This window comes from Halopseudomonas sp. SMJS2, assembly GCF_029866945.1.
In the GTDB taxonomy this organism is placed as follows: domain Bacteria; phylum Pseudomonadota; class Gammaproteobacteria; order Pseudomonadales; family Pseudomonadaceae; genus Halopseudomonas; species Halopseudomonas bauzanensis.
On the sequence record NZ_CP123445.1, the window covers coordinates 2,063,158 to 2,973,998 of the forward strand.

Genomic DNA, 910,841 nt, shown 5'->3' on the forward strand with positions numbered 1-910,841 from the left:
TTTGTTCATCCAACTCATCATGCTGCGGAAATTAGCCTTCACCTCTGGGCCATAGACTAACACCGGCCGGATGATGACCACCTCCATACCGGTCTCTTGTGCAATCAGCCTCACCCCCTTCTCAGCCTCCATTTTGGAAATGCCATAAGGGTCTTGAGGCACAGGCGTATCAAAGGCAGTGTATGGCCGACCGAGTGCCGTATCCTCACCGTTGACCTTGATGGAACTGATGAAGATAAAGCGCTTAGCACCAGCGGCGGCCGCCTGACGAGCCAGATTCAAAGTGCCATCGACATTGACCTTACGAAACTCTGCCAGAGGGTCGCTAGATTGATCATTCATGACGTGCACGCGAGCAGCGCAATGAATGACCACACTGCAAGCCTCCAACGCCTCTGACCAATCTGTTCCAACGTCAAGGTTGGGAACAACAACTTTGCGCACATTAGCAGGAAGATCAGTCTGTGGCGTACGCACTGCAGCCGCTATGTCTCCACGCTCAGCAGTAAGACGGTCCAGCACAGCGCCGCCCACAAATCCGGTAGCCCCGGTCTGCAAAATGTTGTTCATGATGTCTTACTCGCCGTTGCCACAAGATCCTCAGCCATGGCATCCATAATTGCCGTCCTTTTGAACTGAGCGATAAACTCTTCCCTCGGCGCATCGACAATATCCAGCTCGTCAAAAGCATGAACAGCCGCCACAGCATCGCAAGGGGCAAATACCGTGGCATTAGTGAGGTGGCTACGAACGAACGTTGCCGCATGGCCAGCTACACCCGCCCAGATCGGCTTACCCAGAGCACCATATTCAAACAGTTTAGAAGGAAGAACCTTGTGAAAAGCGTCATAGTCGTTGAGATGCAGGAAAAGTACATCGGCTTTCTGGTAAGCCGAAATCAACTCCGCTCGACTTACTGGCGGCTCAATCGTCACATTAGAAAGGTTTAACGCATCTACCGCCCCCTGAAGCTGTTGCAACCGCCCACCCGCCCCGATGATTCGAAATCTGATGCGGCCGCCCAGCTTTTTCGCAACAGCCGGAACAATATTGTGCAGCCCCTGGCCCTCCCCAATATTGCCCGCATACACAACCTCGATAGCTTCATTATTGGACTTACCGGAGCCCTCCTCATTGACTACTGTTGTATCCAGGTTGATGAACTGATCATCGATCCCATTGGTAAAGACAACCTTGGAAACGTCAGGGTATCTACTTTCAAAGTACGGAATAAACCCTTCAGAGACTACGTTGAGTCTCGCTGCTCGGGTAATAGTCCATTTTTCCACTACGCTGAAAATCGGCTTCATCAGCAGGGCAAGCTTTGAGGGGAGTACATCCTTGATGGTGTCGACGAAAATGTCCCGGATATCGAGATAAAGTGGAACCTTTTTTGTTCGTGAAACCCAAGCGCCCAACGCTGCGGTCATTAGCCGGGACGAGCTGGCGTACACAATGTCGTATTCCTTGCCGGCGACATGTGCCCGCACCGCCTTTACATAAGTAAAAAATGACTTTGATTGGTCGAGCATACCGCTTTTATGGGTCGGTAGCTGAACACGTTTAATTGAGAGGCCTTCCGACCTTTCATACTCTCTCGCCTCCGCAGAATAACCTGCATACCGGTTCGGCAAGGTGGTCACCACATCAATCTCACTACCAGCAGGGAGCTTGCGCTTCAGGGACTCAACAAATGCAGTGTTACGAAATGATCCTGCCGACAAATCCGGCGCAAAATAAAAGCTCAGAAGCAAAACTCTCAAGCTGTTCTCCACTCGATACGCGTTAGCAGTCTTGAATCCAGAAAAGTGATTTCAAGTTTTTTATTCGGAAGCGATAAACCGAAGCCTGGATGCCAGGTACTATCTTTCAGCACAGCCACACCCCCTTCGATATCAAGCTCAACCCTCTCCCCTTTCGGCAGGGTAAGAGAGAATCGTCCCTCATCCAATTGCTGAATACGAACCTCAGGGTGAAAATGCCAATGAGCGAGGGCTGATTGAAATGTACCGTCAAGGTGATCTTCGATGACCAACTGATCAGCTTGAGCGTGCCAGCTGCGGGTATGTGTCACCCCTCCATTCAGGCGCCGATAACCATCATGACGGCCGAACACTCGTATCTCATTCGCCTCTTGGTGAAGCGCAACATCGATAGGTCGCGCACGGCGAGCGACTCTAAAGCCGGCCCATACTTCGGAAGAGTTTTTATCATCCACCTCTACCGTGTTATGAGCAGCAGTCGACCGCTGCCGTTGCCTTTCAGCATCTTCGCCGTACTGGGAAATGCCCGAATTGACCAACACACGTTGACCATAAAGACTCAACTCACAGCTCAGAGTATCGGCGTGAGCGTGGCCCGGTTGATAATCTGGTCCAACAGGTGCAACGTCCGCCAGCAACCGATGCTCTTGAGGCCACGCCACGACCGCGAATCCACTAGGTTGTAGCAACTTTCCATTCGCGTCAGTGCCACGCGACGCCTTTGGCAGCTTCACACCTAAACGCTTGGCATACGCCTCGACTTCACCCAACGTAGGTGCGATACCAAATGTCGCATCATTAAAGAAAGCAATGCCCTCATCTGGATGCGTCAGCTCCCGCAACCAATTGATTCCTCTAAGGAGAGTCTCCTGCCAGAAGGAAGCTCGCCCCGACATTTCGGTCAAATTCGACTTCTGCTGCAGAGTTATCAGATCCGCAATATCCCAAAGCAAAATCGCCTGGTACATGGGTGAGCGCTCGTAATGCGCACCGTCAGCCAAGAACTGCTCGCGGATTTCGACATCCAGAAGCTGCAACCCTTTTTTCAGCCAACGGTCACCCTGAATACCACCAAAAAACACACCGGCAAAGACCAGAGCCTTGGCATTGGCGAAAAGGTGGTTTGCCAAGATATGAAACTCCAGCTGCTGCTCCAATGCGCTTACCTGCAACGCAAGGGAGTCCAGCCACTCTGGTTTCAACGGCTGCGCCCCAGCACGACTGAAAAACTTGATCCAGTTAACAGTGCGTAATGACAGACAATAAGGCTCCCAGCCATTACCTGTCATGGGAGGATTATCCGCAATCCATTTATCCACCAGAGTCCGGTTCAGCTCTTCCCTTTCCGCAGCCCCACCAGCATTCAGCACATCCTGATAGTGCAAGTTATAAAGCCACAGCTTTGGGAAGGTAGGTGAGTTCCAATCGCTACCCAGCGTTGCCGTTTCTCCCAGAAAGGTATAGCGAACCCCGTCCGTCGTAGGCGTATCGAGATAGAAGTGATCTGGCCAGCTCTGAAGGCAGCCGCTCGCTGGTACCGAGATACTTTTACCCAGTCGAGGCTTTCGTACCCTGTAAAGCAACTGGTAATACAGCTGCTTAAACTTAAGATATCGAACCGTATGCATTAATAAAACAGATCGCCGCACCCCCCCCCCTTAAACCAAAAGTGGCCAAGCCCAAGAACAAGGTTAAATATATTAAAAGAAGCCCCATAGGGACGACAACCTAACAATCCCGGCCTTGCGAACCTTGTACAGATCAAGCGGCGATTCTATTAGAAGACTTTTGTATATCATACACCCGAGCAGCTCCTACCACGAACAACAACGCAAGTGGTAAGGCAGGAGAAGAGTCCTGAAAAGAGAGCAACAGACCAGATAATAAAAAATAAATACCAATACGGCTTTTAGCACCTGTAAAATACGATGTCACGGAGAGAGCCTTGAGTAACAGCATAAAGTATAGCAAAATAATCGGTATGGAAAACACTCCAAACTTTAGTATAAACTCAACGAAGCCACCGATATTACGTGAATGTCCGTAATAGTGAAGATAGCCTAACGGCGTCCAAAGACGTCCATTGAAGACATCAGGACTATTACCAGCCCCGTTAAAACCATAAAAAGCTAAATTATTGAGCGAAATCGGAATATTTAAGACCCGCCGCATAGCGCCTTGCTGGAGAATCATCTCGGGCTCATTCATCAAGACAAATATCAGCCCCACCATTCTCACGTCTTGGATCTCATTTAAGATGCTAATCAAGGCAGCAGCGGTAATCACAAAAGCCAAGCAAGCTAATATTATAAAAACAAAGAAAGATCTTCTCGCTATGAGAAGCCAAAGCACCGAGATAAGAAAAAAATGTATCCCTGCAGCATAAGCTGATCTTGCGATGACAATATTAGCCACCAAAAAAACAAAACTAATTATCAACACTCTACTAGGTGCTAGCACTTTCCCTTGGACCACTAGAGATAAAACATACAACGCATTCAAAAGATTAAACATTTTGCCTAGAGATGAAGGCTCACCTGTTAAAGATCGAACTCCTCGCCCAGTTTCGCTGTAGGATAAAGCAGCGTCAACGCTGCGTGTAACCGCGAACGCGAGAAACTCTGGATAAAAAAACTGGATCACCCCTACTACTGCATATATAAGAAAGGCAAAATAAATTAATTTTGAATTCAAGAATGCCCCGTAGTACTCAGGATAAAACACATAAAAGAAAAAGATAGCAAATATAGCCAGCAAATATGTCAGCAAATATTTAAACTCAGGAGCCTCTTCTATAAATGCGAAATGGCTCAAGACAAGCCCAGCGCCAAGCAATATAGCCAATACAAAGGAAATACCGACTTTACAATACCATATCAGGAAGACCACACAAAGAAAAGCAGCCAGAAAGAACAGTGGTTGCAAATCCATTTTCGGTACAAAACCAACAAAAGGAAAGTATGCAAATATCGCCGAAAACAGCACCAAGCATGATGCAAACTTATTATTAAGCATAGCCAAGCAAAAACCTCTAATAGGCAAAAAAGAATGAGCTTTACTTTTATGCTATCTCTTTAAATTTACGCTTCAGAACAGAAGCCGCACAATATTTACTGATTGCAAAAAAAACCAGAGCGCTAGAAAAGGCAATAGCCATCATTTCAATACCGCCTCTTGTAGATAAGAATAGACAGAGAAATATAAACAAAGCGGTAGCGGCAAAACTGATATACAAATACAACCGGTCGTAGCCGGCCCCATAAATAACGTAATGCGCGGGCATAGATAAGCTATACGATAGAGCACCAATACTCAGCAGAAAGAAAACCTTATAATTATCCAAAAAAACTCTATCGAGAAAATAATTTGCCGTAATAAAAACTATCAAATTAACTACCACAAGCATTGCGATTGCCGACAGCCCTACGGCTCGCTGATAATCAGCATAAGAATCAAATATATCTGCAGTCTGTCTCGTCCTAATAGATTTAACTAAACGCGGGTAATGCCAAGTAGAAACCCCTGCCTCAATAATACCAACTATGGCAAATACGATCAGACTGTAATATATGTAAACGCCAACCGTTTCATCCGATACAAGATTTTCCACTATAAGCCTATCGCCCCCGACAATAACTCGAAAAAGAAGCGTTGCTACAAGAAGCTTAGACGAAACCTTTATTGCAACCATCACCCATGAAAAACTGGGACGCCATTTTAATTTTAGCTTCTCGGCCCTTATCATTAGGAAGAAAGAAAATACCATTGAAACTAATGAGAACAACACCCATATTATCGCTATAGCAAGAACAGATGATTCTTTACCCCACAGCAGTAGGTATAGCATCGCAAACAAAGACCAAATAAAGCCTCTGAGAAAATTAGCTAATGCCGCCTGGAACGGACGTCCCATTCCAATTAGAAAGCGCGAATTTTCCTGGGCAATAACTTCAAAAAAAACATGCAGCACCAATACAAAGGCAAGAACCATCCCTTCTTGCTGCCATGCATATAAAGCATATATAAAAATCAATGGCAACATCCCTAACAACACCACAAGCAAGGAACTATAGTGATGGGATAAAAGCTCTTCCGAATCGAAAGAAGATGACGAAAGCATAGCCCGCACAGTGTATGTATATATATTCAAACCTAATAAAGACGCAGCCAGAACTACGACCGTCCAATATATCCCAAAGAAACCCAGAGATTCAACGCTCAAATATTTAGCAGCAACAAATAAGACCAAGAACTTGCTTGTCATATTTAAACCCCGCATTACCGCCGAGGCCTGCTGTTTTATCCCTTGATATTTGACATCCATTAATGCACTATCTCCGCTCCATTGAGCTCGGGAGAAAAATAAACCTCTTGGAACTTACGGTACTTCGCGATGTATTCATTAATAGATTGTGCAATCCTGACAACATCTTCAACGCGTTTAACGCGGGACTCTTCGAAGGCAGTGTATGGTAGGCTTGCATATTCACTGCCGGCAAATGTCACAAAGGGAACACCTAACAGGAGCGCATCATTAATCATAGAAGTGGTTTTCCCAACCACCAAATCACAAGATTTTATAAACGCTCTAGGATCACTCATAGCATCAATGCAGTCGATATATTCACTATAATCGGAAGTGTCGCGAGGGTGTATTCTTAGCTTAATAAAAACACCTTCATTACGGGCGTAGCTTATAAGCCCATCTATTATAGGTTTTATCCCGCTGTCCATATTAAAGTTTGGCTGGGTGAGTACACATATCGACTGTACTCTCTCGATTGGCGAGGCTGCAACATAGTTTACATTTTTTACTTTCGTAACGTCCGAGTTTTCTATCGTAGAAAAATTTCTCTTATCCATCATCGTAGAATACGTTCTAACATCTACTCTGGGCAAGCTCGTCACTCTAGTAACATCAAGTGCGAACGTTTGCACAGCAATCATTTTTACTTTACCAAACAATGCTCGAGACTCGAGAAAAGCAATAGGCCCGATAAACTCCGGGGTGATCAGCGCGTCAGCATTGATGTTTTTCTTTTTAAGGCCGCCATAATAGCATATCTTCTCATAATGCTCCCTATATAGAGCAATGGCCAAGCTCTGAACATCCACACGGACGTTATCTAAGAGATAAAAGTAAGCAGATTGTGTTTGGAACTCTTTAAAAAAAGATTTTTTGCTATACAGCTTAGGTGTAATCTTCTCCGATGCTTTAAAATATTTGATGAGCAGCTTCGGTTGTTTGTAACACCTAAACGACGGATTAAAAAGAATACGACTGCCAGAAGGAATATCTAACTCCCTAACAGTTCTTTCGTCTCGAACCACATATATCTTATCAGTGCGCGAGTAATTATTTTTCGAGCATAGATGTGACAAAACCATTTGAAGAGAGACAATGAGAAACTTCATAACAAAAATACAATTTCTTCTAATTATAACTTTCATCTTGCTCGCAACTGAATATTTCGTTTCAACCCTCTTTCCGTCGAAATATTCGACCAGATATTTTAACACCACGCGCCGATCCCACTCTATATTATAGGTGTTATCTCCTTCAGCCCCGGTTATAGGAAAAACATCCGTATCAAGTATAGGATCCAGGAAAACTATAGTTTTCGTCCCTTTTTTAGATGCATAGTCAGATATAACCTTGATGCGCTTATATATTGGATAAAAAAAAGAGAGGTATAAACTGTTCGAAAACAAACGTAACAATAAGTACCGTCCATCGTTCTCACAACAAGCTAATCTGTGACGAAAATCCTCAATAAAAAATCCTCGACCTGCATATTCGATACGCTCGACAACGAGACCTTTCCGGTATAGGAACGCGGCTTCTCCGCATAGCAGAATAACGTCATGAACATGACATCTACTTTTTGCCCGGCTGACGCTTACCGTGACATTAATTATTGCCATTATTCCTCTCTAAATTCAGTATGACGTTGGTCCGTACATTTCTTATGTGATGAAACCTCAGTCAAACTCAACGCCTTTCGGTAAAAGTCAAGAGTGCAGCCTATTTTTTCATTGAGCAAGCCGGGATTATTATAAGGCAATAAAATCATTTCTTGGCTTTTCTCTAATAGCTCACTTGAAAACTCTGTATTTACATCGATATATTGCTTAGTCTTTGCGATAGAATCATACATATATGCAACTCTATCTAACACTGCCAAACCGATCACCTTTCTCCCTAGCGCCAATGGACCGACGTTCGCGTGAAATCTGCTTGCGATCACCAGTTCACTATTAGCATAAACCGAGAAATTAAGCCTCGTGCCGATATCCCCTTGAATACAAGGTGAAACGGTTACTTTATTTCTAACTACAGATTGATCCAGCTTTTCTAATACCGAATATATTGCCTTCAGGTCCGAATAAATATGTGGAACAAATACAACATGGTATTGGTCAGAAATATTGTTCACATATTTCACTAGTGATGTTAGGTATCGCTCTGTTTCGATTTTCTCGCGCCGGCTACTAATCATTGATAGCTGGTCGTCTGTAATATTTATTGCCACATACGGGGTATCAATCAGACGAGAGGTATAGTCGGCTTCACGTTCACCTGTTTCATAGAAAAACCCATTATCCAATATCTCATATACGTTCTCCCAAGTCGCCATCTCATCAGGAAAAATTGACTCCAAGACCTTTATTGAACCATCATTCCTCAAGCCAATTAAAATATTACAATTTTTTGTTAATGCTTGAAAAAACCGTCTAAATTTTTCTTCATTACCTGGCGGTACAGTCCTATGAGGGTGGCATCCAATACTGGAGAATATAGTAGGGACATTTATTTCCGCTACCATCTCGGCATCCATATTAATGGTGGTGCCGCTTGCGCTGCCCTCCACCCAATAATCAAAAAAGCCGCCGCCCCCAACAAATACGATATCATAATCGTTCATTTTCTTTATAAAAGAACGATCAAAACACCTTTTATCTACACCATCATAATTATTATAAAACTTTCTTATTTCTAGTTTATCTATTACATATTCACTGCCAAATCTCGCCAGAATGTTCTCGAATCCGATGTGGCTTAGATTGTCCCCAATATTGCCACTAAAAGAAGCTATGTGTAGAACTTTCATAAGCCTTTCTCCCGAAGAATATATTCCGCGTACTTCCAGTCATCAAGAGTATCTATATCAATATTAATATGCCCATAGCAAATATATGGCCTGACATCTCCGCCAACGAACGTCTTCACCCTGTCAAAATAGCTTACCTTTGCCATATAAAAGGCCCCATTATGCTTATAGACATTCGGTACATCTTGCCGGCGAAGCTGATTCTCCTGTGGGATAAAGGACCTCAGATAGCCGTTATCTTCAATTTCATAAATAAACATAGGGTGCGTCTTGATTTCTTCAACAGCCACAAGTACCGGGGCCTCCTGATCTATACAAGCCATAATCATATCATCGATATCTTTACTTGTACGGAAAGGTGAAGTCGGCTGAAGCAATACAAAATAATCATAGCTGTCATTTATTTCGCCCAAAGCGTGAGTAATAACGTCGATACTACTCGCGGTGTCTTCGGCTAAATTGCTTGGTCGGACGAATGGCACTTCACACCCAACGCTCCGAGCAACAGATATGATATCCGCGTCATCTGATGAAAGTATTGTTTGGTCAATGAAAGACGAGTTTAGGGCGGCATCCACTGTCCATTCGATTAGTGGTTTTCCGCCTAACCGTTTTATATTTTTACCTGGCACTCCTTTCGAACCGCCCCTAGCAGTAACTATTCCAATTATTTTTTTTCCCCGGTACATTAAAAGCTAAGCTCCGTAAAGAACTTTTGCGTTCCATTATTCCAAATATCGCTCATTAGTACATCTATAAACCTTTCAGCACTGTCACCTACCCCATAATGCTCGACAGGCTCGAACCGAAGTCCATTATCGATAGTCTTTATTAATGCTATTAATTGATCCTTATCAAAAGACACATCAAATACTGAATCCCCTTTAAATCTGTTGTGCTGCCTGCTGCCAATATTTATCGTTGGGACTCCGTATACAGGAGCCTCGTGTATTCCTGCGCTTGAATTCCCAATGATAAAATCAGAATTCTTAAGCATTGTTAAAAAATGCTCAAAGCGTATAGAAGGAAATATATGGAAGCGCGGATTATCTTTTAAGACCTCATAAGCATCAAGTATCCATTTTGATCCATTATCATTATTCGGATAAATCAGGATGTAATTCCGCTGGCTTTCGATCAGCGCATCTACAAAAACCCGCGCGTTTTTTGTTGATCATACAATTCAGTAGTAACTGGATGTAGCATTGCTAATGCAAACTTTTCGAATCGAATATTATATCGGTTGCGGGCGGCAGATATACTAGGTAAGGAAGAAGACAACATAATATCTACATCTGGTGAGCCGATGACGTGGATTGAGCTACCGCTTTCGCCTAATTGGATCAGTCTCCGCTTCGCTATGTCACTTGCAACGAAGTGAAAATGTGACATTTTGCTAATAGCATGCCGCATCAACTCGTCCACAGTTCCGGACAGCTCACCCCCTTCTATATGGGCCACCGGGATATTCCTTAAGGCTCCTACCGTGGCGCCGGCCAACGCTTCAACCCTGTCACCATGTACTACTATTAAATCAAACTTGTTTTCGTGCAGATAGCGGCTCAGCCCTGAAATGGTATTAGCTAAAACTATCTCCATATCCTCGCCATCCACTTGGTTCATGTAGAGGAAAGCTTCATCGAACCCTGATTTGTATATCTCTGTAGCAGTATGACCGTATTTAGATAAAAGATGCATGCCTGTCACGAACAACTTGTAATCAAATAAAGAGGAATCCTTAACCTTGTTTATAAGTGGCTTTAGCTTTCCAAAGTCCGCCCGAGTACCTGTTACAAATAGAATTTTCCTTTTCATTCAACGTCCTGCCAGCTAAGATGCTCATCTGCTTCGATATCTTTTGTTGCGACCTTTCCGATCAACCCTTCGTAATGCTCGGCTAGTATCTCACCCGTCCCAGGTCGCTTTACCCAGATATTCGTCTCGCTCAGCTTCTCGCCTTTCTTTATTTTTTTAATACTGACTACGCTTGCAAAGGCAAAGTCTATAGTTACTTGTTCTTCTTGAGTGGCTTCTTTTTTTCCTCCGCGCATTTCCCAAATTAACCGACTCCCTTCTATCAGTTCCCTAGCAGCCACCTCATCCATAGAATTGACAATATCTGGACCTTTGCGTCCCATATGATCCGTAAAATGCCGCTCTAATATAGAGGCACCTAGCGCTACCGCCGCGAAACAAGCATGGTTGCTTGTCGTGTGATCCGAGAGGCCGGTAAGGTGCTTGGGAAATGCAAGTTGCATCTCCTTTAATGCACCGAGTCTCACAAGTCTCGCTGGCGTGGGGTATAAGTTTGTGGTGTGGAGTAAAGCAACAGGAACGGAACGGTCGTCAAATATAGCGACTGCTTTTTTAATGCTATCGATATTATTCATGCCCGTACTAAGAATAACAGGCTTGCCGAAACTAGCAATATGTTTTAACAAAGGGTAATTATTGCATTCGCCTGAACCAATCTTATATGCGGGCACATCCATTCTTTCTAACCTATCAGCCGCTGCTCTTGAGAACGGTGTGCTGATAAAAATCATGCCTTTGGATTCCACATACTTCTTTAACTCTACTTCCTGACTTTCATCCAAGCTGCATCTGCGCATCACTTCGTATATAGAGACATCTGTATTGCCTGGTATAACTTTTTTTGCCCTGGACGACATTTCATCATCTATGACATGTGTTTGATGTTTCACCACCTCTATCCCAGCTCTGGAAGCTGAGTCAACCATTTCAAATGCCGTCTCCAAAGACCCCTCATGGTTGATCCCAACTTCGGCAATCACAAGAGGTGCATAGTCTGAACCAACTTCTCTACCATCAATATTGAAGCTCATATCTTTCATATCTCCACCTATGTCGACATACAGCAACCAAAGTCGACCAATGATTTTACCAGATTCCTTTGGTATCGATGACAAAGCCTTGCTCTGGCTTATTTGTTTTGAATTCTTTATGGTCAACCAACATAACATGTATATCGGCTTTCCCCAGTGCTTCAGATAGCCCAACCAACTTTACACCATTTAAACCTTGAGGAGTTTCAGAGATATTTGGTTCAACTATAATTAGCCGACCAAAATTCTGTTTACATATGTCTTTTGCGATATTCAAAGCCGGGCTTTCTCGCAAGTCGTCAATGTCAGGCTTAAAGGCCAGCCCGTAGCAAGCTATAGTTAAACTATCAATACTTTTTCCTTCCTTTAACACCAACTCTATTGCTTCTTCAACTTTAGCCAACACCCAACGGGGCTTTGCATCGTTAATATTTCTTGCAGAACGGATCAGCTTGGCATCGTCCGGCGCCCCACTGACGATGAACCATGGGTCTACGGCTATACAATGCCCGCCGACACCCGGACCCGGTTGGAGAATATTAACTCGAGGATGTCGGTTGGCGAGTTGAATCAGCTCCCAAACGTTGATATCTAGCTTGTCGCAGATCATTGAAAGCTCATTGGCAAACGCAATATTCACATCACGAAAACTATTTTCGGTCAACTTACACATTTCAGCCGTACGAGCATTGGTAGTAACACACTCACCCTCTACAAAAGTCTTGTAAAGTTCACATGCGACTTCCGAGCATCTTGGGGTCATACCGCCAATAATGCGATCATTCTGTACCAACTCACGCAATACATGGCCTGGTAAAACCCGTTCGGGGCAATGAGCAACGCGAATATCGGACTCCTCACCCAATGTTTGTGGAAAGCTAATATCGGGGCGGGCCTCGGCGAGCCATTCAGCCATCTGCTCAGTAGCGCCCACGGGGGATGTAGATTCAAGAATTACCAAATTTCCTTTTTTAAGTACGGGTGCGATCGCCTTGGCAGCTGATTCGATATAGCTCAGATCTGGATCATGATTATCGCCTTTGAAAGGGGTCGGCACCGCTATCAGAAACGCATCTGCCGGCTCAGGGGTAGTAGTAGCCCGCAGGTAACCTTCCTTTACCGCAGCGTGCACCACCATATCCAAGTCAGGCTCAACGATATGAATCTCTCCACGATTAATCGTGTCGACGGCCTTTTGGTTGACATCCACCCCAATTACTTTGATTTTGCGCGAAGCAAATACTGCGGCGGTCGGCAGGCCAATGTAACCAAGGCCAATCATGGAAATGGTGTTGAACTGCATTTTTTAGATCCTTAATAAATTATGTTGTGGTATTTAATCAGTTCGTGTGCCAAGTCCGCAGGCTTTCGCGAATACGCTTACATGCCTGGCCATCCCCATAGGGATTATGCGCTCGCGACATTGTCGTATAGGCCTGCTCGTCATTAAGCAGAGCCTCTAGATTTTTGCGAATGACTGATACTTCTGTGCCGACCAGCTTAACTGTTCCGGCTTCAACCGCTTCAGGGCGCTCGGTTGTATCACGCATGACCAAAACCGGCTTGCCTAGTGAAGGGGCTTCTTCCTGAATTCCGCCTGAATCAGTGAGGATGATATAGGCGCGGTTCATCAGGTAGACAAAGGGCAAGTAGTCCAACGGCTCAATTAGGTGCACGTTAGTGATGCCCTGCAACAGACGATTTACCGGCTCACTGACATTGGGATTAAGATGTACCGGGTAAAGTATTTCAACATCTGGGTGCGCCTTGGCGGTATCGACCAATGCTTGACAGATCCGCTCGAAGCCGCCACCGAAGCTCTCACGACGGTGGCCAGTCACCAGAATCAGCTTCTTCTTTGTGTCAAGAAAGCTGAATTGTTCTTTGAATATCTGCTGCAGTTGCTGATTGCTGTCGAGTTTGGCTACCACATCCAGCAACGCATCGATGACAGTATTACCTGTTACTTCAATGCTGCTTTCCTTTATGCCTTCGTTGAGCAAGTTCTGTTTCGACGTGGCCGTGGGCGCAAAGTGCAACGTGGTCAGTGTACCGGTGAGTTTACGATTACCCTCCTCCGGCCATGGGGAATAGATGTTACCGGTACGCAGTCCAGCTTCCACATGCCCCACTGGGATTTGTTGGTAGTAGGCTGCGAGGGTCGCGGCAAAGGTAGTTGCTGTATCGCCATGAACCAGGACGATATCAGGTTTTAATTCAGCTAGTACGATTTTTAGGCCTTGCAAAATGCCGGTAGTGACGTCAGTCAGATCTTGACCGGGCTTCATGATGTTCAGGTCGTAATCTGGCTTGAGCTCGAATAGGCCCAGTACCTGATCCAGCATTTCGCGATGCTGGCCGGTTACGCATACTTTTGCGTCAAACCTTTCGTCTTCTGCCAATTGGAGTGCCAAGGGGGCCATTTTGATGGCTTCTGGCCTGGTGCCGAATACGCACAGGGTTTTGAGCTTATTCATTGGTCTACCTTTTTGCTTGGCAGGGCTTTGCCCTGCTTTCATCGAGCTGGTGCTCGACGTTCCCAGGAAAGGGAGCATCGGAGCGATTGATTATTCCACTGTGACGGACTTGGCCAAGTTTCTGGGCTTATCTACGTCAGTGCCTTTTACCAGCGCCACGTGGTAACTGAGCAGTTGTAGCGGCAGGGTATAGATGATGGGTGAAACGCTTTCATATACCCAAGGCATCTTGATGTGAGTGATACCTTCGCCATTGTCCAGCTCTGCCCTTTCGCAGGCAAAATTGATCAACTGGCCACCACGGGCTCGGACTTCCTGCAGGTTGGATTTGAGCTTTTCCAGCAGGCTATCGCTGGGGGCGACGCTGACCACGGGCATGTCTTCATCCACCAGTGCAAGGGGGCCGTGTTTCAGTTCGCCGGCGGCGTAGGCCTCGGCATGGATGTAGGAGATTTCCTTGAGCTTGAGCGCTCCTTCCATGGCGATGGGGTAATGGGTGCCGCGGCCGAGGAATAATGCGTGATGCTTGTTGGCAAAGCTCGCAGCCAGGGCTTCGATTTCGCCATTCAGCTCAAGAGTTTGCGCAGTGAGTGCCGGCAGGTTGCGTAATGCACGCACGTTGGCGGCGATCAGCTCATTGGCGCGGCCACGCTCCTGGGCCAGAGCGGTAGCCAACCACAGCAACGCCACCAGTTGGGTGGTAAAAGCTTTAGTGGAAGCAACACCAATTTCCGGTCCGGCCTGGGTAAGCAGTCGCCAATCCGCTTCGCGCACCAGGGAGCTGCCGGCCACGTTGCAGATGGCCAGGGTGCTGAGGTAGCCCTGAGTCTTCGCATGGCGCAGAGCGGCCAAGGTGTCTGCGGTTTCCCCAGATTGGGAGATGGTAATAAGAAGAGTGTTTGCCGGTACGGCGACCTGGCGATAACGGAACTCGCTGGCCACTTCCACCTGGCATGGCAGGCCGGCCTGTTCTTCGATCCAGTAACGGGCAACCAATCCGGCATGGTAGCTGGTACCGCAGGCAACGATGTGGATGTTCTCGATATCCTTGAGACGGGTTTCTGCATCCGGCCCGAGGATAGCAGTAAGAACATGGTCATCCCCCAGAATGCCGCTCAGGGTATTGGCGATGGCAGCGGGCTGCTCATGAATTTCCTTGAGCATGTAGTGACGGTATTCACCTTTTTCCAGGCTATGCGCGGCATGCTCGTAGCGCAGCACCGCATATTCCATCGGTACGTTCTGCTTATTCCAGATTTCCCGGCTTTCCAGGGTTAGGCGGGCGTGGTCGCCTTCGTCCAGGTAGATGAACTGGTCAGTTACCTGCAGCAGGGCCAACGGATCGGAGGCGATAAAGCGTTCTTCACTGCCTTCACCAATGACCAGCGGGCTGCCCATCCGGGCACAATAGAGGGTATCAGGTTCATCCTGGTGAATGACGCCCAGCGCATAAGCGCCGTGCAGCTCTGTCAGGGTGGTGCGGAAGGCGCAGAGCAGGTTCTGCTTTTGCTTGTAGTTGTGGGCCAGCAGGTGGGCAACAACTTCGGTGTCGGTATCAGATGTGAACGTGTAGCCCAGGTCCGTTAGCTTCTTACGCAGAGCACCGTGATTTTCGATGATCCCGTTGTGAACGACGGCCAGGCGCTCGGACAGATGTGGGTGGGCGTTGTGTTCGGCTGGCTTGCCGTGGGTGGCCCAGCGGGTGTGGGCGATGCCCAGGTGGCCGTGGGCTGGTGACAATTCCAGAGCATTTTCCAGCTCTGCCACCTTGCCGGCAGCACGTACGCGCTTGATGCCGTTGCCGGTAGCCAGTACGGCCACACCGGCTGAGTCGTAGCCGCGGTATTCAAGGCGGCGCAAGCCTTCAATAAGGATGGGAGTGATGTTGCGTTTGGCTACTGCACCTACGATTCCGCACATATATTCTTCCTGCTGGATGCTGTGTTTTGTGTTTCAGTCGAACTATGACTGCGTGCGCATCCGTGCCCCGTTATGGCGCTCTCACGCTGGCCTTGGCCACGCTACCGCCCCAAGATTTGATGTCGATCTCTTGAGGACATATCCATTTTCAGATTTTGACGCCGACATATTGGCGCAGCGGCTCTAAGACCGCGCCATTTTCGGAATGTTCAGATTGATTTGAGTTGCTGTATTGGTATACGGATCTGCTGTTCACGGTGCAGCATAGTTAGCAAAATGATGGCACGCTCGTCACCGTCAGACTTGCAGAAGATAGCATCCAGATCTTTGAAAGGGCCTTCAGTTACCATCACTTTGCCACCCTCTTCAAACAGGGGCCTGCCATGAATAGTGGCCAATCGCGACTGCAAGTTATCAATTATCTCGTCCGCTACCGCCAGGGGTTCATTAGCAAAGGTCACCAGCCGCAGCACCCCGCGGGTAGAGCGGATGCTGTGCCAGTTGTCGGTGAGCCTGCACAGGTTTATGAAAAGATAACCGGGAAATAGTGGCTGTTTTGTGACAACTTTCTTGCCCTGCTGGATCTTCTCTACCGTATGAACGGGGCAATAACAGGGAAAGTGTTGGTTGCGCAGGTTCTCAGCGGCTCTCGCCTCTTGCCGTGGCTTGCACTGGATGAGGTACCATTGTGCTGCTGCAGAGTCTTTAGCCACGTTACTTTTCCTTTTTTCTAGCGCGGCCCTCGGAAAAGGCATCTTGCTTAATGCCGCCGACCATGTCGCAAGGGCTGAGATATTACTCAGCCTAGGCTCACTGTTACAAGTCCTGAACGCCTCTATCACAGGACTTTTCGTGCATCACAGTTGCTCTAGCATTCGCATAATTATCTTGCAACTGGCATTTCGCTATATACCGTCACTCGCCGGGAATAAGAATTTCAAACACATGTTTGCGTGAGCTCGCTTTTTCCCGCAGCTTCACCGCCAGCGCTTGCTTGGCACCGTTGTCACCATGCACCAGCCGCACCTCCGCCGGCCAGTGGCGCATGCGGGTGATGAAGTTGACCAGGCCTTTTTGATCGGCGTGTGCTGAGTATCCACCCAAGGTGGTCACCCCAGCGCGAATATTGAAACGCTCCCCTTCCACGTCCACATAACCGCCCTGCGGACCGTATTGCTGAATGGCTCGGCCCGGGGTGCCAGCGGCCTGATAACCAGTGAAAATAACGTTATGGCGGGGCTCTCCCAACATGGCCTTCAGGTAGTTGACGATGCGGCCCGCACTGCACATGCCGTTACCGGTAATGACGATAGCCGGCTGGCGGGTCTGGGCCAGGCGATTGACCATGGCCTGGTGCTGGGCGTGGGTATTGACCGTGAGCAACTGATCGAAACCCAGCGGTTTATGCCCCTTGGCCACACGAGCCAATGCTTCCTTGGCCCAATAGGGTTTTAGTTCACGGTAAAGCTGGGTGAAGCGGGTCGCCAGAGGTGCATCAAGGATGACCGGCATCTGGCTCCAGTCACCCTTCTGGCTGGAGATGATGCTTTCCAGTTCGTGAAGTAACTCCTGGGTGCGACCGATGCTGAACGCCGGGATGAGCACGGTACCGCCATCGGCCAGCGCCTGCTCCAGTGCCGCTTGAAAGCGTTGACGGCGCGTGCGGCGGTCTTCGTGCAGGCGGTCGCCGTAGGTGCTTTCCAATACCACTACATCTGCGCGATAGGGGGTGTCGGGAGGCGGCAGCAAAGGGGCATGGGGCGCCCCTAGATCGCCGGAAAAGATGATGCGACGACTGCGACTTTCCTTCGGGTAATGCGCATCGAATTCTACCCAGGCAGAGCCGAGAATATGCCCTGCTCGCTGAAAGCGAACTTTGCAGCGCAGATCGGGTTGCTCGATCAGGGTTGTCCATTCCCGGTAGGGCTTGCCGTTGAGCATGGGCTGGACCAGCTTGATAAAGCGCTCGGCCAATTGAGCGTCACGCTGGATGCCGACCATGAAGGCATCTTCCAGCACGGTGGGCAGCAGTTTGGCGGAGGGCTCGGTGCAGTAGATGGGGCCTTTGAAGCCGGCGGCCAACAGCCAGGGCAGACGGCCTACGTGGTCTATGTGAACATGGGTAAGCACCAGAGCTTGCACGCTGCCTAACGGGAATTCGATGCTGAGATCGTTGGCTTTGGCGCCTCGATTGGAGGCTTCAGCGCCCTGGAACAGGCCGCAATCGATCAGTACGCTGGCGGTTGGGCTCAAGTGGAGTTGGTGACAGGAGCCGGTGACGCCGTTGGTGGCGCCGTGGTGTTCGATGTGGGGGTAGTGGGTCATGGAAGTCCTTTTCTTGTTTTTGGTTATTGCGCCCCGGGTCGTGCTTGGGTGTTGCGCTTGAGAAAGCGTACCGTAAGGAGGCCGCAGGCCGGGGTGGTGGCTTTGTAGACTGTGGTCGAGTAGACATTCTTAAAACAATTGAGCTGCCGTCATTAAAGTGGCATATACGCCATGCATGCTTCAGCACTTCTTGACCTTGATAGGGGTTCTATCTACAGTTGCGAACTTGATCGCCTGCCTATTTACGGATGCCACGGTACTGCATGTTCAAATCTATTCTGGTTGTTTGTGTGGGCAATATTTGCCGTAGCCCCACTGGCGAAGCCCTGTTGAAACAGAAGTTGGCAGGAAGAGACATAACCATAAGCTCAGCGGGGCTTGGCGCACTGGTTGGCAAGCCGGTGGATGTTACTGCTGCGGAGTTCCTCGACACCGCGGGCTGCCCCCTCCCTGACCACCAGGCTCGCCAACTCACTCCCGAGATGTTGCGCGAGGCTGATCTGGTGTTGGCAATGGAGCAACGCCACCTGCAATCTATCCATTCACTCGCGCCTGAAGCACGGGGTAAAACTTTTTTGTTCTCCAAGTGGTCTGATGGGCGGGATGTGCCTGACCCCTACCGTCAGCAGCGCCCCGCTTTTGAGCATGTGTTCAAGATTCTGGATAACGCCGCCACTGCCTGGTTGCCTTATCTCAAGTGATGTTTTTTTCGGTTATAGAGAGCCCCTGATGCAGAATACGCCTGCCGTTGCGCCACCCAAATCCAGTGATGAAATCGATCTATTGGCGCTGCTGGGCGCACTGCTGGACAACAAGGCCATCATCATTGCCTGTACCGCTTTCTTTGCCATGGTAGGTATTGCTTATGCGTTGTTGAGCACGCCGGTCTATCAAGCCAATGGCATGATCCAGATTGAAGAAAAGTCCTCTGGCGTTGGCAGCTTGCTGGGTGACAGTGAAATGTTCGCTACCAGCTCTCCTGCCGTAACCGAGATCGAGTTGCTCAAGTCCCGTCAGGTGATTGGCCAGGCTGTAGACAATCTCAAGCTGACCATTGTTGCCGAGCCCAAGTTGTTTCCGGTGATTGGCCCCTTTATGAATCGCCGTTTTCAGCCAGAGCCTGATCAACCCGTGGCTGGAGCCTTTCTCGGCTTTGGCAGCTTCGCCTGGGGTGGCGAGCGTATTGACATATTCCAGCTTGAAGTACCGCCAGCCTATGAAGGAAAACCACTGATCCTGGTAGCGGGTGAGAATGGTGCTTACACCCTCCTCAATGAAGATGGCCGGGACCTAGTGACCGGCAAAGTGGGTGCAGCCATAAACGTTGATGGCTTCAAGATCCAGGTGGCCGAGCTGACTGCCCGCCCCGGTACTGAGTTTGAACTCGTGAAACGTGGCCGACTGAGTACTATTCTGAGCTTCCAACGCCAGATTGATGCCAGCGAGAAAGGCAAGGATTCCGGCATCCTTTCCGTCGCTCTTCAGCATACCAAGCCCGCCTTCGCCATAGCGGTATTGGATGAGATCAGCCGGCTGTATGTGCGCCAGAACGTTGAGCGCAAATCCGCTGAGGCCCAACAGAGCCTGGAGTTCCTGACCGACCAGCTACCCAAAGTACGCAAGGATCTGGAGCAGGCCGAGAATGCACTGAACGCCTACCAGGCCAGCGCGGGTTCGGTGGACATCACCATCGAAACCCAGTCCGTATTGAATCAGGTCGTGGAACTGGAAGCGGCCATTTCCGAACTCACCCTCAAGCGCGAAGAGCTGCAACGCCGTTTTACCCGCGACCACCCCAGCTATCAGGCGCTGATCAGCCAGATGGGCCAGCTGGAAACCCGACGGGACCGCCTGCTTGAAGAAGTCGGCGGCCTGCCGGAAACCCAGCAGGAACTGCTGCGCCTGACCCGTGATGTGCAGGTGAGTACCGAGATATACACCCAGATGCTGAATAAATCCCAGGAACTGGATGTGATGCGCGCGGGTACCGTAGGTAACGTGCGCATTATCGATAATGCTGCTGTGGATACCAGCGCGCCGGTCAAGCCGAAGAAAGCATTGATTGTTGTATTGGCTACTCTGCTGGGAGGCATGCTGGGCGTCGCTATCGCCTTGATCCGGCATGCGCTGAACCGTGGCATTGAGAACCCCGAGTTGATCGAGCAGATCGGCTTGCCGGTCTATGCCTCGATACCCTTCAGCAAGGACCAGGAAGTAATGGAGCGCGGCTTCAAGGGTAAACCCTCCCATGTCCAGGGCTCGCACCTGCTTGCGGCTACCAACCCGGCAGACCTGTCGATTGAGGCGCTGCGCAGCCTGCGCACCAGCCTGCACTTCGCCATGATGGAGGCGAAAAACAATATCCTGATGATTTCCGGCCCCAGCCCGGGGGTGGGCAAGTCGTTCGTCTCGGCCAACCTGGCAGCCATCGTGGCCCAGAGTGGCCAGAAGGTGGTGCTGGTCGATGCCGATATGCGTAAGGGCTACCTGCACAAGCTGGTCAATATGAGCCCGGACGCTGGCCTCTCGGGATTGCTGGTGCATACCCACACCCTGGCCGATGTAATGCATAAGACCGAGGTAGAGGGCATGCATTTCATCAGCCGAGGTACCATTCCGCCGAACCCGTCAGAGCTGTTGATGCATTCCAATTTCCAGGCTCTGCTGGATCAACTCAGTTCGATGTATGACCTTGTCATTGTCGATACACCGCCTATTCTTGCTGTGACTGACGCCGCCCTGGTGGGCAGACTGGCTGGCACCAGCCTGATCGTGACCCGCTTTGGCCTTAACCCGGTGAAGGAAGTGGAGCTGACCGTACAGCGCTTCCGCAATAACGGTATCGAGATCAAGGGCGCCATCTTCAATGCGGTGGAGAAGAAGGCAGCAGCGTACGGCAATTACGGCTATTATCAGTACGAATACAAGTCGGACGCCAAATAAATCAGTTTGCAATATGGAACCATTATGGTTTAGTGGGTTCCCATGGGTAACCAAGTCGGTATAATCCGACAGACACTAACTTTTAAGGAGTCGGGTTATGAAAAAACAAGCAATCGCATTGGTGGCCAGTGGTCTTCTGCTCGCCTCCGGTTTTACTTTCGCTCAGCAGGGCGCGCCCGCTGAAACAGGCGCACCGGCAGCTGCCGCTGGCACTAGCGCTGGCGCAGGTACAGGTGCAGCTGCAGGCACCCTGGGTTCCTACGGTGGCGTAGCACTGGGTGTTGCGGCTGTGGGCCTGGCTGTAGCAGCGGCTTCCGATAGCGACAGCAGTGGTGGCACTTCGACCTCAACATCGACAAGCACTTCCACCACCACCAACTGATCTATCGTTGCGGCTGGAAAGAGCCACCTGAAACCTTGCTTCAGGTGGCTTTTTTTTACTTGGAACACCACGGAAGAATACCAATCATGATCCGATTCCCGCTTGTCGCTCTGGGCGCCTCCACCCTTCTCCTCCAGGCTTGCATGTTCTCCCCCGGGATGCACATGGATACCGATCGCCTGACCAGTCAGGACTCCGCTGAAAACAGCATGGTGGAAATGGTCCAGATCACGCCCAAGCTGATCGCTCAGGATCAGGCTGTCAATGACAGACTGGCAGTACCTCAGCCGCTGCTTGACTATTCCCCGGAAAATTACCGGATCGGCGCTAACGATGCGCTGTTTATTACCGTTTGGGATCATCCCGAGCTGACCATTCCCGGTGGTCAACAGCAAACCAATGCAGCCAACGCCCGTATTGTGCGAGATGATGGAACTCTGTTTTACCCATTCATCGGTAATGTGCACGTCGCAGGTAAAACGCTAGAAGAGTTACGCGAAATCATCACCACCCGCTTGGCGCGTTATATCGAACAACCCCAGGTTGATGTTAACGTACTGGAATACAACAGCCAGAAGATCTATTTCAGCGGCGCCTTCGAGAATGCCGGCATCCTGCCGGTGAATGCGCAGCAGCTGACGCTGTTGGAAGCGGTAGGCCAGGCCGGCATCAATCCCGAGACCGCTGACCTGTCCAACCTGCAGATCATTCGCGATGGCGTGACCTATCGCCTGGACTATGACCGCCTGACCAGCATGCCGAGCCGCATTGGCGACGTGTACCTGCGCCCTGGCGATAAGGTGCATATGGGGTTGAACGACTCCCGCAAGATACTGGTTATGGGCGAGATTGGTCGGCCCGGTGCAATACCCTACCGCACCAGCAAGATGACTCTCAGCGAAGTACTGGGTACCGTCGGCGGCCCTTCGCCTCTGAGCTCCAGTGGCAAAGAGGTGTATGTGATTCGCGGCGTCGAGAATATCGCGAACGAGAAGGCGACCGTATTCCAACTCAATGCCCGGTCACCTTCAGCCTTCATTCTGGCTAATCAGTTCGAGATGCAACCCCAGGATGTAGTCTTTGTCGGTGCTGCAGGTGTGACTCGCTGGAACCGCTTTATCAGTCAGTTGCTGCCCACCACCTCCATCGTCTACACCACTGTTCGTACTGAAGATGAGATGAGAGACAGAAACTGAGGACGCCCCGGTGAAGACCTTTTTACGTACGGTCGTACTGGGCGTGGCCATGGCTGGCATGACCGGGTGCAATTCGCTGTCAGGCGATGCGCTGGAAACCATGAAGCTGGCCATATCCGGGCCTGAGTCGCCGATTACCGTTGACAAGGTACATGCCATCAATGGCCCCGCCCTGGCTGTTCGCCTTGGCGCGGCCGAGGCGATGCTGGTCAGCAATGGTACCGGCACCGGCCTGGTCGAGTGGTACGGCAATACAGAGATGCTGCTTACGCAGCATGGCCGTGTTACCCGAACAGCCGGGCTGCCCGCTGACATCATCGCGCCGCTGGTGGCAGGCGACCCCTTCAATGCTGGCTTACTGAACGTGGCCGATGGCACGGAGGTTGTTCGCCTGGTGGACTACCCCGCCCGATACCAGACCGGCCTGCGCCAGCATGCGCGCTATAAGCGTGGCCCCGTTGAAACGATCGAATATATGGGGCAACGTCACCAGCTGCAGCGCGTGGATGAGCATATCCGTATGCCGGAGCTGGGTTTCAAAGCCACCAATCATTATTGGCTGGAGCCGGATAGCGGGCTGGTGCGCCGTAGTGTGCAGCACTTTGCCCCGGATCTGCCGCCCTTGCGTCTCACTCTACTGAAAACCGCCGGGGGTCAACCATGATCACCCTGCGCTCTCTTCGTCGCGCTGCCCTGGCGGCGCTATTCGCCGGTTCGCTGATCGCTCCCCTCGCTGCTGACACCATTTATATTGATGGCGCGGTGCTGAAGCCCGGTGAGTATCAATGGCACCAGGGCGCTCGTCTGCATGATGCGGTAGTGGCCGGCCAAGTCAGTTCTCAGGCCTGGCCGCTGGGCGCCGCGCTGCTGCGCCAGAGCGCCATCGAGCCACAACAGCGCCTGAAGGCTGGGGTGTTGTATGAGTTGCGAACCAATGGCTTGTATGCCCGGGGCGAGAATAACCCTGAGTTACAACAATTGCTCGAGCGCATGGAATCCTTCGTCGAACGTTTGCCCGTAACCGGGCGGGTCGTCGCTGAGCTGGACCCTTTCCAATTGCTGATCGCCAGTAACAACGAATTGCTCGAAGCGGGCGATGAGCTGGTCTACCCCCGCCGACCGAGCACTATCCGGGTGCTGGGCGCCGTGGCTGCCGATTGCCAATTGCCCTTCGGTGCCGAATTGCGCCTCAAGGACTACCTGCGGCAATGCCCTGCCCACGCATCGGCTGGCCGCGACTATGTGCATGTGATTCAGCCCGATGGCACCACCGAGCGGGTGGGCATTGCCCACTGGAATCAGCAACCGGTCACGCTGGCCGTTGGGGCGATCATTTACGTGCCCGTAAAACCCTCTGCCCTGTCACCGGATGCCCGGGACTTGAACAAGGATATGGCAGCGCTGCTGGCTACCCAGTACAGCCTGGGAGGCCGTTATAGTGAGTAAGTCTTTGCATAAGCAGGCAGCGGTTTTTGTACCCACGCTGCTGGCCCTGGCCATTCTCTCGCAGAATGCGCTGGCTGATCGGTACCGTACCACCCAGAGCGATTTTGGCGGCGTGGGGCTGCTGCAGACCCCCACGGCACGGTTTGCTGATGAAGGTGCTTTCAGCTTCAACGCCAACCGGGTATCGCCCTATAGCCGTTACAGTATTTCTGTCACCCCGCTGCCGTGGCTGGAAGGGACGTTGCGCTATACCACGCTCAATAACCGCCGGTATAGCTCGTCAGAGGAGTTCAGTGGCGATCAGAGTCTGAAGGATAAGTCCCTGGATGCCAAGGCCCGGCTGTGGGAAGAGTCCTACTGGATGCCGCAGATCGCGCTGGGCTTTGTGGACGTCGGCGGTACAGGCCTGTTCTCCAGTGAATATTTTGTGGCCAACAAACGCTTCTGGGATCTGGACCTGAGCCTGGGCATCGCCTGGGGTTATCACGGCACCCGGGGCGATATCAGCAACCCCTTCGGTGGCCTGCGCGACAGCGAACGCGCTGGGCGTGCAGAGGGTGACCGGGGTGGTAATTTCAATACCAGTACCTATTTCAGCGGCCCGGCGGCCTTCTTTGGTGGCGTTGAATACCAGACGCCCTGGGATCGGCTGCGCCTGAAAGTCGAGTTGGACGGTAACGACTACTCCTCCGAGCCGGGCGACCCGGACTTTGAGGTGGCGGATTCGCGTTTCAATATTGGTGCGGTGTTCAAGGTCAGAGACGGCATTGATATCAGTGCCGGCTGGGAGCGCGGCAATACCGCGATGATCGGTATCACTTTCAGCACCAACCTGAAAACCGGGCGCGGGCCGGAAAAGTTTCTCGATCCCGAACCAGAAGCGCGCCGCCCCCTGCCCGCAGGTGTATCCGGGCAAACGGTCGATTGGGCCAACGTCAGCGATCGCCTGAAAGACAATGCCGGCTTCGAGGTGGAAGAAATTGCCATCAAGGACCGGGAAGTCATCGTTACCGGCGAGCAGACGATCTATCGCAACGAAGCCGAAGGCGTTACCCGCGCCTCCCGCGTGCTGGACAACAGCCTGGGTGAAGGCACCTACGACTGGTACACGCTGGTCAACAAGCCCCGTGGCATGGCCGTGAGCGAAACCAGCATCAACCCGCAGCGGCTGCGCGATTACGAGCAGAATGCCGCCGACACCGAAGACCTGCGCCGCGGCATCGTCAATGCCACGCCCAGCGTGGTGAGCAAGGATGTGGTGCATACCGCTGAGCTGGATAAATTCGATTGGGGTCTGTCGCTGGGCTACAAGCAGAACATGGGCGGCCCGGACGGGTTCATTCTCTATCAGTTCCTGGCTCGCGTTAACGCCGAATACCGCTTCAACCGCAATAACTGGGTGCGCGGTAACCTGGGTGTGAACCTGCTCAACAACTACGACAAGTTCGAGATGCGCGGCACCAGTAATCTGCCCCAGGTGCGTACGCATATTCGTGAGTATCTGGTTACCTCGGACGTGGTGCTGGAGAACCTGCAGTACACCCATACCCGACAGCTGGATCGTGATGTGTATGCCATGGCCTATGCCGGTCTGCTGGAGAGCATGTTCGGTGGTGTCGGTGGTGAGGTGCTTTACCGACCCTTCGATGCCGGGTGGGCGATCGGTGTGGATGCCAACTGGGTGAAACAACGCGGCTTCCGCCAGGACTTCGACTTCCGCGATTACTCCACCTGGACCGGGCATATCACCGGTTATTCCCAGACTCGCTTCTGGGACATTCTCGCCAAGGGCAGCGCCGGTCGCTACCTGGCCGGGGATTACGGTGCCACCCTGGATCTGTCTCGCCGCTTTGCCAATGGTGTGACCGTGGGAGCCTGGGCGACCAGGACGGATGTATCCTCGGAAGACTTCGGTGAAGGTAGCTTCGACAAGGGGATCTATTTCACCTTCCCATTCGATGCCTTCTTCTCCCGGTCAACGACCTCTGCCGGCACCATCGCCTGGAACCCGACCACCCGAGACGGTGGTGCGAGGCTGGCGAGACAGTATGGTCTGTACAACATGACCAATGCGCGGAACATTGACCATTTCAATGATGGCTTTGGGTTGATGACGGAGTGATCCACTCCGCTCTGCCAACCTCTTCGCGGGCAAGCCCGCTCCCACAGGAAGCGCTCATCCAGCAGCGCTTCAAGCCTAAGCTCGATATTAGAGCAGGCTCTGTGGGAGCGGCCTTGGCCGCGAAGCTTTTCCATCAGCCAACGTCTGCTTTCCGTATTAGGAATTCTCTGCCGCTATGTGGATAAGCCTTTTCCGCCACTGGACCCGCTACCGGCTCCTTTACAAGATCCTGTTTTTCTCGGTGCTGTTCCTGGGCATGTATCTCGGCATGCGCCCGGGCCCGCCGCCGACGCCATTCAAATTCAACATGGTCTATTCCCTCTACCACGCCGGTGGCCTGTTCACCTGCACCCTGCTCAGCTACCTGGCCTTCCCCCGGTGGCGCTGGTGGTTACGTGGCGTACTCATGTTCAGCGTGGGCGTAGCGGTCGAGTTCGTGCAGTCCTTCCACCCCACCCGCTCTGCGGACATCCACGATATCTACGCCAACAGCGTGGGGGTGGGAGCCGGGTTGCTGGTAATATTGGCGTGGCAGTGTTATTCCATGCGTAGGGTGTGACGGCGGGCCGCGTACTATCCCGGCCAGGCCCTATCGCCACTTTTCAAGTTCTATTCCGGTCAATAGCGGGGTAAAAAGTGAAAATGACCAAGCAGAATGCAATGTCCGTGGCACTTGTAACAGGAGCTACGTCGGGAATTGGTGTGGAGATCGCCAGGCGGTTGATTCAGGACGGTCTGCACGTTCTGATTACCGGGCGATCAGAAGAGCGCGGGCGTCGAGTCGCTGATGAACTTGGTGAGCGTTGCCGGTTCATCCGTGCCGACCTGAACCAGCCTGGTGCTGCGGACAAGCTGATCGAGGCAACGCTCGCCGAGTGGGGACGCCTTGATGTACTCGTCAATAATGCGGCAATCGACCATACGAATGACCTGCTCGCTGTAGGCGAGGAAGAGATTCGCAGTACCTTCGAGACCAACACCTTCGCTCCCATGAATCTTCTGATCGCTGCTGCAAGAACCATGAAGGTGCAGGGTGAAGGCGGCTCCATCATCAATGTCACCTCACGTCTTGCGAGCATCGGCGTCCCGACCATGGCTGTCTACAGTGCGAGCAAAGGCGCGATGCTCGCCTTCACCAAGGCCGCTGCCATCGACCTGGCCCCGGAGAACATTCGGGTCAATGCCGTTGCCCCCGGCATGACCCGTACCCCGCTTTATCAGCAGTGGCTGGATAGCCTGCCAGACCCTGAGGGGGAAGCAGAACGTGTGGCGTCTGCGATTCCTCTGGGCCGCATCGCCGAATCAAACGATGTTGCCTCGGTCGTGAGCTTCCTCGCTTCGCCAGACAACTCTTATCTGACCGGGATATCCATTCCCGTCGATGGTGGGTATCTGGCGAAATAGCCGTTGTATAACAGTATTACGCGCTCATGCTATGCTCAAAAAACCGCGATTTCACTCAATGAGGCGTCATGAGCCCGCATAAGCTCCGCACTGTTTCGGTAGTAGAAGCCATTGCTGAGCAGCTCAGCGAAGACATCTTCAGCGGGATGTTCCGCCCCGGAGAGACGCTCATCGAAACGCAGCTCGCGGCCCGGTTCGAAGTACCACGACAAACCATTCGCTCGGCCGTCGTGATGCTCATACATGATGGCATTCTGCGCCGCGAGCCCAACAGGAGTGTTTACATTCCTCGGTTTTCAGAAAGCGATATTCGTGATCTGTTCGCGGTGCGCCGGCTGATTGAGCTCGAAACAGTCCGTATTCTCACCACCCGAAAGGTGGTGCCGAAAGACGCCGAAAACGCGGTCAGGTTCATGGAAGTATTGCGCGACGAGGATGGTTGGGATGAAGTTCTCAAGTTCGACTTCGAGTTTCATCAGGCGCTGGTCGCAGCTACCGGTAGCACTCGTCTGCAAAAATTTTACCGCAGTATCTCTGCGGAAAAGCGGCTTGCACTGACCTACTTCCGTTCCAGCCATGAATCACCCAGCGAGATTGCGCGCCAGCACCGCGTACTACTGGATACCATCCGCGCAGGAGACCCCGACGCCGCAGTCGAAGCGTTCAGCGTCCACCTGGACGAGTCCGAAGCCTTTATCGATCAGGTTATACACTCCCAGCAAAAACAGCCCAGCTCTACCCCGCCATCCTCAGCGACGACCGAGAATGATGGGGTGGCATCGCACACTTGAATCCTGCGCCCCGCCTGCGCGGAGATCCAAGGGTGAGAGAAGGTTATTTGCCTAGCCAGTTGGGCAGGAACATCGATATCTGCGGCACGTAGGCCACGACGAATAACATCACGATGAGCGCGGCCACGAACGGGAGCGCTGCAATGCTCACCTTTTCGATCGAGAGCCCGCTGATCGCACTGGCGACGTTGAGGTTATCCCCCACCGGCGGAGTGGCGAATCCGATCATCGACGCCATAATCATGACCACGCCAAAGTGCACCGGGTCCATGCCCATTGCCGTGACCACGGGCACCAGAATGGGCGCAAGAAGGATAATGCCCGCGATGGTTTCCATGAACATGCCGATGAACACCAGCAGGATCAGGATTACCGCCAGAATCGCCCAGAACGGCACTGGTAGTGCACCGAGGAAATCAGCAATGAGCGTGGGGATGCGCTCGAGAGTCAGAACCCGGGCATAGGTCGATGCGGTCGCAATGATAACCAGGATCATCCCTGAGATAAGGAAGGTCGCCTTCAGCATTACCGGGATCTGGGTAATCTTCGTCTCACTGTAGATGAGGGCGAGCACCAGGCTGTACGCCACGGCAACACCTGATGCCTCCGTGGGGGTGAAAACGCCTCCGTAGATGCCTCCCAGTACGACGACGGGCATCAGCAGTGTCCATTTGGCATGCCATAGCGCAGCCCGGCGCTCCTTCCAGCTGGCCTTGGGCACATCACCACCATAACCATGCTTCTTCGACATATGCCGGCTCATGAGGTACAGCAGGAGCACGATGGCGAACCCGGGGACAAAGCCCGCCAGGAACAGATCGCCGATTGAGGTGTTCGTTGTGATCCCGTAGATGATGAGCGGAATGCTGGGCGGAATCACGATGCCGATCCCGCCACCGGTGGCCACCAGCCCGGCACTGAACCCCCGCCCATACCCCTCTCGGATCATCGCGGGGATCATGATGCCGCCAATCGCGGCAACGGTTGCGGGCCCCGAGCCGCTTAACATCGCGAATACCGCTGTCCCCAGCAAGGTAACTGCCGGCAGGCCACCGGTCATGTGGCCGACGAACGCTTTCGCTGCATCAATGAGCCTTCGTGAGAGCCCGCCATATTCCATGATGACGCCGGAGAGTACGAAGAGCGGGACGGCCAGGAGCGAATAGGAGTCCACCGCGCCGAACATTGTCTGGGTGAGATAGTTGACCGGGACCACTCCGGTAACAAGAACAGAGAGTAGCGATGAGATGCCGAGCGCGAACGCAACCGGCATGCCCAGGATAAGCAAGATCAGGAAGCTCAGGAAAAGAACGCTGATGCCCATGGGTCAGTCTACCTCGGTCTGTGACGGAGGGATGGGTGCAAAGGGTTGCCTGACGATATCGATGATGGCCCTGGTCGTATGCTGCAATACGCGAAAGGACATCAGTAGCAACCCGAGGGGAAGCCCCAGATAAACAAGATACATGGGGATTTGAGAGGCCGGCGCACGCTGCCCCGTAGTGAACTGCCTATCGACCATGTCAACCGCGAGTTTCAGCATGAAAATGAGAAATGCGAGCCAGAGTACCAGCACGAAAAGGCGGATGATTCGCTGGGCCAGAGGCACCTTCCTGCCAATCAGGTCGACGATCACATTGAACCTGACATGCCGCTGATACTTCACCGCATAGCTCCCACTGAGATAGACGAACCAGACGAGGGCGTAGCGGGCGATTTCTTCAGACCAGACTGATGGGTTATTGAATACATACCGCATGACGACTTGGAAAATGACGAGCGAAGCGAAAACGGTCAATGCCACGGTAGCCAGATAGGTCTCCACATGCTCATCGAAGTGCGCATAGATACTTTTGAGCATAGGCAGCAATCCCCCAGGTGCAGAGAAAGTAGTGTGCCCCTGCCTGAGGATACTGTCCCTGGCAGGGGCACATTCAGCAGTGATTACTGGATGGCTTCGAGGTAGGTAGTGTTACCTGCCGCCTCGAGAATGGCTTTGAGCTTCTCTGTGTCGACTTTGGATGCATTCTCCTTGTAGAACGGGATGGCGGAATCGATCCACTGTTGGCGCTCTTCATCGGTCAAGTCGGTTACCGTTCCCCCGGCTGCCACAATCTTGGCCCGGATCTCGTCACTGATAGTCGACTTGAGCGAACGGATCTTCGCTACCATTTCATCTGCAGCATCTCGGATAATCTTCTGATCTTCAGCTGAAAGGCCCTCAAAGAAGGTCTTGCTGATGAGTATGACCTCGGGATCGTAGATGTGCCTGGTCTCGGTGAGGAAGTGCGCCGGCTCGGTAAATCTTGCCGAGAAGAGCAGCTCGTACGGGTTCTCAACCCCGTCGACTACGCCCTGCTGGAGGGAGGTGAAAACCTCGGGGAAAGGCATGGGGGTTGGCGCTGCGCCGATACTGCGCCAATAGGCGATATGCATTGGTACCTGCATGGTGCGCAGCTTGATACCCCGCATGTCCTCAGGCGTTCTGACCGTGCCTTTGACCATCGCCAGGTTGCGGAAACCGTTCTCGCCCCAGCCCAGTGCGATCAAGCCGCTGTTTTCAAGACCGGCAAGCATCTCGTCACCCAGCTCGCTATCGAGGACTTTATATGCGGTCTCGGCATCCTCGAAGATGAAGGGAAAGTCGAAGACCTCAAGTGACTTGTCAAAGTTGGCAAGCACACCGACCGAGGGAGCCGTCATCTCGATGTCACCGAACTGCGTGGCCTCGATCATTTCACGTTCGCCCCCGAGTTGGCTGTCCGGGTAGACCTGCACCTTGATGCGTCCGTCAGAGCGCTCTTCCACAAGCTCAGCGAATAATGCGTATCCCTGGTTCTGGGTGTCACCGACCGAAATGACGTTGCCGAATTTAATGGTATAGCTATCGCTTTGCGCAACAGCATGACCACCCTCACCGCCTGCCCAGATAGAAAGCCCAAGTGCAGCGGCAACACCTACAGCGATAAAACCAGCCTTGCGAATCATCATGAATCTCCTTTTATTAGACTTTGGTGTCCGGAGTATTTGGTTGATGGATTCCGAGTGTTGGAGCGTTTTTTATCATTGAGGTTGATCCCCAACACCGTTGTACAGTAGCACAGCCCCTTTTTGTGGCAACTTGCCAGCAGGCAATTCAATTGCCCACCTTGCGCCACCCGTTCTGATCTCCTCCCCGGTGGCTCAGGCCACCTGCTGATGTCGCATTTACCGGGTCTCACGCCTGGCAATGTTGTAGTAACGGATCTCCTGATACTCTTCGAGCCCCTCGTGACTTCCCTCTCGCCCGAGACCCGATTGCTTCATTCCACCGAACGGTGCTGCGGGGTTCGAGGGTACGCCGTTATTGATACCGACCAGACCGGTCTCCAACTGGTCGGCAACGTTAAGCGCGCGGTCGAGATTCTCGGTAAAGACGTATCCGGCCAGCCCGAACGGTGTGTCGTTGGCGCGCTGGAGCACCTCTTCCTGCGTGGAGAAGCGGGAGATGGCTGCAACCGGGCCGAAGATCTCCGTGTTGGCGATATCTGCATCGGCCGGCACCCGATCGAGAACCGTCGCCTCGAAGAAGTACCCGGCGTCCCCGGCAGCACGGCCACCGGCGCGCAATTCGGCGCCCCGAGTGACCGCATCATCGACAAGGCGCTGGAAGTTGTTCACCGCATCGCGGTTGATGACCGGCCCCAGGTCCACGCCCTCGGCGATAGAGTGGCCGAGCACCATCTGCGACATTCTCTTGCTGAACGCCTCGACGAAGTCGTTGGCAATTCCGTCCTGGACGTAGATGCGGTTGGCCGCGACACAGGACTGCCCGCCATTACGGAGTTTCGCCAGTATCGCCCCCTCCACCGCTCGCTCAAGGTCGGCGTCGTCGAATACGATGAGTGGTGCGTTACCGCCAAGCTCCATCGAGCTTTTAACGATGTTTTTCGCTGCCAGGCCCATGAGCGTACTGCCTACGCCGGTGGAGCCGGTGAATGAAATCTTGCGCACGCGAGGGTCGGCGAGTACTGCCTCACTGAAGGCCGATGACTGGGTGGTGGTGACCACGCGCATCAGCTCGCGAGGCACGCCGGCCTCGGCCAGCAATTCAACCGTGAGCAATGTCGTCAGCGGCGTAAGCCCTGCCGGCTTGATCACCGAGGCGCAACCGGCCGCAATGGCGGGTGCGATCTTGCGGGTGATCATTGCCATCGGGAAGTTCCATGGCGCTATGAGCAGCGCGAGCCCCACCGGCGCACGCTTCGTCAGAATCGTCGAGCCTCCAGCGGGGTTATCCCGGTAGCCTCCAGCCGGACGCAATAGCTCATCCGCATACCACCGCACATAATCGGCGGCATACTGCACTTCACCCTGGGCCTCGGCGAGCGTCTTCCCCATCTCACGGCTGATGACATAGGCAAGCCGCTCCTTGTTGGCGATGAGCACCAGGTAGGCGTTGTGCAGCGTGTCTGACCGATGGCGCGGCGTCGTCTTCGCCCAGGCTCGGCCAGCTTTGTGAGCAATGGCAACCTGTGCGATGGCCTCCTCAGGGCTCAAGCTCGGCAGGGTGGCGATGCGCTCTTCGGTCGACGGGTCGAGTACGGCGAACTCCTTCTCGCCCGGTTCGTGATTGCTATAGCCCGGCAGACTTCGTAGCGCGTCGTCTGAAGCCGCAAGTCGCTCGGCTGAGGGGGTAGGCAGACTCATGATGCTCCGTTCTCCTTGGTTTGCTTACGCTATAGCGGCCGTCTTCGTCTTCGCGGCGTCAAGCACCGCACGCACCGCACCAACGAGATCGCGTACTTCCTGATCCGTGGTGATGAAGGGCGGGCTGATCTGTATGGTATTGCCGCGCAATGGGCGAGTGATGAAGCCCCGCTCGATGATCTGATCGGTCACCAGCTCGGCGCTGACATCGCTGGACAGCTCGATGCCACCGAGAAAACCGCCGACGCGCGTGCTCGTTACAAACTCATGTGACTCAATCGCCTTGAGCTCTCTGGCAAGCACCTGTTCAAGTTCCGCCGACCGCGCGACGAGACCTTCACGCTCCAGAATCTCGAGGTTCTTCAGCGCCAGCGCGGCGGTGACCGGATGACCCGAGTAGGTGGTGCCATGGCGATAGATTGGTGAGTTCACACTTTTTTCAAAAAAGGGTTGCCACACCCGAGGGGCGACGAGGATGCCACCAAGGGCTGCGTATCCCGAGGTTATCCCTTTGGCGAAAACGACAATATCAGGCTGTAACCGATATCGGCTCGACGCGAACATTTCGCCCGTGCGGCCGAAGCCGGTGATGACCTCGTCGGCAATGAAAAGAATGTCGTGCTCGCGGCACAGACGCTGGATTTCCTCAAAATAGCCTGCCTGCGGGGGATGCACCCCACCGGTGCCCATGACCGGCTCGGCGATGTAGGCTGCGATGTTCTTCGCACCAATGCGCTCGATTGCCGCAGCGAAGGCACCTGCGTCGTGCATGGCAACCCGCTCGGTGTCTGCTACCAGGGAGTCGGTACCATAGCCCTCGCGATTGAAATCGAGACCGGCAATGCTGGTGCCGTATGCATGGAGCCCGTGGTAGGAACCTTCACGGCTGATCATGACCTTCTTGTCCGTGCGCCCCACATGGTTCCAGTAGCGACGCGCCAGCTTCAGTGCGACATCGATCGAGTCGGAACCGCCGCTGTTGAGGATCACCTTGGGGTCATCGATTGGCGCAATGCTCACGAGTTTCTCGGACAGCTCGATCGCCCGCTCGTTGGTATAGCGGCCGAACACATGGTAGACCTCAAGCTTCTTCATCTGCTCGTATGCCACTTGCGCCATCTCTTCGCGGGCGTGGCCTATATTGGCGTACCAAAGCGACGCGGTACCGTCGAATAACCGCGCGCCGGTATCGGTGGTGAGATACGCACCTTCAGCGGACACCACATTGATCTGGCGACCGATTACCGAGGGCATGTGCGCCTGTGCGCTCCATAATGCCGGAGTAGTCATATCGAACTCCTCTCAAAGTGAGAACAGGTAAATTGTAATACAATCCCTCACAACACTAACTGTAGTACTGTCTTACAATTAATCCAAACCACGACCTCAGACTTCCTGAATCGTTGGCCGCACGCTGGGTGCCCCGACGTCAGAAATGGCTCTGGCAATAGCGCGGCCCAGGATTTCTGTCGTTCCCTGCCCTCCTACGTCAGGCGTCAGCACACTGCTGTCGCACTCGGCAAGTACCGCCTCGAAGGCCGCGACAATGGCGTTTGCGGCCTCCTGATGACCCAGGTGTTCGAGCAACATAGCTCCGGACCAGATCTGGCCGATCGGATTGGCCACCCCGCGCCCGGCAATGTCCGGCGCACTGCCGTGTACCGGCTCGAACAGGCTCGGGAAGGTGCCCTCAGGGTTGATGTTGGCCGAAGGGGCCACCCCGATGGTGCCGGTGCAGGCCGGGCCCAGGTCAGAAAGAATGTCGCCAAACAGGTTGCTGGCTACTACCACGTCGAACCAGTCCGGGTGCATGACGAAGTGAGCGGTGAGGATGTCGATATGGAACTGATCGACGGTTACCTCGGGATAGCGCTGCCCCATCGCCGCGACGCGCTCGTCCCACCAGGGCATGGTGATGGCGATGCCGTTTGATTTGGTGGCTGAAGTGAGTTTCCGCCGGGGCCTGCTTTGGGCCAGATCGAATGCGTACTTCAACACCCGGTCGGTGCCATGGCGGGTCATCACCGTCTCCTGGATAACCACCTCGCGCTCAGTGCCCTCGAACATTTTGCCGCCGACGCTGGAGTATTCTCCCTCGGTGTTCTCGCGTACCACGTAGAAGTCGATATCTCCCGGCTGCCGGTCGGCTAGCGGGCTTTTGATACCGGGAAGCAGCCGGCAAGGGCGCAGGTTGACGTACTGGTCAAAGCGGCGACGAAACTGCAGCAATGATCCCCAGAGGGAGATATGGTCAGGCACCGTCTCGGGCCACCCCACGGCCCCGTAGAAAATGGCATCAAACCCCTTGAGGGTCTCGAACCAATCATCGGGCAGCATCTGGCCATGTTCGATGAAGTAATCGCAGCTGGCGAAGTCGAAATACTCGAATTCCAGCTCGATATTGAAGCGCCTGGCCGCGGCCTCAAGGGTCCGCACACCTTCGGGCATTACTTCTTTGCCAATGCCGTCGCCGGGAATCACTGCAATGCGATGGGCCACGTTCACTCCCCCCTGCCAGTGGAATGACTCCAGTCTAGTCCCTGATGTGAAGGCGACAATCAGTCTAAGATGCAATCTACTATTGAATAAAAGTGGAGGGTTCATGTCCAAACTCGATGACCTGGCTTTCTTCCAACACCTGGCGCGGGCTGGCAATCTCACAACCACCGCCCAGGGGCTGGGCCTCTCCCTTTCTGCGGTAAGCAAACGCCTCAAACTACTCGAGACCCGGCTCGGGGTAACTCTGGCCAGCCGCACCACCCGGCGGCTGACCCTGACGGCAGAGGGCGAGCGCTACCTGTTACGTGGTGCAGTCATACTCGAAGAGCTATCCGAGCTGGAGGAAGCCCTCGGTGCACAGCGCGCCGCGTTGTCGGGGCCGCTCAAGATCAATGCCACATTTGGCTTTGGACGGCGCCATGTGGCCCCGCTGCTATCTGACTTCTGCGCGCGCAATCCTGGAATAGACGCATCGCTGGAGCTATCCAACTTTCCAATGTCCCCTGGTGAACAAGGGGTTGATATCGCCATCCGGGTAGGAGAGTTGCCCGACTCGCGATTGGTAGCCCGTCTGGTTCTCGCCAATCGCCGGGTGTTATGTGCCGCCCCCGCCTATGCGTCGAGCATTGCCCCGCTGGACACGCCGGCCAGCCTGGCAGATCACCCGTGTCTGGTGTTGCGCGAAAATAATGACAACTATGCTATCTGGCGCTTCACTCACCGCGAGCACAGTGAGCGAGAGCAAGCGGTAAAGGTGGCGGGGCCTTTGGAAAGCAACGACGGGGAAGTTATTGTGCGCTTCGCCCTGGATGGTCACGGGATTATTCTGCGTTCTTACTGGGATGTGCGCGAACACCTGTCAAGCGGCCGGCTGGTGGAGTTGCTCCCGGCCTGGAAGTCTGAAAGCGCTGATTTCCACGCCGTCTATGAGCATCGGCGCTTTGTGCCCGCCCGTATCAGAGAGTTTGTGAGCTACTTGCAGGCCGAACTCCCTGGCCGCGTAAACCCAATCTATTAGCGGCCCGTGCCGACGTCTGGGCGCAGAGGTATAACGGAAACCGCCCGGGCAGGCGGCCTCCAGCTCAGCTTACGCTGATAGCTCTTCCAGTGGCCCGAAGAACTCGTAGCGCTGATTTTCTGCGGGAATGCCAAGAGCATTGAGCAGTTTCTGGCAGTTCTGCATGAAGGGCTTCGGGCCGAGGAAGTAGACATCCACGTCGGGGCCGTCGGGCAACATGGCACTGAGCTTCTGCTGGTCGAAGAAGCCGGTATCGTGGGGCTGGTCCCCTGCCAGCGGGTGGCTGTACACATAGCTGATCGACAGGTTGTCATGCTGCTGCGCCAGCGCATCAACATGCTCGCGAAACGCATGGGTGCTGCTATTCAGCGCGCCGTGCAGGAAGTGCACCTGACGACCACTCTCCAGTGCCGGCTGCAACATGCTGATGGCCGGGGTGATACCCACGCCGCCGGTCAACAGTACCAGCGGGCGTTGCTGCTGGTTCAGCATGAAGCTGCCGCTCGGTGCGGTCAGGCGCAGTTCGTCACCGACCTGGATGCGATCATGCAGGAAGCTGGATACCTCCCCTTCGGCTTCGCGCTTGACGCTGATGCGGTAGTGCCCCAGGCCCGGGCGGTCGGACAGGGAATAGTTGCGGCGCACGCTTCTGCCGCCAATATCCACCACCAGGCAGGTGAACTGCCCGGGCACGAACTCGGCCAGCGGGCCGCCATCGCTGGGCACCAGGTAGAAGGAGGTGATCACGTCGCTTTCGCGCTCCTTGCGCTGCACGGTGAAGCTGCGCTCGCCGCGCCAGCCACCGGTTTTCTGTTCGTTCTGCTGGTAGCGCTGCTCTTCGGCGCCGATCAGAATATCCGCCAGTTGCCCATAGGCTTCACCCCAGGCACCCAGCACGGCGTCACTGGCGGCTTCGCCAAGGACTGCCCTGATTGCGGCCAGCAGACATTCGCCGACAATCGGATAGTGCGCCGGCTGGATGTTCAGCGATACGTGCTTCTGGACGATCAGCGAGACGGCATCACCCAGCACCTCCAGGCGATCCAGGTTGGCGGCGTAGGCGACTACCGCGTTGGCCAGGGCCTGGGGTTGCGTGCCCTGCCCTTGGTGCGCCTCGTTGAAAAAGCCCTTTACCTCGGGGTAGCGCTCGAACATCAACGGGTAGAACACTGCGGTGATGGTCGCGGCATGCTCACGCACGACAGGCAGCGTGGCGGCGATGATGTCTTTACTCTGTTGGGATAGCATTTTTTCTCTCTTGTAAAATTGACTCATATCAAGGCGGTATGAGGGAGAGCATGTATCGTGCCAGAGGCACGTTTGGCGCCAGGGTTGGACTTCAGCGCGGTATGTGTATAAATAACAACATCCCTTTCGCTGTATTAAGCACAACCGAGTTGTATATATGACAGCACACCAAACCTCCCCACCGCTGAGCGTGATCAGCGATCTGGCCCGTGATATGGCGCCCAGCCAACGCTTCCAGCAGTTGCTGGCGACCATCCGCCAGGTGTTACCCTGCGATGCCGCTGCGTTGTTGCAGTTGCGCGGCACCGAGCTGATCCCGCTGGCGGTGGATGGTCTGAGCACCGATACCCTGGGCCGGCATTTCGTGACCGATGATCACCCGCGCCTGGCCAGGATCCTGCTTAGCCATGAGCCCGTGCGTTTTGCCGCCGACTCGCCGTTGCCCGATCCCTATGACGGACTGCTGCATGCGGTGGAGGGTGACCTGCATGTGCATGATTGTCTGGGTATCGCGCTGTATCTGCAGGGTGTGCCCTGGGGCGTGCTGACGCTGGATGCGCTGAATGCCAACGCCTTTGATCAGATCGATCCGGCGGAGCTGCGCTATCTGGCGCGCCTGAGCGAGGCGGTGATTCGGGTCACCGAGCTGACCAACCAACTGCAGAGCCGCACCGAGCATCACCAGGCCATGACCCAGGCGCTGGTCGCCGATGGGCAGCAACAACTGATCGGCAGCAGCCGGGCCATGCAGCAGTTGCAGCGGGAAATCGAGATGGTCGCCCACTCGGACCTGGCAGTGCTGATCACCGGCGAAACCGGAGTTGGCAAAGAGCTGGTGGCCCGGCAGGTGCACGGTCTGTCCAACCGCGCCCGGGCGCCGCTGATCTATCTCAACTGCGCCGCGCTGCCGGAAAACCTGGTGGAGAGCGAGCTTTTCGGCCACACCCGCGGGGCGTTTTCCGGGGCGGTGCAGAGCCGGGTCGGCAAGTTCGAACTGGCCCATGGCGGCACCCTGTTTCTGGACGAGGTGGGCGAGTTGCCGCTGACGGTGCAACCCAAACTGCTGCGCGCCTTGCAAAGCGGCGAAGTGCAGCGGGTGGGCAGCGACAGCCATCACCAGGTGGATGTGCGCATCATTGCCGCCAGCAACCGGGACCTGCACCGCGAAGTGGCCGAGGGGCGCTTTCGGGCAGATCTCTATCATCGCCTGGGGGTGTATCCCATTGCCGTGCCGAGTCTGCGGGAACGGAACAAGGATGTGCTATTGCTGGCGGGGCACTTTCTCGAACAGAACCGCCGCCGCATCGGCTTGCGCGGCCTGCGCCTGGATGCCAGCGCCCGCGAGGCGTTGCTGGCTTACAGCTGGCCCGGGAATGTACGTGAGCTGGAACACTTGATCAGCCGCGCCGTACTCAAGGCCCAGGCCGGCCAGGATGGTAATCGGCGACTGCTGACCATCAGTGCCGAGTTGCTGGCACTCGGCGGCCCGCAGTCGGACATACCCCAACAGACGCTTGCCGCCACGGTAAATACGACTCTGCCGCTCGCCCAGAGCCTGCGCGACGCCACTGAGCACTTTCAGGTGCAGCTCATCCGCCAGGTGCTGGAAAAACACCAGAACAACCAAAGCCGCGCCGCCCGGGAGCTGGGTGTGGATCGGGGCAACTTCTCCAGGTTGGTGAGGCGGCTGGGGATCTGATCCCCAGTATGCGCACGGGTTTCGGGGTGTAGCGCCCTGCTCCGCAATCAGGCGCTACGCCAGCCAGCCGCGCAGCGCACTCACACCTCCACCGGTTCTCCCACCCACCCCCATCTGCTAGACTCTCGCCCCTCATCACCCGGAGTCCGTCATGAATACCAATCTGCCCTATCACCGCTACCACCTCGCCCTGCTGATGAGCCTGTTCGACACGCTGCGGGCGCAGTCCGTGCTGATGGCCCAGGTGCCTGAGGAAAGCAACGTGCTGTTCCTGGAGCGCTTCGAGGAGATGGTGACGCAGCTGCAGGCAGGTGATCAGGACGCGCTGTACGCTGGCCAGGAGATCATCTGCCAGATCATCACCCGCTACCCCCAGGTCGCCCACATGATCCCGCGGGATCTGCTGTGGTACTTCGGTGGCGACTGCCTGCACTACATGCCTGATGAGGAGATCGCCCAGTATCAATTGCTGGATGAACACCAGGCACAGGCCGAGGCCCGCGGGGAAGAGTTTGACTGGGAGCAGGCGCGGCTGTTGCTGATGAGCGAGCATCTACGTAACTCCTGAAACCACGGAGCGCTGCCTGAAACAATGCTCATCGAGCTGGTGCTCGACGTTCCCAGGAAAGACAACGCCAGCGCCCAGCCCCCTGGGACGGTCGAGCACCAGCTCGACCAGCGCACCAGCCCGACCCCCCGCCCTCTCACCCCAGCGCCGTATCCAGAAACATCATCACGCCAAAGCCCACCATCAACCCGATAGTCGCCGATGTCTGGTGGCCGTTGCGGTGGGTTTCGGGGATGACTTCGTGGGAGACAACGAAGATCATTGCACCGGCGGCCAGACCCATGCTGACGGGATAGGCGACGGCGAAGGCACTGGACATGCCGATGCCGATCAACGCACCCAGCGGCTCCATCAGACCAGTCGCCGCGGCAACCAGGGCCGAGCGCATGGCTGACAGACCCGTCGTGCGCAGCGCCAGAGCGACGGCCAGGCCTTCGGGGATATCCTGGATGGCGATGGCCGATGCGATGGACAGGCCTACCGGCATATCCCCTGCGGCAAAGCCGACACCAATCGCCATACCCTCGGGGATGTTATGCAGGGTGATCGCCAGGACGAACAGCCAGACGCGGCTGATGCGATCGAATGCAGGGCCATGGTGGCCGCTTATTTCATGGTGATGCGGGGTGAAGTAATCGAGCCCCAGCATCAGCACCACACCCAGCCCCAGCCCGATCGCCACTGTGGCAGCGGCAGCCATGCTGTTGTCGAGAATGTCCTCCGCTGCAGCGATCCCCGGCAGGATCAGCGAGAACGCGGCGGCGGCGAGCATCATGCCCGCGGCAAAGCCGAGCATGCTGTCCTGCCGCCGCACGGAAATGGCCTTCATGGAAAGGCCCAGGAAGGCGCCCAGCGACGTCGCCAAGAAACCTGCCGTACCACCCAGCAATGCGTGACGCAGGTTGATGGTGTTGCCGCCACTCACCGCGCTGACGACGCTGGCAATAATCAGCGCGAGAATGACCAGTACCGCCCCGGCAAGGCCGAAGGAGATATAGGGGCTGCGTTGGGCCTGGTCAATCCAGGCGCTGCGCAGCTCTGCTGCCAATGAGACGGTTTTTTCCATGATCGCTGCTTGCCGATGGTCTTGGTTGTCCGCAGTCTATCAGGTGACAATCCCGCGCACCGTTGATTCAGTGCAAGCGGATCATTGAGAAAATATATCGGGATAGGGAGGTTTCCGGGCAGCCTCTGCCACACTCAACTATATTGTGCTCTAACGATTTTGACCGTTGCGCTGATCCTTCCACTGCGGGGGTTAGGAAACGGTACCGAGGTAATGGACAGCATCCCAGAGCAGAGGGCATTTGCATGACAGACCAGACCTTTCAGTTGATCGCCATCAGCCTGTATTTCCTGGGGATGCTGGGTATCGGTTACTACGCCTATTTCCAGACCTCCAGCCTGGATGACTACATGCTGGCCGGCCGCAGACTCCCACCGAGCGTCGCGGCCCTTTCTGCCGGCGCATCGGACATGTCCGGCTGGTTGTTGATGGGACTGCCGGGCGCCATTTATACCACCGGCCTGGTGGAAGCCTGGATTGCCATCGGCCTGACCATCGGCGCCTACCTGAACTGGCGTTTCGTGGCACCGCGACTGCGTTCCTATACGGAGGTGTCCAGCAACTCGATCACTCTGCCGAGCTTCCTGGAGAGTCGCTTCAAGGACGGCACCCGGCTGCTGCGAATCACTTCGGGCCTCATCATCCTGGTGTTCTTCACCTTCTATGTATCCTCCGGCATGGTCGCTGGCGGGGTGTTCTTCGAGGCATCCTTCGATGCGCACTACCTGTTCGGCATGCTCCTGGTGGCCGGCATCACCTTGACCTATACCCTGTTCGGGGGCTTTCTGGGCGCCTCCCTGACCGACGTTGCACAGGGGTTGCTGATGCTGGCCGCGCTGATCGTCGTTCCTCTGATCACCGTTTTCAGCATGGGCGGCGTGAGCGAGACCATTGCCGCGATCAATGCCGCAGATGCAGCCCATAACCTGGCCAACCCGGATGACGAACTACATCGCACCTCCTTGCTGTTCGGCGGCAGCCTGCTGGCGATCATCTCGGCCGCGTCCTGGGGGCTTGGCTACTTCGGCCAGCCGCACGTCATCGTGCGCTTCATGGCCCTGCGTTCATCGGCTGACGCCAAGGCCGGTCGCCGCATCGGTATTGGCTGGATGATCCTGGTCGCCACCGGCGCGGTATTTACCGGCCTGATCGGCGTCGGCTATTTTCACGCCAGCGGACAGACACTGGATAACCCGGAAACCGTCTTCCTGCTGCTGTCACAGATTCTGTTCCACCCGCTCATCGCCGGCCTGGTACTGGCTGCCGTGCTGGCCGCGATCATGTCCACCGTCTCTTCGCAGCTGCTCGTCTGCTCTTCAGCGCTGGTCGAGGATCTGTACAAGATTTTCGGCAAGGAACTGTCGGTCTCGCAGCAGGTATTGCTGGGCCGTCTGGGCGTACTGGTCGTAGCGGTGATCGCCGCCCTGCTGGCCATTGACCCACGCTCCAACATTCTTGGGCTGGTCGCCTTTGCCTGGGCGGGATTCGGCGCGGCATTCGGCCCGATCATCCTGCTGTCACTGTTCTGGCGCAAACTCACCGCGATGGGCGCGCTGGCCGGGATGGTTGCCGGTGCCGTGGTGGTGGGTATCTGGGGCAATATTGCCAGCCTGCAGGCGCTGATGTATGAGATCGTACCGGGCTTCCTGGCCTGCGCAGTGGTAGCCGTCGTCACTTCTCTGCTGACCAGGCGCCGGGAGAACGAACAGATCCAGTCAGAGTTCAGCAAGATGGAATCGTACCAATGACCGGGCGTGCGCCAATGGCCTCATCGCGTTGGCCGGACAGGACGGGGGAGTTTAAACCCGAATCGCAGACATGAAAAAAGGGCCTTTCGGCCCTTTTTTCACCAATCTGCAGACTCCAATGGATGTCTGCAGATCTATATTGGAGCGGGAAACGAGACTCGAACTCGCGACCCCGACCTTGGCAAGGTCGTGCTCTACCAACTGAGCTATTCCCGCAAATCTGACGCCGTAATGGCGTCCCCTAGGGGACTCGAACCCCTGTTACCGCCGTGAAAGGGCGGTGTCCTAGGCCACTAGACGAAGGGGACGTATCCGGACTTCACAGTGCCGAGGTATCAACCTTGGCTACTTGCTGCGTCTTCCGCGTTGCGTTGTTCGCTGCAAGTGGCGCGCATTTTAGGCATGGCCCCGGGGTCCGTCAACCCCCCAAGCCAATCTTTTTTCAGGTTTTTTTCAGGTTTTTGATTCTCCCCGCGAAAACCGTGGCCTACAGCTGTGATGAGAGTCTGGTCACAATAATCATCCAGCGCAAGCCCACCTGTCGCTCCAGCTGATTGTATTGAAATGATGGATATGGCATAACGACAGCTCGTGCCCATGGAGAGCTTTCCCTTGTCCCCTATGCTCATCGCTGCCCTCGTCATTGGCGGCTTGGCGATACTTATCTGTATCGGCTTCATCAATCAGGCGGTGGAACGAGCTCGCCTGGAGCGCGCCCGCAAGCAATCCGAGCTGCAGGCACGCTGGAAGCACTGCGCAGCGCTCGCCGCAGAGGTACCGGGCCAGTTCATGACCGCGGAGCTCAAAACGCTGCTGTTGCATATTGAAGCGTCGCTGCTGGAACGATTGATCCGGCTGGATAATAAACACACCGCCCATGCTGAGCAGTTGAAGGAAATACGCCAGCAGCTCGACAAGGGCGAGCCGCGTATCAACAATGCGCCAGTGGTGATCGCCGATGAGGTGGTCGCGCAACGGACCAAGCAACTGCTGAGTGACCTGCTCCGCTTGCTGGACCAGTCGCGGCAGGACGGTGTGCTGGACAATCCGGGCTTCCAACGCTGGAGCCAGGTGTTGAACCAACATCTGCTGCAAACCACCTTGACGATGTACCAGGCGGTCGCCAATAGCGCCCTGCAGTCCGGCAAGCCCCGGGTCGCCAAGTTGCAATATGAACGGGCAATCGACTTCCTGAACAAGCACCAGCAGGCCGATAAGGGCCAGCTGGCGGTGTTTCGACAATTGCTGCTCAATGCTGAACAGGCTGCCTTGCAACAAGAGCGGGGCGCTGACCCCAGTGCAAATGAGTTAAGCGCCGGTATACAGGCCCTGGAAGAAGACGATCAGGCCTGGAAGAAAAAAGCTCTGTACGATGACTGAGTTAACCCCTGACGGAATGTACCCCCATGTCCCTGATCCTCTACGGGGCGATTCTTTCGCCCTTCGTTCGCAAGATCCGCATTCAGCTCGCTGAGCAGAACATTGAGCATGAACTGGTCAACCAGACGCCCTTCATGCAGCCCGACTGGTATTACGAGATAAGCCCGCTGGGGCGCATTCCGGCGATCAAGGACGGCGATCTGAGTCTGGCCGACTCCAGTGTGATTGCCCAGTACCTGCAGGAAACCCGCGATGGTATCCGCCTGTACGGCAGCACCCCGGCGGAAGCGGCGCGGGTGCGCTGGCTGGAAAAGTATGCAGACTATGAGCTGGCCGGCCCGGCGACCTTCAAGACATTCTTCAACCGCGTGGTTCATCGGCTGATGGGCAAAGCCTGCGATGAAGAAGCTGTGCAGCAAGCTGTGAAGCAGGATCTGCCACCGCTGCTCGATTACCTGGAAACGCAGCTGGCCAGCCAGCATTACTTCCTCGGTGACCAGTTCAGCATGGCGGACATCGCCGTGTGCAGCCAACTCATAAACCTCGCCCATGCCGGCGAACTGATCGACGAAGAAACCTGGCCGGCCCTGTCCTCCCTGCTGAGCCGTGTTACCTCCCGCACCAGCGTGAGCAGCCTGTTGCCGGCGGAGCACCGGATCGTGGGCATGGTGAATGGCGCAAGCGTCTCCGCGACGTAAAAGGCCCTTCCGGGTGTAGCGCGCGGTGCGGGGTGTAGCGCCCTGTTCCGCAATCGGGCGCTACGTCTGCGGACTCGCCGCTACCCCAAACCCCGGCGTCGAGCCCGAGCGCGGACCGGGGTTCGACAACCCGATAACCACGCTCCCGCATTACTTCTTCAGCAGTTCCCGCCCTACCCAAGACCGCGCAAATTGCCACGCACACCGGCCGTTGCGGTTACCCCGTGCCTGGGCCCAGCGGATGGCTTCTTTCTGCAACTGTTCGCCCCACTCCCACTCCAACCCGTGCTCCACCGCCATCGCCGTCAGCCAGTGCCGTACCACTTCGAGATAATGCTCCTGGCTGAACGGATAGAACGACACCCATACCCCGAAGCGGTCCGATAGTGCGATCTTCTCCTCAATCGCCTCGCCAGGGTGCAGCTCGCCATCGACCATGCTGGCGCCGAGGTTGTCGCTGCGCTGTTCGGGCAGCAGATGCCGGCGATTGGAAGTGGCGTAGAGCAGCAGGTTGTCCGGCGTCGCCTCAACGGAGCCGTCCAGCACGGTTTTCAAGGTCTTGTAGGCGCTGTCATCCGCCTCGAAAGCCAGGTCATCGCAGAACAGCAGAAAGCGCCAAGGCTGGTCGGCGATCTGGGCCACGAGCGCTGGCAGGTGAACCAGGTCGCCTTTGTCGATCTCGATCAGCCGCAGCCCCTGATCCGACCAAGCTGCCAGCAGCGCTCGCACCAGCGAGGACTTGCCCGTACCGCGAGCGCCCCACAGCAAGGCGTTATTGGCGGGCAGACCTTTGACGAATTGTTCGGTATTCGCCTCCAGCAGCGCTTTCTGCCGATCGACCCCCACCAGATCAGCCAACCCATGCCCCGCGGTAACCTCCAACGGCTTGAGCCACCCGCCGTCGCCCTGCCCTACCCACCGCGCCGCTGGCGTCTGGCTCCAGTCGATGACCGGCGGCACAGGAGGCAGGTTCTGCTCATAGCGATCAAGAAAGGCGACGACCCGCTGCATGAAGTCGGCGGTGGAGATATCGGACATGGTGGTTTCCTGGCAGGTGAATGGGTGCGGCAATGTGTTTGCTATGGAAGAGGAAAATCGTTGGTGGGTCAACCAGTTGAGTAATCGTTATGGGAGGTCGAGCCAGATGATCAGCTTCGCGGCCTAATGGTAGCTCGCTCATCGAGCTGGTGCTCGACGTTCCCAAGAGAAGCAAGCCGGTGTTCCCTGGGAGGGTCGAGCACCAGCTCGACCAACGGCGGTGCGGGTAAACACCGCCGACCAAATCAGAGCACCACTCTATCTCGGCTCCAGTCGCAAACACACCGAGTTGATGCAATACCGCAGCCCGGTCGGGGGTGGGCCGTCGGGGAAGACGTGGCCGAGGTGGGCGTCGCAGCGGGCACAGAGCACTTCGGTGCGGTGCATGCCGTGACTGTAATCCTCGGTGGTGGTGATGGCATCTTCGCTCACCGGCGCGTAATAGCTGGGCCAGCCACAGCCGGCATCGAACTGGGTATCGGTATCGAATAGCGGCGCATCGCAGCATACGCAGTGGTACTGACCAGGTTCACCCTTGAGGTGATACTCGCCGGAAAATGGCCGTTCGGTACCCTTGAGTCGGCATACCTGATACTGGGCGTCGTCCAGTTGGTCGCGCCAGGCGTCATCCGACTTGATTATTTTGTCCATATTTCCTCCGCAAGATTGTGTGTTCGGGCTTTCTTCGCCGGAACCGCAGTCGTATGATGCTCGCTTTGCTTTTGCGATCAAAGCCCCTCACCACCCGATGATTTACAGGTAAGTATCATGCAGGTTAGCAAGTCCAACAAATTGGCCAATGTCTGCTACGACATTCGCGGGCCCGTCCTGCGCCATGCCAAACGCCTCGAAGAGGAAGGTCACCGGATTCTCAAGCTGAACATCGGCAACCCGGCGCCCTTCGGTTTCGAAGCGCCCGAGGAAATCCTCCAGGACGTGATTCTCAACCTGCCCACGGCACAGGGCTACAGCGACTCGAAGGGGCTGTTCTCGGCGCGTAAGGCGGTGATGCATTACTGCCAGACGAAGAACATTCAGGGTGTCGGTATCGAAGATATCTACCTGGGCAACGGTGTGTCCGAGCTGATCGTGATGGCCATGCAGGCGCTGCTGAACAATGGCGATGAGGTGCTGATTCCCGCCCCGGATTATCCGCTGTGGACCGCGGCTGTCAGCCTGTCGGGTGGCAAGCCGGTGCATTATCTGTGCGATGAGCAATCGGAGTGGTACCCGGATATCGAGGATATCCGCAGCAAGATCACCCCCAACACCAAGGCGATGGTGCTGATCAACCCGAACAACCCTACCGGTTCGGTATACCCGCGCGAAGTGCTGGAGCAACTGGCCGAGGTGGCCCGCGAACACAAGCTGCTGGTTCTTGCGGACGAGATCTACGACAAGATCCTGTACGACGATGCCGAGCACGATTCCTTCGCCGCTATCGCTCCGGATCTGCTGTGCCTGACGTTCAATGGTCTGTCCAAGTCCTACCGGGTGGCGGGTTTCCGTTCCGGCTGGATGATCATCAGCGGACCGAAGCAGAAGGCTGCAAGCTACATCGAAGGCCTGGAGATTCTGTCGTCCATGCGCCTGTGTGCCAACGTCCCATCGCAGCACGCCATTCAGACGGCGTTGGGGGGCTATCAGAGCATCAATGACCTGATCCTGCCTGGTGGCCGCCTGCTAGAGCAGCGTGATACCGCCTGGGAACTGCTCAATGATATCCCCGGAGTGAGCTGCACCAAGCCCAAGGGCGCGCTCTATCTGTTCCCGAAGCTGGATCCGAAGGTATATCCGATCCACAACGACGAGAAGATGGTGCTGGATCTACTGCTGCAGGAGAAGATTCTTGTGGTTCAGGGCACCGCCTTCAACTGGCCCTGGCCGGACCACTTCCGCATCGTCTCCCTGCCCCGCAAGGATGATCTGGAAATGGCGATTGGCCGGATCGCCAACTTCCTGCACGGGTATCGGCAGTAACGGGGTCAGGTTGTGGGAGCCGCTTTTCCGTAGGAGCGGCTCTTGGCCCGAAGCTCTTCTGCCAGGTCCATTCGCGGGCAAGCCCGCTCCTACAGGACAGTGCCGGCTTGCTCGCCATGAAGCGCTGCCCAAGAGCTCGGACTCGTTTCTTGTGGTAGCGGCCTTGATGCGAAGCTTTTCTATCAGCCGACCCACTCGCTCGCGCTCAACACCCTACCCCGACACGCTTTGATACAGACTGCCGATTGAATCCCAACCGGCCAACCCCAAATATACGCCTAGCTATTAGCCTTAGGAGTTTCACTTAAATGATGCGTATTGTGCTTTTCCTGGCAACCAACCTTGCCATTCTGATGGTTGCCAGCGTCACCTTGAGCTTGCTGGGTGTCGGTAGCGTGCATGACGGTCAGGGCGGGATGAACCTGACATCGCTGTTGATCTTCTGTGCGGTATTCGGTTTTGCCGGTTCCTTTATCTCCCTGTTCCTGTCCAAATGGATGGCCAAGCGCGGTACCGGCACCCGGGTCATCACCCAACCGCAGACCCGCCAGGAGCAGTGGCTGGTGGATACCGTTGCTGAACTGGCGCGCGACGCCAATATCGGCATGCCGGAGGTGGGTATCTTCCCGTCGCGGGCGTCCAACGCCTTTGCTACCGGTTGGAACAAGAACGCTTCGCTGGTTGCGGTATCCGAGGGAATGCTGCAGCGCTTCAGCCCCAACGAGATTCGTGCGGTCATGGCACACGAGATCGGTCACGTGGCCAACGGCGACATGGTGACCCTGACCCTGATCCAGGGCGTGGTAAACACCTTCGTGATGTTCTTTGCGCGCATCATCGGCAACTTCGTTGACCGGGCAGTGTTCCGCAACGAGGGTTCAGGTCCGGGGATCGGTTATTTCATCTCGACCATCGTGGCTGAGCTGGTGCTGGGTATTCTGGCCAGCATCATCGTGATGTGGTTCTCGCGCCAGCGTGAATTCCGTGCGGATGCAGCCGCAGCGCAGCTGACCGGTAGCGGCAACATGATCGCCGCCCTGGAGCGCCTGCGGGCCGAACAGGGTATTCCGGTGGAGATGCCCGGCGAAATGACCGCCTTCGGTATCAACGGCAACCTCAAGAATGGCCTCGCCGGCCTGCTGATGACCCACCCGCCGCTGGAACAGCGTATCGCCGCGCTGCGCGCCGGGAATTATCGCTAACCGCAGATAAGTATCAGGCTCGCTTGTCGAGTGTAGCGCCCAGGCCCGCAATCGGGCGCTACACCGAAGGCTTACAGTCTCCCGAACCCTTGTCGTCGAGCCCGAGCGCAGACCGGGGCTCGACAACCCGAAACCAGCGCTCGACGCACCATGTGCAAAGGTTGCTTTTCGGGGGTAGCGCAACTGCGCTACACCGGCGGGCTCCCAACTATCCCCCTTTCGCAAGCTTCTCACCCCACTTTTGCTCCTTCCCCCAGGAAATATTCTGTCATCCCGTGGTCACAACCTTGGTCTATCCTTCGTTATGTCAGGCATCGCAGAGTTGCCGGCATTACCCGATTAGAACTGGTTTGGAGAAGATCATGAGTCTACAGGTACAGCAGAAACAGCGTTCTCTCACCGAATTTCTGCCCCGCCCGTCTCTGCAGGCACGGGGCTTTCTGGTGGATGAACATGGCCGGGAGATTGCCATTACCGAACGCATGATCCAGCAGGCCTGTGAAGAGCTTGACCAGCAGTGGGTTGCGCCGCGCGCGGCCAATCGCTAACACCTGGGACGGTCGAGCACCAGCTCGACCAGCAGCGACGCAGCAACATCCCCCACCAAAACAGACATCGCGCCATGGAAGGTTGATTGCGGTGTTCCGTGGTCACCTTCCATGGCTGTCTGTTGACTCCGCTCATCGAGCTGGTGCTCGACGTTCCCAGGAATCTGGCAGCTCATCCAACGACATGATTCCGGGAAGAGGCCAATCCGGCAGACTCTTCAGCTCTCATCATCCGACACAAACCCCGCGGCCAGCAGGCGCCGGGCTACTTGAGGTTCGGACGTGGCGGTGCTGATCCGCAGCAGGTTGCATTCCCGGCGCAAGGGGTAGTCCTTGCGCAATCGATCGAACCCTTCCCGACTGGCCTGTTCTGATTCGGCAGCCGCGACCATGGCGCGCAGGCGGGCGTCATCGTCCCGTACGTCGTATACCTGCCGCAGGGCTTTGCTCAGCAGCCAGTCAGCCGGGGTGCCCGGTTCCATGATCCAGGTTCCCGCGCCGGTACGCGGCGCCAGTTGCTCCAGCGCCAGCGTCGCAGGGATATCAAGAAAGCGGCACAACGCCTGGTAGATCTGCGCAGTGCCGCGCAGCTTGCCATCGAGGCTGTAGCCGGCGATGTGCGGCGTCGCCAGGGCGCAGCGGGCAGCCAGTTGCGGGTCGACCAGGGGTTCGGTTTCCCACACATCCAACGCGACCAATAGATCCGGGCGCTGCTCCAGTACTGTGTTCAGGGCGATATTGTCGATCACCGGCCCGCGGCTACTGTTGATCAACCAGGCGCCAGGGCGCAGGGCCGCCAGACGTTGCTCGTTGAGCAGGTGGTGGGTAGCGTGGGGGCCATCGCTGGTCAGGGGAACGTGACAGCTGATGACATCGCAGCGGCTGATCAACTCATCCAGCGTAATCATGCCGTCAGCGTCCTGCTCGGCCCGTGGCGGATCGCAGAGCAAGGTCTTGATGCCGAGCGCCTGCAGTGTGCAGGCCAGACGCGAGCCCACCTCACCCACGCCGACAATCCCCACCGTCTTGTCCTGCCAGGCACTGGCACTGCGCTCGGATAGTGTCAGCAGACAGCTCAGCACATACTCGACGACGCCCCGTGCATTGCAGCCCGGGGCGCTGGCAACCTCGACACTGGCTGCAGCCAGGCCCGGCAGGTCGAGATGGTCGGTACCGATGGTACAGGTGCCGACAAAGCGCACCGGGGTGCCAGCCAGCATGGCGGCGTTGACCTTGGTCACCGAGCGCACCAGCAATACATCGGCGTCCTTCACCGAGGTGTGATCGATCAGGCGCCCCGGCAGGCGGGCCAGGCGGCCGAAGCCAGCGAGGAATTCATCGAGCAGGGGAATATTTTCGTCAGCGACTATGTGCATGATGCGGGTCCGTGATGAGCAATGACTTCATTGTCGGAGTGGTTACGGGCCCTGTCCAGCGGGGCCGCTTACAGGCAGTCGAGATTGAAATCGCTGAGTTGCAGCGTCGCCTGGGGGCGGTAATGCATCAGCAGCGCATCGATGAACCGTGCTGGGCGCTCAGGAATACCATCGTTCAGGTAAGAGTGGACCTGCTCGACCACGCGCCTCTTGAAGGGTGCCGGATCGGTTGCGTCGCCGCTGAGGTTGTCCAGACTGACCCGGAACCCATGCCCGGCCGCCGCACAGAACAACCACTCCAGTGCCTGAGGCTTGACTTCAACCTGCTCGAAGGCGCTCTGCTGATCCGCGCTGCGGCCATCGGGGGCGTACCAATAGCCGAAGTCCACCTGCTGACGACGAGCCGCACCTGCGACGCACCAGTGGGCGATTTCGTGCAGGGCGCTGCGGTAATAATCCCGGGTGAAGATGATCCGGTGCGTGGGCTCGTCGGCATCGGCCGGCAGGTACACCGGTTCGGATGCGCCACCAACCAGCCGAGTATTGAAATCAACGGCGAAACAGTCTGCGAATAGGCGGATCAGATCCTGACAATCGTAATTCATTGAATGATGGACAATATTCGGCAAATTGATAGGATGGTCTGCTTTTTTCTCCGATGCCGCTGCATCAGGCTGATGATCAGATGACCCAAAACCTCCCTTCCCGCGGGCGCCGCAGTGTAACAGAATTGCGTGCGCTGATCTGGCTCGCGCTGCCTATCATCGCGGCGCAGATGTCGCACACCCTGCTGGGCTTCGTCGATACGGCCATGGCCGGCCGGGTGAGCGCGGTCGACCTGGCGGCCGTCGCCCTGGGGAATTCCTTCTGGGTGCCGACGTTGCTGTTTCTGACCGGTGTGCTGATGATCATCACCTCGAAGGTGGCTGCCAGCAATGGGGCCGGCCGCCCCGAGGAAACCGGCCCGCTGGTGCGTCAGGCGGTCTGGCTTGGGCTGTGTCTCGGTGTGCTTTGCGCTGCGGCGCTGTTTTCGGTTGAGTCGTTGCTGTACTGGGCCGGTGTACAGGAAGAGTTGATTCCCAAATCAGTGGATTACATCAGGGCAGTGGCCCTGGGCTTTCCTGCGATAGGCATGTACCAGGCGCTGCGCGGCTTGAGCGACGGCCTGTCACGCACCAAGCCGACCATGGTGATCGGCTTTCTCGGGCTAGCGCTCAACGTGCCAGCCAACTATGTGCTGGTTTACGGCAAGCTGGGCTTTCCCGCCATGGGCGGCGTCGGTTGTGGCGTCGCCACCACGTTGGTGATGTGGTTCATGCTCGGCTGTATGTTGATCTATCTGAAACGGTCGAAAATCTATGACGCCTGCCGGCTGTTCGAGCGCTTCGAGTGGCCACGCTGGACGGTTCAGCGACATCTGCTGGGGCTGGGTCTGCCAATCGGCATATCGCTGTTTTCCGAAACCAGCATGTTTGCCCTGATCGCCCTGCTGATCGGCAGCCTGGGCGCGGTAGTTGTGGCCAGTCACCAGGTGGCGCTCAATCTCAGCTCGATCGTGTTCATGGTGCCCTTCAGCCTGGGGTTGGCCATCACCGTACGGGTGGGCCACAGCCTGGGCATGGATGGCGCCCGGGCGGGTCTGTTCGCGGCCAAGGTGGGGATCGCCGTGGCGCTGCTGTTTGCCTTCCTGGCAGCGTCAAGCTTCTACCTGCTGGATGACCTGCTGCCTCGCCTGTATACCAACGACCCCGAGGTGCTGGCGCTGTCTACCGCTCTGCTGTTCTATGCGGCGCTGTATCAGTTTTCCGATTCGGTGCAGGTCGCCTGCGCCGGGGCGCTGCGCGGTTATCAGGACACCCGTATTCCCATGTTGTTGACGCTGGTCGCCTACTGGCTGATCGGCCTGCCCAGCGGTTATATCCTTGGCCTGACCGATCTCTACGGCCCGGCACGGGGGCCGGCAGGATTCTGGCAGGGGTTGATCATCGGGCTGAGTGCAGCGGCGCTATTTCTATCGCTGCGGCTGGCGGTTATTGGCGGGCGACGCAAGCGGCGGTTTCCGCAGGATCGGAGTCATTTGGTGGAGTGAGGCTGGAGGTCGAGCAACCTCCACCTTCTCCAGAGTCATTGCGCGAATCTTTTTTGCAGGAGCGGCCTTGGCCGCGAAGCTCTTCTGCCAGGCCCTTCGCGGGCAAGCCCGCTCCTACACGTGAACCCTGGTTACGCGCCCTTGCGGATCAGATACCAGAACTCCCCGCCCCGCTCTCCCTGCTCCATCAGCTCATGCCCCAGAAAACTGCAGAATCGCGGAATATCCCGTTGTGTCGAGGGGTCCGTGGCGAGGACTTCCAGGCATTCACCGGCAGCTATATCACGCACCGCATTGTGCAGCAGCATGACCGGCTCCGGGCACATGAGCCCGCGGGTGTCGAGTTGGGTAGGTTCGGTTGACATGGCAATACACAGCTCTGAAACGTAATGCTGGATTATCCGCAAAACACCGGCCACTTGCCAGTCGCGACGTCCCGGTCAACACTGACGGTATCCATCATCAAGAAGGAGTGACCATGATCAAGGTGTTGATCGAACGCATCATTGCCGAAGGGCTCGAAGAGCCTTACGAAGCTGCGGCCCGCGGCATCCTGCAGCAGGCCATTCAGTCGCCGGGATACCTGTTCGGGGAATCGTTCACCGACCTGCAACATCCCAATCACCGCTTCGTGATAGTGACCTGGCAAAATATCCGTTCGTGGGAACGCTGGGAGCAATCACCGGAGCGCCGGGAATGCCTGACGGCCTTCGCCCCGATATTGGTGGAGGAGGAAAAGATCACTTTGCTGGAGCCGCTATAGTTTGCGGCGGGAGAGTTTTTCGGGGTGTAACACCCCGAAAAACCAGTAGCTTACTGCTCCACCTTGTAGCTCGCCGCATGCAGTATCCGCACGTGGCAGGTCACTTCTTCCCGGTCGGTATACAGCTGCTTGCAGGCGATATGGGCGCGGATGTTGGCTTCGTCCAGCGCATCCTGCACGTGCTCCAGGCATTGCATGACTTCCCGGTAGCGTTGCTTCATCGGCAGCTTGAAGTTGACGATAGCTTCACGGCACCAGCCACGGGTCAGCCAGCGGGAAAGCATTGCGCTGCTGCGGGCGGGTTTGTCGACGATGTCGCAGACCAGCCATTGCACCGGCTTTTTCGGCTTGAACATGTAACCGTCGGCTTCCACATGTTCGACCTGGCCGCTGTCCATTAGGCTTTTTGCCATGGGGCCGTTATCCACGGCAGTGACCTTCATATGGCGATTGACCAGCTGCCAGGTCCAGCCGCCAGGTGCGGCGCCCAGGTCGACGGCGGTCATGCCTGGCGCCAGGCGCTTATCCCATTCATCCCGAGGGATGAAGTGGTGCCAGGCTTCTTCAAGCTTCAGCGTCGAGCGACTGGGTGCGTCGCGCGGCACCTTGAGCCGTGGGATGCCCATCGGCCAGGGTGCGGCATTGCCGGCCCAGGACCAGCCGACGAAGAGCCGCTCGCCGCTCTCAAAGAATACGTGCAGTCGCGGCGCATCGGTTTTTGCCGGGCGCACGAAACGGGTCTTGGTCAGTGCTGTTTCCAGGGGGCGACCGAGTTTTTTGGTCAATGCGGCGAGCGCCTTGCCGTCGTTGGTGTCGGCGGTTTCCAGCCACATGCTGGATGCGATAGGGCCTTTGGCGCAGGCGCTGATGATCGGCGAGATGCGGTCGTCAGCCGGAACGTCGAGCCAGGTGCCTACCGCCCATTGGCGAACAAAGATCAGTTGGCGGAAATCGAGCTTGCGCATCAACCGACCGGCATCACCGTCTTCGGGGCAGACAAAACGCACCACGGCTGCGCCGTCGCGGGTGATGGGATAGCCAGCGATGCCCTTCTGCGCCGATAGCTCCTGCATTTCGGCGGCGACTTCGCTTTCAAAACCCGGACGACAGTGCAACAACAATTCCTGCATGACAAACCCCAAAGGTGAGAACGGGCGCTACTGTAACGCCGCTGGGGGGTGTGGTGCCAGCGGCATTGGATGGAGGGCGCGTTCGGGCATGACGACGAAGCTTCGGCGTGATGGAGAGTTCGTCGGCGTAGCGCATGTGCGCTACACCCCGGAAAGCGGGCCGTGCCAACATATGGATTGCACTGCTGGGTGTATTTCGGGTTGTCGCGCCTCGGTCCGCATTCGGGCGCGACGACATGGTTTTGGGTTGACGGCGAGCGGGAAGGCGTAGCGCAGCGCCACACCCCGAAGACCTCGCCCGAGTGCGAATTGGGCATTTTATATCGGTTGAATGAGTGGCTGCTTGAAGCGGCCTCATTCACCACTCTAAGTCACGCAGTGGCTTTGGCTGCCGCTTGCAGGTCCTTGCGCAATTGCCGCGCAGCGTCCGCCATTGCTTCCAGCGCGGCGCGGGTTTCCGGCCAGCCCCGGGTCTTCAGACCGCAGTCGGGATTGACCCAGAGGCGCTCGACGGGGATTACCCGGGCGGCCTTGCGTAGCAGACGCAGCATCTCATCCACCTGCGGCACCCGTGGCGAGTGGATGTCGTAGACCCCGGGGCCGATGGCGTTGGGATAGGCGTAGTCGACGAAGGCGTCGAGCAACTCCATGTCCGAACGGGAGGTTTCTATGGTGATGACATCCGCGTCCATTGCGGCGATGGAATCCAGAATCCCGTTGAACTCGCTGTAGCACATGTGCGTATGGATCTGCGTGGTATCCGCCACACCCGAGGCGCTCAGGCGGAATGCCTCGGCAGCCCAGCGCAGATAGCCAGGTTGCGCCGCCGTGCGCAGTGGCAAGCCTTCACGGAATGCCGGCTCGTCAATCTGGATGATGCCGATACCGGCCGCCTCCAGATCGTTCACCTCGTCACGCACGGCCAACGCCAATTGCCGGGCACTGGTTTCCCGCGATACATCCTCCCGTGGGAATGACCACATCAGCATGGTCACCGGGCCCGTCAGCATGCCTTTGACCGGCCGCTCGGTCAGGCTCTGGGCATACTGGGCCCAGGCCACCGTCATCGGCTGCGGCCGGCTGATATCACCAATGATCAACGGCGGCTTCACGCAGCGCGAACCATAGCTCTGCACCCAGCCAAACCGGGTGAAGGCGTAGCCATTCAGTTGCTCGCCAAAATACTCCACCATGTCATTGCGCTCGGCCTCTCCATGCACCAATACATCCAGCCCGAGCTCTTCCTGAACCCGAATGACCCCGGCAATTTCCTGCTGCATGGCGGCGATGTAGTCCGCTTCACTGAGCTGCCCCTGCTTGAAGGCTTTGCGGCTGGCACGGATTTCCGCTGTCTGCGGAAAGGAGCCAATGGTGGTGGTCGGCAGCGCCGGCAGCTGGAATCGGGACTGTTGTGCGATGGCGCGCGTGGCAAAGGCCGACGGACGCTGGCTGTGCTGCGGCTCGATCGCAGCCAGGCGCTCGGTCACCCGGGCATCATGAATACGCGGCGAGGCGGCTCGGGCGGCTTTTGCCTGGGCTGAGGCTGCCAATGCGGCGATAACAGTCGCCCCCTCGGGATTGTCGAGAGCCTGGGCCAGCAGGCCGACCTCTTCGACCTTCTGCGCGGCAAATGCCAGCCAACTGCGTAGCTCGCCATCGATCCGGTCTTCACGACTCAGATCGACCGGGCTATGCAGCAAGGAGCAGCTGGGCGCGATCCAGACATCCTGCCCTCGGCGCTCGACCGCCTGCCGGGCAATCGCGAGCGCCTGCTCCAGATCACAACGCCAGACGTTGCGCCCGTTGACCAGCCCGAGCGACAGCACCTTATGCGCTGGCAGTTGGTCCAGTACCGGCAGTAGCTGTTCCTGGCCGCGCACAAGATCCACGTGCAGCCCCTGGATCGGCAGGCGGCAGGCCAATGCCAGGTTGTCGTCCAGCGTGCCAAAATAGGTGGCCAGCAGTTTCTTTACCGGCGCGCTCTGCAGATGACTCCAGGCGTACTCGAACGCGGTCCTCCACTCGCTGGGCAGATCCAGTGCCAGGACCGGCTCGTCGATCTGCACCCATTCGACGCCCTGCTCTGCCAGACGCGCGAGAATCTGCTGATATACCGGTAGCAGGCGGTCGAGCAGCTCCAGGCGATCAAACGCCTCACCTTTGGTCTTGCCCAGCCATAGATAGGTAAGCGGCCCCAGCACCACTGGCTTGACCCGGTGGCCCAGTGCCAGGGCCTCGTCGACTTCGTCGAACAGCTGCGGCCACTGCAGATCGAAAGTCTGATCACGGGTGAACTCGGGGACCAGGTAGTGGTAGTTGGTATCGAACCACTTGGTCATCTCGCAGGCGAAGGTGTCCTCACCGCCCTTGCTGACGCCCCGCGCCATGTGGAACAGCGTATCGAGATCCGGCTCGCCAGCTGTGGCGAAACGCTGCGGAATCGCGCCGACCATCAGGCTATGGGTAAGCACCTGGTCGTACCAGGCGAAATCACCGACCGGCAATAGATCAATACCAGCAGCAGCCTGCTGTTGCCAGTGCTCGGCACGCAGGGTGCGGCCGGTCTGTTGCAATGCTTCGGCGGACAACTCTCCTGCCCAGTAGGCTTCAAGCGCCTTTTTCAGTTCCCGGTCGCGACCGATGCGGGGGTATCCAAGGTTGTGGGCCAACGCCATTTCCATCTCCAAGTCTGTTTCGTTGAATGGCGCCTATGGTCCCTGCTGACAAATAATGAATCAAACTCATCATGTTAATGTTAAACTTCGATTTCACTCATGATGAGGCATAGACTCATGCTCGAACTGCGCCATTTGCGTACGCTGCTGACACTCCGCGAAGCGGGCAGTCTGGTCGAAGCTTCGGAACGGCTGCACCTGACGCAGTCGGCGCTGTCCCATCAACTGAAGGATCTGGAGCAGCGCCTGGGTACCAGCCTCTTCGTGCGCAAGACCAAGCCAATCCGCTTCACGACTGCCGGCCTGCGCCTGCTGCGTCTGGGCGACAATGTATTGCCTCAGGTACGGCAGGCGGAACGGGACCTGCAGCGGTTGTCCGGCGGCCAGGCGGGCCGGTTGCACATGGCAATCGAGTGCCACAGCTGCTTCCAATGGCTGATGCCGACCATTGATCAGTTCCGCAATGCCTGGCCGGAGGTGGAAGTGGATTTCGCCTCCGGATTCTTCTTCGCGCCGCTGCCAGCACTGGCCCGCGGGGAGCTGGACCTGGTGGTGACGTCCGATCCGCAGGATATCCCGGGGCTCAGTTATGTGCCGCTGTTCACCTATGAGGCGATGTTGGCCATCGGCAATCAACACCGGCTGACCGAGCGCAATCACATAGAACCCCAGGACCTGGCTGGCGAGACGCTGATCTGCTACCCGGTGGAACGTAACCGGCTGGATATCTTCACCCAGTTTCTGGAACCTGCCGGCGTCGAACCGGCGGATGTGCGCAATGCGGAACTGACAATCATGATGATGCAGTTGGTCGCCTCGGGCCGTGGCGTGTGCTGCCTGCCGAGCTGGGCGATTACCGAGTATCTGCAACGCGGCTACGTCAGCGCTCGCCCGCTGGGCCGCGATGGGCTGTTCGGTACGCTGTATGCGGCGGTACGCGAAGACATGCTGGATATGTCGTACCTGCAGGATTTCCTGCTGACAGCGAAGGACATTTCCTTTGCGACGCTGGAGGGGGTGACAGCCAAGACGGTGGGGTAAGCCGCCCGGCTCTAACTCCGCTGTCGTCGCGCTGATGTGCGACAACCCGAGACCTCACTCAATGCCACAATCGTATTCAAGACCGTCTCGCCATGGCGTTTTGATATCCTTGTGAGACTTGACTGCCAAAACGAGAACAACGTCAACTTGTATCACTTTTCACCCGTATAGGCGAGTGTCGCCCTCATGAACGGAGTCTAGGGTTTGTCTCGGACTGATAGCAATATCTGTCCAGCTATCCCTATAAGAAACCAACAAGAGACTCCCATCATGAAAGCACCTGCATTCAAGTTAACCGGTCTGGCTATGGGCATGTTGCTCTCTGCCGGCGCCATGGCGATCAACCCTGGCAATCCCGACCCAGATCCAGGTACGGGCTCCGGCTTCCCCGGCGTGTCCGACTTCGCGGCCAGCGGTCCTTTTTCGGTTACCAACAGCAACGTCAATACCACCTGCGCCGTCTACCGCCCGCGTACGCTGGGCGAGAATGATCTGCAGCATCCAATCATCCTGTGGGGTAACGGTACCGGCAGCTCGCCCAGTACCTACGGCTCGCTGCTGCAACATTGGGCCAGTCATGGCTTTGTGGTCGCCGCGGCACGTACTTCCAATGCCGGGTCCGGCGAACAGATGATCGCCTGCCTGAATTATCTGGTGGAACAGAATGGCCGCAGCACCGGCACCTTCGCCGGCAAGCTGAATGTCAATCGCGTCGCCACTGCCGGCCATTCCCAGGGGGGTGGCGGCAGCATCATGGCAGGCCAGGATAGCCGCGTGACAGTGACCGCCCCCTTCCAGCCATACACCATCGGCCTCGGCCATCGCAGCTCTTCCCAGAGCAATCAGAACGGCCCGATGTTCCTGATGACCGGTGGTGGCGATACCATCGCTTCGCCGACACTCAACGCGCGGCCGGTATTCAACCGGGCCAACGTGCCGGTGTTCTGGGGTGAGCGACGCTCGGCGAGCCATTTCGAGCCGGTTGGCAATGGCGGCGATTATCGCGGCCCGTCCACCGCCTGGATGCGTTACCACCTGATGGATGACGAGAGCGCCGAAGGTACTTTCTATGGCAGCAACTGCGGGCTGTGCCGCGATACTCGCTGGGATGTGCAGCGCAAGGGCATCAACTGATCTGACTTGAGCGGTGCATCAGGCCAGTCGCTTGCGGGCGACTGGCCTTTTTTATGTCCGCTGGCCACAAACCGTTCCGCTGCTTCGCTAGTCGCCTATTTGTCTCGCAGGTTAATTTTGGCTGTGACTGTCCAGTCCTCGATGTTTTTACCATGGACGGGACACTTTTTTCCTTGGTATCATCCAGCCATTATTATCGCAAGTACAATATCAAGGCATATTTATGAGCACCCCCGCTACACCTCTGTCCCTGGCTTTGTCCCAACGCAAGTCCGATGAACGTGCTACGCCATTGACAGCCTTTCGCATGGCGCGCCGCTGGTGGCTCGAAGGCCGCCGGCTGAACCTGTCGCTGCTGGCCGAGGAACTGGGCGTTGGCCGCGCCACCCTCATGCGCTGGGTCGGCAACAAGGACCTGCTGATGGGCGAGATTCTCTGGTCGCTGTACAAGGGCATCTATGATCAGGCGATTGAGAAAGCCAAAGTCGATCATCCGCAAAAAGGCATCGATTACCTGGGTCAGATCTACAACGACGTCAATATTGCACTGATCAATGCCAAGCCGATGCATGACTTCCTGGCTGCCGAGCCGCAATGGGGCTTGCAGCTGTTGACGTCCAACCTTTCCGGTCTGCAGAAGCGGCTGATCGATGAATGGCAGGCGCTGTTCGAAGAGGAAATCAAAGCCGGCCGGATTAACCCGGAAATGGATGCCGACAGCCTGGCCTACTACATCATTCGCATTGGTGAAGGGGCCATCTACTGTGACCTGATCTGCGGTCGCACGCCTGATCCGGTACGCGCCGCCCAGGCGTTCCGCCTATTGGCCAACGGCCATACCCGGTAGGGCCTGCCGCTAGCGGCGCCGTAACGGCCATTCGATGACGAAGCAGGCTCCACCAAGGGTCTGCGACGCTTCAGCTCGTGCCCTGCCGCCATGCCAGAACATGACGCGGCGCACAATCGACAAGCCGAGCCCATAGCCCCCCGATGAACGTGTGCGACTCAGGTCCATGCGCATGAACGGTGTGAAGACTTTCTCCCGGTAGGCCTCGGGAATACCCGGGCCGTCGTCCTCGATGGATATCCGACACATGCCATGCTGCACCTGGGTAGTGAGCCTGACCTTGCGGACTGCATGACGCATGGCGTTGCCGGTGAGATTGGTAATCGCCCGCTGAATGTAGCGCGGCTCGGCATCCACATGCCGGCCCAGCCCCCAGGTGTTGTCTACATGCTCCAGCTCGATGCTGGCATCCAATGGCGCCAGCTCGGCGATGACATGCTCGACCATCCGTGGAATATTGGTGCCTTTCATGGTGATGGCCGGCGCGCCTTGCTCCAGCCGCGCATAGGTAAGGATCTCATCCACCAGCCGGTCCAGTTCGTTGAGGTCCCCATCCATCCCTTCGCTGAAGCGCTTGCGGTCTACAGCGGTTTCAGCGGCGTCGAGCATTTCCAGACCAAAGCGCAGACGGGCCACGGGCGTGCGCAGCTCGTGGGATACCGCCCCGATGGTTTCTCGCTGAATGCGCATCAACCGCTGCACATGGCCGGCCATTTCATTGAAGGCACGGGCCAATCGCCCCACCGAATCCTGGCTGTGAATATCGACCCGCGCGTCAAGATTGCCGCCACTGATCCGCACCGCGGTGGACTCCAGCGTCATCAGCCGCTGTTCCAGCTGGCGTACCAGCAGATAGATCAGCAGGCCGATCAGGGTCAGTGCCAGTAACCCCATGATGATCAGCAGCTCTGGTGGATAGGGGCGCATCTGGTACAGCGGCCCCAGGTGCAGGATCCACTGAGTGTCGGGAATTTTCAGATAGAGCATCACCGAATCGCCGTCCGGTCCGAGGGTCATCACGGTATCGCTTTCATCCAGGCGGCGGATCTGGTCCGGATCCAGATCCGACTCGTGTCGACGGGTAAGCTGCAACGGGTAACCGAAGCCCTTCTCCCTGCGCAGCTCCTGCAGCCGGGCCGGCATGTCTGCCTCCGGCCGGCGTACCAGTTCGTCGGCGATGAGAAAAAGCGTTGCCCTGCCCAACTGCTCGGAAATGCGCTGGATATCCGCCATCAACACGGCTTCATCGGCCATATCCACCAGCGCCAGCACCCGTATCTCATCCGGCTCGGCGGGCTCCACCAGGACCCGGCCACGAATCAGTTTCGTCCGACTGGATGAGTCCAGCCGCAAAGATTCGATGTTCTCGATATGCAATGGCACACCCATTAGCCGTTCCCACAGACTCAGTACGCGCTGGCGCTCGGACGTGTCCATCGGCTGGAGATTGTCCGCCATCATCCGAAAGGTGCCGCTGGCGATACGCTCACGGTAGTCTCCGGCCCGCACCCCGTTGATCAGCTGAATGCTCAGCAGACTGACCAGCGATACCGTGATCAACACCAACAGCATCCCCCCGTAGATGCGCAGGAAGATTGAGTTCACGGCAGATCCGGCTCAGGGGCAACGAACAGATAGCCCTTGCTGCGCACGGTCTTGATCAGTCGCGGCATATCAGGATCGTCACCGATTTTGGGCCGGATGCGCGAGATGCGTACGTCGATGGAGCGGTCCTGGCCATCGTACTCTATGCCGCGCAGGGCGACGAAGGTCTCTTCACGACTGAGAATGCGCCCGGCGTTGCTGGCCAACAACCAAAGCAGATCGAATTCGGCGCCGGTCAGATCGATCAACTCATTGTTCAGCCAGGCTTCACGACGAATGTTGTCGATAACCAGGGCACCGAAGGCGAGCCGCGTCGAGGGGGCCGCCGGGGCGCCGGCTTCGGTTCGCCGCAGCAGCACACGGATACGCGCGAGCAGCACCTGGGGCCGCACGGGTTTGCTGACGAAGTCATCCGCGCCCTGCTCCAGACCCTGGATATGGTCCTGATCATCGTTGCGCGCGGTCAGCATCAGAATCGGGCGGGCGAAACCGCCCTCTCGCAGCCGACGGCAGATCGACAGACCATCTTCGCCCGGCAACATCAGATCCAGTACCACCAATGCCGGGGGGTTGGCCAGAATACGCTCGACCGCCTCTGCGCCATCTTCGATCAACTCGACCTGCAAGCCCTGCGACTGCAGAAATTCGCCGATCAGCGCTGCCAGCTTGATGTCGTCTTCGACAATGACAATACGTTCTTTCTCTGCGTGCATTCCCACTACCCTTGGGTTACATCCGGAAGGAGACGCAGATTGTATCATCGGCAATAGAAAAGGCCGGCGAAATGCCGACCTTTGTCTGAGGGGAGTGGATCAGGTCTTGTCGATCTGGTCCTTCAATGCGCTCTTGGCGCGCCCTTTCACCTGCTGGGCTTCACCCTTGCGCTCCTGCATGCGACCTTCGGCGCGTGTGCTCGGCTTGCCACTGGCCTGCTTGCCCTTGCCCACGACTTCGTTCACTTTGCCTTTCATCTTGTCTTTTGCTGCGGTCATTATTTGAACCTCTGTCAGCTGAGTACATAATATCCGACTGGGCGAAGCGACAAGGGTTCAGTTATTTCACCAGCAGGACCGGCACGTTCACATCATGCACCACCCGGGTGGCGACCGACCCCAAGACCAGATTGCCCAGGCTGCCCATACCGCGGGTGCCCATGACTACAGTGTCGCAGTTATGCCGCTTTACCGCCGCGACAACTTCGGAAACCACATCGCCTATCGTCTCGTGAGTTTCATAACGCACGGAGGCGGCCTGCAGCATCTGCACCGCTTCGGCATTGATTGAGGCCGCATGTTTCAGCGCTCCCTGACGGAGGTCTTCCAACATCGACGCAGGGACGTAGTTGCCGTACAGATTGGCTTCCCGCTGCACATTCAGCACATGCACCAGAATATCCGGATAGGCCCGGGCGGCCTCGACCAGATAAGTGACGGCGCGTTTAGCGGAATCGGATCCGTCGAATGGAACCAGTACGTTCTGCATAATCTACTCCTTTCTCGTGTTCTGCTCTGCCTTGAGCATAGTCCGTAAACCCTTGTCGCGCATTTGATCTGCGTCAAGGATGGGCAAAAAGGCCGCTTGGCTTATCAAGCGCACCGGCGCGGTGCGGGCGTACTCATCCCGACCCACAATCTGGATTATGTTTTCCTGATAACCTATTGAATAAAAACGTAAAAATAGATATGGCGAGAAAATTGCTATGTAGAAAGTGCCAACCGATCCCTTTTGCGGATCATCGACACGGAGTAATACATTAAATGAAAAAGCTCACCATCTGCATAGCCACCATCAGCACGCTGGGTCTCTCCAACCTGAGCCATGGCGAATCCTTCGATACTGCCGTCGGCCAGATCGATACCAGCATGAATGTCATGCTGGCGACCGACTATATCTGGCGCGGCCAGTCACAGACCGCCGGCAAGGGCGCGATTCAGGGTGGATTGGATATCAGTCATGAAAGTGGCCTGTTTATCGGCACCTGGGCATCGAATGTGGATGACGAGGCGTTTGGCGGGGCCAGCGTCGAATGGGATTACTACGCCGGCTTTGCCGGCGAGCTGACCGAGGCGCTGAGCTATGACCTGACCTGGATCGCCTATGAATATCCCGGCGGCGATGATGTGGACACATCGTATGAGATCATCAGCACCCTGGGGTTTCACGACCTGACGCTGGGCGCCAAGTATGCCTACCACCCGAGCTCGGCCATCTACGGTTTCGTCGGGTATGAATTCGCCCTGCCGTGGGAGACCACACTTGGGCTGCATTATGGCTATACCGATAGCAAGGACAGTCTGAGCGAGGTGGAGAGCGGTGAGAGCTACCAGGATTGGGCGGTGTCGGTGGGCAAGACGGTGATTGGTCTGGACCTGGCGTTGATGTATTCGGACACCAGCCTGAAAGATGGGACCTGCGAGGAGTGGTATGGCAAGGCGACTTACTGCGATGCCAATGTCACCTTCTCGGCGTCGCGGTCGTTCTGACAGGCCCGCGCTCCGGGCACTTCATAAAGCAGCGAAGGCCGGGCTGGTGCCCGGCCTCCAGCAAAGAGGTAACTCAGGCCCGCGGCAGGGTAACGCCGCGCTGGCCCTGGTACTTGCCACCCCGATCCTTGTAGGACACTTCACAGGCTTCGTCGGACTCGAAGAACAGCATCTGCGCCACGCCTTCATTGGCGTAGATCTTCGCCGGCAGTGTGGTGGTGTTGGAGAACTCCAGGGTGACGTGACCTTCCCATTCCGGCTCCAGCGGGGTGACGTTGACGATGATGCCGCAACGGGCGTAGGTACTCTTGCCCAGGCAGATGGTCAGTACGTTACGCGGGATGCGGAAATATTCCACGGTGCGGGCCAGCGCGAAGGAGTTCGGCGGAATGATGCAAACGTCACTCTTGACGTCGACGAAGCTCTTCTCGTCGAAATGCTTCGGGTCGACGGTGGCCGAGTGGATGTTGGTGAACACCTTGAATTCATCGGCGCAGCGTACATCGTAGCCGTAGCTGGACACGCCGTAGGAGATCACCCGCTCGCCCTCCTCGCCACGTATCTGACGCTCGACAAAGGGCTCGATCATCCCATGTTCCTGGGACATGCGGCGTATCCAACGGTCCGATTTGATGCTCATGGGTTTGTCCTGATCCAAGCGTTGAAAAGAGGGCCTGCATATTACCGGGTATTGGGCGGACACTAAAGCCTCGGGCAACATCGTCCGCCTTTCGGGTGTAGCGTCCGGCGCCATGGGCGGTGGATCAGTCCTCGCTGATGCTGATATCCGGCATGGCGCTCTGGCCGGCGCGGGCGGCGATGCGGGCGCCGACATGACGGGCCATGTCCTGGTAGATCATGCTGATCTGGCATTCCGGCTCGGCGATGACCGTGGGTTTGCCGCCATCGGCCTGCTCGCGGATCATCATCGACAACGGCATGGATGCCAACAGGTCAACGCCGTATTCGTCCGACAGCCGCTCGCCGCCACCCTCCCCGAACAGGTGCTCGGCATGGCCGCAGTTGGAGCAGATGTGCACGGCCATGTTCTCCACCACACCCAGTACTGGAATATTGACCTTGCCAAACATCTCGATGCCCCTGCGCGCATCCAGCAGGGCGATGTCCTGGGGAGTAGTGACGATAACCGCGCCGGTAACGGGCACTTTCTGCGCCAGGGTCAGCTGGATGTCGCCGGTACCCGGCGGCATGTCGATCACCAGATAGTCCAGGTCATCCCAGACACTCTGGGTCAGCAGTTGCATCAGGGCGCCGGAGACCATCGGCCCGCGCCAGGCCAGAGGGGTATTGTCATCGGCGAGAAAGGCCATGGTCATGACCTGCAAGCCGTGGGCATGGGGTGGAACAAAGAATTTCTCGTCGCGTACCTGGGGGCGGGTACCGGAGGGTACGCCCAGCATCATGCCCATGCTGGGGCCATAGATATCGGCATCCAGTACACCGACCCGCGCGCCTTCACCGGCCAGTGCCAGCGCCAGGTTGACGGCGGTGGTGGATTTGCCGACGCCGCCCTTGCCCGAGGCAACAGCGATGATGTTCTTGACGTTGGCCAGGGCCGGAATGCTGCCCTGCGCAGGAGCGGCGGGTACTTCCCAGCGCACCGTGATGGCCGCCGAATCCACACCCGCCACATTCTCGACCGCCACCTTCAGCATCTCGCCGATGCCATTGACGATGTTGTTCGCCGCATAGCCCAGCACCAGCTCGGCAGTCACCCGGTTGCCATCGATCTGCAGCGACCGCAGACAACCCGAGCTCAGCAGGTCGGTCTTGAGGTAAGGGTCCTGGTAGCTGGCCAGGGCCTGTTCTACAGCGGAGCGGTCAATCTGCGTCATGGCGTACATCCTATGGGGAAACAATACCCCACATGCTACTGCCTGGAGCGCCGATTGACCACGCCGCAGAGCGGTCAGGGAGTTACCGACTCCGCAGCATCATCACTGGCGTTGTCGGCATGGTCCAGCTCGGGCTGCGTTGGCGACTCGCCCGGTGCGATGCTGTCATTGGTCTCGGTGGTCGGTACCGGCTCGTCCGCCGACTCGGGGGCGCCCTCCTCGACCAGTTCAAGCAATGCATTGAGCAGGTTCTCGCCCCGGTCACCGACCATGTCCACGAACACATCACGTACCGGCAGGCTGCGCTCACGGAACACCGCGCGCTCCTCGGGAGTGAGACGGATGACTTCGATGTCGCTATTCTCGGTGATGATGTTCAGCCGCTCGGTGTTCAGCCGGGTCTGGACCTCGTGAATGTAAGGCACCAGCTCGACAACGGCATCTTCGATGACCTGCTCATGCTCGTCGGACAGGTTGTCGTACCAGTCGGCATTGGCCATGACGGTAGCGATGAACTGGGCCTGGTTGGCAAAGATCATGTAATCCTGCACCTGGTAAAAGTCCATTTCCTGGTGGGCGAACACCGGCTGGATGTTGCCGTCCAGCTGTCCCAGTTGCAGGCCGCTGTAGAGCTCGCCGTATTCCATGGTGGTGGGGTTGGCACCATAGGCGCTGTAGGTCTCGCGCAACAGCCGGTTATCCATGGTGCGGATGGCCAGCCCGGCGAAGTCCTCGGGAGTGCGTACCGCCTTGTTGGCAGTCCAGACCTGCCAGCCCTCGGGCACGATCGCCAGGGGATGCAGACTGCGTTCCCGGAAGGAGTCGATCAGATCATCGTTTTTGCGAAACGCTTCGTCATTGAGGATCTGGGTGTTGCGCAGCTCATCGTCGGTAAGAATGAAGTTCAGACTGAACAGCTGAGATTCAGGCACCGTGCCGCCGAGAAAGCCTGAACCGAACGCCAGTTGAACTGAACCAGCCTGCACCTGATCATAAATATCGGTGAGACCGCCAAGCTGGCCGTAGGGAAACAAGCGGACTTCCACTTGCCCGTCAGTCTTTTCACTGACTATTTCTGCGAAGCGATTGGCGTATTCATATTGCACACTGCCTTCGATTTCTTCCAACCCGAAACGCCAGACTTCGACCTGGCCGGTTGCCGGTTGTTCATCCTTGGCAGTCTGCGCTTTCTGCTGCTCATCGTCTCCGCCACAGGCCGTCAGAATCAAGGCCGCAGCGCCTATCCATCCATTTCTCCATTTCATGGAACATTCCTCATCTATTGTTCTTGTAACCACAGGAAACACTATCACAGGCTTCGCAGATGTCCATGTTTGGGCCGTGCAATTGAAAAAAAGATCCTGTATTTTTGAAAAACAAGCGCAGCGGCGGCGATTATCCTTCGTACAAGAATGATAAACTTAGCAGCAGCCGAACCAGGAAGGAGTGTATGCCCAAGCCCGCAGACTCGACGGCAAGCCCTGTTGTCCGAGCACTGAGCACCATCGACCGCCTCACCGAAGGGGTGGAAAAACTGATTCTCGGCGGCAGCGTACTGTTTCTGACTGCTCTTCTGGTACTTCATGTGCTGGCGCGGCAGCTGTTTGACAGTGGCATTCCCGGCCAGGTCGAGCTGACCCAGTTCAGCCTGGTCATCATGACCTTCGCCGGCCTGGGTTATGCCGTGCGCCGGGCACGCCACATCGCCATGTCAGCCTTTTATGATCAGTTGCGCGGCCGACCACGCAAGGCATTGCTGGTATTCATCTGCCTGGTCTCGGGCGCAATGATGATGTTCTTCGCGTGGCATGCCTGGGGTTATGTCAGCAGTATCCGTGCCGTGGGCCGTACGTCCTCAGCGCTGGGCATTGCTCTGTGGATTCCCTATCTGATGGCGCCGATCGGCTTTGCCCTGGCCGGCATCCAATATTGGCTGACGGCCACGCGCAATCTCACCTCCCGGCACATCTACCGCTCCTTCACCGAGCTGGAACGCTACGACGACGTGCCGACCGAGGGTGCGGTCGAGACTGGGACCAACTGATGCTGACGCTCACCCTGATTGTGACCGTGATCCTGCTGCTGATGGGCTTTCCGATGATGCTGCCGCTGCTGGCCGCCAGCCTGATGCTGCTGTTTCTGGTATTGCAGATGGACAACGTCGGCCTGCTGATTGGCCAGATGATCAGCGGGGTGCAGAGCTGGGCGCTGGCCGCCGTGCCGCTATTCATTTTCGCCGCTGACATCATGACCCGCGGCCATACCGCCAACCGCCTGCTGGATCTGGTGCAAAGCTTCGTCGGCCATCTGCGCGGCGGACTGCCAATCACCACGGCCGCCAGCTGTACACTGTTCGGTGCGGTGTCCGGCTCGACCCAGGCAACGGTCGTGGCCATGGGCGGGCCAATGCGCCCCAAACTGCTGGAAAAGGGCTACTCGGATAAATTCAGCATGGCCCTGATCATCAATGCCAGCGACATTGCCCTGCTGATTCCGCCCAGTATCGGCCTGATCATCTACGGTGTGGTATCGGGCGCCTCGATTGGCGACCTGTTTATCGCGGGCATCCTGCCCGGGCTGCTATTGTTGGTGCTGTTTTCGATCTACTGCTGGATCGCCTCCACCCGCATGGGCATCGAACCCGAGCCGAAGGCGACCTGGCGATATCGTTGGCAGGCGCTGAAGAGAGCCGTTTTGCCGCTGGGCTTTCCGCTGGTAGTGGTAGGCGGTATCTATGGCGGTATTTTCAGCCCAACCGAGGCGGCAGCCATCGCGGTGCTCTATGCCGTGATTCTGGAAGTCGTGATCCTGCGGTCGGTCAAGATCACCGAGTTGTGGGATGTCGCCCTGTCCACTGGCCTGATCACCGCCGTGGTGTTCATTCTGGTGGCCGCGGGCAATGCCTTTACCTACACCATCTCATTTGCCGGCATTCCCCAGGCGATCCTCAATCCGATCATTGCCGATATCGGCCACAGCCAGGTGCTGGTGCTGTCGCTGATTGCGGTGTCCTTCTTCATCGGTTGCATGTTTGTCGACCCCATCGTGGTGATCCTCATCCTGACGCCGCTGTTCAAGCCGGCGGTGGCCGCTGCCGGACTGGACCCGGTGCATGTGGGCATCATTGTCACGCTGCAGGCGGCCATCGGCTCGGCCACTCCCCCCTTCGGCTGCGATATCTTCACCGCCATGGCGATATTCCGTCGCCCCTACTTCGATGTAATCCGCGGCACACCGCCATTCATCGCCCTGTTGTTGCTGGCGACCATCATTCTGATCCTGTTCCCTTCGATTTCCCTGTGGCTGCCTTCTCTGGCGAACTGATTACAAATTGACACTCTTGTTTGAGACAGTTCTGCCGATAAGGTGGCGAGTAGCACTTTGAGACCCCATGTCTCAGGTGACTCATGGACGAAACATAACAATGCTCCGGAAAGGGGCAATGGGGGAATCATGCAGGCTATCTCCACACCCAACGACACCCAAACCGCTATACGTTTTTCCCCAGCTGGCGCCGTTACTGGTACCGGCGTGGCACTGGCGATCTGCATTCTCGGCCTGGGCAGCCTGCTGCTGTGGCTGGGGGACGGCCTGATCCGCACTCTGGCGCTGGGTCTGATGGCTGTCTCATTGTGCTTCATCTGGCAACTGGTGCGACAACCACAACATACAAGCCCTCTGGCCGAGCGGCTGGAGCAGGCCAATGCATTGCAGATCAACCTGGCCGTAGCGACCCTGCAGGATGACTCTGCCGCCAGTCAGGCATTTGCACGCTTCAGCGCCCGGCTGCGCAGCATGCTGCTCGATCTGCAGCATCAGAGCATGAGCATCGCCCTGGCGTCAGCACGCAACCGGGTACTGACCGAGCACGCGGAACGCGAGGCCAAGGCGCAACAGCAGCTATCCGAGCTGATCTTCCAGGCCAGCGACCAGACCAGCAGCGCGCTGCAGGATATCGCTGCCCGGACCAGCAATATCACCGGCATGACGGCGCGCAACCTGGATGGCGCCAAGGCATCCCAGGCGCAACTGAGCGAAGCCTGCGAACGCATGCAGCAGATCAGCGAGGCGATGACCGGCTTCAAGGCCAACATCGACGCGCTGGGCGCCAGCTCCGGGCAGATTCGCAAGATTCTGACAACAGTTCAGGATTTCTCCGCGCAGACCAATATGCTCGCGCTGAACGCAGCCATCGAAGCGGCGCGGGCCGGCGAGCAAGGCCGTGGCTTTGCCGTGGTGGCTGATGAGGTGCGCAACCTGTCGATCCAGGTCGGTAATGCCGCGGATCAGATCGACCAGCTCATGGGGCAGATGCTGGGCGCGATGAACGGTGCCGAGGAGCAGACCCTGCGCATGCAGCAGCAATCGGACAGTGCCGGGGGCGCGGTGCAAGCGGCGGCGGCCCAGTTCGGCCAGATGGTCGAGGACTTCCAGTTGACCAATGATGACCTGCTGATGGTCAGCAGTGCCCTGGAAGAACTTGCAGTCGGCAATCAGGAGACCCATCAGCACAGCAGTGCCATCCGGGACAGCAGCCTGGGGATCAGCCGGAACATGGAGCAAAGCTTTGTGCTGGCGGATCACCAGCGCGATGAAAGCAACGTAGCGCTGCAGACACTGAGCCTGGTCCGCCTGGGCGAAGGCCGGCTGGAACAGGTTAGCGATATGTTGCTCATGCGCCGCAGCCAGCTGGAATCCGCGCTGCAGGAACTCAACCAACGTGGCGTGGATATGTTCGACCGCAATTACCAGGCAATCAATGATCAGCCGGGCAAACACCGGGTCAGTTGGGCAGAGCCCTTCCGTCAGTTGGTCCAGCCGCTACTGGATGAGTGGGACCGCGGCGGTGAGGATGGTGTGCTGTACACGACGGCCATCGATGACCACGGTTACATGCCTGCGGCACGAACCGCCGCCTCTCAGCCGCCGAGCGGCGATCCCCGCAAGGATGCCATGCGCAGTACCCATATGCGCTTCACTGTCAGCAATCCGGTGGAGCTGGAGAATCTGCGCAAGTGCACCTATATAGGCATGGGCACCTTCATCCTGCCCGATGGTCGCCCCATCTTCGTCCTGTTCGTCCCCCTGATGCTCAATGGGCGGCGCTGGGGCACCCTGACCGCCGGGATTCTGCCGGATGCCCTGGGATTGCAGTAACGGAAGCGTGCTAGCCCCTAGGAGCGTCGAGCACCAGGTCGATGAGCGGACTAGCCGGAAACACTGACGTCGCCGGCTGGTTTTGGTACGAGCTGGTGCTCGAACCTCCCAGGGAGTGCCGGCTGGTTTTTCCTGGGAGCGTCGAGCACCAGCTCGATGAGCGGAGCTAGCCGGAAACACTGACGTCGCCGGCTGATTTTCGTACGAGCTGGTGCTCGAACCTCCCAGGGGCGCCGCCCGGTGCCCGCGAATCAACCCAGCATAAAGGCTGCGGCCCGCTCCGCTGCCTGATCGATCAGGTCAGTCTGGGTCAGGCCACTGCTCTTGAGCGGCTTGAGGTCATGATCGCCGGTATCCAGCCAATCGACCTGGACCTGAGCTGATAACGGGTACCGCGCCACTTCATCGGGCTTGCCGAAGGGATCGCGGGTGCCCTGCAGGATCAGCGTCGGCGTGCGCAGCTCCGCCAGATGCGCAGTCCGCGTTTTTTCCGGCTTGCCCGGCGGATGAAAGGGATAGCCGAAGCAGATCAGCCCATCAGGCTGCAGCTCGTCGGCCAACAGACTGGCAACCCTACCGCCCATCGATTTGCCTCCTATATAAAGAGGCTGCGGCGCAGCACGGTAATGCTCGCGAAAACTGTCCTGCAGCACCGGCATGGGATTGGGCGGGCGTTTGCTGCCGCCTTCGCGCCTGCCGGCCATGTAGGGAAACTCGAACCGCAACACCCGCACGCCGCGCGTCGCCAGTGCCCCGGCCAGTTGATCCAGGTAGTCGCTGTCCATCGGTGCACCGGCCCCATGGGCCAGCAGCAGGGTTGCCCGAGGCGGGATGGCGGCCGGGGTGTCGAGAAAAGATGTCAAATGGCGGCTCCGATGGGGGATATCGTGACGGGAAACTATATTTTCGGCCAAATGACCTTGATCCTGATCATCTGCGACATCATGCCACAGCGGCGTGTCGGAACCATCCCTTCACAGGCACTACCCCGGGGACTATCCTAGCAAGCCCGGTCAGATGGCCCCGTGCCGAAGGCCGCCCGACCCCGGAGCAACCGCCACGGAATGACGCGGTTTGGCCTTCCCGAGAGCATCGCCAAACCACGCCAATTGCGCAGCACCGCCCCAGGCAGACCGGGCCATTACATTGACATGTGTCATTGCAAAGAGTACGGGCATTCCTCATACTTGCCGCCGCTTTGACCCCCTTTAACCATTGCTATCCGTGGAAATCTCTCGCATGAGCACAGCTACCACTCCGACAGCCTATAACTACAAGGTGGTTCGCCAGTTCGCCGTCATGACGGTGGTCTGGGGTATCGTAGGTATGGCATTAGGTGTCTTCCTTGCGGCCCAGTTAGTTTGGCCCGCACTCAACTTTGACCTGCCCTGGACCAGCTTCGGCCGCCTGCGCCCGCTGCACACCAACGCAGTGATCTTTGCCTTTGGCGGTTGCGCGCTGATGGGTACCTCCTTCTATGTTGTGCAGCGCACTACGCAGGCGCGGCTGTTTTCCGACCGTCTGGCCTCGTTTGTATTCTGGGGTTGGCAGGCTGTCATCGTGTTGGCCGTGATCACCCTGCCACTGGGCTACACCAGCACCAAGGAGTACGCCGAGCTGGAGTGGCCTATCGACATTCTGATCACGATAGTGTGGGTGTCCTATGCGGCGGTGTTCTTCGGCACCATCGCCAGGCGCAAGATGAAGCACATCTACGTCGCCAACTGGTTCTACGGCGCCTTCATCATCACCATCGCGGTGCTGCATGTCGTCAACAATGCGTCGATGCCTGTCAGCATGTGGAAGTCCTACTCCATGTATGCCGGCGCGACCGATGCGATGATTCAGTGGTGGTATGGTCACAACGCGGTAGGCTTCTTCCTGACGGCAGGCTTCCTCGGCATGATGTATTACTTCGTGCCCAAGCAGACCGGGCGCCCGGTATACTCCTACCGCCTGTCCATCGTGCACTTCTGGGCGCTGATCGGCCTGTACATCTGGGCTGGCCCGCACCACCTGCACTACACCGCCCTGCCTGACTGGGCACAGACCCTGGGCATGGTGATGTCACTGATTCTGCTGGCTCCGAGCTGGGGTGGCATGATCAACGGGATGATGACGCTGTCCGGCGCCTGGCACAAACTGCGCACCGACCCGATCCTGCGCTTCCTGGTGGTAGCACTGGCCTTCTACGGCATGTCCACCTTCGAAGGCCCGATGATGGCGATCAAGACCGTGAATGCCCTGTCGCATTACACCGACTGGACCATCGGCCACGTACACGCCGGCGCGCTGGGCTGGGTTGCGATGATCTCCATTGGTGCCATCTACCACATGCTGCCGAAGGTGTTCGGCCGCGAAGAGATGCACAGCATCGGTCTGATCAACGCGCACTTCTGGCTGGCGACCGTCGGTACCGTACTGTACATCGTCTCCATGTGGGTCAACGGCATCACCCAGGGTCTGATGTGGCGCGCGGTCAACGTTGACGGCACCCTGACCTACTCCTTCGTTGAAGCGCTGGAGGCCAGTCATCCGGGCTTCATCGTGCGCTGGATCGGTGGTCTGTTCTTCCTGATCGGCATGCTGCTGATGGCCTACAACACCTGGCGCACCATCCGTGCTGCCAAGCCGGCCGAAGCCCAAGCCGCAGCCCAGATCGCCTGAGGAATTGATTGATGAAACAGCATGAGATAGTTGAAAAGAACGTTGGTCTGCTGATCGTGCTGATCGTGGTAGCGATCAGCTTCGGCGGCCTGACCCAGATCGTACCGCTGTTCTTCCAGGACGAAACCACCCAGCCGGTTGAGGGTCTGCGCCCCTACACCGCGCTGGAGCTGGAAGGCCGCGACATCTATATCCGCGAAGGCTGTGTAAGCTGCCACTCGCAGATGATCCGTCCGTTCCGTTCGGAAACCGAGCGTTACGGTCATTACTCCGTTGCCGGTGAAAGCGTCTGGGAGCACCCCTTCCTGTGGGGCTCCAAGCGTACCGGTCCGGACCTGGCCCGGGTTGGCGAGCGCTACTCCGACGACTGGCATCGTGCGCACCTGATCAACCCGCGTGACGTGGTGCCGGAATCGAAGATGCCGGCCTACCCCTGGCTGCAGGAAAACGTCCTGGATGGCAAGCACACCGCCCGCAAAATGGAAGTCATGCGCAAGCTGGGCGTTCCATACACCGATGAAGACATTGCCGGAGCCACTGCGGAAGTCAAAGGCGTCGCCGAAATGGACGCCCTGATTGCCTATCTGCAGCACCTGGGCACTGTCATCTCCGACCGCCGGTAACCAACAATGGATATCAACACTCTACGCGGCATCGCCACCATATTCGCCATGGTGGCCTTTATCGGCATCGTGGTATGGGCCTACAGCTCGTACAAGAAGAAGGACTTTGATGAGGCCGCTCAGCTACCCTTCGCCGACGACGATGAAGACCAGAAGACGCGGGAGCAGCAAGACACCGGGAGTAATGAAAAATGAGCAATTTCTGGAGTGGGTACATCATTACCCTCACCTTGGTCTTCCTTTTCCTGACCACCTGGCTGCTGTTTGCCACGCGCAAGGGACAGCGGCCTGACCAGACCGACAGCACCACCGGCCATGAGTACGACGGCATCGCCGAGCTGGATAACCCCCTGCCCCGCTGGTGGTTCATGCTGTTCATCGCAACGCTGGTGTTCAGCGCGATCTATCTGGTCCTGTACCCCGGCATGGGCAAATGGCCGGGCGTTCTGAACTGGACCCAGGTCAATCAGTACGAACGTGAAGTGGCGCGCGCCGAGGAGCAATTTGCACCGATCTTCGCCCGCTACACCGATCTGCCGATCAGCGAAGTGGCCCGTGACGAGGAAGCTCTCCGCATCGGTCAGCGCCTGTTCGCGACCAACTGCTCGGTATGCCACGGTTCCGACGCTCGCGGCGCCTTTGGCTTTCCGAACCTGACCGATAATGACTGGCTGTGGGGCGGTGAGCCCGAGCAGATCCTGACTACCCTGCGTCAGGGTCGCCAGGCTGCGATGCCGGCCTGGTTGGCGGTGGTCGGTGAGCAAGGCGTTCGCAACGTCGCCGGCTATGTGCGCAGTCTCTCCGGGCTGGAGTCCGAAGGCGTAGATATCGACGCCGGCAAACAGGTATTTGCCAGCAACTGTGTGGCCTGTCACGGCCCTGATGGCAAGGGCAACCCGCTGCTGGGCGCGCCCAACCTGACCGATGATAACTGGCTGTATGGTTCCAGCATGTTGCAGGTCCAGCACTCCATCCGTGCCGGCCGTAACGGTAACATGCCGTCCCAGGCTCACCTGGGTGAAGACAAGCTGCACATGCTTGCCTCCTACGTCTACAGCCTCTCGCTGGACGACGAGTAACACCCCCGCGCGACGCCCTGTCGCATGGTTCGAGACGCCCGTCCGGTTTAAGCTGGTCGGGCGTCTTCGCATATCCTGACCAGCACTGCTCTGGCCAGGCGTCCCTTCTCATAACGATATGGCCAGCCTGATATGAGCGAGAAGATACCCGTTAAAGATGTTTCCCCGGACAAGATAGAAGCCGTCGACCTGTATGCCAAGCGCGAGAACATTCATACGCGCTCCTACCAGGGCTTTTTCAAGAACATCCGCCTGGCGGGTGTGGCGGCGTTGTTTCTGCTGTTCTTTGGTACCGTGTGGCTGAATATCGACGGTCGCCAGGCGGTGCTGTGGGATCTGCCCGCACGCCAGTTCCATATCTTCGGTGCCACCTTTCAACCACAGGACTTCTTTCTGCTGTCCTTCCTGTTGATCATCTGCGCCTTCGGCCTGTTCTTCATCACCACCTTCGCCGGGCGCATCTGGTGCGGTTATACCTGTCCGCAAACCGTGTGGACCTGGATTTTCATGTGGGCCGAGCGGGTCACCGAAGGTGAACGCAACGCGCGTATCAAGCTCGACGCAGCGCCGGTAAGCGCCAACAAACTGCTGCGCCGCAGTGCCAAGCATACGTTGTGGATCGGTGTGTCACTGGTCACCGCGCTGACCTTTGTCGGTTACTTCACGCCCATTCGGGGCCTGCTGGTCGACCTGGTCACCTTCAACCTGAACGGCTGGGCGGCCTTCTGGATATTTTTCTTCACTGCGGCGACCTATATCAACGCCGGCTGGCTGCGCGAGCAGGTGTGCTTCTACATGTGCCCCTACGCGCGCTTCCAGAGCGTGATGTTCGACAAGGACACCATGGTGGTGACCTATGACTATCATCGCGGCGAAGACCGTGGCCCGCGCAAGAAGGGCGTCGAACCCGCCGAGCTGGGCCTGGGCGATTGCATCGATTGCACGATGTGCGTACAGGTCTGCCCCACCGGGATCGACATCCGCGACGGCCTGCAACACGAATGCATCCAGTGCGCGGCCTGTATCGACGCCTGTGACGACGTCATGGACAAGATGGGTTACGACCGTGGCCTGATCCGCTACACCACCGAACACAACATGGCTGGCCAGAAGACCCGCATCCTGCGTCCGCGCCTGATCGGCTACGGCGCCGCGCTGGCACTGATGATCGGCATGTTCATCTTCACCATTGGCAATATGGCTCAAGTCAGCCTGGATGTGCAGCGCGACCGAAACGTTCTGTATCGGGAAGCCCGTGGCGGGGCCATCGAAAACGTGTACATAATCAAGGTCATGAACAAGGGTCAGCAGGCCCGCACCTTCAATCTGACGGTAGAAGGTCATCCGGAACTGGAGCTGGTACTGGCCGCCAATCGGCTCGCCATCGAGCCCAGCAGCCTGCTGCAGGTGCCGGTCAACGTCCAGCTGGAGCCAGAGTTCATGCAAGGCACCAACATGCCAATCACTTTCATTGTTACCGCGGCCGATGATGACAGCATCTCCGCGACCTCCGAGAGCCGCTTCATGGGCCCGACACTCAGGTAGACACATGCAACACGACGAAAACATACCCCCGTGGTACAAGCAATTCTGGCCCTGGTTCCTGATCAGCATCCTGGTGTTTGCCGTGGTGATCGGGCTGGGCCTGTTGTACGTCTCCATGCTCAACCCCGACAGCATGGTGCGCGACAACTATTACAAGGAAGGCCGCGCGATCAATATGCACATGGGGCGCGATCATCGCGCCAGCGAGCTGGGTCTGAGCGCCAGCTTCACGGTCGACGAGCTGACCGGTGATATCAGCCTCCAGCTTGATGGAGAGCTGCAGCAGTTGCCGCCCCAGTTAGCCCTGGAGCTCATATCACCCACCCATGCCGAGCGTGACCGTACAGTGATGCTGCAACAGATTTCCGGCAACCGCTACACCGGTCAGTTGGAGTGGGGCATCCGGGGTCGACATTATATCGACCTGAGCGATCCGGCCCTGCCCGGCGAAACTGGCTGGCGCCTGACCGACGAAATCACTCTGGTCATGGGACAGCAGCACCAGCTCGCCGCAAAATGACCCAACCCACGCCTTGCTATCACTGCGGCGAACCGGTTCCGTCCGGTTCGTCATGGTGCAGTATCATCCTCAGCGAGCAGCGCGCCATGTGCTGCCCCGGTTGCCAGGCCGTGGCCGACGCCATTGTCGCCGGCGGCCTGGAGTCCTACTACACCCACCGTACGGAAAACTCCGCCAATCCTGAAGCCCTGCCCCGGGCTCTGCAGGATGAGCTGGAGATGCTCGATCGCAGCGATGTACAGCAACGCTATGTCCGCAGCGAGGGCGACCACCAGCAGATCGAACTACTGATCGAGGGCATCAGCTGCGCCGCCTGCGGCTGGCTGATCGAAAAGCGCCTGGCACAGATGCCGGGTGTAATCGAAGCCACGCTGAATCTGGGCAACAACCGGCTGAATCTGAGCTGGGGCGCTGCCGATACGCGGCTGTCCGCATTGCTGGGTGAGATCAAACGCATCGGCTATGCCGCCCATCCCTACGAGCCAGACAAGGCCAGCGAGCAGATTGCCAGGGAAAACCGCCAGTATCTGCGCCGCCTCGGCCTGGCCGGGCTGATGTTCATGCAGGTGATGATGGCGACCATGGCACTGTGGGATGGTTTCAATCAGGACCTGACCCAGGAGATGGCGGTTACCCTGCGCTGGGCCGCCCTGCTGATGACCACCCCGGTGGTGCTGTACAGCTGTGCGCCGTTCTTCCGCGGCGGCTGGCGCGACCTGAAGAACCGTCGACTGAGTATGGACGTGTCGGTCTCCATGGCGATCGGCAGTGCCTATGGCGCGGGCATCTGGGCGACCTTGACCAATTCCGGCGAGATCTACTTCGATTCGGTGACGATGTTCGCGTTCTTCCTGCTGGCTGGCCGCTATCTCGAACGCCGCGCCCGCCAGCGTACCGTGGAAAGCACCGCCAAGCTGGTCAACCTGCTGCCGCCCAGCACCATCCGGGTGGATGAACAGGGCCAGCCGCAGCGGATCATGCTGGAAGAAGTACGCTCCGGCGATCTGCTGGAAATCAAACCCGGTGAAAGCATCCCGGCGGACGGCGTCATTACCCGCGGTGTCAGCAGCATCGACGAATCGGCTCTGTCCGGCGAGTATCTGCCGCTGGCCAAACAGGTGGGCGACCAGGTTACCGCCGGCACCATGAACGTCGAAGGTCCACTGCAGATCCAGGTGAGCGCGGTCGGCACCGAGACTCGGCTATCGGCCATCGTCCGCCTGCTCGAACGCGCCCAGGCGGACAAGCCCCGGCTGGCGCAGTTGGCCGATCAGGTGGCGCAATATTTCCTGATCACCGTGCTGCTGGCTATCGTGCTGGTGGGCGGCGCCTGGTGGTGGCTGGTCAACGGCGAGACGGCATTCTGGGTCATCATCGCCATGCTGGTGGCAACCTGCCCTTGCGCCCTATCACTGGCGACTCCGACCGCACTGACCACCGCGACCGGCAGCCTGCAGAAGCTCGGCCTGCTGATCACCCGCGGTCACGTGCTGGAAGGCCTGAACAGGATTGATACGGTCATTCTCGACAAGACCGGCACGCTTACCGAAGGCCGCATGACCCTGGAGCGGATCCTGCCCTTCCCCGGCCACGACGGGGAGCAGGCGCTGCTGCAGGCGCGCATGATCGAATCGCGCTCCGAACACCCCATCGCCCGCGCCTTCGGCCGTAGCGCGGCCCAGGCCGACAGCGTGACCAGTCATCCGGGTCTGGGGCTGGAGGGGCTTTGCAACGACCAATTGCTGCGTATCGGCAAACCTGGCTATGTGGCAGAGCTGGGCAGCTGGAGCGCACCCGCGGTGCCCGACGAGCCCGGCCAGTGGCTGCTGCTGGGCGATGCCCAAGGGCCGATAGCCTGGTTCGTGCTCAATGATCGTCTGCGCACCGATGCCGGCCAACTGATCCGCCAGCTCAGGGATCGGGGCCTGCGGGTGGTGTTGCTGTCGGGGGACCATGCGCCGGTGGTAGAACGCATGGCCCACAATCTGGGCATCGAGGAAGCCATCGGCAATGCCACACCGGCGGACAAGCTGGCCTTTGTTCAGCAGTTGCAGGATCAGGGCGCCCAGGTACTGATGCTCGGTGATGGCGTCAATGACGTGCCGGTGCTAGCCAGCGCCAATATCTCGGTGGCCATGGGCGAGGCTTCTGATCTGGCCAAGACCAGCGCCGATGCGGTGCTGCTCAGCAGCCACCTGCAGGTACTGAGCGATACCTTCACCGTGGCCAGACGCACCCGGCGGATCATGATCCAGAATCTGTTCTGGGCAGGGGCGTATAATGCCGGGATATTGCCGCTGGCTGCGCTCGGATTGGTCTCGCCGGCCCTCGCTGCGGCGGGCATGTCCGCCAGCTCGCTGCTGGTGGTACTCAATGCCTTGCGTCTCAGCCGGTTACCACGCAGCACGCGACGCCCGTCATCCAAGCCCTTACAGGAGCAGTTCGCATGACTATCCTCTACATTCTGGTGCCGGTCGCCATAGTGCTGGTGATCATTGCCATCTGCGTCTTCAACTGGGCCGTCAACAGTGGCCAGTACGACGACCTCGACAGTCCCGCCCACAGCATCCTGTTTGACGAGGAAGATCCTGCTCACCTGGCCGCCCGCAAGAAAGCCGATCAGAGCAGCACGCCATCGAAGGATGACGGTCAGGGCGAGGGTCGCAGCTGAACATGGAGCTGTTACCGCTGTTTCTAACGGCATTGGCGCTGGGTCTGCTGGGCGGCGGCCATTGCATTGGCATGTGCGGCGGGCTGATGGGCGCGCTGACGCTGGCGATTCCCGCCGAACAGCGCCACGGCTGGCGACTATGGCGTGTGCTGCTGGGCTACAACGCCGGGCGCATCGCCAGTTACGGTATGGCTGGCGCATTGATCGGCAGTCTCGGCTGGCTGATTCAGGACCTGGGGCTGGGCCAGGGGCTGCGCGTCATCGCCGGTCTGCTGATGATTGCCATGGGGCTGTATCTGGCCAACTGGTGGGCCGGGCTGACGCGCATTGAGCGACTCGGCCGCGGCCTGTGGAAACATCTGGAGCCACATGCGCGCAAGCTGCTGCCGGTCAGCCGGCTGCCCCAGGCACTGCTGCTCGGCGCCCTATGGGGCTGGCTGCCCTGCGGGCTGGTCTACAGCACCCTGGTCTGGGCCAGCAGCCAGGGCGATGCGGCGGTGTCCGCAGGCCTGATGATGACCTTCGGTCTGGGCACGCTACCGACGCTCCTGGCTACCGGGCTGTTCGCCAACCGCATGATGGCCATCCTGAAGAAACGCGCGGTGCGCATCACCGCCGGCCTGCTGATCATCCTGTTCGGTATCTGGACCATACCCGGGCCGCATACCGCCTGGTTGATGGGCGGGCATCATGGCAGCGAGCAACATCAGGCGCCCCATACCGGGCATTGAACTCAAAGCGGTGGTAGAATTCCTGCTTACCCGACAGAGCACGCCGGCTGTTCGGCTACCGGCCGCAGGAATAGTTGAGGATCGACCCGTCATGACCGATGCCATGCCATTGTCAGCCCGCGAGGCGCACTGCAAGGACTGCAGCCTGGCCTGCATGTGCCTGCCCATCGCGCTGCATGCCGATGAGATGGACGCGCTGGATCGTATCGTCAAGCGCGGCCGGCCGCTGCGCCGCGGCGAGGTGTTGTTTCGCCAGGGCGACGAGTTCAACTCCATCTATGCATTGCGTACCGGCGCGATCAAGACCTACAGCCTCTCCGATGAGGGCGACGAACAGATCACCGGCTGCCATCTGGCCGGCGAACTGATCGGTATGTCCGGGATGGACACCAGTCGCTATACGGTGACCGCCGTGGCGCTGGAGACCACCTCGGTATGCGAAATCCCCTTCGAGACTCTCGACGAGCTGACTGCGGTCCTGCCGCAGCTGCGCAAACAACTGATGCGCCTGATGAGCCGGGAGTTGCGTGAGGATCAGGAGATGATGTTGCTGCTGTCGCGCAAGAATGCCGATCAGCGCATCGCCACGCTGCTGATCAACCTCTCGGCGCGCTTCCGGGTGCGCGGCTATTCGGCCAAGTCCTTCCGGCTGGCCATGTCGCGCAGCGAGATCGGCAACTATCTGGGGCTGGCGGTGGAAACCGTATCCCGGGTATTCACCCGCTTCCAACAGCAGGGGCTGATCACCGCCGAAGGCAAGCAGATCGAAATCCTCGACTATATTCAGCTCTGTGCTCTGGCCGGCGGCCAGAACGATTGAACCAGGACCCGTTTATCCCATGATTTTTGACGAATTCACGATCAAGTCCCTGATCCGCCCGGTACCGGGCTTCCCCAAGGAAGGCGTCACCTTCCGCGACATCACCCCGCTGTACCAGTCGCCGCGTGCCATGCGCATGGTCGCTGACAGCCTGATCCAGCGCTATGTCGAATCACCGGTTACCCATATCGGCGCGATCGATGCCCGGGGCTTTCTGCTGGGCGCGGTACTGGCCTATGAGCTGAACAAGCCGCTGATCCTGTTTCGCAAGGCCGGCAAGCTGCCCGCCGATTGCCTGCGCGAGGCCTACAGCACCGAGTACGGCGAGGCCCATATCGAAGTCCACCGTGACGCCCTGAAAGAGGGTGACCAGGTACTGCTGCTCGATGACCTGATCGCCACCGGCGGTACCTTCCTGGCTGCCGCGCGCCTGGTTTCCCAGCTCGGCGCCGAGGTATACGAAGCAGCAGCTATCATTGACCTGCCTGACCTCGGTGGCTCGCGATTGATCCAGGACGCCGGCATCGCCACCTTTACCCTCTGCGCCTTCGAAGAGGCCGAATAAGCCGATGCCTGCAGAGGCAAGTGCCCCCGCTCTGATTGAGCGGGGCACACCCGCTTTCCGCCGCGCCAGCCTGGCGCTATTCATCTCCTCGCTGGTGATCTTCGGCAACCTGTATGCCATTCATCCTCTACTGCCGCTGATCTCCGCACAGTACGACGTGAGCACCCTGCAGGCCAGTAATGCCTTTACCCTGAGCAGCCTGACCCTGGGCCTGTCACTGCTGCTGCACGGCCCGCTGTCCGATGCCTTTGGCCGGCGTGCTCCATTGATCATCGGCCTGGCCATGACCTCGCTACTGACCCTGGGCATGGCCTTTATCAGCAGTTTCAATGCGCTGTTGTGGATGCGCGTGGCGCAGGGCGTCGCGCTCGGCGTGCTCCCTGCCACCGCCGTTGCTTACCTTGGCGACAGCATGAACCGCCAGGCCCTGATCGGCGCCGTAGGTCTGTACATTGGCGGCAATACCCTGGGTGGCGCCGGTGGGCGCGTGCTCGGCGGCTTCATTGCCGATCATCTCGGGCTGCAGATGGTGTTCCTGATCCTTGGCGCCGGCAGCTTAGTGTGCGCGCTCGCGGTCGCCCTGCTGCTGCCACCGGCCAAGGCCTTTCGTCCGCAACGTTTGTCGCTGGGCGGCAGCCTGCGCACCTTTGCCAGCCATCTGCGCAACCGCGCGCTGTTACCAGCCTATCTGGTCGGCGGGCTGGGGTTCATGGTATTCATCAATCTCTACACCTTCATCACCTTCCGTCTCAGCGCGGCGCCCTGGCAACTGGGCGCCAGCAGTCTCGGCCTGCTGTTTCTGACCTACATGGCGGGCACTTTCTCAGCCAGCATGTCCGGTCGCATCAACCCAGCGCGCGCGGCCCAGGGCATGGCTGTGGGGGTGGTAATCTTCATGGTGGGTTGCCTGATCACCCTGGCCGAACCGCTATGGCTGATCATTACCGGCCTGATCTTCAACGCGTTCGGCTTCTTCCTCACCCATTCGCTGGCCAACAGTTGGGTCAACCAGCATGCCGCCCACGGCAAGGCCAGCTCCGCCTCGCTGTACTCGGTGTTCTACTACCTGGGTGCGGCTATCGGTATCTACTATCTGGCCCCCTTCTGGCGCGCTGCAGGCTGGCCGGCCGTGGTTGCCGGGAGTCTGCTGGTATTGATGGTCAGTCTGGCACTGATCTTCCGCTTGCACCGCGTTCGGCAGCACAGCTGACTGGACGTACCCGGCGTGCTTGCCTATCATCACTCCGAGAACAAAAACACCATCCTGTCTCAAGACAGGACAAGCCAGGGAAATGCCGGCATGCCCATAGCTACTCTGCCCCCCGACACCCGTCTGTTGCTGATCGATGATCACCAGATTTATCTCGACGGTGTGACCTTGACCCTCAATACGCTGTGCAAGGGTATTGAGCTGGACCACGCCCGCAATGCCAGCGAAGCTGAACAGCAGGTCCGTCAGCACACCTATGACCTGATCCTGCTGGACCTGCATCTACCTGACAGTAACGGTCTGATCCTGCTGGAAAAGCTCCGCGCCATCGACCCGCTGACGCCAATAGCCATTCTCACCGGCAGCAACAACCCAAGCGACATGGATGCCGCTCTGCACCTCGGTGCTGCCGGTTTCATCAGCAAGACCGCTGACGGCCCGATGCTGATCAGCGCCGCCTTGCGTCTGCTGTTCGGTGAACAGGTGGTAATGGCTAACGAACACCAGCCGCTGGATCGTCAGACCAATGCCCGCGAGCAAGGCATCACTCCGCGGCAGTTGGAGATCCTCGATCTGCTGGCCGAAGGGCTGCCGAACAAGGTGATCTGCCAACGGCTGTCCCTGTCCGAAGATACTGTCAAGACCCACCTCAAAGCGGTATTCGCCGCCCTCGGCTGCCACAACCGCACCGAATGCGTAAACACCGCGCGCCGGCAGGGTTTGATCAGCAGTTAGCCGCTCACGCACGACAAGGAAAAGCGCCCAACCCGCGTTCGGGCGCTACGCCTGTGGCATTAGCTCAGGTGATGGATGCCATCTGTCCCTGCAGCAGTGACTGCACTAGTCGTCGCAGGCGCGCGGGCAGGACGGGTTTGTAGATGAGCAGGACATTTGCTGCTTCGGCGCTGCGGGCCAGCTCGTCGCTGGTGTCGGCAGTGACCAGCACGGCGGGTCCGGTGTAGAGCTCTTCCTGGCGCATTGCTTCGATCAACTCCAGGCCAGTCATGCCGCCTTCCAGATGGTAATCCGCGAGCAACAGGTCGACTTCGCCATCACGCCGGTCGCCGCGCAGCAGTCTCCCCCCCTGCTCATGACTTTCGACCTCGCAACCCCAGTGGCGCAGCAGAACTTCCATGGCCTGGCGGTTAACCAGGTCATTCTCCACCAGCACCACCCGGCCCTGCAGCCTCGCGCTACCCGACAGGGCTGCAGGCTGTGCTTCCTCCTGCCACTCACCTTTGGGCACTTCAACCCAGAAGGAAGAACCCTGCCCCGGTTCGGATTCAACGCCGGAAGGGTATTCCAGCAGACGCTGCAGCTGACGACAGATCGACAATCCCAGCCCAACGCCCTTCTCCAGCGTACGCGCGGGGTTGCGCAGCTGGGTGAACTCTTCGAATATTCGCGCCTGCTCATCGCGACTCAACCCACAGCCATTGTCCACCACGGCAATGCGCAGTTGCTCGTCCCGTTCGCTCACCACGACCCGCACCTGTGTGGCGCCGGCGTGTACCAATGCATTGTTCAGATAGTTGCGCACCAACCGCTCCAGCAGCATGGGATCGGTATACAGCGCGCAGTGCGGCGGGCAGTCGAGTACCAGTTCGATATCCCGCTCCCCGGCGCTGACCTCGAAGCCAGCCAGCAGCCGCTGCAGCCAGCCGCGCAGATTGATGTGGCGCAATTGCGGACGCACCATGCCCACCGAGAGCCGGGAAATATCCAGCAGCGAGTTGAGCATCGCCTGCAGCAGATGGGTCGATTCGGCCAGCCGGGTGACGCTTTTGCGGGTTTCCGGCTCGATCACCTTTTCTTCCAGATGGCGGATGAACAGGGTCATGGCATGCAAGGGCTGGCGCAGGTCATGACTGGCGGTGGCCAGAAAGCGCGTCTTGCCCTGGCTTTCCCGCTCGGCGCGGTCCCGGGCAGCCTGCAATAACTGTTCGTTGAGATAGGCCCGGCGCAGCATATGTTCGTAGGCATAGGCACCGATGCTGCCCATCAGGGTGAAACAGCCGAGAAACAGGCCATTGCCCAATACGATCTGCCGCGAGGAACCGATTGCCGCTTCCCCGGCCAGATAGCTGAGCACGATGAACCAGGAGCCCAGCGCGGAGCTGCGCATGGGCAGCCCCAGCAAGAAACAGCCCGACAGCAGAATCAGATACAGCCCATCGTGCGTGACCGCCACCGGCACTTGCTGCGTCCGGCAAACCAGGATGACCATGATCACCATCAACCCGGTAGATATATATCCCAGGGTGGCGATATCGAAGGCGGATCGCGGACTTACTCGCCCGGCCGGTTGGAGTACCACAGGCAGAAGCACACCAGTAGCAGCACCAGCACCCGCACGGTGATGCTCAGGTGATACACGGATGCCGGCAGAAACGCGTAATCCACCCAGATGAACAACAGCATGAAGCCGATACTGGAGACTGCCACCGCCCATACCCGGCTGCACATTTTGCGGTGCATGTAGGCCTGGAAGTCCGCCTCGATCGGGACGGGAAATCGCAGCCGGCCAAGGCGACGACTTTGGGCCAACAACCCGGGTTCATCCAGCGGCTCGGCCAATCCGGCCTGGGTGACTTGCGTCATCTTGTTGTTATCCTTTGGTTCGGTATCGTGCAAGATTACCCCTTTGCGCTCAGACCACCAAGTACGCGCCGGGCCACAGGTTTCAGTTGCCCTCGCCCACCTTGTTTACTAACTTGATAGCTCATCCGCTACGCCCGCCATGCTCAGGCGAGCCATTTCACACCGGGGAAGTCACATGCCGCAAACCGCCACTATCAACCGCCAGATTCTGCTCGCTTCACGCCCGGTGGGCGCACCGGTGCCGGACAACTTCAAACTGGTCGAAACCCCGGTCCCCCACCCTGGCGAAGGTCAGATGCTGCTGCGCAACCTATGGATGTCGCTGGACCCATACATGCGCGGCCGCATGAGCGATGCCAAGTCCTATGCCGACCCGGTAGCGGTCGGTGATGTGATGCCCTGCGGTGCCGTCAGCCGGGTAATGGAATCCAACCTGGATGGTTTTGCCGCCGGTGATCTGGTGATGTGCTACACCGCCGGCTGGCAGGATTACAGCCTGTCCAATGGCAGCATGGTCTTCAAGCTCGACCCGAATATGGCCGAGCCGTCCCAGGCGCTTGGCGTGCTCGGCATGCCCGGTTTCACCGGCTATATGGGCTTGCTGGATATCGGTCAGCCCAAAGCCGGCGAGACGGTGGTAGTGGCTGCGGCCACTGGTCCGGTCGGCAGCGTGGTCGGCCAGGTGGCGAAGCTCAAGGGTTGCCGCGTGATCGGTATTGCCGGCGGACCGGACAAATGCGCCTATGCGGTGGATGAACTGGGCTTCGACGCCTGCCTGGATCACAAGCTCGACAGCCTGGCCAATGACCTGGCCAATGCCTGCCCCGACGGCATCGACGTATATTTCGAGAACGTCGGCGGCAAGGTATTCGATGCGGTCATGCCACTGCTCAACCCCCATTCCCGGGTTCCCATCTGTGGACTGATCGCCCAGTACAACGCTACCGAGCTGCCACCGGGCCCGGACCGCCTGCCGCAACTGATGCGCTTGATGCTGAGCCAGCGCATCCGCATGCAGGCGTTCATCATCTTCGACAACTACGGTCCGCATTATCCCGAGTTCCTGCAGACCATGACCCCCTGGGTCGCCGAGGGCAAGGTGAAGGTCAGGGAGGATCGGGTCGAGGGGCTGGAAAACGCGCCCCAGGCATTCATCGGCATGCTCGAAGGGCAGAACTTTGGCAAAATGGTGGTCAAGATAGCTGACTGAGACCGCCCATGACGCCCGCCACCAAAGTGCTCGACAAAGCCAAGGTCGGATACCAACTGCACCGCTACGAACATGATCCACAGGCCGAGTCCTACGGCGGCGAGGCCGCCGATAAACTCGGCCTCGACCCGCAACAGGTATTCAAGACCCTGTTGGCCAGCACCGACACCGGCGAACTGCTGGTGGCGGTGGTGCCGGTCAACGGAGTGTTGGACCTGAAATTGCTGGCCAAGGCTGCCGGGGCGAAGAAAACTGCCATGGCCGACCCCGCCGCCGCCCAGCGCAGTACCGGTTATCTGTTGGGCGGTATCAGCCCGCTGGGCCAGAAAAAGCGCCTGCGCACCTTCATCGATGCCAGTGCCAATGATTGGCCAAGAGTGTTCGTCAGCGGCGGACGACGCGGCCTGGAGATAGAACTGCAACCACAGGATCTGGCCAGCCAGACCGGCGCCAGCTTCGCCGCTATCGGCCGGGCCAGCTGATCATCCACAGGACCTCGGGGACCTCCTCAATGCCGAAACATCTTCTCGCCATCGATCAGGGCACCACCAGCAGCCGCGCCATGCTGTTCGATGAGCACTGCCAGCCGGTGAGCGTGGCACAACAGGAGTTCACCCAGCACTTTCCCCGGGATGGCTGGGTGGAGCACGATCCGGAGGACATCTGGCAGAGTGTGTTGACGGTGGTACGCGAGGCGCTGAGCAAGGCCGGACTGGATGCCGCCGATGTGCTGGCCATCGGTATCACCAACCAACGCGAAACTACTGTGGTCTGGGATGCAGCCACCGGTGAACCGGTCTATCCGGCCATCGTCTGGCAGGACCGGCGCACCGCCGCCTTTTGTGATCGCCTGCAATCCGAAGGGCACGAGCCCCTGATCAACCAGCGCACCGGACTGCTGATTGATCCATATTTCTCTGCGACCAAGCTGCGCTGGGTGCTGGACAATGTCGCTGGCACGCGCGAGCGCGCCGAACGGGGTGAGCTGCGCTTTGGCACGATCGACAGTTTTCTGCTGTGGCGCCTGACCGGCGGCCGGGTGCACCGCACCGACGCAACCAATGCCTCACGCACCATGCTGTTCAACATTCACAACCAGCAGTGGGACGAGGATCTGCTGCAGCTGCTGGACATACCGCGCAGCCTGCTACCGGAGGTGCTGGATAACGCTGCGGATTTCGGTCAGACCGAGGCTGCACTGTTCGGCGCCAGCTTGCCGATCGCGGCCATGGCCGGGGATCAGCAGGCCGCGCTGGTCGGTCAGGCCTGCTTCGCCCCCGGCAGCGTCAAGAGCACCTATGGCACCGGCTGCTTCATGGTGATGAATACCGGCGAGCAGCCGGTAGCCTCTTCCCACCGGCTGCTGACCACGGTCGGCTATCGGCTCGGCGGGCGGACCACCTACGCACTGGAGGGCAGCATCTTCGTCGCCGGCGCCGCGATCCAGTGGCTGCGCGACGGCCTCAAGCTGATCCGCCACGCCGATGAAACCGAAGCCCTGGCCGAACAGGTGGGCGATCAGAGTGGTGTATACCTGGTGCCGGCCTTCACCGGCCTGGGTGCGCCCTACTGGGACCCGCTGGCGCGCGGGGCGATCTTCGGCCTGACGCGGGATACCGGCATCGCCGAGATCGTCACTGCGGGTCTGCAGTCGGTGTGCTTCCAGACCCGCGATCTGCTGGAAGCGATGATCGCCGATGGCGCCATCGCCACCTCGGCCTTACGGGTGGATGGCGGGATGGTGGTGAATAACTGGATGGTCCAGGCCCTGGCCAATACCCTCGGCGTGCCGGTGGACCGACCCCAGGTGACAGAAACCACCGCCCTCGGCGTGGCTTGCCTGGCAGGTTTGCATATGGGTCTGTTCGACAGCCTGGACGCCATTGCGGCGCGTTGGGATTGCGAGCGCAGCTTTCAGCCAGCCATGCCCGAGGAGCGCCGTGAAGCCCTCTACAGCGGCTGGCTGGATGCGGTCAGCCGAATCAGGAATCAGCATCCCTGATCGGCTTGTCCTGCGTCGGAATAACCGGTTCAGCCGTCGCCAGGGGGTTCTCTTCGGCCAGCTCGGTCTGAGACAACTCCTCGGTCGGCACGGCAACTATTTCCTGCTCCTCCCGGGCTTCGGCGTACAAGCTCCAGGCAGCGATGAATAGCGCCGCAATCAGCGGCCCGATGACAAAACCGTTGAGCCCGAACAACGCCAACCCGCCCAGAGTGGAGATCAATATCACATAGTCGGGCAGTTTGGTGTCCTTGCCTACCAGGATGGGGCGCAGTACGTTATCCGCCAGACCGATGACCACCGCGCCGAAGGCGGTCAATATTGCCGCCTCCCACATAGCTCCGGTTGCCAGGAAGTAGATCGCCACCGGCCCCCAGATCAGTCCGGCACCGACGGCCGGCAGCAACGACAGCACCGCCATGATCACACCCCAGAGCAGCGCGCCCTGCAGCCCCAGCGCCCAGAAGATGAACCCGCCCAGCGCGCCCTGCACCACCGCCACCGCGATGTTGCCCTTGACCGTGGCCTTGATCACCGTAGTGAACTTGCTGAGCAGGTGCTGTTTGTAGCCTTCACCCAGCGGAATGGCCCGGCGGATTCTCGACGCCACCTGCCGTCCATCGCGCAGCAGGAAGAACAGCAGATAAAGCATGATCGCGAAGCTGATCAGGAACTGGAAGGTGTTCTGACCGATGCTGAAGGCCTTGGTCGCCAGATATTGGCTACCACTCATGGCCAGCTGGGAAATACGTTCCTGCACGCTGGAAATATCGGTCAGGCCGAAACGCGCCAGCAGATCCTGGGCAAAGCCGGGCAAGGCGTTGATGACCTGTTGCAGATAGGCACCAAAGTCGAGGGTACCCGTATCGATACGCTGGTAGATGGCCGCCCCTTCCTGGACCAGCGCACCGGCCAGCAGGCTGACCGGCAAAATCACCATCAACAGGATGATGGCCAGGGTAATCAGCGCCGCCAACCCCCGCCGCTGATTGAGCCGCGCTTCGAAACGCCGCTGCATCGGCTGAAAGATCAATGCCAGGACAGTGCCCCAGAAGACCGCACCATAAAACGGCAACAGCAACCAGACGAAGGCCACCGAGACCAATGCCAGCAGCAGGATGAAACTCTTGTTTTCAAAATTCTCGTTGAGCATGACCGGCCAGCGACTCCAGATTCCGTGGAAACACGAAGAATACCAGTGGTAACCGATTGCAGATAGCACGCTGCATGGCAATTTCTGTACGTATGTGTGCTGCCGCAAAATTAACCAAACCCTGCGACCAGCTCATTGTCCCAATGGATGAGTACCATTTCATTGGCACACCGGAGATTCCCCATGAAAACCCTGGCACTGATCTTCACTACCGCGCTACTGGCCACCCCGGTCGCGTTTGCCGAGGATGTCACCTGCACATCCAACATGCAGGAGCTGGCGCGCTATTCTTCGGCGCCCCTGGATCAACTGTCCGACGAAGCCCGCACCCAGCTCGAAGATCATATCCGCCTGGCCGGTGAAGCCCAGGCGCAAGGTGATGAGGAAAGCTGCGTCGTCCATTCCAGCAAGGCATTGCAGGAAATCAACAGCATCGGCAATGAAGAAGGCGCTATGGATAACGCCGACAGCTAGCGCTCAATCAGGCAACCAGAAACCAAAAAAGCCCTGACTCTTGCGAATCAGGGCTTTCGGTATTGGTCGGAGCGACTGGAATCGAACCAGCGACCTTCTCGTCCCGAACGAGACGCGCTACCAGGCTGCGCTACGCTCCGTGTTTGTGAGGCGGCATTTTACATAATCGTCCGTTTTTCACAAGAGGGGGTTGAAAAAATCTTTTGTCATCCGGTGCTTAGGGGAGCTTTCCCCATACGGTCGGGCACAAAAAATCCCGTCACGACCAGGCCGGGACGGGATCTTTTCAGCCCACTGGAGCTCACTCCGCAGTGGCGGCGCTCACCATGGTCTGCAGTTCGCCGGAGTCGAACAGTTCCTGGATGATGTCACTGCCGCCGACCAGTTCACCCTTTACCCACAGCTGCGGGAAGGTCGGCCAGTTGGCGTACTTGGGCAGCTCCGTGCGGATGTCCGGATTCTGCAGGATGTCAACGTAGGCGAACTTCTCGCCGCAGCTCATCAGCGCCTGAACCGCGCGGGCGGAAAAACCGCACTGGGGCGCGTTGGGTGCGCCTTTCATGTAGATGAGTACCGGGTGGCTGGAGATCTGCTCTTTGATGGTGTCGATGGTGCTCATGGGAGTCCTCAATGGCGTGGCCCGAAATTGCGCTCATTGTACCGCAAAGTGGATCTCGTTGCCGAGGAGCAGCGACAGGGGCACGGGTATTTGCCTTGCACCGGATTTTCCCTATAAGATCCCCGCTTCTCACTTTTTCGCGTATGGCTTGTACCGGGCCGTCAGGTCACGGTAAGGCCCACTGTTTCCGGTCGACAGCCGACCGATGTAACCAGGTAGCACAAGATGACTGTACGGCATTTTCTTTCGTTGATGGATTGCACCCCGGCAGAACTGGCTGGACTGCTGAAACGCGGTATCGAGCTCAAGTCACTGCATCAGCAGGGCGTCATCTACGAGCCGTTGAAAAACCGTGTGCTGGGCATGATCTTCGAAAAGGCCTCGACCCGGACCCGGGTGTCCTTCGAGGCGGGTATGATCCAGCTGGGCGGCCAGGCCATCTTCCTGTCACCCCGCGACACCCAGCTGGGTCGCGGCGAGCCGATCGAGGACAGCGCCCGGGTGCTGTCACGCATGTGCGATGCGGTCATGATCCGTACCTTTGCCCACAGCACTCTGGACACCTTTGCCGCCCATTCGCAGGTGCCGGTGATCAACGGCCTGAGTGATGACCTGCATCCTTGCCAACTGCTGGCCGACATGCAGACCTTCCTGGAGCACCGCGGCAGCATCAAGGACAAGGTAGTGGTCTGGATCGGCGACGGTAACAACATGTGCAACAGCTATATCCAGGCGGCGATGCAGTTCGACTTCCAGTTGCGTATTGCCTGCCCCGAGGGTTATGACCCGGACCCGGCGTTTCTCGAACAGGCTGGCGATCGCGTCACCCTGCTGCGCGATCCCAACGAGGCCGTCGCCGGCGCCCACCTGGTATGCACCGATGTCTGGGCCTCCATGGGCCAGGAAGAGGAAGCCCAGGCTCGCATGCAGAGCTTCGCGCCCTACCAGGTGACGCCAGCGATGCTCGACCGGGCGGACGAGTCGGTGATCTTCATGCACTGCCTGCCGGCTCACCGGGGCGAGGAAGTATCAGCGGCGCTGATGGAGGATCCGCGCAGCGTGGTCTGGGATCAGGCGGAAAACCGCCTGCATGCACAGAAGGCACTGGTTGAATTCCTGCTCATCGACTGACGGTAGCCCCCATGTCCGATATCATTCTGGAGCTGAATAATCTCGCTTGCGGCTATGCCGGGCACAAGGTGGTACAGGAGCTGAGCATCCATCTGCGCGCCGGCGATATCGGCTGCCTGCTCGGCCCCTCCGGCTGCGGCAAGACCACGACCCTGCGCAGCATTGCCGGTTTCGAGCCGGTCAGCGCCGGGGAGATTCGCCTGGATGGCCAGGTACTGTCGAGCCCTACCCATAACGTACCGCCGGAGCAACGGCGGATCGGCATGGTATTCCAGGATTACGCCCTGTTCCCGCATCTGACCGTGGCGCAGAACATTGCTTTCGGCATCAACAAGCACCCCGAACGCCAGCGCATTGTTGGCGAGCTGCTGGAGCTGGTCAAACTCGGCAAGCTCGGCCAGCGCTATCCCCATGAGCTGTCCGGCGGCCAGCAGCAGCGGGTAGCACTGGCCCGCGCACTGGCACCGGAGCCCCGGCTGCTGCTGCTCGACGAGCCCTTCTCCAATCTGGACGGCGAGCTGCGCCGGCGGCTGTCGGGTGAGGTGCGCGACATCCTCAAGGCCCGCGGCACCAGTGCGATGCTGGTCACCCACGATCAGAGCGAAGCCTTTGCCGTTTGTGATCAGGTTGGGGTACTGCGCGAGGGGCGCCTGCAACAATGGGACACGCCCTATAACCTGTACCACGAGCCGGCTACACCTTTTGTCGCCAGCTTCATTGGTCAGGGCTACTTCATTCGCGGCCAGTTGCTTACACCCGATACGGTGCAGACCGAGCTGGGCGTGATCCGCGGCAACCGCGCATATCAGTTGCCCACTGGCAGCGCCGTGGATGTATTGCTGCGCCCCGACGATATCGTTGGCCAGGAAGGCAGCAGCCTGACGGCCACCATCACCGGCAAGCTGTTCCTCGGCGCCAGCACACTGTATCGCCTGCAACTTGCGACGGGCAGCGTGCTGGAGGCGATTTTCCCGAGCCATGACGATCATTCGCTGGGCGAGGTATTGGGCATCCGCGTGTCGGCCGACCATCTGGTGATCTTCTCCGCCCAGGGTAGCGTCAATGTCAGTGCCCAGTTGCCGCTGGAGCAGGTATTGGCGTCCGGGGTTTCGGTCTGACCCGCCGCGACTTGGCAAGAGCGCGACGGGTCCGGATAATGGCGCCTTTACAACCAGCCTGATGAGTCATTCATGCAGATCGCAAAAAATACGGTAGTCGAGTTCCACTACACCCTCTCCGATGCCAATGGCGAAGTCGAAAGTTCGCGCCAGCACGAACCCGTGCTGTACCTGCACGGTCAGCCCGGTCTGCTGGATGGTTTGGTCGAGGCCATGGAAGGACACGAAGCCGGTGACGTCTTCAGCGTCGAGCTGCCGGTCGACAAGGCCTACGGCCCGCGCCAGGACAATGCCACCCAGAAGGTCCAGGTCAAGCATCTGCAAGGTGCGAAGAAGTGGAAGCCGGGCATGCTGGCGGTGATTCAGACCGAACAGGGCCCGCGCCAGGTGACTGTGGTCAAGGTAGGGTTATCCCAGGCCGAAGTGGATGCCAACCATCCACTGGCTGGTCGCGATCTGACTTTTGATATCGAGATTCTGTCGGTCCGCGAAGCGACTGCCGAAGAACTGGCGCATGGTCATGCCCACGGCGTAGGTGGCCACCAGCACTAAGCTTCCCCGGTGTCCTCAGAGCCGTTTTTGCGTAGACGAAACGGCTTTGAAAAAAGCAGCCAAGCAATGTTGACACAAATAGTGTATTATGGTTGTTTTTTCCGCCAAGAGGGTACCACATGTCCACCAAACCCGCTGTCAAACCTGCCGTCAAGCCCGCAGCAAAAACCGCCCCTGCCAAACGTAAAGCCGATGCGGCCGTAGCCACCAGCGAGTCCATCGACAACCAGATTGCAGCCTTCCTTGCCTCGGGCGGCGAAATCCAGAGCATCCCCAGCGGCACCAGCGGCCAGACCTACGGCAAGCCGGCCAGCAAGACTGCAGCCAAGCCCCAGAAAGCTTGATCCGCTTCCGCTTTCAGCGCAATTAACGGCGGTTGTTGCCCAATAATCTCAGATCCTCGCTGTACAGCGAGGTGAGCAACGCAGTCCCGTCAGCCGCCACCCGGAAACCACCCCAGTGCGCAGTCTCATAGAGCGCAGCCTTACCTTCCTGGAAGAAAAACCCATTAGGCCCCAGGCTTGCGCCACCCGCACCTGGCCGGATACGCATGGATACTCTGCCAGGCTCGTTGATGGGTGTGTCACCGGTACCGATGAAGGTCGTTCGCGCGCCTGCACCCAGCTGCAAGTGGGCATAGGCAGGCCACTTGCCATTTTCGGCCCGCAGCTGTGAATCCAACTCAAAGCGCAGCGCCATATAGTCGCCCTGCATCAGCGAACGCGGGTCCACCGGGGCCAGGCGCAGCAGTACCAGTTGGCCGTCGCGCAAGGTACGTTCATGACCAAGGACCGCATACCCGGCCACTGCCATCACCAGCAACCAGGCAGCAATAACGCCCAGGACGTATCGACTCATTCAGCCCTCCTCAACGGCATGACCAGCCATTGGCGCAGCGCCAACAGCAACAAGCCACTGGCGACCAGCAATATCGATTTGACCAGCAGCGTGATATGCAGGCTGTAATACAGGTCGCTCAAGTAGAACGCCACACCCACTCCCACCAGCACCGACCAGAGCCGATCACAGGCGTGGAATACCGCCAGCCAGAGTGCCGCGGCAATCAGTAACCCCGGCGCCGGACTGCTCAGAGCGGCAAGCACAAGCGCGCCAGCCAGAGCACCCAGCCGAACCGGCCATTGAAGGGCGCTGGTCAGCCAGACCAGAGTCGCCAGCAACACCAGCGTGGCGCCCAGCGGATAGAGCCACGCCAGCCATCCGGCGTTGTCGCCCTCCAGCGCCAGAATCCAGCGTAGGCCGCCCATTGACGGCTGGCCGATGATGCCTGATGCCACGGCCACTAGCGTAGCCGCACCGGCAACTGCGCGGATCATCCCGGCCTGAGGCAGATGTGCCCAGTGGGCGCGCCGCAGCCAGAGCCAGACGGCCAGCGCCGCCAGCACCACGGCTTGGATCGATAACAGGAAGTAAGAGTCGAACAACAGCACCAGACCCAGCATGGCCGCCAGGGCGCAGACAAACCGGTGTCCACTGCCGGCGGGCACCAGCAGCATGCCAATAGCCACCAGTAGCGCCACCAGTGCCGGAAGCCTCAGAAAATCCGTCTGCTGCAGCTCAGCACTGAAAAACACCAGCAACGCCTGCCCGAGCATGGAAAAGGCCAATCCCAGCTGGGGGACGAAGGCCCCCGAGCCGCGCAACAAACCAATAGCTGTCAGTAACAAAAGCACGCCGGCAAACAGGTTTGGCAGCGGCCCGCTGCCCAGACTCATCACCCAGGCCGCTAGAAGCATCAGCGCCGCAAACCAGGCGGCGAAGCCGGACAGCGCCGTCATATACCAGGGTGCCGCCTGCCCGGCCTGCAGTCGCATACCCTCGTCCTGCTCCAGTATCCGCCGCTGCTGCAACTCGTCGAGCAACGCCTGCTGCCAACTCCTATTCATTGCTGGTCCTCCCGATAGCAACGCTGCAGCCAGACCGACACCATGGCGCTGCCCAGCAGCACGAACAGGCCGAGCAGCCAGACCAAGGCGAAGTCGTCGATATCCTGCAGCAATCGCGCCAGGCCCGCGGTCAGCACCGCCACCAGCGAATACAGCTGCATGGCCAGCAGCAACAGGTCAGGTCTGAAGCGTCGGTAGATGGGAATGCCCACCAGATAGATCGCAGCCAGTATCAGCAACAGGTGGCCCAGCCCCGGACGCCACCAGGCAATCATCGCGCCCAGACCGAGCGCGGCGAGTGCTCCACAGCCCGCCAGGCGTGGCAGGAGGCGGCTGGGCTGCAGCAGCAAGCGACCGCCCCAACATTCGAATAACACCAGCAGCAGCGCATTGAACGCGGCCAGACTCAATAATCCCGGAGAGACACCGTGCAGCCCGCCGAACAGCCAACTGCCGGTGCTGGCGAAATAGCGCACCAGCGCCAGGTTGGCGACCAGCCAGAATAGCACCCAACAGGCGGCAGACCGCGACAGCAGCGCCCAAGGCAGGCTCAATACCGTCCAGACGGCAAATAGCTGCCAGATATCCGCCCCGGTTTGATAAGTCTGTCCAATCAGCGCCAGCAATCCACCCGTCGCCAGCGCCGCCCCCATTAACGTGGCCCGCCCGACGACGGATTCCCGTGGCATCAGCAAGGCAATGCCGGCAAAGCCGCTCAGCGCCGCTGCGGCCAGCGCCAGTTTGGTGAAACGGTGCAGTTCTTCCCAATTGAAGGCGAAGAAGAACAGCACGCCAAGTGCCAGCAACAGACAACCGTAGAACGCCAGCACCCGGTCGAGCGCCGTCAGCCAATGACGCGCGGCCGGCTGCGGCCGCTCCGGTGCCAACGCCCGTTGGAGTTGCTCACGGCTGAGCAGACCCTGCTCGGTCCAGTCCAGCAATTGATCGCGCCGTCGCATGTCATCCATCAGCTTCATTTGCCAGCCCACGCCTTGAGTCGGTCGGTGAATTCGGGCACGGCCAGAAAGATATACAGACTGACCATTACGTTGAGCAGCGAAACCACCAGGAAGAGTTGCGGAATGCTAACCCCCACCAAGCCCAGCATCAACATGGCGAAAATGGCGGAAATCACCATCAGCAGGGAATTGAGAATATTGTTGGCGGCAATGACCCGGGAACGCTCGCTGTCCGCCGTTCTGGACTGGATCAAAGCATACAGCGGCACTATGTAGAAACCGCCGAAGACACCCAGACCCAGGATGCAGGCCATGACCGCCCAGGCGGCCGGCTGCAGCAGCAGATCCATCCAGCCGAGCCCACCCTCGCCCATGTCAATGAAACCCGCGCCGCCCCACAGCAGCAGCCCGAACAGCGTCAGGCCGATAGCGCCCAGCGGTACCAGCCCCAGCTCTACCTTTTTGTTCGAGAGCCGCTCGCACAGTAGCGAACCGGCGGCGATCCCGGTGGAAAAGACCGCCAGGATCAGCGTGACCACAGTTTCATCGCCGCCCAGGTAATCCCGGGTAAAGCCGGGAATCTGCGCCAGATAGGTGGCCCCAAGAAACCAGAACCAGGAGTTGGCCAGCAGCGACCGGGATACCGCCTTCGATTGCTGGACCAGCCCCAGATGAAGAATCCGCGCCGACTGGCGGAAGATATTCCAGTCCAGTTGCAGGTGCGGCAGCGCAGCGGCGGTGGGCGGAATCGCCAGACTGGCGAGAAAGCCACACAACGCCAACAAGACCACCGCTACCGACACCCAGCTGGCCCACTGCTCCCCAGACATCAGCACACCAGCGAACAGGGTGCCGCCAAGAATCGCCAGGAAGGTCCCCATTTCTACCAGGGCGTTGCCCCCGATCAACTCCCGCTCAGCCAGGTGCAACGGCAATATGGAGTATTTCACCGGACCGAACAGGGAGGATTGCGCCCCCATGGCAAAGAGCACCGCCAGCATCAACGGCAGATGCCCCAGTAGCACGCTGGCCGCCCCTGCCAGCATGATGATGATCTCGGCACACTTGATCAGACGGATCAGCCGCTGCTTGGGATATTTCTCGCCGAATTGCCCGCCCAGGGCGGAAAAGAGGAAGAACGGAAGGATAAACAGCAAGGCGCTGAGGTTGATCAATACATTGGGATCGGCGCTGACACCGATCTTGAACAGGATCGCCAGCACCAACGCCTGTTTGAACACATTGTCATTGAACGCACCCAGGAACTGGGTGATGAAATACGGCAGAAAACGCCTGCTGCGTAACAGACCGAACTGAGACCGCTCCGACATCGCTGCCATCCTTCCTAACCTCTGCTGAAGGATGACAGCATAACGGAACAACCTGTCAGTTGCGCGACTGCGATATGACTGGCAAAAAAAGCTTGGTGGCCAAGGCCGGTTTCACCGCCGCGCGACTCGGGCCCACCCAGACACCTCCCCTTTGGGAGCGGGCGCGCCCGCGAACAGACCAGGCACCGCAGCCACCCTTAGTCTGCCTCCACAATCTGCAACCGCACATTGCGCCGCTGGATCCACTGGCGGATGCGCTCCTGTCGATCAGAGGTCAGCGGGTACCGGCGCGCCAGCATGAAGGCTGCCATGTACATGAGCACGGGGCCGATGATGTAAAGCACCCGCAACGACATCAACTGTTGCTCGCTGTGCACCGTCTGGGTCGCATCGAAGCCCACCAGCGACAACAGGCCCAGCGATAAGCCGAGACCGACGGCCATGGCCATCTTCTGCGCCATGCCGGACATGGCAAAGAACAAGCCGGTGCGATGTTCCTTGCTGCGCGCCGTGTCCAGATCGACGATATCAGCCAGCATCGACAGCGGCAAAAACTGGAAGGCCGCAAAGCAGAAGCCCTTGATTGCGAACATGATGGCAAACGGCAACAGCTGGCCAGCCTGCAGGAAGAACATGCCAAGGATACTGAGACTGGAGATGCCAACCGCCACACAGAAAGCGCGGTGCTTGCCAATCCGGCGCCCCAGCGCCAGCCAGAATGGGATACCCAGGATGCCAATGCCGAAATACAGCAGATACATCATGCCGATGTGCGCCTGAATCTGGATCACGTGTTGCATGAAGAACACCGACATGGCATTACGGAAGGATTCACCGGTAATCACGATCAGCAGAATCAGCATCAGACGTTTGAACGGCCCGTTATTCTTCAGTACACGCAGCCCCTTCTTCCAATCGGTACGTTGCACCGAACGCGGCGGCGCTTCGCGCACGCAGGTGACCACCAGCAACACGGTGAGGGGCAGCAGAATCAGCAGCAACCAGCCCATCGAGGCCAGAATAGGCCCGTAGCCGATCCCCAGTTCGCCATCGCGGCCCACCAACCAGACCGCGGTACGCATCAGCAGACTGTCGGTATCGCCCGCCGCATAGCGCGCGCCCAGCGCCTGGACAATGGCCGGCGCCAGGGCAGCGATGAACAACCCCAACAGAATGAAACCTTCTCGGGAGGCAGTAACGCGGCTGCGCTGATGATAGAGTGTCGACAGCTCCGCTCCCCAGGCGCCGTACGGCAGCGTGACCATGGTCCAGCCGAGGTACATCAATATGGTCCAGCCCATCAGATGCATGATCCCCGCCCCTTCCGGCGGCATGAAGATCATTACCGTGCCCAGCAGCATCAACGGCGTACCCATTATCAGCCAGGGCTTGCGGCGCCCGAACCGCGTCTGCCAGCGATCACTGATCATGCCGACCAGCGGGTCGGTGATGACATCGGAAAATCGTGCCAGAACGAGCACCAACGCCATCAACGCCATGTTCAAGCCCATTTCCTGGGCGTAGAACGGTGGGAGATAGACGGCCAGCGGATAACCGATGATGGCCAGGGGGATGCCCACGGAACCGTGGACGAGAATGGTTGATCGTTTCAGAATGTCGGACTGACTCATGGGACGACTCCGTTGGTCAGGCAGGGAGCCAGGCCCCGCCCCTTTTCTTGTAATAGTCGATGCGAGTCTATGCCAGCCGGCGATCAATATCCGAACCTGATTTCAACGAGATGTAACGAGGGTTTGCCCAGGCACCGCGCCGTACCGCTGCGCATCAGGACTGGCGCGGCATCCAGACATCATCAGAGCGGACGATGGGCGATATTCAGCGCACTGATGCCGTCTACAAGGGGGTTGCGTACTACTTAAGCGGACCGCCCGTCTGTCTTTTTGCGAATCGCATCGATAGTTGTTTGACAATTATTCTCATTATGATTAGCGTATAGCCATTGCTCAGCTGACACCTTGGAGTGGCACCGATGTACGTATGTCTTTGCAAGGGAATTACCGATACCCAGATTCGCGACGCTGTTACCGATGGCGCCTGCAGCATGCGGGATCTGCGAGAACGTCTGGATGTCGCCAATCAATGCGGTAAATGCGGTCGTGAATGCAAGTCCATCATCGGTGAATACCGCCAGGCTGCCACCACCAGCTTCGTCAACGCAGGACAGTTCGCAATGGCATGAATGCGTCTTGCATGCCATCGCGAAACATTTCTATCTTCTTGATTTTCAAGGCTTGTATTTGACAGTTCGCCGCGCGGATAGCACACTCAGTGAATTGATCCCGCACTGAGGAATTCCGTCATGAAAGGCGACGCACAGGCAATCCGCCATCTCAACATTCTGCTCGGCAACGAGCTGGTTGCCATCAACCAGTACTTCCTGCATGCCCGCATGCTGCAGGATTGGGGTCTGGATAAGCTCGGCGACCATGAATACCATGAATCCATCGATGAGATGAAGCATGCCGATGCTCTGACCAAGCGCATCCTGTTTCTTGAAGGCATCCCGAATCTGCAGGATCTGGGCAAATTGCTGATCGGCGAAAACACCCGCGAGATCCTCGAATGCGATCTGCGTCTGGAAATGAAGGGCATCCCCGATCTCAAGGCCGCCATCGCCTATTTCGAAAGCATCGGTGATTACGGCAGCCGAGAGCTGGCCGAAGACATCCTGACCTCGGAAGAAGAGCACGTCGATTGGATCGAAACTCAACTGAGCCTGATCGACAAGGTAGGTATCGAGAACTACCAGCAGTCGCAGATCAGCTGACAGTTCTACCGTGACAAAAAAGAGCCCGCCATATTGGCGGGCTCTTTCGTTTCAGCTGTTCAGACTGTCCAGAATATCGGATACCGCTGCCGCCGGGTCTTCGGCACGCGTGATGGGGCGCCCGATCACCAGATAACTGCTGCCGTTCTCCATTGCCTGGCGTGGCGTGACAATACGCTTCTGATCATCGACACTGGCATCATCCGGGCGGATGCCCGGTGTCACCAGCTTGAAATCCTCGCTGAGTGCGTTTCTAAGCGCTTTCGCTTCACGCGCCGAGCAGACCACTCCATCCAGGCCGCAATCCTGCGTCAGACGTGCCAGGCGCTGCACCTGCACCATGGGCTCGATATCAATGCCCACTTCCTGCAGATCTTCCTGCTCCAGACTGGTCAGCACCGTGACTGCGGTGAGCAGCGGGCTCGGACCGGAGCGGCGCTCCAATACCTCGCGGCAGGCTTCCATCATCCGCCGGCCACCGCTGGCATGCACATTCACCATCCACACGCCCAGCTCGGCCGCCGACCGAACGGCGCTGGCGGTGGTGTTGGGAATGTCGTGAAACTTGAGATCCAGAAACACCTCGAATCCCTTGCTCTGCAGCGCCTCCACGATGGCCGGCCCAGTCGCAGTGAACAACTCCTTGCCTACCTTGAGGCGGCACTGTGCCGGATCGAGACGGTCGGCCATGGTGACCGCAGCGGTCATATCGGGGAGGTCCAGGGCAACAATTATCGGGCTATTGCAGGGCATTTATCTTTCCTGTGTCAGATGGTTCTCAGCGACGGGCTGGCGCTAGCCGGCTCCGGTCCCTTCAAAGGTCTTGTCGTTGACCAGCCGTGGCAGGTCGGGCATTGCCAGTGCAACTGCCTGCCGGAAAAACCGCAGGCCTGGCAGCGATACTTGTGCTTGTCGATCAGCAATGCTTCAACGATCCCGCGCAGAATCATCAGATTGGCATGCCCGCGGGGCTCGACATTATCCTTGTGCAGATCAATCAGATACAGCAATCCGCGCAATGAGGGCTGCTGCTGCAGGTGGGCAAGCACGTACCGGCTGGTGGCAGCGAGTCCGGCGCGCTTGTTCAACTCATCGGCACGCGCCAGCACAGTCGCTACCATCGGCGGTTGGGCATTTTCCAGTACCTCGTCGAGAAAAGCCAGCAGATCCAGATGATCAGCCGCCGCAAGGTTCTGCAATAGCGGCAGCGCCTGGGGAATGAAATCCGGATCGTTCACCGCCAACCGGCGCAGCCACTTGAGCACCTCACGATCACGCCCCTGCCCCGCCTCCAGCTCGGCCAGCATCAGCATGGCGCGCACCGAGTTGCGCTGGGTAGCAAGCGCATCCAGCAGATGGCGCCGCGCCTGCGGCCACTCCTGACGCGCCTGCGCCTCGCGGGCCAGTTCGCAGTGGTAATGTGCCAAGGTGACCGCGAAGCTCTCTCGCTCACGCAGCAGGCGCTTGCCTACTGCCACCGCCTGTTGCCAGTCACGCTCGCGCTCGTGAATGCGCACCAGGTCGGACAGCGCATCGGCGCTGAGGCTGGAGCCCGACTCTACCAGCTCATCCAGCAGCCGTTCGGCCCGATGGTGCAACCCGACCGCCAGATAATCCCGGGCCAGCTCGAACTGCACCCGGTCGGCCTGCTGGGTAGTGAGATTGGGCCGCGCCAGTAGATTCTGGTGCACCTTGATCGCCCGCTCGACATCACCACGCTGACAGAACAGCTTGCCGATGGCGATATGGGTCTCAACCGTTTCGGGGTTGACCTCAAGGGCGCGGATAAAGGTCTCGATCGCCTCGTCCGGTTGCTCATTGAGCAAGTAGTTGAGACCGATGAAATATTGCTTGTCGATGGCACTACCGTGGGGCGCCAGCATTACGCCGACCTTGATGGCCTCACGGCGACCAAGAAACCAGCCAATACCCAGCGCCGCCACGAACAAGCCGAGGAACATCAGTTCCTGCATGGCAATCAGCCTTTGACAGCCTGGGTACGCAGCTTGTCGACTTCCTTGCGATAGCGATTGAGTTCATTGCTCTGCACCATCAAACGCAGTCGCAGGCGGGTGGTCAGCAGCCAGCCAATCAGAACACCCAGCACACTGCCGAGAATGAAGGCGATGATAATGAAAAGGGAAACCGGATATTCGGGAGAGGATATTTCAAGAAACTGCAACGCGATGTTCTGCTGGTTTTCCAGCATGAAATCGATGGTCGCCAGTGCTACCAACAACAGCACGATGATCAGCACCGCGCGTTTCAGCCATTGCATGCCGCCACTCCCCTTTCTTGTGCAGGGAGGCAGTATAGCGCAGCCTGAGGATGAGTCATATGCCGGGTCAGGCGGTTTCCAGCGAGTCGTTGACCCGATCCCGCAACTCTTTACCGGGTTTGAAATGCGGCACGTACTTGCCGTCGAGCTGTACCGACTCGCCGGTCTTGGGATTGCGGCCGACACGCGGCGCCCGATAATGCAGCGAGAAGCTGCCAAACCCTCGTATCTCGATACGCTCGCCCGTGGCCAGCGCGGTCGACATATGTTCCAGCATAGTCTTGATGGCCAGCTCCACATCCTTGGCTGATAACTGGCCCTGTTGCTCGACTATACGTTCGATCAACTCCGACTTGGTCATGATTTTCCCTTTTTATTCAATCGGCTAGGATCCGTTTTGATTTGTTTTACCATGCTTGACTGGATTTGAACAGCCTGATATGGCCAACCACGCCAGACCAGGAACAGCGAGCACAAAAAAGGGCGACCGAAGTCGCCCTTTTTCAATGGATCACACTGGCAATCAGTTGCCCTTGTTTTCCATCTGTTGCTTGATCAGATCACCAATGGTGGTCGGACCGGCAGCCAGCATTTCCTGCTTGCGCAGGTCCTGGATGGCTTCTTTCTCGTCTTCAACGTCCTTGGCCTTGATCGACAGGCTGATGACACGGCTCTTGCGGTCAACGCTGATGATCTTGGCTTCGACTTCGTCGCCGACGTTCAGCACGTTGCGCGCATCTTCAACGCGGTCACGGCTGATTTCGGAGGCCTTCAGAGTACCTTCGATGTCTTCGACCAGGGTGATTACCGCACCCTTGGCGTCAACTTCCTTGACGGTACCGGTAACGATGGTGCCTTTCTCGTTCAGGGATACGAAGTTGGAGAACGGATCGTCTTCCAGCTGCTTGATACCCAGGGAGATGCGCTCGCGCTCCGGATCGACCGACAGGATGACGGTTTCGATCTCGTCGCCCTTCTTGAAGCGACGTACGGCCTCTTCGCCGACTTCGTTCCAGGAGATATCGGACAGGTGAACCAGACCGTCGATGCCGCCGTCCAGACCAATGAAGATACCGAAATCGGTGATCGACTTGATGGAGCCGGAGATCTTGTCGCCCTTGTTGAACTTGCTGGAGAACTCTTCCCACGGGTTCATCTTGCACTGCTTGATGCCCAGGGAGATACGACGACGATCTTCGTCGATGTCCAGAACCATGACTTCCACTTCGTCGCCAACCTGAACGACCTTGGAAGGATGGATGTTCTTGTTGGTCCAATCCATTTCGGAAACGTGAACCAGGCCTTCAACACCCTCTTCCAGCTCGGCGAAGCAGCCGTAGTCGGTGAGGTTGGTGACCTTGGCGTTGACACGAGTGCCTTCCGGATAGCGACCGGTGATGGCAACCCATGGATCTTCGCCCAGCTGCTTCAGACCCAGGGAAACGCGGTTGCGCTCGCGGTCGAACTTCAGCACTTTGACGTCGATCTCGTCGCCAACGTTGACGATTTCGGACGGATGCTTGATGCGCTTCCAGGCCATGTCGGTGATGTGCAGCAGACCATCTACGCCGCCCAGGTCAACGAACGCACCGTAGTCGGTGAGGTTCTTGACGATACCTTTGACAACCTGGCCTTCCTGCAGGGTTTCCAGCAGGGCTTCGCGCTCGGCACTGTTCTCGGCTTCGAGAACGGCGCGACGGGAAACGACAACGTTGTTGCGCTTCTGGTCGAGCTTGATGACCTTGAATTCCAGTTCCTTGCCTTCCAGGTGCGCGGTGTCGCGGACCGGACGGACGTCGACCAGGGAACCCGGCAGGAACGCACGAATGGTGTTGACGTCGACGGTAAAGCCACCTTTGACCTTGCCGTTGATGACACCCTTGACGATTTCTTCTGCGGCGAAAGCTGCTTCGAGGACTTTCCAGGATTCGGCGCGCTTGGCCTTCTCACGGGACAGTTTGGTTTCACCGAAACCGTCTTCGACGGCGTCCAGTGCAACGTGTACCTCATCACCCACGCTGATGGTCAGTTCGCCCTGATCGTTCAGGAACTGCTCGCGCGGAATGACACCCTCGGATTTCAGGCCGGCGTGAACGGTGACCCAGTCAGAGTCGATGTCCACAACGATACCGGTGATGATGGAGCCTGGCTCCATATCAAGGGTTTTCAGGCTTTCTTCAAAAAGTTCGGCAAAGCTTTCGCTCATTTGGATTCCTGTAAAAGTGTAATAAGGCAGTAACCGCCTGGCCGCTCAAACGCGTGCCCTGCAGCCAACTTGCCCGCCACGCCACCAGCTTGCGTGGGTTGATTATATTGATACCTTTTCCGGTAGTGCTGATTACCCGGTCAAGGACTCGCCTGATCAGTCCAGCAGGTTGCGCTTGCGCGCTTCCGTCTGCACTGCTTCAAGTACTTTTTCGATGCTCATATGCGAAGAATCGATCAGGATGGCATCCTCAGCTGGCCGCAATGGCGCGATGCTGCGGTTCATATCCCGCTCGTCCCTGGCATTTATTTCATCGAGAAGACCCGCAAGACTAGCAGTTTCGCCCTTTTCGAGCAACTGCCGGTAACGGCGTTCAGCACGGATTTCCGGGCTGGCGGTCAGAAATATCTTCAGTTGGGCATCGGGAAACACCACAGTACCCATATCGCGGCCATCGGCGACCAGCCCGGGCGCCTCGCGGAAGGCCTGCTGACGGCCCAGCAGCGCCTGACGAACGGCTGGCAGGGAAGCCACACGGGATGCGCGGCGCCGGCCGTTTCGGTGCGAATACCCCGGGTAACATCCTCGCCTTCGAGAATGATGCGCTGCTCCTGGTCTTCTTCGACCAGGAACCGCACGTCCAGGTGGGCTGCCAGGCTGGTCAGGGTCTGCTCATCGGCAAGATCCACCCCGTGATTGCCGGCGGCGAAGGCCAGCACCCGATACAGTGCACCGGAGTCCAGCAGATTCCAGCCCAGCCGGGCGGCCAGCATGCCGGTGAGAGTGCCCTTGCCGGAGCCTCCCGGCCCGTCGATGGTGATGACGGGCGCCATGTCTGTGTCAGCAGTCACGCGTTGTCCTCCTGGCGGATATTGATGCCCACCGAGCGCGCCAGATCGAGGAAGCCGGGGAACGAGGTGGCGACATGGATGCAGTCAGTGATGCGAATCTCGCCGGTGGCGCGCAGCGAGGCGATGGCGAAGGACATGGCGATGCGGTGGTCCATATGGCTGTCAACGGTCGCACTGCCCATCACGCCGCCTTCGATGATGATGCCATCGGGAGTCGGCTCGGCCTTGATACCCAGCAGTTGCAGACCATCGGCCATGACCTGAATGCGGTCGGATTCCTTGACCCGCAGCTCTTCAGCGCCGCGCAACACGGTGCGCCCTTCAGCACAGGCCGCGGCAATGAACAGCGCCGGAAATTCGTCGATCGCCAGAGGTACCTGGTCCAACGGGATCTCGATACCCTTGAGGCCCGCGTAACGCACCCGGATATCGGCGACCGGCTCGCCACCCACTTCGCGCTCGTTGCTCAGGGTGATGTCGCCACCCATGGCCCGCAGGATATTGATCACGCCGATGCGGGTCGGGTTGATGCCCACATGCTCCAGGGTCAGGTCCGAGCCTTCGGCGATGCTGGCCGCAACCATGAAGAAGGCTGCCGAGGAAATATCCGCCGGCACGTCGATCTTGCCGCCGGTCAGCTTGTGGCCGGATTCAACGGTCGCGGTGGCACCCTTGACCTGCACCGGGTAGCCGAAACCCCTGAGCATGCGCTCGGTGTGGTCACGGGTCGGCGCCGGCTCGGTAACGGAGGTCTTGCCCTCGGCATAGAGACCAGCCAGCAGCAGGCAGGATTTGACCTGGGCGCTGGCCATGGGCATGACATAGTCCATCCCCTTGAGCTGGCTCTGGGCGCCATTGATCAGCAGCGGCGGACGACCCTCGGCGGCAGTATCGATGCTTGCCCCCATCTCCCGCAGGGGATTGGCAACACGACCCATGGGGCGCTTGCTCAGGGAAGCATCACCGGTCAGTTCGGTGGTGAAGTTCTGCCCGGCCAGCAGGCCCGCCAGCAGCCGCATGGAGGTTCCCGAATTACCGACATAGATCGGCCCGGGTGGGGCCTGCAGACCGTGCAGGCCGACACCCTGGATGGTGACCCGTCCATGGTGTGGCCCTTCGATGACGACGCCCATGTCGCGGAATGCCTGCAGGGTGGCAAGACTGTCCTCGCCTTCCAGGAACCCCTCGACCTCGGTCACGCCTTCGGCAATGGAGCCGAGCATGATCGAGCGATGGGAGATGGACTTGTCGCCCGGAACGCGGATACGACCCTGTACGCTGGCGCCGGGATTGGCGATGAAATTGATTGATTGAGTCTGCATGGGTTCCATATATGCCCTGCGGGCCAAAATCTTGCTGAAATGCTCGCGCGCGGATCGGGCTCGGGTGAATACCCCCAACAGGGCGTTGGCATCCCCGTCCTCGACCGCTGCGCGCAAGCGGCTTAAATCGTGGGTGAAGTTGTCCAGGCTGCGCAGAACCGCGTCGCGGTTGGCCAGGAACACATCCCGCCACATGACCGGATCGCTGGCAGCGATCCGGGTGAAATCTCGAAAACCACCGGCAGCATAGCGGAATATCTCCAGGTTTTCGCTGCGTGAGGCCAGGGTGTCGACCAGCGAAAAGGCCAGCAGATGCGGCAGGTGGCTGGTCGCTGCCAGCACCTCATCGTGGTCCGCCAGCGGCATATCCTCGACATCCGCGCCCAGCGCCCTCCAGCTCCGGCGCACCAGTGTCAACGCGGCCTCGCTGGTCTCGGCCAGCGGCGTCAGTATCACCTTGTGGTTGCGGAACAGCAGTGCATCGGCGGCTTCCACCCCGCTCCGCTCGGACCCGGCAATCGGATGTCCGGGCACGAACTCTGGCGGTAGATAACCAAAGGCCCTGCGTACGGCATCGACCACAACGTTCTTGGTGCTTCCGGCGTCGGTGATCACCGCCTGGCCCAATTCCAGCTGAGCCAGCTGGCCCAGCACCTGCTCCATGGCCAGCACTGGTACCGCCAGCATGATCAGATCGGCGCCCTGTACCGCGCTGGCCAGGTCATCGGTGATGAAGTCGACCACGCCCAGGGGCATGGCCTGGCGCAGCGTGGCCGGGTCGCGATCACAGCCCACCACTTCACGGCACAGACCGGACTCGCGCATGCCCTTGGCAAAGGAACCGCCGATCAGACCCAGACCGATCACCGCCAGACGACCGATTATCGGCTCGGCAGATGACGTCGTCATGACGCTGTCATTCACCGTTCAGAACCCGGGCCAGAGCATCAAGGAAGCGCTTGTTTTCCTGCGGCAAACCGATGGACACCCGCAAATGGCTGGGCATGCCATAGCCTGCTACCGGGCGGACGATGACGCCCTCCCGCAGCAGCCCCTGATAGACAGGTGCAGCCTCGCGGCCCAGGTCCACGGCGATGAAGTTGCCGCGTGAAGATATCCAGCCCAGGCCCAGCTCACGGAATCCCTGCTCAAGCTGCAGCATGCCTTCGCGGTTGGCGCGGCGGCTTTCGGCCAGATAGGCGGTATCTTCCAGGCTGGCCACAGCAGCAGCCAATGCCAGGCTGTTGACGTTGAAGGGTTGCCGCACCCTGTTCAGCACATCGGCGACCTGCGGATGGCTGATGGCGTAACCCACGCGCAGCGACGCCAGGCCGTAGGCCTTGGAGAAAGTGCGGGTGACGATCAGGTTGGGGCAGCGATCAACGAAGTCGAAGCCGTTGAGTGCATCATCGGCGGTGACGTATTCAGTGTAGGCCTCGTCCAGCACCACCAATACCTGCTCCGGCACCTGTGCCATGAAGGCTTCGAACTCGGCGCGCTCGATCCAGGTGCCAGTCGGGTTGTTCGGGTTGGCGATGAACACCAGCCGGGTGGCGGGAGTGATGGCCGCAGCCATGGCTTCCAGGTCGTGCCCCCACTCACGGGCCGGCACCTGCACCGCGGTTGCGCCCACTGCCTGGGTGACGATGGGATAGACGGCAAAGGCATGCTGACTGAACACGACTTCACTACCCGGTGCGAGAAACGCCCGGGCCAGCAATTCGAGCACGTCGTTGGAGCCGTTACCAAGGGTGATCATCGACAAGTCGAAACCGAAACGCCGGGACACTGCCTGCTTGAGCGCAAAGCCGTTGCCATCAGGATAGCGGGTCAGCTCCGGCAGGGCTTCCTGGATCGCCTTCAGCGCCATAGGCGCCGGGCCGAGGGGGTTTTCGTTGCTGGCCAGCTTGATGATCTCGGCGGGATCGAGGCCGAACTCCCGGGCCAGCTCTTCCACCGGCTTGCCGGGTACATAGGGGGACAGTTCTTGCACGCCTGGCAGCGCCAGACCGAGGAAATCGCAACTCATGACAAAGCCTCAAGCTACAAGCCGCAAGCCCCGAGCAACCCTCTGCCAAACCGCGTGCAGCCTGCCGCCGGTAGCTTGCCGCTACGGTTAAAGTACCGCCTTCGGATAGGACCCCAGGATCTTCAGCGCCACGGATTCCTCACGAATCTTCTCCAGCGCATCGCGGATCAGCGGATCGTGCTGGTGACCGAAGAAATCGATGAAGAATACATAGGTCCATTTGCCGCTGCGTGAAGGCCGGGTTTCGATGCGGGTCAGGTCGATGCCGTTGTCATGGAACGGCTGCAACAGATGATGCAGCACGCCCGGACGGTTGTTCATCGAGACGATGATGGAGGTCTTGTCGTCGCCGGTCGGCGGGACTTCCTGGTTGCCGATCATGAGAAAGCGCGTGGAGTTGTCCGGGCGGTCCTCGATCTTCTCGGCAATACAGGTCAGGCCATACAGCTCGCCGGCGATGTCGCCGGCAATCGCCGCCGAGTTCCACTCACCCTTGACCCGGCGCGCCGCCTCGGCGTTACTCGCCACGGCCACCCGCTCGACATTGGGGTAATGGGCGTCCAACCACTTGCGGCACTGGGCCAGGGATTGGGCGTGGGAGTAGACCCGGGAAATCTTGTCGGTACGGGTGTTTTCGCCCACCAGCAGATGATGATGGATGCGCAGCTCTACTTCACCGCAGATCACCAGATCATGCTCGAGGAAACTGTCGAGGGTATGGTTGATCGCCCCTTCGGTGGAGTTCTCCACCGGTACGACACCGAAATGCACCGCCCCAGCCGCCACTTCGCGGAAGATCTCGTCGATCGCCGCCATGGGTATGCTGCGCACCGAATGGCCGAAATGCTTGAGCGCCGCGGCCTGGGTAAAGGTGCCCTCCGGCCCCAGGTAGGCCACCCGCAGGGGCTCCTCCAGCGCCAGGCAGGCAGACATGATCTCGCGGAACAGGCGCGCCACTTCTTCGTTGTCCAGTGGCCCCTTGTTCAGCTCCATGATGTGCTTGAGCACCCAGGCTTCCCGCTCGGGCCGGTAGAACACCGGCTTTTCGCCTTCGGTCAGGGTCTTCTGCTTGACCTCGGCTACCGTCTGGGCGCAGCGGGCTCGCTCGCTGATCAGTTCCAGCAACTTTTCGTCGAGCGAGTCGATCCGGTTACGCAGAGCAGAGAGTTGCGCTTCGTCTGACATGTCATTCAACCGTGCTGTTTTTCGAATTCGGCCATATAGGCCACCAGCGCATCCACTGCCGCTTCCGGTACCGCGTTGTAGATGGAGGCACGCATGCCGCCCACCGAGCGGTGACCTTTCAGGTTGAGCAGACCGCGCTCCTCGGCCCCGACCAGGAATAGCTTGTCCAGGCGGTCGTCGGCCAGACGGAAGGGAATGTTCATCCACGAGCGGTCGGCAATATTGATCGGGTTGCTGTATAGCTCGCTACCGTCGATGGCTGCGTACAGCTTGCGCTGCTTGGCGCCATTGATGCGTTCCATGGCTTCGACACCGCCCTGGGCCTTGAGCCACTGGAACACCAGACCGGACAGGTACCAGGCGAAGGTCGGCGGCGTGTTGTACATGGATCCGTTCTTTGCCGCGACACTGTAGTCGAGCATGGTCGGGCACCTGCTGTGGGCCTTGCCCAGCAGGTCGTCACGAACAATGACGACGGTCAGGCCGCTGGGACCGATGTTCTTCTGCGCGCCGGCGTAAAGCAGACCGAAGCGCGATACGTCCAGCGGGCGCGACAGGATATCGGACGACACGTCCGCCACCAGCGGCTTGTCACCCACCTCGGGAATCCAGTTGAATTCCACCCCACCAATGGTCTCGTTGGGCGTGTAGTGAACATAGGCCGCATCGGCAGACAATTGCCATTCGTTCTGGCCGGGAATGGCGAAATAGTCGTATTCCCTGGCGGATGCAGCGACATTGATGTGGCCGTAGCGGGACGCCTCTTCAATGGCCTTGCGCGACCAGATGCCGGTGTCGATGTAGTCGGCACTGCCATCTTCACCGAGCAGGTTCAGCGGAATCTGGGCGAACTGCTGGCTGGCACCGCCCTGCAGGAACAGCACCTTGTAGTCCGACGGGATGCTCAGCAGGTCGCGCAGATCCTGCTCGGCCTGCTCGGCGATGCTGACGAACTCGTCGCTGCGGTGACTCATTTCCATGACTGACAGACCCTTGCCGTGCCAGTCGGTCAGCTCGTCCCTGGCTGTCTGCAATACTGCTTCCGGCAAAGCTGCCGGTCCCGCACAGAAATTGAACAGTCGCTTGCTCACCTTAACCTCTACTCTTGATCACCAGTGGTTCCGGCGCCATCTTCAGCCGCGCCGACATCGGTCTCGCCAACATCACTATCTTCGCCTACGTCGCCCTCGCCTCCCTCATCGGACGGTTCCTCCACGCGCTCCAGGCCGACCAGCTTCTCGCCATTGGCCAACTTGATCAGGGTCACACCCTGAGTGTTGCGCGACAGGCTGGACACTTCCGCTACGCGGGTGCGCACCAGGGTGCCCTGGTCGGAGATCAGCATGATCTCTTCGCCATCGACCACCTGCACGGCGCCGATCAACGGGCCGTTGCGGTCGTTGGTGACCATGGCGATCACGCCCTGGCCGCCACGCTTGTACTGCGGGAAGTCTTCCACCGGCGTACGCTTGCCGTAGCCGTGCTCGGAGGCGGTGAGAATCTCGGTACCGTCCTCGGCAATCAGCATGGAGACCAGGCGCTGACCTTCGGCCAGGCGCATGCCCCGAACACCGCGGGCAGTACGGCCCATGGCACGCACGTCGGTTTCATTGAAGCGAGTAACCTTGCCGCCGTCGGAGAACAGCATGATCTGCTTGTTGCCATCGGTCAGCGCGGCGCTGATCAGGGTATCGCCCTCGTCCAGATCCAGCGCGATCAGACCGACGCTGCGCTGACGGCTGAACTGCGGCAACGGGGTCTTCTTCACGGTGCCGTTGGCGGTCGCCATGAAGATGAACCAGCCTTCGGTATATTCCTCGACCGGCAGCATGGTGGTGATGTACTCACCCTCATCCAGCGGCAGCAGGTTGACCAGCGGACGACCACGGGCAGTACGCGAGGCTTCCGGAATCTCGTAGGTCTTCAGCCAGTACACCTTGCCCTTGCTGGAGAACAGCATCAGCGTGGTGTGGCTGTTGGCGACCAGCAGGTGCGAGACGTAATCCTCATCCTTGACGCCCGTGGCGGCCTTGCCTCGCCCTCCTCGACGCTGGGCATTGTAATCAGAGAGCGGCTGACTCTTGGCATAACCGCCATGGGAGATGGTCACCACGCGATCTTCTTCGGTAATCAGATCAGCCACACTCAGATCCAGGCGCGAGTTGAGAATCTCGGTACGCCGTGCATCGCCAAAGTTGGTTCTGATTGCCTCCAGTTCCTCGACGATGACCTCCATCAGGCGCTGCTCGCTGTTGAGAATGCGCAGCAGCTCACCGATCTGCGTGAGGATCTCCTGATATTCGGTCAGCAGCTTCTCGTGCTCCAGACCGGTCAGGCGGTGCAGACGCAGGTCCAGGATGGCCTGGGCCTGTTCCGGCGATAGATAGTAGCGTCCATCACGCAGGCCGTACTGCTCAGGCAGCTCATCGGGACGGCAAGCATCCGCACCGGCACGCTCGACCATCTCGACCACCGCGCCCGGCTCCCAGGCTTCGGCCAGCAGGCGCTCACGGGCTTCGGCCGGGGATGGCGACGCCTTGATCAGGGCGATCACCGGGTCGATGTTCGATAGGGCGACCGCCTGACCTTCGAGAATATGGCCACGCTCACGCGCCTTGCGCAGCTCGTAGACCGTACGACGGGTCACCACTTCGCGGCGGTGGCGGATGAAGGCGTCGAGCAGTTCCTTCAGATTGAGGATACGCGGCTGACCATCCAGCAGGCCGACCACGTTGATGCCGAACACGTTCTGCATCTGGGTCTGGGCGTACAGGTTGTTGAGGATGACCTCAGCCACCTCGCCCCGGCGCAGCTCGATCACGACGCGCATGCCGTCCTTGTCGGACTCGTCGCGCAGTTCGCTGATGCCTTCGAGTTTCTTTTCCTTGACCAGCTCGGCGATGCGCTCGATCAGCTTCGCCTTGTTCACCTGGTAGGGCAGCTCATTGATGATGATCTGCTGGCGACCGCCGACCTTGTCGATGTCCTCGATTTCGCAGCGGGCACGCACGTAGATGCGGCCGCGGCCGGTCTTGTAGGCTTCGACGATACCCGCACGGCCGTTGATGATGCCGGCAGTGGGGAAATCGGGACCGGGGATGTGCTCCATCAACTCTTCGATGGAGATATCCGGATTGGCGATCACCGCCAGGCAACCGTTGATGACTTCGGTCAGGTTGTGCGGTGGGATATTGGTCGCCATGCCCACGGCGATACCGCTGGAGCCGTTGACCAGCAGGTTGGGTACCCGGGTCGGCAGCACCTCGGGGATCTGTTCGGTGCCGTCATAGTTGGGCACCCAGTCCACGGTTTCCTTGTCCAGGTCGGCCAGCAGTTCGTGGGCCAGCTTGGTCATGCGGATTTCGGTGTAACGCATCGCCGCGGCGCTGTCGCCATCGACCGAACCGAAGTTACCCTGACCGTCGACCAGCAGGTAACGCAGGGAGAACGGCTGGGCCATGCGGACGATGGTGTCATATACCGCCGAGTCGCCATGGGGGTGGTATTTACCGATGACGTCACCGACCACACGGGCGGACTTCTTGTATGGTTTGTTCCAATCGTTGTTCAGTTCGCTCATGGCGAACAGGACGCGACGGTGCACCGGCTTGAGGCCGTCGCGCACGTCAGGCAGTGCCCGCCCGACGATCACGCTCATGGCGTAGTCAAGGTACGATTGCTTCAGCTCGTCTTCGATATTGACTGGAAGAATTTCTCTGGCCAGCTCACCCATGAAACGGCATTCCTTTTATTGTTGGCGACCTGATGGTGCCAATGCGCACGCAGCGCGGAACGGGCCCGGCTTGGTGCCGGATCAAAGCCCGGAATGATACCACACTGCTGAATCCGGCGGGAGATAGCGCACCTTCCTGAGCGCCAGTTCACACCGCCTGCCCGGCAGACCCGGACAACGGCTCAGTGCAGCCGTCGCGGGCTCAGCAATCCGGCCAGCCTGGCCTGATCAGGGCGCTCGACGATACCCTTTTCCGTGACGATCACATCAATCAGATCGGCCGGCGTCACATCGAACAGCGGCTGCCCGCCCTGCCCTGCCAATACATCGCCAAGCTCGATATCGTCGGCCGTCTCCAATTCCAGATCGATACTGGCACTGGAGGCGACCACCATGAAACGCAAACCGTGATGCATGGCCAGCACCGCCAGGCCGTAGGTACCGATGGTATTGACCACGTCGCCGTTGCCGGCGATCCGCTCGGCGCCCACCACTACCCAATTCGGATTCGCGACTTTCATCAGATGCGCGACAGCGGCATCAGCATGCAGCACCGCGGGCAGATCGTTCTGGCTCAGTTCCAGATGAGGAATCGCGCCGGCGTGGCCCGGATAACTCGCACAGACGTCCACCCGGGAAACCAGGTCAGCGTCATGGGCAGCCCGGATAACGCCCAGGGCGCTACCGTGACCAAAGGTGAGCAATGCCTGGGGCTGGCGATCATGCCGGCGGATCACTTGCGCGCCCAGCTTGGCCATGGCGCGGTTGGCTTCATCGTCACTGGTATGGATGGCGATCGCTGCCTCGGCCAGCAACGCCGGCACATCTGCCGCCACGCCCAGCGGCCGGCGCAGCCGATCCTGCAGCATCCGCAGAGCCCAGCCGAGGTGCTCAGCCGACGGCCGCGCCGCCGCGAGCAGGGCGAAGTCTGCGCTCAGCGCCTGCGGCCAGTCCGCGGCCTGGCCGATATGCCTGGCTGCCAGAGCGATGCCATAGGCCGCCGCGATGCCCACGGAAGCCGCACCCTGCAGCACGCCATCGCGAATCGCTTCGGCCACCGACACGGCATCACGGCACTCGATCCAGAGAGTTTCTTCAGGCAGGTATCGCTGATCAAGGATGCGCAGGCTGTCACCGCACCACTCCAGGGCCTGGACGCCGCGCTGGTCGGCACTTTGGGGTTGAAACTGCATGAACGACTCCAGCGGGAAAACGTCATTATACCCGGGGGCGCACTGAATGACTGCAGGGCGACCTCGCCCCGTGAACAAATGTCGCTGCCCGCTGCAAAAGCCAGAGGGTATACTGCCAGCCATACGATGGACGAAGGGGGCAGCCAGCCCCTTGTGAACACACTGAACGCCTGCCCCCGAACGGGGCCAGGCAGATTCAACGAGGGGATCATGATGACGCTGAATGTCGACCGGGCGGAAATCGCCAAATTCGAAGCCCTGGCCAGCCGCTGGTGGGATCGCGAAAGCGAATTCAAGCCGCTGCATGAGATCAACCCGCTGCGTACCAACTGGATCGATGAGAAAGCCGCGCTGGCTGGCAAGGAAGTGCTCGACGTCGGCTGCGGCGGCGGCATTCTCGCCGAGGCCATGGCCCAGCGCGGCGCCCGCGTCACCGGCATCGACATGGGTGAGGCGCCGCTATCCGTGGCCCGCCTGCACCAGCTCGAATCCGGTGTGGAAGTGGAATACCAGCAGTGCACCGCCGAAGAAATGGCCGAACTGCACCCGGGCCGTTTCGACGTGGTGACCTGCATGGAGATGCTCGAGCACGTCCCGGACCCCGCCTCGGTGATCCGCGCCTGTGCCGCCCTGGTCAAGCCCGGCGGCCATGTGTTCTTCTCGACCATCAACCGTAATCCCAAGTCCTTCGCATTCGCCATCGTCGGTGCGGAGTACCTGCTGCGCATGCTGCCGCGCGCACCCACGAATATGCCAAGTTCATCCGTCCGGCCGAGCTGGGCCGCTGGTCCCGCGACGCGGGGCTGGATATGCAGGACATTATCGGCCTGACCTACAACCCGCTGCTGCGTCACTACAAGCTGGCCAACGATGTGGACGTCAATTACATGATCCACTGCCAGCGCGGAGTCTGAGATGCTGGACAGCGTTCTGTTCGACCTGGATGGCACCCTGCTGGACACTGCCGATGATTTTCTGGCGATCATCCACAGCATGCGCCAGGATCGTGGCCTGCCGGAATCGCCGCTGCACCTGATTCGCTCGACGGTGTCCGATGGGTCAGCCGGCATGCTCTGCGCAGCCTTCTCCATCACCCCAGAACACCCCAACTTCGCCGGCTTGCGCGACGACTTTCTCGAGCGCTATCAACGTCAGCTGGCGGTGCACACCCGTCCTTTTCCTGGCGTTCCCGAGCTACTCGACTGGCTGGATGCCGAGGGGCTGTCCTGGGGCGTGGTGACCAACAAGATGAGCTGCTTCAGCATCCCGTTACTGGAAGCTGTCGGCTTGAGCGAGCGCTGCGCCAGCCTGGTCTGCCCGGATCAGGTCACGCACGGCAAGCCACACCCGGAACCCTTGCTCAAGGCTTGCGCCGAGATGGGCGTGGATCCTGCGCGCAGCGTCTTCGTGGGCGATCATCTGCGCGACATCCAAGCGGGTCAGGCTGCCGGCATGCGCACCGTTGCCGCCCTTTACGGTTACCTGCCAGCGGGCGATGATCCGCAACACTGGAATGCCAGTTACAGTATCGAGAATGCCGCTGCTCTGCGCCCCTGGCTGGAGCAGCAACGGACCAAGGAGTTTTGCCATGTTTGACTACCGCGCCCCCGCTGACCTGCTGCAAGGACGAGTGATACTGGTGACCGGTGCCGGCGACGGCATCGGCCGGGCCTGTGCGCTGAGCTGCGCCGCCCACGGTGCCACCGTGGTGCTGCTCGGCCGCACCCTGAGCAAACTGGAAGCCGTATACGATGAGATCGAGGCCGCAGGCCACCCGCAGCCAGCGATCTGCCCGCTGAATCTGGAAACCGCCGTGGAGAAGGATTACAACGATCTGGCCGACCAGTTATTCGACACCTTCGGCAAGCTCGACGGCCTGGTACACAACGCCGCTCAGCTCGGTCCGCGAACGCTGATCGAGAGCGTCAAGCACGAAGCCTGGCTGGAACTCATGCAGGTCAACGTCAACGCGCCCTTCTTCCTGAGCAAGGCGATGTTCCCCCTCCTGCGCGCCGCACCTGATGCCTCGGTGGTTTTCCTGTCTTCCACCGTTGGCCGCAAGGCGCGAGCTTACTGGGGGCCCTACGCGGTCACCAAGTTCGCTGTCGAGGGTCTGATGCAGGTAATGGCCGACGAACAGGACGGCACCAGCGAGATCCGCGTCAACAGCGTCAACCCCGGCGCCACCCGCACCGCCATGCGCAAGGCCGCCTACCCCGCCGAAGAACCGGAGAAGAACCCGGAGCCGGCGGATATCATGCCGGTTTTCCTGTATCTGCTCGGACCGGATAGCAAAGGCGTGAATGGCCAGGCACTGGACGCGCGTGGGTAACCGAGAGGCCGTCTTTGCACATTTGTCGCGCCCCTAGCGGGGCGTGTGCAGAATCATGACAGCGATGAAGTCTTATTTGTTGCCGTGCAGCTTGAGCATCAATTCGGCTTCGCTGCGGGTCAGGCCGCAGGATTGCATGAGGTCGTCAAGGCTGGCGCCCATGCCGACCAGGCGGCTGGCCTGATTGTAGGGCATGGTGTGCATGTCCTGCTGTTCCAGCCGCTGCTGCTTGTTTTCCAACTGAGATAGCTTGTTGCGCAGGCTGATCAGCTCTTCACCCATGCGAATATGGCTCTGCTGGTATTCAGCCAGCCGCTGATTGAGCTTATCCAACCGGACCTCGGTCGCGGCCTTGAGCTCAAGCTGTCGCTGCCCCAGCCGCCGGACCGCCAGGACCGAAGCCACCAGCGCGGCGACCAACAGACCCAGCAGCAATCCAGCCAACAGCAGCAGCGAGCGCTCTTCCATATGGCTCAGATATCCTGCAGTTCGGCCCACTCATCCTCGGTCATCATCTTTTCCAGATCGACCAGAATGAGCAGTTCGTCGTTCTTGTTGCTGACGCCTTGAATGAACTTGGCCGACTCGTCGGTGCCGACGTTCGGTGCGGTCTCGATCTCCGACTGACGCAGGTAGACCACTTCCGCCACGCTATCGACCAGGATGCCGATCACCTGGCGATCCGCCTCGATGATGACGATACGGGTCTGGTCGGTGACCGGCGCCGACACCAGACCAAAGCGCTGGCGAGTGTCGATGACCGTCACTACGTTGCCCCGCAGGTTGATGATACCGAGCACATAAGACGGTGCACCGGGGACCGGAGCGATTTCGGAATGGCGCAGCACTTCCTGCACCTGCATCACGTTGATGCCGTAGGTTTCATTATCCAGGCGGAAGGTCACCCACTGCAGAATCGGATCGTCGGCGCGCTGTGCGGTATTGTCTTTCATCTTGTTCAGCTCTCAACCTTGTAGATTCCCTGCCAGGCTCTGCAGCTGGGTAGGGAGTTATGGGATTCATCCTAATCGCGCATCGGCCTGTTTGCCAGCGGTGATCAGTTCGGCAAGCGCCTCCACGTCCACCAGCGCGCACATCTGATCGATTACTGTGCCCGCCAGCCAGGGCCGCTTGCCCTGCCCGGATCGCCACTTCACCTGAGCCGGGTCCAGGTGAATCGACTGGCTCACGCCATGCACCGCCATGCCCCACTCGTGGCCCTGCACGGAAATCACGAAGCGCAGAGCGTCACGCAGCTCCGGCGCGTAACGCTCCGGCATGATCCAGCGGGCGGTATCCAGCACCTTCAGGTTGCCCGCCTGGGTCGGCAACAGGCCGAGAAACCAATCCGGCTGGCCGAACAGCGGCGTGATCGGGCCATCGAGGGAATGAATGCTGCCCAGGGAAATCAGCGGCACCGCCAGAGTCAGGCCGCCGACATCGAACAACAGGGCTTCGAAGGGCGCTTCACGCCAGGCCGGCGTGGCCGCAGCGGCAGGCGCAACCGGCTCGGGCTGCTCGATCAGCGGCTGCGCCTTTACCGGTTCCGGCACAGCGGCAATGGCCGGCCCAGGTGCAATGGGCTCCGGCCCCGCCACCGGTTGAGGCGCCTGCTCAGCCAGCGCCAGCTCCATGGCGGCGTCCTGCAACAGCGCATCCAGATAGGACTGGATGGTCTGCTCGGGAACATAATGCTGTACGGGCAATGGGTTGTTCATTTGTCGTCTGGGGTTCCGAATCGAATCTGCGAAGCCGGCACGGCCGGGTCTATCAGGTTATCGGCCGCGGGGCGCCGAGCATTAGCCAACAGCGCTGCACCGCCACTCAGGCCACCTCCCTCGAATTCGGCATTACATGTACCAGCAGGTAGCGCAACAGCGCACGGTAGGCCAGCACACCGCGGGCATTGTTTTCCAGGCGCGACGGCACGATACCGGCCAAGCTCGCGTCACGCAGCTTGGTGTCAATCGGCACGTAAGCCTGCCACAGCTGGTCGGCATAATCGCGCCGCAGCGTACGCAGGGTGCTCAGCGAGGCCTGGGTACGGCGGTCGAACAGCGTGGGCACGATGGTGTACGGCAGCGCCTGGCGCCGCGAGCGGTTGACCATGTTCAGGGTATGGACCATGCGCTCCAGCCCCTTCATGGCGAGGAACTCGGTCTGCACCGGAATCACCAGCTGCTCGCAGGCGGCCAGCGCGTTGATCATGGAAACACCCAGCAGCGGCGGACTGTCGATGATCGCGAAATCGAAATCCCCACGCAGTTGCTCAAGGGCGCGGGAGATTACCAGGCCAAACCCGCCCTGGGCCGCCGACTGCCGTTCCAGCGTTGCCAGCGCAGTGCTCGAGGGCAGTAGCCGGATGTGCTCATGGGAGGTATCCAGCAGCAATGCCGCTGCCAGCCCCTCGGGCACCCGCCCCTGATGCTGGAACAGGTTGAAGACGCTGCTGGTAAGGCGGTCCGGGTCGTGGCCGAAGTAACTGGTCATCGAGCCATGGGGGTCCAGGTCCACCACCAGCACGCGCTTGCCCTGGTCCGCCAGCAGACCGGCCAAGGCCACCGCCGAAGTGGTCTTGCCCACTCCGCCTTTCTGATTGGCTACTGCCCAGACTCTCATGTCGCTGTACTCCTAACCGTTTGCTGCCGCATCAGTTGATCCCCTGCATGCCGCTGCCGTTACCCGCATTGACCATCGACCGACCGCCATCAGCACTCTCGGCCCGGGCCTGACGCATATTCTGCAAATCCGCCGCACCTTCCGTCGCCGGCTGGTGCCGGGTTTCGGTATAGCGCGAGACCAGCAACACCACCCGGCGATTGGCGCGCCGCCCCGCCGCCGTGGCGTTATCGGCCACCGGCCGGTGTTCGCCATAGCCGACCGCTGCTAGCCGGCCAGCACCGATACCACCGGCGCTGAGCAGCCGCACCACGCTCGCCGCCCGCGCCGCAGACAGCTCCCAGTTGGTGGGATAGACCTGCGACTTGATCGGCACGTTGTCGGTAAAGCCTTCGACATGCACCGGATTGTCATAGGGCGCCAGGATGCCAGCGATCCGCTCGATCAACCCAAAGGCGCCATCCAGTGGCAGTGCGTCGCCACTGGGAAACAGCAAACCGGAATTCAGCTCGATCTCGATCCACAGCTCGTTGGCATGAATCTGCAGATCCCCCACCGAGATCAGCTCACCAAAGGCGGCCTGCATGGCCTCGGCAATGGTCTCCAGCGGGTCATCGCCGGTGCCGCTGTCAGCCCCGGCCCCCATCAGCGACGACGCCGGCGGCGCTTCCTGCACCGGCGCCAGGGTGCGTGGCGTCTGCTCACCAATCTGGATCGGCTCGGCAGTTTTCGGTGCCTGGCTGAACACGCCGATCAGCGATTCCGTGAGGACCTTGTACTTGCCTTCATTGACCGAGGAAATCGAATACATCACCACGAAAAAGGCGAACAGCAGGGTAATGAAGTCCGCATAGGACACCATCCAGCGCTCATTATTGACGTGCTCCTCTTCGCGGCGGCGGCGCATGGCTCAGTCCAGGAAGCCTTCAAGCTTCATTTCGATGGAACGTGGATTTTCCCCTTCGGCGATGGACAACAGGCCTTCGAGCAGCATTTCCCGATAACAGGACTGCTCAAGAATGACCGCCTTGAGCTTGTTGGCGACGGGCAGGAGGAACAGGTTGGCCAGTGCCACCCCATAGATGGTGGCGACAAAGGCCACCGCGATACCGCTACCGAGCATCGAGGGATCGGCGAGATTGCCCATGACGTGGATCAAGCCCATCACCGCGCCGATGATGCCGATGGTCGGGGCATAACCGCCCATGCTTTCGTACACCCGGGCCGCCCGCAGGTCACTGTTCTCCCGGCTGACCAACTCGACTTCGAGAATGCTGCGCAGGGTATCCGGCTCGCAGCCATCGGCCAGCAGTTGCAGGCCCTTGCGAGCGAACAGGTCGGATTCCATCTCGGCGATGGCTTCCAGGCCGAGCAAACCGTCTTTGCGCGCGGTGTTGCTCCAGTTGACCACCTTGCCGATGCCCTCGCGCAGCGGGATATCAGGGGAGGCAAACACCCAGTGGGCCAGCCCCAGGGCGCGTTTGAAGGCCGGCAACGGCGTCTGGATGAAGGCCGCCCCAAGCGTACCGCCGATGACGATCAGCGCCGCCGGCCCGTTGAGCAGTGCATTGATATGGCCGCCTTCCAGATGGTTGCCACCGATGATGGCAACCAGGGCCAGGATGACGCCGATGATACTGAGGATATCCATCAGCCCAGCTCCGTCAGGTAGCGGCCGATCTCATCGAGATCATAAATGCCGTCGGCCAGATTGGCCTTGGCCACGGCCATTGGCATGCCGTAGATCACGCAACTGGCTTCGTCCTGGGCCCAGATGCTGCTGCCGGCCTGCTTCAACATGCGGGCCCCTTCGCGGCCATCGGCACCCATACCGGTGAGAATGATGCCCAGCACCTGGTTCTGCAGCACCTTGGCCGCGGAACCGAAGGTCACATCCACACTGGGCTTGTAATTGAGCCGCTCATCACCGGGCAGGATGCGGATCACCCCGCGGCTATCGAGCATCATCTGCTTACCGCCCGGCGCGAGCAGCGCCAGGCCCGGGCGCAGGGTGTCCCCGTCTTCGGCTTCCCGTACGGTGATGCGACACAACTTGTCCAGGCGTTCGGCGAAAGCCTTGGTGAAGGTCCCCGGCATGTGCTGAATCAGCAGCAAGGGCGCCGGGAAATCGGCCGGCAGTTGAGTCAGGACTTTCTGCAGCGCCACTGGACCACCGGTGGAGGTGCCGATCGCCACCAGCTTGTAGCTGCGCTTGCGCGGCGCAGCGCTGCGACGGGACGGCTCTGCCGCTGGCTGAGCAGGCGATGACAAAGGGCGAGCCGGTGCCCGGGCCGCAGATGATGAAACAGCCGCAGAGGACGTGACCGGTGCTGTGGTTGGCGCAGGCGCGCTAGCGGGTGCTGCGGAGAAACCCAGCGAACGGCGATTGCTGCGCGCCAGTGCATGCACCCGGTCACACAGCAATTGGCGGACTTTATCCGGATTGCGCGAGATATCCTCGAAATTCTTCGGCAGATAATCGGCGGCGCCGGCATCCAGGGCGTCCAGACTGACCCGGGCGCCTTCGTAGGTCAGCGACGAGAACATCACCACCGGCGTGGGCTGCCGCTGCATGATATGGCGTACCGCGGTAATGCCATCCATGACCGGCATCTCGTAATCCATGGTGATCACGTCCGGATGCAGCGCCAGCGTCTGCTCCACGGCCTCCTGGCCGTTGGTTGCGGTGCCTACTACCTCGATCCGCGGGTCGGCTTCGAGTATCTCCTTGACCCGGCGGCGAAAGAACCCCGAGTCATCCACTACCAGCACCTTGACGGTCATATGTTCTCCCTTACCCTCGCCGCGCGTAGCGCTTGAGCAGGCCGGGAATATCCAGAATCAGCGCGATGCGCCCGTCACCAGTGATGGTCGCTCCCGCCATGCCGGCCGTGCCATGGAGCATACGCCCCAACGGCTTGATGACCACTTCTTCCTGCCCCACCAGTTGGTCGACCACAAAACCGACCCGCTGGGTACCAACCGACACGATCACCACGCTGGCGGCGGAGCGGTCGACTTGCTGGTCGGCACCGGGCATCAGCCAGCGCTTGAGCCAGAACAGCGGCAGCGCCTTGTCACGTACCAGGATCACTTCCTGGCCATCCACCACGTTGGTGCGCGACAGGTCGAGATTGTAGATTTCGTTGACGCTGACCAGCGGCAGGGCGAATGCCTGATTGGCCAGCATGACCATCAGCGTCGGCATGATCGCCAGGGTCAGCGGTACCTTGATAGCGATTTGCGTGCCCTGGCCCTTGGTCGATTCGATGGAGATAGTGCCGTTGAGCTGGGCAATACGGGTACGGACCACATCCATACCGACTCCGCGGCCCGACACATCGGAAACCTCGGTCTTGGTCGAGAAGCCAGCGGCCAGGATCAGGTTGAAACATTCACTCTCGCTCAGCCGCTCGGCGGCGTCGCGGTCCATCATGCCTTTTTCCACCGCCTTGGCACGCAGCACTTCGGGGTCCATGCCCCGGCCATCATCGGTGATGGTCAGCAGAATGTGATCACCTTCCTGGCGGGCGGCGAGCACCATCGTGCCGACCCGCGATTTGCCGGCGGCCTCGCGCTCGTCCGGCATCTCGATGCCGTGGTCGACCGAGTTGCGCACCAGGTGCACCAGCGGGTCGGCCAGGGCTTCGACCAGATTCTTGTCCAGATCGGTATCTTCACCGATCAGCTCCAGGGTGATTTCCTTCTTCAGGCTACGCGACAGATCGCGCACCACTCGCGGGAAGCGGCCGAACACCTTCTTGATCGGCTGCATGCGGGTCTTCATCACCGAAGCCTGCAGATCGGCTGTCACCACGTCCAGATTGCCCACCGCCTTGGCCAGCTCTTCATCCTCGCTGCCGACACCCAGGCGCATCAAGCGATTGCGTACCAGCACCAGCTCGCCAACCATGTTCATGATTTCATCCAGGCGCGCGGTATCGACCCGCACCGTGGTTTCCACCACCGGGGCATCACCGCCGGCCTCGGACTTTTTCGCTGCACGTGCGCTGGCCGGGGGCTTGCCCGCGACCGCAGGTGCAGCCGGTGCCGGAGCTGGAGCCGGAGCGGGCTTGGCTGCCGGAGCCGGCGGTGCAGCGGGCTCCGGCTGGCTGGCGGCAGGTGCCGCACTGTCAACACCCGGCCCCTTGCCGGGACCATGCAATTGATCCAGCAGGGCTTCGAATTCGTCGTCGCTGATCAGCTCGCCGGCTTCGGCCGTTACGCCGTCAGCGGGCTTTTCATTTTCAGATATCGCTACCGGCTCTGGTGACGTTGCGACCTCAGCCGCACCCGGCCCCTTGCCGGTACCGTGCAACTGGTCCAGCAACGCCTCGAATTCGTCATCAGTAATATCATCGCTGTCCGCAGCGGGGGCTGGTTCGTCCTCTTCCGGCGTTACGTGCAGCGCTTCAAGCAGCAGCTCAAACTCGTCGTCGGTAATGTCACCGTCGGCAGTTGCATCCGGTCCGGGCGACGTGGGTGCAGGTACATTGCTGACGCAAGCCGCTTCGGCAGCGGGCGCTGCTGCGATAACGGTTTGGGGCTGAGCCAAAGCTGAAAGAGCCGCCAGCAGCTGCGGGTCGGCGGCAGTTGGCGCCTCTCCTTCACGCACCTGGGCGAACATGCCATTGATGGCATCCAGTGCCTGCAGCACCACATCCATCAGTTCGGCGTCGACCTGCCGCTCACCCTTTCGCAGGATGTCGAATACATTCTCGGCGATATGACAGCAGGCGACCAGGGCATCCAGCTGCAGAAAGCCGGCACCACCCTTGACGGTATGAAAACCACGAAAAATGGCATTGAGCAGATCGGTATCGCCCGGGCGGTTTTCCAGATCCACCAGCTGCTCCGACAACAACTCGAGAATTTCCCCAGCCTCTACCAGAAAGTCCTGGAGAATTTCTTCATCCGCATCAAAGCTCATTCAACGCTCCCTTGCCCCAGCGACAATAATACTAACGGTGTCACCAGCCTCTAGAACCCGAGGCTGGACAGCAGGTCATCGACTTCATCCTGTCCCGACACCACATCATCCCTCTTATCGGCATGAATCTGCGGACCTTCACCCTGAGGCGAGGTTTTTTTCCTATCCAGCCCCGGAAGGTTATGCTGAATACCCGCCATCCGATCGACCTGACCGGCCATGCGCACCAGGTTCAGCAGGCTTTCCTCGACATCGTGCACCAGGGTAATGACCCGTTTGATCACCTGACCGGTGAGGTCCTGGTAATCCTGGGCCATGAGAATGTCGTTCAGATTCGCTGACACTTCACCGCTCTGCTGCTCGCTGCGCTCAAGGAACGCCAGAATGTTGCGCGACAGCTCGCGGAATTCCGCCGCGCTCATCTCGCGGCGCTGCAGCCGCGCCCACTCGGTGCGCAGGTTCGCCGCCTCTTGGCCCAGCGCGGACACCACCGGAGCGCTGCTCTCAACCAGATCCATGGTGCGGTTGGCGGCCTTGTCGGTCAGCCGAACGACGTAGTCCAGACGGTCCGAGGCGTCGGAAATCTTCGATGCCTCGGTCGCTTCGGCATCGCCGTCCAGCGTGCGGGCCGTGTCTATCTGAAAATTGATGATCGAGTTGTGCAGCGCACGGGTCAGCTTACCGACTTCGTAATACAGGCTGCGGTCGCGGGCCTGATTGATCTCGTGTATGACCAGTACTGCCTCGCCGTAGTCCCCCTCTTCGAGGTGGTCCACCAGCTTCCGGGCATTGTTTTTCAGGGAATGCTCGAATTCATCAGCGATTGCCTGGCCGGGATTGTTGCTCAGTGCCATAACGCCCCCCGGTGCCTATCTGGCCTCGATTCGCTCGAAAACCTTTTCGATCTTTTCCTTCAGTGCCTGGGCAGTGAAAGGTTTGACCACATAGCCGTTCACCCCGGCCTGAGCTGCTTCGATGATCTGGTCACGCTTGGCTTCGGCAGTCACCATCAGCACCGGCAGGTGTTTCAGGCGCTCGTCGGCGCGCACGGCGCGCAGCAGGTCGATACCGCTCATGCCGGGCATATTCCAGTCGGTTACCAGAAAATCGAAACTGCCGCTCTGCAGCATCGGCAGCGCGGTGGTGCCATCGTCCGCTTCGGCGGTATTGGTAAAGCCCAGATCCCGCAACAGATTCTTGATAATGCGTCGCATCGTCGAAAAATCATCGACGATGAGAATTTTCATGTTCTTGTCCAAGTCGACCTCCATACAAACCAGAAGAAGCGCACTTGCGTGCGCCTCGCGAAACTGTTGCTACTGACCAGGCGAAGCGCTGGGAAAGCCGGATCAATCGTCGCGCCAATCGGCCATCCGTGCGCGCAGGCGGGCGGCACATTGGCTGTGCAACTGACTGACCCTGGACTCGCTGACGCCGAGCACCGCACCGATCTCCTTGAGGTTCAGTTCCTCATCGTAATACAGCGACAGCACCAGTTGCTCGCGCTCGGGCAACCGACCTATCGCCTCGGCCAGCGCCTTGCGAAAACGTTCATCCTCCACTCCGTCGAGGGCTTCATGGTCAGAGCCGACTTCGGCCGGCGCCCCGGCCTCCAGCAGATCTTCGAAGCTGAACAGCCGACTGCCGGCCGTGTCGTTGAGAATCGCATAGTAATCTTCGAGGCTCATATCCAATTCGGCAGCAACCTCGTGATCTTTAGCGTCACGACCTACTTTTGCTTCAACGGCGCGGATCGCGCTGCTGACCAGGCGGGTGTTACGGTGGACCGAGCGGGGGGCCCAATCACCCTTGCGCACATCATCCAGCATGGCGCCACGGATCCGGATACCAGCATAGGTCTCGAAGCTGGCACCCTTGCCATGATCGAATTTGCGTGCAGCCTCCAGCAGGCCCAGCATGCCGGCCTGTATCAGGTCTTCCACCTGCACGCTGGCTGGCAGGCGCGCCAGCATATGGTAGGCAATCCGCTTGACCAGCGGCGCGAACTGCTGCACCAGGCGGTCCTGCTCATTGGCCACGCCCATGGTGCGCGCATACATATTGACGCCACCTCCCCCCACGCTCATGAAGGGGTTCCGGTTCCGGTCCGCTGCACCAGGCGTTCGACGAAGAATTCCAGGTGCCCACGGGGGCTGGATGGCAACGGCCAGCCGTCCACGTTGCGTGCGATGGCGCGAAATGCCAGCGAAGCCTTGCTGCGCGGAAAAGCTTCATAGGTGGCGCGCTGTTTCTGTGCCGCCTTGCGCACTGTCTCGTCGTAAGGCACAGCGCCGACATACTGCAGCGCCACTTCCAGGAAGCGGTCGGTCACCTGCAGCAGTTTGTTGAATACGTTGTGACCTTCCTGGGGGCTGTGCACCATGCTCGCCAGGATGCGGAAGCGGGAAACACCGTGGTCGCGGTTGAGCAGCTTGATCAGCGCGTAGGCGTCGGTGATCGAAGTAGGTTCATCGCATACCACCACGATCACTTCCTGGGCAGCGCGCACAAAACTGACCACCGAATCGCCGATACCAGCGGCGGTATCGACCAGCAGGACATCCATGTCATCACCGATATCGCTGAAGGCTTGGATCAGGCCAGCATGTTCACGCGGCCCCAGGTTGACCATCTCCGCCGCGCCGGACGCCGCCGGGACGATACGAATACCACCCGGCCCGTTGATCATCACCTCACGCAGATCGCAGTTGCCGGCCAGAACGTCCGCCAGGGTCGCCTTGGGCCGCAGACCCAGCTGTACATCGACATTGGCCAGCCCCAGGTCTGCGTCCATCAACACCACTCGACGGCCGAGCTCTGCCAGCGCCAGGGCGAGGTTGACCGACACATTGGTCTTGCCCACGCCGCCCTTGCCGCCAGTGATTGCAATTACCTGAACCGGATGATTGCCCATCTGTGCTGTCGCCTTTCTCAATTCGTTAACTTGCGCACTGGTTGTGGAGTATACCGGCAAACACATCGGCCATGGTCTGGTCCTCGGCCATCTCGTTACCGGCCAGACCAACCGCGCGACTGACCAATTGGTGACCAACACCACGAGACAAATCATCCGGGATGCGCTGGCCATCGGCCACATAGGCTACCGGGAGACGCTGTTCCATGGCCAGCCCCAATGCTTCGCCCAGCGTAGCAGCTTCGTCGACCTTGGTCAGAATGCAGCCGACCGGATGACAGCAGCGATAATTGTGCCAGGCGGCCTGAAGCACCCGATACTGGCTGGTCGCCGCCAGCACCAGCAGAGTGCTGATGCGCGCACCCTGGGCCGCGAGTTCGCTCAGTTGGCCACGCAGTTGCGGGTCCTGGGCTTGCAGGCCGGCGGTATCGACCAATACCAGTCGCTTGTTGCCGAACTCCTCCAGTACCTCGCTCAGGCTGTTCTGTTCATCGACCACCCGCACCGGTACGTTGAGAATGCGGCCCAGGGTACGCAGCTGTTCATGGGCACCAATACGGTAGGTGTCCATGGTGACCAGCGCCACATTCTGGCTGCCGTGCTTGAGCACATAGCGTGCCGCCAGCTTGCCCAGAGTGGTGGTTTTGCCGGCGCCGGTCGGGCCAACCAGGGCAATCACCCCGCCCCGGTCGATCAGCTCCTCGCGCATCACCGGCAGGCCCTGGGCCAGGTGGGCCAGCAGCAGGCGCCAGGCCTGGCGTACATCGGTCACGTCGGCAACCTTGGCCAGCAGCTGCTTGCACAGCTCGGCGGGCAGGCCAAGATGAATCAGCTTGCGCCACAGGCTGGCCTGGCGCGGCTGATGCTGATTGACCTGGCCCCAGGCCAGGCCACCCAGCTGGGATTCGAGCATGCCTCGCAGACCGGCAATTTCCGAGCGCATGGCGTCGAGATCATCTATTGCCGGAGGCTTGGAGGTCACCTCGGCTGCCGGCGCGGCACGCTCGCTGTTCAGGCGCTCCAGCAACCCCTGGGCGACCGGCGAGCCCTGCTCGGCAGCCTGGCGCATGCTGTCACCAAACAATTGACGGTTGACGCTGGGGCCATCGGCAGGACGCTCACCCTCTTCCAGGCTGGCCCGGGCGCTGATAATGCGCTCCTGGGTCTTCTTCAGCTCCAGATCCAGGCCAGGCGTAGGCGGCGTCAGCCGCGGCGCTTCGTAATCCAGCGCCGCCGTCAGTTCGACACCACCCGCTACGCGCCGGTTGGCGATGATGGACGCATCCGCGCCCATCTCGTCCCGTACCAGCTTCATTGCCGTGCGCATGTCTGCCGCAAAAAAACGTTTGACTCTCATGGCCTGATCTCACCCTGTGTAATCAATTCTGTCCGACGGTGGCAACGATGGTGACCTGCTTGCTGTCCGGAATCTCCTGGTAGGACAGCACATGCGCGCCAGGCGCCGCGTAGCGGACGAACCGGGCCATCATGTTGCGAACCGGACCGGCCACCAGCAATATCGCCGGTTTGCCCTGTATCTCCTGGCGCTGCACCATGTCCGCCAGCGAACGTTGCAGCTTCTCCGCCATACCCGGTTCCAACAGAATGCCGTCATCATTGCCTTGCCCGGCCTTCTGCAGACTCTGAAGCAATATCTGTTCCAACCTCGGTTCCAGCGTGATTACAGGCAGCTCGGACTCAAGCCCGACAATGCTTTGCACGATAGAGCGAGACAGAGCGATGCGCACCGCACTGATCAACGCGCCGGTATCTTGACTCTTGCCTGACTGGTTGGCGATGGCCTCGGCAATAGTCCGAATGTCCCGCACCGGCACCTGCTCTTGCAGGAGCCCCTGCAGCACCTTGAGCAAACCCGACAGGGAAATTATGCCCGGCACCAGTTCCTCGGCCAGTTTCGGTGAGGCCTTGGCCAGCACCTTGAGCAGTTGCTGAACCTCCTCATGACCCAGCAGTTCATGGGAATGCTTGTAGAGAATCTGGTTGAGATGGGTGGCGACCACCGTACTGACATCCACCACCGTATAACCCAGCGATTGGGCCTGATCCTTCTGCGCCGGCTCGATCCATACCGCATCCAGACCGAATGCCGGGTCCTTGCCGGGAATGCCCTTGATCTCGCCGAATACCTGCCCGGGGTTGATTGCCAGTTCGCGGTCGGCGTGGACCTCCGCCTCGGCCACCCCGACACCCATCAGCGTGATGCGATAGACGTTGGGCGCCAAATCCAGGTTGTCGCGAATATGTACCGAGGGCATCAGAAAACCCAGGTCCTGGGACAGCTTCTTGCGGATCCCCTTGATCCGCGCCAGCAATTGCCCGCCCTGGCTGCGATCAACCAGCGGGATCAATCGATAGCCGACCTCCAGACCAACCATGTCCACCGGCGTCACGTCGTCCCAGCCCAGCTCGCGGGTTTCCGGCGACGGCACTGCCGGCAGTTGCGCCTTCTGCTCTGCCACCTGCTCGGCCTCGGCCTTGATCTTCTGCTGTCGGGCAATGTAATAAGCTCCACCGGCAGCAAGCACACCCAGACCGAGGAACGACAGGTGCGGCATACCCGGGATCAAGCCCATGACGATCATGATGGCTGCGGCGATGCCCAACGCCTTGGGCGACGCGAACATCTGCCGCTTGACCTGACCACCCATGTCCTCGGAGGTGGACACCCGGGTGACCATGATGGCCGCTGCGGTGGATAGCAGCAGCGAGGGAATCTGCGCCACCAGACCGTCGCCGATGGTCAACAGCACATAGATTTCGCCGGCGTCGGTAAACCCCAGTCCATGCTGCGCCATGCCAATGGCCAGACCGCCAATGACGTTGATGAACAGGATCAGCAGACCGGCGACCGCATCCCCCCGGACGAACTTGCTGGCACCGTCCATGGAGCCGTAGAAGTCCGCTTCCTGGGCGACTTCCAGGCGCCGGGTCTTGGCTTCCGTCTGATCGATCAGGCCGGCGTTGAGGTCCGCGTCAATGGCCATTTGTTTGCCGGGCATGGCGTCCAGGGTGAAGCGCGCACTCACCTCGGAAATACGCCCGGCCCCCTTGGTCACCACCATGAAGTTGATGATCATGAGGATAATGAACACGACCAGACCCACCACGAAGTTGCCGCCGATCACCACCTCGCCGAAGGCCTGGATCACCTTGCCGGCCGCGTCGCCGCCCTCATGGCCGTTCAGCAGTACCACCCGGGTCGAGGCCACGTTAAGCGCCAGGCGCAGCAGCGTGGCGACCAGCAGAATGGTTGGGAAGGCGGCAAAATCCAGCGGTCGCAACGCATAGGCGCAGACCAGCAAGACCACTAGCGACAGCGCGATATTGAAGGTGAAGAAGACGTCCAGCAGAAATGGCGGCACCGGCAGCATCATCATGCCCAGCATCGCCAGCAACAGGATCGGCACGCCCAGGCTACCGTGCCGCAGGCCCGCCAGATTGCTGCGCATGGAACTGATCATCTCACCGCGGTTGGCAGCCATTCCCCTCAGATACTCCGATCAAAAATTTGACGTGAAAGCTTTCTTGATCTGTCTCAGGCAAGAACTGTTCCACAAATTCAGAAAAAACCCAGCGCGCAAAAGAAATTGCCTTACCGCCATCGCTCGGCACCATGCATAATCCGTGTCCACGGGGTGATGGTTCCGCAAACGAGAGAGCTCATGCGCGCATTATCCGTACTGTTGTTATCGTGCTGCCTGGCTGGCTGCGCTGCCTCGCCGGAAGAGTCCAGTCTATGGTCAGGTGCCGGTGAGCTGGGGCAACGGTTGATGGGCGCGGTCGGCAGCGGCTCGAACGACAGCCGGGCGGCAGACCAGGCGATGCATGCTCAGGTCGCACAACTGCTGGACCAGCCGCGGATCGACCCGCTGACCCGGTTTCTCGAGCAACATGCCGCGCAGGATGCCAATGACCGCAGCTATCAGTACATCCTCCGCGAGCGCAACAGCCGCTGCCGCGCCATTGGTACGCGTTTTTCGCAGCAGGCACTCACCGACGAGAATCTGGCTTTGTTCCGCAGCGGTTACCAGTACTCTTGCCCGGATCAGGTCGATGCCTTCGCCCAACGCCTAGCGCTCACTCCCCCGGCCACAGCGTCGCCCGCCGAAACTATCGCAACCGGCCCAGTGTCAGCACGGCAGCAGGGGCAGGCGAACAGCTGCTATCTATTGTTCACCATCAAGAACTACCAGCAGGCGCTGCCGTCCTGTATTGAAACCGCCGAGCGTGGCGATGCCAAGGCGCAACATCACTTGGCCATCATTCTGCAGGTTAACGACGATCCGGATCAGGCATATCACTGGGCCCGTCACTCCGCCGCACAGCAACACGCGCCCGGACAGTTACTACTGGCGCAGTTGTACCAGCAAGGTCAAGGCACGCCCATTGATGAGGTCAAAGCACTGACGCTGTTAGAGGACGCAGCGGAGAGTGGTTTAGCCGCAGCACAGTACGAGGCCGGTGTGGCCTATCTGCATGGCTCCGGCAAAGCGGCTGATCGAGGCGCAGCGCAGCGCTGGCTGGAGCGCGCCGCCGGGCAGGATCATCTCCCTGCGCAGCTGCAGCTGGCCGACCTGCACTTCAATGATTCTGGCGCCGAACAGGCCTACGCGCGCCAATGGTTGCTGCGCGCCGCCTCCCAGGGATCAGCCACCGCCCAGTACCGCCTGGGCGCCAGCTACATGGACGGCACCGGTGGCCCCCCCGATTACACCGAAGCCTATATCTGGCTGAGTCACGCGTTACGTAACGGTGAACCGCGCGCCAAGCCCCGAATACAGGCCCTGACCGGGCAGTTGACGGCCGATCAGCTCCACACTGCACGCCAGCGTATCGCCGCCGGGTTCAGTGGTCGACTGCCCTGAGCTTGCCCCCATGAACCGACGCAAAAGCTCCATCATGCTGGTCCTGCTACTGCTGATCGGCCTGTTCATCGCCGGCATGTGGCTGATGTCGAGTCTGAACCTCAACTTTGCCCAGCGCGCCATGTCGGAGCAGCGCCAACAGCAGATTGCCGACACCTTCCATTCCAATCTGGATCGCATCAATGCCCATCACTTTCTGATGGAACAGAATACCGGCGCCCTGGCCCGCATGGGCGAACTTTTCGCCCGGCAGAAGCAGATTTCCGGCCGCGATAACCTGGCCGAACTGGAGCGCAGCGTGGGCACAACCCTACGTAGCCTGCATGACCTGTACGGAGGTGGCATCCTGTTCCATCCGGGCGCCTATCGGCTGTCCGATGTCGGCATCTACGGCCACAGGAACAGCACCGCAACCCATATCACTTATCGGGAAACCGGTTTCGAGAACAAGGATTGGTACCGGCGGCTGCAACCATCTTCCCTGCCGGGAAAGCCCAATGAGCTGTACCACTGGACTGCGGCCTACTACCGCCCCCAGTTCGTCACCGTGGTCATCAGCGTCAGCACCCCGCTGCACGACAGCACCGGCCAGGTCATCGGCCTGGCGGCCACCGACTGGCAGGCCGACGAGGTCATCCGTCTCGTCAGCCGGGTGCGCATTACTCCGGGCACCTTCTCTTTTTTGCTCGACCGGGAGAATCGCAACCTGTCGAGCCTGGCCGAAGCCACCGACGTACAACAGGCCCAGCAACTGATGGAAGCCATCACCGCCCTGCAGCTACCACGGCAATCTCCAGCGCAACAGGTGCCGGCCAGTCTCGGCAGTCGTTACCCCGCCTCACCCATGCAGAGCCACAGGCTGTTCGTCGGCGAGGCCGAATATGCCCTGTTCCATGCGCCCACCGAAGCGGGCATGATCTTCGGCATAGGCATTCCCCAGGCGGAAATTGACGCGGTACTGGCACCCATGCGGGCCAGCAATTTTCGCATCGTGGCAATCATCGTCAGTATTCTGTTGTTGCTCTCGGGACTGATCCTTTACCTGGTCGCCACTACCCTGAAACAGTTGAATAGCCTCTACACCGACGCGCTGACCGGTCTGCCCAACCGCGAGCGGCTACTGCTCGATCTGCAGAAGGACCGGCTCATGACGCTGGTTCTGCTCAATATCGACGCGTTCAAGGAGATCAATGATTTCTACGGCAGCCAGTGCGGCGATCATGTCATTCGCGAGCTGGCAGACGGGCTGCGCCGCCATGTGCATGACACGCCTGCATGGAAGGCGGTGCGGGTCTATCGCATGCCCGGTGACGAAATGGCCCTGCTGTTTCCCGATAGCCCCGGGCAGCAGGTACTTGAACAGCGGCTGGAGAATCTGCGGACTTTCATCAAGGGGCTGACCATCCGCTGGCAGGAAGAGCAGGTTCCGCTCCAGGCAACCCTGGGCCTGGCTGCCAGTGTGCAGCCAGACGGCTCGCCACTGGCCAGCGAGCAGCTCCTGCCCTCGGCCAATATCGCACTCAAGCTGGCCCGGTTGAGCAAACTGAACTATCTGGTTCACGATCCCGCGCACCGCATGCGCGAAACCTATGAACAGAATCTGGTCTGGGCCAACCGGCTGCGCACGGCACTGGAACAGAACCGCATCGTGCCGTGGTTTCAGCCGATCATGAATCTGCATACCGGCCGCATCGACAAGTTCGAATGCCTGGTGCGCATGCTCGATGGTGACGATACGCCCATCAGTCCGGCCCACTTTCTGCCGGTCGCCCGCAAGATTCGCCTGTACCGGCAGATCACCCGGCGCATGGTCGACCAATGCCTGGCGCGTTTCGCCGAGACCGACCTGCAATTCTCGCTGAATCTCTCCTGCGACGACCTGCTGGACAGCGAACTGAGCGAGCACCTGTTGCAACGGCTACAGAACCCGGCGCTGGCCCGGCGGCTGATCTTCGAGATTCTTGAGTCAGAGGGTATTGAGAACTACCAGGCGGTGCGCCAGTTTATTGACAAGGCCAAGGCCCTGGGTTGCCGTATCGCCATCGACGACTTCGGCACGGGCTATTCCAACTTCGAACATCTGCTACGGCTCGATGTGGACCTGATCAAGATCGACGGCAGCCTTATCCGCCAGCTGGACAGCGACGCGGATGCCCGGGCGGTTACCCAGGGCATCGTACGTTTCGCCCAGGAACTGGGCATGCAGACGGTCGCCGAGTTCGTGCACAACGAGGCAATTCTACAGCAGGTGCGCGCGCTGGGCATCGACTTCGCCCAGGGCGCCCGAATCGGCATGCCCGCCCCCGAACTGCCCGCAGGGCTATGCCTTGATGACATCCAGGGTTAGCATGGCCATACATCCCTGCTGTTCCGGAGCCAACATGACCACCCCAGCCGTACCGCTCTCGATTCTGGATCTTTGTCCCGTCACCCTGAATTCGACCCCGGCCCAGGCCCTGCGCAACAGCCTGCAACTGGCCAGGCATGCTGAGCAGCTGGGCTATCAGCGCTTCTGGGTCGCCGAGCATCACAACATGACCGGCATCGCCAGCGCGGCAACCTCGGTGGTCATCGGCTACCTGGCCGCCGGTACTGAGCGTATCCGCATCGGCTCGGGCGGCATCATGCTGCCGAATCACTCGCCACTGCAGATTGCCGAACAGTTCGGCACCCTTGAATCGCTGTATCCCGGTCGCATCGACCTGGGTCTCGGGCGTGCACCCGGCACCGATATGGCCACCGCCCGCGCGCTGCGCCGTGGCCGCACCGATGGTGAGGACTTTCCGCAGATGCTCGACGAGCTGCGACACTACTTCGCCGAGCCCGAGCCCGGTCAACGGTTGGTTGCGGTGCCCGGCGCCGGTCTGGACGTGCCCATCTGGCTGCTCGGCTCCAGCACCTTCAGCGCCCAGCTGGCCGCCAACCTCGGCCTGCCCTTCGCCTTTGCCGGCCAGTTCTCACCCGACTATCTGATGGCGGCAATGCGTGCCTACCAGGATAATTTTGTGCCCTCGGCCACGCTGGAAAAGCCCCAGGCGATGCTCGGCATCAATGCCTTTGTCGCCGAAACCCGAGACGAAGCACATTATCTGGCCAGTTCGCACCAGCAATCTTTCCTCAACATGATTCGCGGCGAGCGCGGCCAGCTACGGCCTCCCGTAGAGGATATGGACGCGCTCTGGCAGCCCCATGAGCGCCATCAGGTACTCTCGACCCTGGCCGGCACCCTGATCGGTGACGAGCAGACCGTCGCCCAGCAGATGGCGGACCTGCTGGAGCGCACCGGTGCGAATGAACTGATCGTCAACAGCCCGATCTATGACCAGGACAAGCGCCACGACAGCTACCGACGCCTGATGGATGCAGCCGCGCGGCTTTGACCAGCGCGGCAACATGACTCGAACTTTGGCGGCGCAGGCCTTTCCAAAACGGTACCCCCGTCCGGAAAAGTCGAGAGCCCACCATGAGCCGCATCCCCCGGGACACCCAGTTTGATAGCAGCGCAGGCTTTCTGCGCAACGGTTACAACTTCATTGCCAATCGCTGCCAGGACCTTGGCAGCGACATCTTCCAGACCCGCATCATGCTGCGACCGGTGTATTGCATCACCGGCGAAGACGCCGCACGCATGTTCTATGTGCCCGGCCGCTTCACCCGCAACCATGCGATGCCACCGACCACGCTGTCGCTATTGCAGGACAAGGGCAGCAGCCTGACGCTGACAGGCGAAGCCCATGCCCGGCGCAAGGAAATGTTCATGGCGCTGATGGGCCCGGCCCGGCTGGAGCAACTGGTGGCGATCTTCGAGGAAGAATGGCAGGCGCGACTGGCCCGCTGGCAGAGCATGCCCGCGGTGGTACTGCAGACCGAAGCCGAATATATTCTCTGCCGCAGCGCCTGCCGCTGGGTCGGCATTACGCTGGATGAGGGTCAGGCAACACAACGTGCGACGGAACTGGCTGCCATGGTCGAAGGCGCCGGCAGCATCGGCCCGCGCAACTGGAAGGCGCAGCTGCTGCGCCAGCGCACCGAACACTGGGCTCAGGAACTGATTCACCAGGCCCGCAACCATCCGCGTGCCGATCCGGCCACACCCCTCGATATCATCGCCCATCACACCGCACTGCACGGCCATGGGATGGATCACCGCACTGCCGCGGTGGAGCTGCTCAACCTGCTGCGCCCCACCGTTGCCATCGCCCGGTATATCACCTATTCGGCGCTGGCCTTGCATCATCACCCCGAGTACCGCGACCGGTTGCAGCAAGGAGAGGAAGGCCTGGCAGAGCTGTTCGCCAACGAAGTGCGGCGCTTCTACCCCTTCTTCCCTGCGGTCGGCGGCATCGCCCTGGAAAACTTCGAATGGCGCGGCCACTCTTTCCACAAAGGCGACTGGATGTTGCTCGACCTCCACGGTACCAACCACGATCCGCGCATCTGGCAGCAACCGGAGCGCTTCTATCCGGAGCGCTTCAAAGATTGGGATCACAGCCCCTACAACTTCATCCCCCAAGGCGGCGGGGAATACTCGCATGGGCATCGCTGCGCCGGGGAATGGCTGACGATTGAGGTGATCAAGGCCGCATTGAGAATGCTCACCACCCGCATGACCTACCAGATCCCCCACCAGGATCTGAGCATTCGCCTGTCGCGCATGCCGGCCATGGTACAGAGCCGCCTGATCCTCACCGAGGTGCGCGGCGTCAGCCCAGAATAGATTGCCGAAGCCGTGACAACCGGCGTAGAATGCCTCGCGCTGCGGGTGTAGCTCAATGGTAGAGCAGAAGCTTCCCAAGCTTACGACGAGGGTTCGATTCCCTTCACCCGCTCCAACGCCTTTCCTGAACCATCCTCAAGTTGTCCGCCTACCCCCTCTATACCGCGCCATACGGGAGACTCAGTTGCCCGATGTATGGCGGACTTACCGCAACATACAGTTCACGCCTTGTATAGTGGCGTGTATAGTCCTTAGAAAATCCATTCCACTATACAAGCCCACTGTACAAGCCCATGAAGCGATCAGAGATAAAGCGCCGGCCACTGGCCGATACCGTGCTGGCGTCCCTTGAGCCTGAGCAAAAAGAATACCGCGAAGCCTATGGCGTGGATCGACTGTACTTTGCCGTCAGCCCATCAGGCCGCAAGCGGTGGGATATGCGATACAAGAAGCCGGGCGCTGATACGTGGTCGTGGCTGGGCCTGGGGTCATACCCAGACGTTTCCGCGAAGAAGGCCCGCGTCGAGGCCGTAAAAGTACTGGATTTACTGGACCGGGGAATTGACCCTGTTGCAGAGAAAGCTGCAGCGAGGGATGCAAAGAAGCAGGCCGTGGCGAACTCGTTCCGCAATTCCGCCGAGGCTTGGTATCAGAAGAAGATTGATGATGGTCGGGCAGAGAAGACGCTCGTCGGGATCCGCTACTGCCTCGACAATGACGTGCTGCCAGCAATAGGCGCCAAGCCGATCACCGACGTTACCCGGGCCGACTGCGCCAAAATCCAGGCAAGCATAGAGAAGCGCGGCGCGCACAACACCGCCGAGAAGGCGCGCACCTGGCTGAACCAGATATTCGGCTGGGCCATCGCTCACGGCCGCACTGAGAACAACCCGGCGTCAAACCTCCGGGATATTGCCGCCAGGGCGCCAGCTGAAAAGCAGTACCCGCACCTGATGGAGGCCGAGCTCCCCGAGTTCCTGCAGGCGCTGCGGCAAAGCCCGAGCCGCATGATCGCACTGACTGCCGCCTGGATGGTGGTCAGGACGGCCTCTCGGCCCGGCATGGTCAGGTTCGCGGAATGGAATCAGTTCGACTTTGACGCCAAGCTGTGGTCGGTGCCAGCCGCCATAATGAAGATGAGCCGCGATCACCTGGTGCCGCTGCCTGATACTGTGGTGACCGATCTGCTCGAGCTGCGCCGGCTGACCGGGCGCGGACGATACCTGTTTCCTTCATCAGGATCCAAGTGCCCGGTGATATCCGATGCGACTATCAATAAAGTATTCGCATTGGTTGGCTACAAAGGAAAAATGACCGGGCATGGTGCACGACATACCTGCAAAACCTTGCTATCCGAACATGGTTGGCCGGATGCATGGTCAGAAATGCAGCTCGCGCACAAGAAGGTGGGATTGCGGGAGGTATACGACAAGGCCGCTTATCTGGAGCAACGCAGAGTCATGATGCAGTGGTATAGCGACTATATTGACGCTCTCGAAGCGGGCATAACTGAAGAAGCAGCAGCAGAACTGAAAGCGCGGGTGCCGTAGCGCCCGCTCCCTCCTCCGCCCGTCCGGGCAATCCCTTCCCTACCGGCAGCTCACTTTCCACAACCCATTCCAGTCCGTTGTGTACCGCGGACTCAGCAATTCCCGACGCATACTCCAACCGGGTGCGGCCGGCACCCGGGCCGGCCGCAGTGTGCCCCTGCCCCAGCGGCTATTGATCTCGTCCAACACACCCATCACCTGCTTCACCGATTGCGGTTGCTCCATGGCGAACAGGTCACCAGTGAACTCGCCCCGCTGCCGTAGATCCATCAACAGGATCTCGGCCTTGGCGTAGGCGTAACCAGTGCGATAGATCGCATCCAGGCCTTGACTTGCGGCCTTGATAACCAGGCGCGTGTCATCGGTCGGGTATGGCAACTCACAGACGATGCCTTTGGCGAACTTCGCCTCATGCGGGTTGAACATGCCGGTACGGATGCTGATGCGCACCTTCTTGCAGAGCGATCCCTGGGCGCGCAGCTTCTCGCATGCTCGGGCGACATAGGTGGCCACCGCTTCGCGGACGGGTTCGATGTTATGCAGGCGCTCGCCAAACGCGCGGGATGAGCAGATCTCCTGCTTTGGCTCCGTCCCGTCCTCCAGCTCCAGACAAGGTACACCCCTCAGCTCCCGGGCGGTCTTCTCAATCACCACGCTGTGCTTCTTGCGCAGCGTCCAGGCGTCAGCCTGGGCGAGCTCCCAGGCGGTGTGGATGCCCATCAGCCCCAGGTGTTCTTTCATCCGCCGACCGACACCCCACACCTCGTCCACAGGCATGTGCTTGAGCAGCCAGTCGCGCTTCTCTGGCGTGTCCAGGTAGACCACACCACCGGTGTGCTGCTGCCACCGCTTCGCCGCAGCGTTGGCCAGCTTGGCCAGGGTCTTGGTCGGGCCGATACCGATGCCGGTGGGAATGCCGGTCTGCTTCAGCACCTGGGCGCGGATCTGGCGGGCCAGCTGCTCGGCGCCATTGATGCCGGTCAGGTCGGCGAAAGCCTCGTCGATGCTATAGACCTCCAGCGCCGGCACCATGCCCTCGATTACCGTCATGACTCGTTGGCTCATGTCGCCATAAAGCGCGTAATTGCTGCTGAACGCGACTATGCCCTGGCGCCGCAGCACATCGCGGATCTTGTGGTAAGGCTCACCCATCCGGACATGGGGTTTGGCATCGGCACTGCGGGCGATCACACAGCCGTCGTTATTGCTCAGCACCACGATCGGCACCCGGCGCAGGTCTGGCCGGAATACCCGCTCACAGGACGCATAGAACGAATTGCAATCGATCAGTGCGATAGCTCGATCAGCCATGCAGAAACCGCCGCAGGCTGCCCGTGACCACGCCCCATACCTCGAACTCATCCCCTTCCATGATGTAGCGCGGCATGTACTTGGGGTTCTCGGACTCGAGTACGAACTGGTCCCCGCGCTTCTTGAGACGCTTCACACAAACATCACCGTTAAGCCAGGCGATCACGATGTGCCCTGACACCGCATCCAGTTTGCGATTCACCACCATCACATCTTCATCAAAAATCCCAACGCCGATCATGCTGTCTCCTGATGCCAGCACCAAGTATGTGTGTGGCGCGTCCACGTCCATCAGCTCATCCAGCGACAATGGCTGATCCATATGATCCAGAGCGGGACTGGGAAAGCCGGCCGGTACCCGGCTGCTGTAAAACGGCAGCTCGATGGTCGAACTGGTCAAAGGGCCTATGATTACTGCATTACTACTCATTAGCGTGACTCGCTGGCGTGACTGGATGTGCATACAGTATTTTGATTCGCCGGCATCGTCAATTTGGCGCTGACAGGAGGTATAGAATGTGTGGTCGATTTGCTCAGCATCGCATTGCCTGGGAATACCTTGAACCGATTGGGCTGGAACTGCCACTGCTTGGCGGCGTCGATCCCGAGCCGATCAACCGGTACAACGTGGCGCCGCGGTCAAAGGTGCGGATACTGCACCAGGACCCGGATGGCCTGCGGTGGGATCTTGTGCCCTGGGGCTGGGAACCGTTCTGGGCGAAGGGCAAGCGGCCACCGGCAATCAATGCTCGGGGCGAGACCACTGCCACCGGTAAGTTCTTCAAATCGATATGGGAGACAGGCCGGTGCGTGATTCCGGCGGACGGCTGGTACGAGTGGGTTAAGGATGCGGACGATCCAAAGCAGAAACAGCCCTACTACATCCACCGGCGCGACAAGCAGCCGATGTATTTTGCTGGGATTGGTCAGTTCAGGCGGGACGGCAGCGAGCCGCGCGAGGGTGATGGGTTTGTGATCATCACTGCGGACAGTGACCAGGGGATGGTGGATATACACGACCGGCGGCCGGTGGTGCTGTCACCTGAAACGGCGGCGAACTGGCTGGATCCAGAGCTGCCGGCGGTTGATGCTGAGGAGATTATTCACCAGCACGGGGAGCCGGTGGATGCGTTTGAGTGGTACCCGGTGGGGAGAGAGGTGGGGAATGTGAGGAATGAGGGGAGTCAGTTGATTACTCCTGAAACCTGAGCGGAGTTTATAATCCTAACGTAATCGAGAATGCCCTTCTCTTGGGCGGGACTCTTGCTTTCGCGGAAGGCAGCCCTAAACTCTTGCATACGGCCTTGAGTTATTCGAAGGCTTCCTTTGCTTAAAATAATATTAAAGACCGTAACAAATGTGGCCGGAGGCTGGGTTTTCGCCTGATTGATTGGAAACCTTGACCTTATTGACGCACGGAGGATTTCCTGCATGCAATTTTCTAACAACACAAAATCATCGGAAGAAACAACAATATCATCCATATAAACCGACAGCTTAACTTCTTCCATCTCGCTTATTTCAGCCAAGACTCTTCCCAACTTGCTTTCATATAGACACATAGAAGCTAAATAGGCTGACTGAACAAAGCCGAACGGAAGGCAATAATAGGGTTCACCATTCCGCTGTAAGCGTACAAGACTTCGGCTGGCAGACTCTACTGCTTTGGGATAGCCCATCCGGGCTTTTAGAGTCCTAATGAGCCTGCTTCGGTTGATCGAACCAAAATAATCTTCAATATCCAAACAGCAAAAGTAGGCATGCTCCATATGCGAGTTAATGGCCGCAAGGTGGCCGCCCGGCTGCAAGTGGTAAAAAAACGGGGGAGGCTTCCAAAGCGTTTTTAATCGGGTCAGAAGCGTCTCACCATAGAGCCTTTCGGGCTCCGAAGGTACGAACACCCAGCGGCCCGGCTTGATTTCAAACTTGTAAATCCAGCGCTCCATCGCAAGCCGTTCCAAAGGTAGTTAATAACCGCGCTCAAATGCGAGTAAAACCCGAGCAACTGATCCAATAGCTTGACTATTGAGATCAAAAGCACGACTCGCTTTTGAGCTAGGCTGTAATTGAAAGAATATTTCATATTACATCCCTCCTCTTAATTCTCGGCGTACCTAGCGCTGGGCGCACGGTCTATAACCAAGGGATACCTGGATGACCATTATCGGCAACCCGAGGATACCGGCATACCATCATCACTGAGTGACAGGAGGAGGGAGCGGCTCTCACCGCCTAACGCCGAGAGACCCCATTCTTACCCAAACGTGACGCATTAGGCAAATCATGGCTCTGCGCGATCGCCCACTCCTGCAAATATTCCAGCTTCTCCCGGTCCTCAATCATTGATCGTCTGATATCCCAAACAGCGCGTCCAGCTGCTCCACTGAGTTCGAGGGAGGCTGCATCGCCCACGCTGCCGGTGCCGGCGGTTTCGGACACGATGGCATCGTTACGGGCAACGACGACTTCGATGCGCAGCCGGCGGCGCTCACCGTCAGCAGCAGAATACAGATTCTCAAGGCGGCGGTTTTCGGATAGCGCATCAGATAGCTCCTCGGTGTGCTTGGTGTCTAGCTGGGCCAACTGGCGGGCCTGATCCTGCTGCTCGGCCTGCTGCTGCAGGATGACGGCGGCATTGGCCTCGGCAATTAGGCGCAGCTGATCTACGTGAGCGGTGCGTTGCTCGGCCAGTTGCTTGCCCATTCGCCATCCGTTGCCTGCCCAGCCGCCCGTGAAGCCGACCAGCAGCAGAGAGACAGCCACAAACATCGTTGTCTTGGTTTTAATCACCGCGCACCTCCTCCGCCAGCAGGTCTGCCAGCACTTCGGCCAGCTGCAGTTTCCAGCGCTGATAGATGACCACGTCACTCGGGTTGCTGATAAAGAACAGCTCGACGATGATGCCGCCGCCACTGCTTACGAATGCAAGGCGGGAATGCTGGCCGCTGCCCTCGCCCTTCGCACCGCGGCTGGCGATGCCCAGGGTCTCGCTGATGGCTCGGCAGATCCGCAAACCCAGCTCCATGTTGACCGGCCGGCTCAGCGTCTCCACGCCGGTGGCCGTGGGCGTGTGGAATGCGTTGCAGTGAAACTCCAGCGCTATGTCGTGCTCTGCCGCCATGCGCCAGGCCTTGGATAGAGGCAAGTTCTCACCGGCTTGGCCGTCTTTGCTGAACTCCACGCCCCGGGCACGCAGAGCCTCGGCCAGGTGGTCGCGAAACTCCAGAGCGATATCGGCTTCGGTATAACCGTTGCCCACGGCGCCGGGGTCAGCGGCGGAGTGACCGGCGCTGATGAACAGTGTTTTGGTTTGCATGGGATTTCCTGAATTGCAGGCATAAAAAAACCCGCCGAAGCGAGTTATATGGCTGGTGTCACTGGCGATATCTCAAATTTGTGCCAAGCTTGTATGGCTCTCGCAAGGAGCGCCCTCGAAGGGGTGTTGGCATCGGATGTGCCGCACCCCTTCTTTTGTTTAACGCTGATGCACCCTCTGGGTGGGTCAGTTCCCAGCAGTGCCGGCTTTACCGCCCCATCACAGTAAAATATTGCTCGCCAGGATGAACAACTCATCCTTCCGCTCTTCTGTAAGCCCCAAGGCATCAGCTGTTGCATTCAAGAACGGGCTGTCCCGGCGATAATCCTGGGCATCATGAAGCGCGACTTCCGCCAGTAGCCGCTCTGTCTCGTCTTCGATCGAGGCGATGTAGTCGACAACTTGCTGCCATAGGCCTGCCTGGATCAGAGCGGCTTTGCCCTGAGCTTTGGTAACGGTGTGCGGGACAACAGGCGCGCCGGGCTCGGCGGGCTGCTGCGGCGCCTCCGGTTCATCCGGCATTTCCGGCTCGGGTTGGCGGACCTCGTTCAGCCGCAGATCAATCCAGCGGCCATCCGGGATATCAACCGGGGCGCCGTTGTCATACTGGCCCGTTTGCGGATTCCAGACACGCTCATAGCAACGAATGGTCAGAGTGACGTCTTCGGGCTCATCAAGCACGCCCGCGTCGGTGACCGGAGTGTGATCCTGCTCCCACTCGATGTTGAAGTACTTGTTGCCGTTCTTGTCGTGCGGGGTTTCGATGTACCAGCCGTCATCGAGGCGCAGGCCGTTGATACCGGTGAGTTGATAGTGGCCGGTAGCGACTTTTTCGAGGGTTACAGAACCTGCCTGGTCGTTGGCATCAATGGCATCGGCGAAGAGCTTGATGACGGGCGATGCAGATTTGAGGAACCCGTTGGAATCAACAGTAGTGTTGCGGGTGTGGTAAAGCTCGGCATAGCCTGCCCAGACCGTATTTTTCGTTCTAATCCACGCCGCGACTCTAGTCCTGGAAAATACGATCTGAGCAGAGTACCTCGAATCAGATCTAACGGCTGCATGAATCACCGGGAAGGTACTTTCGGCACCGAGGCCTATTGGCTTGCCAGCCACTGAGCTGATTCCAGAATAAAAGCCGGGGAAAACTAAATCATCCAGCGAGTTATCAACGGATACCTCGCTTGAAGGGAGGCCATAGCCAATCCCAAAGTCCCCAAACTTCAGCAGCTTGTTGGCCGAGTTGTCTAAGTTGCTAGCGGTCACATCCCGCGTCGCCGCCTCTCCCAGCTGCAGCCCTGCCCGCCCCTGAGCCGGCGTCCCCGTCGCCACCGCCTTACCCGACACACTCATCCCCAGCGCAGTCTGTGCCGCATCCTGTGTCGCTGCCGTTGCCCACGGCTGCAGATTCGACAACTGATCCCCAAACTGCAGCCGCAGCGCGTTGAATGCGTCCGACAGATCCTTGTCGTAGCCCAGCACCGGCACGACCCGGAATGCTTTGCCAGCACCTGCCGTTCCAGCGAATGCCGGGGAAAAAGTCAGCTGAGTGTTGCTGGTGACGCCGGTCACCTCATGCAGCGAGGCGCTGCCTTGGATGGCGATGCCGTCCCCTACCCGGACATTGCCGAGAAACTGCGTGCCTGTGCCTGTTGCGTTTGTGCCGTCAGCTGCGACGGTGAGCGTACCTAAGCCATACCAGGGCATGGTGTTTCCTCTTTTGGTGAAATTTGGGCAATAAAAAACCCGCAGGAGCGGGTGGGTGTGGATGGGCTTATGTCGGGATTTAATACTCCGCTATCAGTACGACTGCCTGATGATCTGCGTCCAACTGGAATGTCCCGCCACCCAAGCTGTCACCCCAAAAATAATTGTTGTACACCTCTACTCTTGTGTTACTAACGAAGCGGGCCATGTAGGCATATACCCCGCTCCCTTCTGAATACCTATTAGCCACCAAGGTATTCAGAAGAAAGTAGTACCGCTTACCTGGAGAAGGCTCCGGGAGATCCAGAGTGACTGTCTGTATTGGTGACGCCGGGGCAAGTATGACGCCTGCTATTGATAAGTTTGGTAACCGGGAGTCGTAGACCGGAACTCCACCACTTTGGTTATATGCAAGCAGGCCGTAAGTTCCGACGCCCGCAATGCTCGCAGCCTCCCTCCTGATGGCGACTAAGTAATCGGTAGGGGCAGGGTAAGTACCTTGATCGGCGTCCTCAGACAAGTAAAAGTAATTTCCGGCTGGGTATATCCCTGTAGGATCTGGACTCCCTCCTGGGTAAGTTCTCTGCGTGCCCATCCAGTACCCGATAGGGGGCCTGATAAAGATCAGGTTTGTTCTATCGAGAGGGCCATTGAAATCGTATGAGGGTCCGCCTGACGCCGAAGTGCCTACCTCTGTTACCACATAGTTCCTGTACGTAGAATCAATCTGGATTACGGCCTCTTGGTTTTTTACTGTTATGCCGAACGCCATATCAATACCTGAATATTAGAAAGTTAATATCCCACGGATAGTCCGTTTGAGTATTTCTAAACTCGAACCCTCCCTCCACCACCCGAACTGAATAGTGAATTGCGGTTACTATGACCCCCCAGGCGCCGTCGGCTGTCATGCCGACCACTGGGATGAATTTCCAATTAAAACTGGACGTGGCTTTGATTACCCCAACAAACCGGGTTAGTCGAGTTGTCACGCCCACGTTTACCTGGGCAATCTCATTCCAGACCCTAAGTCCAAAACTCATAAACAATCCTCCGTGCTGGGCCCTGCCGGGTGGAAGTTGCCTTCGAAAGCGTGGCGGATTTCATGCACCAGGCACTTCGGATAAACCGAGCGCCTGATCCATATCTCGCATTCGCCGTCCCGGCAGGACGACAACCCGTACAGGTTGGTTCTCCCGGGTATCCGCTCCACCACCCTGATGTGCACCGTGGCCTCGGTGCGCTGCATGTCATACCGCTTGGGAGTCTCTGCGCAGCCGGCTACCAGTACGGTCGCCACTATCAATCTATGCATCGAGATCTCCCAGTTGAACCCGCAGCACGCCATTGCCGTCGTACACCTTGGTTGCCCGGTTCGTGGTTGTAGTGCGGCCCTGCCCCGGCACCGAGCCGTTCAGCTCGAACTCCCCGGTGACGAAGTTGAGACGGATGCCAGCCATGCCTTGCACATAGTCCGGCGACTGCAGCACCCCGGTGACGATCAGGTTGATGATGTCGGCCTGCTTGATCACGGCGCTATTGATGATGGTCTGGCCGTTTTCCACTACGAACGGCGCAGTGGTCTCTCCGTCGATTGTGTTGAGCAGGGCGAACCGGTTGGCCTCGACGAGGAACTGCGATTGCAGGCCGCCGGGGCCGTTCTCGATGCCAAGGCCAATGCCGGCGTAAACGTATTCGCCGTTCTGGTTGACCTGCATTTTGACGGCCCACATCGCTGAAAGACCGCTATCCAGATCAGCGACTGCCTGGCTTACAGTCTGCACTGCTGCCGTCGCTTCTCCTGCCTCCTGAGCAGCCTGATTGGCGGTGTCCTGTGCGGTGGCGGCAGCGGCGGCTGCATCCGTTGCGGCTTTATCCGTTACCGGCTGCCACGACGAGCCTGCCCAGCGCTTGGGCGTGTTGCCCCCCCCCTGTGGTATCGATCCAGAGGTTCTGGGTTTGCCGATCAGCTACCGCTGGGGTGGCCGACTGGATCAGCACCTTGCCTTTGCCCTCAGCAATCCCTGCTGCGCTGGCCGCATCTTGCGCCGCTTGGTCTGCTGCGCTTTGAGCGGTTTGGGCGGCCTCCGACACCGTGCCGATTTCAGCTTGAACAGTCGATATGTCTTCTGCTCTGGCTGAAGACTCGTTCGCCACGGCCTGCTGCACCTGCTGTACTGCCGCACCGGTGGCAAGCTCTCCGTCACCTGCCGGCATCCGTGCTTCGATTGTTGATGCCCGCTGGCCCAGCGCCTCATCACGGCTGACGCTGGCGGTATCCACCTGGCCGACCGTTGCCGATACGCCTTCAATCTCGGCACGCATGGACACAGATTGCTCGGCCAGCGCCTCAGTTTCCGACGCCCTGACCTGCTGTTCGAGCAGCAGTGCTGCATTGGTATCAGCCAGATCTGCCCGCAGCAGCAGATCCCGTTCTGCGCTGGCCTCGGCCTCGGTTGCAGTTACGCGGCGAGACTCGGCAATCGACGCCTGCGATTGATACCCCCGCAGCGCATCGGCCTTGTCCCCGTCTGCCCGGGCCGGGCGGATGGAAGCGGCAATTCTGCTGGCCTGATCTGCGGTGGCGGTGACTTTACCGTCCAGCAGCTGGACTTCCTGCCCCACAGATTCGATTGCGTCAGCATTGCCGGCTATGCCGCTCTCGGCGTCTTCGACTCGTCCACCCAGGGCGGTAATAGCCTGCCCCTGGCTGGTGATCGTGTTGCCCTGCTCGGTCACCGTGCTGCTCACTGCCTGCAGTGCTGACGAGTCGGCCTTTGAACTCAGCCCATCAAGTGCGCTCTGGGCGGCTTCTGCAGCATCCGTTGCCACTTTGTCGGTTACCGCCACCCAGGCCGAACCATTCCAGCGCTTCGGCGTATTGGCCCCGCCAGTCGTGTCGATCCAGAGATTCTGCGGCAAGCGCTCAGCCGCGGCTGGGGCGCTGCTTTGGAAGAACACCTTGCCCTTGCTACCAGCGAGGTTTGAGGCGTCCTGCGCTGCTTGCTGTGCGGCATTGGCCGTCTGCTCTACCGTGCCCAGCGAAGTAGACAGGTTCACAATGTCCTGAGCGGATGAGGTGACTCGTCCATCGACTTCCTCTACCTCGGCACGCAACGCAGCCAGTGCTTCAGACGTCGCCACGCCTTCCAGCTCGGCCTGCATAGCCTGGATGTCCTGGGCCAACGCACCGTACTGATCAATCCGGACCTGAATCTCCTGCTGCAGGCCGGCAGTCGTGGTGCCCAGCTCAACCGCCAGCTGATCAAGCCGTCCAGCCGTGGCCTCCGACTCGCTGGCAAACGCCTGCTCAAGGGTGCTGAGCTGCGCGCTGGTATCGCCGATCTGCGCATCGATCAGCAGCAGACGTTCGGCCAGGGCTTCCTTGTCGCTCGCCTCCACCCGGTCCCGCTGGGTGATGGACGCCTGGGTCTCCCAGCCCCGTAGCGCATCCGCCTTGTCACCATCAGCGCGCTGCCCGCGAGTAGATGCCACCAGCGTATTGAGGGTTTCTGCATAGGCCCGCTGCGCTCCGGTGATCTCATCGACCTGCACCTGCATGTCGGTGACCTGGATGGCAAGCGCGGCCACAGCCTCGCCAATGGAGGCGTAGTCTCCGACCTTCCGCCAGTAGGCCTCATTGGTAACCGGTGTGCCCGCCGGCACATCTTGCTCGGCGCGGTATAGGGATTCACCAGAGCGCACCAGCGTGCCCTGCAGGTAGACCTGCTCTGGGCTCCATTCCTCTGTGCCGACGAGATCCGCCAACTGAGTTTCCAGTAGGCCTATCTGATCGTTGAGACTGGCCACGCTGGTTTGCAGACCTGTATCCAGGTCGCTCACCTGGTCGTTCAGGTCCGACACCGCATTGTTCAGGTTCGCTATATCGCCGGCCAGGTTGCCAAACTCGCCGGAAACCTCGTCGATGCGCTCATTAACGGACCCGGGACCGTCGCCGGAGATCTTGCCGACTTCCTCTTTGAGGTGCTGGCCGAGTTGGGATTCGGTAATCTGGTCCGCCAGGTAATCAAGAATCTCGCCGGCGTCAGCGCTCGACTGCCCCATGACCCAGCCAGACCATGGACCGATGTTGCCGGTGCGGTCTACCAGCCTGGCCTGGAAATAGAACACCCGGGCAGCAGCAAGGCCTGCCATGGTGTGATTGTCCAGCGGGTAGGCGTAGTCGCCCAGGTGCTGCGCGCTCTGCTCCGACGGCTGAGTGCTGTACCGGATTTCGGTGCGCAAAGCGTCCTCGGCGCCTGCCGGGAACCCCCAGCTCAGCTCAATGCCGAAGACGATCGAGCTGGCATCCAGAAAGGCTACTGCCGGCGGCTCACCGGTTTTACCCTCCAGCAGAATCGCCTCGCTGTAACCCCATAGGCTGGGCACGTCCAGGCTGTTGATGGCGCGCACGCGCACCTGATAGGTGCCAGCATAGATGCCACGGACCTCGATTTCGTTAGTGCCAACGCGGCCGGCAAAAACCCAGTCCCCGTCATCTTTGCGCCACTCCACGTCGTACCGGGTAGCGCCCTCGGCGGCATCCCACATGATCGTCATGGTAGTGACGGCCATGGTTTGCTCGATCATCCAGTCGCTTATGGCCCGGATGTTTTCGGGCGCCGACTGTACTGCCGCCGGAATGCTGGTGATCGGTCGCTGACTGATAATGGCGCCGCTGTCTACGGCCTGGTGCTTCTCGGCAACATACTTGCTGGCGGTGATGGCGTATTCCAGCGGGCCTGCCTCGCCGATGTTGATAATCCGAAACCGCTGGGTGGCCAGCGTGTCAGATTCCCAGGCCCAGACGCTCTGGGCCACAGGGGCCGCATCAAATGCCGGGGAAACAGTAATTTGATTCCCGTCTACCGACTCAATGGTGCGGTTCTGCGCGTTACCGTTCGGCAGGATGCAGGTCAATTCATCCCCGGCGAGCGCGCCGTCAATGCTGTCGACGGTGACGGTGTCGCGGGTCGCAGTGGAGATCCGGCCGCCAATGCGTCTGCCGGCCCTGGCATTGTCTGCCACTCGGATAATTTGCCCAGGGCGGCCGCGCACGCCATCAAGACCAACCGAGAAGCTAACTATCTCCGACTCAAGCAGGTTCGTCAGGAGGGCCCACTCTCCCGCCCGCAACGCCTGCCCCTCAGAAGTGCAGCCGATCGAGGTGATCTCTACCTTTTGCAAGCCAAAGCGCGCCACAGCGGCATCATCCTGGACGTACGCCACCTTCTGGCGGTACATGTCGGTCGGATCGTTCCAGGTCACCAGCGCGGCGCTGTACCGCGTCGAGCGCTTGCTGCCTTTGTACGAGAACTTGCCTGCAATGACGTTGCCGTTGGTGTAGGTGAATACCGGATCGGCAGGCATATCGGCGGAAACAACAGCCTGGCCGGCACCCCAGTAGGTTATGCCGCGGAATATGGCCGCAATGTCCTGCAGCGCCTTGTAGGCGTCGGCCTGTTTCTGCAGGTACAGGTTGCAGGTAAAACGAGGCTCCATGCCGCCGCGGCCATCGGGCACTAACTGGTCGCAGTATTGGCCGATCTGATAGAGGCCCCACTTGTCCACTTGGTCGGCATGGATACGCTCACCCAGGCCGTACCGCTGGTGAAGCAGCAGGTCGTAGTAGACCCATGCCGGATTATTGCTGTAGGCCGGCTTAAAAGTGCCGTCCCATACGCCGGTATACAGACGGGTCGTCGGATCGTAGTTGCTGGGCACGCGAATGATGCGGCCGCGCATGTGGTAGCCACGCTTCGGCACCGACCCGCCGAAAGTTTCAGCATCGAACTCCAGGGCCATCAACGCGGAATTTGGATAGCGGAACTTGGCGTCAATGATCTCGGTGATCGAGGTGATGGTGGTGGTATCAGCGATCGCAGATGATTCGCTATTGGCCGTCAGCCGGCGAACGCGCAACCGCCACCCGCCTGCCGGACGGCCGGGCAGGTCAATACGGATAGAGCGCTCGTATCCGCCAGCCGTCTTGCCGTTGAACGCGCCAACAAGCACTTCCTGGAACGCCCCGGTGCCTTCCGCCACATCAATGGCGTAATCAATGCGATAGCCATTGGTATCGCCATTGGAGGTGTTCTGCTGAGCCAATCGCGGCACGGCGATATTGATACGCACCGCCGACAGGTCAAGGCTGGTAACACTCCGGACCCACGGGGCATCCGAGCGCAGCTCGGTCGAGATGCCAATATTGTTCTCGACCTGCGCGAACCCGGGAATATGGCTCTGATTCTGAGTGCCGGGGCGGAACTCCCATTTCAGGCTTGGGAATGTCGGTGCACCACCGGAGGCGCCGGGTGTCTCGTCCAGAAAGATGGACGCCTCGCCATCGACCAGGCCTTCGATCTCGCCCTCGGAAACAAGGTCGACGATGCGCGCATAGGCAATGCTGACAAGGCTGTCCGGGGCCTCGCGGGGCGGACGCTGCTTCTTGCTGCCGCCCTTGGCGCCCTGAATAACATCTGTCATGCCCTGTCCTCAGCGTAAACGCCGCCTGAAATAACGGCCGAACCAATGATCATTTCCCCGTAGAGCAGCGGCACAGGATTGCCCTGGGCCTCGGTATTCACCGCCCCATTGAATGAGTAGCTGGGTCTGTTTTCTGGGGAATCTTGCGAACCCATGCCCTGCGGCTGGGGCGACAGCATCATCATTGCGCCAGCAGCAGCCATACCTACGCCGCCGGCGATCATGCCCATCCCTATTGCAGTGGTAGCGCCAAAGGTGAAGAACCCAGCAGCGACCATTGCCACGCCCAGGACCACGCCGAACACGCCGCCGGACTTGGCGCCGGCAGGAATGTGGGCGATACGGATATCTTCCGAGCCGGCCGGGTGGCGCAATTGCTCTGGGTCCAGGTTGTCCTTGCCATAGAACACCGCGTACGTGCCGGGGGCGTTGACGAGGTGTTGCTCGAAGCCGGGCAGCAGTACGCCCAGGGCCCGCACGGCCTCTGCAGCGCTGGACACAGCCAGCCGGTGAACCCGTCCGAACTTCGCGCCTAGCTTGCCGTAAAGCCTAATTGTCCTGAGTTTCATGGCGCCAAATGCTCACTGTCTTTTCCAGCCAATAGCCGCCATACGGGTCGCGCCTGGAGTCGCGCCCGTACAGGTGGTGGAGGATTGATTGGGGAGCCGGGTAGTGCTCTGGCTCCGACTGTAGGGTTCCGTCTTCGAGGTAGATGCCGGCGTGGTTCGGTACAGGTGACCGGATCTGCATCAGGATCACGTCGCCCTGCCTGGGTTCGGAAACCTGCCGAAACCCGGCCTTGGGCAGAAGCTCCCGGTAGTAATCCTTGCCGGCGTCCCACCACCCGTCCTCGCGGTCGTAGGTGCCCAGGTCGATTCCCAGCTCTCGCCGGTAGTAATCCAGAATGATGGCCAGGCAGTCGTGGACGCCATGGATGAACTCGCGCCCAATCAGCAGCGCATCGGCGCCCATTGGCGAGATCCACGCTGGCTCATCGGCCACCCCTACCGTTACCGGGATGATTGCCCACGGCAGGCCTGATTCCTCACAGCCCAGCCGATCCGCCTCGCTGGCCATGGCTGGATAATCAGGGTGGCTATGCACCACCGCCTGGATCTCGCCTTGACGCATAGCCGCCTTGTAATCGGCAGGGTCAATGACGAAGTGCTGGCCTGGCGTGCCCGCGATGTTCCGGCAGGGTCGGTATTTGCCGGCCACCAGCAGACCGCAGCATTCGCGGGGATATTCCTTTTCCGCGTGCCGCAGCGCTTCTACGGGTAATTTCATGATTCGCGCCCACGAAAAAGGCCGCACATGGCGGCCTTGAGATGGATGGTTTGGCTATCGGGTCAGAGCAGCAGCAGGAAATCCACCGTACGGTAGTTCCCCGTGCTCACCGAACCGAAGCTTGCAGCTTTGCAACCGCTTGCCGCATCGATCGCGCCCGGGGTCTGCGGTGGGGCTGTCGAGTTCATCCGCAACCGGCGAGCCGTTGTAGCCGCACTCCGGCCCCCGGTACCGCCATGAGCAGTGGTTTGCAATGATCTGGCGGCGAGGCAGCTGCACACCTTGAAAGTCCAGCGCGCTGGCCAGCTCGAACTCGATAACCTCGGAGGTCTCACCGACCTTCTGCTCGATGTACCAGGTGTCAGGGGAGAACTCCTCGTCAGGGTCGGCTGTGGGCTGACCATCCAGGTATTTGGACAGCGTCCGCTTACGGGTGAGCTTGGCGCCCACCAGGTCATCGAACTGCAGGCACAGCGCCGTAATAAACCCGCCCACATTACCCATGGATAGCCGCGGCGATGGCAGCGCGCTCCCGCTCATCTCAAAGCCGCTCGCTTCAAGCGGCCAGGGGTCATAGCTACGCATCTGGAACACGATCGGACCAGCGTCGTGGTTGTGGAACAGATAGGTGCCCGCCCCGATCGCCTCGGCGTCCAGGATGTACAGGGTTACGATGTCGCCCGGCTCAAGCGTTTGAACGTCTGCTGAAAGGGTCATGGGTGAAATACCTCCCGGAACGTCGCCATCAGCTTGAAATTGCCCGCACCCTCCGGGTCAAGGCTGTAGCCGCCTCGACACTTGAACAGCTTGGTCTTACCCAGCGGGGTCTCCCACTGAAAGGCCTTAGAGCCGCCATGCCTGTCCAAGAACTCCGACATTTCCTTTACCGGCATGCCGCTGCCGTCCGTCCAGTGTCCTGCAGCAGACACCTGCCATGCTTCCCTGCGGATATTGATGCCGTCCCCGGCATCCTGCGTATACCCGTCCCCGAACCCTGCGCTGAGTGTGCTGAACGAGGCGTCCGCTCTCGTAGCGTTATCGACCGGAAAGTCGAACTCTTCCATTAGCGGCCACCTCCATACATTCGCCAGAGCATGCCGCCCGGACGAGATTCTTTTTCGATCATTGACATGAAGGTCGCCCGCATCGCGCCAGCAGCCATCTCGCCTTGCGCGCGCGACTCCTCTTGCGACATGCCTGCCTGCGACTCGACCACGACTTGAGCGGTGAAGCTGATATCCGGCTTGCCTCCACCACCGCCAGCCTTCTGCTTGGTATGGTCGATGATGGTTTCTCTCGGGTGGACCATCGCCATGAAGCCGCCCTTGCCATCAAGGCCGCCCACGCGCGGACCGTTGCCGGTATATCCGCCGCCGTCGAAGCTCATTGATGTGCTGGCGATAGTTGAGACGATCCCAGCAGTAGATGCGGCGACCGTAGCCATGGCTCCCAGGTTCGCGGGGAAAGGGAGCGACATTGAGGCGGATGCTATGGCGCCCTGAATTGCCACAATGGACCGGGCAATCGCTGCGGCCTTCTCAACTGCAAACATGGCCTTGTAAACACCAGACTGCTCGCCTGCGAAAGTACCCGCCATGCTCGTAAGGGTGCCAAACAGCTCTTGGGCTGAAGACAAGGCCACCTGCCGCCGAGCGGAGTCAATGTTGTCGAGCTGGGCGTTGTGCTGCTCATGGATATTTCGTACCCGCTCGGCGTAGGCCTCCTCATTGATTTCCTTCAGTTCCAGGAAGCCGCGCTGCTTCTCCAGCTCCGACGCCCTCCACGCTTCCAGCGCTGCAGCCTGCTCGCCCAGCTTCACAAGCTCGCCGGTAGCGCCGCCATACATGGCGTCTGCCCCCTGACTCTGTGGGGCCTGGCTTACTCCCTCCACGGTGCCCGGCGCCTGGTCGGCATTCATCTGGATCTCGCGGATGGCTCTCAGGTTCTTAAGTCGCTGAGCGGCCTCAATGTTTCCGGCTTTCTCGTACTGCAGGACTTTCTCGGCATACTCCAGCTCAAACTGAGCGTCATTGGCCGCCCGCAGCTGCCCCGTCTCGCGCAACAGCTGAATGCGCAGTTGCTCCTGCTCGGTCAGGTCACGCTTTGCGTCCAGCTCTGCGGCCAAGCCTTCCAGGTACTGGATCTGATCCCCGGCAATTCCTTGCAGAGAGCCCTTGGTGATTTCGTAATTGATCCGGGCGGCTTCACTGTTCTGGCCGTAGAGCGCGACTTGGCGAGCAAGCGCTGCGCTGGCCGAATCATATGAGCTGGCAAGCTTCTTTGCCTCTCTGTCCGCTTCCGCGGTAGCGGCTGCAACCAATCCGAGCGGCCTTACCCCTTCCCGGAACCCGCCAAGCTTTTCAAGCACTGAGTCGAGTTCGTCGTTCAGAGCCGCAACACCCTCCTCGCCCTTCATCTCCTGAAGGGTGCCGCTCAGCCCTTTGATCATGAGCTGCAAGGATTTTGCCTGCGCTTCGATCTGGCCGCGATCAAGCCCGCGGATAGAGAGCAGCCAGTCGGGCGACATGAGATCAGCGGTCAGGTTATTCAGCTCTACCTGGAGAGAAAGAACCTCCTCTTCCATCCGCTGGACTTCTGTCAAATGCCTTATACCGGCCAGTCCGTCGGTCAGCGCGTCAAAGAACCCATATGTTGCCGTAGCAGCCTGAATTAGCCATGAGGTGAGCGTTACCAGCCCGGACGCTATGTTGGCTATGCCCTGGATTGTATCGGGGTCTTGCAGGAGCTCTGCAAGCGACTCAATGGAGGTGATAAGCCCGCCCGAGGCTCCCGTGGACTCGTTCACCTGCCCGATCAGGACGTTAAAGCTATTCTGCAGCGTGACCACTGCGTCGCCCACCGATGTCTCCATGGAGTCGGCCAGCAGGCCATTAGTTTCAGCAGTGCGGCGCAGCGATTCATTCAGGGCATCCAGGCTCAGCTTGCCTGTAATGCCAAGCTGACGAATTTCCTGTGTCGTTTTTCCTGTCGCGTCGGCAATACCATCCACAATGGTTGGCATGGCCGCCAGCAAGGTCTGCCACGTCTCCGAGTCAATGCGGCCCGTCTGGATCGCTTTTGAATAGGCGTTAATCGAGGATGCCGCCCTGTCCGCGGACGCCGCGTTGGTCACAAGCAGATAGCTGAAGCTGTCTGTAATATCCAACGTCGCTTCAGTGTCGTGCCCCAGAGACTTGAGCGCGTCAGCGGTCCTGATGTACAGCTCTTGTGCTTCAGTCAATGGCCGGTAGGTGCGCTGCGCTGTCTGAATCAGCCGCTCCTGCACCATTACGTACTCTTCAGATGAGGCTGTGGCCATGCGCATCCGGGCAGCCATCTGGCCATATTCGTCTGAAGCGCGGATCACTGCGCGAACACTCAAGAATGCAGCGAGGGGTGCGGCCAGCCGCGCGATAGTGCGTCCCAGTGATCCGGCCTGCGAGTCTACGGCTTTGGCCGTACTGCCAAGCTTCTTTAGCGCCCCATCAGCCTTGGGCACCTGTGTGCTATCGACCGAAACAACTAGTCGTGCATATTCGGTCATGGCCGGACTCCAAAGTGTAGGCGGTGATTCTCAGCTATGCGCTCTATCGCCCTGCGCAACCTGGGGTTGCTTATCAGCAGCTCGACTTTGTCCGAGTCTCGGATCATGGGTAGCGACCAATCGGCAATCAACGAGACAGCTAGCTCGGCTCGACGCAACCTGAGCTGGTGTTTGCGCTCCTGCGGGTCGCCATGGATAGCTTTGCCGTCTTGCGCTGCCCGCAGCAGCACCGCCCTGCTGGCCTGCTTAAACTCGTCGGAGATCACGGAGCGGACACGCATCCACTCCTTGTTACCGCTCGGGTCCTCCAGGTCGACATGCACGCCATCGCTCGCACGGGTCTTCGTGTAAAAGTCTTGGGGCTGCATGGCTTTCCTTTGGGCAATAAAAAACCGCCCGGAGGCGGTTTGTATGTCTGGATGAGACCTAATGGAGAGCCAAATTCTCGGCGCGCCATTTATTGTCGTTTTTCTGATACACCATGGTCACACTGAAGGTAGTCCGGATCATGGCGCCGAACGAATTCTGCGAATCAACTGAGCCGACAATTGAATGCCTGCAGTCGCCCAAATAGCTGTAGGCGTCAGGCTTGTATGGAAAATCAGCTGTCGAAGGTGCTTTTAGCTGCCTCTTCACGAAATTGTTTGACATCACCCAGGCGTAGCCTTGATCTGAGCACATTTTATCGGCACGACTTACCTTGGGCGCCTTATCGTCAGAGCATGACTGCAAAGCCCCGATTACCAGCATGATTACCAAAATTATTCCTATTATGCGCATACCCTGCCCTCCCTATAAGAAGGCTTGAGCATACCAAAGCGCCAGCACCAAGGCCCAGCTTCTGCTGGGTTGATGGGTATCCCGGCGTGACGCAGCCTACGCGGGCGGAATACTCCCGGCGCACTCAGAACAGGGTGCGGCGCTTGGCTGCATGCAAAGCCAGTTTAATCTGCTGTGCGTCAGTGGTAGCTTTGGGCCCCTTTTGCAAGGAAATCCGATGCTGCTGAGCATTACCCTGCCATCTCACCGAGATACCACAATAATGGCTGACACTCTTAGTCTTTTCTTCGACTCCTTCACCACCCTTTCCGCGCTGGCTGCGGCGGCCTCAGCGACCCTTGCCTGGTGCTCCATCACGCAGCAGCGCAAAGAACATCAACAATCTGCTGCGCGCCGAGAAAATGAACGCCTACTTGAGCATGCCACCACCTCTCTAGAGAGAGCCTTTTCCGCCCTTATGAGTGGCGACCTTTCTCAGCCATCCCCGCCAAGGGATAGGCTTGCCTGGCTTACTGCTGCCCGACTGGTAGAAGAGTTCAAGGAAACAAAAGCTAGAATAAACGACCCTCTTCTCAAAAGAGAGCTGGAGAGCCATGAGGAGCACTGGCGCAGACAGTTCTATTTGAAGCTTGAGCCTCTCGCAATGGCGAATGTTGCATACTTCAAGCCTGTCGATCCTCGTGATGATGAGGCGATCCTCCTAGCCTCAGCGGTGGTTTTGCATGCTTTTGCCGACTGGCCAGAAGGTAGAGACGACCCCCTCGACGCGTTGGGAAGCGCGAAGGAAGCCAGGGATCGATTAAAGCCTTCAAAGAAATGGTTGTCTCTTGGCTTAGCAATCGACAAGTGAATTACGTCGCCACGGATACCAAAGCCCAGAAAGCAAAACCCAGCCGGGGCTGGGTTCTGAGCTGGATCCACTGGGATCAGCGGCCTATTTGGGCAAGGGCTTCATGATCTGCTTCAAATAACTAAGAATAACCCCGCCAAAAGCGCTGCTAAATAGCATCTTGTCAATTTCCTGAACATTCTCAGGTGAAAGCCACCGCCAACAGAGCGGCGACCCCATATGCCAAAGCCTGATCAGTACGAGCATCCCGAGCGCTATCGCTCCGCCGCGCAGAGCCCAAACAACAATTTTATGCACCTCTTTTTGGACGGCCTTCTTTCCGTCCTCCAAGATATCCTCCTCTTTCTCGGCTTGGCGTATGGCCTTAGAAGAAATGGGAGAAATGCCAGCTCCAATGGCAGAAAAGTCTTTAGGCTCAGGCATGCTATTGAGAACCGATTCTTTCCTTGTAGTGGGACTCAATCAACTCATTAGGGATGATGGCGCCCCGGTAATTATCCCCGCCAGACTGTCTCCATACTTCATCCCAAGGCGTCCCCTGGCGATGAGTCAGTGCAGAAAGCTCTACCCCGGAACAATCTGAATAAACATCCCATACTTTATCGAGCAAGGCGAGTGTCTGTTCATCCGGACACTCGTTACCAGGACTTCCATCACCTGGCACCCCATAATTATCTATTGGTGCATCGATGGGGCGACGCCCGTAATGCTTGATCTTTCTGTACAGGTCAGGAATAACTGGCCCATACCGCCAGGCTTGCACGGCATCATTGATGAGGTTGGTGGAGAAGTATCCGCGATGCCATCCGTGGGCGATGTAAACCAGCTTCAGGAGCTTCATTTGGGTAAGCTCGACGCCGGTATCAAACGATTTCTGGATGAAGTAGTTGGCAACGGTTTCGCTGTGCATCATACCCACCTCCCTAGAATTCGATTTATACACCATTCAAAGTGCGGGCCGATTATCCTCATGTCAAGCCTAAAGTCAACAATTGTGACGCGGTGCCGTGACATAAATATGCCCGACCACCTCCCTGTATGCTTTCACAGTGCCACCATTCTCGCCGATGCGCTTATGATGGCCGAAACCCCTATTCGCGAGGTGTGACATGGATCCGATTACAGGCGCATCAGCGCTAGCGTCAATCGTTGGCCTGATAGGTCAATTCAAGTCTGGCCGGGACGCAGCCAGAAGCGAAGACTTTAGCGAATTCATGCAGTGGCTGATCGAGAGCAATCAGTCAGAGCTTAAAAGCATGATCGAGGCGAATCAGACCACCACAATCAGCATCAAGGCGATCCTGAATCAAAACCAATCGAAGCTGGAGTCTAGCCTGGCCCAAATTGGAGAGGCGCTTGCGACCTTCACCAGCACTATTGACGGCTTCTCGGGCCTGAGCAAAAGCTTGCTTCCCGGAGCGGTGCTGTCAGACCAAGCCATCCATATCTTGACAAAGTTTGAAGCGGCTCAGGCAGGAGCAGCTCTAATAGTCGAATCAATTAGTGACGACCCGCATCTGCTTTTCCTTGATGCAAACGGCGGCGTGGCTATATCAGAACCCAGATTCCTTCAAAATGATCTTGACACCCTGGTGTCTCTTGGCCTGCTAACGCAAGGGCGCAACAGCAGCGGCAAGATTATTTTCAACTTTACACGTGCAGCCAGCAGGTTTGTGACGAGCCTTCACGATTCGCCGGCTTAGCTTGCAGCCACCCTTTCCTCAACCGAAGCAAGGCGGCGCATCAGGTCAATCTCGAATGGCTGTAGCCGGCGGCCGTGGAGATCCGCCCAGGCCTTCAGTTCAGTCAGCGAATCAATCGGCCTGGCGGAGCAGTACCACTGCCAGATATAGGCCAGTTCCTCAGGGCACGGCGGGCCGTCCAGCCTTGCTGGTCGCTTGCCGGTCTTCTTCGCTATCGCCTCCAGTTGGGCGCGAATGGTGATCCGCCTATCCGGCCCTTTCTTCGGCCTGGGCCCGGCCGGCTTCAGCAGCCCCAGCTGATGCTCAGCGAAAGCGATCAGCCCTTCACTGAGCTCGCTGAGCCTTTCCGAAAAAAACGCTGGCGATTCGACGCAAAATGATCGACCTCCACGGCCAGGTGCGGTGCCTCCCGCAGGAACTCCTCAAGCGCCTCAGGGGTGAGCTCAGCTTCAAACGACCAGCCCATTATCAGCGCGGCATGCAGCTTCAGCCCGGCTTGGCGGTTTTTCTCGGCCCGCTCGGCCTCATCCTCGATAGCTGCATTCGCCAGGATCGTCCGGCGGTGCGCGTCCAAGGCTGCCTGGAACTCATCAGAGTCAACGCCACGGATCAGCAACCATTCATCGGTGGGCGTGCCGTCAGGCAGCGAGAGCGGCAATTTCTCGCCCTCGTTGGCCTTCGACCGCGTGAAAAAGTCGCTCGGATTCATTATGCGGCTACCCGGGTAATCGTGATTTCAGTATCGAGCGCCTTGTCGTTGAAAGCGCGCAGGTCATAGCTCTGGATGATCGGGTCGTCTCCGCTGCCTTCTTCGGTCGCAGTGGTCAGCTTGGCCTGGGTCATGCTGATCTGGTAGGAGTTCTGGCCGTCGGTCAGAGTGACAACCAGCGGCGTTTTCGTCTCGCCCAAGTACTTGGCCTTGAGACGGTCATCCTCGATGTAGGCCGACAGGCTGCCGCTCAGGTTGATGCGGCCCAGCTTGACGTCGTAGGGGTCGCGACCGAACAGGCGGTAAATTGCCTCCATGCCGTTGTCCAGGCTGATGTTCAGCGCGGTGGCGTGGTTGAGACCGATGCCGCCCTCCAGCAGATCACCCTCAAAGGTGGTCATCATCACTGTGTCGGTGGGCTCGGCCAGGGATTCGGTCTCGGAGTCGTACTCGTAAATCTCTTCCGCCTTGCCGATGATCGAGAACGTGACGCCGATCTTGCCCTGCAGCGGGCAGTCAATGGCCAGGGTTCCGGCCTCGCAGCCACGGTAGATCAGCCAGCGGCCTATATCCGCGTTGTGCTTGAGGACGGCGAAGCTCCGGCGATTGCTTCCGGTCTTGAGCGAGTCGCCTTCCCAGGTGCCGTGGAATGCAGCTTCCAGCAGCATGTCGAAAGTGCCGAAGGTCAGCTCAGCCTCAAGGTCACCGGTTACGCTCGATGCACCGCGGCGCGATTCGGCGGTATGGCGACCCGGCAGCCTCTCGTCAGACTCCAGCTCCTCGAAGGATTGGGACAGGCCGTTGCTGATTAAGCGCAGCGGCTGCCAGGGCGTGGCGGGATCGAGCGTGCCGTCCGCGCCTTCCAGCTTAAAGTAGGAACTTTCGTTGACGCCTTGTGCGTATGCCATTTCATGTCTCCAGATACAAAAAACCCGCACAAGGCGGGCGGGGTGAGGTTGCTTGCCGGTTACTTCGGGAATACCCAGGCTGTGTAATGCACGTCGACGCTAACGAACTGCCAGAGTTCTTCCTGGCGGATCTGGCTGCGCTGCGATTTTCGGATCAGTACGCCCTGCCCTTCATACTCGAGCCGGCGGCCCTTGTGAAAGAAGCTCAGCGCTTTCTGCGCATCGCCCAAGATCGGGGCGGTGCCGGTGCCTTTCGGGTGGAATATGTCGATTTGCAGGATGCCCATGCGCTCGTCGGGTGCGTGCTGGCCCAGGCCGGCCGGGTCGTTCGAGCTGGGCAGGTCGGTGATGCGCGCCCAGCTCTGCCCGCTCACCGGGTCAAACCTCACGCCTTCGAACGCTGTTCGCTCCCGCGGCATAACACCACAAGCCAGATAGGCAGACACCAGCGCGGCGTTTATCTTGATTTCGCTCATGTCACACCTTGTTCTTGCGAATAGCCGCGTCGACCATCTTCTGCACGCGGTCCATGTTCTTGCGCACCATGCCTTCGGGGGCCTGCTTGGAGCTGCCGCGCTCGAGGTCTTCGATGTACGGCAGGTTATTGGACAGGTAGGTAACCTGCCCAGCGCCAGCCGGTGTGTGCTCACTGATCTCAGCAATCGCGCTGCGGCCGGTCTTATCTAGCCGCTCGGTCTCGCCTGTGACAGGTCGGTGCACGCCTGTGAGCCAGTTGCCTCTTGCCCTGCCGGTGTCAACTGGCGTCAGCTTTACGATGCCGCCAAACAGCTCCAGGGTGGCCACCCGCGTGATCTTGTTGTGAGCACTGGTCGTCTTGGCGATGAATCGCCGCATATCCCCTGAAAAGCTCATCAGCGCCTCACTTGCAGCTCGTAGGCCAGCAGGTCACCCGTGGGGTTAATGGTCTGGATGGAAATGACCTTCCAGAGCTGCCCTGCTGCGGTCACGATGGTTTCCAGCGTCGGGGCCCAGGCAAGCGGCGCCATAACTGCCGGATCGGTTATGCCCTGCATGGCCGGCAGGAACAGCTTCTTGTCGTCCCGCATGATCTGGGTACCGTCGGCAAACTGGGTGCCCGACGACTGGAGGTTGTAGTTGTCGAGGATTGCCCGGGCCTGCTGGCTCTTCGTTTCCCCCGGCACGGTGACGCCGGTTACCGGGTCGTAGTCGTCCGGCGTGGTGATCTTCAGCGTAACCAGCTCTCCGATCTCAGCGACCACCGCGGCCGCCTCGGCCATACCCTCGAGGATTTCAGCGCGCAGGCTCATGTCAGATCCTCTTGAGCATCATGGTGCCGGTTCGTCGTGTCCAGGGTGCCAGCAACGCCAGGGCGAATGATTCGCCTGTGGTGGTTGCCTTTGAGCCCTTAGCAAACGTCTTGGCGGTGGTGACCGGGCCGGCGGTGACACTGGTGCTGACCACCTCCCGATCCTCAGCAGCGAAGATTCGCCCCGCTGCAGCTTCCTTTGCGATCTGCGCCCCGGCCAGCTTGATCTCGCTGGGCACCGGGTCGGGCACAGGCCGCGTAATCTTGGCCGTCAACCAGGCGTTGGCCATGGTCACGGCAAGGGCCTCATCACCGCTGCCGGCCCAGCCAGGACCAAGCAGGGCGTCTACATCGGCAACGGTAATGAAGTCAGTCATGCATCAGTCCTCAGTGCCATCCGGCTTGGTGTCGCCGTCTTCCTGCTGCGGGATCAGCTTCTGCAGTTCGGCCTTCTTCGCGGTGGCGTCAAACTCGATGCCCTGCTCGGTCAACCAGGTTTTGAGATCGGCCACGCCCATCTTGTGCGGGTCGCTTTCGCCCTGGCCGCCATCCGGCTTGGTGTCGCCAACCTGGATGCCTGCACGCTCGTAGGCCTCGGCCACGCCCGGGAAGTCGCCATCAATCACCACAACGGTGGCAGTAGCGATCACGCCCAGGTACTTGGTGCGGTAGCAGACGCCGCGCTCGCGGCCCGGTGTTTTGGTGTAAATCACTTTCATGGGTCAGTCCTCATGGATGGGCGCCCCGCAGGGCGCCGCAATGGGTTACGGGGCTGCGGTGCCGCTGATAACAGCAGCGAAAGGCACCTGTTTGCGGTCGAAAACGCGCGCCCAGTTGGCCGGATCAGCCATCTGCGTAGGCGTCGGGGATGCGTTCTGATCCTCGCTACCGGTCCAGGAGAACCCGGCAGGGTGGATGAGGTAGGTCTTGCGCTCCCACAACACCTCGGTGCCGCCACCGTTACCACCGGCGGCGTCGCGGTCCAGCTCTACAGGCATGTGCGGGGAGCCCACGCCATAGCCGAACGCGCCGGTACCGAAGAACATGCTCATGTACTGGCCGTCCCCGTAGGTGAGCGAGTCGTCCATGAAGATCGGCTTGCCCAGGTAGGTGGCCAGGATGATGCGGCCCTCGCTGTCACGCAGGTACTCGATCAGATCGAGCTTGGCCATGCGCTTCATGACGACGGAATGGACGCCCAATGCGCTGAACTGATCAGCCGCATCGCCGGCGGTGTACGCGGCGTCAATGAATGCGTTGGCATCCACGTCTGCGCCGGCGTCAATCACCATGTCGCCGCCATTGTTGGCGATGTTCGAGGCCATCACACCGCGAGCGGTGCCCAGGGTGTAGCGCTGCCACTGACGGTTCCAGTAGGTGCCGAAGCGGTTGCGGATGTGCTGCATGGGCTCGCTGTTCGCCAGCTCAGCAGTCAGGTCAGCTACGCCGTAGCCTTTGTTGAGGAACAGGGTGCGGGACTTCATGCTGCCCTGGGTTGCTTTGCCCACCGCCCCGCGATCATCGGGGTTATCGGTGGAGGCATTGGGCGCTTCGTCAGCGTCCAGGTCCTGCCAGTAGCTGACAGTGCCCGTGCCCTGGCCGTTCTGAGCAACGGCGTCCAGCGCGGGGTTGCGGGTGATGATGCCGGACTCGTAGACGGCGGTTTTCTCCGGAGAGTTGACCGGCGCCAGAGACTGGTAGTAGTCAGCGACAAAAATATCAGTGAGGCGAGTAGTTGCCATGGTTATGTTTCCTTGGTGGCCATTAACTTCTTGAATGCGTCGGGGTTGTCCCGAGCAAGCGCGGCGCGCTCAGCTTCGGAGTAGTCGCCCCATTTCTTTGTGGCCTTGCCACCGTTGTCGCCGGTCGGTCCGGCACCCTGAGCCCTGGGCCAGAGGTGTGTTGCGGTTTCCCGCAGCGATTCCGCCCATTCGAGCGGGTTCAGCGGGGTCTTGCCGTCCTTGCCGTAGATGACCTGGCCATCTGGGTCGACAGCTACTGCCTCACCGTTTTCGTCAAGGGTGAACGTGCCCTTGGCGCGGAGGATGATGTCCTCGGATGCCTCGGGCAGTGCCCCAGCCTTCAATGCAGCGGCACGGATGGAGTCAGCCAGCACCTTGTCGCTGAAGCGCTTGGCGAAGGCCTCGGCCTTGTCAGCGCGCTCCTTCTCGGCATTGAGCTGCTTGTCCAACTCGTTGCGCAGGCGCTCGGTGCGCTTGGTGACCACCTCGTCCAGCTTGCCCTCGGCAATCAGGCGGGTTTCCTCGTCCTTGCTGGCCCGGCTGAGCAGCCCCTTGACCGCTTCGATATCCAGGCCTTCGAACTGCCCTTTCAGGCCGTCCAGCTCAGTCTTGGTGGTTCTCAAGCTGCCCAGCAGCTCCTGGTTCTTGGATTTCAGGCCGGAGACTTCTATGTCCAGGTACTCCTGAACCTTGCCGCCAAGCGCCTCCTTGAGGGCCGCGGCTTTGTCGTCGTCCAGTCCAAGTTCTGCTGCATCAAATTCAAAAGGCATTGCGATCCCCTCGGGATTGGTTGGCCGCCGACCTGATCGACGGGCATAAAAAAGCCCGCACAGTGGCGGGCCAGTAACGAAAAACCCCGACCGGAGTCAGGGTTCAGAAATAGAAAACCCGGCGCGGGGCCGGGTTTTGATGAGCCGCTAAACCCTTTTGGCTATCTCTTTAATGATCCCCAGATCTATCGGTGAGTAGAATTCTTCAAGAGTCGTCTGAACACATATCTCGAGGTCGTTGGAGCGGCCCCCGCACTTTTCTCGAACGAAGACCGCGAGCGCGACTAGGGTTGGCAGCTCGTATATCAGCGTTGCGACCTGGCCATACCCTAGGTTTGCAGGTAGGTCAGTACTGACTGGGACCGTGCTCCGTAAACTCACGACCTGCTTTGTATGCGGGGATCTGATCGAAACCCCCGTGACGTTTGCTGGCTGCCCTCCGCATGAGATGATTCGTACAAAGACATTTACGGTCCGCTTTTCTTTTACAATAAGATCGCCGAATCGCGTCACGATACGAACCTTCGGTTGCATTTCCTTGCGCCGCACTTCAGCCAACCATAGCGTTACAATAACTGCCGCCGAGGTACCTACGCCTGCAAACCAATCGCCGACGCTTCCCCAGAGCGGCACAAACCGTACGGTAGAATCGGGGTTGAGATTGATCCCTGCTGTAAGTCCCAGCAGGCCACAAATGATGCAGAGCGCCAGCACTGCCAAGCCAACCATCCAGCGCATGCGGTTACTCAAGCCAGCACCACCCTGCTGCCCTTCATGAAACACCCAGCACATAGGATCTGCTTGGTGCCACCCTGGGCCTTGCCGTTCTTGAAGATCATGCCGACCTTGGTTTCAATCACTTCGGAACCACCGCATCGGTGGCACGTCAACAGGTGGGCCGCCGCTGGATTCGCCTTGCGGGCCTTCTTGAGCTTGTCGGTGTTCGTCTGCTCAGGTGAGCCTTCGATCACATGGAATGGATGCTTGGTAGTCATGCAGCCAGTATACCGGCTTTTTCGAAGGCATCCGCGTCACGCTTGCGCAGCTCGTCCAGGGTGTAAACCTTGCCTCGCTGATCAGTGAACCGGTCAACAGTCAGACCACCCTCGCGGAACAATTTGCCTCGCTCCGGGCCAAGCACTTCGTCCTGAAACGCTGCAGGCTTCGACTTGAGCCAGGGCCCATAGCTGATATCGCCTGCCACCTCCCCGTCCATGCTTGCCCGGACGCCCGGGTCAATCTCGGACTTGCTCAGGCCCAGCGCTTCCCAGGCCGACTTCAAGACAGGTACCGACGCGCTTCGGCAACCCCAGTGCCGGGGCGGCTGCGGGCCGGTGCCAATCTTGAAGGTCTTGCCCGACAGTCCGGCGCAGGTCAGCGTGGTACGCCCATCCAGGGTGGCGACAAACTCCCACTCTTCGACTATGTCAGCATTGCCCTCATACAGCGCCTGCCGGGCATAGTTTGCCGTGTGGTTGACCGCGGTCCGCACCAGAGCCTCAGCGCCACGCCGGTCTACCTCCATCAGTCCATCGGCATAGCCAAGCGCCCGGGTGCCGCGAAGCCGCCGCACCATCTGGTCAATGGTCTGCCCTTCGACAAATCCCATCCGAATGGTGTCGCGGATGCGGAATGCCCTGGCTTGCTCTATGCCGGCCAGGGCCTCGCGCAGCAGCTTGCCCTGGAATGGTCTGGCCATTGCCGCGGCGTGTGCCTGGGACGCTGTGACCGTGTTAAGGGTCAGCTGCTCGGCCACCACGGAAGGCAGGACAGAGCTGATAGCTCGGTGCTGCCAGCTCGCTTCGTATCCAGCCAGCTCGAGCAGCGCGGTATCCAGCTCCTCGCCTACAGCCCGGTAAGCGTCGGCATTAAGCCGCTGCACGCCCACCAGCAGCTGATCAAGGCGCTGAACGGTGAAGCGCTCAGGCGGCAGCCTTTCGAGAGCATCCCCCAACTGGCGATACAGGTCGGCATCGACGCGATTCAGCAGCGAGATTATCTTGCGGGCTACACCGCCACCGTACCGCTGCAGGTATATCTGATGACCTATAGCAAGGTCAGCAAGTCGATCATTCGCGGTTGCCAAAACCAAAGTCCTCAAGACCGAGGCTGCCCAGCGCCGGCGGCTGCTGGTTTATCAGCTCCAGCTCGCTCTGCCAGTCTCGCTCAGGAAGCTTGCCGGTGCTGATGTACAGCCAGAATGAATCATGACTCACGATGCCTGCCTGTGCGGCGGTCAGCAGTTGCGCTGCGAGCTGCGGGTCTACGCCCACCGCGGTGAAGTCAGGCTTGACCGTGAATGAGACCTTCTTTTCATCAAAACCCATCCAGTCGGCCAGGTATCGCAAGCCCTGCTCTAGGCCTTCTGCCGCGGTGATGACCATGCTATGCAGCGTGGCGTGCTGATCGTTCTGCCGGGTCTTTCGGGCCTCTCCAGACTCGGCGCCACCGATATCCATCACTTTCGCCCCGGCTTCGAGAGCAGAGTTCTTCTGGTCATCCATCGCTTTGCGCACGGCATCGATGCCGGCGCCCTGGAACTCCAAGTAGCCGCAGGAGCCGTTCGGGCCAAGATCCCATGCGGCAGACGGGCCAGTGATAGACAGTTCAGTTTCATCATCCATGCCAGCTACCCAAGGCTGCGGGTGACTGGTCTGGTGCAGTGCTGTGAAGTAGTCGGCGCTCAACTGGTACGACTTCAGCGCCGCCCGAGCCATGCTCAACAGCGGCACCTCGTCCACATCGGGGCCGTTGTCGGTTGAGCCGCAGTAAATGACCGGTAGATAGGCCAGGCCTTTGACCAGGCGCTGATCAGCCCCGGTGGTGCCCAGCGGACGCTCTTCTTCAACAATGGCGCCCTTGTCATCCCATACGGCGGTGTGGCAAACGCCTTCTCGCATGGTGAAGACGCGGTAAACCGGTTCGTATTCGTGGCTGAACTCGTCGCTATCCGCCTTCTCGCGGAATTCGCGGAACACGGCGAGCACCAGATCCTGCCGGCCACTCTGGCTGGCGGTCTTCCAGTTGATCGCGTTGACTGCGGCGTAGGTCGAGAAGTAAGGCAGGCCATTTTCGTCGATGTTGGCCACCAGCGGCACGCGGCCATGGGAAATGATCTGGCGCACCAGGCGGAAGAACAGTTGCTTCAGGCCGAAACCATCGGCGGTGGCGTTTTCCAGCATGCCCGTCATGCCGCCCGGCAATTCGATCTCCGGCTGCAAGCGCGACACAAGACCCATCATGGAGCGCAGGCTGTCCCGGACCCATTGTTCATACTGAGCCCGGGCCACATAGCCCTCATATAGGTACCGGTTTCCATCACCATCCTGCTTTTCCGCCTCGACCATGCCGCTTGGCTTGGGCAGGTTGCTGGGATCAGCCTTGATCGCCTGCTCACCCTCAAGGGCGGCGTCCATCATCTCCCATTCGTGCAGATGGCGATCATAGTCAGGATTGGTGGATTGCACCGGCATTATGTAAGTCCTCGGATGCGGCGGGTGCCGGCTGTCGGTCGTTTAATCGGGTATTCGCGATGGATGAAGTAACCCGCAGCGTCGTTTGCATGGTCGGCGCCCTGGGTCTTGTCCGGCTCCCCGCTCACGCCCCATATCTGCTGTTCCAGGCAGTCCGCATAACTCGGGCAGAGATCGGCGTTCACCCGGTAGCGACGCTCGCCTTCCGCGTTACAGAGCATGGCATTCATGGTGTTGACCCGATCTTTGACCGGAGGGTTGGCGTTGGGCGCCATGACCTTGAAGCCAGCCTGCTTGAGCAACTGCAAGTCGGTGGTGCTTGCGTTGACCGAGCGCCGACCGTCACCGGAAGCATCCGGATAGATCAGGATCTCCCGCGTCTTGCTGTAATCCTTACCGTCGTACAGCCAGTAGCGCTCCTTGATTCGCCGAATCATGTCGGGAGTGTCGTAGCCATCCATCAGCTCATCGACTGCATGCGGCAGGCCGAGGCGTTTTACGTGGGTGACCGCGGCCATTTTGCCGACGTTGAAATCCATCCCGATGAATACTGGCTCGCCCGGCTGGACGGTCTCTTTGCTGCCATTCAGCTTGCGATCATAGGTGTGATACACCGTGCCGCTGGTCAGGTTGACGAACTGGCCATCCAGATACGCCTGGATAAGCTGCGGAGGGTAGCTATCCATCAGCGATGGAATATAGTCGTCCGGCAGGTTCTCTTCGTTATCGAAGGTGGATGCCTGGACCAGCCCGTACAACGGGCCGAGAGCCGGCTTCTCACGCAGCTGCTTGACGAACTGCTGGTAGACGAACTTGAACCCTTCTGGCGTGGTGGTTACGTCCACCCCGTTCTTCAGCCCGTCCTCCTTGTAGCGCATCCGGGCAATGATCTTGCGCCACGCCTGCTGGGCTTTGGCTGCAGCGAGAATGTCCAGCTCGTCGACCAGGGCATGCCCGATCTTGAAGCCGACGATGGTCTGCGGCTTCTCCATCGATCGGCAAATGATCGTGCCGCGGTACTGCCGGCCGCTGTAGAACTCGACCTCTTTGTCGCTTTCCTTGGTCTTGACCCGAAGGCCCCAATCGAAAGCCACCTCATCAATCGTTGGGAAGAAGATGTCCCGGATTTGCGGATAGGTCGGAGCGAAGTACCCAGCATTGATGCGGGGCCACTCCCACATGTGCTTGCACAGCGCGGCGCAGCCCACCCAAGTCTTGCCCGAGCCAAACCCAGCCACGAAGCCGCGGAACTTATGGGGGAGCCGTAGAAAATTGGCTTGAGGAACATTAAGCGTCGGCATCACGCTTCCTCGCGTCGACCACTTCCACCTGAACGCGAGTCGGAAGGACATCCTCGCCACCGCCTTCCGGTTTGGGCTGGCGATTCACGTACACGTCTCCGACCTCTTTGGCAGCCTGCTCCAACAGCTGGGCGGTCAGCGCCATGTTGCGCATGTTCTCGGCTTTCTCAGCCAGGCGGCCCAGCGTACGAAGCCGGTACGCCCGGTTAGCAATTGGGATCTCTGCCGTCTCTTCGCGAAAGCGCTTGCGGGTATGGTGGAACAGATCGACCCACTTCTTGCCTAGCCGCTGCCCGGCAAACTTGGTTGGGTCATGCGATTCACATTGTTGACGGGTGACTTCAATGCCGAATTCTGTCTTGACGGCCGCCACCACCTGAGAGGGCGTGTCAAAGCAGGCCAGAGCCTGAACTATGAAGGCTTTGACCTCGCTTCGTAGAACTGCCATATGTTTGCCATCCGTCAAAACCTGTCATGGAGTCAGGCGGACTTGAGCAGACAGGTTCCGCAGGCCCTCGAAATGTTGATCTTTGCCATTTAGGGCGGTATCTAATGTATGCCCACGCATGACAAGCATTGCCTGTTGCGGGCTATTCAGTTGCCAGTAGATGCGTCCAATTGCGGCCATGCACTATGTCCTGGATTGCCGAATGACTAACCCCGTAGCGGCGCGCAAAATTTGCACACTGTCCATATTTTCCGGTGTATTCAGAACGTATGGCGAGAACGTCGTCATCCGTAAGGACAGCCTTGCTGTTTCGCGCCCCCTGCCTTGAAAGGAGCCCGGTGCGGAATGCGTGTTGGATGTTTCCGCTGCGCGTGACGTACTCAAGATTTTCAAGTCGCGGATTCTGCTTGTTTCCGTCGATATGATTGACCTCGTATCCCTCTGGGCATGGCCCAATAAAGGCATGGGCGACAAGGCGGTGGACATACCAATTCGTGACATCACCTTCACAGAAGAGCGCAACTGCCGGATACGCCCCGCCACCTGGAATGCGGGGCTTGAGAATTGCTCCAACGCGGCCGCGACCGCGCTTCGGTTTGACGATGCGCTTGACATTGCCATAGTTGCTGACCGCATAGTCAGGATGACTTTGAATGACCTTCCACTGCTCAATCATTACGCAGACCTCATAAGGCATGTACCGCATGCACTGGCGATGGATGCGCGACTTACTGATGGGGGCTTCTTGGCCGCTTCGACCATGCGCGCCAGATCGCCTTCCGGATGGCCAACGCCGTAGCGCTCCACTATGGATACAAACTCACTGACATCGTGGCCGCGAAGAAAAAGCTTTGGCATGCCTTCCTGGGTGAATTTCGGCGCCCCGTACTGATCAGTAGCGTGAGCGATGTGCATCAATTCGTGCTCCACCAGTCGCAAAAAATCAGCGTCACTGCATTGAGAGCAATAGTCAGCAGCGAGCGTGATGATGAAAGCCGGCACACGCCCGAACCAATCCCGCATCTGCTGCTCCATCCGGGCTTTCTGCCACCCGCCGGCACGGAACGCTACCTGCTCGGCTTGGCCGATAACCGAGCGCCCCTTCTTGGCGAAGGCAGTGGATGCCCACATGACCTCGATGTCAGCGTCGAGGAGGTGCGCGTGGTCTGGGTTGTGGATGCTGCCGGTCTCGGCTAGCACTTCGGACTGGATCCACTCCCATACATTTGGGGCTGGCACCAAGCGGGTAAAAATATCTGCCAAGTCGTTGATTTGTGTCAGCGATGCTGGAGGGCTCGGACGCATTGAGAAACCTCAAGCATTTTCGGGTTGATATGCCATTACTTTGATGGCATTAAGGGGTTTCACTCACTTGATAGGTACCAGACATGAGCGAAGTAATGATGGCCCTTGCCGGGAACACCAACGCTAGCTACTCCAATGCGACCAAGGAACGTAAGCGATCCATAGCGGTCGCTGCTGCTCTTGAGCTAATCACAGCCCGCGTTTCCACTGCAGCGCCGAACGGAGCGCACTTGGAAGCTGAGGTTAAAAACATTTCTATGTATGCTGACCAGATCCAAGCTGCGCTTGAGGCTAAGTAAACGACCCCGCCCGTGCCGCGTCTGCATGCGGCACACCTAAATCTGATGATGGCTGTATACGCAGACAAGCCACTCTTCAATGATCCGCCGCACTACCGGCTCTGATAGCACCTCAACTGGCTGTCGACCAGCGATCACGTCACGCACCAATTTCACATGCACGAAATGGATAGCACCAGGGGTGCGGATGGTCAGGTGTCGCCTGGATAGGTCGGATACCGTGGCCATCACTCACCATCCATACGTGAATCAATAATGACTTGCTCACCGATCCGCAGCAGGCCGAGAGCTGTTATGTCATCTGCCCTTGGTCCGAATGCGAATGTCTCTGTCCCGCCGTCTCGATCCATCAGCACCAGCACTCCAGCATTAACCGGTGCCAGTTCGCCCGATTCGATATCAGCGACCACGCCTTTCAATGCAGCCAGAGCATCGCGCCAGCCCTCGCGATCAAATGGGACTACCTTTGGGCCGCTCATAACCGGGCCGCTTCATGAGCATTCAGCAGCACCCAATGGGCCTCGGCGCTCATTCCCACCACCAGTAGGGTCAATGCCATCATTTGCGCCTCCCGTGCCACGCTTCCGGGCCTTTCATCACTGCAGACAAGTTACCCTTGCATTGAAGGGTCGCAGCCGCGAACACGCCCAGCAGGATGACCAGGGGCCATGCCAGCAACTGAACCTGCAGTCGACCGTCCAGAATGAATATGACTGCCGCCCCTGAGCTGGCCATAACGACAGTAGCCAGCCAGGACACTGCCCGGCGGTATTGCGCTCCCTTCCGGCGATAAGTGAAAAGGCGCACGAAGATCGTGACACAGAGAATCAGAGTGATGATGGTCAGCATAGGGTCAGCCCTCCCGGGGCGACACCTGTCCCCGCGTCCGTATGGCGGCCAGGGTTACAGTTACGATCAGGGCGGAGCAGACAAATGCGGCCAGCGCGGGCAGCTCGATAGGGCCGATCCCGAATACCTTGGCATTTGCGACTGCCGGGGCAGATAGGAAGCCCATGACGAAGCTGATGCAGAAGAACATGATGCGCTTGGGCATTGGCAGCTCTTGGGCGGATGCAAAGTAGATCAGCGCCCCACACAGAGCGCCTACTGCAGCAGAGCCGTCGAAGCCCGCCCACACTCCAGCTACTCCCGCCCCCACTCCAGCCGCCGCCACGACTAATGTACTGCTTGGCTCGGCCATGGGTGTTCCTCGGAAACGAAAAAGCCCCGCACAATGGCGAGGCCCTGAAATGAAAAACCCCCACGCCAGATCACTCTGTGTGGGGGTCATGTTTGCCAAAGGCAAAAATTCTAAGATAGCGAAATAATGCACCCAGCCGCACGGGAAGTCAAGCCACTTCTTTTGCTTCGTAAATCACAGCTGCTACCGGGCTCAAGGCGCGACGGTCCAGCTCCTCACAAGACTGGAAACAGCTGTCAATGAACTCCTCCCAATCACGCGCCCAGTTCGTAGATTCGAGCCTCACCCCATACTCATTGAACAACCAGGCCCTGAACAACTCTGGCTTGGCCAGCGGATCCGGATTGGCCGACTGTCCGCCCTGGTGCATGTACCGGTACCGGAACATCACACCCTTGACGACATAGTAGGCCCGTTCCCGCTTTGCTTCGGTCATGCGCTTGGCCTTGCCCATGGTTGCGGCGAAGACTACATCCTCTGCTGCTTCCCGTACCGCGTCATCCTGAAGCGCCGAGTACATGAATTCACCGAATACGCGGATCTGCGGGTGCAGCTTGGCGATCACGGACTGGATCATACCGGCCAGGGCTGCGTGCACAGCATGATCGGCGGTATTGCCCCGGGCGGTAGTCTGCACAGCCACGCCAAGGGCCGCCCGCTCTGTCAGCCCAGATAGCCCGCCTCGCGTCATGACGTAACTGGAGTCGTGCCAGGCCGCCCGCGCTGTTGTGAGTCTCATGCCGCCTCTCCCATTCTGATGATGGCTTTGATTGTGTCGATCGCCCTGCCGCTGGTGACCATCTCCGGTGAGCACCGGTAGACAGTCCAGCCCAGGCGCATGGCCGCGTCATACTTCTCCAGATCGGCTTGGAAGCCGGTACCGCGCGTATGCCTGCCCTGTGTCCAGCCACCTCCTTCCACTTCGATGGCGAGCATCTGATCTGGAATCGCGAAGTCAAAGCGCCAGTCTTTCAGCCCTGTCTTGGCCAACCGATCCCGCAGTCCCTTCCCCGGTCCGCCAGCAGCCTTGGCGCCGAATCGGTACTCCCGCTGCACTGGGATACTCTCAGCCCGCAGGTGTAGAGCCAGTAGTTCCTCAGCCTTGCTCATGCGTTTATCAACCCTTCGCGTGCCAGCGTGTCGATTGTCCGAACCATCCCTTCCAAGTGGTACAGGCGGGCCGTTTCGTGATCCATGATTCTTGTTTTTCGGTCGATCTCGTCATGGCACGTCCGACACGCCCATGCCCCGATCAGATCCGGCGGCTTGATACTCGTCCCGCATATACCGGCCATGCGGTAATGGGCCAGCACCACGGTCTCGGAATCGCCACAGCAGATTCCCGGCAGTCGCACCTGGCAATCCCGCCCCCGAGCGGCTTTGGTCAATTTGGTCTGCTTGCTCATTCGCCCTCCAGCATCAACGGCCAGCCCTGCTCCGCAGCCCACTGTTCAATCCGTGTCATGTAGTTGCCGAACTCCTCGACACTCAGCTTTGCGGTGCTGATGCCGATCTGGCCGCCGCCGGGTAGTTCCTCGATGCCGATAAATTCGCGCTTGAAGTATTCGTGCCAGGCATCCTTGGTGAACTGGCGATCACCAACCCAGGCCACGTCGGAAAGCTCCAGCAGTAATTTCCAGTATCTGCGGTTCTGATCCAGTGACCGCTTTGACTTGAGCGGGCGTAGCACCAGCTCATAGCCGGCACCGGTCTCGCGCATGAGGCCCTGCACCAGATCCCATGCCGCCCTGAATGCCGGGCGGACGCCGGCGGCGCCCTGGATGCGGAACGTGCGGCTAGCCATATGCCCTCCTCTTCGCGTCAACCAGACCCTGGCAGGGAGTGCAGCGGGTAGCGCTTGGCAGTGCCAGGCGCCGTGCCTGGGGAATGTCCTCGCCGCAGTCCTCGCACCAGTCCTGCCCTTCGCCCTGGAGCTGGGCCCGGATGGCTGCGGTCCGCTCGTCGGTCTTGCGCTGGATGTAGTCGCCAGCGATTTCGATTTCATCGGCCACGGTCAGCACCTCCGGCGATCGCTTCCAGAATCGCCTCATCCAGCCGCTCATCGCCTGGGCAGTCATGTCCGGGCTTGATCGCCAGCTTGGGGTTGCGTACTACTGCCAGCGGGCTGTTGTTCCAATGCATGGCACGCAGCGCCCGGTACAGCTCGGCGTCCTTGCGCAGCGCCTTGACCTCGGCCCTCAAGTCGATCATTTGCCGCTCTTCGGTGGCCTTGTGCATCCGATACAGGCCTTCGAGGGTCTCAATCTCATCCAGCAGCCCCAGAACAGTGGCTGGACTGGCGGCCTCGATGAACTCCTGCACTCCCTCCGAGCAGCTAACAGATGCCACTCCATCAGCACACACGAATGCACTCAGAGCTCCGCCGTCACGCTCACCATCAAATGTCAGGCGCAGGAATGAACAGCTCGTCCACCAGCTCCACTGTTTCGCGCCGGCCTTCTCCGCCAGTTCCCGCAGCTGCTGCTTGTCTGCTTTGCTCACGACTTCACCTCCGATCGCATACTCTTCCAGTCGAACACCAGCGCAATACCGCCACCTTCGCGCAGGCGGTCAACGCAGCGCTCCCCCAGCGCATCGGGCAGCTCATGTGGGTCAAGGTTTGAGATCACCACAGTGGGGCGCATCTGCTCGTAGCGACTGTTGATCACATGGAACAGCGTCGCCTGCTCGTACTCGGAAGTTTTGGTCGCCCCCACTTCGTCGATGATCAGCAGGTCAGGCCCAATCAAGCCGGCCATAATCTGGCTTTCCGTGCGGTCGGCGCCGTTCGAGTAGGTTGCCTTGAGCGCCTGCAGGATGCCGCCGACAGTGCGGTACACCGCCGCCCGGTTACTCCGCAGGTTGATCTCATTGGCGATGGCTGCGGCCAAGTGGGTTTTGCCGGTCCCCGGCTTGCCGAACATCAGCAGACAGCGACCAGCTTTCAGGTGCTGCTCAAACTCTTTGACGTAGCCGGTGCAGACCTCCAACGCCTTGCGCTGCCCAGGGTTGGCAGTCTGGTAACCATCGAATGATTTGGAGGAAAAGCGCTTGGGCACACTGGACTCGCCAAGTTTCGACGCCACCTCGATGCGACGCATCGCAGCATCCCGCGCCGCCTGCTCCAACCGCTCTTTCTCGTCGCGCTCCCTGGCGCATTCGGGGCAGCCAGATTTGATCTCTTTGCCGAAGATCGTGTGCACCTTCTGGGCAAAGTCACCGTGATCATCGCAAACAGCTTGCCGCTCGATCGGAGCCAGAACAGTCTCATCAGAACGCATAGGTGCCATCCTCCCGCTGGGTCAAACCGGCGGTGTAGTCGCGTTGATCGAATCCAGAGTGCCGGGATGCACCAGGGAACCGGTGCACATTGCTGGCAGGCGTCGTGATCTCATCCTCCCAGCGCTTACCGTTGAGCCATGTGGTCGGGTGCGGAATGAACTGGCCGCCATCCTTGGTCCAATCGGGCGATACGCAGTACCTGGCCAAGCCATCAAAAATCTGGTTGGTCAGGTCGTCGTTGAGCTTGAGTTTCTTCCAGGCGGCTTCCGCCTTGGCTTTGCCCTTTTTGTTCGGGTAGAGCTTCCAGAACTTTGCGAACAGGTCCTCGGAGATATCCGGGGCGGCGTCGCGAACCGGAGGTGCGCAAGGGGTTTGATCTTCTGGTTCTTGGTTATTGGTTCTTGGTTCTTGGTTAGCTTTCGATCCGCTTTCTTCTGGGTTAGCGGAATTAACCGGGTTGGTTATTTCTGGGTTATCAGGTTTATCCGATCCGGTTTCCGGTTTGGGTGTGCTGGGTTTCGGGCTGGAAGGTGTGGGTTTCTTTGGCCGGCCACCGCGCTTGCCATTCTCAGCAGCCTGCCTTGCCTTTGCGCGATACTTGGCGATCTCCTCATCCGCGCGCTTGTTGTGCCAGAAGCCATCCTGTAGTTCGAAGAACTCTGCCAGGACAACCGGCACAGCCTCCCGCTCTTCCGTGCTGCGAGCACCAACCCACCGGCAAACCTGTGCCAGATCATCAATGATGGGCTGCTCTTCCGCGTAGTACCGGCGCAGCAGGCGGGTGTAAATTGCATCTTCAATCAGAGATAGATGCATGGTGGCCTGCGCGTAGTCGCCAATGTTGTGGCTGTAGTAATTCATATCGGCGCCCCCTGCCCTGTCATCGTGACATGGCCCCGTGACGCATCACTTGCCTGGGTCAACCTGTTCATATAATCTGTCCTCATTGCGTAGTACCCGAGCCCAGCCCGCCAGCTGGGCTTTTTATTGCTTGTGATTTAACCGGCACGCTTCTTATGCAGCGCAATCGTTGCCTTCACCTGCTCGTGGCGCGCGCGATGTGTTTGTGGTGTACAGCCAAAATCTCAGCCGCCTCAGCGCTATCGATTTCGCCATCAGCCAGAGCTGCAGCAATGAGCATGTCCACCTTCCCGCGCTTGGCAGAGGTCATAACGGAGAGGCCATACAGGTCCACGCTGTCTATGTCTTCTTCTGGCAGGCGTACGAACACCCCGCCGTACATGGCGCAGATGTAATCCGGCAGGTGATTTGTGCCCTGCTCCTGCTCCAGCTGGTAAATCTCGGAGTCGCTGAGGGGCTTAACGCCTGCGGTCTCGTAGATCTGGTTCTCAAGCCGCTTGAGCGGGACGCCCAGGCGCGCTGCGGCGCAGTCCCGGCCGCCTGGAAAGGCGTTGGCCGCGGTGATCATTACTTTGCGGCGACTGTCTAGAATGGTGCTTTTCATCGTCTAGTTTTCCTGTTGTGCCGGGTGGCGCAGAATGGGTTGGTCAGGCGGCAGCTTTGCGCAGAGAAAGCTCGGCATACATCTGGTCGATGGCGATGCCGACCGAGTACGCTGGGTTGCCAATAAGGCCTCTGCGGATACGAGAAATGGTGGATGAATCGCAACCAGCCCGTTCCGCTATAGCGTTACCGGTCATGCCGTCTTGAATGAGGGCGTCGACTTTTTCGGAAAGACTTTTTTCGCTCATATGAGCCTCCAATGGTCATGTGCATAACTCTATTGCACTGGTGCATATTTGGCAAGTGCGCTCGCCTTGATCTATGCACTGCTGTCACGGAAGATTGCACGAATGCAAACACCCATTTCGCGAATATTGACAGGCCTCATGGCTGACGCCGGGATATCCCAGGTGGAGCTTTCACGCGCCACAAAAGTGGGCCAGTCCACGATCTCGCGCATCCTGAAGCCTGGCGGCCCTAAAGGGATAAAAGAGCCCACGGACAAGCAGGTCAGGCCCCTGGCTGAATACTTTGGACTTACCACTGATCAGATGCGCGGGCACGCACCCCTGCCGCAAGCATCTGATCAAGAGGCTGTGCAATCAACTGGCGAAAGCAACGTCGAGGGAGGCCCGATCAAGCTCAAGACGGGTCTTGTACCTGTAGTCGGCAAGGCGAAACTTGGTTTGGATGGATTCTTCGAGGAAATGGGCTATCCGCCCGGTGGTGGCGATGGCTACCTGAAGATATACAGCGACGACCCGGACGCCTATGCGCTTCGCGTGGTTGGCAGCAGCATGGAGCCGCGCATAAGGAGTGGCGAGTTCGTTCTGGTTGAGCCCGGCAATGGCTATGTCGCCGGGGATGAGGTTCTGATCAAGACAACCGATGGCCAGTCCATGATCAAGGTATTCATGTACCACCGGGACGGCGAGGTGCGGCTTCTGAGTGTGAATGACGCGCATCCGCCGCTTACCGTGCCCGAGGCATCCATCACGAAGATTCACCCCGTGGGCGCCATCGTGAAGGCTTCACGATTGGTGGAGTTGTAATCGGGAAGTATGAGTTGTTTCGATCACACCCGCGTCTTAGCCAGGGAGTAAACGCACAACATGGAATTTTTAATCGTTGTAGCCATTGGGTTGATCCTGCTCATATGGTGGGGTAAGCATAAAGCTGCTCAGGAGCATGAGCGGCGCGTGGAGGCCGCGAGACAGCAAAGGATCTTCGAGATTCAGCAGATCGCCAGCTCTGTACAGGGTCTTTACGAGAAAATGGCTGAAGCCAAAACCGCTGCCACCCGGTCTTCTCGTGCGCAAAAAGCTCTCGATACCCTCAAGCAGGTGACGGCTTATCCTGAATATCGTGACGTAATTCGCGATTACGATAAAAAGGCTCAGCACCTTGAGGCGATCACTCGCGTCTCCCCGGTCATCGCTGCCGTGGAAAAGGCCTATCGACACAAATTCAAAGGTAGCCAGAAGCCGGAGCTAAACGCACTGCTCGATGCGCTGTATGAGATAAAGAAAAACGCGGTCACCAACGACGATATCCGCAACGCCAGGATCATGCCAGAAGGCACTGGCGAGATAGTAGCTATTGAAGATATAGAGCGCAGGTGCCGTGAGTTAGGCTGGGATGGCTAGGGCTGTGGGGGGTAGCTTTTCACTTGTTGGTGATGCGTACCAAGCCAACCTATTGGGAATTAAGAAGTTCATTTGAAAGGAGTAGCACATGATTGAAAATGGGAAAAGGCTCGAACATAAAAAATCTGAGAACCATATCAACGAGTTTGTGGACAGCTTTAACATTCTAAACAGCACAGTCAACCAAGGGTCCGGGCGTCCCTTGTCGCACGTTGTCATAATGGCTGCAAGGATGCAGGCATCATTAACCGGCGAAACATTTATGGAAACCAGTCCTGGACATTTCTCGCTTCAAGCTGCCGTAGATGACGTTGTTATGGAAAAGGTAGTATTTGCAAACCTCACCTGTACTTTAGACGTCGCCAAGCAGCTTGTTGCGGCTCTAAACAAATCAATCGCAGAGTCCGAAAAGGCTTCTGCGCTCGACGCAAACACCCAGGGCGAATAACACATGAGCGTTAGCTCAAGCATCTCGATTCCGGACATCCAATTTGTCGTTGGGTCTGTAATTGCGTCTCCTTCTTCGGATACTGTCGTTGCTGTTATTCCGTCTTTCGGCGCTGTTGCACGAATAAGCCTAGAGAGCTTCAGCGTGGCAGGAGCCGAGGCTGGCATCATTGAACCCGAGGAGATGTCTTTCGGTCAAAGCTACAAGAATGATAAATTCAAAGGTGATTTTCCTGCGGAAGAGGTTGATACTGAGGCAATGAACGACATTACTCGCGAAGAGCTCCGCAGCACCCTATCCGCTATTGAAGAGAGGATGGAAAAGCGTATTGATCGCTTGGCTGAGGAGTCTGGCCGCCACGCCAATGATTACCGGCGCGAGCTCACGTTACGAGACGAAGCATTCAGGCGCGAGCAAGAGCTGCGAGACAGCGCCTGGGATGGGCGTATTTCCGGTTTTCTGGCAGCCCAAGAAGAACGCGACAGGACTGTGGCACTACTGATGGAGCAGTCTAAGGATGCAGTCCAACGCGCAGAAGCCACAACTGCAACGGCGGCTTCAACTGCAGCCAGCGTCAAAAGCAACTACTGGGCCGCTGTTGCTGTGCAGCTGCTTTCGGTAGCAGCAATTCTCGTAGCCGCCTACTTTGCCAACCAGACGTCAGTCATTGGAATAGGGCAATTGATGAAGTCGGAACCGAGCCCGCCACCTGCAGAGATTAGAATTGAGCATGTGGCGCCCTCACATGCTCCTGCCTCACCCTCACCCCCTCCTCAAGAAGCCACTCCCGAATAGCCCAAGCCCGCCCCGCGCGGGCTTTTTTTGCCTACCCTTCCCTACCCTTCTTCAATTTACCCAGCACCACAAACGCTCCAATGAGCGTCAATCCCATTCCCAAAACCACTGCGCCAAGCGCCAGCGGGTAGGTGCCGGTCGTCATCTGCTGCGGCGTGATTCGCGATAGCCAGTAGATCGCCGCCAGGGCAAATGCTGCCGGCGGTACCAGGTACACGCACACCATCTCCAGTTGCTCTTTATCCATGAATTGACTCCTCCTTTGCTTTGAATCTACCAGCGCAGGCCGGCTGCTGCGCGGGTTCGTGGCGGATTTGTGAGTGGGTTGGCAAGCCAGGAATTCCATCGTGCATAAATATTATTGCACCAGTGCATTGACAGTATGATTGCACTGGTGCATATTTACTCCCAACAGCGCAGAACAACGCGCCAGCCAGAACACCGGCACCGCTCTTTCAAAACTCAAGATCCGCGCAAGGGAATCCCCGTAAGGGCACAGAGCGCGATACCAAATTTTCCCTTCCATGCCAGCTCTGGAACTGGCCGGCCTCCCATATGTGAGGACGCGAGATTGCACCAGCCAGCCGCGAAGATTCCAGTAGATGACGCGGCCAGAGATACGAATCCGGCAGACGGTGCAACGAGACAAGATTTCCTCGATGGCCTTGGCAACAGGGCCATCCGGGAAGCCAATAGGAGAATCAGCATGGCATGCAAATTATGCAACTCCGGACAGATAGCAAGCCTGGGCATGCAGACCCCTCACACCTACTGCCGGTCATGCGGTGGCCATGAGTACGAGGGCCAAGTCATCAACAAGGCGGCATGGGATCTGTGGATCAACGGCAAGACGCCGCGACCACCAAGAAGCGAGACAGGAGAACAGCATGAACACTGAATCGGCACTGAACGAGATGCTCGACGAGCTCGCGCAGGACGTGGCTAAAGGCGTGCTGCTGCGCAATATCGAGCGGCGCCTGGCCAGGCACTGCGCAGACACTGGGCTGCTGGCAAAGCTGGTTCGCATCGTCGAGATCCGCGCCGGGCAATTCATGGCCTATGCGGCTCGGTAGAAGCATCAACCGCTCCCTCTGACGGTTATCAGAGGGCATCGAAGAGTTATCTGGTGGACTGTAGCGCAGTGTTAACCCGTAAGCGGTCGATCTAGACGGCGCGAAGGGTTGCGTAGGCCGGACAAAAGCAAAGGGGTGTGCACGCCCCGGAGTAAGTAGGCCGTGACCGAGGCTTAGCGCGTCAGCCGTGGAGGCTGGAGGTCGCTCCCAGTGGAGCCAGTCCACCAGATAGCTCTTCGATGCAGTGGAAATTGCCGCAATCGGTATATCCGAAGGAAAACCGGAGACGGATAAAAGCTGGAGTTCGGCTGCCAGCCATAGGTTGCATCACAAGCAAGACGGCGGTGAGAGCCCGCGCCGGAGACGTAACCGGCCTCCCCTTTGGATTGCATTGGGGTGTGATCTGAGGTGTGCCGCAGCGGCTGCACCGTCGGGAGAGGTAAGACCGGGAAAACGTCCTGTGTCCGAACTTGCGGACGTGAACGTAAAAATCACGGCCCGGAAATAAGCAGGGGTTGCGCCCTGGTGCCTCAGATCATACCCCGCTGCAATCCCGCAGCACACAGTGCAGATGTCGCGATCCAGCACCTGTGTATCGACTTTGATATAGCGGCTGTTTCCTCAGCCCATCTATAGACCCCGGTTCGCCGGGGATTTTTTTGCCACCACAAAACACTCAGTGGTCGGCCTGGAGATAACCATGCACGCAATCGACCTGTACCGCAGTCAGTTCGCGTATGACAACGCCGAGCCGGCAGCTGACCCAGTTAACGAGGCCTGCGAGCAATTCGCAGTGCAGGCCACCACAGACCTGTTGGACGCCGCCGAGTTCTTCGCTTGGGCAGACAAGGGCGAAGCCACTGCCCTGCTCCACGACATCATCGCCGACGACGACCAGCACTACCTGTTGCAGCTGATTATCCGGGCCGGCCTCAAGAGCGACCTGCAAGGTCTGGCAAAGCCGGCCATTGATCGACTGTGTGCCCATGCGTATGAGTACAAGCAGAAGGAGCTGACCAAATGAAGATCCTACTCACCGGCCTCGTTGCCGGCCTGGCCTGCGCTGCATCACTGCCGCTGGCCTGTTTCATCCTGCTGTCTGGGTTGGTGCTGGGAGGTGACTCATGACGCACCTAATTGAGCAGCGCCTGGTGGAGGTGGCGAAGGACTACGCCAACCAGCGAACCAGGCTGCGCAAGAACAGAGAGGCCATCCGCAAGCTGCATGGAGAGGCAGATGGATATATCGATTTGTCACCATATCGCGAGCGCTACTTGGGTGGTGAGGTAACAGACGACCCCGAGTGTAGCATCGTCTGGCGAGGCTGGTTACATGCCGTTGATGAATGCCAGGCATGGGATGGCGTGGAGTTCGACGAGGACTGCGGCTACCGCGCGATGGCGATTCTTCTGGACGAGCGCAAGGCCATTAGGGCCGACGGCAGCAAGATCCGGAACCGGCTTCGCGTTGCTGGCGGCCAGCTGTTGAGGGCTGAATCTTGAACACCCAAGTCGAGGACATCATCCGCAGCCTCCGCGCTGACCTCCCCTTCATCCAGTGCGACCCAGGCGCCAAGAACACGGTCCAGCTGCTGCTCAACCGCATCGACGAGCAGAACGCGATGCAGGAGCAGCACGATCAGATTGCCCAGGCAGTGGCCGGGCGTACGGAGCAGCTGGTTATCGACCTGCTGAACATCATCGAAACCGGCATTCACGATCACCAGGCGCTGGCCAAGGCCCGCCGGATAGCGGCCAGACGAGGTGCATATGTTCAATACGATCACTGATGACGTAATCAAAGAGATCGAGGCCGCCGCGGCCCTGCCCGGCAGCTACTGGTACGAGTCTGTCGATGATCTGGTCGATCTGTTCCCGGCTGATGATGGGGACGCGGCGTTCGTGTTCGCAGCCACGCCTGAGCGGGTCGCAGCGTTGATACAGCGCATGCGCAATGCCGAGGCCAAGCTGCTGAGCCTTGCTGTAGCGGTGACCGGCCCGGACCGGCAGCGGGCGACCATGATGGCCCAAAGCGTGATCCAAACAGTGAGCGGGGGCAAGGCGGCATGATCATCAAGCCATACGACCAGTGGCGCGATGAGCGCATTGCAGAGGCTGGACGGAAGGCGTGCGAGCTTCTGGAGTCCGGCGCCGATGTTGAGCCGCAGGAAATTGAATGCACCGACTGCCACGGCGAAGGCGGCCGGGATTGTGACTGCGGGTGCCCAAACTGTGAAGGAGTCACTGACTGCGAAACATGCAGCGGAAGCGGCCACATAGCCACCGCCGATCCGCTTGTGCTGGAAGAGGTCGAAAAAGACCAGGCAAACCGCAAGGAGTATCTGCGGCAGCTCGCTCGGGATCTTGTGGCGCTATCTGAGTGGTTAGGCAGGCCAAGCCTATTCCATGTCGTGGATGCCGGGATGGCCCCGGCCACCTTAATGCGACAAGGCGGGGCAAGGTCACTGATTCTGCACGACCCTGAAACTGGCGTAGCCATTGAAGCACCGGATGAGGTGCCTAGAACATGACCCTCCGCCAATTCTGCAAAGAACTCACCCTATTTCTTCTCTTCTGGGGCTGCATCCTTGCCGCCCTGGCTATCGCATCTGAGGTTTAAGCCCATGTCAGCATCACAGCAACTGGTATCGGTTGACGATATCAGCGAGAGCAACGCGCCCGCGATTTATGTTCAGGGCGGATTGAAACCGTTCATCGAACAAGTCCGGGCCGAGGTGGTCGCCGAGGTGCCGGACGTAACCACCCGCAAGGGCCGGGAACGCATCGCCAGCTTGGCGGCCAAGGTGAGCAAGTCGAAGGTGGCAGTCGAGAAGCCAGGCCGGGACTACCTGAAAAGGCTCAAGGAAATGCCGAAGGTGGTCGAAGCCGAGCTGCGCGAATTCACCCGGAGCATGGATGCCCTGCGCGACGAGACTCGGCGCCCGCTTACCGTGTGGGAAGAACGGGAGAAAGACCGGATTGAGCGAATCCAGGCCCAGGTAAACCGTCTCGGCGATACCGATGTAACGGATATGTCGGCATTGGATATCAAGCAGTCAATCGACAACCTTGAGTCGCATGTCATTGACGCGCGCTACGAGGAATTTGAGCCAGAGGCGCATCGCGTAAAAGCCGCATCGTTGGCCTCTCTGCGCGAAGCCTTGGCCGCCCGGGAGAAGTACGAGGCAGAGCAGGCCGAGCTTGACGAGCTACGCCGCAAGCAGGCCGAGCAGGAGCAGAAAGACCGAGAAGCTGCTATTGCCCGCGAAGCCGAAGAGCGCGCCCGCCGGGAAGCCGAGCAACTGGCCCAGGCAGAACGCGAAGCAGCCGCCAAGCGTGAAGCCGATGCCAAGGCAGCGGCAGACCGCCGCGAACTGGAGCTGAAACTGCAAGCCGAACAAGCCGAACGGGAAAAGCTGGAAGCCCAGCAGCGGGCCGAGCAGGCGGCGAGGGATGCTGAGGTGAAAGCCCAGGCAGCAGCCGAAGCTGAGCGCCAGCGCTACCTGGATGAGCAGAAAGAACTGGCGCGGCAGGCAGCAATGCGCGAAGCCGACCAAGCCAACAAGGCCAAGGTCAACCGTGCAGCTCTGGATGCATTCATTGCTGGTGGCATGCCCGAGGATTGCGCCAAGCAGGCTGTGGTGCTGATCGCTAAGCGTCAGATTCCGAACATCGTCATCAGCTATTGAGGTTCCCATGGCAAACGAAATCATCAATATGCCGCAGCGTGAAGCTGCCGGCCTGGTCGCCAATGAGGCGCACCGCTTCTCTGTTGTCGAGATTCGCCAGCGAGTGAACCTGGTGCAGGAAGTCATGCAGAACATCATGAAGCGTGACACGCACTACGGAACAATCCCCGGCACACCCAAGCCGACTCTGTATAAGCCGGGCGCCGAGGTGCTGTGCGTTACCTTCCGCATCGCCCAGGAATACAAGATTGAAGACCTGTCGAGCGACGGCCACGCCCGCTACCGGGTGACCTGCATCGGACGCCACCAGACAACAGGCATCACGCTTGGCGAGGGCGTTGGCGAGTGCTCATCCGGCGAAGAGAAGTACAAGTGGCGCGGCGCGGCCTGCAAGGCAGAGCTGGAATACACGCCCGAGAACATGCGCCGCAAGAAGTTCTACAGGAACGGCAACGCGGTAGATCAGATCCGCACCGAGCCTGCCGACCTGGCTAATACAATCCTCAAGATGGCCTGCAAGCGCGCCATGATCGCCATGACGCTGAACGTAACGGCCGCGTCGGACATCTTCACCCAGGACATTGAGGACATCCCCGAAGAGCTTCGCACCGAGGAAGCTGGTCAGCCTGCTACCGATCCGGAGCTGACTGCCAAGTGGGTAAAGATGGCGTCGGGCGCAGCCAGTGCCGAGGCGCTGATCGAAATCTGGCAGGCCGGCGTCAAGGAAATTCAGGCCGCTAAGGACATGCCTGCCTACAACGCACTCAAGGCGGCAGTCGGCGCAAGAGGCGAAGCGCTGAAGAAAGAGCAGCCTAAGCCCGATCCGGAGCCGCAGGCCGAGCAGTCCGAACCCAGCTACGACGACGACGTCCCTTTCGAGTGAGGTGAACCATGATTGCTATTGAGTGCCCGCAAGGTTCAGCAGCCTGGCATGCCGCCAGAGCAGGATGCATTACGGCCAGCATGTTTGCTGATGCCCGCGCCGAGCTGAAGTCAGGCCCGAACAAAGGCGAACCCACCAAGGCAGCCCGGGACTACGCTTTCCGCCTGGCCGTGGAGCGCATCAGCGGTGAGCCACTGGATGGCGGGTTCGAAACTTGGCAAATGCGCCGCGGCCACGAACTTGAGCCAGACGCCAGAATGGCTCATGAAATCCGCACCGGCCTGATCGTCCAGCAGGTTGGACTGGTAAAGACCGACGACCTTGCCTTCGGTGCCAGCGCTGATGGCTTCATCGGTGAAGACGGGGTGAGTGAGTACAAGTGCTTCCTCGCACCAGAGAAGCTTCGTGCATTCCACATAGATCAGGACGCCGACGGCATCAAGGACCAGGTGCAAGGCGTGCTCTGGATTACTGGACGCAAATGGGCACACATCGGCATGTACTGCCCTGCCCTCAAGCCGGTAGGCCGCGAGCTATGGCTGGGCGAGTACGAGCGAGACGAGGAATACATCGAGGAGCTGGAGCAAGACCTCTGGAAATTCAAGCTGCTTGTTGATGAGTACGAAGCTCGCCTTCGTGACAAGGCAGCGTGACATGGCTAAATCCCCAGCCCAGCGCAAAGCTGAACAGCGGGAGCGGGACAAGCTCAAGGAAGAGCAGCGCCTCGCCGCCCTTCTCGCCTACCGCATAAAAATCGATGTATTCCACGGAACAGCCGAACGGCTCAATCGTGTCATGGCCACCTGCGATATCGAAGAGCGCCAGGATGCGATCAGCCGACTTATCCATAACGCCTCACGAATGCCGGACGAGCAGCTGCGCGAGTTTCTGCGCCAGCCTTGATTGTCACGGCACCATGTCACGGAGATAAATTCATGCTCCTACAGCAAACCATTGACCCCGCGCCAGCAGCACAGCTGGCCGCGCAGGTCGAGCAGTACCTGAACTCGGGAGGACAGATCGAAGTTCTGCCCGGGCCGACAATCACTCCCCTGCCATCCCGGATCGAGCCATCGACCAGAGCCGAGCCACGTAAGAAGCGTCTATCGGCTTTCGAGCAGCGCTATGTGGACGCCGGCCCCCAGCTGATTGACCTATTCAGCCGCGGGCTGTCCATCACGCTTATCAGCGAGAAGAGCGGATTCGGTCGGACGTTCATCTACTCAGCGCTCCGGTATCACGGCATAGAGCCGACATTGCCGCAGACGAATGAGGTGGTGGTCCAGCTGCAGCAGCTGGCCGCCAAGGGCTACACGATGAGATATGCCGCTCAGTGTGTGGGCAAGACTCTGCCCCAGGCGCAAGGGCTGGCCAGGCGGAATGGGATCAAGTTCAGGGCGGCTTGATGGCTGGGGGGGAGAAGGCGGCCTGAGGGCCGCTTTTCTCAAGATCCTTCTACTACCCAGTGACTGTCGATAAAGCCTTCAGCCCGCTCGATGCCTGCTTTTTCAGCCTGACCATACGAGTTCCATGATCCTTCAAATATATCGTAAATGATCAACTCGTCATCGGATGGTTGGTTTGCAGGAGAAATAACAATCCCGGTAGGTGCCGATACTCCATCCTTCCATCGGAATGCAATTCGCAACTTCTCGCCGCGGTATTCGTGATCAATGCTGCCCGGCCCATCTAGCGATAATTTAAACATACACCCTCCTCGCCCGACCCCATGCCGGTCACTCGACCATATCCCAACCCAACATCAAAGCGCCACCTCATTACGGGGCACGGCTTTGCTTCCGACGACGGACATCTTGGTTTGTGTGTGCTTGGAAGGAAGTGAAAAGGCGACCATCGGCCGCCTCTGTGCAATCGGATCTTAATGGCAGTGGACGCTGCCCTTGCTGTTATCCATATGGCAGCACTGGCCAGGCGGTGAGCTCTTGCGGCAACCACCGCCATGAGCGAGCACCGTAGAGCTAACCATCATCAACGACAAAGCAATCAGCAGAACTTTCATTGTTGTTATCTCCATAGCCGCTTGGGCCGCTAAGTACCTCTGCTTTTCACCGGCGATATGCCGAACCTTGACCATAACCTGCACATATATCAATGCGCCAGCACCGGCTGTCGCTTTGTTCTGAGGTAACCCATGACCCCGAATCAACACATGGCCCGCGTATACCTCGCGCAGGCCAGAGCAACGCCGTGGGCGCAATTCCGCACCATGCTGGTTCGGTGGGCGGTAGCCGCCCTAGATCAGTAACAGAGCTTTGGAAAAGCTCTGTATCCAGAACCACCATTGATCCCATGGCGCACTGAACAGCCATTCAAGAACCTCTTGTCGCACCGCTCGTATCAACAGCCGGATCAGCTGGAGGCTCAGGCGCATGGCCAGACCCTTGATTGTTTTCTTCACTCTGAACACCTCTCCAAATAGTTCGCGCTCAGCCTGACATGCACGCCAGACGGTAAGCGCACCCACTTTCCGATTCAGAGTGGCAGCCCTTTTTCTCTAGATCCTCTTTGGTTTTTTCCCACGATGTTCTGAGGTTTCCATATGACTTCACTTCAACTCCCTGCCTTGGCATTCCAAGGGCAGTACGGCCTCCCATTGTCCGAGCTGGACGAGGAAATAAACGTCGACCTGTTCGCCGGTGGCGGCGGCGCCAGCACCGGCTTGGAGATGGGCCTTGGTCGCCCGGTCCACATTGCGATCAACCACAATCCCGCCGCAATCAGCATGCACCAGGCGAACCATCCCGGCGCACTGCATCTGGAAACGGATGTATGGGAAGTGGATCCAGTGCAGGTTCTGGCCGGTCGAAAGATCGGTTGGTTCCACGCCTCCCCAGATTGCACTCATCACAGCCAGGCAGCTGGCGGGCAGCCACGGAAGAAGGAGATCCGCGACCTGTCATGGGTTGTCAGCAAGTGGGCCGGCATCGGCAAGCCGCGCGTCATCAGCCTGGAGAACGTGAAACAGATCCGCAGCTGGGGCCCGCTCATTGCGAAGCGCTGCAAAAAGACCGGCCGCGTAATGAAGCTGGACGGCACCGTGGCCATCCCGGGCGAGCGGGTGCCGCGGGGCGAGCAGTTCCTGGTACCGGACCCGAAGCGCAAGGGCCGCACCTGGCGGCGTTTTCTGGCACAGCTGGAAAGCCTAGGGTACCAGGTGGAGCACCGCATTCTGCGGGCCTGCGAGTACGGCGCACCAACCAGCCGGGAGCGGCTGTTTCTGGTGGCCCGCTGTGATGGTCAGCCTATCGTCTGGCCAGAGCCAACCCACGCGGCCAAGCCGGCGAAGGGCCAGAAGCCCTACCGCACGGCAGCGGAATGTATCGACTGGAGCGTGCCCAGCCAGAGCATCTTCACTCGCAAGAAGCCGCTGGCTGACGCCACAATGCGCCGCATCGCCAAGGGTATCCGGCGAGAGGTGACCGAGAAGGCCAAGCCGTTCATCGTGCCGATCGCTAACTGGTCGCAGGATGCGATTCATCCAACTGACCAGCCGCTCAACACGGTCACGGCATGGCCGCGTGGCGGATCGTTCGCGTTGGCCTCGGCTCACCTGGTGAAGTTTCGCTTTGATCATGGCGGGGAAACTCTCGAGCAACCGTTGCCAACTATCACCTCTGGCGGCAATTACAAGCGCCCGGCCGGCGCTGCACATGCCATGGGAGTGGCTACCGCCTTCCTCGCCCAGGCCAATGGCGGATTCAACACCACCCACTCGAAGCCGCTGACCGACCCGACCACCACCATCACCAACACCGGCAGCCAACAGCAGCTGGTCACAGCCAACCTGCTGCATCTGCGGGGCAACTGCGACTCCAGGGATGTGGCCGCCCCGCTCCACACCATCAGCGCTGGCGGTCAGCACCACGGCCTGGTAAGCGCCTTCCTGTCCCGCCAGTTCGGGGCCAGCGTCGGCCAGGGCGTAGACGAGCCAACGCCCACAATAACTGCGGGCGGCGGAGGCAAAACGGCCCTGGTTGAGCTCAAGCTGTCGCCGGAAGTGGAAGCCGGCGCCCTGCGTTGCGCAGCCTTCCTTATGAAGTACTACAGCGAGGGCGGTCAATGGCAGGGACTGAACCAGCCGCTGGATACGCTGACAACCAAGGACCGCCTGGCCTTGGTCACCGTCTGGATCGGTGGCGACCCGTATGTGATCGTCGATATCTGCCTGCGGATGCTGCAGCCACATGAGTTGTATGCCGCTCAGGGATTCCCTTCGAACTACATCATCACACACGGCCACGACGGCCGCCGATTCACCAAATCTGAACAGGTCCACATGTGCGGCAACAGCGTCAGCCCGCCGCCCATGGCCGCGATCGCTGCAGCCAACAACCCCTGGCGCCAGCCCCTACAGGAGGCAGCATGAACCTCAATGCCAAAACTATGGAAACCAACACCGGCACTTTGACCCAGCTCCAGGGCATCGACGGCCAGTGGATGACCAATGCCGACCTTGTAGTGCTTGCCCGGCAGATCCACCAGCGGGCAATCGATGGGCAGCGGCTGGAGGCTGAGGCCGCGCACCCGCCGCGGCACGAACTGACCCCGAGCTATCTGGAATATCCAGACCCGCCCGCGTTTGATGAAAGCTGTGACATGCATCCGAGCATGCTGAGAGGTAGCCATGACTGATCGCGCCGACAATACCCAGAGCAAGCAATGGCCAGACCATTACCGATACGTCACCGACCTAGATGAGCGCGGCGTCCACATAAGCTGTCGGCGCTTCATCGTGGTGGGTGAGACGCCACACTTCTACTACGTTGTGAGCGATAGTTGCCACGGATACCTGCAGTGTCTGTCCGACGAGGCCAGGAAAAAGTCAATCAAGCGCAACCGCCGGCGCGTGTCGAAGGATGGTCGCGCCCGGCACTGCTACCCGGACAAGCGCCTCGCCCTGCAGTCCCTGGTGGCACGCCAGCACCATCGCATATGGCACGCCAAGCGCAGCCTGTCCGAGGCGACACTGGCTATGGCCGAGGCAGAACGGATGCTGGAGGCCGGCCACATCCCTGGCGACGGTGACCATCCATGCGGCCAGGACGAGTACATCGAATCACTGTGCTGGGGAGGCTACTGATATGGCTGATTACAAACTGGTGGCAGTGGAAGGCCTTCGCTACACATTCGACGGCGCGCTTGCGGAGTGCCCATGCTGTGGATCGCTCGATGTGGGTGGTGCACACGATACCGTCCATTGCCAAAGCTGCGGTCTGACTGTCACGAAGCCAGGGCCGCTACAGAACGCCATTGACGCATGGAACACTCGCACTAGTCGTGCTCATTCCGCTGCGCCTGCTGCGCAGGGGGAGCCGGTGGCGTGGCTGGCCGAATGCATGCGGAGCGACTTTAAGAAGCCGCTGCTGGCGCTGCACTTATCTCCACTGCTGGCAGACGAAACATGCCGGCACTGGAAAAGCCGTGGGTGCGACGTCAGCCTGCAGCCGCTCTACACCGCCCCGCAGCCCGCAGAGCAGAAGCCCGATCCACACCCTGATGACGCCGCCGTTGATCGCTTCGCTGTGGCGATGAAAGACAAATTGGCAGCGTCGCGAGAGAAAGGGCGCCACGGCTGGCAGAACGCGACGGCCCCGCACCTAAGCGCGCTGCTCTACGACCACCTGCACAAGGCCGATCCGCTTGACGTTGGCAACCTCGCGATGATGCTGCACCAGAACGGACAGGCGATTGAGGTGCCGCACGAAGTACGGAAGACTGCTGCACGGCCCGCGCCGGACGTGGCGGCGCTGGTGGAGGCGCTGATGGCCTGCGCCAAGGCTAATTCTGCTGCTGAGGTTGGCTTGATCGTAGACGACGCCCTCGCCGCTCACCGTAAGCAGGGAGGTGTCCAGGCATGAAAGCACGCATCGAGAAGAAACTGAGTAAACGGTTGGTTGAGATAGCACCCACGATTTTCGAGCACGCATGGATCGACAAGGAAGAACCCAGCGCGCTTGCATGGGAGCAAGGGTCTCGGGTCAGCCATATCTGGAGTGTCGGAGGAGAGGTCGATTACTGGGGCGAAGGCTCCGAGTGGAATACGCTATGGAGCGCCTTTGCTATTGGTGACTGGTGGTGCTGGGCGGGCGACTTTCCAGTATTCCCGCATGGCCATGAGCTTGCAGGCTACCCGGACACAACTGGCTTCAAGCCAACGACGCAGAACCTGCTGAAGCTGGCGGCCCAGTGCGAAGCGCGCAACCAAGGAGCCCAGCCATGACAACCAGTAAGCCGGAGGTGGTGGCATGGACTGATCCGGATGAAGCCAACGTTTTCGCAGGCTGGTTCAAGAATCAGCTTATAGCCATGGGTGGCAATGACGGCCACATTGCCGAGACGTGCGACATAGCACTTATCCGCCTCAGCGACTACGAAGCCCTGCAAGTCCTTTGCGACCGCCTGCAGCTTGAGGCTCAGTGTCACGCCCAGGAAGCGCGCACCGCCAATGCCACCATTGCCGAGATATACCGGCTGGTCAGCGGCGGCACCGGTGAGCCAGGGAACTGGAACGGCACCGAGCCGGTGCGGCGAAAGCTGGAAGAACTGCAGGCCGAGTGCGAGCGGCTGCGCAAGGATGCCGAGACAGAGCAGGCTATTCAGCGCGCTGCCGAAGTGCTGCCGCCTGGATACCGCATCGAGATTGAGGTGGAGAACGACGCGGGATCGGTGGCGCTCTTTGCTCCCGGCGCCATCGTTGAGTGCGACTTTCAGGGCGGCATCGCGGAGCAGATCGCAGACGCCATCAACACCGCCATGCAGGGAGACCAGCCGTGACCCGCCATATTGCCGAGACCAGCAAAAAGGTCTCCCTGCCGATCACAGCCGAGGTGCGCGGCCAAGAGTGGCACCTCTACACCTTCGACTACATGACTCAGGACGGCATGTTCTCTGGATATCTGCATGCACTCGATATGGGCCATGCAGAGCAGCTGCTGAGTGAGATGTGCGCCACTGCCGTTCTCGCCGGCCAGATGATCGGCACCGAGATCCCCAACTGACACCGCTCGCCATCTTGAGCATCACCCTATAAGCCGGGAGGCCACCACATGAGCATCATTGATCCCACCACCACCCTTATTCGCGCCCCGGAAGTACTGCGCATGATCGGATACAAAAGCCGGGATTCCCTCGACCGCCTGCGCAAATCCGACCCGACATTCCCAAAGCCGGTGCCGATCAGCAACAGCACCGCCCGAAACGCATCGATTGCCTGGACGCTATCGGAGGTGCAAGAATGGGTAGAGACGCGCAAGCAGAGACGCGACCACGCAGCTTAGCGCTGAGTATCTTGTATAGCGTGGTGTATAGCGAAGCCGCGAAAGCCACGCCAAGGCTTGTAGCCATTGATGGGTTCGATTCCCTTCACCCGCTCCATTCAAGATGATCGATCAGCTTCGCACGTCGCTAATGCTGCCTTCGCTTCGCCGTTCCTCCCGCAAGAAAACAACCCTCCGGTAGCTCGCGACCGATGGACTGATACCGTCCGCTGATCGAGCATGAGCCCGATCAGCCAGTGGTATCAGGCGTTCTGCCGCGGTGTCCGGCGAATGGTCTTGAGCAGATCCTCGGGGGTGATCGAGCCGACGATATTGGCGCCGCTGCCGGGCTGCGGCAGGTTGAGGATGTTGCCCTTGATCTTGCCGATGACGTGCATTTCACAGGGTTTGCAATCGAATTTCAGCGTCAGTACCTCATCGCCGTGGACCAGTTGCATGGGCGCAACCTTGGTGCGCACTCCAGTGACGCCCTTGGCCTGCTTGGGGCACAAATTGAAGGAGAAGCGCAGGCAGTGCTTGGTGATCATCACCGGCACATCGCCGGTTTCCTCATGCGCCTCGTAGGCGGCGTCGATCAGTTCTACGCCGTAGCGCTGGTAGAACGCCCGAGCCTTTTCGTTATAGACGTTGGCCAGGAAGGTCAGGTGTGATTGCGGATATACCGGTGGCGGTACGCTGACCGGTTTGCGATTGCCGTGTGGGAAAGCAGCGATACGCGCCTCGCTCAGTTGGTCGATCAGTTCCCGCCGCAGACTCTTGAGTTGCGAGTTGGGCACGAACGGTACGAACGGCGCGTCGATTTCCACCTGCTCAGCGTGATACTGGGTGGTGCCCAACTGACCCAGCAGGTCGCGCAGTTGCTCCAGAGCCTGCTCGGGCTTTTTCGCCGGCTCGAACGGACCGCTCAACTGATGGCTGACCTCGATGCCCTCTTCGCTGATCGCGGTGAGCTTGAGGCTGTCGGCACTCAGCTCGGCATGCCAGCGCAGCCCGATACGACGCTCTGCGGACGTCTTTTGCAAGGCCTGCTGCCAGTTATGGTCCAGGTTGCGGCTGAGCGTTTGCGGCAGGCGCGCGCGGCGCAGTTGCTCGGGCAGCTCGTTGGGCTCGATACGGTACTGCCAGCGCGGCTCGCCCTCTTCCTCATAACGGGCCAGCTCCTGGGCAACGTTAGCGCGAAACCCTACTACCTCGCGCTTGACCAGGACGTTGAGGCCGTCCCCATTGGACAGGGGCTCGTGGGTCACCGCCAGCAGATCATGCTTGCGCACCTGCTGCAGCTCGCCCACCACCAGGCCGGTGAAGGTCGGTGAATCGAAGGCACCGATATCGATCTTGCGGTCGGTGACGAAGTAATCGGTGCTGCCCCGGTGGAAGGTCTTGTCCGGGTCGGGCACGAAGAAATGGGCGGTACGACCGCTGGAAGCGCGCGCCAGATCGGGGCGGTCCTCCAGAATATCGTCCAGCCGCTGGCGGTAATAGGCGGTGATGTTCTTCACATAGCCCATGTCCTTGTAACGCCCTTCGATCTTGAACGAGCGCACACCCGCATCGACCAACGCGCGCAGGTTGGCGCTCTGATTGTTATCCTTCATCGACAGCAGATGCTTCTCATAGGCGACCACGCCGCCATGCTCGTCCTTGAGGGTATACGGCAGTCGGCAAGCCTGAGAGCAATCGCCACGGTTGGCGCTGCGGCCGGTCTGGGCATGGGAAATGTTGCACTGCCCGGAAAAGGCCACGCATAGGGCACCGTGGATGAAGAACTCGATGGTCGAGTCGACCTCCGCATGGATCGCCTTGATCTGCTGCAGGTTCAGCTCCCGGGCCAGCACCAACTGGGAGAAACCGGCCTGATCGAGGAACCGGGCCTTGTCCAGGGTGCGGATATCGCACTGGGTGCTGGCGTGGATTTCGATCGGCGGAAGGTCCAGTTCCATGACGCCCATGTCCTGCACAATCAGTGCGTCGACACCGGCGTCGTAGAGCTGATGGATCAGCAGCCGGGCCCCTTCCAGCTCGTCGTCATGCAGAATGGTGTTGAGCGTGACGAAGATGCGTACATGGAACAGCCGGGCAAAGCGCACCAGCTCGGCGATATCAGCCACGCTGTTCTCGGCGTTATGCCGCGCGCCAAAACTCGGGCCGCCGATATAGATGGCATCGGCACCATGCAGGATGGCCTCACGGGCGATGGCGACATCCCGGGCTGGGCTGAGCAATTCGAGATGGTGCTTGGGAAGGGGCATGGCAGAACCGTCGAGTGGAAAAACGGCAGATTGTAGCTGTTACGGCAGAATGCTGCACGATCAGGTGATGCGCGGCCAGCCATGGCGACTTTTCGCCATGGCTGGTTCAGCTCAGTTCGCTCCGCAGGCAGGCAAGCCAGGCCGCTGAGGGTTGGTGAAGGTACAACCGTAGTCCGCATCAGCTACCACTGTAGCGTCAAGCACTTCATCCCCGGCCGGTTTGTCGTTGTCATTCACCCAGTCCAGCCAGTCGTTCATCGCCCGGGTAACTTCCTGGCTGGAGAATTCGCAGTGGCCGGTTGCCCGAATGGCGCGCTGCACCAGCAGATCTTCGTTGCCATGTGCCTCAGCCCCCTCGCGATACAGCTGCTGATGCCGGAACGGCACATAGAAGTCACCCAGCGTGTGCAAGGTCAGCACCGGCACCTCGAAATCCCCCTGGACCAATGGAATCCAACGCACCCCATCTTCCCGCTGTAGATTGGCGTCCTCATCAGCGCTGACTCGCGCGATCTGTTCGTTAAAGGCCAGCTCATCCGCGGTCGGCTCCGGATCGCTGGTCCAACGATAAACCTGATTTTCATTGCCGTAGCCGTTACGCGCAAGAATACCTTCGATATCACCCTCAGAGCCGCCGGTACCCAGCACCGCACCCTGCCACATATTAACCGCGAAGCCTTCGTCGAAGATCGGACGCTCCCCACCGGTGAGATTGCGGGCAATGCCTACGAGCCGCTCGCCGTTCACCCCGCGCGGCGAGCTCCAGTCCGGTGAGGTGCCGTTGAAATTGAATAAGGTACCGAGCATCTGCGGCAGCAGGTCCTGGAAGTCTGCATAATCCGCGTCACCATAGCCGCTCAGCTCCATCACCGCCCGGGGATAGTCGCCCAGCCACTGGAACTGGTTCTGTTCCGCCTGACACATCGGCATGGCGCCCGCATAAGGCACCTTGCTCAAGGTTCTTTCCATGTTCTCGCGATCCACCGCCGCCGCAGCAACATGACCGCCGAGAGATTCACCAGAAATCAGGTACTGATTGGGTTCGAGAAACCGCACACCATGGTCTGCCTCGAGATAGTCGATGAGGTTCAGCGCCAGCTTGTTGGTGTCTTCGACACCAGCTCGCACATCGTAATAGTTGGCCGAATAGGATGACGAAGCCCAGGCGTACCCTGCGGCCAGTGCTGCATCACGCCATGGATCCTGCGGTACCGATGGCAGCAGATTCTCACCGGTACCGCGATAGCCATGGGTATACATGATCAGACCATCGCCATCCCATTCATCGGGGATTTCGACGACATAGACCGCTCCACCCTGAATTCCATTATAGGTACCCACATAAGTGCTGCTGCCAGGGCGGGCCGCAATCTCAGCAACTACTGGTGTGAAAACGCGATCATCATGCTCTCTGGTCATTTCTGGCGGTGCGATATCATCATCAGAATCACCACCGCTGCTGCTTCCGCCGCCTCCACCGAGACAACCGGTCAGCAATAAGGCACTCAAGGTAAGGGGTAAAGCAGCCAGGGGAAAAGGTGTGATGCGCAAGGTAAACCTCCATTGTTTTTGTAATAACTACCTGGGCGCAGACAGCCCAAGCGCATTCATGAGCTTAGTCGAGACGGCATGATCTGCCGCTCCATAAACTACGCTGATATCACCCTAAAAAGGCACCACTCAAATGGGTGATACGAAGCGCGCAGTCGCGTCAGGCTACGAGTTTGGAGAGCATCCGCGCCAATGGCCTGGAAGGCAGGCCATCGGCGCGGATGTTTCAGGCGAGTTACTTCAGCCCCAGCCGCCGCGCCAGCTTATGCAGATTGCTGGCATCCAACTCCAGCAGGCGCGCTGCGGCGCTCCAATTGTCATCAACGGCGAGCAGAGCCTGGCGGATCTGCTCACGCTGGCAGGCTTCCACGCTAATGCGTAACGGCTGGATGTTTTCAGCATCAGCTGTGGCCTGAACATCAGGACTACTCGTGCTGGCATTGCCACCGCCGATGGGAATATCCAGCAGCGCCGCATCCAGCGACAACATGGACTGGCGGGACCCATTACGCCCCAATGCCTTGATCGCCGCTCGGCTGATGACGTGTTCCAGCTCGCGTACGTTACCCGGCCAGTCATAGGTCAATAGCGCCTGCTCGGCATCCGGAGACAGGCGCAGACTGCGCACCCCGAGGCGGGCGCGGTTGAGTTCGAGGAAATGGCCTGCCAACAGCAACACATCATTGTCCCGATCTCGTAATGGCGGGACCGGTACCGGGTAGACCGAGAGGCGATGATAAAGGTCAGCGCGGAAGTCGCCCTTGGCTACTGAATCGGCCAGGTTGCGGTTGGTGGCAGCGATGATCCGCACATCCACCCGCAGCGGCTGGTCAGCACCCAGGCGCTGAATCTCGCCGTTCTGCAGGGTACGCAGCAGTTTGGCTTGCACATGCAGCGGCAGCTCACCGACTTCATCGAGAAACAGCGTGCCACCGTTGGCCGCGTCGAAGCGCCCGCCCCGATCACTGCTGGCGCCCGAGAAGGCACCTTTAACGTGACCGAACAGCTCGCTTTCCGCCAGAGACTCCGGCAGCGCAGCGCAGTTGACCTGCACCAGCGGTTTGTTCGCCCGAGGTGAGTGGCGATGCAGCCAGTGGGCGAACAGTTCCTTGCCGACGCCGGTTTCACCGGTGATCAGCACCGTCAGGTCCGAATCTGCCACCACCGCCAACTCGTCCAGCAAGCGCGTTACCGCCGGGCTGTGACCGACGATGCCATGCTGTTGGACGCCCGGCAGCGCCCGATGATCATCGGCGCGAACCATGCGCAGCGCGCGGTTCTCCTGCTCCAGCCGGGTTACCCGCAACAACGCCTCGACCAACGGCAGCAGGCGTAGCAACTTGATCCGGGCGCGCTCGTCAAAGGTGCCGGCCTTGAGCGCATCGAGGGTCAAAGCGCCCCAGAGCTCGCCTTCCACGTACAGGCTCACACCCATGCAGTCGTGCACCGGCAGCGGTTCGCCCGGTGACTCATCGAGCAGCCCATCGTAGGGGTCAGGCAAGGTGCTGTCGGACTCGAACCTGGTGATTTCCCGGCGTGACAGCAACGCCGCCAGACGTGGATGCCGTGCCAGGTCAAAACGCCGGCCCAGAGCGTCCTGCACCAGCCCGACCGCAGCCACCGGCCGCAGGCAATCATCCTCGCGCTGCAACAGCACTACCGCACCGCAGGTAAAGCTTTCGCGCAACACCTGCACCAGGCGTTGCAGGCGGACCGCAGCCGGCAACTCTGCCACCAGATCAGGCAAGAGAAAATCTTCAATCATGGTCATATGCACCCCATATGGTTTGGAGAACCATAACGCAGCAGGGTATAAACAACCAATAAAAATAATTTCCTTTAAAATTCAATTAATTGCGTATGGCATATGTCTTGCTGGGTTGATCGATAGAAGCTGCGGTTGTTCATTCCCCTATCGGAGTAATCAGCATGTCCCACCATTCACCTGACATTTCCACCGCAATCACCGGCTCGGCGGTGGGCGATGACCAGCAAGTCTGGGCGCAGGCGCCTACGGATGACCTGATTCACCATATCCTGATCCGCTATCACCAGCGCCACCGTGAACAGTTGCCGGAACTGATTCGTCTCGCTCGCCGTGTTGAACAGGTGCATGGGGATCACGCGGAATGCCCGAGCGGGCTGACTGACCATCTTTCAGATATTCAGCAGGCACTGGAAAGTCATATGTCCAAGGAGGAACAGATCCTGTTCCCCATGCTGCTACGCGGCGAACACAGCCTATCGCGCGGGCCGATCAGCGTGATGCGTTTCGAGCATGACCAACACGATCAGGCGCTGGACCAGCTGTACGCATTGACCAACGACATCACCGCTCCACCCCACGCCTGCAATACCTGGCAGACGCTTTACCGGGGGTTGGACGAGTTCTGCCGGGACCTGGCCCAGCATATCCAGCTGGAAAACGAAGTGCTGTTCGATGGCCCGGCGGCCGGGAAGACGCTATAGGACGAACATGCTCTTGGCGCAGATGACCAGCAGCACGGCATGTACCAGCAGGCTCACATTGATCAGGTGCATGCCCCGCTCGCCGATGTGCTGGCCGCGGCGCAGAAAGATCAGCGCGGCATAATGCCCTATGATCAACAGCGCCAGCAGGATCTTCAGGCTGAGCAGCGTGGCGAAATGGCTGGCAAAGGGATCGGCCAGCACACCGCGATAACGCCACGCCAACGTCAGCCCAGCCCCGTAGAGCATGATGGCAACCACATGAATCACTCGCCGCGCCTGCTGCCCCAGGGCTTGGCTCATGGGGCCACGAACCGACGCGTCCAGACGCCGACCCGCCGGCGCCAGAATCAGTACCTGAAAGAACAGCGTGCCGACAAAAGCCATCGCAGCGAGCAGATGCAGCGTTTTAATCAACAGATATGTCATACAGTTGTTCCAGAAAGAAAGGCGTAGCCTGACACGGCGCGCAACGAGCATAACAAGCAATCAGGAGATTTTCATGCCGGACAGTCGTACCCATCTACCCGCGCTGTTTGCATTGGGCTTTCGCCCCTTGTTTCTTGCGGGCAGCCTGTTTGCCGTTCTCGCCGTGCCGCTGTGGATCGCCGCTTACTTCGGACACATCGATCTGACACCCGCTGGCGGCTGGCTGGCCTGGCATCGCCATGAAATGGTCTTCGGTTTCGGCGTGGCGATCGTCGCCGGCTTTCTGCTGACCGCAATCCAGGCCTGGACCGGGGTACCGGCCTTGACCGGTATGCCGGTGCTGTTGCTGGCGGCGCTGTGGTTGCTCGCCCGCCTGCTCTGGTTGTTCGGCGCGCCGCTGTGGCTGCTGATCCCGCTGGACGTAGCGTTTCTGCCATTGGTCGCGGTGGCCATAGGCCGTTCACTGTGGAAGGTGAAGCAGGTGCGCAACTATCCGATCATCCTCATGCTGGGGCTGCTGACCTTCTGCAATCTGTTGGCGCTGATTGGCCTGGAGCGCAATGACTTCGCCCTGCAGCGCCACGGCGCCGTCGCGGCCCTTTGGTTGATTGCTGGACTGATGGGCCTGATCGGTGGTCGGGTCATTCCTTTCTTTACCCAGCGCGGGCTGGGCCTTCAGGAACCGGTCGAGGCCTGGCCCCGGCTGGATAACCTGCTGGTGGCCGGCAGTATCTTCATCGCCCTGCTCATGCTGAGCGGTATCGGCCTGCGGCCTTCGCTATGGCAGGCGCCCCTCTATCTGCTGCTGGGCCTGGGGCATGTCGTCCGCCTGCTGCGCTGGCATCATCCGAAGATCTGGACCGTGCCGCTGCTCTGGTCGCTGCATCTGTCCTACGCCTGGCTGGCGCTGGCATTGATTGCCATGGCGCTGTGGCATGGCGGCTGGTTCGGCGGCTTCAGCCAGGCCACCCATTTGCTGGCGATTGGCGGCATGGCCGGAATGATCCTGGCGATGATCTCGCGCGTCAGCCTCGGCCATACCGGCCGGCCTTTGCAGCCAGCCAGGACCATGAGTCTGGCCTTTATCCTGATCAACCTGGCGGTACCGCTGCGGGTATGGCTGACCATTGCCCTGCCCCAGACCGGGTTCTGGCTGGCGAGCCTGTGCTGGGCGGTGGCGTTTGGTTTGTTCGTCTGGTACTACGCGCCGATTCTGCTGGCGCCGCGGCCGGATGGGCGGCCGGGATAGGCTGGGGTTGTTTGCCCCTCTCCCCAGCTCTCTCCCGCGAGGGGGAGAGCGTAAGCCGTGCGGCTCGAAACGGATTCGCTAGCTTGCGGGAGAGGGGCCCGACTTACAGCAATTCCTTACGCAACTCCGCGCCTGACTTGGGCGACAGCAGCCCCGGCGCTACGTCCAGTACTGTCTGCGCACCAATCACGCCGCTCTGATTCAAACGCCAGGTTGCCCGGGCATAGGCAACCAGTACCGCTGCGGTGAATTCGGGGTTGCTGCCCAGTTTGAGGGTGTATTCCATGACCTGGGTAGTACCAGCGTCCGAGGTACCGCTGCGGATCACGACGCCGCCGTGGGGCATGGCGGCATGATCGCGGCGCAGCTCCTGCTCGCTGATGAAGTTGACGGTGGTGTCGTAGTCGGCGAAGTAGTGCGGCATGCTGACGATGTTCTGCTCGACTTCCTTCGCATCGGCGCCGTCAGCCAGCACCACGTAGCATTCACGTTTGTGCTTCTCGCGGGTAGCCAACTCCGGCAGTTCGCCGTTGCGAACGCGCTCGATCGCGGCTTCAGCAGGCAGGGTGTACTGCACGCCCGCCTTGACGCCTGGTACCCGGCGCACGGCATCGGAATGCCCCTGGCTCAGACCCTTGCCCCAGAAGGTGTAGGTGGCGCCAACCGGCAGGATGGCTTCACCGTACAGGCGGTTCAGGGAGAACAGTCCCGGATCCCAGCCCACCGAGATCATCGCGGTGTAACCCGCCGGCTTGGCGGCACTGTCCATTGCAGCGTGGTATTCGGGGATGGTGGCGTGGGTGTCGAAACTGTCGACCGTGTTGAACATGGCGGCCAGGGCCGGCCCCTGTTCGGGCAGATCGTTCTTCGAGCCGCCGCACAGGATCAGCACATCGATCTGGTCACGAAACTGGGCGATATCGTTCTGGGCATGCACCGGGATGTTGCTGTCGAGCAGTTGCACGTCGGCCGGATTACGGCGGCTGAAAACGCCGACCAGTTCCATGTCCGGGCTCTGGGCAATGGCCATTTCCACGCCCTTTCCGAGGTTGCCGTAGCCGGCGATGCCGATTCTGATTTTGCGCTGCATATGAAGACCTGACCCTTTCTCTGTGTGCCAACCCCACCCTGAGTCATGCGGGGGTAAAGCGCGAATTATACAGACTGTGACGGCGTTTTCGGCCCTGACGGCCAATGCGTCGCCTCAACCCTCGATGGCAGCGGTCTTGAGCCCTTCCAGCTCGCGCACCGGCACGCCCATGTCCCGCCACTTGTCCGGATGGCAGCTGAACAGCAGCACCTGATGCCGCTGGGCCGCATCAAACAGGATGCGTTTCATCTGCCCCAGCCGGGGTTGATCGCTGTGCACCAGGGCATCATCCAGAATGATCAGTGTCGGGCGGCCGGCTTCACGCAGCAGATCGGCATAGGCCAGCCGGCTGATCAGCCCCATCTGCTCCCGGGCGCCGAAACTCAGTGCCGCGAATTCGCTGGCGTCCTGACCATGGCGCAGCAGGCGGCCGGGCATCAGGTTTTCATCGACCTCCAGCGTTGCCTGGGGAAACAGCAGTTGCAGGTAATGATCCAGATGCTTCTGCAGCGGCGCTTGCAGGCGCCGGGTCAGTTGCTGGCGTTTCTCGCTGAGCAGGTCGTGCAGCAGCGCCAGTGCCCGCGCGCGGCGGTCGAGCTGATGGTAGCGGCGATGCTCGCTTTCCAGCTCGGCGGCCAGGGAGGCACGGTGCTCTTCCAGGCCATCGGCGCCCTCCCCCTGCAGCCTGCCCTGCAGCGCAAGCAGCTCTTCGCGGCGCTGGTTGAAACCCTGTTCCAGTTGTGCGGCGCTGCTGCGGTAGCGCTGGATGTCCTGCTGCAGGATGTCCGGTCGGGCGCTGGCAATACGCGCGGCGCGCTCATTGCTTTGCTGTTCCAGCCGCGCCTCTTCGGCGCGCAGCGTCAGCAGGTTGTCATTGAGCTTGCGCTGCTGTTGCATACGCTGGGGATCATCCAGCCGCGTCTGCAGCAGGCAACATTCTTCTTCGGCGCTGGCCAGATTCTGGCGCAGACCGATAAGTTGTTCATTGTGCTTGCCGGTGGCTGCTTCACGCTGCTGCAACTGTGCGGCGGCCTGCTGCAGTATCTGCTCGGCCAGGCCGGTAGCGACGGCCGCCGTAGCGACGGTCGCCTCTCCCACCGGCATCTCAAGAGCACCCAGCTCCTGCTCCAGCTCGGCCAGACGCGCAACAACACCGGCCGCGTCCTGCTCCAGCGCCTCGATACCGGCGGGCGCATGACTGGCCAGTAGTTTGCGGTTGGCATGGATAGCGGCGTTCTGGGCCTTGGCAAGCTGCAGTTGCTCCCGCGCCTCATCCAGCGAGCTGACGCGCAACTGCTCCAGCAAGACTTGGAGCTGGTCCCGGGCGTGTTCGGTCTTGCGGGCCAGGGTAGCCAGATCTTGGCCGCCGGGCGTGATGATCAGCTTGCCGATACCGGCAATGTCCAGTTGGGTTTCCTGCAGCAGCAACAACTCATCGCTGCCACTGAGCTGCTGCTGATCCAGGCTGAGCTGCTGACCGGGCAGCAGTTCATAGCGCAGCCGCGTGGCAATGCTCTGCTGGCGAATATCCAGCTCCCGCAGTTGGTTATGCAATTGTTCCAGTTGGGCCAACTGCTGGTCATTGATCCGCACCGCGGCCAGCACCTGCTGCTGAGTAACCAATTCGTTCTGCAACAGGCGCGCCTGCTCCAGACTGAGCTGCAACTGTTGCTGTTGCTTCAGCAACCGCTGCCGCTCCCGCTCCAGGGTCTCCCGGCGGGCCCACTGCCGTGCCTGGCGCTCCTGCTGCTGGGCCTGCTGATAGGCGGCCAGCGCAGCATCCTGCGCAGCCACCAACTCGGCCTGCTGCCCGGCGAGTTGTTCCAGTTGTTGCTGCAGCTGCTGGCATCTGCCCTGGCGTTGCTGCAGGTCCTTGGCCTGCTCCTCATGGCTGCGCAGTTGCTCCAGCACTATCTGCCGATGGCCGCGTACCTGCTCCAAGGCTTGCAGGTCGCGCTGCTGCTCCTCGGTCTGGCGCTGGACTTCGGCATACTTGCGCTCGGCCTCCTGCTGCTGCACGCGCAGCGCCTCCCAGGGCTTGTCAGCTTCATCGCGGGCTTGTTGCTGGCGCAGTTCGCCCAGGCGGTCGACCTGCTGACGATAGGCGCCGATGCGCTGATCCAGCGCCTGCAGCTCTTCATCCAGCACCGCGATGCGCTCACCGCTGAGTTTGTAATCGCCACGGGGTTTGCCGGTGCCGGTGAGCAGTTCATCCAGTTGGACGCGGACCTGCCTGATAACCTCGTCGCCTCCGCTGCTGGTGACTTCCCCAAGGCTCGCGCCCAATACCGATTTAAGATGATCACCCGCATGGCTGACTGCCTCGTCCAGCTCCTGACCCATGCCCTGCTCGATCCACAGCAGCCCGGGGATGCCCCAGTGCTCGGCCTTGCTCGCGCCCCGGCTCGCGACGTTGAAGCCAAGCATGGCGGCGAGCTGTTCCTCCGCTTCATCACCATTGAACCGCTGGCCATCGATGGTCAGGTCACAGCGCTTGCGCTGCAGGAAACGCTTGCTCAGTTGCCATTGCCGGTCGGCGTGGGAAAAGCGCAGCTCCACCTCGGGCGCCGCGCCGGAATCGCCCCAGGGCCGCAGGTCGGTAAGCGTGCCGGAGCTGTGCCGCTCGAAGAACGCCGCGCGGATGGCACGCACCAGGGTGCTCTTGCCGGATTCATTGGGTCCGCAGATCAGGTTCAGCCCCGGGCCGAAACCGTCGATGACCAGCGGCTCGCGAAACTGCCGGAACTGACTGATACGTAACTGTTCCAGCTTCATACCGCTGCCCCTCCGGCCTGCCGTTCGCGCAGCAGCCCCGCCAGGATCGCGAGTGCCTCCCGGGCGACTTCCGGCTCGTCGGCCTGCTGCATATCGCGCAACTGACCGACTACCTCGTCCAGGTAGCCATCGGCCTGCAGCGCCGCGATATCCGCCTCGGTAGGCAGCAGGCGCATGCCATCCAGCTGGCATTCCAGCACCCGGTGCCGCGCTTCTGCGCGGCCCAGGGCCGCTTGCAGCCGCTGCTCGCCCGCCAGATCCAGCTCCCCTTCCAGGGTCAGGCTGATAACACTGCTGCGCTCGATCTGCTCCAGCTCCTCGATCAAGGCATCCAGGTCCGAGGCCACCTGCAGCCGTCGCTGCCATTGCAGCCAGGTGAACTCGCCCATGGCGACAGGTTTTACCTGCGGTGCGGCGCCGGGTGCTTCGATCTGCACATCCAGCACCTGGCCGGCGCCATTGCTTTTGAAGCGGTCCTGCTCCGGCGTGCCGCTGTACCAGGTGCGATCGTCGATCTGCCGGCAGCCATGCCAATCACCCAGGGCCAGATAGTCCAGGCGTGCGCGCACGGCGCGCTGCGGGTCGATGGGGTTGGGCGAGTCGATATCCTCGGCGAGAATGCCCTGCACGCTGCCGTGGGCCAAGCCGATTCGCAGCAATTGCGGCGGTGTCGGCGCATGGTCGAACCAATCGGTCAGATCACTGAAGGTCTGGCGCTGGGTCAGCGGTGCCGGGAGAATCGCCAGCCCCTGCTCGGCCAGCAGCAGCGGCTCGGCGGTCAGCAGCACATGGACATTATCGGGAATGGCATTCAGCCGCCGGGCGCGGCTCCAGATGCTTTCCGCCAATGCGGCATCATGGTTGCCGGGCAGCATGACCCAGGGCCCGCCAAACCCCTGCAGCGCCATGAACAGGCGCCGCACCGTTCGGTCGGAGATGGTCTGGGCATCGAACACATCGCCTGCCACCAATACCGCATCCACGGCCAGCTCGGTGGCCAGGGCGGCAATCCGCTCCACAGCGGTCAACCGCGCCTGGGCCAGCGCGGGGCCGTCTTCCGGGCCGAAGCGGTCGTACTGGCGGCCGATCTGCCAGTCGGCGGTATGCAGAAAGCGGGGCATGTCCTCTCCTCGTCCGGGGCTGATGTCCGGATTGTAAACGCAAGAGGTGCCGAAGGGTGACGCAACACTCCGTTTGCTCAGATTATCTGGGCGTACCGACTCCGATCAGTGACATGCTGATAGGCATCGAACACCATGCATACGCTGGCTATCAATGGCCGGCCTGCCGGCAAGACCTCGATACCCGTCACGTCCAGGCGAATGACGCCGTCGCGGTGCAGTTGCCCCAGCATCCCCTGGCAATCGGCGAAATAGGTCGCGAAGTCGATGCCGAAGCGCTGTTCGATATCCGCATAGCGCAACTGATAAGTGCAGAGCAGGCGGTTGATCACTACCCGCCGTAGCCGATCATCGGCGGAACACTTCAGGCCGCGGTGCAATGCCAACCGGTGTTGCCCCAGGCTTTCCTGGTACAGCTTGATGTCGCCGGTATTGCGACAGTGAAGATCTCCCACCTGACTGATGGCCGAGACGCCCAGCCCGATCAGATCGCCCTGCTCTCCCGACATATAACCTTGCAGGCCGCGCGCCAGCCGGCCGATCTCCTGGGCGTTGCTGAGACTGTCATCCGGCAGCGCGAACTGACCCATGCCGATATGCCGATAGCCCGCCGCAAGTAACTGGGCGAAGCTTCTGCGGCAGATCTCCAGCCGACTGTCCGAATCGGGCAACTCCGCCAGGCTGATCTTGCGCTGGGGCAGAAACAGGTCCGGCAGGTGGGCATAGTTATACAAGGTCAGCCGGTCCGGATGCATCTCGATGACCTTGGTCACGGTACGGGCAAAGGAGTCGGGCGTCTGGCCCGGCAGGCCGTAGATCAGATCGATGTTGACCGAGCGGAAGGCCAATGCCCGCGCAGCGTCCACCACGGCCTGGGTCTGCTCCGGACTTTGCAGGCGGTTGATCGCTCGCTGCACATCCGGATCAAGATCCTGCACCCCAAAACTGATGCGGTTGAAGCCCAGCTCCCGCAACAGGCCGATGGTTGCCCAGTCCGCTTCCCGCGGGTCGATCTCGATACTGTAGTCAGCGGTGTCATCTTCATGCAGCGTGAAGGCATTACGCAGACGCTCCATCAGCCGGCGCAGGTCGTCATGACCGAGAAAGGTCGGCGTACCGCCGCCCACATGCAGCCGCTCGACCCGCTGGCCGGGACTCAGATGGCGGCTGGTCAGCCTGATCTCGCGCTCCAGGGATTGCAGGTAAGGTTGCGCCCGGCTGCGGTCCTTGGTGATGATCTTGGTGCAGGCGCAGTAATAGCAAATATTGGCGCAGAACGGGATGTGCACATACAAGGACAGCGGTCGGCCGGCAGTACGGCTCTCCTGCAACGCCGTGATCAGATCAGCCGGCAGCACGCCTTCGGCATAATGGGCAGGCGAGGGATAGGCGGTATAACGCGAGCCTGCCTTGTCATAGCGGCGGATCAGGCCGGCGTCCCAACTGACTGAATCGGACATGGATGGGTGCTCCGGTGCGAGGCTTTCTTTATGGCCGCGAGACTACGCCCTTCCGGGGTGCGCCACGTTGACGCATATCAAGAAGACCGGGGATCAATCTTTGCAGGAAAATACTTCCGGGAGGTCTGGCCTGTACAATCGGAAATGCTTAACCTGCAACAAATCACTCAAAGGCGGCAGATATGGCTCTGACTCAGGAACAACGGCAGATGATTCTGGATCATTCGCTGTTTTCTCATTTCAACCCCCAAGCTCAGGAAGAGCTGTTGGCCGACGCCCAGGTACGCGACCACGCCCCGCAAGCGTTGATCCAGCGCCAGGGTGATCCCGCCGAGCGCTTCTATCTGGTGCACTCCGGCAAGGTGAAACTGTTCCGCATTTCCGCCGACGGCAAGGAGAAGGTGGTCGAGATCATTACCCCCGGCAACACCTTTGCCGAGGCGGTGATGTTCATGCAGAAATCGGTATTCCCGGTGTGCGCCGAGGCACTGGAGCCGGTGAAGCTGATCGGCTTCTCCAATCGCCTGATGCTCCGGCACCTGGAACAGAACCCGCACACCTGCCTGCACCTGCTCGGCCACATGAGCGTGCGCCTGCATCAGCGTCTGGATGAGCTGGAAAACCTGACCTTGCAGAACGCCACCCAGCGGCTGGCGTTGTATCTGGTCAGCCAGGTCCGCGATCGCGCCAAGGACAGTGCCGAGATCGAGCTGGTGCTGCCCAAGAGCCTGATCGCCGCGCGATTGTCGATCAAGCCAGAGACCTTTTCCCGCGCCATCGCCAATCTGCGCGAGCGGGGGCTGATTGATAGCCGCGCCCGGCATATCAGCATCCCCAGCATTACCAATCTGCTGAACGAGTTTGCCGGCGGTCAGCAGCATATCGAGTACAAGGCAGGTTTAATCGCAACCGACAACAACTAGATGCTGATGAAATTGCTATGGCGCAGTGTCGCTTCGCTGGCGCTGGGACTCGGTGCTCTGGGGGTGTTGCTGCCGGGTTTGCCGACCACGCCCTTTCTGCTGGTGGCGGCCTGGGCCGGCTCGCGGGGCTGGCCGGAGCTGGAAGCACGTTTGCTCAAGCATGAGAAGTACGGACCGCTGATTCGCAATTGGCGGGATCACCGCGCTGTGCCCCGCCGGGCCAAATGGTTGGCCAGCGGATTGATGCTCAGCAGCATCCTGATGATCTGGCTGTTGCCAGCGCCGATGATTCTGCGCTGGTTTCTCAGCCTGTTTCTGCCTTGTGTGGCTTTGTGGTTATGGACGCGGCGGGAGAGTTGAAATTGCCGCGTACATGACATGCCCTGGCCGGGAAACCCGGCCAGGGCATAGGGCTCAGTACACGTCGTGCTGAGTGTTGTGCACGTTGAACTTGCCGGTCGGCGTGATCAACCGCTTGTCACGGATCACCTTCTTCAACTCCAGGGTCTTGTCGTCGACCACCACGATAGCCGACTCCTCATCCTGGCCGCTCCACACCGAGAACCAGACCTCATCCCCTGCCTCGTTGTATTCGGGCTGCACCACACGGCGCGAGCCGCTTTCGATACCCGACCATTCGGCAATCGGCAGCACCTTGAAGCCAGCTTCGAGGTTGTTGATGTCGAATACCGCAGCCGACTGCGCAACCGCCGCGGTCGGGTTGAAGGTGGTATCCACGTACAGGTTGGTGGATTTCGGGTGAGTCTTGATGAACAACGAACCACCACCCTGCCCCTTCAGCGTATCCACCACCTTCCAGGCCTGCTCGGGGTGGTTCTCGGGATCGGTGCCGATCAGCGAGATGGTGTCATCACCCAGGTGACTGGTGCCCCACACCGGACCGAATTCCGGATGCACGAAGTTGGCCCCCCGGCCGGGTGCGGGATCTTGCCCACGTCCACGATGGCTGCCAGCTTGCGGTCCTTGGAGTCGATCACCACCACCTTGTCGGAGTTGTTCGCTGCGGTCATGAAGTAGCGGTGGCTGCTGTCCCAACCGCCATCATGCAGGAACTGCGCGGTGCCGATATTGGTGATGCTCATGTTGTCCAGGTCTTCGTAGTTGACCAGCATGACCTGCCCGGTCTCCTTGACGTTGACGATGAACTCGGGATGCTCGTGGGAAGCGATGATCGCTGCCACGCGCGGTTCCGGGTGGTATTCCTGGGTGTCCACCGTCATGCCGCGGGTGGAGACGATTTTCAGCGGCTCCAGGGTTTCGCCGTCCATGATGGTGAATTGCGGCGGCCAGTAATCACCGGCGATCACGTACTTGTCCTCGAAGCCCTCGAACTTGGAGGTTTCCACCGAGCGGGCCTCGATGCCCACCTTGATTTCCGCCACCTTGGTCGGCTCCTTGGCCCACAGGTCGATCATGTCGATCTTGGCGTCGCGGCCGATCACCAGCAGGTAGCGCCCCGAGGCGGACATGCGCGAGATGTGGACCGCGTAACCGGTGTCGATGGTCTTGACGATTTTCTTGCTGTTACCGTCGATCAGGGCAATCTTGCCGTCGTCACGCAGGGTCACCGAGAACAGGTTCGGCAGGTCCAGCTTGTTCAGCTGCCTGGTCGGGCGATCTTCCGGCTTGACCAGCACCTTCCAGCTGTCACGCATGGCGGCCATACCCCACTCCGGCGGAGTCGGCGGCTCGTGCTGGATGTAGTTGGCCATCAGGGTAATCTCTTCCGGCGTCAACTCGCCGGAGGTGCCCCAGTTAGGCATGCCGGCGGGTGAGCCGTAGGAGATCAGCGCCTCAAGGTAGGCCTGGCCGCGCTGCTGGGTGATATCCGGAGTCAGCGGCTTGCCGGTGGCACCTTTGCGCAGTACACCATGGCAACCGGCGCAGCGCTGGAAGTAGATTTCCTTGGCCTTGTCGAAATCGGCTTCGCTCAGATCCGGCGCGCCAGGGGTATGTACCACTCTGGCCAAGGCCGGATCAACGGCGGAAGCTTCGCCCTGGTAGGCTGCAGCTGCCTTTTCCGGGTCCGAGCCCTGGGCGAATGCAGCGGCGGTTATCGTCAGTGCCAATACACTGATTGCAGTGGTCAACGGTTTGGTCATTCTCATGTGCAGTCCTTTCCTGGAAAACATAGTTGGCTAATCAGGTACAGCGGTTGGTCAGTGTCGACGTGAGTGCATCATGGAGGATCCGTGAAACGGAACGTTTGACCTCTGTCAAGTGTTTATGCGTCAAGCTGACGCACACAACAGGGTGCGACATACCATCGCAGGCAAAATCAGGTAATTTAAACCACAAATGGTTTATTAAACCCAATTCAATCTAGGTTATAAAAACCACAAATAAAAATAACCCAGCATTTTCAGCATGTTAGACACTGGCATGATCCTTGATGGAGTAATAGCGAACGCATCTATCCAAGGACTCATCAATGGACGCAACCCGGTTAGACCTCCATCCGCAGCAGCAGTCGGGGCTGTACTACCACGCCAGTGGTGCAGAGGTTGAGCTCTTTGAGCAGGCCGACCGTTTCGGCATGCCGGTGCTGATAAAAGGCCCGACCGGCTGTGGCAAGACCCGCTTCATTCAACACATGGCCGACCGCCTGGGCCGCAAGCTGTATACCGTTGCCTGCCATGACGACCTGACTACCGCCGACCTGGTCGGGCGCCACCTGATCGGCGCCAACGGCACTTTCTGGCAGGACGGCCCGCTCACCCGCGCCGTGCGCGAAGGCGCCATCTGCTATCTGGATGAAGTCATCGAGGCGCGCAAGGACATCACCGTAGTACTGCATCCGCTGGCAGATGACCGGCGCATCCTGCCGCTGGAAGCCACCGGTGAAGAACTGCAGGCCGCACCCGGCTTCATGTTGGTGGTCTCCTACAACCCCGGCTACCGCAACCTGCTCAAGGGTCTCAAGCCCAGTACCCGACAGCGCTTCGTGGCGATGGCCTTCGATTACCCCGAGGCGGTGGCGGAAAGCCGCATCCTGCAGCACGAGTCCGGCCTCGATCCGGCCCAGGCCAATCAGTTGGTCGCCCTGGGCAATGCCCTGCGCCACCTTGGCCAGCATGATCTGGAGGAAGCCCCCTCGACCCGTTTGCTGATCCATACCGGCCGCCTGATCGCCGCCGGAATGGACCCGCGCCAGGCCTGTGAAGCCTGCATGGCACAGCCGCTCACCGATGAGCCCACCGCCCAGGCGGCGATCATGGACATCGTCCGCGTGCACTTTGCCGAACCCGGACAACAACCAACCAGAAGAACCGCCTGACCGGCGAGCATGCAATCCGCATAACCCGAGGAGATCAACATGTCGGAGCGCTTTACCAAGGGCATGGCCCGCAACATCTACTACGGTGGCGGCATGTTTTTCATGCTGCTGTTCATTGGCCTGACGGTAGATACCGTCACGGCGATCCCGGAACGGGAGAACCGTGACCAACTGACCGCCGAAGTCGCCCATGGCAAGGAGCTGTGGGAGCAGAACAACTGCGTCGGTTGCCACTCGTTGATGGGCGAAGGAGCGTACTTCGCGCCGGAGCTGGGCAACGTGTTTCAGCGGCGCGGCATGGATAACGAGGCAGCGTTCAAGGCCTACTTCGGTGCCTGGATGAAGGCCATGCCCACCGGTGTGGAAGGCCGTCGGCAGATGCCCCAGTTCCATCTCAGCGATGAGGAGCTCAATGCCATGGCCGAGTTCCTGATCTGGTCATCGCGCATTGATACCAACGGCTGGCCGCCGAACAAGGAAGGCTGACACCCTGACCACACTCTGACAGCATAAGGAATCACATCATGAAATACGCTTCACAGGCGGTGGCAAAACCCTATTTTGCCTTTGCCATGCTCTTGTTCGTCGGTCAGATCGTGTTCGGCTTGATCCTCGGCACGCAGTACATCATCGGCGATTTCCTGTTTCCGGAAATCCCCTTCAACGTGGCCCGCATGGTGCACACCAACCTGCTGATCGTCTGGTTGCTGTTCGCCTTCATGGGTGCCACCTACTATCTGGTACCGGAGGAAACCCAGACTGAACTCTGGAGTCCCAAGCTCGGCTACGCGTTGTTCTGGATCTTCGCCGCGGCCGGGGTGCTGACCATTCTCGGCTACCTGCTGGTGCCCTACTCGACCCTGGCGGAAATCACCGGGAACAAATACTTCCCGACCATGGGACGCGAGTTCCTCGAACAACCGACCATTACCAAGATCGGCATCGCGGTGGTCTGCGTGGGTTTCATCATCAATATCCTGATGACCGTGCTCAAGGGCCGCAAGACCGTGGTGAACATGGTGTTGCTCACCGGGCTGATCGGTCTGGCGGTGTTCTGGATGTTCTCCTTCTACAACCCGACCTCGCTGGTGATGGACAAGTATTTCTGGTGGTGGGTCGTGCACCTGTGGGTGGAAGGCGTCTGGGAACTGATCCTGGGTGCGATCCTGGCCTTCATTCTGATCAAGACCACCGGTGTCGACCGTGAAGTCGTGGAAAAATGGCTGTACCTGATCATCGCCATGGCCCTGATCTCCGGCATCCTGGGGACCGGTCACCACTACTTCTTCATCGGTGCGCCAGCGTACTGGCTGTGGATCGGCTCGATCTTCTCCGCCATCGAACCGCTGCCCTTCTTCATGATGATGGTGTTCGCCTTCAGCATGCTGAAACAGCGTCGTCGCGAGCATCCGAACAAGGCCGCCGTCACCTGGGCTGTCGGCTGCACCATCATGGCGTTCCTCGGCGCCGGCGTATGGGGCTTCCTGCATACTCTGGCTCCGGTCAACTACTACACCCACGGTACCCAGCTCACGGCAGCCCACGGTCACCTGGCTTTCTTCGGCGCCTACGCGATGATTGCCATGGCCATCATCTCCTACGCCTGGCCGAAACTGCACGGCAATGAATGCAGCAGCCCGCAGGCCCAGCGTCTGGAGATCATGTCTTGCTGGGTAATGAGTCTGAGCATGCTGGCCATCACCCTGCTGCTGACCTGGGCCGGCTGGATCCAGATCGAACTGCAGCGCCTGCCCGAATCAGCTGGAGCCCTCGGTTACATGCAGACCCAGGACGCCATCATGACCGTGTACTGGCTACGCCTGTTCGCTGGCCTCGGCTTTGCCGTCGGCCTGGGCATGTACCTGTACAGCTTCCTCGTGGCCCGCTCCACCCGTGAGGATGCCCCTGCACTGATGAGCGCCGCCTGATCTGAAATACCGGCGTCGGGCACCCGCCCGATGCCGGCTGCAGTACCGCGCTGCTCACCGCAGCGCCCCATTCTTCGATACCGGCCACGGCCGGGATCGACTTCGACCACTGGGAGAAATGCAATGGAAGAAGCCGTAGGTATCCGCTGGCACAAGCTGATCACCCGATTGGCCGGCAATGGCTTTCCCGCAGCGCAGATCCACCTCGATGACGAGGGCCCGCGCCTGGCCATGGTCTTTCGCGCTCTCAGTGGCGACCCGGGGCTGACCATCAAGGCCAGCACCGAACGCAGTATCAATACCTGGCGCCCCCTGGCCCATCGATTGGCCGGTACCGGCCGCCGCCATGCGCTGGCCTGGCGTGAAACCGACGCCTTGCGCGTACCGGAGAGCCTGGCGGTATTCCCCGACAAGCGCATGAACCGCGACCTCTATCTGTGGCTGACCGCCATGGCCAGTCTGGCCGAAAGCGATACCAGCGACGACTGGCTGCAGGCCAACCAGCAGCTGGTTCTCAAGACGCTGGCTGCCTACCCCGGACTGACCTGCCTGTACCAGCGCCTCGCCGAATGCCTGGTCGATATCCGCCGTGCCCAGCGCAAGCTACCCGCCATCCAGGCTGCGCGGGAAGCCGTGCTGCAGGCAGCATTGCTGGCGCCGGATAATCTGTCCCGGCTGCCCGCCGCCCCGGGCGAACCCTGGCCGGTACCCTTGTGGCTTTATCCGCGCGCCGAAGAAGTCCGGTCGATTCCGTCCGCCGCAAACGATGACGGCAAGGACGGCGAATCCAACGGCAACGGCAAGGTCCGTCAGAGCAAACAGCGCAAGCAGGGCCGTTATATCGACGATCCGAACAAGCGCAATGGCTTGATGATCTTCCGTCTGGAAAGTCTGTTTTCCTGGTCCGAGTTCGTGCCCGTCGATCGCTGCGAGGATGACCAGGATGACGACGATGCCGAGCGCATTGCCGAGGACCTGGATTATCTGACCCTGTCGCGCAACCCCAGCACCAGCGCCTCGCGCATCAAGCTCGACATGGACCTGCCGTCCGCCTCGGAAGATGACATTCCGCTGACCGACGGCTGCCTGTTTCCCGAGTGGGACTGGAAGCAGCAGCAGCTCAAGGACAACCATTGCCGGGTAATTCCCATGTTGCCCCGTAACGCCGAGCCCGCGCCCATGCCGGAACGCCTGGGGGCACTGGCCAACAGCCTGCGGCAACGCTTCGAAGGGCTGCGGCCCCAGCGCGTCTGGGAAAAGCGCCAGCCCAGCGGCACCCTGCTCGACCTGGACGCCTGCCTGCATCACGCAGCGCAAGTGCGCCGTGGCCGGGCCAGTTCACACCCGGCATTGTGGCGTCGGGAAACCGCCCGTCATCGCGACCTGTCCTGCCTGGTGCTGGCCGACCTTTCGCTGTCCACCGAAGCCTGGGCAGACAATACCCATCAGGTGATCGAGGTGATTCGCGACAGCCTGCACCTGCTGGGTGAGGCGCTGGACGCCGGCCAGGATGATTTTGCCATGTACGGCTTCTCATCTCGCCGCCGTGACCATGTGCGCTTCAACCTGATCAAGAACTTTGCCGAGCCCTGGGGCGAGGCCATTCATGGCCGCATCAAGGCGCTGAAACCGGGCTATTACACCCGTATGGGGGCGGCTATCCGCCAGGCCACCGACATCCTCAAGGACAAGCCTGCCGAGCAGCGGTTGTTGTTGCTGCTGACCGATGGCAAGCCCAATGATCTGGATGTATATGAGGGGCGCTACGGCATGGAAGATACCCGACAGGCCTTGCTGGAAGCACGGCAGGCCGGCATCCAGCCTTTCTGCGTGACCATCGACCAGCAGGCCGCCGACTACCTGCCCTACCTGTTCGGCCAGCAGCGCTACCAGTTGATTCACCAGGCTGCGGAACTGCCGAGCCTGCTGCCGAAACTCTATCTCTTGCTGACCGGGAGGGCCAATTGATGTCCAGTGCCGAATCCACTGTCATTGAAGCCGACAAACAGGTACCGACCCGCCACCTGCCGGGCGATCTGGCAATGTGGTGCTTCATTCTCGCCGAGCTGCTGGCATTCCTGTTGTTACTGGGCAGCATGGCCTTCGCCCGTGGCCACTGGAACGAGATGTTCAGCGCCGGCATCGCCACCCTGCACCCGGAGGCCGGGCTGGTGAATACGCTGATTCTGCTGACCGGCAGCTACTTCGCCGCCAACGCGGTCAAGCGCACCGCAGCTGGTGACCAACGCGCGCTGAGTCGGGGGTTCATATTGGCGGCGCTCTGCGGGCTGGCCTATGTGGCTATCAAGATCACCGAATACGGCATCCTGTTCGGCGACGGCTACAACCTGCGCACCGACACCTTCTACTTCTTCTATTTCTTCACCACCTTCTTTCATATGGCCCATGTGTTGATCGGCATGGCCATCCTGCTGGTGGTCGCCCAGCGCAGCCGCGCCGGCCACTATGCCAACCAGGAGAAAGTGCGCATGGCCGGCGAGTCGGCAGCCAGCTACTGGCATATGGTCGACCTGGTCTGGCTGGTGCTGTTTCCCCTGCTGTACGTCCTGCCCTGATGAGGTACGTCATGAAACATCTGCTGAAATTCGCCCTCGCCGGCCTGTTGCTGCTCACCCTGATCGGCTGGTGGCTCGGTCACAGCTTCGATGGCACCTGGGTGGTCGTCTGCGTGCTGGCACTGACCTTGGTCAAGGGCCAGTGGCTGATCGATCAGTTCATGGACCTGCGCACCGCACCGCAGTGGCTACGCTGGACGGTCAGTGGTTGGTTGGTGTTGGTACTGGGTGCTGCGGCGCTATTCAATATCTGAGCCCGCGCAACGGCCTTTCGGGTGGTCGAGCGCATGCCCGATGGCAAGTGTTGGGGCTAACAACACCCGGAAAGCAGCTCGGGCGCATACTACTTGCGCCGAGTGATGGGCAACTTTACGAAATGCCGGGCTCCTGGGCCCGCCTGGCCGCGGTATGAATGCCATCCTGCTCCGCCTTCGCTGCTGCCCCCAACCAGCCAATCAACTGCCACAACCGGGGCGGCATCAGGTCCGAGTCCAGGCTGTCGACCAGGTTCTTGATCGCCAGCCCCAGGTCGGTATCGCCCTCGATGATCAACCGGCGGCGGAAGAACAGGGTATCCGGATCCTCCTGCCGGCTGGCCAGCAGCAGAAACTCCTTCCAGTTGCCGCGAATGTACACATCCACCGGTGAGTGTTGTGCCAGGCGCAACCCCTTCCCGGCCCGCGTCAGGCTCCAGGCCAACCCGAGGTCAGTGACCTCGATACGCATCCAGCGGCCCTGCAACACATCGAACTCCCCCTCCGCCAGCGGCTGGGAGAACAGCCGCGCCATGGCTTTCTCGATCACCAGTCGCTGCATGAAGAACGGCACATGCCGACTCAAGGGCAACACTGGCTCACCGGCGCGCAACAACAATTGTGCGGCGTTCAACATAACCCCACCTCCTCAACCCGTAACATACCTGCCTGGCCATGCCAGTAACCATTGCAACCATCCAATGCCAAGGGTGGCTGAACACCCTGGCGCACCGCATCGAACATCTCCACCACCTGCGCCATGTCCCGGGCGCGGGGGCTCAGACGCAAGGCCTCAATGCCCATGCGCTGCATGCGCGGGTACTCTGCCAGCAGATTGGTCGGGGTGGCGGACATGGTCTGGATGCCATTGAGGGTGAATACCGGCTGCCCCTCCTGACTGGTCAACGGCACGCCTTCGGGGTAGTTCTGGCAGATGAAACCGCAATCATCCTTGGGCAGATTCTCGGCCCGGGCAGTGAAGCAGCGCGCGGAATAGGCCAGCGGCAGATGCCCCCAGGCGAACACTTCGATTTCCGGCAACGCCAGCTGATTCTGCTGCGCCTGCTGCATCAGGGCCGCCAGCAGGTCCGCGGAACACTCCACCGGCGGCACCCAGCGGGTCAGACCGTTACGGGTCAGTTCTTCCAGGGCAAAGGCGTTGTAGATATTCAGTGACGGGCCACCGACGAACTCGGCGCCCTTGCGGCTCAGATAATGCACCGCGGCCATATCGTTGGCCTCGACCTTGATCTCGCCGTTATCGCACAACCGGCGCAGGCTCGACAGCTCGGACGCCGCCTCGATCAGTGCCAGCCCCGACAGCACCACCTCGGCGCCACTGGCCTCGCGCACATCGCGGGCCAGACCGATCCAGTCATCCAGCGACAAGGCGCGGCGCTTGGAACAGACGGTTTCGCCCAGATAGATCACATCCAGCGGTTGCTCGCTCATATCGGCGTAGAAATCCATGATCTGCTGGCGCGTCCAGTAGAACAGGATCGGTCCCAGGGTCAGTTTCATGTTGTTCACTCCTACTGCCAGGCGCGGTGATAGGCGCCCAGGGTGGTCTGGCTACCTTCGGATACGCCATCGAGTACCCGGCGCCAGCTGTCTTCCACGGCAAAACGCTGCGGGTTGGCCTGATAGCTGTCCAATGCCTTGCGCCAGACGCCAGCCACCTGCTCCACATAGGCAGGGCTACGCTGGCGACCTTCGATCTTGACCGCCGTGACGCCGATGGCGGTCAACTCGGGAATCAGATCCATGGTGTTCAGGCTGGTCGGCTCTTCCAGCGCATGGAAACGCTTGCCATGAACCATGAAGCGGCCCTTGCACAGCGTCGGGTAACCGGCAGCGTCCTCCGGCTGATAACGGTCGATCAGTACTCCGCTGAGCCGAGATGTGAGCCCGTCGGGCTCCTCCTGCCAGCGCACCGCACTGGCAGGTGAGCAGACCCCGCACAGGTTCGGCGACTCGCCAGTGACATAGGACGACAGATGACAGCGCCCCTCGGCCATGATGCACAAACTGCCGAAGGCGAAGACTTCCACCGGCACCGGGCTGGAGGCCGCTACCTGCTTCACCTGATTCAGTGAAAGCACCCGCGGCAGAACCGTACGGCGAATCCCGTACTGCTCGTGATAGAAGCTCAGCGCTCCGGCATTGGTAGCCGAGCCCTGCACCGACAGATGCAGATTGAGCTTGGGGTAATGCTTGCTGGCATAGGCCATGACGCCGGGATCGCCGACGATCAGCGCATCGACGCCCAGATCTGCGGCCTGGTCCACCGCCCGTTGCCAACGCCGCCAGCCATCCGGCAGCGCATAGGTATTGACTGCGATGTAGAGCTGCCGGCCTTCCTTGCGAACCAGTTCAAGCCCCTGTTGCAGTTGCTTGTCGGTGAAGTTGAGACCGGCGAAGTGGCGGGCGTTGGTATCATCGCGAAACCCGGTATAGACAGCATCGGCACCCTGTCGCACCGCCGCTTTGAGGGCGGGCAGGCTGCCTGCGGGACAGACCAGTTGCATGGGAACTCCCTGTGATCAAAGTCAGCCCGAGACTGTGCGCCGGATGGCGTTAAAGGTCTTTGATCAAGGTCAAGGCAGAGGCTCTCTGGGAGGGACGAGCACCAGCTCGTCCATGCGAGGCCAACCGGAGCACTGTGGGTGACGGCTAACTCCGCTCATCAAGCTGGTGCTTGACGTTCCCAGGAGCTCGATGCGAAGGCTTACCTGGCCCGCAGCACATCCGCCGGCGTCAGATAATCACTGCTGCTACCCCGACGGTCCTGCCCGTCGTCGATTTCCAGGCGAGCGATGCTGCGCAAATGCACCTCATCAGGGCCATCGGCAATGCGCAGGCAGCGCGAGCTGATCCACAGATCGGCCAGCGGCGTGTCCGGCGTCAGCCCCATGGCGCCGAAGACCTGCATGGCACGGTCCACCACCTGGTTCAGCATGCCGGGCACCACCGCCTTGATCATGGCGATTTCCTTGCGTGCACCCCGGGCGCCGACATTGTCGATCATCCAGGCAGTCTTCAATACCAGGAGCCGCGCCTGTTCGATTTCCATCCGCGAGCGGGCGATCCATTCGGAAATGCTGCCATGCTGGTGCAGGTAACGGCCGAAGGTCTTGCGCTCCTGGGCACGGTCCACCATCAACTCCAATGCGAGTTCGGCCATGCCGATGGCACGCATGCAGTGATGCACCCGGCCCGGCCCGAGGCGTGCCTGGGCCATCATGAAACCGTCACCCTCGCCGCCCAGCAGATTCGCCACCGGCACCCGCACATTACGGAACACTAGCTCGCTGTGCCCTTCCGGCGCGAGGTGATGCATGACCGGGATATTGCGCACCAGCTCCACACCGGGGGTATCGAACGGCACGATGATCATGCTCTGCTGGCGTCGCGGCTCGCCCTCCGGGTCAGTCTTGCCCATGACAATGAGGAAGGCACAGTCAGGATGCGAGGCATTGGTAATGAACCACTTGCGGCCGTTGATCACATATTCGTCGCCCTCGCGGCGAATCAGCGTCTGGATATTGCTGGCGTCGGACGAGGCCACATCCGGCTCGGTCATGGCAAAGGCCGAGCGGATTTCGCCATTGAGTAGCGGCTGCAACCAGCGCTCGTTCTGCTCGGGCGTGGCAAACATATGCAACAGCTCCATGTTGCCGGTATCCGGGGCATTGCAGTTGAACACCTCCGAGGCCCAACTGACGCGGCCCATTATTTCCGCCAGAGGTGCGTATTCGAGATTGCTCAGGCCCCTGCCGGGCTCGTCAGCGTGCAGCGCCGGGAGAAACAGATTCCACAAGCCCTCTTCCCTGGCCAGGGCCTTCAGATCCGCCATGAAGGACACCGGAAACTGTCCGGCAGCAACATCCCTGTGCCACTGCGCAAGACGCGGTACAATGTGCTGGTCCAGAAAACCACAAACCTGTTGGCGAAGCGCTTCGGTTTCAGCGCTGTAGGCAAAATCCATCCCGTTATCTCCTCATGAAGTGAATCCCGCATTCATTGAACCGACATGCAAGGGGCTTACTCTCAAGGCTAGGAGTTGGATGAAATTCTGGCTATCTTGTATCAGGGGCTGAATCACCATGATTCATACGGTGAATACTATTAATTGATCTAGATCAATTTAATTGATCCAGGTTGAAATAGCGTCACCCTATCCCCACATAGAGAAAAGCTATCCGGTGCTTAGATTGAATTTATTTTAAGTATCCGTCGAACAGCCCTACTATAGACATCGTTTCCAACCCATCGACAAAAGCTCAACAAGGAGTCTTCAATGTCCGTTATCAATACCGAAATCAAGCCGTTTACCGCTCAGGCGTTCAAGAACGGCGAATTCATCACTGTTTCCGACACCGACGTGAAAGGCAAGTGGGCTGTATTCTTCTTCTATCCGGCTGACTTCACCTTCGTTTGCCCGACTGAGCTGGGTGACGTTGCCGACCATTATGAAGAGCTGCAGAAGCTGGGCGTGGAAGTCTACTCCGTCTCCACCGACACCCACTTCACCCACAAAGCATGGCACGACAGCTCCGAAACCATCGGCAAGATCAAGTACACCATGATCGGCGACCCGACTGGCGTAGTGACTCGCAACTTCGAAAACATGCGTGAAGACATGGGTCTGGCCGACCGCGGTACTTTCATTATCGACCCGGAAGGCATCATCCAGGCTGTTGAAATCACTGCTGAAGGTATCGGCCGTAACGCTGCCGACCTGCTGCGCAAGGTCAAGGCTGCCCAGTACGTTGCCGCCCACCCCGGCGAAGTCTGCCCGGCCAAGTGGGAAGAAGGCGATGCCACTCTGGCTCCCTCGCTGGACCTGGTTGGCAAGATCTAATAGCTGACTGACAACCCGGCCCACCGCGGCGCACTGCGCGCGGTTGGTGGGCCGGGTTTTCTTTACCCAAAATTCACCACTTTTACAGGACACGCACCTATGTTGGACGCCAATCTGAAGAAGCAACTGGACACGTACCTGCAGAACATCGCCAAGCCGATTGAAATCAGCGTGTCCGTAGATGACAGCCCCAAGGGCAAAGAATTGCATGAACTCGCGGTCGAGATTGCTGAAATGTCGAGCAAGATCGGGCTGGTTGCCGTGGACAACAAACGTACCCCGAGCATGGGCGTGGCAGAAGCCGGCCAGAGCCCGCGCGTACGTTTTGCCGGCATCCCGATGGGCCACGAGTTCACTTCCCTGGTTCTGGCCCTGCTGCAGGCCGGCGGTCACCCCTCCAAGGCTGACCCGGCACTGCTCGACCAGATCCGCAACCTCGAAGGCGAATATCACTTCGAGACCTATATCTCCCTGTCCTGCCAGAACTGCCCGGATGTGGTTCAAGCGCTGAACCTGATGGCTACCCTGAACCCGAACATCAGCCATGTGATGATCGACGGTGCGCTGTTCCAGGACGAGGTCGAGAGCCGCCAGATCATGGCCGTACCCACCGTCTTTCTGAATGGCGAACACTTCGGCCAGGGTCGGATGACGCTGGCCGAGATCGTCAACAAGGTCGACAGCGGCGCAGCCAAGCGCAAGGCCGCGGAACTGAACGAGAAAGAGCCCTACGAAGTGCTGATCGTGGGTGGTGGCCCGGCTGGTGCAGCAGCAGCTATCTATGCTGCCCGTAAAGGCATCCGCACCGGTCTGGTAGCCGAGCGTTTCGGTGGCCAAGTGATGGACACCGTGGGTATCGAGAACTTCATTTCCGTGCCCTACACCGAAGGCCCGAAGCTGGTTGCCAGCCTGGAGCAGCACGTCAAGGAATACGATATCGACGTGATCACCGAACAGACTGCTGCCAAGCTGACCACAGACGACATGATCGAGATCACCCTGGAAAGCGGTGCCACCCTGTCCAGCCGCTCGGTCATCCTGGCCACCGGCGCCCGCTGGAGAGAAATGAACGTTCCTGGCGAACAGGAATATCGCGGCAAGGGCGTCGCCTACTGCCCGCACTGTGACGGTCCGCTGTTCAAGGGCAAGCGTGTTGCGGTGATCGGCGGTGGCAACTCCGGTATCGAAGCCGCTATCGACCTGGCCGGCATCGTCGAGCATGTGACCGTACTGGAATTCAGCGACACCCTGCGTGCCGACGAAGTCCTGCAACGCAAGGCCCGCTCGCTGCCGAACGTGAAGATCATCAAGAACGCCGCTACCACTGAAGTTCGTGGGGACGGTAACAAGGTCGTCGGCCTGACCTACACCGACCGGGTATCCGGCGAGAGCGCCGATGTTGATGTGGCTGGTATCTTCGTACAGATCGGCCTGGTGCCCAACACCGACTGGCTGAAGGACAGCGGTATCAACCTGACCCGCTTCGGCGAGATCGAAATCGATGCACGCGGCGCCACTTCGCTTCCTGGCGTGTTTGCCGCTGGCGACGTGACAACCGTGCCGTTCAAGCAGATCGTCATCTCCATGGGCGCAGGCGCCACCGCGTCACTGGCGGCCTTTGATCACCTGATCCGTACCTCGGCCCCGGAGGCTGTCGCTGAAAGCGCCTGAGGTAGCGATCAACAGATAACTGGCAGTGATAAAAGCCGCTCCCTTACAAGGTGCGGCTTTTATGTGAGCGGTAAGATCCCGTTTATCAGTTCTTTTTCGGCACTCCATGGTCGTTGAATGATTTCAACGCCAGCAACAAATCCCGCCGACTGATCTGTCCCACCAAGCGACCATGTTCCATGACCGGCAGGCGCCGCCGGTTCCGCTCGATAAAGTGTTCCGCCGCCTTGAGGATATTCGCATCGGCATCAATGGTCTCGACCACCTCACTCATGAACGAACCAACAGTACCGCCCGCCTCCTCGAAATAGCTGCCGCCGAGGATCGCCCGCAGACAGTCGCTTTCCGACAGCACTCCTACCAGATACCCCTGGGCATCCACTACAGATGCTCCGGATATCCGGTAGGTCAGCAACATATCGACGGCTTTGAACAGATCGGTATCCGGTGAAAAAGTCACCGGTTCGGTGTTCATATAGTCACGTACCTTCATTGACTTGAGCATGCCATGTACTCCCGCGAGGCGCGGTGCATGGCATATCAATATCAGCCAAACACCACGGTCTTGTTATCGTGAACCAGTACTCGGTCTTCCAAGTGATAGCGCAAACCGCGGGAAAGTACCATTTTTTCCACGTCTTTACCGAGCCGAACCATATCTTCCGCATTGTGCCGATGACTGATACGTACGACGTCCTGCTCGATGATCGGACCGGCATCCAACTCTTCGGTTACATAGTGGCAAGTTGCACCGATGAGTTTCACCCCCCGCTGCGCTGCCTGGTGATAAGGTCGTGCGCCGACAAAGGAAGGCAAGAAACTGTGGTGGATATTGATTACCCGCCGGGCGTATTGCTCACAGAGCTCAGCCGGAAGAATCTGCATATAACGCGCCAATACAATACAGTCGGCCTGTTGCTCATTCACCAACCGGGTAACTTCATCAAATGCCGGCTTCTTGTCCTTCGGATCGACTGGAACATGATAAAAGGGAATATCATGCCATTCGACCATGCTGCGCAGATCGTCATGATTGGAAATCACACTGGTTATTTCACAATCCAGCTCACCACTGTGGAAGCGGTGCAACAGATCCGCCAGACAATGGGACTCGCGGCTGGCCATCAACACCACTTTCTTGCGCTCAGCCGAATCACTCACCTGCCATTCCATCTGATATTCCGCAGCAATGGGTGCGAACACAGTACGCAGGCCATCGACATCGAAAGGCAATGAATCGGCGCGAATCTCATGGCGCATGAAGAACCAGCCGGACAGGTTGTCCGAATGGTGATTGGCTTCGCTAATCCAGCCGTTATAAGTCGCCAGCAGGTTGCTGACCTTGGCCACAATCCCTACCCGGTCGGGGCAGGCGATTACCAGTCGAAAGGTACGCATCTAATCAACTCCAGATATCATAAAGCTCTGTTTCACTGCGCTCCGCGCCGCGTTGTCGCTCCGACTGTCTCGACAAGGCGAGGATGGCGTGAAAGCAGACCCCGAGGCAGGGCCCCAAAAGCGAGACATTCTACTCCTGACATGCGGAAATTTCAGCCGACACCGCGCTTTATCTCTGCATGTTCGCAATCAGATTCAATGAGTTCCTCTCGATACATAATAATTTGCTTGATCCATTAACAAAAAGTTGCCGTTAACCCGTCTTTAATACCTGCAACTTCTTGTGCATCCCGCCAGCGATAAACTATCATTACTTCACTTTCAATATTCACCGGGAGACACTAAATGTCCATGCTTCACGAATACCGCCAGATTGAAGATACCATTCGCGACCTGACCGCACGTCTGAACTCGCTGTCCAACGATGAAAAACTCAAGAAAGAACTTGAGTTCGAGAAAAAGCTGCAGGATCTGATGAAGCAGTACGGCAAGGAATCAGCAGATGTTGTTGCTCTTCTCAACCCGCAGAGCAAGCCAGCAGCCAGCAAAACGGCAAAGGCTCCGGCAGTTGCCAAGCGCGCACGCAAGGTTAAGCAATACAAGAACCCGAACACGGGTGAAACCATTGAAACCAAGGGCGGCAATCATAAAACTCTGAAAGCCTGGAAAGAGCAGTACGGCGCAGAGAAAGTGGAAAGCTGGGCTACTATTCTGGGCTAATTCCCCCGGAAGGTAGTGTCAGACAAAGAAAGCCCAGGCATTATTCCAGTGCCGGGGCTTTTCAATGAGTGATTTCAACCAGCCTTGAGTTTTTCAGCCAGTGTCAGGGCATGTTGACGCCATTGCCCGAGCAGCTCCCGCCCCGCATCATCCGTTTGCGCCAATGCCAACTCCAGATCCCGCATGAACTCCTCGAACGTCAGGGGTGCGCCCGCGAGCTGGCCATTGAGTTTCTGCTGACAGAAATTCAACCATTCTCCGGTTTCAGTCACGCTCAGTGAGTCGGGGAAGTTACGCGCGCGATAGCGTTTGAGCATATCCACCAGACGCTGATCTTTCAGTGGCCACTGGGCCGCAGTCAGTGCGGCGGCATCGGCTTCGCGTATAGCCGCAAGTAACCGGCGATCATCGTCCGCTGTAAAACCATCGTATAGCTGCGTCTCGGGATCGTTTTCAGTCTCTCCCGGCTTGCCCGACTGTGGTCGCTCGGCATAGATCGCCGCCAGCTTCTGCTGCCCTGCCACCCGCCATTGTGCCAGCCACCGGGCGCGCTCCCACTGCGTATCCATATCCAGTTGCAGCCGTTCGACGTCCTGCGCGCGAAGCACCTTGGCATCGGCCAGTACCGGGCACTTATTGACATGTACCAGCTTGAGGCCGGGCCGCTGTTCGCCGGCAGCCAACTCGTCAGTCCGCGTATAGAGTCGCTGGCACAGTTCATCGGCGGACAACTCCTGCAACAGTTGCGGCTCCACTGTCAGGTCCCAGACAATCAAGGCATTGCGGTTGCGTGGATGCCAGCCCAGCGGCATGACCAACCCCAGACCACTGCGCTCCCGGCCAAAGCGGCCAGAAACATGAACCAGCGGTCGCAGCTGCTGCAGATCAATCAAGTCACCGACCCGGTGCTTGCTGCGCAGCGCATAGAGGTAGGCGTACAGCCGTGGCTGCGCCTGCTTCAGCAGCCGGGCCATGGCGATGGTTGCCCGCACATCCGCCAGCGCGTCATGCGCCTGGCCATGGTCGATGCCATTCGCTGCGGTCAGCAGTTCCAGCCGCAGGCTGGTGAAGCCGTCCTGCTGCGGCCAATTGATACCCTCGGGGCGCAGCGCGTGGGCGGTACGCAGCGCATCCAGCAGGTCCCAACGGCTGTTACCACCTTGCCACTCCCGAGCGTAAGGATCGAAATAGTTGCGGTACAGGGAGAACCGCGTCATTTCATCGTCATAACGCAAGTTGTTGTAACCGGCGGTGCAGGTCCCCGGCTGCGCCATCTGCTCATGCAGCAGATGCATGAATTGCGCTTCCGGCAGCCCACGCAATGCCCGAGCGGGGTCGATGCCGGTAACCAGGCAGGCCATGGGATGGGGCAATATGTCATCGGCGATGCGGCAATCGATGCACAGCGGCTCGCCGATCTCGTTCAGCTCTTCATCCGTGCGGACACCCGCAACCTGCAACGGTCGATCGCGCCGTGGATCGATGCCGGTTGCCTCGAAGTCGTACCAGAATATGCTCTTGCTCATTGCAACTCCCCTGCTCTTGATGCCGGCAGGGTAACCTGTACCGCCGGGTCAGGCATCTTCGGCGTGCATGAACGTGAAATAATGTTGCAGCGCGCCAGCCAGGCTGGTGAACAGAGGCAGGTTGTCAACAATGCTGAACCCGGCATCATGGTGACCCGGCGTCAGGTCCGGCCGACACCAACGGCTGATGGCGCGGAATCTCTCTCGTTGCAGCCCTTCCCCGGTGACCGAAGGCAGATGCAGCTCCATGTCATATTGCACCCCCAGCATAACCGGCAAGGGGCTGATCAACATAAAGCCATTACATGACAGATTGCCCATCGAGCCCATGAAATTCCCGGTATGGCTGTTATACACGCTCAGATAAGCAGGCAGCTGATGCCGTGCAATCCGATGGTTGAACCGGTCGGATGAATCAGGCAACGCTCCGTGCTGAAACATACCCTGCATAGTCAATAATGCTCCTGTTCTTGATCAGCCCAAGAATGGGTTCTTCAGCCCATTGGTGCTCTTGCAGCGTTCCGGTATGCACTTCGACCACTGGAAGTGCAGCCAATCACGCAACACCCGGACGATGAATATCCGCTCGAGCAGGCATTTCGAAGAGAGTAAAGCTGAGTTCAGAATAGTTGAGCGCGTCATGTGGCTTCCTGCGCCGGCTCGTTCCTGGGAAAGGTGAGTACAGAATAGACCAGCCGCGACCGTAGGCCAAGCACCGGCTGAAAACGCCATGGCTGTCCGGCGGAGGATTGATCTGAATCAGCACTATACTGCTAAGAGTGGCTTAGGCTGAACCCACCAGGATCAATAGGGGTGCGCAACATGAATATTCAGCACATATTGGTAGTCATCGACCCGACCAGTGATACAGACCAACCCTGTCTGCGACGGGCTGAACAGTTGGCCGAATACTATCCCGCGGTCCGCTTCACCCTGTTCATGAGTGATTACATTCCCGCGCTGAATGGCGGCATGCTGTTCGATACCGATGCCCTGGCCAAAGCGCGCAGTACGTTGCTCGGCCACCGGGAACAGGGTCTCGCCCGGCTAGCCGAGCCCCTGCGTAACAAGGGCTGTACCGTCAACACTACAGTGGTCTGGGGTAAGCGCTATGAAAGGCACATTCTGCGCGCCATTCACGAACAACAGCCGGACCTGGTGCTCAAGACGACCCATCACCACAATCTCCTCAAGCGGCTGGTATTGACCAATGCCGACTGGTATCTGATCCGCCATTGCCCGGCGCCGCTGTGGTTGGTGAAGCAGCCGGAAAACGGACTGAAAGCCATCGGCGTCAGTGTTGACCCTCTGCATGAAGCCGACAAGCCCGCCGCCCTGGATTACAAACTGCTGACCACGGGCCGGGCGCTGGCGGCGAATACGGGCGCCCAGGTACACGCTATCCATTGCTATAACCCCTTGCCTCACACCCTGGCGTTCGATACCGGGTTGGTCGCGGATTACGACGGTTACGCCACTCAGGTGCAACAGCACCATATGGAAGCCTTCCGCGAATTTTCCGCCCAGACGGGCATGAGTGAGAACGAACAGCATCTGCTGCGGGGCTATCCAGAACAGGCGATCCCGGATTTCATCGCTCAGCAGGCTATCGACCTCCTGGTGATGGGTGCCATTTCCCGTTCACGCATAGAGAGCGCATTGGTCGGGCATACCGCCGAGCGGTTGCTGGATGATGTGCCCTGCGATGTACTGATCGTCAAGCCGGATGGTTTTGTGGATCCGTCAAAGCCGGTTTGAACTGGGTGCCTGGGAAGCGTTGATCATTGCAAAAACTCGCAGGCGCGTTCGGGTACCGCCTACAGCGGACCGTCGGTTGCCAGGGATGGCAACCGCGAGCATACAGGGACGTACTTGCTGCGTGTCCGCTGTAGGCGGTACCCGAATGCGCGAACTCATGAATCCCCTCTGATCAATGCTTCCCGCTCAGCCTCTTCATTACCTCCCCTCAAGCAACCCCCGTAAACTCCCTGCACAACTGCGTAATCCCAGCCCAATCCCCCGCCTTCACCATCTCCGCGGGTGCCATCCAGGTGCCGCCGGTGGCCATGACATTGCCCAACGCCAGATAGTCCGGCAGGGTTGCCGGAGTGATGCCGCCGGTGGGGCAGAATTGCACATCGTGGAAGGGGCCGGCGAAGGCGCGCAATAACGCGACGCCGCCACAGACTGCCGCCGGAAACACCTTGAAATGGCGATAACCCAGGCGGTATCCCATCATGATTTCCGACGCGGTGGCAATGCCCGGCAGCAGCGGCACGGGGCTGTCGAGCCCCAAGGTCAGCAGCTCCTGTGTCGACCCTGGGCTGACCACAAACTGCGCTCCCGCATCCAGCACCGACTGGAACTGCCGCCCATCCAGTACGGTACCGGCGCCCACGCACAACTCCGGACGCTGCGCCGTGAGCAGGCGAATGGCGGCCAGCGCCAGGGGCGTACGCAGGGTGATTTCCAGGTTGGTCACGCCACCGGCGGCCAGGGCATCAGCCAGTGGCAATACATCCTCCTCGCGCTGGATGCTGAGTACCGGCAGGATGCGTTGGCCGGTAAAGATCCGCTCAAGGGTTTGAGTGTTTTCAGTCAATCTCATTCAAGGTTCCGGAAGCCTCAGGGGCTGTAGAAAATATCCATGGGTGGCGACAGGAAGGCAGCGATCGGTAGCGCCAACGGGTTTGCCGCGCCCAGCGCGCTAGCCAACTGCTGATGCTTGTCCTCGCCACTGACCACCAGCATCTTGTTGCGCGCACGGTTGATAACCGCCGCCGTCATGCTCAGGCGCGGCAGGCGTTCACCCGCCTCCGGCACGGCAATGCATAACTCCGGGTGCTGTTCAGACAGATAATCACCCAGCTTTGGCATATGCGGAAAAAGTGAGGCGGTATGCCCGTCCGGGCCCATACCCAGCACGATCACATCCAGCGGCAGCAGGTTAACGAGCATATTGTGACAGTACTGCGCATCGCTTTGCAGTGATTGTCCCTGATACATCGGCAGCCAGGTGGCCCGCTGCAATACCTTCGGCATGCAGCGCTGGATCAGACCCGCATTGCTCTGTTCATGTTTCGCGGGCACCCAGCGCTCGTCGACCTGTGTGATGGTAACCTTTTCCCAATCAAAATCGGCCTGCTCCAGGCGCCGCAAAAAGCGCTCCGGGCCCCGCCCGCCGGACAGCGCCAGACTGGCTTGCCCACGTTGCTCAATGGCGTCGCCTAACAACGCCAGGATGCACTTGGCGACCGCCTCGGCCTGCTGCTCAGGGCCATCGGCAGCGTGCCAATCGAGGCCCCGTGACACTGCCTGTTGTTCTGCGGTCATGTTGCACCTCCATCAGCCTGAATCAGACTGTCAGTAAAGCAGCTCGCCCCCTGCTCTGCCGCGCTGGCAGTTGTGCGGGCGAAGGCAAAGAGCTCCCGGCCCCAGCCGCGGCGGACCGGCTCGGCATGCAAGGCCGGCGTACGGGCCTGCCATTCGGCTTGATCAACCTGTACTTGTAGGGTCCCATTGACGGCATCAAGTTCCAGCAGATCACCATCGCGCAGGTAGGCGATAGGTCCACCGTTATGGGCCTCGGGCGTCAGGTGGATCGCCGCCGGCACCTTGCCGGATGCACCAGACATACGCCCGTCGGTCACCAGCGCCACCTGCAGGCCGCGATCCTGCAATACCCCCAGATAGGGCGTGAGCTTGTGCAGCTCCGGCATGCCATTGGCCGCCGGCCCCTGGAAACGTGCGACGACGATCACATCACTCTGGAATTCATCCCGCTGAAAAGCGTCTACGAAAGCCTCCTGGCTATCAAAGATCCGGCACGGTGCACTGACCCGCCAATACTCGGGTTGCACTGCGGAGACTTTGATCACGCTGCGCCCCAGATTACCTTCCAGCAGTCGCAGACCGCCGTCAGCGCTGAACGGCGTCTGGCGGCCGCGCAAGACACTTTCATCCAGGCTGGCTGCCGGGCCGTCGCGCCAGCTCAGGCGCCCGTCCGTCAATACCGGCTCGCGGGTATAGCGCTGCAGTCCCGGGCCGGCGATAGTATTTACATCGGCATGCAGCAACCCGCCGTCAAGCAGTTGGGCAAACAGGTAGGCGCTGCCACCAGCGGCCTGGAAGTGGTTAACATCGGCTTGGCCGTTGGGGTAAATGCGCGCCAGGGTAGGTACGACTTCCGACAGCAGCGCCATATCGGTCCAGTTCAGTTGCAGCCCGGCGCACTGGCCGATGGCAATCAGATGCAGCGTCAGGTTGGTCGAACCGCCGGTGGCCAGCAGCATGACCAGCGCGTTGACCAGCGCGCGCTCATCCAGAATCGAGGCCATGCTGCCCTCGCCCGCCCGCGCCAGCCGGGCCGCCTGCTCCGCCACATGAACCGTCAGGGCATCGCGCAGCGGCGTGCCGGGATTAATGAAGGACGCGCCCGGCAGCTGCAATCCCATGGCCTCCAGCAGCATCTGATTAGTATTGGCGGTGCCGTAGAAGGTGCAGGTGCCGGGCGCATGGTAAGCCTTGCTTTCAGCGTCCAGCAACTCTTCGCGAGTCGCCAGCCCTTCGGCATAGCGCTGTCGCACCTTGGCCTTCTCGCCGTTGGGCAGCCCGGAAGGCATCGGCCCGGCGGGTACGAACAGTACCGGCAGATGACCAAAGCGCAGCGCGCCCATCAACAGCCCCGGCACTATCTTGTCGCAGATGCCGAGGCACAAGGCGGCATCGAACATGTTGTGCGACAGGGCGATAGCCGTGCCCATGGCGATCACGTCCCGGCTGACCAGCGACAGCTCCATCCCCGGCTCGCCCTGGGTGATGCCATCACACATGGCCGGCACCCCACCAGCGACCTGTCCGGTGGCGCCGAAGGCGCGCAGCGCGGCGCGGATCTGCGCGGGAAAAGTCTCATAGGGCTGGTGGGCGGAGAGCATGTCGTTATAGGCCGTTACCATGCCGATATTGACCTCGTCGACCATCCGCAGGCGGTCCTTGTCCCCTGCCGGACACCCGGCCATACCGTGGGCGAAGTTGCTGCAGGACAGATCACGGCGCCCGCGGGGTCGGGCTGCCGCAGTAGCCATCTGCTGCAGATAGGCCGTCCTAGACAGCCGACTGCGTTCAACCAGCTGCTCGGTAACCTCGATAACTCGCGGGTGCATGCATTTCTCCTGTCAGACCAGTGTCATAGCGGCTTCTGCCTGTCATACATAGAGCGTATGATCTATTGTAAGCCACTGAAATGTAACTGAAGGGAAAACATTCATGACCCTGCGCCGTACCAAGATTGTCGCCACCCTCGGACCTGCCAGCAGCACTCCGGAACGTATCGAAGCCCTGATCAAGGCCGGCATGAACGTCGCCCGCCTGAACTTCTCCCACGGCACCCATGACGAGCACCGCGCCCGGGCGCAACTGGTACGCGATATCGCCGCGCAACAGGGCACCCACGTCGCTCTGCTGGGCGACCTGCAGGGACCGAAGATTCGGATTGCCCGTTTCAAGGATGGCAAGATTCACCTGAACGTCGGCGACAAGTTCCGCCTGTCCACCAGCCATCCGCTGGATGAAGGCAACCAGGACGTGGTGGGCATCGACTACCCCCAACTGGTGTCGGATTGCCGCGCCGGGGACGAGTTGCTGCTCGATGATGGCCGTATCGTTCTGCAGGTGGATAGCATTACCGCGGACGAGGCCCAGTGCACCGTGACCGCTGGTGGCGCCCTGTCCAACCACAAGGGCATCAACCGCCGCGGTGGTGGTCTGTCCGCCGCCGCCCTCACTGACAAGGACCGCGCCGACATCGTGCTGGCCGCCGAGCTGCAGATGGAATACGTCGCCGTCTCCTTCCCCCGTGATGCCAAGGACATGGATCAGGCCCGTGCATTGCTGACCGACGCGGGCTCCCATGCCTGGCTGGTGGCCAAGATCGAACGCGCCGAAGCCGTGGCTGACGAAGCCGCGCTGGATGGCCTGATCGACGCCAGTGACAGTGTGATGGTCGCCCGTGGTGACCTGGGTGTGGAAATCGGTGATGCCGAGCTGGTGGGCATCCAGAAGATCATCATTGCCCGTGCCCGGCGCAAGAACAAGACCGTGATCACCGCCACCCAGATGATGGAATCGATGATCAGCAGCCCGCTACCGACCCGTGCGGAAGTCTCCGACGTGGCCAACGCCGCACTGGATTACACCGATGCAGTGATGCTGTCGGGCGAGACCGCCGCCGGCGACTTCCCGGTGGAAACGGTCGCAGCCATGGATCGTATCTGCCGCGGCGCGGAGAAGAATCCGACCAACCAGCTGTCGGGTCACCGTCTGCATATGGAATTCGACCGCTGCGACGAAACCATTGCCCTGGCCGCAATGTACGCAGCCAACCACTTCCCGGCGGTCACTGCAGTGATCACCCTGACCGACAGCGGCTATACCCCGTTGATCATGTCGCGGATCCGCTCGCACCTGCCGATCTACGCCCTGTCACCCCACGCTCAGACCCTGGGTCGGGTGGCACTGATGCGCGGCGTGCAGAGTATTGCCTTCAACCCGGCCGAAGTCCCGGCCACTGAAGTGAATCAGCACGCGGTGAACAAGTTGCTGGAGCTGGGACATGTCAAACCGGGGGATTGGGTAGTACTGACCAAGGGCGACGTCTACAACTCGCGCGGTGGCACCAACTCGATGAAGCTGCTGCATGTGGGAGAACAGCTCGTCTGATGACGAGCTGTTTCAGCTGAGAGCAGAGCGCTCTCGGCATGATTTCTGTGGGGGCGGCCAAGGCCGCTCCTACAACTGGCCTGCCCCACAGGGGGCAGACCATACTTACTTCTGATGCTTACTGCACTTCCACCGCCAGGCTGTCGGCGATCTTCTGCTTCCAGATCTGCGGGCCGGTGATATGCACTGACTCACCGCTGCTGTCCACCGCTACGGTGACCGGCATGTCCTGCACGTCGAACTCGTAGATCGCTTCCATGCCCAGCTCCGGGAAGGCCAGCACCTTGGCTTTCTTGACCGCCTGGGAGACCAGGTAGGCAGCGCCACCGACGGCCATCAGATACACCGCCTTGTTGTCCCTGATCGCCTCGATGGCGATGGGGCCACGCTCGGACTTGCCGATCATGCCCAGCAGACCGGTCTGCTCCAGGATCTGGCGGGTGAACTTGTCCATGCGCGTTGCGGTGGTCGGGCCAGCCGGTCCAACGACCTCATCACGTACCGGGTCTACCGGACCGACGTAGTAGATAAAGCGGCCCTTCAGATCTACCGGCAGCTCTTCGCCCTTGTTCAGCATGTCGACCATGCGCTTGTGTGCGGCATCGCGACCGGTCAGCATCTTGCCCGACAGCAGCACGGTTTCGCCGGTCTTCCAGGTCTGTACTTCTTCCGGGGTCAGGGTGTCCAGATTGGCGCGGCGTACGCCGGTGCCCACTTCCCAGGTGATGTCCGGGTAGGCGTCCATGGGCGGCGGCGCGAGTTCGGCCGGACCGCTGCCGTCCAGCACGAAATGCGCATGGCGGGTGGCAGCACAGTTGGGGATCATGCACACCGGCAGGCTGGCAGCATGCGTTGGATAATCCATGATCTTGATGTCCAGCACCGTGGTCAGGCCGCCGAGGCCCTGGGCACCGATGCCCAGCGCGTTGACCTTGTCCATGATTTCCAGGCGCAGCTCCTCGACGCGATTCTGCGGGCCACGCTTGCGCAGCTCGTGAATATCGATCGGGTCCATCAATGATTCCTTGGCCAGCACCGCAGCTTTTTCCGCAGTACCGCCAATACCGATGCCGAGCATACCTGGCGGGCACCAGCCGGCGCCCATGGTCGGTACCGTGTTGACGACCCAATCAACGATCGAGTCGGAGGGGTTGAGCATGACCATCTTCGACTTGTTCTCGGAGCCGCCGCCCTTGGCCGCAACATGGAACTCGACGGTATCGCCGGGTACCAGTTGATAGTGGATTACCGCCGGCGTATTGTCCTTGGTGTTGGTGCGTTTGCCCGCCGGGTCGGCGAGAATCGAGGCACGCAGCACGTTTTCCGGCAGCTGATAGGCACGCCGCACGCCTTCGTTGATCATGTCATCGATACCCATGGTGGCACCGTCCCAACGGACGTTCATGCCCACCTTGACGAACACGGTCACGATGCCGGTGTCCTGGCAGATCGGCCGATGGCCGGTGGCGCACATGCGCGAGTTGATCAGGATCTGCGCTATGGCATCGCGCGCCGCCGGAGACTCTTCACGCTGGTAGGCTTCGTGTACGGCCTGGATGAAGTCTACGGGGTGGTAATAGGAGATGTATTGCAGCGCATCGGCAACGCTCTGGATCAGATCATCTTGCTTGATTACGGCCATTCTCGGACAGGCTCCTCTATAGGCTTGCTGGCCGCAGACGTGCCAATCGAGGCAGTGCGACCAGATTCACGGAATGCTTGGGCCGGGCCGACAACCCCCGGCTGAGTGAAAGCAGGCGACAAAGTATACCCGAGCTTGCGAATCCGGGTCAGCCGTTCAGCTGATAGCTTTGCGCTATAACAGGAGCAAGCCCTAGGCAAACGATGCGGGGGCCGCTAAAGTGATATCAGTAAGCCACCACACAAGAAGACGCAATGATTGAAAGGGAATTTGACCGTCAGGCCCGGGACCAGGCGCTCCGCCTGCAGCGCTTCTTTCTGGCCCAGTGGGTTTATGGCATCACCTATGTCGTGATCGCAGTGACCTGGGCCACCGGTGCCTATATTGGCAGTCTGGGCATGGCCCTGAGTCATTATGGATTCGGCGTAGCTACCCAGGCGGTCTTCTTCGTCATGTTCCGCACAAACTTCAACCTGCGCTTCAAGGACCCCAGCCTGACCAGTCCGCAGATCATCGTCGCCTTGCTGCTGCAGACCTACCTGCTGGCGATGGTCGGTCCGATCCGCGGCATCATATTGGCCGCTTATTGCCTGATCCTGCTGTTCGGCGTGTTTCAGCTGTCACGCATTGCCTATCTGGCCCACGCGGCGTTCGCCCTGGCCTGCTATGGCGGCCTGATCATTCTCAACCAGCAGTTGGATATCTATCCGCAGACGCTGTCCATTGCTCTGCTCGAATGGTTCGTGCTGGCCTGCTTCATGTTGTGGCTGACCATTCTCGGTAGTTACATCCGGGAGCTGGGCGAGCGTTTGCAGCGCCGCCACAGCACCCTGCAGCAACACCAGCAATCGCTGCGCAGCATGATGGACGAACTACAGAACCTGGCGACCACCGACGTGCTCACCGGCCTGCCCAACCGCCGGCATTTTCTTGACGAGGCGCAGCGCCGCATGACCTTGCAGCGCGACGGCCAGACGCTCGGGCTGGCATTGATCGATCTGGATCATTTCAAGCGTATCAATGATCTGTATGGCCACTCAGCCGGGGATGAGGTGCTTCAGGGCTTTGCCCGGATCGCCCGGGCCAATCTGCGGGGCGAAGATATGGTGGCACGTTTTGGTGGCGAGGAGTTCGTACTGCTGTTGAGCAACTGCGATCTGTCGTCCCTGCAGCATTGCGTGGAGCGCATCCGTCTTAACCTGGCGCGCACCTCTTTTCCTTCCCTGCCTGATGAAGTGTATTGCACCTTGTCTGCCGGGCTCTGCCTGATTCAACCTGAAGACAGTCTCGAACTGCGGATCAGCCAGGCCGACGAAGCACTCTATCGGGCCAAAGCCGGCGGTCGCAACTGCTCACAGACGCACCAGGACGCCTATGCCTGACGCCCACCGCTTCAGCGCCTGACATCCAGCCCGGATGCCACCGCGCGGTTGATAGTACCCCACAGCCGGATCTTCAATCGGTGATACCACGGCAGCGCCTGCCAGTCGGCCAGGGTCCACTCTCGCGATTCGGCGAAATCGGCGGCGAAGCTTTCTTCTACCGCTCGAGTCATGCCGCTGTCGACGATGTTCTGGTTGGCTTCCAGGTTCCAGTGTAGCGTCCAGTGATCAAAGTTCGACGAACCCAGGCTGACCCAATCGTCCACCAACACCGTCTTGAGGTGCAGAAACCGCGGCTGATATTCAAAGATGCGGATACCCGCAGCCAACAGCCGCTTGTAATAACGCTGGCCGGCATAGCGCACCGCCGGATGGTCAGTGACTTCGCCGCACAACAGCAAACGCACATCCACGCCCCGTCGGGCAGCGTCCATCAAGGCCCGGCGAATACGCCGGGTCGGCGCGAAATACGGAGTGGCCAGCCATACCTGCCGCTGCGCCCGGGCGATACTGGCCAGCAGCGCCTGCACCAGTTCCCGGTGGGTGCGGCCGTCGGTCAGCGACACCCGCGCCCAGCCCTGCCCTGTCGGCGGGTGCGGCGGCAGGCGTACACGGCGCAGGCGCGCCGGTTGCCGACCACTGCGCCGTTCGGTTGCCAACCATTGCTGTTCGAATACCTCCAGCCAGTCGGCCACCACCGGGCCGCCTACCTCCAGCATCTGCTCATGCCAGAGACAGCGCCCACCAGGATCGGGAATGCAGAACTCATCGGTAAAGCCGGCGCCACCAATGAACACGATGCGCTGGTCGACGATGAGCAACTTGCGATGATCACGGTGCAAATTGGATCGACCACCCAGCAGGTTGAGCGGGTTATAGAAACGCAACTCCACCCCACCCTGAATCAGCCGTTCGCGATCGCCTTCCGTCAACTCGCGGCTGCCGAGACTGTCGAAGCGGCAGCGCACCCGCACACCACGCGCCACCGCCCGTAACAGTATGTCGGTCACCTTTTCGGTACTGTGACCGGACTCCACGAGGTAGAGCTGAATATCGATACTGGTGCGGGCCTGCTCCATGGCCTGCAACATCTTCGGAAAGAAGCAGTCCCCATCCATCATGAGTTCGAAGGTATTGCCTTCACGCCAGGGATAGATCGGGTTCGCCATGCGTCAGGTCTCAGGGTATCTGGTAGTCGTCCTGTTCCATCAGATCCATGCCACATTCAAGCTGGCTGATCCAATCGAGAAACTCCCTGATCATAGCAGCCCCGATAAACGGCCGACCATGTTGCGGCACGATCATCTGCGGCTGCAGTCGCAGGATCATGTTGGCCCAGAGCCGACAAGCCTTGTTGCCGGCCATGTAACGCCGATGGAAGCTTTCCATGGTGGGAATGTGGGCGGTGAAATCGCTGACCGGCTCCGCGTCATCCACCAGCGATGCGCCCATGTCGCCGGAAAACAGGATGCCACTGACCGGGTCATAGAACTGCAGGTTACCCACCGAGTGCAGAAAGTGCGCGGGCAGCGCCTTGATCACACATTGGCCCAGGGGAATATTCTGCCCCCGGTCGGGCACTGCGATCATGCGTTCCGTGGTACTCATGCCCGACGCTTTAGCCAAAAAGGCCGCGGACAGGTGCGGCAGAAAGCGTGCCCACAATTTGGAACAGACGACCTTGCAGCCGGTATGGAGAAACCACTTGTCCAACGAAGCGATAATGTCCGGGTCCTGGTGCGAGGCGAACACGTAAGTCAGGTCGCGCACCACGATATGCCGGCTCAGCGCCAGGGACAGTGGCATATAGGTCAGGTCACCGCCCGGATCGAGCAATGCATGCTGATCATGATCGATGATCAGGAACTGGTTGGACTGCACGCCATCGCCGGTCACCAATTGATCGAAACACAGCACCTTGTGTACGCCGTTATCGAACAGCACCCTGGGGGTACTCGACATTTCAACTCCTTGTCTTGAATCTTGCGGGCCGTCTTTATAGGCGACGCGCGCCAGCCTCGTGCTGATCTGGATCAAACTCCCTGCAGTGTCACCCAACCGACATCAACCAGTCACTTTCGTGACATGGCTATTGATCAGCATGGTGGCACGAAATGGATGCTGCGCTGGAGGTAACGATGATGGGTATGGCACAGGCAACAGATCAGATCAATCAGACCCCATTGGTAGTCGAGCTGACCACCGAGCCCGCCGCGATCAGGGAGGCGCAGGCGCTACGCTACGCCATCTTCAGCGAGGAATGTGGCGCCAGACTGGAGAGCTCGGTGCCCGGGCTGGATCATGATGCCTTTGACAGTCACTGCGAGCACCTGCTGGTGCGCGAGCGCAGCAGCGGCCAGGTGGTGGCCACTACCCGCTTGCTTGACAGCCACGGCGCCTCCCGGGCCGGCGGTTTCTACAGCGAGGGTGAGTTTCACCTGGTGGGGCTGGAGTACCTGCGCGGGCCGATCCTGGAAATCGGTCGCACCTGCGTGCATGCTGACTACCGTAACGGCAGCACCATCGCCGTGCTCTGGTCGGGCCTGGCGCAGCTGATGAATGAGCGCAATTACAGCTTCTTGATGGGCTGCGCCAGCATCGGCATGGGCGATGGCGGCATTCAGGCTCATGCCATCATGCAACGGCTGCGGGAACGTCATCTCAGTCGCGAATGGCTGAATGCCGTGCCCCGCCTGCCGCTGGCCGAACAGCACCTGCCCGCCAACGTTACCGCGCAGCTGCCACCGCTGCTCAAGGCCTATATGCGCCTGGGCGCGAAAATCTGCGGCGAGCCCTGCTGGGACCCGGCATTCAATGTCGCCGACCTGTTCATTCTGTTGCAACGCGAGCAGCTGTGCCCGCGCTACGCCCGGCATTTCAAGGCGGTCAGTTGATGGCAACCTGGCGCCGCCTGTGGCGAGCACCGCTGGTAGCGCTGTGGGTGCTGCTCGGTATGCTGCTGACAGCCCTGTTGCAGCTGTTGCCCGGCCGCTGGCGGGAACCACCACGCCAGGCCATTACCCGCTGGTGGATGCGCTGCCTGCTCCGCCTGTTGCCGCTGCATATTCGCTACCACGGGCAACCGGCGGCTGGCACGGCGCTATGGGTCGGCAATCATGTGTCCTGGGTGGATATCATTCTGCTCGGCGCCCGGGCGCCGGTCCGTTTTCTGGCCAAGGCCGAGGTGCGTCAATGGCCGCTGCTGGGATGGCTGGCAGACCGGGCGGGTACGGTCTTCATCCATCGCGGCCAGGCCGCCAGTCTCAATCAGCGCCTGGGCAATGTCCTGCAGCGGGGCCACAACCTGATGATTTTCGCCGAAGGCACTACCACGGCGGGTGACCAGGTGCGCACCTTCCATGGTCGCCTGTTCGGTTGCGCCATCGAACAACACCTGCCCATCCAGCCGGTAGCCCTGGCTTACCGCAATCATGGGCAACGGGACACTATTGCCCCCTTCATTGATGATGACGAATTCTCCCGCCATCTGTGGCGTTTGCTGGGCGCAGCGCGTATCGACGTCGATGTGCACTTCCTGCCTTTGATCGACAGTCACACCCTGGGCCGCAACGAGCTGGCCCGCAGCGCCCGCCAGGCAGTGATTCAGGCGCTGGGGCTGGAAGAGGACAGTAGCAACTGCCAATCGGTCGACTCGCTGAGAGCGGCCGCCTGAGCGTCGGCAAAGGCAATCACCTCGGGCATGAACTCCAGAAAATCAGCCTCGAAATCCGAGTAATCCCGCTCCAGTTCGCTGACCGCCCCTGGCAGGCGGTTTTCCGGGCGCAGGCGCCGGGCCATGTTGTCCAATGCCTGGTGCAGGTTCTGCAGCTCCGCATAACTGCCCAGCCAGTCCTGCTCGGCCATGCGCACCAGCACAATCCTTGCCCGTTCCGGCATCAGCGCCTGCTGGGCCAGCACCGCCTGCTGGTACATCCGGGTGGTGAACATGGCCAGGGACTGGTCGGCAAATTGCGCCCAATGGCGGGCCAGCAGATGGTCATAGAACATGTCGACCATGATGCCGGCGTAGCGGCGCCGCTCACCACTGACCCGCGCCTTGCTGCGCAGCACCAGCGGATGGCGATCGGTGAAAGCATCGATGCGCCGATGCAACCAGATGCCCTGGCGCACCCGGTCCGGCAGGGCCATGGCAGCCACCGGCCCCTTGACGAAATCACCCAGCAACCCACCCAGCGCCTGTTGCGGATCGTCCGGTCCCAGGCGCAGATGAGCCAGGAAGTTCATCAGCGCTGCCCCAACTGCTGCTGCAGATTGCCGAGCTGGTTGCGCAATGTGGAAATGGTGCGATTGGTCTGCAGGCGGAAGCTGTCGATCGCCCGCAGTGACTCTTCGGTGCTGGCCAGACGCTCCTCGATTTCACTGCGCAGCACCAGCATCTCCTGCTCGACATTGGCCCCGGATGATGCTTGCAGCAATGCTTCCAGTTCGCCGCGCTGACGGGCCAGTTCGCTATCCTGCTCCGCCAACCGGCGCTCCAGCTGGGCCAATGCCTGCAGCTGCTCGCTGGCCTGCTGCAGATCGCTGCGCAGGGCGGCCTGCGCCGTATTGGCCGATTCAGTCTGCTGGGCCAGCTCGGTCAATGCCTGCTGCTGTTGTTCAAGTTGCTCACCGAGCGTGCTGGCCAGCCCGTCCAGCGCCGTCATCTGTTCCACCCGGGCCGCATCGGCCTGTTGCAAAGCCTGCATCCTCCGTTGTTGCTGCTGCAAGCTGTCTTGCTGGCTCTGCAGTTCGTCCTGCTGGGTCTGCTGGGTCGCCGTCAGCTGCTCCACCCGCTGTTCCAGCTTGTTGAGTTGCTGTACCCGGTTCTGCTCATTCTGGCTCAGGCTGGATTCGGTCGCGACCACCTTGCCGCTGATATCCTGCAGTCGGCCCGCCGCTTCCTCACTGATCCGTGCAAAGCTTTCCTGGGTCGCCACCAGTTGCCGCTGCAGGCGGCTCTGCTGCTGGTGACTCCAATAACCCAGCCCGACCAGAGCAATCAACAGACTCAGACATACCGCCCAGAGCGCGCCATTGCGCTGGCGACGGGGCGGTGGTTCGCGCACCGCCCGTACCACTGGCGGCTCCGCTGGGTTGCCGCGGCGCGCGCCCGGTTGCGCGGTTACCCGATCCTCATCGGTTGCGCGAATTCCCGGGACGTCCCGGATATCATCATCACCCATAAAATCCCCTGTTGCCCTCAACCCGCTCTGGACTCTGTCGCTTTCGGAGGCACCGAGTTCCTCTCCGGCCTGGCATTTTTCACCACTGCCTATTCTGCGCGCTGTGGAACGGCCTGACCACCCGTGCCCGTCTCTGGGGTCAGTGCAGCACCGTGCGTGCCAACTGGTGGGTCAAGGCCTCCAGCAATCGTCCGCCGTTGCGCCAATAATGCCAGTACAGCGGTACCTCCACCTGATTGCCGGGCAGGAGCTCCTGCAGCCTGCCGGCGGCCAACTCGGAGCGGATTTGCAAGGCCGGTACCAGGCCCCAACCCAATCCCGAGTCGATCAGCCGCACGAACCCCTCCGACGAGGGCATAAATGATGTGGAAACCGCTCGGTAAATCCGCAGCCGGCCAGAAACCGATGCTGCAACTGGTCATCGGGACCGAAGACAATGGCCGGGGCCCGACGCAGCGCCGCTGGAGTGATGCCTTCAGCAAAGTGCCGCGCCATGAAGGCGGGACTGGCCACCGCCAGATAGCGCATGCTGCCCAACGATAAGGAACGCGCGCCCGCCACCGGTTGCTCCGTTGCGCAGACACAACCGGCCACCTCGCCGGCGCGCATGCGGCGCAGTCCTACATCCTGATCATCTACCAGCAACTCCAGCAGCAGATTCTGCGCTTCGCACAGATCGGCCACCGCATCGGCCCACCAGGTTGCCAGACTGTCCGCATTCAGTGCTATACGCAATCGCGGAGCGGCATCAGTTTCGCTATCCATGGGCACATCCCGCTGCAGATCACGCTCGAGCAAGCGCACCTGCTGCACATGGTTGAGCAGTTTCCTGCCGGTCTCGGTCGGCGCAGGCGGCACAGCCCGCAGCAGAACCGGCGCCCCTACCCGTGATTCCAGCAGTTTAATGCGTTGGGATACCGCCGATTGGGACAGCCCCAACGCCCGCGCGGCCCGCTCGAAACCACCCTCTTCCACCACGGCGGCCAGCGCTTGCAACAGCTTGTAATCGAGCATGAGTAATTTTTATATCCCATCAGCAATATTTGTTTCTCTTATATTAGATCACCCATCAGACTGCCAGCCTTTCTTCTTGGCGGAGCCAGACATGCAGGGTATGGGCAGTTATATGAACGGTTTTCTGGTGGCCGCAGGGTTGATCATGGCCATCGGCGCGCAGAATGCCTTCGTTCTGGCCCAGGGGTTGCGGCGGGAGCATCACCTGAGCGCAGCGGTGGTGTGTATGACCTGTGATGCATTGCTGGTGACCGCCGGCACCTTTGGCCTGGCATCGTTGCTGCAAAGGCATCCGCTGGCGATGGAAATCACACGCTGGGGTGGCATCCTGTTTCTGGTCGGATATGCGCTGTTGGCCTTACGCCGTGCCCTCGGCAGTCAGAGCCTGGTCGGCATGGACCCTGACCGGCCACGACGCCCGCGTCAGGCGGTGCTGATGACCACGCTCGCGGTGACGCTGCTCAATCCCCATGTCTATCTCGACACCCTGGTACTGATCGGCTCGGTCGGCGCCCAGCAGGACCTGCCGGCGTTGTTCGCACTGGGCGCCGCCAGCGCATCCGTGGTGTGGTTCTTCAGTCTGGCGCTCGGGGCGGCCAGGCTGGCGCCCTGGTTGCAACGCCCACTGACCTGGCGGCTGATCGATATCGGTGTCGCGGCCATGATGCTCAGAGTGGCCTGGTCACTGGTGTGGCCCGCTTGAGGCTTGCGGCATGGCTAGCCCGGGAACAGAATGCTATGATCTTGGCTGTTATAAACAGGGGCGGCGCCTGTGATTGACTGGCGTGAGGAGACCCCGGCCAGGCTTGCGCAATACCGAACCGACCCCGATAACCTGAAGATGGAGAGAGACCATGCCTTTCGAATTGCCCGCACTTCCCTATGAAAAGACCGCCCTCCAGCCGCACATCTCCGCCGAGACCCTGGAATATCATCACGACAAGCACCACAACACCTATGTGGTCAACCTGAACAACCTGATCGCCGGTACCGACTACGAAGGCAAGAGCCTGGAAGATATCATCAAGACCTCCTCTGGCGGCCTGTTCAACAACGCCGCCCAGGTCTGGAACCACACCTTCTACTGGAACTGCCTGAGCCCCAATGGCGGCGGCGAGCCCACCGGCGAACTGGCCGACGCAATCAACAAGGCATTCGGTTCCTTCGAAGCGTTCAAGGACGAGTTCAGCAAGGTCTCCATCGGCACTTTCGGTTCCGGTTGGGGCTGGCTGGTGAAGAAAGCAGACGGTTCCCTGGCCCTGGCCAGCACCATCGGCGCCGGCAACCCGATCACCTCCGGTGACACCCCGCTGCTGACCTGTGACGTCTGGGAACATGCCTACTACATCGACTACCGCAACGCGCGTCCGAAGTACGTTGAGGCGTTCTGGAATCTGGTCAACTGGGACTTCGTCGCGAAGAACCTCGCTGCCTGAAGCCTGGCCTGACTGATGTAAAACACCCCGCCTTGAGCGGGGTGTTTTGTTCTCAGCAGTTGCACCGCATCAGTTACGGATGCATGATGCGGAAAACAATGAAAAGGACGACATGTGTTGAAAGTGAGCCGCCGACACAGTCTTTCAATCAAGCTTTTGAAGCTGGTGTTGATGTGGGCACTGTTGGCAGGAATGCTGCTCAGCATGGGGCAAATCCTGTTCGACCTGCGCATCGAACGAGAGGCGATCAATCGGGACGCCAAGCAGATCCTGGCCATGTTCCACGACCCGGCGAGCCAGGCGATATTCAGCCTGGACAAGGAAATGGCCACCCAGGTGATCGAAGGCTTGTTCGCCAACGAGGCTGTCCATTTCGCTGCCATCGGTCATCCAGATGAACCGCCATTGGCCAGTCGCGAACGGCCACTGAGCACCCCCTCTTATCGTTTCATCACTGATCTGCTGTTCGGCGTCGAGCAGAGTTTCAGCATTCCGCTACGGGGACGGGCACCTTATAACGAATATTATGGCGAGCTGCGCCTGACTCTGGAGACTGCACCCTACGGTCAGAAATTCCTGCGCTACTCGCTGATCATTCTCATCTCCGGGGTATTGCGCGCCCTCGCCATGGCCGGTGCACTGTACCTCGTCTATCACGTGCTGCTGACCCGGCCATTGGCACGCATCATCGACTACATCGCCCATATCAATCCCGAGCAGCCGGGAAAAATGATGATTCCCATGCTGCCAGGTCAGGAGCGCAACGAACTGGGGCTCTGGATCACCAAGATCAACGAGTTGCTGCACTCCATCGAACGCAACCGCAACCAGCGCTATGAGGCCGAAGCCAACATGCAACACATGGCCCGGCATGATCAGTTGACTGGGCTGCCAAACCGCAGCCTGCTGTTGGAGCAACTGGCGCGCATTCTTGCCGAGGCGCGGCGCCGCCAGCATGGCGTCGCGGTACTTTGTTGCGGGCTGGATGACTTCAAGGAGGTCAATGACAGGTTCGGCTATCAGACCGGCGACAGCGTACTGGTAGCTGTCGCTGAGCGACTGCACGCCCACAGCGGGCGCCTGATCAGTATCGCCCGGCTGGGCGGTGATCAGTTCGCACTGGTTGTCGGCGCTGTGGACGAGCCCTATGAAGTGGCTGAACTGGCGCAGCAGATCCTCGATGAATTGGGCCTGCCCTTCCCCGTCAACAACAGCCAGGTGGCGATTCAGGCCACCATCGGCATCACCCTGTTCCCCGACGACGGTCTGGATGCAGGCAAGCTGCTGCAGAAGGCCGAGCAGACGATGATGCTGGCCAAGACCCGCTCGCGTAACCGCTATCAGTTCTACATCGCGAGTGTGGACAGCGAGATGCGTGACCGTCGCGAGCTGGCCGCAGATCTGCGCAATGCCTTGCTGCGCAATGAACTCCATCTGGTATACCAGCCGCAGGTCAGCCTGACCGACCACCGTGTGGTCGGCGTCGAAGCCCTGGTACGCTGGCATCACCCGGAACGCGGACTGGTGCCGCCAGACCTGTTCATACCGCTGGCCGAACAGAGCGGAGCGATCATTGCCATCGGCGAATGGGTGCTGGATCAGGCGTGCCGACAGTTGCGAGACTGGCACGAGGCCGGCAGAACGCATTTGCGCATGTCGGTCAACTTGTCGACCGTCCAGCTGCACCACCCCGACCTGCCGGAGATGGTGACCCAGGTGCTGCAACGCTACGGACTGCCACGCGCCAACCTGGAGTTGGAAGTCACCGAAACCGGGCTGATGGAGGATATTCACGCCGCCGCCCGGCACCTGAACGAGCTCAAGAGCATCGGTGTGCAGATTGCCCTGGATGACTTCGGTACTGGCTATTCTTCCCTGAATTACCTGCGGCGGCTGCCGCTGGACAAGATCAAGATTGACAAGAGCTTCACCGGCGACCTGCTCACCGCCCCCGACGACCAGACTATCGTGCGAGTTATCATCCAGCTCGGCCGCAACCTCGGAATGCGGGTGATCGCCGAGGGCGTGGAGTCAGCCGGACAACAAGACTACCTGAGTGCCGAAGGCTGCGATGTCGGCCAAGGCTACTTCTATAGTCGACCGCTGACCGCGACCGCCCTCATCGAGTGGCTGGACGGTTATGAACGGGAGCACTACCGGGGCTGAAACAGCGGCCGCCTATTGCAGCAGGGCCAGCCAAAGCCAGCCGGCCAACCCACCAGCAAGCAACATGCCGGCCAGGCTCCAGCCCGACTGACGGCGCAACCGGCGGCTGAGGTCTTCTTCATGGTGATCAGACAGTAGAAAGGGCAAGTTCTTGTGCGGCGGCTTGACCAGCATGTGCACGGCTGGCGCCTCACCCGCACGGCGGATTTGCTGCTGCGCCTCCCGGGCTGCCGCGGCGCGCACCCGCTCCCATTCAGCCGGATCAAGCTGGCCATCAGCATTGCGATCAAACCGGGCCAACAGGGTTGGATAGTCCGCCTTCCAGCTGCTGATGATCTGTCGTGCAACTGACTGCGCATCCGTCGCCTCGCGCCCACCGCCGCGGCTTTCAAACCAGCCCAGGGCATAGAGCGGATCGCCTTCCTGCAACCATTCTTCGGTATAGCGATAGCGGCGAGCAAGCAAGGCGCCCAGTACGCCAGTCTGTACCACGTTACCCAACGGCCAGCGTCGATTGCCTTCCCAGCGCCGACGCTGACGAGGATGAACCTCCGCGGCCGCAGGCTGGATCCAACAGCTGCCGGTTTCATCCCGCAACAGGATAGGTCGGTCGGAGCTGCCCCGCTCGACAGTACGCCACTCCGTATTTCGGCCCCGACGTTGCAGCTCTTCGACGGTGAAGCGATACCACAGACACGGGCGACCAGCCAGTGGTGACAACAAGGGCGCATACCCACCCGCTTCTACCTGCCCGACCAGCTCGACCAGGCCCTGGGCCGCAGAGCGGATTTTCGAGGTCGGCGTATCCTCGACCCAGCGCGCCCGGCGCAGACGGCTGAACATACGATAGAGCAGCCACAGTGCCAGCACCGAGCTGAGGCCGGTGAACACCGCGTGTGCGCCCCGGGAAATGAGAAAAATGCCGTACAGGTCGATCATGAAAACAACTGGCGAAGATCCACGTCGGCCTTGTCCGCTTCGGAGAATTGCAACAACTCAGCGGGTCGAAAGGCGAAGAGCCGCGCGATCAACACATCCGGGAACTGTTCGATCCGCACGTTATTGATATTCACCGCTGCGTTATACAGTTCACGACGATCGGCAATGCCGCTCTCCAGACCGGAGATACGCTGCTGCAGATGCTGGAACGAGGAACTGGCCTGCAGCTCTGGGTAACCCTCAGCCAGGGCGAACAATTGGCCCAGGCCGCTGCGCAGGGCCGTTTCCGCCTGGCCCAGGCGCTTCAGATCGGCTTGATCACGCGCCTGGCTGACCGCGTTGCGCGCGCTGATAACCTTCTCGAGGGTCCCCTGTTCGTATTGCATGTACTGCCGACAGGCCTCCACCAGCTTTGGCAGTTCATCATGACGCTGACGCAGCAACACATCGATGTTGGCCCAGGCGCGACTGACCGCGTGCTTGATATTGACCAGTTGGTTGTACAGGGTGACGGCGTAGATCAACAGAACCACCAGCGCCGCCACAATCAGCAATGTGGGAAGATGACTCCAGTCCATTCGATACTCTCCTTTTGGTGCTGTTGAACACAGCCAGAGCTATCTTCGCACAGAATGGGATAGCGGCAACATGAAAAACGCAGGCCCCGGGAACACGCCGTTACAGCGCTGGCCAATCTAAAACGGGAACCCTGAGGTTCCCGTTTTAGATTGCTGTTGAGTGCCCTGGGCGAGCCGGGGAGTCACTGAAACAGTGATTCTCCGGACAGTCCATGCTGCTCGAAGATGTCACGCAGGCGCTTGAGCGCTTCGACCTGAATCTGCCGCACCCGCTCACGAGTCAGACCGATTTCCCGGCCTACCTCTTCCAGCGTGCTGCTTTCGTGACCGCGCAGACCGAAACGTCGGGTGACCACCTCGCGCTGCTTCTCGCTCAGCTCGGACAGCCACATGTCGATACTGGCGTTGAGGTCATCGTCCTGCAGTTGCTCACAGGGATCCTGCGCCATGTCATCGGCCAGGGTATCGAGCAGGGTCTTGTCCGAGTCCGGCCCCAGAGAAACATCGATCGATGCCACCCGCTCGTTCAGCCCGAGCATGCGCTTGACGTCCTCGACCGGGCGGTCGAGCAGCTGGGCGATTTCTTCCGGGGTCGGCTCATGATCGAGTTTCTGCGTCAACTCACGGGCCGCACGCAGATAGATGTTCAGCTCTTTTACCACATGGATCGGCAGACGAATCGTGCGAGTCTGGTTCATGATGGCCCGCTCGATGGTCTGGCGAATCCACCATGTGGCGTAAGTCGAAAAGCGGAAACCCCGTTCGGGATCAAACTTCTCCACCGCCCGGATCAGGCCGAGGTTGCCCTCTTCGATAAGATCCAACAGGGTCAGCCCGCGATTGACGTAGCGACGGGCGATCTTGACCACCAGCCGCAGGTTGCTCTCGATCATCCGCTTGCGACCGGCTTCGTCGCCCTTCAGTGCCAGCCGCGCGAAATAGACCTCTTCCTCGGGAGTAAGAAGCGGTGAGAAGCCGATTTCATTGAGATACATCTGAGTGGCATCAAGCTGCCGAGTGAATTCAAACGCATTTTCACGCTTGTGATTGCGAGGAGTTGCCACCCGAACGCGATCCGGTTCGTCCGCGGTCTCGGGTTCGTCCGGCCTGATCTGATCTACCAGTTCAAGATCCTCAGGCACATTATTATTAACAGCCATTTGCATGCCCCATCTTCAGTCGAAACACGATCGGATGCACAAAGGCAATCCGGTGCGTGTCAGCCTCCGCTGACTATCGCCGGGATTGGCACCCCCGCTTCGCCAATCCAGTGCTCCCTGCAGTTTGCCTGGAAACTATGACAACATTAAAACTGTTTTGTCTTGGAGCTAGTTCACAGTTTGGGCAAATAACCGAGAGGGTCCACAGGTTGGCCGCGACGTCGAATTTCAAAATGCAGCTTGACCCTGTCGGTACCACTGCTCCCCATCTCCGCGATCTTCTGCCCGACCCTGACTTGCTCCCCTTCCTTTACCAGCAAACGGCTGTTATGCGCATAAGCACTGAGGAAATCGTCGTCATGCTTGATGATGATCATGTCGCCGTAACCAATCAGCCCCCGCCCCGCATAGACCACCGAACCGTTTGCTGCAGCAAAAACAGGCTGACCCAATTGACCGGCAATATCAATCCCTTTATTCAAACTCGCGTTCGATTGGAAACGCGCTATTAAAGGGCCCTGGGCCGGCCATTGCCAGCCGGTAAGCGCAGCAGGAGCAGGTGTGGATGCCGGTTTATTTGTAACAGTTTGTTTCTCTGCACCACTTTTAACCGGGGCAGGCGCCGGTGCGGGGGTTGATCGCACCGGCGGCGAACTGGTGGGTCGGCTGGCCGCCGGTGGAGTTCGTGTGGGCGCGCGAGCAACAGCGGACGAGCGCGTTTCCAGGCTGATGCGCTGCCCAGGATAAATTGTGAAAGGCTGTCGCAGGTTGTTGTTGGCGGCCAGGGCTTTCCAGTCCCAGCCATAACGGAAGGCAATCTGATAGAGAGTTTCGCCGCGCTGGACCACATGGGAGCCGGAAGTCACCTGCTCGGCGCGGGAGCTGCCACGACTGCGGTCATCGACCGGAACACCGCCCGAGGGACCGGCGCAGGCCGACAGCAGCGATGCCAGAAGCAGGACTGCAGGTAACGCGATGCTGCTATAGCTCCATTGCCTCACGGTCATCCCCCCAGCCAATCGGCGTTCAATCCCGGCGCATCCGCTGGCCAATCCATTCAAGGCCCAGCACCACCACAACGGCCGCCAGCATCAGCGCCAGTCCGCCCAACCAGTGAGACGGTGCGCCAGTCAGTGATTCGTAGCTGCCCGGCAGCAGATTGGTCTGCTGCATGGGTTCCATCGCGCCCTGGCTGTTCTCACGCCAGGTCAGCGTCTGCTTCCACGGCCAGACCTTGTTCAATGACCCTATCATCAGCCCCGTCAACAGCGCCAGGGTAGCGTTCCTGGCATGCTGGAGCAGCCAGGACAGTAATCGCGAAAAACTCAGAATGCCGACCAGGCAACCGCAGATGAAAATCGTCAGCAGAGCCACATCGAAGGATTTGATCGCTCCGAGCACTGTCGTGTACAGGCCCAGCAGCAACAGGATGAAACTCCCCGAAATACCGGGCAGGATCATCGCGCAGATGGCAATGGCGCCAGCCAGAAAGATCATCAGGGGGTTGACCGGCCACTGCAGCGGCACCGCCACGGTAATCACGTAGGCAAAAGCGGCCCCTGTAAACAACATCAGGATGACCCCGATGCTCCAGCGATGGATCTCCCGACCGACCAACCACACGGAGACGAGAATGAGGCCGAAGAAGAACGACCAGATCAGTTCCGGATGTTCTGCCAGGAGATAGCTGATCAGATTCGCCAGGGTGGCAATACTGGTAGCAACGCCGGCCAGCAGCGCTACCAGAAAGTTGCCATCGATGGATCGCCAGGTTTCCCTGACCCGTCCACGCAGCAGCCACAGCAGCTTGTTCGGTGTGCAGGAGCCTATAGCGGCCAGCAGGCGGTCATAGATACCAGTGATGAAAGCGATGGTGCCGCCAGACACGCCGGGGACAACATCCGCAGCCCCCATGGCCATGCCCTTGAAAAAAACCAGAAGGTACTCCGAGAAAAAACGATTCAAAAGCTGATAGCTCCTGCCAGCAGTGGGACAAAACGTACAGGTTCGACCTGCCGGCGGATGAATTGATCCCCTTCCCGGGTCACCAGGGTGAGAAATTGTTCATGTTCGCCCACCGGAATCACCATTCGGCCACCCTCGGCCAGTTGTCCAAGCAGTTCGGTAGGCACTTCGGCAGGCGCCGCAGTCACCAGAATCGCATCATAAGGTCCGTATTGCGGCCAGCCCCAGTTGCCATCGGCGTGCCGGTATACCACATTGCGAACGTCGATCTCCTTGAGCACCGCCTTGGCCCGCTCCTGTAACGGCATGATGCGCTCGACGGTGAATACCCGCTCGACCACCTGCGCCAGGATCGCGGTCTGGTAGCCGGAGCCGGTGCCCACTTCCAGCACCTTGTCCAGCGGCCCGCCACCAAGCAGCAGCTCGGTCATCCGCGCCACGATATAGGGCTGGGAAAGGGTCTGGTTGTGGCCTATGGGCAATGCGGTATCTTCGTAGGCCCGGTGCGCCAGCGCCTCGTCGAGAAACAGGTGACGCGGGGTACGGCGGATCGCTTCGAGCACATGGAGGTTGCGGATACCCTCTTCGAACAGCCGCTCCAGCAGCCGCTCGCGGGTACGCTGAGAGGTCATGCCGATCCCGGTTTTCCAGAGATCCTCACGCATCGTTCGTCATCCCCAACTTGCCCAGCCAGCCATCCAGGTGGTCAAAGACTTCATAGTGTGTCTTGTCGATACGCAGCGGAGTGACCGAGACATAGCCTTGCATGACCGCATTGAAATCGGTTCCCTCACCGCCATCTTCGGCATCGCCAGCCACGGAAATCCAATAGCCTTCCTTGCCACGCGGATCAGTCCACTTGACCGGTTTGGCGGCGCGATCACGGTGCCCCAGCCGAGTCAGCACCACGCCCTTGATGCGCTCCAGCGGCAGGTTCGGAATATTCACATTGAGGATGGTGCGCGGCGGCAGTTCAAGCTGATCATGGGCCTCGACCAGACGGCGGGCAATGGCCGCCGCAGCGGGCAGGTTATCGGCCTGGCGACTGACCAGCGAGAAGGCCATGGCCGGGCGGGACAGGAAGCGCCCTTCCAGCGCGGCGGCGACGGTGCCGGAATACAGCACGTCATCTCCCAGGTTGGCGCCCAGGTTGATGCCGGACACCACCATATCGACGCTGTCGGCGAACAGCGAGTTGACCCCCAGGTGCACACAGTCCGTGGGCGTGCCGTTAAGGCCGACAAAGCCGTTTTCCAGATAGAAGGGGCGCAGTGGCTTGTCCAGCGTCAGTGCGCTGCTGGCACCGCTGCGGTCTTCATGGGGGGCTACCACCACACAATCGGCATAATCGTGTAGTGCACCGTGCAGGGCCGTCAGCCCTGGCGCCAGCACACCATCGTCATTGGCAATGAGAATACGCATCAGGTTTCACTTTCCAGTCCGCCGCCAGGCTCATCGGCCAGCACCAGCAACTCGCGCAACACCGCGGTGGCGAAGCAGCCGGTTGGCAGGGTGAATTCAATTTCAAGGCAATCCGGTGAGGGATAATGCCACGTCAAGCCGCTGATGGGGAGGCGCAAAATGCGCCGCTGCTGTTCAAGCCCGGCACTTTCCAACCAATGGCACAGGACCGGTTCGCTCGCAGCCACCGCCTGTTCCAGCGTTTGCGCCGCCTGCGCGGTCGGCAGCTCGCCCTGCCCCCACAACGGGCCGGTGGGATGCACGTCCAACTCATCGAAGCGCCGGTCATCTGCCGCCAGTCGCTGCGCGGAAAAATGGCTGCGGCTGTCAGTGAAGGCCAGGCAGTCGCCCTCCACCAGATGGTTCCAGTTTCCCTTCTCAACCCGTTGCGCCAAAACCCGGTTGAATACCAGACTGCGCGCGGTGGACAACAACCGTGAACGAGTACCCCGCGCCGGCGGCAGACCACCGCGCTCGGCCCAGTGGCGCGCCTGATCGATATTACCGCCATCCCGACCAAAACGCTGGGGACCGAAATAGTTCGGCACGCCCGTGGTGGCGATGCATTGCAAGCGCGCGTCCAATGATTCCTGCTCGGCCTGCAGGCTGCTCAAGCGAATGACGAAGCGATTGGCACGGTGGGCGCCGCGTTGCAGCTTGCGGGAATGACGCTGGCTGGCCAGGCAGCGCAGGTTGTCATCCCATAGGGCAGACAGATCCGGATCGGCCTTGCCCGGCAACTGCAGACTGAACCACTGGCTGGTGATCGCACGACGATCCTTGATGCCGGCGTAGCTGACATCGCGCAACTTGATCCCCGCTGCCCGGGCCAACTGACGCGCCACCTCTTCGGTATTCAGGTCGCGCTTTTCAATCAACAGCCAGAGATGTTCGCCCTGCCCGCTCAGCTCGATATCCAGAATTTCCGTTACCCGAAAGTCTTCCGGCTGGGCCTTCAGAACGGCCCGCCCGCAGGGCTCGCCCAGCGCACGCGGCCCCAGCCACTGGCTGTCATCCATACTCATCGCGGCAGCAACAGGGCGACCGCATGCACGGCGATTCCCTCCTGGCGACCGACGAAGCCCAGCTTCTCGGTGGTGGTGGCCTTGATATTGACCTGATCGCGCACCACCTGCAGGTCCGCCGCGACCCGCTCGCACATGGTCTCGATATGCGGTGCCAGCTTGGGCGCCTGGGCAGCGATGGTAACGTCCACATTACCTACCTGCCAGCCCTTGGCATGCACCAGCGACAGGGCATGGCGCAACAGCACCCGGCTGTCGGCGCCCTTGAACTGCGGATCGGTGTCCGGAAAATGCCGGCCGATATCACCCAGCGCGGCCGCACCGAGAATGGCGTCGGTCAGCGCATGCAGTACCACGTCCCCATCGGAATGGGCGACCAGCCCCCGATCATGGGCAATCCGCAACCCACCCAGAGTAATGAAATCGCCCTCACCGAAACGGTGAACGTCGTAGCCGTGACCAATGCGCATGGGATACCTGCTGAACTGAAAAACGAAGGGGGATATTACAGGGTCCGGGTTACAGGCAGAAGCATTGCGGGGTTTTGTGCATGCCCAAGGGGCGCGACTAGTTGCCGCTTCCTATTGCGAGTACCTTTGCACCGGGAACAGCCTACCTGCGACACGCCGTAAATACATCCATGTAGGCTCGCGGTCGCCATCCTTGGCGACACGACGGTCGCAGGCAGGCTGTTCCCGGCGCAAAGAAGGTGAGGATTTGTGTGGCTGAGGGGTTTAAAACCATCAGCCATATATAAGGTTCCGGGCAGGTTGGTCGGCAGGGTTGTGCCGACCAACCTGTACTCCCCCACAAATCGCAATCACAAGCGGCCCAATGCCCGAGCATGATGACGCAGATGATCATCGATAAAGCTGGCGATGAAGAAGTAGCTATGGTCATAACCCGGCTGGCGGCGCAGGATCAATGGGTGCCCGGCAGCTGCCGCAGCGGCTTCCAGTGCCTCCGGCTTGAGCTGTTCAGCAAGGAAGTTATCCGCCTCTCCCTGGTCGACCAGCAATGGCAGCCGCTCTGGCGCATTGGCGATCAGCGCGCAGGTGTCCCACTGCTTCCACTGCTCCCGATCATCCCCCAGATAGTTGCCGAACGCCTTGTGGCCCCAGGGGCAGTCCATGGGATTGGTGATCGGGGCGAAAGCAGACACCGAGCGGTAGCGCCCCGGATTCTTCAGGGCACAGATCAGCGCGCCATGGCCGCCCATGGAGTGGCCGCTGATGCTGCGCTGGTCCGAGACCGGGAAGTTCGCTTCGATCACGGCCGGCAATTCGCTGACGACATGGTCATACATGCGGTAATGCCCAGCCCAGGGCTGCTCCGTCGCGTTGACGTAGAATCCCGCGCCGAGTCCAAAATCCCAGGCCCCGTCCGGATCATCCGGCACGCCCTCGCCACGGGGGCTGGTATCGGGCGCGACGATGACCACGCCCAGCTCCGCTGCCAGCTTCTGGGCGCCAGCCTTGTGCATGAAATTCTCATCGGTACACGTCAGTCCGGACAACCAGTAGAGCACCGGCAGGGGCTCTCCCCGATCGGCCTGGGGCGGCAGGTAGATACCAAAGACCGTATCGCCACCCAGTACTGACGAGCGATACCGATAGCGTTTGTTCCAACCGCCGAAACTCTTGTTGGCGGCAAGCAATTCAATGGAAGAGTTCATGAGTCGATTCCTGATTGTTCAGCTGAAGCGCTGATGTAATCGTTGAAAATGATCCAGGCGGGTGTCGAGATGGAACTCGACACCCATCGGCTCAGAAATGGATAACCGAACGAATGCTCTTGCCTTCGTGCATCAGGTCAAACGCCTTGTTGATATCTTCCAGGCCCATGGTATGGGTGATGAAGGCATTCAGCGGGATCTCGCCCTTCTGCGCTTTCTCCACATAACCTGGCAGCTCGGTACGGCCTTTCACGCCACCGAAGGCACTGCCGCGCCAGACCCGGCCGGTAACCAGCTGGAAGGGACGAGTGCTGATCTCCTGGCGCGCCGGCCACACCAATGATGGTGGATTCGCCCCAGCCCTTGTGGCAACACTCCAGCGCCGCGCGCATCAGGTTCACATTGCCGACGCACTCGAAGGAGTAATCCACGCCGCCGTCGGTCATCTCGACGATCACCTGTTGGATCGGCTGTTCATGATCCTTCGGGTTGACGAACTCGGTAGCACCCAGCTCGCGGGCCTTATCGAATTTGTCGGGGTTGATATCGACCGCGATGATACGGCTGGCGCCGGCCATCTTCGCGCCGATAATCGCCGCCAGACCGATACCGCCCAGACCGAAGATCGCCACCGAGGAACCGGCCTCCACCTTGGCAGTATTGAGCACCGCACCGATGCCGGTAGTGACGCCGCAGCCGAGCAGGCAGACTTCTTCAAGCGGCGCCTCTGGCTGGATTTTAGCGAGCGATACTTCCGGCAGCACGGTGTACTCGGAGAAGGTCGAGCAGCCCATGTAGTGATAGATCGGCTTGCCCTGGTAGGAGAAGCGGGTGGTGCCGTCAGGCATCAGACCCTTGCCCTGGGTCTCGCGCACCGAGCTGCACAGGTTGGTCTTGCCGGACTTGCAGAACTTGCACTCGCGGCACTCGGCGGTATACAGCGGGATGACGTGATCGCCCACGGCCAGCGAGGTGACACCTTCGCCCACCGCTTCGACAATACCACCACCCTCGTGGCCGAGAATCGCCGGAAACACACCTTCCGGATCATCGCCGGACAAGGTGAAGGCATCCGTGTGGCAAACGCCGGTAGCGACGATGCGCACCAGTACCTCGCCGGCCTTCGGTGGCGCCACATCGACTTCAACAATTTCCAGGGGTTTGCCTGCTTCGAACGCCACAGCAGCGCGGGATTTGATCATGGGAATCTCCGTCCAGATGAATGAATGACGAAATGGAGTGTAGTAGACCAGCCAGGCGTGGATAATAGACCGCCAGACAAAACATTATTGCCATACAGGGATAATCATTATGAGTCGTTGGAGCGGACTGGACGAATTCGTCTGCGTGGCCGAGCTGGGGCACTTCAGCGGCGCGGCGCAACGGCTCGGCGTTTCCTCCTCCCATATCAGTCGGCAGATAGCCCGGCTGGAAGATCGCCTGCAGACCCGGCTGTTCTATCGCAGCACCCGCCGGGTCACCCTGACCGAGGCCGGGCGAACCTTCCTGCAGCATTGCCAGCACCTGCAGGATGCGCGGGACGAAGCTATCCAGGCGGTCACCGACCTTTCCAGCGAGCCCAAGGGGTTGCTGCGCATGACCTGTTCGGTAGCCTATGGCGAGGAATTCATCATGCCGCTGGTCAACGAGTTCATGCAGCAGTATCCGCAACTGCGCATCGAGATGGCCCTGACCAACCAGACTGTCGATCTGCTGCATGGCCAGTTCGATCTGGCCATCCGCCTCGGGCGGCTGCAGGACTCTCGCCTGGTAGCCACCCGGCTGGCACCTCGGCGCATGTTTCTCTGCGCAGCGCCCGCTTATCTTGACCACCATGGCGCGCCCCACAGCCTGTCCGAACTGCCCCGCCACAACTGCCTGATCGGCAGCACCGATACCTGGACCTTTCTCGAGTCCGGTCGCGAAATACCGGTGCGTATTCAGGGCAACTGGCGCTGCAACAGTGGTCGCGCGGTATTGGACGCAGCGCTGCGCGGCTTCGGCCTGTGTCAACTACCCGACTATTATGTGCAGGAGCATCTGCGCAGCGGCGCATTGCGCTCGTTGCTGACGCAACACCAGCCGCCACATACCGCCGTCTGGGCGCTCTATCCCCAACAGCGCCATCTATCCCCTAAGGTCAGGAAACTGGTCGACCATCTGAAAAGTGGACTGGAGCAGCGGGTGGAGTATCAACAGCCCGAGTGATTGAGAGGCAGGAATCGGTTGTGGGAGGTTGTGTGGGAGTGGGTTCCACCAGCAGCGGAACCGACAATAGAAAAGGGAGCCCGAAGGCTCCCTTTGTTACCGCTGCGCTGCCTTATTTCAGGCTTTCAACGCGCTGCTGCAGTTCCGGGTCAGTCTGCATGCGGGTAGCGATCTCGTTGTAGGTGGGTACGTCCAGATCGGCATCCTGTACGGCTTCGACCATTTTTTCCTGGGCTTCAAGCTGCAGTTTCTGCGCTTCTTCCTGGTCTTCAGCCTTGCTCAGCTTCTCGGAAAACTCGTCACGCAGCTCGGCCACTTCGGCATCGGCTTCTACGAATTTCTCCAGGTTCTCATCGCTGATCGACGCAGCAGCCGGCTGACCTTGTTCATACTGCTGCTGAGCGGGAGCGCCTCCGGCCTGGGCCATGACAGCAGGAGCGCCGATCCCGAAGGTGGCAAAAGCGATGGCGGCGGTCAGTGTCTTGAGATTGTTCATGAGGTGCTTCTCCTTCAGTTGAAAGTAACGGAATCAATCCATTATCCGTGCCAGCCTTCCCAAAATCAAAATAAGCAATTGATATATAAGTAAATTATCTATTTCGGAAATTACCAGGATTGATCCATCGCTGTACCCAACGCGCCAATAAATGTATACATACTGCACATGAGCAAAAAATACCCGGTCAAAAATGAACACAGCCCCTTTCCAAACCCGGCTTCGCATCAATGGTCTGCAACGCACCCTGTTGCTGTTCGTCATCTTGCCGATAGTGCTGCTCAGCGCCCTGGGCATTCGCTTCGGGCTGGGACAGGCCAGCGAGTTTCAGGAACAACGGCTGAAGAATGATCTGGAACTGATCGGCCGCGCCATCAGTATTCCGGTGGGTAGTGCACTGAATAAAGGCGATATGCAGGCGGTGGAGCTGGCGCTGGGCTCGGTATTCGTACTGGGTGAGGTCTACGGCGCCTCGGTATTCGATGTGGATGGCAATCGCATCGCGTCGGCCGGCATCACCGAGACCGACCTGACCCGCACCACCATTCCCGACCGCATCCGCACCACCGGCGAAGGCCAGGAAGCCTTCAGCCGGGTCGCCGGGCGCAGCCTGTTTTCCCACTTCCTGCCGCTGTTCGATAACGTCGGGCAGATCCAGGGGCTGATCCAGATCACCCGGCGGGCCAGCGATTTCGGCCATGCCCTGCAACAGCTGACCATCATTGCCTGGCTGATCTGGGGGCTGTTCAGCCTGGTCATCCTGGCCGGTGTGCTGCTCGGCCATTACGGCGGGGTCGGTCGTCACGTGGATAAATTGCTCGCCCATATGGACCGGGTCGCCCGGGGCGACCTGTCACACCGCGCCGCCCTGGAAGGCCCCAACGAGGTCGCCAGCATCGCCCGCGGGCTGAATCAGATGCTCGACAGTATTGAACAGGCGCACCGGGATCTGGACGAGCACCGCGCCGCGGAAACCCAACTGGTGGCACGGCTCAAGGACAATGAAAAGATGGTCGCCATCGGCAGCATGGCCCGCGGCATCGCCCATGAGCTGGGCGCGCCATTGAGCGTGATCGATGGCCGCGCCCGGCGCCTGGAACGTTCGGGCAACCTGGATGAACAGCAACTGCGCAATGTCGAGGGCATCCGCAGTCAGGTCGGGCGCCTGACCCGTACCGTACGGCAACTGCTGGATTACTGCCGACCGGCGGCGACCCAGCCGCGGGACCTGACCCCGGCGCTACTGATCGAAAGCGCGATCGAAGCCATGCGCCCCGAGTTGGAAGCCGCCGAACGTACTTTAGTCCCAGATATTCCCACAGCGCTGCCGGTGTTCTGCGCCGACGCTGGCCGCCTCGAACTGGCGTTGCTGAATCTGCTGCGCAATGCCCTGCAGGCGTCCGCCAGCCAGATCGGTATCCAGGTAACCGCGGATGAACAGCAACTGACGATTTGCGTTACTGATGACGGCCCGGGGCTGCCAGCGGATCGCCCGCTGGAAATGTTGCTCGAACCCTTCTTCACCACCAAATCACCCGGCGAGGGCACGGGACTCGGACTGGCCATCGTTCAGGCGGTCGCCGAAGAGCACGGTGGCAGCCTGAAACTGACCAATCGCACCGAAGGTGGCTGCGCCGCCTGCCTTACCCTGCCCCTCGCCCCGAGCGCAACGGAGATGCCGTCATGAACCAAAGCGAACATATATTACTGGTCGAGGACGACCGCGGTTTGCGCGAACTCCTGCAGGAAGAACTGGAAGCGGAGGGTTACCAGGTTACCGCTTGCGGCGACGCCGAACAGGGGCTGCAAATGTTACGCAGCCAGACGCCCGATCTGCTGATCAGTGATCTGCGGTTGCCGGGCGCTGACGGCCTCAGCCTGTTGCCGGCGCTGGCTCAGTGCGATGTGCCGCCGGCGGTGTTGATCATCACCGCCTTCGGCTCGGTACAGCAGGCGGTCAAGGCGTTACAGGCCGGTGCCGACGACTTCCTGACCAAGCCACTGGAAATGGATCATTTCCTGCTGACAGTCAACCGCCTGCTGGAAAACCGGCGCCTGCGCAATGAGGTCCGGCATTACCGCAGCCTGCTGGCTGTCGAACAGTTCAACGGCATTATCGGCCAGAGCCCAGCCATGCAGCAGCTGTTCCATCACATTCGCCAGATCGCCTCCGCCGATGGGCCGGTACTGGTGCAGGGTGAGAGCGGCACCGGCAAGGAACTGGTGGCCCGGGCCCTGCATGATCAAAGCAGCCGTCGCGATGGCCCTTATATGGTGGTCAACTGCGGCGGTATTCCCAGCGAACTGATGGAAAGCGAGTTCTTCGGTCATGCCGCCGGCGCCTTCACCGGCGCGCGCAACCAGCGCGCCGGCTTGTTCCAGCAGGCGGACGGCGGCACCTTGCTGCTCGACGAGTTGGGCGAAATGCCCCTGGCGCTGCAGGCCAAACTGCTGCGAGTACTGCAGGACGGCAAGGTGCGGCCGGTGGGCAGCGATCATGAAATCCAGCTCGACGTGCGCATCATCGGCGCCACCAATCGCAACCTGACCGAAGCCGTCGCCGACGGCAGTTTCCGCGAGGACCTGTTCTACCGACTGGAAACCTTCGCCCTGCAAGTCCCCCCGCTGCGCGCCCGGGGCGAGGATGTCCAGCGCCTGGCGGAGTTCTTCCTGACCCGTTTCAACGCCCGCCAGCAGCGCCGCATCAAGGGCTTCAGCGACGAGGCGCTGGCCATGCTGCAACGCTACGCTTTCCCCGGTAACGTGCGCGAGCTGCAGAACGCCGTGGAGCGCGCCGCCACCTTCTGCGATACCCCACTGATCGAGGTGCGCCATTTGCCGCAGCGCATCTGCGAGCAGCCCGCTGGCCAACCGCTCCCCTCCCCAACCACCCGCGGACCAGCAACGCCGCCTCCAGCCAGCGGCGACCCGGAGGGCATGCCGACCCTGGAAACCGTCCAGCGTCAGTACATCCATCAGGTAGTCCAGGCCACCGGCGGCAACAAACGCCGCGCCGCCGACATCCTGGGTATCACCCGGCGCACGCTGTATCGCTGGCTGGAGTGAGTGCACCAGCTTTACAGTTTCTTTACCCAGCCGCTGCCCCGATTGACACTGCGCCTCGGTAAACTGTGCGCCATTGCCCCCCGATCGTATTCAAGGAATCACTATGTCATCTTCCAGGCGTTTCCTGTGGCTGTTCGCCGTCCTGGCGGGAGTGGTCGCATTGCTCTGGTTTTTCTGGCTGGCGCCGGATAGCAAGGGACCGGAGTTGGTCACGGCACCGGTCGAACGCGGTGATATCGAAGACAGCGTCACCGCCCTGGGCACCCTGGAGCCGCTCAACTATGTGGATGTCGGCACCCAGGTCTCCGGTCAGCTGGAGAAGCTGCATGTAGAAGAAGGTGAACAGGTCGAAGAAGGCCAGTTGCTGGCCGAGATCGACGCGACCATTTACCTGGCCAAGGTCGAGGCCACCGAGGCCCAGTTGGAAAACCTCCAGGCCCAGCTCGCCGACCGCGAAGCCACCCAGGTACTGGCCCGGCTGCAGGCCGAGCGCCAGCGTAACCTGATAAAGCTCGACGCCACCAGCCAGGAATCCGTGGAACAGGCCGATGCCACCCTGCGCTCGGCCACCGCGCAGATTGCCGCGCTCAAGGCGCAGATCCGCCAACTGGAATCCCAGCTCAAGGAAGCCCGCGCCGACCTCAGCTACACCCGTATCTATGCGCCCATGACTGGCACCGTGGTCGACCAACTGGCCAACCAGGGCCAGACCCTCAACGCCAACCAGACCGCGCCGATCATCGTGCAGATTGCCGACCTGAGTACCATGACCGTGCGTACCCAGGTGTCGGAGGCGGACATCACCCAGCTGCAGGTGGGCATGCCGGTGTGGTTCACCACCCTCGGTCAGCCCGATGTACGCCGCGAAGGCGTGCTGCGACAGATTTTGCCGACCCCGGAAATCGTCAACAACGTGGTGCTGTTCAACGCCCTGTTCGACGTGCCCAACCCGGACGGCAAACTGCTGCCACAGATGAGCGCCCAGGTGTTCTTCGTCAAGGCCGCGGCGGACAATGTGCTGACCATCCCGGTATCCGCGCTCAAGCCAGTGGAGCGCCGCCCGGGCGCCGGCGCAGACCAGCGCTACCGTGTACAGGTGCTGGAAAATGGCGAGCCGCAGCCCCGCGTCATCAGCGTAGGCACCATGACTCGGGTCAGCGCCGAGGTGCTGGAAGGGCTTGAGGAAGGCGACGAGATCGTCATCGCTGGCGGCAGCAGCGCTCCGCCTGCTGAGCGCAGCCAGCGCCGGCCGAGGTTCTGATGAACACTCCCTTGATCCGCCTCGAAGGCATCGGCCGCACCTACCGCAACGGCGAGCTGTCGACTACCGTGCTGCATGACGTCACCCTGGATATCCATGCCGGCGAGTTCGTCGCCATCATGGGCGCCTCCGGCTCCGGCAAGTCGACCCTGATGCACCTGCTCGGCTGCCTGGACCAACCCACCACCGGCCGTTACCTGTTCGAAGGCGAGGATATTGCCGAGCTGGATAGCGACCAGTTGGCCAGCCTGCGCAGCCGCACCTTCGGTTTCATTTTCCAGAGCTACCACCTGATTTCCTCGGCCAATGCCACCGAGAACGTGGAAGTACCCGCCATTTATGCCGGCCTGCCACGGGAGGCGCGCCATGCCCGCGCCGAGGAACTGCTTACCAGCCTGGGGCTTGGCGAGCGGCTGCAGAACCGTCCCAATCAGCTGTCCGGCGGCCAGCAGCAGCGCGTTTCCATCGCCCGGGCGCTGATGAACGACGCGCGCATCCTGCTGGCTGATGAGCCCACCGGCGCACTCGACAGCAAGAGCGGTCATGACGTCCTGCAGTTGCTCAAGGACCTGCATGCCCGGGGCAAGACGGTAATCGTCATCACCCACGATCGCGAAGTCGCCAGCCATGCCGACCGCCTGATCGAGATCCGTGACGGCCGCATCATTCATGACAGCGGGCGCAAACCGAGCCCGGCCGAGCAAGTCGAGGCGCCACCGCCCCGCCCCGCTCGCCAACAGGGCTTGGCCGCTTTCGGCGATATCAACGAGGCAGTGCGCATGGCCCTGCGCGCCCTGAAAGCCAACTTGTTCCGCACGGTGTTGACCCTGCTGGGCATCGTTATCGGTGTAGCCTCGGTGGTGGTCATGCTGGCGGTGGGCAACGGCGCGCGTCAGGATGTAGTCGAGCGCATCAGCGACATGGGCACCAACCTGCTGCTGATTCGCCCCGGCGCACCGAATACCCGGCGTTCGGCGGACGGCACCACCAACACGTTGACGCCGGAGGATGCCATCGTCGCCGCGCGAGTGGACAACGTGGTTGCCGCAGTGCCCGAAGCCGATACGCGGGCTACGGTACGCGCGGGCAACACCGACGCGCAGACCCAGATCACCGGTACCACCGCTGATTACCCGCTGGCCAAGAGCTGGCCGGTGGCCTCGGGGGTGTTCCTCAATGACGATGACAACCGTCGCTACGCCGCCGTCGCGGTGATCGGCCAGACCGTCGCCACCAACCTCTATGGCGATGCCGATCCGCTGGGCCAGTACATGCTGATCCGCAACGTGCCCTTTCTGATCATCGGCGTGATGCAGGAGAAAGGCGCCACCCCCTGGGGCCAGGATCAGGACGACGTGGTGTTCGTGCCGCTGAATACCGCCAGCAACCGGCTGATCGGCTCTCGCCATCTGAGCAGCATCAGCGTGCTGATCGAGGATCTGAGCCTGTCCGACGCCACCCAGGAAGCGGTCCGCCAGGCGGTGATGGCCAATCATTCGGGTATCGAGGATTTCCAGATCCGCAATATGGCCTCGCTGCTGGAAAACATCGCCAGCACCCAGGATACCTTTACCGTGCTACTGGGCTCGATCGCCGCCATTTCCCTGTTGGTCGGCGGCATCGGTGTAATGAATATCATGCTGGTGAATGTGTCCGAGCGCACCCGGGAGATCGGCATCCGCATGGCCACCGGGGCGCGCACCCGCAACATCCTCCAGCAGTTCATCGTCGAGGCCATGGTGGTCTCGGCCATTGGCGGCGCCATTGGCGTGGTTACCGGCCTGGGCTTTGCCAGCATGCTGCAATACTTCGGCACGCCGATCCAGTTCACCGCCGGCCCGGTGCTGCTGGCCTTCGGCTGCGCCTTCGCGACCGGTCTGATTTTCGGTTTCATGCCTGCCCACAAGGCAGCCCATCTTGATCCAGTGGTGGCCCTCAGTGCGGACTAGACAATTCATTCCCCTTACCCTCGCCATCTTGCTGGCCGGTTGCAGCCTCAACACACCCGTGCCGCAGACCGGCCTGCAGGCACCGGCACAATGGAATCAGGCAGCAGACTCCTCGGTCTGGCCCGAAGCGCGCTGGTGGTCCCAGTATGATGCGCCGCAGCTGTCCCAGCTGATGGCCCAGGCACGGGTCGGCAACCTGGACCTGGCCAGCGCCGCGACCCGCCTGCTGCAAGCTGACGCGCAGTTGCGCCAGAGCGGCGCCGCCCTGCTACCGAGCATTGACGGCAGTGCCAGTGGCCGCCGTGGCGGCAACAGTGGTGATGGAGATGTGAGCAGCGGTTTCAATGCCAGCCTGAACGCCAGCTACGAAATCGACTTCTGGGGCCGCAACCGCGCCGCCGTTGAAGCCGCCGCTGCCAACCTCAACGCCAGTCGCTACGATCTGGAGGCGCTGGCCATCACTACCGATGCCAGCGTGGCCAGCAGTTGGTTCCAACTGGTGGAGAACCAGGCGCGCCTGCAGTTGGCACGAGACAACCTGGCCGCGGCCGAGCAAGTATTGAATATCGTCGAAGCGCGCTACCGCTACGGCGCCGATGACAGCCTGGCGGTCAGCCAACAGCGCGCCCTGGTCGCCCAGCTGCGTGCCAACCTGCCCGCGCTGGAACAGCAGACCTTGCAGTTGCGCAACAGCCTGGCGCTGTTGCTGGGCCAAGGGCCGGACTTTACGCTCGGTGCGCTGCCCACCATGGACGACATCGCCGTACCCGAGCCCGGCGCCGGCCTGCCATCCGAGCTGCTCAATCGCCGCCCGGACATCCGCGCCAGCGAACAACGACTGCTGGCCGCCAACGCCAACCTGACCGCAGCCCGGGCCGCGCTTTATCCGAGTATCCAGCTCACCGGCAGCTACGGCGCCCAGAGCTCGGCGCTGTCCGACCTGGTCAGCAATCCGTTGAACCCTTGGAGCCTGGCCGCCGGGCTGACCCAGCCCATCTTCGATGGCGGCCGCCTGCGTGCCCAGGTCGAGATCAGCGAAGCCAGCCAACAGGAGTCGCTGATCGGCTATCAACGGGCAATTCTCGATGCGTTGATCGATGCCGATACTGCCCTTGGTGCGTTGCAGCAGGCGCGCCGGCAGTATCAGCTGCAGCAGGCAGCTACCGCCGAATCAGAACTGGCCTTTGAATTGGCCCAGGCCCGCTACAAGGCCGGTGCCATCGACCTGCAGAACCTGCTCGACACCCAGCGCTCCTATTTCCAGAGTCAGGACAGCCTGGTCCAGCAACGCGCCGCCTGGCTGCTGGCGACAGTGGATCTGTACCGGGCATTGGGTGGCGGCTGGCAGGATGTCCCGGTAAGCTAGCCCTCCTGGATCATCATCGGGAGAGTTCCTTGTCAGCCGTCCTGCGTCTCGCCACTCTGGACCAGCGTCACTTCCAGCTTCACAGTACCGTTCTGCGGCAACTGGCGGAGCATCTGCAGGGGCTGGATGCGCTGTGCCGAACGCTCGGCGTTACCCCGCTGAGCCAGTTCGTCGACCTTACTGCGCTGGAGTTTCAGGAGGCGGCCCAGTTGCTCAAGGACACCACACCTCCACAGCAGGATCCGGAAACCGGCCTGCCCTGGAGCATCGAGGACATGGCGTGGTATCCCATCAGTACCGGCATGACCACCCTCGAAGCGCTCAGCGGCCACCTGCAGCGCAACCGGCCGCGGGAGGTATCCGGTGCCAATCAGCGGCAGTTGCTCGAGGCCCTGATGTTCTGCGAAAGCTGCTTGCGGCCGATGGAAGCCGAAGGCGCACAATTTCATCTGGCCGCAGGGTACTGAATCCGCTCTGCTTTTCCCGCTGCCACAATAAGCGGGGCCATCCGTACATTATTTCTCCTGCCAATACAGCAGCCAGCGCCCGGTGAATTTGCCATAGTGGGGTAAAACAGAAATGGAGAGCGTACCCCATGCTGCAAACCGAACAACATATTCTGGACGTCAATGATATCCAGCTCAGCGTGCATGTCGCTGGGCCGGAGCATGGACAACCCGTCTGGCTGCTGCATGGTTTTCCCGAATGCTGGTATTCCTGGCGCCATCAGATGCAGGCCCTGGCCGATGCCGGTTACCGGGCTTTCGCCCCCGAGATGCGCGGCTACGGTCGCAGCAGTGCACCGGCCGCCATTGAGGCCTATGACATTCCCACTCTGTGCGGCGACATCCAGGCGGCGATGGACCACTTCGGCCATCAGCAGGTCGCCATGGTCGGCCACGACTGGGGCGCCAATATCGCCTGGTATCTGGCGTTGTACGAACCGGAACGGGTCAAGGTGGTGTGTGGCATGTCGGTGCCCTTCGGTGGCAGACCGAAACGCCCAGCTATCGAGCGGATGCGCGAGCGCTTCAAGGACAAGTTTCTCTATATTCTCTACTTCCAGGAGCCCGGCCCGGCCGAGGCCGAACTGGAAGCCGATATTCCCCGCACCCTGCGCACCCTGATGCATGGTCGTCCCGCCGCCGGCAACGGCTTGATCTCGGACAAACCGGCCGATTCGCGCTGGCTGGATGATTACACCGACCCAGAAGTACCGCCGACCTGGTGTCCGCCAGAGGCCTTCGATGTCTATGTGGAAACCTATATCGACAATGGTTTCCATGGTCCGCTGAACTGGTATCGCAACTACGAGCGCAACTGGGAGCGCACCGCCGAGCTGGCCGGCAAGCAAGTGCAGCAACCGGCCCTGTTCATCATCGGCGACCGCGACCCGGTCGCCAAACTGGAAACCATCACCATCGAACGCATGCCCCAGGTCGTGCCCAAGGTCGAGCAGCATGTAATCGAGCGCTGCGGCCACTGGGTACAAAGCCAGAAGCCGGAAGAAGTGAACCCGCTGCTGCTGGCGTTTCTGCAACGGGAGTATCACGAAGCGCCCTGATATATGTGACTCTTGGAGTGTCGATCGCGATCGATGCTCCCAGGAGATATATAGCCACCAACCGACCAGCAGGCTGGCTCTTCCCGCCTTCAATCCGGTATAGTGCGCGCCGTCGTCATTCCGGCGGCATGGGTTCCCTAACCCCATCATTCAAAAAGGTGACATATGATTCCGGCATCCCTTTCGCGGCTGCGCATGGCTCTGTCCTGCCTGATCGTATTCCATATTCTGATCATCATCGCCAGCAACTATCTGGTTCAGTTGCCGATCTCCCTGTTCGGCCTGCATACCACCTGGGGCGCCTTCAGCTTTCCGTTCATCTTCCTGGCAACCGACCTGACCGTACGCCTGCTCGGCAAAGCGGCTGCGCGCCGGGTGATCGCCCGGGTCATGCTGCCGGCATTGGTGGTCTCCTATGTGTTCTCGGTGCTGTTTCAGGAAGGTGCGTTCCGCGGGCTCGATGCGCTGGCCCAGCTCAACTCATTTGTCCTGCGCATCTCGGTGGCGAGCTTCCTTGCCTATGTGGTGGGCCAACTGCTGGATATTCAAGTGTTCGACCGTCTGCGCAAGCTCCCGCAGTGGTGGGTCGCACCCAGCGCAGCGATGATCGCCGGCAACCTGATCGATACTTTTGTGTTCTTCTCGGTGGCCTTTTGGCGCAGCACCAACGAATTCATGGCCGCCAACTGGGTGGAGATCGCAGCAGTCGACTACGCCACCAAGGTGGTCATCAGCATCATGCTGTTTGTCCCGCTGTATGGTTTGCTGCTGAATGCCATCCTGCGGCTGCTGGCCGGGCGGCAGACCGCGACCGTCTGACGAGCTCAGCTCACCGCTGGCCGAGGTTCGTTTTCCTGGGAGGTTCGAGCAACCAGCTCGTACCTTGTGGGCCCGATGGCACCGGAAATGCCACCTCTTCCACACTTTCGGCATGGGTGACTTGCCTGCCCCAACCCTGCCCGTCACATTGCGCGCTGATCAATCAGCAGGGATGCAGTCATGTTGCGCATATGGATAACCATCGGCCTCTACCTGGCTACCCGCCTGGCCAATGCAGATTGCGCCGACCTACCGGCCAAAGCTGACATTACAGCGCTTGCCGAGCAGGTCCAGCATTGGGATCAGGCCTACCACGAACAGGGCCACTCGCAGGTGCCGGATGACATCTACGACCAGGCGCTGTTGCAACTGCGACGTTGGCAGTCCTGCTCACCGGCCCCGTCGCCAGCGTATCGGCCGCGGGCCGGCAAGCAGGGCCATGCAGTACCGCAGACCGGCCTGGCCAAGGTCCATACCCAGGCCGAGACCGCCGACTGGATAAAACCCCGCACTGACCTCTGGATACAACCCAAGGTCGACGGCGTAGCCGTCACCCTGGAGTATCACCAAGGGCGCCTGGTGCGCGCCACCAGCCGCGGTGATGGCTGGCAGGGTGAAGACTGGACCACGACCGTGCAACGCCTGCCCGCCGTCCTGCAGCGATGGCCGCAATCTATCGATCTGGTATTGCAGGGCGAGCTGTACTGGCGATTATCCAACCACGTCCAATCCCGCGATGGCGGCGCCGGCGCCCGTAGCCGTATCGCTGGTTTGATGAATCGCCAACAGCTGGCCGATGATGAGCTGGCGGACATCGGCCTGTTCGTCTGGGACTGGCCCGACGGCCCGGCACAGATGACCGAACGCCTTGCCCAGATGACCAGAGCCGGGCTGGATACCGCCCGCTATACCCTGCCGATCACGGATCTGCGCAGCGCCCAGACTCAGCGCCAACACTGGTTCAGCACTCCCCTGCCCTTCGCCACCGATGGCGTGGTGCTGCGTCAGAGTCAGCGCCCATCCGCCTCCGACTGGCAGGCCGAGACACCTTATTGGGCCGTTGCCTGGAAACACCCGCCGCAGCGGGCGCTGGCCCGGGTGCGAGATATCGAGTTCGGTATCGGTCGCAGCGGCCGCATCACCCCCGTGCTGCAACTGGACCCGGTGGAACTGGATGACCGCCGTATCCGCCGTGTCAGCGCCGGCTCGCTGCAACGTTGGCGAGCGTTGGATGTATTGCCCGGAGATCGGATATCGATCCGCTTGTCTGGCCAGACCATTCCGCAGCTGGAAGAAGTAATCATCCGCACGACCGACCGCACGACAGTGAACGTGCCGGACCCGACGCGTTATCACCCGCTGAGTTGCTGGACATCGGAGGATGGCTGCCGCGACCAGTTCCTGGCCCGGCTGGAGTGGCTGAGCAGCGCCAACGGGCTGGATCTGAGGGGCGTCGGGCCTGGCACCTGGCAATGCCTGCTCAATACCGGGGCGCTGACTGGCATGCTGGATTGGCTTGATACCCGGGCGCTGCCACCAACCTGTGGGAATCAATTGGCCGGGCTGTTGCAACCGGCCACCGAACGCGGCTTTCTCCAGTGGTTGCGAGCGTTGAGCATGCCGCCCAGCGGCGATGCGGTATTGCCTGAGCAATGGACAGTTCTGGCGGCTCGCACGCAGCAGGATTGGGAAACCCAACCCGGCATCGGGCCGCATCGCGCGCGGCAGCTGGTGGCCTTTTTCAATCATCCACAGGTAGAGTCGCTGCGGGCTAGATTAGCCGCAGCGGGAGTTCATGGCTTCGCGGTGAGCGGCTGATCTCAACTGCCTCCCAGATAAGACGACCGCGTCAGCCCCAACCGCAGGATATCCAGATAGTGCGCCCGCTCTGCCGCGCTCAGCCGCGCGCTGGCAACCTTGTCGCGGTAGCGGGCCATGAGTTCTTCCGGTTCGAAATGCACATAGCGCAGCATGTCTTCGATGGTGTCATGGGTCTCGACCCCACCGTGTACCACCCGACCGTCAGCCAGTTGGTAGACATTCACCGAATCGGTATCACCGAACAGGTTGTGCATGTCACCGAGAATCTCCTGGTAGGCACCCACCATGAAGATGCCCAGCAGATAATCCTCGCCCTCGCGCAGCTCATGCACCGGCAGGCTGCTCTCGATGCTCTGCTCGTCCACGTAATGGCGGATCTTGCCGTCGGAGTCACAGGTCAGGTCCTGCAGCACCGCGCGGCGCAGGGGTTCCTCATCCAGACGGTTGATCGGCACGATCGGTAGCACCTGATCGATGGCCCAGGTATCCGGCAGGCTCTGGAATACCGAGAAGTTGCAGATGTACTTGTCCGCCATCTTGTCGTTCAGCTCGTCCAACACCTGGCGGTGTGACCGCTGACGCGCCTTGAGCAACGCGTGCAGTCGGTTGCACAGCGCAAAATAGCATTGCTCGGCCAGCGCCTTCTGCGATAACGAGACCTTGCCCTCGGCATACTGGCCGGCTACATCACTCATGTAGTGGGTCGCCCGCCAGTAGGTTTCGGTGACCATCTCGATATCGGTCTGCCCCAACAATCCGACCAGATCACGTACCACCTGCGGCAGCTCATCCAGATCGTCGATTGGCGGTACCGTATCGTTGTGCCGCTCGACATCAGTCACCTGCACTACCAGCACCGCGTGATGGGCGGTCATCGCCCGTCCGCTTTCGGAAAAGATATGCGGGTGCGGCAGGCCCTGCTCATCACAGAATTCGCGCAGCATTGATACCACCGTGCGGGCATATTCGGACACGTCATAATTGATTGAACTGGCGTTGCGTGAGTGGGTACCGTCGTAGTCCACCCCCAATCCGCCGCCGACATCGATATGGTCCACCGGCAAACCCAACGCCCGCAGTTCACCGAAGTAGCGAATCGCCTCACGAAATCCGTGTTGATAGTCAGCCAGGTTGGCAATCTGCGAGCCCATGTGGAAATGCAGCAGCCGTACCCCGGCCTCAAGCCCCGCCCCGCGGAACTGCTCGATCACCCGCAGCAACTGCGCCGCCGACAAGCCGAACTTGGACTTCTCGCCGCCGGTATCAGCCCATTTGCTGGATGTCAGCGAGGACAACCGCACACGCAGTCCGACTTGGGGCGTCAGCTCCAGGCGCGCAGCCTCCTCAATCACCAGGGTGACTTCGGATTCCTTCTCGATAACGATGAAGACGTTATGCCCGAGCTTCTGCCCCAGCAGCGCCAAGCGGATGAATTCCCGATCCTTATAGCCATTACAGACGATGGTGCCGCCCTTGGGCGCCATCGCCAGGACCGCCATCAGTTCCGGTTTGGAGCCGGCCTCCAGACCAATGGGAACATGTTCAGTGGCGATGATGTTCTTTACCACCGCCTCCTGTTGATTGACCTTGATCGGGAACAGCGCCGTGTAGCCGTTCGCGTAATCCAACTCGGCGATGTTCTGCTCGAAAGCACCGGTCAGCTGCCGCACGCGGTCCTGCAGAATGTCTGGAAAGCGCACCAGCAACGGCAGATCCAAGCCGCTGTCACGCAGCTGGGCCACCAGTTCATGCAGGTCAATCGGTTGCTCAATCCCGGGCCGGGGCCGCACTTCGACATTGCCCTGCTCACTGGCATTGAAATAACCCGCGCCCCAATGGCGGATGCCATAGACACTTCGACTGTCTGCGACCGTCCAGGCGGAAGCATCCTCTTTACGCGAACGCCGCGATGACACCATGAAAGACTCCTTGGGAACTGTGCAATGGACCCCAGAATAAACCAGTTTCTCCCCGCGAGTCGTAAAACGAACCCGTTCCGGCCCCGGATTCACTCTTTATTGCAGAAAAAATCCAATTGAAAAAAGCATCCATCAGGACGCCTTGGAGTCGCGCAGCGGCAACCCGCCGTAACGCTTGCAGCATCGGGGCCAGGGCGTCATTTGTGACAAATATATAACACCTGTAAATATTGCCACGGCATACCAAATGGCACGCAAGCCACAGGAATGGCCGGTTGTGATCTTTTTTTGGATGTGTTTATTATAAAAATGAATTTACAAGTAAATATCAGGAAACGATGTCTTCCACCACATTCTCGCTGCGCCGTCCGGTTGCCACCGACGGCCACGCACTCAACCAGTTGATCGAGCGCTGCCCGCCACTGGATACCAATTCGGTCTATTGCAACCTCCTGCAGTGCTCTCACTTTTCCGCCACCTCTATCGCTGCTGACAACCTTCAGGGCGAACTGGTCGGCTTTATCTCCGGCTACCGACCTCCCGAGCGCCCCGACACGCTGTTCGTCTGGCAGGTCGCAGTGGATAGCAGCATGCGCGGCCAGGGTCTGGGCATCGCCATGCTGATGGGCTTGCTCGAGCGCACTGCCGCCGAAGGTGTTCGCTGGCTGGAAACCACTATTTCCCCCGGTAACAGCGCCTCCGAAGCGCTGTTCGCCAAAGCCTTTCGCCAGTTGGACGTAACCGCCAGCACCGAGGTGCTGTTCAGCCGGGCCAACCATTTCAACGGCCAGCATGATGACGAAGTGCTGTATCGCGCCGGTCCCTTTGCCTTACCAGTCAAACTTGATACCCAGGAGACTGCATGAACACTTTCCAACAGTTCGAACAACACGAATCCGGTATTCGCAGCTACTGCCGTTCCTTTCCGGTCATTTTCGACCAGGCCCGCGGTGCCGAGCTGATCACCCGCGAAGGCAAATCCTATATCGACTTCCTGGCGGGCGCCGGCACCCTGAACTACGGGCACAACCACCCGGTGCTGAAGAAGGCCCTGATCGAATATCTTGAGCATGACGGCCTGACCCATGGCCTGGACATGTACTCGGCGGCCAAGGAGCGTTTCCTCGAAACCTTCCACCGCGTCATCCTTGAGCCGCGCAAGTTGGGCGACTATGTCGTGCAATTCAGCGGCCCGACCGGTAGCAACTCGGTGGAAGCGGCACTGAAACTGGCGCGCAAAGTCACCGGTCGCAGTAATGTCATCAGCTTCACCAATGGCTTCCATGGCTGCACCGTAGGCGCCCTGGCGGCCACCGGCAATCAGCATCACCGTGGCGCCGCCGGCGTGCCGCTGACCGACGTCAGCCGCATGCCCTATGCCAACTACTTCGGTGACAAGGTCAACACCATCTCGATGATGGACAAACTGCTCAGCGACCCCAGCAGCGGTGTGGACAAGCCCGCTGCCGTGATCGTCGAAGTGGTCCAGGGCGAAGGTGGCCTCAACGCCGCGTCCGCCGACTGGATGCGCAAACTGGAAAAGCTCTGCCGCAAACACGACATGCTGCTGATCGTCGATGACATCCAGGCCGGCTGCGGTCGTACCGGCACCTTCTTCAGCTTCGAGGAAATGGGCATCAAGCCGGACATCATTACCCTGTCCAAGTCGCTCAGCGGCTTTGGCCTGCCGTTCGCCGTGGTAGTCATGCGGCGCGAGCTGGACCAGTGGGAGCCCGGTGAGCACAACGGTACGTTCCGTGGCAATAACCACGCTTTCGTCACCGCCGCCGCCGCGCTGGAGCACTTCTGGACCAACGAAGAGTTCGCCACCAGCGTCAAGGCCAAGGGCAACCTGATCCGTGAGCGCATGCAGAAGATCGTTCGCCGTCACGGCCCCGATTCCCTGTTCGTCAAGGGGCGCGGCATGATGATCGGCATCAGCTGCCCGGATGGCGACACCGCCGCAGCCATCTGCCGCGAAGCCTTTGACCGTGGTCTGATCATCGAGACCAGCGGCAACCACAGCCAAGTGGTCAAATGTCTGTGCCCGCTGATCATCAGCGAACAGCAGATCACCCAGGCCATGGACATCCTCGAGCAGGCTTTCGCCGCCGTGATGACTGCCGACGTCAAGAACCAAGCATCCTGAGGAATTCGAAATACATGATCGTACGCAACCTGAAAGACTGTGAAGCATCCGAACGCAAAGTCGTTACCGAAACCTGGGACAGCACCCGGATGATCCTGAAGGAAGACAAGATGGGCTTTTCCTTCAACATCACCACCATTTACGCCGGAACCGAAACACATATCTGGTATCAGAACCATCTAGAGTCGGTGTACTGCATGAGCGGTAATGGCGAGATCGAAACGCTCTCCGATGGCAAGGTCTACAAGATCGAACCAGGCACCCTGTATCTGCTCGATCAGCACGATGAGCACATGCTGCGCGGCGGCACCGAAGATATGAAAATGGCCTGCGTGTTCAACCCGCCTCTGACCGGCCGGGAAGTACACGACGAGAACGGCGTCTATCCCGCTGATCTTAGTCCCTGAGAGGCCGCAACATCAGGAGAAAAAATGTCTACCGTGCAAGCTGACCTTTACCCGTCACGCCAGCACAACGCACCCAGCTGGCAACCCCGAATCGACCCGGTGCTCTACCGGGAAGATCCGCACAATGCCCCGCTGACCACAGAGCAACTGTCGCGCTTCGAGCGCGACGGTTTCCTGGTCCTGCCGGAAGTCTTCTCTGCAGCGGAGGTGGCGGTATTCAAGCAGGAGCTTGAACGCATGAGCCACGCTCCAGAGGTGCTGGAATCACCTGCAGCCATTCGCGAACCCGACAGCGGCGCATTGCGCTCGGTATTCGCCATTCACCGCAGCAATCCGCTGTTCGCCCGGGTCGCCCAGGACGAGCGCACCGCCGGATTGGCTCGCTTTCTGCTGGATGGTGATATTTATGTGCACCAGTCCAGACTCAACTTCAAGCCGGGTTTCAAGGGCAAGGAGTTCTACTGGCACTCCGACTTCGAGACCTGGCACACCGAGGATGGTCTGCCACGCATGCGCACCATCAGTTGCTCGGTGCTGTTGACCGACAACCATCCGTGGAACGGCCCGCTGATGCTGATCCCCGGCTCGCACAAGCACTATATCGGTTGCGTCGGCCAGACCCCGGAAAACCATTACGAGAAATCCTTGCGCCGGCAGGAGTTCGGTATTCCGGATGACGGCAGCCTCAGCTCGCTGGTCAATCAGGGCGGCATCGCCCAGGCCACCGGCATGGCTGGCAGCGTCGTGTTGTTCGACTGCAATACCCTGCACGGGTCCAACAGCAACATCGCTCCCAGTCCACGCAGCAATCTGTTCTTCGTCTACAACCATATCGGCAACCGGCCGACCTCGCCGTTTGACGGCATGCCACCACGCCCCGACTTCGTCGCCGAACGCGGCCCCGTCGAACCGCTGGATATAGGTCCTCAGCAGTATTCGTGAGCAGGGACGACATTCATTCAATAAAAGAACCCGGGATTATGCATACAGTAGAGAAAATCGGCGGCACATCGATGAGCCGCTTCGATGAAGTACTGAACACTCTTTTCATTGGTCAGCGTCGCAACGGTGCCTTGTACAACCGCATCTTCGTGGTCTCCGCCTATGGCGGCATGACCAACCTGCTGCTGGAACACAAGAAAAGCGGCGAGCCCGGCGTGTATGAACGGTTCGCTGATGCCCATAGCGAAGACGCCTGGCTGGAAACCCTGGAGCAGGTGCGCACCAGCATGCTGGCGAAGAACGCCGAGCTGTTCACCAGTGAATATGAGCGTCAGGCGGCCGACCGTTTCATTACCGGTCGCATCAACGACGCCCGCGATTGCATGTTGAACCTGCAACAGCTGTGCTCCTACGGGCATTTCCAGCTCGACGGGCAACTGATGAAGGTGCGCGAGATGCTCGCCTCTCTTGGCGAAGCCCACAGCGCATTCAATACCGTGCTGGCACTGAAGAAGAACGGCGTCAATGCCCGTCTGGTCGACCTGACCGGCTGGAACCAGAGTGAACCCAAGGCGTTCCAGGACATGATCGCCGACAGCTTTGCCGGCATCGACTTCAGCCGCGAGCTGGTGGTCGCCACTGGTTACGCCCATTGCAGCGAAGGGCTGATGAGCACCTTCGACCGTGGTTACAGCGAAATCACCTTCGCCCAGATCGCCGCCAGCACTGGCGCCGGCGAGGCCATCATCCACAAGGAGTATCACCTGTCCAGCGCCGACCCGAACCAGGTGGGCGTCGACAAGGTGGTCACCATCGGACGCACCAACTATGACGTCGCCGACCAGCTGTCCAACCTGGGCATGGAGGCGATCCATCCCAAGGCGGCACGCACCCTGCGCCGGGCCGGCATTCAGCTGCGCATCAAGAATGCCTTCGAGCCGGATCATGGCGGCACCACCATCAGCCAGAATTACTGCAGCGAGAAGCCCTGCGTGGAGATCATCGCCGGGCGCAAGGATGTGTTCGGGCTGGAAGTATTCGACCAGGAAATGCTCGGCGATGTCGGTTACGACATCGAGATCACCCGCCTGCTCAAGCAACTGAAGCTGTATGTGGTGAACAAGGACTCCGATGCCAACAGCATCACTTACTACACTTCAGGCTCACGCAAGGCGCTGACCCGCGCCATCCGCCTGATCAAGGAACGTTACCCGATGGCCGAAGTGCATCTGCACAATATCGCCATCGTCTCGGCCATCGGTTCCGACCTCAAGGTCAAGGGCATCCTGGCCAAGACCGTGGCAGCGCTGGCCAAGGCCGACATCAGCATCCAGGCCATTCACCAGTCGATCCGCCAGGTGGAGATGCAGTGCATCATCAATGAGGAAGACTATGACGCCGCCGTCGTCGCCCTGCACCAGGCGCTGATCGAGCCGGAGAACCACGGGGATGTGATAGTCGCAGCCTGACACCGTGCCCAGCGGTGGCGACGCCGCTGGCATGTCCGGGTAACTGCGGTGTTTTCCGAGGCACGCTCGGTGCCGACGGTGCTGGGCAGTTGCCCTTGGCGAACACGCACCCTTGCCATCCATGGCGCTCGTGTGCGGCCTGCCCTGGCCGCACACAGTTCGCCAAGGGCAACTGCCTAGCACGTTTTTGGACTGTGGAGTGGCTGAGGGGCAGACCCACTGCGGTTAGCTATGATCGTGACGCCGTCGCCTTCCCCTGGGAGGTTCGAGCACCAGCTCGTACCTGAGCCTACCGCCCCCTCACAACAAGAACGCCAACACCCGCTGCGCCGTCAGTTCGCCATTCTCCTGCATGAAACAATGCCCACCGGGCAATTGCTCGACCGTCACGTGCGGGTTCGAGGCTGACAGACGTGCGGCGGACTGCTGCACGAAGGGATAGGTCTGGTCGCCATGAATCAGGCGCATCGGGGTCTGGATCTTGCCCAGGGAACGCCACAATCCGCTGGGTGCAGACTCGAATATCTCGGCCTCGCGGGTAGGCGCACATTTGAGTACCACGCCCTGCTCCGGCTCATCGCGCAACGCATGCTCGACATGGGCACGCAACGCGGCATCTTCCCAGCCATGGAAAATACCCCGCCCCTGCAACTTGTCGAATGCTGTCTGCCGATCCGGCCATTGGCTGCGGCGTTTGCGGGTCGCCTCAACCAGCGGATTACGCACGAACCGCCCCAACAGCCGGCGCTTGAACATTTCCTGCTGGGGAAACAGCACCGGGTCCAACAGTACCGCTCGCTGAAACAGCTGCGGGTGCGCCGCCAGGATCAGGCTGGTCATCACCCCGCCAAAACTGTGCCCCAGCGCAAAGCGCGGCACGGCGCCGAAAACCGGCTTGCCAGCGACGAAGGCTTCAACAGCCAGTTCCGCATTGCGATTCCAGCCGACAAAAGCGTCACCATGGTCGCTGTCGCCATGGCCTTGCATATCGCACAGCCACAGGTCGAAATGTTCGGCCAACAATGCCAGCATCGGCTCGTAGGTGCGGCAACAGAACCCGTTGCCATGGATGAAGTGCAGCAGCGGCTTGCCGCTAGGTGGGCTATGCCAGCCTCGCAGAGTGAAACCGGCGGAACAGGAATGGGACCAGGGCAACAACGTCATCGACAGACCACTTACTGGAAACAGGACAGGCCAGTCTATTACGCAGGCGCCCGTCTGTCAGGCTCCCGCTGCGCTTATTGATGCCATGGATCACGTGGCAAATTCAGCGCAGGATATAGTCCACGCTGGTCACCACGCGGACCTTCTTGGTTTCGGGGGTGTAGGGGTCGACATCCTCGATCGAGAAATAGCCCTGGGAGGCGCGACGAATACTGCCCACCTCGGCGCCGGCATCCCGGGCGAACTGATCCGCCGCGGCCCGCGCTTCCTGGGTAGCCAGTGCGATCATGTCCGGCTTGATGGAGTTGAGCTGGGTGAAGATGAATTGCGGCTGGTGCTCGTAGCTCTGGGTCAGCGCCACGCCGGATTTGACCAGATCACCGACGCTTTGCATGCCGCTCTTGACCCGGTCGATATCCGCGGTACGCACCAGCACGGTCACTTCCGCCCGGTAGCGCTGCGGCGGCATGTTCGAGCCGTAGAGGTTGGCGTGCTGGTCGGTGATCTTGGGCATCGACAGTTGCAGATCGTCTTCGGCGAAGCCCTTGAGCAACAGGAAGGAGCGGATCAGGTCCTGCTGGGTTTCGATATCGCCCTGCAGCACATCCAGGCTGTCGCCCATCACGGTGAAGTTGATCGGCCACAGGGCCAGATCCGCCTCCACGGTACGCTCGGCCAGTCCCTTGACGCTGACCACCCGGTCGGCATCGCGAAACTGCAGCAGACCGGTCTTGATGCTTACCGCCATAAAGGCCAACGCCAGCGCCAACAAGGCCGCCGCCACTACCGCGAAGAATGAAACCCGTGAACTGTCAGTCATCAGCCCGCTCCTGTCGTTTGCGTACCAGCTCTATGCTTATACCTGCCCCCGGTATCCGTACACAACCCTCAAACCCCTGTCGTCGCGCAAGTGCGCGACAACCCGACGACCGTGGGCGCAATTACTCATCCCTGCGCAGATCATTCGGTATCGGCGGCTCAGGCATCGGGCCGGGGCGCTTGCCCCTGCCTTCCTGGAACTGGCGGACCTGATAAACATAGGCCAGCACCTGCGCAACGGCCAGATACAACCCAGCGGGAATCGGCTGGTCCAGCTCGGTACTGTAGAACACCGCCCGCGCCAGCGGGGGTGATTCCAGCACGATCACATCATGCTCGGTGGCCACTTCGCGGATCTTCTGCGCCAGGAAATCCGCACCCTTGGCCAGTACCACCGGCGCGCCGCTGTGCACCGGGTCGTATTTCAGCGCCACCGCGTAATGGGTCGGGTTGGTGATTACCACGTCGGCCTTGGGCACTTCGCCCATCATGCGCCGCTCGGCCATTTCCCGCTGCAGCTGGCGAACGCGGGATTTGACCTCGGGTTTGCCGTCGGAATCCTTGTATTCATCGCGCACTTCCTGCTTGGTCATGCGCGTCTTCTGCTTGTTGTCCCATATCTGAAAGGGCACATCCACCGCAGCGATCACGATCAGCGAACAGGCCAGCAGCAACAACGAGGTGCCCAGCACCCAGCCGCTGTGAAAGATCGCCCCCGGCAACGCCTCGTTACTCAGCGCCATGAGGTCATCGGTACGCATGTGCAGCACCAGCAGCGCCATGGCCAGCACCACCAGGAACTTGGCAATCGCCTTGAGCAGTTCGACCAGTGCCTTGATCGAGAACATGCGCTTGAGCCCCGCCAGCGGGTTGAGCCGCTCACCCTTGGGCGCCAGCAACTTGGCGCTGAACAGCCAGCCACCCAATAGCACCGGACCGACCAGCGCAGCGACCAGCAGCATCAGAAACAGCGGGCCAATAACACTCAGACCCTGGCGAATGGACGCCAGCAGGTGCAGCCCCATGGTGTCGGTGCTGTACAGCACCTCCCGCTCCAGGGAGAAGTTGTAGACCATCAGATCCATCAGCTTGCTGGCCATGCCCGGCCCGAGCAGCAGCAAGCCGAGCGCAGCCACCATCACCACCGCCAGCGTATTCAGCTCGCGCGAGCGCGCTACCTGCCCTTTCTCGCGGGATTCTTTCTGGCGTTTCGCCGTGGGGTCTTCTGTGCGTTCCTGACCGCTATCTTCCGCCATCAGCGCGCCCCCACCATTTCGCGCATCCAGATCAGCGCATCAGAGGCGAACAGGTGATACTGCTCTGCGGTGCCACTGAGCAATACCCAGAGGATGAACAACCCAAATACCAGGGTCAGGGGGAAGCCGATGGAGAAAATATTCAGCTGCGGCGCCGCGCGCATCATCACCCCGAAGGACAAGTTGACGATCAGCAGCGCAGTAATCGCCGGCAGACCGATCAGCACCGCCGCCGCCATTACCCAGGAGAACCGCAGCACCAGAGTATAAAAATCCCCCGCCTGCAGGGTCTCGCCGATGGGTAAGGAGGTGAAGCTTTCGACCAGTACTTCGATGACCACCAGATGGCCGTTCATCGCCAGAAACAGCAATGTCACCAGCATGGTGAATACCTGGGCGACCACCGCCACGGAGATACCCATGGCCGGGTCGTTCATCGAAGCGAAACCCAGACCCATCTGCATGGCGACGATCTGCCCCGCCACCACATGGATCTGGAACAACAGCTGCAGCAGAAAGCCCATCGCCGCGCCGATCAGGATCTGCTCGGCGATCACCACCCAGGTACTCAGCGCCAGCGCGTCCAGCTGCGGGACATCAGTGATCTGCGGGGCCACCAGAAAGGTCAGCGCCAGCGCCAGATATAAACGAATGCGCATCGGCACCAGCGCGGTGCCGATCACCGGCATGGTCATCAGCACCGCGCCGATACGAAACAGCACCCACAGATAGCCGGCCACCCAGCGGCCGATATCGCTGCCGGCCAGTTCGATCATCAGCCAATCAATCCGGGGATGTTGCGGTACAGCTGGTCGGTGAACTCGATCAGTTGGCTTACCAGCCAGGGGCCAAGCACAATCAAGGTAAAGAAGGTAAACAGCAGACGCGGCAGGAAGCTCAGGGTCTGCTCGTTGATCTGGGTCGCCGCCTGGAACACCGCGACGATCAGACCAACCACCAGGCTCGGCAGCACGATTACCGCCACCATCACGGTGGTCAGCCAGACCGCCTGCCGGAACAGATCAACAGCGATTTCAGGTGTCATCGCCTCTCTCCTAGGTCACGGCAAAACTGGCAGCCAGGGTGCCATGATCAGCGCCCAGCCATCCACCAGCACGAACAGCATGATCTTGAACGGCAGGGAGATGATCAGCGGCGACAGCATCATCATACCCATGGCCATCAGCACGCTGGCAACCACCAGGTCGATGACCAGAAACGGGATGAAGATCATGAAGCCGATCTGGAACGCCGTCTTCAGTTCGGAGGTAACGAACGCCGGTACCAGAATGTGAAACGGCACATCATCCGGGCCGGTCAGGTCGGTGCGCTTGGCCAGCCGCACGAACAGTTCCAGATCCGTCTCGCGGGTCTGTGCCAGCATGAATTCACGCAGCGGCACGCTGGCCTGCTCCAACGCCTGCTGCGGCGCCAACTGCTCATTCAGGTAAGGCTGTAACGCGCTCTCATTGATGCGCTCGAACACCGGCGCCATGATAAACAGCGTCAGAAACAATGCGAGGCCGATGAGGATCTGGCTCGATGGCGTGGACTGCAAACCCAGCGCCTGGCGCAGGATGGCGAACACGATGATGATGCGGGTGAAGCTGGTCATCATCATGACAAAGGCCGGGATGAACGTCAGTGCGCTCATCAACAGCAGAATCTGCAGACTCACCGAATAGGTCTGCTCGCCTTCGGCGTCCGTGGTCAGGGTGATCGCCGGCAGACTCAGCGGGTCGCCCGCCGATTGGGCGAATACCGTCGGGGTCAGCAATGTCAGCAGCAACAGGCACCAGCGCATCATGGTTTCTGCTCCCGCTTGAGGATCGCCTGCAGCTTGCGGGCAAAGTCGCCGCTGGTCGCAGCCTCATCAGTGTCGACTACCGGCTCGGGAAAGACATGCAGAGTATTGATGCGCCCCGGTGAAATACCCAGCAGCATCTGCTGGCCCCCCACCTCAACCAGTGCCAACCGGTCGCGCGGCCCCAGGGGGTAACTGCTGATCACACGGATGTGCTGGCCGCCCTGGGGCGCCATCGGTCCTACCCGGCGCATCAGATAGCCCAGCAGAAAGATCAGCCCGACCACGACAATCAGTCCCAGCCCCAGCTGCGTCAGCTGACTGGCGAGCCCGCTCGTGGCTTCACCATTACCGCCCGCCGGGGCTGCCGCCAGCGACGTAGACAATCCTGCCAGCAAGGCTGGCAGCAGTACATGCGACCACCGCATGTCAGCTGAGCTTCTTGATGCGTTCGGACTGGCTGATGACGTCGGTCAGGCGGATGCCGAATTTCTCGTTGACCACCACCACCTCGCCATGGGCAATCAGGGTTCCGTTGACCTTGACGTCCAGCGGCTCGCCGGCCAGGCGGTCAAGCTCCACCACCGAGCCCTGGTTGAGCTGCAGCAGATTACGGATGGTGATATCGGTATTGCCCACTTCCATCGAAATGGTCACCGGAATATCCAGGATCACGTCCAGATTGGGTCCCTCGGTGCCACCGAACAGGTCGCCGCTGGGCTGACGCTCGGGTGCGGAAAACTCCTCCATGGGCATCGCCCTGGAAAGGTCGTTGCCCGCCAGCATCGAGTCAATGTCGTCCTGACTGGCGTTACCGGCTTCATCCAGCGCGGCAGCCCACTCATCAGCCAGAGCCTGCTCCTCCGGACTGATGTCATCCTGTTTGTCCTCAGCCATCTTGCCTGATCCTCATTTATCTCTGTACAGAGTACTGCGTTTGCGAGTCGATCAACGCGGACGCGTGACCGGCCCCAGAATCTGCAATGCCAGATTGCCATTTACCGAGCCGAGCCGTGCCTTGAAGGTCGGCACGCCGTTGGCGCACATCACCATATGTTCGGGCATTTCCACCGGAATCACATCGCCGGCCTGCATGCTCAGCAGGTCCCGCAGTTTCAGTTCGCGGCGCACCACGGTGGCACTCAAAGGCACCTTGGCGGCGGTGATTTCCTCACGCAGCGCGCGCTCCCAGCGCTCGTCGTGCTCATCCACATCCGATTGCACGCCCGAGTCCAGTACCTCGCGCAGTGGCTCGATCATCGAATAGGGCATGGTTACATGCATTTCGCCACCACCGCCATCGAGCTCGATGTGGAAGGTAGACACCACCACCACTTCGCTCGGGCTGACAATATTGGCCAGCGCCGGGTTGACCTCGGAGTTGACGTACTCGAACTGCACGTCCTTGACTGCCTGCCAGGCTTCGCGCAGATCGACGAAGGACTGCTCCAGCACCATGCGTACCACCCGCAGCTCGGTCGGTGTGAACTCACGGCCCTCGATCTTGGCGTGACGGCCATCGCCACCAAAGAAATTGTCGACCAGCTTGAATACCAGCCGCGCATCCAGGATGAACAGCGCGGTGCCGCGCAGCGGCTTCATCTTCACCAGATTGAGACTGGTGGGCACGTACAGGGTGTGCACGTACTCGCCGAACTTCATCACCTGCACCCCGCCCACGGACACATCGGCCGAGCGGCGCAGTAAATTGAACATGCTGATGCGGGTGTAGCGGGCAAAGCGTTCGTTGATCATTTCCAGCGTCGGCATGCGCCCACGCACGATACGATCCTGGCTGGTCAGGTCATAGCTCTTGATGCCGCCCGGCTCGTTGCTCTGATCGTTGTCGATGACACCTTCATCCACCCCGTGCAGCAGCGCATCGATTTCGTCTTGTGAAAGCAGGTCTTGGACCGCCATATTATTATCCCTATTGCAGAACCAGATTGGTGAACAGTACCGACTCTATGACCGGCTTACCGAGCTCCTGTTCCATCAGGTCCTGCACTGCGAGGGTCGCTTTTTCACGCAGCGCCTCCTTGCCCTCTGCTGTCATCAGGGTTTCGAACTCCGCACTGCTGAACAGCATGACCAGCCGGTTACGGATCAGCGGCAGATGTTCAGCCAACGCTGCCATCGCCTCCGGATCGCGTCCCATCAATACGACACTGGCCTGCATGTAACGCTGCCGGCCGCCGTGGGCATAATTGACGGTAAAGGCTGGCTCCAGCGGCTGGTACAACGCCGGCAGCTTGACGGGCTCCTGACTCACCGCAGCAGCCGAGTCGCCCTTGTTGGCCAGCAACGCATAGGCCAACCCACCCGCGGACAACAATAGCGCCACCAGACCGATACAGATCAAGATCAATTGCTTGCTCTTGTTGGAAGGAGGAGCTGTTTCTGCCGCTGCTGCCTGATTCTTCGCCATGCCAAAATTCCGTCGCCTGATAGGGCAAATGCCCGCATTATCTGAAGTTGTGCATTGTTCATGCCAAAAATGGCGTGATGGCGGCGCGCGGGCCGTAATGCCCGCTTAGGATAAAGGCATGGGCGGGAAATGTCTCATGTTCAGCACGGCAGATGGGGCTCGTCGGTGCCAGCGTGGCGCGCCTAAGGGAAAAATCGACCTTCGCTGGGGCCTACGAAGTCCCCGTCCTGTTTTGTATCGAGATGGAAGTCGACCAGCAGATGTGAATCCAATCGCCCCCATAGTGCAAAACGCCTGGGAGGTTCGAGCACCAGCTCGTACCAAAGCCAGCCGGCACGACCGATGTTTCCGGCTGGCTGCGCTCATCGAGCTGGTGCCCCACGCTCCCGGGGGAAGCAAGGCGTCTCGGGAAAGAATATCTCCGGTCAAGCGACGGAGTATCAGGCGTAATAGTCGACCAGCCGCTGCGTCGGCGTCCATTGGGTACGCAATTCGGGCTGTTCACTGGTGTCGTTGTTATTACCGGCCAGCAGCGTCTCACCGCCTGGCCCGCGACCGCCCGTACGCTCCGCCGGCTGCCCATCACGCTGCCCTGGCTGCTCACCTGCCGAACGATCGGCCACGGTGACCTCAGCCTGGTCCAGCCCCTGCTGGCCGAACATGTCACGGAGCCGGTGCATCTGGGCTTCCAACGCTTCGCGCACGCTGGGGTTCTGGCTGACGAACTGCACCTGCAGCTCCTGGCCGCGATGCTGGATATGGATCTCCAGCGGGCCGAGTTCAGCCGGGTCCAGTTGGATTTCGACGCTGCGCAGGTTCTGGCTGGACATCCACATCACCTTTTCAACCATCGCCTCGCCCCAGCTCGGCTGACCGAAGGGTACGCCCATGCTCTGGGTGGTCGCCACTACCGGTCGTGCGGTCAGAGCGGCAGCGGTCGTGCCGTAGGTGCCCGGTCGCGCCAAGCCGTCAATCGCGTCGGTTTCGCCACCGCTGCGGCCGGGGCTGCCGCGCTCCAGTTGCTCAGCGAGCTTGCCGAGCATGGCGGCAGACAATGGCTGACTATCGTTTTGCGTAGCAGCAGCGCGCTGCAGCGCTGCGGGGAAATCCGGTTGAGCATTCTGCGCCTGGGCTACCTGTCGCGACGGCCGATTCAGTTCGCCATTGAGCAGTTGCTTGTCTGCCCCCTCTCGAGACAATAGTTCACGATCAGCCTGCCCACCTTCGGTAGTCAGCCGTGCCGCGTCATCGCCATCGGTCAACATTGCCGGTTGTGCGCCCATCGGTTGCCCCGACGAGGACGGCAATGCCCCCGAGGCACTACTTATGGAACCTGCCGGAACGGGGCCGGCACCGGGTCGGGTTGTTTCCTGCAGCCATTGCATCCACTGGCCAATCACCGTCAGCGCATCGTCACCGGCCTGTTCTGCAACATCACCATCCAGCGGCAACTGCTCCAGCCAATTCTGGACCTGCAACGGCAAACTCTTGCCGTCAGCGGCAAGCGCGGCCTGCTCCAGCGTCGCCAGTTGCTCGGGGCTCATCTGCTTGATTGCCGCCTGCAGCTCAGCCGGTAAATGTTCAGCGAGCAGGCCAGCAAATGCCTCGGCATCCTCCGCAGATGGCGCAGCATGGGCGCTGTCGTTCCGGACGCTCGGCCGCGCATCGGCATTCAACAGGGCCATCAGGGGTAGGCTGGCGGACATCAGGCTTTCTCCATGCAATCGCAAAGACAGATTCAATACAGGGATAGAGCAAGTTCCGGGCCACAACCCACCGCGCTCAGCTATGGCAGGTCAGTTGGGGACGGATGCGCAGACAGAGGTGATCAATAAGATCGCAGATATAGGCGGCGGCAGCGGCGTCAGCGTTGTGCGCGGCTTCTTCAGCCTGCTGGCAGGCCTTGCTCAGCGCCAAGGCACCCATATTGCCGCAACTACCCTTGAAGCTGTGAGCTGCCTGGCGAAAGGCCTCCCAGTTCTTGCGAGCGAGACTATCGTGCAGCTGGCACAGGCGCCGGTCGGTGTCCTGCAGGAAGGTCCGCAACAGCGACCCGTAGTCATCCTGCATCAGGTCACGGAGCATGGTCTGCACATCCGGATCGAGATCGGAAAGGCGTTCAGGCATGATTATGTCCGGTCAAGAAGATAAAACTGATCAAGCAGTCAGTGCGCAACGCACTGCGGGCAGGAGTATGCCCAAGCAACCAGGCAAAGACTACCCAGGGAAAATTACCCTTTTATGTAATTGCCAACCAGATCACAGTTTTTCTCGGAACTTAATCGAACTGCCTATAAACAAAGGCACGCTGGGTCAGTTCATCCAGCAGCTTCTGTTCCTGCTTGTCGGCCCGGGCGCGGGCTTCATCGCGGTATTTTTCAATCAATTTGCGCAGGGCTTCGACCCGCTGATAACGCTCCTGCCAGGTGGCGCGGGCGCGCTCCAAGCTCTGCTGATGCCAGCCCAGGGTCTGGCGCTGCTGTTCGATGGCGGTCTGCATCTGCGCCATGAAGCGCTGATAATTGAGCAGCCACTCCCGGCCGACCCCTTCCCCGCCGCGCTGCGCCCAGCCCTTGGCGTATTCGCCACTATAGTGCTCCAGATCACGCAGTCGGGCCGCGGCCTCATCAAGTTGCTTCCGGCATTCGCCGAGCATGCCGGCGGCCTTCTTCTCTTCATCCAGTGCCAGATCCAGTACCGGCGTCATGCGCCGTACGCGGCTGTCACTCATTGATCAATTGCTCCATGGCCGCGCGGCTGGCGGCCAGATCGAAGCTTTCGCGCAGCCCCTGGCGGAGGAATCCCTGGATGCCGGGGATCTTGGCGATGGCCTTGTCGGTCATTGGATCGGAACCGGCAGCATAGGCGCCGACGCTGATCAGGTCGCGATTCTGCTGATAGCGTGCGTATAACTGCTTGAGCAGTTGCGCCTGTTGCAGATGTTCCGGCGGTACGATCTGCGGCATGGCCCGGCTGATCGAGGCCTCGATATCGATTGCCGGATAATGGCCCTCTTCGGCCAGCCGCCGCGACAGCACCACATGACCATCCAGAATGGCTCGGGAGGCGTCGGCGATCGGGTCCTGCTGATCATCGCCCTCGGACAGTACCGTATAAAAAGCAGTAATCGAGCCGCCACCTTCCTCCGCGTTGCCCGCCCGCTCGACCAGCGCCGGCAATTTGGCGAACACCGATGGCGGATATCCCTTGGTTGCCGGCGGCTCGCCGATGGCCAGGGCGATTTCGCGCTGGGCCTGGGCAAAGCGGGTCAAGGAGTCCATCAGCAGCAGCACATTCTTGCCCTTGTCACGGAAGTACTCCGCCACCCGCGTGCAATACATGGCTGCCCGCAGGCGCATCAGGGGTGCATCATCCGCAGGAGAGGCGACCACTACCGAGCGGGCCATGCCTTCCTCGCCGAGAATCTGTTCGATGAACTCCTTCACCTCCCGGCCCCGCTCGCCAACCAGGCCGACGATGGTGATATCCGCCTCGGTAAAGCGGGTCATCATGCCCAGCAGCATGCTCTTGCCCACGCCGCTGCCGGCAAACAGGCCCAGACGCTGGCCGCGGCCTACGGTGAGCACGCTGTTGATCGCCCGAATGCCCACATCCAGCGGCGCCTCGATGGGATGGCGCTTGAGTGGGTTGATCACCGGGCCCGCCAGGTCGACCCAGTCTTCGCATTTGAAGGGGCCCTTGCCATCCAATGGTCGGCCGATGCCATCGAGTACCCGGCCCAGCATTTCGTTGCCCATCGGCAGCTTGCCGCCACCGGCTGCGGGTACTACCCGTGCTCCGGGCTGCAGCCCCTGCATGCGATCCACCGGCATCAGATAAATCTTGCTGCCGGCAAAGCCCATGACCTCGGCCTCGACCCGGGTTTCACCTTGCGGGCTGTCGCTGATGACGACGCAGCGACTGCCAACCGGCGCTTGCAACCCTTCGGCTTCCAGCGTCAGGCCGACCATGCGAATCAACCGGCCCTCGACTATCGGCGCCACAGGCAGCTCAGTCGCCGCAGCATAGCGCGACAGGCGACGGGCGAAGCTGATGCGCTCAGGGCTGGTCATCATCAGCCTCCGCACTCACCGCGGAGATCATCAGGTCGGGCTCCGGTGGATGGGCGCGTTGCTCGCGTTGTTGCTCGTAGAGTTGCTCGATGATCTGCTGCAGGCGGGTTTCACGGGTCGCGTCCACCTGGCTGTGCTCGGTTTCGACCCGGCAGCCGCCGGGCCACAGTTGATCATCTTCCAGCAAGCGCCAGCTTTCCTCGTGGCGCTCACGGATGTGTTTGACTGCCTCGAAATCGGCAGGGTTGAGATAGATGCGGATATTGTCAGCGCCCATCGGCAAGGCCTTGAGCGCGCCGCGCAGCACCTGGGCAATCTGGCTGGAATCGGTCTGCAGTTCGCGTTGGAGCACCTGGCGCACCATGCCTTCCACCAGCTCGAGCAGCATGTCCTCGATCTGGTCGTCCTGCTGCTGCATGGGTTCCAGCAGTTGGGCCATGAGCCCTTCCAGCTCGCCGAGCCGCGCCTCCAGCCGGGTTTTCGCCTCCTGCTGGGCCTTGAGTTGGCCGGAATGAAAGCCATCGCGCTCGCCCGTGGCAAAACCTTCGTTGTACGCCTCGGTGCGGATCTGCTCCAACTCCTCGACCGTGAAGGGTTTGACCTCGGGCTCCGCCTCAAACTCATCTTCCACCAGGGAGTCCGACTCGGCTGCTGGCGGCACATCCGGCGCGGCGGTTTCCCGCGGGACATGATGCGGCGCCTCATCGAAGCTGGGCATGTCCCAGAGATTGAAATCCTGCAGCTGATCCGCGCGGATCAGCTCGCTATCCTTTTTCTCGGTCATTCATTCACCTCTGCACCGCAGTACAGGACCTCGTCAGATCATTTCCTCGGAGCCCTTGCCGCCGAGCACGATTTCGCCGGCATCGGCCATGCGCCGCGCAATGGCGAGAATTTCCTTCTGCGCCGCTTCCACTTCGCTGATGCGCACCGGCCCCTTGGCTTCGAGGTCATCCTGCAACAGCTCCGAGGCGCGCTTGGACATATTACGGAAGATCTTGTCCTTGATGGCCTCATCCGCGCCTTTGAGCGCGATGACCAACACATCGGTGGACACCTCGCGCAGCAGCGTCTGGATACCCCGATCATCCACATCGGCCAGGTTGTCGAACACGAACATCAGATCCTCGATCTTGTTCGACAGGTCCTCGTCCATCTGCCGGATGGATTCTATCAGCTGCGCTTCGGTGCCGCTTTCAAGATAGTTCATGATATCTGCGGTGCGCTTGACCCCACCCATATTGGCGCGGGTGGTGTTGGAGTTGCCAGCGAACTGCCTTTCGAGAATTTCGTTGAGTTCCTTGAGCGCGGAGGGCTGCACGGTGTTCAAGGCAGCCACGCGCAGCAATACATCCAGCCGCACCTTGTGGTCAAAATAGCCGATCACCTCAGCCGCCATGTCCGGGTCCAGGTAAGCCACCACAATCGCCTGGATCTGCGGGTGCTCGTAGCGGATGACATCCGCTACCGCACGCGGCTCCATCCACTTGAGACTATCCAGGCCGGAGGTGCTGCCGCCCATGAGAATACGATCGACCAGGCTGTTGGCCTTGTCCTCGCCCAGGGCTTGGGTAAGCATGGTACGGATGTAGCCATCCGCGCCAACACCGAGCCCGGTCTGATCGCCAGCCACCTTAATGAAGTCGGCCATCACCTGCTGCACATGATCGCGCTGCACGGTGCGCAGCGACGCCATGGCGCTGCCGACCCGCTGTACTTCCTTGGGGCCCATGTGGCGCAACACGGCGGCGGCGTCAGACTCGCCCAGGCTCAGCAGGAAGATTGCTGCCTTGTCGAGCTTGCTGAGTTTTTGCGTGCGTTTGGCTTCTTCACTCATCTGCATTGATCCACTCTTTCACGACCTGTGCTACCCGTCCCGGGTCTTCCGCCAGCAGGCCCTTGATGGCGTTGAGTTGCTGCTCGTAGCCGGCGCCCGGCGGCGGCAGCAGCACCGGCCCGCTGGCCGGCGCGGAAAGGCTGACGGTATCGTCGCGCAGGTCGTCTGCCAACAATCCGTCATCATTCAAGGCTGGATAGCCACCGCTTTCACCGGCTGCGTCACGATTGCCGCCACTGAGACTCTTCAGCACCGGGCGCAGCACGCCGAATACCAGCACCAGCACGAACAGGATACCCAGTGCCTGCTTGGCGATATTCCAGAACCAGGGCTGGGTCCAGAACGGCACTTCCGGAAGCTCGGTCACGTCGCCAGCGGGGACGAAAGCGCTGTTGATCACACTGACGCTATCGCCACGAGCCTGATCATACCCCACGGCGTCGCGCACCAGCTGCGTCAGGCTGGTCAGTTCGGCTTCGCTCAGCGGCACGCTGGTTGCTCGCCAGTCTCGGCGTTGACCTGCTGACGGTTGTCCACCACCACCGCGACGGATAGGCGATTCAACCGGCCCTGTTGCTGGCGGGTATAGCTGATCTGCCGGTCCAGCTCGTAATTACGGGTGGCTTGCTCGCGGGAATCGCGCGGTGGAGCCAGAACCACCGGCTCGCCGGTTTCCGGATCGATCACTTGTTCCGGTACCTGGGTGGTGCCGGGGGGCTGGTTGCTCAAGGCGCCCGGGATACCCTGCGGCGATTGTCCGGCAACGCGCTGCTCGTTGACGACCTGCTCACTGCGCAGCGAGGACTCGGGATTGAAATTTTCGGAGGTGGATTCCATGGTGCTGAAGTCCACATCGGCGGAGACCTCGGCTTTATAGTTGCCGGTGCCCAGCACCGGCTGCAGGATATTGTGCACCCGACGGGTGAAGGTTTCCTCAAGGCGACGGGTATGGTCGAACTGACGGCCGGCAATGGTCAGTTCGTTCAACTCGTTCTGGTCCGACAACAGATTGCCCTGCTGGTCGACTACAGTAACCTGATCCTTGCTCAGTTCGGGCACGCTGGTCGCCACCAGATTGACGATGGCCATCACCTGTGCCGGCTCCAGCTTGCGACCAGCATACATCTCCAGCAATACCGAGGCGCTCGGCTTGCGATCATCACGCACAAATACCGTGGAACGCGGCATGGCGATATGCACCCGCGCCGCCTTGACGTTGTACAGGCTGGAAATAGTCCGCGCCATTTCACCTTCCAGGCCGCGACGGTACTGGGTCGCTTCCATGAACTGGCTGGTGCCCAGCCCCTTCTCGCGGTCGAGAATCTCGAAGCCCAGATTGCCATCGCCCTGATTGACCCCGGCGCTGGCCAGCCGCAGCCGCGCGTCGGCCAGGTCTTCAGCCCGCACCAACAACGCACCGCTGCTGGGCTCAACCTTGTAGCGAATCCGGCTCTGCTGCAATACCTCGATCACCTGGGTGGCATCAAGATTGTCCATGCTGCTGTACAGCGGACGGTACTCCGGCTGCTGCGACCAGAGCACAACGGCGAAACCGATGGCAACACTGGCCGCCAGCCCCACCAGCAAGCCGAACTGGCGCAGCATTGGCAACTGCGCCAGGTTATCCAGAAAGCTCAGCCCCATGAACGGCTTGCGCGAGCTGGCAGCGGCCGGGTCAGGTCGGGTAGCGGGGGTGTTCGGAGTGCTCGCAGCATCCATCAATCAAATCCTCGAAAACGAAACAGCGGGCTGAATCAGATAGGCATCTTCATGATGTCTTCATACGCGGTAATCAGCTTGTTGCGCACCTGGGTCATGGCCTGGAAGGCAACGCTGGACTTCTGCGAGGCCACCATCACTTCCGCCAGATCGATCCCCGGCACCCCACGCTCGTACCCGGTCTGCAACTCGCTGGTGGTCTTCTGCAGTTCATTGACGCGGTTGACTGCCTGCTGCAACAGATCATCGAATACCGGCGCGTTCACGTCCTGCGCCACCGGAGCCACCGCCGGCTGCGGACGGCTCATCGCCTCCATCTGCATGGAACGCATCTGCAACATCAGACGATTGAATTCGACACCCTGCGTCATGATTCCTCCAGGCCGTGGATATTTTGACGGCAAAATCAGCTTTGGAAGTTATAGAGCAAGATTGGTGCCAAATTAAGCCTGCCGCGACAAGCCGCTATCCGACAAACACCTTCCCTTCCACATCCAGCCCCGCATCCCGCATTTGCGCCAACTTATATCGCAGCGTCCGCGGGCTGATACCCAGCCGCTCCGCCGTCTCTTTACGCCGACCGCGTTCTGCGCGCAGGGTATCGATGATCAGCTGAAACTCGCGCTGCTTCACGTCATGCCCCAACCCGGCACCCGCTACCGGGCTAGCCGGCACGGCGTACAGCTGACTGGGTGCCGGCAGCGGCGCAACCAGAGGCATTGCCATATCGGCTGGCATGATCGCGCTACCGGGCGCAGTGGCCAGACACAAATCCTGCGCCCGAATCACCCCACCCTGTTGCAGAATCAGCGCGCGCTGCACGGCATTATCCAGCTCCCGCACGTTACCCGGCCAGGCATGCTGCTGCAGTGCCTGACAGGCATCCGGCGCAAAGCGGACCGGGCTCTGATTCATCTTGCCGATATGCTTGGCCAGCAACCGCTCGGCGATCGGCAGAATATCCGCTGGCCGGCCGCGCAGTGGTTGCCATTGCAGCGGGAACACGCCGAGCCGGTAATACAGATCCTCCCGGAACCGGCCGGCAGCCACTTCAGCCGGCATGTCGCGGTTGGTGGTGGCGATGATGCGGATATCCAGCTGGATCAGCTTGCGCCCACCCACCCGCTCAACCTCCCGCTCCTGCAACACGCGCAGCAGCTTGGCCTGCAGCGCCAGCGGCATCTCGGAAATCTCGTCCAGCAACAGGGTGCCGCCATTGGCCTGTTCGAACTTGCCCGGCGCTGCCGCCACAGCGCCGGTAAAGGCACCCTTCTCATGACCGAACAGCGTTGCTTCAAGCATGTTCTCCGGAATCGCCGCGCAGTTGATGGCGATATACGGCTGGCTGGCACGGGGCGACTGCTGGTGAATATAGCGCGCCAACACCTCTTTGCCGGTCCCCGACTCGCCGGAAATCAACACCGTTGAGTCACTGGCAGCTACCCGCTGTGCCAGCTGCAGCAATTGCTGGCTGGCCGGATCGGCCGCCACGGGTCCATCATCCGCGCCAACTTGCAGCCGCCCCTGGGCATGCTGCGCTATCAAGCCCAGGAGCGCCGAGGGCTCGAAGGGTTTGACCAGATAGTCCACCGCACCCATGCGCATGGCCTCCACTGCATTCTGCACCGTGCCATAGGCGGTCATCAGCAGCACCGGCAATTGCGGATGCCGCTCGCGCAATACCTGCAACAGAGCGTGGCCGTCCATGCCCGGCATGTTCACATCGCTGATGACCATCGCCACCGTGTGCCGCTGTAGCAATGCCAGCGCCTGCTCGCCATCGGCAGCCTCCAGATAATCGTAACCGCCCAGAAGCAGGGTATCGGCAAGTGCTTCGCGCAGTGCCCGGTCATCTTCCACCAACAGAATGCGTGGTCCGGTCATGCTGGCTGGCCTCCGAATGATTGCACCGGCACGACCAGCTCCGCCCAGGTGCCCTGGCCGGCTCGACTCCGCAGCAGGAAAGCCCCGCCATGGGCGTGGGCTACTGATTTCACCACCGATACTCCCAACCCGGTGCCCTGGGACCGGGTGGTATAGAAAGGCTCACCGATTTTCGCCAGTTCCGCCGCCGTCATCCCACGCCCGGCGTCCACTACACTCAGACTCAACCGCCCTTCCTGCAGGCGTTGGCAGACCTTCAGCCGCGCGGCGGGTGCGCCGGCCTGTATGGCGTTGTCGATCAGATTGAGCGCCGCACCGATCAAGGTTTCCCGGTTACATTGCAGTTGCACGCCCGCCGGGCAATGGTCCTCCCAGCGGCAGTTCGCTGCGGATTCCTCGATCAGCGTCTCGGCCTGTTGCTGCAGGCTGGCAAAGAGGTCGTTCGCGCTCACCAGATCGGTCAGCGGCAGATCACCCTTGGCAAACAACAGCATGTCCCGCACTTGCTGCTCGATGGTTTGCAGGCGATCTTTGAGCCGCTGGCTGAAGCGCTGGCGGTGCGTGACCGAGAGCTCCGGCTGGTGCAGATGGCTGGCATATAGCAGCGCGGTGGACAGGGGGGTGCGGATCTGATGCGCCAGCGAGGCGACCATCCGCCCCAAAGCGGACAGCCGCTCGTTGCGTGCCAGTTGGGATTGCAGACGACGGGTTTCGGTCAGATCGGTCAGCAGGATAATCTGCCCCGGCTCACCGCGCAGGGAGCGCGTTGCCAGTGACACGCGACGACCGCTACGCAGAGATACTTCATGGTAGTCATCATCACGGGGGGCAAAGCGGTCGCGGATCAGTTCGCGCCAGAGCTGACCTTCGAGGGGCTCGCCGAGCAAGTCGCGGGCCACCGGGTTGGCTTCACGCACCACACCACGGCCGTCCAGCACGATGACACCACCGGGCAATAGGTCCAGGAGGTTCTGCAGACGGCCGGCCAGGCAGGCTTTCTCGGCCAACTCGCGGGTGCGCTGGGCATTGACCTCGAGCAGTTGCGCCTGCAGCTGCTCAACCTGCTGTTCGAGCAGCCCATGCGACTCGCGCAACTGATCGGACATCCGGCTGAACAGACCGTAAGCCTGTTCCAGATTTTCCTTTTCCTGCGTGTCCTGCGGCAGATTTGGAGCAGTGGCAACCATCACAATCCCCTGATAAAAACACTACTCAGGGGACTCAAGCAAGGGCTGTGCCATTAAAAATAATTAGCTATAAATCAATAGGTTGAGCTATATACAACTGATTATACCGTCAGGCTTCTGACGCTTCCTTGTCGCCACCGCCATCACCATCACGCTGCATACCGTACTTACGCATCTTCTCCACCAAAGTGGTCCGCCGAATACGCAACCGCTCCGCCGCCCGCGCAACGACATAATTGGCTTCGTCCAACGCCTGTTGAATCAGCGACTGCTCCAGACCAGCCAGATGGTCCTTCAGATCGAGCCCCTCAGGAGGCAAGCCCGCCGGATTGTCCAGCGATGGTGCGCCGGGTTGCCAGACGTTTTCTTCCCCCTCCTTGTGCAGTTGACGCAGGTCGTCATGGTCGTCCTCAACATAACGGAACTTACGCGGCAGCTCGCCTACTCCGATCACCCCATGGGGATGCATGATTGCCATACGCTCGACCAGGTTGGCCAACTCCCGCACGTTGCCCGGCCAGGGATGCTGACACAGAGACATGATGGCCGCGCTGCTGAAACGAATGGAGCCACGCCGTTCCTTTTCCAACCGGGTGATCAGCTCATTGAGCAGCAACGGCAGATCCTCGATACGCTCGCGCAGTGGCGGCATCTCGATGGGGAAAACGTGTAGACGGTAGTACAGATCCTCACGGAAGGTGCCGTCGATGATCATCTGTTCCAGATTCTTGTGCGTGGCGGCAATCACTCGCACATCCGCCTTCTGCGGCTTGTTGCTGCCCACCCGCTCGAAGGTGCGTTCCTGTAATACCCGCAGCAGTTTGACCTGCATGCTCATTGGCATGTCGCCGATTTCATCCAGGAACAGAGTACCGCCAGCAGCCAGTTCAAAACGCCCAGCGCGGCTGGTAATCGCCCCGGTGAAGGCGCCCTTTTCATGGCCGAACAACTCGCTTTCCAGCAGCTCCGCGGGAATCGCCCCGCAGTTGACCGGTACGAACGGGGCATCTTTGCGCTGGGAATGGTAATGCAGATTGCGCGCCACCACCTCCTTGCCGGTGCCCGAGTCGCCGAGAATCAGCACCGTGGCCTCGGTATCGGCCACCTGCTTCATCATCTGCCGCACGGCCTGAATTGGCCGACTGGTGCCTACCAGACTGCGAAACAGGTTCGGCTCGCGCTGGCGCTTGCGTTGCCCGTCGTCGAAGACCTCACGATAGACCTGTGCCCGATGCAGAGTATCCAACAACTGGTTATAGCTGAGTGGCGGCTCCAACACACTCAACAGGCGCTGGCGCAGCTGTTCCGGCCAGTTGGTTATACGTTCGCGGCCCAGCATCACCACCGGCAAGTGGGCATCCCACTTATCGAGCTGGCTGATCAGCGCATCCGTACCCACCGGATGCTCGCACTGGCCCACGATCACACACTTGACCGCCGCAGCAGAGGACAGTTGCGTGGCGACTTCTTCCTGCCACGCAGCCGAGTGGGCGGACAGTGTATCTTCCCCAAGAAATCCGAGAATCAGATTGAGATCATGGCGGCTACGCGGGCAATCATCGATCAGCAGGATATGGCTATTGAGCTGCATGAGAGGCAGGAGGTCCTTTTTCCAGTTACACGCACAAAGCAATGGCATAGAGCCATAACTGCGGGTACAGAAGTAAAGGTAGAGGGATTGAAGGTACGAGTCAAATACTTGGCGCACTTTTATGGTGCTACTGATCGGATAGATGATCTATGACAACCACCACCCTTTCACCATCCTCGGCGCAGGCCGAGGATCCAGCCTACCGACCAACTATTAAGTGGGAGAGCGGAACTCAGCTGAACATCTGATAGACCTTGGCGCCTTGCCGACTGCGCTGCACGCCCTGCAGCTCTTCAGCCAGCTTGCCCTGCACTGCCTGGCAGAGTCCAATCACCTCGCGATAGGTTTCGGACAGCGAACTCAGCAATTCGGCCAGCGCCACTTCATCCCGGTCCGGCTGGGCCATGGCCTGCTGCACCTGCTCGCGGCACAGCCGATCAAGCTCACCCACTTGCTGCCAATCTCCCGCCTGCACTGCGGCGATCAGCGCCTTGTGGGTTTCCTGCAATTGTTCAACGGCAACGGCCATGACTAATCTCCCGGGTGGCTCAGGACTGGCGAATGCCATCCCAACCCTCTTTGATCTCACGCAACAGTTTGGCGACGTCCTCCAGCATGGCCGGATCGTTCTTCAGGTTCGCCTGGCTCAGCCGCTGTTGCATGAAGGCATAGAGATTATCCAGATTTGCTGCTATTTCGCCACCTTTCTCGGTGTCGACTGCATCACGCAAACCACCAATAATACCCATCGCCTTGCCGATCAGCTCACCCTTCAATCCGATATTGCCATACTCCATCGCCCCCTTCGCCTGCGCAATCCGCTGCAGCCCGCCTTCCAGCAGCATCTGGATCAGCCGATGCGGATCAGCCTCGGTCACCTGAGCGTGGACGTTGACGGTCTGGTACTGTTTCATTGCGTAGGCATTCATATGACAAGCTTCCTGAAGATGTGTTGCACATAATTCAGTTATCGGCAGCGGATGGGAAACTTGAGGAGAAAATGGAAGAAGTTCCCCAGCCGAGCGCCCGCCCCGGGTTGCCGAGCACCCGCTCGACGACGACTCAACCAAACCTTGGCACACAACGAGCGCAGCCTGAACGACTCTACCCCAGAAACAACAAACCCCGGCGCACCGGGGTTTGTCATTGGTAAGGACTACATAACCAGCCTACTTCGGCTCAATCGCGTCCCAACCTTCCTTGAGTTCTTCCAGCAGCTGCTGCACTTCATCCAGCGAACGCGGCGTATCGTCCAACGCCACGCCTGCCAGCTTGCGGGTCATGTAGTCGTAGAGGCCATCCAGGTTCTCGGCAATCTCGCCGCCCAGATCCTTGTCCAGCGAAGCCTGTAGCGCGCCGATAATGCTGATGGTGCTGCTCACCGCTGTACCGCGCCGCTCCGGGTTGCCGGTCGCCTGGGCGTGACGAGCCAGCTTCAGGCGCTCGATTGCACCGGCCAGCAACAATTGTACCGCGCGGTACTGGGATACTTCCTGCGCCAGATTGACCTGCTTGTAGGTATCGATAGGGCTTTTCATGGTTTACTTCTTGTTCTGGTTGACGACGCCGGGCAGGCTGTCGAGTTGGGCGGTCAGGAAGGAGCTGGTGCTGTTCATTTGTGAAATCAGCGCATCCATGGCGTTGAATTGGGCGAACAGGCGCGTTTCCATCTTGCTCAGCCGCATGGCCAGCGTTTCCCGCTGATCATCAACACCGCCGGGACCGGTGAGAGTGTTCTGCAGAGCCTTGGTGCGGTTATCCAGAATGCCGCCGCTTTCGGTGAAGGGCTTGACCCTCTCTTCCAACCGTCCCATCAAGCCCTGTTCACCAGTAAAGAAGCTGCTGACCTGCTCCAGATTGTTATCCAGTGCCTTGTCCAGCTTGTCATTGTCCAGCTTCAGCTTGCCGTCGCGCTCGGTGCTGATGCCCAGATCTGCCAGGATGCGTATGCCCTCGCCGCTGGCCGGTGATCCCAACTCGCTGCGCATGGCGTTCATGAAGGAGCGTACCGATGAATCACCCACCAGAGCGGCTGTGAGGGGTTCAGAATCTCCATCGGCGATTGGCGTCACATTGGTCAGCGCATTGACGCTGTCGAGCATCTTGTTATAAGCGTCGACAAACTCGGTAATGGATTTCTTGACGCCGGCCTGGTCCACTGCCACGCCGAGATTGACGGTTTCGGCATTATCCAGCGCTTCTTGCGACTGCGCCGCCTTGAGAGTCAGTGTCACACCCTCGATGGCATCTTCAACAGTATTGCTGGCACTGCTCAGGTTGATACCGTCAATGGCGAAATTCGCATCACGGGAATAGCTGATTACTCGGGCCGCGCGGGGGTTGTCAGCATCCACAGGAGTTGGCTGAAAGTCTGCGTCAGTGCCAGACGGCGGCGCAAATGCCAGCGCGCCCAACTCACCTGTTGCGTCCGACACCGTCACGCTGATGTCATTGTCGGTACCCGATGCCGTTGAACTCAGCACCAATCGCGCACCGCCCTCACCGCTCGGGTCATTGACGATGGTCGCGCTCAGCCCCATCTCCTTGCCGGCCGCGTTGATCGCATCGCGGATACCGGTCAGGCTGTTGTTACCCTCGCCCACGTCGATATCCAGTGATTCGTCGCCGACATTGATGGTCAGGGTACCGGTACCCAGCGCATCGCTGGCGTTGTCGAACCCGGCCAGCGCGACCTTGCTGGTCTGCGCCAGGTTGAACACCTGCACGTTGTAATTGCCGGCAACCGCCTTGGAGTCGGCGGTGATACTGACAATGCCAGCTGCGCTGGAAGTGGCACTGCGCTTCTCGAACAGGGAGGCATCATTCAGCTTGCCGAGGGCATCCTGGAAGGTCGACAAGGCACTGCGAAATTGCCCCAGTGCCGAGACCTTGGAGGTGGTAGATTTTTCCAGTCGATCAAGTTGGGCGGTCTTTGGCGCAGCCTCTGCATTGAGCAGTGCCTTGACCATGCCGTTAACATCCATACCTGAGCCGATACCGGTAATTGCCATAATCCTACCCTCTACGACCGTTTATTGACGGTTCGCCGCTGAATAATGAAACCTCACACCACCTAAGCAGAAATCATGCCAGCATTCCACAGGTCAGGCCGGCGAGGACGCATACCAGGGTTTTGCGGGGCAAGCCCGCTCCTACAGCTTCGCCGCTGTCAGACCTCGCCACTGAACAATACACTGCGAATCTCTGACAAGTTCTCCGCCAGCCGCAACGCTTCCTCCGATGGCATCTGGCGGATCACATCCCCCGTGCTCGCCTCGGTCACTTTCACCACCATGCGGCCGCTGTCATCATCCACCTGGAACTGGATATTGCGTCCGGCCGCCTGTACATAATCCTGCATATCCGCCACCGCCGTCAGCACCTGCTCACGATCCGGTTCGGCCATGCTGTCATTCTTCCGCGCCTCGGTCACCGGTTGGGCGACAGCCGCAGCTGTTATCTCGTTCGTTCTGGCAGCAGGCGCGACAGCCCCTACCCCAGCCCTGTTGTTGAGCGATCCCATATCCATGGTTTTTCCTCCACACAGGACAAAGCGGGAGAAGAGTCGCCCCTTCCCCCGCCAGTCATACCGCTAACTTACCTTAGCCCAGCAGGCTGAGGACTGCTTGCGGCAGTTGGTTGGCCTGAGCCAGCATCGCAGTACCAGCCTGCTGCATGATCTGGTTCTTGGCCAGGTTGGCAGACTCGGCTGCGTAGTCGGTGTCCATGATGCGACCACGTGCGTTGGAAGCGTTTTCAGAAATGTTCTGCAGGTTGCTGATAGTCGACTCGAAGCGGTTCTGCACGGCACCGAGGTCAGCACGGGTGCTGTCTACCGAGGCAATCGCGTCGTCCAGGGCCTGGATGGCTACTTGAGCGTTTTCGACATTGAGAACATCCAGGCTGTCGAGTGTGTGTGTCTCAGGCTCAGCCTCCACCTTAGAGACAGCTGCAATCTCGTTATCAGTTGCCGCACCTACAGTAAGGCCCGCATCAGTTGCAGTCCCCCCTAAAGTGAATGCGGCGTCAGATGTCAGAACCAGTGCATCCTCGTCCGTATTCAAGGAAGCAGTAACACCAGTAGTTGCAGTATCCTCATTAATTCTATCCATCAGAGTCTGGACAGTATCGCTATCCAAGACGTCAATAGTCGTGTCCTCTCCGTCAACCGTAATGGTGAATGTAGAGGCTGCTCCTGGAGCGGTAAATGTAGTACCTGTTGCTGTATATTCAGTGCGAGCCTCGGTACCAGCACGCTCCAGACCAAGCGCCTCTACACCAAGACCATCCACTGAAAAGTCCTCGAGCGAGCTCAAGTTGATACCAACACCAGCCTCAGTCGCAGGTGTAGCATCAGGATCGGCTGCGATCTCAGCTTTAGTAGCGGTCACACCGGTACTGGCGTTGTTAATCTTATCTACGACTTTGTCAACAGTATCGCCCTCTTCAAAGTTGACGAGAGTGCCGTTCAACTTGATGCTGGTAGCGGCACTGAGCTCACCCTGCTCATTGAAACCAGTCGCAAGACCACCAGTAGCGCTAGCCAGCGTCGATGTACCAGTCAACCCCTTGGCACTCATGTCACCAATACTGAAAGACAGAGTCTCACCCGCGTTGGAACCAACCTGGAAGCTCTCACCGGTCAAAGTACCGTTCAGCAGGCTCTTACCACCAAAGGTAGTGGTTTCAGCAATACGGGTCAGCTCACCAGACAGGTTGCTGAACTCCTGGTTCAAAGCCTTGCGCTCTTCAGCAGAGTTGGAACCGTTGGAAGCCTGCAGAGCCAGGTCACGCATGCGCTGCATGATGTTGGTGGATTCTTGCAGGGCACCTTCAGCGGTCTGTGCCATGGACATACCGTCGTTGGCGTTCTTGACAGCCACGTTCAGGCCGTTGATCTGACTGGTCAGACGGTTGGAAATCTGCAGACCAGCTGCGTCATCCTTTGCGCTGTTGATGCGCGAACCGGAAGACAGACGCTCCAGCGAAGTGGACAGGGCATTGGTAGAACCACTCAGGTTGCGCTGAGCGTTCAGGGAAGCAATGTTGCTGTTTACTGTCAGGGCCATGGGTAATTCTCCAATTAGACCGAAATAATGTTTGCCTGAGCTTGCGACTCATGTGCCCATCACCTCAGGCAACCATAGTGTTCGCATTCAGTTTCTGTATCGGCGTGCTGGCGAAGAGCTTTAATCATTTTTCAAAAAACTTTTCGCGGTGCCTTGACAGGCTCAAAAGCAGCTATCGCCGATGTAGGGGTTATCGGGCGAGACGGAGAAAGCTTTAGGGTGATTGCAGGGATCAGCTACATTCCCCAGCTGGCAAATAGCACGGGACGATGCGTAGCCTCTGCTCGACCAACCACCTTTCCCGGGATTGATCTTCAGGTCTGATAAAGGGGGGGGGCCATCCAGAAGGTTTGGCTAGCGCTCGCCAGGCTGGCAAACGAGTGCCATCGATACCATCCGAAATACCTGCACCTGCTTGATGAGTATGCAGCCATAAAGCTCAAAGGGGAGCTTTCGCTCCCCTTAATGGTGTTCTTGTTGTTCTTGAGCTTTTCTTGTTCTTTTGAGCCGGTGGCATTGCCACCCTGGAACCCATCCCGGGTTGCTTAAAGCAAGCGGATTGCTTTGGATGCGCAGGAAGTTGTTCCCCCATTCTCCAAAAAAATCAGTTTGCTGCACTCGCACGTTTTGTTCTTGTTATGTGTGGAGCTGAATCTTGTTTTTGTTATTGAGTTTTGCGCTTAGCGTTATTATTTTTATTGTGATCAAATACAAAGCAGATAGCGTGCCACCTTTAGCATTCCGTTTAAAATCAATAAGTTACTAAAAATCAGCGATGCCGAAGCCAGTCCCGCATGGGGCAAGTGATACCTTTCACCCCGTTCGAGTGTTACCGCTTGCGCGAGCGGTAGCAGAAAAAGGGCCAGGTACGCTTTCCCCGGCTCAGACTACGGCGCAACCAAGCCTGCCCAGGTAACCCATTTCCAACTCCAACCGGTCGCCGGCCTGAATCGGTACCATTGGCCCCAGTGAGCCGGACAGGAGGATTTCTCCGGCCTGTACCGGGTTGCCGTCACGCGCCCGTTCTTGCACCAGCCAGCGACAGGCGTTCCAGGGGCTACCCATGCATTGGCTGGCATTGCCCTCGGCTATTGGCTTGCCGTGATTGGTCAGGGTGGCGCTCAGTTCTGCCAGGGCCTGGGGATCAGCTGGGTGGTACTGTTCTCCCAATATGAAGCCGCCCGATGACAGGTTGTCAGCGACCGCCTCGAACAATGAACGAGGGCCGCCTTGATAGGCCGAGTCACAGATTTCCAGCGCGACCGTTACCCCGGAGATCGCTTGCTGCAGGGCCGCATCAGTTATTTCCGGATCATCGATGGCAGCGGAAAACAGGAATGCCACTTCCATCTCGAGCTTGGGCAGCAGAAACTGACTGATGTCTAGCGTGCCGCCACTGATCTGCCAGCCGCTAAGCAGTATCGCAATCAACGGGCTATCCAAGCCCAGCGCTGCTTGCATGCGCGTATCGGTCAACCCGAGCTTGCTGCCGGCAATGGTCTGCCCACCGGCCAGATAGCGGGTTATCAGGTATTCACTTACTCGTTGCGCCTGATCCAGCGTCGCCAACGGATAGCGCTCGGCTAACCCGACACCGGGCTGACGTTGCCGTCGGGCCAGGTAGAGCTCATCAGCGAGAGCGTTTGGCTGGAAGTCCTCGCTCATGGCTGATCCGCCTGTTCCGGCGCCTCGCCGACGACGGTGCTACGGAACATTTCCCGGCGTGCCCCATGATAGTCCGACAATGGCAAGTGCCAGGTGCAGCGGTTGTCCCAGATCGCCAGGGTGCCTGGTGCCCAGCGCATACGGCAGGTGAAAGTCGCGGCCGAGGCCACCGAGAACAGGTAGTCGAGTATCGGCCGAGACTCCTCGGGTTTCATGCCCTCGATACCGAGGGTGTAGGCTGGGTTGGCGAACAGGACGCTGCGGCCGGTTTCCGGGTGTTTGGTTACCAGGGGATGGGAGCGCACCTCATCGTCCACCGACTCGCCGTAGAGTATGTTCATGTTTTCCAGGCCCGCATTGTGTCGGCTGTTGGGGCCATAGGCGGCCTCCGGGCTATGAACGCCACGCAGGTTGTGCAGCATCTTTTTCATCGCCGGGGACAGCCACTCGTAGGCCAGATACATATTGGCATACAGGGTGTCGCCGCCACTGGTCGGCACATCATGGCCATAGAGCAAGGTGAAGGCCGGCGGGCGTTCCTGGAAGGTCCAGTCGGTATGCCAGGCACCGCCGAAGATGACCGGCGAGCCTTCACTTGCTTCCTTGACCACGTGGACGAGATTCGGATGATCAGCCATGGTCTTGACGTAAGGCTCCTTGCCGAATTCGCCAAAGCGCTGGGTCACCGCCTCGAACTGGCCGAGACTCAGCTGTTGGTCCCGGATAAACAGAACCTGGTGATCCATCAATGCCTGGCGCAGTTCTGCCTGGCCTTCTTCTGACAGCTGATTGAGGTCAATACCCGTCACATCAGCGCCCAGTGAACCAGCCACTGGCGTTGCGGTGAAATGGTGATGATCCCGGGCTGGATTGTTGGCTGCAGTGGTATAGAAGAATTCAGGCATGGCGGCGCTCTCTTGTTGTGTTTTGGCTACAGTGCTGGAAGCTGCCGCAGCAAACCATGATAATCACCGCCATCCCATGACTTTTACTGCCATCCTGCCAGGAGCATCATATGGATTGGCGACAGCAGCGCGACAACACCAATATCAGCTACCTGTTACAGGTAGCCGCAACCGCTGGTATATCCGCCGATGCCTGCCTGGCAAATACCGGTTTGCAGCAGCAACGACTGGCTGAAGGCAGTGGATACCAGCTGTGGCAGGAATTGGCTGCCATTCGCAATCTGGTAGCGCTCCGGCCAGATCCCGGCCTCGGGATGCAGATGGGGGATTGCTATCACCTGACCTGTCTGGGGCTGCTGGGCTATGCCATGCTGTCCAGCCCCAATCTCTGGGAAGCAATCCGGATCAGCAGCCGTTTTCGCTCATTGTCGCTGGCGATCTGCCCGGTCACGCTTTCGCTCTGCGAAGAGGGAGTGTGGATGTCTCTGGATAGCAGCGTGCTGCCCGAGGATGCTCGCGACCTGGTGGTCGGGCGTGGGCTGACGGCCTGGCTGCGGCTATTCGGCGAATTGCTGCAGCGCCCCTTCATGCCTTTGCGGATATCCCTGTCTGGGTCGGAGCCGGCGCTGGCCGATCGTTACCGCGACTATTTCAGCTGCCCCATTGCGCTCGCGCAATCCCATGACGGCATGCTGATCGCTCGGCAGGATCTGGACAGCCCGCTGCCTCTTGCCAACGCCCAGACCCAGCGCAGCTGCGCGCTGCTATGCGAGCGTCTCTGCGACGGGCTGGCTGATATACAGGGCACACTGGCACGGCGGGTACTGCAACAATTGATGAGTCATTCCGGCAAGCCATGCCGTGCTGATGAGGTAGCCGTCCGTCTGGGCATGTCAGAACGCACTCTGCATCGCCGGTTGGCGGATGAGAAACAGCCGTTTCGCATGTTGCATGACCGAGTCAGACGCAATCTGGCGGAACGCCTGCTGCGTGACAGCATGCTGGGGCTGGAAAGCATCGCTCAACAGCTGGGGTATGCCGAGGCCGCCAGCTTTTCACGGGCCTTCAAGCGCTGGAATGGCATGTCCCCGGACCAGTGGCGTCGTCTCCAGGACGACGACAGCATGGTCCGAGCACTTACATAAGGGCAGCCCCGTCAGAACCGATCCACCGCAAACGGCGTCATATCAATCGCCGGCGTTTCCCCATCCATCATCTGCGCCAGCAATTCGCCGGTCGCCGGTCCCAGGGTGAAGCCCTGGTGACCATGCCCGAAGGCCAGCCACAGGCCGTCTTTGCCCGGTGCCGGGCCAATGACCGGTTTCATGTCCGGCATACAGGGACGGGCGCCTTTCCAGGGTTCGGCGTCGCGGCGTTTGCCAAGGGGGAAAAGATTGCGCGCGGCGCGTTCGGCCGCAGCGAGTTGCTTGTATTTGGGCGGTGCGTTCAGGTCGGCGAGTTCGGCGCCCGTGGTCAGGCGAATACCGGCGCGCATGGGTTCAAGCAGAAAACCACGTTCGGCATCCATGACCCAGTGATTGAGGGTAGCGCCCTGCTCGGTCGAGTAATGCATGTGATAGCCACGTTTGACGAACAGCGGGACCTTGATATCCAGCTGCGTCAGCAGGTCGCTCGACCAGGGACCGAGGGCAACCACTACCTGGTCGGCTTCGAGTGCGCCTTCGCTGGTGGTCACGTGCCAGCCGCTGCCTTCCCGGGCAACACCTTCGACACTGGCCTGCATCAGGCGCCCGCCCTGCTCGACGAAGCTGCGGGCATAGGCTTGCACCAACGCGCCGGGGTCCGACACCATCCAGGGCTGGGTCCAGTGAATAGCTCCCACCAGTTCCCTGGCAAGATGCGGTTCCGTTGCCTGCAACTGTTCAGCATTGAGCACTTCGTATTCCACACCGAAACGCTCATGGTCTTCGCGTGCCTTCGCTATTCGCTCATCCAGAGCGCCCTGGGTGCGGTACAACTCCAGCCAGCCACCTTTGCGGATCAGATCTTCGGCGCCGGCGGCTTCGATCATGGGAGCATGAGCATCCTGGCAACGCATGATCAGTGAAGCCCACTCCTTGACGATACGTTCATAGCGCGACCCGCCGGAGTTGTGCCAATACTGCAACAGGGGAACGGCAGCGCTGACCATGCCGGTGGGCCGGTAACGGATGTCCACTTCGCGGTTGGGCAGTACGCGCAACAGAGTGCCGAGATCCCGCGGGAAGGCGTAGGGGCGCACGGCCTCGCGCTGGATGATGCCAGCATTGCCGAAGGAAGTTTCACGGCCCGGCTCACGGCGATCTATCAGCGTGACGTTGTGGCCGCGACGGGCAAGGTGCCAGGCAACGGAAACGCCGACCATACCGGCGCCAAGGACGAGGGTGTTACGCGACATGAAGAACTCCTGGCTGTGGAAACAACAGATACTGGTGCTATGGGAGAGAGTCTAGCAAGGGTTTGGGTGGGTTGGGTCCTGAGGAGATGTGGACGAGCTGGTGCTCGTCCCTCCCAGGAGAAGCCCAAGGTCGGGGCTCGATAAGGGCGATCTATGCTTGCCTTACCAGGGATGCAGTTCGCCATTCCATTTGAAGAAGCTGCCGCTGCTCTCCAGTGTCAGGTTATCCACTACGGACTGGATGCCACTGGCGCTTTCCTGGGGTGTAATGTCGGCGTTGGGGCCGCCCATGTCGGTCTGAACGTAGCCGGGATGCACGGTGGCGATGCTGACGCCCTTGTCCTTGAGGTCGATGGCCAGGCTCAACATCAGTCGGTTGACCGCAGCCTTGGTGGCGCCATAGACATACATCCCGCCGTAGGGCCAGGTGGAGGCAGCGATCTGGCTGCTGACGGTCAGTGCCTTGCCCTTGGCCGCGATGAGGTTGGGCAGCAGCGCTTGTACCATTCGAAATGGGCCGATGGTCATGATTTCAAACGCCTCGCGCCAGGCGGCGAAATCCTCATCGGTGAACGGGGCCTGCGTCAAACTGTCGGTTCGGCCGCCGATAATGCCGGCGACGTTCAGTAAAACATCGACAGAAGTATTGCCCAGGGCCTGGGTGATGTTGTCGATCGATCGGCCGTCGGCCATATCAACCGGATGCAACGTCAGTTTGCCGGCAGCGCTGCTGGCGATCTGCTTGAGCTCGGTTGCCTGGTCCGGATCGCGGCAGAGTGCGTAGACGCGGTCACCGCGAGCCACATAGTTTCTGACCAGAGCGAGTCCGATACCACGGTTGGCACCGGTAATGACGATATTGGCCATTGCCTGTTCTCCTTGATGAAAAGGGATGAGTGACGATGCCAGAGTCTGACCAAAGTAGCCAGACTGAGCATGCTGAAACAAGCAGGGCAGAGCCTTTCGCCCTGCCCTGCTTGCACAGCTTTGCCTCCCGGCCCCCGATCGAATCACACCGGGGCACCGGTTATCGCCTTGTTACTACGGGCAATCGCCCAGATTGGCCTGGATGATGGCCAGATCCTGCCCATCAGTCAGGCCGTCATGGTTGAAGTCGTACATGCTGGACTTGCCCCATTCCGCACTGAGCTGCTGATAGTTGTCGATATCAGTCTGATCGACCACACCATCACCATTGCCATCGCCCGGACAGGCTTTGTGCGAGCTCAGCAACAGATCGAGTTGGTATTCCAGCTCTTCGAAGTTTTCCCGCTCGATGGCCGTTAGCGAACCTTCCAGGAGATCTGTTCCGTCGGCATCCAGAGTGGCTTGCGGCGCCGCCTGGTCGATACGGTAGAACTCCTCGGTTGCTATCCTCTTGCTTCCATCCGTGAGGGGGTCGTAGTCCAGCCCCAGGTTGCGCACCAGCTTGAACTCATCATTGCGCATGGCCATGTACTCGGTGGCTGCCATATCGATCTTGTTCTGCTCATAGTCGGCTGGGCTGTCTTCATGGATTGCCTGGTTGACCTGCCAGCAGTGTTCCACCTCCTTGAGAACGCCATCCACTCCAACGTCAGCCTCCGCCCCCCACCAGATCCCGCCGTTGTCTCCGCAAACGGATTTGGTGGTGGGTGTGTGGGAGCAGAGCGCGCCGTTGAACACGCAGGGCCCGTTCACACCATCATTGGCCTGGATATTCAGCCCGCCATGGGCAAAGTTGAGCTCGCGCACACTGCCTTGGCTTGGGTTGCTCAGGTAGGAGAACATTTCTTCGGCATCATTGCCCTGGGGGGCTACCTCGGCCAGATCTACCCCTGCTACGTCCGCAAACAACTGGAACAGGTCAACGGCGTTAACCATGTGCTCCACGTTGCGGCTGGGTTGCTCGACCATGGGCCCGGACACCACCAGCGGCACCCACACACCGGTCTGGTACGCGGTACCCTTGGCGCGCTGCGGGTCGAAGCCTTCCTTGACTGTAAGCGGAAAGGAGCCGTTGTCGCCAACCACAACCACCATGACGTCAGTAGCTTGCGGATCATAGTTCAGGCTGCCGTCATTGGCTCGGGTAGCGATACCGGTTTCCACCAGCAGGCGTCCCAGCTCGGTGTCCAGCGATTCAATCATCGTGTCGGTGATGTTCTTCTGATTGAGTGGTGCACCGGCCGTACAGTCAGCGCTCAGAATCTGCGTAGCACCGGAGGGCACCAGAGCGGCGGGAGCATGCTGCAGCGGAGTGTGCGCCGAGCTGAAACTCACGGTGGCCATCCATGGGGTATCGTCACTGCGTGTGTTGATCCAGTCGATAGCCGAATCGACCTCGATAGTTGCACGATAGCCTCTGGAACGAGGATCAGCCAGACTAACCTCCTCCACCTCGCCATCCCAGTTGATCAGCAGCGGGGAGACATAGTGGCCGTTTTCCTGATCGAACTTCACATAGCTTGGCTGCCCATCCTGACAGGTAGCATCCGGCACCAGCACCCCGCCTTGAGTCAGGCACTGCAAACCGGCCGGCTCACCGAAGCTGTTGACACCGGCGATGTCGCTGCAGCTGGCACTGCCACCCGGATTAGGCACGAAGCAAGCTCCCCCATAAGCACCACCCGGATCGTCTTCACCGGGTACGAAGCCACAGGAGTAATCGCCTTCGTCACCGACACCACCGGCAGTGGTGTCGATCGAACCCGGCAGTCCACCCCACCCATAGAAGTATTCCCAGCCCAGGGCGGCAGGTGCACTGTTCTCGGCCGGGTTGTTCTCCGGACCGCCCAAATGAAACTTGCCGAACATGCCACTCTCATAACCGGCGGTGGCCAGTACTTTGGCAATGGTCATGTCCCAGGGTGAGACATGGGAGTTGGATAGATCACTTGGCCCGATGGCCTGCAGCACATCGGTGCGCATCGGATAGAGGCCAGTCATGAAGTCGACCGGCTCGGTGAGCATTCAGGCATTGCCCAGGCATTACGGAAACGTATGCCGCTATCGGCAATGGCGTCGATGGATGGGACCGCTGGCGGCTTGTTACCGCCATAGCCGAAGGATTCCATCTGGTCGATACCGACGTCATCCATGATGACGAACAGGATATTCGGCGGCTGATCGGCTGCCGGTGGATCATTGGATGATGAAGAGCTGCTGTCACTGTCGAGCCAACAGGACGCCAGCGACATCGAAGCAACCAGCAACGCACCTTGACGTAAAAGTCTGAACTGCATGGCATATCCCTCTCTTGCTTTTTTTATCGGTCAGAGGCCCGACTGTCACAGCAGCGGGTCACCGGGGTTTTGTGCAGCCAGCTCCGTCAACAGCGAGTCTGCCTCCACTTGATTACCTGCGGAACGCAGATAACTGATCAAGGCTTGCCGGGCTCTGCGATTGGTCGGCTGCGCCTGCACCTGGCTGTGCAACAGCTCCAGCGCGGCGTCTACCTGGCCATTGCCATGCAGGGCGACGGCCAATACATAGCCGTACTCGGCCTGCTCCGGTGCCAGTTCATGGGCACGTTGCAGGGCCCGCAACGCTTGCCCATATTCGCTCTGGCGCACCAGCGCCAAACCGTAGGCATGCTGCAGAGAGGGGTCCTGGGGATACTGTTCGGTGCCTTCACGCAGCAGGCTCATCCCGCCTGCGGGGTCGCCGGCGGCTTGCTCGTGCCATTGCGCCAGCATGATCCGTGCGGGATGGAAGGTCGGATCCTGGCGCAGCGCCTGCTGCAGCGCTGGCTCAACCTCCGCCAGGCGCCCGGTCAGTTGATAGACGCCAGCCAGATTGAACTGAGATTCGGCCCGTTCGAGCATGCTGCGCTGGCTCTGCTCGTATTCGCTGATCAGTTGCCGCAACACCTGCGGCTCGACGTTGGATTCGGCAGCCAATTGCAATAACTGCCAGGCGGCCTCCAACCGGACCGCCCGCACCGGGTCATCCAGCAGGCTGGTCAACAAGCTGATCTGCTGGTTTGGCGCGACCAACGAGCCGAGCAGCCCAGCGGCGGTGTGGCGCACCTGCGGGGAAGGTGAACTCAACGCTTCGACTACGGCACGCTGGGCAGCGGCTGATGGATAGTTGGGCAGCTCGCTGAGCAGGGTGGCACGGCGGATATCCGCCAGATCGGTGCGCTCCAGTTGCCGCGTCAACGCCTGCGCGGCGCCCTTCCCCCCTTGCCGGACCGCATGCAGGTCCCGGGCGTAACCGCCATCTCGGGGTTGGGCATCGGCGTACCACTGGCCAAAGACTGCGACGATCTGATCTTCAGCTTGTTGATGGCAGCCGAGGCAGGCGTCTGAATGCCCCAACTGGCGCGCCTGTTGCGGATTTGGCGAAGTGAAGCTGTGGTCATGGCGCAGGTCATTGGTCATGTACAGCTTGCCGGGCATATGGCAACTGACGCACTGGCTACCCTGCGACCCGACAGCGTGGTGGTGATGGGAAGGATGATCATAGTTCTTTGCCTGCAATCCGCTGGCGTCGATTCCGGCCCTCGTTGCCTTGCCGGTCGGGTTATGGCACTGGGTGCAGACGGCATTGGCCGGCGCCCGCAACTCGGCGCTATGGGGGTTGTGGCAATCCGAGCAGACTACCCCAGCAGCGTGCATACGGCTTTGCTGAAAGGAGCCGTACTCGAACACTTCATCCCGGATCTTGCCGTCAACCTCATAGAGGTCGGCGCTGAGGATCACCGGCAGGTAATCATCCAGCAGTTGGTTGCCATGGCTGTAGCCATTATCCAGCGGCATGCGGCGACTATGGCAGCGGGCGCAGGTTTCAGGCTCGCTGACGGTACCCATCAAGTTCGCCTCGAAGCCCTTCCCAGCCGCAGCTTTATTTTCACTTTCCGCCCATTGCAGGTGACCCGAAGCCGGGCCATGACAACTCTGGCACCCCACACCCAACGCCTGCCACTGGCTGGAATAGGTATTGGCTACCGGGTCGTAATCGCGCTGGAAGCCGGTAGTGTGGCATTCGACACACATGAAGTCGGCGTTCTGCTGCGCCCCACTCCAGTGCAACCGGTGCTGATGATCCACTGCCTCGCCATCGTACAGATGAAACCAGCGCTGCTCTGGCACATCCCAGGCAGCGCCATGGGACTGCAGGCTGCCATCGGTCAGTTGCAGGAGATACTGCTGTAACGGCTCCAAGCCGAAGGTATAGGCCACCTGATAGTCAGCTGGTTTGCCATCAGCGCCTGGGGTGTTTATCCAGAAACCACCGTCACGGCGGAAAAAGCGGCTGGTTTCAGCATCGCTGGTCAAGGATTGCTGATCGAAGTTGCCCAGCACGGTCTCTTCAGTGGCCGGTTGCATGGCCAATTGATGATGAGAATTCAGCCAGTCGGTAGTCTGCTCGGCATGGCAACTCTGGCAACTGGCCTCATCCACCCATTCCTGAGCTGCCGGCAAGGCGGCAGACGGCGATCCATCGAGAGCCGGAGCTAACTCCGCAGGACCAAATAGAATAAAAGGTGCCAGCAGCCACAGACGTCTTCTGATCATGGCTCATCAAAACTCTTTGTTGTTATTCGGCATCGTGACCAATGCAGGGGAGGCTCTGAAAAGGACTGCAATTCACGCAGTCCCGCCTCGTCTTGGGAAGGAGTCTAGCCCATAACTTCCCTGCCACCAAGCAGAATTAGAGTTTTTACTCCACGAAAAGAATAACGTCTGATTTCCTTTCCCGCGTTACTCCCCCCAGCGCTTGAGCAATGTCTGCTCGATACCCAGCTGATTGAGTATCCGCGCCACCACAAAATCGATCAGATCATCGATGGATTGTGGCTGATGGTAGAAGCCGGGGCTGGCTGGGAGGATCACCGCACCCATGCGGCTCAGCGTGAGCATGTTTTCCAGGTGGATGGTCGAATATGGACTTTCGCGGGGGACCAGAATCAGTTGCCGGCGCTCCTTGAGGGCAACGTCGGCAGCACGCTCGATCAGGTTATTGCTGGCGCCGGTCGCGATCGCCGACAGGGTCCCGGTGCTGCACGGACAGACGACCATGGCCGAGGGGGCGCCGGAGCCGGAAGCGACAGGCGACATCCAGTCCTGCTTGCCGTAAACGCGGATCTGCCCCGGCTTGGCCTGATAGCGCTCGGTAAGAAACTGCTCCAGCGCCTGGGGCTTGGGCGGCAGTTGCAGCTCGGTTTCGGTGGCGACCACCAGTTGCGCGGCCCGGGAGATCAGGAACAACACCTGCACCTCAGCCTGCACCAGGCATTCCAATAACCGCAGGGCATATTGCGCGCCGGACGCGCCGGTCACCGCCAGGGTAACGCGCCGCTCAGCCATGTCTGATCTCCAGTGCGCGCTTCATCTTCTGGTGGATACCACCGAAGCCGCCATTGCTCATGATGACAATACGGGTGCCCGGCGCAGCCTTGGTTACCACCTGATCGATAATGGCATCAATATCCGTTGCCACCTGGGCCGGTACCGGGCTTTGCTCGACGACCGAATCCAGCGACCAGTCCAGCCCAGCCGGCTGATACCAGATCACTTCGCTGGCGCCCCGCACACTGGCCGGCAAGGCAGCCATGTGACTGCCCAGGCGCATGGTGTTGGAGCGTGGCTCGATTACCGCGATAAGTTGCTGCTCACCGATCTGCGCACGCAACCCAGCCAGGGTGGTGGCGATCGCGGTGGGATGATGGGCAAAATCGTCGTACAGGATGATATCGTTGATTTCGATGAGTTTTTCCATCCGCCGCTTGGGGCTGGCGAAGCCGGCCAGTGCGGCGATGCCCTGCTGCGGCGTGACGCCGACATGCCGCGCTGCGGCCAAGGCGGTCAGCGCGTTGGCGACGCTATGCGCGCCGGTCTGGCTCCACTCGGCCACGCCCTGCAGCTCACCGTCCAGCCAGACTTCAAAACGCGAACCGTCCTCGGCCAGCAGGCGCGCCTGCCAGTTGCACCCTCCCCGGTGGTCTGACAGGGCGTCCAGCAACCCATGTCGATAACCCGCTGCAGCGCCGATTCCTGTTGCGGATAGATGATCAGGCCACTGGCAGGCACGGTGCGGACCAGATGGTGGAACTGGCGTTCGATCGCCGCCAGGTCCGGAAAAATGTCGGCGTGATCGAATTCGAGGTTGTTGAGAATAGCGGTACGCGGGCGGTAGTGGACGAACTTGGAGCGCTTGTCGAAAAAGGCGCTGTCGTACTCATCGGCCTCGACCACGAAGAACGGCGTGTCGCCCAGCCGCGCAGAGATGCCGAAGTTCTGCGGCACGCCGCCAATCAGGAAGCCCGGCGCCATGCCGGCGTCTTCCAGAAGCCAGGCCAGCAGGCTGGAGGTAGTGGTCTTGCCATGGGTGCCGGCCACGGCCAGTACCCAGCGATCCTGAAGCACGTGCCGCGCCAGCCATTCGGGCCCGGAGACGTAGGGTATGCCCTTATCCAGTACATGCTCCACCGCGGGGTTACCGCGGGACAGGGCGTTACCGATGATCACCAGGTCCGGTGCAGGGTCCAGATGTTCCGGCGAATAGCCTTCCATCAACTGAATGCCCTGGGCTTCAAGCTGGGTACTCATTGGCGGATAGACGTTGGCATCGGAACCACTGACCTGGTGTCCCAGGTCCCGCGCCAGCAGCGCCAGCGACCCCATGAAGGTACCGCAGATACCAAGAATGTGCAGATGCATCAGCCAACCCTGTAATCAATCCGTCAAGGGGCCGATACTACCATGCAGCTGGGTAGGTCCCAACGGCTTCCCCCTTTCGTCTTCCGGACAGCCAACCATGCAAAGCATCGCTCATTCAGCTATTATGCGCGCCATTCTTCACCCGACTATTGTTCTGCCGTCAGTGCAACCGTTCCGCTGGTCCGGTTGTCGTATCTGACATCAGCCCACACATCATGGAGTCAGCATGACCGTCAAGAATGCCTTTTATGCTCAATCAGGCGGTGTCACCGCAGTCATCAACGCCTCGGCCGCCGGGGTGATTGAAACTGCGCGTCAGCACCCGGACCGTATCGGCAAAGTCTATGCGGGTCGCAATGGCATTATTGGCGCTCTCACCGAGGACCTGATCGACACCAGCCTCGAATCTGCCGAGAACATTGCTGCGCTGCGCCATACCCCTTCCGGTGCCTTCGGCTCCTGCCGCTACAAGCTCAAGAGCCTCGAAGCCAACCGCGCCGAATACGAGCGCCTGATCGAAGTGTTCAAGGCCCACGATATCGGTTACTTCTTCTATAACGGTGGTGGTGATTCCGCCGATACCTGCCTGAAGGTATCGCAGCTGGCCGAAACCATGGGTTATCCGATCCAGGCCATTCATGTGCCGAAGACCGTGGACAACGACCTGCCGATCACCGATTGCTGCCCCGGCTTTGGCTCGGTCGCCAAGTACGTCGCCACATCCATCCGCGAAGCCGGCTACGATGTCGCCTCCATGTCCGCCACCTCCACCAAGGTCTTCATTCTTGAAGTCATGGGCCGCCATGCGGGCTGGATCACCGCCGCCTGCGGTCTGGCCAGCGAAGCCGAAGGCGAGGCGCCGCACATCCTGCTGTTCCCCGAGCTCGAGTTCGATGAGGCGGCCTTCCTGGCCCGCGTCGATGAGTGCGTGAAGACCCACGGCTATTGCGTGATCGGTGTTTCCGAAGGCATCAAGAACAAAGCCGGCAAGTTCCTCTCCGAATCCGGCCTGACCGACGCCTTCGGTCACGCCCAATTGGGCGGCGTAGCGCCGACCATCGCCAACCTGGTACGCGACAAGCTTGGCTACAAGTACCACTGGGCCGTGGCTGACTACCTGCAGCGCGCCGCGCGCCACATCGCCTCCAAGGTCGATGTGGACCAGGCCTACGCCCTCGGTCAGGCTGCGGTACGCGTCGCCCTGGAAGGCAAGAACGCCATCATGCCGGCGATCCGTCGCCTGGAAGACGCACCGTACAGCTGGGACATCATCGAAGCGCCGCTCAAGGATGTGGCCAACGTCGAGAAGTTCATGCCGCGCGATTTCATTACCGATGACGGCTTCCACATCACTGATGCCTGCCGTCAGTATCTGTCGCCGCTGATCCAGGGCGAGGATATCCCGCCGTTCAAGAACGGCCTGCCTGACTATGTACGGCTGCAGAACCTGCCGGTCGAACGCAAGCTGGCACCGTTCAAAGTCTGAACCGGCTCAGCCCCGCCGCGCTTTTCAGCGCGTCGGGGCGAACCCGACTCAGCGTGCGCCATAGGTTTCACTTGGTAAAGATGACGCGAACGCCTATAATCTCCGCCCATATTTTTCCTGGTGTCGCCGGCAATGGCGGACACCGTTCCCATTTCAACATGCCCCGCATCAGGTAACCCATGAGCTACGACCAGATCCCAGCCGGCAAAGACATCCCCAACGATATCTACGTCGCCATCGAAATTCCGGCCAACCATGCGCCCATCAAGTACGAGATCGACAAGGACAGCAACGCCCTGTTCGTCGACCGTTTCATGGCGACCCCGATGTTCTACCCGGCCAACTACGGTTTCATTCCGAACACCCTGGCTGACGACGGCGACCCGCTGGACGTGCTGGTAGTCACCCCACACCCGGTTGCTCCAGGCTCGGTCATCCGCTGCCGCCCGGTGGGCGTACTGCACATGACTGACGATGGCGGCGGCGATGCCAAGCTGGTTGCCGTACCCCATGACAAGCTGAGCGTTCTGTACAAGGACGTGAAGGAATACACCGACCTGCCCGAACTGCTGATCCAGCAGATCCAGCATTTCTTCGAGAACTACAAGGATCTGGAAGCCGGCAAGTGGGTCAAGATCGACCGCTGGGGCAACGCTGACGAAGCCCGTGCGGAAATTGTAAAGGCAGTAGACGCTTACCAAAAATAAGCGTTTTGCCGAATAGGAGCCCGGCCACAAGCCGGGCTTTTTTATGTATGCAATTCAAGACTAAAGAATGAGCCCCTGTCGCGGTCAACGCTACCGCAGACGCCGCGGATAGGCGAAGATAGCTTCCCTGTTTTTGGTCCGTACCGCACAGGTAGCGGTTTATCTCCCACAAGAATCAATTGCCCATGTCCAATACCAGCGCCACCCAGACACCCGCCAACTCCCGCTCCCGCGTCATGCTCGCCAGCCTGGTCGGCACCACCATCGAGTTCTACGATTTCTACGTCTATGCCACCGCAGCGGTGCTGGTGTTCCCGCACCTGTTTTCCCCGCCGGGAAACGAGACTACCGCGCTGCTGGCCTCCTTCGCCATCTTCGGCGCAGCCATGATCGCCCGCCCGCTGGGCGCCGTGTTAACGAGACTACCGCGCTGCTGGCCTCCTTCGCCATCTTCGGCGCAGCCATGATCGCCCGCCCGCTGGGCGCCGTGTTCTTCGGTCATCTGGGCGACAAGGTCGGGCGCAAGACGACGCTGATCTATGCCTTGCTGACCATGGGTATTGCCACCTTCCTGATTGGCCTGCTGCCCACCTACCATGCCATCGGCTGGTTCGCACCGCTGATGCTGGTTATCCTCCGGCTGGCGCAAGGGTTTGCCATTGGCGGTGAGTGGTCAGGCGCTGCCTTGGTGGCCACCGAAAATGCACCGGCTGGCAAGCGCGCCCTGTTCGGCACCTTCCCGCAGCTGGGCGCGCCGCTGGGTTTCATCATCGCCAACGGTTTGTTCCTGATCGTTGCAGCCGCCCTGCCCTCGGATAACCCATCGCGGCCCTCCGAGGCCTTTCTGGACTGGGGCTGGCGCATTCCCTTTCTGTTTTCCGCGGTGATGGTCATCATCGGCCTGTGGATCCGGTTGAACCTGGTGGAAAGCACCACTTTCTCCAAGGCCGTTTCTGCCGGCAAGGTGGTCAAGCTGCCGCTGGGCGAGGTGGTGCGCAAGAACTGGCGCGAGCTGATTCTTGGCACTTTCTACATGCTTGCCACCTATGTGCTCTTCTATTTGATGACCACCTTCTCGCTGAGCTACGGCCGTGCGCCGATCGAACCTGGCCCAGGTCAGTTGTCGGGACTGGGGTACAGCTATAACAACTTCGTGTTGATGTTGATCATCGGCGTGGTGTTCTTTGGCATATTCACGCTGTTGTCTGGCCCCTGGGCGGACAAGCTGGGCCGGCGCAAGACACTGATCCTGGTCACGCTGGGCATCATCATCTTCAGCCTGCTGTGGGTGCCGCTGCTCAATATGGGCTTTGTCGGAGTGATGGCCTGGCTGATCCTCGGCTTCAGTCTCATGGGCATGACCTTTGGCCCCATGGGCGCCCTGCTGCCGGAGTTGTTCCCGACCAACGTGCGCTATACCGGCTCGGGGATTTCCTACAATGTCTCGTCCATTCTCGGCGCCGCTGTCGCCCCGTTCATTGCCGTCTGGCTGTGGGGTATGGGTGATGGCAGCCCCTTCCTGGTGGGAATCTATCTGGCTTCCATGGCGGTCATTACGCTGCTGGCATTGATTGTCGGCAAGGAAACCAAGAACATCGATATCGACCGCTAGAGAGCCAACCATGAAACGCTTCGTCCTGCTGGATACTGCCCCCATCCCCAATAACGGTGGCGCCCTGTGCCTGTTTGAATACGGTGAGGATTTCGTTATCAAGCTGGAAGGCGGCAAGGGTGGACAGTTGATGAATACCCGCATGCACGGTTCGGAAGATGCACTGGCCGCGATTCCCTGCAAGAGGATCGCGGCGCGGGCAGGCGCCCGAGTACTGATTGGGGGTTTGGGCATGGGCTTTACCCTGGCCTCGGCACTGCAGCACCTCGGGGCAAATGCTGAAGTTCAGATAGCGGAGCTGGTTCCCGGCGTGATTGAGTGGAACCGGGGACCGCTCGGCGCCAAGGCCGGAAATCCCTTGCAGGACCCGCGCGCCCGGGTTCTCAATGAAGACGTGGCGAAAATTCTCCAGGCCGAACCCAGGGGTTTTGATGCCATCATGCTGGATGTGGACAACGGCCCGGAGGGCCTGACCCACAGCGCCAATAACTGGCTGTATTCCCTCGACGGCCTGAGCGCCTGCGCTCGCGCTTTACAACCGCGCGGCATGCTGACGGTTTGGTCCGCCAGTGCCGATCGCCAGTTCTCCAACCGCCTCGCAAAAGCGGGTTTCAAGGCCGAGGAAGTACAGGTATTCGCCCATGGCAACCGCGGCGCACGCCATACCATCTGGGTCTGCGAGCTGAAATAAGACTCAGCCCGCGTTATTGCTCGGACCGGCTCGGTTCAACCCCTAGTTCACCCAGGGTCGCAGCCATATCTTCAGCGGAGGTGGCCGGCTCCACATCGGTATCGATCTTCAGCACCTGGCCGTCCTTGCCGATGTAGACGGTATGACGCCTGGCGAACCCCAGCGGGTGCAGCACGCCATAGGCCTTTGCCACCGACTTGTCCTCGTCACTGAGCAGCGGAAAATCCGCACCCGTTTCGGCGGCAAAGCCCTTGTTCTTGCTCAGAGGATCGACGCTGGCCATGAAATAGGCAACGTTGTATTCGCGGATCAGGTGGCCATTCTCCGCCAGCGATTTACACTCGATGGTGCAGCCGGAGGTATAGGCTCGGGGGAACCAGGCCAGCACCACCGCCTGCTTGCCGCGGTAATCCGCCAATCGATGCGTCTCGCCATCCGAGCCGGGCAATTCGAAGTCCGGCGCCGGATCACCCACTTCCAATGCCTGGGCCGATGCGGCCAATAAGGCCAACCCCACCCCCGGCAACCACCGTTTGAAATAATTGAACATGGATTTTTTGCTCCTGATCGATTCTGAAGAGGTATAGGCTTGGGGAACCGTGGCGCACCAGCGTGTACCAACATTAGCTGCAGAATAATGGAAACACCACAACGAGCCACCCCTTGCTCAAGTCACCACAGAGGTCATCATGAACACACGCAGTCTGCTTGATCAATTGCTCAACGCCGGAAAGGACCTGCTGCAGAACCAGAATGGCGGTCAGTCCAGCCAACCCAGCCAGCCCGCTGCGGCCGGCAATAATTCACCGCTGGGCGGCTTGCTCGGCAGCATCGGCGGTGGCGCGCTGGGTGGCGGCGCGGTCAGCCTGCTATTGGGCAGCAAGAAGGCGCGCAAGATGAGTGGCAAGGTGATCACCTACGGCGGTCTGGCAGCGTTGGGCGTGGTGGCCTACAAGGCCTATAGCAATTGGCAGACGAAGCAGAACCAGCCAGGCGCTCCCGTGCTCGAAACGCCACCGCGCACCGTGGATCGTGTGCCTCCCCTGGAGGTGGAACAACACAGCCAGGCTATCCTGCGCGCCGTCATCGGCGCCGCCAAGGCCGATGGCCATATCGATGATCGCGAGCGGGAACTGATCGACGGTGAAGTAGCCAAGCTCACCAACGATCCGCAGCTCAAGCAATGGTTCGATCAGGAACTGCGCAAGCCATTGGACCCGTCCGATATTGCGCAGTCGGCGCGCACCCCGGAAATTGCAGCCGAGATGTACCTGGCCAGCATCATCATGGTGGATGAGGAAAGCTATATGGAACGCGCCTACCTGGATGAGCTGGCCCGCCAGCTGAAACTGGAGCCCGGCTTGAAAAGCGAGCTGGAAACCCAGGCATTGGCCGCACTGCGCTGAGATCGGCGCAGGATTAGCACAAAGGGCAGCCGAAGCTGCCCTTTGTCTATCACCTAACGATCACCTCAGACTCAATCAACCGACTCGGCCAGGCCAGTTTCCACTGTCGCCTCGGTGCCAGGTCCGATTTCAACGAAGGTGTCGGCGGACTCCGTATACACCGGCCAGTCCAGACTTTCAGTACTGGGATTGCCGGTCTTGGCGAAGTTGGTCCACATGGTCATCATCAGCTCCTCGATGGTCACATCGTCGGCGCCGTACTCCATCGATGCGTATACGTCCTCCGCGTCGCCCTGGCTGCCGGTGACACCATTGCCATTCAGATCACCGATTGTCGGCCGCGTCCCTTCCGCCGTCGTTACCAGCCCGAGCTGAAAGTTCTGCACCATCCCCGCCGGGTGACTGAACAGGTAGGGCAGCTCACAGCCGTGGCAGCTTCTGAGGCCCATATCCCGCCAGCCATCCGGAACGCGGCTGAACTTGTACACATACTGGTCCGACTCGTACTCTGCCGAACGCTGCGACAGCCAGACCGGCAGCGCAGCACGCAGGTCAGGGTAATCGCCGTTGGTCACGCCGGCCATCAGCGGAACATCACTTGGCATGCCCTCCAGCACGTTCTCGTAGTAGGTCTTGGTTTGATAATAGAAATCCGCATTGGGCCGATAGGTCTGACGCGGGATGCCGTTTTCCTTATCCGCCTGGGCAAAAGCCGTCCAGGGTAATGCACGCGCTTCTTCCAACGTGCTCACCCCGGTCCGGGCAAATAACGCCGCACCAATGGCCTCGGACTCAGCAAGCGAGTGCTCCGGCCCGTTTACCGTGTCCAGCGGCGAGGCGCCACTCTGGACGATAGCCTTGTGAAACAGGCCGGTAGCCAGCGGTGAGTTCATCAGCGAATAGGTCTTCCCGCCCCCACCCGACTGGCCAAAGAGAGTGACATTGCCCGGATCACCACCGAAGGCGGCGATATTATCCTTCACCCACTGCAGCGCCATCACCAGATCCATCTGGCCATAGTTGCCCGAGCCACCGTACTCGCTTTCGGCAGTCAGCAGCGGATGAGCGATATAACCGAACGGGCCCAGACGGTGGTTGACCGTCACCAGCACCACACCCTTGTTGGTGAGACCATCCGGGTTGTTGTACTGGCTGGAGTTCGCCGACAGGATGGCAAAGGAGCCACCATGGAACCAAACCATCACCGGCAGATCAGCAGCATCCTTGGGCGCGGTGATGTTGAGGTACAGCGAATCTTCGCTCATGCCGCCCTTGTTGATCGATTCCAGCGCCATATCCTGAGCCGACTGGTCAGCCCAGGACACCGCTTCCCGTACCCCGGTCCAGGGTTCGGCAGCAACCGGTGGTCGCCAGCGCAGCTCACCCAGCGGCGGCTTGGCGTAGGGAATACCGAGGAACTGCCAGGTGTCCTCGTTGGCGGCGAAGCCGCGTAGCTCGCCGCCGGTGGTGGTCACCACTATCCGTTCGCCGGTTGCCCGGTTGAAATGCTCCAGCGCATCGGTGGCCGTCACTACGGACCGCGCGCGCGGGTCAGTGTCAGAGAAGGCACCCGCCTCCTCCAGGGTCTCCAGCAACAGCGCCAGACTCGCCCGAAAATCAGCGGTGGTCTGGTCAAATTCCAGGACGCCGGCGTTCAGCGATATCTCCTCGCGAATGCTATCGGTAATCTGGATACCATTGTTGAGATCGCCGTCGGCATCGATGCTCTGTAACAGAATCAACTTGTTGAGCACCCGTTGATCGTCGGCGGAGGTGGCGCCAGCCGTGATGCTCAGAGGTGTAAGGGTCTCTGCGCCCACCGCAGAGCCCAGCGCCAGATCGCCAATGGCGAAACTGATGGTTTCATTGAGCCGATAGTTGAACTGTCCATCATCATCGGTCCGGTTGGCGGGCGTGGTGTTGCCTCCGTAGTCCAGCCCGGCGACGGCGCTGTCGATAAAGATACCTGTCCTGACTACGGGCTTGTCATCGGAACTGGAGGAATCATCGAAGCAGCCTGCCAAGGGAAGCAATAGGCAGGCGAGTGATACCGAAGTGGCGAGCCGCTGCCCGCCCCTTCGATTGCTCTTGCGCTGAATCATAATCAAACCTCTTGTTATTGTTGTGGTTTATTCGGCAAATACGTCTGCAATCCTCAGCTTCACTTCGGCCTGATCGCTCAGTTCGACATAGCGCTGCGTCTGCCCGTCATACAGCGGGTAATCAAGCTCACCCGGAATGCTCGGGTCACCGGTCTTGGCGAAGTTGGTCCAGATGGTGAGCATGCGTTCGATGACTTCATCATCGGTTGCATCGAAGCCTGCGGAGGCGTAGATATCCGCCGCGTCGCCCTGCGAGCCGGTGACGCCGTTGCCGTTAAGATCACCGATCACCAACGACTCGCCGGTTGCCGGGTCGATAACCAGGCCAAGCTGGTAGTGGGTGATCACGCTTTCCCGCATGTTGAACATGTAGGCCAGTTCGGCGCCGTGGTAAGCCTCGACGCCCTGTTCCCGCCAGCCCGGGGCTGATGGCTGAACAGCGTGGCGAACACCGGCGAAGTGTTGAGCGGCGCCATCCAGGGAAACACATCAATCACGGTATTGATCGGGTCGATGGTATCGTTGGTGTTGATGACGAACATGAACGGCACATCGTTCTGCACACCGCTTTCAAAGCTGACTCGTTCGGTATGGGGCAGATAGTGGTTGTCCACGTTGGTATAGGGCACCAGCGTAGCTGCCGCGGAGACGACCTCCAGCCAGCTCTTGCTGCGCATTTCCTCCAACGAGGCAGCACCCAGCCGGGTCTGCAACTCGCTGCCAATGGCTTCTGCCGCCGCCAGGCTACGGGTATCGGGGTACAGGGTGCCGCTCTGGCTGATCGCCCGGTGGAACAACCCGGCCGCCTCGGGCGAGGCCATCAGGGACAATACCTTACGGCCACCGCCGGACTCGCCGAAGATGGTGACGTTGTTCGGATCGCCGCCGAACGCCTCGATGTTATCCTGCACCCATTCCAGCGCAGCAATCAGATCCATCTGCCCATAGTTGCCCGATCCGTTGTAACCGCTTTCCGCACTCAACTGCGGGTGGGCGATATAACCGAAGGGTCCCAGCCGCTGGTTCACCGCTACCTGCACCACGCCCTTGCTGGCTACCGCCTCGGGGTTATTGAACGGTTTGGTATTGCCGGTCAAAGAGGTGAACCCGCCGCCATGGAACCAGACCATGACCGGCAATTCGCTGGCATCCTTGGGCGCGGTGACATTGAGGTAAAGGGAGTCTTCGCTCATGCCGCCTTCCCCGAACCGCTCCAGCCCTGGGTTCTGCGCGGCCTGATCCGACCAGGCGACAGCCTCACGAATGCCCTCCCAGGATTCAACCGGCTGCGGCGCGCGCCACCGCAAGTCGCCCAGCGGCGGCTTGGCATAGGGAATACCGAGAAACTGCCAGGTATTGGCATCCGCTTCGAAGCCGCGCAGCTGGCCGCTGGTGGTGTCGACCACATGACGCTCGGCGGTCGAACGAGCGAAGTGCTCCAGCGCCTCATCGACCGCAACCACAGTGCGCGGCCGCGGGTCCGTGTCGGAAAACGCCCCGGCCTCCTCCAGCCGTGCCAGCAAAGGCTCGAGGCTGGTTCGGAAGTCACTGGCCGGCTGGTCAAACTCGATGGTGGCAGCCTCCAGTGATACTTCCCCACGGATCGCATCGCTGATCTGGATGCCATTGTTGAGGTTGCCATCGGCGTCAAGCGTCTGCAGCAGTATCAGCTTGTTCACCACACTCTGATCTGTCGGTGCGCTCGCCCCTTCGGTGATGCTCAGCGGTGTCAGCATCTCTGCCCCGACCGCTGAACCCAGCGCCAGGTCACCGATGGCGAAACTGATGGTCTCGCCCTGGAGGTAAGTGAATTGCCCTTGGGCGTCGGTGATGCTGGCGGCGGTGCGCTCGCCATGGTAATCCAACCCTGCGACGGCGCTGTCAACAAAGACACCGGTCAGGGATCTGGGCTCGTCGTCAGAGCCAGACGAGCCATTGAAACAGCCGCTGAGCGGCAGCAATAGCGCAGTGAAAGAAACAGTAAGGAATACAGAACGAGGGCGAACGCCCCGGTTATTGAGGTACATCAGCAGATCTCCGCTTTATTTTTGTAATTGAGTCCCTTTTTGCGATGTTGTCGGACCGACGTGGGGCAGGCCCGAAATATGCCTCCCCACATCCGTATGCTGTCGAGGCGCATCTCAGCAAGACACCGATCAAACCAGCGAAGTGTCTCTGAATGCACAAACGACTATAGTGAACGACTTATGAAACGCTAATCTTAAATGGATTATTCACCAAGCAAATCCATATATAAAACCAGTCATGATAACGAGGAGATGATTTCTCCCTCGGCTCAGTTCTTGCCGATGCTGGTGAAATCCGGCTTGCGCTTCTCGGCGAAAGCCCGGAATGCTTCCTTGGCTTCCGCACTGCGCAACTGGGCAGAAAATATGCCGCTCTCTTGTTCCATTTGCGCCAATACGGCTTCCGTGTTGCGCATCAGTCCCTTGGCCAAGGCCACCGCGCCGGCGGGCTTTTCGGCGATGAGGGTGGCGATGCGCTGAACTTCCATGCGCAATGTATCGCGGCTGACAACTTTGTTGGCGATGCCCCAGGCATGAGCGTCCTGAGCCGACACCGGCTCGCCGAGCGCGAACATTTCAAACGCACGGACGTGACCGATGCGCAGCGGCATCAGCAGGCTCGAACCAGCCTCGGGAACCAGCGCCAGATTGATGAAAGGTGCGATTAACTGAGCATCCTCGGCCAGCAATACGTAATCACAGTGCAACAGCATGGTGGTGCCAACCCCGACCGCCTTGCCCTGTACTGCCGCCATCACCGGTTTGCCGGCCTTGACCAGGTTATTCAGGAAACGCTCGACGTGACGCACCGCTGGGCCATCACCCGTCGATTGCTTGGTGAAGTCGCCCAGATCATTGCCGGCAGAGAATATCTCGCCATCGGCCTGGAAAACGACCACGCGGATGCCCGCCTCGGCTTCGGCGCGCTCCAGCGCATCAGCCAACGCCCCGTACATGGCATTGGTCAAGGCGTTCTTCTTGTCCGGACGCGAGATGGTGATGGTGAATATGCCGCCACTCAGTTCGGTGGTTACTTCGCTCATCGGTTGCTCCTGATAGGCATGTTGCAATTTTTATCGAGAGCCCGAGAGTAGCCGCGCCGCGTTGGCAAGGCCATATAAAGCCAGGCGAATCAACAGCCTTGTGTGGGCAGCATCGGTTTGGTGAATGGATAGCGTCAACCGGCACATTATCTATTTGCGTCCCACCAAGCCACTGCCTGGCAGCTGATCTCGGCCACCGGCAGGGTGGCATCCACAGTCAATACGCCTGGTTCATCAGCAGGGCTTTGCAAGGTATCGAACTGACTATCAACCAGATCCCTGGACATGAAGTGGCCCTGGCGCCGGGCTACCCGGCGCTCCACCTCTTCCCGGTCGATATCCAGGAACACAAAGCCCAGCCCGGGTACGGCTGCTCGCAACTGCTCACGATAAGACCGCTTCAAGGCAGAGCAACTGAGCACCGGCCGCTGCCCCGCCGCCACCGCTTCGGCTAGCAACTCGCCGAGCTCAATGAGCCAAGCTTCCCGATCGGCGTCATCCAGCGCAATACCCGCGCGCATCTTGGCAATGCTGGCGGCGCTGTGGAACTGGTCGCCTTCGATGTGCACCCCATCAGCATGCTGAGCGATCGCCTCGGCGATGGTGCTTTTACCGCAGGCAGTCACGCCCATGACGACAATGGCGCTGATAATACTCTGCTGTTCACTCAGCCGATTCATGGGCAACCTCCCGTGAAAAGTTGAGGTCTGGCTCAATATACGGCCAAAAAACATCAAGCTGATTGATATCGATCATGAGCTGACCTCAGCAAACCGCGTTTAATACTCCTCAGAGTTCTGTTATTCAAGCTCACTCCGGGAGGGGTTATACGGTGCGTCACTTGAAATGGGTATTCTGGTCGAGCCTGGGGTTGATTGCCCTGCTCTGGCTGATCACCGAGCCAGGTCTGTCTAACACGCGCGGGTTTTTCACCTGGCGTAGTCTGCTGGTACAACTGACCGGTGTGCTGGCCATAGGTTGCATGAGTCTTGGCATGCTGCTGGCACTGAGGCCGAAATGGCTGGAACGGTGGCTAAACGGACTCGACAAGATGTACCGGCTGCATAAATGGCTCGGCATGGGCGCATTGGTTCTTTCCGTTCTCCACTGGTTGGCTGCCAAAGGGCCAAAATGGGCAGTGGGTTGGGGCTGGCTGGTAAAACCGCAAAAAGGCCCCAAGGCTGTGCAGCAACCACTGGAAGCTTTTTTTTACAACCAACGCGGCCTCGCCGAAAGCCTGGGCGAATGGGCTTTCTATGTTGCGGTTATCTTCATCGTCCTGGCGCTGATCAAGCGCGTCCCCTACCGACTGTTTTCCCAGGTCCACCGGCTGTTGGCCATCATTTATCTGGTGTTGGCAATGCATAGCCTGGTACTGCTCAAGTTCAGCTATTGGGAATCTCCCATTGGCTGGCTGACTGGTCTGCTGCTGGTCGTTGGCAGCTGGGCTGCGGTGATCTCGCTGTTACGTCGGGTAGGTGCCCAGCGCCGGGTACCGGGCAGCATTACCGGGCTGCATTACTATGGCGGGGTCAAATCACTGGAAATACAGACCAGGGTATCGGGTTGGCCGGGGCATCAACCCGGCCAGTTCGCCTTTGCCAGCTCGAATGCAAAGGAAGGTTTTCATCCGTACACCATTGCCTCCAGTTGGGACCCCAACGAGCCGGATATCACCTTTGTGGTCAAGGAGCTGGGTGACCATACCCGTACGCTGCATGAACGGCTGACTGTCGCCCAGCCGATCATCCTGGAAGGCCCCTACGGCTGTTTTACCTTCGACGACCCGCGCCCGCGGCAGATCTGGATCGGCGGCGGGATTGGTGTTACCCCCTTTGTCGCCCGCTTGAAACATCTGGCTGCGCATCCGGCGGCAAATCAGCCGGTGGATTTTTTCCATAGCACCGCCGAAGTGGATGAACAGGCACTCGCCCGCCTGACCGAGGACGTCGGCAGTACCGATGTGCGCCTGCACCTGTTGATCGATGCCCGTGATGGCTATCTGACTGCCGAGCGCATCCGCGCCGCAGTTCCTGAATGGCGTAACGCAAGTATCTGGTTCTGTGGCCCGGCGAAATTTGGCGAAGCGCTGCGCCGGGATTTCGCCGCTTCGGGTTTCCCGGTCCACCAGCACTTTCATCAGGAACTGTTTGAAATGCGCTGACCTAAGCCAAGCTCCCCGGCCGGCGTCATCCAGCGCAATACCGTGCTTTTGCCGCAGGCCGTCACCCCTGACCACCAATGCAGTCCTCTGCTGCATGAGGCTGCTCTCCTCCTACCGTCGTGAATGAGCGGCACTGTCAGTCTAGCCAAGACAACTAATGACCAATCATTCCGTTAGTGAATGCCCGGTCACCATAAAGACGGAAAATCAAAAGTAGGCCTGATTCAATTTTGCCAGGCATAAATGGCCTTAAGCGCTCTGCGTCAGTAGAGACACATCTTGATAATGACTTAAAATCACATGGCGATCCCGCCTGACTCCATCCTGCCACCATCTGCACTTCTGGCTCCAAGACTAACCAATTTGGGTTACGTCTCACTATTCGCTTCTATACTGCCCGGCGTTCCCGATCGGAACGCAACGTTCTTTCGTTAGGCCATGGATGTGGCCCGCAACGGATATTCTCGGTGCGGAGCAAAGCATCTGTCCCGAAAGGCTTAAAACAACAATAATTGGAGTTCAATTCATGTATCGCATGACCAGACCAGGCAATCGCTCGATTGTATTGGCCACCTCCTTGGTACCCTTGCTGCTGGCCGGCTGTTTCGGTGGTTCTTCTTCCTCCTCGAAACCCACGGTGCTTACCGGCACTTTCATCGACAGCGCCGTGTCGGGGCTCGATTACCAGGGCACCGACACCGCCGCGAGCGCCACGGACGACCAGGGTCAGTTTCAGTATCGACAAGGGGAAACCATTACCTTCTCTATCGGCGCGCTGGAATTGGGAGCCGCCGAGGGAGCAGAGATACTGACGCCACTGAGCATCACCGCAGGCGCCAGCTCGGCGCAGGATCAGCGGGTCAACAACAAACTGATTCTGCTGCAGACCCTTGATGCCGATGGGGATTTGAATAACGGCATCCAGCTCACCGACACCATCAGTACTGAGGTGTCCTTACATGCTCCCGACATTGATTTCGACCAGCCAACGACTGATTTTCGCACCAGCCTCCAGCCGTTGATTACAGCATTGGAAGACGCCGGAGCGTTCTCCGATACCGACCCCCGTCCTCGCGTCATCGCCTCCGCTACGGATGCGATCGAACACTTCCAGCGCGCGACCAACCCGCGGATAACAATCAATACCACCGGGGGAGAGCTGCGCGGCTTCGAAGCGACCGAGGATACCTGGCAGTTTCTGGGTATTCCCTATGCCGCTCCCCCGCTCGGAGAGCTGCGCTGGCGTGAACCGGAGCCGCCCGAACCTTGGTCAGGCGTTCGCGATGCCATCGCCTGGGCGGACCAGTCAGCGCAGGACATGGCACTGGAAGGCATCAACGAAGGGGGCATGAGCGAGGATTCCCTCTATCTCAACGTCACCGCACCCAAGGACGCCGATGGCCTGCCGGTGATGGTCTGGTTCCATGGCGGGTCCTTCACCATTCTTTCGGCCAACTCTCGGCAGTACAACAACCCCGACAGCTTGACCAATGAAGGGGTGGTGCTGGTGACGGTCAACCACCGCCTGGGGCCCTTCGGCTATATTGCCCATCCCCAGCTGAGCGCTGAAAGCCAGTACGGTGGCTCCGGCAACTACGGTCAGATGGATCTGGTCATGGCGCTGAAATGGGTGCGGGACAATATTGCCGAGTTTGGCGGTGATCCCGGCAATGTCACCTTGTTCGGCCAGTCCGGCGGTGGCGGGAAAACCTACTCGTTGATGAACTCTCCCCAGGCCACCGGCCTGTTTCACAAGGCCATTGTGCAAAGCGCCTTTGCGCCCATGGATGAAACCGGCTCGCCCTCCGAATCGCTGCGTTCGGCAGAGGAGCTTGGGGTAGCCATGTTCGAGCGGATCGGTGCCAGCAACCTCGAAGAGGCCCGGGCGCTGCCGTGGACCGCCATCGTCCAGGCAGAAGCGGACAACAGCATCCCACGTCAGACTTATCGGCCGAACGCGGATCATTATTACCAGCCCGAGACCTATTACCAGAATGCTCTCAACGGCATGCCAAGCGATGTTCCGCTCATGGCCGGCGTTACATCGGGCGACGGACTGAACCATCGGTCATCGTTCCCCATCTGGCTGGAGCAGCGCTCGGACTACTATCAATCAAACCAGTTCATCTACAAGTTCAGCCGGGTACCCGATGGCTGGGCCGAGATGGGATTGAGAAGCTGCCATGGCTGTGAACTGCCCTACCTGTTCAATCATCCGACGGGCATGGTGCAGAACTTCCAGCTCGGCCTGGTAACCACCCCGGACGGTAGCCGACCACAAATTGGCGACCTGAACGACAACGGTATCACCGGCAGCCAAGGGGATGCGGCGGATGTTTATGCATCCATGGAATGGGGCTCGAAGGACGCCGCCGTTGCGCAGCAGATGATGCTGATGTGGACCAATTTCGCCAAGACTGGAAACCCCAGCACCCATGGCCTGGACTGGCCAGTCTACACCCTGTCCAACGATACGTTTGTCGAGATCGGCCCGGAGACCGAGACGACCATAGAAACCGGACTGGCAGACGCGGTCAGGTAATATCTCTGTAAGCGGCAAAGAAGGGCAGCTTTCCAGCTGCCCTTCTTTCATTGCATTCCCTATTAGAAGAAGAACGTCAGCACGATACTGAATATCAACGCGGCCACAATACCGATGGGCGCAGCCCGGAACAGCAGTTGCGAGAACAGGCCCGAACGTGCCTCTTCATTAGGGCAGGCACCGAGCATCAGGCTGCCCCCGGAGGAAAACGGCGAGATGGACGTCGCCTGAGCGCCCGCGACGATACAGATGAAAATGATCACCGGATCGAGGCCGAGGTTGCCGGCAATGGAGGGCACGATCGGAAACAGCGCGGGCGTCACCACACCAAGCGTGCTGGAGAAAAGCGACATCAGCGCTGCGACGATGCCAAACGCCAGAGGCACCAGACTGGTCGGAATGTTGGTACCGATCCATGAGGCCAGCATGTCGATGGTGCCCGCCTTGATCGCAATGGCGATCAGCATGCCCACACCGCAGATCATGATCAGTGTGCTCCAGGGCACCGACGCCATGGCTTTGCGCTCATCGCCCAGCTTCAGCAACAGCGCAATCACCGAGAAAACACTGGCGATCAATCCGATATCCATCTTGCTGTTGATGAAAGTGGCAGTGGCGCTGTCCGGGAAGATCAGGTGGGCAATAGGCGCCATCAGCACCAGCGCCATCATCAACAGGGTCAGCCACAGGGTGGTTTTCTGCTGCTGGTTGAATGCTGTCGGCAGGCTTACTCCGAGACTCGCACCCTGCATGGATTTCCTGTGGCCGGTAAAGAACACCAGCACGGTAATGACCGCCAGCGGAATCAGCATGGTGCTGGCGAAAATACCGAAGCTGTTGATGAAGGCAACTTCTTCGGCGATCCCCGAGTTGACCATCAAGCTGCGGAAAATGATCCCGCTCTGGCTGGATACGAAGTTGGCCCCGCCAAGCGCGCCATAGTTGACCGACATCGCCCCGATAATGAGGCTCATGCGGGTTTTTTCACACAGCATCAGCGTAATCGGCGCCATGAAGGCGAGCACCGTGTAGTAACCGGCGCCCATCGCGGCAATCAGCGCCGATGTGAAGAAAATGGCATAGGGCAGCAGATGTGGCACGTTTCGGCAACGATAGAGCAGGTGCTCCGACAACTTCTCCAAAGTGCCGTTGACGATGGCGAAACTGTAGAACAGGCACACGGCGAAAATGATGAAGAACATTTTCAGTGGCCACATACCGATGACTTCGGACGGGCTCAGACCCATTACGAAGCAGCCGATGAGGTAGGCAAACGCGATGGCAAACAGGCCGATATTGATCCTGGTCTTATAGCCCAGGGCGATGGCGGCAATGATGGCAGCAACCACAATGAAACTCGTCATGCTGAAGTACCTTTGCAGTTGTGATCAGGCGAACTTGAACAGCTTGCCGGGATTGTCCACCAGCACCTTGGCGCGGTGCTCAGGATTCGGCAGCAGCGCTTCGATAATGGAATATTGGGAAACGTAGCTGACCTGATCCTCGAACTGGGTATGCGGCCAGTCGCTGCCCCAGAGGAATCGGTCATGACCGCCACAGGCACTGGTCAGCACCCGCAGGTTGGCCGCTGCCTGGTCCAGCGTCAGGTTATTGCGATAGGTCGCGGAAAGCTTGATCCAGAGCTGTTCATGGGCCAGCAGGCTGAGGAAGCGGCCGTGACTACTGTGGTCCGGATCAATCATGCCTTTGGGCAGGCCGAAATGATCGATCACCACTGCCACCCCGGATTCGAGAATGCTGGGAAGAATCAGCGCCAGATCCTCCATCCCCCGCTGGATCTCAACCGACCAATGACGACGAGCCAGTTTCAGGAAGAACTCTTGCCAGCGTGGCTGGGCAAAATCTTCCAGCGCCAGACCCACCAGATTCAATCGTACCCCGACCGTACCCGAGGCCTCCAGCCTATCCAGCTCCGCATCGCTGATCTGCGGGTCGACCACCACCACGGCGCGCAACTGCTCCGGGTAGCGGCGAACCGCCTCGAGCATGAAGCTGTTGTCGGTACCAAGAAAACTTGGCTGGATCAGCACCCCATGGGAAAGACCGCTGCCTTGCAGGTGGGCCAGGTAGTCTTCCACCAGCGCATCATAGGAGGGGCTGTAACGACGACCGGCCGCCATGGGCAGATCATGACGAAAAATATGGGCATGGGTATCAATCCCTGTTACTGCAAGCGGGGAGGACTTCATGGAAATACCTTTAATGTTGTTATGGCGCAGGTTCGCCTAGAGATATACTCATATAGATGACTAGAGGACAATATTGATGACGCCGCAGACTGTCAAATCTTTTCACCTGCGACCTTGGTGGTAAGATGGCGCCTTCGCTCACCTGGATATGTGCATGCCCGCGAGAATGAGACCTGACGAACGCCTGCCGTTGTATCAACAGCTCAGCGATGAAATGCTGGCCAGGATTGCCGCCGGAGAATGGCTACCCGGCACGCCCATCCCTAGCGAAACGGAGCTGACCAGGCTCCATGGCGTGGCCATCGGCACGGTCAGAAAAGCTGTCGATACATTGGTCACGCAAGGAATACTGGAACGCAGTCACGGGCGCGGAACCTTTGTGCGCAGACCGCAGTTTGCCGAATCGTTCTTCCGGTTCTTCCGTCAGGTCAGCCCCACGGGTAACCAACCGGTGCCCCAGAGCCGTATTCTCACGCGCTCGCTTGAGTTGCCTCCAGAGGCTGTTCGATACGCCCTCGCGCTGGAACAGAACGAGCCCGCCGTATACCTGGCGCGTGAGCGGATCATTCAGGAAGATCGCCTGTTTCGCGAAGAGATCTGGCTGCCGAAGGACCGATTCTCCCCCTTGCTGGACATTGATCCCACCCAGTTTGCCAACATGCTCTACCCCTTTTATGAGGAACGCTGTGGCCAACTGATCGCCTCGGCTCGGGAAACCCTGACCATTGAATCAGCCGACAAGCATATGGCGGAGCTTCTCGGTATTACCGCCGGTGAGCCGGTGGTGGCAATTGAACGCATCGCCCTGGGTTATGATGCCACGCCGCTGGAATACCGCCTGTCACGGGGCGCGGCCGAAGGCTTTCGCTATCAGATCGACCTGCGCTGAAGGAGCGCCTGTAACCTCTTATGATTCAGCGCAACGATTTGCCACCTCTGCTGACTGGCATGATGGCCACCCTGGTCGGCGTCGGACTTGCCCGTTTTGCCTATACCCCCTTGATTCCGATACTGGTGCTGCAGGGCTGGTTCGATGCCAGTGCCGCGATCTATCTCGGCGCCGCCAATCTGCTGGGCTACCTGCTGGGCGCACTGATGGCCCATCGGCTCTCCGAACGGTTCGGCGCACGGCAATTACTCGCCTTCTGCTTTATCAGCATCGCCCTGAGCTTTTTCGCCAGCGCTACGCCCGGTAGTTTCGCCTGGTTCTTTTTCTGGCGTCTGCTCGCCGGTATTACCGGAGCGATTCTGGTGGTAGTCGGCCCCTCGCTGGCCTTGACCCGCGCACCCATCGCTCGACGCCCGGTCGTCGGCCCGCTGGTATTCTGCGGTATCGGCCTGGGGGCATTGCTGTCGGCGACGCTGCTGCCGCTGCTTATCCAATACGACCTGATGTGGAGCTGGCTGACCCTCGGCGTATTATCACTACTGGCTGGTTTTATCTGTGACCAGGGGCTGGCGCGGCTGCCGCCGGCCGCGACGATCACAGCTGCCAACGGAACCGGCGGCGGCGCCCCTGTATTGAGCATCGCCATCATACTGGTGATGCTGGCCTACGCGATGGACGCCGCCGGGTTCATTCCGCATACGGTGTTCTGGGTGGATTATCTGGCCCGCGAGCAGGGCCAGACGAGCAGCGCGGCGGCCGCGCAATGGGCAATGTTTGGCGCCGGCGCGATCATCGGCCCGCTGGTCGCCGGACTGCTGGTCAGTCGCCTCGGCTGGCACCGCAGTCTGGCTACCGGCTATCTGATCAAATGCCTGGCCATTGCCCTGCCGCTGTTTGCCAGCGGGTTGCTCAGCAATTCGATCTCTTCTTTCCTGGTCGGTGCCATGGTACCCGGTCTCGTGGCCATGACCTCCGGGCGACTGGCCGAACTAGGTGGCCCTGCCGAGCATAAACGCCTGTGGGGTTATGCCACGGCCGCCTTTGCCGTGCTGCAGGCGGCGTCGGGCTATGCCATGTCCGGCCTGTACGCCATGCTCGGCACCTACCAACCGCTGTTCGCCCTGGGTAGCGCCCTGCTCGGTCTTGGGTTGTTACTGATCATCTTCAGCGGTCGCTTTCAACCGGCCGCCTCACCACGGAGCCTGTGACATGAAACTCTACCTGAATGCCACTTCCCCCTTTGCCCGCGTGGCCCGCATCATTGCCTTGGAAAAGGGACTGCAGGATCAGCTGGAACTAGGCTGGAGCGATCCCTGGACGAACGACCCGGCGCTGCTGCAGGCCAATCCGGTGGGTCGCATTCCGGTGTTGGTTACCGAGGACGGTCATGCCATTGCCGAGTCGCTGCTGATTGCCCAGTACCTGGACAACCTGACGCCGTCGCCGCGGCTGCTGCCACCGGCAGAGCTCGCCGCGGTATTGCAGCGCACCGGTCTGGGCTATGGTCTGATGGAAGCAGCCTTCACTACCGTGATCGGCCGCAAGCATGATGCCGAAGCAGATCAGTCAGTTCTCGGCCAGCGCCGGCTGCAGGCCATTGACCGCAGCATCCAGGCTCTTGCTTCGCAGCATCGGGATGATGGTCAGCAGACATTGGACCTCAGCATTATCGTGACGGCCGTAGCCCTGGATTATGTGCTGTTCCGGCTGCCCGAGATTGATTGGCGGTCCCGCTACCCGGAATTGGCCGCTTGGCACCAGCGGGTCACCGTGCGGGCGAATTTCACTGAGACGGCCTTCAACTGAGCCATCTTAATATCGATTAATTTGATATGAATAACGCAAAATAAGCGATTTATTCATCGCCGATCATGATCGATAATCGCTACCATCAATAGCCCAATCATTCCCCGCCACGCCTGCGCGTGGCCCTTTGGAGACACCAATGAGCAATATCCATCTGGCAATCGTGGTAGGCAGCAACAACCGTGTATCCATCAACCGTCAATATGCCCAGGCGCTGGCCAAGCTGCTGCCCGCGCACTTTTCCGTGAGCTATCCGCAGATTGACGACCTGCCCATGTACAGCCTGGATCTGGAAGTCGAGCGTCCGGCGAGCGTTAACCGTTTCACCGACGAAATCAATACTGCCGATGCCGTGCTGATCGTCACGCCCGAACATAACCGCTCGGTTCCTGCAGTGCTGAAAAACGCTCTTGACTGGGGTTCCAAGCCGATGGACAAGAACGTCTGGCGCGACAAGCCGGTCGCCCTCACCGGTACCTCGCCGGGTGCCATGGGTGCCGCACACGCCCAACAGCATCTGCGCCAGATCATGGGCATTCTGGGCTCCGTGGTGCTGGGCGGCGAAGCCTATATCCAGTTCAAACCGGAATTGATCACCAGCGATGGCGAGATCGGCTCTGCCAGCCATGGTTTCCTGCAAGCCTATATTGACCGCTTCGTTTCACTGGCGGAAAAGCTCAAGGGTTGATCAGGAGGCCAGTTGATCGGTTCGCGCCGCCATGATGAAGTCATTGCGGTGCAGCCCACCAATCTTGTGCGTCCACCAGCGTACCGTCACCTTACCGTATTCCAGCAGCAGTGCCGGGTGATGGTTCTCTGATTCGGCAAGTTCCGCCACCTTGTTGGTGAAGACCAGCGCGGCGGCGAAATCCCGGAAAGAGAATACGCGCTTGAGCTGTTGCTCATTGCCCTCCTCGATGATCTCCCACCCGGGAATCTCGCGCTGCAGCTCCACCTGTTCCTGCTTGCTGACCTTGGGCGCATCTGCGCGACAAGCTTCGCAATGCTGCTGGGTCAATGTACTCATGTTGTTCTGCCTCCCGTGAATTCGTCTGATGCTCCACCACTATAGCGCGCCTGACTGAGCAGCAAATAATTAATGCAAATCGTTATCAGTAAGATTAATATTCCTTTCGTTTTTATCCCTGAAACGAAAAGGAACCTCCATGCCGCGCACCGCCATTCCCTTCACCCTGTTGCTGCTGCCCCTGTCCATATCCCTGGCGCTACCGGTCATGGCCGCCGGCGAACCAGCCGAAGCAAGCACCGGCATTGAGCTGCAGCCCACCTACATCAGGGGCTCCCTGGGTAATGCGCTGGGTGAGACCGAAGGCTATCGCGCTACCCATAGCAGTGTGGCGACCAAGACCAGCATGCCACTGCTGGAAACCTCCCAGAGCGTATCCGTTGTCACCCGCAAGCAGATGGATGACCAGGGCGCGCAGAGCGTAGCCCAGGCCCTGCGTTACACCCCGGGTTTGATGAGTTCGCCCTATGGCGCGACCAGCCGCTACGACTATGTCGCCATGCGTGGTATTACCGACGGCTCGGTCGACAACCTGTATCTGGATGGCCAGAAGCTGTTGGGCGACAGCGCCACCTACAGCACGCTGCAGGTCGATCCCTACTTTGTCGAGCGGATCGACATTCTCAAGGGCCCGTCTTCGGTACTCTATGGTCGCAGCCTGCCGGGAGGACTGGTGGCGATGACCAGCAAGAAGCCGGGTTATGACACCCATCGTCAGTTGCAACTGTCCTATGGCAGTCACGATTACAAGCAGGCCGCATTCGATATCGGCGCCCCGCTGGATGAAGGGCGGCGGGTAAACTATCGCCTGGTCGGCGTGGTGCGTGATGCGGCCAGCCAGGTAGATGACATCAAGAGCGAACGCTTCGCGCTGATGCCGTCGCTGGCTATTGATTTCACTCAGGATACCCGCCTGACCCTGCTGGCGATGTTGCAACATGATCCCGAAGGCGGCTACCACGGTGGGTTGCCGGCGCAGGGTACGGTCACGTCGCACAACGGCCGGCGCATCTCCCGCAGTTTCTTCGAAGGCGATGAGGATTACGAGAAATTCGAGCGCCATCAGTACATGCTCGGCTATCAGTTGGAGCATCGCTTCAATGATGTGGTATCGGCCCGGCAGAATTTCCAGTATCTGGATTCGACGGTCGATTCCGGTCAGGTCTACCAGTATGGTTACGTTCCCGGCACCGATAACCTGGACCGCTATTACACCGGCGCCGATGAAGCGCTGCATGCCTGGAGTGTGGATAACCAGCTGCAGTTCGAGTTTGCCACCGGCGAGCTGTCCCATACGCTGGTCACCGGACTGGATTACCAGCGGCGCAAAACCAAGGTCGCTTATGACGCCGGTTATGGCCTCGCCCCAATCGACCCCTTTACCGGCGCCGAAGGAGCAGCCACTCCGGTGTTCTATCACCAGTATGACGAAGCCCGCTTTCTGGAGCAGACCGGCTTGTATGTTCAAGATCTGATCAGCCTGGGCAACTGGCGGTTATCGCTGGGCGCGCGTCAGGACTGGGTGGATATGGATTTCGAGCAGACCCGCTCGATGTACGGCAATCAAGCTGATGATGCGCGTATCGATCAATTTTCCGGTCGCATCGGATTACTGTACGCCTTCGACAATGGCCTATCACCCTACGCGAGTTTTTCTCAGTCGTTCAACCCCAACGCCACCGGCGCCTACAACGAAACCGCACCCGGCGTGTTTGACATCAGCCTGCTCGATCCAACCGAAGGCGAACAGACCGAAGTCGGCCTCAAGTTCCAGCCGCCCGGCACCCAGGACCTGTATACCATTGCGCTGTTCGACCTGACCCAATCGAATCTGGCTAACAAAGATTCCGGTGAGTCTTTCTACCGCGCAGTGGGCGAAATCAGCTCCCGCGGCGTCGAACTGGAAGCTCGTTTCAAACCTATCGAGCCGGTCAATGTGCTGGCCAGCTACACCTGGATGGACGTGGAGTATTCGAAGGATTTCACCGGCACTGCCGGCGTCAATAACCGTGGCAATACCCCCAATGCAGTGGCGAAGAACATGGCTTCATTGTGGGCTGACTACAGCTTCACCAGCGGCCCATTGGCGAGCCTGCAACTGGGCGCCGGGGTCCGTTATTTCGGCAAGAGCTGGGCGGACGCGGAAAATACCCTGCGCATCCCCTCCTACACCTTGTTCGATGCCTCGGTCGGCTACGATCTCAGCCAGTTGGGTGCGTCCGGGCTGGGCCTGCGCGTCAACCTGAACAATCTGACCGACGAAACCTACGTGGCGGCCTGCAACAGTTTGAGCCAGTGCTATTACGGCGACGAGCGCAACGTCATGGCGACCCTGACCTACGACTTCTGACCACCCGATAAGGCCGCCGGCAGTCTGCCGGCGGCCTTATGCATTTCGGATAAAAATCAATGCGTTCCATCCTGTTGTATCTTCACCGCTACCTTGGACTGGCCATGGCGCTGTTTCTGGCGCTGGCGGGCCTGACCGGCAGCATTCTCGCCTTTCACCATGAGCTGGATGAATGGCTCAACCCCGAGCTGTACCACACCAGCTCCACTGGCCCGGTACTGCCACCGGAGCAACTGGTCGAGCGGGTAGAAACCGCCTGGCCACGCATGCAGGTGTGGTACATGGAGTTTCCCGACGAGGCCGACCATGCCGCGCTACTGGCGATGGTCCCGCGCACCGACCCGGAGACCGGCAAACCCTGGCCCGACAGGCCAATAGTGCGCTATCTGGATCAGGTCACCGGCGAGCAGGTCGGCGAGCGTTACTGGGGTGATTGCTGCTTCTCCCGCCGTAACTTCGTGCCCTTCATGCTGGAGTTTCATTACAACCTGACCCTGCCCGGCAACTGGGGGCTGTGGCTGATGGGGCTGGTGGCCATCGCCTGGGTGCTGGACTGCTTCATCGCCCTGGTATTGACCTTTCCCCGTGGGCGGCCGTTCTGGCAGAAGTGGCAACGGGCCTGGAAGATCAAGCGCGGCCACGCCACGCGGGTCAATCTGGATATTCACCGCGCCGGCGGCCTCTGGCTATGGTTGCTGTTGTTGCCGGTAGCTGTGAGCAGCGTGGCGATGAACCTGCCGGAGCAGATCTTCAAGCCGGTGGTGTCGCTGGTCTCGCCGGTGGCGCCGAGTGTCTATGAAGCACGCAGCGAATTGCCGGCCGAGGAATTGGGCATCACCGGTTATGGCTACGGCGAAGCCTATCAATTGGCGATGGAGCATGCCCGTGAGCTGCAGTTGCTAGAGCCCATCACCGAGTTGTACTACAGCTTCGAATACAACTTCTATGGCGCGGGTTTTGGCGATCATGCCAGCAATGAAGGCAATGCCTGGATCTTTTTCCACGGCACGGACGGTCGTTTGCTGGGGCAGGAAATCCCCGGTCAGGGCACCTGGGGCGAGCGGTTCTTCCAGCTGCAGGCACCTATCCATGGCGGACGGATTCTCGGCCTGCCGGGGCGCATCCTGATTGCTGTCCTGGGTGTGGCGATTTTCGTGCTGTCGATAACCGGAGTGATCATCTGGTGGCGCAAGCGGCAGGCGCGGCAGTTGCGCCGGGCCTGAAAAAACGATCCCGCAGACGAGACCGGCTGCGGGATCACGGGGACAACTCAGCGATGGATCAGAACAGCACGCCCAGCTTGACGCCGAACTCGTTGCTTTCCAGCTCGGTGTTGTCTGCCAGCATGTAATCATCATCCAGCTCGTAATTGGTCTGGGTGTAATACACCCCCGCGGTGAAGGGGAAGCCTTGGCCACGGTCCCAGAGGAAGTTCAGCTCCGCATAGGGGTTGAACTTGTTCTTCAGATCAGCGGTTTCGCTGCCATACCCGGTCAGCTTCACCTTGCCCTCGCCTTCAATGCTGTAACGGGTACCCACCTCCAGCCGGGTGGTCAAGGTGTCACCTTGATGGTGCCACCCGATCGCGGCCTTGGCGAAGGGGCTCTTGTTACTCAGCTCCACGTCGGCGTTACTGCGTTCCAACTCAAAGCGAGTCCAGTCGTAACCCAGACCGACCAGCATGTCGAAGTTGCTGTTGTTGCTCAACGGCATGCGCACACCGAGGTCCGCTTCAGCACGGGCGTCCTTGACCTCGTTGTCATTCTTTTCGCCGTAACGGATATCGGCACCAATCTGGAAAATCGTGCCGGGGCCACCCGTCATCTTGTTGCCGTAATTGTAGAAAATACCACCCTTGCCGACAGTCTCGTCACGACCATCGACATCATCGTTATCCGAGTTCATTTCATATTTGTCAGCAGCGATGATGATGCCCAGATTGGAGACCGGATCTGCAGCCAGAACATAGGTCGACCCAGCCATCAATCCCACGGCAGAAACCGGAATCAATATTTTGCTAAGGCGCATAAGGTATTTCCTCTTGGTTTATTACCTGAGTAAATACCGACCGGCCGGCCGCAAAGAAGTTCGTATTTTCCTACCGATTCGCTACGTAAGACCATGAATGTGAAGGCACCTGATATACTTCGAGACCTTGAATCCTCTCGTCCGCAGTCGCTTGTGATTGCCCATGCGCAGGTAGAAAATTCTTTATGACCGATCGGTATTTCGACCAGCTGGGCACCCATTTCGCGCGCAAGATATACGCCGGCCCCAAGGGTGCGATTCGCCTTGCGGTACTTACTCGCGACCTTCAGGAGTGGCTGGCCGAGCTCACGCCCGAGGGTCAAGCGTTACGGGTTCTGGATGCCGGTGCCGGCTTGGGGCATATCAGCGAATGGCTGTTGCAGCGGGGCCACAGCGTGACGGTCAGCGACCCTGCCGAAGAAATGCTGGACGCCGCTCGCGAGCGCCTGGCAAGCCAGCCGCTGCAGCCGGGCCAGTCTCTGCAGTTTCTGCAGTTGCCGTTGCAGCAGTTGCCGGCCCGGGGCGAGCGCTACGATCTGGTGATCTGTCACGCTGTGCTGGAATGGCTGGCGGACCCGGCCAGCGCCCTGCTTTGCCTGCGGCAACTGATCAACGATGCGGGCGCCGTGTCACTGGCCTTCTACAACCGCGACGCGCTGATCTACAAGAACCTGATCAAAGGCCAGTTCCGCAAGCTGCAACGCAACCAGCTGGCCGGCGAAGGCAAGCGCAGCCTGACACCTCAGCAGCCATTGGACCCACGTGAGGTATATAGCTGGATAGCGGCGGCGGGGTTCGATCGCCGCGAGCAGACCGGCGTGCGGGTATTCCATGACTATATGCACGAGCCGTTCAAGGACGAGGCCGATGCGCAACAGGTGATCGAGCAGGAATTGCTGTATAGCCGGCACCCGGCTTACCGGCATCTGGGGCGCTATCTGCATTGCTGGCTGAGAGCCGATTGACCTATGCGGGCATCCAGCGATCCCGCCGCCACAGCCAGATGAACCAACCGCCGAGCAATACACCGCGCGCCAGCATGAACAGATAGAACCCCAGCCAGATTCCGTGGTTGCCGGTATCACGCAGCAACCAGGCAGCCGGCAGATAGATCAGCAGCACCGCCAGCACCATGGCATTGCGCATGGCGCGCGCGCGGGTGGCGCCGATGAACAATCCATCGAGCAGATAGCTCCAGACCGCCACCAGCGGCATCCAGGCCATCCACGGCAGATAGTCGAAAGCTACCTGGCGGATCGACTCGAGGTCGGTCAACAGGCTGATGATCTGATTGCCGAACAGATTGAATACCAGCACAAAACCCACCCCGACCACCAGTGACCAGAACGTGCTGACGACCAGCACGCGCTTGAGCGCCAACCGGTTGCGCTGGCCCATGGCATGCCCACCGAGCGCCTCGACCGCGTGGGCCAAGCCGTCCAGCCCGTGGGAGGTGAGCAACAAGAAGTTCAGCAGCACCGCATTGGCCGCGACGACCGAGTCGCCCAGCCGGGCGCCTTGCAACACCAGCAGATAGAACACCAGCTCCAGCGCCAGGGTGCGGATCAGTATGTCCCGGTTGGCCCGAATCAGCGGCGCCGCACCACGCAGGCGCAGCGCGTCAGTCCAGCGCATCACCCCGGGATAACGCGCCAATACCGGGCGCAGCAACGCCAGCCCCAGCAGCAGCCCGACGTAATCGCCGATAACCGTCGCCCAGGCCGCCCCGGCCACGCCCCACTCCAACACCACGACGAGGAAAACGTCGAGCACGACGTTGGTGATATTCACCGCCAACAACAGATACAGCGGCGCACGGGCGCGCTGAGCACCGATGAACCAGCCGACCAGCACAAAGTTGGCCAGGGCCGCCGGCAGGCTTACCAGGCGGATATTGAAATAGATCCGCGCCTGTTCCAGCAGCTCGGCGCTGCTATCAAGAAAATACAGGCCCGCGGTCAGCAATGGCTCGTGTACCAGCCACACCAGCAATGCGAGCAGCAGCGCCAGCCATAGCGGCTGCAGCAATACCAGGCGCAGCTTGTCACCGTTATTTTCCCCGCATGCCTGGGCGGCGAAACCGGTAGTACCCATGCGCAGGAAACCGGCGGCCCAGAGAATGAAGGTCATCAGCGTCGCACCCACCGCGACCCCACCCAGATGATGGGCACCATCCAGATGGCCGACCACGGCGGTATCCACCAGCCCGACCAGGGGCACGCTGATATTGGACAGGATCATCGGCGTCGCCAGCGCCCAGACCCGGCGATGGGTCAGACGATGGCGCGCGGTGGCAAGCAGACCAGAGGGGGTCAAGACAGCGAGTCCCGCATTCAGATATCAGCCACCGGAGCGCTTGGCCTTGAAGCCTTCATCAATCAGCCATTGGCAAAGCATGTCAGCACGATCACCCTGAATCTCGATTACCCCATCCACCACCGACCCGCCGCAACCGCAGCGGCCTTGATGCGCTTGGCCAGGGTCTTGAGTTCGTCGGCCGGCAATGCCAGGCCACTGATAGTGGTCACCGTCTTGCCGCCACGCCCCTTGGTCTCCCGGCGTACCCTGGCGACGCCGTCGCCAGCGGGTATCTGCGGCTGACCACAGGTACAGGCATCCTGCGGTTGTCGACAGTCGGGGCACATACGCCCCGCATCGGTGGAGAATACCAGCCCGCCAAGTGAGCCGAATCCTGTCTGGCGCTTGCTCATAATGCTGTTTGCCTCAACCCTGCTCAAGCAATCGACGCAGGTCGATCAGGGCCGCGTTGGCGCGAGACAGATAATTGGCCATGACCAGCGAATGATTGGCCAACACGCCAAAACCGCCGCCATTGAGGATCATCGGGCTCCACATGGGGGCCTGGGTGGCCTCCAGCTCACGGATGATCTGACGCAGGCTGACCAGAGCATTCTTGTTGTTCAGCACGTCAGCATAATCCTTCTCCACCGCGCGCAGCAGGTGGACCAGCGCCCAGGCACTGCCGCGGGCTTCGTAGAAGACGTTGTCGATCTGCAACCATGGGGTCTGCTTGCGTTCACGCCCGCCCTCGTTCAAGGGAGTGCGAGCCACACTGGCCGACAGTCGCTGGGACAGCGAGCCCAGTCGCGTGCTGACATCGTTGATCCAGCCAGCCAGGTTGTCGGCACGGGTGTAGAAACTGGCGTTGCCGCTTTCCAGGCGCTCGATGTAATCATCCAGCTGCCGGATCCCGGCACGGTATTCATTTTCACTGGCGGGCAGGGCCCAGCTTTTGTGATCGAAGTGGAACAGCGGCTCGGCCTTGGAGAGAGCCGCATCTTCAGTGGACTGGGATTGCGAGCGGGCCATGTCGCGGCGCATGGAGCGGGTAATATCTCGTACCTGCACCAGCACACCAAATTCCCAGCTGGGCATGTTGTCCAGCCAAAGACCGGGCGGAGTGATGTCATTGCTGATAAAACCGCCGGGCTTGTCCAGCAAGGTACGGGCAACTTCCCTGACGGTGCGGGCTGTGTAGGAGCCCGTGGTCAGCGAGTCCATATTGCCCACCGGCACGACGTTCAGATCTTCCAGATCAGGCTCGCGACTCCAGTACCAACCGAGCAGCAGACAGACGACCAGATAAACCAACAGCACCACGGCTATCGTCTTGCCCAGCACTCGCTTGTTCTCGTTATCAAGCAGGCCTGCCCCGCCCTCGGTATCGCGTCTACGCCTGGAAAATTTCATCGACCCTCTCCCCTTCTCTGTGCAGCCGCAAGCATAGCATCTGTGCCCGGCGTTCACACCGCTCAGACCGTTCAGAGCGGCCCTTTTGACCCATTTCGGTTAGAATGACTGCTCCCGCCTTTCAGGACACTATTCATGGCCGCCATCGGACACTTCAACAACCTGTCGATCGTTAAACATACGGGCTTCGGCCTCTACCTCGACGGCGGCCCACATGGTGAGATCCTGCTGCCCAATCGTTACATCCCCAAGGATCAGCCCACCGAGATCGGCGACTGGCTGCGGGTGTTCATCTATCGGGACAGCGAAGACAAGCTGATCGCCACCACCCAGCGGCCCAAGGTCCAGGTTGGGGAGTTCGCCAGCCTCAAGGTGGTCGAGATTACCCGCGTCGGGCTGTTTCTGGATTGGGGACTGCCCAAGGACCTGTTGTTGCCGCATTCCGAGGAGAAACGCCCGCTCCAGGTCGGCGATCATTGCGTGGTGTATGTCTACCTCGACAAACACAGCGAACGCATCACCGCCACCGCGCGGCTGGACCGCTACCTCGACCAGACGCCCGCCAGCTATCAGCCTGGCGAAACCGTGGACCTGCTGATCGTCGAGCCCTCAGACCTGGGCTACAAGGCGATCATCAACCATCGTCACTGGGGGCTGGTGCACAAGAACGAGATGTTCAAACCCCTGCGGTCCGGCCGGCGCGAACGGGGATATATCCGCGAAGTACGCCCGGACGGCAAGGTCAGCCTGAGCCTGCAGCCGGTGGGACGCGATGCTGGCGACAGCCTGCAGGCGCTGATCATGCAGACACTGGAAGAAAACAATGGTGTGCTGAACCTCAGCGACAAGAGCGCGGCTCCGGAAATCGCCCGGCTGTTCGGCGTCAGCAAAGGCAGCTTCAAAAAGGCCATCGGCGGACTCTACCGCCAGGGGCTCATCGTCATCCATCCAGACCGGATCGAACGTGCCTGATAAATCCGGTGGCAATGTGTCACTGGTATTCGCGGCGCCAGCCTTTAATATACCGGCAAGCTCTTTTCGGATATGCCCATGTCGTTGATACGTCTTCTGTTGATTACCCTGCTGCTCGGCAACGCTGCCCTGGCTAGCGCCAATACCGCAGGCAATACCGGGATCGATAACCTGTTCGGCAGCGCCAATGTGGGCAGCACCACCGAGTTTCTACCGGTGCACCAGGCCTTTCGCGCCGGTATTGTCGAGGCGGAGGCCGAACGCATCCAGCTGCAGTTCGACATCGCTCCTGAGTACTACCTGTACCGGCACCGGCTGAAATTCGAGCTGCTCGGTGGCGATGGTCAGATCACCCAGGTCAAACTGCCGGACGGCGTGGACCGCACCGACGAGTTCTTCGGCGATGTCGAGGTGTACTACAACAGCCTCAACGTGGAGCTGGCTGTCGCGCCGGGCAGCGCTCCGGCCAGCCAGTTGCGCGTCGAGTACCAGGGCTGCGCCGATGCCGGATTGTGCTATCCACCGGAGATTCTGCTGCTGGACCTGCCGTCTGCAGCCGGCACCAGCGCCTCAGGCAGCACCGGCTCCGCTGCCGACAGCACAGCGCCTGCCAATGACTCCTCCCTGTGGCTGTCGCTGCTGTTGCTGTTCGCCGCCGGCCTGGCGCTGACTTTCACTCCCTGCGTGCTGCCCATGGTGCCGATTCTCACCAGCATGGTGCTGGGTCGCGAGAATATCGATCGCCCGCGGCCTTTGCCCTGTCGCTCAGCTACGTACTTGGCATGGCGCTTACCTTCGCCGCAGTCGGTGCGCTGATCGGCCTGTTCGGCGCCGCATTGAATATCCAGGCACGCCTGCAATCACCCTGGGTGCTGGGCGTGTTCGCCGTCTTCTTCGTGGTCTTCGCCCTGGCCATGTTCGACGTATTCAACCTGCGCCTGCCCGCCTTTATTCGCGGCCCGGCGGAAAATCTCGGTAATCGCGCCCAGGGTGGCTCGATCCCCGGCGCGGCGGTCATGGGCGCGCTGTCCTCATTAGTGGTCTCGCCGTGCATTTCCGCGCCACTGGCCGGCGCATTGATCTATATCAGCGCCACTGGTGACGCCTGGGGCGGCGCCCTGCGCCTGTTTGCCCTGGCCATCGGGATGGGGGTGCCTCTGATTCTGGTAGCGATGTTCGGCAAGACCCTGCTGCCCCGCTCCGGCCCCTGGCTCAACCAGGTCAAGCAGGCCTTCGGCTTCGGTTTGCTGGCCGTGGCCATCTGGTTGCTGGAACGAATCATTCCCGGCCCGCTGAGCCTGGCGCTGTGGGCAGCACTGGCGGCAGGCGTTGCCGTCCAGCTCGGCCTGTTCGACCGGGGGCCGCGCAGCGGCATCGCCCGGGTGGCCCAGGCTGCGGCGCTGTTGTTCGCCATCTACTCAGCCGCCGCCCTGTTCGGCGCGCTGGCCGGCAGTTCTGATCCGCTGCGGCCGCTGCACGCGCTTGGCAACAGCAGCTCAGCAGTCAACAACAGCGAAACCAGCTATTTCACCAAGGTCACCACCGCCGAGGGGGTCCGCCAACAACTGGAGCAGGCGCGTGCAGCAGGTCGTCCGGCGATCGTCGAGCTGTCCGCCGATTGGTGCATCAGCTGCAAGGTGATCGAGCGGGAGATCATCAACCACCCCAGCGTGCGGGCGGGCCTGGACGGGTTCGTACGCGTGCAGTTGGATGTGACCGATAATACAGCCGACCAACGCGCCTGGCTGACCGAACAACAACTGTTCGGACCGCCCGCGTTCCTGTTTCTGGATAGCCAGGGACAGGAGATTCCCGAGCTGCGGATTCAGGGCGAAGTGCCGCGCGAGACTTTCATTCGCTATATGAATGCAGCGGTGGAGGCTGGTTGATGGGCTCCGCCCTCCTCAATCAAATTCCGCAAAAACCCAGCCATCATGCTGACATCTGATGACATACCACTGGTTCTGGACAGCTCTTTAGTAATCCGGCAAACTCTTCGCCCATTGATGACCGTCGAGTCAATTGCCAACCAACGCCCCGGAATTTTCTGAATGGCCAGTTTCCTGGTTCTGCATGGACCCAATCTGAATCTGCTCGGCAGCCGCGAACCCGGTGTGTACGGTGCCGTCACCCTGGAGCAGATCAACAACCGACTGCTCGAACAGGCCCAGCGCGATGGCCACCAGCTGCAGGTGCTGCAAAGCAACGCCGAGTACCAGCTGATCGACCGCATTCACGCCGCCCGGGACGAAGGCATCGATTTCATCATCATCAATCCCGCCGCCTTTACCCATACCAGTGTCGCAATACGTGACGCATTGCTGGCGGTGAGCATCCCATTCATCGAAGTGCATCTTTCCAACGTGTACAGACGCGAAGCCTTCCGTCATCACTCCTATTTTTCGGACATCGCCGAGGGAGTCATCTGCGGGCTGGGAGCTGAAGGTTACGCACTGGCTCTGCAAGCGGCTGTACGCAGACTCGAACAAAACTGAAACGATCAACATTTGCCCTGGAGCGCAAGTACCAATGGATATCCGCAAAGTAAAGAAACTCATCGAACTGCTTGAAGAATCCGGCATCGACGAGCTGGAGATTCACGAAGGCGAAGAATCCGTTCGGATAAGCCGGCACAGCCAGCAGGCCGCCATGCCCCAACAGTATTTCCAGGCCCCGGTCGCCGCTGCACCAGCACCTGCCGCAGCTCCGGCTGCCGCCGCCCCTGCCGCCGAAGCCGCTCCGGCCGAGCCGTCCGGCCACCTGGTTCGCTCGCCGATGGTCGGTACCTTCTACCGCTCGCCGTCGCCTGAATCGCCTTCCTTTGTTGAAGTCGGCCAGACCGTCAAGGCCGGCGACGTGCTGTGCATCGTTGAAGCCATGAAGATGATGAACCACATCGAAGCGGACAAGACCGGTGTCATCCAGGCGATCCTGGTGGACAACGGCCAGCCGGTGGAATTCGATCAACCCCTGTTCAGCATCGCCTGAGCCCGACCCGGAGGCTGCGATGCAGAAAGTACTCATAGCCAACCGTGGCGAAATTGCACTGCGCATCATCCGCGCCTGCAAAGAGCTGGGGTTGAAGACCGTGGCAGTGCATTCCACTGCCGACCGCGAACTCATGCACCTGGCGATGGCTGACGAAACCGTCTGCATCGGCCCGGCCGTCGCGACCGAGTCATACCTGAACATCCCTCGCATCATCAGCGCGGCGGAAGTCACTGGCGCCGACGGTATCCACCCCGGCTACGGCTTCCTGGCGGAAAACGCCGATTTCGCCGAACAGATCGAGAATTCCGGCTTCACCTTTATCGGCCCCAGCGCCGAGGTGATTCGCCTGATGGGTGACAAGGTCTCGGCCATTGCCGCCATGAAGAAGACCGGCGTACCGACGGTGCCCGGCTCCGATGGTCCGTTGCCCGAGAACGAGGACGAGTGCCTGAAGATCGGCCGTCGGGTCGGTTATCCAGTGATCATCAAGGCCGCCGGTGGTGGTGGTGGTCGCGGCATGCGCGTGGTGCACAAGGAAGAAGAGCTGATCAAATCGATCCGCCTGACCCGCACCGAAGCCGGCGCGGCCTTCGGCAACCCGATGGTCTACCTGGAAAAATTCCTGACCAACCCGCGTCACGTGGAAGTGCAGGTACTGTCCGACGGCCAGGGCCACGCCATTCATCTGGGCGACCGCGACTGCTCCCTGCAACGCCGCCACCAGAAGATCATCGAAGAAGCCCCTGCCCCCGGTATCGACGAGAAGGCCCGTGCCGAGGTTCAGGCCCGCTGCGTTCAGGCTTGTATCGACCTGGGCTACCGTGGCGCCGGTACCTTCGAGTTTCTCTATGAGAACGGCGAGTTCTTCTTCATCGAGATGAACACCCGGATTCAGGTGGAGCACCCGATCTCCGAGATGGTTACCGGCATCGACATCGTCAAGGAGCAGATCCGTATTTGCGCCGGCGAGCCGTTGAGCATCAAGCAGGAAGATGTGGTCATTCGTGGTCATTCCATCGAGTGCCGGATCAACGCCGAAGACCCGAACAGCTTCATGCCAAGCCCCGGTACGGTGACTTTCTTCCACGCGCCCGGTGGCAACGGCGTGCGGGTAGATTCGCACCTGTACAGCGGCTACAAGGTACCGCCGAACTATGATTCGCTGATCGGCAAGCTGATCACCTACGGCGCCAGCCGGGATGAAGCCATGATGCGCATGCGCAACGCCCTGGATGAGCTGGTGGTTGACGGCATCAAGACCAATACCCCGCTGCACCGTGAACTGGTGCGGGACCCCGAGTTCTGCAAGGGTGGAGTCAACATCCACTACCTGGAACACAAGCTGGGTATCAGCTGATCCGATAAGCTCGTTGTCAGCTTATCAACCGGACCGGGAGGCAGAGCATCGCTTCCCGGTTTTTTATTTCCGCTGTTAGCTTTAAGCTTCCCCTTTTCCCAAGGAAACATTATGCCCTGGCTCCAACTGCGTCTTGCCATTACCCCCGATCAGGCCGAGCCGATGGAGGACCTGCTGCTGGGGCTGGACGCCGTGTCGGTAACCTTTATGGACGCCGAGGATCAGCCGATCTTCGAACCGGACCTGGGTACGACGCCATTGTGGTCGCACACTCATCTGCTGGCGCTGTTCGAAGCCGACGCCGACCCGCAAACCCTGCTCGCTCAACTGCAACAGATCTGGCCAGGCGAGTTACCGGAACACCAATTCGAAGAGATCGCCGACCAGGACTGGGAACGCAGCTGGATGGACAACTTCCAGCCGATGCGCTTCGGCCGTCGCCTGTGGATCGTACCCAGCTGGCACGAGGCGCCGGAGCCGGACGCGGTGAATCTGCTGCTGGACCCCGGCCTGGCCTTCGGCACAGGTACTCACCCGACCACCGCCTTGTGCCTGGAATGGCTGGATGGCCAACAACTGGACGGCTTGCAGGTGATCGACTTCGGTTGTGGCTCGGGCATTCTGGCCATCGCCGCGCTGCTGCTGGGCGCCGACCGGGTCGTGGGAACCGATATAGACCCCCAGGCCCTGGAAGCCTCCCGGGACAATGCCCAGCGCAACCAGTTGGCGGACGCAAGCCTGCCGCTATACCTGCCCGCTGACATGCCGGCCGAGCCGGCGGACTTGGTAGTAGCCAATATCCTGGCCGGCCCGCTGGTCAGCCTGGCGCCCCAGTTGACCAGTCTGGTCAAGCCCGGCGGCCGCATCGCCCTGTCCGGCATTCTCGCCGAGCAGACAGACGACATTCTTGCCGCCTACCGTGACGCTTTCGAGCTGGACCCGGTGGCGAACAAGGATGGCTGGATTCGGGTCAGCGGTGTGCGGCGCGACGTAGCGCTGTGACGCGCTTGCGGGCACAATAACATCCACGTCGCACTGTGATGCGTTCCTGATTTTTCGCCGGTAAGGGATTCGAATGAGCGAGCCGCTGGTCACCCAATGCCCCTTTTGCCAGACCCGTTTCCGGCTGACACCGGAACAATTGCAGGTCGCCGCCGGCAATGTGCGTTGTGGTGCCTGCCTGGAAGTCTTCCATGCTGCCGATACCGCCGTGCCTGCATCACCACCCGCTTCAGCACCGCAGCCGGCGGCACCGCAACGGCAGTCCGCATTGCTTGATGACGATCTGGATGAGCCCGACCTGCAGGCCCTGGGGTTGGACGAGTCGATCATCGATGAGGTCAACCCCGGTGGCATGACCGGCCATCGGCGCACCGGATTGGAAGCGGCAGCGACCGAGCCCCCTGCCGCCACTCAGACCACCGTCGAGGCGCAAGCTGACGAGCCGGCAACCGACGGTTTCGCCGATCTGCATGAGGACTTTCTCGCCACGCCCCCGGCCCAGGATTTTGGCCCGGACTTCGATCACAACCGGCTTGGCATCCAAAGCCTGCGACCAGTCGATGAGGAATATGCCGACCGGGGCATCTTCCGCCGCGACCAGCCCGCCGATACCCCCCGACCCGCACCCGAGCCTACTAGCGACGATACCGGGACGGCAGCCATCGCAGCCGACCCGACCGTCGCCGATGGGCCGGGGACTGATGACCGTCAGGAGCCGATCATCAGCCCCATGCTCTGGCCAGAATTGGATGAGGCGCTACTGGAAACGCCGCCGGCCCGCCGCCGTCAGCGCCCCTGGCTGTGGGGCACGCTCTGTGTGCTGGCATTGTTGGCCTTGCCGGCACAGTTCATCTATTACAATTTCGATGCCCTGGCCCGTGACCAGCGCAGCCGGCCGCTGCTCGAGAACCTGTGCTTTCTCGCCCAATGCGAACTACCGGCCCGGGTGGATATCAGCCGTATCCGCAGTGCCAATCTGCTGGTGCGCCAGCATCCCGAGTTTCCCAACGCCCTAGCCATCGATGTGATTCTCTACAACCGGGCGGATTTCGAGCAGCCGTTTCCGGTGTTGCAGATGCACTTCACCGATGCCGGTGGTCGTAATGTGGCCAGCCGGCGCTTCCGTCCAGAGGAGTATCTCTCGGGTGAACTGGCCGGCGTCCGGCTGATGCCTCCACAGACGCCAATCCATGTGGCCCTCGACATGCTTGATCCGGGCCCGCAGGCCAGCGGCTACAGTCTGGAATTTGCCAGCCCCTGAGCAATGGGGCTTGGCACGACTCAGTCGACCCATTGATCAAATATCAGCCAGACAGTCTTTATATGGTCATCGGTAGCAGGTATGATAGCGGCCCTCTTCACATTTCTGACCCTGCCCGAACACGTCCTGCGGTTTTGGGGCGCACACCATTGACCAACGAGTACAGGGATGGACATGCAGTGATCAGCATCGGACCCTATCAGTTGACCAGCCGCGTGATCCTGGCTCCCATGGCCGGTGTAACAGATCGCCCATTCCGCAGCATGTGCCGGAAACTGGGTGCCGGCCTGGTGGTCTCGGAGATGGTCACCAGTGATACCCGCCTCTGGCATAGCCGCAAATCCCGCCAACGCCTCGATCATAGCGGCGAGCCGGCACCCCGTTCAGTGCAGATTGCCGGCGGCGACCCGCAGATGATGGCCGATGCCGCGCGGATGAACCGCGACAATGGCGCCCAGATTATCGATATCAACATGGGTTGCCCGGCGAAGAAGGTCTGCAACAAGGCCGCCGGTTCCGCCCTGTTACGCGACGAGCGGCTGGTGACGGAGATTCTTGAAGCCGTGGTCGGCGCCGTGGATATTCCGGTGACGCTGAAGATCCGTACCGGCTGGGACCCAGAGCACCGCAACGGCGTGACGATCGCGCGCATCGCCGAGCAGAGCGGTATCCAGGCACTGGCCGTGCATGGCCGCACCCGCAGCGAGCTGTACACCGGGCAGGCCGAGTACGACACCATCGCCCGCATCCGCCAGGCAATTTCCATCCCGCTGTTCGCCAATGGCGATATCGACTCTCCGGAGAAAGCCCTCGATGTGCTGGAGCAGACCGGCGCCGATGCGGTAATGATCGGCCGCGCCGCCCAGCGCCGTCCCTGGATCTTTGGCGAGATCGAGCACTATCTGCGCCACGGCGAATCGCTGCCCGAACCGGGCCTGGCCTGGCAGCAGACCCTGCTGCTGACTCACCTTGATGCCTTGCATGAATTCTATGGCGAACAGCAGGGCGTGCGCATCGCCCGCAAGCATGTCGGCTGGCAACTGGAAGCACTCCCCGGAGCCGAAGAGTTCCGCCGCCACTTCAACCGCATGGATTGTGCCCAGCAGCAACGCCTTGCGATTGCAGACTTCTTCAACCGCTTGATGGATGGAGGCCTCGCGGCATGAACCAACTGAATACATCCCAGATCGACGGAAACCTACCCGTGAGCGAGACCCCCGAGGCAGATCTATCCTGCCCCCCGAACGACCCCCTGGCCGGAACACAGACCCTGCGCGACAGTGTCGAACAGGCGCTGCGTAACTACTTCGAGCATCTGGACGGCCAGGATGTCACCGACGTCTACAACATGGTGCTGGCGGAAATCGAAGCGCCGCTGCTGGAAAGTGTCATGGACTACGTGCGCGGCAACCAGACCCGCGCCTCGGAGGTGCTGGGGCTGAACCGCGGCACCCTGCGCAAAAAGCTCAAACAGTACGGCCTGCTCTGAGCGCGCAACCTGTTTTTCGCTTGAAGCCTCGCCGCTTGAAGCTGTTTTTTCACCAACCTGATATGGATCCAAGATGACCGACCAAACCACCCGCCTGCCGGTACGCCGCGCGCTGATCAGCGTCTCGGACAAGACCGGTATTGTCGATTTCGCCCGTGAACTCAGCGCGCTGGGCGTGGACATTCTGTCCACCGGCGGCACCTACAAACTGCTGCGGGACAATGGCATCGACGCCGTGGAAGTCGCCGATTACACCGGCTTCCCGGAAATGATGGACGGTCGGGTGAAAACGCTGCATCCGAAGATCCATGGCGGCATTCTCGGCCGTCGCGATCTGGATGGCGCAGTCATGGCCGAGCATGGCATCCAGCCGATCGACATGGTGGTGGTCAACCTTTACCCCTTCGCGGCGACCGTGGCCAAACCTGGCTGCACCCTGCCCGACGCTATCGAGAATATCGACATTGGCGGCCCGACCATGGTCCGCTCGGCTGCCAAGAATCACAAGGATGTCGCGATCGTGGTCAATGCTGGTGATTACGCCAGCCTGCTGGACGGCCTCAAACAAGGTGGCCTGACCTACGCCCAGCGTTTCGATCTGGCGCTCAAGGCGTTCGAGCACACCGCAGCCTATGACGGCATGATTGCCAATTATCTGGGCACCATCGACCAGAGCCGCGATACGCTGAGCACCAATGACCGCGCCGCCTTCCCGCGCACCTTCAATAGCCAGTTCATCAAGACTCAGGACATGCGCTACGGGGAGAACCCGCACCAGAGTGCCGCCTTCTACCGCGAAGCCGAGCCGGCGGAGGCTTGCATCGCCACCGCCACCCAGCTGCAGGGCAAGGAACTGTCCTACAACAATGTTGCCGACACCGACGCCGCGCTGGAGTGCGTCAAGAGCTTCAGCAAGCCGGCTTGCGTCATCGTCAAGCACGCCAACCCCTGCGGTGTAGCGGTGGTCCCGGAAGACGAAGGTGGCATTCGCAAGGCTTATGAGCTGGCCTTCGCCACCGATAGCGAATCCGCCTTCGGCGGCATCATCGCCTTCAACCGCGAGCTGGACGGCGACACAGCCAAGGCTATTGTCGAGCGCCAGTTCGTCGAAGTGATCATCGCGCCCAGCGTCAGCGCCGAAGCCCGCGACATTGTTGCCGCCAAAGCCAATGTGCGCCTGCTCGAATGCGGCCAGTGGCCGGCCGAACGGGTCCAGGACCTGGACTACAAGCGCGTCAATGGCGGCCTGCTGGTGCAAAGCCGGGATACCGGCATGATCACCGAAGCCGACCTTAAAGTGGTGACCAAGCGCGCGCCGACCGAGAAGGAAATCCACGACCTGATTTTTGCCTGGAAGGTAGCCAAGTTCGTTAAATCCAACGCCATCGTCTATGCCAGCAACCGCCAGACCATCGGTGTGGGCGCCGGCCAGATGAGCCGGGTCAACTCCGCGCGCATTGCCGCCATCAAGGCTGAGCATGCCGGTCTGCCGGTCGAGGGCGCGGTCATGGCTTCCGACGCCTTCTTCCCGTTCCGCGATGGTATCGATAACGCTGCGGCCGTGGGTATCCGTGCGGTGATCCAGCCCGGCGGTTCCATGCGCGACCAGGAAGTGATCGATGCCGCTGATGAGGCCGGTATTGCCATGGTATTCACCGGCATGCGTCACTTCCGTCACTGAGTAGGGTTACGGCCGCGCTGAAGCCGCATCTGCTGGCTTCAGCGCGGCCTTGTTTCGAGTTGCTAGCGGAACCCCAAATGCAATTTTGAGGTATACAGAATGAATGTACTGATTATCGGCAGTGGCGGGCGTGAGCATGCCCTGGCGTGGAAAGTGGCGCAGGATGAGCGCGTCGAGAAAGTCTTTGTCGCCCCGGGCAACGCCGGTACCGCAATCGAGGCCAAGTGCGAGAACCTGGCCATTGATGTGCTGGAACTGGACAAGCTGGCCGACTTTGCCGCTGCCAATGTCGCGCTGACCATCGTCGGCCCTGAAGCCCCGCTGGTTGCGGGCGTGGTCGACCTGTTCCGCGAGCGCGGCCTGCAATGCTACGGCCCGACTGCCGGCGCCGCCCAACTGGAAGGCTCCAAGGCTTTCACCAAGGACTTCCTGGCGCGCCACAAGATTCCCACCGCCGATTACGCCAACTTCACCGAAGTCGAACCGGCGCTGGCCTACTTGCGTGACAAAGGCGCGCCGATCGTGATCAAGGCTGACGGCCTGGCCGCCGGCAAGGGCGTGATCGTCGCCATGACACTGGCAGAGGCCGAAGCAGCGGTCCGCGACATGCTGGCGGGTAACGCCTTCGGTGCAGCCGGCTCACGGGTAGTCATCGAGGAGTTCCTGGATGGCGAGGAAGCCAGCTTCATCGTCATGGTCGACGGCGAGCATGTATTGCCGATGGCCACCAGCCAGGATCACAAGCGGGTCGGCGATGGCGACACCGGCCCCAATACCGGCGGCATGGGCGCTTACTCCCCCGCACCGGTGGTGACCAGTGCAGTACACCAGCGGGTCATGGACGAAGTCATCTGGCCGACCGTGCGCGGCATGGCGGCTGAAGGAAATGTCTATACCGGCTTCCTGTATGCTGGCCTGATGATCGACAAGTCGGGCGCACCCAAGGTGATCGAATTCAATTGCCGCTTCGGTGACCCAGAGACCCAGCCCATCATGCTGCGTCTGCAGAGCAGCCTGGTGGAGCTGATCGAGGCTGCCCTCGCAGGTAACCTAGACCGTACCGATGCCCGCTGGGATCCTCGCCCAAGCCTGGGCGTGGTGCTGGCGGCCGGTGGCTACCCGGGCGACTATGCCAAGGGCCAGGTTATCAGCGGTCTCGATCAGGCGACCAGCGCCGATGGCAAGGTATTCCATGCGGGTACCGCGCTGCAGGACGGCAACGTCGTCACCCAAGGTGGACGTGTGCTGTGCGCCACCGCACTGGGTGACAGCGTCAAGGCAGCGCAGCAGGGCGCTTATGATCTTGCCGAAAAGATCAGCTGGGATGGCTGCTTCTACCGCTCGGATATCGGCTACCGCGCCATCGAGCGGGAAAGCTGATTTACAACCCGCCGACCCTTGGTCCGGTCGGCGGGTTATCTGCCATGCCGTGGCTATCACCTGGCCAGCCTTGCACTCGGCCGTGCAGCTCAGCAGAATAGTCGTTCATTGCCCAAGGATAGGACAGATAAATTGAAGCAGACTCTGAGGTTGTTGTGCGCCAGTCTGGTGGGCCTTTGTCTGTTGATGGACAATCTGTGGGCTCAGGACGCTGGCAGTGCGCATTCAGGCTACCAGACCTTCGTCGATACCAGCGGTCAGCTGGCATTGAATGACATTCTTTCCAATCGCTACGCCAACCTGTTCGTTCCCAGCACCGGCAGCCCCTTCAAACTGCCCGGCGGGACTGCCGCACTGTGGGTGCAGGTGCCATTGCAGCATCAGGACACCTACCTGCTGGAACTGCACAACCCGAGCATTGCCCGTATCCATGTTTATCTCCTGAGAAACGATGTGTTGCGCGCGGCGTATACCGGCGGCACCACCAATGCCCGCGCCACGGTGCCCCTGCCCCATGAGGGTTTCGCCTTTCCCATCAACGTGCAGGCCAGCCCCGAACAGAAACTACTGGTACGGCTACAGAACGATTATCCGGTCAGCACGCATATCAGTCTGGTGACACTGAGCGAAGCCACCCGCATCCACACCCGGCATCAGGCGCTGCAGGGCATGCTGGTCGGTCTGCTGCTGGGGCTGGCGTTGAATTGCCTGTTGCAGGGTTCATTGCGCAACGACCCGCTGCATCTGCTCATGGCAATAAGCGCCCTCCTGTTCGGCCTGAGCAGCCTCAGCGGCGTCGGCTGGGCGCTGCATAACCTGGAGTTCCTACAAGGCCGTACCGGGGCCTTGCTGCATCTGTCCGGCCTGGTTGTACTTGCCGCGACCCTGCATGGCCTGTATCCGATCCCCGGCACCGCGGGTGATCGCAGTGAGCGCATCGCCATTCTGCTGGTCGGCGCCCTCATACTACTGCTCAGCATCGCACTGCCCGGTCTGCTCGAACAGACGCTGTCGATCGTACGCATCGGTCTGCCGCTGACCATGGCCTTGCTGAGCGCCGTAATGCTGTGGCGGCGTGAGCATATCGACCGGTTGTTTCTGTGCGGCACGCTGCTGTTGATCGGTAGCTGGCTGCTCGAACAGGCGCTCGGTGTACCGCCCCATGACCTGACCCGGCACCTGGTCGACTTTCTGTTGTGGGGCGCGCTGGCCTGCTATTCCGCCAGCCTTTACCGGCGCCTGCAACGCAACATGATCAAGCGCGTCAGGCAGCGCCACGAGGAAGCGGCCTTGCTGGCTCAGCGCAATGCCCGGGCGGAGTTCCTGGCCCGCATCAGTCATGAAGTTCGCACGCCCATGAACGGGGTGCTGGGCATGTCCGAGCTGCTGCTCAACACGGCCCTCTCGTCCAAGCAACGCGATTACGTGCAGACCATCCATGGATCAGGCACCGAGCTGCTGAGCCTGATCAATGACATTCTGGACATCTCACGGCTGGAGTCCGGGCAACTGACGCTCGATAACCTGCGCTTCGACCTGCACGCATTGATCAATGACTGCCTCGAGAACCATCGCAACCGCCTCGCCAGCCAGCCAATAGAACTCATCGGCTTTATTCACCCGGATGTCCCCCAATTGATGGAAGGTGATCCGGCCCGTCTGCGGCAGGTCATCATGAGTCTGCTGAACAGTGCCACGCTGAATACTGCCGACGGCGAGATTCTACTGGCCGTCGGTCTGGAACGTCAGGCCTCCGACCTCCCGGTGCTGCGTCTGGCCATTCAGGACAGCGGCCACGGCATGAGTGCCGATGCCCGCAGCAGCCTGCTGGACATTGCCACCCCCGGTGAGCGACTGCTGCGCATACTTGAAGGCCAGGGACAGTTGTCGCTGTACATTTCGCAACAGCTGATCCGCATGATGGGTGGCCAGGTGGGTATCAAGGAAGGCGCCGGAGGACTGCCCGGCGGCGCGGCGGCTGCCGGGACCACCGTGTGGGTGTCGATACCGGCACGCTTTATCGACAGCCCGGTGGAGGCCGATCAACAGGGCCGCTGTCTGGTCGACCGCAGCATCCTCATCGTCGATGACAATGCCACCTCCCGCAAGGTACTGCAGCAGCAGGCCAGCGCCTGGCAAATGGCACCCCGCACCGCCTCCAGCGGCCGTGAGGCGCTGGCCATCCTGCGCGCCCAGGCCAACCTTGACAGCCCCTTCGATATCCTGGTGGTCGACCAGTCCATGCCCGGCATGACCGGCCTGGAACTGGCCAGCAAGATCAAGGACGACCCGATCATCAGCAATGACCTGCTGGTGGTCATGCTGACCGGCGTGAACCAGCTGCCCAGCCGTATCGTTGCCCGTAATGCTGGGATCCACCGGGTGCTGAACAAACCGGTATCCGGCCATACTCTGCGGGCTACCCTGATCGACGGCTGGCTGCAACGTCGCGAACAAGCCACCGCCACGCTGCGCCGGGAAGCGCAGCAGCCTTCGGAACAGAGTTCGGAACAGGCTGATTTTATGGTGCTGGTCGCTGAGGACAACGCCGTTTCCACCCGTGTGATTCAGGGCATGCTGTCAAAACTGAAAGTGGCCTGCGAGGCGGTGGAGAATGGCCGGGAGGCGGTGCAAGCGGTTACCCAGAATCGTTATGACCTGGTCCTGATGGATTGCGAGATGCAGGAGATGGACGGGTTTACCGCCACGGAGCAGATCCGCCAATGGGAGCAGCAACATGCCCTGTCGCCGATTCCGATCATTGCCCTGACCGCTCACATCCTCCCGGAGCATCGCGAGCGGGCACGTCGCTCCGGTATGAATGGCCACATGGCCAAGCCGATCGACCTGGCCCAACTCAAGGCGCTACTGGATCATTGGATGGCGCAGCGAACGCCCCGATCAAAGGACCGTTGAGAGCCCGCCTGTGAATGCAGCCGGACCGCTGCACCCGTCGTGGCGACGGCATAGTTGGCCAGCAGGGTGTTGACTATGGTTTTGATCGACATGGGGGCAGCTCCTCCTGTTTGAACTGCCAACCATACTGCCCCGACGATACGGCCTCGACCATTGAAATGCTTCAATGGTCGCCATAGATCGAATTACCTGCCCAGAGAGTACCGCCCCGCTCCGTCAGGAGCCGGGCGGTCATTCAACGTTGCGGGCGATTTGCCCCACCACGCCGCTTGCTCTTGCCGGCACCGGTTTCCCGCGGCGGCAGGCCAGTGTGCTGAGTGAGCAGCTGGCCGGCCTTCGGAGTGCCCGGCTTGGTGGACTGCTTGCGCCGGGCGCTGTGGTAGCCGCCTTCGATCGCCGGCTGGAAGGTCGGAATCAGATGCTGCTTGCTGTTACCGATAAGATCGGCGCGGCCCATTTCCTTGAGCGCCTCGCGCAGCATCGGCCAGTTGTTGGCATCGTGATAACGCAGGAATGCCTTGTGCAAACGACGCTGCTTCTCACCTTTGACGATGCCCACCTCTTCGGTCTTGTAACCCACCTTGCGCAGCGGGTTCTTGCCTGAGTGGTACATGGCTGTGGCAGTTGCCATCGGAGAGGGATAGAACGCCTGTACCTGATCCGCCCGGAATCCGCTGCGTTTGAGCCACAGGGCCAGATTCATCATGTCTTCATCGGTGGTACCCGGATGGGCGGCGATGAAATAGGGAATCAGATATTGTTCCTTGCCTGCCTCCCGGCTGTACTTCTCGAACATCTTCTTGAAGGTGTCGTAACTACCGATGCCCGGCTTCATCATCTTCGACAGCGGGCCTTCCTCGGTATGCTCGGGAGCGATCTTCAGATAGCCACCGACATGATGACTCACCAGCTCCTTGACGTATTCCGGCGAACGTACCGCCAGGTCGTAACGCAAGCCCGAGGCAATCAGGATGCGCTTGACGCCCGGCAACTCGCGCGCCTTGCGATACAGTCCGATCAGCGAGGAATGGTCGGTATTGAGGTTATCGCAAACGCCCGGCCATACGCAGGACGGCTTGCGGCAGGACGCCTCGATCTCCGGGCTCTTGCAGGCCAGACGATACATATTGGCAGTCGGCCCGCCGAGATCGGAAATGGTCCCGGTAAAGCCCGGCACCTTGTCGCGGATCTCTTCGATCTCGTTGATGATCGACTCGTGGGAGCGGCTCTGGATAATGCGACCTTCGTGCTCGGTGATCGAGCAGAAAGTGCAGCCACCGAAACAACCGCGCATGATGTTCACCGAGAAGCGGATCATGTCGTAGGCGGGAATCTTCGCATCACCATAGGCCGGGTGCGGAATCCGCGCATAGGGCAGCCCAAACACGTAATCCATTTCTTCGGTGCTCAGGGGAATCGGCGGCGGATTGAACCAGACGTCCCGATCCCCGTGACGCTGCACCAGCGCCCGGGCGTTGCCGGGGTTGGTTTCCAGGTGCAGCACGCGGTTGGCGTGAGCATAGAGCACCGGATCATTGCGCACTTTCTCATAGGAAGGCAGACGGATCACGGTACGGTCGCGCTCCAACCGCGGATGATGCAGCAGCTCGACGACCTGCACCTCAGCCTCAGTCGCCGTCTCGGGCGCATCCCCCGCCGCCTGCTCTACCGCGCAAGCGGCGGTATCCTGGGTGTTAACGTAGGGGTTGATGATCTTGTCGACCTTACCGGGCCGGTCTACGCGGGTAGAGTCCAGCTCGAACCAACCCTCCGGCGTGTCCTTGCGGATGAACGCCGTACCGCGGATATCCGTCATGCTGCCAACGGGTTCGCCACGGCTCAGGCGATGGGCGACTTCCACCACGGCCCGCTCGGCGTTGCCGTAGATCAGGATATCGGCCTTGGTGTTGATCAGCAGCGAGGGTCGGACCTTGTCCTGCCAGTAATCGTAATGGGCAATGCGTCGCAGCGACGCCTCGATGCCACCGAGGATCACTGGCACATCCTTGTAGGCCTCGCGGCAGCGCTGGCAATAGGACAGGCTGGCGCGGTCCGGACGCTTGCCGGCCTTGCCGCCAGCGGTGTAGGCATCATCAGAGCGAATCTTGCGATCAGCGGTGTAGCGGTTGATCATGGAGTCCATGTTGCCGGCGGCGACCCCGAAGAACAGGTTCGGCTTGCCCAGCTGCATGAAGTCGTCCTTGCTGTGCCAGTTGGGCTGGCTGATCATGCCGACACGAAAGCCCTGGGCCTCCAGCAGACGGCCGATGATGGCCATACCGAAGGACGGGTGATCCACATAGGAATCCCCGGTCACGATGATGATGTCGCAACTGTCCCACCCCAACTGGTCCATTTCCGCACGACTCATCGGCAGGAAAGGCGCCGGACCGAAGCACTCGGCCCAATAGCGGGGATGATCGAACAGCGGTCGGGCCGCCGGCATGCTGAGCGCCATTACCTACTCCTCCCCGTAGCCCTGGTATGAACCGGGCGCGAGGTTTTCAAATCGGGTGTATTTACCAATGAAGGCCATGCGGCAAGTGCCGATAGGGCCGTTCCGCTGCTTGCCGATGATCAGCTCAGCGATGCCCTTGTCCTGGGTGTCGGGATGATAGACCTCATCCCGGTAGACGAACATGATCACGTCGGCGTCCTGCTCGATAGCGCCGGATTCACGCAAGTCCGAGTTGATCGGTCGCTTGTTCGGTCGCTGCTCCAGCGAGCGGTTGAGCTGGGATAGGGCCACCACCGGCACGTTGAATTCCTTGGCCAGGGCCTTGAGCGAGCGGGAAATCTCGGAAATCTCGTTGGTACGGTTCTCCGATGAGGCGCCGCCGATCCGCATCAATTGCAGATAGTCGATCATGATCAGACCCAGATCACCATGCTCGCGCACCACCCGCCGCGCCCGGGCGCGCATTTCCATGGGCGACAGGCCCGCGGTATCATCGATGAAGAGTTTACGATCATTCAGCAGATTCACTGCCGAGGTCAGCCGCGGCCAATCCTCGTCGTCGAGGCGACCGGAGCGGACCTTGGTCTGATCGATGCGCCCCAGGGACGACAACATACGCATGATCAGCGATTCACCTGGCATTTCCAGCGAGAACACCAATACCGCCTTCTCACCGCCCATGACCGCATTCTCCACCAGATTCATGGCGAAGGTGGTTTTACCCATGGACGGACGACCGGCGACAATCACCAGGTCCGCCGGCTGCAGGCCAGAGGTCATGCCATCCAGATCGGTGAAGCCGGTGGACAGGCCGGTGATCGAACCTTCGCTGTTGAACAGCGTATCGATACGATCGATGGCCTTGGTCAGCAGCGTATTGACCGATTCGGGGCCGCCGGTCTTGGGGCGGCTTTCGGCAATCGCGAAGATCTTGCGCTCGGCATCGTCGAGCACCTCATTGGGCTGCAGGCCCTTGGGGTTGAACGCGGTGTCGGTGATTTCGGTACTGACGCTGATCAACTGGCGCATGGTCGCGCGCTCGCGGATGATCTGCGCATAAGCGCCGATGTTCGCGGCCGAGGGGGTATTCTTGGCCAGTTGCCCCAGATAGGCCAGGCCGCCAACTTGATCGATCAACCCTTCCCGGTCCAGATCCTCGGCCAGGGTGACCACATCAAATGGTTGATTGCGCCCAGCCAGACGCACCAGCGCACGGAAGATCAGGCGATGATCGTGACGATAGAAATCCGTTTCGCTGACCAGCTCGGCAACCCGCTCCCACGCGGTATTTTCCAGCATGACGCCACCGAGTACAGCCTGTTCGGCTTCGATGGAGTGCGGCGGAATTTTCAATGCAGTGGTCTGCAGGTCAAGCTCGGGACGCTCGGCGTAAATCTGATCACTCATGGCTAGAGGCTCGAATCCTGAATCGGCGGGCTTCACATAAAACAACACGGCGCCTGTCGGGGACAAGCGCCGTGCTGGCAAGTCTACCAGAGCAAATCACCCGATCGCGACCATAGGTCGGGACCGGGTGACAGGTCTTGCAGTTGCGGGTACTGCTTAGCCGGCAACCACTACCAGCTTGACGGTAGCTTCAACGTCAGTGTGCAGGTGCACGGCAACGTCAAACTCACCGACAGTGCGCAGCGGGCCTTCAGGCAGGCGCACTTCGCTCTTTTCCAGCTCAACGCCAGCGGCGGTCACGGCATCAGCGATGTCGCGAGTACCGATGGAACCGAACAGTTTACCTTCCTCGCCAGCATTGGCGCTGATGGTAACGGACAGCTCGGCCAGCTTGGCGGCGCGTGCTTCGGCTTCGCCCTTGCGTTCTGCAGCAGCCTTTTCCAGCTCAGCGCGACGCGCTTCGAAGGCTTCTACGTTAGCGGCGGTAGCCGGAGTTGCCTTACCGAACGGCAACAGGAAATTGCGAGCGTAACCAGCTTTAACGGCGACCTTGTCGCCCAGGTTACCCAGATTCGCGATCTTTTCGAGCAGGATAACTTCCATTGCGATGACCTCTTTGAATTCAACCTTGGCTGTTCGGGTCGTCATCACCGGGCGACCCGGAGGGTGGCCTCATGCGTGAGCGAAAGTCGAACAAGCTATCTACAAATGCCAACAACACAATCAGGGGATAAGCAAATCGGACGAAGATAACGAACAACACATACATTCCGATCAACCAACCCGAACCCAGCTTCTTGATACCCACCACGCCGTGCATCAACGCCAGCCCGGCCAGCAGCAAGGGCACGCTGGCCACCGGCGACAGCATGGCCAACTGCGGCCATTGCGGTGCCATGATGACCAGCACCAGCAGGCCGATGGCAGCAAGCGGCGGCAGGCGCAGCTGATGAAAGTCCTGACGAAAACCGCCCGGGTTGTACAACCGGGCCTGCCAGGACCGTGCGATCATCAGGCTGACCAGAGCCATCAGCATATGCATGGCCCCCATCACCCCGCCGAGCACGGGTATCATCAGTTCATCGAGACGGGCCAGCAATGCGGCCTGTTCTGCCTCTGCGAGCTGCAACCCCATCTGCGGCAGCAGCTCCGGCAGCATCTCTCGGAACCCATCGGCCATCGCCTGTAACGGCTCGGCCAACGCCATCAGCAACGCCAGCGTGTAAACCACGCCGAGCGGTACGGCCAACAGCAGCACGCGGACCCAGTCGTTGTGCTGACGCAGCACCACGGCCAGGCCGGCACTGCCGAGCATGACCAGCAAGGGCGTCAGGTCCCCGAGAAAGGTCCAGACCAGTGCCGGCAACATGCCCCAGGCGAGTATCGGTAAAGCTTCCGACAGCCCACGGCGCAGGATCACCAGCGCCAGGGCCGCCGCACTGAACCAGAACAGCAGTGGTATGGCCGCAGCGATGGCTACTGCAAAGGTAGCCTCTCTGCGACCGCGCATGATGTACTCAGCTAAACCACGCATGCCGGTTCGGTATCCCCTGATTACGGGTTTGAGCTGCCGCTCAGCGACCGTGACTGTCGGTGAAGGGCAGCAGAGCCAGGTAGCGGGCGCGTTTGATAGCGACTGCCAGCTGACGCTGGTACTTGGCCTTTGTACCGGTGATACGGCTGGGTACGATCTTGCCGGTTTCGGTGATGTAGGCCTTCAGGGTGTTGAGATCTTTGTAATCGATCTCTTTAACGCCTTCAGCGGTAAAACGGCAGAACTTTCTGCGACGGAAAAAACGTGCCATGGCAGCGTCTCCTTTTAACTGGAATGGGAACCGAAAAACTTACTCGTCGTCACCGGAATCGGTATCGTCGCTATCGTCAGCGTCTTTACCGGAATCGGTGTCTTCATCGCTGCGCTCACGGCGCTCACGACGCTCGCCACGACCAGTGTCTTCAGGCTTGAGCATGTCGGACTGTTCGGTGATGGCTTCATCACGACGGATGACCATGTTGCGAATGACGGCATCGTTGTAACGGAAGTTTTCGGTCAGCTCTTCCAGTGCTTTGGCGCTGCACTCGACGTTGAGCATGATGTAGTGAGCTTTGTGGATCTTGTCGATCGGGTAAGCCAGTTGACGGCGACCCCAATCTTCCAGACGGTGAATCTTGCCGCCGTCTTCTTCGATCAGCTTGGTGTAACGCTCAACCATCGCGTTAACCTGCTCGCTTTGGTCCGGGTGAACCAGAAATACGATTTCGTAATGACGCATTTTGTGCTCCTTACGGGTTATAGCCAGCCACCCAAAATGGTCTGGCAAGGAGTAGAACTCAGGTTTGGGGCGGCCATTCTAGGGAAGTGGTTGCGAACTGGCAAGGAAAAGCGGGAGCACAACCGAAAAAGAGGCCAGCTTGGGGCTCTGTCAGCGTCTGCAAGGAAAAGGTTGGCCGGCAGGGCCACGCCGACACGCCGTAAACCCATCCCTGGGGGCTCGCGGTTGCCATCCATGGCAACCGACGGTCGGCCCAACCCTACCGACCAACCTTTTCGGAAAGCTCCATGCTGCTGTTGGTTTCAAACCCTCAACCACTCGACCGCTTTGTACTTCCGAGCCACGCAAATGCCACGGCCAGCCTATGTGTTGCATGTGGAGCAAAGCCTCTGTCGCCATGGATGGCGACAGGGAGCCTACAGGGAAGTATTCACGGCGTCTTTGCGTAATGTGCAACACATAGGCGGGCTGCACGGACTTGCAAGAACAGACTAACCAAGCGCTCTAGCAGTACGCTGACGCACCGCCTCGAACAGACAGACACCCGCAGCGACCGAGACGTTCAGGCTGCTGACACCGCCAGCCATGGGCAACTTCGCCAGATAGTCGCAATGCTCGCGGGTCAGTCGGCGCATGCCGGCCCCTTCCGCGCCCATGACGATCACCGTGGGTATGGTCAGATCTACCTGATACAGCAACTGATCCGCCTCCCCTGCTGTGCCAACTACCCAGAGCCCGCGCTGCTGCAATTGCTTGAGCGTGCGCGCCAGATTGGTCACCGCTACCAGTGGTACGGTTTCAGCGGCACCACAGGCGACCTTGCGCACCGTCGGTGACAAGCTGGCCGAGCGATCCTTGGGGATGATCACGGCCTGGGCTCCCGCAGCATCAGCACTGCGCAGGCAAGCGCCGAGGTTGTGCGGATCAGTCACCCCATCGAGCACCAGTAGCAAGGGCGTGCCATCCAGCTTATCGAGCAGACTGCCGAGCATATCCTCGGACCACAGCTGGCTGGGCGTAACCTGGGCGACGACACCCTGATGCACACCGCCATCCGCCAGGCGATCAAGCACGTCAGGCAACACGCGCTCTATATCGACCCCCGCGCCCGCTGCCAGATCCAGGACGGCCTGCATGCGCGCGTCCAGTCGACCGCGCTGCACTTCCAACTGTTTTACTCGACGCGGCGCACGTTCGAGCATGGCCTGCACCGCGTGCAGGCCATAGATGTATTCCAGATCACTCATGTTCCGTCAGTCCACCTTGCGCTTACGCGGCGCCCGCGGCTTGCCGCCAGGCTTGCGCTCGCTACCGCCCGGCCGACCGCCCGAGCGGGCTGCCGGTGCGGGAGCACCACGCCCCCGGTCGGACTTGCCGGTCTTACCGGTCTTGCCGCCCCTGGCCGGCTTACCCGACCGCGAGCCCGACTCTCCAGCCTTGCGCGCGTCGCTCAGCAGCTTCTCGCGCACCGCACGACTGTTGTTGTGATCAGGTTCTGCGGGACGGTCGGAAGCCATCTCGAAATCGATCTTGCGTTCATCCAGATCCACCCGCGCTACCTGCACGCGAATCGAGTCACCCAGACGGTAGGTCCGCCCGGAGCGCTCACCCACCAGCTGGTGATGAACCTGGTCGAAATCATAATAATCCGCAGGCAAGGCGGTGATATGCACCAGACCTTCCACATAGATGTCGGTCAGCTCGACGAACAGACCGAATCCGGTGACTGCCGTGACCAGACCATCGAAGTTCTGGCCGACACGGTCCTGCATGAACTCGCACTTGAGCCAGCTGACCACGTCACGGGTGGCCTCGTCGGCCCGCCGCTCGTTCTGCGAACACTGCTCGCCGAGCTTTTCCAGCGCGGCCAGATCGTACGGATAGACGGCTGCCTTGGGCAGCACGCCAGCACCACTGCGCTGCACCAGATCGGTCTTCTTGCGCGACCGGATCACCGAGCGGATGGCCCGATGCACCAGCAGATCGGGATAGCGTCGGATCGGCGACGTGAAGTGGGTATAGCCTTCGTAATTCAGACCGAAGTGGCCGGCGTTGTGCGGGGTATACACCGCCTGGCTCAGCGAGCGCAGCATCACGGTCTGGATCAACTGGGCGTCGGGGCGATCCTGGACCTTGGCCAGCACTGCGGCGTAGTCCTCCGGCGTCGGGTCACCCTTCTTGCGCGTCAGCGACAATCCCATTGAGCCAAGGAACTGGCGCAGGCGCTCAACCTTCTCCGGCTTGGGACCGTCATGCACTCGGTACAGACCGGGAACGTCCAGCTCCTGCAAGAAGCGCGCAGTGGCCACGTTGGCGCACAGCATGCATTCCTCGATGATCTTGTGCGCATCGTTGCGGGTAGTCGGCAGGATCTCGGTGATCTTACGATCCTTGCCGAACAGCATGCGCGTTTCGGTGGTCTCGAAATCGATTGCACCGCGACCATGGCGGGCCTTGGCCAGCGCCTGATAGAGATCGTACAAACTCTTCAGGTGCGGCAGCACTTCGGCATATTCCGCGCTCAGCGCCTTGCCTTCACGACTGCGCGGGTGCTCCAGCATGCTTGAGACCTTGTTGTAGGTCAGGCGCGCATGGGAGTGAATGACTGCCTCGTAAAACTGGAAGTCAGTAAGCTCGCCGCTCTTGGAGATGGTCATTTCGCAAACCATGGCCAGGCGGTCCACATTCGGCATCAGCGAGCAAAGACCATTGGAAATGGCCTCGGGCAGCATCGGAATCACTTCACTGGGGAAGTACACCGAGGTGCCACGCAGCTCGGCTTCGGCATCCAGCGCCGAGCCCAGCGGAACGTAATGGGACACGTCGGCAATCGCCACATAGAGCTTCCAGCCACCGGAGAACAGCCTCCAACCGCTGGCCTTGCGCGGCTCGCAGTACACGGCATCATCGAAATCGCGGGCGTCTTCGCCATCGATAGTGACCAGCGGCAGATGACGCAGGTCGACTCGCTTGAGCTTGTCCTTCTCACTGACGCGATCTGACAGACGCGCTGCCTCGTCCAGTACTTCCTGAGGCCAGACGCTGGGAATATCGTAGCTACGCAATGCCACTTCGATTTCCACACCCGGCGCCATGTAGTCGCCGACCACTTCAATCACTTCACCCTGAGCCTGACGACTCATGGTCGGCCACTGAGTGACCTTCACTTCCACGTACTGACCCTGCTTCGCCCCACCGGAACAGCCGGGCGCAATCAGTACTTCCTGTTTGATCTTGGCATTGTCCGCCGCCACGAAGCCGATGCCGCTTTCTTCATAGTAGCGACCGACCAGCAATTCGTGGGCCCGTTCGATAACCTCGACAATGGCCCCTTCACTGCGGCCGCGACGGTCAACGCCGGTAACTCGTCCCAGCACGCGGTCGCCATCGAAAGCGATGCGCATCTGCGACGGCCCGAGGAACAGATCTTCGCCGCCATCATCGGGAACCAGAAAGCCGAAGCCATCGCGGTGGCCCTGAACCCGACCGCTGATCAGGTCGAGCTTGTCCACCGGCGCATAGGCGCCGCGACGGGTATAGATCAACTGGCCATCACGCTCCATCGCCCGCAGGCGACGGCGCAGGGCTTCGATGCCATCTTCATCATGCAGGCCGAATTCCTGTTGCAGTTGCGCCCGCGTTGCAGGGGCACCGCGCTCGGCCAACAGTTTGAGGATGAGTTCGCGACTGGGGATGGGGTTTTCGTATTTCTCTGCTTCACGCTTGGCGGCCGGATCCATATCGATCCAGCTGGTCGAACCTGCAGAGTGCGGGTCGGCAGCTTTGCTCGATGCAGGCATCGAGGCTTGGGGTTTGGTCTTTTTCGTCATAGACGCCTATTGAACCGCGAAACGCGATTTCTTGCACCTTATTTCCAAAGGGATAATTTTTTTGCAAACAGGGGTTTACAAGGTTTTTCCTGCTGCGTATCATTCGCGCCGTCAACACGACATCGGTTGCAGCGCGGGCCAGATAGGTTCAGCATAGCAGACGTGTCAAGTGACATGCCCAGGTGGTGAAATTGGTAGACACGCTAGCTTCAGGTGCTAGTGGCCTTACGGCCGTGGAAGTTCGAGTCTTCTCCTGGGCACCAATTCCGAAAACCGGACGCAAGTCCGGTTTTTCAGTTTAGACAGACATGCTTTGTCGGCATGATTGATCGAAGCCAGCAGCACCGGCAACGTGACATCGAATGACACGCCCAGGTGGTGAAATTGGTAGACACGCTAGCTTCAGGTGCTAGTGGCCTTACGGCCGTGGAAGTTCGAGTCTTCTCCTGGGCACCAGTTCAAGACAAAGCCGAGCCTATGCTCGGCTTTGTCGTTTCTGCTCCCCTCCTCCTTCCAGTCCTTCTCTCGCCCTTCGCTCAGCCACCCCAGCACCAGCAGCAGCCGCGGATACTTTGTTGCCTTGGTCCAACTCGTGCGAGAATTATGCCTGCCGCATAACAATTCATACTCCGGGCCGGGAAAAACAAGGCATGACGATAGAAATTGCGCTGGTCCTGGGTATCGCCCTGATCGCCGTAGTACTGTTTGCAACCGAAAAATTACGTATCGACGCCATAGCGCTGCTGGTGCTGTCCGGGCTGGCGATTCTTGGCCTGGTCAGCCCTGGGGATGCTCTGAGCGGCTTCAGCAACCAGGCGACGATCACCGTGGCGGCCATGTTCATTCTGGCCGCCGGGCTACAGAACAGCGGCGCGCTGTCTGGCATAGGGCGCTTGTTGAGCAAGGCCAAGTCGCCGTTCCTGTTTCTGCTCACTCTGTTTGGCGTACTGGCAGTGGTGGCTCCCTTCGTCAACAACACGGCAGTTGTTGCCGTGTTCATGCCCATTGTCATGACTGCCACCGCCGCGATCGGCATGTCCGCATCCAGAGCACTGATCCCGCTGTCCTATGTTTCGCAGATGGCCGGCGTCTGCACCCTCGTGGGCACCTCTACCAACCTGCTGGTCAATGCCATGGCGCGGGACCTGGGTCATCCCGGTTTCAGCATGTTCGAATTCACGCCCCTGGGCGTGATCTGTTTCGTCGCCGGCTGCGTTTACCTGCTTACGCTGGGCCGCTGGCTTCTGCCTTCCACTCGGGCCACCGAGCTGGTCGAACACTACGAATTGGGCAAATACATTACAGAGTTACGAGTGATGCCCGGCTCCTCGCTGATCGGCACCTCGGTCGGTGAAGCCAAGCTGGGTGAGGAGTTCGGCGTATTCGTTCTGGAATTGCTACGCGGTGATGAGAAGGTCTGGTCCCCCCGGTCGCAGACGCTGGAAGAAGGCGACATATTGCTGGCGCGGGGTGACTGGTCGAAACTGGATGAACTGAAGAACCAGTCCGGCCTGGAAATTGACTCCGAATTCAAACTCAAGGCGCGCAACCTTGAAGAAGGCACCCAGCAAGTGTTGACCGAGGTAATGGTCGCCCCCCGCTCACGGGTGATCGGCAGCACACTGGCAATGCTCGACCGCCGCTGGCAACACGACGCCACGGTCCTGGCGGTCCACCGGCGTGGTCAGGTATTGCGCGACCAATTGAAGAACGTGCGATTAAGCGTCGGTGATGTATTGCTGATGCTGACACCCGAGAGCGAGATGCCTGCCCTGCGCAAAGATACCAACGTGATTGTGCTGAGCCAGCGCGACGCGGAAAAGCCGATGGGCTGGCGCGCGCCCTTTGCGCTGATCACCATGGTGCTGGTGATCGGTATTTCCGCCATCGGCTGGGCGCCCATCGCCATTACCGCTTTAATCGGCGCGGTCGCCATGACCCTGGCAGGCTGCCTGGATGCCGACGAGGTATACGACGCCATCGACTGGCGCATCATCATCCTGCTGGCGGGCCTGCTACCGCTGGGGGTCGCCATGAGCCAGAGCGGCGCCGCGGAATTTGTCGTCGCCAATACCCTGGGCCTGGTCAGTCACCTGGGGCCGGTGGTGGTAATGGCGGTCCTCTATCTGATGGCCCTGGTGCTCACCGAGTTCATGAGCAACGCCGCCGCTGCGGTGATCCTGACCCCCATCGGCATGTCGACGGCCAACATGCTCGGGGTGGACGCCACGCCCTTCCTGATCGCCGTCACCTTCGCTGCCTCCACCAGCTTCGCCACTCCGGTGGGCTATCAGACCAACACCATGGTCTACAGCGCCGGCGGCTACCGCTTCGTTGACTTCATCAAGGTCGGCTTGCCGCTGAATCTGATTTTCTGGGTATTGGGGGTGATCTTTATTCCGGTGTTCTGGCCATTTTGAATGGCAGCAGCATGATGATGCAGCGCTGGGGTGCCGTTGACTGTCGATCAACTCTGTCGCTGTGGCGGAATGGAATAGGTGCCGACTACATGGGCAACTGGCTCTTCGGCACCTTCCGAATAGAGAAACACCTCCCCGACCGCCAGGCTCCGGCCAACCTTGATCAACCTGCATTCGCCGATAACGCTGGCGTCGGCTGATGGCTTGCGCAGGAAATTGATGGTAAGGCTGGTGGTGACCGCCAGCGGCACAATACCGATCTCGCCCAGGATGGCGACATACAGCGCAACGTCGGCCACCCCCATAAGCACCGGACCAGAAACCGTGCCACCCGGACGCAGCTCGTCAGCTCCTACTTGATGCGATACGGTGGCGCCGCCCTCGCCCACCGCCTCCACCTTGCATTTACTTTGCGGAAACTCCGCCGCCATGAACGCGGCGACTTCAGCTTTGCTGGCTGACATGATGCAAGCACTCCTTAATCCGAAGGTCGGTCAATGGTGTGTGGCAATAGCTCAGTCCGCCCAGATGTCAGCTGCAGGATCGACCGCCACCGACGGTCGGATCTGCGAAGCGCTACGGGAAAAACGCGGTGCCGGGGCGCTGTGCAGGGCGCCGTCGATGTCCTGATAGACCTGCCGCGCCGCCATATGCGGGTGCCGATGGGCCTCTTCCAGCTCCAATACCGGAGCGAAGCAGGCATCGCTGCCTTCCAATAACTCGCACCACTCATCCCGGCTGCGCTGGGAAAACAGTTGCGCCCAGTGCCTGGCCTGAATGGCCTGCCCTTCGCTGCTCCCAGCTTGTTCTTGCAGCGCCCCGCCGGCACCGCTGCGCCGCACCAGCTCGCTATAGAATGCCGGTTCCAGCGCGCCCACGGCGATCTGCCGACCATCGGCACATAGATAGCAGCGGTACCATGGCGTCGCGCCGCCCAGCAGGTTTTGTCCTTGGCGCATGTCGATCCGTCCGCTGGGCAGCAAGCCACTGAAGAAGGACATCAACGAGGCGGTACCGTCCACTATCGCGGCATCCACTACCTGGCCCTTGCCGGAGCGCTCGCGCTCGAGCAGTGCCGCCAGGATACCCACCGTGAGAAACATCGAGCCACCACCGAAATCACCCACCAGATTCAGTGGCGGGACTGCCTCCCCTTGCTGCGGACCGATAGCGGCCAGCGCCCCGGTCAGGGCGATATAGTTGATGTCGTGCCCGGCGGTCTGCGCCAGCGGACCCGTCTGGCCCCAGCCGGTCATACGGCCGTAGACCAGCCGGGGATTTAGTTCGCCCAGTTCATCCGGCCCCAGCCCGAGGCGCTCCATCACGCCCGGCCGAAAACCTTCGATCAATACATCGGCACGCTGCGCCAGCTCCAGACTACGCCGGCGGCCGACGTCGGTGCGAATATCCAGGGTGATGCAGGTACGCCCGCGATCGACCACCGGGTTGGGCCAGCCATTGCCGCCCGGCCGCTCGATACGCAGCACTTCGGCACCCATATCCGCCAGCTGCATGGCACAGTGTGGCCCCGGGCCGATACCGGCGAATTCCAGCACCCGCAGTCCGGCCAGTGGCCCTGCCCCCGTCTCCGTTGACGTCATTGCAGCCTCCTCTATGCCTGCGCCTTGAGCTGCTGTTCGGCCAGATAGTGGTAATAACGATCACGCAGTACCTTCTTGTCGATCTTGCCGGTGGCGGTCAACGGGATCACATCAACGATCATCTCATCGGGCATCCACCATTTGACGATCCTGTCCGCCAGGTGCGCCAGCATGGCCGCCGTGGTTACCTCGGCACCGGGATGCGGTTCGACGATCAGCAGCGGCCGTTCCTCCCACTTGGGATGGTAGACCCCGACCACGGCGGCCAGGCGTACGCCGGGGCAGGCCACCGCCGCGTTTTCGATATCGATGGAACTGACCCATTCCCCACCGGACTTGATCACATCCTTGGTGCGGTCGGTGATGCGCATGAAGCCGTTCTCATCCAACGTGGCGATATCGCCGGTGTCGAACCAGCCATCGGCATCCAGTGCACTGGTTTCGCTGCGGAAGTAGCGTTCCACGGTCCAGGGACCGCGCACCATCAAGGTTCCGGCGCTTTTGCCATCTGCCGGCAGGCGCCGGCCCTGGTCATCCACCACCTTCAGCTCGATACCGTATTGCAGGCGCCCCTGGCGGCTCCAGATCACGTCATTGACCGCCTCCTCGCCCAGCTCCGCCAGCTTCGGCGTGGGTGTGGCCACTACGCCCAGCGGGCTGGTTTCGGTCATGCCCCAGAGTTGGCGCACGGCCACGCCGTATTTGTTCTGGTACTTCTCGGCCATGGCCCGAGGCACGGCCGAGCCGCCAATGATCAGGTGCGTCAGCTTGCCGGCATCCTCACCGGTACGCTCCAGGTGGTCCAGATACATGGTCCAGATAGTCGGCACGCCACCGGAGAAGGTCACGCCCTCATTCTGGATCAACTCCTGCAGGCTCTCGCCATCCATCTTGTCGCCGGGCAGGACGAACTTGCAGCCGTTGATCGCCGCAGCAAAGGGCACGCCCCAGGCGGTGCCGTGGTAGAGCGAGGAACACGGCATGATGCAATCGAAGGCCGAGAAGTTGAAGGCGCTGCTCAGCCCCGCCGCCAGCGCATGCAGAACGATGGAACGATGGCTGTACAGCACACCCTTCGGATTACCGGTAGTGCCCGAGGTATAACAGAGAATGGCGCCGTTGTTTTCATCGAAACTCGGCCAGTCCTGCAACGACTCTTCCTCGGCCAGCAGTTGCTCATAGCCCTGCAGCTCGATGCCGGGCATGTCCGGCAGATCGCCGTCTGCGAGCATGATGAAATGGCGGATATTGGTCAGTTGCGGCAGCAGACGCTGTACCAGGTCGGCGAAATTGCGCTCGAACAGCAGCAGGCTGCTGCCGGCATGGTTGAGGGTATAGGCGATCTGCTCATCCGACAGTCGCGGGTTGCCGGTGTGCAGTACAGCACCGGTGCCGGGTACGGCAAAGAACAGTTCGTAATGGCGATGGGTATTCCAGGCCAGAGTGGAAACGAAGTCGCCCGCACCGATCCCCAGCCGGCGGATCATGTTCGCCGCGCGGCCGGCTCGATCAGCCAGGCCGGTATAGTCGTAGCGCCACAGCGGCTCGTCCACCAGTCGGGAGACGATCTCCCGGTCGCCATGAGCCGCCGCTGCGTGCTGCAGAATGCTGCTGATCATGAGGGGGAACTGCTGCATGCTGCCGGTTTGGAAATTCTGCATTGTGCTACTCCTTGTTTTTGTTATCGAACCGCTTGGCGGCAGCGGCTACGCCGCTACTGCTGATATGTCTGTTTTCTGTTTATTCACCACCCAGATTGCGGGCAATCACCAGCCGCTGGATGTCGCTGGTACCTTCGTAGATCTGGCACACCCGTACATCGCGGTAGATGCGCTCCAGCGGGAAGTCCTTCAGGTAGCCATAACCACCCAGGGTCTGGATCGCCGCTGAACACACCTTCTCCGCCATCTCCGAGGCGAACAGTTTGGCCATGGATGCCTCGATCAGCGCTGGCTGACCGGCATCGCGCAAGGCCGCCGCGTGGTGCACCATCTGCCTGGCTGCGGTGATCTGGGTTAGCATGTCCGCCAGCCGGAAGGCCACCGCCTGGTGCTCGGTCAACACCTTACCGAACGCCTCACGTTCACGAGCGTAATCACGCGCCACCTCGAAAGCCGCCCGCGCCATGCCGACCGCCTGGGCGGCAATACCGATGCGGCCGCCTTCCAGGTTGGCCAACGCGATCCGATAGCCCTCGCCTTCTTCCCCAAGTCGGTTGGCCAGGGGCACGCGCAGACCATCAAAAGCGATCTGGCAGGTATCCGAGGCATGCTGGCCGAGCTTGTCCTCAACCCGCACCACCTGATAACCCGGACTGTCCGTCGGTACGATAAAGGCGCTGATGCCCTTCTTGCCCGCGTCAGGATCGGTCACCGCAAACACAATCACGGTGCCGGCCTCACGGCCTGAGGTGATGAACTGCTTGGCGCCGTCCAGCACATAGCTGTCGCCATCGCGCCGGGCGCGGGTGCGCAGTGAACCCGCGTCGGAGCCGGCGTGGGGCTCGGTCAGGGCGAATGCGCCGATCTGTCTGCCACTGGCCAACGCCGGCAGGAAGCGCTGCTTCTGCTCCTCGCTGCCAAAGCGCAGGATGGGCGCACAGCCCACCGAGTTATGCACGCTCATGATGGTCGAGCAGGCGCCGTCACCGGCGGCAATTTCCTCCAGCGCCAGGGCATAGGTCAGGTAGCCGGTGTCACAACCGCCCCACTGTTCCGGCACCAGCATTCCGAGAAAGCCCAGTTCGCCCATTTCCGCCAGCGCGTCAGCGGGAAACTGGTGCTCGCGATCCCACTCGGCGGCAAACGGCAATAACCGCTGCTGGGCGAATTGACGCGCCATATCGGCGATTTCACGTTGTTCATCAGTCAGCAGCATGTCCGCCTCCTCAGTCGAGCAATTCGATGGCCATGGCGGTTGCTTCGCCACCGCCGATGCAGATGGCCGCGACGCCACGGCGCTGCTGCCGGGCCCGCAACGCACCCAGCAGGGTGACCAGAATACGGGCGCCCGAGGCGCCAATCGGATGACCCAGCGCGCAGGCGCCGCCGTGCACATTGACTTTCTGCGGATCCAATCCGAGCTCGCGCACGGTCACCATGCTGACCACGGCGAAGGCTTCGTTGATCTCGAACAGATCGACCTCGTCCAGCGACCAGCCGGTGCGCTCCTGCAGAGCGCGGATGGCACCGATCGGCGCCACTGGAAACAGACCCGGCTCGTCGGCAAAAGCGGCATGCCCACGAATCGCCGCCAGCGGGCGCAGACCACGGCGCTGCGCTTCGGATTGGCGCATCAGCAGAAAGGCGGCAGCCCCATCGGAGATCGAGCTGGAGTTGGCCGCCGTTACCGTGCCGCCGTCACGAAAAGCGGGCTTGAGATGGGGAATGCGGTTCGGGTCGACCTTGAGCGGCGTTTCATCCGTCTGCATCTGTACCGCACGGCGCCCGACCTGAGCGCTGACCGGGGCCAGCTCCTCGGCAAACAGGCCCTGCTCGATGGCGGCCTGCGCTCGCTGCACCGATTGCAGCGCCCAGGCATCCTGCTCCTCGCGGGTGAAGCCGTGGTTCTGGGCGCAGTCTTCGGCGAAGGTGCCCATCAACCGACCCTTGTCATAGGCGTCTTCCAGACCATCGAGGAACATGTGATCGAGTATGCGCCCGTGCCCCATGCGCAGCCCCTGACGGGCCCCGTCCAGCAGATACGGTGCATTGGACATGCTCTCCATACCGCCAGCCACCACCACATCGACACTGCCGGCCAGCAATCGGTCATGCCCGATGATCGCCGCCTGCATGCCCGAGCCACACATCTTGTTCAATGTGGTGCACACCGTCGACTTGGCCAGCCCGGCAGCCAGTGCCGCCTGGCGCGCTGGCGCCTGGCCAAGCCCGGCGGGTAGCACACAGCCCATCAGCACTTCCTGCACCGCCTCGGCGGGCAGACCGCTGCGTTCGACCGCGGCGCGGATCGCTACCGCGCCCAATTCCGGCGCCGGCACACCGGCCAGCTCACCTTGCAGCGCGCCCATGGGAGTACGCGCACTACCAACGATGACGATTGGATCCTGTTGCATGCGAACCTCCTCAGCGTGCGGCCATGCGCAGGGCGCCGTCGAGACGGATCACCTCGCCATTGAGCATGGGGTTTTCGATGATATGACGCACCAGCGCCGCGTATTCCTCGGGCATACCCAGGCGTGGCGGGAAAGGCACATCCCTGGCCAGGGAGTCACGTACTTCCTGGGTCATGCCGGCCATCATCGGCGTCTCGAAGATCCCCGGGGCGATGGTCATGACCCGAATGCCATGGCGCGCCAGTTCCCGCGCTGCCGGCAGGGTCATGCTGACAATACCGCCCTTGGAGGCGGCATAGGCGGCCTGACCGATCTGGCCATCATAGGCAGCTACCGAGGCGGTATTGATGATCACCCCGCGCTCGCCCTGCTCATTCGGACCGCCCTGCGCCATTACCTCGACGACCAGCCGCAGCATATTGAAGCTGCCCAGCAGGTTGATCCGCAGTGCCCGGTCGAAGCTGGCCAGCGCGTGGGGGCCGTTGCGGCCGAGGATCTTTTCCCCGGGGGCAATCCCGGCGCAGTTGACCAAGCCATGTATACCACCGAAGTCCCGCTGCGCCGCTGCCACTGCCTCGGCGGCCTGCTGTTCATCGGCAATATCGGCTACATAGGCCCGGGCGCGCTCGCCCAGCTCCTCGACGCGCTGCTGCAAGGCAGCGCTGTTGAGATCGACCAGCGCCACCTGGGCGCCCGCTTCGACCAGCAGAGTAGCGGCCGCTGCGCCCAAACCCGAGGCACCACCGGTGATCATGAAAGTATGGTTGTTCAGCTGCATGTAGGCTCCTGACACGGGCTGAGATATAGCCCGTTCACTTTGTTATGCAGCCATTCTGGTACGCCCCCGTCAGCCCCGGCAATGTTCCTTTGGCGCAACCTGTCTGACTGTTTTGGACATTGCCTCGCGGCTCAACCGTCACCGAGAATCAGCTGACGATAATGCCCGGGGTTGGTGCCGGTCCACTTGCGAAAGGCCTTGTAGAAGGCACTGACATCCGCAAACCCGAGCTGCTCGGCAATATCAGCGTAGCTGATCGCCGGGTCGGCCAGCCAGCGGGTCGCCCGCTCTTCCCGCAGGCTGTCCTTGATTGCCTGATATTGCAGCCCCTCGGCAGCCAGGCGGCGGCGCAGGGTTGAGGGGGACATGCACAGGGATCTGGCCAGTTGGTCGCTGATCGGCCAGTCTCCAGGGCGCAGCCCCCGCAGGACGGTCTTGATCTGGCTGGCCAGGCTGTTGGCGTCACGATAACGCACCAGAATATTGGCGGGTGCCTGAGCCAGAAAGGCCTGCATATCCGCTTCACTGCGCCGGACCGGCAGATCCAGCGCCTCGGCGGCAAAGATGATCCGCGTGGTCGGTCGGGCAAAGCGCAGGTTCTCGGAGAACATCACCCGGTAATCACCAATGTATTCCGGCTCGGTACACCGCAGCTCGACCGCCAGCAGTGGAATACGCCGCCCGGCCAGCCAACAGGCCAGTCCGTGCACTATCATCCAGTAGGTGAAATAGGCGAAGGGCCGCTGCGCCTGGCCGTCGGGCTCGCGCAGGACCACTTCCGCCAGGCTTCGACTCCTGATCAGCCGCCCCTCGAAATTGCCAAGCATCAGACCGAGGAAGTTGAGGGTATGAATCAGCGCCTGCTGCACCGTCGGCTGGGTGATGCCGGTGCGACAGAGAAAATTGAAACTGCCCAGCCGCAGCGGGCGCGCGGCCATGGCGAAGAATTCGTCATCATGGGCTGCCGCCAGGCGCAGCCAGATACTGCTGTACAGTTCGACCGGCACACGCTGGTCAGGACCACTCAGCAACGATGGTGACAATCCGATACTCGCCAGCACCGCACCCGCATCCAGCCCCGGGCGGGTGAATCCCAACAGGGCTTCCTTCACCAGACAAACCGAAATGGTATCTTTATGCACCACTGCCATAACGGACCCCTCTAGGCTGCGCTACAAGCCGCAACACACCGACCGATCAATCAGATGAGCGCGAAGTGTAACGCAGGGGCCTGAGGGCTGCTATTGGCCATAGGGCTGAGACGCCGCCTGGCTATCAGAAGTCGAATGTGTAGCGAACGATCAATCGATTTTCATCGGCGCTGTCGGCGTAGGTCGATCGATTGGTGGAGTTGCGCCACTGCAGCGACAGATCCTTGAGCGGCCCGCTCTGCACGGTATAGGCAATATCCGTCATTCTCTCCCACTCCTTGCCCTTCCGTCCCACCGTTCGGAGTTCGGCGGCCTGAGCGGTGGTCAGCAGCGCGGGATCGACCTGATCACCCTTGGCATACTTGATACCCAGCGTCAGCCCAGGCAGACCTGCAGCAGCAAAGTCATAATCGTAACGCACCAGCCGGACGCGCTCGCCAGGGGCCGTGAAGGTGCTGGCCAGCGACTCGGCAAACAGATAGGTATCGGCGCCGTTGACGAAGGCAAAGGACGTGTCACCCCGCGCCTGCTGATAACCTGCACCGAAGGTATGACCCGCCACCCGGTAGGCGAACAGGGTGCTGAGGGTACGGTTGTCCACCTCGCCCAGCCTCTCGTTGCCCGTTTCGCTGGCATCAAAATAGCGCACCTCGGCCAGCAATCGACCCACCCGCAACGGGTGATCGAATTTCAACCCGGCGAAGTGGGAACGGTACAGATCATCCAACTCGGCGAGGTGATAGCTCAGCGAAAGATTGGGTGACACCTTGTAGTCGAGCGCCAGATAGTCGAAATGATCGGCTTCAACCGGGGCATAGCCAAAGGCCGTCAGGGATTCGAAGTCTGTCGAGTTGCGCTGCTTTACCGCATTCAGCCGCAGCAGGGCGATGCTCAGCGGTTGCAGGTCATGGGAGACCAGCCGGCCACCCCGAAAAACCTGCGGCAGCAGGCGACTGTTATTGCTCCACAACATCGGCAGAGTCGGGTGCAACCCGCCAACATGCAACGTGCTCTGCCCGACCCGTGCCTTGGCGGTGAAGGTCAGCTTGCTGTACTCGCTCTCCACATTGCGCTGCGCGTCATGCGCCAGGATGCCCGAGCCCGTGCGATCCGGACTCGAGTCCAGCTTGATGCCCAGCATACCCAGCGCATCCACACCAAACCCAACGGGGCCTTCGGTGAAGCCGGACTGCAGATTGAGAATAAAGCCCTGGGCCCATTCGTCCCGTTTGGACTGCGCCGCCCCCTCATTACGGAAGTCGCGGCTGTAATAGAAGTTGCGTAGCTCCAGGCTGCCCTTGGCATCGCCGATAAAGTCGGCCAGAACCAGGGGTGCTTCCACCAGCATTGCGCATGCCAATAACACCTTGATCGTCTTTTGATACATGCTCCCTCACCTTTCTTGTTCTTCGATATGGAGAAAAATCCTGCCCGCCCGGCGCGCAAGCAAACGGAGCCCCTGCCTGCATCAGCATGGGCAGGGGCTCGCTGTTTGTTGCCGTGGTTAAGGCACCGGGTATGACAATCGCGCCGTTAGCGGCCTACGCCCGTATCAGTTGGCGAGCGTAGCCGCGGCCCTGACCCGTGCGGAGTCGGATCGCGTCTGGTTGACGAAGGTAACCGCGACGGCGCCCAGCACACCTGCGATGGCGATGGCCATGAAGTTCTGCTCCAGCGGCAATGCCAGGGATACCAGCCAGCCGATCAGAATGGGCGCAATGATGGCGCCGACTCGCCCTACTCCGGAGGCAAAGCCGACTCCAGTCGAGCGGATCGACAGTGGATAGAAGTCGCCGGCATAGGCGTAGGCCAGCAGCTGGGTTCCCAATGTCGAGGCGCCGACGATGAATACCATCACGAACAACAGTCCGGTGGAACGGGTAAAGCCCAGCACGGTCAACGCCACGGCGCCGATCAGATAGAAAACCACCAGCACATGCTTGATGTTCAACCGGTCGCTGAGCCAACCACCACCAACCGCGCCGACGATGGCGCCGATATTGAACACAATGACGAAGTTCAACGCCGAGCCGAGACTGAAGCCCGCCATCGCCATCAGCTTGGTCAGCCAAGAATTGAGCGCATATACCATGAACAGGCCGGTAATGAACGCCGTCCAGATCATTACCGTGCTGAAACCACGACCCTCCCGGAACAGATTACGCACTGGCGTATCCTGCTTGGCGGCGGTTGCATCCAGGCCGACAAAGACCGTTTGCTGGCTGCAGGTCAGCTGCGGTTCGATCTTCTGCACAATGGTCCGCAGCTCCTGTTGACGGCCCTTCTTCAGCAGAAAGGTCATCGACTCGGGCATGCTCTTGAGAATGAAGGGAATCAGCAGCACCGGTAGGCCGGCCATATAGAACACGGACTGCCACCCATGGCTTTCGATCAGCTGTTTGCCGGTCAGGGCTACCAGAATGCCACCCACCGAATAACCAGCGAACACCAGGGTTACCAGCCGTGCACGTAATTTGGCCGGAGAGAACTCGCTCATCTGCGCGGTCATCACCGGCAGTACACCGCCAATACCCAGGCCGGCGATAAAGCGCGTGACACTGAAGCTGACCGGATCATTGGTGAGGCCCGAAGCTGCCGTGAACAGGCTGAACAGTGCAACACAGATGGCGATCATCTTCGGTCGGCCAATGCGGTCGGCCAGCGTACCGAGGAACATGGCTCCGAGCATGGTGCCAAAGAGCGCGGAGCCGGCCATGATGCCGGCACTGGTAGGGTCGACGCCCATGTCGTCCATGATGGCGGGCAGTGCAGCTCCCACAACGGCCAGGTCGTAGCCGTCAATGATGAGGATCAGTACGCACCAGAACAGGATGAGTCCGTGAAAACGGTTGAATTTCGACTTGCCGGTAAGCTCGTATACGTCCACCGATTGCATGATTGCGTTTCCTTTAATCTTGTTTTTATTGGTCGGGCCTTGTGGGCCTTGCTGCGGCTTCAGCTGTGCGCTCGCTTGATCGATAGAAACCTGACCGAGCGGGCGGATATCTGAATGTTGTCCATACTAGGGCCGGGCTCGGGCGGATCAATGCTCGGAAAGATCGACTTGTCTGACCGGTTTGGACAGTGGCTGGCCTAGCTGGCCTGGCGGTCTGATCGCCCTGTAAGGGGGGCTTGCGTGGGGCGGCACGGGTGTGCGGTGTAGGGTGGGGTAAGCTTTCACTGCACGTGTGAAGTCTGGCCCCGGCGGGTAGGCCCCCATTGCAGAACGCGCACCCCGCCATCCATGGCGCTCGTCTACGGCCGTCCCTGGCCGCAGACGGTTCTGCAGGGCCTACCCGCCGGGCCTGTGTGGTTCTGTTTGGCTGATGGTATGTGGGTCCGTTGTGTCGGTGGAAGCGCCTGCATTCTTCTGGACGCTTCTGGTAAAGCTCACTAGCATATTCGTCCCGCCCATTATCCCGAGCGACCATGAAGCAGCGCCCACCCAGATCCGTACCTGTTCGTCCTTACGGCAAACCCCGTCGCACTCCGGCTGCCCCGCCAGCCAATCCGCGTTTGATCGCGCTGAACAAGCCCTTCGATGTGCTTACTCAGTTCACCGATGGCCGGGGCCGGGCGACACTGAAGGATTTTGTGGATATCGCCGGGGTCTATCCGGCCGGGCGGCTGGATCGGGATAGCGAGGGACTGTTACTGCTGACCAATGATGGCCGGCTGCAGGCCCGCATTACCGATCCCAAGCACAAATTGGCCAAGACCTATTGGGTGCAGGTGGAAGGGGAACCGAGTGCGGACCAGTTGGCGCAGCTGCGCGCCGGTCCGGTGTTGAATGACGGGCCCACGCGCCCTGCGCAGGTGGAGCAGATAGCCGAGCCAGCGCTGTGGCCGCGCCATCCACCGGTGCGTTTTCGTCAGAGTGTTCCCACCAGCTGGCTGGCGATCACCATCCGCGAGGGCCGTAACCGTCAGGTGCGGCGCATGACCGCCGCGGTGGGCCTGCCGACCTTGCGGCTGGTCCGGGTGCGCATTGGCGAGTGGCAGCTGGGAGATCTGCAGCCGGGGCAGTGGCGGGAACTCTGACCCGGCCACATGCCCCCGTGCTGGAAGGTCGAGTTCCATCTCGACCTGCGGTGTATCCAGCGGCCCCTTACTTGCCGCACTGCGACCGATCAGCCTTCGCTGGTCTGCGCCGCCGCAGCCGCCTGCCGTTCCTGTTTCCGGCGCGACAATACCCAAACGAAGAAGACCGGCACGAACAACACACCCAGCGCTGTCGCCGTGATCATGCCGCCGATCACGCCGGTACCAATGGCGCGCTGACTGGCGGCACCGGCACCGCTGGCGATCGCCAGCGGCAACACACCAAGCATAAAGGCCATCGAGGTCATGATGATCGGGCGGAAACGCAGCCGCGCCGCTTCCACCGCCGCTTCCCTCAAGGTGCGTCCTTCGGCATACAGATCCTTGGCGAATTCGACGATCAGGATGGCGTTCTTCGCCGCCAGACCGATGATGGTGATCAGGCCGACCTTGAAGTAGACGTCGTTGGGCATGCCCAACAGGGTCACCGCCAGCACTGCGCCCAGGGCACCGATGGGGACGATCAGGATTACCGACAGCGGAATCGCCCAGCTCTCGTACAACGCCACCAGTAGCAGGAACACCACGGCCAGCGCCAGGCCCAGCAATATCGGCGCCTGCGCCCCTGCGACCTTCTCCTGGAAGGACAGGCCCGTCCACTCGTAGCCTATCCCACTCGGCAGTTCGCCAACGATCCGTTCGATCTCCGCCATGGCAGCGCCGCTGCTGTGGCCTGGCGCTGCGTCGCCGGAAATCTTGAACGCGGGATAGCCGTTATAGCGCACGAACTGCACCGGGCCGTTTTCCCATTCCATATCGACGAAAGCAGACAGCGGCACCTGTTCACCCTGATGGTTGGGTACATACAGTTTGCTGATGTCTTCCGGTGTCATGCGGCTATTCACATCAGCCTGCACCACCACCTTCTGCATCCGCCCGAAGTTGGTGAATTCGTTGATGAGCGCCGAACCGAAGGCCGTGGACAGGGTGGTGCTGATCGCACCGAAGCTGACGCCGAGGGTCTCGGCCTTCTGACGGTCGATATGCAGACGCAGCTGCGGTGCATCTTCCAGACCTTCCACCATGGCGTAGGCGATCACTGGCGAGCTGTTGGCTTTCTGCAGCAGTTCGTTACGCGCCGCCAGCAGCGCCTCGCGCCCCAGACCGCCACGGTCCTGCAGACGCAGGGCGAAGCCGCCGGAGGTGCCCAGGCCTTCGATGGAGGGTGGCTGCACGGCGAAGATGGTGCCATCAGAAACGCCTGCCAGAGCCCGGTTGGCCCGCTGGCTTTCGGCCTGCACTGATTCTTCCGCGCCACGTTCGGACCAATCGACCAGAGTCGGGAAGGCCAATGCGGCGTTCTGCCCCATGCCGGAGAAGCTGAAGCCCATCACCGAGACGATGCCCGCCACGCTGGGGCGGGAGAGGAAATGCTCTTCCATCGCCTCGACGGTCTGTTCCGTCCGGGGCGTGGTGGCGCCCGGCGGCAGCTGCACATCGACGATCAGGTAGCCCTGGTCTTCTGCAGGCAGGAAGGCTTCAGGCAGACGCAAGAAGGAGAAGACCAACGCTGCGATGATGACCAGGTACACCAGCATGAAGGTACCGGAGCGCCTGACCAGCCCCCCGGTGGTACGCTGGTAGCTGCGGGTCAGACCAGTGAAGCGGCGGTTGAACCAGCCAAAGAATCCTTTCTTCTCGGCATGATGCCCCTTGGGGATCGGCTTGAGCAGCGTGACACACAGTGCCGGCGTCAGGCTCAGGGCCAGGAAGCCGGAGAACAGGATGGACACCGCCAGCGACAGGGAAAACTGCTGGTAGATCACGCCGACCGAACCGCCCATGAAGGCCAGCGGGAAGAATACCGCCGACAGTACCATGGTGATACCGACGATGGCGCCAGTGATCTGCTTCATCGCCTTGCGCGTGGCCTCCTTGGGCGAAAGCCCCTCTTCGGCCATGATCCGCTCGACGTTCTCGATCACCACAATGGCATCGTCCACCAGAATCCCGATAGCCAGCACCATGCCGAACATGGTCATCATGTTGACCGAGAAGCCGATCACCGACATCACCGCAAAGGTACCCAACAGACAGATCGGCACCACGATGGTCGGAATCAGGGTATAGCGGAAGTTCTGCAGGAACAGGAACATCACCAGAAATACCAGCACCACGGCTTCGGCCAGGGTCATCACCACTTTCTTGATCGCCACGTCGACGAAGATGGAGGTGTCGTAGGGGGTGGAGTATTCCATGTCCTGGGGGAACAACGCCGACAGTTCCTCGAGCCGCTGCTTGACCGCGGTAGCCGTGGCAATGGCGTTGGCATCCGATGTCAGCTGCACAGCCGCCGCAGCGGCCGGCCGGCCATTGAGACGGGAGCTGAAGCGATATTCCTCACGGCCCATTTCCACCCGGGCGACATCACCCAGCCGTACCACCGAGCCGTTCGGGTTGGCCCGCAGCACGATGTCACTGAATTCTTCGGCAGTTTCCAGGGTGCCCTGCACCATCAGGGTTGCGGTCAATTCCTGCTCACTGGTGCCCGGCTGCTCGCCGAAACTACCCGCCGGTACCTGCACGTTCTGCGCAGCAATGGCGCGGTTTACATCCTCGATCGACAGGTCGTAGCCGACCAGCCGAGACGGATCGACCCAAACGCGCAGAGCCCGTTCGGAAGAGAACATCTGCACTCGACCAACACCGGGAATCCGGCGAATCTCGTTGTTGATGTTGCGCGCAGCATAGTCGGCCAGCCCGACGGGGTCCTTGTCCCCCTCCTTGTAGCTCAGCGCGTAGATCATCAGGAAGTTGCTGCTGGCCTGCTCCACCTGCAGGCCCTGCTGCAGCACCGGTTGCGGCAGTCGGGGCTCGGCGCGCTTGATGCGGTTCTGCACATCCACCTGCGCCAGATCCGGATCGGTACCCGGCTCGAAGGTGACGTTGATTTCGGCCATGCCGTTGGAACTGCTGGAGGACTCGTAATAGAGCAAGCCCTTGGCACCATTGAGTTCTTCCTCGATGAGGCTGGTCACCGTTTCATTGAGGATGGTCGCCGACGCGCCCGGATAGGTCGCGTAGATCATGATCTGTGGCGGGGCCACGTTGGGGTACTGGGCCACCGGCAGCGATGGAATCGCCAGCAGGCCGGCCAGGCAGATGAAAATCGCCACCACGAAGGCGAAATTGGGGCGATTGATGAAGAACTGCGGCATGCTCTTTCCTCTGTTTGGCAATCAGAATGGCGGCCAGGGCTCAGGACCCTGGCAGTTCGCTCACTCGCCCGCCTGGTCCTGGGGCTGGTTGGCTGTCACCGGCTCGACGATGCTGCCGGGCTGGAACTTGGCCACGCCATCGACAATGACCCGCTCGCCCTGCTCAAGGCCGGACGTCACCTGCCATTCGCTACCACGCATGGCGCCCAGCGTCACCGCACGTTCCTGCACCGTGTTTTCTTCATCAACAATCAGGACCCGTGGAATGCTATCGGTGCCCCGTCGTACCGCCCGTTGAGGCACAAATACCGCGGATGACTCCATGCCCAGCTCGGTCTCTACCCGCACATACATGCCCGGCAGCAATACTGCATCAGGATTGGGCAGTTCTGCCCGCAGGGTTACCTGGCCGGTGCTCGGGTCCACCGAAACATCGGAAAACAGCAGCCGTCCTTCCTGGCTGAAGCCGTCCTGGCCCAAGCTGATACGCACCCGGGCCGCGCCATCTTCCTGCACCGCAATGCGCCCCTCGGCCGCAGCCGCGCGCAGACGCAGCAGGTCATCTACCGATTGAGTGAAGTCGGCATAGATAGGGTCCAGCTGCTGGATGTGAGCCATGGGGGTGGCCTCGCCCTGACCAACCAGGGCGCCTTCAGTGACCAGCGCCCGGCCGATACGTCCATCGATCGGCGCCCGCACGGTAGCGTATTCCAGATTCAGCCGGGCCGTTTCCAGCGCTGCCTGGGCCGACAGTTTCTCGGCCTGGGCACTTTTCTGCGCGGCGATGGCGTTGTCGTATTCCTGCTGACTGATCGCGCGCGCCTCGACCAGAGGCTCGTAACGCCGTACCAGGCTATCTGCCTGGTAGATGCTCGCCTCAGCTCGGGCCAATGCGCCACGCGCCTGCGCCACCGCGGCCTCCAGCGGAGCCGGATCGATGCGGAACAGAATGTCGCCCGCCTTTACATCAGCCCCTTCTTCGAACAACCGCTCCAGCACAATCCCCGGTATCCGCGCGCGCACCTCAGCCGTGCGTGCAGGCTCGATACGGCCCGGCAGGTTGCCGGTCAGCATGTGCGCTGCCGGCTCGATAACCTGAACCGGAGCTTGAGGTGGCGGTTGGTTCTGCGCGGAATCGCTCCGATCCTGCTGGCAGCCGGCCAGCGCCAGTGCGCCCAACAGAATGAGGATGGTATTACTTAAAAGATGCCGTGGGATGGGCATTGGTGCGCTTCCTTGGTCAAGGGTTACGGATACTGCATACGGACGTAGACGGCCCGAAAAAAAGCGATGCTACTCTTCGGAGTCATCTGAATCAAACTTGATTCACATGACGCAACCAATCCTTATGTGTACACTCGCGGCGATTGACGCACGCAAACCATGGATGATCTCTCGCCCACTTGTCCGTTTAATGAAATTGAATGACACCCGATACTGAAGAAACCCTGTTACGTTCGCTGGCATTGACCTTGACCGAAAACCCCGGCGCCACCTTGCAGGAGATGGCCAAGGCGGCCGGAGTAAGCCGAGCTACCCTGTACCGCTTCGCCGCCACACGCGAACAGCTGTTCGACACATTGCAGCAACATGTCATGGCTGCCATGTCGCGTATTCTGGATGATGCCGGGCTGGAAAGTCAGTCGCCACTGGACGCCCTGCGCCAGCTGATCACCGGTTATATCGCGCAACGGGAATTCTGCGTGTTCATGATCACCCAGTTCGAACCCTATATTAAGCGCAACACCCAACAGGCCTACCCGGACGAATGTCTCGCCCATGAACAGCGGCTGGATGATTTTTTCCTGCGTGGCCAGCAGCTCGCCATCTTCCGTCCGGACGTACCCTGTCGCTGGTTGACCGACCTGTTCTTCGGCTTCATCTATATGTTGTGCGAATCGGAGTACCGGGGCCGGATCGCTCGCGCCGACATGCAGCGGTTATTCGAAGACATGTTTCTCAACGGTGCGCTGGCGCGCCCGGCCTGATATACCCAGTACGCCAGACAGGATAGCTCAGTACCGCCAGCCCAGCCGCCGAAATACGAAGCCCATCAGCCACGCCGGCCCGATCAGCAGAAACTGCACATCCTTGAAGAAGGACGGTTTCTTGCCTTCCACCTGATGACCGATGAACTGCCCGATCCAGGCCAGCACGAAGATGATCACACAGGGCCAGAACACCAGCGGCATCAGACTCAGTATCCACAACATGAGCGCACTCTGGATCAACATCACTGCCGCCAGCTGCCAGGACAGCAACACATAGAACACCAACGCCAGGCCAACCAGCCCGACGGCGACCAGAGGATGCAAAGCCCATAACAGGCCCAGCACACTGAAGGTGATCAGCGGCACGCAGATCCAGTGCACCAGCTTGTTGACCGGATTACGGTGGCTTTCACCATACTCTTCAAACCATTCATTGATCGTCTTCATCAGCAGCTTCCCTCGCCGGTTATTGTTATAGTCCAAGGTTGATTGATAGTGGTCCGCCTATGCCACAACCCAGGCCACCCACCATACCGATACCCTCCCGCTGATGGTAAGCTTAGCGCATGAATACGCCTACTCCTTTTCGTCCCGTAGTACTCTGCCTGTCCGGTCATGATCCCAGTGGTGGTGCCGGCCTGCAGGCCGATATCGAAGCCCTGATCGCCCAGGGTTGCCACGCCGCGCCGGCGGTGACCGCACTGACCGTGCAGAACACTGTTGATGTCATGGATTTCCGGGTACTCGACCGCGAGTGGGTGCTGGCCCAGGCCAAGGCCGTGCTTGATGACATGCCGGTCTCGGCCGTCAAGCTGGGTATGCTCGGCAACCTCCAGATGGTCGACACCGTGGTCGAGATCATGCAGGCGCACCCCGAACTGCCACTGGTCTGCGATCCGGTGTTGCGCGCCGGCGGTGGCGGCTCGCTGGGCAAGGATGAGGTCGGCTACGCCATGCGTGAAAAGCTGCTGCCCATCGCCCGAATCGTCACTCCGAACCTGCCCGAAGCGCGCATCCTCGCCGAGTTGCCCGATGGCACCGCCGATGAATGTGCCGATAAGCTGCTGCAACGCTGCCAGAACCTGCTGATCACCGGCGGCCATGGCGATGAACTGGACATCCATAATCGGCTGTATTGCCGGGATGGCAGCACTCATACCTTCACCTGCCCGCGCCTGCCCGGCAGCTATCATGGCTCCGGCTGCACCCTGGCCAGCGCCCTCGCGGGCCGTCTGGCGCTGGGCGAAGAGCTGGTCAGCGCCGTCAAAACTGCTCTGGATTACACTTGGCGCACCCTGCGTGATGCGGAGCAGCCCGGCCACGGCCAGTATGTACCGCGCCGCCTGCCGCTGGATTTCTGTCAATGAGCCTGGGCGGCCTGTATGCGATTACCGACAGCGCACTGCTGACTGACGGCAAACTGCTGCCCTATGTGGAAGCGGCCCTGGCTGGTGGCGCCAGTCTGGTCCAGTATCGGGACAAGAGTGTCGATACCGTCCGCCGTCAGGAAGAAGCGACCCGGCTAAAAGAGCTGTGCGATCAGTATGACGCTCACTTGCTGATCAATGATGACCTGGCGCTGGCCAGCCAGCTGCAGGTGGGCGTGCATCTGGGCCGGGACGACGGCAGCCTGCGCGAAGCCCGGCAGCAGCTCGGCCCCGATGCGCTGATCGGCGCCACCTGTCATGCCAGCCTGGAATACGCCGAACAGGCGGTGGCCGCCGGCGCCAGTTATGTCGCCTTCGGCCGCTTTTTCCCTTCCGTCACCAAGCCGGGCATACCTGCGGCGACGACCGGTCTGCTGGGAGAAGCCCGGGAGCGCTTTGCTATACCTATCGTTGCCATCGGCGGTATCACTGCTGATAACGCCCGGCAACTGTATGACGCCGGTGCCGACTTGCTTGCCGTAGTACACGGTCTGTTCGGCGCCGACTCCGCCGCCGAGGTCCGGCGCCGCGCCCTTGAATTCACCGCCTTGAAAATTTGTTGAGAGAATTGCCCATGTCCCGCTCGGAAACCCTTTTTGCCAGTGCCCAGAAACACATCCCCGGTGGCGTCAACTCGCCGGTACGCGCGTTCCGCAGCGTCGGCGGCACACCGTTGTTCATCAAGCACGCCGAGGGCGCCTATATCATCGACGAGGATGATCGGCGCTATGTGGACTATGTCGGCTCCTGGGGCCCGATGATCCTCGGTCACAGTCACCCCGACGTACTCGACTCGGTCCGCCGCCAGCTGGATCACGGTCTGTCCTATGGCGCTCCGACCGCCATGGAAACCGAGATGGCCGAGCTGGTCTGCTCCATGGTGCCGTCGATGGACATGGTGCGCATGGTCAGTTCCGGTACCGAAGCGACCATGAGCGCCATCCGCCTGGCCCGTGGTTATACCGGCCGCGATACCATCATCAAGTTCGAGGGCTGCTACCACGGCCACTCCGACAGCCTGCTGGTCAAGGCAGGCTCTGGTGCACTGACCTTCGGCGTGCCCAGCTCGCCGGGCGTGCCGGCGGCCTTCGCCCAGCACACCCTCACCCTGCCCTACAACGATATTGCCGCGGTGCGCGAAACCCTGAGCCGTGTGGCCGAGGATATCGCCTGCATCATCGTCGAACCCGTGGCCGGCAACATGAACTGCGTGCCACCTGCACCGGGTTTCCTTGAAGGGTTGCGCGAAGCATGTAGCGAGTATGGTGTGGTCCTGATCTTCGATGAGGTGATGACCGGCTTCCGCGTTGCCCTCGGCGGCGCCCAAGCCCATTACGGCGTGACTCCCGACCTGTCCACCTTCGGCAAGATCGTCGGCGGCGGCATGCCGGTTGGCGCCTTTGGCGGCAAGCGCGAAATAATGGAATGCATCTCGCCGCTGGGCCCGGTCTACCAGGCCGGCACCCTGTCCGGCAACCCGCTGGCCATGGCCGCAGGATTGACTACCCTGAAGCTGATCAGCCGCCCGGGCTTCCATGACGAGCTGACCAGCTACACCAGCCGCATGCTGCAGGGCCTGCAGGACCGCGCCGATGCCGCCAGCATCCCTTTCGTCACCACCCAGGCCGGGGGCATGTTCGGTCTGTATTTCAGCGGCGCCGACAACATCCTGACCTTCGAGGACGTGATGGCTAGCGATCCCGAGCGCTTCAAGACCTTCTTCCACAAGATGCTCGAACAGGGTGTGTATTTTGCCCCCAGCGCCTACGAGGCCGGCTTCACCTCCATCGCCCATGGCGAAACCGAGTTGCAGCTGACCCTGGATGCCGCCGAGCGGGCATTCGCCACCCTATGATCGGGGCGCCTTCGGTAATGCCGCCGGTATCGATGCCGCCAGCCGCTCTGGTGGTTGGCCCCAGCATCGATCCGGCGCACAATGGCGCCATGCACTTACCTAGCCAGCGGGCCAGTCGACCATGAACACTGTTTTTCGCCGTACCGTCATCCTGTGCATGCTGGCCGGAGCAGGCAGCGGCGCATCCGCCGTCCTCGCCCAAACCCAGTCCCAGGCGCCATTGGTGATCAGCACCGAAGAGCGTTGCGCCTTCAACCGCGTCGATGACGACAGCCTGGCCCTGGCCCTGGAAAACTGCATGGAGCTGGCCGAGGCCGACGATATGCAGGCGCAATTCGAGATGGGTGAGCTGTACTACCATGGCGAGCGCGCCGAGCGGGATCTGAGCGCGGCACTGAAGTGGTATGAGCGAGCATCAATCCAGGGACATCCGGACGCCCAATACCGCCTGGGCCTGATGCATATGAACGGCGAAGGGGTGGAGCGCAACCTGCCGCAGGCTTACATCATGTTGAAGATGGCGGCGGTCAATGGTCAGGACGCGGCGATGGACGCCAGTGATCTGCTCGCCGAGGAGATGCCCCCCGAGGAGATTGCCGCAGCTACCCAGGTACTGGGCACGCTATTTCGCAATTATCTACGGCATATTCGGGAAGAACAGTTGCGCCAGTTTCAGCCAGATACCAGCGCTCCCGTCGCCCCATAAGATCAGTTATTACTCGGCCCAGGTCCAGGCCCCGGCGGCATCGGGAAGGACATGATATTGCTGCCGCCCTTGGCCTCGCTGATCTTGGCCTGACCAACCCGCTCAACTTCGTCGATACGCACTATGGCCTGCAGCGGAATGAAGCTGCGGTTGACGCCTTCGAACTGGCTCTTGAGCTTTTCCTCACCCGGATCGACCAGCATCTGCGAACGCTCGCCGAACACCAGCTCCTCGATCTCCAGAAAGCCCCACAACTCGCTCTGGAATATCTGCCGCGCATACAGTTCGTATACCTGGCCCTGATTGATGAAAATCACCCGGAAGATGGGTTGCTGCTTGTCTTTGCTCATGAAACTCACACAGGGACAACATGGATGGGACTGACGATGGCCGGACACCCGGCCAAAGGTGGCGGATCATAGCATACTCAGCAAAACCGTACGGCCAATGTCGAGCAAGCCGCAGTGGAGGCAGGCAGGGGCACTACAGAACCGTCTGCGGCCAGGGAGGCCGTAGACGAGCGCCATGGATGGCGGGGTGCGAGTGCTGTAGTGCCCCTGCCTGCCTCCGCTGCCTACTCGGACTATCCTCCACTCATCCACACCGCAGCCCCGCTTCCTCCGACCAGCCACCATCACATTGTCCCCGCCATCCGTGTATAATCGCCGTTTTTCTTCACGAGTCACCCGCACATCCCCATGGCAAAGAAACTCTTTATCCAGACCCACGGCTGCCAGATGAACGAGTATGACAGCTCGCGCATGGCAGACCTGCTCGGCGACCACCAGGCAATGGAACTGACCGATAGCCCCGATGAGGCCGATGTCATCCTGCTCAACACCTGTTCGATTCGCGAGAAGGCCCAGGAAAAGGTGTTTTCCGAACTGGGCCGCTGGCGGCCGCTCAAGGAAAAGAATCCCGAGCTGATCATCGGTGTCGGCGGCTGCGTCGCCAGCCAGGAAGGCACCGCGATCCGCGACCGCGCCTCCTATGTGGACGTGGTGTTCGGTCCCCAGACCCTGCATCGCCTGCCGGAGATGATCGACGCGGCGCGCAGCACCGGCACCGCCCAGGTCGACGTGTCCTTCCCGGAAATCGAGAAGTTCGACCGCCTGCCCGAGCCTCGCGTGGATGGCCCGACCGCCTACGTATCGGTCATGGAAGGGTGCAGCAAGTACTGCAGCTTCTGCGTGGTGCCCTATACCCGTGGCGAAGAAGTCAGCCGCCCGTTCGACGACGTGCTGGCCGAGTGCGTGCACCTGGCCGAAAATGGCGTGCGCGAAATAACCCTGCTCGGGCAGAACGTCAACGGCTATCGCGGCCAGACCCATGACGGTGGTATCGCCGACCTGGCGGATCTGATCCGGGTTGTCGCCGAGATCGACGGCATCGACCGCATCCGCTACACCACCTCGCACCCGCTGGAGTTTTCCGACAGCCTGATTCGCGCCCACGCGGAAGTGCCGGAGCTGGTCAAGTACCTGCACCTGCCGGTGCAATCCGGCTCCGACCGGGTCCTGGCGGGCATGAAGCGCAACCACACCGCGCTGGAATACAAGTCCCGGGTGCGCAAGCTCAAGGCCGCGGTGCCGGATATCATCCTCAGCTCGGACTTCATCATCGGCTTCCCCGGTGAAACCGATCGGGACTTCGAGCAGACCATGAAGCTGGTGGAGGAGATCGGTTTCGACTTCTCCTACTCCTTCATCTATAGCGCCCGTCCCGGCACCCCGGCGTCCGATCTGCCCGACGACACCCCGGTCGAGGTCAAGAAGCAGCGCCTGCAGATTCTCCAGGCCCGCCTCAACCAGCAGGGCTTCGAAAATAGCCGGCGCATGGTCGGCAGCACCCAGCGCATCCTGGTTACCGACTACTCGAAGAAGGACCCGGGCATGCTCCAGGGTCGCACCGAGCACAACCGTATCGTCAACTTCCGCTGCGCCAATCCGCTGCTGATCGGCCAGTTCGTCGAGGTCCATATCGACGAAGCCCTGCCCCACTCCCTGCGCGGCAGCCTGCTGCACGAAACAGTGCAGTGATTCACTATCGAGCTACGGCCCGCTGCGCGCGGGCTGCGGCCGAAAGCCCATCTTTGCATAGCCTGGTTTGCGCGCTATGCTGTGTTTTTCCTGATAGCCACACGGCCACCAACGGACCACTTTGAACGTACCCTTGACTATCCATCGCTTCAGCATCGAGCCCGTAGACCCACGGCGCTTCGCCAGTCTCTGCGGTCAATTTGATGAAAACCTCCGCTTGATCGAACAACGCCTCGGCATCGAAGTCCGCAACCGCGGTAACCATTTCGAATTGATCGGCGACCCTGCTATTACGCGGTCCGCCGAGGCGGTCCTGCGCCAACTATATCGCGAGACGCGGGACAACAAGGACCTGCCGCTGGATACCGTGCATTTGTATCTGCAGGAGTCCGGGCTGGAGAATCTCAGCGAATCGCTGCAGCACAGCGACGGCCACAAGCCAGTGGTACTGCGCACCAAGCGCATGACCATCCAGCCGCGCGGGCCAAATCAGCAGGCCTATGTGCGCTCGATCCAGGAGCATGACATCAACTTCGGCATCGGTCCGGCCGGTACCGGCAAGACCTACCTGGCGGTGGCCTGCGCGGTGGACGCGCTGGAACGCGAGCAGATTCGCCGCATTCTGCTGGTGCGCCCGGCGGTAGAGGCCGGTGAGAAGCTCGGCTTCCTGCCTGGCGACCTGTCACAGAAGATCGACCCCTATCTGCGCCCGCTGTATGACGCGCTCTACGAAATGCTCGGCTTCGAACAGGTGGCCAAGCTGATCGAAAAACAGGTGATCGAAGTCGCGCCGCTGGCCTACATGCGCGGCCGCACACTGAACAACAGCTTCATCATTCTCGATGAGAGCCAGAACACCACGCTGGAACAAATGAAGATGTTCCTCACGCGCATCGGCTTCGGCTCCACCGCAGTGATCACCGGTGACATCACCCAGGTCGACCTGCCGCGGGGCACCCGCTCGGGTCTGACCCACGTGATCGATGTGCTCAAGGATGTGAAAGGCATCGGCTTTACCCACTTCAAGTCCAAGGACGTGGTGCGCCACCCCCTGGTCCAGCGCATCGTCGAAGCCTATGACCGCTTCGACAGTCGCCAGGAGCAGGAACAGCAGCAGCGCAAGGAGCGCCGCGATGACCGTTGAGGTAGACATACAAAGGGCCACCGATGCGCCAGGGCAACCCGATGATGACAGCCTGATCCGCTGGGCCGCCCTGGCCCTGCGGAACAAGCCGGGTCAGGAACTGACCATCCGCCTGGTCGATGCCGAGGAAAGCCAGACCCTGAACAACGAGTATCGGCACAAGGACTATCCCACCAACGTGTTGTCCTTCCCCGCCGACCTGCCTCCCGAATTGGATATCCCGCTGCTGGGCGACCTGGTCATCTGCGTTCCGGTAGTCAATCGCGAGGCCGCCGAACAGGGCAAGCCGGCTGCCGCACACTGGGCGCATATGGTTATCCATGGCTGTCTGCACCTGCTGGGCCACGACCATATCGAGGACGACGAAGCCGAGGCAATGGAGGCGCTGGAACGCCAGCTGCTGGCCGAACTGGGTATCGCCGATCCCTATCTTGAAACCGACGAGTGATGAGTAACGACCCCATGAGCGAAGATCGATCGAGCAACGGACATAAGTCCTGGCTGGAGAGACTGACCCAGGCTTTTGTCCATGAACCCCGCAACCGTCAGGAACTGCTCGAGCTGCTACGTGAAGCGCAGCGCAATGAAGTTCTCGATATCGAAGCGCTGGCGATCATCGAGGGCGCACTGCAGGTCGCCGACATGCAGGTGCGCGACATCATGATCCCGCGCTCGCAGATGACCACCATCAAGGCCGCCCAGACACCTCGCGAGTTCCTGCCCTCGGTGATCGAGGCAGCTCATTCCCGCTTCCCCGTCATCGGCGAAAGCATCGACGATGTGCTCGGTATCCTGCTGGCCAAGGACCTGCTGCCGCTGCTGCTGGAAGAGAACACCGATCGGTTCAATATCAAGGACGTCCTGCGTCCGGCCACCTGCGTGCCCGAGTCCAAGCGGCTCAACGTGTTGCTCAAGGAGTTCCGCTCGACCCACAATCACATGGCCGTGGTGATTGATGAATATGGCGGCGTGTCCGGACTGATCACCATCGAAGACGTACTGGAACAGATCGTTGGCGATATCGAGGATGAACACGATATCGATGATGAGGATTACATCAAGGAGCTGCCCACCGGCGACTTCCTGGTCAAGGGCCTGACGCCGATCGAAGAGTTCAATGATCACTTCAGCACCGGTTTTTCCGACGAAGAGTTCGATACCTTCGGCGGGCTGGTGATGAACGCCTTCGGGCATCTGCCCAAGCGCAACGAGATCGTCGAACTGGATGGCTTCCGCGTGCGCATTCTCAATGCCGACAGCCGTCGCGTCCACCTTCTGCGAGTCAGCCTGATTCAGCCCTGACGTTGAAGCGAGCATACTTGTGGGAGCGGACAAGCCCGCTCCCACAAAACCGCCACTCACAAGGCCATCTGTAGGGCGGATAAAATGGATGTTTGATGAGAGTCGCCATGCTACTGCTGGATAAATTGCTTGTTACCCTGCGCGCGCCCGGCTGGCGCGGCGACCTGCTTGCCCTGCTCGCCGGGGTGTTGACTACCCTGTCGTTCACCCCCTTTGACATCTGGCCGCTGGGTCTGCTGTCGGCCGCCCTGCTCTATCAGGGCCTGCATGAGCTGACCGGACGGCAAGCCCTGTGGCGAGGCTGGTGCTGGGGGCTGGGTCTGTTTCTCAGCGGTATATCCTGGGTCTATGTCAGCATTCACGTGCACGGTTATGCACCACCGGCACTGGCGGCGTTGCTGACCGGCGGGCTGGTTGCCGGGTTGGCGTTGATTCCGGCAACCGCCGCCTGGCTATGGGCGCGCTGGCTGCGGCCTGAAAAGGGTCTCTGGCTGGCTGCGACCGGTTTCGCTGCGCTGTGGGTGGCACAGGAATTTTTCCGTAGCTGGTTTCTTACCGGCTTCCCCTGGCTCTATCAAGGCTATGCCCATACCGATACCTGGCTAGCCGGCTGGGCCCCGCTGGGTGGCGTCTGGCTGCTCAGTTTTCTCAGTGTGTTCACTGCCTGTCTGCTCAGCGAAGGGCGGTTCTGGCGAAAGCCCCGCCAGGGATTGCCGGCAGCCGTACTGTTGATCGCCATCTGGGGCGGCGGCGCCCTGCTCACCCAGGTACAGTGGACCCGGCCAGCCGGCACGCCACTGTCGGTGGCGCTGATCCAGGCCGACATCGAACAGTCCCGCAAGTGGGACCCGGCGCACATCGACTATACCCTGGCTACCTACCGGGACATGAGCTACGCCCAGCGCGCCGATCTGATCATCTGGCCGGAAACCGCCGTGCCCGTGCTCAGCAGCAGTGCCATGCCCTTCGTTCAGGGCATGGCCGCCAATCTGGCGCAGCAGGGCAGCACCCTGATCACCGGGATTCCGGTGGACGAGACCGACGCTCACGGCGAGCGACGCATTTACAACGGCATCATGGTCGCCGGCGAGCAGCCCAACCAATACCTGAAACACAAGCTGGTGCCCTTCGGCGAGTATGTGCCACTGGAAGACGTGCTGCGTGGGCTGATCGCGTTCTTTGACCTGCCCATGTCGAACTTCTCCCGGGGCCCACAACAGCAGGCGCCGCTGGAGGCCGCCGGTCATCGGCTGGCACCGATGATCTGCTATGAAACCGTTTATCCCGATTTCGCCGCCCGTCTGGCTGCTCAGAGCGAGCTGCTGATCAGCATCAGCAACGATAGCTGGTTCGGCGAGTCCATCGGCCCTCTACAGCATCTGCAGATGGCCCGCATGCGCGCCATCGAGAGTGGCCGCTGGATGATTCGCGGTACCAACAACGGCGTCACCGCACTGATCGACCACCGGGGAGACATTACCGCCCGGATACCACAATTCACCCAGGCCGCCCTGCACGGTTATGTACAGCCCCGCGAGGGACTCACTCCCTGGTTGCGCTGGGGCAGCTGGCCTCTGGGGACGTTAGTGGTGGCGGCTCTCCTGGTGTGCATGCTCGCTCGCCGCAAGCACTGAGGGCGATGCCGCCAGGCGGTCAAGCTGCATGGTACCGAGGATCTGCCGCAGCAGCTGCATGTCCTGTTGGGTCAGGCCATAGACTTCCAGCTCGGTCGGCACGCAGGGCTGACCAGCCATCCATTGCCGAGTGCGCGCGACATCGAGAGCCTGATCAAGGCGGCGCAACAACCGTCCGTACGAGGAATCGTGACTACCAGCTGGAATCTCCCGCTGCACATGTTTCATGTGTTTTCTCCCTAAAATATGACTGCCCAGAACAGCTGGACAACCTTTGCCCTCAGCATAGACCCGACATCTGATTTCTCCCGGCAGCGGCGACGAATGGCAGTAGCTGAGGGCCGACAGCCTTTTCCTTCCCGCCGTGCGGCCACCTGACGCAACAGCCCCTACCTGTGCCGGGCCCGGTGGTGTATCCTGCCTCATTCCTTTTTTCCCCTGACATACGAGTCGACATACAGTCCACGCCCATGCAAGAACAGTATTCTCCCCGCGATATCGAACACGCCGCCCAGACCGCCTGGGATCAAACCGACGCCTTCAAGGTGGAGGAGACCCCGGGCCGCGAGACCTACTACTGCCTCTCGATGTTTCCGTACCCGAGCGGCAAGCTACACATGGGTCACGTGCGCAACTACACCATCGGTGACGTGATTGCCCGCTATCAGCGCATGCAAGGCAAGAATGTACTGCAGCCAATGGGCTGGGACGCCTTCGGCATGCCAGCGGAAAACGCGGCGATGAACAACAAGGTCGCCCCCGCCGCCTGGACCTATTCCAATATCGACTACATGCGCAACCAGCTGAAAAGCCTGGGGTTGGCAGTCGACTGGTCCCGCGAATTCGCCACCTGCACTCCCGAGTACTACCGCTGGGAGCAATGGCTGTTCACCCGGCTGTTCGAGAAAGGCGTGATCTACCGCAAGAACGGCACCGTCAACTGGGACCCGGTCGACCAGACCGTACTGGCCAACGAGCAGGTCATCGACGGCCGCGGCTGGCGCAGTGGCGCGCTGATCGAGAAGCGCGAGATCCCGATGTACTATTTCCGTATCACCGATTACGCGGAAGAGCTGCTCAGCTCGCTGGATAACCTCACCGGTTGGCCGGAGCAGGTCAAGACCATGCAGCGCAACTGGATCGGCAAGTCGGTAGGCATGGAAGTGCATTTCCCCTACGACCAGGCCTCCATCGGCCACGCCGGCAAGCTCAAGGTGTTCACTACCCGCCCCGATACCCTGATGGGCGCCACCTATGTGGCCGTGGCCGCCGAACACCCGCTGGCCGCCCAGGCCGCCGAAACCGACCCATCGCTGCTTGCATTCATCGATGAGTGCAAGCGCGGCGGCGTTTCCGAAGCCGACATAGCCACCCAGGAAAAACAGGGCCGCGCCACCAGCCTGTTCGTCGAGCATCCGCTGACCGGCGAAAAACTGCCGGTATGGATCGCCAACTACGTCCTCATGGGCTACGGCGAAGGCGCGGTCATGGCCGTACCGGCCCACGACGAGCGCGACTTTGCATTCGCCAGCCAGTATCACCTACCAATCAAGCCGGTTATCCGCACCTCGGCTGGCGACACCACGCCAGAGCCCTGGCAGGACGCCTACGGTGAAAAGGGCATGCTGATCAATTCCGAGGAATTCGACGGCCTGGATTTCGACAGCGCCTTCACCGCCATCGGTGAAGTGCTCAAGCAGAAGGAACTGGGCGCGCCGCGTACCCAGTTCCGCCTGCGCGACTGGGGCATCAGCCGTCAGCGCTATTGGGGTTGCCCGATCCCGATCATCCACTGCTCCAACTGCGGTGACGTACCGGTGCCGGACGACCAACTGCCCGTGGTGCTGCCCGAAGATGTAGTGCCTGACGGCGCCGGCAGCCCGTTGGCCCGGATGCCCGAGTTCTATGAATGCACCTGCCCACGCTGCAACCAGCCGGCACGGCGCGAAACCGACACCATGGATACCTTCGTCGAAAGCTCCTGGTACTTCGCCCGCTACGCCAGCCCGCACTACGACAAGGGCATGGTCGACCCGGCCGCAGCCAACCACTGGCTGCCGGTGGATCAGTATATCGGTGGTATCGAACACGCCATCCTGCACCTGCTATATGCGCGTTTCTTCCACAAGCTCATGCGTGACGAGGGCCTGGTCGACTCGGACGAGCCGTTCAAGGACCTGCTGACCCAGGGCATGGTATTGGCCGATACCTACTACCGGATCGATGCCAAGGGCGCCAGAACCTGGTTCAACCCCGCTGATGTCGAAGTCGAACGCGATGCCAAGGGCAAGGTCGTCCGTGCCCACCTGGCCAGCGACGGGGGGCCGGTGGAAATCGGCGGTACCGAGAAGATGTCCAAGTCGAAGAACAACGGCGTGGACCCTCAGGCGATGATCGACCAGTACGGCGCGGACACCTGCCGGCTGTTCATGATGTTCGCCTCGCCGCCGGATATGAGCCTGGAATGGTCCGACTCCGGCGTCGAAGGTGCCCAACGCTTCCTGCGTCGTGTCTGGCGCCTGGCCCAGCAGCATGTCGGTAGCGGCCGGCCCGCCGCGTTGAGCGTCGACAACCTGACCGACGCCCAGAAAGACGTGCGCCGTGCCACCCACCTGGCCATCCGTCAGGCCAGTCAGGATATCGGCCAGCATCACAAGTTCAATACTGCTATCGCCGCAGTGATGACGCTGATGAACGTGCTGGAAAAAGCACCACAGGCCGAGGACCAGGATCGCGCAGTACTGCAGGAAGGTCTGGAAACCGTCACCTTGCTGCTGGCACCCATCGTCCCGCATATAAGCCATGCGCTGTGGCAGGCATTGGGCCAGCAGACACCGGTGATCGACGCACCCTGGCCAGTGCTGGACGAAAGCGCCCTGGTGCAGGACAGCCTTAAGCTGGTCATCCAGGTCAATGGCAAGCTGCGTGGCCATATCCAGGTGCCAGCCGATGCCAGTCGCGAAGCAGTGGAAGCTGCTGCCCGCGCCAATGAAAACGTGCTGCGCTTTACTGAAGGTCTGAGCATCCGCAAGGTGATTGTGGTGCCGGGCAAGCTGGTCAATATTGTCGCCAACTGATACGCAACGGAGAATCGGCATGCCACTGCAACGTCCACGTCATCTGCTGAGCTGTGCGGTACTCGGCGCCAGCCTGCTGCTCAGCGCCTGCGGCTTCCACCTGCGCGGTACCGGGGTCGATAACGTCAAGCTGGAAGAACTGAATGTCACCGCCCGCAACAGTTATGGTCCTACCTACCAGAGCGTGCTGGAAGCATTGCAGGCCAACGGGGTGGACGTGCGCAGCTCGGCGCCCTATCACCTGCAGTTGCTGAATGAGAACCAGGAACGCCGCGCGGTCACCTATACCTACCGGGCAACCCCGGCCGAGTACGAGCTGACCAGCGAACTGACCTTCCAGATCAGCGACCGCCAGGGCCGTCCCCTGATCGGGCCCGAGACCTTCACCACCTATCGGGTCTACGTCAACGACAAGGACAACCTGATCGGCACCAGCGAAGAGGAAGCCCTGTTGCACCGCGAAATGCGTCAGGACCTGACCCGTCAGTTGATGTTCCGCCTGTCGAGCATTTCCGCCAGCGACCTCGCGGCCCGCGAACAGAAGCTCGACCAGCAGGCTCCCTGAGTCGTGAAACTCAACGCGACCCAGCTGCAGCGCCAGCTCGGCGACGGCCTGGCGCCAGTATATGTCGTCAGTGGGGACGACCCGCTGCTCACCGGGGAAGCGGCTGACCTGATCCGCCAGGCCTGCCGCGATGCCGGCAGTGAGGAGCGGCTGGTATTCCATGTGGACCGCAGCTTTGAATGGGGTCAGCTGCATGACGCCAGTCACAGCCTGTCACTGTTCGCCCAGCAACGGCTGGTAGAGCTGCGCATCCCCGGTGGCAAACCCGGCGACGAGGGTGGCAAGGCGCTGCTGGCGTGGCTGGATAATCCACCGCCGGATACCACCCTGCTGGTGACCCTGCCCAAACTGGATGGCAGTACCCAGCGCAGCAAGTGGGCCAAGGGGCTGATCGAACATGAGCACAGCCGCTTCCTGCAGATCTGGCCGGTGGAAGCACAGCAGTTGCCGGGCTGGATGCGCGACCGCCTGGCCGCTGCCGGGCTTCACGCCACGCCCGAAGCACTGGATCTGCTCAGCGCCCGGGTCGAAGGCAACCTGCTGGCTGCCGCTCAGGAGATCGAGAAACTCAAGCTGTTTTGCGACAGCGGTCAGCTGGATCTGCAGACAGTGCAACAGGTGGTCGCCGACAGCGCCCGTTTCGACGTTTTCAACCTCACCGATGCTTTGCTCCAGGGTGAACCCCAGCATGGCCTGCGCATACTGCATGGGCTAAAGAGTGAAGGTGTGGAAGCGCCGGTGGTGCTCTGGGCGGTCAGCCGCGAGCTGCGCAGCCTGCACAACATGGCCCACGATCTTGCCCGGGGCATCCCCCAGGACAAGGTCTTTGCCAGCCAGCGCCCGCCGGTATGGGACAAGCGCAAGCCGCTGCTCTCCAGGGCCTTGCAACGCCATCCGGTGACTGTCTGGGAACGTCTGCTGCGCCTGGCCCAGCAAGCCGATGAACAGATCAAGGGCCAAAGCCCCGGCTCACCCTGGGACAGCCTGGCGCTGATCGTGGTGCAAGCTGCCGGCACTCGTCTGTCCCTGGCTGCAGGCTGATATCCAGAGCCCAGCCCGCAAACCTCAAGCCCTGCTGCCCCACACCCATCAACTTTGGGGTCGTTCAATTTGTGAGAGCGGCCTTGGCCGCAAAGCCTTTCCCGCCAGCCTCCTGGGACGGTCGAGCACCAGCTCGACCAGCGGGTTACCAGAACAGCTCAAGGCCGCGCCAGAATCAACGTTCCCAGTGGCGGCAGGTCCAGGCGCAGGGAACAGGGCTGGCCGTGACTGTCGCGCTCCTCGGTCCACACTTCTCCCTTGCTGCCCGCACCCGAGCCGGCGAAAGCATGGTCATCACTGTTCAACAGTATTTGCCAGCCCCCCGCTTCGGGCACACCGACCCGATAGTCGCTGCGCAGCACCGGGGTGAAGTTGTGCACCACCAGCACCATGGCTCCGTCCTCGCCCCGCCGTAGCCAGGCATAAACGCTGTTGCTGCTGTCGTCACCGATCAACCATTGGAACCCGTCGGCACTGTGATCACGCTGGTGCAATGCCGGTTGCTCGGTATACAGCCGATTCAGCTCTCGCACCAGATCGTGTACGCCGCGATGGTCGTCATAGCTGAGCAGATACCAGTCCAGCTGCGCATCATGGCTCCATTCGCGCCACTGGCCGAACTCGCAGCCCATGAACAGCAGTTTCTTGCCCGGGTGGCTCCACATGAAGGATAGGTACAACCGCAAGTTGGCGAATTGCTGCCAGCGGTCGCCGGGCATCTTGCCGAGCAACGAGCCCTTGCCGTGCACCACCTCGTCATGGGAGATCGGCAGAATGAAATGCTCGGTGAAGGCATATAACAACCCGAAGGTGATCTGCTGATGATGATGCCGGCGGTGCAGCGGATCTTCCTTGATGTAATTGAGGGTGTCGTGCATCCAGCCCATGTTCCACTTGCCGGTAAAACCCAGGCCACCTTCCCGGGTCGGTTGGCTGACGCCCGGCCAGGCGGTGGACTCCTCCGCGATCACCAGTGCGCCTGGTGCTTCAGTGGCGACCACATCATTCAGGTGTCGCAGGAACTCGATGGCCTCCAGGTTCTCCCGGCCGCCGTGGCGGTTGGGTATCCATTCGCCGCTCTTGCGTGAGTAGTCCCGGTACAGCATGGACGCCACCGCATCGACCCGTAGCCCATCGACATGATATTCGCGCAGCCAGTGCAGCGCCGAGGCCAGCATGAAGCCGTGCACCTCGGTACGCCCCAGGTTGTAGATGTGGGTATCCCAGTCCGGATGCCAACCCTCGAAGGGATGGGCATATTCGTAGAGCGCGGTGCCATCGAATAGCCCCAGCCCGTGGGCGTCGCCCGGAAAGTGCGCCGGCACCCAATCCAGAATGACGCCGATGCCAGCCCGGTGGCAGGCGTCGACGAAGCCGGCGAAGTCCGCCGGCGTACCATGCCGGGCGGTGGGAGCGAACTGCGACAAGGGTTGATACCCCCAGGAGCCGCCAAATGGGTGCTCCATCACCGGCAGCAATTCGATGTGGGTAAACCCCATATCCTGCACATAGGGAATCAGCTGCTCGGCCAGTTCCGCCCAACCCAGCGGCTCACCACCAGCTTCACTGGTCTGCCGCCAGGAGCCGGTATGCACTTCGTAAATCGCCAGCGGTCTGGTATTGGACTGACGCCCCGCCCGCTCGTCCATCCAGTGCTGGTCACCCCACTGGAAATCCGTCCCGGCAGCTACCACCGAACCGGTGGCCGGCGGTTTCTCGGTGGCCAGCGCGACGGGATCGGCCTTCAGTGGCAGGAGTCCGTCCTGGCCAAGGATTTCGTATTTGTAGACCTCACCCGGGCCAAGCCGGGGAATGAACAATTCCCAGATGCCGCCGCCTGGATGCAGCCGCATGGGGTGCCGGCGGCCATCCCAGCTGTTGAAATTGCCAACCACCGACACCCGCCGGGCATTCGGCGCCCAGACCACGAAACGCACGCCAGACACACCATCGGCCACCCAAGGCTGGGCACCGAAGCATTGGCCGAGACGGCGATGGTTGCCTTCACCGAACAGGTAGATATCCATCTCCCCCAGCTGCGGGCCGAAGGCATAGGGATCTTCTGTTTCCTGCACCCCACCGTTCCAATGGATACGCAGGCGGTAGCGGCGACGCTGGTCGAGTGCGCTGGTGAACAGGCCCGGAACAGGCTCGTCCATGGGGCCGATCAGTTGTCCGTCCTCATCCAGCAATTGGACTTCCAGCGCACCCGGTTGCCAGGTACGCACCTGGACGACGCCATCCTGATCATGGGGGCCGAGGAAGGCAAAGGGATTGCCGTGTTCGGCACGGATCAGGGCCTGGATATCCCCATTGTCAGTGCTCATCCGGTTGCTCATCAGGGCCGTTCTCCATCAGCGATTTGCATAAACCAATCAATCCTCCCAAGGGCACGTCCAGCCAGTCGGGCCGGTAACGGGCCTCGTAATCCACTTCATAGGCCGCCTTTTCGATACTGAACAGCGCCAACGCCGCCGGGGTGCCCTGCTCCGCCCAGGTATGGGGCAGGTCGCTGGCAACCTCCAGATAAGATGTCAGAAAGGCGTGCGCGGCCTGCTCGCGATAGGCCGCGCAGATATGTTGTCGGGCCTGCTGTGCCTGCTCCGACTGATCGGTGCCGTGGATGCTTCGCAGCGCCATTGCTCCAGCGTAATCGAAGGAGCGCAGCATGCCGGTGACGTCCTTCATGGGGCTCTGACGCTCACGCCGCTGCGGCAGGCTGCGGGTTGGCTCCCCCTCGAAATCGATGAAACAGGCATCGCCCTGCACTACCAGCACCTGCCCCAGGTGCAGATCGCCATGCACGCGGATGCGCACGCCTCCAGTACAGCGTTGCGCCAGCGCTTTCACCGCCTCGCTCAGTTCTCCACGCCGCGCCAACAACCATTGGGCCTGTTCGGCAGCCACCGCGTCGAGCTGCGCGCGATGTTGATCGATTGCGTTGAGCGCGCCCTGCAGTTGTTCGCCGATATGTTCACCCCACTGAGCACAGTCAGCCTGGGTGGCAACTGCGAAACCGAAGCCCTCGCCGCCCTGCGGGTCGGCCAGCAACAGGTGCATTTCGCCCAGACGCCGACCCAACGTGCCGGCAAAGGCCTGCAATTCGGCCAGCGCCGTGTACTGGTTCTCCTGCTCTGACAGCCCACCCGCCAGTTGATCACGGATGGCCCGCTCCAGGGTGTCGCGAGTCCATTGCCAGGCATCCCCCTGGCTGTCCACATAACCCTGCAGAATCATCAGGGTATGGCTCTCGCCGGTTTCATCGATGCGCTGCACCTCGCCCAGCAACGGTGCGATAGCAGGAAACTCACGTTCGGTGAGAAAGCGGCCCATTTCGATTTCCGGGTGTATGCCGGGCATCACCCGGCGGATGACCTTCAACATCATCCGCTCACCGATGAGCACCGAGGTATTGGACTGTTCCACTGCCAACGGCAGGATTTCCTCGTCGGGCCGCTCCTCCTGCTGCGCAAGCTTGGCCCCGGCGCTGAAGCGGATCTCCACGCCCTGCTCGTACACCACCTGATGGCGGCGCATATTGTCGATTACCTTGCGGGTAAAACCCGGCAACATGGTGGCATCGGTCAGCAGTCCCAGTCGTGGTCCGCGACGCAGGCGCGCCAGCGCGAAGGCCGCAGCGGTCTGACCGGACATGTCCGGTGTATCGGTATTGCGCAGATAGCCCAATGGCAGCTGATAGTGCGCGTCTCCCACCGTCACCTCACAAAGCACGCAGGGCTCGCTCTGTTCGCAGAAAGGGATCGCATAGCGCAGCCGAATTGGCTCACCGGCGTCGGTCGAGCCGGAAAACCAGCGGCGCTTGGCCAGCCACTGGGGCAGGATTTCCCGCTCCAGCACTCGACGGCAGGCGTCCTTCAGCAGGTCGGCCATATCGTGCTTGATGACCAGGGTGGCCAGCTCCGGCAGCGATTGCACCGGCTCGATATGCCAACTGGGCATCTGGCTTTCATCCGCCAACACGAACCAGTAGAAGCCATAGGGCGGCAACGTCAGCAGATAATGCAGCTGGCCGATCGGTGGAAAGCTGCTGCCGCCCAGCATTTCCACTGGCACCTTGCCGGCCCAGGCAGATAGATCCAGCTCAGTAGCCTGGGCCGCCCGCGACAGGTTGGCGACGCACAGGATGATCTCGTGGCGGCCCTCCTCGGTGGTGAACTCGCGCAGATAGGCGATGACCTTGCGGTTGGCCGGCGCCAGCATCTTCAGCGTGCCACGGCCAAAGGCTTGCTGCTGCTTGCGGACCGTGAGCATGCGCCGGGTCCAGTTCAACAGCGAATGGGCATCGCGGGCCTGGGATTCGACGTTGACGGTCTGGTAGCCATACAGCGGATCCATGATCGGCGGCAGCACCATGCTGGCCGGGTCGGCCCGGGAGAATCCACCGTTGCGGTCGGTGGACCACTGCATCGGCGTACGTACGCCATCCCGGTCGCCAAGAAAGATATTGTCGCCCATGCCGATCTCGTCACCGTAATACAGTGTTGGCGTGCCCGGCATGGACAGCAGCAGGCTGTTGAGCAGCTCGATACGCCGCCGGTCACGCTCCACCAGCGGCGCCAGGCGCCGGCGAATGCCCAGGTTGATGCGCGCACGGCGGTCCGCCGCATAGTAGTTCCACAAGTAGTCACGCTCCTGATCGGTCACCATCTCCAGCGTCAGTTCATCGTGATTGCGCAGGAAGATCGCCCACTGGCAGTTGTCCGGGATGTCCGGTGTCTGGCGCAGGATATCGGTGATCGGGAAACGGTCTTCCTGGGCGATGGCCATGTACATGCGCGGCATCAGCGGAAAATGGAAGGCCATATGGCATTCGTCGCCCGGGCCGCCGTCCTCGCCCCCAAAATACAGCTGGGTGTCCTCGGGCCACTGGTTGGCTTCGGCCAGCAACATGCGGTCGGGATAGCTGGCATCCAGCTCGGCGCGAATCTTCTTCAGGACCTGGTGGGTTTCCGGCAGGTTCTCGTTGTTGGTGCCGTCGCGCTCGATCAGATAGGGAATGGCGTCCAGGCGCATGCCATCCACCCCCATATCCAGCCAGAAGCGCATCACCGACAGCACCGCCCGCAGCACCTGGGGATTGTCGAAATTCAGGTCCGGCTGGTGCGAGTAGAAACGATGCCAGAAGAACTGGCCTGCGACCGGGTCCCAGGTCCAGTTGGATGTTTCGGTATCGAGGAAGATGATGCGCGTGCCCTGGTAGATCTGATCGGTATCGGACCAGACATAGAAGTTGCGCGCCTGCGAACCCTTGGGTGCCAGCCGCGCCCGCTGGAACCAGGGATGCTGGTCGGAGGTATGGTTGATCACCAGCTCGGTGACCACCCGCAGGCCGCGCTTGTGCGCTTCGCGAATGAAGCGGCGCACATCGGCCATGCTGCCGTAGTCCGAATGCACCCCGCGGTAATCGGCGATGTCATAGCCGTCATCGCGCCGGGGCGAAGGGTAGAAAGGCAACAGCCAGAGCGTGTTCACGCCCAGATCGACGATGTAGTCGAGCTTCTGGATCAGGCCCGCGAAATCACCGATGCCATCGTTGTTGGCATCGAAGAAGGACTTCACGTGAATCTGATAGATGATTGCATCCTTGTACCAGCACGGGTCGTTGAGAAAGGCTCGTGCTCGGGCTCGTCTTGCCATGATCACACCTCAGGCCGCAGGTCGGATACGCCATATTCCAAAGGGCAGATACCAGGGTTCGATACGCATCCACTGGGTCTTGCCGTGCCATAACCAGGTATGGCCTTTCATCAGGTCCTCACCATGGGTGGTGGCGTCATCATTCAGACCGAACTCCCACAGCGGCAGTTCAAAGTGTGCTTCCTGGGCGTTGAACGGATCCAGGCAGACGGCCACCAGGATGAAGTTCGACAGATCCGCGGTGCGTTTGCCGAAGTACAGGATGTTGTCATTCCAGACGTGGTACGCCTGAAAGCCCAGGTGAGTCTGCAGTGCCGGGTTATTGCGGCGGATGCGGTTGAGCCGGGCGATCTCACCGATGATGTTGCCCGGTGCGTGCCAATTGCGTGGCCGCAGCTGGTACTTCTCCGAATCCAGGTACTCCTCGCGCCCGGGCAGCGGCTCCGCCTCGCAGAGCTCGAACCCCGAATACATGCCCCACAACCCCGAGCCCATGGTCGCCAGGGCCGCGCGGATGAGAAAGCCGGCGCGCCCGGAGCGCTGCAGGAAGTACGGGTTGATATCCGGCGTGTTGACGAAGAAGTTCGGCCGATAGCAATCGCGCCAGGGCGGCTGGTTCAGTTCGGTGAAATAGCTTTCCAGCTCCTGCTTGGTATTGCGCCAGGTGAAGTAGGTGTAGCTCTGGCTGAAGCCGATCTTGCCGAGCCGCGCCATCATTGCCGGCCGGGTAAAGGCCTCGGCCAGGAAAATCACCCCCGGATGCCGCTGGCGAATGTCTGCAATCAGCCACTCCCAAAACGGCAGCGGCTTGGTATGTGGGTTGTCGACCCGAAACAGGGTCACCCCCTGCTCGACCCAGAACAGCACCACGTCACGCAACGCCAGCCACAGGTCTGGCATTGCGTCCTCGGCATAGAATTCGACATTGACGATATCTTCGTATTTTTTTGGCGGGTTCTCCGCATAGCGGATGCTGCCGTCTGGGCGCCAGTTGAACCAGCCGGGGTGCTCGCGCAGCCAGGGATGGTCCGGCGAGCACTGGATGGCAAAATCCAGGGCCACTTCCAGATCATGGGACCGAGCTGCGGTGACCAGGCGATGGAAATCCTCCAGGTCCCCCAGCAATGGATGCAGGGCATCGTGGCCGCCCTCCTCGCTACCGATGGCGTACGGACTGCCGGGGTCGTTCGGGCCGGCCTGCAGACTGTTGTTCGGCCCTTTCCGATGGGTCAGCCCGATGGGATGGATTGGCGGAAAATACAGCACATCGAACCCCATGCGGGCGATATCCGGCAACCGCTGAATGACGTCATCGAAGGTGCCATGGCGATTCACATGCTCGGTCTGCGAGCGTGGAAACAGCTCGTACCAACTGGCGAATTCCGCCAGTGGACGCTCAACATCCAGCGGATACTCGGCACTGCGTACCAACTGGGCGCGTTGGCCGGCCAACCGCATGATATGCCCGGTATGAGGGCTCAGCAGCAGGGTTACCTGGGCATCGGTGTCGCGGGCTTCAGCCAATTCCACCAATAGCTCCTGAAGCATATCGATGTGGGCCGGCTCGGCCTGTGCCAGGGTGTCCTGGAGCAGCCGCTCCCCCTCCTGCAACTCCAGCTCCACCGACACACCCGCCTGGTATTTCTTGCCAAGCTCATCGCAATAGGAAGCCCAGGCATCCACCCAGGCTTCTATCGCAAAATGCAGCTTGTCAGCCTGCCGTGGGGTCAGCTCAGCCTGCCACAGGTCATTACCTCGCGGCGCCAGCGGCAGCCGTTGCCATCCCGCCTGATCATCGGCCCGGCGCCAGATGACCTCAGCCGCCAGCTTGCCGTGTCCGTCGCATACCAGCACCGCAGACAATATCAAGGGCCGACCCTGTACGGCCTTGGCCGCGTAGCGACCCTGTTCCACGGTCGGTGTAATCGACTCGATAGCGATCCGCGGCAGGCTGACAGCCTGTTCGGCTGTCAGCAGCTCAGCCATTGAGGACCGTGCCCCCATTGATGTGCAACACCTGGCCGCTCATGTAGGAAGAGTCGGAACAGGCCAGGTAGACATAGGCCGGGGCCAATTCCGCTGGTTGCCCAGGCCGGCCCATAGGCGTGTTGCCGCCGAACTCCGATACCTGCTCCGCCGAGAAGGTCGAGGGAATCAGCGGCGTCCAGATGGGACCCGGGGCGACGCCATTGACGCGAATACCGCGACTGCTGAGGTTCATTGCCAGAGCACGGGTAAAGCTGACGATCGCGCCCTTGGTGGCGGAGTAGTCGATCAGCACCGGGTTGCCCTTGTAGGCAGTGATCGAGGTAGTGTTGATGATTGCTCCACCCTCGGGAATATGCGGCAGCGCGGCCTTGGTCAGCAGAAACATACCGAAGATGTTGGTGCGGAAGGTTTGCTGCCATTGGTCCGCGGTGATGTCTTCAAGCTTCTCCTGAGGGTGCTGTTCGCCAGCATTGTTGACCAGCACATCAATCCGCCCCCAATTGCCGGTCACCTCCTCGACGACCTTGCGACAGAAACCTTCGTCAGCCACATCGCCAGCCAGGGTGATAACTTCGCCGCCGGCCTTGCGGATTTCATCCTCGGTCTTGCGTGCATCCTCATGGGAGTCGAGATAGAGCAAGGCGACCTTGGCGCCCTCCCGTGCGTAATGCACCACGACCGCGCGGCCGATGCCGCTGTCAGCGCCGGTTACCACGGCCACCTTGCCCTGCAACTTGCCGCCTGACCGATAGTGCTCGGAAATGAATTCCGGTTGCGGATGCATCTGCTCCTCGGAACCGGGCTCCTCCTGATGCTGCGGAGGGGGTGTCTGTTTATCGTTCATGGCGGGTCTCCTCAGTGTCCGCTCACACCCAGCTCGCGGGCCAGCAGTGATCGGATGGTATTGAGATGGCGCTGTTCTTCAGTCAGAGCATGGGTGAAGCTGCTGCCGATATTGGCGTGCCCGCCATCATCAGCCAGCTTGATCAGCAACTCCCAGGCGGCGTTGTCGGTCAATTCGATGGTGAGCATGGCGTTCAATGCCTGAGCCAGATTGGTCCGCGGATCGGTGATCACCTTCAGCGCTCCCGAGCCGACCACCCCGGCGAGGTCGGCGCAGGGCGTCTGCGCCGTTGGATCGGCGCCGAGGGATTCCAGAGCATCGACCAGCAGGAACATGTGCGCCTCTTCATCATCGCGGATCTGCCTGAGCGTCGGGATCAGCTCCGCGCCGGTCTCGCAGGCACCCGCCTTGGCAATCAACGCCTCATACAGGCGTACCCCGGTGCGCTCGAAGGCCAGCCGTTCGCCCAATTTGTCGATCAGCAGTTCCGGATCGTTGCCCAGGATCTTGTCGAAGGTGCTTTTCAGCATGCCTTTGACCGACCCGGGAATGGGCACCGAACCGACGTCGCCCTCTTCGCGGTTCATCTGCTCGCGGGCATGGGCTAGCGCCGAGGCATCGCCCGGCACGTCGGCGGGCCGCTCACCGACGTATTCCACCATCTTGCGGGTGTCTTCGGGTGACATCTGGGCCCCGGTGAAGTTGTGTCCGAGTTTGGCTGCTTTATTCATTGTCAGGTCCTCACGGGGTTTTGCGGTTCAACTCAGTACCGGGCGCCCAGTCATAACCGGCGGAGACAATATCTGATGCGATCCCCTCGGAATTGATATGGCGACGGTATTCCAACGACAGCGGGCTTTCCTGCTCCTTGGGTACGTAGGCGCTACCGGAGGTGCGCAGATCGGTTTCTTCAGCCAGGACCTTGCGTACGAAGTCGCGCTGACTCTTGAACTGGATCATGCTCGGCAATGTACCGCCCAGCACTTCGGCCGGGTCGCGCCGATCAATCTGCTTGAAGATGTCGCAGGCCATATTCAGATGGCCCAACTCGTAATCGAGGAAGCGTTCCCACAACGCCTTGATCCGGGGGTTTTCTTCCTGTTCGGCGCAACTGGCGTAGGCATAGACCTCCATCGCCTCGTGCACCAGCCACTTTTCCATCAGGCTTTCCGCAGGATCCATGAGCGAGCCATATTGAGTCACGTGCTGCTCCTCCACCGAGGCGATTTCCGCGTAGAGCATGCGTGCAACCGGATCGGTGAAGGTCGGCCCGATGTTCATGTAGTAGTCGTGGGTCTGGTATTCGGCGCCGGTGATCAGTGCCGCATGGATCTTGGTGATCAAATCCGCGTCATTCTTGTCGTAATTTTCCCGCAGGTCGCTTTCCGGCGCCCGGTGGTGTTCGGAGGTTTTACGCCCCGGCACCAGGTCGGTATAACCCTGCAGGATGTTGTTGGCGTCCTTCCCTTCCAGCCGGTCGAGCATCGCCGCATAGCGATAGAGATGATCAAAATCCTCGAGCAGGCCAAAGCGATACGTCTGCGCCTGGTAGGGATCGGGTTCGTTCTGCGCCACCGCAGCGGTCACTTCTATCGCCACCTGTTCATAGGCGATCGTGGTTTCCAGCGGCGAATGGTCCGCAGAGAGCAGCCAGTTGACCGCAGTGCATTGATGCTGCTCGACTCGGCGGATCTGGGCCAAGGGCAGCTGCAGTCGTTTGTCGAAGCGCGCAAGCATGTGCTTGACCCGCAATGCATCCGCTTCCACGCCATTCATGAGGATGATCCGCACCCGGGTAAACGCATCATCGTCCAGCTTGCTCATTGGCCGGCTGGCCATTTCCTTCCAGGTAAATTGCTGCTTTTCCAGCGGGGTGCCTTGATTGTCCAGGATTCCGGAAAGACCGTGCATGATGCCTCCTGTCGCAAACGCTAGGGTTCGAGGGGAATGCAGAAAGAATCTTCGAGTAAATCGCCTGACAACCAACCAGGACGGCTTACCGCAAAACTCTCGTCCGGCGCTTCGTCACCAGATAGAAAACGGCGGCGGGAGATGGGTCTCCCCGCCGCCATCGAATCAGCTGCGCCGGCTCTTCTCGCCGCCCTTCTGGCCGGCTTCGGATGCGCGCTGCGGGTTATTCTTGAAGTTACCACCGCTGTTTTGTCCACCCTTCTTTCCGGCTTCCGATGCCCGCTTGGGATCTTCAGCGAAATTACCTTTACCACCACGATGTTCAGTCATTTCTGTTCTCCCGTTTCGTTTCGAAGTTAATAGCGGGTTCCACCAATGGAACTCACTATTAATAGGCCGGAGGAACTGGAACTCGTTCAGATCTTTTTTTATATCCAATAATCATCATTTCATTACCGAATATAACGTCACGAAAGACTAACGTTTCGCTTCCGTATCCGGGTTGGCCGAGCGTGCGAGAAAGGCTTGGGTGACTTCGGGAAGGTGTTGCAGCAGCCACTCAGCCATGGCGACTTCTTCCCGCAGATTCTGCTCGCATACTTGTTGGGTATCCATATCGCCAGCCGCTTTCGCCGCCGCACTGAGAATGGTGTAGGAGGCGATTTCCATATGCTCGAACACATAACCGCTCATGGCACCTTTCACCACTTCATCGCCCATCACCATGCCGGATACGCCCTGGGCCATTGCCATCAGCTTGCCGCCGATATCCTTGATCGTCGAAGGGCTGCTGCCGAGCCGTTTGATACAGGCTTCCAGTCGTTCCTGTTGGCCACGTGTCTCCTGGATATGCTGGTCGATCCTGGCCTTGAGCACGGGGTAATGTTCCAGCCGGGCCGATTGGGATGACAACATGGTTTCTGCCTGCAGCTCCATGGCATGAGCATCGCGCAGCCAGTCGAGCAGGTTTTCTCGCGGGTGTTGATTCGTAGTCATGGAGGTCTCCGTTACGCTTAAATATATGAAGTTGTTACGCACAGAAATAGACACTCACTTCCCAGCAAAGTTGGGCCTGTAATAATTGCTGGCACATTCAAACCACACCTGAAGCACAACAACATCGTAATGATAGCCAAGAGACACAGAGTGAAACATTACCCCGCTTATAACTTATAAATAACGACACGGGACGCGGCCTCCTTCTATCGGATTACCACTTCCTCAATTTGCAATCTCGATCGTCTCGTCTAAGTTGAATCAACCACCAACCACTCTGGAGGACACAATGCTTACCGATATGAGCGTATGGCGCGCTGCATTGCCGGATTGCAATATTTCCACGCAGGAAAGACCTGATGGCAGTGCTGTTCTGATAGTCAAGTCCGCGGATGGAAAGGAACTCAGACGTGTGCTGCCCAATGATCCAAAAGGTGCCCATCAGCTCCTGCGCCGGGTACAGTTGGATCTTATGCTCGCAAAGGGGCAGGCCCCTACCCGGGAAGTGATCGGCACTATCGATGTATCCAGTCTGCCGACCTATAACAATGGCCGCCTGCACAAGACTCGTGCAGCCAGCCTGTGGGAGCGGCGCCGCCTGGCGATGAAGGCTTCTGCCCACCGAGGCAATGGCTGACAAAGCCAGGCACAGCCCGAAAGCCCCCTGCTGATCAGGGGGCTTTCGCATTCAGCTGCTGCCAATGCTCCTGTTTGATACGTTGACGATTACGGTATCCCGCCCAGGGATCCTCGGTGAGCTGCGCCAGACGCTGATGCAGATTACCGATATGCCACTGCGCCGCACTGCGCAGCCCCTGCAATTCATCCCGTGCGATGGGCACCGATACCGGTAATCCGGGGCGCGCCCGTACAGAATAGGCGGCCACGGTACTGGCACCGAACTGGTTGCGCAGATAATCGATGAAGATCTTGCCGACCCGGTTGCGCGGTCCCATCTTCGCGGTGAACCGATCCGGTAGCTGCTGCGCCATAAAGGCTGAAATCGCCCGACTGAAGTTCTTCGCCGTTTCCCAATCGATATGCCGCGCCAGTGGAATGATGATGTGCATACCCTTGCCGCCGCTGGTTTTCAGCCAGCTTTCCAACCCCAGTTCGTCGAGCACCGCCAGTACCAGCTCCGTCGCCTCAAGCATGCTTTTCCAAGGCAGGTCGGGATCCGGGTCCAGATCCAGCGTGAGGCGATCGGGTCTGTCGATGTTACTGCTGCCGGCGCCCCAGGTATGGAATTCGATGGTGCCCATTTGTACCGCACCGACCAGCGCCCGGACGTTGTTCACTTCCATGTAGCTGCCGTGCTCGGGATCCAGCGCGGGGTCGAGATGCCGAATATTGGGAATGGCGAGCCGCTCGGCATGCTTCTGGAAGAATGTCTCGCCGTCCACGCCCTCGGGTGCACGCAACAGGGATACCGGCCGCCCAGCCAGATGGGGCACAGCCCAGTCCGAAATGCTCTCGTAAAACGCCGCCAGTTCGCCCTTGGTGGCGCCACTGCTCTGGTCGACCTGCCGCTGCGCGTTGCTGATCCTGACCCCGGCGACATTGCCGGAAACCTTTTTGCGCCCCATGATCTTTTCCACCTGCTCCGGCGCCAGAGGCTGCTCCCGAATGATCTCCTCGGCGGGCTTGTCGGTGCGCAGCGAGATGAAGACCGGCTGCCTGATCACACCGGCTCCCGTCCACTCGGCAAACTCCACCTCGCATACCAGTTGCGGCTTGACCCAGGTGGCGCTGCGGGAATCAGGCACGGTGCCGTTGACCGGCTGGCGCTCCTGTTGCAATTTCTTCAGTTGCTGATGAATGGTGCTGATCCGCGCCTGGTTGAAACCGGTGCCGACCCGGCCCGCATAGACCAGCTCGTTTTTATCTGCATCATGTACGCCAAGCAGCAAGGAACCGAATCCGCTGCGACTGCCCTTGGGCGCGGTAAAGCCAATGATCACGAATTCCTGGCGCTGTTTACACTTGAGTTTGATCCAGTCGGCGCTGCGCCGGGAAACGTAAGGGCTGCCGGCCCGCTTGCCGATAATGCCTTCCAGGGACATGGCGCAGGCGCTCTTGAAAATGGACCCATAGTCCGCATCGAAGATATCGGAGAAGCGCAGCAACTCTCCCGCATGCGCGGATAGTATCCGGTCCAGCGCGGCCCGCCGGGTCTCCAGTGGTTGTTGCCGCAGGTCGTCATCATTGAGGAAGGGTGCATCGAACAGGTAGAGGAGCATCTGCTGGCTGCGCTCGGTATCGAAAGCATTCTGCAGCGCCTGGAAATCCGGCATGCCATCTTCGTCCAGCACCACCAATTCGCCATCCAGCCAGCTGTTTTTCAGCCCCAGCATGCGCAGTTCTTTCACCTGTGCCGGCAACCGATGGCTCCAGTCATGCCCATTGCGGGTAAACACAGTGACGTTGCCCTTGGCATCAAACCGCACCATCAGGCGGTAACCGTCGAATTTGATCTCGTACAACCAATCACCTGCCGGCGGGCTGCTAGCCAGCGTTGCCAGTTGCGGTGCGAGCACCGCGGGGAAGCTCCCGGCCTTGGCGTTGGCCTTGCTCCTGGCTTTGGTCGGCTTCGCCTTGGGGGCTGGAGGAGTAACCTTGGGCTGGGCTTTGGCGGCCTTACTCTTACTTGATGACTCAGCGGCAACGGTACGGCCGGTCTTTTCATCGATGACCGCCCCGGACAGCACACTCTCGGGCCGCTCGCGTACAACGTCGTACTCATCGCTGGGCCGGGCAGCGTGGTCCTTCTCCTTGATCAGCAACCATTGCTCCTTGTCACCGCTGCCCGGCAGCCGAGTCCGTACCAGGGTCCAGTCGCCGGCCAGCTTTTCACCGATCAGCGTGAATTTGAGTTTGCCGTCCTTATAACTCTTGCGCGGGTCACCCTGGGGCTGCCATACGCCGTGATCCCAAACGATGACATCACCTCCACCGTATTGCCCCTTGGGAATGCTGCCCTCGAAATCGCCGTAGCTCAGCGGGTGGTCTTCCACATGTACCGCCAGCCGCTTGTCCTTCGGGTCCAGGCTCGGCCCCTTGGGCACCGCCCAGCTCACCAGCGTGCCATCGAGCTCAAGACGGAAATCGTAATGCAATCGGCGGGCAGCATGTTTCTGGATGACGAAGCTCAGGGAGCCCGCCGCTGCTCGCTTACCTCGCGTTGTCTGTCCTGGAGGCTCACGGGTTTTCTCGAAATCCCGTTTGCGGTTGTATTCGGTCAGGGGTCTGGGCATCGGCAGTGCTCCGTGGGCTGCTCAGAGGAGGTTCATCCGGATTTCTTCCGGCGAGGTGTACCTGCGCCCGAATCGCTGGCCTTGCGCGTGCCGCCCTTGCCGCCTTTGCTATCTTTGCTCCCCTTGGCGTTCTTGGCTCCGCCCAGGCTTCGTTTCAGCAGCTCGGTCAAGTCCACCACATCGGCAGTTTGGCGCTCCTCGTCCTGATCGACGGTTTCCACGGCCTGGATTTCACCGGCACTGGCCTTCTCCTCCACCAGAGCCATGATCTCGTCCTCGAAGGTGTTGCGGTACTCATCCGGTTCCCATTCGCCAGCCATGTCTTCCACCAGACGCTTGGCCATGTCCAGCTCCTTGGCGGTAGGCTTGGCTTTGGTGATGCTGCTTTTCAGCTCCAGATAGGCGATGTCGCGCACCTCTGAAGGCCAGCGCAGCATGATCAGCGCCAACGCCGAGTCCAGCGGCATCAGTGCCGCCAGGCTCTGTTTGGTGCGCACCACCACATGGGCCAGCGCAACTTTGCCGGTGCTGATCAGGGTTTCGCGCAGCAGGGCGTAGACCTTCTCGCCGCGCCGGTCAGGTGCCAGGAAATAGGGCTTGGAGATATGCAGCAGCGGAATCGCCGCGCTGTCGATAAAAGAGAAGATATCGATGGTTTGGGTGGCTTCCGGCAAAGCGGCCTGGATTTCCTCTTCGCTGATGACAACATAGTTGCCCTTCTCCAGCTCTACGCCCTTGACGATGTGCTCGCGGGCCACTTCCTTGCCGGTGACCTTGTTCACCCGCTTGTAGCCCACCGGGTCCATGGTCCGCTCGTCCAGCCAGTCAAAATCGACCCCACTGGAGCTGGTGGCGGACACCAGCGATACCGGAATGTGTACCAGACCGAAACTGATTGCGCCTTTCCAGATTGCCCGTGCCATAACCTTGCTCCCGGCCATTGTCTACGGATGACCCGGCGACGACGAGGAAAGTTCAGGCCATAGACGGCAGCCGCGACCGCCCGGCCGCCGGGCGGAAAAAACAATGAACCAACATCCCGCTTCCGCAGGTCTGTAGCTGTATGGATACCGCGATATCAGTGCCGACCTGAAACGGGGGAACAGACCAATGGGCCAGAAGCATCGGTTTCTCATCAGCTACATTCTCGACAGCCAGCCCATGAACATCGAGGTGGAAAGCACCGGCGAGCACATGACACCCGAGCAGGCCCGGGCGCATGTCGAGGCGCGCCACGACGACAGTTCCTCGGACCAGATAACCGATATTCGCATCTCTCCGATCCTGCATCCCGACTCGGAGCCCGGCCACAACTATCAACCCTGACCGCTACCCGCCTGGAGAACCCGCATGCGCGCACTCACCTACCATGCAGCCATGATGTCCGTGTCGATACCGTGCCGGACCCAACCATCCTGGAAGATGACGACATCATTCTCAAGGTGACCTCCACCGCCATCTGCGGCTCAGATCTGCACCTCTACCGGGGTTCGATACCGCAGGTCAAACATGGCGACATCTTCGGCCATGAGTTTCTCGGCGAGGTGGTGGAAGCCGGTCGTGCGGTCACGGCGGTAAGCAAGGGTGACAAGGTCATCGTACCCTTCGTCATCGCCTGTGGTGATTGTTTCTTCTGCAACCTGGACCTGCATGCCGCCTGCGAGACCACCAACCCTGATCGCGGTGCCATTCTCAACAAGAAGCAGATTCCACCGGGCGCAGCGCTGTTCGGGTACAGCCATCTGTATGGTGGCGTGCCGGGTGGACAGGCGGAATACGTGCGTGTGCCCAAAGCCAATGCGGGCACCTTCAAGTTCCCCAACGAGCTGGATGACGAGAAAGTGCTGTTTCTGACCGACATCCTGCCTACGGGTTACCAGGCGGCAGTCAATGCCGGTATCAAGCCCGGCAGCAGTCTGGCTATTTATGGCGCCGGCCCGGTGGGCCTGATGTCAGCTGCCTGCGCTCGCCTGCTGGGCGCCGAGCAGATCTTCATGGTTGACCATCACGCCTACCGCCTGGAGTTCGCTCGCCAGACCTATGGGGTCATACCGGTCAACTTCAATGAATACGATGACCCCGCGGCGGCCATTATCGAGAACACTGCCGGCCTGCGCGGCGTCGATGCGGTCATTGACGCGGTCGGGTTCGAGGCCAAGGGCAGCACCACCGAAACCGTGCTCAAGACCCTGAAGCTCGAAGGCAGCAGCGGCAAGGCCCTGCGCCAGAGTATCGCCGCGGTGCGCCGCGGCGGTACGGTCAGCGTTCCTGGCGTCTATGCCGGATTCATCCATGGCTTCCTGTTCGGCGATGCTTTCGAGAAAGGGCTGACCTTCAAGATGGGCCAGACCCATGTGCATGCGGTACTGCCAAAACTGCTCGACCATATCGTTCGGGGTGAGCTGCATCCGGACATCATCATCAGCCATCGCATGAGCCTGGAGCAGGCTGCCGAGGGCTACCGGATGTTCGACCGCAAGGAGCAGGAATGCCGCAAGGTCATCCTGCGTCCCTGATTTTCATCCAAAGAGGAGAATCGTCATGCCACAAGGCGATAAAGACAAATACACCGACAAGCAGAAGCGCAAGGCTGAACACATAGAAAAGAGCTACGAACGCAAGGGCGTCTCGGATAAGGAAGCCGAGTCGCGTGCCTGGGCTACCGTCAACAAGCAGTCCGGTGGCGGCAATCGCTCTGGCGGCTCCGGCCAGAAGAAGTCCTCCGGCAGCAAAGCCGCTGACCGCAGCGATTCGGCCAAACAGGCCGCGGCTACCCGCAAGGCCGGCTCGCGCTCCGCTTCGCTGCAGGATCAGACCAAGGACCAGCTGATGGCCAAAGCCCGCGCGCGGGATATCAAGGGACGCTCCAGCATGCGCAAGCAGGAGTTGGTCAATGCCCTGCGCAAAAGCAACTGATGAGGCGAATATGTACCGGATATTACGCGACCTGACCCGCCCGCCGGCGACCAAGAATGTCAGCAGTACCGAGAAGTGGATATCCATCGGCGGCGGGTTGCTACTGATCGGCAAGGGCCTGGCCCGACCGGGCCCAATGCGGCTGGTCAAGCTGGCTCTGGGCGCTGCGGCGGTCTACCGTGGCGCGCGGGGCTATAGCTCGACCAAGCAACACCTGCGCCGGGTACGTGCACAACGGGTGACGCCTACCGCCCCACGCACCTGAAGCGCGCCAGCCCATTGCACGACCATGCGGGGGACGACTATGGACCGCCTCTCTTCGCCAGGTAAGTCAGCTCTCGCGCTGCTGATCACCGAGGAGCTCGAATCGGACCACGAAGCCCATGTGCGCCGGCATCTCGCAGAGCAGCTCGCCGGTGTGCTGGGTCTACGCTTTGCCGGTGTACGGCACGGCAGGCAGCTGGATGAAACCGATATCTATGTCATTCCCGATGCCACGCTGGTGACCCCGCAGCCCGGCATCCGCTCCGATCAGGACTTGTACGGCGGCGTAGTGGCCCGGCCGTTCATGGCCAGCAAAGCCATCTCCCATCCCCTGATCAGCAGCGACGCCGCCGCACCTGACGGTTGGACCGAACGCTTCATGGAGCTGGCCGGGGATGTGGTGCTGCCCGGTTACAGTGCTTTCAATCTGGATGATGCATTGCGCGCTGGCGCGCAGCTATTGCAGCAGGGCCCAGTACGGGTCAAGGTCGTGCAGGCTCGTGCCGGTCGCGGCCAGCAGGTAATCCATGCAATGCCCGAGCTGGAAAAATGGCTGGCCCAGCAGGATGCCTCCCGCGTACGACAGGACGGCGTGGTGCTGGAGGTGAACCTGACCTCCGTCAGAACCTTCAGCGTTGGCCAGCTGCGTATCGGCGGCATGGTGATCAGCTACTTCGGTTGCCAGAACCTGACCGACGCCAATGATAGCACTGCGGTGTACGGCGGCTCGGACCTGTGGCTGGTGCGTGGCAACTATACCGCCCTGCTGCGAGAGATACCCGATCCCGTGGCGCGCCAGCTTATCCACCAGGCCCACCGCTATGAGCAGGCGGCCGAAGCGGCGTTCCCCGGTTTCATTGCGTCACGGCGCAATTGTGACGTTGCCGTTGGTCGCAACCCGAGCGGACAGCAACGCAGCGGCGTGCTGGAACAATCCTGGCGTATCGGCGGTGCCAGCAGTGCGGAGGTCTACGCCCTGTTGGCCTTCGTCGCCGAACCGGCGCTGCAGCGTCTGCAGGCTTCGAGCTGTGAGATCTACGGCGAGGCGCCAGTCATCCCGCCGGACGTCACCCTGTTGTATCAGGGTGATGCCTCGGCTACCGGCCCCATCACCATCGGAGTAAGGGTTACCCCATGGCAGCAACCAGTGATTACATCGAACTGGCAGTAGAAGGCGAACAGATCGCCGGTACTCTGCTCTCCCCCCAGAAACAGATGCCCGGTTTGCTTTTCGTGCACGGCTGGGGCGGCAGCCAGAGCCGCGACATGATGCGCGCACGGGGTGTCGCCGGCCTCGGCTGTGTCTGCCTGACGTTCGACTTGCGCGGCCACGAGAAGACCATGGCGCACCGGCAGAGGGTGACCCGCGGGCAGAACCTGGAAGATATTCTGGTGGCCTACGACCGTCTTGCCCAGCATCCGGCGACGGACCCTGAGCGTATCGCCGTGATTGGCACCAGTTACGGCGGTTATCTGGCAACCATCCTGACCACGCTACGGCCGGTGCGCTGGCTGGCCATGCGCGTGCCCGCGCTGTACTGGGACGAACAATGGAATCTGCCCAAGCAGCAACTGGATCGCGCAGAGTTGATGCGCTATCGCCAGAGCACTCTCGGTCCTCTGGATAATCGCGCACTGGGCGCCTGCGCCACCTTCGAAGGGGATGTGCTGATCGTCGAATCCGAACACGACGAGCATGTGCCCCACGAAACCATCATGAACTACCGCTCCTCCTGCCGCAGAGCGCACTCCATGACCCACCGCATCATTGATGGCGCCGATCATGGCCTGTCCTCTGAACGTTGTCAGCAGGCCTATACCAGCATCCTGACCAATTGGATCAGCGAGATGATCATCGGCGACCGGATCGGTCACCTGTCCTGAGCCCGCGCCATACTTAAGGTAGACGACGATTTAGGTTGAACCTTGCGGGCCGGAAATTCATCTATTCAGATACATACCCCAGTAGCAGAGGTGAATCATGCACAACGCACAACAACCGACGCATTTGAAATTACTGGCCTGCGCCGTCATGTCAGTGGCCCTGGGTTGTACCGCCGTTGCTGTCCATGCACAACAGGACGCACCAGCCGACATTGACCGATCCACGCAGACCTCGGGCCCAACCGGCACGCCTGCCACTACCGGTGACGGTGGCAGTGCCGATACCACCGGCGCCATTCGTGATAACGATGTGGATGGTGGCATGGCCGGCATGGATACCGATAACGACACCATTGATGCGAATGATTTTCTTGAAGAAGCCTCTGCCAAGGGCGTTGCGGAAATCGAAACCGCGCGCAAGGCGCTGGAACAGGGCCAATCGGAACAGGTCAAGGAATTTGCCAACATGATGATCAAGGATCATGCGGCAGCCAACGAGAAAATGGCCGAACTGGCTGCCTCGAAAGACCTGGAAATATCCGATGAAGCCACGCTGATGGACAAAGCCAAGGCGATGATTCTCGATGCGCGTGACGGCGAATCCTTCGATGCCGCCTATGCCAACAACCAGGTCGCGGCGCATGAGCAGACCATCGAACTGTTCGAACGGGCCGCCCGCTCGGATGATGCCGAGATCGCCAGTTTCGCCAAGGAAACCCTGCCGAAGCTCAAGGAACACCTGAAACAGGCCCAGGCACTGGTCGAGTCCACTCCGGATACCTGATATCGGACGCGCTTGATAATGGGGCCCGGCTTATGTCGGGCCTCTTGGTTTGTGGCTCTGAACCACCCCTCCCAAACTGATTTCCCCTGTCGTCAACTGACCGCCACTGGCGCAGCCGGCTCGAAACTGTCCGAGCGCGCCATGGACCACATTCGCCGATAGAATTCCCCCTGCACCTCGCCCTTGAGCAAGGCACCCGGTTCGAGAAAGGCATGCATCTGCGAGTACAGTTTGACCTCAGTGGCGGACAATCGGTGCACAAGAAAATGGGGCTCCAGTTGCGCGGGATGGGACAACCCTGCCGCCGCCAGCATTTCCGCCAGGGCAATCATGGTATTGCGATGAAAGTGATACACCCGCTCAGCCTTGTCCGGCACCACCAGGGCACGTTGGCGTAGCGGATCCTGGGTAGCGACGCCGGTAGGACAACGGTTAGTGTGACAGGTGCGAGACTGGATGCAGCCAATGGCGAACATGAAGCCGCGCGCAGAATTGACCCAATCCGCCCCTATCGCCAGCACCGAGGCGATATCAAACGCGCTGATGATCTTGCCACTGGCGCCGATGCGGATCTGGTCACGCAGCCCCACGCCAACCAGAGTGTTATGGACGAACATCAGGCCCTCACGCAGCGGCACGCCCAGGTGATTGGTGAACTCCAAAGGCGCGGCGCCGGTACCTCCTTCCTTGCCGTCTACCACGATGAAATCCGGCACGATACCGGTCTCCAGCATAGCCTTGGCGATCGCCATGAATTCCCACGGATGGCCCAGGCACAGCTTGAAACCGACCGGCTTGCCTTCGGCCAATTCGCGCAGGTGTTGAATGAACTGCAGTAATTCGATGGGCGTGGAGAAGGTCGTGTGCCGCGCTGGCGAGATGCAATCGCGATCCTGGGGAATGCCGCGGGTCGCGGCAATTTCGGCGCTGATCTTGTGTTTGGGCAGAATCCCACCGTGCCCGGGCTTGGCGCCCTGACTCAGCTTGATTTCGATCATCTTCACCTGCGGCCGGCGCGCCTGGACCGCGAAGCGCTCGGCATCGAATGCCCCGTTGTCGTCACGGCAGCCGAAGTAGCCACTACCCAGCTCCCAGATCAGGTCCCCGCCATGCTCCAGGTGATAGGGGCTGATGCTGCCCTCCCCCGTGTCATGGGCGAAGTTGCCCAGCTGCGCCCCCTTGTTCAGCGCCGAGATGGCGTTGGCGCTCAGGGAGCCGAAACTCATCGCCGAAATATTCAGTACCGACGCCGAATACGGCTGACGACACTGTGGGCCACCGACGGTCACGCGGAACTCGTCCGGGTTGCCATGCACCACCGGCAGCATCGAATGGCTGATGAACTCGAACCCGGTGTGGTTGACGTCTTTCAGCGTGCCAAACGGGGTATCAGCCGTCTGATTCTTGGCCCGAGCATAGACCAGCGAGCGCTGCGCCCGGGAGAACGGCAACTGCTCGTTATCACTCTCGATCAGGTACTGGCGGATCTCCGGGCGAATGCTTTCCACCAGATAGCGGATATTGCCAAGAATCGGATAATTGCGCCGCACGGCGTGCCGACGCTGCAACAGGTCGAATATGCCGAGCAGACTGAGCGCAGCGGCAACAAGGGTCAACGGCCACAACCAACCGATAGTGGACAGGAACGGCAGGCTGAGAAAGGTGAGCAGCACGCACAGGGCAAAGAAGGTATAGCGACCAAACAGTGGCAGTTTCATTCCGACTCCCGATGACAGACCAGTCAGGAGTCTAGCAGGAGCCCGGAACGAAAAAACCCTCGCATCTCTCGATGCGAGGGTTTCGGATATGGCGCAGTGGACGGGACTCGAACCCGCGACCCCCGGCGTGACAGGCCGGTATTCTAACCAACTGAACTACCACTGCGCGTTACCTCGAGTGGTGGGTGATGACGGGATCGAACCGCCGACCCTCTGCTTGTAAGGCAGATGCTCTCCCAGCTGAGCTAATCACCCATTTGCTCTCGAAGTGGGGCGCATTCTAGGCAGGTTTAAGACGTCTGGCAATACCTTTTGTGAAATAAATCCCGCTTTCTTTCAATATGTTATGCAGTCGTCCGGCGGGACTGGCTGAAAATCTCCTCACGCGCAATAATGCCCGCCCTTCCCATTTTCCAAATTCATGCATCATCACAAGGACTGCCCATGTGGTTTCGTAATCTATTGCTCTACCGTTTCAGCCAGGACGTCCCTTTTAACGAAGCAGAACTGCTCGCCGCCCTTGAACAACGCCCCGCTCGCCCCTGCGCCAGCCAGGAAACCCACACTCTGGGGTGGGCCACCCCCTTCGGTCGTCACTCCGAGAATCTGTTGCAGGTTGCCGAGGGTTACTGGCTGGTCGCGTTGCGCAAGGAAGAACGGATCCTGCCCGGCAGCGTGGTGAAGGACGCCCTGGCCGAGAAAGTGGAAGAGATCGAAGCCCGCGACGCCCGCAAGGTCTACAAGAAAGAGCGCGATACCCTCAAGGACGACATCATCATGTCCCTGCTGCCGCGCGCCTTCACTCGCACCCAGACCACCCTGGCCTGCATCGCCCCTAAGGAAGGCTGGATTGCCGTCGACACTTCCAGCGCCAAGCGCGCTGAAGACCTGCTCAGCCTGCTGCGTGAAGGTACCGGCAGCCTGCCGGTGCGGCCGATGAACGTGAAGATGGCCCCCGCCGCCTGCATGACCGATTGGGTCAAGACCGGCCAGGCCCCCGAAGGATTGCTGATCTCCGATGAATGCGAGCTGCGCGACACCGGTGAAGATGGCGGTGTGATCCGCTGCAAGCGCCAGGATCTGTCCAGCGACGAAATTCAGCAGCACCTGACGGTCGGCAAGCAGGTCAGCCAGTTGGCGCTGCACTGGCATGACAAGTTGTCCTTCACGCTGGATGACAAACTCGCGGTCAAACGCCTGCGCTTCGAAGAGCTGCTGCGTGATGAAGCGGATGATCAGGGTGGCGACGACATGGCCGGCCAACTGGATGCCAGCTTCGTCATCATGTCCCGCACCCTGTCGGAACTGCTTCCGGCCCTGACTGCGGCACTGGGCGGCGAAGATATTCCGCAAGGTATCTGACCACCAGCCCAGCTATAACGGGGCTTGGGCAAGCTATCCACAAAAGCTGTGGAAAACTCTGTGGATAGCCTGCCTAAAACTCTCCCCGCAGCAAGTAATACGTGGCTGCGAGTCAAAATGCTCAAAATATAACCACATGTTTTTTGCAATAAAATCAACAAGTTACAAACATCCGTGATATTTCAGTTAGTTAGACTGGCATTTTATCCACCACCGAAGGTCCCGCCCTTCCGCTGTGCACAATGTCAAGCGCCCACGTCTCAAAAATCGTTAAAAAAACCCCGATAAAAACCGCCGTACGCTCTTGACGGGCCGGGCAAAACCTTCCAACTAGATAGATGTAATACTCACTTCTCTCGCATCCGATCCAGCCAGGCGTTGGCTTCCCGACCGGAAGCGGTGTGCGCATAGTGCCGGGCAATATAATTCATGCGTTGCTCGGCAGTCTGCCGGTCACCCGCTTCGGCGGCCTGCATTGCGAGCCGGTATTCGGCTCCTGCCATATCCTCCAGCAGCTCGTGCAGCCGGGGTGCAACCTCGGTGCGGTAGTCGGAGTCGGGGTAGCGGCGGACAAAGTCGGCAAACTGCGCGTGAACCTTGCGGCCCTCTTTCAGACGCAGTGCATCATCATCGGCAGTCATCTCGAAGCGTGCATATTGCGCCAGGGTCAACAGATAGGCGGAATAGTCCGGGTAAGGGGGCTCCACGTGCCGTTTCTGGTAATCATTGAGCAATGTCTCCACCGCCACCACTTCACCCTGCTGAAGACAGACATAGGCGGCTTGCTGTTCCAGCTCGGGCGCTTGGTGTTGGCGCAGATCCGAGATCAGTTTGGTGTCACAACGCCCCATGCTGATCTTCGCCCGGGCATCAACCAGGCCTTCCTCCTGACGCTGCTGCGAGCCCGTACTCGCACACCCGGCCAGACCGGCCAATAGCAACAGCACTACACATAAACGCATCGAATTTCCTCTGCCATCACGGCTATGGTTCCGTTTCACTGTAATTGCGCCTGCCAGCTCACCCAACCCTGCGGGTTCGGTCGGCCAAGCAGGCCAAGCCCCTCGGACAGCATGGGTTCGGCATCTGCCCGCGCCTGTAATTGCACATTGAGTTTCATTGGCTGACCTGGACGCCAGCGCGCATCCCCCATCAACCCCAAAGGTCCGCCCTGATCCTGCAGATCCAGGGTCAACCAGCCGTCCGCATTCCCCAGTGTCGCGGTCAGATGCCCGAATGGCATCGCCTGGGGCAAGCCACCCGCCGCATCCTGCCATACCAGGCGGCCGTTGGCTGCAACCACTGACTCGAAATCCTCCAGTGCCAGTTGGGGCACATCCAGCAACCAGGCGCCGCGCAGCACGAAGGGCGCATTGTTAATGGCTGCCATGCTCGCGGCATCGAGCGTGCCGTGGATATCGGTGAGCGTCAGCGAGCCCAGCCCAGCGTTCAGTTGTGCGTTGACGTTGCCGTTACGCGGCTGCCAGAGCAAATCAAGACCGACCTGACCGCCGAGCAGACGGGACGGCAGCCAATCCCATCTGAGCCGTCCCTGATCAACCCCATCCACTTCCACTCGCGCCACCTGTCCGGACCACAGCGTGCCGGTCAGCCCATGCAGGGTCACTGCGGCGGGCAATTGCCCTTCCAGGCGCTTCCAGACAAAGGCCGCCGGCAGATTCCACAGCAGGGTCAGCAGGTACAACAACAGGGTGCAGACCAGCATGGCCTTGATATTCCAGCGTTTGATCATGACCGCGGCTCCACCTTGACCCGGGCCGATACCTGCCCCGGCGCCGTTCCTGCGTCCACCGCCAACTGGCTGACCTGCAATCCGTGGCGCTGCTCCAGTTCCGCCAGCCACAATACCAACCTGTCGAAACTCGTTTCGCTGAACCACAGCCGTGCGCCCTGCCCTTCGGGCTGGACCCGCTCCATCGTCTCGCGGATGCCGGCAGCGCTGGCGGAGACCTCCACCAGGGTCAACACCGAGCCGCCTGCCGCCGCGCCATTGCCCGGACGATCTTGTTGCGCCGCCTGGCGCTTGACCTGCGTCGCGACCTGCTGCATCCAGCTCAGGTCCGCCGACAAGGCGCTGATATCTGTCCGCAACTGCTCACGTTTCTGGGCCAACGGCTCCCAGATCAACAACCAGAGCACCAGGATGAACAGCAGCACCGCTCCGCCAGCCAGAATGATACGTTCCCGCGGGGCCAGCCCCGCCCACCAGGCATTCATGATCCACCTCTCTGAACTCGCAATCGGGCGGTTACCCCGTCTGTCCCTGAATCCGCACCTTGCAGGGTCTCGCTCAAACCCGGGCCGGCTGCCAGCTTGGCCCGGATACCTTCCAGTTCGGCGAAGGATGGCAACTGCAGCTCCAGCTCGATCTCCGTCGGTGTCGCCCGGAACTGCCTGATCCTGCCGGGCTCGCCCTCGCCCACCACAGCCAATACGTCGTACAACAGACTCCCGGTACCGTTCTCTCCCGCCTGTACATCCCCACCGGCCAACGCCTGCTGAAACTGGGTGACGGGATCAACCCGCCGGCTTTTCGGCAAGGTACGGTCGAACAACAAATCGATTTCAGTCCGCAGCCGTTCGCGTTCACCGGACAGGGCCATACCTTCAAGCACCAGTTGACCGACCAGCGCCGCCAGTAACACGCCGGCAGCGATCATCACCGGCCGCAGCTTGCGCCAGGGTGGCGTTGCCATGCCGTTGGTGTAGGGCCCGACCAGCAAGTTGAGCGCGCGCGCGGGTTGCTGAGCACGTTTGAGCGCTGCCTCCAGAGTCGCCAGCGGCTCCGTCTGGCGCAGCTCGGCATTCCCTTCCGTCAGTCCCAGGTCAGCCGGCTGGAAACCGTGCAGATGCAGCACCCGCTGCTCTTCATCCAGTTGCGCCACCCGCTGTTTGAGCCAGAAACCGAGCATGCTGGTCTCGATCAGCACTGGCTCCTGATCGGTACTGGTTACCAGCGCCTGGTCAACATCATCGGGCCATGGCGAGGGTTGTACATGCAGCCCCACCTCAGGTGCCGCCTCATCATGCAGGCTGGCCTGAGGCAACAGCGCTTCCAGGCGCCAGCCGGCGTCCTGGCATTCCTCCAGCCAGGCCTGCATATGGCGCTGCTCGGTAACCGCCGCAGCAAAACGACCGTCGCCGCGGCGCGGGCCCGCCACCAGATGCAACTCCTCCAGTTCCTGACCAAGCTGGTCTTCCAGGGCATAGGGCAGCGCGGCGCGGGCGGCCGCGGCCCGGCGGACCGGGATAGCTACACGATACAGATTCACCGCAGTGGCTGGCGCCAGTGCGCGCAGGCGCTCCGCAGGGAAACGGCTGCGCAACTGGGTCAGAGGGTCCTGCCCCGATTCTTCCAGGGTGCCATCACGCCCGGTGCGCCACCATTGCAGGCGGGTGGGTTCCAGCGTCTCGATGCCCGGAAAATCAGGCAGTAGCACTATCAGCATGTTTTCATCCGTCGATTAATACCGGTCATGGCTCGCAGGCCGTCTGTTCTCTGATAACCACTTTTCCATTCGGTGCGTCCAGCAAGGTGCATTGATAGAACCGCCGTTCGGCGAATTCCGCCATGACCTGCAGGCGCATGTACCAGGGTGCGTTCTCGCCGGCGGCCCGGTCGGCAAAAATCTCCTGCATCAGCTCATGGCTGCGCTCCAGATCAATCGGGCTGGCCGTGCCGGGATAGGCCGTTACGAAGGGCGCCAGTGCCTGCCAGGCTTCAGCGGTCATGCCGCTGACGCTGTTCAGCTCCGATGCCACTACCATGGGCCGATTGCCCGATACCCTGACCGGCGTCTCCAGGCGATAGACGGGGTCGTCGGTTTCCGGGTTCATCCAGTCGCTTACCGCCATGGCGAGCTGCGCTCCGGCCGGCATCCTCACGCCACTCTCCTGGGCGACCTGGTCTACCAGCCGGGCGAAATAGCCCTGCTCGGTTTCATCGGCGCCAGCCAGCGCATTCAGATTGTAGCGACAGCGCATGTCATCCAGGGTGGCCTCCAGCCGCACACCATCCACTTCGAAGGGCAAAACCGGCGAGCGACAGGTATCCCACAGCAGATCTTCCGGCCCCTTGGCCCGCTCCAGCAGTTGCAGCACCATGTTCTCGGCGCCCAGCGCCACCTGGCGCGAGAAGTCCCGCTCGAATACCGCCGATGTACGCCGGATATCGGCCTGGCCGCGCATCGCCATGCCCACCGCGGCGACCACCGCCAGTGCCATCACCAGCAGCGCGGTTATCAGCGCCACTCCTTGTTGCCCGCGATGGGACGTCATAAGCCCACCGCCATCATCCGTCGTATCTCCCCCAGGCCAGGCAGATCCAGTACCACTTCCACTGCCACCGGCAGCCCTCCTGCCTCAGGGTCAGCGTCCGGCAAGGGCCAGGCATCGACTCGCTCCAGGCCCGAGGGTGTGCGCACGATGAAAACAAAGGCGCTATTGGCCCCGAGCAGGCGCGATTCATCCGCCAGTTCGGCAAACGGCCGGATACGCATCGCCTCGGTATCCACTATATCCACCCCCGGCCACAGTCGGCGTTCCAGCCCCCGATCGGTGATCTGCCAGGCGGTGCGGCGCAGGCGCTGCTCCCCGCCGGCACCGGCTCGCACCAACTCCAACAGATGCTCATCGGCGCCTGGGCGTAAACGCAGTGGCGGCAGGGGATCACCGAACTCGTCACGCACCGTGACATCCACTACCTGGGCCAGATCACGCTCCAATACGCTCAGGGTCACCTGCAGGTCCGCCAGGTGCTGCCCTTGCTCACGGGTGATGTAATCGGCGCTCAAGACCGCACGCAAACCCTGATAAGCCACCACGCTCATGACCGCGAACACCGCCATGGCAATCAGCATCTCCAGTAAGGTGAAGCCTGACTGACGCTGTTTCATGGCAGCAAAAACGCGCTGGCGGTGGCACGCTGCGCATCCTCACCACGATCGGCCAACCACAAACGTACATCCACTCTTCTCACTGCCGGCAGCGGGAAGGGCGACTGTGCCGTGTAGTCGCTCATCTCCACCTCGAAGCCGAAGCGATAAGGGCCCATGGTCACCTCACCAGTGCGCCCGCCTTCGGCAACGGCGCGCATGCCGGTCTGATATTCGGTCAACAGGTTCTGCCCGGCCCAGTGCGCCAGGGTGCGCTCCTGCAGGTAGGCCGTATTGCGTGCATGATCGGCCCCGGTCTTGACCAGCGCCGCCAACGCGACGGCCAGAATGGTCAATGCCACCAGCACTTCCAGCAGCGTGAAACCGGCATCACGCCTAGTTCTGGGGGATGGCATCCAATACCTCGACACGGCCTTCCAGCCCGATTCTCATATGCCGCACCAGATCCTTTCCGGGTACCCGCAAGGTGATCAGTGCCGGCGTCATCTCGCCGGTATTGCCCAGCCGGATATGCGGCTCCCAGCCCCGGGTCTGGGGCAGCGGCGTGCGCTCCCCATCCAGTTCCAGCTCCACTTCGATCAACTCCTGGTCGAATTGCCGGGGCCCCAGTTGCGGATCAACCAGCGGCCGCCATTCGCGGGTACTGTCATCAAGCATCACCAGCTCGAGAAAACTGTAGCCATCGCGGCGTAGCCCCAGAGCGCGATCTGATTGGCCAGTAATCAGCAGTTCGTCCCGCGCCAGACTCAGGGTCGCGGCCAGCCGCTCGGTTTCAGAGCGAAGTTTGCGCTCGGCACCGTCACCGATGGACAGGCTGGCCAGCCCCGCCACGACGCCGATCAGCACCAGCACCACCAGCAACTCCATCAAGGTGAAGCCACCCTGGGCTCTCTCGGCAGGAGAGCGTGTCGGGTGCGGCTGATGGCGACGCTGGATCCCCATGATCAGTTACTACGCTCGGGATCTTCCACGTTCCAGTTGCCGATATCGGCGTTGGCATCAGTGCCGCCGGGACGGCCATCGGCGCCCAGGCTGTACAGGTCATATTCGCGGTTATCGCGGCCCGGGCGCAGGTACTGGTATTCGTTACCCCACGGGTCCTTCTGCAAGCGGTCGATATAACCTCCGGCGCGCCAGTTGCGCGCGGTGTCGTTGCCGCTGGGCCGCTCCACCAGGGCGCGCAGGCCCTGTTCGGTGGTCGGATAGTTGAAATTGTCCAGGCGATACAGGTTCAGCGCGCTTTCCATGGCGCGGATATCATTCTGCACCTTGGTGATCCGCGCCTGATCAGGCCGGTCCATCACCCGCGGCACCACTACTGCGGCGAGAATCCCGAGAATGACCACCACCACCATGACCTCGATCAGGGTGAAACCACGTTGTGCAAGGGAGGCTTTATGTGCTGTAGGCATATCAATTAACCAGTTGGTTGAGTTCAAAGATGGGCAACAGGATGGCCAGTACAATGATCAGTACCACGCCCCCCATCGCCAGGATCAGCAAGGGTTCGAACACGCCCATGACCATGGCAATCCGTGCTTCCAGTTCCCGTTCCTGGGTTTCCGCGGCGCGTTCGAGCATCTTGTCCAGGGTGCCGCTGCTTTCACCACTTTTGATCAGGCTCAGGGTCATCGGTGGGAAATAGCCGCTGCGTTCCAGCGAATGCCCCACGCCTGCCCCTTCCCGGACCTTTTTCGCCGCGTCACTGACCGCATCGCGCATCGGCGTATTACTAATGACGCTGGCACTCATGTTCAGTGCATCCAGCAGCGGTACGCCGCTGCCGGCGAGGATATTCAGCGTACGGGCAAAGCGGGCGGTATTCAGCCCCCGGATCAGTCGTCCGATCAGCGGCAGCTTGAGCATGCCCCGATCCCAGCTCAAGCGCGCCGCAGGGCGTTTGAGTAACTGCCGGGTCAAGGTCACCAACGCCACAATCCCCAGCAGCATGAGCCAACCCCAGTTTCGCACGGTGTCGCTGGTGGCAATCAGCGCACGGGTCAGGGTGGGCAATTGCTGGTTCATGCCGGCAAACACCTGCACAACCTCCGGCACCACATAGGTCAACAGAGCGACCACGACCAGCAGCGCGACCACGGTGAGAATGGCCGGGTAGAACATGGCCAGCTGGATCTTCTGGCGCATGGCATTCTGTGCTTCGACGTTGTCAGCCAGCCGTTCCAGCACGACGTCCATACGCCCGGCCTGCTCACCGGCGGCGATGGTGGTGCGATAGATGGCGGGAAATACCGAGGGAAACTCGCCCATGGCATGGGCCAGCGGCAGGCCTTCCATGACCCGGGTACGTACCGCGGACAGAGTGGCCTTGACCTTGGGCGACTCGCTTTGCCGGGCGACAGTACCAAGCACTTCCTCGATCGGCATGCCGGCCCGGGCCAGGGTCGCCATCTGCCGGGTTGCCAGGGACAATTCCAGCGGCTTGATCCGCCGTTGCAGGACCGGCATGCGCAGCACCGAGGTCTTCTCGGCGACCTCGTTCACCGCCATGGGCATCAACCCCTGCTCGCGCAGGCGACCACGTACCTGACGGGAGGAGTCGCCCTCCTCCACCCCCTTGCGGGTACGGCCAGCCTGATCCAGCGCGACGTATTCAAAAGCCGGCATGCTCAGTCCTCCCGGGTGACGCGCAGAACTTCTTCCAGCGTGGTATCGCCGGCCAGTACCCGGCGCAAACCATCCTGGCGAATGCCCATCTGGGCCAGTCGCGCATGCCGCACCATGGCGTGTTCACTGGCACCGTCGTGGATCAGACCACGCAGGGTATCGTCGATTTCGATCAGTTCGTAGATACCGGTCCGCCCGCGATAGCCCCCGCCGTTGCACTGCGAGCAGCCCACCGGACTATACAGAGTGGGCGCGGCGGCCGGCTCCACGCCCAGCAGTCGACACTCGCTGGGCGTGGCCGTATGCGGTTTGCGGCAGTCCGGACAGAGGGTCCGCACCAGTCGCTGGGCCAGCACCCCGTTGAGGGTGGACGACAACAGGAAAGGTTCGATGCCCATGTCCCGCAAGCGCGTAATCGCACCCACGGCGGTATTGGTGTGCAGCGTCGAGAATACCAGGTGACCGGTGAGACTGGCCTGGATGGCGATCTGTACAGTTTCCACGTCGCGGATTTCGCCGACCATGACCACATCCGGATCCTGACGCAGGATGGCGCGCAGGCCCCGGGCGAAAGTCATGTCGACCTTGGTGTTGATCTGGGTCTGGCCGATACCGTCGAGGTAGTACTCAATGGGATCTTCCACGGTGAGGATATTGCGGCTGCGGTCGTTCAGGCGCATCAACGCCGAATACAGCGTGGTGGTCTTACCCGAACCGGTCGGCCCGGTCACCAGCACGATGCCGTGGGGCCGGCTGATAACCCGCTCCATGGCCTGATAATGCTCATCGCACATGCCCAGATGCCGCAGTTCGAGCCGGCCGGCCTGCTTGTCCAGCAGACGCAGCACCACCCGCTCACCATGGCCGGACGGCAGGGTCGACACCCGCACGTCCACCGCCCGGCCGACCAGCCGCAGGCCGATGCGGCCATCCTGGGGCAGGCGTTTTTCGGCGATATCCAGCTTGGCCATGACCTTGATCCGCGAGACGATGACCGGCGCTAGCGCCCGGGGCGGCTCCAATACCTCACGCAGCACACCGTCGACCCGCAGGCGGATCGACAGGCGATTCTCGAAGGGCTCGATATGGATGTCCGAGGCGTTCTCCTTGACCGCTTCGGACAACAGCGCGTTGATCAGGCGGATGATCGGGGCCTCGTCCTGGGATTCGAGCAGGTCTTCCGGCTCGGCCAGGGACTGGGCCACGGACATCAGGTCAGCGTCTTCGCCCAGGCCCTCGACAAACTGCATGGCATCGTTGGCCGAACGCTCATAGCGGTCTCGCAGGCGAGCGGCAAAGGCATCATCATCCAGCACGATGGGGCGCAACGGGTGCCCAGCCAGCCGGCGCAGTTCCAGCAGCGCCTGCGGGTCGCAATCGGCACGGACGAATACATCCAACTGGTTTTCGCGCAGTTGGCCGGGCAGCACGCCGAATCGCCGGGCGAACCGGTAATCGGTCTCGGCCTGCAGCGCCACCTCGGGCAGCACCGCGCTGATATCAGCGTCGCTCACCGGCACCGTCATCTTGCCCCCGGTGGTGCGGGAATGGGCGCTTTCACCGCCAGGTTGTCCGAGCTGGCGTTCTCAAAGGGCGGCGGCAGGGTCAGCAGGTAGTTCCAGTCCGGCAGTACCGACATGTCGCTACGCGGCAACAGACTGTCATTGCGGCCCTGCTCTTTCAATTGCTGATCGCGGATGTAGCTGTACTTCGCATGGGTCAGGCTTTCTGCCACCGCGGTGTCGCGCACGATCACCGGCCGCAGGAAGACCATCAGATTACGCTTTTCCACGTTGGCCGTATCGTAGCGGAACAGCCGGCCAAGACCTGGTATATCACCGAGCAGTGGCACCTTGTCACGGGTTTCTACCATCTGGTCATCGATCAGACCACCCAGCACGATGAGCTGGTTATCATCGACCATGACGTGAGTATTGAGGCTGCGCTTGTTGGTGATCAGGTCCGCCGCACCGCTGGCGCCGGGAGCAATCTGCGACACTTCCTGGGCGATTTCCAGGCGCACCGCGTTACCCTCGTTGATCTGCGGACGAATCCGCAGCTTGATACCCACGTCCTCACGCTGGATGGTATCGAAGGCCTGACCGGAGTTTTCCACCGAGCGACCGACAATGAAGGGCACGTTCTGACCGACCACGATTTCCGCCTCCTCGTTATCCAGCGTCAGCAAGCTCGGGGTAGACAGAATGTTGCTTGAACTGTCGCCCTGCAGGGCATTGATCAGCAGCCCGATCTGGGTGCTGCCGATGGTGCCCACTCCGCCCAGGGTAGCGCCATCAGACAGCGACGGCGGCGTGGTGACATCGCCCTCCAGGAAGCCATTGATACCAGCCGCCAGATTGAGAATACCGCCGCCGCCGCGGGCAAAGTTGATCACGCCCACACCCGCACCCTCATTGGCGAAGCCCCACTGCACACCCAGTTCCTTGGCGCGGTCGTAGGACACCTCGGCAATCACCGCTTCAACCAGAACCTGGGCCCGGCGGATATCCAGCTGGCGAATGATCTGCGACATCTCCCGGGTCAGCTCGGCCGGCCCGTAGATGACCACCGAGTTGGTGCTATCGTGCGCCTGGATGCGCACCCGGCTGCTCTGATTGCCATACCCATAGGAGCCGGATGATGTGCCGCTGCTCGATGAACTGCTGCTACCCACTGCGCCGTTTTCCACATCGCGGCCTTCAGCGATCCCTCTCAGCACTTCGGCAACATCCTCGGCCTTGGCGTAGCGCAGATAATGTACCTGGGTATTGCCCACATCCCCAGCCACGTCCAACTGGCGGATCATCGCGCGATAGGCCAGACGCCTCTGCGGATCGCCCAGCAGCACCACGGTATTGGTGCGCTCGTCGGCAATCATGCGCACCCGCTTGGAGGCATTCTCCTCCGGTGATGAGGCTTGCAGGCCTTCGGTGATACGCACCAGGTCCAACGCCGAGGCGTGCTCCAGCGCAATCACCTCGAATTCCTCCATGGATTCCTGATCGATCCGTTGGATCAACGCTTCAATCCGCCGTACGTTGGCCGCGGTATCGGCAATCACCAGCGAGTTGGATTCAGCGGCCGCCGCCAGGTGCCCACCCTTGGGCACCAGCGGCCGCAGGATACGCACCAGTTGGCTGGCATCGAGGTGCCGTACGCTGATCACATGGGTAATGAATTCATCCCCCCGGCTGTTGCGTTCCAGGGTGCCCACCTCGTTCTCCTTGGCCTGTACCTCGGGGACAATACGCACTGTGCCCTCAGCCCCGGAGACTGCAGCGAAGCCGTAGGATTTCAGCACCCCCAGAAACAGATCATAAAGTTCGTCGCGCTTGATTGCCTGGCCGGAGACTACATTGACCTGGCCGCGCACCCGCGGGTCGACAATGAAGTTGATCCCGGTTTCCTGACTGACGATCTCGATCAAGCCATTGATATCGGCATCCCTCAGGTTCAGTACCAGCTCGTCACCGTCTCCCCGCTCCACCGGCGCCTGAGCCATGATGGCACCGCTCAGCAGACTCAGGCTCAAGGCCAGCGGCAAGGTGTAACGGCTTTTCGCAAACAACATAGGCATCCTGGTCTCAGTCCATGCTAATCGTTATGTTCATCGGTTCTCCGTTACGTTCCAGAGACACTGATACCGAACTGGCGTCGGCAAGTTCCTGCAGCAGATCACGGTAATCGCTGATGTCGGATACCGGGCTGCCGTTGACCTCGGTGATGACATCACCGGCAACCAGCCCCGCTGCTTCGAATTCGCGGGCATTGCGTGCCGGGCTGACCTCCAGGCCGTACAGCGCACCGTCTTGCATCACCGGGTTGGCGCTGATCACATCAAGGAAGCGTTGGGGATTGTCGATCCAGGCATTCCGGTCGATACGCGGCTCGCCGCCATCGGCAGCGAGCGCAGCGGATGGGGTCGAGGGCAGCGCCGGCGCCCGGCGACTGCCGGCAGTGGAGCCGGCAGTGTCATGGCGTTTCAGTCGCAGGGTTTCCAGACGGCCGCCGCGATTGAGGATAACGCGATCGGCCAGCACTTCCTGCAGGGTCACGTCCCCTGGCAGGCTGGCACCCACGCGATACAATTTCTCAGATTGACCGCGGGGCAGAAGAATGGCCGCGCTGCGGCTCGGATCGGGGTCGGACAGCACCCCTTTGAGCGACCAGCTAAGAGAGGTATCCGGTGCGTTCAGCGCACGGCTACCAGCCTTGACGGCGGCGGTACCAAATACCGACAGGCTGGCAAGTTCAGCGAAACCGCCGCGAACAGGCGCGGTTTCTGCAGGCAAGTTCATGGTCATTGGGGCGTCGGCTGCCGGCAGGATGCTTGCGGGCTCCAGCACGGCCCAGGTCAAACGTCCCAGCAAAACAGCAGTGATAGCCACCAACACGAAGGTTGAAAACCTGACCACAGAATCCAGTGTGAAGCGGGCTACCAGTGGCATGCGTTCTCCAGGCAAAGCCAGTGGCCGAAGGGCCACACGATCAGCCGCCAAAGGCTACCGATCTTTCTTTGCAGTTTTATTGTTATATCCCTGAAATGCGCTTTCAGTCGCATGATTGTCACGAATTTGCCACACACCGGCAACCCCCTTGTTTGCATAGCAGAGCCCCAGCACGCTACCGGCCCGGCAAGACCGTGCTCAATAACCTGTTTGGGTGAAACAAAATGGGATAGATGTCTCATGCCGCCGCCACGGTCATCATGCTAAAACGTACCGATCGGGTGGCAAGAAGGTGAAGCAGAATACCTGGGAGGGGATTCAGGGATGACTGCGGCCTAACTGCGCCGCAGCCATTCTGAAGGTAATGCCTGGATCAACTGCCGATCACACCACCGTCATCCTTCCAGATCACCACAGTGGCGGAACGGGGCGGCACGCGAACCGGATTGCGGTCCGGCCAGGAGCTACGCACATAGCGCTGACCCGCGCCCCATTCTTCCGGGGTGGTGGTGGCGCCCGGGTGTTGCACGTTGATGAACATGGTTTTCTGATCCGGGGTGGTGATCACGCCGGTGATTTCCTGACCGACGGGACCAGTCAGGAAGCGGCGCATCTCACCAGTCTTGGGATCGGCACAGAGCATGGCATTGTTGCCGAACACCTCGAATACGCCGCTGTTCTGGCTGCCTTCACCGATATCGGTCTGAATCCAGACGCGGCTGTCCTTGTCGATCCACAGACCATCCGGCGAGCTGAGCAGGTTGTCAGCGGTCAGCGTCTCACCGTCGGGCCCTTTACCCTTGAGGTTATCCACGCCACTCTGACCGGCGTCTCCGCCGAACAGGAAGATATCCCAGGCGAACGTGGTTGAGGCATGGTTGCCGTCGGCTTCAGCCCAGCGAACGATATGACCATGGCGGTTCTGGGTACGCGGGTTGGCACCGTTGGCCTCTGAGCGGCCGCTGTTGTTGGTCAGGGTGAAGTACACGTCACCGTTGTTCGGGTCGACAGCACCCCATTCCGGACGGTCCATCGGAGTGCCGCCAACAATGCCGGCTGCCAGGCGGGTATTGACCAGTACATCGGCCTGATCGGCAAACTCAGGTGCAGTCAGGCCGTTCTGGCCGTGCACCAGGGGCAGCCAATCACCGCTACCGTCGTCATTGAAACGACCGACATACAGCGTACCGGTATCCAGAATGGAGCCATCAGTAACGCCTTTCTGGAACGGCTGCTCACTGACAAACTTGTAGATGAACTCATTGGTCGAGTCGTCACCGGAATAGCAGACCACCGGCTCACCGTCCACGGCCGGGCCGAAGACCACACCCTCATGGCCGAAGCGGCCGAGGCTGGTGCGCTTTTTGGGGATGCTTTGCGGATCGAAGGGATCGATCTCGACCATCCAGCCGAAGCAATTCGGCTCATTGCGGTAATCGTCGGCAGCGGAGGCACCCGTGCTGGTGGCATCGAAACGGGTAAACTCCTCCCCACCGCCGTTGGCCAGGGCCCAGCGGTAGCGGCTGTCGCTGGCACGGATACCATAACGCTGGTGCTCACGGGGCAGTGTCTCGTCGCGATTACCGAAATAGCCAGCCCAGTTCTCCTCGGCGGCCATGTAGGTGTTCCAAGGGGTAACGCCCATGGCGCAGTTGTTCAGGGTGCCGCGGGTCGCGAAACCTTCCGGGCTGTACTTGGTTTTCACCAGATTGCTGCCGCGCACCGGGCCATGTATCTCCATGGGCGTCAGACCGGTGATGCGACGGTTGTAGTCGCTCTGCACATGCTCCCAGCGGTTGTCACTGCGCTTTTGCACGTGTACCACCGAGACGCCATGGGCGTTCAGTTCCTTGAGCGCCTGATCGCGGTCACGGGTACCATCATCACGCATGACAACGGCGCCGCTACTTAAAGTCACACCGATATGGTCAGCGTGCATGAAACGCGGCTCGACGTATTCGTGGTTCATTACCAGCAGACCTTCATCGGAGCTGCCTTCGAACGGCTCTTCGCCTTCGATCGGGAAGAAGTGCATGCCGTCATGGTGCGACCCCATCTGCATGCCCTGATCTTCGCCGGTGTTGTCGATGGCGAACGCCGGCATGGCACCCAGGATCGGCGCCCCCCAAGGCAAGATCACCTGGAAGCTGTAGCCTTCGGGCACCACGATGTCATCAGACTCGCTGGTCGGTATTGCAGTAAAGCCAAGCAATGGGCCGGCTTCGCCGCCATCACCGCCGCCCGGAGCGCGGTCATCGTCATCATTATCGCTACTCAGGCAACCGGCCAGTCCCAGGCTCATGAAACCCAGCGCCGCGGCACCGGCGGTGCTCTTCAGTACGGTGCGCCGGGCCAGCCGCGCCTCTAGGACACTGGCGAAGCTTCTGTTACCGGAGTAATCCAGCTGCGGCTCATCACCGTTGCCGTTGTCGACGATGATGACATTGTTGCGATTTTCCTCAGACATCCGATCTTCCCTCTGCAGGCTATGGTTATGATCGCTAGAGGATGCAAGCGGCAGATGAAAGCTGAACGACTATTGAATGAAGGTTTGGAGACCAAAAGAAGGCACAATGATCGCCTGGTGATATCAACTGCCGACGATCCTGGAAAGCGCCACTAGCAGCGCCACTGATAAGAGCAGCGCAACGCTCTGCCATACGGCGACGGGGTTGCGCTCCAGCAGGGATGGGCGCTGCGTGGCGAGGCGTGCGCCGCCGGGCTGGCACAAGTCGAAGGTGAACTCGGATAGCGCGGCGTAACGCTTGCTGGGGTCGGGATGCACAGCTCTCTTCAACACCTCATCCAGCCAGACTGGCAGATCCTGCCGGTATTGCAAGGCGCTCCGGTAGCCCAGCCGCAACTGCGCCGTCCGGGTGGATGCCTTGGCCACCTCGGTGCCATAGGGCAGCGTGCCGGTGAGCATCTGGTAGGCAATCACACCCAGCGAGAACAGGTCTGAGCGCGGCGACCCACCCAAGCCCAGGAAATATTCCGGCGCCGCGTATTGCACCGTGCCTGGCACCGGGTTCTGCGGGGCGCCGCCGTCAATCTCATCGATACCGGCGACCCGCACCGAGCCGAAGTCGATGATTTTAACCGTGCCGGCGTGATCGAGCATGATGTTCTGTGGCCGCAGGTCCTGGTGCAGCATGTCCAGGCGATGGAAAGCACGCAACCCCTGGGCGATCTGCCCAACGATGTCGCGCACCCGCTGCAGCTCTGGCAGTGGGTTGTCGAGCATCCATTGATGCAGGGTCTGGCCTTCGATGAACTCGTTGACGGTATACAGATAGCGGCGCTGACGGGCCGGCGCCGCTCTCACTACATGGGGACTGTGCAGCCGCCGGGCGACCCATTCCTCCAGCATCAAATGCTCCAGCGAGGCCAGATCCTGGCGCTGATCGATGGACGGCACCTTCAGCACCACGCGTTCGCCGCACTCGCTATCCGTGGCCAGATAAACATGGCTGCGGCTGCTGGCATGCAGTTCGCGCTCAATGGTGTAGCCATCGAAAACCGCACGGCTTTCCAGCAAGGGCGCTGGCGGCAGCTCAGTCAGTTGCCGGCTGTGTTCGAGCACGGTCGGTGCCGGCAGCCCGTCAATCCGCAGCAGCTGTACAGTCAGGTTGTCGTCACTGCCCCGCGCCAGCGCCTGTTCAATGATGCCCTCGGCGGCCGCCTGCAAGTCCTCTTCATGCTCACTGATCAAGCTCCTAAGCCGCGGCGCATCGATATGCTCGTGCACGCCATCGGTGGCCAGAATGAACAGGTCGCCGCGTTCAAGAGGCAGCGCCAGATAGTCGATCTCCAGGTGCGGGCCGACGCCCAGAGCGCGGGCCAGGTAACTGGTGTCAGCCGATACGCGCAGGCGGTGATCCCGGGTAAGTTGCTCCAGATCATGACCCCGAAGCCGGTAGATCCGCGCATCACCCACATGGAACAGGTAGGCGGTCGCGGACTTGATGATCAGCGCGCTGAAGGTACAGACATAGCCGCGGTCAGCGTCATGCCGATATTCACCCTGGCGCGTCTGCGAATGCAGCCAGGCGTTGATCGCTGCCAGCACCCGCTGCGCCGACTTGCGCACCGACCAGGCATCGGGCGTGCAATAGTAGTCCTCCAGAAACCCCGCCACCGCTGTCTGGCTGGCAATATGACTGACCGCGCTGCTGCTGATGCCGTCGGCCAGCGCCACCACCGTGCCCTTGGTGCTGAGCTGGGGCTCGGCCGGCAGGCAGGCGCCATGAAAGTCCTGATTGATGTCCTTGCGCCCTCGGTCAGAAGCCTGACCGAGGGCGATATCCAGACGCGGCGACGGTGACACCCGACCGCCATCCGGTCGGGCTTGCCTGGTGAGTGTCATGCCGCCTGGCGCAGTTGCGCACGCTTGGGTGCGGTGCGGATATGGGTGGTGTAGAGCGTCAGTCCGGTAAAGGCCAGGCCGCCCACCAGGTTGCCCAGTGCGGTGGGGATCTCGTTCCAGATCATGTAGTCCATCACCGAGAACTCACCGCCCATGATCATGCCGAAGGGAAACAGGAACATGTTCACCACCGAATGCTCGAAGCCCATGTAGAAGAACAGCATGATCGGCATCCACATGGCGATGGCCTTGCCACCGACGGTAGTAGAAATCATCGCACCGACCACGCCCAGCGAGACCATCCAGTTGCACAGCATGCCGCGCAGGAAGATCGTCGCCCAGCCGGCCGCACCATACTCTGCATATCCCAGGGTACGGCTTTCACCGATATGCGAGATCTTTGCGCCGATTTCCCCCGCCTCAATGGAAAAGCCATAGGTAAAGACGAAGGCCATCATGAACGCCACGGTCAATGCACCGGCAAAGTTGCCGAGAAATACCCAGCCCCAGTGGCGCAGAATATTGCCCGCGGTTACCCCCGGGCGCCGGTCCAGCAAAGCCAGGGGCGTGAGCATGAAGACCCCGGTGAGCAGGTCGAACCCCATCAGGTACAACATGATGAAACCAACCGGAAACAGCACTGCGCCCAGCAATGGCGAGCCGGTCTGGATGGTCACTGTAATGGCGAACACCGCTGCCAGGGCAAGAATGGCGCCGGCCATGAAGGCCCGGATCAGCGTGTCGCGGGTGGACATGAACAGCTTGGACTCACCGGCATCAACCATCTTGGTAACGAATTCAACAGGAACGAGATAGGACATGGGTTGCTTCCTTATGTAAGGGTCAGATGTTCATGGCACTGCGGTTACCGGGCGCGTAGATCTCCACCCGATCCCCCCTGAGCCGGGCCGGCCACACCTGCAGCGCCTGGTCTGGCTGCTCAAGACACTGTCCATCCTCCAGCCGGTAATGCTGTTTGTAGAGCGGCGACGCCACCACTGCCGCATCCTTGATGCGGCCGACCATTCCTCGACCGATAACATTGGCACCGGATTGCGGATCGCGATTGTGGATGGCGTAGACCTGCCCACCCGATCCGCCCTGCGGCAGATGAAACAGCGCGATCTGGGCCCCGGCGAACCAGGCGACCACGCCGGAATTGGCCACCAGATCCTGCCGATGGCACAGCGTGTGCCAATGGGCGACTGGATCGTTCGGTTCGATGCTGAGTGCTTGTGCCTGGGTCATCAGAGTGCCTCCTCGGTAACCGGGATGAGCGTCAGCTCGGTGGCGCGCGCCGGACGGCGCTGGCCACGTTCCTTGACGAAATGGATGTCCGGATCGCCGCGCCCGTCGTTAACGAAGGTGCGGAAACGCTTGAGCTTTTCCGGGTCATTGATGGCGTTGGTCCACTCGCATTCATAGCGGTCCACCACCAGTTGCATCTGGGTTTCCAGCTCGGCGGCCAGTCCCAGGCTGTCCTCGATAATCACTTCTCTCAGGTAGTCCAGCCCGCCCTCGAGGCTTTCGCGCCAGGTCGAGGTGCGCTGCAGCCGGTCGGCGGTACGGATGTAGAACATCAGGAAGCGATCGATGTAGCGCACCAGGGTCTGGTCATCCAGATCGGTGGCGAACAGCTCGGCGTGGCGCGGGCGCATGCCGCCGTTGCCTGCCACGTACAGGTTCCAGCCCTTGTCGGTAGCGATCACGCCGATATCCTTGCTCTGCGCCTCGGCACATTCGCGGGTGCAGCCGGATACGCCGAACTTGATCTTGTGCGGCGCGCGCAGACCCTTGTAGCGATGCTCCAGCTGCAGGGCCATGCCGACACTGTCCTGTACGCCGTAGCGGCACCAGGTGCTGCCCACGCAGGATTTCACCGTGCGCAGCGACTTGCCGTAGGCGTGACCGGTCTCGAAGCCGGCTGCGATCAGCTCGCCCCAGATGTCCGGCAGGTCATGCAACTGGGCGCCAAACAGGTCGATGCGCTGGCCGCCGGTGATCTTGGTATAGAGATCGTACTTGCGCGCCACCTCACCCAGCACGATCAACTTTTCCGGGGTGATTTCGCCACCGGCGATGCGCGGCACCACCGAATAGGTACCGTTCTTCTGCATGTTGGCCATGAAGGTGTCATTGGTGTCCTGCAGGGGCACCAGCGCCGGGTTCATGACCGGCTCGTTCCAGCAGGAGGCGAGGATCGAGCCCACTGCGGGCTTGCAGATGTCGCAGCCGAGTTCGCCCTTGCCATGCCGGGCCAGCACCTGTTCGAAACGGGTAATACCCTCTACGCGGATGATGTCGTAGAGTTCCTGGCGGGTATGGGCGAAGTGCTCGCACAGGCTGCGATCGACCACCACGCCCCGCGCGCTCAACTCATGCTCGAAGACCTGTTTGAGCAGCGCGCTGCAGCCGCCGCAGCCGGTGCCGGCCTTGGTATTGGCTTTCAGCTCGCCGAGGTCGGTGACGCCAGCGTCGACCTGGCAGCACACCGTGCCCTTGCTGACGTTGTGGCAGGAGCAGATGGTGGCCGCCGCCGGCAGCGCATCGACGCCCAGCGCCGGGCTGCCGCCGGATTGCGGCAGGATCAGACTGGCCGGCTCCTGCGGCAGCTTGATACCGTTCTGCGCATATTGCAGCAGGGTATCGTAGTAACTGTTATCACCGACCAGTACCGCACCGAGCACATGCTGGCCATCCGCAGAAACCACCAGCCGACGATAGGCGGCGGTGGCCTCGTCGATAAAACGGTAACTGCGCGATCCGGGGGTAGCGCCCTGGGCATCACCGATAGAGCCAACATCCACGCCGAGCAGCTTGAGCTTGGTCGACATATCCGCCCCGGTGAACGGCTCGCAGGTCTGGCCAAGCAATCGCGCCGCCACCAGCCGGGCCATCTGGTAGCCCGGCGCGACCAGGCCGAATACCTGCCCATTCCAGCTGGCGCACTCGCCGATGGCATGGATGGCCGGGTCGCTGGTGCGACAGTGATTGTCCACCACCACGCCGCCCCGTTCCGCCATGTTCAGTCCCGCGCTGCGTGCCAGCGCATCCTGCGGCCGAATGCCCGCGGAGAACACCACCAGATCGGTTTCCAGATACTCGCCATCGGCGAAGTTCATCCGCCAGCGGTACTCGTCACCCCGGATGATCGCGCTGGTGGCGCGGGACAGATGCACCGCCACGCCCAACGCCTCGATCCGCGCCCGCAGCGCGGCGCCGCCTTCAGCGTCCAGCTGCACCGGCATCAACCGCGGCGCGAACTCCACTACATGGGCCTCCAGCCCCAGGGATCGCAGCGCGTTCGCCGCCTCCAGTCCGAGCAGACCACCACCGACCACCACTCCGCGACGGGCACCATCAGCCGCCTGCCGAATGGCATCCAGATCATCCAGGGTCCGGTAGACCAGCCTTGAAGTACCTTCAGCGCCCTGGATCGGTGGCACGAAGGGAAAGGAGCCGGTCGCCAGCACGAGTTGGTCGTAAGCAGTGCGGCCACTGGCCGTGACTACTTGCCGATGATCGCGGTCGATCTCCAACACCGGCGTACCAAGGTGCAGGTGTACCCCCGGCTGCTGGTAGAGCGCTTGCTCCCCCATCGCCAGCGATTCCGCATCGCGCCCGCCGAAGTACTCGGACAGATGCACCCGGTCATAGGCCCGCTGGCGCTCTTCACCAAAGATATGGACTTCGTAATGAGACAAGGCGCCCAGCGCGATCAATTGCTCGACGCAATGGTGGCCCACCATGCCGTTGCCAATAACCACCAGCGTTTCCCGCCGGGTTGAAATGACATCCCCGCTCATAAGCCTTCCCTCTTCGCTCCAACCAAGTTATGCAGGAACTAGAGCAAGGGGCATGCCAGACAGCAGTATCGCGACTCGGGCCTGCCCGCAATGCCGCACGAATGCTGGGTTTGGAGGGTTTTCCAGGCGATGAGAGGATACTGGACGACCTGCGCGTAGCAGAGCAAGAGGCCCCTGATTGAACCATGGCAGGGCAACCCAGCGCACACAGGGCTCGCCTTTGGTGCGCCTCGCCCCGAGAAAGGCAAGAAACTCAAACGTTGGTGGGAGATCGGTCAGCAGATGAGCCGGAGGGGATCCGGCTCGGCTTCGGCGGTAAGCGATTGCTGGCAGTAACAGCTCAGGGTATCTGCAAATCGGATAAAGGCCGCTGGTGCCAGTCAGTTATCACTTGATGGCAATCGGGTTCACCATCATCTGTACGGCCCCTTTAATCTTCGGTTGTCCCAGGACGAACATGAACTCATGAACATTATCCCTGGCTAACTCGGCGGTGTTCATGTTTTCGAGGATGTAAACGCCATGCTTTGCGAGCAGTGTTTGATGAACTTCGAACACGCCGGTGCCGTCCTCGAAGGGAATGACCTCAAGTCCCCAGTTATCAGCCCCCACAGCAACGACTCCCTGTTCAGCCAGGTATTTCGCACCGTCGACGCCGAGGCCCGGCTGAGCCTTTCCAAATCGCTCGTTATCCTCACCGACCAGGCTGAGCCAGCCGGTATGGAAAAGTACCACGTCGCCTTCCTGAATTTTCACGTTCTGGGCTTTCGCGGCAGCGAGGATCTCTTCGCTATTGAAACCCTGTCCCTCGGTCAACATGCTCTGGCCGAAGTGCTCAGTCATGTCCAGTAGTACGCCACGGGTAACAATGGGAGGAATGCCTTCAGTACCGAGCTTCTTCAGGCCATCAACAGCCACGATATCCTCAGCTGCCAGTCCGTTGTAATGTTTGTGATCGATACCAATATGACCAAAGCCGTCGATCTGACTGCCAATGCCCAGCCACGTATGCAGAATGTCATCAGTACTGGTCAACTTGGTGGGTCCCAGAGGCTTGCCGCCAGCTCTGGGTTCCATCACGGTAATATCAAAGAAACGTGCGCCATAGGCCGGGAAGTCGCGATTCAGCTCCACACCCAGCGAATAGGTCTTGCCTTCAGTAACCAGGCGTGCCGCTTCCAGAGTACGCTCTGCGGAAAGGTAATTAGCGGCACCAATCGTATCTTCCTCGCCCCACTTCGATTTTTGCCAATCTTCGCTCGCCAGCACAACAGGTGCACTGGCGCCTAATAAAGTACCAGCAACTACCGCTGCCATGATGGGGTTCGTTGTCAACTTCATGCACTGTGCTCCATACATTTTTATTGGAATGATCATTTGCGTTAGGACTTGTTGCCGCTTTGATCCGACCCTTACCTATGAAAACAAGACCGTATATCTGACCTTCAACATCAATACGCGTTTTCAATGCGCCGATGACTACTCAGCTATGAACACTGATCGAAACTGCAGAAAACTCTGCGACACAAGATTATCTATAACAACCACTATTCAGGAATGACAGTAGAGGGTACCAGCGGCCGTTCGCGCGGATCGGCGATATCGATACCCAGCTGGCGGAAGCGTTCCAGAATGCGTCTATTGATCTCGCGCTGGACACCCCAACGGCCCTTGTCGGTACAGCGCATCTGGCCGGCCAAAGTGACCATGGAACCATCCACCGCGTCCACGCCCCAGACTTCCATATCCGCCAGAATCCGTGGTGAGAAAACCGGATCGTTACGCAGTGCTGCGCCAATCGCCTTCAGTTCTCCGATGGCCTGATTGATATCAGTGTCATAGCTGACGCTGATACGCACAGCCGCATTGCCGAGGCCGCGGTGCGCATTGTTGACCGTGGTCACCGAGCTGAACGGCACAATATGCAGCGAGCCATCACCGGCGCGCAGACGCACAGTGCGGATCGACAGGTTTTCCACGGTACCCGCCACACCGGCGACCGTCACCGAATCGCCAACCTGCATGGCGTTCTCCATCAGCAGGAAGATCCCAGTAATGAAATCCTGCACCAGCTTCTGCGAGCCGAAACCAATGGCTACACCTATGATGCTCGCACCAGCGATCAACGGCGTGGTGTTGACGCCGATCTGGTTCAACGCCGTCAGGCCGACGATCAGCGCAATAACCAGAAACAGCCCGGCGCGGAGCATGGGCAGAAGTGTATTGAGGCGCGCCGCACGTAACAGGTCGCCCTGCTCACGCCAGCGGGCAATACGCCGCTCAACGGAGACGTTGGTCGCTTGCCAGACCACCAGTGCAATCGCCACAGCAATGACAATGGTGACAAAAGCGGAAGCCAGGCTGCTACCAATGGTGCCAGGTGCAAACCATTGCAACGCATTCAGCCCCCAGGCCTGCAGCAGCGCAACCAGGGTGGCTACCGTAATCACCAGCGAGACCAACCAACGCAGCAGCGGGTAGTACTGCTCGGCAAGCTGACTGCGCAGATTGGCCGAACTATCCGGGCTGGGCTCATCCGACACATCCTCGCTGATACCCGCCAAACGCCCCAGGGCCCCCAGCGCCAATACAGCGGCCAGCCGGCCCAATACAATGATGGCGGCGGAAATGCCGATGAACTCCAGCAATTTGGTGAAGCCATCTTCGATGCGCAGCGCCCAGACCACCCAGCCGCCCATGATCAACACCGCCATCAACAGCGGCCAGACACCCGCCAGCCAGCGTCGCAACGCATATGCTGCACCGTCACGCTCGGGTGAACCGGCGATCCACACGGCCACCGGCTGGCGGAAACGAAACACCAGAAAGATCAGGGCCAGATGCACCATCAGGGAGGTCGTTTTGACAATCACCAGCTGGGCCTCGGGGTCGGTGCCGAGGATGCCAAGTGCATTACCAGTCGCGACACCAAAGGTCGCTAGAACAACCAGCCGACGCGTCCACCGATGTATCTGCTCAGCGGCGAAATCGCCCACCTGGATGATACGCAGGCAGGCATCCTTTGGTGCCAGCAACAGGCGCACCACGGCCATGACGACACGGGTGATCACATAGGCGTAAACAAACTCACGAGTCACCAGATGGGTACGCGCATCCAGTCCCGGCAACAGCTGCAGGACCAGCGCCGCGATGCCAAAAAACAGCCCCAATGGCAACAGATCCAGTACGAAGCCGGCCAGGGCAAAGGGCAATCGGCGCAATGCCTTCAGTTCGGATTCGACGGGGGAAGCAGCAGTCGAGGCCGCGGCAGTGGCGACTGCCGCTGAAGCGGCCCCGTTGGCAGACTCCACGGGCGAGTCTGCAGCGGAAGCATGGGGACCGACCGGTACTGCTTCCACATACTCAACCCCATCGCGCTGAGTCTGAACCAGCGCAGTGCTGTTATCCAGCGGACGCAGTGCAGCAAGGGCAACAGGGTCGGTGGTATCCGGAGCAGATACGGGAACAGATACAGGCGCGGGCGCCCGCAACTCTGCCTGGTTGGCGCTGGTCAACAGGCTGCGCACAGATCTGCGCAACGCGCGGCGCAGCAGCCATTCCAGACAAAAGCCGACGCCAAAGACGATAGTCAGATCCATCAGCGTCTGCAGCGCCAACATGCGCCCCACCTCATTGAGGAAGGTGGCCTGGAACCAGGCGGGCAGATCAGCCAGCGCCCGGGCAATCCGCACCAGCTGTGCATGCAGCCCATCAGCCCAATCACCGACTTGATCCATGGTGCGCGCAACCAGACCACCAGCTTCCAGCGGCACTATGGCGCTTAACGGCGACTCCTCCACAGCCGGCGCTTCATCATCGGCCGGCGCCTCGCTGGCTATAACCTCCAGCGCCCGCACCACCTCATTCCGCCGCTCGTCATCCTGCAGCGTATCAAGCACCTGTCGCGCTTGTGCCGGGTCCAGCTCTTTTTGGTCAGCCGTTTGTGCCGACACCGCAGCGACCGGCATGAACAGCAGAGCCAGCATCAACACAACAAACCCAGGCAGTTTCGATCTCAGCATAATATCCGTCCAATAAACATTGCCGGTCCGCCAGGCAGGCCAGCTGTTCACTATTCGAGCCTGCCCAGGCCTTTGGGGTTCAGCTTTATGCCAACCGGGCGTCCAGGCTGTTCTGAGCCAGGCGCTTGGCTTGGCTTTCTGTCATCCTCAAGCTTTCATGCAAAGCCATGAAATTCTCATTTACATAACCGCCGAAGTAAGCCGGATCGTCAGAGTTCACGGTGACGTTAACGCCCTGTTCCAACAGGCTCAGAATATTGTGATCTCGCATATCGTCAAACACACGCAGTTTGATGTTGGACAATGGGCACACGGTCAGCGGGATCTGCTCGTCGATCAACCGCTCAATGAGTACAGGATCTTCCGCTGCACGTACGCCGTGATCAATGCGACTGACCTTGAGCAGATCCAGCGCCTGCCAGATGTAGTCCGGCGGCCCCTCCTCGCCCGCATGAGCAACTGCCAGGAGCCCTTCGGCACGGGCCTTGGCAAAGACCCGTTCGAATTTGCTGGGCGGATGACCAAGCTCTGAACTGTCGAGCCCGACGGCAAAAAAAGCATCCCGATACGGCAAAGCCCGGGCGAGCGTCTCGAAGGCGTCATCCTCACTCAAGTGTCGCAGAAAGCTGAGGATCAGCCCACCCTCGATACCCAGCTGCTCTTTGCCATCACGCAGTGCTGTGGTTATCCCCTCAAGAGCCACCTCGAATGCAATGCCCCGCTCAGTATGCGTCTGAGGGTCATAGAACGGCTCGACATGTACTACTCCCTGGGCCTGGCAGCGCTGCAGGTAGGCCCAGGTGAGATCGTAGAAGTCCTGCTCCGTGCGCAGGACGTTCGCGCCCTGATAGTAGAGATCAAGGAACTCCTGGAGATTGCCAAAGGTATAAGCGCGGCGCAGATCATCCACATCCGCCCATGGCAGCTTGATACCGTTGCGCCCGGCAAGCTGAAAGAGCAGCTCTGGCTCGAGGGATCCCTCGAGATGCATATGCAGCTCCGCCTTGGGTAAAGCCGCCAACCATTTTTCGTTCATTGTTACCTCTGTGCCAAGGCGCTATGCCACCAGTAGAAACAAAAAAGCCCCACACCGTTTTCAGGTTGTGGGGCTTTTTGTCTGATAGCAATCAAAAACTGTCGAAGTCATTGATTACCACGTCATATGGCGGAGAGCCAGGGATTCGAACCCTGGGTACCCTTGCGGGTACAACGGATTTCGAATCCGTCCCGTTCGACCACTCCGGCAACTCTCCAAGTCGGCGCGCATCATAGCAGCTTCGCTGCGGCCGTTAAAGGGTCAGGACAGCGGAACACCCAGTCTTTGAGCGACTTCTTCATAGGCTTCGATGACGCCGCCGAGGCCCTGGCGGAAGCGGTCCTTGTCCATCTTCTTGCGGGTTTCCTTGTCCCACAGGCGGCAGCCGTCGGGGCTGAATTCATCGCCGAGGACGACGTCACCCTTGAACAGGCCAAACTCCAGCTTGAAGTCCACCAGCAGCAGGCCGGCGTCATCGAATAGCTGCTTGAGAACGTCATTGACCTGCAGGGTCAGTTCACGCATGCGCTGCAGTTGCTCGGCTGTAGCCCAGCCGAAGGTGACGACATGGGATTCGTTGATGAAGGGGTCGCCTTTGGCGTCGTCCTTGAGGAAGAGTTCAAAGGTCGGCGGCAGCAACTCTTTGCCCTCTTCAATGCCCAGGCGCTTGACCAGGCTGCCGGCCGCGTAATTGCGCACCACACATTCAACCGGGACCATGTCCAGTTTCTTGACCAGACATTCGGTGTCGGACAACAGCTTGTCGAACTGGGTCGGAATGCCGGAGTCCTGCAGTTTCTGCATGATGAAGGCATTGAAGCGGTTGTTGACCATGCCCTTGCGTTCCAGCTGTTCGATCTTCTTGCCATCGAAGGCCGAGGTGTCGTTGCGGAACAGCAGGATGAGGCGATCCGGATCATCGGTGGTATAAACCGACTTGGCCTTGCCGCGGTAGAGTTCTGTGCGTTTTTCCATTATCGGCTCCCGATATGCGCCAAATGAGGTTGGGTATTACCTGTAATGTCCTGCCACGGCAGGCCATGATTCTGTACTGCCAGCCGCAGCTCGCCCTCCCAGCCATCCAGTACTCTGGACAACTCGCCGAGGGCCAGCTCCGGTCGGTTGTTCTTTTCGCTGATATGGGCGATCGCGACGTATTTCAGCGCGCTCATGTCGATCGCTTCGAGCAATCCCGCAGCCTGCTGATTGCTCAGATGGCCGAGCTGACCGCCAACCCGAGCCCGCAAAAAAGGCGGATAAGGTCCGTTGGCCAGCATCAGCGGATCATAGTTGGCTTCGAGAAAAAGCGCATCCAGACCGCTGTACATTTCCGTAATCAACGGAGTGATCATACCGGTGTCGGTTAGCACACCCAGGCGATGACTACCGCTATCGAAGATGAACTGGCAGGGCTCGCGCGCGTCATGGGGTACCGGCACCGGGGTGACCCGGATTTCGCCGATAACCAACTCCTGACCAAAACGGATCAACTCCACCGGCAACGCCGTCTCACCCATGCCCAGATAGGTGCCAGCGGTCATGTACACCGGCAGACGATAGCGCTGCGCCAGACGCTCGACACCCTTGATGTGATCAGAGTGTTCATGGGTGACCAGTATCGCGGTCAGCTGATGCGGGCTCAGCCCCGCTGCGGCCAGCCGTTGCTCGGTGGCGCGCAGACTGAAGCCGCAATCCACCAGCAGCCGGGTCCGGCCATATTCAATCAGAGTGGCGTTGCCCCGACTGCCACTCCCGAGCGAGCAATAGCGCATTTCAGTTCAGATTGTCGTGGATCCGGCGGAGCAGTTCCCTGGCCTGGCTGGAATCGGTGCTGGTATCGATACTGTCTTCCACAGTGACCTGGATACGGTTGCCCACCGGCGTCAGTCGTACCTGGGTGCGCTGCGCGTTGTCCTGCTCAGGCTTGGCGTCACGGCCGAACAGCCGGCCGAAGAAACCGGGCTTGTCCGCCTCGGCGCTCTGATCGGGATTGACGTAGTAGACACCCGCGCTGCGGTTGATATCGGCGATCTGCACGTCCGCCTTGGCCAGTGCCTGACCCACCGCCGCCCAGGCGCGGTTGAAATCGGTCGACATGTTCAGCACCGGATTGCCGGCACCGTCCTGATCCAGCGTAGTGCGGCGAGCCGCTGGTGCTTCATCGACTGTCGACAGGGCTGCCGAATCCAGCTCACCGGCCTGGCTCAGGTAGGTTTCCAACTCGGCCAGCAGGGCACGCTCGAGGTTGCTGTTGTCCGAGACCGAAGGCCATTCGCTGCGGTCGCTGCCCTGGCTGCGCTGCATGTGCAGCACCTTGATTTCGCTGCTGCCGGATTGCACGCCCGGCTCCACACGGATGCGGAAGCGCTGTTCCTGCCCATCAGTGCGGCGATTGGCACCGACCGCAGGCAGCAGCCGGCGCATCAGCGGGTTATCGGCATCCTGGTCAAAGGCCAGCCAGCCGGTTTCCATTTCGCCGATGGTGGTGGACTCGGTAGCAACCGGCACCCGGTATTCACTGAGGAACTGACGCACCTGCGGCCACAGACTGGTCGGTGCGCGCTGCGCCTGCAACCAGCGCTCGCCGCCATTCTGCTGCATGGAGTATTCACTGAAATCCGCAGCGACGCTCAGCCCCTGGGGCCGCGGCAGTTCGAACTTACCTTCACTGGTGCTGGCGCCGCGCTGGCCGGGTACCGGCAGCAAATCGCCGATGGGCTTGCTGTTCAATTCGGCCGGGACCGTCATTCTCGGCTCCACCACAGCGGTGCGGTAATCGGAACCCCGATCACGGAAATAGCCGTCTTCGCCGAACAGGTAGCCACAGCCGCTCAGGCCGGCGCTGATCATTACCAGGGTCAGTGCGTTGAGCACAGGCTTCATTTGGAATTCCTTGATGGTATGGTTCCTCGGAGTCACAACAGGCCGCACTGCTTCAGGGCCTCACGTACTGCGGGCTGGCAATCTTCACTGAGGCTGGTCAATGGCAGGCGCAGACCGTCATCAACCAGACCCATTTCGTGCAGCGCCCACTTCACCGGAATCGGGTTGGACTCGATGAACAGCTTTTCGTGCAACGGCATGAGCATATCGTTCAAACGGCGGGCAGTGTCGGCGTCGCCCTGCAAGGCGGCAACGCACAGATCATGCATCGCCTTGGGGGCGACGTTGGCGGTAACCGAGATATTGCCTTTGCCGCCGAGCAGAATCAGCTCAACTGCGGTCGGGTCGTCACCGGAATAGATGGCCATGCGCTCACCGACGCGTTCGATCAATTCACGAGCGCGCTGCAGATCGCCGGTGGCTTCCTTGATGCCGATGATGTTGGGGATGTCAGCCAGCCGCACGACGGTATCGGGCAACATGTCACAGGCAGTACGTCCCGGCACGTTGTACAGGATCTGGGGAATGGCCACCGCCTCGGCAATGAACTTGAAATGCTGGTAGAGCCCTTCCTGAGTCGGCTTGTTGTAATACGGCGTGACCAGCAGGCAGGCATCGGCGCCCACACTGCGCGCCGCCTCGGTCAGCTCAACCGCTTCGCTGGTGGAGTTGGCACCGGTGCCGGCAATGACTGGAATACGGCCGGCAACCTGATCTACCACGCGGCGGATGACTTCCTTGTGCTCGTCCATGTCCAGGGTCGCGGATTCACCGGAGGTGCCCACCGCCACGATGCCATCGGTGCCCTGCTCCAGATGGAAATCGATAAGACGCTCAAGCGCCTGCCAGTCCAGGCTGCCACGCGAGTCCATGGGGGTTACCAGCGCTACAAGGCTGCCTGAAATCATGCAAGGGGCTCCACAAGGTATACGTTAATCGGCAATGGTACTTTCGCCATGGGTTCAGCACAAGGGAGGCCGGCTTCGTTAAGCGCTGCAGGGCAATAAAACTGATGGTTGAACCGCCGACGACAGACAGGGACAATAGACAGCTTGTCGCAACGCCATCATGCTGACGTCACGACCCGGCAATTCAGTCTTCGAGGAATCTTATGTCCACAGTGCCCAGCCCCCGGGAGCAATTCCTGGTGATCAATGCCATGGGGCAGCAAACCACCGCTCTGGCCAGCATGCTGACCCGCCTGTGCATGGAGCAGCGCTGCCTGATCGTCAGCAGCCGCATGAGCCGGCACGGCACCTGCACCGCATTGCTGCTGCAGGTCAGCGGCAACTGGGACGCCCTGGCGAGACTGGAAACCCTGCTGCCACCGCTGGCCAAGCGCGAACATTTCACGCTGTCCATGTACCGCAGCAGTGCGCTGGAAGAACGCCCCTCGGCGCTGCCCTACAACGTCTTCGTAACGGCAGCCCAACGCCCCGAACTGGTCGCTGAACTCTGCGCCTTCTTCCAGCATCTGGAAATTGACATCGAGGAAATGCTCAGCTTTACCTACATGGCTCAGCACACCGGCACCGCCATGTTGAATCTGACGCTGACCATTGCCATTCCGGTGAAAACCCAACTGAGCTGGTTGCGCGAGCAGTTCCTCGACTTCTGCGACGAACTCAACCTGGACGCCGTGATGGAACCCTGGCGTCCCCTTCACTGATACCGACCGCGAGACTGTCAATGAGCATAAAACTGGATTCCACCCTGCCCGACTTCACCGTGCCGGCCACCAGCGGCAAGACCGTCACTCTCTCGGAACTGGCCGGCAAGAAGGTGGTGATCTACTTCTACCCCAAGGATCACACCCCTGGCTGCACTACCCAGGGCCAGGACTTTCGCGACATGCATGACCAGTTTCTGGCAGCCGATACCCTGGTGTTCGGGGTTTCCCGCGATAGCCTGCGCACCCACGAGAATTTTCGCACCAAGCAAAGCTTCCCTTTCGACTTGATCAGCGACCCAGACGAGAGCCTGTGCCGGCTGTTCGATGTGATCCGCAAGAAGAAGCTGTACGGCAAGGAATACGAAGGCATCGAGCGCAGTACCTTCCTGATCGACCGCGAGGGCGTATTGCGCCGTGAATGGCGCAAGGTGAAAGTGCCCGACCACGTCGCAGAGGTGCTCGAAGCGGCGCGCGAACTGGCCTGATCAAGCTTGCGCTTTGCGCAACCAGTAATGAAACTCCCCCTCCTGCTCGCTGGCATGCAACAGAGCATGCCCGGCGAGTTCGGCAAAGCGGGTGATATCCCGTTGCGAGCCCGCGTCCGTGGCCGTCAGGTGCAATACCTGTCCCGCCTGCATACTGTTCAGCGCCAGCTTGGCGCGCAGCAGCGGTAGCGGGCAGGATAGCCCGCGGGCATCTACCAACTGGTCAGCCCGCAGTTCACTTTTTTCGTCAACCATGCTTACACTCCCGTTGAGCCAGCGAGTATACCCTCGCAGGACGACTGGCAGACAATTGAAACAGAAACGGGTTAGAGTGTTTTCATGCAATGTATCAAAGCGGCCCGCGTGCCTGCCAAAGCGCTACTGTTTTCACTGATGACCGCCATCGCGGTGCCGATACCCATGCCGGCAGTCGCGTCCGAGTTCAATTTGCCTTCACTGGGCGACACCAGTTCCTCGATCATGTCCCGCGAGCAGGAATACCAGCTCGGTCGCGCCTGGCTGTCCATGCTCCGTGGCTCGGTACGCACGCTGGAAGATCCGCTGCTCAAGGATTACATCGAGGGTCACGTGTTCGGGCTGGCGGAAACCAGCCAGCTGGATGACCGGCGCCTGACCTTCGTCGCAATCGACAGCCCGCAGCTCAACGCCTTCGCTGCCCCCGGCGGCATCATCGGGGTCAATGGCGGACTGTTTCTGCATGCCCATACCGAAGCGGAGTTCGCGTCGGTGATGGCTCACGAACTGGCTCACCTGTCGCAACGGCACTTCGCCCGCGGCCTGCAGCACCAACAGCAGAACCGTATCCCGCTGATGACCGCCATGCTCGCCAGCGTTATCCTCGCCGCCAGTGGCGGTGGCGATGCCGGCTTCGCTGCCCTGGCCTCGACCCAGGCGGCGGCAATTCAGGAGCAGCGGCGTTTTTCCCGACAGAATGAACAAGAGGCCGACCGCATTGGTCTGCTCAACCTGCAACAGGCGGGTTTCGATCCCAACGCCATGCCGGAGATGTTCGAGCGGCTGGCCAAGTTGAGCCGCTTCAGCCGTACCCCGCCGGAGTTCCTGCTGACGCACCCGGTCAACCAGTCACGGATTGCCGACTCGCGCAACCGCGCCGGACAACTCAGCAATGATGGCCGCCAGGACAGCTTGTATTATCAGATGATGCGCGCCCGCGTGCAGCTGTTCTATGAAGACAGCCCCGGTCTGGCGGCGCAGCGCTTTCGCGCACTGCTGGACGAGCATCAGGGCGAGCATGCCGCGGCGCGCTACGGTTTGGCCCTGGCCTTGATCCGTAGCGGCCAGGCAGACGAGGCGGCGCAGGAGCTGGATCCGCTGTTGGCACAGCACCCCGATAACATCGCCGTGCAACTGGCCAAAGTCGAGCTCGACAGCAGTCAGGGGCACCAGAATGAGGCGCTGACGCGTCTCGATAACCTGCTCAAGACCCGACCCGACAGCTACCCTCTGCTGAATGCCAAGGCCGATATCCTGTTGCGCCAACGCGACTATACCGGCGCCGAGCGGGTGACCGATCGGCTGGCGCGGCTGCGCCCCGAGGATCCGGACGTGTGGTATCTGGTATCAGAGATCCGCGGTCTGGCGAAGAATATCCTGGGTGTGCACCAGGCCCGGGCGGAATACTTCATGCTCGCCGGCGATCTGGATCAGGCCGACCAACAGTTGGATCAGGCGCTCAAGCGCACCGACAACTTCGTGGAAAGCTCCCGCATCAACGCGCGCAAGGAAGAAGTCGCGCGTCGGCGGGAGATCCTCAAGGGTTTCTGATCAGAGCTTGCTGGTGAACTCGAGCATCCGCTCCAACGGTCGCACCGCAGCAGGAATCAGCTCTTCCGGCACCAGAATCTCGTTGGCACCCTGCTCCAGGCTCTGCAACACCCGTGGCAGGGTGTTCATGGCCATCCACGGACAGTTGGCGCAGCTGCGACAGGTAGCTCCATCACCCGCGGTAGGCGCGTCAATCAACCGACGACCCGGCGCCGCCTGCTGCATCTTGTAGAAGATGCCCTTGTCAGTGGCAACGATGAAGGTCGAGTTTGGCAGTTCCTGCGTCGCCTTGATCAACTGACTGGTGGAGCCCACCACATCGGCCAGCTCGACCACAGCTGCCGGGGATTCCGGGTGTACCAGGATCGCTGCATCAGGGTAGACCGCCTTGAGATCGATCAACGCCTTGGCCTTGAACTCCTCATGCACGATGCAGGCACCGTCCCACAGCAGCATGTCGGCACCGGTCTTGCTCTGGATATAGCCACCCAGGTGCTTGTCCGGGGCCCAGAGGATCTTCTCGCCCCGGTCCATCAGGCTCTCGACGATCGGCAGGGCGCAACTGGAGGTCACCACCCAGTCGGCGCGCGCTTTCACCGCCGCCGAGGTGTTCGCGTAGACCACCACGGTACGGTCCGGGTGCTCATCGCAGAAGGCCGAGAACTCATCGATCGGGCAGCCGATATCCAGCGAGCAGGTGGCATCCAGTGTGGGCATCAGCACCCGCTTCTCTGGACTGAGAATCTTGGCAGTTTCGCCCATGAAGCGTACGCCGGCCACCACCAGGGTGCTGGCCGGATGGTTCTTGCCGAAGCGCGCCATCTCCAGTGAGTCGGATACGCAGCCACCGGTTTCCTCTGCCAGTTCCTGCAACAGCGGATCAGTGTAATAGTGCGCGACCAGTACCGCGTCGTGGGCCTTCAGTGCCGTAGCGATGCGTGCCTTGTAGTCGGCTTTCTCGGCATCGTTCAACGGCGCAGGCTGCTTTGCGGCCAGATGGGCCTGCACCAGCAACCTTTCGGAAATCTGAGACATCTAACAACCCCTCCGGGAATGGAACGGTCAGTATCATACCACGGTCGCCCTGTTCTACCGATTACCCCACTGGAACTCCCGGCAACGAGGCGAGTCAAGGATTAGGAAGGGGCTGCATTCGCACCTTCTGGGACACGCACATACAACAAGGCAGGATTCCCATGTTCAGACACGTACCCGGTCTATTCTATGCGCCAAGCGCCACCTGGAATCGCATTCACGATGATATTGAACGCAGCCCCTCTGGTTTCCTTCCGCTGCTGTTGATCGGCTCACTGATTCCTGCATTGTGTATCTATTACGGAGCAGCGATAGCCGGGTGGTCACTGTTCGGCTCGGAACAACAGAAATTTCTCAGCCAGAGCAGTGCAGCCATGCTCGCGCTGGCGGTATGGCTGGCCTATGTCACCAACGTCATTATCATGGGCTGGATGATTCGCTGGGTACTCTTCCGGACGCCCGCGCGCCCGTCGGCATTTCGTGGCATGGCGTTTGCCACCTTTCTTTCCGTGCCCTTCATGCTGGGCGCCCTGGCGGCCCTGCTCCCGGAGCGCTGGTTGATTCTGCTGGTCATTCCGCTGGTAGCCGGCTATTCAGCGCTGCATCTATATCTGGGGCTACCGATTTACATGCAACTGAGCAAATCAAAGGCTTATTTTTATGCCACCTGCATTCTTGCCGTGGGTCTGCTGACCATGCTCTGTGTCGGGCTATTCTATCTGGAAAGCTGGCGGGCAATGTCGCCGCCCGGTGAGTACCAGGGCATCGAGGACCGCCGCGTCGAGCAATTGTCACCCTGACGGCGGGGACGACGCGCAAGTCTGCAGAAAGACGATCAGATCGACCTCCGCCGGCTTGAGCCAGCGCCGTCTGGCTCGACCGGCACTCCAGCGCACCTTGTCCAGATCGCCTTGAAGATAGGCGTCCATGATGGCCGGATGAATGTAACACTTGCGGCACACCGCCGGCGTATTACCCAACTCCACAGCCACTTGCTTCACCACCTCGGCGACCGCTTGCTTGCTCGGCGCACGCCCCTGTGCCGTGAGCTCCCGCAAGCTGGCAAGCGCCAGGGTACTGCCAGCCCAGGTGCGGTAATCCTTGGCAGTGAAGTCGGCACCGGCCATGTCATGCAGACACTCATTGATGTCCGAAGAACTGACCGAGCAGGAATGGCCATCGGCATCCAGATACTGGAACAGATGCTGCCCCGGCAACTCCCGGCAGCGGCGCAGAACCCGGGCCAACCGTGGATGGCGCAGACTGACTTCATGCTTCACTCCACTCTTGCCCCGAAAGTGGAAGCTGATGTCGTCGCCGCGCAGGGTGACATGGCGGTTGCGGAGCGTAGTCAAGCCGTAGGATTTGTTCTGCCTGGCATACTCCTGATTACCCACTCGCACACAGGTCTGGTCGAGCAGCAGGATGACGGCGGCGATCACCCTCTCCCGGCTCAGCTGGCGGATTCTAAGCCGCTGATCCAGCTCCCGGCGCAGGCGTGACAGGGCATTACCGAAGGCGAGCAGCCGCTCGTATTTGGCCGCGTCGCGCACTTCTCGCCACAGGGGATGATAACGGTACTGCTTGCGGCCGCGAGCGTCCCGCCCGGTAGCCTGCAGATGGCCTAGCGCGTCTGGGCAAATCCAGACTTCCCGGTAAGCAGGTGGAATAGCCAAAGCGTTGATACGCTCAATGACCGCTTTATCGCGAATGCAGCGGCCCCGTTCATCGAAGTAGGCAGCAACGCCGTTGAGCATCCTGCGACTGAAACCCGGCGCGCTGTCAGTCACATAATGTAATGCCGGCGGGCACCCGCCGGGAGATTGCGTGCCCGCCGGCTTCATTTGGCTTATGCGGCTTAACTGCGAGCCCGCTCAGCATCACGCAGCATTTTCACCTGGTCGTGGTTACGCAGCACGCCGTCATATTGGCGCTGGACCACTTGGCGAATATCCTCCGGCAACGCTTTATCGAGCGCCTTGCGATAGCTTCTCTTGGCAACGTCCTCGCCACGCTCGCATTCGTTGAGGATTGCCTCATCATCCTTGCCGGTGACCAGCGACTTCAGATCGACCCAGCGCCGATGGAGATCGCCGCTGACACTAGTGCTGTCCTCCGGGTCGCCGCCCAGGCGAATCACTATCGCCTGCAGCTCCTGAGCGGCCTTGGCACATTCAGCCGCGCGCTCACTGAACAAGCTTTTCAGCTCCGGGCGCTTGATATCCTCAGCACAGGTGCGAAAGCCCTCCTCGCCATCCTTGCTGGTTTCGATCAGATCATTCAGGGTGGAAATCACTTCTTTAGAATCAATGGCATTCATGAATCAACTCCTGCTCTTACGCTGAGTGGTATACAAGTGACCTTGCTCATGCGGAGCCGGTTCAACCTGATTTCACCGACGGTCGACGATGCAAATAATCTGAACAGCCGCAGCCGCCAATCATCCAACTTCATGGGTACCACCCTGACGAGGATAATGAAAAATGAATGCCATAGAGCTGTTGAAAGCGGACCACGAAACGGTCAAGCAACTGCTGGAAGAGATCAGCGCCACCACCGAGCGTGCCGTCAAGAAACGCGAGGAGCTATTGCAGAAAATCAAGCTCGAGCTGACCATCCACACCACCATCGAAGAAGAAGACTTCTACCCTGCTTTCAAGGAGGCAGGAGCGAAAGATGAGTTGAAGATGTATCACGAAGCCAAGGAAGAACATCGGGCTGTGGAGGCGCTGGTATTACCGGACCTGCTGAACACCGAGCCAGGTAGCGTCGAATTCTCGGGGCGGATCAAGGTGCTGAAGGAGTTGCTGGAGCATCACATCGAAGAGGAAGAGCAGGAGATGTTCACCGATGCTGCCAAGCTGATGAGTAAAGAGCAACTGGAGACATTGGGAAAGCAGATGGAGGAGAAGAAAAACAATCTGAAGAAGGCAGCCTGAGCAGCGCCAGGCAATCAGAACATCCAGGAAATGGTGGGTCGTGTAGGATTCGAACCTACGACCAATTGGTTAAAAGCCAACTGCTCTACCAACTGAGCTAACGACCCTTTGGATGCGCGATATCTTACTGATTTATCACCGAAACTCAAGAATTTTTTTGAATAAATTTGCGGTGTGCCTGATCGTTGCACACCGTTTTTTCTTGTCCGTAAGACATTCTATTGCAGGTTGTTCAGCTCGCGGCGCGCCAACTGTGCCGCAGAGGCATTCGGGTGCTTGGTCAAGACTTCCTGATACAGCTGCGCTGCCTTGCTGGAATTCCCCATACGGCGTTCCACTTCGGCCAGCTTGTAGAGCGCATCAGCTTCCTTACGATGACCGGCGTACTGGCTGATAACCTTGGCGAACGCCTGGCCGGCCGACTCCAGGTCCGCCTGGACCAGATAGACCTCCCCCAGCCAGTATTGCGCATTACCGGCGTAGTCACTGTTGGGATAGCGGCGCAGGAAAGCGCTGAAGGCCATCTCGGCCTTTTCGAAGTCACGCGCCTTGACCTGATCGAAGGCCGCCTCGTAAAGCAGCTTCTCGCGCGCCGGATCGGCTTCGGCCGGCGCCTGGGGCGCGGTGTCGGAGGTCGACCCGGGGGTGGCCGGGGTTACCGGCGGCAGGTTATTGCCATTGGCGGGTCCGCTCGAACCTGACGGCACGGGCGAACCTGCGGAAATTGCGGAAAGTCGCCGGTCGATATCCTGATATCGATCAAGCTGATCCTTTTCCAGTTTCTTCAATCGATGCTCCTGCTCTTCGAGCAGGCCACGCAGCATGGAGACTTCCTGCTGCATCTGATACAGCTGCTGCATGAGCTGGCCCTCTACCGAGAGGCCAGCCGAGGACGATCGGGTATCGGGCAGCGATGGGGCCTGCGTTTGGTAGCTCGGTGCGTTGCCGCCCGAGCTGCCTTCCATTACCGGAACCTGAGCCATGGCCGCGACCGGCAACAGCAGAAAACCCAGCGCTAATCCCTGATACCCTTTCATGCGACCTCTTACTTACGCAGTTCTACGCGACGGTTCTGGGCCCAGGCTTCTTCGCCAGTGCCAGTCACAGCAGCTTTCTCTTCGCCGTAGGAGACCAGCTCCAACTGAGCGGGAGAAACGCCCTGCAGAACCAGGTAGCGCTGAACGGCGGCTGCACGACGCTCACCCAGAGCCATGTTGTACTCACGAGTACCACGCTCATCGGTGTGGCCTTCCAGCACTACGCGGTTACCCTGCGCCTTGAGATCCTTGGAGTGTACGTCCAGGGCGCGCATGGCTTCGGGCTTCAGCTCAGAGCTGTCGAACTCGAAGTAGAAAGTGGTGATGGCGCGCAGAGCAGCTTCTTCGCTGCTGACGCTACCGGCACCCGCCGAAGAAGAAGTGGAGCTGTCATAACCAGCATTCGGATCGACCGCGCCGGTGCCGGCAGCATCACCGCCCTTGGAAGAACAGCCAACCACAACGCCGAAAGCGACAACCAGAGCTGCAAACTTGCCGAACTTGATAACTTCCATCATAGACTCCTGATAAACCCCGTTTGGTTTAGTGTTGGTATACCCTATGGCAGGTATGGGGACCATGATGGCACGCGCAGGTCTGTGAACTTCGTCGGAATCTCCGAGCGCGCACGACCATTGGTCGAAACCAGCATAAGTACACCCCGTCCCTGTTGACGGGTAGCGTAAATTAACATAGTGCCGTTAGGTGCGACAGTAGGCGACTCATCCAACGACGTTTCTGTTAATACTTTCAAGTTGCCGCGTTCCAGATCCTGGGTGGCAATATGAAAATTCCTGTAGCCGTCCTGCCGGTGAACCATGACCATGGTCCGGCCATCAACCGATAGCTTGGCATTGGCATTATAGTTGCCCACGAACGTTAGGCGTTCCGTATTTCCATTATTCAGACCCTGCTTATAGATCTGCGGCCGCCCTCCACGATCGGAGGTGAACACCAGGGTGTTGTCATCGAGCCAGGCTGGCTCGGTGTCAATCCCATAGTGATTGGTTACCCGGCGCATCTGCTTACTTGCCAGATCCATGACGTAGATTTCCGGGTTGCCGTCACGTGACAGCACGAATGCGAGGCGCTTGCCATCCGGCGACCAGGCTGGCGCACCGTTGAGCCCTTCAAAACTGGTGATGCGTTCGCGCCGCCCGGTCTGGATGTAATGCACGAAAATTTCCGGACGCCGGGATTCGAACGAGACATAGGCGATGCGCTGCCCGTCCGGCGCATAGGAGGGTGTCAGGATCGGCTCACGCGACTGCAGCAGGGTGACGGCGCGGGCACCGTCATAATCCGAGCGCTGCAAGGTATAACGGGTGTTGTCAGCCGAGAAGCGCTCCGCCGCCACGTACAGCAACTTGGTGCTGAATGCGCCCTTGATGCCGGTGATGTGCTCGAATACCTCATCGCTGATCTTGTGTGCCATGTCGCGCAGCTGGCTCTCGCTGCCACTCACGGTGCGCGACAGCAGCACCTGCTCCCGTGCCACGTTGTACAGGTGATATTGAGCCTGATACCCCGCGCCGGTACTGGTTACCTCGCCGGCCAATACATACTCGACGCCCAGCATCTTCCAGTCACGGGGAAAGATTTCCTCGGCACGGGTCGGGTGGCTCAGCATGTTTGCCCGATCGAAAGGCGTGAACATACCGGAATTGCGCAGATTATTGCCGGTGATCTCGGCGAGATCCTCGGCCAGCGGCGCTCCGCCCTGCCAACCAAAAGGAACGACCGCGATGGGCGTGGCCCGGTCGCTGCCACGGGTGATTTCGATGGCGTCCTGCGCCAGTGCAAACTGGGCCAGGAGCAACATGGCGGCACATGTCAGCCAGTACTTCATGGTTTTCATCAAAATGCCAAATCCTCTGGTTTGAAGCGTAAGGTACGCTGTCTGTACATACGATCGAAGGTCGACGGACTTTCCCGGGACAGCTGCTGCATTTCCGGGATACGGCCCACGTTCCGCACAGCCTGCACCGCCGATTGATCGAAGCCCGCATCGCCGCTGGAGCGCACTACCACCACATCGGTGATGTCACCCGATGGCAACATACTGATTCGCACCTCAACCACCATGCCGTTACGTGCGGTCGGCGGGCGACGCCACTGCTCACTCACATAACGTCGGATCACATCATCGTAGCTGGCTGCCACCTCATCACCAAACTGATCAGCCTGCGCCTGTTGATATTGTGTCTCGGACGCCAACAGCTCTGCCAGCGCCTTCGCTTTGGCTTCTTCCTGCTCACGCTTGAGCTTGGCGACCCGGTCGGCCCCCGCCTGCTTGGCCGCTGCCTCGGCTTCGGCCTTGCGCTTGGCGTCTTCCGCGGCCTTGCGTTTAGCCTCCTCGGCCTTTTTCGCATCTTCAGCCGCTTTGCGTTTGGCTGCTTCCTCGGCCGCTTTCTGCTTGGCCGCTTCTTCCTCAGCCAGTTTCTTCGCCGCGTCAGCCTTGCGTTTGGCCTCCTCAGCCTTCTGTTGTTCGACCCGCTCAGCCTGCTGACGTTCCTCAGCAGCCTGTTCTTCCGCGGCCTTGGCGGCTGCCGCCGCAGCCTGGCGCTGTTCTGCTGCCGCGCGCTGGGCCGCTTCCTGCGCCTCCTGCTGTTGCTGCTGCTCGCGCTGCAACTCTTCCGCTTCGTGGCGCTGGGCAGCAGTGCGTTCGGCTTCGCCGGCAATCTTCTGGTCGGTCTGGGTGGTCGCCGGACTTTTCGAGTTCAGCTGCACCAGGGTGGCCTGCACGATCGGTTTGGCCGGCTCGAATTCCGGCGCCGAACTGAAGGACACGAACAGCAAGATCAATACCAGCAGGTGCAGCCCCACCGCCTTGATAATGGAGGCAGTGAAACGCTCCTGACCGGGTTCCGGCATACGGTCGCGGTTACTCACGGTGCCTCGGTAATCAGGCCGACATTGGGTACGCCAGCTTGTTGCAGCGATGCCATGGCAGTGACGACGACGCCGTAATTCACGTCACGGTCGCCCCGGATGTAAACCAGGGTGTCCGGCCGTGCGTTCATGATCTTGGTCACACCGTCGGTCATTTCCTCCAGCGAGACGGCGCTGTCAGTCTGATTTTCGGTATCCACGGTTTCGCCCAGGTTCCAGTAGTAGGTGCCGTCAGCCAGTACCGACAGGGTCAATACCTGCTGGTTGGCGTCGGAGGGCAGAATCTCGCTGGATACCTGCGGCAGGTCGACCTTCACCCCCTGGTTGAGCATGGGCGCGGTCACCATGAAGATCACCAGCAGCACCAGCATCACGTCGATATAGGGCACGACGTTCATCTCGGCTACTGGTTTGCGTTTCTGCCGTCTGCCTCTGGGTTGCATGCTCACTCCCCTTCGCTGGCATGCACGCGGCGATGCAGGATGCTGGAGAACTCATCGGCAAAGGTGTAGTAGTGACCGATCAGGGTTTCCGAGCGGGCCGAGAAGCGGTTATAGGCGATGACTGCAGGGATCGCCGCGAACAGACCGATCGCCGTCGCGATCAGCGCTTCGGCAATACCCGGCGCCACGGTCGCCAGCGTCGCCTGCTGCACTGTGGCCAGACCGCGGAAAGAGTTCATGATCCCCCAGACGGTACCGAACAGACCAATGTAAGGACTGGTGGAGCCGACGGTAGCCAGGAATGGCAGGTGTTGATCGAGCCGCTCCTCCTCGCGGGAAATGGCCACGCGCATGGAGCGCTGCACGGCGTCCATCACGGCTTCGGGGTCCACACCCGGCTGCTGGCGCATGCGCGAGAATTCCTTGAAACCGGCGCGGAAGATCTGCTCCAGGCCCGAGTCAGGATCAGGATTTCCGGTAACCTGGCGATACAATTTGGACAGGTCGATGCCGGACCAGAACCGGTCCTCGAAATCATCCAGCGTCTTCTTCGCCGCACGCAATACAGCGCTACGCTGGAAGATCAGCACCCAGGAGGCGATAGACGCCGCCAGCAGGGTGAGCATCACCAGCTGTACCAATACACTGGCACCGCTTATCAGGTGCCACATCGACATTTGATCAGGTTGCACTATCCACTTCTCCTTCTTGGCTGCTTTGTCGCGTCCCGAAGGCGGCGCCCAGGGCAGCAGGAATCATTCTGGGCTTGTAGCGATCGGCGCTGACGCAGGCCACCAACACTTCCCCTTCACACAACAACTTGCCATCCGCTCGCCGAACCTGCTGAGCGAAGCGGACACTTGCACGCTTGAGTTCCAAGACAGCAGCACTGATCACAAGTTCATCGTCCAGGCACGCCGGTGCATGATAACGGGCAGCTACCGAATGGACGACAAAGATGATGTTTTCGCGTTGCAGCGCGCTTTGATCAAACCCCAGGGAACGGACCAGCTCGGTGCGGGCGCGCTCCATGAACTTCAGATAATTGACGTAATAAACAATGCCGCCGGCATCGGTGTCCTCAAAGTAGACACGGGCTCTGAGCTCGAACGGCTGCCCTGGGGTCTGGACAGACCCGGGAATGTCAGGCGACATAATGTAGAGCCAAGTCGGTGGTTTGCATAGCGGGTTTGCCTCCAAATTGAAAATATTTTTATCCGGGGACCGTCGTGCGATAAAGGGTCACTGGCTGAACAGATCCCGATCGGGCTGCTGTTCCATCGCCACAGGCAGATTCATGCCGAAATGCAGATAGGCGTGGCGCGTGACCACCCGCCCGCGCGGTGTGCGCATAATGAAGCCCTGCTGGATCAGGAAGGGTTCAAGCACGTCCTCGATGGTATGCCGCTCCTCACTGATGGCCGCGGCCAGGCTGTCGATACCCACTGGCCCGCCATCGAACTTGTCGATCATCGCCAGCAGCAGCCGGCGGTCCATATGGTCGAAGCCCTGGGCATCCACATCGAGCAGGTCCAGCGCCTTGTCAGCGATGTCCTGGCTGATGCTGCCCTGCCCCCGCACTTCAGCATAATCGCGCACCCGGCGCAGCAGGCGATTGGCAATTCGTGGGGTGCCACGGGAGCGCCGGGCGATCTCGAAGGCGCCTTCAGGATGGATTTTCAGACCCAGGATGCCAGCGGAACGGGAAACGATGGTGGCCAGGTCCTCGGTCCCATAGAACTCCAGGCGCTGGACGATACCGAAGCGGTCACGCAGCGGATTGGTCAGCATACCGGCACGAGTAGTGGCACCGACCAGGGTGAAAGGCGGCAGATCGAGCTTGATCGAGCGCGCCGCAGGCCCTTCGCCGATCATGATGTCGAGCTGATAGTCCTCCATTGCCGGGTAGAGAATCTCTTCGACTACCGGGGACAGGCGGTGAATCTCATCAACAAACAACACATCGCCGGCTTCCAGGCTGGTCAACATTGCCGCCAGATCGCCCGCCCGCTCCAGTACCGGCCCGGAGGTACTCTTGATCTTCACCCCCATTTCCTGGGCGATAATGTTGGCCAGCGTGGTCTTGCCCAAGCCCGGCGGACCAAAGATCAGCACATGATCCAGCGCCTCGCTACGCCCCCTGGCGGCCGCCATGAACAGCTCCATCTGCTCGCGCACCGCCGGCTGACCGATGTAATCAGCCAGTCGATATGGGCGGATGGCCCGATCAATGATTTCTTCCTGCTGCCGAGGTACGGCAGCGATCAAACGGTCTTCTTCCAGCATGGGGCTTCCGTGGTGCTTCGATTGACGGGTGATCAATACGGGAATTAAACCATGCCCTTGAGGGCACGGCGAATCAACTCTTCACTGCTGAGTCCATCTTCCTTGATGTTGGCCACCGCACGACTGGCTTCCTGGGGTTTGTAGCCCAGCGCGATCAGCGCGCTGACCGCGTCCGCAGTGCCGGAGGCTGGCATCGCAGCGGTACTGCCGGCAGCCAGCGGGGCGGTCCCGCCGGGCAGGCTTTCCCAGGCTTTGAACCTACCCTTGAGCTCGACCAGAAGCCGCTCGGCGGTCTTCTTGCCGACGCCCGGTACGCGGGTCAACGCAGTGGCGTCTTCCGCATGCACGGCACCGATCAGCTCATCCACCTCCAGCCCGGACATCAGCGCCAGCGCCAGCTTCGGACCCACCCCGTTGAGCCGGATCAACTCGCGGAACAGTTCGCGGTCGCGCTTTTCGGCGAAGCCATACAGCAATTGGGCATCCTCGCGTACCACCAGGTGCGTATGCAGGGTAGTTTTCTCACCGATTGCCGGCAGGCGATAGAAGGTACTCATGGGCGAATCCACCTCATAACCCACACCGTTCACATCCAGCAGCATGTGCGGCGGCTGTTTCTCCAGCAGAACACCTGTAAGCCGACCTATCATCTCTCTACTCCTTAGCGACGCCGCATGCGGCCATTGCGCAATCCCAGCAACCCACCGCCGCCCACCTGTTCCTTGAGGACCCTGGAGTGAGCATGACACAGCGCGATAGCCAGGGCATCAGCGGCGTCGGCCTGGGGCGTACCGGACAGCCCCAGCAGCTGGGTAACCATATGCTGCACCTGGGCCTTGTCCGCAGCGCCAGTACCCACCACCGCCTGCTTTACCTGGCGCGCGGTATATTCGTGCACTTCCAACCCGGCGTGTACCGCCGCGACGATTGCCGCGCCACGGGCCTGGCCCAGCTTGAGGGCAGAATCGGGGTTGCGGGCCATGAATACCTGCTCGATGCTCAGCACCTCCGGTCGATAGTTGCCGATCAGCTCACCGAGACTGTCGAAGATCTGCTTCAGGCGCTCGGGAAACGGCCCGTCACCCAGGCGGATGCAACCGGAGGTGACATATTCGCAGCCATTGCGCCCCTCACGGACGATACCGAAGCCGGTAATCCGCGAGCCGGGGTCGATGCCGAGAATCAATGCCATGTTATCCACCTTCCTGGGGGTGACAAGAAAAAGGGAGGCAACGCCTCCCTTTTATCGAGAAGTCCTCGATTATTCCATCTGCTCCAGCACGTCATCCGAGATCTCGGCGTTGGAGTAGACGTTCTGCACATCATCCAGGTCTTCGAGCATGTCGACCAGCCGGATAACCTTCTGCGCCGTTTCCAGGTCCAGCGGCGTGGTAGTCGAGGGAATCATGCTGATTTCCGCTGCCTCGCTGGCAAATCCCGCCGTGTCCAGCGCATCCTTCACCGCGCCGAAATCCTCGAATGCGGTAAACACATCGAAAGAACCGTCATCATTGCCGACCACATCCTCGGCGCCGGCTTCCAGCGCCGCTTCCATTAGCCCATCTTCATCGATGCCCGGCGCGTAGCTGATCTGGCCACGGCGGGTAAACAGATACGCGACCGAGCCGTCGGTACCCAGATTGCCACCGCACTTGCTGAAGGCATGGCGCACTTCGCTGACGGTGCGATTACGGTTGTCGGTCATGACCTCGACCAGCACCGCCACGCCACCGGAGCCGTAACCTTCATAGGTCAGCTCTTCCATATTATCGGCATCGTTACTGCCGGCACCGCGGGCGATGGCACGGTCGATGGTGTCGCGGGTCATGTTGGCGGTCAGCGCCTTGTCCACCGCAGCGCGCAACCGCGGATTGTCTGCCGGCACCGGGCCACCCAACTTGGCCGCCACCGTCAGCTCACGAATCAGCTTGGTGAAGATCTTGCCGCGTTTGGCGTCCTGCGCCGCCTTGCGATGCTTGATATTCGCCCACTTGGAATGACCAGCCATGAAATCCTCCGTACTTACTTCAAAACCTGTATTGAGCAGCGCACCACGCCACCTGAACTTTGTGGGAGCGGGCTTGCCCGCGAAGAGGCAGGCCAAAACCTTCGCGGCCAAGGCCGCTCCCACCAATCTGCTGCAAGCCTCCTATAAGCCCGCCAGACTGTAGCAGCGAGCAGCTTACTCGACCTTCGGTTGCTCACGCAGGCGGATGCTCAGTTCGCGCAACGCTTTGGCATCTACCGCACCCGGGGCCTGGGTCATGACACAGGCGGCACTCTGGGTTTTCGGGAAGGCAATCACTTCACGGATCGATTGCGCACCAGTTACCAGCATCACCAGACGGTCCAGACCGAAGGCCAGACCACCATGCGGCGGCGCACCGTATTTCAGCGCATCAAGCAGGAAGCCGAACTTCTCCTGCTGCTCATCGGCGCTGATACCCAGAATATCGAACACCACCTGCTGCATTTCCTTGCGGTGGATACGAATGGAGCCGCCACCCAGTTCGGTGCCATTGAGCACCATGTCGTAGGCACGGGACAACGCCGCCCCCGGATTGGCCTGCAGCTCTTCCGGCGAGCATTTCGGCGCGGTGAACGGGTGATGCAGCGCGCTCAGGCTGCCATCGTCGTTCTCTTCGAACATCGGGAAATCCACTACCCACAGCGGTGCCCATTCGCAGGTGAGCAGCTCCAGGTCATGCCCCAGACGAATACGCAGCGCGCCCAGCGCCTCGGAGACGATCTTCGCCTTGTCGGCACCGAAGAACACGATGTCACCATCTACCGCGCCAACACGATCCAGAATGACGTTGAGATTGTCCTCGGGGATGAACTTGACGATCGGCGATTGCAGACCCTCGACGCCCTTGGCGCGCTCGTTGACCTTGATGTAGGCCAGGCCCTTGGCGCCGTAGATACCGACGAACTTGGTGTAGTCGTCGATCTGCTTGCGCGGCATGGCGGCGCCGCCCGGTACGCGCAGCGCGGCAACGCGGCCCTTGGAATCATTGGCCGGGCCACTGAACACCTTGAAGTCGACTTCAGTCAGTTGGTCAGCAACATCTACCAGTTCCAGCGGGATGCGCAGATCCGGCTTGTCCGAACCGTAGCGGCGCATGGCTTCTTCGAAGGTCATGTGCGGGAACTCGCCCAGATCCAGGTCCAGCACTTCTTTGAACAGACCGCGGATCATGCCTTCGGTCAGCCCCATGATGTCCTTTTCATCGAGGAAGCTGGTCTCGATGTCGATCTGGGTAAATTCCGGCTGGCGGTCGGCACGCAGATCTTCGTCACGGAAGCACTTGGCGATCTGATAGTAGCGATCAAAACCGGCCACCATCAGCAATTGCTTGAACAGCTGGGGCGATTGCGGCAGGGCGAAGAAATTGCCGGGATGGGTGCGGCTCGGCACCAGATAGTCGCGAGCGCCTTCCGGCGTAGCACGGGTCAGGATCGGCGTTTCCACATCCAGGAAGCCGTTGTCGTCCAGATAGCGGCGGATGCTGCTGGTGATACGCGAGCGCAGCTTCAGCTTGGCGGCCATTTCCGGACGGCGCAGGTCGATGAAGCGGTAACGCAGGCGGGTCTCCTCGCCAACGTCGGAATATTCGTCCAGCGGGAATGGTGGGGTATCGGCCTGATTCAGCACTTCCAACTCATAGCCCAGCACCTCGATGGCGCCGGAGGCCATGTTCGGGTTGACCGCACCGGCCGGGCGCGGGCGTACCTTGCCACGCACCTTGACCACATACTCGCTGCGCACCCGATCAGCTAACGCGAAGGTATCCTCACGGTCCGGGTCGAACACCACCTGGGCCAGACCTTCGCGATCACGAATATCGAGAAAAATCACCCCACCATGGTCACGGCGGCGGTGAACCCAACCGCAGAGTGTCACTTCCTGGTCCGCCAGCGTTTCGTTCAACTGGCCGCAATAGTGGGTACGCATCATGTGTGTGGAATCCTGTTTTCGACAGAGCGGCTGCGTCCTGACCAAGCACCTTGGTCATCCGTCAGCGCGGATAGATAAAAGCGCCATAATATACCCGATGTCACCTGTCCCAGGCGAGCGTTGCCGGCGCAATGTCCATCTCCCATAGCCGCTGCCAATGCCGACCATTAGCAAACAGGGCTTGAGCAAGGGCTGCTACGGCATATACTGGGTGAACATTTTCCGCTGCAACCCTGGAGATCAAAATGAAGATTGATATCGGTATCAACCAGAAGGATCGGGAACAAATCGCCAAAGGTCTATCCCATCTGTTGGCGGATACCTACACCCTGTATCTGAAAACCCACAACTTCCACTGGAACGTCAAAGGTCCGATGTTCCAGACCCTGCACACCATGTTCGAGACCCAGTACACCGAGCTGGCGACCGCGGTCGACGAGATTGCCGAACGTATCCGCACCCTGGGCTTCCCGGCACCGGGCACCTACAAGGCCTTCGCCGAGCTGAGCTCGATCAAGGAAGAGGATGGCGTGCCGGATGCCTCCGACATGATCCGCCTGCTGGTGGAAGGTCAGGAAGCCTGCGCCCGTACCGCGCGCGAGGCCTTCCCCGCCTGTGAGAAGGCCAGCGACGAGCCCAGCGCCGACCTGCTGACCCAGCGCATGCAAGCCCATGAAAAGACCGCCTGGATGCTGCGCAGCCTGCTGGAAAAGTAACAGCCGAGGCGGGGTGGGCTGCGCCCGCTCCGCTTCTCCCGCCCCCTCTCCTATCCTCTTTGTGGCTGCACGCGTTTCGGGTTAGAGTGCGCACCCGGCCTATCGCCGGCCTTCATAGCCACAGTTGCAATAGGATGAATCGTTTTGAACAATATCCGTTATCTTCACTTGATCGTCGGTCTGGCAGCATTGCTGTCCGGCCTGTACTACAGCATGCCTTTTTTCAGCCAGCAGGGTCTCATTGATCTCTCGGCAATCACCGCCCTGCTGCTGGGCCTCATCAACATTCAACAATTCAGCAATGGCAACCGCAGCCGCTCGCCGGCGCGCAACGCCCTGGCGGTAGTGGGTTCGGTACTACTGCTGATCGGCGCGCTGATTCCATTGGTCAGCGTGCTGGCCAACCCAGCCGCCGCCACCCTATTGACCCTGGCAGTAGGCATCAGCGTGGCCGCTGTCTGCCTGTTCGCTGTACTCACACTGACCGCGATGCTCTCCAGTGGCGCAAGACGCACCAACACCGGTCCGCGTGAAATGGGCACGGTCAAATGGTTCAACACCAGCAAAGGCTTCGGCTTCATCTCCCGGGATCAAGGCGAAGACGTCTTTGTGCACTTTCGCGCCATCCGTGGCGAGGGGCATCGGGTTCTGCTGGAGGGTCAACGCGTGGAGTTCATCGTAGCCCAGCGCGAGAAGGGTCTGCAGGCTGAGGATGTCGAGCCGCTGGATTGAGACCAACTGCTCAATAATGAGGCGGAGGTTGATCGTCCTCCGTCTCCCCCGGCATGGATGCCGCCAGATCAGCCTGCCGGCGAGCCAGCAACTCCAGCGCCCGCTGCAATCTTTCCAGCTGCGACTCCTGACGGCTCACCACATCGTTCAGCGCCTGTATGGTGTCGTCCTGAAATGCCAACCGCATTTCCAATTCATCCATCCGCGCAATCAGTTGGTCATTCATCTAAACCGCTCCGCATAGACAATGTTGGATGTCAGTACGCGCTGCAAACGCTTGATACAATCCTTTAATTGTTCCTCGGTATAGGCTATCGGTGGCAACTTCCCCCATACCGGCGCAGGCCAGGCTGGATCATGCCGATATCGAACTATATGATGTACATGCAACTGGCTGACCATGTTACCCAGCGCTGCGATATTGATCTTGTGTGCGGAAAAAGCATCTTTCAGCGCCTCGGCTAACCAGCAGGATTCGTTCAGCAATTGCTGCCGGTCAGCTTGATCTAGTTGAAATATTTCAGACACATCCTCGCGCTTGGGCACCAGCACAAACCACGGATACTGCACATCATTAATCAGTAACAGCGTACTCAAACTGAAGTCGCCTACCCAAATGCCATCATTGACGAGTTGCGGATGAAGACGGTACATAGGACTTCCTTACAGGGATCAAGTTGCGTAAAAATCTGCCGAAATCTGAGGCAGGTCAAGGAAATAGCGAAGGGAGCCGCTAAGCTCTTGCTGTGCATGACAATAATACACCAGGCCGAATGGTAGCCGAGGCCGGGTGATGGAACGCCGGACAGTTTTTTTGCGTATCGCTTTCGCATTTATGGAACTTTACTGCTTTAATCAAGGCGATACGATTTGAAGAAGCTGCGCCCGGGGATTGTAACCAGAGCACATTTCTTTATTACAGGAAGGAGCACAGGATATGAAAGAGACTATCAAATGGAGTTCCGTCGCCCTGGCTGTCGCCATGGCAAACGGGCTTGTTACCACCCAGGCTGTAGCCCAGGGCGAAGGATTCGTTGAAGGTGCTACCGCTACGCTGGAAAGCCGCACCCTGTATTTCAACCGTGATTACCGAGACCCTGGTCAAGCCAACCAGAACACCGGCAACATGAGCCGCGCAGAAGAAACTGCAACTGGCTTCATTCTCAACTTCCAGTCCGGCTACACCCAAGGTCCGGTCGGCCTGGGCGCAGACGTGCTGGCGCTAGCCGGCATCAAACTGGACAGCAGCGGCGGTCACAACGGTCGCCTGAACATGCTGCCGACCGACTCCAATGGCGATACCGCTGCCGAATATGCCGAGATCCGCGGCGCAGTGAAAGCCAATATTGCCGGTGATACTACTCTGCGTTATGGCGTACACCTGACCGAAAACCCGGTCATCAACTATGAAGATGCGCGCCTGCTGCCGAACCATTATTTCGGTTACAGCATTTCCAATACCTCGCTCGATGGCCTGTTCCTGGAAGCCGGCCGCATGACTGATCGCGGTGAAATGGGCATGTCCTCCCAACGCGAAGGCGGTTTCGTTGCAGACGAGGACCAGAAGGTCGACTACCTGGGTGGTACCTATGAGTTTGCTGACACCCTCAGCGCCTCGCTGTACACCTCCAAGGCTGAAGACCTGTGGAAGCGTCATTACGCAGGGATTACCCACACCCTTGATCTGGGTAATGGCCTGGATCTGACCACCGATCTGTCTCACTACAAGACCTCGGATGACAGCCCCGCTGCCGAAGAATATGACAACGACGCCACGTCGCTGGCATTTACTCTGGGTGCAGGCTTCCATGATCTTACCTTGGCCTATCAGCGTATGGGCGGCGATGCCGGCTTCGAATATTTCGACTCTGGCATCTATCTGGCCAACTCGGTGCAGGTGCTCGACTTCAACGCCAAGGATGAGCGCTCCTGGCAGGCCCGCTACGATTATGACTTCGAAGGTGTAGGCATTCCCGGTCTGACATTCATGACCCGCTATATCACTGGTGACAATATCGATACAGCACCGGGCGTCAGCGACTCTCGCTGGGAACGTGATACCGATATCCGTTATACCGTGCAGCGCGGCTTCCTGGAGGGAGTCAACCTGGTATGGCGTAACGCAACGGTCCGTCAGGACAGCGCACTCGGCGGCGACATCGACGAAAACCGTCTGATCGCTTCCTACACCTGGAATCTGCTCTAAGCAACCCAGCTGCAAGAAAGAACCCGGCCCTGGCCGGGTTTTTTCTTGCCTGACCGTCCGACGGAACAGCTGCAGCAGCACCCTGGTCTGCCCTGCGGCAGGCTATACGCCGTCAGGGGACGAACGTACAATAAGCCGCATTCTTCGATTCTGCCCTCAGGACCTTCTCCGCCCATGCGTACCAGTCAATATCTGATCTCCACCCTCAAGGAAACTCCCGCCGACGCGACCGTTATCAGTCATCAGTTGATGCTGCGGGCCGGCATGATCCGCAAGATCGCCTCGGGTCTGTACACCTGGCTGCCGATGGGCCTGCGGGTACTGCGCAAAGTGGAGAAGGTGGTACGCGAGGAGATGGACAGTGCCGGTGCGCTCGAAGTACTGATGCCGGCGATCCAGCCGGCGGAGCTGTGGCAGGAGTCGGGCCGCTGGGAACAATACGGCCCCGAACTGCTGCGCCTGCAGGACCGTCATGGCCGTGAATTCTGCGTGGGGCCGACTCATGAGGAAGTCATCACCGATCTGGCGCGCAACGAGATCAGCAGCTACAAGCAGTTGCCGCTCAACCTGTATCAGATCCAGACCAAATTCCGCGATGAGATCCGTCCACGCTTCGGCCTGATGCGGTCCCGCGAGTTCAGCATGAAGGACGCCTACTCCTTCCATCTGGAACAGGGCTCGCTGCAGCAGACCTACGACCGCATGTATCAGGCTTATTGCAATATCTTCAGCCGCCTGGGGCTGGATTACCGCCCGGTGGTGGCTGATAACGGCTCGATCGGCGGCGAAGGCTCCCATGAATTTCATGTACTCGCCGATTCCGGCGAAGATGCCATCGTCTTTTCCGACACCGGCAGCTACGCCGCCAATATAGAAAAGGCCACGGCCCAGCCCCCGCAAGGCGAGCGCCCTGCCGCCGCCGAAGACAAGACGCTGGTGGACACCCCGAACCAGCAAACCATCGACGCTGTATGCGAGTTCCTCGGCCTGCCGGCCGAGCGTACCGTCAAGTCTCTGATCGTGCTGGGCGTGGCCAAGGAAGAAGGCGCACCGCAACCGCTGGTGGCACTGGTCCTGCGCGGCGATCATGAGTTGAACGAGATCAAGGCCGAGAACCACCCTGCCATCCATGCCCCGCTGACCTTCGCCAGTGAAGCGCAGATCCAGCAGACCATCGGCTGCAAGCCTGGCTCCATCGGACCGATCGCCCTGAACATGCATGTCATTGCCGACCACAGCGCCGCCCATCTGGCGGACTTTGTCTGCGGGGCGAACCAGGACGGCAAGCATCTGCGTGGCGTGAACTGGGAACGCGATGCCCGTTTCGACGAAGTGGCGGACCTGCGCAACGTAGTCGAAGGCGATATCAGCCCGGATGGCAATGGCACCCTGGTGATCAAGCGCGGTATCGAGGTCGGCCATATCTTCCAGTTGGGCAAAAAGTACAGCGAAGCCATGAACTGCAACGTGCTCAATGAGCAGGGCAAGATGTCGACCCTGATCATGGGCTGCTACGGTATCGGTGTATCCCGCGTGGTCGCTTCGGCCATCGAGCAGAACTATGACGCCCGGGGAATCATCTGGCCGGACGCGCTGGCGCCTTTCCAGGTGGCACTGGTGCCGATGAAGATGGAAAGCTCCGAGGCAGTACGCGAAGCCACCGAGCAGCTGTATAAGAGCCTGCAGCAAGCCGGCGTCGAAGTGCTGCTGGATGATCGTGACAAGAAAGTGAGCCCCGGTATGAAGTTTGCCGATATGGATCTGATCGGCATCCCCCACCGCGTGGTGATCAGTGATCGCGGACTGGCCGAAGGGCAGCTGGAATACAAATACCGCCGCGATCAGGAAGCGAGCAGCGTGCCAGCAGCCGAGATGCTCAACTTCCTGCTTGAACGCACCTGCACCCAATGAGATCACTTGGAATGCGTCAACCGATGCTGCCCTGGGCCCTGTGGCTATGCGCCGGACTGACCCTGACGGCCTGCAGCAGTCAGCCGCAGCCCTCGGGGGCCGCGACAGTGCGGGTGGAGCGTGAGCTGGTCAGCCACAATCTGCACATCGATGCTGGCGAACAACGGGTGTTGGCTTCTCCCCAACGCAATATCCGGGTGACCGAGCAATGGTTGCACCGGGTAACCGAGTTTGATGGTCGTGATCGGCTGACCAACAGTCATGAGAGTTACCAGGCCCTGCCCTGGGACAATCAACTGGTCAGCATGATCGCCGAAGATCGACGTTTCGCATTGCGTACCAACCATGATGGCATGCTGCGGTTGAACCTGCTGGACGAGCAATTCGTTGAACTCGATTTCGAGAACCTGCGCGCCGTTCAGCTTATCGCCCGCGCCGGACCAGGTGTGGTTGCCGAGCAGACGCTGCTTATCAGTCGCGAGCTGCGTTCGGTCCTGCGCGAAGCGGTGATGCTGGTGCATGACAACCTGGAGGAAAGCGGCGTCGAACAGTGGGTCTATCGTATCCGCCGTCTCGATGCCCTGGGCCTGGAAGAGGAATCCAACCAGCTGGAGAACATGCTCATCGTGTTGACGGTCGGTGATCCCGAGTTGCAGGCCGAGTTCCTGCAAGCACTGGAGGGCGGCAAGCAGCCCTGATCATGCCACGCTACACATGGATTGTGTTCTGCCTTGCCCTGAGCCTCGCCCCGGCGGCAGCGGTGGCCAACCAGCCGCACTCACCGGTCGATCCCGATCTACGGGCCCTGCTGATGCATACCGTGTCCCAGGCAGACAGCTTCGCCGACGCCTTCGATGCCGAAGTCTGGTTGCTGGATATGTCTACCCGGCTGCGCCGCTATTTGCCCGACGAAGCGGAACGACTGCGTTTTCTGCAGTTGGTGCATCGGGAAGCCCGTCAGGCCGGCCTGAAACCCGACCTGGTGTTGGCGGTGATCCATGTGGAAAGCCTGTTCGACCGCTACGCCCTGTCCCGCGTCGGCGCCCAGGGTGTGATGCAGGTGATGCCATTCTGGAAAAACGAGCTGGGCCGCCCCGACGATAATCTGATCGATCTGGCGACCAACCTGCGCTACGGCTGCACCATCCTCAAATATTATCTCGACCTGGAAAAAGGCGATCTGCGCCGAGCCCTGGCACGCTACAACGGCAGCCTGGGCAGTCACCGCTATCCGGACAAGGTACAGGAGTACTGGTATCGGTACTGGTATGTAAAGGACTAGCCCCTATTCCAGCAGCGCCAGTAATGTCTCCTCGGTCTGTGGTCCCGCCAGGCTGTGCAGTAACTTCCCATCGGGGTTGAAGACGTAAGTGGTCGGCAATACCTGCGGACGTTCGAGACCAAAGCTGTCGACGAAGTCCTGCCCCATCACGGCAAATTCGATATCCATTTCATCTGCCAGCTCATGCAACTCATTACCGCTGATACCATCATAGTTAACGCCGAATACCGCCACGTTCGGTTTTTTTGCCAGACTGTTGAACTCGGGCAACTCATGTCGGCAGGGTGCGCACCATTCGGCCCAATAGTTCACCACCATCCAGCGGTCCTGCAGATCTGCCCGACTGACGCTCTCACCACGATGATCCAGCCAGCGCTCCTCACCGCAGCCAGCCAGCAGTACCCCGGCGCCCAGAATGACGCCCAACAAAGCAGTTCTCATTATTCCTCCCCAGTAATCGATGCGCCCCTGCCATCCCCACCCAGCCAGTTTTTTACACTGCCGGCGAGGATATGGCGGCGATTGTCTTCGAGTTCGACCAGCGCTTCGCGTACCGCCGGATACCAGACGTCATCCCCATGCAACAACAGCGGCAACGAGGCCACGCTGGGCACAGCCTCCGGCAATGCGTCCAGCAACTCCGTCAGCTCCATTTGATCGAGGTCCCTACTCAGCACATAGCCACCCTGCTGGGCACGAGTGATAATGCGCCGGGTTTCAAGCCACTCGGTCAACTGCAGCCACAGATCTTCCGGCACACCCCAACCGGCGGCATTCACCCGTGCCAGGTCCACTGTATGCCCTTGCCGCTGCGCGAGGAGAAACACGCGCAGCAACGCCAGCAGATGGATCAGCCGGGGATAGGTCGGACGCTGCCAGGCAGAGCTGCTGCCCAGATTACAGACCAGTTCGGCGCCGAACAGAATGATCATCCAGCTGACGTAGATCCACAGCAGAAACAGCGGAAACGCCGCGAAGGCACCATAGATCAGCTGAAAGCTCGGAAACAACGCCACATAAAGAGCAAAGCTGGCCTTGGCCCCCTCGAACAGCAAGGCCACCAGCAGCCCCCCGGCAAAAGCATGCTTGAGCCGCACCCGGGTATTGGGCACCGCCACATAGATCAGCGTAAAGGCCGCGATGCTCAGCAGCAGCGGCAACCAGCCCAGCAGCTGCCGCCAGGCAGATGCCAGCACCGCATCCCCAGATAGAAAAGACAAAGATGCCAGATAGGTACTGACCACAAACCCTGCCCCCAGCAGCAGCGGCCCCAGACTCAACACCGCCCAATACAGCAGGAAACTGGAAATGCCCCGACGCGGGTAGCGTATTCGCCAGATGGCATTGAACGCCTTCTCGATGTTCAGCAACATCAGCAGCGCGGTCACCATCAGCAGCGCCACGCCAATGCCGGTCAGCTGCCGGGCTTGCTGGGAGAACTCGGATAGGTATTCACGCAGGGTCGCCCCGGTGGAAGGAACGAAATTGTCGAAGATGAAGGTCTCGACCTGCCCGCCCACCTGATTGAATGCCGGTATTGCCGCCAGCATCGCATAGGTAACCGTCATCACCGGCACTACCGCGAACAGGGTCGTATAGGTCAGAGCTGCGGCATTTTTGGCGCAGTTGTCCTCGCCGAACCGCCGGAACAGATAACGGCAGAAGTACCATAGCAGTTGCAGTTGACGCGGCATTCAGACTCCCTGAAAAACGATACCCTCATAGTCCATTGCCTCCCTGGCGAGACGGGGTGGTTGTCAATGGTCTTCAAGCGCTTAGAATAGCCTTCATACCCCGCCCCGGCCACAGCGCGGCGGATCGAATCCGACCTGAACGGAGATTGCCATGTCCAGGGTAAGCATCTATCACAACCCCCGCTGCTCCAAATCACGCCAGGCACTGGCGCTGCTGGAACAGCAAGGCGATGAACTGGAAGTCATCCAGTACATAGACACACCGCCCGACAGCGCCACCCTCAGCGCCCTGCTGCAGCAACTGGGCCTCTCCGCACGCGAGCTGATGCGCAAGGGAGAAAATGTCTACAAGGAATTGCAGCTGGACGACCCCGATCTGAGCGAAGCCGAATTGGTTCAGGCCATGGTGGACTACCCGCGCCTGATCGAGCGTCCCATCGTCATCCGTGACGGCAAGGCCATCATTGCGCGCCCGCCGGAGCGGGTATTGGAGCTGTACGCATGAATGATCCCTATGTTCTGGTGCTGTATTACAGCCATAACGGCGCTACCGCCAAGATGGCCCGTCTGATTGCCGAAGGTATCGAGCAGGCCGGCCTGGAAGCGCGCCTGCGCACGGTTCCCAAGGTAACCACCGAGACTCGCGCCAGCGCTCCGGAAATCCCCGACAGCGGCGCGCTCTACTGCACCGAGGATGACCTGAAGAATTGCGCGGCGTTGGTACTCGGCAGTCCAACCCGCTTCGGCAACATGGCAGCGCCGCTGAAATACTTCATCGACGGCACCAGCAGCCTGTGGCTGTCTGGCAGCCTGTCCGGCAAGCCAGCCGCCGTATTCACCACCACCGCCAGCATGCACGGCGGGCAGGAAAGCACCCTGCTCTCCATGCAGCTGCCGCTGCTGCACCATGGCATGCTGCTGGTCGGCCTGCCCTACAGCGAGGCCGCACTCACCGAGACCCGCGGGGGTGGTACACCCTACGGTGCCAGCCATCTGGCCGGTGGCGACGGTTCCCGCCCGCTGGACAGTCACGAGACTGCCCTGTGCCGGGCACTCGGCAAGCGCGTGGCCACGGTCACTCGTCAGCTACTGGCCGGAGCCGTTCATGTCCAAAGCTGACAAACCCTTGCCATCACTGCATTACCTGGAACCGCGCATACGTATCAGTCGCCTGCTCGCAGCGCTGGGCTATGCCGGGCTGTTGCTGTGCCTGTTCATCTACAACGCCTTCATCGCCGACCTGCATGGCGCCAATCCGGTGGTAATCATCGGTGTATTGCTGGTACCGCTGCTGATCTTTCTGCCGGGTATTGCCCTGGGTAATGTGCGCGCCCATGCCTGGCTGTGCTTTGCCATCAACCTGTATTTCATCTATGGGGTACAGACCTGCTTTCAGCCGGGGCGTGAACTCTATGGCGCCATTCTGGTGGGTACCAGCGTGCTGTATTTCATCACTGCACTGGGATATGTGCGCTGGAGTTTCCAGGCGCAGCGGGTACGTGCATTACACCCCGCCGGAGCCTGATTACCAACCCATTACCCGTTTGACGAAAGGAATGGTCAATCGGTGCTGGGCCTGCAGGGATGCCTGGTCCAGCTGCTCAAGGGCGGAAAACAGCTCACTCATGCCCCGCGCGCCACGACTGAGAATATAGCGCGCCACCTCATCGGGCATTTGCAGGCCGCGCCGCTCGGCGCGCAACTTGAGCATCTGCTGCTTGCCTTCGTCATCCAACACCTGCAATTGGAATACCAGCCCCCAACCGAGGCGCGAGACCAGGTCCGGTAGTTGCAATGGCAACGCCCGGGGCGCGGCGGCGGCGGCAATCAGCAGCCGCCCTTGGCGTTGCTGAATGCGGTTGTAGAGGTGGAACAGGGCTTCCTCCCACTCCTCCCGGCCCGCCAGCGCATCCAGTTCATCCAGACACAACAAGTCGAACTGCTCCATACCTTCCAGCAATCCCGGACCGTGATCCAGCAGCTCGGCCAACGGCAGATACATCGCCAGGCCGCCTGTTTCCGCCATCCGGTGACAGGCGGCCTGCAACAAATGCGAACGACCGCTGCCAGACGCCCCCCACAGGTAGATATACAGCTCGGCCGGCGCAGATTGGACGTCGGCCAGGACTTGCAGCGCTGCCAGCACGCCGGCATTGGAGCCGGGATAATAATTGTCGAAGGTGGCTTCGTCCCGGAGTTTGACGCCCAGGGGCAGCTGCATGGGTTGCGCCATCAGACCGATTCCACCTTATGTGTCGCTCCGCTGCCCAGCAGCCGATGCGTCATCATCAGCCACGCCAGCGGAAATATAAGGTGGGTAGCGTCGGGGTGGCAGGCACCGCGGGCTGGTTCTGCTCGGGCTCAGCAATCGGCAGCGGGGCTTCAGCCGGCTCGGCGCCAGGCTCCTGAGCAAGACCGACATCCTCCTCGGGCGCCATCCCGACATCTGCCGGGTCGCTCGGCAGCTCGGTAGCAACAGGCTGCTCAACTATTGGCTCAGGCATGCGTTGCAGACGCATATCCAGATTGAGCAAGCGTTCCAGCTGGGCTTCGCTGCCGGGGAAACTCACTTGCAGCTGCACCTTGTCACCCTCGATGGCGATCAACTGCGGAGTCTGGGAGCCCAGTTGATTCACCGAACGCAGCAGACCGGCATAATCGGCCACGCTATTGATGCCCTCGACATGCAAACGCCAGCCGGACGCCCCGTCGGCAGCGCCGGCGGGTGTCGCATATTGAGTGAATACCGCATTGGCGATAGCGACCATCAGCTCATCCGCGGCGGCCTCGGCGGTGCCAGTGATGCGCCCCGAATCGCTCCGGTCATTCAGCCACAATGTCCAGTCCAGCGCGCTCTGATCCCCTTCTCCCGTCACCGTCATCGCCAAGGTGCCCTCTACTGGATAGCGCTCACTGGCCGCCAGCAGCTCGTCCCGGCTGGCCTGACGGATCAGTTGCTCGTCGACCTGGCTCATGTCCTGCAGGTCACCCAGCGGAAAACTCAGGGCAACGCCGCGATGCGCCGCCGCTTCCTTCAAGGTCAATGCCCAGGCACTGACCGGGCTCAGAGTACGATCACCCAGCTCGTTGGCTTCTACCGCCCAGAGCACGATACCCGGACGGTTGCGGCCCAGGGCGGGCAACCCGGCCTCGCGCACCAGCTTGGTCAGCGCTTGGGAGTCGAATTCAATGCGAAGCTGGCCACCCTCCGCTGTACCAATGCGGCGCATCATGTCTTGTGGCGATTTCATCGCATTGGCCAAGGGGCCACGCTGCAGTTCCACATCACTGCCCACCAGACGCTGGAACATAACCCGGGTGGCCCCCCGCAGCGCGTCGTCCCGGCTTTGGTCCTCGGCCTGAGCGACCTGCACCCGATAGAGATCATCCAGCACCGCAGCGCTGAGATTGAACGACGCCAGGGCAGCAACGCACAATAGAAGCAGCCGGACTCTTTGCTTGAAACGCATGGGTAATTCCATCTGGTGAATGCGACTGTCAGCCTCGAAACGGCGGTGAAACAGCGGCCCTAAAGCGCATACATTAAACAAGCACTGGAGCGGCAGCAACCGTAGCGGTGTAAAGTCGTCGGAGCATGGTCGCCTGCGCGATGAATTGGTACACTAGCGCGTTCCCCACTTTGATCACTCGAGACCCACGCATGAGCAGCCAAAAGCCCGCCAAGCCTTCCATCAGCTACAAGGACGCCGGGGTCGACATAGACGCCGGAAATGCCCTTGTCGATCGCATCAAACATGTCGCCAAACGTACCGCGCGCCCGGAAGTCATGGGGGGGCTGGGTGGCTTCGGGGCGCTCTGTGAAATCCCGGCGGGCTACACCCAGCCGGTACTGGTCTCGGGCACGGACGGCGTCGGCACCAAGCTGCGCCTGGCGATGGACCTGAACAAACATGACCAGATCGGCATCGACCTGGTGGCCATGTGTGTGAACGACCTGGTGGTCTGTGGTGCTGAGCCGCTGTTTTTCCTTGACTACTATGCCACTGGCAAATTGAATGTCGATGTCGCCGCCCAGGTGGTCACCGGTATCGGCGCTGGATGCGAACTGGCCGGCTGCGCCCTGGTGGGTGGCGAGACCGCGGAAATGCCCGGCATGTACGAAGGTGATGACTATGACCTGGCTGGCTTCTGCGTCGGCGTAGTGGAAAAGGCCGAGATCATTGATGGCACCAAGGTCCAGCCCGGCGACGTGCTGCTGGCCCTGCCCTCTTCCGGCCCGCACTCCAATGGCTACTCGCTGATTCGCAAGATCATCGAAGTCGCCGGTGCCGACATCAAGAACGTGCAGTTGGATGGCCAGCCGCTGACCGACCTGCTGATGGCGCCAACGCGCATCTACGTCAAGGCCCTGCTGCAGCTGATCAAGCAGACCGGCGCAGTGAAAGCCATGGCTCACATCACCGGTGGCGGCCTGCTGGAGAACATTCCCCGCGTGCTGCCAGAAGGTGCCAGCGCCATCATCGATCTGAGCAGCTGGCAGCGCCCGGCGGTATTCGACTGGCTGCAAGAACAGGGCAACGTCGACGAAACCGAGATGCACCGCGTGCTCAACTGCGGCGTCGGGATGGTCATCTGCGTCGCGGCCGATCAGGCCGACAACGCCTTGCAGGTACTGAAGGACGCCGGCGAGCAACCCTGGATCATCGGTTCCATCGACAATGCCGCTGCCAACGGTGAGGCTGTAGTACTGCGTAACGGCCGCGGATGAGCTGCCGCATCGTCGTCCTGATCTCCGGATCAGGCAGCAACCTGCAGGCTTTTATCGATACTCTGCATGCCCGGCAGGCTGACATTGTCGCGGTGATTTCCAACCGCGCCGATGCCTTCGGTCTGGAGCGCGCCGCCAGGGCCGGTATTCCTGGCGCCGTTCTCGATCATCGAGAATTCGCCGACCGAGCCACCTATGATCAGGCACTCGCCGCGCTCATCGATACCCATGCGCCCGACCTGGTCATTCTGGCCGGATTCATGCGCATCCTCACCTCCGAGTTCGTTCAGCACTATCAGGGGCGCCTGCTGAATATCCATCCGTCGCTGCTGCCGAAGTACACCGGCCTGCACACTCACCGACGGGCACTGGAGGCCGGCGACCGCGAGCATGGCGCCACGGTGCATTTCGTCACCGAGGAGCTCGATGGCGGCCCGGCTATCATGCAGTCCCATGTGCCGGTGCTGGCCGATGATACGCCCGACACCCTAGCTGCACGGGTGCGGGACACCGAACATCGACTCTATCCACTGGCTGCTATGCTGTACATCAGCGGTCGCCTGCGGCTGGAGGACGGCCAAGCTTGCCTGGATGGCACACCTATCGCTCCCTGTGGCCTCAGGCTGGATCAATTCGAAGCAGATACGCGAGGTCATTTGCATGATTGACAGCAGTTCGCTCTTGTTCCGTCGCCCGGGCCGCTGGCTGGCCGCCGCGGTACTGGCTCTCGGCAGCAGCCTGGTCCACGCGCAGGAGCTGGTTCCCTTTACCGCCAGCTACGCTGCCGACATGAAGAAGATTCCGGTCAACGGCGAGGCCACGCACAGCCTGCAGGCCAACCCCGACGGTACCTGGACCCTGTCCTTCCATGCCGGCATGTTCGTCGCAAGGCTGAACGAGGAAAGCCAGCTGCGGTTGGAGAACGACCAGTTGATCCCGCTCAGTTATCGCTACGAGCGCAAGGGCCTGGGCCGTGGCCGCGTGACCACACAGAACTTTGACTGGGAAGCCGGCGTAGTCACCGGCGAGCATAAGAAGGAATCCTTCAGCCTGCCGGCCGAACCCGGACTGCTCGACCGCACCACTTATCAACTGGCCCTGCAGCGCGATCTGATGGCAGGCAAGACCGAGATGAGTTATCGGGTAGCGGATGAAGACGAGATAGAGGAATACCGCTTCCGCGTCACCGGTGAGAAACGCGTCACCACCCGCGCCGGGCAGTTTGACGCCGTGGAGGTCGAACGCGTACGCGAGCCCGACGCCAAGCGGGAGACAACCTTGTGGTTCGCCAAGGATTGGCAGTATCTGCTGGTCCGCCTGAGCCAGATTGAGACTGACGGTCAGCATTATCAGATCATGCTCAAGGAAGCGACGCTGGATGGCGAGCCGGTGATCGGCACGCCGGTCAAGAGTGACTGACAGCAAGATCGGACGCTGCGCGGCCAAAGGGCCATTGGCGTAGCGCAGGTGCGCTACGCCCCGAAACCTGCGGCCTCATCAGTTCCTACGGCATCCCACCACTTTCGGATTGCCGCTCCCCTGCTTTCAATTACCGCAGGTACTGCTTTTCGGTGCCATAGCCTTCTCAGGCTATGGCAGTGTCCGGTCAACACTCAACCGATAAACTTCTCACCGGCCTCGGCACGCTTGACCAGACCAGCGGCCGGCTTCCAGAACTCGCCCTGACGCGCTTCCAGCTCACGGATCTGCTGTAGCACCACGTCCAGCCCCAGGCTGTCGGCATAGGTCATCGGCCCGCCACGCTCGGCCGGGAAGCCGTAGCCGAAACGGTAAACACGATCGATATCCTCGGCGCTTTCGGCAAAGCCCTCATCCAGAATACGCGCACCTTCATTGACCAGTGCCAGAATGCAACGCTGGACGATTTCTTCATCAGCCACGTCGCGGGCGGTATAACCGGCTTCTTCGGCCACTTCGCGGGCCATCATGTCGGTTTCTGGATCATGAATCGCCTGACGGCTGCCCGGCTCGTAACGGTAGAAGCCATGGCCGCTTTTCTGACCGAAACGCTCCATTTCACACAGGCGGTTGTCCAGCCACACGATCGGCTCGCCGCGGCCAACACCGGCCAACTGCCGCGAACGCCAGCCCAAGTCCACCCCGACCACGTCATACATACGATACGGGCCCATGGCCATGCCGAAGCCCTGGAGCGCCTGATCCACCTGCCAGGGCGTGGCACCTTCCAGCACTACTTCACGGGACTGGCGCGAATACATCGACAGCATGCGGTTACCGATGAAACCGTGGCAGTTGCCAGCCAGTACCGCTTCCTTGCCGATCTTCTTGCCGACCGCCAGGCAGGCATCCAGCACATCCTGGTCTGTGGCCTTGCCACGCACCACTTCCAGCAGCTTCATGATGTGTGCCGGGCTGAAGAAATGCAGGCCCAGCACCTGCGCCGGACGCTGGGTGGCGGAAGCAATCTCGTCGATATCAAGATAAGAGGTGTTGGTCGCCAGAATGCCAGATGGCTTAACCGCCTTGTCCAGCTCAGCGAAAATGGTCTTCTTTAGGTCCATGTTTTCATACACGGCCTCGACCACCAGATCCATGTCGGCCAGGGCGGCATAGTCCTGAGTGGTGGTGATGCGCTGTACGCGAGCCTGGGCCTCAGCCTCATCAAAACGTTGCTGGGCCACCGAACGCTTATACACATTGGCGATCTCGACCAGGCCCTTCTCCAGCATCTCGCCATTCACGTCCAGCCAGACCACCGGGTAACCAGCGTTGACAAAGTTCATGACGATGCCACGTCCCATGGTACCGGCACCGATTACACCTACCTGCTTGATGTCTTCAAACGAAGCCATGATTTCCTCTCCAAATCATCGTATTTATACGCCGGACCAGTTACTACAGCGGCTACCGGCAGGGACTGAACGGCCCATTACATTACGCAAAAGCCCCGTCGAATAAAAACGAAACCCGTCCATAGGCGGCATTCAGGATATGAATATGCGCCAGCAGATTATCTGACTCAAATGCGAGCCGATTGCGTCTGAACGGACACTTTCCGTTAGCCTTTCGGTACAATGGCGCCCGCTGTATCGGATACCCCGGTTCTCATTGCTATAAGTCGTTCAATGTCCAGATCCTGTCGTACCCTCGCACTCTGTCTCTTCGCTTTTCTGTTCCCATCCATCCTGTCCGCTGCGCCGGCGACTTTCGAGTCCGCCAAGACGCTGGCTCGCCAACAGGTGTACCACGACCGCAATGACCATGGCAGCTTCTATTGCGGCTGCAGCTGGGAATGGGTTGGCCGCTCCGGCGGCGTAGTGGATGCAGCCAGCTGCGGCTACCGCACCCGCGCCCAACCCAACCGTGCCGCCCGGATCGAATGGGAGCATATCGTCCCCGCTTCGCTGTTCGGCCAGCAGCGTCAGTGCTGGCAGCAGGGCGGTCGCAGCAACTGCAAGAAGACCGACCCGGTGTTCAGTGCCATGGAAGCCGACCTGCACAACCTCACGCCGGCCATCGGTGAAACCAATGCCGATCGCAGCAACTTTCGTTTCGGCATGCTACCGGGTACGCCCTATCAACATGGTCAGTGCGATTTCAAGGTGGCGTTTTCCGAGCGGACCGTGGAGCCGCGAAATGAAGTGAAGGGGCAGATCGCCCGGGTCTGGTTCTACATGCACGATCATTACGATCTGACCATGTCCAGTCAGCAACAACGGTTGCTGATGGCTTGGGACCGGCAACAGCCGGTAAGTATCTGGGAACAGGAGCGCAATCAGCGTATCAGCCGGTTGATGGGTCATGACAATCCCTTCGTCACCGGTGCGCGGCAATGGACGCTGAACCATCACAACAGCGGTGCCGGAGTGGTCGCCTCGACCCGCTCGACTGAGCGTGCCCCGGCGTCAGCAGACCACCGCATCATCGGCAACCGCAACAGCAAGGTTTATCACTTGCCCCAGGGTTGCCCGAGCTACGGTCAGGTCAGTGCCCGCAATATCCAGCGGTTCAACAGCGAAGCCGAAGCGCAGCAGCAGGGTTACCGCAAGGCTGGAAACTGCCGTTGAAGTAACCCGGCTCGCCTTCCGTCATCCCCGGCGCAGCCGAGGATGACGGAGTAGATGAACATCGCCAGACCCTTATTGCGGGATTTCCTTTTCCCCCTCGTCCTTGCCCTCCATGGAAAGATGTTCGATCACCGCATTGAGCTCAGCACCCAGCAGCAGGACGGCGGCAGTAATGTAGAAATACAACAGCAATACGATAATCGCCCCGATACTGCCGTAGGTCGCATTGTAGTTGGCGAAGTTCTGCACATAGATACCGAAGCCGACCGAGGCGGCAAGCCAGACGATCACCGCCACCACCGAACCCGGAGTGATGAACCGAAACTCCTGCTCGACATCGGGCGTAGCGTAATAGATCAGCGCAACGGCCAGCATCAGCAGCAGAATAGCCACCGGCCAGCGCAGCCAGCTCCAGACCACGACCAGCACCTGCTCCAGCCCGATCTGCGAAGCAAGCCAGGCCATCACCTGCGGCCCCAGGGTCATGAAGCCGGCCGCCAGCAGCAGCATTATGGCAATGCCTATGGTGTAAAGAATGGACAGGATGAACAGCTTCCAGCTGGGTCGCCCCTCCTTGACGTCGTAGGCCTTGTTCATCGCGTTCATCAGTGAGCGCACGCCAATCGACGCGGTCCACAGCGCCAGCAGGATGCCGAACGACAGCAGCCCACCTTGGCTTTCCTGCAATTGATCGATCACCGGGTTGACCTGATCCAGCGCCACCGGTGGCAGGACTATCGCCGCCTGGGCTCGCAGCCAATCAAAGAAGTTCGGCAAATGCAGGAAACCGAGCACCGCCATGAGAAACAGGACAAAGGGGAAAATGGAAAACAGCGCCCGGTATGCCAACGCCGCGGCATAGGTCGACATATCATCATCGCTGAATTCCTTCGCGGTTCGCTTCAAAACGGTAAAAACACCGGCATTGCGCAGCTGCAAAAATGACATGTCGCCCCCTTGCGATAGACCCATTAGCTGGGACGCCCCTGGCGGGCAAAAGTTTGGCCAAGTTGCTGGGCGTCGTTCGATCAGCTGTAGCAATTACTTACAAAATCAAATTACAATGATAAGGATTCGCGTTACAAATACTGCCAACTGCAGAGAGCCCAGCACCATGCACCCATTTCGGCTGACCCTAACCGCCTTGTCATTGCCCTTGGCGCTCCATGCCCTTCCGCTTCTGGCCGAGGACAACGACGACGCCAATAACCCATTGGCACTGCCGTCGACCGAAGTTCGCGCCAGTGCCGATGCTTCCGCTGGCGGTTTACCACCGGCTTATGCCGGCGGCCAGGTGGCCCGGGGTGGTCGGGTCGGACTACTGGGTAATCAGGATAATATGGAAACCCCATTCCAGCTCACCAGTTACACCCAGATGCTGATCCAGGATCAGCAGGCGGCCAGCGTCGCCGATATTGTCGAGAACGATCCGGCGGTGCGTGCCGCCCGCGGCTTCGGCAATTTTCAGCAGGTGTATATGGTGCGCGGCCTGCCGATCTATTCCGACGACATGTCCTACAACGGCCTGTATGGCTTGTTGCCCAGACAGTATCTGGACGCGGAGTTGATCGAGCGCGTGGAAGTCCTGCGCGGCGCCAATGCTTTTCTCAATGGCGCCGCGCCCGGCGGCAGTGGTCTGGGTGGTGCGATCAACATCGTGCCCAAGCGCGCGCCCAACCAGCCGCTCAACCAGATCACCGCCGGCGTGCGCTCAGGTACGCAAACCTATGTTACTGGCGACTTCGCCAGACGCCTGGCCGATGACCGGATCGGGGTGCGGCTCAATTTTGCCCGCCGCGATGGCGATACCGCCGTCGACGGCGAGTCCAATGAGCTGAGCATGTTTGCCCTGGGTGTCGACTACCGTGGCGACCGGCTGCGCATCTCCGCCGACCTGGGCCATCAGGATCACCAGTTGGATGATATCCAGCCAGCCATCAGCATCGCACCCGGGGTGGATATCCCTTCTGTCCCCGATCCCGATAAGAGCATCGCCCAACCCTGGACCTTCTCCAACGCCCGGGATACGTTCGGCACGCTGCGCGCCGAGTATGATTTCAATGAGTATTTCACCGGCTGGGTGGCGGCCGGCATGCGCAAGGGAGATGAGTCCGGCAGTTTCTCCGAACCGACCGTGAACAATGCCAACGGCGACAGCACTGCCAACCGTTTCAGTAATGTGCGTGAAGATACCGTGAAGACCGGCGAAGCCGGTGTACGCAGCGCCTTTCATACCGGCAGCGTTGGCCATCAGGTGACCCTGTCCAGTTCGATCTACCGCATGGACTCGCGCAATGCCTATGAGTTCTCCGACTTCGCCGGCTTCCCAGGCAATATCTACCAGCCGGTCGACGCTCCCTCGCCACCTCCGGTGCTGATCGGCGGCACCTTCGATCATCCATTGCTTACCGACAAGACCCGGACCTCCAGCGTGGCGCTGGCCGATGTACTGTCATTCATGGATGAGCGCCTGCAGATCACCCTCGGTGCGCGTTACCAGAAAATCCGCAGTTACGGTTATGACTACAACAGCGGCGTACGCACGGGTGCCTACTCGGAGAGTGAGATCACCCCGGTAGCCGGCGTGCTGTACCGGTTGACACCGGAGCTGTCGCTCTACGCCAACCATATTGAGGGATTGGTCAAGGGCGATGTGGCACCCACCGAGGCTGGCGGCCAGCCGGTGGACAATGCCGGCGAGATTCTGGCTCCCTACAAGACCCGGCAGAACGAAGTGGGCATGAAGTATGACGGCGGCCGTATCGGGGGCAGTCTGGGGCTGTACCAGAGCCGCAAGCAGATGGCAGGCACGGAAAACGGCGTTTACGGGGTTATCGGCCATCAGCGCAACCGCGGCGTGGAGCTGTCGCTGTACGGCCAGGCCACACCGCAGTTGTCAATCCTCGGTGGGGTCAGCCTGCTGGACAGCGATGTGGAAGGCAACGACGCCATCGGCGCACCGAAAGTGCAGGCCAATCTGGGCGTCGACTGGATGGTGCCGACCGTCAGTGGCCTGGCGCTGGATGCACGAGCCATCCATACCGGCAGCCAGTATGCCGACATCGACAACCAGCAGAAAGTCCCTTCCTGGACCCGCTTCGACGCCGGTGTGCGTTACAGCCTGTTGCTTGATGGCGATCAGCAGGTGACCCTGCGCGCCCGTGTGGAAAACCTGGCCGACAAGAAATATTGGGCCACGGCCGGCGGCTATCCCGGTGATGGCTCGCTGATTGTCGGCGCACCGCGCACCTTCATTCTGTCCAGCACACTGGACTTCTGAAACCGCCCGGAGCCTATTGATGTCTGTCCGATCCATGAAAGTCTGGTCCTGGCTGCATACCTGGACCAGCCTCGTCTGCATGCTGTTCATGCTGTTGCTGTGTCTGACCGGCCTGCCGCTGATCTTCCATCATGAAATTGGCCATCTGCTGGGCACCGAAATCGAGGCGCCCGAGATGCCGGCGGATACACCGCATATCAGCCTGGATCGGATACTGCAGATCGGCGAGGCACGCCATCCCAGCCAGGGCGGCATGTTCATTTCCCGCGAGCCCGATGACGACAGGGTCTGGTACCTGACCATGGCCGACACGCCGACGTCCACCAGCGGCCTGCATCAGGTGGCCATTGACGCCCGCACCGGCGAGACCCTCGGCGAGCCGCAGCTGGAAAGCGGCTTCATGTATATCGTCAATTCTCTGCACATCGACCTGTTCGCCGGCCTGCCGGGGATGTTGTTTCTCGGCCTGATGGGCGTCTTGCTGCTGATCTCGCTGATATCCGGCGCGGTACTCTATGCCCCCTTCATGCAGAAACTGGCTTTCGGTGAGGTCCGGCGCCAGCGCACCAAGCGACTCAAATGGCTGGACCTGCACAACCTGCTGGGCATCGTTACGCTGGTATGGTTTCTGGTGGTCGGCGCTACCGGGGTACTCAACGCCTGGGCCGATCTGATCGTCAAGGCCTGGCAGAACGACCAGCTCAGCACCATGCTGGCGCCCTACCACGGCCAGCCGCCGCAGGAACGCGGTTCACTGGAAGCGGCTGTGCAATCCGCCCGCGCCTATCTGCCGGACATGCAGATCCAATTCGTCGCCTTTCCCGGCACCAGCTTCTCCAGCCCGCATCACTACGGCGTCTTCATGCATGGCAATCAGGCATTGACCGCCCACCTGTCGCAACCGGTGCTGGTCGATGCCAGCACTGCTCAGGTGACCGACAGCCGGCCCCTGCCCTGGTATTTCAACGCGCTGCAGTTATCCCGGCCGCTGCACTTCGGTGATTACGGCGGCAAGGCGTTGCAGATCATATGGGCGGTGCTGGATGTGCTGACCATCATCGTGCTGGCCAGCGGACTCTATCTATGGCTTGCCAAACGCGGCAGGCGAAAAGCCGGTGCGTCCGCTCTGGCCCGCACCAACCAGTCTTCGGCCGACGCGAGGCTACAGCCATGAAAGGCACTAGCAACTCGGCAATGCAAATCTGGCGCTGGCCCGTATTGTTCGGCACAGTCAGCGCCGCCGGGCTGATCGTCGCCCTGCTGGGGGATGGCTGGTATGACGTACTGTCCTGCCTGGCGCTGGGGCTGGTCGCCGCCGCCGGCATCTGGCTTGGCGCCGTTGCGCGGGCAGAGCCCTGAACGGCGCGGTCTGATCAGCCTGCTCGCACCTGCGGGTTGACCATATGCCGGGGCGTCTGCCCGAGCAGCGCCCGTTCCAGATTCTGCACCGCCAGCTCCGCCATGACCCGACGCGTCTCATGTGTGGCCGAGCCAATATGCGGTACGCAGACCAGGTTGGGCAGCGCGAACAGCGGTGACTCGGACAGCGGCTCCTGCTCGTAGACATCGAGCCCGGCGGCACGGATCTGTCCGTCGCGCAGCGCCTCGATCAGGGCTGCCTCGTCAACCACCGGGCCGCGGGCGATGTTGACCAGAATGGCGCTGGACTTCATCAGCGCCAGTTCACGTTGGCCGATCAGCTTGCGGGTACGCTCGCTGAGCGGAACGACGACACAAACAAAATCGGCCTCGCCGAGCAGGTCATCAAGGTCGCGAAACTCAGCGCCCAACTCCTGTTCCAGCTCCGGTTTGCGGCTATTGCTGGTGTACAGCACCGGCATGCCGAAACCGAAATGGCCGCGCCGGGCAATCGCCGCGCCGATATTGCCCAGGCCGATAATGCCCAGCGTCTTGCCATGCACATCGCAACCAAAATACTCCGGCCCCAGCCCGCCCCGCCAGTTACCCTCGCGCATCCAACCGTCCAGTTCGACGATCCGCCGCGCAGCCGTCAGCATCAGTGTCATCCCCAGGTCGGCAGTGGTCTCGGTCAATACATCGGGAGTGTTGGTCAGCAGAACGCCGCGCTCATTCAGATAATCCAGGTCGTAGTTGTCATACCCGACCGAAATACTGGAAACCACTTCCAAGCCTGAAGCCGCAGCAAGCTGTGGGCGGCCAAGCTGCCAGCCGGCACCAATCAGGCCGTGTACCGGACCGGCAGCCAGCGCATCCGCCAGCTCGCTGGCTGCACTCAATTGAACGACATTGAAGTTGGCTGCCAGACGCTCGATCAGATCCTGAGCAAGACGATTGAATATCACGACGTTCTTTTTCACAACACAGCCCCCTGGCGTTTAAATCCCGCAGTATAGCTGTTCGACCCGCCACCCCATCGGGATGTTCGGGCCCACCGCGCAGCCGCGGCCCCGAAACGGGACGCGCCAGTCGGGCCGCTACACCTCGCCGCGGATGTACTGCTCCAGCTGCTGGATCAGCTCCTGCTGCTCGGCGATGGTCTCCTTGACCAGGTCACCGATCGACACCAGCCCCACCAGTCGCCCATCTTCCACCACCGGGAGGTGGCGCAGGTGAAGGTCAGTGATCAGCGAGAGGCATTCGGACACGCTCTGCTTCGGTGTCACGGTCGTCACCGGGCTGCTCATGATTTCGCGTACCATGGTGCCCACCGACGCCCGCCCCTTGAGCACACATTTACGAGAGTAGTCGCGCTCACTTATCACGCCTATCACCTGACCGCCCTCGGTGACCGGCAGCGCGCCGATATTATGCTCGGCCATCAACTGCAAGGCCCTGAGCATCGTCTCATCCGCCCCGATGGTATGCACCTGCTGGATCTGCTTGGTCTGGATAACCTGGGCCACGGTTCTCATCTGCTGCTCCTTTTATTTTCTGGTCCGGTGATAACAGTCAAGGATCAATCAAAGCGGCAGGCAAGGCCAAAAGGGTATTTCATGGACTATTGGCCTCCTTATTGCTGACAGCTACCCGCCACTGGCATTCCAGCGGCCCCAACATGTCACGGCTGCTGTAAGTCGCATACTCCAGGCATTCCACCGCTAGCGGTAAGGTGTCCGGTATCACCAATGATTGCAACCGCTGGCGCAGCTCTGTGGCACTGATCGCTCGGCGATATAACCCCAGGGTGATGTGCGGCACGTAGCTAGTCTGCCGAATTTCCCTACAGCCTGCCCCCAGCGCCTCGCGCCAGCGCGACAAGTGGCCCTGCAGGTCGTCCACTGTCAGAAAGGCTGCGCTGGCAAAGCTATCCGGCGCGCCTATGCGTAGCTCGCAGGGCGGCAATGCCAACCGGTCGAGGCCCGTCAGTTGGCGCTGCAGCTGCGCTGACGTGAAATCGTCGTCGTACCTGACACTTTGCCCTTCGAAACCACAGACAAACAAGGTGATATGCGGCTGCCGCCGGCTGGGATGCAACAGGTCCGCCAGCGAGGCCGTGAGCTGGTCGATATGGGCCAGCGCCCGGGGACAGTTGATCGGGATCATCCAGATCGCATAGCGGCTGCGGCCACGGTGCCACTCGGTGTAATCACGCAGCTGCGCAACGGTGGTCTCGGCAAAAGGGACGGTATCGGATAACAGCATGCTCGGCGGCCAACAACGATGGCGAAGATGCGGGCAGTATGCCCTGCCCGCCCGGCGCACTCCAGCCGCAGCTAGCCCTGTGCCATCCGGTCGCTTGTGTTTCCCCGATCAGGGGCATAAGATGCGCCGCTATTCATGCAGGTGTGCCTGATATCAGGCATGAAACGGAAAGCCGGTGCGCTCGCTCAGGTCGAGCAATCCCGGCACTGCCCCCGCAACGGTAATCGACCCCGATCATGGATCGGCGTCCGCTCAAGACCACTGTGCCACGGCATGGGAAGGTGAGCGGATGGGCGTCGAGAGTCCGGAGGCCGGCCCGCATGCAATATCGACTGGTGTTGCGGAGGGCATCACCGTCAAGTGCCGTGCCGGTTTGTCTGTTATCTGCCCCGTCCGCACTTGCTTATCTGCCCTCCTCGAAAGTCATCCGACCTTTTGAGGATTCATAATGAAACTGTCCCGCCTTGCCCTTGCTGTCGCCCTGGCCCCGAGCCTGACTCTGGCTGCCCAGCCTGCTTCCCATGAACAAGCGCTGAAACTCTCCGACACCCTGATCACCGCCAACCGCGATGTGGAACAGCGCAGCGACAGCAGCGCCGCCAATACGGTGTTCACCCGTGCAGATATCGAACGGCTGCGCCCGGCCAGCGTGCCACATCTGCTGACCCAGGTGCCGGGCGTGCAGGTCGCCAATTATGGGGGCCGCGGCGCGACCTACGGCCTGTATATCCGTGGCACCAATACCAGCCAGACCCTGGTGCTGATCGACGGTGTGCGGGCCGGTTCAGCCACCATGGGCGGAGCCGCCCTGCAGTTTCTCAGTGTCGACCAGATCGAGCGTATAGAGGTGCTGCGCGGCTCGCGCTCAGCGATTCATGGCGCGGACGCCATGGGCGGGGTTATCCAGATCTTCACCCGCCGAAGCGAGGGCGAAGGCCTGCGCCCCTACGCGCGCATCGCCGGTGGCAGTGACAGTACCTGGGAGCGCAACCTTGGTCTCTCCGGCGGCAACGAGCGCACGCGCTTCAATTTATCCGCCGGGTTAGAGGAAACTGCCGGTATCGATCGCACCCGCACTTCTTTCGCCAGTGACGCGGATGATGATGGTTACCGCAACCGCTCCTTGGCGCTGAGCCTGAGTCACCAGTTCACCGATGCATTTGAAGGTGGGTTCACCGTACTGGATCAGCGTGGCAAGACCGAGTTTGATAACCCGTTCGGTAACTGGGGCGCTCCAGCTGCTCCCTATGACGAGTACATCATCAGCACCAGCACGCTTTGGTTGGATGGGCGTATCAATGATATCTGGCGCAGCCGTATCGAACTGGGCCACAGCGAGGACAAGCAGGAGAACTTCGACAAACTGTTTCCCGGCAGCACGGTGAATAACAGTTATCGCGATTCGCTGAACTGGCTCAACACCCTGACCCTGGGCAATGGACACAGTCTGCGTCTGGGCGCTGACTACCTGAATGACAAGGTACGCAGCAGCAATGATTTCCAGGTCAGCAACCGGGACAACAAAGCGGTATTCGCCCAGCACAGCTTCCAGGGAGCGCGCTTCGGTACCGAACTGGGCATGCGGCATGACGACAACCAGCAGTTCGGCAACGAAAATACCTTCAACGGTGCGTTGAGCTACCGGCTTGATCCGGATAACCAGTTGATTCTGTCCTACGCCGAAGGCTTCCGGGTACCGACCTTTGCCGATCTCTATTGGCCCTTCGATGGCTTCTATGGCGGCAACCCCGAACTGAAACCGGAGAAATCCCGCAGCTATGAATTGCAGTGGCGCAGCCAGCTTGCCCCGACTACCCAGTTGGAAGCCTCGCTGTACCGCACCGACTTCCGTGACCTGATCGTTACCACCAGCGATTTCAGCACCGTGGACAACATCAATCGCGCCCGCGTCAATGGCTTCGAAGCCACTCTGAAGCAGGAACTCTTCGGCTGGCAGGGTGATCTGGGCATCAGCATCATCGATCCACGCAGCCGTGAAAACGGCCACACCTTGCCGAACCGCGCCCGACGTACCCTGAACCTGAATCTGGATCGCCAGTTCGGCGATATCGGTGTGGGCGCCAGCTTTACCGCCGTCAGCAGCAGTTACGGCAACGGTGACAACACCACCGAGCTGTCCGGGTACGGCGTACTGGATCTGCGCGCCAGCTGGCAGGCCAGCAGCGAAGTGGCCTTCGACATGAAGCTTGCCAACGTAATGGACAAGGACTATAGCCGCTTGATGTATACCCATGCCGGACAGGGTTACGGTTACCGGGAGTTGCCCTTCACCGCTATGCTTGGAGTCACCTGGACCCCTGACCTCTGAATGGAATGACTACACACCCCCGCCATCAGCTGCATGCTGAACGCTGCTCCTTTGCCTCGGCCCTCACCGCTCGGGCAGGGGGGCGGCTGCGCCGGTGGGTGCTCTGCCTGGCAGCGATCCTGCTGCCAGTTGGCTTGCCTGCATTGGCAGCGACGCCTGAATCACCCCAACGCATCGTCTCCCTCGATCTATGCATGGACTGGGCATTGGCTCATCACGCCGATCCGGCCCGGGTGGCTGCACTGTCGCCTATGCATCTGCGCTACCCGATCCACTGGATCGACGCTGGCTGGCCTGCCCATGACGGCTCGTTGGAACAGGTGGTAAGTCTGCAGCCCGACCTGGTGTTGGCCGGCCAGTACAGCGCCCTGCTGCTGCGCGAGCGTATGCGAACCCTGAATTATCGAGTGGAGATACTGCCATTACCCACTACGCTGGGGCAGGTGGAATCCTATGAGCGCCAATTGCTGGAGCTGATCGGTCGCAACCCTGACCTCGCGCAACCGGCACCCGTTCGCCACACGCCACAGCCCGACGCCAAACGCCTGTTGCTGCTCGGTTCGAACGGTATCGGTACTGGCCGTGATACCTTCGAGCATCAAATCATCGAACAGGCCGGCTGGCGCAACTATCTGACCGACTCGGGGCATGTGCAACTGGATCTGGAACAGATCGCCAGCGATCCGCCGGACGCCATTCTGTTCGCGGCCCCCGAGCACCAGGCGCTGGCCAACCGCTTTGCCGAACATCCGGTGCTGCGCCGCAGCATCCCGGCTGACGGCTGGCTCACCACCGACTACTGGCGCTGGCAATGTCCCGGCCCCTGGACCTGGGACCTGATAAGGCAACTCAATCAATGGCTCGACTGATCACTCCCGCCCTGCTGGCGTTGTTGCTGGTGACGGCGCTGGCCTCCTTGTCAGTCGGCTCAACCTCGGTGGCCGTACTGGCAGGGTTGGCCGACTTCCTTACCGGCCAAAGCAGCCTGGACGCCATTGTCATCGGTGAGGTTCGCTTGCCACGCACGCTGATTGCACTGGCGGTGGGCGCCGCGCTGGGCCTGAGTGGTGCAGCGCTACAGGGACTGCTGCGCAACCCACTGGCCGAGCCCAGTCTGACCGGTGCCAGCCAGGGAGCAGCATTGGGCGCGGCGAGCGTGTTCTACTTCGGCCTGTTTCCCGGCCTGGGCGCTGCCGCGCCAGGTGTAGCCGGCCTGATCGGCGCGGCCATCGCGTTGCTGTTGATGCTAGCCCTGGCCGGCTCGGCCCGCTCGCATATGGTGATCATGGCCGGGCTGGCTATTTCCACGCTGTGCGGTGCAGCGCTGGCTACCGTGCTGAACTTCGCGCCCAACCCCTACGCCATGCAGGAATTGGTGTTCTGGCTGCTCGGCTCGGTTTCCGAGCGTGGGCTGGAGCATTTATGGCTGCTGCTGCCGGCGTTGCTGATAGGTAGCGCGCTGATTATCAGCCAACGCCGACTGCTCAGCGGTCTGAGTCTGGGCGATCAGGTAGCCCGCAGCATGGGACTGAATTACCGCAATGGCAGCATCATGATCGTGCTCGGTGCCGCCATGCTGGTCGGCAGCTCGGTGGCGGTGGCCGGCAGTATCGGTTTTGTCGGTTTGCTGGTACCACATCTGCTGCGTCCATTGGTACAGCATCGCCCGGAACGGCTGTTGATCCCGGCGGCGCTGGCCGGTGCCATTCTGGTCTGCCTGGCGGATATCGGCGTGCGCCTGTTGCCACCGGGCCAGGAACTCAAGCTGGGTGTGCTGACCTCGCTGCTCGGTGCGCCACTGTTCATCTGGCTGGTATGGAAGGAGCGTAAACGGTGGATCTGATCGATACCCGCCACCTGAGCGTCGGCCAGCGCCTGGTGAACGTCAACCTGAACCTGATGGCCGGGGAAATGCTCGGCATCATTGGCGCCAACGGCGCAGGCAAATCCACCCTGCTGCATTGCCTGGCGGGCATCCAGCCGTATCAGGGCAATATTCGGCTGGCAGGTACGCCGCTGGCCTCGATTGCCGAGCGCCAGCGAGCGCAGCAATTGGGCTTCCTGCCGCAGAGCAGTCACAGCGCCTGGGCATTGTCGGTGCGCGATGTGATCAGTCTCGGGCGGTTGCCCTGGGGGGATACCAATGCCGAGGCCATCGCCCAGGCCGCTGCCGCCGCCCAGGTGGAAGACTGGCTGGATCGCCAGATCGATCAGCTCTCCGGCGGGCAACAGGCCAGGGTCTGGCTGGCCCGCGTGCTGGCCGGGCAACCACGGGTGCTGCTGGCCGATGAGCCGGTGGCCAGTCTTGATCTGTTCCAGCAGCAGAATGTGCTGCGTCTCCTGCGCCACTATGCCCAGAGCGGGCGTGGGGTGATGCTGTCGATCCACGACCTGTCGCTGGCCGCCCGCTATTGTGATCGCCTGTGCCTGCTCCATGAAGGTCAGCTGCTTGCTCTGGGCACACCTGCCGAGGTACTGACCGGCCAGCATTTGCACCAGGCGTTTCAGGTCGATGCGCATATCGACCTGGACAGCGACCCACCTATCATTATCCCGAGGTAAGCGACCATGGCCTTCAAGTTCGGCAAGAACTTCGACGAGATGTGTTATCCCTTCATGTACGAAAGCTCGTCGCTGTGCGACTTCGAGGTCATCACCGATGAGTTGTGCGGCCATATCGGCGCCATCATTTCCCATCTGCCGGACAACATGCCGGACATCGCCACTGACCTGGAGCAGATCCAGCCGCTGGCCTTCCATATCAATGGCTCGATCCGTGGCCGGCTGGCTGTCAGCGAAGAGGATCAGGCCTGGTTGCAAGCCCGCCTGACTCACTACAAGGCTGAAGTCGCCGAGCGCCTGGACGGCTTCGTCCTGCCCCGCGGCACCCCACCCATTCCGCAACTGCACCTCGCCCGCTCCGCCTGCAAGAAAGCCATCCGCGCCATGGTTCGGGTCGATGCGGAAGGCAAGGAAGTTCCCATGCTACTGCCGCGCATGTGCAATATGCTGTGCAACTTCTTCTTTATGTTGACGCTGGTTATCAACAAGCGGCGCGGGTTGATCGAGCCGACCTTCATCAGCCGCAGCTATGGCCGACCGGACAGCTGACAACATGCCTGTTTCGGGCGACTTATCCGTTGCGTGGATGCACCCGCCTGCGTTTTAGTCGAGAATGGCTGCTGTTCATGACGATGTTTTTTATTCAGCGAGTGCTGCGATCAGCAACGGAGAATCAGTATGCGTATTTGTGGTATCGAGTTGACCGGCAATGAAGCCGTGGTGTGCTTGCTCAACGGGGAACAGGGGTTGTTCAATCTGCCGGACAGCCGCATCCGCAAGCTGACATTGAAGAAGGAGCACGCTCGCGCCGACTTGCAGCGATTCCAGAAGGAGCTGGTGCAGTTTCTGAGGGATTACAAAGTGGAGCGCGTGGTCATCAAGGAACGCATGCAGAAGGGCAAGTTCGCCGGGGGCGCCATCAGCTTCAAGCTGGAGGCGGCAATCCAGCTGATTGCGGATTCGGACATCGAGGTCACCCTGCTCTCGCCGACGCAGATCAAGAGTGTCCTGTCAGCCAATCCCCTGCCCGTTCCCTTCGCTGATACAGGGCTGAAGCAGTTTCAGGAAGGCGCCTTTCTGACCGCCTATGCGGGGCACTTCTCCGGGTGATGAGCTTCGCCTGAGTGACGGCGGGTCGGTCGCTCTGCGCTAACCGGGCCATGATGCACTTCTGGATGGCTATGGGACTGACGTGATGTCATCGGCCGCCGGTAGCACCAGTTCGGCAACCAACCCGCCATCGCGATGATTGCTGATGGAAAAGCTGCCTCGGTGCTTCTCGGCAATCAACTGGACGATGGACAACCCCAATCCGCTGCCGGCGCCATCATGCTGCGCCCGCCAGAAGCGCGCAGCCACTTCGGGTATGTCCTCCGCCGCCAATCCCGGGCCTTGATCACGCACCCGGATACGGACCCGCAAATCAGGCTCGCGATGCAACTCGACCGTCACCGGGCTGCCCTGCGGTGAATAGCGCAGCGCGTTATCCAGCAGATTGCGCAGCGCGCTGGTCAAGAGCGAAGCGGGAATGACCGCAGCGATCTCCGTCCCCCCCGGCGGCTCGACCAGGCTGACCCGCGAGCCGGCATCCAGCTCCAGGGGCTCCAGTTCCGCCAAGGCTTGTCGCGCGGCATCGGCAACGGAGGTGGATTGGGCTTCGGGAGACGGCTGGTTGCTGTCCAGCCGCGCCAGCAGCAACAGTTGGTCAAGGGTTTCCTGCAACCGCACAGCCCCCTGCTCGGCGCAGGCCACGGAATCCTGGACCAGTTGGGTGTCATTGCCTCTGGAAAGCGCAATCCGCGCTACTTGGAGATGGGTGCGGACGGCGGTGAGCGGCGTGCGCAGCTCATGGGCGGCATCATCCGTGAAGCGTCTTTCCCGGCGTATGGCCGCGGCCACCCGCTGTAGCAACTCATGCACGGTGTCGATCAGCGGTTGCAGGTCGGCAGGCGCATCGATCGCCGGCAGCGGGGTCAGATCGGCAGGATCACGCCCGGCCAGGGCTGCCCGTACCCGGTCGAAGGGACGCAGTCCCTGCGTGGTTGCCCACCATACCAGGATCAGGCTGCCGATCAGCGCAAAGGCGAACGGCAAGCCAACAGACAGGGCCATATCCCTCAGCAGCGCGCTGCGAACGCCCATCCGGTCTGCCACGGCAATACGCAGGCCGCTCTGCTGCAGCACATAAACCCGCCAGACATTACCATCACGTACATAGGTGCCAAAACCGGGTCCGACATCGGCAATGACCGGTCCGCCCTGCGTGCGCAGCAGCGTGCTGGTGATCTGCCCGCGCATGATGCTCACCTCGCAGGCCAACCCGTCCAGGGTAGCAATATCGATCTGCGGCTGGCTGGGCTCCATGTTCAGTACATCCCTCGGCATCTGTTCGATCAGCCCCGCCACCATCTGCGCCGATGCCTGCAGGCGGTTATCCAGTACCGACTGCAACTCCCGGCGCATATCCAGGAATAGCCACCCGGCCATGATGCTCCACAGGACGCTGAGCGAGATGCCGATGACCAGCAATAACCGCAGCCGGAGGCTCATGCCCCGCCCTCCCCCGACCCAAGCCGGTAGCCCTGCCCACGTACGGTTTCTATGATGTCCTGGCCCAACTTGCGGCGCAGATGATGGATATGGACGCTGAGTGCATTGCTCTCCACATTCTGCTCCAGACCATAGATGCTGTCTTCGAGCTGGGCGTTGCTCAGGATCTGCCGGGGATATTGGAAGAACACCTGCAGCAGGGCAAATTCCCGGCGAGTCAGCTCAACCGGCTCGCCGGAGCGCCAGGCCTGCCCCTGCTCGGGGAGCAGCCGAATATCCCGCCAGCGGATCTCCCTGGCCGTGCGCCCACTGGCGCGGCGCAGCAGTGCCTGCAGGCGGGCGCGCAGCTCATCCAGGTCGAAGGGCTTGGTCAGATAATCATCCGCTCCATCGCTCAGCCCGGCGATTCTGTGTGCCACGGCGTCGCGGGCGGAAAGGATAAGGATCGGCAGATCGCGACCACCGGATCGCCAACGGCGCAGCAGTGTAATGCCGTCTTCATCCGGCAGGCCGAGATCGAGAATCACCAGATCGACGTGGGTAGACCTGAGCACATTGTCAGCCGACCGGGCGCTGTGCACCGTGGTGACGGAGTAGTCGTGGAGCCGCAGCCCGGCGCTGACGCCACTGGCCACCAGCGCATTATCCTCGACCAGCAGTACATGCATATTCACTACCTTTGTTGGCTAGGGGTAGAAGATCGCACCCGAAAATGAAGTCGCCATTAAGAATCGGCTTAACCTGAGGTTAATCTGCCGCCGACAAGCTCAGTCCCCATTCTACTGGGTTATGGAGTGGCAGCATGGGTATGCGCTGTTCAAGACAACTGCTGAAGCAGAGCAGCAGACTCTGCCTTTTACTGCTACTGACGCTGGCCGGCCTGGCCCATGGCGATGACTTTCTTGCGCCGGAGCAGGCATTCCGCCTGCAGGTGCTGGAGCAGGATGCAGAGACCGGACGGCTGCTGCTGCACTTTGATATCGCCGATGGCTACTACCTGTATCGCGACCAGTTCGCCGCAAGGCCAACGGCTGGTGGCACGGTGGAGGCCGGCGAGTTGCCGGCTGGCGAGATGATCGAGGATATGACCTTCGGCCCGACCAGCATACTGCGCAATGCAGTGCAGTGGGAACTGCAGTCCCGTGGCAGCACCGCAGTGGATATTGTCTGGCAGGGCTGCGCCGATGGTGGCCTGTGTTATCCGCCTCAGCAGCATCGGATCGAGTTTGCCAGCGCCAAAATAGCTACCACTGCCAGTGGCAACCTCAGCGTGGCCCCTGCTGCACAACCCTTGACGACCCTCGCCAGCGCCAGTGAAAGCCGGATATTCGACTGGCTGCAAAACTCCTCGCTGCTGTTGACCCTCCCCGTGTTCTTCCTGCTCGGCGTGGCACTGACGTTCACTCCCTGCGTGCTGCCAATGGTGCCAATCCTGTCCAGCCTGATTCTGGGTCGCCAGGTATCGACTGGCCAAGCGCTGCGTCTGACCACCGCTTTCGTGCTGCCCATGGCCGCCACCTACGCGTTGCTGGGTGCAGTTGCAGCACTGCTGGGCGCGCAATTGCAGGCAATACTGCAGAACATCTGGGTCATCGGCACTCTTGGGGGCCTGTTCCTGGTGCTGGCATTGGCCATGTTCGGTATTTTCACCCTGCAGTTACCCTCCGGCCTGCGCACGCGACTGGATGAGCTGAGCCGCGGCACCCAGGGTGGCACTTATATCGGCGCGGCGCTGCTGGGTGTGCTCTCGGCGCTGCTGGTCGGCCCTTGCATGACCGCACCCTTGGCCGCCGTGCTGCTCTATGTGGCGCAAACCGGCGATGTCAGCATCGGCACCGGCCTGCTGTTCAGCATGGGCCTGGGAATGGGGCTGCCGCTCATGGTGATCGGCACTCTGGGAGCCCGTTACCTGCCACGGCCCGGGCCCTGGATGGATCTGGTAAAAGCGGCCTTCGGCTTCGCCCTGCTGGCCACCGGCATCTGGATGCTGGAACGGGTACTGCCAGCGCCGCTGGTGCTGGCGCTGTGGGGAGTTTTGCTTCTCGCGCTGGGATTATCTCTGGCTCATCTGGCAACGACACGGCGACCGTCATCAATGCTATTGTTGCGCACTCTGGGCGTTGCGCTGGGTATCTGGGGTGGCGCGCAGTTGCTGGGCGCCTCGGCAGGCGCGGTGGATCCATTGCGCCCTCTGAGCTGGGCACAACCTAGTGCATCACCAGCCGATGACCCTGCGGGGTCGCTCCAGTTCGAGCCGGTGACCAGCCTGCCGCAATTGCAGCAGCGGTTGCAGCTGGCGCAAACCCAGGGGCAGGCGGTCATGGTCGACTTCACGGCTGACTGGTGTGTGTACTGCAAGGTGATCGAGCGGGACGTCTATACCGCCGATAGCGTGCTACGGAGCACCCATGGCATCACCTTGCTGCAGATCGATGTGACCGACCACAGCGCTGAGCAGCGCGCCTTGATGCGCCACTTCCAGATCGCCGGGCCGCCGACGGTCATGGTCTTCAATCCACAGGGGCAGGAGCAGCGACAGGCACGCCTGGTAGGAGCCTTCGATGAGCAGAAACTGCTCGACAGCTTTGCCCTGATCACCGAATTTCAAGGATATTTTCAATGAATCTGTTCGTCCCGATCGGCCCTTTCTCCCTGCCATTGAATGCATTACTGGTAATGATTGCGGCTGTGCTGGGGTCATGGATCGCCGCGCGGCATGCCAAGCGTCTCGGGATCAGCAGCGAGGGGGCGGTGTGGCTCGCACTGGCGAGTGGCCTGGTGGCCGCACGCCTGGGTTTTGTTTTCAACTACGCCGACGTCTACCTTGCCGAACCATTGAGCCTGCTCGATATCCGGGACGGGGGCTGGAATGCCTGGTGGGGCCTGGCCACCGTCTGGGCGTGCACCCTGCTGATCATCCACCGACGCCCAGCATTGCGCCAACCCATGCTCAAGGGCATCTCGACCTTCAGTCTGATCCTGTTGCTGAGCATTGCCCTCAATGCACTGCCCACCAGCGCCAACCGACCACTGCCCAATCTGCCGGTGACTGCCTTGAATGGCGACAGCGTGAGGCTGCCGGACTTCGCCGGCAAGCCGACCGTGATCAACCTCTGGGCCTCATGGTGCCCACCGTGTCGCCGGGAAATGCCAGTGTTCGAGCAAGCCCAGGCAGAACGCGAGGACATGCATTTCGTCTTCCTCAATCAGGGCGAAGACGGCGCAACGGTACAGGACTTCCTGCGCGATACCGGTCTGGTCCTGGATAACGTGCTGCTGGACCGGATGGCCGATATGGGCCAGTCGCTGGGACAACGCGGGCTGCCGGTGACGCTGTTCTTCAACGCCGAAGGCAATCTGGAAGACATACGCCTGGGTGAGCTGTCGCGCGGCAGCCTGGCCCAACGGCTGGACGCCCTGACACCAGAACTTCTATCGGAGGAAAAATAACCATGGGCAAGATCAATCACCGGCTGACCGGTGCACTCCTGGTCGGCCTGCTGGCCTCGCCAACCCTGACTGCCGCACCGGAGCCGGCAGCACTGCAGCAACTACGGGATATGGGCGTACAGTTCACCGGGACCTTCCCGGCCAAGGGTGGTCTCACCGCCTGGGCCGGCTATCACGGTGACCAGCCACTGGCGGTCTACGAAGCGCCGGACGGCGAACATATCATTCTCGGCAGAATCCTGGACGCCGAAGGCCGCGACGTGAACCAGACCGCTCTGGAGCAGCAGGTCGGCTCGCATATGTCCACGGATGTCTGGGAACGCCTGGCCCAGAGCAACTGGATAACCGATGGCGCAGCAGACGCGCCCATGGTGGCCTATGTCTTCACCGACCTGAACTGTCCCTATTGCAACAAGCTATGGGTCGATGCCCGGCCCTGGATTGACAGCGGAAAACTGCAGCTGCGGCATGTACTGGTCGGCATCATTCGCGAGAACAGCGCCGCCAAGGCTGCCACCCTGCTGACCGCCGAGAACGCGGAGCAGCAGTTGGGGGAGCACGCGCGCCTGCACATGGAAGCCGGCGATGGTCGGATACGTCCCATCAGCGACGAAGGCGTGCCGCCAATGGCCAGGATTCCTGCGCCGATCCAGGCCCAACTGGATGCCAATCACACCCTGATGGCCGAGCTGGGTCTGCGCGCCACACCGGCGGTAGTCTGGCTGGATGAGAGCGGCAAGCTGCACAAGCAGACCGGTGCGCCGGATTCGCTGTTGCCGCACATTGCCGGTCCGATCGAATAATCCAGAGCCGGGCAAGCCGTAGTTCTTTATAGTAGCGGCACCGAATGGTGAGCAGATGAAGTGCTCAAGCGAGAAAGGAGACTAACCGATGTTGGGCACTCGCCAGGAACAGCGCAACACTATCTGGCGGCTAGCGATAGCCCAGGCGCTGGCAGGCGCCAATTCGGTGGTGATCTATGCGACGGGAGCCATTATCGGCGCCACGCTCGCGCCCATCGAGGCGCTGGCGACGTTGCCCATTTCGATCTTCGTGGTCGGGATGGCTGCCTGCATCCTGCCGACCGGCAGAATCGCCCGCCGCTACGGCCGTCGCGCCTCCTTTCTTGCCGGCAGTGCTTGCAGCGTACTGGCCGGTCTGCTGGCCATGCTGGCGGTAATGCTGGGGTCCTTCTGGCTATTTTGCCTGGCGACGTTCTTTGGCGGCGCCTATGCCGCCGTGGTGCTGTCTTTCCGCTTTGCCGCAGCGGATTGCGTCGAACCCGAATGGCGGCCTCGTGCCCTATCCATCGTCATGGCCGGTGGTGTGGCGGCCGGTGTGTTCGGGCCGCAGCTGGTGACCTACACCATGCATCTGTGGGAACCGCCCATGTTCGCCGCCACCTTCCTCGCCCAGGCCCTGGTGGCAGGCCTGTCAGCAATGGTGCTGGCCGGCGTGAGGTTGCCCATGCCCACCGCCGCCGAAATAGCCGGCGGGCGTCCGCTCATTGAACTGGTGCGCCAACGGCGTTTCATCATTGCCGTCATCTGCGGCGCCGTTTCCTACCTGCTGATGAACTTCCTGATGACCGCTGCGCCGTTGGCCATGCGCATGTCCGGGCACACCCAGGAACATGCCAACCTCGGCCTGCAATGGCATGTGATTGCCATGTATGCGCCGAGTTTTTTCACCGGCAGGCTCATCACCCGGTTCGGCGCCGGCCGGATCGTCACCTCGGGCCTCGTCCTGATCGGCGCCTCGGCGGCCATCGGCCTGGCCGGTATCGATATTCCGCACTTCTGGATCATGCTGATCTTGCTGGGTCTGGGCTGGAACTTCGGCTTCATCGGCGCCTCGGCGATGGTGCTTGAATGTCACCGACCGGAAGAGAAAACCCGCGTGCAGGCGCTCAGTGACTTCATCGTGTTCGGCACCATGGCCGTGGGCTCGTTCGCCTCCGGCGGCCTGCTGACGGCGCATGGTTGGGACACGGTGCTCTGGGTGTCGTTCGCGCCCTTGATACTGGCCGTTGCGGCGCTATTGCTGGCAGCAATGATGCGCCCCGCGTCATCCATGGGAGCGGGGCCGCTATGATAAACACTCACCGGCCAGCCTATCCCTCCGGTATGTAGATCATGCGTCCATCATTGAGCCGGTAGGTGACACCGGCGCGGCTGCCCTGGCCTTCTCCTATTTCGCCGCTGGCTTCGTAGCGGGTCAGCTCTTCGCCGTCCTTGATCGTCATTCGCATATCACTTTGCCCAGGATTCTCGATCACTATCACGCTTTCCTCGGTGAAGGGATTAAGCGGGTTCTGGACGATGATCACCAGCAGAATGCCAATCACAACCAGGAACAGGTCGATCAGGTTGACCATGGACAGCAGCGGATCGTCTTCGTCTTCTTCAAGAAAGCGCATCAGACATTTTCCCCGGCGCGTTCCATGCTACGCAATTCCTGCAACAGCCAGCGGCGGCGAACAGTCAGGATAAAGTAACTGATACTGGCGGCCAGCAGCGCCAGTATCACTGCGGAGAAGGCCACCACCAGATTATCGCCGATGCCCTGCGCATCGCTGCGGGTCAGCGCGAGTAGCGCCGGCCCCATCGGGATCATGGTAGCTACCAGCCCCAGCATGGGAGTGCTGCGTGAAGTGATACGCAACCATTCCAGGCGCTGCATGATATGCAACTCCAGATCATCACTGGTACCGCCATGGCTCTGCTGCCAGCTCGCAAGCAGCGGTCGATAACAACCCCGCCGACGCTGCCAGGCTTCCATAGCGAAGCTGCCCAAGGCAATCAGCGAGTAGATCAGTGCGGCGATAATCAACAGCAGCACCGGTGTGAGAAACCAGCGGGTGAGTTCGTATAGTCCGACTTCCAGAGCGTTCATGTTGCTTCCACTTGATATGTATTGATGGGGGTATTGCGATTGGCCCGCTGCTGCTTCCAGGCGCCGAAGAGAATGCAACCGAGCATGCCCAGCAGACCGGCCCAGATACGCCAGGGCGTTTGCGTCTCGCTCTGGGGCGAGACCTCCTGCATGACCTGACCACGCACCGAGGTGCTGTCAGCGGGCTGACTGGCGGCCTGTTCGGCGGAGACTGCCCGGTCATGCGGCTCATTCGCCGTGGCTCCACCAAGGCCGAAGCCGGCGGCCATATCGCTGATGAATTCCACGGTCAACGCCGCGCCGCTATCGGCGCCATGCTCTTCGGTCAGGGCCTGCCAGCGCTCCACCAGTTCGCGGCGGGTTTGCTGGTCGGCGTCCCAGTGGCCCTTGCGGATCGCCTCGACCATACGTTCGATGAGTTGCGCCTGGGCCGTCGGATTGTGTTGCTCGAACCAGGCGTTCAGGTCCAGCTCACGACTGTCCCGCACATAGCTGTCATGTACCGCCTGCCACTGATCGTCGCGCACCATGCTGCTATCGGTGGCTTGCCAGCCCCACAGATTGTTCACGATATTCAACAGCTCCAGGGTGCCGGCGTAGCCCTCCTGCTGCATGGCGCCGATCCACTGGGGATTGAGATAGCGACTGCGCAATTCGCCAGCGAGAAACTGGGCAGCAACGGTGGTCTTGGGGGTGTTCTGACGCAGATCGCTGATATATAGCGCCGGAGCCTGGCCGTTGATCTGCCGCACCGCCTGGGACAGCCCACCGAGGTACTCGAAGGGATGGTCGGTAGACAGTAATCCATTGACCGTGGAGGATCGCGCCAGCACCGCGGCTTGCACTCCCTTGAGTTGTTCGGCAAACAGATTTCCTGTGGGAGGCGGTGCGACCAGTCCGCTGCTGCCGTAGCCATGCTGCAGACGTTGCAGAAACTGCTCGGCCAGCACCGACTCATCTTCCCAAGTAGTGGAGTCCAGCGTCAGCTGGGTGACACCGGTGCCATAATCGCCGGGCGCATTGCTGAAAATCCGTACATTGGCCAGGCGGGAGGCTTGCTCACTATCCAGCCCCTGCATCTCCAGCCGCTCGATCAAGGCGCGGTTATTGCTGGCGAGCGGGTTGTCCGGCTCATTCAATTGCGCGAGTCGGTCGATGGCGTCGGCCAGCAACAGCATGAAGCCATCGAACTGATCACGATAGACACTGGTGACCTGCAAGACCACATCGATGCGCGGCCGCCCCAGCTCGCTGCGCGGGATAATTTCCAGCGCGCGTACCCGGCCACCGCTATCCCATACCGGGCGCAGACCCAGCGCATGCAGCACCTGGCTTTCGAGAATACCCAGATGGCGCATGGCCTCGGACGACCAGAGGCTGAAAGCGAGCTTGGTTGGCGCCTGGCCATCGTGCTCGTCGCGATAGGCTTGCAGCAATTGCTCCAGAGCTTGCTCACCGGCGTCATAGGCGCTGGCGGTAGGCAGCTTGTCGGCCTCGAAGGCATACAGGTTGCGGCCACTGGGCACCTGCGGATTGCGTACCGGATCGCCGCCCGGGCCCGGAGCAATGAAACCGCCGGCCAATCCGGCCAGCAGCGCCTCGATCTCGCCGGTTTCGGCCAGGTTCTGCTGCTGCTCGCGGGCCGTTAGCAACCAGTCATGCAGTTCGGTCCCCTCCAGCCGCTCGATCGACTCTCCGTGCAGCAAATGCCGTGCGAGTAACTGGTAGGCAGGGCTGCCCTGCAACTCGGCAAAATCCAGCGCAGCAGGCTCATCACTATCGAACGGCGTACCATTGGCAGCCGCCACCGCTTGCAGATAGGACGGACCGAGCTGCTGAATCACGGTGCTCAGTTGATGCTCGATAGCGGCGGGCTGTCCAAAGGTATGCAAGCCAAGTGGCAAGCTGTCTGCCGCCAGGGCATGCAGATAATCATGCAGGGCAGCAAAGAAGCCGGGAAAGTCCTGTGCTGCGCCTGTTTCATCCCAGCCGAGGTCGGCGAGCATGCCCTGCTCGGCCACCTGTTCCAGAATGGCCGCAGCCGTCTGCTCACGTACCGCACCTTCTTCCAGCTGCTGATACTGGTGGATCAGGTCATGCAGCTCGCGCAGCTCGTCATACAACCCGGCGGGGGCGAAGGGTGGCGTCTGGTGGCTGACCACCACCGCACGCCCGCGTCGCCGGGCCTGCATGGCCTCGCCGATATTGTCCTGGATATAGGGATAGAACACCGGCAGATCGCCCAGCGCGAGGAATGGATAATCCTCCACTGCCAGTCCGCGGTCCTTGCCCGGCAACCACTCCTGAGTGCCATGGGTACCGAAGTGGATCAACGCATCGGCTTGGTCCTGCAACCAAAGATAGGCCGCCAGATAGATATGGTCCGGCGGTAGCGCGGTATCGTGATAGGACTCGCCCGGACGGCCGGCCCGGGGCGGCTGCGGCATCACCAGCAACGTGCCGAGCTGAGCCCGGGGAATGATGAAATGCGGTTGACCGTCGATCTGGCGCAGCGCCCAATGACTGGCCGGATCGCCCCAGCGCTCCTGCATTTCCTGCTGCACCGATGCGGCCAGGCTGTGCAGCCACTGCTGGTAGGTAACCAGCGGCAATGCCGCTGCCAACTCGTCGCGGTAAAGGGCATCCAGGGTGTCGGGGCGGTAGTAACCGGCGAGCAAGCGCTGGCCCAGATGGATGAACTGCTGCTCATCGGTGGCTGGTACCTGGTAGCCCGCCTCGGCCAGAGCCGCACTTAATGCAGCGAGGCTGCGCGGCACGTTCAGATGCGAGGCCGACAGGTTGCGCTCGCCGCCCGGATGGTTCCAGAAGAGCAGGGCCAGTTGCTTGTCCGTTGGCGGCAGATCCTGCAGGCGTACCAGCCGGTCGATCTTGCCCAGCAGAGCTTCAGCTTGTGCCGGTACCAACCGGGGCTCGCCCTGCTCCACCACGCCGATCACGAGCGGATCGCTAAGACCCCAGGTTTCCGGCACGCCGAGCAGCGTGGCTACGGCATGGGTAGCAATGCCCGAGCTGGACTGCTGCCAATCTTCCAGGCTGCTACGCTGGATAAAGCCCTGTAATACCGGAATACCGAGCTGCCGTAACTCGGCCTGGCGCGCCGTGCCATTTTGCATGTGGGTCAGATTGACCAGCACACGCACATCCGCTGGCTCGACCACCTCGGTCAGCGCCTGCGGATTCTGGCCGTCGATCCAGAACACCAGTGGTGCCTGGCCGCGCTGCTCGCTGGCGTAGATCAGCGCGGCCAGTAACGCCAGTTCGGCATCGGCAATGCTACTGCCATGGGTGATGAAGCCAATGCGCGGCGCCTGCTCAGGCCAGCGATCGTTCCCCCACTGCAGATAGTCCCGCACATTCTCGAATGGCGCTGGCGCATCGGAATGGTAGAAGCCCGCCGCCGGCAGGGGTGCAGCAGGCGGGACCGAAGCTGTGCTCTCACCCGAGCGATGCAACTGCCAGTAATCAAACAGGTGGCGCAGGTTGGTCTCGCCGCCATTGCTGTAATAGCCGATCAATTGCCGGGCAACCGGTGGTGATAGGTTACCGAAAGCCGGTGCGCCACCGCCGACCCGGATCCAGGGCGTATCGCTGTGCTCCAGCAGGTCGCCGAGAAAGACCTGCATCTGTGCCAGATCACCGGGCCGGGGCGTATCGAGAATCAACAGACCGGCCAACAGGTCTGCTGGCTCGGCCTCGCCGCTAATATAGCGACTGTCCAGTTGCAGACCGGCGTCTCCTGCCCACCGCTGCAGCCGCGCCAGCTTGCCCGACAACACGAAGTCATTGCTCAGCACACGGATATCGGGCCCGCTCTCCGACCATACCGGGCTGCTGCCCAGTATGAATAGCAGCATCACTAGCAGTCTGCCCATGGTCAGAAGCTCATGCTCAGGCCGACGTGGTAGGTGCGACCTGGCTCGGGATAGTTGAACAGCATGTTGTCATCCGCCAGCCGCTCATCGCTGAGGTTCTCGATGCCGCCGCGCAGGGTCAGGTCAGGCGTCAATTGCTGGCTCAGTTCCAGATGCCAGAGACTGTAGGCCGGTAATCCATACGCGACGTTGCGACTGTAGCCGAGCTGGCTGCCGACATACTCACCACGCAGCTGTGCGTCGAACCCTGGCGTGGGCGACCATTTCAGGTGCGTGTTGGCCAGATGCCGCGAGCGGCCGGCCAGACGCTGATCGGCGCTGCGATCGATGGCGTCCAGATAGGTATAGTTGATGCCCCAGTGCAGGTTTAGTGGCAGATCCAGTTCCGTCCCCAGCTCGATACCACGGATGCGCGCCCGGTCGACGTTCTCGTAATTGCGCAGCTCACGCCCGCGAATGCCGCAGTCGGCTACGCAGACGGTCTGGATCAGCCCCTTCAGGTTGTTCTGGAAAATGCCGGCGGAGGCAGACCAGCCATCACCGACGTAATCGGCTGCCAACTCATACGTGGTATTGAGTTCCGGACTCAGGTCGGGATTACCGCGGATGGTGAACTGGCCGCCGCCACCGATTGCCGAGTAACCGGGCGACAGCTGCTTCAAGGTGGGCGCCTTGAAGCCACGTCCGCCCCCCCCCCTTGATGGTCAGCGAGTCGCCATGGCTGTATACCAGATAGGCACGCGGGCTCTTCTGCCAGCCATACTCCTCATGTTGGTCAAAGCGACTGCCCAGCAGCAGCGACCAGTCCTCATGCAACTGGATTTCATCCTGCAGAAACACTGCCCGATGCGTTGCCTTGCCCTTGCCGCTGGCCAGGCTGTCATCCTCCAGCCGCTCGCGACGCCACTCGCCACCGAGGCTGAGCAAATGGTTGCCCGCCAGGGGCAGGCTGACGGTGGCATCGGCAATATCATCGCTCATCTTCTGCCATGACTTGCTGGAGGTCGGGCGGCTATCGCTGCTTCCACGGTTCAAGGTGTTGCCATAGGCGCGCACCGTGGTCTTGCCCCAGCTCCAGTTACCAGTGTGGCTCAATGACCACTGATCACGCTCGATATCATCCTGCGATTCGTATTCCACCCGACTATTCGGCCCGGCCGGCTGCTGGTATTGCGCCAGCGATCCTCGCGGCCACTCGCCAGCATGAGATCGACCTGCTGCGCCGCGTCCGGAGTCCAGTGCAAGGTCACCCTGCCGCTCTGCGATTCGCGTCCTTCCAGCTCGGACAACGCTGGGTCATCCCGGTCGGTTGTTGCCTGACGCTTGCGGCTCTCGCCTGTGAAACTCAACCCCAGCACGTTCTCGATCAACGGGCCACCGGCATATACGCCCAACTGATGGGTCTGACCACCCTGCCCATGATCTGGTACACCGCCATTAACAGCGAGACTACCCCGCCAGTTGTCAGTAGCCGTACGGGTAATCACATTGACCACGCCGCCCAGCGCCTCGGAACCATACAGCGCGGACATCGGCCCCCGTACCACCTCGATGCGCTCGATAGCTTCTACCGGCACCCAACCGAGATCAAAGTCGGCATGCGCAATCGCACTGGCGGCGGTGTTGATACGCTGCCCGTTGACCAGTATCAGCGTCTGCTCGGCGCCCATGCCCCGGATACTCACTCCCCGTCGCCCAAGCCCGATACCGGTGAATTGCAGGCCGGGCGCGCCCCGCAGGGCATCCTCCAGATCCTGCACCGGTCGACTAGCCAACTCCTCGCGGGAAATCACCGTAATAGTCGCCGGCGCATCCTGCAGCGAACGTTCAGTGCTGGTAGCCGTCACCACCCGGGATTGCAGGGTGAGCACATCAGCAGCGGCTGAGATTGGCAGCATGGCGGCCAATGGCAGCAATAGAAGATGCTTAGCTTGGGAATAGGTCATGGGTCCGTCCTTATGGCTATAGAGGAAGGGCCGAGACACTATCATGTTATACTATAACAAAACAATAGTGAGCGACTGACCGGATTTCACAGTCCCTGGCGGCTGATCCGTTGCGTATTGATTCAGCGCCACTGACGCCTGCACAGCCTAATCTTTGCAACTGATCCAGCCTCCACGTAGTCCATAGTAGTGCGTGTACTTTCCGCTCTCCTCGGCGTGCGACGGACAGGTCAACTAGCGGAAGGTTTTCAGCCATCCAGCAAATCGAGACTGCTATGAAAAACAATATTGTTGCAGCGCTATGCTTCTCTCTCTGCCTGCTTCCAGGGCATACCTTTGCCCAGAGCGGGGACGGCGCGCGGGGCGGCGGCGAGATCGTCGACATCACCCTGATTGGCGGCGGCACCATGAGTGTGACGCTGGCCACCTGGCTAAACGAGCTGGAGCCCGACTGGAATATCCGACTTTACGAGCGCAGGGACGGCATCGCTCAGGAAAGTTCAGACGGCTGGAACAATGCTGGGACGGGGCACTCGGCTTTCTGCGAGATGAATTACACTCCCCAGGATGAAGATGGAAGCGTTGATATTGCCCGGGCCATCAATGTCACCGAGCAGTTCGAGATATCGCGCCAATTCTGGGCGCACCAGGTCGAACGGGGCGCGCTCCGTGACCCGCAGAGTTTTATTTCCACAGTTCCACACATGAGCGTTGTCTGGGGCCAGGAGAACATTGATTTCCTGAGCGAGCGTTACCAGAAGATGTCGAGCATCCCGCTGTATGCCGGCATGGAATATACCGAGGACAACGCCACGATCGCCGAGTGGATGCCGCTGGTCATGGACGGTCGTGAAGACAATACCCCCATGGCGGCCACTCGTATGGACCTCGGCACCGAGGTCAATTGGGGTGTGCTGACACGTCAATTGGCAGACCACTTAGCCAACCAGCCGAACGTAACCCTGACTACCGGTAGCGAAGTGCGCGAATTGGAGCGCAACGAAGATAATACCTGGCGGATCACGGTCGCGGATGTCGATAGCGGCGAAGAGACTATCGTCAACAGCCGCTATGTGTTCAACGGAGCGGGAGGAGCGGCCCTGTTGCTGCTGCAGGAATCCGGTATCCCCGAAGCCAAGCACTACGGCGGTTTCCCTGTAGGTGGCTCCTTCCTCTACACCACCAACCCAGACGTCGTGTCACGCCACCAGGCCAAGGTCTACGGCCTGGCTGCGGAGGGCTCGCCGCCCATGTCCGTACCTCATCTGGATCTACGTTACCTGGATGGCACGCCAACGTTGTTCTTCGGTCCCTTCGCTACGTTTTCCACCAGATTCCTGAAAGCAGGTTCCTGGACCAACCTCTTCGATTCCATGACCTTCAGTAATGTGCTGCCCATGATGAAAGTCGGGCTGAGCAATTTCGGTCTGGTGCGTTATCTGGTGGGAGAAGTGATGCAGGACCGTGAGGATCGCCTGGACGCGCTGCGTGAATATTATCCCGAAGCCAACCCTGACGACTGGCAACTCTGGACCGCCGGGCAACGGGTGCAGATCATCAAGAAAACCGATGATGGCAGCAAATTGCAGTTTGGTACCGAAGCGGTCGTGTCCGAGGATGGCACCATGTCTGCCCTATTGGGCGCCTCGCCTGGCGCCTCCACCGCGCCACCGATCATGCTCAACCTGCTGACGCGCGTATTTCCTGACCGGGTCGAAAGCGAAGAATGGCAAACCAAACTCAAGGAAATCATCCCTTCGCTGGATATGAAACTGGCGGATGATCCGGAGCTGTTGCGCGAGGTGCGACTCAACACTGCACGGGTGCTGCAGCTGGAAGGTCAGGAAGCGTTTATTCTGGCCAATATGACCACTGACGACAGCAGTGAAGCACAGGCGACCGAGGACAGCAGCGAAACCTTCGAGCAAACTACCGAGCCAGAGAGTGGCGAAGTTGGCGATGTGGAGAATGCTGATGAAGAAGAGCGCAGGGAGAGTGCAACAGACCGATAGGCCACCGCGGGCACAGAACGATCCTAGCTGACCAGAAACAACAAAGCCCCTGTAAAAGGGGCTTTGTTGCGTTTATCTGGCGGAGAGCGAGGGATTCGAACCCTCGATACGCTATTAACGTATACACACTTTCCAGGCGTGCTCCTTCAGCCACTCGGACAGCTCTCCGCAATCTCGGTACTGGGTTTCCCCTGTTCCGAGGCGCGCTAATGTACCTAAACCAAGCCGGTTTGGCAAACGCTATTTCAAGATGCCGCCCCACTGCCGGCGCGATCGCACCCTTGGGTCCAGAGCCGTTTCATGAGAGCCACCAAGGTCGGCGATAAAACGGCTGCCGGGCGCCAACGAGCCAGGATCCAGCGGAAAATCTCCCATCGATCAGCTACAAACACTTCAATTACATGTTACATTATAACAATTCGATAACCACTGAACGATTGCATCTCCCAACCGACATCGAGATTTATCCAATGATTCACCAACTTCCCGTTACCGTACTGTCCGGATTTCTTGGCGCCGGCAAAAGCACGTTGCTCAACCATGTACTGAAGAATCGCGACAACCGCCGAGTCGCGGTGATCGTCAATGATATGAGCGAAATCAATATCGACAGCAGCGAGGTACAGCGCGAGGTAACCCTGAATCGCGCTGAAGAGAAGCTGGTGGAGATGAGCAATGGATGTATTTGCTGCACTTTGCGCGAGGACCTGCTGGAGGAAGTCAGTCGCCTGGCCCGAGAGGGACGCTTCGACTATCTGTTGATCGAATCCACCGGTATCTCCGAGCCACTACCGGTGGCCGAGACGTTCACCTTCCGCGATGAGCAGGGCTCTAGCCTGTCGGACCTGACACGCCTGGACACCATGGTCACCGTCGTCGACGGCGTCAATTTCCTGCGTGACTTCCACGACTCGGAAAGCCTGGCCAGCCGTGGCGAGACGCTGGGCCAGGAAGATGAGCGCACTATCACTGACCTGTTGATCGAGCAGGTCGAGTTTGCCGATGTGATTCTGATCAGCAAGATCGATCTGATCTCCAGCGTCGAGTTCAACGAGCTGTCGGCCATACTCCATAGCCTCAACCCGCACGCGGAAGTCTTGCCTATGAGTATGGGCCGAATACCGCTGGAGAAGATTCTCGATACCGGCCGTTTCGACTTCGAGCGTGCCGCCCAGGCTCCGGGGTGGCTACAGGAAATGCGCGGCGAGCACGTCCCGGAAAGCGAGGAATATGGCATCGCTTCTTGCGCCTACCGCGCCCGTCGCCCCTTTCATCCCGAACGTTTCTACGATTTCCTCACTCGTCCCTGGCAAAACGGTCGGTTGCTGCGCTCCAAGGGCTATTTCTGGCTGGCCAGCAAATACCGTGAAGCAGGTAGTTGGTCCCAGGCAGGCGGGCTGATGCGCCATGACCTGGCAGGAAATTGGTGGCGCTTTGTATCGAAAACTCAATGGCCGCAGGACGAGGAAGCACTACAGTCCATCCTTGCTCATTGGGATGGTGAGACAGGCGATTGCCGCCAGGAACTGGTGTTCATTGGCCAGAACATCAACTTCGAACAACTGACCGCCGAGCTGAACGCCTGCCTGCTGGATGATCAGGAAATGGCGGCCGGCTTGGCCAGCTGGGAGCAGTTGCCCGATCCCTTCGGCGCATGGAGCGAAGATGTTGCCTGACAAGCGCACCAATGGACGATGCGGAAACCCTGCTCAAAGGGCAATGTATTAGAGACTCGCCAGTCACCGCTATCCTGGTAAACTGCCAGACGTATGCTGGCTCGTGGCTGGCTGATAATAATCGATGAGGGTTCCTGGATGAGCGAGCTGGTTTCCTACAGTTTTTCCGATGGTGTTGCCGTATTGGCGCTGGATAATGGCAAGGCCAACGCCCTGTCGCCCGAGCTGTTCGAGGCGTTCAATGCCGCCCTGGACCGGGCCGAGCAGGACCGTGCGGTGGTAGTCATCAAGGGCAAGGAAGGGATCTTCTCCGGCGGTTATGACCTCAAGGTCATGACCTCCAGCCCCGAAGCGGCCAAGGGGCTGGTTGCCATTGGCTCGACACTGTCCCGTCGCCTGCTGGCCCATCCCTATCCGGTAATGACAATGTGCACCGGCCACGCCATTGCCAAAGGCGCCTTTTTGCTGCTGTCAGCTGATTACCGTATCGGCGTCGAAGGCCCATTCAAGATTGGTCTCAATGAAGTGGCCATCGGCATGACCATGCACCATGTCGGCATTGAACTGGCCCGGGCACGTCTGACCCACAGCGCCTTCACCCGTTCAGTGATCAACGCCGAGCTGTTCTCGCCCACCGACGCGGTGACAGCAGGCTTCCTCGATCGGGTGGTCCCTGCCGAGGCACTGGAGACTGAAACCATGGCCATGGCCGCGCAGCTGACCAAGCTGAACATGACTGCCCATCGCAATACCAAGCTGAAGACCCGCAAGGCGCTGCTGGAGTTGCTGGATCAGTCGATCGCCGAAGACAAGCTGCATAATCTCTGATGGACTCCATCACTCAGGCAGTGCTGGGCGCGTCGATACAGGGCGCCCTGCTCGGACGTTGGCAGGGCCGCAAGGCCCTGCTGTATGGAGCGATACTGGGCACGCTGCCGGATCTGGATGTCGTGCTGGACTACGGCGATGCCGTCGCCAACATGACCTATCACCGTGGTTTCAGCCATTCCCTGTTGGTACTGAGCGTCGTGAGTGTGCTGCTGGCCTGGGCAGTGCGGCGTTTTCGTCCGCATCCTGAGTACAGCGGCGTCCGGCTCTGGTTCTGCATCTGGCTGATCCTGATCACCCATGTGTTACTGGATGCCTTCACTACCTATGGCACCCAGCTGTTCTGGCCGCTGACGACGCCACCGGTGGCGATCTCCAGCATCTTCATCATCGATCCGCTGTACACCCTGCCGTTACTGCTGGCGGTTATCGCCGGGCTGGTATTGGGGCTGCGCAGGCGTAGCGGTCTGCGTCTGCAATATGCCGCGCTGGCCTTCAGCAGCCTGTATCTGGCGAGCACCCTGGCGGGCAAGCAGATGGCCGATCACCGGCTGGAACAAGCCCTGGCCAATGCGGGCATCCAGCCGCAAGCCACCTTCACCTCTCCTACGCCCTTCAATACGGTGTTATGGCGTGTGGTGGCGGTAGACGGGGATGATTATTACGAAGGGTTGGTCAGTTGGTTCGACCGCCAGCCAGTGCAGCTTGAGCGTTTATCGCGCCACGCCAGCGCGGCGCAGCCCGTGTTGCTGGACTCGCCACAACACCAGCGCCTGCGCTGGTTTGCCGGTGATCTGCTGCGCTATGACCTGATCGATGACCAGTGGGTAGTCACCGACCTGCGGTTGGGGATGACCGGCTACCATCCATTCCGCTTCGCCCTGGCTACGGTTGGGCCAGACGGGCAGGATGCCGAACTGATCGAGTTCGCCGAGCTATGGCCAGCGCCGAGTGCCGAGCTGCAGGCACTGTCCTGGCTGCAGCGGCGCGCGCTGGATGAGCATTACCCGGTCTCTCTGGTACGCCTGGCCGAACCGCTGACATTGCCGCCCACGCTGCCTTGAGCCCACCACTCAAGGCGGCGCTTAGCGTGACTCCTGATAATCGGCGACCAGTACCGCTGCGGTATCTTCTTCGTGCACCCACTCCCGCCAGATGGCCAGCAGCAACGCCATCAACACCGGGCCAATGAACAGGCCGACCAGCCCCATGGTGGTGACCCCGCCGATCAGGCCAAAGAATGTCAGCAGGAACGGCAGCTTGATCGGGCCACCGACCAGCGAGGGACGGATGGTCTTGTCGACAATGAACAGCTCCACCGAACCCCAGATGAACAGGCCCACCCCCGCCACGGTGTCGCCACTGCCGATCAGGTACAGCGACACCAGGGTGAAGGCGAGCGGCGCGCCTCCGGGAATCAGCGCCATGACCCCGGTGATCAACCCCAGCGCTACCGGCGATGGCACACCAGCGACCCAGTAGGCGATGCCAAGGATGATACCTTCGCCGATGGCGATCAGGCCCATGCCGATGACTGTCGAGGTAACCGTCGCCGGCACCATGCGCGAGAACCGCTGCCAGCGTGCTGGCAGCACTTCCTCACCGACCCGGTCGACCTGCCTAACCAACACGTAGCCATCACGGTACAGAAAGAACAGCGTAATCAGCATGAACAGCAGCGCCAGAGCCAGGGAAAAAGCCATGCCGCTCATGGCCATGATCACACGGGAGATGTTGCCCAGGTGTTGACCACTGGCCATCTGGATGATTTCACTGATGGCGTGGGGATGATTCAGATACTCGTCCCATTGCTCGGCCAGCCAGGAGCCGACCAGTGGCAGTGCGGCGATCCAGCCAGGCACATCGGTCCCTTCACGGTTGGCCTCCACCAACCAGGCCATCCACACCTGCGCCTCTTCCAGGGCGAAGGAAAACGCCATGGTCAACGGCACGATCAGTACCCCGAGAATCAGTAGAATGGCGACTGTCGCAGCCAGCGTTCGACTACCGCCACATAGCCGCAGCAGTCGCTGGAACAGCGGCCAACTGGCAAAGGCGATGATCAGCGCAGCCAGGACCGGGACAATAAAACCGTGGAAGAAATAGATCCCGGCGATGATTACCAGTAGCAATAGCCAGCGTGCCGCAGTATTCGACGGCATGATAGATGGGGGTGGCGTTGTACTCATAGGCTCCCTTCGTTGTCCGTTAATGGCCGGGTCGATTCCACGATCGCCCAACCATCATAACAGCAGGACGCGGAGCGGCAGCGGGAATACTTTTACCAGCTGTTATCCGATGGATGCCGCATAAGTCCGATTGATACACGATGTGGCGCCCATCCTATCGCCCCATCTGCGATAATGGTGCGGTTTTCCGCCCGCGAGATACCCTGAATGCCCAGCCCGGAGGCGCCTTCCGCCCTGAACAGCAGAAATACCCTGCCCATTGCCGCGTGCATGCTGGCGCTGTTCACCACCATTCTTGCCAGCCACATGCCCACCCCTCTGTACGCTGTCTGGCAGCAGAGCTGGGGTTTTTCCGCCACGGCGTTGACTGCAGTCTTCTCGGTGTATGTGCTGGGCGTGGTCATCACCCTGCTGACCTTGGGCTCGCTGTCGGACCAGCTTGGCCGGCGGCAGGTCCTGGTACCGGGCTTGCTGTTCATCCTGTCCGGCTCGATTATCTTCATGCTGGCCGGGGATATCTATGAACTGGCCCTGGCGCGCCTGCTCACCGGTATCGGCACCGGCATGGTCACCGGCGCGGCAACGGCGGCCGTGGTGGAACTCGAACCGGATGGCAACTGGGCCCGGGGCGCGATTCTCACGGCACTGGCCTTCACTCTGGGCGCCGCTACCGGCCCGACAGTCAGCTCACTGATGTTGCGCTGGACCGACCATGGCGATGTGTGGCCGTTTCTGGTGGCCGTGGCGCTGTGTATCACCACTCTGATCATGCTGATAAGCGCGCCCTGGCCTGCCAACCTGGGACAGCGCCAGCCGGGCTTTCGCCTGCGCGCCTGGCGACCCACGCCGATCAAGGTGCCGCGTGCGCTGCTGGGTATCTTCCTGTTCGCTGCTGCGGCCATTTCCCTGGCCTGGTCCACCGGCAGCCTGTATTCGTCGCTGGGGCCGACCCTGGCACGGGAGCTGATCGGCATCGATGATCTGGCCATGGCCGGGTTGTTCGCGGCAGCGTGGCAGCTGGTGGCCGGGCTGAGCCAGTTTGCCGCCCAGCGCCAGCCGCTCAATCGGCTGATCATCGCCGGCCCACTCCTGCTGATCACCGGCCTGCTCGCACTGGGCGGCGCCGTGTGGCAGGCATCGGTCTGGCTGTTCATCGCGGCAACCCTGATCACGGGTATGGCTGCCGGTGCCATTGGTGTGGTTGCTACCGTGTCGATCGCCCGCGCGGCGCCCCCTGCCGAACGGGGCGCAACGACCTCGGCCTTCTATCTGGCCGCCTACCTGACCATGGCCACCGTGGTGCTGAGCATCGGTTTTGCCAGTGATCAGATCGGCCTGGTGAACAGCATGCTCGGCTTTATCGGGCTGATCTGCTGCGCGGCGCTGAGCATCATGCTGTTGCGCCACCGGCTTCAGCCATAGAACCAGCGCCAGAGGAAGAAGCACAGCATGCCGCCGGCGATGGTCGCCAGCAGATTACGCCAGCGGGCGGCAATGAGGATGGCGGCAACCCCGCCGACCAGGTAAGCATTATCCAGGGTCAATTGCAGGCCATCACCGTCCGGCATGAGCATGATCGGCGCAACAATGGCCGTCAGCACCGCCACCGGCACATAGGTCAGCGCCCGCGCCACCAGCGGATTGAAACGCACCCGGTGGCCGACGGCGAACAGGGTGTAGCGGATGACGAAGGTGATGACCGCCATACCCAGGATCAGGGCAATCTCGAAGCTGCTCATTCGACCTCCGGCACAGTCAGGCGCTCTCGCCCCGCTGCATGCTCAGCCAATACCCCGGCCACAACTCCGAGCAGCGCCGCCAGCATCAGGCCCAACTGGTACGGCAGCCCATGGGCCAGCACCGCAGTACCGCCCGCCACCAGGGCGGCGATGATCATCGGCCGATTGCGCAGCAGGGGCACGACAATGCCGATGAAGGTGGCCACCATGGCGAAATCCAGCCCCCAATCAGCCAGCCCCGGCAGCGCCTGACCGAGCAACACGCCGACGAGGGTGCAGACAAACCACACGCTGTACATGGCCAGGCAGGAGCCCAGAAAATACCAGTGCTTGTGTTCCAGCGGCCCCTTGTCGAGCAGGTAGTGCCGGTGTACCACGGCAAAGCTTTCATCGGTCAGCCAGAACGCCAGCGGCACCCGCCAGCGTTGCGGCAGGTGCCGCACATGGGGCAGCAGACTGGCGCTGTACAGCGCATGGCGCAGGTTGACGATCAAGGTAGTCAGCAGAATCACCACCAGCCCCGCACCAGACGCCACCAGACTGGCAGCGACGAACTGGGCGGAGCCGGCGAACACCAGCGCGGACATGGCCAGCGTCGCACTGATCGACAGGCCGGAGGAGACGGCAAGGGTGCCGAAGACGATACCGAACGGCAACGCGCCAACCAGCATGGGAATGGTATCGCGCATGCCGAGCAGCAGCTCTCTCGAACGTGACATCATGATCTCGATTGTTGGTACGGAAGGAGACGCCCGAGGGGGCGTCATCGGATTCTATCAGCTTGCTCGTCCGCCGCGTCAGAGATTGACGTAGCGACTGATCAGCGCTCGCAACGCCGCCGGCTTCACCGGTTTGGGCAGGTAATCCAGGCCATTGAGGCGGATACGCATGATCAGCTCATCGCGCCCGTCGGCGCTGATCACCACACCCGGCAGCGTGGTGGCGGACAGCTCTCGCAGCCAGCTCATCAGCTCGATACCGGTATCGCCATCATCCAGGTGGTAATCGACCAGGACCAGCTCGGGGCAGAAACCCGAGTCCAGCAACTGCTGCACTTCCCCACGATCGCGGGCCACCGCGACATTGCATTGCCAGCGGCTCAGCAGGCTGTTCATGCCGGTGAGGATATTCGGCTCGTTATCGATGCACAGCACCTGGGCACCGCTCAGTGCCGGCGCGCTTTGCGCGTGGGGTGTGCGGGTCCGACGATCATAGCTGTCCACCGGCACCGTCACGCTGAATACACTGCCATGGCCCGGCCAGGAGCGCACCGCCAGCTCATGACCCAGCACCCGGCACAGGCCATCGGCGATGGCGAGCCCGAGACCCAGTCCCTTCTCAGCCTGAGTGCGATGGTTGTCCAGCCGCTGGAATTCCTCGAAGATGGTTTGCAGTTTGTCCCGCGGGATACCCGGCCCCTGGTCCCAGACCTCGATGCGCACCTTGCCTGGCAACCGGCGCATGCCCAGTACCACCCGGGAATTGGCCGCGTAACGGAAGGCGTTGGTGAGAAAGTTCTGCAGCACCCGGCGCAGCAGCCGGATATCACTGCGCACCCGCAAACGGCTGCCGTAAACCCGCAGGTCGACGCCCTGCTCCGCCGCCAGCGCACCGAATTCGATACGCAGCGGCTCGATCAGCTCGGTGAGCTGGAAGCTGCTCCATTCCGGGGTAATGCGGTCGGACTCCAACCGCGACAGGTCCAGCAGATCGGAAATCAGATCCTCGGCTGAGCGCAGTGAGGTGTCCAGATGCCGTACCAGCTCCTGAGCTTCCTGTGGCAGGTTGGGCTGATGCGCCAGCGAGGCGGAGAACAGGCGTGCCGCATTCATCGGCTGCATCAGATCATGGCTCACGGCGGTGAGGAACCGCCCTTTGGACTGGCTGGCCTGCTCGGTCTGCGCCTTGGCCTGGATCAGCGCCTGGTTCAACTCGGACAGTTCCCGGGTACGCTCGACGACCCGCTGTTCCAGCCCCTCGTTGGACTCCTTGAGCCCCTTCTCGGCTTCGCGGAACGCGGTAATATCGGTAAAACTCATGACAAAGCCGCCGCCGGGCATCGGATTGCCAATAATCTCGATCACCCGCCCATTGGGAAACAACCGCTCCGAGCGATGGGCGGTGCCCCGACGCATCCAGTTGACCCGCTTGTCCACATGCATCTGCGGATTGCCCGGACCACACAAGCCACGCCGGGCATTGCACAGGATAAGGTCGGCGATCGGCCGGCCGATGGTGATCAGCCCCTCGGGATACTGGAACATCTCCAGGTAGCGGTGATTCCAGGCCACCAGGCGCAGTTCCTTGTCCACCACGCTGATGCCCTGGGTGATATTTTCGATAGCGCCCTGCAGCAACCCGCGGTTGAACTGCAGTACCTCGGACGCCTCGTCGACGATGCGCACCACATCCTCGAAGTGCATGTCGCGTCCCTCGATCGCGGCCTTTACCACCACCCGCGCCGACGAGGCACCCAGCACCCCGGCCAGCAGGCGTTCGGTCTGGGTGATCCAGCTGCTGTCAGCAACCTGGCTCGGGATAAAGGCCACATCCTGGGCTTCGGCAAAGCGCTCGAAACCGGCGCGGGCGCGCTCGTCACCGACGAAGCGTGCGGCCAACGTCAGCAGATCATCCACGGTGACCCGCAGCATCGCTCGGCTGGGGCCGTCGGCCCATTGATCGCCGTCCAGGCTGACGAAGCGGCTGGCCTGCCAGTGCTCCAGCACCCGGGTGCGACTGAAGGTGGATACCACGACGAATACCGCAAAGTTACAGCCCAGCGCGATCATGCTGCCCAGGGTAAGACCATCGACTGGCAAGCCGAAGGCATTGCTGTACATCTCGGCCAGCAGCGGCCAGTCCGCGGTGCCATTGATGCCCAGCACCGGCAGAATCAGCAGGTATAGCCACAATCCGATACCCACCACCAATCCGGCGAACACGCCGGTGCGATTGGCCTGCTTCCAGAACAGCGCGCCGAACATCGCCGGTGCCAGCTGGGCGATGGCGGCGAAGGCGATCTGCCCGGTATTGGCCAGACTGCCGGCACTGCCGATCATGCGATAGACCACGTAGGCCAGCAGCAGGATGATTAGGATACTGCTGCGGCGGATATTCAGCAGCCAGCCGCGGAACTCCTCGTAGGAACGCTCCGACTGTTTCTGCTTGCGCAGCAGCAGCGGCAATACCACGTCGTTGGACACCATGGTACTCAATGCAATCGCCGCCACGATCACCATGCCGGTAGCCGCCGAGGCCCCACCCAGGAAAGCCAGCAACGCCAGTACCGGCTGCCCTTCCATCAGCGGCAGATTGATCACGTAGGAGTCGGGGGAATAGGCCGAGCCGAAGCTCAATTGTCCGGCCAGGCTGATCGGCACCACGAACAACCCGGCCAGCACCAGATAGGCGGGAAACACCCAGCGCGCCATACGCAGGTCGGACGACTGGATATTCTCCACCACCGTCACCTGGAACTGCCGGGGCAAACAGAGAAACGCCAGGATCGCGATGAAGGTTTGGAACAGCAGATTGGTGTGCATGGTCTCGCGCTGCCAATATTCGGCCAGCTCGGCGCTGTTACCCGCCCGCTCCAGCAGATCGGCGAAACCGCCGAACAGCCCGAAGGTGACGAACACCCCCACCGCAATGAAGGCCAGCAGCTTGACCAGCGACTCGAAGGCAATGGCCAGCATCATGCCGCGATGGTGCTCGGTGGCATCCAGACTCCGGGTGCCGAACAGGATGGTGAACAGCGCCAGCAGGAAAGTCACCACCAGCGCGGTATCCTCCGCTCCCTGCGCGCCTTCAGCCAGGGCCGCTCCCTGCCCCGTCAGCAAGGTAAAGCCCAGCACGATGCCCTTGAGCTGCAAGGCGATATAGGGCAGTACGCTGACCAGACACAGCAGCGCCACCACCACCCCCAAACCCTGGGATTTGCCATAACGCGAGGCAATGAAGTCGGCGATGGAGGTGATGTTTTCCTGTTTGCTGATCGCCAGCATCCGGGCGTACAGCCGCCAGCCCAGCATGAACAGGATCACCGGACCGATATAGATCGGCAGGAAGTCCCAGATCTGGCCCGCCGCCATGCCCACCGCACCGAAGAAGGTCCAACTGGTACACCACACCGCCAACGACAGGCTGTAGACCCAGACCCGCACACGCGGGCTGAACTCGCCCGTCTGCCGATCACCCCAGAAGGCGATGGCGAACAGGCAAGCCATGTAGATCAGGAAGGTGGACGCAACCAGTCCGCCGGAAAGCATCATTGACGGTCAATCTCGAAATGAAGAGTGCGTAGTCTGGCAGGCAGCGGTCACTTTGCCCAGAAGCGGCGCCTCAGACCTAAGTCGAAGTATCCCTCAACCGCCCAGCAGCACCAGCCCCCAGACCACCGCAATCAGGAACAGACTCAACATCTGCGCGGCGCTGCCCATGTCCTTGGACGCCTTGGACAACGGATGCCGTTCCAGGGAAATACGATCGATAGCCGCCTCGATGGCGGAATTCAGCAACTCCACCACCAGCGACAGCACCACGCAGGCGATCAGCAGGGCCTTGGCGACCGCCGACACCGGCAACACACAGGCGACCGGAATCAAGACCAGCGCCAGCCAGACCAGTTGTCGGAACGCCGCTTCACCCCGATAGGCGACTTTGAGCCCATCCAGCGAATAGCCACAGGCGCGCCAGATGCGTCTTGCGCCGGTGATGCCTTTATAGGGGTTTTCCGTCGGCTCCATGTTCAGGAGTGCGACTGGCGGCCCGACTTGGCCAGCTCCATATGCTGCAGCGCGAGGGCCGCCTGGGTGCGGGTGCGTACCCCCAGCTTGCGGAAGATGGCCGTTACATGCGCCTTGATGGTCGCCTCGGACACGCTCAGCTCATAGGCGATCTGCTTGTTCAGCAAACCATCGCAGACCATGCTCAGAACCCGGAACTGCTGCGGAGTCAGACTGGCCAACTGGGCACTGATAGCTTCTTCCTCGGCACTCAGCGGGGCGACATCCTCATTGACCTGCGCCGGCCAGCAGACGTCGCCATCCAGCACATCCTGCACCGACGTCTGGATATCCTCCAGGCTGGAGGATTTGGGAATGAAGCCACTGGCGCCAAAATCCCGCGCACGCTTGACCACAGCGGCCTCTTCCTGGGCGGATATGACGATCACCGGCACATGAGGGTAATGGCTGCGCAGCAGTACCAGGCCAGAGAAGCCGTGGGCGCCGGGCATGTTCAGATCGAGCAGCACCAGATCCCAGCTGCTGCGCTGGTCGAGCAAGGCCTGCAATTCGGCAATCGAACCGGCTTCGGTCAACTTGATTTCGGCGCTCAGGCCACTGCTCAGCGCCTGAAACAGCGCGCTGCGAAACAATGGATGATCGTCCGCAATCAGAATCTCGTAGATGGGCCCCATGCCGCTTCCTGCCTGTGTCGTGTGTCCGGATATGTCATCGCGCAGCGACACAGCCTGACATCGGAGACAGCATCCGTCAATTTGTTTGCCGGAACCTGATGGCTCATTCGTGGTCTTTCTCCGGTTATGCTGCAACGCTCGGATCGGCTGCACGTTACAGGCGGTCACGCAAACGGATACAGTAGCCTCCCTTGCTGCGATCATTACCAGCCTCGAAGCCAGCAGGAGCCGTCAGTCCATCACTGAGGAAAATTCCTCCCTCCTCAGAACCAGTCGGGGCGAAGGCGGTCACAGATGTACGCTCGCAGATATGAATACAGCCCGGTGGAGAACCTATGCGTTACCTTATCGTCATGATTGCCCTGTTGATCGCCCTGCCCAGCCAGGCCGCATCTTTGCGCGAAACCCGTCTGGAAGCGACGTTGAAGAGTGTCGCTCAGCAAAGCAGCAAGGGTACCCCGCGGCAGGTCAATGCCAATATTGTGGATGAAGGCTTCACTGCCGAAGGGCAGGAGCTCATCAATCACCTGACCGTGGACCCTGCTTATGCCTCGCGCATGCAGAGTGACCCACTGGTAGTGCGCAGCCAGCTGCAAAGCAGTGTTTGTGCCGACCAGCGCTTTCGCCGTCTGCTGGACATGGGTGCCACGTTGACTTACCACTTCGTGCTGGCTGACTCCAACCAGCCGGTGCTGACCCAGAGTTTCGTGGCCGATCACTGCCAGGCCATGTAAGCATGTCGGGAGCAAAGTAGCCCCACATGGAGTCAGTTCGAGAAGTAGCCACCGAAGCCGCGATATTGCATGAAGCGTTGCTGCCTCGCTCGCTCCTTGAGGTCACTGGCCGGACCTTCAGGGAAGCGTTTGGCGAAGGCCATCTGGGCCAGAGCGGCCCAATCCCAGGCACCATCACGCAGTACTTCGTCGATCAGCCGCTCGGCCACGCCGCGCTGGCGTAGCTCTTCGCGCAGCCGGACCGGGCCATAACCGCGCTGGCTGCGGGAATAGACGTAAGCCTCGCAGAAGCGCTCATCGCTGAGCAGCCCCTGCTCCTGCAACCGATCCAGCTCCATTTCCGCCATCTCGGTTGCTGCGCCCCGCTGGCGCAGCTTGCGCACTAGCTCGGCGTAGCTGTGTTCGCGCCGGGCCAGCAGATCCATCGCCGAGCGGCGGATAGCCGCCGGGGTATCCAGGCTCTGTTTACCTAACACGCGTCAGTTGCCGATATCAGCCGTCAAGATCGGCATTCTCTTCGACCGCAGCCGTCTTGCTGCTGGCCTTGGGAAGCAACTCATCACGGATGGCCTTTTCGATCTCATCGGCGATCTGCGGGTTGTCAGCCAGGAACTTGGCCGCATTGGCCTTGCCCTGCCCGATCTTGTTGCTCTTGTAGCTGTACCAGGCGCCGGACTTCTCGATCTGACCGATCTGCACGCCCAGGTCGATGATCTCGGCATTATGATAGATACCGGTGCCATACAGAATCTGGAACTCAGCCTGACGGAACGGCGGTGCCACCTTGTTCTTCACTACCTTGACTCGGGTTTCGCTGCCGATCACCTCGTCGCCTTCCTTCACCGCACCGGTGCGGCGAATATCCAGACGCACCGAGGAGTAGAACTTCAGCGCGTTACCGCCGGTGGTGGTTTCCGGGTTGCCGAACATGACGCCGATCTTCATGCGAATCTGGTTGATGAAGATCACCAGACAGTTGGCGTTCTTGATGTTACCGGTAATCTTGCGCAGCGCCTGGGACATCAGACGAGCCTGCACGCCGACGTGGTGGTCACCCATGTCGCCTTCGATTTCGGCCTTGGGCACCAGTGCCGCCACGGAGTCGACGATGATCACGTCCACGGCGTTGGAGCGCACCAGCATATCGGTGATTTCCAGTGCCTGCTCACCGGTATCCGGCTGGGACACCAGGAGGTCATCCACATTCACGCCCAGCTTGCCGGCGTACTCCGGATCGAGCGCGTGCTCGGCATCGACGAAGGCGCAGGTGGCGCCGCTTTTCTGCGCCTGGGCAATAACCGACAAGGTCAGCGTGGTTTTACCGGATGATTCCGGACCGTAGATCTCGACGATCCGGCCCTTGGGCAGACCGCCCAGGCCCAGGGCGATATCCAGGCCCAGCGAGCCGGTGGAGATCGACGGGATCGCCTGACGCTCGTGGTCGCCCATGCGCATGACCGCACCCTTGCCAAATTGACGTTCAATCTGACTCAAAGCCGCTGAAAGCGCCTTCTTCTTGTTGTCGTCCATTGTGCATCCTCTGGTATGGGGGTACGCGAGCGCCCCGGAAAAATGGAAAATCAAAACACTGTATGTATGGTCAGTGATTATTCCACAGTTGTCCGGAATCGCCTACCCCCTTTCATCGAGACTGTGCGGCGATTGGCAACGCCTTCTGCTTCGCCCCTGCAACGACATCTACAGACACCTTAATGGGAGCGGCTTGCCCGCGAATGGGTGCCGAGCAACGCTATCGCGCCCTCGCCAACTTCTCCAGCTCCATAATCAATCCCTCCAGGCCATGCAACACCGCCTGGGCGCGCACGTCCCGGCGGCTGCCCTGGATGCGCCGACATTGACTGAGCACACCTCGATCACGGACAGCCCAGCCAAACCAGACGGTACCCACGGGCTTGTCCGGCGTGCCGCCCTCGGGCCCGGCAATCCCGCTCACCGCCACCGCCAGATCCGCCCCGGCGGCCTCCAGCGCTCCCTCCGCCATGGCCCGCACTACCGGCTCGCTGACTGCGCCGAACTGCAGCAGGTCCTCTTCACTCACATCGAGCCAGCGCACCTTGCTGTGATTGGCATAGGTGACGAAGCCGGTATCGAACCAGCCGGAACTGCCGCTGACCCGGGTTATCGCCTCGGCAATTCCGCCGCCGGTACAGGATTCGGCCGCGGTCACACGCAGGCCCTGCTGACGCAATGCATTGCCCAGTCGGGCGGCGGCGGAATCGATCAGGGGATCATATTGCGACATCGCATGCTCCTCATTCTTACGCTTAAAAGACGGCACCGTTTGTTAGACTATGCCCTTTTCTTGCAGAACTATCGATCAGGGACCTTCATGAGCCGCGCCGAGAAATCCGTTACCCACACGCCGATGATGCAGCAGTACTTTGGCATAAAGCAGCAGCATCCCGATCAGTTGCTGTTCTATCGGATGGGTGATTTCTACGAGTTGTTCCACGATGACGCGAAAAAAGCCGCGCGGCTGCTGGATATCACCCTCACCGCCAGGGGTAATTCCGCCGGCCAGCCGATCCCTATGGCCGGCATTCCCTTTCACGCCGCCGAAGGCTATCTGGCCAAGCTGGTCAAGCTCGGTGAGTCGGTGGTCATCTGTGAGCAGATCGGCGACCCGGCTACCAGCAAGGGGCCGGTCGAGCGGCAGGTGGTGCGCATCCTCACTCCCGGTACCGTAAGCGACGAAGCATTGCTGGATGAGCGCCGCGACAATCTGCTAGCCGCGCTGGTGGGCAACGAGCGACGTTTCGGCCTGGCCACCCTGGATATCAACAGTGGCCGCTTCACCGCCATGGAACTGGGCGGCTGGGAAACGCTGCTCGGCGAACTGGAGCGCCTGGCGCCGGCGGAACTGCTGATTCCCGACGACTGGGAAGCCAATACGCCGATCGAGCGGCGCCGCTCGGTGCGCCGCCGCGCGCCCTGGGAATTCGACCAGGACAGCGCCTTCAAGACCCTGACCCAGCAGTTCGCCACCAAGGATCTGGTCGGTTTCGGTTGCGCCGACCTGACCCTGGGCCTCGGCGCTGCCGGTGCACTGCTTTGCTACGCCAAGGAAACCCAGCGCACCGCCCTGCCGCACCTGCGCAGCATTACCCAGGAGCGCTTCGAGGACAGCGTCGTGATCGACAGCGCCAGCCGCCGCAATCTGGAGATTGATTGCAACCTGGGCGGCAGCCGCGACAACACCCTGCTCGATGTGCTGGACCACAGCGCCACCGCCATGGGCAGCCGTCTGCTGGCCCGCTGGCTGAACCGCCCGCTGCGCGACATGGCAGTGCTGCAGGCGCGCCAGGACAGTATTGCCGGGCTGATCGATGGCTACCATTACGAGACCATTCACCCGGTGCTCAAGGGCATTGGTGATATCGAGCGCATTCTCGCCCGCGTCGCCCTGCGCTCGGCCCGTCCGCGGGACTTGGCGCGTCTGCGCGATGCACTGGCCACCCTGCCGGAGCTACAGGCCACGCTGGAGCCGGTAGCCACCCCGCACATAGGGCAGCTGGCGAGGATCGTATCTACCTATCCGGAACTTGCCGAGCTGCTGCAGCGGGCGATCATCGACAACCCGCCGGCGGTAATCCGCGATGGTGGCGTGATCAAGACCGGTTATGACAGCGAACTGGATGAACTGCAGAACATCAGCGAGAACGCCGGTCAGTACCTGATCGACCTGGAAACCCGCGAGCGCGAGCGCACCGGCCTGTCCACCCTCAAGGTCGGCTACAACCGCGTGCATGGCTATTTCATCGAGCTGTCCCGCGGCCAGTCGGCCGAGGCCCCGGCCGACTATATCCGCCGGCAGACGCTCAAGGGCGCCGAGCGTTTCATCACCCCCGAACTCAAGGAGTTCGAAGACAAGGCCCTGTCGGCCCGCAGCCGTGCCCTGGCCCGGGAAAAGCAGCTGTACGATGAACTGCTTGATCGCCTGAATGATGATCTGGCCCACCTGCAGGACAGCGCCGCCAGCCTGGCCGAGCTGGATGTGCTGACCTGCCTGGCGGAGCGCGCCGCCAGCCTGGATTACTGCCGACCGACCTTCGTGCCCGGCAGCAGCCAGCTGTGCATCGAACAGGGCCGCCACCCGGTGGTGGAAAAGGTGCTCGACGGCCCCTTCGTGGCCAATGACCTGCAACTCACCGCCGATACCCGCATGCTGGTCATCACCGGCCCCAACATGGGTGGTAAATCCACCTATATGCGCCAGACGGCATTGATCGTACTGCTGGCTCATATCGGCGCCTTTGTACCGGCGGCGAAAGTTGAGCTGTCGCCAGTCGATCGCATCTTCACCCGCATCGGCTCCAGCGATGATCTGGCCGGTGGCCGCTCGACCTTCATGGTCGAGATGAGCGAAACGGCCAATATCCTGCATAACGCCACTGACTGCAGCCTGGTGCTGATGGACGAGGTGGGCCGCGGCACCAGCACCTTCGATGGCCTGTCGCTGGCCTGGTCCGCCGCCGAATACCTCGCTCAGGTGCGGGCATTCACCCTGTTCGCCACCCATTACTTCGAACTGACCGCGCTGGCCGATAGCGATCCGGGGGTCGCCAACGTGCATCTGAACGCCACTGAACACAACGAGCGCATCGTGTTCTTGCATACCGTTCTGCGGGCCCGGCGAGCCAGAGCTACGGCTTGCAGGTAGCTCAACTGGCCGGCGTACCGCGCCCGGTGATCGACCGGGCGCGGCAGCATCTGGCGGACCTGGAACAGCAGAGCCTGCACCAGACGGCGAGCGGATCGGTACGGGACAGCATGCCGCTTCAGAATGATCTGTTCGCCGCGGCGCCGCATCCGCTGGTGGAGGCTCTCCAGCGCCTCAAACCGGACGAATTGAGTCCGCGCCAGGCACTCGAGCTGCTGTATCAGTGGAAGACGGAGTTGGGCTGAAATAGCGACAAATGATAGCCATTATCATTAAAGCTGCAGCCAAATGACGCAAGCGGGTAAAAAACATCCAGCGAAGTGCCCCACCGGGAAATTTGCTGCTAGAATACGCGCCATCTTTTGGCACGCCTTTTGGGAGACCTACCATGACCTTTGTTGTGACCGACAACTGCATCAAATGCAAGTACACCGATTGCGTTGAGGTATGTCCTGTCGACTGTTTCTACGAAGGTCCGAACTTCCTGGTCATTCATCCCGATGAGTGCATCGATTGCGCCCTGTGCGAGCCAGAGTGCCCGGCCAACGCGATTTTTGCCGAAGATGAGGTGCCGGAGAATCAGCAGGCCTTCATCGAGCTGAACGCCGAACTGGCCGACGTGTGGCCGAATATCACCGAGAAGAAGGACGCCCTGCCCGACGCGGAAGAGTGGGATGGTGTGGCGGACAAGCTGGAGCATCTGGAGCGCTGATACCAGCGCCCTGCTCGGCGTAAAAAAGGCTGACTTTTATTTAAGTCAGCCTTTTTTGTGCCCGCCATTCACTCAACCTGAACCCCAGACGCCGCTGGCTATAGAGCGCAGCCGGTCTCATCCATGGGTAGACTCTCCGTCAAGGCTGAGCCCATTTACCACAGAATGAATACATGAGCAGGTGTCGACGATGCGCCAGCCGGCCTCGGTCAAGCGGTAACGGTCTTCATAGAACCCACCCAGCTGGCGGGTGATGCCCGTTTGCGGGTTCAAGTTGAAATAGAACAGCGCCCAGCGACCGCGCGCCTCGGTCGCCGATTCGAGGACCAGCTCTGGATTGCTGCCATGATGCAGATCGACAACCTCCGGCCGACAGGCCAGCCGGGTGTACAGTGCGAGGAAGTCGTCGCGGTCATGGAACACGCCCAGATCCCCGTAATCGATTCGAATCGGCCCCGGCGCGAAACAGTCGCGGATCACCTCTGTCTGCTTCAGGTCACAGGCATTCAGGTATCGATATTTCAGCTGGCGGATCTGCTCCAGGGCTTCGAGCTGGTAGAGACGCTGCTCCAGCGTCATCCGACTTGTCACTTGCATCGTGATGTCTCCTTCATCCTACCCGGGCCGGGTGCGTCGGTACCGGCGCGCCCAGCTGGTGGCGCAGCGATGCTGGCTGGCGACCCTCGCTATCGATAATCCCGTAGCGCAGCGCCTGCTCGGCACTGATCAGGGTCTGGCCACTGAGTTGTTCCAGTTCGGGATCATTCAGCAAGGCGTGGATGACCCGCCCATTGAATTCAGGGGTTTCAGCCTGAGCCAGGAAGGCCGAGTAATCCACGCCACTGGCGGCGCCGACCAGGGCGCTGCGCTCGGTGTGCTGCAAACCCAGCCACAGGGACAGGGCCGCAACACCGGTGCCCTCCAGGTCCACCGCCATGTCGGCAGCGAGCTTGTCGCAACCGGCCTTCTGCGCACCATAGGCGGGGCCGTGCATATAGCAGTTGGCGCCGTAGGACGAAATAAAGACAATCAGCCCGCGGGATGCCGCAAGTAGCAGCGGGACGGCGTGGTAACTGGCCACATAGGCCGAGCGCAGCCCCACATTGAGCATCTCCACCATGTCCAGCGGCTTGGTCCAGAAGGGTCCAGGCGCGACCAGTTGGGAATGCAGGAAGGTGGCATTGTTGACCAGCAGATCGAGCCGCCCCTGCTCCCGCTGTACCCGCCCGAACAGGCTGGCGACCTGGGCGTCGTCCGCATGGTCGCAGGCCACCGCGATGCCGCGGCCTCCGGCGCGATTGATCAACTGCACGGTCTCTTCCAGGCTACCACCCAGCAGTTGGCCGTTGACCTCTTCCTGCCCCTGGCCACTGAGGGTACGGCCGGTCACATACACGGTCATGCCGGCAAAGCCCAATGCCACGGCGATTCCTCGCCCCACGCCGCGACTGGCTCCGGTTACCACCGCAATTGCAGGTTGTTCAGACATGACTCCGCTCCAGGAAAATTTATCCAGTTTCCTTTTTAAGACCTGGGGGCGCCGGCCACATCGTCTGCTCGGACGACAGCCTGCAAGCTCGTGGTCGCAATGGAGCACCCCAGCGGCTGTTCGCACTATTTATCAGGTATAAAAAAACCGGTGGATCACCACCGGTTCTATCACGGCCTTGACCAGCTCAACGCGAACGCGGCATGCCCAACCCGAACTGGGCAATAAGCTCGCGCTGGATCTCGTTGGTACCACCGCCGAAGGTCAGGGTCACGCAGGCGCGTACGTCGTACTCCAGCTCACCGAGCAGGAAGGCCGCAGCACTGCCCTCGCGCACGAGACCATTGGCACCGACCACTTCACTGAGCTTGCGCAGGATATCCACCACCGTCTCTGACCCATACACCTTGGTGGTCGAGGCCAGTGCCACGTCCATGCGCCCCTGATCCAGATCCGCGGCGATGCGGAAGTTGATCAGACGCATGGCGTCGATCCGCGCATAGCACTCGGCCAGCAGGCTGCGTACCCAGGGCTGATCGGTCGCACGGCGGCCCTGCTCATCCTCCGCTCTGGCCCACAGATAGACCTTGCGGAAGATACCCACTACCCGATCCGACCAGGAACCCAGGCCCAGACGCTCATGGTTGAGCTGGGCGGTAACCAGCTGCCAGCCCTTGTTCAACTCACCGACCAGACGATTGCTCGGCACGAACACATTGTCGTAGTAGGTGGCTGCGGTCGGGTTGCTACAGGTCGGGATCAAGGTATTGGAGAAACCCTCGGCCTTGGTATCGACAATCAGGATGGAGATGCCCTTGTGCCGGGCCTCCTCCGGATTGGTACGTGCCGCCAGCCAGATGTAGTCGGCGGAATGGGCGCCGGAGGTCCACAGCTTGTTGCCGTTGACCACGAAGCCATTTTCCTCGACCCGCGCCGTGGTTTTCAGCGTGGCCAGGTCGGAACCGGCCCCCGGCTCGGAGTAGCCGATGGCGAAGTTGATTTCCCCAGCGGCAATCCCCGGCAGGAAGGTCTCCTTCTGTTCCGCCGAGCCATGCTGCATCAATGCCGGACCAACGGTGCTGATGGTCACGAACGGCAACGGCGCGCCGGCGATGTTGGCTTCCTCGAAGAAGATCAACTGCTCGGTCGGGCCGTAGCCCTGGCCGCCGTATTCCTTCGGCCAGCCGACCGCCAGCCAGCCGTCCCTGCCCATCTGCCGCACCAGTTGGTTGGCCGAGTCGGAGCCCTCCGAACCGCGCAGTTCACAGCGCAGCTCATCGCTCATCAGGTTGTTGAAATAGTCCCGCACCTCCAGGCGCAGCTTCTTCTGTTCCGCAGTCAGATCGACATACATAAGCTGCTCCTCAGGCCACGCCCAGAATCAGGCCACTGGTCGGTACGCCGGTGCCAGCGGTAACCAGTACGTTTTCCACATTGTCTACCTGGTTCACCGAACTACCGCGCACCTGCCGCACGCCTTCGGCGATACCGTTCATGCCGTGGATATAGGCCTCGCCCAGCTGCCCGCCGTGGGTGTTGATCGGCAGGCGCCCGCCCCGTGCATGGTGCCCGGCACGAATGAATTCCTTGGCCTCGCCGCGGTCGCAAAAGCCGAACTCCTCCAACTGCGGCAGTACGAAGGGAGTGAAGTGGTCATAGATCACCGCAGTCTGGATCGCATCCGGACCCAGGCCCGACTGACGATAGATCTCCCTGGCCACCACACCCATCTCCGGCAGGCCGGTGATGTCGTCACGGTAGAAGGACGTCATGCTCTGCTGGCCGTCGGCGATACCCTGGGAGGCGCCCTTGATGATCACCGGCTTCTGCTTGAGATCACGCGCCCGTTCGACCGAGGTGATGACCATGGCCACCGCGCCGTCGGACTCCTGGCAGCAATCCAGCAGGCGCAGCGGGTCACAGATCCAACGCGAATTCTGGTGGTCTTCCAGGGTGATCGGCTTGCCGTAGAAGAACGCCGCCGGGTTGGTCGCGGCAAAGTCGCGCACGGCCACGGCGATACGGCCGAAGTCCTCGGTGGTGGCGCCGTAGGTGTGCATATAGCGGCGGGCGAACATGCCGACCCAGGAGGCCGGGGTATGGAAGCCGTGGGGCATGTACCAACCGTAGTTGACGTTGTCGAACAAAGGCGTATCGCCGAAGCCATAGCTACCGGTACCGAAGCGATACCAGGAGCGCTCGTTCATCGCCCGGTACACCACCACGGTTTTCGCCACCCCAGTGGCCACCGCCATCGCCGCGTGCATCACCGGGCCGCAGGCGGCGCCACCGCCATGCGGTACCTGAGAGAAGAACTTGACCTGCTCGCAGCCGAGCAATCGGGCGATCTCGTACTCCGGCACCTTGTCCACGGAATAGGAGCTGAAACCGTCTACATCCTTGGGATCGATACCGGCATCGGCCAGCGCCGCCAGGGTCGCTTCCATCGCCAGACGCAACTCGGTACGACCGGAATTCTTGGAAAACTCGGTGGCACCCAGGCCGGCAATCGCTGCCTTGCCGGAAAGCAATGCATCATTCATCTGTGCGTCTCCGTTATGCGGGCAGAACCAGGCTGACCGTACCGGCCGCGTGGTTGCCCATGGAATTCTTGCCCTTGAGGCTGATTACGACCGACCGCGTGGCCTCGTCCCGCTCAGTCACCTCGCCGCTGAAGGTCATGGTGTCGCCGGGATAGTTGGGCACACCCAGCTTGATGCGGATATCGCCGAAGCTGGCCAGTGGTCCGGCCCAGCCCTCGATGAACCGCTGCACCAGCGCGGTGGTGGTGAGGATATTCATGAAGATGTGCGGCGAGCCCAGCTCCCGGGCCGCTTCGACGTCATGGTGACCGGGGAAGTAGTCGCGGGTGGCGATGGCGCCGCCGTTGATCAGGGTCACGGTGACCGGAATCGACAGCTCGGGCAGTTGCTCGCCGAGGCTGGTTTCAGCAAAGGTTCTTGTTTTCATCGAGGTCATATTTCCATCCAAGCTTGTCATTGTTGGCCAACCAGTCACCGAGACGCTCGAGAGTGGCAGCGGAACCGCCCAGCACCAGGCTCAGGTAGCGGCTCCAATAGAGAAAACGGTGAATCGGATAGGTCAGGTCAACGCCGATACCACCATGCACATGCTGGGTCTTGTGACCGATCAGGTGTGCCGCCTCGGTACCCAGGTAGCGGGTGGCGAAGGCTTCGGAATCGCTGGGCAGACCAGCGTCCAACCGGTAGCACAACTGATACAGGGAGGTCCGCAGGCCCTCGATGGCGATATGGCAGTCAGCCATGCTCATCTGCACCGCCTGGAAGGTACCGATAGCCCGGCCGAACTGCTCGCGCTGGTTGACGTACTCGACGGTCCGTCGCAGCTGTTCCTCACTGACGCCCAGTTGCACCGCCGCCACCGCGGCAATGGCTCGCTGCTCCAGCCAGCGCACTGCCGCCGCAGGCAATACCTGGGCCGCATCGAGCAGCACATTGGCACAACGCACATCCGCCACGGCCAGACCGTGATTGGCGATGCCCGGCAACAGCTCGACACCTTCGCTGCGCGGGTCGAGCAGCACCAGGCACGGGCCATCGGCGCTGTCGGCGACCAACAGCAGTCGATCGGCCTGGGCGGCGATATCCACCGCACTGGCCTGACCCTGCAACAACAGGCCACCACCCTGTTGCACCACTTGCAGCTTCACTCCCCGACTGGCCGCCAGGCCCTGCAACGACAGGCTCAACAGCGCCTCGCCGGCGGCAGCCTGTTCGATCAACTCACGCTGGCTGTCCGCGGCATATTCGATCAGGCAGGTAGCAGCCAACTGGTGCTGCCACAGCGGCACCTGGCCAAGACCGACACCCTGGGCCCTGAGCACGCAATACAGGTCGGTAATACCCATGCCGCTACCACCGAAGGCCTCCGGAATCGCCAGCGCATGCAGACCCGTATCGATACAGGTCTGCCACAAGGGCAGCATGAACGGCTGCTCATCCAGGTCGAATTCGCGCATGCGCTCATCGGTGCAGTAGTCGCGGAACACGCTGTCGGCCATCTCGGCGATGGCGCGCTGGTCGTCGCTCAATGAAAAGTCCATGGCACGCCTCCTGTCAGCCCACCGGGCGGAATTGCGGCAGGGTCTGCCGGTCGTCGAAACGCTGGAACTCCACCTGCAGGCGCTGGCCAATCTGCAACTGATCCGGCTCCACGCCCACCAAACCGGCGATCAGGCGCACGCCCTCATCCAGTTCGATCAGGCCGATCGGGTTGGGGTAGTCGAATGGCGGGACTTCCGGGTAATGCATGACCACAAAGGAATACAGGCTGGCCTTACCGCTGGCCTCCAGCGTGTCCCACTCGAAGCTGTGGCATTTGATGCATACCGGCGCCGGTGGATGGCGCAGGGTCTGGCAGTCGGTGCAGCGCTGGATCAGCAGCTTGCCGGACTCGCAACCTTCCCAGAAGAAACGGGTATCGTCGCTCTTGCCCGGCAGGGGGCGCTTGGCCTTGGGCGCTTCCGCTTTCTTGTCCGCAGGTTTGGCGGCCTCGGGGCGCTGGGCCGGCCTGAACTTGAAAACGCGGAACAGCTGGCGACCCACCTCTTCATCGGCAGCGCCGTTCTCGCCCTGGGAGAAATAGGTCATCAGCACAGTGACGAAGAAGCCGGTACCCAGCGGGGTAGTCTTCTCCTCGCTGATGCTGTCCAGCTTGCTGGAGAAGTACAGGCGCTCCCCGGCAATCACCGGGCGGTCGAAGTGCAGGTCGGAGTTGACCGCCACCACCGCCGGATAACCGTAGGGCTCAATGACCTTGAGCACCTCGAAGTTGTTCTCCTTGCTGGAGCCCTCCGGGAAGTTCTCCTGATCCAGCCCCCCCATGCCCCACACCTGCAGCATGCCGGGCGGCGCAACCACATCCGCATGGCCCTGGGCGCGGGCGAATGCCGGGTCGGTATACAGCGGATTCTGGATACCCATGATCTCGCACCACTGCCGGATCATGGGCGCGTTCACCCGATCCCAGGCGTAGACGCGGCCGTACTCGCGTCCGACCATGGCCTGTATCTTGTCTACCAATTCTTGTTCAGCCAAGTTCGTCTCCTGATCGTTCTATTGGACGCCGCCGCCACCGGCTGCGTCGGGTTGGGTCACGCCTTGCCGGCAGTAGAGGCAGCCAGGAATGCTGGCCGTTCACCGCCACCGTGCAATAGCAGGTTGGTACCGCTGAAATAGGCCGCCATTGGCGAGGCGGCATACAGACAGGCATTGGCGATATCCTCCGGCTCTCCCATGCGGCCAGCGGGAATACCCGCGCCGACCGCGGCAATGCCGGCCTCGTCGCCATAATGCAGATGGGATTGCTCTGTGCGGATCAGCCCCGGGCTGACAGTCAGCACTCTGACCTTCGGTCCCCATTCCACCGCCAGTGAGCTGGCCAGCGCGACGATGCCAGCCTTGGCCGCACCATAGGCGGCGGTCCCGGGCGACGGACGCGAGGCGCTGACCGAACCAATGAAGATGATCACGCCACCCCCGGCCTGTTGCTGCATCAACTGGTTGGCCTGCTGGGCAATGTTCAGCGGTGCCAGCAGATTCAGGCGGATAATGCTTTCACTGAAACGCGGCGAGGCGGTGGCAGCGTCGGCATGGGGACTGCCACCGGCATTGTTGACCAATACATCGAGCCGGCCGCTCAGCTCACGGATACGCTCGAATACCGCTGCGGTGGCTTCCACATCGCGGACGTCGGCGGCCAGGAACTGCGCCTGGCGACCATCGGCCTCGGGCAACTGCTCGGGCTGCTGGCGACCACAGACGAACACCTCGGCCCCGGCCGCCAGATAGGCACTGGCGATACCGGCACCGATACCCTTGGTGCCGCCAGTGACAAGCACTACCTTTCCACGGTAATCCAGTTGGCTGGGAAACTGCATACACCACCCCTCATTTGATGTCATGGCATCACTCTATTGCGCAGCCATCCATGCCACTTCGTCTGAACGGACGATGAAGCACAGCAGCGCCAACCCAACAATCGAAGCCAACTCCCATTCCTCTGCATTCAAAGGCCCAGCATGTCTTCATCGGATTCCCCCTGCGTCCTGCTTGATCTACCCGCTCCGGGCGTCGCCAGGCTTACCCTGAACCGGCCTACAGTGACCAACGCCCTCAGCCTCGAATTGCAGGCCCTGCTGGCCGACCATTTCAGCCAACTGGCCGCCGACCCGCAGATCCGCTGCATCATCCTCACCGGTGGCGACAAGGTGTTCGCCGCTGGCGGCGACATTTCCAGCATGGCCGGGGTTGGCGCCATCGATATCTACCAGCGGCATACCGAGCGCACCTGGGCACCGATCCAACACTGCCCCAAGCCGGTGATCGCTGCGGTGTGCGGTTATGCCTACGGCGGCGGCTGCGAGCTGGCGATGCATGCCGACATCATCATTGCCGGGCGCAGTGCGCGTTTTTCCCAACCGGAAATCCGCATCGGCATCATGCCCGGCATCGGCGGCACCCAGCGTCTGGTTCGTGCCGTCGGCAAGGCCAAGGCCATGCAGATGGCATTGACCGGCAAGCCGATCAGCGCCGAGCAGGCATATATCGCCGGGCTGGTCAGCGAGTTGGTGGATGACGACCAGGTGCAGGACGTCGCGCTGGAACAGGCCCGCTTGATCGCCGAGATGCCGCCACTGGCGGCCGAGCAGATCAAGGAAGTGATCCTCGCCGGTATGGACGCCTCACTGGAGGCCGCCCTGGCGTTGGAACGCAAGGCCAACGCCCTGCTCTTCGCCTCCCGCGACCAGAAGGAAGGCATGCAGGCCTTTATCGAAAAACGCCGCCCGCAGTTCAACGGCAATTGACAACAGGAAGAGGCACAAATGAGCGAACTGTTTTCCCTTGAAGGACAAGTAGCCCTGGTGACCGGTGCTGGCCGCGGTATGGGCCTGGGCATCGCCGAGACCCTGGCACGGCTGGGCACTACCGTGGCGATCAACGACTTCTACCCCGAACGGGCCGAAGCCGCGGTACGGCAATTGACCGAGCAGGGTCTCAAGGCCGTCGCCGCACCCGCCGACGTGACCAATTACGAAGCGGTGCAGGAAATGGTCAGGAACATCGAAGCCCAGCTTGGCCGCCTGGACATCTTCGTCTCCAATGCCGGCGTACCCGTAGATGGCATGGGCTACTGCAAATTCATCGAGTCATCCCGCGAGGACTGGGAGCGCTTCGTCAATCTGAACATGTTCGGCCTGATGAACGCCTGCCATTGCATAGTGCCGGGCATGATCGAACGCGGTTACGGGCGCATCATCGCCATCACCTCGGAATCCTGGCGCGCCGGCCTGCCGATGGGCATCGCCGCCTATGCAGCCTCCAAGGCCGGTGCGGTTGGTTTTATCCGCCACCTGGCGGCAGAAACCGGACGCAAGGGCATCACCGTCAACGCCCTGTCGCTGGGCACCATGAACAACTGGGACTCCGAGGAACTGGCGAAGAAGACCTGCTTCGTGCCGCGTGCCGGCTCACCGCAGGATGTCGGTGCCGGCGTGGCCTACTTCGCTTCCCGCGAGGCGAGCTGGGTTACCGGCCAGGTGCTGCCGCTCAATGGTGGCAGCCTGACTGCTTAAGACGAATGTCCGCATGGAAAAATCCCGCCTCAAGCAATTGAAGCGGGATTTTTTTGTGGGCTTCATGGTGCCGACGCTGGCCAGCCTTGCTCAGCGGCCGGCTCGGCGTGCTGCCTCCGGACCGAAGTCACGGGGCGACAGGCCGCCCTGGTTGAGGGTATAGCCCTTGGGCTGCTCGTTGACCAGGTTGAACGCCAGGTAGCTGCGCGCCTGCAGGTCATGGTACAGGCCTACGCCGGCCTGCCAGGTCTGCGCTTCCGGCGCATAGTAGTAGTTGACCATCGAGGTGCGCCACAGGCCGCCACGGGCATCGTAGTTGTCACCCATGATCATCAGCCAGCTGTCCTCATCCACGTACATGTGCCGCTTGGTGTACAGGTGACGATAGTTGTCCTTGATGTTGGCCTCCAGCACCCACACCCGCCTCAACTCATAGCGCATATGCTCGGGGTTGACGTGGCCCGGCGGCAGCAGTTCGCTGTAGGTGAGGTCCGGTGAATGGATCGTGTAGGCATTGGAGGGAATGTACATCTCCTGCTTGCCGACGATGCTCCAGTTGTAGCGCTGGCCGGAGCCGTTGAAGATACGCACCTCGTCCACCGTGATCGAACCACCGGAACCGGGGAACTGCATGTCGTAGCCGTATTCCGGCGACTGGCGAACCCGGCGCGTGCCCGGATCGTAGCGCCAGCTCTGGCGCGGCTCCTTGGCATGGTCGAAGAACTCCATACCGGTATTGACCTCGCCACGATCACGCTGCGGCAGCAGGGTCTCGTTCAGGTAGAACGAGGATTGCCCCGTGGTGGTACCTATCTTGCCGGGTTGCAGCGGCGGTGCCAGGTTGCGCGAATGCACGCGGCCCCAGTTGATGCGGCCATTGTTCAGCACGTAGGCGTTATCCGAGATATATTCTTCGGTCCAGGGCCGGAAGGTGAAGAACGACGAGGTCCACATCAGCTCCAGGCCGGTTTTCGGGAACGGGAACAGGATGCCGCCGGTAGTGCCTTCCACCCCTTCGCCGTCACTGACGATGCGAGCGGACTTGGCGTTTTCCAGCGTGGCCTGGCAGACGGTGTCGGCGAAGCGGAAGTCGCGCCGGGTTTCATACACCGGGATACGGAAGGTATCGGGGTAGGTTTCGAACAACGCCTTCTGCCCCGCCGACAGGCGATCGGCATGCTCGGCCATGTTGGCGGCGGTGATGACGAACAGCGGTTTGTCATCGGCATAGGGATTCTGCGGGTGCGCACCCGTGGTGTTGAGTTCCATGCCATCCGGCGCGCCCAGCCACTTGCCGGTCCAGGCGGTGATGCTGCCATCGGCGTTGCCGGCTTTCTCGGCACCGACGCAGGTCAGGTCGTTGCCCAGCCGGGCGATTTCCTCGGGCGTGGCGGCAGCCTGGGCCAGACCGGCCAGCAACAGCCCCTGAGCGATGATAAAGGCACCCGTGACAGGTTTGATCTTGTGCATTGCGGCATGCTCCTCAGAAAGTGTATTTGACGTTGAACGACAGATAGTCGCGGTCGGCCATGACTCGCCCCTTGTCAATATCGGGGGATGACAGGTAGTTGACCCAGGTGGCGCCCACCTCGAAGTTGCCCAGGTAGGCAAAGTCCGCCCCCAGGGTCAGAGTCTTCTCGCCCCGGCCCAGGCCCTGATAGGCACTGCCGTCGAGATTCTGCTGCCAGGTGCCGGACAGGCTCAGGTCCCAACCGGTAAAGATGCTCGGGTAATCCAGAATGACACCCAGACCCAGCAGGGTACTGGAGCGGGTCTGGCCGTCGAAGACGTAGTCGTCGTCGGTCGTGGTGATGCCGCCAGCGGTCACCGACAGGGTGTCCGCATCGAGAATATGTTGATTGACCAGCTCACCCATCAACGTGGTCTGGCTGGCAAGGCTGTTCGGCCCCAGCATGTACATGAAGTTGGCGCTGGCCATCAGCAGCTCACCCGTGGTGGGCGCCCCACTGGCCACCATGACCGGAGCGTCCTGACGCAGGCTGATGTCCGAACCCAGCTGCACGTCACCGACCTTGGAGCTCAGGCTCAGACCGGTCAGCTTGATATCCTCGAAGTAACCGAATTTGATTACCGGCCCCGCGGCGTCCAGCTTGTCGATGCTGCCCAGCGAGGAATAGCGACTGTTACCGGTCATATCCAGGAACATGGAAGCAACGCGGTCGTGGTAACGATAGTGGTAGAGTCCGACCTCAGTATTGAAGTCGATATTCCAGCGCACTCCCAGACCCCATTGACCCGAATCACGAGGATCTCGGTCGCCTGCGCTGGCGACTACGGCACCATCGGGCAGATTGCTGATCACTCCAGGCGCAAAGCGCATGAACTGTGCACCAGGGCCAAAGAAATCAGTGGTACTGAAGAAATCACCCACCGGGTTGAGTCGGGTCTTTTCCCACTCCAGCTGGTAGAAGCCGGTGAAGGCCAGACGGTCGTTCAATGCCCAACTAAAGGACAGCTGGTTGACCGGCAGATAGGCATCCTTGGCCTCGGTACCCGGCACGTTGAACTTGGTCGCGTCTACCGGCGCCTGGCCCTGGCTGATGTTCGGCCAGAACAGGCTCTCGCCCCAGGCCACCAGATGCCGACCGGCATTCAGCGACAGGTACTGGTCATCGCCGATCGGCCAGTTGCCGTAGACATAGGCATCCAGCAACTGGAAGCGGCTGCCGCTGTCGTTGCGGGTCTTGCTGACGAAGCGCTGATGATCGCCGGGCTGTGCGACCACACGGTTGACCATGTCGGCCGCATCGTTGTCATTGTCGCTCTTGTACACATCGTCGTAGAAATGGCTGCCACGCACTACCGCACCATAGTTATCCTTGGTGACAATGATCTCACCGAATACGCTGACCCGGTTGTTGATCGGCGCGTAGCGGTCGAAGTTGCGAGTGCCATCGTCGTTGTTCAGGCTCTGCAGGTACTCACTGTCGGCACTGCGGGTACGCAGCGAATAGGTGTAGTTGGCGGTGATCTGGGAGTCGATGACCAGTCCGTTATCGAACTCGATCGAAGGTAAGGCGAAGGCCGCCGGGCTACCCAGCACGGCCAGCATGGCTGCTGCCAGAGGCGTATGCCGCAGCATCAGCCCCGCAGTTTTTTTGCTTTTGTTGTTCACTGTCTGCTCCTGATGTTGTCATTCACACACCCTCGGTGGGTGAATGGCCAGTATCAGAAATGCCGACAGTTGCCCGCATACCTCATACAGAGTATGCAGGCACCTTTGTCAGCCAGCCAGTTCGCGGGCCAGCACCAGCTTGTCGACCTTGTTCGAGGCATTGGTCGGCAGTTGCTCGAAAAACTCCACCCGACGCGGCACCTTGTAGTTGGCCATGCGCTCCCTGCTCCAGGCAATCACCTGCGCCTGATCCAGCATCTCGCCCTGGCGCAGCACCACGCAGGCACAGCCCACCTCGCCCATGCGCTCGTCGGGCACGCCCAGCACCGCCACCTGGGCGATGGCCGGATGCTCACTGAGCGCAGCCTCTATTTCCGCCGGATAGCAATTGAAGCCGCCAACGATGAACATGTCCTTCAGCCGTCCGGTAATGCGCAGGTTGCCCTGTTCGTCCAGGCTGCCGATATCACCGGTATGCAGCCAACCCTTCTCGTCGATGGCAGCGGCAGTGCCCTCTGGGTCACCGAAGTAGCCCTGCATGATATGGAAGCCGCGCAGGCAAATTTCCCCATTGGCACCCTGCGCCACAGGCTGGCCCTGGGCATCAAGTATCGCCATCTCGGTCCCGGGGATCGGCCGGCCGCTGGTGGCGGCGATCACCTCCGCCGAGTCCTGCGGGTCGCAGATGGTCGCCAGGCCACCACACTCGGTCAGACCGTAGGCGGTGGTCACCACACTGCAACCCAGCTCGTCACGGATGCGTTGGATCAGCACCGGCGGGATGGTCGAGGCACCGGTCACCGCCACCCGCAGGCTGGACAGATCAGTGCTGCTAAGGCGGGGGTGATCGAGCATCGACAGGTACAGGGTCGGCGGCCCCGGCAGGATGGTGACGCGCTCCTCGGCGACCCGGCGAAACACCTCATCGGCGTCGAATACCGGCTGCGGCAGGATGGTCGCACCGCCCAACAGACAGGTCAGCCAGCCGGCCTTGTAGCCGAAGGAGTGAAAGAACGGATTGACGATCAGGTAGCGGTCACCGGGCACCAGCCCGATGACCCGCACATACTCGTTGAACGCACGCAGGGACTGCCCATGGGCACACATCACGCCCTTGGACTTGCCGGTGGTGCCGGAGGTGAATAGCAGATCGGACAGGTCGTTCGGCTGGATCGCCAACGCACGGCTGCGCGCCTGCTCCAGGGGAACCGCTGCACCCGCGGCGATAAACTCCTCCAGCCGCTGATCTCCGCTGCGCTGTGGTTCGCCATCGATGACCACCATCCGTTCCAGGGTGGCGGGACGATGGGCATCCAGCAGCGCCGGGTAATCGGTACCGAGGAAGCTGCCCTGCACCAAGGCCAGTCGAGCGCCGCTGCGCTCCACCACATCGGCGGCCTCGGCCCCCTTCATGCGGGTATTGAGCGGCACCAGCACCGCACCAGCGGCCTGCAGCCCCAGCGCCAGCAGCACCCATTCGATACTGTTGGGCGCCCACAACACCACACGGTCGCCCTTGACGATGCCGGCGGCGGTCATTGCCCGGGACACCTGTAGCATATGCTGTGGCAGATCGGCATAACTGATGCGTCGCCGACCATCCTCCAGCGCCACAGCCGTCCCATGCAACTCGGCGGCCCGCAGCACCAGCGCCGGGATCGACGCGGGCAGATCTTCAAAGCTCGGGAAAACACTGGCCATCAGTTCAATCTCACTTGTTCATTCAGGGAAACGCAGGTGCACACTGGCGCTGGTCGCTACCGCCTGACAGGCCAGGGTCCAGCCCTCGTTCAGCTCCTGCTGGTCCAGCGCCTCGTTGTGCAGCAGATCCACCGAACCCTCGACCAGGGTGCACATGCACGTGGCGCATGAGCCGACCAGACAGGAATGCGGAGCCGGCAGGCCCTCACGGCGCATGGCCGCCAGCAGCACTTCACCCTGCTGACAGTCGATTTCATGTGTGTTGCCATCCAGCTCCACGGTCAGCCGGGTCGCCGCCGCGCCGGCATGCTCGACCACCGACAGTACCGGCTGCTCGCTTTCGCTGGGCAGTGAGACGAAGCGCTCGACATGGATGGCCTGGCTGGGCAAGCCAGCGCGCTTGAGCGCCTCGACACCGGCATCCATGAACGGCGCCGGGCCGCAGATGAACGCCTGGGCGTGCTCGAAGCCGGCCGCCAGATGCGCCAGCTGCGGCACGCTCGGATTGCCCTGTACGCTGCCCAGCCAGTGCACCACCTGCAACCGTTCGGGGTGCTCGCGCACCAGGCCGAGCAGCAACTCCTGGAAGATCACCGATTTTTCATCACGGTTGGCATACACCAGTCGCACCCGGCCCTGGGCCTGGCTGAGGACCGAACGCAGGATAGACAGCACCGGCGTGATACCGCTGCCGCCGGCCAACAGCAGGAAGTCGCCGTCCAGGCTCCTGGGTACGAATACCCCGGCCGGCACCAGCACCTGCAGTCGATCGCCGGGCTTGACCTGGTCGCACAACCAGTTGGAGCCACGCCCGTCTTCCACCCGCTTGACCGTGACCCGCAGATTCTCCCTGGCATAGGGTGAGCTGGACAGGGAGTAGCAGCGCGGCAACCAGTCGTCTCCGCTGGGAATACGCAGGGTCAGGAACTGCCCGGGCCGGTACTGGAAGCGCTCGGCCAGTTCCGGTGGCACTGCGAACTCGAAGGAGCAGCTGTCATGGGTCTCGGCGATGACCGCAGCCACCGTCAGGGAGATATAGTCGGGCGTTGTCATATCAGATACTCATCACGAATTGTCCACTGTCGACCCGCAGCTCAATACCGTTGACCGCGCGCGATTCATCCGTTGCCAGATACAGCACCGCGTCGGCCACATCCTCCGGCAGACAGGCACGGTTCATCGGATCGTGATCAATGGTCAGGCGGGCCGGGTCCAGACCCTGGGGATAGCTGGCGCGGGTCATCGCCGTAAGCACCCCATCCGGGTGCACCGAGTTGCAGCGAATGCGGTATTTGCGCTTCCGGCAATGTACCGCCACGCTGCGCGTCAGGGCCGCCACGGCGCCCTTGCTGGCCCCGTAGGCCAGGTAATCATCGCGGGCCGCCAGCGCGGCAATCGAGGAAATGTTGATGATTGACCCACCGCCGCCGCTCTCCTTCATCAGCGCCACGGCAGTCTGGCAGCCGAGAAACACACTGTCGGCATTGACCCGCATGAGCTTGTGCCATTGCTCCAGGGTCGCGTCCTCGATACTGCCGGGGATCAGGATACCGGCGTTGTTGACCAGGATGTCGAGCCGCTGGAAGCGTCCGCGCACCAGCTCGGCCAGCGCCTGCCAGTCAGCCGGGGCGCTGACATCCTGGCGCATGAACAGCACCTGCTCGCCCAGCTCGGCGGCGATGCGCTCACCGTCCGCCACATTCAAGTCGGTCATGATCACCCGTGCACCCTGGGCGACGAAGCGACGCACGCTGGCCTCGCCGATACCGCTGGCGGCACCGGTCACCACCGCCACCTTGTTGATCAGTCGATTGCTCATGGTCGTCTCCTTCTACTGTTGCGCAATATGCAGGGCGGCAACATACCCGAAGGTCATCGCTGGTCCCAGGGTGCCGCCGGCGCCCGGATAGGTGGTGCCCATCACCGAGGACGACGTGTTGCCTATGGCGTACAGCCCGGCAATGGGCTCACCCGATTCGCGTAGCACCTGGGCCTGCTCGTTGGTCAACAGGCCGCCCTTGGTGCCGATATCCCCGGCGTACATCGGCATGGCATAGAACGGTCCCTTCTCCAGCGGTGCCAGGCAAGGGTTGGGGGTAATATTGCTGTCGCCGTAGTAGCGGTCGAAGACATTGCCGCCGCGGTCGAAATCCTCATCCTTGCCGCTGCGGGCAAAACCGTTGATCCGTTCGACCGTCGCCTTGAGTCCGGCCGCGTCCACACCGGTCTGTCCAGCCAGCGCATCCAGCGAGTCAGCCTTGTAGTAGACCTTGTTCAGCCACTCCTTGCGCAGGCGGCTGTCGGGCATGATCTGCGCCGGCATCAACGGGCCCATGGCATAGTTGAAGCGGAACTTGCTGTCGAAGATGACCCAGCTGGGGATGCTCTTTCCACCCGTCGCGGCATGGTCGCGGTACATGGCGTCGACAAATTCCAGGTAGGCGATCGCCTCGTTGACGAAGCGCTTGCCCTGACTGTTGACCACAATGGCACCAGGGAAGGCCCGCTCGGCGAATACGCCACGCGCCCGGTCTTCACCTGGCACCAGCAGACTGGGAGCCCACCAGCCCCAATCCATCAGATCGGTCGCCGCACCCACGGCCTGCCCTGCTTCCAGTGCTGCGCCGGTGTTGGCTCCCGCCGGCGTGGCACTCCAGGCCACCTGCGTCGGCTGCGGCAGGTACTTGTCGCGCAGCATCTGATTCTGCTCGAAGCCGCCCGCGCCGAGGATCACGCCCTTGTTCGCCTGAATCCGTTGCAGCTGGCCATTGCGCTCGACCACCACGCCGCTGATGCGGCCGTCCTGTTCGATCAACTCACGGAAATCCGTGTTCAGCCACAGGGCTATATTGCGATCCATCATCGACGCACGCAGGCTGGCCACCAGTGAATTACCCAGAGCGGTGCGCCGGTCACGCTTGCTGTTGGTCTTCTTGCGCCAGCTGAAATCCAGTTTGTAGCGCAGCATCAGCCACAGAATCATCAGCCGCCAGCCGCGGGATTTGGACATCGCCTTGTGCGCATGCCGCGCGGTCCAGGCGATACGCCCCATCAGCAGGTTGCCGGGCGCCGCTTCGCGCAGCGCCGGCAGTTCATCGCCGAGCTGGGCGAGATCGAACAACTCCGGATCCAGGCTGCGTCCGCCCGGCAGCGCACCCGGCAGATGCTGGTAGTAATCCGGATACTTGTCGGCCACCGCATAACGCACGCGGGTGTTCTGCTCCAGCCAGACGATCATTTCCGGTGATTTTTCCAGATAGGTCCGCAGACGCTTCTCGTCCACGCGGTCACCGACGGCGGCCTTGAGATAGGTCCAGGACAGCTCTGCACTGTCATTGCCGCCAATGGCCTTGAAATAATGGTTGTTGGGAATCCAGATCCCGCCTCCGGACAGAGCCGAGGTGCCACCGTACTGAGCAGCCTTTTCCACCATCAGCACCGACAATCCCTGGTCGGCGGCAGTCACGGCGGCGGTCATCGCCCCGGCTCCCGAACCCACCACTACCAGATCGTATACTGCGCTGAAATCGTTATTGTTCTGCATGTCGACACTCAATTGTTGTGATCAGTGGAAACACCGCCGGCCGGCGAGGCCGGCGGCGGTAGCCTGCTTCAGACGTAGGGGTCGGGGTTGGGCAGACCCAGCTGCACGGCGCCATAGGCACGGGAGAAGGCAGCCACGTTGTTGGAGATATGCCCACGCGCCTGGTGCAGGTCGCGGAAGATCCGCGCCACCGGGTTGGTGTTGTACAAACCCGAAGCCGCCATGCAGCGCAGCAGCTGATCTGCCTTGTCGGCACAGATATTGGTCACATAGGCCGACTGGTAGCGGTACAGCAGGCGGGTTTCCACATCGGGAAACTCGTCGCGCTGCGCCAGCCCCATCAGATGCTCGAAGTTGCGCTCCAGCACCAGCTTGAGCTGGTCCAGGGTCAGGGTCGCATCAGCCACCACTTCCTGCGCCAGGGGATCTTCAGCGGTCTTGCCGCCATGCTTGCCGATGTGGCGCTTGGCGTTGTCACGGAACTCGTTGATCGCCCCCTGCAACGCGCCCAGGCAGGAACTGGACACCGCACGGGTGAACACCTGGGCGAAAGGAATGGCATACAGCGGGCTGGTGTTGACCAGCCGCCCCGGCGTCGCTTCCATACTGGTATTGTTGGTACGCTGCACCCGATGGAAAGGCACGAAGGCATCCTCGACCACGATATCGTGGCTGCCGGTGCCGCGCAGGCCCAGCACGTCCCAGTTGCGCTCGATGCGATAATCGCTGATCGGCACCAGGAAGGTGCCATGCTCGGCCCCCTCGCCATTGGCATCCGGCGGGATGATGCCGCCCAGCAGGGTCCAGGTGCAGTGCTCGCTGCCACTGGAGAAGCCCCAGCGACCGCTGATCCGGTAACCGCCCTCCGCGGGCGTCACCTTGGCCACCGGCATGTAGGTGGAGCCGACCAACGTATCGGGGTTCTCACCCCATACATCCTCCTGGGCCTCTAGCGGATAGCGGGCCAGCTGCCAGGGATGCACACCCATCACCCCGTAGATCCAGGCGGTCGACATGCAGCCTTCGGCCAGGGCCATCTGAATATCGAAGAAGCCACGCGGATCCAGCTCGAAGCCGCCGAAGCGCTTCGGCTGCATGGCCCGGAACAGTCCTGCTTCCTGCATATCGGCAACGGTCTCGACCGGTACCTTCTGGTCCCGATCAGCCTGCTCAGCTCGCGCCTTCAGCGCCGGGATCATCTGTCGCGCGCTTTCCAGCAATTCGCGTTCTTTTTCACTTCGTTCGCGAGTGACACCCATCATTTGGTCCTCCAGAGACTCTCCGCAGCGCCCCTATGCGCGGCTGTTCCTGATTATCTGGAGCGACTCCCGAGTACTCATCGTCAAAGCGGACTATGGTTCAAGTCAGGAGTGAAAAGAGCTTGGCAAGTCGACGTCGCGCGCGTGCACTGCACTGAACCTCTGTTGTCGGCGAGCAGGCGCTCGCCAACCCGAGGGGGGGGGGGAAGCACAAGGTACCGGGGTGTAGCGCGCGCGCCCGCGCTACGCCGGGCCGTGACTACCGGCGAGCTGGCACCCGCCCTTGCCCGTCCATCAACTGGTGCGAAAACTCTGGGCCATGCGTTCCAGTTCACCGGCCAGGCGTTGCAGCTCGGCGGCGGCGGCCGCGCTCTCGGCGGCGCTGCCGGACATCTCCTGCACACCGCTGGAGACCCCCTCGACACGCACGGCTATCTCCCGGGTAGCGGCGGACTGGCCCTTGAGCACCTCGGTGATCTCGTTCACCGCGATGATCACCTCGCCGGTACCGGCACGGATCTGTGCCACCGAGCCGTCAGCTTCCCGCGCCAGCTCGACCCCGGCCTGCACCCTGCCGACCGTCTGCTGCAGGCCGGCGGCCACGGCACGGGTGCCACTCTGCACCTGCTTGACCGTCTCGGCGATTTCCAGGGTCGATTGCGAGGTCCGTTCCGCCAGCTGTCGTACCTCAGTGGCCACCACTGCGAATCCTCGCCCCATGTCACCGGCTCGAGCCGCCTCGATGGCCGCGTTCAGCGACAGCAGGTTGGTCTGTTCGGCCACCTCGTTGATCACCTTGATCACGCTGCCGATCTGCGTCGAAAAGCGCTCCAGATCCTCCATATGCTCGGCGGTCTGCTGCACTGCGCCGGCAATATCGGTCATCTCTGCGGTCATGCGCTGGATCAGTGCCTCACTCTGGCTGGAGCGCGCCGCGGCCTGCTCGGTGATCTGCCGCGTCGCTTCGGCATGGTTGCCCACCTCATCGATGGACACCGACAACTCCTCCACCGCCGAGGACATGCTGATCACCGCATCGGATTGCTGCTGAGCCATGCGGGAGGCGCCATCGGACAAGCCCGACAGGCGTACCGAGGAACTGCCGAGCAGTGTCACCTGCTCGCGCACGCCACCAATCAACTGCCTCAGGTTGCCCTGCATGCGCGCGAACTCGCTCATCAGGTCGGCGATCTCATCCCGGCCACTGATCCGCACTTCAGCCGTCAGGTCACCCGCGGCAATCGCCCGCGCATGCTCCGATACCGTGCCGAAACCACGGCGCAGGCGGGCCAGGGTGAGCACCCCGGTGATGCTGCCAAGCACCAGCCCGACGATGGCCAGGGTCAGATAGATGCCCACCGTTACCCGGTAGCGCCGCTCGGCCAACAGAAAACCGATCTCGGCCTTCTGCTGCTGATGGGTACGCAGCTCCGCCAGGGCAACCCGCGCCAGACGCCCTTCCTCGGCTCCCACCTGAAGGAAGGCGCGCATGCCATTGACGCGAAAATCCTCGATTTCCAGTAGTGCCAGCATGGCGTCCAGGTCCTCCAGCCAGAGCTGGTAATGCTCCTCGAACACCGCCAGCAGCTGCTGTTCCTGCTCATCCAGCGGACGCTGATCGAAGACGGTGCGCAACCCTTCGATCCGAGCACTATTGGCACGGATTTCTTCCAGATATATGGACATGGCCCGGTCATGAGCAATCGACAGCTTGCCATCAGGGTCATACTGGAAGGCGATCAGCACCAGACGCCGGTTGTCATCCAGCAGGTGTTCGATCTCGGTGGTCTGGCTGATCACCGTCAACTGTTCCGCCTGCACCGCCCGCAGACTGTCCCGGGATGACTGCAGGCCGTACCAGCCCAGGCCAACCGCCGTGTAGAACAACACACTGGCGAGCCCGGCCCAGAGCAGCAAGCGGGCGGCAATACTCATACGCAAATGGATTCGGGGCATGGTGTGGCCTCCCAGCCAGGCATGCACAGCTCCCCCGTCCAGGGGAGCCGGAAGGTCAGAACAGTGAAATCAGCGGGTGATCTGGGCCTGCATCACCCCGGTGAAACCGGCGTGGTAGGGGGGCAGCATGCCCCATTCCGCGCGCGGATCGACCGCTGCGGCCTTGAATACGGTGCGCGTATGGCTGAATTCGAGAAAGCCCTCGCGGCCATGATAATGGCCCATGCCCGAGGCGCCGACGCCACCGAAGGGGGCGTTCTCCATGGCGGCGTGCATCAGCGCATCGTTGATGCTCACCCCACCGGACAGGGTATGCCCCAGCACGAAGTCCTGTTCGGCCTGGTCGGTGCCGAAATAATACAGTGCCAGCGGTCGCTCGCCCTGGTTGATCTCATCGACCACATGGTGAATATCGCTGTAGCTGAGCACCACCAGTGCCGGCCCGAAGATCTCCTCGCGCATGATGCGGCTATTCAACGGCGGATTGATGACCAGACTCAGCGGACGCTTGCCCGAGCCAGCATCGAAGACCACATCCGGGCATTGCACCACTTCCACGCCCATCTCGCGAACCTCGGCCAGATAGCCATCCAGCCGCTGCAGGTGCCGCTGGTTGACCACGCTGACCAGATCCGGATTGTCCGACACGCCGGGATACAGGCCGTTGAAGGCCTCGGCGAGCTGGCGGATGAACTCCTCCCGTTGCGCCACCGGCACGAACACCCGGTCCGGGGAAATGCAGATCTGCCCACCATTGGTGCCCTTGGCAATCGCCAGTCGGCGAGCTGCCTCGGCGATATCGGCGCTCTGGCCAATCACCACCGGCGACTTGCCGCCCAGCTCCAGGGTCACCGGCACCAGATTCTCCGCCGCCCGGCGCATGATGTCACGACCGACCTCGGTGCTGCCGGTGAATACCAGATGGTTGAATGGCTGGCTGGCAAAGGCCTGGCCCACCTCGACTCCGCCGGTGATGATCGCCAGCTCCAGCGGATCGAAGCGCTGGTCGATCAGTTGCGCCAACAGCTCGGCGGTACGTGGGACGATCTCCGAGGGCTTGAGTACCGCCCGGTTGCCGGCGGCAAAGGCGCAGGCCAGCGGGCTCAACAGAGTGAACAACGGCGCGTTCCAGGTACCGATGATGCCGACGCTGCCCTTGGGCTGATACTGCACCCAGCCCTGCGCGCCCAGCTGATCGTAGGGCGCGAATACCTGGCGCGGCTCATCCGGCATCCAGGCTTCCAGGTGGTCGCGGGCATGCTTGAGCGAGCCCAGCGATCCCAGTACATCATTCATCAGGCCAAAGCCGGGATGGCGGCCGCCGAAGTCGGCGTCCATGGCTTCGGCCAGTTGCTGATGGTGATCCACCAGCAGGTCGATCACCTGCTGGATGCGGCCACGCCGCAGCTCGGCGCTGACCGGCCCCTGCTGGTCGAAGGCGCTGCGCTGGGCAGCCAGCAAGGAAGGTAGTTGATCAATGGATTGCAGATGGGCACGCATGCAGCGGTCTCCTTTTTTGCCTGATCCTGCCTGTTCCAGGCGCTATTTTTGTAGTGTCCCGCACGATAGATGAGCCTCTCTGCCCTCACCTCGTCCATATGGACCAGTAGCCCCACCGCGCGTTAGTCCATAAAGACGATGACCCACCGCCGCCCCCGGCGAATACTGCAGCCACTGAACCTGGATGATACGAGGCAGACATGACTGCTCAGGCAAGCTTCAACCCCAAGGCGTTTCGTGACGCCCTGAGTACCTTCACCACCGGGGTGACCATCATCACCACCCGGGCGGCGGATGGCTCACCCATTGGCATCACCGCCAACAGTTTCAACTCGGTGTCACTCAACCCGCCGCTGGTGCTGTGGAGTCTGGCCAAGTCCGCCTACAGCCTGGATGCCTTCTCCTGCACCAAGCACTGGAACGTCCATGTGCTGTCGGTGGAACAGGAAGCCCTGTCCGGCCGCTTCGCCTCGCGTGGCGAGGACAAGTTCGCCGGTATCGAACTGGACCGCGGCATCAATGACATTCCGCTGTTGCACAACTGTACCGCGCGCTTCCAATGCCGCACCGCCTTCATGTACGAGGGTGGCGACCACGTGATCTTCGTCGGCGAGGTACTCGGCTTCGACAAGAGCCACCTGCCGCCGCTGGCGTTCCAGAGCGGCCAGTATGCACTGACCGCACGCAAACCGCGCGAGGGCGTGCGCCTGTCACAGATAGAGCAGGTCGCTCCGGAATGCAGCTATACCGAAGATCTGCTGGGCTATCTGGCCGGGCGGGCGCATTACCAGCTGGTCGCCTTTCTGCGCACCCTGCTGCAGAACCACAAGCTGGATGAGCATGCCTTTTTCGTACTCTCGGTACTGAGCATCCAGGACAACCTGACACTGGAGCAGATCAATCACTTCGTCGCCTACACCGGACGCGAGGTAACCCTGTCGATGCTGTTGTTCCTGCAGAAGCAGGGCTACATAGTGGCAGACGAGCAGTCCGGACAACAGCGCTTCGTTCTCACCGGCGAGGGGCGCGAGGTGTCACTCGAGCATGTGGCCCTGGCCAAGGCGGTGGAGGAAGAAGTCACCGAGAAGCTCGGCAGCGGCGATACCCAGGCGCTGAAGTTCCTGCTCAAGCGCCTGATCCAGGCCACCGACCCCGGCCTGCCCGATCTCTGGGCCACCGAAGGCCCGGCCATGAACGACTATCAACAGGTCTGAGGATTACCAGTATGTCCCTACTCGAACGTTTCACCCTGAAAGATAACGTAGCGCTGGTCACGGGTGCCGGCAAGGGCATTGGCAAAGCCATCGCCCTGGCCTATGCCGAAGCCGGTGCCAGCGTGGTCTGCGCCGCGCGCACCCAGGCCGATGTGGAAGCCGTCGCCGAGCAGATCCGCAGCCAGGGCGGCCAGGCCATCGCCGTCAGTTGCGACGTCAATGACGCCGTCCAGCGCGAGGCAGCGGTCGGCGCCACACTGGAGGCCTTCGGCAAGCTCACCCATCTGGTCAACAATGCCGGCGGCGGCGGCCCCAACAGCCCGCTGAAGCTGAGTTGGGAAGAATTCGACCGTGCGCTGCACTTCAACGTCACCAGCGCCTATCACCTGATCCAGCTCTGCGCGCCGCACATGCTCGAAGCCGGCCAGGGCAACATCATCAATATCACCTCTGGCGCGGCGCGCTACATTCAGCGCAACTTCAGCCGCTACGCAGCAGCCAAGGCGGCGCTGACCCATCTGGGCAAGATGCTGGCCCAGGACTTCGCTCCGGTCATTCGCATCAATGCCATCGCCCCCGGGCCGATCATGACTGACGCCCTGGCCGGGGTGATGACTGACCAGATCCGCCAGATCATGGAAGACAACACGCCCCTGCGCGCCCTTGGCGAGGTCGAGGATATCGCCGCGGCCGCGCTGTATCTGGCTACGCCCGCGTCGAAATGGGTGACCGGCAAGGTCATCGAAGTCGATGGCGGCGCCGAATCCAGCGTCTTCCCCACCTGAACGGAACAGCATGATGGATGACCACCTGATCAAAGCGCTGGGCGATGAATTGCATGCCGCCCTGCGCGAGCGCAAGCCGCTGCAGCCGCTGACTGGCCGCCACCCCGAACTGACCCTGGACGATGCCTACCGGATTTCCCTGCAGTTCCTGCAACGCCGCGAGGCGCTGGGCGAACGGGTCATCGGCAAGAAGATTGGTGTTACCAGCAAGGCAGTGCAGGACATGCTCGATGTGCACCAGCCGGACTTCGGCTTTCTCACCGACCGCATGCAGGTCGCCGATGGCAGCGCCGTCAGCCTGGCCGAATACCGGCTGATCGCACCGCGCGCCGAGGGCGAGATCGCCTTCATCCTGGCCGAGGATCTGAGCGGCCCCGGCGTTACCGCCAGCGATGTGCTGGCGGCCACCGAGTCGGTGGCCCCGTGCTTCGAGATTGTCGATTCGCGCATCGCCAACTGGCAGATCCGCATCGAGGATACCGTGGCGGACAACGCCTCCTGCGGCGTATTCGCCCTCGGCGAGGCGCGCATCGATCCACGCCAGCTGGATCTGGCCAGCGTCGAACTGAACATGCACCTCAATGGCCAGCCGGCCGGCAGCGGTCTGGGCTCTGCAGTACAGGGTCACCCCTGCGCGGCGGTGGCCTGGCTGGCCAATACCCTGGGTGAGCTGGGCATTCCCTTCCGTCGTGGCGAGATCATCCTGTCCGGCGCCCTGGCCCCGCTGGTGCCGGTCACTGCCGGCGATCAGATCGACATGCATATCAGCGGACTGGGTAAAGCCAGTCTGCGTTTCACTGACTAACGCCCGGAGAACACCATGAGCAAGAAGATCCGCTGCGCCCTGATCGGGCCAGGCAATATCGGCACCGACCTGCTGTACAAGCTCCAGCGCAGCGAGGTGCTGGAGCCGGTCTGGATGGTCGGCATCGACCCCACCTCCGAGGGCCTGAAACGGGCCGAGGAAATGGGCCTGAAGACCACCAGTGATGGCGTCGACGGCCTGCTGCCGCATGTCCGCGAAGATGACATCCGTATCGCCTTCGACGCCACCTCGGCCTATGTGCATGCCGAGAACAGCCGCAAGCTGAACGAACTGGGCGTACTGATGATCGACCTCACACCGGCCGCCATCGGTCCCTTCGTGGTGCCGCCGGTGAACCTGCAACAGCATGTCGGCGAGCCGATCCTCAACGTCAACATGGTCACCTGCGGCGGCCAGGCAACCATCCCCATGGTCGCTGCGGTATCCCGGGTCCAGGCGGTGGAATATGGCGAGATCGTCGCCACCGTGTCCTCGCGCTCGGTCGGACCAGGCACGCGCAAGAACATCGACGAGTTCACCCGCACCACCTCCGGCGCCATCGAACAGGTTGGCGGCGCGAAGAAGGGCAAGGCGATCATCGTCATCAACCCGGCCGAACCGCCGCTGATCATGCGCGACACCATCCACTGCCTGACCGTCGATACCCCGGATCAGGCGCGCATCACCGACTCGATCCACAGCATGATCGCCGAGGTGCAGAAGTACGTACCCGGCTACAAGCTGGTCAACGGTCCGGTATTCGACGGTAACCGGGTGTCGGTATTCATGGAGGTCGAGGGCCTGGGTGACTTCCTGCCCAAGTACGCCGGCAACCTGGACATCATGACCGCCGCCGGTGCCCGCACCGCCGAGCTGTTCGCCGAGAAGATGCTCGACGGCAGCTTCGACCCCGACGCCATTGCCGCCAACCTGTGAGGAGCCGCCCATGAACCTGCAAGGCAAGAAGATCACACTGCACGACATGACCCTGCGCGACGGCATGCACCCCAAGCGCCACCAGATCAGCCTGGAGCAGATGCAGACCATCGCCCGGGGCCTGGATGCCGCCGGCATTCCGCTGATCGAAGTGACCCATGGTGACGGCCTGGGCGGCAGCTCGGTGAACTACGGCTTCCCCGCGCATACCGATGAGGAATACCTGTCGGCGGTGGTACCGCTGATGAACAACGCCAAAGTCTCCGCCCTGCTGCTGCCCGGCATCGGTACCATCGACCACCTGAAGATGGCCCGGGAGATCGGCGTCAATACCATCCGCGTGGCCACCCACTGCACCGAGGCCGACGTCTCCGAGCAGCACATCAACCTGGCGCGCAAGCTGGAGATGGATACCGTCGGCTTTCTGATGATGGCGCACATGAACAGCCCCGAGGGTCTGGCCGAACAGGCCAGGCTGATGGAGAGCTATGGCGCCAATTGCGTGTATATCACCGACTCGGCCGGCTATATGCTGCCGGATGACGTGACCGCGCGGATCAGCGCGGTACGCGCCGCCCTGCAGCCGGGCACTGAAATCGGTTTCCACGGCCACCACAACCTGGCCATGGGCGTCGCCAACTCGATTGCTGCGGTCGCCGCCGGCGCCACCCGCGTCGACGCCGCCGCAGCCGGCCTGGGCGCCGGGGCCGGTAACACACCGATGGAGATCCTGGTTGCCGTATGCGCGCGCATGGGCATCGAGACGGGTGTGGATGTGTTCGGTATCCAGGACGTGGCCGATGACCTGGTGGTGCCGATCATGGACTTCCCCATCCGCAGCGACAAGGACGCCCTGACCATGGGCTACGGCGGGGTCTACGGCTCCTTCCTGCTGTTCGCCAAGCGCGCCGAGAAGAAGTACGGCGTACCGGCCCGGGAAATCCTCGTGGAAATGGGCCGCCGCGGCATGGTCGGCGGGCAGGAAGACATGATCGAGGATACTGCGCTGACCCTGCTCAAGCAGCGCCAGGCATAGTGGGGAGACTCGCGCTACCGGTGGGCTGCCGGGAGGAGCGAGCACCAGCTCGTCCGCGCGGTTGCCGGATGGCGCGAGGCTGCATGCCAGTCCGCCCATCGAGCTGGTGCTCGACGCTCCCCCCAGGAAGCTCGGCGTTCCCCGGGATACTCGGCGTTCCCGATGACGCCTGGGAGGGACGAGCACCAGCTCGTCCGCGCAGTTGCCGGATAGCACAGTCCTGCATGCCAGCTCGTCCGTAGGTTAGCGAGCAGGCGCTCGCCAACCCGAAACCGGGGTAACAGGAGATTCATGATGTCGGCAGTTGATACCCGAGTCGGCAGAGCCAGCCATGCGGTACTGGCCCTGCTGGTTGGCGGTTATGCGAGTATCTTTCTCGGCCGGCAGATCATGGCGGTGATGATCGAGCCGATCAAACTGGAGTTCGGTGCCAGCGATACCGCCATGGGCCTGATCTCCGGCCTGGCTTTCGCCGGCGCCTATGCGCTGATGGGGCTGCCCGCCGGCGGCTTGGCCGACCGTCATTCGCGGGTTCGGCTACTGGCCCTGTGCGCCGCGCTCTGGTCGTTGACCACGCTGTTCTGTGGCTTTGCCGTCAGCTTCCCCATGCTGGTCATCGCGCGCATGCTGGTGGCAATTACCGAGGCACCGGTCACCCCTGCCTCGCTGTCGCTGATCGCCGACCTCTACCCGGCGCGCAATCGCTCGCTGGCAATCAGTTGTTTTACTGCCGCACCGACACTCTCGGCCATCGTCGGCCTCAGCCTGGGTGCCTGGGTGATCGACACTTACGGCTGGCGTACCGGCTTTCATATCATCGCCACTCCGCCGCTGCTGATCTCGCTGCTGCTGGCCATTGCCGTGCATGAGCCCGTCCGTGGCCGCTTCGACAGCCCACTGCATGGCAACGCACCGACCCTGGGCCTGTGGCGCTCGGCCCGTCAGTTGCTGGGCAACAGCCACTATCGCAAACTGGTCGCCGCCTGCTCCCTGTTCAGTTTCAGCGGGCTGGCCTTCGCCATGTGGAATACCCCGTTTCTGATCCGCTCACACGGCCTGTCGCTGCAGAGTGCCGGTATCCTCGCCGGGGTAGTGACCGGTTGCAGCGCGGCGCTGGGCGGTCTGTTCAGCGGCTGGTTGAGCGACCGGCTGAACCTGCGCAGCCAGGCCTGGCTACTGGGACTGCCACTGATCGGTACCGTTGTGACCCTGGTCAGCCTGTTGCTGTACATACTCTGGCCGCCGGGTATCGCGTTCACTCTTGGCGGCGTGGAGGTACCCACCGCCATGCTCTGGTGCGCGACCATGGGCTTTTTCACCATGTGGTGGGTGGCGCCCTGCTTCAATCTGCTGACACAGATGGTCAGCCCACGGCAAAGGGCTACCGCTGTTGCCCTGCAAACCATCTGCACCACCCTGGCAGGTATCGGTCTGGGGCCGATCCTGACCGGCCTGTTGAGTGATCTGTTGCTGCCCTGGAGCGGCACCGAGTCGCTGCGCCATGCCCTGCTGCTGGTGCATCTGAGTCTGCTGATACCCATGTTCCTGCTGCTGCAACTGTACCGGCAGCAGGCATTCGCCCCTCAGCCGGGATTGCAAACGGCGTAGGGTATGCCGCCCGGGGTTGTCGAGGCACGGGATCATGGCGTCAGCCCAGGCAAGTGAAAGGGCCAGACCTGGGGAATCAGCAACACTGCGACAGCGCCAGCCAGCACATTCAGTGGCACTCCGATTCTCATGTAATCGAAGAACCTGTAGCGCCCCGGGCCATACACCATAAAGTTGGTCTGATAGCCCAGGGGAGTAATGAAAGAGGCCGAGGCAGAAAACATCACTGCAATGGCGAAGGGCAGCAGGCTGACTCCCAACTGCTCAGCCACGGCCACGGCAATGGGGAACATCAGCACTGCCGCGGCATTGTTGGTGATCACCTCGGTGAATATACCCGTCAGCACATAAACCAGCAGCAGGGCCAGCCAGGGTGATATCTGCGCATCGCCAAGGAGGTTATCGGCAATCCAGCTGGCCGCCCCGGTCACGGTCATGGCAGTACCCAGGGCAAAGGATGCCGCGATAACCACCAGTACCGGCAGGTCAACACTGCTGCGGGCTCGACTGGCGGTAATGCAGCCTGTCACTATCATCGCGCCAGCAGCCAGGAAAGCCGCCTCCATGATCGGCAACAGCCCGGAGGCGCTGACCAATACCATAAGCCCGAGAATAACCAGCGCCCTGGGCGCCTTGTGAAAATCCGGCGGCGTCGAATCATTCAAGGCGCTGACCAGCAGAAAATCACGCCGGAAGCGGTACTGCTCGACGAACTGCTCACTGGCTTCCAGCAGCAGGGTATCGCCCAGCTGGAAGGTGATGTCCCCCAACTTCCCCGGCACACGCCTGCCTTCGCGGGACAGGGAAAAGATCACCGCATTGAAGCGTGTTCGGAAACGACTGTCGCGAATGGTCTGGCCCAGCGCCGGGAACTCCGGCCCCAGGACCACCTCAACCAGACAGCGCTGGTGATTGGCCACAGCCAGTTTGTGAACATTGCCATTGGCCGGACGCAGCCCCTGAATACGGCGTAATTCGCTGGCACATTCCGGAGCACCGATGAATTGCAAACGATCGCCCCCTTCCAGCACCCGGCTCGGCTCAACCGCGGTTATCAAACGTCCGCCACGGTCGATTTCAGCCAAATAACCAAAATTCAGCGCGCGTAGCCCGGCCTCGGTAATGGTCTTGCCGACCAGAGGGCCTGGGGCCACGACCTCGACTTCCACCCCGTACTCACGAACCTGATTCAGGTCCTCGCTGGCCCCGGCACGATCAGGCAATAGACGGGAGCTGAACAGCACCAGGAAACCTCCCCCTATCACCAACAGAGGTACCCCGACCCAGGCGATGTCGAACAGGCCCAGACGGATACCGGCCTGGGATTGCAGCATGCCATCCACTACCAGGTTGGTACTGGTTCCGATCAGCGTGCAGGTGCCGCCCAAGATGGCAGCGTAGCTCAACGGCAATAACAGCTTGGACGCAGGTATACCCAGCCGTTGCCCCCAATCCTGGATCGCTGGAATGAACATGGCCACCACCGCGGTGTTGTTCATGAAGGCACTGAGAATGCCTGTCGGCATTATCATCCGCAGCTGGGCACCCCTGGCCGATGCGGGATGGCCCAGCAGGTGCCGGGCGATCCATTGCACCGCCCCGGTCTCCTTCAGCCCTGCCGCGACCACATATAGCGTAGCGATGGTAATGACACCGGGATTGGCGAAGCCGCCCAGGGTCTGGGCAGGGTCGAGAACGCCGGTGATCAACAGGAACGCGAGGGCCGACATGAGTACCATATCGGCCGAAAGACGAGTCAGAATCAAGACCGACAGGACAGCGAAGAGTGTCGTCAGTGTGAGAGCGCCCTGCCACTCCATTTACTAGAAGCCCCGCTATTATTCTGGTTAGAGCGCTATACCCCTGGCCGGTAGTATCGCCACCAGCCTCAGCATCGACCTGGTCCGTTCAGAAGCGGCTCGGACGCATCATCGCATCCATCCCGCCATCGGCGAACAGTACCGTGCCATGGATGAAGCTGGCCTGGGGCGATAGCAGAAAGCGGATCACCTCGGCCAGCTCCTGCGGCTGGCTGCCACGGCCCAGCGGAGCGACGAAATTGCGGGTTGCCTCGCCGTACCGTGGATCTTCGGTGGAGGCCTGGTACAACGGCGTCTCGACCACACCCGGGGCAACCACATTGAGCCGTACACGGCGCTTGGCCCACTCGTGCACCTTGCGACGCACCAGCACGCTGACCGCGTACTTGGAACCGGCATAGGCCAGGCTCGGCGAGACTTCCCGGTTGGCCAGTTCCAACGCTGCCGCCTCGTCACCGCCCAGCATCAGCTCGACGATCGGTTGCTGGTCGCCACCCGGCTGCACCGAGGCGACCGAACCGACCACCACCGCCGACGGCTGGCTGCCCTTGCCAAGCGCATCGGCCAGCCCGTCGAGCAGGCTGCTCACGGCAAAATAGTTGACCGCCAGTATCAGGCCGCAGTTGGGCGCGGTAATTCCCACACCGGCGCACAGCACCAGGTGATCGAGCACACCATTGCAGCGTTCGAGCACTTCGTTCACCGCCTGCTGACGGCCTTGCGGGGTGGAAAGATCGGCATTGATGTCGCTGTTGGCGCGATCGATACCGATCACCTGGTGTCCGGCTTCACGCAGTTGCTGGCACAGCGCGGCGCCTATTCCGGAGGCGGCGCCGGTAACGGCGGTAATGGGCATGGGTAAACTCCTGTCATGACTGTAGTAGGCCCGGCTGGCCGCATGGCTGCCGGCCGGGTAGCGGGTAAAGCATGCACAGCGCCGGCCTCAGACCGGTGGCAGGCGGTCGAACCAGGGGCGTGCCTGCTCCAACTGGCCGGCCAGCCGCAGCAGGGTACGCTCGGCGCCGAAGCGCCCGGCGAACATCACCCCGATCGGCAGCCCCTCGGTACTCCAGTACAGCGGCACCGACATGGCCGGCTGACCGGTGATGTTGTACAGCACGGTGAACACCGAGCTGCGGGTGGCCAGCGGGCCGAACTCCTGCAGCGGCAGGTCCATGTCGACCACGCCCAGCGGCGGCGGGGCCCAGGTCATGGTCGGGCTGAGGACCAGATCGAAACCTTCCATGAAGCGGGCCATGTCTCGAGCGGTCTGGCGCAGCCCCTCCTGGGCGCCCATGTAGTCCACTGCGCTGACCTGTCGTCCCCATTCCAGCATCTCCAGGTTCACCGGCTCCAGGTCGTCGTTACCGACAGCCCGCCCCAGTTGCGCTTCGCGCCGGGCGATGCGTTCGGCCAGGCTGGTGACGCTGAGGGTACCGGAGGCCTGCATGGCGGCCTGCATATCCACCTCGGGAATTGCCTCGACCACCTCATGGCCCAGTTCGGTACACAGCCGAGCCGCGTCCTCCAGTGCATCCAGACATACCTGATCCACCGGCATATCCAGCAGCGGCTGGCGCATCAGGGCGATACGCAGGCGTTCCGGCGCCTGCTGCAGTTGGGCGAAATAGGTGCCTTGTTCGGCACCGCCGAAACCCTGGCCTGGATTGTCCCAGGCCAGCACATCGAGCAGCGCCGCCGAGTCACGCACACTGCGGCTGATCACATGCTGTGCCGACAGCAGGCCACGCGCTCCACCTGCAGCGTCGCCGATCGGTACCAGATCACGGCTCGGCTTGAGACCGAACAGCCCGCAGGACGACGCTGGCAGCCGGATCGAACCGCCGCCATCGCTGGCATGCGCCACCGGCAGAATACCGGCGGCTACCGCAGCCGCCGCACCACCGGATGATCCGCCGGCACTGTGATCGAGATTCCAGGGGTTGCGCGTATCGCCGAACAGAGTGCCTTCGGTGGAGGGGTTGTTACCGAACTCGGGGCTGTTGGTCTTGCCGAAGATCACCAGTCCGGCCTGGCGCGCCTTGCGCACATAGGGGTCGTCCGTGGCCGCTTTCGCCTCGCGGAAGAAACGCGAGCCGTGGGTAGTGACGGTATCGGCCATGCTGATGCCCAGGTCCTTGAGCAGGAAGGGCACACCGCGGAAGGGCCCATCAGGGATGGTCGAGCCGGCCAGTCTGCGCGCGGCTTCATAATGCTTGATGACTACTGCGTTGATGCTGGGGTTGACCTGTTCGGTACGGGCGATCGCCAGCTCCAGCAGCTCGGCGGGGCTGACCTCACCCGCACGCACCAATCGGGCCAGTTCCAGCGCATCACAACGCCGGTACTCATCGAAGCGCATACCGCCGGCCGCCAACGCGGACAGGGGTCGCAGGTTCAGCGCGGCACCAGCGGCCAGCCAGGCGGCTCCCTGGATAAGCTGCCGTCGTGTTATCCCGGACATCGGGTACTCCTTGTTCTTATTGTGTCGTTATCGTCAGGGTTGAAAGGCGACGAATCTCTCCTGCAGCGTCGCCTGCGGTGTATCGCAGCGCTCGACCTGCAGTGTCATCTGCAGTCCAGGCAACTGTTGCAGAGCTGCTGGCAGCGGCTCGCTGCGATCAAGCCAGTCCAACCATAGCAAGGCATTACATGGCAGCGGGTATCGCGGATCGTTGTCGAGCAGGTCCAGACGCATCCCATAAAGATCAGTGCGGGTAGCGGCCAATTCTTCAGCCAGTCGCTGCGCCAATGCCAACAACGTCTCCTGGTCCTGTTCCAACATCAGGACGCGGCTGTCCAGCCGGCCTGCCGGGACCGCTTGCGCAGGCGTGATCAATATATGCCGCCGCACGCCGGCGACCCGAATCCGCTCCGGGTCCATGAATTGCAATTCATCATCCATGACCAGCTGCCGGGAGCGGGAGCCCATGACATCCACATCATCCAGATAGGCAGGAGCCTCGAATTCGCTGATGCAATCGAAATCGAGCTCCGGATGGTCCGTCAGGTGGTTGCGGGTGTAACCCAGAAAAGGGAAGTGCCGCATGGCCAGCCAGCAATGGGTGGTTTCGTAGTAATCACGAAACCCGGCGCGATCCAGATCGGCACGCCGCGATACGAGAGAGACTGCTTTCATCCTGTTCCCTACCAGGTAAATGCAGGGTTCGGGCGACAGACCATCCGCCGCCCTGACCTGCGGAAAAAACACTGCCTATTCGGCCGTTGCGCTATACCAGCCGACCAGCACCAGATAACGGTCCACCCGCCGGATCAGTGCAGTCTTGTCTTCGACCTGCTGGGTAGCCGGGTTGCGCCAGCGGTAATCGAACTCGCCGGTATCACGCCCCTGCATCCGCTCGATGATCGGCGCGCCCAGCGGCTGTCCGGCATGGTCCTCGACATTGTCGAAGCGGCTGCCGACCAGTCCGCGATTGTAGCCATGGGCGACGAAGCGATGGGTGTCGCTGTCGATGATCACCGGATAGGTGTCATCCTGGTAGAACTGGCTATCCAGCCGGTTGATCTGTTCGATGGTCTGCTCGGGGTCATCGGCCAGCGCCGCCGCCACCCTTTCCAGCATGTTACGCGCCTCGGCGGGATCGGAACGGGGAATATAGTAACCGACCGCCAGAATGGCCTGATCGAATACCCGGTAGAAGGCCTTCTTGCGCTCCACCCTGCCCTGACGCCAATTGATCCAGCGGTACTCGCCTTCCAGGATATCCCCGCTCACCGGATGTTCGAGAATCGCCTGGAAACCGGTGCGTAGCTGATCATCAAGCAGCGGTGAGATATCCCGGCCAATCAGCTGGCGCGAGGGGCCGCCGCTGGCCAACATGATGCCGTCACGGTCCACCACGAACACATACAGGTCATCCTCGGTGAACTGTCCCAGGCGGCTGAAGGCAGCGAAAGCGCGCTCACCTTCCTGCTGGTAGTGGGTCGCAGCCCGTTCGAGCAACGCCCGGGCCCGCTGCTCGTCATCCTGCTCCGCCGCCAGCAACAGGCCAGGCAGCGATAGGCAAGCCAGCAGACTGGCCACCAGACCTTTTATCCACAATCTCATCAGCGCCTCCGTTTCGGTGCCTTTGGGTCAGCCCCACGGTAGGCCAGCCGGTCCCAGTTCACATCGTCCGTTCGGACGGGCACAAAACGCAAAAGCCGCCCGAAAGGCGGCTTTTGCATAACCAACAGCGCTTATTTGTTATCAACCACAATAAACTCGCGGAACTCCTGCATTTGCGCCGGCACCTCAGCCTCATCGACATAGAACTGGGCGTACCACTCGCGCAGTTGGTAGATGGGGCCATCCCCTTCGGCCAGCACCGGGTTGTCCACCGGCCGCTTGGTGCTCCAGATATCCACATCCTGGTAGAAGGAGGTGCGGTTCTGCTGCACATAATCCAGCGCCAGCTGCTTGTTCTGCTCTTCAGTCCAGCCGGGGACCTTCTTCACCAGCACCCCGAAACGCAGCTCGAACTGGTTCGGGCCGATCGGTACGTGGCAGTTGAGCAGAATGGATTCCACGACCAGGCCGTCGTACTCCGCACGCATGCGAGTGAAGTGGGTAGCCGGGCCGTAGTAGGCCGAGTCCGCCACCAGATCACCGCCCAGACGCTCGGAGTCCCCATGGAACTCCTGGGTGCCGATATGCCCTTTGAAAGTATTGCGGAAGTACTTGGTCGGTGCACCATGCACCGGGCCGAAATGCTGGGCGTCGACCAGGTTATCCACCAACTCACGGGGGTGGGTGTCGATGATCATCAGGTCCAGGTGCCAGTCGTCGTCCCACTCGTCGCTGTCGATCTCCGGCAGGTAGGGAATCTCGACGCCTTCGGCCGGTGGCAGGCCTTCCGGGTTGTGCCAGACGAACAGCAGGCGGTTGACTTCACAGGTCAGCCACTTGCGGGTCTTGGCCTTGGGCGGAATGCGCTTGCAGTAGGGAATTTCGGCACAGCGGCCGCTGGCGTCGAATTGCCAATGATGGAACGGACAAACTACCTTGCCGTCGACCAGTTCACCCTGGGACAGGTCCGCGCCCATATGTGGGCAATAGGCGTCCAGCACGGCGATTTCATCATTCTTGCCGACGAAGGCCAGCAGCCGGGTGCCGAAGATATTCAGGGTGTGCAACTTGCCATCGCGATAGGTCTTGGCCTCGCCAAGACAGTGCCAGCCGCGGGCATAGCGGTACTCCGCCGTTTCCGCCACCGGTTTGACTTCGATCATCTGATTCATGATTCTGATCCTCACTGAGCGTTGTTATAGTTTTCTGCACGGCTCGGTCCAGCCACTATGTCTGCGCCCTTAACAATGCGGCGGCATGAACCTGTCGGAAAACCACATCCGATATAGGGGATCTTCGCGCTATGCTGGCCCCCCTACATCCCTCACTTGGACTAGGGGTCTGATGATGAGCGTCAGTCACAGAGACTCTCGGTCAATGCAGTCAGTGTCTGCTCGAACATCGCCCGCAAAGACTGTTCGGTCATGCTGGCCATATGCGGGGCCAGTACAACATTGCTTAGCGATAGCAGCGCCTCGGGCACCTGTGGCTCATCCCAGAACACATCCAACCCAGCCGCAGCAAGGACACGTTGCTGCAGGGCTTCAACAAGCGCCTGCTCGTCGATCACGGCCCCCCGGGCAACGTTGACCAAGACGCCTTTGGGCCCCAGCGCAACTAGCACCTCGGCATCGATCAACGCACGGGTCGATTCTCCTCCAGAGACGCAAACCACCAGGAAATCCACGTCTTGCGCCAGCGTCGCTACCCTGTCGTACCATTGGTAAGGCACGTCCTCTTTACGGGTACGGCCCGTATAAGCGATCTGCATACCGAAGGCCTTGGCACGCTCGGCCACAGCCCGTCCAATGCGTCCCAGGCCAACGATACCCAGCCGTTGGCCAGACACCCGGAGCGTGAGCGGATGCTGCCCGAGACTCCACTGGCCGCGGCGAACAAACTGATCCGCATGTACCACCTGACGCGCGGATGCCAACAATAAGGCCCATGCAAAATCCGCTATATCTTCCGTGGAAACAGAGGGGGTGTTGCACACTCGGATATCCCTCCTGGCCGCAGATCGAGTATCGATACCATCCAGGCCAACTCCAATCACGGCGATGATTTCCAGCGCTGGCAAACAACTGATCAGGTCATCCGTCACTACAGACTTGGCACTTGCCACCACACCACGCACGCGGCGAGCCACCCCCTCCAGTTCAGCAGCAGTAAGCAAGGCAAGATCATGACATTCGAACAGTTGGCTGAGCCCGTCATGCCAGCTAGGCGGCAGGGGCGTAACCAGCAACAAATCAGGCTTTCCCATCACCTGTGCTCCCAAACAATCCGTCTCAGCATGTCCACCGCCTTCACTCCAGAACGCTGGGATCACGGCGGATCTCTTCCCGCGCCATGGCTTCCCACAAGAAGGGGAAGCCATTGGAGTCGGTACGGCGACCAATGTCCGCTGCGACTGATGCGGGCAGCGGGCTACCATCCCCCAGTGTTTCTACACGCCATGCCAGGCGGGCACGCCATTCCAGCGTGACGGCACGCAGATGCGCCTGGCGTATGCCATTGGCCACCAGCAATACACCGTGATTGGCCAACAACGCCCATTTATGCGACCCCAATGCATTTGCTGCAGCACGACCCGCCGCCCCATCTTCGACGGTACCCCGGTATTCGTCGTAGAACACCGGATCACTATCCACCATGGCGGAGGTCTGGTCATACACTGGTGGAATACGGCCGGCTGCGGACCAGACAGAACTCCATTCAGGGTGATTATGAATCACCACATTGACATCATGTCGCGCGGCATGGATATCCATATGCAGGTTGATGGCTGGAGTGATATTCCAGTCTCCCTCAATCACCCGCCCCCCAGAATCGAGACGCAAGATATCCGAGGCCGTCAATTCACCCCAAGTCAGCTCCCAGGGATTCGCCAGGTAGGAGCCATCGAGCTGTCGACAGGTAATATGCCCAGCAATATGATCGTTATAGCCTTCGCGATACAGAACCCGACAGAGAAGTGCCACGCTCTGCCGGGGGGTCAAGTCTGGCAGTAGTTGATAGCGCCCCTTCATGGGTGCGTATTTCTTCAAAAGCTCAGTATTGATATCAGTATTCATCATGCGCCCCAGTTACCAGAATTGATTGAGTTTGGTTTTTCACTTTGTCGTTGAAACACTGAAACCCTGTGCATGCGGCGCTGGTGTGGCTTATAGTCCAGAATGGCGTTATGAATGACGCTACGGTTGTCCCAGATCACCATATCCCCCACACTCCAACGGTGACGGAACAGGAAGTTGACATGCTGGCAGTGACTGAACAGGAAGTTCAGAATGGCATTGCTTTCGCTCACCGGCAGACCGTCAATATGCGTGGTATAGGTCGGGCTGATATACAGCGCTTTCCGACCGGTTATGGGATGTACCTTGACCAGCGGATGAAGATGTCGCTGCTCCTTTTGTATGACTTGCACATAACGCTCATGGGTAACCACATTGTGGCGCAATGCATCCGTCATAGGGCCATTCATGTCATGCCATGCCTGCAGGCCTTCGAGATATTGCTTCATTTTTTCGGAAAGAGCATCGTAAGCAGAGGTCATGCTGATCCAACAGGTATCACCACCAACAGGAGGAAGAACCTGTGCATGAGTCATTGTCACAATGGGAGGACTCGGTAAAAAGCTCTCATCGTGATGCCACATATCCGCTCGATCACCCAACTTAGAGTCAATGATGGTAATTTGCTCAAAACCCTTCCCCAGGTTTGGGTAATAGGTATGTACTTCTGCTTCGCCAAAATGTTTTGCAATATCCAGATGATCTTCCGGTGAGAGATCGGGAGCATGAAGCACAATGGCTTCATGCTGGACTAACCCGGCCTCAAGCTCTTTCAGAATATCCTTCTTGGATGAGGCGGCCAATTTGAAATCCCGGACCTCCGCTCCAATACGAGGTCCTAACGGTTTTACCTTAAGCAATGACGACATAGTCATCCCCTTATATTCAGGTAGTTGCGAATCTGCATAGTGTAAATTTCTCCTGCCTTTCGAATTCATGGTATACAGATCACAGGCTCAGATGAATTCGCATTACCGAAAACAAAAATCAAACGCAAGCGATTGTTTTTATTGGCATTTACCAAACCCAAGACAAAAGATGAACAAGCACTCGGATTAAAGCCATGACCGAAAAGTCTTCTCCTTCAGATACCTGGCCACCAGCCCATATACTGCCTACTCTGCGAAAAAAACCCTCCCAGTCGCGCTCTCGCGCTGCGGTAGATGCGGTCGCAGAAGCTTGCCAGCGTATACTTGAGGAGTCAGGTGAAGACGGTTTGACGGTAGCCCGTATCTCTGAAATATCCGGGGTTGCTGTAGGGTCGATTTATCAGTATTTCCCCAACAAGGATGCGATTGTCGCTCTGCTGTATGAACGCATACTTGATGAAGAATCTCAGAAGTTACTACTGATGCGCGAGACATTAGTAGGTTTGTCGCTGGCTCACTCCTTACGCATAATCCTGGCCAATATTATTCGCGTAGAAGTACGGTTGTTCCATCTGTGTCAGGCATTTCACCTGCGCTACCATGAAGCCTTCCATCTAGGTATGTGGAGAGGCCCGTACAAAACAGCAAGCGAGTTCATCGATGCGACATGGCTGCCGCTGCTGAGAATGTATGAGCATGAAATCGATGTGCCTGATCCGGAATTGGCGGCATATCTTCTGGGAAAAGGCTTGCGCGGCCTGATCCGATCCGTTCTCGAAGACGTACCGGACAAGCTGGAGTCACAGGCATTCCTCAACAGCCTGGTAGCCATGGCGCTTGGCTGTCTACAGATATCAACCAAGAAAGACTGACAACAACAGGCTGTTTGACTCTTGCTCAACTGCCAAAGTGAATTTAGGTAGCTTCACCTACTCGACCGTACTCCAATCCGCAACGATGTCGTGCTCCAGAGCAAATGGCTGTGCATGCACCGTGCGCTTCTGGTGCAACCCCTGCAGGTCATTCACTGCCAGCCAGCAGATCACCGCAGCTGGTACTGGTGGCGGCGCAGAACCAGCACCCAGCGCTCTCACTCCATCTTCACCAATAGTGGCTTTCAGTGCTTCGGTGGTGACCACCCCAGGGTTTACCGTATAGGCGCGCAATCCTTGCCTGCCCAATTCCGCCTTGAGCACGCCGGACAAGCGCGACACCGCCGCTTTACCGGCGCCGTAGGCATAACCCCACCCTCCCCTGTCAGCCGACACCGGCGGATTGCTCTCGCCCGCCCCCGAGGTAATATTGATCACCACCCCGGCGCCCTGCTCCAGCAGTGCTGGCAACAGGCGCTGGGTCAGCAGTACCGGTGCCAGTATGTAGCCGCGGTACACACGCTCCAGGGTGTCGGGGGTCAGTTGCAGGAAGGTCGAATTCAGGTCGTTGCCCTGGTACACCGCATTGTTGACCAGCACATCGATACGGCCCGCCTCACGCAGCAACTGCTCGGCCGCAGCCAGCACCGAACCGGTATCCAGCAGGTCCATCGGAATGCACCAGGCCTGGCGGCCAAGTGCGCGGATTTCGGTAGCCACCGAGGCCAGGCTGCCCGGCAGGGGCTGACCATCGGCACCGGTCAGGCTGTGATCATGCTGCTGACCGTCTTCCAGTGTCCGTGCACTGACGGCCACATCGAACCCGGCCCGGGCGAAGGCCAGCGCGGTTTCCCGTCCAATGCCACGGCTGGCGCCGGTGATCAGTACCACCTTGCTCATTTTCTGCTCCTGGATTGCCTGAGGCTATGCTGAGGAGCAGTATCGGAGGCCATGACGCCACGTTCATCGTCTGCGCAGACTAGGATCGGCGGCGAGGGATGGGGCGGGTTTGCATCTATTCAGGGATGTGCCGCCTGGAAGGTCGAGGTCCATCTCGACCAACGGAGCAGCATGTAACACTGCTGGCCGGGATGGGACCCGGTCTTCCTTGCTCAGCGGCTCTGCAGCGAGCGCAACTGGGGCTGGGCGATCACGGTCGCGCGGTTGCCCAACGGGGTGACATTGCCGCGCCCCAGGGAAACCACGCTGTTGAGCATGACCCGCACCAGCTCCGCCTGCCGGCGCACGCCGGTCTTGGAGAAGATCGCCCGCAGATGGGCCCGGGCGGTGTTGCGCATGATGCCCAGGTTCTCCGCGGCCTCCTCCAGCGACAGGCCGTTGGCCAACTGCAATGCCAGCATGGTTTCCGCCGGGGTGAAATTGAACAGTTCCTTGGCCACCCGGTTATCCACCTGGGATTTGCCCACAGCATCGCGGATATACACCATCACTGCAGGCTGGCCACGCCCCTCGGCCCATTCGGCGCCGGGGATGGGCTCCACCACCACACCCAGGCTGACCTCGCCCGACGGCCGGGCGATCGACAGCGCTTCACGGGTTTCCCGCAGTTGCGGCGCATCCTTGGACTCGACCGCATCCCTGATCAGCTTGTGCAGCTCGCGGTTGTCACTCGGATAACTGGCTTCCAGGCGCGAACCAACCAACTTGAGGCCATCGGTATGACCGAGCAGATCGCGGGCGACATCGTTCAGCTGCAACACGCTACCCGTCTCGTCCAGAACCAGGGTCGCCACTGACAGGCGGTTGACCGCCTCGGCATACAGATTGCCCAGCGATGCACTGCGGCCCAGCAGGTTGTGTACATGTACGCTGCGCCGCAGGTGCGGTACCAGTCGCGAACATAGCGCCTTGTCACTCTCGGTGAAGGCGGGTTGGGATTGACCGCGGGTGATGCGAAAGCGCAGAACCCCGGAATCGGCAGTGGAGATGTCCGCCCCCATGACATGGTAGACATCGTTCAGTTTGCTGTAGTCGCGGTAGTAGGCGCAGCTCTCCCATTCCTGGAAGCTCATCACATCATCCACGGTGAACACCCGATCCGCCGGCATGTTGGAGAACGGCGTATCGCTATGCAGGTAACGGGAATAAATCACCTTGCCGCTACCCTCGATGTCTCCGGCGACCAGCATGAGGCCCACGTCCTCGACGCCGGGAATACGCAGGATCAGGGTGACGTAGTTGGCCTGGAACAGGCCGCGCAGCTCCTCAAGCGCCTCAGACAGATACTCGGTCTCCAGCGCACCATCATGGATCCGTCCGATAATCCGGTCGTAGTCATCCAACGACAACCCGTTCTCGATCGATTGAAAATGCATTGTGCTTATTGTTGTCATGGTTGCAACCTCATGCCTTCGGCTTCGGTGAAGCTCGTGTTCTTATCGTTATCAGGCGCTGCTCGAGCAGACTATGCCTATAGTTGCTTACTACGGGCCGCTCAAGCCAGCCGTTTCTGCATCAATATGACGAACTGATCTGTCACAATTTCTTACCCTGATCATGACTGCCCCAGGGTTACCACACTGTTGAGAATCAACCTCACCAATTCGGTCTGGCGGCGCACCCCGGTCTTGGAAAAAATCGCCCGCAGGTGCGCCCTGGCCGTATTGCGCCGGATACCCAGGGAACCAGCCGCTTCCTCCAGCGACAGCCCGTTGGCCAGCTCCATCGCCAATGCCGACTCCGACGGGGTGAAGCCGAATACCTGGCGGGTGACCGAGGTGCTGAGCAGGGACTGCCCGACCGCATCGCGGCAGTAGATCACCACTGCGGGCTGGCTTTCACCTTCGTCCCAGTTCTGTTGCGGTACCGGCTCGACGACGATGCCGAGGCTGACCTGGCCGGAGGGACGCGCGATCGACAGCGCCTCGGCCAGCGCCACGCGGCCACCGGTCGAGCTGGCCGCTGCGGCGCGAATGGACTTGTACAGGCGCTTGTTGTCCCCCGGGTAACTGGCTTCCAGGCGGCCACCGACGATCTTCAGTCCATCGCCGGCAGCCAGCATTTCCCGGGCTACCTGGTTGGTTTCCAGTAGATGGCCGTTGCTGTCGAGAATCAGGGTGGCGATCGACAGCCGTCCCATTGCCTGGGCGTACAGTGCGCTCAGCGAATGCTTGTGACCGAGCAGGCTGTGGATATGCAGGGCCCGGCTCATGTGCGGGATGAGCGCATCACACAGTGCCCGGTCGGTCGCAGAGAAATCCTTGTCGGTTTCGGGGCGAGTCACCCGGAAGCGGAAAATACCGCCACTGGGTGGCGCAATATCCACCCCCATCACGTAAAACACATTCTGTTGCGTGCAGTGTCGGCGGTAATAATCCGACTCGCGCCAGCTATCCAGGCTCATCAGGTCGGTGATGGTGAACACTTGGTTGACCGGACAGTTGACGAAAGGCGTCTCCGAGCCCGGATAGGTGGTGTAGGAGATGGTGCCTTGCCCTTCGATATCACCGATGATCAGCATCAACCCCCTGTCCGAATCCTGCGGAATACGCAGGATCAGGGTCACGTAGTTGGCCTGGAACAGCTTCTGCAGGCGGGTCAGGTAGCGGCTCCAGCTGTGATCGTCCATGGCGGCATCATAGAGCTCACCCAACAGCAGATCGAAGGATGAGGTTTCCATGTCCAGACGTCGCCGGTCAGCGTTCATGATACGCTCAATGACTGCCGGCCGCAGCCAGGCTGGTGACCGGCCCCGGCTCCGCCTTGACCCGTACCAATGGCTTGCTGCGATTGAACCAGGCCGCCAGGCCCGGCAGCAGGAAGATCGCACCGAATACGTTGACCAGGAACATGAACGCCAGCAGCACACCCATGTCAGCCTGGAACTTCAGCGGTGCGAACACCCAGGTGCCGACCCCCACCGACATGGTGAAAGCGGTGAACAGCGCCGCGGTGCCCCGCTGACACATGGCTTCATAGAAGGAGGTGCGCACATCCTTGCCCAGTGCCAGCTCATGCTGCATGCGCTCGTACAAATAAATGCCGTAATCCACACCCACACCCACACCCAAGGCCATCACCGGCAGAGTGGCGACCTTCAGGCCGATGCCGAATACCGCCATCACCGCATTGCACAGGGTGGCGACGATCGCCAGCGGGATCAGCAGGCACAGCACCGCCCGCCCGGAACGGAAGGTCAACCAGCAGAACAGCGCCACCGCCAGCAGCAGGGAGCCATGCATCTGCACCTCGGCCTTCTGCACCGCCTCGTTGGAAGCCGCCATGACACCGATATTGCCGCCGGCCATCTTGAACTCGACCTTGGGCTCGTTGATGTTGGCGATGATGTGCTCGACCTGCTCGGTTACCCGGGCGACGGTATCGCCCTCATGGTCGGTGAGGAACAGCAGTACCTGCATGGTCTGGCAACCATCGACCACCAGGCCGTGGGAGCTGGAGTAGGCCCGCGAGCCCGGCATCAGGCCGCGGGATGAGCCCGGAATCGCCGACCAGCGCGGATTACCCTCGTTGTTGCCGGCAATCGACACCTTGCCCATGCCGGCCACACTGTGCACCGAGTTGACCCCTTCGATGCTGCGCGCATGGAAATCCAGTTCCTCCACCGCCCGCATCACATCGGCATCGAGACAGGCTTCCTCAATATCGTTTTCCAGGTACACCGACAGCACATCCAGGCCAATCGAGTAGCTGCGGGAGATCTGCGCGTTATCCTGGTTGTAGCGTGAGCTCTCGCGCAGCTCCGGTGCGCCGACGCCGACATCACCGATGATCAGGTCACGGCTCTTCCAGGCGCCGGCCACCAGCAGCACCAGGCTGATGGCGAACACGCCCAGCGCGGCCTTCGGCGTCGCCAGTACCGACAGGCTCCACCACAGGCGGTGCTTGCCGTCGGCGCCCAGTGACCGCTGGGCATAGGCACGCCGGTCCAGTCTGAGATAGGAGAGGATGATCGGCAGCATCATCTTGTTGGTCACGATCATCAGCAATCCGCCGATACACGCGGTGAGGCCCAGCTCATACACGATCGGGATATCGATCAGCATGATCACACCGAAGCCCAGTGCGTTCATCAGCAGCGCCAGCGCGCCGGGGATGAATATCTTGCAGAACGACACCTTGGCCGCCTCGAAAGAATTGTGCCCGTCGAGAATGTCCTGTTTCCAGGCGTTGGTCATTTGCACGGCATGGGATACACCAATGGAGAAGATCAGAAAAGGCACGAGGATCGACATCGGGTCGATACCCATGCCGATCAGCGGCAACACCCCAAGCAGCCAGATCACCGGCACCAGCGCCACCAGCAGCGCCACCACGGTCTGTACCAGCGAGCGTGAATAGAACCACAACATCAGCGCGGTGATGACGAAAGCGATGACGAAGAAACCCATCACCATGAACAGCCCTTCGATGACATCCCCCACCAGCTTGGAGAAGCCGACGATACTGATCTCGATGTTGTCGTTCTCGAAGCGGGTACGAATATCTTCCAACTGGGCGGCAATCTCGGAATAGGACACCCGCTCGCCGGTTTCCGGATTGAACTCCTGCAGTTCGGCGTTGACGATGGCCGCGGTCAGGTCGTTGGCCACCAGCCGACCGATCTCGCCGGAACGGGCGGTATTGCTGCGGATCTGCTCAAGATCCTCCGGAGTACCGGAGAAGTGCGGCGGAATCACCACATCCCCAACGAAGCCGTCCTCGGATATCTCGACATAGCGCACATCCGGGGTGAACAGCGAGCGCACGCTGGCCCGGCGCACCCCGGGAATGAAGAACACCTCGTCGGTGACCTGGCGCAGCACGTCGAGGAACTCGGCGTTGTAGATGTCCCCTTCACCGCGCCAGTTGACACTCACCAGGATGGTATTGGCGCCGCTGAAGGTATCGCTGTAATGGAGGTAGTTCTCCATGTACGGATGGGTGATCGGAATCTGCTTGTTGAAGCCCGGGTCCAGCTTGATCTGCGTAGCGCTGTAGCCCAGCCCCAGGGTGATCAGGATGAAGATCGACAGGAACAGCTTGCGGTTGCCCAGCAGGCCATCGGCCATGGCCTCGACCCAACGATCCACCCAACGACGATTATGCTTGGCCATGTTACCCCCTTATTGACCGATGACAGCGAGATAACCGCGATCCTGCTGCAGCAGGCCGCTCTGGCCGGCGACAAACAGGTCGCCGTCAGGCAGGACTACCGCCGAGGTCAGGGTTCCCAGCCCGCGGAGGTAGCCCGAATCGGTAAGCTCGCCCTCATGCGAGAGATTGACGTAGGCGCCGCCGGTACCGACGATCACCAGGCCGGAGTCATCCTTGGCATGGCCATACAGCGGCAGGCGATGGGCGATATCGACCTGCTTCCAGTTCAAACCATCATCCTTGCTGACGAACACGTGCCCGCGCATGCCGTAGGTAACCCAGACTTCGTTACCCATGTACGCCACGCCGAACAGCGAGCCGCGGTAGAAAGGCTCGATACGCTCCCAATTGGTACCGTAGTCCTCGCTACGCAGTACCAGGCCCATCTCGCCGACCATGATCTGCAAGCGCTGCCCGTCGCCGTCCATGTCATTGAGATGTTCACCATGAATATCCAGCTCGCGCTCCTGCCAGCTGCGGCCCTGGTCACTGGAGCTGAGGAACTTGCCGAAGCTGCCATAGGCGAAGATCTGCTGCCCATCCGCACTCCAGGTGCCCAGCAGCGGCTCGCCCAGTTCCTCGTCCTGCATCAGCACTTCCCAGGTTTCACCGGCGTCGCCGCTGTGCATCAGCACCGCATCGTGCCCCACCGCCAGCAGGTCGTCCCCGCCCAGCCAGTTCACCCCGGTCAGGGTCACCGGCAGCTCGGCATCACCATGGGTCTGGCGCCAGGAATTTCCCATGTCGTCGCTGACGATAATGGTGCCGCGCTCGCCTACGGCGATGACCCGCTCACCGAACTGGACCAGGTCATTGATCTGCAGACGGGCCAGGTTGAGCTGAACCTGCTGGTCATCGAGCCCATGACGCGGCGAGAAGGCGAAGCCCACCAGCACCGCGACAACAAGACAGAAGGAGTAGCTGATCAATTTGCTCATGGCGCAATTCCACCCTGTGGGTGGCCTGTTCCAGGCCACCTGTTGTTTTTATGAATCTGCAACTGTTCATGCCCGAGACACAAAGGCAGCACAGAGAGTGGCTTGATGTTGTTCCAGCGCCGCTTGGCAAACATCGTCCATATGGCTTACGTCCTGTGCAAAGCGGCGATACAGAGCCACAACACCTACCCCCGGAAAAGCACAAGCCCGCACGGGGCGGGCTTGTGTTGGGGGCCAGTTCCATATAGTCAATCGGTCATACCTCGCAATGACGGAGGGGTGTGGTGTCGCCTACCCCTCCCACATCGTTATGGAACCTATCAGTCCAGTTCGAACAGACCGGCAGCACCCATGCCGCCACCGATACACATGGAAATCACCACGTAACGCACACCTCGGCGACGCCCTTCCAGCAGGGCGTGACCCACCATCCGCGCGCCACTCATGCCGAACGGATGCCCGATGGAGATGGCACCGCCATTGACGTTCAGCCGATCGTTGGGGATGCCCAGCTCATCACGGCAGTACAACACCTGGCTGGCAAAGGCCTCGTTGATTTCCCACAGGCCGATATCCTCGACCTTGAGGTTGAAACGCTCCAGCAGCTTGGGAATGGCGTACACCGGCCCGATACCCATCTCCTCCGGCTTGCAACCGGCCACGGCGATCCCGCGATAGGTACCCAGCGGCTTGATCCCGCGCCGCTCGGCCTCGGCCCGGCTCATCAGCAGACAGGCCGCGGCGCCATCGGAGAACTGCGAGGCGTTGCCGGCGGTGATGTGCTGGCCCTGCTTGATCCACAGACCGTCCTTCCATACCGGTGCCAGCCCCTGCAGCCCTTCCAGAGTGGTGGATGCGCGGTTGCACTCGTCACGGTCGGCGGTTACCTGCTCGTGACCAGCCGGCTTGCCTTCCTTGTCGAACAGCAGCTTGCTGACGCTCAGCGGCACGATCTCCTCGGCGAACAGCCCGGCCTGCTGCGCCGCAGCGGTACGCTGCTGGCTCTGCAGGGCGTACTCATCCTGTGCTGCCCGACTGATACCGTAACGTTCAGCAACGATTTCCGCAGTCTCGATCATCGGGATATAGGCCGCCGGCGCCACTTCCATCACCGCTTCGGAACGGGCGCGGTAGGCGTTCTTGTGTTTGGTCTGAGTCAGCGACAGCGACTCGACGCCACCACCGATGGCCACATCCAGCTCGCCGGTCATGATCGCCTTGGCCGCCTCGCCGATGGCCATCAGGCCGGAGGCACACATCCGATCCAGCGCCATGCCCGGCACCGATTCCGGCAGTCCGCCGGTGTAGGCGCACAGGCGGCCGATGTTGTAGCCCTGGGTACCCTGCTGCACCGCCGCGCCCATGATCACATCACCCACATCCGCCGGGTCGATGCCGGCGCGCTGGACCACGGCGCGCACCACATGACCACCCAGTACCGGAGCCTCGGTGTCGTTGAAGGAGCCGCGGAATGACTTGGTCAGAGCGGTGCGCGCGGTGGCGACGATGACTGCTTCTTGCATGATGGTATTCCTCAAACTGTCTGATTGAAGGTGTAGCGACTGATGGTGTCCACCACACAGCCCGGACGGTCACTGCCCTCGACCTCGACGCTGACCCGTACAACCACCTGTACAGCGCCGTTGGCAGGGTTTCGACCTGGGTAATCTCGCCATTGCCACGGATACGTGCGCCCACCCGCACCGGCGCCGGAAAACGCACCCGGTCACAGCCGTAGTTGACACCCATCTGCAGGTTCTCCACCTGCATCAGCTGCGGCAGGAAGTAGTTGACCAGCGACAGGGTCAGATAGCCGTGGGCGATGGTGCCGCCGAACGGGCCGGCCTTGGCTTTCTCCGGATCCACATGGATCCACTGGTGATCGCCGGTGGCGTCGGCAAAGGTATCGACACGTTGCTGGTCGATGGTGATCCACTCGGTTACCCCGAGACTCTGGCCCACTGCCTGTTCCAGCGCGGCGGCGCTACTAAATGTTGTGGTCATGATGTTCTCCTGAATCCTGCGTGTCTTTTTCCGTTATCGGGGCGAGGCTTGGTGCATGGCGGGATTCCGAGCCACCTACCTCAGACACGCCGTGAATACATCCCTGTAGGCTCGCGGTTGCCATCCATGGCAACCGACGGTCTGAGGTAGGTGGCTCGGAACCCCGCCTCACGATCTCCGTGCAATTCGCACCAAAACCCAAAAAAGCTCTGGCTAACTTGGGAACGGCTTTTTCCTGCAGCCCGTACATTGCCCATCAAGCGCACTTGCCTGCGGGCTACTGCGGACCGTCGGTTGTCATGGATGACAACCGCGAGCCTACAAGGACGTACTTGCGGCGTGTCCGCAGTAGCCCGCAGGCAAGTGTGCAAACCCGCCAACCATCAGCAGCCCACGAGCAGACAGACTCCGAACTCAAGCCTGCTGCGAACTCACAGGCACAATCTCACCCGTCATATAACTGGAGTAGTCACTGGCCAGAAACATCATCACGTTGGCCACCTCCCAGCACTCGGCGCCCCGGCCATAGGCCTCACGGGATTCCAGCTCCTTGAGCAGCGCCTCGGGTGCGGACTTGCGCAGCATCGGGTGGACCGCCAGCGATGGCGCCACGGCATTGATGCGTACATTGAGCTCAGCGGCTTCCAGCGCCGCACAACGAGTAAGCGCCATCACCCCGGCCTTGGCCGCAGCGTAATGCGCCTGCTCCTTCTGCGCTCGCCAGCCCAGAACCGAGGCGTTATTGACGATCACCCCGCCCTGCCCGCGCGCCTTCATCACCTGCAACATATAGCGGGTCATGCGCATGGTGCCGTTGAGAGTGACGTCGATGACCTTGTTCCACTCGTCATCCTCCATCTCGATCAACGCCTTGGTGGTACCCAGCCCGGCGTTGTTGATCAGGATGTCGATGCCCTGCAGCTTGTCCTCGGCAAAATCGACCAGTGCCCGCACCTCGGTTTCATCGGTGACGTTGCACAACTTGCCCCAGACCGCAGAAAGGCCGGTTTCCTGCTTGAGCTTGTCCACCGAAGCGTTCAGTCGCCCCTCGTGCACATCGCTGATAACGATGCCACGGCAGCCCTCTTCCACCGCCTTGGTCGCAGCAGCGAAGCCGATGCCGGCACCGGCGGCGGCGGTGATCAATACCGACTTGCCCTTCAGCAGGCCGTGACCGGGTACATATTCAGGATTCTTCAGATCATTCATGGTTATCTGCCTTTGGCTTCCTTGGGCATGCCGAGACCGCGCTCAGCGATGATGTTGCGCTGAATCTGGTTGGTGCCCCCGTAGATGGTGTCCGAGCGGGTGAACAGGAACAGTGACTGCAAGCGCGTCAGCTCGTAGGGTGCGGCGTCGATGATGTCCGCCTCGGGACCGAGCACGTCCATCGCCAGGGCGCCGAGATTGCGGTGCCAGCTCGACCAGTGCAGCTTGTACACCAGCGCCGAGCTGTCCGGCTGGCCCTGCTCGTTGCCCGAGAGCATGCGCATGGCGTTGTAGCGCATCAGCCGCAGGCCGGTGTGGGCTTCGGCGATGCGCTGGCGGATGCTCGGTTCGCTGGCCGCGCCATTGGCCTTGGCGATGCAGATGATGTCGTCCAGTTCGTTCTGGAATTGCATCTGCTGGCCGAGGGTGGAAACCCCACGCTCGAAACCGAGTAGGCCCATGGCGACCTTCCAGCCATCACCCGGCGCGCCGACGATATCAGCGGCCACGGCATCGTCGAAGAACACTTCGTTGAATTCCGAGGTGCCGGTCAGCTGTTCGATCGGGCGCACGGTGATACCCGGCTGGTGCATGGAAACCAGGAAGAAGCCCAGCCCGTGATGGGCCTGGGAATCGGGATCGGTGCGGGCGACGACGAAGCACCAGTCCGACTCGTGGGCCAGCGAGGTCCAGACCTTCTGACCGCTGATCAGCCACTTGCCGGTGGTCGCATCCAGCCGGGCGCGGGTGCGTACGTTGGCCAGATCCGAGCCGGCACCGGGTTCGGAGTAGCCCTGGCACCAGAGTTCGGTGCCGGACCGGATGCCGGGCAGGAAGCGCTGTTTCTGCTCGTCACTGCCGAAGGCGATCAGCGTAGGGCCGGCCAGGCCTTCGCCAATATGACCGACGCGACCGGGGCCGCCGACGCGGGCGTATTCCTCGAAGAAGATCACCTGCTGTTCGATTGAGGCGCCGCGACCGCCGTGTTCCTCCGGCCAGCCGACGCAGGTCCAGCCGCCGGCGGCCAGGTGCTGCTCCCAGCGCTTGCGCTCTGCCGGGAACATGTGTTCGTCACCGGGGCCACCGCGAAACTTCAGGTTGGCGAACTCACCGGTAAGGTTGTCGCGCAGCCAGCCGGCAATTTCTTCGCGGAAGGCTTCGTCGGCGGCGCTGAATGTCAGTTTCATGATGGCTTCCTCAGTCCAGCAGCAGCGCGGCGATCAGCTCGCGCTGCGCAGCGCCGTTGCCCAGGTAAAGTTCACTGGCCTTGGCCCGTTTGAAATACAGGTGCACGTCGTATTCCCAGGTAAAGCCCACACCGCCGTGCAACTGGAGGGCGGTGCCGGCGTTGAAGAACAGCGTGTCCGAGCAGTAGCCCTTGGCCATGGCGGCGGCTTCCGGCAGTTCGGCAGCGAGCTGACTGTCACCCTCCGGGCTGAGCGCTTCCTGGGCCACGCAGGCGGCGTAATACACCGCCGAGCGTGCCACCTCGCATTTCAGCTGCATGTCGGCGGCCTTGTGCTTGAGCGCCTGAAAGCTGGCGATGGCGCGGCCGAACTGCACCCGTTCCTGCATGTAGGCGACGCTCATCTCCAGTACCTGCCGGGCGGCACCCATCTGCTCGGCGGCCAGTGCCACCTTGGCCAGGTCAATCAGTTTGAGCAGCGCCGCAGCGCCCTGCCCGGCCTCGCCCATCAGTGCGCTGGCCGGCAGCTGCACCTGGTTCAGTTGCAGCGCGGCCTGGTGACGGGTCTGATCCATGGTTGGCAGCCACTGACGTTGAAGGCCGGCGGTGTCGGCCGGCACCGCAAACAGGGCAATGCCCTCGGTGCCGCTACTGCCCGGGGCGCGGGCGGCGATGATCAGCAGGTCGGCGCTGTGGCCGTCGATGACATAGCGCAACTCACCCTGCAGCTCGAAGCCGTCGGCATTACGCTGCCAGGTGGCGCTGACCGCATCGCAGCCCCACTGGCCGCCATGGCGCGCCGCCTGCGGGCCGGTCCAGGCCAGGGTAGCGGTCAGGCTGCCATCGACGATGGCCGGCAGGTACTGCTGCTTCTGCTCTTCGCTGCCCGCGACCAGCAGGCTATTGACGCCGAGGCAGACGGTGCCGAAGAACGGCGAGCACAACAGTACCCGTCCCATCTGTTCCAGCACGGCGCAGAGTTCAACGTAGCCCAGGCCCATGCCGCCGTACTGCTCCGGCACGCTGATAGCCTGGAAGCACAGCTCCTGACAGATGCGCTGCCACAATTCAGGATCGTAACCGGCTTCAGTGACCATGGCCTGGCGTACCGCTGCCGAACTGGAGACATCCTGCAGAAAGGCCTGCGCGCTGTCGCGGATCATCTGCTGTTCTTCGGTGAAACGGAACTCCATGGCGATTCCTCCGGGTCAGGCGCCGTAGACCGGCTGGGCCGGGACTTCGCTGGCCAGCAGTGCCTGCATGGCTTCGCCGACTTCCGCCGGCTGCCAGCGGGCGCCCTTGTCCACACCCTGAGTGGTACGCCAGCCGTCAGCGATGGAGATCTTGCCGCCTTCGGCTTCGAACACCCGGCCGCTGATGCTGGCGGCCTGTTCGCTGGCCAACCAGGCCAGCAGTGAGCTGACGTTTTCCGGGGCCCAGTAGTCGAAGCTGCCATCGTCTGGCCTGGCCATGCGGGTGGCCATGGATTCCACGGCGGTGGTCATGCCGGTGCGCGCGGCCGGAGCCACGGCGTTGGCGGTGATGCCGTAGCGGCGCAGCTCGGCGGCCTGATTGAGGGTCAGCGCGGCGATGCCGGCCTTGGCGGCGGCATAGTTGGACTGGCCGATGGAGCCCTGCAAGCCTGCACCGGAGGTGGTGTTGATGATCCGGGCATCGACCTTGTTGCCGGCCTTGGCCTGGTCGCGCCAGTAATGCACGGCATGGGAACTGATGCAGAAGTGGCCCTTGAGGTGCACGGCCATGATGGTGTCCCATTCAGCCTCGGTCATGGAGGCGAACATGCGGTCGCGGTTGACGCCGGCGTTGTTGACCACCACGTGCAGGTCGCCGTAGGTCTCGATGGCCTGCTTGACCGCATTCTCGCTGTCGGCGTAGTTGGTGATATCCGAGGTGTTGACCACGGCACGACCGCCGGCGGCGACTATCTCGTCCACCACTTTCTGCGCGGCGTCGCGATTGATATCATTGACCAGCACACAGGCGCCTTCGCTGGCAAATACCCGTGCATGGGCCGCACCCAGTCCACCACCGGCACCGGTAATGATGACCACTCTGTCGTTAAGAATTCCCATCTCTGTTCCCCTGTTCGTTTGCTGGAGCAGCCATACGGCGCTGCCAGGCGTGGGGAATGATTGTTGCCAGCGGCTCCTTTGCAATCATCGTCCATAGAGACTAAAGGGCCGAGGAACACGGATTGCCACGGCCTTCGACCACGCAATGACGCTGGGCAGTGAGCCGGTGGCGGGGGTTATTGATCCGGCGTGAAACGCTGCTCTGGCTGGATAATCACGGGCACGGGGCGTTGCTCCAGCTCGACTACTTGGCCCAGCCCAAGGGAAACGATACTGTTGAGCAACACCTTGACCAGCTCGGCCTGGCGCTTGATGCCCGTCTTGGCGAATATGGAGCGCAGGTGGGCGCGGCCGGTATTGCGCGTTATACCAAGCTTCTCCGCGGCTTCCTCCAGTGACAGGCCGTTGGCCAGTTGCAGGGCCAGGGTGGTTTCTGCCGGTGTGAAGTTGAACAGTTGCTGCGCCAGCTCGCTGCTCATCTGCACCCCACCCATGGCGTCACGCACATAGATCATGACCACGGGCAGGCCCTGCCCCTCAACCCAACCGCTATTGCGGATCGGCTCTATCACCACGCCCAGTCCCACCTGGCCCGAGGGTCGGGCGATGGACAGGGCCGCGGATACAGGCTCGGAACCCAGGCTGGCACGGGACTCGGCGGCATAGCGGATAAACCGATACAGCTCACGGTTATCGCTGGGGTAACTGGCCTCCAGACGTGAGCCGACCATCTTGAGTCCATCGGCCCGCTCCAGCAAGGTGCGCGCGACGGAGTTGAGTTGCAGCACATGGCCGGCCTCATCGAGCACCATGCTGGCGACCGACAGGCGATTGACCGCCTCGGAATACAGATTGCCCATGGATTCCCGGCGATCCAGCAGATCATGAAAGTCCAGACTGCAACGCAGGTGTGGCAACAGCCGGGTACATACCGCCTTGTCCTTCGCGGAAAAGGCCGGCTGGCCATGCGCCCGGGCGACCCGGAAGCCGATGATCCCCGACTGCGTGGCCAGATCCGCCCCCATCACATGATAGACGTCACTGGGCCGGGCATACTCGCGGTAGTAACGGCTGTTTTCCCACTCCGTTATGCTCATCAGGTCTTCAATGCAGTACACCTTGTCCACTGGCAATCGCGCCAGGGGGGTGTCACTGGGGAAATACTTGAACAGCGCGACCCGCCCTTCAACTTCCTGATTGCCGGCAACCAGCATCAGCGCCACATCCTCGGCATCGGCCACATGCAGGATGAGCGCAACGAAGCGGGCCGCAAACAGCAGCCGCAACTCCTCCAGCGCATCATACAAATGCTCTGTGTGCAGAGCGCCGGAGTAGATCCGACCGACGATCCGGTCGTACTCGTCCAGCGTCAGTTCTGAGGCCTGATGTGTTTCTGTATTCGCTGGCATCAAACCTTTCCCTCGTGACAACCGCGCTCAACAGAGCGCCCGATTCATGGAGGGCCGGCTTCCAGCCCGGCCTGTTGGGTTGCTGCCAGTTAGCTGGCGTAGCACAGGCGCGCTACATCCCAAGCCCAGGGTTGGCGAGCGCCTGCTCGCCGACAGCCATCAGCCGCTGCGAGGCCGCAGGCGTAGCGCGGGGGCGCTACACCCCGGGGGGCGCTACAACCGCTCGATGATGGTCACGTTGGCCTGGCCACCGCCTTCGCACATGGTCTGCAGGCCATAACGCCCACCCGTGCGCTCCAGCTCGTGCAGCAGCGTGGTCATCAGCCGTGCACCGGTAGCGCCGAGCGGGTGGCCGAGGGCGATGGCGCCGCCATTGACGTTGGTTTTCGCCGGATCGTAATCCAGCTCCTTCTGCCAGGCCATGACCACCGAGGCGAAGGCTTCGTTGATCTCCACCAGGTCGATGTCGGCCATGTTCATGCCGGCGCGCTGCAATGCCCTGCGCGTGGCGGCGATGGGCGCGGTCAGGTGCCAGATCGGATCGTCGCCGAGTACCGTCAGGTTATGAATGCGCGCCCGCGGGGTCAGGTTGTAGCGCTTGAGCGCGGCTTCCGACACCACCAGCAGTGCGGCCGAGGCATCGCAGGTCTGGCTGGACACGGCGGCAGTGATATCCGGGAACTGCGGATCGACCGGCTCCAGCGAGGCCATTTTCTCCAGCGTGGTATCGCGGGGCGTCTCATCCACTGCCAGCCCGTTGAGGGCGGCAATTTCCCGCTCGAAACGGCCCTCAGCCGCCGCGCTCAGGGCCCGTCGGTGGCTTTCCAGGGCAAAGGCTTCCATATCCGCCCGGCTGACATTCCAGTGGCTGGCGATGCGCTGGGCGGCATAGAACTGGTTGACCGGCTGATCGCCGAAGCGTGCCTGCCAGCCCTGGCTGCCGGAGAACGGGTCAGGGAAGCCCAGCGGCTGGCCGGCGAGCATGGCCGAGGAAATCGGAATCCGGGTCATGGTCTGTACACCGCCGACGGCAACCACGTCCTGGGTGCCACTCATCACCGCCTGGGCGGCGAAATGCACAGCCTGCTGCGAAGAGCCGCACTGACGGTCGACCGTGGTACCCGGTACGTTCAGCGGCAGGCCGGCGGCCAGCCAGCTGGTGCGGGCGATATCACCGGCCTGGGAGCCGATGGTGTCGACGCAGCCGAAAATCACATCATCGTAGTCCTCGGCGGGTATGGCATTGCGTTCGACCAGCGCCTTGAGTACGTGGGCGCCGAGGTCGATGGCGTGCACCTCGGCCAGGCTGCCCTTGCGCCGGCCGGTCGGACTGCGCAGGGCATCAACTATGTAGGCTTGGGCCATGGTCTATTCCCCGAAGGTGAATTGCGGGCCGATATGGGCATCGGCCGCGAGGATGGCGTTGGCCACCCGGGATTTGTGGAAGGCGCGGTCGCCCCAGGAGGAGTCCAGCGCCCAGGCACGCTTCATGAACATCTGCAGATCGACTTCCCAGGTGTAACCCATGGCGCCGTGTACCTGGATGCCATGGCGCGCGGCCAGCCAGGCAGCCTCGCAACAGGCCAGCTTGGCGTGGGAGACATGCAGGTCGGCACTGGCTTCGCCATGCGCCAGGGCATGGGCAGCGCGGTACAGCACCGGTTTAGCGAATTCGATCTTGCCGGCGACATCGGCCAGGTGGTGCTTGACCGCCTGGAAGCTGCCGATCGGCTTGCCGAACTGCTTGCGCTGCACGGCGTAGTCCACCGACAGGTCGAGCATGCGCTGGGCCAGGCCGAGGCTCTGCCCGGCCACCGCCAGCGCACCACGGTTGAGCGTCTCGGCCCAGATGGCGCGGCCCTGTTCGGCACCGAGGATCAGGCTGTCGGCACCGGGAGTGAAGCTGACGCGACTCAGGCGCCGGGAACTGTCGATGCTCGGGTTGCGTTCATAGCCGATGGCGTCGCGGCGCAGGCCATGCACCTCGCCCTGGTGTTCCAGCAGCACCACGTCAGCCAGGTGCACGTCGGCGATCAGCGGGTTGACGCTGTGGCCGACGGCGATGCGTACGTTGCCTTCGGCGATGCGCCCGAGCATGTCGTCACGCGCGCCGTGCCCTGCGGCAATGCGTTGAGCAGGCCGGTTGCGACATAGGCGGTATCGGCCAGCGAGTCGGCGATGGCGTAGTAGCCCAGCTCCTGGGTCAGCAGCGACCAGGCGATGTCATCCATGCCCAGACCGCCCTGCTCTTCGGGTACCGACAGCGCGGTCAGGCCCTGCTCGGCCATCTTGCCGCGCAGCTCCGGGGAGCGACCATCGTCGGTGTCCCAGATTTCGCGCAGCATTTCCGGTGGCGCTTCGGTCATCAGGAAGCGGCTGATCGCTTCGCGGAAGGCCAATTGGTCTTCGGTAAAGGTAAAGTCCATGTCGGCGTCCTCAGGCTTTCGGCAGACCGAGCATGCGCTCGGCGATAATGTTGCGCTGGATCTCGTTGGTGCCGGCGTAGATCGGCCCGGCCTGGGCGAACAGGAAGCCTTCCAGCCAATTGCCGTGATCCACCGCCTCCGGTGCGTAGCCGTTCAGCTCACCGAACGGGCCGAGGATGCGCATGGCGGTCTCGTGCATTTTCAGGTCGAGTTCGGACCAGATAACCTTGTTGATACTGGCCTCGGCACCGATCTTGGCGCCCTTCTCCACCAGACCGACGGTGTGATAGGCGGCCTGGGCATAGGCTTCGGCGCCCATCCAGCTTTCGATCACCGCATCCCGCACCCCAGGGTCACGTTCGGCGACCTGCGGGTTGGCCTGGTACAGTTCGACCAGGCGTTTGGCAGTCTGCTGGAAACGTGCCGGGGAGCGCAGCAACAGGCCGCGCTCGAAACCGGCGGTGGCCATCGCCACATGCCAACCCTGCCCTTCGGCACCGAGCAGGTTGCTCGCCGGCACCCGCACATCATCGAAGAACACTTCGGCGAACGCTTCCTTGCCGTTCAGCGCCTTGATCGGGCGCACGGTGACGCCGGGGCTGTCCAGCGGCACCAGCAGGTAGCTCAGGCCATGATGGCGGCTGCTCTGCGGGTCGGTCCGGAACAAGCCGAAAATCCAGTCGGCGAAGATCGCCCGGGTCGACCAGGTCTTCTGGCCGTTGATGACGAAGTCGTCACCGTCACGCAGCGCCTTGCTGCGGATCGCCGCCATGTCGGAACCGGCGCCGGTTCGGACCAGCCCTGGGCCCACATATCCTCACTGGAGGCAATGCGTGGCAGGAAGTGGCGTTTCTGTTCCTCGGTGCCGAATTCCATCAGCGTCGGCCCCAGCAGCAACTGGCCATTCTGGTTGACGCGCATCGGCGCGCCGGCGGCGTAGTATTCCTCTTCGAAGATCAGCCATTCGATCAGGTCGCAGCCACGTCCACCCAGATGTTCCGGCCACATGACCATGGACAGCCGGCTTTCATACAGTTTGCCTTCCCAGGCACGGTGTTCCTCGAAGCCCTCGCGGGTGTCATAGCTGGCCAACGGCTGGCTGGGCACATTGGCCTGCAGCCAGGCGCGTACTTCGGCGCGGAAGGCTTGTTGCTTGGCGGTATAGGTCAGTTGCATGGCATGCTCTCAGAAGCTGGCTTCGCGCTTTTCAACGAAGGCGCGACGGGTCTCGGCGGAGTCCGGCAGGGTGTAGGCTTCCAGCGTGAAGCCCTGCTCCCAGCGGTACTTGTCTTCCAGGTTGCCGTCCTCGATGCCATTCAGCGCCTCCTTGGCGATGCGGATCATGGCCGGGCTCTTGGCGGCGATGCGGCTGGCGATATCACGGGCGGTGGCGGCCAGCTCTTCGCGTTCGACCAGGCGCTCGATGAAGCCGTACTGCATGGCGTCCGGTGCGGTGACCGTCTCGCCAGTGAAGAACATGTAGCGCACCTTCTGCACCGGGAACAGGCGTTGCAGGTGGGCGCCGCCACCCATGGCGCCCCGGTCCACTTCCGGCAGGGCGAAGGTGGCGCAGCGCGAGGCCACCACGATGTCCGCCGCACCGGTCATGCCGATGCCGCCGCCAAGAACGAAACCGTGTACCGCGACGATCACCGGTACCGCGCAACGATGAATCGCCTTGAAGGTGGCGTAGTTGCCGGCGTTGACCTTGACGATCAGTTCCGGGTGCGCGTCCAGTTCCTTGATATCGACGCCGGCGCAGAAGCCGCGCCCTTCGGAACGGATGATCAGCACGCGGACTGCCTCATCGGCGCCCAATGCGTCGATCTGCGCCGCCAGCGCCAGCCACTCGCTGCTGTCCAATGCATTGACCGGGGGCTTGTTGATCACCAGCTCGGCAACGCCCTGATTGATTTCCACCTTGAATGCGGTAGTCATGCTTGGGTTCTCTCGTATTGATCGGCGGCCTGCTCCGCCGGGGATTGTTGCGATTGCTGGATGCGTTGGCACAGGCGCAGCAGACAGGCCTCGGCCTCGTCAGCGATTTCATGGATGATCTGCTCGCAGCTCTGCAACTGGTCGATGGCTGCGGCCACCTGGCCACTGGGCAGGATGCCCTCGTCCGGGAAGCCCTCGACCATCGAACGTTGCAGCAGCACCGGCTGGTTGGCCGCCATGATCACCTGGGACATGGCGCCCGGGTCGTCCTTGATCGCCTTGAAGAAGGTCCTGATCATGTGCCCGGTGGTCATGCCGGTCTGCGCCTTCCATTTGCGCGCACTGTTCAGCGCGATCCACAGCCGGCCGACCGGGCCGGCCGCTTCCAGCTTGTTGATGAAGGGGTTTTCCACCATGCGGTGGCGCATGCCATCGACCGCCAGGGTGACGCGGATCTGCTGGGTATCCCTGGTTGCCAGATAACGCTGCAGGGTGGCCTTCGGCGTCGGCGAGTCACTGCTCATCATGAAGCGGGTGCCCATGGCGATGCCCTCGGCACCGGCGGCCAGCGCCGCGGCGAGGCCGCGACCGGTGGAATAGCCCCCGGCGGCAATCACCGGCACCTCAACGGCAGCCAGTACCTGCGGCAGCAGGATGGTGGTGGGCACACCGCCGGTATGACCGCCGCCCTCGCCGCCCTGGATGGTGATCATGTCCGCGCCCAGCTCGACCGCCTTGAGCGCATGCTTGAGCGCACCTACCGTCGGAATGCACAGCACGCCGGCATCCTTGAAGCGCTGGATGGTGTGCTTGTCCGGGCCGCGACCGTAGCTCACCGCACGCAAGCGGTACTGCACGGCCAGATCGACACACTGGGCAGCGTTATCCTGGAACATATGGAAATTGAGACCGAAGTTGCTGCCACCGGTGGCGGCAATCACCTTCTGGATCTCACCTTCCAGTTGCTCGGCGGCGATGGTCGCCCCAGCCAGAAAACCGAAGCCGCCGGCGCGCGTGGTGGCGATCACCAGGTTAGCGTCCGAGACCCAGCCCATCGCCGTCTGCACGATCGGGTAACGGCAGCCCAGGGCCGCGGTCAGGCGTGTGTGCAGGGCGCTCATCAGCCGCGCTCCCCGGCCTGGGCCTTGTTCGCCGCGGCCATCGCCTTGCCGTCGAAGCCACCCAGCTTGTCGCCGGAGACCTGCTCGTTGTGCACGTGGGCGAAGTGGTGCCAGGCGAACACCGCTTCCATGCCGGTACGCTTGCCCTGCAGATCCTCGATATGGTTGACCGCCTGCTTGGTCAGCGCCAGGCCCATGCGCGGCTGCTGGGCGATACGCTGGGCGATGTCCAGGGTGGCGCTTTCCAGTTCCTCACGCGGCACTACCCGGTTGACCATGCCCAGCTCGTAGGCACGGGCAGCCGGCATGCGGTCGCCGAGCATGAGGAATTCCTTGGCGATACGCGGGTGCATCTCGAAGGCGTGGGCGAAGTACTCCACGCCGGGGATACCCATGCGCACCACCGGGTCCTGGAAGAAGGCGTCGTCGCTGGCGACGATCAGGTCGCAGACCCAGGCCAGCATCAGTCCGCCGGCGATGCAACCGCCCTGGACCATGGCGATGGTCGGCTTGGGCATCTCGCGCCAGCGCCGGCACATGTTCAGATAGACTTCCTGCTCACGCACATAGAGAAACTCACCACCCGGCTTGTTGGTGTGATCCCACCACAGGTGCTTGTGCTCGAAGGATTTGGTCACATCCCGTCCCGGGGTGCCGATATCGTGCCCAGCCGAGAAATGCTTGCCGGTCGAGCACAGCACGATGACCTTGACCTCATCATCATTGATGGCACGGCGAAAACAATCGTCGAGCGCGTAGGTCATCTGCGAGTTCTGCACGTTGTTGTACTGCGGGCGACTCATGGTGACGATCGCCACGCCCTGCTCCACCCGGTAGGACACCGGCTGTTCGGTCTCATAGACCGCCGTGTCCTCACGCTCGACGAATTCGCTCATCCACGCACCTCCTCTGCCGTGCGGATACCCGCCGGGTTGCCCTTGAGCTGGCGGGCACGCAGGTTGTGCGGGTCCATCCGGGCAATGATCGCCATTTGCTCGGCGGTCGGATGCGGGGTTTCACCCAGGTTATCGACCTTGAGCAGCGGGAAGCCGGTACGCTCCTGCACCAGCTCGAAGTCCACGCCCGGATGCAGCGACAGCACCCGCGCCGCATGATCCGGGCCGTTGAAATCCATCACGCACAGGTCGGTAATCACCCGGCCAATACCCATCAGGTCATTGCGCATGCCCGGTGCCCAACGCTCGGGATTGAAACCGACCCCGGAGACCATATCCACCTCCCCTTCGACGAACACCCGCTTGCTGTGGTTGGGGATGAAGAAGGAGTTGAGATGGTTGATGCTGTTGCCCGGCAGGCCGCGCACACCGAGCATCGCCACCTTGGGCTTGGCGTAGTCGCCGATCACCGACAGGTTGCTCTGCGCCCAGCGGTCGACCTGGGTTGGCCCAACCATGGCGTGGCGGCGACCATGCCAGACGCAGTCGAACACCCGCTCGAAGGGCAGATAGCCGGAATACTTGGGCACATAGTCGCCACGCGGGCCAACCGGAATCGGCTCCTCGACCAGAAATGCCTCGCTGTCGGTCATCAGCAGTTCGGGGCTGTGGCTGATCTTTGCCAGACTGGCGCCCAGCCGCGGAATGATGCCCAGGCCCGAGGCCAGCAGCTCGCCATTGTCGCGCCAGGCTTCGGAGGCAGCGACGATCATCAGTTCAGCCAGGCTGAAAGGGGTGGAACTCATGGTCTTTACTCCTCAGAACGTCGGCAGGGGCAGACTGGCCATGCGCTCGGCACCGCCGTTGCGCTCGCAGTAGTCGGCTTCGCTGCAGTTGACATAGGTATCCAGGTAACGCTGCCAGCCGTTGTCTTCGCTGGCGCTGTCGCTGTAGTCCTTCAGGTGCTGCATGTCCCAGCCGTAGGCCGGACCACAGGCGGTGGGGTGCGCACCCAGCGGCGCCTCGACTACACCGGTGACCATGGAACGCTCGAAGGTCGCAAAGCGCGCGGTGGCGGCATCCAGTTCCAGGCGCTCCTCGACCACCTCGGCGGAGACGAAGCACTGTTTGGAGGCGCGTGCCACATGGTGATCGAAGTACACGTCGTTACCGGTGATCAGGGTGTTGCCCAAACGGTCGGCACGATTGACGTGGACAAAGGCCACATCAAGCTCCAGTGCCGGCATCGCCAGCAGCACTTCACCATCGGCATAGGGTGAGCTGATCAGTTTCAGCTCCGGATTATGGGTCAATACGTCGGTGGCCAGACCAGCGCGGGCCGGCAGGAACGGCAGGCGCATGGCAGCAGCCTTGAGCCCCCATTGGAACAGACCTTCATCCAGCTCCATGACATCCAGCGTCCCGGCTTCGCGGGCCTTGCGGAAATAGGGTTCCAGCGGAATGGCGTCCATGGTGGCGAAACCGAAGATCAGCTTCTTGACCTTGCCGGCGGCGCACAGCATGCCGACTTCCGGGCCGCCATAGGCGACTACCGTCAGGTCCTTCACGTCGCTGCGCAGGATCTCACGCACGATTGCCATTGGCTTGCGCCGTGGCCCCCAGCCCCCAAAACCGATGGTCATGCCATCGCGCAATTGGCCCACTGCATCGGCCGCGGTCATCAGCTTGTTCATTACTGCTCCTCCTGACGGCCAGCACCGAAATCGTGTCCCCAGATGCTGACCTTGGTGAATTCAAAGGCGGTGTGCTGGTCCCAGTCGACCTGCAGGCCACCCCAGCCATATTCCAGATCGAAACCGGAAGGGGTCTTCATGTAGAAGGACGTCATGCGGTCGTTGAGATGCTGGCCAAGGGTCGCCGACAGCGGCACGCCATGGGCCACGCGCCGGTCATGGGCGCGGCCGACCTCGGTCATCGAATCGACCTCGACCATCACGTGCACGCACTTGCTCGGCACCTCGTACTCGGCAATCGCCAGGCTGTGGTGCCGGGCATTGCCGCAGTGCAGGAAGTGGATACGCGTGGCAGGCGCGTCGGGGACGGGACGGAAATTGAAGATGTCGGAAATCTTGAAGCCCAGCACATCCTGGTAGAACGCCGCGCATTCATCGAAGTTGGGCGTCGGCAACACCGTATGGCCCAGTCCCATGTCGCCGGTGAGGAAACGCGGTACGCCCTGCGGCGAGACAAAGGGCTCGCAGTCAGACAGATAACCCCAGGTCAGCTCATGCTGGTTGCCCGCAGGGTCCTGCAGCAGTGCGGCTTCGTTGACCTTGCGCTGAGCGCAGAACTCGGAATCTGCCAGCTGGTACTCGACACCGGTGGCGTCCAGCTTGGCCAGCATGGCGTCGAAGGCCGGCTTGCTGCCCAGCGACCAGCCCGAAGCCAGGTAGCGCTCCTCCGCACCTTCGACAACGAGCATACGGAAAGGACGGTCATCCATCTTGATGTACAGCCCGCCGCCGGGTGCCGGGCTGGTCATCATGCCCAGCACATTCTCGGCATAGTGCTGCCACTTCTGCACATCGCCGATCTGCGCAACGAAATAGCTCAACGCTCGAATCTCACTCATGCCGCCACTCCTCATTCAGGGCCTGTAAAGCATGAATGGATTGTTGCGCGCGGCCATGGCGCATTCATCGTCCATTGAGACTAAAGGGGTTTTGGTCAGGGCAACGGGCAAAAAAAAGGTCGTCCATGGCTACCCAGGGACGACCAAACCGAACCTTTACGGTATCGGACAGCACAACATATGCATTACATGTACAGGATCACCAGCTCATTGATCACCGCCGGGCGCTCCTGGCCGACGACGTGGATATTGCACTCCAGCACCAACTGGGTCCCACGCGGCAGCGCCTCCACCGACTTGACCCGGGTGCGCGAATGCAACAGCGAACCAGCCGGTACCGGACTCGGAAAACGCAACCGTTCGGAGCCATAGTTGACCATGTTGGTGAAGCCGGTGACCTCGAAGGCGAGCGGCACCTGCATACGTGACATCAGCACCTGCACCAGCGCACCGTGGGCGATGGTGCCGCCGAACGGGCTTTCCTTGCGGGCACGCTCGGGATCGGTGTGGATCCAGTAGTCGTCGCCGGACAGCGCGGCGAACTGGTTGATCAGCTCCTGGTCCACCAGGATCTGGTTGCTCCAGTCACTGAACTGATCAGAGACCAGCGCCTTCAGCGCGGCGATGTCCTTGACATCGATCTTCTGTCTGGCCGGCCCGGCATCCGCCGCTGGAGCGGGCGGCGCCTTGGGTACTTCGTCCCGCTGTTCCAACGCGACGTCAACGCCGGTATAACGCAGCAACACACTGCCATCGTCCCTGACCCGGGCCCGTACCGGCTTGACTCGCATGCCCACCTCGATCTGCTCGGGGTCGAGGCCGATCAGGGTAGTGTTCATGCGCACCCCTTCATCCAGCTCCACCACCGCCAGGATCTGCGGCTCGGCGCTGGCGAATTCAGGCAGCGTCGGCACACGTGCCACGGTATAGGTGTACAGGGAGCCGGCCCCGGAAACCTCTTTCCAGGTCAGATCATGTGACCAGCAATGGCTGCAATGGCGCCGCGGATAGAACACCCACTGCTGACAGCTGTTGCACTGCTGCAGCATGACTCGGCCATCCTTCAGGCCATCCCAGAAAGGTGCGGAAATCGCTGTCGGCAGCGGCATAGGTTTGTTGCTCATGCTCAAGCTCCCTGAAGAATCAATGCGCCCTGCTCGCTCATGACACCACCTGTGCCAGAAACGAACACCTGATCGCAGACCTTGAGCTGGCGGTCACCGGCCTTGCCGGCCACCTGCTGATAGGCCTCGACCACCTGCGAGAAACCACCGGCTGAGCCGGCCTGACCGAAACTGAGCTGACCACCATGGGTATTCATCGGGAAATTGCCCTTGTAGGTCAGGTCGTTCTCCAGGACGAAACGCATGCCCTCGCCCTTGGCGCAGAAGCCGGCATCCTCCAGGCTGAGCAGCACGGTGATGGTGTAGCAGTCATAGATCTGCGCCGCCTGCACATCGGCGGGCTTGAGCCCGGCCATGGCGAAAGCACTGCGCGATGCCGGGCCGACCGGGGTCTCGGTCATGTCCGGCGAGTAACTGGGTGATTTGTAGCCCAGCCGCTCACCGAAACCGGTCACATAGGCCGGGCGTCCCTTGCTACGCATGGCCAGTTCCTTGGAGGCGACGATCACCGCCGCACCACCGGCCACCGGCATGACGATCTCGAGAATGTGCAATGGGTCGGCGACCATCTTGCTGTTGAGTACATCCTCTATGCTCAGGTTCTGACCACGGAAAATCGCATCCGGGTGGGCCTGGGCGTTGAAGCGCTGATCCACGGCGATCTTCGCCATGGCCCGCTGGTCATAGCCATACTGCGCCGCATAGCGCTGGGCGATCATTGCGTAGCCGGTATTCTGCCCCATATGTCCGTAAGGCAGATCGAACTCGGCCTCCGGCGCACCGTACTGGGTGCTGTGGCCACCGAAACGCATGGCCCGGGCCATGGCCGAAGGGTCATCGTCCGGCCCGAACGGTGCCATGCGCTGTGGAATCACGCAAAGCACCGCCTGGCAGATACCCAGCTCGATGGCGGCTGCCGCACGCCAGATCATGCCGACTGCGGTGGTGCCACCCAGGTCGACCACCTCGGCGAAATTGACCGCAATCCCCAGATACTCGGCAGCCATGGCTGGCACGAAACTGGAGGCTTCATGGAAATGCGGCCCATTGATGCACAGGCCATCGATATCGCTGGCCTTGAGCCCCGCATCGGCCAATGCCTGCGCCGCCAGGTCCGCCACCTGCTCCAGATGGAACATCTGCGGCGCCGTGGCGTATTTTTCAGGCTTGTATTGTGCGGCGCCGACAATGGCGGCCGTCCCTTTCAGACCCATGGTTGTCCTCCCATCAGGCGGTTGCACTCGGTTGCGTTTCATTGTCAGAGTCAGCCTGACCTGCTTCATCGTCCATAAGGCCTACATTGGAGCATTTTCCTCCAGACCGCTGGCCAAACGGACTAGGACGCTGTCGCCGTTTTATCTGATCATCGGCGCCGGCTGGTCTGCATTTACCTGCGTTGCGCCGGATCGATGCAACGTACCGGAGGTCATCGCCAGGCAGTCCCGGCCAGATAGTTGACCATTACAAGGACGCCACCATGATAAGAAGAATATCCCATGGCCTGCTGCTCAGCGGTCTCGTGCTCGGCAGTTGCGCCCAGGCTGCCCTGCCGGACAATGTCCAACTGCAGCGCGACACCCTGCGCTCGCTGACATTGACTCTGCAACTACAGGCTGAAGGCATGTACTCACTGCAGCGCAAGGAATTGCAGCAGGATATGCAGCAACTGCAACAACTGCTGACCCAGGCCGGTCATACTCACAACGGCTACCCCGAAACCCTGAAGCTCACCCTGAGTGCACTGGAAAAGGGCCACCCACCGACCACCGAGGACCTGGACCAGCTGCATGAACAGGCGATCATCCTGATCGACAACTGGCACAACCCGGATACCGACGCTCCCTACCTGCCGCTGCTGGCTGCGGAGTATCTGGCCATGCGCTATGCCTTCAGCAGCTATATCGGCAATCCGTCGCCCAACTCCCATGAACCGGGCCGCTATTACACCACCGATACCCATGAGCTACTGCCGCAACTTGACCAGCAACTGGCGGACATTCTGGTCGGCAGCGACGACAACAGCCTGTCGGCGCGCTGGGTCATGCTGCACCACGCGCTGTCCGATACCCACGACGGCTGGACCCGTACCCGTTCAGGCAATGCTTTCGCGCCCATCGTACTCATTCGCAACGCCAGAGCCTTCGGTGATCAACTGAGTCGAGTGCTGGATACCTCGGACAACGTTGCCGAGCAATAGAATAGCCCTAGAATATCCTGCAAAAAAAAGCCGAGTCGCATTATGCGACTCGGCTTTTTATCAATGCGACTGCAACCAGCGTAATGCGATTGCAGTCAGTCTCCTCACATCACCTCAACGGCCCATCGCCCGCAGACGGTCAGGAGTGAACTGGGTCGGGTCCATTTCCCCCTTGTTCAGGATCGCTGCGCGCTGGCGCTCATTGGATAGCGTGTAACCGACGTACCCGCCACTGTTCAGATCATGGAAGAACGCTGCACCCGCCTGCCATGCCTGGGTATCGGGATGGTAGTAGTAGTTGACGATCGCATGCTTCCACAATTCACCTCGACTGTCGTAGTTATCTGCCAGTACCGCGTGCCAGGTATCCTCGTCGAGGAACAGCTTGCGCTTGCCGTATACGTGGCGACTACCGGACTTGACCGTGGCCTCCAACACCCAGACCCGGCGCAGCTCATAACGCAGGTAGTCCGGATTGGGATGATTGACTGTCAGCAGTTGGTCATACTTCACATCCTTGCCATGTACCTTGTAGGCATTGGCGGGCACGATGACTTCCTGCTTGCCGATCAGCTTCCAGTCATAGCGGTCGGGCGCGCCGTTGAACAGACGGTCCTCGTCGATGGTCATCAGGCCGTTACTGCCACCCAGCGGCTGATCATAGCCGTACCCCGGAGCCAGACGTACCCGCCGTGTGCCGGTGTTGTAAGACCAGGCCGTACGCGGTGCGGTCTTGTAGTTGTAGGGCTCATGGTTGAGCGAGGTGTTACCCCGCTCGCGCAACGGCAACAGCACCTCGGTGGTGCAATAGGCCGATACACCATCGTCGGTATGCGGACGCAGATTCGGATCCGGATCCATCGGCGGTGCCAGGCATCGACCATGCGAGCGGCCCCAACCGATACTGCCGTTGGCGGTTACCGAGGCAATATCGCGAATTTCATCCTGGGTCCAGGCACGGAACGGCAGTTGGTGGTTCCACAGCACTTCCATAGCGCTTTTCGGAATCGGGAAAGGCACATATCCCAGACCGGTATAACCGAAACCGTCATCCACGATCTGGGCATTCAGCGCGTTCCACTTTGCCCGCTCACACACCACCTCGGGGTAGGCGAACTCGCGGCGGCCTTCATAGACGTTGATCTTGTAGGTATCCGGGTAACGCTTGAACATCGCCTGCTGACCTTCGGTCAGTTGCTCGGCATGTTCAGCCATGTTGGCAGCGGTGATCACCAGGATCGGCTGATCCGCCGCATAAGGGTCGACCGGATGCGCACCACTGTGCGGCGGCGCATCCCAGCCAGGCACCTTGCCCACATACAGGCCCTTGAACTCGGGAATGGTGCCGGCGGCGTTGCCGGCACGTTCGGCGCCGACACAGGTCAGATCCTGACCCAGGCGTTCCGCCTCTTCTGGTGAAACCGCGGCATTGGCAAGGCCTGCAAACGCCATGCTGATGGCGGCGGCCAGGGAAACTACTACACCATGTCTACTCATTATTCTTATCTCCACAGGGTAAGCGCGACCTTCATCCATTATTGCGTCAACAGCTATCGGCTCATCGTCTGATCAGACTAAACAGCCGACAGGCTGGCGCTGAAAGTCGCTTTCGTATTCATTCAGAAAGAGTACTTGGCCGAGAATGTCAGATAGTCACGGTCAGCCAGCATGCGGTTGCGGCCCGGGTCACCCGAGTACAGGTACGCTGTATAGGTCGTATTCAGCTCCAGGTTACCCAGGTACTTGAAGGTCGCCCCCAGTGACATGCGCTTGTCACCCTGACCTGCCGAGATGGTGCCCTTGAGCGGCGTATTGCCCTCGACCACATGCGCCCAGTTCACCGGTATGTTCAGATCCCAGCCGGAGAAGACGCCCGGGTAGGACAATACCGCCTGCAGGGTGTAGGCCGTGGAGGTCTTGGTCTGCCAGGAGGTATCGGTCTTGTAGGTGTAGTCCTTGTTGTCGCCGACCTTGTCCACGTCATCGGCGCGCACGTGCACCACTTCGCCCATCAGCGTGGTCGACTTGGCCCAGGGCATGTCACCCAACGCGCGGATAAAGCTCAGTTGCATCTGCTGACCGGAGCCGGTGGTCAACTGGTTACCGGCCAGCAGGACGGGTGCACCAGTGCGGTAGGACCATTCACCGCCAACCTGGGTATCACCGACGCTGGTGGAGAAGCTCATACCGGTCAGTTTGATGTCTTCGATATATTCAATTTCATAGCTCTGGAAAGTCGGAGCAATGGTTACACCGGCAGGATTGCGATCATGATAGCGGACATGGAAGAAGCCCAGCTCGGTGGTCAGCGTCGGTCGATACATGGCTCGAATACCATACTGGCCACTATCGCGCGGCTCATTGGTACCAGCGTATGCCGCATTGAAACCTGGCCCAAGGATCATGAACTCACGCCCCGGCCCGGTCACATCCGAGGTCGACAGGAAGGAACCCACCGGGTTCAGTTCATTGCCCTTCCACTCATACTGCACATAGGCGGACAGACCGAAGTCCGGATTGACCTCCCAGCTGGCCGATACCTGGCCAACCGGCAGCATGATGTCCTTGACCTCGATACCCGGCTGACCGGCGTTGACCACGTTCACCGGGCCCTGTACCCCATTCACCCCGGGATAGAACAGACCTTCACCCCAAGCCACCATATGCCGGCCGGCCTTGACTCCCAGACGCTGGCGGTTGGGCAGGTCGAAGTCACCGAATACGTAGGCATCCAGAAAACGGCTGCGGCCACCAGAGTATTTCTTCGCATCGCTGGTGAAGCGGTCGTGCTCGCCATCCTTGTTGACCGTGCCGGGCGAGTCATTGTCGTTCTTGCTATGGTAGACGTCATCGTAGAAGGTACTACCGCGAAGCACCGCACCGTAGTTGTCCTTGCGCAGAATCAGTTCACCCAGCGCGGTAGCCCGGTGAGTAGTCAGTGAGTGACGGTCGAAGTTGCGGTTGCCGTCATCGGCGTTGGCCTGGCCATCCAGCAGTTTGGAGTCGGCATTCTTCATGCGAATACCGATACCGTAACTGGTAGTCACCGACCAGTCGATAGTCGCTCCGTTGTCAAAGCGGAATGTCTCGCCGGCTTGTAGGTCTTGGGAAGAGAATGCGGCGATGGCGATGGCCAGTGAGGCGACCGCAAACCCTGTCGAGCTCCGCTGCATGACCTTCTTGTTATTGTTCTTCATAACGAACTCCTGCGTTCAGGTGAAACAACTTGCCTGTTGTTTTTTGTTAAACATGGATGTCTTCAGTTGCTACAAACGTCTGTCCCCCACTGCTGGACAGGCCGAAGCGCCAGGCTTCGCCGTCCAGAGTGCGGGTCAGCACTCCCTCGTCCCTGAGGAAATTGATGTGGGCCAGGGTTTCCCCGATGGCCATCAGCAGATCGAAACTGCCGCGAATTCTTGGAAACAGCACCGGGCGCAGCTCGGCCACTGTCTTCGGCCGATCCAGCGCCGCCACCAGCGCTTCCAGATGGCTGTCATGATGCTGCTGCAACTGACCCAGCCGATGGTGCAGGCCGTGGAAGGGCCGCTCGTGGGCCGGCAGCACCAACACCGAGTCGGGTAGATTGCGAAAGCGCCGCAGTGAGGCCAGCCAGTCACCCAACGGGTTGGCTTCCGGTTCGCTGACATTGACGCAGACGCTGGAAGTAATGCGCGGCAGGATCTGGTCACCAGCAATCAGCAGTTGGTCGTCTTCGTTGTAGAGACAGGCATGCTCGGGTGAATGCCCTGATCCGATGACGATCCGCCAGCAACGATTGCCGATCTTCAGCAGGTCGTTCTCGCGCAACCGGCGGAAGCTGGTGGGTGCGTCGATGTCATAGGACATCTGGCTGAGCATGGGTTGGAACTCGGTCACCTCCTGCTCGCTCAGGCCGCAGCGCTGATAGAACTGTGAGAATGCCCAGTTCGGCTCATCCCCCTTGGGTGGGACAACGAACATCGACTGGTACTCACCGAAGCTCATGTAGGCCGGGCATTGGAAGCGGTCCACCAGCCAACCGAACAGGCCGCTGTGGTCATAGTGGAAGTGCGTGACGATGACTGCCAGCACCGGCGCACCGGAGAACACCTCGGCGAACACGCTTTCCCAGACCTGCTTGCTCTGCGGCGTGTTCAGCCCGGTATCCACCACCACCCAGCCATGCTCATGACGCAGCAGGTACAGGTTGATGTGATCCAGGCCGAACGGCAGCGGCATGCGTAGCCATAGCACACCCGGCGCCACTTCCTGGGTATGTCCCGGCTGTGGCGGTTCGGGCCAGGGAAAGCTCAGGCTATCCCTGACATCCTGTTGGTGCAGATCCAGGCCGCTCATCAGGTTTCTCCGACGAATGCGGGTAGGCCGGCCCGGGCCAGCGCCTCGGCATCGAATGGCACATAGCTGCCGGCCTGGTCATCCTTGATGAACAACGGATCGTCGAACAGCTCGGGGTTGTAGCCCTGGCGTTGCAGGTCGATCTTGCGCAGCTTGAAGGTGCTGGTCATGTCCGCCATGGCCGAGACCCGCACGAATACCGGCACCGCGTAGTGCGGCAGGCGCTGGCTGGCAAAGGCGAAGAAGGCCTGCGGATCGAAATCCTGCCCCGGCTGCATCAGCACCGCGGCCATGCCGGCACGGCCTTCATGTTGCGGCACCCGCACACCGTAGATATTGATCAGTTCCAGGCCGGGGAAGTCGCCCAGCGCATCGGCCACCTCCAGGGTCGAGACGTTTTCGCTCTTCCAGCGGAAGGTGTCACCGATGCGGTCGACGAAATAACAGTAGCCATCTTCGTCGTAACGCAGCAGGTCGCCGGAGGCCCACCAGGCATCCCCGTCGCTGAACACATTGCGCAGGATCTTGCCTTCGGTCGCCTCGGCCGAGGTATAGCCTTCGAAGCGCCCGGCGCCGATGTCCGGCAGGTTGATGATCATGCCCACCGCCTCGCCGACTTCACCCGGCTGGCAGTGGATATAGCGCCCCTCGGCATCACGCAGGTGGGTCTGTGTGCCGGTGTCGTACTTGAGTAGGCGTAGGTTGGTCTTGTCCCAGAACGGCACCCGACCGCAGGAGCCGACGCGGTTATCGACGTTCAGTACCGCCGCATTGGCCTCGGTGGCGCCCCAGCCTTCGAATACGTCCAGCTCGCCGAAACGTTCGACCCAGCGGCTCCATACATCCTTGCTCAACCCGGCGCCAAGCATGCAGCGCAGGCCATGGGAGCGGTCGTCAGGCTGCGCCGGCTTGTTCAGCAGGTAGCGACAGATCTCACCGATGTATTGGAAGATGCTCACCTGGTGTTGGCGGATATCCTGCCAGAACTGGCTGGCGCTGAACTTGCGGCGGAACACGATCGACGCGCCGGCAGCCAATGCAGTGGAGGTCACCGAGGTAGCGGCGGCGCCGTGGTACAGCGGCAGGCAACAGTAGAAGATATCCTCGGGGGTGACTTCCAGGGTCACCTCCATGACATCACCGGAGGTCATCCAGCGCATATGACTGTATTTCGCCGCCTTGGGCAGCCCCGTGGTCCCCGAGGTGAAGATGTACAGCATGTCATCTTCGGCCTTGATGCCGGCACGCAGCGTGGCGTCCGGACGCGCCCGCGAGGCATCCAGCACCTCGGTATGGAACTGCTGATCCAGGCTTGCCGGCAGTGCAGCGCGATCCACCGGCTTCTCCGTATCGCTCACCAGCCAGCGCGGATAGTCGGCGGTCTGTTCGGTATCGAGAAACCCACCCAGGCATTCTTCACCGATCACCACCGCCCTGGCCGCGGTGGACTGCAGCGCGTGCAGCAGGGCCCGGCCATTGAGGTGGTAGTTGAGGAAGGCCGTGACGGCGCCGATCTTGGTCAGGCCAAACCAGCAGAAGAAGAAATCCGGGCGATTCTCCATGGCCATGGCACAAACATCACCGGGCTTGATGCCGCGGGCCAGAAAGGTATTGGCATACTGGTTGGCGCGCTCGTCCACCTCGCGGTAGCTGAAGCGCTGCTCACCATAGACCAGAAAATCCCGCTCGCCGAAGCGCTCCACCTGGGTCTCCAGCCGGTCTGCCAGCGTGTAAAGCTGCGTCGGCTTGATGCGGCTGGCCGCTACCGAGCGCAGGTCCAGCTTGGCCTGGGTCTGCTCGCGCGTGGGCAGGCTGCGGCTGATTGTTTCTTGTTGTTGTGCCAGGGATGTGCTCATGACAACTCCTCCAGAGAGCGTGCGTCCGCAGTGGGGTAATCGATGTATCCTTCGGGGCCGGGGGAATACAGGGTGTGGCGGTCGAATTCAGCCAGCGGCAGATCATCCCGAATGCGCGTCACCAGATCCGGGTTGGCAATGAAATGACGACCGAAGGACACCGCGTCGGCCAGGCCATCGGCCACCATCTGCTCGGCGCTGTCGGGCTCGAAACCATCATTGACGATCAGTGGCCCGCTGAAGGCGGCACGCGCCACGGCAAAGGCATCGATCTTGCGGGTATGCGCACGCATGATGTGCAGGTAGGCCAGCTGCAGGCCGTCCAGCCCACGCAGCAGCGCATCCAGGGTTGCCGACGGCTCACTGTCGGCGATGTCGTTGAACTTGTTGCCGGGGCAGAAGCGCACGCCGACTCGGCCCGGCCCGATGGCCTCGGCCATGGCCTGCAGCACCTCCAGTGCAAAGCGCACCCGGTTATCGACGCTGCCGCCGTATTCATCCGTGCGCAGGTTGGCGTTCTGCGACATGAACTGCATCGGCAGATAACCGCTGGTGCAATGCAGCTCGACGCCGTCGAAACCGGCCTCGCGAGCGTTCAGCGCCGCCTGGCGATAGTCAGCGATAACCTGGCGGATCTCTTCACGGCTCAACGCGGCGGGCATATCGGTATCGGCCATGCCCACCACATCGGTGAACAACTGGGTCTGCGCCGGCACCGCCGAGGGCGCCACGGTACGACTGCCAACCGGCTTGTTGTGATGGGTGGCCACGCGTCCGCAGTGCATCAACTGCAGCACGATCTGACCGCCGGCAGCATGCACCGCGTCGGTGACCTGGCGCCAGGCATCGATCTGCGCCTGGCTGTAGATCGCCGGGGTACGGCAGTAGCCCAGGCCATCAGCCGAGGGTGAGGTGCCTTCGGCAACGATCAGGCCGGACGATGCGCGTTGGGCGTAGTACTCGACCATGACCGACGTCGGTACTGCCTCGCTGTCGGCACGACTGCGGGTCATCGGTGCCATGACGATACGGTTGGCCAGTTGCAGCTCGCCGAAACGGGTGGGTTGCAGTAGTGGATTCATGCGCCCTCCCCCTCAGCGAACACGGATCTTCGGCGCCGGGGTATCAGCCCGCATGCGCCGCAGGAAATGTTCGACCGGGGCCGGCTCCGCCACCTGCGGCAATGTCTCGCGCTCGGGTACGTTGGCCCAGAATTGCTGCCACGACGGGAATAACGCCTGGAAGGTGCCGTGGTAGGGTTCGCGACCCGGCCAGCGCATCTTCATGTCGCCGATCGGCGGCTTGTTCAGATCGGTGGCGTACCAGTAGCAGGGCAGCCGGCGGCGGAAAAACCACTCGCCATCGACACGCTCGTAATCGTCCCAGTAGAGCATCTGCATGATCACCCACTCGGCGCCGGTTTCATGTTCGTTCTTCGAATACACCACGCCAACGGCATGATCGGCATCGACGAACTCGATGATGTGCTGTCCCACATGATGGGAGGTCCCAGTGAACTGGTGACGCAGGGTGTCATCGACCCAGCTCTTGAGATGGGCGCGACCGACCTTGCCACCGCCAACCCGGATATCCGGCGCGAACAGATTGACGTGGGCATCCAGGTCGCGCATGTCCAGCGACAGGGAGTACTTACCCGCCAGTTGACGGATGGCCTCGATCGACTCCAGACGATCCAGGCGCTGTGCAAGGGTGTTCTGATCCATGGTATTGCCTATAGGGTTGAGGTTGAGTCGGGCCCGCAGGCCCGCGCTTCATTCCAGGACGGTGTACAGGTCGGAGCTACGACCACCATCCACGGCCAGGCTGGCACCGGTGATGTAGGAGGCCTCGTCGGAAGCGAGGAAGAACACCGCATTGGCCAGCTCCTCGGCCTCGCCTACCCGGCCCATGGGGATCAGCTTTTCGGTGTTGTTGCGTGTCTTGTCATCGCCGAGCATGCCGGCGGTGGCGGGTGTGGCGACCACGCCGGGGATCACGGTATTGCAGCGCACCTTGAATGGCGCACCCTCGGAGGCCACCGCACGGCTGAAGTTGATCACCGCCGCCTTGGCTGCGGAGTAACCGGACATCCACGCCGTGCCGAATACGCCGCAGATCGAGGCGATATTGACGATGGCACCGCCGCCCTGCTCCTTCATCAGTTGCATGGCGGTACGGGTGCCCCAGAAGGTGCCGTCCACGGTGGTGCTGAAATTGGCGTGCCAGTCCGCGGTGCTCATGCTGTCGACACCGCCCCAGGTGTAGGCCATGGCGTTGTTGACCATGATGTCCAGGCGACCATGTTCCACCGCGGTGGATTTGATGGCATTGACGAAGGACTCCTCGTTGCTCACGTCGGCCACCCGGTAATCGGCCTTGCCGCCGGCGACGCGAATCTGCTCAACGACTTCCTGCAGTGGCTCCGCACGGCGCCCGCAGATGACCACGGTGGCGCCTTCGGCGGCCATCTTGAGCGCGGTGGCCGCGCCGATTCCCGAACCGCCGCCGGTAACGAAGGCGACCTTGTTATGCATACGTGCTGTCATGTGATCTGCTCCTCAGATGAATGCCGAACCGCCGTTGACGGTGATGTTCTGGCCGGTGATGAAGCTGGCGTCGTCGCTGGCGAGGAACACCACCGCCCGCGCCACTTCGTCAGGCTGGCCGAGGCGGCCAAGCGGGATCGCAGCGACCATCGCCTGCATCCATTCATCGGGAATGCCGGCCATCATCGGCGTGTCGGTGGGGCCGGGAACGATGGTGTTGACGCGGATGCGGCTGGGTGCCAGTTCGCGGGCAAGGGCACGGGTCAGCCCCATGACACCGGCCTTGGAGGCAACGTAGTGACTGGGACCCTCACCGGTGAGCGCGCCGGTGCTGGAGAAATTGATGATGGTGCCAGCGGTTTCCCTGGCGACCATCAGCCGGGCCGCTTCGCGGGCGCAGAGGAAGGTGCCCTTGAGGTTGACGCCCAGTACCCGCTCCCAGTTCTCCACCGGCGTGTCGAGGAAGCTGTCCACCGAACCGGTGCCGGCGTTGTTGACCAGTACGTCGAGGCGACCGACCTCGTCACTGATACGCTGCATAGCGGCCTGCACGGAGGCCTCGTCCATCACGTTGCACACCACCGCGCGGGCCCGGTCGCCGAGTTCGGCAACACTGGCCTCGATGGCTTCGGCGTTGATATCGGCGGCATAGACCAGCGCACCCTGTTCCACGAACTGACGAACGATGGCGGCCCCCATGCCTTGAGCGGCACCTGTCACAAAGGCAATCTTGTTTTCGAGTTTCATCGCTGCTCCTGTTGGCCGATCGCAGTCGACCCATTGACGGTTGCAGCTATGATTCATTCGCGAACAGGGACCAACATCGTCCGTTGAGACTAACCATCGAACTCACCCCATCCGTGCCTTCGACAGCAGCCAGACACTGGTCTGAATGGACGATGTTGGGAATCGTCGGCGGGGTGGATGATCGAGCAACCGAGAATAAACACAATGATCCGGAGCATGCCGTGAACTCGTCAGCCATCCCTTGCCCGACTCAGCGCAAAATCACCTGGCATACCCATTACGCCCTGCTGATGCTGGCGCTGATCTACATCTTCAACTACATAGATCGCCTGCTGGTCTCCATCCTGATCGAGCCCATCAAGCTGGAGTTCGGCGTCTCCGATACCCTGATCGGCCTGCTTTCCGGGGTTGCCTTCGCACTGTTCTATACCGTATTCGGTCTGCCGCTGGGGCGTCTTTCCGACCGCATCGGACGCAAACCGGTGATCGCCCTGGCCTGCATCGCCTGGAGTGCGATGACCATGCTCTGCGGCGTGGCCACCAGCTTCACCATGCTGCTGCTGTTCCGGATCGGGGTGGCGATCGGTGAGGCTGGCGGCTCGGCGCCGTCGGTGGCCATGGTCGCTGACCTGTACCCCCCCAGCCATCGCTCCCGGGCGCTGGCGGTATTTCTCATGGGCCCGGCGCTGGGTGCGGTATTCGGCCTGGGCATGGGCGGCTGGATCGCCGATATGTATGGCTGGCGCTGGGCATTCATCCTGATCGGGGCGCCGGGTGTGCTGCTGGGCCTGATCCTGGCCTTGACCGTACGCGCTCCGCGCCATCAGGTTGCCTCGGCACGCGAATCCCAGAAAGGCTTCGTGAAAACCTTCCTGTCGCTGGCCAAGACCCCCTCCTACGCATTGATTGTCGCGGCCGGCAGCCTGGCGGCGATCGCCGCCTATGCGGTTGGCACCTGGACACCGAGCTTCCTGATCCGCTCCCATGGCCTGAGCCTGACCGAAGCCGGCGCGCTGCTGGGTATCGGCGGCGGCTTGATGTCCGTGGTTGGCACCCTGACCTGCGGCTGGGCCACCGACCGCCTGGTACGGCGTAACACTGGCTGGCAACTGGGCACCGCCCTGTTCGGCACCGCGATGAGCATTCCCTTCGGCCTGCTGTTCTTCCTCTGGCCGGCAGGCTCGGTGTTCAGCCTGGGCGAAATGACGATACCCACCCCCTTCCTGCTTTATCTGGGCTTCGCGTTTTTTGGCACCTGGTGGTCGGTACCCTGCTTCGGCGCCATGACTCACCTGTTCCCAGCCTCGAAGCTGGCCCAGGGCACCGCCATATTCCTGATGGGCGTCACCCTGCTCGGTGTCGGGCTCGGCCCGCTGGTGGTCGGCATACTCAGTGATTTCTTTGAACAGGCCATTGGTGCCGAGGCCCTGCGCTACGCGATGGCCAGCACCATGGTCATCCTGCTGCTGCCCTGCGTCTGCCTGGCTTGGGCCATCCCTCGCTATCGCCGGCAGGTCGACGGCACCGACGTCGATTCCGCCGCGGAATCCCCCCTGCTTGAAGGAGCTTGAATGTGAATACCTCCCATACCGCCGAACTGCCACTACCTACCGGCTGCTACGCCACCCTGGACAACGGCCTGACCCTGCACTACCTGGACATCGGTAGCGGTCCGGTGGTGGTCTGGCTGCATGGCAGCGGCCCCGGCGCCAGCGGCTTCAGTAATTTCAAGGGCAACTACCCGGTGTTCGAGAAGGCTGGCTACCGCAATATCGTGCTGGATCTGCCGGGTTTCGGCCGCTCCGACAAGCCGGCCGATGTGAACTACGACCTGGCCTTCTTCGTCAGCAGCCTGCAGGGGTTTCTCGACAAGGTCGGCATCGACCGCTGCACTCTGCTCGGCAACTCCCTGGGTGGCGCTATCGCCCTGGGCGCCGCTCTGGCCTATCCCGAGCGCGTGGAAAAGCTGGTGCTGATGGCGCCCGGCGGCGTGGAAGAGCGCGAAACCTACTTTCAGATGGAAGGCATAGTGCGCATGGTCGAGGTATTCGGCCAGGGCCCGATGGGCGTCGAGGAAATGCGTCAGGTCATGAGCCTTCAACTGTTCGACAGCAGCCAGTTGGATGAAAATCTGCTCAAGGAGCGTGCCGCGGTGGCGGTGACCCAGCCGGCCAATCTGTTTTCCACCATGCTGGTGCCCAACATGACCGAACGTCTGGGCGAGATCCAGGTGCCGATCCTGGGTTTCTGGGGTACCAACGATCTGTTCAATCCCCCAGCCGGTGCACTGAAAATCCTCGACAATGCCCCCCATGCCCGGTTCATCATGCTCAACCGCTGCGGCCATTGGGTGCAGGTCGAGCACCAGGCGCTGTTCAACCGGGAATGCATCGCTTTCCTGAATGATGAATGACACGTCAGGGCAACCCCGGTTGCCCTGCCCTTGAGGTTTCCCGCATGAGTTATTCCCATCTGCTGCAGCCGGCCACTATCGGCAAACTCCAACTGCGCAACCGTATCATCATGGCCCCAATGGGCTCCAACTTCGCCGAGTCGGATGGCACCTGTGGGGAGCGCATCCAGGCCTACTACGAAGCGCGCGCCGCTGGCGGTGCCGGCCTGCTGATCATGGGCGTCGGCGCCATCGCCTTTCCCGCCGGTACCGCCGAGCCCTATCAGGTCGGCCTGTCGGATGAGCGTTTTCTGCCGGGCCTCAGCCAACTGGTGGAGCGCGTGCACAAACATGGCGCGAAGATCGCCATCCAGCTGCAACACGCCGGCAAGAGCTCCGTACGCGATCTGACCGAAGGTCGCGAATTGTGGGTGCCAAGCCTGCCGCCGCCGTTCAAGACCGACATGATGGATTCGCTGACCCGGGAAGAACTGGGTGCTTTCATCAGCTCCGGCAGACCGAAGAACAAACCTCGGGTACGGGTACTGGACAAGGATGATATTGCCCAACTGGTGAGCTGGTTCGGTGCGGCTGCCGAACGCGCCCAGCGCGCCGGTTTCGATGGCGTCGAGATCCATGCGGCGCATACCTATATCATCGCCGGGTTCCTCTCGCCCTATTACAACAAGCGCGACGACGAATACGGTGGCAGCCTGGAAAACCGCGCACGCCTGATGCTCGAGGTGATCCGCGAAGTACGCCAGCGCACAGGGGATGATTTCGGTGTCTGGCTACGACTGGACGCCCAGGAACTGCGCCTCGACGGCGGCATCACCCTTGAGGAATGTCAGGCCTTCGCGCAGATGGCCGAGGCCGCCGGTGTCGACGCCGTATCGGTATCCGCCTATGCCGCCACCACCACCGGCGTGGCCTTTACCGAAGCGCCATTGGTACAGAAGCCGGCAGGCTTTCTCGACTGGGCCGCCCAGGTAAAAAACGTGGTCAAAGTGCCGGTGATCGCCGTCGGCCGGCTGGATCCGACCACTGCCGACCGGGCCATCGCCGAGGGCAAATGCGATTTCGTGGCCATGGCACGCAAACTGCTGGCCGACCCGGAGCTGCCCAACAAGCTGATCAAGGGTGACCCGGCAGCGATCCGCCCATGCATCTACTGCTATGTATGCGTCAGCCAGATCTTCGTCAACGAGCGGGTCAAGTGCGCCGCAAACCCCTTTACCGGACATGAATACCAGAAGGTCATTGTGCCGGCGGCGCAGCCGCAGCATATCGTGGTGGTCGGCGGTGGGCCGGCGGGGCTGGAAGCCGCACGACTGGCCTGCCTGCGTGGCCACCGGGTGACCCTGCTGGAGCGCAGCAACCGGCTTGGTGGCACGCTGTTCTTCGCCGCCCTGGCCTACCCGGAGAACGGTGCGCTGCTCGACAACCTGGTGCATCAGGTCAGCCAGCTACCCATCGATGTACGCCTGGACACCGCAGCCACTCCCGAGTTGCTGCGGGAACTGGGTGCCGATCAGGTGCTGGTAGCCAATGGCGCACGCCGCGCCGCACCGGATATTCCCGGCGCCGACCTCAAGCATGTGTGGAGTGGCGATGAGTTGCGCCGGCTGATGACCGGCGATCGCGCCGAGGAGATCGCCAAAGCCAAACTGTCGCTGCCCCAGCGGACCATGATGAAAGCCGGCAGCCTGACGGGGGCAACCAACAGCACCGATGCCATCAAGCAACTGTCGAAGTTGTGGATGCCCCTGGGCAAGCAAGTGGTGATCATCGGCGGCGGACTGGTCGGCTTGGAGCTGGCCGAGTTCCTGGTCGAGCGTGGCCGCCAGGTGACCGTACTGGAACCCGACGCCAGCCTCGGCCGGGAACTGTCGATCGTGCGCCGCTGGCGGGTACTGGACAACCTGCGCCAGCACCAGGTTGCTCTGCTGACCCAGGTGCAGATCGAGCGTATCGATACCAAGGCGGTGCACTACCGCGACCAGCAGGGCCAGAGCCAGCAGGTGGTGGCGGATTCGGTGGTACTAGCCCTGGGCGCCGGCCCGGATGCCAGCCTGGCCGACGAATTGGCCAGCAGTGGTCTGCCCATCCATCGCCTCGGCGACAGCCACACCCTGGGTTATATCGAAGGCGCGCTACGCTCGGCTACCGAGGCCGCGCTGGCACTGTAGCCGGGAGGTCGACGCCAGCAAGGCTCAGGTCACCTGCCCGCATTCCGGGGTGTAGCGCACCTGCGCTACGCCTTGGCGGCTCTGGAATACTTCTATATCGCCGGTTAACTTCGCTCATCGAGCTGGTGCTCGACGCCCCCCCAGGGCAGGCTTGGTATTGGAGTTCCTGGGAGGTTCGAGCACCAGCTCGTACCAAGACTGGCCGACAGCAATGGTGTTACTGATTGGCTTCGCTCATGGAGTCGAGCACCAACCGGTCGCAAGCTGCGGTTTTATCTGCCTCGAGCATAGAAATGCGGATTGTCCAGGCCCGGTTTGCCGTAGCGCAGTGGCTCGTGCTGCAGGGTCAGTAGTTGCCCACCGGCCGCCAGCAGCACCGCGTGGCCGGCGGCGATATCCCATTCCATGGTACGGCCCAGGCGCGGATACAGGTCCGCTTCACCGGCGGCCACCAGGCAGATCTTCAATGACGAGCCGGCGCTTTTCAGCGAACGGACCTTGCGCCCGGCCAGAAAGGCATCCAGCGCCTGGGCATCCCCATGGGACCGACTGGCCACCACCTCCAGCCCCTCGGACGAGGGTTCGCGGCATTCGATGGGTTTGCGTATACCAGCCTCCTCGACAAAGGCACCGCACCCCCTGGCCCCGGCGAACAGGCGGCCCAACGCCGGAGCCAGTACCACGCCCAGCACAGGTTCACCGGCTTCGATCAACGCGATATTGACCGTGAACTCACCATTGCGACTGATGAACTCCCTGGTGCCATCAAGCGGATCCACCAGCCAGAAGCGCTGACCCACCTCGGGTACATGCCCCGCAGCGGCGGCCTCTTCGGAAATCACCGGATCAACAGGCGCACACTGCGCCAAGGCCCGCAGGATCAGAGCCTCGGCCCGCTCGTCGGCCTCGGTCACCGGTGAAGCATCATCCTTGCCGCGCACTTCGAAATCGGAGTGATAGATCTGCAGCACCTGTTCACCGGCAACACGGGTGATATCGATCACCTGCTCAAGCAGCGCTGACATGGCTTCGTTCATAGGTTTCCCCTTTTTTTTCAGATTGGTCCAAACGGCCTATGCGTCTTTTTTCCCTACCCGCAAGAGTACAGGGACCGACTATCCCCCCAATCAGCAATTGGATATTTAAAGGAGCGGTCATGGCACGTGGCAACCGCCTGCCCATCGAGCAGCTCAATACTCTGCGCATCCAGGCCGTAAGGCTGCGCCTGGCGGGCAATACCCTGAAGACCATCAGTGCCGCCACCGGGCTGTCCTCGCCGACCATCATTGCCGCGCACAAGGCCTGGCAGAACGGTGGCTGGCAGGCGGTACCCATCCGCGAGCGTGGCCGCAAGATGGGAGAAGGACGTACATTGAGCGCCGAGCAGGAGCTGGAGATGTATCAGACGCTGGTCGCCACCACGCCGGAGGCCCATCAGTTGCCCCACCTGCTCTGGCAGCTCGACGCCATGCAGGCGCTGATCCATAAGCAGTATCGGATCACCATTCCCGACCGCACCGCGGCACACTACCTGCAACGCTGGCGGCTGAATGCCGAGCGGCCGGCCCGACGCATCGCCAACGCCCCCCTGAGCGTCCAGCGGTGGCACCAGAGCACCTATCAACAGATCGCCTCCCAGGCCCGGGAAGAAGGTGGTGAGATTTTCTGGGTCGACGATTTTGGCGCACCGAGCCCCGGCAAGAAGCTGAGGCATGGCGTACTCAGGGCCATGAGCAACCGCGGCAAGGTGCTCTGGCTACCCTACGATGGCGGCTTGCGTGCGCCCCATCTGGAGAACTTCTTCGACCGCCTGCAGCGCAGTACCGGGCGCAAGCTCTTCGCCCTGCTGTCGGGCATGCAATGGCAGCGTGCAGCCACCTTCAGCGCCTGGGCCAGCAAGCGCACCGAGCAATTGCAGCTGTTTCACCTGCCCGAAGCCACCGACATGCTGAACGGCGCCCAGCAGTTGGCCGAGGATATCCGTCACCACAGCCGACGCCCTGTGGACATGGGCAGCACAGGCGGAACAGAGCCACCCGCCGGACCGCCCGACAATCCAATGCTGTTCATGCTGCAACGCATATTAAAACTTCAACTCGCGCATAGCTCGACGAATCAGCCCCGATACGCTGAGCGCCGACAACAACAAAAGTCGAAGGAAAACGCTATGACGTTGACGCACCTGCAGAAACTGGAAGCCGAAAGCATCCAGGCCATGCGCGAAGTAGTGGCCGAGGCCGACAATCCGGTCATGCTGTACTCCATTGGCAAGGACAGCGCGGTCATGCTGCACCTGGCCATGAAGGCCTTCTACCCAGCCAAGCCGCCGTTCCCCCTGTTGCATGTCGATACCACCTGGAAATTCCAGGACATGTATCGCTTCCGCGATCAGATGGTGGCCAAACTGGGCCTGGAGCTGATCAGCCACGTCAATCCCGACGGGCTGGCAATGGGCATCAGCCCGTTCAAGCACGGCTCGCAGATCCATACCGACATCATGAAGACCGAGGGTCTCAAACAGGCGCTGGATCAATACGGCTTCGATGCAGCCTTCGGTGGCGCACGTCGTGACGAGGAAAAATCCCGCGCCAAGGAGCGCATCTTCTCCTTCCGTTCCGACCAGCATCGCTGGGACCCGAAGAACCAGCGACCGGAGCTGTGGCACCTGTACAACACCCGCAAGAACAAGGGTGAGTCGATCCGTGTATTCCCCCTGTCCAACTGGACCGAGCTGGACATCTGGCAGTACATCCATCTGGAAAACATTCCCATCGTTCCCCTGTATTTCGCCGCTCCGCGTCCGGTAGTCGAGCGCGACGGCATGCTGATCATGGTGGACGACGAACGCATGCCGCTGAACCCGGGCGAGGTCCCGATGCTGCGCAACGTGCGCTTCCGCACCCTGGGCTGCTATCCGTTGACCGGCGCGGTCGAGTCCGATGCCGACACCTTGCCGAAGATCATTCAGGAGATGCTGCTGACCCGCACCTCGGAGCGCCAGGGCCGAATGATCGACCATGACGCCGCCGCATCGATGGAGAAGAAAAAACAAGAGGGGTATTTCTGATGGCTCACGTATCCGACCTGATTGCCGACGATATCGAGGCATATCTCAAATCCCATGAACGCAAGAGCCTGTTGCGGTTCATTACCTGTGGCAGCGTCGACGACGGCAAGAGCACGCTGATCGGGCGCCTGCTGTATGAAGCCAAGATGCTCTTCGAGGATCAGCTGGACGCACTGGAAGCCGACTCGAAAAGGGTCGGCACCCAGGGCGGCGAACTGGACTTCGCCCTGCTGGTGGATGGCCTGGCAGCGGAGCGCGAACAGGGCATCACCATCGATGTAGCCTATCGTTTCTTCTCTACCGACCGTCGCAAGTTCATCGTCGCCGACACACCCGGCCACGAGCAGTACACCCGGAACATGGTCACTGGTGCCTCCACCGCCGATGTCGCCATCGTGATGATCGACGCCCGTCGCGGCGTGCTGACCCAATCCCGGCGTCATTCGTTCCTGGCCTCGCTGATCGGCATTCGCAAGGTGGTGCTGGCGGTCAACAAGATGGATCTGATGGACTACTCGGAAAAGGTCTTCAACGAAATCGTCGAGGAATACCGCGAATTCGCCGGCAAGATCAACCTGCCCGAGATCACCGCCATCCCGATGTCGGCATTGCGGGGCGATAACATCACCGAGCGCACCGAGCATATGCCGTGGTACCGCGGCACCACGCTGATGGGCTACCTGGAAACCGTCGAGATAGACGAGTCCCACCAGCAGAAGCTGCCCTTCCGCATGCCGGTGCAGTGGGTCAACCGCCCGAACCTGGACTTCCGCGGCTTTGCCGGCACCGTCGCCGGCGGCGTGGTGCAACCGGGCGACCGTGTGCGTATTCTGCCAGCCGGCCGGGAAACCCATATAGCTCGTATCGTCACCCAGGATGGCGATCTGCAGCAGGCCGTGGCCGGCCAGTCGGTCACCCTGACCCTGAGCGACGAAGTGGATTGCAGCCGCGGCGATGTGATCGCCACCGCCGACGAGCCGCCGAGCGTAGCCGACCAGTTCCAGGTCACACTGGTCTGGATGCATGAGCAGCCCATGCTCGGTGGCCGCCCGTACCTGATGAAGATCGGCGGCAAGACGATTCCGGTGACGCTGGCCGCGCCGAAGTACAAGATCAACGTCAACACCCTGGAGCACCTGGCCGCCAAGGAGCTGGCACTCAATGAAATCGGGGTCTGCAACCTGTCGAGCAGCCAGCCGATCGCTTTCGACAGTTATCAGAGCAACCGCGAAACCGGCAGCTTCATCCTGATCGACCGTCTGAGCAACGCCACGGTGGGCGCCGGCCTGATCGACTTCTCACTGCGCCGCTCGCAGAACATTCACATGCAGCATACCGATGTGAACAAGAAGGTACGTGCCGAGCAGTTGGGGCAGAAGCCGGTACTGCTGTGGTTCACCGGACTGTCCGGCGCAGGCAAGTCAGCCATCGCCAACCTGCTGGAAATCCGCCTGTACGCCCGCGGCCGCCATACCTACCTGCTCGATGGCGACAATGTGCGCCACGGCCTGAACCGCGACCTGGGCTTCACCGATGCCGACCGTGTGGAGAACATCCGCCGCGTCGCCGAGGTCGGCAAGCTGTTCGTCGATGCCGGCCTGATCACCCTGACCGCCTTCATCTCGCCGTTCCGCTCGGAACGGGAAATGGCCCGCCAGTTGCTGGGCGACGAGGCGTTTCTGGAAATCTTCATCGACACTCCGCTGGCGATAGCCGAAGAGCGCGATCCCAAGGGTCTGTACAAGAAGGTCCGGCGGGGCGAGTTGAAGAACTTCACCGGCATCGATTCTCCCTATGAAGCGCCGGTCAACCCGGACATTCATATCGAGACCACCCGGATGTCGCCCGAACAGGCCGTGGACAGGATCATCGCCACCCTGATCGAGCGCGGTCACATCGAGTGAAAGCAGGCAGTCCTGCTGGAAAAACAGCAACAAGTTGAGGGCCTGTTCGCAGGCCCTGCTAACCCGGAGACAGACAATGACAACAAATACCTCTCATCCCGCCCTGGTCAGCGGCCAGGCCTGGTCGGACTTCTGCGATAACCTCAAGCGCTGCGGCGAGCAGATCCTCCGTCCGGAAACCCCGACCGACGCCGCCACCCGCGCCGAAGGCTTCCGCTACCTGACCCGCCTGCTGCGTATCGGCCTGGAAATGCATGTCGAGTTTGCCGACCCGGCATTTCCCGGATTCTTCAAGACCTCCCATGAAACCGCGAAGATCGGCGCGGACAACCCCGACAACCTGTATGAGTACGCACGCCTGGACGGCAACCTGGAATACCGTATCAAGGGCAACCGTGGTTCGGTCTACTACCTCAGCTTCGGCACCCAGAAAGGCGGCTATGAAACCGACGGCAAGATGATCCAGACCGGTTTCATCGATGCCAGCACCCTGGAGACCGATCAGGACGGCAACTTCGAGATCGTCATCAGTCGCCACCCGCAACCGGGCAACTGGCTGAAGGTGGAACCGGCCAGCAACTCGGTACTGGTGCGCCAGACCTTCCTCGATCGCGACACGGAAGTACCGGCGCAGTTGTCCATCGAACGTATCGGCGCCGATGCCAAGCCCGGTCCACTGGACCCCGCCACTTTCGAACAGTCTCTGCAGCGTGTCGGCAGCTTCGTGGAAAACACCGCCCGGCTGTTCGCCGACTGGACGCAGAGCTACCTGGCGCACAGTAATCAGTTGCCTCCGGCCGACCAGGCCCTGTGCCAGTCGGTGGGTGGTGACCCGAATATCTACTACTACCACTCGCACTGGGCGCTGGCCGAAGACGAAGCGCTGGTGATCCATGTACAGAAGGTACCCGAATGCGATTTCTGGAACCTGCAGATCAACAACTACTGGATGGAGTCGCTGGATTACCGCTACCACCGGATCTGCTTCAACAAGCACCAGGCCGAATATGACCAGGATGGCGGAGTCACCCTGGTGCTCAGCGAGCGCGACCCGGGGGTGGCCAACTGGCTGCAGACCGCCGGTATTCGCCAGGGCACGCTGTGCCTGCGCTGGGTCGGCGCCAGTCAGCAGTGCCACCCCACCACCCAGGTGGTCAAGATCGACCAATTGCAGGAGGCAGTATGAACATGACCACGCAAACCACACGCCAGGCGCTGGATATCGACCAGTTGCTCAGTGAGGCCAGCCAGCGGGCCAACGGACTCAGTCACTTCGGCGATGACAATTATCGACAGGCCCTGGAGGTGCTGGTCGACGCACTGGATCGCGAAGCCAAGCTGTCGGATACCGGCCGCTACCTGATGCGCGAGCGGCTGGTCGGCCAACTGTTCAACCGGCTGGTGATGGAGGACTACCTGCGCAGGTTCCCGGAAATCACCCGGATAACCATCGATGATCCGCTGGTCATCGTCGGTCTGCCGCGCACCGGTACTACCATGCTGCAGCGCACCTTGGCAGTGGACCCACGCTTCCACTCCGCCGCCTGGTGGGAAACCCGCTACCCGGCACCGCTGGAAGGTGAAACCCTGGCCGCGCCCGAGCAACGCATCAGCCGGGCCAAGGCCGAGGTGCAACAGACCATCGAGGCCATCCCGCAGATCCTCTCGATTCATCCGTTCGATGCCCTGCTCTGCGATGAGGAATTCATGCTCATGGAGCATTCGTTCCTGTGTGCGATGGACGCCTACGCCGACGTACCCAGCTATACCCGGTGGCTCGACCAGCAGGACCAGCGCCCCGTCTACACCCAGCTGAAGAAGATGCTGCAGTTCCTGCAGTGGCAGAAGCAGCAACGCGGAGAAACCGGCGGCCAGCGCTGGCTGCTCAAGGCACCCCAGCACCTGCATACCATCGACCTGCTGCTGGAGGTGTTTCCCCGGGCACAGGTGATCCTGACCCACCGCGAACCGGCGCAGACCATTCCCTCGATGGCCAGCATGGCACACACCCTGTGGCAGATGTACAGCGATCAGCCCGATCCCAGATCCGCCGGCATCCAGTGGAACCGTCGCATGGCCCGGGGTATTCGCCACACCATGCAGGTGCGCGACCAGCATCCCCTCGACCGTTTCCTGGACATCCAGTTCGCCGACACCGTGGCCAGGCCGATGGAGGTGCTGGAGCGCGTGTACAGCTTCGCCGGCATGCCCTTCACCGACAAGGCGCGCGCCGATGCCGAACAATGGCTGGCGAAGAATGGCCGGGAAAAACGTGCCAGCCACGACTACAGCCTGGAGCGCTTCGGTTTGAACGAAGCCCAGATGACCCGCGACTACATGGAATATCGCGCCCGCCATCTGAGCGCCAATCACTGAACGCAGGCAGGAGGAATCATGGAAAAACTCATGTTGAGTTTGTGGAAACCGTCACAACACAACGTCGAGCAGTGGCGCCAAGCCCTGCTCGGCCTGCGCGACGACCTGGCTACCGTCGGGGCACGGAACATCCGCGTCATGGTGGTCGATGAGGCGGTAGCCGCCGCGTCCGCCCAGCGCATCACCAATAGCGCCACCCCCTTGGATGGGATGCTCTCGCTGTGGCTGGACAGTGCCTCACAATTACCTTCCATCAAGGATCTCCTGGCACCCTTGACCAGCCGCCTGGAGGCGTATCTGGTGCTGGAGTCCGAGCCCTACCCCGAGCAGCGCCAACAGCGTGCAGCCGAATACCAGGTGCCGGTTGGCCAACGCACCCCCGGCATGAATCAGGTGGTGCTGCTGCACAAGCCACATCGGATGAACTACGAACAGTGGTACGACGTTTGGCGCAACGAGCACGGGCCCAAGGCCTATCCACTGCAGTCGATCTTCGGCTACCGACAGAACACCGTCGTCCGCGCGCTTACCTACGGTGCGCCAGTGCTGCACGCCATCGTCGAAGAGAACTTCCCGCCCGAGGCCATCGGCAATCCGGAGGGATTCTTCGCCGCCCTTGGCGACCCAGACAAGTGCGCGCAGCGCCAACAGGCCATGTACGAATCGACCAGCAAGTTCATCGACTTCGAGAAGATCGACTGCATTCTCACCAGTGAATACCGGCTCAGTGTCTGAGCAGCCACAAGGAGGCTTCCCATGTTGGATCTAGAAGCAATCGAGCTGATCAAGCAGCTCAAGGCGCGCTATTTCCGCGCCATCGACACCTGCAACCTGGACATGCTCAGGGCCATGTTGACCGAGGACGTCAAACTGGCTTTCAAGAGCCCCGCCTACCAGTTCCACCTCGAGGGCCTGGAGCCGGCGCTGGAGTTCTACCGGACTTCCTTCACCGCTACCCGCCTGGCCACGCATAACGGCCATACCCCGGAAATCGAGGTCGACGGCAACCAGGCTACAGCGCTGTGGTACCTGAGCTACATCTTCATCAACCTGGAAGAAAACACCCACATGCATGGCAGCGCGATCTACCAGGATCGCTACGTCAAGCGCGACGGCCAGTGGCTGATCGCCGAGACCGGCTACCAGACGCTGCTGGAAACCGTCGAGCCGCTGCCTGAACAGCTGCAGATCACCTCCAAACCCATCAACTGACAACAACAAGAAGGATATCGACATGACCAAAGCCGCAAACCTTGTCACCTCGATCAAGGTCGAGATCGACGCCCCGGCCAGCGTGGTCTGGGAGGTACTGACCGATCTGGACAAATACGAGGAGTGGAACAGCTTCTGCTTCAGCATCCGCTGCGGCATGCGGATCAACGACCCGGTGGAGATGCTGGTACGCCCGCCGGGTACCGATACCGTGGTACCGGTCAATGAATACCTGGTCGCCTGCGAGCCGGAGCAACTGCTGTCCTGGGAGCAGCGACCAGTACCAGAAAACAAGGACGCCGCCCGCCGCGATCAGTATGTCGAAGCCATCGACAGCGAGCGCAGCACCTACTTCACCACCGATCAGTTCCTCGGCATCAATGCCGACACCATCATGGCGGAACACGGTGCCTGGGTGAAAGAGGCCTTCGACCAGGTAGCCCGCGATCTCAAGCAGCGCGCCGAGGCTCTCTACGCCAGCCGCCGCTGAACACGCCACACAACAACAAGAGAGGTGCTCCATGCTATTGAAAGACAAGACCATCATCATCTCCGGGATCGGCCCGGGGATGGGCATCAAGCTGGCGCTGCGCGCCGCCGAATATCAAGCCAAGGCCGTGGTGCTGGCAGCCCGCACGCCAGCCATGCTGGATCAGGCCGAAGCCGCCATCCGCGAAGCCGGCCATGGCTGCGGGATCCTCAAGCTGCCGACCGACATCACCCAACCCGAGCAGTGCGAGACACTGGCCGAGCAGACCGTCGAGCACTTCGGGCGCATCGACGCGCTGATCAATTCCGCCTATGCCCACGGAACCTGGGGCTCGTCCAGTAACTCGCAGATGGATGACTGGCGCAAAACCATGGAGGTCAACCTGTTCGGCAGCATGAACATGACCCAGGCGGTGGTGCCACAGATGAAACTGCAGAAGTCCGGCAGCATCGTCATGGTCAATACCATGGCCACTCGCCGACCGAATCAACTGGAGTCCGGTTATGCGGTATCCAAGGGGGCATTGAAGACCGCTGTGCAATACCTGGCCGAGGACCTGGGGCCGTTCGGTATCCGCGTCAACAGCACCTTCAATGGCTGGATGTGGGGCACGCCGGTGATCCAGTATTTCAAAAGCGAAGCCGAGCGCCTGGGCGTCAGCGTTGAATCCCTGGTCGAGCAGATCGCCCAGCAGATCCCGCTGCGTCAGATTCCGGACGATGCCGACTGTGCCTCCGCCGCCCTGTACCTGGCCAGCGACTATGCCAAGGTGATCACCGGTGCTCAATTGGATGTCAATGGCGGGCATTACCTGCCCCATTGATAGCCCGCTTCTTTCCCGATTAAAGGACAGACCATGCAAGAGCTGTATGACATCGAGCAGATCAAGCAACTCAAGGCCCGTTACTTTCGCGGCATCGATACTTGTAATCTGGAACTGCTGCGCGGCGTTCTGGCGCAGGATGCGCTGATCACTTTTGACAGCCCGACCTATCAGTTCGAGATCAATGGCATGAACGAAGCCATGGATTTCTATGCCAGCTCCTTCACCAACCGCCGCTTCGGTATGCACAACGGCCATACTCCCGAAATCAGCGTCAATGGCGATGAAGCCGCTGGCCTGTGGTACCTCAACGATCTGTTCATCAACCTGGATGAGGGCACCATCCTGCACGGCAGTGCCATCTACGAAGACCGCTATATCAAGGTCGACGGCCAGTGGCGGATCCTGCGTACCGGCTACAAGCGCTTGCTGGAAATGATCCAGCCGCTGGATAGCCAGTGCAATATCACCTCAAAGCCGATCAACTGACCCCTGCCATATCTGAACGGCCCGCTATGCGGGCCGTTTTTTTTAGCGCGAGACAGCCGTTCCGACGCCGGATACCGCCTGCACATCCGCCCTGCGCCCAAGAAACGGCGTCAACGCCAGGGCCAGCACCAACAGCCCGGTGAGCAGATAGCCGACACTGCTGATCGCCCCGCCCAGCGAGGCAACGGTAATACTCTCCAGTACCTGTTCGACCCCGGCACCGGACTCCAGTAATGCCGCTGTCAGCTCGGTGCTCATTTCGGTGCCCCGCACCGTGGCTGCCCTTAGTAACTCAGCGGCGTGGACCTCGCCCAGCTCCAGTTCGGCGGCGGTCTGCTCGGCGACCCGTCGGGTATGGAAACTCGAGGACAGACCAAAGATCGCCAGCGCCAGCGATGACCCGGTCGGCAAACCGAGATCCCGCAGCATGCTGAACAGGCCGGAACCTGCACCGGACTTATGCTGCGGCACTGCACCCAGCGCCAGTTTCATCAGCGCCGGGCTGTTGGCACCCAGCATCAAGCCGATAAACCCCACCAGCAGCAACACCGATACCAACGGCACCGAGGTATCCATCTGCGAAAAAAGGATCAGTGCAGCCAGGCTGCCGAACAGGGACAGCGTCGAGACCCGGCGTGGCTCGACACGGTCGATCAGTTTGCCTGCGATCGGCGAGGCCAGCATGGTACTGCCATACAGTGCCAGGGTGACCATGCCGAACTGCGCGGCACTGCCACCAGGCCGGGTATTGATGAAGAATGCCAGCGAATAGACCACGCCGCTGCTGAGGAGCATCTGTATCCAGTAGATGGCACTGGGGATGGCAAAGCGCCGATCCTTGAGCAGTGACACATCCAGTATCGGCGCAGCCTGGCGACCGCTGTGTCGCCATAGCCACAGTAGGCTGACAACACCCACCACGACGACAGTCCAGGTAACCCAGGAGTCCCGGCCAAAATTGGCCGCCCAGGTGGGCAGTGACAGCAGCGCAGTGATGGTCGATAGCAGCAGCAGTGCGCCAAACCAGTCAAAACGCCCCTCCGCCACAGCCCCACGGCTCTCCGGCACCCAGACCAGCAGCGGAATCAACCCCAGCAAAGCCAGCACGCCGCTGATCAGGTAGACACTCTGCCAGCCGAAAGCGTCGATCATCAGCCCACCCAGCAGGCCACCGCTGGCTGCACCAAAGGTCATGACGAACATCATGACACCCAGCGCCATACCACGCTTGTCCTCGGCGAACAGTCGGTTCACGTAACTGAACACCGCCGGGAAGATACAGGCCACGCCCAACCCCTGAAGGAACCGCGCCAGCAGAAAAAACCAGAAGCTGGGAGCCCAGGCGGCCATGAACTCGGCTACACCGAACACCACCAGCCCCAGGCTGATCATGCGCCGGCGCCCATACTGGTCGCCGAGCCGCCCCATCATCGGCGCGCAGACCGCCACGGCGATGAAGTAGAAAATCAGGATCAGCGCGGCCAGATTGATCGGGATGGCGAAGTGCGCAGCGACGCTGGGCAGCACCGGTGCCTGGAAGGCAGCGGCTTCGATGGTGACAAAGGTGGCGAACAGCAGGGCGATGAAACTGACCCAGGGATTGGCGATGTCTTTATTCATCGGACCCTCGATTGCGTGATGTCAGGATGGAAAAACGGCTGGGATCAGGATTTCAGCTGCGGCGCCCAGTGCACGCCGTTGATATGTGCGCCGCCATCGACGAAGAAGGTATTGCCGGTCACGTACCGGCAGTCATCGCTGCCGAGAAACACCGCCACCGGACCGATGTCATGCAGCGGATCACCGATGCGCCCCATGGGGTTGGCCTGCTCCATGGCCCTGGCATTTTCCGGACTGGCGGCGGCGAAGCGCCGATAGGCTTCGCTGGCGGCACCGGGGCAGATGATATTGCAGCACACCTGATCCGCCGCCCATTCCCGCGCTGCGGTACGGGTCAGGCTGCGCAGCGCTTCCTTGGCGGCGTTGTAGTCGGCACTGTACATGTGCGCATTGACCCCGTTCAGTGAGCACAGGTTGACCACCCGCCCCGCCCCCAACCGGCGAAATTCCGGCAATGCCGCCTGCATGGCCCAGAACGCCGCCATCACCGCCATGTCGAAGGCACCGCGCAGTTGCTCGTCCGTTTGCTGCTCCAGGCGCGCCAGCCCGGCGCCCTTCCAGGCATTGTTGACCAGGATGTCCAGCCGTCCGAAGTGCTCGACGGCAGCGGCCACCATGGCCTGGACTTGCTCCTTGCAGGTCACGTCCGCCTGGTAACCAAGCACCCGCCCCGGCTGCAACGCCTCCAGCTCGGTCATCGCCTGTTCGATGGCGTCGTTATTGATATCACTCAGCAGCACGCAGGCGCCGGCGTTGATGTAAGCCTCGACGATGCCACGGCCGATGCCCTGGGCTCCACCGGTGACGATGGCGACCTTTCCATGCAGGTTGCTCATAGTGATCTCACCCTCAAGATGTTCAAGCGAGTCCTACGGCCTGTCTGATTTGTGGTTTCTGCAGTTTGCCCGTCGCGTTGCGCGGCAGCGGCTGATCGGTGAACCAGATACGGCTGGGTAGTTTGAAGGCCGCCAGCCGACCGGCCATGAAGCTGCGCAAATCCTGCTCGCCGATGTCATCACGCACATGCACTACCAGCGCCACGCACTCGCCCATTTCCGCATCTGGCAAGGCAAAGGCAGCAGCCTCGACCACAGCTGCATGGGCACCGGCGCATTGCTCGACTTCCAGCGCGGAAATATTCTCGCCACCACGAATGATGATGTCCTTGATCCGGCCGGTGACGTAGAGCATGCCATGCTCATCGAGATAGCCGACATCACCGCTGTACAGCCAGCCATTCTGTAATGCCTCGCCGGTCTCCTCGTCACGCTGCCAATAACCGTCCATCAGGGTGACTGAACGCAACCAGATCGGCCCTTCCTGACCTGCAGGCAAGGGTTGCTCCGGTGACTCGCCAATAACCAGGTCCACCAATGGCAATGGCCAACCGGCACTGCCAGGGAAATGCACGAACTGTTCTCCGGAGTGCGCAGCACCTATGCCGTTGCATTCGGTCATGCCGAAACCGGCACCCACCATGGCGTTGGGCTTGACCGCAAGCAGTCGCTCCAACAACACCTCGGAGGACGCCCCGCCGCCCATGCCGAGGGCGAACAGGCTGGCGGTAGCCGGGCTGTCGAAACGTGGATGGTTGATCAGTTGCTGCATCATCACCGGCGCACCGTTGAACTGGGTGCAACGCTCAGTTTCGATCAGCCGCAACGCTTCTTCAACATCCCATTTGTACATGATCACCATGCGGCGGCCGTTGCGCAGCATGCTGAGAAACTGCGATTGCAAGCCGCTGACATGGAACAGCGGAAAACTGATCAATGCTGTGGGTTGCAGGCCGGACTCCATGATCGGTTTGATCCGCTCTGGCGACGTCATGCCAGCGAAGGCCCCCTGGTAGTCCAGCGCAAACAGCGCCTGGGCAACAGCTCTATGGCTGGACACCACGCCCTTGGCACGACTGGTGGTGCCGGAGGTATAAAGCACCTGGGCGATATCATCCGGTTTGGGCTGAATCAACTGCATGGGAGCCAGTTCGGCATCCATCAAGGCCTGCCAGGCATACTGGCCTGACGAGGGCGTCTCATCGACCAATACCAACTGGATATCTGCCACGTTATCGCGCAGGTGCTGATAACGCTCCGGATCACAAATCAGCACACCGGCTCCGGCATCTCCGATAGCGTGCAACAGCTCATCGCGCAGCCCCCAGCTATTCAGCGGGACCGGGACGGCACCAGCCTGAACGCAGGCAGTGAAGGCGATCATCCATTCCGGGCGGTTGCGCATGGCGATCGCTACCCGCTCACCGGGACGGAGACCAAGGATCTGCTGCAGCGCAGCGGTCATGCGGTCGGCAGCCGTGTAGAACTCGGCAAAGCTGTAGCGTTGGTCACACCACAGCAGAAACGGCGCATCACCGTGGCGGCGACCAGCCTGAATGGCTTCGGTAAGAGTCGCCGGGGCATTGATGAAGTATTTGCGCCCTTGTTGGTCTTCACCCAGGGCAAAGGGTGATTGGGCGCTCAGCAATTGCTGGTTACACGTCCGCCATTGATCCACGAGACTGGTGTGCATGGTTACCTCTTTGTAATTTTTGTAGTTCGCCACGGGCCGTTTCAGGCGCTGCGGTTGTCGCTGTATCGCTGGCAGTGGTAATCACTGTTGCCCAGCTGGTTCTGTGCTACGCGCATACGCTTGAGAAACAGCCCCAGATCATATTCATCGGTAACGCCAATGCCACCGTGCATCTGTATCGCCTCGTTACTGACCCGCTGGGCCATCTGGCCGGCCTTCCACTTGGCCAGGCTGACCAGACGGCGACGCTCACGGTCGTCGCTGCCTGGACGATCGAGCTGGGCAAAGGCCCCCATCACGCTGCTACGCGCCAGTTGCAGGTCGGTATACAGGCGGGCCGCACGGTGCTGCAGAGCCTGGAAGCTGCCGATCGGGACGCCGAACTGGACCCGGGTCTTGAGGTATTCGATGGTCATCTGGAAGGCGGTTTCGGCCATGCCCAGCAGCTCTGCCGCCAGGCAACTGCGCCCACGATCCAGCACCAGATCAAGCGCCTCGGCAGCATCGGCACTACCCAGCCGGCTATCAGGCTCCAGCCGCACCTTGTGCAAGCGCAGCGCCGCCATATTGCGCGCATCGATCATCTGCCGCGCTTCAAGCTGCACACCAGGCGTGCCGGCGCGGACCAGGAACACCCCGCAGCCGCCGTCGGCCTCACGCGCCACCACCAGCCAGCCGTCCGCCTCGCGAGCGTCGGCCACCCAGAGCTTCTCACCATCGAGCAGCCAGCCGTCGGCATCGGCCTGGGCGCTGAGCGCGATATCTTCCGGTGCGTGGCGGGCCGACTCTTCCAGCGCCAGCGCCAGGCGCAGCTCACCACTGATCAGTTGCGGCAGCCATTGCTGGCGCTGTCCGGCAGTGCCGAGCTGCTCGATCAGCCCACCGCACAACACCACGCTACCCAGTAGTGGCGAGGCGCTCAGATGGCGCCCCATTTCCTCGAACAGGGGTGCAAAGCCGGCAAAGCCGAAGTCCAGCCCGCCATCCTCTTCGCTGAACGCCACCGCGCTCCAGCCCAGCTCCAGCATGCCCTGCCAGACGTCGGCGTCGTAGCCAGCGGCAATACCCTGGTCGCGTATGGCCCGTTGCACGGAAACCGGCGAGCGCGCGGACAGGAAGTCGCGTGCGCTGTCCTGCAGTTGCAGTTGATCTTCGTTGTAAACCAGACTCACGGCACTCTCCTCACTTGGCTTCCGGCAGGCCAAGCACGCGCTTGGCAATCACGTTCAACTGCACTTCCGATGAACCACCGGCAATGGTCTGGGCATAGCTCATCAACCAGGCACCGGTCATATCCAGTTCACGCTGGCTGAAGCCCTCACCTTCCCAGCCCAGGGCCTGGTTGCCCATGATCTCCAGCAGCAGCTCGAACTTGGTTCGCTCCTGCTCGCTGTGTACCAGCTTGGCGATTGCCATCAGTCCCGAGGCGTCCTGCCGGGCGCGCAGGGTCTCGGCAATACGGCGACTGGTCAGACTGAAGGCTTCTTCATCCATCAGGCAGGTTACCGCCCTCTGCTGCAGGGCGATCTCAGCCACCGTTTGCGGCTTATCCAGATACTGCTTGAGGAGTTCACCCAGGTCGAAATGGGTGGGCAGCGCCGTTTCGCTGAACTTCGACATGGCCCGGCGCTCATGCTGCAGCAAGGCCTTGCCCAGTGTCCAGCCACCGTTGAGTTCACCGATCAGTTGCGCACGCGGCACCCGCACGTTGTCGAAGAACACCTGGCAGAAGCTCGACTTGCCGCTGATCAGGTCGATCGGTGCGACGCTCACTCCCGGCGAGGTCATGTCCAGCACGATCAGGCTGATGCCAGCCTGCTTCGGCTCCATCGGCCCGGTACGGACCAGGGCATACATCCAGTCGGATTTGTTGCCATAGGAGGTCCAGATCTTGGTGCCATTGATGACGAAATCGTCGCCATCGATGACGGCCGAGGTGCGCAGACTGGCCAGGTCGGAGCCCGCATTGGGCTCGGAAAAACCCTGACACCAGCGAATCTCGCCCCGGGCCATGGGTGGCAGGAAGCGCTGCTTCTGCTCTTCACTGGCGAACTCCAGCAGGACCGGACCGAGCATCCAGATGCCCAGATTGATCTGGGGTGGGCGACAATGCAGGCGGCGCATTTCCGCTTCGAGAACAGCCAGTTGCTGGGGATTCAACCCGCCACCGCCGTATTCCACCGGCCAGTCGGGGCAGAACCAGCCCTTGTCGCGCATGCGTTCGAACCACAGGCGCTGGTCCTCATGCTGGAATTCGACCGTACGTCCGCCCCAGACCATCTCATCGGACGGCATGGGCGTGCGCATGGATGCCGGACAGTTGGCCTCGAGCCAGGCTCGGGTTTCCTGGCGAAATGCTTCTAGCTCGTTCATCGTGTTACCTGCATGTTGTTCTTACCAGACCGCGAACCCGGCCTTGATTATGCGTTGACTCTAACGGCAGCAACCGCGCGACGACGTCGTCCGGATGGACGATTTCCCGCGCGGCATCGGTCAACTGCCGACTGCTGCAGAGCGCCCGGCCAGACGACCGAAGAAGGTCGAATCGCCCAACGACAGGCCCGAGCAGTAGTCCTCCCCCCAACGCGGCAGCCCGCAGGCCGTGCGGCCGGCCGCATACAGACCGGCGATCGGCTGGGCATCACCATCCAGTACCTCACCGCTGGGCAAGGTAGCCAGTCCACCCAGGGTGAAGGCATGGCCCTGGAAATCGCCCTTGCAGTAGCTCAACGCGGCGAATGGCGGCTCGGTCAGCGGACGCAGCCACTCGGCGGTCTTGTGGAAATACGGATCGCGGCCGTCTGCCGCCAGCCGGTTGAACTCCTCGACGGTATGCACCAGCGCGCCTGACGGCAGCCCGAGCTCTTCCTCCACTTCCTGCCAGGTCTCGCCAACGGCGGCCACCTGGATGTCCTCCTGGATCACCGGACGACCGAAAATCTCGTTATCGACCAGCAGCCAGGCACGACCATTGGGCTGGCGCAGCACATGATGCGCGGCCCGACCGTGATAGCAGTCCTCGTTGACGAAGCGCTGCCCGCGTTCATTGACAAAGATACCCTTGACCAGCGATGCCGGGGGGAAGAATGGCAGGGTGGCAAAGAACTCCTGCATGTTCAGCGTGGCCGCACCAACGCTCATGCCCATGCGGATACCGGAACCGTCATCATTCCCGGCACTGACCTGCAACTCGCAGTCCAGCGCAGAGGGAACGAAGCGCTCGACCATGGCGCTGTTGCTGATAAAGCCGCCGGCACAGAGGATCACACCGCGCCGGGCATGCACAAAGCGTGGAGTGCCGGCCTCGCGGGTGACCACACCGACCACACGCTGGCGCTCGTCCACCACCAGAGTCAGGGCCCGGCTGTCATAACGCACCTGTGCACCCAGCTCCTCGGCACGGGCACACAGGGTTTCCATCAGTACCTGGCCGCCGCCCCAGCCGACAAACTGCACGGTATGGCCGCGCGGCGCTGGCTTAGCCTGATCGAGATAAGGCCAGGACTTCTCATTGCCCGACCACAACAGAGTGTCATCGGTCGTGGGTTCGATCCACTTGCCCGGCAGGTAAGTACCCTTGAAAGGCACGCCCTGCTCACGCAACCAGTTGAAATGTGCCACACCATTGTCGGCGTAAGTACCTACTCGCTCGGCATCGGCGGCCGGGCCACCGGCCAGCATCAGGTATTTCTGGAAGTCTTCGGTGGCATCTTCGAAGCCATGCTCGCGCTGCACATCGGTGCCGCCGTTGCCACCCACGTACACCTCGCCGCCCGACAGGCTGGCACTGCCGCCGCCCACACCGGCTACTTCCAGTACCACAACCCCCGCACCCGCCTGGCGCGCCTCGATCGCCGCGCAGGCACCGGCGGCGCCAAAGCCCACCACCACCACATCGGTTTCCAGATCCCAGCCCGGAATCGCCGCCAGCGGGCATGCACGGGCAGGAGAATAGGTATTGTCAGTCAGCATTGCAGCATCCTTCTGTATTGTTGTTATGGAGATATTCAGCCTGCCGCGGGTATACGGTTGATCACCGCATCACCCGGACTGCCGAGCACACAACTGGTGCCGCCTTCGGTATACATCATGGTCACGCATCGATTGCAGGCAGTACAGCCGGAGCGCTGGACCTGCCCCTCGCGCAGGCGGTTGACCCAGGTCGGGTCATGGATCAGCACCCGGCCCATAGCCAGCGTATCGAACCCCTCAGCCATCAGTTGGCCAACTCCCGCGGCCGAGGTCACTCCGCCCAGGTAGGCCAATGGCACATCCACCGCGGCGCGCACCTTGCGGGCATGCTCCAGCAGATACAATTCACGGAACGGAACCGGCTTCTCGACCAGCGACTGTAGGAACATCGCCCCTTTCATGATCGGGTTGGTCACTACCGCGCGGTTCTCCGGCGGGAACGAGGAGCCGAACATGGTGGTGATGGATTCGGCGTTCATACCGGCGCTCAGTACCAGCAGATGCGCACCCTCTGCTGCCAGCTCGCGGGCGATACCCACACCATCATCGATACTGTTGCCGCCACGCACACCCTCGGTGATGCTGAACTTGCAGATTACCGCCAGGTCATCACCCACCGCATCCAGCACCCGACGCAATACCTGGCGGGGAAAGCGCATCCGATTGGCGAGGTTGCCGCCATATTCATCCCGGCGCTTGTTGTACAGCGGCGAGATGAACTGGCTGAGCAGGTAGCCATGGCCCATGTGGATTTCCACCGCGTCGAAACCGGCCTCACGGGCCAGCTCGGCAGCCGTGGCAAAGTCCGCCGCCACCCGCTGCATGTCCGCCACGCTCATTTCCTGCTTGAAATATTGCCCACTCATCAGGCCGATCTTGTTGAAACCGCCGCTGGCCGAGAGCGGCCGTCCCGACCCCTTGATGAAGGTGAAGCAGCCGCCATGGGTAATCTGTGCCGATACCGCGCCGTTTTCCGCATGCACAGCATCAGTCAGGGCGCGCAGATGCGGCAGTGTGGCGCGGTCCATACATATCTGGTTGGGCAAGGTGCAGCCGTCGGCGCTGACCGCACAGTAGGCCACTGTGGTCAGGCCGACCCCACCGGCGGCCATCCCCGCATGAAACTGCACGAGCTGCCGTGACGGCACCCCGTTCGGCGACATGCCTTCGTTGGTGGCGGACTTGATGAAGCGGTTGCGCAGTGTCAACGGGCCGATGGTAAGGGGGGTATAAGCTTGGGCGAGTTGTTGTTGTTCGGTGCCTGCCATGGTGATCTCCAGAGCGAATGGACCGGTCACCAGGCCAACCATGCCTCACGGCAACGGCTCGGCCCCAGCTGTCCGGTATCAATTGCATCGATTCTGGAAACTCTGATTGCGGCTGGCATCGTCTGATCAGACGAGAAGAAGATGACGCGCGAGGCAGGAGAAGCTGTCAATTCAAGATTGTGCAGAACAAAAAAAGGGGGCGGAATAATCCGCCCCCACTTTTTCTATCCCTACTGCCGTCCATGACCCAGTCATCCCGACTGTCACCATCCTGATGCTCCCTTGGCTCAAGCTCCCTGCCGAGCAGCGCATTCCGTCGCGCATGGACACATAGTACCCGGAAACGATCCCCGATCAATATCAAAAATCGTCTCACCCGTTAGGGCTATGATAGATATTTATGATTAATTTCAATTGGTTACTATTTTTCCACAGACAAAAATCCTATTCCGCTCACGACAAGTGACTGATAAGACTTACACAGAACATAGCCAATGTCTTACACGAGGCCTTCTTCGCCAGCTCGCTCAGGAGACAGAAACAAAAAAACCCGCCCCTGAATCAGGGGCGGGTTTCGGTGCTGCGCGGGGAGCGACTTACATCATGCCGCCCATACCGCCCATGCCACCCATACCGCTCATGTCGGGCATGGCCGGCTTGTCTTCCGGCAGCTCGGCAATCATCGCCTGGGTAGTGATCATCAGGCTGGCAACGGAAGCAGCGGCTTGCAGCGCGCTACGGGTTACCTTGGCCGGATCGAGGATACCCATTTCGATCATGTCGCCGTACTCACCGGTAGCAGCGTTGTAGCCATAGTTGCCTTCACCGGCACGCACAGCCTGCAATACCACAGCGGCTTCTTCACCAGCGTTGGTGACGATCTGGCGCAGCGGCGCTTCGATGGCGCGACGCAGCAGCTTGATACCGACGTTCTGGTCTTCGTTGTCACCAACCAGGTTCTCGAAAGCCACCAGGGTGCGCACCAGGGCAACACCACCGCCAGGTACCACGCCTTCTTCAACGGCGGCACGGGTCGCGTGCAGCGCGTCTTCAACGCGGTGCTTCTTCTCTTTCATTTCCACTTCGGTAGCGGCGCCGACCTTGATGACCGCAACACCGCCAGCCAGCTTGGCCAGACGCTCTTGCAGTTTTTCCTTGTCGTAGTCGGAAGTGGTTTCTTCAACCTGCTTGCGGATCTGGGCAACACGGGCTTCGATATCAGTCTGGGAACCGGCACCATCGATGATGGTGGAGTTGTCCTTGTTGATCTGCACGCGCTTGGCCTGACCCAGGTGCTCAAGACCAGTGGTCTCCAGGCTCATGCCGACTTCTTCGCTGATGACGGTACCACCGGTGAGGATGGAGATGTCTTCCAGCATGGCCTTGCGGCGATCACCAAAGCCCGGCGCCTTGACCGCAGCGACCTTGACGATGCCGCGCATGTTGTTGACTACCAGGGTAGCCAGCGCTTCGCCTTCAACGTCTTCAGCAACGATCATCAGAGGACGACCGGCCTTGGCGACAGCTTCCAGTACCGGCAGCATTTCGCGGATGTTGGAGATCTTCTTGTCAACCAGCAGGATGTACGGGTTGTCCAGCTCGGCGGACATGGTTTCCGGCTTGTTGACGAAGTAGGGAGACAGGTAACCGCGGTCGAACTGCATGCCTTCAACGACGGACAGCTCGTTGTCCAGACCGGAACCTTCCTCAACGGTGATCACGCCTTCCTTGCCAACGCGATCCATGGCTTCGGCAATGATCTTGCCGATGGAGTCGTCGGAGTTGGCGGAGATGGTGCCTACCTGAGCGATGGCCTTGGAGTCGGCACAGGGCTTGGCCAGGTTCTTCAGCTCGGCAACCACAGCCACGGTGGCCTTGTCGATGCCGCGCTTGAGGTCCATCGGGTTCATGCCGGCAGCAACGGCTTTCAGACCTTCGGTAACGATGGCCTGGGCCAGTACGGTCGCGGTGGTAGTACCGTCACCAGCATCGTCGTTGGCGCGGGAGGCAACGTCTTTGACCAGCTGGGCACCCATGTTTTCGAAGCGATCTTTCAGCTCGATTTCCTTGGCGACGGAAACGCCGTCCTTGGTGATCAGCGGCGCGCCGAAGCTGCGCTCGATCAGGACGTTGCGGCCCTTCGGACCCAGGGTGGATTTGACAGCGTCGGCCAGGACATTGACGCCTTCCAGCATTCTGTTGCGCGCGGCAACGTCGAACAATACTTCTTTAGCAGCCATTTTCACTTTCCTTCAAATGAATTCGTTCAGGGATCGGACTGGTGCGGCCTTAGCCTTCCAGGACACCGTAGATTTCGGATTCGCTCATCATCAGCAGCTCTTCACCATCGATCTTGATGGTGCTGCTGCCGGAATAGGGTCCGAAAACAACCTTGTCGCCTTCTTTGACGGCCAGCGGACGCACTTCACCATTGTCCAGCAGACGCCCGGTACCAACAGCAAGGACCACGCCGGTATTCGGTTTTTCTGCTGCAGAGCCAGGCAGAACGATACCGCCAGCGGTTTTTGTTTCTTCTTCGCTGCGACGAACGACTACGCGATCGTGTAACGGACGGATTTTCATCGTTGTGAGTCTCCCAAATGAATGTCAAAGGCCGGCTTGCCGGCATTTCAAGTTAATCAGGCCTGGGCCTGAAGGACGTGCCTGAGCTGCGTCCCTATCCAACACAGGCTCCCGCAATGGGCGCCTGTAAAACTGGTGCCTTGTTTATGGGGCCCGGCCAATCCATTTCAAGGGGCCGGACGCAAATTTTTCAAGGCCGGTTCAAACGCTGGTCGTCATCGGCTGGCGTGGGCTGTCCCGCTTCCCACTCCCCTTCGATGATGGTGTGTTCACCGCGTCGGTACATGCGTGGTCCGTTCTGGTCATCCGGCCCGGAACCGCCACCGCGGTGCATCAGCGCCATGATCAGACAGGGAATCGCCAGCACATCGCTGACCAACCCCGGAAACGCGATGAGCACTCCGGCCAGTACGCCCCACATGCCCGATTTGAGGACGTTGAACGGGCTACGATTGGTGGCCATCTGCTGCTGCAACCGCTGCAGCATGCCCCAGCCGTTGCGCTGAATCAGCATCAGACCGACGACACCGGTAAACAGCACCCACAATAACGTCCAACCCACCCCGACCTCCTGGCCGAGCAGAATCAGGCTCGTCAGTTCGATCAGCGGTAATGCCAACAGCAGTATGCGCAACAAGGGCATGACAACCTCGTGAATGGTGACAAAGTTCCTATATGGGGCTGGCGAGATCAGTTTCAAGCCCGGCCCGCGACCAGCACGGCAACCGCCGACCAGGTCAATGGATGACTGAATTTTCAGAAAGGTATTCATAATGCGCAAGGCTTGTTGCATTCTTGCGGCCGAAACCAACAACTAACCAGAGGATCAATAACATGCAACTGAAAGACAGCGTGATCATCGTGACCGGCGGCGGCCAGGGCCTGGGCCGGGCAATGGCGGAATACCTGGCAGGGCGCGGCGCGCGCCTGGCGCTGGTGGACCTGGACCAGGCTCGCCTGGACGAGGCAGTCAATGCCTGCAAGGCAGCCGGCGGCGATGCCCGCGCCTATGTCTGCAACGTTGCCAATGAAGATCAGGTCAGCGCCATGGTCAATCAGGTGGCGGATGATTTCGGTACCATCAACGGCCTGATCAACAATGCCGGCATCCTGCGCGACGGCCTGTTGCTCAAGGCCAAGGACGGACAGATCCAGAAGATGAGCCTGAGCCAGTGGCAGTCGGTGATCGATGTCAACCTGACCGGCGTGTTCCTCGGTACCCGCGAGGTGGCGGCGAAGATGGTGGAGTTGGGTAGCAAGGGCCTGATCATCAACATTTCCTCGATCTCCCGCGCCGGCAACATGGGCCAGTCCAACTACTCAGCCGCCAAGGCCGGCGTCGCCGCCATGACCGTGGTCTGGGCCAAGGAACTGGCGCGCTACGGCATCCGCGTGGCTGGCATCGCTCCCGGTTTCATCGAGACCGAGATGACCGGCGGCATGAAGCCCGAGGCACTGGAAAAGATGACCGCCGGTATTCCGCTGCGGCGCATGGGCAAGCCGGAGGAAATCGCCCATTCGGCCGCCTATCTGTTCGAGAACGATTACTACAGCGGCCGGATTCTGGAGCTGGACGGCGGTCTGCGGTTGTAATGCAATAACGGCCCGCCACCCGTTGCCTCGGCGTCACCAGTTGACGCCAAGGCCAACCTTGTAGCGGGTCTCGTTGCGACTCTTCTCGTCCGAGCTGCTGGTGTAATCCCACTCGGTCATCAGGCTCAGCGAGGCCCAGCTGTTGAGCAGATAGCGCAACCCCAGTTCCGTATCGACGATGTAGTTCACCTCGTCATCGTTGGGGATCAGGGTTTCCGTGTTGTGCACCAGCTGGAAACGCTTGCCGAGCAGGTATCGCCGGTAATCCCAGGCCAGACCCAAGCCATTGTTGCGAGTGTCCGACCCGTCCCGGGCATCCATGCGCAGATGCTCGAAGCGTACGGAGGTCTCGAAGCGACCTAGCGCATTGTTCCACCACTCATAACCCGGACCGGAACCCACCTGGATCTGGCGCTTCACCTCGCCCAGATGGTCGCGCTGGTAGCTGACCCGGTTCTGCCAGAACCATTTCTCGGCAAAGAACCAGCTCAGGGTATAGTCCGACTCCCAGAAGTGTCGGGTCTTGATGTCGTCCCGGTAATCGCGTTCAAAGTCACCGGTGAAGGCATGCCGCCAGTCACCGTGGCGCGCTTCAGTGGAAACATCGATGTCCAGATCACGTTTCTTCGAATCGGTATTCTCCAGTTCCAGCGACAGATCCACCCGGCCATCCCAGACCCAGTCCTCGATCACCGGCTGCGGCTCCATCATTTGCCGCAGCTGGGCAATCTGCAGCGGCTGAGGTTCGGGCTCGCCGTTGACCAGGAAAATTTCCCCGGCCTGCTCAGATGGTTGAATACGCCGGGCGTGCTGCGTATTGTCGCTGGTCTTGATCAACAGCTGGCGGTCACTTTCCAGCGTGAGGATGCGATTGACATTGACTGCCACCTGGCCGGCAAAATCGGTCTGGATGACCAGCTTGTTGCCCTCCATGACTTCGATACGACCGGTCAGCCGGTCACCGTTATCCAGCCAGAGGGTATCGGCAGACACAGGTAATGCGAACAGCAGGGACAACAACAGCAGATAGCGCGACTTGAACATGAAAACCAGCCTGGGCAATCGACGGAGACAAAGAGAGAGGCATTATCCATGAGAGAAGGTTCCCCGGCATCTGCTTCGGCTGCCTCTCCGGATGATCGCAAGCAAATGTTCTGGCAAGTACTCGCCGCCATTCCTCCGGGGCGGGTAACCAGCTACGGGCGGCTGGCACAACTGGCCGGTCTGGGCCGTGGTGCACGCCTGGTCGGACGCTGGCTGGGGCAATTGCCGGACGGCACCACCTTGCCCTGGCACCGGGTGCTGAATAGTCAGGGCCAGCTCTCATTGCCACCGGACAGCCCCTCCGGGCAGGAACAATATCAGCGGCTGATGGCCGAAGGTGTCATCATTCGCAACCGGCGGGTGAACATGGCCCGTTTCGGCTGGCCGGATGAGTCGGGAACCTGATAAGCGACAAGTGACCACACAATGAACGACACCACGACAACCCAGGCACGCGAAGGCTGGAAGGTCTATCTCAAGCCCCGGGTACTGGGCATGCTGTTTCTCGGATTCTCCGCCGGCCTGCCGCTGCTGCTGGTAGGGGGCACCTTCAGCGCCTGGCTGCGCGACCTGGGTATCGAGTTGGCCGCCATCGGCTTTCTCAGCTGGGTCGGCATGGCCCATTCGATCAAGGTGTTGTGGGCGCCGCTGATCGACCGTGCGCCGGTCCCCTTGCTCAGCCGCCTGCTCGGTCGACGCCGGGCCTGGATGCTGCTGGCGCAGTTGGTGATCGCCGCCGCGCTGCTGGGTATGGCACTGACCGACCCGCGGGAACATCTGGGTCTGGTCGCTCTATGGGCGGTACTGGCCGCCTTCGGCTCCGCCACCCAGGATGTGGCCATCGACGCCTACCGGGTCGAAGCCGAGGCCCGCCACCGCCAGGCTGCCATGGCCGCCACCTACGTTACTGGTTATCGGGTGGCCATTCTTGCCGCCGGCGCCGGTGCCCTGCACCTGGCATCCATCGACAGCTGGACTCTGGCCTACAGCGCCATGGCGCTACTGATGGGCGTGGGTATAGTGACCACGCTGATCATCGCCGAACCGGCGGTCACAGTGACTAGTTCAACCCTGCACTTTGAACAGCGGGTAGCCGACTATCTGGCCCAAACCAGCCACGCTGGCTGGCGCCGTAACCTCACCGCCTGGTTCATCGGCGCCATGGTTTGCCCCTTCGCCGAATTCTTTCAACGCTACGGCAAAGCGTCGCTGCTGATTCTGGCATTCATCGCCACCTTTCGGATTAGTGACATCTTCATGGGCGTGATGGCCAACCCCTTCTATCTGGATCTGGGGTTCAGCAAGGCGCAGATCGCCAATATTGCCGCAGCCTTCGGTTTGGGGATGACATTGCTCGGAGCAGGACTGGGTGGTCTGCTGGTGGCCCGCTTCGGCATTGCGCCGATCCTGCTGTTGACCGCGTTCATGGCACCGATCACCAACCTGGCCTTCGCCTGGCTGGCCTTCATCGGCCCGGAAACCTACGGGCTGGTCCTGGCGATCGTGGCCGACAATATCACCGGCGGGCTGGCCATTTCGGTGTTCATCGCCTATCTGTCCAGTCTTACCAACACCGCTTATACCGCCACGCAATATGCGTTGTTCAGTTCGCTGATGACCTTGCCCGGGCAGTTTGCAGCAGGCTTCACTGGCGTACTCGCGGCAAATGTGGGATGGGTGAGCTTTTTCATGACCACGGCGCTGACCGGGCTACCAGCGATCATCCTGGCTGCCATGCTGTTGAAGTTTGCACATCCGGACCGGATGCAGCGGCCCGGAGTCGATTGACCCAGCAATGGGCCGCCGCAGCGGCCCATTGCCCCGCCAGCGCGCCCTTAGGCCTGTGGCGCAACCTGATGCATGGTGCGCTGCGGATAAGGTATGGTGATGCCTTCCAGTTCGAAGACTTCCTTGGCCTGCTCCTGCAGCCCCCAGAATACGCCCCAGTAATCATCGGTCTTGGTCCACACCCGCAGGGACAGGTCCACCGAGCTTTCACCCAGCGCCGCCAGCCAGACGGCGGGCTCCGGGTCCTTCAGCACCCGGCTGTCGGCATGTGCCAGTTCCAGCAGCAGCTTGCGCGCGTGCTTGACGTTATCCTGATAGCTGATCCGCAGATCCACGCTCACCCGGCGGGTCGGCTGCCGCGAGAAGTTGGTGATGCTGCCGTTGGACAGGGTGCCGTTGGGCACAACCACCGTCTTGTTGTCGGCAGTCTTGAGAATGGTATGGAAGATCTGGATATTGTCGACCGTCCCCTCCACGCCCTGGGCCTGGATATATTCGCCAACCCGGATCGGACGCAGCACCAGAATCAGGATGCCGCCAGCGAAGTTGGCCAGGCTGCCCTGCAGCGCCAGCCCCACGGCCAGACCGGCGGCACCGATCAGCGCAATGAAGGAAGTGGTCTCGACACCCACCATGCCGGCGACGCTGATCAGCAGCAGTGCCTTGAGGCCGATATTGACCAGGGTACCGATAAAACTATGCAGGGTCGGGTCGACATTACGACGCTGCAGCATGGCCTGCGCCGCGCGGGTAACCCGCCCGACAATCCACCAGCCGACCAGCAGGGTAACCAGCGCCAACAGCAACTGACTGCCATAAGTCACCACCAATGGCAGCCATTGATCCTGAAAACCATCCAGCCCGTTCACTAATTCTTCCATTCTTACCTCTGATCAGTCGCGAAAGTTATTGAATTGCAATGGCATGTCGAGCTCTGCCGCCCGTAACAGTGCCATGGTTTCCTGCAAGTCGTCCCGCTTCTTGCCGGTGACCCGCACTTGCTCACCCTGGATAGCCGCCTGAACCTTGACCTTGGATTCCTTGATCTTGGCGACGATCTTCTTCGCCAGTGCCTGGTCGATTCCCTCGCGCAGCACCGCGTCCTGTTTCATCTGCTTACCCGAGGCATAGGCCTCCTTCACCTCCATGCACTGGATGTCGATCTTGCGCTTGGTCAGGCTCAACCGCAGGATATCCAGCAACTGTTCAAGCTGGAATTCCGCATCGGCGGTAATGGTGACCGTGAGTTCCTTTTCCTTGAATTCGAAGCTGCCCTTGCCCTTCAGATCGTAGCGGCGATCCAATTCCTTCATGGCATTATCGACAGCGTTGGTTACCTCATGCTTGTCCAGTTCGGACACCACATCAAAAGACGGCATGGCTTGACCTCAAATAAACCTGATATTTGTGAACGGGGCGGCAGAACATTGCCCTGACATCATGGCATTATACCGGCGTCAGTTAAAAAACATGCAGCAGGGAGCTCAGACATGCCCAACCCCCAACTCAGCATCATGGTGGTGGACGATACCAAGTTCAGCAGTGCCGTCATAGGCCACACCTTGTCCCAAGCGGGCTATACGGATATCCGCTTCGCCAGCTCCGCCATGGCCGCCCTGGCCATGCATGAGGAGCGCGCCGCCAGCGTCATGGTCGCCGACTGGCTGATGCCGGAGATGGACGGATTGCAACTGACCACGCGCATTCGCCAACGCGATGAACAGACCAATCATTACACCTACGTCATGCTGTTGACTGCCCGGGAAGGCGACAACGTGCTGGGCGAGGCCTTTGATCGGGGCGTGGATGATTTCATCAGCAAGTCGGCGATGAATGAACAATTGCTACCGCGCATCTATGCGGCCGATCGCATCACCCAACTGATCAATCGGCTGCTCGATGAAAACCGCCTGCTGGCCAGCAACAATGCCCAGCTTGAAGAGCACAATCTGGTCGACAGCCTGACCGCCCTGGGCAACCGCCGTTACCTGCTGCAACGGCTGGAGGATGCCTTGCAGCAGGTCGAGTCCCGAGGTGGCGTCTGTTCACTGCTGGTGCTGGGCATTCAGAATTTCGACGAAATGGGCGGCCGCTTCGGTGAAGCAGTACAGCAGGAACTGCTGCGGGGTATCGCCCGGCGTTTGCAGCAGTTGGTGCGGCCAATGGATGTGATCTCGCGCATTGGCGCCAACACATTCGCCATCTGCACCGTTGGCGACAGCGCCGATGACTGCAAACCCAACAGCTTCCGCCGCCTGCATGATGGCCTCAACCTCAAGGCGTTCAAGACCAGCGAAGGTTACCTCTCGGTACGTGCCGGCATATCCGTCAGCACGGTGGACCGCAATGATCAGGGCGCCAACGCCGACACCATGCTGCAGCAGACCGAGCAGCATCTCAGTCAGGCCTACGCCACCAACCTGATCACTGAAGTGCGGATGCCGCAAGTTGTCTGAGCCACTGCATATTCTCGGCGCAGGTAGCCTCGGCCTGCTGTGGGCAGCGCGTTGCGCCCGCGCCGGCATCGATTGTCGGCTGATCCTGCGCAACCCAGCCGCCCTGCGCGAATGGCTGGACCGTGACAGCGTCCTGCTGCTGGAGCGCCAGGAAACGATAGAGAGCCTGCCGGTCACCGTTGAACTGGCTGACAGCAGCAATGAGCCCATCCGTCATCTGATCATCGCCACCAAAGCCTGGGCTGTCGCCGGCGCACTGGAAAGTATCGCGTCACGGTTGCAGGCTGACAGTCAACTGGTGCTGCTGCAGAACGGGTTGGGCAGCCAGCAGGCAACCAGCCAGCGTTTCCCCAGCCAGCGAGTGCTGTACGCCAGCACCACCGATGGCGCCTGGAAGCGCGCCGCCAATCATGTGGTCTGGGCCGGTATCGGCCAGACGCTGCTGGGCGGCCCGCGACAGCAGCCGGCCCCGGAGTGGCTGGCGCTGCTGAGCCAGGCGGGAATCGACTGGCGCTGGGAGCAGGACATCCTGCCGGTGCTCTGGCTGAAGCTGGCGATCAACTGCGCCATCAACCCGATTACCGCATTGCACGACTGCCCCAACGGCGAGGTGCCCGAGCGGGCCGGGCCGCTGTTCGCCCCGCTGCTGGCCGAGCTGCACACTCTGCTCGCCAGCCAGGGCGTGCAGCTGAGTCTCACAGAACTGACCCAGCGCGTGCACAGCGTCATCCAGGCTACCGCCGCCAACAGCTCGTCCATGCGCCAGGACGTGCACGCCGGCCGACGTACCGAGATCGACTTTATCCTCGGCCACGCCTGCCGCACCGCCCGCCTCGCTGGGCTGGCCACACCGGTGCTCGATTCATTGCATCAACAGCTGCAGGACCACCTGATAAACCTCGGCCTGCCGCCCGCCTGAACGGGGAGCGGGGGCGTCGGGCCTACGGGTCGCACTCGACTCGATGAACGGAGCTGCCTGGTATCAAGATGCTGCCGGCCAGCCTTGGTACGAGCTGGTGCTCGAACCTCCCAGGAGCTCCACTCCTTGAGCCACAGCCCAGACTTCAGCTTCTTGTACCATCAGAATGTTCGGGCTAGGCTGGCGCTCCCTTTTCTGCAGGAGATCGACATGGGCTACCGCTTGAGCAAACTCTATACCCGCACCGGTGATGCCGGCACCACCGGCCTGGCCGATGGCAGCCGCGTAGCCAAGGACAGCCCACGCATTGAGGCCATGGGTGCGGTGGATGAGCTGAACAGCTGTATCGGCGTGTTGCTGGCTGGGCTGACCAGCGAGGCGCTGGCCCCGGTGCAGATCGCCCTGGCACCGGTACAGCATCGCCTGTTCGATGTCGGTGGGGAACTGGCCATACCTGATGCGCTGATCATCAGCGCCGATGACGTTGCCGAGCTGGAGACCCTGATCGACGAATTCAATGCCCAGGTACCGCCGCTGAAAGAGTTCATCCTGCCCGGCGGCTCACTGTTGATCGCCCAGGCTCATCTGGCCCGCAGCGTGTGCCGCCGCGCTGAACGCCGCTATCAGACCCTGGCCGCGCAACAGGCCATCAATCCCCAGGCGCTGGCCTACCTCAACCGGCTGTCCGACCTGCTGTTCGTGTTGGCCCGAAGCGTTGCCCGGCTGGAAAATACCCCCGAGGTGCTATGGCAGCCGAAGCCCAAGCCGGCTGAGTGAAGGCTGTAGCAGGCCATGAATCAGCGCCCGCCTCACACCCGGAAGGCGCTGATGATCTTCTGCAGCTCCGCGACCAGCTCGCCCATCCGGCCACTGGCCTCCTCCGTGCGCCGCGCACCATCTGCGGTGCGTTCGCCGGATTGGTTGATCTGCACGATGTTCTGGTCAATATCGTGGCTTACCGCAGTCTGCTGCTCAGCCGCTGCGGCAATCTGCTGACTCTGGTCAACGATCTGGGTGACCGCCCGCAGAATATTGTCCAGCGCCGACTGGACCTTGATTGACGAATCCACCGCTTCACCAGTCATGCTGTGGCTCATGCCCATCGCCTTCACGGCCGCCCCGACCCCGCCCTGCAAACGGTCGATCATCTGCTCGATCTCCTGGGTCGACTGCTGGGTACGCTGCGCCAGCGTGCGCACCTCATCGGCCACTACCGCGAAGCCGCGACCCTGCTCGCCGGCCCGAGCCGCTTCGATTGCGGCATTGAGCGCCAGCAGGTTGGTTTGCTCCGCCACGCCCTTGATCACATCCAGCACGCGGCTGATAGAGGCGCTGTCATCGGCCAGGTTATTGATCACCTTCACCGAGTTCTCGATTTCCACGGCCAGCTTCTCGATGCCATCAACCGAGGACTCGACCATACGCCGACCCGTGATTGTCTCGCTGTTGACCTGTTCGGCGTTGGTCACCGCCAAGGCCGCGCTACGCGCCACTTCCTGAGAGGTGGCAGCCATCTCATTCATCGCCGTGGCCACCTGTTCGATCTGGGTCCGCTGGCTCTCCACCGCCTGACTGCTTTCGCTGGAGATGCCGATCACCTGGCGCGATTGATCACCGACCAGCCCCGACGTCTGGCTGACATGGCGGATCAGCCCCTGGATGCGCTCGATGCTGCCGTTGAATTCTCCCGCCAGCTTGCCCAGCTCGTCACGGCTGGACAGGGTTACCCGCGCCGTCATGTCACCGACCGCCACCTTCGCCATGGTGTCAGACAGCGTCTGGATAGTACGTCGGGTCGCCATGTAGAAGCCCAGATACAGCCAGATGATCAGCACCAGGATAACCGCCAGCGCCACCACCAGTATCAGCATCGCCCGGTTGCCATGGCTCAGGCGTTCGGCCAGCCCCTGCTTGAGAAACTGCAGGACTTCGCGGCTGAAGGCGTGGGTGTGGCCCATCTCGGTGCTCATCCGCTGGAAATACCCATCCCAGGTATCGTTATAGGTGGCGGCAAGGATGATCTCGTCTTCGAAGATCGCCTGTGCCCGTTCCAGCGACGCATTGCTGGACTGCGCCGCGGCCCGTAGCGACTCCAGCTCCGGCTGCTGCAAAAAGGACTGCGCCTGGCTGTAGTTGACACCCAGGCGCTGGGTTTCCTCCAACAGGCGGTCCATGTCCCGGCTGGCATCGGAATTCAGGTAGCCCAGGCCCATGGAGTAGGCGCCCGTCGCACGACCGAACCCCAATACCGAGGTGATCTGCGGGGCGTGTTCGACCAGAAGATCGGTCAATTGACGTACGTTGCGCTCATAATCATGAGCCAACCCGCTGTACGCCGCGCTGAAGTTCAGCAGCGTCACCATCCCCACATGGGCCTGGGTCGACATCTGCCCACGGTTGCGCAGCGAGGCGCCATCGATCCTGCGGTATTCGGCCAGCAACTCGTCACGCTTGCCGATCAGCTCAGCCGCGTCGGGGTCGGCTGCGTTCAGTGGCAGGTTCTCCAGGCCGCTGACCAGGCGTTGCAATGCCTCGCTGCTGCGCCGTTCCAGCTCCTCCCCGTGTTCGCCGGCACCCAGATGAAAGGCAATGATATCGAGACCACGCAGATTCTCGGCATCGACCAGCAGCCCGGAAACCCGTTCCAGTAGCTCCATGGAATCCAACGCGTGATGAGAGACTTGTACCCGGTCCCACGCCTGGTTCACCAGCATCCCGCTGACCACAATCAATGGCACGAAACACAGGGCGCTGATCAGACAGAATTTCATCGCATAGCCGAGACGATTCATCAGGGCCATGGCGGGTGCCAATAGGGTGTTCACATTATTCTCCTTGTCCGATTGCGCTCCAGCTCCGTGCTGCATCACGGCTCCTTGCGTCGGCTCACTTATTTTTTATTGCCAGCCCGCGACACCGGCGGGGCAGCATGTCCCTTCCCTATCGGCACAATGGATTATTTCTTTAGCGGTGGGTATTCAGCCCAGCATCGACAAGAAGGCAATGATCACTGCCCAGGTGAGCAAGGCGCGGATCATCAACTGACGGGTCTCGATGAGAATATCGTTCTGCTGCTCCGTGGCCACCGGCTCGACCGTGCCCCCGCTCAACGCCGCCCGGGCGCAGCGGGAGGCCAGTTCGCCACCCGGCAGGTCCCAGTCGCCCGCCAGGTCACGCAGCGTACGCAGGGTGACCTCAAAATGGCCGACCAACGCCAGACTGAGCCCAAGCAGGCGGGCTGGTATCCACTCCAGTGCATGGGCAAGCATGGCAGCGGGACGGGCAGCAGGCAGTGTCGGCCGTTGCGCAGTCAACCACAACAACCGCCAGGCCACTGCACCCAGCGGGCCGAGCAACAGGTACCAGAAAGCCGGCACGAAATAATCCTGCAGCGTCACGGCCACCAGCCGGCCTTGCACCGCCACGGGCAGTGTTTCGGTCTCATCGGCAGGCACCACACCGAGCTGCTGCTCGGCAATCAGCCCCGCCGCAGCGTGGTCACCCCGCTGCCATGCCGCATGGCAGTCTTGGATCATGCGCCCCAGCGGGTCGTGCCGGCCAACGCACAGCAGCAGCAGGGCAACATGCAGAATCAGCGTCAGCAGTCCATAGAACAGGCTCTGTACGCCCCACAGCAGCAGCCCCAGGGGCACCAGCAAAGAGAATATCGCCAGCAGCGCCAGCCAATCGCGCCCGCGTCGGCCCGCCCAGTTCACCCAGGGCGCGAGCACTTCCTTCGGATAACCGATGCGCCAAGGCGTCCAGAGCAGAATCAACGCCACCAACAGCAGTACCAGAAATGTCATGTGCAACCCTCATCCGTCGGTGCGGTATCAGTCAATTGATCAAGATAATGGGGCCAATCGAAGCAGGGACCCGGGTCGGTCTTGCGCCCCGGAGCGATGTGTTCATGGCCGGTAATCCGCGTACGGGTGATGCGGGGAAAAGCCTGCTGCAGGACACGGGTAAGCGCTATCAGGCTGGCGTACTGGGCCTCGGCAAAAGGCTCATCATCGGTGCCTTCCAGCTCGATACCGAGGGAGAAATCGTTGCAGTTTTCGCGGCCATCGAAGCATGATTGACCGGCATGCCAAGCCCGGTCCCTACAGGAAACGAACTGGGTCACGGCGCCGTCGCGCTCGATGAGAAAGTGCGCCGATACCCGCAGCTCGGCGATCTCGGCAAAATAGGGATGAGCCTGACGGTCAAGGGTACCGGAGAAAAACTGTTGGACACAGCCGGTACCGAACTGGCCCGGCGGCAGACTGATGTTGTGGATCACCAGTAGTGAAATGTCGACTCCCTCGGGGCGCGCATTGAAGTGCGCCGATGGACAATGCCGAATCCCCCTGAGCCAACCACTGGCCGTGTCAATCTGCATGAATCCACCCTGACAGCAAAACCACTATGATAGGGGCTGCTGTAGGGCGGGAGTCAATCCCTGCGGGTACGCAGTTGGCGCAGATTGCCGATGACCGACTCCAATGCCCGGTCAAACAGCTGGTCATCGGCGAGCAGGCGGATCTGTTGGCGCTCGTAATGATGCGCCAGCGCTGCGTTGGTGAATTCCGCAACCTTCATGCCGGCCCGGTTGATGAAGATGTACTTACCGCTGAAGCTGATGATTGCCGCCAGCTTGCACCGCTGAGCAGGCTGCTCAGCGACCGCGGCCAGTTCGAACCAGCTGCCCGCATGCAGGCTTTCCACCCAACTGATGGCAGCGGCGCCCGGCAGATCATCCACCAGCTCAACCTGTTCATCACTGGCGGGCATGGGCAACAACGTCTCATCCACCAGCACTGTCTCGGTCAGCACCGGTATGCCGTCATCCGGCAATGCCTCGGCAGCCGCCTGGTAGGGCGCTGCGGGCTCCTGCACTACTTCGGCGGCCATGGCATCTTCATCCGCCGCGCGCTCCCCCGAAGGCAGTCGAGTTGCCTGGGCGCGGGCTGCACGCTGCAGTACGCTGCCCTGCAACGCTTGCAACTGCGCCATGCTGGGTAGATCTTGCGGATGCTCCTCACCGATCAGGCGCAGACCGTCGCACAGAGCTCGGCAAACGCTGACATTGAACTCCGGACGTTGCGCCAGTTCGGCCGCCGCCGGTGGCTCAACGCTCTGCACCAGCCGCTCGGCGGTATCGACCGCCTCGCGCCAGGCAGTCGAATTACCGCCTTCACGCAGATAAACCATCTGCAAGACCTGACTCCAGGTATCGCGCAGCAGGCCCACGGCGAATACCGGCAAGGTCCGCCCCAGCAACAGCGTATTGAGTACTTGCGCCGTCTGATGGCGCGCGGCATCAACCCGGGCCCGCCCTTCTTCGGCATCCCGGGTACGCTGCTCCAGACGTTCAGCGCGACGTTGTTCGATGCGCACGAAGCCGGCCAGTTCTTCATGCATCTGTTCGAAGAAGGCGGTGTCGGCCTGCTGCTCTCCGAGCAGCCGGTCGACCATGCGTTCCAGCAAACTGTGCAACTGGTCACGTCGCAGATCATCGTGATCGCTCCAACCCATGGTTGCCCGTGCCAGTTCGTTGAGTAGACGTCGGGCCGGGTGAGAGGCGCGATTGAACAGACTCTTGTCGGCAATGGCAACGCGCAGGATGGGCAACTGCATACGGGCAATCAAGGCTTTCAGCGCCGCCGGCAGTTGCGCATCATCCAGCACGAAGTCGAACAACATCGACACCAGGCTGATGACATCATCATCCACCCGGTCGAGCTTGCGTACTTCTCCGGTCTGCCGGAGCTGCTCGCTGAGTTGGCGATTGATATGCCCGCGCAGATCGTGGAGCGTCGTGTTGGGTCCGGCATGCTGTCGGTCGGCAAAGCTGTTGAGCATGTCGAGCAATTCGTCGCTGCGCACCGGTGGCGCCGACGGCGCGCCCAGCGCACTCAGGGCAACATCGCCACTGGCATGGCGCCAGCTGCTGATCAGTTCGCTGAACAGGGTCAGCACCTGGGGATCGGCAGCCTCTGAGGTGCCAGCAGTACCAGCAGATGTCCGCCCTGCTGCTGCGGGCCCTCGCGGGCGCACCGGCAGGCCGTCCTGCTTCAGATCAGGGAGAATACCGGCGTTTTTCAATAGCCCGTTCGCATCGAGATACAGCGAATCAATAGAGTTGAATACGTGCCGCTCGAACATCTTGAGAATGATCAGGCGCACCTTGATATCCAGACCCAGCGGTGCGCAGCTGTCGGAAAACAATTGCACCAGGCAACTGGGAGCCAGCGGATTGTCCGCTCCATCCACCGGGCGCCCAACCAGGCTGCCGAGGCGCAGAGCCAGATGGGCCAGCGGCAGCTGATTGCGCGCATTGACCCGGCCTACCATGCCATCCAGGGCGACCGTTTGCTCGAGCTCATCCGGCTGGACCAGGCTGAGGGTATCCACATCGAAGGGTTGGCCATTCTGGGGGGCGCTGGAGCGGCCGCTCTGCAGTGAGGCGAATTGCCGTTCCAAGCCATCACAACAGCTTTTCTCGATGGCATGGCGCTGCAATCGCAGCAGGCGCATGGCATCGAAGAACAGGCTCTGGTCAGCGTTGCTGCTGGCCCGGTCGGCCTTCTCGAACAGCGTATCGTCAGCATTATCGAAGAGTTCACTCAGGCCGACCCGCAGAAAGGTCAGCGCACGATCCCGCACTGCAGCCAGGGGAGCCGGCAATAGGCCGCCGCGCTCGAACTCGGCTCGTTGCCTGCCAGCGGCAGCAGAGGCAAGTGAAACTACCTTGTAATCCTGGGACATGCCAACTCTCCGGGAATCGTTCCGTCGTTTAAACCCGTCTCTGACGAGTTTCTGGCGTCAAATTACTGCAAGTATACATAATTTAGGCAATCCGGCAGCTTCCGTAACCTTTTTCCTTGCTAGACCTCACAGTTTTGCAATACAAGGAAACAGAAAATAAAAACCAATCGGCAAAACATGGAGAAGCAGATGGATAATCTGATCGATGTGATCAATGCAATCAACGGGGTGGTGTGGGGGCCCTTCATGCTGGCGTTGCTTGCCGGCACGGGGATCTATCTGGCGCTGGGCCTGAAACTCATTCCCCAGCGCAAGTTGGCCTACGGCTTCAACATGCTCTGGCGCGGTCGTAAAGACACCAAGGCAGACGGTGATCTCAGCCCTTTCAACGCGTTGATGACAGCGCTCTCGGCAACCGTGGGTACCGGTAACATCGCCGGTGTCGCCACCGCTATCTTCTTCGGTGGGCCTGGCGCTCTGTTCTGGATGTGGTTGATTGCCCTGATCGGCATGGCCACCAAGTTCAGCGAAGCGGTGTTGGCAGTACACTTTCGCGAGAAGGATGCGTTCGGCAACTATGTCGGCGGCCCGATGTACTACATTCGCAATGGCCTGGGCAAGAACTGGAAATGGTTAGGCGTGCTGTTCGCCATCTTCGGCATGCTTGCCGGCTTCGGCATCGGCAACACCATCCAGTCCAACTCCGTAGCCGATGCCATGCAGAGCACCTTCAACATCAATCCGGTGGTCACCGGGGTGGTGATCGGCGTACTGGTGGCACTGGTTCTGATCGGCGGCATCAAGCGTATCGGTGAGGTGGCAGGCAAGCTGGTGCCGCTGATGGCGCTCTTCTACGTCGGCGGTGGCCTGATCATCCTGATCATCAACGCAGCAGAAATTCCTGCGGCGTTCGGGCTGATTCTGCATCACGCGTTCAACCCGGCTTCTGCGGCTGGCGGCTTCGCCGGCGCCACGGTCTGGGCCGCCATACGCTTTGGTGTGGCCCGCGGCGTGTTCTCCAACGAGGCCGGCCTGGGCAGTGCGCCGATCGCCCACGCCACTGCCAAGACCAACAATCCGATCCGTCAGGGTACCGTAGCCATGCTCGGCACCTTCATCGACACTATCATCATCTGCACCATCACCGGCCTGGTAATTATCATCACCGGCGCCTGGCAGAGCGGTGAGAACGGCGCATCCCTGTCGGTGCATGCATTCAACCAGGGTCTGCCCGGCTGGGGCGAATATATTGTCAGCATCGGGTTGGCTACCTTCGCCTTCACGACCATTCTGGGCTGGAGCTTCTACAGCGAGAAATGTACCCAGTTCCTGTTCGGCGAGCGGGCGATCATGCCGTTTCGTATCGTCTGGATCATCGCCGTCCCACTGGGCACGTTGCCGATGATCAACCTGGGCGCCCTGTGGCTGGTCGCCGATACGCTCAATGCGATGATGGCCATTCCCAACCTGATCGCCCTGCTGCTGCTGAGCCCGGTCGTGTTCAAGCTCACACGGACCTACTTCAGTCAGCCCAGCACAGTGCGCGATGCTGACTAAGCAGCGTTAACCAAGACGCCCGCCCCGGTAATCACTCGCTGCCGGGGCGGGCGCAACTTCCCTCTGCTCAGCGTTTCGGACAATTCGAGAAGAGCCGCTATCGGGTATACTTCGGGGTTTCCATCCGATCCTCAGCGGAGCAACCCATGCCGAATATCACCCTGGACAGTCTGCAATCCTCCATTCAGGATCAAGTGCGCCGCGCCCTTGCCGAGGATGTCGGCGATGGCGATATCACTGCAGCCCTGATACCAGCGGATCGGCAGGCACAGGCAACCATCATCTCCCGCGAGCCGGCGATTCTCTGCGGTACGGCCTGGGCTGATGAGGTATTCCGGCAGGTAGATCCACAGATCAAGATCGAGTGGCTGGCCGCCGATGGCGACCGGTTAATGCCCAATCAACCCTTCTGCAGAATGAGCGGCCCAGCCCGTGGCCTGCTGACGGGTGAGCGCTGTGCGCTGAACTTCATCCAGACGCTGTCCGCCACGGCGACCCGCAGTCAGCATTTCGCTGATCTGGTGGAAGGCACCGGCGTCAAGCTGCTGGATACCCGCAAGACCCTGCCCGGCCTTCGCCTGGCACAGAAATATGCGGTCACCTGTGGCGGTTGCCACAATCACCGCATCGGTCTGTTCGATGCTTTCCTGATCAAGGAAAACCACATCGCCGCGTGCGGCGGGATCAACGCCGCCGTGGCCCAGGCCCGCGTCATCAGTCCCGGCAAGCCGGTGGAAGTCGAAGTGGAAAGTCTGGATGAGCTGCGCCAGGCGCTGGAAGCCGGCGCCGATATCATCATGCTCGACGAACTGAGCAACGACGATATGCGCACTGCGGTGCAAATCACTGCCGGCAAGGCCAAGCTCGAAGCCTCCGGCGGCATCAACGAAAGCACTCTGCGCGCCGTCGCCGAGACCGGGGTCGATTACATCTCCATCGGCAGCCTGACCAAGGACGTCAAGGCAGTGGACCTGTCCATGCGCCTGAGCATGTGACCTGCCAGCCTGTGTCGAGCTGGTGCTCGATACAGGCTGGCAGCTTCTCGGTACGCGCTTCTGCCCTACTGCTCCCGAACGTTGTCGTAAAGCATATAGCGCGCCGCTTCATGCAGGCCGCGGGTCAGCGGCAATAAACGCTGATATTCCTCGGGGTACTGCTCGGCAACGTTGTCCAGCGGCGTGTCCGAATGCAGGTCATGCAGGCTCGGCTCGCTGCCGTCGTGGTTCATCTGCAGCAGAAAGTCCTTGGTGACCGCGCCGATCAGCGGGAAGGTACCCTCACGCAGCACCAGCGGCACCACTCGCTCCCCTTCCGGCGGCGTGGTCAACAGGTCGCGCCCCATGCTACGGGTCTCGTATTCGATACCCAGCAGCCCGGCCATGGTCGGCAGCAGATCGGTCAACCCGACCGCCTCATCGAACTTCCGCGCGCCCAGCAGCGCGGGCGCATGAATCAACAGCGGCACGTTGTTGCTCTCCAGCCCCAACTGGTCAAAGGCCGGCTTCATGTAGTCGATATTGGCAATGCGCGTATTGTGATCACCAAACATCACGAAGATGGTGTTGTCGTAGTAACCGCTCGCCTTGGCCATCTCCATGAAGCGGCCAATATTGAAATCCAGCAGCCGTACCGCATTGTATTGCTCGACACTGCGCGAGCCCGCCGCCTGCACCTCTTCCAACGACCGATCGATGGCCTCGAAGCCGTCATTTTCCTTGGGGATGGTGAACGGGCGATGGTTGCCTGCGGTCTGGATATAGGCAAAGAAGGGTTTGTCCTGCGGCAGGTCACGCAACAGCTGGTCGGTCTCCTTGAACAGATCAAGATCGGAGATACCCCAGACATCGACGTTCTTCGACTGCCAGTAGCCTTCTTCGTAGAGCTTGATGCCATCGATGCTCTGACGCACCAGGGCGTTCATATTGGCCCAGCCGGAGTTGCCGCCAATGGTGTACAGCTTGTGATAGTCCTGCAATTCGTTGATCAGAGTGTGCTGGTTGGTGATCAACGGGTTGCGGGTAGCGGTTTCCGAGCGTGACACATCGGGCACACCGGAGATGCTCGCCCAGACGGTTTTCGCCGTGCCAGTCACCGGCACGTAGAAGTGCTGGAAGAACCAGCTCTGTTCGGCCAGACGATCCAGGTTCGGCGTCGGGTTCAACGGGTTGCCATAGGCGCCCACCGCGGTAGTGCCCAGGGACTCCAGCATGATGAAAACGATATTCGGCGCGGTGCCGGCCAGCCGGTGTGGCTGCACCGGTACACGACGAGAGAAATCGAGCTGCTCGGCATCAGGGGCATCAACACCCAGATAAGCGCTGATCTGGGGATAGTACTCGCGCACCTGCGCCTCGTCGTAGCGCTCCTGCGGCACCTTCAAGGTGTCATAGAAAAACAGCACCGGGTTGAGACCCAGCGCGCCCAACTGGCTATCACCGGCAAAGAAGGCATCGTTCCAGCGCAGCGGAACGGGGTTCTCCAGGTTGACATTGCTGGTGCGGCCGATGAGTACGAAAAACACCACCACTACCATCGCCGCACTGCCCCAGACACGCGCCCAGAGCCCGATGGGCCGCACCTGCCGATCGAAAGTGACGCGTTCCAGACGAAACAACGCAAATACCGACAACCCCAGCAGAGCCAGCCAGCCGAGGGTGATCCAGACCACCGGGTAGCTCTCCCAGAGCATCTGCTGGGAGATCTGCACATCACCGAGAAACTTCAGTGCCGAAGCATTCAGTCGTACGCCGAGGTAGGCGTAGTGGCCGAAGTCGATGAAGTACATCAGCAGCACCACGGCCAGCGCCAGCAGGAACCAGATCCGGCTGACGCCGCGCAGCAACCCGCTACGCACACTGTTCCAGCGGGGCAGCCAGGCCAGCAGCATGGCCGGCAACATCAGCAGCACGGCCAGCCGCAGATCGAAGCGGACACCAACACCGAGGGTTTCGAGCACCAATGCCCAGGGGTGACTCTCGCCACCGGTAACCGAAGAAAAGCCGAACAGAAACACCATCCGCAGCGCGACCAGCAGCCCGAACAGAATGGCTACCCCGCCCAGGAAATAATGCAGGCGTCGGGATTGCAGCCAGCTCATAGGGATACTCCTTTGAAGATGTTGGGTTGGTGGCCACGACCACTCATGTCAGGTAATCCATGGCCCGTAACCGGGCCAACAGCGATTGGCAGTCGGGCACGTGCAGGTCCGTCATCTCCGGCCAGGCGTTTTCGGGAAACACCAGACAAGTCCGACAGCCGGCCGCCCGGCCCGCCTCCAGATCGAAGCGGAAGTCGCCAACCATCACCGCCTCGGCCTCGCTCAACTGCCAGTCGGCCAGCAGTCGATGAATGCCATCCGGCGCCGGTTTCGGTGGCGCTTCGCCACGCCCGATAATGTGCTCGGGGGTAAAACAGCCGAGCACCCCGATACGCTCCAGCGATGCCATCGCCACGCTACGCAGGTTGCGCGTGAGAATACCCAGGCGCTGGCCGCCGGCATGCAGTGCGCGGACCAATTCGGCCGCGCCGGGTGCCGGCGCTACATCGGCAGCCAGGCGCAGCTCGATGGCGTCGAGCTGATCGTTCAGGCGCTGACGCTCGGCAATGGGCAGGCGCCCGAGGTGAGTGAGGATGTCCTCGTCGGCGGGAATGCCCAGCTCTCGGCGAATCGCCGGAAAGTCATGCTGAGCGACCGTCAGGGTGCCGTCGAGATCGAAGATCCAGCCGCGTATCTGCTGCATATCAGCCGCGCCGATCGCGCATCAGCGATTCCTGGGCCACCGACGCCACCAGTTCACCGGCGCGGTTATAGACCAGGCCGCGGGAGAACCCCCGGGCGCCATCGGCAGACGGGCTATCCATTGCGTAGAGCAGCCAGTCATCCATGCGCAGCGGCCGGTGGAACCAGACCGCGTGGTCCAGGCTCGCGACCTGCATGTGCGGCGACCAGGTCGAGATGCCGTGGGGCAAGGCAGCGGTGCTCAGCAGATTGAAATCCGACGCGTAGGCAAAGAGATAGCGATGCAGGTGATCGTCATCCGGCAGTTGCCCATCGGCACGGAACCAGATGTACTGCTGAGGCTCAGAGGCCTTCGGTTTGAAGGGGTTATAGCCGTTGATCCGACGAATTTCGATGGGCTTGGGGCAAAGTACACTGTCACGCACTGCGTCAGGCAGCAGGTGCTGGTTCTCCAGGCAGATTTCCAGCTCGCTCTTCAAGCCTTCCGGACCCGGCACCTCGGGCATGGGCGACTGATGCGATACGCCCCGCTCTTCGCCATGGAAGGAAGCCATCAACGTGAAGATCGCTCGCCCCTTCTGGATGGCACTGACCGTACGGGTGGTGAAACTGCCACCGTCGCGCGGCATCTCGACCTGATAGACGATCGGCATGCTGGCGTCGCCGGGGCGCAGAAAATAGCCGTGCACCGAATGCACCTTGCGCGCCGGGTCGACCGTCTGGCTGGCCGCCGACAGTGCCTGGCCCAATACCTGCCCACCGAACAGCTGACGGAAGCCCAGATCTTCGCTCCGGCCGCGAAACAGGTTTTCCTCGATTTTCTCCAACGCCAGCAAACTGACCAGATTATCCAGCAATTGGCTCATAGGGACTCCTCAACGTGTGACCCGGCGACAGAACGACGCACCAAAAGGCTGAGGATTTTAAACCTGAGCGGGCAATTGTTACAGCCTTTTGCTCGGAACCCGACATTTCGCGTTAAACTTCGCGGATTTTCAGCGCGGAATTCAGCATGCTCCCTACTTCGCCCTCCACTCCCGTCGTCGCGGTCATCGGTGGCGGCCCCGCCGGACTGATGGCCGCCGAGCGTCTGGCTCAGGCCGGACTGACTGTGCGAGTTTACGACGCCATGCCGTCGGTGGGCCGCAAATTTCTGCTGGCTGGTATCGGCGGTATGAATATTACCCATTCCGAACCCGCCGAGCCGTTCGTCGGCCGCTACCGCACGGCTGCCTCCTGGGTCGGCGAGTGGTTGCGACGACTGGATGGCCCGGCCCTGCGCGAGTGGATTCACGGGCTGGGTATCGATACCTTCATCGGCTCCTCCGGCCGGGTGTTTCCCACCGATATGAAGGCCGCTCCGCTGCTGCGCGCCTGGCTCAAACGCTTGCGCGAGTCCGGCGTAACCCTGCATCCGCGCCACCGCTGGCTGGGTTGGGATGCGCAGCAACAACTGCTGTTCGACACGCCGGAAGGCCCGCTACCGATAACGGCCGATGCCGTGGTGCTGGCCCTGGGAGGTAGCAGCTGGGCGCGCCTGGGTTCGGATGGCGCCTGGGTGCCTTGGTTGAGCGAACGGGGCGTCGAGGTGCGCGATCTGCGCCCGGCCAATTGCGGATTCATCACGGTCTGGAGCGACCATCTGCGCCAGCGCTTTGCCGGCCAGCCGCTGAAACAGGTCATCGCCCGCGTGGTTGCTGTCGATGGCCAATCCCATGAACGCCGCGGCGAATGCATAGTGACCGAGGATGGCCTGGAAGGCAGTCTGATCTATGCCTTGTCGGCCGAGCTGCGTGGGCTTATTGAGCATCAGGGTCAGGCTGAACTACGGCTCGATCTTGCCCCCGACCGCAGCCAATCGCAGTTGGCCAGCCTGCTGGCCCAGCCGCGCAAAGGGCAGAGCCTGGCGGCGGTGCTGCGCAAGCGCGCTGGACTCGACCCATTGAAAACCGCGTTACTGCACGAGTGCCTGGGCAAGGACCAACTGGCGGACTCACAGCGCCTGGCCGCCGGCATCAAGGCTTTGCCCGTTCGGCTGATTGGCACCCGGCCGCTGGACGAAGCCATCAGCAGCGCCGGCGGCGTTAGCGCCCAGGCGCTGGATGAGCGCTTGATGCTGAAGAGTCTGCCGGGCATATTCTGTGCCGGCGAAATGCTCGACTGGGAAGCTCCCACTGGCGGTTACCTGCTCACCGCGTGTTTTGCCAGTGGGCTGGTGGCGGCGGAAGGGGTAATCGAGTGGCTGGGAGCGTCGAGTTCTGCCTCGACCAACGGTAACGCCTGACACTGCGCTGGCCGCGTGAAACCCGGCGGTGGCGGAGTGACTTGCAGGGAAAGCTGTCGAGCTGGTGCTCGACAATCCCAGAAGCGAGTTTCGTTGAGACTGTAGTCCGGGCAGATGGCCCCTGGGAGGGTCGAGCACCAGCTCGACCAACGGAGCGGCAGGAAGAATCAGGGCGCCAACCGCTCCCGTCGCCAATCATCCCCATCCCGGCAAAAGCGCAGCCGATCATGCAAGCGACTCGGCCGCCCCTGCCAGAATTCGATCATCTGCGGCACCACGCGGAAGCCGCCCCAGTGCGGTGGGCGCGGCGGTGGCGCGGCGGCGTATTGTGCTTCGACCTCGGCAAGCCGCTGCTCCAGCACCTCGCGCCCGCTGATTACCTCGCTCTGCGGCGAGGTCCAGGCGCCCAGGCGACTGCCCAAGGGCCGGCTGTGATAATAGATATCGGATTCCTCATCCGTCACTACCTCGACCGCACCCTCAATGCGCACCTGCCGCTCCAGGTCCGGCCACCAGAAGGTCATGGCCGCCTTCGGGTGGGCTAGCAACTGCTGACCCTTGGCACTCTGGTAATTGGTATAGAACACGAACCCACGCTCATCGAAGCCCTTGAGCAGCAAGGTACGCAGGTGCGGTTGCCCCTCGGCATCCACCGTGGCCAGCATCATGGCGTTCGGTTCAGTGGACTCCACCTCCACCGCCTGGCTGAACCAGGTGCCGAACAGGGCAAAGGGATCTGCCGGTGCCTGGCTTTCCAGCAGCCCGTCCCGGGTGTAGTTGCGGCGCATATCGGCAATGCTGAGCTTCATTCACGTACTCCTGAAAATGATAAGGCTAGCCTAGCACCGCGGCCGGGCAACGACCATTGACCTAGCTCAATCCTGCTCACGCAGGCAGCGATACACCGCCCGGCTCAGCTCGCCGGCCCGCGGATCGGTCAGCACGTAGGGCCCCATGGTATTGGTGACATAGCCAAAACCGACCTGGGCATCCGGATCGGCAAACCCCAGCGCGCCACCGGCGCCCGGGTGACCGAAGGCGTTGGCGCCCATGCCGAAACTGCCGCCCTGCCACTCCTGCTCCAGCATGACACCGAGGCCAAAGCGAGTCGGGCAACGCAGGGTGCGATCCATGCCGACACTGTGCTCCCGGCGCAGCAGCGCAACCAACTCCGCATCGAGCACATGCACACCGTCCAGGCTGCCGCCGTGGGCCAGCACTTGCCAGAACCGCGCCAGTGAGCGGGCGTTGCCGGTGCCATTGGCGGACAGGATCTGGGCCTGTTGCCATGCCGGTTTGTTGGTACTGGTCTGCAGACTGGTCGGGTTGCCGAAGGCTTTCCAGGCCAGCCCCTGTGGATCCCCCATGGCGGCAAACAGATCTCGGGCATACTGATCACCGTGCTGATTGCGCAACCGGGAAACATGGGCAATACGCGACAGGTCCTGGTCGGCCACGCCGACATGGAAGTCCATGCCCAGCGGAGCGCAAATATGCTCGCGCAGATAATCACCGGGCATCTGTGCGGTCAGCCGGCGCAGGGGCTCGCCGATCAACCAGGCATAGGTCAGCGGGGCGTAGCCGTGCATCTCGCCGGGCGTCCACCAGGGCTCCTGGGCCACGACCGCATCGGTCATCGCCTGCCAGTCGAACAGCGCCTCGGGTTCCAGCGGCGCGCTGATGGCGGAGAGGCCAGCCCGATGGCTGAGCAATTGGCGCAGGGTTATCTGCGCCTTGCCGGCCTGGGCAAATTCCGGCCAGATATCCGCCACCCGGTCATCCAACCCGATGCGCCCGGCCTCGACCTGCTGCAGCAGCGCCACCGCGCCCAGCGGCTTGGTGCAGGAAAACACATTGATCAGTGTGTCCTGCTCCCAGACCCGGCTGTTGTCCTTGTCCATCACGCCCTGCCAGAGGTCCAGCACGGTGTCACCACCGACAGTGACGCACAGCGCCGAGCCCCGCGCCTGCGGGTCGGCCTGCTGCTGGGCGAACAGCTCACGTACGGATTCAAAGCGGGGATCAAAATAACCTTGGACCTGAGTCATGCGTGCTCTCTTCTTGTTGTCTGAATCAGTCGATTTCCCGGCGGAACGGGGGTAATGCATTGAGGATTGCCTTGCCGTAGCGCTGGGTGACCAGGCGCCGATCCAGCAGCGTCACCGTGCCGGTATCCTGTTCGGTACGCAGCAGCCGGCCGCAGGCCTGGATCAATCGCAGGCTGGCATCGGGCACGGCAATTTCCATGAAGGGATTACCGCCGTTGCGCTCGATCCATTCCGACAACGCCGCCTCGACCGGATCATCCGGCACCGCGAAGGGAATCTTGGCGATCACCACATGCTCGCAGTACTTGCCGGGCAGGTCGACGCCTTCGGCGAAGCTGGCCAGACCGAAGATGACACTCTGCTCGCCCTTGTCGATCCGGCCGCGGTGCTGGCGAATCAGCTCCTGCTTGGACAGATCACCCTGCACCAGCACACGCTCGCGGAAGTCCGCCGGCAGGCCGGCATATACCTCCAGCATCTGCCGGCGGGAGGAAAACAGCACCAGGCTGCCGCGCTCGTGCTCCAGCATGGTCGGTAGATGTTCGATGATCGACGCGCTGTGGCCGGCGTTGTCCCGCGGGTCGGCACCATGGTTCGGTACCCGCAGCACACCGCTTTCGGCATACCGGAACGGGCTCGGCGCCAGGGTGCATACCGCGCTCTTCGGCAAACCGGCGCGATGACTGTAACGGTCGAAGCGGCCGAGGGCGGTGATGGTGGCCGAGGTGACCAGCGCGGCGAAGGCGCTGTGCCAGAGATACTGGCGCAGGGTGTCAGCGGCCAGGATCGGGCTGACGTGGACTTCCAGATCGTTCTGCTCGGTCAGGGTCAGCCAGCGCGCGGTCGGCGGCTTGTCTTCCGGATCTACCAGGCTGAACTGGGTCCACAGCGTCCAGTTGCCCTCGGCCCGCGCCTGCAATGCGCCGAACAGCGGATACCATTCCTCGGCCTGGGTCTGGTGCACGCCTACCACCTCACCATCCATGGCCTCCTTGAGCGTGTCGACCATGCGCTGCAACAGATCACTGATACGCCCGAAGCCAGCCTTGAGCTCCAGCGACATTTCGCGCAGATGCTCGGGTACCACGCCATGTTCAAAGCGATGCTGCGGCCGCACCTGGCCGGAAAAGTCTTCGGCGCTGGCAAAGTCCGCCACCTCGCCCAGCGCCTGGCTCATGAATTGCTGATGCGGCTTGAGTTCGCGCGCCTGCTGCGGCACCTGCTCCAGCAGCCGGCCAAAATCACCCGGCAGCGGATGCTGCGCCAGCAACTTGCTCAGGTTCTTGTCCAACTGATCCAGCCAGTCGGCAGTGGCTGCCATGCGCGTGTGATGGGCGAAGTGGGCTATGGCCTTGTCCGGCAAGTGGTGGCCTTCATCGAATATATAGAGACATTCACGCGGGTCCGGCAGGATCGCTCCGCCCCCCAGCGCCAGGTCGGCCAACACCAGATCGTGATTGGTGACGATCACATCGATCTTCTGGATGCCCTCGCGGGCCTTGTAGAACACGCATTGGTTGAAATGACCGCAGCGGCGGTTGGTGCACTGGATATGGTCAGTGGTCAGCCGCGACCAGTCCTGGTCCTCCAGCGCCTCGGGCCAGGAGTCGCGCTCGCCATCCCATTTGTTGGTGCCCAGCGCCTCGACCATGCGGGTGTACAGCTTGAGCCCGGCCTCATCCACGTCGATGCGGAAACCTTCCTCCGCAAAGCCCTGCTGCTGGGCGGCCAGCGATTGGTTATCCTGCAGCAGCTGATCCAGCTTGGACAGGCAGACATAGCGCCCACGGCCCTTGGCCAGCGCGAAATGAAAGTTCAGCCCGGCGTTGCGCTGGATATCCGGCAGATCCTTGAGCACGATCTGCTCCTGCAGCGCCACCGTGGCGGTGGAGATGACCAGCGGCTTGCCCAGGTGCTTGGCGATGGGAATTCCAGCCAGACAATAGGCCACCGTCTTGCCGGTACCGGTGCCCGCTTCCACCACCGCCACGGCTGGTTCGCCATCGCGATGCCCCTCGTCGTCCAGCGCGACGCCGCCGAACAACTTCGCCACCTCGGCAATCATCACCCGTTGGCCATAACGCGGCTTGAGCGACTTGTTTTCGAGGAAGGTGCGGTAGGCCGTCTGGATCTGGCCTTTGAGATCATCGTTGAGCATGGGGTCTCCGAAGCAGAGCGCGGATGATACCATCTTGCGGCGATTATCAGCCCGGCAGACCAGACAGGTGACGAAAAATGCCACAGAGTTCAACCATGACCGCCTGCCCCTGCGGTGACGGCAAAGCCTATGCCGAATGCTGTCAGCCGTTGCACCAGGGCCAGCCAGCGGCAACCGCCGGACGGCTGATGCGTTCGCGCTACAGCGCTTATGCGCTGGGATTGATCGACTACCTGGTCGCCACTACCCTACCCGCCCAGCAATCGCGGCTGGAGCGCCAGGCCATGACCGAGTGGAGTCGCAACAGCCACTGGCTGGGCCTGAGCGTCGAGCAGGAAGATTCCGAGCCCACCGCCAACCGCGCACAGGTCACCTTCACTGCCCGCTGGGCCGACCCTGATGGCAGTCAGCACAGTCACCAGGAATGTTCGGATTTCTGCAAGCTCGGCGAGCGTTGGTATTTCATTGACCCCAATCATTCGCTGGATATCGGCCGCAACGATCCCTGCCCCTGCGGCTCAGGTCGCAAATTCAAGCAGTGCTGTCGTTACTGATTCCGCCGCTGGCTCAGCCTTCGTCGGCCAGGCGCAGATGGCCGGTGTCCGGTGCAGCCGGAGGCGGCGGCGCCCTCACCTGCTCCAGATCACTGCCGGGCGGCGCCAGGCTCAGGGCGGACAGGTCGAGATCCGGCGGCGCGGGGTCAGCGTAGCTGTCCTGCATATCCGCACCCAGAGGCGCGATTGGCAGATCCGGCGCATCGACATCCTTGAACGCTGCCATGTATTCATCCCGCGGTTGAACCGCAGCCCGCTGTTGCCGTTGGGGTGAAGCAACCGGTGGGGGCGTTGCGGCGGACGACGGCTCGGCCGGACTATCTGCCATGGGGCAGATATCACAGAGCGCACCCGCCCGCTCGATGGCTTGGCGGTATTTCTCCGCAGCGGCCTGATCCAACCCCTGCTTGATGACGATCCGGCGCCCCGAGAACAGCATCTCCAGTTGCCGGTCACCTACCTGAAACAGCTGACCGATACGCGCCCGAGCCTGTTCAGGCGCGACATCCGCACGCACCTGACCATGGAAAACCACCTCGAAAACTGCCATCTTGTCACTCCCTTGCCTAGATTAGGGGTTAGTATCTGCCGAACGCCGATAACTTTTCAAATAATGGCATGCGGTTAAAACGGAGGGGGTTCCATTTGATGATTCGTTCATATGGTTTGATGCTGACGGTACTGCTGACCGGTTTGTTCAGCCTCAATGGCTGCGCCGTCTTCGATCGCTCCTATACCGAACCGGAAGTCCACCTGGCCAATGTAGAGATGCTCAAATCCAATCTCTGGGAGCAATCCTTCCGCCTGCGGCTGCGAGTGGATAACCCCAACGACCGCAACCTGCCAGTGCGTGGCATGCACTACCAGGTCTATCTGAACAATATGCGCCTGGCCACCGGGGTGACCGACCGGGCTTTCGACGTACCGGCCTACGGCACGGAATATTTCGATGTGACGGTGCGTTCGAATATCTGGCGCCATCTGAGCGACCTGCTGAAGCTGGTGGAGCACCAGAAACCGATCGATTACCGGATCGAAGGGCACATCAGCACCGGACTGTTCCTCTCGCCCAAGCTGACCCTGCGGGAAGAAGGTACCATTAACCCTTCAGACATGAGTTTTTAAGGTCTCGTCCCATGACAATCAATGACTGGCTGATCATTCTCGGCCTGATCACCATCTTCGCCCTGGCGCTGTATGCCGTGATCCTCTGGCGCCGGGTGTGGCGCAATCAGCAGCGCCTGGCCAAGCAGGAGCAGGAACGCAATACCCGGCTGGAGGGCGACATCAGGATATTGGCGCAAAGTCTGCTCAGTGGTCAGTTGCCGCTGATCGAGGGTGCGATCCGCATCAAGGTCCTGCTGGATAATTACAGCGGGCAGCGGCGGGCCGATGTGGATCTACAGGTGTTCGAGACCATCTACGATGCCACCGCGCATATCCCCACTCATCAAGCGTGGACGGAACTGCCCAAGGCCCAGCGCCGGCTGCACGAACGGCAGATGGAAACCCTGGAAGCCCAGCACCGCAGCGAAGTGGTACAGGTCGCCAGGGTGCTGAGCAGCGGTGTGCGCCCGGCTACGTCAGGCGCAGCCGGCAAGGATCAGACGGCCGAATAACCGCCGTCCACTGCCACCGCCTGGCCGGTCACGTGGCGCGAGGCGTCACTGGCGAAGAACAGCGCCAGCCCCTTGATATCATCCTCACCGCCAACGCGCCCCAAAGGCGTGTTGCGGATGATCGTCTCGGATACGTGATCCAGCCCCTTCGCCAGTTTGGTGGGGAAGTAGCCCGGGCAGATGGCATTGACGTGGATACCATGGGCACCCCACTCGCCTGCCAGCGCCCGCGTCAGGTTGATGGCTGCGGCCTTGCTGGTGTTGTACGCGACGGTGAACACACCGGTATTGGGGCCATTGCCCTTGAGACCGGCGATCGAGGCGATGTTGATGATCTTGCCCGAGCGCTGGGGAATCATGAACCGGCGCGCCACTTCCTGGGCCATCAAAAAGCAGACATCCACGTTCAGGCCCATCACCTTCTGCCAACCGGCATAGCTGTGTTCGGCCGCAGGCTGACCCCAGGTGGTGCCCGCATTGTTGATCAAGATATCCACAGTGCCGAAGCGCGCCTCGGCCGCGTCGACCAGGGTAGCAACCGGGTTACCCTCGGGCTTGCCCAGGTCACAGGCGATGCCGCCGGCCTCGATGCCCCGTGCATTCAATTGCGCCACCACCTCTTCAACCTCGGCGGGGTTACGCGCGTTGAGGAAAATCTTCGCTCCCTGCTCGCCCAGCGCCTCGGCCATTTGCAAACCCAGGCCCTTGGTTCCGCCAGTGATCAGGGCAACCTTGCCGGTCAGATCGAACAACTGCATTACACTCATGATGAATCCTCTTGTTTTAATCGCCAGTCAGGCCAGTGATCATAGCGCCCGCCACGGCTGAGACAGACCATCAGTGAGCTCAGTGATATGTCACCCTGCACCGGTGTTATCATGTGCCCTCTTGAAAACGGAGCTTCCATGGCTGAACACGACTTCCGGCGCACTGCGCTCAACCCCTCCCACACTCTGATCGAATGCCGCACGCTGGCCGGCGGACTGTATCAGGTCACCGGCCAGGGCGGTGGCATCCAGCCGGGTGATACGCTGATCTGCACGGTCAAGGGCAGCAAGGACCTGCCACTGCCTCTGGTGGTGGGCAAGGTGCGTTATCTGATCAACCCGGCCGGGCAGTGGACCGCCACCGCCAACGGTCCGGACCTGCGCGGTCAGATGGTGTTGGGCTGGTCGATCAAGTGTGATGAGTGCAGCAAGGAGCAGGCGTTCGAATTTCTCGCCGCGGAGAAAGATGACCTGCCCCAGCGCACCCGCAAGGCGGTGCAGCGGATCAGCGAACTTGGCTGGACGCCTCGGGACGACAACCATCTGTGCCCGCAGTGCAGCAAGGCTGCCCGTTCAGAACAGTAGCAACTGCTCACCCAGCGGGCTGTGGGCATTATCCAGCCGTACACCAACGCCGATCAGCCGCACCGGCCGACCACCCCGGGCAAAGGCCTGGCTGCAAAGATCGGCGAACCCCTGGGGCGTGATTGGCGCCCCGGCCTGTTCCAGGGTGGTCTGGGTGAAATCGTGGAACTTGAGCTTGATGAAGGGTTTGCTCACCCGATAGCCACCGTCCAGCCGTCCCAGGCGCTGGGCCAGCTTGTCCAGCAGCGGTGGCAAGGCACCGAGGCATGACTGCAAATCCGGCAGGTCGTGTTCATAGGTATTCTCCACACTCACCGATTGCCGCACCCGCTCCACCACTACCGGGCGGTTATCAATACCCCGCGCCAGCTCCCACAGACGCTCACCAAAACTGCCGAACTGACGGGCCAGATCCTGTTTGCGCCATTGGCGCAGCTCACCGCAGGTATCCACACCGAGCTTGTGCAGACGCGCCGCCGTTACCTTGCCCACCCCATGCAGCTGGTTTACCGGCAGCGCCAGTACAAAGTCATCCACCTCCTCGGGCAAAATGACTTTCAGGCCATCGGGCTTGTTCCAGTCACTGGCGATCTTGGCCAGAAACTTGTTCGGCGCCACGCCGGCGGAGACGGTAATGCCCTGACTGTCCTGGACCCGTTGGCGAATTTGCCGGGCGATCAGGGTCGCACTGCCCTGGCATGCCGACGAATCGGTCACATCGAGAAACGCCTCGTCCAGCGACAGCGGCTGCACCAGCGGCGTGTATTCATGAAAAATGGCCTGAATGGCCACGGAAACCTCTTTATAGACCTGCATCCGACCGGACACGATCAGCAGATCCGGGCAGAGCTTCTTTGCATAGGCCGAGGCCATGGCCGAGTGCACGCCATAAGCGCGCGCCTCGTAATTGCAGGTGGCGATGACCCCGCGCTTGCCCGGATCGCCGCCGACCGCCAGGGGCCGGTTGCGCAGGCGCGGGTCATCACGCATCTCTATGGCCGCGTAGAAGCAATCGCAGTCGATGTGGATGATCTTGCGCAAGGTAATCCGTCCGGCCGGGTTTGCCGGACATTGTACATCAGACCATCACCACCCGATTACGCCCGGCACGCTTGCCCCGATACAATCCTCTATCCACCCGGCGCAGCGTCTCGCTGATGTCCGTCTCATCATCCAGCACCGCCGAAATGGAAAAGGTCGCTGTGAGCCGCCGTGGCTCACCCTGCAAACTCACCGGCGTATTTTCCAGCGTCTGCCTGAGCCGCTCGATGACCCGCTCGGCCTCCGCCGGCCCCGTATCCGGCAGCAGAATGATGAACTCCTCTCCGCCGAAACGCCCCACCACATCCCCTTCCCGGAGCTGGTTGGTGAACAGCGTGGCAACATGCTTCAGCGCCATATCGCCACAGTCATGGCCCAGTTCATCATTCAACGCCTTGAAATAATCCAGATCGACCATGGCCACGCAGATGGCCGTACCCTGACGCCGACACCGCTCACGCTCGCGGCGAAACAGCATTTCATACTGGCGGCGATTGAACAGCCCGGTCAGTGGATCTGTCGTCGCCTGGCGCTTGAGTTCCTGCTCCAGCAACTTGCGGCGCTCCACTTCCTCCTCCAGCGCGAGGTTGGCCTCCTTCGCCTGATTGAACATCGCATACTGCCGGCGCTGTACCATCTGCAACTGTTGCGCGCCGAAATAGCCGGTGGCCACGGGTAACATCAGAATAAAGAACGCGCCAAAGAGAATGTCCACACTGCGCCCGTTCCAGGCCATGCAGCTGAGCGTCAGCACCACGCCAGTCACAGCAGCCAGTAAAGTCAGCAGCAGGCGGTTGGGTACGAACAGGAACATCGACAGCAACATCAGGCCGATGACGCCGATGGTAAAAGCGGCCACCTCCGGCAGCAGAAAGTACACCGGCATGAATAAAAAGAAACCGGCAATCTCCAGCACGGTAACCACACGCCCGCTGGAAACCAACTGCGGCTTGCGGCCCAGCATGAAGACAAAGATGAACAACATGCCGGCTTGCAGCACTCGGCAGACCAGCAACGTCACGAAATCATCAGACCAGCCGAGGCTTAGCCAATCCTGCCCGGCAAATAACAGCAGCAAGCTACCCCAGACAATCAGCGCTACCCGCAAACTGCGCGCCGCCAAGGGCCGGATATAAGCTCGAAAGGCCTGCTCTTCCGACGGATCGGTGAATTCCGCCGAGAATGCAGAAATCTGGTAGGGCTTAGTGGAATCGTTCATAGACATCCCTTTATTCTTTCAAGCCATATAGCACGCCTGATCCCGTCACGGAAGTCTCCCACCACCTCCCGGCCGAAGCAATTGAATGATGTCACAACAACATCAAGCTGTCTTATGAAAATGGTATAGCCGCCCCACTCGCCCCCTGAAAATTCTTTTTGCATCAATTGCTTGACAGCCCTTCTTAAATCCGTAGAATGAGCCACCTCAGACGCGGGGTGGAGCAGTCTGGTAGCTCGTCGGGCTCATAACCCGAAGGTCGTAGGTTCAAATCCTGCCCCCGCAACCAACATAGAAAATGCCTCGGATGGTCACCCATCCGAGGCATTTTTGCATCTGCGCTCTGCTCCTTTTTCCCCTCGTTTCATAGCAGTAAAGCTGCCCTGGTTGCCAAGTGACATCCGGAAACTCACCGGCACCTTCATCGCCGGTATCCATTGCTATACTCCATAGCCTTGCCCCGTCTACCGCAAGACTTAGCACCAACGCAGCAGTATCGGGACGTTGTCGATCAAGCCGGGAGTTCTATGTGAAAAAAACCGTCATCCTCACCGCCTGCGCGAGCCTGCTGTCCGTCGCCAGCCTGCAGGCCGATACCTCCGTCGAATACGGCCCGGAATTGCAGGGCTTTGAATACCCCTACCCCGTCGAGCACTTTGCCTTTACCTCCCAGCAACAATCGCTGGACATGGCCTACATGGACGTCAAACCGACTACCGAGGCCAATGGCCGGACGGTGGTGTTACTGCACGGCAAAAACTTCTGCGGCGCCACTTGGGAACAGAGCATCAAGGAGCTGAGCCAGGCCGGTTATCGCGTCATCGCGCCGGATCAGATCGGCTTCTGCAGCTCCAGCAAACCGCGCGGCTACCAGTTCAGCTTTGCGCAACTGGCCGATAACACGCACGCTCTGCTTGAGGAGCTGGGTGCGCACAAGACCACCGTTGTCGGCCACTCCATGGGCGGCATGCTGGCCGCACGCTTCGCGCTGCAGTTCCCTGAACAGGTCGAGCAACTGGTACTCGTCAACCCGATCGGCCTGGAAGACTGGCAGCAAAAGGGCGTGCCCTACGCCACCATCGACCAGCTCTATCAAGGGCAGCTGAAAACCACCTATGAAGGCATCAAGAACTACCAGCTGAAGTACTACTATAACGGCGAGTGGAAGCCTGAGTACGACCGCTGGGTCGAGATGGCATACGGCATGTACGCCGGCCCCGGCAAGGAAATCGTCGCCTGGAATCAGGCGCAGACCGCCGAGATGCTGTTCACCCAACCGGTAGTCCATGAGTTCCCGAACATTCAGGCGCCGACCCTGCTGTTGATTGGCGGCAAGGATCGCACCGCCCCCGGTGCCAATCGCGCGCCCGAGGCCGTTGCCGAGCAGCTGGGCCAGTATCCCCAACTAGGCCAGGCAACCGCCGAGGCCATTCCCAACGCAACACTGGTGGAGTTTCCCGAGTTGGGACACTCACCGCAGGTGGAGGCACCGGAGCAGTTTCATGAGGCTTTGCTAAAAGGTCTTGCCCAACTGAACAAGTAGCTCCTTCCTCAGCCGCTCAACAATGAGGCGCCTGGTGCGCCTCATTCGCTACCAAAGCTCATTGCCTGCCGCGAACCGGCCCTGCGCGTTGCCACAGGTCAACGTGCGGGTATGCCTCATGCCCGCTTTACCAAACACCTTAGGAAGGATGGATCCGACCTATGCCGAGGATGACGGGGCTTGAAATCCTTCTTGACCCTGCTGCGGCATTGCTTTACAAAGATTAGAATAATTACTCCAATCCCGCCCGGAGCTTTTTCAGTGGATAGTAGCCCTTCCCGTAGCGACATCGAGGCGCCTCTGGCTTCGTTACTGAAGCAGCAGCGCAATGCTTTTCAGGCCGATCCCATGCCTTCGCTGGCAACTCGGCTGAGTTGGCTGAAACGACTGCGCACAGTTCTGGCAGATGAACAGGAAGCGTTGGCTGAGGCGGTGAGTCGGGATTTCGGTAACCGTTCGCGGGATGAGACGCTGTTTGCCGAGATACTGCCCAGCCTGCAATCCATCGATCATGTCTGCAAGCATCTGCGCCGCTGGATGAAACCGTCACGACGCCCACTGGGCATCGCCTTTCAACCGGGCTCGGCTCAGGTGTTCTATCAACCGCTGGGCGTCGTCGGGGTGATAGTGCCCTGGAATTATCCGATCTTTCTGGCCATCGGCCCGCTGCTCGGTGCGCTGGCGGCGGGTAACCGGGTAATGATCAAGATGAGTGAATCAACCCCGGCTACGTCCCAACTGGTCAAGGAGCTATTGGCCAGAGCCTTTCCAGAGGATCAGGTTGCTGTGGTGCTGGGCGAGGCTGATGTGGGTGCAGCTTTTTCACGCCTGCCCTTCGATCACCTTTTATTCACCGGCGCCACCAGCATTGCCCGACATATTCTGCACGCGGCGGCGGATAACCTGACCCCGGTAACGCTGGAACTGGGTGGCAAATCACCGGCCATTGTCTCGGCAACGGTACCGTTGGACGACGCTGCCGAACGCATCGCCTTCGGCAAGACCATGAATGCCGGGCAGACCTGCGTGGCGCCGGACTATGTACTGGTGCCGGAAGCGCGGGTGGACGCATTTGTCGAGGCTTACCGCAAGGTGATCAGCCGGTTCTATCCGCAGCTCAGTGATAGCCCCGACTACACCAGCATCATCAATCCGCGCCAGCAGGCGCGATTGAACAGTTATCTGGAGGACGCCCAGACCAAGGGTGCCCGACTGCTCCCCTTGTTCGCCGAAGGTCAGGAGCGACGTTTGCCCCCTACCCTGCTGCTGGATGTCAGCGATGACATGCTGGTGATGCAGGATGAGATATTCGGCCCATTGCTGCCAATCGTGCCCTACCGGCAGATCGACGACGCCATCGCCTATATCAATGCCCGTCCGCGCCCGCTGGCGCTCTACTATTTTGGCTACGACCGGGGTGAGCAACAGCGGGTAGTGGAGCAGACCCATTCCGGCGGCGTGGGCCTGAACGAGACCCTGCTGCATGTCGCGGTATGCGACCTGCCCTTTGGCGGTATCGGGCCTTCCGGCATGGGCCATTACCATGGTCATGAGGGGTTTCTGACCTTCAGCAAGGCCAAGGGGGTATTGCGCAAGCCGCGCTTCAATGCCACGCGGGTGCTGTATCCGCCCTACGGCAGCGCCATGCAGAAGTTGTTGCGCAAATTGCTGATTCGCTGACCAACTCACCCGGCCAAGGACAACAATAATAATGCCCGACACCACTGCAGACGCCCCCGGCATAAATCGTCGCCAGTTGCTCAAATTGGGATTATTCGGCACCGCCGTCCTGACTACCGTCGGCGGCATCGCCAGCCTTGGCGGTTGCTCGGCCGATACCCCCGCGCAGGGTTTCCAGCAACTGCGCAAGGATGATCTGCCCATGTTGCGTCGGGTAATCCCAGTGGTGCTGGTTGGCGCGCTCCCGGCAGAGCAACAGGCCGCCATTGTAGAAGGCGTTCTGCTGGCGCTCGACAACAACCTGAATCAGTTGTCACCCAGCCTCAACACCCAGCTGTTGCAGCTGTTCGATCTGCTGACTCTGGGCGTCACGCGCGGCGCAGTAACCGGCATCTGGGGCTCTTGGGAGAATGCCAGCGACGAGGCGGTGCAAGCCTTCCTCAAGCGCTGGGAAAACAGCTCCTTCGCCTTGCTGCAACAAGGCCAGAACGCTCTGACCAATCTGATTCTGCTGTCCTGCTACAGCACCCCGGCGTCATGGCCGCAATGCGGCTATCCAGGCCCGCCGCGCATCTGAACAGGAGAGCCCCTGCATGCCCATTCCGGATCTGTTCACCGAAGGACTCAAGCGCGACTGGAAAGTGACCAACGCTGCACAACTGGAGCAGGATCTGACCCTGGAAGCGGATATCGCCATCGTCGGCAGCGGCGCCGGTGGTGCCACCAGCGCGGAAATACTCAGCGCAGCCGGATTCAAGGTCTTGCTGATAGAGGAAGGCGGCCTGTTCACCAGCAGTGATTTCAAGCTGCAGGAACATGAGGCCTACCCCGACCTGTATCAGGAAGGGCTGGGGCGCATGTCGAAGGACGGCGCCATTACCATCCTGCAGGGCCGCGCCGTCGGCGGCACTACCCTGGTCAACTGGACGTCCTGCTTCCGCACGCCCGAGCCCACCCTGGCGCATTGGGCCAGTGAGCATGAGGTACTTGGGCACAGCGTAGAAGAGCTGACACCCTGGTTCGCTCGTATGGAAGAGCGCCTGGGCATCAGCCCCTGGGCCATGCCGCCCAATGCCAACAACGACGTGCTGCGCCGTGGCTGCGAGAAGCTCGGGCTGCATTGGCAGGTCATCCCACGCAACGTGCGCGGCTGCTGGAATCTCGGCTATTGCGGTCTCGGCTGCCCAACCAACGCCAAGCAGTCCATGCTGGTCACCAGCATCCCGGCGCTGCTGGATAATGGCGGCGAGCTGATCTACCTCGCCCGGGCCGAGCGTCTGCAGCTGGACGGTGGCCGTGTAACCGGGCTCGAGTGCGTAGCCATGGATGAGCGCTGCGTCGCGCCGACCGGTCGGCGGATCCAGGTTCACGCCCGGCATTACATCCTGGCCGGCGGCAGCATCAATACCCCAGGTTTGCTGCTGCGCTCCGAAGCGCCCGATCCGCATGGCATCCTCGGCAAGCGCACCTTCCTGCACCTCACGACCTTTTCCTGGGCGCAGTTCGACCAGCAGATCAATCCCTTCTATGGCGCTCCCCAGTCCATTTATTCCGACCATTTCCAGTGGCAGGACGGTGCCACCGGCCCGATGGGCTACAAACTGGAGGTGCCGCCCATGCAACCTGGCTTCAGTGCTACGGTCCTCGGCGGCACGGGCGTGGCCAATAGCGAGCTGATGCAGCAGCTACCCAACGCCAACATGATGATTGCCCTGCTGCGCGATGGCTTTCACCCGGACAGTTCACAAGGTGAAGTGCAGCTGCGCAGCGATGGTTCCCCGGTGCTGGATTACCAGTTGACCGATTACACCTGGGAGGCCGTGCGGCGCACCTATCAGAGCATGGCCGAGATCCAGTTTGCCGCCGGCGCCCGCACCGTGACTCCGGTGCACAATGATGCTCGCCCGGCAAGCAACTTGGCCGAAGCGCAGGAGATGATCGACGCGCTCGACCTGCGCCGCTTCAAGGCCCGTCTGGGCAGCGCCCACGTCATGGGCGGCTGCGCCATGGGTGAAGACGCCAGCCGCGCCGTCACCGACAGCCTTGGCCGGCACCACCAGCTGGAGAATCTGTCGATTCACGACGGCTCGCTGTTCCCTACCAGCATCGGCGCCAACCCGCAGCTGTCGATCTATGGGCTGACAGCCAGGTTATCCAGCCTGCTCGCCGAGCGGTTAGCCGGTTAGCCGGTTAGCTGCACTCTTGAAAACGGAGAATAATAATGAACAAACAACGTTATGCCATAGGCTTGCTGGCTGCCAGCCTGTGCCTGCCACTTATCGCATCTGCCGATGGCCAACCAGCAGAACCCACCACCGTAAAGGCCAACGCAGCCGTATTGCAGCAACTGGACTTCAGTGACCGCAAGGCCTTCGAAGATGCCCGCCGCGGTTTTATCGCCGCCCCGGCAGACGGCCCGCTACGCAACCCGGATGGCAGCACCGCCTGGGATATGAGCGCCTATGCCTTCGTTGAAGGAGAAGCTCCAGACACGGTGAACCCCAGCCTGTGGCGTCAGGCTCAACTGAACGGCATCCATGGGTTGTTCAAGGTCACCGACGGGATCTACCAGATTCGCGGCATGGATCTGGCCAACATGACCGTCATCGAAGGTCAGACCGGGCTGATCATCATCGACCCACTGCTGTCGCCCACCACCGCCAGAGCCGCCCTGAACCTCTATCTCGAACACCGCCCCAGCAAACCGGTGGTGGCGGTGATCTACACCCACAGCCATGTGGATCATTTTGCCGGGGTGCGCGGCATCGTCAGCGATGAGGACATCCAACAGCAGCGCGTGCGCATCTACGCGCCAGAAGGCTTCATGGAGCACGCGGTAAGCGAGAACGTGATTGCCGGCAACGCCATGACCCGTCGCGCCATGTACATGTACGGTACCGAACTGGACGCCAGCGCTACCGGGCATGTCGACAATGGCCTGGGCAAGGCACTGAGCCATGGCGCGCTGACACTCATTCCGCCCACCGACATCATTACCGCCAATGGAACCAAGGTGATCGACGGGGTCGAGGTCGAATTTCACCTGGCCCAGGGCAGTGAAGCACCCGCGGAGATGATGATGTATTTTCCCGCAGCCAGGGTGCTCAACACCGCCGAAGTCACCTCTCATCAGCTGCACAATATCTATACCCTGCGCGGCGCCGAAGTGCGCGACGCCAGCCTCTGGTCACGCTATATCGATGAGGTTCTGGAGAAATACGGGCCGCGCACCGACATTCTGATGGCCCAGCACCACTGGCCGGTCTGGAATCAGGACGATGCCCGGCACTTTCTCGCCGTGCAACGCGATCTGTACAAATTCATTCACGACCAGAGCGTACGGCTGATGAACCAGGGCTACCGCCCCGACGAAATTGCCGAGCAGCTCACGCTGCCCGCCAGCCTGGCGAAGGAATGGATCGCCCGCGACTATTACGGCACCCTGCGCCATAACGCCCGCGCCATTTACCAGAAGTACCTGGGCTGGTATGACGCCAACCCGGCCAACCTCAACCCTCTGCCGACGCAGGAAGCAGCACGCAAGGCCATGGAGTACATGGGTGGTATCGAGCAGGTAGTTTCCCGCGCCCGGCAGGACTTCGACCGCGGCGAGTACCGCTGGGTAGCCTCGGTCATGAGCCAGGCGGTGTTCGCCGAACCGGATAATCAGGCTGCCCGGCAACTGAATGCCGCAGCGCTTGAACAACTCGGCTACCAGGCCGAATCCGGCCCCTGGCGCAATGTCTACCTGTCCGGTGCCATGGAGTTGCGCAACGGGACGGCACAACAGTCTGCCGGTGCCATTGCCACCGATCTGCTGCAGGCGCTGGACTCCGGCATGTTCTTCGATCTGCTCGGCGTACGCCTGAATGGTCCCAGGGCCGAAGGCAAGCAGATGCTACTGAACTGGAGCTTCACTGACACGGACGAACAGTTCCGCCTCAACCTGCAGAACGCCACGCTGACCTGGCTGCCCGAGCGCAGCGCGCCGGATGCCGACGCCAGCATCACTATGACCCGGGCAACGCTCAATGCTATCCTGACGCAACAGAACAGCTTTCCAGCGGCCATCAAGTCCGGAGATATCCGCATCGAAGGCAATCCGCAAGTCTTTCTCGAGTTGCTGAGCCTGATGGATAACTTCACCCCGGACTTCGCGCTGATCGAGCCGATCACCGACTAAGCGACAGCCCCTCGGTCACTTCTCCAGTGACTGAGGGGAGCTGCCCAGCGAAACAATGAGAGACCTGACTATGGCTGCAAAGCCAAGCACCCGCGACCGTATCCTGCAAGCCAGCCTGCACCTGTTCAATACCCAGGGCGAGCGCAACATCACCACCAACCACATCGCCAGCCACCTGGGCATGTCACCCGGCAACCTCTATTACCACTTTCGCAACAAACCCATGATCGTTGCCGAACTCTTCAACGAGTTCGAAAGCAAGATGGAGGTTTTCTTTACCTTGCCAGCAGAGGCCAGCGTCACCCTGGAAGACAAGGCTTGGTATCTGGAAAGCCTGCTGGACCTGCTGTGGCAGTTTCGCTTCATGCATCAGGGCCTGGAATACCTGCTCGAAGCCGACCCCGAACTGGCCACCCGCTATCGGCAGTTCGCCCAGCGCAGCTTGCGCAGCACCCAGCACATCTATCAGGCCTTTGCCGACGCGGGCATCCTGTTGCTGAGCCCGCAGCAGGCGGAGTCCCTGAGTATCAATGTGTGGATCGTGCTGAGTTCCTGGATGCAGTTTCTGACGACCACCCGGGGTATCCAGTCCGATCTGGATGAGCAGCTCATGCGCCGCGGCATCTATCAGATACTGGTTCTGGAAGAAGGGTATGTGGCACCCGAGTACCAAGAGGCGGTCAGCGCCCTGCGCGACCGCCTCTATGTGCCGCTGGGAGAGATCAGCGACGGCGACGACGCAGTCGCGTCCGCAGCCACCAGCCAAGCAGCAGCACCAGAATGACCGCACCCAGCAGCAGCTGGTGGCCATGACGGTCAAGCAACTGTTCACGGGCGTTGCGGTTCAGCTGTTCCCAGGCGTTGTAGTCCTCCGGCACCTCGACGAGCCCATGCTCGGCCACGAAACTGTGATAAGCCTCCATCAGCGCAGCGACACGTTCGGGCTGCTGAGCTGACAGGTCGTTACGCTCCAGTGGATCATCCTGCATGTTGAACAACAGCATGCCGGCACGTGAAGCAATGGCGCTGGAATTCGATACCACCAGTTTATAGTCGCCCTGCCAGATGGCTATGCCGCCGGCCAGTTCGTAGACAACCACCTCGTCGTCTGCATGAATGCGGTCACTCTCTCCACGCAGTAGCGGCGCCATGCTGGTGCCCATGATGCGATGCACCTCGCGTCCCTGATACTCACCGTCCGGCACCGCGGTGTTACTCAGCTCCAGCAGCGTGGGGGCGATATCAGTCACATAACCGAAGGCTGAGGTGCGCGAGCCCGGCTCGATCACCCCCGGATACCGCACGATCATCGGCACCCGCAGCCCGCCATTGAAAGGCGAGCCCTTGTAGGAGTAAAACGGCGTGTTGGCGGCATAGCCCCAACCGGGACCATATTCGCTCCAGCTGCCGGGGCGGCCCAGGTCCGCATAGTCCTGATCGTAGCGCAAGCGGTAGAACAGCGGCGCTATTTCGGTCAGTACCGTGGACTCGGCGCCATTGTCGCTCATGAAGACAATCAGCGTGTTGTCATAATCGCCACTGGCCTTGAGGTGACTGATGACCCGGCCGATGCTTTCGTCCATGGCTTCGGCCATGCCTGCGTAGACCGCCATCTGCCGGGCGCGATAGGCGCGCTCTTCGTCGCTGAGGCCGTCCCAGTCGATTGGCTGGGTATCATAAAAAGTGCCCCAGTCGTTGCTGATGACCGACTCGGCAGTGCGGGGCAGCAATCCCATGGCGGTCAGCCGTTCATAGCGCTGCTGGCGAAGCACATCCCAGCCACCCTGGTAGGTATCGGCGTATTTTTCCACATAGGCTTCGGGCGCATGATGCGGCGCGTGCACGGCCTGGAATGCGAGGTAGGCAAAAAATGGCTTCTCACTGCCCTGCTCACTGCTCAGGTATTCGATCAGCTTGTCGGCATAGTAGAACGACGAATAGAAATCATCCGGCAGACTGATCGGCTGACCATCTTCAACCCAGGTCGCCGTGCCGGCGGGCAGGTAGTGCTTGGCTTCCCAGTTGTCAGCCCCGCTTTCAAGCAGGGCCACCGAACGATCAAATCCCCTGGCGTTGGGCAAGCTCTCCGGCCGTGAGCCCAGATGCCATTTGCCGGCCATATAAGTGCGGTAGCCGGCATCTCGCAGCAGGGTCGGCAAGGTCACGGCCTGATCATTGAGCCAGGTTTCGTAACCGGGCTGGCCTTTCTGGTTGTCGGCCATGATCTCCTTCATGTTGCCCATGCCGACCTTGTGGCTGGTGACGCCGGTCATCAGCATCGCCCGCGTCGGGGAGCAGGTCGCGGCCACGTTGAAGTTGCTGAACTGGATACCTTCGGCAGCCAAGGTATCGATATTCGGTGTACTGATCTCACCGCCGTAGACGCCAGGATCGGAAAACCCCATGTCGTCGGCGACGATCAACAGAATATTGGGGCGGGTGTCAGCCTGACCGTATAGCGGCGCGAGCAACGCAAGCGTGCCCAACAGCAGGGCCAGGGGAGGAAGTCTGAGCATGGTGTGCGATCTCGTCTGTCGTAGTTGTTATCCGTGTTCTTGATTATATAGAGCAATTACTCTACTTTGTAAACAAGCCGGCTGACCAACCCGCTCGGCGGATAGCTGCAAGTGCTTGATCAAGGCTCCAACGCAAGTCCAAAAACAACAGCAATTGGAGAAAGAAATGCATAAGACAAAAGCGCGGCTCTACGGCGTTGCCCTGAGCATGCTGGCGACCGGGGCAGCAGCCCAGAGCCTCAGCCAGTCGGAGATAGATCAGCTGAGCACCAACCTTACCCCCATTGGTGCGGAAAAGGCCGGCAATGCTGACGGCACCATCCCGGAGTGGACGGGCGGGTTGCCGCAGGACGCGGGCCAACCTCTGCCCAATCACTTCCTGGAAAACCCCTTCCAGGATGAACAGCCCGAGTTTGTGATCACCGCGAGCAACTACCAGCAATATAAAGACCAACTGACACCCGGTCAGGTGGCGCTGTTCGAGCGCTATCCCGACTCCTTCCGCATGCCCATCTATCCGTCCAGACGTACCGTCGGTTACCCGCAGGCGGTCTACGATCAGGTCAAAGAGACCGCCGGACAGGCCAGGTTGCTGAATGGTGGCGACGGTGTGGAAAACGTCAGGCCGGGCTCGTCTTTCATATTTCCGCTGCCCAAGTCAGGTGGCGAAGTGATCTGGAACCATATGACCCGCTATCGTTTGAATGCGCACCGCTGGTACATGCAGGTGATGCCGCAAACCAACGGTTCGTACACCTTGATCAAGCTGGAAGAGAATATCGGCTACCCCGAACAGATGCCGGATATCGACCCCACGACCATGCCCAACACCCTGCTGTTCTTCAAGCAGCAGATCAACGCACCCGCGCGCCTGGCCGGTAATGTCCTGCTGGTTCACGATACGCTGGATCAGCTGAAAGAGCCGCGCATGGCCTGGGTTTACAATGCCGGCCAGCGGCGTGTACGCCGCGCTCCGCAGGTATCCTATGATGGCCCGGGCAGCGCCTCCGATGGCATGCGTACCGTGGACAACTTCTCCATGTACAACGGCGCACCCGACCGGTACAACTGGACGCTGGTCGGCAAGAAGGAAGTCTATCTTCCGTATAACTCCGCCAAACTGACCACGCCAGGCCTGAAATACGCTGACGTCATCAAGGCCGGACACATCAATCCGGAGCATGCGCGCTTCGAGCTGCATCGCGTCTGGGAAGTACAGGGCAACGTGAAGGACGGACAGCGGCACATCTACAGCCAGCGAAATTTCTTCATCGACGAGGATTCATGGATGATTGGCCTGGCGGATCACTATGATGGCCGGGGCGCGCTATGGCGTGTGGCTGAAGGACACCTCAGCTTCAATTACCAGTACCAGATTCCCGGTTATGCCCTGGAAACCCTGTATGACATTATTGCCGGCCGCTACATAGCCCTTGGCATGTACACCGAGGAAGCCTCTGCCCCACAACTCGACGGCACACCGCCCACTTACAACCAATTTACCCCTGCTGCCTTGCGCGCTGCCGGCGTACGCTGATCGACCGGGGGTCGTATTCCCCGGATGATCCGCCGACTTGCTAGAATAGGCTCCTTTCATCCCGGGAATCGGCACATGGATATCAGTCTGGCCCGCACCTTTCTGGAGATCGTCCGCTGCGGCAGCTTTGTCGCGGCAGCGGAGCGGTTGCATGTCACCCAGGCTGCCATCACCTCGCGCATCCAGAGCCTGGAAAGCCAGCTCAACTGCACCCTATTCATCCGCAACCGCTCCGGCGCCAGGCTGACGGTCGACGGCGAGGCGTTCATTACCCATGCCACGCAGATGATCCAGGCCTGGGACAATGCCCAGCGCGACCTGCCGCTGCTGAAAGGTTTCAGTGATGTGCTGCACATTGGTGGCGAGGCCAGCCTGTGTACACCACTGATTCTGGATTGGGTGCGCGCGCTGCGACGGGAGATTCCAGAACATTCGGTGCGCGCCGAAATCGGCGACAGCAGCACCCTGATGCAACGCGTCGAACAGGGCTCGCTGGATGCGGCGCTGGTGTATCAACCGGAGTACCTGCCCGGTCTGCAGGTGGAAGAACTGCTGGAAGAAAAGCTCATCCAGGTGAGCCTGCCCGGCCAGCCGGAACCCTACGTCTACATCGACTGGGGCGAAGGCTTCCGGCGCCAGCACGACGCCGCCCTGCCCGACAAGGCCCGCGCCCCGGTCGCCTTCAACCTGGGCCCGCTGGCATTGCAATACATCCTTGAAGCCGGCGGCTCGGGCTACTTCCGCAGCCGGGTTGTCCAGAGCTATATCGACAATGGTCTGTTGGAGCCGGTCAACATGGCGCCGGAGTTCAGCTTTCCGACTTATCTGGTGTATTCGCGCCAGCGGGAATCGGCCATCCTCGACCAGGCGCTGAAACTGCTGCGCTCTCTCGCCCATACCAATCAGGATTGGTCCCAGCGCTGGATCCGATGATCTGAACCTGGCTTGCCGCAGCTTGCGATGAGCCAATAACAGACCTAGAATACGCCTCGCCCGCAGCAGGCTAACTCCCTCTAGCCCGCCGGCTTCCTTCCCCATCTGGTTCTGCTTTTCATGACAATGTCGAATACCGCCCACCAGGGCAGCTGGCTCAGCGTTGTTGCGCTGGCCCTGGCTGCATTCATATTCAATACCACCGAATTCGCCCCGGTGGCGCTGCTCAGCGACATCGGCGCCAGCTTCGGGATGCAACCCGAGCAGGTCGGCCTGATCCTCACCATCTACGCCTGGCTGGTCGCACTGATGTCGCTGCCGCTGATGCTGCTGACGCGCAATATCGAGCGTCGCCGGCTGCTGATGGGAGTCTTCATTCTGTTCATCATCAGCCATCTGCTGTCATTCGTGGCCTGGAGCTACGAGGTGCTGGTGATCAGCCGCATCGGGATTGCCCTGGCCCATGCCGTGTTCTGGAGTATCACCGCTTCGCTGGCGGTTCGCGTCGCCCCGCCGGGACGGGAAGCGCAAGCCCTGGGACTGCTAGCCACAGGCACCACCCTGGCCATGGTGCTGGGCATCCCGCTGGGTCGACTGGTCGGTGAAATGGTCGGCTGGCGAGTCACCTTCCTGGGCGTCGCCTTGATCGCCCTGCTGACCATGGTCGCCCTGGCACGCATGCTGCCGTTGCTGCCGAGCCAGAACAGCGGTTCGCTCAGCAGCCTGCCGGTACTGGTCAAGCGCCCGGCACTGATGGTGGTCTATGGCCTGGTAGTCATCTGTGTAACCGCCCAGTTCACCGCCTACAGCTACATAGAACCTTTTGCTCGGGACATTGCCGGCCTGTTCGGCAACCAGATCACCGGGCTGCTGCTGGTATTCGGTGGTGCCGGTCTGTTCGGCGCGCTGATCTTCAGCCGCTGCAGCCCCTTCTATCCGCGCAGCGTGCTGGTCGGCAGCATGTTCGCCCTGACCTTCTGCCTGTTGCTGCTGTTGGCGTCGGCCACGAACATCTGGACCCTGGGTATTCTGTGCTTCGTATGGGGTGCGGCTATTCTCGGATTGACGCTGGCATTGCAATCCCGCGTTCTGCGCATCGCCTCGGATGCTACTGATGTGGCCATGTCGCTGTTTTCCGGCCTGTACAACCTGGGCATCGGTGCTGGCGCGCTGCTCGGCAGCCAGGTGACCACGCATATGGGCCTGGCAAACGTCGGTTTGGTCGGCGGCGTGCTGGGCCTCGGCGGCCTGCTCATCTGCCTCACCGCCCTGTGGCGCCTGCCGCCGCAGATGCCGGTGACCCAGGCGGCATAAGCCGACGCGGATTTTTGGCGCCGGCGGCCCAGCGCTGCCGACGCCCTTTGCCTTTCAGAATACGCAAGACCATGGAAGGTCGAGCGAGCCCAGATTCTACGTCTTAACCTACTCCTCCCGCCCTCGCAACAAGTCCGCCAACGCCGCCAACGCCGGGATACTCAACGGCATCGTCTGCGCACTGCTGGCAATCGGATGCGAGGACAGCCGCACCATCACCATCCCCACCGCCGGGTTGATGTGGATCATCTGGCCATGCACACCCAGCGCTTCAAAGGCGCCATCCGGGTTGTGGCTGATCCACCACTGGTTGCGATAGGAATAGCCCGGCTGGAAATCGCGGCCGGCCGCCTTGAACTTATCCCGGTCACCACCCTCACGGATCTTTTCGATTGCCGCGGCGCTGATGATCTGCTGGCCGTTGACGCCTTGAACTTATCCCGGTCACCACCCTCACGGATCTTTTCGATTGCCGCGGCGCTGATGATCTGCTGGCCGTTGAATTCACCACCCAGCCTGACCATCTCCGCAAACCGCGCCAGATCCCGCAACGTCACGTTCAGACCCGCGCCCGCCCACTCGGCCCCCTTGGAGTCGAGCAGCATATACGCATCCTCTTCAGTTCCCAGCTTGCGCCACAGGCGTTGCTCAATCAACGCAGCGGTGGACATGCCAGTCACCCGCCGCAGAATCCAGCCCAGCACCTCGGTGTGGGTGGTGCGATAGCGAAACGATTGTCCATGTTCATCCACACCGGCAGCAATGGTGGGCAGATAACTGTACAGATCCCGCGCGCCCGGGTAGTCATGGGGCACCGGCCCCATACCCGCGGCCAGCGAATACTTGACCACATCGGAATTGCGATCAGCATAAACCTCGCTGTAATCGATATCCGCGGTCATATCCAGGACCTGCTGCACCGTCGCTCCACGCCAACCGCTGTTTTCCAGCTCTGGCAGATAGCTCGTGATCAGCGCCGCAGGATCCAGCTCGCCTTCTTCGATCAACTGTGTAGCCAGCAGCCCCACAAAGGACTTGGTCACCGACCAGAGAATATGCGGCTCATCCTCGGGCACGCCCGCTTGATAGCGCTCAAACAGGACCTTGCCGTGCTGCATGACCAGCACGCCATCAACATAGGTCGAATCCAGATATTGCCCGAAGCTCATCTGCTCACCATCAGGGCCGGTGAAAGTCAGATCGGCAATCTGCTGCTCCATCCCCTCGGCCTGCGGCAATACGGAAACAGCTTCATGACCACGCGCCACCCGCCGCGAAGGAAACAGCTCCCGGGCATGATGGAAACTCCAGCGCGGATTAGGATAAGGCCGCATGAAACCCGCCTGGGTTATCTGCTTATCGGCGGCTGGCGGGAAGCCCTGCATCAATTGCAATTGATCAGTGCGTACTGACTTGGGGTCGGGCAGATCGGCTGCGTTACCCTGTGCAGACAATAATACAGTGGTCAATGTCACCCCCAATATCGCTGATTTTTTCATGACGTAACTCGTTTAATTAATTATTTTTCTTTCTCAGAGACTATCCAAGTAAACACGCTACTACCAACGCCAGTGATTACATTCGACTCGTGAATATCGGCTGATTGAAGAGCTATGCGCAGGAGCGAACTCAGACACCATTCCACCCCACCAACAGATCCCCCGTCCCCCTTACATCCTGCCGCGTACTTCCCATCACCCGCACCGCCTGCGCCGCCCGCTCCGGCTGAAACACAAAACAAGCCCCCGCGCGTGCCCGCATGGCTACGCCCGCGTTGGGGATCAGGTCCAGGTCGAACCCCTTGCTCGCCGCCACCATCACCGCCCGTCGCTGTACGAACAGGGCTTCCAGCATCTGGTCATCCAGGTGTTCGTCCGCCCACGGCATGACGCTGCGCAGGTCTTGTTGATTACACTGATCCTCGCTGTCGATTACCGTGCCACGCAGGCGCCAGTCGAGTAGTTTTTCATCATCCAGCCAGAGCTGGGCGTGACGGTACTCGTGCATCGCGCCGACCACTTTGGCTACGTATTCCCGCCTCCCCGGTCGCAGTGCCTGGGAGAGGGCCACCATCAGCAGGTCATATTGATGCGTGCATTGCTGCTTGCTGTCGATATCCGGCAGGTTGATGGCGATGCGTTGGCGCAGGGGTTGGCCAACGAAGGCCTGCAGCTGCCGCTCTGCCTCGGGGCAGAGGGTCCAGGGCGTACGTCGGGCGGTGCTGGCTACTGAGGTGATGCACTCACCATCGTGACCCAGCTGTAACACGAAATAATGGTGCTCATCCTCCATGGCAACCAGGCATTCGGTCGGGCTTACATCAAAAATCACCCGGCGGAAGAAAACGTGGGGGGAGTCCAGCTCTTGCATGGCACGCCTCAATGTCTGTTTTTATTGGTCGGCATTGTCGCCCAGAATGTCTCAGTCATAGACAGCCTACCCGTTTATCGACTGGCCCAGAAGGCTGATTCGCCACATCAATACCTTACAAAAACAGAACAATCTCTACAGCTTCAAACGTCTTCTGGCGTGTTTCTATCTATACAATCACCCATTCGGGCCTGGATCACTACCGCCGAGTATCCGACAATTCATGCAGATATCAGGAGAACAGGCATGCATAAACTGATCGGCGCACCAGTTTCACTTTATACCGGCAAGGTACGCTGCTATCTGCAATTCAAGGGCATCAGATTTGAAGAAGTTCTGTCCACGCCGCAGATTTTCAAGGAGCTGATCATTCCCCGAACCGGGGTGCGTTATATTCCGGTGCTGGTGACGCCGGATGACCAGGTAATCCAGGACTCCACCGAAATCATCGACCATCTGGAACATCATTTCCCGAACAGGTCCGTGTACCCAACCGGTCCTTGTCAGCGGCTGGTTGCGCTGCTGCTGGAAATCTACGGTGATGAATGGCTGGTTAATCCCGCCATGCTCTATCGCTGGAAGATCGAAGAAAACCGCGAGTTTGCCATTCAGGAATTCGGTCGCACTCGCCTGCCCAGCGCCAGCGCAAAAGAGCAATATGCCGCTGGACTGGAGGCATCCGGCCCCTTTGCCGGCGCCCTACCCCGTCTGGGCATCACCGATCATTCCCGCGCCGCCATCGAGCAAAGTTATCTGTCGCTGCTCGATGAACTGAACATCCACTTCAGCGATCATGACTATCTACTCGGCGATCAGCCCTGCATCGGCGACTTCGGCCTGATTGGCCCCCTGTATGCCCACCTCTATCGCGACCCTGCTTCCGGACGCTTGATGCGCGAGCGCGCGCCGCAGGTAGCGCGCTGGGTTGAGCGCATGATCAGTCCGGATGCAAGCAGCCATGACGGCGGCTTTCTGCCGGATGATCAGGTACCGGAAACGCTATTGTCCATCATCAACCGGATGTTCGATGAACAGGTACCCGTACTGCTGGAAACCGCTCGGCAACTGAAAGAATGGACCGAGGCCAACCCCGACGCCGAGGATATTCCCCGCGCTATCGGCACGCTTCGCTATCGGCTGGGTGACATGGAGGAAGAGCGACTGGTGTTTCCGTATAACCTATGGATGTGGCAGCGCGCCCATGATTTCTATGGCGAACTCACTGGCGATCATCGCGCGGGGATAACTGCGATACTTAACGACGCGCAGATCCATGCTCTCGCCACTCCGTTGTCCGTTCGGTTACAGCGGCGGAATAACAAACTGAAACGCCAGACAGAATCGGGGCAGTAAGCTGCCCCGTTTGCCGATGACTTTCAGCCTTTCAACACATAAGCCAGAATATCAACCACCTGCTCCGTAGTCGTCGCCCAGGCCATCGCCGCAGCATCAACTTCTTTCAGCGGGTGGACAATATCCTCGGCATGCAGGGTGACGTAGGGTGTACCCAGCGCAGCGCAGTAACCGGCATCGAAGGCGGCATTCCACTGCTTGTACTTATCTCCAAAGCGCACCACCACCAGATCGCTCTGCTCGATCAAAGTCTTGGTGCGGATGGCGTTGACCTTGGCTGATTTGTGGTCGCGCCAGAAGGCATTGTCTTCCGCACCCAGATGGTCACCCGCCGCGTCGCTGGCGTCGTGATTGGTCACTGCCGAAGTGAAAACGACATCCAGGCCCTTGGCCTCAGCGCCGCGCTGAATCTCATCGCGCCAATCGGTATGAATTTCGCCGGAAAGATAAACGTAAAAGGACATGGAGCCTCCGCTAGCAAAAGGCCCGACCATACCAGAGGCACCGGCAAAGGCAAAACAGCGGCCTGCTTGTGAATCCATTATTCGCATGGCGCAAAAATTTCTTAACAGACGCAGGGCATCATCTATCAGCAAACCTCCATCCAGTGGAGGGCTGTTCCGCCATTACAGGGAGTTACACGTTGAAAACCACCTCAGGGCTGCGAGCCCGATTAGTAAAGTTATCGCTTGCCGGGCTTGTCTGCCTTTCTTTTCCAAGCATCGCCGCACCACTGCAACTACAGATTAATGGCTCCAACACCATAGGCGCTCAGTTGGCACCCCTGTTAGTTGAAGGCATGTTGAAAGAGTCAGGCGCTACGGATATTGATATACAGCTCGATGCCGAACCGCAGGAACACCGCATCACCGCCGTCAGCGCTCAGGGCGAATTGATCGAAATCAGTCTGAACGCACATGGCTCTACCACGGGCTTTACCGGGCTGATCGACCGCACAGGGCAGATCGCAGCATCGTCCCGACCGATCAAGGACAGTGAAGTCACAGCACTGAAAAATGCCGGAAACATGCTCAGCAAGGAAGCAGAGCAGGTGATCGGCCTGGATGGCCTGGCGGTCATCATGCACCCGGAAAACCCGCTCGACAGCCTCAATATCGAACAGATTGCCCGGATATTTTCCGGCCAGGTCTCCGATTGGGCGCAGCTCGGCGGGCGCCAGGGTAAAATCAGGGTACACGCCAGGGACGGTAACTCCGGGACCTGGGAGACCTTCCGGGACCTAGTGCTGAAACCCAATCAGGTGGATCTGCTCGCAGATGCCCACCGCTACGAATCCAACGCAGACCTGTCCCGGGCCGTCAGCAGTGATCGCAATGCTGTCGGCTTTGTTGGCCTGGCCTATATACAGGAAGCCAAGGCGCTGTCCATCACCGCTGGTGACTCCCGCCCCATGTACCCCAGCAAAGCGCTGGTAGCCACAGAGGATTATCCGCTGGCCCGCCGGCTATATATGTATATCAGCCCCGAAGAAACCAACCCGCTGGCACTGGGGTTAATTGCCTTCACCCAGAGCAAAGCAGGGCAGGATATCGTGGACCAGGTGGGCTTTGTCGGCCAGAACATCACAGCCGCTCAGATCGCGCCGCAGCCCTATATGCCGGACGACTACCGCAAACTGGCCGAAGAAGCGCACCGCCTGTCGGTCAACATCCGCTTCAGTGAAGACAGCGCCCGACTGGATAACAAGGCCTGGCAGGACATCGACCGCCTGCTCGAGTATCTGCAGACTGAAAACAAGACCGAGTACAAGGTGGTCCTGGTAGGCTTTAGCGACCCGAGAAGCAGAGGCGCCGAACTACTGTCGCGCCTGCGAGCCAGAACGGTCAGCGCCGCGCTGGCCGGCCAAGGCATCTTCGTCAAGGACGTTATGGGCATCGGCGATGACCTGCCGGTAGCCGCCAACACCCATGACGATGGCCGAAACAAGAACCGGCGCGTGGAACTCTGGGTGTACTGAGCCGCCCGGCATCAAGTTGGCAGAACCGCGCATAATCAGGGTTACAACGATTGCATTTTCTGGCAATGTAGCGCCCATGACTCCGCACCGCGTCGCCAGATTGCGCACCCGGGGCGGGTCAATGTGATATCGGGAGAGACTGCCGGCTTGATCCGCCGCAGCGCCGAAGGAGCAACCGCCCCGGAAACTCTCAGGCAAACGGACCGCTATCACCGGTAAACTCTGAAGAGCCGCCCGTTACGTCGTCGGGCGCACCGAAGGAGCAAGCGGCAGCGCATTGGCGCCGCCGTGAAACTCTCAGGTCCAGAACAGAGGGGGCGCTCGCCGCGCATGGTGCGCACGGGCCTCAATCCCCTGACGTTACTGGAGCTACAACAATGAAAACAATCGCTGTCGTTGGTGGCGGGATCACCGGTATCACCACCGCCTACGCCCTGAGCAAACGCGGCTTCGCCGTTACCCTGTTCGAAAAACACCGCTACGCCGCCATGGAAACATCCTTCGCCAATGGCGGCCAGCTGTCGGCCTCCAATGCCGAGGTCTGGAACCACTGGTCGACCATCGTCAAGGGCCTGAAATGGATGCTCAAGAGCGATGCGCCGCTACTGGTCAACCCCAAGCCCAGCTGGCACAAGCTTTCCTGGTTCGCCGAATTCATCGCCTCGATCCCCAGCTACAACCAGAACACCATCGAAACCGCACGCCTGGCAGTGGCCGCGCGTGAGCATCTGTTTGCCTGGGCTGAAGCGGAAGGCATCGACTTCGACCTGAAGAAAAAAGGCATCCTGCACATTTACCGCGACAAGGCAGGTTTCGACCACGCTGGACGGGTATCCCAGTTGCTAGCCAAAGGGGGCCTACCCCGCCGCAGCGTAACACCGGAGGAAATGCGCAGCATCGAGCCCACCCTGGCCGGCCAGTATTACGGCGGTTACTTCACCGAATGCGACTCCACTGGCGACATCCACAAGTTCACCAACGGCCTGGCGGCGGCTATCGATCGGCTCGGCGTGCGCTGCCTTTACAACCAGGACGTGAAAGCGGTCACCACCGATGGCAAGCGCGCCAGCGTGACCACGGGCAGCAATGCTGGCGATGAGACACAGCATTTTGACGGTGTAGTGGTCTGCGCCGGCACCGCCAGCCGCGACCTGGCCGCCCAGTTGGGCGACCGGGTAAACATCTACCCGGTCAAAGGCTACTCCATCACCGTCAACCTCACCGACGAGATTAGCCGCGCCTCAGCACCCACCGTCAGCTTGCTCGACGATGAAACCAAACTGGTCACCAGCCGCCTGGGCAATGACCGCTTCCGCGTGGCCGGCACCGCCGAGTTCAATGGCTACAACCGTGACATCCGCGCCGACCGCATTCGTCCGCTGGTGGATTGGGTGAATGAGTGCTTTCCCGGCGTCAACACCCGCAGCGTCGTGCCCTGGGCCGGCTTACGGCCGATGATGCCAAACATGATGCCCAAGGTCGGGCGCGGCAAGTCGCCCTGCGTGTTCTACAACACCGGCCATGGCCATTTGGGTTGGACGCTGAGCGCTGTTACGGCGGATATGATTGGTGGGGTCGTGGAGCAGGCGTTGGGGAGTAACGCGAAGGCTGCTTCCCCGCAGCCGGCTCACGCGTAAGCCCGGGGCAAGACAGCGAGACTGGTGTGGTCTCGCTGTCGCTTTCTATAGGGGTTAGCTGCTAGCGCTGCCCGGGCCGATTACCGTATCAATAAGTCAGCTCAGTGCCGCTGACAGTAATCACCCGCTGATGGGAATATTCGTCCCGCGGGATGGTGCCAACCGAGGGACGGGCCTTCAGGTAATCCACCAGGCTCTGCGTGTATAACAAGCCGGTGTTGATCGACCGGCCATCTGCGGTCACCTCGCCCAGGGTGAGATACCCATCGCGCCCTTCACCAAGAAAATCATTGGTGACCATAACGTAGGTCTGGGTCGGGTTGATGGGTGCCCACAGGCCATCCGCACCTTTCACTTCGACGTTGCTGAAGCGGCTACCGCGTGGCTGCGACATGTCGAGATCCCAGCGCAGCGCTGCGGCGTAGGGGTGCGAACCATCGCCACCGCCATTTTCCACATGACTCCACACCGCATCTTCTAGGACGGCAACCGTCTCCGCACCGGTCACATCCAGCTCAACCAGCACGTTGGTGAACGGCAGCATGGTGGCGGCAGTATCAAAGGTAATGACACCTGCCGCCATGGGTGTTCTCACACCACCGGCGTTCTGCAGCGAGAAGTCGGCCCGCTTGCTGGCTTCAAGGAAGGCCTCGGCCACCAATTGCGCCGCGTCGCTGCCCTGTGCTAACTGATCTGCCAGCTCACAACCAGGAACCCCACCGCTGCGGGTAGTCCCTGGCACTCGCACCAGGCAGAAAGAAACCTCGGCAGAACCGATCTGCTCCTGCCGGGCCACGTCCAGCTGAGCCTGATAGCCGTCGAGGATACTCTGGGCATCCGGGTCCGGCTGGACCACCGCCACTTCCGGCAGCTCGTCCAGCACTTGGAGCAGCGCCGCTGTCTCCGTCTCGTTCAAGGGCGCGTCATCGCGCTGGAACTCGTCGCCGATAACCAGTGACGCCTGACCGTCGCAGCTTTCCACTGCACCTTCGGCATTGAAGCTGACGTTCATCAAACCAAATACCTTGGTGTATTCCCAGGCCTGCCCGATACAGACCAATTCACCATCGCGGTTGGTCACCACAGTCGGATAAGCCAGCGGCGTGTCTTCCGGCCCCTGCAAGCCCAGATTACGGAAATCCCCCACCAGCGTATGGGAATCACCGCCGATGATCACGTCTACACCACTCAACCGGGCGGCCATGTCGACATCGTTCTGATAGCCCTGATGCGTGAGCAGCACGATATGCTCGACGCCCTGCTCCTGCAGCTCGTCGATGCTGCGCTGGGCGGCAGTGACCTCGTCTTCGAATACCGTGGTGGGCAACGGGCGGGATGAATTCTGCGTCTTGCCGGCAATATCGATACCGACGATGCCCACCTGGACACCATCCACCTCGGTCACCACATGTGCCTTGATGTAGTCATCCACCGCTGATGGGGCCAATGGCGTGCCCACCGCGGGCTTGACGTTGGCCGCCAGTGCGGGGGTGTTACAGCTGCCATCGGCCAGATGATCCAAGAACGCTTTCAGTTGGGCGTCGCCATCGTCAAACTCGTGGTTACCCAGGGCAAAGGCGTCAAAGCACACCGTGTTCATCAGCTCGGCATCCGCCCGACCTTCGTAGAAGGTGTAATACAGGGTGCCGGTAACGGCATCGCCGGCGTGCAACTTGAGCAGATTCGCGTGCTCGGCTTCCGCCTCGTTGAACAAACGGGTTATCCGCGGAAAGCCCCCCACCTCGACCGTCGTAGGCTGACCATCCAACTGCAGTGTCAGCTCGAGTGGCTCCAGATTGGAATGATGGTCGTTGATATGGGCAATATTCAGCACCAGCGGCTGGCCGCTGTCTGCGTTATCGGAGGATGAGTCACTGTCGCTGTTACAGGCGGCCAGGGCGATACAGGTTGCCAGGAGGCTGAAGCTTTTCCATTGCATACTGGGCATGACGGGGCGTCCATGAGAGGTGGATTCCCGTACAAACTATGGGCCCAGCGTGACGCAGCAATGACGACAAAAAAACAATTGATTACAGGTCGGTGACTATGACCTAGAACGGTGTCGTTGCAGAAGTGCTTTCGGCGAAAGCTATTTTTCGCTTCAGGATGAGACAGCGCCTCACGCCCCGTAAGGTATCCCTTCGCTCTGCAAGACACTTCATCCATAAAAAATGACCGGTCATCGCCATGGCCACCGCCTTGCCATCTGGCCAGCATATAGTGCAGGCACTAGAAGGAGGATTCTGGATGAATCGTTATAAGGGATTTACGCTAATAGAGTTGATGGTGATACTAACTATCCTGGCCGTCGTCGCTCTTATCGCAGTGCCAAGCTTCACCACACTCATAAGAGATAACCGCACTGAAGCCCAGGCAGAAACCCTCAACGCACTGTTTCAGTTCGCCCGTAGTGAAGCAGTGATCCGCAAGATAGATACTTTCGTTGTCATCGATCCCAGCAAAGGCGAAATTGAAGTGTTCGCTTCAAGCGTGCATGGCGATTTACTGCGGACGTCATCCTTTGATCCCACCATCATCAGTCTCGACGTCAGCGCCACCACCGCCGGCTACCGCCCTAATGGCACTACCACCGTGCCCGGCTTCGAAGCAGTGCTCTGCGGCGACGGTAACGTCGATAACGCAAGGCTCGTAACCATTGCCGGCAGCGGCACTACCACCCTGCATAACAAGGGCAAGAAAGCCAACGGCGCCAATCTGGGGAGCTGCACGTTATGACACATGCAAGATCCGGCGGTTTCAGCCTTCTTGAAGTACTGATAACCATCCTACTGACGGCTGTAGGCATCTTGGGCATGGTCGCGATGCAGGGCAAGGCGATCCAGTACACCCAAGACTCAGTGGAGCGCACCCAGGCAGCCATGCTGGCAAATGAGCTTCTCGAAATTATACGCGCCACGCCCAGCAGTCTCCTGAGCACCGATGGCTCGCCCCTGTTCGACTCGCTACCGGCCAGCACTAGCGATGCCTGTCTCAACATAGAGAACAAATTGATGGAAACCCAAGTAGCCTGCTGGGCTACCAAGGCACGCACTCTACTGCCGGGAGCCGACTCCCTTGGCGAAAACTTCGTCTCGTGTATCTCCAATGAGCCGGGCGTATGCGACAACAACGGCGCCGCCGTGGAAATTCGTCTGGCATGGAATGCAACTGGCGAAGGCTGCCTTACAGCGGGCGATGTCGAGAATAGCCTCTGTACATTTACGTTCAGGAGCCAAATATGAAAGCGAACTCCCTAATAGATCGGCACCGCGGGCTCTCCCTGATCGAGCTGCTGGTCGCCTTGTTACTTAGCACGCTGCTTATTCTTGGTATTACCCAGGTATATATCGACAACAAGAGAAACTATGCCTTTCAGCAAGGCCAGTCCGATAATCTGGAAAATGCTCGTTACGCGCTCATGCTTTTTGAAGAAGAACTATATCGCACAGGCTACCAAGCCAGCGCGGATTACGGCTTCGAGAACGCATTTCGTGCCGCCCCCAACGCATCAGCAAATTGCTCGTTCGCTGCCGGCGAAGTCATCAATTTTGATGTGGAAGACCAACGCATATGCATTCGGTATCAGCCGTCTCTTCCCCAGCTCACTGTTTGCTCTGGCGAAGTAGTCCCTGGCTTGGCAGACCCGTATCAAGCTGACGCCCCCCCCCGTTACGGTAGAGCTGACAATCTCGGGCAACTCGCTGCATTGCAATGGCGTGCCGCTGATCAACAACATGATGGATATAAAACTCATGTTTGGGGTCAGTGATGATCTCACCAGGGAAACCCAGAAGTTCACCGACGTGCCGGCTACCAATGAGCGTATACGCTCTGTCCGTTACGCAGCGCTACTGAAAAGCCGCTCGGAAAACCTTACCGACGACAACAGTCGAATATACAGCGCTTGGCGCGATAAATGGTATTCCGAAAGCGGGGCCGTCGCCCCGGACCGCGCCCTCTATTTTTCAACCGAAAATACAATTGCATTGAGGAACCTGGCCAAATGAAAAATCAAAAAAAAGGTTCTTTCTCCCCTAACAGACAGAACGGGGCCGTCCTTCTTGTTGCTCTGGTTTTCCTGTTGATCATCACCACTCTCGCAGTGACAAGCATGCGAGAAGTTGCTCTGGATTCACGTATCACCAGCAACCTCATCGATCATAAAAGGCTGTTCAACGCAGCAGAGGCAGGCCTGACCGATGGCCAGTATCGAACAATCGGCACCAAGGTCAAAATTCCAGGGGAATACAGTCTGGCGACGGCCCTACGGCCGCTGAACGCCACCGCTACCTGTGCAAATACCGACTTCAAGGATCCATGTTTGCTTCTGGAGGATCCCAGGTTTCAGCAGGACTTCACCGACGCCGCCAAGAGAAAGCGATACGCGCCGGATGACACCACCGAGTTCGACGAGAGCATCAATTGGTATGCTATACCAGCACCCGGCGGAGCAAATGCCGGTGAAAGCGAGAACCCCGAGTATGGCAACATGATGATGGGGGTCGGCACCTTCCGATATGAGATCAACAGCCAGGCCACGCACGGAGATGGCGTAGTGCGCCTGCGCTCAACTATTTATCGTATCTACAACTAATTCGAATCAAGGATGACGACATGAAGCCGGCCTCTCCTATTATGAAGGTGCTGATCAGTGCAAGCGCCTTCTCTCTGATCTGCCATGCAGGACTGACCCAGGCTGCTGTCAGCCAGCAACCCCTCATGCTCGTTGAGTCAGTAGCCCCGAATCTGATATTCACCTTGGATAGTTCAGGAAGCATGCGCTGGGCATTCGCCCCGGACAATATCGGTATCAACAATGCCAACAGTAGCCAGAACGCGCTACGTAACAGCCGCAGGGCCAAGTCGTCGACGTTCAACCCGCTTTATTACAACCCTGAGGTGACCTATCGCTTACCGGTCAAGCTGAACAATGATGGAACCCCGGCCGCCTCTGGCTATACTACGAGCTTTACGAACGCTTACCATAACGGGTACCAAACTTCCCATGGCTCCGTCAATCTCAGCAATAGTTATCGTGTCGCCTGGAACTGGGATATCAACAGCAGCCCGAACTATAGCTACAACAGCACAACCGACTATCGCGGCTCAACGGGTCATGTTTACAACCTTGCGGAAAACCCTGCAAGTGATTTCAACACCTGGAGCAGCAACCGCACACGAACCGGAGTTCCTGCCTACTACTACGTTTACGACGAATCCCGCAGCGGCTGCGATAACAGCATTGATAATGACAGCTGCTATCGAAAGGTAGATGTCAATACGAGCGAGCGCCAGAACTTTGCAATCTGGTATTCGTTCTACCGCACTCGCGCGCTGGCAACCCTGACGGCTGCTAACCTTGCATTTAACGATCTACCGTCATCCATCCGTTTTACATGGCAGGACCTCGACAGGTGCCAGCTTAACGACAGCAACTGCGAGAACAACTATTTCCGCACCTTTACTGACCGACATAAAGGTAACTTCTTCAAATGGCTTGCCAATGTGGATTTCAGCACCAGCACGCCCCTGAGAAAAGCTCTGGACGACGCGGGCAAGTTTCTCCGCACGAACGATGCGTGGGCATACAATCCCAACCCCATGACATCAGCAGGTGGCAGAGGCTCAACGGTGCAGTCACCCGAATATTCCTGTCGTCCTTCTTTCCACGTCATGATGTCTGATGGTATGTGGAATGGTGCGAATGGCGATCCGAGCGGCACCTTGCGTGCGGACCACAGCAGTTTCTCATTGCCCGGCATAGGCAACTACACGTCATCCAGGCGCCCCTATGGCGACAGCACCACCAACACACTGGCTGACCTTGCCATGCACTACTGGGCAACGGACCTCCGCCCCAACCTGGACAATGACGTAAAACCTTATATGCCTTTCAAAGGCCCTAACGAGAACTGGGACCCTCGCAATAACCCCGCTACCTGGCAGCATATGGTGAATTACACCATGGGTCTGGGCCTCAGTCAGAGTCTTACCCAAAACGGGTTGACCTGGGAAGGCGATACTTTCAGTGGCGGATACGAGAACCTCGTAAATGGCAGCCGCTCGTGGCCAGCCGCAGCGGCAGACAGTGGCAACAACGTATATGACCTTTGGCACGCAGCCATCAACTCGCGGGGCGAGTTCTTCAGCGTCGACCGACCGGAAGACATGATCCAGGCCTTCAATGACATTATTAATCGTATTGCAGAGCGTACCGCCACAGCCGCGGCGGCTGGGTCGGCGCCGTCCACCATCGACAACGAACCGGACCAGCCGCTCAGCTTCACCACCAAAACCAAAGCCTACTTTCCCGAGTACAACAGCGAAGACTGGTCGGGTGACGTGAAGCAGGCGATCATCACGCGCCTGCCGGACGGCACCCACTCGCGCACCCTGGGCTGGTCCGCTAGCGACGTGATGAACACCCAGGGGACACGGAACATCTACATGGCAGGCGATACCGGCACAACCGACCTCAGAGAGTTCACCTACAACAATCTGAGCAACACGCTCAAGACCATCTTCGACAGAAACCCCGATAGCCTCGGCAGCTCCACAGACAGCCGCGGGGCAGATCGTGTGGCATACATCAAAGGTAGCCGCGCGGCCGAGGGCTCTGCGAGCAATCAATTCAGGCGCAGGACCTCACTGCTGGGCGACATTATCAATTCTCAACCTGCGGTCGTAGGCACCCCCGCCTATCTGCCCTATCTAGCGGACAAGATTGACGGTAACCCCGGCGACTACCTGCGATTCCAGCAAAAATATTCTACAAGTGCCGAGAGCCCCAACAGACGGGAGCTCATTTATGTGGGCGCCAACGACGGCATGTTGCATGCCCTTTCCGCAGATACGGGTGCAGAAGTGTTTGCATTCGTTCCGTCAGCGGTACTGCAGCATATGCCCAAGCTGGCCGGTCAGACTTACGCCGGCGGCGGCCACCGGTTCTTCGTGGACGGCTCACCCATTGTCCGAGATGTATACATCAACAACGAATGGCGCACAGTACTCGTTGGCACCCTCCGTGCGGGAGGCAAGTCGGTCTTCGCGCTGGATATCACCGAGCCGGGTACAGACGGCAGCGGCGTCAAGCTGCTGTGGGAAATCACGGACGCCAGCCCGGATTACGAGAATCTGGGATACAGCTTTCCTGAGCCGGAAATCGTAAGGCTGCATAGCGGCGAATGGGCGGTACTCCAGGCCAACGGGTATGAGAGTGCAGATGGCGTCGCCTCACTGTTCATCATTGATATAGCCGATGGCAACCTGATCAAGGAGGTCGTAGCAGAGAATGGTGAAAGCGGAGCGAACGGATTGTCCGGAGTCCGTGGCGCGGACAACAACGGCGACGGGATTGTGGATTACGCTTACGCTGGTGACCTCCAGGGGAATCTGTGGCGGTTCGACCTCTCCAGGCCAGTAAGCGCGACAGACGGTGACCCCTTCGCCCGTTCAAAACAAACCGGTGTCAGCACTGGTGATTACAAGGTCTCCTACGGTGGCAAGCCCCTGTATCAGGCGGCTTACTCGAACGGCAATATCCAGCCGATAACGGCTCCACCTTCGCTTGTCAGACATCCGACAAGACGGGGTTATCTGGCAATTGTCGGCACCGGCAAATACTTTGAGACCGACGACGCTGCCCCGGACACCACCAAGGCACACAGCGTCTATGCCGTCTGGGATAGGCTTACGCGCGGCCAGGCTACCACATCGGTCAGCCCCGGCAACCTAACCAGGGCCAACCTGCAGCAGCAGCGCATTGTGGAAGAGAAAGTCACCAGCTTCTCGGGTGATACCGGGTCGACGAGCTGGACCCTGCGTTACCTCACGGATAATCCCGTTGGATGGTATAAGGACGGTACAAGCGTGGCCGAGGAAGACCTGAGCAGCCGAGTCCAGACCTGGGGTTGGTACGTCGATCTGGAAGTCGGCTCGAGCAAAAAGGGTGAGATGATGATCCAGAGGATGTCCGCCCGCGGCGACACCCTGCTGTTCAGCACCCTGACACCCAACGAAGACCCCTGCGCGGATGGTGCAGGCTATTGGGCCTACGGGATCAATGCCCATACCGGCGCCAGAACCAAACACCCGATGTTCGACTTCAACCGAGACGGGGTACACGACCGCAAGGACACCGATGACGGCACGACCCCCAGCGGCTTCTCGACCGACTCCCCGATTACCGTCACAAACGACGGCATTGGTATTGATATCAGTGGCGGCGTAGGTATCAGTTTTACCGGAGAGCCTGCTGGTCGCGATAGCTGGCAAACCATGCCACTGGAGGCAGAGGAAGAATGAGTCAGCCAATGATGCGAAACAGCAAGGGCTTCACACTGATAGAAGTAGTGATTGTCGTGGTGATCGTAGGCATTCTCGCCTCAATCGCCCTGCCCAGTTACCGCGAGTACGTGCTCCGCGGTAACAGGGCTGAAGGCCAGGCGTTATTGACTACAGCCGCAGCGCGGCAGGAGCGGTATCGAGTTCAGAATAATGTCTACGCTAAGTCGGCAACAGAGCTGTACGGCGGGACCAAGACGTCAGAAACCGGCAAATACAACCTTGGCGTGAGCGGGGACGGTACGGAATATACTCTGACCGCCACACCGACTTTCAGTGATACCGACTGCGGCAACTTTACCTTGGATACCAAGGGCGAGAGAAAGGTGAATGGGGGTAAGGGGCTAGGACACTGCTGGAGATAATAGCTGGATAAATAGTCAAGTCGGGCAACGGAGCGCCAAGGTCCAGGCGCATCGCCGGTTCCCATTTTTGTGACAACGACTCATTGACGGCACCGGTATTATCCGCGGGCGTTTGCGGTTTAGCTAACGATCTAGCGTGGGCCTCTGTTAGCGCCTGACGCCCCTATCCCACGCAGCGTTGAGTTGATGTGCTGAAGAGCGGAGGAATGCTTTCAGGGCGGGATGGAAGCTTCACGAGAGGCTGAACGGGCCGGAGCGCTACTCCGCAGTCGGGCAAAGCCTGGTACATAAAAGCGACGCTCGACGAAGTAATAACTCATGACGGCGCCCAGCAAACCAAGCCCACCGCCGACGATCAGAATAAATAGCCAGTGCTCACTCCCTACCCAGTCGCGCAGAGCCCGCATGACTGGGTAGTGCCAAAGGTATAGCCCGTAGGACATGCGTCCCAGCCAGGCCAGCAAACCCCAGCCCAACCAGGACGGCTGGGCCAGCAGTAACAAAGCGGCTCCAATTTCAGCAATCGTGAAGCCGTAGCGTACGGTGGGCATCCACATGGTGCTGAAGAAGGTAATTGCAAACGCTAACAGCAATAAGCCAGCAAGCGCCCAGTAGCGGTGAATAGTTACATTCAAGTAGCCCAGCAGACACCCAAGCAGTAGACCGCTACAGTGAGTGTCAGTACGCACATAGAAGGCCCAAGGAGTTGCGAAGTTTTCTGCTCCCCACCAGCGCCACGCGGTAGCAGATATATAAAGCATTGCGATGATTGCAACCGCCAGCGAGCTAGGCAGGCGCAACAACCCCAGCAACACAATAGGCCAAAGAAGATAAAAGTGCATTTCCACCGCCAGGCTCCATACATGAGCCAGCTCAGAAACATATCCACCGAGATGAGGGGCATAGTTCACGATATAAAACGCGGTCAACATAGCGTCACGGAGATGCTTGCTGAAAATGACATCCGGGAAAACCCAAGGTGCCAGCAGCAGATAGACTGCCAGCATCAGCAACAGCGCAGGCACTAACCGGCGTACGCGGCGCATGAGGAAGCGCGCCAGCCGCAGGTCCTCTTCCCGCTCGTACTCAGCAATCAACAACCTGGTAATCAGATAGCCGGATAATACGAAAAACACATCGACACCGAAGAAGCCCCCGGGCGAACCGGGCACGCGAGCGTGATGCACCACCACAACAAGCGCTGCCAGCGCGCGAACCCCGTCAAGCGCCGGGCTATATGTCACGCGGGCAACGGGTTTCACGGTGAGGCCGCGGCAGAGTAGTATGCATTCAATGCTGCATACAGCTGCTCAAGCATGGCGTCAGTTGAGCTGCCGGATGCTCTGGTTCCGCTCCCTACCCATACGGTCACACCACCCTGATCATCGATGATGGCCAGCGAGGGCGCTCCGTAAAGCAGACCGGGCTGAACATTTATCCGCAATTGCTCTGCTGCCGGCTGATAAGAGAAGACACCATAGCCGTAGCAACCTCTGAACACATTTTCTCTGCATGCGTCTTCTGCCGGAGCCTGAGTCACCGGAAACCAGCCATCTGTTCGCCAGGATGACAGCAGCTCCGCCAGAGCCGTGGCACTACCGGATAGCCCGGCAGCAGAGGAAAGCGCCTTGAAATCAAAATAACGCCAGTAATCTTCGCCATAGAACCCGGAATGGCGAAAGTCATAGGCCACTTCATCTTCCAGATAAGGACCATCAACAAACCGAATATCCCGCGCCGCCAGGTCGTACTCCTGCTCCATCAGGGCGCGAAAATCCTGTAACTCAGCAGATCCACGCTCCAGCAACATGCCCAACAAACAATAATTGAGATTGGAATAAGCGTAACGGCTGCCTGGGGCGAAATCCAGCCGCAGCGTACTCAACGGGTCTGCTGTGTATGGACACCAAGGTTTCCTGTTCCGCACCACCATGGAGTCCGTTGTCTTCAACCGGTCAAAACCAGCGCTATGGCGTAACAGATGCTCTACGGTTATTTGACCCAGGCGCTCATCCTGTGGCTCTGCTGCCACATTTAACCGATCAAGCAGCACATCATCCAACGCCAGGCGTCCTGCCTGAATTTCCCGCAGGACCAAGTCTGCTGTCAACAGTTTGGTCATGCTCGCGTAGCGAAAGCGGGTATGGGAGTTTACGGGCGAAGACACAAGCGGAGTGCCGGACCAGCCGTAATGACACTCATGGACAACCCCATCTGCGGATATATAGGCCAGCTGTCCTGCCGGAGAGGCGTTATTCCAGAGTGAAAATTTTGAGGAGCTGGCCATCCATTCAGGTGCATTCGGGGAGCAGCCCAAAGTCGGAACTGCAAGCGCCGCCGATACGGGGTAAAGCGTATGTAGTACCTTGGGACGATCGCCGATCCAGAAGTATGCGGCGACACCCAGTAATAAAGAGCCTGCTATGACTTTTATAAACAGCCGGATAAAAAAAAGCATCCTGATTCCTTGGATACTCAAATAAAAGAACCCCGCCAGCTGGCAGGGTTCTAGAATTAATATCCAACTAACGGATATTAAGCACCTGCGGGGCAACCAGCGGGAGCATAGCGCGCTTCAACAGTAGTACCGCATTCCCAACTACCGTTTTCATCACGGGTCCAAGTCAGGGTATCCTCGGTCAAAGTCGCTGCTGCATTGTTGCCAAATGTAGCTACAATAGTAGACTCTTCTGCGCCGATTACTACAGTCAAGCCATCTTGCTCGTTATAACCAGCGTTCTCTGCGGTACCTTCTTCACCAATGATATTGCTTACAGTCCAACCCAGCTCGCAGTCGTTTACGTCTACTTTACCTTCCAGCAAGCAGGTCTCCACAACAGTCTTCAAGGAGCCAGTTTCAGCCATAACACGGCTGACCTGAGACTTGGCAACATAGGTCTGATACTGCGGAATAGCGATGGCAGCCAGAATACCAATGATCGCAACCACGATCATCAGTTCAATAAGAGTAAAACCTTTCTGCATTTGAGCTTTCATTTCTCAACTCCATTTGTATGTGAGATAGCCGTTGGGCTGGTGGGGCTATTGCAGATTGTGTGCCAGAGTGAGTTGGCTTGGGGTTTTAAGGTGGAAGATGGGGCGGAGGCAGGGGCGTTTGCGAGGTGGGTAATTGCCGCGGGGCACCGCTCCTACGAGGTTGGAGGATAGAGCTTAGAGTAGGGGTTGTTCGCGGCCGAGGCCGCTCCCACTCGCAAAAGCACGCTACTAGCTGGCCATCAGCAGCTGATAGTTGGCGTGGATTGGCGGAAGGTGACGATTTTTGTCAGGTGTAGCGAGGACTACGTTGCACATTTGATCGCTGCACTTTTGGTGTGTCAGCGCGGTGCTGTACTATAGGCTGACTGTCTCATTACGTACCGGGAAGACTATATGGATACCCCCGCTCTCTCCGGCCTGGCCCGGCGGATTGTTCAGGAAGAACTGCTGGATGCGCAGGCGGCTGGCAAGGCCAGTCAACAGGCCAGCCAGGACAAGATTCCCCTCATTACTTATCTGGTGCAGAACAAGCTGGCCAAGGCGCGTGACCTGGCCATGGTATGTGCCGAGGAGTTCGGCTACCCCTATCTGGACCTGACTGCACTGGACCGCGACAGCCAGCCGGAGGTCAGCCTGGTTAGCGAGAAACTGGTCCGCCAACATTGCGTGATGCCCTTGTATAAGCGCGGTTCGCGACTGTATTTGGCGCTGTCCGATCCGACCAATCAGCAGGCACTGAGCGATATCCAATTTAATACTGGTTTGATGACCGATGCGGTGATTGTCGAGGATGACAAGCTGCGCACGGCCATTGACAAGTACTTGGAGAGCGCGACCGGTGGCCTGGGCGATATGGACGATGGCGACCTTGATAGCCTTGAAGTTGAAAGCGCTGCCGATGACGATAAGCGCAAGGATGCGGCTGGCGACACGGAAGACGCACCCGTGGTGCGCTTCGTCAACAAGATGCTGTTGGATGCGGTGAAGAAAGGCTCCTCGGACTTGCACTTCGAGCCCTACGAGAAGACCTACCGGGTGCGTTTTCGTACCGACGGCGTGTTGCATGAGGTATCCAAACCGCCGGTGCAATTGGGGGTGAAGATTGCTGCGCGTTTGAAGGTTATGTCTTCGATGGACCTGGCCGAACGTCGCAAGCCACAGGATGGTCGCATCAAGCTGAAGATCTCCAAGAACAAGGCCATCGACTTCCGGGTCAACACCCTGCCGACGCTGTGGGGCGAGAAAGTGGTGCTGCGTATTCTCGATGCGGACAGTGCCAAGATGGGTATTGATGCGCTGGGTTATGAGGATGACCAGAAGCAGATGTATCTGGATGCGCTGAGTAAGCCCCAGGGCATGATTTTGGTCACCGGCCCAACCGGCTCCGGTAAGACGGTGTCGCTGTATACCGGTCTGAACATTCTCAACACCATGGAGCGCAATATCTCCACCGCAGAAGACCCGGTGGAGATCAACCTAGAGGGGATCAACCAGGTCAACGTGAATCCCAAGCAGGGACTGGATTTTGCCCAGGCTCTGCGTGCCTTCCTGCGCCAGGATCCGGACATCATCATGGTCGGTGAGATTCGTGACCTGGAGACGGCCGAGATTGCCATCAAGGCGGCGCAGACCGGTCACATGGTCATGTCCACTCTGCACACCAACAGCGCGGCAGAAACCCTTACCCGCCTGCGCAACATGGGTGTGGCCTCATTCAATATCGCCACCTCGGTAAACCTGATCATTGCTCAGCGCCTGGCGCGGCGGCTGTGTTCACACTGCAAGAAGCCGATGGATATTCCCCGCGAGACGCTGCGCGAGGAAGGCTACTCTGAAGAAAAAATTGCTAGCGGGTTAACGATTTACGGGCCGGTGGGTTGCGAAAATTGTCAGGACGGTTATAAAGGGCGTGTCGGGATTTATGAAGTGGTCAGAATCACGCCGGCCATCCAGCGCATCATCATGGAAGACGGTAACTCCATGCAGATTTCCGACGTAGCCCAGAATGAAGGATTCAGAAGCTTGCGCCAATCCGCGCTGATGAAGGCGGAACAGGGTGTCACCAGCCTGGCGGAAGTGAACCGAGTGACCAAGGATTAAGTCATGGCCCAGCAAGCAGCAGTGAAAAGGACCAGGCCGGTCGCGAAACCCGCGAAGAAAGCCAAGGTTGAGAAGGTCTACCCGTTCAAGTGGGAAGGCAAGGATCGCAAGGGCGTCAAGCTGTCCGGTGAGATACAGGGCACTAACCAGGCTCTGGTGAAAGCGCAACTGCGCAAGCAAGGCGTGCTGGTCACCAAGATCCACAAGAAGTCCTCCCTGTTCGGCCCGCGCGCCAAGAAGATCAAGCCGCTGGATATTGCCTTCTTCACTCGCCAATTGGCGACCATGATGGCGTCGGGCGTGCCCATTGTGCAGGCGTTCGAGATTATTGCCGAGGGCGCTGCCAACCCCAATTTCGCCAAGCTGATCAACGAGATCAAGACCGATGTGGCCTCGGGTAATACCCTGGCGGCGTCATTGGCCAAGCATCCGCAATACTTCGACGATCTGTTCTGCAACCTGGTGGAGTCCGGCGAACAATCGGGCCGGCTGGAATCGCTGCTGGACCGTATCGCTACCTATAAGGAAAAGACCGAGGCGCTGAAGGCCAAGATCAAGAAGGCTATGACCTACCCCATCGCGGTGGTAGTGGTGGCGGTGATCGTGACGGCGATCCTGTTGCTCAAGGTGGTGCCGCAGTTCAAGGACGTGTTCTCCAGCTTCGGTGCCGATCTTCCGGCCTTTACGCTGATGGTGATCGGTTTATCGGAATGGCTGCAGTCATGGTGGTTCATCATATTGGTCGGACTGATACTGCTGGGGTTGGGCTATCGTCAGGCCCATCGACGCTCCAAGCCATTCCGTGATGCCCAAGATCGGACCCTGCTCAAGGTACCGATCGTGGGGCAGATCATCTATGAAGCGGCAGTAGCCCGTTATGCACGCACTCTGTCCACCACCTTCGCGGCCGGTGTACCGCTGGTACAGGCACTGGACTCCGTGGCCGGGGCGGCGGGCAACGTGGTGTTCTACAACGCCGTAAACAATATCAAGCAGGATGTATCTGCCGGTACCCAGCTCAACTTCGCCATGCGTACCACCAATGTGTTTCCCACCTTGGCTGTACAGATGGCCGGTATTGGTGAGGAGTCGGGTAACCTCGACGGCATGCTGGAGAAGGTGGCGGACTTCTACGAAGCCGAAGTGGACAACAAGGTGGACAACCTCACTACCCTGCTCGAACCGATGATCATGTCGGTGCTGGGTGTGCTGATTGGTGGTCTGATCATTGCCATGTACTTGCCAATCTTCCAGCTGGGCGCCGTTGTCTGAACCATGACCTTACTTGATTATTTGGCCAGCCAGCTGCTGGCCTTTGTTGTAGTCGCTGGGCTGCTGGGATTGGTAGTTGGCAGCTTTCTCAATGTGGTGATTCATCGCTTGCCGAAGATGATGGAGCGCGACTGGCTGCAACAGGCCCGGGAGATGTTGCATCCGGAGCAGCCACAGACCGAGCAGCCGGTGTACAACCTGGTGCTGCCTCATTCCCACTGTCCGCATTGCCAGACCGAGATCAAACCCTGGCAGAATCTGCCGTTGATCAGCTATGCGCTGTTGCGTGGCCGCTGCGGCAGTTGCCGGGAGCGTATCAGTCCGCGCTATCCACTGGTCGAGCTGCTCACCGCCGTGCTGAGTATCGCGGTAGCCTGGCAATTCGGCTTCGGCTGGCCGGCCGCCGGGATGCTACTGCTGACCTGGACGCTGATTGCCCTCAGCCTGATCGATGCCGATACCCAATTGCTGCCGGATGCCATTGTGCTGCCGATGTTGTGGCTGGGGTTGATTGCCAATAGCTTCGGGTTGTTCACCGATATGCATTCGGCGCTCCGGGGCGCAGTGTTCGGCTATCTTAGCCTGTGGTCGGTGTATTGGCTGTTCAAACTGATCACCGGCAAGGAAGGCATGGGCTATGGCGACTTCAAGCTACTGGCGATGCTCGGAGCCTGGGGTGGTTGGCAGGTGTTGCCGTTGACCATCTTGCTGTCCTCGCTGGTGGGTGCGATTCTCGGGATCATTATTCTGAAGACTCGCGGCGACTCGAATTCCACCCCCCTGCCCTTCGGACCTTATTTGGCCATTGCCGGGTGGATTGCGATTATCTGGGGGGATTGGATTACTGGAACGTATTTGCGGTTTGCGGGGTTTTGAATCGCGGCCGGGTTCCATCCCGGCCAGCGGTGATTCAGGCGGCTTTGCTGGTCGAGCTGATGCTCGACCCTCCCAGGTAAACCGGTGGCGGGGGGCTGGCTTGCCCGCGAATGGGCTGGATGGAAAGGCTTCGCGGCCGAGGTCGCGCTCACAAACACCTTGCTGGTGCCGGAACTAGCCTGGCTCCGCTTGGAGTCTAGATCTTCTCATAGCCCCCCTTCCTCTGACCGGTCCACAGACCCATCCAATCTACGTATACTGGGCGCCTTCGATATAGACGCAAGGCGCTGATATTGCCATGAGCATCTCTAACCCCTTCATCATCGGTCTCACCGGCGGCATCGGCAGCGGCAAGAGCGCGGCAGCGGCGCGGTTTGCCGAGGCGCATGATATTCATGTGGTGGACGCTGATATCAAGTCGCGGGTGGTGGTGGAGCCAGGTCGGCCGGCACTGCAGCAGATTGTCGACCGTTTTGGTGATGCGGTACTCCAGCCTGACGGTTCGTTGAATCGAGCAGCCCTGCGCGAGCGGGTTTTTCAGATACCCGACGAGCGCCGCTGGCTGGAGCAGTTGTTGCACCCGCTGATCCGTGAGGAGATCGTCCGTGATCTGACCTCTGCCGAGTCGCCTTATGCGCTACTGGTGTCACCGCTGCTGGTGGAGTCAGGGCAGTATCAGATGACCCAACGAGTGCTGGTAGTCGATGTGCCCGAGGCGCTGCAGATCGCCCGCACCACGGCCCGTGACAAGGTGCCAGAGGAGCAGGTGCGCGCCATTCTCCGGGCCCAGGCGCAACGTGAAGACCGGTTGCGCCACGCTGATGACGTCATCACCAATGACCAGGACCTGGCGGCGCTGCACCGCCAGGTTGATCAATTGCACCAGTTCTATCTGGCGCTGAGTACAGGAGCCAAGCCATGACCACTACTGTTGAATGCCCTACCTGCAAGGCCCCCGTCACCTGGGACGAAAGCTCTCCGGACCGCCCGTTCTGCTCCCCCCGCTGCCGCCTGATCGATCTGGGCGCCTGGGCGGCCGAGGAACATGTGATCCCCGGCGATGAGCTGGAGCAGGATCTGTTTTCTGAAGACTTCCCCAAGCAGTAGTTTTACCCTCCACGACGAATCCGAGAATTCCATGCGCCGTGTCCATGTCATCGCCGCCGCCATCCGTGACGCACAGAACCGTATTCTGATTGCCAAGCGTCCCGACCATGCACATCAGGGCGGGTTGTGGGAGTTTCCCGGTGGCAAGGTTGAGGAAGGCGAAACCCGCCGCGACGGGCTGGGGCGGGAGCTGCTGGAAGAGCTGGGCATTGCCGTTACCGAGGCCCGCCCGCTGCTGGATATTCGCCATGACTATCCCGACAAGTCAGTGCGACTGGATGTATGGCTGGTGACGGGGTTTGATGGCGAGGCCCACGGCGCTGAGGGGCAGCCGGTGCGCTGGGTGGCGGCTGCGGAGCTGGATGGGTATGCGTTTCCTGCCGCCAATGCGCCTATCGTGCGAGCGGCGCAGTTGCCGGAGCAGTATCTGATTACCCCCGATGTGGCGGACGAGGCGGAGCTGTTTTCTGGGCTGGAACGGGCTCGGGACGCGGGTATCAAAATGGTGCAATTGCGGCAGACCGGGCTGGACGACGCGGCGTATCGGGCATTGGCACAGCGAGTGTTGGAAAAGTTTGGCGGCGACTTTCAGTGGATGCTGAAAGGCGATACGTCACCTGTATGGCCGGGTGCCGGCTGGCACCTGACCAGTCGACAATTGCGTACGATGTGGACCAGGCAAACTCAGGGGCAGCCCACGGCTACCATCGGCTCGATACAGAACGAAGTTGTTGCTGGTTCTCCGGAAGGAGCGGCACCCTCGCCGCGGTCGCCTTTGCAGGGCTCCAGCAAACCGGACTCCCTGAGCCCCCGAGCCCTACTCGCCGCCTCCTGCCACAACGCGGAAGAGTTGAAGATGGCCGCCGATCTAGGAGTCGATTTTGTGACGCTCTCCCCCATCAACTCTACCGCCAGCCATCCTGATGCCCAACCCCTGGGCTGGGAGCGCGCCAGAGAGCTGATCGACTCGGTGAACATACCTGTGTACTTACTGGGTGGGTTGTCGGCTGACGAGCTGCCGGATGCCTTCGAGGCAGGGGCTCAGGGCATAGCGGGGATACGGCAGCTCTGGGGATGAAGTCGGGGCGTCGCGCGGGTGCGCGACAACCCGAAACCGTCAGGTAATTTCCACTACCCGCAGTTCCTTGGGCATGCTGAAGACGATATTCTCTTCCCGGCCGTCCAGCTCCTGCACGCCGGTGGCGCCGCTGTCGCGCAGGTGTTGAATAACCTGCTGCACCAGCACATCGGGGGCGGAGGCGCCGGCGGTGACGCCGATGTTGGTAACGCCTTCTAGCCATTCCGGGAGGATTTCGTCGGCGCCATCGATCAGGTAGGCAGGTGTACCCATACGATCCGACAGCTCACGCAGGCGGTTGGAGTTGGAGCTGTTGGGGCTGCCGACCACCAATACCAGATCACACTCACCGGCCAGCTGCTTGACCGCATCCTGGCGGTTCTGGGTGGCGTAGCAGATGTCGTCCTTGCGCGGGCCTTCGATAGCCGGGAAATGCTTGCGCAGGGCGTCGATGACACGTGCGGTGTCGTCCATGGATAGCGTGGTCTGAGTGACGAAGGCCAGGCGCGAGGGATCTTTCACTTGCAGCCGGGCGACATCGTCCTCGTTTTCCACCAGATAGATAGCGCCACCGTTGCTGCCATCGTACTGCCCCATGGTGCCTTCCACTTCCGGATGCCCGGCGTGGCCGATAAGGATGCATTCGCGGCCATCACGGCTGTAGCGCACCACTTCCATATGCACCTTGGTCACCAGCGGGCAGGTGGCGTCGAACACTTTCAGACCGCGGGCATCAGCGTCGTCACGCACGGCCTTGGATACACCGTGGGCGCTGAAGATGACGATGACGTCGTCGGGAATCTCATCCAGCTCATCGACAAAGACCGCACCGCGGTTACGCAGGTCCTCGACGACAAATTTGTTATGCACCACTTCATGGCGCACATAGATCGGTGGGCCGAATACTTCCAGCGCGCGGTTGACGATTTCGATGGCGCGGTCGACACCGGCACAGAAGCCGCGCGGATTGGCCAGTTTGATCTGCATGGGAAGCCTCGATTGAGTCATGGTCAATGGCGGCTCAGGCCGCCTTCACCTCGATGATTTCCACCTCGAAGGTGATGACCTTGCCAGCCAGCGGGTGGTTGAAGTCCACTTCTACCACAGTATCGTGAATGGTCTTGACCACGCCGGGCATTTCTCCGCCGGCGGCGTCCCGGAAGATGACCAGCAAGCCGGGCTCCAGTTCCATTTCGCTGAACTGGTCGCGGGGCACGGTCTGGATGTTCTGTGGGTTGCCGGGGCCAAAGCCACGCTCGGGCTCAACTTCAAAGCTGCGCTTGTCGCCGGCCTTGAGACCGAACAGGCTGGCTTCGAAGCCGGGCAGCAGGCTGCCGTCACCGACTTTGAAGGTGGCCGGAGCTTTGCCCACGGTGGAATCAACTACGTCGCCGCTGGGCAGTTTCAGGGTGAAGTGCAGAGTGACTTCAGTGTCGTGGTTGATGCGGATGTCGGTCATGTCTGTCTCAAATACGTTGAATGGCAGGGTATGGCTGCCGGAGAAACCCGGGCCCGCTTTGCGGACCAGCGCAGCGACAGCGCCGCTTCTGCAGGAGTCGGTCAGCTGTCCTTTTTCCCCGGCCGAAACATATCCAGAATCATCAGCGCCGCGCCTACGGTGATGGCGCTGTCAGCGATATTGAAGGCCGGGAAGAACCAGCTCTGCTGCCAATGCACCAGGATGAAATCCACCACATGGCCATGCACGATGCGATCGTACAAATTACCGAGCGCGCCGCCAAGAATCAGCGCCAGCGCCAGCGCTTCCAGCCATTTATCCCGGGCCAGACGCGACAACCAGACCAGCAGCATGATGCTTACGCCCACGGCAATGGCGATGAAAAACCAGCGCTGCCAGCCGCCGGCGTCCGACAGGAAGCTGAACGCAGCCCCGGTATTATAGGCCAGGGTGAAGCTGAACAGACCATCGATCACCGGAACCTGCTGGTACAGTCTCAGGCTGGACTCCGCCACCCACTTGGTCAGCAGGTCCAGCGCAATGACCACGACGCTGAGCCACAACCAGACCAGTCCGCTGCGACGCAGGTCAGGCATGCTTGCGCACCTCGCCCTGCCCTTCGATGTTCTCGACGCAGCGGCCGCAGATCTCGGGATGCGCAGCATGGCTACCCACGTCCGGTAGGAAATGCCAGCAACGGACGCACTTGCTGTGCCCTGATTTGACGATGCTCAGCTTCAGGCCGGATACCTCGGTGGCGACGGCACTGTCATCCGCGTCGGCCAGCGGCGCGATGCGCGCGGCGGAGGTGATCAGCACGAAGCGCAGCTCGTCGCCCAGCTTGTTCAGCGTAGCGCTGACCTGCTCGTCGGCGTACAGGGTAACTTCCGCCTGCAGATTACCGCCGAGAACCTTGGCGTTGCGCAGGTTTTCCAGTTCCTTGTTCACCGCGATCTTCACCGCCAGTACCTGCTCCCAGAAGGCCCGGTCCAGCTCAATGCCTGCCGGCAGCGCCGTCAGACCGTCATACCAGGTGTTGAGCATGACCGATTCGTTGCGTTCGCCCGGTAGGTACTGCCAAATTTCCTCGGCGGTAAAGGCCAGGATCGGCGCAATCCAGCGCACCAGCGCCTCGGCGATGTGGTACATGGCGGTCTGACAGGAGCGCCGTGCAGTGCTGTCGGCACCGGTGGTGTACTGGCGGTCCTTGATGATGTCCAGATAGAAACCGCCCAGCTCCTGCACGCAGAAGTTATGCACCTTCTGGTAGACGTTCCAGAACTTGTAGGTGTCGTAGGCTTCGCTGATTTCCTGTTGCAGCAGCAGCGCGCGATCCACGGCCCAGCGGTCCAGGTCGAGCATCTGCTCCGGGGGCAGAGCATGCTGCTTCGGGTCAAAACCGTTGAGGTTCGACAGCAAAAAGCGCGTGGTATTGCGGATGCGGCGATAGGCATCGGCGCTGCGTTGCAGGATCTGCTTGGAAACGGCCATTTCACCGGAGTAGTCGGTGGAGGACACCCACAGGCGCAGGATATCGGCACCCAGACTGTCGTTCACTTCCTGCGGGGCGACCACGTTGCCCAGCGACTTGGACATCTTGCGACCGTTCTCGTCAACCACGAAGCCGTGGGTCAGCAGGCCGCGGTACGGTGCGTGACCGTCGATGGCGCAAGCGGTCAGCAAGGATGAGTGGAACCAGCCGCGGTGCTGGTCGGAACCTTCCAGATAGAGGTCGGCACGCGGACCTTCTTCATGACCCATCGGGTGCGAGCCGCGCATCACGTGCCAGTGGGTGGTGCCGGAGTCGAACCACACGTCCAGGGTGTCGCTGATCTTGTCGTACTGGGCGGCTTCTTCGCCGAGCAGTTCGGCGGCGTCCAGCCTGAACCAGGCTTCGATGCCCTCTTGCTCGACACGCTTGGCCACTTCTTCCATCAGCTCGACGGTGCGCGGATGCAGCTCACCGCTTTCCTTGTGCAGGAAGAACGGGATCGGCACACCCCAGTTGCGCTGACGGGAGATACACCAGTCCGGCCGCCCGGCGATCATGCCGTGCAAGCGCGCCTGCCCCCAGGCGGGGACGAACTGGGTCTGCTCGATGGCGTCCAGGGCGCGACGGCGCAGGGAGCTGCCGTCGTTAACCACCTTGTCCATACCGACAAACCACTGGGCCGTGGCGCGGTAGATCAGCGGAGTCTTGTGGCGCCAGCAGTGCATGTAGCTGTGCTGGATCGGCTCGTGCTTGAGCAGCGCGCCGACTTCGTCGAGTTTGGCGACGATATTGGCGTTGGCCTTCCAGATGAACTGGCCGCCGAAGAACGGCAGGTCACTGACATAGACGCCATTGCTCTGCACCGGGGTGAGAATGTCGTCATTCTCCATGCCGTAATGCTTGCAGGTACGGAAGTCATCTTCACCGTAGGCCGGGGCCGAGTGGACGATACCAGTACCGGCGCCGGTCTCGACGTATTCCGCCAGGTACACCGGGGAGAAGCGCTCGTAGAACGGGTGGCGGAAGCGGATGTTTTCCAGCGCACGACCTTCGCACCGGGCAATGATCTCGCCCTGCTTGCCGTAACGCTGCAGGCTGGACTCGGCCAGTTCTTCGGCCAGTACCAGCAACTGATCGCCCGTATCGACCAGCGCATAGATGAAGTCAGGATGGACGTTCAGCGCCTGGTTGGCCGGGATGGTCCAGGGGGTGGTGGTCCAGATGACGATGCTGGCGGGCTTGGCCAGTGCCGCTACGCCAAAGGCAGCCGCCAGCTTGTCCGCATCTTCGACGACAAAAGCCACGTCGATGGCATCGGACTTCTTGTCCTGGTATTCCACCTCGGCTTCGGCCAGTGCCGAGCCACAGTCAAAGCACCAGTTGACCGGCTTCAGGCCCTTGAAGACGAAGCCGCCTTCGACCATCTTCGCCAGCGCACGGATCTCGCCCGCTTCGTTGGGGAACTCCATGGTCTTGTATGGATTATCCCAGTCGCCCAGCACACCCAGGCGGATGAAGTCATTTTTCTGGCCTTCGATCTGCTCAGCGGCATAATGGCGGCAGCGCTCGCGGGTCTGGTCCGCCGGCTGGTTTTTACCGAAGGTGGTCTCGACCTTGTGCTCGATCGGCAGGCCGTGGCAATCCCAACCCGGTACATAGGGCGCGTCGAAGCCGGACAGGGTGCGCGAGCGCACGATCATGTCCTTGATGATCTTGTTCACCGCGTGACCGATATGAATGCTGCCGTTGGCGTAGGGCGGGCCGTCGTGCAGCACGAACTGGGGACGGCCTTGGCTGACCTCGCGAATTCGCTGGTAGAGACCGATACTGTCCAGACGTTTCAGGGTTTCCGGCTCGCGGGCTGGCAGGCCGGCCTTCATCGGGAAATCTGTTGCGGGCAGGTTCAGCGTCGCTTTGTAATCAGTCATCTTGTCCTGGCTCACTTGTTCAATTCGGCGGCCCATTGGGCCCGTGCGGTGGCGAAATCAGCCTTGATGGCGGCCTGCAACTCGTCCAGCGAGTCGAACTTGCGTTCGTCACGCAGTTTTTCATGAAATACCACGGTAATGCGGCGACCGTAGAGGTCACCGTCGAAATCCAGCAGATGGACTTCCAGATGCGCCTGGCCATCCCCGTTCACCGTAGGACGGGTGCCAATATTGGCGGCACCGAGGTGCCGTGTGCCGTCCAGCTCGACGCTGACCCGGTACACCCCGTTGAGCGGCGCACTGATGCGCTTGAGCTGCACATTGGCAGTCGGCGCGCCCAGGGTCCGGCCCAGCTTCTGGCCATGCAGTACTCGCCCGGTAATGCTGAACGGGCGACCCAACAGGCGCTCGGCCTGGGGGAAGTCTCCCTCCGCCAGAACCTGACGCACCCGGGTGCTGCTGATGCGCTCGCCACTTTCGGCCACGGTGCTGGCGGACTCGACGGTGAACCCCTGCTGCTGGCCACGCACCTGCAGCAAGGCAAAGTCACCAGCACGATCACAGCCGAAGCGGAAATCATCGCCCACTTCCAGGTGTTTTACGCCCAGCCCATCGATCAGCACCTGCTGGATGAATTCATCCGCGCTCAGCTCGCGCAGGCGGCGATTGAATGCCAGGCACAGTACTCGGTCGACGCCCTGCTCTTCCAGCAGCGCGAGCTTGTCGCGCAGGCGGGTCAGGCGCGGCGGTGCGCTATGGGGGGCGAAATACTCCCTGGGCTGCGGCTCGAAGATCACCACGCAACCGGGCAACCCCAGACGCGCAGCATGACGACTCAGACGCTTGAGAATCGCCTGATGCCCGGCATGTACACCGTCGAAATTACCAATTGTTGCCACGCACCCACGATGATGGGGACGCAGATTGTGCAGGCCGCGGACCAGTTCCATAGCGCTCGTTATCGGCAGATGGGTCAAAGCCGGAAAGTATACAGGGTTAGGGGGTGCGGCGTCATCGGGGAGGGCTATGGACAATCATGGCTGAACCTTGCCCTGGCTGATTGCCGGGCCATTGCTGGCAGGAGCGGGTTTCCTGGGATTGTCGAGCACCAGCTCGACAACGGCGTCTCAGGCGCCATCGCAGGTCGAGCCGGTGCTCGACCGTCCCAGGGCTCGGCAGGATCAGCGCCGCAGGTGCCGCATCCGCAAACCGGTGGCCACCAACGTGGCCACAAACACCCCGATACCCGCCACCACCAGAATAGCCATCTGCCAGGCCTTCTGCTGCCAGCCCCAGGCAAACCACTGCTCCACCCCGGGCGCCAGCCACAACACTACTGCCGCCAGCGCCGCACAGGCCAACACCAGCCGAATGATGAACAGCGGCCAGCCCGGCTGCGGCTGGTAGATACCCGCCTGGCGCAATCCCCACCACAGCATGCCGGCATTGAGCAGCGCCGACAGCGAAGTCGCCAGCGCCAGACCAACGTGATCCAGCGGCCAGACCAGGATCAGGTTGAACACCATATTGGCGCCCATGCAGATCATGGCGATCTTGACCGGGGTCTTCATGTCCTGCCGGGCGAAATATCCAGGGGCCAGCACCTTGATCAGCATGAAGGTCATCACCCCTACGGCATAGGCCCGCAATGCATTGGCGGCCTGCACCACGTCACGCTCGGTCATGGCACCATAATGAAACAACGTGGCGATCAGCGGCTCGGCCAGCAGCAACAGCGCCAGGGCCGCCGGCACACCGACCAGCAGCACCATGCGCACCGCCCAGTCCAAAGTGGCAGCAAAGGCTTTCGGGTCTTCCCCGGCATGCTGGCGCGATAGCGCCGGCAGGATCACCGTTCCGATAGCGATGCCAAAGGCGCCCAGCGGCAACTCAGACAGCCGGTCGGCGTAATATAGCCAGGAGATACTGCCGGTCTGCAGGAAGGACGCCAGCACCGTATCCAATAGCAGGTTGATCTGGCTGACCGACACGCCGAACAGTGCCGGCACCATCAAGGTCATGATGCGCTTCACGCCTTCATGATGACGATCCGGGCGCGGCACCGGCAGCAGCTTGATCTGCGCCAGGAATGGCAACTGGAATAGCAACTGCGCCACCCCGGCAATGAATACACCCCAGGCCAGCGCCATGATCGGCTGGTCGAAATACGGCGTCATGAATAGCGTCGCACCAATCATGCACAGATTGAGCAGCACTGGCGTGAAAGCCGGCACGGCGAAACGACCGTAGCTGTTGAGGATCGAGCCGCATAACGCCGTCAGGGAAATCAGAAACAGATAGGGAAAGGTAATGCGCAGCATATCGGTGGCCAGCGCAAGCTTCTCCGTCTGACCATGAAAGCCCGGGGCAAACAAGGTGATCAATACCGGCGCCCCGGCCACCCCGAGCAGCGTAATGCCCGCCAGTGTCAGCCCCAATGTGCCCGTCACCCGGTTTACCAGATTCTGCACCTCGGCCAGGGTGAAACGTGCGCGATACTCCGATAACACCGGCACGAAGGCCTGAGCGAAGGCCCCTTCGGCGAATAACCGACGCAGGAAGTTGGGGATCTTGAAAGCGATGAAAAAGGCGTCCGCCTCGGACTGGGAGCCGAAATAGGCAGCTACCACCACATCCCGCACCATACCCAGCACACGGGACAGCATGGTCATGATGCTGACTACCAGGCCGGAGCGCAGCAGGCTGGGGGCCTTATCGGCAGGCTTAACCGGTGGAACAGTATCAGTCATGTATCACATCAATAGGTCTGGTTGGATAAGCAAGAAGCGACATCCACTACTCCGTCATTTTCGGCACTGGCCGGGAATGCAGCTTGTGGTCCGGCTCCGGCGTTCCGGAGGATCCTTCGCGGGCGACGGCGCAATAAAAGAGACATTGCGTTATCTATCATTCGAGGCCTGGAGTCGTCCTAAAGAGCGCGATGATAGCGCTAACCGGATATACTTGGACACTTCACTGCGCCAGCCCGGTATCGAATAGAGGACACTGAACAATTCAGCGGCCTCTCCCTTGACATTGGTCACGCTCTACGGCACAGTACGCGACCTTATTTATACCCTAATTCACTAGATTTTCTGAGGAGCAAGACGGTGGCCAACTCACCTCAAGCCAAGAAACGCGCCAAGCAGGCCGAGAAGCGCCGCAATCACAATGCAAGCCTGCGCTCCATGGTTCGTACCTACATCAAGAACGTGATCAAGGCTATCGACGCCAAAGATCTGGAAAAAGCACAAGCTGCCTACACTGCTGCCGTTCCGGTCATCGACCGCATGGCTGACAAGGGCATCATCAACAAGAACAAGGCCGCTCGTCACAAGAGCCGCCTGAACGCACACATCAAGGCCATGGCTACCGCCGCTTGATTCGCGTTCCGCGTTGATACAAAAACCGGCTCATTGAGCCGGTTTTTTTGTGCCTGGAATAAAAGAGCCCGCTCACCTACCGAAAAGCCGGCGATGCGGGCCTTGCGGCCCGCCAGATGCCTAGACCAATACCAGGTTGTCCCGATGGACCAGCTCCGGCTCATCAACATAGCCGAGCACACTGACAATTTCCTCGCTGGACCGACCAATGATGCGCATTGCTTCCTGCGCCCCATAGTTGACCAGTCCCCGGGCAACTTCTCGGCCATCCAGACCGGCGCAGACAACCATCTCGCCACGCCGGAAATTGCCCTCGACCGCCTTGACCCCCACCGGCAGCAGACTGGAACACCCTCCCTCCAAGGCCCGCACTGCGCCTTCGTCGAGAACCAGCCGCCCACGCGTCTGCAGATGCCCAGCCAGCCATTGCTTGCGCGCCGCCAGCATGCCTTTTTCGGGCAACAACAAGGTACCCAACTGCTCTCCCGCCTTCAGCCGGGCAACCACCTGTTTGATGCGACCACCAACAATAATGGTGCTGGCCCCGGAACGAGCCGCCAGCCGCGACGCGCGCAACTTGGTTTGCATCCCGCCACGACCCAGCGCACCGGCACTGCCGCCAGCCATGGCATCCAGCGTCGGATCATCTGCCATGGCCTGAGAAATCAGCTCAGCTTCAGGATTGCTGCGTGGGTCAGCGGTGTACAGGCCATCACGATCAGTAAGAATCACCAACAGATCAGCTTCAACCAGATTGGTTACCAGCGCACCCAGAGTATCGTTGTCACCAAAACGGATCTCGTCGGTAACAACGGTATCGTTTTCATTGATGACCGGGATCACCCCCAAGTCCAATAAGCCGCGCAGGGTGCTTCGAGCATTCAGATAGCGCTTGCGGTCGGACAGGTCATCATGGGTGACCAGCACCTGGGCAGTGGTCAGCCCGAACTCTTCAAAGCTGCTCTCCCAGGCCTGCACCAGATCCATCTGCCCTACCGCTGCGGCAGCCTGCAACTGATGGATGCTTTTCGGTCGCTCACTCCAACCCAGCCGGGTCATGCCCGCCGCTACGGCACCGGAGGACACCAGCACTACATCCACCCCACTTTCACGCAGGGCCGCCATCTGCTGCACCCACACGGCCATGGCCTGGCGATCCAGACCACGACCATCACCGGTCAGCAATGCACTGCCAATCTTGATCACCCAACGTCGGGCGGCAGTCACCTTGTCACGCATGCAATTTCAGCTCCGCTCAGCGAACGTAGATAATTTCCGGGCCATCTTCGCCATCTTCATCATCGTCGTCGAAATCCTCTTCGTCATCGGTGATGCCAGCCTTGCGCCGCGCCTTACGATCATCCAGCTCCTGGATATGCGCCCGCGCCTCATCTTCGATGCGCTGGTCCAGCTCGGCAACCTCAGCAGCATATTCCTCATCTTCCTGCATACGCAGCACGCGCTCATCCAGCCAGTTCATGACTGCCTTGGCCAGCTCCTGAGTGCCTTCGCGCTCAGCCGCGGAAATGACGAATACCGGACCTTCCCACTCCAGCCGCTCGACCACATCATCGAGAATCGCCTGCTGCTCGTCTTCCAGTAACTGATCGCACTTGTTCAGCACCAGCCAGCGCTCGCGCAGGGTCAGCGCCGGACTGAACTTGCCGAGCTCATGGATAATGGTCTCGATCGCTTCCACTGGATCGCTCTGATCCAGCGGTGCCATGTCCACCAGGTGCAACAGCAGCCGAGTGCGCGACAGGTGCTTGAGAAAACGCGTACCCAGCCCGGCGCCTTCGGCGGCACCGGCAATCACCCCGGGAATGTCGGCAATGACGAAACTGCGCAACTGACCCACGTCCACCACACCCAGATTGGGCACCATGGTGGTGAAGGGATAATCGGCGACCTTGGGCGTAGCCGCCGAGACCGAGCGGATGAAAGTACTCTTGCCCGCATTGGGCAGGCCCAGCAGACCGACGTCCGCCAACACCTTCAGCTCCAGCTTGAGATCGCGCAACTCACCCAGACTGCCGTTGGATGTCTGCCGGGGAGCGCGGTTGACGCTGGACTTGTAGCGCGTATTGCCCAGGCCATGGAAGCCGCCCTGAGCCACCAGCAGACGCTGGCCTGGCTCGGTCAGGTCGCCGATGATTTCCTGGGTGCCGGCATCGACCACAGTGGTACCCACGGGGACTGGCAGAACCATGTCTTCACCCTTGGCACCCGTGCAGTCGGAACCACGACCATTCTCACCACGCTTGGCGTTGAAGCGGCGGGTATAGCGATAATCGACCAGAGTGTTCAGGTTGGGATCGGCTTCCAGGAAGATGGAACCGCCATCACCGCCGTCGCCACCGTCAGGACCACCCTTGGGGATGAACTTCTCCCGCCGGAAACTCATGCACCCATTGCCGCCATCACCGGCCTTTACCGTGATGGATACTTCATCTACGAATTTCATTGCGCTCCCCCTGAAGGGGTTGATTGAGGGGCCATTGAACAAGCCCTAAGCTACAAACAAAAAAGCCCCGTCGCAAGACAGGGCTTTTTGAAACCGGGATGCTATCAGCCGGCTACGACACTTACGTAGCGACGGTTGAACTCACCCTTGACTTCAAACTTGATCACGCCGTCAGCCTTGGCGAACAGAGTGTGATCCTTGCCCATACCAACGTTCTTGCCGGCGTGGAACTCGGTGCCGCGCTGACGAACGATGATGTTGCCGGCAGTAGCCTGCTGGCCACCGTACAGTTTCACACCAAGTCGTTTGGCTTCTGAATCGCGACCGTTACGTGTGGAACCGCCTGCTTTTTTGTGTGCCATGAGTTTATCTCCTCAATGCTTAGGCAGAGATGCCGGTGATTTTGATTTCGGTGTACCACTGACGGTGGCCCTGACGCTTCATGTGGTGCTTACGACGACGGAACTTGATGATACGAACCTTCTCGCCACGACCATGAGCGCTGATTTCTGCAGTCACCTTGGCGCCATCAACAACCGGTGCACCGATAGTGACGTCGTCACCGTTACCAACCAGCAGTACGCGATCAAATTCGATAGTGGAACCGGTTTCGGCTTCCAGCTTCTCTACTCTCAGGAATTCGCCTTCGGCGACCTTGTACTGCTTACCACCAGTAACAATTACTGCGTACATGTTGCTTTCTCCGTAATCCTGCTCACCCGGCGCTTGGGAATAATGGTTAGTGGCCGGCATGGCTGCAAGTGAACCCGCCTATCGGGCCCGAGCTTGCCATTGTCAAAACAGGGATGCTGTAAATCGGGTTTTCAGGGGCGGGGATTCTACCGACTTATCCTGCGCAACGCAATGCGCGGGCGGCTGTTTATGCGTGCGACTGCGCAGACCGCGCCACTCGCTTTCTTGACAGCACGCTGGCCGCCGCCTAGCATGCCGCGCAACCCTTCTGAAAGCGTGCTGTAGATGACCACCCTGCCCTTTTACACTGCGGTCACTGATGACTTCGAAGCTGTAAACCAGTTGATCATGCGTCAACTGCATTCCCGCGTCCCGCTTGTTGAGAAAATCGGTAGCTACATCATCAGCGCCGGCGGCAAGCGATTGCGCCCTCTTGTGGTCTTGCTTGGCGCCCGCGCCTGCGGCCTGACCGACGAACGGCCACACACCCTGGCGGCGATCATCGAGTTCATGCATACCTCGACGCTGCTGCACGACGATGTGGTCGATACTTCCGACCTGCGCCGCGGCCGTTCCACTGCCAATGCTCTGTGGGGTAATGCTGCCAGCGTATTGGTAGGTGATTTCCTTTATTCGCGCTCTTTCGAATTGATGGTCGAACTCAATGACATGCGCATCATGCGCGTGTTGGCCGGCGCTACCAACGTGATTGCCGAAGGCGAAGTGTTGCAGCTGTCCAAGATTCGCGACGCCAGCACCGACGAAGCCACCTATATGGAAGTTATCCGCAGCAAGACTGCCATGCTGTTCGAGGCTTCCACCCATACCGCCGCCCTGCTCGCCGACGCACCGGCCGAACAAACCGAGGCGCTGCGCCGCTATGGGGACGCGCTGGGTATCGCTTTCCAGTTGATAGACGACCTACTGGACTACAACGGCGATGCCGAAGCCATGGGCAAGAACGTCGGCGACGACCTGGCCGAAGGCAAACCCACCCTGCCGCTGATCTACACCATGCGCGAAGGCACGCCGGAACAGGCCAGCCTGGTGCGCAAGGCGATCCAGAAAGGCGGAACCGACGACATCGCAGTTATCCGTGAAGCCGTGGAAAACAGTGGCGCCCTGGAATACACCGCCAATCTGGCGCGCCAGCATGCGGATGAGGCGATCAGCCTGCTGCAGACCCTGCCGCCGTCAGTCTACCGGGATGCGCTGGAGCAGCTGGCACGGTTTGCGGTAGATCGTCAGTTCTGATTTGAAGCAATCGCTCCAGCAGCAATCCGACCAGACCATCCAACACGGGGCAACCGCAAGGTCGCCCCGCTGAAACGCCTTACAAAACCTGGATCAACTCGATATCGAAGATCAGTGTGCTGTGCGGCGGGATGCTGCCGGCGGCACGCTCGCCGTAGGCCAGGTTGGAAGGAATATACAGACGCCATTTAGCCCCTTCCTGCATCAGTTGCAGCGCCTCTGTCCAGCCAGCGATCACACCACCCACCGGGAACTCGGCAGGCTGACCACGCTTGTAGGAGCTATCGAACACTTCGCCGCTGATCAGCGTGCCTTCGTAGTGGGTGCGCACAGTGGAGCTGGCGGTCGGCGTCGCGCCGTTACCGGCTTCGATCACTTCGTACTGCAGGCCGGACGGCAGTGTTACCACACCGTCGCGGGCGGCGTTGCGCTCGAGGAATTCCAGGCCAGCCTTGCCGGCGGCGCGAGCAGATTCCTCGGCCAGCGCCTGCATCTTACCCTGCAGCGTCTGGAAAGCCGCCTGCATGGCTGCTTCGTCAACCGGGCTGGCCTGCTGAGTGTAAGCATCCCGCACGCCGTCCATGACCAGCTCGATCACCAGATCGGGGATATTGCTCGACAGCAGCTGGTCGCCCATTTGACGGCCAATGCCGTAGCTCACACGCTGTTCGTCGGTTTCGAAAGTATTGCTCATGACGGCTCTCCGGAAAAATGACCGTAAAGCCTGACACAACGTTGGTAAAAATTCACCCTCTGCGCTGCCGAACCTTACCGCGACGACTGGCGGCCCAGCGGGTACCGACAATGCTGCGCTGGGCGATCGAATAGGCTAAAATGCCGCCCTTTTCGCCCCCAATCCCAACCGAGACCCCGTCATGCTGGATAAATTGTTCCAACTCAAAGCCCATGGCACCACTGTGCGCACCGAGATTATTGCCGGTGTCACCACCTTTCTGACCATGGCTTACATCATCTTCGTCAACCCGGTGATGATGGCGGATGCGGGCATTGATCCGGGTGCGGCCTTCGTTGCCACCTGCATCGCGGCCGCCATCGGCTCGCTGATCATGGGGTTGTGGGCCAACTATCCCATCGCCCTGGCACCGGGCATGGGGCTCAACGCCTTTTTCAGCTACACCGTGGTCGGTTCGATGGGCTACAGCTGGCAAGTGGCACTGGGGGCAGTGTTCATTTCCGGCTTTATTTTCTTCCTGCTGAGCATCTTCAAGATCCGCGAGTGGGTGATCAACAGCATCCCCCTGCCGCTACGCTCGGCCATCGCTGCGGGTATCGGCCTGTTCCTGGCCTTGATTGCCCTGAAGAGCGCCGGCATCGTGGTGGACAATCCAGCTACTCTGGTGGGCGCCGGCGACATGACGCAACCCGGGCCGCTGCTCGCTTCCCTGGGTTTTGCCGTCATCGTCGCACTGGCCTACCGCCGGGTGACCGGTGCGGTAATGATCGGCATCCTGCTGGTCACCCTCATCAGCCTGGCGCTGGGCCTGACCAGTGCTACGGGTTTCGTTTCCGCGCCGCCGAGCCTCACTCCCACCCTGCTGCAGCTGGATATCGCCGGCGCCATGGAAGTGGGCCTGATCAGCGTGATCTTCGCCTTTCTGTTCGTCGACCTGTTCGACACCTCAGGCACCCTCATCGGAGTAGCGCAAAAGGCTGGACTGGTGGATAAGGAAGGCAAGCTGCCGCGCCTGGGACGGGCATTGATGGCCGACAGCACCGCCACCATGGCCGGCTCCATGCTGGGTACGTCCACCACCACCAGTTATGTCGAATCCACCGCCGGCACCGCCGCCGGTGGCCGCACCGGTCTGACCGCTTGCGTGGTCGCCGCACTCTTCCTGCTGAGCCTGTTCCTTTCTCCGCTGGCTGGCGCCGTACCCGCCTTCGCTACCGCACCGGCACTGTTCTTCGTTGCCGTGTTGATGACCAGCGGCCTGGTGCAGGTCGACTGGGAAGACCTGACCGAAGCAGCGCCCGTGGTGGTAACCGCGCTGGTCATGCCGCTGACCTTCTCCATCGCCAACGGCATCGCCCTGGGTTTCATTTCTTGGACCGCGATCAAGCTGTTGTCTGGCCGCTGGCGTGAGCTGAATCCGAGCCTGTATATATTGTCGGCCCTGTTCATCGTCAAACTCGGGTTCTTCAGCTGATGGGTACGGCATTCGATCCCGCTGGCTATGACCAGCAGCTTGAGGAAAAGCGCCAGCGACTGATGTCGCTGCTGCAGCCCTTCGCCGCACCCGAGCCGGAGGTATTCACCTCACCGCGCGAACATTTTCGTCTGCGCGCAGAGTTTCGCCTGTGGTACGAGCAGGGCCAGCCCCACTACGCCATGTTCGAGCCGGGCGACAACCGCCGGCCGATCCTGATCGAGCAACTACCGATCGCCAGCAAACGCATCAACGAGCTGATGATGCCCTTGCTGGAAGCCTGCAAGGCCGATCCGCTGCTGGGCCGCAAGCTGTTCCAGATCGAGTTTCTCACCACGCTGACTGGTGAGGCCCTGGTCACTCTGTGCTACCACCGCCCCATTGATGAAGAATGGGATGCGGCAGCCACGGCCCTGGCGCAACAGCTGGATATTCTGTTGATTGGCCGCAGCCGCGGGCGCAAACGGGTGCTGCAGCGTGATCACGTGCTGGAGGCGCTGAGCGTCAACGACCGCACCTGGCATTACCAGCAGGCCGAAGGCGGCTTCACCCAGCCCAACGGCCAGGTTAACCAGCATATGCTCGCCTGGGCGCAGGAGGTGGCCGATGATAATGCCGATGATCTGCTGGAGCTCTATTGCGGCAACGGCAACTTCACCCTGCCGCTGTCCACCCGCTTTCGCCGGGTACTGGCGACCGAACTGTCAAAGAGCTCGGTGCGCTCGGCGCTGGAGAATATCGCCCTGAACCAGGTGGATAACGTCACCCTGGTGCGCCTGTCCAGCGAGGAAGTCACCCAGGCCTTGACCGGCGTGCGCGAGTTCCGGCGGCTGCAGGGTATCGACCTGAGCGGCTATGACTTCGGCACCGTATTCGTCGATCCGCCCCGCGCCGGACTGGACCCGGCCACCCTCGAACTGGTCAAGGGCTACCAGCGTATCCTGTATATCTCCTGCAACCCGCAGACCCTGGCGGCCAACCTGGACGAACTGCATGAGACGCACCGTGTCGTCCGCTGCGCCCTGTTCGACCAGTTCCCCTATACCCATCACATGGAATCGGGAGTGCTGCTGGAGCGCCGCTGATTCAGCGCGGCGTCATCAACTGCAGCAGCGGCTCGTAGGCCTGGTGGGCGACCGGAATGATCCGCGCCGCCCGCTGCGATTGCAGAAAGACCTGCATCGCTGGCGAACGCTCGAGCATCAGTTCGCGAATCTGGGTTTTCAAGTCTTGACACAGCTCGCTGCTGAAGACGAAGGGATCATAGTGAATGGGTGCCGAGCGCCAGAGCACCCGTAGCGAATCGGTGGTGATAAGCCCGCGTCGGAGATACTCATCGGCACGTACGCTGGATACGAAAGCTGCCCCAACTCGCCCCAGCAACAGTGCATCCAATGCCTTGTCGTGTGATCCGGCATAGATCTGCCGATCGAAGTGCTGATGCAAAGGGCTGCCACCACTGACGGGGAATTCGCGGTGGGGGATCAGTGCTCCCGAAGTGCTGGCAGGATCGCTCAGCGCCAAGCGCTGCCCGCGGGTATCCTCCAGGCTATCCATGCCATTGTCGGCCCGCACCACCAGAATGGACTGGTAATAGTCCCCCGCCGACGAAAAATAACCACCCTGCATGGCCATGGAGGCAAAAGCCTCAATGCCGTCATTCTGCCGGTGCGCTGTGAGATAGGAGGCCGGACCGAGCAAGGCGATATCCGCACCACCGGAGACGATGGCATCAATTACGCTTTCATAGGAGCTGGAGCGCAGTATCTGTACTGGCATATCCAGCCCCTCGCTCAGCCACTCGGCCAGTGGCTGATATTCCTCGATAAGTTGGTCGATGTTCTTCACTGGCACCGTAGCGATGCTCAGTCCAGCCTGGCGGCAGTGCGCAGCGTCAGCCAGAACAACGGGAGCCTGCAGCGACAGCAGAAACACCAGACCACACAACAGGACTCTCATTCGGCATTGACCTTGGTGGCATGGAAACCACGCTCGAATTCAGCCACCTGTTCAGCGGGCATGGGCCGGCTGAAGTGATATCCCTGCACCAGGTCACAGCCGGCAAGACGGAGATAAACCAGTTGTTCTGGCGTTTCCACTCCCTCGGCCACCACCCGCAGCGACAGCCGCTTGGCCAGAGTAATGGTGAAGGACACGATCAGGCTGTCATCGTGGCTGTTGGATAACTGGGCGATCAGGCCACGGTCAATCTTCAGTTTGTTCACGGGCAGTGATTGTAGGTGCGCGAAACCGGCGTAGCCGCTACCGAAATCGTCCAGGCTTACTCCCAGCCCGGCAGCGCGTAGCGTTTCCAGGCTGGCAATAGCCATGCTTTCCTTCTCAAGAATAGCGGTTTCGGTAATTTCCAACTCCAACCGCCACGTTTCCACCCCCGTCTCAGCCAGTTGCCGCAACACCATACTGCTGAAATGCGGCTGACTCAGCTGTATCGCCGACACATTTACCGCCACCCGGGTATCGAGCCCTTCATCGCCCCAAGCGGCCAACTGCCGGCAAGCAAGCGTAATAACCTCCTCACCCAGCCCGATGATAAAGCCGCTGCGTTCGGCAATGGAAATGAAGCGGTCCGGGTAGATCAGCCCGAAATCAGGATGCTTCCAACGCACCAGCGCTTCGTAACCGGTGACCGACATCGAATCCAGGTCGATCTGCGGCTGATAGTGCAATACGAACTGGTGCTTTGCCAGCGCCTCGCCGAAGGCCTGCTCCAGATAGAATTCCTGCACATCGGCCACGTTCAATGACGGGTCGAAGAAGCGATATCGACCCCGGCCCGCCCGTTTGGCCGAGTACATGGCCGCATCCGCATGGCGAATCAAGCTGTCCACATCCTGACCATCACGCGGGCAGATACTGATACCGATACTCGGGCTGGTATTCACCTCGCTATCTTCCAATTGATAGGGCGCCGACAGCCGCTGCGTCAATTGGTCCACCCAACTGATGATCTGCTGCTCGGTGCGACTACCTGCCAATAGCACCACGAACTCATCACCACCGAAACGGGCCGCCTCGTCACCCGGCTCAAGCAGGCGGGTGATGCGCCCGGCAACTGCCTGCAACAGCAAGTCACCGATGCGATGACCGAGGGTATCGTTGATGGATTTGAACCGGTCCAGGTCGATGAACAATACAGCCAGCAGCCGTCGCCTGCTGCGTTGCTCAACCAGTTGCCGACTGGCCACTTCAATGAATTGCCGACGATTGAACAGCCCGCTGAGGTGGTCGGTGGAAGCGGCGCGGCTGCTGCGCTCATGTTCGCTTTCCAGGCGGGCGATCAACTGCTGGTTCTCCCCCTGCGATTGCTGCAAGGTGCGCAGTGCCGCCTGTTGGCCGTGCAGCATCCTGACCATCCAGAATACGCAGATCAACACCGCCAGGGTCATGACGCCATTGAACAACAACTGGCGCGATTGGCCGGCGCGAAATGACTGCAGTATCTCGTCGTACTGCTTGCTGATCACCACGGTGAAGCCATGCTGCGGCATGCCATGGAAGGCGCTTTGATAGAGCTTGCTGCCCACCCGCGAGGTGTACACGGCGCTACCATCCTGGCCAGGCGCCGGGCTCAGGGTCGCTCCGCCAATGATCACGCCACTGGAGTCGGCTCGCATGCGCTCCCTGTTGCTGGCATCCAGTAGCTGGATGAAGCCGGTCTGGCCGAGATCGATGTAGTGATACAGACTGACCAGATAGCCGATATCCATCTCCACCAGCATGACCTGGCCGTCACTGCCGGCCAGGGGAACGAGAAAGGGCAGACGCCAGTTGGGAAACGGCCAGTGCGTCTGGGCGTCGCCCAGGGCCGGCGGAATGAAAGGCTCGTTGGCCGTGACCTCGGTATCGCTATGCAACCTCTCAAGCCAGGCCGGTGGCAGCACCGCAAGACCGGCCTCATGACTGGCAAACAGTAACTGCCCCCGCGCCCCGAACACGCTCAATCGATTGAACACCGGGTCACCGGCCAGCAGCCTGGACAGGCGCTCGGCCACGTCACCACCCTGCTGTTGCTCACTGCGGTAGATACCACCGGCGGCCTTGGCACGGTCGGCCATCTGCCGCAGGTTCTCCGCAATAATGACCGACAGGTTCAGGTGCTCCGCTGCCTCGGCCTTCAGCCGCTCATCATGAATCTGGTCGTTGTGGTAGTAGAACATCACCCATAGAAACAGCACGATCAGCGCGCCCGATATGACGATGGCGCGCTGGACGAGACCGATTGGAACAGGCGAGCTGTGATGGTTGGCCATGGGGTACCGATTAGGAAAGAGACGCTATCAATCAGAATAGTGGCACAAAGGCATTACATAGAGATTGCAGCATCTTCTTGCCATGGCGCGAGGGCAAATGATCGGAACTGGCCGTTTGGCCAAAGGTCAGAAGTCTTTCCTACAACTACACACCGGGCTCGCCCTATGTGCTCGAAGCCATCGGCCAGGGCGCCATGGCCGGCTGCGAGCTGACTCTCAACGGCGCCAACGAGCGTACCGCCAGCGCAGCCTGCGCGATAGGTTCGTCATGGTAGGCAGCAGGCAATCGACCGGCTTCACCCTGGTGGAGCTGATGGTGGTGGTGCTCATCATCGGCCTGCTCGCGGCTGCCGCCGGTCCCTTTACCGGCGCCTGGACAGACAGCGCCAGCGTGCACAAGGCCCAGGGATATCTCGACCAGGCTGTTCGCCACGCCCGCGCCGTAGCACTGCGCAACGAATTCAAGGCTACCGGCGACGATCCCGCCGCCCGCCTGGTGTTCGATACTGGCAACCGGGAAATCAGGGTTTGCCGTGATCTGAACGATGCCAGCTGTCGGGACGCCTGGTGGAATGTGGACATCCCTGCCGGGGTCGAACTTGACCTGCCCGCCGGCAATGCCATCGAACTGACCAACCGGGGTTTGCCGACGCAGCCGGTGCGCATCCGCATTTCCCGGGGAGGCGAGAGCCATGACTATGTCCTTTAAGGAGCATGGTACTTCGCTATTGGAGGCCATGATCGGCATCCTGCTGGTGGCGACCATGGGGCTGGGTCTGCTCATGGTGATATCCAATACCCTGAGCATTCAATCCCACGGCATTACCGAGAACCAGATTCTCACCGGCCTGCGCAATCTGACCATGCTGGACGACAACGAGATAGTGCTGGGGGTGACCGGCAGCGATGGCGGCCGCCAGGCGCTGACAGTGCCGGTGCAGCGGATCGCGGTCGACTCGGAGGTGGTGATCGATATCGGCGGTGTCAGCCGGACCATCAGCGTGCCCGGCGAGCGCCTGGAGGTGCACAGCGAGGAGTACATTTCCGGCGACGGGCGCATCGTGGTGGCGCCATGAGGTCCGGCCGCAACAGGCAATGCGGTGCGACCCTGGTCAGTCTGATGGTCGGGCTGGTGGTGTCGATGGTCGCAGTGCTGGGCATGCTGGCCCTGTATCGCACCGCCGTGCAGGTAACCAGCGAATCCACCCGCTACGCCCGGGTTACCGGCGACCGGGCCGCGGCGATCATCAATGCCGAAACCCTGTTGCAAAATGCCGGCTATGGCATTGACGGGGCCGTCCTCGCCTCGGCCGTAGTGCTCTGTGACGACATCAGCGCTGGCAGCAATGGCTATCAACCCAGCAGCTGCACAGCTGCCATCGTCGATCAGCAGCAGCCGGTGATGATCTGGCGTTTCGCGACCCTGGCCGCGCCGCTGGGCAGTGGACCCGCCGCCTCTCGATGCGAAGGGCTGGCCATCGAGAATGGGCAACTGCTGTATCTGCACGCCCTGCCCTGTGCCAGCACCACCGCCCTGCCCAGCTGGTCGCATGACGACGTGTCGGTCCTGTTCGCCACCTCCGGACTGGCCGGTGGCGTATTTGCCGGAATCGAACTGGAAAGCGAGCCCTGCGCCGCCTTCGGCGTGGGCGGCACGGGGACAATCATGGCGACTCTGGAGGCTCATCACCCGATTACCGACGATCCCGAGGACTACCGCCCTACCGATCCGGCCACCTTTCGGCAGTTCTTCTCCCGCACCTGCCTGACCAATATCGGAGGAAGTTGAGATGCAGTCCCGGTTCCGGCAACGCGGCATCGCTACCATTCTCATTGTGGTGTTGCTGGGCTTTTCTCTGTCGGCAACCATCCTCGCCGGGCTGAGCCAGGTGCGCTCGTCACAGGAACTGGGCGTGAGCCTGCACAGCCAGACGGTGACCCAGAAGCGCGCCTGGTCCGCAGCCGAAGCGCTGCGCCAGTACCTGCAACAGACGGCCGATAACCATGAGGACTGGACGGCCTTCGTTGCCCAGTTCTCCCCGCAGATTCAAGCCTACCCGGACATTCGCATGACGGGCTTCGAGGGTCTGGAGGCCCGTTTTACCGGTGTCGACTTTACCGATAGCGAACATCTGCTGTTCTCGACCACCATTACCGCCACGACCGCGCCAGACACCCGCATCGCCACCAACAGCTCGCTGCAGCTGACCTTCGCCATCCAGCCGCCGACTGCCGGAGGCACCGGCCCGACGGGTCCACCGAGCCGCAATGTCATTCACTTTCACGACGGTCTCGATATCAGCGGCGGCATCAATATCCATGCGGAGGCAGGGGAGGAATATGATGTGTTCGTCGAGGGCAACGTCAATATCGGCAGCGTCTCTCTGACCGGCATCGATACCATTCGCTCAACCCATTCCATCGCCTATCAGGGCGGCTCCGGCGGTGATTTTCGGGAGCTGCATGCCAGTTGCGATGTCAGGGTCGCCAATGTCGACGGCTTCAATATCGAAGCCATCCGCGCCACCAATAATGTCTGTGTACAGAACACAGCGAGCACTTCACTGATCGAAGCCAACGGCTTCGTCACCGTGGCCGGCGGGCAGCACGGCGGCATCTGGGCCAGCGCCAATCACGACGGCGTCGCCAGCTGCGCCATCGGCTCCGCCCGGCACTGTTCGGGTAACACCTACGGAGTGAATATCGAATGGTCGACACCGGTACGACAGGTGCACACCAAGGGCCAGATTCGCGCCCGGGAAGCCGCCGCGACGGTTGATCGCTGGCGGGCGGAACAACAGATCCTGCTCGATAGCTGCCCGGACCAGCGCGCCGATATCGTCTCGCGGACAGGCGTGCAATTTCCGTCCCGGTGCACCGCCCGCGCCGTGGTCAATCCGCAACTGCGGTTATCCATTCCCCTGGTGCCACCCGTACTGATCGAACAGGCAATATTCGATGCCAATCAACTGCGGGACTCGGCGCACTATCTCTACCGTCGCCATAATGGCGCCACCCGGGTGATCATTCGCAACGTACGGGGAGTCCGCGACAGCGATGACCCGAGCAACCCGCCGGATGTTCGGGCAAACGGCTATTATCACCGGTCGGCACGGGACACTTCAGTCAACTGGAACCGCATGGTCGCCAACCATGCCTGCACCACGCCTGCAACCAGCATGGCGGACCGGGACAACTGCCGACGCCTGGCAACCGCGTTGAACGATACCACCGCCCTGCCCGCCTACGGCAGCAGTGGGTGGGTTCTCGATGGCGTCCATCATGCTCCCGGCGTAGTACTGCTGGAAGGCGATGTTCGGATTGCCAATGGTCACTACACCAATACGTTCATCGCCGCGGGCAGTCTGCAGATGGTCTCGAGCAGCAACAGCATCGCCGCACCAAACTATATCGGCCCAAGCTCCAGAACGGTGGCCATACCGGAATTTTCCAGCCCCAGCTTCCAGGGCGTATGCAGCAACACCTACAGTCTGGCGCCGGCGGATTTCTGCTCCGGCAGCAGTTTTGACTATTCTGCCCTTGGCGGGCTGGGCAACTTCGCCCTCCAGGCTGGCAGTTGCCCGCCGGGATCACCTGGCAGCTGTTCGCCTGCGCAATACATCGGTGGCAACATCAGCATCGCCGGTCCAGTGCTGGGGGCAATCAAGGCCGGCAACATGTTCAACACCTCCGGCAATACCCGGGTGGAAGGCTATGTCTCGGCACTGGCCCTGGGCAACACACAGGGCACCAGCAACCGCATCGGCAATCGCACCGTGATCGATCTGCGCCGCCTGCCCCCCGGCTATGACCCTACCGCCGGCGCGGTGGAAGGGGGATCGTCAGAAGGCGGCGGCGAGAACGGCGACGGCAGCGCAGGCACGCCGGGTATCGTTGAGCTGAAGTGGTCGCGCTATCTGTGAGGTGGATCAACGTGACAAGCGTGAACCCTCTCGCAGATTCAGCCCTTAGTCCTAGCAGCCTGGATTGGCTGCGGTACACTTTCCAGTTCCGGAGATACCAGATCATTTCCATTTAAACGGGCAGCACAGGCAGTAGCCCCTACACCAGGGAGGACTACGCCATGCGTTGTCGTGGATTTACCTTGATTGAAATCATGGTAGCGATCGCCGTACTGGCCATCCTGTTGTCCATCGGCCTGCCCGCCTTCGGCAGCCTGATCGACAACCAGCGCATGGACAGCAGTGTCAACAGCCTGCTGCGCAGCATCAACCAAACCCGCACAGAAGCCACCCGCCGCAACCGCCACATCACCATGGCGCCATTGTCAGGCGACTGGAGCAATGGCTGGAACATTTTCATCGATGCCAATAACAATGGCGCACTCGATGCCGGCGAGATCGTTCTGCATGAAGAGCTGCCCGCCCGCGTCCACCATGTGCATGTCAACTCACCGCTCGCCAGTTACCTGCGCTACAACGCTCAGGGCGAGTCGGAACTGTTGAACGGTGGTTTTCAGTCAGGAACATTTTCATTCTGTCCCAATGAGGCAGATGCCAAGGGGCGACAAGTGATCATCAACCGGATCGGGCGGGCGCGGCTGCAAGCGGCGGAGATCCCGGCAGCGAACTGTCCCAGCTAGATCATCAGCTATACAGCGATATCGGAGCAGTTATACTCCTTGCTTAAGAGGAAAAATAAAAACCTATAACCTCATGGAGACTGCTTCCCTTGCTGGGTCAGGATCTTTACCTATACGAGAGTATCAGCCTGCAGCTGCGTCGCCATATCGAGGGCGGCAGCTACAGACCTGGGCAGCGCCTGCCCTCCGTGCGCAGTCTCAGTCGTCTTTTCAACACCAGCGTCAACACCATAATCCAGTGCCTGCGCCAGCTTGAGCAGGAAAATTACATCGAAATAAGAGCCCGCTCGGGTACCTTCGTAGCCGCCTGCCCACCCGCGATTACCACGGGGGCTGCCGAGTTCGAATTCCTGCCGGTCGAGATATCGCTGAGCGATGATATTTTGCACTATATGGAACCCCATCATCAGCTCGACCTGATCCACCTGGGCATTGCGCTGCCCGACCCGCAATTGATGCCCATGGAGCGCATCATGACCACCCTGAGGGATATAACCCGAAAGCAGCCGCTTGACGTCTGGGACTACACCCACCCGAAAGGTCATCAGCGTTTTACGCTCCAGCTTGCCCGGCGTAGTCTCCACTACCCTAATCCGATTTCCCAGGACGATGTCATCATCACCAACGGCTGCATGGAGGCCATCGATCTCGCCCTGCGCACTGTCACCCGGCCAGGTGACACCGTAGCGGTTGAGTCTCCAACCTATTACGGCACCTTGCTCGCGCTGGAGGTGCTGCGGCGCAAGGTACTGGAAATTCCTACCGATCCGAGCCATGGCATTTGCCTGACAACACTTGAGCTGGCATTCAAGCATCGTCGCGTGAGTGCCTGCCTGGTATCGCCCAACGCGCAGAACCCACTTGGGTTCACCATGTCAGAGGAAAACAAACAGAAGCTGGTTGAGCTGGCCACCCATTACAATATTCCCATCATCGAGAATGATGTCTGGGGCGACACCCTCTACTCCGACGGAGCTATGCCGGCCAAGGCCTATGACCATGCCGGGATGGTTCTGTATTGCCATTCTTTCTCCAAGTCCCTGATACCGGGTATCCGGCTGGGCTGGGTGGCTCCCGGCCGCTTTCACCATCGGTTGCGCGAATTGAAACTGGTGAGCAGCATTACCACTGCATCGGCTCCACAACTGCTGCTGGCTCGGCTGATGGAAAGCGGATTCTATGCCCAGCATCTGGTCTCGCTACGCCAGCAACTGGCGGCCCAGGCTGATCGAGTACGCCAGGCAGTACTGGAATGGTTCCCACCGGGCACCTCGGTACAGCAACCCAGCGGCGGCTGTGTGCTATGGGTAGTTCTACCAGCGCATATGAATTCCCACTCATTATTTGAAGAAGCTCTACAAAGCGGAATTCATATTTTCCCAGGAAGCGTTTTTTCTCCCGGACAGCGATACGCGCACTGCCTGCGCTTGAATGTCGGAAAGCCAGTAAACCCAGCTGTATTGCAAGCCGTGCGCCGCCTGGGGGAGATCGCCCGAAGGGCTGGCCAGCCCCACGGAGGGGCCGACCTCTGAATGCTAATCCTGTCGTGACACACCGGTGTAATCGTCGCTATAACAGGGCTCATCCCCACAGACGTCGATCACCGAGCCATTACGTTGCATAAAGGCGGATTTCTGCAAGCGAGCTGCCACCGTATTGCGTGGCGAACTATGTGGATCCTTCCCGTAAGCGGGATTCGGTCCGGTATTGTTGGTCGGCGGGAATGGGTTACCATCCCAACCGCCACCCGGCCGTTCCACTTCCGCGCCGGAATCCCAGATCATGAGGGCGTGCCCATGGTGAGGGTATTGTTCGATACGCTGGATACCAAATAAGGGATTGGTGTCGGGGCTTTCCCCAAGCCGGGCAGTAGGCTCATGCACAGCGGCATCGATGGTCCGTGCAATGATCTCGGCACTCCATTGAGTTACCTGATAATCCCCCAGCGCCACATGCAACAGCACATGCTTGTCTGCCGGCGTGTTCGGTAGGTGTTGACCAGCAAGATGGCTCAGATAACCATTGTTTTCAGCGCGGTCCCAGAGCATTTGCATCAATGCAAAATTCAATGATTGATCCAGACCATCAGGATAGGCGGCGTAGAGTACTGGCGCGAAGCGTTGATTGAACGGACCATAGCGCCTCAGCAGCAGACTGTAGTTACTGCCTGGCACGCCAAGCACACCGCGGTGAATGTTGGGCGCTGTCGCCACCAGAGCGCCACCCAGGATGCCACCCTGACTATTGCCGTCGTAAAATACTTCCGCCGGATCGTATATCAATTGCCCGTTGTGCTTGAATTCACCAGCCGTCGCAAAACCGTCGGGATGGCGCATGAGCTCCGCCAGGTACATGAAGTTCAACAGACCCTGTTGGCTACGATCCAATTGTCGAGGCAGCCCGGTCAGATCCGCCATGATCTTATGGATATTACCTGCGAGAATGTCGTCCTGGGCCATGCCTATCCAATCGGTAGCGCAAAAGAGGATATTGTGCTTGTCCTGCATAGCGCGAACGTTACTGCTGCCGAACTCGCCCCCGCTGATGCTGTAGGTACTTTCCCCAAACAACCCGTGACCATACAGTGCGGCCCTCGCCGGTTGCACGGTCGGAGCGTTGAAGTCGGTCGCCTTGATCGGTACCTGACAGCGGAAATTGGCCTGGATCATACTGTTGCTATCCAACACTTCTGGCAGTGCATCTGGATCATCACTGGTGTAATTGAAGGATGCACCCACTCCGCCACCGGGCTCGTTAAGGTAGTTGGGCACGGCGAAAGTGCCCTTGATATTACGGCTGAGGCTGCCGGCGGGGTTATCCCGCACCTCGGTGATCTGGAAGGCAGGCGCACCGCCAGCCAGTCGTTCAAAGGCATCGTCACGAATGGCCAGTAGGCGCTCCGTGAGTGACTGCTGGCTGGCAATAGTGAAATCCCAAGCCAAAGTCAGTTCCTTGCGCTCTACCCCAGCCTCCTGCAGTACAGCAAAGATCTCTTCCATCGCATCACGACGCGCCTCGAAAACGGGCTCATCCGTATCGATCCTGTCCCGATAGGCCCTGAACAGTTCGTTGACTTCCAGCAGCTCGCCTTCAGCATCGCGTGCGTTACGGATCATCGCAATATAGCGTTGGCCTTCTTTAAAGTTCTCAGCAGGCCGGATAATAAGAGCCTGCTCGGCGGGGTCCGGGTTATTTACATCCAGTTCAGCCCAGATAAGCTGCGGCTCCAAGGTGGCTGCGTTAATGACCATAATGGGCGCATCCGGCTCAAGGGATGGTTCCACGTCGGTAATCTTGGCAGCGCCGGTCTGCTCCAGATCAATACCGGGCAGGTGGGCCAGCAACATGGAACCCGGGGAGAAGCCATCATTGCGGTTCCACTGGGCAGGCCCCATAGGAGAGGCTTCGGTGGTCTTGATAGGTACGTAGCGGGTATTTTCAGGTGAAACGGGTAGGTCTACCGGTTGCGCAACTGGCATACCGCGGACATCGAAATTAGCCCTCAGTCCGGTAGGCGTACCATTATCCTGGCGAGTGAAGAAATTATTGGGGAAAGGATAAAGGCAATTGGCTAGAACGGTGTGATCGCAGTAGGTGGCCGACTCCACTTCAAAACCACTCAGATCCACTTTCTCGGCGGGTCTGGAGCTACTGGATCCTCCTGAACTCCAGCAGCCCTGGAGCATCAACAGACCACAGGCCGTTGCGAGAACGATACGCTTGTGATGCATGACTGTTTCCTTTAATTGTTGTTGTACATGCAGATTAGATAATACCCACTCAGGAAAACAGGCACAGTTGGGTGCAAACCACTCAAACAGTCAGTGGGTCTCATTCGTCGCGCTGTTTCAGTCAGATCAGACAATCTGTACCTGTTTTCCCTCCAGAGGGAGGCATAGGATCAAGGCTCCATAATAAGAAGACAGAGCGAGCCATTATGAAACCTGCAAAATTCTATTGGCTGCCCGGCGCAGCCAGCCTGCTAGTGATCGCCTTGACGGGATGCCTGAGTTCCGGAGGCTCAAGCTCCCGCTCCGACAATGCCCCTGACCTAGAGCTGAGCGTATTGTCCAGCGCAGCAGACCAGGTCAGCGGCGGCAGCGTTCTGGTTACGCTGGATGGCGATGCTGCTCAAATCGACGAGGAGCTGGATCAGCTCGAGTTCTGGATCAATGATCAGGAAGTGCAGCCCGCGCGTCTCAGCCGCCACAACGATCGCCTGGAAATCCTGCTTGAAGGGTTGGCGCAGGGAGAGAACCAACTGGAGTTGCACCATGCCAAGCATGGTCCATTGCATGACATTGCCCTGACCAATCATCCAATCACCGGACCTATCTTCTCCGGGCCGCAGCAGTATCCTTTTGTCTGCACCTCGGTTTCCGAACTGGGTAGGCAGCCGCTGGTGGATACCGAGGGTGACGCTGGATTCCCGGTGTACGACGACAATGGTACGCAGGTCGGCTTGAGCAAGGATTGCTCGATTGAGCCCTACGTGGTGTTTCTATACCGGACCAATGCCACCAACCCTACCTATCGACCCTTGCCAGCGGATGGTTCGCGCCCCGCTGATATGGCCACCACCACCCTCACCGATGGTCGGGTAGTGGATTTCATCGTCCGCCAGGAGCGCGGCACCATCAACCGCTTCCTCTACAGTTTCGCTACCCTCGCTACGCTGGGGGATGCCGCCGATGCCGCAGCAACGGACAAATGGAACGGGCGTCTGCTGTTCCACTTCGAAGGTGGCGTCGCCATTGGCCATACGCAGGGGCGAGTCAGCGGTAGGGCCCTGGCGCCGGAAGTGCTGGGCAAAGGCTACGCGGTCATTTACTCGTCGGGCACCCGTACCAACGCCCATTACAACCTGCAGGTGGGTGGCGAGACCGCGCTGATGGTCAAGGAGCATTTCATCAAGCGCTTCGGCACCCCGGATTACACCGTTGCCATTGGCGGATCGGGTGGCGGTATCCAACAATATGTCTATTCGCAGAACCACCCGGATCTGCTGGATGCTGGTGTGCCGCAATACTCCTATCCCGACATGGTCACCCAGACAATCCACATCGGCGACTGCGAGCTGCTCGAATACTATATGGACGCTACCGACCGCAACAACCCGTTCTGGCGCACTACCGCCAACCGTAGCCTGCTGGTCGGGTTGAACTCGACCGACGCCTACCCTGACCCCTTTGCTGGCGCAAAAAACATGCTGGGCTATAGCACCGCACCCGGCATGACCGAATGCATCCCCGCTTGGCGTGGCTTGACGCCGTTGGTGATGAATCCGCACTACGGCCAGGCCACAAACCAGGGGCAGATGCAGCCGCCCGGTGTGATGAACGATGTGCAATGGACCCATTATGATGACCTGCGCAACATCTACGGGGTCGATGACAATGGCAACCCACGCACCCTGTTCGACAACGTGGGCGTGCAATATGGGTTGAAGGCACTGAACGACGGAGATATTACCCCTGCCGAGTTCCTCAAGCTGAACAGCCAGATCGGTGGCTGGAAGCATCCCAACGAGATGATTCAAGAGGGCTTCCCGTTCATCGGCACCGAGGCTGACGTCCTGGAGGACCCTTCCCGGTTCGACCCCTGGAGCAGTCGCAACATGCGCTTGAGCCCGGATGGCAACAGCCCGGCTCCACGTACCGAGGGTGACCTGCAGGCCATCAATGCCGCCTATGAATCGGGCATGGTATTCGATGGGCAGCTGAACATGCCGGTTATCGACTGGCGGCATTATCTGGAAGAAGTGCTGGATATGCACAACAGCCATCAGTCCTTCTCCGCCCGCCAGCGTATCCGCAACCGGATGGGCAACTCGGACAGCCAGGTGATCTGGTTCACCGATGCCCGGCCAACCGACCTGAGCGATCCCGACGAGCCGCAGCCGCGGGAGGATTTCGACCAGACCTGGATGGCTCTGGACGTATTGCATGAGTGGCTGATGAATATCCGCGCCAACCCGGAGGACGGCATCGCCGGCAACAAACCTGCCGCGGCAGTGGACAGTTGTTTCGAAACCAATGGTGACCTGAAAGCTGCGGGACAGGATGTATGGGACGGCATACTGGATAACAGCCCCGCCGGGGCCTGTACTAACCTGTTCCCGACCTACACCACGTCACGGATGATCGCCGGTGGGCCGATCGAGGGAAGCATCTTCAAGTGCGCGCTGAAGCCGGTTAGCACTGCGCTCACGGACGGCACCTATGGCAGCTGGAACCCCACCACCGAGCAGGTAGCTGAGCTCAATGCCATCTTCCCGCAAGGCGTTTGCAATTACGCTCAACCGGATCAAGGCAGACCCGGCAGTTGAAGCCGAGCCGGTACGCCCTGCGGGCGTACCGGCACTGCCGTCTCAGGTACGGTATTCGGCGTTGATACGTACGTACTCGTGAGACAGGTCGGTGGTCCAGATGGTCTCGCTGAACTCGCCCCGGCCCAACTCGATGCGGATGGTGATTTCAGCCTGGGCCATCACCCGAGCGCCCTGCTCTTCGGTGTATTCCGCGGCGCGGCCACCATTGCGGGTAATGCAGACCTCATCGAGATATACGTCGATGCGCTCCACATCCAGATCCGGCACTCCGGCGTAACCAACCGCAGCCAGAATTCGACCCCAGTTCGGATCGGAGGCAAACAGCGCAGTCTTGATCAGCGGTGAATGAGCCACGGCATAGGCCACATCCAGACACTCGTTGCGGTTACCGCCACCGTTGACCTGCACGGTAACGAACTTGGTGGCGCCTTCGCCATCGCGCACGATCGCCTGCGCCAGCTCCAGTATGACGGCATTTACCGCTTCGGCCAGTTGGGCATATTCACTGCTCGCCGGATCGGTGATTTCTGCCATCGCCGCCTGACCGGTGGCGATCAGCATGCAGGAGTCGTTGGTGCTGGTGTCACCGTCGATGGTGATGCGATTGAAAGACAGATCGGCGGCCTGACGCAGCAATTGTTGCAGTACCGGCTGCGCCACCTTGGCATCAGTCGCCACGTAGCCGAGCATGGTCGCCATGTTCGGGCGAATCATGCCGGCGCCCTTGGAGATGCCGGTAATGGTCACCGTCTGGCCTGCCAGTTTGATCTGCCGGCTGGCACCTTTGGGCTGGGTGTCGGTGGTCATGATGCCTTCGGCGGCCATGGCCCAGTTATCCTCAGCCAGGTTCGCCAGCGCCTGGGGCAATACCGCAATGATCTTGTCCGCTGGCAACAGCTCACCGATGACCCCGGTACTGAAAGGCAAAACCTGGTCCGGCTCGACACCCGTCAGTTCGGCCAGGGCAGCGCAGGTCTTCAGCGCTGCGGCCATACCGGGTTTGCCGGAGCCGGCATTGGCGTTACCGGTATTGACCAGCAGATAGCGTGGCGCCTGAGTCAGGTGCTGCTTGCACAGGGTAACCGGTGCGGCGCAGAAGGCATTGGTGGTAAACACCCCGGCGATCGCCGTGCCCGGCACCGCCTCCATCACTACTACATCTCGGCGCCCAGGCTTCTTGATACCAGCAGAGGTAATACCGAGACGAAACCCGGGAACCGGGTGCAGAGCGGGAAGAGGACCGAGTCCGACGGGCATGAAAGGAACTCCAGAAATAGAATAGGTAGAAACTGAATGGCACTTACTTAAGGTTTTTTACAATTGGCATTCCACCATACTCCGCCATCCTTGGCGCAGGCCGAGGATGACGGGGTTGAGGGTCTACTCCCGACAGGGCGGGACGTCGTAATCAGCCGATCTTGCCGTGACACTGCTTGTATTTCTTGCCCGAGCCACAGGGGCAAGGGTCGTTCCGGCCGATCTTGGGGCCGTCGCGGGTGATCGGCGTACCGGGCATTGAGGTTGCCGGTTCACCGGTCTGCTCCTCAGCCTGCGCTTCTTCGCCGACTCCAGGCAGCTCCTCATGCTTGAACTGCATACGCTTGGCCAGCTCCTCGGCCTGCTGACGCAGCCGGGCTTCTTCCGCGGCCGGGTCTTCCCGACGTACCTGCACGTGGCTGAGCACACGAATGGTATCGTTCTTGATCGATTCGAGCATTTCCTCGAACAGATTGAAGGCCTCGCGCTTGTATTCCTGCTTCGGGTTTTTCTGGGCGTAGCCGCGCAGATGGATGCCCTGACGCAAATGGTCCATTGTAGCCAGGTGTTCCTTCCACAGATCGTCCAGTACCCGCAGCAACATCTGCTTCTCGAACGAACGCAGTGCTTCCGGTCCGGTCAGTTCTTCCTTCTCGGCGTAGGCGTTGTTCAGTTCATCCTGCACGCGCTGACGAACGCCTTCTTCGTGCAGGGTGTCGTCCTCATCCAACCACTGCTGAATGGGTAGATCCAGCGCCAGTTCGGTACGCAGGTGCTGCTCCAGGCCGGGGATATCCCACTGCTCGGGTACGCTCTGCGGCGGCATGTATTGGCTGATCGTATTATTCACCACATCCGCACGGATGGCCTTGATCGTCTCTTCCACGGAGTCCGCGGCGAGAATCTCGTTGCGCTGGGTATAGATCACCTTGCGCTGCTCGTTGGCCACGTCATCATATTCCAGCAGCTGCTTGCGGATATCAAAGTTGCGGCCTTCGACCTTGCGCTGGGCCTTCTCGATGGCGTTGGTGACCATGCGATGCTCGATAGCCTCGCCCTTCTCCATCCCCAGCGCCTTCATGAAGTTCTTCACCCGATCCGAGGCGAAAATACGCATGAGGTTGTCTTCCAGCGACAGGTAGAAGCGGCTGGACCCCGGGTCACCCTGACGGCCGGAACGACCACGGAGCTGGTTGTCGATACGGCGGGATTCGTGGCGCTCGCAGGCGATGATATGCAGACCGCCGGCATCCAGTACCTGCTGGTGGCGTTCCTGCCATTCGGCCTTGATCTGATCAATTTGCTCGGGGGTGGGGTCTTCCAGGCTGGCGATTTCCGCTTCCCAGCTACCGCCGAGGATGATATCGGTACCACGACCAGCCATGTTGGTGGCGATGGTTACAGCGCCCGGCCGACCGGCCTGGGCAATAATCTCAGCTTCCTTCTCGTGATACTTGGCGTTGAGTACCTGGTGCGCGATGCCTTCCTTGTTCAGCAGCTGGGACACTACCTCGGAGGATTCGATCGAGGCGGTACCCACCAGCACCGGACGCCCGCTCTCCTGGCATCCCTTGATGTCGGCGGCAATGGCGGCGAACTTCTCACCGATGGTCAGGTACACCAGGTCGTTGTAATCCTTGCGGATCATCGGCTGGTTGGTAGGAATAACCACCACGTCCAGATTGTAGATCTGGCGGAACTCGAAGGCTTCGGTGTCAGCGGTACCGGTCATGCCGGCCAGCTTGTTGTACAACCGGAAATAGTTCTGGAAGGTAGTCGAGGCCAGGGTCTGACTCTCAGCCTGTATATTCAATCCTTCCTTGGCCTCGATGGCCTGATGCAGCCCCTCGGAGAGGCGGCGACCCGGCATGGTGCGGCCGGTGTGCTCATCAACCAGCAACACCTGGCCGTCCTGCACGATGTACTCGACGTCGCGGTGGAACAGAGTGTGCGCGCGCAGGCCCGAGTGTACATGGTGCAGCAGGTTGAGATTCTGCGCCTGGTACAGGCTGTCGCCTTCGGCCAGCAGGCCTTCGCGGGTGAGCAACTCCTCGACGTACTGATGGCCGTCTTCGTTGAGCTCGACCTGACGGGTCTTCTCATCGATGAAGTAATGACCGTCCACGCCCTCTTCGCCCTCTTCCGCCCTGACGCCGCGCTTGAGCAGCGGGATCAGTTTGTTGATGGCAGTGTAGAGCTTGGAGCTGTCCTGCGCCGGGCCGGAAATGATCAACGGAGTCCGCGCTTCGTCGATCAGAATGGAGTCCACTTCGTCGACAATGGCAAAGTTCAACTCGCGCTGGAATTTGTCTTCCAGGCGGAACGCCATGTTGTCACGCAGGTAGTCGAAGCCGAATTCGTTGTTGGTGCCGTAGGTGATGTCGCAACGGTAGGCAGCACGCTTTTCCGCCGGGTCCTGGAAAGGCACGACCACCCCGACGCTGAGGCCAAGGAACTCATGCAGCGGACGCATCAGGTTGGCGTCGCGGCGGGCCAGGTAGTCGTTCACCGTGACCACATGCACACCCTTGCCGGACAGCGCGTTCAGATAGGCTGGCAGGGTGGAGACCAGCGTCTTGCCCTCACCGGTCTTCATCTCGGCGATCTTGCCTTCATGCAGGACCAGACCACCGATGAGCTGCACATCGAAGTGCCGCATGCCCATCACCCGCTTGCTCGCTTCACGCACCAGGGCGAAAGCTTCGGGGAGGATGGAGTCGAGACTTTCGCCTTTGCTTACCCGTTCCCTGTATTCAACGGTCCGGGCTTTGAGCTCGTCATCGCTCAGACCGTTCAAGCCTTCCTCGAGTGCATTGATGGCATGAACGATCTTGTTCATGCGTTTCAACTCACGCTCGTTCTTGCTTCCAAACATCTTCTTCAATAAAGGCGCAAACATAATCGACTTCGATATCCATGTGATGATGGCAAGGCTGGCCCGTGCGCAGGCCATTCACCGAAAAAACCATTCTACTCTGAAAGTCTGGAGACAATAAACCGCCGTTGCGGCAGAGCAGATGGCGGCGAGCAAAGGGGAAGACCCGAAGACCCGGCATAAGCCGGGTTTGGGTGAGTAAGGCAGGGAGTTATTTCAGGGCGAGAAAGCGTGCCGGATTGATGGCCATGCCGTTGTGGTAGACCTCCAGATGCAGATGCGGTCCGGTTGAGCGACCTGTCGAGCCGACGGTTGCGACCTGCTGCCCCTTCTTCACCAACTCACCTTTCTTGACCAGCAAGTCCTGGGCGTGAGCATAACGGGTCTTGTAGCCACCCGCATGACTGATCTCAATCATGTTGCCATAGGCGCCACGACGGCCGGAGAACGTCACCACGCCCGCTCCCAGGGCATGAATCTCCGTACCTCGCGGAGCAGCGAAATCCAGCCCCGAATGCATGGCCGAGCGACGGGTGATGGGGTCGGTGCGCCGACCGAAGCCGGAGGAAATATAACCGGTCTGCACTGGAATGAAATCCAGCATGGCATTGGCGTCGTTGTGCCGGTTGAGCATCAACTCTTCCAGCAGCCGCAATTGCTGGGTGCGATCGTCGATCCGGGCAGACAGGCGATCAAGCACCGTCTGAATGTCAGCACCCTCATAGGAGTCGCTGTGGCTCGGCAACTCCGGACCACCCATGCCAGGGTCGGTACTGAAGTTGAATTCGCCGTCAGACAGGTCGGCCAGTTCGGTAAGTCGTTCACTCAGGGCGTCAAGACGCGACAGCCGGGTCTGCAACCGACTCAGCTGCTGAGTCATGTGCTCCAGCTGTACCTGGGATTCTTCCTTTATATAGTCGCTCTCAAGCTCATACCCTTCGAGAGACTGCTCCCAGATCTGTTCATAATCCAGCGCGGCACTGGATTCTTCAATGGCCTTGCCGGCCCCGCTTAACTGCCAGGTTATCACTGCGGCGGCAATCGGCATGGCGAGCACCGCCATGATGCCGGAAATGACCCAGGGCGAGCCGAGCGTCAGTGCCTTGGTAGCACCCTCGCGCCCGGTAAGAATGATGATGTTCAATATTGTAGATCCCCAAAATCTTCCTGCGGTTCTGGTACGATGACCGCTGATTCAGCCACTCCGGACGACACGATGTCTTTTCATCCTCTGCATGCCCGTCGCCGGCGACCTGCTAAGAACCCACTCCACCCTGAAGGGCCTTTTCAATCAGGCAAGGGCCGTAGAACGATTGCAGATTCTGCTCGAATCCGTACTCGAACCCGCCGCCAGAGAGCATTGCCGCGCAGCATCCTATCGTGATGGCGTGCTTCGGTTGCTGGTGGCCGACAGTCAGTGGGCAACCCGGGTCCGATATCAGCAACGACGCCTCATCCGACAACTTCAGGCTTACGCGGAATTCGCCACCTTAACGAAAATCCACTGCAAGGTACAACCGCCATTGGTCAAAAAAGCACCACCAGTTCGCAAAATGAGGCGATCGGCGGTGGCAGCGGATAGTCTGAGCGAGACCGCAGGCCATATCAGCGACCCGAATCTGCGCTCGGCATTGGAACGCCTGGCGCGCCACCATCGCGGCGAATCAGACGAATAAAAAACGGCCACCGAGGTGGCCGTCAAACGAAACGAGAAAAAATCAGACCGCAGCGGCCGGGCGCATGAAGGAGATGGGCGCGGTTCCGGCATCTTCAAAGGTGACTATTTCCCAAGCATCGGCATTGGCCAGCAGCGCGCGCAGCAGCTTGTTGTTGAGCGCATGCCCCGACTTGAAGCCGCGGAATTCGCCCACCAGGCTCTTGCCCAGCAGATAAAGATCGCCGATGGCATCGAGAATCTTGTGCTTGACGAATTCGTCCTCGTACCGCAGGCCGTCTTCGTTGAGTACGCGATACTCATCCACCACGATGGCGTTATCCACGCTGCCACCCAGCGCCAGGTTCTGCGAGCGCAGGTACTCGATATCCCGCATGAACCCGAAAGTCCGGGCGCGGCTGACTTCCTTGACGAAAGACGTGCTGGAGAAGTCCACGCTGGCAAACTGGCTCCGGCCACGGAAGACCGGATGATCGAAGTCGATGCCGAACGATACCTTGAATCCCTCGAAAGGAACGAAGGTAGCCGTCTTGCCCTCTTCTTCAACCGTGATTTCACGCTTGATGCGAATGAACTGTTTCGGAGCTTCCTGTTCCTCGATGCCTGCTGACTGAATCAGGAATACGAAAGGACCGGCGCTGCCATCCATGATCGGCACTTCGGGGGCACTGAGCTCTACCACGGCGTTATCGATACCCAGACCGGCCATGGCTGACAGCAGGTGCTCGACAGTGTCCACCTTGACACCATCCTTGATCAGGGTGGTAGACATGGTGGTTTCGCCCACGAATTCCGCACGCGCCGGGATCTCGACCACAGGGTCGAGATCGGTCCGGAGGAACACGATGCCGGTATCCACCGGCGCCGGTTTCAGCGTGAGGTAAACCTTCTCACCCGAATGCAGGCCAACACCGGTGGCCCGGATGATGTTCTTCAGTGTGCGTTGTCTGATCATGCTTGAACTGGCTTCCGCTCTAGTTGCGAATAATTTTCAACAAGTGGCGCACATCATAGCAAAACCCGCCTTCGTTGAACACTAATCAGCCCTATTCCATCGATTGATCAAATCAATCTGCCTGACGACGCAGGAAGGCCGGGATGTCCAGATAATCCAGGTCTTCAGCCGGCTGGGTCAGACGTGCCGCGGCTGCACTGCCGCCCGCGTTGGAATTGCGCATGACGGTCGGGCGGTCCAGATCGCGGTAGTTCGGCGCGGTCGCATCCGACTGACGGGCTGCTGCCGGTGCCGGAGTATTATCTACCACCTTCACTGGTTTCTCCATGCGCGCGCCCAGACCGGTGGCGACCACGGTGACCCGCAGCTCGTCGCGCAGCTCGGGATCGATCACGGTGCCGACCACTACAGTGGCGGTTTCCGAGGCGAATTCCTCAACGGTATTACCCACTTCCGAGAACTCGCCCAGGGACAGGTCCGGACCAGCGGTAATATTGACCAGGATACCGCGGGCACCCATCAGGTTGACATCTTCCAGCAGCGGGCTGCGGATTGCCGCTTCGGCAGCTTCACGGGCACGGTTCGGGCCGCTGGCGTGGCCGGTACCCATCATTGCCATACCCATTTCGCTCATCACGGTCTTCACGTCGGCGAAGTCGACGTTGATCATGCCGGGGCGGATGATCAGGTCAGCGATGCCCTGTACCGCGCCCAACAGTACATCGTTGGCTTTGCTGAAGGCCGACAGCAGGCTGGCGTCCTTGCCCAGAACGGTCAGCAGCTTCTCGTTGGGGATGGTGATCAGCGAGTCGACGTGTTGACCCAGCTCGCGGATACCTTCTTCGGCGATCTGCAGACGCTTGCGGCCTTCGAACGGGAACGGCTTGGTCACTACGGCCACGGTCAGGATACCCATTTCACGGGCGACCTCGGCCACGATCGGCGCCGCGCCGGTACCGGTACCACCGCCCATGCCGGCGGTAATGAATACCATATCAGCACCCTGCAGCACTTCTGCGATACGCTCGCGATCTTCCATCGCGGCTTCGCGGCCGACCAGCGGGTTAGCGCCGGCACCCAGCCCCTTGGTCACGGCCGAGCCCAGTTGCAGCACGGTGCGCGCGGTCATGTTCTTCAGGGCTTGAGCATCGGTATTGGCGCAGATGAAATCCACACCTTCAACATTGTTGACCACCATGTGCTGCAGGGCGTTGCCACCGCCACCGCCGACACCGACGACCTTGATCACTGCGTTTTGCGGGAGGTTATCAATTAATTCAAACATGGTCCCATCTCCTCGAGTCTGACACTCGTCTTGTTTCATCTGGTTTCGTTTCGTTTGGTACCGCTTGCCGGGTTACCCCCGGCTGCCCGCTTGTGCGGGTCTGTTAAAAATTCCCCTTGAACCACCGCTTAACTTTGATCAGCGGCGACTCCCTGCTCTGCTCCGAGCTACTTTGATTGCCATCGGCATGGTGCTTCATGCCGTAGTGCAACAGCCCCACCCCCGTTGAGTAGATGGGGTTGCGCACCACGTCAGCCAGTCCCTTGAATTCCTGCGGTACGCCCAGGCGCACCGGCATATGGAATATCTCTTCGGCCAGCTCGACAGCACCTTCCATCTTGGCGGTGCCGCCAGTCAGTACGATGCCGGCCGGAATCATGTCTTCGTACCCGGACCGGCGCAGCTCGGCCTGGATCAGGGTGAACAGTTCGTCGTACCGCGGCTCGACCACCTCCGCCAGCGCCTGGCGTGACAGGTCCCGCGGCGGGCGTTCACCCACGCTCGGAACCTTGATGGTCTCCTCCGGGCCGGCCAGTTTGGCCAGTGCGCAGGCGTAGCGGATCTTGATCTCTTCAGCGTGCTGGGTCGGGGTGCGCAGGGCCATGGCGATATCATTGGTCACCTGATCGCCGGCAATCGGAATCACCGCGGTATGGCGGATCGCGCCCTCGGTGAAGATGGCGATGTCAGTGGTGCCACCGCCGACATCCACCATGCACACGCCCAACTCTTTCTCATCCTCGGTCAGCACCGAGTAGCTGGAGGCCAGTTGTTCGAGGATCACGTCCTCGACTTCCAGGCCGCAGCGACGGATGCATTTCTCGATGTTCTGCACTGCATTCATGGCGCAGGTGACCAGATGCACTTTGGCCTCCAGCCGCACGCCGGACATGCCACGGGGCTCGCGGACGCCTTCCTGGTTATCGATCACATATTCCTGCGGCAGGATGTGCAGCACTTTCTGATCAGCGGGAATGGCTACCGCCTGGGCTGCATCCAATACACGCTCAATATCCGCCTGCACCACCTCGCCCTCACGAATGGCCACGATGCCATGGGAGTTCATGCTGCGGATGTGGTTACCGGCGATGCCGGCGAACACCGAATGAATCTGGCAGCCAGCCATCAGCTCGGCCTCTTCGATGGCGCGCTGAATGGACTGCACGGTGGATTCGATATTCACCACCACGCCCTTCTTCATGCCGCGGGACGGATGCGAGCCGATGCCGACGATTTCCAGCTCACCGTCTGCGCCGAACTCGCCGACCAGAGCGACTACCTTGGAGGTGCCGATATCCAGTCCGACGATCATCCTGCTACCCTGCTTGCTTGCCATGATTACTCGTTACTCCCCGATTGAATCGTTGCAGGCTCGCGCCATGCCACTGCCATGCCGTTGCTGTAGCGCAGATCGACCCGCGCAATGAGTTCGCGGCGGTCCGACAGCATCAGCTTGTCGATGGTCAGAAAGCGCTGCATTTTTTCCACCACATCCCCCTGCCCCAGCAGGATCTCGATTCCTTCGCGGGTGGTCAGGAACCAGCTGCCGCGGTCCCGTAATTCCAGTTGCGCCACGCGATGCCCGTAGGGCCGCAGTAGCCGGTTGAATTGCTGATAGGTCTGCATCACCCGGCGCTTGGTCCGTTCCGGCCCGTTCAACAGGGGCAAACCTTCAAAGCTGTCGATATGCTCTGGCACAAAGGCCCGTCCAGCGTTGTTCAATAGTGCTGAATCCCCCCACCGCGCCACCGGCAGGTGCTCGTCCAGCGTGATCACCAACTGGTCCGGCCAGACCCGCGTGACCGCTGCGCTGGCGACCCAGGGCATGGCGATAAGGTCCGCGCGCAGCGCCTCCAGATCGATGGTCAGCAGGCTCTCTTCCAGATACGGCTCGATGCTCTGATGCACCGACTCGCGGTCGATGTACTGCAGATCGCCTTCGACATTGATCAGGCTGATAGGCCGCTGCGCCAATGGCTGCAGGCGGTTGGCCAGCTCGTACAGTCCCATGCCCAGCACCACCAGCAACAGCGGCCAGAGCAGTTGCTGCATGCGGCGTGCGGCGTCATTGACAGACGGCATGCTCAACCGCGGCCAGCTGCGTGGGGCCGGCGGGGTCACGCGCACGGCGCCCCGGTTCGGCGCATTGCGCCGCCCGGCAGTCCTGCCTGCGCGTTGGTCCCGGATCATCAGCCCCAGCAACATGTGCAGTCCTCAGTAACGGGCACTGGCGAGAATCGCCAGCACCAGATCGGTGAAACTCAGACCCGCCGCGGCTGCGGCCATGGGCACCAGGCTATGGTCAGTCATCCCCGGCGAGGTATTGACCTCGAGCAGGTAGAAGTTGCCATCGCTGTCCTGCATCAGATCCACCCGTCCCCAACCGCGACAGCCGACGGCACTGAAGGCCTGCAGGCAAAGTTCAGCGAGTTCGGCCTCGCGCTCCGGCGGCAGACCGCAGGGGCACTGGTACTGGGTATCATTGGCCAGGTATTTGGCCTGGTAGTCATAAAAGGTGTTTGGTGTGCTCAGGCGAATCGCCGGCAGCGCCTGGCCGTCAAGAATACCGACGGTGAACTCGGCGCCAGTTACCCACTGCTCGACCAGCGCAACGTCGTCATACTTCAGTGCCTGTTGCCAGGCCGCCTGGAGTTCGTCCAGCGAGTGCACCTTGGCCATGCCGATGCTCGACCCTTCATGGATCGGCTTGATGATCAACGGCGTGCCGAGGCGCTCGACTACCGCGGCGCACTCCTGCTCGTCGCGCAACACGGCGTAAGCTGGCGTCGGCAGGCCCAGGCTCTGCCACACCTGTTTGGTGCGCAGCTTGTCCATACCCAGTGCCGAGGCCATGACGCCGCTGCCGGTATAGGGCAGCTGCAGGCATTCAAGCAGCCCCTGCAGGCTACCGTCCTCACCACCGCGGCCGTGCAGCGCAATGAATACCCGGTCAGGACGCTCGGCGATCAGGCGCTCGGCCAGGTCAGCCCCGGCGTCGATGCCGAAAGCGTTCACCCCGGCGCCCTGCAGCGCGGCCAGTACCGCAGCACCGGACTTCAGCGAAACGTCACGTTCAGCTGATGTGCCGCCGTACAGCACCGCCACTCGACCAAAGGCTTCTACGTCGACCATTACGCCTTATCTCCTTTTCGTTCATTGCCCAGCTGGGTCAATGCCTGCGCCAGCTGCGGTGCCAAACCGCCAATATCGCCGGCGCCCTGGGTCAGCAGGATGTCGCCCGGCTGCAGCACAGCCCGGAGCAGCGGCATGAGATCCGCATCACGCTCGACATACAGCGGGTCGATCTGCCCGCGCAGGCGGATACTGCGGCACAGGTGCTTGCTGTCCGCACCCGGTACCGGCTCCTCGCCAGCGGGGTAGACTTCCATCAACAACAACACATTGGTATCGCCCAGCACCTGCACGAAGTCTTCGTACAGATCACGGGTACGTGAATAGCGATGGGGCTGATAGATCATCACCAGCCGGCGGTCAGGCCAGCCGCCACGCACGGCCTTGATCACTGCAGCCACTTCGCGAGGGTGGTGGCCGTAATCATCCACCAGCATTACCTCGCCCTCGTCGCCCAGCGGGAAATCTCCATGCACCTGGAAGCGGCGACCGACCCCCTCAAATCCAGTCAGCCCCTTGACGATGGCCTCGTCGCTGACCCCCTCATCGGCGGTGACGGCAATGGTGGCCAGGGCGTTGAGTACGTTGTGCACACCCGGCATGTTGACGAACACCCGCAGCGGCTCATGGCCTTCACGCAGCACGGTAAAATGGGTTTGCATACCCCGCTGCTCGATATCCACCGCGCGAATGTCGGCATCCTCGGATTGGCCGTAGGTGATGACCTGGCGGTTGATCTGCGGCAGGATCTCGCGCACCACCGGATCATCGATGCACAGCACTGCCAGCCCATAGAACGGCAGGTTGTGCAGAAAATCGACAAAGGTGCGCTTGAGGCGATTGAAGTCGCCTTCATAGGTCGCCATGTGATCGAAATCGATGTTGGTAACGATGGCGGTCATCGGCTGCAGGTGCAGGAAGGAGGCATCGCTTTCATCGGCTTCGGCCACCAGATAGCGGCTTTCGCCCAGCTGGGCATTGGTGCCAGCACTGGTCAGCCGGCCACCGATGACGAAGGTCGGACTCAGGCCTTCGGCAGCCAGCACCGAGGCCACCAGACTGGTCGTGGTGGTTTTGCCATGGGTACCGGCCACGGCGATACCGTGGCGATAGCGCATCAGTTCGGCGAGCATTTCCGCACGGGGCACCACCGGGATGCGCTTTTCCATCGCCGCGGCCACTTCCGGGTTGCTCGGATTGATCGCGCTGGACACCACCAGCACATCGGCGCTCTGCACGTTCTCGGCGCGATGACCGATATCCACCCGGGCGCCGAAGCTTTCCAGGCGTGCGGTCACCGCCGAGCGCTTGAGATCGGAGCCGGATACTTCATAGCCCAGGTTCAACAGCACTTCGGCAATACCACACATACCCGCACCGCCGATCCCGACGAAATGAATACAACGGATACGGCGCATGGCCGGGAGGCTATAGGTGGCCTTAGTGTTCACGGGCGACCTCCAGGCAGGCGCGGACCACATCCGCTGTGGCGTCGGGTTTGGCCTGCTTGCGGGCATGTTCTGCCATCTGTTGTAACGTCTCCGGTTGGGTAAACAGGGTGTTCAGCCGCTGCGCCAGCTGCGCGGCGGTCAAGGTGTTCTGCGGCAGCAGCTCGGCTGCACCGCGATCAGCCAGATAACGGGCGTTGGCGCTCTGGTGGTCATCAATAGCGTGGGGCAACGGGATCAGCAGCGCCGGGCGCCCGGCAGCCGCCAGTTCGGCGACTGTCAGCGCCCCAGCGCGACACACCACCAGGTCGGCCCAGGCGTAAGCCTCGGCCATATCGGCGATGAAGGGTTCAACTGCGGCCTCCACACCGGCACTGGTATAGGCCTCACGGGCCGCTTCCACATGCTGTTTGCCGCACTGGTGGCGCACCTGCGGCCGCTGATCGGCAGGCAGCTGCGCCAGCGCGTCGGGCAATAGTCGGTTCAACGGCAATGCGCCAAGGCTGCCGCCGAGTACCAGCAAGCGCGGCGAGCGACTGCCGTCCCAGCTCATTGGCGGCACGGCAAAGATATCTTCACGCACCGGGTTGCCGGTGCTGCGCCGCTTGGCACTCGGCGCAAAACTGCCATCAAATCCTTCGCAACGACGCGCGGCGATGTTTGCCAGCAGCCGGTTGGTGGTACCGACCACGGCGTTCTGTTCGTGAATCACCAGGGGAATGCGCCGTAACCAGGCCGCCACACCGCCGGGACCGGTGACATAGCCGCCAGCACCCAGTACACAAACCGGTTGCAGCTGGCGTACCACCTTGAGGGATTGGCTCAGGGCCCGCAGCAGCCGCACCGGCGCCTTCAACAGGCCAGCCTTGCCCTTGCCGCGCAGCCCCTGGATATCGATGTAATGCACGGGAATCCCGGCCGCCGGAATCAGCTCGGCTTCGATGCCACGGCGAGTGCCCAGCCAGTGCACTTCATAGCCCTGCGCCTGCAACTGCCGGGCGCAGGCCAGCGCCGGGAATACGTGTCCACCGGTACCGCCCGCCATGATCAATACCTTACTGGTCATTGGCAGCCTCCCGCAGCGCCTGCCGGCGCTCCCAGTCGATACGCAGCAACAGCCCCAGGCTGATACAACAGACCACCAGCGAGCTGCCCCCGTAACTGAGGAACGGCAGGGTCAGCCCTTTGGTGGGCAGCAAGCCGATATTCACGCCGACGTTGATCAGCACTTGGCCACACCACATGATCGCCAGGCCATAGGCCAGATAGGCGGAGAAATAACGTCCGGCCTTCTCGGCCCAGAGACCAATATACAGGGCCCGCACCGCGACGAAGATCAACAGCGCGAAGGCCGCCAGCGCGCCGATCAGGCCCAGCTCTTCGGCCAGCACCGCGAACACGAAATCGGTGTGAGCCTCGGGCAGGTAGAACTGTTTCTGGATGCTGTTGCCCAGTCCGGTACCCAACCATTCGCCGCGGCCGAAGGCGATCAACGCCTGGGTCAGCTGATAGCCGGTGCCGTAGGGGTCGTTCCAGGGATTGAGGAAACTGGTCAGGCGCTGCAGGCGATAGGGCTCGAACAACACCAGCAATGCCGCCAGACCGCCCAGCGAACCGAACAGCAGGGTGAAGCGGAACAGCCCGACGCCGCCAAGGAACAGCATGCCGGTAGCCGCGCCCATGAGTACCACGGTGGCACCGAAGTCCGGCTCGATGATCAGCAGCCAGGCCATCGGCCCCAGCACCATGAATGGCTTGATAAAGCCGAACCACTGTTCCTTGACCTCGTCCCGCCGATGGACGAGATAACCGGCCAGGAACACCACGGCGAACAGCTTGGCCAGCTCCGAGGGTTGCACGTTGATCGGCCCGACGGCAATCCAGCGCCAGCTGCCATTGACCTCCCGCCCGATACCCGGAATCAGTACCGCGATCAACAGGGCAAAGCCGAGGAACAACAGCGGGAAGCGGAACTGCTCCCATAATCCGACCGGCACCGCCAGGGTGGCCAGCAGCGCCATCACACCGATCAGCATGTACACCAGCTGACGGTTCATATAGTAGAGAGGGTTGCCCAGCTGCCCGGCGGCCACTTCCATGGACGCGGACGTGACCATTACCAATCCCAGTCCGAGCAAGGCCAGACCACCTACCAGCAGCGGCATATCCAGGTCGAAGCGGCGCTCGCCGATCAGCGGAGCAAGTGAGCGTTGCATGGCGTCGGTGAAGATCATACCGGCAACCTCCCGACCGCGTCGGCAAACAGCCGGCCGCGTTCTTCAAAATTGCGGAACATGTCCAGGCTGGCGCAGGCCGGTGACAACAGCACCGCATCGCCCGGCTCGGCTGCCGCTGCAGCTGCCGCAACCGCTTCGTCCAGGGTAGTCACCCGCTGTACCGGCACATGACCGGTCAGCAGTTGCTCCAATACCGGAGCATCCCGGCCGAGCAGAACGACCGCCCGGCAGTAACGGCTTACCGGCTCGATAAGCGCCGAGAAGTCAGCCCCCTTGCCGTCGCCGCCGGCAATCAACACCTGCTTGCCCTGCAGGTCAGCGCCAAAGCCTTCGATGGCCGCCAGCGCCGCACCGACGTTGGTCGCCTTGGAATCGTCGTAGTAATCCACCCCGCCGTGCTGGCCGAGCCATTGGCAGCGATGCGGCAGACCGGCGAACTCGCGCAGGGCATCCAGCATGGCTGCCATCGGCAGGCCGATGGCGTGCCCCAGCGCCAGTGCCGCCAGAGCGTTAGCCTGATTGTGCGCGCCGCGGATCTTCAGCTTGGCGGTAGGCATCAGCGCCTGGAATTCGAAGGCCAGCCAGTTTTCGCCATTCTTTTCCACCAGACCAAACCCCTTGAAGTCGGGGCGGGACAGGCCAAAGCTCCAGCACGGCAATTGATCGGCCACCAGCGGGCGGGTCAGGTCATCATCCCGATTGATCACCACCTGCCGGGCACCGCGGAAGATGCGGTGTTTGGCCAGGTGATAGGCCGCCAGGCCGCTGTAGCGATCCATATGGTCTTCGCTGACGTTCAACACGGTGGCCACTTCGGCGTTCAGCGCCTGGGTGGTCTCGAGCTGGAAGCTGGACAACTCCAGCACATAGAGGTCGGCGCGCTGATCCAGCAGATCCAGCGCAGGCGTGCCGATATTGCCGCCCACCGCCACCTGCCGGCCGGCCTTCTCGGCCATGGCGCCAACCAGGGTGGTGACGGTGCTCTTGGCATTGGAACCGGTGATCGCGACGATCGGCGCATCCGCCTCGCGAGCGAACAGTTCGATGTCGCCGACCACGCTCACGCCAGCGTCGATTGCCGCCTTGATCGCCGGCGTGGCCAGGGCGATACCCGGATTGACGATCAGCTCGCCGGCACTGCTCAGCAGCTCGGCGTCCAGCTCACCCAGATGCAGGTCGGCCATGGGCGCGAAGCGCTTGAGCTTGTCCAGGCCCGGCGGGTTGGCGCGGGTGTCGCAAACGGCAAACGGCATATCACGACCAGCCAGGTACCGGGCAACCGACAGGCCGGTCGCCCCGAGTCCGACTATGATCCGCTGTTTGTCCGTAGTGATCAGTGACACCTTGTTTTCCTCAACGCAACTTGAGCGTGGACAGACCGATCAGCACCAGTACCACGGTGATGATCCAGAAACGTACGATGACCCGCGGCTCGGGCCAGCCCTTCAGTTCGAAATGGTGATGAATGGGCGCCATGCGGAACACCCGGCGGCCGGTCAGCTTGAACGAGGCCACCTGAACGATCACCGACAGGGTCTCGACCACGAAAATGCCGCCCATGATGAACAGCACTATTTCCTGACGGACGATTACCGCGATCACGCCCAGCGCCGCCCCCAGAGCCAGCGCCCCCACATCGCCCATGAAGACCTGGGCCGGATAGGTGTTGAACCACAGGAAACCGAGGCCGGCACCGATCAGCGCGCCGCAGAAGATCAGCAGCTCACCGGAGCCCTGCACATAGGGAATCAGCAGGTACTGGGAGAACTGGAAGTTACCCGACAGGTAGGCAAAGATGCCCAGCGCACCGCCCACCATCACCGTCGGCAGGATCGCCAGGCCATCCAGCCCGTCGGTGAGGTTGACCGCGTTGCTGGAGCCAACGATGACGAAATAGGTCAGCACCACGAAGAAGATGCCCAGCTGGAACTCGAGATTCTTGAAGAACGGCACGATCAGGGTGGTTTCCAGCGGGGTTTCCGCCGCCAGGTACAGCACCACCGCCGCCATCAGGCCGAACACCGATTGCCAGAAATACTTCCAGCGCGACGGCAGGCCGCGGGAGTTTTTCTCCACCACCTTGCGGTAGTCATCGACCCAGCCGATGGCGCCGAAGCTGACGGTCACGCCCAGCACCACCCAGACGTACAGGTTGCTCAGGTCGGCCCAGAGCAGCGTGCTGACGGTGATGGCCATCAGGATCAGCGCACCCCCCATGGTGGGTGTGCCCTTTTTCGACAGATGCGATTGCGGCCCGTCATTGCGTACTGCCTGGCCGATCTGGCGCAATTGCAGGGTACGGATCATCCAGGGACCGAGAAACAGCGCCAGTCCCAGGGCAGTGAGCACACCCAGGATGCCGCGCAGGGTCAGGTACTGAAATACACCGAAGCCGGTGTGAAACTGTTGGAGATATTGAGCAAGTATCAGCAGCATGTCGGCTAGCCCTCGTCCGTGATTTGCGAGCCTGCCACCAGAGCGGCGACGACTTCTTCCATACCCGCACTGCGCGAGCCCTTGACCAGTACCCGGGAGTTCGAGTCCAGCCGTGTCTTGAGTGCCGCCACCAGTGCGGCGCGATCGGGGAACACCTGGCCGCCGTTACCGAAGGCCGCAGCTGCCAGCGCCGACGGTCGGCCGGTGGCATACAGGCCATCGAGCCCCTGCTCCCGAGCGTAGGCACCGATGTCGGTATGTGCCTGGTCTTCCAGTTGGCCCAGCTCTCCCATGTCACCCAGCACCAGCAGACGCTGCCCGGTCAGACTGGCCAACAGCTCGATCGCCGCGCGTACCGACGCCGGGTTGGCGTTGTAACTGTCATCAATAACTGTTGCGCCGTTGTAACCGGACAGGCGCTGGCCGCGACCGGCCATTGGCTGGAGCTTACCCAGGCCACGACCGACGGCATCCAGCGGCACGTTCAACGCCAATGCCGCGCCCGCCGCCGCCAGGGCGTTGGCGACGTTGTGCTGCCCCGCCAGCTGCAGCTGGATGTCGACCTGCCCGGCGGGCGCTATCAGGGTGAACTGGGCGCAGCCGGAATCATCGAGGCGAATGTTCTCGGCACGCAGCTCGGCGGTCGGGTTCTGGGTGCTGAACACGTGTTTCTTGCGCTGGCCCAGGGTCTGGTACCAGTTCTCGAACCACGGACTGTCGAGGTTGATCACGCCCTGGCCCTGGCTGTCCAGACCGGCAAATATCTCGCCCTTGGCTTCGGCGATGGCCTGCTCGCTGCCGAACCGGCCGATATGCGCCACACCCGCGTTGGTCAACACACTCACGCTGGGCTTGGCCAGGCGCATGCTGTAGGCGATATCGCCGAGCGCGGCCGCGCCCATCTCCACCACGGCATACTGATGCTCGGGGGCCAGTTCCAGCAGGGTCAGGGGCACACCCAGTTCGTTATTCAGGTTGCCGCGAGTGGCCAGTACCGGACCGCATTCGGCAAGAACGGCTGCCAGCATCTCCTTCACTGTGGTCTTGCCGCTGGAACCGGTAATGGCCACCAGCGGACCAGTGAAGGCCGCACGGTTCAAGGCGCCGAGCTGACCCAGCGCATAGGCACCGTCATGCACCACCAGTTGCGGCAGCGGGTCATCCACGGCCCGCTCGACCAGGGCGGCGGTCGCACCGTTGGCGCGGGCCTGGGCGAGGAAGTCATGGCCATCCACTCGGCTGCCGGGCAGCGCCACGAACAGCGCACCAGGGCGCACCGCACGGGCGTCGATACTGACACTGTCGAAGCTGGCATCGCTGCCATTGAGTGCAGCGTTGAGCGGTTTGAGCAAATCCGACAGGCGCATGGCTTCAAGCATGCTGATCCTCCCGGTACTGCAAGGCGCGTTCGGCCTGTTCGATATCGCTGAAAGGGTGACGCACCCCATGAATCTCCTGATAGGTTTCGTGGCCCTTGCCAGCCAGCAGGATCACATCCCCCGGCTCGGCACGGGCGATAGTCTGGCTGATGGCCTCGGCACGGTTGGCTATGACTGTGACCCGCTGTGGTTGTTCAATACCGGCGCGGATTTCCTCGATGATCGCGACGGATGGCTCGGTACGCGGATTATCATCGGTCACCACCACCTGGTCGGCGCCCTGCTCGGCGATGCGTCCCATCAGCGGACGCTTGCCGCGATCACGGTCACCACCACAGCCGAACACGCAGATCAGCCGCCCGGCCACATGGGCGCGCAAAGCAGCAAGTGCCTTTTCCAGGGCGTCCGGGGTATGGGCATAGTCAATCACTACCAACGGCTGGCCGTTGCCACCCAGGCGTTGCATGCGGCCATCCGGCGGCAGCAGCTCGCCGAGCAGCTCGGCAACCTGGTCCAGGGATATCCGCAGGGCCAGCAAAGCGCCAGCGACCGCCAGCAGATTCGACAGGTTGAATGTGCCGAGCAGCGGGCTGCGCAGGTCGATGCTACCGGCGGGAGTATGCAGTCGCGCTTTGATACCTTCGGCGTCGAAGCGGATATCGCTGCAATGCAGGTCGGCCGCCTCGTCGCTCACGCTGTAGGTAGCAACCGGTACCGGGCAATTGGCCGCCAGTTGTCGGCCGAAGTCGTCATCGAGGTTGATGACAGCAGTCCGCGACTGACCGAACAAGCGGGCCTTGGCCGCACCGTAGCTGGCCATGTCGCCGTGATAATCCAGATGATCGCGACTCAGGTTGGTGAACACACCGACCTCGAACTGCAATGCAGCCACCCGGCCCTGCTGCAATGCATGGGACGACACTTCCATACTGACCCGCTGAGCGCCCTGATCACGCAGCGATGCCAGCTGCTGTTGCACCGCCAGCGCATCGGGAGTGGTCATGCCATGGTCGAGCAAGGCTCCCGGCAGGCCACTGCCGAGGGTGCCGATGACACCGCACGGCTGGCCCAGACGGTTCAACGCCTGGGCCAGCATCTGGCTGACACTGGTCTTGCCATTGGTGCCGGTAATACCGATCAATCCCAGGCTATCCGCCGGTTGACCGTAGAATCGTCCGGCAATGGCGGACAGCTCATTCGCCAGTTGTACAACCGGCAGCGTGGGAATATCGGCGTCGCAGCTAAAGCCATCGCCGGCCTCATAGGCCACCGCGGCGGCACCAGCAGCAATGGCTTGCTGGATATGCTGACGGCCGTCGTGGCGTTGCCCCGGCATGGCCAGGAACAGGAAGCCCGGCGCCACCTTGCGACTATCCAGGGTCAGACCGGCAATCTCTACCGGTGCGCCCTGCCACTGGGGAATGAGGTGCTGGAGCTGCATCATCCGCGCTCCTCCCCGGCATCCACGGTCGGCAACTCGACCTGTTGCATCTCGGCCAGATTGTCCGGAGCGATATTCAGCAGGCGCAGGGCGTTGGACATCAAGCCGCTGAACACCGGTGCCGCGACCAGGCCGCCGTAATAGCCGCCCTTGGTCGGTTCATCGATGACCACGGCAATGGCGATGCGCGGATCGGTACTGGGGGCGAAGCCGGCAAACAGCGAACGGTAGGAGTCTTCCTTGTAGCCCTTGCTGCCGACGCTGGTCTTGCGCGCCGTACCACTCTTGCCGGACACGTGGTAACCAGGCACTTGGGCCCGAAACGTACCGCCCGGCAATTCGATCACCTGCTGCAACATGCCCTGTACAGTCAGGGCCACGTCCTCGGGAATCATCTGCTGGGTGCCCGGCTTCTCGTTGATGCGCAGCAGCGACATTGGCGCCTTGCGTCCATCATTGGCGAGAATCGCGTAGGCCTGGGCCATCTGCATGGTGGTCACCGAGAGGCCATAACCGTAGGACAACGCGGCGGTTTCAGCCTGGCGCCACTCGCGGTAGCTCGGCAGGTTGCCGACCCGCTCGCCGGGGAAGCCCAACCCGGTATATTGGCCGAAACCGACATTCTGCATGGTTTCGCGCAGCGCGGGGCCACCGATATCGAAGGCGATCTTGCTCATGCCAACGTTACTGGACTTGAGCAGAATACCGGTCAGATCGAGTACGCCGCCCGGCGCCCGGGACACGTCACGAATGGTATAGCGCCCGATACGCAGAGTGCCGGGGTAGACATTGACCTGATCGGTGGGTGACCAGCGACCGGATGCCAGCGCGGCGCTCATGGAGATCGGCTTGACCGTGGAACCGGGCTCGAACACATCGATCAGCGCGCGATTACGCATCATGTCCGGCTTGAGGTTGGCGCGGTTGTTGGGGTTGTAGGTGGGATGGTTGACCATCGCCAGCACTTCGCCAGTGCGCACGTCGAGCATGACGATGGAGCCGGCCCGCGCCTCGAATTCCTGCAGCGCTTCGCGCAGTTGACGGTGCGCCAGATACTGCAGGCGCAGGTCGATGGACAGCGCCAGGTCATTGCCCGGGCGGGCATTCTTGACCACCTGCACATCCTTGATCAGCCGGCCGCGCCGGTCCTGCAATACTTGGCGCTTGCCCGGCAGGCCTTCCAGCCAGTGGTCATAAGCCAGCTCGACACCTTCCTGACCCTTCTCATCCACGTTGGTGAAGCCGACCAGATGGGCCGCCACTTCTCCCGCCGGATAAAAGCGTCGATATTCCTCGATGCTGTAGACACCCGGCACCTTGAGCGCCATGACCGCTTCGCCAGCCGCCGGCACCATGCGTCGACGCAGGTAGATGAATTCCTTGTCGGCATTGCTCTGCAGGCGCTGACTGAAGGTGGACAGGTCAGTACCCAGCGCCTCGGCCAGCGCAGGCCACTGTTGCTGCTGGTTGATCAACTGGGACGGATTGGCCCAGATGGTCAAGACCGGCGTGCTCACTGCCAGCGGCTCACCATTGCGGTCGGTAATCTGCCCACGGTGGGCGGGAATGGGTACGTGGCGCACGCTGCGCTTGTCGCCCTGGTTCTTGAGGAAGCCCTCGTCCAATACATGCAGTTCGACAATGCGCCAGGTCACCGCCACGCAGCACAGTCCGAGCAACGCGATGACCAGCCGGAAACGCCAGGGATAGAGACTGCCATTGGGCTTGAGGGCAAATTTCTTCATGGCTGCACCAGAATCACTTCGTTGGGCTCGGGAACCCGCATGCCCAGCTGGCGGGTCGCAATCGTCTCAACCCGGCTGTGCGCCGTCCAAGTGCTCTGCTCGAGGATCAACCGACCCCACTCTGCCTGCGCCTTCTCGCGCTGGGTCATCTCGGCTGCCAGTTCATTAAGCAACTGACGGCTCCAATGTGCGCTGTAGGGTACCGCCAGCGCACTACCCAGAATCAGGATCCAGACCGTAAGCAACCAGCCGCTGCCGGCGGGGAGGCCGGAACGGGTCTGGTTGGTGGCGGACTGGGTCTGTTCGCTCATCTGTGTTTCTCCGCCACGCGCAATACCGCACTGCGGGCGCGTGGGTTGGCGGCGACTTCGTCAGCCGATGGTTTGATGGCTTTGCCGATCAGTTTCAGACTGGTGTGAATATCTGCATCACGCACCGGCAGTCCACGGGGCAGTGGCGCACCTTTGGCTTCGCGGCGCATGAACTGCTTGACCTGACGATCCTCCAGCGAATGGAAGCTGATGACGGCCAGACGGCCGCCCGGCGCCAACACCTCGAGGGCGGCGCGCAGGCCGTCAGCCAGATCTTCCAACTCGCGGTTGATGAAGATGCGGATCCCCTGGAAAGCGCGGGTAGCCGGATGCTTGTGCTTTTCCCAGGCGGGGTTGGCAACCTTGATCACTTCAGCCAGGTCCGCGGTACGGGTGAACGGCTGCTCGGCGCGACGGTTGACGATAGCCCGGGCCATGCGGCGGGAGAAACGCTCCTCGCCATATTCCCAGAGCACAGTGGCAATGTCGGCTTCGTCAGCGCTGTTGATCCAGTCGGCGGCGCTCTGGCCGATATCAGGATTCATGCGCATATCGAGCGGGCCGTCGTTGAGAAAACTGAAGCCACGCAGCGGGTCATCCAGCTGCGGCGAGGACACGCCCAGGTCCAGCAACACGCCATCGATACGGCCATGCAAGCCGCGCTCGCGCAGCTCTTCGGCCATATCGGCAAATGAACGTTGTACAACGACAAAGCGGCCATCTTCGGCCGCCAGCTGTTTCCCGACCCGTATTGCCTCCGGGTCCTTGTCGAAGCCGAGCAGCCGCCCCCCTTCGGCCAGTTGCTGGAGAATGGCGCGGCTGTGCCCGCCGCGGCCGAAAGTGCCATCTATATAGGTGCCTTCCGGTCGAACCGCCAGTCCTTCCAGCGCTTCGTTCAGCAGTACACTGACATGTTTCAATTCGGTCTGCTGATTCATAGGCTCAGTGAATGCAGTTCTGCCGGCAGCTCGCCGACATCCTGCTCTTCTTCCAGATAAGCTGCGGTGGTGGCCTGCCAGACCTCTTCACTCCACAGCTCGAATTTGCTCAATTGACCTACCAGCATGACTTTCTTGTCCAGGCCAGCGTGATCGCGTAACAGCGGCGGCACGACAAAGCGGCCATGGCTGTCCAGTTCTATTTCGTTGGCATTACCGATCAGCAGGCGGTTGAGCCGCTTGACCGCCGGATGCATGTTCGGCGCCTTGCGCAACTGCTGCTCGACGGCTTCCCACTCGTGCATCGGGTAGATCCACAGGCAACGTTCTTCGAGGGCAATGGTCGCGACCAATTGACCGCCACAGGAGTCCAGCAGACGGTCACGATACCGGGCAGGCATCGCGAGTCGCCCCTTGGCGTCCAGATTGATGGCGTTCGCTCCACGAAACACGTTTTGTTATTCCTCTGATGAGACCACTGTTGTGACAACGCCAAACCCAAAAAAATCCACTTTCACCCACTTCACCCCACTTTCGCACACTATAGAAAGGCCTCCAAACAGCGTCAAGTCACCAATTCAGAGAAAAAGCCTTATATGGCGAGGGTTTAGCGGCAATAAGGAAGGAAAACCGTCCGTCGGGACAGAACTATTCAGAGATAAGAGAAGAAATAACAAAGGCATGCTCATGCAACTTAATGTTGAACATGAGGTTTGCGGAGGTGTTTTTCAGAAGAGAAGAAAAATCTTGCTGCGGGAAAAAATAGGAGTTGGCCTGTAAGCCGGGTTCTGTCGAGAACAGTCATTCCTCTGCGACAGCCATCACTGACTGCCTGTAGCAACCTACCCGAACCCAGTGCGGGCCGCACCATAGGGTTCCTATTTGGTCTTGCTCCGAGTGGGGTTTACCATGCCACGAACTGTTGCCAGTCGCGCGGTGCGCTCTTACCGCACCCTTTCACCCTTACCGGCGCTTGCGCGCTTAGGCGGTCTACTCTCTGCTGCACTTTCCGTAGGCTCACGCCTCCCAGGCGTTACCTGGCACTCTGCCCTGTGGAGCCCGGACTTTCCTCCATACCGCCAAAGCGATACAGCGACTGTTCGGCCAACTCCTGGGCGCAAGATTAGCCCGGTTGCTGGCTGACAGCAAGCGCTGATCGCTCAAGAACGGGGATTCTCCCGCGGCCTCGACGCCACCAAACCAAGCCGTTCAGGTCAGGCATTCTTGCCCAGAGCCAGCTGATACAGCCGGTTCTTCTTCAGCCCGGTGATCTGCGCCGCCAGTGCCGCCGCCTGTTTCACCGGCAACTCTGCCAGCAGGATATCCAGCACCCGCTCGGCAGCCGGGTCCAGCGCATCGCCGTCGTCCGGCTGCGGCGCACCTTCGACAATCAGCACACACTCCCCCCGCTGCTGGTCTGCATCGGCGCGCACCCACTCCACCAGCTCGGCCAGCGGCGCACCCTTGATGGTTTCGAAGGTCTTGGTCAGCTCCCGCGCCAACACCACCTGACGCTCCGGCCCCAGCAGCTCCAGCAGATCTTCCAGGCATTCGAGCAGCCGATGCGGTGCTTCATAGAGCATCCAGGTGCGCTGCTCCGCCGCCAACGCCTGAATACGCTGGCGGCGACCATGGGACTTGGCCGGCAGAAAGCCTTCAAAGGCAAAACGGTCCGATGGCAGGCCAGCTGCACTCAACCCGGCGATCAAGGCACAAGCGCCGGGCACCGGACAGATGCGCACCCCCGCCTCCCGCGCCAGGCGCACCAGATGAAAGCCCGGATCGGAGATCAGCGGCGTGCCAGCATCGGAAATCAGCGCCAGGTCTTCGCCGGCCAGCAGGCGCTCGACCAGCCGCTGGCTCTTGCCCCGCTCATTATGGTCATGACAGGCGGTGGTCGGCGTCTGGATATTGAAATGCTGCAGCAGCCGGCCGCTGTGCCGGGTATCCTCCGCGGCGATCAGGCTGACCGCATTGAGGATATCCAGCGCCCGTGGCGTCATGTCCTGCAGATTGCCGATCGGGGTAGCGACGATATACAAGGTACCGGTAGTGACAGCCATGACGAATCCTGTGACGAGTTTGTCGCACATTGTACAGGACGTGACCAGGTTCCACCCAAGCGCATGGCGGGGAGCACGGGCCTTGGTTACAATGCAGGTCAATTGCTCACGCGCCACAAGGTACCCTGCCTGATGCTCCGCATGAATCGTCTGCCGCTTGCCGGCCTGCTGCTGGCTTCGCTGATTGCCGGCTGCTCCTCGACTCCCCGTCAGTTGTCGGAACTGCCCGCTACCACCGACTCCCCTATCGAGGACATTCTCCGCCAGGCCGAACGCCGCTCCGGTGCCGAAGCACACCTGCTGCGCCTGCATGCTGCCCAGACCGCTCTGAACCGCAATCAATTCGATCAGGTGCGCAGCATTCTCGCAATGATCCCGCAGAGTGACCTGCCACTGGACCAGCAGCAGCGCTTCAGTGAACTGCAGGCGCGCAGCGAACTTGCGCTGGACCAACCGGCTGCCGCGCTGCGTGCCCTGCGTCACCCGTCGCTGCAACAGCTCGACAGCCTGACGCCCGAAGCGCAACTGGATATCCAGCTGCTGCGCGCGCAAACCATGGCCGCCGCCGGTGAACATCTGAACGCGGCTCAGGAGCGCGTCTTTATTCACAACCTGCTGCCCGCCCATACCCAGCAGGACAACCTGACCCAGATCTGGCCAGCCTGAATCAGGCACCGACCGAGCAATTGCGCGAGGCTTCCACTACCGCCAGCAGCGACCTGGCTGGCTGGCTGGAGCTGGCGCTGATCGTACGCGACCATGGCAATCTGGATTTGCAAGTCCATGCCATGCAGCAATGGCAGGACCGGCATGCCAGCCATCCGGCGGCGGTCACACCACCCGAGGCCATCAGCCGACTGCTCGAACTGCACGCCGAGCGCCCACAACACATCGCTCTGCTACTACCCTTCGCGGGCGGATTGGCCGCCGCCGCCGATGCTCTGCGTGACGGCTTTCTCTCCGCCCAGTACCACGCTTACAGCGAAGGTCTGACCCAGCCCCGGATCAGCCTGTATGACAGCGGCGCCTACGGCAATCTGCTGCAGTTCTACCAGCAGGCCCAGGCCGATGGTGTGCAATGGGTCGTCGGCCCGCTGGATCGCCAGCAGGTCGGAGCCCTGGCCGCCCTACCCGAACTGCCGCTGCCGACCCTGGCGCTGAATTATGCCGACTCCACTGCCACGCCACCGCCCGGATTGTTCCAGTTCGGCCTGGCCCCGGAAGATGAAGCCCGTTCCGCTGCGTTGCAGGCCTGGCAGGATGGACATCGACAGATGGCAATTCTGGCCAACCGCGATGACTGGAGCCAGCGCTCGGCGCGTGCCTTCGCCGACCACTGGCAAGAACTGGGCGGTCTTCTGGTTGGCCACGAAACCATCGACGAACCGGCACGCATCTCCGGGCAGATCGCCGAGCTGCTGCAAGTGCGCGAAAGGCAACAAGCCAATCAGGACGTGCAGGGCGGCCCCGGCGACGTCGGTGTGACACAACCCGCGCCACGGCCGGACCTGGACGCCCTGTTCCTGGCTGCCGACCCACTGCAGGCCCGCCAGATCAAGCCGACCCTGGTATTCCAGTATGCCGGCGACCTCCCGGTGTACGCCGCCTCCCGGGCCTATCGGCTATCCCTCAATGGCGAGCCGAACCCCGATATCGACGGCATCATGATTGCCGAAATCCCCTGGCTGCTGACCCGCGCCGACCCGCTCTACCAGCCGGTGGTAGACAACTGGCCGACGGCGGCCGGCCCCATGGGCCGTTTGTATGCCATGGGCGTGGATGCCCAGCGCATTTTCAGTCGCCTGCTGCAGATGCAGGAGCAGCCTGACACCCGCATCGACGGCGCCACCGGCACCCTGTCTCTGGATGGCAATGGCCGGGTTCTCCGGGTCCTGCCCTGGGGCGAGATGGTCGATGGCCAGCTGCAACCGATAATGGAATCCCCGTTACTGCTGCAATGACTCAACTGACCGACAAGCAGCGCACCGGCAACCAGGCCGAGCGCGCCAGCGAACGACTGCTGATCAGCGCCGGGCTGCGCCTGCTCGCCCGTAATTACCGCTGCAAACAGGGCGAGCTGGATCTGGTCATGCGCGATGCGGATACAGTAGTATTCGTCGAAGTGCGCTACCGGCGACGAAATCAGTGGGGCGATGCGGTAGAGACCGTGGACTGGCGCAAGCAGAAACGCCTGATTGCTGCCGCCCATCACTACCTGCTGACCCATCCCCACCTGGTCAACCAGTCCTGTCGCTTCGACGTTGTCGCGGCTACCGGCGATCCCGCGGACCCGGCCTCATACCGATGGATCCGAGAAGCCTTCACCTGCTAGCGAGTTCTTCTTATGGACATGCAACACCGTATCAGACAGCTGTTCACCGACAGCATTGAAACCAAGACCCGTGCCATGGATGTACTGGGGCCAAGCATCGAGCAAGCCAGCCAGCTGATGGTCAGCTGCCTGCTGAGTGAGCGCAAGATTCTTACCTGTGGTAACGGCGGCTCCGCCGGCGATGCCCAGCACTTTTCTTCCGAGCTGCTCAATCGCTTCGAGCGCGAGCGTCCCAGCCTGCCGGCCATCGCCTTGACCACCGACAGCTCGACCATTACCTCGATCGCCAACGATTACAGCTACGACGAAGTCTTTTCCAAGCAGATTCGCGCCCTGGGACAACCTGGCGACGTGCTGCTGGCGATCTCCACCAGCGGCAATTCCGGCAACGTCCTGCAGGCCATCCAGGCAGCCCATGACCGCGACATGCTGGTAGTGGCACTGACCGGGCGTGATGGCGGCGGCATGGCATCGCTGCTGCTGCCCGAAGATGTGGAAATCCGCGTACCAGCCCGCTCCACCGCGCGTATCCAGGAAGTCCACCTGTTGGCGATCCACTGCCTGTGTGATCTGATCGATCGGCAACTGTTCGGGAGCGAAGAATGATCCGCCTGACCGCCGTGATCCTGGCGGTGACCCTGACTGGCTGCAGTGGCGTGCTGACTGCGACCCGGGAGAACCCCATCAATCACAATTACGGCACCCGCACTTTGGGTAGCAGTATCGATGACCAGTTGATCGAAACCAAAGCCCGCGTCAATGTCGCCAAGGCTCACCCCGACCTGGAAAGCCAGGCCCGCTTCGATGTAGTGAGCTACAACGGCGTGGCCCTGCTCACCGGCCAGGTTCCGCGGGCCGAGCTGCGTGAAGTGGCAGGCAATGCAGTGAAACAGGTGCAACGAGTCAAGGTGGTGCATAACGAGCTGACAGTGGGGCCCAAACTGTCATTGCTGGCGCGCAACAATGACGCCCTGATCACCTCCAGCAGCAAGACCCGCATGCTGGCCGACAGCAACATACCCGGGCGCCGCGTCAAGGTCGTCACCGAGGCCGGTGCGGTCTATCTGATGGGCCTGGTCACCCATGCGGAGGCCAATGCCGCCGTGGCTGCGGTGCAGCAGGTCGGCGGCGTGCAGCGCATAGTCAAGCTGTTTGAATATATCGACTGAATGAAAAACGGCGATGCCTTTTGGGGCATCGCCGCTGTATTTATCAGCTACTGCTTACTTGACCACCTTCAATGACGGCCGACCAGCTGGCTTCGGCGAGTCTTCCGGCGGAGTATCGCCATCCGGCGGCGGCGTTTCAGTCTCGATCTCGAAGACCATGCCCTGGCCGTTCTCCCTGGCGTAAATTGCCATGACCGCGCCCATGGGGATCCAGACTTGCTGGGCCACCCCGCCGAAACGCCCATCGAAACAGACCCGCTCGTTATCCATGTCCAGATGCCGGATAGCACTGGGCGACAGATTGAGCACAATCTGCCCCCCTTCCACGAAGCCTTCTGGCACCACGGTGCCCGGATAATCAGCGTTGACCAGCACGTAGGGAGTGCTGTCGTTATCCAGAATCCACTCGTACAGTGCCCGGACCAGATAGGGACGGCTTGAGCTCATGCGCACCATGCTCACTCCTGTGCTGTAAAGATGAATGGCGGGTTACTGCATATCCCGTTCAGCGGCAGACAGGCTGCCGATAAAACCTTCACGCTGGAAGATACGCTCCATGTAGTCCTGCAGCGGCTTGGCCTGGCGCGGCAGTTCAATCCCCAGCATGGGCAGACGCCATAGGATCGGCGCCAGACAGCAATCGACCAGACTGAATTCGTCACTCATGAAGAAGGGCATCTCGGCAAATACCGGCGCCACGCCTGTGAGACTTTCCCGCAGCTCCTTGCGCGCCTTGGTGACAGCTGCGGCAGGGCTTTTCGGGTTGCTGAGGACATCCACCAGCACGCTCCAGTCCCGCTGGATACGGTACATCAGCAGACGGCTGTTGGCTCGCGCCACCGGGTATACCGGCAACAGCGGCGGATGGGGGAAGCGCTCATCAAGATATTCCATCATGATGTTCGGCTCGTACAACACAAGATCCCGATCAAGCAGCGTAGGCACCGTATTATAGGGGTTGGCCTCCGCCAGCTCCTGCGGATGGTTGTCCGGCTCGACATTGACGATGTCGACGGTAACCCCTTTTTCTGCCAGCACAATGCGCACCCGATGACAATACTGGTCGGTCGGATCGGAAAAGAAAGCCATCGAAGAACGCTTGTTGGCGGTAACACTCATATATCAACCCTCATCCTGTGGCGATTACGGTAAAGCGCCCGCGGATGGTCAGCATAGCGAAACGCTGGCCAGGCCTTTATCGAAAGCGAGCATTATACCCCAGAAACAACAACGCGCCCCAAAGGGGGCGCGTGTTTTGCTTCGGACAGACCGGAATCAGTGCACATCTCTCCAGAATTCGCGCTTCAGCAAATAGGCGAAGACGAACAGGATGGCCAGATACAGCAGCACGTATACACCGATGCGATGACGGGTTTCCTTGATCGGGTCAGCTGAATAGCTGAGGAAGGCGACCAGATTGCGCACCGTGGTATCGAACTCTTCCTCGGTTTGCGTACCGGTATCTTCAACCACGGTCAGAACATCACACTGCTCTTCCAGCATCGGCTCACCAGTCAGGGTGTCACGCACGATGCTGTTGCCATCCTTGACCGGCATCGGCTTGCAGCCCTTGACCTGGCGACCCTGCAGTTCAGCCAGAACGTTCGGCATCCCCACGTTGGCGAAGACAGTATTGTTCCAACCCAGCGGACGGGACGGATCCTCATAGAAGCCGCGCATATAGGAGTACAACCAATCCTCGCCACGCACACGGGCAACCATGGTCAGATCCGGCGGCGCGGCACCGAACCACACCTTGGAATCTTCCGGGCGCATGCCGATTGTCATGTGCTCGCCGTACAGAGTGCCTTCGCTGAACACCAGGTTTTCCATCATCAACTCTTCAGGAATACCCAGATCGGTCGCAACACGCTCGTAACGCTGGTACTGGGTCGAGTGGCAACCCATGCAGTAGTTGACGAAAGTGCGGGCACCATCTTGCAGGGACGCCTTGTCCGACAGGTCGATATTGGCTTTATCCAGCGGCACGCTGGGGCCGGCAGCCAAAGCAAAGCCCGGCAGCAACGCAAACATCAAAGCAATCAATTGTTTTTTCATCAGCCAGTAACCCTCTCCGGAACCGGTTTGGTCTTCTCCATACGGGTGTAGAACGGCATAAGGATGAAGAAGGCAAAATACAGAACGGTGCACACCTGCGACAGCAAGGTACGACCCGGAGTTGCGGGAATGGCACCCAGCACACCCAGGATCACGAAGCTGACACAGAAAATCACCAGCCACAGCTTGCTCATCCAGCCCTTGTAGCGGATCGATTTGACCGGGCTGCGATCAAGCCAGGGCAATACGAACAGCACGGCAATCGCGCCGCCCATCGCCAACACACCCGGGAATGCGGAACCAGCAATAGCAGGCACGGCGCGCAGGATGGCGTAGAAGGGAGTGAAGTACCAGACCGGTGCAATGTGGTCAGGCGTTTTCAGCGGGTTGGAGATTTCAAAGTTCGGTTTCTCCAGGAAATAACCACCCATTTCCGGGAAGAAGAACACCACGGTGCAGAACACGAACAGGAAGACCACCACGCCGACGATGTCCTTGACGGTGTAGTAAGGGTGGAACGGGATACCATCCAGCGGGATACCGTTTTCATCCTTCAGCTTCTTGATTTCGATGCCATCGGGGTTGTTGGAGCCGACTTCATGCAGCGCGATGATATGCAGGACCACCAGGCCCAGCAGCACGATCGGCACAGCGATCACATGCAGCGCGAAGAAGCGGTTCAGGGTGATCCCGGAAATCAGGTAGTCGCCGCGCACCCATTGAGCCAGATCCGGACCAATGAAGGGGATCGCACCGAACAACGAGATGATCACCTGGGCACCCCAGTAGGACATCTGCCCCCAGGGCAGCAGGTAACCCATGAAGGCTTCGGCCATCAGCGCCAGATAGATCAGCATGCCGAAGGTCCAGACCAGCTCACGGGGCTTGCGGTAGGAGCCATACATGATGCCGCGCAGCATGTGCAGATAGACCACCACAAAGAACGCGGAAGCGCCGGTGGAGTGCAGATAGCGCAGCAGCCAGCCGTACTCCACATCACGCATGATGTATTCGACCGAGGCGAAGGCGCCTGCGCCGGAGGGCTCGTAGCTCATCGTCAGCCAGATACCGGTGATGATCTGGTTGACCAGCACCAGCAGCGCAAGCGAGCCGAAGAAGTAGAAGAAGTTGAAGTTCTTCGGTGCGTAATACTTGCTCAGGTGGTCTTCCCAGACCTGAGTGACGGGCAAACGTTCGTTGACCCAGTTAAGCAGCTTGCTCATCAGGCTGTCTCCTCATCCACACCGATGATGATGACGTCATCGGACTCATAGGTATGCGGTGGCACGGGGAGGTTCAGCGGGGCAGGCATACCCTTGAACACACGACCGGACATATCGTAGAACGAGCCATGGCAGGGACAGAAGTAGCCACCTTTCCAGTCAGCTCCCATGTCAGCGGCGCCAACTTCCGGCTTGAACAACGGCGAGCAGCCCAGGTGTGTGCAGATACCCAGCACAACCAGCAGCTCGGGCTTGATGGCACGGGTCTTGCCGTCTACATACTCCGGCTGATCGGACGACTCGGAATTGGGGTCGGCTACGACGCTGTCCATTTCATCCAGCAACGCCAGGGCTTCCGGTGTTCTGCGCGAGATGAAGATCGGCTGGCCGCGCCACTCGGCAACAATCTGTTGGCCCGGCTCGATCTTGCTCACATTCACCTTAACCGGCGCACCTGCCGCCTTGGCTCTTGCGCTTGGGAACCATGACCCCACAAAGGGCACAGCAACCCCCACTACACCAGCAGCACCCACCACACTCGTGGCTGCCACCAGGAAGCGACGCCGGCCGTTATTTACGCCGTCATTACTCATCCAGTCGTCTCCCATCAGCTAATTCAGCCCTTTGAAACAAGGGCTTTTCAAGTTTTTAACTGCCTGCACAAAATGAAACAGATGGTAATGAAAAAGCCCCATCATGACAAGGCGATCTCCATTAACCAGGCATCTGCGAAGTTTACCCCAAGCGAGGCGCGACGGGCGTTCCGGATGCGCCCCTGAATACGTGACACCTTGTCGCAGATACAGAAACGCCCGGGTTCCTGTGAAGGAAACCGGGCGTTTTCGAGGCCGCAGCCTGAAGACTTAGCGCTTGGAGTATTGCGGACGCTTACGCGCTTTACGCAGACCCACTTTCTTACGCTCGACTTCACGTGCATCACGGGTTACGAAGCCGGCTTTGCGCAGCTCGCTACGCAGAGTCTCGTCGTAATCCATCAGCGCACGGGTGATACCGTGACGGATAGCACCAGCCTGACCGGAAATACCACCACCTTGAACGGTGACGTAAACGTCAAACTTCTCGGTGCTGTCGGTCAGCTCGAGCGGCTGACGAACCACCATGCGGGCAGTTTCGCGACCGAAGAAGGTCTCGATGCTGCGGTTGTTGATGGAGATGTTGCCAGTACCCGGACGCAGGAAGACCCGAGCGGTAGCGGTTTTACGGCGGCCAGTGCCGTAGTTCTGTGTAACCGACATAGTGAGCTCCTGTTAGATCTTCAGTTCTTGGGGTTGCTGAGCAGTATGCGGGTGAGCAGCACCGGCATACACTTTCATCTTGCGATACATCGCACGACCCAGAGGATTCTTGGGCAGCATGCCCTTGACTGCGATCTCGATGATACGCTCAGGAGCGCGCAGGTTGAGCTTCTCGAAATTGATCGACTTGATACCGCCCGGGAAACCGGAGTGGCTGTAGTAGATCTTGTCCTGAGCCTTGTTGCCGGTCACGTGGATTTTTTCGGCATTGACGATCACGATGTAATCGCCAGTGTCCACGTGCGGGGTGTACTCAGGCTTGTGCTTGCCGCGCAGGCGGGAAGCAACTTCGGTAGCCAGACGACCAAGGGTCAGACCAGTGGCATCTACTACGTACCAGTCGCGTTTTACTGTTTCCGGTTTGGCGCTGAAGGTTTTCATTAAATCCTAGCCTCAGAGGCCGCTCTTATATTGAAGAGGGCGAATCTTACAGAATGATATGTGTTTTTACAAGCCAACAAAGCCTAGACAGACACTCAGTGGGGGCTCTGTGGGTCTGGGTGGCATCTGCGCTGTAACAACAACGACAGGCTAGGCATCCTGTCGAAAGTGGCGGGCATTATGCCAACGTGGTAGAAAATTACAACCCTTAATGTTGAACCATCACCAGCCGCACCAGACATTCCTGGCATTATTGGCCACATGACCAATAATGGCGGTTCATTTCCTGATCGGGAGCCATCACATGCTATACCGCCCCCTCGGCAGCAGCCCCCTGAAAGTGAGCGCCCTGTGCCTGGGCACCATGACCTGGGGCGAACAGAACACCCAGCGCGACGCCTTCGCCCAGATCGACCGAGCACGGGACGCCGGCGTCAATTTCATCGACTGCGCCGAGATGTATCCGGTACCGCCGCGCGGCGAGACCTATGGTTCGACCGAAACCATCATCGGCCAGTACCTGCGCGAACGAGGCCAGCGTGACAACTGGGTGCTGGCCAGCAAGATTGCCGGCCCGAGCCGCGACATGCAGCATATCCGCGGCGGCCAGACCCGCTTCAATCGCCACCATATCACCGCCGCCCTGGATGCCAGCCTGCAGCGTTTACAGACTGATTATCTGGATCTTTATCAATTGCACTGGCCCGACCGCAACACCAACTTCTTCGGCAAGCTCGGCTACCAGCATGATCTGGAGGAACAGATCACGCCGATTGAAGAATCGCTGGAGGTGCTGGATGAGTTGGTGCGGGCTGGCAAGATCCGCTATATCGGGCTGTCCAACGAAACCCCTTGGGGCACCAGTCGCTTTCTGCAGTTGGCAGAAGCCCGCGGCTGGCCGCGGATCGTGTCAATCCAGAATCCCTACAATCTGCTCAATCGCAGCTATGAGGTCGGGATGGCCGAAATATCGATACGCGAGCAGGTCGGCCTGCTCGCCTACTCGCCACTGGCCTTCGGTACTCTCACGGGCAAGTACCTGAATGGCCTGCGACCGGAGAAAGCACGCCTCACGCTGTTCAGCCGCTTCAGCCGCTATACCAACCCACAGGCCCAGAAGGCCTGCGCCCGCTACGTACAGCTGGCTCGGGACCATGGCATGGACCCGGCACAGATGGCGCTGGCCTTTGTCACCCGGCAACCCTTCGTTACCAGCAATATCATTGGTGCGACCAATATGGACCAGCTGAACCGCAACCTCAGCAGCATCAATATGGGGCTGACGGACAAGATCCTGGAAAGCATCGAGGAAATTCACCGCAGCCAACCCAATCCCGCACCTTAAGCGTCTTCCATAACGACAAAGGGCAGCCACTCGAGCTGCCCTTTTCGTTACGCCGCGTCATCACCAGCTCAAGGCTTGTGCGGCCGAGCCAGAAAATCATGAGACTGCATTTCCAGCAGGCGGCTGAGGGTACGCTGGAATTCGAACTCCAGCCGGCCACCGGCATACAGATCCTTGAGTGGCACCTCTGCCGAGACGATCAACTTGACGTTGCGATCATAGAACTCGTCAACCAAATTGATGAAGCGTCGCGCCATGTCGTCCTTGGCCAGATTCATCTGCTCAATATTTGAAATCAGCACCGCCTGGAAGATCTTGCCCAGGGCGATATAGTCGTTCTGGCTGCGCGGCCCGTCACAGAGCTCGCGGAATTCGAACCAGGCGACGTTCTCGTACATCCGCACCGCCTTGACCGCGCGATTCTCGATAGTCAACTCGGCATTATGCTGCACATGCTCCGGCTCCAGCACCAGGCTGTCGAAGCTGCATTGCAAACTGGAGTCCGCTTCCTGACCCAGCGGCCAGTGATACAGATCGGCCTGCTCCAGCGCGCGCAGACGATAGTCCACGCCGTTGTCCACGTTCACCACCTCGGTATGTTCCTTCAGCAGCGCAATGGCTGGCAGGAAACGCGCCCGCTGCAAGCCGTCCTTGTACAGGCCATCAGGTACGATGTTGGAGGTGGCGACCAGGATGACACCGTGATCGAAGAGCTCTTCCATCAGTGTGCCGAGGATCATGGCATCCGTGATGTCAGTGACGAAGAACTCATCGAAACAGATCACCCGCGCCTCATCGGCGAACTTGCGGGCGATGAGCTTCAGCGGATTCTTCTCGCCCTTGAGTTCACGCAGCTCCTGATGGACCCGCTGCATGAAGCGGTGAAAGTGCGTACGCATCTTGCGCTTGATCGGCAAGGCATCGAAGAAGGTATCGACCAGATAGGTCTTGCCCCGGCCGACGCCCCCCCAGAAATACAGACCCTTGACCGGTATGCTGCGCTTGGGACGAAACTTGCCGAACAGGCCGACACTGCGCGGCGGACCCGCCTCGAGAATCTCGTCGTAGAGCCGCTGCAGATGCCTGACTGCATTTTCCTGCGCAGATCATGGAAAAAGTCCGGACGCTTGAGGTCCGCCTGATAGCGTTCAAGAGGCGTCATGCTGGGTGGGGTCCAGTGAAAAACAGGGGCCCGTACTCTACCTGCCATGCCGCCACTTGGCAATCAGCCAAGCGCCTGCTCCGCCGCCGCTTTCAGCTCCACCAGCTTGCCGTGGAAGAAGTGACTGGTATCGGCGAAGCGTACCACCTCAACATCAGCCTGATCCTCGAATAGCCCGAACACCGCCGCCGGTGCGACTACCTCGTCCGCCTCCCCCATCAGCACCGTGGTCGGCCCCGGCAACGGCAGCAGATCGGCGAAGGGCATGCGCTCAACCGAGGGGGCTACCAGCACTACCCGAGCCGGCCAGTCAGCCTGCTCGCAGGCAGCCGCAGCGGCCACATAACCGCCAAAGGAAAAGCCCATGAGCCACAGGGGCAGATCACCGAACTCCCGCGCCGCCCACTCGATCACCGCCTTGCAGTCGTCGGTTTCACCTACCCCGGCGGCATGCTCACCGCCGCTCTCCCCCACCCCACGGAAATTGAAACGCACTGTATTGGCGTTGAGGTCCCGCGCCGCGCGCATCAATGTGGAGACCACCTTGTTGTGCATGGTCCCGCCATGCAGCGGGTGCGGATGACAGATGATCGCCACCGCCTGCGCCTGCTCGGCACGGGTCACCAGCAGCTCCAGCGCCCCGGCGGGACCATCGATCAGTAATTTGTCTTCAGCGTTGTGCTTCATTCAGTTTCTCCGTGACTGCTGTATTCCCACCTGCGTCGCATAACCTACACTGAAGCTAGTCAGTTCCGGCCCGCAGCAACAGGCGCTAGCCTTGTTTGCGAAATGCCGTTACCGTAGCAGCAGACCCAAGCAGCGCGTTGGCGCCGCACGTTTCAGTTCAATGAGGGACCCAAGGTGGAAACAAGCGAAAACCTGTGGATTGCAATAGCTATCGCCCTGGCAGTGGGCTTCATCGTCGGCATCATTGTAGCCCGTCTGGCGCCACGTATCAGCGGCGGACAGTCATCCAGCACTCAAGCCCAACTGGAGAGCCTGCAGCTGCGCTTCGAAGAATACCAGCAGGAAGTCGCCAGCCATTTCAACACCACTGCCAATCTGGTCACCCGCCTGAACCGCAGCTATCAGGATATCCAGGAGCATCTGGGCCAGGCTGCCGTAGATCTCGCGCCTGACGACATGACCCGGCAACGTCTGTTGGCCGCGCTGGAGCAGGAAAATGACCCGGTCTCCTCTCGCGACCGTATCGAGCCAGTGTTCGACACGCTCGAACCGCCCCGTGACTATGCCACCAAAGCGGACGAAGACCCCGGCATGCTATCCGAAGAATTCGGCGTAAAACGCAAATAAAGCCCGCCCTCGCCGGTGGCGCTAAACGGATTCCTCCATGCCCGATGCCGAACAACGCTTTGTAACCAGATCATCGGACGACCCGTCCCATCTCGTCATACGTGGTGACTGGGTCCTGGAGCACTACGCCGAACTGCGTCAGTTGGTTGGCCGGCTGCGCAACGAGCAATCTGCCGACGCCGAGGCGGACCTGAGCCAGATCGGCAGACTGGATACCGCTGGCGGCCAACTGCTGACCGAGCTGCTCGGCAGCGAGCGCATCCAGACCCTGACCGATGAAGGCGCCGGCCTGCCCGAGGAGCGCCGGGTGTTGCTGCGTCGTATCGCCCACAGCCTGCAGCGGGAGCCGCAACCGCAACCGCATCATGGCGCCGTATTCGAACTGCTCGGCAATATAGGCAAGGGCACGCTGGCGTTTCATGACCATGTGCGCACCCTGCTGGGCTTTGTCGGCCTCACCCTCGCCGGGCTGGCCTTCGGTTTGCTGCGCCCTTCGACCTGGCGGCTGACCTCCGTGGTTGCCCAGGTCGAACAGATTGCCCTGAATGCCGTCGCCATCGTCGCTCTGCTTACCTTCATGGTTGGCGCGGTCATCGCCTTCCTCGGCGCCACCGTGCTGGCAGACTTCGGCGCGACCATCTATACCGTCGACCTGATCGCGTTCTCTTTCCTGCGTGAGTTTGCCGTACTCTTGACCGCAATTCTCATGGCCGGGCGTACCGCCAGTGCCTTCACCGCGCAGATCGGTTCGATGAAGGCCAACGAGGAGATCGATGCAATTCGCACGCTCGGCCTCAATCCGCTGCAGATTCTGGTCATCCCCCGCGTCATTGCCATGATGATTTCACTGCCGATCCTTACCTTTATCGGCATGCTGTCTGGCCTGCTCGGCGGCGCCGTGGTCTGCTCGCTGGCTCTGGATATATCCCCGACCATGTTTCTCAGCATCCTGCAACAGAACGTGGCGGTGCAGCATTTCTACCTGGGCATGGTCAAGGCGCCATTGTTCGCGTTCCTGATCGCCATCATCGGCTGCATGGAAGGCTTCAAGGTCAGCGGCAGCGCCGAGTCGGTCGGTGAGCACACCACGTCCAGCGTGGTGCAGTCGATCTTCGTGGTCATCCTCATGGATGCACTGGCCGCGCTGTTCTTCATGGAGATGAATTGGTGACCGACAAGCAAGCACCATTGGTGGAGATACGCGGCCTGGTCAATCGCTTCGGCAAACAGGCCGTACACGACAATCTGGACCTGGATATCCACCCCGGAGAGATTCTCGGCGTGGTGGGCGGCTCGGGCACTGGCAAGTCGGTACTGCTGCGCTCCATCGTCGGCCTGCGGCGGCCCAATGCCGGAAGCGTCAGGGTTTTCGGCAAAGACCTGCAGCAACTGGATGAACAGCAGCGTTCCCAGGTCGAGCGACGCTTTGGCGTACTGTTTCAACGCGGCGCACTGTTCTCCTCGCTGACGGTGACCGAGAACGTCGCCCTGCCGCTGATCGAACATGCCGGGCTCAGCCGCGACGACGCTGAACATCTGGCCTGCATGAAATTGGCGCTGGCCGGCTTACCGCCCGGCGCCGGTGACAAGTTTCCCTCCGAGCTGTCCGGTGGCATGGTCAAGCGCGCAGCCCTGGCGCGCGCACTGGCCCTGGACCCGGACATCCTGTTTCTTGACGAACCGACCGCCGGTCTGGACCCCATCGGCGCCGCCGCCTTCGACCAGTTGATTCTCACCCTGCGCGATGCCCTCGGGCTGAGCGTATTTCTGGTCACCCACGACCTGGATACCCTGTACGCTATTTGCGACCGGGTGGCGGTACTGGCGGAGAAACGCGTCCTGGTTGCCGATACCCTGGAGCGCGTCGCGGCCACCGAGAACGATTGGATCCAGGAGTATTTCCACGGTCCCCGCGGGCGCGCCGCAGTAGCGGCCACCGCCAATCAATCCAGCCATCAGCCGGAGTTCCGCTAATGGAAACACGCGCTCACCACGTCATGATCGGACTGTTCACCCTGCTCGCTGGTGTCGGTGCGATTTTCTTTGCCATCTGGATCAGCAACGCCAACACCAGCAAGGACTACCGCTATTACACGGTGGTCTTCCGCGAAACGGTCACCGGCCTGTCCCGCGGCAGCGCCGTGCAATACAGCGGCATTCCGGTAGGTGACATCAGCGAGCTGACCCTCGACCCGAGCGACCCAGGCCAGGTGCTGGCCCGCGTACGGCTGAGCGCCACCGCCCCGGTCACCCAGGATACCAAGGCCAGATTGACCTTCACCGGTATCACCGGCAACTCAGTGATCGAGCTGGTGCCCGGCGACCCGCAAAGCCCGCCTCTGCAGAGCATCGATGGTGAAGAGCCACGCATCTATGCCGTGCCCTCCCCACTCTCCAGCCTGCTGGCCAACGGCGAGGATCTGATGACCAATATCAACCAGTTGGTGATCAGCGCACGCACCCTTCTGTCGGATGAAAACGCCGAGCGTATCACCAGTACCCTGGAGTCTATCGATACCGCCGCCAGCAGCCTGTCCAGCCAGGGCGATGATGTGAAAGCCCTAGTCGGCGAGTTGACGCTTGCCAGCCAGCAGGCCGGCGAGCTGATGGGCAGCATCAACACCCTGGTCAATAATCAAGGCAGCCAGACGTTGAACAGCGCCGAGCAGACCCTGGAATCCATCGCCCGCGCCAGCGAAACCCTGGAGAACATGCTGCAGGATAACAGTGAAGCCTTCACCAACGGCATGCAGGGCCTCGGCCAGTTGGAGCCGGCAATCAATGAATTGCGTGGCAGTCTCAACGCACTGCGCTCGATCACCCGCCGTCTGGAAGACAACCCCGCACGCTTCCTGCTGGGCCGTGACACCTTCGAGGAATACCAGCCATGATCCGCCGCCTGACATCCGCCGCGCTGTTTACCGCTCTGCTGGGGCTTGGTGCCTGCACCGTACTACCCGAATCCGAAGCCCTGAGCGTCTACCAATTCCCGGCGCCGCCAGCCGGCAGCGTCAGCAGCGAGCCGCGATTGCCCTTGTCACTGCGGGTAAATACGCCACAGGCCGGCTACGCTTTCAGCGGGCCACGCATCATGGTGATCACCGCCGATAACCAACTGCAAAGCTACAAGGGCGTTCGCTGGAGCGATCCCTCACCCCAGCTGCTGCGCGAGTACCTGGCGGTATCCCTGCAGCGCTCCGGCGCGCTGAGCAGCGTCACCACCGATGAGCACGCACTGCATGCGGATGTTCATCTGGATACCAATCTGCGCCGCTTCCAGCTGGACACCGATGGCACACCCCGAGTCGTCATCGAGCTGGATGCCCGCCTGGTCAATCCGGAAAGTCGGCGCATCTATGTCAACCACAGTTTCCTGGTCCAGCAGCCGGTCACCAGCACCCAGATCACCGACGTGGTCCAGGGATATGGCCAGGCGACTGGGGATCTGACCCAGCAATTGCTGGCTTGGACCCGACAGCAATTGGCGCCGCTATCCCACGACTGAGGCCGTTGCCTCGCCGCAGCATGACATTTAGTGATACGGAGTCATACTAGCGCAACCTGTTGCATGCTTCGGCACACAACAACAAGCTGCGCTGGAGCTCCCGTCATCAGGTTGAGGGGCTGCCGCACATCACAGCACCAGCAGCAACAGCACCGGCAAGGTCAGCATCGCCAGTAGTGTCTGCAGGGTAATGACACCCGCCATCAGATGCGCATCGCCGCCGTATTGCCGTGCCAGCACATAGGCGGTGGGCGCGCAGGGCAGCGCAAAGAACAGCACCAAGGTGACCCGCTCCATCGTCGGCATGCCCAGCAGCCCGACCAGCAGCCAGGCCGCCAGCGGCATCAATGCCAACCGCACCAGAGTGCTGATCAACAGCGCACGTGTCTCGCCGTGCAGATTCTGAGGCTGCAACGCAGCGCCAACACACAGGAGCCCCAGGGGCAGACTGCTCGCCGCCAGCAGCGTCAGTAGATTATCCATCCCTCCGCCCAACCGCAGGCCGGAGAGATTTGCCGCCACCCCGAGCAAGCAGGCCAGGATCAGCGGGTTCTTCAACAGGATCAGCAGCTGCGCGCGCCGGTTCAGACTCCCCCCCGACGTCAGCGCCTGCACCGACAGGATATTGACCGCCGGCACCGTGATTGCCAGCAACAGCGCCATGAGCGTCAGCCCCTCACCACCAAATAACGCGCCAACGGTAGCCAGGCCGATGTAGGTATTGAACCGCAACGTACTCTGCACGAACACACCAAACCGTGCCGCCGGCCAGCCCAGCCAGCGCCGCAGCACGATCAGCCCCAGCCATGCCACGCCGAGAACCACACCCACACACAGCGCCACCCGCGCCAGCGCCGGGCTGTTCAACGGCGCTCCGGCCAGGCTGCTGAACAGCAGCGCCGGGAACAGTACAAAGTAATTGATGCGCTCGGCACCGGGCCAGAATTCTGCATTGGGAAAGCCCGCCCGGCGCAAGACATAACCGCCCAGAATCAGGGCGAACAGCGGCCAGAGGGAGGCGAGTAACTGGGTCATTCGAGGATATATCCAGATCAGGAGACGCGGCAGGCAGGTTACCTGACGAAGGTCATGTCCGGCCAGCCCGACGTAGCACAATACCTTGCCGCCCCTTGATGCGGCGGCGCTGCCAGTTATTAAGGCTCGTTGGGGGTCTACGGTGAAGGTGATCTGTTATCTACAAAGACGCTCAAGCTCACTACGACAGTATTTTTTTTGAAGGCTGTCGAAATCATTGTCTGGGAACCGACTATCAGGTAACCAAAATAAGCAGGAGATGATTATGTCTAGCGAAACCGGCACCGTCCGCCTACACCGCGTGTTGGCAGCACCCGTTGAGCGAGTTTACAAAGCGTTTACCGATAAACAGGCATTGGAATACTGGCTACCGCCCTACGGCTTTACCGGTACGATCCATGAAATGGATATCCGCGTGGGTGGCGGCTACCGTATGTCTTTCACCAATTTCGGTACTGGCGTCAGTCATTCGTTTACCGTTGAGTATATTGAACTGACACCTAACGAACGTATTCGCCATACGGATCGCTTTGACGATGAAAACCTCCCCGGCGAAATGCAAGTTGCCATCGAACTGAAAGCCGTATCCAGTGGCACAGAGATACGCATAGTTCAGGAAGGCATTCCTTCGGTCATTCCCGTTGATAGCTGTTATCTGGGATGGCAGGAATCACTGGAGCAGCTAGCCCGGCTGGTTGTGCCGGATATTCCCGATCATGGCTGAAAATTAAAAACCACTGCAGGACAGTCTTGTTCGGTGGTGTAGCGAAAAAGATGATTGCCGTCATGCCAAAGATAGCCATGGCGGCAATCGGGAGACAGAAAAACGAAAGCCGCATAAGCGGGCTTTCGGGGAACTGTGACTAAGAGCGGCGGCAAGCGCTACCTGCTCACTCCCCACTCTATCGTCAACAGACAAAGTTTTACCTTAAAAATCAGTTGATTAAACGAAGCACCCAAGCAATGACATAAAAAAACCATACCTAATATTTGTTCTTCAAAAGTGCTGGAAGCAGCGATAAGCCGAGTAGCCCCCTTTGAGGCGCACATAGCAGCATTCGTGAATCCCGTGCTTTCAAAGTCCGCAAAAAAGCCCGCATTACGCGGGCTTCCGGAATTTCATGCTCGCAGCTATGCCCCACTGCCCTAGCGGATCAACTGTTCGTACAGCGTCCCGTGATCCAGCACCCTGCCCTCGTCGTCCATGACCCGCATCGCATCCGCCGAGACCTCGTCGATGACCACGACCTCGCCGTCGACAAAGCCGATTTCGATCTTCATGTCGATCAGAGTGAGGCCCTTGTCACGCAGGTCGGCTTCGACGATGCGACACACCCGGCGGGTGAGGTCCTTGGCCTGCTCGAGGTGCTGCTGGGTAAGGAGGCCGAGGGCCACGATGGTGTCGTCGTTGATGAGAGGATCACCGCGTTCATCGTCCTTGATGGTGATCTCGACGAGGTAGTCGAACGTACTCGCGGTGTCGCCGATGTAGTTCTGGTAACGACGCTGGAAGCTGCCCCAGGGCCGGGTGCGGCAGATGAACTCGAGGCCGCCCTTGCCGCTGATATCCTTGCCCAGGGGCTCGGCGCGACGAACTTCCATGCTGCCCTGCTCGAGGTCGAGACGCACCAGGTGGGTAGGGATGCCGGCAACGTGGAGGCACTTGAAGAAATGGTCGGTCATGGCGAGAGACTTTCGGCCTTTGCCTTCAACCTGACCAATGACGGTGTTGGCACCCGGGTCGATGACGCCATCTTCACCACCGGTGACGTCGTCCTTGAAGACGAGGAGGATGTTGTCATTCGGCAGGGCGTACAGGTCCTTGGTCTTGCCGGAATAGATTTTTTCGCTGGTGCTCATCGGTTTACTCGCTGGTAGTTCCAATATCCCCTTCCGGGGCAAAGACAGGGCACCAGAGCGCCCCGCTGCTGCGCCTCATTCCCACTCGCTTGTAAATAAGCCATTTTTATCTTTTATTATCAATGGCTTATTTTCCTGCAAATCGGTAATACCATGAAAAATACCATACTCAGAAATTTCTTGAAAATAATTTCATTTTTTTACTGATAGCTCCACTCAACAGCGGTCAGCACCAAGCTGCCCGGGGGGGAACTACTAACCCTTTGGGGACGCCCTACCCTCCACTAGCCGGCAAAAAGGTGAAATGCTGGTGCTGACTATTTTACCGTATCTCTCCCGATACCACCTAAGAGGTTTCAGTAATTCTCGAAGACAATGCGAAACATGACACGCTCATCAGATGAGTAACAACTGCAGTATCTTTGGCTTTTTAGGTTGGTAATATCTTTCTCTGAAAATTGATTTTGCTCATAGTCATCCGCATCAGTCACGTACCAGCAGCAATGAATCAAAAATGAGAGCGAATTGAGTCATGATTGTGCTCCGGTTGCTCGGTGCACCTATTTTGGGAATAGACAAGACGCTCAACCTATTAACCTGGTATTATTCCTTAACGATTAAATGGAAGGCATAACAACGATATATGATTACTTTTGTGGACTTATTCTGCGGGGGCGGGCTCGGCGCACGGGGCGCCGTGACTGCTGGCGCCCGACCCATTCTGGCCGTGGACGCCTGGGATATCGCCACAGCTACCTACAAAAGCAACTTTCCCACCGCGGAAATACAGTGCTCACCCATAGAAAACATTGACCCCTGGGAGCTCGCCGACAGCTATCGCCCTGATGTGTTGTTGACGTCCCCTGAATGCACCTCCCACTCAATTGCACGGGGTGCCAAGCCAGGCTGTGAGCAAAGCAAGGAAACCGCCATTGGGATCATCCCCTGGATTGAAGCAATGGAGCCACGCTGGCTAATCGTGGAAAATGTCAATCGCATGAAAAAGTGGGGCAGGCATATCGAGCTGGTCAGCGCTATCGAATCTTATGGTTATACTGTAAATGACCTTTTCCTGAACGCCGCAGATTTCGGAGTAGCCCAGTCCCGCAAGCGGATGTTCCTGATCTGTGATCGGGAGGGAACAGTAATTTCGCGGGAAGATTTAATCTCCCTGCACAAAAGGGGCAGCAAGCCTGCCCGGTCCATCATCGATTGGACCGGGAAATACAAAAGCCGCCCGCTCTACACCGAGAACAGAGCCCAGGCGACTATTGACCGCGCAGAAAGAGCCATCAAGGAACTTGGGCGCAAAAAGGATTTCATCATAGTCTATTACGGCTCCGATTATGCGGGCGGATGGCAGTCGCTTGACGCGCCTCTGCGTACAGTAACCACGCTGGACCGGTTCGGCCTTGTAACCTGGGAAGGAAACACGCCCTACCTCCGCATGCTGCAGCCGCCTGAGTTACTGAAGGCCATGGGTGCAGGTGCCAAGCACCAGCTCCCCCATGGCAGCCGCCGGGATAAGGTCAAGCTGTGCGGCAACGGCGTCTGCTCTCCTGTGATGGAAATGATATTCAAAAAAATCATCCTGATTGAAAGCGAAGAAATGGAGCTCGCCTCCTGAATGAATCTGGCCGAAACTGATTTGATTGTGGATCACATATATGGTGGCTCACGAAATGGGAATGCCTCAGACGATCCGCTGCCCCAATTGCTTGGTGTGGATAACGGTGCGGGTTTCCGCCACCTGGGAAAACGCCCGGGTATAGATACGTTAAAACTGCTGGCTTTAAAATCCAATTTCAACGATCCGGACTGGCCGGACCATCTGGATACAGAAAGCGGTCTATTCACGTACTACGGCGACAACAAGACCGTTCGGGGAATTCATGATACTCCCAGACAGGGGAACCAGATTCTCCGCAACCTGTTCGATGCCCGGCACTCCTCCATCTCTTTCGATCATTTTCCCGTTATCCTGCTTTTTGGGGGAACAGGACAATACCGGGATGTGCGCTTTCTTGGCCTGGCCGTACCCGGCGCCCAAAACCTCGGACCTGACGATGATCTGGTTGCCATCTGGCGGGCCAAAGGCCCTGACAACGCCAGGTTCCAGAACTACAAATCAGTCTTCACCATACTCGACGTACCTGTCATCGCCCGACAGTGGCTCGACGACGTAAAGATTGGAAAAGCAGTGTCCTCTGCCCATGCTCCCAAGCCCTGGCTTGAGTGGTTGTCAGGGCGAAAATACTCACCTCTGTATGCACCGCACAGTATCGACATACGCAGCCGAGAACAACAACTGCCCCAGTCCGTAGAAGATCAAAAAATCCTGACTCTGGTCCACAACAGGTACAGCAAAGATCCGTTTGCATTCGAAGCGGCGGCCGTGGAAATCGCCCGACTGTTCATGCCCAACATTGGGCCGTGTGAGACTACCCGGCCATGGCGTGACGGAGGGCGGGATGCTGTCGGTGCATACCGGATAGGAACAGGCCGAAGCGCTATCGAAGTTGAGTTTGCACTGGAAGCCAAATGTTACGCCCCCAACGGAAAAGGCGTTGGAGTCAAAGAGCTTTCCAGGCTCCTGTCGCGATTGCGGCACCGACAATTTGGAATTCTTGTCACCACCTCCTATCTCGCATCCCAGGCCTATACTGAATTAAAGGAGGACAAACACCCGGTTGTGATTATTGCCGGAGGGGATATCGTCAGTACCCTGAAAGAACGTGTTGGTTCCCTGGAACTAGTTACCAAATGGCTTAACAGTCTTTAAGGCCAAGGCCTTTCCTTTGCATTTGCATTTGCAGAACCTCCACGACTTGAGCAACGGCATCATCCAGCGACTCTTTGATTTCATGCTCCCAAATCCGGACAACCTGCCACCCCTCAGACCTTAAAGACTCATTGTTTTGCTGGTCCCGGGCGACATTACCATTGATCTTGTCCAACCAGAATTGAGCCCGGGTCTTGGGATGTACGAAATGCTCAGGACATTTGTGCCAGAAACAACCATCAACAAAAACCACCGTTCTCAATGACGGAAAAACCAAATCTGGCTTTCCCGGCAACCGGTTACCGATCCGGTATCTGTAACCAAGCCCCCACAGAGCCTTTCGGAGGGCCACTTCCGGCTTTGTGTTCTTGCCCTTGATCTGCGACATGCAGTAAGAGCGTTGCTCGGGAGTTAGCACGTCATTTCGCATGGTTTAGTCAGGGAGTAAACGCCTGATCGATCTTTTCCCAAATGGAATCAAACTCATAATCGGGGGTTCCAATCCTCCCGTAATAGCTGGAAAACAACTGAAGAACTTCTTCCCGATATGGATTGTCCAGTGAGCAAACAACCTCATATTGATCAGCACTACTCCTCGGAAGATTCAGTAGTTCCTGAAAATCAACTATACAGTCCTGAAGAAAAAAAGTTCCGGGCAGGAACCTGAATCGATTACCTTTATTGTTTTTCACAAGGTTTTTGACAGCACCGCTGGCATTGGATAACGCTTGTCGGTTCTTTTTCGTCTGCTTTTCCTCTTCAAGAGCATAAAATTCCCTCGCTTTTTCCTGCCAAGTTTTGTACAACTCATGTTCAGTCAATGGAATAACTCTCGCCAGCAAAACATTTTCTGCTTTTCCCTGCTCAAAATCACAAGCCGGCGTTAGTACCATCCACAACGTACCATCTTCTCTTCTGCGATAAATATCTCCTGGGTTACAGCCATCCTGATCAGGTGGGAACAAATACATTTCAAGCGGGGAAATCAGGTTAATATCGTTTCCAAGCAGTTCCTTAACGCTTCTTTGGGAAAGGCTTTTGGCAAGATTTCTGGCTGTCAGAAGCGCAATATCTGACGTAACATTATCATTCGCCACCTGCTTTAGAACCTCTTCGAGGTTATCCCAAATGTAAGCCCTACTTTGCTCCTCGATATATTGAGCCAAGTGCGGCAAACCAGTAGTCAGAATTGCAGTAACTGCAGTCCTGAGCTCCTCCGGAGGAGCTCCCTTATCAACCACTTTTACCATGTGACTCTGCAGGTGATCCACTTTTGCCGGAAATCCAGTATAGAAAACCACGGGGACAAAACGGGACGATTTAAGAACATCCAGAAGTTGCTCACCACGTTGATCAGACTGATTAGGGTGATCGGATGGATCAGGATCATTACTGTCCTCATGCACATCCAAAAAAATCAAATCAAACCTATTACTCCCAATTAGTGCCATACCTTCATCGAAGGTCGTTGCGACGGAAAATTCGAACGTATTTTCTCCCATTCGCCCCGACAGTATTCGCTCAATCCCTTCGCACATCTCTGGGTCATCATCAACTGAAAGCACTTTCCATTCAGAAGCCACCATCATCTACACCCTTTTTTTCAATATTATTCTGAAAACTGCTCCACCGGATTTTCCTGTATCGAGAAGTTCCACACTGCCGTTATAGTAGTCATGTACAATCTCCCCAACCAAGCAAAGCCCGAGACCATGCCCCTCCGGCTTTCTGGAAAAATAGGGCTCAAATATCTGATCCTTATACTTAGGGTCAATTCCAGGCCCTGTATCAGAAAAGATAATTTCCAGAAATCCAGAAGATTTCCTTTCAACCATTACCCGGATGTTACGTTTTGTTTCCGGCACGGATTTGAGCCAGTACAGGCTATTGGTAATGAGGTTGGTGAATATTTCTGATAACTCTGTTGTATCAATACTTACGAGTGTTTCTGAATCAGGCAGATCAATATTAATCGAGGAGTCTTTTAGCTCCTTTTCGTATAACTGAAAAATGTCCCTAACCAGTTCTTCGATATAGTATTTTCTTGGCCTTCCACGTTTTCGGCCTCCAAAAGGTTCTGCCCTTCTGAAAACATCTCTCAGAACCGAAGATTGCCCCACAATTTTTTCATAACTTTTCTCGAAACTCTTTAATTGTGGCACGTCAGGATTAGTGCCTAGCAGGTCTTCCACCATCTCCTTACCCAGACCAGCCTCAGTCTGAATTTTCGCAAGCGGCTGCCGGCCATCATGAAGAATTTTATCGACTATTCCACCTAAAGTGGCCAACGCATGGTACTGGGACAAAACACCTTGCAGCTTCTTAATTTGGTTTTTCCAATCAGCCTCGGCTTTGTTAATCAGGTCCAGCGTTTCCTTCTTGTTGGTATCACCACGACTAACAGCATCAGTAATCTTATTGAAATCAGGCGGATCAAAGAGACCTTTCTGATCCTCCTGCTCCTTTTGTTCTGGTTTTTTCCTCTTTGATGCATACCTGAGATTCTCCGTCTCATTCAATACGAACTTCATGATATTCTGGAGGTCAGTGTATGCGGCATTGTTATCAAGCCCTTCCCTGTTACTGCGGTCATGCAAATCAGGATTTTTGTCGGCAGTGATGGAGATATATCCGGTTATCTGATTGTTCGAAAGCCGCCTTGTCGGAGCCTGAACACGTCGTATATCCAGTCTGAGCCAGTCGTTGTCGGGCTCGCCATACGGCAACACCCTGAAGCCATCACGGTAGATATTTATTCCTGCTATCGCATCCAGATCTTTCCTGATGCTTCTGATGCCTCCGCCCACTTTCTGGTTCACATTTTCTAGTTCATCACGATCCCAAATGCGCAACTCAAACGTGAAGGGACCGCACTCCACTCCTTTTTGATTTGATGGATCTTCCTGCAGTTCTGGCTTTTGCGTGGACGGATACAATACCCATTCGTTGTCAGAAAAGACTTTGTAAAAATATCCATCGAAATCATGTGGCTGACTTTCCTCTTCAATCTGCACGATAAGCGAATATCTGCCATCCGCCTCTATTTCCCCTCTGACGACATAATGCGGGTACTTGATTATCTCAGGCGGTGTGATTCTGGAGTTGAATTTACTGCGCTCATCCGGAAGATTAAGAAATATGTTGAAATCAGTCTTTGGGTAGAAAGGAGACAGAAGTCTGGACAGCCCCCTTTGCAGATTCTCCAGATCATGCTTTTCCCAGGTATGCTTCAATCTGTTCATTCTTAATACCGTTCCATGGTACGGAACCCGGTATCGCTTTTCCGAGAATTCCTTCAGTCGCCATCCAGGAACTATTTCGGCAGCAGTTTGATCGTCTGCCAGGAAGAGTATTTCATCGAGAAATCGTTCGTCATCATCAAACTGCGTCCAGTCGAAAACCGCATATGATTCAGTATCAGCTTGGTCCTTGGTCCGGGTAAACAGTTCCAGTTCTTCCGCGATCCTCGCCGCAGCAAACCGGCCAATCCCTTTTTCCCCAAGCACTCGCCTGCGTCCGCTCTTGCTTTTCTTATTATCTTTCTTGGTTGATGTTGCGATGATCATCCAGGAATTCCGGATGATATTCATATCCATGCCATGACCGTCATCTATCACTTCAATAGCGCCACTTCCTTCTTTCAGGTCACCGGAAAAAGAGATCAGGACGTTTTCAGCATCAGCGTCGTATGCATTTTTGACAAGTTCTATCAGCGCAACCGTCTCACTGCTAATCAGTTCTTCGCCAAGGGTCTTGAGTATCCGGGCTTTTGGTCGAAGAGCAAACGAACCATCGGTATCGGATGTGTCTTTTTCCCTTTTTCCTAGTGATTTATTCATCGCTTTTCACCTGATAGAAGGCCTTCCAGTTCCTCTCGGGTCTGTTCGAGAATTCGCTCCACGTCCCCCATTTCGCCATCCGCATAAGCAAGTGCCAACAGGGTCAGCGGGTGTACCTGCATCACTTGGCACAGCTCGTTGAGCTTGGGCAGGGTCGGGTTCTTCACGCCCCGCTCCAAAGAACTCAAGTAGGTGCGGCTGGACGCACCGGAAAACGCTTCCTGACTGAGGCCTCGCGCCTTTCTGACGGTCTTCAACGCTTTACCCAGTGAATTTTGTTCTACCATATGACTCGCTGCACCCTATAGGACTACAATCTATAGAGTACATTCTCGCACAAATTACTAGGGATTTGTAATTCGGAGAAGTTCGGTGAAATTAGGTAATAAAGCACAAATGACGATTCACTATTACGTTGATTGCGGTCTCCCATGCTTAAGCGTGTGTTCAATAACCACGAGAAAAGTTATAAGAAGATGGGCGATACCATCCTGTTCTCAGGAATAGCTAGCAAGCGCGGAAATAAGGTAAAGCACTTTGGGTACAGTAAGCTTCCGGATAACTTAAAAACACACGCAGCTCAAGCTGCTCTAATACCATACAAGCATCAATTTGCCCCTCATGGCATCGCCGCTTTCTGCCTTGCTACACGCAACAAATACCATGAGAAATACCATTGATGATTCAGATTATATTATCAATTGGATTTATTTTATTTTTATATTTCAATGGGTTACGAATCAAACCTACTCCCACTCAATCGTCGCCGGCGGCTTGCTGGAGATATCGTAGGTGACCCGTGACACACCGCTGATTTCGTTGATGATGCGGTTGGAAACGGTTTCCAGGAACTCGTAGGGCAGGTGCGCCCAGCGAGCGGTCATGAAGTCGATGGTTTCTACAGCGCGCAGGGCGATGACCCATTCGTAACGACGGGCGTCACCGACCACACCGACCGATCTGACCGGCAGGAATACTGCGAAGGCCTGGCTGGTCTTGTGGTACAGGTCAGCCTTGCGCAGCTCTTCGATGAAGATATGGTCGGCGCGGCGCAGGATGTCGGCGTATTCCTTGCGCACTTCAGCGAGGATACGCACGCCCAGGCCCGGGCCGGGGAACGGGTGACGGTAGACCATGTCGTAGGGCAAGCCCAGTTCCAGACCGATCTTGCGCACCTCGTCCTTGAACAGTTCGCGCAGCGGCTCGACCAGTTCGAAGGCCATGTCTTCCGGCAAGCCGCCAACGTTGTGGTGAGACTTGATCACGTGGGCCTTGCCCGTCTTGGCGCCGGCCGATTCGATCACGTCAGGGTAGATGGTGCCTTGGGCCAGGAACCGGACATCCTGTAGCTTGGTCGCTTCCTCGTCGAATACTTCGATGAAGGTACGGCCGATAACCTTGCGCTTGGCCTCCGGGTCGGTCACGCCGAGCAGGCGGGACAGGAATTTCTCTTCGGCATTGGCGCGAATCACCTTGACGCCCATGTTCTCGGCGAACATGGCCATGACCTGCTCACCTTCGTGCAGTCGCAGCAAGCCGTTGTCGACAAAGACGCAGGTCAACTGATCGCCTATGGCGCGGTGCAGCAGCGCGGCAACCACCGACGAATCGACACCGCCAGACAGACCGAGCAGCACCTTGGCGTCACCCACCTGGGCACGCACGGTGGCGATGGCATCTTCGACGATGTTGGCCGGCGTCCACAGCGCTTCGCAGCCGCACAGCTCGAGAATGAACCGGGACAGGATCCGCAGCCCCTGCTTGGTGTGGGTCACTTCCGGGTGGAACTGTACGCCGTAGAAATGACGAGCGTCGTCACCCATGGCCGCGATGGCGCAGCTCGGCGTACTGGCCAATACCTTGAAACCGTTCGGCAGTTCGATGACCTTGTCGCCATGGCTCATCCAGACGTCCAGGTTCAGCACACCGTCGTCGGCTACCGCATCCTCGATTCCATCGAGGAAACTGCTCTTGCCAACCAGATCAACCCGCGCATAACCGAACTCGCGTTCTTCGGAACCCTGTACCGCACCACCCAGCTGGGCAGCCATGGTCTGCATGCCGTAGCAGATACCCAACACCGGCACCGCCAGCTCGAACACGACCTGTGGCGCGCGTGGGCTGCCGTTTTCGGTCACGGACTCGGGGCCACCGGCCAGGATGATGCCCTTGGGTGCGAACTCGCGGATAGCCGCTTCGTCCATATCCCAGGCATGGATTTCACAGTAAACGCCGATTTCACGTACGCGCCGTGCAATCAATTGAGTGTACTGGGAACCGAAATCCAGGATCAGGATGCGGTGAGCGTGAATGTCATGGGACATGGTGTGTTCTCGATAAAGTAAGAGCTGCGAGTTACAAGCGGCGCCCGGAGACGCCGCTTGTGGCTGATGACTGAACCGGATCAGCTGACCCGGTAATTCGGCGCTTCCTTGGTGATCTGCACGTCGTGCACGTGGGATTCGCTCATGCCAGCCCCGGTGATGCGGACAAATTCGGGCTTGGTGCGCATATCTTCAATGCTGCCGCAACCGGTGTAGCCCATGGAAGCACGCAGCCCCCCCATCAATTGATGCAGAATCGCCGCCAGCGCACCCTTGTAGGGGACGCGGCCTTCGATGCCTTCGGGTACCAACTTCTCGGCACCGGCGCCGGCGTCCTGGAAGTAACGGTCTGCCGAGCCACCGCTGGCATTGGCCATCGCACCCAGCGAACCCATGCCGCGGTAGGCTTTGTAGGAGCGACCCTGGAACAGTTCGACCTCACCCGGGGCCTCTTCGGTACCGGCAAACATCGAGCCCATCATCACTACCGATGCGCCAGCGGCAATGGCCTTGGCCAGGTCACCGGAGAAGCGGATACCGCCATCGGCAATCAGCGGCACACCGGTATCCTTCAGAGCCGCGGCAACGTCGGCAATCGCGGAGATCTGCGGCACGCCAACCCCGGCAACGATGCGGGTGGTGCAGATGGAGCCCGGGCCGATACCCACCTTGACCGCATCGGCGCCAGCGGCAGCCAACGCCAGTGCAGCGGCGCCGGTAGCAATGTTGCCGCCGACCACCTGAATGTCCGGGAACGCCTGCTTGACCCAGCGAACCCGCTCGATCACCCCCTTGGAGTGGCCGTGGGCGGTATCGACGATGATCACGTCGACCCCGGCCTTGGCCAGGGCAGTTACCCGCTCCTCGGTATCAGCGCCCGTGCCAACAGCCGCACCGACTCGCAGCCGGCCCTGCTCATCCTTGCTGGCGAGCGGATAGGCCTTGGCCTTCTCGATGTCGTTGACCGTCATCATGCCTTTCAGGCGGAAAGCATCATCAACGACCAGAACCCGTTCGATGCGATGCTTGTGCAGCAGCTTGCGTACTTCGCCGGTGGACGAGCCTTCCTTGACGGTGACCAGGCGTTCCTTGGGCGTCATCACGTCCCGCACTTTAGCGTCCAGACGGGTCTCGAAACGGATATCACGGGAGGTAACGATGCCGACCAGATCGTCGTTGTACAACACCGGTACACCTGAGATGTTGTTCTGGTGGGTCAAGTCGAACAGGTCGGCTACGGTTGCATCGGCGCCGATGGTAATCGGGTCCTTGACCACGCCGGCCTCGAACTTCTTGACCTTGCGTACTTCGTTGGCCTGCTGCTCGATGGTCATGTTCTTGTGAATGATGCCAATGCCACCTTCCTGAGCCATGGAAATGGCCAGGCGGGCTTCGGTCACGGTGTCCATGGCCGCCGACACCAGCGGAATGCTCAGCTCGATCCCTCGGGTCAGGCGAGTTTTGAGGCAGACATCCTTGGGCAGCACTTCGGAATAACCGGGCACCAGCAGAACATCATCGAAAGTAAGGGCTTCTTGGCGAATACGCAGCATAGCAGGGGCTCCCGAGCGGGAAAAATGGAAGCGCGTCATTATACCCATGCTGCCAGCGGTACTCAATTGGAATCATCACAATGCAGTATTCCGCCGACCGGGAGCTGGTAAGATGCGCACATGAATAATGATGACGCCATTTTCCGACGGTTGGGCACAGAGCGCGAGGTGCTCACCGTCAGCCAACTCAATGCCCGGGCACGCAGCCTGCTGGAAGAGGTTTTTCCGCGAGTCTGGGTGGAAGGCGAGTTGTCGAACCTCGCCCGCCCCTCCTCCGGTCATCTGTACTTCACCCTGAAGGATAGCGGCGCCCAGGTGCGGTGCGCCTTGTTCCGACAGAATGCCGCGCGCATCCGGCTTGATCTGCGCGACGGCCTGCTGGTTCAGGCCCGCGGCCGGGTCAGCCTGTATGAGGGCCGCGGTGATTATCAGATGATCCTCGACAGCCTGGAGCCAGCCGGTGACGGGGCCCTGCGCCAGGCCTTCGAGGCGCTCAAGGCCAAGCTGCAGGGCGAAGGATTGTTTAATGCCGAAGGCAAGCGCCCCATGCCGACTCATCCCACCCGCATCGGTGTGATCACCTCGCCCAGCGGCGCAGCGGTACGGGACATCATCAGCGTATTCGGCCGCCGTGCGCCCTTTATCGAGCTGATCATCAGTCCTACCGCGGTCCAGGGCCGCGAGGCCGCGCCGCAGATTGTTCGCGCGCTGGAGAAAGCTGACCGCGGGGGTTTCGATGCACTGATCCTGGCCCGCGGCGGCGGCTCGCTGGAAGATCTCTGGCCCTTCAATGAAGAGCTGGTCGCCCGCGCCGTTGCCGCCTGCCGTACACCGATCATCAGCGCGGTAGGGCATGAAACCGATGTATCGATCAGTGACTTCGTCGCCGACCTGCGCGCACCCACCCCATCGGCGGCAGCAGAACTGCTGAGCCCTGACACCCAGGCCATGCTGGCCCAGCTGCAGCGCAGCCACCGTCAGCTGCAACAATGCATGAAGGTAAGGTTGGCCCGCGACAACCTGCGCCTGGATAACCTGCGCCGGCGTCTGCGCCATCCCGGCGAGCGCCTGGCGCAGCAGGCCCAGCGGCTGGACGAACTGGAAATGCGCATGCAACGCGCCCTGCACCACCGCCTGCAACACCGCCGCCAGCGCCTGGAGCATCTGCAGGGTCGCTTGCAGCACCAGCATCCCGGCCGGCGCCTGGCGCTGCTCGGCGAACGCCTCGAACAACTGCAGCTGCGCCTGCCGCGCAGCATGCAACAGCGCCTGCAGCAGCATCGCCAGCAGTTGGGTAACGCCGCGCAGACCCTGCAGCTGGTCAGCCCCCTGGCCACCCTGGGCCGCGGTTACAGCATCCTGCTGGACGAGCGCGGCCAGGCAATTCGCAGTCGCAATGAAACCCGCCCCGGCCAGCAGCTGAAGGCGCGGCTCCACGACGGCCAATTGACCCTGCGCGTCGAGGAAGAGCAACCACATACCCTGCCACTGCTGGACTGAGTCGGCACAGCAATCGTCATCCGTCTTTGCTAGGATGGCCGGCGCCGCACCCTGCGGCGCCAAACCCACTCCATAATTGGGAATGTCATGGAATCGCAATACAACGACGTCATCAACTGGCTGGAAGATTATCCCCAGCTCTATACCCTGCTCGCGCTCACCGCCCTGATCCTCGGCGCCTGGATCGCCAACTGGATCGTCAAGCGCATCCTGATCCGCGGCCTCATGCACCTACTGCGCTCCACGCCAGTGGGCAACGACCGAGCGCTACATGATTCCCATGTCATTTCCCGGCTGGCCAATATTGTCCCGGCGCTGATTCTGTCCATCGGTATCGGCGTGATTCCCGGCCTGTCCGAGACGCTGATCACCATCGTGCGCAACGTATGTGGCGCGTTCATCATTCTCACTATCGCCCTGGCTATCGCCAGTGCGCTGACGCTCGTCAACACCATTTACGAACGTCGTCCCAAGGCACGGATGAAGCCCATCAAGGGCTACATTCAGGTGATCAACATTGTCATCTATTCGATCGCCACCATCCTGATCATCGCCACGCTGATCGACCGCTCGCCGCTGATTCTGCTCTCCGGTCTGGGTGCCATGGCAGCCGTGTTGATGTTGATCTTCCAGGACACTTTGCTATCGCTGGTCGCCAGTGTGCAGATCAGCTCCAACGATATCGTGCGGGTGGGCGACTGGGTGGAAATGCCCGCGCTGAGCGCCGATGGTGATGTGATTGATATCTCCCTGCACACCGTCAAGGTGCAGAATTGGGACAAGACCATCACGACCATTCCGACCAAGCGCCTGATCAGCGACCCGTTCAAGAACTGGCGGGGCATGCAGGAGTCCGGCGGTCGGCGCATCAAGCGCAGCCTCATGCTTGATCAGCAGAGCGTGCATTTCCTGGACGATGACGAGTGCCAACATCTGCACCGCTTCCGGTTACTGAGCGATTACCTCAAGGACAAACAGACCGATATCGATGATTGGAACCGCCAGTTGCAGGAACAAGGCCAGGAGCCGGTGAACACGCGTCGAATCACCAATATCGGCACCTTCCGCGCCTATGTTGATCGCTACCTGCGCAGCCACCCAGGCATTCATCAGGAAATGACGCTGATGGTCCGCCAGCTCGCGCCCACACCCGACGGCCTGCCGATGGAACTGTATTGTTTCACCAATACCGTGGCCTGGGTCGCCTATGAGGGAATCCAGTCGGATATCTTCGATCATCTGCTGGCGATCCTTCCGGAATTCGGCTTGCGTGTATTCCAGCATCCGAGCGGCGATGATCTGCGGCACATGAATCTGCCCCAGCGTACTTCCTCGGAGGCTGGCGTCACGTCGCTGGGCTGAGGATCACCGGCGCGCCTGACCGGGCGCGCCGGATTCTGGCGTAGGAAGCGGAAAAACGACACTTCCGAGCAACCAGAAAGCCGAATCCACTCCTGAATCAGCAGAATATTGCTTTTTCTTCGCCCTTATTGCCATCAAACCTACATAGTCGTAAAGTTTTCAGCATGAAAACACCACAAACACTCATCACCCTTCGGCAGCATGCCTGCCTCTGCCTGGTCAGCCGGCGACTGCGTCACTGACGCGCTTTTCCCTGCCCGATGCACTAAGGCCCGCCGTGGTCCCCCACCGCTAGCCCGCCCAGAATACAGAACAGGATTTTCATCATGACCATGCTCACCGATCCGTCCAGCAAGTACCGTCCGTTCACTCCCATCGCGCTGCCTGATCGCACCTGGCCGGACAAGGTCATCAACCAGGCACCGATCTGGCTGTCCACCGACCTGCGCGATGGCAATCAGTCGCTGATCGAACCGATGGATGCGGAAAAGAAGATGCGCTTTTTCAAGTGCCTGGTCGCGATCGGCGTGAAGGAAATCGAAGTCGGCTTCCCATCCGCCTCCCAGACCGATTTCGACTTCGTGCGCGAGTTGATCGAGGGCGGGCATATTCCCGATGACGTCACCATCCAGGTACTGACCCAGGCCCGTGACGATCTGATCGAGCGGACGTTCGAGTCGGTCAAAGGCGCCAAGCAGGCCATCGTGCACTACTACAATGCCTGTGCCCCCGCCTTCCGCAAGATTGTTTTCAATCAGGACAAAGCCGGGGTGAAAGCCATTGCCATCGCCGCGGGCAAAACCATCCGGCGCCTGGCTGAAGCCGCGCCGGAAACCAACTGGGGCTTCGAGTACTCCCCTGAGGTGTTCAGCTCGACCGAGACCGATTTTGCCGTCGAGGTATGCAACGCCGTGATTGGCGTGTTCGAGCCGACCCCACAGCGCAAGCTGATCCTCAACCTGCCCGCGACTATCGAATGCGCTACGCCGAACAACTATGCCGACCAGATCGAGTGGTTCGGTCGGCATATCGACCGGCGTGACAGCGTGCTGATCAGCGTGCATACCCACAATGATCGCGGCACTGGCGTTGCCGCCTCGGAGTTGGCGGTAATGGCCGGCGCTGATCGCGTCGAAGGTTGCCTGTTCGGCAACGGCGAACGCACCGGCAACGTCTGCCTGGTCACCCTGGCGCTGAACCTCTATACCCAGGGCGTCGATCCGCAGCTGGACTTTTCCGATATCGACGCGGTACGCAAGGTAGTCGAGGATTGCAATCAGTTGCCGGTTCACCCGCGCCACCCCTATGCCGGCGACCTGGTGCACACCGCCTTCTCCGGCTCGCACCAGGATGCGATCCGCAAGGGCTTCGCCCAGCAGGACCCGAACGCCGTCTGGGAAGTACCCTACCTGCCGATCGACCCGGCGGATATCGGTCGCAGCTACGAGGCGGTGATCCGCGTCAACAGCCAGTCCGGCAAAGGCGGCATCACCTACCTGCTGGAGCAGGAGTATGGAATCGCCCTGCCGCGGCGCTTGCAGATCGAGTTCAGCCAGGTGGTACAAGGTGAAACCGATCGCCTCGGTCTGGAAATGACCGCCGAGCAGATCCACCAACTGCTGCAGCGCGAATATCTGCAGGCCACCACCCCCTATGCCCTGGTTCGCCACCGGCTGCAGGAAGAGAATGGCACCAGCGCGGTGGATGTCGAGGTAATCAACGCTGGCACTACCCAGCATTGGCGCGGCATTGGCAAAGGCCCGCTGGAGGCATTGGTCGCCGGCCTGCCGGAAGCCGTGGAGATCATCGACTACCATGAACATGCCATCGGCTCGGGCAGCGATGCCAAGGCAGCAGCGTATATCGAGGTCCGCCTGGATAATGGCCGCCCCTTGCACGGTATTGGCATCGATGAAAACCTGACTGCGGCCAGTTTCCGGGCGCTGTTCAGCGCATTGAACCGGGCCAAGCAACAGGCCGCAGCCCAGGCCGCCTGAGTTCGGCATTAGGCGGGATACAAGCCCTTCACCAGTTGGCGGCGAGGCTTACTCCCAAACCGAACCGGCAGGCTTGTGATAGAACGCCAACAGCACCTAGAATCAGCGCATGTCCATTCAACATGCGCTGCTTACCTCACTTCTGGAAAAACCCTCCGCCGGCTACGAGCTGGCTAACCGCTTCGATCATTCGATCGGCTATTTCTGGCAGGCGACCCACCAGCAGATCTACCGAGAGCTGGGACGCATGACCGAGGCTGGCTGGCTGCTGGTCGAGCATAACCCTACCGGTACCGGCCGGCGGAAAAAGATCTATCACGTGCTCGATGCTGGTCGCCAGGAGCTGGCGCGCTGGGTGGGTGACAGCGGGGGCCCGGGCAGAAATGATCAGGCCCTGCTGATCAAGCTGCGCGCCGAAGCGGTCATGGGGCCGCTGGGAGTGGGCAGGGAGTTGCGGCGCCTGGTCGAGCAGCACCAGCAACGCCTGCAAATGTATCGCGATATCGAACAGCGCGACTTTTCCAACCCCACGATGAGCCATGCGCAGAAACTGCAGTATGCCGTCTTGCGCATGGGCATCAAGACTGAAGAAAACTGGTTGGCCTGGGCCAAGGAAACCTTGCCGCTGGTGGAGTGATACCGGCTAACAGCGGCTCCCCGCACTGGTCCGGGAGACAAGCGTCACCGCAGCGGCGTTGAGCCCCGCTCCACCGGTCAAGAGGGAACTCGATCTTCCAGAAGTCCGAGTTCCCTCGATGCAGTTACAGGCTCGACAAGCGTTCGCGGGCGGCCTGGTACTCTGTCCGCAAGCGCTCGATCAGCTCCGCTGCGGGCACCACCTGCTTCACCGCACCAACGCCCTGCCCCGCACCCCATATATCCCGCCAGGCCTTGGCCTTGCTGCTGCCGCCAGAGCCAAAGTTCATTTTCGACGGGTCGGACTCAGGCAGCGCTTCCGGGTCCAGGCCACTGTTGACGATGCTCTTTTTCAGATAGTTGCCATGCACACCGGTAAACAGGTTGGAGTAGGTAATATCCGACGCAGTGCTGTCGACGATCATGTCCTTGTAGGCCTGTTCTGCGTTGGCCTCGGCGGTGGCGATGAACGCCGAGCCGATATAGGCCAGATCCGCGCCCGCTGCCTGGGCGGCAAGGATGGCGTTGCCATTGGAAATAGCCCCGGACAACAGCAGAGGTCCATCGAACCACTCGCGGATCTCGTGAATCAGGGCGAAGGGTGACAGGGTACCAGCATGTCCACCGGCGCCTGCCGCCACGGCGATCAGGCCGTCGGCGCCTTTCTCGATGGCCTTCTTCGCATAGAAGTTGTTGATGACATCATGCAATACGATGCCGCCATAGGAGTGAATGGCCTCGTTCACATCCTCGCGGGCCCCCAGCGACGTGATGATGATCGGCACCTCATACTTCACACACAACGCCAGATCCTGCTCCAGCCGGTCATTGGACTTATGCACGATCTGGTTGACCGCGAAGGGCGCCGCGGGCCGCTCCGGATTCTGGGCATTATATTCAGCCAGCTCGCTGGTAATACGCTGCAGCCATTGCTCGAATACTTCTATCGGACGGGCGTTCAGCGATGGAAAAGCCCCCACCACGCCAGCCTTGCACTGGGCAATGACCAGATCGGGGTTGGAGATGATGAACAATGGCGAGCCGACTACCGGAATGGATAACCGGCCCTTGAGAAGATCAGGTAAAGACATTGTCACTCCACATACAATCAGATTGTTGAAATAAGGGGTCAGGCGCCGGCCTGGCCTTTGAGAATCGCGATATGGGGCGCCATCCGCTTGCCCATTTCCTCGGCCAGCGCCTGCAGGCCGTTGAGCGGACGCACCATGACTTCGAACTCGAGGATCCGGCCCTCAGCATCAAAACGCAGCATATCGATACCCTTGAGCTGCTTGCCCTTGACGGTGGCACTGAACTCCAACACCGCGCTGGTGCCGTCATCGCTGACGAAACTGCGGTGGTAGGTGAAGTTCTCGAACACCTGATTGACGTTCTTCAATACCAATTTGATGGCAGTTTTACCTGGATAAGGTTGATGCGCGACCGGCGAGCGGAACACGATGTCATCGGCCAACCAGGGATCAAGTTCTTCCATGGCATTGCGCTCGAGAATCTCATGCCAGGCGGCCAGTGTGCGCTGCGCTGCGGCGGATAATTGTTGTTCTTGCATGATTGCATTTCCGTGTTTGGCAAAAAGGGCAGCCGCCTGACCGATTGACCAGCATTCAGGTGACCCGTTGGCAGATAACACCGGAATGAAATTAGCAAACTCCAGCCAACCAATGCAACTAGTTGCATATTATGTGGCGCGAATTGGATGCAGCAACCCCATAAACGACAATCCCGCCTACGTGGCGGGATTGTCGTGAACTGAATGGCTGGCTCGATCAGCGCTTGTCTCTACGCTTTTTCTCGGCCTTCTTGTGGTGGCTCATCAGGCGGCGTTTCTTGTTCACCTGACGCTCGGACAGCTTGTTCTTCTTCTCCGCGAAGGGGTTGTCGCCACCCTTGTATTCAATGCGGATCGGCGTACCGGACAGCTTGAGCACCTTGCGGAAGGTGTTTTCCAGATACCGGGTATAGGAGCGCGGTACCGCGTCCACCTGGTTGCCATGGATAACGATGATCGGCGGGTTGGAACCACCCAGGTGGGCATAGCGCAGCTTGATCCGGCGCCCATTGACCAGCGGCGGCTGGTGCTCGGATACCGCGGCTTCGAGGATCTCGGTCATGCGCTTGGTGGGAATCTTGGCCATGGCACTTTCAAAGGCCTGATCAACCGACTTGTAGAGCAGCCCGACGCCACTACCGTGCAGCGCGGAAATGAAATGCTGATCGGCAAACTGGGTGAAGATCAACCGACGCTCCAGCTCCTTCTTCACGTACTCCTTCTCGCCCTGCTCCATGCCATCCCACTTGTTGATGGCGACCACCAGGGCACGGCCGGACTCCAGCACGAAGCCCAGCAGGTGCAGATCCTGTTCCACGATGCCTTCCCGGGCGTCGACCACGAAGATCACCACGTTGGCGTCCTGAATCGCCTGCAGCGTCTTGATCACCGAGAACTTCTCGATGGCCTCGAAGACCTTGCCGCGGCGCCGCACACCAGCGGTATCGATCAAGGTGTAGGGCTTGTCATGGCGCTCATAGGGAATATAGATGCTGTCGCGGGTGGTACCGGCCTGGTCGAACACGACCACCCGCTCCTCGCCCAACATGCGGTTGACCAGGGTGGACTTGCCCACGTTGGGACGGCCGATCACCGCGATCTTGGTGCCGATGGGCGTCACCGGCAGGCGTTCGACGGGGTTACCCTCCTCGTCCAGCTCCGGCTCGGCCTGGATGTCGCCCTTGACCAGTACGGCTTCGAGCATGGGGTTGATATTGCGTCCATGAGCCGCGGCGATGCCAATCGGAGTACCCAGGCCCAAGGGAGCAAACTCACCGAGGATCGAATCCTGATCAGCACCATCGACCTTGTTGGCAATCAGGAAGGTGTGCTTGTCACGCTTGCGCAAATGTTCGGCAATCATCTCATCGCCAGCAGTACGACCGGCGCGCGCGTCGACCAGGAACAGTACCGCATCGGCTTCCTCGATGGCCTGCAGGGACTGCCCGGCCATGATGGTATCGATGCCGTGCTCGTCACCGGTCAACCCACCGGTATCCACGAGGATATAGGGCTGCCCCTGCCAGACCGCCTCGCCGTACTGGCGGTCACGGGTCAACCCCGCCACGTCGGCGACTATGGCGTCACGACTTTTGGTCAGACGGTTGAACAACGTGGATTTGCCGACATTCGGCCGGCCCACCAGGGCAATGACAGGAACCATGATTACTCCGCGCACCTTATTGGTGCCAAACAAAAACAAAAAGGCCGCTGCTCCTTCTTTGGGCAGCGGCCGGAAAGTATAACCTGTTTCGGCGTCAGCGCAGTTGGTAAGCCGCCAGATCGCCGCTGTTGCCATACACATACAGGGTGTCGCCCTGCACGATCGGTGTTACCCGCACACCCTTGCGGTCGACCCGCACGCGCCCTACCAGGCGGCCATCGGTCTGGGCCAGCAGATGCACATAGCCTTCGAAGTCGGCCACCGCCACATAGCTGCTGAAGGCCACCGGCCCGGTAAGCTGGCGACGTTGCAGGCTGTCATTGGTCCACAGCGGCGTAGCACGATTCTGATCATAGGCTTCGACGGTGCCGCCGGCCTGACTCAGATAGACGCTGCCAAAACCAATGGCGGCACCGGCGTGGCTGGAGCTCGGGCGCTGCCAGCGAATGGAGCCGGATTCTGCATCCAGCGCCACAAGGTTACCCTGGTAGGTGGCTGCGTAGAGGGTCTGATCATCCAGCAACAGCCGGCCATCGATGTCTACCATGCGCTCCAGCTCCGAACGACCAACCGGCTGGGCGATACGCTGTTCCCACAAGGGAATGCCGTTCTGCGCATCCAGTGCCACTACACGACCGCTGGCCAGGCCTGCGTAGACGCGATGCAAGGATACGATCGGCTCACTGTGCCCGCGCACGGTCAGCACTGGCAGGCTGGACTCATAGAGCCAGCGCTGCTCGCCGGTACCGATATCCAGGGCCACCAGCTTGTCGTCCTGGGTCTGCACCACTACCACGTCGCCGTTGGTCTGCGGCGGGGCCAGCACTTCGCTGGACACCTGCGCGCGCCAGAGTTCGCTGCCATCGGCTTCATCAAGAACAATCACCACGCCATTGAGCGTACCCAGCATGACGCGGCCACCGCCAGCGCCCACCGCACCGGACAGCGGCTCCTTGAGCTTGACCTGCCAGTTGACCGAGCCAGTATCGCGATCCATGGCCACTACCCGGCCCTTGGCATCGGCGGCGTACAGAGTCAATCCGTCGATGCTCGGCTGCAGCTGGTTGAACAGTTCGCCCTGTCCAACGCCAATATTGCGTTTCCAGCTGCGCTCCAGTTGGACCTCAGCATCGAATTTTTCCAGTTCTGCCGGGGGCAATTCCTTCTTGCCGGAACTACCACAGCCGACCAGCAGCAGGGCAGCAAGCCCGGCGGCCAGAGTTCGGGACATCAGCTTCAAGAGGCTTCCTCCGCCAGGTCATCCAGTTTCAGCTGCAGTTGCGGCCGAGTACGTGGGTCAGGAGTGGCTTCCAGCGCCGCCTGATAGGCCTGACGCGCATCCGCCACGCGATCCAGGCTCAGTAGCAAGTCACCGCGCACTTCCTCGCGGCCGGCCAACAGCTCGCCGGTCACCGGCACAGTGAACAGTTCGAGGCCTTCCTCGGCGCGCTCCAATTGACCCAGCACACGGGCCAGACGCTGACGAGCCACTTCCTGCAGGGCCAGGTCGTCGCCATCTTTGGCTACATCGCGCAGCAGGGCTTCGGCGGAATCGAAATCACCAGCCTCCACCGCCAGACGCGCCTGCATCAGCGCGGCAAAGCTGGCGTAGCGGGTACCGGGATAATCCTTGCGCAAGGTCTCGGCCAACTCGGCACCACGTGTGCGGCTCGCCTCGCTGTCATCCTGCAGTACGTTCTCCAGCATGCTCTGGTAGACGGCTGAGGCATTACTGGCCTTGTTTTCCTGGTAGTTGGTCCAGCCATTCCAGCCGAACACGCCGGCCAGCGCCAATACCACGCCGGTCAGCACAGGCACACCATGGCGATGCCAGACTTCCTTGATCCGCTCTACCTGTTCTTCTTCTGTCTGGTTACTCACCCTGCTCTCCTTTACCGCATCCGATTAATCGCTATTACTGCAAAACCTTGCGCAGTTGTTCAGGCACCGCATCCCAGGCCAGCGTCAGCTGCTCGCCGTCGCCACGCAGGGGCTTGAAGCCAACCTGCCCCGCTGCTGCTTCTTCTTCACCGAGAATCAGCGCGTACAGTGCGCCGGATTTGTCGGCCTTCTTGAACTGGCTCTTGAAACTGCCGCCGCCACAATGCACTACCAGACGTATGCCGGGCAAGGCGTCGCGCAGCTGTTCAGCCAGACGGATAGCCGGCTGCTGTGTTTCAGTGCCCAGAGTGACCAGATAGACATCAACCTGCCGGGACAGTTCGGCGGGCACCTTGCCAAGGGTCTCGATCAGCAGCAGCAGGCGTTCGATGCCCATGGCAAAGCCTACCGCCGGCGCCGGCTTGCCGCCGAGCTGCTCGACCAGGCCATCATAACGACCGCCAGCACAGACGGTGCCCTGGGCCCCGAGCCGGTCAGTGACCCATTCAAACACTGTCAGTCCGTAGTAATCCAGTCCGCGGACCAGCCGGGGATTGATTACATAGGGAATGCCGGCAGCGTCCAGCAGCGCGCGCAGGCCCTCGAAATGAGCGCGAGCCTCATCATTCAGGTAATCGGCGAGCTTCGGCGCGTCGGCCAACAGAGCCTGGGTATCGGGGTTCTTGCTGTCCAGTACCCGCAGTGGATTGCTGTCGAGGCGGCGCTGGCTGTCTTCATCCAGTTGCTCGAAGCGCTCGCGCAGGTAGGCGACCAGATCGTCCCGATAACGGGCCCGGTCGGCGCTGGAGCCGAGACTGTTGAGCTCCAGAGTCACCGCCTCGTCCAGCCCGAGCATACGCCACAGGCGCCAGCTCAGGATGATCAGTTCGGCATCGATATCGGGGCCACCCAGGTTGAAGGTTTCCACTCCCACCTGATGGAACTGCCGATAACGGCCTTTCTGCGGCCGCTCATGGCGGAACATCGGCCCGGTGTACCAGACCTTGTGACTGACGCCGCCACCGAGCAGGCCGTGTTCGAGCATCGCACGCACACACCCGGCGGTACCTTCGGGGCGCAGAGTCAACGAGTCGCCGTTACGGTCGGCGAAGGTGTACATTTCCTTTTCGACGATGTCAGTGACCTCGCCGATGGAGCGTTTGAACAGCTCGGTGGGCTCGACGATCGGCAGACGGATCTGCTGATAGCCGTAACCGGCCAGGACCTTGCCCACGGTAGCTTCAAAATATTGCCACAGCGCACTGTCGGCGGGCAGGATGTCGTTCATGCCGCGCACGGCTTGCAAGTTCTTCAAAATCGTTATTCCTTGTCTGCTACCAACTGCTCAACCGCGGGCGATGGTGTTGTCATCCAACGCCTGCTTGGCAGCAATCTTGTCGCGAATCAGTTTTTCCAGGCGGTCCACCATGTCGTCGTTGGTCACCTTCTGGCTCGGCGCCCCGTCGACATAGACCAGATTGTTCGGCGAGCCACCGGCCAGGCCGATATCGGCTTCCTTGGCTTCGCCCGGGCCATTGACTACGCAACCGATAACCGCCACGTCCAGCGGCACGACCACGTCGTCCAAGCGTGCTTCCAGCTCGTTCATGGTCTTGACCACATCAAAATTCTGCCGCGAGCAGCTGGGGCAGGCGATGAAGTTGATGCCACGTGAGCGCAGGCGCAGAGACTTGAGAATGTCGAAGCCGACCTTGATTTCCTGGACCGGATCGGCCGCCAGGGAAATACGGATGGTGTCGCCGATGCCTTCAGCCAGCAGCATGCCCAGGCCGACCGAGGACTTCACTGTGCCCGAGCGCAGGCCACCGGCCTCGGTGATGCCCAGGTGCAGCGGTTGCTCGATCTGCGCGGCCAGCAAGCGGTAGGCGCCAACGGCCATGAACACGTCGGAGGCTTTCACGCTGACCTTGAAGTCCTGAAAGTCCAGCTTGTCGAAATGATCGACATGGCGCAGCGCGGACTCCAGCAAAGCTTCCGGGGTCGGTTCGCCATACTTCTTCTGCAGGTCCTTTTCCAGCGAACCGGCGTTGACGCCGATGCGGATCGGAATGCCGTGGTGGCGCGCGGCATCGACCACGGCGCGAATCCGGTCTTCGCGACCGATGTTGCCCGGGTTGATGCGCAGACAGTCAACACCCAACTCGGCCACCCGCAGTGCGATCTTGTAGTCGAAATGGATATCGGCCACCAGCGGCATGCTCACCTGCTTGCGGATTTCGCCGAAGGCTTCGGCGGCTTCCATGCTCGGCACGGACACGCGCACGATATCGGCGCCAACCGCTTCAAGCTGGCGAATCTGGCCCACAGTAGCTGCCACATCGCAGGTTTCGGTGTTGGTCATGCTCTGTACGGAGATGGGCGCGTCGCCGCCCACCAGCACCGAGCCTACGCGGATCTGGCGTGATTTTCTGCGTTTGACCGGGGATTGCTGATGCATTGCGTTACCTCTTACTGGCCCAGGCGAAGTCGCGCAACGCCGGAACTGGCATTGCTCGTGAGCTCGACTGGCTGCCCATTATATTCCATCCTCGACACCGCACTGGCTGCTCCTATCACCAGGTCCAGCGGACCCTCGCGGTCGATATTCAGCGTCTGACCCTGCTGCATCTGGCCGCTGTGCAACACTCGCCCATCGGTGGTGCTGACCTGCACCCAGCAGTTGCCGGAGAAACTCATCACCAGGCCATTCTGACTGACTGCTGCAGGCGCTTCCGGCGCAACAGGCTCAGCAGCAGGAGCCGGTGATGATTGGGCTGCCTCGTCAGTCGCCGTGCTGGCTGCCTGATCCGCATCCACCTGCGGCGCGGTTGCAGTCGATTCGTCAGGCTGGGGTTCGGCATTCGCAGCAGGAGCATCTGCCGCCGGGATCTCAATCGCCGGGCCGCTTATGGCCAGCTCATCGCCGCCCGGCTGGCTGAAGCTGTCCGGCAGCACCATCGAGTCCACCTGCACGTCGTCCATGGCGCCGGCTTCCCGCACCTGGGTAGTCGCTTCACGACTCACGTTCCACCACCACAGACCCAACGCCAGCATAATGACCACGATCAGCACCGTGCTGAGCGTCATGACCAGCCGCGCGCCACGCTTGGGTTTGACGTCCACCTTATCGATGGTGCTCACGCGGCTTTCCCGGGCGTCGATGCCGACATAGCGGTCGTAGTGCTCAACGAACCGGCTCGGGTCGAGTTTCAGCAAACGCGCATAGGCCCGCACGTAGCCGCGGGCGAAGGTATCTCCTGGCAGGCGATCAAACTTGCCGTCTTCCAGATAGCCCAAGGTGGCGCGGGTCAGACGCAGGTGGGTTGCCACCTCATCGGCGGTAAAGCCGACCCGCTCGCGCTCATCGCGCAGCAATTCGCCGGGATTGATCCGTGCGGCGTTCTGAGCGCCCGTTGCGGTTTCCATTTCGTCGGTCATCAGGACTGCTCCGACTCAAGCAGGGCACGGGCTTCCGGGCTGGCCGGATACAGCCGGCGCAGCTGCAGTGCGTAACTGGCGGCGCGGTTATGATCATTGAAGCGCCGCGCCAACTGAACGCCCAGCCACAGACTCGGTGCGTTCTGCGCCGATATCTGGCTGAAGTTCAGATAGTGGTTCCACGCCGGCACGAAATTCTGCTCGGCGAATTCCAGCCGGGCCAGCTCAAGCAAAGCCAGCGGCTGGCGGCTGTTCAGACGCAGCGCCCGCTCGAAGGCCGCCTTGGCTTCTTCAGGCTGCTGCAGACGCTTGTAGGTCAACCCCAGATTCTCGAATACCCGCGAGCGTTCGACGTAGAAGGTGTCTTCCGCGGCGCGCTGGAAGTACTTGAGCGCCTCATCGTTACGCTGCTGTTCCAGAAGAAAGGCGCCGTAGTTGTTCAGTATGCGGGCATTGTTCGGTGCGCTGGCCAGCGCCGCGCGAAAATGCTTGTCCGCCAGCGGAGCTTCCCCTTCCTGCTGGAAGACCAGAGCGAGGGCAACGTTGGCCGACTCAGAGCGCGGATCGATCTTCAACGCTTCACTCAGGGGCGCCTTGGCTCGTTCGGTCTCACCTTTCTGCAGATAACCCAGCCCCAGCTGGATATAAGCGTCCCGCGCTTCGGCGGGATCGGTCTTGCGGGTCGGCTGGTCGGTGGTGGTCACACAGCCACTGAGCACCAGGCTCAATAACCAGATCACGACAATATGCTTGCTCATCACAATCGTTCCTCGGCTGGATGTTATCGGCGATTTGTCGACGGCGTAATCTCAACTTGCTCTTCGGCAAGCTGGCGTACCGCAATATAGCGTTCACTGCGCCGGGTCCTGTCCATGACCTGGCCGACCAGCTGTCCGCATGCTGCATCGATATCCTCACCCCGCGTGGTGCGCACCGTGACGTTGTAGCCGGCGTTGTGCAGCAGGTCCTGGAAGCGGCGGATGGCATTGTTGCTCGGCCGCTCGTAGCCGGAATGGGGAAAGGGGTTGAAGGGAATCAGGTTGATCTTGCAAGGCGTCTCGCGCAGCAGCTCGATCATCTGGCGAGCGTGCTCCGGCTGGTCATTGACGTCCTTGAGCAAGGTGTACTCGATGGTCAGATAGCGCTTTTCACCCAGCCCGGCGATGTAATTGTTGCAGGCCGGCAGCAATACCGCTAACGGGTACTTCTTGTTCAGCGGCACCAGTTGATTGCGCAGTTCGTCGTTGGGCGCATGCAGCGACAGGGCAAGCGCCACATCGGTGACCTTACCCAGCTTCTCGATCATCGGCACTACGCCCGAGGTGGACAGAGTCACCTTGCGCTTGGAAATACCATAGCCCAGGTCGTCCATCATCAGCGTCATGGCATCGACGACATTGTCGAAGTTGAGCAGCGGTTCACCCATGCCCATCATCACCACGTTGGTGATGGCCCGATCGACCTTGGCCGGCACGGTGCCGAAGGATTTGTTGGCGATCCACACCTGGCCGATGATTTCGGCAGCGGTCAGATCGCTGTTGAAGCCCTGCTTGCCGGTGGAGCAGAAACTGCAATCCAGGGCACACCCCGCCTGGGACGAGACACACAAGGTGCCGCGGCCATTCTGCGGAATGTACACAGTCTCGACGCAACTGCCCGATGCCACGCGCACGACCCACTTGCGCGTGCCATCCTTGGAAATATCCTCGCTGACCACTTCCGGGCCGCGAATTTCGGCGCGGGCCTTGAGCTTGTCGCGCAGGGCCTTGCCGACATTGGTCATGTCATCAAAATTGTCGACACCGAAGTGATGGATCCACTTCATGACCTGCCCGGCACGAAAACGCTTCTCCCCGAGCTCTTCGAAAAAAGCTTCCAGTTTCGGCTGTGTCAGGCCCAGCAGGTTGATCTTGCCGGTGGTCTCAGTCATTGCAATCCATCACTCAGTTGGTGTCTTTGGCAGGGCTCAGCGGGTGCGCTGGCACAGCTCGGTTTCGGCGAAGAAGTAGCCGATTTCGCGGGCAGCGGAGGTCGTGGAGTCCGAACCGTGAACGGCGTTGGCATCGATGGACTCGGCGAAGTCAGCGCGAATGGTGCCAGCAGCGGCTTCCTTCGGGTTGGTAGCGCCCATCAGGTCACGGTTCTTCAGTACCGCGCCTTCGCCTTCCAGCACCTGGACGACCACCGGGCCGGAAGTCATGAAGCTGACCAGATCCTTGAAGAACGGACGCTCTTTGTGCTCGGCGTAGAAACCTTCGGCATCAGCCTGGGACAGTTGAACCATCTTGGCCGCAACGATGCTCAGACCAGCCTGCTCGAAGCGGCTCAGGATCTGACCAATCACGTTCTTGGCTACGGCATCGGGCTTGATAATGGACAGGGTACGTTCTACGGCCATGAAACTCTCCAGAGAAATGGGGTTGGATGATAAATAAAGGGGTGTCAACCCGCAGATTATACGCAGGTTGACTGCAAATACGTAACAGGCGCTGCAATCGAGTTGCAACGCCGTATTTACCTGCTCTGACGCAGGCGCGATACCGCTTTGCACAGCACCTCGGCGGCGTGCTGGACCTCTGCCTCGGTAGTGAACCGACCCAGCGACAGACGGATGGAGCTGTGCGCCAGCTCATCCGGCAGGCCAATGGCACGCAGCACATAGGATGGCTCGACCGAGGCCGATGTGCAGGCCGAACCGGTGGACAGCGCCAGATCGCGCAGAGCCAGCAACAGCAGCTCCCCATCCACGCCGGTAAAGGCCAGGTTCAGGTTGTGCGGCACCCGCTGCTGTGCGGAGCCGTTGAGCGACATCCCGTCCAGGCTTGCCAGCCCTTCGAGCAGTTGGTCACGTAACGCGGAAATGCGCTCGTTCTCGGCTTTCATTTGTGCACCGGCCAGGGCGAAGGCCTCCCCTATGCCGACCAGTTGATGGGGCGCCAGGGTGCCCGAGCGCATGCCGCGCTCGTGACCGCCGCCATGGATCAGCGCCTCGATGCGCACATCCGGTGAACGGCGCACATAGAGCGCACCAATACCCTTGGGGCCATAGCTCTTGTGGGCGCTGAATGACATCAAATCAACCGGCAGTTGCTTGAGGTTGATCGGTAGCTTGCCAGTGGACTGCGCCGCATCGACATGGAACAGAATCCCCCGCTCGCGCACCAGCGCGCCCAGCGCCGCAATATCGTTGACCACCCCAATCTCGTTGTTGACGTGCATCAGCGACACCAGGATGGTGTCTTCGCGCAGCGCGGCCTGCAGTTGTTCAACGCCGATCAGACCGTCGCTATCCGGCTTGAGATAAGTGACCTCGAAGCCTTCCCGCTCCAATTGCCGGCAGCTGTCGATCACCGCCTTGTGTTCGATCTGCGAGGTAATGATGTGGCGGCCACGCTCGGCAAAGGCCCGGGCGGCGCCCTTGATTGCCAGATTGTCAGATTCGGTGGCACCAGAGGTCCAGACGATTTCCCGCGGATCGGCGCCGACCAGGTCGGCGACCTGACGCCGCGCCAGCTCGGCTGCTTCCTCGGCTTGCCAGCCATACAGATGCGAGCGCGAGGCTGGGTTGGCAAAGTTGCCATCCATGGTCAGACAGGTACACATTTTTTCTGCCACCAGCGGGTCGACCGGCGTGGTGGCAGCATAGTCCAGATAAATCGGCAGTTTCATGGCAACACCTCAGCGCGGTGCAGACGAGTCAGCGTCCGGCTTGGACGGCTCGGGCTCCGCATCATCCATGAGCGCTTCAAAATCCTCGGTATCCAGTTTTGGCAGGTCGCGGGCGCAGTAATCGCTACCCAGCTCCTTCAGGGCCTCGCACATGCTCTCGATACGACCATCGACCGCATGCATGTGATCGAGCATCAGCCCAATGGAACGGGCGACCGGGTCAGGCATGTCGCGGGTCTCGCCATAGGCATCGAAGCCGATCTTTTCAGCCATCGCCTGGCGCTTGACCTGCTGCTCCGTGACGGCCTCCTCCCTGACGATGATGCGTCCGGGAATCCCCACCGCGGTGGCACCGGCCGGCACCGCCTTGGTGACCACGGCGTTTGAACCGATCTTGGCGCCTTTGCCGACGGTGAACGGCCCCAGCACCTTGGCCCCGGCGCCCACCACCACACCGTCTTCCAAGGTCGGGTGGCGTTTGCCTTTGTTCCAGCTGGTACCGCCCAGAGTCACGCCCTGATACAGGGTCACGTCATTACCGATCTCGGCGGTTTCGCCGATCACCACGCCCATGCCGTGGTCGATGAAGAACCGGCGGCCCACCGTGGCGCCGGGATGGATCTCGATACCCGTCAGCCAGCGCCCGAGGTTGGACACCATGCGCGCCAGCAGCCGCGCATCGCGCACCCACAGGCAATGGGCCAGGCGGTGGAACCAGATGGCATGCAGGCCGGGATAGCAGAACAGCACTTCAAGCTTGTTGCGGGCCGCGGGATCGCGATGGAATACGCTGGCGATATCTTCCTTCATTCTGTCGAACATGCTTAACGTCTCCGCGCACCGGACGCCTGGACGCCGATGGCTTTCTGGGTTTCGGTCAAGATGCCGCGCAGAATGTTCATCTCGACGAGATTGGGATGGATACGCCCGTACAGACGACGCAAACGGGGCATCAGCTTCCTGGGATGCTGGGGGTCGAGGAAGCCGATTTCAACCAGCACCTGCTCAAGATGCGCATAGAACTGCTCCATCTGCTCGGCGGTGGCCGGCACTTCGTTGTCCAGCGCGGTGGTTTCTATCTTGTGCATCTTGGTCGGCTGCCCCTGACGCTGCAGGCTTTGCATGCGCAGCTCATAGGCCAGCACCTGTACAGCGGTGGCCAGGTTCAGCGAGCTGAAGGCCGGGTCCGAGGGAATATGCACATGGAACTGACAGCGCTGTAGCTCGTCGCTGGTCAGACCCGAATCCTCACGGCCGAAGACCAGGGCAATCGGGCCGGCAGCCGGACCTTCCAGTTGATCCAGCACCTTGTCGGCCGCCTCCCGCGGGTCGACCACCGGCCAGGGGATGCGCCGGTCCCGGGCGCTGGTGCCGAGCACCAGTACGCAGTCGGCCAATGCCTCTTCCAGGGTAGCGACCACCCGTGCATTGGCCAGCACATCATCGGCGCCGGAGGCACGGGAGGTGGCGTCGGGATCGGGAAAACGCTGCGGGTCGACCAGCACCAGCTGGCGCAAGCCCATATTTTTCATGGCGCGCGCAGCGCCGCCGATGTTACCCGGATGACTGGTGTTGACCAGAACCACGCGAATTTTGTCGAACACGGACACTCCAGGGTTGCACTGCAAATAGAAGAGCCCTGCATCTTACTAAAATCCGCCCCCTACTGACTACGACGCTTTTTTTCAGTTTGCCCGGCAACCCTGCTATAATGTCCGGCTTTTCGTACTTCCATTCAGAGATGCCCCCGTATGCAGCCCATGTTGAACATCGCCCTGCGCGCCGCGCGCAGCGCCGGAGAATTGATTTATCGCTCCATGGAAAGGCTGGATGTCCTGACCGTCAGCGAGAAAGAAGCTAACGACTACGTCAGCGAAGTGGATCGGGCTGCGGAACAGGTCATCATCCAGCAACTCCGCAAGACTTATCCGGATCACGGCATCCATGCCGAGGAATCGGGCTTCCAGCCCGGCCACGGCGAGGGCGCTGACATCGTCTGGATCATCGATCCATTGGACGGTACCACCAACTTCCTGCGCGGCGTACCGCATTTCGCCGTCAGCATTGCCTGCCGCATCAAGGGCCGCATCGAGCATGCCGTGGTCCTGGACCCGGTACGCCAGGAAGAATTCACCGCCAGCCGCGGCCGCGGCGCCGCACTGAACGGCAAGCGTCTGCGCGTCAGTGCCCGCAAGAGCCTGGAAGGCGCCCTGCTCGGCACCGGCTTCCCGTTCCGTGAAGACCAGACCGAGTCGCTGGACAACTACCTGGGCATGTTCCGCAGCCTGGTCGGCCAGACCGCCGGCATTCGCCGTTGCGGCGCCGCCAGCCTCGATCTGGCCTACGTCGCCGCCGGCCGCTATGACGCCTTCTGGGAATTCGGTCTGGCTGAATGGGACATGGCCGCAGGCAGCCTGCTGATTCAGGAAGCCGGCGGACTGCTGAGCGACTTCACCGGTGACAACCATTTTCTGGACAAGGGCCACATCGTGGCCGGCAACCCGAAATGCTTCAAGGCGGTGCTGACGGCCATCCAGCCACACCTGCCGGCGTCGATGAAACGCTGATCGACGGCATAAGGGCGAAAGACCAACATCTGGCCACCGACCTGCCGGACAACGCTTAGATGATTCAGCCGAGCAACGGAGCTGTGGCACCGATAGCGCACCGTGAGCCAACGCTAGCGTTGCGGCCGGTCGCTACACTCAGCGCTGCCCTTTAGGGGGGTCTCCCTTTCGGCCTCGAGCGGGATCATACCGATACCGGCCAAGCTGTTGACCAGCGCCACCTCAACATACAGCCAAGCCTAAGTATCTTTAAGGCCTGGCTGAACAGACCGGTTGTCCGTTAGGCTGACGCCAGAAACTCCACCAGCGCAGCGTTGAATCGGCTCGGGTCTTCCAGATAAGGCGCATGTCCCAGCCCGGACAACTCGAGATGGCGCACATCGGGAATCGACTCCAGCAGCGGCTGAGCCTTGACCAACGGGGCAACCGTATCCTGATCACAGGTGATCACCAGCGTCGGCGCCTGGATACGCACCAGTTCCGGCTTGAGGTCGACCGTCTGGATCGCCCAAGCCGCTGCCGAGACGCCCTCCAGGCGCGACTCGGCAGCAATCTCGGCAACGCGCTGGAAGACTGCCGCAGCGGTACCGACCGGCAACATGCCTTTGGCCCGGCGCTGGCCGTATTCCTCCGGCGGCAGATTGCTCAGCTCATGCAGACGACGCTTGTAGCGCTCGCCGGCCTCGCCTTGACGGCTCAAGGCATGGCCAGGATGGGTGCAGGACAACACCAGACGCTTGACCAGCGACGGTGCCAGAATCGCCACCTTCATCGCCACCAGCCCGCCCATGGAGTGTCCCACCAGCGTGACCGGGACCACCGATACCCGACGGATAAAGGCAATCGCTGCGCGGGCCAGATCGGTGAGATCGTCACCGACCACATCCGAGCCACCATAACCGGGCGCATCCCAGGCGATCACGCGCCCGCTGGCCGAGAAAGCTTCCAGTTGCGGCTCCCAACTGCTGGCATTGCCATTGATGCCATGCAGCAGCACCATGGGCTCGCCGTCGCCGCGCCCGAGATAAGTGATGCGGCCATGCTCGAGCATGACGCTGGAGCGCGCCGCCGGGTTGCTGACCTTGCTCGTTTGATTCATGTATGACTTCCTTACTGACGATGTTCTACCGACCTGGCATCGGGCCGGCTAACGATTCACAGTTGTTTGCAGCAGGGTTTCGGAACGAAACGCCCACTCTCGGCATTCCGCTGTAGCATTAATGGGTCGAGATCAGTGCACGCTCGCGCTTACCCGCCAACAGCAGACGCGCCCCTGCCGGCGCCATGCGCTGCGCATCGTGACCGACGTCGTAGACGGTCTCGACCTCCCAGTTGAACTCGGTGCCAAGTTCCTCGGCCTTGGCCTTGGAAACGGCGTAGAAGCGCTTGCCTCGCGCCAAGCGATGCGGCCCCTGAGCCATCGCTACATCTGTGCGATTGAGAATCCGGTGATGGGGGTCGTCATCGGCCGTACCTAGCATGATTACCAGACGCTGAGCGTAGGAACGCGCCAGGCTCTGGTCATCGATACCGGTGTTCTGCAGGCCGTAGCGCAGCGGCAGACTGTCATCGGGGAAGGTGTAGTTACCGGCGTTGGCGGCCACCGCCGTGCGGATACGCGCTTCCGGCCAGAGCATCACCATCCGGTGGACGAACTGGGCACCACCACCGTGGCCGTAGATATCGTATTGCTCAGCCTCCAGGCCGAATTCCTGACGCACCTGATCGAAAGCGCGCTCCACCGCAGCAAAGGAAGATTGCTGGCGCGGAATTCGCTGGCCCTTGGACGCATCCAGCGATGACGAATCGCGGGTAACCCAGTTACCCGCCTGGTAGCCCCAGCCCGTGGGGAAGTCCTGTTCCGAGATTTCCGGGGCCACCACCAGCACGTCATATTGCGTCGCGTAACGGGCCCAGATATCGCGGTACACATTCGCGTCGCGACGGCCGCCATGCATGACGATCACCACCGGCGTATCCGGGCGCATTTGCCGCGGCTGCGAATAGAAGACGCGCATGGTCACCGGCTTGTCCGGGGTACCCGCCGCCACCTCAATGGAGCCGTTACGATCACCGAAACTCAGCGGAACATAGGGTGTATTGATCGAGACCGACGAACAACCGGCCAGCAGGGAAAGAATACCAACGAACAACAAGGCGCGCATTTTCATGACAGGGGTCCTTTGTATTATTGTTTGATCACGCTGTGGGACAGTCACTGGAGGGCTGCGCCTTCCAGCATCTGACCAGGCTGCTACCGATGATTTCCGGTGCTGGCGTACGCTCGCGGCAGACCTGTTCGGCTATCGGGCAGCGCGGATTGAAGGCGCAGCCGGTAGGCCGATTCATCGGGTTGGGAAAGTCACCGGACAGGCCCAGGTCGGGCACTATCTCGCCCGGGGCAATACTCAGGGCCGAATCCATCAGGGCGCGGGTGTAGGGATGCCGCGGATTAAGCATCACATCATCGCGATTGCCGCACTCGACGATTTCACCCAGGTACATCACCGCCACCCGGTCAGCCATGTGCTGCACCACGGAGAGGTTGTGGGTGACGAACAGATAGGTCAGGTCCAGCTCATCACGCAGGTCGAGCAGCAGGTTGAGAATCTGCGCCTGCACCGACACGTCTAGCGCCGAAGTCGGCTCGTCGCAAATCACCACCTCCGGCCGCATGATCAGCGCCCGACCAATCGCTGCGCGCTGCCGCTGGCCGCCGGACAGCTGGTTCGGATAACTGTTGAATACCCGGCGCGGCAGGCCGACCAGCTCCATCATGCTGTAGGTCTTCGCCAGTTGCTCCTGGCGGCTGCCGAGCTTATGCACCGCCAGCGGTTTGCCGATGATCTCGCCAATTGTCTTGCGCGGATTCAGCGACGAATAAGGGTCCTGAAAGATCGGCTGAATCATCCGCGCCCGCTGCATCGCCGGCAGGCTTTCAATGCGCTGGCCATTGAGGATCACCGACCCGGTATCCGGCTGCTGCAAGCCCATGATGGTGCGGGTCAGGGTGGTCTTGCCGCAGCCAGATTCGCCAACCAGCGCCAGCACCTCACCCTTGTTGACCTGCAGACTGATGTCATTCATCGCGCGCAGCGGTATGCACTTGCCGAACATGCCGCGGCGTACCGAAAAGGTGCAACTGACCGAGTCCACAGACAGGATCGGCGTCCGACTCTGGCTCGGCGACACCAGGACGTCCTGATTCGTGGGCACAACCGGGCTGGGCTGCCAGCCGCGTGTTTCCTGCGGGTCGTGGCAGACGTACATGCGCTGCGGGCCGATTTCCTGACTAGGCGGCGTTTGCGTCCTGCAGGACTCCACCACACGCGGGCAGCGCGAGGCAAAAGCGCAGCCCTGAATGGTACCGGTCATCGAGGGCACGATACCAGGGATGGAGCCGAGGCGTTTCAACGCGCCATTGCGGTAACCGGGCACGCATTCCAGCAGCCCCTGGGTATAGGGATGGCGAGGGTTCAACAGCACCTCCTGCGTGGTACCGGTCTCGACGATATCACCCGCGTACATCACCGCAATCTTGTCCGCCGCCCGCGACACCACGCCCAGATCATGGGTGATCAGGATCATCGACATGCCCAGCTCCTGCTGCAGGTCGCGAAGCAGGCGCAGGATCTGCGCCTGGATGGTCACGTCCAGCGCCGTGGTTGGCTCGTCGGCGATCAGCAGCTCAGGTTCGTTCATCAGCGCCATGGCGATCATCACGCGCTGACGCTGGCCACCGGAGAGCTCATGCGGATACTGCTTGAGGCGACTGGCCGGATCGGGCAGCCCGACCTTTTCCAGCAGATAAACCGCCCGCGCCTCGGCCTCGGACTCCGAGACCTTGCGGTGCAACGTCATGGTTTCCTTCAACTGCCGGCCAATGCTGTAGACCGGGTTCAGGCTGGTCATCGGCTCCTGGAAGATCATGCCGATGCGCTGCCCGCGTACCTGCACGGCAAAGTCATGCTCGCTGGCCTGCATCAGGTCCGCGCCATCGAAATTGATGCAAGCCGCAGAGCGCCGGGCCGCCGGGGGCAAGAGGCTCATCATGGCCAGCGCGGTCATCGACTTGCCCGAACCAGACTCGCCGACGATACCCAGGGTTTCGCCGCGCTTGAGCTCCAGATCAACACCCCGGACCGCCTTCAGCGTGCTCGACTCAGTCGGAATCTCGACCGACAGATTGCGGATATCCAACAGTGATTGCGTGTTCATATCAGCTTCTCCGGTCCGTGACAGTGACGTCGCGCACGCCATCACCGAGCAAATTGACTGCAATCACCAGCATGAACAGCGCCAGGCCAGGCAGCACCACCAGCCAGGGCTGGAAGAACATTGAGGTCTTGCCCTCGGCGATCATCAAGCCCCAGGACGGCATCGGCGAGGGAATGCCCAGACCGAGGAAGGACAGGGTCGCTTCGCTCAGAATCGCGATGGCCACTTCCAGGGTAAAGATCACCATGATCTGATTGGATAGGTTCGGCAGCACCTCACGCACCGCCACCTGAAAGCGGCTGCAGCCCATCGACCGCGCAGCGGCAACGAAGTCCATCTCCCGCAACCGTAACGTCGCCGAACGCGTCACCACCAGATAGAACACCCAGTGCGTGGCGCCAATCACGAAGATCACCACGGTGATCGATTGGCCGATCACGAATACCAGCGCCATGATCAGCAGCAGGCTGGGAATTGCCAGTTGGCAGGTCACCAGAAAGTTGACCGCCTGGTCCAGCCAGCCGCCGAAGTAACCGGCCAGCAGGCCGAGTGTCACGCCGATGATGGCGCCCACGGTGGCCGCGCCCACACCAATAGCCAGGGAAATGCGGGCGCCGTAGATGATGCGGCTCAGGTAGTCGCGGCCCAGGTGGTCGGTACCGAACAGGTAACGCCACTCGCCGCCCTCGACCCAGACCGGCGGCAAAAGACGCATCGGCAGGTTCTGTACGTAGGGATCATGCGGCGCCAGCCAGGGCGCGAACAGCGCCAGGAAGATCATGAGCAGAATGATCCCGAAACCGATCTTCAGTCCGGTGTGGCCGCGGGCGCGCTTGAGCGCCGCTTTGGCTGGGCTCAGACCCAGGCCGGTATCGACCTGTTCGCCGTCGGTCTGCGACTCGGCCATGAAACGCGGATTCTTCACTGTGTTAGTTGTCGTCATCATTCACCCCATCCGGATCCGCGGGTCAAGCCAGGCGTTGATCAGGTCAGCCGCCAGCGTGAGCAGTACAAAGGTCAGTACAAAGATCAGAATCAACGATTGCACTGTCGGAATGTCCGAATTGAAAATCGATTCCACTGCCAGGCGCCCCAGCCCGTTCATGCTGAACACCGACTCGGTCACCACCGAGCCACCCAGCTTGTGGCCAAGCTGTACCGCGAGCACGCTGACTACTGGCAACAGCGCGTTGCGCAGCGCCTGACGGAAGATCAACTGATAGCCCATGAAGCCCTTGGCCCGGCGTGCGGATGTAGTCGGCGCCCAGCACCTCGAGCAGGCCGGTGCGGGTCAGGCGCATGACCGCCGGCACCGAGCTGGCGCCCAGCACCAGAGCTGGCAGCACGTAATGGCGCCAGGTCGCATCACCCGAGACCGGGAAGATCGGAAACATCACCGCGAACAGGATGATGACCATCAGACCTAGCCAGAAATTGGGGATGGCCTGGGCCGAGACCGCCGTCGAGAGTGCGAACCTGTCCACCCAGCTGTTGGGTCTGAGCGCCGCCCCAATGCCCAACGGCAGCGCGATCAGAATGGTCACCATCAGCGAGGACAGGGCCAGAATGATGGTCACTCCGGCATGCTCGCGGATCAGCTCACCGACCGGCTGCTTCCAGAAGTAGCTTTCACCGAAATCGCCCCTGAACACGCCACCCAGCCAGGCCACGTACTGCACCGACACCGGGCGGTCGAAGCCGTACTCCTGACGGATTTCCTCCACCATTTCCGGCGGGGCATCCTCACCGGCAATCGTCTGTGCCGGATCGGTAGCGAAATAGAACAGCGCGAAGGTACCGAAGGACACCACCAGCGCTACCAGCAGAGCGAGCAGGCCCCTGCGAAGGATATAACTCGCCATAATCAATTACTCCAACGGGCCTGCCAGAGACGGGGAACACCGTCTCTGGGGACCGACAGGTCGAGGCCGGGCGCCAGCAGGAAATTCTGGCTGTAAGAAAACATCGGTACCCAGTAGGCCTGATCGGCAATGCGATCCAAGGCCTGACGGTACAGTTCACGACGCCGCTCGGGATCGATGGTGCGCTCGGCGGCCAGCACGGTGGCGGCCAGCTCCTCGTCGCCGGAATAGTTGCGTGGGGTACTGGCCACGAAGTGCACGCCGGTGATCGCTGACGCATCGGCGGTGCCGCCACCGCCATAGGAGGCAAAGAAGGCCGACATGTCGCGGTCGTTACGGACCTTGGAGAACACGTTCAACTTCACGTAGCGCAGGTTCGCGTTGATGCCCACGGCCCGCAGATCGTTGACGATGGCCTCACCCATGACCTTGTCGCGGTAGGCCCACAGATCGAAGCTGAAGCCATTCGGATAACCGGCTTCAGTCAGCAGTGCGCGGGCCTTGTCCGGGTCGTAGGCATAGACCGGGCCAGTACCTTCGCAGCCAAACTGCAGCGGATGGCAGGCGAAGTCCAGAGCCTGAGCACTGCCGCGCACCAGATACTGGGTAATGGCCTGACGGTTGATCGCATGATTGAGTGCACGGCGCACCCGCACGTCCTTGAACGGCGTATTGGGATCGGAGTAGCCGGCCGCATCCAGGGTGATGTAGCCGATACGAATGTCATCCCCTTCCAGGCGCTCGACATTCGGTAGATGACGCACGTTATCCGCGATATCTGGCGGCACGTCCAGCATCAGGTCGATGCCGCCGCTGAGCAGCTCCGCCTGCTGCGTACCCTGGTCGGGGATGACCCGGAACCGCATGTACTTGATCGCCGGATTGGCCTTGGGGCTGGCCTGATAGTAATCCTCGAAACGGGTCAGCTCGATCTCGCGTCCGGCGCGAAAGCCGGTGACCCGGTAAGGACCGATGCCGTTGAGCTGCTGCTCGACTGCCCGGGTGCCGGTATGGGCATAGGTGCCCTGCTTGCGCAACGGCACACTCACGGCCATGTCGCGCAGCGCCATCGGGTAAGGCACCTTGAGGTGGAAGGACACCCGGTGTTCGTCGATCTTCTCGACCCGATCCAGCCAGCCACGGATAACCGGGCCACGGCTGGTACCCGAGTCGCGATCCAGTACCCAGTCAAAGGTGTAGACCACATCATCGGCGGTCAGCGGGCTGCCGTCGTGAAACGTCACATCGTCACGCAGCACGACGTCCAGACGCGTCTCGCCAACCCACTCATAGGAGGCGGCCGCCAGCGGGACGAACTCCAGGGTATCGGGATCCACATGAAACAGGCCGTCATCGGTCAGCTGGGCCAGGACCAGTCCTTCGCGCTGTACGGAATAAAGCCGGTCGACGGTCGTCAGCGGCATGGCCAGAGCAACAATCAGTGAATCGCTGCGGGCATCGGCATGGGCATGGGCATGGGCAAACATCGACAGTGCCCAGACGGCGAGCAGACTCGCCATGCCGATACCAACCCGACGTGGGTGGGTGATCCTCATTTCTCCTCCTGTTGTAATTATTGGGAGATCAAGCAATGAGCAGAGTGTAGGGAGGAGCAATGCTTTTTAAAATTGCATATAGTCGATAGCCATATGCAATTAACGCATGTATTGGCGCGAGCGCCTCATTCGCTGCCGGTCATGGTCGCGTGATCGCCCAGGGCGGCCATGACCTCGTCCCGCAGGCAGCGCACCAGGCTGGTAGTCGCTGGCGTCTCTTCGAAACCCGGAGGGAACAGCAACACGAACTGCAGGCGATAGCGTGGCGCCAGAGGCCGCAGGCAGAATCGTGAGGTATCGACCGCCAGCGCGGTCAGGCGGTCGATGATGGTCACGCCCAATCCTTCAGCGACCATCTGGCAGGCCAGTACGCTGGAGGTGGTTTCGATCTTGCAGTTGAGCTCCACGCCGGCCGCCTGGAATATCTCCTCCATCTGCAGGCGCGGTCGCAACCCCGACGCCAGGGCAATGATGTCGTGCTCTGCCATCTGCCGAGCGGAGACCGCATCGGCCGCCTCCAGCGGATGGCCTCTGGGGATCATCGCCATCGCATCGGTATCGAAAAACGGCCGCTGGATGACCGCGGGATGATTGCAGGGTTTGGTCAGCGCCACGGCGATATCGTAGTGCCGGCCGGCGACCCATTGTTCGATGTCCCGATGCCCGCGTACATCCACACTGAAGCGCTGGCCGGGATGCTCCGTCACAAAGCGCGCCAGCGCCGGCGACACCAGACTGTTGGCCAACCTGGCCAGCGCCACGATGCGCAGGGTGCGGGTGCCGCCCTCCTTGATCTCGCGCACGATGCGCGGCAGATCTTCGAGGTTGGAGAGGATCTTTTCCGTCTCGCGGTAGAACTCCTTGCCCTCGGGCGTGAGCACCAGACGCCGCTTCTCGCGCTTGAACAGCTTCAGTTTCAGCTCGTCCTCCAGGGTGGAGATCAAGCGGCTGGTCGCGGGCTGGCTCAGGTTCATGATCGAGGCCGCCGAGACCAGCGAGCCATGTATCACCACCGCCCTGAAGCACTTCAACTTTTTGATATTCAAGCAATTATCCCAATTACATGCAGAAAACGCATATATCTATCCAATGTTTCGAATTTACATAACCACCTATACTAGCCGATAAATTGCGCCAGGAAAGCCTCTTTCCCCATGCGTTCGCCTGAAGCGAAAGCGCCAAAAATAAGAAACCGGAGGGAATATGGAACTGTCGAAAACAGGGCTCCTGTCGAGCATCATCAGCCTGTCGGCGCTGTCGGTCACGCCGGCGATGGCACTCGATATCAAGGTCGGTGGTCAAATCAACCGTGCGTTCATGCATGTTGACGACGGATACAGTGAAAACAGCAGGGGTCTGGGTTCAAGTTCAGAGTATTACCACGTCGACAACAGAAACAGCCCGACCCAGATACACCTGAGCGTCACTCAGAAACTCCTGGAAGGCTGGACCGCCGGTGCCTATATTGAGCGCGGATTTTACGAAGACCCCTCAACAGAGGTATCACCCGACGACAAAAGCATTGCGGGCGAACTGGATCAACGTATCACCGAAGGTTTTGTCGATTCACCCTTTGGCAAACTTACTGTCGGGCGTGGCGAAGGCGCCGCTTATGGAGCCGGCAGGGCGGACTATTCTGGTACCGGCGTCATCAGCTTTCGCCACCCCGCGTTGATCGGCGGCGGAATGTATTTCAACGAAACCAGAAAATCGCTGGTCACCAGTACCAACCGCGCAGGCGCTATTACCAGCATCGAAGCGCCGGCGCCCGACAGCAACCCGAACAAAGTGTCCATTGTTGGCAGCATCCGCGACTTCAACTTCGAAGGCCGTCACGATCGCATCCGCTACGACAGCCCCCGTATCGGGCCCGTGACGCTGTCCGCGAGCGCGGGCAAAGGCACAGACGACGCGAGCAAAGACGACATTTACGAAGTCGGAGCCAGATCAGGCTTGCGCACGCCGGGTGGCAGAGCGCTGGTCCGCGTCGGCTACTCCCTCGCGAAAAGAGACCTGGAAGGCCCTAACGCGCCCCGTGATACCGATGTGAGCAACTACGGTGGTTCGATCTCCTGGCTTGCCGATAACGGGATCAACGTCACCTTCGCCGCCGTCAACCGGGTAGAGAAGCAGAGTGAAGCGTCCAAGACCGCCAACCTCACGCACAACCGCTCGGAGCTGGCCAAGTTCCGCTATGTGAAACTGGGCTACCGCCCCAGTCGCCAGCATGCCTTCGACGTGCACTGGGGTGTCACCAAGGATAGGAACAAGGTGGGCGACGTGGGCACCGTAATCGGTGCAGGCTATGTCTGGAGCCCGAAGCAGATGCTTGATATCTACGCCGGCGCGAAGATCCACAGCTTCGAGCGCAAGAACTGGTCTACCTTCAGCGGTCGTACCTCCTATGACCTGGAATACGATGACATCACCATCGTGACCACGGGTGTCAGATTCAAGTTTTAAATAAGGTTCGTCGTACTTACGGGGAAACGCTGCTTTGATCTTGTGGAAGAAGTCAGGCAGATCAGCGCTCATGGCAACGGTGGCAGCTGGGTCAGATGGTGTTGTGGTAACCCAGACTTAGCCCAGTCTGACCACCGCCCCTACCCTCTCACGCCAATCCGCGATAAACCTTTCTTGTTGCACTCCAACTCCATGCAGTCATTAAAAAACCCGACACACGCAGACGTGTGTCGGGTTTTTCAGCTCCGGCTATCGACTCAGGGCCGGTCGTCGACTTCTTCGAGCTGCGTCGGGATCAGGTCTTCCCGGGTCAGCTTGAGATTGATCAGCAGACCGTTGGAGACATAGATGGACGAATAGGTACCAACAACGATGCCGACGATCAGCGCCAGGGCGAAGCCGCGAATGCTTTCGCCGCCGAACCAGTACAGCGCCGACAATACCAGCAAAGTAGTGACCGATGTCGCCAGGGTACGGGCCAGAGTCTGGGTAGTGGACACGTTGATGACGTGCTCCAGATCTGCATTGCGCATCACCCGCAGATTCTCTCGCACCCGGTCAAATACCACGATGGTGTCGTTCAACGAATAGCCTATGACCGCCAACACCGCCGCCAGCACCGTGAGGTCGAACGGCAGACCCAGCAGGGAAAAGAACCCCAGCACGAAGATCACGTCGTGCAACAACGCAGCGAGCGCACCCACGGCAAACTTCAGCTGGAAACGCAAACCGACGTAAACCAGAATCCCCGCCATCGCCAGCAACATACCCAGGCCGCCCTGGTCGCGCAGCTCTTCACCGACCTGCGGGCCGATGAACTCGACCCGCTTGACCGATACCTCACTGCCGTCCTGCTGCTTCACCACGCGAGCGATTTCGTTGCCCAGCTCGGAATCGTCACTGGACAGGCGGATGATCACATCGGTGCTGGCACCGAAGTTCTGCACAATAGCATCATCCCAGCCGCCTTCGCGCAAAGTGGTACGCACCGCGTCCAGATCAGCCGGCTCGCTGTAATTGAGTTCAACCAGCGCACCGCCGGTGAAGTCCAATCCGAAATTGAGCTGCTTGACTGCCAGCGATGCAATGGAGCCGATCATCAGGATGGCGGCCAGGACGTAGGACGCCTTGCGCAGCCGCATGAAATTGATGGTTTTGATATTGTTCATGATCTGCTCCTCACAGCCATAGCTTCCAGGACTTCTTGAGGTCGCGCCCGCCGACAGACAGGTTGACCAGTGCGCGAGTGACCATGATGGCGCTGAACATGGAGGTGACGATACCCAGCGACAGGGTCACCGCGAAGCCCTTGATCGGCCCGGTGCCCATGGCAAACAGGATCACGCCCACCAGCAAGGTGGTCAGGTTACCGTCGAGAATGGCCGAGAAGGCCTTGTCGAAACCTTCATGCACTGCTCGCTGAATGGAGGCGCCATTGGCGACTTCCTCGCGAATCCGCGAGAAGATCAGCACGTTGGCATCCACCGCCATCCCCAGGGTCAACACGATACCGGCGATACCTGGCAATGTCAGCGTGGCTCCCAGCAGCGACATCAAGGCCAGCAACAACACCAGGTTGAAGCTCAGCGCGATACTCGCCAGCACACCAAAACCGCGATACACCACCACCATGAACAGCACGACCAGCAGGAAGCCGATCTGGGTAGCGGTGATACCACTGGAGATATTCTCCGCACCCAGGCTCGGGCCAATGGTGCGCTCTTCGGCGAAATACATGGGCGCAGCCAGACCGCCAGCACGCAGCAGCAGGGCCAGCTCGGACGCTTCGGCGGGGGAACCCAGGCCAGTGATGCGGAACTGGTTGCCCAGGGTGCTCTGGATAGTCGCCAGACTGATGATGGACTTGTCTTCAACGAAGGTCGGCACCGACACTTCCTGCATCACGCCATCCACTTCCTGGCGCACCGTGCGGGGCACTTCGCGCTGCTCGATGAACAGTACCGCCATGCCGCGGCCGACGTTATTGCGGGTCGCCCGGGTCATCAGCTCGCCGCCATGGCCATCCAGACGAATATTGACCTGGGGCTGGCCGTTTTCGTCGAAGTTGGACTGGGCATCGGTGACCTGATCGCCGGTGAGGATGATGCTACGCTCGATATCCGCCGCCGGACGGCCCATGCCGTCACGGAACTCGAAGGTTTCTACCGTCGCCCGCGGCGCATTTGGTTCGGCCGCCAGACGGAATTCCAGGTTGGCGGTCTTGCCCAGGATTCGCTTGGCTTCAGCGGTGTCCTGGACTCCCGGCAACTCGACCACGATGCGATTGGCACCCTGGCGCTGTACCAGCGGCTCCGCCACACCCAGCTCATTGACCCGGTTGCGCACTGTGGTCAGGTTCTGACTTACCGCATAGTTACGAATTTCACTCTGCTTGGCATCGGTCAGTGCCAGACGCAGCACCTCCATATTGTCACGACTGGTCGTGGTGACCTGGAACTCGTTGTACTTGCCGGCAATGGCGCGTTGTGCGGCACTCAGCTCTGCTGGATCGGTGAAGCCAAACTGCAGCGCAGTGCCCTGCACGGGCAAGCTGCGATAGCGGATGCGCTCGCCGCGAAACAGCGTACGCAACTCGCTGTCATAAACGTTCATACGGGCTTCGATGGCCTTGTCCATGTCCACTTCCAACAGGAAGTGCACACCACCAGCCAAGTCCAGGCCGAGCTTCATGGGGCCGGCGCCGATATTCAGCAGCCATTCCGGAGTAGTGGCCGCCAGATTCTGGGCGACGACGAAGTCATGCCCCAGGGTACGGCGTACAATGTCTTGAGCCGGCAGTTGGTCTGCCATTCGGACCAGTCGCACCAGGCCGGAGCTGGCATTGGAGCTCAACTCCGCGCCTTTGGTCTCGATCCCGGCCTCGTTCAGGGCTTGCTCCATGCGCTGCAGGTCAGCCTGCTGGATGGTTTGGGTGGAGCTGGCACCAGAGATCTGGATGGCCGGATCGTCGGGGTACAGATTAGGTGTGGCATAGATCAGGCCGAGCGCGAGCACGGCCACGATAAGCAGATATTTCCACAGGGGATAACGGTTGAGCATGTAAGAGCCCGATAACGATCCGGGCGCAGAAAGCGCCCGGATGCAATGTCTGAAAAGGTTAGATGGCTTTCAATGTGCCTTTGGGCAGCGCCGCGACGACAGCTCCCTTCTGGAACTTGAGTTCCTGACCTTCGCTCACTTCCAGCACGATGAACTCATCAGTGACCTTCTTGACCTTGCCCAGGATTCCACCACCGGTTACCACTTCATCACCCACGCTCAGCCCACCGATCAGGTTCTTGTGTTCCTTGGCACGCTTGGACTGGGGGCGCCAGATCATCAGGTAGAAGATGACCACGAAACCGACCAGAAAGATCATGCTCATCGGATCAAAGCCTGCCGGAGCAGCGCTGGGTGCAGTTTGAGCCATGGCCTCGGAGATGAAAAAACTCATGTAGAACTCCTGTTTTATATAGTCGCAAGAAAAGAATAATGGGGCTTCCTGACCGCTATTCAAGCCTCCAGAGGAGGTACCGGTTGGCCGAGGCGTGCATAGAAGTTATCCACAAAGGCGGTCAATGTACCCTGTTGAATCGCACCGCGCAAACCATGCATTACCCGCTGATAATGCCGCAGGTTATGGATGGTATTGAGCATGCTGCCGAGCATCTCGCCGCACTTGTCCAGATGGTGCAGATAGGCGCGGGTGAAGTGGCGGCAGGTATAGCAATCACAACCTGGGTCCAGCGGCGAATCATCATGGCGATGGACCGCGTTGCGGATCTTCACCACCCCGGTGTCGGTGAACAGATGACCATTGCGCGCGTTGCGCGTGGGCATCACACAGTCGAACATGTCCACCCCGCGGCGCACGCCCTCGACCAGATCCTCCGGCTTGCCCACGCCCATCAGGTAACGGGGCTTTTCCGGCGGCATCAACGGCGGCAGGTAATCAAGGATGCGGATCATGTCTTCCTTGGGCTCGCCGACCGACAGTCCGCCGATGGCAAGCCCATCGAAGCCGATTTCACACAGACCATCCAGCGAACGGGCACGCAGCTCTTCGTGCATACCGCCCTGAACAATACCGAATAGCGCCGACGGATTGCCCTCATGGGCGTTTTTCGAGCGCTGGGCCCAGCGCAGCGACAGTTCCATGGAGCGGCGGGCAGTATCCAGATCCGCCGGGTACGGAGTGCATTCATCGAAGATCATGACGATGTCCGAGCCCAGATCACGCTGCACCTGCATCGATTCCTCCGGCCCCATGAACACCTTGGCACCATCGACCGGTGAAGAGAAGTACACGCCCTCCTCCTTGATCTTGCGCATGGCGCCCAGGCTGAACACCTGGAAACCGCCGGAGTCGGTCAGAATCGGCCCCTGCCACTGCATGAAATCATGCAGGTCGCCATGCTTGCGGATCACCTCGGTACCGGGCCGCAGCCACAGGTGGAAGGTATTGCCCAGAATGATCTGTGCGCCGATGTCCTCGACATCGCGCGGCAGCATGCCTTTGACCGTACCGTAGGTACCTACCGGCATGAAGGCCGGGGTTTCCACCACACCACGGGGAAAGGTCAGCCGGCCACGACGGGCCTTGCCGTCCGTAGCCAATAATTCAAACTGCATATGACTCATTGCATGTCCTCGGGCCCGCAGGCAGCCGGATTGCGGGTGATGAACATGGCATCACCGTAACTGAAGAATCGATAGTCGTTATCCACTGCCGCCCGGTAGGCCGCCATGGTCTGACGGTACCCGGCAAAGGCCGACACCAGCATCAGCAAGGTCGACTCGGGCAGATGGAAATTGGTCACCAGCGCGTCCACCACATGGAATGGCCGCCCCGGATAGATAAAGATGTCGGTATCGCCGCTGAATGCCTTGAGCTGGCCGTCCCGTGCGGCGCTTTCCAGTGAGCGCACACTGGTGGTGCCAACAGCGATCACCCGGCCGCCACGCGCCTTGCAGGCGTTGACCGCATCGACCACCTGCTGGCTGACTTCCAGCCACTCGCTGTGCATGTGGTGATCTTCGATTCGCTCGACCCGCACCGGCTGGAACGTACCCGCCCCTACATGCAGGGTTACCTGGGCAGTAGCGACGCCCCTGGCTTCAATAGCCTGCAGCAGTTCATTGTCGAAGTGAAGACCTGCCGTCGGCGCCGCGACCGCGCCCGCTTTCTGCGCGTATACCGTCTGGTAGCGCTCCCGATCAGCCGTTTCGTCAGGGCGATCAATATAGGGCGGCAACGGCATATGGCCGACCCGGTCCAGCAGCGGTAGCACCGGCTCATCGAACTCCAGCTCGAACAACGCATCATGCCGTGCCAGCATGGTCGCTGCGCTATCGCCTTCCAGCAGAATGCGACTGCCGGGCTTCGGTGATTTGCTCGAGCGGACATGGGCCAGCACCCGCCGGTTGTCCAGCACCCGCTCCACCAGAATCTCCAGCTGCCCGCCGGTTTCCTTGCGCCCGAACAATCGCGCAGGAATGACCCGAGTGTTATTGAACACCATCAGGTCGCCGGGCCGCAGATACTCCAGCAGGTCGGCGAATTGCCGGTGCGCCAGCTCGCCACTCGGCCCATCCAGGCATAACAGCCGGCTGGCACGGCGCTCGGCCAGCGGATGCCGGGCAATCAGCCGGTCAGGCAGGTCGAATTGAAAATCGCTGACGCGCATACAAAGGAAATCCGGAGATGATCAAAAGGGCGCATATGGTAGCGGAAATCTGCATTTTCGACCACGCAAAGCATTGACCTGGACGCTCAACGGTTCGTATACTCCGCGCGGCTTGCAGAAAGCCTCGGTGGCGGAATTGGTAGACGCGGCGGATTCAAAATCCGCTTCTGGTGACAGAGTGGGAGTTCGATTCTCCCCCGAGGCACCATTCGACGATACGAATGGTGCGATACAACGGCAGCAAGCATGACAAGAACCGGCCCTGAGCCGGTTTTTTTGTGCGTGTGATTTGCAAGAGGCTCCCCGGCCTTCGCCGAGGGAGCTCCGTTTATTCCGCCTTACTGCTGATCCAGAAACCGCTCCGCATCCAGCGCCGCCATACACCCGGCACCTGCCGAAGTGATTGCCTGACGGTAGACGTGGTCAGCCACATCACCCGCGGCGAACACACCCGGGATGTTGGTGGCAGTGGCGTTGCCTTCGGTGCCACTGTTGATCTTCAGGTAGCCGTCTTTCATCGTCAGCTGACCTTCGAACAGGCCGGTGTTCGGCGTGTGGCCGATGGCGATGAAGACGCCCGCCAGAGCCACTTCTTCCGTACCGCCGCTGTTAAGCGCCAGACGCATGCCGGTCACGCCGCTGTCATCACCCAGCACTTCATCCAGGGTGGCGTTGAGTTTCAGCTCGATCTTGCCTTCGGCCACCTTGGCCATCAGCTTGTCGACCAGGATCTTCTCGGCGCGGAAGGTATCGCGGCGGTGTACCAAGGTGACTTTCTTGGCGATATTGGCAAGGTACAGCGCCTCTTCCACGGCGGTGTTACCACCGCCGACCACAGCCACGTCCTGGTTGCGGTAGAAGAAACCGTCACAGGTGGCGCAGGCGGAAACACCCTTGCCCATGAAGGCTTCTTCGGATGGCAGACCGAGATAACGGGCCGATGCGCCAGTGGCAATGATCAGCGCGTCACAGGTGTATTCGCCCTGGTCGCCGGTCAGGACGAAGGGACGCTGGTTCAGTTCGACCTTGTTGATGTGATCGAAGACGATCTCGGTCTCGAAGCGCTCGGCATGTTTGCGCATGCGCTCCATCAGGTCCGGTCCCTGCAGCCCTTCCACGTCACCGGGCCAGTTATCCACTTCGGTGGTGGTGGTGAGCTGACCGCCCATCTGCATGCCGGTGATCAGCACCGGCTTGAGGTTGGCCCGAGCAGCGTAGACAGCGGCGCTGTAGCCAGCCGGGCCGGAGCCCAGGATGATCAGACGGGAGTGACGTGCTTCAGACATTGATTCCTCCAGATCGCTGCCGGAGCAGCGTTATAGTCAAAAAACGAAAATCTTCGAACCAGCGCTGCGCAACGCTGACCCACAACCCTGGCGGCCGGCGGGTCGGCACTGTGCCCTGCAACCGTGGCGGTAGATAATCCAGTGCAGCGATTTGCTGTTCAAACCCCTACGATAGCGCCCTTCAGGACCGGACAATGGATCGGCTGACGTTACCGGCGCGTAAACATCGGTCACAGCGGCAGGCGGCGTATGGTTGAGCACCCTACCCGATGATCGAAACTGCTGTCACTATATCAGCCGGATAGTCTATCTCTATAGTCTCCAAGCATCATTCCCATGAAGGAAACCGCAATGGCAAACGCCCTGGCCCCGTTACGGGGTACCGAGTATCTGAGAGAGGGCTGGCAACGCATTCGCCAGCCAGGATTGCGGCGCTTTCTGATCATCCCGCTGATATTGAATCTGACACTGTTCATGGCGCTGATTGGCTGGGGCGTTCGGCAATTCAACTACTGGATGGATCGGCTGATGCCGCATCTGCCAGAGTGGGCTGCCTTCGTCGAATGGTTGCTGTGGCCGCTGTTCGCGCTGGTGGTGTTGCTGGTGCTGTTCTTCGGTTTCAGTATCCTCGCCAACCTGATCGCCTCGCCGTTTTACGGCTTTCTGGCCGAGAAGGTGGCTGAACAGGAACGTGGACTGGTCAGCCCGCCGACCAGCTGGAAAGAGATTCTCATGGTGGTGCCGCGCAGCCTGGGACGGGAATTCCGCAAGATTGCCTATTATCTGCCGCGCCTGATCGGCCTGTTGCTGCTGACGCTGATTCCGGTGGTGAACCTGGCCGCCTCGCCCCTGCTGCTGGCATTTGGCGTGTGGATGATGGCAGTACAGTATATTGACTATCAGGCTGACAACGACCAGGTGGATTTCCGCGATATGCTGCGCTGGATGCGCGGTCGTCGGGCGCTGTCGCTCGGTTTCGGGCTGCCTGTGTATGTGGGCATGCTGATTCCATTGATCAATCTGCTGGTCATGCCCTCGGCGGTGGCCGGCTCGACGCTGCTATGGGTACGGGAAGGACCGAAGGACAGCTTGCGCTGACATGAATTAGTCATACATTCGTCACATGCCGATCACCGACAGGCACCATACTGGTGCCCATGACCACTATTCCTTCACAGCATCAGCACTACGCCCTGGTTACCGAAACCTGGAGACCACAGATCAACGGCGTGGCCAATACCCTTGGCCGCCTGTTCGACGGGTTGCTGCAGAACAATAACCGGATCCAGCTGGTGCGTCCCGCCCAGTCCGGGGAAGCGACCGGGCTGATCGACCATGGCCTGGCCCAGGAAGTCCTGGTGCGCGGCATGCCAATCCCCGGCTACCCGCAGCTGCAGTTCGGCCTGCCAGCAACGCGCCGGCTGAAGGCGCACTGGCAAAGCAATCGGCCCGATGCCATTTATCTGGCTACGGAAGGACCGCTAGGCTGGTCGGCGCTACGGGCCGCCCGGCAGTTGGGCATTCCCATCGTGAGCGGCTTTCACACCAATTTCCAGCAGTACAGCGAATGCTACGGGCTCGGGCTGTTCTACCGTCCGGCGGTGGCCTGGTTGCGCTGGTTTCACAACCAGTCGGTGCTGACCCTGGCCGCAAGCAGCAGCCAGCAACGCGAGCTGTCGCGTATGGGCATCACCAATCTGATGCTGCTCGGCCGTGGGGTGGACTGCGAGCTGTTCCATCCCGCGCGCCGTGATCAGATCTTGCGCGCCAGTTGGGGCGTGGGTGAGCAGGACCTGGTGTTATTGCACGTCGGTCGCCTGGCCGCAGAGAAGAACCTGCAACTGCTCAAACGCAGCTGGACAGCGTTGCGCGATATGCCAGGTTATGAGGGGCGCCTGCGGATGGTGGTGGTTGGCGACGGCCCGTTGCGCGAGAATCTGGAGCGGGATATGCCCGATGCCATATTCACCGGCGCGCTGGCCGGAGCGGAGCTGGCGCGAGCCTATGCCAGTGCGGACATTTTCGTTTTCCCCAGCCTTACCGAAACCTTCGGCAATGTGGTGACCGAAGCCATGGCCTCCGGCCTGGCGGTCAACGCCTTCGATCTGGCTGCGGCGCATCAGCACCTTCGCGACCGCTACAGCGGCGGCTTGGCACCGGCGGCCAATGAGGAGGTGTTTCTGAGCAATCTGCGCTGGCTGATAAGCGACAGCGAAGGTCGACGCAGTGTCCGGTTGCATGCCCGGCATCGCGCCTGCCAGATCGGTTGGCCTTTGATACTGCAACGCTTCGAGGATTACCTGCGGCGGGCCAGTCTGTCGTCCCGACGGGTAATGGGGGCTATCCCCAGCAAACAGGGATAGCCTCCGCCAGCTTTACACCAGCTGCTTCAGCGCTTCGCGGCTGTAGGGCAGCACTTCGTCGAAACGCCCTTCGCGCAGCTTCGCCGGCCAAGCCGGGTCGACGATCAACACCCGACCCAGCGCAACCAGGTCGAATTCGTTGTTGTCCAGCCGCTGCAGCAGATCATCGATATTGGCAGTCTCGGCCACTTTGTCGGTCTTGACCATGTATTCCAGGAACTCACTGTCCAGCCCGACGCTACCCACGGTAATGCAGGGTTTGCCGGTGATCTGACGGGTCCAGCCAGCCAGATTCAGCGGCGAGCCTTCGAATTCCGGCTCCCAGTAACGGCGCTGCGAGCAATGGAAGATATCCACACCAGCGTCGGCCAGCGGAGCGAGGAATTGCTCCAGCAGCTCCGGCGTGGGTGCCAGGCGGGCGCTGTAATCCTGCTGCTTCCATTGGGAGAAGCGGAAGATGATCGGAAAGTCTGGCCCCACTGCCTGACGTACCGCACGGATGATCTCGACTGCGAAGCGGCCGCGGTTGTCCATGTTGCCGCCGTACTCATCGTCGCGCTGGTTGCTGCCTTCCCAGAAGAACTGATCAATCAGGTAACCGTGGGCGCCATGCAGTTCCACCGCATCGCAGCCAATGGCCTTGGCGTCTTTCGCGGCCTGGGCAAAAGCATTGACCACATCCTGGATATCGTCACGGGTCATGCCGTGCACAATGACCTTGTCATCCTTGCGCTTTTCCATCGGGCCATAGCCCGGCACGTTGCCATCGGGTCCGGAACCCAGGCGGCGCACATTCCCAACGTGCCACAATTGCGGGGCGAATTTGCCGCCAGCCTCGTGCACGGCATCCACCACCTTGCGCCAGCCAGCCAAGGCATCTTCATCGTGAAAGCGCGGTACATCGGGATAGCCATTGGCGGCGCAATGGTTCACCGTGGTGCCTTCGCTGATGATCAGGCCCACGCCCTCTGCGGCGCGGCGACGGTAATACTCCACCACCTGCTCGGTCGGCACGCCACCGGGCGAGAAGTTGCGTGTCATGGGCGCCATGACCAGGCGACTGGGGAGATTCAGCGAACCCAGCACAACGGGCTGGAACAGGGAACCGGCATCGGTCGACATCATGCACTCCTGCGAAAATGTTTCGGGCCGCCACTATAAGTGCAGAATAGTCGTTCAGGAGTTCAATTGATGACATTGATGGCAGGATAGAAGCTGTTGCCATCAAAGCCCGATCACAATCGCTGCAGAGTTTGAATGGCAGGCATGAAAAAGCCGGCCACAAGGGCCGGCTTTCGGTGCTACTCAGTGAAGCCTCAGGCCTCAGTGGTGCACGCCGCCTTCGCCATGGATATGACCATGGGCCAGCTCGTCTTCGGTAGCATCGCGGATGTCGGCGACCTTGACTTCGAAAGTCAGGCGCTGACCGGCCAGCGGGTGGTTTCCATCGACGGTGACTTCATCGCCATCCAAAGCGGTGATGGTGACGATCTGCATGCCGCCATCCGGAGCGGAGGCATGAAACTGCATGCCCACTTCCAGCTCATCGACACCTTCAAACATGTTGCGACCCAGTACCGCCACCAGCTCAGCACTGAATTCGCCATAGGCATTTTCCGGATCGATAGTCACTTTCAGCTCGTCGCCGACCTGCTTGCCAGCCAACGCCTGTTCGAGACCCGGAATGATGTTACCCGCGCCGTGCAGATACACCAGCGGCTCGCCGCCAGCGGAGGTATCCAGCGTTTCGCCGGCATCGTTGGTCAGTGTATATTCAATCGATACGGCTTTGTTGGCAGCAATCTGCATAAAAAAATCCTGTGTTTTCGGGCTCTGAAGTGGTCAGTTTACGCATAAATGACCGGAAACGCACGGCCAGCTAAGGTATAAGTTGGGTTAATCGAAGAGGCGCACGCCGACACCCCGCGCCTTCCTGACTGATAAGAATGGAGCACCATGACTGATAGATTGGTACTTGTCATAAATTGTGGAAGTTCGTCCCTCAAGTTCGCGCTGCGCAGCGAATCCGAGCAGAAGCCGCTGCTCAGTGGCCTGGCTGAGCGCCTCGGCACCGCCGATGGTGTGATGAACTGGAAAGCCGGCGATATCCGCGAGCACGTCGCGATTACCGATGGCAAACACAGCACCGCCATGGCCAGTCTGCTGCCGCTGATCGAGCGCTTCGCTCATCGTCCGCTGACCGCCGTCGGTCACCGCGTAGTCCATGGCGGCGAACACTTCACCGGCGCCAGCCTCATTGACGACGAAGTGCTCGCTGCCATCGAGGACAGCGCGCCCCTGGCGCCGCTGCACAACCCAGCGCAGTTGACCGGCATCAGCGAGGCACGACAGGTATTCACCGACATCCCGCACATCGCCATCTTCGATACCGCCTTTCACCAGAGCATGCCACCCCACGCCTACCGTTACGCTTTGCCCGAGGCGCTGTACAGCCAGCATGGCGTGCGCCGGTATGGTTTCCATGGCACCAGTCACCGCTTCGTATCGACCCAGGCCAGCCTGCTGATGGGCCTGGAGCCGGGCCACGGCGCCTGGCTCACTGCACACCTGGGCAATGGCTGCTCGACCTGCGCCGTGCTCGACGGCAAGAGCCTCGATACCAGCATGGGCATGACACCACTGGAAGGCCTGGTCATGGGCACCCGCAGCGGGGACGTGGACCCCAACCTGCATTCGCACCTGGCCCGCACCCTGGGCTGGGGCCTGGAGCGCATCGACAACATGCTCAACCGCGAAAGCGGCCTGCTGGGCCTTTCCGAGGGGCTGTCCAACGACATGCGCACGTTGGTCGCCGCCCGCGCCGAGGGCCATGCCGGCGCCAGCCTGGCGGTGGAGGTGTTTTGCTACCGTCTGGCCCGCTCGCTGGCTGGCCTGGCCGTGGCGCTGCCGCGGATCGACGGCGTGATCTTCACCGGCGGCATCGGTGAAAACTCACCGCTGGTGCGCGAGCTGACGGTACGTCATCTGGCGCTGTTCGGCCTGGCCATCGATCCGGCGGCCAATGCTACCCCACCGGGCAATCCGGCCCGGCAGATTCAGGCGGGCAACTCCCCCGCCATTCTGGTGATACCGACAGACGAGGAGCGGCAGATCACCGAAGAGTGTCTGGCATTGCTCGACCTCGCCGCCACCCAGCCCGTGGAACAGGAAGCCTGATCGATGCATACTTTTTTTCTTGCCCCATCCGGATTCGGCGTCGGTCTGACCTCGGTCAGCCTGGGTCTGATCCGCGCCCTGGAGCGCAATGGCCTGCGCGTCCACTTTCTCAAACCCATTGCCCAACCGCACCCCGGCGATGACGGCCCCGAGCGCTCCACTGCGCTGATCAGCGGCACCATGGGGCTGGCTCCGCCGACGCCGCTGGAACTGCCAGAAGTAGAGCGGCGGCTGGCCAATGGCGAACTGGACGAAGTACTGGAAGACATCGTCAGCCGCTACCGCGAAGCGGCCCGGGATGCCGATGTGGTAGTGGTTGAAGGCATGGTGCCGACACGCCAGGCCGCCTATGCCGCGCGCATCAACCAGCATCTGGCCAAGAGCCTGGATGCCGATGTGATCCTGGTATCCGCGCCGGACGACAACGATCTGGCCACCCTGGCCCACCGCATCGAAGTTCACGCCCACGGCTTCGGCGGCCCGCAGGACCCCAAGGTGCTGGGCGTCATCATCAACAAGGTCCAGGATCTGGACCTGGGCGGCGACGTACCCCATGACCGCGGCCAGCTCAAGCGCACCTTGAAGGAGTATGCCGCCGCGCTGAAACAGCATTCCCGGGTGCTGGATACCGAAGGCTTCCGATTGATCGGCTGCGTACCCTGGCAGAGCGAGCTGAGCGCGCCGCGCAGTGCCGACGTAGCGGCTATCCTGAACGCGAAGATTCTGCACCCCGGCGAGATGCAGCAACGCCGGGTGCTGGATATCGTGCTGTGCGCGCGTACCGTGCCCAATACGCTGCACCTGTTCCGCCCCGGCACGCTGCTGGTGGTGCCCGGTGACCGCGACGACATCATCATTTCCAGCAGCCTGGCTTCGTTATCCGGCACACCGTTGGCTGGCCTGCTGCTGACCGGCGACATCATGCCCGATGAACGCGTCATGCAGCTGTGTCAGCCGGCACTGGACAATGGCCTGCCGATCTTTCTGGTTGGCACCGGCAGCTTCAAGACCTCTTCGCTGCTGGACCGGATGAACCGGGAGATTCCGATCGACGACCACGAACGGGCCATGCTGGTGACCGACTTCGTCGCCTCGCATATCGACCACAGCTGGCTGCAGCACCGCTGCGGCATGCCCCGCGAGCTACGCATGTCACCGCCCGCGTTCCGCTACGACCTGGTCAACCGGGCGCAGCAGGCGGGCAAACGCATCGTATTGCCCGAAGGCGACGAGCCACGCACCGTACAGGCAGCGGCTATCTGTCAGCGCCGCGGCATTGCTCAATGTGTGTTGCTGGCCAAGCCGGAAGCGGTCGAAGCGGTGGCCCGCGCGCATCACATCACCCTGCCGGACGGGCTGCAGATAATCGATCCGGATGAGGTGCGCGAGGACTATGTCGCACCGATGGTCGAGCTGCGCAAGGATCGTGGCATGACTGCGCCGGTCGCGCTGCAGCAGTTGGAAGACAATGTGGTGCTCGGCACCATGATGCTGGCTCTAGACGAAGTCGACGGCCTGGTATCCGGTGCGATTCACACCACCGCCAATACCATTCGCCCGGCGTTCCAGCTGATCAAGACCGCGCCGGAATACAGCCTGGTCTCCTCGATCTTTTTCATGCTGCTGCCCGACCAGGTGCTGGTCTATGGCGACTGCGCAGTGAATCCGGACCCCAACGCGTCCGACCTGGCCGAAATTGCCATTCAAAGTGCCCGCTCGGCGGAAGCCTTCGGCATCCCGCCGCGGGTGGCCATGATCAGCTATTCCACCGGCAGCTCCGGTACGGGTGAGGATGTGGAAAAGGTCCGCGAAGCGACCCGCCTGGCCCGCGAGCGTCAGCCGGGGCTGTTGATCGATGGCCCGCTCCAGTATGATGCCGCCGCGATAGCCAGCGTCGGTCGGCAAAAAGCACCGGACAGCCCGGTTGCCGGCAAGGCGACGGTCTTCATCTTCCCGGACCTGAACACCGGTAATACCACCTACAAGGCCGTACAGCGTAGTGCCAACGTGATCAGCGTCGGTCCCATGTTGCAAGGCCTGCGCAAACCGGTGAATGACCTGTCCCGGGGTGCGCTGGTGGACGATATCGTGTTTACTATCGCACTGACCGCCATACAGGCCGATGCGGACGATAGCTGATTGACGTGCGCTGGCAGCCTGTGTGGTCAGCGAAACCCCACAGGCTGCCAAGCCCCATGGACGAGTTCATCAGATAATGCTGTATTTCTTGCCTGCCTTCCTGCGCGGGAGCCTCTCGCTCCTGTTGCTGATCCTCAACACGCTGTTCTGGTTCAGCCTGCTGTTTCCCTGCGCCTTGATCAAGCTGCTGCCCATCCCTGCGTTACAAGCCTTTCTCACGCGGGTCATGATCCGTATCGCCGAAAGCTGGATACGCTGCAATAGTGGCTGGATGCAGCTGGCAGGGCGTACCCAATGGGATGTTCAGGGTCATGAGCAACTGGACCATGACGGCTGGTACCTGGTGACCAGTAATCACCAGAGCTGGGTCGACATTCTGGTGCTGCAGCACAACCTCAACCGTCGCATGCCCATGCTGAAATTCTTCCTCAAGCAGGAGCTGATCTGGGTACCGGTCATCGGCATCTGCTGGTGGGCATTGGATTTTCCTTTCATGAAGCGCTACAGCAAGGCCTATCTGGCCAAACATCCGGAAAAGGCCGGCCAGGATCTCCTGGCCACTCAACACGCCTGCGAGAAGTTCAAGACCACCCCGGTGGCGGTGTTCAACTTCCTGGAAGGCACCCGGCTGACACCGGAAAAGCATGCCGAACAGAACTCACCCTACCGCCACCTGCTCAAGCCAAAGTCCGGTGGTATCGCCTTCGTGCTGGATGCCATGGGTGAGCAACTACGCTCGCTGGTGGATATCACCATCCATTATCCCGACGGCAGCCCGACCTTCTGGGATCTGCTCAGCGGGCGCATTCGCAAGGTTGTGATGCGCTGTGAGACCCGGCCGATTCCCGCCGAGTTCCTCGGCAAGGATTATCAGAACGATGCGGCCTTCCGGGCAGAATTCCAGGCCTGGGTGAATACTCTGTGGGAAGAGAAGGACGCCCTGCTCGCGCAACTGCATCGGGATTATCCACCGCAGACGTAAGCTCTCCTCGGGTTGGCGCGCCGATACCAGGGGCGCCACACCTGGAAGCGTCGAGCACCAGCTCGATGAGCGCGCTCAGCCGGGAACATCGGGCCTGTCCAGCCGACTCGCAGGTACGAGCTGGTGCCCGAACCTCCCAGATAACCGACTTTCCAACAGAAACGGGACGCCAAGGCGTCCCGTTTTTACATCAACCCAAGCTCCAATTACAGCGGACGCAGGTTGATCTCCACGCGACGGTTCTGCGCCTTGCCGGCGGAGGTGTCGTTGCTGGCGATCGGCTGGCTCGGGCCGACCCCACGGCTGCTGATGCGCGCGCCGGATACGCCTTGGCCGGTCAGGTAGGACGCCACGCTGGTGGCGCGTTCCTGGGACAGGCGCATGTTCAGCTCCAGCGAACCAGTGCTGTCGGTATGGCCAACGATGTCGATACCGTTCTTGTCGAACTCCTTGAAGACCTTGACCAGCGAATTCAGGGTCGGGTAGAAGCTGCTGGAGATGTCCGAAGAGCTGCTGGCGAAGGTGATATTGCCCGGCATGATCAACTGCAGGTTGTCACCATTGCGAACGACCTGCACACCCGTACCGGTCAGCTCCTGGCGCAGACGTTGCTCCTGGCGGTCGGCATAGTAGCCGTAACCCGCACCCGCAGCGCCACCAACGACCGCACCGATCAAGGCGCCCTTGCCACGGTCCTTCTTGCTTGAGGTAGCGGCGCCAATCAACGCACCGGCCGCAGCGCCACCGCCGCCATAGACACCGGCCTTGCCAGCCTCCCGCTCACCGGTATAGGGATTGTTGGTACAACCTGCCAGCAGTGCCGCACAGGCAGAGGCGGCAATAAGTGCTTTGATTTTCATGCTTTTTTCCTTAATTGGCTTCTTCATCATCGCAGCGCGGCACCCCAGCCGGGATGCGTCCGGAACATAGACCGTTACGCTTGGCCTTTTATCCCGCAGTAGTGCAATTATGGTCACTTTATCCGCGAATGAAAGGATTCTCGCGGATCTCCTCGCCGATCCGGGTATCCGGGCCGTGCCCCGTCACCACCACCGCGTCTTCATCCAGAGTGTACAGACGGGTCCGAATCGAGGTTTCGATCTTGGCATGATCACCACCCCACAGGTCGGTACGGCCGATCCCCCGGCGGAACAGGGTATCTCCGGCAATCAACAGCTTGGCCTGGGGAAACCAGAAGCTCATCGAGCCCGGCGTGTGTCCCGGCGTATGCAAGGTCACCCCACAACCGCAGGCCAATTCCTCATCGTCCTGCAGCCACTGATCCGGCGCTGGCACCGGTGTGTAAGGCACGCCGAACATCTTGCACTGCATTTCCAGGTTGTTCCATAGGAATTGGTCTTCCTTGTGCAGATGCAAGGTCGCCCCGGTGGCCTTCTTCATTTCTCCCGAAGCGAGGAAGTGGTCCAGGTGCGCATGGGTATGGATGATACTCACCACCTTCAGGCCGAGCTGATCGAGGCGGTCCAATATCAACTGATGATTGCCGCCAGGATCCACTACGACGGCCTTCTTGGTGACAGGGTCGCCGATGATGGTGCAATTGCACTGCAACGGACCAACGGGAAAGGTTTCGCGGATCAGGGCGGGTTGGGTGGCTTCCATGGGAGTCCTTGTAGCTGTTTGCATGGCCGAAGTATGACAAATCGAGACGAAGAAAGCCTCCACCCTGGCCGCAGCAGAGCCTGCCTGCGTCAAATAGACCGATAGCCTGCGAACAGGCGCCAATCTGTGTACAATTTGCCACTTTTTTACAGCCAGCTCCCCCGCCACGGATTCTCCATGACCGAACCAGCACCCCAAGGCCAGCTCAAGCGCGGCCTGACCAATCGCCATATTCAGCTGATCGCCCTGGGTGGTGCCATTGGTACCGGTCTGTTTCTCGGCTCCGCCGGGGTGATGAAAAGCGCTGGTCCCTCGATGCTGCTGGGGTATGCGATTGGCGGCTTCGTTGCCTTTCTGATCATGCGCCAGTTGGGTGAGATGATTGTCGAGGAACCAGTGGCGGGGTCCTTCAGTCATTTCGCCCACAAGTACTGGGGGCCCTTTGCCGGCTTCCTGTCGGGCTGGAACTACTGGGTGCTCTACGTGCTGGTGGGCATGGCCGAGCTGACGGCGGTGGGCAAGTACGTGCAGTACTGGTATCCGGACATTCCCACCTGGGCTACTGCACTGGCGTTCTTTGCGCTGATCAACCTGATCAACCTGTCCAATGTGAAGGCCTTCGGTGAGGCGGAGTTCTGGTTCGCGATCATCAAGGTGGGGGCCATTCTCGGCATGATCGCGCTGGGCCTGTATCTGCTGGTGTCCGGGGCCGGCGGCGGGCAGGCCAGTGTCAGCAATCTGTGGACCCATGGTGGATTCTTCCCCAATGGCATCGGCGGCCTGGTGGTGGTGATGGCGGTGATCATGTTTTCCTTTGGCGGCCTGGAGCTGGTGGGCATTACCGCCGCCGAAGCGGAGAATCCAAGCAAGGTGATCCCGAAAGCGATCAATCAGGTGGTCTACCGGATTCTGCTGTTCTATATCTTCGCCCTGGGCATCCTGCTGTCGCTGTACCCCTGGGACAGTCTGGTGGAGACGCTCACCAGCGGCACTGATCCCTACGCCCGCAGCCCCTTCGTGCAGATCTTTTCGCTGATCGGCAGCGACACGGCGGCCCATGTGCTGAACTTCGTGGTGCTGACCGCGGCGCTGTCGGTCTATAACAGCGGCGTCTACTGCAACAGCCGGATGTTGTATGGCCTGGCCGAACAGGGCAACGCACCGCGGGCGTTCCTCAAATTGAGCCGCAACGGGGTGCCGGTGCGGGGGATTGTGGTTTCCGGCGCCATTACCCTGCTGTGTGTGGCCTTGAACTATGTGCTGCCGGAGGGTGCGCTGATCATCCTGATGTCGCTGGTGGTCGCCGCGCTGGTGCTGAACTGGGCAATGATCAGCCTGTCCCACCTGAAGTTCCGCCGCGCCTTGCATGAGCGAGGGGTGGAGCCGGGTTTCAAGGCGCTGTGGTCGCCCTTCGGCAATTACCTCTGCCTGGCCTTTGTCGGTTTTATTCTGCTGGTGTTGCTGCTGGACGCCGGCACCCGCATGTCGGTCTTTGCGCTGCCGGCATGGGTTGCAGTGATCGGTCTGTGCTATCTGCTCAAGAACCGCAAGACCGGCTGACCTTGCGCAGAAAACGGGGCCGAGCAGGCCGCTCCCGCATAAGCGACTGGGGGAGCGGGCGCTACGCCCCCTGCTCCACCTCATCCTCGGCGAGCTTCTGAACCACCAGACTGCCGATGATATCCCCTTCCACGTTGACCGCCGTACGCACGGTATCGAGCAGGCGATCGATGGGTAGCAGGATGGCAATCGCCTCCGCCGGCAGCCCCACCGCCTGCAGCACCATGACCATGGTTACCATGCCCGCGCTGGGAATGCCTGGCGCACCCGACGAGGCGATCATCGCTGTGAGAAACACCACCAACTGCTGGGCGAGTGACAGTTCGACGCCAATCAGGTTGGCGACGAACAGGGCCGCGGCCGCCTCGTAGAGCGCGGTGCCGTCCATGTTCATGGTTGCCCTAGGGCAGAACGAAGCCGGCGATCGGCCGCTTCACGCCGAGATTATCCTGGGCGCAGCGCAGGGAGATCGGTAATGCCGCCGAGCTGGAACTGGTAGCGAAGGCCGTGATGATGGCCTCGCGCGCACCGCGCCAGAACCACAGCGGTGACTTGCGTGTCACGGCGTAGAGGATGCTGGGCAGCGTGACCATGCCATGAAACAGCGTCGTGCCGAAAACCAGCACAATAAAACCGAGCATGGTGACCAACAGCGCGACATCCTGCTCGGCGACCAACCGGATCAGCAGCGCAAGAATACCCAGCGGTGCCAACCACATGATCCAGCCGATGATGCGCAGCAGCAGATCGAGAAACTCCTGCATCACTTGCAGCACCGAGCGATAACGCTCGCCGCCCGCGACCAGGGCGACACCGACGAAGATGGCAAACATCAGCACCGAGAGAATGTCGCCGTTGGCGAAGGCTTCGAAGGGGTTCTTGAACAACCCGCTGAAGAAATACTGGAAGAACTCGGGCATGGTCATCTGCCGCGCTTCGAATGATTCCATCGCATCGGCGAACATATCCAGCGACAGCCCGGCGCCCGGCTTGAACACATTGGCCACTACCAATGCCAATAGCATCGCCAGGGCAGTAGTCAGCATGAAATACAGCACGGTGCTGATCCACACCCGGTGCACCTGATGATGCGCCTGCAGGCTCGCCACCCCTACAACAATGGAGGTGAAAACCAGCGGAATCAGCACCATCTTCAGCAGACCGATGAACACGCCGCCCACCAGCATACTGCCATAAAGCACGCCTGTACGCAGGGCGGTCTCTTCCGGCATGCCACCGAGCAGCCAGCCGATAAGCACACCAAGGCCGGCGGCAATGAAGATCAGGCGATTCAGGCTGGGCACGGGCATTCTCCTTGTTTATTTATGCAGAAGAATACCTTTCAAACAGCAGACCCGCACCCGCAAACATGCCGAAGGCGGTTTCCCTGGGAACGTCGAGCACCAGCTCGATGAAAGGAACTGCGCCACGGCACCTTGGACGAGCAGGTGCTCGTCCCTCCCAGGACTCCGGTGTCAGAGCGAGGAAATGCAGGGTGCCTGCTGCTCCAGCCAGTCGGCAATTTCCACGCGAATACGCTTCTTGTCCAGCTTGCCGACACTCGTTTTGGGAATCTCGTCGATAACGGCAATTTGCGTGGGCACCGCCCACTTGTTGATGCGGCCATCATCCACGAAGGGCTGCAGATGTTCAGCGAGGCGCCTGGCGTCCATCTCCTGCCCCGCGGCAACCACCACCAGGGCGAAGGGCCGCTCGTCCCAGCGCGGGTCCGGAACACCGACCACCGCCACATCCCGGATCGCCGGATGCAAGCTGATCAGGCTTTCCAGCTCCAGGGACGACAACCATTCGCCGCCAGTCTTGATCACGTCCTTGATCCGGTCGCGAATGTCGATGCTGCCGGTAGGGTCGATGGTCGCCACGTCGCCGGTATGCATCCAGCCATGTTCCCATAGCTCGCGGCTCTTTTCCGGCTCCTTGAAGTAGCCCTGGGTAAGCCAGGGCGCGCGTAATACCAGCTCGCCTTGAGTGTGTCCGTCATGGGGCAGGAAATGACCTTCGGTATCCATGATCCGTGCTTCAACCAGAGGCACCGGCACGCCGGCCTTGATCTTGTAGGTGATCTGCTCCTCTTCGCTGCCGGCCTCAATCTGCAGGTTATTGTAGCCAGCGGAAATCAGCGGGCAGGTTTCCGACATGCCGTAGGCCCCGGACAGGCGAATGCCCCGGGCGCCAGCCGTCTTGTACAAGCCGCGGGTCAGGGCGCTGCCGCCGATGATGATTTTCATCCCACCGAAGTCGTGTCCCTCGGCTGCCTTGGCATTGAGCAGCATCTGCAGAATGGTCGGTACGCAATGCGAGTAAGTCACCTGCTCCTGCTGGATCAGCTTGACCAGCAGCTCCGGCTCGTAACGGCCGGGATAGACCTGTTTTACACCGAGCATGGTCGCGGTGTAGGGCATGCCCCAGGCATGCACATGGAACATCGGCGTGATCGGCATGTAGACGTCGCGGTTACTGAGCAGTTGCTCATGCCCAAGGCCATTGAGCATGCCGGCCTGGGTCAGGGTGTGAAGTACCAATTGCCGGTGGGTGAAATACACACCCTTGGGGTTGCCGGTGGTGCCGGTGGTGTAAAAGGTGGTGGCGACCGAATTCTCGTCGAAATCGGCGAACTCGTAAGTGCTGTCCGCCGCAGCCAGCAACTGTTCATACTCACCGGCGAACCCGCGCAGTTCGGCAACCTTGTCCTCACCGTCGGTGAGCAAAATGGTCGACGTCACTGTGGTCAGTTGCGGCTCAATGGCCTGGTACAACGGCAGGAATTCGCTGTTGACCAACACCATGATGTCGTCAGCGTGATTCATGGTGTACACGATCTGCTCCGGCGACAGCCGTACATTCACGGTGTGCAGCACCGCGCCAATCATCGGAATGGCAAACATGCATTCCAGATAACGGTGGCTGTCCCAATCCAGTACCGCCACGGTATCCCCGGCCTTGACCCCCGCCTGGGTCAGCGCATTGGCCAGCCGGCAGATACGCTGGTTGAAGGTGGCATAGTCGTAACGGCTGATGTCCCGATAGACAATTTCCTGCGAGGCTTCATAACGCACCCCCGACAGCAACAGGTTCTTGATCAGCAACGGCGTGGAGTGAGCCTGCTCGGTGGGCGGTAAAATCCGTGTATTCAACATGATGCGACCTTTCTTGTTGTTGGCTTGCCGGGGCCTGCCCCGCGGTTCTGCATTTAATATAGCGACAGCGGAGCAGGACAACCATGGCTCTTGTGTATCCCGATCATACAAAGGTTTGCAGTCGACAATAAGGGTTTAAAGCGCGTATAAAGTCGCTTGATGACCATAAATAAACAATCAGTCATATTTTCAGGAGTCACCATGTCCGAAAGCATTGTCATTGTCAGCGGCGTCCGTACGCCCATGGGTGGTTTTCAGGGAAGCCTGTCGAGCGTATCGGCGGTAGATCTTGGCGCTCTGGTCATCCGCGAGGCGGTGGCACGGGCCGGCATCGCCCCGGCGGATGTCGAAGAGGTGATCATGGGTTGCGTATTGCCAGCCGGCCTCAAGCAGGGTCCCGCCCGCCAGGCCAGTCTCAAGGCCGGGCTACCCAGCGCCACCGGCTGCACCACCATCAACAAGCTCTGCGGTTCAGGCATGAAGGCAGTGATGATGGCGACTGACATGCTCAAGGCTGGCTCCAATCAGATCATGCTCGCCGGCGGTATGGAAAGCATGTCCAATGCCCCCTACGTGATCGAGAAAGCGCGCGGCGGGCTGCGCATGGGCCATGGCGAAATCAAGGACCACATGTTCCTCGACGGCCTGGAAGATGCGCAGACCGGTCGGCTGATGGGCTCCTTCGCCCAGGAAACCGCGACCAAGTACGGTCTGACCCGCGAAGATATGGATGCCTACGCCATCGAGTCCCTGACCCGGGCCAAGAAGGCCATTGACAGTGGCGCCCTGAACAGCGAAATCATTCCGGTGACCGTGGCCTCGCGCAAGGGCGACGTGGTAGTCAAGGATGATGAACAGCCGCACAACGCCAATATCGAGAAGATTCCCGGCCTGCGTCCGGCCTTCGCCAAGGACGGCACCATCACCGCTGCCAACGCCAGCTCGATCTCCGATGGTGCCAGTGCCCTGCTGCTGATGACCGAGTCCGAAGCCAAGCGTCGCGGCCTCCAGCCGCTGGCCCGGATCGTCGGCCACGCCACCCAGAGCCAGGACCCGAGCGAGTTCACCCTCGCCCCGGTCGGTGCCATGACCAACCTGTTCAACAAGATCGGCTGGAGCAAGGATGATGTCGATCTGTTCGAGATCAACGAAGCCTTCGCCATGGTCACCATGCTGGCCATGCGCGAACACGGGCTGGATCACAGCAAGGTCAACATCTTTGGCGGCGCCTGCGCCCAGGGTCACCCGGTGGGCTCCACCGGCTCGCGGCTGATCGTGACGCTGATCAACGCCCTGCAACAGACCGGCGGCCAGCGTGGCGTGGCCTCGTTGTGCATCGGTGGCGGTGAAGCGACTGCGGTAGCCATCGAACTGGTGTGACCAATGGCTGACGCCTGCCCGCTGGGCGGGCGTCTTTCGCCCTCAAGCTCCCTGTCTCGCTGCCGATACGACCTTGACGTAACCGACCGGGCACCTTCTGGCCCGGCTTTCCGTTTTCCAAGGTACAGGCGGCCATGAACCTCAAATTCAGTCATAAAATCCTGCTTGCCGGCTGCGGCATCGTCATTCTGGCGTTCTCTCTATTCGCGCTGTACAACGATTATCTGCAACGCAACAGCATTGGTAACAATCTGGAATTCTCCATCGACCAAGCCGGAAAGCTCACCGCCAGCAGCGTAGAGAACTGGCTCAGCGGCCGCCTGTTGTTAATGGAGAACCTGGCCGAGAACATCGCCAACCACCCGCTGGAAACTACCCGGGCTGAGCTGGTTGGCCAACCGACCTTCAGTTCGCAGTACCTACTCACTTACCTTGGCAGTGCCGATGGCAGCCTCATCCAGCATCCGCCTGTGGAGCTGCCCGACGACTTCGATGCCCGCACCCGGCCGTGGTATACCGATGCGGTGAAGGCCAACGGCAGCATCCTGACCAAACCTTATCTCGATCAGGTCACCAATGGATTGGTATTGACCATGGCCACACCGGTCACGCGTCATGGTCAACTCGCTGGCGTGGTCGGCGCTGACCTCAGCTTGGACACCCTCGTCGGCATCATCAATTCGGTGGACTTCGGTGGTCTGGGCCATGCGTTCCTGGTCAGTGATAGCGGTCAGATCCTGGTCTCTCCCGAACAGTCCCACTTGATGAAGCACCTCAAGGAGATCTACAGCGCGAGCGAGTTGCGTATGGAGCGGGAGCTGCAGCAAGTACAGCTGGATGGTCAGGAGCGCATGCTGTCCTTTACGCCGATCAGCGGCCTGCCCTCGGTGAACTGGTATATCGGCCTGTCCATCGATCGGGACCAGGCCTACGCCCCGCTGGCGCAGTTCCGCACCTCGGCGATCATCGCCATGCTGGTCGCGGTAGCCGCCATTGCCATGCTGCTGAGCCTGCTGATCAAAATACTGATGCGTCCGCTGCAGAACATGGGCCGGGCGATGGCGGATATCGCCGACGGTGAAGGTGATCTGACCCGCCGGCTGGCGGTCGAAAGCCGCGACGAATTCGGTGAGCTGAGCGCCTCGTTCAATCAGTTCGTCGAACGCATCCATGCCTCCATCAGCGAAGTGGCCTCTGCTACAGGTCAGGTGCATGACCTGGCGGTGCGGGTAATGAACGCGTCCAACTCGTCCATTGCCGGCTCCAACGAACAGAGCGCTCGCACCGAAAGCGTGGCCGCAGCCATCAACGAGCTGGGCGCCGCCGCTCAGGAAATTGCCCGCAACGCGGCCGACGCCTCCAACCAGGCCAGCAACGCCAGCGAGCAAGCGGAAGATGGGCGGCAAGTCATGGCCAGGACCATTCAGGCGATGACTGCCCTGTCCGATACCATCAATACCTCGCGGGAACAGATCGAGACCCTGAATACCAGTACCGAGGACATTAGCCATATCCTCGATGTGATCAAGGGCATTTCCGAGCAGACCAACCTGCTGGCACTCAACGCCGCAATCGAAGCTGCCCGAGCCGGCGATGCGGGTCGCGGGTTTGCCGTGGTGGCCGATGAAGTACGTAATCTGGCCCACCGCACCCAGGAGTCCGCCGAGGAGATTCACCGCATGATCACCACCCTGCAGCAGGGCTCCCAGGAAGCGGTGAATACCATGCACGCCAGCCAGGCATCCAGCGTCGAGAGTGTCGATGTGGCCAACCAGGCCGGCGAACGGCTGGGCACCGTGATGGAGCGGATCGTCGAGATCGACGCCATGAACCAGTCGGTGGCAGCCGCCACCGAGGAGCAGACCACCGTGGTCGAAGCGCTGAACATGGATATCAGCCAGATCAACCTGCTCAACCAGCAAGGCGTGGCGAACCTTCAGGAAACCCTCGGCGATTGTGATGCCCTGTCCCATCAGGCCGGCAGGCTCAAGCAGTTGGTGGACAGCTTCAAGATCTGAGCCAGCTCAGCGCCCTGCCCGCGGCTGATTCCAATTGACGGGCAGGGTCAGCCAGCGGCTGATAGGTGCGGAAAACAGATAGCGCAACTGCAGCCGCTGGGCGATGGCCAGCGCGAGCAGCGGCAGCAACAGGCCGCCGGCCACCCCCGCCACGGCGTGCAGCAGGAACGAATCCACACCACCGACCTTGAGCAACACACGCACGCCGCTGCCGGCCAGGATATGCATCAGATAGATCGCCATGGAAGCCGTACCCAGATAGGCGACAAATCCCAACGGCCGGCGGGCGGACCAGCAGCAGAGCGTTACCACAGCCGCGATCGAGAGCAGCGCCAGCAGCAGCGACAACATTCCCCGATCGGCATAATGCAGTTCCAGCAGACCATGGAAGCCGTATTGGGCGGCCGCGAACAACCCCAGCATGAACAATACCTGCCAGCCAGACGCAACCATTCCACGCACCTGGTCCGCATAGAGGATACCCAACGCGAAAAACACGAAATTATCCGCGATATAGCGCAATGCCACGACTTCTGGCAGCAGCGGCGGGAATAGATAAAGCAGCGCCGCGATCACGACTACTGGCAAGATCGAGCGCCGGGACAGGCTGAACACCGCAACGGCCAGCAGAAAGCACAGCAGCAAGGCATACAGGAACCAGAATTGCGCCCGCGGCGCCCATAGCAGCGCAAACACCTCCGCATAGGTGACCGCGCCGTTGGTGTAATCGGCCAGAGCAGCCTCGATCAGCCCCTGGAGAATGGACCACAGCACATAGGGGTAGAAGATGCTGTCGAGCTTGCTGAACACCATCCCACGGGCGCCCTTTGCCGCCAGCGATTGCCGGAAGAACAGCCCCGCCAGAAAGAAGAACAACGGCATGTGAAAGCTGTAGACAATGCTGTCCGACAGTTGATAGAAGGTTTCCGGCATGGGAATTCCGGCGCTGTGCAGCCCACGCAATACATGCCCGTATACCACCAGGACGATACCCAGTGCCTTGGCGTGATCCACCCAGAGGTCCCGATTCTCCATCACCGTCTCCCATCAGGCGCATAAATGTCGCAGCCAGCCGAGCATAGCGCCGCGCGCCGATCGGCCACCTATCGAATGGCTAATGCTTTATTCGGGGTGGGCAGATTATTTATGTCAGACCATTCACCAGCCCGGAACGGCTTGCCGGTTCTCGGCAACTGCATGACACTGTGCGGCAACTTTTCCGTGGTGCCTTAGGGTTCCGCAATGCATTCCTGCCAAGGAGATCTCCATGAGCGACATCCGTTTTGAAGACAAGGTGGTCATCGTCACCGGCGCCGTGGTGGCATCGGCCGCGCTCACGCACTGCTGTTCGCCAAGCATGGCGCCAAGGTTATCGTCAACGATCTGGGTGGCAGCACCCAGGGAGAAGGCGCCAACAGTGAAGCGGCGCTGAAAGTGGTCGAGGAAATCAAGGCCGCCGGCGGTACCGCGATCGCCAACCCGGACAGCGTGGTGGACGGCGACAAGATCGTACAGTGCGCCATGGACAACTTCGGCCGGGTCGATGTGGTAGTCAACAATGCCGGTATCCTGCGCGACAAGAGCTTCGCCAAGATGTCCGATGCCGATTGGGACCTGGTGTACAAGGTGCATGTCGAGGGTGCCTACAAGGTGACCCATGCCGCCTGGAACCACATGAAAGAGCAGAACTTCGGCCGTATCATCTTCACCGCGTCCACTTCCGGCATCTATGGCAACTTCGGTCAGGCCAACTACGGCATGGCCAAGCTGGGGCTGTATGGTCTGACCCGCACCCTGGCCATCGAAGGCCGCAAGAACAACATCTTCGTCAACGCCATCGCCCCGACCGGTGGTACGCGCATGACCGAAGGCCTGTTCCCGCCCGGTGCGTTCGAGAAGCTCAAGCCCGAGCTGGTCAGTCCGCTGGTGGTCTACCTGTGCTCCGAGCAGTGCCAGGAAACCTCCAGCCTGTTCGAAGTCGGCGGCGGCTGGATGGGCAAGGTGCGTTGGGAGCGTTCGCTGGGCATCGGCTTCAATCCGGATGAAGGCTTCAGCCCGGAAGATGTACAGGCCAATTTCGACCAGCTGTGCAGCTTCGAGAATGCCGTGCATCCGAAGGACAACATCGAAGCACTGAAGGAACTGATGCAGAATATCCAGAAGTTCAGCTGAGAACGTCCTGCCTCTGACCCATTTTTTGCCCATTTCGGGGCAAAAATGGGCATTTCGCTTTCAACCCGTTGCGTTCGCGGAGTAGAATCCAGCGCTTTATCTCTGGCCACCGGCCCAGGACCCGAGCGCATGAAGATCATCACCGTCAAGAACTACAACGAGCTCAGTACCACCGCCGGCCGGATCATCGCGGACCTGGTAAGCAGCAAACCCCGCTGCACCCTGGGGCTGGCCACCGGCAGCACACCTCAAGGTACCTACCAGTATCTGGTCGAACGCTACCGGGCAGGTGAGATTTCCTTCAAGGAAGTACAGACCTTCAATCTGGATGAATATTGCGGTCTGCCGCGCAGCCATCCGGAAAGCTACTTCCGCTTCATGCACGACAACCTGTTCAGTCACATCGATATCCAGCCGGAAAACCGGCATATCCCCTGCGCCGAAGGGGGCGATCTGCAGAGCCAGTGCGACGCCTACAACGCCCTGCTGCGCCAGGCGACAGTCGACCTGCAGCTACTCGGCATCGGCAGCAATGGCCATATCGGCTTCTGCGAGCCGGGCACGCCCTTCGAACGGGAAACCTTTCTCACCCAACTGGCCGAGAAAACCCGACAGGATAATCAGCGCTTCTTCAATTCCCTGGAGGAGGTGCCCACCACGGCCATCACCATGGGCATCAAGAACATCCTGGAAGCACGCTCCATCCTGCTGATCGCCAGCGGCAAGGCCAAGGCCGAATGTATCAGCCAGATGGTCAACGGCCCGGTCACCGAAGCTGTCCCGGCCTCAGCCCTGCAGCGTCATCCGGATACGACCATTATTCTCGACGAAGAAGCCGCTGCGCTGCTGTAGTCGCGGGACGGTTCTACCGCAACGACCCGGCAAGTTCCAGCAGCGAAAAACCGGCACCGACTACAGCGATAACGAGCAGAAACCCGGCGGAGAGGATCGAGATGATTCGCCGATTGCGCTGGAAGATCCCACCCTTCATTACCGCAATGTAGGCCACCAGAATCAGCAGATCGAAAACGATCCACAAGGCAGTAAGAATCGTCAGGCTCAATCCCGCGCCAGCGGTGATGCCGATGAACTGTGGAAAAAAGGCAATGAAGAACACAATGTCCTTCGGATTCGAGATCCCGACCAGAAAACCGTTCAGCATGGGATATTGCCGCCGGCTGGCAGCAGGGGTGGCAACGCTATCCGCTACTGCTGGCGTCACGGCAAATTCGCTGCGCAATGTTGCGCAGGCGACCCAGCCAATAAAGACACAACCCAGCAGACTGACCCAGCGCAACCAGAGATCATTGATCAATAGCAGCCCGGAAATCACCAGCGCCGCACTGCCGATGAGCAGCAACGACGCCAGGTTGGTGCCCAGCACGGTACGCAAGGCGTGACGAAACCCAAACCGGGAAGCATCGCTGATGACCAGCGCAACAACCGGGCCGGGCGTCGAAATCAGCAGCGTGATAGTCGCCAGGTACATCAGTAACAGCGGGTAGTTCATGCAGTTTCCATCCCCGCATCATGGCTATGAGTCGGGCGCGACCCGGTCGAGCGCGCCCCGCCCCGTCGCCACCTTCTCAGACGTAGAACGCCTCCAACGGCGGGAAGCCATTGAACTCGATCGAGCTGTAGCTGGTGGTGTAAGCACCGGTGGACAGCCAGTACAGCCGGTCGCCGATCGCCAGATTCAGCGGCAGGCCGTATTTGTAGTTCTCATACATGATATCGGCGCTGTCACAGGTCGGGCCGGCAATGACGGCTTCTTCCAGCTCGCCGCGCTTGTCGGTCCAGATCGGGAACTTGATCGCCTCGTCCATGGTTTCCACCAGGCCGGAGAACTTGCCCACGTCGGTAAACACCCAACGCTCCAGCGCAGTATGGGATTTGCGCGAGACCAGCACCACCTCGCTGACCAGGATACCGGCGTTGGCAATCAGCGAACGCCCTGGCTCCAGAATGATTTCCGGCAGTTCGTCACCGAAATCTTCCTGCAGGAAACGGGTGATTTCCTCAGCATAGGTCTGCAAGGTATTGGTCTTGGTCAGGTAGTTGGCCGGGAAGCCGCCGCCCATGTTGATCATCTTCAATACGATGCCGTCTTCTTCCTTCAGGCGCTCGAAGATTACCTTGACCTTGGCGATAGCCGCATCCCAGGCGCCGATGTCGCGCTGCTGCGAGCCGACATGGAAGGAAACGCCATAGGGGTCCAGGCCCAGCTCCTTGGCCAGTACCAGCAGATCCATGGCCATGTCAGTCTGGCAGCCGAACTTGCGCGACAGCGGCCAGTCGGCGGTGGTGGATCCTTCAGTCAGGATGCGTACATAGATCTTCGAGCCCGGCGCGGCCTTGGCGATGTTGCGCAGGTCGGCTTCGGAGTCGGTGGCATACAGGCGTACGCCCTTCTCATAGAATGCGCGGATGTGTGCCGACTTCTTGATGGTGTTGCCGAAGCTGATCTGTTCCGGCTTGACGCCCAGCGCCATCACCTTCTCCAGTTCATAGATGGAGGCGATATCGAAATTCGAGCCCTTGTTCTTCAACAGGCTCAGCACTTCGTTGGCTGGGTTGGCTTTGACGGCATAGTAGATCTTGCCGTAGGGAAAGCCCTCGACCAGCTCGTCATAGGCGCGGTCGATGGTTTTCAGGTCCACGACCAGAAAGGGGGTTTCATGCTGATCAGCACAGGCACGGATACGGCTGAAGGTATCGCGGTCAAAATATTCGTCGAGCTTGATGGTCATGGCGTCGGCTCCAAAGCATAAGGTCTGGTGTCGGGCCGCGTGGGGACATTGGGATCAGCTGCAGGGCAGACAGGCGTACCTATCCCCTGGTCAGGAACCAGGACGAGGGACGCCTTCCGTAAGCGACTCTGAACGCATAGCCAACACACAACCCGGGGGTGCGAACGTCTGATCAGTATCCCCACTTTGGTTCGCCTACTTCCCAAGGCGTGCGCCGAAAGCAATAAGTCCGCTCCCCTGGGGAACCGGTCTTGCTGTCTCGTCGTCAGTACTTGAGCCGTATGGATCGTGCCAGCCTCAACGTTCGGTGCGCACCATAAAACCAAGCGAGTTCGCGGTCAATAGGTTGAGGCTGCTCATATGCAATAATCCATCGTGGGTGATGTTCGTGGCCCACTCAGCAGAGGAATTTCCGACATGCGGGACGCACCCGTTCACAGTCCAAGCCTGGCAGCAGATGATGACATTCATGATGTAATCATCATCGGAGGGGGCATCAATGGCTGCGGCATCGCCATGGATGCTGCCGGGCGCGGTCTGAAGGTATTGTTGTGCGAACAGGATGACCTGGCCTCGGCCACCTCCTCGCGCAGCAGCAAACTGATCCACGGCGGGCTGCGCTATCTGGAGTTCTACCAGTTCCGCCTGGTCGGCAAGGCCCTGGCCGAACGTGAGGCGCTCCTGCGCAATGCGCCGCATATCATCTGGCCGATGCGTTTTCGCCTGCCCCATCGGCCGCACTTGCGCCCGGCCTGGATGATCCGCCTCGGATTGTTCCTCTATGATCATCTGGCTCGCCGCGAAACCCTGCCCGGCTCCCGCGGCCTGCGCTTCGACCAGACCAGCCCGCTGAAACCGGAAATTGTTCGCGGCTTCGAGTATTCCGATGCCTGGGTCGATGATGCCCGGTTGGTGGTGCTGACCGCGCGGGCCGCTGCCCAGCGGGGCGCCCGCATTCTGCCCCGTACCGCCTGCGTCGATGCCCGGCGCGTCGACGACCTCTGGCAGGTGACACTGGAGGACCGCCAGAGCGGTCAGCGCCGCAGCTACCGCAGCCGGGCACTGGTCAATGCCGGCGGCCCCTGGGCGGCTGACCTGCTGGAGTCGGTCATCGATACACCGATCCGGCGCCCCCTGCGCCTGGTCAAGGGCAGCCACATCGTGGTGCCGCGCCTGCATGCCGGGGAAGAGTCCTACATCCTGCAGAATGAAGATAACCGCATCGTTTTCGTCATTCCCTATGAACAGGATTACTCCCTGATCGGCACCACCGACGTGGACTACCAGGGCGACCCCGCTGCAGCTGAGCTTTCAACTGAAGAAGGCAATTACCTGCTGCATGTGGTGAACAACCACTTCCGCCAGCAACTGACCCGGCGCAATATCCTCTGGAGCTATGCCGGCGTCCGGGCGCTGTTCGACGGTGAGGATGGTGCGGCCCAGGCTGCGTCCCGGGATTACTTGCTGGATGTGCATGCCCAACACGGCCACCCGCCATTGCTGTCGATACTCGGCGGCAAGATCACCACCTACCGCCGGCTGGCGGAGGAAGCCACCGACCAGCTCTGCGAGCTGCTGCACAGCCCGGCGCGGGCCTGGACCCGCGAAGCGACCCTGCCCGGCGGCGACTTCCGGGATCAACAAACATTGCTGGCCGACCTGCAGAAGCTCTATCCCTGGCTACCCGACGCGACGGCCCGACGCTTCACCCGCAGCTACGGTACGCTCACCCATGAACTGCTGAACGGCTGCCGCAGCATGGATGACATGGGCCGCCATTTCGGTGCCGATCTGTACGCCCGGGAAGTGCATTATCTGATCCAGACCGAATGGGCCACCACGGCCCAGGATGTGCTCTGGCGCCGCTCCAAGCTGGGCCTGCATATCCGCTCCAGCGAGGCCGCGGTGTTGCAGGATTTCATGGATATTCGCAGCAAGTGGCGCCCCACCTGAGGGCGCCGCATGCCGCCCTGCCCGACACCTACGGGCCAGCGCGGGCGCACCAAATCCACTCGCCCCATCACCCGCTGGCACTGAAAGGGCGCGCAGCCAGCCTGTCCACCCACTCCAGACGACCCGGTAATCAGGTTATCTAACCCGCTGCTATGCATTGATTTTTATTAATATTTTTTAACCCATAAAATTATTTTCCGCGGTTGGCACGCTCCCTGCTGAACACCTCTTGCATACAAGACGGTATTCAGACGCACGGGAGGTTCAATGTCGCAGCAAACCGGATGGACGCTCGAAGAATGGCGCCAGGCCTATCGAAATAGATCCATAACCCCCTCTGGCGCCCTGCACAATCTGCGCGCTCAGCTGCATAGTGGGGACCCGGCATGGATTCACGTGGTCTCCGGCGCCGAACTCGATGCCCAGCTCAATGAGCTCGACGCCCTGCCCGATGCGATCAATCTACCGCTGTACGGTATTCCCTTCGTGGCCAAGGACAACATCGACGTGGCCGGACTGCCGACCACCGCCGCCTGCCCGGCCTTCGCCTATACCCCCAGCCAAGATGCCACCAGTGTCGCCCGGTTGCGCGCGGCCGGGGCCATCGTGCTGGCCAAGACCAACCTCGACCAGTTCGCCACTGGCCTGGTCGGTACCCGTTCACCCTACGGTGCGGTGCCCAACAGCTTTAACCCGGACTATGTATCCGGTGGCTCCAGCTCCGGTTCGGCCGTCGCGGTCGCCCGTGGCCTAGTGCCGTTCAGCCTAGGCACCGATACCGCCGGCTCTGGCCGGGTGCCCGCCGGCTTCAACAATATCGTCGGGCTGAAGCCTACCCGCGGGCGCTTCAGCACCAACGGTGTGGTTCCCGCCTGCCGCAGCCTGGACTGCGTCTCGGTATTCGCGCTGAACGTGGCGGACACCGAGGCGGTGGCCGCAATACTCGAAGGCTTCGATCCTAGCGACAGCTATTCGCGCAGCGCGACGCTGCCGGCCAGCCCCATGGGCGAACACCCGCGCTTCGGTATTCCCGCCAGGCCGGAATGGTTTGGCGACAGCCAGGCCGAAGCAGCCTGGGCAGCCGCCCTGGCCCAGCTGGGTGAGATTGGCGTGGAATTGCTGGAGCTGGACTTCAGCCCCATGCAGGAATTGGCGCAGCTACTTTACGGCGGGCCTTGGGTAGCCGAGCGCTACGTCGCCATCCAGGAATTCATCGGCGGGCATGCCGAGCAGATGAACCCCGTGGTACGCGGCATCATCGAGCAGGCTGGCCATTTCAGCGCCACCGACAGCTTCCGCGCCGAATACCGCCGCGCCGATCTGGCGCGCCAGATCCAGACCCTGATGCAATCGGTGGATGCCTTGCTAGTGCCCACTGCGCCGACCCTGCCGACCCTCGCCACCCTGGCCAGCAACCCGGTAGACGGCAACAGCCAGTTGGGCATCTGGACCAACTTCGTCAATCTGGCCGACTGCTCGGCCCTGGCCTTGCCCGCCGGTATCCGCGCCGATGGCCTGCCCTTCGGCATCACCCTGGTCGGCGCCGCCTGGCAGGATGCCGCCCTGGCCGAATTCGGCCGGCGCTGGCAGGCCCACGCGCCCTGGGCACTCGGCGCCACCGATCGCCGCCTGCCGACACCACCGGTCAGCAACCAGGTACCCGACGGCCATATACGCCTGGCCGTGGTCGGCGCTCACCTGAGTGGCATGCCGCTCAACGGGCAACTGACCGAGCGCCATGCACGCTTCGTCGAAGCCACGTTCAGTGCCGACAACTACCGCCTGTTCGCCCTGCCCGACACCACACCGCCCAAGCCCGGCCTGGTCCGCTCGGCCAACGGCGCACCGATCGAAGTGGAGCTGTGGGACATGCCGACCCATCTGTTCGGCAGCTTCGTCGCGCTGATTCCCGCCCCGCTGGGCATCGGCACACTGACCCTGCAAGACGGCCGCGAGGTCAAGGGCTTCATTTGCGAGGGTGCCGCTGTCGAGGGCGCAACCGATATCACTCACCTGGGCGGCTGGCGCGCCTATATCGCCTCGCGCGGTTGATAAAGGAATGACTCCAATGCTGCATACCGTACTCATAGCCAACCGCGGCGAGATCGCCGTGCGGATCGCCCGCACCCTGAAGCGCATGGGCATCAAATCGGTCGCGGTGCATTCCGACGCCGACCGCAACAGCGCCCATGTCAGCGCCTGCGATCAGACCATCAGCCTGGGCGGCAACAGCGCCGCCGAAAGCTACCTGCGCACCGACCTGATTCTCGCTGCCGCCCGCAACAGTGGCGCGCAGGCAATCATTCCCGGCTACGGCTTTCTCTCCGAAAACGCCGCCTTCGCCGAACAATGCGAAGCCGCCGGTATCGCCTTCTGCGGCCCGACACCGGAGCAGATTCGCCAGTTCGGCCTCAAGCACAGCTCGCGCGAAATCGCCGAACAGGCCGGCGTGCCGCTGACGCCCGGCACCGGCCTGCTTGGCTCGCTGGACGAGGCGCTCAGCGCTGCGGAGCGGCTGGGTTACCCGGTGATGCTGAAAAGCACCGCCGGCGGCGGCGGTATAGGCCTGACCCGCTGCGACGACCAGGCGACGCTGATCGACGCCTATGACAGCGTCAAGCGCCTGGGAAAGAACTTCTTCAGTGACAGTGGCGTATTCCTCGAACGCTTTGTCGACAACGCCCGGCATGTCGAAGTACAGATCTTCGGTGATGGCCAGGGCAGCGTAATAGCCCTCGGCGAGCGCGACTGCTCGCTGCAGCGGCGCAACCAGAAAGTGGTTGAGGAAACCCCGGCGCCGCAGCTGCCGGCCGCCACCCGCCAGCAATTACTGGACGCCTCGGTGAACCTCGGCAAGGCGGTCAACTACCGCTCCGCCGGCACAGTGGAGTACATCTACGATGCCGCCCGCGACGCCTTCTACTTTCTCGAGGTGAACACCCGCCTGCAAGTAGAGCATCCGATCACCGAAGCCTGCACCGGCGTCGATCTGGTCGAATGGATGATCCGCACCGCCAGCGGCCAACCGCCGACGCTGGACATCGACATCCAGCCCAGCGGCGCTGCCATCGAAGTACGCCTGTATGCCGAGGACCCGGTCCGCGACTTCCAGCCCTCGCCGGGAGTGCTAAGCGACGTCAGCTTTCCCACCAGCGCCCGCATCGATACCTGGGTCGCCACCGGTACCGAAGTGTCACCCTATTACGACCCGATGATCGCCAAGATCATCGTGCATGGCCGCGACCGCGCCGAGGCGCTCGGTAAGATGCGCGAGGCGCTCGACGCCACCCGCGTGGCCGGCATCGCCAGCAATCTGGATTACCTACGGCAGATCATCGCCACCGAGTTCTTCGCCCAGGGCGACGTAGCCACTAACCGGCTGGCCACCTTCACTTACCGCCCGCCGGTGGTGGAAGTCATCCAGCCCGGCACCTATACCAGCGTGCAGGATTATCCCGGCCGCGCCGGTTACTGGAGCGTCGGCGTGCCCCCGTCCGGGCCGATGGACGACTATGCCTTCCGACTGGCCAACCGCATCGTCGGCAACCATGCCGGCGCCGCAGGGCTGGAATGCACCCTGATCGGCCCGACCCTGCGCTTTCACAGCGATACGCTGATCGCCCTCACTGGAGCCCGCTCGGATGCCCGGCTGGACGGCGAAAGCGTGCCCTTCTGGGTGCCGGTTGCGGTCAAGGCCGGACAGGTGCTGGTCGTCGGCAAGGCCGAGACAGGCTGCCGCGGTTACCTCGCGGTGCGTAACGGCTTCGATGTGCCGGTGTATCTGGGCAGCCGTTCGACCTTCGTCCTCGGCCAGTTCGGCGGCCACGCCGGCCGTACGCTGCGGGCCACCGACATGCTGCCGATCAGCAATCCACAGATCGTCGCCTGCACCACGCCAGCGCCGCTGTATCAACCCGCTGCCGCGCCAGCAGCACTGGTTCCCGACTATCCCAGCGAGTGGGAAATCGGCGTGCTCTACGGCCCGCACGGTGCCCCAGACTTCTTCACCGAAGACGCCATCGAGATGTTCTTCGCCACCGCCTGGGAAGTGCACTACAACTCCAATCGCCTGGGCATTCGCCTGAACGGGCCGAAGCCGACCTGGGCCCGCAGCGACGGCGGCGAAGCCGGGTTGCACCCGTCCAATATCCACGACACCGAGTACGCCGTCGGCTCGATCAACTTCACCGGCGATATGCCGGTGATCCTGACCAAGGACGGCCCCAGTCTTGGCGGCTTCGTCTGCCCTGTGACCATCGCCAAGGCCGAGTTGTGGAAGGTCGGCCAGGTCAAGCCCGGAGACCGCATCCGCTTCAAGCCCCTGAGTTTCGACCAGGCTCTGGCGATGGAACGGGCAACCGACCGCGCCATCGAGCAATTAGCCGAACAGCCGATGCTCGCGCAGGCAGTGCGACCCCCGTCGGCAACCGGTCTGCCCGATTGCATCCTGGCCAGCCTGGCCGAGCACGGCGACCGACCAAGCGTCACCTACCGGCAGGCCGGCGATAAATACATTCTGCTCGAGTATGGCGCCAACGTACTGGACCTGAGCCTGCGCCTGCGTGTGCATGCGCTGATGGAAGCGCTCAAGGCCCAGCCCATTGACGGCATCATCGAGCTATCCCCCGGGGTGCGCTCCCTGCAGTTGAACTACGATAGTCGGATCATTCACCAAGATACGCTGATCGACCAGTTGGTAGTGCTGGAAACCCAGCTGCCGGATGCCGCCAGCCTGCGCGTGCCCAGCCGCATCATCCACCTGCCCATGGCCTTCGAGGACTCCTCCACCCTGGATGCCGTGGTCCGCTATCGCCAGTCAGTGCGCGACACCGCGCCCTGGTTGCCAAGCAATACCGAATTCATGCGCCGCATCAATGGTCTGGACAGTGTCAATCAGGTACGCGACATCCTGTTCAGCGCCAGCTATATGGTGCTCGGTCTGGGCGACGTCTACCTCGGCGCACCCTGCGCGGTGCCGGTCGATCCACGCCACCGCCTGCTGACCTCCAAGTACAACCCGGCGCGCACCTATACCGCCGAGGGCACGGTGGGCATCGGCGGTGTGTACATGTGCATCTACGGCATGGACTCACCAGGCGGCTACCAGTTGGTCGGACGCACCCTGCCGATCTGGAATACCTTCCTCAAGAGCCCGGCGTTCATCAACGGCGAGCCCTGGTTGCTGAAATTCTTCGATCAGGTGCGCTATTACCCGGTCAGCGAAGCCGAACTGGACGAACAGCGCGACGCCTTCCGCGAAGGCCGCCTGAGCCTGCGTATCGATGAGGGCTGGTTCGATCTGGCCGAGCACCAGGAGTTTCTGCACCACAACGCTGACAGCATCGCCGCCTTCAAGGCCAGCCAGCAAGCGGCATTCACCCGGGAGGTGGCGCTGTGGCGGTCCGACGAAGAGGCCCAGGTCGACGCCGCCCTGCAGGTGAATATCCAGAGCGGGCCGATCGAGGTGGACGGCCATGCGGTCACCGCCGATATCAGCGGCAATATCTGGAAGCTGCTAGTGGAGCCTGGCCAACGCGTGGAAGCGGACCAGCCGCTGCTGATCGTCGAGGCGATGAAAATGGAATTCGCCGTGCATGCCGATCGCAATGCCCGGGTCGGCGCCATTCACTGCGCGGCAGGCCGGCAGGTGAACGCCGGGGACCTATTGCTGGTTCTCGAGGAATGAGCACCGTGCGCAGGCAGAACCTGACCGAGCGGATCTACCAGCAGTTGAAGCAGAGCATTTTCGATTTCCAGCTACTGCCCGGTGATCGCTTTACCGAAAGCGAAATCGCCGCGCGCATGCAGGCCAGCCGCACGCCGGTGCGCGAGGCGCTGAGCCGCCTGCAGCGGGAGGGCTTCGTCGAGGTGTCGTTTCGCAGCGGCTGGCAGGTCAACCCCCTGGATTTCCAGCAATTCGAGCAGCTTTATGACGTGCGCATCGTGCTGGAAATGGCTGCCGTCAAGCGCCTTTGTGCAATGGAACCAGCCCCCGACTTGAGCGCGCTCGAGCGCATCTGGCTGGTAGCAGCGGAAGACCGTTTGGAGCATGGCCCGACGGTCTGCAGCCTGGATGAGCGCTTCCATGAACAGCTGGTGGAAGCCTGCGGCAATACGGAAATGGCGCGCATTCACCACGACGTGACCGAACGCCTGCGCATCGTGCGGCGCATCGACTTCACCGAGCGCCCCCGGATCGAGGCCACCTATGTGGAGCACGCCAACATCCTGCGCCACATCATCGAGCGCCGCAGCGACGAGGCGCAATGGCTGCTGAAAAGCCATATCGAGGAAAGCAAGGCAGAGGTCCGGCGGATCACCCTGCACATGATTTTCCAGGCACGACACCAACCGAACAACAGCTACCCGCCACTGCAGGCAAATAGCTGAAACCAGAAGGCCCGGCGCAGGACGACCGGGCCCGGAGTGCTGCACCCGCTGTTCGAAATCGATTTTCACAGCTGTTGGACACGATCACGACAATGGAGATGGACACATGAAACTGAAGAAAATGGTCAAACAGGCCGGGGCGCTCGGCGTTGCCTGTAGCATGGCCCTGACCGCTCTGGCGGCGCAGGCGGACACCATCAAGGTCGGCGTACTGCATTCGCTGTCCGGCACCATGGCAATTTCGGAAACCACCCTGAAAGATACCATGCTGATGCTGATCGAAGAGCAGAACAAGAAAGGCGGTCTGCTCGGCAAGAAACTGGAGCCCGTGGTGGTCGATCCCGCCTCCAACTGGCCGCTGTTCGCCGAACGCACCCGTGATCTGCTTGAGCAGCATCAGGTCGATGCAATTTTCGGCTGCTGGACCTCGGTATCACGCAAGGCGGTACTGCCGGTCATCGAGGAACTCAACGGCATCCTGTTCTACCCGGTGCAGTACGAGGGCGAAGAATCCTCGCGCAACGTATTCTACACCGGCGCCGCGCCGAACCAGCAGGCGATCCCGGCCGTCGACTATCTGAAGGATGAACTGGAGATCGAGCGCTGGGTACTGGCCGGCACCGACTACGTTTATCCACGCACCACCAACCGCATCCTTGAAGCCTACCTGAAAGCCAATGGCGTGGCCGACGAAGACATCCTGATCAACTACACCCCGTTCGGTCATGCCGACTGGCAGAACATCGTCGCCGAGATCAAGCGCTTCGGCAGCACCGGCAAGAAGACCGCCGTGGTATCCACCATCAACGGTGACGCCAACGTCCCCTTCTACCGCGAACTGGGTAATCAGGGCGTGTCCGCCGAAGACATCCCGGTGATCGCCTTCTCGGTCGGTGAAGAGGAGCTGTCCGGTATCGACACCGCTCCGCTGGTCGGCCACATGGCCGCCTGGAACTATTTCATGAGCGAGGAAACCCCGGAGAACGCCGCCTTTATCAAGACCTGGCACGATTTCATCGGCGACACCGAGCGCGTCACCAACGACCCAATGGAAGCCCATTACATCGGTTTCAACATGTGGGTAAAAGCAGTCGAAGCGGCTGGCACCACCGACAGCGACAAGGTGATCGACGCCCTGGTTGGCGTGGAAGTGCCGAACCTGACCGGTGGTGTCAGCAAGATGCTGCCCAACCACCATATCACCAAGCCGGTGCTGATCGGTGAAATCCAGAACGACGGCCAGTTCCTCACCGTGTCGAGCACAGATGAACTGGTGCCCGGCGATGCCTGGTCCGACTACCTGGAAGGCAGCAAGAACCTGGAAGCCGATTGGACCGCACCGATCAACTGCGGCAACTACAACACCGCCAGCAAAACCTGCCTGGGCGCCCAGCCCGAGTAACCAGCAGACCGAACCGCTGGCGGCACTATCGCCAGCGGAATCCGCAGCAGCAGCCCATCGCCGCTGCGTTTGATTACTCCGAACCATACCAGGACCGCCGCTATGAACCCTCCTTGCCGCTTCACACCCCGGCATACCCTGCACGCCGTGCTGCTCTGGCTGATGTGCTTCAGCGCCCTGCCCCTGCACGCCAGCGCGCAATCCCCCGCGGCCCCCGCCGAAGCCCGGACGGGTGCCGTGCCTGCCGCGCAGCCGAGCTTCGAGCAACTGGTCCAACAACTGCCTGGCGGTAGCCTGCGCGACCGCACCGCCACCATCAACCAGCTGTCCAACCAGCGCGACGAACGCCTGGCCGACATTTTCAATGCCCTGCTGGCCGGTGAGCTGCTGGCCGACAAGGATACCCCGCCCACCATTGCCATACGCAGCGGCGAACAGCTGACCGATGCACTGACCGGTACCGCGCTGAGCGATAGCACCGGCTTGCGCCGGATTCCGGTCAACAACAACCTGCGCACCCAGCTGCGCGGCCAGGTGGCGCAGCTGCACCTCAACCACTCCGATACCGACAAGCGCTACGCCGCCGTGCAGCGCTTTATTCGTGATGGCGTCAATGCCGACACCGCTGCGCTGCTGCACGCGCATCAGGAGCTTGAAGAGTCCGATCGAGTGCAGGGTGCGATCACTACCGCACTGGCGGTGTACCGGCTGCAATCGGCCGACAGCGGTATTCGCCAGGCCGCCATCAATGAGCTCAGCGGCTCGCTGGAGCAGGAAGCGCGCAACGCCCTGCGCGGGATTGCCGCGAATGACGCCGATCCCGAGCTGCGCGCCGCCGCAGCGGAGGCCATCGAGTCCATTCAGGGACGCATCGGTTTCTACCGCTTCGTAGAAAACCTGTTCTTCGGCCTCAGCCTCGGCTCGGTACTACTGCTGGCGGCGATCGGACTGGCCATCACCTTTGGCGTGATGGGCGTGATTAACATGGCCCATGGCGAGTTGATCATGATCGGCGCCTACACCACCTGGGGCGTGCAAGTGCTATTTCCCAACCTGATCGAGTGGAGCCTGCTGATCGCCATTCCCGCGGCTTTTTTGATCACTGCCCTGGTCGGCATCGCCATCGAGCGCGGGGTGATCCGCTTCCTCTATGGACGGCCGCTGGAAACCCTGCTGGCCACCTTCGGTCTCAGCCTGGTGCTGCAACAGGCGGTGCGCAGCCTGTTCAGCCCGCTCAACCGCTCGGTGAGTTCACCCGAGTGGATCAGCGGCACGCTAACCATCAACCCGGTGCTATCGATCACCTATACCCGGCTGTACATCCTGATCTTCGGCTTGCTGGTGTTCTTCGCCCTGATGCTGGTGATGAAACGCACCGCGCTCGGCCTGAAGGTCCGCGCCGTCTCGCAGAACCGCGCCATGGCGCGCGCCGTTGGAGTGCGTTCCAGCTGGGTCGATGCACTGACCTTCGGCCTCGGTTCCGGCATCGCCGGGGTCGCCGGGGTCGCGCTGTCGCAGCTCACCAACGTCGGCCCCAACCTCGGTCAGGCCTACATCATCGACTCTTTCATGGTGGTGGTGTTCGGCGGCGTCGGCAACCTCTGGGGCACCCTGGTCAGCGCCATGAGCCTGGGGCTGATCAACAATTTCCTGGAGCCCTATGCTGGCGCCATGCTGGCCAAGGTACTGGTGCTGATCATGCTGATCCTGTTCATCCAGAAGAAGCCCAAGGGACTCTTCCCACAGAAAGGGCGGGCGGCGGCGGACTGAGGCTCGCCTGCCATCCACAGCCAATGATATCGAGAGGGAAGTATGCTAACCCAACGTCTATTACTCAGTGATCGCGGCGGCATGGTGGTGCTCGGACTGGTCGTCCTCACTGCCATCCTGGTGCCGATCCTCAATCTGGTGGTGCCCACCAGCTCACCGTTCTACGTGTCCAACTTCACCGTGGCGCTGCTCGGCAAGTTTCTCTGCTTCGCCCTGCTGGCCCTGTCGGTGGACCTGATCTGGGGCTACTGCGGAATTCTCTCGCTCGGCCACGGCGCCTTCTTCAGCCTCGGCGGCTATGGCATGGGCATGTACCTGATGCGCCAGATTGGCGATCGGGGCGTATACGGCCACCCGGAACTGATGGATTTCATGGTGGTGCTCAACTGGGAGTCGCTGCCCTGGTACTGGCAGGGCTTCGACATGTTCTGGTTTTCCCTACTGATGATCCTGCTGGTGCCTGGGTTGCTGGCCCTGGTGTTCGGCTGGCTGGCGTTTCGCTCGCGGGTGACCGGGGTGTATTTCGCGATCATCACCCAGGCCCTGACCTATGCGCTGATGCTGGCGTTTTTCCGCAACGAGATGGGCTTTGGCGGCAATAACGGCCTCAATGACTTCAAGGAAATCCTTGGCTTCGACCTGGCTGCCAAGACCACCCGTGTCGGCCTGTTCGTCGCCTCGGCCATTGCCCTTGTGCTCGGCTACCTCGCCTGCCGCTATATCGTCACCTCGCGCATGGGCCGGGTGATCGTCTCGATCCGCGACGCCGAAAGCCGCACCCGCTTCTGCGGCTACCAGGTGGAATCCTACAAACTCTGGCTGTTCGTCTTCTCGTCGATGCTGGCGGCTATTGCCGGCGCCCTCTATGTACCGCAGGTAGGCATTATCAATCCCGGCGAATTCTCACCGCTGAACTCCATCGAGATGGTCGTGTGGGTCGCCACCGGCGGGCGCGGCACCCTGTTCGGTGCCATCGTCGGCGCTTTCTCGGTGAACTACGCCAAGACCTTCTTCACCACCTTCTCGCCGGAAACCTGGCTGTTCATCCTCGGCGCCCTGTTCGTGCTGGTGACGCTGGTGCTGCCAAAAGGAATAGTCGGCCTGCTCGGCCATGTACGCCGCAAGGGAGACAAGTCATGAACCCACTCGATCGCCTGCGGGAAACCTGGCGCCGCGACCAGATCTTCGACTTCATGCTCCCCAAGCCGGAATTCGGCAAGGCGGTGGATACCAGTCACGGCCCGATTCTCTATGTCGAGGATGTCAGCGTCAGCTTCGATGGCTTCAAAGCGTTAAATAACCTCAACCTATATATCGACGACGGTGAGCTGCGGTGCATCATCGGCCCCAACGGCGCCGGCAAGACCACCATGATGGATGTGATCACCGGCAAGACCCGGCCGGATACCGGCAGCGTGTACTTCGGCCAGCGCATCGATCTGCTGAAGCTGCCCGAGCATGAGATCGCCCGGGGCGGCATCGGCCGCAAGTTCCAGAAGCCAACTATCTTCGAAGCGCTGTCGGTATTCGAGAACCTGGAGCTGGCCACGGCTTCGGACAAGCATGTCTGGTACACCCTGAACGACGACCTGAGCGCAGAGCAGCGCGACCGCCTCGATGAGGTACTGACGCTGATCGGTCTGACCCCGCAAGCACACCAGGACGCAGGCGCCCTGTCCCATGGCCAGAAGCAGTGGCTGGAAATCGGCATGCTGCTGGTGCAGAACCCGCGGGTGCTGCTGGTCGACGAACCGGTGGCTGGCATGACTGGCGAGGAAGTCGAGCACACCGCCCGACTGCTGACCTCGCTGGCTGGCCGGCATTCGGTGATCGTGGTCGAGCACGACATGGCTTTCGTGCGCTCCATCGCGCGCAAAGTCACCGTACTGCATCAGGGTTCGGTGCTGGCCGAGGGCAGCATGGATCAGGTACAGAACGACCCGCGGGTCATCGAAGTCTATCTGGGGGAGTGACATCGTGCTGAGCATTCAAGGCATCAACCAGTTCTACAACCAGAGCCATATCCTCTGGGATCTGGACCTGGAACTGAAGGAAGGCACCTGCGGCTGCCTGCTGGGCCGCAACGGCGTCGGCAAGACCACGCTGCTCAAATGCATCACCGGCCTGTTGCCGGTAAAGGACGGGCAGATCCTGTTCAATGGCCAGGACATCACTCGCCTGAGCACCGAGAACCGCGCCCGCGCCGGCATCGGCTACGTGCCCCAGGGCCGCGAGATATTCCCGCTGCTGAGCGTCGAGGAAAACCTGAAGATATCCCTCGGCGCCCGCCCCGACCGGGCCAGGCAGATTCCGGAACAGATCTACCAACTGTTCCCGGTGCTCAGGGAAATGAAGCATCGCCGCGGCGGTGATCTCTCTGGCGGCCAGCAGCAACAGTTGGCCATCGGCCGTGCGCTGGTGCTCGACCCCAAGCTGCTGATCCTCGACGAGCCGACCGAAGGCATCCAGCCGAATATTGTCCGCGACATCAGCGATGTGATCCGCAAGCTGAATAGCGAACTGGGTTTGACCGTGTTGCTGGTGGAGCAGAAATTGCCCTTCGCGCGCCGCGCCGCCGATGATTTCTTCATCATGGAGCGCGGGCGCGCGGTGGCAACCGGACCGATGGCGACGCTGGATGACGAACTGATCCAGCGGTATCTGACGGTGTGAACTGATTCCGCGGCGAGGCCATGGCGGATTTAAATTTTGTCTTGCTCCGACTAATCGGCCACAATATGCGCCGATCCCATGACCCTCGCCCGGAGCCGACCGGCACGCCGCCGCCTCCCCGCCCCAGCACGAACCGAACAGGCAACATGTCCAATATCGAGAAAGAAGTCGCCAAGCGCCGCACCTTTGCCATTATTTCCCACCCCGATGCGGGTAAGACCACCATTACCGAACGCTTGCTGCTGATGGGCAAGGCGATCGAGGTGGCCGGCACGGTCAAGTCGCGCAAGTCCGACCGGCATGCAACCTCGGACTGGATGGCGATGGAGCAGCAGCGTGGCATCTCCATTACCACCTCGGTCATGCAGTTCCCCTACCGGGACCATATGATCAACCTGCTCGATACCCCCGGCCACGAGGACTTCTCGGAAGACACCTACCGTACCCTGACCGCCGTGGACAGTGCCCTGATGATGATCGACGGCGGTAAGGGCGTGGAGCCCCGTACCATCGCCCTGATGAACGTCTGCCGCCTGCGCGACACGCCCATCATCAGCTTCGTCAACAAGCTCGACCGGGATATCCGCGACCCGATCGAACTGCTCGACGAGATCGAAGAGGTGCTCAGCATCAAGGCCGCCCCCATCACCTGGCCGATCGGCTGCTATCGGGAGTTCAAGGGCGTCTACCACTTGGCCAACGATCGCATCCATGTCTACACCCCCGGCCATGGCCACGAACGTACCGAGGACAAGATCATCCAGGGTCTGGACAGCGACGAAGCCCGCGCCCTGCTCGGTGATATGTATGACAACTTCGTGGAAGAACTGGAACTGGTCCAAGGCGCGTGCCACGAATTCGATCCGGAGGAATTCATGGCGGGCAAGTTGACCCCCGTGTTCTTCGGTACCGCGCTGGGCAACTTCGGCGTCAGCCATGTGCTGGATGCCTTTGTCGACTGGGCGCCAGCACCACTGCCGCGCATGAGCCAGGAGCGTGAGGTCAAGCCCACCGAGGAAACCTTCAGCGGTTTCGTCTTCAAGATCCAGGCGAACATGGACCCGCGCCACCGCGACCGCATCGCCTTCATGCGCGTGTGCTCGGGCAAGTACGAGCAAGGCATGAAGATGCGCCATGTGCGGATCGGCAAGGACATCAAGATCGCCGACGCCCTGACCTTCTTCTCCAGCGACCGGGAACGCCTGGAGGAAGCCTGGGGCGGCGATATCATCGGCCTGCACAACCACGGCACCATCCAGATCGGGGACACCTTCACCGCCGGCGAGAACGTCAGCTTTACCGGCATTCCGCACTTCGCGCCGGAACTGTTCCGCCGCGTGCGCCTGAAGGACCCGCTCAAGTCCAAGCAGCTGCGCCAGGGCCTGCAGGAGTTGGCCGAGGAAGGCGCGACCCAGGTGTTCTTCCCCGAGCGCAACAACGACATCATCCTCGGCGCCGTCGGTGTGCTGCAGTTCGATGTGGTGGCCAGCCGCCTGAAAGAAGAATACAAGGTGGAATGCATGTATGAGCCGATCAACGTCTGGTCGGCCCGCTGGATCGAGTCCACCGACAAGAAGAAGCTCGCGGAATTCAGCAGCAAGGCCACGGACAACCTGGCCGTGGACGGCGGCGGGCACCTGACCTATCTGGCACCGACCCGGGTGAACCTCAGCCTGACCGAGGAGCGCTGGCCGGAAATCCGGTTCAACGCCACCCGCGAACACCACTGATCTGCCCGTACTGAATGCGGCCCGTTGAACAGAGCCTGCTCGTCGAGTGATCGACGGCGGGGCGGCAAAGTCGCCCCGCTTTCCATTATTCAGAACAGACCGGACTGTACCGGGTCATCGCCCGCCGCATCCCGCTGGGCGGCGGCCTCCTGTCTGGCCCGCAATACTCTTGCCTTGCGCGACTGGCACAGACGTACCACCTGTCGTTTCTGCTCGGTGGATAATTCCAGCCAATACAGGCGCTCATCCCGCGAGCGGAAGCAGCCCTTGCAGAAGCCCTTGCTGTTGACTTCGCAGACACCGACACAGGGACTGGGTATTTCAAAAAACTCAAGCTGATTTTTCATGTTTTTCAATTTGACCCCAGCCATTTCACACTCTATATTGCGTTCATTCCAACCCATATCACTACATATAGTGATTTCACCCATACAATGAAATCACCGTATATTCAAGCCTCAATGTCCCAGGATTTGCACATGACCGATTTCCAGTCCCTCAAGGTAACCAAACGCAACGGCCGCCAGGAATCCATCAATCTGGACAAAATCCACCGAGTGCTCGATTGGGCCGCCGAGGGCCTGGACAATGTATCGGTTTCCCAGGTGGAGCTGAAATCCCAGATCCAGCTGTATGATGGCATCCGCAGCCAGGACATTCACGAAACCATCATCAAGGCCGCCGCCGATCTGATTTCCCAGGACACACCGGATTATCAGTACATGGCCGCCCGCCTGGCGATCTTCCATCTGCGCAAGATAGCCTATGGTCAGTTCGAACCGCCACACCTGTTCGACCATGTCACCACGCTGACCGAGATGAATCGCTACGATCAGCATATCCTGCGCGACTACAGCCGCGACGAGTTCGACACCCTCAATGACTATATCGACCACAGCCGCGACCTGAACTTCTCCTACGCAGCGGTCAAGCAGCTGGAAGGCAAGTACCTGATCCAGGACCGGGTCAGCCGCCGGGTCTATGAAAGCCCGCAGATGCTCTACATGCTGATCGGCATGTGTCTGTTCGCCGACTACCCGCAGGACACGCGGCTGGGTTACATCAAGCGCTTCTATGACGCCATCTCGCTGTTCAAGATTTCCCTGCCGACGCCGATCATGTCCGGCGTGCGTTCACCGTCGCGGCAGTTCAGCTCCTGCGTGCTGATCGAGTGCGGTGACAGCCTGGACTCGATCAACGCCACCACCTCGGCGATCGTAAAATACGTCTCGCTGCGCGCCGGCATCGGCATCAACGCCGGTCGCATCCGCGCCGTGGGCAGCCCGATCCGTGGCGGCGAGGCCCAGCACACCGGCTGTATCCCGTTCTTCAAGCTGTTCCAGGCGGCGGTCAAATCCTGCTCCCAGGGCGGCGTGCGCGGCGGTGCCGCTACCCTGTTCTACCCACTGTGGCACCTGGAAGTGGAGTCGCTGCTGGTACTGAAGAACAACCGTGGCGTGGAGGAAAACCGCGTACGGCATATGGATTACGGCGTGCAGATCAACCGCACCCTGTATCAGCGCCTGATCAAGAACGGCAATATTACCCTGTTCTCCCCCCATGAAGTGCCCGGCCTGTACGAGGCGTTCTTCGCCGATCAGGACGAGTTCGAGCGCCTGTACGAGAAATACGAGCAGGACCCGGCGATTCGCAAGCGCAGCATGCCGGCGGTCGAGCTGTTCTCGCTGATGATGCAGGAGCGCTCCAGCACCGGCCGTATCTATATCCAGAACGTTGACCACTGCAACACCCACAGCCCCTTCGATCCGAAGGTCGCGCCGGTGCGCCAGTCCAACCTGTGCCTGGAAATCGCTCTGCCGACCAGCCCGCTGAATGACATGAACGATGACAGCGGCGAAATTGCCCTGTGCACCCTGTCGGCATTGAACCTGGGCGCGATCAACAGCCTCGACGAGCTGGAAGAACTGGCCGACCTGGCGGTACGTGCACTGGATTCGCTGCTTGATTACCAGGACTACCCGATCGAAGCGGCGCGCAAGGCTTCCATGAAGCGTCGCACCCTCGGCATCGGCGTAATCAACTTTGCCAACTACCTGGCAAAAAATGGCGCGAAGTATTCCGACGGCTCGGGCAACAATCTGACCCACCGGACCTTCGAGGCCATCCAGTACTACCTGCTCAAGGCCTCCAACCAGCTGGCTCGTGAGCGCGGCGCTTGCTCCGGTTTCGATGAAACCACCTATGCCAAGGGCGTACTGCCGATCGACACCTACAAGAAGGAGCTGGATGCGGTCTGCTCCGAGCCTCTGCACCTGGACTGGGAAGCACTGCGCGCGGATATCGTCGCCCACGGCCTGCGCAACTCGACCCTGTCCTCACTGATGCCGTCGGAGACCTCCAGCCAGATCTCCAACGCCACCAACGGCATCGAGCCGCCGCGCGGCCTGGTCACCGTCAAGCAGTCCAAGGACGGCATCCTCAAGCAGGTAGTGCCGGACTACGAGGAACTCAAGGGCGCCTATGAACTGCTGTGGCAAATGCCGAGCAACGACGGCTACCTGCAACTGGTCGGCATCATGCAGAAATTCGTCGACCAGGCGATCTCGGCCAATACCAACTACGATCCGCAGCGCTTCGATGGTGGTCGCGTGCCGATGCGGCAGTTGCTCAAGGACCTGCTGACGGCCTACAAATTCGGTCTCAAGACTCTGTATTATCAGAACACCCGCGACGGCGCCGACGACGCCCAGAGCGATATGGCCGACGATTGCGCTGGCGGCGCGTGCAAGATCTGAGATATGACCATGAAAATGAAATACAGCACTTTTTCCCAGGCCGACAATAACCAGATGGGCGAGCCGATGTTCTTCGGCCAGCCGGTCAACGTGGCGCGCTATGATCAGCAGAAGTACCCGATTTTCGAGAAGCTGATCGAGAAGCAGCTGTCGTTCTTCTGGCGCCCCGAGGAAGTGGACGTATCCCAGGATCGCATCGATTTCCGCAACCTGCCGGATCATGAAAAGCACATATTCCTCGGCAACCTGAAATACCAGACGCTGCTGGATTCGATCCAGGGACGCAGCCCGAACGTGGCCTTTCTACCGCTGGTGTCCATCCCCGAGCTGGAAACCTGGATCGAGACCTGGTCGTTTTCCGAGACCATCCACAGCCGGTCCTACACCCATATCATCCGTAATATCGTCAACGATCCAGCGGTGGTGTTCGACGATATCGTGCGCAACCGCCACATCATCGAGCGGGCCGGCGATATTTCCACCTATTACGATGAGCTGATCCAGTACGCCAACCTGTACAACCAGTTCGGTGAGGGCACGCATCAGCTCAATGGTGAAACTATCACTATCGACCTGTTCGAGCTGAAGAAGAAGCTGTACCTGTGCATGATGTCGGTGAACGTGCTGGAGGCGATCCGCTTCTATGTCAGCTTCGCCTGCTCCTTCGCCTTCGCCGAACGCCGGTTGATGGAGGGCAATGCCAAGATCATCCGGCTGATCGCCCGTGACGAGGCGCTGCATCTGACGGGCACCCAGCACATCATCAACATCATGCAGGAAGGTGATGACGACCCGCAGATGGCCGAGGTGGCCCGGGCCTGCCATGAACAGAGTATCGAGATATTCCGCCATGCCGCCGAGCAGGAGAAGCAGTGGGCCGAGTACCTGTTCAAGGACGGCTCCATGATCGGCCTGAACTACAGCATTCTCAGCCAGTACGTGGAATACATCACCAATCTGCGCATGAGTGCGGTGGGACTGGAGCCGATCTTCCCGGGCGCCAATCAGAATCCGATTCCCTGGATCAACGCCTGGCTGGTGTCGGACAACGTCCAGGTCGCGCCGCAGGAAGTGGAGGTCAGTTCCTACCTGGTCGGTCAGATCGACTCTGAAGTATCCCTGGAAGATCTCGGCGAGTTCGAGCTGTAAAGCAGTGCAGGTGATTACCCGGGATACCCTGTTCGAACTGGCGGAAGGAGAAACCCTGCTCGAAGGGCTGGAACGTACCGGTCACCATGTCGAGTATCAGTGCCGCAGTGGCTACTGCGGCGCCTGCCGGATCAAACTCAAGGTTGGCAGCGTGGTCTATCCCAAACCACCGCTGGCCTTTGTCAAACGCGACGAGATCCTGCCCTGCTGCTGCCTGGTCACCGAGCCGATCGTCATCAACGTGCCCCTCAAAAGCAAACTGTGAGTGCCGCCATGTTCGAGATACAACCGATGGACCCGGAACGTTACCGCGAACAGACACGCCGCAGCACACTGATCATCGTCGCCCTGCTGGCAGTATCGTGCGTTGGCATGGCGACCCTGTCCATCGCCCTGTTCGGCACGCCCGGTGGTAATAACTTCCGCTGGAACCTGGGCGGCGTGCTTGCCGGCCTGCTGCTGGCCATCGCCATCGTGCGTTTCTATTGCTGGCAACAACCCTGGATGGCGTCGGCGGTCTATGGCTTTCGGCTCAAGCGCAACCTGATGAAAGTGACCAACATCATGCATCAGGTCGAAGCCGGCGTCGCCGCCAACGATCCTACCGCCATGCGGGTGCTGCGGTTCTATCATCTCGGGGTGACGCAGATGTACCGGCTGGATGGCAACACCAGTGCTCTCAGCGATATGGTCCGGCAGGTCGACGAGCATCGCGAGCGCATGCTGGCGCATGGGTTGACGCCAGAGCAGGAACGTCTCGACCCGGCCTGGCTCAGCGCTGTCAGTGAGCGCTGGCGCGGCGGCAAGGACTAAGCAGGCAGGTAAAACAGCCTGAACCAATAGCGCGACTGCCAGGACCAATTCTCTGAAGCCATCGTTCGGAGAGACCTGATGTCACTCACCGCCCTAGCCCTGAACTGCACCCTGAAACCCTCCCCTGCCGACTCTTCCTGCGACCTGCTGCTCAAGCAGACCCTCGCCGCGCTGCAGGAGCAGGGCGCGCAAGGCGAGTTGCTGCGAGTCGTCGATTACAACATCAAACCCGGCGTCACCTCGGATGAAGGCGACGGCGATGACTGGCCGATGATTCGCCAGAAGATGCTGGCCGCCGATATCCTCATCCTGGGCACACCAGTCTGGCTCGGCCATCCGTCCAGCCTGTGTCAGCGGGTGCTGGAACGACTGGATGCCCTGCTCAGCGAAACCGATGATCAGGGCCGCATGCTGTCCTATGGCAAGGTCGCCGGCGTCGCCGTGGTGGGCAACGAGGACGGTGCTCATCACATCGTGGCGCAGGTCTATCAGGGGCTGAATGACGTCGGTTTCACTCTGCCCGCCAATAGCTGTACCTACTGGGTTGGCGAGGCCATGGGTTCGATCGATTTCAAGGATCTGCCAGCGACACCGGACAAGGTGGTGCAGACCACCCGCGTGCTGGCACAAAACTGCGTGCACCTGGCCAGGCTGCTGAAACAGCAGCAGTACCCAGCGCAAAAATGATGAGCCGCTGGGAGCGGCTCATCGAGTGGTGTCAGTTGCCGGCGCGGCGCAGCGCCTGGGGCGAGAAGTCCCGGGGAGACATCTCGTAGTTGAAATCGTACATCGGCTCGTTGTTGTCCAGGCCGTCGACGAAGTAATTACCGGTCTTCAGGTAGTAGAGCGTTTCCAGGGTGCTGTTGAACATCGGCAGCTCGTAGTAGCTGATCGGGTGGCTTTCCTGCAGCCCGACCAGCTCGCCCTTGTCATCACGCAGGTCCACCGCCAGGATCTGCCAGCTGTCCTCGTCCACATAGAAACGCCGCGTGTGATAGGGATGGGAATAGCCGGTCCGCAGGTTGGCCTCCACTACCCAGACCCGGTGCAGCTCGTAGCGCAGCAGCTCGGGATTCAAGGTCTTGGGCAGCACGATGCGGTCGTAATCGATGCCCTGCTGATGCACGGCGTAGCTGTTGTAGGGCACCAGCATTTCCTGCTTGCCAACCAATGACCACTCATAACGATCCGGCGCGCCGTTGTAGGAATCCACCACATCGGCGGTGGCCAGACCACTGGTATCCGGCTGCACCGAATCGTAGGCCAGCGACGGCAGGCGCCGGACGCGGCGGTCACTCGGGCTGTAGCGCCAGGCACGGCGCGTGGTCAACACCTGATCCAGCGGGTCCTGCACCACCAGCGAAGTACCGGACAGTTTGGCCGGCGCCGTCACCTGATAGCGGTAGTACAGCAGGGTGTTGTCCATTTCCTCAAGGGTCATACCCTCGCGGTTGTAGACATAGTAAATATAGCGGTCACGTTTGATCAGGTTGCTGCGACCATTGATCACCACTGCCTGATTGTTGATGAAGCGGGTCTGCTCGCCCTTGTAGTGCAGGATGTGGTTCCAGATGACTTCCATGCCACCCTGCGGAATCGGGAAAGGGATGCCCGCCACGGCGCCGGAGACACCATTGCCGTTGGAGATCAGCTCGGCACGTTCGGCGTTGGCCCGCGTGGCATCGTAGATGCGCTGCGGCGCTGCGGCGCTACGCCGGGTCGGATAGACCTGCAGATAGTAGTCGGGATTTCGCTCCAGCAAATCGGCCAGGCCAGCCGGCAGCAATTCCCGATGCTGGGCCAGATCGGCACCGTCGACGCGATACAGCATGGCATCATCGGCAAACGGATCGGGATGGTGCATGCCCGGCTGGTAGTGTGCTGGCGGCTGCACGCCGCCGGTCCAGGCGGGAATGGTACCGGCGGCATTGCCGGCACGCTCGGCCCCCAATGGGGTCAGATCGGCCCCCAGACGTGCTGCCTGGGCGGGGTCCACCTTGGCCTGAACCTGGCACGCCAAAGCGGCCAGAATGACAACGCCGAACTTCCTGTACATGCACCACTCCTTGAGAGACCGACTCGCTGCTTATCACTGAAGCCGACCGGGAATCCGATTGAATCAAAGCGTCAAAATCGCGGAATTGTAACGCGAAACGCCGAGCCCGCTCCACTCCGCTACAAAATGACACAGTTCAGTGAGCCTTCGATGACATATGCCCCCTGCCTGAGGCATCATTGCGCATGACATGACACCCTTCAGCCCAATGGAAATAGCAGCATGGCCTACTGGCTAGTGAAGACCGAACCTGCCGAATGCGGCATCGAGGATTTTGCCCGCGCACCGGATACCCCGGTTCGCTGGGATGGCGTGCGCAACTTCCAGGCGCGCAACTTTCTCATGCAGATGGCAGTCGATGATCTGGTGCTGATCTACCATTCCAGTTGCCGCCATATCGGCATCGCCGGCATCGCGCGGGTGAGCACCAGCGCTTATGCCGATCCGAGCCAGTTCGACCCCAACTCGCCTTATTTCGATGCCCGAAGTACCCACGACAAGCCGCGCTGGCAGGCGGTCGATCTGGTCTTCGAACGCCAGCTACCGCGGTTGCTGCCGCTGGACGAGATCAAGGCGCTGGCGGGCCTGGAGGGGCTGGCGCTGGTGCAGCGCGGCAGCCGGCTGTCGGTGATGCCGGTGAGCACCGAGCAGTGGCGGATACTGCTCGGGCCACACCAGTAGCGCAGGTGCGCTCAGAATCATCCCGATCTCAGCTGGCATGTCGAGCGCCTCAATAGCCGACAGGCCCAGCTTCCCCGCTGCACTTGCTCCTTGGCTCATCAGCGGCGAAGCTATACCCATGACCATCTATATCGATACCCACACCCATCTGGACTTTTCCGACTTCGACGATGATCGCGACGCGGTGCTTGCCGACAGCGGCCGTCTGGGTGTGCGTCGTCTGCTGGTCATGGGGGTGGCTCGCAGCAATTGGGATACGCTCTGGGATTTGGTAGAGAATGATCCCAGGCTGTACGCCGCTTTCGGAATGCACCCGGTGTTCCTCGATGAACATCAGCCGGAGGATCTGCAACACCTGCGTGAGCGCTTGGAACAGCATGCGGCAGACCCGCGCTGCTGCGCGGTTGGCGAGTTCGGCCTGGACTACTATATCGAGGAGCCCGACCGGGAACGCCAGCAGCAGCTGTTCGAAGCCCAACTGCAGATCGCCGCGGATGTCGATCTGCCGGTGTTGCTGCATGTGCGCCGCGCCCACGCCCCGGTGATCGCCGCACTGAAACGCTACCAGCTGCGCCGTGCCGGCATCATCCATGCGTTTTCCGGCAGTTATGAAGAGGCCCGTGAATATATCCGCCTGGGCTTCAAGCTGGGCATGGGCGGCGCGGCCACCTGGCCCCAGGCCAAGCGTATGCATCGGGTCATCGCACAGCTGCCGGCCGAGAGCCTGGTGCTGGAGACTGACTGCCCCGATATGGCGCCGGCGTTCCGCCCCTATCAGCGCAACAGCCCGCAGAACCTGCCGCAGATCTGCGCCGAGCTGGCTGAACTGCGCGGTGAAACTGCTGAACAACTGGCCCGCCAATGCCTGCATAACACCTGTGAATTGTTCGGCTGGTCTGCCACTGCGGTGTCGTAAACCCATGACTCTGGTAGAGTCGGACCATCAAGCGGAAATCACTGCAAGGAGACAGGATGGCACTGGGCATAGCACTACTGCTGATCTGGCTGGTACTACTGGTGCGCTTTCCGCGCATCATGTTGCCGGCCAGCGCGATCATCGTCGGCCTGACCGTAGTCCTGGCGGCCGGCGTCGGTATCTGGCAATGGCAGTACGGCAAGGATGTCCAGCGCCTGGATATCAGTATTCAGCATATGCCCGACGCGTGCGACTTCGGCAAGCCGTTGCAGGTGCGTATCCATAATCAGGCAGACCGCACCGCCAGCCATATCAGCTGGCGACTGCTGGCCCGCCAGCCGGGGTATAACACCAACCTGCTGGATACCGGGGTGACCGAAGGCATCTATCAGACCAGTCAGCCATTGGCCGCCGGCGAGCACTGGCAGCAGTGTTACAGCGTACCGCGTCTGCGCAGCGGGTATCACCCGGCGGACCTGGAATATCAGGCCGACAAGGTGCGCGCCGACTTCATCAAGACCGAATAAACACAAGAAAAAGGGATGATCATGAGTAAACCCGTCGCATTGATTACCGGCTGCTCCAGCGGCATCGGCCAGGCCCTGGCTCATATCTGCCTGGATGAAGGCTATGCGGTGTTCGCCGCCGCCCGCAACCCCGCCACCTTGGCCCCTCTGACCGCGCGGGGCGCGACGGCAGTAACACTGGATGTGAATGATGCCGCGCAGATCGCCGCCTGCCGCGAGCGGTTGTCCAGCGAAGCTGGCCGACTGGATCTGCTGGTCAACAACGCTGGCTACGGCGCCATGGGTCCAATATTGGATGCCGACCGCGAGACGCTGCTGCGGCAGTTCGACACCAATGTCTTCGCTCCCGTGCAGTTGGTGCGCGCCACCGCCGATCTGCTGCGTGACAGCGGCGGACTGATCGTCAATATCGGCAGCGTATCGGGCGTGACCACCACACCATTCTCCGGCGTGTATTGCGCCTCCAAGGCGGCGCTACATGCATTGTCCGAGGCCATGCGCATGGAACTGGCGCCCTTTGGTATCGAGGTGCTGACGGTACAGCCCGGCGCCATCGCCTCGGATTTCGGCAACAATGCCACCGCGGCCATTACCTTGGCCGAAGGCTCCTGGTTCAAGCCCTGGGAAAAGGCCGTGCAGGCGCGAGCCAATGCCTCGCAGAAGGCCAGCTCCACTTCCGCCCGGGAATTCGCCATGGAGCTGATGGGCTACATCAAGAACCCGCTGCGCCCGGAAACCGCCGTGATCGGCTCCGGCAGCCGCAGCATGCTGCGCTTGAAACGCTGGCTGCCGGCCTCGGTGCGCGAGGCGCAAATGCGCAAGCGGTTTGGTCTGGATCGCAAGCCCGGTTAAGGCCGGCGGCAAACCACCGAAACATTTTAGCGCTGGCGAGCGTCGCACATGTTTGGCACTATCGCTCGATTAATAATTCTGGAGACCTGCCCATGCGCTGGCTGTTACCCCTTTTCACCGTATTTCTGATGGTCGGTCTGGCCGTCCCCGATGCCGAAGCCCGGCGCATGGGCGGCGGCAAGAGCTTCGGCGCCGCGCCGATGCACAAGAGCCAGCCGGCTCAGCGTCAGACCCCACAGCAGCAAGCCAACCCGCGCAACCAGCAGCAGAACCCGGCAGCCACTTCCGGCGCCAGCCGCTGGCTTGGCCCGTTGGCTGGTATCGCCGCTGGCGGTCTGCTGGCCTCCATGCTGTTCGGTGACGGTTTTCAGGGTCTGCAGCTGTTCGACATCCTGATCTTCGGCCTGATCGCCTTCGTGCTGTTCAAGCTGTTCTCCCGCCGCAACGCGCCAGCCATGCAGCGCCAGCCACATCCGGCCGGCGGCCCGATTGAACAGCCGCAAGCACCGCAAAGCTGGTCGCCACAAGGCGGCGCCGCAGCGCAGCCGGCAGTCCAGCCGGTGGCGGCCCCGCCGCTCACCATGGATGCCCCGGCCTGGTTCAATGCCGACAGCTTCCTCAAGGGTGCAGAAGAGCACTTCTATACACTGCAGCGCCATTGGCGCGACGGTGACAGCGCCGGCATGGCCGAGTACCTGGACCCGGCCCTGCTGCAACAAATGATGATCGAACGCGTCGACAACCCGCCGAGCACCAACGGTTTCGTTGAAGAGCTGGAGGTACGCCTGGAAGGGATCGAACAGCGTGACGGTCGGACCATCGCCACTGTCGGTTTCACTGGCCTGGATCGCGAGTTCCCGCAGGATGAAGGCGAGCGCTTCGATGAAAGCTGGCGTCTGGAACGTGCCGATGGCCAGAACCAACCGTGGGTGATCTGCGGTATCCGCCAGAACTAAGGCGAAGCAGCAACAAGTAAAAACCCTCGGTTTTCGGACCGAGGGTTTTTTATGATTACCACGGGGCAGGCTGGGAAGAGCGCTCGGCCTGCCAGCCGGGACGTTGATTTATTGCCTATTGCTCAGCGCCGTACCGGGCGCTTCTGCAGTTTGCGCTGCAGCGTGCGGCGATGCATGCCCAGGGCGCGCGCGGTGGCGGAGATATTGCCGTCGTGCTCGGCCAGCACCCGCTGGATATGCTCCCATTGCAGCCGGTCCACCGACATGGGGTGCTCGGGCACCAGGCTTTCCGGGTCGGCCTGGTCCGACAGCAGCGCAGTCAGTACGTCATCGGCATCGGCCGGCTTGCACAGGTAATTGCAGGCGCCCCGCTTGATCGCTTCCACAGCGGTGGTGATGCTGGAATAACCGGTCAGGATGACCACCCGCAGGTCCGGATACAACTCCAGCAACCGCGGCAGCAGGACCAGCCCCGAGTCGCCCTCCATTTTCAGATCCAGCACCGCATAATCAGGCTTCTGCCGCTGCGCCACGACCATGGCCTCCTCCGCATCGCCGGCAGTACTGACCTGCAGACCGCGGCGGGTCAGCGCCCGGGCCATTACACGGGTAAAAGTCGGGTCGTCGTCCACCAACAACAATAGCGGCTGCTCGTCCTGATTGAATTCTTCAGTCATGCCTGCTCCTTAATAGCAATGGAGTCGCTGAAAAGCGCTGCCAACGCAGCCGATTTCATTGATGTCCTATCGGCAAGATTACCTCGGTGAGTGTCCCCCCGCCATCCTGGTTGAACAGTTTCACACTGCCGCCGATACGCTCGACGGCCGCCTGACTGAGAAACAACCCCAGCCCGAAACCCTTCTTGCCCTTGGTGGTAACAAAGGCAGTACCCAATTGTTCAGCGATATGCAGTGGTACTCCCGGCCCGTTATCTCGAATGCTCAGGCGCAGCCGCTGGGCATTCCATTGCAGGGCCACCGTAATATTGTCGGGACACGCATCGGCGGCGTTATTCAACAGATTGAGTATCGACTGGCTCAGCTCGGGGCTGGCAGGCACCATGGGCACCTCGCCCACGGGTAAGGCTTTGAGTTGCCAGGAGGCTTCCGGGCGCATCAGTTGCCAGCGCGCCAGCAAGTCCTTGAGCCAGGCATCGGCTGGCTGGTTACTGTGCGGCTGGCTGCGGTTGAGCTCGGCGCTGCGGACCATCTGCTGCAGGCTTTCCTTGCATTGACGCACCTGCTCCTGAAGCAGTTCCAGGTCTTCCTGAATCTGCGGATCGGCATAGTCCGCCCGCAGGTCCTTGAGAAGTACGCTCATGGTCGACAAGGGCGTGGACAGCTCATGGGCAGCCCCGGCCGCCACACTGGCAATGCCGAGCAGTTGGGAATCGCGCATACTTTGCTCACGCCGCTCGGCCAGGCGCTCGGCGTGCCGGCGCAGGGCTTCGGCCATATGCACAACGAACAGCGTGATCAGGCCGGCGCTCATGGCAAAGTTCAGCCACATGCCGATCACCCGGATATCGATCTGGCTGGCACGCACCGGCATCTCGAATAGCGGCAACGGGTGATACCAGAACAGCAGCAGACTGTAGGCCACCATCGCCACGCTGGCCAGAAATGCCGTGTGCTTCCAGGACAGGGTGGCCGCGGCAATCGTCAGTGGCACCAGAAAGTAGGACGCGAACGGGTTCGTCGGGCCGCCGGCGTAGTACAGCAGTACGCTGTGCACGAGGATATCGAACAACAGCTGCGAGCCGTATTCCACATCCGTCACCGGCCAATCGCGCAATAGCCGCAGCAGCGACAACAGACTGACTACACCCGATATGCTCAGGGTCAGCAGCAGCGGCGTCCATTCCAGCGCGAACCAGCCGCTGAGCCAGGCACCCAGCACCGATACGGCTTGGGCCAGAAGCACCAGTAACCGGATGAAAATCAGTCGCCAGAGATTCTGCCGGGAAGGGGAAAGTGCCAGTGCGTTGGGGTTCATCAAAAATCGCTGCTGCAAGGTTCGCTCCAGTATAGAATCGACCGAAACCGGGCCTGATGTGACATAGGGTCGCATAAACACGCGCATGTCGGCATCTCGGGAACCGTCATGCCAGACTTGGGGTCACAGAATCTCATAGCCGGAGCGGCTTAAGGAGAAGTCATATGCGTTCATTTCTGATGTTCCCGCTGGTAGTCAGCCTGGCATTTGCCGGCCAGGCACTCGCCGAACCGTTGAACTACAACCAGATTTCATTGCGAGCCGACGTGCAGCGCTCGGTGAACAACGACACCCTGACCGTGGTGCTGTTTACTGAAGCGCAGGACAAGGACCCGGCCAAGTTGGCCAACCGCATTACCGAGACCCTGAACCAGGGCCTGGAAACCGCGCGACAGAACACCGCGATCAAGGTGAGCAGCGGCAGCCGCTACAGTCAGCCGGTGTACGATGAAAAGCGCGAGAACATCGTGGCTTGGCGCGAACGCGGCGAGATTCGCCTGGAAGGCACCGATTTTGCTCAGGTCTCCAGCGTCACCGGTGAGCTGCTCGGTACGCTCAACCTGGGCAGCATGGAGTTCAGCCTGTCACCGGCCGGCCGCAGCACCACTGAGGATGGTCTGATCAAGGAGGCCATCGAGGCATTCCGCCAACGCGCCGATATCGCCACCGAAACCCTGGGCGGCTCAGGCTACAAGATAGTGAACCTGAACCTGAACACCCAGTTCATGTCGCCCCGCCCATTCATGCGCAGCAGCAAGATGGCCATGGCCGCCGATGCAGAGATGGCCGCCCCCGCCGTTGAAGGTGGCGAGGCTGATGTCAGCGTGAACGCCGACGGCGTGATCGAAGTGCAGATGCCCTGAGCCTCGGCTCAGGGATCCTCGTCAAAGGGCTCCTGCAGATAGCGATCGGTATCGAAGGTTTCCACCCATTCCGGGTGGAATACCACCAGTGCAGCCACCCCCATCCCGTTGATGAACCCCTCGGGGAACATCACCATGATCATGTAACCGAGCAGTTCGAGCAGTGAGCCGGGTGGCGTCAGCTGGCCTGACCAGGCCAGCAGCCCCATGCCGGCCAGCATGGTGCCTACCGCCGCGAAGGACGCGGCGAAGAACCCACTGATGAATATATACAGAAAGAGATTGGTGGGCTTGAAGCGCTCCAGGAAACGGCTCGCTGCCACCGTCACTACCACCGGAATCAGGATCCGCAGCAGTCCGTTGATCCCCAGCGCGGCCGCGTCATCCAACCCCAGCGCCACCATGCCCAGTTGCGCCAGCGTCCCGGCAACCAGAGCCAATGGCCAATCCAGCATCAGCGTCACTACCGTCAGCCCGAGAAAATGGAAGGTCAGTCCATTATCGAACTCCTTGCGCAGCAGCCACAGCACAAACAGGGCAAAAACGCTGCCATAGAACAGATGCTGACGACGGCTGTCCGCCACCAGTTCCACCCAGGATATCCGCGCCAGCGCCCACAACAGACTGCCACCGTACAACAACAAGCCGAGAAGAATCTGGGTGGTGGTTAACAGGCTGGCTGACAGCATGTGATCTCCCGGGCAGATGGTATGGGGGCGGTTGGCGCGGCAATCATAGCAGGCCGCCCGGCTTCCTGCAGGTCACCTCCCGGAGGTGCAATATCCAGCCATGAAGCATAGAATAACCACATAGTCAGTCAGACTCATATGCAATACGAAATTCCACCATAAAAATAACGCAAGGTGACCCATGGCCAGCCGTCTGTATCCTGAAGATCAGAAACGCGTCGAAGAATATCTCAACTCCCCTCTGCACCAGGTTGAACGCAAGCCCTTCAGGGTCTGGTGGCTGCTGCTCGCCATCGTTGCAGTGATTACCGGCCTCGGCCTGCTGGCCCGCTTTCTTGCTGCTCTGGTTATTGCATGACTCTGACAGGCGCCTGATTCCTGTCACTTAGAGAGCTTTACAATGTCACAGTCTGGCGTTTCATCACTACCCCATATTGTCGTGGTCGGCGGTGGGGCGGGCGGCCTTGAGCTGGTCACCCGCCTCGGCCGCACCCTGGGCAAGCGCAAGCGCGCCCGCATTACCCTGATCGATGGCAATATGACCCACATCTGGAAGCCGCTGCTACATGAAGTGGCCGCCGGCTCGCTCAATGCCACCGAGGAGGAGCTGAACTACGTCGCCCAGGCCAAATGGAACCATTTCAACTTCCAGCTTGGCAGCATGATTGGCGTCGACCGGGAGCAGCGTCAGGTTCAGCTGGCGCCAATCAATGACGAGAACGGTGATGCGCTGATCCCCGCGCGGCAGCTGGATTATGACTATCTGGTGGTGGCGGTGGGCAGCAATACCAATGATTTCAATACTACCGGTGCCGCAGAGCACTGCATCTTTCTCGATACCCGGGCCCAGGCCGAACGCTTTCATACCCGCCTGATCAATCAGTATCTGAAAGCCCAGGTACGTGGCGAGATGGTCCCTGACGAATCCATCAACGTGGCGATCATCGGCGCAGGGGCGACCGGGGTGGAGCTGGCCGCGGAGCTGCACCACGCGGCGCTGATGCTGCGCTCCTACGGATTGGACCGGGTGCGAGCCGAGGACCTGAACATCAGCCTGGTGGAGGCCGGACCGCGCATATTGCCCGCCCTGCCCGAGCGGCTTGCCAGCAAGGCGGCGGCTACCCTGAACGGGCTCGGGGTGCATATCCGCACCGGCTCGCCGGTCAAGGAAGTACAGGCTGACGGCCTGCTGCTGGCGGATGGGCAGTTCATCCCTGCCTCGCTCAAGGTCTGGGCGGCCGGTATCCGCGCACCGGCCTTTCTCGCCGGGCTCGGACTGGAAACCAACCGTATCAACCAGCTGCTGGTCGACAAGACCTTGCGCACCGCGGATGAGCGGATCTTCGCCTTTGGCGACTGCGCCGCCTGCCCGATGGACGAGCCCGGCACCTTCGTCCCACCCCGCGCCCAATCCGCCCACCAGCAGGCGACCCTGTTGAGTAAGAACCTGAGCCAGCTGCTGGAGGGCAAGCCGCTCAAGGAATATCGCTACCGCGATCACGGCTCGCTGATTTCCCTGTCCAGCTTCAGTGCCGTGGGCAACCTGATGGGCAACCTGACCGGCAGCATCACGCTGGAAGGCTGGCTGGCCCGCATGTTCTATATCTCTCTGTACCGCATGCACCAGATGGCTCTATACGGCCTGCCACGGACCATCATGTTGATGCTCAGCGACCGCATGGGTCGCAGCACTGAACCACGCCTGAAGCTGCACTGAGGCCGCCAGGAGGATGCAGCGAAGCGCTCTTCGCTGCATCCTTCACTTCTCCGAGCGCCGGGTTTCGACCATTCTTCCATCTATTGCACAGGAAGCTCAAATTCGGGCTTGACACCCCCGCCGTTGCCGGTAAAATGGCGCGCCTCAGCAGGGGATATGTGGCACCAACCCACAGTAACTTGTTGAGAGTTTTCAAGATAATTCCGCGATAGCTCAGTTGGTAGAGCAAATGACTGTTAATCATTGGGTCCCAGGTTCGAGTCCTGGTCGCGGAGCCATCTTGTAAATATCGGGGTATAGCGCAGTCTGGTAGCGCGCCTGCTTTGGGAGCAGGATGTCGGGAGTTCGAATCCCCCTACCCCGACCATTTTTTTGAGCATTGGGTCGTTAGCTCAGTTGGTAGAGCAGTTGGCTTTTAACCAATTGGTCGTAGGTTCGAATCCTACACGACCCACCACTCAAAACCTCTTCTGTTCTTCGCAACACCTTTCAAAATCGCACCCTTACTTCCAGCCCGGGACAGAAACTGTCTTGTCGGGGCCAAGTGCTGTCCGCCCACCCTACTCTGATGCCTTCCGAGCGCCTGCTATAGCGGCGGAACACCCCGATAACGGACTATCAAAAGCTATGCCCACTCCAAAAACAACAAACCCGCCAGAAGGCGGGTTTGTTGTTTACCGGATGGCGCTTACAGCTGCGGACCGGCGCTGGTAATGGCATCAGCCACGTCGAACTTCTTGAAGTTCTCGATGAACAGGCCGGCCAGATCACGAGCAGCGGCATCGTAGGCGGCAGCATCGGACCAGGTATTGCGCGGGTTCAGCAACTTGGTCTCGACGCCCGGCACGGCCTTGGGCACATCGAGGTTGATGACCGGGACGTGCTCGGTCTCGGCACCGACCAGTGCACCGGACTGAATGGCGGCAATAATGGCACGGGTGGTCGGGATGCTGAAGCGGCTGCCGACACCATAGCCACCGCCGGTCCAGCCGGTGTTGACCAGATAGACCTTGCTGCCGAAGGCGTTGATGCGCTTGATCAGCAGTTCCGCATACTCACCAGCCGGACGCGGGAAGAACGGCGCACCGAAGCAGGTAGAGAAAGTGGACTTGATGCCGCCACCAGAACCCATTTCAGTGGAGCCAACCAGCGCGGTGTAACCGGACAGGAAGTGGTACGCAGCCTGTTCGTTATTCAGGATGGATACCGGCGGCAGCACCCCGGTCAGGTCGCAGGTCAGGAAGATGATCGCGTTCGGCTCACCAGCCAGGTTGGCCTCGACGCGCTTCTCGACATGCTCCAGCGGATAGGCCGCACGGGTGTTCTGCGTCAGAGAGACGTCGGTGTAATCCGCCTTGCGGTTGTCCTCATCGATGATGACGTTTTCCAGCACCGAGCCAAACTTGATCGCATCCCAGATAATGGGCTCGTTCTTCTGCGACAGGTCGATGCACTTGGCGTAGCAGCCGCCTTCGATATTGAATACGACACCCTCGCCCCAGCCATGCTCATCGTCGCCGATCAGGTTGCGCGCCGGGTCAGCGGACAGGGTGGTCTTGCCGGTGCCGGACAGACCGAAGAACAAGGTGGTGTCACCATCGTCACCGACGTTGGCAGCACAGTGCATCGGCAGCACGTCCTTGGCCGGCAGCAGGAAGTTCTGTACCGAGAACATGGCCTTCTTCATTTCGCCAGCGTACTGCATGCCAGCCAGCAGCACTTTGCGCTGGGCGAAGTTGATAATCACGCAGCCGTCACTGTTGGTGCCATCACGCTCGGGCTCGCAGACGAAATGCGGCGCATTGAGGATCTGCCAGTGATCCTTGCCGGCGGGGTTGTACTGCTGCGGATTGATGAACAGGGTACGACCGAACAGATTGTGCCATGCGGTTTCGGTTTCCATGACCACCGGCAGGTAATGCTCCGGGCTGGCGCCGACATGAACGTGGGACAGATAACTTGGGCCTTCGGCGAGGTAATCCTCGACCCGGGTCCACAGGGCGTCGAACTTGTCCGCCGGGAACGGGCGGTTGATCGGACCCCAGGCGATGGCGGAGCTGGTCGATGGCTCATCAACGATGAAGCGGTCCATCGGCGAGCGGCCGGTGCGTGCGCCGGTCTTGACCACCAGGGCGCCGGTATCGGCCAGTCGACCTTCGTTGCGCTGGACCGCCAACTCGATCAGCTCGGCAATACTCAGGTCGTTAAATACTGTGTTGGTAGCTTGCGTCATCAAACTTCGTCCTCTTCGGCTTGACCGAAATATCCACAAGACCGATGGATTCGGCCTCAGCACCTAGGTTTTTTTACAGCTCATGAAAAAGCGCCATCACCGCGCAAGCCCGGCATTATGCCAAAGTTTTGGCCGTGGCGCTAAACAGCGGACGCCATGGGCATCAATGCAGACTCTGGGCGTGATCCCGGGCCTTTTCGAACAGCTCGACCAATGCCGCGCGGTCAAACAGATAGCGGGTATTGCAGAACTCGCAATCGACCTCGATTTCGCCGCCCCGCTCCTCCAGCAACAGGAATGCATCCTCCCGCCCCAGACTGACCAGCGCGTTGCCGGATCGTTCCGCCGAGCAGCTGCACCGGAAGCTAACGGGTCGCTCATCAAACAGCCGGACATCTTCTTCGTGATAAAGACGATGCAGAATGGTCTGGTTATCCAGTGCCATCAGCTCCTCGACGGTGAGGGTGTCGGCCAGCACACTCAGACGATTCCAGGTTTCCTTGCGCTCGTCCGGGTCGGCCTGACGATTTGCGGGCAACGCCTGCAACATGAAACCCCGGGCGGTGCGCCCGTCAGCCAGCAGGCGGAAACGGCTGGGTAATTGTTCGGAGCTATCGAAGTAACCGGCCAGCGCGTCGGCCAGCGAGTCCCCCTCCAGCGCGACCACACCCTGATATCGCTGCCCCTGATCGGGATCAATGGTGATCGCCAGTACACCATCGGGCATGAGTTCGGCCAATCCTTCGCCACTCAGGTCGTCACTGTATCTGGCAATGGCGCGGACTTCCTGCTGGCTGGAACATTCGACCATCAGGGTCGACAGCGGACCGGAAGAACGAGCCTGCATGATCAGCAGCCCATCGAATTTGATCGCAGTGGACAACAACACCGCGGCGGCCAGCATCTCGCCCAGCAGCGCCTTCACCGGCTCGGGATAGGTATGCTTGGCAAGAATCTCGTTATAGCTCTGGTTCAACGACACCAGCTCGCCGCGCACGTCGGCATGCTCGAACAGAAAACGCTGGGTGACATCCTGGGAGGACATGGCTTGCACCTTGGGAAAAACCCTGATTATACCCAGGGTCTGTTGACGTTTCATCATAAGCCGCGCCGGTGCCTGTTTTTGCGCGAGGCAAGGCGCGAGGAGAGAAATTTGGTATTCCAAATGAACGACGAGCAACGCAGCATCGCGCAAAAACAGGCCCGGCCCTTCGGGTTGCGCGTCACATCTCGCCATGCGTCGTTGCGGGACTTGGCAAGGGAATAACCATTACCTGCGTCCCACGCCTCGCCTGGCGAGATGTGACGCAGCAACGCGGCTTATGATGAAACGTCAACAGACCCTAATCATCGGAAGGCGCATTGCGCTCGTCGCGAAAGCGGTGGATCTGTCGGCGCTGCTTCTTGGTCGGGCGATGCTCGCTGATCAGCAGGCCCGGACCGGCCGCCCGTCGCTGGGCTGCCGCCGCTTCACGCTGGGCAACGCTGGCGGCGGTTTCTTCGTACAACAGCTGCGCCTCGACCGCCCCACGGCGGACCATGGACAGCTCCCGAACCACTACCACACGGGTGTCATGCCCCTGGCGAATCTGCAGTTCATCGCCCACTTTCGGCTCCTTGCTGGGCTTGCAGCGCTCGCCCCGGCAGTGCACCTTGCCGCCTTCTATCGCCGCCTTGGCCAATGCACGGGTCTTGAAAAACCGAGCTGCCCACAGCCATTTATCCAGCCGCGCCTTGCCATCATCGCCCATCGAGTCTGTACTCCTGTGAACCGGGTTGATGCCGCCAGTGTATCAAGGACAGCACCGCAGCATTTCGGCCCGGCTGCAGAGCAACTGTGACGGAGGATGAATGGCGCCCGTACTGACGTTTTTCCCGCTTGTTGAAACAATGATCTTGGCCCATGATGCGCGCCATTGCAGCGGACCTGGAGAGACCACAGGATGAAGACCTTCGATCATCTGACCGTGATCGGCCTGCGTGAGTGGATCGGGCTGCCCGGGCTGGGGATAGCCAAGGTCAGGGCCAAGGTTGACAGCGGCGCCAAAACCTCTGCGCTGCATGCCACCGACATCGAGACCTTCGAGCGTGACGACGAGACCTGGGTGCGCTTCAAAGCGCATGTCGGTACGCCGCGCAAGCCGCAGGATATCGATTGCGAGGCCCGGCTGGTCAGCTTCAAGCGGATCAAAAGCTCCAACGGTCACCTGCAGGAACGTCATGTCATCCGTACCCCCATGGTGCTGGGCGACAAATGCTGGTGGGTGGATTTCTCCCTCACCTGCCGTAAGTCGATGCGCTACCGGGTGCTGCTCGGCTGCACCGCGATGCTGGACGGTCAACTGGTCATCAATCCTGGGCTACGCTTTGTGCAGGACCAACCTCAGACCAACCTCTTTCATTCAGAAGGCTGAAAAAAACACCATGAAAATTGCGGTATTGTCGCGCAACCCCAATCTCTACTCTACCCGCCGCCTGGTTGAAGCCGGACGGGAGCGCGGCCACGAGGTAAAGGTAATCGATACCCTGCGTGCCTACATGAACATCGCCAGTCACAAGCCGAGCATCCATTACAAGGGCTCGGAGCTTGAGCCCTTCGATGCAGTGATCCCGCGGATCGGCGCTTCGATCACCTTCTATGGCGCGGCGGTCCTGCGCCAGTTCGAGATGATGGGCGTGTTCCCGTTGAACGAGTCGGTGGCCATTAGTCGCTCCCGCGACAAGTTGCGCTCGCTGCAACTGCTGTCGCGCAAGGGGGTAGGGCTGCCGGTCACTGGTTTTGCTCACTCGCCGGATGATATTCCCGACCTGATCAATATGGTTGGCGGCGCACCGCTGGTGATCAAACTGCTGGAAGGCACCCAGGGCATCGGCGTGGTGATGTGCGAGACCGAACAGGCCGCCGAGTCGGTGCTGGAGGCCTTCATGGGTCTGAAAGCCAATATCATGGTGCAGGAATATATTCGCGAGGCCGGTGGCGCGGATATCCGCTGCCTGGTGGTCGGCGACAAGGTGATCGCGGCGATGAAGCGCCAGGCCAAGCCAGGAGAGTTCCGCTCCAATCTGCATCGCGGCGGCAGTGCCAGCCTGATCAAGATCACGCCCGAGGAACGCATGACCGCCGTGCGCGCGGCGAGGGTCATGGGGCTGAACGTGGCCGGGGTGGATATCCTGCGCTCCAATCACGGCCCGGTGGTCATGGAGGTCAACTCCTCGCCGGGGCTGGAAGGTATCGAATCAACTACCGGCAAGGATATTGCCGGACTGATCATCGCGTACATCGAGAAAAACGCCCGACCCAATCAGACCCGTACCAAGGGCAAGGGCTGATTGCGGGTCAGCCCGGTCGCCGCCTGATCAGAGTGCCGATGCTCAGGCGTTCTGCGCGGCGGTGATCGCCGCCACCAGGGTGGCATAGTCCTCTACCGCGTCGAACTCCTCGGTATCACGCAGCTCGCCGCGGCTGTCCGGCTGACGGACGGCCAACAGCTGGGCAACGCCAAACTCGCGGGCAGCGCGCAGGATGCTCAGGCCGTCGTCGATGAACAGGGTACGCTCCGGATCGAACTCCACTTCGCTGCGCAAGGCGTGCCAGAAGGCTTGCTCTTCCTTGGGATAGCCGAAATCGTGGGAGCTGATCAGCCGCTGGAAATAGGTGCGCAGCTCGACCCGTTCCATCTTCAGCGACAGCGAGTCGCGGTGCGCATTGGTAATCAGGATCACCTGCCGACCGCTCTGCTGCAAGGCCTGGAGAAAGGTGTCGGCGTCCGGGCGCAAACCGATCAGGTGGGCTACCTCGCGCTTGAGCTCGACGATCGGCAGGCCCAGCTCGCGGGTCCAGAAATCCAGACAATACCAGTCCAGCTTGCCCTGGATGCGCTGCATCAGCGGATGGATTTCCCGTTTCGCCCAGGCCAGTGACTGACCGTGGTGCTCGGCATAGCGCTGGGGCAGGTATTCGACCCAGAAATGGTTGTCGAAATGCAGGTCGAGCAGCGTGCCGTCCATATCCAGCAGGACGGTGTCGATGGTGTTCCAGTTGAGCATGGATGATTGGGCTTTGCTGAAATGGACGGCTATGATAACAAACCATTCATTGATCACGGAGCCAGCATGCCGCAGAAGCCAGAGATTCTCGATGCCCGCGTTGTCGCCAAGAGCCGCCTGTTCACCGTTGAGCAGGTGCAGCTGCGCTTCAGCAACGGCACCGAGCGCACCTATGAACGCCTGGTCGGCTCGGGCGTGGGCTACGGGGCGGTAATGGTGGTGGCGCTCAAGGATGCACGTACCGCCCTGCTGATCGAAGAGTATTGCGGCGGCACCCAGGATTATCAGCTGTCCCTGCCCAAGGGCCTGGTCGAGCCCGGCGAAGATGTGCTGGATGCGGCCAACCGCGAACTGATGGAAGAAGCCGGCTTCGGTGCCGAGCGCCTGGAATTGCTGGGCAAGCTGGCCCTGTCGCCCGGCTACATGAGCCAGAGCATCTCGGTGGTGCTGGCGCGCAATCTCTATGAGAAGCGCCTGCCCGGTGACGAGCCCGAGCCGATCCGGGTGGACAGCGTCGATCTCTATGCCTTGAGCGAGCTGATGACCCGGCCGAGCTTTTCCGAGGGCCGGGCACTGGCCGCGCTGTATTTGGTCCGCGATCTGCTGGAGCAACGCGGGGAGCTGCAGCGATGAGTCTGCCGGTTGCCGCCGAGCGGCTGTGCCAGCTGACCCGCGATGCCGGTCGAGCCGCCCTGCCCTGGTGGCAGCATAATCCCGAGGTCATTACCAAAGCCGACGATTCGCCGGTTACCGCCGCCGATCTGGCGGCCAACCAGGTGATCATGGACGGCCTGCACGCACTGACGCCGGAAATCCCGGTGTTGTCCGAAGAGGCAGCTGACGTGCCACTTGATCAGCGCCAGCACTGGGATCGTTTCTGGCTCGTCGATCCGCTGGACGGCACCAAGGAATTCATCGCCGGATCAGAGGAGTTCACCGTCAATATCGCGCTGATCGAGCATGGCCAGGTACGTTTTGGTCTGGTCGGCGTACCCGCGCGTGATACCCTCTACTGGGGCGGTGCCGGGCTGGGCAGCTGGCGCCAGCAAGGCAGCGATGCACCCCAGCCCATCCATTGCCGAGCACCCTCCATGCCGTTGCGTATCGTCGCCAGTCGCCGACATACCAGTCCGGAACAGGAAGCTCTGCTCGATCGTTTGCAGCAGGCCCATGGCACCGAGCTGGCCGGCGTTGGCAGTTCACTGAAATTCTGCGTACTGGCCGAAGGCGCAGCGGACCTGTATCCGCGCTTTGCCCCCACCAGTCAGTGGGATACCGCCGCCGCCCAGGCAGTGCTGGAAGGAGCCGGTGGCCGCGTACTCGGGCTCGATGGCGAGCGCTTCACCTATCCCCATCGGGCTGACTGGCTGAACCCCCATTTCATCGCCACCGGCCAGCCCGACGACGCCCTGCTGCGCCTGCTGCTGGGGTAATCATCAACCATTGCAGGAGCCTGCCATGTTTTTCCAATCACCGCCGGAACACAAACTGCGCATGCCGACCGCCAGCGAAGCCTTGCCCGGACGCGCCGAACCAGTTCACACCAGCAGCACCCATGCGGTGCTGGGTGCGCCGCTCAAGCCACCGTTCCCAGCAGGCATGCAGCAAATCATTGTCGGCATGGGCTGTTTCTGGGGTGCCGAGCGGCTGTTCTGGCAACTGGATGGGGTTTATACCACCGCGGTCGGCTACAGCGCCGGCCTGACGCCCAATCCGACCTATGAGGAAGTCTGTTCCGGACTGACCGGCCATAACGAAGTGGTGCTGGTGGTATTCGATCCCGAGGTTTTGGCGCTGGACGAGTTGCTGCGGGTGTTCTGGGAGAGTCACGACCCAACCCAGGGCATGCGCCAGGGTAATGATATGGGCACGCAATATCGCTCGGGAATCTACGTCAGTGATATGGCGCAGCGGGCCCAGGTGGAAGTCAGCAAAGCCCGCTTCGCCGAGGCCCTGCAGGCAGCCGGCAAGGGTGTCGTCACCACCGAGATCCTGCCCGCGACAACGTTCTATTATGCAGAGCCTTATCATCAGCAGTATCTACACAAGAATCCGGGTGGCTACTGCGGCCTCGCCGGGACCGGAGTTTGCATGCAGTAATATCTTTTTGCTTGCAGATTCAGGTAATTACTAATAAAACATCCGCTTTGCGGAATATCTCATCGGCATCAAGCATGCCCGGAGTGCCGGCGCGACCATGTTGCCGCTGCCATTGATCGAGGCTCGAACGCAAACCCACTAACCTCTGACCATCTCCTGGGAGCTCATGCTGTTACTGATCCTGATCCTGACCCCCTTCATCGGGAGCTTTCTTGCGGCCTTCCTGCCGGCAAACGCTCGTAACCGTGAAGCCTGGTTGGCCGCAGCCATTGCCCTGGCCGGCCTGATCATCATCGGCATCCAGTTTCCCCAGATCAATAACGGTGAGGTACTGCGCTATCAACTCGACTGGATGCCCGAGTACGGGCTGAATCTGGTCCTGCGCATGGATGGCCTGGCCTGGCTGTTCAGCATGTTGATCATCGGTATCTTCCTGCTGGTGGTGGTCTATGCCCGCTACTACATGTCACCGGAAGATCCGGTACCGCGCTTTTTCTCCTTCCTGCTGGCCTTCATGGGCTCGATGCTCGGCATAGTGCTGTCGGGAAACCTGGTGCAATTGGTGCTGTTCTGGGAGTTGACCAGTCTGTCGTCCTTCCTGCTGATCGGCTACTGGCACCACCGGGCCGAGGCCCGGCGCGGTGCGCGCATGGCGTTCACCGTGACCGCCACCGGCGGCCTGTGCCTGCTGGCCGGGGTGCTGATGCTTGGTCATATCATCGGCAGCTACGATCTCGATGTGGTGCTGGCCTCAGGCGAAACCCTGCGCGAGCACGCGTGGTACCTGCCCACGCTGATCCTGATCGCACTGGGCGCCTTGACCAAGAGCGCCCAGTTCCCCTTCCACTTCTGGCTGCCCCATGCCATGGCCGCGCCGACGCCGGTATCGGCCTATCTGCACTCGGCGACCATGGTCAAGGCCGGTATCTTCCTGCTCATGCGCCTGTGGCCGGTGCTGTCCGGCACGCCGGAATGGACCTGGATCATCGGCGGCGCTGGGGTCTGCACCCTGCTGATCGGCTCCTTCATCGCGATCTTCCAGCATGATCTCAAGGGTCTGTTGGCCTATTCCACGATCAGTCATCTGGGTCTGATCACCGCCCTGCTCGGCATCGGCACGCCGCTGGCAATGGTCGCCGCCATCTTCCACACCATGAACCATGCCACCTTCAAGGCCTCGCTGTTCATGGCGGTGGGCATCATCGACCATGAGAGCGGCACCCGTGACATGCGCAAACTGCGCGGCCTGTACCGGATGATGCCGCAAACCGCGACCCTGGCGATCGTCGCCTCGGCGGCCATGGCCGGGGTGCCGTTCCTCAATGGCTTCCTGTCCAAGGAAATGTTCTTTGCCGAGGCGCTGCTGGTGGGCAGCGCCAGCAACTGGTGGATGCCGCTGGCCGCAGTCACCATGGGTGTATTCAGCGTGGCCTACTCGCTGCGCTTTATCTATGTCTTCTTCGGCAGGCCGGCCACCGACCTGCCGAAAACGCCCCACGAGCCGCCGCGCTGGATGCGCTTTCCGGTGGAAGTGCTGGTGTTGTTCTGCCTGATTGTCGGCATTGTGCCCAGCCTGAGCGTCGGCCCGCTGCTGCACAACGGCGTGGAAGCCGTTCTCGGAGAGAAAACGCCGTATTACAGCCTGGCACTGTGGCATGGCTTCAATATCCCTCTGTTGATGAGCTTTGTCGCCCTGGGTGGCGGAGTGCTGCTGTACGTCATCCTGCGCACCCGGTTCAATCTCACCTATCGTGACCAGGTGCCGCTGCTGTACCGCTTCAATGGCAAGCAGGCCTATGAAAGCACCATGCTGGAGTTACGCAGCAGTGCCTCGCGGCTGGAGAAACTGCTCGGCACCCGGCGCCTGCAACCTCAGCTGCTACTGATGATACTGGTGGGTCTGGGCGCGGCCGTTGCTGCCGCCGCGACCGCGCCCCAGGTCTGGTCGGCCCTGCAACCGAGCGATCCGCACCTGCCCTTCACCCTGCTCTGGATCATCGGTGGCGGCTGCGCTGTCGCCGCCGCCTGGCAGGCCAAGTATCATCGCCTGGCCTCCCTGAGCCTGGTCGGCGGAGCCGGCCTGGTGGTGTGCCTGACGTTCCTCTGGTTGTCCGCGCCGGACCTGGCCCTGACCCAGCTGATGGTGGAAACCGTGACCACCATCCTCATTCTGCTGGGCCTGCGCTGGCTGCCGCCGCGCATTCTGTCGACCGAGCAGGATCGGAAGGAAAACCGCCGGGCCCGGGCACGACGCATGCGTGATTTCATCGTCGCGGCACTGGCCGGCCTGGGCATGGCGGCCATCAGCTACCTGGTATTGATGCTGCCCGCCGGCAGTGGTATCGGCAGTTTCTTCCTGGAACGGGCATTGTTAGAAGGCGGCGGCAGCAACGTGGTCAATGTGTTATTGGTAGATTTCCGCAGCTTCGATACCCTGGGCGAGATCGCCGTACTGAGCATCGTGGCGCTGACGGTCTACGGTCTGCTGCGGCGGTTCCGCCCTGCGGCGGAAAGCATGTCGCTGCCGCCCCAGCAGACCAATTTCGTCGACCCAGCGGCCCAGCAGCCACCGGCCGAACAGGCGCAAAGCGGATATCTCATGGTGCCGGGCATCTATCTGCGCCTGCTGCTGCCGATCATCCTGGTGTGCGCCGTCTACTTTTTCATGCGTGGACACAACCTGCCCGGCGGCGGCTTTGTCGCCGGGTTGATCTTCGCGGTGGCGATCATTCTGCAGTACATGCTGGCCGGCACCCTCTGGGTCGAGTCGCGCCTGCACCTGCAACCGCACCGCTGGCTGGCCCTGGGGTTGATCCTGGCGGTACTTACCGGGCTGGGCGCATTGCTGCTGGGCTACCCGTTCCTGACCACTCATACCGCGCATATTGACCTGCCGGTACTAGGTGCATTGCATCTGCCTAGCGCCTTCTTTTTTGATCTCGGCGTGTTCTGCGTCGTCGTCGGCTCCACCATGCTGATCCTGGTGGCCCTGGCCCACCAATCGATCCGCAGTCACCGTCTGCCGCTGTCTGCTGCTGACGTTGCCGATTCCACTGACAAGGAGAAACACTGATGGAAGCCGTCATTGCCATCGCCATCGGCGTCATGTTTGCCTCCGGGGTCTGGCTGATCCTCCGGCCGCGGACCTTCCAGGTCATCATTGGCCTGCTGCTGATTTCCTATGCGGTCAATATGTTCATCTTCATCATGGGCCGGCTGTCGATCAACAAGCCACCGCTGACCCTGGACAGCCCGGTCGAAGTCGGCATGTTCGCCGATCCGGTCACCCAGGCATTGGTGCTTACCGCCATCGTCATCGGCTTCGCCACCTCGGCCCTCTATCTGGTGCTGTTGCTGACTTCGCGCGGCCTGACCGGTACCGACCATGTGGATGGTAAGGAACCGCGCCAATGAGGTTCTGGGCCGACCAATTGATTCTGTTGCCCATACTGCTGCCATTGCTGTTCGCCGCACTGTTGGTCTTGCTCAACGGCCGTCGCCAGCAATTGAAGTTCGCCATCAACCTGACCGGCACCCTGGCTCTGCTGGTAACCGCCATCGCCCTGTTCTGGCTGACCGACAGCGAGGTCTGGCCGAATGGTGTGGGCGCCTATCTGGCCGCCAACTGGGTAGCACCCTTCGGTATCGTGCTGGTGGTGGACCGGCTGGCGGCACTGATGCTGACGCTGTGCGCAGTGATCGCCACGGCGGCACTGGTGTTCTCCTATCGACGCTGGAGCCGCTCCGGTGTGCATTTCCATTCACTGTTCCAGTTCCTGCTGGCAGGGATCAACGGCGCGTTCATCACTGGCGACCTGTTCAATCTGTTCGTGTTCTTCGAGATCATGCTGGCGGCATCCTACGGCCTGCTGCTGCTCGGCCTGCAACCCAACCGCATCCGCGCCAGCATGCAGTACGTGGTCATCAACCTGCTCGCCTCGTCATTCTTCCTGATCGGCGTCGCTCTCATTTACGCTGCCGCCGGCACGCTGAACATGGCCGATCTGGCGGTGCGCGCCGCCAGTATGGATGACAGCGAACGACTATTGCTGGAAGTGGGAGCAGCGATCCTGGCCATTGCCTTCCTCACCAAGAGCGCCATGTGGCCACTGGGTTTCTGGCTGCCGACCACCTATGCGGCCGCCGCTCCGCCAGTGGGCGCCATGCTGGTGTTGATGACCAAGGTTGGCGTCTATGTGCTGCTGCGCCTGTGGCTGCTGGTCTTTGCCGACCAGGAGACCTCGCTGCAGGCCATTTCCGGCACAGCGCTGGTGGTCGCCGGCTTGCTCACCCTGGCGTTCGGTACCATCGGTCTGCTGGGTAGCCAGGAACTGGGCCGCATGGCCGGCTTCAGCGCGATCATTTCCTCCGGCACGCTGCTGGCCGCGGTGGGCTACGGCGAGCAACAGGTGGTCAGCGCCGCGCTGTTCTATTTGCTCAGCTCGACCCTGGCAGTGGCCGCCTTCATGCTGTTGATCGAGCTGATCGAACGCATCCGCAAACCCAGTGCGGCGATGCTGGCGCTGACCATGGAGGCCTTCGCCATCGACAATGACCCGGAAGAATCCGCGGGGGTGATCATTCCAGCGGCCATGGCCTTTCTCGGGTTGGCCTTCGTTGCCTGTGCACTGATCATCGCCGGTCTGCCACCCCTATCCGGCTTCGTCGCCAAGTTCACCCTGTTCCATGCATTGCTCAACCCAGCCGGCATGTTCATCGATAATCTGTACACCGCCGGCCCGCTGGCCTGGACCATGCTGGCCCTGATCATTCTGTCCGGCCTGGCCGCCATTATTTCGCTGATGCGTTTCGGTGTGCGCACCTTCTGGTCCACCGACGCCACCGCACCGCGCCTGCAATTGACCGAGGCCATGCCGGTATCCCTTTTGCTGGCACTCTGTATCTCCATGACCGTGCTGGCTGGCCCGGTCAGCGCCTATCTCGACCGTACCGCCAGCGCGCTGCACCAGCCGAGCCTGTATATCGACCGCGTCATGTCCATCACAGCGGTACCTGGCGTCGTCATCAACGAAGGAGCCACACCATGAAACGCTGGCTGCCCTCGCCCCTGCTGTCAGCCTTTCTGCTGCTGCTCTGGCTGATGCTCAACCAGAGCATCGAGCCGGCGCACCTGCTGCTCGGTGCCATCCTGGCGATAGCCGTGCCGTTGCTGGTCGCACCGCTGCGGCCGACACCGGTGCGGATTTCCCGCCCCTTCACCATCATCCGCCTCATCATCTATGCCCTGATTGAAATATTCCGGTCCTGCTTCAACGTCTGCACGCTGATCGTGTTCGGGGGCGGCCGGCTCAATTCCCAGTTCATCCGCATCCCGCTCGACCTGCGTGACCCCCATGGCCTGGCGGTGCTGGCGTGCATCATCAACTCCACACCGGGTACGGTCTGGGTGGAGATCATTCCGGGCAGCAACGACCTGGCGTTGCATGTATTCGATCTGCATGATGCCCATTGGTGGGTGAACATGATCAAGACCCGCCTGGAAAAGCCCTTGATCGATATTTTTGAACAGGAGGCGCCATGACCGTCGTTCTCGCCCTGGCTCTCGGCTTTGCTCAGTTGTGCGTCATGCTGGCCCTGGCGTTCTGCGCCATTCGGCTGCTGCTCGGGCCCACGGCGCAGGACCGGATCCTGGCCCTGGATTCGCTGTGGATGGCCGCCATGCTGTTTATTCTGCTGCTGGGTATCCGCTTTTCCAGCATGGTGTATTTCGAGGCGGCACTGGTGATCGCGCTGCTCGGCTTCGTGTCGTCTATCGCCCTGGCCAAGTTCCTCATTCGCGGGGAGATCATCGAGTGAGCGAATTACTGACCGCCTCCATGACCGATCTGAGCCCCTGGCTAGCGATACCCGTGGCACTGCTGCTAGTCCTCGGCGGACTGATCACCCTTATCGGCGCCCTGGGATTGCTGCGCCTGCCGAATTTCTTTCAGCGGATCCATGGCCCGGCGGTGTTCATTACCGTGGGGACCGGCTGCTTCCTGATCGCCTCCATGCTCTACTTCAGTGGCACCGAGGAACGGCCGGTCGTTCATGAACTGCTGATCACCGCCTTCGTACTGCTCACCGCGCCGGTCACCTCGATGCTGCTGATGCGCGCCGCGGTGTATCGCAACCTGCGCGCGCGCAATGCACGCAACGGCGCCAGTTCGACTGATGCCTACCAATTCCCGGATGATGAGTAACACCACGACCCGTGGGCACCATCATCCAGGCGCCGCTCCAATGAAAAAGCCTGCAGGATTTTGCCAAAAGCTCGATCAGATGGCGTAGTCTGGACTTGCCGCCATGCAGCTCTTGCGGATATCCGAGTCAATGAAGAGGAACAGGCTTATGCAAATTCAAGTTCATTGTGACAACCATACCGAAGGCAGCGCCCGGTTGGTGGAATGGGTAACGGACAGCGTAACCAGCAAGCTGGGGCGCTTTGATGAAAACTTGACCCGCATTGTGGTGCATATCAACGATGAGAACGGCGAAAAGGCCGGCGCCCATGACAAGCGCTGCCAGATCGAGGCGCGGCCAAAGGGGCAACAGCCCATTTCGGTCAGCCACAAGGCCGACTCGATAAACCTCGCCGTCGACGGTGCCGTCGAAAAACTGCACGCCTCTCTCACCAGTCTGTTCGGCAAGCTGCGCAGCAAACGCGCGGGGCTACAGACCGCGCCCGCCACAGCCGATCCGGATGTCCAGGACGCGCTGATGGAAGAGGACTTCGACGAAGACGAGCAGGCGCGGAACGTCTGAGATTATCGGGCAGCACGATCATCGATTCCACACGGCGGCGCCTGAATCGGCGCCGCAGCACGGAACCTCAGAATATCAGGGTGTGTCTTCCAGCGTAGGACTGGCTGCAATGGCCATGCCCGGCATCACCAGACTGGCGAAGCGGAATATGTTCATGCCCTGTCGCGCCACCGCCATCGGGCCACCGTGGCCCGCCGCCAGCTTGCCAAGGATCAACCCCGCCACTGCCGAGCCGGCCACCCACCATAGCGGTGAAATGCGCCGTATGGCTGCGCGTCGTTCCCGGGCATCCAGCTTGAGCAGGCTGAACTCGACGGCGAGCTGCTCATCCAGTTCTTGAATCTGACTTATCAGCTTCTTGCGGTCCACTGGCTTCCTCCTTCAGTGTTTTCAGCTGTCGGCTGGTCGCTGGAAATGACAGGCTCTTCGAGTACTTCTTGCAATTGATCGCCATGATCCCCAAGGCCACCAGCTGCACGATGATGAACATTACTATCCCCCAGGCGACCGAGCCACTCCAGGCGAACACCAGCCAGCCCAGCAACACGGACAGCCCGATCCAGGCAAGCAACAGCAAGGGCACCATGGCCAACGCCAGCCCCACCAGCTTGCCCGAATCAGCAGCAGCAAGCCGTAATTCGAGCGCCGCCAGCCGAACCAGATCGCCACCCGCCAGGGCCGCGTGTTCCAGCCACGCCAGAGAGGATTTCAGTTCATCCTTGAGCGGCTGCCGGGGCTGCTCCTGCCCCCCGGCATCGCCGCTTTCCGGACGGTTCTCTCCGGGAGTGCCCGTCATTTTCTGGACATCATCTGGGATACGAGAAAGCCCGCTGCGAAGGCGATACCCAAGGTAGCCAGCGGCTTGTCATGAAGGTAACTGTTGGCGTGATCGCATAGCTCACCGGCCTTGTCCTTGCCTTTCATGAGCTGACCTTCAGCATCATGCTTCCAATCCATCCCGGCGGATTCGGCGGCATGCTTGAAGTGTTCCTTGGCTTCCATCAGCTTGCTGTAAGCGGCTGCTACCGCTTCCTTGCCGGAGTCGATTTCCTGTTTCTTGCTGACCTGGTCCTGATTTGAAACGGGTCCGTTTTTGTCAACAGCAGTCATATTCGTGTGCTCCTTGATAGCTTCGGATAAGTCGATGTTCAGCACACCGACACAATACTTGACCCGGGGCCCGGCGGCTTGTTCCCCCTTTTTTACGGTTTCGCTATCAGACGCTCAGGGTTCGCCAACCAGCCAATCCATGCGCCAGTCACCGGCGCCGGACTGGGCGAACTGACCTGCCATCTGCGGCAGCACCTGCTCCAGCTCCTCCCATAGCGGCCAGGGCGGGTTGACCAGCATCAATCCCGAGCCGTTGAGCCCCAGGGAGGTGTCGGCGGGCCGCACATTGAGCTCGACCCGCAACACCTTGGGCAACTGAGCGGTGCCGATCTGCCGATAGAAGTCACGTAACAGGCGCTGGTCCTTGATCGGATACCAGAGCGCGATGACCGTCTGGCGCATGCGCTGGATGCCCTGCTCCATGGCTTGCAGACAGCGCTGCAGGTCATCGCCTTTCTCGAAGGGCGGGTCGAGCAGCCACAGCGCACGTTTCTCCGCCACCGGCAGGAAAGCCTTGGCCAATTCGTAACCGTCACGCTGGTGCACTGCGATACGCGGCTCCTCGGCGAAGTGCGCCTTCAGGGTCTGGGCATCCTCGGGATGCAGCTCACTGAGGATCATCCGGTCGTGCTCGCGCAAGGTATCGGCTACCAACTGCGGTGAACCCGGGTACAAACGCAGCTCACCGTCTGGATTGTGCTGCGCTACGGCATCCCGGTAATCGGCGAGCAGCCCGGGCAGGTCATCCTGTGCCCACAGCCGGCCGATGCCATCGCGATATTCCCCGGTACGCTCCGCCGCTTCGCCCTGCAGATCGTACAACGCCGTCCCGGCGTGGCTGTCCAGATAGCACAACGGCGCGTCTTTGCGCTGCATCAGGGTGACCATGCGCAGCAGAATGGCATGTTTGAGGACATCGGCATGGTTGCCGGCGTGGAAGCTGTGACGGTAATTCATGAGGGGGTTCCTGAACGGCAGAACGCGCATCTTAGCGGAATGTGAAATGAAAGGCGTGTCCGGCAAGGCGGAGGAGTGCCTGTGCTTACCGGCAGGGCTTGCACAAAACCTACCCCTGCTGACTGGTGGGCGTTACCCGCAGCACCTCTTCGATGGTGGTCAGCCCCGCCGCCACTTTCTGCGCTCCCGACAGACGCAGGCTGTGCATACCCTCCCGGTAGGCCTGGCGGCGCAGGGCGTTGAGGTCGATGTCGGTCTGCACCAGGGGTTTGAGGCTATCGGTCAGCGGCATCAGCTCATATACCCCGGCCCGTCCACGATAGCCGGTTTCCCGGCATTCCGGGCAGCCCACGGGCCGATGCGCCCGGGTCGGCAATGGCGAGTTCCAGGGTTTGGTCAGTTCCTGCCAATCCGTCTCGTCGATCTCCACCGGCTCCTTGCAATGCGGACACAGCGTACGCACCAGCCGCTGGGCCATGACCCCCAGCACCGTGGCCTTGATCAGGTAGGCCGGCACACCCAGCTCGACCAGCCGGCTCACCGAGCTGGGCGCATCGTTGGTATGCAGGGTGGACAACACCAGGTGACCGGTCAGCGCCGCCTGGATCGCCATTTCCGCGGTCTCCAGATCACGGATCTCGCCAATCATGATGATGTCCGGGTCCTGGCGCATCAGTGCCCGTATACCGCTGGCAAAGGTCAGCTCGATGTTGTGCTGCACCTGCATCTGGTTGAAGCTGTCCTCGACCATCTCGATCGGATCTTCGATGGTGCAGACATTCACCTCCGGCGTGGCCAGCTGCTTGAGGGTGGTGTACAGCGTGGTGGTCTTGCCCGACCCGGTCGGGCCGGTGACCAGCACGATGCCGTTGGGCTGTTGCACCATGCCCTGCCAACGGCGCTGGTCCTCGGCGGAAAAACCCAACTGATCGAAACTGCGCAGCAGCACGTCGGGATCGAAGATACGCATCACCATCTTCTCGCCGAAGGCGGTTGGCAGGGTGGACAGTCGCAGTTCAATCTCGTTGCCCTGGGGTGACTTGGTCTTGACCCGGCCGTCCTGCGGCTTGCGCTTCTCCGCCACGTTCATCCGGCCCAGGGTTTTCAGCCGGCTGACCACCGCTACCGCGACCTGCAGCGGAAACTGATAGACCGTATGCAGCACACCATCGATGCGCAGCCGCACGCTGCCGTTCTCGCGGCGCGGCTCGATATGGATATCACTGGCCCGCTGCTCGAAGGCGTACTGGAACAGCCAGTCGACGATGTTGACCACGTGGGCGTCGTTGGCGTCCGGCTCCTGGCTCATGTTGCCCAGATTGAGCAGCTGCTCGAAGTTGCCGATCGAGCTGTTCTTCTGATCGGTGGCATTGGCACCGTGGACCGAGCGGGCCAACCGATAGAATTCCGCTGAATAGCGCTGGATATCCGCCGGGCTGGCGACCACCCGACGGATATCGCGCTTGAGGACATGTACCAGATCCGCTTCCCAGCCGCGCATGAACGGCTGGGCGCTGGCCACGGTGACCTCCCGCTCGTTGATGTCCACGGCGAGAATGCCGTGGCGCCGGGCGAAGGCAAAGGACATCAGCGGGGTGACGGCCGAGACATTGATCTTCAACGGATCGATGCGATAGAAGGCTTGGCCCGATTCGCCGGCCAGCCAGCGAGTCAGCGAATCCAGATCCAGCGGTTTGCCGGGGCGCAGCAGGTCATCCGGCGCCTGGCTGGCGATGAACTCCAGCGGGTGCAGCCGGGCAGTGTCGCCGGTTGCCGCCCGGCGCAGGCTGCTCAGGTGCTCGGCGCTGTCCAGCCCCAACCGCCCCTGCGCCGCCAGCGCCTTGAGAATATCCGTCAGATCCAGCAGTCGATCGCTACCGGGGATTGCCAGATCGGCCAGATGCATCATCCCTGTTCATCTCCCTGTCGTTCTATCGTTGCCGGTACCGTCTCAGCTATTGAGCTCGCGCCAGGCATTCAGTTTGCGCAGCCGCTGCCCCTGCTTGCGCAGAGCCGTAAGTAGCGCCGGGCGTAGTTCCTCATCGACCAGCGGGTATTGCTCCAGCAACGCCTGCAACTTGTTCAGTTCACCGAACAGCCGATCCGGCTCCGGCGTCTCCAGTTGATCACGAAAGTGCGCCAGCAGAAAGTGCAGCCGATTCAGCCGCGGCTGTTGATCCATCCACTCGCTGACATCCGAATCCGGGTCATTGTGATGCGGTACGCGCAACTCCTGAATCTCCCGCGCCACCGCCGCCAACAGCCAGCGCGGCAGCGCCAGGTCGCCGACCCGCTCACCACGCGGCGGGCGGTTGGTCTTCCACCCGGCGGTGTGCAGCCACAGGGCCAGACCGATGAACAACTGCCCCCACTGAGGATCGGCCA

842 protein-coding genes, 16 tRNA genes, 1 other RNA gene, 19 pseudogenes and 2 riboswitches (2 of these 880 only partly in view) are annotated in these 910,841 nt (G+C 60.5%); of the genes and pseudogenes, 357 read left to right on the plus strand and 521 right to left on the minus strand.

The features are described from left to right. The 15 genes from QAO71_RS09625 to QAO71_RS09695 form a co-directional block, all read right to left on the minus strand. Positions 1 to 570: the 5' portion of an SDR family oxidoreductase gene (locus QAO71_RS09625; protein ID WP_280164250.1), read on the minus strand. The gene continues 384 nt to the left of window position 1, outside the view; only the first 570 of its 954 coding nucleotides appear in the window; the start codon lies at positions 568 to 570; its stop codon lies beyond the left edge, outside the window. Beyond that, on the minus strand, positions 567 to 1,763 hold the full coding sequence (locus tag QAO71_RS09630; protein WP_280164251.1) for a glycosyltransferase family 4 protein: 1,197 nt from the start codon (positions 1,761 to 1,763) through the stop codon (positions 567 to 569). Before QAO71_RS09630 ends, QAO71_RS09625 begins: the two co-directional genes overlap by 4 nt. Beyond that, positions 1,760 to 3,412 (minus strand): alginate lyase family protein, encoded by a 1,653-nt coding sequence (locus tag QAO71_RS09635; RefSeq protein WP_280164252.1) that lies wholly within the window; start codon positions 3,410 to 3,412, stop codon positions 1,760 to 1,762. Before QAO71_RS09635 ends, QAO71_RS09630 begins: the two co-directional genes overlap by 4 nt. Positions 3,413 to 3,524: 112 nt before the next feature. Beyond that, positions 3,525 to 4,784, minus strand: coding sequence for a hypothetical protein (locus QAO71_RS09640; RefSeq protein WP_280164253.1), 1,260 nt, complete (start codon positions 4,782 to 4,784; stop codon positions 3,525 to 3,527). A 40-nt stretch (positions 4,785 to 4,824) separates the two neighbouring features. Then, positions 4,825 to 6,087, minus strand: a complete 1,263-nt coding sequence (locus QAO71_RS09645; protein WP_280164254.1) for a hypothetical protein — start codon at positions 6,085 to 6,087, stop codon at positions 4,825 to 4,827. Next, positions 6,087 to 7,688 (minus strand): hypothetical protein, encoded by a 1,602-nt coding sequence (locus QAO71_RS09650; protein ID WP_280164255.1) that lies wholly within the window; start codon positions 7,686 to 7,688, stop codon positions 6,087 to 6,089. Before QAO71_RS09650 ends, QAO71_RS09645 begins: the two co-directional genes overlap by 1 nt. Continuing rightward, the gene (locus QAO71_RS09655) at positions 7,688 to 8,875 is read right to left on the minus strand and encodes a polysaccharide pyruvyl transferase family protein (protein WP_280164256.1); all 1,188 of its coding nucleotides are present in this window, start codon (positions 8,873 to 8,875) and stop codon (positions 7,688 to 7,690) included. Before QAO71_RS09655 ends, QAO71_RS09650 begins: the two co-directional genes overlap by 1 nt. Beyond that, the gene (locus tag QAO71_RS09660; RefSeq protein ID WP_280164257.1) at positions 8,872 to 9,564 is read right to left on the minus strand and encodes an acylneuraminate cytidylyltransferase family protein; all 693 of its coding nucleotides are present in this window, start codon (positions 9,562 to 9,564) and stop codon (positions 8,872 to 8,874) included. The genes QAO71_RS09655 and QAO71_RS09660 overlap by 4 nt, the downstream gene beginning before the upstream one ends. Before the next feature lie 457 nt (positions 9,565 to 10,021). Beyond that, entirely contained in the window at positions 10,022 to 10,690 is a 669-nt protein-coding gene (gene neuC, locus QAO71_RS09665) for a UDP-N-acetylglucosamine 2-epimerase (protein ID WP_280164258.1), read from the minus strand. Continuing rightward, the gene (locus QAO71_RS09670; protein ID WP_280164259.1) at positions 10,687 to 11,730 is read right to left on the minus strand and encodes an N-acetylneuraminate synthase family protein; all 1,044 of its coding nucleotides are present in this window, start codon (positions 11,728 to 11,730) and stop codon (positions 10,687 to 10,689) included. The genes neuC and QAO71_RS09670 overlap by 4 nt, the downstream gene beginning before the upstream one ends. Positions 11,731 to 11,776: 46 nt before the next feature. After that, positions 11,777 to 13,024, minus strand: coding sequence for a UDP-N-acetyl-D-mannosamine dehydrogenase (gene wecC, locus QAO71_RS09675; protein WP_280164260.1), 1,248 nt, complete (start codon positions 13,022 to 13,024; stop codon positions 11,777 to 11,779). A gap of 37 nt (positions 13,025 to 13,061) precedes the next feature. Beyond that, entirely contained in the window at positions 13,062 to 14,198 is a 1,137-nt protein-coding gene (wecB, locus tag QAO71_RS09680) for a UDP-N-acetylglucosamine 2-epimerase (non-hydrolyzing) (protein ID WP_280164261.1), read from the minus strand. 90 nt (positions 14,199 to 14,288) lie between these two features. Further along, positions 14,289 to 16,118, minus strand: a complete 1,830-nt coding sequence (gene glmS, locus QAO71_RS09685) for a glutamine--fructose-6-phosphate transaminase (isomerizing) (protein ID WP_280164262.1) — start codon at positions 16,116 to 16,118, stop codon at positions 14,289 to 14,291. A 209-nt stretch (positions 16,119 to 16,327) separates the two neighbouring features. Then, the gene (rfaH, locus tag QAO71_RS09690) at positions 16,328 to 16,831 is read right to left on the minus strand and encodes a transcription/translation regulatory transformer protein RfaH (protein WP_074778333.1); all 504 of its coding nucleotides are present in this window, start codon (positions 16,829 to 16,831) and stop codon (positions 16,328 to 16,330) included. 202 nt (positions 16,832 to 17,033) lie between these two features. Further along, positions 17,034 to 18,443 (minus strand): MBL fold metallo-hydrolase, encoded by a 1,410-nt coding sequence (locus QAO71_RS09695; RefSeq protein WP_280164263.1) that lies wholly within the window; start codon positions 18,441 to 18,443, stop codon positions 17,034 to 17,036. Between the two features lie 263 nt (positions 18,444 to 18,706). Here QAO71_RS09695 and QAO71_RS09700 point away from each other — a divergent pair, with 263 nt between their 5' ends. From QAO71_RS09700 to QAO71_RS09745, 10 genes are all read left to right on the plus strand, one after another. Further along, positions 18,707 to 19,144 (plus strand): low molecular weight protein-tyrosine-phosphatase, encoded by a 438-nt coding sequence (locus tag QAO71_RS09700; protein ID WP_036990261.1) that lies wholly within the window; start codon positions 18,707 to 18,709, stop codon positions 19,142 to 19,144. Positions 19,145 to 19,172: 28 nt separating this feature from the next. Next, the gene (locus QAO71_RS09705) at positions 19,173 to 21,386 is read left to right on the plus strand and encodes a polysaccharide biosynthesis tyrosine autokinase (RefSeq protein WP_280164264.1); all 2,214 of its coding nucleotides are present in this window, start codon (positions 19,173 to 19,175) and stop codon (positions 21,384 to 21,386) included. A gap of 97 nt (positions 21,387 to 21,483) precedes the next feature. Beyond that, a complete protein-coding gene (locus QAO71_RS09710) occupies positions 21,484 to 21,768 on the plus strand; it encodes a hypothetical protein (RefSeq protein ID WP_280164265.1) in 285 nt (94 codons plus the stop codon). Positions 21,769 to 21,932: 164 nt separating this feature from the next. Next, complete coding sequence (locus QAO71_RS09715; protein ID WP_348273391.1) at positions 21,933 to 22,964, plus strand: polysaccharide biosynthesis/export family protein; 1,032 nt, start codon at positions 21,933 to 21,935, stop codon at positions 22,962 to 22,964. A gap of 10 nt (positions 22,965 to 22,974) precedes the next feature. Beyond that, complete coding sequence (locus QAO71_RS09720; RefSeq protein WP_280164267.1) at positions 22,975 to 23,628, plus strand: YjbF family lipoprotein; 654 nt, start codon at positions 22,975 to 22,977, stop codon at positions 23,626 to 23,628. Beyond that, positions 23,625 to 24,410: a capsule biosynthesis GfcC family protein gene (locus QAO71_RS09725; RefSeq protein WP_280164268.1), complete on the plus strand. Its 786-nt coding sequence runs from the start codon at positions 23,625 to 23,627 to the stop codon at positions 24,408 to 24,410. The genes QAO71_RS09720 and QAO71_RS09725 overlap by 4 nt, the downstream gene beginning before the upstream one ends. A gap of 37 nt (positions 24,411 to 24,447) precedes the next feature. Then, entirely contained in the window at positions 24,448 to 26,532 is a 2,085-nt protein-coding gene (locus tag QAO71_RS09730) for a YjbH domain-containing protein (protein WP_280165674.1), read from the plus strand. A gap of 175 nt (positions 26,533 to 26,707) precedes the next feature. Then, positions 26,708 to 27,091, plus strand: coding sequence for a VanZ family protein (locus QAO71_RS09735; RefSeq protein WP_280164269.1), 384 nt, complete (start codon positions 26,708 to 26,710; stop codon positions 27,089 to 27,091). An 83-nt stretch (positions 27,092 to 27,174) separates the two neighbouring features. Further along, positions 27,175 to 27,936, plus strand: coding sequence for an SDR family oxidoreductase (locus tag QAO71_RS09740; protein WP_280164270.1), 762 nt, complete (start codon positions 27,175 to 27,177; stop codon positions 27,934 to 27,936). A 68-nt stretch (positions 27,937 to 28,004) separates the two neighbouring features. Beyond that, positions 28,005 to 28,727 carry a GntR family transcriptional regulator gene (locus QAO71_RS09745; RefSeq protein WP_280164271.1) on the plus strand — a complete coding sequence of 241 codons (723 nt, stop codon included), beginning with the start codon at positions 28,005 to 28,007 and terminating at the stop codon, positions 28,725 to 28,727. Positions 28,728 to 28,770: 43 nt separating this feature from the next. Here the strand turns inward: QAO71_RS09745 and QAO71_RS09750 are convergent, their stop codons facing one another. The 6 genes from QAO71_RS09750 to QAO71_RS09775 all read right to left on the minus strand — a co-directional run bounded on the left by QAO71_RS09750 (position 28,771) and on the right by QAO71_RS09775 (position 35,921). Next, positions 28,771 to 30,051 carry a TRAP transporter large permease gene (locus QAO71_RS09750; RefSeq protein ID WP_036989485.1) on the minus strand — a complete coding sequence of 427 codons (1,281 nt, stop codon included), beginning with the start codon at positions 30,049 to 30,051 and terminating at the stop codon, positions 28,771 to 28,773. A gap of 3 nt (positions 30,052 to 30,054) precedes the next feature. Then, a complete protein-coding gene (locus QAO71_RS09755) occupies positions 30,055 to 30,588 on the minus strand; it encodes a TRAP transporter small permease (protein WP_051610793.1) in 534 nt (177 codons plus the stop codon). 83 nt (positions 30,589 to 30,671) lie between these two features. After that, on the minus strand, positions 30,672 to 31,718 hold the full coding sequence (locus QAO71_RS09760) for a TRAP transporter substrate-binding protein (protein ID WP_280164272.1): 1,047 nt from the start codon (positions 31,716 to 31,718) through the stop codon (positions 30,672 to 30,674). Positions 31,719 to 31,934: 216 nt separating this feature from the next. Next, a complete protein-coding gene (locus tag QAO71_RS09765) occupies positions 31,935 to 33,416 on the minus strand; it encodes an NAD-dependent succinate-semialdehyde dehydrogenase (RefSeq protein ID WP_280164273.1) in 1,482 nt (493 codons plus the stop codon). Positions 33,417 to 33,440: 24 nt separating this feature from the next. Continuing rightward, positions 33,441 to 34,706 (minus strand): aminotransferase class III-fold pyridoxal phosphate-dependent enzyme, encoded by a 1,266-nt coding sequence (locus tag QAO71_RS09770; protein WP_280164274.1) that lies wholly within the window; start codon positions 34,704 to 34,706, stop codon positions 33,441 to 33,443. Positions 34,707 to 34,802: 96 nt separating this feature from the next. Continuing rightward, positions 34,803 to 35,921, minus strand: coding sequence for a tartrate dehydrogenase (locus QAO71_RS09775; RefSeq protein ID WP_280164275.1), 1,119 nt, complete (start codon positions 35,919 to 35,921; stop codon positions 34,803 to 34,805). Positions 35,922 to 36,018: 97 nt separating this feature from the next. Here QAO71_RS09775 and QAO71_RS09780 point away from each other — a divergent pair, with 97 nt between their 5' ends. After that, complete coding sequence (locus QAO71_RS09780; RefSeq protein WP_074778306.1) at positions 36,019 to 36,933, plus strand: LysR family transcriptional regulator; 915 nt, start codon at positions 36,019 to 36,021, stop codon at positions 36,931 to 36,933. Between the two features lie 69 nt (positions 36,934 to 37,002). Here QAO71_RS09780 and hmpA read toward each other — a convergent pair whose 3' ends face one another. Beyond that, the gene (gene hmpA / locus QAO71_RS09785; protein ID WP_280164276.1) at positions 37,003 to 38,181 is read right to left on the minus strand and encodes an NO-inducible flavohemoprotein; all 1,179 of its coding nucleotides are present in this window, start codon (positions 38,179 to 38,181) and stop codon (positions 37,003 to 37,005) included. Between the two features lie 157 nt (positions 38,182 to 38,338). On the opposite strand from hmpA, the gene norR (QAO71_RS09790) reads away from it, so the two are divergent. Together norR (QAO71_RS09790) and QAO71_RS09795 are read left to right on the plus strand one after the other, a co-directional pair. Continuing rightward, positions 38,339 to 39,880 carry a nitric oxide reductase transcriptional regulator NorR gene (gene norR, locus QAO71_RS09790; protein WP_280164277.1) on the plus strand — a complete coding sequence of 514 codons (1,542 nt, stop codon included), beginning with the start codon at positions 38,339 to 38,341 and terminating at the stop codon, positions 39,878 to 39,880. Positions 39,881 to 40,031: 151 nt separating this feature from the next. Beyond that, positions 40,032 to 40,448 carry a PA2817 family protein gene (locus tag QAO71_RS09795; RefSeq protein WP_036989478.1) on the plus strand — a complete coding sequence of 139 codons (417 nt, stop codon included), beginning with the start codon at positions 40,032 to 40,034 and terminating at the stop codon, positions 40,446 to 40,448. A gap of 136 nt (positions 40,449 to 40,584) precedes the next feature. Here the strand turns inward: QAO71_RS09795 and QAO71_RS09800 are convergent, their stop codons facing one another. Then, entirely contained in the window at positions 40,585 to 41,514 is a 930-nt protein-coding gene (locus QAO71_RS09800; protein WP_280164278.1) for a ZIP family metal transporter, read from the minus strand. A 245-nt stretch (positions 41,515 to 41,759) separates the two neighbouring features. Between QAO71_RS09800 and putP the strand changes: the two genes are divergently transcribed. Then, positions 41,760 to 43,262, plus strand: coding sequence for a sodium/proline symporter PutP (putP, locus tag QAO71_RS09805; protein WP_280164279.1), 1,503 nt, complete (start codon positions 41,760 to 41,762; stop codon positions 43,260 to 43,262). A gap of 140 nt (positions 43,263 to 43,402) precedes the next feature. Here the strand turns inward: putP and QAO71_RS09810 are convergent. The 3 genes from QAO71_RS09810 to QAO71_RS09820 all read right to left on the minus strand — a co-directional run bounded on the left by QAO71_RS09810 (position 43,403) and on the right by QAO71_RS09820 (position 43,861). Next, positions 43,403 to 43,478 (minus strand) — tRNA-Gly (locus QAO71_RS09810). Positions 43,479 to 43,494: 16 nt separating this feature from the next. Continuing rightward, positions 43,495 to 43,570, minus strand: a tRNA-Glu gene (locus QAO71_RS09815). A gap of 27 nt (positions 43,571 to 43,597) precedes the next feature. Continuing rightward, on the minus strand, positions 43,598 to 43,861 hold the full coding sequence (locus QAO71_RS09820; RefSeq protein WP_136869732.1) for a hypothetical protein: 264 nt from the start codon (positions 43,859 to 43,861) through the stop codon (positions 43,598 to 43,600). A 13-nt stretch (positions 43,862 to 43,874) separates the two neighbouring features. Between QAO71_RS09820 and QAO71_RS09825 the strand changes: the two genes are divergently transcribed. Continuing rightward, entirely contained in the window at positions 43,875 to 44,642 is a 768-nt protein-coding gene (locus QAO71_RS09825; RefSeq protein ID WP_280164280.1) for a hypothetical protein, read from the plus strand. A gap of 26 nt (positions 44,643 to 44,668) precedes the next feature. Further along, positions 44,669 to 45,340, plus strand: a complete 672-nt coding sequence (locus tag QAO71_RS09830; RefSeq protein ID WP_280164281.1) for a glutathione S-transferase family protein — start codon at positions 44,669 to 44,671, stop codon at positions 45,338 to 45,340. A gap of 150 nt (positions 45,341 to 45,490) precedes the next feature. Here the strand turns inward: QAO71_RS09830 and QAO71_RS09835 are convergent, their stop codons facing one another. Together QAO71_RS09835 and msrB are read right to left on the minus strand one after the other, a co-directional pair. Beyond that, positions 45,491 to 46,351, minus strand: coding sequence for an ATP-binding protein (locus QAO71_RS09835; protein ID WP_280165675.1), 861 nt, complete (start codon positions 46,349 to 46,351; stop codon positions 45,491 to 45,493). Between the two features lie 285 nt (positions 46,352 to 46,636). Next, the gene (gene msrB, locus QAO71_RS09840) at positions 46,637 to 47,029 is read right to left on the minus strand and encodes a peptide-methionine (R)-S-oxide reductase MsrB (protein WP_280164282.1); all 393 of its coding nucleotides are present in this window, start codon (positions 47,027 to 47,029) and stop codon (positions 46,637 to 46,639) included. A gap of 117 nt (positions 47,030 to 47,146) precedes the next feature. On the opposite strand from msrB, the gene QAO71_RS09845 reads away from it, so the two are divergent. From QAO71_RS09845 to QAO71_RS09855, 3 genes are all read left to right on the plus strand, one after another. Beyond that, positions 47,147 to 48,358: a pyridoxal phosphate-dependent aminotransferase gene (locus tag QAO71_RS09845; protein WP_136869728.1), complete on the plus strand. Its 1,212-nt coding sequence runs from the start codon at positions 47,147 to 47,149 to the stop codon at positions 48,356 to 48,358. Positions 48,359 to 48,666: 308 nt separating this feature from the next. Then, the gene (htpX, locus tag QAO71_RS09850; protein ID WP_036993446.1) at positions 48,667 to 49,560 is read left to right on the plus strand and encodes a protease HtpX; all 894 of its coding nucleotides are present in this window, start codon (positions 48,667 to 48,669) and stop codon (positions 49,558 to 49,560) included. A 362-nt stretch (positions 49,561 to 49,922) separates the two neighbouring features. Further along, positions 49,923 to 50,108: a PA1571 family protein gene (locus tag QAO71_RS09855; protein WP_036993447.1), complete on the plus strand. Its 186-nt coding sequence runs from the start codon at positions 49,923 to 49,925 to the stop codon at positions 50,106 to 50,108. 218 nt (positions 50,109 to 50,326) lie between these two features. Here QAO71_RS09855 and pdxB read toward each other — a convergent pair whose 3' ends face one another. Continuing rightward, a complete protein-coding gene (gene pdxB / locus QAO71_RS09860) occupies positions 50,327 to 51,484 on the minus strand; it encodes a 4-phosphoerythronate dehydrogenase PdxB (RefSeq protein WP_280164283.1) in 1,158 nt (385 codons plus the stop codon). A gap of 68 nt (positions 51,485 to 51,552) precedes the next feature. Next, a complete protein-coding gene (locus QAO71_RS09865; RefSeq protein WP_280164284.1) occupies positions 51,553 to 52,089 on the minus strand; it encodes an elongation factor P hydroxylase in 537 nt (178 codons plus the stop codon). An 80-nt stretch (positions 52,090 to 52,169) separates the two neighbouring features. On the opposite strand from QAO71_RS09865, the gene QAO71_RS09870 reads away from it, so the two are divergent. Further along, positions 52,170 to 53,573: an MATE family efflux transporter gene (locus QAO71_RS09870; protein WP_036993567.1), complete on the plus strand. Its 1,404-nt coding sequence runs from the start codon at positions 52,170 to 52,172 to the stop codon at positions 53,571 to 53,573. A 131-nt stretch (positions 53,574 to 53,704) separates the two neighbouring features. Here the strand turns inward: QAO71_RS09870 and tusA are convergent, their stop codons facing one another. Further along, on the minus strand, positions 53,705 to 53,938 hold the full coding sequence (gene tusA / locus QAO71_RS09875; protein WP_036993451.1) for a sulfurtransferase TusA: 234 nt from the start codon (positions 53,936 to 53,938) through the stop codon (positions 53,705 to 53,707). 113 nt (positions 53,939 to 54,051) lie between these two features. On the opposite strand from tusA, the gene QAO71_RS09880 reads away from it, so the two are divergent. Then, the gene (locus tag QAO71_RS09880) at positions 54,052 to 54,336 is read left to right on the plus strand and encodes an antibiotic biosynthesis monooxygenase (RefSeq protein WP_074778285.1); all 285 of its coding nucleotides are present in this window, start codon (positions 54,052 to 54,054) and stop codon (positions 54,334 to 54,336) included. Between the two features lie 50 nt (positions 54,337 to 54,386). On the opposite strand, the gene rlmM is transcribed toward QAO71_RS09880, so the two are convergent. Continuing rightward, positions 54,387 to 55,466, minus strand: coding sequence for a 23S rRNA (cytidine(2498)-2'-O)-methyltransferase RlmM (rlmM, locus tag QAO71_RS09885; RefSeq protein ID WP_074778283.1), 1,080 nt, complete (start codon positions 55,464 to 55,466; stop codon positions 54,387 to 54,389). Positions 55,467 to 55,837: 371 nt separating this feature from the next. Next, positions 55,838 to 58,141, minus strand: a complete 2,304-nt coding sequence (gene metE, locus QAO71_RS09890; protein ID WP_280164285.1) for a 5-methyltetrahydropteroyltriglutamate--homocysteine S-methyltransferase — start codon at positions 58,139 to 58,141, stop codon at positions 55,838 to 55,840. A gap of 117 nt (positions 58,142 to 58,258) precedes the next feature. On the opposite strand from metE, the gene QAO71_RS09895 reads away from it, so the two are divergent. The 3 genes from QAO71_RS09895 (at position 58,259) to QAO71_RS09905 (ending at position 61,163) form a co-directional block, all read left to right on the plus strand. Further along, complete coding sequence (locus QAO71_RS09895; RefSeq protein ID WP_036993456.1) at positions 58,259 to 59,182, plus strand: LysR family transcriptional regulator; 924 nt, start codon at positions 58,259 to 58,261, stop codon at positions 59,180 to 59,182. A 333-nt stretch (positions 59,183 to 59,515) separates the two neighbouring features. After that, positions 59,516 to 60,316 (plus strand): alpha/beta hydrolase, encoded by an 801-nt coding sequence (locus tag QAO71_RS09900; RefSeq protein WP_235833933.1) that lies wholly within the window; start codon positions 59,516 to 59,518, stop codon positions 60,314 to 60,316. Between the two features lie 223 nt (positions 60,317 to 60,539). After that, the gene (locus QAO71_RS09905) at positions 60,540 to 61,163 is read left to right on the plus strand and encodes a QsdR family transcriptional regulator (protein WP_136869724.1); all 624 of its coding nucleotides are present in this window, start codon (positions 60,540 to 60,542) and stop codon (positions 61,161 to 61,163) included. A gap of 9 nt (positions 61,164 to 61,172) precedes the next feature. Here QAO71_RS09905 and QAO71_RS09910 read toward each other — a convergent pair whose 3' ends face one another. The 4 genes from QAO71_RS09910 to QAO71_RS09925 form a co-directional block, all read right to left on the minus strand. Beyond that, positions 61,173 to 62,768 (minus strand): ATP-binding protein, encoded by a 1,596-nt coding sequence (locus QAO71_RS09910; RefSeq protein WP_280164286.1) that lies wholly within the window; start codon positions 62,766 to 62,768, stop codon positions 61,173 to 61,175. Beyond that, positions 62,765 to 63,481 (minus strand): response regulator transcription factor, encoded by a 717-nt coding sequence (locus QAO71_RS09915; RefSeq protein WP_280164287.1) that lies wholly within the window; start codon positions 63,479 to 63,481, stop codon positions 62,765 to 62,767. The genes QAO71_RS09910 and QAO71_RS09915 overlap by 4 nt, the downstream gene beginning before the upstream one ends. A gap of 99 nt (positions 63,482 to 63,580) precedes the next feature. Continuing rightward, positions 63,581 to 63,760: a CsbD family protein gene (locus QAO71_RS09920; RefSeq protein WP_036993462.1), complete on the minus strand. Its 180-nt coding sequence runs from the start codon at positions 63,758 to 63,760 to the stop codon at positions 63,581 to 63,583. 61 nt (positions 63,761 to 63,821) lie between these two features. Beyond that, positions 63,822 to 64,250 carry a universal stress protein gene (locus tag QAO71_RS09925; RefSeq protein WP_280164288.1) on the minus strand — a complete coding sequence of 143 codons (429 nt, stop codon included), beginning with the start codon at positions 64,248 to 64,250 and terminating at the stop codon, positions 63,822 to 63,824. A gap of 275 nt (positions 64,251 to 64,525) precedes the next feature. On the opposite strand from QAO71_RS09925, the gene QAO71_RS09930 reads away from it, so the two are divergent. Then, the gene (locus QAO71_RS09930; protein ID WP_036993465.1) at positions 64,526 to 65,251 is read left to right on the plus strand and encodes a TorF family putative porin; all 726 of its coding nucleotides are present in this window, start codon (positions 64,526 to 64,528) and stop codon (positions 65,249 to 65,251) included. 73 nt (positions 65,252 to 65,324) lie between these two features. Here the strand turns inward: QAO71_RS09930 and dcd are convergent, their stop codons facing one another. From dcd to dctP, 3 genes are all read right to left on the minus strand, one after another. Beyond that, positions 65,325 to 65,891 (minus strand): dCTP deaminase, encoded by a 567-nt coding sequence (gene dcd, locus QAO71_RS09935; protein ID WP_036993466.1) that lies wholly within the window; start codon positions 65,889 to 65,891, stop codon positions 65,325 to 65,327. A 124-nt stretch (positions 65,892 to 66,015) separates the two neighbouring features. Then, positions 66,016 to 67,107, minus strand: coding sequence for an iron-sulfur cluster carrier protein ApbC (gene apbC / locus QAO71_RS09940; protein WP_280164289.1), 1,092 nt, complete (start codon positions 67,105 to 67,107; stop codon positions 66,016 to 66,018). Between the two features lie 74 nt (positions 67,108 to 67,181). Continuing rightward, entirely contained in the window at positions 67,182 to 68,372 is a 1,191-nt protein-coding gene (gene dctP / locus QAO71_RS09945) for a TRAP transporter substrate-binding protein DctP (RefSeq protein ID WP_280164290.1), read from the minus strand. A gap of 185 nt (positions 68,373 to 68,557) precedes the next feature. On the opposite strand from dctP, the gene QAO71_RS09950 reads away from it, so the two are divergent. The 3 genes from QAO71_RS09950 (at position 68,558) to QAO71_RS09960 (ending at position 72,264) form a co-directional block, all read left to right on the plus strand. Further along, positions 68,558 to 69,151 carry a TRAP transporter small permease gene (locus QAO71_RS09950; RefSeq protein ID WP_074778267.1) on the plus strand — a complete coding sequence of 198 codons (594 nt, stop codon included), beginning with the start codon at positions 68,558 to 68,560 and terminating at the stop codon, positions 69,149 to 69,151. Further along, the gene (locus QAO71_RS09955) at positions 69,151 to 70,431 is read left to right on the plus strand and encodes a TRAP transporter large permease (protein ID WP_074778265.1); all 1,281 of its coding nucleotides are present in this window, start codon (positions 69,151 to 69,153) and stop codon (positions 70,429 to 70,431) included. The genes QAO71_RS09950 and QAO71_RS09955 overlap by 1 nt, the downstream gene beginning before the upstream one ends. A gap of 129 nt (positions 70,432 to 70,560) precedes the next feature. Further along, the gene (locus QAO71_RS09960) at positions 70,561 to 72,264 is read left to right on the plus strand and encodes a methyl-accepting chemotaxis protein (protein WP_280164291.1); all 1,704 of its coding nucleotides are present in this window, start codon (positions 70,561 to 70,563) and stop codon (positions 72,262 to 72,264) included. A 251-nt stretch (positions 72,265 to 72,515) separates the two neighbouring features. On the opposite strand, the gene QAO71_RS09965 is transcribed toward QAO71_RS09960, so the two are convergent. Then, complete coding sequence (locus tag QAO71_RS09965; RefSeq protein ID WP_280164292.1) at positions 72,516 to 73,127, minus strand: alpha/beta fold hydrolase; 612 nt, start codon at positions 73,125 to 73,127, stop codon at positions 72,516 to 72,518. Positions 73,128 to 73,503: 376 nt separating this feature from the next. Between QAO71_RS09965 and ccoN the strand changes: the two genes are divergently transcribed. From ccoN to QAO71_RS10030, 13 genes are all read left to right on the plus strand, one after another. Next, positions 73,504 to 74,931, plus strand: a complete 1,428-nt coding sequence (gene ccoN / locus QAO71_RS09970) for a cytochrome-c oxidase, cbb3-type subunit I (RefSeq protein WP_074778260.1) — start codon at positions 73,504 to 73,506, stop codon at positions 74,929 to 74,931. An 11-nt stretch (positions 74,932 to 74,942) separates the two neighbouring features. After that, a complete protein-coding gene (ccoO, locus tag QAO71_RS09975) occupies positions 74,943 to 75,554 on the plus strand; it encodes a cytochrome-c oxidase, cbb3-type subunit II (RefSeq protein ID WP_074778258.1) in 612 nt (203 codons plus the stop codon). Positions 75,555 to 75,560: 6 nt separating this feature from the next. Next, a complete protein-coding gene (locus QAO71_RS09980; protein ID WP_036993474.1) occupies positions 75,561 to 75,749 on the plus strand; it encodes a CcoQ/FixQ family Cbb3-type cytochrome c oxidase assembly chaperone in 189 nt (62 codons plus the stop codon). Continuing rightward, positions 75,746 to 76,633 carry a cytochrome-c oxidase, cbb3-type subunit III gene (gene ccoP, locus QAO71_RS09985; protein WP_074778256.1) on the plus strand — a complete coding sequence of 296 codons (888 nt, stop codon included), beginning with the start codon at positions 75,746 to 75,748 and terminating at the stop codon, positions 76,631 to 76,633. The genes QAO71_RS09980 and ccoP overlap by 4 nt, the downstream gene beginning before the upstream one ends. Positions 76,634 to 76,765: 132 nt before the next feature. Then, on the plus strand, positions 76,766 to 78,178 hold the full coding sequence (ccoG, locus tag QAO71_RS09990; RefSeq protein WP_280164293.1) for a cytochrome c oxidase accessory protein CcoG: 1,413 nt from the start codon (positions 76,766 to 76,768) through the stop codon (positions 78,176 to 78,178). A 4-nt stretch (positions 78,179 to 78,182) separates the two neighbouring features. Beyond that, the gene (locus tag QAO71_RS09995) at positions 78,183 to 78,698 is read left to right on the plus strand and encodes a FixH family protein (protein ID WP_036993478.1); all 516 of its coding nucleotides are present in this window, start codon (positions 78,183 to 78,185) and stop codon (positions 78,696 to 78,698) included. Then, positions 78,695 to 81,148 carry a heavy metal translocating P-type ATPase gene (locus QAO71_RS10000; RefSeq protein ID WP_280164294.1) on the plus strand — a complete coding sequence of 818 codons (2,454 nt, stop codon included), beginning with the start codon at positions 78,695 to 78,697 and terminating at the stop codon, positions 81,146 to 81,148. Before QAO71_RS09995 ends, QAO71_RS10000 begins: the two co-directional genes overlap by 4 nt. After that, positions 81,145 to 81,369, plus strand: a complete 225-nt coding sequence (gene ccoS / locus QAO71_RS10005) for a cbb3-type cytochrome oxidase assembly protein CcoS (RefSeq protein WP_074778252.1) — start codon at positions 81,145 to 81,147, stop codon at positions 81,367 to 81,369. The genes QAO71_RS10000 and ccoS overlap by 4 nt, the downstream gene beginning before the upstream one ends. 2 nt (positions 81,370 to 81,371) lie before the next feature. Further along, positions 81,372 to 82,100 carry a sulfite exporter TauE/SafE family protein gene (locus tag QAO71_RS10010; RefSeq protein ID WP_036993484.1) on the plus strand — a complete coding sequence of 243 codons (729 nt, stop codon included), beginning with the start codon at positions 81,372 to 81,374 and terminating at the stop codon, positions 82,098 to 82,100. A gap of 91 nt (positions 82,101 to 82,191) precedes the next feature. Beyond that, the gene (fnr, locus tag QAO71_RS10015; protein ID WP_036993485.1) at positions 82,192 to 82,920 is read left to right on the plus strand and encodes a fumarate/nitrate reduction transcriptional regulator Fnr; all 729 of its coding nucleotides are present in this window, start codon (positions 82,192 to 82,194) and stop codon (positions 82,918 to 82,920) included. 19 nt (positions 82,921 to 82,939) lie between these two features. Further along, positions 82,940 to 83,485 (plus strand): adenine phosphoribosyltransferase, encoded by a 546-nt coding sequence (locus tag QAO71_RS10020; RefSeq protein ID WP_036993487.1) that lies wholly within the window; start codon positions 82,940 to 82,942, stop codon positions 83,483 to 83,485. Between the two features lie 4 nt (positions 83,486 to 83,489). Continuing rightward, a complete protein-coding gene (locus QAO71_RS10025) occupies positions 83,490 to 84,695 on the plus strand; it encodes an MFS transporter (RefSeq protein ID WP_211242662.1) in 1,206 nt (401 codons plus the stop codon). A gap of 90 nt (positions 84,696 to 84,785) precedes the next feature. Beyond that, on the plus strand, positions 84,786 to 85,430 hold the full coding sequence (locus QAO71_RS10030; RefSeq protein WP_074778250.1) for a response regulator transcription factor: 645 nt from the start codon (positions 84,786 to 84,788) through the stop codon (positions 85,428 to 85,430). A gap of 64 nt (positions 85,431 to 85,494) precedes the next feature. Here the strand turns inward: QAO71_RS10030 and QAO71_RS10035 are convergent, their stop codons facing one another. Both QAO71_RS10035 and QAO71_RS10040 read right to left on the minus strand, forming a co-directional pair. Beyond that, positions 85,495 to 86,922, minus strand: coding sequence for a hybrid sensor histidine kinase/response regulator (locus QAO71_RS10035; RefSeq protein WP_280164295.1), 1,428 nt, complete (start codon positions 86,920 to 86,922; stop codon positions 85,495 to 85,497). 62 nt (positions 86,923 to 86,984) lie between these two features. Beyond that, on the minus strand, positions 86,985 to 87,296 hold the full coding sequence (locus QAO71_RS10040) for a hypothetical protein (RefSeq protein ID WP_280164296.1): 312 nt from the start codon (positions 87,294 to 87,296) through the stop codon (positions 86,985 to 86,987). A 175-nt stretch (positions 87,297 to 87,471) separates the two neighbouring features. Between QAO71_RS10040 and QAO71_RS10045 the strand changes: the two genes are divergently transcribed. The 3 genes from QAO71_RS10045 to glpK are packed head-to-tail and all read left to right on the plus strand — an operon-like array spanning position 87,472 to position 90,508. Continuing rightward, the gene (locus QAO71_RS10045; RefSeq protein ID WP_280164297.1) at positions 87,472 to 88,506 is read left to right on the plus strand and encodes an NADP-dependent oxidoreductase; all 1,035 of its coding nucleotides are present in this window, start codon (positions 87,472 to 87,474) and stop codon (positions 88,504 to 88,506) included. Positions 88,507 to 88,514: 8 nt separating this feature from the next. Next, positions 88,515 to 88,988, plus strand: coding sequence for a Cys-tRNA(Pro) deacylase (gene ybaK / locus QAO71_RS10050; RefSeq protein WP_074778244.1), 474 nt, complete (start codon positions 88,515 to 88,517; stop codon positions 88,986 to 88,988). A gap of 29 nt (positions 88,989 to 89,017) precedes the next feature. Further along, complete coding sequence (glpK, locus tag QAO71_RS10055; RefSeq protein ID WP_280164298.1) at positions 89,018 to 90,508, plus strand: glycerol kinase GlpK; 1,491 nt, start codon at positions 89,018 to 89,020, stop codon at positions 90,506 to 90,508. Here glpK and QAO71_RS10060 read toward each other — a convergent pair. Continuing rightward, the gene (locus QAO71_RS10060) at positions 90,489 to 91,661 is read right to left on the minus strand and encodes an AI-2E family transporter (protein WP_280164299.1); all 1,173 of its coding nucleotides are present in this window, start codon (positions 91,659 to 91,661) and stop codon (positions 90,489 to 90,491) included. The two genes, glpK and QAO71_RS10060, sit on opposite strands and share 20 nt — an antisense overlap. Before the next feature lie 183 nt (positions 91,662 to 91,844). Between QAO71_RS10060 and QAO71_RS10065 the strand changes: the two genes are divergently transcribed. Beyond that, on the plus strand, positions 91,845 to 92,135 hold the full coding sequence (locus QAO71_RS10065; protein ID WP_074778238.1) for a hypothetical protein: 291 nt from the start codon (positions 91,845 to 91,847) through the stop codon (positions 92,133 to 92,135). Positions 92,136 to 92,198: 63 nt separating this feature from the next. Here the strand turns inward: QAO71_RS10065 and QAO71_RS10070 are convergent. Continuing rightward, a tRNA-Pro gene (locus tag QAO71_RS10070) sits at positions 92,199 to 92,275 on the minus strand. Positions 92,276 to 92,436: 161 nt separating this feature from the next. Beyond that, positions 92,437 to 92,754: a Grx4 family monothiol glutaredoxin gene (gene grxD, locus QAO71_RS10075; RefSeq protein ID WP_036993498.1), complete on the minus strand. Its 318-nt coding sequence runs from the start codon at positions 92,752 to 92,754 to the stop codon at positions 92,437 to 92,439. A gap of 225 nt (positions 92,755 to 92,979) precedes the next feature. On the opposite strand from grxD, the gene argF reads away from it, so the two are divergent. The 4 genes from argF to QAO71_RS10095 all read left to right on the plus strand — a co-directional run bounded on the left by argF (position 92,980) and on the right by QAO71_RS10095 (position 95,899). Next, complete coding sequence (gene argF / locus QAO71_RS10080) at positions 92,980 to 93,885, plus strand: ornithine carbamoyltransferase (RefSeq protein ID WP_280164300.1); 906 nt, start codon at positions 92,980 to 92,982, stop codon at positions 93,883 to 93,885. An 11-nt stretch (positions 93,886 to 93,896) separates the two neighbouring features. Next, a complete protein-coding gene (locus QAO71_RS10085) occupies positions 93,897 to 95,003 on the plus strand; it encodes an ABC transporter ATP-binding protein (RefSeq protein ID WP_280164301.1) in 1,107 nt (368 codons plus the stop codon). 72 nt (positions 95,004 to 95,075) lie between these two features. Next, the gene (locus QAO71_RS10090; RefSeq protein WP_036993505.1) at positions 95,076 to 95,555 is read left to right on the plus strand and encodes a peptidylprolyl isomerase; all 480 of its coding nucleotides are present in this window, start codon (positions 95,076 to 95,078) and stop codon (positions 95,553 to 95,555) included. A 119-nt stretch (positions 95,556 to 95,674) separates the two neighbouring features. Next, a complete protein-coding gene (locus tag QAO71_RS10095; RefSeq protein WP_036993506.1) occupies positions 95,675 to 95,899 on the plus strand; it encodes a hypothetical protein in 225 nt (74 codons plus the stop codon). Positions 95,900 to 95,921: 22 nt separating this feature from the next. Here the strand turns inward: QAO71_RS10095 and QAO71_RS10100 are convergent, their stop codons facing one another. The 5 genes from QAO71_RS10100 to QAO71_RS10120 all read right to left on the minus strand — a co-directional run bounded on the left by QAO71_RS10100 (position 95,922) and on the right by QAO71_RS10120 (position 101,380). Further along, on the minus strand, positions 95,922 to 96,413 hold the full coding sequence (locus QAO71_RS10100) for a GDYXXLXY domain-containing protein (RefSeq protein WP_280164302.1): 492 nt from the start codon (positions 96,411 to 96,413) through the stop codon (positions 95,922 to 95,924). Then, entirely contained in the window at positions 96,410 to 97,459 is a 1,050-nt protein-coding gene (locus tag QAO71_RS10105; protein WP_280164303.1) for a DUF4401 domain-containing protein, read from the minus strand. Before QAO71_RS10105 ends, QAO71_RS10100 begins: the two co-directional genes overlap by 4 nt. Next, positions 97,456 to 98,436, minus strand: a complete 981-nt coding sequence (locus tag QAO71_RS10110; RefSeq protein ID WP_280164304.1) for a DUF2157 domain-containing protein — start codon at positions 98,434 to 98,436, stop codon at positions 97,456 to 97,458. Before QAO71_RS10110 ends, QAO71_RS10105 begins: the two co-directional genes overlap by 4 nt. Then, positions 98,433 to 99,758 (minus strand): MFS transporter, encoded by a 1,326-nt coding sequence (locus QAO71_RS10115; protein ID WP_348273392.1) that lies wholly within the window; start codon positions 99,756 to 99,758, stop codon positions 98,433 to 98,435. Before QAO71_RS10115 ends, QAO71_RS10110 begins: the two co-directional genes overlap by 4 nt. 188 nt (positions 99,759 to 99,946) lie before the next feature. Continuing rightward, entirely contained in the window at positions 99,947 to 101,380 is a 1,434-nt protein-coding gene (locus QAO71_RS10120) for an MFS transporter (RefSeq protein ID WP_280164306.1), read from the minus strand. Between the two features lie 359 nt (positions 101,381 to 101,739). On the opposite strand from QAO71_RS10120, the gene QAO71_RS10125 reads away from it, so the two are divergent. Further along, on the plus strand, positions 101,740 to 101,949 hold the full coding sequence (locus QAO71_RS10125; RefSeq protein ID WP_036993511.1) for a bacterioferritin-associated ferredoxin: 210 nt from the start codon (positions 101,740 to 101,742) through the stop codon (positions 101,947 to 101,949). Between the two features lie 120 nt (positions 101,950 to 102,069). Beyond that, complete coding sequence (bfr, locus tag QAO71_RS10130; protein WP_036993513.1) at positions 102,070 to 102,537, plus strand: bacterioferritin; 468 nt, start codon at positions 102,070 to 102,072, stop codon at positions 102,535 to 102,537. A 51-nt stretch (positions 102,538 to 102,588) separates the two neighbouring features. Here the strand turns inward: bfr and pyrF are convergent, their stop codons facing one another. The 12 genes and pseudogenes from pyrF to QAO71_RS10190 form a co-directional block, all read right to left on the minus strand. Beyond that, positions 102,589 to 103,290, minus strand: coding sequence for an orotidine-5'-phosphate decarboxylase (gene pyrF, locus QAO71_RS10135; protein WP_036993514.1), 702 nt, complete (start codon positions 103,288 to 103,290; stop codon positions 102,589 to 102,591). A gap of 14 nt (positions 103,291 to 103,304) precedes the next feature. Continuing rightward, on the minus strand, positions 103,305 to 104,510 hold the full coding sequence (lapB, locus tag QAO71_RS10140) for a lipopolysaccharide assembly protein LapB (protein ID WP_280164307.1): 1,206 nt from the start codon (positions 104,508 to 104,510) through the stop codon (positions 103,305 to 103,307). A gap of 5 nt (positions 104,511 to 104,515) precedes the next feature. Continuing rightward, positions 104,516 to 104,815: a LapA family protein gene (locus tag QAO71_RS10145; RefSeq protein WP_036993516.1), complete on the minus strand. Its 300-nt coding sequence runs from the start codon at positions 104,813 to 104,815 to the stop codon at positions 104,516 to 104,518. Between the two features lie 67 nt (positions 104,816 to 104,882). Continuing rightward, positions 104,883 to 105,176, minus strand: coding sequence for an integration host factor subunit beta (gene ihfB / locus QAO71_RS10150; RefSeq protein WP_036993517.1), 294 nt, complete (start codon positions 105,174 to 105,176; stop codon positions 104,883 to 104,885). Positions 105,177 to 105,338: 162 nt separating this feature from the next. Further along, entirely contained in the window at positions 105,339 to 107,021 is a 1,683-nt protein-coding gene (gene rpsA / locus QAO71_RS10155; protein ID WP_036993519.1) for a 30S ribosomal protein S1, read from the minus strand. A 156-nt stretch (positions 107,022 to 107,177) separates the two neighbouring features. Beyond that, positions 107,178 to 107,854: pseudogene (cmk, locus tag QAO71_RS10160) on the minus strand ((d)CMP kinase). A gap of 14 nt (positions 107,855 to 107,868) precedes the next feature. After that, on the minus strand, positions 107,869 to 110,079 hold the full coding sequence (locus tag QAO71_RS10165) for a bifunctional prephenate dehydrogenase/3-phosphoshikimate 1-carboxyvinyltransferase (protein WP_036993580.1): 2,211 nt from the start codon (positions 110,077 to 110,079) through the stop codon (positions 107,869 to 107,871). A 31-nt stretch (positions 110,080 to 110,110) separates the two neighbouring features. Beyond that, on the minus strand, positions 110,111 to 111,223 hold the full coding sequence (hisC, locus tag QAO71_RS10170) for a histidinol-phosphate transaminase (RefSeq protein ID WP_280164308.1): 1,113 nt from the start codon (positions 111,221 to 111,223) through the stop codon (positions 110,111 to 110,113). An 87-nt stretch (positions 111,224 to 111,310) separates the two neighbouring features. Then, positions 111,311 to 112,408, minus strand: coding sequence for a prephenate dehydratase (gene pheA, locus QAO71_RS10175; protein WP_036993522.1), 1,098 nt, complete (start codon positions 112,406 to 112,408; stop codon positions 111,311 to 111,313). 5 nt (positions 112,409 to 112,413) lie between these two features. Further along, positions 112,414 to 113,499: a 3-phosphoserine/phosphohydroxythreonine transaminase gene (gene serC / locus QAO71_RS10180; RefSeq protein WP_280164309.1), complete on the minus strand. Its 1,086-nt coding sequence runs from the start codon at positions 113,497 to 113,499 to the stop codon at positions 112,414 to 112,416. Positions 113,500 to 113,507: 8 nt separating this feature from the next. After that, positions 113,508 to 116,141 carry a DNA gyrase subunit A gene (gene gyrA, locus QAO71_RS10185; RefSeq protein WP_280164310.1) on the minus strand — a complete coding sequence of 878 codons (2,634 nt, stop codon included), beginning with the start codon at positions 116,139 to 116,141 and terminating at the stop codon, positions 113,508 to 113,510. 182 nt (positions 116,142 to 116,323) lie between these two features. Continuing rightward, the gene (locus tag QAO71_RS10190; RefSeq protein ID WP_280164311.1) at positions 116,324 to 117,334 is read right to left on the minus strand and encodes a s-methyl-5-thioribose-1-phosphate isomerase; all 1,011 of its coding nucleotides are present in this window, start codon (positions 117,332 to 117,334) and stop codon (positions 116,324 to 116,326) included. A 213-nt stretch (positions 117,335 to 117,547) separates the two neighbouring features. On the opposite strand from QAO71_RS10190, the pseudogene ubiG reads away from it, so the two are divergent. The 3 genes and pseudogenes from ubiG to QAO71_RS10205 all read left to right on the plus strand — a co-directional run bounded on the left by ubiG (position 117,548) and on the right by QAO71_RS10205 (position 119,666). Continuing rightward, a pseudogene (gene ubiG / locus QAO71_RS10195) lies at positions 117,548 to 118,248 on the plus strand (bifunctional 2-polyprenyl-6-hydroxyphenol methylase/3-demethylubiquinol 3-O-methyltransferase UbiG). A gap of 1 nt (position 118,249) precedes the next feature. Next, positions 118,250 to 118,930, plus strand: a complete 681-nt coding sequence (locus QAO71_RS10200; RefSeq protein WP_280164312.1) for an HAD-IA family hydrolase — start codon at positions 118,250 to 118,252, stop codon at positions 118,928 to 118,930. Further along, positions 118,923 to 119,666: a YciK family oxidoreductase gene (locus QAO71_RS10205; protein ID WP_036993531.1), complete on the plus strand. Its 744-nt coding sequence runs from the start codon at positions 118,923 to 118,925 to the stop codon at positions 119,664 to 119,666. The genes QAO71_RS10200 and QAO71_RS10205 overlap by 8 nt, the downstream gene beginning before the upstream one ends. A gap of 72 nt (positions 119,667 to 119,738) precedes the next feature. Here QAO71_RS10205 and QAO71_RS10210 read toward each other — a convergent pair whose 3' ends face one another. From QAO71_RS10210 to flhA, 14 genes are all read right to left on the minus strand, one after another. Then, complete coding sequence (locus tag QAO71_RS10210; RefSeq protein WP_136869705.1) at positions 119,739 to 120,134, minus strand: DUF2802 domain-containing protein; 396 nt, start codon at positions 120,132 to 120,134, stop codon at positions 119,739 to 119,741. Between the two features lie 5 nt (positions 120,135 to 120,139). Then, the gene (locus tag QAO71_RS10215) at positions 120,140 to 120,619 is read right to left on the minus strand and encodes a chemotaxis protein CheW (RefSeq protein ID WP_036993533.1); all 480 of its coding nucleotides are present in this window, start codon (positions 120,617 to 120,619) and stop codon (positions 120,140 to 120,142) included. Between the two features lie 66 nt (positions 120,620 to 120,685). Next, positions 120,686 to 121,384 carry a CheW domain-containing protein gene (locus tag QAO71_RS10220; RefSeq protein WP_280164313.1) on the minus strand — a complete coding sequence of 233 codons (699 nt, stop codon included), beginning with the start codon at positions 121,382 to 121,384 and terminating at the stop codon, positions 120,686 to 120,688. Between the two features lie 106 nt (positions 121,385 to 121,490). Continuing rightward, a complete protein-coding gene (locus QAO71_RS10225; protein WP_036993534.1) occupies positions 121,491 to 122,285 on the minus strand; it encodes a ParA family protein in 795 nt (264 codons plus the stop codon). Positions 122,286 to 122,316: 31 nt separating this feature from the next. Further along, positions 122,317 to 123,192 carry a flagellar motor protein MotD gene (gene motD, locus QAO71_RS10230; RefSeq protein WP_074778209.1) on the minus strand — a complete coding sequence of 292 codons (876 nt, stop codon included), beginning with the start codon at positions 123,190 to 123,192 and terminating at the stop codon, positions 122,317 to 122,319. A gap of 3 nt (positions 123,193 to 123,195) precedes the next feature. Then, a complete protein-coding gene (locus QAO71_RS10235) occupies positions 123,196 to 123,936 on the minus strand; it encodes a flagellar motor protein (protein ID WP_036993535.1) in 741 nt (246 codons plus the stop codon). Further along, a complete protein-coding gene (locus tag QAO71_RS10240; RefSeq protein ID WP_036993536.1) occupies positions 123,936 to 125,069 on the minus strand; it encodes a chemotaxis response regulator protein-glutamate methylesterase in 1,134 nt (377 codons plus the stop codon). Before QAO71_RS10240 ends, QAO71_RS10235 begins: the two co-directional genes overlap by 1 nt. Before the next feature lie 10 nt (positions 125,070 to 125,079). Then, complete coding sequence (locus tag QAO71_RS10245; protein WP_280164314.1) at positions 125,080 to 127,215, minus strand: chemotaxis protein CheA; 2,136 nt, start codon at positions 127,213 to 127,215, stop codon at positions 125,080 to 125,082. Between the two features lie 50 nt (positions 127,216 to 127,265). Then, positions 127,266 to 128,069: a protein phosphatase CheZ gene (locus tag QAO71_RS10250; RefSeq protein ID WP_136869700.1), complete on the minus strand. Its 804-nt coding sequence runs from the start codon at positions 128,067 to 128,069 to the stop codon at positions 127,266 to 127,268. Between the two features lie 15 nt (positions 128,070 to 128,084). After that, positions 128,085 to 128,462 (minus strand): chemotaxis response regulator CheY, encoded by a 378-nt coding sequence (locus QAO71_RS10255; RefSeq protein WP_177173376.1) that lies wholly within the window; start codon positions 128,460 to 128,462, stop codon positions 128,085 to 128,087. Positions 128,463 to 128,564: 102 nt separating this feature from the next. Continuing rightward, positions 128,565 to 129,275: an RNA polymerase sigma factor FliA gene (locus QAO71_RS10260; protein WP_074778737.1), complete on the minus strand. Its 711-nt coding sequence runs from the start codon at positions 129,273 to 129,275 to the stop codon at positions 128,565 to 128,567. Positions 129,276 to 129,298: 23 nt separating this feature from the next. Then, entirely contained in the window at positions 129,299 to 130,129 is an 831-nt protein-coding gene (locus QAO71_RS10265) for a MinD/ParA family protein (protein WP_136869699.1), read from the minus strand. Between the two features lie 25 nt (positions 130,130 to 130,154). After that, positions 130,155 to 131,486, minus strand: coding sequence for a flagellar biosynthesis protein FlhF (flhF, locus tag QAO71_RS10270; protein WP_280164315.1), 1,332 nt, complete (start codon positions 131,484 to 131,486; stop codon positions 130,155 to 130,157). A 22-nt stretch (positions 131,487 to 131,508) separates the two neighbouring features. Beyond that, a complete protein-coding gene (flhA, locus tag QAO71_RS10275) occupies positions 131,509 to 133,632 on the minus strand; it encodes a flagellar biosynthesis protein FlhA (RefSeq protein WP_280164316.1) in 2,124 nt (707 codons plus the stop codon). 180 nt (positions 133,633 to 133,812) lie between these two features. On the opposite strand from flhA, the gene QAO71_RS10280 reads away from it, so the two are divergent. The 6 genes from QAO71_RS10280 to QAO71_RS10305 all read left to right on the plus strand — a co-directional run bounded on the left by QAO71_RS10280 (position 133,813) and on the right by QAO71_RS10305 (position 141,282). Beyond that, complete coding sequence (locus QAO71_RS10280; protein WP_169304610.1) at positions 133,813 to 135,015, plus strand: tetratricopeptide repeat protein; 1,203 nt, start codon at positions 133,813 to 133,815, stop codon at positions 135,013 to 135,015. Positions 135,016 to 135,025: 10 nt separating this feature from the next. After that, the gene (locus tag QAO71_RS10285; RefSeq protein ID WP_280164317.1) at positions 135,026 to 137,362 is read left to right on the plus strand and encodes an EAL domain-containing protein; all 2,337 of its coding nucleotides are present in this window, start codon (positions 135,026 to 135,028) and stop codon (positions 137,360 to 137,362) included. Positions 137,363 to 137,396: 34 nt separating this feature from the next. After that, positions 137,397 to 138,395: an LLM class flavin-dependent oxidoreductase gene (locus QAO71_RS10290; protein ID WP_280164318.1), complete on the plus strand. Its 999-nt coding sequence runs from the start codon at positions 137,397 to 137,399 to the stop codon at positions 138,393 to 138,395. Between the two features lie 83 nt (positions 138,396 to 138,478). Next, positions 138,479 to 139,732: a cytochrome P450 gene (locus tag QAO71_RS10295; RefSeq protein ID WP_280164319.1), complete on the plus strand. Its 1,254-nt coding sequence runs from the start codon at positions 138,479 to 138,481 to the stop codon at positions 139,730 to 139,732. A gap of 41 nt (positions 139,733 to 139,773) precedes the next feature. Continuing rightward, positions 139,774 to 139,847, plus strand: a tRNA-Gly gene (locus tag QAO71_RS10300). 178 nt (positions 139,848 to 140,025) lie between these two features. Next, on the plus strand, positions 140,026 to 141,282 hold the full coding sequence (locus QAO71_RS10305; RefSeq protein ID WP_280164320.1) for a tyrosine-type recombinase/integrase: 1,257 nt from the start codon (positions 140,026 to 140,028) through the stop codon (positions 141,280 to 141,282). A gap of 39 nt (positions 141,283 to 141,321) precedes the next feature. Here QAO71_RS10305 and umuC read toward each other — a convergent pair whose 3' ends face one another. Further along, positions 141,322 to 142,593, minus strand: a complete 1,272-nt coding sequence (gene umuC, locus QAO71_RS10310) for a translesion error-prone DNA polymerase V subunit UmuC (RefSeq protein ID WP_280164321.1) — start codon at positions 142,591 to 142,593, stop codon at positions 141,322 to 141,324. Continuing rightward, positions 142,586 to 143,023, minus strand: a complete 438-nt coding sequence (gene umuD, locus QAO71_RS10315; protein WP_280164322.1) for a translesion error-prone DNA polymerase V autoproteolytic subunit — start codon at positions 143,021 to 143,023, stop codon at positions 142,586 to 142,588. The genes umuC and umuD overlap by 8 nt, the downstream gene beginning before the upstream one ends. Positions 143,024 to 143,109: 86 nt before the next feature. Here umuD and QAO71_RS10320 point away from each other — a divergent pair, with 86 nt between their 5' ends. Continuing rightward, entirely contained in the window at positions 143,110 to 143,802 is a 693-nt protein-coding gene (locus tag QAO71_RS10320) for an SOS response-associated peptidase family protein (protein WP_280164323.1), read from the plus strand. Here the strand turns inward: QAO71_RS10320 and QAO71_RS10325 are convergent. The 15 genes from QAO71_RS10325 to QAO71_RS10395 form a co-directional block, all read right to left on the minus strand. After that, positions 143,778 to 144,539: a reverse transcriptase domain-containing protein gene (locus QAO71_RS10325; protein ID WP_280164324.1), complete on the minus strand. Its 762-nt coding sequence runs from the start codon at positions 144,537 to 144,539 to the stop codon at positions 143,778 to 143,780. The genes QAO71_RS10320 and QAO71_RS10325 overlap by 25 nt on opposite strands. Before the next feature lie 286 nt (positions 144,540 to 144,825). After that, entirely contained in the window at positions 144,826 to 145,383 is a 558-nt protein-coding gene (locus tag QAO71_RS10330) for a lysis system i-spanin subunit Rz (protein ID WP_280164325.1), read from the minus strand. Then, complete coding sequence (locus QAO71_RS10335; protein ID WP_280164326.1) at positions 145,376 to 145,909, minus strand: N-acetylmuramoyl-L-alanine amidase; 534 nt, start codon at positions 145,907 to 145,909, stop codon at positions 145,376 to 145,378. Before QAO71_RS10335 ends, QAO71_RS10330 begins: the two co-directional genes overlap by 8 nt. Before the next feature lie 219 nt (positions 145,910 to 146,128). After that, the gene (locus QAO71_RS10340; protein WP_280164327.1) at positions 146,129 to 147,616 is read right to left on the minus strand and encodes a hypothetical protein; all 1,488 of its coding nucleotides are present in this window, start codon (positions 147,614 to 147,616) and stop codon (positions 146,129 to 146,131) included. Between the two features lie 79 nt (positions 147,617 to 147,695). Continuing rightward, positions 147,696 to 148,388: a hypothetical protein gene (locus QAO71_RS10345; protein WP_280164328.1), complete on the minus strand. Its 693-nt coding sequence runs from the start codon at positions 148,386 to 148,388 to the stop codon at positions 147,696 to 147,698. A 267-nt stretch (positions 148,389 to 148,655) separates the two neighbouring features. Then, a complete protein-coding gene (locus QAO71_RS10350) occupies positions 148,656 to 148,931 on the minus strand; it encodes a hypothetical protein (RefSeq protein WP_280164329.1) in 276 nt (91 codons plus the stop codon). Beyond that, positions 148,924 to 149,400 carry a DUF1983 domain-containing protein gene (locus QAO71_RS10355; protein ID WP_280164330.1) on the minus strand — a complete coding sequence of 159 codons (477 nt, stop codon included), beginning with the start codon at positions 149,398 to 149,400 and terminating at the stop codon, positions 148,924 to 148,926. Before QAO71_RS10355 ends, QAO71_RS10350 begins: the two co-directional genes overlap by 8 nt. Before the next feature lie 88 nt (positions 149,401 to 149,488). After that, a complete protein-coding gene (locus QAO71_RS10360; protein ID WP_280164331.1) occupies positions 149,489 to 154,102 on the minus strand; it encodes a phage tail protein in 4,614 nt (1,537 codons plus the stop codon). Further along, on the minus strand, positions 154,099 to 154,671 hold the full coding sequence (locus tag QAO71_RS10365; RefSeq protein ID WP_280164332.1) for a tail assembly protein: 573 nt from the start codon (positions 154,669 to 154,671) through the stop codon (positions 154,099 to 154,101). Before QAO71_RS10365 ends, QAO71_RS10360 begins: the two co-directional genes overlap by 4 nt. Further along, entirely contained in the window at positions 154,652 to 155,389 is a 738-nt protein-coding gene (locus QAO71_RS10370; RefSeq protein WP_280164333.1) for a C40 family peptidase, read from the minus strand. The genes QAO71_RS10365 and QAO71_RS10370 overlap by 20 nt, the downstream gene beginning before the upstream one ends. A gap of 54 nt (positions 155,390 to 155,443) precedes the next feature. After that, a complete protein-coding gene (locus QAO71_RS10375) occupies positions 155,444 to 156,106 on the minus strand; it encodes a phage minor tail protein L (protein WP_280164334.1) in 663 nt (220 codons plus the stop codon). Next, the gene (locus QAO71_RS10380) at positions 156,103 to 156,453 is read right to left on the minus strand and encodes a phage tail protein (RefSeq protein ID WP_280164335.1); all 351 of its coding nucleotides are present in this window, start codon (positions 156,451 to 156,453) and stop codon (positions 156,103 to 156,105) included. Before QAO71_RS10380 ends, QAO71_RS10375 begins: the two co-directional genes overlap by 4 nt. Then, the gene (locus QAO71_RS10385; protein ID WP_280164336.1) at positions 156,453 to 158,933 is read right to left on the minus strand and encodes a tape measure protein; all 2,481 of its coding nucleotides are present in this window, start codon (positions 158,931 to 158,933) and stop codon (positions 156,453 to 156,455) included. Before QAO71_RS10385 ends, QAO71_RS10380 begins: the two co-directional genes overlap by 1 nt. Then, positions 158,930 to 159,301: a hypothetical protein gene (locus QAO71_RS10390; RefSeq protein WP_280164337.1), complete on the minus strand. Its 372-nt coding sequence runs from the start codon at positions 159,299 to 159,301 to the stop codon at positions 158,930 to 158,932. The genes QAO71_RS10385 and QAO71_RS10390 overlap by 4 nt, the downstream gene beginning before the upstream one ends. A gap of 58 nt (positions 159,302 to 159,359) precedes the next feature. Further along, positions 159,360 to 159,713 carry a hypothetical protein gene (locus QAO71_RS10395; RefSeq protein WP_280164338.1) on the minus strand — a complete coding sequence of 118 codons (354 nt, stop codon included), beginning with the start codon at positions 159,711 to 159,713 and terminating at the stop codon, positions 159,360 to 159,362. 217 nt (positions 159,714 to 159,930) lie between these two features. On the opposite strand from QAO71_RS10395, the gene QAO71_RS10400 reads away from it, so the two are divergent. After that, complete coding sequence (locus QAO71_RS10400; protein ID WP_280164339.1) at positions 159,931 to 160,563, plus strand: hypothetical protein; 633 nt, start codon at positions 159,931 to 159,933, stop codon at positions 160,561 to 160,563. Positions 160,564 to 160,647: 84 nt separating this feature from the next. Here the strand turns inward: QAO71_RS10400 and QAO71_RS10405 are convergent, their stop codons facing one another. Together QAO71_RS10405 and QAO71_RS10410 are read right to left on the minus strand one after the other, a co-directional pair. Next, positions 160,648 to 160,986 carry a hypothetical protein gene (locus tag QAO71_RS10405; protein WP_280164340.1) on the minus strand — a complete coding sequence of 113 codons (339 nt, stop codon included), beginning with the start codon at positions 160,984 to 160,986 and terminating at the stop codon, positions 160,648 to 160,650. Between the two features lies 1 nt (position 160,987). Further along, positions 160,988 to 161,476: a type II toxin-antitoxin system antitoxin SocA domain-containing protein gene (locus QAO71_RS10410; protein ID WP_280164341.1), complete on the minus strand. Its 489-nt coding sequence runs from the start codon at positions 161,474 to 161,476 to the stop codon at positions 160,988 to 160,990. Between the two features lie 196 nt (positions 161,477 to 161,672). On the opposite strand from QAO71_RS10410, the gene QAO71_RS10415 reads away from it, so the two are divergent. Next, positions 161,673 to 162,266, plus strand: a complete 594-nt coding sequence (locus QAO71_RS10415) for a hypothetical protein (RefSeq protein WP_280164342.1) — start codon at positions 161,673 to 161,675, stop codon at positions 162,264 to 162,266. Between the two features lie 316 nt (positions 162,267 to 162,582). Here QAO71_RS10415 and QAO71_RS10420 read toward each other — a convergent pair whose 3' ends face one another. The 17 genes from QAO71_RS10420 to QAO71_RS10500 form a co-directional block, all read right to left on the minus strand. After that, positions 162,583 to 162,975: a hypothetical protein gene (locus QAO71_RS10420; protein ID WP_280164344.1), complete on the minus strand. Its 393-nt coding sequence runs from the start codon at positions 162,973 to 162,975 to the stop codon at positions 162,583 to 162,585. Beyond that, positions 162,975 to 163,883, minus strand: coding sequence for a phage tail tube protein (locus QAO71_RS10425; protein WP_280164345.1), 909 nt, complete (start codon positions 163,881 to 163,883; stop codon positions 162,975 to 162,977). Before QAO71_RS10425 ends, QAO71_RS10420 begins: the two co-directional genes overlap by 1 nt. A 59-nt stretch (positions 163,884 to 163,942) precedes the next feature. Further along, on the minus strand, positions 163,943 to 164,359 hold the full coding sequence (locus tag QAO71_RS10430) for a phage tail terminator-like protein (protein WP_280164346.1): 417 nt from the start codon (positions 164,357 to 164,359) through the stop codon (positions 163,943 to 163,945). 1 nt (position 164,360) lies between these two features. Continuing rightward, positions 164,361 to 164,756, minus strand: coding sequence for a hypothetical protein (locus QAO71_RS10435; protein ID WP_280164347.1), 396 nt, complete (start codon positions 164,754 to 164,756; stop codon positions 164,361 to 164,363). Further along, entirely contained in the window at positions 164,756 to 165,172 is a 417-nt protein-coding gene (locus tag QAO71_RS10440; RefSeq protein WP_280164348.1) for a hypothetical protein, read from the minus strand. Before QAO71_RS10440 ends, QAO71_RS10435 begins: the two co-directional genes overlap by 1 nt. 1 nt (position 165,173) lies before the next feature. Next, positions 165,174 to 165,548, minus strand: a complete 375-nt coding sequence (locus tag QAO71_RS10445; RefSeq protein ID WP_280164350.1) for a hypothetical protein — start codon at positions 165,546 to 165,548, stop codon at positions 165,174 to 165,176. Positions 165,549 to 165,551: 3 nt separating this feature from the next. Then, entirely contained in the window at positions 165,552 to 165,890 is a 339-nt protein-coding gene (locus tag QAO71_RS10450) for a HeH/LEM domain-containing protein (RefSeq protein WP_280164351.1), read from the minus strand. A gap of 45 nt (positions 165,891 to 165,935) precedes the next feature. Continuing rightward, positions 165,936 to 166,913, minus strand: coding sequence for a major capsid protein (locus QAO71_RS10455; RefSeq protein WP_280164352.1), 978 nt, complete (start codon positions 166,911 to 166,913; stop codon positions 165,936 to 165,938). 2 nt (positions 166,914 to 166,915) lie between these two features. Next, complete coding sequence (locus QAO71_RS10460) at positions 166,916 to 167,683, minus strand: hypothetical protein (protein ID WP_280164353.1); 768 nt, start codon at positions 167,681 to 167,683, stop codon at positions 166,916 to 166,918. A 147-nt stretch (positions 167,684 to 167,830) separates the two neighbouring features. Then, a complete protein-coding gene (locus tag QAO71_RS10465) occupies positions 167,831 to 168,421 on the minus strand; it encodes a hypothetical protein (protein ID WP_280164354.1) in 591 nt (196 codons plus the stop codon). Between the two features lie 8 nt (positions 168,422 to 168,429). Continuing rightward, positions 168,430 to 168,678 carry a hypothetical protein gene (locus tag QAO71_RS10470; protein ID WP_280164355.1) on the minus strand — a complete coding sequence of 83 codons (249 nt, stop codon included), beginning with the start codon at positions 168,676 to 168,678 and terminating at the stop codon, positions 168,430 to 168,432. Then, positions 168,675 to 169,769, minus strand: a complete 1,095-nt coding sequence (locus tag QAO71_RS10475; RefSeq protein WP_280164356.1) for a phage minor head protein — start codon at positions 169,767 to 169,769, stop codon at positions 168,675 to 168,677. Before QAO71_RS10475 ends, QAO71_RS10470 begins: the two co-directional genes overlap by 4 nt. Continuing rightward, complete coding sequence (locus QAO71_RS10480; RefSeq protein ID WP_280164357.1) at positions 169,753 to 171,156, minus strand: DUF4055 domain-containing protein; 1,404 nt, start codon at positions 171,154 to 171,156, stop codon at positions 169,753 to 169,755. The genes QAO71_RS10475 and QAO71_RS10480 overlap by 17 nt, the downstream gene beginning before the upstream one ends. Further along, positions 171,156 to 172,457, minus strand: coding sequence for a terminase family protein (locus tag QAO71_RS10485; protein ID WP_280164358.1), 1,302 nt, complete (start codon positions 172,455 to 172,457; stop codon positions 171,156 to 171,158). The genes QAO71_RS10480 and QAO71_RS10485 overlap by 1 nt, the downstream gene beginning before the upstream one ends. Continuing rightward, the gene (locus tag QAO71_RS10490) at positions 172,444 to 172,905 is read right to left on the minus strand and encodes a DUF2280 domain-containing protein (RefSeq protein ID WP_280164359.1); all 462 of its coding nucleotides are present in this window, start codon (positions 172,903 to 172,905) and stop codon (positions 172,444 to 172,446) included. Before QAO71_RS10490 ends, QAO71_RS10485 begins: the two co-directional genes overlap by 14 nt. 142 nt (positions 172,906 to 173,047) lie before the next feature. Beyond that, a complete protein-coding gene (locus QAO71_RS10495; protein WP_280164360.1) occupies positions 173,048 to 173,581 on the minus strand; it encodes an NUMOD4 motif-containing HNH endonuclease in 534 nt (177 codons plus the stop codon). Further along, on the minus strand, positions 173,581 to 174,210 hold the full coding sequence (locus tag QAO71_RS10500) for a putative metallopeptidase (protein ID WP_280164361.1): 630 nt from the start codon (positions 174,208 to 174,210) through the stop codon (positions 173,581 to 173,583). Before QAO71_RS10500 ends, QAO71_RS10495 begins: the two co-directional genes overlap by 1 nt. 83 nt (positions 174,211 to 174,293) lie before the next feature. Between QAO71_RS10500 and QAO71_RS10505 the strand changes: the two genes are divergently transcribed. Next, positions 174,294 to 174,509 (plus strand): hypothetical protein, encoded by a 216-nt coding sequence (locus QAO71_RS10505; protein ID WP_280164362.1) that lies wholly within the window; start codon positions 174,294 to 174,296, stop codon positions 174,507 to 174,509. 227 nt (positions 174,510 to 174,736) lie between these two features. Here the strand turns inward: QAO71_RS10505 and QAO71_RS10510 are convergent, their stop codons facing one another. The 13 genes from QAO71_RS10510 to QAO71_RS10570 form a co-directional block, all read right to left on the minus strand. Then, positions 174,737 to 174,988, minus strand: a complete 252-nt coding sequence (locus QAO71_RS10510) for a hypothetical protein (protein ID WP_280164363.1) — start codon at positions 174,986 to 174,988, stop codon at positions 174,737 to 174,739. Between the two features lie 79 nt (positions 174,989 to 175,067). Continuing rightward, the gene (locus tag QAO71_RS10515; RefSeq protein ID WP_280164364.1) at positions 175,068 to 175,358 is read right to left on the minus strand and encodes a phage holin family protein; all 291 of its coding nucleotides are present in this window, start codon (positions 175,356 to 175,358) and stop codon (positions 175,068 to 175,070) included. Between the two features lie 4 nt (positions 175,359 to 175,362). Beyond that, entirely contained in the window at positions 175,363 to 175,800 is a 438-nt protein-coding gene (locus QAO71_RS10520; RefSeq protein ID WP_348273408.1) for a putative holin, read from the minus strand. 58 nt (positions 175,801 to 175,858) lie between these two features. Then, positions 175,859 to 176,449 carry a hypothetical protein gene (locus QAO71_RS10525; protein WP_280164366.1) on the minus strand — a complete coding sequence of 197 codons (591 nt, stop codon included), beginning with the start codon at positions 176,447 to 176,449 and terminating at the stop codon, positions 175,859 to 175,861. Then, entirely contained in the window at positions 176,446 to 176,820 is a 375-nt protein-coding gene (locus tag QAO71_RS10530) for a hypothetical protein (protein WP_280164367.1), read from the minus strand. Before QAO71_RS10530 ends, QAO71_RS10525 begins: the two co-directional genes overlap by 4 nt. Next, positions 176,817 to 177,116 (minus strand): DUF1364 domain-containing protein, encoded by a 300-nt coding sequence (locus QAO71_RS10535; RefSeq protein ID WP_280164368.1) that lies wholly within the window; start codon positions 177,114 to 177,116, stop codon positions 176,817 to 176,819. The genes QAO71_RS10530 and QAO71_RS10535 overlap by 4 nt, the downstream gene beginning before the upstream one ends. Further along, entirely contained in the window at positions 177,113 to 177,514 is a 402-nt protein-coding gene (locus tag QAO71_RS10540) for a recombination protein NinB (RefSeq protein WP_280164369.1), read from the minus strand. The genes QAO71_RS10535 and QAO71_RS10540 overlap by 4 nt, the downstream gene beginning before the upstream one ends. Further along, entirely contained in the window at positions 177,507 to 177,722 is a 216-nt protein-coding gene (locus QAO71_RS10545; protein ID WP_280164370.1) for a TraR/DksA C4-type zinc finger protein, read from the minus strand. The genes QAO71_RS10540 and QAO71_RS10545 overlap by 8 nt, the downstream gene beginning before the upstream one ends. Beyond that, entirely contained in the window at positions 177,712 to 178,212 is a 501-nt protein-coding gene (locus QAO71_RS10550) for an ead/Ea22-like family protein (RefSeq protein WP_280164371.1), read from the minus strand. The genes QAO71_RS10545 and QAO71_RS10550 overlap by 11 nt, the downstream gene beginning before the upstream one ends. Beyond that, on the minus strand, positions 178,209 to 178,991 hold the full coding sequence (locus QAO71_RS10555) for an ATP-binding protein (protein WP_280164372.1): 783 nt from the start codon (positions 178,989 to 178,991) through the stop codon (positions 178,209 to 178,211). Before QAO71_RS10555 ends, QAO71_RS10550 begins: the two co-directional genes overlap by 4 nt. After that, complete coding sequence (locus QAO71_RS10560) at positions 178,981 to 179,853, minus strand: YdaU family protein (protein ID WP_280164373.1); 873 nt, start codon at positions 179,851 to 179,853, stop codon at positions 178,981 to 178,983. The genes QAO71_RS10555 and QAO71_RS10560 overlap by 11 nt, the downstream gene beginning before the upstream one ends. 175 nt (positions 179,854 to 180,028) lie before the next feature. Continuing rightward, a complete protein-coding gene (locus QAO71_RS10565; RefSeq protein ID WP_348273393.1) occupies positions 180,029 to 180,457 on the minus strand; it encodes a YmfL family putative regulatory protein in 429 nt (142 codons plus the stop codon). 43 nt (positions 180,458 to 180,500) lie between these two features. Continuing rightward, the gene (locus QAO71_RS10570; RefSeq protein WP_280164374.1) at positions 180,501 to 180,704 is read right to left on the minus strand and encodes a hypothetical protein; all 204 of its coding nucleotides are present in this window, start codon (positions 180,702 to 180,704) and stop codon (positions 180,501 to 180,503) included. Between the two features lie 102 nt (positions 180,705 to 180,806). Between QAO71_RS10570 and QAO71_RS10575 the strand changes: the two genes are divergently transcribed. The 4 genes from QAO71_RS10575 to QAO71_RS10590 all read left to right on the plus strand — a co-directional run bounded on the left by QAO71_RS10575 (position 180,807) and on the right by QAO71_RS10590 (position 183,345). After that, the gene (locus QAO71_RS10575; RefSeq protein ID WP_280164375.1) at positions 180,807 to 181,508 is read left to right on the plus strand and encodes an XRE family transcriptional regulator; all 702 of its coding nucleotides are present in this window, start codon (positions 180,807 to 180,809) and stop codon (positions 181,506 to 181,508) included. Positions 181,509 to 181,568: 60 nt separating this feature from the next. After that, positions 181,569 to 182,102 carry a hypothetical protein gene (locus QAO71_RS10580; RefSeq protein ID WP_280164376.1) on the plus strand — a complete coding sequence of 178 codons (534 nt, stop codon included), beginning with the start codon at positions 181,569 to 181,571 and terminating at the stop codon, positions 182,100 to 182,102. Between the two features lie 88 nt (positions 182,103 to 182,190). After that, a complete protein-coding gene (locus QAO71_RS10585; protein WP_280164377.1) occupies positions 182,191 to 182,550 on the plus strand; it encodes a hypothetical protein in 360 nt (119 codons plus the stop codon). A 3-nt stretch (positions 182,551 to 182,553) separates the two neighbouring features. Next, positions 182,554 to 183,345 (plus strand): hypothetical protein, encoded by a 792-nt coding sequence (locus QAO71_RS10590; RefSeq protein WP_280164378.1) that lies wholly within the window; start codon positions 182,554 to 182,556, stop codon positions 183,343 to 183,345. A gap of 31 nt (positions 183,346 to 183,376) precedes the next feature. On the opposite strand, the gene QAO71_RS10595 is transcribed toward QAO71_RS10590, so the two are convergent. Further along, positions 183,377 to 183,592 carry a hypothetical protein gene (locus tag QAO71_RS10595; RefSeq protein WP_280164379.1) on the minus strand — a complete coding sequence of 72 codons (216 nt, stop codon included), beginning with the start codon at positions 183,590 to 183,592 and terminating at the stop codon, positions 183,377 to 183,379. 459 nt (positions 183,593 to 184,051) lie between these two features. On the opposite strand from QAO71_RS10595, the gene QAO71_RS10600 reads away from it, so the two are divergent. From QAO71_RS10600 to QAO71_RS10655, 12 genes are all read left to right on the plus strand, one after another. Further along, positions 184,052 to 184,243, plus strand: coding sequence for a hypothetical protein (locus QAO71_RS10600; RefSeq protein WP_280164380.1), 192 nt, complete (start codon positions 184,052 to 184,054; stop codon positions 184,241 to 184,243). Continuing rightward, positions 184,233 to 184,418: a hypothetical protein gene (locus tag QAO71_RS10605; protein WP_280164381.1), complete on the plus strand. Its 186-nt coding sequence runs from the start codon at positions 184,233 to 184,235 to the stop codon at positions 184,416 to 184,418. The genes QAO71_RS10600 and QAO71_RS10605 overlap by 11 nt, the downstream gene beginning before the upstream one ends. Positions 184,419 to 185,118: 700 nt before the next feature. Continuing rightward, positions 185,119 to 185,442 carry a hypothetical protein gene (locus QAO71_RS10610; RefSeq protein ID WP_280164382.1) on the plus strand — a complete coding sequence of 108 codons (324 nt, stop codon included), beginning with the start codon at positions 185,119 to 185,121 and terminating at the stop codon, positions 185,440 to 185,442. Between the two features lie 100 nt (positions 185,443 to 185,542). Then, complete coding sequence (locus tag QAO71_RS10615) at positions 185,543 to 185,920, plus strand: hypothetical protein (RefSeq protein ID WP_280164383.1); 378 nt, start codon at positions 185,543 to 185,545, stop codon at positions 185,918 to 185,920. Next, positions 185,917 to 186,207 (plus strand): hypothetical protein, encoded by a 291-nt coding sequence (locus QAO71_RS10620; RefSeq protein ID WP_280164384.1) that lies wholly within the window; start codon positions 185,917 to 185,919, stop codon positions 186,205 to 186,207. The genes QAO71_RS10615 and QAO71_RS10620 overlap by 4 nt, the downstream gene beginning before the upstream one ends. Further along, positions 186,188 to 186,487: a hypothetical protein gene (locus QAO71_RS10625; protein WP_280164385.1), complete on the plus strand. Its 300-nt coding sequence runs from the start codon at positions 186,188 to 186,190 to the stop codon at positions 186,485 to 186,487. Before QAO71_RS10620 ends, QAO71_RS10625 begins: the two co-directional genes overlap by 20 nt. After that, on the plus strand, positions 186,484 to 186,948 hold the full coding sequence (locus QAO71_RS10630) for a hypothetical protein (RefSeq protein ID WP_280164386.1): 465 nt from the start codon (positions 186,484 to 186,486) through the stop codon (positions 186,946 to 186,948). The genes QAO71_RS10625 and QAO71_RS10630 overlap by 4 nt, the downstream gene beginning before the upstream one ends. 93 nt (positions 186,949 to 187,041) lie before the next feature. Next, positions 187,042 to 188,106, plus strand: coding sequence for a hypothetical protein (locus tag QAO71_RS10635; protein ID WP_280164387.1), 1,065 nt, complete (start codon positions 187,042 to 187,044; stop codon positions 188,104 to 188,106). Between the two features lie 7 nt (positions 188,107 to 188,113). After that, positions 188,114 to 188,989 (plus strand): hypothetical protein, encoded by an 876-nt coding sequence (locus QAO71_RS10640; RefSeq protein ID WP_280164388.1) that lies wholly within the window; start codon positions 188,114 to 188,116, stop codon positions 188,987 to 188,989. An 8-nt stretch (positions 188,990 to 188,997) separates the two neighbouring features. Continuing rightward, entirely contained in the window at positions 188,998 to 189,642 is a 645-nt protein-coding gene (locus QAO71_RS10645; RefSeq protein ID WP_280164389.1) for a lambda exonuclease family protein, read from the plus strand. A 1-nt stretch (position 189,643) separates the two neighbouring features. Continuing rightward, positions 189,644 to 189,892, plus strand: a complete 249-nt coding sequence (locus QAO71_RS10650) for a hypothetical protein (protein ID WP_280164390.1) — start codon at positions 189,644 to 189,646, stop codon at positions 189,890 to 189,892. A gap of 32 nt (positions 189,893 to 189,924) precedes the next feature. Beyond that, on the plus strand, positions 189,925 to 190,395 hold the full coding sequence (locus QAO71_RS10655; RefSeq protein ID WP_280164391.1) for a hypothetical protein: 471 nt from the start codon (positions 189,925 to 189,927) through the stop codon (positions 190,393 to 190,395). Positions 190,396 to 190,433: 38 nt separating this feature from the next. On the opposite strand, the gene QAO71_RS10660 is transcribed toward QAO71_RS10655, so the two are convergent. After that, positions 190,434 to 190,697, minus strand: coding sequence for a hypothetical protein (locus QAO71_RS10660; protein ID WP_280164392.1), 264 nt, complete (start codon positions 190,695 to 190,697; stop codon positions 190,434 to 190,436). 546 nt (positions 190,698 to 191,243) lie between these two features. Next, positions 191,244 to 191,408, minus strand: coding sequence for a hypothetical protein (locus QAO71_RS10665; RefSeq protein WP_280164393.1), 165 nt, complete (start codon positions 191,406 to 191,408; stop codon positions 191,244 to 191,246). Positions 191,409 to 191,549: 141 nt separating this feature from the next. Here QAO71_RS10665 and QAO71_RS10670 point away from each other — a divergent pair, with 141 nt between their 5' ends. Genes QAO71_RS10670 through QAO71_RS10705 form a run of 8 tightly spaced genes read left to right on the plus strand, consistent with a single transcriptional unit; the run spans position 191,550 to position 196,287 of the window. Next, positions 191,550 to 193,376: a DNA cytosine methyltransferase gene (locus QAO71_RS10670; RefSeq protein ID WP_280164394.1), complete on the plus strand. Its 1,827-nt coding sequence runs from the start codon at positions 191,550 to 191,552 to the stop codon at positions 193,374 to 193,376. Beyond that, positions 193,373 to 193,642: a hypothetical protein gene (locus QAO71_RS10675; protein ID WP_280164395.1), complete on the plus strand. Its 270-nt coding sequence runs from the start codon at positions 193,373 to 193,375 to the stop codon at positions 193,640 to 193,642. Before QAO71_RS10670 ends, QAO71_RS10675 begins: the two co-directional genes overlap by 4 nt. Next, the gene (locus tag QAO71_RS10680) at positions 193,635 to 194,090 is read left to right on the plus strand and encodes a hypothetical protein (RefSeq protein WP_280164396.1); all 456 of its coding nucleotides are present in this window, start codon (positions 193,635 to 193,637) and stop codon (positions 194,088 to 194,090) included. Before QAO71_RS10675 ends, QAO71_RS10680 begins: the two co-directional genes overlap by 8 nt. Before the next feature lies 1 nt (position 194,091). After that, positions 194,092 to 194,868, plus strand: a complete 777-nt coding sequence (locus tag QAO71_RS10685) for a hypothetical protein (RefSeq protein ID WP_280164397.1) — start codon at positions 194,092 to 194,094, stop codon at positions 194,866 to 194,868. After that, positions 194,865 to 195,230, plus strand: coding sequence for a hypothetical protein (locus QAO71_RS10690; RefSeq protein WP_280164398.1), 366 nt, complete (start codon positions 194,865 to 194,867; stop codon positions 195,228 to 195,230). The genes QAO71_RS10685 and QAO71_RS10690 overlap by 4 nt, the downstream gene beginning before the upstream one ends. Continuing rightward, complete coding sequence (locus QAO71_RS10695) at positions 195,227 to 195,784, plus strand: hypothetical protein (RefSeq protein ID WP_280164399.1); 558 nt, start codon at positions 195,227 to 195,229, stop codon at positions 195,782 to 195,784. The genes QAO71_RS10690 and QAO71_RS10695 overlap by 4 nt, the downstream gene beginning before the upstream one ends. Next, entirely contained in the window at positions 195,781 to 196,008 is a 228-nt protein-coding gene (locus tag QAO71_RS10700) for a hypothetical protein (protein WP_280164400.1), read from the plus strand. Before QAO71_RS10695 ends, QAO71_RS10700 begins: the two co-directional genes overlap by 4 nt. 48 nt (positions 196,009 to 196,056) lie before the next feature. Then, complete coding sequence (locus QAO71_RS10705; RefSeq protein WP_280164401.1) at positions 196,057 to 196,287, plus strand: AlpA family phage regulatory protein; 231 nt, start codon at positions 196,057 to 196,059, stop codon at positions 196,285 to 196,287. A 242-nt stretch (positions 196,288 to 196,529) separates the two neighbouring features. Here QAO71_RS10705 and QAO71_RS10710 read toward each other — a convergent pair whose 3' ends face one another. The 3 genes from QAO71_RS10710 to norR (QAO71_RS10720) all read right to left on the minus strand — a co-directional run bounded on the left by QAO71_RS10710 (position 196,530) and on the right by norR (QAO71_RS10720) (position 201,852). Further along, complete coding sequence (locus tag QAO71_RS10710; protein WP_280164402.1) at positions 196,530 to 198,536, minus strand: U32 family peptidase; 2,007 nt, start codon at positions 198,534 to 198,536, stop codon at positions 196,530 to 196,532. A gap of 111 nt (positions 198,537 to 198,647) precedes the next feature. Beyond that, a complete protein-coding gene (locus QAO71_RS10715) occupies positions 198,648 to 199,877 on the minus strand; it encodes an alpha/beta hydrolase (RefSeq protein ID WP_280164403.1) in 1,230 nt (409 codons plus the stop codon). A gap of 445 nt (positions 199,878 to 200,322) precedes the next feature. Continuing rightward, positions 200,323 to 201,852: a nitric oxide reductase transcriptional regulator NorR gene (norR, locus tag QAO71_RS10720; protein ID WP_280165676.1), complete on the minus strand. Its 1,530-nt coding sequence runs from the start codon at positions 201,850 to 201,852 to the stop codon at positions 200,323 to 200,325. Positions 201,853 to 202,016: 164 nt separating this feature from the next. Between norR (QAO71_RS10720) and QAO71_RS10725 the strand changes: the two genes are divergently transcribed. Next, a complete protein-coding gene (locus QAO71_RS10725; protein ID WP_280164404.1) occupies positions 202,017 to 202,556 on the plus strand; it encodes a hemerythrin domain-containing protein in 540 nt (179 codons plus the stop codon). On the opposite strand, the gene QAO71_RS10730 is transcribed toward QAO71_RS10725, so the two are convergent. Beyond that, positions 202,551 to 202,985: a hypothetical protein gene (locus QAO71_RS10730; RefSeq protein WP_280164405.1), complete on the minus strand. Its 435-nt coding sequence runs from the start codon at positions 202,983 to 202,985 to the stop codon at positions 202,551 to 202,553. The two genes, QAO71_RS10725 and QAO71_RS10730, sit on opposite strands and share 6 nt — an antisense overlap. Before the next feature lie 73 nt (positions 202,986 to 203,058). Between QAO71_RS10730 and QAO71_RS10735 the strand changes: the two genes are divergently transcribed. Next, complete coding sequence (locus QAO71_RS10735; RefSeq protein WP_280164406.1) at positions 203,059 to 204,234, plus strand: NnrS family protein; 1,176 nt, start codon at positions 203,059 to 203,061, stop codon at positions 204,232 to 204,234. Between the two features lie 103 nt (positions 204,235 to 204,337). On the opposite strand, the gene QAO71_RS10740 is transcribed toward QAO71_RS10735, so the two are convergent. The 4 genes from QAO71_RS10740 to hemN form a co-directional block, all read right to left on the minus strand. After that, on the minus strand, positions 204,338 to 205,324 hold the full coding sequence (locus tag QAO71_RS10740; RefSeq protein WP_280164407.1) for a diaminopimelate dehydrogenase: 987 nt from the start codon (positions 205,322 to 205,324) through the stop codon (positions 204,338 to 204,340). Between the two features lie 114 nt (positions 205,325 to 205,438). Next, the gene (locus tag QAO71_RS10745) at positions 205,439 to 208,099 is read right to left on the minus strand and encodes an AAA family ATPase (RefSeq protein ID WP_280164408.1); all 2,661 of its coding nucleotides are present in this window, start codon (positions 208,097 to 208,099) and stop codon (positions 205,439 to 205,441) included. Then, entirely contained in the window at positions 208,096 to 209,220 is a 1,125-nt protein-coding gene (locus tag QAO71_RS10750; protein WP_280164409.1) for a metallophosphoesterase, read from the minus strand. The genes QAO71_RS10745 and QAO71_RS10750 overlap by 4 nt, the downstream gene beginning before the upstream one ends. Before the next feature lie 77 nt (positions 209,221 to 209,297). Then, entirely contained in the window at positions 209,298 to 210,680 is a 1,383-nt protein-coding gene (gene hemN, locus QAO71_RS10755; protein ID WP_280164410.1) for an oxygen-independent coproporphyrinogen III oxidase, read from the minus strand. Positions 210,681 to 210,862: 182 nt separating this feature from the next. Between hemN and QAO71_RS10760 the strand changes: the two genes are divergently transcribed. Both QAO71_RS10760 and QAO71_RS10765 read left to right on the plus strand, forming a co-directional pair. Next, positions 210,863 to 211,603, plus strand: coding sequence for a Crp/Fnr family transcriptional regulator (locus tag QAO71_RS10760; protein ID WP_280164411.1), 741 nt, complete (start codon positions 210,863 to 210,865; stop codon positions 211,601 to 211,603). Positions 211,604 to 211,609: 6 nt separating this feature from the next. Further along, entirely contained in the window at positions 211,610 to 211,963 is a 354-nt protein-coding gene (locus QAO71_RS10765; protein WP_235818233.1) for a YbaN family protein, read from the plus strand. A 54-nt stretch (positions 211,964 to 212,017) separates the two neighbouring features. Here QAO71_RS10765 and QAO71_RS10770 read toward each other — a convergent pair. Continuing rightward, positions 212,018 to 213,732 (minus strand): annotated as a pseudogene (locus QAO71_RS10770) (nitrite reductase). Positions 213,733 to 214,055: 323 nt separating this feature from the next. Here QAO71_RS10770 and QAO71_RS10775 point away from each other — a divergent pair. The 6 genes from QAO71_RS10775 (at position 214,056) to QAO71_RS10800 (ending at position 219,659) form a co-directional block, all read left to right on the plus strand. Continuing rightward, a complete protein-coding gene (locus tag QAO71_RS10775) occupies positions 214,056 to 214,901 on the plus strand; it encodes a CbbQ/NirQ/NorQ/GpvN family protein (protein WP_280164412.1) in 846 nt (281 codons plus the stop codon). Between the two features lie 39 nt (positions 214,902 to 214,940). Beyond that, complete coding sequence (locus QAO71_RS10780; protein ID WP_036988881.1) at positions 214,941 to 215,387, plus strand: cytochrome c; 447 nt, start codon at positions 214,941 to 214,943, stop codon at positions 215,385 to 215,387. Positions 215,388 to 215,425: 38 nt separating this feature from the next. After that, positions 215,426 to 216,829, plus strand: coding sequence for a cbb3-type cytochrome c oxidase subunit I (locus QAO71_RS10785; protein WP_036988880.1), 1,404 nt, complete (start codon positions 215,426 to 215,428; stop codon positions 216,827 to 216,829). Positions 216,830 to 216,952: 123 nt separating this feature from the next. Next, the gene (locus QAO71_RS10790; RefSeq protein ID WP_280164413.1) at positions 216,953 to 218,797 is read left to right on the plus strand and encodes a VWA domain-containing protein; all 1,845 of its coding nucleotides are present in this window, start codon (positions 216,953 to 216,955) and stop codon (positions 218,795 to 218,797) included. Next, the gene (locus tag QAO71_RS10795) at positions 218,797 to 219,405 is read left to right on the plus strand and encodes a cytochrome c oxidase subunit 3 (protein ID WP_280164414.1); all 609 of its coding nucleotides are present in this window, start codon (positions 218,797 to 218,799) and stop codon (positions 219,403 to 219,405) included. Before QAO71_RS10790 ends, QAO71_RS10795 begins: the two co-directional genes overlap by 1 nt. Before the next feature lie 11 nt (positions 219,406 to 219,416). Further along, on the plus strand, positions 219,417 to 219,659 hold the full coding sequence (locus QAO71_RS10800; RefSeq protein WP_074778170.1) for a cytochrome C oxidase subunit IV family protein: 243 nt from the start codon (positions 219,417 to 219,419) through the stop codon (positions 219,657 to 219,659). Positions 219,660 to 219,774: 115 nt separating this feature from the next. Here QAO71_RS10800 and QAO71_RS10805 read toward each other — a convergent pair whose 3' ends face one another. The 4 genes from QAO71_RS10805 to QAO71_RS10820 form a co-directional block, all read right to left on the minus strand. After that, positions 219,775 to 220,296 carry an SCP2 sterol-binding domain-containing protein gene (locus QAO71_RS10805; RefSeq protein ID WP_136869685.1) on the minus strand — a complete coding sequence of 174 codons (522 nt, stop codon included), beginning with the start codon at positions 220,294 to 220,296 and terminating at the stop codon, positions 219,775 to 219,777. Beyond that, on the minus strand, positions 220,290 to 221,180 hold the full coding sequence (locus QAO71_RS10810) for a U32 family peptidase (protein WP_280164415.1): 891 nt from the start codon (positions 221,178 to 221,180) through the stop codon (positions 220,290 to 220,292). The genes QAO71_RS10805 and QAO71_RS10810 overlap by 7 nt, the downstream gene beginning before the upstream one ends. A gap of 11 nt (positions 221,181 to 221,191) precedes the next feature. Then, positions 221,192 to 222,187: a peptidase U32 family protein gene (locus QAO71_RS10815; protein WP_280164416.1), complete on the minus strand. Its 996-nt coding sequence runs from the start codon at positions 222,185 to 222,187 to the stop codon at positions 221,192 to 221,194. Positions 222,188 to 222,387: 200 nt separating this feature from the next. Beyond that, positions 222,388 to 223,647, minus strand: coding sequence for an acyl-CoA dehydrogenase family protein (locus tag QAO71_RS10820; RefSeq protein WP_280164417.1), 1,260 nt, complete (start codon positions 223,645 to 223,647; stop codon positions 222,388 to 222,390). Positions 223,648 to 223,959: 312 nt separating this feature from the next. On the opposite strand from QAO71_RS10820, the gene ahpC reads away from it, so the two are divergent. Further along, positions 223,960 to 224,523 (plus strand): alkyl hydroperoxide reductase subunit C, encoded by a 564-nt coding sequence (gene ahpC / locus QAO71_RS10825; RefSeq protein WP_036988874.1) that lies wholly within the window; start codon positions 223,960 to 223,962, stop codon positions 224,521 to 224,523. A 99-nt stretch (positions 224,524 to 224,622) separates the two neighbouring features. Then, positions 224,623 to 226,194, plus strand: coding sequence for an alkyl hydroperoxide reductase subunit F (gene ahpF / locus QAO71_RS10830; protein WP_036988873.1), 1,572 nt, complete (start codon positions 224,623 to 224,625; stop codon positions 226,192 to 226,194). An 85-nt stretch (positions 226,195 to 226,279) separates the two neighbouring features. Here the strand turns inward: ahpF and QAO71_RS10835 are convergent, their stop codons facing one another. Further along, entirely contained in the window at positions 226,280 to 226,699 is a 420-nt protein-coding gene (locus tag QAO71_RS10835; protein WP_036988872.1) for a CBS domain-containing protein, read from the minus strand. Between the two features lie 41 nt (positions 226,700 to 226,740). Beyond that, on the minus strand, positions 226,741 to 227,592 hold the full coding sequence (gene purU, locus QAO71_RS10840; protein WP_280164418.1) for a formyltetrahydrofolate deformylase: 852 nt from the start codon (positions 227,590 to 227,592) through the stop codon (positions 226,741 to 226,743). A gap of 345 nt (positions 227,593 to 227,937) precedes the next feature. Between purU and mvaT the strand changes: the two genes are divergently transcribed. Then, positions 227,938 to 228,312, plus strand: coding sequence for a histone-like nucleoid-structuring protein MvaT (gene mvaT / locus QAO71_RS10845; RefSeq protein ID WP_036988870.1), 375 nt, complete (start codon positions 227,938 to 227,940; stop codon positions 228,310 to 228,312). A 74-nt stretch (positions 228,313 to 228,386) separates the two neighbouring features. On the opposite strand, the gene sbcB is transcribed toward mvaT, so the two are convergent. After that, positions 228,387 to 229,838, minus strand: coding sequence for an exodeoxyribonuclease I (sbcB, locus tag QAO71_RS10850; protein WP_280164419.1), 1,452 nt, complete (start codon positions 229,836 to 229,838; stop codon positions 228,387 to 228,389). Positions 229,839 to 229,886: 48 nt separating this feature from the next. Continuing rightward, entirely contained in the window at positions 229,887 to 230,288 is a 402-nt protein-coding gene (locus tag QAO71_RS10855; protein WP_083392387.1) for a hypothetical protein, read from the minus strand. A gap of 372 nt (positions 230,289 to 230,660) precedes the next feature. On the opposite strand from QAO71_RS10855, the gene QAO71_RS10860 reads away from it, so the two are divergent. After that, positions 230,661 to 231,596 (plus strand): universal stress protein, encoded by a 936-nt coding sequence (locus QAO71_RS10860; RefSeq protein ID WP_280164420.1) that lies wholly within the window; start codon positions 230,661 to 230,663, stop codon positions 231,594 to 231,596. 208 nt (positions 231,597 to 231,804) lie between these two features. Here QAO71_RS10860 and QAO71_RS10865 read toward each other — a convergent pair whose 3' ends face one another. From QAO71_RS10865 to edd, 3 genes are read right to left on the minus strand one after another with little or no spacing between them, the layout of a single operon-like run. Continuing rightward, complete coding sequence (locus QAO71_RS10865) at positions 231,805 to 232,446, minus strand: bifunctional 4-hydroxy-2-oxoglutarate aldolase/2-dehydro-3-deoxy-phosphogluconate aldolase (protein WP_280164421.1); 642 nt, start codon at positions 232,444 to 232,446, stop codon at positions 231,805 to 231,807. Between the two features lie 17 nt (positions 232,447 to 232,463). Continuing rightward, a complete protein-coding gene (pgl, locus tag QAO71_RS10870) occupies positions 232,464 to 233,171 on the minus strand; it encodes a 6-phosphogluconolactonase (protein ID WP_136869679.1) in 708 nt (235 codons plus the stop codon). Then, positions 233,168 to 235,000, minus strand: coding sequence for a phosphogluconate dehydratase (edd, locus tag QAO71_RS10875; protein WP_136869678.1), 1,833 nt, complete (start codon positions 234,998 to 235,000; stop codon positions 233,168 to 233,170). The genes pgl and edd overlap by 4 nt, the downstream gene beginning before the upstream one ends. A 103-nt stretch (positions 235,001 to 235,103) precedes the next feature. Between edd and pyk the strand changes: the two genes are divergently transcribed. Then, the gene (gene pyk, locus QAO71_RS10880) at positions 235,104 to 236,555 is read left to right on the plus strand and encodes a pyruvate kinase (protein ID WP_074778147.1); all 1,452 of its coding nucleotides are present in this window, start codon (positions 235,104 to 235,106) and stop codon (positions 236,553 to 236,555) included. A gap of 118 nt (positions 236,556 to 236,673) precedes the next feature. Here pyk and QAO71_RS10885 read toward each other — a convergent pair whose 3' ends face one another. Beyond that, a complete protein-coding gene (locus QAO71_RS10885; RefSeq protein WP_280164422.1) occupies positions 236,674 to 238,197 on the minus strand; it encodes a fumarate hydratase in 1,524 nt (507 codons plus the stop codon). Between the two features lie 254 nt (positions 238,198 to 238,451). Here QAO71_RS10885 and QAO71_RS10890 point away from each other — a divergent pair, with 254 nt between their 5' ends. Continuing rightward, positions 238,452 to 239,579, plus strand: a complete 1,128-nt coding sequence (locus QAO71_RS10890) for a GGDEF domain-containing protein (protein ID WP_074778143.1) — start codon at positions 238,452 to 238,454, stop codon at positions 239,577 to 239,579. 11 nt (positions 239,580 to 239,590) lie between these two features. On the opposite strand, the gene QAO71_RS10895 is transcribed toward QAO71_RS10890, so the two are convergent. Together QAO71_RS10895 and QAO71_RS10900 are read right to left on the minus strand one after the other, a co-directional pair. Further along, positions 239,591 to 240,748 carry a phosphatidylserine/phosphatidylglycerophosphate/cardiolipin synthase family protein gene (locus QAO71_RS10895; protein ID WP_136869677.1) on the minus strand — a complete coding sequence of 386 codons (1,158 nt, stop codon included), beginning with the start codon at positions 240,746 to 240,748 and terminating at the stop codon, positions 239,591 to 239,593. A 10-nt stretch (positions 240,749 to 240,758) separates the two neighbouring features. Next, positions 240,759 to 241,541, minus strand: a complete 783-nt coding sequence (locus tag QAO71_RS10900) for an MBL fold metallo-hydrolase (RefSeq protein ID WP_036988853.1) — start codon at positions 241,539 to 241,541, stop codon at positions 240,759 to 240,761. 185 nt (positions 241,542 to 241,726) lie between these two features. On the opposite strand from QAO71_RS10900, the gene QAO71_RS10905 reads away from it, so the two are divergent. Both QAO71_RS10905 and QAO71_RS10910 read left to right on the plus strand, forming a co-directional pair. Beyond that, positions 241,727 to 242,473: a GNAT family N-acyltransferase gene (locus tag QAO71_RS10905; protein WP_136869784.1), complete on the plus strand. Its 747-nt coding sequence runs from the start codon at positions 241,727 to 241,729 to the stop codon at positions 242,471 to 242,473. Next, on the plus strand, positions 242,473 to 243,252 hold the full coding sequence (locus tag QAO71_RS10910) for a lysophospholipid acyltransferase family protein (RefSeq protein WP_136869676.1): 780 nt from the start codon (positions 242,473 to 242,475) through the stop codon (positions 243,250 to 243,252). Before QAO71_RS10905 ends, QAO71_RS10910 begins: the two co-directional genes overlap by 1 nt. Here the strand turns inward: QAO71_RS10910 and QAO71_RS10915 are convergent. The 3 genes and pseudogenes from QAO71_RS10915 to QAO71_RS10925 all read right to left on the minus strand — a co-directional run bounded on the left by QAO71_RS10915 (position 243,183) and on the right by QAO71_RS10925 (position 245,776). Beyond that, positions 243,183 to 243,824 (minus strand): ACP phosphodiesterase, encoded by a 642-nt coding sequence (locus QAO71_RS10915; protein WP_136869675.1) that lies wholly within the window; start codon positions 243,822 to 243,824, stop codon positions 243,183 to 243,185. The genes QAO71_RS10910 and QAO71_RS10915 overlap by 70 nt on opposite strands. After that, a complete protein-coding gene (locus QAO71_RS10920; RefSeq protein WP_136869674.1) occupies positions 243,824 to 244,762 on the minus strand; it encodes a hypothetical protein in 939 nt (312 codons plus the stop codon). Before QAO71_RS10920 ends, QAO71_RS10915 begins: the two co-directional genes overlap by 1 nt. 139 nt (positions 244,763 to 244,901) lie before the next feature. Beyond that, positions 244,902 to 245,776: pseudogene (locus QAO71_RS10925) on the minus strand (LysR family transcriptional regulator ArgP). 100 nt (positions 245,777 to 245,876) lie between these two features. Between QAO71_RS10925 and QAO71_RS10930 the strand changes: the two are divergent. The 3 genes from QAO71_RS10930 to QAO71_RS10940 all read left to right on the plus strand — a co-directional run bounded on the left by QAO71_RS10930 (position 245,877) and on the right by QAO71_RS10940 (position 249,378). Further along, entirely contained in the window at positions 245,877 to 246,479 is a 603-nt protein-coding gene (locus QAO71_RS10930; protein WP_280165677.1) for a LysE/ArgO family amino acid transporter, read from the plus strand. 151 nt (positions 246,480 to 246,630) lie between these two features. Beyond that, positions 246,631 to 247,212: a superoxide dismutase [Fe] gene (gene sodB / locus QAO71_RS10935; RefSeq protein ID WP_074778133.1), complete on the plus strand. Its 582-nt coding sequence runs from the start codon at positions 246,631 to 246,633 to the stop codon at positions 247,210 to 247,212. A gap of 117 nt (positions 247,213 to 247,329) precedes the next feature. Then, positions 247,330 to 249,378, plus strand: a complete 2,049-nt coding sequence (locus tag QAO71_RS10940; RefSeq protein WP_280165678.1) for a GGDEF domain-containing phosphodiesterase — start codon at positions 247,330 to 247,332, stop codon at positions 249,376 to 249,378. Between the two features lie 12 nt (positions 249,379 to 249,390). Here QAO71_RS10940 and QAO71_RS10945 read toward each other — a convergent pair whose 3' ends face one another. The 11 genes and pseudogenes from QAO71_RS10945 to QAO71_RS10995 form a co-directional block, all read right to left on the minus strand. Continuing rightward, positions 249,391 to 250,317 (minus strand): GIDE domain-containing protein, encoded by a 927-nt coding sequence (locus QAO71_RS10945; protein WP_051610732.1) that lies wholly within the window; start codon positions 250,315 to 250,317, stop codon positions 249,391 to 249,393. Further along, positions 250,314 to 250,895 carry a LemA family protein gene (locus tag QAO71_RS10950; RefSeq protein ID WP_036988844.1) on the minus strand — a complete coding sequence of 194 codons (582 nt, stop codon included), beginning with the start codon at positions 250,893 to 250,895 and terminating at the stop codon, positions 250,314 to 250,316. The genes QAO71_RS10945 and QAO71_RS10950 overlap by 4 nt, the downstream gene beginning before the upstream one ends. Positions 250,896 to 251,077: 182 nt before the next feature. Beyond that, complete coding sequence (gene rpoS, locus QAO71_RS10955; RefSeq protein ID WP_036990082.1) at positions 251,078 to 252,055, minus strand: RNA polymerase sigma factor RpoS; 978 nt, start codon at positions 252,053 to 252,055, stop codon at positions 251,078 to 251,080. 173 nt (positions 252,056 to 252,228) lie between these two features. Beyond that, complete coding sequence (locus QAO71_RS10960; RefSeq protein ID WP_036988843.1) at positions 252,229 to 253,062, minus strand: peptidoglycan DD-metalloendopeptidase family protein; 834 nt, start codon at positions 253,060 to 253,062, stop codon at positions 252,229 to 252,231. Positions 253,063 to 253,081: 19 nt separating this feature from the next. Next, positions 253,082 to 253,975 (minus strand): DUF368 domain-containing protein, encoded by an 894-nt coding sequence (locus QAO71_RS10965; RefSeq protein ID WP_074778732.1) that lies wholly within the window; start codon positions 253,973 to 253,975, stop codon positions 253,082 to 253,084. Positions 253,976 to 254,016: 41 nt separating this feature from the next. Continuing rightward, positions 254,017 to 254,685 (minus strand): protein-L-isoaspartate(D-aspartate) O-methyltransferase, encoded by a 669-nt coding sequence (locus QAO71_RS10970; RefSeq protein ID WP_036988842.1) that lies wholly within the window; start codon positions 254,683 to 254,685, stop codon positions 254,017 to 254,019. Next, on the minus strand, positions 254,678 to 255,442 hold the full coding sequence (gene surE, locus QAO71_RS10975) for a 5'/3'-nucleotidase SurE (RefSeq protein ID WP_036988841.1): 765 nt from the start codon (positions 255,440 to 255,442) through the stop codon (positions 254,678 to 254,680). The genes QAO71_RS10970 and surE overlap by 8 nt, the downstream gene beginning before the upstream one ends. After that, positions 255,442 to 256,500 (minus strand): tRNA pseudouridine(13) synthase TruD, encoded by a 1,059-nt coding sequence (gene truD / locus QAO71_RS10980; protein WP_280164423.1) that lies wholly within the window; start codon positions 256,498 to 256,500, stop codon positions 255,442 to 255,444. The genes surE and truD overlap by 1 nt, the downstream gene beginning before the upstream one ends. Before the next feature lie 2 nt (positions 256,501 to 256,502). Continuing rightward, entirely contained in the window at positions 256,503 to 256,976 is a 474-nt protein-coding gene (gene ispF, locus QAO71_RS10985) for a 2-C-methyl-D-erythritol 2,4-cyclodiphosphate synthase (protein ID WP_036988840.1), read from the minus strand. 350 nt (positions 256,977 to 257,326) lie between these two features. Continuing rightward, positions 257,327 to 258,181, minus strand: coding sequence for an S-formylglutathione hydrolase (fghA, locus tag QAO71_RS10990; RefSeq protein WP_036988838.1), 855 nt, complete (start codon positions 258,179 to 258,181; stop codon positions 257,327 to 257,329). A 91-nt stretch (positions 258,182 to 258,272) separates the two neighbouring features. Then, positions 258,273 to 259,383 (minus strand): annotated as a pseudogene (locus tag QAO71_RS10995) (S-(hydroxymethyl)glutathione dehydrogenase/class III alcohol dehydrogenase). Between the two features lie 103 nt (positions 259,384 to 259,486). Between QAO71_RS10995 and QAO71_RS11000 the strand changes: the two are divergent. Beyond that, positions 259,487 to 260,389, plus strand: coding sequence for a LysR substrate-binding domain-containing protein (locus QAO71_RS11000; protein WP_136869668.1), 903 nt, complete (start codon positions 259,487 to 259,489; stop codon positions 260,387 to 260,389). 112 nt (positions 260,390 to 260,501) lie between these two features. On the opposite strand, the gene QAO71_RS11005 is transcribed toward QAO71_RS11000, so the two are convergent. Next, positions 260,502 to 260,885: a DUF4168 domain-containing protein gene (locus tag QAO71_RS11005; protein WP_280164424.1), complete on the minus strand. Its 384-nt coding sequence runs from the start codon at positions 260,883 to 260,885 to the stop codon at positions 260,502 to 260,504. 193 nt (positions 260,886 to 261,078) lie between these two features. Between QAO71_RS11005 and QAO71_RS11010 the strand changes: the two genes are divergently transcribed. From QAO71_RS11010 to ligB, 9 genes are all read left to right on the plus strand, one after another. Continuing rightward, entirely contained in the window at positions 261,079 to 262,572 is a 1,494-nt protein-coding gene (locus QAO71_RS11010) for a HAMP domain-containing sensor histidine kinase (protein WP_051610731.1), read from the plus strand. After that, complete coding sequence (locus QAO71_RS11015) at positions 262,569 to 263,951, plus strand: sigma-54 dependent transcriptional regulator (protein ID WP_036988833.1); 1,383 nt, start codon at positions 262,569 to 262,571, stop codon at positions 263,949 to 263,951. The genes QAO71_RS11010 and QAO71_RS11015 overlap by 4 nt, the downstream gene beginning before the upstream one ends. A 103-nt stretch (positions 263,952 to 264,054) precedes the next feature. After that, positions 264,055 to 265,212, plus strand: coding sequence for an efflux RND transporter periplasmic adaptor subunit (locus QAO71_RS11020; protein ID WP_280164425.1), 1,158 nt, complete (start codon positions 264,055 to 264,057; stop codon positions 265,210 to 265,212). Further along, complete coding sequence (locus QAO71_RS11025) at positions 265,212 to 267,161, plus strand: MacB family efflux pump subunit (RefSeq protein WP_036988829.1); 1,950 nt, start codon at positions 265,212 to 265,214, stop codon at positions 267,159 to 267,161. The genes QAO71_RS11020 and QAO71_RS11025 overlap by 1 nt, the downstream gene beginning before the upstream one ends. Then, positions 267,151 to 268,527: an efflux transporter outer membrane subunit gene (locus QAO71_RS11030; RefSeq protein WP_063607980.1), complete on the plus strand. Its 1,377-nt coding sequence runs from the start codon at positions 267,151 to 267,153 to the stop codon at positions 268,525 to 268,527. Before QAO71_RS11025 ends, QAO71_RS11030 begins: the two co-directional genes overlap by 11 nt. 29 nt (positions 268,528 to 268,556) lie before the next feature. Continuing rightward, the gene (locus QAO71_RS11035; protein WP_280164426.1) at positions 268,557 to 268,994 is read left to right on the plus strand and encodes a hypothetical protein; all 438 of its coding nucleotides are present in this window, start codon (positions 268,557 to 268,559) and stop codon (positions 268,992 to 268,994) included. A gap of 128 nt (positions 268,995 to 269,122) precedes the next feature. Continuing rightward, positions 269,123 to 270,091: an alpha/beta hydrolase gene (locus QAO71_RS11040; RefSeq protein ID WP_280164427.1), complete on the plus strand. Its 969-nt coding sequence runs from the start codon at positions 269,123 to 269,125 to the stop codon at positions 270,089 to 270,091. Positions 270,092 to 270,256: 165 nt separating this feature from the next. Next, positions 270,257 to 270,910 carry a 7-cyano-7-deazaguanine/7-aminomethyl-7-deazaguanine transporter gene (locus tag QAO71_RS11045; RefSeq protein ID WP_280164428.1) on the plus strand — a complete coding sequence of 218 codons (654 nt, stop codon included), beginning with the start codon at positions 270,257 to 270,259 and terminating at the stop codon, positions 270,908 to 270,910. Between the two features lie 180 nt (positions 270,911 to 271,090). Next, positions 271,091 to 272,728 (plus strand): NAD-dependent DNA ligase LigB, encoded by a 1,638-nt coding sequence (ligB, locus tag QAO71_RS11050; protein WP_074778125.1) that lies wholly within the window; start codon positions 271,091 to 271,093, stop codon positions 272,726 to 272,728. Positions 272,729 to 272,730: 2 nt separating this feature from the next. On the opposite strand, the gene speA is transcribed toward ligB, so the two are convergent. Next, a complete protein-coding gene (gene speA / locus QAO71_RS11055) occupies positions 272,731 to 274,647 on the minus strand; it encodes an arginine decarboxylase (protein WP_280165679.1) in 1,917 nt (638 codons plus the stop codon). Positions 274,648 to 274,988: 341 nt separating this feature from the next. Here speA and ectA point away from each other — a divergent pair, with 341 nt between their 5' ends. Genes ectA through QAO71_RS11080 form a run of 5 tightly spaced genes read left to right on the plus strand, consistent with a single transcriptional unit; the run spans position 274,989 to position 279,617 of the window. Beyond that, positions 274,989 to 275,516: a diaminobutyrate acetyltransferase gene (gene ectA / locus QAO71_RS11060; protein ID WP_280164429.1), complete on the plus strand. Its 528-nt coding sequence runs from the start codon at positions 274,989 to 274,991 to the stop codon at positions 275,514 to 275,516. Continuing rightward, positions 275,513 to 276,799, plus strand: coding sequence for a diaminobutyrate--2-oxoglutarate transaminase (ectB, locus tag QAO71_RS11065; protein WP_280164430.1), 1,287 nt, complete (start codon positions 275,513 to 275,515; stop codon positions 276,797 to 276,799). The genes ectA and ectB overlap by 4 nt, the downstream gene beginning before the upstream one ends. A gap of 14 nt (positions 276,800 to 276,813) precedes the next feature. Beyond that, positions 276,814 to 277,206, plus strand: coding sequence for an ectoine synthase (locus QAO71_RS11070; RefSeq protein ID WP_074778121.1), 393 nt, complete (start codon positions 276,814 to 276,816; stop codon positions 277,204 to 277,206). Between the two features lie 33 nt (positions 277,207 to 277,239). Further along, entirely contained in the window at positions 277,240 to 278,148 is a 909-nt protein-coding gene (gene thpD, locus QAO71_RS11075; protein ID WP_348273409.1) for an ectoine hydroxylase, read from the plus strand. Positions 278,149 to 278,186: 38 nt separating this feature from the next. Next, positions 278,187 to 279,617, plus strand: a complete 1,431-nt coding sequence (locus QAO71_RS11080) for an aspartate kinase (protein ID WP_280164432.1) — start codon at positions 278,187 to 278,189, stop codon at positions 279,615 to 279,617. A 300-nt stretch (positions 279,618 to 279,917) separates the two neighbouring features. Here QAO71_RS11080 and QAO71_RS11085 read toward each other — a convergent pair whose 3' ends face one another. The 29 genes and pseudogenes from QAO71_RS11085 to QAO71_RS11225 form a co-directional block, all read right to left on the minus strand. Next, the gene (locus QAO71_RS11085; protein WP_280164433.1) at positions 279,918 to 280,781 is read right to left on the minus strand and encodes an alpha/beta hydrolase; all 864 of its coding nucleotides are present in this window, start codon (positions 280,779 to 280,781) and stop codon (positions 279,918 to 279,920) included. Positions 280,782 to 280,884: 103 nt separating this feature from the next. Beyond that, entirely contained in the window at positions 280,885 to 281,601 is a 717-nt protein-coding gene (locus QAO71_RS11090; protein WP_074778115.1) for an SIMPL domain-containing protein, read from the minus strand. 121 nt (positions 281,602 to 281,722) lie between these two features. After that, positions 281,723 to 282,856 (minus strand): flagellar biosynthesis protein FlhB, encoded by a 1,134-nt coding sequence (flhB, locus tag QAO71_RS11095; protein WP_280164434.1) that lies wholly within the window; start codon positions 282,854 to 282,856, stop codon positions 281,723 to 281,725. After that, positions 282,856 to 283,632, minus strand: coding sequence for a flagellar biosynthetic protein FliR (gene fliR / locus QAO71_RS11100; RefSeq protein ID WP_280164435.1), 777 nt, complete (start codon positions 283,630 to 283,632; stop codon positions 282,856 to 282,858). Before fliR ends, flhB begins: the two co-directional genes overlap by 1 nt. Next, on the minus strand, positions 283,632 to 283,901 hold the full coding sequence (gene fliQ, locus QAO71_RS11105; RefSeq protein ID WP_036988810.1) for a flagellar biosynthesis protein FliQ: 270 nt from the start codon (positions 283,899 to 283,901) through the stop codon (positions 283,632 to 283,634). The genes fliR and fliQ overlap by 1 nt, the downstream gene beginning before the upstream one ends. A gap of 10 nt (positions 283,902 to 283,911) precedes the next feature. Further along, positions 283,912 to 284,663: pseudogene (gene fliP / locus QAO71_RS11110) on the minus strand (flagellar type III secretion system pore protein FliP). Then, positions 284,660 to 285,088 (minus strand): flagellar biosynthetic protein FliO, encoded by a 429-nt coding sequence (gene fliO / locus QAO71_RS11115; RefSeq protein WP_036988808.1) that lies wholly within the window; start codon positions 285,086 to 285,088, stop codon positions 284,660 to 284,662. Before fliO ends, fliP begins: the two are co-directional and overlap by 4 nt. 1 nt (position 285,089) lies before the next feature. After that, complete coding sequence (gene fliN / locus QAO71_RS11120) at positions 285,090 to 285,557, minus strand: flagellar motor switch protein FliN (RefSeq protein ID WP_036988807.1); 468 nt, start codon at positions 285,555 to 285,557, stop codon at positions 285,090 to 285,092. Between the two features lie 51 nt (positions 285,558 to 285,608). Further along, positions 285,609 to 286,580: a flagellar motor switch protein FliM gene (fliM, locus tag QAO71_RS11125; protein ID WP_074778111.1), complete on the minus strand. Its 972-nt coding sequence runs from the start codon at positions 286,578 to 286,580 to the stop codon at positions 285,609 to 285,611. Between the two features lie 10 nt (positions 286,581 to 286,590). Continuing rightward, positions 286,591 to 287,088 carry a flagellar basal body-associated FliL family protein gene (locus QAO71_RS11130; RefSeq protein ID WP_136869658.1) on the minus strand — a complete coding sequence of 166 codons (498 nt, stop codon included), beginning with the start codon at positions 287,086 to 287,088 and terminating at the stop codon, positions 286,591 to 286,593. Between the two features lie 440 nt (positions 287,089 to 287,528). Then, the gene (locus QAO71_RS11135) at positions 287,529 to 288,794 is read right to left on the minus strand and encodes a flagellar hook-length control protein FliK (protein WP_280164436.1); all 1,266 of its coding nucleotides are present in this window, start codon (positions 288,792 to 288,794) and stop codon (positions 287,529 to 287,531) included. 76 nt (positions 288,795 to 288,870) lie between these two features. Next, the gene (locus QAO71_RS11140; RefSeq protein ID WP_280164437.1) at positions 288,871 to 289,215 is read right to left on the minus strand and encodes an Hpt domain-containing protein; all 345 of its coding nucleotides are present in this window, start codon (positions 289,213 to 289,215) and stop codon (positions 288,871 to 288,873) included. Positions 289,216 to 289,366: 151 nt separating this feature from the next. After that, complete coding sequence (fliJ, locus tag QAO71_RS11145; RefSeq protein ID WP_280164438.1) at positions 289,367 to 289,819, minus strand: flagellar export protein FliJ; 453 nt, start codon at positions 289,817 to 289,819, stop codon at positions 289,367 to 289,369. Then, positions 289,812 to 291,161 carry a flagellar protein export ATPase FliI gene (gene fliI, locus QAO71_RS11150; protein WP_074778102.1) on the minus strand — a complete coding sequence of 450 codons (1,350 nt, stop codon included), beginning with the start codon at positions 291,159 to 291,161 and terminating at the stop codon, positions 289,812 to 289,814. The genes fliJ and fliI overlap by 8 nt, the downstream gene beginning before the upstream one ends. Beyond that, entirely contained in the window at positions 291,148 to 291,945 is a 798-nt protein-coding gene (gene fliH / locus QAO71_RS11155; protein WP_074778100.1) for a flagellar assembly protein FliH, read from the minus strand. Before fliH ends, fliI begins: the two co-directional genes overlap by 14 nt. A gap of 33 nt (positions 291,946 to 291,978) precedes the next feature. Beyond that, positions 291,979 to 292,998 (minus strand): flagellar motor switch protein FliG, encoded by a 1,020-nt coding sequence (fliG, locus tag QAO71_RS11160; RefSeq protein WP_280165680.1) that lies wholly within the window; start codon positions 292,996 to 292,998, stop codon positions 291,979 to 291,981. After that, a pseudogene (fliF, locus tag QAO71_RS11165) lies at positions 292,991 to 294,717 on the minus strand (flagellar basal-body MS-ring/collar protein FliF). Before fliF ends, fliG begins: the two are co-directional and overlap by 8 nt. A 35-nt stretch (positions 294,718 to 294,752) precedes the next feature. Next, positions 294,753 to 295,088, minus strand: coding sequence for a flagellar hook-basal body complex protein FliE (fliE, locus tag QAO71_RS11170; protein ID WP_280164439.1), 336 nt, complete (start codon positions 295,086 to 295,088; stop codon positions 294,753 to 294,755). Positions 295,089 to 295,182: 94 nt separating this feature from the next. Continuing rightward, positions 295,183 to 296,601, minus strand: coding sequence for a sigma-54 dependent transcriptional regulator (locus QAO71_RS11175; RefSeq protein WP_280164440.1), 1,419 nt, complete (start codon positions 296,599 to 296,601; stop codon positions 295,183 to 295,185). Then, positions 296,598 to 297,788, minus strand: coding sequence for an ATP-binding protein (locus QAO71_RS11180; protein ID WP_280164441.1), 1,191 nt, complete (start codon positions 297,786 to 297,788; stop codon positions 296,598 to 296,600). Before QAO71_RS11180 ends, QAO71_RS11175 begins: the two co-directional genes overlap by 4 nt. A 109-nt stretch (positions 297,789 to 297,897) precedes the next feature. Further along, positions 297,898 to 299,379 carry a sigma-54 dependent transcriptional regulator gene (locus QAO71_RS11185; RefSeq protein WP_280164442.1) on the minus strand — a complete coding sequence of 494 codons (1,482 nt, stop codon included), beginning with the start codon at positions 299,377 to 299,379 and terminating at the stop codon, positions 297,898 to 297,900. A gap of 232 nt (positions 299,380 to 299,611) precedes the next feature. Beyond that, positions 299,612 to 299,908 (minus strand): flagellar protein FliT, encoded by a 297-nt coding sequence (locus QAO71_RS11190; RefSeq protein WP_280164443.1) that lies wholly within the window; start codon positions 299,906 to 299,908, stop codon positions 299,612 to 299,614. 19 nt (positions 299,909 to 299,927) lie between these two features. Beyond that, positions 299,928 to 300,308 (minus strand): flagellar export chaperone FliS, encoded by a 381-nt coding sequence (gene fliS / locus QAO71_RS11195; protein WP_074778088.1) that lies wholly within the window; start codon positions 300,306 to 300,308, stop codon positions 299,928 to 299,930. Positions 300,309 to 300,548: 240 nt separating this feature from the next. Continuing rightward, the gene (gene fliS / locus QAO71_RS11200; RefSeq protein ID WP_074778082.1) at positions 300,549 to 300,917 is read right to left on the minus strand and encodes a flagellar export chaperone FliS; all 369 of its coding nucleotides are present in this window, start codon (positions 300,915 to 300,917) and stop codon (positions 300,549 to 300,551) included. Between the two features lie 3 nt (positions 300,918 to 300,920). Continuing rightward, the gene (gene fliD / locus QAO71_RS11205) at positions 300,921 to 302,390 is read right to left on the minus strand and encodes a flagellar filament capping protein FliD (protein ID WP_280164444.1); all 1,470 of its coding nucleotides are present in this window, start codon (positions 302,388 to 302,390) and stop codon (positions 300,921 to 300,923) included. A gap of 158 nt (positions 302,391 to 302,548) precedes the next feature. Continuing rightward, positions 302,549 to 302,908 (minus strand): flagellar protein FlaG, encoded by a 360-nt coding sequence (locus tag QAO71_RS11210; protein ID WP_280164445.1) that lies wholly within the window; start codon positions 302,906 to 302,908, stop codon positions 302,549 to 302,551. A gap of 73 nt (positions 302,909 to 302,981) precedes the next feature. Beyond that, entirely contained in the window at positions 302,982 to 304,448 is a 1,467-nt protein-coding gene (locus QAO71_RS11215) for a flagellin (RefSeq protein ID WP_280164446.1), read from the minus strand. A gap of 882 nt (positions 304,449 to 305,330) precedes the next feature. After that, entirely contained in the window at positions 305,331 to 306,113 is a 783-nt protein-coding gene (locus tag QAO71_RS11220) for a fumarylacetoacetate hydrolase family protein (protein WP_280164447.1), read from the minus strand. Further along, positions 306,110 to 307,018 (minus strand): TauD/TfdA family dioxygenase, encoded by a 909-nt coding sequence (locus tag QAO71_RS11225; RefSeq protein WP_280164448.1) that lies wholly within the window; start codon positions 307,016 to 307,018, stop codon positions 306,110 to 306,112. Before QAO71_RS11225 ends, QAO71_RS11220 begins: the two co-directional genes overlap by 4 nt. A 110-nt stretch (positions 307,019 to 307,128) precedes the next feature. Here QAO71_RS11225 and QAO71_RS11230 point away from each other — a divergent pair, with 110 nt between their 5' ends. Further along, positions 307,129 to 308,163 (plus strand): AraC family transcriptional regulator, encoded by a 1,035-nt coding sequence (locus QAO71_RS11230; protein ID WP_280164449.1) that lies wholly within the window; start codon positions 307,129 to 307,131, stop codon positions 308,161 to 308,163. 11 nt (positions 308,164 to 308,174) lie between these two features. Here the strand turns inward: QAO71_RS11230 and QAO71_RS11235 are convergent, their stop codons facing one another. The 7 genes and pseudogenes from QAO71_RS11235 to mpl all read right to left on the minus strand — a co-directional run bounded on the left by QAO71_RS11235 (position 308,175) and on the right by mpl (position 317,062). Beyond that, complete coding sequence (locus QAO71_RS11235) at positions 308,175 to 309,416, minus strand: FAD-dependent oxidoreductase (RefSeq protein WP_036988758.1); 1,242 nt, start codon at positions 309,414 to 309,416, stop codon at positions 308,175 to 308,177. Between the two features lie 162 nt (positions 309,417 to 309,578). Continuing rightward, positions 309,579 to 310,283: an SDR family oxidoreductase gene (locus QAO71_RS11240; RefSeq protein ID WP_280164450.1), complete on the minus strand. Its 705-nt coding sequence runs from the start codon at positions 310,281 to 310,283 to the stop codon at positions 309,579 to 309,581. 174 nt (positions 310,284 to 310,457) lie between these two features. Next, entirely contained in the window at positions 310,458 to 312,344 is a 1,887-nt protein-coding gene (locus QAO71_RS11245) for a sulfatase-like hydrolase/transferase (protein WP_348273394.1), read from the minus strand. Continuing rightward, positions 312,341 to 312,640: a sulfatase-like hydrolase/transferase gene (locus QAO71_RS18005; protein WP_348273395.1), complete on the minus strand. Its 300-nt coding sequence runs from the start codon at positions 312,638 to 312,640 to the stop codon at positions 312,341 to 312,343. Before QAO71_RS18005 ends, QAO71_RS11245 begins: the two co-directional genes overlap by 4 nt. 45 nt (positions 312,641 to 312,685) lie before the next feature. After that, positions 312,686 to 314,917: a tetratricopeptide repeat protein gene (locus QAO71_RS11250; RefSeq protein ID WP_280164451.1), complete on the minus strand. Its 2,232-nt coding sequence runs from the start codon at positions 314,915 to 314,917 to the stop codon at positions 312,686 to 312,688. Between the two features lie 186 nt (positions 314,918 to 315,103). Continuing rightward, on the minus strand, positions 315,104 to 315,709 hold the full coding sequence (locus QAO71_RS11255) for a flavin prenyltransferase UbiX (RefSeq protein ID WP_280164452.1): 606 nt from the start codon (positions 315,707 to 315,709) through the stop codon (positions 315,104 to 315,106). Further along, positions 315,702 to 317,062: pseudogene (mpl, locus tag QAO71_RS11260) on the minus strand (UDP-N-acetylmuramate:L-alanyl-gamma-D-glutamyl-meso-diaminopimelate ligase). Before mpl ends, QAO71_RS11255 begins: the two are co-directional and overlap by 8 nt. 226 nt (positions 317,063 to 317,288) lie before the next feature. On the opposite strand from mpl, the gene QAO71_RS11265 reads away from it, so the two are divergent. The 4 genes and pseudogenes from QAO71_RS11265 (at position 317,289) to QAO71_RS11280 (ending at position 321,558) form a co-directional block, all read left to right on the plus strand. Continuing rightward, entirely contained in the window at positions 317,289 to 318,548 is a 1,260-nt protein-coding gene (locus QAO71_RS11265; protein WP_280164453.1) for a 6-phosphofructokinase, read from the plus strand. A 179-nt stretch (positions 318,549 to 318,727) separates the two neighbouring features. Beyond that, positions 318,728 to 319,255 (plus strand): inorganic diphosphatase, encoded by a 528-nt coding sequence (ppa, locus tag QAO71_RS11270; protein WP_036988749.1) that lies wholly within the window; start codon positions 318,728 to 318,730, stop codon positions 319,253 to 319,255. Positions 319,256 to 319,440: 185 nt separating this feature from the next. After that, positions 319,441 to 320,867: pseudogene (locus QAO71_RS11275) on the plus strand (MFS transporter). Between the two features lie 10 nt (positions 320,868 to 320,877). Further along, a complete protein-coding gene (locus QAO71_RS11280; RefSeq protein ID WP_280164454.1) occupies positions 320,878 to 321,558 on the plus strand; it encodes a hypothetical protein in 681 nt (226 codons plus the stop codon). Between the two features lie 13 nt (positions 321,559 to 321,571). On the opposite strand, the gene QAO71_RS11285 is transcribed toward QAO71_RS11280, so the two are convergent. Then, the gene (locus QAO71_RS11285; protein WP_036988745.1) at positions 321,572 to 322,108 is read right to left on the minus strand and encodes a peroxiredoxin; all 537 of its coding nucleotides are present in this window, start codon (positions 322,106 to 322,108) and stop codon (positions 321,572 to 321,574) included. Positions 322,109 to 322,247: 139 nt separating this feature from the next. Between QAO71_RS11285 and QAO71_RS11290 the strand changes: the two genes are divergently transcribed. Then, complete coding sequence (locus QAO71_RS11290) at positions 322,248 to 322,964, plus strand: tellurite resistance TerB family protein (protein ID WP_036988744.1); 717 nt, start codon at positions 322,248 to 322,250, stop codon at positions 322,962 to 322,964. Positions 322,965 to 323,035: 71 nt separating this feature from the next. Here the strand turns inward: QAO71_RS11290 and QAO71_RS11295 are convergent, their stop codons facing one another. The 5 genes from QAO71_RS11295 to QAO71_RS11315 all read right to left on the minus strand — a co-directional run bounded on the left by QAO71_RS11295 (position 323,036) and on the right by QAO71_RS11315 (position 328,816). Further along, on the minus strand, positions 323,036 to 325,066 hold the full coding sequence (locus tag QAO71_RS11295; protein ID WP_074778058.1) for a carboxylesterase family protein: 2,031 nt from the start codon (positions 325,064 to 325,066) through the stop codon (positions 323,036 to 323,038). Positions 325,067 to 325,093: 27 nt separating this feature from the next. After that, positions 325,094 to 325,435 (minus strand): carboxylesterase family protein, encoded by a 342-nt coding sequence (locus QAO71_RS11300; RefSeq protein WP_280164455.1) that lies wholly within the window; start codon positions 325,433 to 325,435, stop codon positions 325,094 to 325,096. Continuing rightward, positions 325,411 to 327,093, minus strand: coding sequence for a carboxylesterase family protein (locus QAO71_RS11305; RefSeq protein ID WP_280164456.1), 1,683 nt, complete (start codon positions 327,091 to 327,093; stop codon positions 325,411 to 325,413). The genes QAO71_RS11300 and QAO71_RS11305 overlap by 25 nt, the downstream gene beginning before the upstream one ends. 269 nt (positions 327,094 to 327,362) lie before the next feature. Further along, entirely contained in the window at positions 327,363 to 328,136 is a 774-nt protein-coding gene (locus tag QAO71_RS11310; protein WP_280164457.1) for an enoyl-CoA hydratase, read from the minus strand. Positions 328,137 to 328,282: 146 nt separating this feature from the next. After that, positions 328,283 to 328,816, minus strand: a complete 534-nt coding sequence (locus QAO71_RS11315) for a gluconokinase (protein WP_280164458.1) — start codon at positions 328,814 to 328,816, stop codon at positions 328,283 to 328,285. A gap of 161 nt (positions 328,817 to 328,977) precedes the next feature. On the opposite strand from QAO71_RS11315, the gene QAO71_RS11320 reads away from it, so the two are divergent. Then, positions 328,978 to 330,300 carry a ferric reductase-like transmembrane domain-containing protein gene (locus tag QAO71_RS11320; protein WP_280164459.1) on the plus strand — a complete coding sequence of 441 codons (1,323 nt, stop codon included), beginning with the start codon at positions 328,978 to 328,980 and terminating at the stop codon, positions 330,298 to 330,300. Positions 330,301 to 330,826: 526 nt separating this feature from the next. Continuing rightward, the gene (locus QAO71_RS11325) at positions 330,827 to 332,842 is read left to right on the plus strand and encodes a carboxylesterase family protein (protein WP_280164460.1); all 2,016 of its coding nucleotides are present in this window, start codon (positions 330,827 to 330,829) and stop codon (positions 332,840 to 332,842) included. Positions 332,843 to 332,904: 62 nt separating this feature from the next. On the opposite strand, the gene QAO71_RS11330 is transcribed toward QAO71_RS11325, so the two are convergent. Together QAO71_RS11330 and QAO71_RS11335 are read right to left on the minus strand one after the other, a co-directional pair. Then, positions 332,905 to 334,206 carry an SLC13 family permease gene (locus tag QAO71_RS11330; protein ID WP_280164461.1) on the minus strand — a complete coding sequence of 434 codons (1,302 nt, stop codon included), beginning with the start codon at positions 334,204 to 334,206 and terminating at the stop codon, positions 332,905 to 332,907. A 24-nt stretch (positions 334,207 to 334,230) separates the two neighbouring features. Beyond that, positions 334,231 to 335,052, minus strand: a complete 822-nt coding sequence (locus QAO71_RS11335; RefSeq protein ID WP_280164462.1) for an amidohydrolase family protein — start codon at positions 335,050 to 335,052, stop codon at positions 334,231 to 334,233. A 154-nt stretch (positions 335,053 to 335,206) separates the two neighbouring features. On the opposite strand from QAO71_RS11335, the gene QAO71_RS11340 reads away from it, so the two are divergent. The 4 genes from QAO71_RS11340 (at position 335,207) to QAO71_RS11355 (ending at position 338,435) form a co-directional block, all read left to right on the plus strand. Further along, positions 335,207 to 335,941: a GntR family transcriptional regulator gene (locus QAO71_RS11340; protein WP_280164463.1), complete on the plus strand. Its 735-nt coding sequence runs from the start codon at positions 335,207 to 335,209 to the stop codon at positions 335,939 to 335,941. 20 nt (positions 335,942 to 335,961) lie between these two features. Next, positions 335,962 to 337,149 (plus strand): YbfB/YjiJ family MFS transporter, encoded by a 1,188-nt coding sequence (locus QAO71_RS11345; protein WP_280164464.1) that lies wholly within the window; start codon positions 335,962 to 335,964, stop codon positions 337,147 to 337,149. Position 337,150: 1 nt separating this feature from the next. After that, entirely contained in the window at positions 337,151 to 337,747 is a 597-nt protein-coding gene (locus QAO71_RS11350; RefSeq protein ID WP_036988733.1) for a glutathione S-transferase N-terminal domain-containing protein, read from the plus strand. Positions 337,748 to 337,886: 139 nt separating this feature from the next. Continuing rightward, complete coding sequence (locus tag QAO71_RS11355; RefSeq protein WP_036988730.1) at positions 337,887 to 338,435, plus strand: NADPH-dependent FMN reductase; 549 nt, start codon at positions 337,887 to 337,889, stop codon at positions 338,433 to 338,435. On the opposite strand, the gene QAO71_RS11360 is transcribed toward QAO71_RS11355, so the two are convergent. Further along, complete coding sequence (locus tag QAO71_RS11360; protein ID WP_036988729.1) at positions 338,436 to 338,774, minus strand: 4a-hydroxytetrahydrobiopterin dehydratase; 339 nt, start codon at positions 338,772 to 338,774, stop codon at positions 338,436 to 338,438. It lies immediately after the preceding gene. 139 nt (positions 338,775 to 338,913) lie between these two features. On the opposite strand from QAO71_RS11360, the gene QAO71_RS11365 reads away from it, so the two are divergent. Both QAO71_RS11365 and QAO71_RS11370 read left to right on the plus strand, forming a co-directional pair. Continuing rightward, the gene (locus tag QAO71_RS11365; protein ID WP_280164465.1) at positions 338,914 to 341,124 is read left to right on the plus strand and encodes a TonB-dependent siderophore receptor; all 2,211 of its coding nucleotides are present in this window, start codon (positions 338,914 to 338,916) and stop codon (positions 341,122 to 341,124) included. A 59-nt stretch (positions 341,125 to 341,183) separates the two neighbouring features. Then, a complete protein-coding gene (locus QAO71_RS11370; RefSeq protein WP_136869628.1) occupies positions 341,184 to 342,347 on the plus strand; it encodes a PepSY domain-containing protein in 1,164 nt (387 codons plus the stop codon). A 58-nt stretch (positions 342,348 to 342,405) separates the two neighbouring features. On the opposite strand, the gene QAO71_RS11375 is transcribed toward QAO71_RS11370, so the two are convergent. Then, positions 342,406 to 343,152 (minus strand): hypothetical protein, encoded by a 747-nt coding sequence (locus QAO71_RS11375; RefSeq protein ID WP_036988726.1) that lies wholly within the window; start codon positions 343,150 to 343,152, stop codon positions 342,406 to 342,408. A 185-nt stretch (positions 343,153 to 343,337) separates the two neighbouring features. Here QAO71_RS11375 and QAO71_RS11380 point away from each other — a divergent pair, with 185 nt between their 5' ends. Continuing rightward, on the plus strand, positions 343,338 to 344,117 hold the full coding sequence (locus tag QAO71_RS11380) for a methyltransferase domain-containing protein (RefSeq protein WP_280164466.1): 780 nt from the start codon (positions 343,338 to 343,340) through the stop codon (positions 344,115 to 344,117). 1 nt (position 344,118) lies between these two features. On the opposite strand, the gene QAO71_RS11385 is transcribed toward QAO71_RS11380, so the two are convergent. The 3 genes and pseudogenes from QAO71_RS11385 to QAO71_RS11395 all read right to left on the minus strand — a co-directional run bounded on the left by QAO71_RS11385 (position 344,119) and on the right by QAO71_RS11395 (position 346,863). After that, positions 344,119 to 345,468, minus strand: coding sequence for an MATE family efflux transporter (locus tag QAO71_RS11385; RefSeq protein WP_280164467.1), 1,350 nt, complete (start codon positions 345,466 to 345,468; stop codon positions 344,119 to 344,121). A 24-nt stretch (positions 345,469 to 345,492) separates the two neighbouring features. Then, a pseudogene (locus QAO71_RS11390) lies at positions 345,493 to 345,863 on the minus strand (translation initiation factor Sui1). 13 nt (positions 345,864 to 345,876) lie between these two features. Continuing rightward, entirely contained in the window at positions 345,877 to 346,863 is a 987-nt protein-coding gene (locus tag QAO71_RS11395; protein WP_036988721.1) for a DUF2333 family protein, read from the minus strand. A gap of 135 nt (positions 346,864 to 346,998) precedes the next feature. Here QAO71_RS11395 and QAO71_RS11400 point away from each other — a divergent pair, with 135 nt between their 5' ends. From QAO71_RS11400 to QAO71_RS11460, 13 genes are all read left to right on the plus strand, one after another. Continuing rightward, the gene (locus QAO71_RS11400) at positions 346,999 to 347,835 is read left to right on the plus strand and encodes a S1-like domain-containing RNA-binding protein (protein WP_280164468.1); all 837 of its coding nucleotides are present in this window, start codon (positions 346,999 to 347,001) and stop codon (positions 347,833 to 347,835) included. A gap of 78 nt (positions 347,836 to 347,913) precedes the next feature. After that, positions 347,914 to 348,651 carry a protein-disulfide reductase DsbD domain-containing protein gene (locus QAO71_RS11405; RefSeq protein WP_280164469.1) on the plus strand — a complete coding sequence of 246 codons (738 nt, stop codon included), beginning with the start codon at positions 347,914 to 347,916 and terminating at the stop codon, positions 348,649 to 348,651. After that, positions 348,618 to 349,724, plus strand: coding sequence for a protein-disulfide reductase DsbD (gene dsbD / locus QAO71_RS11410; protein ID WP_280164470.1), 1,107 nt, complete (start codon positions 348,618 to 348,620; stop codon positions 349,722 to 349,724). Before QAO71_RS11405 ends, dsbD (QAO71_RS11410) begins: the two co-directional genes overlap by 34 nt. A 162-nt stretch (positions 349,725 to 349,886) precedes the next feature. After that, complete coding sequence (gene aroQ, locus QAO71_RS11415) at positions 349,887 to 350,330, plus strand: type II 3-dehydroquinate dehydratase (RefSeq protein ID WP_136869627.1); 444 nt, start codon at positions 349,887 to 349,889, stop codon at positions 350,328 to 350,330. A 34-nt stretch (positions 350,331 to 350,364) separates the two neighbouring features. Then, entirely contained in the window at positions 350,365 to 350,823 is a 459-nt protein-coding gene (gene accB, locus QAO71_RS11420) for an acetyl-CoA carboxylase biotin carboxyl carrier protein (RefSeq protein ID WP_036988715.1), read from the plus strand. A gap of 19 nt (positions 350,824 to 350,842) precedes the next feature. Next, a complete protein-coding gene (gene accC / locus QAO71_RS11425; RefSeq protein ID WP_074778020.1) occupies positions 350,843 to 352,183 on the plus strand; it encodes an acetyl-CoA carboxylase biotin carboxylase subunit in 1,341 nt (446 codons plus the stop codon). Between the two features lie 111 nt (positions 352,184 to 352,294). Beyond that, the gene (gene prmA / locus QAO71_RS11430; RefSeq protein ID WP_280164471.1) at positions 352,295 to 353,185 is read left to right on the plus strand and encodes a 50S ribosomal protein L11 methyltransferase; all 891 of its coding nucleotides are present in this window, start codon (positions 352,295 to 352,297) and stop codon (positions 353,183 to 353,185) included. A 73-nt stretch (positions 353,186 to 353,258) separates the two neighbouring features. After that, a complete protein-coding gene (locus QAO71_RS11435; RefSeq protein ID WP_280164472.1) occupies positions 353,259 to 354,446 on the plus strand; it encodes a zinc-ribbon and DUF3426 domain-containing protein in 1,188 nt (395 codons plus the stop codon). Positions 354,447 to 354,595: 149 nt separating this feature from the next. Then, positions 354,596 to 355,612, plus strand: a complete 1,017-nt coding sequence (dusB, locus tag QAO71_RS11440) for a tRNA dihydrouridine synthase DusB (protein ID WP_268895864.1) — start codon at positions 354,596 to 354,598, stop codon at positions 355,610 to 355,612. Positions 355,613 to 355,650: 38 nt separating this feature from the next. Further along, positions 355,651 to 355,935, plus strand: a complete 285-nt coding sequence (gene fis / locus QAO71_RS11445) for a DNA-binding transcriptional regulator Fis (protein ID WP_235818229.1) — start codon at positions 355,651 to 355,653, stop codon at positions 355,933 to 355,935. 73 nt (positions 355,936 to 356,008) lie between these two features. Further along, entirely contained in the window at positions 356,009 to 357,616 is a 1,608-nt protein-coding gene (gene purH / locus QAO71_RS11450; RefSeq protein ID WP_136869623.1) for a bifunctional phosphoribosylaminoimidazolecarboxamide formyltransferase/IMP cyclohydrolase, read from the plus strand. 99 nt (positions 357,617 to 357,715) lie between these two features. After that, positions 357,716 to 358,996, plus strand: a complete 1,281-nt coding sequence (gene purD, locus QAO71_RS11455) for a phosphoribosylamine--glycine ligase (protein ID WP_136869622.1) — start codon at positions 357,716 to 357,718, stop codon at positions 358,994 to 358,996. A gap of 132 nt (positions 358,997 to 359,128) precedes the next feature. After that, complete coding sequence (locus QAO71_RS11460) at positions 359,129 to 361,912, plus strand: response regulator (protein ID WP_280164473.1); 2,784 nt, start codon at positions 359,129 to 359,131, stop codon at positions 361,910 to 361,912. A 235-nt stretch (positions 361,913 to 362,147) separates the two neighbouring features. On the opposite strand, the gene QAO71_RS11465 is transcribed toward QAO71_RS11460, so the two are convergent. The 8 genes from QAO71_RS11465 to rnr all read right to left on the minus strand — a co-directional run bounded on the left by QAO71_RS11465 (position 362,148) and on the right by rnr (position 371,790). Continuing rightward, complete coding sequence (locus QAO71_RS11465; RefSeq protein ID WP_348273410.1) at positions 362,148 to 364,358, minus strand: YgiQ family radical SAM protein; 2,211 nt, start codon at positions 364,356 to 364,358, stop codon at positions 362,148 to 362,150. A gap of 15 nt (positions 364,359 to 364,373) precedes the next feature. Further along, complete coding sequence (gene dnaB / locus QAO71_RS11470; protein WP_036988706.1) at positions 364,374 to 365,777, minus strand: replicative DNA helicase; 1,404 nt, start codon at positions 365,775 to 365,777, stop codon at positions 364,374 to 364,376. A 156-nt stretch (positions 365,778 to 365,933) separates the two neighbouring features. Further along, positions 365,934 to 366,380 (minus strand): 50S ribosomal protein L9, encoded by a 447-nt coding sequence (gene rplI, locus QAO71_RS11475; RefSeq protein ID WP_036990051.1) that lies wholly within the window; start codon positions 366,378 to 366,380, stop codon positions 365,934 to 365,936. Positions 366,381 to 366,399: 19 nt separating this feature from the next. Beyond that, positions 366,400 to 367,287, minus strand: coding sequence for a hypothetical protein (locus tag QAO71_RS11480; protein ID WP_235818228.1), 888 nt, complete (start codon positions 367,285 to 367,287; stop codon positions 366,400 to 366,402). Positions 367,288 to 367,351: 64 nt separating this feature from the next. Further along, positions 367,352 to 367,582 (minus strand): 30S ribosomal protein S18, encoded by a 231-nt coding sequence (gene rpsR, locus QAO71_RS11485; RefSeq protein ID WP_036988704.1) that lies wholly within the window; start codon positions 367,580 to 367,582, stop codon positions 367,352 to 367,354. Between the two features lie 39 nt (positions 367,583 to 367,621). Further along, positions 367,622 to 368,050, minus strand: coding sequence for a 30S ribosomal protein S6 (gene rpsF / locus QAO71_RS11490; RefSeq protein ID WP_036988703.1), 429 nt, complete (start codon positions 368,048 to 368,050; stop codon positions 367,622 to 367,624). A 491-nt stretch (positions 368,051 to 368,541) separates the two neighbouring features. Further along, positions 368,542 to 369,297 carry a 23S rRNA (guanosine(2251)-2'-O)-methyltransferase RlmB gene (gene rlmB / locus QAO71_RS11495; RefSeq protein WP_280164474.1) on the minus strand — a complete coding sequence of 252 codons (756 nt, stop codon included), beginning with the start codon at positions 369,295 to 369,297 and terminating at the stop codon, positions 368,542 to 368,544. Between the two features lie 6 nt (positions 369,298 to 369,303). Continuing rightward, positions 369,304 to 371,790 (minus strand): ribonuclease R, encoded by a 2,487-nt coding sequence (gene rnr, locus QAO71_RS11500; RefSeq protein WP_280164475.1) that lies wholly within the window; start codon positions 371,788 to 371,790, stop codon positions 369,304 to 369,306. A 266-nt stretch (positions 371,791 to 372,056) separates the two neighbouring features. Here rnr and QAO71_RS11505 point away from each other — a divergent pair. The 3 genes from QAO71_RS11505 to QAO71_RS11515 all read left to right on the plus strand — a co-directional run bounded on the left by QAO71_RS11505 (position 372,057) and on the right by QAO71_RS11515 (position 374,300). Beyond that, positions 372,057 to 372,143: transfer RNA gene (locus QAO71_RS11505), tRNA-Leu, on the plus strand. A gap of 106 nt (positions 372,144 to 372,249) precedes the next feature. Then, a tRNA-Leu gene (locus tag QAO71_RS11510) sits at positions 372,250 to 372,336 on the plus strand. A gap of 194 nt (positions 372,337 to 372,530) precedes the next feature. Beyond that, positions 372,531 to 374,300 (plus strand): SLC13 family permease, encoded by a 1,770-nt coding sequence (locus tag QAO71_RS11515; protein ID WP_280164476.1) that lies wholly within the window; start codon positions 372,531 to 372,533, stop codon positions 374,298 to 374,300. A 47-nt stretch (positions 374,301 to 374,347) separates the two neighbouring features. Here the strand turns inward: QAO71_RS11515 and QAO71_RS11520 are convergent, their stop codons facing one another. The 9 genes from QAO71_RS11520 to QAO71_RS11560 all read right to left on the minus strand — a co-directional run bounded on the left by QAO71_RS11520 (position 374,348) and on the right by QAO71_RS11560 (position 384,801). Continuing rightward, positions 374,348 to 374,764, minus strand: a complete 417-nt coding sequence (locus tag QAO71_RS11520; protein WP_280164477.1) for a PaaI family thioesterase — start codon at positions 374,762 to 374,764, stop codon at positions 374,348 to 374,350. Between the two features lie 51 nt (positions 374,765 to 374,815). Further along, positions 374,816 to 375,901 (minus strand): CaiB/BaiF CoA-transferase family protein, encoded by a 1,086-nt coding sequence (locus QAO71_RS11525; protein WP_280164478.1) that lies wholly within the window; start codon positions 375,899 to 375,901, stop codon positions 374,816 to 374,818. An 11-nt stretch (positions 375,902 to 375,912) separates the two neighbouring features. Beyond that, complete coding sequence (locus QAO71_RS11530) at positions 375,913 to 377,538, minus strand: long-chain fatty acid--CoA ligase (protein ID WP_280165681.1); 1,626 nt, start codon at positions 377,536 to 377,538, stop codon at positions 375,913 to 375,915. Between the two features lie 103 nt (positions 377,539 to 377,641). Beyond that, positions 377,642 to 378,778: an acyl-CoA dehydrogenase gene (locus QAO71_RS11535; protein ID WP_074778002.1), complete on the minus strand. Its 1,137-nt coding sequence runs from the start codon at positions 378,776 to 378,778 to the stop codon at positions 377,642 to 377,644. Positions 378,779 to 378,788: 10 nt separating this feature from the next. Beyond that, complete coding sequence (locus QAO71_RS11540) at positions 378,789 to 379,976, minus strand: acetyl-CoA C-acyltransferase (protein ID WP_280164479.1); 1,188 nt, start codon at positions 379,974 to 379,976, stop codon at positions 378,789 to 378,791. A 10-nt stretch (positions 379,977 to 379,986) separates the two neighbouring features. After that, entirely contained in the window at positions 379,987 to 380,754 is a 768-nt protein-coding gene (locus QAO71_RS11545; RefSeq protein WP_280164480.1) for an SDR family NAD(P)-dependent oxidoreductase, read from the minus strand. Between the two features lie 131 nt (positions 380,755 to 380,885). Continuing rightward, complete coding sequence (locus QAO71_RS11550) at positions 380,886 to 381,905, minus strand: AraC family transcriptional regulator (RefSeq protein ID WP_280164481.1); 1,020 nt, start codon at positions 381,903 to 381,905, stop codon at positions 380,886 to 380,888. Positions 381,906 to 382,029: 124 nt separating this feature from the next. After that, entirely contained in the window at positions 382,030 to 383,292 is a 1,263-nt protein-coding gene (locus tag QAO71_RS11555) for an OprD family porin (protein WP_280164482.1), read from the minus strand. A gap of 165 nt (positions 383,293 to 383,457) precedes the next feature. Then, positions 383,458 to 384,801: an MFS transporter gene (locus QAO71_RS11560; RefSeq protein ID WP_074777994.1), complete on the minus strand. Its 1,344-nt coding sequence runs from the start codon at positions 384,799 to 384,801 to the stop codon at positions 383,458 to 383,460. 533 nt (positions 384,802 to 385,334) lie between these two features. On the opposite strand from QAO71_RS11560, the gene QAO71_RS11565 reads away from it, so the two are divergent. After that, on the plus strand, positions 385,335 to 385,946 hold the full coding sequence (locus QAO71_RS11565; protein ID WP_280164483.1) for a pseudouridine synthase: 612 nt from the start codon (positions 385,335 to 385,337) through the stop codon (positions 385,944 to 385,946). Between the two features lie 89 nt (positions 385,947 to 386,035). Here the strand turns inward: QAO71_RS11565 and QAO71_RS11570 are convergent, their stop codons facing one another. Then, positions 386,036 to 389,164 (minus strand): efflux RND transporter permease subunit, encoded by a 3,129-nt coding sequence (locus tag QAO71_RS11570; protein WP_280164484.1) that lies wholly within the window; start codon positions 389,162 to 389,164, stop codon positions 386,036 to 386,038. Positions 389,165 to 389,224: 60 nt separating this feature from the next. After that, complete coding sequence (locus QAO71_RS11575; protein WP_280164485.1) at positions 389,225 to 390,388, minus strand: efflux RND transporter periplasmic adaptor subunit; 1,164 nt, start codon at positions 390,386 to 390,388, stop codon at positions 389,225 to 389,227. Between the two features lie 200 nt (positions 390,389 to 390,588). On the opposite strand from QAO71_RS11575, the gene QAO71_RS11580 reads away from it, so the two are divergent. Then, positions 390,589 to 391,152 (plus strand): TetR/AcrR family transcriptional regulator, encoded by a 564-nt coding sequence (locus QAO71_RS11580; protein WP_280164486.1) that lies wholly within the window; start codon positions 390,589 to 390,591, stop codon positions 391,150 to 391,152. A gap of 27 nt (positions 391,153 to 391,179) precedes the next feature. Here QAO71_RS11580 and QAO71_RS11585 read toward each other — a convergent pair whose 3' ends face one another. Further along, positions 391,180 to 391,602, minus strand: a complete 423-nt coding sequence (locus tag QAO71_RS11585; protein ID WP_136869613.1) for an Mpo1-like protein — start codon at positions 391,600 to 391,602, stop codon at positions 391,180 to 391,182. Between the two features lie 119 nt (positions 391,603 to 391,721). Here QAO71_RS11585 and QAO71_RS11590 point away from each other — a divergent pair, with 119 nt between their 5' ends. The 4 genes from QAO71_RS11590 to QAO71_RS11605 all read left to right on the plus strand — a co-directional run bounded on the left by QAO71_RS11590 (position 391,722) and on the right by QAO71_RS11605 (position 395,143). Further along, positions 391,722 to 392,522, plus strand: coding sequence for a hydroxymethylpyrimidine/phosphomethylpyrimidine kinase (locus tag QAO71_RS11590; protein WP_036988687.1), 801 nt, complete (start codon positions 391,722 to 391,724; stop codon positions 392,520 to 392,522). Further along, positions 392,519 to 393,145 (plus strand): thiamine phosphate synthase, encoded by a 627-nt coding sequence (gene thiE, locus QAO71_RS11595; protein ID WP_280164487.1) that lies wholly within the window; start codon positions 392,519 to 392,521, stop codon positions 393,143 to 393,145. Before QAO71_RS11590 ends, thiE begins: the two co-directional genes overlap by 4 nt. Positions 393,146 to 393,156: 11 nt before the next feature. Beyond that, on the plus strand, positions 393,157 to 394,437 hold the full coding sequence (hemL, locus tag QAO71_RS11600; RefSeq protein ID WP_036988684.1) for a glutamate-1-semialdehyde 2,1-aminomutase: 1,281 nt from the start codon (positions 393,157 to 393,159) through the stop codon (positions 394,435 to 394,437). Between the two features lie 121 nt (positions 394,438 to 394,558). Beyond that, positions 394,559 to 395,143, plus strand: coding sequence for a tetratricopeptide repeat protein (locus QAO71_RS11605; protein ID WP_083392376.1), 585 nt, complete (start codon positions 394,559 to 394,561; stop codon positions 395,141 to 395,143). Between the two features lie 2 nt (positions 395,144 to 395,145). Here QAO71_RS11605 and QAO71_RS11610 read toward each other — a convergent pair whose 3' ends face one another. Continuing rightward, positions 395,146 to 395,493, minus strand: a complete 348-nt coding sequence (locus QAO71_RS11610) for a DUF1820 family protein (RefSeq protein WP_136869611.1) — start codon at positions 395,491 to 395,493, stop codon at positions 395,146 to 395,148. A gap of 348 nt (positions 395,494 to 395,841) precedes the next feature. On the opposite strand from QAO71_RS11610, the gene miaB reads away from it, so the two are divergent. The 5 genes from miaB (at position 395,842) to lnt (ending at position 401,262) form a co-directional block, all read left to right on the plus strand. Further along, entirely contained in the window at positions 395,842 to 397,182 is a 1,341-nt protein-coding gene (miaB, locus tag QAO71_RS11615) for a tRNA (N6-isopentenyl adenosine(37)-C2)-methylthiotransferase MiaB (RefSeq protein ID WP_280164488.1), read from the plus strand. A gap of 121 nt (positions 397,183 to 397,303) precedes the next feature. Beyond that, positions 397,304 to 398,326 (plus strand): PhoH family protein, encoded by a 1,023-nt coding sequence (locus tag QAO71_RS11620; RefSeq protein WP_036988682.1) that lies wholly within the window; start codon positions 397,304 to 397,306, stop codon positions 398,324 to 398,326. Beyond that, positions 398,316 to 398,774 carry an rRNA maturation RNase YbeY gene (gene ybeY, locus QAO71_RS11625; RefSeq protein WP_074777979.1) on the plus strand — a complete coding sequence of 153 codons (459 nt, stop codon included), beginning with the start codon at positions 398,316 to 398,318 and terminating at the stop codon, positions 398,772 to 398,774. The genes QAO71_RS11620 and ybeY overlap by 11 nt, the downstream gene beginning before the upstream one ends. A gap of 14 nt (positions 398,775 to 398,788) precedes the next feature. Further along, entirely contained in the window at positions 398,789 to 399,628 is an 840-nt protein-coding gene (locus QAO71_RS11630) for a transporter associated domain-containing protein (protein ID WP_036990042.1), read from the plus strand. Positions 399,629 to 399,723: 95 nt separating this feature from the next. Then, complete coding sequence (gene lnt, locus QAO71_RS11635) at positions 399,724 to 401,262, plus strand: apolipoprotein N-acyltransferase (RefSeq protein WP_280164489.1); 1,539 nt, start codon at positions 399,724 to 399,726, stop codon at positions 401,260 to 401,262. Here lnt and QAO71_RS11640 read toward each other — a convergent pair. Next, on the minus strand, positions 401,212 to 401,490 hold the full coding sequence (locus QAO71_RS11640) for a hypothetical protein (RefSeq protein WP_036988679.1): 279 nt from the start codon (positions 401,488 to 401,490) through the stop codon (positions 401,212 to 401,214). The two genes, lnt and QAO71_RS11640, sit on opposite strands and share 51 nt — an antisense overlap. Before the next feature lie 242 nt (positions 401,491 to 401,732). Between QAO71_RS11640 and leuS the strand changes: the two genes are divergently transcribed. From leuS to holA, 3 genes are read left to right on the plus strand one after another with little or no spacing between them, the layout of a single operon-like run. Next, a complete protein-coding gene (gene leuS / locus QAO71_RS11645; protein ID WP_280164490.1) occupies positions 401,733 to 404,339 on the plus strand; it encodes a leucine--tRNA ligase in 2,607 nt (868 codons plus the stop codon). Between the two features lie 19 nt (positions 404,340 to 404,358). Further along, complete coding sequence (gene lptE, locus QAO71_RS11650) at positions 404,359 to 404,904, plus strand: LPS assembly lipoprotein LptE (protein ID WP_280164491.1); 546 nt, start codon at positions 404,359 to 404,361, stop codon at positions 404,902 to 404,904. Between the two features lie 3 nt (positions 404,905 to 404,907). Next, the gene (gene holA / locus QAO71_RS11655; protein ID WP_280164492.1) at positions 404,908 to 405,945 is read left to right on the plus strand and encodes a DNA polymerase III subunit delta; all 1,038 of its coding nucleotides are present in this window, start codon (positions 404,908 to 404,910) and stop codon (positions 405,943 to 405,945) included. 158 nt (positions 405,946 to 406,103) lie between these two features. Here holA and glgB read toward each other — a convergent pair whose 3' ends face one another. The 8 genes from glgB to QAO71_RS11695 all read right to left on the minus strand — a co-directional run bounded on the left by glgB (position 406,104) and on the right by QAO71_RS11695 (position 417,343). Next, a complete protein-coding gene (gene glgB, locus QAO71_RS11660) occupies positions 406,104 to 408,272 on the minus strand; it encodes a 1,4-alpha-glucan branching protein GlgB (protein ID WP_280164493.1) in 2,169 nt (722 codons plus the stop codon). After that, positions 408,262 to 411,603: a maltose alpha-D-glucosyltransferase gene (gene treS, locus QAO71_RS11665; RefSeq protein ID WP_280164494.1), complete on the minus strand. Its 3,342-nt coding sequence runs from the start codon at positions 411,601 to 411,603 to the stop codon at positions 408,262 to 408,264. The genes glgB and treS overlap by 11 nt, the downstream gene beginning before the upstream one ends. A 9-nt stretch (positions 411,604 to 411,612) precedes the next feature. Beyond that, positions 411,613 to 413,589 carry an alpha-1,4-glucan--maltose-1-phosphate maltosyltransferase gene (locus QAO71_RS11670; protein WP_280164495.1) on the minus strand — a complete coding sequence of 659 codons (1,977 nt, stop codon included), beginning with the start codon at positions 413,587 to 413,589 and terminating at the stop codon, positions 411,613 to 411,615. After that, positions 413,582 to 414,436, minus strand: a complete 855-nt coding sequence (locus tag QAO71_RS11675; protein ID WP_280164496.1) for an SDR family oxidoreductase — start codon at positions 414,434 to 414,436, stop codon at positions 413,582 to 413,584. The genes QAO71_RS11670 and QAO71_RS11675 overlap by 8 nt, the downstream gene beginning before the upstream one ends. 11 nt (positions 414,437 to 414,447) lie before the next feature. Next, the gene (locus tag QAO71_RS11680) at positions 414,448 to 415,167 is read right to left on the minus strand and encodes a ferritin-like domain-containing protein (protein WP_280164497.1); all 720 of its coding nucleotides are present in this window, start codon (positions 415,165 to 415,167) and stop codon (positions 414,448 to 414,450) included. A 10-nt stretch (positions 415,168 to 415,177) separates the two neighbouring features. Then, on the minus strand, positions 415,178 to 416,347 hold the full coding sequence (locus QAO71_RS11685; protein WP_280164498.1) for a hypothetical protein: 1,170 nt from the start codon (positions 416,345 to 416,347) through the stop codon (positions 415,178 to 415,180). Positions 416,348 to 416,512: 165 nt separating this feature from the next. Continuing rightward, positions 416,513 to 416,677 carry a general stress protein gene (locus tag QAO71_RS11690; protein WP_036988660.1) on the minus strand — a complete coding sequence of 55 codons (165 nt, stop codon included), beginning with the start codon at positions 416,675 to 416,677 and terminating at the stop codon, positions 416,513 to 416,515. Positions 416,678 to 416,824: 147 nt separating this feature from the next. Continuing rightward, entirely contained in the window at positions 416,825 to 417,343 is a 519-nt protein-coding gene (locus tag QAO71_RS11695) for a ferritin-like domain-containing protein (protein ID WP_036988658.1), read from the minus strand. Positions 417,344 to 417,632: 289 nt separating this feature from the next. On the opposite strand from QAO71_RS11695, the gene QAO71_RS11700 reads away from it, so the two are divergent. Next, positions 417,633 to 417,980 carry a DUF3509 domain-containing protein gene (locus tag QAO71_RS11700; RefSeq protein WP_074777967.1) on the plus strand — a complete coding sequence of 116 codons (348 nt, stop codon included), beginning with the start codon at positions 417,633 to 417,635 and terminating at the stop codon, positions 417,978 to 417,980. 34 nt (positions 417,981 to 418,014) lie between these two features. Here QAO71_RS11700 and ligD read toward each other — a convergent pair whose 3' ends face one another. Continuing rightward, positions 418,015 to 420,597 (minus strand): DNA ligase D, encoded by a 2,583-nt coding sequence (ligD, locus tag QAO71_RS11705; protein ID WP_280164499.1) that lies wholly within the window; start codon positions 420,595 to 420,597, stop codon positions 418,015 to 418,017. Positions 420,598 to 420,629: 32 nt separating this feature from the next. Continuing rightward, a complete protein-coding gene (locus QAO71_RS11710) occupies positions 420,630 to 421,520 on the minus strand; it encodes a Ku protein (RefSeq protein WP_280164500.1) in 891 nt (296 codons plus the stop codon). A 187-nt stretch (positions 421,521 to 421,707) separates the two neighbouring features. Between QAO71_RS11710 and QAO71_RS11715 the strand changes: the two genes are divergently transcribed. The 7 genes and pseudogenes from QAO71_RS11715 (at position 421,708) to QAO71_RS11745 (ending at position 426,445) form a co-directional block, all read left to right on the plus strand. Continuing rightward, positions 421,708 to 421,923 carry a hypothetical protein gene (locus QAO71_RS11715; RefSeq protein WP_036988651.1) on the plus strand — a complete coding sequence of 72 codons (216 nt, stop codon included), beginning with the start codon at positions 421,708 to 421,710 and terminating at the stop codon, positions 421,921 to 421,923. A 24-nt stretch (positions 421,924 to 421,947) separates the two neighbouring features. Beyond that, positions 421,948 to 423,113: pseudogene (locus QAO71_RS11720) on the plus strand (zinc-dependent alcohol dehydrogenase). Positions 423,114 to 423,138: 25 nt separating this feature from the next. After that, positions 423,139 to 423,513, plus strand: coding sequence for a Rho termination factor N-terminal domain-containing protein (locus tag QAO71_RS11725; RefSeq protein WP_036988649.1), 375 nt, complete (start codon positions 423,139 to 423,141; stop codon positions 423,511 to 423,513). A gap of 10 nt (positions 423,514 to 423,523) precedes the next feature. Then, positions 423,524 to 423,778, plus strand: coding sequence for a DUF2892 domain-containing protein (locus QAO71_RS11730; RefSeq protein WP_051610712.1), 255 nt, complete (start codon positions 423,524 to 423,526; stop codon positions 423,776 to 423,778). 39 nt (positions 423,779 to 423,817) lie between these two features. Further along, positions 423,818 to 424,948: a DUF3182 family protein gene (locus QAO71_RS11735; protein ID WP_280164501.1), complete on the plus strand. Its 1,131-nt coding sequence runs from the start codon at positions 423,818 to 423,820 to the stop codon at positions 424,946 to 424,948. After that, positions 424,912 to 425,661 (plus strand): alpha/beta fold hydrolase, encoded by a 750-nt coding sequence (locus tag QAO71_RS11740; protein ID WP_280164502.1) that lies wholly within the window; start codon positions 424,912 to 424,914, stop codon positions 425,659 to 425,661. Before QAO71_RS11735 ends, QAO71_RS11740 begins: the two co-directional genes overlap by 37 nt. A 322-nt stretch (positions 425,662 to 425,983) precedes the next feature. Continuing rightward, the gene (locus QAO71_RS11745; protein WP_051610908.1) at positions 425,984 to 426,445 is read left to right on the plus strand and encodes a DUF4142 domain-containing protein; all 462 of its coding nucleotides are present in this window, start codon (positions 425,984 to 425,986) and stop codon (positions 426,443 to 426,445) included. A 92-nt stretch (positions 426,446 to 426,537) separates the two neighbouring features. Here QAO71_RS11745 and QAO71_RS11750 read toward each other — a convergent pair whose 3' ends face one another. The 3 genes from QAO71_RS11750 to QAO71_RS11760 form a co-directional block, all read right to left on the minus strand. Next, entirely contained in the window at positions 426,538 to 428,163 is a 1,626-nt protein-coding gene (locus QAO71_RS11750) for an FMN-binding glutamate synthase family protein (RefSeq protein ID WP_280164503.1), read from the minus strand. Between the two features lie 89 nt (positions 428,164 to 428,252). Then, positions 428,253 to 428,329: transfer RNA gene (locus QAO71_RS11755), tRNA-Asp, on the minus strand. 13 nt (positions 428,330 to 428,342) lie between these two features. Beyond that, positions 428,343 to 428,418, minus strand: a tRNA-Val gene (locus tag QAO71_RS11760). Between the two features lie 189 nt (positions 428,419 to 428,607). Between QAO71_RS11760 and rdgC the strand changes: the two genes are divergently transcribed. Continuing rightward, positions 428,608 to 429,525 (plus strand): recombination-associated protein RdgC, encoded by a 918-nt coding sequence (rdgC, locus tag QAO71_RS11765; protein ID WP_280164504.1) that lies wholly within the window; start codon positions 428,608 to 428,610, stop codon positions 429,523 to 429,525. A 347-nt stretch (positions 429,526 to 429,872) separates the two neighbouring features. On the opposite strand, the gene bamD is transcribed toward rdgC, so the two are convergent. From bamD to dapA, 26 genes are all read right to left on the minus strand, one after another. Beyond that, positions 429,873 to 430,487: an outer membrane protein assembly factor BamD gene (gene bamD / locus QAO71_RS11770; protein WP_074777951.1), complete on the minus strand. Its 615-nt coding sequence runs from the start codon at positions 430,485 to 430,487 to the stop codon at positions 429,873 to 429,875. Positions 430,488 to 430,522: 35 nt separating this feature from the next. After that, entirely contained in the window at positions 430,523 to 431,278 is a 756-nt protein-coding gene (locus QAO71_RS11775) for a type II secretion system protein N (RefSeq protein WP_280164505.1), read from the minus strand. Beyond that, positions 431,275 to 431,763, minus strand: coding sequence for a type II secretion system protein M (locus QAO71_RS11780; protein WP_280164506.1), 489 nt, complete (start codon positions 431,761 to 431,763; stop codon positions 431,275 to 431,277). The genes QAO71_RS11775 and QAO71_RS11780 overlap by 4 nt, the downstream gene beginning before the upstream one ends. After that, entirely contained in the window at positions 431,760 to 432,995 is a 1,236-nt protein-coding gene (gene gspL / locus QAO71_RS11785) for a type II secretion system protein GspL (RefSeq protein ID WP_280164507.1), read from the minus strand. Before gspL ends, QAO71_RS11780 begins: the two co-directional genes overlap by 4 nt. A gap of 25 nt (positions 432,996 to 433,020) precedes the next feature. Beyond that, the gene (locus QAO71_RS11790; RefSeq protein ID WP_280164508.1) at positions 433,021 to 433,824 is read right to left on the minus strand and encodes a type II secretion system protein GspK; all 804 of its coding nucleotides are present in this window, start codon (positions 433,822 to 433,824) and stop codon (positions 433,021 to 433,023) included. Then, positions 433,821 to 434,441 (minus strand): type II secretion system minor pseudopilin GspJ, encoded by a 621-nt coding sequence (gspJ, locus tag QAO71_RS11795; protein WP_074777943.1) that lies wholly within the window; start codon positions 434,439 to 434,441, stop codon positions 433,821 to 433,823. The genes QAO71_RS11790 and gspJ overlap by 4 nt, the downstream gene beginning before the upstream one ends. After that, entirely contained in the window at positions 434,438 to 434,836 is a 399-nt protein-coding gene (gene gspI, locus QAO71_RS11800; RefSeq protein WP_074777941.1) for a type II secretion system minor pseudopilin GspI, read from the minus strand. Before gspI ends, gspJ begins: the two co-directional genes overlap by 4 nt. Further along, positions 434,817 to 435,383 (minus strand): GspH/FimT family protein, encoded by a 567-nt coding sequence (locus QAO71_RS11805; protein WP_051610709.1) that lies wholly within the window; start codon positions 435,381 to 435,383, stop codon positions 434,817 to 434,819. The genes gspI and QAO71_RS11805 overlap by 20 nt, the downstream gene beginning before the upstream one ends. Before the next feature lie 2 nt (positions 435,384 to 435,385). Then, entirely contained in the window at positions 435,386 to 435,853 is a 468-nt protein-coding gene (gspG, locus tag QAO71_RS11810; protein ID WP_036988633.1) for a type II secretion system major pseudopilin GspG, read from the minus strand. Between the two features lies 1 nt (position 435,854). Further along, the gene (gene gspF / locus QAO71_RS11815) at positions 435,855 to 437,066 is read right to left on the minus strand and encodes a type II secretion system inner membrane protein GspF (RefSeq protein ID WP_036988632.1); all 1,212 of its coding nucleotides are present in this window, start codon (positions 437,064 to 437,066) and stop codon (positions 435,855 to 435,857) included. 2 nt (positions 437,067 to 437,068) lie between these two features. After that, complete coding sequence (gene gspE, locus QAO71_RS11820; protein WP_280164509.1) at positions 437,069 to 438,580, minus strand: type II secretion system ATPase GspE; 1,512 nt, start codon at positions 438,578 to 438,580, stop codon at positions 437,069 to 437,071. Between the two features lie 8 nt (positions 438,581 to 438,588). Beyond that, positions 438,589 to 440,637 carry a type II secretion system secretin GspD gene (gene gspD, locus QAO71_RS11825; RefSeq protein ID WP_280164510.1) on the minus strand — a complete coding sequence of 683 codons (2,049 nt, stop codon included), beginning with the start codon at positions 440,635 to 440,637 and terminating at the stop codon, positions 438,589 to 438,591. Between the two features lie 13 nt (positions 440,638 to 440,650). Beyond that, complete coding sequence (gene gspC, locus QAO71_RS11830) at positions 440,651 to 441,514, minus strand: type II secretion system protein GspC (RefSeq protein ID WP_051610707.1); 864 nt, start codon at positions 441,512 to 441,514, stop codon at positions 440,651 to 440,653. Between the two features lie 373 nt (positions 441,515 to 441,887). After that, positions 441,888 to 443,981 (minus strand): PhoX family phosphatase, encoded by a 2,094-nt coding sequence (locus QAO71_RS11835; protein ID WP_036988631.1) that lies wholly within the window; start codon positions 443,979 to 443,981, stop codon positions 441,888 to 441,890. Between the two features lie 123 nt (positions 443,982 to 444,104). Then, a complete protein-coding gene (locus QAO71_RS11840) occupies positions 444,105 to 445,880 on the minus strand; it encodes a bifunctional protein-serine/threonine kinase/phosphatase (protein ID WP_280164511.1) in 1,776 nt (591 codons plus the stop codon). Continuing rightward, positions 445,877 to 446,701 carry a formate/nitrite transporter family protein gene (locus QAO71_RS11845; RefSeq protein WP_036988630.1) on the minus strand — a complete coding sequence of 275 codons (825 nt, stop codon included), beginning with the start codon at positions 446,699 to 446,701 and terminating at the stop codon, positions 445,877 to 445,879. Before QAO71_RS11845 ends, QAO71_RS11840 begins: the two co-directional genes overlap by 4 nt. Positions 446,702 to 446,723: 22 nt before the next feature. Next, positions 446,724 to 447,128 carry a nitrite reductase small subunit NirD gene (gene nirD, locus QAO71_RS11850; RefSeq protein WP_036988625.1) on the minus strand — a complete coding sequence of 135 codons (405 nt, stop codon included), beginning with the start codon at positions 447,126 to 447,128 and terminating at the stop codon, positions 446,724 to 446,726. Then, positions 447,128 to 449,686, minus strand: coding sequence for a nitrite reductase large subunit NirB (nirB, locus tag QAO71_RS11855; protein ID WP_280164512.1), 2,559 nt, complete (start codon positions 449,684 to 449,686; stop codon positions 447,128 to 447,130). The genes nirD and nirB overlap by 1 nt, the downstream gene beginning before the upstream one ends. A 387-nt stretch (positions 449,687 to 450,073) precedes the next feature. After that, complete coding sequence (locus QAO71_RS11860) at positions 450,074 to 451,027, minus strand: cyclase family protein (protein WP_280164513.1); 954 nt, start codon at positions 451,025 to 451,027, stop codon at positions 450,074 to 450,076. A 206-nt stretch (positions 451,028 to 451,233) separates the two neighbouring features. Continuing rightward, on the minus strand, positions 451,234 to 453,708 hold the full coding sequence (locus tag QAO71_RS11865; protein ID WP_143063004.1) for a mechanosensitive ion channel domain-containing protein: 2,475 nt from the start codon (positions 453,706 to 453,708) through the stop codon (positions 451,234 to 451,236). An 85-nt stretch (positions 453,709 to 453,793) separates the two neighbouring features. Then, positions 453,794 to 454,744, minus strand: coding sequence for an adenosine deaminase (locus tag QAO71_RS11870; RefSeq protein ID WP_036988620.1), 951 nt, complete (start codon positions 454,742 to 454,744; stop codon positions 453,794 to 453,796). 127 nt (positions 454,745 to 454,871) lie between these two features. Beyond that, positions 454,872 to 454,961: transfer RNA gene (locus QAO71_RS11875), tRNA-Ser, on the minus strand. A gap of 44 nt (positions 454,962 to 455,005) precedes the next feature. Next, positions 455,006 to 455,719 carry a phosphoribosylaminoimidazolesuccinocarboxamide synthase gene (gene purC, locus QAO71_RS11880; protein WP_036988619.1) on the minus strand — a complete coding sequence of 238 codons (714 nt, stop codon included), beginning with the start codon at positions 455,717 to 455,719 and terminating at the stop codon, positions 455,006 to 455,008. After that, entirely contained in the window at positions 455,719 to 456,516 is a 798-nt protein-coding gene (locus QAO71_RS11885) for an MBL fold metallo-hydrolase (RefSeq protein WP_051610705.1), read from the minus strand. Before QAO71_RS11885 ends, purC begins: the two co-directional genes overlap by 1 nt. A 1-nt stretch (position 456,517) precedes the next feature. After that, entirely contained in the window at positions 456,518 to 457,627 is a 1,110-nt protein-coding gene (gene bamC / locus QAO71_RS11890) for an outer membrane protein assembly factor BamC (RefSeq protein ID WP_036988618.1), read from the minus strand. A 32-nt stretch (positions 457,628 to 457,659) separates the two neighbouring features. After that, positions 457,660 to 458,535, minus strand: coding sequence for a 4-hydroxy-tetrahydrodipicolinate synthase (gene dapA / locus QAO71_RS11895; RefSeq protein WP_036988617.1), 876 nt, complete (start codon positions 458,533 to 458,535; stop codon positions 457,660 to 457,662). 203 nt (positions 458,536 to 458,738) lie between these two features. On the opposite strand from dapA, the gene QAO71_RS11900 reads away from it, so the two are divergent. Together QAO71_RS11900 and QAO71_RS11905 are read left to right on the plus strand one after the other, a co-directional pair. Beyond that, on the plus strand, positions 458,739 to 459,296 hold the full coding sequence (locus QAO71_RS11900; RefSeq protein WP_036988616.1) for an ACT domain-containing protein: 558 nt from the start codon (positions 458,739 to 458,741) through the stop codon (positions 459,294 to 459,296). Positions 459,297 to 459,316: 20 nt separating this feature from the next. Next, complete coding sequence (locus tag QAO71_RS11905) at positions 459,317 to 459,784, plus strand: peroxiredoxin (protein ID WP_036988615.1); 468 nt, start codon at positions 459,317 to 459,319, stop codon at positions 459,782 to 459,784. Here QAO71_RS11905 and QAO71_RS11910 read toward each other — a convergent pair whose 3' ends face one another. Continuing rightward, positions 459,785 to 460,039: a sulfurtransferase TusA family protein gene (locus tag QAO71_RS11910; RefSeq protein ID WP_074777932.1), complete on the minus strand. Its 255-nt coding sequence runs from the start codon at positions 460,037 to 460,039 to the stop codon at positions 459,785 to 459,787. It lies immediately after the preceding gene. A 138-nt stretch (positions 460,040 to 460,177) separates the two neighbouring features. On the opposite strand from QAO71_RS11910, the gene QAO71_RS11915 reads away from it, so the two are divergent. Continuing rightward, positions 460,178 to 461,590: a M48 family metalloprotease gene (locus tag QAO71_RS11915; protein WP_036990023.1), complete on the plus strand. Its 1,413-nt coding sequence runs from the start codon at positions 460,178 to 460,180 to the stop codon at positions 461,588 to 461,590. Here QAO71_RS11915 and nadA read toward each other — a convergent pair whose 3' ends face one another. Further along, positions 461,591 to 462,625: a quinolinate synthase NadA gene (gene nadA / locus QAO71_RS11920; protein WP_280164514.1), complete on the minus strand. Its 1,035-nt coding sequence runs from the start codon at positions 462,623 to 462,625 to the stop codon at positions 461,591 to 461,593. It lies immediately after the preceding gene. Between the two features lie 161 nt (positions 462,626 to 462,786). On the opposite strand from nadA, the gene QAO71_RS11925 reads away from it, so the two are divergent. Then, positions 462,787 to 463,425 carry a Yip1 family protein gene (locus QAO71_RS11925; protein WP_280164515.1) on the plus strand — a complete coding sequence of 213 codons (639 nt, stop codon included), beginning with the start codon at positions 462,787 to 462,789 and terminating at the stop codon, positions 463,423 to 463,425. On the opposite strand, the gene QAO71_RS11930 is transcribed toward QAO71_RS11925, so the two are convergent. Both QAO71_RS11930 and QAO71_RS11935 read right to left on the minus strand, forming a co-directional pair. Next, a complete protein-coding gene (locus tag QAO71_RS11930; RefSeq protein WP_280164516.1) occupies positions 463,417 to 464,469 on the minus strand; it encodes a DNA topoisomerase IB in 1,053 nt (350 codons plus the stop codon). The two genes, QAO71_RS11925 and QAO71_RS11930, sit on opposite strands and share 9 nt — an antisense overlap. A gap of 14 nt (positions 464,470 to 464,483) precedes the next feature. Then, entirely contained in the window at positions 464,484 to 464,945 is a 462-nt protein-coding gene (locus tag QAO71_RS11935) for a PA2169 family four-helix-bundle protein (protein ID WP_280164517.1), read from the minus strand. A gap of 163 nt (positions 464,946 to 465,108) precedes the next feature. On the opposite strand from QAO71_RS11935, the gene QAO71_RS11940 reads away from it, so the two are divergent. Beyond that, positions 465,109 to 465,564 carry a hemerythrin domain-containing protein gene (locus QAO71_RS11940; protein WP_280164518.1) on the plus strand — a complete coding sequence of 152 codons (456 nt, stop codon included), beginning with the start codon at positions 465,109 to 465,111 and terminating at the stop codon, positions 465,562 to 465,564. Positions 465,565 to 465,595: 31 nt separating this feature from the next. Here QAO71_RS11940 and QAO71_RS11945 read toward each other — a convergent pair. From QAO71_RS11945 to aspS, 13 genes are all read right to left on the minus strand, one after another. Beyond that, positions 465,596 to 465,671, minus strand: a tRNA-Lys gene (locus tag QAO71_RS11945). A 111-nt stretch (positions 465,672 to 465,782) separates the two neighbouring features. Then, positions 465,783 to 466,601, minus strand: coding sequence for a tol-pal system protein YbgF (ybgF, locus tag QAO71_RS11950; protein ID WP_280164519.1), 819 nt, complete (start codon positions 466,599 to 466,601; stop codon positions 465,783 to 465,785). Positions 466,602 to 466,609: 8 nt separating this feature from the next. Then, entirely contained in the window at positions 466,610 to 467,116 is a 507-nt protein-coding gene (gene pal, locus QAO71_RS11955; protein WP_036990021.1) for a peptidoglycan-associated lipoprotein Pal, read from the minus strand. Between the two features lie 44 nt (positions 467,117 to 467,160). Beyond that, the gene (tolB, locus tag QAO71_RS11960; protein ID WP_235818243.1) at positions 467,161 to 468,423 is read right to left on the minus strand and encodes a Tol-Pal system beta propeller repeat protein TolB; all 1,263 of its coding nucleotides are present in this window, start codon (positions 468,421 to 468,423) and stop codon (positions 467,161 to 467,163) included. 35 nt (positions 468,424 to 468,458) lie between these two features. Further along, the gene (tolA, locus tag QAO71_RS11965) at positions 468,459 to 469,475 is read right to left on the minus strand and encodes a cell envelope integrity protein TolA (protein WP_280165682.1); all 1,017 of its coding nucleotides are present in this window, start codon (positions 469,473 to 469,475) and stop codon (positions 468,459 to 468,461) included. 14 nt (positions 469,476 to 469,489) lie between these two features. Next, positions 469,490 to 469,936: a protein TolR gene (gene tolR, locus QAO71_RS11970; RefSeq protein ID WP_036988600.1), complete on the minus strand. Its 447-nt coding sequence runs from the start codon at positions 469,934 to 469,936 to the stop codon at positions 469,490 to 469,492. A 2-nt stretch (positions 469,937 to 469,938) separates the two neighbouring features. Then, complete coding sequence (gene tolQ, locus QAO71_RS11975; RefSeq protein WP_036988599.1) at positions 469,939 to 470,613, minus strand: protein TolQ; 675 nt, start codon at positions 470,611 to 470,613, stop codon at positions 469,939 to 469,941. A gap of 4 nt (positions 470,614 to 470,617) precedes the next feature. After that, positions 470,618 to 471,091, minus strand: coding sequence for a tol-pal system-associated acyl-CoA thioesterase (gene ybgC / locus QAO71_RS11980; RefSeq protein WP_051610702.1), 474 nt, complete (start codon positions 471,089 to 471,091; stop codon positions 470,618 to 470,620). An 87-nt stretch (positions 471,092 to 471,178) separates the two neighbouring features. Beyond that, on the minus strand, positions 471,179 to 472,222 hold the full coding sequence (ruvB, locus tag QAO71_RS11985) for a Holliday junction branch migration DNA helicase RuvB (protein WP_136868955.1): 1,044 nt from the start codon (positions 472,220 to 472,222) through the stop codon (positions 471,179 to 471,181). Positions 472,223 to 472,266: 44 nt separating this feature from the next. Continuing rightward, on the minus strand, positions 472,267 to 472,872 hold the full coding sequence (ruvA, locus tag QAO71_RS11990) for a Holliday junction branch migration protein RuvA (RefSeq protein WP_074777926.1): 606 nt from the start codon (positions 472,870 to 472,872) through the stop codon (positions 472,267 to 472,269). An 11-nt stretch (positions 472,873 to 472,883) separates the two neighbouring features. Then, positions 472,884 to 473,414, minus strand: coding sequence for a crossover junction endodeoxyribonuclease RuvC (gene ruvC, locus QAO71_RS11995; RefSeq protein ID WP_036988596.1), 531 nt, complete (start codon positions 473,412 to 473,414; stop codon positions 472,884 to 472,886). Between the two features lie 69 nt (positions 473,415 to 473,483). After that, on the minus strand, positions 473,484 to 474,230 hold the full coding sequence (locus tag QAO71_RS12000) for a YebC/PmpR family DNA-binding transcriptional regulator (protein ID WP_036988595.1): 747 nt from the start codon (positions 474,228 to 474,230) through the stop codon (positions 473,484 to 473,486). A gap of 174 nt (positions 474,231 to 474,404) precedes the next feature. Continuing rightward, a complete protein-coding gene (gene aspS, locus QAO71_RS12005) occupies positions 474,405 to 476,180 on the minus strand; it encodes an aspartate--tRNA ligase (protein WP_036988594.1) in 1,776 nt (591 codons plus the stop codon). 245 nt (positions 476,181 to 476,425) lie between these two features. Between aspS and QAO71_RS12010 the strand changes: the two genes are divergently transcribed. Together QAO71_RS12010 and QAO71_RS12015 are read left to right on the plus strand one after the other, a co-directional pair. Continuing rightward, positions 476,426 to 476,896: a Dps family protein gene (locus QAO71_RS12010; protein ID WP_074777923.1), complete on the plus strand. Its 471-nt coding sequence runs from the start codon at positions 476,426 to 476,428 to the stop codon at positions 476,894 to 476,896. A 144-nt stretch (positions 476,897 to 477,040) separates the two neighbouring features. Next, on the plus strand, positions 477,041 to 477,628 hold the full coding sequence (locus tag QAO71_RS12015; protein WP_280164520.1) for a cold-shock protein: 588 nt from the start codon (positions 477,041 to 477,043) through the stop codon (positions 477,626 to 477,628). Between the two features lie 10 nt (positions 477,629 to 477,638). Here QAO71_RS12015 and QAO71_RS12020 read toward each other — a convergent pair whose 3' ends face one another. Together QAO71_RS12020 and QAO71_RS12025 are read right to left on the minus strand one after the other, a co-directional pair. Continuing rightward, entirely contained in the window at positions 477,639 to 477,854 is a 216-nt protein-coding gene (locus QAO71_RS12020; protein WP_074777921.1) for a SlyX family protein, read from the minus strand. Then, positions 477,851 to 478,282: an HIT family protein gene (locus QAO71_RS12025; RefSeq protein WP_074777919.1), complete on the minus strand. Its 432-nt coding sequence runs from the start codon at positions 478,280 to 478,282 to the stop codon at positions 477,851 to 477,853. The genes QAO71_RS12020 and QAO71_RS12025 overlap by 4 nt, the downstream gene beginning before the upstream one ends. Positions 478,283 to 478,565: 283 nt before the next feature. Between QAO71_RS12025 and QAO71_RS12030 the strand changes: the two genes are divergently transcribed. The 4 genes from QAO71_RS12030 (at position 478,566) to QAO71_RS12045 (ending at position 483,027) form a co-directional block, all read left to right on the plus strand. Continuing rightward, positions 478,566 to 479,834, plus strand: a complete 1,269-nt coding sequence (locus tag QAO71_RS12030) for an OprD family porin (RefSeq protein ID WP_036988586.1) — start codon at positions 478,566 to 478,568, stop codon at positions 479,832 to 479,834. 174 nt (positions 479,835 to 480,008) lie between these two features. Then, positions 480,009 to 481,745, plus strand: coding sequence for a proline--tRNA ligase (locus QAO71_RS12035; protein WP_280164521.1), 1,737 nt, complete (start codon positions 480,009 to 480,011; stop codon positions 481,743 to 481,745). Positions 481,746 to 481,756: 11 nt separating this feature from the next. After that, on the plus strand, positions 481,757 to 482,443 hold the full coding sequence (locus tag QAO71_RS12040) for a hypothetical protein (protein ID WP_280164522.1): 687 nt from the start codon (positions 481,757 to 481,759) through the stop codon (positions 482,441 to 482,443). 2 nt (positions 482,444 to 482,445) lie between these two features. Then, positions 482,446 to 483,027 (plus strand): transglycosylase SLT domain-containing protein, encoded by a 582-nt coding sequence (locus QAO71_RS12045; RefSeq protein WP_280164523.1) that lies wholly within the window; start codon positions 482,446 to 482,448, stop codon positions 483,025 to 483,027. Positions 483,028 to 483,030: 3 nt separating this feature from the next. Here QAO71_RS12045 and QAO71_RS12050 read toward each other — a convergent pair whose 3' ends face one another. After that, on the minus strand, positions 483,031 to 483,468 hold the full coding sequence (locus tag QAO71_RS12050) for a TlpA disulfide reductase family protein (protein ID WP_036988581.1): 438 nt from the start codon (positions 483,466 to 483,468) through the stop codon (positions 483,031 to 483,033). Further along, positions 483,468 to 484,721 (minus strand): YihY family inner membrane protein, encoded by a 1,254-nt coding sequence (locus QAO71_RS12055; protein ID WP_074777910.1) that lies wholly within the window; start codon positions 484,719 to 484,721, stop codon positions 483,468 to 483,470. Before QAO71_RS12055 ends, QAO71_RS12050 begins: the two co-directional genes overlap by 1 nt. Before the next feature lie 151 nt (positions 484,722 to 484,872). Between QAO71_RS12055 and arsC the strand changes: the two genes are divergently transcribed. From arsC to QAO71_RS12070, 3 genes are read left to right on the plus strand one after another with little or no spacing between them, the layout of a single operon-like run. Further along, entirely contained in the window at positions 484,873 to 485,226 is a 354-nt protein-coding gene (arsC, locus tag QAO71_RS12060; RefSeq protein WP_036988577.1) for an arsenate reductase (glutaredoxin), read from the plus strand. After that, a complete protein-coding gene (gene wrbA / locus QAO71_RS12065; protein WP_036988576.1) occupies positions 485,223 to 485,840 on the plus strand; it encodes an NAD(P)H:quinone oxidoreductase in 618 nt (205 codons plus the stop codon). The genes arsC and wrbA overlap by 4 nt, the downstream gene beginning before the upstream one ends. After that, on the plus strand, positions 485,827 to 486,246 hold the full coding sequence (locus QAO71_RS12070; protein ID WP_036988575.1) for a DUF2069 domain-containing protein: 420 nt from the start codon (positions 485,827 to 485,829) through the stop codon (positions 486,244 to 486,246). Before wrbA ends, QAO71_RS12070 begins: the two co-directional genes overlap by 14 nt. Here QAO71_RS12070 and hda read toward each other — a convergent pair whose 3' ends face one another. Continuing rightward, the gene (gene hda, locus QAO71_RS12075; protein WP_136868951.1) at positions 486,247 to 486,954 is read right to left on the minus strand and encodes a DnaA regulatory inactivator Hda; all 708 of its coding nucleotides are present in this window, start codon (positions 486,952 to 486,954) and stop codon (positions 486,247 to 486,249) included. A gap of 55 nt (positions 486,955 to 487,009) precedes the next feature. Continuing rightward, positions 487,010 to 488,191 (minus strand): DUF2066 domain-containing protein, encoded by a 1,182-nt coding sequence (locus tag QAO71_RS12080; protein ID WP_036988573.1) that lies wholly within the window; start codon positions 488,189 to 488,191, stop codon positions 487,010 to 487,012. 191 nt (positions 488,192 to 488,382) lie between these two features. Here QAO71_RS12080 and purM point away from each other — a divergent pair, with 191 nt between their 5' ends. Genes purM through QAO71_RS12095 form a run of 3 tightly spaced genes read left to right on the plus strand, consistent with a single transcriptional unit; the run spans position 488,383 to position 490,869 of the window. After that, positions 488,383 to 489,450 carry a phosphoribosylformylglycinamidine cyclo-ligase gene (gene purM, locus QAO71_RS12085; protein WP_036988572.1) on the plus strand — a complete coding sequence of 356 codons (1,068 nt, stop codon included), beginning with the start codon at positions 488,383 to 488,385 and terminating at the stop codon, positions 489,448 to 489,450. Next, complete coding sequence (purN, locus tag QAO71_RS12090; RefSeq protein WP_280164524.1) at positions 489,447 to 490,118, plus strand: phosphoribosylglycinamide formyltransferase; 672 nt, start codon at positions 489,447 to 489,449, stop codon at positions 490,116 to 490,118. Before purM ends, purN begins: the two co-directional genes overlap by 4 nt. After that, positions 490,111 to 490,869 (plus strand): DUF3108 domain-containing protein, encoded by a 759-nt coding sequence (locus tag QAO71_RS12095; protein ID WP_051610699.1) that lies wholly within the window; start codon positions 490,111 to 490,113, stop codon positions 490,867 to 490,869. The genes purN and QAO71_RS12095 overlap by 8 nt, the downstream gene beginning before the upstream one ends. Positions 490,870 to 491,063: 194 nt before the next feature. On the opposite strand, the gene QAO71_RS12100 is transcribed toward QAO71_RS12095, so the two are convergent. Continuing rightward, positions 491,064 to 492,284, minus strand: coding sequence for a 3-hydroxyacyl-CoA dehydrogenase (locus QAO71_RS12100; protein WP_074777906.1), 1,221 nt, complete (start codon positions 492,282 to 492,284; stop codon positions 491,064 to 491,066). Between the two features lie 273 nt (positions 492,285 to 492,557). Between QAO71_RS12100 and QAO71_RS12105 the strand changes: the two genes are divergently transcribed. Continuing rightward, on the plus strand, positions 492,558 to 493,499 hold the full coding sequence (locus QAO71_RS12105) for an endonuclease (protein WP_280164525.1): 942 nt from the start codon (positions 492,558 to 492,560) through the stop codon (positions 493,497 to 493,499). Positions 493,500 to 493,571: 72 nt separating this feature from the next. On the opposite strand, the gene QAO71_RS12110 is transcribed toward QAO71_RS12105, so the two are convergent. After that, positions 493,572 to 494,447, minus strand: a complete 876-nt coding sequence (locus QAO71_RS12110) for a YihY/virulence factor BrkB family protein (RefSeq protein WP_036988569.1) — start codon at positions 494,445 to 494,447, stop codon at positions 493,572 to 493,574. Between the two features lie 166 nt (positions 494,448 to 494,613). Between QAO71_RS12110 and QAO71_RS12115 the strand changes: the two genes are divergently transcribed. The 3 genes from QAO71_RS12115 to QAO71_RS12125 are packed head-to-tail and all read left to right on the plus strand — an operon-like array spanning position 494,614 to position 498,138. Then, positions 494,614 to 496,779 carry a TonB-dependent receptor gene (locus QAO71_RS12115; RefSeq protein ID WP_051610698.1) on the plus strand — a complete coding sequence of 722 codons (2,166 nt, stop codon included), beginning with the start codon at positions 494,614 to 494,616 and terminating at the stop codon, positions 496,777 to 496,779. Positions 496,780 to 496,798: 19 nt separating this feature from the next. Beyond that, entirely contained in the window at positions 496,799 to 497,953 is a 1,155-nt protein-coding gene (locus QAO71_RS12120) for a PepSY domain-containing protein (protein WP_280164526.1), read from the plus strand. Continuing rightward, a complete protein-coding gene (locus QAO71_RS12125; RefSeq protein WP_036988567.1) occupies positions 497,950 to 498,138 on the plus strand; it encodes a hypothetical protein in 189 nt (62 codons plus the stop codon). Before QAO71_RS12120 ends, QAO71_RS12125 begins: the two co-directional genes overlap by 4 nt. Positions 498,139 to 498,152: 14 nt before the next feature. Here the strand turns inward: QAO71_RS12125 and QAO71_RS12130 are convergent, their stop codons facing one another. The 3 genes from QAO71_RS12130 to QAO71_RS12140 form a co-directional block, all read right to left on the minus strand. Next, positions 498,153 to 499,118, minus strand: a complete 966-nt coding sequence (locus tag QAO71_RS12130; RefSeq protein WP_280164527.1) for a D-glycerate dehydrogenase — start codon at positions 499,116 to 499,118, stop codon at positions 498,153 to 498,155. Between the two features lie 117 nt (positions 499,119 to 499,235). Then, positions 499,236 to 499,673, minus strand: coding sequence for a CBS domain-containing protein (locus QAO71_RS12135; protein WP_036988565.1), 438 nt, complete (start codon positions 499,671 to 499,673; stop codon positions 499,236 to 499,238). 79 nt (positions 499,674 to 499,752) lie between these two features. Then, positions 499,753 to 500,403, minus strand: a complete 651-nt coding sequence (locus QAO71_RS12140; RefSeq protein ID WP_280164528.1) for a 2'-5' RNA ligase family protein — start codon at positions 500,401 to 500,403, stop codon at positions 499,753 to 499,755. Positions 500,404 to 500,525: 122 nt separating this feature from the next. After that, positions 500,526 to 500,738, plus strand: a riboswitch (cobalamin riboswitch). Between the two features lie 113 nt (positions 500,739 to 500,851). Here QAO71_RS12140 and QAO71_RS12145 point away from each other — a divergent pair. The 6 genes from QAO71_RS12145 (at position 500,852) to QAO71_RS12170 (ending at position 506,404) form a co-directional block, all read left to right on the plus strand. After that, positions 500,852 to 502,732 carry a TonB-dependent receptor gene (locus QAO71_RS12145; protein WP_280164529.1) on the plus strand — a complete coding sequence of 627 codons (1,881 nt, stop codon included), beginning with the start codon at positions 500,852 to 500,854 and terminating at the stop codon, positions 502,730 to 502,732. A gap of 5 nt (positions 502,733 to 502,737) precedes the next feature. Continuing rightward, entirely contained in the window at positions 502,738 to 503,601 is an 864-nt protein-coding gene (locus tag QAO71_RS12150) for an ABC transporter substrate-binding protein (RefSeq protein WP_235833881.1), read from the plus strand. Then, the gene (locus QAO71_RS12155; RefSeq protein WP_136868942.1) at positions 503,589 to 504,575 is read left to right on the plus strand and encodes an iron ABC transporter permease; all 987 of its coding nucleotides are present in this window, start codon (positions 503,589 to 503,591) and stop codon (positions 504,573 to 504,575) included. Before QAO71_RS12150 ends, QAO71_RS12155 begins: the two co-directional genes overlap by 13 nt. Continuing rightward, complete coding sequence (locus QAO71_RS12160; RefSeq protein WP_280164530.1) at positions 504,566 to 505,294, plus strand: ABC transporter ATP-binding protein; 729 nt, start codon at positions 504,566 to 504,568, stop codon at positions 505,292 to 505,294. Before QAO71_RS12155 ends, QAO71_RS12160 begins: the two co-directional genes overlap by 10 nt. Positions 505,295 to 505,300: 6 nt before the next feature. Beyond that, on the plus strand, positions 505,301 to 505,843 hold the full coding sequence (locus QAO71_RS12165; protein WP_280164531.1) for a hypothetical protein: 543 nt from the start codon (positions 505,301 to 505,303) through the stop codon (positions 505,841 to 505,843). Between the two features lie 129 nt (positions 505,844 to 505,972). Further along, the gene (locus QAO71_RS12170) at positions 505,973 to 506,404 is read left to right on the plus strand and encodes a DUF3010 family protein (protein WP_036988560.1); all 432 of its coding nucleotides are present in this window, start codon (positions 505,973 to 505,975) and stop codon (positions 506,402 to 506,404) included. Positions 506,405 to 506,473: 69 nt separating this feature from the next. Here QAO71_RS12170 and QAO71_RS12175 read toward each other — a convergent pair whose 3' ends face one another. Next, positions 506,474 to 507,844 carry an ATP-binding protein gene (locus tag QAO71_RS12175; protein ID WP_280164532.1) on the minus strand — a complete coding sequence of 457 codons (1,371 nt, stop codon included), beginning with the start codon at positions 507,842 to 507,844 and terminating at the stop codon, positions 506,474 to 506,476. Further along, complete coding sequence (locus QAO71_RS12180) at positions 507,841 to 508,512, minus strand: response regulator transcription factor (protein ID WP_280164533.1); 672 nt, start codon at positions 508,510 to 508,512, stop codon at positions 507,841 to 507,843. Before QAO71_RS12180 ends, QAO71_RS12175 begins: the two co-directional genes overlap by 4 nt. A 134-nt stretch (positions 508,513 to 508,646) precedes the next feature. Between QAO71_RS12180 and dsbD (QAO71_RS12185) the strand changes: the two genes are divergently transcribed. The 4 genes from dsbD (QAO71_RS12185) (at position 508,647) to QAO71_RS12200 (ending at position 513,388) form a co-directional block, all read left to right on the plus strand. Then, positions 508,647 to 510,467, plus strand: coding sequence for a protein-disulfide reductase DsbD (gene dsbD / locus QAO71_RS12185; RefSeq protein ID WP_280164534.1), 1,821 nt, complete (start codon positions 508,647 to 508,649; stop codon positions 510,465 to 510,467). Further along, the gene (locus QAO71_RS12190) at positions 510,464 to 511,294 is read left to right on the plus strand and encodes a TlpA disulfide reductase family protein (protein WP_280164535.1); all 831 of its coding nucleotides are present in this window, start codon (positions 510,464 to 510,466) and stop codon (positions 511,292 to 511,294) included. Before dsbD (QAO71_RS12185) ends, QAO71_RS12190 begins: the two co-directional genes overlap by 4 nt. Before the next feature lie 2 nt (positions 511,295 to 511,296). Next, complete coding sequence (gene dsbG, locus QAO71_RS12195) at positions 511,297 to 512,097, plus strand: thiol:disulfide interchange protein DsbG (protein WP_280164536.1); 801 nt, start codon at positions 511,297 to 511,299, stop codon at positions 512,095 to 512,097. Positions 512,098 to 512,185: 88 nt separating this feature from the next. After that, on the plus strand, positions 512,186 to 513,388 hold the full coding sequence (locus QAO71_RS12200) for an MFS transporter (protein WP_280164537.1): 1,203 nt from the start codon (positions 512,186 to 512,188) through the stop codon (positions 513,386 to 513,388). A gap of 19 nt (positions 513,389 to 513,407) precedes the next feature. Here the strand turns inward: QAO71_RS12200 and QAO71_RS12205 are convergent, their stop codons facing one another. The 6 genes from QAO71_RS12205 to QAO71_RS12230 are packed head-to-tail and all read right to left on the minus strand — an operon-like array spanning position 513,408 to position 520,028. Continuing rightward, on the minus strand, positions 513,408 to 513,713 hold the full coding sequence (locus QAO71_RS12205) for a DUF2149 domain-containing protein (RefSeq protein WP_280164538.1): 306 nt from the start codon (positions 513,711 to 513,713) through the stop codon (positions 513,408 to 513,410). After that, the gene (locus tag QAO71_RS12210; RefSeq protein WP_036988553.1) at positions 513,713 to 514,189 is read right to left on the minus strand and encodes a MotA/TolQ/ExbB proton channel family protein; all 477 of its coding nucleotides are present in this window, start codon (positions 514,187 to 514,189) and stop codon (positions 513,713 to 513,715) included. Before QAO71_RS12210 ends, QAO71_RS12205 begins: the two co-directional genes overlap by 1 nt. Then, entirely contained in the window at positions 514,186 to 518,064 is a 3,879-nt protein-coding gene (cobN, locus tag QAO71_RS12215) for a cobaltochelatase subunit CobN (protein WP_280165683.1), read from the minus strand. Before cobN ends, QAO71_RS12210 begins: the two co-directional genes overlap by 4 nt. 20 nt (positions 518,065 to 518,084) lie before the next feature. Beyond that, entirely contained in the window at positions 518,085 to 518,744 is a 660-nt protein-coding gene (locus QAO71_RS12220) for a TonB-dependent receptor (protein ID WP_280164539.1), read from the minus strand. After that, positions 518,680 to 519,261 (minus strand): TonB-dependent receptor, encoded by a 582-nt coding sequence (locus tag QAO71_RS12225; RefSeq protein ID WP_280165684.1) that lies wholly within the window; start codon positions 519,259 to 519,261, stop codon positions 518,680 to 518,682. The genes QAO71_RS12220 and QAO71_RS12225 overlap by 65 nt, the downstream gene beginning before the upstream one ends. Further along, on the minus strand, positions 519,174 to 520,028 hold the full coding sequence (locus QAO71_RS12230) for a TonB-dependent receptor plug domain-containing protein (RefSeq protein WP_280164540.1): 855 nt from the start codon (positions 520,026 to 520,028) through the stop codon (positions 519,174 to 519,176). The genes QAO71_RS12225 and QAO71_RS12230 overlap by 88 nt, the downstream gene beginning before the upstream one ends. A 275-nt stretch (positions 520,029 to 520,303) precedes the next feature. Between QAO71_RS12230 and mqo the strand changes: the two genes are divergently transcribed. Next, a complete protein-coding gene (gene mqo / locus QAO71_RS12235; protein ID WP_280164541.1) occupies positions 520,304 to 522,040 on the plus strand; it encodes a malate dehydrogenase (quinone) in 1,737 nt (578 codons plus the stop codon). 77 nt (positions 522,041 to 522,117) lie between these two features. On the opposite strand, the gene QAO71_RS12240 is transcribed toward mqo, so the two are convergent. Next, positions 522,118 to 522,208 (minus strand) — tRNA-Ser (locus QAO71_RS12240). A 302-nt stretch (positions 522,209 to 522,510) separates the two neighbouring features. Here QAO71_RS12240 and zigA point away from each other — a divergent pair. From zigA to QAO71_RS12255, 3 genes are all read left to right on the plus strand, one after another. Next, positions 522,511 to 523,716: a zinc metallochaperone GTPase ZigA gene (zigA, locus tag QAO71_RS12245; RefSeq protein ID WP_280164542.1), complete on the plus strand. Its 1,206-nt coding sequence runs from the start codon at positions 522,511 to 522,513 to the stop codon at positions 523,714 to 523,716. Between the two features lie 138 nt (positions 523,717 to 523,854). Continuing rightward, the gene (locus tag QAO71_RS12250) at positions 523,855 to 524,544 is read left to right on the plus strand and encodes a crotonase/enoyl-CoA hydratase family protein (RefSeq protein WP_036990008.1); all 690 of its coding nucleotides are present in this window, start codon (positions 523,855 to 523,857) and stop codon (positions 524,542 to 524,544) included. Further along, positions 524,544 to 525,608 carry a metal-dependent hydrolase gene (locus tag QAO71_RS12255; protein ID WP_136868930.1) on the plus strand — a complete coding sequence of 355 codons (1,065 nt, stop codon included), beginning with the start codon at positions 524,544 to 524,546 and terminating at the stop codon, positions 525,606 to 525,608. Before QAO71_RS12250 ends, QAO71_RS12255 begins: the two co-directional genes overlap by 1 nt. Before the next feature lie 21 nt (positions 525,609 to 525,629). On the opposite strand, the gene QAO71_RS12260 is transcribed toward QAO71_RS12255, so the two are convergent. Next, complete coding sequence (locus QAO71_RS12260) at positions 525,630 to 526,733, minus strand: AI-2E family transporter (protein WP_036988546.1); 1,104 nt, start codon at positions 526,731 to 526,733, stop codon at positions 525,630 to 525,632. A gap of 207 nt (positions 526,734 to 526,940) precedes the next feature. Between QAO71_RS12260 and QAO71_RS12265 the strand changes: the two genes are divergently transcribed. Continuing rightward, a complete protein-coding gene (locus tag QAO71_RS12265) occupies positions 526,941 to 528,155 on the plus strand; it encodes an MFS transporter (protein WP_136868929.1) in 1,215 nt (404 codons plus the stop codon). Here the strand turns inward: QAO71_RS12265 and QAO71_RS12270 are convergent. From QAO71_RS12270 to QAO71_RS12290, 5 genes are all read right to left on the minus strand, one after another. Next, positions 528,146 to 528,472, minus strand: a complete 327-nt coding sequence (locus tag QAO71_RS12270; protein WP_036988543.1) for an AzlD domain-containing protein — start codon at positions 528,470 to 528,472, stop codon at positions 528,146 to 528,148. The two genes, QAO71_RS12265 and QAO71_RS12270, sit on opposite strands and share 10 nt — an antisense overlap. Further along, on the minus strand, positions 528,469 to 529,191 hold the full coding sequence (locus QAO71_RS12275) for an AzlC family ABC transporter permease (protein WP_074777891.1): 723 nt from the start codon (positions 529,189 to 529,191) through the stop codon (positions 528,469 to 528,471). The genes QAO71_RS12270 and QAO71_RS12275 overlap by 4 nt, the downstream gene beginning before the upstream one ends. A 78-nt stretch (positions 529,192 to 529,269) precedes the next feature. Beyond that, positions 529,270 to 532,743 (minus strand): PAS domain-containing hybrid sensor histidine kinase/response regulator, encoded by a 3,474-nt coding sequence (locus QAO71_RS12280; protein ID WP_280164543.1) that lies wholly within the window; start codon positions 532,741 to 532,743, stop codon positions 529,270 to 529,272. Between the two features lie 93 nt (positions 532,744 to 532,836). After that, positions 532,837 to 533,217, minus strand: a complete 381-nt coding sequence (locus QAO71_RS12285) for a diacylglycerol kinase (RefSeq protein WP_280164544.1) — start codon at positions 533,215 to 533,217, stop codon at positions 532,837 to 532,839. 2 nt (positions 533,218 to 533,219) lie between these two features. Further along, positions 533,220 to 533,891, minus strand: coding sequence for a response regulator transcription factor (locus tag QAO71_RS12290; protein ID WP_280164545.1), 672 nt, complete (start codon positions 533,889 to 533,891; stop codon positions 533,220 to 533,222). 335 nt (positions 533,892 to 534,226) lie between these two features. On the opposite strand from QAO71_RS12290, the gene QAO71_RS12295 reads away from it, so the two are divergent. Then, positions 534,227 to 534,625: a PA3611 family quorum-sensing-regulated virulence factor gene (locus QAO71_RS12295; protein ID WP_036988539.1), complete on the plus strand. Its 399-nt coding sequence runs from the start codon at positions 534,227 to 534,229 to the stop codon at positions 534,623 to 534,625. A gap of 32 nt (positions 534,626 to 534,657) precedes the next feature. Here QAO71_RS12295 and QAO71_RS12300 read toward each other — a convergent pair whose 3' ends face one another. The 3 genes from QAO71_RS12300 to QAO71_RS12310 all read right to left on the minus strand — a co-directional run bounded on the left by QAO71_RS12300 (position 534,658) and on the right by QAO71_RS12310 (position 536,888). Then, positions 534,658 to 535,050 carry a regulatory protein RecX gene (locus QAO71_RS12300; RefSeq protein WP_280165685.1) on the minus strand — a complete coding sequence of 131 codons (393 nt, stop codon included), beginning with the start codon at positions 535,048 to 535,050 and terminating at the stop codon, positions 534,658 to 534,660. Between the two features lie 67 nt (positions 535,051 to 535,117). Further along, the gene (gene recA / locus QAO71_RS12305; RefSeq protein ID WP_280164546.1) at positions 535,118 to 536,155 is read right to left on the minus strand and encodes a recombinase RecA; all 1,038 of its coding nucleotides are present in this window, start codon (positions 536,153 to 536,155) and stop codon (positions 535,118 to 535,120) included. 220 nt (positions 536,156 to 536,375) lie between these two features. Continuing rightward, positions 536,376 to 536,888 (minus strand): nicotinamide-nucleotide amidohydrolase family protein, encoded by a 513-nt coding sequence (locus QAO71_RS12310; protein ID WP_036988531.1) that lies wholly within the window; start codon positions 536,886 to 536,888, stop codon positions 536,376 to 536,378. 87 nt (positions 536,889 to 536,975) lie between these two features. Between QAO71_RS12310 and mutS the strand changes: the two are divergent. Together mutS and fdxA are read left to right on the plus strand one after the other, a co-directional pair. Continuing rightward, a pseudogene (gene mutS / locus QAO71_RS12315) lies at positions 536,976 to 539,551 on the plus strand (DNA mismatch repair protein MutS). A gap of 143 nt (positions 539,552 to 539,694) precedes the next feature. Further along, positions 539,695 to 540,018 carry a ferredoxin FdxA gene (gene fdxA / locus QAO71_RS12320; protein WP_280164547.1) on the plus strand — a complete coding sequence of 108 codons (324 nt, stop codon included), beginning with the start codon at positions 539,695 to 539,697 and terminating at the stop codon, positions 540,016 to 540,018. A gap of 117 nt (positions 540,019 to 540,135) precedes the next feature. On the opposite strand, the gene QAO71_RS12325 is transcribed toward fdxA, so the two are convergent. The 8 genes from QAO71_RS12325 to QAO71_RS12360 form a co-directional block, all read right to left on the minus strand. Further along, entirely contained in the window at positions 540,136 to 540,615 is a 480-nt protein-coding gene (locus QAO71_RS12325; RefSeq protein ID WP_280164548.1) for a nuclear transport factor 2 family protein, read from the minus strand. Between the two features lie 13 nt (positions 540,616 to 540,628). After that, positions 540,629 to 541,507 (minus strand): SDR family NAD(P)-dependent oxidoreductase, encoded by an 879-nt coding sequence (locus tag QAO71_RS12330; RefSeq protein WP_280164549.1) that lies wholly within the window; start codon positions 541,505 to 541,507, stop codon positions 540,629 to 540,631. 187 nt (positions 541,508 to 541,694) lie between these two features. Continuing rightward, positions 541,695 to 542,861, minus strand: a complete 1,167-nt coding sequence (locus tag QAO71_RS12335; RefSeq protein ID WP_280164550.1) for an acyl-CoA dehydrogenase family protein — start codon at positions 542,859 to 542,861, stop codon at positions 541,695 to 541,697. A gap of 10 nt (positions 542,862 to 542,871) precedes the next feature. Continuing rightward, complete coding sequence (locus tag QAO71_RS12340; protein WP_280164551.1) at positions 542,872 to 544,050, minus strand: lipid-transfer protein; 1,179 nt, start codon at positions 544,048 to 544,050, stop codon at positions 542,872 to 542,874. Between the two features lie 13 nt (positions 544,051 to 544,063). Continuing rightward, positions 544,064 to 544,486, minus strand: a complete 423-nt coding sequence (locus QAO71_RS12345; RefSeq protein ID WP_280164552.1) for a MaoC family dehydratase — start codon at positions 544,484 to 544,486, stop codon at positions 544,064 to 544,066. Further along, positions 544,455 to 545,591, minus strand: coding sequence for an acyl-CoA dehydrogenase family protein (locus tag QAO71_RS12350; RefSeq protein WP_280164553.1), 1,137 nt, complete (start codon positions 545,589 to 545,591; stop codon positions 544,455 to 544,457). The genes QAO71_RS12345 and QAO71_RS12350 overlap by 32 nt, the downstream gene beginning before the upstream one ends. 13 nt (positions 545,592 to 545,604) lie before the next feature. Beyond that, on the minus strand, positions 545,605 to 546,585 hold the full coding sequence (locus tag QAO71_RS12355) for an OB-fold domain-containing protein (protein WP_280164554.1): 981 nt from the start codon (positions 546,583 to 546,585) through the stop codon (positions 545,605 to 545,607). Positions 546,586 to 546,641: 56 nt separating this feature from the next. Next, positions 546,642 to 547,427 (minus strand): SDR family oxidoreductase, encoded by a 786-nt coding sequence (locus tag QAO71_RS12360; RefSeq protein ID WP_280164555.1) that lies wholly within the window; start codon positions 547,425 to 547,427, stop codon positions 546,642 to 546,644. A 141-nt stretch (positions 547,428 to 547,568) separates the two neighbouring features. Here QAO71_RS12360 and QAO71_RS12365 point away from each other — a divergent pair, with 141 nt between their 5' ends. Beyond that, on the plus strand, positions 547,569 to 548,354 hold the full coding sequence (locus tag QAO71_RS12365; RefSeq protein ID WP_280164556.1) for an enoyl-CoA hydratase: 786 nt from the start codon (positions 547,569 to 547,571) through the stop codon (positions 548,352 to 548,354). 18 nt (positions 548,355 to 548,372) lie between these two features. Further along, a complete protein-coding gene (locus QAO71_RS12370; RefSeq protein ID WP_280164557.1) occupies positions 548,373 to 549,122 on the plus strand; it encodes an SDR family NAD(P)-dependent oxidoreductase in 750 nt (249 codons plus the stop codon). 90 nt (positions 549,123 to 549,212) lie between these two features. Here QAO71_RS12370 and QAO71_RS12375 read toward each other — a convergent pair whose 3' ends face one another. From QAO71_RS12375 to QAO71_RS12415, 9 genes are all read right to left on the minus strand, one after another. After that, positions 549,213 to 550,592 (minus strand): DUF1329 domain-containing protein, encoded by a 1,380-nt coding sequence (locus QAO71_RS12375; protein ID WP_280164558.1) that lies wholly within the window; start codon positions 550,590 to 550,592, stop codon positions 549,213 to 549,215. A gap of 13 nt (positions 550,593 to 550,605) precedes the next feature. After that, positions 550,606 to 552,258 (minus strand): DUF1302 family protein, encoded by a 1,653-nt coding sequence (locus QAO71_RS12380; RefSeq protein WP_280164559.1) that lies wholly within the window; start codon positions 552,256 to 552,258, stop codon positions 550,606 to 550,608. 108 nt (positions 552,259 to 552,366) lie between these two features. After that, positions 552,367 to 553,959, minus strand: coding sequence for a FadD3 family acyl-CoA ligase (locus tag QAO71_RS12385; RefSeq protein ID WP_280164560.1), 1,593 nt, complete (start codon positions 553,957 to 553,959; stop codon positions 552,367 to 552,369). 18 nt (positions 553,960 to 553,977) lie between these two features. After that, positions 553,978 to 555,012 (minus strand): ferredoxin--NADP reductase, encoded by a 1,035-nt coding sequence (locus QAO71_RS12390; protein WP_280164561.1) that lies wholly within the window; start codon positions 555,010 to 555,012, stop codon positions 553,978 to 553,980. A 1-nt stretch (position 555,013) separates the two neighbouring features. Further along, a complete protein-coding gene (locus QAO71_RS12395; protein ID WP_280164562.1) occupies positions 555,014 to 555,778 on the minus strand; it encodes a glucose 1-dehydrogenase in 765 nt (254 codons plus the stop codon). A 12-nt stretch (positions 555,779 to 555,790) separates the two neighbouring features. Beyond that, entirely contained in the window at positions 555,791 to 557,503 is a 1,713-nt protein-coding gene (locus QAO71_RS12400; RefSeq protein ID WP_280164563.1) for an FAD-binding protein, read from the minus strand. A 68-nt stretch (positions 557,504 to 557,571) separates the two neighbouring features. Then, positions 557,572 to 558,762: an acyl-CoA dehydrogenase family protein gene (locus QAO71_RS12405; RefSeq protein WP_280165686.1), complete on the minus strand. Its 1,191-nt coding sequence runs from the start codon at positions 558,760 to 558,762 to the stop codon at positions 557,572 to 557,574. Positions 558,763 to 559,056: 294 nt separating this feature from the next. Then, complete coding sequence (locus tag QAO71_RS12410; RefSeq protein WP_280164564.1) at positions 559,057 to 560,718, minus strand: methyl-accepting chemotaxis protein; 1,662 nt, start codon at positions 560,716 to 560,718, stop codon at positions 559,057 to 559,059. 69 nt (positions 560,719 to 560,787) lie between these two features. Continuing rightward, positions 560,788 to 562,218 (minus strand): coniferyl aldehyde dehydrogenase, encoded by a 1,431-nt coding sequence (locus QAO71_RS12415; RefSeq protein WP_280164565.1) that lies wholly within the window; start codon positions 562,216 to 562,218, stop codon positions 560,788 to 560,790. A 200-nt stretch (positions 562,219 to 562,418) separates the two neighbouring features. On the opposite strand from QAO71_RS12415, the gene QAO71_RS12420 reads away from it, so the two are divergent. The 6 genes from QAO71_RS12420 to QAO71_RS12445 all read left to right on the plus strand — a co-directional run bounded on the left by QAO71_RS12420 (position 562,419) and on the right by QAO71_RS12445 (position 568,602). Further along, positions 562,419 to 563,432, plus strand: a complete 1,014-nt coding sequence (locus tag QAO71_RS12420) for a flavin reductase (protein ID WP_105643586.1) — start codon at positions 562,419 to 562,421, stop codon at positions 563,430 to 563,432. Positions 563,433 to 563,443: 11 nt separating this feature from the next. Beyond that, a complete protein-coding gene (locus QAO71_RS12425) occupies positions 563,444 to 564,217 on the plus strand; it encodes a glucose 1-dehydrogenase (protein ID WP_105643587.1) in 774 nt (257 codons plus the stop codon). 13 nt (positions 564,218 to 564,230) lie between these two features. Continuing rightward, positions 564,231 to 565,022, plus strand: a complete 792-nt coding sequence (locus QAO71_RS12430; RefSeq protein WP_105643588.1) for a fumarylacetoacetate hydrolase family protein — start codon at positions 564,231 to 564,233, stop codon at positions 565,020 to 565,022. Positions 565,023 to 565,037: 15 nt separating this feature from the next. Then, the gene (locus QAO71_RS12435) at positions 565,038 to 565,958 is read left to right on the plus strand and encodes an acetaldehyde dehydrogenase (acetylating) (protein WP_280164566.1); all 921 of its coding nucleotides are present in this window, start codon (positions 565,038 to 565,040) and stop codon (positions 565,956 to 565,958) included. A gap of 10 nt (positions 565,959 to 565,968) precedes the next feature. Beyond that, positions 565,969 to 566,994 carry a 4-hydroxy-2-oxovalerate aldolase gene (gene dmpG / locus QAO71_RS12440; RefSeq protein WP_280164567.1) on the plus strand — a complete coding sequence of 342 codons (1,026 nt, stop codon included), beginning with the start codon at positions 565,969 to 565,971 and terminating at the stop codon, positions 566,992 to 566,994. 291 nt (positions 566,995 to 567,285) lie between these two features. Further along, positions 567,286 to 568,602, plus strand: a complete 1,317-nt coding sequence (locus tag QAO71_RS12445; RefSeq protein WP_280164568.1) for an MFS transporter — start codon at positions 567,286 to 567,288, stop codon at positions 568,600 to 568,602. A 32-nt stretch (positions 568,603 to 568,634) separates the two neighbouring features. Here the strand turns inward: QAO71_RS12445 and QAO71_RS12450 are convergent, their stop codons facing one another. The 9 genes from QAO71_RS12450 to QAO71_RS12490 form a co-directional block, all read right to left on the minus strand. Beyond that, on the minus strand, positions 568,635 to 570,422 hold the full coding sequence (locus tag QAO71_RS12450) for an SLC13 family permease (RefSeq protein WP_280164569.1): 1,788 nt from the start codon (positions 570,420 to 570,422) through the stop codon (positions 568,635 to 568,637). Between the two features lie 88 nt (positions 570,423 to 570,510). After that, on the minus strand, positions 570,511 to 571,278 hold the full coding sequence (locus QAO71_RS12455) for an SDR family oxidoreductase (protein WP_280164570.1): 768 nt from the start codon (positions 571,276 to 571,278) through the stop codon (positions 570,511 to 570,513). Positions 571,279 to 571,365: 87 nt separating this feature from the next. Beyond that, positions 571,366 to 572,886 (minus strand): amidase, encoded by a 1,521-nt coding sequence (locus tag QAO71_RS12460; RefSeq protein ID WP_280164571.1) that lies wholly within the window; start codon positions 572,884 to 572,886, stop codon positions 571,366 to 571,368. Between the two features lie 33 nt (positions 572,887 to 572,919). Beyond that, positions 572,920 to 573,561, minus strand: coding sequence for an EthD domain-containing protein (locus QAO71_RS12465; RefSeq protein ID WP_280164572.1), 642 nt, complete (start codon positions 573,559 to 573,561; stop codon positions 572,920 to 572,922). A gap of 75 nt (positions 573,562 to 573,636) precedes the next feature. Further along, on the minus strand, positions 573,637 to 574,491 hold the full coding sequence (locus tag QAO71_RS12470; RefSeq protein WP_280164573.1) for a cache domain-containing protein: 855 nt from the start codon (positions 574,489 to 574,491) through the stop codon (positions 573,637 to 573,639). Between the two features lie 131 nt (positions 574,492 to 574,622). Further along, positions 574,623 to 575,663 (minus strand): Rieske 2Fe-2S domain-containing protein, encoded by a 1,041-nt coding sequence (locus QAO71_RS12475; RefSeq protein ID WP_280164574.1) that lies wholly within the window; start codon positions 575,661 to 575,663, stop codon positions 574,623 to 574,625. Positions 575,664 to 575,845: 182 nt separating this feature from the next. Beyond that, positions 575,846 to 576,757: a 2-hydroxyacid dehydrogenase gene (locus QAO71_RS12480; RefSeq protein ID WP_280164575.1), complete on the minus strand. Its 912-nt coding sequence runs from the start codon at positions 576,755 to 576,757 to the stop codon at positions 575,846 to 575,848. Positions 576,758 to 576,800: 43 nt separating this feature from the next. Next, positions 576,801 to 577,571 (minus strand): class II aldolase/adducin family protein, encoded by a 771-nt coding sequence (locus QAO71_RS12485; RefSeq protein WP_280164576.1) that lies wholly within the window; start codon positions 577,569 to 577,571, stop codon positions 576,801 to 576,803. Further along, positions 577,568 to 578,437, minus strand: a complete 870-nt coding sequence (locus tag QAO71_RS12490) for a TauD/TfdA family dioxygenase (protein ID WP_280164577.1) — start codon at positions 578,435 to 578,437, stop codon at positions 577,568 to 577,570. Before QAO71_RS12490 ends, QAO71_RS12485 begins: the two co-directional genes overlap by 4 nt. 194 nt (positions 578,438 to 578,631) lie before the next feature. On the opposite strand from QAO71_RS12490, the gene QAO71_RS12495 reads away from it, so the two are divergent. After that, positions 578,632 to 579,309 (plus strand): TetR/AcrR family transcriptional regulator, encoded by a 678-nt coding sequence (locus tag QAO71_RS12495; RefSeq protein WP_280164578.1) that lies wholly within the window; start codon positions 578,632 to 578,634, stop codon positions 579,307 to 579,309. A gap of 57 nt (positions 579,310 to 579,366) precedes the next feature. Here the strand turns inward: QAO71_RS12495 and QAO71_RS12500 are convergent, their stop codons facing one another. The 23 genes and pseudogenes from QAO71_RS12500 to QAO71_RS12610 form a co-directional block, all read right to left on the minus strand. Continuing rightward, the gene (locus tag QAO71_RS12500) at positions 579,367 to 580,209 is read right to left on the minus strand and encodes an SDR family oxidoreductase (RefSeq protein WP_280164579.1); all 843 of its coding nucleotides are present in this window, start codon (positions 580,207 to 580,209) and stop codon (positions 579,367 to 579,369) included. 212 nt (positions 580,210 to 580,421) lie between these two features. Further along, a complete protein-coding gene (locus tag QAO71_RS12505) occupies positions 580,422 to 581,663 on the minus strand; it encodes a helix-turn-helix transcriptional regulator (RefSeq protein WP_280164580.1) in 1,242 nt (413 codons plus the stop codon). Between the two features lie 161 nt (positions 581,664 to 581,824). Then, positions 581,825 to 582,976, minus strand: a complete 1,152-nt coding sequence (locus tag QAO71_RS12510) for a helix-turn-helix transcriptional regulator (protein ID WP_280164581.1) — start codon at positions 582,974 to 582,976, stop codon at positions 581,825 to 581,827. A 7-nt stretch (positions 582,977 to 582,983) separates the two neighbouring features. Continuing rightward, positions 582,984 to 585,383 (minus strand): efflux RND transporter permease subunit, encoded by a 2,400-nt coding sequence (locus tag QAO71_RS12515; protein WP_280164582.1) that lies wholly within the window; start codon positions 585,381 to 585,383, stop codon positions 582,984 to 582,986. 9 nt (positions 585,384 to 585,392) lie between these two features. After that, entirely contained in the window at positions 585,393 to 586,361 is a 969-nt protein-coding gene (locus QAO71_RS12520) for a YCF48-related protein (RefSeq protein WP_280164583.1), read from the minus strand. A 320-nt stretch (positions 586,362 to 586,681) separates the two neighbouring features. Then, positions 586,682 to 587,884, minus strand: a complete 1,203-nt coding sequence (locus QAO71_RS12525; RefSeq protein ID WP_280164584.1) for an acetyl-CoA C-acyltransferase — start codon at positions 587,882 to 587,884, stop codon at positions 586,682 to 586,684. Positions 587,885 to 587,895: 11 nt separating this feature from the next. Next, a pseudogene (locus QAO71_RS12530) lies at positions 587,896 to 588,365 on the minus strand (MaoC family dehydratase). 414 nt (positions 588,366 to 588,779) lie between these two features. Continuing rightward, positions 588,780 to 589,565: an SDR family oxidoreductase gene (locus QAO71_RS12535; protein WP_218278831.1), complete on the minus strand. Its 786-nt coding sequence runs from the start codon at positions 589,563 to 589,565 to the stop codon at positions 588,780 to 588,782. An 11-nt stretch (positions 589,566 to 589,576) separates the two neighbouring features. Continuing rightward, entirely contained in the window at positions 589,577 to 590,761 is a 1,185-nt protein-coding gene (locus QAO71_RS12540) for an acyl-CoA dehydrogenase family protein (RefSeq protein WP_280164585.1), read from the minus strand. A gap of 10 nt (positions 590,762 to 590,771) precedes the next feature. Then, the gene (locus tag QAO71_RS12545; RefSeq protein ID WP_280164586.1) at positions 590,772 to 591,953 is read right to left on the minus strand and encodes an acyl-CoA dehydrogenase family protein; all 1,182 of its coding nucleotides are present in this window, start codon (positions 591,951 to 591,953) and stop codon (positions 590,772 to 590,774) included. Between the two features lie 15 nt (positions 591,954 to 591,968). Beyond that, positions 591,969 to 592,853: an SDR family oxidoreductase gene (locus QAO71_RS12550; RefSeq protein WP_280164587.1), complete on the minus strand. Its 885-nt coding sequence runs from the start codon at positions 592,851 to 592,853 to the stop codon at positions 591,969 to 591,971. A 176-nt stretch (positions 592,854 to 593,029) separates the two neighbouring features. Then, entirely contained in the window at positions 593,030 to 594,262 is a 1,233-nt protein-coding gene (locus tag QAO71_RS12555) for a helix-turn-helix transcriptional regulator (protein WP_280164588.1), read from the minus strand. A gap of 213 nt (positions 594,263 to 594,475) precedes the next feature. Then, positions 594,476 to 595,627 (minus strand): acetyl-CoA C-acetyltransferase, encoded by a 1,152-nt coding sequence (locus QAO71_RS12560; protein ID WP_280164589.1) that lies wholly within the window; start codon positions 595,625 to 595,627, stop codon positions 594,476 to 594,478. Positions 595,628 to 595,630: 3 nt separating this feature from the next. Continuing rightward, a pseudogene (locus tag QAO71_RS12565) lies at positions 595,631 to 596,688 on the minus strand (acyl-CoA dehydrogenase family protein). 10 nt (positions 596,689 to 596,698) lie between these two features. After that, positions 596,699 to 597,864: pseudogene (locus QAO71_RS12570) on the minus strand (acyl-CoA dehydrogenase). Positions 597,865 to 597,873: 9 nt separating this feature from the next. Beyond that, positions 597,874 to 598,626 carry an enoyl-CoA hydratase family protein gene (locus tag QAO71_RS12575; RefSeq protein ID WP_105643612.1) on the minus strand — a complete coding sequence of 251 codons (753 nt, stop codon included), beginning with the start codon at positions 598,624 to 598,626 and terminating at the stop codon, positions 597,874 to 597,876. After that, positions 598,623 to 599,747, minus strand: coding sequence for a nitronate monooxygenase (locus QAO71_RS12580; RefSeq protein WP_280164590.1), 1,125 nt, complete (start codon positions 599,745 to 599,747; stop codon positions 598,623 to 598,625). Before QAO71_RS12580 ends, QAO71_RS12575 begins: the two co-directional genes overlap by 4 nt. Then, the gene (locus tag QAO71_RS12585; protein ID WP_105643614.1) at positions 599,747 to 600,643 is read right to left on the minus strand and encodes an enoyl-CoA hydratase; all 897 of its coding nucleotides are present in this window, start codon (positions 600,641 to 600,643) and stop codon (positions 599,747 to 599,749) included. Before QAO71_RS12585 ends, QAO71_RS12580 begins: the two co-directional genes overlap by 1 nt. Then, positions 600,640 to 601,449, minus strand: a complete 810-nt coding sequence (locus QAO71_RS12590) for a ketoacid CoA transferase (protein WP_105643615.1) — start codon at positions 601,447 to 601,449, stop codon at positions 600,640 to 600,642. Before QAO71_RS12590 ends, QAO71_RS12585 begins: the two co-directional genes overlap by 4 nt. Positions 601,450 to 601,461: 12 nt before the next feature. Then, positions 601,462 to 602,337: a CoA-transferase gene (locus tag QAO71_RS12595; RefSeq protein ID WP_105643616.1), complete on the minus strand. Its 876-nt coding sequence runs from the start codon at positions 602,335 to 602,337 to the stop codon at positions 601,462 to 601,464. Further along, the gene (locus tag QAO71_RS12600; RefSeq protein ID WP_105643617.1) at positions 602,337 to 603,236 is read right to left on the minus strand and encodes a VOC family protein; all 900 of its coding nucleotides are present in this window, start codon (positions 603,234 to 603,236) and stop codon (positions 602,337 to 602,339) included. Before QAO71_RS12600 ends, QAO71_RS12595 begins: the two co-directional genes overlap by 1 nt. Positions 603,237 to 603,421: 185 nt before the next feature. Continuing rightward, positions 603,422 to 604,360: an OB-fold domain-containing protein gene (locus tag QAO71_RS12605; RefSeq protein ID WP_105643618.1), complete on the minus strand. Its 939-nt coding sequence runs from the start codon at positions 604,358 to 604,360 to the stop codon at positions 603,422 to 603,424. Positions 604,361 to 604,362: 2 nt separating this feature from the next. Further along, positions 604,363 to 605,574: a thiolase family protein gene (locus QAO71_RS12610; RefSeq protein ID WP_280164591.1), complete on the minus strand. Its 1,212-nt coding sequence runs from the start codon at positions 605,572 to 605,574 to the stop codon at positions 604,363 to 604,365. 263 nt (positions 605,575 to 605,837) lie between these two features. Between QAO71_RS12610 and QAO71_RS12615 the strand changes: the two genes are divergently transcribed. Then, positions 605,838 to 606,557, plus strand: a complete 720-nt coding sequence (locus QAO71_RS12615) for a hypothetical protein (protein WP_105643620.1) — start codon at positions 605,838 to 605,840, stop codon at positions 606,555 to 606,557. Between the two features lie 114 nt (positions 606,558 to 606,671). On the opposite strand, the gene QAO71_RS12620 is transcribed toward QAO71_RS12615, so the two are convergent. The 8 genes from QAO71_RS12620 to QAO71_RS12655 all read right to left on the minus strand — a co-directional run bounded on the left by QAO71_RS12620 (position 606,672) and on the right by QAO71_RS12655 (position 616,041). Then, positions 606,672 to 608,054 carry a DUF1329 domain-containing protein gene (locus QAO71_RS12620; protein WP_105643621.1) on the minus strand — a complete coding sequence of 461 codons (1,383 nt, stop codon included), beginning with the start codon at positions 608,052 to 608,054 and terminating at the stop codon, positions 606,672 to 606,674. Positions 608,055 to 608,176: 122 nt separating this feature from the next. Further along, on the minus strand, positions 608,177 to 609,754 hold the full coding sequence (locus QAO71_RS12625; RefSeq protein WP_105643622.1) for a DUF1302 family protein: 1,578 nt from the start codon (positions 609,752 to 609,754) through the stop codon (positions 608,177 to 608,179). 46 nt (positions 609,755 to 609,800) lie between these two features. Then, positions 609,801 to 610,892, minus strand: coding sequence for an MBL fold metallo-hydrolase (locus tag QAO71_RS12630; protein ID WP_105643623.1), 1,092 nt, complete (start codon positions 610,890 to 610,892; stop codon positions 609,801 to 609,803). Continuing rightward, complete coding sequence (locus QAO71_RS12635; RefSeq protein WP_280164592.1) at positions 610,892 to 612,748, minus strand: long-chain-acyl-CoA synthetase; 1,857 nt, start codon at positions 612,746 to 612,748, stop codon at positions 610,892 to 610,894. The genes QAO71_RS12630 and QAO71_RS12635 overlap by 1 nt, the downstream gene beginning before the upstream one ends. Continuing rightward, on the minus strand, positions 612,745 to 613,830 hold the full coding sequence (locus QAO71_RS12640; RefSeq protein WP_280164593.1) for an alkene reductase: 1,086 nt from the start codon (positions 613,828 to 613,830) through the stop codon (positions 612,745 to 612,747). Before QAO71_RS12640 ends, QAO71_RS12635 begins: the two co-directional genes overlap by 4 nt. Before the next feature lie 12 nt (positions 613,831 to 613,842). Then, complete coding sequence (locus QAO71_RS12645; RefSeq protein ID WP_280164594.1) at positions 613,843 to 614,472, minus strand: nuclear transport factor 2 family protein; 630 nt, start codon at positions 614,470 to 614,472, stop codon at positions 613,843 to 613,845. Between the two features lie 48 nt (positions 614,473 to 614,520). Next, positions 614,521 to 615,294, minus strand: a complete 774-nt coding sequence (locus QAO71_RS12650) for an SDR family NAD(P)-dependent oxidoreductase (protein ID WP_280164595.1) — start codon at positions 615,292 to 615,294, stop codon at positions 614,521 to 614,523. Between the two features lie 12 nt (positions 615,295 to 615,306). Next, complete coding sequence (locus tag QAO71_RS12655; RefSeq protein ID WP_280164596.1) at positions 615,307 to 616,041, minus strand: 3-oxoacyl-ACP reductase family protein; 735 nt, start codon at positions 616,039 to 616,041, stop codon at positions 615,307 to 615,309. A 290-nt stretch (positions 616,042 to 616,331) separates the two neighbouring features. On the opposite strand from QAO71_RS12655, the gene QAO71_RS12660 reads away from it, so the two are divergent. The 3 genes from QAO71_RS12660 to QAO71_RS12670 are packed head-to-tail and all read left to right on the plus strand — an operon-like array spanning position 616,332 to position 620,622. Beyond that, positions 616,332 to 617,612, plus strand: coding sequence for an MFS transporter (locus tag QAO71_RS12660; protein WP_280165687.1), 1,281 nt, complete (start codon positions 616,332 to 616,334; stop codon positions 617,610 to 617,612). A 2-nt stretch (positions 617,613 to 617,614) separates the two neighbouring features. Further along, positions 617,615 to 618,454 (plus strand): alpha/beta hydrolase, encoded by an 840-nt coding sequence (locus QAO71_RS12665; protein ID WP_280164597.1) that lies wholly within the window; start codon positions 617,615 to 617,617, stop codon positions 618,452 to 618,454. 44 nt (positions 618,455 to 618,498) lie between these two features. Next, positions 618,499 to 620,622 (plus strand): FAD-dependent oxidoreductase, encoded by a 2,124-nt coding sequence (locus QAO71_RS12670; RefSeq protein WP_280164598.1) that lies wholly within the window; start codon positions 618,499 to 618,501, stop codon positions 620,620 to 620,622. A gap of 272 nt (positions 620,623 to 620,894) precedes the next feature. Here the strand turns inward: QAO71_RS12670 and cysQ (QAO71_RS12675) are convergent, their stop codons facing one another. Then, complete coding sequence (cysQ, locus tag QAO71_RS12675) at positions 620,895 to 621,659, minus strand: 3'(2'),5'-bisphosphate nucleotidase CysQ (RefSeq protein ID WP_280164599.1); 765 nt, start codon at positions 621,657 to 621,659, stop codon at positions 620,895 to 620,897. Between the two features lie 1,031 nt (positions 621,660 to 622,690). Between cysQ (QAO71_RS12675) and cysD the strand changes: the two genes are divergently transcribed. From cysD to QAO71_RS12720, 9 genes are all read left to right on the plus strand, one after another. Then, positions 622,691 to 623,689 carry a sulfate adenylyltransferase subunit CysD gene (gene cysD / locus QAO71_RS12680; RefSeq protein WP_218278832.1) on the plus strand — a complete coding sequence of 333 codons (999 nt, stop codon included), beginning with the start codon at positions 622,691 to 622,693 and terminating at the stop codon, positions 623,687 to 623,689. Further along, entirely contained in the window at positions 623,689 to 625,593 is a 1,905-nt protein-coding gene (gene cysN / locus QAO71_RS12685) for a sulfate adenylyltransferase subunit CysN (RefSeq protein WP_105643634.1), read from the plus strand. Before cysD ends, cysN begins: the two co-directional genes overlap by 1 nt. Before the next feature lie 76 nt (positions 625,594 to 625,669). Next, complete coding sequence (locus QAO71_RS12690; RefSeq protein WP_105643635.1) at positions 625,670 to 626,779, plus strand: DUF1214 domain-containing protein; 1,110 nt, start codon at positions 625,670 to 625,672, stop codon at positions 626,777 to 626,779. 2 nt (positions 626,780 to 626,781) lie between these two features. Continuing rightward, positions 626,782 to 627,969, plus strand: a complete 1,188-nt coding sequence (locus tag QAO71_RS12695; protein ID WP_105643816.1) for a sulfotransferase — start codon at positions 626,782 to 626,784, stop codon at positions 627,967 to 627,969. An 18-nt stretch (positions 627,970 to 627,987) separates the two neighbouring features. Continuing rightward, on the plus strand, positions 627,988 to 628,704 hold the full coding sequence (locus tag QAO71_RS12700; protein ID WP_105643636.1) for an EthD domain-containing protein: 717 nt from the start codon (positions 627,988 to 627,990) through the stop codon (positions 628,702 to 628,704). A 21-nt stretch (positions 628,705 to 628,725) separates the two neighbouring features. Beyond that, positions 628,726 to 629,181: a nuclear transport factor 2 family protein gene (locus tag QAO71_RS12705; protein ID WP_105643637.1), complete on the plus strand. Its 456-nt coding sequence runs from the start codon at positions 628,726 to 628,728 to the stop codon at positions 629,179 to 629,181. Between the two features lie 22 nt (positions 629,182 to 629,203). Further along, on the plus strand, positions 629,204 to 629,671 hold the full coding sequence (locus QAO71_RS12710; RefSeq protein WP_105643638.1) for an SRPBCC domain-containing protein: 468 nt from the start codon (positions 629,204 to 629,206) through the stop codon (positions 629,669 to 629,671). 31 nt (positions 629,672 to 629,702) lie between these two features. After that, a complete protein-coding gene (locus QAO71_RS12715; RefSeq protein WP_105643639.1) occupies positions 629,703 to 630,494 on the plus strand; it encodes an SDR family oxidoreductase in 792 nt (263 codons plus the stop codon). A 33-nt stretch (positions 630,495 to 630,527) separates the two neighbouring features. Continuing rightward, positions 630,528 to 630,983, plus strand: a complete 456-nt coding sequence (locus QAO71_RS12720) for a nuclear transport factor 2 family protein (RefSeq protein ID WP_105643640.1) — start codon at positions 630,528 to 630,530, stop codon at positions 630,981 to 630,983. Positions 630,984 to 631,025: 42 nt separating this feature from the next. Here the strand turns inward: QAO71_RS12720 and QAO71_RS12725 are convergent, their stop codons facing one another. From QAO71_RS12725 to QAO71_RS12770, 10 genes are all read right to left on the minus strand, one after another. Continuing rightward, positions 631,026 to 632,603, minus strand: coding sequence for an MFS transporter (locus QAO71_RS12725; RefSeq protein ID WP_105643641.1), 1,578 nt, complete (start codon positions 632,601 to 632,603; stop codon positions 631,026 to 631,028). Between the two features lie 44 nt (positions 632,604 to 632,647). Next, positions 632,648 to 633,439 (minus strand): SDR family oxidoreductase, encoded by a 792-nt coding sequence (locus QAO71_RS12730; RefSeq protein ID WP_105643642.1) that lies wholly within the window; start codon positions 633,437 to 633,439, stop codon positions 632,648 to 632,650. A gap of 22 nt (positions 633,440 to 633,461) precedes the next feature. Next, the gene (locus QAO71_RS12735; protein WP_105643643.1) at positions 633,462 to 635,132 is read right to left on the minus strand and encodes a class I adenylate-forming enzyme family protein; all 1,671 of its coding nucleotides are present in this window, start codon (positions 635,130 to 635,132) and stop codon (positions 633,462 to 633,464) included. Between the two features lie 41 nt (positions 635,133 to 635,173). Next, positions 635,174 to 636,304 carry an acyl-CoA dehydrogenase family protein gene (locus QAO71_RS12740; protein ID WP_105643644.1) on the minus strand — a complete coding sequence of 377 codons (1,131 nt, stop codon included), beginning with the start codon at positions 636,302 to 636,304 and terminating at the stop codon, positions 635,174 to 635,176. Positions 636,305 to 636,314: 10 nt separating this feature from the next. After that, complete coding sequence (locus tag QAO71_RS12745; protein WP_105643645.1) at positions 636,315 to 637,505, minus strand: acyl-CoA dehydrogenase family protein; 1,191 nt, start codon at positions 637,503 to 637,505, stop codon at positions 636,315 to 636,317. A gap of 120 nt (positions 637,506 to 637,625) precedes the next feature. Beyond that, a complete protein-coding gene (locus QAO71_RS12750; protein WP_280164600.1) occupies positions 637,626 to 639,104 on the minus strand; it encodes an FAD-dependent oxidoreductase in 1,479 nt (492 codons plus the stop codon). 35 nt (positions 639,105 to 639,139) lie between these two features. Beyond that, complete coding sequence (locus QAO71_RS12755; protein WP_280164601.1) at positions 639,140 to 640,372, minus strand: NADH:flavin oxidoreductase; 1,233 nt, start codon at positions 640,370 to 640,372, stop codon at positions 639,140 to 639,142. A gap of 596 nt (positions 640,373 to 640,968) precedes the next feature. Beyond that, positions 640,969 to 642,612: a chaperonin GroEL gene (gene groL / locus QAO71_RS12760; protein ID WP_074777887.1), complete on the minus strand. Its 1,644-nt coding sequence runs from the start codon at positions 642,610 to 642,612 to the stop codon at positions 640,969 to 640,971. Between the two features lie 49 nt (positions 642,613 to 642,661). Then, positions 642,662 to 642,955: a co-chaperone GroES gene (locus QAO71_RS12765; RefSeq protein ID WP_036988527.1), complete on the minus strand. Its 294-nt coding sequence runs from the start codon at positions 642,953 to 642,955 to the stop codon at positions 642,662 to 642,664. Between the two features lie 190 nt (positions 642,956 to 643,145). Continuing rightward, positions 643,146 to 643,598, minus strand: a complete 453-nt coding sequence (locus QAO71_RS12770) for an FxsA family protein (protein WP_169304568.1) — start codon at positions 643,596 to 643,598, stop codon at positions 643,146 to 643,148. 191 nt (positions 643,599 to 643,789) lie between these two features. Here QAO71_RS12770 and QAO71_RS12775 point away from each other — a divergent pair, with 191 nt between their 5' ends. Beyond that, positions 643,790 to 644,548: an SDR family oxidoreductase gene (locus QAO71_RS12775; protein WP_280164602.1), complete on the plus strand. Its 759-nt coding sequence runs from the start codon at positions 643,790 to 643,792 to the stop codon at positions 644,546 to 644,548. 33 nt (positions 644,549 to 644,581) lie between these two features. On the opposite strand, the gene QAO71_RS12780 is transcribed toward QAO71_RS12775, so the two are convergent. Then, the gene (locus QAO71_RS12780) at positions 644,582 to 645,592 is read right to left on the minus strand and encodes a DUF481 domain-containing protein (RefSeq protein ID WP_280164603.1); all 1,011 of its coding nucleotides are present in this window, start codon (positions 645,590 to 645,592) and stop codon (positions 644,582 to 644,584) included. Positions 645,593 to 645,697: 105 nt separating this feature from the next. Here QAO71_RS12780 and QAO71_RS12785 point away from each other — a divergent pair, with 105 nt between their 5' ends. Both QAO71_RS12785 and QAO71_RS12790 read left to right on the plus strand, forming a co-directional pair. Continuing rightward, on the plus strand, positions 645,698 to 645,997 hold the full coding sequence (locus QAO71_RS12785) for an MGMT family protein (protein WP_280164604.1): 300 nt from the start codon (positions 645,698 to 645,700) through the stop codon (positions 645,995 to 645,997). A gap of 21 nt (positions 645,998 to 646,018) precedes the next feature. Then, complete coding sequence (locus tag QAO71_RS12790; protein ID WP_280164605.1) at positions 646,019 to 647,380, plus strand: MFS transporter; 1,362 nt, start codon at positions 646,019 to 646,021, stop codon at positions 647,378 to 647,380. A gap of 47 nt (positions 647,381 to 647,427) precedes the next feature. Here QAO71_RS12790 and QAO71_RS12795 read toward each other — a convergent pair whose 3' ends face one another. Together QAO71_RS12795 and QAO71_RS12800 are read right to left on the minus strand one after the other, a co-directional pair. Continuing rightward, positions 647,428 to 648,261 carry a mechanosensitive ion channel domain-containing protein gene (locus tag QAO71_RS12795; RefSeq protein WP_036988523.1) on the minus strand — a complete coding sequence of 278 codons (834 nt, stop codon included), beginning with the start codon at positions 648,259 to 648,261 and terminating at the stop codon, positions 647,428 to 647,430. 12 nt (positions 648,262 to 648,273) lie between these two features. Beyond that, complete coding sequence (locus tag QAO71_RS12800) at positions 648,274 to 648,759, minus strand: YajQ family cyclic di-GMP-binding protein (RefSeq protein WP_036988521.1); 486 nt, start codon at positions 648,757 to 648,759, stop codon at positions 648,274 to 648,276. A gap of 111 nt (positions 648,760 to 648,870) precedes the next feature. On the opposite strand from QAO71_RS12800, the gene QAO71_RS12805 reads away from it, so the two are divergent. The 3 genes from QAO71_RS12805 (at position 648,871) to QAO71_RS12815 (ending at position 651,532) form a co-directional block, all read left to right on the plus strand. After that, positions 648,871 to 649,836, plus strand: a complete 966-nt coding sequence (locus QAO71_RS12805; protein ID WP_280164606.1) for a diguanylate cyclase — start codon at positions 648,871 to 648,873, stop codon at positions 649,834 to 649,836. Beyond that, positions 649,829 to 650,755, plus strand: a complete 927-nt coding sequence (locus QAO71_RS12810; RefSeq protein ID WP_280164607.1) for a 2-dehydropantoate 2-reductase — start codon at positions 649,829 to 649,831, stop codon at positions 650,753 to 650,755. The genes QAO71_RS12805 and QAO71_RS12810 overlap by 8 nt, the downstream gene beginning before the upstream one ends. A 210-nt stretch (positions 650,756 to 650,965) precedes the next feature. Then, the gene (locus QAO71_RS12815) at positions 650,966 to 651,532 is read left to right on the plus strand and encodes a cob(I)yrinic acid a,c-diamide adenosyltransferase (RefSeq protein ID WP_074777867.1); all 567 of its coding nucleotides are present in this window, start codon (positions 650,966 to 650,968) and stop codon (positions 651,530 to 651,532) included. Between the two features lie 32 nt (positions 651,533 to 651,564). On the opposite strand, the gene QAO71_RS12820 is transcribed toward QAO71_RS12815, so the two are convergent. The 4 genes from QAO71_RS12820 to QAO71_RS12835 all read right to left on the minus strand — a co-directional run bounded on the left by QAO71_RS12820 (position 651,565) and on the right by QAO71_RS12835 (position 657,505). Further along, entirely contained in the window at positions 651,565 to 653,580 is a 2,016-nt protein-coding gene (locus QAO71_RS12820; RefSeq protein WP_280164608.1) for a methyl-accepting chemotaxis protein, read from the minus strand. A 153-nt stretch (positions 653,581 to 653,733) separates the two neighbouring features. After that, on the minus strand, positions 653,734 to 654,561 hold the full coding sequence (ampE, locus tag QAO71_RS12825; RefSeq protein ID WP_280164609.1) for a regulatory signaling modulator protein AmpE: 828 nt from the start codon (positions 654,559 to 654,561) through the stop codon (positions 653,734 to 653,736). Beyond that, a complete protein-coding gene (gene ampD, locus QAO71_RS12830; RefSeq protein ID WP_280164610.1) occupies positions 654,558 to 655,136 on the minus strand; it encodes a 1,6-anhydro-N-acetylmuramyl-L-alanine amidase AmpD in 579 nt (192 codons plus the stop codon). Before ampD ends, ampE begins: the two co-directional genes overlap by 4 nt. A 53-nt stretch (positions 655,137 to 655,189) precedes the next feature. Further along, positions 655,190 to 657,505, minus strand: a complete 2,316-nt coding sequence (locus QAO71_RS12835) for a DUF1631 domain-containing protein (protein ID WP_280164611.1) — start codon at positions 657,503 to 657,505, stop codon at positions 655,190 to 655,192. 189 nt (positions 657,506 to 657,694) lie between these two features. Here QAO71_RS12835 and QAO71_RS12840 point away from each other — a divergent pair, with 189 nt between their 5' ends. Then, entirely contained in the window at positions 657,695 to 659,062 is a 1,368-nt protein-coding gene (locus QAO71_RS12840; RefSeq protein ID WP_136868918.1) for a sodium:alanine symporter family protein, read from the plus strand. 146 nt (positions 659,063 to 659,208) lie between these two features. Next, entirely contained in the window at positions 659,209 to 660,057 is an 849-nt protein-coding gene (gene nadC / locus QAO71_RS12845) for a carboxylating nicotinate-nucleotide diphosphorylase (protein WP_280164612.1), read from the plus strand. A gap of 65 nt (positions 660,058 to 660,122) precedes the next feature. Here nadC and QAO71_RS12850 read toward each other — a convergent pair whose 3' ends face one another. The 3 genes from QAO71_RS12850 to tesB are packed head-to-tail and all read right to left on the minus strand — an operon-like array spanning position 660,123 to position 663,667. Further along, on the minus strand, positions 660,123 to 662,159 hold the full coding sequence (locus QAO71_RS12850; RefSeq protein ID WP_280164613.1) for an LTA synthase family protein: 2,037 nt from the start codon (positions 662,157 to 662,159) through the stop codon (positions 660,123 to 660,125). 43 nt (positions 662,160 to 662,202) lie between these two features. Further along, the gene (locus QAO71_RS12855) at positions 662,203 to 662,802 is read right to left on the minus strand and encodes an HAD family hydrolase (protein WP_280164614.1); all 600 of its coding nucleotides are present in this window, start codon (positions 662,800 to 662,802) and stop codon (positions 662,203 to 662,205) included. A gap of 1 nt (position 662,803) precedes the next feature. Then, the gene (gene tesB, locus QAO71_RS12860; protein ID WP_036988511.1) at positions 662,804 to 663,667 is read right to left on the minus strand and encodes an acyl-CoA thioesterase II; all 864 of its coding nucleotides are present in this window, start codon (positions 663,665 to 663,667) and stop codon (positions 662,804 to 662,806) included. Positions 663,668 to 663,813: 146 nt separating this feature from the next. Here tesB and QAO71_RS12865 point away from each other — a divergent pair, with 146 nt between their 5' ends. Continuing rightward, positions 663,814 to 665,085 (plus strand): TIGR03862 family flavoprotein, encoded by a 1,272-nt coding sequence (locus tag QAO71_RS12865; protein ID WP_280164615.1) that lies wholly within the window; start codon positions 663,814 to 663,816, stop codon positions 665,083 to 665,085. Between the two features lie 167 nt (positions 665,086 to 665,252). Here the strand turns inward: QAO71_RS12865 and pdxH are convergent, their stop codons facing one another. The 3 genes from pdxH to dinG form a co-directional block, all read right to left on the minus strand. Then, the gene (pdxH, locus tag QAO71_RS12870; RefSeq protein ID WP_074777851.1) at positions 665,253 to 665,894 is read right to left on the minus strand and encodes a pyridoxamine 5'-phosphate oxidase; all 642 of its coding nucleotides are present in this window, start codon (positions 665,892 to 665,894) and stop codon (positions 665,253 to 665,255) included. 66 nt (positions 665,895 to 665,960) lie between these two features. Next, positions 665,961 to 667,133 (minus strand): serine hydrolase domain-containing protein, encoded by a 1,173-nt coding sequence (locus tag QAO71_RS12875; protein ID WP_074777849.1) that lies wholly within the window; start codon positions 667,131 to 667,133, stop codon positions 665,961 to 665,963. A gap of 25 nt (positions 667,134 to 667,158) precedes the next feature. Continuing rightward, complete coding sequence (gene dinG, locus QAO71_RS12880) at positions 667,159 to 669,291, minus strand: ATP-dependent DNA helicase DinG (RefSeq protein ID WP_280164616.1); 2,133 nt, start codon at positions 669,289 to 669,291, stop codon at positions 667,159 to 667,161. 77 nt (positions 669,292 to 669,368) lie between these two features. On the opposite strand from dinG, the gene QAO71_RS12885 reads away from it, so the two are divergent. Then, complete coding sequence (locus QAO71_RS12885; protein ID WP_280164617.1) at positions 669,369 to 669,845, plus strand: YchJ family protein; 477 nt, start codon at positions 669,369 to 669,371, stop codon at positions 669,843 to 669,845. Between the two features lie 13 nt (positions 669,846 to 669,858). On the opposite strand, the gene QAO71_RS12890 is transcribed toward QAO71_RS12885, so the two are convergent. Continuing rightward, positions 669,859 to 670,395: a hypothetical protein gene (locus tag QAO71_RS12890; protein WP_280164618.1), complete on the minus strand. Its 537-nt coding sequence runs from the start codon at positions 670,393 to 670,395 to the stop codon at positions 669,859 to 669,861. Between the two features lie 98 nt (positions 670,396 to 670,493). On the opposite strand from QAO71_RS12890, the gene QAO71_RS12895 reads away from it, so the two are divergent. Next, on the plus strand, positions 670,494 to 670,970 hold the full coding sequence (locus QAO71_RS12895) for an LEA type 2 family protein (RefSeq protein ID WP_036988504.1): 477 nt from the start codon (positions 670,494 to 670,496) through the stop codon (positions 670,968 to 670,970). An 11-nt stretch (positions 670,971 to 670,981) separates the two neighbouring features. Beyond that, the gene (locus QAO71_RS12900; RefSeq protein WP_280164619.1) at positions 670,982 to 671,464 is read left to right on the plus strand and encodes a DUF2489 domain-containing protein; all 483 of its coding nucleotides are present in this window, start codon (positions 670,982 to 670,984) and stop codon (positions 671,462 to 671,464) included. On the opposite strand, the gene QAO71_RS12905 is transcribed toward QAO71_RS12900, so the two are convergent. Then, positions 671,449 to 672,231, minus strand: a complete 783-nt coding sequence (locus QAO71_RS12905; protein ID WP_036988501.1) for an SDR family oxidoreductase — start codon at positions 672,229 to 672,231, stop codon at positions 671,449 to 671,451. The two genes, QAO71_RS12900 and QAO71_RS12905, sit on opposite strands and share 16 nt — an antisense overlap. A 138-nt stretch (positions 672,232 to 672,369) precedes the next feature. On the opposite strand from QAO71_RS12905, the gene QAO71_RS12910 reads away from it, so the two are divergent. Beyond that, the gene (locus QAO71_RS12910) at positions 672,370 to 672,816 is read left to right on the plus strand and encodes a hypothetical protein (RefSeq protein ID WP_036988500.1); all 447 of its coding nucleotides are present in this window, start codon (positions 672,370 to 672,372) and stop codon (positions 672,814 to 672,816) included. On the opposite strand, the gene dinB is transcribed toward QAO71_RS12910, so the two are convergent. Together dinB and QAO71_RS12920 are read right to left on the minus strand one after the other, a co-directional pair. Next, positions 672,805 to 673,863, minus strand: a complete 1,059-nt coding sequence (gene dinB / locus QAO71_RS12915) for a DNA polymerase IV (RefSeq protein WP_280165688.1) — start codon at positions 673,861 to 673,863, stop codon at positions 672,805 to 672,807. The genes QAO71_RS12910 and dinB overlap by 12 nt on opposite strands. Positions 673,864 to 673,894: 31 nt before the next feature. Beyond that, the gene (locus QAO71_RS12920; RefSeq protein ID WP_169304566.1) at positions 673,895 to 675,076 is read right to left on the minus strand and encodes a GGDEF domain-containing protein; all 1,182 of its coding nucleotides are present in this window, start codon (positions 675,074 to 675,076) and stop codon (positions 673,895 to 673,897) included. A gap of 212 nt (positions 675,077 to 675,288) precedes the next feature. On the opposite strand from QAO71_RS12920, the gene QAO71_RS12925 reads away from it, so the two are divergent. The 7 genes from QAO71_RS12925 to QAO71_RS12955 all read left to right on the plus strand — a co-directional run bounded on the left by QAO71_RS12925 (position 675,289) and on the right by QAO71_RS12955 (position 683,266). Beyond that, a tRNA-Met gene (locus tag QAO71_RS12925) sits at positions 675,289 to 675,365 on the plus strand. A gap of 240 nt (positions 675,366 to 675,605) precedes the next feature. Further along, positions 675,606 to 676,619, plus strand: coding sequence for an alpha/beta hydrolase (locus QAO71_RS12930; protein ID WP_280164620.1), 1,014 nt, complete (start codon positions 675,606 to 675,608; stop codon positions 676,617 to 676,619). 261 nt (positions 676,620 to 676,880) lie between these two features. Then, positions 676,881 to 678,299 (plus strand): coniferyl aldehyde dehydrogenase, encoded by a 1,419-nt coding sequence (locus QAO71_RS12935; RefSeq protein ID WP_280164621.1) that lies wholly within the window; start codon positions 676,881 to 676,883, stop codon positions 678,297 to 678,299. Between the two features lie 31 nt (positions 678,300 to 678,330). Continuing rightward, entirely contained in the window at positions 678,331 to 678,876 is a 546-nt protein-coding gene (locus tag QAO71_RS12940) for a twin-arginine translocation pathway signal protein (protein WP_280164622.1), read from the plus strand. A 16-nt stretch (positions 678,877 to 678,892) separates the two neighbouring features. Then, positions 678,893 to 680,485, plus strand: coding sequence for a GMC family oxidoreductase (locus tag QAO71_RS12945; RefSeq protein WP_280164623.1), 1,593 nt, complete (start codon positions 678,893 to 678,895; stop codon positions 680,483 to 680,485). A gap of 35 nt (positions 680,486 to 680,520) precedes the next feature. After that, positions 680,521 to 682,482 (plus strand): alkyl sulfatase dimerization domain-containing protein, encoded by a 1,962-nt coding sequence (locus QAO71_RS12950; protein ID WP_136868902.1) that lies wholly within the window; start codon positions 680,521 to 680,523, stop codon positions 682,480 to 682,482. A gap of 70 nt (positions 682,483 to 682,552) precedes the next feature. Then, on the plus strand, positions 682,553 to 683,266 hold the full coding sequence (locus tag QAO71_RS12955; RefSeq protein ID WP_074777833.1) for a TetR/AcrR family transcriptional regulator: 714 nt from the start codon (positions 682,553 to 682,555) through the stop codon (positions 683,264 to 683,266). On the opposite strand, the gene QAO71_RS12960 is transcribed toward QAO71_RS12955, so the two are convergent. Further along, positions 683,205 to 684,998 carry an arylsulfatase gene (locus QAO71_RS12960; RefSeq protein ID WP_074777831.1) on the minus strand — a complete coding sequence of 598 codons (1,794 nt, stop codon included), beginning with the start codon at positions 684,996 to 684,998 and terminating at the stop codon, positions 683,205 to 683,207. The genes QAO71_RS12955 and QAO71_RS12960 overlap by 62 nt on opposite strands. A gap of 166 nt (positions 684,999 to 685,164) precedes the next feature. Here QAO71_RS12960 and QAO71_RS12965 point away from each other — a divergent pair, with 166 nt between their 5' ends. The 3 genes from QAO71_RS12965 (at position 685,165) to QAO71_RS12975 (ending at position 688,782) form a co-directional block, all read left to right on the plus strand. Then, entirely contained in the window at positions 685,165 to 686,535 is a 1,371-nt protein-coding gene (locus tag QAO71_RS12965; RefSeq protein WP_280164624.1) for a DUF1329 domain-containing protein, read from the plus strand. Positions 686,536 to 686,610: 75 nt separating this feature from the next. Next, positions 686,611 to 687,468: a LysR family transcriptional regulator gene (locus tag QAO71_RS12970; protein WP_280164625.1), complete on the plus strand. Its 858-nt coding sequence runs from the start codon at positions 686,611 to 686,613 to the stop codon at positions 687,466 to 687,468. A 126-nt stretch (positions 687,469 to 687,594) separates the two neighbouring features. Beyond that, positions 687,595 to 688,782, plus strand: coding sequence for a sugar transporter (locus tag QAO71_RS12975; RefSeq protein ID WP_136869009.1), 1,188 nt, complete (start codon positions 687,595 to 687,597; stop codon positions 688,780 to 688,782). 108 nt (positions 688,783 to 688,890) lie between these two features. Here the strand turns inward: QAO71_RS12975 and QAO71_RS12980 are convergent, their stop codons facing one another. The 3 genes from QAO71_RS12980 to QAO71_RS12990 form a co-directional block, all read right to left on the minus strand. Then, the gene (locus QAO71_RS12980) at positions 688,891 to 689,043 is read right to left on the minus strand and encodes a hypothetical protein (protein ID WP_280164626.1); all 153 of its coding nucleotides are present in this window, start codon (positions 689,041 to 689,043) and stop codon (positions 688,891 to 688,893) included. After that, the gene (locus tag QAO71_RS12985; protein ID WP_280164627.1) at positions 689,028 to 690,281 is read right to left on the minus strand and encodes a serine hydrolase; all 1,254 of its coding nucleotides are present in this window, start codon (positions 690,279 to 690,281) and stop codon (positions 689,028 to 689,030) included. The genes QAO71_RS12980 and QAO71_RS12985 overlap by 16 nt, the downstream gene beginning before the upstream one ends. A 130-nt stretch (positions 690,282 to 690,411) precedes the next feature. Continuing rightward, the gene (locus tag QAO71_RS12990; RefSeq protein WP_280164628.1) at positions 690,412 to 691,152 is read right to left on the minus strand and encodes a DUF2889 domain-containing protein; all 741 of its coding nucleotides are present in this window, start codon (positions 691,150 to 691,152) and stop codon (positions 690,412 to 690,414) included. 246 nt (positions 691,153 to 691,398) lie between these two features. Between QAO71_RS12990 and QAO71_RS12995 the strand changes: the two genes are divergently transcribed. Next, positions 691,399 to 692,505: a glutathione S-transferase gene (locus tag QAO71_RS12995; protein ID WP_280164629.1), complete on the plus strand. Its 1,107-nt coding sequence runs from the start codon at positions 691,399 to 691,401 to the stop codon at positions 692,503 to 692,505. Between the two features lie 23 nt (positions 692,506 to 692,528). Here QAO71_RS12995 and QAO71_RS13000 read toward each other — a convergent pair whose 3' ends face one another. Further along, on the minus strand, positions 692,529 to 692,969 hold the full coding sequence (locus tag QAO71_RS13000) for a YtoQ family protein (protein ID WP_036988453.1): 441 nt from the start codon (positions 692,967 to 692,969) through the stop codon (positions 692,529 to 692,531). A 335-nt stretch (positions 692,970 to 693,304) separates the two neighbouring features. Here QAO71_RS13000 and QAO71_RS13005 point away from each other — a divergent pair, with 335 nt between their 5' ends. Continuing rightward, the gene (locus QAO71_RS13005) at positions 693,305 to 694,483 is read left to right on the plus strand and encodes a substrate-binding domain-containing protein (protein ID WP_280164630.1); all 1,179 of its coding nucleotides are present in this window, start codon (positions 693,305 to 693,307) and stop codon (positions 694,481 to 694,483) included. Positions 694,484 to 694,603: 120 nt separating this feature from the next. Continuing rightward, positions 694,604 to 694,699, plus strand: a riboswitch (glycine riboswitch). A gap of 161 nt (positions 694,700 to 694,860) precedes the next feature. After that, entirely contained in the window at positions 694,861 to 696,120 is a 1,260-nt protein-coding gene (locus QAO71_RS13010; protein WP_036988452.1) for a D-amino acid dehydrogenase, read from the plus strand. A gap of 88 nt (positions 696,121 to 696,208) precedes the next feature. Here QAO71_RS13010 and QAO71_RS13015 read toward each other — a convergent pair whose 3' ends face one another. Continuing rightward, positions 696,209 to 698,068 (minus strand): 5'-nucleotidase C-terminal domain-containing protein, encoded by a 1,860-nt coding sequence (locus QAO71_RS13015; RefSeq protein WP_280164631.1) that lies wholly within the window; start codon positions 698,066 to 698,068, stop codon positions 696,209 to 696,211. A gap of 299 nt (positions 698,069 to 698,367) precedes the next feature. On the opposite strand from QAO71_RS13015, the gene QAO71_RS13020 reads away from it, so the two are divergent. The 6 genes from QAO71_RS13020 (at position 698,368) to QAO71_RS13045 (ending at position 704,828) form a co-directional block, all read left to right on the plus strand. Further along, a complete protein-coding gene (locus QAO71_RS13020; protein WP_074777807.1) occupies positions 698,368 to 698,856 on the plus strand; it encodes a GspH/FimT family pseudopilin in 489 nt (162 codons plus the stop codon). Then, positions 698,853 to 699,362: a type IV pilus modification protein PilV gene (gene pilV / locus QAO71_RS13025; RefSeq protein WP_074777805.1), complete on the plus strand. Its 510-nt coding sequence runs from the start codon at positions 698,853 to 698,855 to the stop codon at positions 699,360 to 699,362. Before QAO71_RS13020 ends, pilV begins: the two co-directional genes overlap by 4 nt. Then, a complete protein-coding gene (locus tag QAO71_RS13030) occupies positions 699,359 to 699,889 on the plus strand; it encodes a prepilin-type N-terminal cleavage/methylation domain-containing protein (protein WP_280164632.1) in 531 nt (176 codons plus the stop codon). The genes pilV and QAO71_RS13030 overlap by 4 nt, the downstream gene beginning before the upstream one ends. 234 nt (positions 699,890 to 700,123) lie before the next feature. Next, the gene (locus QAO71_RS13035) at positions 700,124 to 700,714 is read left to right on the plus strand and encodes a PilX N-terminal domain-containing pilus assembly protein (RefSeq protein ID WP_074777801.1); all 591 of its coding nucleotides are present in this window, start codon (positions 700,124 to 700,126) and stop codon (positions 700,712 to 700,714) included. 20 nt (positions 700,715 to 700,734) lie between these two features. Then, on the plus strand, positions 700,735 to 704,424 hold the full coding sequence (locus QAO71_RS13040; RefSeq protein ID WP_280164633.1) for a PilC/PilY family type IV pilus protein: 3,690 nt from the start codon (positions 700,735 to 700,737) through the stop codon (positions 704,422 to 704,424). A gap of 11 nt (positions 704,425 to 704,435) precedes the next feature. Then, positions 704,436 to 704,828, plus strand: a complete 393-nt coding sequence (locus QAO71_RS13045; RefSeq protein ID WP_143063021.1) for a type IV pilin protein — start codon at positions 704,436 to 704,438, stop codon at positions 704,826 to 704,828. Between the two features lie 212 nt (positions 704,829 to 705,040). Here the strand turns inward: QAO71_RS13045 and QAO71_RS13050 are convergent, their stop codons facing one another. The 3 genes from QAO71_RS13050 to QAO71_RS13060 form a co-directional block, all read right to left on the minus strand. Continuing rightward, the gene (locus QAO71_RS13050; RefSeq protein ID WP_280164634.1) at positions 705,041 to 706,090 is read right to left on the minus strand and encodes an acyltransferase; all 1,050 of its coding nucleotides are present in this window, start codon (positions 706,088 to 706,090) and stop codon (positions 705,041 to 705,043) included. Continuing rightward, complete coding sequence (locus QAO71_RS13055; protein ID WP_280164635.1) at positions 706,087 to 707,286, minus strand: serine hydrolase domain-containing protein; 1,200 nt, start codon at positions 707,284 to 707,286, stop codon at positions 706,087 to 706,089. Before QAO71_RS13055 ends, QAO71_RS13050 begins: the two co-directional genes overlap by 4 nt. Positions 707,287 to 707,363: 77 nt before the next feature. Beyond that, complete coding sequence (locus tag QAO71_RS13060; RefSeq protein WP_280164636.1) at positions 707,364 to 707,825, minus strand: pilin; 462 nt, start codon at positions 707,823 to 707,825, stop codon at positions 707,364 to 707,366. A gap of 393 nt (positions 707,826 to 708,218) precedes the next feature. Here QAO71_RS13060 and pilB point away from each other — a divergent pair, with 393 nt between their 5' ends. From pilB to QAO71_RS13090, 6 genes are all read left to right on the plus strand, one after another. Next, on the plus strand, positions 708,219 to 709,925 hold the full coding sequence (gene pilB / locus QAO71_RS13065) for a type IV-A pilus assembly ATPase PilB (RefSeq protein WP_280164637.1): 1,707 nt from the start codon (positions 708,219 to 708,221) through the stop codon (positions 709,923 to 709,925). A 3-nt stretch (positions 709,926 to 709,928) separates the two neighbouring features. Next, positions 709,929 to 711,197: a type II secretion system F family protein gene (locus tag QAO71_RS13070; protein ID WP_280164638.1), complete on the plus strand. Its 1,269-nt coding sequence runs from the start codon at positions 709,929 to 709,931 to the stop codon at positions 711,195 to 711,197. Between the two features lie 3 nt (positions 711,198 to 711,200). Further along, positions 711,201 to 712,073 (plus strand): A24 family peptidase, encoded by an 873-nt coding sequence (locus QAO71_RS13075; RefSeq protein ID WP_280164639.1) that lies wholly within the window; start codon positions 711,201 to 711,203, stop codon positions 712,071 to 712,073. A gap of 298 nt (positions 712,074 to 712,371) precedes the next feature. Continuing rightward, positions 712,372 to 712,995 (plus strand): dephospho-CoA kinase, encoded by a 624-nt coding sequence (gene coaE / locus QAO71_RS13080; RefSeq protein WP_280164640.1) that lies wholly within the window; start codon positions 712,372 to 712,374, stop codon positions 712,993 to 712,995. Beyond that, positions 712,992 to 713,180, plus strand: coding sequence for a DNA gyrase inhibitor YacG (gene yacG / locus QAO71_RS13085; protein WP_036988440.1), 189 nt, complete (start codon positions 712,992 to 712,994; stop codon positions 713,178 to 713,180). The genes coaE and yacG overlap by 4 nt, the downstream gene beginning before the upstream one ends. A 31-nt stretch (positions 713,181 to 713,211) precedes the next feature. Next, on the plus strand, positions 713,212 to 714,258 hold the full coding sequence (locus QAO71_RS13090) for a Nudix family hydrolase (RefSeq protein ID WP_280164641.1): 1,047 nt from the start codon (positions 713,212 to 713,214) through the stop codon (positions 714,256 to 714,258). A 39-nt stretch (positions 714,259 to 714,297) separates the two neighbouring features. Here the strand turns inward: QAO71_RS13090 and ispH are convergent, their stop codons facing one another. The 6 genes from ispH to murJ all read right to left on the minus strand — a co-directional run bounded on the left by ispH (position 714,298) and on the right by murJ (position 721,887). Further along, positions 714,298 to 715,245: a 4-hydroxy-3-methylbut-2-enyl diphosphate reductase gene (ispH, locus tag QAO71_RS13095; RefSeq protein WP_280164642.1), complete on the minus strand. Its 948-nt coding sequence runs from the start codon at positions 715,243 to 715,245 to the stop codon at positions 714,298 to 714,300. A gap of 34 nt (positions 715,246 to 715,279) precedes the next feature. Further along, on the minus strand, positions 715,280 to 715,717 hold the full coding sequence (fkpB, locus tag QAO71_RS13100; protein WP_036990253.1) for an FKBP-type peptidyl-prolyl cis-trans isomerase: 438 nt from the start codon (positions 715,715 to 715,717) through the stop codon (positions 715,280 to 715,282). 101 nt (positions 715,718 to 715,818) lie between these two features. Beyond that, on the minus strand, positions 715,819 to 716,313 hold the full coding sequence (gene lspA, locus QAO71_RS13105; RefSeq protein WP_280164643.1) for a signal peptidase II: 495 nt from the start codon (positions 716,311 to 716,313) through the stop codon (positions 715,819 to 715,821). Continuing rightward, positions 716,306 to 719,137: an isoleucine--tRNA ligase gene (gene ileS, locus QAO71_RS13110; RefSeq protein ID WP_280164644.1), complete on the minus strand. Its 2,832-nt coding sequence runs from the start codon at positions 719,135 to 719,137 to the stop codon at positions 716,306 to 716,308. The genes lspA and ileS overlap by 8 nt, the downstream gene beginning before the upstream one ends. A gap of 11 nt (positions 719,138 to 719,148) precedes the next feature. Further along, the gene (ribF, locus tag QAO71_RS13115) at positions 719,149 to 720,087 is read right to left on the minus strand and encodes a bifunctional riboflavin kinase/FAD synthetase (RefSeq protein ID WP_280164645.1); all 939 of its coding nucleotides are present in this window, start codon (positions 720,085 to 720,087) and stop codon (positions 719,149 to 719,151) included. Between the two features lie 231 nt (positions 720,088 to 720,318). Further along, the gene (murJ, locus tag QAO71_RS13120; protein ID WP_280164646.1) at positions 720,319 to 721,887 is read right to left on the minus strand and encodes a murein biosynthesis integral membrane protein MurJ; all 1,569 of its coding nucleotides are present in this window, start codon (positions 721,885 to 721,887) and stop codon (positions 720,319 to 720,321) included. 360 nt (positions 721,888 to 722,247) lie between these two features. On the opposite strand from murJ, the gene rpsT reads away from it, so the two are divergent. Continuing rightward, on the plus strand, positions 722,248 to 722,520 hold the full coding sequence (gene rpsT / locus QAO71_RS13125) for a 30S ribosomal protein S20 (protein ID WP_036989467.1): 273 nt from the start codon (positions 722,248 to 722,250) through the stop codon (positions 722,518 to 722,520). A 120-nt stretch (positions 722,521 to 722,640) separates the two neighbouring features. Here rpsT and proB read toward each other — a convergent pair whose 3' ends face one another. From proB to rplU, 4 genes are all read right to left on the minus strand, one after another. Then, on the minus strand, positions 722,641 to 723,759 hold the full coding sequence (gene proB / locus QAO71_RS13130; RefSeq protein WP_036989466.1) for a glutamate 5-kinase: 1,119 nt from the start codon (positions 723,757 to 723,759) through the stop codon (positions 722,641 to 722,643). A 16-nt stretch (positions 723,760 to 723,775) separates the two neighbouring features. Further along, a complete protein-coding gene (gene cgtA / locus QAO71_RS13135) occupies positions 723,776 to 724,984 on the minus strand; it encodes an Obg family GTPase CgtA (protein WP_036989465.1) in 1,209 nt (402 codons plus the stop codon). 104 nt (positions 724,985 to 725,088) lie between these two features. Then, positions 725,089 to 725,346, minus strand: coding sequence for a 50S ribosomal protein L27 (rpmA, locus tag QAO71_RS13140; RefSeq protein WP_036989464.1), 258 nt, complete (start codon positions 725,344 to 725,346; stop codon positions 725,089 to 725,091). Between the two features lie 19 nt (positions 725,347 to 725,365). Further along, positions 725,366 to 725,677, minus strand: a complete 312-nt coding sequence (gene rplU / locus QAO71_RS13145) for a 50S ribosomal protein L21 (protein WP_036989463.1) — start codon at positions 725,675 to 725,677, stop codon at positions 725,366 to 725,368. Between the two features lie 285 nt (positions 725,678 to 725,962). Here rplU and QAO71_RS13150 point away from each other — a divergent pair, with 285 nt between their 5' ends. Then, on the plus strand, positions 725,963 to 726,931 hold the full coding sequence (locus QAO71_RS13150; protein ID WP_036989462.1) for a polyprenyl synthetase family protein: 969 nt from the start codon (positions 725,963 to 725,965) through the stop codon (positions 726,929 to 726,931). A 79-nt stretch (positions 726,932 to 727,010) separates the two neighbouring features. Here the strand turns inward: QAO71_RS13150 and QAO71_RS13155 are convergent, their stop codons facing one another. After that, on the minus strand, positions 727,011 to 727,625 hold the full coding sequence (locus tag QAO71_RS13155) for an FKBP-type peptidyl-prolyl cis-trans isomerase (RefSeq protein ID WP_036989461.1): 615 nt from the start codon (positions 727,623 to 727,625) through the stop codon (positions 727,011 to 727,013). A gap of 181 nt (positions 727,626 to 727,806) precedes the next feature. Between QAO71_RS13155 and QAO71_RS13160 the strand changes: the two genes are divergently transcribed. Beyond that, positions 727,807 to 729,099 (plus strand): NCS2 family permease, encoded by a 1,293-nt coding sequence (locus QAO71_RS13160; protein WP_036989460.1) that lies wholly within the window; start codon positions 727,807 to 727,809, stop codon positions 729,097 to 729,099. After that, positions 729,099 to 730,184, plus strand: coding sequence for a tRNA (uridine(54)-C5)-methyltransferase TrmA (gene trmA / locus QAO71_RS13165; RefSeq protein WP_280164647.1), 1,086 nt, complete (start codon positions 729,099 to 729,101; stop codon positions 730,182 to 730,184). The genes QAO71_RS13160 and trmA overlap by 1 nt, the downstream gene beginning before the upstream one ends. A gap of 1 nt (position 730,185) precedes the next feature. On the opposite strand, the gene QAO71_RS13170 is transcribed toward trmA, so the two are convergent. After that, a complete protein-coding gene (locus tag QAO71_RS13170; protein ID WP_280164648.1) occupies positions 730,186 to 731,058 on the minus strand; it encodes a phosphate/phosphite/phosphonate ABC transporter substrate-binding protein in 873 nt (290 codons plus the stop codon). Next, entirely contained in the window at positions 731,055 to 733,370 is a 2,316-nt protein-coding gene (locus QAO71_RS13175; protein ID WP_280164649.1) for an EAL domain-containing protein, read from the minus strand. The genes QAO71_RS13170 and QAO71_RS13175 overlap by 4 nt, the downstream gene beginning before the upstream one ends. Positions 733,371 to 733,638: 268 nt before the next feature. On the opposite strand from QAO71_RS13175, the gene QAO71_RS13180 reads away from it, so the two are divergent. The 6 genes from QAO71_RS13180 (at position 733,639) to QAO71_RS13205 (ending at position 739,505) form a co-directional block, all read left to right on the plus strand. Beyond that, a complete protein-coding gene (locus tag QAO71_RS13180; protein WP_280164650.1) occupies positions 733,639 to 734,079 on the plus strand; it encodes a prepilin-type N-terminal cleavage/methylation domain-containing protein in 441 nt (146 codons plus the stop codon). Then, positions 734,063 to 734,446: a hypothetical protein gene (locus QAO71_RS13185; RefSeq protein WP_280164651.1), complete on the plus strand. Its 384-nt coding sequence runs from the start codon at positions 734,063 to 734,065 to the stop codon at positions 734,444 to 734,446. Before QAO71_RS13180 ends, QAO71_RS13185 begins: the two co-directional genes overlap by 17 nt. Continuing rightward, positions 734,443 to 735,159 carry a hypothetical protein gene (locus QAO71_RS13190; RefSeq protein WP_280164652.1) on the plus strand — a complete coding sequence of 239 codons (717 nt, stop codon included), beginning with the start codon at positions 734,443 to 734,445 and terminating at the stop codon, positions 735,157 to 735,159. The genes QAO71_RS13185 and QAO71_RS13190 overlap by 4 nt, the downstream gene beginning before the upstream one ends. 1 nt (position 735,160) lies before the next feature. Next, positions 735,161 to 737,293 (plus strand): hypothetical protein, encoded by a 2,133-nt coding sequence (locus QAO71_RS13195; protein ID WP_280164653.1) that lies wholly within the window; start codon positions 735,161 to 735,163, stop codon positions 737,291 to 737,293. 161 nt (positions 737,294 to 737,454) lie between these two features. After that, positions 737,455 to 737,973 carry a GspH/FimT family pseudopilin gene (locus QAO71_RS13200; protein ID WP_280164654.1) on the plus strand — a complete coding sequence of 173 codons (519 nt, stop codon included), beginning with the start codon at positions 737,455 to 737,457 and terminating at the stop codon, positions 737,971 to 737,973. 89 nt (positions 737,974 to 738,062) lie between these two features. Next, the gene (locus QAO71_RS13205; protein WP_280164655.1) at positions 738,063 to 739,505 is read left to right on the plus strand and encodes a PLP-dependent aminotransferase family protein; all 1,443 of its coding nucleotides are present in this window, start codon (positions 738,063 to 738,065) and stop codon (positions 739,503 to 739,505) included. 3 nt (positions 739,506 to 739,508) lie between these two features. Here the strand turns inward: QAO71_RS13205 and QAO71_RS13210 are convergent, their stop codons facing one another. Beyond that, positions 739,509 to 741,704: a hypothetical protein gene (locus QAO71_RS13210; protein ID WP_280164656.1), complete on the minus strand. Its 2,196-nt coding sequence runs from the start codon at positions 741,702 to 741,704 to the stop codon at positions 739,509 to 739,511. A gap of 206 nt (positions 741,705 to 741,910) precedes the next feature. Between QAO71_RS13210 and QAO71_RS13215 the strand changes: the two genes are divergently transcribed. After that, entirely contained in the window at positions 741,911 to 744,301 is a 2,391-nt protein-coding gene (locus QAO71_RS13215) for a DUF6351 family protein (RefSeq protein WP_280164657.1), read from the plus strand. Positions 744,302 to 744,343: 42 nt separating this feature from the next. Here QAO71_RS13215 and argJ read toward each other — a convergent pair whose 3' ends face one another. The 3 genes from argJ to QAO71_RS13230 all read right to left on the minus strand — a co-directional run bounded on the left by argJ (position 744,344) and on the right by QAO71_RS13230 (position 749,580). Continuing rightward, positions 744,344 to 745,561 (minus strand): bifunctional glutamate N-acetyltransferase/amino-acid acetyltransferase ArgJ, encoded by a 1,218-nt coding sequence (gene argJ / locus QAO71_RS13220; RefSeq protein WP_280164658.1) that lies wholly within the window; start codon positions 745,559 to 745,561, stop codon positions 744,344 to 744,346. 151 nt (positions 745,562 to 745,712) lie between these two features. After that, positions 745,713 to 748,460: a preprotein translocase subunit SecA gene (gene secA, locus QAO71_RS13225; protein ID WP_036990244.1), complete on the minus strand. Its 2,748-nt coding sequence runs from the start codon at positions 748,458 to 748,460 to the stop codon at positions 745,713 to 745,715. A 187-nt stretch (positions 748,461 to 748,647) separates the two neighbouring features. Then, positions 748,648 to 749,580 (minus strand): M23 family metallopeptidase, encoded by a 933-nt coding sequence (locus tag QAO71_RS13230; protein WP_036989456.1) that lies wholly within the window; start codon positions 749,578 to 749,580, stop codon positions 748,648 to 748,650. Positions 749,581 to 749,671: 91 nt separating this feature from the next. Here QAO71_RS13230 and QAO71_RS13235 point away from each other — a divergent pair, with 91 nt between their 5' ends. Further along, entirely contained in the window at positions 749,672 to 750,112 is a 441-nt protein-coding gene (locus QAO71_RS13235; RefSeq protein WP_348273396.1) for a DUF721 domain-containing protein, read from the plus strand. A gap of 42 nt (positions 750,113 to 750,154) precedes the next feature. On the opposite strand, the gene lpxC is transcribed toward QAO71_RS13235, so the two are convergent. The 18 genes from lpxC to rsmI form a co-directional block, all read right to left on the minus strand. Then, positions 750,155 to 751,066 (minus strand): UDP-3-O-acyl-N-acetylglucosamine deacetylase, encoded by a 912-nt coding sequence (gene lpxC, locus QAO71_RS13240; protein WP_036989454.1) that lies wholly within the window; start codon positions 751,064 to 751,066, stop codon positions 750,155 to 750,157. A 112-nt stretch (positions 751,067 to 751,178) separates the two neighbouring features. Continuing rightward, complete coding sequence (gene ftsZ, locus QAO71_RS13245; protein WP_036989453.1) at positions 751,179 to 752,351, minus strand: cell division protein FtsZ; 1,173 nt, start codon at positions 752,349 to 752,351, stop codon at positions 751,179 to 751,181. A 103-nt stretch (positions 752,352 to 752,454) separates the two neighbouring features. Continuing rightward, positions 752,455 to 753,687, minus strand: a complete 1,233-nt coding sequence (gene ftsA / locus QAO71_RS13250; protein ID WP_036989452.1) for a cell division protein FtsA — start codon at positions 753,685 to 753,687, stop codon at positions 752,455 to 752,457. Positions 753,688 to 753,689: 2 nt separating this feature from the next. After that, the gene (locus QAO71_RS13255; RefSeq protein WP_083392365.1) at positions 753,690 to 754,556 is read right to left on the minus strand and encodes a cell division protein FtsQ/DivIB; all 867 of its coding nucleotides are present in this window, start codon (positions 754,554 to 754,556) and stop codon (positions 753,690 to 753,692) included. A gap of 9 nt (positions 754,557 to 754,565) precedes the next feature. Next, positions 754,566 to 755,483, minus strand: a complete 918-nt coding sequence (locus tag QAO71_RS13260; protein WP_280164659.1) for a D-alanine--D-alanine ligase — start codon at positions 755,481 to 755,483, stop codon at positions 754,566 to 754,568. Further along, complete coding sequence (gene murC, locus QAO71_RS13265; RefSeq protein WP_218144709.1) at positions 755,483 to 756,901, minus strand: UDP-N-acetylmuramate--L-alanine ligase; 1,419 nt, start codon at positions 756,899 to 756,901, stop codon at positions 755,483 to 755,485. The genes QAO71_RS13260 and murC overlap by 1 nt, the downstream gene beginning before the upstream one ends. Positions 756,902 to 756,923: 22 nt before the next feature. Beyond that, positions 756,924 to 757,997, minus strand: coding sequence for an undecaprenyldiphospho-muramoylpentapeptide beta-N-acetylglucosaminyltransferase (gene murG, locus QAO71_RS13270; protein WP_074777762.1), 1,074 nt, complete (start codon positions 757,995 to 757,997; stop codon positions 756,924 to 756,926). Beyond that, the gene (gene ftsW / locus QAO71_RS13275; protein WP_083392364.1) at positions 757,987 to 759,165 is read right to left on the minus strand and encodes a putative lipid II flippase FtsW; all 1,179 of its coding nucleotides are present in this window, start codon (positions 759,163 to 759,165) and stop codon (positions 757,987 to 757,989) included. Before ftsW ends, murG begins: the two co-directional genes overlap by 11 nt. Next, positions 759,162 to 760,511 carry a UDP-N-acetylmuramoyl-L-alanine--D-glutamate ligase gene (murD, locus tag QAO71_RS13280; protein ID WP_280164660.1) on the minus strand — a complete coding sequence of 450 codons (1,350 nt, stop codon included), beginning with the start codon at positions 760,509 to 760,511 and terminating at the stop codon, positions 759,162 to 759,164. The genes ftsW and murD overlap by 4 nt, the downstream gene beginning before the upstream one ends. Before the next feature lie 10 nt (positions 760,512 to 760,521). Then, on the minus strand, positions 760,522 to 761,604 hold the full coding sequence (gene mraY, locus QAO71_RS13285) for a phospho-N-acetylmuramoyl-pentapeptide-transferase (protein WP_280164661.1): 1,083 nt from the start codon (positions 761,602 to 761,604) through the stop codon (positions 760,522 to 760,524). A gap of 5 nt (positions 761,605 to 761,609) precedes the next feature. Continuing rightward, positions 761,610 to 762,983: a UDP-N-acetylmuramoyl-tripeptide--D-alanyl-D-alanine ligase gene (gene murF, locus QAO71_RS13290; RefSeq protein ID WP_280164662.1), complete on the minus strand. Its 1,374-nt coding sequence runs from the start codon at positions 762,981 to 762,983 to the stop codon at positions 761,610 to 761,612. Beyond that, positions 762,976 to 764,424 carry a UDP-N-acetylmuramoyl-L-alanyl-D-glutamate--2,6-diaminopimelate ligase gene (locus tag QAO71_RS13295; RefSeq protein ID WP_280165689.1) on the minus strand — a complete coding sequence of 483 codons (1,449 nt, stop codon included), beginning with the start codon at positions 764,422 to 764,424 and terminating at the stop codon, positions 762,976 to 762,978. Before QAO71_RS13295 ends, murF begins: the two co-directional genes overlap by 8 nt. Continuing rightward, positions 764,424 to 766,169: a penicillin-binding protein 2 gene (locus tag QAO71_RS13300; RefSeq protein WP_280164663.1), complete on the minus strand. Its 1,746-nt coding sequence runs from the start codon at positions 766,167 to 766,169 to the stop codon at positions 764,424 to 764,426. The genes QAO71_RS13295 and QAO71_RS13300 overlap by 1 nt, the downstream gene beginning before the upstream one ends. Further along, positions 766,166 to 766,480, minus strand: coding sequence for a cell division protein FtsL (ftsL, locus tag QAO71_RS13305; protein WP_036989440.1), 315 nt, complete (start codon positions 766,478 to 766,480; stop codon positions 766,166 to 766,168). Before ftsL ends, QAO71_RS13300 begins: the two co-directional genes overlap by 4 nt. After that, positions 766,477 to 767,418, minus strand: a complete 942-nt coding sequence (rsmH, locus tag QAO71_RS13310; protein ID WP_280164664.1) for a 16S rRNA (cytosine(1402)-N(4))-methyltransferase RsmH — start codon at positions 767,416 to 767,418, stop codon at positions 766,477 to 766,479. The genes ftsL and rsmH overlap by 4 nt, the downstream gene beginning before the upstream one ends. Then, positions 767,415 to 767,870, minus strand: coding sequence for a division/cell wall cluster transcriptional repressor MraZ (mraZ, locus tag QAO71_RS13315; RefSeq protein WP_036989437.1), 456 nt, complete (start codon positions 767,868 to 767,870; stop codon positions 767,415 to 767,417). Before mraZ ends, rsmH begins: the two co-directional genes overlap by 4 nt. A 309-nt stretch (positions 767,871 to 768,179) precedes the next feature. Further along, positions 768,180 to 768,530, minus strand: an RNA gene (gene rnpB, locus QAO71_RS13320) — RNase P RNA component class A. A gap of 102 nt (positions 768,531 to 768,632) precedes the next feature. Continuing rightward, positions 768,633 to 769,481, minus strand: a complete 849-nt coding sequence (gene rsmI, locus QAO71_RS13325) for a 16S rRNA (cytidine(1402)-2'-O)-methyltransferase (RefSeq protein WP_036990238.1) — start codon at positions 769,479 to 769,481, stop codon at positions 768,633 to 768,635. Between the two features lie 141 nt (positions 769,482 to 769,622). On the opposite strand from rsmI, the pseudogene QAO71_RS13330 reads away from it, so the two are divergent. The 4 genes and pseudogenes from QAO71_RS13330 to QAO71_RS13345 all read left to right on the plus strand — a co-directional run bounded on the left by QAO71_RS13330 (position 769,623) and on the right by QAO71_RS13345 (position 772,982). Next, positions 769,623 to 771,442: pseudogene (locus tag QAO71_RS13330) on the plus strand (penicillin-binding protein activator). Beyond that, the gene (locus QAO71_RS13335; protein ID WP_036989436.1) at positions 771,439 to 771,813 is read left to right on the plus strand and encodes a YraN family protein; all 375 of its coding nucleotides are present in this window, start codon (positions 771,439 to 771,441) and stop codon (positions 771,811 to 771,813) included. The pseudogene QAO71_RS13330 and the gene QAO71_RS13335 overlap by 4 nt, the downstream one beginning before the upstream one ends. Positions 771,814 to 771,825: 12 nt before the next feature. Next, positions 771,826 to 772,419: a phosphoheptose isomerase gene (locus QAO71_RS13340; protein WP_036989435.1), complete on the plus strand. Its 594-nt coding sequence runs from the start codon at positions 771,826 to 771,828 to the stop codon at positions 772,417 to 772,419. Continuing rightward, positions 772,416 to 772,982 carry a BON domain-containing protein gene (locus tag QAO71_RS13345; protein WP_036989434.1) on the plus strand — a complete coding sequence of 189 codons (567 nt, stop codon included), beginning with the start codon at positions 772,416 to 772,418 and terminating at the stop codon, positions 772,980 to 772,982. The genes QAO71_RS13340 and QAO71_RS13345 overlap by 4 nt, the downstream gene beginning before the upstream one ends. 54 nt (positions 772,983 to 773,036) lie before the next feature. Here the strand turns inward: QAO71_RS13345 and QAO71_RS13350 are convergent, their stop codons facing one another. From QAO71_RS13350 to rplM, 7 genes are all read right to left on the minus strand, one after another. Continuing rightward, positions 773,037 to 773,429, minus strand: a complete 393-nt coding sequence (locus QAO71_RS13350) for a ClpXP protease specificity-enhancing factor (RefSeq protein WP_036990234.1) — start codon at positions 773,427 to 773,429, stop codon at positions 773,037 to 773,039. Between the two features lie 42 nt (positions 773,430 to 773,471). Next, positions 773,472 to 774,101 (minus strand): glutathione S-transferase N-terminal domain-containing protein, encoded by a 630-nt coding sequence (locus QAO71_RS13355; RefSeq protein ID WP_036989432.1) that lies wholly within the window; start codon positions 774,099 to 774,101, stop codon positions 773,472 to 773,474. Positions 774,102 to 774,257: 156 nt separating this feature from the next. Continuing rightward, a complete protein-coding gene (locus QAO71_RS13360; RefSeq protein ID WP_036989431.1) occupies positions 774,258 to 775,040 on the minus strand; it encodes a cytochrome c1 in 783 nt (260 codons plus the stop codon). Then, a complete protein-coding gene (locus QAO71_RS13365) occupies positions 775,040 to 776,263 on the minus strand; it encodes a cytochrome bc complex cytochrome b subunit (protein ID WP_036989427.1) in 1,224 nt (407 codons plus the stop codon). Before QAO71_RS13365 ends, QAO71_RS13360 begins: the two co-directional genes overlap by 1 nt. Next, positions 776,263 to 776,856, minus strand: coding sequence for a ubiquinol-cytochrome c reductase iron-sulfur subunit (gene petA, locus QAO71_RS13370; protein WP_036990232.1), 594 nt, complete (start codon positions 776,854 to 776,856; stop codon positions 776,263 to 776,265). Before petA ends, QAO71_RS13365 begins: the two co-directional genes overlap by 1 nt. A 270-nt stretch (positions 776,857 to 777,126) precedes the next feature. Further along, a complete protein-coding gene (gene rpsI / locus QAO71_RS13375) occupies positions 777,127 to 777,519 on the minus strand; it encodes a 30S ribosomal protein S9 (protein ID WP_036989423.1) in 393 nt (130 codons plus the stop codon). Positions 777,520 to 777,531: 12 nt separating this feature from the next. Further along, positions 777,532 to 777,960: a 50S ribosomal protein L13 gene (gene rplM / locus QAO71_RS13380; protein ID WP_036989420.1), complete on the minus strand. Its 429-nt coding sequence runs from the start codon at positions 777,958 to 777,960 to the stop codon at positions 777,532 to 777,534. Positions 777,961 to 778,264: 304 nt separating this feature from the next. On the opposite strand from rplM, the gene QAO71_RS13385 reads away from it, so the two are divergent. Then, positions 778,265 to 779,305: an NADP(H)-dependent aldo-keto reductase gene (locus QAO71_RS13385; protein ID WP_280164665.1), complete on the plus strand. Its 1,041-nt coding sequence runs from the start codon at positions 778,265 to 778,267 to the stop codon at positions 779,303 to 779,305. Positions 779,306 to 779,373: 68 nt separating this feature from the next. On the opposite strand, the pseudogene zapE reads toward QAO71_RS13385, so the two are convergent. Both zapE and QAO71_RS13395 read right to left on the minus strand, forming a co-directional pair. Beyond that, a pseudogene (zapE, locus tag QAO71_RS13390) lies at positions 779,374 to 780,467 on the minus strand (cell division protein ZapE). 63 nt (positions 780,468 to 780,530) lie between these two features. Further along, positions 780,531 to 781,154 carry an alpha/beta fold hydrolase gene (locus QAO71_RS13395; protein ID WP_280164666.1) on the minus strand — a complete coding sequence of 208 codons (624 nt, stop codon included), beginning with the start codon at positions 781,152 to 781,154 and terminating at the stop codon, positions 780,531 to 780,533. A 174-nt stretch (positions 781,155 to 781,328) separates the two neighbouring features. On the opposite strand from QAO71_RS13395, the gene QAO71_RS13400 reads away from it, so the two are divergent. Genes QAO71_RS13400 through QAO71_RS13420 form a run of 5 tightly spaced genes read left to right on the plus strand, consistent with a single transcriptional unit; the run spans position 781,329 to position 785,286 of the window. Beyond that, a complete protein-coding gene (locus QAO71_RS13400; protein WP_036989414.1) occupies positions 781,329 to 781,781 on the plus strand; it encodes a DUF1043 family protein in 453 nt (150 codons plus the stop codon). A 37-nt stretch (positions 781,782 to 781,818) separates the two neighbouring features. After that, positions 781,819 to 782,952, plus strand: a complete 1,134-nt coding sequence (locus QAO71_RS13405) for an ABC transporter permease (RefSeq protein WP_280164667.1) — start codon at positions 781,819 to 781,821, stop codon at positions 782,950 to 782,952. Next, on the plus strand, positions 782,949 to 783,755 hold the full coding sequence (locus QAO71_RS13410) for an ABC transporter ATP-binding protein (protein ID WP_280164668.1): 807 nt from the start codon (positions 782,949 to 782,951) through the stop codon (positions 783,753 to 783,755). Before QAO71_RS13405 ends, QAO71_RS13410 begins: the two co-directional genes overlap by 4 nt. Further along, a complete protein-coding gene (locus QAO71_RS13415; RefSeq protein ID WP_280164669.1) occupies positions 783,755 to 784,672 on the plus strand; it encodes an MlaD family protein in 918 nt (305 codons plus the stop codon). The genes QAO71_RS13410 and QAO71_RS13415 overlap by 1 nt, the downstream gene beginning before the upstream one ends. Beyond that, positions 784,669 to 785,286: an ABC-type transport auxiliary lipoprotein family protein gene (locus QAO71_RS13420; RefSeq protein WP_280164670.1), complete on the plus strand. Its 618-nt coding sequence runs from the start codon at positions 784,669 to 784,671 to the stop codon at positions 785,284 to 785,286. Before QAO71_RS13415 ends, QAO71_RS13420 begins: the two co-directional genes overlap by 4 nt. A 129-nt stretch (positions 785,287 to 785,415) precedes the next feature. On the opposite strand, the gene QAO71_RS13425 is transcribed toward QAO71_RS13420, so the two are convergent. Further along, the gene (locus QAO71_RS13425) at positions 785,416 to 786,321 is read right to left on the minus strand and encodes an AEC family transporter (protein ID WP_280164671.1); all 906 of its coding nucleotides are present in this window, start codon (positions 786,319 to 786,321) and stop codon (positions 785,416 to 785,418) included. Between the two features lie 265 nt (positions 786,322 to 786,586). Here QAO71_RS13425 and QAO71_RS13430 point away from each other — a divergent pair, with 265 nt between their 5' ends. Next, positions 786,587 to 787,045 carry an SRPBCC family protein gene (locus QAO71_RS13430; RefSeq protein ID WP_036990228.1) on the plus strand — a complete coding sequence of 153 codons (459 nt, stop codon included), beginning with the start codon at positions 786,587 to 786,589 and terminating at the stop codon, positions 787,043 to 787,045. A gap of 422 nt (positions 787,046 to 787,467) precedes the next feature. On the opposite strand, the gene QAO71_RS13435 is transcribed toward QAO71_RS13430, so the two are convergent. Then, on the minus strand, positions 787,468 to 788,181 hold the full coding sequence (locus tag QAO71_RS13435; RefSeq protein ID WP_280164672.1) for a phosphoribosylaminoimidazolesuccinocarboxamide synthase: 714 nt from the start codon (positions 788,179 to 788,181) through the stop codon (positions 787,468 to 787,470). A gap of 643 nt (positions 788,182 to 788,824) precedes the next feature. Here QAO71_RS13435 and QAO71_RS13440 point away from each other — a divergent pair. Then, on the plus strand, positions 788,825 to 789,808 hold the full coding sequence (locus QAO71_RS13440) for a DNA cytosine methyltransferase (RefSeq protein ID WP_280164673.1): 984 nt from the start codon (positions 788,825 to 788,827) through the stop codon (positions 789,806 to 789,808). Next, positions 789,809 to 790,963, plus strand: coding sequence for a restriction endonuclease (locus tag QAO71_RS13445; protein ID WP_280164674.1), 1,155 nt, complete (start codon positions 789,809 to 789,811; stop codon positions 790,961 to 790,963). It begins immediately after the preceding gene. Here the strand turns inward: QAO71_RS13445 and QAO71_RS13450 are convergent. The 6 genes from QAO71_RS13450 to guaB form a co-directional block, all read right to left on the minus strand. After that, positions 790,950 to 791,393 (minus strand): very short patch repair endonuclease, encoded by a 444-nt coding sequence (locus tag QAO71_RS13450; RefSeq protein ID WP_280164675.1) that lies wholly within the window; start codon positions 791,391 to 791,393, stop codon positions 790,950 to 790,952. The two genes, QAO71_RS13445 and QAO71_RS13450, sit on opposite strands and share 14 nt — an antisense overlap. 7 nt (positions 791,394 to 791,400) lie before the next feature. Next, on the minus strand, positions 791,401 to 792,552 hold the full coding sequence (locus tag QAO71_RS13455; RefSeq protein ID WP_280164676.1) for a hypothetical protein: 1,152 nt from the start codon (positions 792,550 to 792,552) through the stop codon (positions 791,401 to 791,403). After that, positions 792,553 to 794,802 carry an ATP-binding protein gene (locus tag QAO71_RS13460; RefSeq protein WP_280164677.1) on the minus strand — a complete coding sequence of 750 codons (2,250 nt, stop codon included), beginning with the start codon at positions 794,800 to 794,802 and terminating at the stop codon, positions 792,553 to 792,555. Then, a complete protein-coding gene (locus QAO71_RS13465) occupies positions 794,799 to 795,089 on the minus strand; it encodes a helix-turn-helix transcriptional regulator (RefSeq protein WP_280164678.1) in 291 nt (96 codons plus the stop codon). Before QAO71_RS13465 ends, QAO71_RS13460 begins: the two co-directional genes overlap by 4 nt. 459 nt (positions 795,090 to 795,548) lie before the next feature. Further along, positions 795,549 to 797,126, minus strand: a complete 1,578-nt coding sequence (gene guaA, locus QAO71_RS13470) for a glutamine-hydrolyzing GMP synthase (RefSeq protein ID WP_280164679.1) — start codon at positions 797,124 to 797,126, stop codon at positions 795,549 to 795,551. An 80-nt stretch (positions 797,127 to 797,206) separates the two neighbouring features. Further along, positions 797,207 to 798,679 carry an IMP dehydrogenase gene (gene guaB / locus QAO71_RS13475; protein ID WP_280164680.1) on the minus strand — a complete coding sequence of 491 codons (1,473 nt, stop codon included), beginning with the start codon at positions 798,677 to 798,679 and terminating at the stop codon, positions 797,207 to 797,209. 120 nt (positions 798,680 to 798,799) lie between these two features. Here guaB and xseA point away from each other — a divergent pair, with 120 nt between their 5' ends. The 4 genes from xseA to QAO71_RS13495 all read left to right on the plus strand — a co-directional run bounded on the left by xseA (position 798,800) and on the right by QAO71_RS13495 (position 804,175). Then, positions 798,800 to 800,179, plus strand: a complete 1,380-nt coding sequence (gene xseA / locus QAO71_RS13480; protein WP_280164681.1) for an exodeoxyribonuclease VII large subunit — start codon at positions 798,800 to 798,802, stop codon at positions 800,177 to 800,179. Between the two features lie 87 nt (positions 800,180 to 800,266). Continuing rightward, positions 800,267 to 801,541, plus strand: a complete 1,275-nt coding sequence (locus QAO71_RS13485) for a mechanosensitive ion channel family protein (RefSeq protein ID WP_036989393.1) — start codon at positions 800,267 to 800,269, stop codon at positions 801,539 to 801,541. A gap of 326 nt (positions 801,542 to 801,867) precedes the next feature. Beyond that, positions 801,868 to 803,538, plus strand: coding sequence for a 2-isopropylmalate synthase (leuA, locus tag QAO71_RS13490; protein ID WP_136868865.1), 1,671 nt, complete (start codon positions 801,868 to 801,870; stop codon positions 803,536 to 803,538). A 109-nt stretch (positions 803,539 to 803,647) separates the two neighbouring features. Beyond that, a complete protein-coding gene (locus QAO71_RS13495) occupies positions 803,648 to 804,175 on the plus strand; it encodes a PadR family transcriptional regulator (protein WP_280164682.1) in 528 nt (175 codons plus the stop codon). 124 nt (positions 804,176 to 804,299) lie between these two features. Here the strand turns inward: QAO71_RS13495 and QAO71_RS13500 are convergent, their stop codons facing one another. From QAO71_RS13500 to trmJ, 14 genes are all read right to left on the minus strand, one after another. Then, complete coding sequence (locus tag QAO71_RS13500) at positions 804,300 to 805,265, minus strand: nitronate monooxygenase family protein (protein ID WP_036989388.1); 966 nt, start codon at positions 805,263 to 805,265, stop codon at positions 804,300 to 804,302. A gap of 38 nt (positions 805,266 to 805,303) precedes the next feature. Beyond that, positions 805,304 to 805,744: a nuclear transport factor 2 family protein gene (locus QAO71_RS13505; RefSeq protein ID WP_036989386.1), complete on the minus strand. Its 441-nt coding sequence runs from the start codon at positions 805,742 to 805,744 to the stop codon at positions 805,304 to 805,306. Between the two features lie 217 nt (positions 805,745 to 805,961). Further along, entirely contained in the window at positions 805,962 to 807,407 is a 1,446-nt protein-coding gene (der, locus tag QAO71_RS13510; protein WP_036990224.1) for a ribosome biogenesis GTPase Der, read from the minus strand. Between the two features lie 94 nt (positions 807,408 to 807,501). Next, a complete protein-coding gene (gene bamB / locus QAO71_RS13515; RefSeq protein ID WP_036990222.1) occupies positions 807,502 to 808,638 on the minus strand; it encodes an outer membrane protein assembly factor BamB in 1,137 nt (378 codons plus the stop codon). A 5-nt stretch (positions 808,639 to 808,643) separates the two neighbouring features. Then, positions 808,644 to 809,288, minus strand: a complete 645-nt coding sequence (locus tag QAO71_RS13520) for a tetratricopeptide repeat protein (RefSeq protein ID WP_036989384.1) — start codon at positions 809,286 to 809,288, stop codon at positions 808,644 to 808,646. A gap of 34 nt (positions 809,289 to 809,322) precedes the next feature. Then, positions 809,323 to 810,606, minus strand: a complete 1,284-nt coding sequence (hisS, locus tag QAO71_RS13525; RefSeq protein WP_036989382.1) for a histidine--tRNA ligase — start codon at positions 810,604 to 810,606, stop codon at positions 809,323 to 809,325. Positions 810,607 to 810,633: 27 nt separating this feature from the next. Next, entirely contained in the window at positions 810,634 to 811,746 is a 1,113-nt protein-coding gene (gene ispG, locus QAO71_RS13530) for a flavodoxin-dependent (E)-4-hydroxy-3-methylbut-2-enyl-diphosphate synthase (RefSeq protein ID WP_036989380.1), read from the minus strand. Positions 811,747 to 811,757: 11 nt separating this feature from the next. Continuing rightward, a complete protein-coding gene (locus tag QAO71_RS13535) occupies positions 811,758 to 812,726 on the minus strand; it encodes a RodZ domain-containing protein (RefSeq protein ID WP_280164683.1) in 969 nt (322 codons plus the stop codon). Continuing rightward, on the minus strand, positions 812,726 to 813,484 hold the full coding sequence (pilW, locus tag QAO71_RS13540; protein ID WP_036989376.1) for a type IV pilus biogenesis/stability protein PilW: 759 nt from the start codon (positions 813,482 to 813,484) through the stop codon (positions 812,726 to 812,728). The genes QAO71_RS13535 and pilW overlap by 1 nt, the downstream gene beginning before the upstream one ends. A gap of 23 nt (positions 813,485 to 813,507) precedes the next feature. Then, positions 813,508 to 814,656, minus strand: a complete 1,149-nt coding sequence (gene rlmN, locus QAO71_RS13545; protein WP_036989374.1) for a 23S rRNA (adenine(2503)-C(2))-methyltransferase RlmN — start codon at positions 814,654 to 814,656, stop codon at positions 813,508 to 813,510. Between the two features lie 36 nt (positions 814,657 to 814,692). Continuing rightward, positions 814,693 to 815,124 (minus strand): nucleoside-diphosphate kinase, encoded by a 432-nt coding sequence (gene ndk / locus QAO71_RS13550; protein ID WP_036989372.1) that lies wholly within the window; start codon positions 815,122 to 815,124, stop codon positions 814,693 to 814,695. A gap of 116 nt (positions 815,125 to 815,240) precedes the next feature. Continuing rightward, positions 815,241 to 816,395 carry an IscS subfamily cysteine desulfurase gene (locus tag QAO71_RS13555; protein ID WP_280164684.1) on the minus strand — a complete coding sequence of 385 codons (1,155 nt, stop codon included), beginning with the start codon at positions 816,393 to 816,395 and terminating at the stop codon, positions 815,241 to 815,243. 9 nt (positions 816,396 to 816,404) lie between these two features. Continuing rightward, positions 816,405 to 817,217: a serine O-acetyltransferase gene (gene cysE / locus QAO71_RS13560; protein WP_036989370.1), complete on the minus strand. Its 813-nt coding sequence runs from the start codon at positions 817,215 to 817,217 to the stop codon at positions 816,405 to 816,407. A 2-nt stretch (positions 817,218 to 817,219) separates the two neighbouring features. Then, positions 817,220 to 817,999, minus strand: coding sequence for a tRNA (cytosine(32)/uridine(32)-2'-O)-methyltransferase TrmJ (gene trmJ, locus QAO71_RS13565; RefSeq protein ID WP_036990218.1), 780 nt, complete (start codon positions 817,997 to 817,999; stop codon positions 817,220 to 817,222). A 147-nt stretch (positions 818,000 to 818,146) separates the two neighbouring features. Between trmJ and suhB the strand changes: the two genes are divergently transcribed. Further along, positions 818,147 to 818,962, plus strand: a complete 816-nt coding sequence (gene suhB, locus QAO71_RS13570) for an inositol-phosphate phosphatase (protein ID WP_036989367.1) — start codon at positions 818,147 to 818,149, stop codon at positions 818,960 to 818,962. 280 nt (positions 818,963 to 819,242) lie between these two features. On the opposite strand, the gene QAO71_RS13575 is transcribed toward suhB, so the two are convergent. The 7 genes from QAO71_RS13575 to QAO71_RS13605 all read right to left on the minus strand — a co-directional run bounded on the left by QAO71_RS13575 (position 819,243) and on the right by QAO71_RS13605 (position 827,644). Continuing rightward, complete coding sequence (locus tag QAO71_RS13575; RefSeq protein ID WP_280164685.1) at positions 819,243 to 820,061, minus strand: alpha/beta hydrolase; 819 nt, start codon at positions 820,059 to 820,061, stop codon at positions 819,243 to 819,245. 118 nt (positions 820,062 to 820,179) lie between these two features. Further along, complete coding sequence (locus QAO71_RS13580; RefSeq protein ID WP_280164686.1) at positions 820,180 to 821,133, minus strand: hypothetical protein; 954 nt, start codon at positions 821,131 to 821,133, stop codon at positions 820,180 to 820,182. A gap of 28 nt (positions 821,134 to 821,161) precedes the next feature. Further along, a complete protein-coding gene (locus QAO71_RS13585) occupies positions 821,162 to 823,180 on the minus strand; it encodes an ABC transporter ATP-binding protein (RefSeq protein ID WP_280164687.1) in 2,019 nt (672 codons plus the stop codon). Position 823,181: 1 nt separating this feature from the next. Continuing rightward, positions 823,182 to 824,126, minus strand: coding sequence for an ABC transporter permease (locus QAO71_RS13590; protein ID WP_280164688.1), 945 nt, complete (start codon positions 824,124 to 824,126; stop codon positions 823,182 to 823,184). Positions 824,127 to 824,169: 43 nt separating this feature from the next. Further along, complete coding sequence (locus QAO71_RS13595; protein ID WP_348273397.1) at positions 824,170 to 825,042, minus strand: ABC transporter permease; 873 nt, start codon at positions 825,040 to 825,042, stop codon at positions 824,170 to 824,172. Between the two features lie 2 nt (positions 825,043 to 825,044). Beyond that, entirely contained in the window at positions 825,045 to 826,598 is a 1,554-nt protein-coding gene (locus QAO71_RS13600; protein ID WP_280164689.1) for an ABC transporter substrate-binding protein, read from the minus strand. 125 nt (positions 826,599 to 826,723) lie between these two features. Next, positions 826,724 to 827,644 carry a LysR substrate-binding domain-containing protein gene (locus QAO71_RS13605; RefSeq protein ID WP_280164690.1) on the minus strand — a complete coding sequence of 307 codons (921 nt, stop codon included), beginning with the start codon at positions 827,642 to 827,644 and terminating at the stop codon, positions 826,724 to 826,726. Positions 827,645 to 827,801: 157 nt separating this feature from the next. Here QAO71_RS13605 and QAO71_RS13610 point away from each other — a divergent pair, with 157 nt between their 5' ends. Next, entirely contained in the window at positions 827,802 to 829,061 is a 1,260-nt protein-coding gene (locus QAO71_RS13610; protein ID WP_280164691.1) for a porin, read from the plus strand. A 257-nt stretch (positions 829,062 to 829,318) separates the two neighbouring features. Here the strand turns inward: QAO71_RS13610 and secF are convergent, their stop codons facing one another. The 5 genes from secF to queA are packed head-to-tail and all read right to left on the minus strand — an operon-like array spanning position 829,319 to position 834,748. Continuing rightward, complete coding sequence (gene secF, locus QAO71_RS13615; protein ID WP_280164692.1) at positions 829,319 to 830,230, minus strand: protein translocase subunit SecF; 912 nt, start codon at positions 830,228 to 830,230, stop codon at positions 829,319 to 829,321. Positions 830,231 to 830,240: 10 nt separating this feature from the next. After that, positions 830,241 to 832,121, minus strand: a complete 1,881-nt coding sequence (gene secD / locus QAO71_RS13620) for a protein translocase subunit SecD (RefSeq protein WP_280164693.1) — start codon at positions 832,119 to 832,121, stop codon at positions 830,241 to 830,243. Between the two features lie 58 nt (positions 832,122 to 832,179). Further along, positions 832,180 to 832,515 carry a preprotein translocase subunit YajC gene (gene yajC / locus QAO71_RS13625; RefSeq protein WP_280164694.1) on the minus strand — a complete coding sequence of 112 codons (336 nt, stop codon included), beginning with the start codon at positions 832,513 to 832,515 and terminating at the stop codon, positions 832,180 to 832,182. A 59-nt stretch (positions 832,516 to 832,574) separates the two neighbouring features. Next, positions 832,575 to 833,693 (minus strand): tRNA guanosine(34) transglycosylase Tgt, encoded by a 1,119-nt coding sequence (gene tgt, locus QAO71_RS13630; protein ID WP_280164695.1) that lies wholly within the window; start codon positions 833,691 to 833,693, stop codon positions 832,575 to 832,577. A 5-nt stretch (positions 833,694 to 833,698) separates the two neighbouring features. Continuing rightward, positions 833,699 to 834,748 (minus strand): tRNA preQ1(34) S-adenosylmethionine ribosyltransferase-isomerase QueA, encoded by a 1,050-nt coding sequence (gene queA / locus QAO71_RS13635; RefSeq protein WP_136868859.1) that lies wholly within the window; start codon positions 834,746 to 834,748, stop codon positions 833,699 to 833,701. 121 nt (positions 834,749 to 834,869) lie between these two features. Between queA and QAO71_RS13640 the strand changes: the two genes are divergently transcribed. Further along, positions 834,870 to 834,956 (plus strand) — tRNA-Leu (locus QAO71_RS13640). Positions 834,957 to 835,086: 130 nt separating this feature from the next. Here the strand turns inward: QAO71_RS13640 and trxB are convergent. Further along, complete coding sequence (gene trxB, locus QAO71_RS13645) at positions 835,087 to 836,034, minus strand: thioredoxin-disulfide reductase (protein WP_036989355.1); 948 nt, start codon at positions 836,032 to 836,034, stop codon at positions 835,087 to 835,089. A gap of 351 nt (positions 836,035 to 836,385) precedes the next feature. Between trxB and cysZ the strand changes: the two genes are divergently transcribed. Beyond that, positions 836,386 to 837,132, plus strand: coding sequence for a sulfate transporter CysZ (cysZ, locus tag QAO71_RS13650; protein ID WP_280164696.1), 747 nt, complete (start codon positions 836,386 to 836,388; stop codon positions 837,130 to 837,132). Between the two features lie 59 nt (positions 837,133 to 837,191). Further along, complete coding sequence (locus QAO71_RS13655; protein ID WP_280164697.1) at positions 837,192 to 838,397, plus strand: glycosyltransferase family 1 protein; 1,206 nt, start codon at positions 837,192 to 837,194, stop codon at positions 838,395 to 838,397. A gap of 12 nt (positions 838,398 to 838,409) precedes the next feature. Here the strand turns inward: QAO71_RS13655 and QAO71_RS13660 are convergent, their stop codons facing one another. Then, complete coding sequence (locus QAO71_RS13660) at positions 838,410 to 839,519, minus strand: NADH:flavin oxidoreductase (RefSeq protein WP_036990214.1); 1,110 nt, start codon at positions 839,517 to 839,519, stop codon at positions 838,410 to 838,412. A 201-nt stretch (positions 839,520 to 839,720) separates the two neighbouring features. Beyond that, positions 839,721 to 840,206 carry a peptidylprolyl isomerase gene (locus tag QAO71_RS13665; RefSeq protein WP_036989351.1) on the minus strand — a complete coding sequence of 162 codons (486 nt, stop codon included), beginning with the start codon at positions 840,204 to 840,206 and terminating at the stop codon, positions 839,721 to 839,723. A gap of 147 nt (positions 840,207 to 840,353) precedes the next feature. Between QAO71_RS13665 and QAO71_RS13670 the strand changes: the two genes are divergently transcribed. From QAO71_RS13670 to QAO71_RS13680, 3 genes are all read left to right on the plus strand, one after another. Continuing rightward, complete coding sequence (locus QAO71_RS13670) at positions 840,354 to 841,574, plus strand: acetate kinase (RefSeq protein WP_280164698.1); 1,221 nt, start codon at positions 840,354 to 840,356, stop codon at positions 841,572 to 841,574. A 3-nt stretch (positions 841,575 to 841,577) separates the two neighbouring features. Then, positions 841,578 to 843,713: a phosphate acetyltransferase gene (pta, locus tag QAO71_RS13675; RefSeq protein WP_136868854.1), complete on the plus strand. Its 2,136-nt coding sequence runs from the start codon at positions 841,578 to 841,580 to the stop codon at positions 843,711 to 843,713. A 76-nt stretch (positions 843,714 to 843,789) separates the two neighbouring features. Next, on the plus strand, positions 843,790 to 844,695 hold the full coding sequence (locus QAO71_RS13680) for an acyltransferase (RefSeq protein ID WP_280164699.1): 906 nt from the start codon (positions 843,790 to 843,792) through the stop codon (positions 844,693 to 844,695). 206 nt (positions 844,696 to 844,901) lie between these two features. Here the strand turns inward: QAO71_RS13680 and QAO71_RS13685 are convergent, their stop codons facing one another. Then, positions 844,902 to 845,555 (minus strand): OmpA family protein, encoded by a 654-nt coding sequence (locus QAO71_RS13685; protein ID WP_036989343.1) that lies wholly within the window; start codon positions 845,553 to 845,555, stop codon positions 844,902 to 844,904. 118 nt (positions 845,556 to 845,673) lie between these two features. After that, positions 845,674 to 846,318, minus strand: a complete 645-nt coding sequence (locus QAO71_RS13690; RefSeq protein ID WP_280164700.1) for an MBL fold metallo-hydrolase — start codon at positions 846,316 to 846,318, stop codon at positions 845,674 to 845,676. Between the two features lie 177 nt (positions 846,319 to 846,495). Here QAO71_RS13690 and QAO71_RS13695 point away from each other — a divergent pair, with 177 nt between their 5' ends. After that, positions 846,496 to 847,878, plus strand: coding sequence for an amino acid permease (locus QAO71_RS13695; protein ID WP_280164701.1), 1,383 nt, complete (start codon positions 846,496 to 846,498; stop codon positions 847,876 to 847,878). Positions 847,879 to 847,939: 61 nt separating this feature from the next. On the opposite strand, the pseudogene QAO71_RS13700 reads toward QAO71_RS13695, so the two are convergent. Together QAO71_RS13700 and QAO71_RS13705 are read right to left on the minus strand one after the other, a co-directional pair. After that, a pseudogene (locus tag QAO71_RS13700) lies at positions 847,940 to 849,182 on the minus strand (dicarboxylate/amino acid:cation symporter). Positions 849,183 to 849,353: 171 nt separating this feature from the next. Beyond that, complete coding sequence (locus QAO71_RS13705; RefSeq protein ID WP_280164702.1) at positions 849,354 to 851,036, minus strand: fatty acid--CoA ligase; 1,683 nt, start codon at positions 851,034 to 851,036, stop codon at positions 849,354 to 849,356. Between the two features lie 201 nt (positions 851,037 to 851,237). On the opposite strand from QAO71_RS13705, the gene QAO71_RS13710 reads away from it, so the two are divergent. Beyond that, on the plus strand, positions 851,238 to 852,416 hold the full coding sequence (locus QAO71_RS13710; protein WP_036989332.1) for an acetyl-CoA C-acyltransferase: 1,179 nt from the start codon (positions 851,238 to 851,240) through the stop codon (positions 852,414 to 852,416). 134 nt (positions 852,417 to 852,550) lie between these two features. Then, positions 852,551 to 854,434, plus strand: a complete 1,884-nt coding sequence (locus QAO71_RS13715) for a methyl-accepting chemotaxis protein (protein ID WP_036989330.1) — start codon at positions 852,551 to 852,553, stop codon at positions 854,432 to 854,434. A 6-nt stretch (positions 854,435 to 854,440) separates the two neighbouring features. Here the strand turns inward: QAO71_RS13715 and QAO71_RS13720 are convergent, their stop codons facing one another. After that, positions 854,441 to 855,469: an acyltransferase family protein gene (locus tag QAO71_RS13720; protein WP_051610781.1), complete on the minus strand. Its 1,029-nt coding sequence runs from the start codon at positions 855,467 to 855,469 to the stop codon at positions 854,441 to 854,443. A 232-nt stretch (positions 855,470 to 855,701) separates the two neighbouring features. Here QAO71_RS13720 and QAO71_RS13725 point away from each other — a divergent pair. Both QAO71_RS13725 and nagB read left to right on the plus strand, forming a co-directional pair. Further along, positions 855,702 to 856,606: pseudogene (locus QAO71_RS13725) on the plus strand (SDR family oxidoreductase). 129 nt (positions 856,607 to 856,735) lie between these two features. Continuing rightward, positions 856,736 to 857,458: a glucosamine-6-phosphate deaminase gene (gene nagB, locus QAO71_RS13730; protein WP_036989327.1), complete on the plus strand. Its 723-nt coding sequence runs from the start codon at positions 856,736 to 856,738 to the stop codon at positions 857,456 to 857,458. A 13-nt stretch (positions 857,459 to 857,471) separates the two neighbouring features. Here the strand turns inward: nagB and QAO71_RS13735 are convergent, their stop codons facing one another. Together QAO71_RS13735 and QAO71_RS13740 are read right to left on the minus strand one after the other, a co-directional pair. Further along, a complete protein-coding gene (locus QAO71_RS13735; protein WP_280164703.1) occupies positions 857,472 to 858,116 on the minus strand; it encodes a LysE family translocator in 645 nt (214 codons plus the stop codon). A gap of 76 nt (positions 858,117 to 858,192) precedes the next feature. Beyond that, a complete protein-coding gene (locus QAO71_RS13740; protein WP_036989320.1) occupies positions 858,193 to 859,356 on the minus strand; it encodes a type III PLP-dependent enzyme in 1,164 nt (387 codons plus the stop codon). Between the two features lie 417 nt (positions 859,357 to 859,773). Between QAO71_RS13740 and glpD the strand changes: the two genes are divergently transcribed. From glpD to QAO71_RS13790, 10 genes are all read left to right on the plus strand, one after another. After that, positions 859,774 to 861,309 carry a glycerol-3-phosphate dehydrogenase gene (glpD, locus tag QAO71_RS13745; protein WP_280164704.1) on the plus strand — a complete coding sequence of 512 codons (1,536 nt, stop codon included), beginning with the start codon at positions 859,774 to 859,776 and terminating at the stop codon, positions 861,307 to 861,309. A gap of 267 nt (positions 861,310 to 861,576) precedes the next feature. Then, the gene (gene atzF, locus QAO71_RS13750; RefSeq protein WP_280164705.1) at positions 861,577 to 863,361 is read left to right on the plus strand and encodes an allophanate hydrolase; all 1,785 of its coding nucleotides are present in this window, start codon (positions 861,577 to 861,579) and stop codon (positions 863,359 to 863,361) included. Positions 863,362 to 863,377: 16 nt separating this feature from the next. Continuing rightward, positions 863,378 to 866,995: an urea carboxylase gene (uca, locus tag QAO71_RS13755; protein WP_280164706.1), complete on the plus strand. Its 3,618-nt coding sequence runs from the start codon at positions 863,378 to 863,380 to the stop codon at positions 866,993 to 866,995. Next, the gene (locus tag QAO71_RS13760; RefSeq protein WP_280164707.1) at positions 866,992 to 867,699 is read left to right on the plus strand and encodes a GntR family transcriptional regulator; all 708 of its coding nucleotides are present in this window, start codon (positions 866,992 to 866,994) and stop codon (positions 867,697 to 867,699) included. Before uca ends, QAO71_RS13760 begins: the two co-directional genes overlap by 4 nt. 160 nt (positions 867,700 to 867,859) lie before the next feature. Then, complete coding sequence (gene urtA / locus QAO71_RS13765) at positions 867,860 to 869,101, plus strand: urea ABC transporter substrate-binding protein (RefSeq protein WP_235818240.1); 1,242 nt, start codon at positions 867,860 to 867,862, stop codon at positions 869,099 to 869,101. Positions 869,102 to 869,203: 102 nt separating this feature from the next. After that, complete coding sequence (gene urtB, locus QAO71_RS13770) at positions 869,204 to 870,871, plus strand: urea ABC transporter permease subunit UrtB (RefSeq protein ID WP_074777693.1); 1,668 nt, start codon at positions 869,204 to 869,206, stop codon at positions 870,869 to 870,871. 81 nt (positions 870,872 to 870,952) lie between these two features. Further along, positions 870,953 to 872,011 carry an urea ABC transporter permease subunit UrtC gene (gene urtC / locus QAO71_RS13775; RefSeq protein ID WP_328586259.1) on the plus strand — a complete coding sequence of 353 codons (1,059 nt, stop codon included), beginning with the start codon at positions 870,953 to 870,955 and terminating at the stop codon, positions 872,009 to 872,011. A 53-nt stretch (positions 872,012 to 872,064) separates the two neighbouring features. After that, the gene (urtD, locus tag QAO71_RS13780; protein ID WP_036990207.1) at positions 872,065 to 872,844 is read left to right on the plus strand and encodes an urea ABC transporter ATP-binding protein UrtD; all 780 of its coding nucleotides are present in this window, start codon (positions 872,065 to 872,067) and stop codon (positions 872,842 to 872,844) included. A 4-nt stretch (positions 872,845 to 872,848) separates the two neighbouring features. Next, positions 872,849 to 873,544 carry an urea ABC transporter ATP-binding subunit UrtE gene (gene urtE / locus QAO71_RS13785; protein WP_036989304.1) on the plus strand — a complete coding sequence of 232 codons (696 nt, stop codon included), beginning with the start codon at positions 872,849 to 872,851 and terminating at the stop codon, positions 873,542 to 873,544. A gap of 146 nt (positions 873,545 to 873,690) precedes the next feature. Next, complete coding sequence (locus QAO71_RS13790; RefSeq protein ID WP_036989303.1) at positions 873,691 to 875,274, plus strand: peptide chain release factor 3; 1,584 nt, start codon at positions 873,691 to 873,693, stop codon at positions 875,272 to 875,274. An 89-nt stretch (positions 875,275 to 875,363) separates the two neighbouring features. Here QAO71_RS13790 and QAO71_RS13795 read toward each other — a convergent pair whose 3' ends face one another. Next, positions 875,364 to 875,621, minus strand: coding sequence for a DUF1289 domain-containing protein (locus tag QAO71_RS13795; protein ID WP_036989302.1), 258 nt, complete (start codon positions 875,619 to 875,621; stop codon positions 875,364 to 875,366). 132 nt (positions 875,622 to 875,753) lie between these two features. Here QAO71_RS13795 and nrdA point away from each other — a divergent pair, with 132 nt between their 5' ends. The 5 genes from nrdA (at position 875,754) to QAO71_RS13820 (ending at position 880,679) form a co-directional block, all read left to right on the plus strand. Continuing rightward, entirely contained in the window at positions 875,754 to 878,030 is a 2,277-nt protein-coding gene (nrdA, locus tag QAO71_RS13800) for a class 1a ribonucleoside-diphosphate reductase subunit alpha (protein ID WP_036990205.1), read from the plus strand. A 3-nt stretch (positions 878,031 to 878,033) separates the two neighbouring features. Beyond that, positions 878,034 to 879,179 carry a class Ia ribonucleoside-diphosphate reductase subunit beta gene (gene nrdB, locus QAO71_RS13805; RefSeq protein WP_177173371.1) on the plus strand — a complete coding sequence of 382 codons (1,146 nt, stop codon included), beginning with the start codon at positions 878,034 to 878,036 and terminating at the stop codon, positions 879,177 to 879,179. Between the two features lie 10 nt (positions 879,180 to 879,189). Beyond that, a complete protein-coding gene (yfaE, locus tag QAO71_RS13810) occupies positions 879,190 to 879,444 on the plus strand; it encodes a class I ribonucleotide reductase maintenance protein YfaE (protein ID WP_268873966.1) in 255 nt (84 codons plus the stop codon). Between the two features lie 8 nt (positions 879,445 to 879,452). Then, the gene (locus QAO71_RS13815; protein WP_036990201.1) at positions 879,453 to 879,992 is read left to right on the plus strand and encodes a DUF3087 domain-containing protein; all 540 of its coding nucleotides are present in this window, start codon (positions 879,453 to 879,455) and stop codon (positions 879,990 to 879,992) included. A gap of 78 nt (positions 879,993 to 880,070) precedes the next feature. Next, positions 880,071 to 880,679, plus strand: coding sequence for a flavodoxin family protein (locus QAO71_RS13820; RefSeq protein ID WP_036989299.1), 609 nt, complete (start codon positions 880,071 to 880,073; stop codon positions 880,677 to 880,679). 31 nt (positions 880,680 to 880,710) lie between these two features. Here the strand turns inward: QAO71_RS13820 and QAO71_RS13825 are convergent, their stop codons facing one another. After that, positions 880,711 to 882,048 (minus strand): DUF1329 domain-containing protein, encoded by a 1,338-nt coding sequence (locus QAO71_RS13825; RefSeq protein WP_036989298.1) that lies wholly within the window; start codon positions 882,046 to 882,048, stop codon positions 880,711 to 880,713. Between the two features lie 222 nt (positions 882,049 to 882,270). Between QAO71_RS13825 and QAO71_RS13830 the strand changes: the two genes are divergently transcribed. The 5 genes from QAO71_RS13830 to QAO71_RS13850 all read left to right on the plus strand — a co-directional run bounded on the left by QAO71_RS13830 (position 882,271) and on the right by QAO71_RS13850 (position 885,980). Continuing rightward, positions 882,271 to 882,729 carry an EVE domain-containing protein gene (locus tag QAO71_RS13830; RefSeq protein WP_036989296.1) on the plus strand — a complete coding sequence of 153 codons (459 nt, stop codon included), beginning with the start codon at positions 882,271 to 882,273 and terminating at the stop codon, positions 882,727 to 882,729. Between the two features lie 118 nt (positions 882,730 to 882,847). Continuing rightward, positions 882,848 to 883,645 carry a TatD family hydrolase gene (locus QAO71_RS13835; protein ID WP_036989293.1) on the plus strand — a complete coding sequence of 266 codons (798 nt, stop codon included), beginning with the start codon at positions 882,848 to 882,850 and terminating at the stop codon, positions 883,643 to 883,645. Positions 883,646 to 883,701: 56 nt separating this feature from the next. Next, a complete protein-coding gene (locus QAO71_RS13840; RefSeq protein WP_036989289.1) occupies positions 883,702 to 884,172 on the plus strand; it encodes a hypothetical protein in 471 nt (156 codons plus the stop codon). Positions 884,173 to 884,193: 21 nt separating this feature from the next. Next, the gene (locus QAO71_RS13845; RefSeq protein ID WP_036990199.1) at positions 884,194 to 885,024 is read left to right on the plus strand and encodes an SDR family oxidoreductase; all 831 of its coding nucleotides are present in this window, start codon (positions 884,194 to 884,196) and stop codon (positions 885,022 to 885,024) included. A 92-nt stretch (positions 885,025 to 885,116) separates the two neighbouring features. Further along, positions 885,117 to 885,980 carry a hypothetical protein gene (locus tag QAO71_RS13850; protein ID WP_036989288.1) on the plus strand — a complete coding sequence of 288 codons (864 nt, stop codon included), beginning with the start codon at positions 885,117 to 885,119 and terminating at the stop codon, positions 885,978 to 885,980. Positions 885,981 to 886,102: 122 nt separating this feature from the next. Here QAO71_RS13850 and QAO71_RS13855 read toward each other — a convergent pair whose 3' ends face one another. Continuing rightward, on the minus strand, positions 886,103 to 886,657 hold the full coding sequence (locus QAO71_RS13855) for a response regulator transcription factor (protein WP_036989287.1): 555 nt from the start codon (positions 886,655 to 886,657) through the stop codon (positions 886,103 to 886,105). 55 nt (positions 886,658 to 886,712) lie between these two features. After that, positions 886,713 to 887,975 carry an ATP-binding protein gene (locus tag QAO71_RS13860; protein ID WP_036989286.1) on the minus strand — a complete coding sequence of 421 codons (1,263 nt, stop codon included), beginning with the start codon at positions 887,973 to 887,975 and terminating at the stop codon, positions 886,713 to 886,715. Positions 887,976 to 888,139: 164 nt separating this feature from the next. Between QAO71_RS13860 and QAO71_RS13865 the strand changes: the two genes are divergently transcribed. Continuing rightward, complete coding sequence (locus QAO71_RS13865) at positions 888,140 to 888,838, plus strand: SIMPL domain-containing protein (RefSeq protein WP_051610778.1); 699 nt, start codon at positions 888,140 to 888,142, stop codon at positions 888,836 to 888,838. An 8-nt stretch (positions 888,839 to 888,846) separates the two neighbouring features. Here the strand turns inward: QAO71_RS13865 and QAO71_RS13870 are convergent, their stop codons facing one another. Continuing rightward, positions 888,847 to 889,527 carry an energy-coupling factor ABC transporter permease gene (locus tag QAO71_RS13870; RefSeq protein ID WP_136868839.1) on the minus strand — a complete coding sequence of 227 codons (681 nt, stop codon included), beginning with the start codon at positions 889,525 to 889,527 and terminating at the stop codon, positions 888,847 to 888,849. A gap of 181 nt (positions 889,528 to 889,708) precedes the next feature. Here QAO71_RS13870 and QAO71_RS13875 point away from each other — a divergent pair, with 181 nt between their 5' ends. The 5 genes from QAO71_RS13875 (at position 889,709) to QAO71_RS13895 (ending at position 891,701) form a co-directional block, all read left to right on the plus strand. After that, positions 889,709 to 889,885 carry a DUF3094 family protein gene (locus QAO71_RS13875; RefSeq protein WP_036989283.1) on the plus strand — a complete coding sequence of 59 codons (177 nt, stop codon included), beginning with the start codon at positions 889,709 to 889,711 and terminating at the stop codon, positions 889,883 to 889,885. 42 nt (positions 889,886 to 889,927) lie between these two features. Further along, positions 889,928 to 891,244 carry an NAD(P)/FAD-dependent oxidoreductase gene (locus QAO71_RS13880; protein ID WP_036989281.1) on the plus strand — a complete coding sequence of 439 codons (1,317 nt, stop codon included), beginning with the start codon at positions 889,928 to 889,930 and terminating at the stop codon, positions 891,242 to 891,244. Between the two features lie 202 nt (positions 891,245 to 891,446). After that, a tRNA-Asn gene (locus QAO71_RS13885) sits at positions 891,447 to 891,522 on the plus strand. A 12-nt stretch (positions 891,523 to 891,534) separates the two neighbouring features. Then, positions 891,535 to 891,611: transfer RNA gene (locus tag QAO71_RS13890), tRNA-Pro, on the plus strand. Positions 891,612 to 891,625: 14 nt separating this feature from the next. Further along, positions 891,626 to 891,701: transfer RNA gene (locus tag QAO71_RS13895), tRNA-Lys, on the plus strand. Between the two features lie 231 nt (positions 891,702 to 891,932). On the opposite strand, the gene QAO71_RS13900 is transcribed toward QAO71_RS13895, so the two are convergent. From QAO71_RS13900 to QAO71_RS13910, 3 genes are all read right to left on the minus strand, one after another. Further along, positions 891,933 to 893,477, minus strand: coding sequence for a phosphoenolpyruvate carboxykinase (locus QAO71_RS13900; protein WP_036989279.1), 1,545 nt, complete (start codon positions 893,475 to 893,477; stop codon positions 891,933 to 891,935). Between the two features lie 163 nt (positions 893,478 to 893,640). Beyond that, positions 893,641 to 894,522 carry an Hsp33 family molecular chaperone HslO gene (gene hslO / locus QAO71_RS13905; protein ID WP_280164708.1) on the minus strand — a complete coding sequence of 294 codons (882 nt, stop codon included), beginning with the start codon at positions 894,520 to 894,522 and terminating at the stop codon, positions 893,641 to 893,643. A gap of 298 nt (positions 894,523 to 894,820) precedes the next feature. Next, positions 894,821 to 895,228 carry a S4 domain-containing protein gene (locus QAO71_RS13910; protein WP_036989278.1) on the minus strand — a complete coding sequence of 136 codons (408 nt, stop codon included), beginning with the start codon at positions 895,226 to 895,228 and terminating at the stop codon, positions 894,821 to 894,823. A 192-nt stretch (positions 895,229 to 895,420) separates the two neighbouring features. On the opposite strand from QAO71_RS13910, the gene QAO71_RS13915 reads away from it, so the two are divergent. Both QAO71_RS13915 and rimK read left to right on the plus strand, forming a co-directional pair. Next, a complete protein-coding gene (locus QAO71_RS13915; RefSeq protein WP_074777680.1) occupies positions 895,421 to 895,891 on the plus strand; it encodes an ATP-dependent zinc protease in 471 nt (156 codons plus the stop codon). Between the two features lie 10 nt (positions 895,892 to 895,901). Next, on the plus strand, positions 895,902 to 896,807 hold the full coding sequence (gene rimK / locus QAO71_RS13920; RefSeq protein ID WP_036989272.1) for a 30S ribosomal protein S6--L-glutamate ligase: 906 nt from the start codon (positions 895,902 to 895,904) through the stop codon (positions 896,805 to 896,807). Between the two features lie 42 nt (positions 896,808 to 896,849). Here the strand turns inward: rimK and yrfG are convergent, their stop codons facing one another. Further along, positions 896,850 to 897,524, minus strand: coding sequence for a GMP/IMP nucleotidase (gene yrfG, locus QAO71_RS13925; RefSeq protein WP_036989270.1), 675 nt, complete (start codon positions 897,522 to 897,524; stop codon positions 896,850 to 896,852). A 66-nt stretch (positions 897,525 to 897,590) separates the two neighbouring features. Between yrfG and nudE the strand changes: the two genes are divergently transcribed. From nudE to QAO71_RS13975, 10 genes are all read left to right on the plus strand, one after another. After that, positions 897,591 to 898,157 (plus strand): ADP compounds hydrolase NudE, encoded by a 567-nt coding sequence (gene nudE / locus QAO71_RS13930; protein WP_036990195.1) that lies wholly within the window; start codon positions 897,591 to 897,593, stop codon positions 898,155 to 898,157. Beyond that, complete coding sequence (gene cysQ / locus QAO71_RS13935) at positions 898,154 to 898,957, plus strand: 3'(2'),5'-bisphosphate nucleotidase CysQ (protein WP_036989268.1); 804 nt, start codon at positions 898,154 to 898,156, stop codon at positions 898,955 to 898,957. The genes nudE and cysQ (QAO71_RS13935) overlap by 4 nt, the downstream gene beginning before the upstream one ends. A 25-nt stretch (positions 898,958 to 898,982) precedes the next feature. Further along, positions 898,983 to 899,624 (plus strand): peptide-methionine (S)-S-oxide reductase MsrA, encoded by a 642-nt coding sequence (gene msrA, locus QAO71_RS13940; protein ID WP_036989267.1) that lies wholly within the window; start codon positions 898,983 to 898,985, stop codon positions 899,622 to 899,624. A gap of 166 nt (positions 899,625 to 899,790) precedes the next feature. Beyond that, the gene (locus tag QAO71_RS13945; protein ID WP_280164709.1) at positions 899,791 to 902,697 is read left to right on the plus strand and encodes a monovalent cation/H+ antiporter subunit A; all 2,907 of its coding nucleotides are present in this window, start codon (positions 899,791 to 899,793) and stop codon (positions 902,695 to 902,697) included. Then, positions 902,697 to 903,038 carry a Na+/H+ antiporter subunit C gene (locus tag QAO71_RS13950; RefSeq protein ID WP_036989265.1) on the plus strand — a complete coding sequence of 114 codons (342 nt, stop codon included), beginning with the start codon at positions 902,697 to 902,699 and terminating at the stop codon, positions 903,036 to 903,038. The genes QAO71_RS13945 and QAO71_RS13950 overlap by 1 nt, the downstream gene beginning before the upstream one ends. Continuing rightward, positions 903,035 to 904,672: a monovalent cation/H+ antiporter subunit D gene (locus QAO71_RS13955; protein WP_036989264.1), complete on the plus strand. Its 1,638-nt coding sequence runs from the start codon at positions 903,035 to 903,037 to the stop codon at positions 904,670 to 904,672. Before QAO71_RS13950 ends, QAO71_RS13955 begins: the two co-directional genes overlap by 4 nt. Next, entirely contained in the window at positions 904,669 to 905,166 is a 498-nt protein-coding gene (locus QAO71_RS13960; protein WP_074777675.1) for a Na+/H+ antiporter subunit E, read from the plus strand. The genes QAO71_RS13955 and QAO71_RS13960 overlap by 4 nt, the downstream gene beginning before the upstream one ends. Continuing rightward, a complete protein-coding gene (locus QAO71_RS13965; protein WP_036989262.1) occupies positions 905,163 to 905,441 on the plus strand; it encodes a K+/H+ antiporter subunit F in 279 nt (92 codons plus the stop codon). Before QAO71_RS13960 ends, QAO71_RS13965 begins: the two co-directional genes overlap by 4 nt. Continuing rightward, complete coding sequence (gene mnhG / locus QAO71_RS13970) at positions 905,438 to 905,827, plus strand: monovalent cation/H(+) antiporter subunit G (RefSeq protein ID WP_235818220.1); 390 nt, start codon at positions 905,438 to 905,440, stop codon at positions 905,825 to 905,827. The genes QAO71_RS13965 and mnhG overlap by 4 nt, the downstream gene beginning before the upstream one ends. Before the next feature lie 148 nt (positions 905,828 to 905,975). Next, entirely contained in the window at positions 905,976 to 906,389 is a 414-nt protein-coding gene (locus QAO71_RS13975) for an HPF/RaiA family ribosome-associated protein (RefSeq protein WP_036989261.1), read from the plus strand. 75 nt (positions 906,390 to 906,464) lie between these two features. Here QAO71_RS13975 and QAO71_RS13980 read toward each other — a convergent pair whose 3' ends face one another. From QAO71_RS13980 to QAO71_RS14005, 6 genes are all read right to left on the minus strand, one after another. Next, positions 906,465 to 906,758 (minus strand): hypothetical protein, encoded by a 294-nt coding sequence (locus QAO71_RS13980; RefSeq protein WP_280164710.1) that lies wholly within the window; start codon positions 906,756 to 906,758, stop codon positions 906,465 to 906,467. After that, positions 906,715 to 907,185 carry a hypothetical protein gene (locus tag QAO71_RS13985; protein ID WP_280164711.1) on the minus strand — a complete coding sequence of 157 codons (471 nt, stop codon included), beginning with the start codon at positions 907,183 to 907,185 and terminating at the stop codon, positions 906,715 to 906,717. Before QAO71_RS13985 ends, QAO71_RS13980 begins: the two co-directional genes overlap by 44 nt. Next, entirely contained in the window at positions 907,182 to 907,544 is a 363-nt protein-coding gene (locus tag QAO71_RS13990; protein WP_036989259.1) for a DUF883 C-terminal domain-containing protein, read from the minus strand. Before QAO71_RS13990 ends, QAO71_RS13985 begins: the two co-directional genes overlap by 4 nt. Before the next feature lie 69 nt (positions 907,545 to 907,613). Continuing rightward, positions 907,614 to 908,456: a 23S rRNA (adenine(2030)-N(6))-methyltransferase RlmJ gene (rlmJ, locus tag QAO71_RS13995; RefSeq protein ID WP_280164712.1), complete on the minus strand. Its 843-nt coding sequence runs from the start codon at positions 908,454 to 908,456 to the stop codon at positions 907,614 to 907,616. Between the two features lie 109 nt (positions 908,457 to 908,565). Next, on the minus strand, positions 908,566 to 910,362 hold the full coding sequence (locus tag QAO71_RS14000) for a GspE/PulE family protein (RefSeq protein WP_280165691.1): 1,797 nt from the start codon (positions 910,360 to 910,362) through the stop codon (positions 908,566 to 908,568). Positions 910,363 to 910,407: 45 nt separating this feature from the next. Further along, positions 910,408 to 910,841, minus strand: partial view of a CYTH domain-containing protein gene (locus QAO71_RS14005; RefSeq protein ID WP_036989257.1) — the final stretch only. It continues 970 nt past the right edge of the window; the window shows 434 of its 1,404 coding nt (coding positions 971-1,404); its start codon lies off the right edge, out of view — the gene reads right to left on this strand; it ends in the stop codon at positions 910,408 to 910,410.

Excerpts from the sequence above, each read along its gene's own strand:
- QAO71_RS09645 (WP_280164254.1), bottom strand. The coding sequence starts at position 6,087 with ATGGATGTCAAATATCAAGGGATAAAACAGCAGGCCTCGGCGGTAATG.
- QAO71_RS09650 (WP_280164255.1), bottom strand. The coding sequence starts at position 7,688 with ATGGCAATAATTAATGTCACGGTAAGCGTCAGCCGGGCAAAAAGTAGA.
- QAO71_RS09655 (WP_280164256.1), bottom strand. The coding sequence starts at position 8,875 with ATGAAAGTTCTACACATAGCTTCTTTTAGTGGCAATATTGGGGACAAT.
- QAO71_RS09660 (WP_280164257.1), bottom strand. The coding sequence starts at position 9,564 with ATGTACCGGGGAAAAAAAATAATTGGAATAGTTACTGCTAGGGGCGGT.
- neuC (WP_280164258.1), bottom strand. The coding sequence starts at position 10,690 with ATGAAAAGGAAAATTCTATTTGTAACAGGTACTCGGGCGGACTTTGGA.
- QAO71_RS09670 (WP_280164259.1), bottom strand. The coding sequence starts at position 11,730 with ATGAAAGATATGAGCTTCAATATTGATGGTAGAGAAGTTGGTTCAGAC.
- wecC (WP_280164260.1), bottom strand. The coding sequence starts at position 13,024 with ATGCAGTTCAACACCATTTCCATGATTGGCCTTGGTTACATTGGCCTG.
- wecB (WP_280164261.1), bottom strand. The coding sequence starts at position 14,198 with ATGAATAAGCTCAAAACCCTGTGCGTATTCGGCACCAGGCCAGAAGCC.
- glmS (WP_280164262.1), bottom strand. The coding sequence starts at position 16,118 with ATGTGCGGAATCGTAGGTGCAGTAGCCAAACGCAACATCACTCCCATC.
- QAO71_RS09695 (WP_280164263.1), bottom strand. The coding sequence starts at position 18,443 with ATGACCCACTACCCCCACATCGAACACCACGGCGCCACCAACGGCGTC.
- QAO71_RS09700 (WP_036990261.1), top strand. The coding sequence starts at position 18,707 with ATGTTCAAATCTATTCTGGTTGTTTGTGTGGGCAATATTTGCCGTAGC.
- QAO71_RS09705 (WP_280164264.1), top strand. The coding sequence starts at position 19,173 with ATGCAGAATACGCCTGCCGTTGCGCCACCCAAATCCAGTGATGAAATC.
- QAO71_RS09710 (WP_280164265.1), top strand. The coding sequence starts at position 21,484 with ATGAAAAAACAAGCAATCGCATTGGTGGCCAGTGGTCTTCTGCTCGCC.
- QAO71_RS09715 (WP_348273391.1), top strand. The coding sequence starts at position 21,933 with ATGGATACCGATCGCCTGACCAGTCAGGACTCCGCTGAAAACAGCATG.
- QAO71_RS09725 (WP_280164268.1), top strand. The coding sequence starts at position 23,625 with ATGATCACCCTGCGCTCTCTTCGTCGCGCTGCCCTGGCGGCGCTATTC.
- QAO71_RS09735 (WP_280164269.1), top strand. The coding sequence starts at position 26,708 with ATGTGGATAAGCCTTTTCCGCCACTGGACCCGCTACCGGCTCCTTTAC.
- QAO71_RS09740 (WP_280164270.1), top strand. The coding sequence starts at position 27,175 with ATGACCAAGCAGAATGCAATGTCCGTGGCACTTGTAACAGGAGCTACG.
- QAO71_RS09745 (WP_280164271.1), top strand. The coding sequence starts at position 28,005 with ATGAGCCCGCATAAGCTCCGCACTGTTTCGGTAGTAGAAGCCATTGCT.
- QAO71_RS09750 (WP_036989485.1), bottom strand. The coding sequence starts at position 30,051 with ATGGGCATCAGCGTTCTTTTCCTGAGCTTCCTGATCTTGCTTATCCTG.
- QAO71_RS09755 (WP_051610793.1), bottom strand. The coding sequence starts at position 30,588 with ATGCTCAAAAGTATCTATGCGCACTTCGATGAGCATGTGGAGACCTAT.
- QAO71_RS09760 (WP_280164272.1), bottom strand. The coding sequence starts at position 31,718 with ATGATGATTCGCAAGGCTGGTTTTATCGCTGTAGGTGTTGCCGCTGCA.
- QAO71_RS09765 (WP_280164273.1), bottom strand. The coding sequence starts at position 33,416 with ATGAGTCTGCCTACCCCCTCAGCCGAGCGACTTGCGGCTTCAGACGAC.
- QAO71_RS09770 (WP_280164274.1), bottom strand. The coding sequence starts at position 34,706 with ATGACTACTCCGGCATTATGGAGCGCACAGGCGCACATGCCCTCGGTA.
- QAO71_RS09780 (WP_074778306.1), top strand. The coding sequence starts at position 36,019 with ATGTCCAAACTCGATGACCTGGCTTTCTTCCAACACCTGGCGCGGGCT.
- hmpA (WP_280164276.1), bottom strand. The coding sequence starts at position 38,181 with ATGCTATCCCAACAGAGTAAAGACATCATCGCCGCCACGCTGCCTGTC.
- norR (WP_280164277.1), top strand. The coding sequence starts at position 38,339 with ATGACAGCACACCAAACCTCCCCACCGCTGAGCGTGATCAGCGATCTG.
- QAO71_RS09795 (WP_036989478.1), top strand. The coding sequence starts at position 40,032 with ATGAATACCAATCTGCCCTATCACCGCTACCACCTCGCCCTGCTGATG.
- QAO71_RS09800 (WP_280164278.1), bottom strand. The coding sequence starts at position 41,514 with ATGGAAAAAACCGTCTCATTGGCAGCAGAGCTGCGCAGCGCCTGGATT.
- putP (WP_280164279.1), top strand. The coding sequence starts at position 41,760 with ATGACAGACCAGACCTTTCAGTTGATCGCCATCAGCCTGTATTTCCTG.
- QAO71_RS09820 (WP_136869732.1), bottom strand. The coding sequence starts at position 43,861 with ATGGGCACGAGCTGTCGTTATGCCATATCCATCATTTCAATACAATCA.
- QAO71_RS09830 (WP_280164281.1), top strand. The coding sequence starts at position 44,669 with ATGTCCCTGATCCTCTACGGGGCGATTCTTTCGCCCTTCGTTCGCAAG.
- QAO71_RS09835 (WP_280165675.1), bottom strand. The coding sequence starts at position 46,351 with ATGCAGCGGGTCGTCGCCTTTCTTGATCGCTATGAGCAGAACCTGCCT.
- msrB (WP_280164282.1), bottom strand. The coding sequence starts at position 47,029 with ATGGACAAAATAATCAAGTCGGATGACGCCTGGCGCGACCAACTGGAC.
- QAO71_RS09845 (WP_136869728.1), top strand. The coding sequence starts at position 47,147 with ATGCAGGTTAGCAAGTCCAACAAATTGGCCAATGTCTGCTACGACATT.
- htpX (WP_036993446.1), top strand. The coding sequence starts at position 48,667 with ATGATGCGTATTGTGCTTTTCCTGGCAACCAACCTTGCCATTCTGATG.
- QAO71_RS09855 (WP_036993447.1), top strand. The coding sequence starts at position 49,923 with ATGAGTCTACAGGTACAGCAGAAACAGCGTTCTCTCACCGAATTTCTG.
- pdxB (WP_280164283.1), bottom strand. The coding sequence starts at position 51,484 with ATGCACATAGTCGCTGACGAAAATATTCCCCTGCTCGATGAATTCCTC.
- QAO71_RS09865 (WP_280164284.1), bottom strand. The coding sequence starts at position 52,089 with ATGAATTACGATTGTCAGGATCTGATCCGCCTATTCGCAGACTGTTTC.
- QAO71_RS09870 (WP_036993567.1), top strand. The coding sequence starts at position 52,170 with ATGACCCAAAACCTCCCTTCCCGCGGGCGCCGCAGTGTAACAGAATTG.
- tusA (WP_036993451.1), bottom strand. The coding sequence starts at position 53,938 with ATGTCAACCGAACCTACCCAACTCGACACCCGCGGGCTCATGTGCCCG.
- QAO71_RS09880 (WP_074778285.1), top strand. The coding sequence starts at position 54,052 with ATGATCAAGGTGTTGATCGAACGCATCATTGCCGAAGGGCTCGAAGAG.
- rlmM (WP_074778283.1), bottom strand. The coding sequence starts at position 55,466 with ATGCAGGAATTGTTGTTGCACTGTCGTCCGGGTTTTGAAAGCGAAGTC.
- metE (WP_280164285.1), bottom strand. The coding sequence starts at position 58,141 with ATGGCGTTGGCCCACAACCTTGGATACCCCCGCATCGGTCGCGACCGG.
- QAO71_RS09895 (WP_036993456.1), top strand. The coding sequence starts at position 58,259 with ATGCTCGAACTGCGCCATTTGCGTACGCTGCTGACACTCCGCGAAGCG.
- QAO71_RS09900 (WP_235833933.1), top strand. The coding sequence starts at position 59,516 with ATGGCGATCAACCCTGGCAATCCCGACCCAGATCCAGGTACGGGCTCC.
- QAO71_RS09905 (WP_136869724.1), top strand. The coding sequence starts at position 60,540 with ATGAGCACCCCCGCTACACCTCTGTCCCTGGCTTTGTCCCAACGCAAG.
- QAO71_RS09915 (WP_280164287.1), bottom strand. The coding sequence starts at position 63,481 with ATGCACGCAGAGAAAGAACGTATTGTCATTGTCGAAGACGACATCAAG.
- QAO71_RS09920 (WP_036993462.1), bottom strand. The coding sequence starts at position 63,760 with ATGACCGCAGCAAAAGACAAGATGAAAGGCAAAGTGAACGAAGTCGTG.
- QAO71_RS09925 (WP_280164288.1), bottom strand. The coding sequence starts at position 64,250 with ATGCAGAACGTACTGGTTCCATTCGACGGATCCGATTCCGCTAAACGC.
- QAO71_RS09930 (WP_036993465.1), top strand. The coding sequence starts at position 64,526 with ATGAAAAAGCTCACCATCTGCATAGCCACCATCAGCACGCTGGGTCTC.
- dcd (WP_036993466.1), bottom strand. The coding sequence starts at position 65,891 with ATGAGCATCAAATCGGACCGTTGGATACGCCGCATGTCCCAGGAACAT.
- apbC (WP_280164289.1), bottom strand. The coding sequence starts at position 67,107 with ATGACGCAGATTGACCGCTCCGCTGTAGAACAGGCCCTGGCCAGCTAC.
- dctP (WP_280164290.1), bottom strand. The coding sequence starts at position 68,372 with ATGAAATGGAGAAATGGATGGATAGGCGCTGCGGCCTTGATTCTGACG.
- QAO71_RS09950 (WP_074778267.1), top strand. The coding sequence starts at position 68,558 with ATGCCCAAGCCCGCAGACTCGACGGCAAGCCCTGTTGTCCGAGCACTG.
- QAO71_RS09955 (WP_074778265.1), top strand. The coding sequence starts at position 69,151 with ATGCTGACGCTCACCCTGATTGTGACCGTGATCCTGCTGCTGATGGGC.
- QAO71_RS09960 (WP_280164291.1), top strand. The coding sequence starts at position 70,561 with ATGCAGGCTATCTCCACACCCAACGACACCCAAACCGCTATACGTTTT.
- ccoN (WP_074778260.1), top strand. The coding sequence starts at position 73,504 with ATGAGCACAGCTACCACTCCGACAGCCTATAACTACAAGGTGGTTCGC.
- ccoO (WP_074778258.1), top strand. The coding sequence starts at position 74,943 with ATGAAACAGCATGAGATAGTTGAAAAGAACGTTGGTCTGCTGATCGTG.
- QAO71_RS09980 (WP_036993474.1), top strand. The coding sequence starts at position 75,561 with ATGGATATCAACACTCTACGCGGCATCGCCACCATATTCGCCATGGTG.
- ccoP (WP_074778256.1), top strand. The coding sequence starts at position 75,746 with ATGAGCAATTTCTGGAGTGGGTACATCATTACCCTCACCTTGGTCTTC.
- ccoG (WP_280164293.1), top strand. The coding sequence starts at position 76,766 with ATGAGCGAGAAGATACCCGTTAAAGATGTTTCCCCGGACAAGATAGAA.
- QAO71_RS09995 (WP_036993478.1), top strand. The coding sequence starts at position 78,183 with ATGCAACACGACGAAAACATACCCCCGTGGTACAAGCAATTCTGGCCC.
- QAO71_RS10000 (WP_280164294.1), top strand. The coding sequence starts at position 78,695 with ATGACCCAACCCACGCCTTGCTATCACTGCGGCGAACCGGTTCCGTCC.
- ccoS (WP_074778252.1), top strand. The coding sequence starts at position 81,145 with ATGACTATCCTCTACATTCTGGTGCCGGTCGCCATAGTGCTGGTGATC.
- QAO71_RS10010 (WP_036993484.1), top strand. The coding sequence starts at position 81,372 with ATGGAGCTGTTACCGCTGTTTCTAACGGCATTGGCGCTGGGTCTGCTG.
- fnr (WP_036993485.1), top strand. The coding sequence starts at position 82,192 with ATGACCGATGCCATGCCATTGTCAGCCCGCGAGGCGCACTGCAAGGAC.
- QAO71_RS10020 (WP_036993487.1), top strand. The coding sequence starts at position 82,940 with ATGATTTTTGACGAATTCACGATCAAGTCCCTGATCCGCCCGGTACCG.
- QAO71_RS10025 (WP_211242662.1), top strand. The coding sequence starts at position 83,490 with ATGCCTGCAGAGGCAAGTGCCCCCGCTCTGATTGAGCGGGGCACACCC.
- QAO71_RS10030 (WP_074778250.1), top strand. The coding sequence starts at position 84,786 with ATGCCCATAGCTACTCTGCCCCCCGACACCCGTCTGTTGCTGATCGAT.
- QAO71_RS10035 (WP_280164295.1), bottom strand. The coding sequence starts at position 86,922 with ATGGTCATCCTGGTTTGCCGGACGCAGCAAGTGCCGGTGGCGGTCACG.
- QAO71_RS10040 (WP_280164296.1), bottom strand. The coding sequence starts at position 87,296 with ATGACGCAAGTCACCCAGGCCGGATTGGCCGAGCCGCTGGATGAACCC.
- QAO71_RS10045 (WP_280164297.1), top strand. The coding sequence starts at position 87,472 with ATGCCGCAAACCGCCACTATCAACCGCCAGATTCTGCTCGCTTCACGC.
- ybaK (WP_074778244.1), top strand. The coding sequence starts at position 88,515 with ATGACGCCCGCCACCAAAGTGCTCGACAAAGCCAAGGTCGGATACCAA.
- glpK (WP_280164298.1), top strand. The coding sequence starts at position 89,018 with ATGCCGAAACATCTTCTCGCCATCGATCAGGGCACCACCAGCAGCCGC.
- QAO71_RS10060 (WP_280164299.1), bottom strand. The coding sequence starts at position 91,661 with ATGCTCAACGAGAATTTTGAAAACAAGAGTTTCATCCTGCTGCTGGCA.
- QAO71_RS10065 (WP_074778238.1), top strand. The coding sequence starts at position 91,845 with ATGAAAACCCTGGCACTGATCTTCACTACCGCGCTACTGGCCACCCCG.
- grxD (WP_036993498.1), bottom strand. The coding sequence starts at position 92,754 with ATGAGCACCATCGACACCATCAAAGAGCAGATCTCCAGCCACCCGGTA.
- argF (WP_280164300.1), top strand. The coding sequence starts at position 92,980 with ATGACTGTACGGCATTTTCTTTCGTTGATGGATTGCACCCCGGCAGAA.
- QAO71_RS10085 (WP_280164301.1), top strand. The coding sequence starts at position 93,897 with ATGTCCGATATCATTCTGGAGCTGAATAATCTCGCTTGCGGCTATGCC.
- QAO71_RS10090 (WP_036993505.1), top strand. The coding sequence starts at position 95,076 with ATGCAGATCGCAAAAAATACGGTAGTCGAGTTCCACTACACCCTCTCC.
- QAO71_RS10095 (WP_036993506.1), top strand. The coding sequence starts at position 95,675 with ATGTCCACCAAACCCGCTGTCAAACCTGCCGTCAAGCCCGCAGCAAAA.
- QAO71_RS10100 (WP_280164302.1), bottom strand. The coding sequence starts at position 96,413 with ATGAGTCGATACGTCCTGGGCGTTATTGCTGCCTGGTTGCTGGTGATG.
- QAO71_RS10105 (WP_280164303.1), bottom strand. The coding sequence starts at position 97,459 with ATGAATAGGAGTTGGCAGCAGGCGTTGCTCGACGAGTTGCAGCAGCGG.
- QAO71_RS10110 (WP_280164304.1), bottom strand. The coding sequence starts at position 98,436 with ATGAAGCTGATGGATGACATGCGACGGCGCGATCAATTGCTGGACTGG.
- QAO71_RS10115 (WP_348273392.1), bottom strand. The coding sequence starts at position 99,758 with ATGGCAGCGATGTCGGAGCGGTCTCAGTTCGGTCTGTTACGCAGCAGG.
- QAO71_RS10120 (WP_280164306.1), bottom strand. The coding sequence starts at position 101,380 with ATGAGTCAGTCCGACATTCTGAAACGATCAACCATTCTCGTCCACGGT.
- QAO71_RS10125 (WP_036993511.1), top strand. The coding sequence starts at position 101,740 with ATGTACGTATGTCTTTGCAAGGGAATTACCGATACCCAGATTCGCGAC.
- bfr (WP_036993513.1), top strand. The coding sequence starts at position 102,070 with ATGAAAGGCGACGCACAGGCAATCCGCCATCTCAACATTCTGCTCGGC.
- pyrF (WP_036993514.1), bottom strand. The coding sequence starts at position 103,290 with ATGCCCTGCAATAGCCCGATAATTGTTGCCCTGGACCTCCCCGATATG.
- lapB (WP_280164307.1), bottom strand. The coding sequence starts at position 104,510 with ATGCAGGAACTGATGTTCCTCGGCTTGTTCGTGGCGGCGCTGGGTATT.
- QAO71_RS10145 (WP_036993516.1), bottom strand. The coding sequence starts at position 104,815 with ATGCAATGGCTGAAACGCGCGGTGCTGATCATCGTGCTGTTGTTGGTA.
- ihfB (WP_036993517.1), bottom strand. The coding sequence starts at position 105,176 with ATGACCAAGTCGGAGTTGATCGAACGTATAGTCGAGCAACAGGGCCAG.
- rpsA (WP_036993519.1), bottom strand. The coding sequence starts at position 107,021 with ATGAGCGAAAGCTTTGCCGAACTTTTTGAAGAAAGCCTGAAAACCCTT.
- hisC (WP_280164308.1), bottom strand. The coding sequence starts at position 111,223 with ATGAGTTGCGATTTCCTCGGTCTGGCGCTGCCAGGCGTGCAAGAACTG.
- pheA (WP_036993522.1), bottom strand. The coding sequence starts at position 112,408 with ATGTCAGACGAAGCGCAACTCTCTGCTCTGCGTAACCGGATCGACTCG.
- gyrA (WP_280164310.1), bottom strand. The coding sequence starts at position 116,141 with ATGGGTGAGCTGGCCAGAGAAATTCTTCCAGTCAATATCGAAGACGAG.
- QAO71_RS10190 (WP_280164311.1), bottom strand. The coding sequence starts at position 117,334 with ATGCAGTTTCAACCCCAAAGTGCCGACCAGCGCGGCGTCCAGGCCCTG.
- QAO71_RS10200 (WP_280164312.1), top strand. The coding sequence starts at position 118,250 with ATGCTGGACAGCGTTCTGTTCGACCTGGATGGCACCCTGCTGGACACT.
- QAO71_RS10205 (WP_036993531.1), top strand. The coding sequence starts at position 118,923 with ATGTTTGACTACCGCGCCCCCGCTGACCTGCTGCAAGGACGAGTGATA.
- QAO71_RS10210 (WP_136869705.1), bottom strand. The coding sequence starts at position 120,134 with ATGGAAGAGCGCTCGCTGCTGCTGTTGGCTGGATTGCTGCTGGGTCTG.
- QAO71_RS10215 (WP_036993533.1), bottom strand. The coding sequence starts at position 120,619 with ATGAAAGACAATACCGCACAGCGCGCCGACGATCCGATTCTGCAGTGG.
- QAO71_RS10220 (WP_280164313.1), bottom strand. The coding sequence starts at position 121,384 with ATGAACAACCCATTGCCCGTACAGCATTATGTTCCCGAGCAGACCATC.
- QAO71_RS10225 (WP_036993534.1), bottom strand. The coding sequence starts at position 122,285 with ATGAGAGTCTGGGCAGTAGCCAATCAGAAAGGCGGAGTGGGCAAGACC.
- motD (WP_074778209.1), bottom strand. The coding sequence starts at position 123,192 with ATGCGCCGCCGCCGCGAAGAGGAGCACGTCAATAATGAGCGCTGGATG.
- QAO71_RS10235 (WP_036993535.1), bottom strand. The coding sequence starts at position 123,936 with ATGGATATCCTCAGTATCATCGGCGTCATCCTGGCCCTGGTTGCCATC.
- QAO71_RS10240 (WP_036993536.1), bottom strand. The coding sequence starts at position 125,069 with ATGACCGTCAAGGTGCTGGTAGTGGATGACTCGGGGTTCTTTCGCCGC.
- QAO71_RS10245 (WP_280164314.1), bottom strand. The coding sequence starts at position 127,215 with ATGAGCTTTGATGCGGATGAAGAAATTCTCCAGGACTTTCTGGTAGAG.
- QAO71_RS10250 (WP_136869700.1), bottom strand. The coding sequence starts at position 128,069 with ATGGCACTGAGCAACAATCCCGGCCAGGCAATCGCTGATGAATTCGAG.
- QAO71_RS10255 (WP_177173376.1), bottom strand. The coding sequence starts at position 128,462 with ATGAAAATTCTCATCGTCGATGATTTTTCGACGATGCGACGCATTATC.
- QAO71_RS10260 (WP_074778737.1), bottom strand. The coding sequence starts at position 129,275 with ATGTATGCGCGCACCATGGGCGTGGCCAATGAGCAGGACCGCCTGGTG.
- QAO71_RS10265 (WP_136869699.1), bottom strand. The coding sequence starts at position 130,129 with ATGGGCAATCATCCGGTTCAGGTAATTGCAATCACTGGCGGCAAGGGC.
- flhF (WP_280164315.1), bottom strand. The coding sequence starts at position 131,486 with ATGAGAGTCAAACGTTTTTTTGCGGCAGACATGCGCACGGCAATGAAG.
- flhA (WP_280164316.1), bottom strand. The coding sequence starts at position 133,632 with ATGGCTGCCAACCGCGGTGAGATGATCAGTTCCATGCGCAGCAATCTG.
- QAO71_RS10280 (WP_169304610.1), top strand. The coding sequence starts at position 133,813 with ATGCGCGCATTATCCGTACTGTTGTTATCGTGCTGCCTGGCTGGCTGC.
- QAO71_RS10285 (WP_280164317.1), top strand. The coding sequence starts at position 135,026 with ATGAACCGACGCAAAAGCTCCATCATGCTGGTCCTGCTACTGCTGATC.
- QAO71_RS10290 (WP_280164318.1), top strand. The coding sequence starts at position 137,397 with ATGACCACCCCAGCCGTACCGCTCTCGATTCTGGATCTTTGTCCCGTC.
- QAO71_RS10295 (WP_280164319.1), top strand. The coding sequence starts at position 138,479 with ATGAGCCGCATCCCCCGGGACACCCAGTTTGATAGCAGCGCAGGCTTT.
- QAO71_RS10305 (WP_280164320.1), top strand. The coding sequence starts at position 140,026 with ATGAAGCGATCAGAGATAAAGCGCCGGCCACTGGCCGATACCGTGCTG.
- umuC (WP_280164321.1), bottom strand. The coding sequence starts at position 142,593 with ATGGCTGATCGAGCTATCGCACTGATCGATTGCAATTCGTTCTATGCG.
- umuD (WP_280164322.1), bottom strand. The coding sequence starts at position 143,023 with ATGAGTAGTAATGCAGTAATCATAGGCCCTTTGACCAGTTCGACCATC.
- QAO71_RS10320 (WP_280164323.1), top strand. The coding sequence starts at position 143,110 with ATGTGTGGTCGATTTGCTCAGCATCGCATTGCCTGGGAATACCTTGAA.
- QAO71_RS10325 (WP_280164324.1), bottom strand. The coding sequence starts at position 144,539 with ATGGAGCGCTGGATTTACAAGTTTGAAATCAAGCCGGGCCGCTGGGTG.
- QAO71_RS10335 (WP_280164326.1), bottom strand. The coding sequence starts at position 145,909 with ATGCAAACCAAAACACTGTTCATCAGCGCCGGTCACTCCGCCGCTGAC.
- QAO71_RS10340 (WP_280164327.1), bottom strand. The coding sequence starts at position 147,616 with ATGCCCTGGTATGGCTTAGGTACGCTCACCGTCGCAGCTGACGGCACA.
- QAO71_RS10345 (WP_280164328.1), bottom strand. The coding sequence starts at position 148,388 with ATGGCGTTCGGCATAACAGTAAAAAACCAAGAGGCCGTAATCCAGATT.
- QAO71_RS10350 (WP_280164329.1), bottom strand. The coding sequence starts at position 148,931 with ATGCATAGATTGATAGTGGCGACCGTACTGGTAGCCGGCTGCGCAGAG.
- QAO71_RS10360 (WP_280164331.1), bottom strand. The coding sequence starts at position 154,102 with ATGACAGATGTTATTCAGGGCGCCAAGGGCGGCAGCAAGAAGCAGCGT.
- QAO71_RS10365 (WP_280164332.1), bottom strand. The coding sequence starts at position 154,671 with ATGAAACTCAGGACAATTAGGCTTTACGGCAAGCTAGGCGCGAAGTTC.
- QAO71_RS10370 (WP_280164333.1), bottom strand. The coding sequence starts at position 155,389 with ATGAAATTACCCGTAGAAGCGCTGCGGCACGCGGAAAAGGAATATCCC.
- QAO71_RS10375 (WP_280164334.1), bottom strand. The coding sequence starts at position 156,106 with ATGACCCTTTCAGCAGACGTTCAAACGCTTGAGCCGGGCGACATCGTA.
- QAO71_RS10380 (WP_280164335.1), bottom strand. The coding sequence starts at position 156,453 with ATGGAAGAGTTCGACTTTCCGGTCGATAACGCTACGAGAGCGGACGCC.
- QAO71_RS10385 (WP_280164336.1), bottom strand. The coding sequence starts at position 158,933 with ATGACCGAATATGCACGACTAGTTGTTTCGGTCGATAGCACACAGGTG.
- QAO71_RS10390 (WP_280164337.1), bottom strand. The coding sequence starts at position 159,301 with ATGCAGCCCCAAGACTTTTACACGAAGACCCGTGCGAGCGATGGCGTG.
- QAO71_RS10395 (WP_280164338.1), bottom strand. The coding sequence starts at position 159,713 with ATGCGCATAATAGGAATAATTTTGGTAATCATGCTGGTAATCGGGGCT.
- QAO71_RS10400 (WP_280164339.1), top strand. The coding sequence starts at position 159,931 with ATGCTGCTGAGCATTACCCTGCCATCTCACCGAGATACCACAATAATG.
- QAO71_RS10405 (WP_280164340.1), bottom strand. The coding sequence starts at position 160,986 with ATGCCTGAGCCTAAAGACTTTTCTGCCATTGGAGCTGGCATTTCTCCC.
- QAO71_RS10410 (WP_280164341.1), bottom strand. The coding sequence starts at position 161,476 with ATGATGCACAGCGAAACCGTTGCCAACTACTTCATCCAGAAATCGTTT.
- QAO71_RS10415 (WP_280164342.1), top strand. The coding sequence starts at position 161,673 with ATGGATCCGATTACAGGCGCATCAGCGCTAGCGTCAATCGTTGGCCTG.
- QAO71_RS10420 (WP_280164344.1), bottom strand. The coding sequence starts at position 162,975 with ATGAATCCGAGCGACTTTTTCACGCGGTCGAAGGCCAACGAGGGCGAG.
- QAO71_RS10425 (WP_280164345.1), bottom strand. The coding sequence starts at position 163,883 with ATGGCATACGCACAAGGCGTCAACGAAAGTTCCTACTTTAAGCTGGAA.
- QAO71_RS10430 (WP_280164346.1), bottom strand. The coding sequence starts at position 164,359 with ATGAGCGAAATCAAGATAAACGCCGCGCTGGTGTCTGCCTATCTGGCT.
- QAO71_RS10435 (WP_280164347.1), bottom strand. The coding sequence starts at position 164,756 with ATGAGCTTTTCAGGGGATATGCGGCGATTCATCGCCAAGACGACCAGT.
- QAO71_RS10440 (WP_280164348.1), bottom strand. The coding sequence starts at position 165,172 with ATGAGCCTGCGCGCTGAAATCCTCGAGGGTATGGCCGAGGCGGCCGCG.
- QAO71_RS10445 (WP_280164350.1), bottom strand. The coding sequence starts at position 165,548 with ATGACTGACTTCATTACCGTTGCCGATGTAGACGCCCTGCTTGGTCCT.
- QAO71_RS10450 (WP_280164351.1), bottom strand. The coding sequence starts at position 165,890 with ATGAAAGTGATTTACACCAAAACACCGGGCCGCGAGCGCGGCGTCTGC.
- QAO71_RS10455 (WP_280164352.1), bottom strand. The coding sequence starts at position 166,913 with ATGGCAACTACTCGCCTCACTGATATTTTTGTCGCTGACTACTACCAG.
- QAO71_RS10460 (WP_280164353.1), bottom strand. The coding sequence starts at position 167,683 with ATGCCTTTTGAATTTGATGCAGCAGAACTTGGACTGGACGACGACAAA.
- QAO71_RS10465 (WP_280164354.1), bottom strand. The coding sequence starts at position 168,421 with ATGCGCTGGATGGTTGGCTTGGCAGTGCTGGCGCTCTGCATCATTTGT.
- QAO71_RS10470 (WP_280164355.1), bottom strand. The coding sequence starts at position 168,678 with ATGACTACCAAGCATCCATTCCATGTGATCGAAGGCTCACCTGAGCAG.
- QAO71_RS10480 (WP_280164357.1), bottom strand. The coding sequence starts at position 171,156 with ATGCCGGTGCAATCCACCAATCCTGACTATGATCGCCATCTGCACGAA.
- QAO71_RS10485 (WP_280164358.1), bottom strand. The coding sequence starts at position 172,457 with ATGCCGACGCTTAATGTTCCTCAAGCCAATTTTCTACGGCTCCCCCAT.
- QAO71_RS10490 (WP_280164359.1), bottom strand. The coding sequence starts at position 172,905 with ATGGCAGTTCTACGAAGCGAGGTCAAAGCCTTCATAGTTCAGGCTCTG.
- QAO71_RS10495 (WP_280164360.1), bottom strand. The coding sequence starts at position 173,581 with ATGATTGAGCAGTGGAAGGTCATTCAAAGTCATCCTGACTATGCGGTC.
- QAO71_RS10500 (WP_280164361.1), bottom strand. The coding sequence starts at position 174,210 with ATGCGTCCGAGCCCTCCAGCATCGCTGACACAAATCAACGACTTGGCA.
- QAO71_RS10505 (WP_280164362.1), top strand. The coding sequence starts at position 174,294 with ATGAGCGAAGTAATGATGGCCCTTGCCGGGAACACCAACGCTAGCTAC.
- QAO71_RS10510 (WP_280164363.1), bottom strand. The coding sequence starts at position 174,988 with ATGAGCGGCCCAAAGGTAGTCCCATTTGATCGCGAGGGCTGGCGCGAT.
- QAO71_RS10515 (WP_280164364.1), bottom strand. The coding sequence starts at position 175,358 with ATGCTGACCATCATCACTCTGATTCTCTGTGTCACGATCTTCGTGCGC.
- QAO71_RS10520 (WP_348273408.1), bottom strand. The coding sequence starts at position 175,800 with ATGACCCCCACACAGAGTGATCTGGCGTGGGGGTTTTTCATTTCAGGG.
- QAO71_RS10525 (WP_280164366.1), bottom strand. The coding sequence starts at position 176,449 with ATGAGACTCACAACAGCGCGGGCGGCCTGGCACGACTCCAGTTACGTC.
- QAO71_RS10530 (WP_280164367.1), bottom strand. The coding sequence starts at position 176,820 with ATGAGCAAGGCTGAGGAACTACTGGCTCTACACCTGCGGGCTGAGAGT.
- QAO71_RS10535 (WP_280164368.1), bottom strand. The coding sequence starts at position 177,116 with ATGAGCAAGCAGACCAAATTGACCAAAGCCGCTCGGGGGCGGGATTGC.
- QAO71_RS10540 (WP_280164369.1), bottom strand. The coding sequence starts at position 177,514 with ATGGCTAGCCGCACGTTCCGCATCCAGGGCGCCGCCGGCGTCCGCCCG.
- QAO71_RS10555 (WP_280164372.1), bottom strand. The coding sequence starts at position 178,991 with ATGCGTTCTGATGAGACTGTTCTGGCTCCGATCGAGCGGCAAGCTGTT.
- QAO71_RS10560 (WP_280164373.1), bottom strand. The coding sequence starts at position 179,853 with ATGAATTACTACAGCCACAACATTGGCGACTACGCGCAGGCCACCATG.
- QAO71_RS10565 (WP_348273393.1), bottom strand. The coding sequence starts at position 180,457 with ATGAAAAGCACCATTCTAGACAGTCGCCGCAAAGTAATGATCACCGCG.
- QAO71_RS10570 (WP_280164374.1), bottom strand. The coding sequence starts at position 180,704 with ATGAGCGAAAAAAGTCTTTCCGAAAAAGTCGACGCCCTCATTCAAGAC.
- QAO71_RS10575 (WP_280164375.1), top strand. The coding sequence starts at position 180,807 with ATGCAAACACCCATTTCGCGAATATTGACAGGCCTCATGGCTGACGCC.
- QAO71_RS10580 (WP_280164376.1), top strand. The coding sequence starts at position 181,569 with ATGGAATTTTTAATCGTTGTAGCCATTGGGTTGATCCTGCTCATATGG.
- QAO71_RS10585 (WP_280164377.1), top strand. The coding sequence starts at position 182,191 with ATGATTGAAAATGGGAAAAGGCTCGAACATAAAAAATCTGAGAACCAT.
- QAO71_RS10590 (WP_280164378.1), top strand. The coding sequence starts at position 182,554 with ATGAGCGTTAGCTCAAGCATCTCGATTCCGGACATCCAATTTGTCGTT.
- QAO71_RS10595 (WP_280164379.1), bottom strand. The coding sequence starts at position 183,592 with ATGGATAAAGAGCAACTGGAGATGGTGTGCGTGTACCTGGTACCGCCG.
- QAO71_RS10600 (WP_280164380.1), top strand. The coding sequence starts at position 184,052 with ATGGCATGCAAATTATGCAACTCCGGACAGATAGCAAGCCTGGGCATG.
- QAO71_RS10605 (WP_280164381.1), top strand. The coding sequence starts at position 184,233 with ATGAACACTGAATCGGCACTGAACGAGATGCTCGACGAGCTCGCGCAG.
- QAO71_RS10610 (WP_280164382.1), top strand. The coding sequence starts at position 185,119 with ATGCACGCAATCGACCTGTACCGCAGTCAGTTCGCGTATGACAACGCC.
- QAO71_RS10615 (WP_280164383.1), top strand. The coding sequence starts at position 185,543 with ATGACGCACCTAATTGAGCAGCGCCTGGTGGAGGTGGCGAAGGACTAC.
- QAO71_RS10625 (WP_280164385.1), top strand. The coding sequence starts at position 186,188 with ATGTTCAATACGATCACTGATGACGTAATCAAAGAGATCGAGGCCGCC.
- QAO71_RS10630 (WP_280164386.1), top strand. The coding sequence starts at position 186,484 with ATGATCATCAAGCCATACGACCAGTGGCGCGATGAGCGCATTGCAGAG.
- QAO71_RS10635 (WP_280164387.1), top strand. The coding sequence starts at position 187,042 with ATGTCAGCATCACAGCAACTGGTATCGGTTGACGATATCAGCGAGAGC.
- QAO71_RS10640 (WP_280164388.1), top strand. The coding sequence starts at position 188,114 with ATGGCAAACGAAATCATCAATATGCCGCAGCGTGAAGCTGCCGGCCTG.
- QAO71_RS10645 (WP_280164389.1), top strand. The coding sequence starts at position 188,998 with ATGATTGCTATTGAGTGCCCGCAAGGTTCAGCAGCCTGGCATGCCGCC.
- QAO71_RS10650 (WP_280164390.1), top strand. The coding sequence starts at position 189,644 with ATGGCTAAATCCCCAGCCCAGCGCAAAGCTGAACAGCGGGAGCGGGAC.
- QAO71_RS10655 (WP_280164391.1), top strand. The coding sequence starts at position 189,925 with ATGCTCCTACAGCAAACCATTGACCCCGCGCCAGCAGCACAGCTGGCC.
- QAO71_RS10660 (WP_280164392.1), bottom strand. The coding sequence starts at position 190,697 with ATGTTTAAATTATCGCTAGATGGGCCGGGCAGCATTGATCACGAATAC.
- QAO71_RS10670 (WP_280164394.1), top strand. The coding sequence starts at position 191,550 with ATGACTTCACTTCAACTCCCTGCCTTGGCATTCCAAGGGCAGTACGGC.
- QAO71_RS10675 (WP_280164395.1), top strand. The coding sequence starts at position 193,373 with ATGAACCTCAATGCCAAAACTATGGAAACCAACACCGGCACTTTGACC.
- QAO71_RS10680 (WP_280164396.1), top strand. The coding sequence starts at position 193,635 with ATGACTGATCGCGCCGACAATACCCAGAGCAAGCAATGGCCAGACCAT.
- QAO71_RS10685 (WP_280164397.1), top strand. The coding sequence starts at position 194,092 with ATGGCTGATTACAAACTGGTGGCAGTGGAAGGCCTTCGCTACACATTC.
- QAO71_RS10690 (WP_280164398.1), top strand. The coding sequence starts at position 194,865 with ATGAAAGCACGCATCGAGAAGAAACTGAGTAAACGGTTGGTTGAGATA.
- QAO71_RS10695 (WP_280164399.1), top strand. The coding sequence starts at position 195,227 with ATGACAACCAGTAAGCCGGAGGTGGTGGCATGGACTGATCCGGATGAA.
- QAO71_RS10705 (WP_280164401.1), top strand. The coding sequence starts at position 196,057 with ATGAGCATCATTGATCCCACCACCACCCTTATTCGCGCCCCGGAAGTA.
- QAO71_RS10710 (WP_280164402.1), bottom strand. The coding sequence starts at position 198,536 with ATGCCCCTTCCCAAGCACCATCTCGAATTGCTCAGCCCAGCCCGGGAT.
- norR (WP_280165676.1), bottom strand. The coding sequence starts at position 201,852 with ATGATTGAAGATTTTCTCTTGCCTGATCTGGTGGCAGAGTTGCCGGCT.
- QAO71_RS10725 (WP_280164404.1), top strand. The coding sequence starts at position 202,017 with ATGTCCCACCATTCACCTGACATTTCCACCGCAATCACCGGCTCGGCG.
- QAO71_RS10730 (WP_280164405.1), bottom strand. The coding sequence starts at position 202,985 with ATGACATATCTGTTGATTAAAACGCTGCATCTGCTCGCTGCGATGGCT.
- QAO71_RS10735 (WP_280164406.1), top strand. The coding sequence starts at position 203,059 with ATGCCGGACAGTCGTACCCATCTACCCGCGCTGTTTGCATTGGGCTTT.
- QAO71_RS10740 (WP_280164407.1), bottom strand. The coding sequence starts at position 205,324 with ATGCAGCGCAAAATCAGAATCGGCATCGCCGGCTACGGCAACCTCGGA.
- QAO71_RS10745 (WP_280164408.1), bottom strand. The coding sequence starts at position 208,099 with ATGAAGCTGGAACAGTTACGTATCAGTCAGTTCCGGCAGTTTCGCGAG.
- QAO71_RS10750 (WP_280164409.1), bottom strand. The coding sequence starts at position 209,220 with ATGCCCCGCTTTCTGCATACCGCCGACTGGCAGATCGGCCGCCAGTAC.
- hemN (WP_280164410.1), bottom strand. The coding sequence starts at position 210,680 with ATGTCCGATTCAGTCAGTTGGGACGCCGGCCTGATCCGCCGCTATGAC.
- QAO71_RS10760 (WP_280164411.1), top strand. The coding sequence starts at position 210,863 with ATGGCTCTGACTCAGGAACAACGGCAGATGATTCTGGATCATTCGCTG.
- QAO71_RS10765 (WP_235818233.1), top strand. The coding sequence starts at position 211,610 with ATGAAATTGCTATGGCGCAGTGTCGCTTCGCTGGCGCTGGGACTCGGT.
- QAO71_RS10775 (WP_280164412.1), top strand. The coding sequence starts at position 214,056 with ATGGACGCAACCCGGTTAGACCTCCATCCGCAGCAGCAGTCGGGGCTG.
- QAO71_RS10780 (WP_036988881.1), top strand. The coding sequence starts at position 214,941 with ATGTCGGAGCGCTTTACCAAGGGCATGGCCCGCAACATCTACTACGGT.
- QAO71_RS10785 (WP_036988880.1), top strand. The coding sequence starts at position 215,426 with ATGAAATACGCTTCACAGGCGGTGGCAAAACCCTATTTTGCCTTTGCC.
- QAO71_RS10790 (WP_280164413.1), top strand. The coding sequence starts at position 216,953 with ATGGAAGAAGCCGTAGGTATCCGCTGGCACAAGCTGATCACCCGATTG.
- QAO71_RS10795 (WP_280164414.1), top strand. The coding sequence starts at position 218,797 with ATGTCCAGTGCCGAATCCACTGTCATTGAAGCCGACAAACAGGTACCG.
- QAO71_RS10800 (WP_074778170.1), top strand. The coding sequence starts at position 219,417 with ATGAAACATCTGCTGAAATTCGCCCTCGCCGGCCTGTTGCTGCTCACC.
- QAO71_RS10805 (WP_136869685.1), bottom strand. The coding sequence starts at position 220,296 with ATGTTGAACGCCGCACAATTGTTGTTGCGCGCCGGTGAGCCAGTGTTG.
- QAO71_RS10810 (WP_280164415.1), bottom strand. The coding sequence starts at position 221,180 with ATGAAACTGACCCTGGGACCGATCCTGTTCTACTGGACGCGCCAGCAG.
- QAO71_RS10815 (WP_280164416.1), bottom strand. The coding sequence starts at position 222,187 with ATGCAACTGGTCTGTCCCGCAGGCAGCCTGCCCGCCCTCAAAGCGGCG.
- QAO71_RS10820 (WP_280164417.1), bottom strand. The coding sequence starts at position 223,647 with ATGGATTTTGCCTACAGCGCTGAAACCGAAGCGCTTCGCCAACAGGTT.
- ahpC (WP_036988874.1), top strand. The coding sequence starts at position 223,960 with ATGTCCGTTATCAATACCGAAATCAAGCCGTTTACCGCTCAGGCGTTC.
- ahpF (WP_036988873.1), top strand. The coding sequence starts at position 224,623 with ATGTTGGACGCCAATCTGAAGAAGCAACTGGACACGTACCTGCAGAAC.
- QAO71_RS10835 (WP_036988872.1), bottom strand. The coding sequence starts at position 226,699 with ATGCTCAAGTCAATGAAGGTACGTGACTATATGAACACCGAACCGGTG.
- purU (WP_280164418.1), bottom strand. The coding sequence starts at position 227,592 with ATGCGTACCTTTCGACTGGTAATCGCCTGCCCCGACCGGGTAGGGATT.
- mvaT (WP_036988870.1), top strand. The coding sequence starts at position 227,938 with ATGTCCATGCTTCACGAATACCGCCAGATTGAAGATACCATTCGCGAC.
- sbcB (WP_280164419.1), bottom strand. The coding sequence starts at position 229,838 with ATGAGCAAGAGCATATTCTGGTACGACTTCGAGGCAACCGGCATCGAT.
- QAO71_RS10855 (WP_083392387.1), bottom strand. The coding sequence starts at position 230,288 with ATGCAGGGTATGTTTCAGCACGGAGCGTTGCCTGATTCATCCGACCGG.
- QAO71_RS10860 (WP_280164420.1), top strand. The coding sequence starts at position 230,661 with ATGAATATTCAGCACATATTGGTAGTCATCGACCCGACCAGTGATACA.
- QAO71_RS10865 (WP_280164421.1), bottom strand. The coding sequence starts at position 232,446 with ATGAGATTGACTGAAAACACTCAAACCCTTGAGCGGATCTTTACCGGC.
- pgl (WP_136869679.1), bottom strand. The coding sequence starts at position 233,171 with ATGACCGCAGAACAACAGGCAGTGTCACGGGGCCTCGATTGGCACGCT.
- edd (WP_136869678.1), bottom strand. The coding sequence starts at position 235,000 with ATGCACCCGCGAGTTATCGAGGTTACCGAGCAGCTGGTTGAACGCAGT.
- pyk (WP_074778147.1), top strand. The coding sequence starts at position 235,104 with ATGACCCTGCGCCGTACCAAGATTGTCGCCACCCTCGGACCTGCCAGC.
- QAO71_RS10885 (WP_280164422.1), bottom strand. The coding sequence starts at position 238,197 with ATGGCCGTAATCAAGCAAGATGATCTGATCCAGAGCGTTGCCGATGCG.
- QAO71_RS10890 (WP_074778143.1), top strand. The coding sequence starts at position 238,452 with ATGATTGAAAGGGAATTTGACCGTCAGGCCCGGGACCAGGCGCTCCGC.
- QAO71_RS10895 (WP_136869677.1), bottom strand. The coding sequence starts at position 240,748 with ATGGCGAACCCGATCTATCCCTGGCGTGAAGGCAATACCTTCGAACTC.
- QAO71_RS10900 (WP_036988853.1), bottom strand. The coding sequence starts at position 241,541 with ATGTCGAGTACCCCCAGGGTGCTGTTCGATAACGGCGTACACAAGGTG.
- QAO71_RS10905 (WP_136869784.1), top strand. The coding sequence starts at position 241,727 with ATGGCACAGGCAACAGATCAGATCAATCAGACCCCATTGGTAGTCGAG.
- QAO71_RS10910 (WP_136869676.1), top strand. The coding sequence starts at position 242,473 with ATGGCAACCTGGCGCCGCCTGTGGCGAGCACCGCTGGTAGCGCTGTGG.
- QAO71_RS10915 (WP_136869675.1), bottom strand. The coding sequence starts at position 243,824 with ATGAACTTCCTGGCTCATCTGCGCCTGGGACCGGACGATCCGCAACAG.
- QAO71_RS10920 (WP_136869674.1), bottom strand. The coding sequence starts at position 244,762 with ATGGGTGATGATGATATCCGGGACGTCCCGGGAATTCGCGCAACCGAT.
- QAO71_RS10930 (WP_280165677.1), top strand. The coding sequence starts at position 245,877 with ATGGGCAGTTATATGAACGGTTTTCTGGTGGCCGCAGGGTTGATCATG.
- sodB (WP_074778133.1), top strand. The coding sequence starts at position 246,631 with ATGCCTTTCGAATTGCCCGCACTTCCCTATGAAAAGACCGCCCTCCAG.
- QAO71_RS10945 (WP_051610732.1), bottom strand. The coding sequence starts at position 250,317 with ATGATCGACCTGTACGGCATTTTTCTCATTTCCCGGGGCGCACACGCG.
- QAO71_RS10950 (WP_036988844.1), bottom strand. The coding sequence starts at position 250,895 with ATGGACTGGAGTCATCTTCCCACATTGCTGATTGTGGCGGCGCTGGTG.
- rpoS (WP_036990082.1), bottom strand. The coding sequence starts at position 252,055 with ATGGCTGTTAATAATAATGTGCCTGAGGATCTTGAACTGGTAGATCAG.
- QAO71_RS10960 (WP_036988843.1), bottom strand. The coding sequence starts at position 253,062 with ATGACCGTGAGGCAATGGAGCTATAGCAGCATCGCGTTACCTGCAGTC.
- QAO71_RS10965 (WP_074778732.1), bottom strand. The coding sequence starts at position 253,975 with ATGGCCATGGGGGCTGCGGATGTTGTCCCCGGCGTGTCTGGCGGCACC.
- QAO71_RS10970 (WP_036988842.1), bottom strand. The coding sequence starts at position 254,685 with ATGCGTGAGGATCTCTGGAAAACCGGGATCGGCATGACCTCTCAGCGT.
- surE (WP_036988841.1), bottom strand. The coding sequence starts at position 255,442 with ATGCGTATTCTCATTGCCAATGACGATGGTGTGCTGGCGCCAGGGCTG.
- truD (WP_280164423.1), bottom strand. The coding sequence starts at position 256,500 with ATGGATGACAGCCAGTGGCTGGGGCCGCGTGCGCTGGGCGAGCCCTGC.
- ispF (WP_036988840.1), bottom strand. The coding sequence starts at position 256,976 with ATGCGCATTGGTCACGGCTACGACGTTCACCGTTTCGGTGAGGGCGAT.
- fghA (WP_036988838.1), bottom strand. The coding sequence starts at position 258,181 with ATGAACTCTTCCATTGAATTGCTTGCCGCCAACAAGAGTTTCGGCGGT.
- QAO71_RS11005 (WP_280164424.1), bottom strand. The coding sequence starts at position 260,885 with ATGAACAATCTCAAGACACTGACCGCCGCCATCGCTTTTGCCACCTTC.
- QAO71_RS11010 (WP_051610731.1), top strand. The coding sequence starts at position 261,079 with ATGAACACAGCCCCTTTCCAAACCCGGCTTCGCATCAATGGTCTGCAA.
- QAO71_RS11015 (WP_036988833.1), top strand. The coding sequence starts at position 262,569 with ATGAACCAAAGCGAACATATATTACTGGTCGAGGACGACCGCGGTTTG.
- QAO71_RS11020 (WP_280164425.1), top strand. The coding sequence starts at position 264,055 with ATGTCATCTTCCAGGCGTTTCCTGTGGCTGTTCGCCGTCCTGGCGGGA.
- QAO71_RS11025 (WP_036988829.1), top strand. The coding sequence starts at position 265,212 with ATGAACACTCCCTTGATCCGCCTCGAAGGCATCGGCCGCACCTACCGC.
- QAO71_RS11040 (WP_280164427.1), top strand. The coding sequence starts at position 269,123 with ATGCTGCAAACCGAACAACATATTCTGGACGTCAATGATATCCAGCTC.
- QAO71_RS11045 (WP_280164428.1), top strand. The coding sequence starts at position 270,257 with ATGATTCCGGCATCCCTTTCGCGGCTGCGCATGGCTCTGTCCTGCCTG.
- ligB (WP_074778125.1), top strand. The coding sequence starts at position 271,091 with ATGTTGCGCATATGGATAACCATCGGCCTCTACCTGGCTACCCGCCTG.
- ectA (WP_280164429.1), top strand. The coding sequence starts at position 274,989 with ATGTCTTCCACCACATTCTCGCTGCGCCGTCCGGTTGCCACCGACGGC.
- ectB (WP_280164430.1), top strand. The coding sequence starts at position 275,513 with ATGAACACTTTCCAACAGTTCGAACAACACGAATCCGGTATTCGCAGC.
- QAO71_RS11070 (WP_074778121.1), top strand. The coding sequence starts at position 276,814 with ATGATCGTACGCAACCTGAAAGACTGTGAAGCATCCGAACGCAAAGTC.
- QAO71_RS11080 (WP_280164432.1), top strand. The coding sequence starts at position 278,187 with ATGCATACAGTAGAGAAAATCGGCGGCACATCGATGAGCCGCTTCGAT.
- QAO71_RS11085 (WP_280164433.1), bottom strand. The coding sequence starts at position 280,781 with ATGACGTTGTTGCCCTGGTCCCATTCCTGTTCCGCCGGTTTCACTCTG.
- QAO71_RS11090 (WP_074778115.1), bottom strand. The coding sequence starts at position 281,601 with ATGACTGACAGTTCACGGGTTTCATTCTTCGCGGTAGTGGCGGCGGCC.
- flhB (WP_280164434.1), bottom strand. The coding sequence starts at position 282,856 with ATGGCGGAAGATAGCGGTCAGGAACGCACAGAAGACCCCACGGCGAAA.
- fliR (WP_280164435.1), bottom strand. The coding sequence starts at position 283,632 with ATGATCGAACTGGCCGGCAGCGATATCGGCCGCTGGGTGGCCGGCTAT.
- fliQ (WP_036988810.1), bottom strand. The coding sequence starts at position 283,901 with ATGACACCTGAAATCGCTGTTGATCTGTTCCGGCAGGCGGTCTGGCTG.
- fliO (WP_036988808.1), bottom strand. The coding sequence starts at position 285,088 with ATGCGGTGGTCGCATGTACTGCTGCCAGCCTTGCTGGCAGGATTGTCT.
- fliN (WP_036988807.1), bottom strand. The coding sequence starts at position 285,557 with ATGGCTGAGGACAAACAGGATGACATCAGTCCGGAGGAGCAGGCTCTG.
- fliM (WP_074778111.1), bottom strand. The coding sequence starts at position 286,580 with ATGGCGGTCCAAGACCTGCTTTCACAAGACGAAATCGATGCGCTGCTG.
- QAO71_RS11130 (WP_136869658.1), bottom strand. The coding sequence starts at position 287,088 with ATGGCGAAGAATCAGGCAGCAGCGGCAGAAACAGCTCCTCCTTCCAAC.
- QAO71_RS11135 (WP_280164436.1), bottom strand. The coding sequence starts at position 288,794 with ATGTCCGCCAGCCTACCCCTGATGGCCCTGTTGAATGCCGATGCGCGG.
- QAO71_RS11140 (WP_280164437.1), bottom strand. The coding sequence starts at position 289,215 with ATGCCTGAACGCCTTTCCGATCTCGATCCGGATGTGCAGACCATGCTC.
- fliJ (WP_280164438.1), bottom strand. The coding sequence starts at position 289,819 with ATGAGTGACAGCCGCGTACGGCGCATGACGCCGGTACTGGATCTGGCA.
- fliI (WP_074778102.1), bottom strand. The coding sequence starts at position 291,161 with ATGACCAGCCCTGAGCGCATCAGCTTCGCCCGTCGCCTGTCGCGCTAT.
- fliH (WP_074778100.1), bottom strand. The coding sequence starts at position 291,945 with ATGACCGAGAAAAAGGATAGCGAGCTGATCCGCGCGGATCAGCTGCAG.
- fliG (WP_280165680.1), bottom strand. The coding sequence starts at position 292,998 with ATGAGTGAAGAAGCCAAACGCACGCAAAAACTCAGCAAGCTCGACAAG.
- fliE (WP_280164439.1), bottom strand. The coding sequence starts at position 295,088 with ATGACGCAGGGTGTCGAATTCAATCGTCTGATGTTGCAGATGCGTTCC.
- QAO71_RS11175 (WP_280164440.1), bottom strand. The coding sequence starts at position 296,601 with ATGACCGGACCACGCATTCTGTTGGTGGAAGATGACCGGGCACTGCGC.
- QAO71_RS11180 (WP_280164441.1), bottom strand. The coding sequence starts at position 297,788 with ATGGTTGCCACTGCTCCAAATCTGCCGCAGGACACGCAGGAAAAGGAA.
- QAO71_RS11185 (WP_280164442.1), bottom strand. The coding sequence starts at position 299,379 with ATGCAGCTCAATAGCCATATCCTGCTGATCGATGATTGCCCGCGTAGC.
- QAO71_RS11190 (WP_280164443.1), bottom strand. The coding sequence starts at position 299,908 with ATGGCCGTTGCCGTTGAACAATTGCAGGAAACCCACAAGGCGCTGATC.
- fliS (WP_074778088.1), bottom strand. The coding sequence starts at position 300,308 with ATGAATGCCTACGCAATGAAACAGTACCAGACCGTCAACGTCCACGCT.
- fliS (WP_074778082.1), bottom strand. The coding sequence starts at position 300,917 with ATGAAAAGCCCTATCGATACCTACAAGCAGGTCAATCTGGCGCAGGAA.
- fliD (WP_280164444.1), bottom strand. The coding sequence starts at position 302,390 with ATGGCAATTACCGGTATCGGCTCAGGTATGGATGTTAACGGCATGGTC.
- QAO71_RS11210 (WP_280164445.1), bottom strand. The coding sequence starts at position 302,908 with ATGGATATGGGATCGCTCAACAACAGGGCTGGGGTAGGGGCTGTCGCG.
- QAO71_RS11215 (WP_280164446.1), bottom strand. The coding sequence starts at position 304,448 with ATGGCCCTGACAGTAAACAGCAACATTGCTTCCCTGAACGCTCAGCGC.
- QAO71_RS11220 (WP_280164447.1), bottom strand. The coding sequence starts at position 306,113 with ATGAGCGAGGACTTCCAGCCAAACGCTCTCGCTGATGAGCTCTACCTG.
- QAO71_RS11225 (WP_280164448.1), bottom strand. The coding sequence starts at position 307,018 with ATGCCTGAATTCTTCTATACCACTGCAGCCAACAATCCAGCCCGGGAT.
- QAO71_RS11230 (WP_280164449.1), top strand. The coding sequence starts at position 307,129 with ATGGATTGGCGACAGCAGCGCGACAACACCAATATCAGCTACCTGTTA.
- QAO71_RS11235 (WP_036988758.1), bottom strand. The coding sequence starts at position 309,416 with ATGTCGCGTAACACCCTCGTCCTTGGCGCCGGTATGGTCGGCGTTTCC.
- QAO71_RS11240 (WP_280164450.1), bottom strand. The coding sequence starts at position 310,283 with ATGGCCAATATCGTCATTACCGGTGCCAACCGTGGTATCGGACTCGCT.
- QAO71_RS11245 (WP_348273394.1), bottom strand. The coding sequence starts at position 312,344 with ATGACTGGCCTCTATCCGATGCGCACCGATGTGCTGCAGGCCATCGGG.
- QAO71_RS18005 (WP_348273395.1), bottom strand. The coding sequence starts at position 312,640 with ATGCAGTTCAGACTTTTACGTCAAGGTGCGTTGCTGGTTGCTTCGATG.
- QAO71_RS11250 (WP_280164451.1), bottom strand. The coding sequence starts at position 314,917 with ATGATCAGAAGACGTCTGTGGCTGCTGGCACCTTTTATTCTATTTGGT.
- QAO71_RS11255 (WP_280164452.1), bottom strand. The coding sequence starts at position 315,709 with ATGGCTGAGCGGCGCGTTACCCTGGCGGTGACCGGCGCGTCCGGCGCG.
- QAO71_RS11265 (WP_280164453.1), top strand. The coding sequence starts at position 317,289 with ATGACCGTCAAGAATGCCTTTTATGCTCAATCAGGCGGTGTCACCGCA.
- ppa (WP_036988749.1), top strand. The coding sequence starts at position 318,728 with ATGAGCTACGACCAGATCCCAGCCGGCAAAGACATCCCCAACGATATC.
- QAO71_RS11280 (WP_280164454.1), top strand. The coding sequence starts at position 320,878 with ATGAAACGCTTCGTCCTGCTGGATACTGCCCCCATCCCCAATAACGGT.
- QAO71_RS11285 (WP_036988745.1), bottom strand. The coding sequence starts at position 322,108 with ATGTTCAATTATTTCAAACGGTGGTTGCCGGGGGTGGGGTTGGCCTTA.
- QAO71_RS11290 (WP_036988744.1), top strand. The coding sequence starts at position 322,248 with ATGAACACACGCAGTCTGCTTGATCAATTGCTCAACGCCGGAAAGGAC.
- QAO71_RS11295 (WP_074778058.1), bottom strand. The coding sequence starts at position 325,066 with ATGATTCAGCGCAAGAGCAATCGAAGGGGCGGGCAGCGGCTCGCCACT.
- QAO71_RS11300 (WP_280164455.1), bottom strand. The coding sequence starts at position 325,435 with ATGTTCAACATGCGGGAAAGCGTGATCACCCACTACCAGCTTGGCCTG.
- QAO71_RS11305 (WP_280164456.1), bottom strand. The coding sequence starts at position 327,093 with ATGTACCTCAATAACCGGGGCGTTCGCCCTCGTTCTGTATTCCTTACT.
- QAO71_RS11310 (WP_280164457.1), bottom strand. The coding sequence starts at position 328,136 with ATGAGCGAAGTAACCACCGAACTGAGTGGCGGCATATTCACCATCACC.
- QAO71_RS11315 (WP_280164458.1), bottom strand. The coding sequence starts at position 328,816 with ATGAATCGGCTGAGTGAACAGCAGAGTATTATCAGCGCCATTGTCGTC.
- QAO71_RS11325 (WP_280164460.1), top strand. The coding sequence starts at position 330,827 with ATGTATCGCATGACCAGACCAGGCAATCGCTCGATTGTATTGGCCACC.
- QAO71_RS11330 (WP_280164461.1), bottom strand. The coding sequence starts at position 334,206 with ATGACGAGTTTCATTGTGGTTGCTGCCATCATTGCCGCCATCGCCCTG.
- QAO71_RS11335 (WP_280164462.1), bottom strand. The coding sequence starts at position 335,052 with ATGAAGTCCTCCCCGCTTGCAGTAACAGGGATTGATACCCATGCCCAT.
- QAO71_RS11340 (WP_280164463.1), top strand. The coding sequence starts at position 335,207 with ATGCCCGCGAGAATGAGACCTGACGAACGCCTGCCGTTGTATCAACAG.
- QAO71_RS11345 (WP_280164464.1), top strand. The coding sequence starts at position 335,962 with ATGATTCAGCGCAACGATTTGCCACCTCTGCTGACTGGCATGATGGCC.
- QAO71_RS11350 (WP_036988733.1), top strand. The coding sequence starts at position 337,151 with ATGAAACTCTACCTGAATGCCACTTCCCCCTTTGCCCGCGTGGCCCGC.
- QAO71_RS11355 (WP_036988730.1), top strand. The coding sequence starts at position 337,887 with ATGAGCAATATCCATCTGGCAATCGTGGTAGGCAGCAACAACCGTGTA.
- QAO71_RS11360 (WP_036988729.1), bottom strand. The coding sequence starts at position 338,774 with ATGAGTACATTGACCCAGCAGCATTGCGAAGCTTGTCGCGCAGATGCG.
- QAO71_RS11365 (WP_280164465.1), top strand. The coding sequence starts at position 338,914 with ATGCCGCGCACCGCCATTCCCTTCACCCTGTTGCTGCTGCCCCTGTCC.
- QAO71_RS11370 (WP_136869628.1), top strand. The coding sequence starts at position 341,184 with ATGCGTTCCATCCTGTTGTATCTTCACCGCTACCTTGGACTGGCCATG.
- QAO71_RS11375 (WP_036988726.1), bottom strand. The coding sequence starts at position 343,152 with ATGCGCCTTAGCAAAATATTGATTCCGGTTTCTGCCGTGGGATTGATG.
- QAO71_RS11380 (WP_280164466.1), top strand. The coding sequence starts at position 343,338 with ATGACCGATCGGTATTTCGACCAGCTGGGCACCCATTTCGCGCGCAAG.
- QAO71_RS11395 (WP_036988721.1), bottom strand. The coding sequence starts at position 346,863 with ATGAAATTTTCCAGGCGTAGACGCGATACCGAGGGCGGGGCAGGCCTG.
- QAO71_RS11400 (WP_280164468.1), top strand. The coding sequence starts at position 346,999 with ATGGCCGCCATCGGACACTTCAACAACCTGTCGATCGTTAAACATACG.
- QAO71_RS11405 (WP_280164469.1), top strand. The coding sequence starts at position 347,914 with ATGTCGTTGATACGTCTTCTGTTGATTACCCTGCTGCTCGGCAACGCT.
- dsbD (WP_280164470.1), top strand. The coding sequence starts at position 348,618 with ATGGCGCTTACCTTCGCCGCAGTCGGTGCGCTGATCGGCCTGTTCGGC.
- aroQ (WP_136869627.1), top strand. The coding sequence starts at position 349,887 with ATGGCCAGTTTCCTGGTTCTGCATGGACCCAATCTGAATCTGCTCGGC.
- accB (WP_036988715.1), top strand. The coding sequence starts at position 350,365 with ATGGATATCCGCAAAGTAAAGAAACTCATCGAACTGCTTGAAGAATCC.
- accC (WP_074778020.1), top strand. The coding sequence starts at position 350,843 with ATGCAGAAAGTACTCATAGCCAACCGTGGCGAAATTGCACTGCGCATC.
- prmA (WP_280164471.1), top strand. The coding sequence starts at position 352,295 with ATGCCCTGGCTCCAACTGCGTCTTGCCATTACCCCCGATCAGGCCGAG.
- QAO71_RS11435 (WP_280164472.1), top strand. The coding sequence starts at position 353,259 with ATGAGCGAGCCGCTGGTCACCCAATGCCCCTTTTGCCAGACCCGTTTC.
- purH (WP_136869623.1), top strand. The coding sequence starts at position 356,009 with ATGACCGACCAAACCACCCGCCTGCCGGTACGCCGCGCGCTGATCAGC.
- purD (WP_136869622.1), top strand. The coding sequence starts at position 357,716 with ATGAATGTACTGATTATCGGCAGTGGCGGGCGTGAGCATGCCCTGGCG.
- QAO71_RS11465 (WP_348273410.1), bottom strand. The coding sequence starts at position 364,358 with ATGCCGGCGGCCCGACCGCTGTTCGATCATCCCCGCTATTGGGCCGAG.
- dnaB (WP_036988706.1), bottom strand. The coding sequence starts at position 365,777 with ATGAGTGATCAGATTTACGCCGAGCGTCCCGAGCTTGACCTGCAGACC.
- rplI (WP_036990051.1), bottom strand. The coding sequence starts at position 366,380 with ATGGAAGTTATCCTGCTCGAAAAGATCGCGAATCTGGGTAACCTGGGC.
- QAO71_RS11480 (WP_235818228.1), bottom strand. The coding sequence starts at position 367,287 with ATGCGCGGTCGCAGAGAGGCTACCTTTGCAGTAGCCATCGCTGCGGCC.
- rpsR (WP_036988704.1), bottom strand. The coding sequence starts at position 367,582 with ATGGCACGTTTTTTCCGTCGCAGAAAGTTCTGCCGTTTTACCGCTGAA.
- rpsF (WP_036988703.1), bottom strand. The coding sequence starts at position 368,050 with ATGCGTCATTACGAAATCGTATTTCTGGTTCACCCGGACCAAAGCGAG.
- rlmB (WP_280164474.1), bottom strand. The coding sequence starts at position 369,297 with ATGAGTGATCTGGAATACATCTATGGCCTGCACGCGGTGCAGGCCATG.
- rnr (WP_280164475.1), bottom strand. The coding sequence starts at position 371,790 with ATGGATCCGGCCGCCAAGCGTGAAGCAGAGAAATACGAAAACCCCATC.
- QAO71_RS11515 (WP_280164476.1), top strand. The coding sequence starts at position 372,531 with ATGACGATAGAAATTGCGCTGGTCCTGGGTATCGCCCTGATCGCCGTA.
- QAO71_RS11520 (WP_280164477.1), bottom strand. The coding sequence starts at position 374,764 with ATGTCAGCCAGCAAAGCTGAAGTCGCCGCGTTCATGGCGGCGGAGTTT.
- QAO71_RS11525 (WP_280164478.1), bottom strand. The coding sequence starts at position 375,901 with ATGACGTCAACGGAGACGGGGGCAGGGCCACTGGCCGGACTGCGGGTG.
- QAO71_RS11530 (WP_280165681.1), bottom strand. The coding sequence starts at position 377,538 with ATGCAGCAGTTCCCCCTCATGATCAGCAGCATTCTGCAGCACGCAGCG.
- QAO71_RS11535 (WP_074778002.1), bottom strand. The coding sequence starts at position 378,778 with ATGCTGCTGACTGATGAACAACGTGAAATCGCCGATATGGCGCGTCAA.
- QAO71_RS11540 (WP_280164479.1), bottom strand. The coding sequence starts at position 379,976 with ATGCAACAGGATCCAATCGTCATCGTTGGTAGTGCGCGTACTCCCATG.
- QAO71_RS11545 (WP_280164480.1), bottom strand. The coding sequence starts at position 380,754 with ATGCAGCTGAACAACCATACTTTCATGATCACCGGTGGTGCCTCGGGT.
- QAO71_RS11550 (WP_280164481.1), bottom strand. The coding sequence starts at position 381,905 with ATGGCAGTGGTGCATAAAGATACCATTTCGGTTTGTCTGGTGAAGGAA.
- QAO71_RS11555 (WP_280164482.1), bottom strand. The coding sequence starts at position 383,292 with ATGTATCAAAAGACGATCAAGGTGTTATTGGCATGCGCAATGCTGGTG.
- QAO71_RS11560 (WP_074777994.1), bottom strand. The coding sequence starts at position 384,801 with ATGCAATCGGTGGACGTATACGAGCTTACCGGCAAGTCGAAATTCAAC.
- QAO71_RS11565 (WP_280164483.1), top strand. The coding sequence starts at position 385,335 with ATGAAGCAGCGCCCACCCAGATCCGTACCTGTTCGTCCTTACGGCAAA.
- QAO71_RS11570 (WP_280164484.1), bottom strand. The coding sequence starts at position 389,164 with ATGCCGCAGTTCTTCATCAATCGCCCCAATTTCGCCTTCGTGGTGGCG.
- QAO71_RS11575 (WP_280164485.1), bottom strand. The coding sequence starts at position 390,388 with ATGCCCATCCCACGGCATCTTTTAAGTAATACCATCCTCATTCTGTTG.
- QAO71_RS11580 (WP_280164486.1), top strand. The coding sequence starts at position 390,589 with ATGACACCCGATACTGAAGAAACCCTGTTACGTTCGCTGGCATTGACC.
- QAO71_RS11585 (WP_136869613.1), bottom strand. The coding sequence starts at position 391,602 with ATGAAGACGATCAATGAATGGTTTGAAGAGTATGGTGAAAGCCACCGT.
- QAO71_RS11590 (WP_036988687.1), top strand. The coding sequence starts at position 391,722 with ATGAATACGCCTACTCCTTTTCGTCCCGTAGTACTCTGCCTGTCCGGT.
- thiE (WP_280164487.1), top strand. The coding sequence starts at position 392,519 with ATGAGCCTGGGCGGCCTGTATGCGATTACCGACAGCGCACTGCTGACT.
- hemL (WP_036988684.1), top strand. The coding sequence starts at position 393,157 with ATGTCCCGCTCGGAAACCCTTTTTGCCAGTGCCCAGAAACACATCCCC.
- QAO71_RS11605 (WP_083392376.1), top strand. The coding sequence starts at position 394,559 with ATGAACACTGTTTTTCGCCGTACCGTCATCCTGTGCATGCTGGCCGGA.
- QAO71_RS11610 (WP_136869611.1), bottom strand. The coding sequence starts at position 395,493 with ATGAGCAAAGACAAGCAGCAACCCATCTTCCGGGTGATTTTCATCAAT.
- miaB (WP_280164488.1), top strand. The coding sequence starts at position 395,842 with ATGGCAAAGAAACTCTTTATCCAGACCCACGGCTGCCAGATGAACGAG.
- ybeY (WP_074777979.1), top strand. The coding sequence starts at position 398,316 with ATGACCGTTGAGGTAGACATACAAAGGGCCACCGATGCGCCAGGGCAA.
- QAO71_RS11630 (WP_036990042.1), top strand. The coding sequence starts at position 398,789 with ATGAGCGAAGATCGATCGAGCAACGGACATAAGTCCTGGCTGGAGAGA.
- lnt (WP_280164489.1), top strand. The coding sequence starts at position 399,724 with ATGAGAGTCGCCATGCTACTGCTGGATAAATTGCTTGTTACCCTGCGC.
- QAO71_RS11640 (WP_036988679.1), bottom strand. The coding sequence starts at position 401,490 with ATGAAACATGTGCAGCGGGAGATTCCAGCTGGTAGTCACGATTCCTCG.
- leuS (WP_280164490.1), top strand. The coding sequence starts at position 401,733 with ATGCAAGAACAGTATTCTCCCCGCGATATCGAACACGCCGCCCAGACC.
- lptE (WP_280164491.1), top strand. The coding sequence starts at position 404,359 with ATGCCACTGCAACGTCCACGTCATCTGCTGAGCTGTGCGGTACTCGGC.
- glgB (WP_280164493.1), bottom strand. The coding sequence starts at position 408,272 with ATGAGCACTGACAATGGGGATATCCAGGCCCTGATCCGTGCCGAACAC.
- treS (WP_280164494.1), bottom strand. The coding sequence starts at position 411,603 with ATGGCAAGACGAGCCCGAGCACGAGCCTTTCTCAACGACCCGTGCTGG.
- QAO71_RS11670 (WP_280164495.1), bottom strand. The coding sequence starts at position 413,589 with ATGGCTGAGCTGCTGACAGCCGAACAGGCTGTCAGCCTGCCGCGGATC.
- QAO71_RS11675 (WP_280164496.1), bottom strand. The coding sequence starts at position 414,436 with ATGAACGATAAACAGACACCCCCTCCGCAGCATCAGGAGGAGCCCGGT.
- QAO71_RS11680 (WP_280164497.1), bottom strand. The coding sequence starts at position 415,167 with ATGAATAAAGCAGCCAAACTCGGACACAACTTCACCGGGGCCCAGATG.
- QAO71_RS11685 (WP_280164498.1), bottom strand. The coding sequence starts at position 416,347 with ATGCACGGTCTTTCCGGAATCCTGGACAATCAAGGCACCCCGCTGGAA.
- QAO71_RS11690 (WP_036988660.1), bottom strand. The coding sequence starts at position 416,677 with ATGACTGAACATCGTGGTGGTAAAGGTAATTTCGCTGAAGATCCCAAG.
- QAO71_RS11695 (WP_036988658.1), bottom strand. The coding sequence starts at position 417,343 with ATGACTACGAATCAACACCCGCGAGAAAACCTGCTCGACTGGCTGCGC.
- QAO71_RS11700 (WP_074777967.1), top strand. The coding sequence starts at position 417,633 with ATGCTTACCGATATGAGCGTATGGCGCGCTGCATTGCCGGATTGCAAT.
- ligD (WP_280164499.1), bottom strand. The coding sequence starts at position 420,597 with ATGCCCAGACCCCTGACCGAATACAACCGCAAACGGGATTTCGAGAAA.
- QAO71_RS11710 (WP_280164500.1), bottom strand. The coding sequence starts at position 421,520 with ATGGCACGGGCAATCTGGAAAGGCGCAATCAGTTTCGGTCTGGTACAC.
- QAO71_RS11715 (WP_036988651.1), top strand. The coding sequence starts at position 421,708 with ATGGGCCAGAAGCATCGGTTTCTCATCAGCTACATTCTCGACAGCCAG.
- QAO71_RS11725 (WP_036988649.1), top strand. The coding sequence starts at position 423,139 with ATGCCACAAGGCGATAAAGACAAATACACCGACAAGCAGAAGCGCAAG.
- QAO71_RS11730 (WP_051610712.1), top strand. The coding sequence starts at position 423,524 with ATGTACCGGATATTACGCGACCTGACCCGCCCGCCGGCGACCAAGAAT.
- QAO71_RS11735 (WP_280164501.1), top strand. The coding sequence starts at position 423,818 with ATGGACCGCCTCTCTTCGCCAGGTAAGTCAGCTCTCGCGCTGCTGATC.
- QAO71_RS11740 (WP_280164502.1), top strand. The coding sequence starts at position 424,912 with ATGGCAGCAACCAGTGATTACATCGAACTGGCAGTAGAAGGCGAACAG.
- QAO71_RS11745 (WP_051610908.1), top strand. The coding sequence starts at position 425,984 with ATGGCCGGCATGGATACCGATAACGACACCATTGATGCGAATGATTTT.
- QAO71_RS11750 (WP_280164503.1), bottom strand. The coding sequence starts at position 428,163 with ATGAAACTGCCACTGTTTGGTCGCTATACCTTCTTTGCCCTGTGCGTG.
- rdgC (WP_280164504.1), top strand. The coding sequence starts at position 428,608 with ATGTGGTTTCGTAATCTATTGCTCTACCGTTTCAGCCAGGACGTCCCT.
- bamD (WP_074777951.1), bottom strand. The coding sequence starts at position 430,487 with ATGCGTTTATGTGTAGTGCTGTTGCTATTGGCCGGTCTGGCCGGGTGT.
- QAO71_RS11775 (WP_280164505.1), bottom strand. The coding sequence starts at position 431,278 with ATGATCAAACGCTGGAATATCAAGGCCATGCTGGTCTGCACCCTGTTG.
- QAO71_RS11780 (WP_280164506.1), bottom strand. The coding sequence starts at position 431,763 with ATGAATGCCTGGTGGGCGGGGCTGGCCCCGCGGGAACGTATCATTCTG.
- gspL (WP_280164507.1), bottom strand. The coding sequence starts at position 432,995 with ATGCTGATAGTGCTACTGCCTGATTTTCCGGGCATCGAGACGCTGGAA.
- QAO71_RS11790 (WP_280164508.1), bottom strand. The coding sequence starts at position 433,824 with ATGACGTCCCATCGCGGGCAACAAGGAGTGGCGCTGATAACCGCGCTG.
- gspJ (WP_074777943.1), bottom strand. The coding sequence starts at position 434,441 with ATGAAACAGCGTCAGTCAGGCTTCACCTTACTGGAGATGCTGATTGCC.
- gspI (WP_074777941.1), bottom strand. The coding sequence starts at position 434,836 with ATGCCATCCCCCAGAACTAGGCGTGATGCCGGTTTCACGCTGCTGGAA.
- QAO71_RS11805 (WP_051610709.1), bottom strand. The coding sequence starts at position 435,383 with ATGGGGATCCAGCGTCGCCATCAGCCGCACCCGACACGCTCTCCTGCC.
- gspG (WP_036988633.1), bottom strand. The coding sequence starts at position 435,853 with ATGCCTACAGCACATAAAGCCTCCCTTGCACAACGTGGTTTCACCCTG.
- gspF (WP_036988632.1), bottom strand. The coding sequence starts at position 437,066 with ATGCCGGCTTTTGAATACGTCGCGCTGGATCAGGCTGGCCGTACCCGC.
- gspD (WP_280164510.1), bottom strand. The coding sequence starts at position 440,637 with ATGTTGTTTGCGAAAAGCCGTTACACCTTGCCGCTGGCCTTGAGCCTG.
- gspC (WP_051610707.1), bottom strand. The coding sequence starts at position 441,514 with ATGCCACTGGTAGCCCGCTTCACACTGGATTCTGTGGTCAGGTTTTCA.
- QAO71_RS11835 (WP_036988631.1), bottom strand. The coding sequence starts at position 443,981 with ATGTCTGAGGAAAATCGCAACAATGTCATCATCGTCGACAACGGCAAC.
- QAO71_RS11840 (WP_280164511.1), bottom strand. The coding sequence starts at position 445,880 with ATGACACTCACCAGGCAAGCCCGACCGGATGGCGGTCGGGTGTCACCG.
- QAO71_RS11845 (WP_036988630.1), bottom strand. The coding sequence starts at position 446,701 with ATGTCCTATCTCGTTCCTGTTGAATTCGTTACCAAGATGGTTGATGCC.
- nirD (WP_036988625.1), bottom strand. The coding sequence starts at position 447,128 with ATGACCCAGGCACAAGCACTCAGCATCGAACCGAACGATCCAGTCGCC.
- nirB (WP_280164512.1), bottom strand. The coding sequence starts at position 449,686 with ATGAGCGGGGATGTCATTTCAACCCGGCGGGAAACGCTGGTGGTTATT.
- QAO71_RS11860 (WP_280164513.1), bottom strand. The coding sequence starts at position 451,027 with ATGAAGTTGACAACGAACCCCATCATGGCAGCGGTAGTTGCTGGTACT.
- QAO71_RS11865 (WP_143063004.1), bottom strand. The coding sequence starts at position 453,708 with ATGCTGAGATCGAAACTGCCTGGGTTTGTTGTGTTGATGCTGGCTCTG.
- QAO71_RS11870 (WP_036988620.1), bottom strand. The coding sequence starts at position 454,744 with ATGAACGAAAAATGGTTGGCGGCTTTACCCAAGGCGGAGCTGCATATG.
- purC (WP_036988619.1), bottom strand. The coding sequence starts at position 455,719 with ATGGAAAAACGCACAGAACTCTACCGCGGCAAGGCCAAGTCGGTTTAT.
- QAO71_RS11885 (WP_051610705.1), bottom strand. The coding sequence starts at position 456,516 with ATGCGCTATTGCTCGCTCGGGAGTGGCAGTCGGGGCAACGCCACTCTG.
- bamC (WP_036988618.1), bottom strand. The coding sequence starts at position 457,627 with ATGAAGCCTGTGCTCAACGCACTGACCCTGGTAATGATCAGCGCCGGC.
- dapA (WP_036988617.1), bottom strand. The coding sequence starts at position 458,535 with ATGATTTCAGGCAGCCTTGTAGCGCTGGTAACCCCCATGGACTCGCGT.
- QAO71_RS11900 (WP_036988616.1), top strand. The coding sequence starts at position 458,739 with ATGTCCACAGTGCCCAGCCCCCGGGAGCAATTCCTGGTGATCAATGCC.
- QAO71_RS11905 (WP_036988615.1), top strand. The coding sequence starts at position 459,317 with ATGAGCATAAAACTGGATTCCACCCTGCCCGACTTCACCGTGCCGGCC.
- QAO71_RS11910 (WP_074777932.1), bottom strand. The coding sequence starts at position 460,039 with ATGGTTGACGAAAAAAGTGAACTGCGGGCTGACCAGTTGGTAGATGCC.
- QAO71_RS11915 (WP_036990023.1), top strand. The coding sequence starts at position 460,178 with ATGACCGCCATCGCGGTGCCGATACCCATGCCGGCAGTCGCGTCCGAG.
- nadA (WP_280164514.1), bottom strand. The coding sequence starts at position 462,625 with ATGTCTCAGATTTCCGAAAGGTTGCTGGTGCAGGCCCATCTGGCCGCA.
- QAO71_RS11925 (WP_280164515.1), top strand. The coding sequence starts at position 462,787 with ATGTTCAGACACGTACCCGGTCTATTCTATGCGCCAAGCGCCACCTGG.
- QAO71_RS11930 (WP_280164516.1), bottom strand. The coding sequence starts at position 464,469 with ATGAAGCCGGCGGGCACGCAATCTCCCGGCGGGTGCCCGCCGGCATTA.
- QAO71_RS11935 (WP_280164517.1), bottom strand. The coding sequence starts at position 464,945 with ATGAATGCCATTGATTCTAAAGAAGTGATTTCCACCCTGAATGATCTG.
- QAO71_RS11940 (WP_280164518.1), top strand. The coding sequence starts at position 465,109 with ATGAATGCCATAGAGCTGTTGAAAGCGGACCACGAAACGGTCAAGCAA.
- ybgF (WP_280164519.1), bottom strand. The coding sequence starts at position 466,601 with ATGAAAGGGTATCAGGGATTAGCGCTGGGTTTTCTGCTGTTGCCGGTC.
- pal (WP_036990021.1), bottom strand. The coding sequence starts at position 467,116 with ATGGAAGTTATCAAGTTCGGCAAGTTTGCAGCTCTGGTTGTCGCTTTC.
- tolB (WP_235818243.1), bottom strand. The coding sequence starts at position 468,423 with ATGTTGCTCCTGGCCCAGTTTGCACTGGCGCAGGACGCCATCGAAATC.
- tolA (WP_280165682.1), bottom strand. The coding sequence starts at position 469,475 with ATGCCGGAACCCGGTCAGGAGCGTTTCACTGCCTCCATTATCAAGGCG.
- tolR (WP_036988600.1), bottom strand. The coding sequence starts at position 469,936 with ATGCAACCCAGAGGCAGACGGCAGAAACGCAAACCAGTAGCCGAGATG.
- tolQ (WP_036988599.1), bottom strand. The coding sequence starts at position 470,613 with ATGTCGATGTGGCACCTGATAAGCGGTGCCAGTGTATTGGTACAGCTG.
- ybgC (WP_051610702.1), bottom strand. The coding sequence starts at position 471,091 with ATGTCGCCTGACATTCCCGGGTCTGTCCAGACCCCAGGGCAGCCGTTC.
- ruvB (WP_136868955.1), bottom strand. The coding sequence starts at position 472,222 with ATGCTGGAAGAAGACCGTTTGATCGCTGCCGTACCTCGGCAGCAGGAA.
- ruvA (WP_074777926.1), bottom strand. The coding sequence starts at position 472,872 with ATGATAGGTCGGCTTACAGGTGTTCTGCTGGAGAAACAGCCGCCGCAC.
- ruvC (WP_036988596.1), bottom strand. The coding sequence starts at position 473,414 with ATGGCATTGATTCTCGGCATCGACCCCGGCTCGCGGATTACCGGCTTC.
- QAO71_RS12000 (WP_036988595.1), bottom strand. The coding sequence starts at position 474,230 with ATGGCTGGTCATTCCAAGTGGGCGAATATCAAGCATCGCAAGGCGGCG.
- aspS (WP_036988594.1), bottom strand. The coding sequence starts at position 476,180 with ATGATGCGTACCCACTATTGCGGCCAGTTGAACGAAACGCTGGCGGAC.
- QAO71_RS12010 (WP_074777923.1), top strand. The coding sequence starts at position 476,426 with ATGAAGATTGATATCGGTATCAACCAGAAGGATCGGGAACAAATCGCC.
- QAO71_RS12020 (WP_074777921.1), bottom strand. The coding sequence starts at position 477,854 with ATGAATGACCAACTGATTGCGCGGATGGATGAATTGGAAATGCGGTTG.
- QAO71_RS12025 (WP_074777919.1), bottom strand. The coding sequence starts at position 478,282 with ATGTACCGTCTTCATCCGCAACTCGTCAATGATGGCATTTGGGTAGGC.
- QAO71_RS12030 (WP_036988586.1), top strand. The coding sequence starts at position 478,566 with ATGAAAGAGACTATCAAATGGAGTTCCGTCGCCCTGGCTGTCGCCATG.
- QAO71_RS12035 (WP_280164521.1), top strand. The coding sequence starts at position 480,009 with ATGCGTACCAGTCAATATCTGATCTCCACCCTCAAGGAAACTCCCGCC.
- QAO71_RS12040 (WP_280164522.1), top strand. The coding sequence starts at position 481,757 with ATGCGTCAACCGATGCTGCCCTGGGCCCTGTGGCTATGCGCCGGACTG.
- QAO71_RS12045 (WP_280164523.1), top strand. The coding sequence starts at position 482,446 with ATGCCACGCTACACATGGATTGTGTTCTGCCTTGCCCTGAGCCTCGCC.
- QAO71_RS12050 (WP_036988581.1), bottom strand. The coding sequence starts at position 483,468 with ATGAGAACTGCTTTGTTGGGCGTCATTCTGGGCGCCGGGGTACTGCTG.
- QAO71_RS12055 (WP_074777910.1), bottom strand. The coding sequence starts at position 484,721 with ATGCCGCGTCAACTGCAACTGCTATGGTACTTCTGCCGTTATCTGTTC.
- arsC (WP_036988577.1), top strand. The coding sequence starts at position 484,873 with ATGTCCAGGGTAAGCATCTATCACAACCCCCGCTGCTCCAAATCACGC.
- wrbA (WP_036988576.1), top strand. The coding sequence starts at position 485,223 with ATGAATGATCCCTATGTTCTGGTGCTGTATTACAGCCATAACGGCGCT.
- QAO71_RS12070 (WP_036988575.1), top strand. The coding sequence starts at position 485,827 with ATGTCCAAAGCTGACAAACCCTTGCCATCACTGCATTACCTGGAACCG.
- hda (WP_136868951.1), bottom strand. The coding sequence starts at position 486,954 with ATGGCGCAACCCATGCAGCTGCCCCTGGGCGTCAAACTCCGGGACGAA.
- QAO71_RS12080 (WP_036988573.1), bottom strand. The coding sequence starts at position 488,191 with ATGCGTTTCAAGCAAAGAGTCCGGCTGCTTCTATTGTGCGTTGCTGCC.
- purM (WP_036988572.1), top strand. The coding sequence starts at position 488,383 with ATGAGCAGCCAAAAGCCCGCCAAGCCTTCCATCAGCTACAAGGACGCC.
- purN (WP_280164524.1), top strand. The coding sequence starts at position 489,447 with ATGAGCTGCCGCATCGTCGTCCTGATCTCCGGATCAGGCAGCAACCTG.
- QAO71_RS12095 (WP_051610699.1), top strand. The coding sequence starts at position 490,111 with ATGATTGACAGCAGTTCGCTCTTGTTCCGTCGCCCGGGCCGCTGGCTG.
- QAO71_RS12100 (WP_074777906.1), bottom strand. The coding sequence starts at position 492,284 with ATGGCTTCGTTTGAAGACATCAAGCAGGTAGGTGTAATCGGTGCCGGT.
- QAO71_RS12105 (WP_280164525.1), top strand. The coding sequence starts at position 492,558 with ATGTCCAGATCCTGTCGTACCCTCGCACTCTGTCTCTTCGCTTTTCTG.
- QAO71_RS12110 (WP_036988569.1), bottom strand. The coding sequence starts at position 494,447 with ATGTCATTTTTGCAGCTGCGCAATGCCGGTGTTTTTACCGTTTTGAAG.
- QAO71_RS12115 (WP_051610698.1), top strand. The coding sequence starts at position 494,614 with ATGCACCCATTTCGGCTGACCCTAACCGCCTTGTCATTGCCCTTGGCG.
- QAO71_RS12120 (WP_280164526.1), top strand. The coding sequence starts at position 496,799 with ATGTCTGTCCGATCCATGAAAGTCTGGTCCTGGCTGCATACCTGGACC.
- QAO71_RS12125 (WP_036988567.1), top strand. The coding sequence starts at position 497,950 with ATGAAAGGCACTAGCAACTCGGCAATGCAAATCTGGCGCTGGCCCGTA.
- QAO71_RS12135 (WP_036988565.1), bottom strand. The coding sequence starts at position 499,673 with ATGAGAACCGTGGCCCAGGTTATCCAGACCAAGCAGATCCAGCAGGTG.
- QAO71_RS12140 (WP_280164528.1), bottom strand. The coding sequence starts at position 500,403 with ATGCTGTTATCCGATACCGTCCCTTTTGCCGAGACCACCGTTGCGCAG.
- QAO71_RS12145 (WP_280164529.1), top strand. The coding sequence starts at position 500,852 with ATGAAACTGTCCCGCCTTGCCCTTGCTGTCGCCCTGGCCCCGAGCCTG.
- QAO71_RS12150 (WP_235833881.1), top strand. The coding sequence starts at position 502,738 with ATGACTACACACCCCCGCCATCAGCTGCATGCTGAACGCTGCTCCTTT.
- QAO71_RS12155 (WP_136868942.1), top strand. The coding sequence starts at position 503,589 with ATGGCTCGACTGATCACTCCCGCCCTGCTGGCGTTGTTGCTGGTGACG.
- QAO71_RS12165 (WP_280164531.1), top strand. The coding sequence starts at position 505,301 with ATGGCCTTCAAGTTCGGCAAGAACTTCGACGAGATGTGTTATCCCTTC.
- QAO71_RS12170 (WP_036988560.1), top strand. The coding sequence starts at position 505,973 with ATGCGTATTTGTGGTATCGAGTTGACCGGCAATGAAGCCGTGGTGTGC.
- QAO71_RS12175 (WP_280164532.1), bottom strand. The coding sequence starts at position 507,844 with ATGAGCCTCCGGCTGCGGTTATTGCTGGTCATCGGCATCTCGCTCAGC.
- QAO71_RS12180 (WP_280164533.1), bottom strand. The coding sequence starts at position 508,512 with ATGCATGTACTGCTGGTCGAGGATAATGCGCTGGTGGCCAGTGGCGTC.
- dsbD (WP_280164534.1), top strand. The coding sequence starts at position 508,647 with ATGGGTATGCGCTGTTCAAGACAACTGCTGAAGCAGAGCAGCAGACTC.
- QAO71_RS12190 (WP_280164535.1), top strand. The coding sequence starts at position 510,464 with ATGAATCTGTTCGTCCCGATCGGCCCTTTCTCCCTGCCATTGAATGCA.
- dsbG (WP_280164536.1), top strand. The coding sequence starts at position 511,297 with ATGGGCAAGATCAATCACCGGCTGACCGGTGCACTCCTGGTCGGCCTG.
- QAO71_RS12200 (WP_280164537.1), top strand. The coding sequence starts at position 512,186 with ATGTTGGGCACTCGCCAGGAACAGCGCAACACTATCTGGCGGCTAGCG.
- QAO71_RS12205 (WP_280164538.1), bottom strand. The coding sequence starts at position 513,713 with ATGCGCTTTCTTGAAGAAGACGAAGACGATCCGCTGCTGTCCATGGTC.
- QAO71_RS12210 (WP_036988553.1), bottom strand. The coding sequence starts at position 514,189 with ATGAACGCTCTGGAAGTCGGACTATACGAACTCACCCGCTGGTTTCTC.
- cobN (WP_280165683.1), bottom strand. The coding sequence starts at position 518,064 with ATGCTGCTATTCATACTGGGCAGCAGCCCGGTATGGTCGGAGAGCGGG.
- QAO71_RS12230 (WP_280164540.1), bottom strand. The coding sequence starts at position 520,028 with ATGACCTATTCCCAAGCTAAGCATCTTCTATTGCTGCCATTGGCCGCC.
- mqo (WP_280164541.1), top strand. The coding sequence starts at position 520,304 with ATGAAAAACAATATTGTTGCAGCGCTATGCTTCTCTCTCTGCCTGCTT.
- zigA (WP_280164542.1), top strand. The coding sequence starts at position 522,511 with ATGATTCACCAACTTCCCGTTACCGTACTGTCCGGATTTCTTGGCGCC.
- QAO71_RS12250 (WP_036990008.1), top strand. The coding sequence starts at position 523,855 with ATGAGCGAGCTGGTTTCCTACAGTTTTTCCGATGGTGTTGCCGTATTG.
- QAO71_RS12255 (WP_136868930.1), top strand. The coding sequence starts at position 524,544 with ATGGACTCCATCACTCAGGCAGTGCTGGGCGCGTCGATACAGGGCGCC.
- QAO71_RS12260 (WP_036988546.1), bottom strand. The coding sequence starts at position 526,733 with ATGAGTACAACGCCACCCCCATCTATCATGCCGTCGAATACTGCGGCA.
- QAO71_RS12265 (WP_136868929.1), top strand. The coding sequence starts at position 526,941 with ATGCCCAGCCCGGAGGCGCCTTCCGCCCTGAACAGCAGAAATACCCTG.
- QAO71_RS12270 (WP_036988543.1), bottom strand. The coding sequence starts at position 528,472 with ATGAGCAGCTTCGAGATTGCCCTGATCCTGGGTATGGCGGTCATCACC.
- QAO71_RS12275 (WP_074777891.1), bottom strand. The coding sequence starts at position 529,191 with ATGTCACGTTCGAGAGAGCTGCTGCTCGGCATGCGCGATACCATTCCC.
- QAO71_RS12280 (WP_280164543.1), bottom strand. The coding sequence starts at position 532,743 with ATGATGCTTTCCGGCGGACTGGTTGCGTCCACCTTCCTGATCTACATG.
- QAO71_RS12285 (WP_280164544.1), bottom strand. The coding sequence starts at position 533,217 with ATGGAGCCGACGGAAAACCCCTATAAAGGCATCACCGGCGCAAGACGC.
- QAO71_RS12290 (WP_280164545.1), bottom strand. The coding sequence starts at position 533,891 with ATGGGGCCCATCTACGAGATTCTGATTGCGGACGATCATCCATTGTTT.
- QAO71_RS12295 (WP_036988539.1), top strand. The coding sequence starts at position 534,227 with ATGCGTTACCTTATCGTCATGATTGCCCTGTTGATCGCCCTGCCCAGC.
- QAO71_RS12300 (WP_280165685.1), bottom strand. The coding sequence starts at position 535,050 with ATGGATCTGCTGGCCCGGCGCGAACACAGCTACGCCGAGCTAGTGCGC.
- recA (WP_280164546.1), bottom strand. The coding sequence starts at position 536,155 with ATGGACGACAACAAGAAGAAGGCGCTTTCAGCGGCTTTGAGTCAGATT.
- QAO71_RS12310 (WP_036988531.1), bottom strand. The coding sequence starts at position 536,888 with ATGTCGCAATATGATCCCCTGATCGATTCCGCCGCCGCCCGACTGGGC.
- fdxA (WP_280164547.1), top strand. The coding sequence starts at position 539,695 with ATGACCTTTGTTGTGACCGACAACTGCATCAAATGCAAGTACACCGAT.
- QAO71_RS12325 (WP_280164548.1), bottom strand. The coding sequence starts at position 540,615 with ATGCAAGTGACAAGTCGGATGACGCTGGAGCAGCGTCTCTACCAGCTC.
- QAO71_RS12330 (WP_280164549.1), bottom strand. The coding sequence starts at position 541,507 with ATGTCTGAACAACCTGCAATTGCGGTGGTAACCGGAGCCAGTCGCGGC.
- QAO71_RS12335 (WP_280164550.1), bottom strand. The coding sequence starts at position 542,861 with ATGTATGTCGATCTGACTGCGGAACAGAAGAAGCTGCGCCTGGAGGTG.
- QAO71_RS12340 (WP_280164551.1), bottom strand. The coding sequence starts at position 544,050 with ATGAATGATGCATTGCTTTCCGGCAAGGCAGCGATTGCCGGCCTGGGT.
- QAO71_RS12345 (WP_280164552.1), bottom strand. The coding sequence starts at position 544,486 with ATGACCTCGATGAAAACAAGAACCTTTGCTGAAACCAGCCTCGGCGAG.
- QAO71_RS12350 (WP_280164553.1), bottom strand. The coding sequence starts at position 545,591 with ATGGACTTTTCATTGAGCGACGACCAGCGCGCCATCGCCGAGATGGCC.
- QAO71_RS12360 (WP_280164555.1), bottom strand. The coding sequence starts at position 547,427 with ATGCAGTTTCCCAGCCAACTGGATTACCGTGGAAAGGTAGTGCTTGTC.
- QAO71_RS12365 (WP_280164556.1), top strand. The coding sequence starts at position 547,569 with ATGTCTTCATCGGATTCCCCCTGCGTCCTGCTTGATCTACCCGCTCCG.
- QAO71_RS12370 (WP_280164557.1), top strand. The coding sequence starts at position 548,373 with ATGAGCGAACTGTTTTCCCTTGAAGGACAAGTAGCCCTGGTGACCGGT.
- QAO71_RS12375 (WP_280164558.1), bottom strand. The coding sequence starts at position 550,592 with ATGCACAAGATCAAACCTGTCACGGGTGCCTTTATCATCGCTCAGGGG.
- QAO71_RS12385 (WP_280164560.1), bottom strand. The coding sequence starts at position 553,959 with ATGGCCAGTGTTTTCCCGAGCTTTGAAGATCTGCCCGCGTCGATCCCG.
- QAO71_RS12390 (WP_280164561.1), bottom strand. The coding sequence starts at position 555,012 with ATGACAACGCCCGACTATATCTCCCTGACGGTGGCTGCGGTCATCGCC.
- QAO71_RS12395 (WP_280164562.1), bottom strand. The coding sequence starts at position 555,778 with ATGAGCAATCGACTGATCAACAAGGTGGCGGTGGTGACCGGTGCCGCC.
- QAO71_RS12400 (WP_280164563.1), bottom strand. The coding sequence starts at position 557,503 with ATGCAGAACAATAACGATTTCAGCGCAGTATACGATCTGGTAGTGGTG.
- QAO71_RS12405 (WP_280165686.1), bottom strand. The coding sequence starts at position 558,762 with ATGGGTGTCACTCGCGAACGAAGTGAAAAAGAACGCGAATTGCTGGAA.
- QAO71_RS12410 (WP_280164564.1), bottom strand. The coding sequence starts at position 560,718 with ATGCCCCGAATCCATTTGCGTATGAGTATTGCCGCCCGCTTGCTGCTC.
- QAO71_RS12415 (WP_280164565.1), bottom strand. The coding sequence starts at position 562,218 with ATGCGTGCCCATCTGCAATCCATTGATCAACTACCTTCCTTGCTGGCT.
- QAO71_RS12420 (WP_105643586.1), top strand. The coding sequence starts at position 562,419 with ATGACTGCTCAGGCAAGCTTCAACCCCAAGGCGTTTCGTGACGCCCTG.
- QAO71_RS12425 (WP_105643587.1), top strand. The coding sequence starts at position 563,444 with ATGTCCCTACTCGAACGTTTCACCCTGAAAGATAACGTAGCGCTGGTC.
- QAO71_RS12430 (WP_105643588.1), top strand. The coding sequence starts at position 564,231 with ATGGATGACCACCTGATCAAAGCGCTGGGCGATGAATTGCATGCCGCC.
- QAO71_RS12435 (WP_280164566.1), top strand. The coding sequence starts at position 565,038 with ATGAGCAAGAAGATCCGCTGCGCCCTGATCGGGCCAGGCAATATCGGC.
- dmpG (WP_280164567.1), top strand. The coding sequence starts at position 565,969 with ATGAACCTGCAAGGCAAGAAGATCACACTGCACGACATGACCCTGCGC.
- QAO71_RS12445 (WP_280164568.1), top strand. The coding sequence starts at position 567,286 with ATGATGTCGGCAGTTGATACCCGAGTCGGCAGAGCCAGCCATGCGGTA.
- QAO71_RS12450 (WP_280164569.1), bottom strand. The coding sequence starts at position 570,422 with ATGGAGTGGCAGGGCGCTCTCACACTGACGACACTCTTCGCTGTCCTG.
- QAO71_RS12455 (WP_280164570.1), bottom strand. The coding sequence starts at position 571,278 with ATGCCCATTACCGCCGTTACCGGCGCCGCCTCCGGAATAGGCGCCGCG.
- QAO71_RS12460 (WP_280164571.1), bottom strand. The coding sequence starts at position 572,886 with ATGTCCGGGATAACACGACGGCAGCTTATCCAGGGAGCCGCCTGGCTG.
- QAO71_RS12465 (WP_280164572.1), bottom strand. The coding sequence starts at position 573,561 with ATGAAAGCAGTCTCTCTCGTATCGCGGCGTGCCGATCTGGATCGCGCC.
- QAO71_RS12470 (WP_280164573.1), bottom strand. The coding sequence starts at position 574,491 with ATGAGATTGTGGATAAAAGGTCTGGTGGCCAGTCTGCTGGCTTGCCTA.
- QAO71_RS12475 (WP_280164574.1), bottom strand. The coding sequence starts at position 575,663 with ATGAATCAGATGATCGAAGTCAAACCGGTGGCGGAAACGGCGGAGTAC.
- QAO71_RS12480 (WP_280164575.1), bottom strand. The coding sequence starts at position 576,757 with ATGGGAAAGCCTGATTTGTTGCTGGTTACGCCCCTGCCGCCTAGCTGG.
- QAO71_RS12485 (WP_280164576.1), bottom strand. The coding sequence starts at position 577,571 with ATGATGAATACTGATATCAATACTGAGCTTTTGAAGAAATACGCACCC.
- QAO71_RS12490 (WP_280164577.1), bottom strand. The coding sequence starts at position 578,437 with ATGTCGTCATTGCTTAAGGTAAAACCGTTAGGACCTCGTATTGGAGCG.
- QAO71_RS12495 (WP_280164578.1), top strand. The coding sequence starts at position 578,632 with ATGACCGAAAAGTCTTCTCCTTCAGATACCTGGCCACCAGCCCATATA.
- QAO71_RS12500 (WP_280164579.1), bottom strand. The coding sequence starts at position 580,209 with ATGAGCAAGGTGGTACTGATCACCGGCGCCAGCCGTGGCATTGGACGG.
- QAO71_RS12505 (WP_280164580.1), bottom strand. The coding sequence starts at position 581,663 with ATGACAACAATAAGCACAATGCATTTTCAATCGATCGAGAACGGGTTG.
- QAO71_RS12510 (WP_280164581.1), bottom strand. The coding sequence starts at position 582,976 with ATGAACGCTGACCGGCGACGTCTGGACATGGAAACCTCATCCTTCGAT.
- QAO71_RS12515 (WP_280164582.1), bottom strand. The coding sequence starts at position 585,383 with ATGGCCAAGCATAATCGTCGTTGGGTGGATCGTTGGGTCGAGGCCATG.
- QAO71_RS12520 (WP_280164583.1), bottom strand. The coding sequence starts at position 586,361 with ATGAGCAAATTGATCAGCTACTCCTTCTGTCTTGTTGTCGCGGTGCTG.
- QAO71_RS12525 (WP_280164584.1), bottom strand. The coding sequence starts at position 587,884 with ATGCAAGAAGCAGTCATCGTCGCCACCGCGCGCACCGCTCTGACCAAG.
- QAO71_RS12540 (WP_280164585.1), bottom strand. The coding sequence starts at position 590,761 with ATGAAACTGACATTCAGCGCCGCCGACGAAGCCTTCCGCGAAGAAATT.
- QAO71_RS12545 (WP_280164586.1), bottom strand. The coding sequence starts at position 591,953 with ATGGAGTTCCGTTTCACCGAAGAACAGCAGATGATCCGCGACAGCGCG.
- QAO71_RS12550 (WP_280164587.1), bottom strand. The coding sequence starts at position 592,853 with ATGGGAATTCTTAACGACAGAGTGGTCATCATTACCGGTGCCGGTGGT.
- QAO71_RS12555 (WP_280164588.1), bottom strand. The coding sequence starts at position 594,262 with ATGCCAGCGAATACAGAAACACATCAGGCCTCAGAACTGACGCTGGAC.
- QAO71_RS12560 (WP_280164589.1), bottom strand. The coding sequence starts at position 595,627 with ATGGCCCAAGCCTACATAGTTGATGCCCTGCGCAGTCCGACCGGCCGG.
- QAO71_RS12575 (WP_105643612.1), bottom strand. The coding sequence starts at position 598,626 with ATGACTACCGCATTCAAGGTGGAAATCAATCAGGGCGTTGCCGAGCTG.
- QAO71_RS12580 (WP_280164590.1), bottom strand. The coding sequence starts at position 599,747 with ATGAGCGCCCTGCACACACGCCTGACCGCGGCCCTGGGCTGCCGTTAC.
- QAO71_RS12585 (WP_105643614.1), bottom strand. The coding sequence starts at position 600,643 with ATGAGCGAATTCGTCGAGCGTGAGGACACGGCGGTCTATGAGACCGAA.
- QAO71_RS12590 (WP_105643615.1), bottom strand. The coding sequence starts at position 601,449 with ATGAGTTCCACCCCTTTCAGCCTGGCTGAACTGATGATCGTCGCTGCC.
- QAO71_RS12595 (WP_105643616.1), bottom strand. The coding sequence starts at position 602,337 with ATGAACAAGCTGATGACCGCGGCCGATGCAGTGGGCCAATTGCGCGAT.
- QAO71_RS12600 (WP_105643617.1), bottom strand. The coding sequence starts at position 603,236 with ATGAGTGAGATTCGAGCGTTGAGCTATTTCGTTGCGCAGATCGGCGAT.
- QAO71_RS12605 (WP_105643618.1), bottom strand. The coding sequence starts at position 604,360 with ATGAGCAACAAACCTATGCCGCTGCCGACAGCGATTTCCGCACCTTTC.
- QAO71_RS12610 (WP_280164591.1), bottom strand. The coding sequence starts at position 605,574 with ATGGGTCTGAAAGGGACGGCCGCCATTGTCGGCGCCGCACAATACAAG.
- QAO71_RS12615 (WP_105643620.1), top strand. The coding sequence starts at position 605,838 with ATGATAAGAAGAATATCCCATGGCCTGCTGCTCAGCGGTCTCGTGCTC.
- QAO71_RS12620 (WP_105643621.1), bottom strand. The coding sequence starts at position 608,054 with ATGAGTAGACATGGTGTAGTAGTTTCCCTGGCCGCCGCCATCAGCATG.
- QAO71_RS12625 (WP_105643622.1), bottom strand. The coding sequence starts at position 609,754 with ATGAAGAACAATAACAAGAAGGTCATGCAGCGGAGCTCGACAGGGTTT.
- QAO71_RS12630 (WP_105643623.1), bottom strand. The coding sequence starts at position 610,892 with ATGAGCGGCCTGGATCTGCACCAACAGGATGTCAGGGATAGCCTGAGC.
- QAO71_RS12635 (WP_280164592.1), bottom strand. The coding sequence starts at position 612,748 with ATGAGCACATCCCTGGCACAACAACAAGAAACAATCAGCCGCAGCCTG.
- QAO71_RS12640 (WP_280164593.1), bottom strand. The coding sequence starts at position 613,830 with ATGAATCCACTACTGCAACCCACCCGTTTCGGCGAGCTGCAACTGGCC.
- QAO71_RS12645 (WP_280164594.1), bottom strand. The coding sequence starts at position 614,472 with ATGGATCAGAACACCCTTGCACAGCGCCTGGATCGTCTGGAGTCGATC.
- QAO71_RS12650 (WP_280164595.1), bottom strand. The coding sequence starts at position 615,294 with ATGACAGCACGTATGCATAACAAGGTCGCCTTCGTTACCGGCGGCGGT.
- QAO71_RS12655 (WP_280164596.1), bottom strand. The coding sequence starts at position 616,041 with ATGAAACTCGAAAACAAGATTGCCTTTGTGACAGGTGCCGCTCAAGGC.
- QAO71_RS12660 (WP_280165687.1), top strand. The coding sequence starts at position 616,332 with ATGCTGGCGCTGATCTACATCTTCAACTACATAGATCGCCTGCTGGTC.
- QAO71_RS12670 (WP_280164598.1), top strand. The coding sequence starts at position 618,499 with ATGAGTTATTCCCATCTGCTGCAGCCGGCCACTATCGGCAAACTCCAA.
- cysQ (WP_280164599.1), bottom strand. The coding sequence starts at position 621,659 with ATGAACGAAGCCATGTCAGCGCTGCTTGAGCAGGTGATCGATATCACC.
- cysD (WP_218278832.1), top strand. The coding sequence starts at position 622,691 with ATGCTGCAACGCATATTAAAACTTCAACTCGCGCATAGCTCGACGAAT.
- cysN (WP_105643634.1), top strand. The coding sequence starts at position 623,689 with ATGGCTCACGTATCCGACCTGATTGCCGACGATATCGAGGCATATCTC.
- QAO71_RS12690 (WP_105643635.1), top strand. The coding sequence starts at position 625,670 with ATGACAACAAATACCTCTCATCCCGCCCTGGTCAGCGGCCAGGCCTGG.
- QAO71_RS12695 (WP_105643816.1), top strand. The coding sequence starts at position 626,782 with ATGACCACGCAAACCACACGCCAGGCGCTGGATATCGACCAGTTGCTC.
- QAO71_RS12700 (WP_105643636.1), top strand. The coding sequence starts at position 627,988 with ATGGAAAAACTCATGTTGAGTTTGTGGAAACCGTCACAACACAACGTC.
- QAO71_RS12705 (WP_105643637.1), top strand. The coding sequence starts at position 628,726 with ATGTTGGATCTAGAAGCAATCGAGCTGATCAAGCAGCTCAAGGCGCGC.
- QAO71_RS12710 (WP_105643638.1), top strand. The coding sequence starts at position 629,204 with ATGACCAAAGCCGCAAACCTTGTCACCTCGATCAAGGTCGAGATCGAC.
- QAO71_RS12715 (WP_105643639.1), top strand. The coding sequence starts at position 629,703 with ATGCTATTGAAAGACAAGACCATCATCATCTCCGGGATCGGCCCGGGG.
- QAO71_RS12720 (WP_105643640.1), top strand. The coding sequence starts at position 630,528 with ATGCAAGAGCTGTATGACATCGAGCAGATCAAGCAACTCAAGGCCCGT.
- QAO71_RS12725 (WP_105643641.1), bottom strand. The coding sequence starts at position 632,603 with ATGAATAAAGACATCGCCAATCCCTGGGTCAGTTTCATCGCCCTGCTG.
- QAO71_RS12730 (WP_105643642.1), bottom strand. The coding sequence starts at position 633,439 with ATGAGCAACCTGCATGGAAAGGTCGCCATCGTCACCGGTGGAGCCCAG.
- QAO71_RS12735 (WP_105643643.1), bottom strand. The coding sequence starts at position 635,132 with ATGCACACCAGTCTCGTGGATCAATGGCGGACGTGTAACCAGCAATTG.
- QAO71_RS12745 (WP_105643645.1), bottom strand. The coding sequence starts at position 637,505 with ATGAACGAGCTAGAAGCATTTCGCCAGGAAACCCGAGCCTGGCTCGAG.
- QAO71_RS12750 (WP_280164600.1), bottom strand. The coding sequence starts at position 639,104 with ATGCTGACTGACAATACCTATTCTCCTGCCCGTGCATGCCCGCTGGCG.
- QAO71_RS12755 (WP_280164601.1), bottom strand. The coding sequence starts at position 640,372 with ATGGCAGGCACCGAACAACAACAACTCGCCCAAGCTTATACCCCCCTT.
- groL (WP_074777887.1), bottom strand. The coding sequence starts at position 642,612 with ATGGCTGCTAAAGAAGTATTGTTCGACGTTGCCGCGCGCAACAGAATG.
- QAO71_RS12765 (WP_036988527.1), bottom strand. The coding sequence starts at position 642,955 with ATGAAAATCCGTCCGTTACACGATCGCGTAGTCGTTCGTCGCAGCGAA.
- QAO71_RS12770 (WP_169304568.1), bottom strand. The coding sequence starts at position 643,598 with ATGCCCTTGTTGCGCATACTGCTGTTGGCATTACCGCTGATCGAACTG.
- QAO71_RS12775 (WP_280164602.1), top strand. The coding sequence starts at position 643,790 with ATGCAACTGAAAGACAGCGTGATCATCGTGACCGGCGGCGGCCAGGGC.
- QAO71_RS12780 (WP_280164603.1), bottom strand. The coding sequence starts at position 645,592 with ATGTTCAAGTCGCGCTATCTGCTGTTGTTGTCCCTGCTGTTCGCATTA.
- QAO71_RS12785 (WP_280164604.1), top strand. The coding sequence starts at position 645,698 with ATGTTCTGGCAAGTACTCGCCGCCATTCCTCCGGGGCGGGTAACCAGC.
- QAO71_RS12790 (WP_280164605.1), top strand. The coding sequence starts at position 646,019 with ATGAACGACACCACGACAACCCAGGCACGCGAAGGCTGGAAGGTCTAT.
- QAO71_RS12795 (WP_036988523.1), bottom strand. The coding sequence starts at position 648,261 with ATGGAAGAATTAGTGAACGGGCTGGATGGTTTTCAGGATCAATGGCTG.
- QAO71_RS12800 (WP_036988521.1), bottom strand. The coding sequence starts at position 648,759 with ATGCCGTCTTTTGATGTGGTGTCCGAACTGGACAAGCATGAGGTAACC.
- QAO71_RS12805 (WP_280164606.1), top strand. The coding sequence starts at position 648,871 with ATGCCCAACCCCCAACTCAGCATCATGGTGGTGGACGATACCAAGTTC.
- QAO71_RS12815 (WP_074777867.1), top strand. The coding sequence starts at position 650,966 with ATGGGCTACCGCTTGAGCAAACTCTATACCCGCACCGGTGATGCCGGC.
- ampE (WP_280164609.1), bottom strand. The coding sequence starts at position 654,561 with ATGACATTTCTGGTACTGCTGTTGGTGGCGTTGATTCTGCTCTGGACG.
- ampD (WP_280164610.1), bottom strand. The coding sequence starts at position 655,136 with ATGCAGATTGACACGGCCAGTGGTTGGCTCAGGGGGATTCGGCATTGT.
- QAO71_RS12835 (WP_280164611.1), bottom strand. The coding sequence starts at position 657,505 with ATGTCCCAGGATTACAAGGTAGTTTCACTTGCCTCTGCTGCCGCTGGC.
- QAO71_RS12840 (WP_136868918.1), top strand. The coding sequence starts at position 657,695 with ATGGATAATCTGATCGATGTGATCAATGCAATCAACGGGGTGGTGTGG.
- nadC (WP_280164612.1), top strand. The coding sequence starts at position 659,209 with ATGCCGAATATCACCCTGGACAGTCTGCAATCCTCCATTCAGGATCAA.
- QAO71_RS12850 (WP_280164613.1), bottom strand. The coding sequence starts at position 662,159 with ATGAGCTGGCTGCAATCCCGACGCCTGCATTATTTCCTGGGCGGGGTA.
- QAO71_RS12855 (WP_280164614.1), bottom strand. The coding sequence starts at position 662,802 with ATGCAGCAGATACGCGGCTGGATCTTCGATCTCGACGGCACCCTGACG.
- tesB (WP_036988511.1), bottom strand. The coding sequence starts at position 663,667 with ATGAGCCAATTGCTGGATAATCTGGTCAGTTTGCTGGCGTTGGAGAAA.
- QAO71_RS12865 (WP_280164615.1), top strand. The coding sequence starts at position 663,814 with ATGCTCCCTACTTCGCCCTCCACTCCCGTCGTCGCGGTCATCGGTGGC.
- pdxH (WP_074777851.1), bottom strand. The coding sequence starts at position 665,894 with ATGAAGCTCAGCATTGCCGATATGCGCCGCAACTACACCCGGGACGGG.
- QAO71_RS12875 (WP_074777849.1), bottom strand. The coding sequence starts at position 667,133 with ATGACTCAGGTCCAAGGTTATTTTGATCCCCGCTTTGAATCCGTACGT.
- dinG (WP_280164616.1), bottom strand. The coding sequence starts at position 669,291 with ATGCTCAACGATGATCTCAAAGGCCAGATCCAGACGGCCTACCGCACC.
- QAO71_RS12885 (WP_280164617.1), top strand. The coding sequence starts at position 669,369 with ATGCCACAGAGTTCAACCATGACCGCCTGCCCCTGCGGTGACGGCAAA.
- QAO71_RS12890 (WP_280164618.1), bottom strand. The coding sequence starts at position 670,395 with ATGGCAGTTTTCGAGGTGGTTTTCCATGGTCAGGTGCGTGCGGATGTC.
- QAO71_RS12895 (WP_036988504.1), top strand. The coding sequence starts at position 670,494 with ATGATTCGTTCATATGGTTTGATGCTGACGGTACTGCTGACCGGTTTG.
- QAO71_RS12900 (WP_280164619.1), top strand. The coding sequence starts at position 670,982 with ATGACAATCAATGACTGGCTGATCATTCTCGGCCTGATCACCATCTTC.
- QAO71_RS12905 (WP_036988501.1), bottom strand. The coding sequence starts at position 672,231 with ATGAGTGTAATGCAGTTGTTCGATCTGACCGGCAAGGTTGCCCTGATC.
- QAO71_RS12910 (WP_036988500.1), top strand. The coding sequence starts at position 672,370 with ATGGCTGAACACGACTTCCGGCGCACTGCGCTCAACCCCTCCCACACT.
- QAO71_RS12920 (WP_169304566.1), bottom strand. The coding sequence starts at position 675,076 with ATGAACGATTCCACTAAGCCCTACCAGATTTCTGCATTCTCGGCGGAA.
- QAO71_RS12940 (WP_280164622.1), top strand. The coding sequence starts at position 678,331 with ATGCCCGACACCACTGCAGACGCCCCCGGCATAAATCGTCGCCAGTTG.
- QAO71_RS12945 (WP_280164623.1), top strand. The coding sequence starts at position 678,893 with ATGCCCATTCCGGATCTGTTCACCGAAGGACTCAAGCGCGACTGGAAA.
- QAO71_RS12950 (WP_136868902.1), top strand. The coding sequence starts at position 680,521 with ATGAACAAACAACGTTATGCCATAGGCTTGCTGGCTGCCAGCCTGTGC.
- QAO71_RS12955 (WP_074777833.1), top strand. The coding sequence starts at position 682,553 with ATGGCTGCAAAGCCAAGCACCCGCGACCGTATCCTGCAAGCCAGCCTG.
- QAO71_RS12960 (WP_074777831.1), bottom strand. The coding sequence starts at position 684,998 with ATGCTCAGACTTCCTCCCCTGGCCCTGCTGTTGGGCACGCTTGCGTTG.
- QAO71_RS12965 (WP_280164624.1), top strand. The coding sequence starts at position 685,165 with ATGCATAAGACAAAAGCGCGGCTCTACGGCGTTGCCCTGAGCATGCTG.
- QAO71_RS12970 (WP_280164625.1), top strand. The coding sequence starts at position 686,611 with ATGGATATCAGTCTGGCCCGCACCTTTCTGGAGATCGTCCGCTGCGGC.
- QAO71_RS12975 (WP_136869009.1), top strand. The coding sequence starts at position 687,595 with ATGTCGAATACCGCCCACCAGGGCAGCTGGCTCAGCGTTGTTGCGCTG.
- QAO71_RS12985 (WP_280164627.1), bottom strand. The coding sequence starts at position 690,281 with ATGAAAAAATCAGCGATATTGGGGGTGACATTGACCACTGTATTATTG.
- QAO71_RS12990 (WP_280164628.1), bottom strand. The coding sequence starts at position 691,152 with ATGCAAGAGCTGGACTCCCCCCACGTTTTCTTCCGCCGGGTGATTTTT.
- QAO71_RS12995 (WP_280164629.1), top strand. The coding sequence starts at position 691,399 with ATGCATAAACTGATCGGCGCACCAGTTTCACTTTATACCGGCAAGGTA.
- QAO71_RS13000 (WP_036988453.1), bottom strand. The coding sequence starts at position 692,969 with ATGTCCTTTTACGTTTATCTTTCCGGCGAAATTCATACCGATTGGCGC.
- QAO71_RS13005 (WP_280164630.1), top strand. The coding sequence starts at position 693,305 with ATGTTGAAAGAGTCAGGCGCTACGGATATTGATATACAGCTCGATGCC.
- QAO71_RS13010 (WP_036988452.1), top strand. The coding sequence starts at position 694,861 with ATGAAAACAATCGCTGTCGTTGGTGGCGGGATCACCGGTATCACCACC.
- QAO71_RS13015 (WP_280164631.1), bottom strand. The coding sequence starts at position 698,068 with ATGCCCAGTATGCAATGGAAAAGCTTCAGCCTCCTGGCAACCTGTATC.
- QAO71_RS13020 (WP_074777807.1), top strand. The coding sequence starts at position 698,368 with ATGAATCGTTATAAGGGATTTACGCTAATAGAGTTGATGGTGATACTA.
- pilV (WP_074777805.1), top strand. The coding sequence starts at position 698,853 with ATGACACATGCAAGATCCGGCGGTTTCAGCCTTCTTGAAGTACTGATA.
- QAO71_RS13030 (WP_280164632.1), top strand. The coding sequence starts at position 699,359 with ATGAAAGCGAACTCCCTAATAGATCGGCACCGCGGGCTCTCCCTGATC.
- QAO71_RS13035 (WP_074777801.1), top strand. The coding sequence starts at position 700,124 with ATGAAAAATCAAAAAAAAGGTTCTTTCTCCCCTAACAGACAGAACGGG.
- QAO71_RS13040 (WP_280164633.1), top strand. The coding sequence starts at position 700,735 with ATGAAGCCGGCCTCTCCTATTATGAAGGTGCTGATCAGTGCAAGCGCC.
- QAO71_RS13045 (WP_143063021.1), top strand. The coding sequence starts at position 704,436 with ATGCGAAACAGCAAGGGCTTCACACTGATAGAAGTAGTGATTGTCGTG.
- QAO71_RS13055 (WP_280164635.1), bottom strand. The coding sequence starts at position 707,286 with ATGCTTTTTTTTATCCGGCTGTTTATAAAAGTCATAGCAGGCTCTTTA.
- QAO71_RS13060 (WP_280164636.1), bottom strand. The coding sequence starts at position 707,825 with ATGAAAGCTCAAATGCAGAAAGGTTTTACTCTTATTGAACTGATGATC.
- pilB (WP_280164637.1), top strand. The coding sequence starts at position 708,219 with ATGGATACCCCCGCTCTCTCCGGCCTGGCCCGGCGGATTGTTCAGGAA.
- QAO71_RS13070 (WP_280164638.1), top strand. The coding sequence starts at position 709,929 with ATGGCCCAGCAAGCAGCAGTGAAAAGGACCAGGCCGGTCGCGAAACCC.
- QAO71_RS13075 (WP_280164639.1), top strand. The coding sequence starts at position 711,201 with ATGACCTTACTTGATTATTTGGCCAGCCAGCTGCTGGCCTTTGTTGTA.
- coaE (WP_280164640.1), top strand. The coding sequence starts at position 712,372 with ATGAGCATCTCTAACCCCTTCATCATCGGTCTCACCGGCGGCATCGGC.
- yacG (WP_036988440.1), top strand. The coding sequence starts at position 712,992 with ATGACCACTACTGTTGAATGCCCTACCTGCAAGGCCCCCGTCACCTGG.
- QAO71_RS13090 (WP_280164641.1), top strand. The coding sequence starts at position 713,212 with ATGCGCCGTGTCCATGTCATCGCCGCCGCCATCCGTGACGCACAGAAC.
- ispH (WP_280164642.1), bottom strand. The coding sequence starts at position 715,245 with ATGCAGATCAAACTGGCCAATCCGCGCGGCTTCTGTGCCGGTGTCGAC.
- fkpB (WP_036990253.1), bottom strand. The coding sequence starts at position 715,717 with ATGACCGACATCCGCATCAACCACGACACTGAAGTCACTCTGCACTTC.
- lspA (WP_280164643.1), bottom strand. The coding sequence starts at position 716,313 with ATGCCTGACCTGCGTCGCAGCGGACTGGTCTGGTTGTGGCTCAGCGTC.
- ileS (WP_280164644.1), bottom strand. The coding sequence starts at position 719,137 with ATGACTGATTACAAAGCGACGCTGAACCTGCCCGCAACAGATTTCCCG.
- ribF (WP_280164645.1), bottom strand. The coding sequence starts at position 720,087 with ATGGAACTGGTCCGCGGCCTGCACAATCTGCGTCCCCATCATCGTGGG.
- murJ (WP_280164646.1), bottom strand. The coding sequence starts at position 721,887 with ATGACTGATACTGTTCCACCGGTTAAGCCTGCCGATAAGGCCCCCAGC.
- proB (WP_036989466.1), bottom strand. The coding sequence starts at position 723,759 with ATGCGTGACAAGGTGACTGCCGCCCGACGTTGGGTGATCAAGATTGGC.
- cgtA (WP_036989465.1), bottom strand. The coding sequence starts at position 724,984 with ATGAAATTCGTAGATGAAGTATCCATCACGGTAAAGGCCGGTGATGGC.
- rpmA (WP_036989464.1), bottom strand. The coding sequence starts at position 725,346 with ATGGCACACAAAAAAGCAGGCGGTTCCACACGTAACGGTCGCGATTCA.
- rplU (WP_036989463.1), bottom strand. The coding sequence starts at position 725,677 with ATGTACGCAGTAATTGTTACTGGTGGTAAGCAGTACAAGGTCGCCGAA.
- QAO71_RS13150 (WP_036989462.1), top strand. The coding sequence starts at position 725,963 with ATGACCACCCTGCCCTTTTACACTGCGGTCACTGATGACTTCGAAGCT.
- QAO71_RS13155 (WP_036989461.1), bottom strand. The coding sequence starts at position 727,625 with ATGAGCAATACTTTCGAAACCGACGAACAGCGTGTGAGCTACGGCATT.
- QAO71_RS13160 (WP_036989460.1), top strand. The coding sequence starts at position 727,807 with ATGCTGGATAAATTGTTCCAACTCAAAGCCCATGGCACCACTGTGCGC.
- trmA (WP_280164647.1), top strand. The coding sequence starts at position 729,099 with ATGGGTACGGCATTCGATCCCGCTGGCTATGACCAGCAGCTTGAGGAA.
- QAO71_RS13170 (WP_280164648.1), bottom strand. The coding sequence starts at position 731,058 with ATGAGAGTCCTGTTGTGTGGTCTGGTGTTTCTGCTGTCGCTGCAGGCT.
- QAO71_RS13175 (WP_280164649.1), bottom strand. The coding sequence starts at position 733,370 with ATGGCCAACCATCACAGCTCGCCTGTTCCAATCGGTCTCGTCCAGCGC.
- QAO71_RS13180 (WP_280164650.1), top strand. The coding sequence starts at position 733,639 with ATGGTAGGCAGCAGGCAATCGACCGGCTTCACCCTGGTGGAGCTGATG.
- QAO71_RS13185 (WP_280164651.1), top strand. The coding sequence starts at position 734,063 with ATGACTATGTCCTTTAAGGAGCATGGTACTTCGCTATTGGAGGCCATG.
- QAO71_RS13190 (WP_280164652.1), top strand. The coding sequence starts at position 734,443 with ATGAGGTCCGGCCGCAACAGGCAATGCGGTGCGACCCTGGTCAGTCTG.
- QAO71_RS13195 (WP_280164653.1), top strand. The coding sequence starts at position 735,161 with ATGCAGTCCCGGTTCCGGCAACGCGGCATCGCTACCATTCTCATTGTG.
- QAO71_RS13200 (WP_280164654.1), top strand. The coding sequence starts at position 737,455 with ATGCGTTGTCGTGGATTTACCTTGATTGAAATCATGGTAGCGATCGCC.
- QAO71_RS13210 (WP_280164656.1), bottom strand. The coding sequence starts at position 741,704 with ATGCATCACAAGCGTATCGTTCTCGCAACGGCCTGTGGTCTGTTGATG.
- QAO71_RS13215 (WP_280164657.1), top strand. The coding sequence starts at position 741,911 with ATGAAACCTGCAAAATTCTATTGGCTGCCCGGCGCAGCCAGCCTGCTA.
- argJ (WP_280164658.1), bottom strand. The coding sequence starts at position 745,561 with ATGCCCGTCGGACTCGGTCCTCTTCCCGCTCTGCACCCGGTTCCCGGG.
- secA (WP_036990244.1), bottom strand. The coding sequence starts at position 748,460 with ATGTTTGCGCCTTTATTGAAGAAGATGTTTGGAAGCAAGAACGAGCGT.
- QAO71_RS13235 (WP_348273396.1), top strand. The coding sequence starts at position 749,672 with ATGCCCGTCGCCGGCGACCTGCTAAGAACCCACTCCACCCTGAAGGGC.
- lpxC (WP_036989454.1), bottom strand. The coding sequence starts at position 751,066 with ATGATCAGACAACGCACACTGAAGAACATCATCCGGGCCACCGGTGTT.
- ftsZ (WP_036989453.1), bottom strand. The coding sequence starts at position 752,351 with ATGTTTGAATTAATTGATAACCTCCCGCAAAACGCAGTGATCAAGGTC.
- ftsA (WP_036989452.1), bottom strand. The coding sequence starts at position 753,687 with ATGGCAAGCAAGCAGGGTAGCAGGATGATCGTCGGACTGGATATCGGC.
- QAO71_RS13255 (WP_083392365.1), bottom strand. The coding sequence starts at position 754,556 with ATGTTGCTGGGGCTGATGATCCGGGACCAACGCGCAGGCAGGACTGCC.
- QAO71_RS13260 (WP_280164659.1), bottom strand. The coding sequence starts at position 755,483 with ATGGTCGACGTAGAAGCCTTTGGTCGAGTGGCGGTGCTGTACGGCGGC.
- murC (WP_218144709.1), bottom strand. The coding sequence starts at position 756,901 with ATGCGCCGTATCCGTTGTATTCATTTCGTCGGGATCGGCGGTGCGGGT.
- murG (WP_074777762.1), bottom strand. The coding sequence starts at position 757,997 with ATGACCAGTAAGGTATTGATCATGGCGGGCGGTACCGGTGGACACGTA.
- ftsW (WP_083392364.1), bottom strand. The coding sequence starts at position 759,165 with ATGATCTTCACCGACGCCATGCAACGCTCACTTGCTCCGCTGATCGGC.
- mraY (WP_280164661.1), bottom strand. The coding sequence starts at position 761,604 with ATGCTGCTGATACTTGCTCAATATCTCCAACAGTTTCACACCGGCTTC.
- murF (WP_280164662.1), bottom strand. The coding sequence starts at position 762,983 with ATGCTTGAAGCCATGCGCCTGTCGGATTTGCTCAAACCGCTCAACGCT.
- QAO71_RS13295 (WP_280165689.1), bottom strand. The coding sequence starts at position 764,424 with ATGCAGCTCCAGCACCTCATTCCCCAGTGGCAGGGCGCACCGGTAGAG.
- QAO71_RS13300 (WP_280164663.1), bottom strand. The coding sequence starts at position 766,169 with ATGAAGAAATTTGCCCTCAAGCCCAATGGCAGTCTCTATCCCTGGCGT.
- ftsL (WP_036989440.1), bottom strand. The coding sequence starts at position 766,480 with ATGAGCGAACAGACCCAGTCCGCCACCAACCAGACCCGTTCCGGCCTC.
- rsmH (WP_280164664.1), bottom strand. The coding sequence starts at position 767,418 with ATGAATCAGCAGACCGAATTGAAACATGTCAGTGTACTGCTGAACGAA.
- rsmI (WP_036990238.1), bottom strand. The coding sequence starts at position 769,481 with ATGGCTGTCACTACCGGTACCTTGTATATCGTCGCTACCCCGATCGGC.
- QAO71_RS13335 (WP_036989436.1), top strand. The coding sequence starts at position 771,439 with ATGACTCAACTGACCGACAAGCAGCGCACCGGCAACCAGGCCGAGCGC.
- QAO71_RS13340 (WP_036989435.1), top strand. The coding sequence starts at position 771,826 with ATGGACATGCAACACCGTATCAGACAGCTGTTCACCGACAGCATTGAA.
- QAO71_RS13345 (WP_036989434.1), top strand. The coding sequence starts at position 772,416 with ATGATCCGCCTGACCGCCGTGATCCTGGCGGTGACCCTGACTGGCTGC.
- QAO71_RS13350 (WP_036990234.1), bottom strand. The coding sequence starts at position 773,429 with ATGAGCTCAAGCCGTCCCTATCTGGTCCGGGCACTGTACGAGTGGATT.
- QAO71_RS13355 (WP_036989432.1), bottom strand. The coding sequence starts at position 774,101 with ATGAGTGTTACCGCCAACAAGCGTTCTTCGATGGCTTTCTTTTCCGAT.
- QAO71_RS13360 (WP_036989431.1), bottom strand. The coding sequence starts at position 775,040 with ATGAAAAAACAATTGATTGCTTTGATGTTTGCGTTGCTGCCGGGCTTT.
- QAO71_RS13365 (WP_036989427.1), bottom strand. The coding sequence starts at position 776,263 with ATGAGCAAGCTGCTTAACTGGGTCAACGAACGTTTGCCCGTCACTCAG.
- petA (WP_036990232.1), bottom strand. The coding sequence starts at position 776,856 with ATGAGTAATGACGGCGTAAATAACGGCCGGCGTCGCTTCCTGGTGGCA.
- rpsI (WP_036989423.1), bottom strand. The coding sequence starts at position 777,519 with ATGTCGGTTACACAGAACTACGGCACTGGCCGCCGTAAAACCGCTACC.
- rplM (WP_036989420.1), bottom strand. The coding sequence starts at position 777,960 with ATGAAAACCTTCAGCGCCAAACCGGAAACAGTAAAACGCGACTGGTAC.
- QAO71_RS13385 (WP_280164665.1), top strand. The coding sequence starts at position 778,265 with ATGCTATACCGCCCCCTCGGCAGCAGCCCCCTGAAAGTGAGCGCCCTG.
- QAO71_RS13395 (WP_280164666.1), bottom strand. The coding sequence starts at position 781,154 with ATGAAGCACAACGCTGAAGACAAATTACTGATCGATGGTCCCGCCGGG.
- QAO71_RS13405 (WP_280164667.1), top strand. The coding sequence starts at position 781,819 with ATGCCCGATGCCGAACAACGCTTTGTAACCAGATCATCGGACGACCCG.
- QAO71_RS13415 (WP_280164669.1), top strand. The coding sequence starts at position 783,755 with ATGGAAACACGCGCTCACCACGTCATGATCGGACTGTTCACCCTGCTC.
- QAO71_RS13420 (WP_280164670.1), top strand. The coding sequence starts at position 784,669 with ATGATCCGCCGCCTGACATCCGCCGCGCTGTTTACCGCTCTGCTGGGG.
- QAO71_RS13425 (WP_280164671.1), bottom strand. The coding sequence starts at position 786,321 with ATGACCCAGTTACTCGCCTCCCTCTGGCCGCTGTTCGCCCTGATTCTG.
- QAO71_RS13430 (WP_036990228.1), top strand. The coding sequence starts at position 786,587 with ATGTCTAGCGAAACCGGCACCGTCCGCCTACACCGCGTGTTGGCAGCA.
- QAO71_RS13435 (WP_280164672.1), bottom strand. The coding sequence starts at position 788,181 with ATGAGCACCAGCGAAAAAATCTATTCCGGCAAGACCAAGGACCTGTAC.
- QAO71_RS13440 (WP_280164673.1), top strand. The coding sequence starts at position 788,825 with ATGATTACTTTTGTGGACTTATTCTGCGGGGGCGGGCTCGGCGCACGG.
- QAO71_RS13445 (WP_280164674.1), top strand. The coding sequence starts at position 789,809 with ATGAATCTGGCCGAAACTGATTTGATTGTGGATCACATATATGGTGGC.
- QAO71_RS13450 (WP_280164675.1), bottom strand. The coding sequence starts at position 791,393 with ATGCGAAATGACGTGCTAACTCCCGAGCAACGCTCTTACTGCATGTCG.
- QAO71_RS13455 (WP_280164676.1), bottom strand. The coding sequence starts at position 792,552 with ATGATGGTGGCTTCTGAATGGAAAGTGCTTTCAGTTGATGATGACCCA.
- QAO71_RS13460 (WP_280164677.1), bottom strand. The coding sequence starts at position 794,802 with ATGAATAAATCACTAGGAAAAAGGGAAAAAGACACATCCGATACCGAT.
- QAO71_RS13465 (WP_280164678.1), bottom strand. The coding sequence starts at position 795,089 with ATGGTAGAACAAAATTCACTGGGTAAAGCGTTGAAGACCGTCAGAAAG.
- guaA (WP_280164679.1), bottom strand. The coding sequence starts at position 797,126 with ATGTCCCATGACATTCACGCTCACCGCATCCTGATCCTGGATTTCGGT.
- guaB (WP_280164680.1), bottom strand. The coding sequence starts at position 798,679 with ATGCTGCGTATTCGCCAAGAAGCCCTTACTTTCGATGATGTTCTGCTG.
- xseA (WP_280164681.1), top strand. The coding sequence starts at position 798,800 with ATGAATAATGATGACGCCATTTTCCGACGGTTGGGCACAGAGCGCGAG.
- QAO71_RS13485 (WP_036989393.1), top strand. The coding sequence starts at position 800,267 with ATGGAATCGCAATACAACGACGTCATCAACTGGCTGGAAGATTATCCC.
- leuA (WP_136868865.1), top strand. The coding sequence starts at position 801,868 with ATGACCATGCTCACCGATCCGTCCAGCAAGTACCGTCCGTTCACTCCC.
- QAO71_RS13495 (WP_280164682.1), top strand. The coding sequence starts at position 803,648 with ATGTCCATTCAACATGCGCTGCTTACCTCACTTCTGGAAAAACCCTCC.
- QAO71_RS13500 (WP_036989388.1), bottom strand. The coding sequence starts at position 805,265 with ATGTCTTTACCTGATCTTCTCAAGGGCCGGTTATCCATTCCGGTAGTC.
- QAO71_RS13505 (WP_036989386.1), bottom strand. The coding sequence starts at position 805,744 with ATGCAAGAACAACAATTATCCGCCGCAGCGCAGCGCACACTGGCCGCC.
- der (WP_036990224.1), bottom strand. The coding sequence starts at position 807,407 with ATGGTTCCTGTCATTGCCCTGGTGGGCCGGCCGAATGTCGGCAAATCC.
- bamB (WP_036990222.1), bottom strand. The coding sequence starts at position 808,638 with ATGTCCCGAACTCTGGCCGCCGGGCTTGCTGCCCTGCTGCTGGTCGGC.
- ispG (WP_036989380.1), bottom strand. The coding sequence starts at position 811,746 with ATGCATCAGCAATCCCCGGTCAAACGCAGAAAATCACGCCAGATCCGC.
- QAO71_RS13535 (WP_280164683.1), bottom strand. The coding sequence starts at position 812,726 with ATGACCGACGAAATGGAAACCGCAACGGGCGCTCAGAACGCCGCACGG.
- pilW (WP_036989376.1), bottom strand. The coding sequence starts at position 813,484 with ATGAGCAAGCATATTGTCGTGATCTGGTTATTGAGCCTGGTGCTCAGT.
- rlmN (WP_036989374.1), bottom strand. The coding sequence starts at position 814,656 with ATGACTGAGACCACCGGCAAGATCAACCTGCTGGGCCTGACACAGCCG.
- ndk (WP_036989372.1), bottom strand. The coding sequence starts at position 815,124 with ATGGCCGTAGAACGTACCCTGTCCATTATCAAGCCCGATGCCGTAGCC.
- QAO71_RS13555 (WP_280164684.1), bottom strand. The coding sequence starts at position 816,395 with ATGAAACTGCCGATTTATCTGGACTATGCTGCCACCACGCCGGTCGAC.
- cysE (WP_036989370.1), bottom strand. The coding sequence starts at position 817,217 with ATGTTCGACAGAATGAAGGAAGATATCGCCAGCGTATTCCATCGCGAT.
- suhB (WP_036989367.1), top strand. The coding sequence starts at position 818,147 with ATGCAGCCCATGTTGAACATCGCCCTGCGCGCCGCGCGCAGCGCCGGA.
- QAO71_RS13575 (WP_280164685.1), bottom strand. The coding sequence starts at position 820,061 with ATGAATCAAACGAGCAAGGTCAGCAACCCGGCGGCGCGCTCCAGCGTC.
- QAO71_RS13580 (WP_280164686.1), bottom strand. The coding sequence starts at position 821,133 with ATGAAAATGCGCGCCTTGTTGTTCGTTGGTATTCTTTCCCTGCTGGCC.
- QAO71_RS13585 (WP_280164687.1), bottom strand. The coding sequence starts at position 823,180 with ATGAACACGCAATCACTGTTGGATATCCGCAATCTGTCGGTCGAGATT.
- QAO71_RS13590 (WP_280164688.1), bottom strand. The coding sequence starts at position 824,126 with ATGATGACGACAACTAACACAGTGAAGAATCCGCGTTTCATGGCCGAG.
- QAO71_RS13595 (WP_348273397.1), bottom strand. The coding sequence starts at position 825,042 with ATGGCGAGTTATATCCTTCGCAGGGGCCTGCTCGCTCTGCTGGTAGCG.
- QAO71_RS13600 (WP_280164689.1), bottom strand. The coding sequence starts at position 826,598 with ATGAGGATCACCCACCCACGTCGGGTTGGTATCGGCATGGCGAGTCTG.
- QAO71_RS13610 (WP_280164691.1), top strand. The coding sequence starts at position 827,802 with ATGGAACTGTCGAAAACAGGGCTCCTGTCGAGCATCATCAGCCTGTCG.
- secF (WP_280164692.1), bottom strand. The coding sequence starts at position 830,230 with ATGAACAATATCAAAACCATCAATTTCATGCGGCTGCGCAAGGCGTCC.
- secD (WP_280164693.1), bottom strand. The coding sequence starts at position 832,121 with ATGCTCAACCGTTATCCCCTGTGGAAATATCTGCTTATCGTGGCCGTG.
- yajC (WP_280164694.1), bottom strand. The coding sequence starts at position 832,515 with ATGAGTTTTTTCATCTCCGAGGCCATGGCTCAAACTGCACCCAGCGCT.
- tgt (WP_280164695.1), bottom strand. The coding sequence starts at position 833,693 with ATGCAGTTTGAATTATTGGCTACGGACGGCAAGGCCCGTCGTGGCCGG.
- queA (WP_136868859.1), bottom strand. The coding sequence starts at position 834,748 with ATGCGCGTCAGCGATTTTCAATTCGACCTGCCTGACCGGCTGATTGCC.
- trxB (WP_036989355.1), bottom strand. The coding sequence starts at position 836,034 with ATGTCTGAAGCACGTCACTCCCGTCTGATCATCCTGGGCTCCGGCCCG.
- cysZ (WP_280164696.1), top strand. The coding sequence starts at position 836,386 with ATGGCAAACGCCCTGGCCCCGTTACGGGGTACCGAGTATCTGAGAGAG.
- QAO71_RS13655 (WP_280164697.1), top strand. The coding sequence starts at position 837,192 with ATGACCACTATTCCTTCACAGCATCAGCACTACGCCCTGGTTACCGAA.
- QAO71_RS13660 (WP_036990214.1), bottom strand. The coding sequence starts at position 839,519 with ATGTCGACCGATGCCGGTTCCCTGTTCCAGCCCGTTGTGCTGGGTTCG.
- QAO71_RS13665 (WP_036989351.1), bottom strand. The coding sequence starts at position 840,206 with ATGCAGATTGCTGCCAACAAAGCCGTATCGATTGAATATACACTGACC.
- QAO71_RS13670 (WP_280164698.1), top strand. The coding sequence starts at position 840,354 with ATGACTGATAGATTGGTACTTGTCATAAATTGTGGAAGTTCGTCCCTC.
- pta (WP_136868854.1), top strand. The coding sequence starts at position 841,578 with ATGCATACTTTTTTTCTTGCCCCATCCGGATTCGGCGTCGGTCTGACC.
- QAO71_RS13680 (WP_280164699.1), top strand. The coding sequence starts at position 843,790 with ATGCTGTATTTCTTGCCTGCCTTCCTGCGCGGGAGCCTCTCGCTCCTG.
- QAO71_RS13685 (WP_036989343.1), bottom strand. The coding sequence starts at position 845,555 with ATGAAAATCAAAGCACTTATTGCCGCCTCTGCCTGTGCGGCACTGCTG.
- QAO71_RS13690 (WP_280164700.1), bottom strand. The coding sequence starts at position 846,318 with ATGGAAGCCACCCAACCCGCCCTGATCCGCGAAACCTTTCCCGTTGGT.
- QAO71_RS13695 (WP_280164701.1), top strand. The coding sequence starts at position 846,496 with ATGACCGAACCAGCACCCCAAGGCCAGCTCAAGCGCGGCCTGACCAAT.
- QAO71_RS13705 (WP_280164702.1), bottom strand. The coding sequence starts at position 851,036 with ATGTTGAATACACGGATTTTACCGCCCACCGAGCAGGCTCACTCCACG.
- QAO71_RS13710 (WP_036989332.1), top strand. The coding sequence starts at position 851,238 with ATGTCCGAAAGCATTGTCATTGTCAGCGGCGTCCGTACGCCCATGGGT.
- QAO71_RS13715 (WP_036989330.1), top strand. The coding sequence starts at position 852,551 with ATGAACCTCAAATTCAGTCATAAAATCCTGCTTGCCGGCTGCGGCATC.
- QAO71_RS13720 (WP_051610781.1), bottom strand. The coding sequence starts at position 855,469 with ATGGAGAATCGGGACCTCTGGGTGGATCACGCCAAGGCACTGGGTATC.
- nagB (WP_036989327.1), top strand. The coding sequence starts at position 856,736 with ATGAAGATCATCACCGTCAAGAACTACAACGAGCTCAGTACCACCGCC.
- QAO71_RS13735 (WP_280164703.1), bottom strand. The coding sequence starts at position 858,116 with ATGAACTACCCGCTGTTACTGATGTACCTGGCGACTATCACGCTGCTG.
- QAO71_RS13740 (WP_036989320.1), bottom strand. The coding sequence starts at position 859,356 with ATGACCATCAAGCTCGACGAATATTTTGACCGCGATACCTTCAGCCGT.
- glpD (WP_280164704.1), top strand. The coding sequence starts at position 859,774 with ATGCGGGACGCACCCGTTCACAGTCCAAGCCTGGCAGCAGATGATGAC.
- atzF (WP_280164705.1), top strand. The coding sequence starts at position 861,577 with ATGTCGCAGCAAACCGGATGGACGCTCGAAGAATGGCGCCAGGCCTAT.
- uca (WP_280164706.1), top strand. The coding sequence starts at position 863,378 with ATGCTGCATACCGTACTCATAGCCAACCGCGGCGAGATCGCCGTGCGG.
- QAO71_RS13760 (WP_280164707.1), top strand. The coding sequence starts at position 866,992 with ATGAGCACCGTGCGCAGGCAGAACCTGACCGAGCGGATCTACCAGCAG.
- urtA (WP_235818240.1), top strand. The coding sequence starts at position 867,860 with ATGGCCCTGACCGCTCTGGCGGCGCAGGCGGACACCATCAAGGTCGGC.
- urtB (WP_074777693.1), top strand. The coding sequence starts at position 869,204 with ATGAACCCTCCTTGCCGCTTCACACCCCGGCATACCCTGCACGCCGTG.
- urtC (WP_328586259.1), top strand. The coding sequence starts at position 870,953 with ATGGTGGTGCTCGGACTGGTCGTCCTCACTGCCATCCTGGTGCCGATC.
- urtD (WP_036990207.1), top strand. The coding sequence starts at position 872,065 with ATGCTCCCCAAGCCGGAATTCGGCAAGGCGGTGGATACCAGTCACGGC.
- QAO71_RS13790 (WP_036989303.1), top strand. The coding sequence starts at position 873,691 with ATGTCCAATATCGAGAAAGAAGTCGCCAAGCGCCGCACCTTTGCCATT.
- QAO71_RS13795 (WP_036989302.1), bottom strand. The coding sequence starts at position 875,621 with ATGAAAAATCAGCTTGAGTTTTTTGAAATACCCAGTCCCTGTGTCGGT.
- nrdA (WP_036990205.1), top strand. The coding sequence starts at position 875,754 with ATGACCGATTTCCAGTCCCTCAAGGTAACCAAACGCAACGGCCGCCAG.
- nrdB (WP_177173371.1), top strand. The coding sequence starts at position 878,034 with ATGACCATGAAAATGAAATACAGCACTTTTTCCCAGGCCGACAATAAC.
- QAO71_RS13815 (WP_036990201.1), top strand. The coding sequence starts at position 879,453 with ATGTTCGAGATACAACCGATGGACCCGGAACGTTACCGCGAACAGACA.
- QAO71_RS13820 (WP_036989299.1), top strand. The coding sequence starts at position 880,071 with ATGTCACTCACCGCCCTAGCCCTGAACTGCACCCTGAAACCCTCCCCT.
- QAO71_RS13825 (WP_036989298.1), bottom strand. The coding sequence starts at position 882,048 with ATGTACAGGAAGTTCGGCGTTGTCATTCTGGCCGCTTTGGCGTGCCAG.
- QAO71_RS13830 (WP_036989296.1), top strand. The coding sequence starts at position 882,271 with ATGGCCTACTGGCTAGTGAAGACCGAACCTGCCGAATGCGGCATCGAG.
- QAO71_RS13835 (WP_036989293.1), top strand. The coding sequence starts at position 882,848 with ATGACCATCTATATCGATACCCACACCCATCTGGACTTTTCCGACTTC.
- QAO71_RS13840 (WP_036989289.1), top strand. The coding sequence starts at position 883,702 with ATGGCACTGGGCATAGCACTACTGCTGATCTGGCTGGTACTACTGGTG.
- QAO71_RS13845 (WP_036990199.1), top strand. The coding sequence starts at position 884,194 with ATGAGTAAACCCGTCGCATTGATTACCGGCTGCTCCAGCGGCATCGGC.
- QAO71_RS13850 (WP_036989288.1), top strand. The coding sequence starts at position 885,117 with ATGCGCTGGCTGTTACCCCTTTTCACCGTATTTCTGATGGTCGGTCTG.
- QAO71_RS13855 (WP_036989287.1), bottom strand. The coding sequence starts at position 886,657 with ATGACTGAAGAATTCAATCAGGACGAGCAGCCGCTATTGTTGTTGGTG.
- QAO71_RS13860 (WP_036989286.1), bottom strand. The coding sequence starts at position 887,975 with ATGAACCCCAACGCACTGGCACTTTCCCCTTCCCGGCAGAATCTCTGG.
- QAO71_RS13865 (WP_051610778.1), top strand. The coding sequence starts at position 888,140 with ATGCGTTCATTTCTGATGTTCCCGCTGGTAGTCAGCCTGGCATTTGCC.
- QAO71_RS13870 (WP_136868839.1), bottom strand. The coding sequence starts at position 889,527 with ATGCTGTCAGCCAGCCTGTTAACCACCACCCAGATTCTTCTCGGCTTG.
- QAO71_RS13875 (WP_036989283.1), top strand. The coding sequence starts at position 889,709 with ATGGCCAGCCGTCTGTATCCTGAAGATCAGAAACGCGTCGAAGAATAT.
- QAO71_RS13880 (WP_036989281.1), top strand. The coding sequence starts at position 889,928 with ATGTCACAGTCTGGCGTTTCATCACTACCCCATATTGTCGTGGTCGGC.
- QAO71_RS13900 (WP_036989279.1), bottom strand. The coding sequence starts at position 893,477 with ATGACGCAAGCTACCAACACAGTATTTAACGACCTGAGTATTGCCGAG.
- hslO (WP_280164708.1), bottom strand. The coding sequence starts at position 894,522 with ATGTCCTCCCAGGATGTCACCCAGCGTTTTCTGTTCGAGCATGCCGAC.
- QAO71_RS13910 (WP_036989278.1), bottom strand. The coding sequence starts at position 895,228 with ATGGGCGATGATGGCAAGGCGCGGCTGGATAAATGGCTGTGGGCAGCT.
- QAO71_RS13915 (WP_074777680.1), top strand. The coding sequence starts at position 895,421 with ATGAAGACCTTCGATCATCTGACCGTGATCGGCCTGCGTGAGTGGATC.
- rimK (WP_036989272.1), top strand. The coding sequence starts at position 895,902 with ATGAAAATTGCGGTATTGTCGCGCAACCCCAATCTCTACTCTACCCGC.
- yrfG (WP_036989270.1), bottom strand. The coding sequence starts at position 897,524 with ATGCTCAACTGGAACACCATCGACACCGTCCTGCTGGATATGGACGGC.
- nudE (WP_036990195.1), top strand. The coding sequence starts at position 897,591 with ATGCCGCAGAAGCCAGAGATTCTCGATGCCCGCGTTGTCGCCAAGAGC.
- cysQ (WP_036989268.1), top strand. The coding sequence starts at position 898,154 with ATGAGTCTGCCGGTTGCCGCCGAGCGGCTGTGCCAGCTGACCCGCGAT.
- msrA (WP_036989267.1), top strand. The coding sequence starts at position 898,983 with ATGTTTTTCCAATCACCGCCGGAACACAAACTGCGCATGCCGACCGCC.
- QAO71_RS13945 (WP_280164709.1), top strand. The coding sequence starts at position 899,791 with ATGCTGTTACTGATCCTGATCCTGACCCCCTTCATCGGGAGCTTTCTT.
- QAO71_RS13950 (WP_036989265.1), top strand. The coding sequence starts at position 902,697 with ATGGAAGCCGTCATTGCCATCGCCATCGGCGTCATGTTTGCCTCCGGG.
- QAO71_RS13955 (WP_036989264.1), top strand. The coding sequence starts at position 903,035 with ATGAGGTTCTGGGCCGACCAATTGATTCTGTTGCCCATACTGCTGCCA.
- QAO71_RS13960 (WP_074777675.1), top strand. The coding sequence starts at position 904,669 with ATGAAACGCTGGCTGCCCTCGCCCCTGCTGTCAGCCTTTCTGCTGCTG.
- QAO71_RS13965 (WP_036989262.1), top strand. The coding sequence starts at position 905,163 with ATGACCGTCGTTCTCGCCCTGGCTCTCGGCTTTGCTCAGTTGTGCGTC.
- QAO71_RS13975 (WP_036989261.1), top strand. The coding sequence starts at position 905,976 with ATGCAAATTCAAGTTCATTGTGACAACCATACCGAAGGCAGCGCCCGG.
- QAO71_RS13985 (WP_280164711.1), bottom strand. The coding sequence starts at position 907,185 with ATGACGGGCACTCCCGGAGAGAACCGTCCGGAAAGCGGCGATGCCGGG.
- rlmJ (WP_280164712.1), bottom strand. The coding sequence starts at position 908,456 with ATGAATTACCGTCACAGCTTCCACGCCGGCAACCATGCCGATGTCCTC.
- QAO71_RS14000 (WP_280165691.1), bottom strand. The coding sequence starts at position 910,362 with ATGCATCTGGCCGATCTGGCAATCCCCGGTAGCGATCGACTGCTGGAT.